Below are 922,746 nucleotides of genomic sequence, written 5' to 3'. Positions count from 1 at the left end.
AATTCCGGAAGTGGTTTGCCTGGGGATTTCCATTCTGCCTGCTGCTGGTGCAGCATCGCTTGTCTGAGCCAGCGGCTGTGGGACAACATCATGCCAAGAATAATTTCGGTTATGGGAATGGCGTGTACGCCATTAGCACTGGTTACCAATATGCTTTTTTGTTCCAAATCTGAGAAAGGAAGGTTGTCGACACCTGCGGACCAGACTTGAACCCATTTTAAAGGGCTGTTTTCTTTCAGTGCATGTTCGGTTACCAGAGGAGACCAGCCTAAGACAATTTCGGCTTCTTTTAACTCCGATGTGTCAATCTCTTTGGCTTTGCCAACCGTAAGTGTATAACCTGGTGCTGCATCCAGAATACGTTGTTGCTGCTTTGTCGACAAGGATGGAAAACATACAATTTTACCCATAGTTAGTGGCCTCCTGAATTGAAATAAGTTGTGGTATTAGTTTAGCAGAAAAGAAGGCGATGTGCGTAAAAGGCAGGAATACAGCCTCATGTGCAAATCCCAAAAATTGTGTCACTCTATACTTAACCAGCTTGAAACTATAGAGACGACTGTGAAATAATAAAACGAACTCTAGAAGAGGTGTATACCATGAATAACTATTCACATTCACATACGGATCTTCCATCCCGACGGGAACGATTGTTTATTGCACTCCGGGTGCCGGCACATATTCAGAATTCACTTCGGATATCTGCGGAACAGGTGCAAGGAAAGCTTGATTTTCGCAAATGGACGGACTACCGGGATTATCATATTACATTGCAATTTCTGGGGGATACCCTTGTTAGTGACATTGGACATCTGCGGAAAGCGCTGCGTTTGGCAACGGTCGGGTTCCAGCCGTTTGAACTGCAATTATCCGGATGGGGAACGTTCGGTTTGGAAGAGGCACCAAAGGTATTGTGGAAAGGTGTTGAAGGAGAAGTGGACCAACTTCATCTTCTGCAAAAACAGATCGTGGGCGCAACTGCTTCCCTTGGATTTGAGGCCGAATTAAGACCTTATTCTCCTCATATTACGATTGCGCGTAAATTTCTGGGCCAGAACCCAGGAAATGAAGATAAAGGAATATTTGGAGTGCTTCCAGGGCAATTTTTAGGTGTTAATTCTTGGATGGTCCAAGATTTTGTGCTACATGTGACACAGCCAGGTCAGGCGCCGATGTATGAGGTTGTGGATACGTTTTCTTTTTCCTGAAACTCATTGATATGACATAAAATCACATTGACATAACGTTATTCCCTATGTAATATTAGCCATCGTTATTCAAATTCTTTTTTTGTGGTTACTTAGTTTAGGGAATTGTTTCGACAGGAGGAATCTTCGAATGGATATTATAAGCAAGAATCGTTGGGTGGCACCGATGTTATCTGTGCTACTTGTATGTATAGTGGGGGCTAACGTCGTTCAGGCGACTGGAAAATGGAATGAGGCAAGTGATAGCAAACAGATGACCGAACTTGCGGCATCTGCAGAAAATAGCGAAAATTCTTTTAGCGGAGACAGGCGTATGATGCAAGACGGGACAAGTCTATCTTCTGATGCGTCTACACAGACTGATAACTGGACCAATTCGCTCCCGGCCAAGAACTGGCTGACGGCTGCCCAGGAAGAGCAGGAACAGAAAGAAGCCAAGGCTAAACATGCGGCCAGAGCTGCAGCAGCGGCCAAAGCGAAGAAAGAGGCTGCTCTGAAATTGGCCAAGATAGAGCATGCCAAAGCGGTAGCTGCAATTACGACTCCCCCCCAAAAACTTTACTTTACACGGACCAAACTCCTGAACCAGGAAGACTCGAAAATTGCAACCTGGTCATACAGTGTGTCCGATAAAGAGCTGCTTCTGCTGCAAAAAATTGTCATGGCAGAGGCGGAAGGTGAACCGTACGAAGGCAAAGTGGCAGTTGCCAATGTTGTCTTAAACCGGCTGCGGTCAGCCAATTTTCCCGATACCATTTACAAAGTAATCTACCAGAAATCTCAATTCAGTCCTGTAGCGAACGGGCGCTTGAAACGTGTTACTCCTAATGAGGACAGTATCAAGGCAGTTAATGCAGCGTTGAATGGGAAAAAGGAAGTCGCTGATGATACGTATTATTTCTTGTCATTGACGCTTGCGGACGATCTGACAGTGGCTCGCTCCCAGAAAAAAGTAAAAACGATCGGGCATCATACTTTTTACAAGTAATTGACCTGTAAATTCTGCAAACAGGCAGGGTAGTTAACTATGTATTCGCTACATAGACCTTGAAAAGCCCTGTAATGCAGTTTTATTTCGTCGTTTTTAACTTTATTGGCGATGAGAGTTTGTTATTTAAATTACCCTTTTTTGCAGCAAATCATACGGAGATAAGAATGAAATAAAAGAAGGTTCCCTTCCGGATTAATGGAGGGGAACCTTCTTTGTGCATGTCTTTAAGAGATGAAACACCTTCGTAGAACGACTAGAAGGGGTCATAGAGCTGCTAGAATGGAATTCTGGTACCTGACAGCGAAGTTGCCCCGATTCCGGCTGTGAAGCGCTCCTTGGGCGCCGATGTGACTTCCGCTGTAGCCGGGAACAATAAATCATGGACAGCCTGGGCACAACACGTTGGATCGTAGGTGTTTCTGTTCCCTGGTTTGTGGACTGCTTTCAGCTGGCTTTCAGCTTCACGTGGTGCATAGATCTGCTCACACAAATGCCTGAAGCGATTGGTAATAACGTCAGCAGAGTGAATGATTTGACCGTATCCGGCTTGTACAAAATATTCACAGTTCTCTTCTTCCTGTCCCGGCAATGGAGGTACGAATAACATCGGCAAGCCTTTAGCCAATGCTTCTGTACAAGTCATGCCACCTGGTTTCGTAATGAGCACATCGGATACGTCCATCAGTTTGCTGACCTCACGAGTATACCCAAGAATGCGTATATTCGGATGTTGGAAGCAGGACATTTCCTTCAGCTTGGCAATCATTTTCTCATTGCTTCCAAGACAGAAAAGCAGCTGTACCCGATCCGCCCATGACGTGAGGGTCTTCATATGCTCTTCATCAAAAGAAAGTCCCCATCCGCCACCCATTAGCAGAGCAGTGGGCATGTTCTGAAGCCCCATTTCCTGTCGGAGGCTTACCTTGTCTCCTGCTTCCCAGAAGTCAGGATGAACAGGAATACCGGTGATTTGGATGCGAGAGGGTTCAACACCCCTGATCTCAAGCAGAGCCTTAACTTGTGGTGTGGATACCAAATATTTGTTGACCTCGGGATTAATCCACGTTGCATGTACGTCGTAGTCTGTGACCAGTGTATAAAGTGGAATATTAAGTCCCTGACGTTTCAGTCGTGAGATGACCGCATTCGGAAATGGATGAGTACAGATCACGGCATCGGGTTTCAATTGGGATACGACCTGAGCCGTCTGTGTATAGAAAATCCGATGCAAGGCCAGTTTGGTAAATCCATTTAGTGATTTGTTATATTGTGTCCGATACAGCAGACTGACCAGCTTGGGCTGAACGGTTAGTGTCTTGCGGTATGCAGACAGAATAAGCGGAGCCATGGTTGGATTTAAAAATTTGCCGAGTTCAATAACCCGACTATGCACATGTGGACTGACTTTCTTAATGCCGCTTGCGAGCGCATGGGCGGCCTGGGTGTGACCGGTGCCGAAACCTTCGGATAACAAGAGCACTCTTGGTTTTCGCATGAGTTCACCTTTATTCATCAATTTAAATTTAACATTCACAGTCATACCGCACGTTGCATTACTACATGAATATACAGCGAAGCGGAAAATCATGTTCATTCGTTACATATTTACACTATAGTTAATGTTCTGATACATCAAAACTTCGTCTTTATCCGTATTGTTGGAGTCATCATACACTATAGACGACGATAGAAGCAGTTTCCACTGCATTTCGGTTAAAAAAAATTAACACAATTTTTTAATGTTAGGGTTGCAATCTGATGAGGAGAGTGGTAATCTTGGTTTTGACCGAATGACCGAATTGTATTTCTGGTCATTTGAAGAGGACGATCAACGAAAACGAGGAGGGATATGATGGCTCCGATTGACAGGAGACAGCAGGTCATTCATGCAGCCGCGCAGTCTTTTGCCATGTTTGGATACAAGGCAACCACGATGGATCAGGTAGCGAAGATTGCGAATGTTGGCAAGGGAACGATCTACACGTTCTTTACGAATAAGGAACAATTGTTTGATCAGATTTTGGTGGAAGTAATCCAGGAAATGAAAAACATTGCTCATCGTGAAGTTCATCAGGAAAGTGCTTTTTTTGATAATCTGTTTCGTGTGCTTGATTCATTGCTAGAGTTTCGTCGTGATCACGATTTGCTGGTTAAATTGTCCCAGGAGCTTAAGGATTTTGGAACTCTTCAGGCCAAGGAAGGTTTGGAGAAAGTGGAGAAAGTTATCTCCGATTTTCTGGCACGGGAGCTTGAGAAGGCAAGAGACAACGGAGAGATTCGTGATTGTGATCCACAGGTAGTTTCCTTTATGATGATTCGTTTGTACATTGCCCTCACCTCAGACTGGAGTAAGCAACACGAGCCGCTGAGCAAAGAGGAAATCAAGAATTACTTTCGCCTTTTCTTAATGGAAGGAATTGCTGCAGCAACGTAACCCGAATTTATTATTACTATAATATGGGTTAGTCATACGATTGAAGGCAGTGAGGCTTGTCGAGAGACAGGTTTGTTTTTTTGCTCTAAAGTGACCGTTTGAGGAAAGTAGTCACTTCGTGTTTCGGTAAATTTCCGAAACGCGTCAAATTAATTTCATTATGGTTATTCTGCTTAGGAAGCAGAGAGAACAAGGGGAGAAAATGACATGAAATCTTTATCCGTGTTTTTCAAGGATGTGGGATCGGCCGTGAGAAACCCGAAGGTGTTGATCCCCGTTATTGCAATTTTGTTTATACCGATTCTATATAGTGGTATCTATTTGGCTGCCTACTGGGACCCATATGGTCATGTCGATGAAATGCCGGTTGCGGTTGTTAACCTTGATAAAGGTGCAGAACTGGAAGGTAAATCATTGCATGTCGGTAGTGACCTCGTGGATGAACTGAAGAAAAATGCAGATTTTAAATGGGATTTTGTCAGTGCCATCCAAGCCAAAGAAGGCATGGAAAACGACAAGTATTATATGCAAATTACGATCCCGGAAAACTTTTCATCCCAGGCAACCACGTTGCTTGATGATAAGCCAGAACCGGCTGATCTGATCTACGAACCAAATGGAAATTACAGCTTTGTGGGTGCGCAGATTGGCAAAACGGCCATCAAAGATCTGAAAGCTAAAGTTTCGGCCAAAGTAACGGAATCCTATGCGGAGACCCTGCTCGACAAATTTTCCGAAGTATCGGACGGATTGGCTGAAGCTGGCGATGGCGCAGGAGACTTGAATACGGGCGCAGGCAAGCTGGATGATGGAGCTGTGAAGCTCAAGGATAATCTGGCGAAACTGGCATCCGGTACATTGGAACTTCAGGATGGCTTGTCTCCATTAAGTGATGGTGTCAATGCACTACACACGGGGGCAACCAAACTTGAAAGTGGTACATCGAATCTGGTATCCGGTTTGCAGCAGCTTCAAGCTGCGGCGACAAGCCAGCTTCAGAGCGGTGCAGACCAGTTGAAGGACGGCAGTGCCAAGCTGGAAACTGGACTTAAATCTTCCGTGGACGGAGCAGGCAAGCTGCAAGCGGGTCTGCAATCGTCAGAGCAAGGTAGTGCGAAGCTGTCTGAGGGTCTGCAAAGTGCAGTCCAAGGCAGTGGCACCTTGGCCACTGGCCTGCAATCGGCAGTAGATGGAAGCAGTAAGGTTGCTGACGGTGCTCAGGGCGTTGCTGATGGGTTGAAGCAGCTAGCTGCATCCAACCCTGAACTGGCAGCCAGTGAAGACGTACAGAAGCTGCTGGCAGCCAGTGCAGCGGTCGCTGAAGGCAGTAAGCAACTGCATGAGAGCGAACAGAAGCTTGCGCAAGGTGCAGATCAATTACACCAGGGCAATCAGCAACTGGCAGCAGGTGCGTCCGAGCTGCATGGAGGCCAAGAGCAGCTTCTGACAGGTGCGAACCAGTTGGTGGATGGTCAGCAGCAATTGCTGGCGGGCGCTGGACAGCTTAGCCAAGGCGGAGCGAAACTCTCCGATGGTCTGAAGCAATTTAGCGGCAAGCTGGGCGAGGCTGCAAGTGGCGGCACATTGCTGGCAGATGGAGCCAAGCAACTGGGGTCCGGAACTACAGCCCTGCAAACGGGTGTGGGTAAACTGAGCGGTGGTGTGAGTTCGCTAACGGACGGCTCCAAACAACTCGGTGACGGAGCAGGCAAGCTGGCAGACGGTTTAACTGAGCTGAAAGACGGATCAAGCGAACTGGCTACCAAGCTGAACGATGCGGCTCAGAAAACATCAGAAGTCAAGAAAACGGACGATGTGGTGAATATGTTCGCTGAACCTGTGAATACGTCCGAGAACACAACAGAGAACGTGAGCAATTATGGTACAGGGTTGACGCCGTTCTTCCTGTCCATCGGTTTGTTTGTTGGATCGCTGATTTCAACGATTGTTTTGAAAATGCGGGAAACTTCCGTACTGGGTGCAACAGGTTGGAACCGTTTTGTCAGCCGTACACTCGTATTCGGTTTTGTGAGCATTATCCAATCCGTGATCGTGGCAAGCTTCATGCTGTACGGTCTTGGACTGGAAACGCACAGCGTACCGCTGTTCTATCTGTTCACGATCTTTACGGGATTGACCTTTATGTTTATTGTTCAGGCCCTCGTAACTTGGCTTGACTTGCCAGGGCGTTATGTTGTTATCCTGTTATTGGTCTTCCAGCTTGCAGCAAGTGCGGGAACCTTCCCGGTAGAGCTGATTCCGTCATGGCTCCAGTCATTTAGCCCTTGGCTGCCAATGACGCACAGCATTATGGGATTCAAAGCAGTTGTATCCAGTGGCAATTTCGATGTGATGTGGCATCAGGTCGGCATTTTGGCAATCTATGCAGGTATATCTGTCCTACTGACCTTGGCTTTCTTCCTTTCGAGCGGGAGACGTCGCAAAAAAGAAGCCGAAGTGGCTGAATCCGGTCAAGTGGTGACGGCATAAGCCGAATTGAACCGGAATTGGACAGAATTGTGAAAATAAACTTTGGACTCAAGTATCAAAATTATGCAATATAGTAGTCAAATAGTGCAAAGAGTCTGCGACCCGAAAATGGGCTGCAGACTCTTTTTGTATACAAATGCATAAGAATGAAGATATTCGCTGGATCATGGCATGAGAAATTGGACCAACTATGGTTAAACGCAGGCCACATATGGAATGATTTTCTTTTGTCAGCAATTAAAATTAGTTGTACTCTGACATAAAATGTGTATAATTATTCGAAAAAGAGATGAATTTTAGCATCAGTACACTAAAGCTGTACTGCAAAACATTTCTTATCAGAGGTATTAAAAAGTTTAAATTGCGCTGATGTTAGGTCGGTGTTAAAATAATAGAACTATATCAAAAAACGTCGCTCCATATCAGCGGCCGTGCCAGCGGTTGCGTGTTGTTATACCAAGCTGTTTACCGGGTGATCCGGACCAGCTCATCTCATGGATGGCCTCTGCCGCAATAGCAGCATTTATAAGATTGACAGCCATTATTGCTGTCGCCCTCGTTCATCCAGCAGGCAATTTTTCAGGTTGAAAATGCCCGCCCCTCCCGTTTTATTGTTGCTTGTTGCCTATGTTCTTGATCTTTCCGAAATACTTCACTATAGAAAGGTTGCGTTCCATGAGACACATCGGATTACCTCCTAAACAGGGTCTGTACGACCCACAGTTCGAAAAAGACGCATGCGGAATGGGTTTTGTTGCCAACATCAAAGGAGTACCTTCACACGACATCGTTAGTCAGGCACTGACCATGCTCAGTAACATGGAACACCGCGGAGGACAGGGCAGTGAGCCTAATTCCGGTGACGGAGCCGGTATCTTGATCCAGATTCCACATCGCTATTTTGCACAGGAAGCGGACCGTCTTGGTTTTGCATTACCTGAACAGGGCTTTTACGGCGTAGGGATGCTGTTCCTTTCACAGGACCCTGTCATTCGGAGCGCGCATGAAGAGAGCCTTAAGAAGATCATCGAAGAAGAAGGCCAGACGTTCCTGGGTTTCCGGGATGTGCCTACGTTTGATGAGATGCTGGGACGTTCTGCGCTTGCAGCGAAGCCTTATGTGCGTCAGGTGTTCATTGGAAGATCGGCAGATGTTAAGGATGAATTGGGATTTGAACGGAAATTGTACGTCATTCGTAGACGTGCGGAGCTGGCTATTCGTTATTCGGCGGATGAAGCAGAAGGTGGTTCATTCTACCTGCCAAGCTTGTCCTGTCGAAAAATCGTCTACAAAGGCATGCTGACAACGGAACAGGTGGGACAGTTCTATCTGGATCTTCAGGAAGATCTCGTGGAATCAGCGATTGCGCTTGTTCACTCCCGTTTCAGTACGAATACATTCCCAAGCTGGGAACGTGCCCACCCGTATCGCTTCATGATCCACAACGGTGAGATCAATACGATGCGTGGTAACGTGAACTGGATGCATGCCCGGCAGTCGCTGTTTGAGAGCGAATTGTTCGGTAACGACATCTCGAAAGTAAAACCGGTTATCAATCCGGATGGTTCGGATACGGCCATGTTTGATAACACACTGGAGTTCCTGTATTTGAGCGGCCGTTCATTGCCACACGTGGCCATGATGATGGTTCCTGAGCCTTGGAGTACAGATGAGGGAATGGATCCTGCCAAGAAGGCATTCTATGAATATCACAGCACGATGATGGAGCCGTGGGATGGACCGGCAGCAATGGCCTTTACCGACGGTTTACAGATTGGTGCAACTCTTGACCGTAATGGTCTGCGTCCTGCACGTTACTATGTAACGAAAGACGACCGCATTATTTTGTCCTCTGAGGTTGGGGTACTTGATATCGCTCCTGAAGAAATTCTTTACAAAGATCGTCTGCGTCCTGGACGTATGCTGCTTGTCGATACACAACAAGGACGTATAATTGCGGATGAGGAAGTGAAAGCTCTCATTGCGGCCGAGAATCCGTATCAGGATTGGCTCGATGAGCATCTGATGGATCTGAATGAGCTGCCGGATGCACCGGAACTGCCTGATCCAAAACATGATAACGTGACGCAGCTTCAGCTGGCGTATGGATATACATTTGAAGAGTTGCGCAAAGTGTTGGAGCCAATGGCTTCAACAGGTATGGAAGCTACAGGCTCCATGGGTTATGATGCACCACTGGCGGTTCTATCGGATCGTCCGCAGCGTCTGTATAACTATTTTAAACAAATGTTTGCACAAGTTACCAATCCACCGATCGACGCAATTCGTGAAGAGATTGTAACGTCTACAGCAACTACGATCGGACCTGAGCGTAACCTGCTGAATCCTGAACCGGAGAGCTGTCGTCAGATTCGTTTGGATACACCGGTACTTTCTAATGAGGATTTTGCGAAGATTCGCCATGTTCGTCGTCCGGGCTTCCGTTCCATGACGATTCCGATCTTCTTTACAGCAAAAGAGGGCGCAGAAGGACTTCGCAAAGCGATGGAACTGCTCTTCGAAGCTTCAGACCGTGTCATTGACAAAGGTCACAACATTTTGATCCTGTCTGACCGTGGTGTGGACGCCGAGAATGCGGCTATTCCAGCATTGCTGGCTGTAGCAGGTTTGCATCATCATCTGATTCGTAAAGGAACCAGAACCAAAGTCAGCATTTTGCTGGAATCGGCAGAGCCGCGTGATATTCATCACTATGCCTTGTTGCTTGGTTACGGCGTAAGTGCGGTGAACCCATATCTGGCGTTTGAAACGCTGGATGACATGATTCAGCAAGGGTTGCTGCGTGGCATCTCACATGAGAAAGCCGTGAAGAACTACATTAAAGCCGCTACCAAAGGCGTTATTAAAATATTGTCCAAAATGGGAATTTCGACGATTCAATCCTATCGTGGGGCCCAAATTTTCGAAGCAGTGGGTCTGAAATCGGACTTCGTTGATCGTTACTTTACGTGGACGCCTTCGCGAATTGGCGGGATTGGCCTGGAAGAAGTGGCTGCCGAAGCATTGACTCATCACAACCGTGCCTTTACGGACAAAGATGGCAATGACAAAGTGCTGGATTCCGGCGGGGAATACCAATGGCGTAACGATGGAGAAGAGCATCTGTTCAATCCGCAAACGATCCATACGCTGCAGCATGCAGTACGTACGGGCGATTACAAACTGTATAAAAAGTATTCCAAACTCGTGCAAGGCGAAAATGATCAGTTGCTGACCATTCGCTCCATGCTGAGACTGAAACCGGTCGGTCCTGCGATTCCTTTGGAAGAAGTAGAGTCCGTCGAAGACATTATGCGTCGTTTCAAAACCGGGGCAATGTCCTTCGGTTCAATCAGCAAAGAGGCACACGAAGATCTCGCTATTGCGATGAACCGTGTTGGTGGTAAATCCAATACAGGTGAAGGCGGCGAAGATCCGGCTCGCTTCATTAAAGATAGTAACGGTGATTCTCGTCGCAGTGCGATCAAACAAGTGGCATCCGGACGTTTTGGTGTAACATCCAACTATCTGGTTAATGCCGACGAGATTCAGATCAAGATGGCACAGGGAGCAAAACCAGGTGAAGGTGGACAGTTGCCTGGACGCAAGGTGTACCCTTGGGTTGCTGAAGTTCGTGGATCAACACCGGGTGTAGGTCTGATCTCTCCGCCACCGCATCATGATATCTACTCGATTGAGGATCTGGCTGAGTTGATCTATGACTTAAAAAATGCCAATCCACGTGCAGAGATCAACGTTAAATTGGTATCCGAAGTCGGCGTTGGAACGATTGCTGCTGGTGTTGCTAAAGGTCGTGCCGATATTATCCTCGTCAGCGGTTATGACGGTGGTACAGGTGCATCCCCGCAAGGCTCAATTCGCCACGCGGGAATGCCTTGGGAGCTGGGTCTTGCAGAGACACATCAAACGTTAATGCTGAATAATCTGCGTGACCGTGTCGTACTGGAAACAGACGGAAAAATGCTGAATGGTCGTGACTTGGCTATCGCAGCTTTGCTCGGAGCTGAGGAGTATGGATTCTCTACAGCACCACTCGTTGCACTCGGTTGTATCATGATGCGTGTCTGCCAGATGGATACATGTCCGGTAGGTGTAGCAACACAAAACCCTGAATTGCGTAAAAATTACACGGGAGATCCTGCTCATGTCGTTAACTTCATGCGTTTTGTTGCTGAAGATGTTCGCGAAATCATGGCTGATCTTGGATTCCGTACGATTCAGGAAATGGTAGGTCGTACCGATTGCCTCGAAACGGTAGAGGCTGTAGACCACTGGAAGAAAAAAGGTGTAGATCTGTCGGTATTGTTGCATGTGCCTGAAATGCCAGAAGGCTCTGCACGTTACCGTACACAGCATCAAAACCACCAATTGGAAGAGACGCTGGATATGCAGCAGTTGCTGCCATTGGCGCAACCTGCGCTTGAATCCGGTCAACCGGTTGAAGCGGTGCTTCCAATTACCAATGTAAACCGTGCAGTAGGTACCATTTTGGGTAGTGAAATTACGCGCAAATATGGAATAGCAGGATTGCCTGAAGATACGGTTCAATTCAAATTTGTCGGGTCCGCTGGACAAAGCTTTGGGGCCTTTGTACCTAGAGGTATGACATTGACCGTTGAAGGGGATTCCAATGACTATGTAGGTAAAGGGTTGTCCGGAGGTAAACTGATCGTCATGCCTTCACCGAAAGCCACATTTGATGCCGAAGATAACATCATCATTGGTAACACGGCTCTATACGGTGCAACCAGTGGTGAAGCGTATATTCGTGGTATTGCGGGAGAGCGGTTCGCTGTGCGGAACTCGGGTGCCAAAGTGGTTGTTGAAGGTGTAGGCGACCATGGTTGTGAGTACATGACGGGGGGACGTGTCGTCGTTCTGGGTGATACAGGTCGTAACTTTGCAGCCGGGATGTCCGGAGGTATCGCTTATGTGTATGATCCGAAAGGCACATTCCTAAAACGTTGTAATCTGGAAATGGTACTTTTGGAGCGTATCGAAGATGTCTCTGAGAGTGCTGATCTGCGAGGCATGATTCAGCGTCACGTTGCGAACACAGGCAGTGAGGCGGGGCAGCGCATTCTGGATAACTGGCAGCAATCTTTAGATCAATTTGTTCGGGTTATTCCAAAGGACTTCAAACGAATGACTGAGCAAATCGAACGGATTCAGGCAACGGGCCTGACCGGAGAGGCTGCTTTGCTGGCTGCATTTGAAGCAAACATGCGTGAACTCGCACGTACAGGAGGTTGATTCACCATCCCTGTTTGAATGCATGAACAGGTTGTCTTAAGAATTATAGGAGCTTTATGGCTGCCAAACCGGCGCCGTAGAGCTCCTATTTGGTTTTCGACAAAATTAGAACCTAGACAAAAAACGCTATCGCCATGAGACGACAACATTGAGGAACTTTCTCAAGTATAATAAGGCTAGTTTTGGAGTGCAGGGAAAGTATAAAGATAAGAGAGGTTAGCGGAATGAATATGAAGCAACCAAGCAGGGGCGACCGTAAGCCGAAAGGTAAACCAGTCGAAGCAACCCAGATGGACATCATGAAAGTTTTACTACAATGCGGAATCGACCCGGAGCGTTGGAACCATTTCGTATCCTCCGACAACAACAAGCGCGCTTGACAACACATCGACAAGCCTAGAATAGATGGAGGGAAATCAAGACATAAAAAAGCCCAGCAACCGGAGAATGGTATTTCTCGGTACTGGGTCTTCTTTGCGGATTTAATCCATACTACGTTCCATACGGACAAAAGCAATAAAACGACGTGCCTCTTCTTCTGTTAAGGGTTTTCCATCAATCATCAAGCCGAAGCGTTCCAACACTTCCTTATCCGATAATTCAAGGGAGTCCACAAATTCCCTTACGTCCTCATCCATCACCACATCACTTTGTTTTGTCCGTCCAATGAGATAATCAATGGATACGCCAAAGATGTCAGCAAGTCTCGTTAACACTTCGAAATCAGGTTTACGTCGGTTCTTCTCGTAGTGGGAGAGAGCAGCTCTTGTAATATGAATGGAGCTCGCAAGTTCTTCTTGAGTAAGTCCCCGCTGTTCCCTTAATTCAGCAATGCGATTTCCGTAGCTCATATGCTATTTCCCCCTGAACACCATCAAATATATATTGAAACAATCCTGAGCCAAATGTTTGATCAGGGCAGCTTTCCTGCATCATCGTAAAGCCTTAGTCATCCTAGTTGTATATAGGTCTGTCTAAGGACATCTCATATTGTCGTAAATCAAAAGAACCATGTCCAAATACCGCTTGACATGATACGTATTGTATCGTAAATTGGACGTATGGAGTTACAAAATGTATCATTTGGGATATTTTAAGTATGAACAAGTTGCCTAACCAATATACCTGTGAGAAGGAATAGAGGCAACTCTTGCAATTTAATCCATTCTAAAGGAATGAAGCCATGAATTCTTCAATGATTCAGGAATGGGCTGATCTGAAATTAAATGTCCATATGTACATTCAGGAGTTTCATGGCAAATTGATAGAGCTCAAAAGACGCCCCGTTCTTTTACTTGGAATGGACACACGAGCGATTACCTTCCTGAGCGATCTGAACTTGCCAATCTCATCAGAGATGTTAATTGGTTTGGATGTAGAAGATAGCCATGTATGTGTACGACTTCACGCAAGGTTGCAATGGAAACAGCCCTTCGGAGAGCTCACATTGTATCATTCAAGCTTGCATATTCAGCAAGAGCAGACACTATATATAACTGGACAGTTAAATGCGATGATTCGTGACGTTCAGTTTCCCACGGTTTCCCGCTTTCAATATGAGAAAGCGAGCGAACAATGTGCCTTAAAGGAACCCTATCATTACATTGATTTTACCATATGAGTTGAACACATTCTAAACATATTCTGAACAAGCATGTACTTAACGCCATTTTACTATATTTCATAGCGTTATGCATTAGTTCTTTAACACCAAAAGCATTTGCGCAATGAATAAAGGGGCGAGGGGGATCATACATTGAGGAAGTTTGGATATGGTTGAAATGCACTGCCACATTTTGTCCGGTCTGGATGATGGTCCTGTTGATATGGAACAGTCCATTGCGATGGCTGAGAAAGCGGCAGCCTCAGGAATTACCTCGATCATTGCTACTCCGCATCACCTGAACGGGCAGTACAACAATCAACCCAACGTGGTCAATCAGGCAGTGGACCTGCTACATGCAGAACTTCGCAAACGCAACATTCGCTTGGAGATCCGTTCCGGACAGGAGATCAGGGTGCATGACCACCTGATTGCAGACTTATACGCAGGAAAGTGCTGCACACTCGCCGGGAGCCGATACATGTTGCTGGAATTGCCCTTTGGTCATATCCCCTCGCAGTTCCCCGGGATACTCCAAGAACTTAAGTTGGCGGGTATCATTCCAATTATTGCTCATCCCGAACGAAATCGTCCAATCCAGAACAATCCCGATTTATTGGTTGAATATGTTGGGCAAGGTGCTCTATGTCAAATCACGGCTCAATCGGTCATAGGACTTTTCGGACGAAAAGTTCAGAGATGGTGTTTTCATTTTTGCAAAGAAAACGGATTTCATTTCATTTCATCAGATGCCCATAATATGGAAGGAAGAACATTTTCAATGAAAGCCGCATATCACCTGCTTGAACGCCGATTTGGAAGTCACCTGATTCAAAATTTGCAAAATAATGCTTGGTCGGTATGGAACAATCAAATCATAGAGCCGGAAGAACCCGTAATTATGAAGCGTAGATTGTTGTTCTGGTAACCGGCTGAAAATATATAAGACACCGTTCTTTATCATAATTGCTGATTTAAATGGGAGGAATACAAGATGGAGTTAAAAGAGTATATGCAAATTTTACGAAAACGAATTTGGATTATTGTTGCCTTTGTTGCGGTTGCTTGCATAGGGGCAGGTGTTAAAAATTATTTTTTTACCGTACCTGTTTATGAGGCTAGTTCCAAGATAATTGTCAACCAGGCCTACAATGCCCAAGGCGTTCCTAATCTTGACTATGCTTCTATTCAAACCAATATCAAAGTAATCAATTCCTATATGGAAATAATCAAATCATCCGCAATCCTCGATAAAGTTGCCACTACATATCCTGACCTTGGTCTAACGGGCAAAGCACTGGGTGAAAGAATAAAAGTATCAACCGCTAATGAATCCCAGGTCATGAATCTAACCGCGATAGGTGTTTCTCCTGAAAAAGCAGCTAAGACAGTCAATGCTGTAACAAAAATATTCAAATCACAAATCCCCGTAATTATGAAAGTGGACAATATCACCATTCTTAGTGAAGCCAACCCTAATGATAATACAAAACCGGTTAATTATAACCCTTTGATGAATGTGTTAATTAGTTTCATTGTGGGTTTGCTGTTGGCTATAGGATTAGTATTTCTTTTGGAATATCTGGATGACACTCTCAAAACGGAAGACGAGATTGAAAGAGAACTTGGAATACCTGCGCTAGCAGTTATATCCAGAGTAAAAAAAGATGACGCTCGTTCTTCAAAGCAAACAATATTATCCCAACAACAGGTAGGTGAAAATCAATATGCCACGATTAACCAATGAAAAGATGAATTTAGTCACAATGGTGAATCCAAAATCAACGAATTCTGAAGCGTATCGTAAGTTAAGAACGAACATTCAATTTTCATCTATAGACAGTCAAATTCAAACCATAATGATTGCTTCAGCTGTTTCTGGAGAAGGAAAGACCACCACGATTGGTAACTTGGCTGTTACGTATGCTCAGGAGGGAAAAAAAGTTTTACTAATGGATACTGATCTGCGTAAGCCTTCAGTCCACCGTATGTTTAATGTTCCAAACCATATAGGGCTCACAAGTGTGATTTCTAATCAGTATTCTGTAAAAGAAGTACTTAGGGAGACTTTTATAGAAGGGCTGCATGTGTTGACTTCCGGGGCGATTCCACCTAATCCTTCAGAAATGATTGGCTCTCGTAAAATGACTTTGATATTAGAAGAATTAAAACAACAATATGACGTGATTCTGTTTGATACTCCACCTGTTTTGTCTGTGACAGATGCATTAATCATAAGTTCTTTGTGTGATGGCGTGATACTTGTTGTGAATTCAGGAAAAGTGAAAAAGGATGTGGTTAAGAAAGCCAAGGCCCATCTAGAACATGTTAATGCAAGAATATTAGGAGCAGTTCTAAATAACTTTCAGTTATCCAAGAGCAGAGCTGCACATTACGGAGAAAGTTAATCGTATCTGGCAATTAGTTTGGAGGTCATGTCTACTATACCTTTATCAAGGTAGGCACTCGGTCACACTGTGGGTAGTGTACCTTAGACGTATATCGTCAAGGGTGTGATGTGAGGCTGGGTTTGATGCCCTTTTATGAAATTAAAAGTAAGAATTGCATCAATTTATTTCATGATTTCATGGATTTTAATAAGTGGTCCAACTCATGCTTTTAAACATAAAAAATATTAATGGATAGGGTGGTATTTATGACTAGAGTGAGGAAAGCAATCATTCCCGCAGCCGGATTGGGAACCCGATTTTTACCCGCTACAAAGGCAATGCCTAAAGAAATGCTCCCTATTGTGGATAAACCAACCATTCAATACATCGTTGAAGAAGCTGTAGCTTCCGGGATTGAGGACATTATTATTGTAACGGGCAAGGGAAAACGTGCGATTGAAGATCATTTTGACAGCGCGTTTGAACTGGAGCAAAATCTGCTCGGAAAAGGAAAGCTCAGCTTACTGGAAGAAGTCCGAAAGTCCTCCAACGTTGATATTCATTACATAAGGCAGAAGGAAGCATTGGGACTTGGGCATGCAGTATGGTGTGCTCGAAACTTTATTGGCAATGAACCGTTTGCTGTATTGCTTGGCGATGATATTGTTGTATCGGATGTGCCGTGCACGAAACAACTCATTCAGCAATATGAGAAGGTCAACCAGTCTGTACTCGGAGTGAAAACGGTGAGTCCAAGTGAAACCTACCGCTACGGAATCATCGATCCATTGCACACAGAGGGGCGTTTGTCTTCTGTAAACAGCATGGTTGAGAAGCCACCATTGGGTACAGCACCTTCCAACTTGGCTATTATGGGTCGTTACATTTTGACACCTAAAGTATTTGAGTATCTGGAAGAACAAAATGTGGGTGCAGGTGGTGAGATCCAACTCACGGATGCGCTGCAAATGTTGAATCGGGATGAAGGAATTAGTGCTTATGATTTTGAAGGGTCCCGGTTTGACGTCGGCGAGAAACTGGGCTATATCCTAACCACACTTGATTTTGCTCTCAAAAATAAAGAATTGCGTGCGCCGGTCCTCATGGCGATCGAAGAGATTCTGATGAAGGAACAATTGAACCAAATGCTTGTAGCAGGAGGGGATAGTCTGTGAAACTTTCAAGACCGGAATACTTTGGGAGTGGAGAAGCGATAGCCAAAGAGGGAACTGCGGCAGTGCTTGAGCAGCCTTACTCACAACGTGTTGGTGGGTATACTGAAGTGATGAAACCCTTCATCGATTTTGTTATAGCGGCAGTGCTGTTGTTAATTACATCACCAGTCATGCTTGTAGCAGCGATTACGATTAAACTTGATTCTAAAGGACCTGTAATATTCAGGCAAGAACGTTACGGGAAAAATGGAGTCAAATTTAATATTTATAAATTTAGAACAATGCGTACGGATGCTCCGAAGTACAGTGCTTCCCCAACGACAAGTAATGACCCTAGAATTACACGGCTAGGTAGATTACTTCGTAAGACTAGCTTGGATGAGTTACCACAACTGCTTAACATCATCAAAGGGGATATGAGCTTTGTGGGTCCAAGGCCTGAACAAAAAAGAATTGTAGAAGAAAGCTATACCGATCTGGAACGCAGAAGGTTTTTGGTAAAGCCAGGGATCACTGGTTTGTGGCAAGTAAGTGATGTGAGAAAGGACCCTATACATCATAACTTACAGTATGATTTTCACTATATTTCGAATGTCTCTATTCTAATGGATATTAAAATTCTGTTCAAAACTGTTGTTGTAATGGTAAAGAGTAATACATTCTAGTTAGCCTCAATTAAATTTGGAGTGTGATCTTAATTGAAACATGTAGTGGTTACTGGAGCAGCCGGTTTTCTTGGCTCGCATCTCGTCAGATCGCTTGTTCAACAAGGAAATCAAGTAACGGGGATAGACAACTTATCTACAGGTGTTTTTCAAAATCTACAAGAGGTGATTAAGAGCCCTCTCTTTCACTTTCATCAAGCAGATGTAACTCAGGCCAGTTCACTTGATATACTCAACCAACAAAATGTTGATGAAGTGTATCATCTAGCCTCTCCAGCCTCACCTAAATTCTATCAAGCAGATGCTTTTGGTACAATCTGGGTAAATACAAAAGGAACTAATAATTTATTGGAACTTGCTCATAAAAAAGGAGCTAGGCTGGTATATGCTAGTACGAGTGAGGCATACGGGGATCCTGAAGTTCACCCGCAGCCTGAGAGTTATAGGGGGAATGTAAATACTTGGGGCCCGAGGGCCTGTTATGATGAGGCCAAACGTCTGGGCGAGGTTATATGTTATGAATACTTCACTAAACAACAGGTTGAAGTTAAGGTTGCGCGAATTTTTAATACTTATTCTGCCGGATTACGGAATGATGACGGGCGTGTTATTTCCAACTTTGTAACACAAGCTTTAACAGGTGCGGATATTACGATTTATGGTGATGGTTCACAGACTCGCTCCTTCTGTTATGTCGATGACAATATTAGAGGACTGCAATTACTAATGGCTTCAGAAAGCGCTAATGGACAAATTGTGAATATTGGAAATCCGAATGAATATACCATCCTTGAATTGGCACATTTGGTTAAAGAGTTAACACACTCGAACAGTAATGTTACATTTTTGCCTTTACCGGAGGATGATCCCAAAGTAAGACGTCCTGTGATTGATAAGGCACGAGATTTGCTTGGTTGGGAACCGCTGGTTCATTTGGATCAGGGACTAAAGCTTACCATTGATAATTATCGTGAAATACTGTTGGAAACTCAATTTGAATGAGAGGTACTCATATGGAGAAGGATAAAAAAATTTATATTGCTGGTCATAGAGGGCTAGTTGGATCTGCAATTGATCGGGCGTTACGTGAACAGGGATATACTTCGATTCTAACTCGTACAAGTTCAGAATTGGATCTACGTGATAATCAGGCTGTCGATGAGTTTTTTGCATCTGAACAGCCTGATTTTGTTTTTCTTGCTGCTGCTAAAGTTGGTGGAATTGTTGCGAATAACGATTACCCAGCAGACTTTATCAGAGATAATTTATTAATTCAAACAAATGTAATTGATGCTTCATATCGATACGGTGTTGAAAAGCTACTTTTTCTCGGATCAACGTGTATTTATCCAAAGATGGCCCCTCAGCCATTGAGGGAGGATTACCTACTTACTGGTGAGCTTGAACCAACCAATAAAGCTTATGCCATTGCTAAGATCGCTGGAATCACAATGTGCCAATCCTATAACAGGCAATATGGTACTCGTTTCATTTCCGTGATGCCAACCAATATGTATGGACCCAATGATAATTTTGATCTGACTACATCACATGTATTACCTGCATTGTTACGAAAATTTCACGAGGCCAGAACACAATCCTTGCCTTGTGTTGAGGTCTGGGGAAGTGGGTCTCCGTTGCGAGAATTTCTTCACGCGGATGATTTAGCCGAAGCCTGCATCTTTCTAATGGATCAATATGACGAAGATGAAATTATTAATGTAGGCGTTGGCAGAGATATTACTATTAAGGATTTGGCATTGTTAATTCGTTCAATTGTAGGGTATGAGGGAGAGATTGTATTTGATGCATCTAAACCAGATGGTACACCACGCAAACTGGTTGATGTTACTAAAATTAACGATTTGGGATGGTACGCACGTATTGAACTGGAAGATGGAATACGTTCTATTTATGAATTATATACCAGCGATTCGCTAGTTAAGCGGTAACTCAAATATAAAAAGGGTGGAGGAAATGTAATGAAAAAAGCTCTGATTACTGGAATTACAGGTCAAGATGGTTCCTATCTTGCCGAATTATTGTTGAATAAAGGATACAAGGTATATGGTATGCGTAGAAGAACGAGTACACCTAATTATGAGAATGTTGATCACATTAAGGAGCAGATTGAGTGGTTGTCCGGAGATCTTACCGACATGGCTTCTTTAATTGAAGCAGTCCGAGTGAGTGATCCGGATGAAGTCTATAATCTGGCTGCACAATCTTTTGTGGCAGCGTCTTGGCCTCAGCCACTGGCTACAGGACAGATTACAGCTTTATCCGTTACTAACATGCTTGAGGCAGTCCGTTTAATTAAGCCAAACGCCAGATTCTATCAGGCTTCCAGCAGTGAGATGTTTGGTCGTGTAGTTGAGACGCCCCAAAAAGAAACAACACCGTTTTACCCTCGCAGTCCTTATGGTGTAGCGAAAGTATATGGACATTGGATTACCGTTAACTATCGTGAAAGTTATAATATGTTCGCATGTTCAGGAATATTGTTTAATCATGAATCCCCTCGTCGTGGTATTGAATTTGTTACTCGTAAAGTTACAGACGGCGTAGCCCGTATTAAGTTAGGCATGACCGCGGAGTTGCGACTAGGGAATTTGGATGCAAAGCGAGATTGGGGATTTGCGGGAGATTATGTTAAAGCTATGTGGTTGATGTTGCAACAGGAACAGCCGGATGATTTTGTGATTTCAACTGGCGAGACCCACACCGTTGAAGAACTAGTAGAGGTTGCGTTCTCCTACGTAGGTTTGGATTGGAGAAACCACGTTGTTTTAGATGAGAAATTTGTTAGACCAGCAGAGGTTGACCTCTTACTGGGTGACTGTTCCAAGGCGAAGCAAGTACTTGGTTGGGAACTGGAGGTTGATTTTAAACAACTGGTGCACATGATGGTTGATGCAGATATGACTCGTTTGTCACAATCTAAAGAGATGGTTAACATATAGGCGCGGTATGGGCAAAGGTGTATTGCACTTATTCGGGAGTAATGTATCAATTAAAGTAGTTGCTATTTTATTCTCATTCTATATCGCCAAGTATTATGGAGCACACTTCTTGGGTATTTACACTTTATTTTTCTCGATTTACGGTATAGGACAATTCACCTGCAAGTTGGGATTGTTCTATGCACTGGAGAAAAGAATCAGTGAGATTCGCAAAGATGAAGGTCAGATTATCTCGGTTACGATCTTAATAAATACGGGGTTGTTGTTCCTCTCATTACTGGCAATCTTTGTATTTAGATCATTTCTCAATGGCTATATTGGTGTGGATAATGCTGCATATTACTTGATGTTGTGTATCGTAATTGCTAATTTTGGAAATCTACTTTCGATTTTGATTAAAGCTCAGAAGAATATTGTTGCGTACTCAAGAATTATGTTCATTAAAGAAGTGGTACCTCGTGTGTTCTCAATGATTGTTTTGATATGGATAGGGGATATTCGTGTACTATTTTCAGCAATAATTGTTGGAGAAATCGTTGCTTCATTATATTCGCTTATGGCATTGAAAAAAGTAAAGCTTGAACGTCCTTCCAAACATGCTTTCGGTCAATTGTATTCTCTTACAAAATATAATGCTGTAATGGAAGTTAGGACTTTGACATTTAGTTGGATCGATGTATGGATGATTGGTTTTTTCCTTACCAAAGAATTGGTGGGAATTTATCAATTAGCCTGGCAGATTGCTAGCGGGATATTAATTGTTAATAAAACATTGGCAACCGCTTATTTTCCTTACTTCAGCGAATGGGCAGCGAATAATAAACTGGATCAACTAAAAAATTACCTTAATAAAAAGGTTTATATGTATTTACTATTTCCTATCCCGGTATTTTTTGGGAGCTTGATCTATTCCGAGGATATTATGAGGTTATTCAACAATACGTTTGCCGAGGGGAAATGGGTCCTTGCTATATTGGCAGTTTGTGCGATATTTAGGTCAATACAGGAGCTGTACAGCAAGGTTCTTGTAGCCATGGATCATGCAAGACTTTCGTTTATCGCTTCTACCTACTCAGGCATTACAAACATCGTTCTTAACCTGGCTCTCGTACCTTGGATTGGCATTGAAGGTGCTGCAATATCAACATCTTTATGTGCCATTATTGACTTTATAGTCTGCCGTCACTATTTAAAGAAGGTGTTCAGTTATACCATGCCAAGAATTCAGTACCTTCCTAATATTGTAGCATCGTTTATCATGCTCGTTATGCTCTTGTTATTTAAATATGGTCTGGAGATAAGAAATATCTTTGTGGGCCTTATGTTGGGTGTATTGTTGTGGTTCATATCTTTGTTGTTTAACCGGACTTACCGAGATGAACTTTTGAGTTTTGCAACCTTTAGGAAGCTTAGGCAGAAATTGAATGGCTAATCGGATAATGTTGAAGTGGAGTGATGGTATTGGACAACATGACTGCGGTTATTGTTACAGATGATAATTATGCTCAGCATCTGGGGGTAACGCTGACTTCATTATTTGAAAATAAAAAATCAAGTCAGCCTTTAAAAACGTATCTGATCAGCAACGGTCTCAAACCCGAAAATCATGAGAAATTAAAACGTATTTTTGAGCGTTACCAGTCTGTTTGCGTATTTCTGGATATTGATACAAAAAAATTTGCCCACTTGTCTGTCAAAAATCACATGAGTCATGCGGCGTATTACAAAATTTCTATTCCTGAACTTATTCAGGAGGAGAAAGTCATCTTTCTGGATTGTGACTTGGTAATACAGGAGGATATCTCTGATTTTTGGAATGTGGATATTAAAGATTACCACCTTGCTGCCGTAGAAAATCCTGATTTTAATCGTTTTGACCAACTACGTATTCCAGTAGGCTCCCGTACATTTAATTCGGGTGTAATGCTTCTTAATCTTAAGGCGTGGAGAGAAAACAATATCCCGGAAAAAGTCATGGAATTTCTAGTAAGTAATTCTCATAAGACAGCACTACATGACCAAGATGGGTTCAATTCAGTACTTTATGATAAGTGGCTATCTGTTGCGCCCAAGTGGAACCAACAAACCAAATTTTTTAGTATGAAATTGAATGAATCATCATTTTCTCAAGAAGAATGGCATGAAGCATTAAAGAGACCTGCTATCATCCATTTCACAACTTCTTCAAAGCCTTGGCAATATACAAATATTCATCCGTTTAAAGCGGAGTATTACAAATATCTTAAAATGACAGAATGGAACGATTTTGTTCCTCAAGGTAAAAACCTCAAAAACCAATTGAAAAAGTGGATCATAATGGCTCTTCCTGCGCCATTATTGGTCCGTATTCGCAAAAATCTGCAAATCAAAAAAAATAAAATGGTATACGAAGATGTAACCAAATGATAAGTGATCCTTGGTTCAATGAAAGATACTGAACAAAAGGGGAATATTTGCATGTCCACATACTTAAAAAATATCAATCTACAGTTATTTGTTGCCACCATGGCTCCATTGGGTTTCTTTTACAAAAAGGGAGAGGGTGGTGGACTATTAGATATCACACTCTTAATTTATGTCGTTCTTTATGTCATGGTTGTTTATAATATGCTGATAAAAAAAGAAAAGCTGGCTCTTTTTAAATATGATGCAGTCGTTTATTTAGTTCTTATAGTAATGAGTTTCAGTCTGCTGTATACTCCGCAACCCATGGCTGGATTAGTGAAATTTTTGAAGTTTACTGTCATGGGAGTAGGCATGATATATATACTGCGGTCCTTTGTTAAAAGAAAAGACGACATAACAAAATTTTATAAATACTTTATATTTAATAGTTTTGTAATTCAAGTGCTCATTCTTATTGATTTTGCAGCGAATGAATTTCCTGTGGGTAGGTACAAATATCATGGGGTGCACCCAATTGCTACTGCTATGTTAGGGGCCACTTCTCTTTTAATTGTACTTATTTTGTTCTCGGCAAAGAAAGTGAAGTTTTCAACAACGCTGATTCTTTTACTAACGAGCACCTCTATTTTAATTATTGGCGCCTCAAAAGGCCCAATCCTTGCAATTGCGATTACCTTGTTCCTGATGATGAGAGGGCTTAAGAAGGTGAATATCAAGCTAATGCTTTTGCTTGGAGTCATTCTCGTTGCTTTGTTGAATTTAAGTGCAGTACAAAAATACACTGAATTTTTGACGGATCGAATTTCAAATACGGCTGGCTCGGAATCTTCAGCAGTTCGTTTGAACTTGTATGATCAGGCAGAAAGAATTTTTTATGAAAATCCTATATTAGGGGCAGGTATTGGTACACTAAAGGAGTATCCTCATAATTTATTTTTAGAGATACTTGCAGAGAACGGACTTCTATTAGGGTTTATGCTGATTATTGTTCTATTAATGGTTTGCAAATCCTACTTTGGCTTCTTGTTAGATAAATCGTTGGATATAAATTACTCACTTTCATTATCACTTGTCATTATTTCATTTGTAAGCTTGATGGTTAGTTGGACATACGTGGATCAGAAATATTTGTATATGGGACTGGGTACACTTATTATGGTGCACAGCTCTTTAGTCAATCAGCCGAAGTATGAAGTTGAAGCGTTGATGAGAACAGAGAAATCGAAATCATTGAGGACAACTACTCTTTAGGGGAGAAAATAAATGTTAAGGACGTTATTGATCACCAATCAGATTGCTCCTTACCGGATTCCTGTGTACAACAAAATCAATCAGAGTGACTCAATTGATTTTACCGTTTGGTTTTTACAGGAAAAGGAATCAAACCGTGAATGGAATATTGATTATTCAGAGATGGAATTCGCACATGAGCAAATGCGCGGGTTCCATATTTTTGTGCAAAAATTAGATATGGGTATTCACCTAAACCCAGGATTATTCTGGAGGCTAATTCGTTTTAATCCGGATGTTGTTATGACAACAGGTTATGAGGCACCTGGGTACTGGACAGGAATGTTGTACGCTAAGATATTCCGTAAAAGATTTGTTGTTTGGTACGGCAGTACATTACACAGCAGTAGAGTTCAAAATAAGCTTTTTAATTCAATACGTAAATTCTTCTTTGGCAGAGCTGATGCTTTTGTGTCGTATGGTACTGAATCAGCTAAGTGTATGGAACATTATGGTGTGGATCCTGAGAAAATTGTAATCGGATATAACACAGTAGATGTGAAGTATTATCGGCAACACTATAAAGAAAGCAGGAAGGCATCGCGTCAGAATGAAGCCAGAATACAATTTCTTTACATTGGACAGTTGATCGAACGGAAGGGATTACTCCACGTTTTGCAGGCACTGAGTAAACTTGAATCTAGGAACTGGGAATTCAAAATTGTAGGAAGTGGGTCGGACGAAGCGATTTTGCGTAAAAAAGTGGAAGAATATGGATTATATGATCATGTTTTATTTGAAGGTTACAAACAAAAAGAGCAGCTTGGAACGTACTTGGCCCAAGCAGACTGTCTAATTTTCCCTTCATTAATTGAGGTATGGGGACTTGTTGTTAATGAAGCTCTAGCAACAAATACCTTTGTATTGGCATCCAAATATGCGGGGGCTACAAAGGATATTATAGCTGACAAACAAAATGGACTTGTAATAGATCCATTGGATCAACGGAACATGATTGAGGCATTCCAGTGGGTGATGGGCAACAAGGAATATATTCAATCTCAACGTTCACAGGGACTGAGTTTATGGCGTAAGTTGCATCCGAACTCTTATGCACGCTCGGTTGAAACTGCAATCAAAAAAGCTGCATTGTGAGGTCTATAGGAATGGAAAATAAAATCAGGCTTGATTTATATGAGCAAACGGAATATTCACGTGGAAGAAATGGAATCATTGTATTGCTATGGTGGTTGATACAAGGAACTGTGTTTCGCTTTTCCCTTCATCAGATGTACGGGTGGCGTAGATGGTTATTGACTCGATTCGGGGCTGAAATTGGCCATGGTGTTAAAATTAGATCTTCCGCCAAGTTCACTTATCCATGGAAAGTGACGATTGGAGATCATAGTTGGATTGGAGATAATGCGGAATTTTACAGTTTGGATGAAATTGCTGTAGGAAGACATTGTGTGATTTCGCAGAATACTTATCTTTGTACAGGAAGTCATCGGTTGAATGATCCTTCGTTTGGATTGATTACGAAGCCAATAGTAATTAAGGATGGAGCTTGGGTCGCAAGTGACGTTTTTGTATATCCTGGTGTCATTATTAATGAAATGGCTGTTGCGGGTGCACGAAGTACAGTGATCAAGAATATTCCTGCAAATGAGATTCACGTCGGCTATCCAGCTGTCTTTATAAAGCGTCGTTTCCCTCAACAGATTGGAAGTACGATACCATTTGAACGGTTAGAAAGTGAGATGATGAGATGAAGCCCAAAATAGTATTTGTCATTAATTACTTTTACCCGGATGTAGTATCGACTGGGCAAATTATGACAGAGTTATGTCTTTATCTTCAAAAGGATTTTGATATAACAGTAATTGCTGCACAGACTGAGGGGACGATTCATGAAAAACAGAGTCGCTTCATTTTAGATCAATTAGAGCAAATACAGATTATAAAGATCAATCTTCCTGATGTTAATAAAGAGAATAAATTAAGCAGGCTGAAGTATATCTCAGCTTATTTTGTTTGGGCAACTGTTGCATTACTCAAACAGAAAAAAGTGGATTTAATATACACCATCTCCCAACCACCCGTGTTAGGTGGAGTGATTGGTACAATAGGCAAATTATTAAAAAGAACAAAGCATATCTATAACATACAAGACTTTAATCCGGAACAAGCTGAAGCAGTTGGTTACAGTAAAAAGAAATGGATTGCTAGTACGGCTAGATGGGTCGATACGCTAAGTTGCAAATTGGCGGATCATGTTGTGACCGTTGGTGAAGATATGAGAGAGACGCTGGAACGCAGATTCAATAATAAGAAAGTGACCGATAATTCGGTGATTCATAACTGGACGGACGAACAAGAGATTGTACCACTCTCCAAAGACCATCCGAAGGTTGCAGATTTTTTGAGAGAACATCATCTTGAAGGGAAATTTGTAATCATGTATTCCGGTAACCTTGGGTTATATTACGACTTGGAGAATTTGATTAATATGACGGGGAGATTTGCTGGATATCGGGATCTAGCATTTGTGTTTATAGGTGAAGGTGCTGTGAAGCGAAAAATGCAAGACTATGTTGAGCGACATGGTATCAAACAGGTGTACTTTCTTCCTTTTCAAGCGAAGGAAAATCTGAAATATTCTTTGAATGCAGCGGATGTGCATTTGGTAGTTAACCAGAAGGGGATTAAGGGCGTCTCTGTTCCTAGTAAGATATATGGTGTGATGGCTGCTGGAAAACCAGTTTTGGGAGTATTGGAACAGGGCAGTGAGGGTTATCGAATTATCAGTGAGAGCAAGTGTGGGCGTTTAATGGAACCACAGAGCTATGAAATGTTTGTCAAACATGTGAAGGACTTATATATGTTGAATCGGGATGAACTTAGAAACATGGGTCTGGAAGGAAGGGATTATCTGGAACAACATCTTAAACGAAATACCTCCATGGAGAAGTACAAAGTATTGCTTAGCAGACTTGCATCCAGAACAACAGACCACCAGTTAGTTGGGAAAAGGGAGTATGCGGCATCTGAATAATGTCTTGAGTTAACAATTAAAGGAGGAATCGCAATGAAACTTGTACTGCTGTCAGGCGGATCAGGGAAACGACTTTGGCCGTTATCCAATGATGCGCGTTCAAAACAATTTTTGCGTGTACTCCAAGATGATGACATGCAAATGGTATCCATGGTTCAACGTGTATGGCACCAGCTTGAACTAAGTGGGTTGGGTGCTGACAGCTATATTGCTACTGGTAAATCACAAATAGAAATGATGCAAAGCCAAGTAGGTACAGAAGTACCTTTGATTGTAGAGCCCGAACGAAGGGATACATTTCCTGCTATTGCACTTGCCGCAACCTATCTTTATTCAGTGAAAAGTATAGGGCTCAATGAAGTAGTAGCCATCTTACCAGTAGATCCATATGTGGAAAATCACTTCTTCAATGTGGTTCAGCAGTTGGAAGGGGCAATCAATCACAGTGGAGCTCATATTGGACTTATAGGTGTGAAACCAACTTATCCATCTTCTAAATATGGTTATATTATTCCAGGTACCTTTAGGCAATCTCATGAGGAATTGGAGATCCTTCAGGTTCAACGATTCCAGGAAAAACCTAGAGAGGAACAGGCAGAGCTATTAATTAGTAATGGAGCTCTTTGGAACTGTGGTGTATTTGCTTTTAAATTGGATTATATCATTAATAAGTTGCAAGAAAAGGGCTTGCCGATACAGTATGAAGAGCTTCTTAAACAATATGGTAACCTACCTGAAATAAGTTTTGATTATGAGGTGCTGGAGAAAGAGCGCGAAACCATTGTTATTCCTTATGAGGGGTATTGGAAAGATTTAGGTACGTGGAACACGTTAACAGAGGAAATGGGCTCCAAGCAAATTGGAAAAGGTATTGTCAGTTTAGATTGTACGAACACTCATTTGATCAATGAATTGGATATACCAGTTGTGGTCCTTGGAGTATCAGATATTGTAGTGGCAACGAGCCCAGACGGTATTTTGGTTACAGACAAGAGTGCAAGTCCCAGAATCAAAGAAACTATTAATTTTAATACAGGGCCTAAATATGAAGAACGTCACTGGGGCTGGTGCAAAACGCTGGACGTGCAACAGTACGATGACGGGAATCAGGTGACTACCAAAAGACTGCATGTGATTTCGGGGAAAAATTTAAGTTATTGCCTAAGTCGCAGCTGTCAGGAAGTATGGACTATTGTTAGGGGAAGCGCCGAGTTTATTCACAATGGTAACCGAATGAGCATCAAGGCAGGCAATGTACTCCATATTCCGGCTATGACTATGCATGGTCTAAAAGCAATAACGGACGTGGAATTTATTGTTGTTCAATCAGGACCTTTAATTATGGAGAATGATTTGGTTGAGTTATATACAGATTGGGAAGAAATTGAACAACATTGTGTGAAAATCTAATATGAAATCCAGCCTGAATTTGATTTTTTATATTACTGATTATGGTTACGGACATGCGACAAGAAGCATAGCCCTGATTAGGGAGCTGCTTCGGCCTAAGTATAATATAAGTCAAATAACAATTTGTTCTGGGAAAGTATTACCTTTTATCAAGAGATCTTTACAGTATGATCAACGAATCAACTTTAGAGAACAAGCTCTTGATTTAGGATACGTCCATGAATCAGGGAGTATAGATCTGTCATCAAGTCTACTTCAGGAGAGATATGTGTATTATCATTATTCCTTTTCGAGTATGGTTTCCATGGAAAGGGCTTTTTTGGCTTTACAAAAGCCAGACATGGTTTTATCCGACATCTCTCCAATTCCTTTTTTAGCTGCATCGCAATTAAATGTTATTTCTGTCGGTATTTCCAATTTTACTTGGTATACAGCATATGAGGAAGCGCTAACTCCCGAACTAATACAGTTGTTGGAACAATGCTATCGCTGTATGGACTATTTTGTGAGGCTGCCTGGTGGAAAAACTGAGCCAGATTGGGGAGTCCGCGGTGGTATCGTTGCAGATTTTTACTGTCGAAGAGTAGACTCTACGGAAATGAAGCGTATTCGCTCACAGCTTGACCCCTTCAAGAATAAAACGATTATTTTTTTCGCAATAGGTATGGGTGTTGATCTCTCAGACATTTCCAAAATGAAGCTGCTCAAGCATGAAAAATTTGTTTTTATTGTCTCATGCAATATGGAAATTTCCGGTCAGAACATCTTCAATATTGAAAAGAATTATACGGAAACACAAAATTTTGTTGCAGCATCAGATATTGTAGTTACAAAACCTGGTTGGAGCACAATCAGTGAAGCCGTTGTTTCCCATAAACCACTGGTTTTATTGGAGAGGGGGAATATTCCAGAAGATCGCAGAAACATTACTGCAGCCTGGCATGCTACGAAAACAGTCACTATTCAGTGGGATGAGCTTCGGGATATGGAAGATCCTAATTTTTTTGAGGGAATGATTATATCTTGCGATTCCGAGAATGATGAAATAGAAAATCATAAATCTTTTTATTCTGAGGATAGACGATCTGGAGTAAATGTTATTGCTGAATTCATTGAGAGTTTATTGGATTTTCGTATAACAACGTGATTGGTATATTCATATAAATAAAAAAGTTAATGGAGGATGGACAATATGAAATTGACAGTGATCGGTACAGGGTATGTAGGTCTGGTATCTGGTGTTTGTTTTTCGGAACTTGGTAATGAGGTAATCTGTGTGGATAAATTGGAAAATAAGATCGAAATGTTAAACGAGGGCTTAGTCCCAATTTATGAACCAGGGCTGGAGGAACTTATTGTAAAAAATAAATTGGCGGGCCGTTTAACCTTCACTACGGATTTAACCAACGCTGTACAGCAAGCAGATATTATTATCATTGCGGTTGGAACTCCTCCACTTCCCAGTGGTGAAGCTAATCTTGCATTTATCCACCAAGCTGCTGAGGATATCGCACTTGCGATGAACGATTACAAAATTATCGTTACCAAAAGTACAGTACCTGTAGGGACAAATGAGCAAGTTGAGGGAATTGTAAGTAGATATAGTAAGTATCCTTTTGCGGTAGCTTCTGTACCTGAATTTTTAAGAGAAGGTTCTGCAGTGCAAGATACGCTTAATCCAGATCGAATTGTTATTGGTTCTGCCAGTACAGATGCTTTTGAGAAATTATCTTCGCTGCATAGTGAACTGACATCTAACATTATTTTAACGGATGTTCGATCAGCCGAGATGATTAAGTATGCTTCGAATGCCTTCCTATCCACTAAAATCTCATTCATTAATGAAATTGCCAACATTTGTGAAAAAGTGGGAGCGGATGTGACACGAGTAGCTGAAGGCATGGGATATGATAAGCGAATTGGTGCCTCTTTCTTACAGGCAGGAATAGGTTATGGGGGGTCATGCTTTCCAAAAGATACACAGGCGCTCATTCATATCGCCAATAGTGTTAAATATGACTTTAAGTTGCTTCAATCCGTTGTGGAAGTCAATACGAAACAACGATTAAACGTTATTGATAAGTTACACGAAGCTCTCGGTTCTCTACATGGAAGTCGTATCGGAATTTGGGGACTTGCCTTTAAGCCTAACACTGATGATGTAAGAGATGCTCCAGCAATCGAGATTATTAATAAGCTTCTCGAATTGGGTGCAACTGTTCAGGTGTATGACCCTATCGCAATGGAGAACTTTAAACGAGAAATTACTGATGTTTCATTGATTCACTGGGCGGATAATGCACTTCAAGCTGCCACAGGATGCGATGCGTTATGTCTTTTAACAGAGTGGTCCGAATTTACGTTGATCCATCTTAATGATCTGGCAAAAGTCATGAGCCGATCCGTATTAATTGATGGCCGTAACTCTTATAGTTCGGAACAAATATTGAATTCTTCATTTGAATATTATTCTGTTGGACGTCCTAATCTGACCAAAGTTTTGCCAGACACAGTTCCGTTGGCTAACTGATCCATTTCGTTTTAAAAATCTATTAATGCCGGAAATCATGTGATTGCTAAAATACATTCTTTGTGATTTCCGGATAATACATCACAATTGATATTTACTGAGGGGATATGTAATGAAGCTATGGCTCAAATTAACTTTAAGTGCATTATCTCTACTGTTATTAGGTATTCTAGGATACGGTATTTTTGTATATTACACAGTAAAATCAACAGCAAATAATATGTACGAACCCCTTGATTCAGTAGAGCCAGTTAGCATTGTAACTGATGTAAGGGGCGGCAAAGAAATAAACATTCATGATAATGATCCTTTTACGGTTATGGTAATGGGAGTGGATGAGCGGAACACAGATGTAGGTCGTACGGATACGATCATCGTTCTCAGTGTTAATCCGGCTAAAAAATCAGTACTAATGTTTAACATTCCTCGAGATACACGGACTGAAATTGTAGGACATGACACAGTAGATAAAATCAATCATGCTTATGCCTTTGGAGGTGTAAATATGGCAGTAGATACGGTTGAAAAGTTTCTTGATTCGCCTATTGATTATTATATTAAAGTAAATATGCAAGGTTTTAAGCAGCTTGTTGACATACTAGGTGGCGTGGAAGTTAATAATCAATTTGAATTTGATTATCAAGGCCATCACTATAGCGAAGGTTTAATCAAACTGAATGGCAATGAAGCACTTGGATATACAAGGATGCGTTATGACGATCCACGTGGGGATCTAGGGAGAAATAGTAGACAACGTCAAGTATTGGAATACCTTATGCATTCTACTCTTCAAATATCCAATGTTATACATTTGAAGACAATACTTTCTGAAATTGAGAATAACGTAAGAACGGATATTACATTTGAAGAGATGAAAAGTATGTTAGTGAATTATCGCTCAGATATGGAGAATATTGAAACTGTGGAACTTGAAGGTGAGGGTACGAAGATCAATGGAGTGTATTATTACTTAATTGATCAGGAAGAAAGAAATAGAGCTCATGAACTAATACAGAAACACCTAGCTAAATAATATGTTATGGAGATGGCATATGGATAAAAAGTTGGTTAATGAAATATTTTGGCTTCGGAGTATATCATGCTTGGCTATTGTATTAATTCATGCAATTGAAGCTTCAATTGACTTTCAAACCAAACAATTAGGCTCGACATCGTTTTCTCTCGAGAATCTCCATCTGATATTACTGTTTGCAACACCTACCTACGTGTTCATTTCGGAGTTTTTATTGGCAAAAGCATACAGAGATGGTGTGCCACCTGGGTTTCTTATAAAAAGAATGAGAAGCCTTCTGATTCCCTATTGTTTTATGGGCATTGTATACGCAGTATTTGATATGACAGAAGGATTTACATGGAGCGCAGTCATTGTTGAAACGGTGAAAAATATTGTTATGGGCGATTTTGTAGCCTGGTTTATACTTCTCATTTTTCAGTTTTATATTCTGCATATGATCTTAAGTAGGGTACTAAACCGTATTCCTCCTTTGAGAGCTCTTATTTTTTCGTTTGTTGTAAATGTTTTGTACTTGGCATTCTTTAATCTGACTCAGCCGATAGCTATAATTCCATTTCATGATTACATTTGGGCCCGTGGCTATTGGATTCCGTGTTTAGGTTGGTTATTTTATTTTACAGTCGGTTATTATGCTGGACGTAATTACGAGTATGTTATTCAATGGATACGACGTCATAAATTATGGATATTTGGTTCGACTTTATTGATGATGGCTCTTGTTTTTCTGTTCAATGATCACATTTTTACTAAGACAACTTCGAAGAGACCTGATATGCTTCTATATACTTGCTGTGTTATTGGACTGATTTTTTATGTATCTAACAAGGTACAGCAGATTCCACAATGGGTCTACCATATAAGCAGTTACTCTTTCAGTATCTATTTGCTTCATAAACTTTTTATGGGATGGATTCCTTATATATCAGAAATGGGATTTATAGGATATACAATAATATTATTTGTATCGAGTTTAACAGGTTCTATTATTATGGCGTATCTTTTTAATCGAATACCTTTTGGCAGATATCTAGTCGGAGGGATCCAACATGTGAAACCAAAGGAAACAAATCTTCCAGCCCAATCCAAAACGGCTATAGAAACATGATAAGGTTTGTTTATAGAATGAATAAGACTAAACAAGGGGGGAGAACGTATGTGGCGAAGTTCTGTGGGTATTCACAAGAAAAACAAATTGCGGATACGCCGGTCACTTTGGTTGCTAGGATCTATAATATTTATTTCATTATGGATTTTATTCATATGGTCAATGTCGGCACAGTCATATCAGCAGCAGACAATTCAACCTTTCCTACATAAATTATCTGAGCAGGTGAGGTTGGGTTTCACTTTACCTGATATATCAATCAATTATGGTGAAAAGCATTATTCACTTCAGCAGAAGCCGTTTGATTTCTTGGAATTTATTATCCGAAAAAGTGGACATCTATTTATCTATGCTGTACTGGCTGCTTTAGTTTATGGGACTTTGCATCAAAGAAAACTAAGCAGCAAGACTGCTATCCTATTCGCATTATTTGTTGTTAGTTTAATTGCTTCAACGGATGAGTATATTCAACAATTCAGCCCTAGTCGAACTGCCTCCATACGTGATGTTGGAGTAGATTTGGTCGGAGGGTGTGTAGGAATTATCTTATTCAGATTAAGTAGGAGAGTGTTCAAAGGAAAATCGAAAACATAAAATTGATTATAGGATTTCCCAGGAAATGCTGCCCGCTAGTTCCCGCTTCTACTTGCTTGCCATCCATCATAAGTATGGAAGTAGGACAAGGGGGACGATGCATGCTGCGAAGAAGGAACCGGAATGCGTTACTTAAAAAGATCGGATTCATTGCACTTGTGCTGCTGCTGTTGTGGCTCATAGTCAGAACCATTCCATATCTGTTTCGTGCAGATGCACCAGATGAAGCTGCTGCCATTGCCCAAGAGTTTTACAAATATGAGCAGACAGGTGATTTCGGCAGTTCATGGGAGTTGTTTCATCCATTAATGAAAGAGCGCTTTCCCAAAAGCGCCTATTTACAGTCTAGAGCGCATATTTTCATGCAGCATTTTGGAGTCGAAACCTTTGATCTGGAGATGGAAAAACCGGAGCGGGAGTTTGACGTTACGGTAATTGATGGCGTTAAACCATTTGCAGAGGCGTATCGCATTGGTGTTACCCAGAAGTTTACGGGAACCTTTGGTCAATTTAAAATCGTGCAGAATTGTTATATCGTAAAGGATGGGGACGATTGGACATTGCTTTGGTATTATCCGAAGAATGGAGATACCGAAACTGAGCATGACAAAACCGAATGATAGTATTAACCCATACTATGTACCGAATTGTATCATTTGTACTTGAAAAGGCTCTATGAATGCGAGACTTTAGTCGCATTTATGGAGCTTTTTTTGCATTTCATTTCTTTTTAAACCTGTAAGGGGTTGACATTAGTCCCGGTGTCAAGTAAATTACGAGTTAGATACAAATTGTATCAAAATTCAGCGTCTAACGACAAATAACAGGGACTTCAATGCTCCTTGTGAGGGGAAGGAATATCATTGATCGAAACGGACCGCTTTTACTGTGTCAGTTGTGGGATGATTGTGTCGGTCGCTAGGGGCTCTGTCGAACTAAAGGAAGAGGACTGTGGAGGCAATCACGTATTTCGCACCGGATTTTATCGGAGTGAGATGCCGCTTGGATGCTGTGAAGCGTGTGTAGTTCATACGAAACGTCAGGGGAAATCCCAGTTTGCGGGACAATATACTAAAGATTATGATACACTATCTTCATATGAGAAGCGGGCATGATGTGAGTGTCCGTTGATGAAGGAGGAAATGGAATGCAACAGGAGCCGGTCGTCCGTCTTCAGGGCGTCAGTAAAATCATCTCCTCCCGATCATTGGTCAGTGACCTGACTCTGGATATTTCTCCGGGGCAGGTTTTTGGTTTTTTAGGACCCAATGGGGCGGGAAAAACAACAACGATTCGAATGATGGTAGGGCTGATGTCCATCAGTCAAGGAGATATCATTATTTCGGGACACAGTGTGAAGAATGAATTTGAGCAAGCCATAGCTCAGGTTGGAGCTATTGTTGAGAATCCAGAAATGTACAAGTTTCTGACTGGATATCAGAATCTCGTTCACTTTGCCCGGATGTCACCTGGTATTACGAAAGAACGCATTGCCGAGACGATTGAACGTGTTGGGCTTACAGCACGCATTCATGACAAGGTAAAGACCTATTCACTAGGTATGCGCCAGCGTTTGGGCGTGGCCCAAGCCATATTACATAAACCAAAGTTATTGGTATTGGATGAACCCACCAACGGACTTGATCCGCAGGGAATACGGGAACTTAGGGATTATTTGCGCCAGCTCTGTCAGGAGGAAGGGATCACAGTCTTTGTATCCAGCCACTTGCTGTCCGAGATGGAATTGATGTGTGATACCGTTGCGATTATCCAAAATGGCAAATTGATTGATGTAAGAAATCTAAAAGCTGAGGCAGGAGTGGACGTACTTACTGAAGTTGCTTTTGAAGTAAATGATGCATCACGTGCAGCCGAACGAATTAGCGAAGCTACAGTTCAGGGCAATGCCATTGTGGTTCGTTTATCTCGTGAGCAGATTCCGGACTTGAATGCGAGGCTGGTCAGTGAAGGGTTTCAGGTATATGGTATCCGTAACGTAACCCATACACTGGAAGATCAATTTTTGCAGGTGACTGGGGGCGGAAGCATTGAGTAATTTCGGCAATCTAATTATGAATGAAAACATGAAAATTTTCCGTCGTCCGCGTACTTGGATTATGTTATCCATTCTGGCATTGATCTCACTGTTGATGCCGGTTCTGCTTAATGAAGGTATGGGATCTAGTGAGGTCCCATACTGGCAAGCAGCTATTACAACCGTTCAGATTGTCTTTTTCCTGAATACCATCTTCTGTGTCGTTATTGCAGCTGAAGCGGTAGCTGGTGAGTTCACCTGGGGAACGATTAAACTTCTGCTGATTCGTCCGTGGTCGCGCAGCAAAATACTGGCATCCAAATATTTGTCCGTGATTGGGTTCAGTATTCTGAGTACGTTACTTGTTGTTATTCTGGCAACCGTAATGTCGTATATGCTGTTCTCTCATTCCGTAACTCCGGATGGAAGCGGTGCTTCTGCATCACATGCATTTGCACTATGGGGATATCTGTACGTGGACTTGTTTATTACGCTCGCTATTGCCTTTATGGTCTCCTCCGTGTTTCGTTCGGGAGCTCTGGCCATCGGTTTGTCTCTATTTATCATGTTTACACAGAATTTGTTCTCATTGATCTTCAATCCCGTTCGTTACGAATGGGCCAAGTATGTCCTGTTCAATAACATGGATCTCAGTCGCTATATGAATTCAGCGGCGGATTATGGATTGCTTGGCGGCGATGGAAATGCAGGTATGACACTTGGCTTTTCTATTGCTGTTCTAGCTGTATATTATGTCATTTTCATGTTGATCTCATGGGTTGTATTCAACAAAAGAGATGTGGCAGGCTAAGCGCCTGCTTCTTTTTTTTGCCCAATTTCTCCTTCAGGATGGAAAATAGAGTATATTCAGCATCCGCTGTGGCATGACTAGCATTTAAGGGTACATATAATAATACATGAGCATGCGGCATGGAATGGAACACGCTGCCCAAGCTGTATTAAGTTGCAATACATACATATTATCGCCGCAGTCGTATTTGGCAGAGCAGCGTATGGAGGGATCACGTTTCTTGATAAACAACAAGTTTTACCGTATATGCACAGCAATTATTTTGCTGCTGCTCATCGTGTATTTGGGGGATAAAGTCAACTTTATTTTCAGCCCCCTGACCTCGCTGATTCACATCATCATCATTCCGCTGCTGATTGCCGGTTTCTTCTATTATCTGCTGCGTCCGCTTGTCGACTATATGGAACGGCACAAAATGAAGCGTGCACTGTCAGTTCTTATTATTTACGTGGTGATTGCGCTGATTATGGCAGGATTCAGTGTGCTTGTATGGCCTTCACTGCGTGAACAACTGTTGAATTTTGTGGAGAATGCCCCGGTACTGGTTACTTCGCTCAGTGATCAGTTGGCTGAATTTGAGAAGAGTGGTTTCCTTTCAAAATATATACCTGAGGATTCCGATCTGTTCTCACGTTTCTCTGATTTTCTAAGTCAAGGAATTGCCCAGGTAACGGATTACGTATCCGGATTGTTCTCGGTTGTATCCAATCTGGTTATCATTCTGGCGACGTTCCCGATTATGCTGTATTACATGCTCAAGGAGGGCAGCAAATTTGGAACCAATCTTACACTGTTGCTCCCGAGACGTTACCGTAAAGATGGAGAAGAGACGGTCCATGAAATTGACGAAGCCTTAAGCAGCTACATTGTAGGTCGTGTCATTGTCAATGTAGCATTGGGCATCCTGATGTATATTGGTTTTCTCTTTCTCGGTTTGCCATATGCTTTACTACTGACGGCCGTATCCATTGTTCTGAATTTCATTCCTTATGTAGGGGCCTTGCTGGCAGCCATTCCTGTCGTTATTGTGGGGTTCATCGAATCACCTTCAATGGCGATCTGGTCGCTTGTCATCATTGTCATCGCCCAGCAAATTCAGGACAATCTGATCTCTCCTTATGTCTATGGCAAACAGTTGGACATTCATCCGTTGACTACCGTCATCTTACTGCTTGTAGGTGCAGACCTGGGGAACATTCTTGGGATGATTATCGTTATTCCGCTGTATATGATTCTGAAAATTATAGTTCGCAAAATCCATTATCGGATTGTCGAAGATAAGACTGAACTTTGAATGGAATTTGAAATACAACTCTGTCATGTGTCACCACTAATGTTTACTCTTGAAACACATGGATAAGCCGCATATCAATGGTGAAGGGCCTGGTAACTTGCCCTCGCGATTGATATGCGGCTTTTTTTCATACTTATTGCTCACTCGTGTTATATCTGTTATACTTGATATATAACAGATAATAAAAAAGAAGGTGGACCCTTGATTATTCAACTGGATATGCAATCCGAACTTCCCATCTATTCGCAACTTGTTTATCAAATTATTGAAGGTATTGCTAGTGGCGAGTTACAGCTAGGTGAGGCGCTACCTTCGGTTCGAAATTTGGCAGCAGATATTGGGGTTAACCTTCATACGGTCAATAAGGCTTATACACTACTCAAGCAAGATGGATACATTCTAGTTCATAGACAAAAGGGAGTCGTAGTGAACCCTGATGGAATGCCTGATTTAACAGATGATTTTTTGAAAAAGCAGCAGAGAGAATTAAGACCGATTATTGCCGAAGCGATATGTCGCGGAATGACCAAAGAGGAACTATCTGCGGTATTAGACCAAATGTATGATGATGTAAAGATGGGTCACAACAAAGAATAAAAGAATCAAGGGAGTGTGTTATATATGCAACTATTTAGTATATTACCTATCATTTTAATCTTTGCTCCATTAGCCTTACTTCTATCCTTTGCACCATATTTGACAAGGGAAACCATCAGCTTTGGGGTTACGGTAAGTGAATATAATTATTACACACCCATCTTACGTAAGCTCCGGAGTATGTTTGCTACAGTAAGCCTGATCGGGAACGGGATTGTTATACTTGTCTGTCTGTATTTACTCCGATCTGCTAATGAAGAGTCTACCGCAATGATTACCGGTGTTTGTACAATGATATTCATTGTGTACTGGGCAACACTAAATATGATATTTCATTTCAAGATGAAAAAGCTAAAGGGAACACTTACAACTGTAGAAGCACCTCAACGGGTTAAAATTGATACCACCTTCCGCCAAAACAAGCTCACCTATTCCAACTATTGGTTTCTCATTCACTTTGCTATTATTGTAGCCATTGCGATCATTTCGATCGTGAATTATAAGGCACTACCTGACATCATTCCAATGAAATATGATCTTCAGGGCAATGTCACTTCCAGTGTGCCTAAAACCTACCTTTCGGTACTGGCTATTAATCTGGTACAGCTAGGAATCATTGCACTTATGATGTTGGTGAACTGGAGTATTAAAACAAGCAAACAACAGCTTACCCCGTCTGATCCTGCCCAATTCGCTGCTAAAAATATTCAATTCCGCCGTAAATGGTCCCTATTTACGATCATAACGGGGTTACTTCTTACCATTTTATTTGCCTTCATTCAGATCAATATGTTCGTCCCTAATCTGGTCTTGTTGACAGCTATTAGCTTCATCACCCCTGTGGTGATCGTCTTAGGCGCTGTGTTGCTGTCTCTCACAGGCAGACAAGGCGGTGGGAAAATTCGGAATCATCAAGAGGATCGTGAAAGATCCAGGGAGCAGCCTGTGAATGAAGATGATAATTGGAAGTTTGGTTTTATTTACTTCAATAGCAATGATCCTTCTTTTACCGTAGAAAAACGTTATGGAATAGGCTGGACTATTAACTTCGCTCGTCCACTATCTTGGGTCCTGTTATTATTCATCATTGCTATTGTTGTTATAAGTATAGTCCTGAGCCAATAAACGCTCATATGTCTATGCATATAATAAAAATTGCTTAGGGGGAGTTATTACGATGAACAATTTGAAAAAGCTATTACTTTCTCTTATTTCTGCATGTCTCATCCTGCCAGTAACATCTATCTCTGCAGCTACTGAACAAACTGCTGATGGCAAAGCTTTAGTTCCTATTCGTGAGATTGCAGAAAAGAATGGGGCAGAAGTATCTTGGCAACAAACAACAGGACAAATCACAATACGAAAAAATGAGCTTACTATTGTAGTTAAGGTAGGAGAGAAACAGGCGATTGTGAATGGGCAAGTCTTACCCTTAGACAATCCTGTTGAGCTAACGAAAGGAGTTACCTTTATGGATGGGAGATTTCTTACCGAGACACTGAAGGCAGCACCTGAGGATATATTCATTTCACTTATTAGTGAGGGCAATGGCAAGGAAGCTGCGAAGTATGTTCATACCTCTGTTAGCGAAGTGTTGTCACCCACGTTGTTGAGTCAGCTATGGGCAGCATTAGAAGGTCAAAATGGAAAAATTTCAAGTGAAGCCATAGCTAAACACGTAGAAAATAACACAGTGCATCGCAATGTTACCTATACTTTTAAAACTGAGCTGACTCGTTTAAATATTACGGTCAGAATGAATCATAACGCACTTGTGGATGACTTGTACATTGCGGCCGCTACGCCAGATGTTTATCAAAAACCAAGCTATGACGATCCATCTGCTTATACAGAGCAAGATATTACCGTTGGTCAGGGTGATTTGGCTTTGCCAGGGACATTAACTTTGCCCAAGGGAGAGGGACCTTTCCCGGTTGTCATTCTGGTACACGGATCTGGGCCTAGCAATCAAGATGCTGCCATTGGTGGTGCAAAGCCATTTCGCGATCTTGCGGTAGGTTTAGCTTCACAAGGAGTTGCTGTATTAAGATATGATAAGGTCACATATGAACATACCTATAAGGTCGCTTCACAGCCTAAATTCACGTTAAAACAAGAAAGTGTAAATCAGGTAGCCGATGCAGTAGATTTGCTTAAAAAGAATCCAAATATTGATCCTACAGCGATTTTTGTGGCTGGACATAGTCAAGGCGGGTTTGCAGTGCCGTTAATCATTGCTGACGATAATCAGCATGATATTGCAGGGAGTATTCTACTTGCTGCACCAAGCAGTAGCTTTGTGGATGTGCTGACCGAGCAGCAAGACGAATTGGTAGATCGGATGAAGCGGCTAGATTTAGACACGAAGATCATTAAAGAACAAGCTGATTTTTATAAAAATGTTGCTGCGATCGTTAAAGATCCTAAATATTCCGTAGATCATCTTCCTGAGGCGTTTCCACTTCAACCTGCTTATTGGTGGTTTGAGCAGAGAGATTATGTGCCTGCGGAACTGGCTAAAACACAAAATACCCCTATGCTTATTATCCAAGGCGAAAATGATGTGCAAGTGTCTATGAATCAATTCGAGAACTGGAAATCGGCTCTTCAAGATCATTCCAATGTGACATACAATAGCTATCCAAAGGTAAATCATCTTTTATCCAGCTATGATGGACTTTCGATTGGTCAAGAGTACGCTGAGCCATCTAATGTCTCCAAAGCCATTATCGATGATATTGCGAAGTGGGTATTAAAATCAAATTAAAAAATGGGACGGTAAGTTCCATTCTGGTTGAGTGATAACATGGGGAAGTAACACATTCAGCCAGAAATAATAAGAAGAGCACTTACCAAAGTAGGGGCAAGTGCTCTTCTTATTATATATGAAGTTGTTGCTTTATTTAGCCCAATTAGGCTCTCTTCTCGTCTTCATCAGTGTAGTCGGACATGGTCAGTGGTTCCTTAGGAACAACGGCGACTTTGTAGAAGCGATTTTTGTCTTTTTCCAGCAAAACGAAGGTCAGATTCTCGAACTCATATTCTTCCTGTTCATTCATCTCTGGACGATGGCTATAAAGCCATCCCCCAATGGTATCCCATTCGTCAGCATCCAGGTTTGACGTGAACATGTCGTTAACCTTGGACAAGGACACCTTGCCATCCATAATGACATAGTTTTCATTGATGACCTGAATATCCTCGACTTCGTCTGCGTCAAACTCATCCCGGATTTCACCGACAATCTGTTCAAGCACATCCTCAATCGTTACAATCCCGGAAGTCCCTCCATACTCATCAACCAGAACGGCAATATGCACGCCATCCTTCTGCATTTTTTTGAGCAGGTCCTTGACCGGTGTCGTTTCGTGAACAGCCGATACCGGCTGAATCAGGGAAGACAGATCGACAGGTTCGTCGTTTCCGTATAACTCCAGGAAAAATTGTTTGGTATTAATGATACCGATAATATCGTCTTTGCTCTCATTTACTACTGGAAAACGGGTGTATTGTTCTTGCCGGATAATATCCAAGTTTTCCTCGTTCGATCTATTGACATAAAGGCAGACCATATCAGTCCGGGGTACCATGATTTCTTTGGCAAGCATCTCATCAAAAGCAAAAATCCGGCTTACATATCCGAACTCAGCTTGGTTGATTTTGCCGCTCTCAAAGCTTTCATTAATGATAAACTGTAATTCTTCTTCGGAGTGTGCATCTTCATGCTCCGATGCAGGTTTGATTCCGAACAACTTGACCAGTTGATTCGCTGAGCTGTTTAACAGCCAGATAAAAGGATACATAATTCGGTTAAACCAGATGATAGGTGTAGACGTCAGCAGAGCAACGGCTTCGGCTTTACGGATTGCAATCGTTTTAGGTGCAAGTTCACCAACTACCACATGCAAATACGTGATGGCGACAAACGCAATAACAAACGATAAGAATGAAGAAACTGCCTCCGGCATGCTCATGCTTTCGAACACAGGATGAAGAATTTTCTCAACCGTGGGTTCTCCCAGCCAGCCCAGTCCCAGAGATGTAATCGTGATACCCAACTGACAGGCGGACAAATATCCATCCAAGTTGGCAACGGCTTGTTTAACAGCCAAGGCACGCTTGTTTCCTTCTGCAATCATTTGGTCAATCCGGCTCGGGCGAATTCTTACGAGTGCAAATTCCACCGCTACAAAAAATGCCGAAAGTCCTATCAAAAAAGCAACCAATACTAAATTTAACGCATACCTCTCACTGTCCATTAACTAGTCTTCTCCTTTAAGTAATAAGTTTTTAACGAATATTATATCTAATTTTACGTAAGAAGACCACCTTCCCATCAAGAAAAGAGGAAGAGTCTGGAAGGCCATATGATCGAAATGGCGATGGAATGCTGATCCACAGACTGAAATGAATCATATGTAGAGGGGAACACAGTCAGAATATACAACGTCGAAGAATGGAATGAACTGGCTGAGCGCCGCTACAATCAGCTGTGTATGTAACATTTTATCTAAGCAAACGTTACGAACAGTGCATACATTGGGTATCTAATGATTAGCTAAAGGCTTTATCGTCAAAGCTTGTACAGTGAGAGAGAACGGCAAGGATACACCTTGCCATGAGGAGGAAGCCGAATGTTTTGGCTGGTCATTATATTGCTCGTATTTACTTTTCAGGCAGCCACCATTCTGTTGCTGGAATTCCGTAATCCGGCGAAAGCTGTGGCATGGCTTTTTATTTTATTCTGTGTACCCTTGATCGGCTTTGTTGTGTATTATTTTGTCGCCCAGGACTACAGCAAACGCAAGAAGGTCCGTAAAGGCGGTTCGCGAATCTTTCGTGAAATACGGGAAACGATCTGGGAGCAGGCTCATATTGTCGAGCATGCGGATCAGATGTCGGGCGGCCGATACAATCATCAGCATCGTTTGTTTAACCTGCTGACACACCTGTCTGAGAGCCCGATTACAGGCTGCAACCGGAGCCAGGTACTGACGAATGGTGAAGAGACATTTGGAGCCATGTTGAGGGCCATGGAACAGGCAGAGCACCATCTGCATGTTGAATTTTATATATTTCGAGATGATGTCATCAGTACAAAGTTTCAGGATGTGATGATTCGCAAGGCAAAGGAAGGTGTCAAAGTACGTTTGATCTGCGATGGACTTGGCAGTCACAAGATGAGCTGGAGCTTTATTCGCAAGTTTCAGGACGCAGGCGTGGAGTTTCATTATTTTCTGCCACCGCTCATTGCTACGATTGACCGAAGAGTGAATTACCGGAATCACCGTAAAATTGTTGTGGTGGATGGAAGGATTGGATTTGTGGGTGGGATTAATATAGGTGATGATTATCTTGGGCAATATCCGGAGGTTGGATTCTGGCGTGATACCCATGTACAGATTGAGGGAGATGCCGTATATTTCCTGCAAAGTACGTTCTTGAACGATTGGAAGCTCGCTTCCGGCGAGCAGATTACAGAGCCTCAGCTGACAGAGCTGTTCCCGCCACATATTTGCAGTGGGGAAGAGCGGATTCAGATTCTGTCCAGCGGGCCGGATCAGGACTGGGATGCCATTCAGGAAATGTGCTTTGGGGCGATTTCCGTGGCATGTGAACGCATATACATCACAACACCCTATTTCATTCCGGACCCCGCTTTGTACGAAGCAATCAAGACGGCTGCCGTCAGTGGGGTGGATGTGAAAATCATCATTCCGTATCAATCGGATTCGCGGCTGGTGCATTTGGCTTCTATGTCCTATGTCGAAGAATTGTTGCGTGCGGGAGTGAAGTTCTATCAATATCGCAAAGGTTTTGTGCATGCCAAGGTCTTAATTGTGGATAATTTGCTTGCAACGGTAGGTACAGCCAATATGGATATGCGCAGCTTTTTCTGCAATTTTGAGTTAACCGCAGTGTTGTTCGAGACATCATCTATGGACCGGCTGACTGAGGATTTTGAACGTGATCTGAATGAATGCAGCCAGATTGACGTGAAGGTGTTTCAGCAGCGCTCACGGTGGGAAAAAGGGGCAGAAATGCTTTCTCGCATGCTTTCTCCGCTGCTTTAGCCGTTATAAGGCGGATTTCTCAAGATAAGTTCACTTTTTGTGAATTTATCTTCTTTTTGCTAACTATTTTGCTCAAATTTGATCTTTTATGATATAATGTTTATATAAATTATGTCTTGGCGAAGGAGGGGAGTCTGCGGGAAAACAGGCTCCCTTTTGCTCTCTTTTGGAATTGTCAACCGGAATTAAGACATACTTGAATACATTTCATATAGCCTTTAGGTGCTTTTATAACGGGGTGCATATAGCGTTGGAACGGTGTTGTTCCTCTGTATGTAGGGTTCCTCTGGGTACTTAAATGATTTATGAAATGGATTCACATATTGATCAAAACGGGGGGGATACCATGTCCAATGTATCGGTTAAAGAACTAACATCCAAGCCGGACCGCAATGTGAAGAGCTCGGTGTTTTCACTGAAGCTTCTGCAGCGCATTGTGATGATTCTGGTCGGTGCTGCACTGATGGCTGTGTCACTCGAAGTATTTCTCGTGCCGAATGGCGTTATTGATGGGGGAATAACAGGGATCTCGATTATGGTGTCAGAGCTTACACATCTGCCACTTGGAATTTTCCTGACTTTGCTTAACTTGCCTTTCCTGATTTTGGGGTATAAACAGATTGGTAAAACGTTTGCGTTGTCCACACTGCTCGGGATCGTTGTAATGTCCATTGGAACGTCATTGTTACACCACGTTCCTGCACTGACGCCAGGTGAACCACTGCTTGGGGCTGTATTTGGTGGATTGATCTTGGGGGTTGGAGTTGGTCTCGTCATTCGTTCTGGCGGTTCACTGGATGGTACGGAGATTGTAGCCATACTGTTGAGTGAGAAATCACCATTGTCTGTAGGTCAGATCGTATTGTTCATTAACGTATTTATTTTTGCAGGTGCAGGTTTTGTGTTTGGCTGGCCAAACGCCCTGTACTCCATGATTGCTTATTATATTGCAATGAAGATGATTGATATTGTGAATGAAGGTTTGGATCAATCCAAATCGGTATGGATTATCAGTGAGAAGTACCGTGATATTGGTTCAGCCTTAACCGACCGTCTGGGTCGTGGCGTCACTTTTCTGGATGGAGAGGGCGGCTTCAGTGGAGACGAGAAGAAAATTATCTTTGTGGTTATTACCCGTTTGGAAGAAGCTAAGCTGAAGTCCATTGTTGAAGATTGGGACCCACATGCCTTTGTGGCAATAGGTAACATTCACGATGTGAAGGGCGGACGTTTCAAGAAAAAAGGTATACATTAGCGAATCTCATCGCGAGTAAACGAAAAAATAGCCGGTACCCTTGGTTTGAGGGTAACCGGCTATTTTTGTTTTAAATGCTGGATAATCAGTTCAACAGGCTGGGGGTCGACAGCTGCGATCAGATCTCCAGTCTCCGTCAAGCGTTCCACGATGTTCATCAAGTGGTAATCCTTAACCGAAACGTTGTTCCGAACTTCATCCCATGTGAGAGGAGTAGAAACTGTACCGCCTGGTTTGGCGCGGGGAGTGTAGGGAGCTGCGAGCGTTTTGCCACCGTAATGCTGGAGGTAATCAAAATAAATGCGATCCCCCCGGTCTTTTTTTAGTCGTTCCAGTGTAAATAGATCCGGATGTTTTTGAGTGACGTATTTGCCTACAAAATAACCGATGTCTCTTAATTCATCGAAAGTTACACCTTGGCGGATCGGAACAATAATCTGTACACCTGTGGCACCGGAGGTTTTCGGTACCGATCTAAGGCCAAGCGAAGTTAGCGTTTCCCCAACGATCAGAGCAGCTTGCATGATGCGAGGTTCTTCTTCCTGCGAAGGATCGAGATCAATCATCCACTCGCAAGGCAGATGGCTGCCTACAGCATGTAAGGAAGGGTGAAACTCAAGAGCGGCCAAATTGCCAAGCCATAACAGATCAGGAAGGTCATTCATCACTACATATCGTATCCCATCATGCATCTCAGTTCGTACAAACTCCGGAACGGGCTCCGGGGCGTTTTTTTGATAGAAAAACTCGCCACCTGCACCATGTGGATAACGTATCGTGGTGAGCAACCGATTTCGGGTGTACGTCAGTAGATAGGGGGCCAGTGCCGCCAACTTTTGCAAATAGATAGCCTTGGTTACACCCGCTTCGGGCCATAACAACTTATCCGGATTGGTCACGGTAAGTTCCATTCCATTAATCGTTATGGTGCCCTTTATTGTATGGGCCATGAATATCACCTCCTCTGGTGAGCAAGTATAATTTTAAATGGAAAGCCTTTTTGATGTTTCGGGTGTATGGTGAAAGTAGTTTATCGTTCAGGGATAAGATGACTGATCTGGCTGATCGCACACTCATCTCGCTTTACCAAAGCAAAAGCCTGGATGCTTGGGTGACGTAGGGTAAGATGGTGGGTGAGTTCCATGAATTGCACTTTGACGCCGATATGTGGTTCAATCCATGTCGTCTCCGCGCTTCTCTCGGGTATGTTATGAAAAGGTCTGTCCTTACGAATAAGAGGTTGTACTTCTTCGGTTAGTTTACGCCAGGAGTCCGAGTTCAATTTACCAGTGCCGACATGACCAATATAGACAAAGTTAGGCCCATCATATACACCGACTGCAATTGCATTGACGATGCCGCTTCGGTAGGTAACCCCTCCAATCATGGCATATAGGTCGTGGAAAATCTTAACCTTCTGCCAGCGTTGATCTTTGCCGTTGATTCCATAGGTACTGGCAAGGTCTTTACATACAATTCCCTCCATCTGGTGCTGTCTCATCACAGTGAGCAGGGCGTCGGGATCGGACGTGTTAGTCACCTCTTGAACATGGGGAGCAGGATTCAGAACTTGATGTAGCAGATGCTGACGATCTGCAAGTGGTTGATCTGTGACCCATACCCCATCGCAGAAAAGAATATCAAATACCATATAAGTCACCGGAATCTGGTTTACAGCTTGGGCAATGCCATCCGGTCTGCTCATGCGATCTCGCCGCAGCACGTGATAGAAGGACGGTTTTCCCGTATCCGGATCAAGGGCAATAATCTCTCCATCCAAAATATAAGAAGGGACGGAGCACAGGTTGCGTGGCTGAACTAGCTCAGGATATTGTGCAGTTCGGTTGTGCAATCTGCGATTAATTAACTGAATTCCCTCTCCGTCCTCGTAAGCAAGCATGCGGACCCCATCCCATTTGATTTGGGCAATCCAATTTTGCCCGGTAGGGATCACATCTCGGGATATAGGTTCAAAAGGAACCAAGGGATTGAACATGTGCTTAAAACTCCTTTCCTCTTTCAAATCTGCCTGGAGGTTGATTCTCTATAAGTTAAGAGTAGGGTAGGTTTAGCTCTTCCGCAGCCGTGCTTTCAGCTTATGTACCATAATAAGCAGTAAAGGAATCGCGATACCACAAGTCAAATCCCAATCAATCCAATACGGAATAACAACTTTGAGATAGAAATTTTCGTTGGGTGCTAGCACAATGGACATGGACAGAATCAACATGGCGCCAGGCAAAATGAGTGGACGATAGCTGGACAGTTTGAAGAGATGAGTGATTCCGAGTACAAAGCTGTAGAAGAACAGAATGCTCTTGAAAAAGACGGCAATTATCCAGACGGAAGCCATAAAGGCCTCAATCCGCTGCAAAAAGTTGCCTATATTGATCTTCAGCGACAGATTAAATGCTGCAAACCAATGGTGCTGCGTCATAAATGGACCCATGACCAGCAGACAGATGGTTAGCGTTAGGGTAAGCATCAATCCCCCTATGATGGCTGCTAGAAGGATATCCTTTTCCCAATGTGCTTCCTTTTTCGCATAAGGAAAGAGCATAAGAAAGATGCACAATTCACAATAAGGATAGGTAAGCACAGCGACAAAGCCTTTAAAGGGATTCAGAAAGCCTTCTGCAAGAACGGGCTTGATGTTGTCCAGATGCGAATGCGGGAATAGACAGACGGTCAGAATGAGCAGGAACAGCACGATCAAGGGCAGAAGTACCTCGGCACTTCTGCCTATGGGTTCCAGACCAGAAAAGAGTCCCCAGGCAAGAGTACAAACAAAAAGCAAACTCACAATGAAGAGGGGAGATTCAGGCAGGATCTGGGTCGTCATGAAATCCCCAATTTCTCTTATGAATGCAGATGTACCCATTAGAAAATAGAATAGATAAAAACAGCTGATGAACGCCCCAATCCAGGGGCCAAGCGTATACAATGCATGTTGGATCAGATTCATGCGGGGCTGAAGTTTGTATACAACGAGCATGATGGACAGTACCCCTGCTCCCCCGGCAACCCCCATTAATGCGGATATCCATGCATCCTGATGCGCATATGAGGTGACCATTGAGGGGAAGACGATAATCTGTTCACCAATCGTGCATAAGAACATCAGTGAGCCCAGTTGTCTTACAGTTAAACGCCCCTTTTCAATCATGTGGGTTCTCCTTCGCATGTCGATCTAGATATTTGGTTAGGATACGCCAATTGCACCAATTTTATTAGGAAATGGGTAAAGGAATAGATCTGCATGAAAAAAAGGAAAGCCAAAAAGCCCGGACGACTAATTTCCTATAAGAAACAAGGAAATTTGTATCCGGGCTATTCAGATTACTCAACTTAATGCACAACATTCGCATCACGGATTCTCCGTATTAGCTCGTTGTGGTCAGGCGAATACGAATATTTTGTGGGTCTACAGTAAACCAGTCCTTACCTTGCTGTTCGATAGATGTGTTGGATTGACGTAGTTGTTCTAGAGCTTGTTCCAATTGTTCTTTTCCGTCATAAATGATGGTGAAGTAGTCAATGCCTGTCGCATTGGCCGGATTTACAGGGGCGCCTGTACCAGCCCAAATGTTCAGTCCGATGTGATGGTGATAACCGCCAGCGGATACAAACAGGGCAGACATGTTGGCGAAGTTACCAACGATATCGAATCCAAGTACTCCTGTGTAGAAACGGCGTGACTCTTCCAGACTGCGTACATGGAAGTGAACATGACCAATGACCGTTCCGGCAGGTAATCCCTGCCAAGGTTCGTTCGCGGCGAGAGCAAACAGGCTGTCTACATCAACAGGATCACTTGACATAATGTAGTTATTTTCTGAATCTCGCTTCCAGGTGTCGCGGGCACGGTCTGAATAGATTTCGATACCGTTCTGATCTGGATCGGAAATGTAGAATGCTTCACTGACCAGATGATCACCTTGACCAATTTCGATGCCGGATTCAGCCAGATTACGAAGAGCAAGGCCCAGCGATTTGCGGTCAGGCAGCAGGATGGCGAAGTGATACAGACCTGAAGTGGAGCGAACAGGCATCGTTACTGCATCGGTCAACTGCTCAAGGCGCAGAAGAGACTGCTTTCCATCGGCTGTCAGGGTAGCGACTTTGTCGCTGCGTTCAAGCAGTTTCAGTCCGACCACTTCGGTATAAAATTGAATGGATCGATCCAAATTGCTGATTCGCAAACTTACTTCACCCAGATGGGTTGTAGCAGGGATTTGATAAGTAGAAGTCATAAGGAATTCCTCCTGTATAAAGTTTAGTTGAATTGTTGCGGTTCACTTATTGGCAATGAAATAGGGGTATTGTAATGTCATAGTTCATATAGTTATGAGGCCTAACTGTACATTTATAAATAAGTTACTTTTCATAAGTTAATATAAAATATAAATCAACTTTCGTCAATTGTATTTTCGATTTTGGTATATTCATTCTTGGTTGAGTATTACTTCAATTATGGAGTACAAAACAAAAATCCGGCTGCATGGCCGGATCTCCAATGTTGATGTTAGTGACAAGTGAATCCTGTGCTGTTTGCTGTTTACGCCTTGGGTTTAGGAGCAGCCTTCTTTCTTTTGGCAGGAGCAGGAGTCTCTGTTTCTCCTCCAGCTGCTGCTTGGACTGAAGTTTTCTTGGGAGCACGTTTCTTAGGTTTGGCTGTGGTGGTTCCGGGATCGGTTGGAATGGGCTTCACAGCTTCAATACTTGCTTGCAGTGCTGCCATGAGATCCATGACATTCGCTTCTGGTTTAGCAGGGGCAATTTTGATTTCTTCACCGGCTACTTTGTGATTGATCAGATCCAGCAGTTTGGCGCGGTAGTCGTCCGTATATTTACCAGGTTCAAAAGGAGTAGATAACTGATCGATCAGTAATTTGGCCATCGTCAATTCCTTCTCGTTTACGTTTAGAACCTCGGGCAGGTTGGGAACCTGAGAGACGGGACGAATCTCGTCTGGATAGAAAATGGTTTCCATGGAGAGGCAATCGTCCAGCACACGAATGGCGGCCAAACTACTTTTGGAGCGAATGGATATCTTGGCGATGCCAATCTTTCCTGTATCCCGCATGGCTGTCATTAATAGCTGGTAGGCGTTTCCTCCCGCTTGATCGGGAGAGAGGTAATACGTTTTTTGAAAATAAATCGGATCGATCTCCGTTAAATCCACAAAATCCAGAATGGTAATGGTTTTGCTGCTGGAATCATTTAACGCTTCAAGCTCGTCCTTTTCGAACAAGACGAATTTGCCTTTCTCATATTCATATCCTTTGGTGATCTCTTCCCATTGAACCTCAACTTCACAGGAAGGACATTTACGTACATAAGCAAGTGGACTGCCGCAGACTTTGTGAATGTAACGCATGGAGATGTCTTTGTCTTCGGTAGCCGAAAACATTTTGACAGGAACATGAACCAGACCAAAGCTAATGGCACCTTTCCAGACTGTATGCATGAACGGCTCCTTTCCGAGAACATTTTAGGTATAGTATGGGCATTTCACGGGCGGGATAACCCTATTTTCCCGGATCGGTATGCTTCAGAAAGAGTGGGGGATGATAACAGAAACATCCTTGAAGATCTTCGCTTATAGCGTTGTTTTGAAAGAGGATGATGTTAGTTGTTAACTATCACGTCAGGAGGTACCCCTATGAAGAACAAACGAGACGAAGTTGAAGCTCACGCCCATACGTTCTCTCCGTATCCTCGTGCCGAGTCGGAAGGGTCTGAAGGTTTTCATACACCTGCAACAGCGGTTAACTGGGAGGCTATCACGTCAGAAGAGCTGCCGCTTGACAGGGAGTCGTTTATGCTGGACATTGACCGGATGGTGAATGAAGGTCTGGGCGGTGGACAAGTTACAGAAGATAACGGATATATTGGTGAGAGTACAACAGATAGCATGGTGCGGGAATCGCATGATGATCCGGAAGGGGAGTATGAATAACAATGATGGATGTGAAACGGGCGAAAGCCATTTATGATTCCAAAGACACGATTGCTGTTACATTGGAAGGAGATCCGGTTTGGATCGAAAATGTGGATGAAGCCAATGGCATGGCAACGGTGCAGGTAGGCAGCAGACCGGGGAATACCCAGACGGTACGTGTAGACCGTTTGGAAGAGTAAAAGAGAACATCTGGTAAAGGATGTCTAGGAAAGGCCGGTGCCGTCAGGTGCCGGTTTATTTGTCATTCGTGTGAATGGTGGCCTATCTTCCGTTCTGCTTCTGATCCTTCGATGTTGCGGGGTGAGAATGGGACCGATATAATAAAGTTCAAAGTGAACTCAGGCGGCTTGACCGCCAAAGGTGGGGCGTATATTGAATCAGACGCATGAGCAGTGGGTGTATCACTCCCATGGCATTGCAGATACAGAAGTACTCGCGTCCGCACTCGCTGAACAGGCAACCGCCGGCATGGTGATTGCACTAGACGGTGATCTGGGCGCGGGCAAAACGGCATTTTCACAAAAGTTTGCGTGGCATTTGGGTGTACGTGATGTGGTTAACAGCCCCACGTTTACATTGATCAAGGAATACGAAGGGCGCCTGCCCTTGTATCACATGGATGTGTATCGCATATCACTGGAAGAAGCGGACGAGCTTGGACTGGATGAGTATTTCTATGGAACCGGAGTTAGTCTGGTGGAATGGTCCAGCATCATTCCCGAATTACTGCCACAGGAACACCTGCATGTGCAGATCGAGACGACGGGCCCGGAGGATCGAACGATTACGCTGGATGGGTATGGCGAGACTTATGCTGCCATGTGCCGACAGTTCAGACAGAATGGAGTCAAATGATGATGGAAGATTTACAAAAACAGCCGCGCCAGCGGTTTTTGGCGTTGGATACCTCGACTGCGGTGATGGCAGCCTCAGTGATGGAAGGCCACGCCCTTCTGGAAGAACGCAATGAACGGGCAGAACGCAACCATTCGGTACACGTCGTGCCTGTAATGGAGCAGTTGCTGGAAGCCAGCAGCACGCAGCCGGGACAGCTGGACGGCATTGCCGTCGGCATTGGCCCGGGCTCGTACACGGGCATCCGCATTGCGGTGACCGCGGCGAAGACGCTAGCCTGGGCGTGGGACATCCCCGTTGTCGGGGTGTCCAGCCTTCAGGCCCTAGCCTGGGGCGGCTGGCACAGCGGCCTCGCCGCCAAGGCCGAAGCTGCGGCGGAGGATGCCGCAGCAGGGGCTGGCGGAACGCTATCCGCGGACCAGGGCGGCACTGGTGCCGCCCCTGTCCACTGGATCGTTCCGCTTGTGGATGCACGGCGCGGCCAAGCCTATACCGCGCTGTTTGCCTCCGCCGGGAGCGCTGCACCCCGGCGGCTGGCGCCAGATGCCATCCGTATGGTAGACGGATGGCTGGAAGCCCTCGCCGCCCGCATGGCGGAAGCGGCGCCGGAAGAGCGGCCCGCTGCCGTCTGGATTGTCGGCGAGACGGGCCCGCATGCTGCGGCAGCGGCTGAGCTTCGCTGCCCCGCAGGAACGGCGCTCCAGCTCGTACCCTATGAGCTGGAGGGCCGCTGGATTGGGCGCTTAGGCGCCGAGGCGCTGCTTGCAGGTCAGCGAGATGACGTGCATGCGCTCGTGCCCAACTACACCCAGCTGGCTGAAGCGGAAGCCAACCTGCTACGCAAAGGCTAAAAGAGGTTGTTCAAAATGTCCGCTTTTGATTACGAAGGATGCCTAGTGGCATCATCAGCATCGAATATGGAATTCGGCCGAAATAAGCGGATGCTTACGAAGAATGTTTCCTTGGGAAACATTGTAGTTGCTCACGTAGTTTCCCTACGCTCCGCTACTCCATTTCTAGCTTTATCCCATCTTCTCGGTACTGAAAACCGGTCTTTTTGAACACGCACTAAAAGGGAGGGGAAGCAGATGGACAACGTGGAGAATGACGCGCAGGAAGCAGCGCTTCAGTTCAGGTTCATGACTCTGGGTGATATTCCCGATGTAATGATTATTGAACATGAAGCCTTCACCCTGCCCTGGACGGAAGAAGCATTTCAAAATGAATTGACACACAATCATTTTGCTAAATATATGGTCATGGAATTGGAAGGTACAGCGATCGGCTATGCCGGTATGTGGACAATTATGGATGAAGCCCACATTACCAATATTGCAGTCCGGGAAGCTTATCGTGGGCGCAAGCTCGGTGAGAAGCTGCTGGACGAATTGATGAAAACGGCGGCTTATCTCGGGATGGAACGAATGACGCTGGAAGTCAGGGTTTCGAATCGGATTGCCCAGAGCTTGTATCAGAAAAAAGGGTTTGAATCGGCTGGTCTTCGTAAAGGGTATTACTCCGACAATGGGGAAGATGCGATGATTATGTGGGCGAATTTGCCGCCTGCGAGCCGGAGCGGCGAAGAGGAAGGAAGCGTAACGGATTCATGAAGGATTTCAATGAAAAGGTAAGTTCAGCACCATCTTATATATTGGCAGTTGAGACAAGCTGTGATGAAACATCTGTAGCGGTAGTCAAGGATGGACGGGAAGTGCTGTCCAATCTGATCTCCAGTCAGATCGAGACTCATAAGGCGTTTGGCGGGGTTGTGCCTGAAGTCGCTTCGCGTAAACACGTGGAAGTCATTACATTGATGTTGGAACAGGCTATTGAGCAATCCGGCATCCGTCCGCGTGATCTGAGTGCGATCGCCGTGACACAAGGGCCTGGACTGGTTGGTGCATTGCTGGTCGGCATCGTGGCAGCGAAAACCATGGCCATGGCACTTGGCAAACCTCTCATTGGCACACATCATATCGCGGGACATATCTATGCCAACAGACTTACCCATGAGCTGCAATATCCAGCAATGGCACTGGTGGTTTCAGGTGGTCATACCGAGCTTGTGCATATGGAATCCGAAGGAAAGTTCAAACTGATCGGACGTACGCGTGACGATGCTGTAGGCGAGGCTTATGACAAAGTGGCGCGTGCACTGGGTTGTCCCTATCCGGGAGGACCACATGTGGACCGGATGGCTGCTGAAGCAGAGCAGGCGGTACCTTTGCCTCGTGTCTGGCTGGAAGCCGATTCCTATGATTTCAGCCTTAGCGGTCTGAAGTCTGCTGTACTGAATGTTTTGAATCAAGCCAAAATGCGCGGAGAAACGCTTGAACCATCTGCTGTGGCACGGGGATTCCAGGAATCTGTCGTCGAAGTGCTGGTAGAAAAAGCAGTAAGGGCTGTCCGTGAGTACGGATCACGTCAATTGCTGTTATGCGGTGGCGTCGCGGCAAACCGGGGATTGCGTTCAGCTTTGCAGGAACGTTGTGCGAAGGAAGGGCTCGAATTGCTGATCCCGCCGATGGAGTATTGCACCGACAATGCAGCGATGATTGGAGCTGCCGCGTATTTGAAGTGGCGGCGGGGAGAAATCTCGGAATTCGATGCCAAAGCTGATCCTGGACTTTCGCTTGAGGCATGGTCTGTTCAATCGCTCTAGAAGATTCATGTATATACTTGACAGTCTCAAGTGAAGACTGTATATTAATTACAAATTAAAACAGGAATACGATATGTTCAACTAAACATTTACACGATAGCGGAGAGGACAGAAATAACCTGAAGAAGCGAAGCGTGCGCCTTTATCACCGGATTTTCCCTCTTAGAGAAGGGAATCAAAGAAATCTGGGGATAACAGCGATCGGAAGGTTGTTCTGTCATCGGAGCGCCAGTGTAAATATTCATTTGTTGACTTATATAGATTCCTGAACTGAAACGCAATGAACAGGAACAGTAGGGTATTTCCCGGTCATAGAGAGCTGCGGGGTGGTGTAACGCAGTCGAAGGAAACCTGAAACTCACCTGGAAGCGGAACGATGGAACACGGTAACTCCCTGGGAGAAGCCGAAGGCCGATGATGGCCCAAAGTACATGGTTACGGGTTGCCTCCGTGAATGGGCCGTTGTTGATGGAATCCGGATGACATATCGGTAGAAGATCAACAATAACTGAGGGGGCTTTTGTCACTTTGGGCAATGATAACGGTATGGACGCATACAGGATCAGCTCGAAGGAAATGAAAGTCAACAAGAGTGGTACCGCGAAGGTGAACAGCCTGTCGTCTCTTGCATTATTGCAGGAGATGGCAGGCTTTTTTGATTTTCAAAATGGTGATGAAATTCATGGTCACATATCATAAATGTAATGAACGGGAGCAGTAAAACGATAAAGCGCACAGAGAGCTGCGGGGTGGTGCGACGCAGTGGCTGAAATCGTTCGAATCTCGCCCGGGAACGGAGCTGTGGAAACAGATGAGACTATGTCTCATCCCTTGTCCTATAACCAACAGGGCATTGTGGTACACAGCAACGGTTAACCTCCGTTATAGGGTGTTTCTCCGGCTGGATCGATTGTTATTGTTGCGTACGTAGCTGCAATGGATCTTGGCTGGAGACGACGAGGTGGATGGTGCCTGGCGCAAGCCTGGACCATCAAGCAAGAGTGGTACCGCGGAGGGATAATAACCCGCCGTCTCTTAGATGAGATGGCGGGTTATTTGTGTTTGCTGCCGGCAGCAGGGTGGGCGATGGGAATCAATAATTATGGTTTAGACAAAGAAATATGTCCGGCGTGCAAGTCGACGTGCACATCGGCATGGAATCCAAAATGAATAAACATAGAAAACGGGAAATGAACATCTCGTTCACATCCCCAAAATAACCAATATACATTCAAATTTGATGGAGGTTGATGAATATGACAACGAACAATAACAAACGCATGATTGAGATTTTTGATACAACACTGCGCGATGGAGAACAAGCACCGGGAGCGAGTCTGCAGCCTGAACAAAAAATTGAACTGGCACATCAGTTGGCTTCTCTGGGCATTGACGTCATCGAGCCTGGATTCCCGATCTCAAGTCCAGGTGAGTTCGCGGCGGTTCAGGCGATTTCCAGACAACTGCAAAACGTGGAGATTTGCGGATTCGCGCGTGCGGTCAAAGGGGATATTGATGCAGCCGTTCGAGCAACGGCTGACGCAGCGCGCCGCCGGATTCACTTGTTTATTTCCTCTTCGGACATTCATATTGAGCATCAACTGCGCCGTCCGCGCAGCGAAGTCGTAGCTACCGCCCGGGAGATGGTCTCCTATGCACGTCAGTTCACGGATATTGTGGAATTCACTGCCATGGATGCGGCTCGCACGAAGATGGATGATTTGATCGAAATGGTTGAAGTAGCCATTGAAGCGGGAGCAAGTATTATCAATTTGCCAGATACGGTTGGGTACGCACTGCCGCATGAATATGGAGAGATGTTCCGTCAGGTACGTGAGGGCGCAAGAGGCGGAGATAAGGTTCGATATAGCGCACACTGTCATAATGATTTAGGCCTCGCGGTTGCCAACAGTCTGGCTGCAATTGCCAACGGTGCTTCCCAGATCGAAGTAACCATCAACGGTGTGGGAGAACGGACGGGTAACTGTGCATTGGAGGAGCTGATTATGGCTCTGGAGACGCGGGGAGACGTTATTGGCGCAACGACAAATATCAAACTGAACCAGATGTATGAGACATCCCGTCAGATTAGTCGTGCGATGCATTTCCCAATTGCCTACAACAAACCGGTAGTAGGGCGCAATGCCTTCCAGCATGAGTCTGGTATTCACCAGGATGGTCTGCTTAAGAATCGGAGTACGTATGAGATTATGGACCCGGAAGCGCTGGGTATTCCACGCAGTATGATTATTCTGGGCAAACATTCCGGGCGTCACGCTTTGAAAGATCGGGTTCGCAAATATGGCTTTGAACCGGATGAGCAGCAAATGGAACAGCTGTATGAGATATTTAAAGAAACTGCCGATCAACAGAAAGTGGTCAGTGATGACCAGTTATTGCAGATGGTGAGTCAGACCATGAATATTCCTGCGCAGGATTATGAACTGGTTGAATTGCAGGTTACGGCGGGCAGCATGACGGATCGAATGGCAGCAGTTCGCATTCGCACGAGCGCAGGGGAGCAATCCTATTCTGCGGTTGGCGGTGGTCCGGTAGATGCAACGATTCGAGCGATTGGTCAAAGTATCTCGGACGACATTACGTTTGTCGATATGGAAATGCACGCACTGAGCGGAGGAGAGGCTGCGAGTGCAGAAGCTGCGGTTACCGTGGAGCGTGCTGGACGTGAATTCAGAGGAACTGCCACGCACAATGATATTGTCATGGCAGCCGGTCTGGCTTATGTAGCAGCATGCAATGCGGCCGGACTGAAGGCGGAGTCTACTGAAAGTGATGAATCAGTGCATGCGTAATATTACTTCCGCATATCACACCACATAACTTTGTGCTTTGTATTCAAAAGCAGACCAAAAGCAGACCAAAAGCAGACCTTAAATACAGAGGTCTGCTTTTGTCCTTTTATAGGAGATAAAATATGAGGGCCAGGATAGGTTTGTCAAGATGTGATTATAGTTATCCACATATTCAGGATAATTTGTGGGTAACTCTAGCAAACCCAAACCAGTAATGTTTTCGAAAATAAATGTCTTTAGGGGATAGAAGTCCCCTGTTATATCCACAAAGTTGTGGATAAAGTGGATAACTTGGTGGATAAATATGGTTTTTGTGCAAAAAAAGCTATTCTACCGCCGTATAATTAAGTTAATTAAGTTGCTTGCTATATTGCTTTCCTGTGGATAAAGGGGATGGTAATCAACAGAAAAATAATTTCCATGATTCGAGTGAATTTGACAATTATGCAAACACCCTTGTCAAAACTCTACGGTTTATCATTAACAAAAAAGCTGATTCCGTCAAGGAATCAGCTTTTAAGTATTGTTAAATGTTCCACGCCGCATGGCAGCAGGAAATGCACTGGAATGGTCCAATTTTATTCCAAAGCTAATTCTTCCCACTCTTCATAAGCCTTGGCCAGTTGAAGCTTGTGATCCTCTGCTTTCTCCTGGAGTTCTTGCAGCTTCATGTAGTCCTGATATATTTCAGGCAGGGCCATCTGAGCCTCAAGCTCCGTAATCTCCGTTTCCAGCTTCGCAATCTGTTGTTCCAGAGCTTCCTGCTTGCGCTGGCGGTTACGTTCTTCGCGTTTGGCCTGCTTGTCCGCTTCGAATGAGGCGGCTCCGGATTTTTCGGTTGAGGATAGGGCTGGATCAGATTTAGCCGAGTTTTTGGAAGAGGCAAGGCGTGCTTCAGCCGCTTCGCGAGCGATATCTTCAAGCTCCTGTTTCTTCTCCACATAGTCATCATAATTGCCCAGGTAATGTTCTGTTCCACCCGGATGCAGTTCAACAATGCGTTCAGCCATTTTATTGAGGAAATACCGGTCATGCGAGATGAACAGCAACGTGCCTTCATAGTCCATCAGTGCTGCTTCAAGTACTTCTTTGGCGAACAGGTCGAGATGGTTCGTAGGCTCATCCAGAATGAGCATATTGGCTTCCTTGAGCATGAGCTTGGAGAGGGAGACACGTGCTTTTTCACCACCGCTGAGCGATGAGATTTTTTTGAGTACATCATCTCCACTGAACAGGAAGTTGCCTAGCACCGTACGAATCCGTGCTTCCTCCATGCCTGGATAGGCACTCCACAGCTCTTCCAATACCGTATTGGAAGGATTAAGTCCCGTCTGCTCCTGATCGTAATAGCCAATCTGCACCTTGGTACCCCATTGGATCTCACCGCTTACAGGACGCAAACTTCCGGTGAGGCATTTCAGCAAGGTGGATTTACCTATACCGTTTGGACCGATCAAAGCAACCGTTTCCCCGCGTCTTAGATCAAAAGATACATTGCGGAACAATGGCGAAGCCTCATCGTAGGCAACGGAAAGCTGATCCACACGGAGCACTTCTTTACCGGACATGACAGCCGTTTCAAAAGAGAAATGAGCTTTCTTCAGATCTCCCATCGGTTTGTCGAGCCGTTCCATCTTATCGAGTGCCTTGCGGCGGCTCTGTGCCCGTTTGGTCGTTGAAGCACGTACGATATTCTTCTGAACAAAGTCCTCCATTTTGGAGATTTCATCCTGTTGTTTCTCATATTGCTTCATCTGGCTTTCGTACTCGGCAGCTTTTAGTTCCATGTATCGGCTGTAATTGCCCGTATATTTTCTGGAGCGGTGTCGTTCGATCTCCACGATGGTTGTTACAAGCCGGTCAAGGAAATACCGGTCATGGGATACAACCAGCAAGGCGCCTGAATAACCTCTGAGGTAGTCTTCCAGCCACGTGAGGGTGGCGATGTCGAGATAGTTGGTAGGCTCGTCCAGCATGAGCAGGTCAGGGGCCTGAAGCAAAATGCGAGCAAGCGCAAGACGTGTCTTTTGTCCGCCGCTCAGTGTGGCAATCTGAGTATCTGGTGAAAATTCACCGAAGCCCATCCCGTGAAGTACACTGCGAATACGGGTTTCCATCTCATAACCGCCATGATCCTTGAACCAGTCCGAGCGTTTGGCATAACGTTCAAGCAGATCGGCGTATTTTTTTTCGTCTTCCATCTGTGCGGGGTCGGCAATATCCTGTTCCATCTGGCGCAAATCCGCTTCAGCCTGGGTCAGATGGGCGAATACGTTCATCATTTCTTCCCATATGGAGCGATCGGATTGCAGTCCGCTGTTCTGGGCGAGGTAACCAAGCGTTGTTTCCTTGGATTTGAAAATCTGTCCGCCATCATAGGACATTTCCCCTGCTACAATTTTGAGCAAAGTGGATTTTCCTGCTCCGTTAACACCAACGAGGCCGATGCGCTCGCGTTCTAATATTTGTAAGTTCACGCCGTCCAGGATTGGATCGACACCAAAACGTTTGATAATTCCGGATACTTGCAGCAGCATAAAATTAAGTTCCTCCATAGGTCCAGTTCTTGATATGACAACTATATCCCAGTTTACATGAAATACAGAGCAAATGCACCGATTAGGAGTGCCTGGGGCGTGTAGTCTTTTTGGTCAATCAATGATAAACTGAAAGAAGGCATGTTAATACATGAGGATTTTGCAGAAAATGAATCATTTTAACGATTCCAACACGATGGCAACTGGTGCATAACATATAAATGGTTTTAATTGAGAGCTAGTTTACCTTCCCGATCAACAGGAGGTTATTCAAGGACATGCAGGATCATACGGAACAGAAAATCCGTCTTCGTTCCAAGCTGAGACAGAGCCGGGATCTGATGGATGAAAGCATGCGTCAGCAGGCGATGACTGAGATCAATGATGTGACGAAGCGGGAGCTGGAGCGCCTTAGGCGGGACAAATGGAAGCTGGGGAACAAGCGGCTTATGATTTTCAGCTATTTGTCTTATGGAAGCGAAGCATCTACGGCCTTTTTATTTGAAGAAGGCTGGAAGCATGGTGATCGGATGATCGCACCGAAAGTGCTGGACAATCCGGCTCGTATGGAGTTGCGGCGTGTCATGGGTGAACAGGATATTCAGCCAGGAATATGGGGGATACCTGAACCCAAGAATTCCTGTGAAGTGCTGCAACCTGATAGCTGGCCGGATATCGATCTTGTCATCGTACCGGGGCTAGGATATGACCTTCAAGGAGGGCGCATTGGTTATGGCGGCGGTTATTATGATCGTTTTGCCGAGACACTTGCAGCGAAATGTGCAATGACGGACAAAAGACCACTGATGGCTGCATTGGTATTGCCAGGCCAGCTTCAAGATGAAATTCCGATGGACCCGCTTGATCTGCGGATTGATCTGTTGATAACAACCGAAGGTATATTACATATCGTATAAAGGGTTGTGATGTGATTGAATTCAGAAACGAATAACGACCAGGCTTCCGGCAGTAAACTGACTCATTTTAATGAACAGGGACGAGCTCGGATGGTTGATATTTCGGGTAAGGAAAGTACCGTGCGAACAGCTGTTGCGGTATCCAAAGTGACGATGAATCCGACTACGCTTGAAGCGATTCGGGAGGGCCGCATCGGTAAAGGTGACGTTCTGGCTGTGGCCCAAATTGCGGGTATTCAGGGCGCCAAGAAAACGTCGGACTGGATTCCGATGTGCCATCCATTGGCATTGACGGGTGTGGATATTCGTTTTCATGATAACGGTGTCGATGAATTGCAGATTGAAGTTACGGTCAAAACCGAAGGGAAGACAGGTGTCGAGATGGAGGCGCTCACGGCGGCGTCGGCTGCGGCACTGACGATCTATGACATGTGTAAAGCCATGCAAAAAGATATGATTATCGGTCCAACCATGCTTAATTTCAAAAGTGGTGGCAAAAACGGCGATTTCAGCCGATAAGGGACATTTATTTTCATAGAGGAGAAGGGTGATCTTTATGGTGTGGAGAACAGCAATCCTGACAGCCAGCGACAAAGGGGCCCGCGGGGAACGTGAGGATACGAGTGCCCAAGTGATCCGGGAACTTGTGGAAGAAGAACTGGGTGGGGAAATCGTGGAGTACCGCATCGTTCCGGATGAACCCGATGAGATTATTGCGGCTTTGATTGAAATGACAGATTATTTTCACGCTGATTTGGTATTGACCACTGGGGGAACGGAGCTTGCGATTCGTGATATTACTCCAGAAGCGACAAGGCGGGTTATTGAACGGGAAGTTCCAGGCATGGCTGAAGCCATGAGATACAGTGTCATGGGCAAGAATCGTTCTGCCATGCTGTTCCGCGGCGTATGCGGCATTCGCGGACGTACATTGATTGTCAACCTGCCAGGTACACCGAAGGGTGTGCATGAGCATTTGGCGGCTATTATGGATCAGCTTCCGGAAGCTCTGCTGATGGTTACGGGTCAGTTCAAGCAATAAGAGTGAATCATATAGTAGCGGGTGTGAAATCAAGCAGGGAGAAATGATTGGATGTCGAGGTCTCTTTTGTGAATAATGTGGGTTATGTAAGTGGTTACATCTATGGTATGATTGACATAATTCAAAATGAAGCAAAGACATCTATGAGCCTATGGCCAAGCGTGTGCATCTTTGAAGCTTGAAACGAGGAGGAATAATATCAATGTTAAGTTCCATTGGACCAACAGGTTTTATTTTGCTGGCCGTTATCGCGTTGCTTTTGTTTGGACCTAACAAGCTTCCGGAATTGGGGCGGGCAGTCGGACGCACTTTCCGTGAATTCAAAGAAGGCGCACGTGAGATTATTTCGGATGATGATTCATCCAGTCGCAAGGAGCAGGAAAAGGCGAAGCCACTGGCATCTGAGACTGCATCTACAGACAAGCCTGAGGATAAACGCCTGCCGGAATAACTTTGACGGCAATGAAAGAGAAATCCCTTCCTGCCGGAAGGGTTTTGTATTTTAAGCTGGCAACAATGGGGGGCAGGCATGACGCAGCAGAAGGAAGAAATGACGCTTACAGAACATTTGAGTGAGCTGCGCAAGCGGTTGATTTATGTGTTGAGTATTTTTATTTTGGGACTGGTGGCAGGCTTTCTGGTGGCGGACCCAGTGTATCAATATCTGACGAAGGCAGAGACTGCTCAGGGGTTTGTGCTGCATGCATTCTCGTTCTGGGACGGGATTGGCATCTACATGAAGATTGCCGGACTATTCTCGCTGGTCATTACGCTGCCGTTTACGGTGTTTCAGCTCTGGAAGTTTGTCAGTCCAGGTCTGCGCCCGCGTGAGCGAAAAGCCACGTTGAAGTATGTACCTTATGTATTTCTGTTATTTCTGATCGGGTTAGCTTTCTCGTACTACGTTGTTTTCCCGATGGCACTTTCTTTTACTTCATCGATTACGGAAAAAATGGGGCTTGTCGAGACTTACGGAATGAAGCAGTATTTCAGTTTTTTGTTTGGTATTGTACTGCCGGTGTCCCTTTTGTTCGAACTTCCGTTAATTATTATGTTCCTGACAGGGCTGCGGATATTGAATCCGATAAGGCTTCGCAAAATGCGCAGAGTCGCTTATTTTGTCCTGATTTTCATTGCAGTTGTGGTTACACCACCTGACTTTATTTCCGATTTTCTAGTGATGATTCCGTTGTTACTGTTATATGAGATTAGTGTGTTTCTGTCTGGCTTTGTGTATCGTAAACAGCTTGCAGCTGATGCAGAGGCTGAGTCCCGTTACATCCGTGCCGAGGACAATCAGAGCGCAGTATAACAAGAGAGATTCCATAGGATGTTGTAATCGTAATAATTTTGCATGGTGCCCGTCCCGGGATAAGGCGGTCAGTTCTTACCCGGGATATGAAAGGCGACAAACTTTTACGGTTATATATTCTGATGGACGGGACAAGCAGGCATATTATGTTCAACAATGGATACAATGGAAAAGGGCTGACTGAGAACGATGCAGGAGGACTTACGGATTCTGTGGAATAAGTAATAAGGTATTATGGCATTTACGCAGGCCAATTGGGAGTTTTTTGGCCGGGTTCATGTAAATACAACGTAAAATCTCGCAGGAATTCATGAAAAGGACTTGAAATCATGCTTCAAGTTGAAGTATCATAAAGTTGGTTGTTAGCACTGAACACTGTCGAGTGCTAATACATATGGCTACAACCTACAATGTAACGTTATATAATTTCAAAAGGAGGCTATTTTTCATGATCAGACCTTTAGGTGAACGCGTATTGGTAGAACCACTGGAGCAAGAGCAAACAACTTCTTTCGGGATCGTACTGCCGGACTCCGCTAAAGAAAAACCGCAAGAGGGTAAAATTATTGCTGTTGGCGCTGGAGTATTGAAAGACGGAGTACGTGTAGCTCTGGAAGTGAAAGAAGGAGATCGCGTTATTTTCTCCAAATATGCCGGTACAGAAATCAAGTTCGAAGGTAAAGAATATTTGATTATGAAAGAAAGCGATATTCACGCGATTCTCGACTAATTCAAATTTAATCGGTTAACCGAACCATATAGCAACACCATTTTACACAATATACTAGGGAGGTTTTCTTACCATGGCTAAAGACATTAAATTCAGTGAAGACGCTCGTCGTTCCATGCTTCGTGGTGTGGACGCATTGGCTAATGCAGTTAAAGTAACACTCGGTCCTAAAGGCCGTAACGTGGTTCTGGAGAAAAAATTCGGAAGCCCGCTCATCACGAATGACGGTGTAACGATTGCTAAAGAAATCGAACTGGAAGATGCATTCGAGAACATGGGTGCACAACTGGTTAAAGAAGTAGCAACCAAAACAAATGATGTTGCCGGTGACGGTACAACAACTGCAACTGTATTGGCTCAAGCGCTGATCACAGAAGGTTTGAAAAACGTAACTGCAGGCGCTAGCCCAATCGGTATCCGTAAAGGGATCGACAAAGCGGTTAAAGCTGCTGTAGCTGAACTGCAATCCATCTCCAAACCAGTTGAAACCAAACAATCCATCGCACAAGTTGCAGCGATCTCTGCAGCTGACGAAGAAGTAGGCGAACTGATCGCTGAAGCTATGGAAAAAGTGGGTAAAGACGGCGTTATCACGGTTGAAGAATCCCGTGGATTCGCTACAGAGTTGGAAGTGGTTGAAGGTATGCAATTCGACCGCGGTTACATCTCTCCATACATGATCACGGATACGGACAAAATGGAAGCAGTTTTGGACAACCCGTACATCCTGATCACAGACAAAAAAATCTCCAACACGCAAGAAATCCTGCCATTGCTTGAAAAAATCGTTCAACAAGGCAAACCGCTTGTATTGATCGCTGAAGATATCGAAGGCGAAGCACTGGCGATGCTGGTTGTGAACAAATTGCGTGGTACATTCAACGCTGTAGCTGTTAAAGCTCCTGGCTTTGGTGACCGTCGTAAAGCAATGCTGCAAGATATCGCTGCCCTCACTGGTGGCCAATTGATCACGGAAGAACTGGGTCTGGACCTGAAATCCGCTGTTGTGGAACAACTGGGTACAGCTCGTCAAATCCGTGTAACGAAAGAAAACACAATCATCGTTGACGGTGCTGGTAACAAATCCGATATCGATGCACGTGTAAGCCAAATCCGTACACAACTGGAAGAAACAACTTCCGAGTTCGACAAAGAGAAACTGCAAGAGCGTCTGGCTAAATTGTCCGGCGGTGTAGCAGTAATCAAAGTCGGTGCGGCTACTGAAACAGAATTGAAAGAACGCAAACTACGCATCGAAGATGCCCTGAACGCAACTCGCGCTGCGGTTGAAGAAGGTATCGTATCCGGTGGTGGTACAGCGCTCATGAACGTATACAACGCGGTTGCAGGCGTAGCCCTGTCCGGTGACGAGCAAACAGGCGTAAACATCGTCCTGCGCGCTTTGGAAGCACCAATCCGTACTATCGCAGCTAACGCTGGCGAAGAAGGTTCCGTAATCGTGGAACGTCTGAAAAAAGAACAAACTGGCGTAGGCTTCAACGCTGCGACTGGCGAGTGGGTTAACATGATCGAAGCGGGTATCGTTGACCCTGCGAAAGTAACACGTTATGCATTGCAAAACGCTGCTTCCGTAGCAGCAATGTTCCTGACTACTGAAGCGGTTATCGCTGACAAACCAGAACCTGCAGGCGCTGCTGGCGTTCCTGACATGGGCGGTATGGGTGGAATGGGCGGCATGATGTAATAAAGGTGTAAAAACCTTTTAATGCCGATAGATGAAAGGCTCCCGAAAGGGAGCCTTTTTTCATTAATTAGATAGGGTGCTTTGAATTTATGTTTTAATAACTGGGGGGAGGAAATCATTTGAGAAAGAGTACAAAGTGGACATTATGGATTCTAGGCTTGATGCTCGCTGCAATTTTCATCAACTTCTATATGAATCTATATAGCTTCGCTTATGCACTGATTACCGTGCTTTTACTTGTATTTATGGGGTGGGGATTCTTAGCCAAGTTAAAGAACGACGTTCGACAACATGAAGATCATCATAGAAGAGAGCACCAGTCTGCGATCGATGACATCGATCGATACACGAGGTAGTAATCAATGAACCTGCCATACATAGCTTTGTTGTTAACGGACATGTTTACAACTTTTGTCCATCAATAGTTTAAAGGCTCCCACTTGGGAGCCTTTCTTTATTCAGATACAGGAGTGGATATGAAGGAGAGGCTAACGAAGTTTGCAGAAGGGAGAAGGAATGTTGAGTCGTTCCTATCTAAACGACTGGTTTGCACATTTGCAACTCACTCAACAGTTGTTATTTCAAAAATAGAAACATTGTCTTGAATGCTGAAGTGATATTCAAATCCATTTCGAACAGTCGCTCCATCAAATTCACTCTGACTTACATCGCGATCCAATATGCCGATATCCTGAATCACCTCTTGCGCATCATTATATGTGTATTCATTATTGGTTGTCAGAATAAGAGTAGCGATAGCAGTCAACAGGATTCCACCCGTTGGTTCGCTGACATCACCAGTCCCGTATAACCTGACTTCTTTTACTTTTTGATTCGAATTTAATTTACCAACCAATCGTAAATCATCATTAAATACATACTCGAAAGCGCCAGTATCCTGCTCTGAAGAGGCTTTCATATTCAAGCGGGTAATACTCAAACCGTTCAGTCGGTATTTGCCCACGGCGACATTAAACTTGTTTTTGAATTCCTCTGCTGTCATATAGAAGCTAGAGGCATTCGTTTGGGTTAGAGGTGCGTGATCTACCTCTGTTGTATCAGCGCCTGATTCGTGTTTCTCCGTCTGATCTGTTCCAGATGATTGCGGAGGATTTGAAGGTAAAGCCAATATGCCATACATTCCGATCGAAGCAATTGCAAAACATGCCGCCGTTAGCATAACATGCCTTATCGGTATCCTGTTATGTTTCCTCATGGATAAGATCATCAAAACAAGAAATACGAAGAAGGCTATAAAACTAAGGATGAATAGTATTGTAAACAGATATTGCAAATTCTCACCTCATAATGCATCGTTATTTCCTACTTTCATTATAATGTTCCTTCGTGAAACTTTAAACCTGCACTTGTCACCTCCAAACAGCACTGCCAGCATTCTATGCCAGCAGTGCTGTTTTTTTCTGATCATCGCTTGGAGTTAATCCAGCAAGGAAAGTGTGACTCGAATCGAGTTATCTATAAATGAACGATTGGGACGGGATTTCATGAAAACGGTCAGTCCAATTAGCGATACGATAAGTGCTTGGGCGACAGCCTTGGCGTCCAGGGAAGGGTTAAGTTCACCTGATCGCATTCCCCGCTCAATATTTTCCTGAAAGATGACCGACAGGTACATCTGATGTTCCCGGGTGAGAATTTCAAATTTCTCATCATGGGGTGCAAGCTCAACCATCGTATTGATGCAAAAGCATCCACGACTGAGTCGCTCTGCGTTGTATTCTTCATCCACGATTTCTGCAAAAAAAGTACGAAAGGCCTCTTTTACCGATGAAATACCTGCCAGTCTGGTTCGCATCTCTGCGGCACGGGCCATCGTGTATTTCCGTAGCGACGTCTCAAACAGTTCTCTTTTATCTCCAAAAGTGGAGTATATACTGGGCCTTTGGATGCCCATTCTCGAAGTCAAATCGCTTAATGAAGTGGCCTCATATCCTTTTTCCCAAAAAAGCTGCATCGCTGCATCCAGTACTTTCTCTTCGTCAAATTCGCGAGTTCTCGCCATAATAAATGCTCCTTGTTACTTATATTTTCTAAAGTATAGATATTTTGTATTGGATCATGTAGATCTTGTTTTGCTAATTATATTTCTTACTCATCAGTATGATATATACTATATAACTCTCAATTATTTGTCAAACAAACGTCTTTTTGATGATGTATTTAAGAAATATGATATAGATTTGATGCAAATAAAATGATTGACATTAGGCGAAACAGTAAGATATATTAACTACCTAAATAACATACCGATCGGTAATTTATTTTGTCAGTAACAGTCCAGTTTTGAATAAAGGAGAAATGAGTTATGGAAATAGGAATTACTTCCTTTGTGGAGACGACACCCGATCTTCGCACAGGTGAGGTCATAAGTCATGCACAGCGATTGCGTGAAGTAGTGGAGGAAATCGTACTAGCCGATCAGGTGGGGCTGGATGTATTTGGCGTAGGAGAACATCATCGTAAAGATTATGCCGCTTCTTCTCCTGCGATGGTGTTGTCCGCAGCTGCATCCCTGACCAAGCGTATTAGGCTCACTAGTGCAGTAACAGTACTTTCGTCGGCTGATCCGGTACGTGTGTTTCAGGATTTTGCCACACTGGATGGCATTTCGAATGGACGTGCAGAGATTATGGCAGGGCGGGGCTCCTTTACCGAATCATTCCCATTGTTTGGATACGAATTAGGTGAGTATGACGAGCTGTTCGATGAACATCTGGAACTGTTGCTCAACCTGCAAAAGTCCGAAATAGTCAACTGGCGAGGTGGGCACAGACCTGCAATACATAATCTGGGCGTATATCCGCGGCCTGTGCAGAGTCCTTTACCCATATGGATTGGCAGCGGGGGCAATCAGGAATCGGTGGTTCGTGCTGGGTTGCTGGGACTTCCGTTGACGTTGGCTATTATTGGCGGAAGCCCGGAACGTAATTTTGCCCCTCTTGTACAGTTGTACAAGCAGGCAGCGGCACATGCCGGACATGACGCTTCGAGGCTTACCGTAGGGTCGCATTCGCTCGGATTTGTGGCTGAAGATACAGAGCTGGCTGCTGATCTGTTCTTTCCTTCTACTCAGGCGGGCATGAACAAAATCGGCAAGGAACGGGGATGGGGACATTACAGTCGTGCCAGCTTTGATGCTGCACGTAGTCACGACGGTGCTCTGTATGTAGGTGATCCGGAGACGGTTGCCCGGAAGATTGTTCATCTACGCAAGAATGTGGGCATTACACGTTTCATGATGTACGTTCCCATTGCTACGATGCCGCATGATCAGGTGATGAGAGCGATCGAATTGCTCGGAACAGAGGTCGCTCCTCGAGTACGGGCAGAGTTGGCTAAGTGGGAAGCTGAGCATGGACATAAAGCATAGAAAACATACACTGAAGGAGGAATTGTATATGAGTTTTATAGATCGGGTGGTACCTGAATTAAGAGATGCATTAACCCAGTTTCCGGGCTTTAACTTGAAGGGGGGACTGGAGGTTAGCCGGGCGATGCTCATGAATCCACCGATTGAGAAGTCGGAAGACGTACGCACCACAAAGAGAATTATTGCAGGGACAGCAGGAGACATGCAGGTCAAAATATATGAACCGGCTGAGCGTACTGGAGATAAGTTGCCAGCGATGTTGTGGATTCATGGAGGAGGATATGTGCTGGGACATCCGGATATGGATGATGCGTTATGTGAGCGCTTTGTACAAGCGGCACATTGCGTAGTTGTATCGGTTGATTACCGCCTGGCCCCTGAGCATCCTTATCCCGCTGGTCTTGATGACTGCTATGCAGGTCTTGTATGGATGACAGACGAAACAGAGTCACTCGGCATTGATCTCACCAGGGTCGCAATTGCTGGAGCAAGTGGAGGGGGAGGACTGACTGCAGCGCTTGCACAAATGGTCCGTGATAAAGGTGGACCGAGTCTAATCTTCCAAATGCCTTTGTACCCGATGCTTGACGATCGCAATATTTCGGCTTCGAGCCATGAAATTACGGATCAAAATGCTACATGGAATCGGACAAATAACTTGGAGGCATGGAGTATGTACCTTGGAGGAGAGATGGAGGGATTGGGAGAAAACGAAGGACACAACATGCCTTCCTACGCTGTCCCGGCAAGAACTGAAAATCTGGCAGAGTTACCTCCTATGTATACGTGTGTTGGCCAGCTCGATCTATTTCGAGACGAGACAATCGAATATGTGACACGCCTTGCGGCAGCTGGAGTGGATGTCGAAATGCACCTATATCCTGGTGCTTATCATTGCTTCGAAGTGTTTGTGCCTGATGCGGAAGTTAGCCAGCGGGCTAGTCAGGATTATATTCGTGCCATGGCTAGAGCGCTTAATCCTTCATGGGAGAAATAAATGTCTCCGGCGTTGTTCATAAAAATTGATGTTCTTTTCATCTTCATTTCAGATTCCGTTAAGGTAGCTGGGGTAAGATAAGTCTTGTAAACCCCTTCTCGTGTTAAATAGATGTGTGACTAGCCCCGTCGGATCGTCCGGCGGGGCACTTTTTTTCTTCATTTTTATCCGTTAATGGTATGATAGATAAATATATACATGCTAGTAACGGAGGGATGGTTCGTGGACCCCAGCCTGCATCCGCTGTTCAGACCCATTCAGATGAATGGGACGGATAGGAAAACGTATTATATTGAGCAAATACCCTCTGTTTCCCTGATGGCTCATGTAGCCTGTTATTGGGAATCGGGTTCTATTCCGCATGAGGGAGAGCGAGATCAGGACACGATCTCAGTGCCCGCTCGGGTATTGCCAGATGGCTGCACGGACATGCTGATTACATACGACTCGGTCCGTTCGGTTCATTCCTATGCGTATTGTGGCAATTATTCGCATCCGTTCGCTCTGCCCGAGTCATCCGATGTCATTCCTTCCGCAGATTACACATTTGGCGTACGTTTTTTTCCGGGTGGAGCATACGTCTTTCACGGTTTGCCATTGGAAGGATTTACGGACATGCGAATTCCGCTTGAGGAATGTTGGCCGCTCAGATTGAATGAGCTTCAGGAGCGGATAGCTGGAACGAAAACCTTTGAAGAACGGGTGCAGGTAATGAATGCCTATCTGATTCCATTATCCGTGCAAACCAGTACATATGAGAATAATCTGATGAAAAATGCATTGCATCGCATCTTTATCGATGGGGGGCGTATGAGCGTCAGTGAGCTGGCCATGCGTGAAGTTGTTAGCGAACGCCAGCTGAATCGGAAGTTTGCAGAATGGATCGGAATCAGTCCGAAGCGATTCAGTGAGGTGGTTCGTTTTCACCGCGTCCTAGGCAGTATTCATCAGGGGCATACGGCGGATGGGGCAGCGCTGGCCCTGAATCATGGTTTTTTTGACCAAGCCCACTTGATTCGACAATTCCGCAAGTTTTATGGAGAAACTCCACTGACCGCTGCCAAAGAACATCAACAAAGGTTGTCCGATTTGTACAATAACTCGGTTGTCTCTTCCGATATACTTAGATCGTGAGAATAATAGTAAAGGAGATATCATATATGAATGGAACATTGCAAATTCGGGATCATCTGCTCAATGAATTGGAGACGGGAGTACGTACGGGGGCGAGTCTGATCCGCCTGATCCGTCCAGAGGATTGGGCGTACCGCCCGCAGGACAATATGCGTTCACTGGTGGAACTGGTCCATCATTTTATTCAAATCACGGCATCGGACCTTGCCATTATGCAGGAGAAGAGCGAAGCCGAGGTTGGTGTGGTAGAGAATAGCCTGTCAGGGATCGAGGATATTGAAAAACTGGAGGCAACACTTTGGGGAAATTTGGAAGCTTACAAAGCTTATATTGTATCACTGAGCGAAGAAGATCTGTTGAACCGCTCAACCAAAGCTTTCTATATGGAGCATGGTCATTTGCAGGCTCAATGGCAGATTGAAACGCTAACGCATGTATTCCATCACCGTTCACAGTTGTATAATTACCTCAAACAGCAGGGGCATGAGCTGAACTTTTTCATGCTGTATGCTTAATAATCTCACAATATGAGTTTCATGTAAGTGGCTCCGCTGGATGATCTGGCGGGGCTTTTTGATTACTTTAGTCTAGCATCTCTATCAAAATGGACGTTATCACACGGTCATTTTACCGTTACATTAATAGATTTCAAGCATAGAATACCGTATCAAAGCAAAAGGAGGTGATTTCCATGGCCATCCTTTTACCGCAACAATTTTACAATTTGGCTGCAAGCGTGGGCAAATCGTACTACGAAAACCTGGCTGGAGGGACCAATGCCAGCATTACGGTTAACAACTTTGGTCCTTTCCCGGTAGACCTGGTTGTGACTCGTGTTAACGCTCCAGTGATCACGTATTTGATCCCTGCTGGCAACAGCCTTACGTTGTCTGTTGATTTGCTGCTCGTAGCTGCTTTGTTGACTACTCCCGCAGGTGCTTCAACAGGTACAATTCAAATCGCAACAGCTGATTTCTAATGAATGTAGCATGCTTTGTGAACCTCTGTCGGACATGTTGTCGGCAGAGGTTTTTCTATTTTTTATGGATGCATCTGGGGTAGAAGTGATATTATACTAGGGTGTTTATAAATTTAAGTAGTTGTTATAAGAATAATTGATATTCTTATATCAAAACGAAAGGGAGATTAGAATTTTGAAAAAGATGTTGTTGTACGTTTTGGGATTTACCTTGTGTTTATCATTGTTCATGTCTCCTCAAAATTCAGATGCAGCCTCTTCAATGAGCACCTTGGAGCTTGGAAATGGAGTAACTTATTATGGTGAAACCAAGAATGGCAAGCCCCATGGCTATGGAACGATGACCTGGGGAAAGAGCAAGACTTATAAGGGAAACTGGGTAGCGGGCAAACGTTCAGGACAAGGTACTTATAAAGTAGTTACACGTGGAGAGGACAGCATTACTGAGCTTAAATATGATGGGTTCTGGAAGAATGATAAAAAAGAAGGGAAGGGTGAGTTGCTTATTAGGGAAACTTCGCTGACAGGTGAAATGCAGGAAGCAAGAATTCAAACCGGAACATTTTCGAAAGAACAGTGGATTACAGGGTATGAGGTTCGACATATTACTGTGGCAGACCCTCCTTATTCTTTTGTTTACAAGGATTCAAATATGAGTCTTAAAATTCTGGGAGATGCCGGAAATATTTTAGATGGATTGAAGGATGGTTATTTCTTTTCATTTACATATCAAAAAGGAAAAGTATACAAAGATGTCGGTGTTGGAGATGAATTCAGTCAGAAGCAATTTAGTTCTTTTATCAAAAGTGTAGAAAAAGAGATTAAGCCTCATATTAATCAGTTTGAGAAACTAGCTCAGAAATTATAGCAATTATTCTTAGAAATATAACGGGTACAATCTAATTTTTTGTTTACTAAGGTAGCTATTCGAGTAATTTATTGTAGAAGTAATAGTAGACTGATGTTGTGAAACAGGAGGGTATTGGACGATGAAAAGACCAACGTTTCTTGAAACCGAGCGGCTTGTTTTCTCGACATGGAATGAAGAAGATCGTGCTCTGGCTTCCGCTCTATGGGGAGATCATGAGGTATCGAAGTGGATTAGCAGCAAGGGATTTCTGAGCGAGGATGAAGTGGAAGCGCGGTTGACGCAGGAAATAAAAAGGCAAGAAGAGGTGGGAGTGCAATACTGGCCACTCTTTGAGAAAGATTCGGAAGTATTTGCTGGTTGCTGTGGTTTGCGCCCGTATTCTCCGGAAGAAGAAATATATGAATTGGGATTTCATCTTACCCGGGATCATAGGGGCAAGGGCTACGCCATGGAGGCGGCACGAGCGGTAATTCACTATGCATTTGGAGAACTGAAGGCTAAAGCGTTGTTTGCTGGGCATCATCCGGATAATGAAGTGTCACGTCACATGCTGTCCAAGCTGGGCTTTGAGTATGTACGGGATGAGCGGTATGAACCGACAGGGCTGATGCGCCCGTCCTATTTGCTGAAAAAGGAATAAAAATGTTCCACATTCAGGGCAGCACAACGAAACGTCTTTAAATATATAGCTTAAATGGATGGATAGTAGCGATGACCTCCATTTTTTGCTAAAGGGGTTTTCATCGTTTTTTTATTTCATTTTCAGCTTCTATTAAGGTAGCAGAGGTAAGATAATTCTTGTAAACCCCTTCTCGTGTTAGATAGATGTGTGACTGACCTCGCCGGACGCCGGTGAGGTATTTTTTTGCTTTTTTTTATAAATATACACAAAACAAACATAAACAAAAATAAATAAAACAAATATTCCTGTATTTCATTGACTTATAAAAGTAAACAAAGGTATAATGAATGTGAAAAAAGGAACTTACTTGCACGTGACGGACATTCTATTTTTTATCATGAGGAGAGAATGATGATGAACGTGACCCTTACGAATGAAACAACGCAGGCTGCGGGCTTCCATATCCCATTTGTTCGTGAAATGGCGGAGATTACTCAACATATGTGGAAGAATGGATGGGATGAACGCAATGGCGGCAATGTCAGCTATTTGCTGGAGGAAGAGGAAGTCGCCCAATATATCGATATCAATTATGTGATCCGCAAGCTCAAACCAGCATTTTCGATGCATGAGCTGGCAGGCAAGTATTTTATTGTGACTGCTTCGGGCAAATATTTCAAAAATGTATTGGCTGATCCAGAGAGCAATCTGGGAGTGTTGCGTGTATCGAATGATGGACAGGAGCTGGAAGTGCTGTGGGGGCTAAAGTCGGGAGCGAACCCAACGAGTGAATTGCCTACGCATTTTATGAGTCATATCGAACGTCTGAAAGTCGACCCGAAACACCGTGTTGTGATGCACAACCATGCGACCAACGTTCTGGCGATGACATTTATCCATGAGTTGGATGAAATGAAATTTACAAAGACCTTGTGGCAGATGTGTACCGAATGCGTTGTTGTATTTCCTGACGGTGTTGGTATTATTCCGTGGATGGTGCCTGGGTCGAATGAAATTGGACGGGAAACGGCTGAGAAAATGAAGGAATACCACGCGGTCATTTGGCCGCAGCACGGAATTTTTGGAACAGGTACAACGATTGATGAAGCTTTTGGCCTTATAGAGACCATTGAGAAGGCGGCCCAGGTGTATATGCTGGTTGCAGGTCATGAGATCCAACAGAGAATTACGGATCAGCAGTTAGCTACATTGGCACAGGCTTTTGGTGTCACTCCACGTCCTGGTATATTGGGCATGGAAGTTTGACGGATCGTAATCGTATAAAAGAAAGAGCTCCAACACAGCCTAATATGAATGGTCTTTGGTTTATTAAACCGAAGGCCATTTCCTTTTTTTCGGCAAACAAACGCCGTTTTGGTTCAAAAAAGTTCAAAAAGTGGATAAAGCGCGGCTTTGTTATCGATTATTGAATCGTAGAATGCATTATCACACGCTGGCGAAATTCGGGTGAAATGACGTATTGTCAATGGCTCGGCGATTTTGCATAATAACAATGCTTCACAGATGAAAGACGGAAGGAAGTTATGATCATGCTTGGCAAAATGAAGAGAATCTTAATAGGCAAGCCTATGAAATCGGCTGAATTGGATGCAGAAAAATTGGGGAAATGGACGGCACTTGCCATCCTGTCCTCCGATGCACTATCGTCCGTTGCCTACGGTACGGAGCAAATCTTACTGGTGCTCGTTGCGGCTGGATTTGCCGCCTTGTGGTACTCTGTTCCAATTTCTATCGCCGTGTTGGGATTACTCGTCATTTTAATTTTTTCCTACCGCCAGACGATTTTTGCATATCCAACAGGAGGCGGCGCGTACATCGTAGCCAAGGATAATCTCGGTACGGCTCCGAGCTTGATTGCCGGAGGATCTTTGCTGGTCGATTATATTTTGACCGTTGCGGTAAGTTCGTCCGCAGGGACCGATGCGATTACATCTGCCTTTCCAATGCTTCATGATTACAGCATAGTCATTGCACTGATCATGATTGTATTTCTGACCATTATGAATTTGCGAGGGGTAACGGAATCTGCTTCCGTACTGGCGATCCCCATATATTTGTTTATCTTTTCGATTGCGATTCTGATTATCTCCGGGGGTGTCAAATTCCTCGCTGGAGGCATGGAAGCTGCCGCCCCTGAATTTGGAACGAGTATGTCCCATGTGAGTTTGTTTCTGCTGCTGAAGGCATTCAGCTCAGGGTGTTCAGCTTTGACTGGGGTTGAGGCGGTGAGTAACGCTATCCCGAACTTCAAGCAGCCTGCCGAGAAAAATGCAGCGGGAACCTTGATGCTTATGGGATGTATTCTGGGAGCCATGTTTATCGGGATCACGTTACTTGCTTATGGTTACGGGGTGAAGCCTGATCCGAAAGCCACAGTCATTTCCCAGATTGCCGAAGCCACGTTTGGCAGGGGCACGATGTATTTTATTATTCAAGGTGTGACGGCACTGATTTTGTTCCTAGCAGCGAATACGGCGTATTCTGCATTCCCGCTGCTGTCTTTCATGATGGCGAAGGATAAATATATGCCGCATATGTTTATGGTTAGAGGAGACCGCCTTGGCTTCTCGAACGGTATTATTTTTCTCAGTGTGATGTCTGCCTTGCTGGTTGTTGGATTCAAAGGAAATACGGAAAGCCTGATTCCGCTCTACGCGGTGGGTGTGTTCATTCCATTCACCCTGTCGCAGCTGGGCATGATGATTCGTTGGATCAAAGTCAAACCAACCGGCTGGGGTGTGAAGCTGCTCGTCAATACGATTGGGATGCTGACCACACTGTCGATTACATTGATTTTTATATTCACCAAGTTCACGCAAACATGGGTTATCTTTATTTTCTTGCCACTCGTCGTTTATGTGTTCATGCGCATTCACCGTCATTACTGCAACATCGCGGATGAATTGCGGATTGATATCAAGCTGGAGAAACCGGTGAGAAAGGGTAATACGATCGTCATTCCGGTGGCTGGCATTACGAGGGTGGTGATGAATACAATCTCTTACGCTCAAACGATGTCAGATCACGTGGTTGCCTTGTATATCGGGTTCGATGATGAAGCTATCCGCAAGATGGAGCAGAAGTGGGAAGAGTGGAACCCTGGCGTTCGCCTGGTTGTCATTAAATCGAGATACCGCAGTATTATGGGACCGCTCAAAAAGTTCATTGATACCGTGGAATGGAAGACGGCCGAGACGGACCATATCACGATTCTAATTCCGCAGTTCATCACCAAGCATTGGTGGCAAAATGTACTGCACAACCAGACCAGCTTCATGATCCGCGCTTATCTGATCAATTACAAAGACGTGATTGTCACGACTGTGCCGTACCATCTCAATCGTTAGTAGGATTCTTCTACAATAGGAAATGGTATGAGAAGAGTATGTAATGTGCTTACGTGTCATCCATTTTCTTAGGAATTCTCAACCGAATATTTTTCGTTAACATTAAATATCCAGTTTTCTGTTAAATTTATTAAGATGATATCCATCGTTGTTCACCTTCTCTTAACACACAAAACCGCACGAACATTCCCGAATCAAGGGAGTTCTTGCGGTTTTTTTGCTGTTTGCTGATCTTGTTTTGAAGTCTATTTAACGTCACTTATTTGGTAAAGTCGCTTGTCCACGATTAACGCTGCGTTGATTCAAAACAGATGCTGCTGTGACAGTTGGCTTTTACACTAGTTAATGTGGGTGATGAAGTTCACACACCGAATGCGTAGATCAAGGGGGAAGAAAATCCGATGAGTGAGCTTGACAACCGGATCAGCTTGCCTGCTGCCAGACGGCGCTTATCCAATACGAGTCAGCGCCGGACAGCTTCGCTGCGTGTACAGCGGATGCGGGAGAATATGCTGGCCTATGGTTTCCTGGCACCATCGCTGCTTTTATTTGCAGTGTTTCTGTTTTATCCGATGTTTAAGTCGGTGTACCTGAGTCTGCATTCCACTGACCCTACCGGACAGATTGCAGCTTATGTGGGACTGGACAATTTCAAGGCGGTATTCCAGTCCGGACTGTTCCTGCAAGGCATGAAAGTGACGTTGCTATTTGTCCTGTTTACCGTGCCAACCGGCATGCTGGCAGCTCTGATTCTAGCGGCATTAACACACAACCGTTTCAAGGGAATGCGTATATTCCAGTTTGTATTCTCTCTGCCCGTGGTACTGTCTGTCGGTTCATCGGCGGTCATCTGGAAGTTTTTGTTCCATCCGACCTTGGGCATGCTGAATTATTTATTAGGTAAAGTAGGAATCGATCCAATTCCCTGGCTGACCAGCCCGGATTGGGCCTTAATATCGATCTCCATTATGACGATTTGGATGAATCTCGGATTCAATTACATTATTCTATCCAGCGGATTACAGGGTATCCCGGATGAAATTTACGAGAGCGCGAAGATTGATGGCGCAGGTCCTTTGCTTATTTTTCGCAAAATCTCGATGCCACTGTTGTCGCCAACCCTGTTTTTCGTCACCGTAGTATCGATCATTGGTGCGTTCCAATCATTTGGTCAGATCAACATTCTAACCCGGGGTGGCCCGATGGACAGTACCAATGTATTCGTATATTCCATCTATCAGGAAGCCTTTGTTAATTTCCGCTTCGGAACGGGCAGTGCGCAGGCGCTTATCCTGTTCGCGGTCATTATGCTGCTGACCCTGATTCAGTTCAAATGGGTGGAAAGGAAAGTGCATTACCAATGAGGACACCATGGACCAAAACATTGCTGTATGTGTTGCTTACAATCTGTGCGGCACTTGTACTGTATCCGGTGCTGTACACCTTTTTCATGGCGGTCATGACGCCGGAGGATGCCAGTGCGTATCCGCCTCATATCATCCCGCAATCGATAGACCTGTCCAATTTCACGGAAGTATTCGATATCGTTCCGATTGGTTCGTTTATCGGTAATACATTCCTGGTGGCAGGACTGACGATGCTTGGTCAGCTTGTTACAGCGAGCATGGCAGCCTATGCATTCGCGAAAATGGAGTTTAAGGGCAAGAACGTCATCTTTAGCATGTTTGTGGCGACGATGATGATTCCATGGGAAGTCACCATGATCCCGAACTATCTGACAGTGCGCAGTTGGGGCTGGCTCGATACGTATCAGGGGCTGACCATTCCGTTCCTGGCAACAGCGTTCGGTACATTCCTGTTGAGACAATTCTTCATGCAGCTGCCCAAGGAACTGTTTGAAGCGGCGAAGATCGATGGCTGTGGGCATATCCGGTATTTTGTATCCCATGTCCTGCCATTGTCGCGTCCGGCACTTGGAACATTGGCAATCTATTCGTTTCTGAGCATGTACAACTCCTATCTGTGGCCGCTTCTCGTCACAAATACGCCAGAGATGAGAACGGTACAGATCGGAATCTCGATGCTGGAGTTCCAGGAATCCACAGCATGGAATCTGGTGTTTGCCGGCACAGCGCTTGTTATTTTACCGTCGCTGCTGCTTCTGGTTTTTGGTTTGAAACAGCTTGTCCGCGGTATGGCCGCAGGCGCGCTGAAGGGTTGATTCAGTTAAAAGTGTATGGATTTAACGGGTTTGTGGTTTGGATTCCCAGGAGCGAATAAACAAGGCCTCACTCTTGAAATAAGATGTTGAGAAGATAAATCACGTAGTAGTGGAGGGGACGAAATCGATTCTGTAGAAGCGTAGCGTTCGCCTTTATCCCCGGATTTTCCCCTTTGAAGGGAATTGAATGAAATCCGGGGATAACAGCGATCGAAAGAACGATTCGGACCCGTAACGGCCACTCCGTGTCATCTCCAAGGTTTTATTTTGAAGTGAGCCTCAAAAAAAAGGAGAGCGATTATGATCGGGTTTCGTTTGAAAAAAAGAGGAACATTTGCATTGATGTTGGCTGCACTTATGCTGGTATTGTCCGCTTGTGGCGGAAAAGCCGAAACAACAAGCACAACGGGCGGAGCGCAGGCAGATGCTGCAGCTGCTGAACCGGTGCAATTGACATGGTGGCATTCGATGTCGGGTGCAGGGGAGAAAGCCATTAATCAACTCGCTTCCGATTTCAACGCAAGTCACCCGGACATTCAGGTGAAGGCGATTTATCAAGGGAAATATGATGAGAGCCTGAACAAACTCAAAGCTTCCATGGGATCGGACAGTGGTCCAGACATTATCCAGGTGTACGAGATCGGCAGCAAGTTCATGATCGATTCGGGCATGATTACGCCGGTACAGCAATTTATCGATAAAGACAAGTTCGACCTGTCCCAACTGGAGCCGAATATCATCCGTTATTACACCATCGATGGCAAATTGAACGCGATGCCGTTCAACACATCGAACCCAATTCTGTATTACAACAAAGATATGTTCAAAGCTGCTGGTTTGGACCCGGAGAACCCGCCTAAGACATATGAAGAGTTTGAGCAAGCAGCCAAAGCACTGGCGAAAGACGGCAAACCAGGCGCATCCATGGCCATCTATGGCTGGTTTATGGAACAGTTCTTCGCGAACCAGAATGCAGATTATGTAAACAATGGTAACGGAAGAAATGGTGCAGCGACCGAATCCATGCTGAACTCCGAAGCTGGTGTGAAGACTTTGACATGGTGGAAAAAGATGATGGACGAGAAAACCGTATCCAATCTGGGACGTAGCACGGACGATACGACCGCTGCGTTTACCGCACAGCAAATCGGTATGACGCTGGATTCCACCGCTGGATTGCGCAAAATTGTGGAGGGTGCTGGTGGGAAGTTTGAGCTGGGAACAGGCTTCCTGCCACGTCCAGCAGATGCCAAAGAAGGCGGCGTTGTTGTTGGTGGCGCAAGCTTGTATATCATGAATAACAAATCCGAAGCTCAACAGCAAGCCGCTTGGGAATTTATCAAGTACCTGGCTACACCTGAGGTACAAGCCAACTGGAGTGTTGCGACAGGATATTTCCCTATTACGACAGCAGCCTACGATGAGCAAGTATTAAAGGATAATATGGCGAAGTACCCGCAATTCCAGACAGCAGTCGACCAATTGCACGCTTCCGCTAATTCGACAGCAACATCCGGGGCCGTAATGGGTGTATTCCCCGAAGCCCGTCAAATTGTCGAAGGAGCGATCGAGACCGTTCTGAATGGACAAGGTACACCGCAAGACGTATTGGATGCAGCAGCGAAGCAAATTACAGACAAGATTGCACAGTATAACAGCACGGTGAAGAAGTAACTTATTTCTTGAAATAGGACAAACCTGAGGCTGGATATAGCAAAGTTGAAATGTATGGCTTAACTTAGGATGTCATAACGAGTGAGACGTATGCGATGGTCACCCCTGACTGTCGCATCGTTTTGCTGTGAAAAGATCTTGAATAAAATCGCTTTAAGGCGGATTGGCTATGGGGATATCTATCAATATGTGTCGAATACAGAGATTCGTATCTCTATTATGTCAGTTTAGTTACTCAATATAGGCTGTAGTACACAGAAGTCCACACTAAAGGCAATAAATATGACATATAAAAAGCTATAAAGTAGTGCTTTTTTACTTATTTCTATACTTTTATTATCAATATTGTAATGTGTATGTTCTATTTTGTATCATTTTAGAAGAATATTGTTTACACGTAATAGAAGTTCAGTTATCTTATATTTGAACTAATGTACAAGCTTCATGAACAAATGATTATAAATTTAAAACATGGAGGTAGGTAAAAGATGCATGTTCTGCAAATGAAGAGGTGGCTCAGGTTGTTCCTGGCCATGGTCCTGCTCATCACGGGTGCCATTCCAGCCGGATTGTTCAGCAGTAAGGCAGCCGCGGCGGACGAGCCGTTAACGGTTGCTCAGGCGCTTAATCTTAATTTTGGAGATTCGAACATTTCAATTGAAGGATATGTTGTAGGAACCTACAGTAGTGGCCCAAATGTAAGGTTGAACCCGGATTTCACCTTGGATACCAATTTTGCAATAGCCGATACTCCTGATGAAACAAATATCAGTAAAATGATGCCTGTTCAGGTACCCACATCTGCACCTCGAAGTATTTTCGGACTGAAAAGTAATCCTTCCTTGTATAAAGCCAAAGTTCGTATTAGCAATGGTAATATAGCTGAGTACTTCAGCTCCAAAGGTATACACTACAATAATTCAACAACCTTCCAACTAATCGATGAGACTCCTGTAACTAAAGTGGCAAACGTCACAGCTAATCCTACTTCCGGCGCTGTTCCAACAGGGACCCAGGTGGCCTTGGAAACAACCACAGTTGGTGCAACGGTATACTACAAGCAGAATACGGACACTGATTATCTTCCCTACACCGTGCCCATCACGGTAAATGATGCAACTCATATTGAAACCTACGCAGTCAAAGAGGGGATCGACAATAGCGATGTTACCCGTTTTGACTACACCATCGTCGACAACAGCCCTATTTCCATCTCTGATGCAAGAAATGCAACTGAAAATACGACCGTTACCGTTCAAGGCATTGTAACTTACAGCGAATTATCCGGAAGTGTATCCAATCTGTATATTCAGGATAACGATGCCGGGATCGTTGTGCGCGGTAATGCTTCTGGTGTGGAAGTTGGTGACCGGATTGAAGCCTACGGCCCAATTACGATTTACAACGGCTTAGTACAGGTTGAAGCAAGCAAATCTGGATTTCAGGGTGGATATATTCGAACTGTCGAAAAGTCGCAGGATCTACCTTCACCTGTACCGCTCAATTCTTCCCATTTTGCTCCAGGAGCGGGGGGCAGTAAGGGTTCTGGAAGGCAATATGAAGGGATGCTTGTCGAAGTAAACAATATTCAAGTGACAAAAAGCAACACGCCCACTTACACGGCGACAGATGAACATGGCGGTGAAATGCTGATTTATGCCAAAAACAGCCCGTCTGCTCTCTCCGTTGGCAAATCGTATCATAAAGTGACAGGAGTCTTGACGTACCATTCCACTTACGGTCTGGAGTTGATTCCTCGAACGGCGTCGGATATTCTGGAGGATTTGCTCTCCGTAACAGCGAGTACACCTTCCGGTGGCATTGTAAAAGGAACGGAAGTTACGTTGTCTTCTCCTTATGTAGATGCCCAAATTTTCTATACACTGGACGGTTCTGAGCCAACTGTGAAATCGACAGAATACACACAGCCTATTACAATCAATCAAGATCAAATCATTAAAGCTGTTGCCACTGCTGATAACAGAGTAAGTACCATTTTTTCTTTTGAGTATACTGCGGTGAATCAATTGGATGGTGTACGTATTCACGAAATTCAGGGGGCAGGCCATTATTCCATTTATGACGGACTGAAAGTCCAGAATGTAGAAGGAGTAGTTACATCTGTAGTTAACGCAGATTCATTCTATATGCAATCCATTCCTGGTCAGGAAGATGGAGATCCGGCAACTTCTGAGGGGATTTTAATCTATAAGAAAGATCATGGAATGAAAATCCAGCATCGAGTTAAGGTTTCAGGTCAAGTCAAAGAGTATACAGCAAGCGCAACAGACCTGCCAACCACTGAAATTGTAGCTTCTGAGATTACGTTGGAACAACCCAATGTTGAATTGCCACAACCCGTAATCATTGGAAAAGGTGGTCGTGTAATACCGAGTGTGATTGATTCAGATGGATTAAGCAAATTCAATCCGGAATTGGATGCCATTGATTTCTATGAAAGTCTGGAAGGCATGCGTATTCAGTTAAATGATGCGACTATTCTTGGACCTTATTCCTACAATCCTGGATTAGCAGTGACGGTGGACAACGAACCTAATAATCCATTGCAGACTCCGGCAGGAGGATTGATCTTACGGAGAGACGGAGCTGGAGAGTTTGAAAGTTCTCTAAATCCTCAACGCTTGTTCATTAACAAAAAACCTTCTCAAGCTGTGACCACGGGTGATAAATTTGCAGGGCCGATTAATGGGGTGATTTCTTATTCGAGTGGTAATTATAAGGTCACCTTGGAAGGCGATTTACCTCCTATTACATCCATTGGTTTGAAACAGGCAACAACCTCAATTGAACCACAACAAGACAAGTTGACAATTGCTACGTTCAACGTAGAGAACTTCAGTAAAAAGGATGCAACACGTGGAAATAAAATCGGCAAGATTATCGTTAACAATCTAAAAAGCCCTGATATTATAGGGATCATGGAAGTTCAGGATAACGACGGCGCAACAGATAGCGGAAACACAGACGCGAGTGAAAGCTTCAAAACGCTTCTGGATGCAATTAAAAGCAATAATGGACCAAGTTATCAGTATACCGATATTGCACCGCTAAATAATATGGATGGTGGAGCAACTGGGGGCAACATTCGTGTAGGGTTCCTGTACAATCCAGATCGGGTATCCTTAAAAGCAGGTACCAAAGGTGATGCAATAACAGCGCTTGCCCTCGATGCAATTGGAAACTTGTCGCTGAATCCAGGGCGCATTCAACCAGATAATGTCGCTTTCAAAACTTCAAGAAAACCGCTCACGGCAGAGTTTGAATTTAATGGTGAACGTGTAGTTGTTATCGCTAACCATTTCAACTCCAAAGGTGGGGATTTAGCCCCATTTGGAAATGTCCAGCCTGCAACCCGCAGCAGCGAAGTGCAACGTGCGCAGCAAGCAACGATTGTCAATGAATTTGTAACTGAATTAATCCACAAAGACCCTGAGGTGAATGTCGCTGTTCTTGGCGACTTCAATGACTTCCAGTTCTCCAAAACATTGAATATTGTTGAAGGTAATGAACTGGACAATCTGGTAAACAAACTGTCAGAGAACAAGCGTTATTCCTACATCTATGATGGAAACTCTCAGACACTGGATCATATTCTGGTGAGCAAAAATCTGTCTGAAACAGCGGCTATTGAAGCGGTTCATGTGAATGCTGATTTTGAAGATTCACATGGGCGTGTCAGTGACCATGATCCGCTGCTTGCACAGCTAAGCATTGGAAGCACGGCAGAAGAGGGCGACTTCAACCTGCGTGTATTGCACACCAATGATACGCACGCCCATTTGGATAATATTCCGCGCCGTGTAACAGCGATTAAGGAAACACGTAATGATAACACCCTGGTGCTGGATGCAGGGGACGTATTTTCTGGTACCTTGTACTTTAACCTCTTTAACGGTCTGGCGGATCTGGAATTCATGAACATGATCGGATACGATGCCATGACCTTCGGAAACCATGAGTTTGACAAAGGGCCAAGTGTGCTCAAGACGTTTATTGAAAAAGCGGAATTCCCATTTGTGAGTGCCAATATTGACTATACCAAGGATGCGAGTTTGGGTGGCTTGTACAACAGTACCATCGGAAATCCAGGCGAGAATTCCCAGATCTATCCGGCCATTATTACGGAAGTAAACGGCGAGAAAGTCGGAATCTTTGGCTTGACGACACCGGATACCGTATCCCTTTCATCACCGGGAGATGATCTGAAGTTTAAGGATTACAAAGCTAGTGCTCAGGCGACAGTGAATATGCTTCAAGATGAAGGTATCAACAAAATTATCGCGCTGACGCATCTGGGTTACTCGGAAGACCTGAAACTGGCAGAAGCCGTAGAAGGCATCGACATCGTAGTGGGTGGTCATTCACATACTATTCTGAACAAACCGGTAGTTGTAGATATGCACACCGATCCGACGCTGGTTGTACAGACGGGAGAATATGACGTTTCCCTGGGTCAACTGGATGTAACGTTCAACGAAGCAGGCGTACTGAAAACATGGAACGGCAAATTGCTGAACCTGGATGCGAAGGATGCCGCCGGTAATTATGTTTACGCAGATGATAAGGAAGCAGCCAAGAAATTGGAAAGCTATGCGAAACCTCTGGCTGAGTTCAAAAAAGAAGTTATCGGTAAAACGAATGTATTCCTGGATGGAGAACGCGGCACTGTGCGCAAGCAGGAAACCAACCTCGGGAACCTAATGACAGACGGCATGCTGGAGAAAGTGAAATCCATCGTGAAGGAGAACGACGTTAAAGGATACGTTGCAATCCAAAACGGTGGTGGCATTCGGGCGTCATTCCAAAAAGGAGATATCACGTTGGGTGATTTGTTAACCGTAATGCCATTCGGAAATAATCTGTCTGCGCTTAAAATGACAGGTAAGGAAATTACGGCTGCGCTGGAAAATGGCGTGAGTGGCGTGGAAACAGGAGAAGGGCGCTTCCCGCAAGTTTCAGGCATGCGTTTCTACTACGATTCCACGAAGCCGGGAGAGAAAATTGATGCCATATCTAATACGGTGACCCAAGTCGGTCAACGCGTACTCAAAGTACAGATTAAGAATGCTAATGGTACGTACACGGATATCGATCCAAACGGATACTACATCGTAGCGACGAACTCGTTTATGGCTAACGGTGGAGACTTCTATCGGTCCATGAGAGCAGCGAAGGATGACAACCGGTACTATGAACTGAATTTGGTCGATTATGAAATCTTCCATGAACATCTGGACCGTGTAGGTACGGTAAACCAGACAACGGAAGGACGTAGTACCGATCTGAAGGGAGCTCCACTTCCGGGTGATGGGAATGGAAGCAACCCTGGTAATGGCAGTGGAAATAATGGAAGTAATCCGGGCAGTGGTAATAGTGGTGGAGGTACAACGACACCAACCACACCTGTAACACCAACGGATCCAACAACTCCGATCACGCCTACAACACCTTCCGTCCCTGGTAATGGGAATGGAGGAGGTACTACACCAACCAATCCGGGCGTGATTTTGAAAGATATCGGCAATCACTGGGCAGCAGCTGCCATTGAGCAGGCCATTTCCCGGGGAATTGTGAATGGATATCAGGACGGTAATTTCCGTCCAAATGCGCCGGCAACACGCGCCGAGTTCATTGTAATGCTGGCAAGGGCATTTGAACTTCCAGCCAGCAGCAAGGCGTTGACGTTTAAGGATGCTTCCAAAATTCCAGCATGGGCACAATCCTTTATTGCTCAAGCTGTAGAACAAGGGATCATTAGTGGCTATACGGATGAGACGTTCCGTGCAAACGGCAAAGTATCCCGTGTAGAGATGACGGTTATGCTCGTAAGAGCACTCGGACTTCCAGTTGAATCGAATGCCACATTAACCTTTGCAGATGCAAATAAAGTACCTGCATGGGCCGTGCCTTATATCGCAGCTGCATATGATGCAGGACTGGTGAAAGGCATAGGCAAGAACATGTTTAATCCGCTTGTTGAAGCAACTCGTGCTGAAGTTGTAACCCTGTTGATGTCAGCGAGTGAGTTTCAGGCGAAGTAATAAGACTAATCAATCTTCTATGAAAAGGGAGCCAATACTCTAATGAAAACAGCTTGCAGACCTTCATCTGTAAGCTGTTTTTTTTACTAATTAATGACTGTTCATTTTTACCAGAGGAAGGTATAGTAGACAGGATTATATTGAAGGAGTGTTGAAATGCAAGATCAACCGGTTTTAATCGCACTATTGGCTATTGCCGCAGGGATTTTCAGTTTGTTGGGTGGAATCAACAATTGGGATTGGTTTATGAAGAGTTTCCGAGCAGGTCTCTTTGTGAAAACCATTGGACGTCAGGGTGCAAGAGTGGTGTATGGGATTTTTGGTATTGTGCTAATTACCATTGGCGTATTATTGTTGCTGATTGGGTAAGTGTAGAAAAAGAAAAGAAATTCGTAGAGCCTGAGTACATAATTCAGTTTCACAGCCTTTAAACACTACTAGCTTTAACCCATTAGCTTACCGATCCAAGAAAAAGTTACACTCAAAAAGAAAGACCACCGAAATTTTTTCGGTGGTCTTTTTTCCAAATTCAGGTTTATCCATCTCAATCTGGTTTAATTATCTTTTAAATCTTCAATGGAATTGATGTCCATATAGGTTGGTACAACCAGACCTGTTTTGGCACCGTCCATATTTGGACCGAGATCATCAATCTGATCCTTGTATTTGTTGAAATAATCTGCAGAGGTGAGCGGCAACCATGCAGCTGGAGTTGCATCTACATCACCATTGGCAATGCCGGTCCACATTGGACCGATTTCCACTTGAAGAGAGGTTACTTTGTAACCCAGTTTTTCTTTAAGGATGTACTCCAGCAAGTTGGTACTTGCAATCTCGGAGTCCCAGGCTACGTAACTCAGTTTAATGGAATCTCCATTCACCGGAGTCAGACCTTTGGTCCATTCAGCCACTTTGTCGCTATGCTTCTCGGCAAAAGCTGCTGCGGCTTTTTGGGGATCTTCTCCGTTTTGAATGGCGACCATGATTTCACCCATATCCTCAGGTGTCCAGGAGAAGCGATCCAGGAATTCATAAGCGACAGGTTTGTCTTCCTTTAACCCTTTACGGGCAATGGTATGAATTTGTTCTGCTTCACCGTAGACGCCTTCCGGATCGTCCAGGTATTTCAGGTCATATGCATTGAACATCCAATGCGGTGTCCAACCGGTAACGATAACCGGTTCCTTATTCTTAACCGCTTTATCCAGCGTAGCTGTCATTGCGGCTCCTGAACCTTCGACCAGTTTCCAGTCAGACAAACCGTATTTCTCAATGGCACTCGCTGTGGATTTCATAATTCCGGCACCTGGATCGATACCGATAATTTGGTGATTCACTTCATTTCCCACATTGGCATTTGCCGATGGAGTGGAGGAAGAAGCACCTGTTTCCAAATCTGCAATCGAATTAACGTCTGTCATGTAGGCAGGAACAACGAGCCCTGTGCGTACACCGGTCATGTTGGCTCCCAGATCATCCACCTGGTCTTTGTAACGTTCCCAGTAGTCAGCGTGAGTTAATGGCAACCAAGCTGCTGGAGAGGCATCTACGTCGCCTGAGGCAACACCCGTCCACATAGGTCCAGCTTCAACTTGCAGGGCGTTAACTTTATAGCCAAGTTTGCTTTCCATGACATATTTCAACAGGTTAGTACTCGCAATCTCAGAATCCCAGGCTACATAGCTAAGTTTAAATGCATCACCGTTAACTGGCGTCAGACCTTTGGTCCATTCGTCAATCTGGTCTGCATGTTTCTCAGCGTAGTCTTTTGCGGCTTCTTCTGGAGATGTACCATTTTGGATGGCACTCATCATTTCGCCCATTTCATCTGATGTCCATTGGAAACGGGACAAGAATTCATAAGCAACCGGGTGATCTCCTTTTAATCCTTTACGTGCGATGGTGTGAATTTCTTCTGCATCACCGAAAGATTTCTCGGGATCATCCAGATATTTCAGATCATATTTGTTGAACATCCAGTGTGGAGTCCAGCCTGTAATAATGATCGGTTCTTCCGCTTTAAGGGCTTTGTCCAGTGTGGCAGTCATCGCTGCACCAGATCCTTCAATCAGGGTCCAGTCCGTCAGATGATAATCTTCAATGGCTTTGGCAGCGGATTTCATAATGCCTGCACCCGGATCAATACCAATGATCTGATATTTGACTTCTTCACCTACAGCATTCGCTGGAGTGTTGTTACCGCCGGCAGAAGTACTGTTGCCGCCAACAAAGTATTGTGAGAAACCAGCTACGAGCACAACGAATGTGGCTGCAGCAGTAATCCAGGCTTTTTGCTTCGCTGAGAAGCGTGAGCTTTTCTTACGGCCTGGCATAAACAGATTTTGAGTGAAACGGTCAAGTACGATCGCAAGAACCACGACAGCCAGACCTGCTTCAAAACCTTTACCAATCTGCAACTGCGTTACCGCACGATAGACTTCCGCACCAATACCCTGTGCACCAATCATGGAAGCAATAACAACCATGGACAGCGACAGCATGATGGTTTGGTTAATCCCTGACATTACGGTAGGCAATGCGAGTGGAAGCTGTACTTTGAACAACTTTTGCATAGACGTGGAACCAAAAGCATCCGCTGCTTCGACCAATTCGCCAGATACCTGCTTAATTCCGAGATGAGTCAGGCGAATCGTTGGTGGAATCGCAAATATAACGGACGCGATAACACCGGGAACCACACCAAGGCTGAAGAAGGTTACCGCTGGCAGCAAGTAGACAAATGCAGGCATGGTCTGCATAAAGTCAAGCAATGGTGTAATAATCCGAGCTGCAGTTTTGCTGTATGCGAGCCAGATACCGATGGGAACACCAAGCAGAATGGAGATTAACCCTGATGTAATAACGAGTCCCAAAGTATCCATCGATTGGGACCAATATCCGAGGTTATCTACGAGCAAGAAACCGATAACTGTAAACAGGGTTAGTGGTATTCGGCCAACAAGATATGCCAATACACCAAGTATCACAATAAACAGGAGCGGATGAGGGAGCATGAACAGCCCGGAGAAAAATCCGACTACCTCCTGAATAACAACAGAAATGACTTTAAATAATCCGGAGAGCGAGGAGCTCATCCAGTCAACAATCGCTTCAATCCACGATGCTAGTGGTATTTTGGGAATCATTCACAAGTTCCTCCTTTACTGCAACTTCACCGCTTAGTGCTCCAAGCAGGGCACCGCGGACGATAACACCTTGCAGACGGCCGGTTTCGCCAACAACAGCGAGCGGCACATGGGCTGAACTTACAATTTCGAACAATTCATGAATCAGGGTTTCAGGCGCTACAGTCGGCCCATCCGTAATCAGAATATCGTTCAACACTTTGTTTTCGCGCATCGCGCGGGTTGCATCTTCTGCTGTAATAACACCAAGCAGCTTTTTCGAACGGTCAATGACAAACAGGTTGGAAATACCACGTTCGCGCATTAATTCGAGGGCAACACGAGGACCACGGTCAAGCGTAATCGTTTCAGGACGTCGCATAACATGAGATGCGGTAAGGACCTTGGACAAGTCCACGTCTTCGACGAAGCGGGCCACATATGAGTTGGCCGGTTGAATCATGATTTCTTCCGGAGTACCGATCTGCACGACTGCGCCGTCTTTCATGAGGGCAATACGATCGCCGATGCGCAGCGCTTCGTCCAAGTCATGGGTAATGAAAATAATGGTCTTTTTCATTTTATCCTGAAGCTCAATCAGCTCATCTTGCATATCACGACGAATCAGTGGATCAAGTGCACTGAATGCTTCATCCATTAGCAGTACTTCCGGGTCATTCGCCAGCGCACGGGCCAAACCTACACGTTGCTGCATCCCGCCACTCAGCTCATCCGGCATTTTGTCTTCCCAGCCTTTGAGGCCAACCAGTTCAAGCGACGTTTTTGCTTTTTCCCGACGTTCATCTTTATCAACCTTCTGAACTTCGAGTCCATACTCCACATTATCAAGAACGGTACGGTGCGGGAATAACGCAAACTTCTGGAATACCATGCTGATCGTTTTCCGACGCACTTCGCGCAATTGTTCTTTATTCATCTTACGTAGATCTTTACCATGGACGAGAATCTCTCCCGATGTCGGTTCAATCAGACGATTGAACATTCGAACAAGTGTGGACTTACCACTTCCGGACAATCCCATGATGACGAAAATTTCACCTTCCTGTATTTCCATGTTGACCCGGTTGACACCAACCGTTATCTGTTTTTCTTTGGCCAACTTTTCTTTGCCCCAACCTTGCTCCAGTAATTGTAGACCTTGCTCGGTTTGGGGGCCAAACAGTTTACTTACATTCTTTACTTCAAGTATGGTCATGTTTTCACCCCTTCTGATGTGTTGTGCACTTCGAACGGCTTTCAGCATCCACAAGCCCATACACTTGTGCGCCCAGCCACGAAATCCGGTAATCGTTGCTTCGCTTCCCGTCTTTCTGGGTAACGTTTTGTATTCTAACAATACTTAACCCGTATAGCAACCGAATAAACAGTACATAATGTTTGTACAGTAAAAACTGTACAAAGTTTTCCGCCCATATGCTCCGTCATTCTCCTTATTCTGGCTAATAAGACACCTTTACATTTGATATCGCTTTTCCTACAATAGAAAATGTGCTGAATCTAAGCAGTTTCTTTTGGTTAAAAGATAGTCGTAGGCGTTTGCAACTTGGTAAAGCTCCCATGATACATGTGGTAACCTAAAGCCTGTTGGCATATAGGATGTCCTGCCGGATACTTTCCCATGTAAGCCGGATCTTAAACAGTTGCAATTATTTTGCCGAGACTGGGAATGTTCAGAATGGAGGTTGCAAGCATGAGCTTGGACCATTTACAAGAGGAACAGCAGGCAACCGTTCTTAGAATCCGTAAACGCGTCATTGAAGCCATTGGGCGTAATATGGATCTCTACGGCGTTACGCTGTCCACGGGACACTTATATGGATTGCTTTTTTTTGCAGACAAACCTATGACCCTTGACGATATGGGCCGGGAAATGGAAATGAGCAAAACGAGCATGAGTACCGGCGTACGTACACTGCTGGATCTAAAAATGGTGAATAAAGTATGGAGCAAAGGCTCCCGGAAAGACCTATATGAAGTGGAGTATGACTGGCATCAGACGTTTACGGATTATTTTGTGATTAAATGGAGAAAAGCCGTGGAGAGTAACCTTCAGATACTGCGCAAATCCGTTGATGAGATGAATCGTTTGATCGCTGACCTGGATGAACAAGCAGATGCTGAGCTTCTTCACATTCTTAAGGAAGACAAGCATAAGGTGCTTCAAGCTGAGGCCTACTACAAATGGCTGGATCGCTTGATTGATACCATGGAAGATGAGGAAATATACAAACTGGTTCCGAAGGAAGAGATCAAGGAACATTAATAACAGCAAAAGCAAAGGGCCCTTTCCGAATTGGAGAGGGCTCTTTTGTCTTGGTGGGTTATATACTTGTACATTTATAATGAAGAAAAAGACATGCTTTACAATTGTCCGATTAATCCCACGTGTGATAAAGTCACAAGCTGCTGAACGATCTGTTCCAATTCGTCCATGATCTGATGGCGTCCGTTTGGGGTCCAGGATAGTACAGACCAATCGGATATATCGTGTACGTTACCTTTCAACACAGCGGAAGAACGATTCCAGGCGGAAGTTTGTTTCATGCGCCGAAGCAGTTTCTCACTTGCTGGAGAGTTAGAGACGCGGTTCATGAACAGATGATCCGTGTCCAGCATGGGAATGCTATCTGCCGAATACTCATCTGTCATGAAGTCTGAAGATATGATCTGTGCAGGGTTCAGTCCAAGTTCACCGTAGATAAGGCGATTCAATGGATGCTCGATATTTTCCTGGAGCCGGATAGACTGATTCGTAACCTGCATAAGCATAATACGTTCTTGCCCGAAATGATGCTTCAAACGCAGTCCGATATCAAGGTTGCGTAGCTCCAGCTGTTTGAAATTCTGCAAGGCCTGTTGCTCCCGTCCGACCAGTTCAGCCAAGCGTAAATGATTTTCTTTCCAGTCATGTGCCTGATCCAGGATAACCGTAGGTGCAATACTTTTGAGCTTATCGTAATAGGTTTGATGATAAAAGTCACCGATAATCAGGTCCGGCTTGGCCTGACGTAATTTCTCCAATTGTGTAGCTAGCCGCTGCTGCTGCTCTACCTCATCAAGCTCCCGATCATGGAACCCGTCCATAGCAGCTACGGGATGTAATCCGAGTGAAGAGAGATTCTCATGAAGTCCCATCTTGGACGCAGTAGCCACACGAATCTGATCTTTTTTCATATATAGGCTGGGTGCGATCCCCAAGGTTTGTTTGAATTTGCGGCTAAAATAATATTCATTGCCATAGCCAACAGAGACCGCGACGTCTTTGAGTACACATGACTCTTGGTTGAGCTGTTTTTTGGCTTCGTCGATCCGTAAGCGATTCAAATAATCGGTAGGTGACATACCTTTGGCTTTCTTGAAGCTGCGAGAATAGGAGCTTGGCGTCAATCCGGCAATTTTGGCCAGTTGATCCATGCTGATACCTTCACTCATGAACCTTCTCATATACATAATGCTGCGTTCAAGCGCCGGATCGACTTTCTCATAATTTTCTTCAAGCCGATTCTCGGAGAGATACTGCAAAAGCTCGTGCAGTTGGCTATGTATACTGATAAAGTGATCGGGGTGAACGCCGCGATAGGCTTCATACAATTGTTCAACTCGCGCTCTGGCTTGTTGGTCATGACGAACCATCAGTCTGCCTGTCTCCCAATCCAGCGGGAAACCAGAGGAGGAGGACATTTTCCATTGGCCGCGCACTTGCTGCAAACATACCGTATCCATGCTAAGTATTATAAACTCCGTAACAGCCGAGCGTGCAGCCGCCTCAATCGTTGTTCCTGGCTTCAGAACATACAGTTGATTGGCTTCGGCGGTATAGACCGTATCGTTCAGGACCAGAACACCGTCTCCTTGTAAAATAAGACAGAGCATGGGCCGGGACACCGTCTTGCCTTGCACACGGAAATGCTCCCCGCGCCGTACACGGCACATGGAAGAGAGGAGCGGTAGAGATGAGGTTTCAGAAATGAAGGGAAGCTGTTCAGTCATACGGACCATCCTTTTGTCTTATTTTCTTAATGATAACAATTATCATTCTCATATGGAAGATGTTTTTGAAAAATAATTTTGGACATAAAAAAAAGAGGATACCCAGAGCCGTGATGGCTTTAGGGTAATCCTCTTTATTTGAAACAACAATGTTAAGATAGCTATAGGTCTCTATAAGTCTCTATAAGTCTATTCCCACATGTGTGGGTTAGTTTGGCACGACCAACAGGATATCATCCAGGAAAACGTCGCTTAGTACCTTTTTGCCTGTGCCATTGGCTTGCACATGATACAGACGATAGAGATCATTTGCGTTGATGTAGAACATGCCCGGAACATCGTCATGAAGCTGGAACGTAGCCCATTCCTCTCCAGCAAGCTTGGTTACTTTGAGGGCTGTGCTCACGGAATAAAGACCATTTGTACCGGATAGATATGCAATAGTTGGTGTTCCGTTGGTCAGCTGAGCAGTTACGAAAGTAACACTGTTCAGATTCAGGTTGGCAGATTTGGATACCTTGTTCCCGGCGATGGTTTTGGCATACGCCTTTTTGTCTGCATCCACAACTACAACCTTATCTGTACCTAGCGGACTTACCTCCCTGATGCTCTTACTATGAATCTGAAGAGTTTTGCCAGAAGTGGTTAATGCAAAGGCTTTACCTGTTGAATAATCATAATCCTTGTTGCTGTCCAGCTTGATGCCTTTGTTATACACATACAGATTGTTGCCCCAGCCGCCGGCATAAACAGCGTTCACGTCCAGCTTTGCTTTTGGATTAACAGCTGTACCTTTGCCTGTATTGTAGTTTACCTTGTACATGATAATGGCGTTGGTCGAGTAGTACTGCTCGTATGGGTCAGTGTTCACCATCAGTTGCAGTTCGTTTTTGGCCATGTTCATAAAATAACGACTTTCTACTGCACCAGCAGCAATTCGTTGCACTGCTCCGCTACCATTGGATGCTTTGGAAACGATCCATGGGTTTCCATTAACGAGCCCGTTATAATATACACGGCCTTTCGTTACGGCGAGCAGCGGAAAATCTGTATCCGCTTTGTCTGCAATTTTGGTGGCAGCGGAAGCTTCGCTATTGCCATTTGCACGATAGATCGTTCCTTTGGAATCCATATAATAGATGAATCCATTATCCGTAAAGTAGCTCAACACATCTGTCGCATACGTTTCAGCAGAATCGCTGGAACCGTCATTGGGAACACGAAGCAGCGTTGTGGAAGACTCGGAACGGGTGTAATAGAGATAGGATCCCGCCGCAGACAGACCATCTCCTTCAAAATCAAGCAATACCTCTGTGGTTCCGCTTCCGTCACCAGATACTTTGTACAATACACCATCGGAATCATAATATACCGTAGTTTGGTTCAGGGAAGCTGCATGAGCATTGGCTCCGCCTCCAAGCACTGCTGCCGCGATCAGTGTGAACAGCAGCAAGGTGCAAACCGTGCGTTGCAAGCGTGTGGACCATTTGTTCATAAATCAATCGTCACCCTTCTTCTTTATGTATGTAATAAACACAATAACACCTTAAGTTATATCGGTAAACTATGGAAAATATGTTATACATCTCAGTATGATAAAAAACGACAGAAGACCAGATCTTCTGCCGTTATATCTCAGCCATATTCCGCCTATATCTGACTTTCAGCCAGCTGTTGGCGACTGTTCCACAAAGTAACTAGACGAAGCAAAATGAAACTGATGAGTAGAAGTACCGCTCCGACCAAGATTAACATGAGAGGACTGATAAGCAACATGCCGCTCGCCTGACCGGCAATCAGCGCGAGCAATGGAATCACGACCAATCCACCGAGTTGATAGGCCTCCTGAAATCCGCGTACCTTCGCCGATATCAGTACATTTAACAAAATGACCACAAGACTGCACGCCGGAACAACCCACAGAACGAGAATGATCCAGTTCAGATTGGGAAACATCCATGCCCCAAACATGGGGTACATGAGGATATTGGCAATGATGCCGTAGATAATGAAGGTAATCCAGGATAATAACAGAGAAGGAATAAGGGCAGCTAACACCTTGCCTTTAAACAACGTATCCATACTCATAGGAGTGAACAGAAGACCTTCCAGGGTCTTGCGTTCCTTCTCGCCTGCAAAACTGTTGGCCGTCAGAATGCTGGATGCCATCACTGGAATGATGAGAAACAGGGGCGCGAACATGTATAAGGCCAGATAATAGACAATGCGGTGGTTATCCGTAGGCATTGAAGCAAGCTGCGGAATCCGCCCGGTATGGGTTAGGCTATCCAGCGTATCAAGCAGGAAGCTCATATTACCGAGGGAAGCAAGTTCCAACCTTGAGGCTGTCCAAATGAGTATCCCAGGCATGATGATCCCGATAACTAGCGGAACGATCAACATAGGCAGCCAGAGCTGCACGCTGGCCGTGATGGCTCGAATATCTTTACGAACAAGTGCACGTATGGCTTGTCTGTTATTCATGATGGTGTGCCTCCCTGATGGCAAAATAAATACTCTCCAGATCGCTGCCCGTAATCCGGGCCTGATAGACTTGTCCACGCTCGGTCAATTGTCGCAGCAGCAATGGAATATCTTCACGAGTTTGAAGCTGAAAAACGGCTTTGTTCGCGGAAACCATCTCCGGTGTATACCCTGCTACCGTTTGCCAGCCATTCGCCATGGTCGCTTCAACTTCAATCCGGGGCGAGGTCAGGTATCGGTTGATGATCTCCTGCTCCGTACCTTCCTCAACCTTGCGCCCCTTTTCCATAAAAATATATCGATCACACACGGCCGATAGCTGGGATAACACATGAGACGATACGAGAATCGTCATATGTTCCTCTTGATTTAGCCGACGGATGATTCGGAGCACCATCTGAATCCCATCCGGGTCAAGCCCGTTGGTTGGTTCATCCAGAAAGAGAATGGAGGGGCGGTGCAACAGCACCCGTGCTAGACCTACGCGTTTTTTCATGCCTGTGCTGTAAGTGCCTACTTTGCGATGTTGATATTCCTGCAATTCGAACAGATCCACAAGCTCATCAATCCGTGCTTTGGCGCGTTGTACACCGAAAGCTTCAGCGAAAAAGATCAGGTTGTCACGCCCGCTCATATTTTCATACAATCCGCTCTGCTCGGTTAATGTGCCGCAGAAGGCGAGTACGTTCTCCGTCTCACGGAAGGGATCAAGGCCGTTAATGCTCACTTGCCCATCCGAAGCGCCGAGAACACCGTTCATGATGCGGATCAGGGTGGTTTTGCCCGAACCGTTGGGACCAATCAGCCCGGTAACGCTGCCTTGTTCAACCGTGAAGCTGACATCGTTCAGTGCCTGATGCACTTTAAATTGTTTGGAAATGTTGCGAACTTCAATCATGTACATTCACCATCCGATCTGAGTTTGGAGATTATACGTCCAGATGAGCTATATCGTTCAAATGGAGGGCCAGAAAATAAAGATTCTCCGTCTTTAGTCCCAAATGTGAGCAGCAACTCCACCCTAAAGTCCGGCGAAATCGGGTCTAAGGTTTGTTTTCACTGTGGTCTATACCATGTATTCTAGTTAAAAGGATGCAATATCTCGTTTCATTGCCATCCATAACGTGGTAATTAGACTTAAGGCCTCTTACATATTATGAATGCCTGAATATTCATCTAACGCCGGTCTTGGTTAGCCAAGGCCGGTTTGACGTCGTTACTTGGCGTATCCATCCAATGGAACGCCTCATTTCTTGTGATTACATAACTATTTCGTCTAACACATCGTATGAACACTTCCAAGTAGGAAACATCAGATGGGTTTGGACCAGAGGAAGGTGAGCGGAATGACAGCATCCAATGAGTATCGCTTCCAGGTGAACCTGAGCGGTATGATCCAGATTTTATCGAACCATCTATACAGCAGCCCGAAAGTATTTTTACGTGAATTAATGCAAAATGCGACTGATGCCATTACAGCTCGAACAGAAGCGGAACCGGGATTCCAGGGTGAAGTACGTGTGGAACTGACAGGAACAGGCGAGCAGTTGACCATGATGGTGGAGGACAACGGCATTGGCTTGACGGAAGCCGATATCCATGAGTTTCTCGCGATGATAGGTCAATCCTCGAAGCGTGGGCAGCAGGCCTTGCTGGATGGAGAGACTTCGTTTATCGGGCGATTCGGAATCGGATTATTGTCCTGTTTCATGGTGAGTCATGAAATCGTCATGCTGACGCAATCCGCGAAGGGTGGACCTTCGATGGAGTGGCGGGGTAAGCCCGATGGAACGTATACGATTCGGCAATTGGAGACGCAGTTGTCTCCGGGAACGAAAGTATATCTGCGTTGTACACCGGACGCAGCACATTATTTTGAACCGGAATATGTGAAAGAAGCCTTGTTCTATTATGGAGCGTTGCTGCCTTATCCAGTCATTCTGCATAGTGACGGTGTTCAACATAACGTCAATAGCGAGTCACCGATCTGGTTGATGGAGCCTGAGCTTGCACGTGGACGCAGAGCGGAAGTGCTGGCTTTTGGTGAACGATTGCTTGGGGAGAAGTTTCAGGATTTCATTCCACTGACGACGGCTTCAGGCCGTACAGGAGGTATAGCTTTTGTACTGCCCCATGCTGTCAATCTGAATGCCAAGCGTTCTCACCGGGTGTACCTGAAGCGAATGCTGATCTCGGAGAAGGCGGAGAATATTTTGCCGGAATGGGCCTTCTTCGTGAAATGCCTAATCTGGACAGACGAGCTTCAACCAACGGCTTCACGGGAACATTTTTATGAAAATGAAAAGCTGGAAGAGGTTCGCTCCGAACTTGGCGATGCCCTTCGTAAAGGGTTGGCCGACATGGCTGAGAGCCAGACGGAACGGCTGCAAAAGCTGATTCGTCTGCATGCGTTGTCGATGAAAGCACTGGCTGTGCAGGATCAGGAGTTCTACGCGATGATTCACCGCTGGCTTCCATTTGAAAGTACACGTGGTCATCGGGAACTGGGCGAGTTGATGAGCGAGGGAGAGACGTTGTACTTCACTACCACGGTGGATGAGTATCGTCAAATTCATCATGTCGCGTCAGCCCAATCGATGTTGGTCATTAACGGTGGATACATCTACGACAGCGATTTGATGGCAATGCTGCCACAAGTGGTGCAGCATGTACAGACGCAGCGGTTGCAGCCGGATGAGGTATCCATGAGTTTCACCGATGTGCCACCAGCTGAACGGAATCAGTATTATGATGCCTTGCGCCTTGCTGATTCTGCTTTGCAACGTTTCCGCTGCCGTGCAGAGGTCAAGGGCTTCAAGCCAGCTGATTTGCCGGTGCTGTTCACACTCTCGCAGGAGTCTTCCACGCTGCGTGCATTGGAAAAAGCAAGTGAGGAGAGTACAGAATTATTCTCTTCTGTCCTTGGATCATTGTCATCCGGCATTAGTTCCGCAGGTTATTCGACCCTGTACCTGAACATCAACAATCCAATTATTCAGCGGGTCCTGACTTCACCGGATGTCCAAATGACTCCGATTGCCATCGAGATGTTGTATGTCAATGCACTAATGATGGGGCATTATGCGATGAATCGGCAGGAGCTTGAGGTGCTGAATCAGGGCATCGTTCGTTTTATTGATTGGGGTTTGCGTGCGAATACAGATCGTAAGGGGGATGCCTGATGAAGACCGAAATGGATTTTGAGGATCTGATGGATGAGGCCTATGGCCTGCCTAATGGAACAGCGAAGCTTGGCATGCTGGAGGAAGCGGCAAGAGTCGCTGATGTGAATGGCATGGAGGAGGAAGCATACGAAGCACGTTCAGAGATTGTGGAGACCGCGACATTTTGCGGTTATCCGATGAAAGCACTGATTGCTTTTTCCTGGCAACTGGGGAAGTTCGATCAACAGCCAGAGAGATATGACGAAGAAACGTTAATGTGGTCATATAAATGGATTTTGGGTGAACTATCCAGCTTCCCGGAAGTGTCTCGCGATAAAATGATGGAGCTGCTGGAGGACTTTGGACGTCGCTTCAAATCATTTGGGTACAGTGAACGTTCGTATTGGTATTATCGATTCCGCATATCTATGGATCTTGGCGAGCTGGAGGAGGCAGGTACCAGCTATACGAAGTTCAGAAGTATGGATCGTGACTTTATGAGTGATTGTGAAGCCTGTGAGCAGGACGAGATCATGCGTTACTGGTTATTGGTAGGTGATGATGAGAAGGTATTGGAAGCGGCGAAGCCCATTTTGAAAGGGCGAATGAGTTGTGCCGAAATTCCGCACCTGACCTTATCAGAGATTTTGATGCCACTATACCGGCTTGGCAGGATTGATGAAGCTGACAAACATCAGGCGAAAGGCTATCGCATGATCAAAGGACATAATGATTTTGTGCAGAGCTTTGCTGAGCAGATGGATTATCTTGCACGCACGAACCCGGCGAAGGGCATCGATGTTCTGGAAGAAAACATAGTGCTTGCGATGGACCATGAAGATCCGTTTGCCAAAATGATGTTCTATGCCAGAGCAGCACAATTGTTGCGCCGCTGGGCTGATGAATCTCCAGGATACCGATTGCGGCTTCCTGCTTCATTCCCTTATGAAGGAGATCCAGGAGATTTGCGTAAACTGGTCGACTATTTTGCGGCATATGCCAAAGCGGCCGCAGACAAATATGACCAGCGGAATGGCAATCAACATGTCTCTTCCATGTTGAGCGAGGTATTTAATTCATAACTTGAGAAGACCTCTTAAGTATCATCGCACCATCAAATGGTACACCAGAAGGTCACCACGCTAGCCAAAACAGGCTTGTTCAGAAGGAGGATTATCCTCCTTTGAACAAGCCTGTTTATCGTTTTCTATACCGTGAATATAAGGTTGGTGCTCCGGTTATTCAGGAGTTACGGTTGCAGGCGCGGTTGTATCTTCGGCAGGTTCCTCATCTGAGGAAGTTTCCGATGGCTGCTGCTTTGTCATAAGGTCAGCTACGATCTTGTCGGTTGGCTGTGTAAACAGCTGGTACATAATCGCTGCTTCTTCCTGGCGAATCAGTGGTTTGCGTGAGAGGAAATCGACTGATCCATCCTCCAGCACCTTCACTTCAGGACCGTGGATGCCTAGCTTAACCATCATCTGGATCGCAGGCACAGCCCAGGCATCTGTCTGCCCTGCCAGCTTCACATCCTCGAACAGTTCATTTGGATATTGCAGCTGGAGAGTTCTCCAAATCATCACCATGGCTTCCTGACGTGTGATGACCTGATCTGGTTTGAACTGTTTCTCATCGGCACCCGCGATCATGCCGGATTCATAACCTAGCTGAATGTAACCGGCAGCAGGGTGAGTTGCCCAGTCGGTATCCGTAGGTGGCGTCGTTTTGCTGGCTTTCAGCCCGCTCATTTTAAGGACATCCTCAATGAATTCAGCCCGTGTAACGGCATTTTTGGGTTGAAAAGCTTCACTTGCATCATTGGTATAGTATCCAAGGGATTGCAAACCATAGATGGCTTCAGCATAAGGACTATTCGCCTGGACATCCCGGAAGCCTTGGGGTTTCTGCCCTTTTTTCTCATAACCCATTGGGTTGAGATAAGGTTCTTTCATATAGATGGTTCCATCAGCATTTTCCTTGAACGCCGTGAACTGGCCTGTTAATTCGTCCTTGAAGAGATGATCTTCAACCTGAATCAGGGTACGTGGGCCAAGGAAGACGTCGGAAATGCTCAATTGTCCAGGTTCTTTGCCGTCATCTTTCAGGGAACTAACAATGGTGCTCAGTCGCAGATCCGCGTATAGCCCAGCGAAGCGTTGCAGCTCATCCGCAGTTTGAGGTGTATAGTCCTTGAACTTGATGGGCTCCGCATATTGCGGGAAGAACGTTTGGATAAAGGCAGGATAGAAGAGATTACGAAGTGCTCCCGTTTGGTTGTAAGTAAGGAAGACACCTGTGTTTTGCTCGGGAATAAGGAATAGATAAGAGCTAAATCCGATTAGGTCACCAGCCTTGGTGATAATTTTGGAACTGCTGCCTGCACCCGGAAGCTGAAAAGCAGCTTCAAATCCATAAGTGGTATTGGGGAGCAGCGGATGAATGGAAGAACGATATTGTTCCATCCTTTTTACCGTAGATTCTTTCCAAATACGTTCGTTATCCTTCACGCCATCATTCAGGAAAGCAATCATGAAATCCCCAATATCCTCTGCCGTTGAGAGCATGCCGCCTTGAGGCATAGGTGTTGGGGAAAGGGTGTACAGGTCGAGTGGATTATGGGCCGCATCATAGGCTGTTGCAAGTTGGTTTTTGAACTTGCCGTTCAGCAAGAAACTGCTGTTATCCATACCGAGAGGTTTGAAGATATGCTGCTGCATATACGATTCAAATGGCTCGCCGCTCACATTCTCCACAATCATGCCAAGCAGCAGGAAGGAGAAGTTGTCGTACATGTAGGCGCTACCAGGTTCTCTGACGACAGGAGGCATATGTAACTTGGCATAATCCTCCATCGATACACTTTTGTCAAAGTCATCATGGATGTCTTCCTGCTGTGGGTCGCGAATCTCGAATCCGGTGGTGTGTGTGAGCAGATTCTCTACCGTTACAGGTTTGTCAAAAGGATTATCGAATTCCAGTCCTTTCACATAGGTCTGGAAATCAGCCTTTAAATCCACCTTACCTTGCTCTACGAGCTGCATGACAGCGGCTGATGTGAATGTTTTGGAGACCGAAGCGATACGAAAAGTGGTATTTTTCGGATCAACGGGCTCTTTGCTCTCCAGATCGGAAAATCCATACCCTTTCTCTGCCACGACTTTTCCATCTTTGACAACGACTACGGAAGCACCAACATATTGGGCTTTCGCTTCGGCGGAATCAAAAAATGTATCCAGAAAGGCTGTCGCAGAATCTGTTGTCAGCGCTGTCACTTTTCCTTTTTCATTGACCGCAGCAGGTGTGGTCTCCGCCTGCACGGCGGGTGCCCATAGACTGAGGGACAGGACCAACGCCATGAACGCCCCTGTTATGGAGGTGAGCCTGAAGCGGGTGCTTCGATTGGATAAATGCATGTAAACACTCCTTCAAAAGAAAATTTTGTAAAAGGAACTCTCCTGTTTATTACTGATTATTGGACCAATAGGTTTCAAGATAGTAGATTGTGATATCCATTCCTCAATAGAACTCACAACGATCAGGAGCAAAATACAGAATAGAGGAGCCGAATATTTAGGAGGCGTCTGCGCATGGTTGTGGTTCTCTTTGACCCGTTGACGGGCGAAGCGACTGCCGGAAAAATACGAGAGCGCCGATGCCCATCAATATATACAGACCAGCCATTGCATAAGAAGGCAGGAAGGCCCCAATCGTCAGCCCAAGACTACCCAGCAGAGCGGCTGCATTATAACTCATTCCGTCAGCAGCCATATAGGCAGCACGGTCAGATTCAGGAATCATGCCAGCAAGCATAACATGACGAACAGGCGCATACATGAGCTCACCGATGGTTAGCAGTACAGCGGATGTGATAAGCAGCCAGGCCCAATTGCTGAATGCGAGCACGCCAAATCCAGTAGTGTACATACACATGCCGACAGTCATAATAAATCTGGACTGGAACCGCCCCAGCCATTTGGAGAAAGGAATGGCCATGATTACGACGAGTACAGTGTTAATCGCCATGATCAGACTGAACATCTGCAGACCTGAGATATCCCAATGGAACAGTTGGGCGTTGAATTCACTTTTCAGACGAACGGCGATGTATTTATCCATTTGGAATTCCAACGAGACAGCCAGCACTGTTGCGGTGAAAAACACCATAAATCGTTTGTCCCTAAATACACCGCCATACGTTTTCAGTATATTCCTATTAATCGGGACATCAAGCTGATTGGAGTGTCTATTATCCATTGTTTCATGAATATATAACAACAGAATAAATAGTGTAACCAGGCTCTCCATGCATACCAAACTGAACAAAATGAAGCGGAAGGACTCGAACAATAACCCGCCCATGAGCGCTCCAATCGTAATGGCAACGTTGGTGGTCCAATATTGCAGCCCATACACATACTGACGTTCATGCTCACTACTCACGTCTACAATCATGGCATTGGCAATGGGCCCAGTAATGCCAGAACTGATGCTGCTAAGCAGAAACATGACACAAGTTAAAGGAACGGAGTCCATCCACGGGGAGTTGGCGGCAGCCAGCCAGAACAGGGCGAATACCTGCAATATTTGGGCGATGACCATCAGTTTCTTGCGTCCGACTCGGTCAGACCAGTATCCTGCACCCAAGCCAACGATCATGGAGGCCACAATATTAACGGTTAACAGCATACCTGCCCAGCCTGCACCAATCTGGACACTCAGATAAATCGCCATAAAAGGAATAATGGATTTCTGAGTTAGATCCGTAAAAAAATCAGTAATGATACGAATCTTGATGTTGCGATGCAAATCAGTATATTTCATGTGCAGTTCTCTTCCTTCCCGCTGGTGTTGTCGATGTACCTGAGTATAATGGAGGAAAACCTGAAGAAAAACTGTAGAAGCGTAGGAGTCAATTTCGTATTTTACGTAGGGGAATGAAAGGCAGGGATAGTTGTGGAGGTCATGGATCATTATATTCAGCTTCGCATGGCCTTTTCGAATGTAGACGAAGAGGAAGAAATACATACAACAATTGGTGAGTTGGCTAATCATTTATGTTGTACGATGCGCAATATGAATCTGATTATGAACAAATTTATGGATCATGACTGGATCAGATGGAGCCCACAGCGCGGCAGAGGGAAGACATCAGTGCTCGTTTTTTGCCATCCTCTGTTACAGGCTGTTCAGGAACGATTCGACCGCCTGTTGCAAAGCAACAGGTTGGAAGAGGCCTATGCGCTGGCTTCGGCAATGCCGTTCTCGATGCGAGAAATATTGATGCAAGGGTTGCAAGGCCAGTTCGGTCTGCGTTCCGATCACGGCACTCAGGGAAGAGTTGATACACTGCGAATTCCTCAGGAGACGGCTTTTGAGACATTGGACCCGACCCGGGCTTACATGTGGGGAGAAGTTGGAATTGTTGCGCAGGTATTTGATCGCTTGGTGCAGTACAACGCTGAACGCCAAGTCTGTGAACCGAGTCTTGCGGTTGCATGGGAGAGCAACCCTGAGGGAACAGAGTGGACCTTTTATTTGCACAAAGGCATACTCTTTCACCATGGAAGGATGCTTGATGCAGAGGACGTAAGATATACATTTGAACGAATTATTTCCGATCAGGTGAACCCTTGCAAGTCACTGTTTGGTTCCATTCATCACATAGAAACGTTCGACGAGCTAACGGTGCGTTTTGTATTGCGGTTTCCCAACTTTATGTTCCCGGATCTGATGAGCAGTATGAATGCATCCATCTTGCCCCGTGATGTGGAGTTTGACCCGATGTATCCGATTGGTACCGGGCCGTACCGATTGACACGTAATCATCCCAAGCTGCTTGTGCTGGAGGTGTTCCCTTCCTATTTCAGGGGGCGGGCGTTTATTGATCGGGTTGAAATATGGCAGCTTCCCCAGACGGGTCGAGTGGAGTCGGCGATCAAACAGGACTTGTTTCCAGACGGACAGGCTCGCTTGATTCAACATGAGGTTCAGGGCGGTGTGTTTATGACTTTTAATATGCGAAAAGAAGGCCCACAGCAGGATTTATACTTTCGTCAGGCTGTTCAGCAACTAATGGATCCACAGGAGATGATGGGGGCATTGGCACACACAGGTGTACAGGCTGCATATAGCTTGGTTCGGGACAAGTCCAAGGAAAAGCAGATGCTTGAACGGATTGGATCGAAAACAACAGCCCTCTCAGCTGACTCTTCTCTCGTAAGAGCTTCAGAGTTGTTACAACGCAGCTGTTACGCAGGCCAGATCGTGAATGTGTGGGTAGAGGAAGGCGAGAAAATGGAGACGGACATGGCCTGGTTCGCACAGCGTTGTGCGCTTATTGGACTGAAAGTGAGTGTTACGCCAGGTAATCCGGTAGATGCCGTATACCATGATGAATTCGCCTCTTATGATGTGATTTATACGGGTGAAGTGTTCGATGAGCATGTGACGCTGAGTCTACTAACGATGTATACGTTCCATAATACGCTGTTCCTCATGGCACTGGATGACGAGCGAAAAAGCGAGCTGGAACGTGAATGCAGACACGTCGTTATGATTCAGGATAGTGCTGAGCGATTTCGTACGCTTATGAGTTTGGAGGAGCGACTCATTCAAGAGGCGCTGCTCCTGCCTACATACAGCTTTAGGGAAGAACATGCACACCACGTTTCGCTTCAGGATTATCGTGTCGTAGCATACGGTATGCCTGATCTGCGTCGATTGTGGGTGAAGAGAAGTCCAAATACAGAAGAAGATACTGCGAGTTATCCGGCGTATATCCCACTGTGGTAAAAAGTGTAGTTACTACAATGGGATAGGCCGGTGGAGGATGTTTTTATACTGAAGGTGTCTTTATAAATTCAATTGGACTCGTGCCAGGTTCCAGCAGCAGCGGAATGGAGAGAGAGCTTATGGTGTCCTCTTCATCCGTCTTAAACGTAAAAGTGATTTTCAAGCCAAACAGGACAAGCTCTACGGAAAACGTATCTTTTCCAGTGTATTCCATAGGCATTTCAATAGCATTCAATGTGGCCTGTAACCCATCATTCGACTGTTGAATAACGATTTCGCCGTAACCTGGATGGGTATAACTTCCCGCATACGCATGGATAGGACGATCATGGGGATGAACCTGAGTATCCACTGGTTTTTCCTCAACAGAGGTTTCTGGAGTAGTTGGTGTTTCTATGGTGTTTGTTGCTGCTTCGGAATCGGTTGATTCTCCAGTCATTAATTTGGCTAATCTCTCGCTCCAATCTACAGGTTCCAATTCAAGCAAACGATCAATAACGTTAAAAGAAATCGTGTAGGGAAGAATACTCCCATGGGTATTGCAAAGGACTACAACACCGATCTGTTCCTCCGGTAAAAAGGCGACCTGAGAAGCGAATCCATCAATTGCCCCACCGTGATGAATCATGGCGTGTCCGCGATAAGAATCAATCATCCAGCCCACACCATACGTGCTAACAGGCAACTCTTTGCAGTAGAATGGTGAATCACTAGCCATTTGCGGGCTGTGTGTAATAGCCAACTGTTCTTTGGAAATCAGCTGTTTCCCACCCTGTTGCCCTTGATTCAATTGAAATTGCACCCAGGCGATCATATCGACCAGATTGCTGTTAATGGAGCCAGCAGGCCCTACGGCATCTATTTTCCGAAAAGGTATCCGTGTATTCTCACCGTTTTGATCCATATAAGGGAAGGCGAAGTCAGATTGATTCTGCATCTCATCGACAGAGAAGACACTTGAATTCATACCAAGTGGGTTAAACAGGGACTCCTGGACAACATTCTCCCATGAAGTTCCTTTGAGTTGACCTACCAGATAACCAGCAGCCATATACATCAAATTCTGATATTGCCACTTGTTCCGAAAGTCTTCATTAGGCTCCAGATACTGAAGCGCGTTTACAAGTTCTTCTCTGCTCCTTGATGAGTTGTACCACACCATCTCGTGCCTTGGAAGTCCGGAGCGATGACAGAGCATATCTCGGATGGTGAGTCGTTCTGTAGCTACCGGATCGAACATTTTGAAGTCTTTCAAATACGTTCTGACAGGCGTGTCCCACTTCAGAATGTCTTGATCGACGAGAAGGGCGGCGGTTGATGCTGTGAAGGCCTTGGTACTTGAACCGATCGCGAATAGGGTACGGGGTGTAACTTCAAGTTTGGACTCCAAATCGCGATAACCGTATCCTTTTTGCAAAATGACTTCATCCTTGTGGATAACCGCTACAGCCACACCTACTCCTTTCCAACGTTGAAGCTGCTCTTCCACAAAATCATCCAATCCATTCAGCAATGAGTGAAGGTAGGTTGTGTTCATTATTTTCCTCCAATTTAAAATAGAGTTGTACATCAAATTAGCTACATATTAGTGTTATGTAATTACATGGGTTTGGTTGTTATCTGTATTTACTATGAAGAATCTGGTTGGATTTTACATCCTACCCGAGACTGATTTTGTTACCAGATAGGGTATCACAGCATTGGATGATGCAATGCTTGTCAAACTAGTCCGCATATATCGAACAAGTCCCTCATAACATGTACTAATCAAGTAGGGGTTCTGCTGTACGCACAATCCTGAAGTGAAAACATGTGCTAAAGGGGATGATGTCATGCGCCGAATATCATGGATGCTTGCCATGGTATTGGTCTTATCGACCTTACTTGCCGCCTGCGGGAAGAAGGATGCGGCAGCCGTGGTCAAAGATCTGAACGAAGTCGTAGGAGAAATGGAAAGTTATCAGGGGGCAGGCGTTATGACGCTGCATACCGGAGATACGCCGCAGCAGTATAAGGTCGAGGTATGGCATCAAAAGCCTTCGTATTATCGTATCGCATTAACGAATGCCAAAAAGGATGTAACACAAATTGTACTGCGCAATGATGAGGGCGTATTTGTCCTGACACCAAGTCAGAACAAAAGCTTCCGTTTCCAGAGTAACTGGCCGGATAACCAAGGCCAGGTTTACCTCTACGAGACGCTGATCCGCAGCATAACAGGTGATTCGACCCGCCAGTTTGCCGATGAGAAGGAAAGCTATGTATTCGATGTAGCTGCCAACTACAATACACATGCATTGGTCAGACAGAAAATATGGTTAAACAAAAGTGATTACGCTCCAAAACAGGTAGAAGTATCCGACTCGAATGCCAATGTGGTGGTCGATGTGAAGTTTGATAGCTTCAAATTTGGTACTGAATTTGAGAAAGACGCGTTTGACATGCAGCGCAATATGACTGCTGCTTCAGAAAATGGTGGCAAGGCTGGTACTGACTCAGGCGCGGCTCCTGCTGGGGATGGTAAAGAGACTACCAATCCTCAAGCTGGAACAGAGGAAGGTTCTGCATCGAATCCGAGCGGAACCGTTAGTGACGGACAGACGGGTGTGAGTGATAACGCCGAGCAGCAAGGTTCAGAAGATCCGGCCAGCGGGCAAGGAACCGAAGAACCTACATCGGCCGAGCCGGAAGGTTCGGATAGCTTCGGAGTTATTCAGCCGACCTATGCACCGGAAGGCGTTAAGCTGAAAGACGATCAGATCGTGGAAGGATCAGGAGATTATTCGGTTATGCTTCGCTACGAAGGAACATATAATTACACGATCTTTGAGGCGCGGCCGCAGGACAGAGCCGTATCGCTTGCCCCATCGCGTGTTCTGGATCTTGGATTTACCCTCGGAATGATAAGTGGAGATGCGTTGCAGACACTCACATGGATGTCAGACGGAGTGGAGTACCGAATTACAAGCGCAGATTTGCCAGATAACGAGATGATACAGATTGCGACTTCAATGCAGGAAGAGTCAGGGAAATGATTTGCAAAGTATAGTCGTCCTAACATAAGGAATGCTAAGAAGCATCGGAGATATTCTCCGGTGCTTTGCTGCATATAGAGGTCATCTTTCCTGTTTTATAGCCGTGATTCACAGGATTTGATTTCGGTTGAGCCTGTGTGTATCAACAGCCCATGACCCTGCGTAAGATAAGCAAGGATTAGGTCCGGTGCACTCAATAATGCAAAACACGCTTCTACGCGGGAGGAACCGGGTAAATAATACGATATAAGCAGATAAGTTACGTTATGGAGAGATGAATATCTCATTCATGGTCTGGCTTATGGGTCTTATTCCGATTTTGCTCCCGACTTCAGATAGTGCTCCTGTATGTGTTTTGGACTGCAGATCTTCCGTTCATTTGACAGTCACATGCTTGAGCATTACGATGGAGTCTGACGTGAGCCGGATTAAGATGATTAGAGAAGGTGACTTAACGTGCAAGAACAATATCGGCCGACCCAAGCGGAAATCAATTTGGATCATTTGTGCAACAACGTGGACGCTTTCCGTGAAACATTGCCGCAAGGCAAGAAACTGCTCGCTTGTGTGAAGGCAAACGCCTATGGACATGGAGCAGTGGAGATGGCCAGAGAACTGGAACGAGTTGGCGTGGATTACTTAAGTGTAGCTTTTCTTGACGAAGCGCTTGAATTGCGACAACACGGGATTACCCTTCCGATTCTGGTATTGGGCTACACGCCGCCAGAAGGCATCGCTGAAGCCTGGAAACATGATGTAACCATTACGCTGTTCAGTAAGGAAGTACTCGAAGCCATTCGACATCTGGAGACGGGCACATCCTCTCGTAAGCTCAAGGTTCACATCAAAATCGACAGCGGCATGGGCAGACTTGGGCTGTTGCCTGGCGATGAGGCGCTTGCATTCATTCAGGAAGTAGCCCATCTGAAGCAGGTTATGCTTGAAGGCATGTTTACCCATTTTGCCAAGGCGGATGAAAAAGACAAGACCTATACACTGGAGCAGTATCGACGGTTCCAAGGCGTGGTTGATGCGCTGCGGGATCAGGGATGTGTCATCCCGATTATACATACGGCGAACAGCGCCGCTACCATTGATACGCCGGAGTTGTCCTACAATATGGTACGTGTGGGCATTAGTCTGTACGGATTGTATCCTTCGGGAGAGGTGAATCATCAGGTAGTGAAGCTGTCCCCGGTATTGACACTGAAGACGAAGGCGGTTCTGGTCAAAACGCTGCCACCTCACTGGGGTGTCAGCTACGGAACCCGTTATGTAACACAAGGGAACGAACGAATAGCGACCCTGCCTATCGGCTATGCAGACGGATTTTCAAGAATGCTGTCAGGTAAAGCACAAGTACTTGTGCGCGGCCGCCGCGTTCCCGTCGTCGGTACGATCTGCATGGATCAGTGTATGGTGTCGCTACAATCTTTTGCAGCAGAAGCAGAAGAAATTCAAGCCGGCGAAGAGGTTGTTCTCATCGGTCACCAATCGGGTGCAGTCATAACTGCAGACGAGGTGGCATCTCAACTCGGTACGATTCCCTACGAAGTGGTCTGCATGATGGCGCACCGAATCCCGCGGGTTTATACCCGTAATGGAGCAGTAGTCGCCAGAATCAACCCTCTTTTGACATCCTGATAGCTCGACTGGACGCTATTTCCAATAAACTTTTTTTCAGAACAGAAGGAAAACTGTCGGAGCATCTCGAATTATGAATGATGACTGGGATGAAAAATCCTGAAAAGAGATGTTTGGTCTGTACGAATATTGTTCCCCGTGTTTATAATGGAGTACAGCATACTTGATATACTCGGGGCATATATATTCCTTTGTATAAAAGTTCTGGAAAAACGTAATACTGGTTCACAATGGCGAAAGGTTTGTGGGGGTGGAAGAAAGGTGGCCAACTTGCAGAACACCAAGCGGATCATGATCAGTTTGCCTGATTATCTTTTGCAAGAAGTGGATGGCATCGTAGCGCTGGAGAATTCCAACCGCAGCGAATTGATTAGGCAGGCCATGAAGCTGTATTTGACGGAGCGTAAGAAACGTTACATCCGTGAATCGATGCAGCGAGGGTACATGGAGATGGCGAAGATTAACCTCACCATGGCATCCGAGGCCTTTCACGCGGAGGAAGATGCGGACAGCACTCTGGACCGCTTAGTTAGCGGGGTGTAGACATTGATCGTAAAACGCGGTGACGTTTTTTTTGCGGATCTTTCTCCCGTTGTCGGTTCCGAGCAAGGTGGAGTCAGGCCGGTTCTGGTCATCCAGAATGACATCGGCAACCGGTTTAGTCCTACTTGTATTGTGGCGGCGATCACCGCCCAGATCCAAAAGGCAAAGCTGCCGACGCATGTGGAGATTGATGCGGCGGCACACGGCTTTGACCGGGACTCGGTTATTTTGCTCGAACAAATACGGACGATTGATAAGCAGAGGCTGACCGACAAGATTACCCATCTGGACGAGGAGACCATGAAACTGGTCAACGAAGCCTTACAGATCAGCCTAGGTTTAATCGATTTTTAAGGCAGCAGGCAGTTGTTTCTTTGTTCTGCCGTGCCATCCGTAGACAATGGATGTTCCTTACAGGAACACACAATTTCAGACAGCAATCAGAAGAGCGTACAACAGCCTATCGGCCGGGGTACGCTCTTTTGATTAAAGCTTCATGAAAGCGTAGAACATTTTGAAGCTTTTCGTTATAATGATACCTGAGAAACCGTTTACGTAATCGACATATAGAGGTGGAGGAGACATATGAGCATTTATATTGATCAGGAGAAGCTTCAATTTCATCTACAGACTCAAAAGTCAAGCTATGTATTTCAGGTCCTGCCTTCGGGATATTTGGTACATTTATATTATGGCAAAAAACTGCGTGATACCGATCTGAGCTGGCTTCATGTGCGTACAGAGCGTGCTTCGTTCAGCCCGAATCCGGTGCCGGAAGATCGGACGATCTCTTTCGACACGTTGGCAGTAGAACTGCCGGTGTATGGTACAAGTGATTTCCGTAATCCGGCAATCCAATTGGAGCTTGAGAATGGTTCAACCGTTTCGGAGTTCACGTATACAGGCCATCGATTGATTAAAGGAAAGGTAGCGCTTACCGGACTACCTGCGACTTATGTTGAATCTGACGATGAAGCTGAGACACTCATCATTGAACTGGAAGATCGTGTTGCAGGGATCAAGATTGAACTTAGCTACACTGCCTTTACGGCATTTAATGCGATTACGCGTTCCATGCGCATCATTAACGAGAGCGCTACCTCGGTGAATATTGCCCGTGCGCTCAGCTCTTCCGTTGATTTCCCGCATGCTGATTACGAATTGCTGCAATTGTCAGGAGCATGGACGCGTGAACGGGACATCGTTCGCAGACCGCTTGCTTCCGGCTTGCAAGGCATCGAGAGCCGTCGCGGCTCAAGCAGTCACCAGCAGAACCCGTTCATTGCACTGATGACACCAGGTACAGACGAAGATCAGGGTGAAGTCTACGGGTTCAGTCTTGTGTATAGCGGCAGCTTCACTGCACAAGCAGAAGTGGACCAGTTCCATACCACTCGTGTAACACTGGGAATCAATCCGTTTGAGTTCAGCTGGAAGCTGGATTCGCAGGAGTCATTCCAGACACCTGAAACGGTTATGGTCTATTCGGACACAGGCCTCGATGGTATGTCCCAGTCGTATCATGAATTGTATCGGGAGCGACTGGCACGCGGACAATTCCGCAATGCAGAGCGTCCGGTTCTGGTTAACAACTGGGAAGCGACCTATTTCGGCTTCAACGCAGATAAGATTGAGCAGATCGCCCAAGCAGGGAAGAAGCTTGGTATTGAACTGTTCGTACTGGATGATGGATGGTTCGGACATCGGGACAGCGATAACTCCTCACTCGGTGACTGGATTGTGGACAAGAATAAACTGCCACAAGGCCTGGATGATTTGGCCAACCGGGTAACCAGTCTGGACATGCAGTTCGGATTATGGTTTGAGCCTGAGATGATTTCGCCAGACAGCGAATTGTACCGTGCTCATCCGGACTGGTGTCTGCATGTGCCGGATCGCCGCCGGACGGAAGGGCGCCAACAATTGGTGCTCGATTTCTCTCGTCAGGATGTGCGTGATGAGATTGTACGCATGCTAAGCGATGTGCTTGGATCCGCGCCGATCACTTATGTGAAATGGGACATGAACCGGAATATGACGGAAATAGGTTCTGCATTGCTGCCAGCAGACAGACAGCGCGAGACAGCACATCGTTATATGCTTGGATTGTACGAAGTCATGGAACGGATTACTTCGTCGTTCCCGAATATCCTGTTCGAGAGCTGTTCAGGTGGTGGCGGCCGTTTTGATCCAGGTATGCTGTACTACATGCCGCAAACGTGGACCAGCGATAACACGGACGCGATATCCCGTTTGCGTATTCAGTATGGTACAAGCCTGGTATATCCGGTAAGTTCAATGGGGTCACATATCTCAGCTGTACCTAATCATCAGGTCAACCGAATTACTTCTCTAGAGATTCGTGGACATGTCGCGATGTCTGGTAACTTTGGATACGAGCTGGATTTGACTCGTTTCTCAGAGGAAGAGAATGCCATTGTAAAGGCGCAGGTTGAGCTGTACAAAGAAATTCGGGGAACCATTCAATACGGAACGTTCCGTCGCTTGCTAAGTCCGTTTGAGGGAAATGAAACGGCCTGGATGTTTATTGCACCAGATGGCAGCGAAGCCGTTGTATTCTACTTCCGTGTGCTATCTGAACCGAATGCACCGCTCCAACGTCTGAAGCTGAAGGGCCTCGACCCTGACGCGGATTACCGCCTGAAAGGTGGTTCCGAGACGTTTACCGGGGATGCACTGATGTATGGTGGGATCTCCGTAGGCCGTGCATCGGGAGACTATCTGAGTGAAATGTTCCGCTTCGAACGGGTATAATAAACTGGCGTGATGGCAGTGTTTGTCAGGAGAGACCGGAAGACGTCGGGGAGACGTTTTTCGGTTTTTTCTAATGGCTGAGACGAAGGTTTGATACGTAATCTCAATTGTAAGAACTTGTAACCTGGACGAATGCTGGAAATCTGAACGGGATTTTGTGATAATATAGGGGAGAGGAATCTGCTTGAATGCAGGTTCGATACTGTGATTACAGCAGCAAAGCTGCCCTGAACAAGCTTCAACTGAACGATTCAGGAAGGAAAGAGGGATTTATTTGTCTGAACAGGAAACGGTTTTGGAACCCAATGAAGAAACAATAAAGGCAGAACGCCATGAACGGATCATCAAACAGGTAGCCAAGGAACTGTCACTGTCCTTGAAGCAGGTCCGCACCACGTCGGAGCTTCTGGACGAAGGCAATACGATTCCATTTATCGCCCGCTACCGTAAAGAAATGACTGGAGAGCTGGATGAGAACCAGCTGCGGCTCATTGAAGAGCGCATCGTTTACTTGCGCAATCTGGAAGACCGCAAAGTGGAAGTCATCCGTATTATAGAGGAACAAGGCAAGCTGACCGGAGAACTGAAACAGTCTATCACTCAGGCAGTTAAGCTGCAGGAAGTAGAGGACTTGTACCGTCCGTTTCGTCAGAAGCGGAAAACCCGTGCCAGTGTAGCGAAGGAAAAAGGTCTTGAACCACTCGCTGTCTGGATCTGGGGTCAACCGAAGCAAGGCAATGTCCTGGAGGAAGCTGCGCGTTATATCAATGCTGAACTTGGGGTAGAAGATGCAGAGGTCGCACTTCAGGGAGCCAAAGATATTTTGGCTGAGAATATTGCAGATGATGCTGCTATTCGTGCATGGATTCGTCGTTATACGCTCGATCATGGGATGCTGACTTCGGAAGCGAAGGATGCTGAGCAGGAGTCTGTATATGAGAACTACTATGATTATCGTGAATTAGCCAAAAAAATGCCTCCTCACCGTATTCTCGCAATTAACCGCGGTGAACGTGAAAACATTTTGAAGGTAGGTCTGGACGTGCAGCCTGAACCAGCTCACCGCCACATGGAAGGACAAATCATTAAGGGTGCATCTGCGGTACAGGACGTTTTGCGTGATGTGATTGAAGATGCTTATAAACGTTTGATTGCCCCTTCGATTGAGCGTGAGGTTCGTGCAGAGCTGACGGAAAAAGGTGAAAACCAAGCAATATCCGTATTCTCGGCTAATCTTCGTAATCTGCTGCTTCAGCCGCCGATTCATGGCAAACGTGTGCTTGGTGTCGATCCTGCCTACCGTACGGGTTGTAAACTGGCTGTCGTTGATGATACGGGCAAGCTGCTGGAAGTGGCTGTTACGTACCCAACGCCACCGCACAACAAGAAGCGTGAAGCTGCCGAGGTTTTCCATCGAATGATCAAGCAATATGATATCGGGTTGATTGTCATCGGTAATGGTACCGGATCCCGTGAAACAGAACAGTTTGTTGCCGAGATTATTCAGGAGAACGGGGACGAAAGTCTCGTGTATCTGATCGTCAATGAAGCTGGAGCGAGTGTATATTCTGCATCCAAGCTGGCCCAGGAAGAATTTCCGGATCTTGACGTTGCTGAACGGAGTGCTGCTTCGATTGCCCGCCGGGTGCAAGACCCGCTGGCTGAGCTGGTTAAGATTGATCCAAAAGCCATTGGTGTAGGCCAATACCAACATGACGTATCTCAAAAAATATTGGAAGAAAGCTTGAAGGCTGTTGTGGAATCCGCAGTTAACCATGTGGGCGTGGATGTGAATACGGCTTCGCCTTCACTGTTGTCCTATGTTGCAGGTGTGAATGCCACCATTGCCAAAAATATTGTGAAGTACCGTGAAGAGAACGGCCGGTTCACGAATCGTCGCCAGTTGCAAAAAGTGCCGCGTCTGGGTGCTAAAACCTATGAGCAATGCGTAGGCTTTATGCGGATTGGTGAAGGCGAGAACCCGCTGGATCGCACGCCGATTCACCCTGAATCGTATAAGGTCGTAGACCAGCTCTTTAAGGAGCTTCAGGTTGCGTTGGACAAGCTGGGCAGCAAGGAACTGTCTGTTCTCCTGTCTGAGCAACAACCGGAACAGCTGGCTGTGAAGCTGGATGTGGGTGTGCCTACACTGCGTGACATTCTGGACAGCTTGCAGCGTCCGGGCCGTGACCCGCGTGAGGAAATGCCGCTACCGATCTTCCGCACGGATGTGCTCAAAATTGAGGATTTGGTGGAAGGCATGGAGCTGCAAGGTACGGTTCGTAACGTGATCGACTTTGGTGCCTTTGTTGATATCGGCATCAAGAGTGACGGACTTGTCCACATCTCACAGCTGAGTAACGGTTATGTCAAACATCCGATGGATGTTGTATCTGTCGGAGATAATGTAACGGTTTGGGTGATGAACGTGGATACCAAAAAAGGCCGTGTCGGCCTCACGATGAAAAAGCCTGCTTCTTCTAAGCAGTCTTCCTAATCTAACACAATGATCGGAGAACAGCCTTCCCTGTAATGGGAAGGCTGTTTGTTGTCAGTTATAATAGTGCTGTTGCCCGTACTGTATTCTTCGAAGGGATTTTATAAAAGAAGTGAGAGCTTGAAGTGGACGGAGAGAGTGGCGTCAGATTTTTAGAGTTCGCTGTCCGCGCTGCGCGGGCTGCCACTTGTCGGTTTGTTTCGGTAAAAGAACCAGCATTCGTTCAGCAGCTTGATCTGTCTGCTGTCCTTTTTGTGAAATGCACGCATCAGTTGATTGCAAAGCCATTGAGGCAAGGGTATCTCCTCCTCTTGCATAATTCATCTGTACGTTAGCATATGTGGCAATAGCCTGGACTGTGCGAATTAACCCGTGATGAACTCGGAAAATTCAATACGTATAAGGATATGGATTAAAGGACAGAGCCCATGATTGTAGGGTGGAAAAAATGAAAAAAGCGCAACCCCCGCTTTTAGGAGATGCGCTTTTGGTTCCATCCTGCATTAATAATAAGTCCATAAGTAAATCAGAGTGATTCCATCTCTTCTTCATACCATTGCTCTAATTGAGCCTGAAGGGCACGGATCTCAGTGAGCAGGGAAATCAAAGGATATTCGCTCTCTCTTAGTGCTGCAAAGCTTTGTTCAAGCGCATTGATATAATCAAGGCCTCCGATGATGGAGAGTTGCTCGTCCAGAAGATCAAGATTGTCACATTCGGCGATTGCCCAAGGTAGAACAGGTACATCTGCTGCGGTAAGTTTGTCAATTTCTTTGTGCAGGCGCATGTTGAGCGCACTGAGTTGATAAGCGTAATCGGCAGGCATTTCCACAAACTGCAATAGCTGTTCCTGCTGCAGGATGACGTAGCGCATTGTAGGCATAACGAGTAATAATCTCCCCTCATACATTCTACTTGACAGTGTAGCCTACGAAACGGTTAAAATTCAAGTATTATGGCGGAAAAACAAATGGCCCAAGGAGTGTGAAAGGAGGACAAGCCGATGGAAAACGAGGAATTGCAGCAATGGATTGAGCAGGTGTCACTGGATCATTTCGGGGTTCCGTTCACTCATGAGGCGCTGTTTAATCGTCGCTTGACCACTACAGGTGGACGCTATATGCTCAAGAGTCACCGGATAGAGATTAATCCTCATCAGCTCGAAGCCTATGGGCGGGAAGAGGTTGAGAAAATTATCAAGCATGAACTGTGTCACTACCATCTGCACATTCGTGGACGCGGCTACCAACACCGTGATCCTGAATTCAAGGCCTTATTGCAGAAGGTGGGCGGTTCGCGGTTCTGTCAGTCCCTTCCGGATGGAAAGGGCAGAAAGCCATTACCGTATCGCTATAAGCTGGTGTGCAAGAGCTGCGGCACGGAATATTTGCGTAAGCGCAAAGTTGATCCGAAAAGGTATCGTTGTGGTCGATGTGCGGGCAAGTTGCTATTGAGTGAAATATAGTGAAAATAAAGTCTATCCGAATTATATATAGCCATCTTAAGAAAATTGTAATGTTTTTATTAACATCCTTGTCATTATTTTGTAGTAAGCTGGTGTAGTTCAGATCACCAAAAGAGTAATGGCTAAGGAGGAAAGAAGATTGGCAAAGTATAGGGTGCTTGTAGTGGATGACGATCCCGATATCCGCAACGCGATTGAGATTTATTTGCGGATTGAAGGAATCTTGGTGACTAAGGCAGCAGATGGGCAGGAAGCGATAAGAAAAGTCAGGGAAGAAGAAGTTCACCTCATTGTAATGGATGTAATGATGCCCATTCTGGATGGTATACAAGCAACTTTCAAAATACGCGAGGACTGCAATGTACCGATTATTTTTTTATCTGCCAAAACCGAGGACTGCGACAAAATTCTTGGTCTGAATATTGGAGCTGATGATTACATAGCCAAACCTTTCAATCCATTGGAACTGGTGGCCAGAGTGAAGTCCCAGTTGCGTCGATTTACAGGACTTGGAACACAACAAATCGACAGGGATAATGAACAAGAAATTGAGGTCAGGGGGCTAGTACTTAACAATAGGAGGAAAAAAGTAACTCTGGAAGGTGAAGAGATTCGATTGACTCCAACGGAGTTTCATATTTTAAAATTATTGATGGAGAATACGGGACGTGTTTTTGCCATTGATGAAATCTATGAACGTGTTTGGAAAGAGCCGGCCTTTCAGCCGGAAAACACGGTGGCTGTACATATTCGCCGAATCAGGGAGAAGATTGAGTTTAATCCCAGAGAACCGAAATATGTAAAGGTGGTGTGGGGCATTGGCTACAAGATGGAAGGTTAATGTGATTCCCTATATGATTCGATTTGTTTTGATCAGCTGCAGTACCCTCATGTTTTTTTATGCCATCTCGCGAAGTTTCCAGAATATTGATTTTGTTTTTCGAGGCTGGGGTGTTCAGAGCGATCCGTCTTTAATCATATGTTTGTTCCTGATCGCTTTTTTATTTGTGTTTAGGAACCGATTCCCACTGCCTCCGGAGAGCAGATATGTGAAGATGAAGAATTGGATGTCGGTCAGATTAACGAAGGATGTACAAATATTGCTTTATTTTGTCATCGGTTTAGCGTTGTTCTATGGAACGATTCTTGTCATGCAGGGGAACGGCATACGGATGAGCCAACATGAGTGGATCAACGACTTTGTCATGTATTTATCTGCATTCCTGTTATCATCCTTGCTGCTCTGTTTTGCTGGGGAGTATGGTAGGGCGGGAATTCGGTTGATCTCAGATCGAGCCGCGCTTTGTCAGACTCTCAATGAATTATGGTTACGCACGACGATTCATATGATACGGGATGAACTGAAACATGGGACCCCACCTGGAAATAGGATCATCAAAACCCTCATCGTTTGTTTTGTATCTCAATTCGTATTGCTGATCATTGCGTTCATGGTAGAGGTATTTAGGTTTCCAATCCTACTGCTGATCTTGGCGTGCAGTGTGATTATCCTGGGTCAGATCGTACGAATCATTCATGGTTTACAAGGTGTAACACAAGCTGCTTCGGCCATGGCTTTAGGACGTATGGACGTTCAGCTTCCTCAGCAGACAAACGGTATGCTTGACCAACTGACGATGCATATGAACGATATGAAGCAAGGAATTCAGAGTACCGTCGAAAAAAGAGTAAAAAGTGAGCGAATGAAGTCGGAACTGATTACCAATGTCTCACATGATTTAAAAACGCCGCTGACCTCGCTGGTGAGCTATGTGGATTTATTAAAACGTAATGAAGGGACTGCTGAGGAAAAGGCAGAATATATTGAGGTGCTGCAACGCAAGACGAAGCGGCTGAGTGTACTTGTTGAAGATTTATTTGAGGCGGCTAAGATGGCCAGTGGGGATGTGGAGCTTCATCTGGAGCAGGTTGATGTTGCGGCCTTATTACATCAGGCTTTGGCGGAATATAGTGAGTCTATCATACAGTCTGGTTTGATTTTCAGAGTAAGTAGCAGGGATAGTCCGATGTACGCTCACTTGGATGGAAAACGTACATGGCGTGTATTCGAGAATTTGCTTGGTAATGTCATTAAATACGGAATGAAGAATTCAAGGGTATTTATTGATTTATCAGAAGATGATGTGTATGTGATATTGTGTATCAAAAACGTTTCTACATATGAAATGCAGTTTGCTGCAGATGAAATTTTTGAACGTTTCAAGCGGGGCGACCATTCCCGGAGCGAAGAAGGATCAGGGCTGGGTTTATCCATTGCGAAAAGTATTGTTGAGCTGCATGGAGGAAGAGTTAACATCGAAATTGATGGCGATCTGTTTAAAGTGACGGTCCATTTTCCAAAATGACTCAGCAGAAGCAATAAAATAAGCGTTATGACCGACTTTTCTATGCGTTCGTATGAAAGATGCAAGGCTTCCAAGAAAGTCACTTCAGATATGTTGACTTGGAATATTAATCATGATAAATTTAGGTTATTCAAGATTATTATTCCCTGATAGCTCAGTTGGTAGAGCACTCGACTGTTAATCGAGTTGTCACAGGTTCGAGCCCTGTTCGGGGAGCCATTCTTGGAGAGATACCCAAGTGGCTATAAGGGGACCCTCTGCTAAGGGGTTAGACTGCGTAAGCGGTGCGAGGGTTCGAATCCCTCTCTCTCCGTTCTGATTTACTTCTCTGTATAAGGGATGAGAACCCTAAAGGTTCGTTGAAGCATACGCTTCGTAAGCAATACATCGCAGTCTCGAATGAAGTGAGAGTATGCCTCTCTCTCCGTTCTGAATAAACCAAACATAATCCCCCTCCTCAGTAACCTTTAACGGATACTGAGGAGGGGGATTTTTGATGTATAGTCATTTTGACAATGTACAAGAAAGAATGCCTGGTTGCCACGCTATAATGAAATACCCAATACCTCGTACAAACCCTTCTTGCCAGCTTCCGTGACTTCCACCGAACGGCTGCCTGCCTTCTGGCGGGTCCAGTCCAGCTCAGACAAACGGCGTCCCAGTTCGTCTCCCAGTACACCGGAAATATGATGACGACGCTCACTCCAGTCCAGACATTTGCGAGCCACAGCGCGGCGTGATCCTGCTTTTCCTTCAAGCATAATGCCAAAAGAAGTGAACCATTCAATCCCTTTCTCTGTAATGTGGTAATCCTTGCCCTGCTCATCCTCAGGTTCTTCGAGATAACCTTCCCGCAATAAAGCTTCACACAGCGCTATCCCTAATTTTCCAGCCAGATGCCCATAACAGGTTCGAGCAAAGCTTAGATGTTGAAGCTGGTTAGACTGTTTGAGAGATCTCACTTGTACTGGTGCGGCGATACTACCCATCGTCTCAATCAGAAAAGCAACCTCTTTTCCTGCGAGACGATAGTATCGATGTCGTCCTTGCTGTTCAACGACGAGCAGCCCGCCTTCGACCAGCTTGGCGAGATGACTGCTTGCTGTTTGAGGAGTAACACCCGCCATATATGCAAGTTCGCCGGCAGGAAGTGCACGACCATCCAACAAAGCTTCCAAAAAAATAGCACGACTGGGATCAGCAATTAACGATGCAATTACAGAAATATTCGGATATGTATTCATACTTCGATGATACCTTAACTATTGGTGTATTACAATTAATCATGCATGAATTAGAACCCAAGAGATGGAAGGGACGGGTTGAAGAATGGAGGAAGAAGCATTGTATACCAATGATAGAACGCAAAAAGAGTTTGAACCTGTGAAGCATCGGGACTTGAACAGAGAGCTGATACAGCACGAGGTGATAAATCCAAGTATTTTGTACTATGGCACACCTGTATTGCTGCTGAGTACGTTAAATGAAGATGGAACGACAAACCTGTCGCCGCTTTCATCATCCTGGGCACTTGGTGACTGCCTGGTACTTGGAGTTGGTACTCAGGGCAAAGCCTTTGAGAACCTGAGCCGCCATCCCGAATGTGTGATTAATCTGCCGGATGCATCCTTGTGGGAGCAGGTTGAGGGACTCGGGCGTTATACCGGAATATATCCCGTTCCAGAGGAGAAAAGGATGATGGGATTTGAGTTTTGCGATGATAAATTTGCCGTCTCTGGACTGACACCCCAAGGTTCAATTCAAGTTGAGCCGGATAAAATAGCGGAGTGTCCGCTCCAGATTGAAGCCGCGGTAAAACAGATTCGTATCCCCGAACATACACCTTTCATGGCGATTGTGGAAGTAAAGGCGTTGAAGGTACATGTACATACCCGCCTGATCTCAGGTTTGAACAAGATTAACCCGGAGAAGTGGAATCCTTTAATTTATAATTTCCGACATTATTATGGACTTGGAGAAAGGCATGGGGAGAGTTTTCGGGCAGAGAAGTGAAGTAAATGGCCTGTATAGCATAGAAACGAATAAGTAATCCAGAATATATGGAGTGGTGCCGGTTGGGGCGCCGCTTCTTTCTATCTATATTGAGGCTCCATTGAGATTTCATGTGGGCAATCAAATAATTCGGTTATTTTATTAGGCAGGGATTGGGTAAATAGTAAAGAAAGATACATGTAAGCATATACATAAGAGAGGTGATGAACATGGAAATGGAATACTTAATGCGTGTACTCATAGCTGGCATATGCGGCGTGTTGATCGGATATGAGCGCAAGAACCGAATGAAGGAAGCGGGGATACGTACACACTTTGTTGTTGCGGTGGGTGCAGCATTGATGATGATTGTTTCCAAGTATGGCTTTCAGGATCAGGCAGACTGGGCGAATCTCTCGCTTGACCCATCCAGGATTGCCGCACAGGTGGTCAGTGGGGTTGGCTTCATTGGAGCCGGAATGATCTTTACACAACGCCACACGGTCCGGGGATTGACGACAGCGGCGGGAATCTGGGCGACTGCAGGAATGGGACTGGCTGTGGGTTCGGGATTGTATTGGACTGGGGCTGGGGTAACGCTGCTTATTGTAGTGGCACAGATGCTGCTGCATCGGCCGACACGCTGGTTGGTGTCCGCGAGAACAGAGACGCTGACCATTCGACTGCTAAAGGAAGGGGATACCCTCAAAACCGTTTTGGCTCTGCTGGGACAGGAGAAAATCTCGGTGGTCGGATTCAAAACGGAACAGCAAATAAGCACAGACTCCGGAGAGGAGACTGTACTTGAATTCACTCTGCAACTGCCTGGATCATATCGGGCCGAGCAATTAATTGTTTTATTGCAGGATGTGCCTCACGTTCGATCCGTTGATATGAGGTGAGCCTTGGCTATTGTTAGGTCGCTATGCCGAATCATCATGACAATCAGTTACTGACCGCCTTCAACGACGGTCTCCGGCCGGGAAACGGGCTTTCCTTCAAGAACACACTGAATGGCATGTGCGACACCATGCTCCACATTGGTCAAAGAGATAGCCTTGGCAAGCGCCTTAATCTCCGGTTCAGCATTGCCCATGGCAATACCGAGTCCTGCCATTTTCAGCATGGATACATCGTTGAAGTTATCACCAATGGCTGCTGTATCTTCCATGGAGATGTTCAGATGAGCAGCCAGTTTGCTTAAGGCGTTACCTTTGGATACATCAGGATGCTGCATTTCGAAGTTGTGTTCAGAGGATACCACCATGGCTACATCGGACCGAGAAGCAAAGTATTCGCGTCCCTGCTGCAATTGAGCCGGATCCAATGAAAAGGCCATAATATTGTAAATGTAAGCTTCGGAAGGGATTGCCTGATGGGAGTTTACGCGGTGATAGTCTTTCTTGTCATAGTGCTTCTTAACAGCTCGAATAAGGCGTTCAATATCCTCCCCGGGACTCGAACCCAGGATGCGATCCATTTCAGCGAGCATCGCCTCATGGCTGCTTATAGGGGCATATATACCCTGTTGTGTGGAGGCCTCGTAGTAGCAATGATGATCTTCCAGCCACTGCATGACGGATGCGGCCGTTTCACGCTCGAGTGGAAGATGGAATAGGCGTTCGCCGTTGGCATCATGGATGGTAGCTCCGTTGGAGCCGATAACTGGCGTGTTAATTCCACCCTCGCTGCTTATACTTAATACGTCGGAATAGACCCGTCCTGTAGCGATCGTAATCTTTAATCCTTCTTGTTGCGCCTTATGGATTGCAGCTGCGTTTTCCGGGCTGATCTGACTGTCTCTGTTCAACAGGGTTCCATCTAAATCGGTAGCAAATAATTTCATATGTTACAACTCCTTTTCAATTGTAGGTTCAGGAATGAGAATCTCGACTTGTTGTTCGGCTAGAAAAGTCCGCCAATCTTGGGAAGGCCATTGATCTGTGATTAACATGTCAACGAGTGACCAGTCTGCAAAACGATAACCATAACGCTTATCAAACTTGGAATGGTCAGCGAGTACAATAACCTGTTTTGCAGCCTGCATCATTTTGTGCTTGATCTTTCCTTCTTCTTCGGAGGCACTGAAGCCGTCCATCGTAATTCCGCCAATGCCGATAAAGGCTTTGTCTACATAGTAATGGGAAAGAGTTTCTATCACTGAAGTACCGTAGACATAACGTTGCTCCTTATCGACTTTTCCGCCCAGCAAACGAATCTCGACAGCGGTATGATTGGAGAGAAGATCAGCTGAATAAATGGAATTGGTGATGACAGTACAGAACTTGCCATTTAGATTTTCGGCACAAGTCTGCACTGTAGTGGAAGAATCCAGAATAATGTGTTCACCTTGGCGGACGATAGCAGCCGCTAGCTTGCCAATAGCTCTTTTTTCGTCGGAAATGTGGAGCAAACGATCTTTATAAGATCGGCGCTCATCTGGTGGAACGGGGAGAATTGCACCGCCGCGCGTTCGGATAATGGCATCCTGTTCTTCGAGTTTGATCAGATCCCTTCGTGCTGTGTCCCGGGAAACGTCAAAGAGGGATACAATATCATCAGCCGAGATGCGATTGTGTTTACGCAAATGTTCAATAATCAGCTGCATTCGTTCTTCCTGAAACAAAAGTGCCGCCTCCTTATACGTAGCTGACCGTGTATATTACTGATAGGTTAATTATAAGTACTAATAATGATATTTGCAATATTATAAGTGAATGTAAGTGTATTTAAGTTTTTTGATACTAATTTTACAAATTGCGATGATTACGGTGATAAATTTGTGAAAGACATTTCAGGCGTGAACATGCTCTTGACCTCATGGAAAAGGGTGAAAAGGAGTGCATAAAAAAAGTTTGAAAAAAGTGTTGCACATTTAAGTTGGCCTATGATATACTCATTCTTGTCGCCAAGAAAGACAACTTGTTTACAAGGCCCGTTGGTCAAGGGGTTAAGACACCTCCCTTTCACGGAGGTAACAGGGGTTCGAATCCCCTACGGGTCATTATCTTCACCACCTCAGGGATATACAATCCTGATGAGGAATCCTCAAAAAGTCATAGCTCCTATACAAAAGAGTTACGCATGGCACATCCGGTGAAGTTACAGCAAGAGCCATTAGCTCAGTTGGTAGAGCACCTGACTTTTAATCAGGGTGTCGAAGGTTCGAGCCCTTCATGGCTCACCATTTTTACAATTGAATATGCGGTCGTGGTGGAATGGCAGACACGCTATCTTGAGGGGGTAGTGGGTGTATACCCGTGGAGGTTCGAGTCCTCTCGACCGCATCATAATTTACGATTAAGCTCTTCCTAACGGAAGGGCTTTTTATTTTTGATTTGTGAGTATGATTCGGCTTTGTTCGATGGATAAGCGAGCTGAACGAGTAGTTGAATTTGAAGCGCGTGAGGCGCTTGGTATCTTCGAGGAGCCTTTCGATAGTTGATAATGATTCTCAACAATGCTACGATCAACTGTATAGGTTTGCTAATGGACTTTGTTCATTACTTGAAGACGAGGTGTTTAATATGGAGCAGATTATTCGGTCGGATAATATACATGGGTACTTTGATAGCCTCTCCGATTATTTGACGGTGATTGGAACAGAAGAAGAGGGAGAACAACAGATCATCCTTCCGCCTCTTTTGGGCATGGGAAGCATTTCCCGCATGAAAATCAGACAAGGATTTGAAGTTGTCATCTCCGATATGACGTTGAAAGAGGATTGGAATCAGTATATCCACGAAAATCGGGTTTTTGAGATCAATTATTGTTTTAGTGGAGATGTGGATTGTATTTTTAAAGGCAACCGCTATTCAACCCAAGTACAATCCGGGAATATATATTCGATGGAGGATAGCGAAATTCATTTGTTCAAGAGAGCCAAACAGAGACATCAATTTCTCGAAATCAGATTTTCGCCCGAACAAGTCCTTCACTATTTTGAAAATGCCGAGGATTATCGAAGCGTAGAGAAGTGGTTGAAGAGTCAGAGGGGACAAATAAGCCCTTTGAAAAATTCTGTCACACTTAAACGCGCCGTGAACGAAATGTTACAATCGTCCTATCTGGGCGCATTGAAGAGATTGCATTTGGAATGCAAGATTATGGAAATCGTTTTACTCGTTTTGGAAAAGTACACGTGCGAGCATCGGTCAAATGTTGCTTCTTATATCAAAAAACCGGATGTAGAGAGGCTTTACGCTACCAAGCAAATCATTCAGGATCGACTCGAAAATCCGCTGTCTTTGAAAGAATTGGCCCGAGCCACGGAATTAAACGAGTTTAAGCTTAAAAAGGGGTTCAAAGCTCTTTTTGGTATGACCGTTTTTGAATATATTCGTGATCAGCGATTGGAAAAAGGCTTATTTCTAATGCAATATGAACAGTTAAACATTGGAGAGGCAGCGGCGGCGGTAGGTTATAGCAATCCGAGCAACTTTTCTGCGGCATTTTATAAAAAGTACGGTTGCAAACCGGGGCGTTATGTGCGCTCGAATCCAGGATGAAGTCCCGTGATCAGCTTCAATCGAAAAATTTCGAGGACAAATGCAATCAGGCATAGTTCTTGCCCGTGGCGGCAAATCTTACCTAAGCACGGACAAGGGCTGCAAGTGCCCAGGTTGTCTGTTCATTGTGGAGCAAGCAGAATCCAAAGATGAGACTTAAGGTGTGGCGTTTCCGGACCCGTTATACAGCGGGCTTGGAAGCGTCTTTGCTATTTTCAAAGAGAGAAGTGAAGGGTTAAAAAATACGTTCACAGCCGAAAATAATCCGCCTATAGGTGGAAGGTTGCCTTCGACAAAGATGATAATCATTATCATAGGATCGGTGCATGAAATCAACTGCTATCGACCAAAAAAATCAGAGGAGGCGTTAGGAATGACTAGCGGAACGAATTCATTTTTTGATGTAACAATTATCGGAGGTGGTCCAACTGGACTCTTTGCAGCTTTCTATGCAGGTATGAGGGATTTGAAAACAAAAATTATTGAGGCCGCCCCGTTTCTTGGTGGGAAGTTGCCCTATTATTCGGAGAAGTTTCTGTATGACGTCGGTGGAGTCGCGGCGATGACGGCCGGAGATTTAAAGTTGGAGCTGGAGAAGCAAGCACGTACATTTGAGCCGGACATTGTCTATTCCCAGTTGATTGAAAGAATGGAACGCCTGGAGGATGGAACCTTTCGTTTAACAAGCAACACTGGGGAAACGCACTTGACGCGTACGATTTTACTTGCGATTGGATTCGGTACGTTGGTTACTAACAAGCTGGAAGTGCCGAATGCAGAACGCTATGAAGGTCGTCATCTACATTATGGAGCTGACAGCGTGGAGCAGTTTCACGATAAGAGAGTGCTTATATCCGGGGGCGGCGATTCGGCTGTGGATTGGGCACTTGCCCTGGCTCCAATTGCGAAATTCGTTGGGATTGTCCACCGTAGAAATGAATTTCGCGCTCATGAGGGAAATGTTGTTCAACTTCTGAATACGGCAGCTCATATCATGACTTCTTCGCAGGTCAAGGAGATTCACGGAACTAATAATCGCATTAACATGGTGACGATAGAACAGCTTGACACGCAAGAGGATGTTGAGCTGGAAGTGGACGAAATCGTGGTTTGCCACGGCGCAAAACCGGATTTGGGTGAGATCAAGAATTGGGGGCTGAATATAGAACAGGAGCGCATTATTGTAGATGCCTGGATGAAAACTTCGATAGAGGGCATTTTTGCAGCGGGTGATGTCGTTGAGTATACGGGTAAAGTGCCGGGCTTGATTGCGGGAGGGTTTACGGAGGGACCGGCAGCTATTAATCAAATCAAAGCATATTTGAACCCTAGTCAAGAAGTAAAGCCGATCTGGTCTACGGAACATGACAAGCTCCTGTCGATTCACCACGGGTCTTAATCTAACTGTAAAGCCTTGCCAAGCTGAACGTTTTTCGAGCGATGTGAGCACTGTTGTCTCGCGCTGGGTATTGACTCTCATGGTTATCCATGGGGGTCTTTCTTTGTTTACAAATGATAGGATGAACGTATTCCTGGGATTAAAAGGCTGAGGATTCAGGAAGGTTGTGGTATAATTTAGGTACATGTATTGATTATTACGGTTGGAAGGCGGTTCTGTATGCAGTCGATCTATGAGCGAATTGAACACCTGATTGCCGAAAAAGGAATGACAAAGAAGGCTTTCTGCCAACAGCTGAAGATCAGCACGGGCAATCTGGGTGATTGGAAACGCGGTAAATCTATTCCGAGTACGAATAAACTAATTGAGATTGCTTCGTTTTTTGATGTGAGCCTTGACTGGCTCATGATTGGGCGTCCATCCAAGGAGGCGATGGTGCGGGAAAAACGGGAGGATTATTTTTTTGACGTGTTGCGGCAATTGAATTGCCAAGAAAGCGAATTATCGACTGTAGAACAGTCTTTTATCAGTGAATATATTGAATTTACCCGTTATCGCAAATCCAAGGAAAGCAGAGATTCAGGCGATTTTCGTTACAAGGGAGAAGATAAGCCCAAAGGAGACGAACTGTTGTAGTGCGAGTTAGTGAAAGCTACAACTTGACTGGATTATCTGGGTATATAAATAACCTCTGAACACATCCGAAACCCATCGGTGAGTTGTTCAGAGGTTTTTTCTTTGGGACTTATTGCAATATAAATATGTGATTCCGAAAGTTAGTCTGATGGAGTAACCCTTCACTTGCGGAATATGAGGTTAGGTTTACCCAAAAGATCGGAGCGAAGGGTGTTCCAGATCTGAAGGCATTGTTCTTGGAGTTCCCAGGCTGCCATTCCGAGCAAACGAACACCAATCCCGCCTGTGGTGAGCAAGCTGGCCCCGGCAAGCATGCGACCATCTGGGGGAAGGATGGACCGTACGGACTCCAATTGTGCTGCGCCCAATCCGGGGGCAATCATCCATAAAGCCGCAGAGTGAGTGTAGGCTAACAACGCTGCAGATGATGTTGGATCGTTCGATTCTGGTTCGAGTCCGAACCGATCCCATACGGCCAACTGCTCTCCTTGCCAGATTTCTGTCAGACTGCGATATCGCTTGAATTGAAAGGCTTCTCCCCGATGAATCCGTCCGGCTGACCAGATATCTGCATACACAAGTATTGCTTGTTCACCCAACTCGAAGGTCGTGGTGAGTGAGGATGAGCTACCTTTAAACGGGATAACGCATTCAGGGAAGTACTCCAGCACCGCTCCCTGCTCCAGCCGAAAGTGATGGTTCACAGATGACGGAACAGTAGGTGTGGGATGAAGCCTCGTGGCTGATGTGCTGCTTAGCATTAAATGAGTGTTCTGGCCCAATTGCCATTTGGATTGATAATGATCACCATTCAGCACGCCTGGAGAGACGTCTGAAGTATATACACATAATTCATCTCCGCCACCCGGAGGTCGAAAGGATCGACTGAACCGGAGAGGGGCGCTGTAATACCGATCGGTCATGACGGTGCGCCCGCCTTGGAGGGCAAAAGTGGCCCGAAGCTCGCTGCGGCGTATCACGGCCTCTCCGGTACTGCGGTTCAGTCCATATTCAACTCCATGTAAAGAGGAGGATGAATTAGTGGCTGTGAGTTGTTCCGTGCTCATGGGTGTGTGTATGCAGATGCGCAGCGGAAGCATCGTCATCCATATATTGATGTTCAAGCCAATGGACGATTTCGGATACCCCTTCACCACTCATCAGGTTCGACATCACATAAGGCCGTCCTTCGCGTACCCGTTCAGTATCATCCTTCATGACTTGCAGACTTGCGCCAACATAAGGGGCAAGGTCAGTCTTGTTAATGAGCAGGAGGTCAGAACGCGTAATACCCGGACCACCTTTGCGAGGCAGTTTTTCCCCCTGAGCTACATCAATAATGTAAATGAATACGTCCGCCAGTTCCGGGCTGAACGCAGCAGAGAGGTTGTCGCCGCCGCTTTCGATAAAGATCAGTTGCAGGTCCGGGAAGCGTTCAATCAAGTCATCAACGGCTTCAAAATTCATTGAAGCATCCTCGCGAATAGCTGTATGTGGGCATCCTCCTGTTTCTACACCGATAATACGTTCCGGTGCGAGCGCGTTCTGACGCAGCAAAATCTCGGCATCTTCCTTTGTGTAAATATCATTAGTAATAACGGCCAGGCTGTAGCGTGTACGTAATGCCTTGGACAGCTTCTCTACTAAGGCCGTTTTTCCTGAACCTACCGGCCCACCGATTCCGATTCGCATCGGGCGACTCCGATCAAATACCTTACGTTCCCACTCCGCATGATGCGTATGATTAGCTCCTCCACACATAACAAATTCCTCCTTGGTTTTGAATTAATGAAGTTAGGACATAAACAGACGGGCTGGCAGGCTCTCGTGCCGCATAGCGTAGATTTCCTGGGCAATACCGAAACTGTGCATGTCTTCCGGGTCGTTATCCCGGATTTGAGACCATTCAGAATCAATATCATTCAAAAGTTTTTGGATAAGCATCTGTGCTTCGGTTTGCCCGATGGGCAGAAGACGCAGAGCGCTATTAACATAAGCGTTAACAGAGGTATACAAATGTCCGGTGACAGCTTCGTCCATTCCGATTTCCAACTGATAATTGATGTAACCGTGAATCGTTGTAATGCCGCAAAAAGCACCATGTTCCTGTACGGCTTCATCGATTAGAGAAAAGTCCATCCATGGGTAAAGTGATCTCGCGAGTTTGAGTAATCGCTTCCCCATCTTGTGCCCGCTTTCCCGCAGTTCCCTGGGGGTTCGCTGAGCGTGTACACGTTTGTCGTAAAGGGCTAGAAGGGCGGCATCTTGTTGCTCAATGGCCTGGTAGACACCTTTGATGGCGAGACCATCGAGCCGTACGAGGCTGGAATGAAGCTGGCCACGAATGAATTGTTCGAGTTGGGCGATGGTCCGTATCCTGCCATCATGAGTGTATGCCTCCAGACCGAACGAGTGGGAGAACCCGCCAATGGGCAAGGCCGAATCCAGCAGTTGAACATAACGGAGTAATTTCGTGCCGCTGTGCATCATCATGCGTGGCCCCCTTTGTCAAAACATGAAATAGCGTTGTGCCATCGGTAATTCGTCTGCTGGCTCGCAGGTGAGAAGCTCGCCATCAGCCCGTACCTCGTAGGTTTCAGGATCAACTTCAATGATGGGTGTAACGTCGTTGTGAATCATGTCTTTTTTGCTCACCGATCGGCAGCCTTTGACGGGTTCCACGCGCTTGTTCAAGCCTAGCGCCTCTTTAATTCCGGCATCTGCTGCGGCTTGGGAGACAAAGGTGATCGAACCTTTGGCAAGTGCGCTGCCGTAGGCACCAAACATCGGTCTGCCGAATACGGGCTGAGGCGTAGGGATCGATGCGTTGGGGTCACCCATCTGAGCAAAGGTGATCATGCCGCCCTTAATGACCATCTCGGGCTTTACCCCGAAATAGGCCGGGTTCCAGACGATCAGGTCTGCGAGCTTGCCAACCTCTACGGAACCGACGAGATGGCCTATGCCATGAGCGATAGCCGGATTGATCGTATATTTGGCGACATACCTTTTGATCCGATCGTTATCGGAAGGGGAACCAGAGGTCAGTTCGAGCTTGCCTCGCTGTTTTTTCATCTTGTCTGCGGTTTGCCAGGTGCGAATAATGACTTCGCCAACCCGGCCCATCGCCTGTGAATCGGAACTGATGATGCTGAATACACCGAGATCATGCAAAATGTCTTCGGCCGCGATCGTTTCGGGACGAATACGCGAATCAGCAAAGGCAACGTCTTCAGGGATCGACGGGTCCAGATGGTGACAAACCATCAGCATATCGAGATGTTCTTCTACGGTATTGCGTGTGTAAGGACGTGTTGGGTTGGTTGAAGAGGGGATGACGTAAGACTCTCCGGCAGCGCGGATAATATCCGGCGCGTGTCCGCCGCCAGCACCTTCCGTATGATAGGTGTGAATTGTGCGTCCGTTAATGGCCGCCAGTGTATTTTCGAGAAATCCGGTCTCGTTCAGCGTATCGGTATGAATGGCTACCTGAACATCATGCTCTCCGGCTGCGGTTAGACAGGCATCGATAGCGCTTGGCGTTGTACCCCAATCTTCATGCAGCTTCAGTCCAATGACACCGGCTTCAATCTGTTCAATTAATGGAGCGGTGCTGGAACTGTTGCCTTTGCCGAGATAACCGATATTCATGGGAAATGCCTCTGCGGACTCCAGCATACGGTGGATATGCCAGGCTCCAGGTGTACAGGTGGTGGCTTTGGTTCCGGTTGCAGGTCCTGTGCCGCCGCCGATCATGGTTGTTACTCCTGAAGATAATGCCGTTTGAATCTGTTGTGGACAAATAAAATGAATATGGGTATCAATGCCTCCTGCGGTCACAATCATGCCTTCCCCGGCAATGATTTCGGTCGAAGCCCCAATAACTAACGCGGGATCAACTCCGTCCATCGTATCCGGGTTACCGGATTTGCCGATTGCGCAGATGAGGCCATCGCGAATACCGATATCTGCTTTTACAATTCCCCAATGATCAATGATGACCGCGTTGGTAATGACGGTATCAGGTGTGCCATCACTGCGAAGGGCTGATGTGGACTGACCCATCCCGTCACGAATAACCTTGCCGCCACCGAATTTGCTTTCATCCCCGTAAACTGCATAATCATGCTCAATCTCTGCCCATAGTTCCGTATCCGCCAGTCTGACAGCATCCCCGGTTGTTGGTCCGAACATGGACGCGTATTGTTCGCGGCTCATTCGTTTCATAGAGGTTCCCCTCCGTCCTGTACAGGGGGTGCGAATGTCTTCAGAAATGTTTCCAGTTTCTGTGGATCAGGTGGCTGATCTGCCGATCCTTCCGTTAATCCGTTAAATCCATAAATCTGACGTTTGCCGCCAAATGTGGTGAGTTCGACCGGTTTTTCTTCACCAGGTTCAAAACGAACAGCGGTGCCTGCCGGAATATGCAGGCGGTGTCCGAAAGCGGAAGTGCGATCAAAGTCCAGCGCAGCATTGACTTCATAGAAGTGAACGTGAGAACCAACCTGAACGGGACGGTCGCCGCGGTTCAGTACAATCAGACGCACGGTTAAGCGATCGGGATGACAGATGATCTCATCATCCTGTTTTAAGCGATATTCACCTGGAATCATGGAGTTCTCCTGCCTTTCTCAGCGTATAGGTTCATGGACAGTGACCAGTTTTGTTCCGTCAGGAAAAGTGGCCTCCACCTGTACCTCAGGAATCATATCAGGTACACCTTCCATGCAGTCTTCGCGTGTCAGGATCGTGCCGCCGTATCTCATCAACTCTGCAACACTCATGCCATCGCGTGCGCGTTCCATGAGCTCGGAGGTCAACAATGCGATAGCTTCGGGAACATTCAGTTTAAGTCCGCGTCCTCTGCGTTCACGGGCGAGGTTAGCGGCCACGGTAATCAGGAGTTTTTCTTTTTCCTGCTCAGTCCAGTGCAAGGTAATCCGACCTTTCCCTTAGATAGTCTATGTCGTCATGGATCATGTTATATGTTAAATATACTCACACAGGGTGGACCCTTTGTCAATATGGTTCCAATTATATTAGCAGCATGCATGAAACGAGTATGCATAAAATAAAATTGTGTAAGCATTATTGACACGGTGAGTGTAAGACTCCATAATTTGGATCAACGAACATTTCGGACATATATGACCTTAATGTTCGTCAATAGACTAAAAAAAGGGAGTGTAGGCTATTGAAGAAGAGGTCGGTCAAGTTATGGAGTGTTTTGCTCGGTGCAGTCATTGCGTTGACAGGATGTGTGGAAGGTGGCACGCCGCCTGAGGCGTCGGGTTCCGGTGGGGCGGGAGAGCCAGCTTCATCCGGAGATACGATTAAAGTAGGTGTGCTTCACTCCCTGAGTGGAACGATGGCAATCAGTGAAGTGTCCGTTAAAGATGCGGAGATGCTTGCCATTGAAGAAATCAACGCAGCGGGCGGAGTTCTGGGTAAACAGATCGAGCCTGTGGTCGAGGATGGCGCTTCCGATTGGCCAACATTCGCGGAGAAAGCCGGGAAGCTGCTGCAGCAGGATAAAGTAGCCGCTGTGTTTGGCGGATGGACCTCTGCGAGTAGGAAAGCGATGCTGCCAGTGTTTGAGCAGAACAAGGGTCTGTTGTTTTACCCGGTGCAATATGAAGGATTGGAATCATCACCAAACATTTTTTATACAGGAGCAACAACGAATCAGCAGATCGTTCCATCCGTAACCTGGTTGCTGGAGAACAGGGGCAAGAAGTTTTATCTGCTTGGTTCCGATTATGTTTTCCCGAAAACGGCCAACCAGGTCATCAAAGCCCAGCTGGCAGCTGAAGGTGGCGAAGTTGTAGGGGAAGAATATACACCGCTGGGACATACGGATTACAGTACAATTATCAGCAAAATCAAGGCTGCCAAGCCGGATATTGTATACAACACGCTGAACGGAGACAGCAATGTCGCCTTTTTCAAACAATTAAAGGATGCCGGGATCTCTTCCGAACAGTTGACAACTCTGTCAGTGAGTGTGGCGGAGGAAGAAATTCGGGGGATTGGTGCGGATGTACTGAAAGGGCATTTGGCCTCCTGGAACTATTATCAGACTACAGATACACCTGAAAATAAAACATTTGTAGAGAAATATAAAGAAAAATATGGAGCTGATCGGGTGACGGCCGATCCGATTGAAGCGGGATATGTTGCAGTTTATCTGTGGAAAGCAGCCGTGGAAAAAGCCGGATCAACCGATGTTGAAAAGGTGAAGGAGGCCGCCAAAGGTCTGGAATTCGATGCACCGGAAGGAAAAGTGACGGTGGACGGAGAGAACCAGCATATTTACAAAACGGTGCGGATTGGCGAAGTGCAGGAAGATGGACAGTTCAAGGAATTGTGGAACTCCGGCGCACCAGTCAAACCTGATCCGTATCTGAAAACGTACGAGTGGGGCGCTTCCCTCAGTACCAAATAGTATGGGTATCTCACTTCAGAGCTGCTGAATATCAGACGAGGGTGAGACAACACACCCTCATACAATATTACGGTAAAGCGTTGATGCGGAACGTTAATGATGTCTTCTATAAAATTAGATGTTCACAGCATGGGAGGGAAAAGTGATGGATATGTTTGTCCTGCAAATGTTCAATGGGTTAAGCATCAGTTCCATCCTGTTGCTGATTGCATTGGGACTCGCGGTTACATTTGGATTGATGAATGTCATTAACATGGCTCATGGTGAATTGATCATGATTGGCGCTTACGCTACATATGTGACGCAAAACTTGTTCATTTCGTATGCTCCGCAAGCGTGGTTCGATGTCTACTTTATTGTGGCTCTGCCTATCGCCTTTGGTGTGGCGGCTCTTATAGGCTGGTTGCTGGAAGTGGTGCTGATCAGGCATCTGTATGGGAGGCCGCTCGACAGTCTGCTTGCAACATGGGGCGTAGGCATGATGCTGCAACAATTGGCCCGAACGATATTTGGGGCACCAAATGTAGGGGTATCCAGTCCGGCTTGGCTCAACGGAGGTTTGACCATCGCGGACGGCATTGTGTTTCCATATAAACGTCTTTTCATTATCGCGCTGGTTGCGGTTGTACTGCTGTGCATGTATCTGTACATCTATCGGACTTCTTCCGGGAGACGGATGAGGGCCGTGATGCAGAATCGAAGCATGGCGGGCTGTCTTGGGATTTCCACCAGACGAGTGGATGGCATGACCTTTGCGATTGGTTCGGGCATTGCTGGCATCGCTGGGTGTGCGTTGACACTAATTGGTCCGATTGGCCCCTCGCTGGGCACGTATTATATCGTGGATGCGTTCATGGTGGTTGTATTGGGCGGTGTGGGGAAACTGGTGGGAACCGTGTGTGGTGCGCTTGGAATTGGCATGTTCAATACATTATTCGAAACGTATACCTCAGCTTCTATCGGCAAGGTGCTGGTATTTGTCTGTATTGTTGCTTTTCTGCAATGGAAGCCGCGCGGGCTCGTTGCCATACGGACTCGAAGTTTGGATTAATGCGAAGAAGGGGGTTATATGATGTCGGCACTTCTTAAGAAGGGTAGTCTGAAAATGAAGATCATCTGGGCAGTTGTCCTGATCATGATGTGTCTGGCTCCACTCATTTCCACGGAATTCCGACTTAGTCTGTTGGCGAAATTCCTTGCCCTGGCCATTCTGGCGATCGGTCTGGATTTGATCTGGGGATATGGAGGGGTGCTTAGTCTGGGGCATGGCGTTTTCTTCGGACTTGGCGGGTACGCCATGGCGATGTATCTGAAGCTGCAGGCGAGCGGTTCAACACTTCCTGACTTTATGGGATGGAGTGGTCTTAGCGGTCTGCCGTGGTTCTGGGAGCCGTTCAGGTCATTTCCGATGGCGCTATTGCTGGGGATTGCCCTTCCGGCATTGCTGGCCTTTGCCTTGGGGTGGTTCACGTTCCGTAACCGGATTACGGGTGTGTATTTTACAATCCTGACCCAAGCATTAGTCCTCATTACCGTAACGTTATTTGTGGGCAAACAGGAATGGACGGGAGGGACCAACGGTATAACGGGATATAACGCGATCTTTGGTTTTACCCTTCATTCGGCAGGGACAACGATTGCTCTTTACTATATAACGCTTGCCGTTCTGGTGCTCGCCTATCTGCTTTGTCGCCGGGTTGTGAACAGCAGGTTTGGTCAGGTGCTTGAAGCTGCGCGGGATGGGGAAAATCGGGTTCGTTTTCTTGGCTATGACCCGGCAGGCTTCAAAACACTGGCCTTCGCCCTTTCCGGAGCGCTTGCGGGAATCGCTGGTATGTTATTTGTACTCCAGGTAGGGATCATCTCACCTTCCATGATGGGGATCGTGCCATCGATTGAAATGGTGTTATGGGTCGCCTTGGGTGGTCGTGGAACGCTGATTGGTGCGGTAATCGGTGCTGTGGTGCTGAACGCAGCCAAAACGGGCATCAGTGAAGCTTATCCGGAAGGTTGGTTGTTTGTCATTGGTGGGCTCTTTGTAACAGTGGTCTTGTTCATGCCGAATGGGCTTGTTGGTGTATACCGTCATGTGGTGCGCTTGCTGAAACGGAGAGGAGAGGTTGTGCATGTTCCAGTCAGTCAGGAAAAACCAAAAGTCTACTGATGTTCCGGTAGTCCTGGTAGCTGAGGAAATAACGGTGGCATTTGGCGGTTTTGTTGCGGTCAAAGGCATGAATCTGAAGCTGCATGAACATGATCTGCATTTTCTGATCGGTCCCAACGGTGCGGGGAAAACAACGATGCTGGATGTGATTTGCGGCAAAACCAAGCCCTTGTCCGGTACAGTGAAGATGGCCGATGGTACGGATCTGACACGTCTGAAGGAGCACCAGATTGTTCGAAAAGGGGTAGGGCGCAAGTTCCAGGCTCCGTCCATCTTTGCTGGTCTGACCGTGCAGGAGAACCTGATGCTGGCTGCGGAGAATCGTCGTTCTCCTTTACAGGCTCTGGGTATTCAACGGTATTCAAAAATAAGTCCAGCCATGGAGCGGATTACGCTCCAGATTGGTCTGCAGGGCCGTGTGGACGCACGTGCAGGGGCGCTATCACATGGGGAAAAGCAGTGGCTTGAGATTGGCATGCTGCTCCTGCAGGAACCCCGTGTATTGCTGCTGGATGAACCGGCAGCGGGGATGACTGACGAGGAAACACACAAGACGGGCCGCCTACTGCAAGAGATTGCGCGAGAAAGGTCTGTTGTGGTAGTGGAGCATGATATGGAGTTTGTTCGTGAGTATGCAGCCAAAGTGACAGTGATGCATGAAGGCAAGCTTCTAAAAGAAGGTACGATGGCGGAAGTGCAGGAAGATCCGAGAGTGGCTGAAGTGTATCTGGGCAAAAGGAGGGATGACCATGCTGTCGCTGCAACGAATTGAGTCCGGCTACGGGGAGAGCAATGTGCTGCGCGGTGTAAATCTGGATGTTGAGCCAGGTCAGGTGGTATGCCTGATGGGGCGTAATGGTGTAGGGAAAACCACCTTGATGAAGACGTTGATGGGGCTTCTTAAAATGCGCAAAGGAAGTATTCAGTGGAAAGGTCAGGAATTATCCACCCACGATCCGGCCAAACGGGCCAGGTCGGGGATTGGATATGTGCCGCAGGGGCGAGAAATCTTCCCGCAGCTAACAGTAAAGGAAAATCTGCTGCTGGGTCTGGAGACAAGTGCAGCGAGTGTAAAGACGTTCCCAGAGGATGTGCTGGCGATGTTTCCGGTGCTTGCCACGATGTATGGTCGACAGGGTGGTGATCTAAGTGGTGGGCAGCAACAGCAGTTGGCATTTGCCCGCGCACTGGCTGCCCGGCCGGGATTATTGCTTCTAGATGAGCCGACAGAAGGCATCCAGCCTTCCATTGTAGAGGATATCCGGCAGGTCATTTTGCAAATTAAGGCAAAGGGTGAAATCTCCATCTTGCTGGTGGAGCAAAGTATTGATTTTGTGCGCGGTGCTGCAGATTATATCTATGTAATGGACAAAGGGGCAATTGCACTGCAAGGCACACCGCGAGAGCTGGATATGTCGCAGTTTGAGCATCATCTGTCTGTGTAGCTTAGGGTTCTTGGTGTAGGGTGAGTTCAGGAACGCTTGTCCAGAATGTTGGAGTACTTCGGATATAATCTACGGATGCAATCCGGGCAGATATCATGGGTAAATTCGGCATGAGTGTGTTTCTCCAAATAACTCTCAACAGAGTTCCAGCTGTCCTGTTCATCCTTGATCTGTTTGCAGACAGCGCAGATGGGAAGCAGTCCACGCAAAGTACGCACTTCAGACAGGGCCTTCTTCAATTGGCGTTCTGTCTGTTTCTGTTCGGTAACATCCGTGTGTGCAATCAATGCGAGATCAGACAGCAGGGATGGGTCGGCCTGAATCAATGGGGTGAGTTCCAGGCGGAACCACCGCTGTTCGTTGTGGACAGTTTGGACGGCGATGTCGTATGTATAACTGTCTTTAAAAGGTGCAGTGATACTTTTTAACTCCTGAACAATTTTCGCATTCTTTGTTTTCTCCTCGCGTAATGTCCACCCCTCTATAAGGTGAAGGTAATGAGGCGGTTCAGGTGCTGTTCTGGAGGAGCCTGTAACGCTTGGATTTGGAAGCAGCTGCCCGAGTCCGTGTTGCCAAGCGGTGTTGCAGCTTCGAATGATCCATTTGTGGTCGACGATGATGAGCTGGTGCTGGATGGACTGGAACGATAATCTCTCCAGATCGGATATTAAGTATCTCATGAAATGAGCTCCTCCTTGGCAGAAATTTTATCTTAAATCATCTGGTATTTCCAAAATGTCAGCGACCTGGTGCCTGAACCGGGTTGCTTTGCGTGTGCCGTGAATGAGATTGGACAGACGGTATGGCGGAATGCCATACTGTTCACAAAATGTCTTTTGGTCGACCTGGAGTTCGGTTAGTCGTCGTTTAATGGCCCATCCAAAAGGAGTCACAGGTTTCTTTTTGTTCAAAAGGGTTCACCCCTCGTTGGAATGTAGTGTTCAGCTGGTTATTCTTGGTGTAAAATATACAGATATGCGAGCTGTATGTTTTATTATATACGTATTTGCGTCATCTAACAATTAAAAAAGACGTAAAAAAGTGTATTTTAAGATATTAAATGGCGTAAATACGTTAAATAGACAAAATAAATGACATAAAAAACACGCCAGCAAGGAGGTTGCGGCGTGTTTTTTATATTTTTACAGTGTGAGGAGGCGGGTTATGAAGGGATGGGGACAGATTAGGCTCTGTAGGCGTGAAGCCCTGCTCCAAGCATGTGGAAGCTTGGGAACAACGTTTTCATGGACATTGAGGTTGGTTGTGCCGGTCCATCGGCAGCGGAGGCGCTGACGGTATGCCATTCATGCTCCAGATCTGCGGCCAGGCGAACCAGCAGGTCCTGGATTGTATCGGTATGAAGAGGAATCACTTTGGAGGCTTCGGTTATGCAGGCGCTCATGGCTGAATGCAGATAACCAAGGACCGCCTCCTCGACAGGGATTTCGAGGTGGTGGTTAATCCAGGCGTGAACGGTGGAGAGGCAGCCGACGGATTCATACTTAGCCAGGGTTTGTTCGAGATGGCTAAAATCAATCCAGGGGTGGAGTGCGTGAGCCAGCTTAATCAGTCGTTTGCCCATTGTGGAGGCGTGTTCTCTAAGATTGACTGGTGTCCGCTGGACATGGACGAGCTTGTCGATGAGGGCTGTACGCCATGCGTCATTATGATCTGCGGCAGTATATATGCCTTTAATCGCCATGCCTTCCAGACGCACGATGCTGGGGTGCAATTGACAGCGCATGAATGATTCGAGATCTTCGGCGTTACGAATGGTACCTTCAGCGATATGGGTATCCATTCCGAAGGAATGGGTGAAGCCTCCAACCTGGATAGAGGAATCAAGCAGTTTGACGTAATCGAGCAGCTTATTCCCACGGTTCACGATCTTTCGCCTCCTACGTTCGTTAAATGTTATATTAAATAACATTTATACTCCTTTTTAGTTCGTTTTATGTTCGTAAATCCGAATTATATGATATATATATTCACATAAATATCCGCTTTTTGTCAATAGTTTCTTGGTTTTTAAATATTTAATCTGTTTAATGTTATTTTATATAACTTTATGAGTTATGTTAAACTGAGGGGGGATAAAGGATGGCACTACAAATAAAGTAGAGTGATCGACCTAATCGGATATACAAACGAGATCAAATTTAATCATATGCACTTCGTAGGAGAAAATGACGAGATTATACGATTTATGGAAGGGAAAACGCAGTTAAAATGATATTTATAAAAATGCTTTACTTTTAAACATGAACCGGGTATAATCAATTCTGTTGCCGATTATTTACGACATGCGGTCGTGGTGGAATGGCAGACACGCTATCTTGAGGGGGTAGTGGGTGTATACCCGTGGAGGTTCGAGTCCTCTCGACCGCATCATAAGAACGATTAGGAAGAAGCTTCCCATATGGGGAGCTTCTTTTTTATGTTTTTTTACAGTAAAGATGAGTCCAGACAAAAAAAGGTCACCCGTTTCCCTGAATGCATGTTCATTCTGTCTTCAGGGGTCGGATGGCCTTCAGTTGTTATTTAAGCAATTCTTTGATGTCTGCTTCAATTTTATCGGGTGTTGTTTTGGGAGCATACCGTTTCAGAACACGTCCGTTCTGATCCACAAGGAATTTGGTGAAGTTCCATTTGATGGCTTTGGAGCCGAGTACACCCGGTGCTTCTTTGGTAAGATGCTGGAATAGAGGGTGAGCGCTTGAACCATTCACATCGATTTTCTCGAACATCGGGAAGCTGACACCATAGTTCATCTGACAGAACTCGGCAATATCATCAGAAGAGCCTTTTTCCTGTGCAAACTGGTTGCTTGGAAAACCAAGAACTTCAAACGGGGAGTCTTTAAACTTATCCTGAAGTTCTTGCAGACCTCTGAATTGAGGTGTGAGTCCGCATTGGCTTGCTGTATTCACGATAAGCAGTACTTTGTCACGATAGTTGGACATTTCAACTTCCTGACCGCGAAGGGTGTTTACTTTGTAGTCGTAGACTGACATGAAAATCGCCTCCATTTCATATTCTTCTTCCTTCTATTATATTGATTGCAATTAAATATTGCAAAATTAATATTGCTTTTTTAACTCAATTTGAGGCTGTCGTGTATGATCTGTGACTGATTTAATACCTAATTATCGCTAAAGAGAGAATTAGAGAGCTTTGATGAGATGGGTAGAGAATGGATGCGTTGTAAGCGCTATTATTGATGGGAAATGGCAAAAATCCGTCGATTCGGTGATCTGCGCAGACTTTACACCAATATGGCACGGGTGTATGATTCATATCGTAATTCCAATTTAAATTAAATTTTACATGAAAAACGAAACAAACGATAATATCGCTCTGATTATTGATTATAAAAGAACGATGTTTTAATCGCTGAGTTTCCATTCATTCATGGGTGGGAAACGGGGGAACCAACAGGATGAACTGTCCAGGACAGTGGGCATCCATGGGGTGAATTTTCCGGTGACAGCCGGAAATAGGGCGACTCTCGCGCCCGAATCCGTCAGCTAACCTCGTAAGCGTTAAAGGGAGAGGCAACAAGCCGTACGCTGGTTCATAGTGTCTTTTTGCTATGGATTATTGAAGAAGCGTCCGGGAGGCCTTGGTCCCCCACGCTTCTTTTTTGTTGTCTTTTCACGCCAAGGGAGGAACGAATGATGGATAAAGAGATGATCTTAGTGACTGCTCCAAATGAAGCAGGACGTAAATTTATCAAATTGCTGATGTACAAAAAAATGCCGTTTGCCGTTCTGACCAACAGTGCAGGGGAAGAGCGCAGGCTCCGGAGAATCGGTGTGGAGCATGTCATTCGCATGAACACGGCTGCAGCTCAGAAATGGTTTTTGCCGCAAGGTAGTGTCGGCAATGTTTTTATTTTTGAAAATAGCCTAAACCTGACCTGTCGATATTTGCAGATCTGCCGCTCCTGGACATCCAAGTCCTTGTGTGTCATTACGGAACAAAGCCACCCCAAAGGGATCTATCGGGGAATGGGAGCAGACCGTATTGTATATTCCTTGAATGGGGAAGTTGGGTTTCTGCTGAATGGCTAGTGGCTAGTACTATTCCTGTGATTGATCCAGTGTCAGCTGCCTGTTATAATTGAAATCATAAATAAACGGAAACTTGAGGAGACTCATGCATGTTGGTGGGTCTTCTTTTTTATGGTTTGGGAAATAGGGATAATTTCCTGTGGCTAACGAGGAGGAATAGGCGTGCCGGATGTACGTGGAATACAATGGTTGTTCTTTGATGTGGGGGATACGCTCGTGGACGAATGGGAGCCGGTAGATGATATTATCGGTCAGTTCGTTCGTGAAGCTTGTGCGCTTGGTTATCAGGTGGAGATGCAGACGGTGCGAGAACTATTTGCCGCCTCCTACCGAAATTACGAGCAATGGCCGATGAAATTGGCTATTCGTACCCTTATCAGCGACAAGGGGCACCGGGAACAGATACAGGAGAAGCTAAAGTTCCGCAAAGAGCTTGAGCGGCCCTTCGCGTCAGCCGACGCTGTTCTCCAGACGTTATCGCAACACTATAAGATTGGTATCATTGCCAATCAGAGCCCGGGGACGGAAAATCGGCTGGATAGCTACGGCTTGCGCAAGTATGTGGATGTGCTGGCCTGTTCGGCTGAAGAAGGAGTGTCCAAGCCTGATCCTGAATTGTATGCTGTAGCGTTGAAACAGGCGGGATGTAAACCCGAGGAAGCGGTCATGATCGGCGACAGGATTGATAATGATATTATTCCAGCTAAGAAGCTGGGTATGCATACGATCCGGATTTTGCAGGGTTATGGCAGGTTCCAGCCGGAGCTTGCGGATGCAGAGCCTCCAGACTGGACTGTTGAATCACTGGAGGAACTTCTTCCATTGTTAATGGTAACTCAAAGTTCAGACAACTAAATAAGAGCAAGCCGTATTTAAGATCTAATCGGTATGAATTAGATGGCTGCTCAAACATATAAAAGGCTGATCGTCTCAAGGGATACATGACTTGAGTTGATCAGCCTTTTTGAGTTAGACAAAATATTGCGTAGTTCCGTTTAACTTAGAATAACAGAATGGTTTGGATAATCAGATACACATTCAGGACAACGATAACTCCGGCAATAATCCAGGAGATGATTTTGAGCCACAACTTGTTGGCAAAGGCCCCCATGCTTTTTTTGTCACTCGTAAACATCACCAGTGGAATGACGGCAAAGGGTAGCTGTAGCGACAGCACAACCTGGCTCAGAATCAGCAGTTCCTCTGTTCCGTGCTCTCCGGCAATGGCTGTTACGATGACGGCTGGAATGATTGCGATTAGACGTGTAACCAGTCGACGAAGCCATGCTGGGATACGAATGTTCAGAAAGCCTTCCATTACAATCTGTCCGGACAACGTGCCGGTGAGTGTTGAGTTCTGGCCGGAAGCCAGCAAGGCTACACCGAACAGGATGCTGGCGATGGTAGTACCCAGCAGAGGTGTCAGCAGATGGTATGCATCTGTAATTTCCGCGACCTGAGTCATACCTGCACTATGGAACACGGCAGCAGACACAATCAGGATGGCTGCATTGATGAACAGAGCAAGCGTTAAAGCGATGGTTGAATCCATGGTGGAATACAGAATCGCTTCTTTTTTCCCTTTTGGCGTTTGTTCAATCTGACGGGTCTGCACAATGGAAGAATGCAGATACAGATTATGGGGCATGACGGTTGCACCGATAATCCCGATGGCAATGTAGAGCATAGCTGGATTTTGCAAAATCTCGGCACTGGGTACAAAACCATGCATGACGCCGCCCATATCCGGTTTAGCGAGAAACAGGTCAATCCCGAAGCAGAGGGCGATGGTGGCCATCAGCACAATTACGAGCGATTCCAATGCACGGAAGCCTTTGTTTTGCAGCAAAAGAATGACTAGTACATCGACAGCGGTAATAATGACGCCGTATAACATGGGAATGTTGAACAGCAGCTTGAGCGCGATTGCCGAACCAATAACCTCGGCAAGGTCGGTGGCTGCAATTGCAAGCTCACACAAGATCCATAACACGATCACAACAGGCATGCTAAATCGTTCGCGGCAGGCTTGCGCCAAATCCCGTCCTGTGACAATCCCGAGCTTGCCAGCGAGAGACTGCAACACAACAGCCATCAGGTTCGAAATCAGAATAACGGATAATAATGTGTATCCGAATTGTGAACCACCCGCAATATCTGTTGCCCAGTTCCCGGGATCCATATATCCAACGGCAACGAGGTAACCCGGTCCAACAAAAGCAAGGAATTTTTTCCACCAAGCAGCGTTCTGCGGTACCTTCATGGAGCTGTGGGCTTCCCCGAGAGATGGGGCCATACCCGCAGCCAATGGTTCATTTGAAGGAGTGCTGAACGGATTTTTTTTACTCATAATATAATCACCCGACTTTGAAGTATTGATATTCTATATGAAGAGGAACGGTGTCATTCCTTTGATTACATTTGAACACTTAAACCAAAATCAAAAGCGTAATTAAACTACTTTTCATATGTCTAAACGTTTATGTTGATACTTACATTGTACTCCTTCAATTATTTTTGTCTAGTGCAACTTTTGTGTATGAGGACAAAATTTACCGGAGAGTGAATTGTGCCTTAGTATATTACCCAACCTTGGATAAATTACCTGTGTTCCTTTCCCGATGCATGAAAAAGATAAAGATGTAAAACCTGAATAAGGATTAACAACGTTTCAAAATGAGCCAGAAGTTTAAATTGAATAGTAGGCAACAAAAAATTAAAGGCGAAGGAGAGATTCTTAATGGAAGCTTTATATACAGCAACAGCGACAGTTAAAGGTGGACGTACAGGTTCGGTGGCTTCTTCGGATGGCGTGCTCAAGCATGATCTGAAAATGCCAAAAGAACTTGGAGGCTCCGGTGGTGAAGGAACCAATCCTGAGCAGCTCTTTGCAGCGGGATACGGTGCTTGTTATGAAAGTGCTCTTGCCAATGTGGCACGCAAAGCGGGCGTGAAGTTGGAGAATGTGGTGGTCACAAGTAATGTATCCATCGGCAAAGATCCGGCGGATGATGGTTTCCAACTGTCTGTACGTTTGGATGTGAGCATGCCTGGCGTGGATCACAGTCAAGCAGAGGATCTCGCTCGCAAGGCACATGATTTCTGTCCTTACTCCAAAGCAACCCGTGGCAATATTGATGTGGTACTTAATGTAGTTTAAGACCTGACTCGTAGGAGTAAAGGGAACATATAGAGCAGGGTATCTTTGGATACCTGATGTTCGAGTACAAGACCCTGCTGGCCTTCGGCAGGGTTTTGTATTTTATAACAATTGCGATGCAGGAGATTGCATGTTGGACAGCGTACTATTTTACATAATCTACTCTTGCTTGAAGTCATACATTCGAATGAGGGGGAACGACAATGAGTATTGAAGAGATGATAGAACGACGATTTGTATGTACCAAATGCAGGGGTACGGATTGCAATATTAAGGAAGTATCCATGTCAGGAGCGGGACTTAGCAAAATGTTTGATATTCAGCACAATCATTATCTCTTCGTCGCCTGTTCTTCCTGTGGATATGTAGAAGTATTCGATCCGGATGTGTTGAAAGGGAAAAAACAGGGTCAGGTGGGTACCATTCTTGATATTCTATTTGGTGGGTAAATGTGCGTGAGTTGACATCGAACTAAAATTTCTTTAATATGATTTAGTACTAAGAAGTGTCAATGCATGAACCAAATTTGAATTAACAGGTGATATCCATGTCTTATAGACCGCGTATTGCAAATTTAGAATTAGCTAGTGGCAACAAGGAAGACGGATTGTATGAATTTAAAATGAAATTGGTAGACGGTACACAATGCCGTGTATTCTACTCCCATTCCCCGGAATGGAAGCTAACCAATATCAGCCGTCTACAGAAAACGCCTTGTCCGGTATGTCGCAAAGATTTCATTTGCAAATGCATGGACCAGTGGGCTGGTGACCTGCACCAACAAATGATTGACGACCAATGGATGGAAAAGGCAATTGCAGAGTAATTGCCAAAACAGATACGAGCGTGGGCATAGAGCCTGCGCTCTTTTTCTATTTTTCGTTACACTTAAATAAAATGTGAAAAAAGCGAACGGGATGACTCAAAACGGGTAAGTTACTCTAATAGCACACATGAGGAGGCCACGATTATGACAGCAAACCAAATGGATCAGCATCAGGGACACCCGATTGTGCTTGTGGACGGAGTCTGTCATTTCTGCCAAGGATTAACGAAGTGGATAATCAAGCGTGACCCTGAGGGGAAGTATCATTTTGCATCACTTCAATCGGATGTAGCGAAAAAATTGCTGGAGAAGGGCAATCTGTCCACGGACAGCATGGATACTTTTGTACTCATTGAGGATGGGAAATATTATACACGTTCAACCGCAGCGCTGCGTCTGGCCAAAGGCTTAAAATTCCCTTATCCATTATTGTACGTGTTGATTATTGTACCGAAATTTATTCGAAATGCCATATATAACATGGTAGCTCGCAATCGATATCGCTGGTTCGGTAAAGATGAAGCGTGTATGCTGCCTACACCCGAAATCAAGGATCGATTCCTTTAAAAAGGCTAAGTGTGACAGATTGTATCGATGCCGATTGATTAATAACGGAAATAATTGGGTAATGAGTACGGATCAATTCTATTTTGGGAGGCAAATAACTTGAAGAAGTGGACTACATTAATTATTGGGGCATTATTAGCAGTAAGCATGACAGCTTGCGGAAGCGATGCAGATAACAGTACAGCAACGCCGCCAGCTGGAAACGAAACGTCTAACGAGGGCAATACAACTGCGGAGCAGGAGACAAAGATCCCTACATTGGATGAGTTAATTGAGAAAACGAATGCAGCGACTAAAGATATGAAAAGCTTCACTACGGAAGCCAATATTGATCAAAATTTGAAAATGGTGGCTGGCGAGCAGTCCCAGGATCAACAGGTGAAAACATCGCTGAAGATGGATATCATCAAAGATCCGATGATGATCTATCAGGAAATGAAGATGGAAATGTCCGGACAGGAAGCGCAGAATGTGAAGCAGTACATCACTTCGGATAAGATTTATTCGCAGGTGGGGGACCAGTGGGTCAAAATTCCTGACGAGCAAACGAAACCACTGATTGAGCAGATGCAGGCAAGCATGAATCCGGAAGGTGAGCTGAAGCAATTCAAAAAGATTGCCGAAGACACCAAAATTACGGAAGAAGGCGACAACTACGTCATTAACGCTGACGTATCCGGTGATAACGTGAAGGAACTGGCCAAAGCGGTTATGGAGCAAAATGGATCGGATGCCCAAACTCAAGCAATGCTTGATCAAATGAATATTACCAGCATGAAAATGAAATATATGATCAACAAAGAAACCTACCTGCCTGCAAGTACGGATGTCAACATGGTTATGAATATGGAGCAGGAAGGACAGAAAATCTCAATGGACATGAAGATGACCAGCACGTTCTCTAACCATAATGGCGTGAAAGAGATTAAAATCCCGCAAGAAGCATTGGATAGTGCTAAATAATAAGCGCAAGGATAAGAGGGGGTGACTCTCCGATGAGAAGTCAACCTGGTAAAGTCGCTTAAAGATGTGGATCTTCTGGAGATGGCACTTCTGATATGAATTTGTGTGAACCGACAGGTTCGCTGAATTCAATCAGGGGTGTTTTTCTTTTTTTTGTATGCGTTGTGGTCAGAGTATTAACAAACGGGTGAGCAGTAGTGGCTTCCGCATGGGGAGTGATAAGCCTATAGACTACAGATTGCGTATTTTAGGCATAATTTCGCTTTGTCACATGATTGATCGAGCGGCGAAGTTGCATCTCTTCCTTCCGTAGCTCTTCTAAGCCTTCTGCGTAGCGCACCAGGCTACCAAATTCGTTGTCTCGAAGGTGAGGACTGGGAATGACTGAGGTCCCTTACGGAGCGTTTAAGCGTGATAGCAACCAGATAGGTCAGAGGATTTCCTCAAGAGGTCAGCATCACTTCCGTTAACCTAACCCTTTCGTGTCCTCAAATATGACTGACAGAAGATCTCTCCCTTGGTCATACAGGGTTCGGTTGTAGACGACGTTAAGACTGATTATCCTGGCTGTATCCTCATCATGGAAGTATCGGCGTTCGAGAACCGTCTTCCCCACTGCTACGTATTGAAAAAAATCTATTCGAGCTTCTTCCTGGCCAAGAAAGCCAGAGTAAATGTCCCACGTAGCGCAACATACCACAACAAACAGATCGTCAGCGAAGAAAGTTTCGATGGCAATCCCTGCGTGCCGTTCGGTCAGCCGCACGACTTATCACCGCAATTAGGGGAACTGGGCACGCTTCATTATGGCTTTCGCAGCTAGTTGTTGCGAAGGCAGGTTCATAGCTGCTCTGTTTTTTGTTTTTCCTGAACTTTTTCCCTTGGCGAAAGCGCTTGGATTTTCTACAATAGTCATGTAAGCGATTGAATTTAGAGTTGGTGGGAAGCTGAAGAAAGTCTATTTCAGGGAAGAAGGTTGAAGAAATGATTGAATATGCACATATACACCACGTGAGTCTGGCTGTACGTAATTTGGAGGTTGCGAAGAAATTCTATTCCGGTTTGCTTCGCATGCAGGAGATTGAACGTCCGCCTTTCAACTCCACGGGCACCTGGTACGCCATTGGTAGTCAACAGCTTCATCTATTACAGCATCCGCAGGGAGATACGCTTCGTGAGGCTGGCATTGATACAACTGATGGACATTTTGCGATCTGGGTGAAGAGTTACAAGGAGACTTTGGTCTGGCTGGAACAGCAGGGAATTGAATATGAGGCAAGACCAGATAGTGTTGCCGGGTTTGCACAGATTTTTGTGCTTGATCCTGACCGCAATATTATTGAGTTTGATGCACCTTATCATTCTTGATTTTTTTGAAATAGGGGACAAAGAGATACTAGAAGAACGATTTTATTTTATAATTTTTAAATACCATTTGTATTCTAGATTGAGAGTTATTGATAAAATAGTACTTATGGGAATCGCCTTCCATATACTGCATGTTAATGCGGGTATTGGATGGCGGTTTTTTTCGAGGAAGGGAATTAGAATGAAGGTCTAATAAATTTACTTTTCTAAAATCTATTAAAATATATTAAAATATATTACATAAATTATCATAGGAAAGAGGGGATGAGTTACATCCCCTCTGATTAAGTATGAGTTTATCGTACAGTGACAGTGTAGAGTACAGTATCACCGTTAGGTAAATAACCAACTACTGTACAAACTCCAGGTGACAAACCAATTATTAATCCTTGTTGATTTAAATAAATGCCGCCATAGTCCCCGCTAATCCAAAAGTTGGAGCCAGCAACTGTAATGCTCTCGCCAACTCTCAAACTAATAGGAACAGAAATTTGATCTGCAAGAGTTATTACATTGGACGTTTCTGCAGAAGCAGCACTAGGGCTTGGTGTAGCAGCAGTAGCCGCGAAAGATGTAGAACCAACAGTGAAGCACGCAACGACAGTTAATAGACCAGTAATAAGTTTCTTTTTCATCGTTATCATCCTCTCATATTTGGAATACAACTCTATTATATAGAAAATATATCCAATAGTAAACTATATTCGGAAAATAAAGTATTTTATTGGATGAATATTATGTGAACCAAGTATTAATTTTGAGATATTCAATTTTGTGAAACTGATAATGATAATTGATTTATTTCATAGCAAATTGATAAAAATATAAGCTATCGTAATTAACTATTACGAACAGGGATAAGGAATAGAATGCAAATCGACCAATACTTTGTTTAGACAAGGAAATGGTATGACAAATGGATACATTGTGATCTGGATGACCAGCTATAAGGAGTAGGTGATTAGTTGAAGTAGAATAAATCCCTTGCTCCTCCAGAAATTGTATGCTATATTATCCATACATTCATAGCACGTGACGGAAGCACCGTCCATACACTGCATATTTTTGCGGTTATTGGACGGTGCTTTTTTGTGCTTTTTTTGCAGGGAGGGGAGAAGAATTGATTGTTCTTAAGGCAGTGCTGGCTTCTAAAGACAGAGAGTATATCAGCGCCTGGCTTGATTTTGTACAAGGCAGCCCGTCCGGCTCCAGTATACGATTTACCGCCTTTTCACAATGGGAAGCGTTCAGGGATCACATGAACGAACAGGAAGGCAGGGAACTGCCGGACCTGGTGATTGCGGAACCGGAATTTCTGAACAGCTGGCTGAGTCACGGTGGCGAAACCTCGGGTATTCCATGGTTGATGCTTAGTGAAGGATTAGATGAGGTGGATGAGGATAAACGGCTGATGAAATATCAACCATTGCCTACGCTGATGGATGCTGTTCTTAATGCTTGTCGGCAGCCGCGTCGGAAGAAAACCCATCGTCCAGGACAGGAGACACTTTCTATTGGAGTTGTATCAGCTTCCGGCGGGAGTGGCAAAACTGCGGTGGCGATGCATATGGCGAAGCAGCTTGGGCTTGCAGGATATGCTGTTCTGTATCTCAATCTGGAGACGTTAGATAGCTCGATGCCGTTTCTGGAGAAAGCTCTGTCTAGAAGTGGGCAGCGTACACTCGATGCAGAAACAGGGCTGTCACGTCTTCTTTACGATTTGAAGGTGGGCAGGAAGGAATCGGGCAAACAGGGACAAGCACAGTCTTCCTCAAAAGGGGTGGACGGATATGTACTTCGTCACGAAGTGCTGAAGTCGGATGTATTCTGGCCATTATCGAATCGGAAGGAATTGCTGCAAATGTCCCGTGAGGATACGAAGAGCCTTATTCGGTATTTTGCGGACTGCGGGCAATATGATGTGCTCATTCTGGATGGGGACTCAGGTTGGGATGGACGCAGTGAGGGGATTTTCGATGCTTCCAATGCATTCGTGTGGCTGGTGGAGGATGACATCTCTTCCATGCACCGCTGGGGTCAATGGATTCAGCACATGGAGCGTACGTGGCCGGATCTGCATGAAAGTGTACTGGATCGTGCCTGCTTCATTGTCAACAAGTATCGGGACAGCGTCATCAATGCTTTGCCAAGACCTGATCTGCATTTGGATGGAGTGCTGCCGTATATCCCTTCCTGGAAGCAGCTGAGTCAGGAGGAAGTGATGCTCAGCTCACCGATTTTTCAACGCGAAGTGAAGAGGCTATGCGCCATGATCGTACAGGATGGGGAAGAAGAACTGAAGCAGACAGGACGGATCCAGAAGGGTGATGGGTGGTCACTATGATGGATTCATCCAAGATGATACTGGACCGTGAAGAGCAGTTTCAGATCATGCGTCGTGAGGTCAGGGAAGGCCTGGATTTAACTTCTTCTGCGGGAGACGAAGAACTGTGGCAGGGAATCGAGCGTAAAGTACTTTCTGACCCGAAACTGAATGATCTGACCTCCGGGGAGCGTCATACGCTGGTGCAGCGGTTATTCGACTCCTTTCGAGGCCTGGATATTCTACAACCCTTGGTGGATCATCCCGAAATTACGGAGATTATGATCAACAGCCACCGGGAAATTTTCGTTGAGCAAGAAGGAGAGGTCAGACAGATCACGCTGGAGTTCGAGTCCAGGGAACGATTGGAAGACATTATCCAGATGATTGTATCCGGGGTGAACCGGATTGTGAATGAGTCTTCTCCAATCGTGGATGCGCGGTTGAAAGACGGCTCGCGGGTTAATATCGTACTGCCTCCGATTGCGTTGAAGGGTCCAACCATGACGATTCGGAAATTCCCGAGTGAACCGATGAAGATGTCCGATCTGATTGGTAAAGGTGCCCTGCATGAGGAAGCGGCAGAGTTGCTGAAGCAGTTGGTGCGCAGCAAATACAATATTTTTATCGGCGGCGGAACCGGGTCGGGGAAAACCACTTTCCTAAATGCATTATCTCAGTTTATCCCGGCGGATGAACGGATCATCACGATTGAGGACTCTGCTGAATTGCAGATTGTCACCGTACCCAATCTGGTATCGCTGGAGACGCGCAATGCGAATACCGAGGGCAAGGGGCAAATATCTATTCGGGATTTGATCAAGTCATCCCTGCGGATGCGTCCAAATCGAATTGTCATTGGTGAGGTACGTGGCGCAGAAGCGCTGGATATGTTGCAGGCCATGAACACTGGACATGATGGAAGCTTGTCTACCGGACACGCGAACACGATCTCCGATATGATCAGCAGATTGGAGACCATGGTGCTTAGTGGAGCGGATCTTCCCATCGCGGTTGTCCGGCAGCAGATCAGCTCGGCCATTGATATCTTTGTACATTTATCCCGGCTGCGGGACCGTTCACGTCGGGTGACCGAGATTAGTGAAGTGATTGGCATGCAGGATGGAGAAGTGCTGCTCAATTCACTGTTTCGTTTCCAGGAAATCGAAGAAAAAGAAGGCAAAATTATTGGCGGACTCGTGCAAGTTGGAACGCTGAGACAAGTGGATAAAATTCAGATGGCTGGGCTAGGGGAATGGTTGAAAGAGTACATAGAACGCAATAGCGATGAGTTAATTGAATCAGATAACAACGTAAATTAGTTGTTTTTATGGGTAGGTGATGAAGTTGGGTGAGGCCAGACAGGCGTTAACGGACTACACCGTGTATACGCTATCCCGGAGGCAGCGGATGGGCTGCATGCTGATTAGTGGTTTGTTGTTCTTTGGTGTCGGTATTCTATTCTATCATCACTGGTTGGCCGGATTGATATTGGCTGCGGGGTGTATATGGGTACCAAAACATTGGACAAAAGTACTGCTGGAACGAAGAAGAATGACTCTCAGTTTGCATTTTAAGCAGGCATTATATGCGTTGTCCTCCGCGCTGGCTGCGGGAAAATCAGTAGAGAATGGATTTAAGGAATCCGTGGAGGATCTGCGCATGCTGAATCCTGAAGCGGATACAGATCTCATTCGTGAATTCACCATTCTGAGGACGCGGATGGAATATGGTCAGCCCATTGAAGAGGCGCTGCAAGACTTCTCGGATCGGGCCAAAATTGAGGATATCACAAACTTTGCCGATGTGTTCATCACATGTAAGCGAACGGGTGGAGATCTGGTCGAAGTGGTAAGGCGAACCTCGGCGGTAATTGGTGAGAAGCTGGATATTCAGCAGGACATCATGGTAGCGGTGGCACAGAAGAAGTTTGAATCTAAAGTGATGTTTGCCGCTCCATTTATTTTTCTGATTTTTCTAAACTTTACGGCCAAGGATTTTATGGAGCCGTTATACAGCGGGATGGGATATATGATCTCCAGCGGGGCATTGGCGTTACTTGCCTGCTGTTATTTGTGGATTACACGCATTATGGATATCAAAGTATAAGGAGCTGACACGATGCTGCTTCCCGTTATTTTCGGAGGGGTGCTCGGAGCAGGGTGGCTGGTGCTTGATCGAACGCGAGGGCAGACCTACCGACATTTGCGCAAACTGGATATGGAAGGAATACGTCTGAAGAAGCTGCATGGCCCCTTTTTGTTTTTACTGGACAAGTTCGAGGTGGGCCGCAGATTGCCTGTGCTCATGTTCCGTATGCAGCATGCCATTCAGAAAATGTATGGCATACAGCATAGTGGAGAGAAAACGATGCTCTACTGTGCTGAGATGCTGACTTATTCGTGGCTGATGTTGCTCGTAGGCTGCCTTCTGGCGCTCGTTGGGGACATGGGGCTTGGGGGTATGGTAGGTGGATTGGCACTCGGTGCTGCACTGCCCTTTGCGCTCTACAAAGATCTTAACACCAAAGTACAGCGAAGAGATCAGGACATACTCATGGAGCTACCAGAGTTATTGAACCGAATTGTTCTGCTAGTTGGTGCGGGAGAAACGGTGCAGCGTGCAATTGTTCACTGTGTAGCCAGTCAGGGAGAACGGAATCATCCTCTCTATAATGAGCTGCGAAAGACGGTCGGGGATTGGAACAACGGTTACTCGTTTCAACAATCCTTTGAACAGTTCAGTCGTCGCTGTGGTGTACAGGAAGTGACGATTTTTACAACAACAGTGCTGCTGAATTTCCGGCGAGGGGGAGGTGACTTTGTACTGGCGCTGCGTGATCTGTCCCATGTGTTGTGGGAGAAACGAAAGGCTGTTAGTCGGGCTAAGGGAGAACAGGCTTCTTCCAAACTGGTGTTTCCGATGGTACTGATCTTTTTTTCGATTGTGGTGATGATCGGGGCACCTGCTTTTATGATGATGAATATGTAGGAGGAATTGGGGATGCTGGAATTGATGAAAAGCAAGGCAACTGGATTTTGGAAGGAAGAGGATGGGCTTGGTACGTTGGAGCTGATTCTGATCATCGGCGTTATTATCATTATTGCATTAATATTCAAGGATCAAATTAAAAAATTGGTAGAAAGACTGTTAACGAATGTGAGCAATAGGAGTAATGAGTTTTTTGAGTAAAAAATTCAAAAAGGAAGAAGGGAGCTTCACCATTGAAGCCTCCCTGGTCTTCCCTATTGTGTTGTTTATTCTCGTGTTGCTTTTATTTTTCTCCATGTACATGTATCAGAAGACATTTCTGAACCAACATACGTATGCAGCTTCTGAACGTGCCGCCTACAGCTGGGACAACAGCTACAAGCAGGCGATGACGGGTGAAGTTGTGGCTGGGGAACATGACAACTTGTACTGGAGACTGACCGATGATCGATTGCTCGGAGCACTGTTTGGTTGGGCGGGAGCGGACAATGAGGTTGTTGTGTCTGTACCCGCAGGAGAAGGTGGAAGTTTATCGGAAAAGAAGCTGTCCCAAGCAGCACAAGGCATGCCTTCTGGCATGAACGGGACAATTGAATACCAGAACTCGCTGATCCAACGAAAAGTTACAACCAAGCTGGAGCAGGTGATTTCTTTACCGCTGCCTTCTTTTTTGTTTGATTCAGGTAACAATGTGCTAACACAAGGTTCATCTGCAGTTGTAGAACCGACGGAATTTATCCGAACGGTGGATCTGGTCCGTTATTATGCAGCCAAGTTTAAAGGCAAGGGCGGAGCCGCATCCAGTACTGCCGCTGAAGCGGGACAGGTTGTAGAACATTTTGGCAAAACCAAAAAATGAGGAGAGGAGGAGGAAACACTGTTCAGAAAAAAAGACGGTGAATCTGGAGCCGTAACCGTGTTCTTGATCTTGATTTTGGCTGGAATCTTTATGTTTGTTTCCATTTTCATTGATTATGCACGTATCGCTGCCTTCAAAGTACAGGCAGAACGAATGACGCATGCGGCTATGAGATCTGTGATGTCAGCCTATGATACTTCCTTGCGGGAGTATGGTCTATTTGGATACGGTGACAGCAGTGGTGAGTCCATTATGGCCAAGGTGCTGAATGATAGTGTGAAGCCCTCGGCTGTGAAAGATGGGTTTCCCATTCTGGATATCCAATGGGATACGACTTCACTAAGCATGGGGCGTGAACTGGGCAGATACGATATTTTTAATCGCCAGATCCAGGAGGATATGAAATATCGTGCGCCGGTTGATTTTACCCTGGAAGTGGTCAACCGTTTTAAGCCGATGTCAGAAGAGATGAAAGAAGCTGCTCATACTGTGGATCTGCTCAAAAAATTACAAAAACTGTATGACAAACGGGAGGAATTGCTAGACGAAGCAATAGCCAATCAGACGGAATCAGCCGATAAGCTGAAGGGTCTGCCCGCACTGATCATGAATCCGCCTTCCTCTGCCATTTACGATGAGATGTTAATAGATACGCCAGAGACAGCTGCCGAAGTAGCGGCGCGTTATGCGGATTATCTTAACAAAAAACAAATGGATGAGGGACTGCCATTCAACCAGCAACAGTACATGTTAGAGCTGGCTCGTTATCGAACAGGCGTAGGGAATGTGGCGACAGGCATCAGCACGATCATACAACCAGCATTGCAGGCTCACCAGACAAAATTGGAGGAAGCCCAAGTCAAGATTGAAGAAGCTCGCAAAATCAATGAGGAAATGAAGCGGGTAATCGCTGAGGGGGAGAACCGTTCACAGAATGCCAGTTACGAAAAAGTAGGCAACTCAACGCTGCCTGGGACGAGCCCTCCGTCTACCGGATCGGGAAGTGAAGCCAAGAGTACACGCTCCCTTGCTTCGGAACTTGTAAGAGCCGACACACTATTCGAACAGTTAAATGCACATGTACGCTCTCAAAATTCGGATTTTACCAATGTCAGAAATGACAGTATGGAGCTTAATACGCAGCTTCGTTCGGTTACAGTAATGAGTGGTGTCTCCATTAAACCAGCGGTTAGACAGGCTAGTCAGGTCACGGAACGATACATGGATACTTATGTAAGGAGTGGACCTTCCAATGTCATTCTCCAAAGTAAACAGCTGTTGGAAAGCGGTCGTGGATCCGATGCCCAGCGCAAAGCGAATGATAAAGAATCCAAAGGGAAGTTGAAGGATGTTAAACGCATATTATCACAAATCGAAAAGGGGAGCTCCGGCTCCATGGAAGCCTTCAAACAGCTGGAGGAGTACTACAACGCCAACATAACTTTTAACCAAGCGAGCCGTGAGGAAGCCAAGAAGGCAGAGATTGCTGGCGATCCATATGACTCCGGTGGTAACGCCATGAACGGAATGGACAGTTTGTTCGGAGGAATGTCCAATTTGCTGGATAGTCTTGGCGATGAATTGTTTCAGAATGAGTATGCACTGGCGTATTTCAACTCAATGGATTTTGGGCAGTTGCTAAACTGGACTGAAGGTAGTGGAGATGCTGGTGAAGTGTTCAAACTGGAGAATCAGGAACTGGAGTACATCGTATATGGTTTTCATAATCCTTCGGGGAACATTGCTGCTGCATATGCGGAGATCTTTGGCATGCGTCTGGCGATTCGAACTGCAGAAGGATTAATTGAGAATAGCAAGCTGGGGAACCCACTACTTGTATTATCTGCTGCAATTTTATACGGAATTACAAACGCTATAGCAGATATGGTGAAACTGGCTAAAGACGGAAGTGTGGAATTGTCCAAATATATCAAAGTCAAGCTTACATACAGGGACCATCTGCGTTTGTTCCTATTAATGCATAGCAACAATGAACGCAAAATGTCCAGAATGTTGGCTTTGATCCGATTGAATACCGGCGTGAATCCGGAAGAGAAGCAGACATACGCTTCAGGAAACATGCGCAGCAGTATTAAATTGTGGTTTTTACCAGGAGTCACAAGAAGTATAGGCGCTGTCATGGGTAGTGAAGATCAGGTAGAAGATGGGCGATTTTTCATTGATCGAAAGGCCGATTATTCCTATTGAGTAATCTGGATCGTTTCGGTGGAGGGATTATGGATAAGCAGCATCAGCAGGAAAAAATATTGGCACGATTACAGAGTCGACTTACACGAGTGCGTAGACTGGAAAGAATGAAGTTTCTGACTGAGCAAATACATTCTATTTCGAAAGTGTGTTTTCCAAAAAAAGAAGGTTCTCCAAAAAAGACGGGTTCATCAGAAAAGGAAATGGGCAGCATCGTTTTGGAAGCCTCACTGGTTTTGCCTGTATTCCTGTTCTTTGTCATGTTCCTCATGTACATCGTACAGATGACGTTGGTATCGACAGCATTGCAGAGCACGGCAGGAGAGGCAGTAAAGCAGTTATCCACGAAAATATATCCGGTCTCTCTTGTATTCAGCCCCTCTGATTCCGCAGGTAGTGGAGGCTCGGAGAGTGGATGGAAAATACCGGAGCTTTCACTGACGGAATGGGCCGAAGAGTGTGCCTCTTCACTGCCGGAGCCGCTAAGTGATTGGGTACGCGCAGCTGCTGCAAGAGGTGAACAACCGTTACAGGAGATCAAGACATCTGTTCTTGAGACTGTTCTTGATCCGACCGTTAAACCGCTGCTTGAGCCTTTTATCAATACTTCTGTACTGGATGTAGAGCGAGTGCATGTTAATGGTGTTTCCATACCTGATCTCAAAAATAAAACGAATCCTTACTTCAGGCTTGAATTGAGCTATGAATTGCCTGTTAAAGTTCCCTTTCTAGGGAAGTCTTTACGCATTCAAGCGGCTGCGGCAGAACGGGTATGGATTGGAGATACCGGAGAAGGCTCCAACAGTAGTGGGGGAGACACGGATTCAGCTGGAGCAGCAACCGTACTATCCAAGCCGGAGCCAGCATACATAGGCAACAACGCGACAATTAAGGTTCAAGTGGAGCCCGGAGCTACAGCTAACTTAACGATATTTTACAAGTCCGGTGAAAGTTCAGCCAAACATATCGGGTGGGCGACTGCTGACGAAAATGGTGTGATTGAGTGGAACTGGTTTGTTGGTACACGTACAACGGAAGGCACATGGACATTTGTGGTAGAGACTGCGGATGGTGCCAAGACGGTGACCGAGTTTAATGTGGCTTCCAGAAAATAAGGAAGGAGATGGTGGAGGTGGAGTGGTTTTACCTGGCCTGTAGTCTGTATGTGATTGCTGCTTTTGTTACAGACGTTCGTTCGATGAAAATACCAAATCGTTTAACCTTACCAGTGACTGTCGCGGGAGTGCTGGCCCATATCATCTGGGGAGGATGGGAGGGTTTTTTGTTCTCCGCAGCCGGATTCGCGATGGGGTTTGGTGTCTTATTTCTAATGTATCTAATCGGCGCAGTGGGTGCGGGAGATGTAAAATTGTTTGGAGGAATTGGAGCTTGGACAGGACTGGCCTTTGGTGTTCACGTTATTATTTACTCCGTTTTGTACGCAGGGGCAATTGGATTAGTCATTCTCTTATTTCGCAGGGATTCAGCGAAGCGGATTCGTGGCATGGCAGGAAATCTTGCTGGTTTCTTCATGCTTGGTTCGCTCAAACTGGTTAATCAGGAAAAGTCACTGAAGTTTCCTTTTATGCTGGCCGTATTGCCGGGATTCATTAGCGCCTATATCTACATGACTTAACTAAGCAATGGAAAGAGAGGATTGGCATGTATGGATTAACGAGAGATTTCATTCGAAACGGCGGATCATTTATGGTTTTGGAGAAAGCGGAAGGGCTGCGAATGGACGAACTGAGCCGTGTACAGATGGGTATGTTGTCTTCCAATCAAATTCCCCGTCTTCTTCCCGTTCATTTTCGAGAGGTAGACCGAAATGTAACGTTACAATATGATATTTCGGGATATAAGATGTTACCTCAAATGTTGAAATCAGGAAAAATGAAGCTGCGTGTGTTATATGGTCTATTGTTTCAGCTGGCAGATACGTTTACGGAATGTAGACAATATATGTTGGATTCACGTCAATTACAGATTCAGGAAGAGTACATATTCATTAATGGTTCACTTGAACTGGGGGAACTCGGTTTAGTATACATCCCGATTATCGATGCAGTTGAGGTCGATCCGACCCCTCAGCAATTCCGCGAACTGGTTATTAGGCTAATGGCCCATGTTCAGGAACTTCAGGGCGAAGGAATTCAGCGTGTCCTTCAACTATGTGACAGTGAACAATGGGATATCAGACAACTGCGTGAACTTTTGCTTGAATTATATGCAGATGAGCAGAGTGGTTCAGGCCAGGCATCGTTTATGTCTTCACGCGGGTCATCCGGCACAATTGACAGTCAATTTGGGATGCCACTTTCTGCAGTTCCAGAGCAGGGAAATGATCTATTTTCCAATAGAAATGGGCAAGATCAGTATCGTCAGTTGGATCGAAATGACGAAGCTGGGCAGCAGTTGAAATCAAATCATCAACCGAGGGAATCTAGAACGGAGGATGAAAAACCACTTAACAAACCCTTTTCAGGATTTTCCGGCAGACGTTCACTGATAGAGTCCTCATTGCAAGCGAAAGGTGTTACGACGAATCCGTCACAGCGCCAAACGTTTGATTCAATACAGGACGATGATATGGAAAAGGATGAGAAGGACAAGAAGCAGAATTCTTCCAAAACGACCTATATCATTCTGGGCTGTATGATTGCCATGGCGCTGGTATGGAGATTCATCTATATGGAGCAACCAGGGCAGACACAAATGATTCTATCTGCAGCATTAAGTGCTGGGTTGCTTGGGATCGCGGGTTGGGTATGGGTGACCAAAGGGGAATTCGGAAATTCGAAATCCAATTTGCTACGCAGAAAGATGCCGAATGAAGAATATACAGATGGCGACTTACAAGAGGGCTCTACCAATAAGAGATCTGCTTTTTTTGGATTGGGAAGAGGCAAAGATAAGCAGAAAGAAAGCGAAGAAGAGATGTTTCAGGAGAGCTGGCGTTGGAATGCATCTGAAATGTCACCAGAAGGTAACACCTATGGACAAGGTTACACGAGTCAACAGAGCTCTGGTGATATGCAAAGTTCTGAATCAGGACGGGGGCATTCTTTTGAATCTAGGTCATCTGTAGCAGGGAATTCTCGCTTTCAAAATCTACATGTACCATCTGAAGTATCTGATGAACCTTTTGTTCAGCATACTGTCGAATCCATGGCTGCAACATCGGAACTTGTCCGTCATCATGCGGCGGCTGATGCAACTGTAAACCTGCAAAGTGTTGCTGGCGGAAGCATTACAGGAGCAGGTCCAGTAGCACCTTCTTTTTATCTTGAACGTAGATCAGCAACAGGGGACAAAAATGAACGGATGGATGTCCGTGGAGCATCGTTTGTTATTGGCCGATCGGCGGACATGGTCCAGTGGGTAGATTCAGCAACCGGTGTGTCCCGTGCTCATGTGGAATTGAGCCGGAACAAATCCGGCTATGTTATTAAGGACTTGGGTTCTGTGAATGGAACCATTCTCAAAGGCGATGTTCTTGCTCCGTACAAAGAATATCCACTGGAAGATGGAGATACCTTTACGTTGGCTGAGTCTGTTTACACGTATCGATCAGTCGGATAGACCCCGGTGTTTTAGATCTTCCAATGCATCGGTTAATGTAGGGAAGGTGAACTGAAATCCGTGATCCAACGCTTTTTGTGGGATAACCCGCTGTCCCTGAAGCAGCACGACAGAGAGTTCACCGACCAGTGTTTTGATCAGAATTCCGGGTACGGGGAACCAGTGCGGACGATTATACACTTTGCCTACCGTACGTCCGAATTCATCGTTGGTTACCGGGTTGGGCGAAGAGGCGTTCACCGGACCGGAGATTTCTTTATTTTGGATCGTGAAATCAATCAAACGCACAATATCCATAATATGAATCCAACTGGTCCACTGTTTGCCACTTCCCACCCTGCCCCCAACACCAAGCATATAAGGCAGTTTCATTAATGGAAAAGCACCTTTTTTATGACCAAGCACGAGGCTAACGCGGATTTTCACGAGTCTCACATGTTTGATGGCATCAGCAGCAACTTCCCATTGTTGAGAAACGCGGGATGGGAAATTCACCGATTTTTGAGGACTGCTCTCATCAAATGTTTCTGTGGGAGAGGTCCCATAGATCGCCATGGCAGAAGCCTGTACGACAACCTCCGGTTTGTGTTCCAACGAATCTACCAATTTGGCTACGCGCGCTACTGTAGTCACTCTGGATTCAACGATCTCCAGTTTCGCTTTGGTTGTCCAACGTTGATTCAACGTTTCTCCGGCGAGATTCACCAAGGCATCCATTCCTTCCAGCAAATGAGGCTGTTCCTCTACCTGTTCCCATGAGATATAAGTAAGGTTTTGGCTGGGATTATGTAAATTCGGCAATTTACGTGTAATAACTTTCACATGATGGCCTGCCTGAAGCCAGTAATCAACGAGTGCTCCTCCGACAAAACCGGTACCTCCGCAAATCGCAATCTTCATCATGGCGACCTCCTTGTTATTTTGACTATGCTAACATGTAATATTGGATCGACAAACAGCCCCGGGCGGTAAGCATTACCTTGCTGGGTATAACTTACCTGACGGAGCATGTTTGAATATGTAAGCCTAGTACATGTTAATGTTCGGTTCGGCTGAATTCATTGATCTATTTATTCATCAAATGTTTATAAGGCGAATAGTCAATTTGGTTTTTCTCCAGAAATTTCACCAGAAACTTATTATCCCGCTTCGGTGTGGCTATAATGTATCCTTTAATGCAATGATCTCTGGATACTTCAGGTGCATTATTTTCGTACGCAATTTTGCCGATTTCTGCTGCGATGGAATGTTTGGCGATATCTCGAAATGGGCCGGGAACAGGTTCTACAAGTTGGTCCAGAAAAGCTTTTGCTTCATCTGTCCATAAATGACGGCTGGTTTCAACCCAGTGGTTCTGCCAATCGAGTTTGGACTTCCCGTCTGCCTTCGGAAGCACTTTCAAAAACTTGCGCATCATAAAAAATCCGCCAACACACATACTTCCAAGCAAAAGAACGGTCCAGAATGCGATCGTGTTCATAAACCAATTGCTGGGGGAACTACTAGTAAACGTCCAAGCGTAGGAGCCGAAAATCATTGCGGAGTCACCTCGGTTTATTGATTTTCACGGAAAGACGGATTCCGCCCACCCATGTTCCAAATTACAGCTGTAAAAAATAGCCTATATCCCGAATTATAGCGCATTTCTAGATTTATTTCGATAATCGCGTTAGAATAAGGGATAATTCAGAAAAAGGGGGATTAATGATGCTTAAAATCGGCTCCCATGTGTCCTTTTCGGACAAGGGATTATTGAGTGCAACGAAGGAAGCGTCCTCGTACGGTTCCAGTTCGTTTATGATATATACGGGTGCACCGCAAAATACCCGCCGCAAGCCTATTGAGTCCATGTTTATTGAGGAAGGCAAGCTTGCGATGCAAGAGGGCGGAATGGAAGATATCGTTGTCCATGCGCCATACATTATTAACCTAGGATCATACAAAGAAAACACGTATGAGCTAGCCGTAAGTTTCCTTCAGGAAGAGATTCGTCGCACACATGCGATTGGTGTCAAAAATATCGTGCTGCATCCCGGCGCATTTACGGATAAGGATGCTCACTACGGCATCGGACGTATTGCTGAAGGCTTGAATGAAGTGCTGGACGGAGTGAAGGAGACGGATGTGAATATCGCTCTGGAAACGATGGCTGGTAAAGGAACTGAAATGGGCCGCAGTTTTGAAGAAATTGCTCAGATCATGGAGAAGGTCACACACAATGAACGCCTTACTGTGTGTATGGATACATGTCACATTCACGATGCGGGTTATGATATCGTGAACGACTTGGACGGTGTTCTTGAACAATTTGATCGTACGGTAGGGCTTGACCGCATTGCCGTAATGCATATTAATGATAGTAAGAACCCTGTGGGTGCGCACAAGGACCGTCATACACCGATTGGATCCGGCTGGATTGGTTTTGATGCGATTAACCGTATCGTGCATCACGAGGCTCTTCAAGGGCGTCCGTTTATTTTGGAAACGCCTTGGATTGGTAAAGAAGCCAAAACTCAGCGTCCTATGTATGAAGCAGAGATTGCATTGCTTCGCGGGGATGTTGCTGGTCGATTTGGTCCTGAGTTCCTGACTGAAGTGGAACAATTGCATCATTTCTTCAAAGGAAAAGAGATTGAGTCCCGTTCATATGTTCTGGATATCTGGACATTGCTCAAGAATGATGCCAAAGCGAAGAAAGCCGATCCACGTGAGCCGTTGGAACGTCTGTATGACCTCGTGGCTGAAGCCGCATTGTTCCCGCATTTGAATGAAGAACAACTGAATCATCGTTTGATCGCCTGGCTTGCAGGCAAAGAAATTTTTGTCACGGCCTAGTTGAAGGAGGAAAAATAACCCGATGGAGATTCACGCTAAACAAGTACGCCCTGATGTTAAAAACCGCGCCGATCGGGCGCGGATGCTCATTTCCTGTCCGGATGGACCGGGAATTGTTGCCGCAGTATCCCATTTCTTGCACCAGCATGGTGCAAACATTGTACAGTCGGACCAATACACAATGGACCCGGCTGGCGGCATGTTTTTTATGCGGATTGAGTTCGATCTTCCACAATTATCGTTGAACCTGCCTAAGCTGGAAGCTGATTTCGAAGAAGTGGCAAACCGTTTCAAAATGGATTGGAGTCTTTCTGCGGTTAGCCGCAAGAAGAAACTTGCTATCTTTGTATCCAAGGAGGATCACTGTCTGGTTGAGCTGTTGTGGCAATGGCAGGCTGGCGATCTGGATGCAGACATCGCGCTTGTTGTGAGCAATCATCTGGATATGAAGGATTATGTAGAATCATTTGGCATTCCTTATCATCATATTCCGGTTACAGCGGATACGAAGAAGGAAGCGGAACAACGTCAGTTGGACGTCATCGGTAATGATATCGACGTGATTATTCTTGCGCGCTACATGCAGATCATTTCTCCGATGTTCATTGAGCATTACCGCAATCGTATTATTAACATTCATCACTCGTTTCTGCCTGCCTTTGTTGGCGGTAAACCGTATGCCCAAGCGTACAACCGAGGTGTCAAAATTATCGGTGCGACGGCTCACTATGTTACGGAAGAGCTGGATGGCGGACCAATCATTGAGCAGGACGTTCAGCGTGTAAGCCATGGGGATGATGTAACTGAGTTAAAACGCATTGGACGTACCATTGAGCGTGTAGTTCTTGCTCGTGCTGTGAAATGGCATGTTGAAGATCGTGTACTGGTTCATGAAAATAAAACCGTTGTGTTTTAAGCTAATGCTTTAATACTGCGCAAGGTTGATTCGGAAAGATATAGTTCAGTTCTAATCCGAAAAAAGAGAAGGCGATTCCCTATTCATGTCTGAACGGGGGATCGCCTTTTTGGTCTTGCTTCTGGCTATGCTTCCACAGATGACCGCATACCCCAACGACCACGCCAAATAACAGATGCCCTGCCAGCCAGTAAAGTATCGCATTTATATCATATAGATCAGGCACACGGCTCGACAGCTGGGAGAGCGGGATATACAGCAGGGAAGAGATAATGCCGATCAGGACGCCTTTGGCTATAGGATAACCTGAACGCTGAATCCACCATGTGTAGAAGATACCAAAAATTATGGAAACGATAAGATGTAGCATAAATTCGATGTATTCAGGTAATGTAGGCGGAAGCCATGGAACAAAATCAATGTTCAGAAGCAAGGTGTAGACTTTTTCACCAGTGTAAGTCTGAATAGCCTTTAAAAAGAACCCAAGCACCATTCCAGATGTAAGACCTGTTAAAATCCCGGCTTTCCAGGGTAATATGTGCTTTAGCGAATTTGTTGACTTAGCCAAATGTTTCGGCATATGTGAATCCTCCTTTCCATATGAAGTACAGCCTGATGTACACAAAAATCCGATTTTTCCAATCATGATCAAGGACCATTATATGCAAAATCAACTTCGATATCTAAAAAGAGTATGGTTTTCCGCTTAAAGGTTATACTTCATCCGATGGATTTGCGATGCTGGCTGAACTAGAAGATATGCTGAAATGCTCAGTAGGACACTCTTTTTACGCAACTGGAAGCAAATTCCTCGTCATAAACAGCCGAATTTTCCCGATCTTCTAAAAGAAGGTTATGGAAAACCTTCACGCCAAGTGATACAATACAAAAGTGAATAAGTCAAAATGAAACACTCAAGCGGATTCACTTATTGTGAAATTCGGTTTGCTTGTATGATGAGAGGGATTCGCTTGCGCAACCCGACTTATCTAAAGACATGAGGAGGACAAACCATGACTGACAAGAACGAAGCGATTCAAAAGGAAGAGAACAACACCATCGACAACCTGTCGATCACTACCGTACGTACACTGGCGATTGATGCAATCGAGAAGGCAAATTCCGGACACCCGGGAATGCCTATGGGCTCTGCTCCAATGGGGTACCAACTTTTTGCAAAAACGATGACACATAACCCGGACCACCCAACTTGGGTTAACCGGGACCGTTTTGTTCTGTCCGCAGGACATGGCTCCATGTTGCTGTACAGCTTGCTTCACCTGAGCGGGTATGACCTGCCTATGGAACAATTGAAACAGTTCCGCCAATGGGGAAGCAAAACGCCGGGTCACCCGGAATTCGGACATACTGCAGGCGTTGACGCAACAACTGGGCCACTGGGCCAAGGTATTGCAATGGCTGTAGGTATGGCTATGGCTGAAGCTCAACTGAGCGCAACATATAATAAAGACAAATTCAACGTAATCGACCACCACACTTACGCAATCTGTGGTGACGGTGACTTGATGGAAGGCGTATCCCATGAATCAGCTTCCCTGGCTGGACGTTTGCACCTGGGCAAATTGATCATGTTGTTCGACTCCAATGACATCACTTTGGATGGTAAATTGAACCTGTCTTCTTCTGAAAGCATTGCGAAGCGTTTTGAAGCTTACGGCTGGCAAGTGCTGCGTGTTGAAGATGGTAACGATCTGCCTGCAATCCAAAAAGCAATTGAGGAAGGTCAAGCAGATACGCTTCGTCCTACACTGATTGAAGTTAAAACTGTAATTGGTTACGGTAGCCCGAACAAACAAGGTAAAGGCGGCCACGGCGGTACTCACGGATCTCCACTGGGTTCAGACGAAGCCAAATTGACTAAAGAGTTTTACAAATGGGTTTACGAGGAAGATTTCCACGTTCCAACTGAAGTTCGCGAACACTTTGCACAAGTGAAAGATCGTGGTATCTCTGCAAACAAAGCATGGGACGAGAAGTTTGCTGAGTACAAAAAAGCATTCCCTGAGCTGGCAGCTCAATTCGAAACGGCAATCAATGGCGACCTTCCAGAAGGTTGGGATCGCGATCTGCCTAAATATGCAGCAACAGACAAAGCTGTATCCACTCGTGTAGCATCCGGTAATGCCCTGAACGGTTTGGCTCATAACGTGCCACAACTGACAGGTGGATCTGCTGACCTGGAAAGCTCCACAATGACTCACTTGAACAACCTGGAGAACTTCTCACCTGAAGATTACTCCGGTCGCAACATCTACTTCGGTATCCGTGAATTCGGTATGGCTGGAGCAATGAACGGTATGGCACTGCACAGTGGTGTGAAAGTATTCGGAGGTACATTCTTCGTATTTACAGACTACTTGCGTCCAGCTGTTCGTCTGGCTGCCCTGATGGGTCTGCCTGTAACGTACGTACTGACTCACGACAGTATCGCTGTTGGTGAAGACGGTCCTACTCACGAACCAATCGAGCAATTGGCATCCCTGCGTATCATTCCTAACCTGACAGTTATTCGTCCGGCTGACGGTAATGAAACTTCTGCAGCATGGGCTTATGCGCTTGAGAACAAGAGCAACCCGGTTGCACTCGTACTCACTCGTCAAAACTTGCCGATTCTGGAAGGTACCGTTGAAGGTTCCCGTGAAAACGTGAAACGTGGTGCGTATGTTGTCTCTGATGCAAAAGAAGGCAAAGCTGTTGCCCAAATCATCGCTACAGGTTCCGAAGTGCAACTGGCTGTCAGAGCCCAAGCAGCACTTGCTGAACAAGGCATCCAAGTTCGTGTAATCAGCATGCCGAGCTGGGATCTATTCGAGAAACAGGACAAAGCGTACAAAGAATCCGTCCTGCTTCCAGATGTTAAAGCTCGTCTGGCGATTGAAATGGCTCACCCAATGGGTTGGGAAAAATATGTCGGCGACCAAGGCGACATTCTCGGAATCAACACATTTGGTGCATCCGCGCCTGGCGACCGTGTTATCCAAGAGTATGGCTTCACTGTGGAAAACGTGGTTAGTCGCGTAAAAGCATTGCTGTAATTGCTTGAAAAATGCTGCAGGAGGGACAGTTAATTTCTGTCCTGCCGAGCAGCAAGTGAATTCCGGCAGAGAATGGGTGGACAACCACCCTGATCTGTTTTGCCTTTTGTTTTTATTAACTTCAGGGGGAGCGGGTACGCATGTCACAGTTTGATCAAGTCAGTGTAGTGAAAGAGGCCAACATTTATTATGAGGGCCAGGTAACGAGCAGAACAGTTATTTTGGGGGATGGCAGCAAGGTGACTCTGGGTATTATGCTTCCAGGCAGTTATGAGTTCGGTACAGATTCCCGTGAAATTATGGAGATTCTGTCCGGCGATCTGAGAGTATTACTTCCCGGAGAAGAAGATTGGCAAGAGATTCAAGGTCAAGCTACGTTCCACGTGCCTGCCGAATCCAAATTTAAACTGGAGATACGCAGCGTTACCGACTACTGCTGTTCGTACCCGGCGGAATAATACAAGAAGGGTAACCAGAACCGCGACACGCGGATTCGGTTAACCCTTTTTGCTTCTTAAACTCTAACGACAAAGTTCGTGCTGCAAGCTTGTCAGCCCTGTGGATTTGAAGTATCCTTAGGCTAAGTTGTTTAGAATGGAAAACGGAAAAAAATACGCTACCGATATCAGGAGGTTTTATAGATCATGGCAAAAAAAGTGAAGTTTGACTACAGCACTGCCCTGCAATTCGTCAATCAGCATGAAGTGGACTATTTCGCTGAACCGATTCGTTTGGCTCACGAGCAGCTCCACAACGGAACGGGAACCGGATCGGATTATCTGGGCTGGATCGACCTGCCTACCGCTTATGACAAAGAAGAGTTCTCCCGTATTCAAAAAGCTGCTGCTAAAATCCAAAGCGATTCTGAAGTACTGATCGTTATCGGTATTGGTGGATCATACCTTGGTGCACGTGCAGCGATTGAGATGCTTACGCACTCTTTCTACAACAATCTGCCTAAAGACAAACGCAAAACGCCTGAAATCTACTTTGCAGGAAACAACATTAGCTCCACGTATGTAACTCATTTGCTGGATCTGGTTGAAGGCAAAGACTTCTCCGTTAACGTTATCTCCAAATCCGGTACAACAACGGAGCCAGCGATTGCTTTCCGTATCTTCCGTGCAGCACTGGAGAAAAAATACGGTAAAGAAGAAGCTCGCAAACGTATCTATGCTACAACAGATAAAGAGCGCGGCGCACTGAAAAAACTGGCGAATGAAGAAGGTTATGAATCCTTCATTATCCCGGATGATGTAGGTGGACGTTACTCCGTTCTGACGGCTGTAGGTTTGCTGCCAATCGCAGCCGCTGGCATCAGCATCGAAGAAATGATGCAAGGTGCGGCTGACGCTTCCAAAGAATACAGCAACCCGAACGTAGCTGAGAACGAAGCTTATCAATATGCAGCTGTTCGTAACGCACTGTATCGCAAAGGTAAAGGAACAGAAATCCTCGTGAACTACGAGCCCTCCTTGCACTTTGTATCCGAATGGTGGAAACAGCTTTACGGAGAGAGTGAAGGTAAAGACTATAAAGGGATTTATCCTGCATCCGTTGATTTCTCGACTGACTTGCACTCCATGGGTCAATTCATTCAAGAGGGTAGCCGGAACATCTTCGAAACAGTGATTCAGGTTGCTGAAGTATCGGAGCATATTTCGATCGAAGCGGATCCAGATGATCTGGATGGTCTGAATTTCCTTGAAGGTAAAACGATGGACTTTGTTAACAAAAAAGCGTTCCAAGGAACACTGCTTGCACACACAGATGGTCAAGTACCAAACTTGATTGTGAACATTCCAGATATGTCTCCATATTCTTTCGGATATCTGGTATACTTCTTTGAAAAAGCATGCGGCATTAGTGGTTACCTACTGGGAGTCAATCCATTTGACCAACCAGGCGTGGAAGCTTACAAGAAAAATATGTTCGCTTTGCTGGGCAAACCAGGCTTTGAAGAAGAGAAAGCAGCGCTTGAAGCGAGACTTTCCGAATAATTCATCGGTCTGCTCATATAGTTAAATAAGGTAATGTAATTACATTCGGGGAGTCATTGTGAAGCAATGGTTTCCCGGATGTTAAACCAAGGCAGTTCGTCCGCGTGCGCGCGGGGAACTGCTTTCTTGTAAAATGGATCAAATTGGTGGAAAGTTGGATAGGGATGATTGAACGTTATCGCACGGTTCGAGGACCGGGCAATCTGGAAATTGTAATCAAAAAGTCGCGATTTATCGGTCACATTATGCCGGTCACGACAGAAGAAGAAGCCAACGCTTTTATTGATGAAATCAAGAAAAAACATTGGAATGCTACTCATAACTGCTCCGCATACATGATTGGTGAGCGGGATGAGATCCAGAAGCAATCCGATGATGGTGAACCAAGCGGAACCGCTGGAAAACCGATTCTTGAAGTCATCAAAAATCAGCAATTGAAAAATGTGGCTATCGTTGTTACACGTTACTTTGGGGGAATTATGCTTGGAGCCGGTGGGTTAATTCGTGCTTATACGGATGGAGCAGTTGCAGCCATAGAAGCCGGGGAAGCGATTACCAAAGTACTCCATCGTGAAGTGTTTGTTGAACTGGATTATACATGGCTGGGCAAAGTGGAAAATGAATTAAGGAGCCGGGAAGTCCGTACAGGTGAAACTGGGTTCACCGATAAGGTTACGTTGACTTGTCTTCCGCCGGATAGTGAAACCGAGGCATTTGTGGCCTGGATCACAGATTTGACGCAAGGGCAATCCCGGATCACGGAGGGACAGCGGCTTTATTTTATTGAAGGGGAATAAAATATATGGCTAGAAGAGCAGTCGAACAGGAGTTGTCGAGGGAGCGGATACTGGAGGCGGCGAGGCATCTTTTTATTACCAAAGGATACCGTGCCATTTCGATGCGAAGCATCGGCCAGCATCTGGGCTATAGTCATGGGTCGCTGTATTATCATTTTAAGGAAAAGGCAGAGCTGTTTTATGCCATCGTGGTTGAAGATTTCAATCATCTGGGGCATTTGCTGCTGCAAGCCATGGTCAGGCCAGTCATGGGCGGCGTGAGCAAGGTGGAGCATATCATGATGGAGTTTATTCGTTTTGGTTTGGAGAATCCGTATCAGTACGAGATCATGTTCATGATTCGGGATGAGGAATTGCTATCGTATTGTCGTACGGAGCAAGGAAGATGCTTTGAATTGTTTGCCTCTATTATTCGGCAATACATGAATGAAGAGGGCTGTACGGAAGAGGATATTCAATGTGTACCACGTACGCTGTTTTTGTCCATGCACGGATTCATATCGTATTATATTCAGGACCGTTTAACCTTTGCAGAGATTGAATCGGCTGCGTTATCTCATGTCAAAGTACTCTGCCGTAATCTCCAACACCAGCCTGGCGTCCAATAAGGCGCTTTTGTCGCACTCCACACTTCAGGGCGGTGAATTGTCATAACATTAATTCTTTATAACGTTGTCTCGCGAAAGTTTTGGCGCGAAGAAGACCATGACAGGCGGGTTACATCCCTAAAAGAGGGTGGACCGCCTGTTTGTTTTTTATTTCCATGGATGGCGAATCATTAGAAATGAGGTGAAATGGAGCTAACCTTCCATGATTTTAAGGAAATATTCCCGCTGACGAGGACCATCAAATTCACAAAAATAGATGCCTTGCCATCTGCCAAGCAGTAATCTGCCCTCATGTATAATCACTGTTTGTGATGGTCCGGTTGTGATCGATTTCAAGTGAGAAGCCGTATTTCCTTCAGCATGCCGATATTCGGGATGTTTCCAAGGATACACTTCGTTCAGACGAAACAGTACATCATGTTTGACATCAGGGTCTGCATTTTCATTAATTGCAATACCTGCTGTCGTATGTGGACAATAAATCAATACAGTCCCATTCTGCACACCGCTGTCACGGACAACCTGCTCTACCTCCCGCGTAATATCCTTCATCTCATCTCGTCGGGATGTCGATAAATTCTTCGTATATAACATATTGCTCCACTCCTTTGCTCCACATTTTGTCCTCTAGATTGTACCTTAACCACAACATACCAAACAAATCTCGTATTACGATGTTATAACAATTACACGATAACGGAGAGGGCAGAAATAACCTGAAGAAGCGAAGCGTTCGCCTTTATCGACGGATTTCCCCCTTTAGAAAAGGGAATCAAAGAAATCTGGGGATAACAGCGATCGGAAGGTTGTTCTGACCGCGTAGTGGCGAGTGTGATTTTTATAAAATCCATCTCATAAGTACGCCGATTTTATTCAATAAAAGCATTGACGATTAGCACTGCAAACTGGTAAAGTATCAGATAAGTAAAAACCAAGTAGACTAATGGGAATAATATTAAAGTAATATAATCCAACTTAGGAAAATGATTGTACGAAAGCAGGGAGACTGCCGACCGGACATAGAACCGGAGGCTGGGAGGGAATGCAGCAATGAATACCGTTCTTCGTCACAAGGGATGGACTTGGGGATTCCGCAGTACCGTATTGTTATATTTTATCGTACTCATTGTACTTCCAATCATCGGTGTGTACGTCAATTCCTTCTCTGAAGGATGGAGCAACTTTATCCAAAGCATTATGGATCCAATTGCTTGGAAAGCTGTGCTGTTAACGATCCGGCTGGCTGTTATAGCTACGGTGATTAACGTCATTTTGGGAACCATGATTGCCTGGGTGCTGACACGTTATCGCTTTTTTGGGAGGTCGTTCCTTAACAGTCTGGTAGATCTTCCTTTTGCTCTTCCAACAGCTGTTGGTGGCCTGATGATTATGCTTCTCCTGGGTCCGATCAGTGCCATAGGCAAACTAGCGGAATCTATGGGGTTTGAAATTGTGTTTCACCAGCCTGCGATTGTGATCGCGATGACATTTGTAACGTTTCCTTTTGTCATCCGTGCGGTGCAGCCTTTGCTCGAGGAGATCGATCCCTCGGAGGAAGAGGCATCCTACACGATGGGAGCATCGAAGGCGCGCACATTCAGGCAGGTCATTCTTCCTTCCATGGCTCCGGGCATGATTAGTGGGGGAATGCTCGCATTCTCCAGAGCACTGGCCGAATTCGGGGCTGTTGTGCTGGTGGCAGGCAATATTCCGGGAAGAACATTGACGGCTTCCGTATTTATTTACGGCGAGATCGAAAGTGACAATCCAACCGGTGCCGCGGCCGTGTCCGTACTGCTCTTAACACTCTCCTTCCTGATCCTCTGGCTCATTAATCTGGTGCAGATGCGGGGGAGAAGACGATGAGGCGACTATTAATCGGACTGACGTTTGCGGTGTTCATTGTACTGCTGATCATCCCGCTTGGACGTATTTTTATTGGTGCATTTGAAGACGGGGCAGGAGGATTCCTGGATGGGCTGTTGCGCCCTGAGGCGCTGCATGCCTTGATGATGACAGGACTTGTTGTACTTGTCGTCACGCTGTTAAATACATTGTTTGGCGTTATGATGGCCATCTATCTTGTTCGCGCCGGATGGCTGAGTGACCGGGTGAAAGGGCTGCTGAACAGCATTGTGGATCTGCCCTATGCCGTATCGCCAGTCATTGGTGGATTGATGATTGTACTACTGCTGGGTCCCAACAGCATTATGGGCGCTTTTTTTGAAGGAATCGGATTTAATGTGGTCTATGCCTTCCCGGGTATGGTCATTGCAACGTTGTTTGTCACTTTTCCACTGATGGTTCGAGAGGTGATGCCTGTCTTGCAGGAGCTTGGATCTCAGCAGGAAGAGGCTGCGTCAACGCTTGGTGCATACGGCTGGAGAACGTTCTGGAGTGTTACCTGGCCTTCCATCCGCTGGGCGGTTGTGTACGGTCTTGTGTTGACGGTTGCCCGCTCGCTTGGGGAATTCGGTGCAGTGCTGGTTGTATCGGGTAACATTATGAATAAAACGCAGACGGCAACAACGCTTGTATATCAGGATGTAGAGAATTTTAACGTAGCTGCCGCAAATGGTGTGGCATTGGTACTGGTTACTTTTTCTGTCGGGCTGCTGCTTATGATGGAATGGGCCAAGAAGCGAAAGGAAGTGCATTGAGATGCATGTGGAAGTCCGTGATCTGAACAAACATTTCGGTGATTTTCATGCGGTAAAAGATGTCTCGTTCGATATTGCCAAAGGCCATCTTATCGGTTTGCTGGGACCCAGCGGAGGTGGGAAAACATCCATTCTGCGTATGCTGGCGGGTCTCGAGAATCCGGGTTCCGGAGAGATTCGTTTTCACGGAAAGGTCGTAAATCATCTGCCTCCGCAGGAGCGAGGAATCGGATTTGTATTTCAGAACTATGCTTTGTTCAAACATATGACGGTATTTGATAATATCGCCTTTGGACTCAAGGTCAAAAAGGCTCCCAAAGCCCAGATCCGTGATCGGGTCATGGAGCTGGTTGAATTGACAGGGCTGAAAGGTTTCGAACAGCGTTATCCACATCAATTGTCTGGTGGACAGCGGCAGCGTGTCGCTTTTGCCAGAGCATTGGCCCCTGAGCCGCAGCTGCTGCTGCTGGATGAACCGTTCGCCGCCATTGATGCCAAAATCCGTCAGGAATTGCGTTCATGGTTGAGAGAGTTGATTGAGCGGGTAGGCATCACTTCGATTTTTGTAACCCATGATCAGGATGAAGCGATTGAAGTTGCCGACGAAATCATGATTATCAGCCAAGGGCGCTTAGAGCAGAAGGGTACGCCATGGGATATTTACAAAAATCCAGAGACGCCTTTTGTTGCCACATTTATAGGGGAATCTACCGTTGTGGAAGACGCTTCACAGCTTAAGGGCTTCGAACATGCGGTGGAAGGAGAGCGCACACGTGCACTGATCCGGCCTGAGTATATCGAGATCGGTTTGAAAAACGAGTTTAGCATGCTGTCCGCTACTGAAAAAGGTATCGTCAAACACCTTCATTTCCGTGGAAGTGAATGGATGGTGGAAGTGGAAGTTGAAGGCCATAAACTCATTACGTATCGTTCCTTGGAGAAAACAACGCTGCAAGTCGGCCAACAGATTCGTGTGCTCGTGCATCGGGCATATCTGTTCAATGATACCCATAGCTGGGTTGTTGAGAACCGATTGAAGGAAGATCCAATGCCGGTCATCATCTAATCGAAGATCACTTGGTTCAAAATTAATTTTTTTAGAATTTTGGAGAGAGGTGCTGCCCATGCAGACGATGAAGAAGAAAATCAACCCTTTATACGTTGTCCTCATGCTTCTGCTCGTCTGCATGACCGTTGGATGTAGCAAGCAGGAGGATGCAAGCGGACAGAGCGGAACCTCGACAGACGACCAATCCAATACATTGGTTATCGGTGCTTACAGTGTAGCCAAAGACGCCGTCGGAGAGTTATTGCCTAAGTTCCAGGCGGAATGGCAAGCCAAGACTGGACAGACGGTTCACTTCCAAGAATCCTATGAAGCCTCAGGGACACAAGCCAGAGCCATTGTTGGTGGATTCGAAGCTGATGTTGCGCTTCTGGCAATGGAAAGTGATATCGATAAGCTGGTCAAAGCTGATCTGGTCAGCTCCAACTGGAAACAGGCACCGAATGATGGCATGATCACCCGCTCGATCGTTGTTCTGGGTACAAGAGCAGGCAACCCGCTGGGAATTCGCGATTTTGAAGATTTGACCAAGCCGGGGGTTAAGGTGCTGTATCCTAATCCCAAGACGTCGGGCGGAGCACAGTGGGACATTAATGCCATCTATGGTGCAGGATTGAAGTTATCTGAGAAGGAGCAAGGGAAGAAAGATCCTGCCGTGGCCAAAGCCTTTTTGGAGAAAGTACATGAGAATGTCGAGTCACTGGATAAGAGCGGTCGATCCTCCATGGCGGCTTTCGAATATGGCGTGGGTGACGTTATCGTCACGTATGAAAATGAATTGCTTGCCCGGATTGCCAAGGGTGTAAATTATGACATCGTGGTTCCCAAAAACACAATCCTGATTGAGAATCCGGCAGTTGTCGTAGACAAATATGCGGATAAGCATGGCAATCGTGAATTGGCGGAGGCTTTTGTAGCCTATCTAAGTACGCCGGAAGCACAGCGTATTTTTGCCAAGCACGGTTTCCGTTCGGTAGACCCGGATGTGTTTGCAGAGACGAAGTCCTCGTTCCCAACGCCTGAAGGTCTGTTCGATATTAACTATCTCGGCGGATGGGACAAAGTACGCAGTACACTATATTCCAAACGAGGCGTATGGTACCAGGTGTTGGCCGGGTTGTAAGCCCGTACGAGCATCATCCTGTTATTGAATTTCAGAAGATTAATTGTTATTCAAACCTTCATTTCACGATACAACGTGAGCTGGAGGTTTTTTGCATTGCTAGACAATAATGTTATTTCATTTAAACCCGATAGGTTAAGTTGGAAAAAATCGTTGCAATTTGTCGAATCCTTGCCTATACTATCTAACAGAACGTTAAATTACAGCGAGGGGAAATATCATAATGAAATCGAAAAAAATGTGGCTGTCATTGATGCTGGTTCTGGTTGTAGCAATCATGAGTGCATGCGGAAGCAGCGGTGACGGAACAAGTTCTTCGTCTAATACCGCAGAAAATACAGCGACAACGGATGATGGGCAACCGAAAGACGGCGGAAGCATCATTATTGCTGTTCAGGATGATCCTAAAGTGATGAATCCAATCTATGCGGGTGACCGTGTAACGTTGACGATTGATCAATCTTTATATGCTCCACTGTTCAATGTGAATGATGGCAAAAAAACGTATGTGCTCGCAGATAGCGACAGCTTCTCTGATGATCACCTGACGTATACATTGAAGCTGAAAGACGGTCTGAAATGGCATGACGGACAGCCTCTGACAGCGGATGATATTGTGTTCACAATGGATAGCATCCTTGATGAGAAACAGCACAGTTCTTCCCGTAGTCAGTATGTTTTTGATGGCAAACCGGTTAAAGTAACTAAGGTCGATGACCTGACGGTGGAATTCAAATTGCCGGAAGTATCTGCTGCTTTTGAAGGAGCATTGGTTTCTTTCTCTCCAATCCCTAAACACATTTTCGAAGGCGAAGCCGATATAGAGAAAAGCGACAAAAACAACAACCCGATCGGTTCCGGTCCGTTCAAGTTCAAGGAATACCGTCCGGGCGAATACGTAACACTGGAACGTTTTGATGACTACTTTGCAGGCAAAGCTCATCTGGATAGCGTGACGTATCGTGTAGCGAAAGATCCAAATGCAGCGAACTTGGCTTTGCAAAACGGCGAGATTCAAATGCGTATGGTCGACACACAGGATTACAACAAATTGAACGACACAGGCAAATTCAACATGCTGACTTACCCGGAAGGCCGCTTGCAATACATGGTGTTCAACCTGAACGTGCCTTCGATGCAAAAGAAAGAAGTTCGTCAAGCCATCGCTTATGCTTTGGATAAAAATGAACTGATCACCGCCTCGTATTCCTCAGCTGATTTTGCTGAACCGGCTCCGTCGATTCTGACACCGGACACGCTGTACCAAACGGATGATGTTGAGAAATACGACTACAACGTGGAAAAAGCAAAACAATTGCTGGCTGATGCAGGCGTTAGCAACCTGAAATTGCGTCTTGCTTACACAAATACGAACAAACCACAAACAAGCCAAGCGCTGTACATTCAGCAAAAGCTGAAAGACGTGGGCATTGAAGTGGAATTGCTGCCGATGGATGGAACGGCTTATGGTAACCGTACATTGGACATGAACAATACAGACTTTGAATTGTCCTTTGGTGGATACATCATGGGTTATGAACCAGATGCTTATAAATCTCTCTTCCTGAGCGATGCGGCATATAACTACTCCCATTACAAAAATGCCGATTTCGACAAGCTGTGGAATGAAGCAGCCGTTCAAATTGACGAAACGAAACGTGGCGATTTGTACAAACAAATCCAACAAACTGTAGCAAACGAAATGACGGTATATCCAATCGCCTACACGAAAGCTGTAGTGGCTGTGGATAACACATACGGCGGCGTTGAAGATGCAAATCCAAAACCAGTCGTTATGCTTGAAGATCTGTCCAAAATTTATAAAAAATAATCATATAGAATGAACGTATTGTTTGAACCTTCGAGATTCACAAAGAACGTAGAGAACAGAAATAACCTGAAGAAGCAAAGCGTTCGCCTTTATCCCCAGATTTCCCCTTTTTATAAAGGAATCAAAGAAATCTGGGGGTAACAGCGATCGGAAGGTTGTTCTGTCATCGGAGTGGCCGATGTGAATCCTTGGTTCAATCCACATGCGTTAATTCTATATAACAAGCCAATAACGCCGGCCGCGAGGCCGGCGTTGATTCGGAGGTGCCCATGTGAACAACTATATTGTCCGAAGGATCGCACAAGCGATCCCTCTTCTTTTTGTAATCTCCATCGTATCGTTCACCTTGATCAAGCTGGCGCCGGGCGATCCGGTGCTTTCCTTTGTTACCCCAAATATGGGGGCAGAAGATGTGGAGCGTATTCGGCAAAACCTCGGTCTTGATCAACCGATGTACGTGCAATATGTCGTATGGCTCAAAAATGTACTGTCTGGTGACCTTGGTTATTCATTGGTTAACCATCGCCCGGTTGCCGAAATGATTATTGAACGTTTGCCCGCTACGTTTGGATTGATGGGGGCATCGCTATTATTGTCTTTGTTGATCTCCATTCCGCTGAGCATGATTGCAGGTTCGCGCCAGAACAGTCTGTTTGACCGTGGACTCAGCTTAATCTCGTATATCGGGATATCGATTCCTAGCTTCTGGTTCGGTATGATGCTGATCTATTTCTTTGCAGTAGAGCTGCACTGGTTACCAAGCATGGGTATGCGAACGGTAGGTATGGACTCCGCTTGGGATATAATCAAACACGGCATTTTGCCATGTACCGTATTGACCTTCATGAACGTGTCCGTGTACATGCGGTATATTCGCTCGAATACAATCAGTCAACTGGAAGAGGACTATGTTCAAATCCAGTATGCCTACGGCGCAACCAAAGGAACGGTACTGCTTCGTCATGTGCTCAAAAATGTACTGCTGCCTGTAATCACCATTCTCGGCATGTCTTTGCCGGAGCTGATTGCGGGAGCGTTTATTACGGAGTCCGTTTTCTCGTGGCCGGGAATGGGATCTCTCGGGATTTCGGCCGTTCACGGTTTGGATTATCCGATTATTATGGGCATTACGATGATGTCCTCTGTGCTGCTGGTCGTCGGAAACCTTGTAGCTGATATCTTATATGGCGTGGTAGATCCACGAATCAAGACAACGGGGTGAGACAAAAATGAATTCAATGCGCTGGCGTAATTTACGGACGCAGTTCCGACAGCAGAAACTGGGCCTTGCGGCTGTCATCATATTGGGCATCTTTGTGCTCGCATCCCTGTTTGCGTTTCTGTCTCCACATGATCCTAATGAAATTGTAGTGATGGAGCGGCTTCAACAGCCAAGTGCAGATCACTGGTTTGGTACGGACGATTACGGACGGGATTATTTGGCTCGGGCGTTATACGGAGGACGAGTGTCTCTCGCCGTAGGTTTCCTGTCGATGGCAATCGCCGTTATTATGGGAACACTGGTAGGTACGGTTAGTGGTTATTTTGGCGGATGGGTGGATAATACGTTGATGCGTATTGTTGACGTACTCATGTCGATTCCATCCTTTTTCCTGATGCTGATCCTGAACGCTTATCTGAAGCCGGGGATCGGTACGATTATTGTCATTATCGGGGTGCTGAGCTGGATGAATATTGCCCGGATTGTCAGGGCTGAGGCGATGTCGGTCAAGCAGCGGGAATACGTACTGTATGCGCGTGTATCGGGTCAAAAGCCTGGCCGGATCATCATGAAGCACATTATTCCCAACATTATTCCAACCATTATTGTCGCAGCAACCATTAACATCGCGAGTGCGATTCTGATGGAATCGTCACTAAGCTTCCTCGGACTGGGTGTTAAACAACCGAACTCTTCTTGGGGCAGCATGTTGAATGATGCACAGGGATTTATTAGTGAAGCGCCGTATATGGCGATCTTCCCGGGATTGTTTATTTTGCTGACGGTGCTGTCGTTTAACTTCCTGGGGGATGTGTTCCGCGTAGCCTTCGAGCCCAAAGCGAACAAGCGATAAATAATTGAAGTTGAGTTGATCACGTAGTGTTCCAGTGTGAAATTAATCCTTTTAACTTATATAGTCGACAACCCATATCATGTAAACAACGGGGTGAATACAACAATGACAGATTTATTATCGGTCAAACAACTGAAAACGTCCTTTGCAACCCGTGAAGGTGAGGTACAGTCCGTCCGGGGTGTGAGTTTTACGTTAAAAGAAGGCGAAGTGGTTGGGCTGGTCGGCGAGTCCGGCAGTGGCAAAAGTGTAACTGCCCGTTCGCTGATTCGGCTGATCCAGTCGCCGGGCCGGATTACGGATGGTCAGATTCTGTTCCGTGGAGAGGATCTGCTGACCAAGTCGGACAATGAACTGCGCAAAATCCGGGGCAACCGCATCTCGATGATTTTCCAGGACCCGATGACATCACTTAATCCAGTCGTTCGTGTAGGTAAACAGATGACAGAGGTCATTCGTCGTCACCGGAAAATGGACAAGTCGGCTGCACACAAGGAAGCGATTGAGTTGCTGCGACAAGTGGGCATTCCTTCCCCGGAAGAACGGATTGACCAATACCCACATGAGTTCAGCGGAGGCATGAGACAGCGGGTAATGATCGCCATGGCTCTGTCCTGCAAGCCGGAGTTATTGATCGCGGATGAACCGACGACAGCGCTGGATGTGACCATTCAGGCACAGATTTTGCAGCTGATGCAGGAGCTGAAAGAGTCCACGCAGACGTCCATTCTAATGATTACGCATGACCTTGGTGTCGTTGCTCAGGTCTGTACCCGAGTGATTGTGATGTACGGTGGACTCATTATGGAAGAGGGTCCAGTGGAGCGTATTTTCGCTCATCCGCAGCATCCGTATACTCAAGGATTGCTGCGCTCCATTCCGAAGCACGGCGAGGAGGGTGGACGCCAGCGGCTGGCAACCATTGAAGGTACACCGCCCAATCTGCTTCATCCACCAACTGGATGTCCGTTTATGGAACGTTGCCCACACGCCATGGAAGTATGCAAACAGATGCCTGCGTATACCGAGACTGCACCTGGTCATCGAGCGCTATGCTGGTTGCTGGACGATGAGGGTCGGGAACAACAACAAGTACAAACAGGAGCATCGTCAGAGGAGGTGGAGAAATGAGTACAGGAATCGATCAGCGTGAAGTGCTGCTGGACGTGCGTGGCCTGAAAAAACATTTTCCGGTACGTGGTGCTGGCAAAGGCAAAGACGTCGTGAAAGCCGTGGATAACGTCAGTTTTCATATTCACAAGGGAGAAACGTTCGGACTGGTCGGTGAATCCGGCTGTGGCAAATCAACGACTGGACGCAGCATCGTAAGACTCTACGACGTGACGGACGGAAGCATTATGTTTGGCGGACAGGACGTTGCGAAGATGAATGAACGCCAGTTGAAGCCTTTTCGCAAACGGATGCAGACGATTTTTCAGGACCCCTATTCTTCACTAAATCCGGGTATGAATGTCCTGCAGATTATTAGTGAACCCATGGAAATTCATAATTATGCTTCCAAGGCAGAGATGAAGGGGCGGGCGCTTGACCTGATGAACCGTGTAGGACTGAAGCCAGAGCACGCGGAGCGTTATCCACATGAATTCAGTGGAGGCCAGCGTCAGCGGATTAGCATTGCACGTGCATTGTCGGTGAACCCGGAGTTCATTTTGTGTGATGAGCCGTTGTCCGCTCTGGATGTGTCCGTACAGGCACAGGTGGTCAATATGCTTGAAGATTTGCAGGCAGAGCTGGGACTGACCTATTTGTTCATTGCCCATGATCTGTCGATGGTACGTCACATCTCGAACCGAATCGGTGTGATGTATCGCGGTAAGCTGGTAGAAGTAGCACCAACAGAAGAACTGTACCGTAATCCGGTACATCCGTACACCCAGGCATTGCTGGCGGCAATTCCTGTACCTGATCCAACGGTGCGGAACGTGATGCCGCCGATCTACAGTGGGGATACCGACCCATCCGCTCGAGGACGGGATGAAGAACCGGAGTGGATGGAAGTTTCACCAGGACACTTTGTATCCGGCTATCGAGACAGGATATAATGGATTAGGAATATCATGGAATAACGATATATAGTGACAGGAAGGTGTGAGTTGGATGAGTGTTGAGTTTAAGTTGTCCCAAAATACAGCTATTCGGTTGGAACAGGCTCGTAGCAAAGGCATGTCGGATGCAGCTTTGTTGGAAGCGATACAAGCCAAAGATGTGGCTGCTTTTGATGCCGTGTCTGAGGAGCACTACAGATATGATGATCTTTTCTCCTATGCGGACGAACATGGCGAGAATCTGGAAGGTGCGGTTAAAGACGGCTACCGGATTACCTTTAACACTCGTGGTGGTCTGGGCATCTACTTGCAAAAGTCCTTCGGATTACAGCCGGAGAAAGACTTTACTGTGGGTGAAGGCATCGTAACCGGGTTGAAATTAAAACAAGAGCAGGCAGATGTGCTATCAAAACGCCTTGCATCAAACTGGGTAATTACCGAATCCAAAGATGTACCTGAGGGCCAAGAGCTGACGTTGAAGCTGCGGGCTTTGGTTTAATGAAACAACAGACTGTCCCGTTTGCAGTGAATAACTGCGGCGGGATGGTCTTTTTTTGCAAAAATAGAGGTGGAAGATTACAATTTACATATCATTAATCGGATGGAACATAAATTTGGGATGTATTGCTTCAGGGGTAGAGAGGGGACTTTCATAATGAATCAGCTAACATTTCTGGGAACCGGGGATGCGATGGGTGTTCCGCGGGTGTATTGTGATTGTGACGTCTGCACAGAAGCCCGGCTTACGGGGATCAACCGCCGCAAACGTGCTACTGTTTTGGTTCATAGTGATGGCGAGCACGAACCTTTCATGATTGACTGTGGACCGGACTGGAGATCACAGATGGAAGACCAGGGGATGCGGATGGTGCAGACATTGCTGATCACACATGCGCATTTTGATCATATTGGAGGCTTGCCTGAATGGGCAGATGCGTGTCGCTGGTTGGGAGTAAAAGGGCAGTTGTATGCACCGCGGGAGGTGATCGCGACCATCCAAAGTCAATTTCCATGGCTCGGTCGTCATATGAATTTCCTGGAAACGGATGCGGATATCGAGCTCGGTGGATGGAAGGTGCACTCCTGGAAAGTTTGCCACGGTCATAATGGCTATTCGTATGCGTATCGATTGGAACGTGAAGGATATACCTGGGCGTATTGCTCGGATGCCATTGATCTGAAGGATTTGGAGAAGCAGCCGTTGTATGGGCTCGATCTGCTGGTACTTGGAACGAGCTTTGTTCATGAACTTGCAGAATTCTCCTCTCGCTCGGTGTACGATATGGTTGAGGCGCAGGAGCTGTTGCAGGATTTGAAGCCGGGTCAGACCTATTTTACACATATGTCTCACGACGTGGATATACGCCATAATTATGATCTGGATCAGGGAATTACGCTGGCACTTACTGGTCTGAAGGTGGAGCTGGGAGAATAGGACAACAATGTTAAAAATAAATTTAGAAGAGCGTATCCTTTGCCGGAGGTTCTTCGTTTACATAGTGTAAGGCAATTACAGCAAGGGAATTGAAGCAAGTTCAATCAGGAACCAACAAAGGGGGGCCCCAAACATGGCCTTTGTGAAGTCCGTGGATTGCAGAATCAACAGACAACATGATGATAAACAGGTTGAACCATATAGCCATTCCGGTGTCCAAACTGGATATTCTTTAGAGCAAACGATTGAAGCTGCACTTCCGAACCTGCTGGGTTCGTTGTACGCCTACTGTATGTCATTAACTGGTTCAGTCTGGGAGACGGAGGATCTGGTTCAGGATACATGTGTTAAAGCATTATCCTTTTCAGCTACCCGAAGAACGGGAATGACAGAGGACATGAACTGGGAAGCCTATCTCATCCGTGTTGCACGCAACACCTGGATTGACGCCATACGGAAGCGTGAGAACTTGGCAAGCAAATTGGAAAGCATGAAGCCATTTATGCAAGAATTTGAGGAAGAAGAGCGATTCGAGGAAGTCGAGTCCGCTGTTCAAATCCTTGTGGATGAACTGCCACCGTGGCAGCGAGCGATATATATGTTACGTGATCTGATGGGATACACGACGGTAGAGACTGCTGAACTGTTGGATACGACGGAAGGGGCGGTCAAAGCTGCCCTGAGTCGTGCCCGCTCTGCTCTGGCGAAAGTGAGGCACAGCCTGAACGAAACGGATGCTGATCAGACCAATCAATTGGAAGAGTATCAGCAAAATCGGGAGGAACTGCGCAGCTATTTACTGGCGTTCCGCAGCGGTGATACAGCCCGTTTAATTGATTTATGCCTGAATCAGACCGATGATCCGATGGCTGTGGCGGGAACGATTTTGCAGCAGACTCTGCCGTCTCAATCGATGCAGCCAGTGATGTACAGTTATTCAAGCTCCGGTACGAATTCAATGTTGTATGGGGGAGGATATACGGTCAGCATGGTTGCATAAACCGGGGAGGCAAAATGCATGAACGTGGTACCTTATGTTGTTGAACAGACAGCCCGCGGAGAGCGGAGCTATGATATTTATTCCCGTTTGCTGAAAGATCGGATCATTATGGTATCCGGGGAAATTGAGGATCAGATGGCGAATGCCATCGTAGCCCAATTGTTGTTTCTGACCGCAGAGGACCCGGAGAAGGATATTCAGATGTATATCAACAGTCCTGGTGGTTCCGTGACTGCCGGATTCTCCATCTATGACACGATGCAATTCGTGAAACCTGACATTTCTACGATTTGCACAGGCATGGCGGCTAGCTTTGGTACGATCCTGCTGGTTGGTGGGACAAAAGGGAAACGGCTGGCGTTGCCGAATAGCGAAATTATGATTCACCAGCCGCTTGGCGGAACACGGGGGCAGGCCTCGGATATGTTGATTCATGCCAACCGGATTATCCAGCACCGTCAGCGCCTCAATAAGCTGCTTGCCGATCATACGGGACAGCCGATGGAGCGGATTGAAAAGGATACCGACAGAGATTATTTCCTGACCGCTGCGGAAGCCGTCGAGTATGGTCTTGTGGATAAGGTGATATCCAGTACGTAAGAAAAAAGGTACCATACGTGCCAAGAAACACGACTAAAAAAAGCAAGAAAAATGAACAACAAAGTAGCCCGGGAGGTCATTCGACTTTTCGGGCTACTTTGCTGTCTTGTCTGTATTGGGAAAAAATTGAATGATTATTGACTCAGCCCATGTATAGTGTGTATATTATATATATACACTATACATGGGTTGGATTGAAACCAGTGAGGTGAGAGAACATGAACATACTAATATCAAACGCATCAAGCGATCCCATCTACATGCAGATTCTGACCCAGATTAGACAGAGCATTTTAAGCGGGGAACTGGTTGCAGGGGAGAGTCTCCCCTCCATCCGTCAACTTGCGAAGGATCTGCAGGTCAGTGTAATTACTACCAAACGTGTCTATGAAGAACTGGAGAAAGAGAAACTGATTGATTCTGTCGTAGGCAAAGGCTCCTTTGTTTCCGGGGCCAATCAGGAGTTTATTCGGGAACAGCGGCTGAAACGAATCGAAGATAAAATGCTCGATATCCTTCGTGAGAGCAAGGAACTGGGCATGAGTGTTCAAGATGTAGTTAAGCATTTTACGTTGCTAGTTGAGGAGGAAGAAGCATGATGAACGCAATTGAGTTGCGCAACCTATCCAAAACGTACCCCTTATTCAAGCTGGATCAGATCACTTTGGATGTAAAACAAGGTTATATTACCGGACTTATCGGCCCGAATGGGGCGGGGAAAAGCACACTGATCAACCTGATCACCGGCTTGATTCGTCCGGACTCCGGGAGTATCAAAACATTGGGAAAAGAGATGCCTGCTCAGGAAGTTAACGTTAAAGAACGCATTGGCATTGTTTCAGATGAATGTTTCTATTATGAGCATCTTACGATCCGTGAAATGAAAAACATGATTGCTCCTTTTTATAAGAAATGGGATGAGAAGCAATTTAACAACTACCTGGAGCAATTCGAATTATCTCCCAAAAAGAAGATTGAAGAACTGTCCAAAGGCATGAAAATAAAATTTTCACTGGCTGTTGCTTTATCTCACGAGGCTGAGCTACTTATCATGGATGAGCCGACATCTGGGCTTGATCCTGTGTTTCGGAGAGAACTGCTTGACCTGCTTGCAGATGTAATACAGGACGAAACAAGATCCATTATTTTTTCCACTCATATTACGACTGATTTGGAGCGTATAGCAGACTATATTGCATTTATCCATAAAGGAAAGCTTGTCTTTAATGAAGCAAAGGATGATGTGCTTGAGAGATATACGATAGTAAAGGGGGACATGAAGCTGCTTGATGCAGACACCCGAAGGAAATTTGTGGGAATCCGTGAGACAGCGGTTGGTTTTGAAGGCTTGGCAGAAAACAAGGCGGAGGCAGAACGATTATTTGGCAATTATGCTCTTTTACATAGACCCTCCCTCGAAGACCTTATCTATTTTACGGCCAAGGGGGAAAAGCATCATGCTTAACTTGCTTCGCAAAGATTATATCGCTTTAAAAAGCTCGCTATGGTCCATCCTTTTTTATTTTGTTGTATTCAGTGTCGCATTTATCCCGACAGTGGAAATGTCGATGTATTTTGTAGGAATCTATACCGCTTTCGGTTCGATTATGCTTGCAACCATGATTGATATCAAAAACCATAATCATAAATTTCTTGTCACGCTCCCGCTTAGCCGCAGAAACATTGTGCAAGCGAAGTATCTGTCTGCCATTCTCTATACGCTTTTTGGAGTTTTCGCTTCGTCAGGCGCTCACTGGCTTGTTAACTTTCTTTTTCCTGAACTGAACAAGCCCGACTTATCGGTGCTGGACATCCTGATTTCGGTTGGAATGGTTCTGGTTTTAATTTCAATCTATATGCCTCTTTTTTACGCCCTTAGTAAAAAGGGAGCGGGAATAATTAATACGGTTTTCATGATCGTTCTTATTATTTTAGCGCAACCTGTTGCCTCGCTCATGAATATGGCAGGCGAGAACGGAATGGCTCGTGCTTCGGTTTATGTTTTTGTTTCAGTTTGCATTCTTCTGTTGTTCATTGCCTCCTATTTTGTAACGGTCCGTCTGTTTGCAAGGAAGGATCTATAGGATGAATGGAGAGGGATTTCAATAAAAAACAATGATCTAACTAACTTTATCAGTCGAGAACAGAAGCAGCCCAAAAAGTCGCCATATGGCGACTTTTTATGTTACAGAAGATTTATAATTTGCGACCTGCTAGACAAGCTATCGTTAATCTGCAAATGCAGATTTTGCAAAAGTATCATTACGTATTTTCAGCCAATGCAATGAGTCTGCTCATGCCTTCCCGGATTTGCTGCTCGTGAGCATAGGAGAAGGAGAGACGCAGTTTGCGACTGGCGTTCGCATCCGATGGATCGAATACCGTTCCCGGCACAAAAGCGACGGAATGTTCCATGCATCGGTGAAGCAAGTGCCCCGTATCTATACCTTCCGGAAGCTCCGCCCAGATGTTGAGTCCACCCTCAGGACGAGTCCACGTCCAATTGGTTTGTTGAAGGCACTGTTCCATTACTTCCATCCGCAGTTGAATGGCGGTACGCAGCTTGGACAAGTGCTGGTGCATGCGTGGCGACTGGAAATAACGAAGGAACAGCTTCTGATTCAGCAGAGGTGATCCGTTATCTGTCAGTGCTTTTACGGCCTGTAATCCTGGCATGAATCGGGGGCGGCACATAATGGCGGCAATCCGCAGACCCGGCACGACATATTTGCTATAGCTGCGAATATAGAGTGTATGCCCTGTAGTATCGTATGTGAAGATTGGCGCAGGAGGTTTTTCCTTGAAATAGATATCATAGGTGCTGTCGTCTTCCACCAGAAAACATCCGTACTGTTCCGCCAATTCAGGCAGTTGTTTGCGCTGCTCAGTCGGAATATTAATGCCCGTAGGGTTTTGGAAGGTCGGCGTCATATAAAATACTCTTGGCTTTTCCTGCTTCATCAGGCGTTCAATCTGTTCTAAATCGTAGCCATCAGGATGAATATCCGTAAAAATTAACTTGGCACCCTGTTTGCGAAAAATTTCCATCGCAGGGCCGTACGTTGGCCTCTCCATGAGCACACGGTCACCGGGTCTGACGAGACTTCGGGAGATTACATCAATGGCCTGCTGTGCACCTGAAGTAATCAGCATTTCATCTGCCGAGATGTAGAAACGTTCCCTTGTCGTCAGATGGCTTGCCAAGGCACTACGTAGCTCCAGATCTCCCTGAATCGTGGAGTATGTGCCAAGCAAACGAGGGTATAGATCCAGTAAATCCCGCATCAATTCTCCCCAATATCGGTTGGGTAGCAGGGCGGGGTCGATCAATGACTTGGAAAATTGGTACTCCGCCTCAAGGGATTGCACGCGGGCAAGTGAATCCCAATGCAGCCAGGCAGACACGGCCGGGTCATCGGCCTGATCGGTCACGGGGGCAGGGTCAGCGGGACTGACATAATAACCGGACTTATCCTTGACGTAAACGTTCCCGCGTTCCTTTAATTCCTGATAGGCCTTAAAAACGGTGAGACGATGTACACCGAGCAGCTCGGACAGGCTCCGCACGGACGGCAGTTTCTCATGCTCTTTCCACTCTCCGGCCTCGATCCGTACAACCAGATAATGTACCACTTGCTCATATAGTTTCAGGCTGTTATCTGTCATCAACATGGCTTTGCCCACCCGGCTCACGCTCCTTTTGAACTCCATTGTAACAGCAAACGGGAACTAACTGTTCTGTTTTATTCATTCTGTTCTGTAGACAGTGCTATATGATGGAGAACAGATGAAGGAGGGGCTAGCATGGTTGCAGTAGCATTTACCGTAATGTGTCTTATTTTTGGAACAACGTTTCTAGCGATTAAAATTGGCGTGGAGGCAGGCATGCCACCTTTTCTGTCGGCCGGACTGCGCTTTATCATTGCAGGTGCTCTAATGTTTGCATGGATGTGGATGAAAGGGAAAGTGAACCTGTCTTTACTATGGCGGAAAGAGATGCTCTTGACGGGGGCGGGACTGACATTTGGTACGTTTGCGACCTTGTATTGGGCTGAACAATATGTGAGCTCCGGTGTTGGTGCGATTCTGTCAGCAACAGGTCCACTGATGATTATGGTGATGCAGACAGCGCTGTTGCGTCAAAAAACGTCTGCACGCATGATTGCGGGCTGCCTGATTGGTTTTGCCGGAGTTATCCTCGTTGTATTGCCTGGTGTATCCATTGGTGGTAATTCCCTATGGTTATGGGGCTGTATTGCCGTATTGGTGGGTGAAGTCTGTTATTCGGCAGGTGCGTTGTACTCCAAAAAGGTCATTAACCAGTTTAAGGAGGCTAGTCCTGTAGCAATCAATGCGGTTCAAATGATGTACGGAGGTTTGCTGTTATCTGCGCTTTCGGCGGTGACCGAATCGTGGAACACAACTGGACTGGATTGGATGCCAGCGGTATCATCTCTGATCTATCTGACGGTAATCGGTTCGATGGTCGGGCACAGCTTGTTCTACTGGATCATGTCTCGTACCAACCCGTTATTCCCAGCGACCTGGTTATACATTTCTCCTCCGATTGCGGTCGGGCTTGGGGCGGTTCTCTACAATGAACATGTAAGCTGGATTACATGGTTAGGCGTTGCGCTGATCGTTTCAGGTTTGCTGGCGATGAATGAGAAAGTGATGGGGTGGCTTAAAAAGGGAAAACGTACAACTTCATTGGGTCAGACTTCCAAATCCATGGTAAAATAGGGAAAATATATTTTACGCAGGAATGAGGCGAGTCATCCATTTGAATAGACAGGGGATCGGTGCTGTTTTATTGTTTGCGGGAATCGTGCTCTATGGCATGATTCATATTGGGACCATAATGCATTTACCTGACGTAACGATCTGGTCCAATCAGTGGGGGCGTTATTTGCAATCTGCTTTTGAAACGGGTGGCATCATTGGACTTATTTTGGCCATTCTTTTATTCATTATAGGAGTTACGTTCCTGCTCCCTAGGCCATTAGCCGATTTATCCAAAGGGAGATTAATGAAGGAGATCAGTGAGCGGAATCGTGAATTTGACGAGAAGTATGGTAATCAGAATAATTAACAGTTTTATTACAGAAACAGCCCTGCACAAGCGATTCATCACCGTGCAGGGCTGTTTCATTGTATCTTGAAATAACATGTTTTATATAGATTTGACTTCTTAAAAAGCTTACTCTGCGTTCAGCACAAACTTCTCAATCACTTGCTTCACGCCGTCTTCGTTATTGCTCGCGGTAATGTAATCTGCCAGCTCTTTCAGAGCAGGGATGGCATTCCCCATCGCTACTCCAAGACCAGCAACTTCCAGCATCTCATGGTCATTCCAGGAATCCCCGATGGCAATGCACTCGCTCAATTGGTGACCGAAGTGATCTGCCAGGAAGGTGAGTGCATGGCCTTTCGTTCCTTCGCGGTGCATAATTTCAAGGAAGTATGGCTTGGACTTGGTGATGTGTACTTCTGATCCGAGCAGTTCGCGCAGGGCAACCGCAACCTCATCGAGGTAATCCGGCTCATCGATGATGAGCAGTTTCGGTGTTTTTTGCTCGATCACTTTGATGAAATCTGGTTCAATGTGGTACTGAGTACCATTCAGTTTGGCGTAGTCACGCAGCTTGTCGTTTTCTTCACGGGCATACAGCTTGTCGTCAATGTACGTTTGCAGGTGCAGATTATGCTCCAGGCAGTAGTCGTATAATTTGCGGGAAGCGTCCTGTGGAACGTAGCGCTCGTAGAGTACTTTTTCGTCCAGCAAGTTTTTCACCAAAGCGCCTTGATACGTAATGATTGGCACGTTCAGCTTCGTTTGGCGAGCGAGTGCTTGTGCAGAAGCATAAGCACGTCCAGTTGCCAGTGTTACAACGACACCATGAGCTACCGCCTGTTCCAGGGCAGTCTGTGTTGCAGGCGTTACTTCCTTGTTATCGTTAATCAGAGTATCATCAATGTCAATTGCGATTAATTTGTAGGTCATCTGTGTTTCTCTCCTTTTTTATCTGTATCTATTTAATTGAACTAAATAAACTCACACAAGCACTACGATGACAGAATAACCTTCCAATCACTGTTATCCCCAGATTTTTTGATCCCTCTTATAAGGGGGAAATCCGGTGATAAAGGTGAACGCTTCGCTTTTACAGGTTTTTTCTGTCCTCTCCGTTTCAGTGATCATAGTTAGTTCAAAACATCTATATACATCTAAATTACTTACTCCTCAAGGAAAATGAGGCCAATAAAGTCCTCCAGCTCCAGGTTACCGAAGTAATGTTTTACATCCAGACCCTCAAGTGCAGTACGCACCTCAGATTCCTCGTAACGCTTGCCACGCAGCATATCTTCGATATCTGCTACATCGCCTACGCCGAAGAAATCACCAAAGATTTTGATATCTTCAATCCGTCCATCTTTGATATTCATGCGCAAATCGATGATGCCGACAGGGAATTTACGGGTATGCTTCACATTGCTTTCTGGAGAAAGCCCGTAGTTCCAGTCCCAATTGTTATAACGCTCAGCAGAGATTTCGTTGATCTTGTCCCAGTCTTTCTCTGTGAGTTCATATTGAGGAACATCTTGTGGCTCCATACGGAAAATGTGGCGCAACAGCTCGTCCCGGAATTGTTCTATGGTCAGATTGCTGTCGATAAGATCACGAATATTCGCAACACGACTGCGTACGGATTTGGTGCTCTTGGACTTGAACTTCTCCGGATTAACGTTGAGTGAAGCCTGTACGTGGTCGAGGTTCAGGTTGAACATCAATGTGCCGTGACTGAACATACGGCCACGCGTAGAGAATTGGGCGTTGCCCGAAATTTTCTTCTCTCCGACTTGCAGATCGTTACGTCCCGTCAGTTCGGCATTAACTCCGAGCTCTTGCAGGGCTTCCACCACAGGCTGCGTGAATTTGCGGAAGTTATGGAAGGATTGTCCGTCATCTTTGGTAATAAAGCTGAAATTGAGGTTGCCCAGATCGTGATAAACGGCTCCGCCTCCCGAAAGACGACGTACGACTTGAACACCGTTATCCTGAACATACTCAATGTTGATCTCTTCAATGGTATTCTGGTGTTTTCCGATAATAATGGACGGGCGGTTGATGTAAAACAGCAAATAACTGTCATCCATCGGCAGATGCTTCAGAATGTATTCCTCGATGGCGAGGTTTACAGAAGGATCTGTAATGCCCTGGTTATCAACAAACAGCATGGTCATTCCTCCATTAATGTATGTGAGGGATGTATATCCCTTATGTAGTGATGCTTTACGGAATCGAAATTCCTTCTCTATTGTAAACGAATTGTCGAAAGGACACAAAGAAATTGAAGCCGCAAAGGGCTCGAATAGTCAAATCAGGATTGACCCCTGCCTGCCACGACATCCATAATAAAAAGGACATGCAGAAAGGATGACGGACAGGATGACCGGTTTAATTGAAGTTTTCGGACATGGCGGTGATGTGGAGACGGCCGCGGCACGTTTTGGAGGGAATCCTGCGGATTTCCTCGATTTTAGCGCAAACATTAATCCTCTGGGTCCACCACGGGAAGTGCTAAAGGCTCTGGAGCAAGGAATGCATACGGTACTTCGTTACCCCGATCCGGGTCATCGGGCGTTCAAAATGTTGCTTAGTGACCGACTGGGTTTAACCCCGGATCACATATCTGTGGGTAACGGGGCGGCGGAAAGCATGGCTCTAATCTTACTGGGACTCGCGCCGCGTAGAGTAGGTACTGTAGAGCCCGGCTTTTCGGAGTACAGCACATTATCCAGACAATTTAGAGCAGAAGTCCACCGTGTTCAAGGACGGGAAGAACTGGACTGGCGAGCAGAACCGGAAGATATTGAGAAGCTGATGGAGCGGGTGGACCTGCTGTTCCTTGGACAGCCCAACAACCCCAATGGGGTTCAGTATCCGGTGGACGTTCTACAAAGGCTTGCTCGTAATGCAGAGACAACAGGCACAATATTGGTTGTCGATGAGGCATTTATCGATTTTATTCCTGAATCACAGCGGCAATCGCTTGCATCCAACTTGAAAGAGTATCCGCAAGTGATCATCATTCGTTCCATGACCAAGTTTTATGCGATTCCAGGCCTGCGTCTGGGTTATGCGATGGGGCGTCCCGAACTGATTCGTGCCATGACAGAGAAACAGGTAACCTGGAGTGTGAATGGACTTGCACTGATCGCAGGAGAAGCCTGTCTACGCAGTGGGGAAAATTTTGAACAGGAGACATTGGCACTGGTGTCACACGAGCGAAAGAGATTAACGGAAGGTCTGGAAGCTTTGGGATGTAAGGTAACGCGAGGGGAAGCGAACTTTATACTGGCAGCTCTTCCAGAACCATGGACAGCGACATCCATGCAGGCTGCTCTCGGTGAACGGGGAATACTGATCCGAAGCTGCGCGATGTATCCCGGACTTGGGGAACGACATGTACGTTTTGCGGTTAAGGACGCAGAGGCTAACGGACGTATGCTGGAAACCATGGGAAGCGTAATTACGCCTAATCCGACAACCGGGTTAGAGGCAGGGGGACAAAGCGATGGCACTGCCATTCTATAATTGTTACTCCCATGTACTAAAGGACCAGAACGAATACAGATCTTCTGTGTGGCCTGGATTACATGTCTCCGCACATGAGCGGCATATTAAAGCGTCCAGTCCTTCTGCTGTAACAGCCCTTTCCAGTGCCGTGTATGGAGGGGGCATGATTGAACTGGATCGTATATTCAACATCTATGTGGACAGACATTATCGCTGTGACGATCCACCACGTGATATTGCTGATCTGTTGAGTGAATGGCAGGAGCCACAGGATCAATGTGCCGGTCTTCTGACTGCGGTTCGATTGGAGCACACAGCGATCCAGGAATACGAAAGTGATGATTTCGGATTACTTTGCTGCACTACAGCAGGGGTATCCAATGCTGCACGGGCAGGTTCTGCAAGAACCGTATTTGATGCTGCGGGGAATAAGATGAGCAATGGGACGGTGTCCCAGAAAATTGGGAAGGTTTCGGCTTCAACCTATACTCCCGGTACGATCAATATCATGTTGTGGATGAATGGGCGTATGACTGCTGGAGCGATGGTGAATGCCATTCAGACTGCGGTGGAGGCGAAGGCCGCTGCGTTAGCTGATTTCGGTGTGGCGGATTCAGAGAATGGTCTGACTGCAACCGGAACAACAACGGATGCCATCGTACTCGCGGTAAGTCAGGCTGATGTAAATAAACCGCTCATCAGTTACGCCGGGACGGCTACAGTCATGGGTGCAGCGATTGGCAGGCTGGTGTATGACACAATAACGGAAAGCCTGCAAGCCGCGCAGGAGTGGAAAGAGAGGAATAACAAGCAATGACATCTCTGCTGCATCAATGGGCTTCCTGGCCGATCTGGACGGGAATGGCTGGAGCCTGGATTATTATAGGAGCATACATATTGGATCGCTGCATCGGTGATCCACGCTGGATTCCCCACCCGGTGATTGGCATGGGAAAGGCCATCTCTGCACTGGAGCGGGCGATAAGGTCGCGGGTGGACTCGAACCAGGCTCTCAAAAGAGCTGGCGTTTTATTTCCCCTTTTGATTGCAGGCGGTTCTTTTGCACTGACTTGGGGATTAATCTATGTGCTGGGTCTTATTCATCCCGCTGTTTCGGTTGTGGCAGAAGTGGCGCTAATAGCAACCACCATTGCCTCGAAAGGTTTGAAGGATGCAGGCATGGAAGTTTACCGCCATCTGAGTCAACAGGACTGGCCTGCGGCGAGACGTTCACTGGGTATGATTGTAGGACGTGATACGGCTCATCTGGATGAACCGGAGATTGTACGGGGAACGGTGGAGACTGTGGCGGAGAATATCGTGGATGCTATCGTCTCTCCACTGTTCTATGCCCTGATTGGTGGTGCACCCCTTGCCATGGCCTATCGGGCGGTGAATACACTGGATTCCATGGTAGGTTATAAAAATGAAAAATATCTGCATCTCGGCTGGGCGTCTGCCCGTCTCGATGATTGGGCCAATTGGATTCCCGCGCGGCTTACCGCTTTGCTGTTAATTATAGGAGCCTGGTGCATGAAGATGGATGCCAGAGGGGCTGCACGTATGGTATCCCGGGATGCACGACTGCACCCAAGCCCAAATAGCGGTTTCCCCGAGTCGGCGGTGGCTGGAGCGCTGGGCATAAGACTTGGCGGGCATAACGTATATCACGGCGTGGCTTCATTTCGCGCATATATGGGCGAGCTTACAAGGCGGATGGAAGCAGAAGATATTGTACGAACAACACGGCTTATGTTCTGGTCGGCAGGTTCTTTTGTTTTAGTATGTTGGTTGGTCACCTTAGGGATATGGTCTGCTGGAGGTGCACTGTTATGGAGATAGAAGCTGGACCTAGTGGCATGCAAAGTCGTGAGCTTATTTTGATACGTCACGGGACAACGGCGTGGAATTTGGAAAAAAGATATCTAGGGCATTCCGACATCGGACTGTTGCCCGGAGCAGAGCAGGAGCTATCTTCGCAGCGTGAGCAATTCAGCAATATCACATGCGAAGCCCTGTATTGCAGTGATCTGCTGCGTTGTCAGCAGACACTTACACACATTGCGCCGTCCCAAGCGGGACAGGCCAAGCTTGATCCCCGACTAAGGGAGATTGACTTTGGTCAGTGGGAGGGGTTGACCTACGATCAGCTCAAGGACAATCCGCAGTACCGAGACTGGATCGATGCGCCCCAGGAGGTAACGCCACCGAGTGGCGAGCCTTGGACAGCATTTACTGCGCGGATTGATTCATTTCTGAAAGAGAGTCTGATGTCCTTTTCACCAATACTGCACTCTCGCAGCTTAAATGTGCCAAAGATAGCCGTAATTACACATGGCGGTGTTATTCGTTATATGGTATCACGTCTCATTCCAGATCAAGGATTTTGGGATACGCAGGTGATACCAGGTCAAGCGATCAAGATCCGGCTGGATGGTGATGGGGACAACTGGGTTGGAACCAGATTGACTTTTCCGTAAATCGGGTTGTAAGGATGTACAATATAACCTATAATCACAACAGAAGTGTGACTTAGCAAGTGCATCTTTGGATGGAGGCGCAATGAGCTCTACCGAGGATGCAAGATGCTCACTTGAATGGTTGAACAATATTAGCGACCAAGGGTCCCGCGTGCATGTAGCAATGTTTCATGGGTTCATATGAGGCCATGAACGGCAAACGGGTGAAATAGGGAAGCCGGTGTAAATCCGGCACGGTCCCGCCACTGTAAATCAGGATGAATTCCTGTAAGTCAGGTTACCTGCCCTGGACGTACAAACCGGTGTTCCTTCGAGGAAAGGACAGCGTTTCGGGCAGTTCTCTGTGCATTTACAGCGCCAAGCTGACCATGCATAGATCGCCACATGCGAGACGTCATCCCTGATCCTGACCCAAGGATTGGGGATTTTATTTTTTCGGAACACAAATTCAAGCGGAATTGGGACAGGAGCACTACTCACTAGAATGGATAGAGAAGGGGAGAATGAACACAATGAATTTCAAGACATGGAAAGGCGTAGCGTCACTGCTGAGCGCAGCGATGCTGGCACTGACGTTGGCCGGATGTGGTACAACAACAACGAACGAGGGTACAGGAACCTCGCAACCTGCACAGGAGCAATCCCAGGAACAGGCGCAGACAGATCTCAAAACACAATATCCACTCACGGTTACAGATGCTACGGGTGAATCATTTACCTTTGACAAAGCACCAGCCAAAATCGTATCTGTATCTCCAGCTGAAACGGAATCCCTGTTCGCACTCGGATTGGACGAGCAGATCGTAGGGGTATCCGACTATGACGATTATCCGGAAGCAGCAACAAAGAAACCAAAAATGGGCGGCATAACAAAGCCTAATGAAGAGTCTATCATTGCGGCTGAAGCAGATATCGTATTTACAGGTATCTCGATGAGCGAAGAGTCTGTTAAGAAACTGCGCGATCTGGGCATTACCATTTTCAAAACAGATCCTAAATCAGTGGATGATGTGATGAATAACATTGAAACATTTGGTAAAATCACGGATCATCAGGAAAAAGCACAGGAGATCACCACTCAGATGAAACAAGATGTGGCTGATGTAACTGAAGCTGTGAAGGCAGTTAAACCAGAAGAAAAGAAAAAAGTATATGTTGAGTTCTCCCCAGGCTGGACTGTGGGTAAAGGCGAATTCATGGATGAATTGATCACACTGGCCGGAGGAAACAACGTAGCTTCCGACTTGACTGGCTGGAACCAGATTAATGAAGAGAACATTATTGCTTCCAATCCGGACGTCATTCTGTATGCGAACGATGTTATTGATGAAAATTCCAAAACATTGGATCAAATCATCAAAGCACGCAGCGGATGGGATCAAATCACGGCTGTGAAGAACGATGCAGTCATCGGTCTGGATGCCAACCTGTTGAGCCGTCCGGGACCACGGGTAACCCAAGGTCTGAAAGAAGTAGCCAAAGCGATCTACCCTGATCTGTTCAAATGAGTAAAAAGCTGGCAGTGTACGGAACGGCCGGAATTGTGCTGCTTGTGTTAACCGTGCTCATCTGCACGGGCATCGGTTCGGTTGCCCTGCCTGCCTTGGACATTGCGGGCATCTTGCTTCATCGCATTCCCTGGCTGGGCGACTGGATTGTTCCTGACTGGAATACAGCAGCAGAACAGATTATATGGAAGGTCAGATTCCCACGTGTACTGCTTGCCGTGCTTGTAGGTGCATCGCTGGCGATTGCCGGAACTGGATTCCAGGGGGTTCTTCGTAACCCTCTGGCTGATCCGTTTACCCTGGGCGTATCGTCCGGTGCATCGGTAGGTGCGGCTTTTCTGATTTTTTTCGGATTGCAGTATGCACTGATTGGGATCTGGACTCTGCCACTGGTCGCGTTTCTGACGGGAGTAATCACATTGTGGTTTGTACTGGCCCTCGCTCGTGAGGGACGCAAAATACCGACACACAGCCTGATTCTGGCTGGCGTGGTCATGCAAAGTTTCCTGGGAGCCGTAGTCTCCTTCCTGTCGACCATGTCGAAGCAGACAATTAATGAAATTATATACTGGACGATGGGAAGTCTGGCACTGCGTGGGTGGTCGTATACGGCCATCCTTTTCCCGTATTTTGTACTGGGGCTAATTTTCCTCTGGAGCCGTGCACGTTCGTTGAATGTGCTTGCCTTGGGGGAACGACAGGCTGCTCATATCGGGGTTAAGGTGGATGGATTGAAACTGTCGGTGTTAGCTGTGGGTACGCTGCTTACCGCAGGCGCTGTCTCCGTATCCGGCGTGATTGGCTTCGTCGGCTTGGTCATTCCGCATATTCTTCGGCTCATCGTCGGACCTGATTATCGCTTGCTGGTGCCTTTGTCAGCGATTGGGGGAGCCATCTTCATGGTCTGGGCAGATACGATTGCACGCTCATTGCTGGCTCCAACCGAAATTCCGCTGGGTGTGGTCACGGCTTTTGTTGGAGCGCCATTTTTTGCGTATCTGTTACACCGGAACAAAAAGCTGCGGAAGGGGATGATGCCATGAGTACATTCATGAAAACAGACCTTACCAAGAGTCGGCCGATGATAGAAGTCAAAGAAGCTGGTAAAATGTATGGTAACCATCGGGCTCTGCATGCGGTGGACTGGCAAGTCACAGAGGGTGAATGGTGGGGCGTTGTTGGTCCAAACGGCAGTGGAAAATCGACCCTACTTCAGCTACTTGCCGGAACCGAACTGCCGAACGTAGGCAGCATACAGATTGATGGACGCGACATTTCCTCATACACCCGTAAAGATCTGTCGCGCATGATTGCTGTCTTGCAGCAGGATGGACTGCCGGCCATCTCTTATCCCGTAAGGGATGTTGTCGAGATGGGACGCTACCCTTACCAGAACTGGCTTGGCAAAGAATCGTCGGATGGAGCAGCGGTAGTTGATAAGGTGTTAGAGGAGTTGGGTCTGAGTGACATGGCCGAACGACCTTTGGATGCACTAAGTGGCGGGCAACGGCAGCGGGTTGCGCTTGCCAAAGTCATGGCTCAGGAACCCAGGCTATTATTGCTGGACGAGCCAACCACCTTTCTCGATATCAAATATCAATTGCAATTCATGGAGTTATTATCAGCGTGGCGTCAAAAAAATCATATTACGATTGTGGCGGTGCTGCATGATCTGAATCTGGCCGCGCAATTTTGCGATCATATTCTGGCGCTGCGTGACGGGACTTGTGTAGGCAGTGGCACACCCCATTCGTTGATGACGGAAGAGAACATTCGGGAGATCTTCCGGGTGAGCCCGGCCATGGTGAATCATCCCGACAATGGATTGCCACAGCTTTTGCTAAGACGAGAGAAGAAATGAATGAGGCGGGGGAGACCCCATATTTTGATAAAGGAAGTGCTGGCTGTATGAATAATGAACAGGTGTTGGAACAGTTAATGGGTCGGATCGTGGGTCCACATGAGGCAGTTGCGGCTGAGGCTTCCGCGCATGTGGATGCATTGACGAAGCCTCCCGGCAGTCTGGGCAAGCTTGAACAGCTAGTTATTCGTCTGGCGGGAATCACCGGTGAGGCTCGGCCTTGCTTTGATCGAAGAGCTGTCATCGTTATGGCTGCGGATCATGGGGTGGTTGAAGAAGGGATTAGCGCTTTTCCTGCTGAGGTAACGCCGCAGATGGTCCTGAATTTCCTAGCAGGGGGAGCGGCTGTCAATGTGCTTGCGCGCCACGCTGGAGCTCATGTGATCTGTGTGGATATCGGCGTGAATGCGGATCTGGATCATCCAGAACTGGTCTCCCGCAAAGTCCGCAAAGGAACAGCCAACATGGCGAAGGGTGCTGCAATGACCCGGGGCGAAGCGATTGAGGCCATTCTTGCAGGAGCTGAAGTGGTCTCCACCGAGGTTGCGAAGGGAACGCAGTTGTTTGTGACCGGAGAGATGGGGATCGGGAATACAACTGCTAGCGCTGCGGTGATGTGTGCATTAACCGGAACAGCACCTGCTTCAGCGGTTGGCCGGGGAACAGGCGTAGATGATATCGGTTTGCAGCGCAAAGCCGCAGTAGTCAGCCAGGCCCTCAGCGTGAATGCTCCGAATGCAGAGGATGCACTCGATGTACTGTGCAAAGTGGGCGGACTGGAGATTGCCGGACTGACAGGCGTGATTCTCGCTGCTGCTGCAAACGGATGCCCGGTTGTCGTGGATGGATTTATCTCCACCGCTGCCGCGTTGATTGCGAGTCATCTTGCTCCGCTCAGCGCAGAATACATGATTGCTTCCCACACATCGCATGAAAGTGGACATGCAGCGTTGCTGCGTGAGCTGGGTCTGAAGCCCATGCTGGATCTGGACATGCGACTGGGTGAAGGTACCGGAGGCGTGCTTAGTCTTCATCTGATTGATGCGTCATGCCGCATTTTGAACGAGATGGCGACATTTGCAAGTGCGGGTGTATCTGGTGGCACGAACGAGACTCAACCTACGGAGTCTTCATCAGCTTCTGCTGATTCATCTGTACAAGGAGAGGTATCCTCATGAGTGTACTCGTGACAGGCGGGGCGCGAAGTGGCAAAAGTTCGTTTGCCGAGCGTCTCTGTATGCAGCGATCCTCTGAGGCTTGGTATGTCGCTACGGCTCAAGCTTATGATGACGAGATGCGCGAGCGTATACGCCTGCATCAGAGCCAGCGGGATGAAGCAGGATATCTATGGCATACGGTGGAGGAACCGCTGGCATTGCCTGAGTTAATTACACGAATGGGAGAGTCCCATACAGGTACGTCTGCACCGACCGTTCTGGTAGATTGTCTCACACTGTGGCTCAGCAATGTGCTGTTAGCGCATGAACATGAACCGGTGCAGGTGCTGTACGATCATATGGACGCGCTGGTCGCGGCCATCCAGTCGTACCCGGGTCTGCTCGTGCTTGTCACCAATGAAGTAGGGGACGGTATTGTGCCGGAGTATGCGCTGGGCAGAAGATATCGGGATCTGGCGGGCATTCTCAATCAGCGGATTGCAGCGATTTGCCGCGAAGTGTTTCTGGTGACAGTGGGCATTGCGATTGAGCTGAAAAGCAGGGAGTATCGTTTATGAGTAAAGGCAATCTTGAACAAAAACATGCGGCTGCGGCCGCTTTTCAATTTCTGTCCCGTTTCCCGGTAAAAATGCAGCTTGATTTCGCCCCGCCATTATTGCGGGAGAGTGTAGTATATTACCCGCTGGTTGGTGCGATCATCGGATTATGCGTCTGGCTGGGCGGAGCCCTGATGGGTGCACTGCTTCCATCGTTTCCGGCAGCGGTGTTAACCTTGACGTTATGGGTATGGCTAACCGGAGGCCTTCATCTGGATGGTTGGATGGATACGGCAGATGGGCTGCTTAGTTATCGAACCCGTGAGCGAATGCTGGAGATTATGAAAGACAGCCGCGTCGGGGCCATGGGTGTAATCGCTTGTGTCCTACTGTTGATGATGAAAGCGTCATTGATTGCTGACTTTATCGCACGTGGCAACTGGGCTTATGGAGCTTTGCTTATCCTGCCGATGATCTGGAGCCGTTGGTTCATGGTATATGCCATGGCGGCCTGGCCGAATGCCCGCAAGGACGATGGACTCGCTGTCCTGTTCAAGGGATTGGGGGAACGGAGGGAAGTCCAGCGTGCACGCAGCTCCGCGGTTGGGCTAACCATTCTGGCAGGTGTGATCACATGGGCTGCGGTATGGATCTTCCAGCCGGATACAGCCATGTTCCAGGTGCTGGCGACGGAGAATGGATTGGTGTCGTTACCATGGTGGCTATATCCCGTTGCAGCCATCATTGTGGTGCCACTGGCTGGTTATGTGATTGGCAAATTCGTTGCCGGGCGTATCAGCGAAAGGCTGGGTGGACTTACAGGGGACACATATGGAGCCATGAATGAGCTGCTTGAGGCCGCACTGCTAACGGTACTTAGTCTGTTACAGGGATTCTTTTTGATATAACGCTGAGAGTGGTGGTGAGGGAACGTGGAAGATACTTCTGCACAAACGTCCGAACAAAAGGCAGCAGTATTAATGCTGCAAGGGACGGCATCGGATGTGGGGAAAAGTGTAATTACGACGGCCTTATGCCGAATATTCAAGCAGGATGGCTTCAGGCCGGCTCCGTTCAAATCACAGAACATGGCACTGAATTCTTACGTCACGGAAGACGGCAAGGAAATCGGAAGAGCCCAGGGAGCACAAGCCGAGGCATGCGGCATTGAAGCGACAACGGATATGAATCCAATCCTGATCAAGCCGGTTCGGGATATGCATTCTCAGATTGTCGTGCACGGTGTGCCTCTTACACAGATGAGTGCGTGGGATTACAGGCAGCATTTTCTACCCGAAGCCAAACAAACGGTCATGGATGCACTGAATCGGTTGCGCGCGACATATGATATTGTGCTGATGGAAGGTGCAGGCAGTCCTGCGGAGATCAATCTGAAGGATCGGGATATCGTTAATATGAATCTGGCGGGCTGGGCGGATGCTCCGGTTATTCTGATATCGGATATTGATCGTGGCGGTGTCTTTGCCTCCATTGTAGGTACTCTGGAGCTGCTTGAGCCGCATGAGGTTCAGCGTGTAAAAGGATTCATCATCAACAAGTTTCGTGGAGATCTGTCCTTGCTGCAGCCTGGGTTGGACTGGCTTGAAGAACGGACAGGCATTCCTGTATTGGGCGTATTGCCTTACATAAGTGATATTCAGATTGAAGCGGAAGACTCCGTGGTGCTGGACTCGATGCGACACGGCAAATCCGGTCAGCAGGAGCTGGACCTGGCAGTAATTCGTTATCCGCGTATTTCAAACTTTACAGACTTTGATGCCCTTTCTAGGGAGCCGGATGTGAATGTGCGGTACGTGACTTCTCCCGATGAATTGGGGCATCCCGACGCCATTCTGCTTCCAGGTACGAAGGATACGATCGGTGATCTGGCATTTCTGCGTGCGTCGGGACTGGAGCAAGCGATTGCCAGCCAGACGGAGCGTGAACATGTTCAGCTTGTTGGGATATGTGGTGGATATCAGATGCTCGGTCAGCATCTCAAAGATCCATTTGCGGTAGAAGCGAATCAGATTCAGGAAGCCCATGGGTTGGGATGGCTGCCCTTATCGACAACATTTCTGCAGAACAAACAAACGGTAAGAGCCTCCGGGCATGTTCACAGTCATCATCCAATTCGTTTGCCCAAGGAAAGTGATGCAGCAAACTCGTTGAAGATTAATGGATACGAGATTCATATGGGTGTTACCGAGTGTCTTGAGCCTGGACGTGTAACGGCCTTGTTCGAGATCGCCCATCCGGGAGGGCAATCCTTTAATGAAGGGTGGGGAACGACTGACGGCAAAGTGTGGGGAACGTACCTGCATGGTTTGTTTGAAAGTGATCAGTTCCGACGTTCATGGCTCAATGGTCTACGTGAAGGAAAAGGACTTGCTCCGCTACGGGAGACGTACAGCGCACGTGAACGTAAGGAAATAGAGTTTGACCGTGTAGCTGAATCATTACGTTCTTCTTTGGATATGCAGCGTGTATATGAGATTATGGGCGTTCAGCCACCTGAATAAAAGGAAGCTTGGGGTAACAACGATAGGAAGGTTGTTCTGTCATCGGCGTGAAGCGTGTAAATATTCATGAATTCAATTTATATAATATGCAGTCCAAAAGAATACCCCCATGCGTGGCAACGTTCCCTGAAAATCTGGAACGATGCTGAGCATGGGGGTATTTGAGTATCTAATGTTAAGTTTGATTCGAAAATGGAAACAATGGGTTAAAGGTATTCCGATTAGTTTATTTTGAAGTTCTTCATGGCGGATTGCAGTTCTACCGCTTGTTCATGCAGATGCCGTACGGTACTGGAATGGGAGTCCATCTCATTCAGTTGGAGATCCGCTGTAGAAGCAATCTCTTGCATGCTTTGACGGGACTTGGAAGTGATTTGAGCTGTTTCTTCCACGGAAGCACTGACTTGTTCAGCTCCAGCTGATACTTGCTGGGTAGAGGCGGATACCGTCTGAATGGTCAGATTGACGTTCTGAATCAACTCGTTAAGCTGCTGGAACGCGGAGCCTGCCTGTTGAACCACGTGAGTACCTGATCCGATCTCTTGGGTTACGCGGTTCATGGCATCAACGGAACGTTCAGCATCTTCACGGATAGTACCCAGGTAATCGGAGATTTCCTCTGTAGCTGTCTTGGATTGCTCCGCCAATTTGCGTACTTCTCCGGCAACAACGGCGAACCCACGTCCATGCTCTCCCGCACGTGCTGCTTCAATGGAAGCGTTGAGAGACAGCATGTTAATCTGTTTCGTAATTTCAAAAATGGATTGTACGATGGTCCCTATCGCGATCGAGCGCTCGTTCATCGTTTCTACATAACGCAGAGATTCGCTTGCGGTCTGACCGACACGTTCCATTTGCTGAATGGCATCCTGTGCCAGGCGGTTACCGTTAACAGCTTCGTTCGCAGCATCTCCGATCTGCTCGGATACTTCGGCAGAAGAGGAAGCAATATGCATAATGCCTTGCGTAATTTCTTCCATGGCTCTGGCATTTTCGGCCGCGCTGGAAGCGATGCTTACGCTGCCTTTCTCGGCACTTTCTGCAGAACGACTGGAGTTTTTCACCATACCGGACATGGATTCTACCCGTTTGAGCAAATCATTGGAGCCTTCGACAACTTCATTGGATGTGGAGAGGGCGCGGCTAATCATTTCTTTCAGATTATGAGTCATCGTCTGGAAGCTAGCAGCGAGCTGTGCAATTTCATCCTTACCTTTAATCTGAAGTTCAGCAGTCAGATCTCCTTGTGATATCTGTTTGCTATGTTGAACGAGCTTGATAATCGGTTTGGTTACACGTTTGATCATGCTTGTCGAGATGAGCCATCCGAGCACAAAGACCAATGCTGTGATACCGAGGCACAACCAGAAGATCTGTGCAATCTTGTCCTGAATGAATTGGGCATCCATGCTGACAGCCATGATCATGTTACTTCCTGCAATCGGTATAAAGGCTGCTTTATGTACTCCGAAGGAATCGGCATAAACCTGGCTGATTTCCATTTCCTTTTTCTCAATGGCCTCATTCATTGCTGCTTCTACTTTAATCTCATCTCCGGCTTTCATACCCGAGGAGGTATTTGCGATGACCACGGTAGCTTTACCATCCTGAATGGACACCACGTATGCTCCGTCCAGATTATGCTCTTTGGCTTTGCCAGCCAAATAGGATTCTACGGTCAGTGCAGCACCCTCAGATCCGGCTCCACCACTCTGTACTTGCAAAATTTTAGAAGCGGATGTGTTCTTGTATATATCCTGAATGGACGTGCTCAGGACCTTGTCGAACTGTGGAAGCACGTAGCTCTGCATAATATTCATGGAGACAGCATAGAAACTGATACTAAACAACAGGGAAGCAACCAGCAGTACGAGGAACAAAGTGCCTCTAATTTTACCGGCAACGGTGCGGTTTCGAAACATAGGATCATCCTTTCACGTCATGTTCATTAACATTATCGCTTTTCCGTTATCGTAAGACTAAATACCAACGAAGAAAGGCCTAATTTTCACGTTGAGAAAACTTGGGAATAAGCGGATATACCTATATTACAAAATTAACCGGAGGTTGAATACAATAATTTTCACGATTCAGTGTATTTTTTTCAGAAATAGATGAATTTGTTACACGCATATTACATAATATCAATTAATACCTACCAGAATAGTTTGTTATGTGATATATTGTTGAATATCGCTTTTGAGCGAGTAGAAAACCGGAATATCCGGTTACTCACACTGAGGAGGATTTATACAGATGAATACCTTTTTAATCATTTTGAACGTCGTGGTTATGCTCGCTCTTCTGGGTGTCCTGTTCTGGATGCAGAAGAAACATATTTCGTTTACCAAGCGTGTATTTGCGGGTTTGGGCATTGGGGTTGTATATGGCGTCATTTTGCAACTGATCTACACATCTGATTCTGACATCATTACCAAGTCGGTCGATTGGTTTAATCTGGCCGGTTCAGGATATGTTCGTTTGTTACAAATGGTCGTGATTCCATTGATCATGGTTTCCATCATTTCGGCCATCATGAATCTGAAAGGCAAGCAAAATCTCGGTAAAATGAGCCTTTCGATTATTGCAATCCTGCTCATCACGACAGCGATTGCCGCAAGTGTAAGTATTGTGACTAGCTTGAGCTTCAACCTGACTTCCATTGAGATCGAAGGTGGAGACCGAGAGCTCGCACAGGGGCAGAAGATGGAGGAACGTCTAGTTGACGTGAAGGATCAGACGATTCCACAGCAAGTGCTGGAATTCATTCCGTCGAATCCATTCGCGGACATGACCGGAGAGCGTCGTACATCCACACTGGCTGTTGTTATTTTCTCGGCCTTTATCGGTGTGGCAGTACTGGGATTGGATCGCAAAAAACCACAGCAGGCGGAAACGTTCCGGGGCATGGTTAATGCGGTATATGCGGTGGTTATGCGGATTGTAACGCTGGTGCTGAGGCTGACGCCTTACGGGATTTTGGCGCTGATTACGAAGGTAACCGCCACAACGAACCCGGATGAGATTCTGAAGCTGATCAAATTCGTTATTGCTTCCTACGTGGCGTTGATCGTTATGTTCATCATCCACCTGATTATCATTTCACTGTTTGGATTCAATCCAATTACGTATGTGAAAAAGGTTCTGCCAACACTGATCTTTGCTTTCACATCCCGTTCAAGTGCGGCAGCGATTCCGCTTAACGTGGAGACACAAACGAAGAGATTGGGTGTTTCAGACGGGATTGCGAACCTGTCGGCAAGCTTTGGTGCTACGATTGGTCAAAACGGCTGTGCCGGGATTTATCCGGCCATGCTGGCGGTGATGATTGCTCCTACGGTCGGGATCGACCCGATGAGCTGGGACTTCATCATTACTCTGATCCTGGTAGTCGTGGTCAGTTCATTCGGCGTAGCCGGTGTAGGCGGCGGGGCAACCTTCGCTTCCCTGATCGTGTTGTCCACGATGAACCTGCCGGTAGCTTTGGCAGGATTGTTGATCTCGGTTGAACCGCTCATCGACATGGGCCGTACGGCGCTGAACGTGAACGATTCGATGACCGCAGGTCTCGTATCCAGTAAAATTTTGAAAGAAAACGATCAGGATACATTCAATGACCAAAGTCGTGATCTGGATTCCGCCGTTCAGGTGTAATTCAGATTCATAATAGGCGGATGGCAGTTACTGCCACAAGCCATGCAAGAGCAGTCGTTCTTCGGGTTAATCCGAAGGGCGGCTTTTTGTTTTTAGCATCCGTTGGGTAACCGTAAATATCACCTGAAGTCAGTTGGAGTTATTTAGTGCTGTTCAACCTTGGGGAAATGTGATAGAGTATTCATGTTTTGGCCCAGAGCCAAACCGCGGTTCGTAACCATCCCGCGTAATCAAAACTAGGAAGGCAGTGTATTTATATTGTTTAATTTAGGATGGGGAGCGCTTTTTGTTCTCGTAACGTATGGCTTTTTTCTTTTGTGTTACCGCTTGTTCGGTAAAAAGGGTCTTTATGCCTGGATTGGTGTGGCAACAGTCATTGCCAATATACAGGTGACCAAAACGATAGATATTATGGGTATCGTTCTAACGCTGGGTAATACGATGTATGTTAGCATGTACCTGACCAGTGATCTGCTCAATGAGAAATATGGACCGGGTGAGGCGCGCAAAGCCGTATGGTTCGGGTTCTTCACATTGATCATGACGACAGTGCTGATGCAGATGGTATTGTTCTTTGAGCCAGCATCGACGGATTTTGCACAGGATTCGATGAAAACCCTGTTTGGTCTGCTACCACGGCTAGCACTCGGAAGTCTGACAGCCTATTTCATCAGTCAGTTCCTGGACGTGCGACTGTACACTTGGCTGCGTAAGGTGGCGCCAGGGCGCAATCAGTTGTGGATACGTACCAACGGTAGCTCGATCATCAGTTCGTTTGCGGATACACTGGTATTCTGCACGATCGCTTTTGCCTTCATCTATCCATGGGACGTCTGGCTTGAAATTTTCTTGACGACGTACGTGATCAAATTTGTATTGACCGCGGTAGGAACGCCGTTTCTATATGCTGCACGAAGCTTTAAATTCAAGGACGAAGCCTAGATTCGTAGTTCATTCGTCCGGAAAATGTTGAAGTCAACACAAAAGTCCCGCAAAGCCATTCATTCATGGTTTCGCGGGACTTTTGGTTAAGGCCAAAAAGGATTAGTCCGTCAGAATTTGCAGCTCTTTTGGATAGGACGTTAGCACCTCAACGCCAGTTTCTGTCACAAGTACATCATCCTCGATACGCACACCGCCTGCGCCGGTTACATAAATGCCCGGCTCAATCGTAAACACCGTACCTTCCTCCAGAATGTCCATGTTCTGACCATGCAGTGAAGGATACTCATGCACGTCAATGCCCATTCCATGTCCAACTCTGTGCAGGAAACGTTCGCCGTATCCAGCATCTTCCGTAACCTGGCGTGCTGCACGGTCAATATCCGCACAGGTGACACCTGGCTTAACTGCCCGAATGGCAGCTTCATTTGCTGCGAGCACAGTGTTATAGATGGTTTTAAGTTCAGGTGAAATGTCACCAAAGGCAAATGTGCGCGTAATATCTGATGCATACCCACCAGCGTAGACACCCATATCAAACATCAACAGATCACCATGCTGCAATTTGCGTTCACCTGGTGTGCCGTGTGGCAAGCCTGTTTTGGGTCCTGTGAGCACCATGGTATCAAAGGAAGGGCCGTCTGCACCCAGTTTCTTCATCTGGTATTCCATTTCGGCAACCAGTTCGATTTCGGTTACACCTGTACGAACGTGAGACAGTCCTTGGCGGAGCGTCTCTTCAATCAGATGAATGGCGTGGCGAATGCGACCGACCTCATCCGGTGTTTTTTTCACACGCAAGGTGCGAAGCAAAGGGCCGACATCTTCAAAGTTGGCAGCGCCCAGCGCGGCGGTCAACTGTTCATAACGTGCGACAGTCACGTATTCTTTTTCGAGACCTACGCGGCCCAGACGTCCTTGATAACGCTCAAATAAGGCGTAAGGATTGTCCGTATCAGTGTGCGTGGCAATGTTCGAGACCGAAGAAGCGGCTGTGGCAGCTTCCTCGTCGAGTGCAGGCACGATCAACAGCGGATCTTCGCCCCGTGCAAGGACAAGCCCAAGGAAACGTTCATGCGGATTACTCGCAAAACCTGTTAAGTAGTAAATATGTTTCGGATCTGTAATCAGCATGGCGTCCAATCCTTGCGTAGACAGACCCGCTTCCAGCCGGGATAAAGGAGTTTGATTCATTAGTTATATGTCCACCTTTCATTCGTTCTATCTTTCTATTATAGAAGAATGTCGAGGAAATCCAAATGGAGGCGGGAATGATGACCGAAAATTAGCTTTAACTAGCCGTTTGAGTGGCAGGTGGGGAGGGTAATACAGGGCGAAACCGCGTAGGGTTGCCTTACTTACTTACTTATTTATTTACTTACTTTAGAAATGGACAGTCCCTTGAAACTGGGATTACACGATATAACATCGACATTAGAAGGGAGATGTATTCATGAATAATCGACTAAGCGTTCCGTTATATGCTTCGTTACTCAGTATGGCTTTGCTAACAGCCTGTACTTCGGGTGACCAGACGACAGAATCGCAGCAAACGTCACAAGGACAGGGTACAGGTCAGGGACAGACAGCGGAAGGGGGTAATAACAGTGCTGGTGGTGGGGAAGAGGAAACAGATGAAAATGCTGTAATTCCTTACGAGGCTTCCGTGCTGGTCGACGGACTCAATGTACCTTGGGAGTTGGTAAGCGTGCCTGATGGACGGATGTTTGTAACAGAGCGACCGGGTACCATTCGGGTCATCGAGAACGGAGAGCTGGCATCTGAACCTCTGATTGAATTTTCTGCACCGTTTAATGAAGAAGGGGAAGGTGGCCTGCTTGGACTTGCTGCTGATCCGGACTTTGACAATAATGGCTATCTGTATGCATACCATTCCTATCTGGAAGGTGGTGGTGACATTGCCAATCGGTTGTTGCGTTTGAAAGTGAGTGATGGGAAGGCGACCATAGATAAGGAGCTGCTCAGTGACATTCCTGGTGGGGTGAATCACAATGGAGGACGGATCAAGATTGGCCCGGACAATCTGCTTTATATTACGACAGGTGAACGGTACGAACCGGAGCTGGCCCAGAACGAAGATAGCTTGGGTGGCAAAATATTGCGGATTGGTCTCGACGGATCGATCCCAGAAGATAACCCTTGGCCTAATTCACCGGTGTACAGTATGGGGCATCGGAACGCACAGGGCCTGGCTTGGAACCTGGACAATGGCTATCTGTATGCCACAGAGCATGGGCAGCGTAATTTTGATGAAATTAACCGGATTGAAGCTGGTGATAATTATGGCTGGCCAGAGGTAGAGGGAGACGATGATGACAAGGGTACATATCAGGCTCCGCTTGCGCATAGTGGAGATGAAACATGGGCTCCATCAGGTGTAGCTTTTATAAAGGAAGGGCCATGGGCCGGATCACTGCTTGCTGCCAATCTGAGGGGTGAACAACTGCTTAAAATTACTCTGTCCGAAGATGGTACACAAGTAACGCAGGTAGAGCCGATTTTTAAAGACGAGTGGGGACGTATTCGCAATGTGACTTCTGGAGAAGACGGGAAGTTATACGTGCTCACGAACAACCGGGATGGCAGGGGAGCTCCACGTGATGGAGATGACCAACTGATCGTTCTGACGCCGAAACCGTAACATTACAATAGAAAAGGGGTTGTCCCGCCATATTCATGACGTATGGACAGCCCCTTCGATTCAATATTTACGTAAATATAACTTAGTTGCAGGTACCAATTAGTCGGCGCTTTCCGCGAGTTCGGCAATGCGCCGACTCGGCTCATCGGTGTACTCGCCACCATGGTAACAAAGTACCTTCTCCAGCTTCAGGCCAAGCAGCCTTTTCAAGCTGCGAAGTGCTTCAGGCATGTCCGGTGTTGCAGGTGGAGCAGGACCCACCAATTCATCATCGACCACACGCAATTCATCGGCAGCGAGCAGGAATTGTTGCTCCCGGAAGTACAAGCAGATATGTCCGGGGGTGTGTCCTGGTGTATGAATGACCTGGATACCACCTTGTAGAGGCAACATGTCACCGTCCTCTAACACTTTGGATATTTTGAACTCAGTCCGCTGTGAGATCAATTGTTCCGCCAGCTCCGCTATAGGTTCAGGTAGCAACGCTTTGCGTTCTGGCGTGAACTTGATCATGGGCTCTTTGCCCGTGATAAACGGAATTTCATCGCTATGCGCCCAGATTTCCACTTCCGGAATAGCATTTACCAAGGCACCAAGATTACCAATGTGGTCTATATCGGAATGGGTTACAATAATGCGCTTGATATCAGACAGCTGAACGCCTTCATGCTCCAGTGCGGACTGAAGTTCGGCGAGTTGGCCAATCATGCCTGTATCCACAAGCGTAATACCATCTTCATCGTGCAACATAACAGGATAGATCGGGTTTTTACCCGCAGGTGTGACAATATGAAGATTTAGAACCGTAATATTCATGGGTTGATTGTTCATATTTGTTTCCGGAGCGAATCCGGAGCACCTCCTTTGTCGTGTATGACCATTTGCATGTATCATGTATTCGTCAGTTCTCTGGCTGATTATATTTCAAATGTTTTCTATACTTCTTCACCGTATCCAGGGTGGATTCAAACTCTTGCTTTGCATCGTGATTTTCTCTAATAATGGAAGCATAAGAAAAGTTGGAGTGAATAAGTTTATTTCTCAGTTGAAACACTTTGGCTATTTCTTCTTCAATTTTCTCTTCTTCCGATTTTAGGAACAGATGCTGATTTTTCAATTCAGCCTGAAGGATCTCGATATTGGATAATGAGCGGTATGCAGGAGTTTTCATCAACTGGATCGAATTAAATTTTTTTTGATACGTTTGTTGGTATAGTTGATTCAGCAGGTCTTCAATGATCGAGCATAATTCAATCGTCCATGAACTGTATTTTCGTTCTTTCCGTTTTTGGGTAAGCTCACCAATCTCTTCATCGTTCCACAGTTTATCTTTTTCATACAGGGATGAGTCTATCTTTTGCTGGAGATTGTGAGATTCCTGTTCGATGAGTGCAATCTCAAGTTTCGCTTCTTTTTTCAGTTTCTTGAAGTCTTCTTTGGTTAGCATACTTATCCTCCCTATAAGACCAATATGTGATCTTTCAATTATCTCATATTGACGTCAGCAGTGCTTAAAAAACAAAAGGATGACTGTCTCAAAATATGAAGAACCTCTGGTTCAGAAGGGAAGTACCTGATGTCCATTCCAACAGCCGTTGTTACGGGAGCCAACTCAGGCATGGGTCTGGCAACCACCATTGAACTTGCAAGGCAAGGGTATCACGTGATTATGGCATGCCGCAGCGAGAAGCGCGGACAGCAGGCACTGGAGGAGGCACTGCGTCAGTCCGGCTCTACTGCGATTGAACTGATGCTGTGTGACTTGGGGTCACTGGAGAGCATCCGCCATTTTGCCCAATCCTTCCGTGAGCGTTACGACACACTTGACGTTCTCGTTAATAATGCGGGTGTCGTCATGTTGAAGCGCCAGGAAACCTCTGACGGTTTCGAACAAGCCATCGGTATTAACCATCTTGGACATTTCCTGCTTACCTTACTCCTGATCGAACCTTTGAAGTCTGCGAAGCAGGGGCGTATAGTGAATGTTTCGTCTGGTGCTTACAAAGCCGGGAAAATCCATTTCGAAGATCCCCATCTGCACAAAAGTTACAATCCAATCAAAAGTTACGCTCAATCCAAGCTGGCTAACGTGTTGTTCACACGTGTTCTGGCCCGCAAATTAGCGGATACCCGAATCACGGTCAACTGCCTCCATCCCGGTGCGGTGGGTACAAGTATTGGCGTAGACCGCAATACCGGTTTTGGCACACGCATTATGGCTTTGGTGGGCAAACTACCGTTTTTCCTTTCACCAGAAGAAGGGGCACAAACGGCCATCTATCTCGCCACAAGCCCTGAAGTCGCCGGGGTAACCGGGCGTTACTTTTATCAACAAAAGGACCAGGAACTGAAAGCCCATGCGCTGGATGCGGCAGATGCTGAGCGTTTCTGGACATGGAGTGAAGAGCAAGTTGGACTTAGACCCGAAGAGAAATTGTAACTACTGACTGTTTGAAGCGGCAGATGCGGCTTACTTGTTTCCACATAATTAGAGGCAGCCGTTTTCCATACTAACGGGCTGCCTCTAAAGTTAAGGTCCAGCCAATTCCTAATTAAGCGCTCAGGCTTTGGCCTTCATAGCTTGCTGAATCAGCTCTATAAATGCTTCAATGCGCTGAATGCCTTGATCGCCCTGACCGTATGCACGGACAGAGGCGGATGAGGCGTTTTTCTCATTTTCCCCGAGCACGAGCGAGTAAGGCACTTTTTCCATCTGAGCTTCACGGATTTTGTAGCCGAGCTTCTCACTGCGCAAGTCTGTTTCTACCCGAATACCGGCAGCCCGCAGCTGGCTCTGAACTTGAAGCGCATAATCTGCGTAATGATCTGACACTGGCAGCAGCTTCACTTGCACGGGCGCGAGCCAGAGCGGAAATGCACCTGCATAATGTTCAGTCAGGATGCCGATGAAACGATCAATTGAACCATAGATGGCACGGTGGATCACGACAGGACGGTGTTTCAGGCTATCCTCGCCAATATAAGTGAGATCGAACTTCTCGGGCATTTGAAAATCGAGTTGAATTGTTCCACACTGCCAGCTGCGCTTCAGTGCATCGAGAATGTGGAAGTCAATTTTCGGACCGTAAAAGGCACCATCACCCTCGTTAATGCGGTATTTCACACCGCGCCGATCAAGTACACTCTGCAATGCTCTTTCTGCTTGATCCCACAGCTCTTCCGATCCCATGGAATCTTCCGGACGAGTGGACAACTCAATGTTGTACTCAAATCCAAAGATGTCGTACATACGTCCGATCAATGAAATCGCCTGGTTAATCTCTTCCTCGATCTGCTCTGGCATCACATAGAGATGGGCATCATCCTGACAGAAAGTCCGCACCCGCATCATGCCGTTCAGAGCGCCTGAGAATTCATGGCGGTGGACCTGACCGAATTCCATCATACGAATCGGTAGCTCACGATAGGAATGGAGTGTATTTTTGAAAATCAGCATGTGTCCCGGGCAGTTCATAGGTTTCAGGGCAAAAGTCGCATCGTCCACTTCCGAGAAATACATATTGTCCTTGTAATGTTCCCAGTGCCCCGATTGCTCCCACAGACGGTTGTTCATCATGAGGGGAGTACGAACTTCCTGGTAGCCTTCCTGCAGCTGCAATTCACGGGAGAATTGCTCCAGTTCTGTACGAACAGTCATGCCTTTGGGCAGATAGAACGGCATACCGGGTGCTTCTTCAGAGAACATGAACAGTTCAAGCTCCTTACCCAGTTTGCGGTGATCTCGTTTTTTCGCTTCTTCCAGCATGTGTAGATGTTCATCCAATTGGGCTTTGCTCGGGAAAGCAGTGCCGTAGATGCGTTGCAGCATTTTATTATCCGAGTTGCCGCGCCAGTATGCACCTGCCACATTCAGCAGTTTGAATGCTTTGATCCGACCAGTGGACGGAAGATGAGGGCCGCGACAGAGATCGAAAAACTCTCCTTGGTCATAAATGGAAAGCTCAGCGTCCTCCGGTAAATCCTGAATAAGTTCAAGCTTATACGGGTCCTGAATCTCTCCAAAGATGCGAAGTGCTTCCTCCCGGCTAACTACCCGGCGGCTAATTTTCTCATTTTCTTTTATGATTTTGTTCATTTCTTGCTCAATGGCAGCCAAATCACTGATGGATAGAGCATGCTCCAAATCGACATCGTAATAGAATCCATCTTCAATGACAGGCCCGATGCCCAGCTTGACTTGTTCCGCACCGTAGATGCGTTTGAGAGCCTGCGCGAGTACATGAGCTGTGCTGTGTCGGTAACGATACAGACCTTCCGCGCTGTCCAAAGTAACGATGACGAGTTCACAATCTTGCTCAAGCACCCAGTCGAGATCGACATTCTTACCATTCACGATTCCACCGATGGCTTGTTTACCTAGACTTGTGCTGATGGATGAGGCGACCGCTCCTACAGTGATGCCTGCATTGTAAGAACGTACAGCTCCGCCTTGCAGGCGAATTTCAATCGGATGCCCGGGTTGCTGTTGGTCATTCGATTGGTTGCTGGATTGGCTGTTATTATTCGGATTACTCATGTGAACCACTCTCCAATATTCAAATTTGAAGCGCAAAAAACACCCGTCCCGGAAAAGGGACGAGTGCGCTCAGCTCGTGGTTCCACCCTAATTTGGTTATGAATGCTCCTGAACACGACCAGCCGCCGCAAACAAGAACATCATAACCCTCATTGGGATCCGTTATCGGGGATCAGGCGGTGAACTCTACTGACAGCTTTGTCCGGAATTCATGAAGAAGACCAAAAAGCTGAAGTTCGAGGTCACGGCTGCAGAGGGGTAATTCCGGTCCGTTCGCTGAAGAAGGTTTCACCAATCCCTTCTCTCTCTGGGCAGCACGCAAACGGAATCTTGTCTCTGGTCATCGCCAAATATGCAAAATCGATATCAATTGAATTGATCTTAATATCGTTGAAGTTCATATCAATATATTGGAACAGGTGTTATTGAGTGTCGATTATATAGATTGGAAATGAAAAGGTCAAGCGGAATGTTTTTTTACCCATGTTCTGATTGTCCATCCCATATTAATCGAATGACAGTACCCTCACCAGAAGTTGATTGTACTTCAATACGGCCCTGCATCGCTTCAATTAACCCTTTCGTAACCGCCATACCAAGGCCTGATCCGACATCGGACGTGCCTGTATCGGTCCCTCGGTAATATCGTTCAAACAGCCTCCAGACCAATTCCGGGTCCATTCCTTGACCGTCATCGGCAAAATGAACACTGAACTCCCCAGCCTGTTTACCCGGATGTACACTAACGGTCAGTGTCGATTCCGCTGGATTATGCAGAAGGGCGTTAGCGGTCAGATTATCCACAATACGTTCAAACGAAGGAATATGCACATGGCCGTATACCGGAACTTTCGCAGGGAGGAACACAATACGTCCCTCGCCATATACCGGGTTGCGTTCTGCACGCTGGACGAGATCATGCAGTAGCGTATTTACGTCAGTTTCTTCCGCAGGTGGCTGGTATCCACCGCTTCGCAATCGGTACGTCATGGCAAGATCATTCACAAGTCGGTCCATATACATGGATTTGTCCAGCATAATGCCCGCGAATTCCCTCACTTCTTCCGGGGACCAGCTATATTTCTGTGCTTCAAGCATATGGGCGTATCCCTGGATGGAGGATAGCGGTGTCTTGAGATCATGCGTTATTCCGGCGATCCATTCCTCACGCAGAGATTCGGTCTGTTTACGGAGCTTTTCATCTTGTTTCAATGTTGCGGATAATGCCTGCATGGAGCGAAGCACTTCAGCATACACGTGGTATTTCCGTTTCCACTTGCCATTTCGTCGCTGGCTGCGAGGTACGCCGCCAATGCCTTTGGGTTCTTCATAATGTCCTTGTTCCAGTCGTTGGAGCCATTGGAGCATATGCAGCATGGGGGAACCGAAACGATTAGCGTACCATAGGGCCAGCAGAATTAGCAAAATGATAACGGATAGGATCAGCACAATGAGCACAGGGGTCAAAATGAAGTTATAGGGATTTTCTTCCCCTGTAGCAGTTGGATCGACAGGTATACTGAGCATCCAGGTTGTGCCATTCTGTACATCGTAAAAGGTTGCGATCGATATTCCATATCGATTGGGATAACGAATACGCAAAGCCAGTTCCTGTATGTTGTAACTGCTAGGGACGCCCATGGCAGGTTTATTATAAGAAGCCAGCTCTTGACCGTAGGCATCCAAAATTTGCAGATAGGCACCTTTGGAACGGATGGCATCCTCTTGTTTGGGGAGAAGTATAAGCTCTCCATTGGTGTAATGACTGTCCTCACGGGCTTGATCGAGTAAGGATTTGGTCTGATTGCGTTCGCCATACAGCAAGGTGAACATCTCGCCGTTTTTCTCCCGAATCAGCATGACGATCTGGTACGGGAACGGTTTTTTTGCTTCCCAGTATGCGATCAACTCTCCAGGCTTGTATTGCTTCGGAACGTCATCCGGTGTATCAAAATCATCAATGACGTAGCCTTTTTCATCCACAACCTGAAGCCATCCCTGATTTTTCTCGACCTGCTTCAGCAGCCTGGGATCATAGCGGACCGTCCCATCGGGCATGATTTCTGCGGTATTAATCAGTTGGTCAAGACCACTAGTAGCGAAGTCATCCACCAGGCTTACTTCATTTACCTTTTGAACGACCCAATAGGTGGCTGCAGAACCCAACAGGATGATAAGGACTACTGCGCCAGCAAGCATAACGATAAATCGGGTCATTAACCTGCGACGAATACTCATGCGCGTGACACTTGGTTAGGCAAAATGAGTTTGTATCCCAGCCCCCGGACGTTGACGAGAAAGGCAGGGTTAGAGGGATCAGCTTCAATCCGCTCACGGATACGGTGAATATGAACCATAACGGTGTTGTCATCGCTGATGGCTTCCGAACCCCATACGCGTTCATACAATTCCGATTTGGTGAAAATGCGATTGGGATGCTTGCAGAAAAAGAGCAGCAGCTGATAGACAAGAGCCGGACAGTTTACCGGCTGTCCTTCAACTTGAAGCTCACCAGCTTGTTCAAATACTTGAAAACGGCCAAAATCATATACCCCTTCCTGCACAGCAGGAGATGACGAAGTTGCGTCAGAAGAGGGTGGAGTTGCCGTCGTAGCCGTCGCCATTTTGGTAGGTAAATAACGTTTCAGCAGTGATTTGATGCGGGCGACCACTTCCAGTGGATTAAATGGTTTAACGACATAATCATCGCCGCCAACGGCGAATCCGGTTAACTTGTCATAATCCGTAGTTTTGGCAGTCAGAAAAAGAATCGGTGCATCGGTCACTTGCCGCAGAAAGGGACAGATTTCCAGTCCACTTTTGCCAGGCAGCATGATGTCCAGCACGATGCAGTGATAGGTTTTATTTTCGCAGGCGGTAATCGCCTCTTCCCCAGTGGTAACGGTGTCGATGTCTACAAATTGTTCTTTGAGCAGGACGGTTTTGAGCATATGTAAAATGGCTTGTTCATCATCAACTAGCAGTATGGAGACGTGATCCATGATGTGAAATGACCTCCTAGGGCTTCCTGTTTGTTTATTGCTAATCATACCATCCGAGAGGGCTATGTAGTGTGTGAGCTATCTTAACGGAATCTTAATTATGAAGCCATAGAAGACGCGACAGTTTAACTACATGTAAGGAAGAGTTAGACGAAGGATAAGATTCATTCTGTACACTTAACTGGAAAGTATAACGAACACCAGAGGGGATGTAGAGAATGAAGAGGTTAAAAGAAGGATTTAAAATTCTTACGGATCACTTAAATGGCGGGGAAAGTCTTCCGAAATCAGGATATGCTGCACATGAGAAATTACAGAGCAAAAAGAGCTGGAAGTTGCTTGCCATTGCCCTTGGAGCCTGCGTGATGTTGTCTGCCTGTGGTAACAGTAATTCGATTACATCCGAGCAGGCGGAACAGCAGTCCGAGGAACAGATGACAAATGCCAATGAAGCGAGTGAGAGTAAAAATCAGGAAGAGAATTCGGGTAAAGAGGTGAGCGACATCATTACACCTGAGAATTTCATCGATACGTTAATGAACGGTTCCAAGGATGCCATTTACAGTCAGATGAGTCCCGAGTTGAAGGAAGCACTAACGCTTGAACAGTTTAAAACGTCTGCGGATCAATTCCTTGAGGGAGTAACTTCCTTTGATCTAGTGGTAGATGCCAAAGTGAACCATTTAACTGAGTTCGCCTGGAAGGATCAAACAGGAACCAAAGGGATTCAAGCCTATTTTACCGAAGCTAATCAGATTGAAGGGCTATTAATCCAACCACTGGAACCCCATGTAGATACGGATCAAACGTTCACCAAAACCGAATTTCAATTCCCTATGAAGGGGAAATGGTATGTGTTCTGGGGAGGTAATGATGTGATGTCGAACTATCATTATGAGCATGAAACACAGCGCTATGCGCTAGATATTATTCGCACCAAAGAAGCTTCCAGTTACAACGGAGATGCGAAAGTGAACGAAAACTACTACGCTTTTGGTGAACCGCTCTATGCAGCAGCAGATGGAACCGTAGTCGATATCAAGAATGATATTCCAGATAACATACCAGGTGTTATGAACCCGGAAGAACCAGCGGGTAATAATGTGGTCATTGACCATGGAAACGGAGAATACAGCATCACCGGGCACATTAAGAAAGGCAGTGTGGCCGTCAAAAAAGGGGACAAAGTCAAGCAGGGAGACCTCATTGGAGAGCTGGGTAACTCAGGTAATTCCAGTGAAGCTCATCTGCACTTCCAGGTATCGGACGGCCCGGATCTATTCACTTCCCGTTCTGTTAACATTCGTTGGGCGGATCAGAGCCAGCAGTTAACCCGGGGTAACACGATTCAAGGGTTGTCTGAGTAAATATGGAATTGAGCTGAATGTTGGGGGATGACGTCGACTTCCTTCCTCCGTTATAATACCATCATAAGATAGAATCGATCTGGATGATGGAGGAGTAGACATGAAGCTGGATAGTGTACAGATTGAGTATGCGCGTCGTGAGGACCTGCCTAGGATTGTGGAGATCTATAATTCTACGATTGAGAGCCGGATGGTAACGGCGGATTTGGAGCCGGTGACTGTCGAACAACGTATTCCGTGGTTTGAGGAGCATTCATCGGATCATCGCCCTCTTTGGGTGATGAGAATTGAGGGACAGGTTGTAGCCTGGGCCAGCCTGAGTTCGTTTTATGGACGTCCTGCGTACAATGGGACGGTGGAAGTCAGTGTGTATGTGGATCAGCAGTGCCGGGGAATTGGGGCTGGCGGACGTTTGCTGAACACCATTTTTGACGCTTGTCCTGCGCTTGGAATCAAGACGATTCTGGGCTTTGTGTTTGGACATAATGAACCGAGTCTGGGGTTATTACGCAAGCATGGCTTTGAACAATGGGGCTATTACCCTGAAGTGGCTGTGCTGGATGGCGTCAACCGGGATTTGGCGATTTTGGGCAAAAAAATATAAACATGTTTCACAATAAATGAAAACCTCCAAATCCACATGCATGGATTGGAGGTTATTTTTGCTTACATCGAGTAAATAGGGGATGACTTAGGTGTGCGACACGCCAAGCCTCTGTTTAATATCCTGAATCTGTGCCAGATGACGCTCTTCATGATAGCTTGCAAAATCGACCCATTGAGCCAGATCCATCTCACCGAAAACCGGGTGAAGAAAGGACTTGCTCCGCAGCAGTTCAGACTCATGATCTTGTGCAACGTGCATCAATGCTTGATGTGAGTCTTCCAGGTCATGTCGTACATTCGCCAGCGTTTCTGGTTCCGCAGGAGGCTGGAGATGAGACGGGGCGCTGACAGAGTGGCTACGATCCAGTGTAAGCTCATATGGTTTTTTGTCCACAGCAACGGTCTGTTCATTCTTTAGAGCGGCTTGGGCTTGCTTCACAATGATGTTTTCCATCATATTCAGGTGACGGAGAACTTGCATAATACTCCAGTGAGTTGGTGTGGGTTGGAGGTTCAATTGCTCTTCATTGAGTCCAGAGACGGCTTCCCAGATTTGGCTCCGAATGTCGTCATTACGAGTGAACATCGTGCGATCCTCTCCTTTAAATGAGTTCTATGATGTCAGCTTATGTAAGTGCGGTGCCTAAAATGTGGATGCTTAATATACATCATAGAGGATTTGAAAGGCGAGTGGAAGCGGTGTTTAATTTACTTTGTTAGTTGAAGTTATGTATATGAGAATGAAGCTGTCTTTTATAAACGGGTCATATCAAATTATACCATCGCCAAAAAAAGAATTGACGCTAAGTAGTGCGGGACTCTATAATCGATAACAAGTAACTTGATATGTAAGGAGTCCTGACATGGTATGTTAGTAATTGACGAGGTGTATCACCATACAGCATTGCAAATATCATCGTCCGATTTATTGTACCTTATCCAACAGCTCAAGGTCAAAAAAGAAAATGAGATCGAAACGCTTAAACATAAAATTGAACAATTCGAACAAAAAAAACGTGCGGAAGAAGTGGCTTATCAATCCTTGTCGACTGTACGCAAATGGTTCGCAGGCCGCCCTGCATCCCATCACCAGGCGGTGGAATATATGGTCCAGGTGAAGGAACGTTTTCGCAAAATGGAACAAATCCGGCGGCGGATACGAGAACTGGACCGTATTGCTGAACGAATCAAGCATCCGGACAGCATCGAACGGGACGAAATCGAGCTTACGCCCGAAACGATCCGGGAGATTAGACAGCTTAGGGAAACGGAGGATGTATAAGCATGACTTTGGAGACGTTAAGCTCCGGGATTGATACGGTCTGGGTCGTATTGAGTGCAGCCATGATTTTGTTGATGGAGGGCGGATTCGCGCTCCTGGAGGCTGGCTTTGTACGTTATAAAAATAGCGTGAATATTATTATGAAGGTTTTCGCTGACATTACCATTGGAACGTTGCTTTTCTATGCCATCGGATTTGGCTTGATGTATGGCTCTGATGCTGGAGGTTTTGTAGGCATAACCGGATTTTTCCTCAATGGAGACTTGTCTCACCTGGACGTACCCGTATCATTGGAAACATTCTGGCTGTTCCAGGCCGCGTTCACCATTGCTGTCATTTCCATCGTATCGGGCGCTGTTGCTGAGCGGATTAACTTTCGTGCCTATCTGCTGTACATCATATTGATGACGGCCATTATTTATCCGATTGGTGGACACTGGGCATGGGGCGGCGGTTGGCTCAGTAAGCTGGGGATGCAGGATTTCGCCGGTTCCGCAGTCATTCACGCGTTGGGCGGGTTCTCTGCACTGGCCGCAGCGATTATTATTGGGCCGCGTAAAGGCAAATACACGCCGCATGGCGTAAGTGCCATTGCGCTCCCAAGTAATCTGCCGCTGGCATCTGTAGGTGCATTCCTGCTGTGGTTCGGTTGGTTTGGCTTCAATGCAGGAAGTACGCTCAGTGCAACTGATGTCAGGATCGGTCACATTGCCATCGTTACGATGTTATCTGCTGCTTCAGGCGGTGCGGTTACACTGCTCTACACCTTGTTCCGATTCAATCGTTCAGATGCACCATCGGTCATTAATGGCTCGCTGGCCGGTCTAGTCGGTATTACGGCAGGGTGTGCCTTTGTCGGTGATGTGGCTGCGATATTTATCGGAGCGGTATCCGGATTGCTCATGATGGCTGCAACGAATTGGTTAGACCGCAGGCAGATTGATGATCCTGTGGGTGCGTTCCCTGTTCATGCTGTATCCGGGATGTGGGGTACGATTGCCGTGGGTTTGTTTGCAACCGATGGTGGTTTGTTCATGGGAGGTGGCTGGAGGCTGCTGGGTGTTCAGGCGCTTGGCCTCACGGCTTTGGTCGTCTGGGGATTTGTCATGACCTGGATTGGTCTGAAACTGATTGGTAAGATCGTTCCTGTCCGTTCCACAGAAGAAGAGGAAGAATTAGGTCTGGATATTAGTTATCATGGTGTAATGGCTGCACACCAGTCGCATGAATTTCTGGATGGCGAGGAGCATATTCGGGCTTTCCAGAATGATTCACCGAATCGGGATCGTTAAGAATGAACCGAATGAATAGTAGGGAGGGAGACTGACAACGGATGTCAGTCTCTTTTTTTGCAAGAAGCAGGGAAAGAAGCGTCAGCGGAAGAATATACAGGTGTGAACCTGAATATGTCTCACCATAGATGTATTGTCAGAAGGGGAGGATCTGTATGATTAAACCTGAACAATGTGAACGTCTAACCAGAAAAGCCCGGAAAACTCTTGAAGAATATGGATTGGGGAATGCTGCCGATCTGCTGTTATCTTCAAGCCGTTGGGGAATTCGCCTTGATGTATCGACAATCGATGAGTATCGCAGAACAGGAAATTCACGTGTAGGTGGAAATCCGGATCTGCCGAGTAACATGAAATGGCCTTTGACACAGGATGGGGTGCCCATGACATTCCTGGCCCAGTTGAATCTCGTGGATTTGACGCCATATACGCCAAATGATGGGCGCGGGAGTTTGCCCGAACGGGGCATGTTATACTTTTTCATTGGTGTGGATGAACCTGCTTATCATATTGAGCATCGTGTGATTTATGAGCCGGACGCTCATAACCTGACAAGGCGAGAGCCTGATGGCGAAACCGCATTGGGCGAGGACGATTTTGTAGCACATTCGGTAACAGTGCTGCCTAATCTCGAGTTTCCTACATATGCATACATTGATTCTCTGGCTCTAAATGCAATCGCCGCCCCGCTTTCTGGTGGAACGGTTGCTGTCGAAGGGGAGGAAGGTCTGTATGACCGATACCTCGAATTTGAGTCCAGCTGGAATCATCCGAGTACGCAGAACTGGGGTGGCATGTTTGGATACCCGGACGGTCAGCATCCGGATGCAGAACATCAGGCGCTGTTACAGATCGTGCTAGATGAAGAGTACGTTTATGACGAGCAGGCGTGTGAGAAGAAGCTGACTGCTCATTATGGCGGGGATGAGAAACGCACACAACAAGAGCTTGCGGATACCTTACTTCTATTAAAAATTGATACGCATGACGCTATCGGTTTTCAATGGTGGGATTGTGGGGAGCTGCAATTTTTCATTCGCAAGGCTGACTTGCTCGTAGGACGATTCGATCAAACGTATTGTTCGTTATATTCAAGTTGAGTTCGTGTTTGTTATCATCGGAGCAACAAAATGTCCCAATTTCCGTCTATATGAGGGAGGAGGGACTTTTTTTTGTTCATCATTGTTGGTTTTCGAGCAAAGCTGGTTTATATATATAGGGGGAATTTATAGTTGATTGGCGATCATACGTTCTGTATAATGGAATAAAAAGGGAGTGTTTCTGTTGATTCAGTCTGCATTTAAACATATTGATGTGGCAGTGACATCATTAATCAATTTATGTGACCAACTGTCGGAGCAGGACTTGGCTTTGACTCCGATTGAAGGCAAACGGCCGGTTGGAGAATTGCTTTCTCATCTATCCGTCATTTGTCGTGCAGATGTACATATTTCGGAGGGAGCTTCCGAAGAAGAAATGGCTTTGTTTTACGAGGAAAATCAGCCGAATTCACTGAGTGAGATCAGGGAAGCGCTGATTGCGAATCAGATGTACCTCTATCATCGATACAGACAGTTTAATACGGAGGAATTATTACAGGTGACTGACTCCTATTGGGGAGCTTCGTACAGTCGTCTGGAGTGGCTGCTTGAGATCATGGGACATGTGTATCACCACAGGGGTCAACTGCATACGATGCTGACACTGACTGGTATAGAGCCCAAAGTATCGTTGTTTGAATAGATAGACCAAGGTCCGTAATGCTAGGTTCTGCCTGAATATAGAGCAAGATTTAATAGAATACATAGAACATGTTATCCGCACAAGCAACGGTTAAGCAAGGATTAAATCGACGATACTATACGTTAATAATAGAGATTGCCGGATCAGCTACAATTAACGAAAACCAACGTTTAAAAATGCCACATAGTCAATAGAAACTAAAATAGTAAGTTCGGAAAATCTTCTATTAGGGGTGTGTAAAATGAGTTTAAAAGAAAAGTTGATATTAGTAAAAGAGAATGACTACCAAACACCTCTCGATACATTCCAGTTGATACAAGAAATGATGGTTAATATCGGTTCTTTGGATGCCCAACTACGTGATGACCTCATTTATACAACCTTATCAAATTGGATTCCTGATAATACCTTAACAGTAAACGAACTAGAACAACTTCTATCCGTTGTTTTGGATAATAAGCATTTGCTTTTTAGGCTTGGTGAAACGAATACAGACTCTGTCTTTACTCGATCGTTCTCTATGCTAGTTATACCGCTCCTCTTCATGAGGCATAAAGAATCACCATTTCTCTCGAAAGAGCATATTCATCAGATAAAAGAGATCGTGTTTTACAATGTACATAAAGAGCGAGATTACCGCGGGTATGACGAAGAAAAAGGCTGGGCTCATGCCATAGCCCATGCAGCAGATGCTTTAGACGAATTGGCCCAATGTTCCGAGTTGGATAAAAATGATCTCTTAACCATTCTCGATTTGGTTTACGAAAAGATGACCATCACTGATCGAGTTTACTCCGATGGGGAAGATGAAAGAATGGTAAAATCCATAATTAGTGTTTTAAATAGAAAAATACTTAGTCAGACTTATGTAGAGCAATGGATTCAACGTTTTGGTGATGTGGAGAAAAATCCAGAATTCCTTCCTGCCTTTAGGCAAAAAAATAATATAAAGAACTTTTTGAAAAGTTTATACTTTCGAATTAAATTTCACAAAGTCGATGCTGATCTCTGCCCAACAATCGAGCATACTTTATATAAAATAGAAAAAGTATATTATTCCTAAAATCCAACGTTTTTGCTCCTTTCCGAGGGCGATGATTTTCGCAGATTCATTTCCTAGTGGTATACTTTGATCAAGTAATGATTCATGGAATGGAAAGGAATAATGCCGTGGCACAGCCAGCAACCATTCTGCTTGTGGATGATGAGCAGGATATTATTAAACTGATGGAGATTTATTTTGGCAATGAAGGATACCGGGTTCTGACAGCCAGTGATGGGATCGAGGCGCTTGAGCAACTGAAGAAAGAGCCAATTGATCTGATCATTCTGGATGTCATGATGCCGAATATGGACGGAATTGAAGCATGTATGAAAATTAGGGAAGAGCAGAAAATGCCGATCATTATGCTGTCAGCCAAAAGCATGGATATGGATAAAATTACAGGGCTGAGCATCGGCGCTGATGATTATGTGACCAAGCCGTTTAACCCGCTTGAACTTGTGGCACGGGCAAAGTCACAGCTTCGCAGGTACCATACCTTCAATGAAGGCCGTGAGAACAAGGAGCATGAATGGGTGATTGACGATCTGGTCATCAACACGGATACGCATGAGGTCTGGCTGGATGAGCAGCCTGTTCGCTTGACTCCCCGTGAATTTGCTGTTCTGGAGCTGTTGGCGCGCCATCAAGGCTCTGTGTTGAGTATGGAGCAGATCTACAGGCAGGTCTGGAAAGAAGAGTTTATGGAGTCCAACAATACCGTTATGGTGCATATCCGCAAGATTCGTGAGAAAATCGAACTCGACAGCAAACATCCCAAATTCATACAGACGGTATGGGGTGTTGGTTATAAGATGATCAAACCACAATGAGCACGTGCGTCTATGAGGTTATTTGGATACAAAGCGTGAGCAAGGAGTTCCGAGATGAATTCAAAATTAATTAACACAGTCCGGTGGAAATTTATCTACGCATTTCTGCTGAGTGGCATTTTGACGGGGGCTATTTTGTATGGGGGCAGCAAAGTTGTACACTCCATTCTGGCGGCTCAGACTTATCCTAATTATTCGATCCCTGCAAGGGGCATCAGGTGGCTGGTGAACAATATTGGGTCTATGCCATTAATGATTATGGTTGGCATACTTGGCTTTGTGCTGTTCTTTTTCCTGTTCACGCGCAGGGTGATGCTGGTTCTGGATGAGATTACGGCAGGAATTCAGGAAGTTGCCAAAGGAGAGCTGTCTCATCGGATCGATGTGAAGACATCGGATGAATTTGGCGTTGTGGCTGCCAGTATTAATCAGATGGCTGAACAATTGCAGCTGTCATTGCAAGAGGAGCGTAGTGCAGTTGCTGCCAAAAATGACTTAATTACGGGTATTTCTCATGATTTGAGGACTCCGCTGACCTCCATTCTCGGATTTTTGGAGTACATAGAGAAGGATCGATATCAGGATGAAATTGAGATGCGGTATTACGTGAGCATTGCGTACGAGAAGTCCTTAACATTAAGGAAGCTAATCGACGATTTGTTCGAATATACCCGTGTCAGTGGTGGGAGCCTTCCTTTGTCATTAACTTCTTTGAACCTGAATCCGTTTCTGATGCAGCTCGCTGAAGAGTTCTCTCCGATGCTGGAAGAAGCGGGCATGACATACAAGATCATTGGTGGACAAGAACCTTTATGGATTCAGGCCGCTCCTGGAGAGCTTGTTCGTGCGTATGAGAACCTGTTCAGTAACGCGATCCGTTATGGGGCACAGGGTAAAGTGATGGAGATTGCGTTGTCTCTTGAAGGTGAAGAAGCTGTAGTGCGCATTAGCAATTATGGTGAACCGATTCCAGCGCAGGATTTGCCGCATTTATTCGATCGATTCTACCGGGTGGACAAGTCCCGCTCTCGCGATACAGGCGGCACCGGACTGGGGCTGGCTATTGCCAAATCCATGATTGAATTACATAAAGGAACTATCGCTGCCTACAGTGATCAGGGCCGAACCGATTTTGTTACGCGTTTTCCGGTGACTGCTCCTCCGATGAACAGAGATGCAGAGGAACGGTAACCGGGCAGAATTTTCGTCTACTTATAAGAGAGCTTGCTTGATTCAACATGTAGGCAAATTGCTTAATTAAGAAAATGATAAGAAGTTACCCACTTCTTAATTAAGAAATATTCGGTATTCTTAACCTCAATCGAAAAGATGAACTGCAAAATTGAGGAGGATGCCGAATATGAGATTATTATTACGTACAGTCAGATTGAGCTACATATATATTTGCGGAGCAAGCGCGTTACTTAGCGCAACGCTCCTATTTGTCGTTTATCACATGTTACGTTTTGCTCACCATCATATCCTGTCTGAGACAACAGGAATAACTCGCATTATGTACTGGGTGATAAACCATATCGGTACAACGCCATTGGTTATATTCATCGGTGGTGGGATGTTTGCGTTGTTTTTTTGGATTCGATCCCAGAAGATTGCAGATGACCTCAAGGTGATTGGTCTTGGAACTCATGAACTGGCCCATGGCCGAATTCCAGCACAGATTGAAGTGTTAAACGGAGGAGAGCTGCGACAAATTGCCGCGGATCTGAATGACGTTGCGATACGTATACAAGCGGAGCGCTTGAACAGTTCGGACCAGGAGTGGACAGATCGAGAGCCGAGAGACGAAGAATGGTTCAGTTCTGGTATGTATATGTATGGCGATGAAAGTAGCCGGCAACAAATGGCGTCAGAAAGTGAGAGAAGCCATAAGCAACGTATTCAAGCAGATTGGGTTGGATTACAATCTGGTCGCATAAATGCCGATCTGCCGATTAAGCTTACTCTCTACGGTGTTCGTTCCTCGCTTGAAACGATCGTGGAAGGACGCTGCCGGGATGAAGCGGAGATTCAGCACTGGGTCAGGCTGGCGTATGAGCAGACGTTAAGGCTGGAGCTTGCTCTGGATTCTATGGAAATGAAGCAACAGGAACATTCAGGCTCCAATCCACATGTATTTAGGGAGCCTGAATGTTGAGATCCAGCATAAGGCGTGGTATCTATCACATATTTGATGCCTCTGTAATAATCGTTATTTTGCTAGCGGTCGGCTATATCTATCTAGTTACTTATGGTGAAGGTGTCCTTCGCAATCATCCTGAGGCCATTTCGGTGGCCTCTTCCACCGTCATTACCAATGCGGATGGAACAGAAATTTCGAGATTACAAGTACAAACCAAGGGATATGCGGAGCATGCCGATTTGAGGGATATGCCGGATCTGTTAAAGCAGGCGTTTCTGGCTACGGAAGATCGACGTTTCTATAACCACGATGGCCTGGATTTTATCGGCATTGGCAGGGCGGTTGTGCAGGATGTTTTACATATGAACCTGAGTCAAGGAGGCAGCTCGATTACACAGCAACTGGCCAGAAATCTGTATTTGAACGGAGATAAAACGCTGGTTCGCAAGGTGAATGAAATGTCGATTGCCATGGCGATGGAAAAGAGATTTAGCAAGGATGAGCTATTAGAGCTGTATGTGAATCATATTTATATGGGACGCCAGCAATATGGCGTTAAAGCCGCGGCTTGGCGATACTTCGGGATTAAGGATCTACATCAGCTGGAGATCTGGCAAATGGCTACGCTGGCCGGCATTCCGAAGGGACCTTCTATATACAATCCGGTGGATCGGGAAGACCTGTCCAAAGAGAGGCGTTCTGTGGTTCTTGGTATCATGCATGAGCAAGGAATTATTACTAAAAAACAGATGGAGGAAGCGCGAAACGTGGACTATACACCGCTCAATTCTACAGTTGAATCGACTCCAGGCTCAACAGCGCCTGCTTACGTGTCTGCCTTGGATGCGGTAATTGAGGAGGCTTCTCGTCTCACAGGTAAGAGTGGAGCAGAGATTCAATCCGCAGGCTGGACCATTCGTACGGGATTGGATGATCAAGCGCAGCTGGCGATGGAGCAAACATTCCGTGAATCTTCACGGTTCACCGATGATCGTGAGGATGAGCAAGTGCAGGCGAGTATGATCATACTGGACCAGCATAACGGTGAAGTCAAAGCGATGATGGGCGGGCGTGACCCCGTAAAAGGAGGCATTAACCGGGCAACCACGGATGCAAGGCAACCTGGTTCTGCATTTAAGCCTATTATTGCATACGGACCTGCATTGGAATCAGGTCGGTTTAAGCCAGAAAGCATGCTGCCTGATCAACGCATGAAATATGGGAGTTATCAACCAAGCAACTTGGGCGGACGTTACAGAGGTACAGTTACGATGTCGCAAGCCATTGAAAACTCCATTAATGCTCCAGCTGTATGGCTGCTGCATGAGACAGGACTGGGAAGCGCACATCAATTTGCAGATCGATTGGGCATTGAACTGGGCAAGGAGGATCTTAATCTGTCGATTGCCCTAGGTGGCTTGCATAAAGGGGTGTCTCCAATAAAAATGGCCCAGGCATATTCCGTGTTTGCCAATAACGGCAAGTTCAATACGGCGCATCTAATTCGTGAAATTAAGGATTCACGCGGTCGGACAATTTATGTTTTTAAGCGAGAGAACAAGCAGGTGATCTCCACCAGCACGGCAACGGCCATGACCGACATGCTTCAAGATGTGGTCAGTCAAGGAACAGGTAGCAGGGCACAACTGAGTCAGCATAAGGTAGCGGGGAAGACAGGAACAACGCAGGCTGCATTACCTGGTGTAAGCAAGGAGGCGAACAGGGATCTGTGGTTTGTAGGATATACGAGCAAGTGGACGGCCGCAGTCTGGATGGGGTTTGATCGTACAGATGCAGAGCATTATATGAGATCCGGAAGTGGTGTGGCGGCGGATTTATTTGCGTCGGTGATGAAGCGTGCTTTGCCATAAAAGAGAATGGTTTACCGTACACCAATGGACAAGGAGTGTCCAACAGACATGGGGAGTTCTTTTTATGGATCGTACAGTTATCGAACAAATGGATACAATGATGAAAACAAAACGCTGCATATTAGATGATAACGGATCAACATTGGCTGGAAATATAGAAGACCCGTGAAGGACAGCGTTTACCCTGTCTCTAACGGGTCTTTATCGTTTAGTTTAGTGATAATATATTCATCTACTGTGTTAGGATTTTGCTCGCAATGATTCAGGTATACGACGAATCATCTGGTTCAACACCTCGGACAATACAAGTCCGATCGCGATGGCACCTGATAACATGAGGGCTTTGGCAGCCATCTCCATGGCAGCGCCGTAGTCATTTTGCACAAAATTACGCATCGCATTATAGGCCAATCCACCGGGAACGAGCGGAATGATACCTGCTACGCTGAAGATAATAACAGGTGCGCGAAACATGCGGGAGAACAGCTGGCTTATGACACCAACCGCGATGGTCGCTGCCAAGGTAGCAGGAACAGCATCCGCAGCATATTCGAGCACAATATAGATGATCCAGCCGATCATACCGACAAATCCACCGTGAAGCAGCATGCGCCGAGGAGCGTTGAAAATAATACCGAATGCGGCCGAGGCGACAAAGCTGGTCAGGGCCTGTTCAATAAAATGAAGCATAACCTGCAACTCCTCCATCTTACGTAAAAAGTGAAAAAACAACAGCAATGCCGGTACCAATCGCAAAAGCCGTCAGAAACGCCTCGGCTCCCTTGGATAACCCGGACACGAGATGCCCTGCCATCAGGTCACGCACAGCATTGGTAATCAGCAGTCCCGGTACCAGGGGCATGACTGAGCCAATAATGATTTTGTCCCGTTCATGACCCGCGCCCATATAGACAAGCAAAAAGGCGAGCAGACCAATCACAAATGAAGCGGTCAGCTCGGCAAAAAACTTTACGAGTACCAGTCGATGGAAGGCAATGACTGCTGCATAGCCAATACCACCGCAGAGAACAGCAGGAAGAAAGTCGACCCAGCCTCCACCAAACATAATGGTAAAGCACCCACTGGATAACGCCGCCGCTGTAAGCCGCACAACTGCAGAATAGGAGGAGGGCTGTCCCTCAATCTGTTGTAACAATGCATAAGCATCTTCAACGGACAATTCACCTTGTCCGATACGCCGGGAAACGGCATTCACTTCGGATACCTTATGCAAATCCGTGGTTCGTTCAGAGATCCGTATCAGCTTGGCAGGCTCGGTTGCATCAACCGAGAAGAAGATACCTGTGGGCACAACATAACTGTGCGAATGGGGAAGGCCCAGCGCGGCAGCCATGCGTTTCATCGTATCTTCCACACGATAGGTCTCACCGCCGCTTTGCAGCATGATTTTGCCTGCCAATAGACAGATTGCAATCACGCGGGATTGTTCAGTATGATTTGTCCCAACCAGCTCCGTCTCAGACTGAGGCACGGGTGGAGGATCATGAGGGATATATTCCAACCGGATCAAGCTCCGTTCATATGAGATAAGGCTTGGTGCCGACACCATTGTATCATATTTCACACGTTAGCAAGGAAACATACCGCACGAACTACAGGAAGTCATCCAGGTTGCAGAGATTAATGCATGCATTCACACCAAAATGATAACCGAACACTCTTAAAACCCAAAAAAGGCTTCGCTCCCAGGGCCTGATGGTCAAAGGGAGAGAAGCTTCTTGGATTAGGCTCGATCGAAACAAAAAACAACTACATCAACAGGGTAATGACCAACAGCTCATAAAGCACGAGTGGCAAAATAGTTGGTCCAAACAAGGCACGTGGCTCAGGATATCCATGCATCGGTGTAACCTGGAGATACAAAATTCCCCGATCTGCGCTGATAATGACACCTTCCCATACCTGACCATCGATATTCTGGACTTGCACCTTCTTGCCTACATGCTGCCGGGCTGTATGATGAAGCATATTCCGCACACTTTGCACGGATTGGAGCATTGGTTGATTGGCTTGGTATACGACCCGTGCGGATGGTGTGGACGTGGATTCAGACATGATGCACAACCCTTCCTCAAAATCATTTCTTACTTCAAGGTATGCATCTGCCTACAAAAGGTGATCACACAAATGCCATCTCAAGGCTCCCGCGTCCATTTTCATAAGCCACTTTGCCCAGTGCTCCATTCACAAAGGTTAACTGAGGCGGAATATGGCCAAGATCCACATCGTACAATACAGGGACATCCAGGTCCCCCAGTGCAGCGGAGAGGGCATCGGTGAAATTGAAATCCTCTGTATCGGAATAACCCGCAGGTCGTCCAATCATGAAGCCTTTCACACCTGCAAACCAGCCTGCCTGTTTCATCTGCCACAGAAGACGGTAGATATCCCCTGCGTTCATCGCACAGCTCTCCAGATACCAGATGGCACCTTCGACTGCACAGTATTGCTCCAGATAGGATGCAACAGGTGCATACGGCGTGCCAATCAGACTGGAGATCGTATCCATGCAGCCACCGATCAACCGACCTGAGAATGTAACCTGCGAGTCTGCTCCTTCGGGTTGCCCAAGCTGTTTCCAGCGAGAAGGAGTATCCAGATTGAATGTCGACAAATCCGGTTTCCATTCCGATTGATAGTGAGTGGAAGAAGATTGAGTAACCTGCCCTCCCTGGCTAGTTTGTAATACATCAATCCAGCGGGCTGTCACCGGATCGAGTTCATTGGATCTTAGATCCACGTAGTTCGTACCATGTGCCGAAGCCGTTCCGGTGATCAGGGTGTATGCGAATAAAAAGGTGCTGATATCCGAATATCCCATAACCCATTTGGGCGGCAAGGTTTTCAAAGCTTCCCAATCGAGTAGGGGCAGAATATCCATAAGGAACTCTCCACCCCACGGAGGGATAATAGCCTGAATCTCAGGGTCGCGGAAAAATGCATTGATCTCGGCAGCGCGATCTTCCTTGGAGGAACTTACACATTTGGCGTTATGTCTTAGAAACGGGCTCTCTTGAACACCAAAACCAAGGCGCTCCATGTTATGCCTGCTCTCTTCAAGGTAATGATGCAAGGATTCACTTACACCGCTGGATGGTGCAGCCACGCCAATGGTATTTCCCGGAGCGAGTGGCTGCGGGTAACGGATTGAACGCTTATTCATTGTGAAAACACCCTTTCTTGGGAACATATCGATTTAATTCTAGATGGTTGATATTTTCATTATAGTGCATGACTACTTCATGTGGCTTGCGGATTATGGCTGTTACATTTCCTTTAGGGAGTCACAGGGATTTCAATAGAGAACGGTGCACGACTTTGATCAGGGTAAGAGAATATTTCCATTGTCAGATTTCCTTCGGCTGCGGCTGCATTTTTAATGAAAATCCTTGCTTCGGAGATCCCATTTTCACCTGAAGGACTCCAGCCTAACTCATTAATTTCGAAAGGGTTCCCTTTACTGTCCTTGATATTGGTAAATGACAGAGCAGAAATGGAATCTTGAGCGTCTGCAATAGAAAACTCGATGACCAGATCTTTACCCTTTACCTTGCTATGCAGGAATTTCAAACTCGATGGGCCCCCTTGTATTTCACCTGAAGATGGATCGATGCTGATAACCAATTCATCCTTATCCACCGCTGAAAGGCCAGACCCCTGCAGCGTCAGTTTTTTCGGAGTGGAGAAGTACATGCTTTCGAAAAAGACAGAACTTCCAGAGCCTCCGATGGAGGAGGAATCCGTTCGCCATGCTCGGCCTTGCTCATCTACCAACTGCAAATCACGAATTCCGAAGATTTTTTTGGTGTTGTTCCGATCATATTCGATATCAAGTACAAGGCGAGTGGGATACAGAACGGCCTGTTTTACATGAATACGCTGCCCGTCCACGGTCATTGTTTGGTTTACGGGAATGATTTTTTTCATGCCTTTCGTTAAGCTACGGTCCACTGGAAAAGTGACCTTCCACTTGTAATTCGTTTCCTTATCTCGTTCCTTAAATACAACGGTCAGCTCTTGTGGTGGTAAAGATTCTATAAATGAGACATCGATTTTATCCTCATAAATGCCACTTTCTGAAGCCGGCTTAGGAGAGGAGTAGCTAAACGCAACAGGCAGCTTTTTTCCATCCCTATCAAGCAAATCGATATCATATCGACCCTTCTCCAGATCTTTCATGCCTTTCATCGTGTAAAAAATAACCATGCGTGACTCATCTGTAATGATGCTGTCCACGGTCATCGAAGCTCCGTCATGCTCATCGGTCACACCTACCTTCTGCAAGAGGGACTGATCGATGGCCATCATTAACCCCTTATCCTGGCGAATCATACTGACGATGCCCTCCATGCCTGGCAGTTGCTCCACAAAGGATGCAAAGGCGGGGGAGACGCGAATACATCCCGTAAACACGAGGATGATTGCGGCTGCCGATATGGAGCTCATAACCCAGCGCAGCCGGGACTTGCGCTTACGCGCAGCCTGACGGATTCCAGCCTGTACAGCCTGATATGCTGCGGCATCCGGTACAGACATGGCGTCGTATTCTGTTTTACGATCATTCAGACGCTGCTCAAGGGCTTCAAATGACTTCATTTCATCGCTCATAATGTTACATCTCCTTTCGTTTCAAGCTGGTTCCGAAGTTGGCCGAGTGCCCGGTGCAGTCGGGATTTTACGGTTCCGGCCGGGATTTCGAGAATATCAGCGACTTCTGTTAAGGAGAAACCTTCGAAATAACTTAGAATAATAATCTGTTTGCAATCCCGATTCAGCGCAGAGACGGCTGCGGCCAGATCAGGGTCTGCGGGCCGGTCCCAGCTGCTGGGTTCATGAATTTCAGTAACGTGGCTGAACCGGCTCTTGCGTTTGCGTTCGTCCGCACAGTAGTTCAGCAGAATGCGGATCAGCCAAGTGGCGAAATAGGAGGGTTCTTTTAATTTCTTGAGCTTTCGATAAGCTCTATAGGTGGATTCCTGTATCGCTTCCAGCGCATCGCCCTCGTTGTGCAGATAGGCATAGGCGATCCGATACAGTCGGCTCTGATGCATCTCCATTAAGGCTGCAAAAGCCTCGGCATCCCCTTTTTGTGCGGCGATGGTCAGTTGAGCAGGGGTCACATGGCTCCTCCTTTCATGGATGTTGTTGCGTATTAGACCGTGCAAAGGGCCAAACGGTTCTTGATTTTGGAAAAAAAAGTTATGTATACACTTACCGAAGACTACCAAAAAGAAGGAAATTGCGAAGAAACTGAAAACAACCGCCAAGCTCCCCCTTATGTTAGAGAGAGGAGTTCGGCGGCTGTTATCTTCATATGACTTGTCTAACCGTAGTGAGGTTAGTTTCTCTCGATTTCAATCTTCAGAATAAAGATGGAGTTTTTTCGCAGCTTCCAGACCAGGCACCGCGAAACTAGCGAGCGGCGATGGCAGATCATCCAGCGGGAACCAACCGATCTCACCAATCGCTCCGCCTTCTTCGCGGTTACGAGCAATACCGCCGATAACTCGAGTTGAGTAGAGGACGGAAATCCAATGTTCCTGTTGTTCAGGTCGGATCGTCTCTGCCGTGCAGAGCAGCTTGTCGATGACAATATCCAGATCGACTTCTTCCTTGATCTCCCGAATGACCGTCGTTTCAATGGATTCGTACGGGTCGACTTTGCCCCCAGGGATACTCCAGGTGTACTGTTCAGGCTGCCGATTCCGCCAAACCAAAAGGACTTCATTACGTTCGTTGAGGATGACCGCTCCGACACCAATCCGAGGTTGGACAGGAGAGTTCTCAGTACCTTTGGCGTTAAGTAAGGACAACGCAGATCCTTCGGCAGCGACCAATCGTGAGTCTGAGTGATCTTCCGTCTGTTTAGCTCCTTGGGTATGAGTGGACTGAAACGCGAGCGGAAGTTGGGTCTGAGATGACCATTCTTCTGCAAGAATACTCATCGAGATCAGATCATAATGCGTGCCATCCCGTAAAACGGCAGAACGCTGGCGGCCTTCCTCACGAAATCCTGCTTTCAGATAGGCGCGTCGGGCAGTCTCATTGTATTCAATTACTTCCAGCGCAATTCTGTTCAGATTCAATTCATGGAATCCATAACGAATAATCAGGGCGAGAGCATCACTGCCGTATCCTTTGCCTCTATCTTTGTCATCACCAATACCAATGGCCAGGCGTGCAGAGCGGTTATTCCACTCAATTCGGTAGAGGGCCGTGAATCCGATGAACCGATTGTCCTCGAGAGTACGCAGTGCAAATTCAAAGCCGTTGTCTCTACGAACTGCGGATGACCCCGTCTCATCCGGCGTTAGCGGAACAGCAATATCGGTATCCAGATTACGCAAGTAATCATAACTGTCAGTAAAGCGGGAGAGCCGCATGCAGTCTTCTGGGCAAGGAGCGGCTAGCCGGACTTTGGAGCCCTGAAAAGCATTTAGATGATGTGGAGCCATGTTGCACCTCTTTTATTGGATATGAAATCATACATTTTATCTCATTATACTACGAAACAGAGAGGATACCGAAAAAGGGCACAAGCGGGGAGCATATCCTCCTGATTTGGGAAAAGAAAAGCGACGCTAAATGCGGTTAATATAGATCCATATAATTCAACATAGATCCTCTGGATATTTCCGAATATAGACAAAACAAAAAGCAGCCAAAGGGCTGCTCAACCATTCATTATTTCATATCCTGCAACAGGTTTTTCATTTTCTTGTAGTGCCCGCTGACCCGATCAACCATGTAGTTATACATAAGCTGATTCTCCGAAAGGTTCGCCATTTCCTTGTCAATATCAACGTTATTGTTGTTATTATTCATGGAGGTTTCGTTGTTCTCGACAATCCAGTAGTTTACGATGGAGTCATTGGGATTACTGACCGGAAAGTGTTTTTCATGAGTCCGCTTCATATCGAGCTGATCTGTTTTGCCATTCTCAATGATACGTCTGAGCTCTTCCTCAAACTCCACCGATTTCTTTTTGTAATTGGGTGTGTCTGCATTGGCAATATTTTCAGTGGTAACCTTGTGCTGCGCGTTCAGCGCTTGTAACAGAGATTCATTGCGTCTGGAAGTGTTCGTTTCAATCAACGGCTCAGTCTCCTTCAATGGAAATGCAATTGCTTTCATCATAAAAAAATGAGCTGCTGCCTGTCAAGTTAGGCAAAAGAAAAGGACAAGCGCATGCCGGAGGTTTCCATTACGAAATCCTGCTTCATGACATCTTATCCTTGTCCCAGTCCGTATGAATCAGTCCTCACGAATCAGCTATGAAGAAGGACGATTGATGTTTTTGCCATAATAAATCTCATCCATCTCCAGCTTCAACCACTCCGTAATTTCCTGTTGCTCGGCCTTGCTCAGTTTATCTTTGGTATAACCAAAGAGATAGTTATCAAGATCGAATTCTTTTAGTTTACACTTGGTGTGAAAAATATTCTCCTGATAGACGTTCACGTCAATCATGTCGAAGCTGCTCTTGATCTCATCCGGAATGTAATTCTGGATCGAGCCGATCTCATGATCAATGAACAGCTTGCGTCCACTCGTATCCCGTGTAAAACCACGTACCCGGTAGTCCATCGTCATGATATCCGTATCGAACGAGTGGATTAGATAGTTCAGTGCCTTTAGTGGTGAGATTTCACCGCAGGTAGAGACGTCAATATCTGCCCGGAACGTACTGATGCCTTCGCTCGGGTGGAATTCGGGATACGTATGAACGGTAATATGGCTTTTGTCGAGCTGCATGACAACATTATCGGGCAGGGGGCCTGGAGATTCATCGAAGGATTCTTCGGGGATCTCCACAATGGGGCCTTCCGACACAAGCATCGTCACACTTGCACCCTGGGGAACATAGTCTTGTTGGGCGACATTCAGCACATGGGCACCGATAATGTCAGACACGTTATTCAGGATTTTGCTCAGCCGGGCCGCATTATATTGTTCATCAATATATTCAATGTAAGCTTCGCGTTCATCTTTGGTTTTCGTATAACAAATATCGTACATATTGAAACTCAGCGACTTGGTCAGGTTGTTGAATCCATGCAGTTGAATGCGCTGCTCTGGCGTTAATGTCATGGTTGCAGTTCCCCTTTGTCCCATACGACATGGTAATCGCAGTTTTACTACTACTTATACCCAACCTGCCGCCAAAAAAAACATATGTACTTCATTCTTTGCTACTCCAGTCGTGCACAGATCAGAATGAAGGATCTTCGTAATCCCCGACATCGTTCATCCGCTCATCTTCGGCGACCGATTGAATATCCTCCGAGGTAATGCTGATGATCGTATAATCTTCATTCTGCTGTTTTTTGACCGCTTTTTCCTTTATAAAACGGGGACTGCCATCCCCGGCATCTTCATCATACACGAGCAGAAGACCGTCGCTTTTGCGCAGCAGTAAGTCGTCTCGCGCAGTAAACTGCCAAGGTCCGATATACGGCTGACGACTAATCGCACCATAATAGTCCACACCTTGAAGAATGGAGCGATAATACTCCTGTTTGTCTTCCTTCCATTGTTCCTCGGGATTCTGAAAAGCGGTAATGATCGACAGCTTCAGATCCGGGAATGTCTTCTTCAGCTCAAGCACCACTTCACAGGCCCACAGGTCTACACCGTATTGGCCTGGTGTCAGCACCCACTCCAGCCCGTCTTCGACCAGAGGTGTAAGACGGGAGGAGATCGCCTTTTTGATGAAAGGAATTCCCTCATGCTTCTGTCCAAAAATCTGTAGTTCATGTGCACGATAACCGGTAATTAACACGTTTTTCAGCATCGGTTCCTCCTTTCAGGCGTGGTCAGGCCATCGGCCAGTTCCGGCACCGTGGCATGTCCAGTATCGGCTGAAGTCACTGAGTCAGCGATGCCTGTTCTTTGAATCATCCCGTTAGTTCGCTGATGGAGCATCCGTACGGAATGGATAGAGGAACTGTTTTGGAATATCCGTCTCAAATCTCATCAGCTCACCCGACGTTGGATGGATGAACGAGAGTACCCGTGCATGCAGTCCGAGGCGACCCAGTGTTTTGGTATGAGCACCATATTTTTTGTCGCCTGCGATGGGATGGCCCAGATCTTCCATATGCACACGAATCTGGTTTTTGCGTCCCGTTTCCAGACGGACTTCCAGCAGGGAGAATTCACGGTTCGATTTTAGACGTTTGTAGTGTGTAATGGCATGTTGTCCATCATTCGGGCGAGAGCTGGAATACATTTTGAGCGTCTTGGTTTCTTTCAGCCAAGAGGAAATAGTGCCTTCTTCTTTTGCAACGGCGCCTTCCACAAGGGCAACATACACACGTTCCTGTACATTTTCTTTCCAATTGTCCTGCAGCTTCTGCTGCACTTCTTCACTCTTCGCGAACATCATGACACCCGAAGTGTCGCGGTCCAGACGATGGACAATAAATATCCGGTTCAGGGCGTCGGTACGGCGAACATGCTCGGTCAGCTGGCGATAAGCGGTAAGATCATCACTCTTGTCAGCGGCAATGGATAACAGTCCAGCTTCCTTGCGAATGACAATGATATCATTGTCTTCATGCAAAATGTTAATGCCCGTCAGGGAAGGAGCGGCAACAGCGCCTTCTTTGCTGATCGTTACGATCTGCCCCGGCGTCAGCTCCAGATTAAACTTGGTCACCACTTTCTGATCAACGGATACCTGTCCGCGACCCAGAATCGATTTGACGGCGTTCCGGCCGGACTTCAAATGTTTCAGCAAGAAGTTAAGCAGCTCATCCGGTTCGGTAACCTTGTACGGGCGTGGTGGTTCTTGCTTGCGATAATAGGAATTGCCCGAACGTTTGGCTGCTTTGGGTTTGGGTGCTCCGGCTTTCTTGGGAGCCGCGGAGGATTTGGATGCTACAGGCTTATTCGCCGCTCCTGTATTGCGTGATGTGGATGGTCCTGACGATTTGGCAGAAGTAAAAGTGGACCGACCGGACCGTGCTGTGGACGAACCTGCGGATGTTTTTCCCTTGGCCGATGTATTGCCTGTTGGGCGTTTACGTTTATTCATAAATAGTAATCTCCTTCTGAACAGCCTGTACCGCTTGTGTGCATACGATCCGTTCATTTCGTTATGCAGTCCAATATACCATTAACCAGGGGCAAATAAAAATAGGTGGAGACAATCTGTTACCCATCCAATCCAAAGAGAGTCGAGATTCATAGAATAACGTATCCCATAGCATTGGAGGTGTTACTCATGGGTGTGTTTCTCGATATGAGAACTTCGATGAACTCGGGAACCGTAGGACAGCCCGGTTTGTCTCTAGGCCCATCGCCAGAAGCGTTTGGCTCCATTGGTCTGCAGACCCTTGGTGTGCCCAATCCCATTATCACCTTGAATGGCACGGTTGGCGTTACCGGAGAAGTGGGGGATACGTTTGTTGTTGAGCTTGTACGGGGCAGCGTTTACGATCCGTTCTATGTGATCTATCGCGCCGAAGGCACGGTAGGTCAGAACGGTGGCGCTGAATTTCATTCATTCACTGCACAGGATCTTTCCGCACCGCCTGCACTGGAAAGTGTATATACTTCGTTTATTTCCGGCGTGTCCACATCGGTACGGACTGGCCCCGAGGTGTTCCATGGCATTGCAGCCACCAATTGGTTCCTATGAACAAAAGGTTCAGCAGGAAGAGTGTTTAAGTAAGCATCTGATGATTAGCAGAACAAAATCCCGGCTCCAAGGAGTCCGGGATTTTTGTTGTAGTATCTACTTTTACAGACTAGTTAGCGCGGCCTTTCAAAATAATGTTGTTGGCTTTGCCGAAGTCGATGGCGACTTTGCCTGCAAGTGCCGCTGTTCGTTCCGCAAGAACAACCGCGTTCACGCCACAGGAGAAAAGAGCTACATCGAAGGTATCCTGATTCGTTTGAATCCATTGCAGCGTTTCCTGCATCTGATCCCAGCTGTCGAACGGCAGCGCAGTTGTGATATCCAGATGGTAGGGCTCCTGAACGAGCATGACTCGCAGCTGCTCAATCTCGCGGGTAACGAGCAGCACCCGCTTGCCGGCAAGCATATTCCAGAAGCGGGGCACCTGCGCGAGTTCCCGATTGACACAGGCATGGCAAGTTAGTGCCGGAGCGATGCCGAAATGTGCGAACACCGTATCGGTCAGCTGTCTTTTGAGATGCTCCGGCGCTTTGATGGTACTGTCCCCGTGAGGAAGAATACCTACGATATCTGCCCTTTGCAAGGAAGCGGCAACCTCGTCCCGAAGCTGCAGATTGGGCAGACGCAGTCCTTTTTGTCCCAGATTAGCTTTGATAGCCCATCGTTCCTGCAAAACCTGTTCCGTACTCCAGACCGTTTCCTGAGACATGACGATATTTTCCCCATCGCCCACACGGACCAGAGAGAAGGGACGCTTATCCCTCACGGCGGCTTCGAGTTGATCCAGCACACCATCCATTTCAAGATAGATTGGACTCATAGTGGTATAAGGCCTCCTTTGAAAATTCAATTGCTCTATTCTATGTTGCGGCTTCGGCAACGTTTTGTGCGTTCGACCCACAGGGCGCATCTTCGGTTATATATCAATCTACTTTCGGGACCGGAAAGTGTTGATGGGCTTATGTAAAAGCTGATTTATACAAAAACCCGTGCAAGTGTCCGGACCAGTTCTATTATTTTTTCATACGTTATAGAGTCGGCTGGATTGGAGAGAGCTTCTGTATAGCAGTTTCGGGCTGACGGAGGCATTTTTTGCGTGGAAAGGGCTGTAAAAACTATGAAAATAGTCTGACTGAATTGAAAGAAGTTCAACAAAAGATGAGGAGGAAGGGCATGTCCAGAAAAGTGGTTATTGAGATTAACTTCAACAATTACGGAATGGACCCACAGCGCTTGACAAGAGAGTGGCTGGAGCGACGAATGAGCATTTTTCGTACTTTCACTCTTCATTGTCTTAAGGCGCAGACCAATCAGGATTTTCTGACGGTGGTGAAGCTTTCCAAGGAATCGGGGGAATTGATGCAAGACATTTTAGCTGAACAGGAGCCGCTGCCTTCCAATATCCGTTTTGGAACAACCATAGAAAGTGTGCGGGCCATCTTGGCTTTTGCAGAAGGGGTGGAGGAGATCTACATGGCGCGTCTGGATTCGGATGATCTATATCACAGGACCTTTGTTCAGCAGCTCTATGACGTGCAGCCGCAGCCCGGAACGATAGCACTCATCAACCAGAATGGATACTTGTGGGACAGTGTGAATCATGAGATGGCTCCAGCATTTCACCGTTCCCCGCAGTTCTATGTTTACCTGTATAAAACGGCTGAGTACGCTGCGGGATACCGGGTGAAGCTGCCGGGCCGGGGAACACATGGCAATGTCATTGAGCTGCCGCATGAACTGCTGGCTCCGCGCAATTATGTAAATATAGTGCATTCCAACAATACATCCATCAAAAAAGTACCACCGAAAGACCGATTGAGCCGGGAAGAGATGGCTGCGGTATTACGCGAATTCATGATTTGAACAAGGAGGGATTCATCATGATTAAAGGACAAACAATTTTGATCACCGGAGGCACGGGCTCCTGGGGGCAGAAGCTGACCGAGGTACTGCTGGAACAGAATCCAGCCGAGATTCGGATTCTCTCGCGTAATGAGTACGCCCAGATAACGATGCAGCGGGATTTCGGTCATGATGCACGTTTGCGTTTTGTCATCGGAGATATTCGCGACTATCGGGCAGTGGAGGAAGCCTGTCGCGGGGTGGATGTACTCTTCCATCTGGCTGCACTGAAGCATGTTCCGGTATGCGAGGATCAGCCGGATGAAGCGTTCAAGACCAACGTCATCGGCACGCAGAACATTATTCGCGCTGCGATTCGCATGCAGGTTGCCAAGGTCATTGACGTCTCCACTGACAAAGCGGTAGATCCGATTAACGTTTACGGCATGACCAAGGCTTTGGGGGAAAAGATGATGATTCGTGCTAATGGGTTGAGCGAGTCCACCCGTTTTGTATGTATTCGCGGAGGCAATGTACTCGGGACCAGCGGCAGTGTTGTTCCATTGTTCCGTCGTCAGATTGATGAAGGCAAGAGCCTGACCATTACGGACAAAGGCATGACCCGCTTTTTCCTGACGCGGACGGAGGCCATTCATTTGTTGCTGAAGGCGGCTGAGGCAGCGGTGGGCGGCGAGACTTTTGTGATGAAAATGAAGGCCTGCAAAATGACGGATCTGGCTTCGGTCATGCTGGAGCAGGCAGGTCGTCCGGCTCACGACTATAAGGTAACCGGGATTCGACCGGGCGAAAAATTACATGAAGTACTCATTTCTCCATTCGAGGCACCACGTACCTACAAGGTTGACGAACAATATTATGTGATTTTGCCACAGGAACCGGACAAGCGCCTGACAGATCCGTATAGTGGGCTGCCTCGCGTGACGTTTTCCGAGTATCGTTCAGACAGCGCAATGATGAACCGTTCCGCTATTGCCCAGTTTTTACGTGCAGGCGGCTTTATTCATTAATAGAAGGGAGGCGGACCGTTTGGAGGTGGAAGGAATGGTAGAGAGCAGCAAGCATGAAGGAAATAAGGAAACACAGGAACGTACTACGCTTCAAAACCTAAACAACCGCTCCCTCAAAGCCGCCGTCATTGGTCTTGGGTATGTCGGGTTACCGATGGCGGTGGAGATGGCGCAGGCTGGGTATCAGGTGCAAGGAATTGACATCGATGGGGCGAAGGTGGCTAAACTGCGTGCCGGGAAATCGTACGTAATCGGCATTGAGGATAAGGTTGTGCAATCCCTTGCGCAGGCTGGATTATTGATGGCGGGGACTGATTTCGCAGCGGTGGGTCAGGCGGATGTAATTGTTATTTGTGTGCCTACGCCTTTGACTGCGGAGCACCAGCCGGACATTTCATTTATCGCTGCAGCAGTGGATGGCATAACGCCTTATCTTCAGGAGGGCTGCCTTGTTATATTGGAAAGTACTACGTATCCCGGCACCACCGAGGAGCGTGTGAAGCACCCGATCGAAGCTGCAAAAGGGTGGAAAGTAGGACAGCAGTTCCATGTCTGTTATTCACCAGAACGAGTAGATCCCGGAAGTGTGCATTACGGGGTGAAAAATACACCGAAGATCATTGGCGGCTCCACGCCGTCCTGTCTATCTTATGGAAAGGCATTCTACGGTTCGTTCCTGAACGAAATCGTTCCCGTTAGTTCAACGACGGTGGCGGAGACGGCAAAGTTGTTCGAAAACACGTTTCGCAGCGTGAACATCGCGCTCGTGAATGAACTGACACCTGCCTGTGAGCAAATGGGCGTAAACATCTGGGAGGTGCTGGACGCTGCAGCAACCAAGCCGTTCGGTTATATGCCGTTCTATCCGGGCCCGGGCATTGGTGGACACTGCATTCCAATTGACCCGATCTATCTGTCCTGGGCCGCAGGCCGTCAGGGATCAGAGCTGCAATTCATTTCGCTTGCGGATGCGACCAATCGGCAAATGCCGGAAAGAGTGGTGAAACGTGCTGCCGAGTTGCTCGAACAGAAAGGTTCATCGATGCAAGGGGCCCAAATTGTATTGGCGGGTATGGCGTACAAAAAAGATATCGACGACTTGCGTGAATCGCCAGCGCTGGATGTCTATAGACTGCTTAGTGAAGCAGGGGCAGATGTGGTTTTCACCGATCCTATGGTGCCTGTGTTCCGCAAGGATGATGGTACGGTTGCCCAGGCTCAATTAGCATCACCAGCATTGTGGGCGGGGGCGGATCTGGTCATCATTACGACGGATCATACGGGCTTCGACTATCAGGAGATGGCGGATCATGCCAAGCTCATCTTCGACACACGCAATGCGACAGCCGGATGTGTAGGTGGAAACATAGTGGTGCTTGGACAGCCGATCCGACCGGAAGTAAACGTGGTGCAGGACGCCAAGAAAGAACATGAAATACAAATTCACGAGAACATGCGAGTGCCTCGGACGAAGGATGGGGAAAAGCGGGGACACACCGATCCTATCCAGTCAGACAGTAAGGCCAATGTTAAATCACACATTGAACCGTCCATCGAACCAACCAACGAACACTCGCACGAAAATTCTGGAGGCAGCCATGGCGAATCATGACCGGGTCAACGAGCGTTATTATGGCGAGATCAATTCGGAAGAATCGCACGAAGCCACACGTACACGTGTGCACTGGATGTGCCGGGAAGCAACAGGCAAGCGAATACTGGATATTGGATGCAGCCAGGGAGTCACCTCCATTTTGCTGGCGCGGGAAGGCTTTCGGGTGACCGGGATTGATCTGGAAGAAGAGAGTATACAATACGCCCGCGAGGAACTGGCGAAGGAGTCCAGACCCGTGCGGAACAATGTGGATTTTCGCCTGCTGGACATTACACAATGGAAAGCTAGAACCACCTTTGATACAGTACTGCTGGGCGAAGTGCTGGAGCATTTTGCCCATCCGGAGACGTTATTGCTGCAAATTCACCGACTGCTGCAGGAGGAGGGAACCTTGGTTGTGACCGTGCCGTATGGTTACCATCCCTTTTACGATCACAAGCAGACGTTCTATGCCGGGAATCTGGCGATGTGCTTGCTGCCGTATTTTGAAGTATTGAAGCTGGAAGTTCATCATAAATATCTATGTTGTGTGGCACGCAAAAGACGGAAAACGCAGCTGTATATGTCACCAACCCTGAACCAACTGACGGAATGGATGGAGCTGGATCACGTACATTTTGCCGCTGTGGAGAAGAATCACCTTCGTCTGATGAATCTACGCAAGAAAGCGTTGGATAATGCGGTTGAACAAGTTAAACGTCTGCGACGTCAGGAGAACGGAGAAGGGTAACAGATAAGATTGAGAAGAAAAAAAGACCGCAATACGGGTAAGACAGGAAGGGGCTTAAACCGTGATCACCATCAGTCTGTGTATGATTGTGAAGAACGAACAACGCACGCTTGCGCGCTGTCTCGACTCGGTCGCCGGCATCGCGGACGAGATCGTGATTGTAGATACCGGTTCATCCGATCGTACCATGGAGATCGCTGCGCAATATACCGACCGGGTCTACACGTATGAGTGGAAAGATGATTTCGCCGCAGCGCGGAATTATTCATTCGACCAGGCCACACAGGAATATATCCTGTGGCTGGATGCAGATGATGTGCTGTTGCCCGCGGAACGGGCGAAACTGGAAAGGTTGAAGCAGCAGCTGCCGTCAGGCGGTGAGACGGCTGCTGTGATCTTGAGCTATACGCTGGCCGAGGGGCCGGAGGGAAGTCCGCTCGTGACGGACCGACGGTTACGCCTCGTTAAGCGGGAGGCGGGGTGCCGCTGGCATGGTCGGCTGCACGAGCAGTTAGGCTTCCCGCAGAGAGGTGTCATTACGGCAGACATTGCCGTCACGCACCGCCGCGAAGCGGGCCATCATTCGGCGCGAAACGTGCGCATTCTGCGCAAATGGATCGCCGAAGAGGGCGCAGCCCAGGGACGCCTGCTGTTCTATTATGCAGGCGAATGTTACGACCGCAAGCGTTATGCGGCGGCGGCTCGGGCGTACGTAAAGCTGCTGCTGGAGCCGAGCGGCTATCGCGAGGATCGGCTCATCGCCTGCGCACGGCTGGCGGAATGTTATGAGCGGCTGGGCGAGCCGGGGCGGAAAGTGGGTGCGCTGCTGCAATCATTTCAATTCGACCTGCCGCATGCCGACTTCTGCTGCGCCATCGCTGCCTGCTTCCAGGAAAGGCAGGAGATTGTGTCTGCCATCTACTGGTATATGCAAGCGCTTGATGTCAGCAGCCGGGATCCGGGTCTGCGTCCCGTGCCTACGGCATGCCGCACTTGGCTGCCCCACGCACGGCTCTCCCTTTGTTACGCTCACATGGGAAACTGGGAGCACGCGCTTCTGCATAACAGCAAAGCAAGGGAGTATCTGCCGAATGACCCCAGTTTGATTGCCAATCGGCAGAAGATTGAAGCGATAGTGAGTAAGGGGAACAGTGGCTTGAAAGAGAAAGAAAAAGAGAAAGAAAAAGAGAAAGAGTAGTGTTGATCTGTTCGAGAGGTGGAAGAAGAGCAGCCCCGCTTGCCATGAGAGTCGGCGAGCGGGGCTGCTTATTTGTGGTTTTATTTTTCTGGTGCTAGGCAGCGAACGTACTGGTCCTTCATACGCAGGCTTTGGCATGCCCAGCCCCGGCCGTCATAGATTTCATCATCGATGTTTAGCGTAATACTTTCATCTACATACTCATTCCAGTTTTCGATCCGGAGGGTATTATCATCTTCCCATTCCAGATGGTTATGTCCGTGGTATCCAGCGCGGTATATGGCCCTTACATTGGAATCATCAAGGGCGTTCGTTTTCTTCACCTCGACCCAGATTGTGACTCCACCTGCCGCTCCACCATAAGGTACGCCGTAAATCTCGGCGATATATTCTCCGTTCCGTGAAGGCATGGAGTAGCTCAAATCACCTTGTTCGGATCGATCAAACGTGGAGAAGTAAGGGCGAAGCGTGAAGTAAAGGTATACGGCGGAGAACAGAACAAAAATCAATATCGAAAATGCGGTGAATATCGGGTGTCGGCGTATCCATGATTTTGATGGTGAGATGTTTGAAGAGTCACTAGCATGTGCATGTTTCTTCATAATACGTTCAACCTCCTTTAGAGGTACGAATTTGATGTGTATTTAGGATCTTTTCTATAGTAAATCATTCATTGATGATAGCATATTGATGATTGAAATTAATAACAAATAAGTGGAATGATTCTAGTTGTAATGGGGAATTTGATCTTATTTAAAGTAGAATAATTTGTAAAGCTTTGATTAACTGGCTTTTGTTCCTGAAAGGTGCTGACAAATCAAATTGGGAGGTGCTGCAAATGAATGAACCTACGTTGAAGAAAGCGATGGATACGCTGGAGTTTCTGAGTCAGGATCGTGAAGCACGTCGCTTGTATGAAGAACGGCAAAAGTATTTGCATGATGAAGCCTCAATGATTGAGTGGGCTACGGAAAAGGGCATTGCTAAAGGTATAGTGGAAGGCGAACAAAAGAAGGCGATTGAAATTGCAAAAAATATGCTTTCATTCGGCATCGAAGTTTCAGTCATTGCCAAAACAAGTGGTCTAACTGAGTCTGAAGTTGAGGCACTGAAAGATTAGCAAATGTACTTTAAATTGAAACAATCGTCTTGTCCCCAAAAGGCAGGCGGTTGTTTTTTAATTTGCCCTAGATCGTTTTACAGTAAAACGCGGTTGCTCATTCGGGTCTGGGCCGTTAAACTAAAGGGAGCGGCGTTTGCTTGACGGACAAGTCATGAGAACGCCATTTTGTTGTCAAGGATGCGGTATAAGCCGCTTTCGGATGTCAGAATCGGATCGGACCAAGCTGGTGGAAGAACACCGGTGATAAGTAAGGAGTCTTTACATGAGTGTGCAAACACCTACATTAGAAGAAGCGCAGGGTCTCCTGCAAAAATATTATGGCTACCCCGACTTCCGTGAGGGACAGAAAAAGATCGTAGCCAGCCTGCTCGAACGTGAAGATACGCTGGGTATTATGCCAACCGGGGGCGGGAAATCGATCTGTTATCAGATCCCCGCTTTGTTATATTCGGGTTTGACACTTGTCGTCTCCCCGTTGATATCGCTTATGAAGGACCAGGTCGATGCACTGACCACGGCTGGTATTGCAGCCGCCTATATTAATAGTACGCTCAGCGGCAAAGAAGTGAATGATCGCATCCGCGCGGCGCAGCGCGGTGAGCTGAAGCTGCTCTATGTCGCGCCTGAGCGACTGGAACTGGATTGGTTCCGCGAGGAGATGGGCTATTTGCCAATCTCTTGCGTTGCTGTGGATGAGGCCCACTGTGTGTCGCAGTGGGGGCATGATTTTCGGACAAGCTACCTGGCGGTAGCGCCGTTTGTGGACAGTTTGCCGGAGCGGCCTGTGGTTGCGGCCTTTACGGCTACAGCGACCCCCGAAGTCATGGGAGATATTCTGCGGCTGCTGCGTTTGCAGGACCCGCAGACGTATGTGACCGGACTTGGGCGGGATAATCTGGCGTTCAGCGTGCTGCGCGGTGAGAGCAAAAAGGACTTTGTCCTGAATTACGCGCGCGAGCACGCCAGCGAGCCGGGTATTGTGTACGCCGCGACCCGTAAGGACGTGGACGATTTACATCAGCGTTTGCTGCAGGCGGGATTGCCAGCAGGACGCTATCATGCCGGGATGACGGACGATGAACGGGCCCAGAGCCAGGAAGCTTTTTTGTACGATGATATCCGGGTGATGGTGGCGACAAATGCGTTCGGGATGGGGATTGATAAATCCAACGTACGTTACGTTATTCATAACAGCATGCCGAAGAACATGGAAGCCTATGTGCAGGAAGCCGGGCGTGCGGGACGGGACGGAGAGCCGAGCCAGTGCATTTTGTTATTCGGGGCACAGGACATTATAACCCAGAAGTTCCTGATCGAGCAGAACCCGATGGAGGGTGACCGCAAACAGAACGATTACCGGAAGCTGCAACAGATGGTGGACTACTGTTACACGACGCGTTGTCTACGCAGTGCACAGCTGGATTATTTCGGTGAGGTGCATGAGGACAAGCCGTGCGGTATTTGCAGTTCATGTACGGACGACCGTGAGCTGGTGGATATGACGATTGATGCGCAGAAAATATTCAGCTGCATTCACCGCATGCGTGAACGGTATGGTGTATCGCTGGTCGCTTCGGTGCTCAAAGGCTCCCGTGCCAAAAAAGTACTTGATTACGGCTTCAACTCCCTGCCAACGTACGGCGTGATGGGTAATCGTACGGAACGTGAAATCGCGGAGATCATCAACGTCATGGTATCGGAAGGCTATCTGATGCTGTCAGAGGGGCAGTATCCGGTTGTTCGTTTGCAGCCACTGGCGGTGGAAGTGCTCAAAGGTCAGCGTGAAGTGATGCAGCGGGTGGTGCGCAAGACGGCGGCGACGGCTTCGGGTACAAACTATGGCGGACGTCGTGGACGCGATGCAATGCCATCTGCGGTTAACGAGACGGTATTTGAGCAGCTGCGTCTAATCCGTCGTGATCTGGCGGCGAAAGAGCATGTTCCGTCGTACATTATTTTCAATGACGCGACCTTGCGCGAGATGAGTGTGGTATGCCCACAGACAGAACGTGACATGCTGGATATCAAAGGGGTCGGTGAGGTTAAGTATCGCAAGTACGGACTGCCTTTCCTTGAGTTTTTCCAGAAGCAAACGGGCGAAGAAGTGGATACGGATGATGACGCTTTTTATGAGTATGATTGAGTTGTTGGATTCGTGCTTTCGATTGTGCAAAGTCCAAGTTCAAGTGTTCAAATAGATGAGATAGATGTTTTTAGATTTAGTGATGCTTCGTCCATGATATGGGGAATCGTTCGTTACCGGTGTGGTTAGTGGGCAGTGCGTAGTGCATACAACGTGATTGAGGTTTACCACAGATGGAGCGCGAATGAGGACTTTTACAAGTTGAAGTTGGATGTGTCGTCTCTGAGGTGTGGACAAAATACAGTGAATTGTCTTTCATAAGGTGGACATTGGTCATAGGAATGGCAGACAGTAGCGTATACAGCATGTAGTTTGATTGTGTGTATCTCATACTGTATGTTGTGTTTTGGGTTTGGCGGGGTGGATATGTCTTTTTGAAAGGAGTGTCCACTCTTTGAAAGACAAAAGTTGGATATGTCCATGTGACATGGAATGGCTATCAAAAGAGGTTTGCATGAACAGCATCCGGGGCAGGATGGATGGCTGCGCAGCTTTCCTTTTACCAAAAATATGGTCTGGGTGTCCAGGCAAAGGTTGTGAACCATGAAAGTTATTCTCTCTACATTAAATGCAAAGTACATCCATACCTCGTTGGCCTTGCGGTGTCTGAAGGCGTACAGTGAGAAGGATTTTGATATTGAGCTGGCCGAGTACACGATCAAGGACCCTGTCATGAATATCGTATCCGATCTTTATCAGCGCGGTGCTGACATTATCGGGTTCTCGTGTTACATCTGGAACATTGAAGAGACGATCAAGGTCATTGATATTTTGAAAAAGGTTATGCCTGAGGTCAAAATTCTGCTGGGCGGGCCGGAAGTGTCCTACGACACGGAATATTGGATGAACCGGATTCCCAATGTCGATTTCATCGTGATGGGTGAAGGGGAAGAGACGCTGCATCAGCTTTTGACGGAGCTGGAGGGGGACAAGAAGTTCCACTTCGTATATGGACTGGCGTATCGCAAAGGGGAAGAAGTCATTCTCATGCCAGGACGACCGAAGGCGGATCTGAACGATTTGCCGTCGCCGCACCGTTTTGAAGAGGATATCCCGGAGCTGGGGAAACGTGTTGTTTATTTTGAGACCAGCCGTGGCTGTCCGTTCAGTTGTCAGTTCTGTCTGTCCAGTATTGAGGTCGGCGTGCGGTATTACGATATTGAGCGAACAAAGTCGGATATTCTGTACCTGATCGAGAAGGGCGCGAAGCTGATCAAGTTTGTGGACCGGACATTTAACATCAAGCGGGATTACGCGCTCGAAATGTTCAAATTCCTGATTGAGAATCATCAGGGGACGGTGTTCCAGTTTGAAATTACAGCGGATATTATGCGTCCCGAGGTACTGGACTATTTGGCAGAGAATGCTCCGCCGGGCACATTCCGGTTCGAGATTGGGGTTCAGTCTACCAATGATCCGACCAATGAACTGGTGAAACGTCGCCAGAACTTCTCGAAGCTGAGTCGTACCGTGAACAAGGTGAAAGCCAGCGGAAAAATCGACCAGCATCTGGATCTCATCGCCGGACTGCCGGAGGAAGATTACAATACGTTCCGTAAGACGTTTAACGATGTATTTGCCCTCGGGCCGGAAGAGCTTCAGCTTGGATTCCTCAAAATGCTTCGTGGTACCGGTCTGCGTCTGGATGCGGAGAAGTATAACTACACGTATATGGATCACGCGCCGTATGAGATTCTGGGCAGCGACGTGCTGCCGTTCAGCGACATCGTGCGCCTGAAGCGACTGGAGGATGTGCTGGAGAAATACTGGAACGCACACCGAATGGACCATACGCTGAAGTATCTGATGGAGCAGGAGTTCGATTCGCCATTTGATTTCTTCCAGGCGTTTGGGGATTATTGGGAGGGTCAGGGTTGGCAGAAGATCGGTCACCAGCTGGAGGATCTGTTCACCCGTTTGCACAGCTTCCTGGAGTCGCGCAACACACGGCACATGGATGTTGTGCTTGGCTTGATGAAGCTCGATTATTTCCTCGGTCACAAATACAAACCACGCAAAATCTGGTGGGAAGATCCGCTCCAGAAAGACCAGTGGGCGGGTTATATGAAAACGTTGGCTGAACGTCCGGAAGACGTTCGCCTGCCGCGCGTTGCCGGTGCCGCAGGCACGGCATGGCTGGAAAGCAGCGGCACGAGTGCGATTGCCGCTGCGGGAAGTTCGGCTGCTGCCGGAGAAGACTCTGCCGCAGAAGCGGCTGGTGTGATCGGCAGCGATGGCGCAGCGTCGCTCTCTGCAGGCGACGCATCAGGGTCCGCCGCGGATGGAGCGGCGGACACGGTGGACGGCAACGCTTCGCGTGCGTTGCCGATGACCTCGGCCATGACCGCACAGACGGTCATGGGTGCCCGTGCTTTCGCCGACCTCGGTCTCGGCGAAAAGGAACTGCAGAAGCACACCGTATTGGATGTGCTTCCGTTCCGGCTTGAGCGTGTGCTAGCTGGCGCCAGCCCGCTTGCCGCGAAAGGCCGGACGCTGCTGGTCGTAGTGTACCAGCAGCATGAAGGGCAGCAGGCGCAGTATTACACGCTGCCGCTGGGAGAAGAAGCCGCTGCCATGTAGGTGCAGCGGCATTGGGGAGCTGCATGGCCGATGGTTGCATGCAGTGGGGGATGCACCATGGCTTTGCCGTTCTGGTGCTATAACGGTGAGCACCGCGGTTATGGACGCGGTGCAATCCCGTGAGGTGCTGCCCATTGGGCGCAGCACCTCACCCTGACGCGGCTTGCTATTGCACAAGCCGCGCTCCGCTTCACCTTTTATCAGAGCATATATGATCCGAAAGCATCGGAAGGTCGTCTGATTCCCTAGTGGATGAAGAAGGGCCTTCCTTTTTGTTTTTCAGGTAAACAACTTCAAGCAAAGGAGAGCTTCAGATGACTAATAAGGCTACAACCAAGGAAACGATAACTATAACAGTAGGTTCCACTGATTCACTGCACATTCGCATCCCATACAACCTCGCATATATTCAGTGCATTCGCCAGATTACGGGCAGACGTTGGGAGCCCCAACTGAAAGTGTGGATCATCCCTTACACTATTGATGCAGTACAGGAGTTCTTAAGCCAGTTCGATCCAAATGATGTTCATATTACCCCAGAGTTATGGATTGAGAGCGAAGATCTACAGTGCTGGAAAGCGAGTAGAGGAAACAATAACTCATGGAGCAAAGAACCATTGCAAAAGGCACTAAAGTTACGAGGATACAGCCGCAAAACGATTAAAGCGTATTGTAATCAGGTCGAACGTTTTCTGAGTAGCCGTGACCTTAAAGATACCGATGTGACTACTTCCAATGTTCAGACGTATTGTTTAGGTTTGCTTGAGCGAGGGATCTCCCATTCAAGCGTGAATCAGACGATTAGCGCGCTCCGCTTTTATTGCAAACATGTACTCCATCACCCTACCGAAATCCAGTATATTCGCCCCAAGAAGCAGACCAAGCTGCCGCAAGTTTTGTCTGAAAGAGAAGTTGCCCAATTACTCACATCCGTAACTAATCTCAAGCATAAAACGATTCTGTTTCTCACGTATTCATCTGGTCTTCGTGTAGGTGAAGTCGTTCGTCTTCGATGCAGCGATTTGGATATTGAGCGTCAGACCCTTATTGTAAGGCAGGGAAAAGGTCAGAAGGATAGAAGAACCCTACTCTCCAATATTGCTTGGGAAATTATACAGGAATACATAAAGGAGTATAGACCCCAACGTTGGTTGTTTCCGGGACAATCTTCGGATCGGCATCTGACAGAGCGTAGCGTGCAAAAGGTTTTTGAAGAAGCCAGACAACGCGCAGGTATTGACAAAAAGGTTAGTGTTCATGTCTTAAGACACTCTTTCGCTACACATTTGCTGGAAAACGGAACAGACCTGCGCTATATCCAGGAGCTGCTTGGTCACACGAGTGCACGAACAACCCAGCGATATACGCATGTGAGTACGAAGAATATTCAGCGTATTCAGAGCCCATTGGATCGTTTGGATTTGGGAGATTAAGTGCTTCAATAAATCTACCTTTTTCACCAAATTCTTCTTCGCAAATACTACACCATAGGTTATCATATAAGTAGTTCACATATCATGCAGGATGTGTGGTATTTACGAAGTACATAAATTAGATGTTAGCAGAAATTAATGCAGAAGGGATTATAGAGATGGATTTATTACTGATTTCAGCAAAAGATGCAAAAGATTTAATTTATCAAACCATAGTTGTTGTCTTAATTATGAGTTTATTCAGTTCTTTTATATGGAAGAAAAGTAATTCTAAATGGGATCGTGCTGCAATTTTTTTTGATGTATTGAAAGTGACTTTTTATTTGGTACTCGCATTTCTGACTCTATACTTAAATTATGATAGTAATAGTAAAAAAATCTACTTTAGCCTTGATAATAAGAACCTTTCTTTTGCAGAGATTCTTGTAATAATGCTGTCAATACTTGAGGCTATAGCGAATGTATTTAGCATGATTCAACGAATCAAAAATATAGAAAAATCAATAATAGATGATATTAGAGATGCTTCAAATAAAATAACTCGGGAGAAAGAACTGAAACAAACTCTAAAAGAATTAGCTAATAAGAAAAAACAGGAAGAAATAGAAAAGAAGATACAGATAGTTCATCTTAGAGAACAACGTCTACAATTAGCAACAAAGAAAAGATACAAGTACAAATAACTCCTCGTGTGTAAATCAAATGGGGGCATTAACATCTGCTAACAACATATCCACGCATTGGTAAGATGGCCCTCGGTCCGCCTGAAGGGGCTTGGCAGGGGAGTGGAATCAGCGGACACATCCGCACCGACTATGCGCATCGCGCCCGGCTGCATTCGCAGCCTTAAGTCGGTGGGACGTCGTGGATACACGAACGTTATATGCAACCTGAAAGGCAAAGGAAATATAGAGAAAACAAATAAAAAAATTGCCGAGTGTTCTATCAATGATTTTTGTTTAAAACAACAATATTTGAAGAAAAGTTATTAGCAGAGAAGTTATTCTATGAGAAATGCAAGTGTGGAAATAAGGAGTACGGAGATCTTTCGGATAGGTTGAGAAAAGAGCAGTTTAAAAACGGAGTACTATAAAAAACCAGAAAGAAGGCGTTGATTTAAAAAACGTATGATAAAATAGGGATAAGAGAATCCGGAAAGATACAGGTGTCATGTGACAATATATTCACTATCATAGTATTGAAGGCTTAAGGAAGTAGGAGCATTCAGATATCTCGATATCTGTTAAGGACGTAAATATGAGAACTTTACATGTAATTAGAAAGCAGGGGAATAATGGACAATATCCAGAACATCATATTTAAGAACAAGGATTTTATTGATGAGTTTATAAGTGATATATTTTCACAATATGTAGTTCAAAATAATTTAATTCAAGAATATTTTGATGATCCTTTAAAAATATGGGGAAAATATAGAACATCTCTTAAAGATTTCGATTGGCATGAGGATGTATATGTTGATAATAATGATATCTATCAAGAAGTAGATAGACTTAAAACGATGATAATACGCATATCAAACGAAGAATTAAAACAATTTTCAGACATGTATTTGTTTAAAGCGGTTTCCATTTATGAAAGGATGATAAATAGTTTTTACCAATCCATCTTAGGAATAAAATTCGGATTTGATTGGAATAAATGTAATCAAATTATACAAAAATTAAAAACAATAGATAAAGTAGGATGGTTTTCAGAAATTATTATTGGAAAATCATACCTACAAGAGCCTGGGTGGGGAAAGGTTAAACCATACATTGATGCAAGAAATTTTTTTATCCATTACAAACCTGAAAAAGTACGAAAATATGATAAGTTTGAGAATCTCCTTAATAAAGATAGAATACTTGAATTTTTAGATGAAGTATTAGTGTGTAATGATTTTTTACAAAGTGAAGATAACTATTTTCAAAATCATAATAAACAATTGATAGAAGTAAAAGAGCATTTTTCAAGGACTTTTGCAATGAAGTCACCTGACAATATATAACACTGTATTTGCGTAGTGCTGAACAAGCTTCTTAATTCTAGAAGAAAAGTTGGAGAAATGATTGCCGAGACACACCTGCTCTGATTAAAAACGTTACGGCCGACTGTTAATTAACTTTATGAAGCTGGGCGGAATAAATGTAGAAACATCTATTAAATTCGAAAAAGGTAAAACATAAAGAAGAATAAAGAAAGCGTCGTCCAATTCTATTTCGGCGCTTTTTGTTTAAGGCAACAGTCTTCAAGCAAAATAAATCAGGTAAGATAGAGATACTATTAGTTGAAGGACCTACGCCTAGAAAGAAAAGGCACGAGAGGGATCAAATAATGCAGATTTAATAATTTGAAAATAGAATTGTAGAAGGAGGGAATTTTAAAAAAACAGGCAGCATATAACATAATATTCACGCTGCGGACATTCGTCCTTGGTCCGGCAGTCGCCAGACACCCGACATGCGTCGGGTCGTGAATACGCGAACGTTATACGAAAGGACGAAAGCGAGTGATATTCAATAAACTACTTGATTCGTACGATTTTTTTCTCCAGTCCGAAGATAAAAAGTCGCACATCCTTTTTTCATCTAAAGACGTTGAATTAGAGCGATCTAAATCCATTAACTACTGGGTACATATTAAGGACGATCAGTTTGCTGGAGAAGTCGAGATCTGGATTGATTATGAGGAACTTCATGACTTTATAGAAGAACTATTAGAAGCTGAGAATAGCGAAGTTAAACCAATCCATTTAAAAGCAATGAATAAAGAAGAATTTGAAATGACTTTTATAGATCAAAGCATGGGACATTATAAAATTACTTATTCCATTACAAAGAGGAGATATTCAAGAAGTGGGTTAGTAGAAACAGAATTGAAGGGATCTTTTGATTACGACAGTGGATTTTTAAACCCATTGAAAGAAAGTTTGAAGGGCATTAATAGACTTCTGTCTTAAATATTTGTGAGTAACTCAAGATCCCTTCGTATAACATAATATTCACGCTGCGGACATACGTCCTTGGCCCGGCATTTGCCGGACACTCGACATGCGTCGAGTCGTGAATACAGGAACGTTATAAGAAATCCCCATAAAAACAAAAACAATAAGAGGGTGAATTGTTTGAAAGACACGTTAATAGAGGTTGAGACATTGAAGAATATATTAATCTCAAAGGCAACAGGTGGTGTTGTCAACGATTTAGAATTTAGAACTCTTCGAGAGTCATTACTCAAAAATCAACGAATTAAGAAGGCTTTACCACGGTTTTTACATACTTGTCGCAATATATCTGAATTTTGGGGATACATCAAGCAGGAATCTGATACTTATCAAGGGCGTCGTGATCATTTGAAGAATGAATTTGATGCAATCCTTACTTTATTAGAGAACGACAATAGTATACCAGCAGATAATATTATTACTGAGACTCTTTCGGGCAAAGTAGATGCACACTATATCCAAGAAGCTTGGACAAAGTCTCTTGAAAGAAGAGAGTCTGATCCAGAAGGTGCAATTACGATTGCAAGAACTTTATTGGAAACTATTTGTAAATTCATAATGGATCAAGAAGGAGTAAAGTACGAGGAAAAGTGGGAAATGCCTCAACTTTACAAGGGTGTTCAGACGGTTTTGAATTTATCTCCCGATAAACATACAGAGGATATATTTAAACAAATATTAGGTGGGTGCTCTTCGGTTGTTAATGGCTTAGGTGCCCTAAGAAATAAGCATAGTGATGCACATGGTAGAAGTCATAAAGTACCGAAGCCATCAAAGAGACATGCACAATTAGCAGTTAATCTTGCCGGAGCTATGGCTGACTTTTTATTTGCTTCTTGGGAAGAAAAATCCAATATTAATGAAACAAATGAATAGTGCATGTATGAATTTCAGGGATGCCGGGGACTTCTTATAACAATATATTCAAGCAGCGGCTCCGTTGGAGCCTTGGTCTGCGGGAAGGAATTCGAGGAGGAATTTCAGCAGACAACCCCTTTGGGGTTCATGAATACAGGAACGTTATGTGAAATCCCCTGAATATTAAAAAGGAGAATCAATAAATTATGATTAGGGTTTATTGTGATATTAAAGAATCGACAAAAGCTGAGATTAATAAGACAATAAATGATTATTTAGATTTATATATGGATTTCTATAGAACTCTTGGTCCAGAGGAGTTTTCTTCATTTTTTCCACAGTTTCTATGGGTAGAAAATGAAGAACTTTGCATAAAGACTATGATTGAATTAGATCTTTGGACCTCTGATAATTATTTACACACTCTTAAACCGATTCATGAATTTGCTTTGTATATATTGTTATGTTATTCAAAAGATAGAATTGAAGAAATGGGAAGAGAAAAAGGTACAACAGATTTAGATTATGAAGTAGAACAAACAGATGACGAGTATGTATTATCTGACTTAGATAATATGGATTTTTATCTTGAAATATTATTTCAAGATTATGATTTTTTGCGGGTTTCTGAGTATGTAAAATATTTTATACAGAATCCATTTGATTTCCAAGGTACATTTAATGTGGATCTTACTGAATATGAAGATTTAATGCCAAATGATATAAGAAAAGAATTTAATGATCTTAAGCAATCAATTTATCCAACGGAAATTATAAAACAACACAGTAATGGAATAATAAGAGATATGAATATGAAAGAATTTTTCTTACATATTGAGAAAATCATAGATTACTTTAGTCATTCTTTGACTTTAAGAGGCACTCACAAATTATTATGGAATGAGAATGGCCTTCCAAAGAAGGAAACAAGTGCTCAACAATTATTAGAAAGTATAAGTAGGCTATATTGTGAGAGTAATAATATAGATATTACACCTGAGGCTGAAACAGGTAGAGGACCTGTTGATTTTAAATTCTCATATGGGAATAATTTAAAGACAATTGTAGAAATAAAGAGAGGTTCTAATAAGCTAGAACACGGAATTGAAAAACAAACAGTTCAATATATGTTGTCGGAGAAAGTTGAAACTGCATATTTTATCATAATTATCTTATTTGAAAACGAATTTAGGAAAGTTGATAGAATATTTGAGTTAGCAAAAAGTATAGAGGTAAGATATAACTTAATAATCAGGCCGATAATTATTGATGCTAGAGCCTCAAAGTTATCAGCATCAAAGATTCAGAATGTTGAATCAGTGAAGTAGGGGGAATCACATAACATAATATTCACGCTGCGGGCATACGCCCTTGATTTGGCATTCGCCGGATACCCGACATATGTCGGGTCGTGAATACAGGAACGTTATGTGACATACCAAAAATAAGTTTAAAGGAGAAATCATTATAAATTTCAGAGTAGAGATCACTGATAAAGAAGAGATTGAAACCTTTTACTCCATACTGATCTTGGGCTGCATAACGGCTATAAGAGAAGGCCTTCTGACTTGGGATCAAGCGGAAGAGCGATTATTCAGTCCAAACACTTTAACAAAAATAGAAAAATTAAATCTGCATTCAACCCTTATAGAAATCACAAATCAAGGAATGATGGAACTGAATTTTCTTCAAAGATTAAATGCAATAGGATATGAGAAATCGATGGATGACATAGTAAATCTTTTGAAGACATTTATAAAAGAACAAAAAATCAGTAAAGGAGAATGGAAACACTGGATTAAATAAAATTGAGAAAAGCTGAATGTAATTCGAAAAGAATGGTACGTCACATAACATAATATTCACGCTGCGGGCATACGCCCTTGATCCGGCATGCGCCGGACACCCAGCATACGCTGGGTCGTGAATACGGGAACGTTATCTGTAATTGTGATATGGAAATGAATTCTAAGATAGAAATTTGGAAGTAAAGTGAAATTAGAATAAGGAGCTGAAAAGCATGAAAGATCATAAAAATAATCGTTCAAACTATATCCATTCAGAAAGTAATTATCAAGGAGGGAAAACCGAATTAAATGAAATTCAAGTGAATTTGATAAAGGAAATATCAATGATTCTAAATGGGTATTCAGACAACTATGATAATCTGCATTTTTCGTACGCGTCTTCAGGAATTATTGCAGTTTTACGGGATCAAGTTGTTGCAAAAATAGAGAACGGAACAATTAACCCGCAGGAACGCAGAGATGCTTTACAACTTATTCGTAAATTGGAAATAGATCTAGAAATGGATTTTACTGAAATATATGAAATGAAGGATCTCATTAAAATGATCTGTGAGAACAATAATATTTCTAAATATGAATTTAGAGTTAAAGAATACAATGAATATGAATCGCGCAGAACATATCGGAATCCGATAACAAGCCTTAGCTTTGGAAACAAGATCAGATCCCATAGTTATGATATTGTAGACATATCAATCTTCCTTGATAAGGTTAATCTCCAATGTGTTCCAGAAGGAGCTAGAAAGTACTCTAAAGAATTTGATCCTAGAGAGGTACTTTCATTAGAACAAAAAATAATTTATGCAGTTGATACTTGGACTTCTTATTATTCTAGGTAAAACCCAAATAGAGCTAATCGAAATGGTAGATATGATTATAGACAAAACGTTATGGAAATTCGAAGAAGTTCACAACTACAGATAACATAATATTCACGCTGCGGGTATACGCCCTAGGTCTGGCATTCGCCAGACACCCGACAGGCGTCGGGTCGTGAATACAGGAACGTTAAGTGAAATTCCAGTGAGAGCTATAGGCTTGTGAAGTGGTATAATATAACCATTAAAATAGAGGAGGGACAATGATGAAATGGCAAGAAGTTCAACAGATTTTTCCAAATCAATTCGTAAAATTTGAAGTGCTTCATTCTGAAGAAACAGACAATCAAGAGATCATTGATGATGTGGCCGTGATTGGCCCGATCAGTGATGAAGAAGCGACTCGCGAACTATTGAACAGTAGGGACAAGACTCTGGTTTACCATACATCCAAAGATCGAATCGTTGTGAAGATACGGAAAAATATAGGATTAAGGAGAAATCTTTAAATGAATATTGAATATAGAGATGGGCTGTTATTCACGGAAATAACAGTCCATTTCAATGAGCAGAAGAAAGTGATATCAAACATCGTGATCGATACAGGAGCCAGTCATAGCTTGATTTCACAAGATGAAGTGGATGAGATTGGGATACTAGTGAGTATGGAAGATGAAATTATAACTAGCTACGGAATCGGAGGTAAAGAGCATGCCTTCAGTAAGCGAATCGACGGTATACAGTTAGGGGATTTCATTTTAAAGGATGTATACATAGACTTTACTTCATTTAAATATCACAACATTAACGGACTTTTGGGACTGGATGTACTGATGGAAGGGAAATTTAATATTGATCTAAAGAAATTTAAATTACTTCGTTCATAAGAGATAAAAGACGCAAGAGGATTGAGTGGTGATTCGAGGAAGACTGAAACATCACTTAACATAATATTCAAGCTGCGGCTCCTTTGGAGCCTTGGTCTGCACGATGGATTTCGAGGAGGGATTTCAACAGACAACCCCTTTGGGGTTCATGAATACAGGAACGTTAGATGAAACTAGAAAAATATAAAATTTTCATTCTATTACATAACTAAATGAAGGGTGATCAAAACTTTGTTGAATAACGTCATACCCGATCATAAGTACAACGATTTTCGAGGAGTCGAAATGCTAGAACATATCATCAAAACAAGTCGAGATATATTAATGGGACAAATAGATTACTATAAAATTGAGATAAATAATGAAGCAGACCTGCAACTTAATTTTTCGTACATTTTAAAAAGTGTAGGAGATCTTTTTAAATTCGGAATTGATCATCACTTAAAAATAAATCTCGAAACTCCATTTAAGTCGGATAACATCTTATCAAAGAGTGGATCTAATAGATCGAAGATTGATATAACTTTGGAATGGTACGGAAATACTAACCAAGTTGTTACATGTGCAATTGAACTAAAATATTTCTTGACGAATAAAATTCGCGAGTCTCATAATCGTTACAGCGTTTTTTGCGATTTAAAAAATTTGGAAGAGTATGTTCAGCATTCAAGAGAGTACAAGATGGGATATTTTTTGTTGGGAACAGATGATACCTACTATGTTAATCAAAAAACATATTCAAAAAATGCTGAAGATTTTGATTTTAGACATAACTCTCAATATAAAGCTGATACGAAGCTAACTTATATTACAAGGAATAGTGAAGAGAAGGCAATGAGTCTAATCAATAATTATGATTTTTCTTGGCAGAAAGTAAGTAGATATTATTTTTTAGACCACTTCATATACAGAAATAAAAGATAAGAAGTAAAGAGCGCAACTCTTAAAAAATCACTAGCATCATCTAACATAATATTCAAGCTGCGTCTCCTTCGGAGCCTTGGTCTGCGGATGGAATTCGAGGAGGGATTTCGGCAGACAACCCCTTCGGGGTTCATGAATAAAACAACGTTATATGAAATCAGCAAACATAAAGAAAACTTATTTTATTCAAGATTTTTTAAGGGAAGTGATTGAGTGAATAAAGACATTCTACTTGAGTGGGACAGTAAGCATAGTGCGATGAAGAACACGAAAGAAAACTATTGGAAAACCTATAGGAAGTGGCGTGACGAGAACAAAAGCGATTATCATGATACTTTCATGGGCAAATTATATGATGAATTTATAAGTATTGAAGAGCGAGCCATATACCTAAAATATAGTTTTAATACAACAGAAGCCGTAGTATTTTGCTCGATTAATATTTTTTACATAGAAGAGCACATAGGAACTTATGATATAGAGTTCTTTTTGAATGGTGAGATTGCTGATGATTATCTGGATGTTGGAGACGCATTACTTAAAGAGCGGATCATTAAAGTAAAGCATAATTTGAAGACTGCAAGAAGCGCTCTAAAACTAGGAATTGAAGTATCAGATATTTCGAAAATCACAGAAATTCCACTCAAATATATAGAAATATTAAAAGAAAAATATAGTTGATAGAAAGGGAATGTTACAAGAGGGATAAGCAATTCAAAGAAGCTGCTGACATCCTATAACATAATATTCACGCTGCGGGCATACGCCCTTGATCCGGCAGTCGCCGGACACCCGACATGCGTCGGGTCGTGAATACAGGAACGTTATAAGAAATCGGCGTAAGTCCAAATATACAATTATCAATTCATCGGAGGTAAAAATGTTAACTTATTTTAATGATGAAATCAAAACTAAAATTCAAGAACTCTTAGCTTTTTATACTGAACATCGTATGGATTATGAGTTCTTTGATTTAGATAATCCAGAAGAATATGAAGAAGATATTATTGTATGTTATGACTCGAAGATATCTTTTGGATTACCTCATTGTGATGATGATTACTTTGAGCACACTTTAGGAGAAATGTTTGAGATATTGGAGGAAATAAAGAATGCAAAAATCATTGATAATTATGTATATATAAGTACTAAGAGACTTTTAGTAAGAGTCGATACTCTAAATAGAGAGAAGTTATTTGCTCTTCAAGATAAAGCAAAAGGTGTTTTTCAAACTAGCTTAACAATGAATCAGCAAACCTTTCATATTGATCTTGTTAGTGAGCACACTAATTTCGGGATTTTAGTTACTGTCATGGACAACTATGATAAATATTTCCCTCCAATTCTTTATGAGGATCTATTTATCGAAATTACTTCTGAAAAATTGATTAGCTTGGATCAATTTGAAGATCTAATGCAAGCATATATGTTTGAATTAAGTTCTACCTTGGATATAAAATTATTTATCTCGCCACGGCCAATATATTACGACCTAGAATATGTCTTACAAGAAGGTGACGAGAAAGCAAGGCTTCGACCACTAGTAACAGGAAGAGGTAATAAAGAACTTTATCAAATATATAATTCGTGTGCCAACATTGAGGACGCGGAAATATTGATCTTAATGTATACAAAAGTTATAGAATTTGTTACTCAAACAGTAGTTAGACGTGAACTTTTAGATTCAGTTATGACCAAACTATATAGTCCCAAAACACTAAGTCCGGATGCAGTATATGTCCTTGAATTAGAAAGAATATTTGATGATTTAGGTAATTATAAGAAAGATAAAGAAGCTATCAGAATTACAATAGAGACATGTTGTGAGGTTTTAGAACTGAAAGGGAGCGCTCCAAAATTTTTGAGAAATCTCAACAAGGTCAATATTGAAAGTACTAGAGAAGAAAAGAAACAGGCACTATTGGAATTATCCAATGCTATTTCGGATACAAGAAATATGATTGCACATGCAAAGACGAATTATAAAAATAAAGGAAATGAATGTCCAAAAGAAGAGATGAAAGAATTTTCAGACTGCTTGAAAATTATTGCCGATCAAGTAATCAGATGGTTTTCAAGGCAACATGAGGATCTAAAAGTAATCTAAAAAAGTATATCGGTTTGTATTTCAAAGGAGACGCCGACATCTTATAACATCATATCCACGCATCGGAACCTGACGGCTCCTCGGTCTGCCCAGAGGGAAATGGCAGGGAAGTGGAATCAGGCGGACACATCTGCACCGACTAAGCGCATCGCGCCCGACTCCTGACGGAGCCTTAAGTCGGTGGGACGTCGTGGATACAGGAACGTTATCGGAAATCAATGCAAAGACTTTAAGGAGGGCGAGATGATAAGAAAATTGGTATTCTTAATTCTTCTATGTATAGTTGTAAGTTCTGTTTGGTATTTCACTCCTAAACAATATAATAAGACACTCGAAGGCGTATATTTTCAATTAGGTAACGATCAAGTGTTTGAAAGGATTAAAATTCAGTTTAATGGAAAAATCAGAAACAAAATTAATGGCAGCAAATCGTTTAAAGGCAATCTTAAATTTGAAGGTAATGAAATACCGAAAGTTCCAGAAGACAGAACAGAACTTGAATTACTCCATCATGGTGGTAATTTCAGTTCGGTATTTTCTGGATTTAGAATTATAGATGAAGCAGGGCGAGTTACAGCTGATATCTATCAATATGGAATGATTTATATAAATAATAATTTTACTGAATTTACAATTGCATTAACGAATATAGATAACGAAGAAACCTGGAATCCTACCAATGGATTTATGATAACGGCTCCAGTTGATAATAGGGAAGAAGCAATAAAAATATCTCAAAAGTTGATGAATAAATTCGGAATAGAACTAATTGATTAGAGTGCTCGAAAGAAGAGTAGTAGAATCGAGGAAGGCATTGACATCCGATAACACCATATTCACGCATCGGGGCATTCGCCCCTCGGTCCAGCCGGAGTTAGAAGCGGATTCAGGGTTGAGAATTTGAGTCGCATGGAAGCGGAATCAGCCGGACACACCGCACCACCTAACCGCATCGCGGCCGGTCACTTCGTGACCTTAAGGTGGTGGGGCGTCGCGAATATAAGAACGTTAGGTGAAATTACTTTAAATCATTAATGTTGGAGGTTAACACATGGAAGATGAATTAATTAAGAGACTTGATAAACAAATTAATAAATATATCTTTGAATCTAATAAATTTATTGAATACTCTGCATTCCCATACGGGTTACTAGATAATTTAATGGTAAACAAGAAAACAGTCAAATTAGTATACGATTTTGAGTATTTTGTTATTACTAAGAGTCTTAAAACTCTAATAGCAATTAGAAAGCTTTTGAAATCGGATTTGAATGAGGATGTCTTCATTTTATGCAGAACTATGTTTGAGAACTACATAAGTTGTAGATATTTACATGAGAATGATGATAGAATTGATCAATTTATAGAACATCCAATTAAGATTGCACTTGCACATTATAATGTGCAATCAGATGGATCAATAATGGATAGAAATAATCAAGTTGTTGGCGAATTGGAAAATCCAAGTAAATTCAAGCTAGGCAAGGATAAACAATATTTTTATTATTTTTATGATTTGCTCTCAACATATGCACATTGTAATTTTGGTATTGCTTCGTGCTATTTTAATGATGATTTTAGCTATACAGTTACTAAAGTTAATAATAGTTTACTCGTGAGAACAATTGTTGTATTCATTTTTACTAAGTTATTTGAACTTATTGTTACCGTTGAAGGTGAAGATTTCAAAGATGCAAGAACTGAAAGAGCATGTTATAAGTTGGTGTCAGACTCTATCCAACTGTTAAATACTTCGTTAGAAACACTGAAAAATCAGTATATTGATTCGACTAACGAGACAAATAAATTTGTTAATAAGCGAATGAAAGAATTAATGAAAGATATGAAAAAATCACTAAAAGAAGAACTTGGTAGCATAGTCAAAGTAGAAAATAACTTCACCTAACAAAATGTTCACACATCGGACATCCGCCCTCGGTCTACAGAAGTGAATCCGATAAGTAGGGTCAGCAGACACATCCTCTCCCCTAAGATAAGAGCAATCTAAGGGGAGAGGACGTCGTGAACACAAATACGTTATACGACAGAATCAAATGAAAAGAGAGCCGTTTGGCTCTCAATTAGAAGTTATATTTAATTCATTATGTAATTGAAGAGCATCCTTAAAACCTTGCAAGTAGATTTCACGTTCTAGGATTGTTTGAACTGAGAGGCCTGCATCATCGTAAAGAAATAGAGTTTTATGCATATCCTGAGGTAGAAGTTCATGTAACTGTTTGAAGTAAAGATTTCGATCAGATGAGAATTGATTATAAATGGTGTTGTTCTTGAGAAGATCGCTATATAAGGCTTCAATTCGATTACGTATCAACGAATCAAGTAAGACTTCTAAAGAATTGTACATAAATGATCACCGTCCGTTATGTTTTATTTTGCGAATAAAAGTTTAACTTGTTGAATATTATTTTATCATAACGAAAAATGTAGTCAAGACATATCAAAGATATTTTTGATTAAGGAAATATATTTTCATATAATTAAAGAAAAATTCAATTCGGATATGAAGGGATACCAGATGATAAGTTATAAACCATTTCAAAAATTATTGATTGACATGGAGATTAAGAAGCAGGATTTATTGAAAATGACGGGGATTTCATCGGCAACGATGGCAAAGCTCAATACGAATGAATATGTATCGTTAGAAGTCATTGATAAATTATGTACGGCATTGGGATGTCAGCCTAGAGATCTTTTGGAGCATATAGCTGATCAATGATGGGATAAGAATATCTGCTGGTTACTCAAAGATGAGAATCCGTTGTATAACAACATATTCAAGCTGAGGCTACTGTCGGAGCCTTGATTCGCAGCTGGATTTCGAGGAGGAATTTCAGCAGACAATCCCTTGGGGGATCATTAATACAGGAACGTTATGGGACAAGTTCATCAAAGCATCAATATATGGAGGAATTATATGAACTTATATGAAGTTGATTATACTAAACAAACAGAAAAATACGCAGCAGCTATTAAAGAATATAATGAATTTTGGAGTCAGGGACTAATTGATTTTTCCAAAGCTTCCGATCCAATTGAAAAGTTTGATGATGAGACGAGGAAGTTTATTTATAACTTCAATTCTAAATTTCCCAATAATGTTGTATGGCATTATCATAGAGATAGAACATCTGTAGATTTAGAAGTAAATGCACTAAGGAAGGTCATTAATTCTGCGAAAAATGAACATGATATTCAAGATTACATTAAGAAAAATAGAAAGTGGTTTATCCCGGGTTCAATTTTTAAAGAGTATAATTTTGGTCACAAAGAGACGTATCTCTTTCCAGAAATGAAGTTAGGAAGTAGCATGCAAGCAGATTATGTTTTATGTGGTAGAAACTCTGATGGATACAGTTTAATACTTGTTGAATTGGAATCGCCGGCTTCAACATTTGTTTTAACTGATGGTTATAAATTATCAGCATCGGCTAATTCTGGCTTAGGTCAGATTAATCAATGGAAAGAGTGGATGGAATCAAATTATACAACATTTTTTAATGAGCATAAATTTACTGAGAAAGGCATAAATGTTCCTATTACAAGGATTCACTATTGTTTAGTGATTAGCAGAAGAAATCAAATGGGGACAAATGATAGAGGTCGAAAAAATAGAATAATTATTGAATCAACGAATTTAAATATAATTAATTACGATAGAGTGTGTGATTATGTTTCTAATTTAGATGAAGGATATAGTACTTATAGATAATTTCATCGGCAACGATGGCAAAGCTCAACACGAATGAGTATGTATCTTTAGAGGTCATTGATAAATTATGTACGGCATTGGGATACCGGCCTGGAGATCTTCTGAAACATATAATAGACAAATGAAAGAATGAAATATAAGAGGATGTTGGTTAACTCGAAGATATGATTCCGTCGTATAACATCCTATTCAAGCAGCGGCTCCATTAGAGCATTGATCTGCTGATGGATTTCGGAGGAGAATTTCAGCAGACAACCTCTTCGGGGTCATGAATACAGGAACGTTGTAAGAAACCAGTACGCACAGAATGAATGAAAATTTTCTATTGAGGTGGTGTTATAAATGAGTATTAAGCTTAAAGTTAGTCATGACGAAAACGAAATCAAGTTTTTTGATAAAGATTTAGGGATATTAGGTTTCACGGATTTCACAGCTGAGATATGGGAAGAAATATCAACCGTTAATTGGTATGTAAATGAAAGCAAAATTGCAAAGGATGAAAAAACATACATATACACAGGAGCAGGAAAATTTAGCGGTTTAAAAAATTTGCATCAGATAGTAATGATGTTATGGTATGGGCTGGAAGAAGTACAATCTGCTTATCAAAAAGATTTTATCATTGAGCATCATAATAACGAAGCTTTTGATTGCCATATTGGCAATTTATCATTTGCTTCTAATGATTTAAATCTAACTAAAGCACACTCTTTTGATAAAAATCAACCTATGTTATTACAAAAGGCTGGTGTCAACTTCTATAAAGACTTCGAAACGGGACAATACCAAATAACTATCGCATTTACTGGGGATTATTTCTTGAAGACAAATGAGAGTTTTATTTTAGTGGCTTGTATACATCTTTTGTATGAAGATAACTTCCGCATTGTATATACTGACGCAAATAGGATAGTAGATGAGCTTTTAGAGAATGGGCGGATCAATTTTAGATTGCTTTCTTATAAAGATTTTTCATTTAAAGAAGGAAAAAAATATATTCCTAAAAACGGTGAAAGTATAGAAGGAATTAAAGTAATAACAGATGAGAATGGTAACAACTATTTAGTTGTAGCTGAAGGAGCGGGATTTGTTTTCAATAGTACACCACCTAATAAAGATTTATATAAGAAAATAGAATAATTAGAAATGATCTTACGAAAATCGAGTATTAAGTGATTCGAAGAAGAGGCGACACCTTATAACATCATATTCACGTTGTGGGCATATGCCCTTGGTCCGACATAGATCGGACACCCAACAAACACTGGGGCGTGAATACAGGAATTTAAGTGAAATTATTACGAAGGATGGTAAAATATGAAAAGAACACAAGCTCAAGTTGAATTTGAAACTATATTTAAAAAGTTTATATTTAATATTAATTCACTGAGAACGTACATCAAGAGTGTTTCATCATCGCTTGAGAATCAAAAAAGTGATCATAAGCTCGTCGAGTCTCTTGATAATGCAATAGAACTTCTTGTTCACAAGAAAATAAATCCTTCTGGATTTAAGGACCATAATGAAAAACTTGAAGAACTGGAAGAGAAACTTAAGGAGAAATTCAATTTAGAAATTAATTTAGAAGAACCGGAAACCGCAAAAGTTACAATGACTGGTGGTCTTACTGGAAAGATAAAAGATCAGTTTGAATCTTACAAATTAAATAAGAATCAAGTTAATATTTTATACCAAAGTTCATTGATAAGTCTCGCTACTTTTTTTGAGTTATTAGTTGCGAGTATCATTAAGAAGCGATTATTCGATTATCCTATTTCTTTGAATATTGATGAAAGATCTTTAACTCTCGAAGAAATCAGAAAGCTTGGCTCATTTGAAAATGCAGAAATATATCTAATTGAAAATGAAGTTGAACAAATAATGAGAAAGAATTTACTGGAATGGATCGAGTATATGAAAAAAAACTATAAATCAAAATTTTTATTCCTAACTGATATAGAGGCTAAACTTTTTGAAGTCTTTCAGAGAAGAAATCTCTTTGTTCATAATGAAGGAATTGTAAATAACATCTATTTATCAAAAGTAAATCAAGATTTAGTTAAAGATCTTAGCCTTGGGAAGAAGATAATTATTACAAATGAATATATGGATGAAGCAATCGATTTAATTGAGTATGTAGGATCAATTCTTACACTGGAGTTGTGGCAAAAGTTCGAAAAAGTGTCTACGGTTCGCAAGGATCTTATACAAGAATATGGATTTGGATTTATGCTTCAAGGAAAGTGGAAATTATCTAGAGAAGTGTTTAGTTTACTAATAAATGAAAGAGAGATTGATAACCGTAGTAAAACTATTGGGCTTATTAATTATTGGCAATCATTTAAAAATTTAAACGAGTTTGATCAGGTAATTCGGGAAATCGAGAAGGAAGATTTTTCTGATAGAAGTCTGGATTTCCAACTATGTTTTTTCGCTCTTAAGGATGATTTTAATAATTTTTTTAATGTTCTTCCAGGAGTTTGTCCTTCGGAGATATCTCTTGAAGAGCTAAAAACATGGCCGATTTTTAATTCTGTTCGACAAACAGCTGAATATGAAGCTTTTATTGAGAAAATGACAAATACAAAAAATAAAATAATATCATAAGGTTACTTATAGAAGGGAAAAACATCACTTAACATAAGTTTCAAGCTGCAGTCTTGATCTGGAGTGGAGCAAGAAGCGGATTCGGTTTAAGCCAGTGAGGGTTCATGAATGCGAGAGACGTTTATACGACAGAATAAATTCCAATTGAGAGCCGTTTGGCTCTCAATTGGAATTTATATTTAATTCATTATGTAATTGAAGAGCATCCTTAAAACCTTGCAAGTAGATTTCACGTTCTAGGATTGTTTGAACTGAAAGGTCTGCATCATCGTAAAGAAATAGAGTTTTATGCATATCCTGAGGTAGAAGTTCATGTAACTGTTTGAAGTAAAGATTTCGATCAGATGAGAATTGATTATAAATGGTGTTGTTCTTGAGAAGATCGCTATATAAGGTTTCAATCCTATTACGTATCAACGAATCAAGTAAGACTTCTAAGGAATTGTGCATAAATGATCACCGTCCGTTATGTTTTATTTTGTAAATAAAAGTTTAACTTGTTAAACATTATTTTATCATAGCGAAAAACAAAATCAATACATATCAAAGATATTTTTGATTAAGGAAATATATTTTCATATAATTAAAGAAAAATTCAATTCGGTTACGAAGGAGCACTAGATGATAAGTTATAAACCATTTCAAAAATTATTGATTGACAGGGAGATTAAGAAACAAGATTTATTGAAAATGACGGGAATTTCATCGGCAACGATGGCAAAGCTCAACACGAATGAATATGTATCGTTAGAAGTCATTGATAAATTATGTACAGCATTGGAATGCCAGCCTGGAGATCTTTTGGAACATGTAACAGACCAATGAAAGAATAGAATATAAGAGAATGTTGGTTAACTCGAAGATGTGATTCCGTCGTATAACATAATATTCAAGCATCGGCTCCTTACGGAGCCTTGGTCTACTAGATGAATTGCGTGGAAGCGTTTCAGCAGACACATCCGACTGCGTCGGACGTCATGAATACAGGAACGTTATGAGACATCATTGTGATATAAACAGAGTAAAACGGATCAAAGCAAGGAGAGACAGGTAATGATGGATGATTTCACGAAGAAGCGGATTATGAAGATGATGGACAAATATACTGAAAATGCAGTACCAGAACATGTAAAAAGCCAAATTAAAATTAGTTATAAAATCAGAGGGAATCATGTGACATTGATCGAAGAAAGACAAGCATTCAAAAGTGATCAATGGGTGCAGATGCCAGTAGCTCAGTTTAGATTAGGTGATAATGAATGGAAAATATATTGGCAGGACAGTAAAGGGAAATGGCATTTCATAGATGACATTGAACCGAATGAAGATTTTGAAACCCAGTTAAAGATAGTGGATGAAGGACACAACGGAATGTTTTGGGGATAGTTCGCAGAAGCCAATGACATCTTATAACATCATTTATTCAAGCAGCGGCTCCTTTGGAGCCTTGGTCTGCAAGGCGGATTTCGTGGAGGACTTTCAGCAGACAACCCTTTTGGGGTTCATGAATACAGGAACGTTATCTGAAATGATTGCAAAACTAAAATAGGGAGAAAAGAAATGAAAGATTTAAGCGAACTCTTACCAAGAGATAAGCACGACTTTGAAAGAGTAAGTAATTTAAAGAATATAAATAAAAAAGACTTAATAAAGCTAATCCCAGAGTTATTAGAGTGGTTACAAGATATCAACTGGCCAATTGCTGTTGAAATAACTAAATTACTTTTATCTGTCCCACAGGAGACAATTCCGTATGTAAGAAAAGTTCTTGAGGGTGGAGATGATATTTGGAAAGAATGGTGTTTAAGATATTTTGTAATGGAGTTACCAGCAGACCTAAGACAGATTTTACAAGATGAACTTGTAAGAATAGCATATAAACCAAGTAAGGGAGAACAACTTGAAGAGGTACATATAACTGCTCGAGAAATATTAAATAATTAAATTAATAATGTAAGCAGTTCTGAGAAGGCAATCACTTCTGATAACATAATATTCACACTGCGGGCATACGCTCTTGGTTCGGCATTCGCCGGACACCCGGATAAAGATGGATAAAATTTACAATTCAATCCGGTTCGAGGAAACAAAACAACTGGTGGCGTATGCAGGATCTGTAAGTATCAAAAACCCGACATAAATTGCGGGTTTTTGATACTTTATTGTTGGGAGATGAAAGGCGCTACCCAGTAAATTCCTGGACCCATGTGTTGTTATAATAAGCAATACCGATATGAGTATAACTATTATTCAGTATATTTGCTTTGTGGCCAGGGCTATTCATCCACTCCTTCATAACCTGGGTAGGGGTGGTTTGCCCTTTTGCGATGTTTTCTCCAGCGGTATTATATGTGATCCCGAATTCCTTCATCATATCGAAGGGGGATCCATGTGTTGGCGAATTATGATCAAAGTAACTGTTGTTGTACATGTCCTGTGCCTTGACCATAGCCACATTTGACAATTCTTCATTCCTACTCAAGGAACTTAATCCTGTTTTGGCCCTTTCTTGATTGACTAGATCCAGAACCTGCTGCTCAAAATCGGTTTTATCCGTAGTATTTTTTTTACCTTCCTGTACTTGTCCTGTTGGCTCCTTATTTTCAGGATTTCCTGCAGGTGCCTGGTTTACTGGATTTCCATCCGGTGTTCGAACCAGATCCAACAAATCTAATGGAATTCCATTTTGGGCTTCTTTTGTTGTAATAGATCTCTCTTGCCACGATGTAGCTGTTGATGATGCCTGTGTGAGGACAGAGTTTGGTGCAGCAGCATGATCATGAATTGAAATTTGTTTTTGCTCAGGAGTCACTTGTTTTTGCATCATATTGTTATGGGACGAACAGCCTGCCACCAATAATAATATTGTTAAAACGAAAAACCTTGCCATTTGCCGACCTCCTAAATCCGTTAGTTTAATGAAGTTCCCGGATTTATGTTTTCCTGTATGCCATTTACTTATTCCTAATATGGTTCTCTCCTTATCCAGTACTTTTTTATGATCGGTACCATTTAGATAGCCTTGTCTTTTTTTGTGTCTCGAGGAAAGCGTGTTGCGAATGGTTATGGATAAAGAAGGCGATATCGGGTCATAAATGCATCACGGGATGAATGTTATCTATTTCAATGGGATTCCTGATGATTGGGGTATTTCGATGGATAATTGGGAGAATCTATTTCAAACTAATAGACAATTTTATAGAATATAAACCATATGCTGCATCATATGAAACAAATTGAAAGCGAATATTTGATAATTCGATGAAGCCAGAAACTGCGTTTAACACAGTATTCAAGCTGTAGGGCTATCGTCCCTTGATTGAAAGATGTATAATCATGGAAGAAATCTCAGTCAACAAACGCCCCAGCCTAAGATAAGAGCTATCTAAGGCCGGGGCGTTTCGTGAATACAAGAAAGTTATGAGAAATCATCGTAAATAAATTACAAGATAGGAACTGTATAATGCTACTCATTATATACAGTTATGGCTAAGTGCTTGAGATATTCGTTTTAACTAATCCTATGAGGTGGTTATATTATGCAAATAAGAAAAGCAACGATTAATGATGCAGAAGGCATTGCAAAAGTTCATGTGGATAGTTGGAGAACAACTTACAAAGGTATCATTCCAGATGAATTCTTATATAATCTATCATATAAAAAAAGAACTGAATTATGGATCAAAAATATTGAAAGAGAAGATAATTTTGTAGTTATAGCAGAAAACCCAGAAGGAGAAATTATTGGATTTGCAGATTCTTGGAAGAGAGAAACAAATATAGTAGCCAATTCTAGTGATTTAACATCTATATACATACTTAAGGAATATCACGGAAGAGGTCTAGGCAAAGAATTACTTAAACAACTGTTTCTACAATTTAAATTTTTAGGCTATCAAAAGATATTTGTTGAAGTTCTAGAAGATAATAAGACACGATATTTCTATGAACATTATGGAGCTAAATTATGTAAATCAATTCAAATAATAATCGGAGGAAAAGTTCTAAATGAATTAATTTATGAATGGGATAACATTGATGAGGTTTTAGCGAAATTCAGTAGAACGGAAGCGGACTCAGGCGACAACCACTGAGAGGCAAGTCCTGACGGACCCAGTCGCTACGCTCCTTTAAGCCTCTCGGATTCGTGAATACAGCAACGTTATCTGAAATCAGGACAAATATGTAATATCAAAATCTAGGAGTGTGATTCGACTTGGAGAACTCAAATTTAAAAGATCTTATTGAAAAATATCTGAGCGCATATAACACGTTTAACATTGACGGAATGATAGGAGTTTTGAATGAAAATATTCATTTTCGAAACATTTCTAAAGGTGAAGTGAATTCGGAAACAAAGGGGATTCAGGAATTTCGCACATTAGCAGAGCAGTCAATTCAGGTATTTTCTCAAAGGCGTCAAGTAATAAAGAACATTATTTTCGCAGGAGATAAAGCAGAGGTTGACATTGATTATGAGGGAATATTGTCCAGTGATCTCCCTAATGGAATGAAGGCAGGAGAAACATTAAAACTTCAAGGGAAATCAATATTTCAAATGAAAGATAAAAAGTTAATACTGATTGAAGATCATAGTTGAAACATTATTGAAAGTTAATCATAGATTACCCTGAAATCAGATAACAATATATTCACGCATCTAGCATGCTCCCTCGGTCCTGCAGAAGTATTTCAGGGAAGCAGAGGCTTGCCGGACACACTTGGCATTCGCCAAGCGTCATGAATACAACAACGTTAGCCGAAAGAAGTTCTTATTTTAGGAGGAGTCTATATGATATTAGAAAAAGTTATAAATAGAATTGCAATACAAAGTGAATATAAGGATTTTGTTGATAAGTATATAGATAATATACTTAACGAATTTAAAGGTAAGATCCATAGTATTTATATGTGTGGCTCGATTCCAAAAGGAACGGCTACACCTTTTAAGTCAGATGCAGACTTTACTATTGTATGTGCAAATCCTGAAGATATTGATTACGAAAGAATATCAAATATTAAAGACAGGCTTTTGGAAGAATATCCAGTCCTAACTAAGATCGATACGATTATTTGCTCGATTGACGATGTATTAAGTAAACCACATGAGTGGGGTTTTTGGGTTAAGATCATTTGTGTTTGCATGTATGGTCATGACATTGGTGAAAAAGTACCACCGATAATTATTTCTCCAGAGTTCATTCTAGACTTAAATACAGAGACCAAGGAAGAAGTAGATCGTGTACGTCGTTCACTTTCTACTGCTAGTGATCACACGATGAAAACTAGATATATTAAAGGGTATTCGAAGAGATTAATTCGTGCATTATACTCTTTGGTTTTAGTAGATACAGGTGTATGGCAAGATGACATGATTGAGATGAAGAATGCCATATTAAACTATTGCGAGATTGACTCCGCTTTAGTTGAGTATCTTTATGCTTGTTACTTGGATAGTGATGTACTTGTCGAAGAGTTTCTGGGAATTGCAGATGAAGTATATAGCTATTTTGAGAACGCCTTAAATGCAATGGCTGCTTCCAGAAATCCCCTTGGCTAATACCATATTGACGCTCCAGGCCACTTTGAGAAGCGAGTGACCACATTCAGCCCCCTAAGCCCGTCGGGACGTGACTGCATTAGGAGTTCGGCAAGCCTCACAACTATAAGCAGCGACTCTAAGGGGCCAGGACGTCGTCAATACAAAACGGTTATCTGACATAAACCTATTACATTTTAGGAGCAAATAATGAATATCACTTTCTCGAAATGGGTGCAATATTATCGAAGAAATAATCAAAACCTCAAATATATTCACTGGGATGACAACTATAAATTAACAACTAATGAAAGAAAAATAATCATTAAGTCAATTCAACAGTTTCAATTAGGAGAAAACTCTGAAGGTAAATATCTAATTAAACGTGCGCAAGAATATGTACATCAGACACAAGATCAGGATTACTATGAAGCACTTATAGAATTCATTAAAGAAGAACAGCGGCACGCTAGAGATCTAGGCAGATTTATGAAGGTACAGGGAATCCCACTCCTTCGTAGACATTGGGTAGACAATGTATTTAGAAGATTACGTCGATATGCGAGTCTAGAACAATCAGTCATTGTTCTATTAACTGCTGAGATCATTGCTAAGTTGTACTATAAAGCCTTGCGAAAATCTACAAAGTCAAAAGTATTAATCGATTTATGTAATCAGATTTTAAGTGATGAGGAGAAACATGTTCAGTTTCAATCCGAAACACTTCATAAACTTGCTCAAAATAGAAACGTTCTCTTTAACAGAATAGTTTATATCCTTCGTAGAATCCTTTTTGAAGGAACGCTAATTATAGTATGGCATCAACATAAGCCTGTATTTAAAGCTGGGGGATATAAACTCAAAAGTTATTACTATGAATGCCGTCATGAGTTTAACTTAACAAAGAAGATTATAGCTAATGCACAGTAGAGGTTTACGTCAGATAACATTATATCCAAGATTTCAAAAAGAGAGGTAAATGTAAAAATGAAAAGAGAACTTTTGGATAAAGCCATACAACTTCGCGAAGAAGGACGAGCTAAGCAGGATCAAGCGATACTTGTGGAAGCGCGTACAATGCTTTTAGATTTGCTTTTCACTTACCCGGACGATGCGGAGATCAATTATCAGGCGGCTGTTGCTCATGACAATTCAGGACTAGGAAAAGAAGCCATTCCATTTTATGTTCGAGCTATTGAACAAGGACTATCCGGGCCGGATCTTGAAAGAGCATTGCTTGGTCTGGGAAGCACATATCGATATTTAGGATTTTATCAAGAAGCAGAGGAGACATTACGTCGAGGTGTAAAAGAGTTTCCTGATCATAGAGGCCTTCAAGTGTTTCTGGCGATCTCTCTTTATAATACGGGAAAATACAAAGAGTCGACTGAACTTCTTTTAGCTAATTTGCTAGAAACAACTTCAGATGAAAAACTTCAGTATTTTAGCAGACCGATCCAATACTATGCACAACATCTTGATGAAACCTGGGGATGAGTTAAGAAGGGAGTTGTTCATATTAGTAATATAGACAAGCGAAATAGACTGAGTGAGGAAGTTTTCTCTTATACATTAACGAAGGACAATAAAGTCTTTATATACTGGAATGGAAAGCAAGTTTCAATATTATCCGGCAAGGCAAGTAATAAATTTTTAAATTCAATTGAAGGCAAAGATCATAAGGAAATACAGTTAGTCATGGCAAAGATTACTGGGAATTTTAAGCGGGGCAATGAGAAAGATAACAAATCTGAGCAGTAAAATGCAGCTGATGCATGAAGGTCTGACATCTCATAATGCCATAGCGCGTTGAGGGCATCCTGTTAGGTGATTAAGGTTGTTGGATTCGGGATATATCTAATCTAATGGATATTTAAATGATAGACAGGAGCTGGAAACGATGATAAAAGGCTTCGGAGGGATTTTCTGGAGAACCAAGAATCTTGAAGTGATAAGAAAATGGTACAGTGATGTGCTGAAGATTGAAATAGAAAATTGGAATGGGACTGTGATCAAACCCGAACCAGGTAATGAGACTATCTTTTCTTTCTTTTCGGAGGATGACAGTTATTTTCCGACAGAACAACAAGTGATGTTAAATTTCCAAGTGCATGATCTAAACGAGACTATTCAACATCTTGAACATATTGGGGTACCTCTTGTTAAGAAAAAAGAGATTAGTGAATATGGAAAATTTGTCTGGATTGAAGATCCTGAAGGTCGACTGATTGAGCTTTGGGAAAAATAACGTGAATTCAGTTTGCTATCGACTCAATGTTCGAGAAAATGAGTGAGAAGCTTGCACAGATCACATTAGTGATCGTGCAGGCTTTTTTTATTAAAACGAAGGTCATTTACAAAAAAAAGTTGAAAGCGTTTTATAGGTGTGATACTATTTTATCAAGATAATAATTTATTATTCTTACAATAAAAATACATTGTTGAATGAAGAGAAGGGAGTTCAAATTGATGGGGAGTGAGAATCGGCAGTATCTTGAGAGATTTTTTCCGATCGCTTCATTTATTGCGGCAATTATAGGACCTAAATGTGAAGTCGTCGTACATGATATCAGTGATCCGGAGCACTCTATTGTTTTTATTGAGAACGGTTATATTAGCGGACGTGAAGTAGGCGATGCATCCACTGACCTTGTCTTAAAAATTCTCAAATCGGAAGCGTATCATGAGGAACAGTATATAGCCAACTACAAAGCGTCAGGCAAATTCGGTCAGAGTTTCCGATCGTCTACCTACTATATAAAGAATGATGAGAATAAGCTGGTTGGGCTGCTCTGCCTGAATATAGACGTTACTCATATGGAAGTAGCGGCTGAATGGGTTCAACATATTTTACAAGGAGGACCTAACCCGTATGTAATGCCTGCTGCTGCTGAAAAGTCGAAGGAAGAAAAGCAAACAACGGAGTACCTGCAGGGAAATGCAGATGATCTGCTGCAGCATATGATAACTTCGGTTATTGGCAAATTAAAAATTCCGCCGGAACGTTTGTCATCGCAGGAGAAGATTGAAGTTGTCCGCGAATTAAACGAGCTTGGAGTTTTCTTACTGAAAGGTGGCGTTTCACAGGTAGCAACTTCTTTATCAATATCTGAACCTACGGTATATCGCTATTTACAAAAGCTGAAATAAACAGAAATCCAGATGGAAAACAAGAAGGTGAGATATATGAGCTATAACTTTGATCAAGTGATTAGCAGAGTAGGTACCAATAGCGCGAAGTGGGACGGGGTTGTGAACAGCTTGGGGGACGATATGATCGTTCTCTCTGTTGCGGATATGGATATCCAAGCGCCTCCTCAAGTCGTGAATAAGGTGAGCGAGGTGGCGCGTCATGGAATCTACGGATATACCGATGCGTTCCCTCCGTATTATGAGGTCGTACAACAATGGCTTGATAAAGCTTACAGATGGGATGTACCGAAAGAATGGATTGTGTTCTGCCCGCGAATTGTACAGGCTGTATCGATTATAATCGAAAGATTCACAGAACCTGGTGACCGAATTTTGATGCATACTCCGGCATATCAACCTATCGCTAATGCTGTTGAAATTAATCATAGAAAACTAGTGGAAAGCCGGCTGCTGCTTAGAGATGGACGATATGAGATCGACTTTGATGATATGGAGCGCCAAATGAGTGCAGGGGTCAAGATTGTTCTGTTAATCTCTCCACATAATCCGACCGGGCGTGTATGGACAAAGGCGGAATTGGAACGTATAGCCGAGCTCTGCATTCGTTATGATGCATTGCTCGTATCGGATGACATTCATGCTGACTTTATTCACGAAGGACACGAGCATACGATTATCGCGAAATTATCAGAGCAGATTGCGGAGCGTTCCATTATTTGCACTTCGCCAGGTAAAACCTTTAACTTAGCAAGTCTTGAAATCTCTAATATTGTGATCCCGAATATGCAGTTACGAGAGCGATTCCAACTTGGGTTACGACAGGCCGGCATTCATAATCCTACTTTTTTTGCCATCCCTGCTTTGGAAGTGGCTTATACGGAGTGTGATGATTGGCTTAACGAGCTTCAATCTTATATTACGGACAATATTTCATTTACGGAAGATTTTTTTGCTGAGCATATGCCTGAACTAAAAATCGTGAGAGCAGAAGGAACCTACCTTCTGTGGGTAGATTGTACGGCCCTTAGCAGAAATGAAAGCGATTTAATGGGATGGATTCAACAAAAGAGCCGGGTTAGCGTCAGTTTTGGTTCGTCCTTTGGCGTGGATGGCGAAGGATTTATTCGCCTGAATCTCGGTGCTCCCAGGGCACTATTGCAAGAGGCTTTTGAGCGGATGGCCAGCAATTACCCTTTAAAGTAACAGATAACTTCTTACATCATCGATAGGGGGAACCTTACAATGGCTATGCCAAATAAGGAAAAGACGGTTAAGCAACCTACTCTGTTTTTAGCTTTATTACCGATTGTTACTATGGTTTTACTGTTATGTATAGGATATGTTCTATTCGAATTGCCACCTGAGCCGCTAATCATTATATCCACAGTGGTTGCCGGAATCATCGCCATTAAGCTGGGTCACAACTATGACGACATTATGAATTCCATCGCGCAAAAGATCGCAAAGACCATGCCGGCTATCTTAATCCTGATTACTGTCGGTTTTATGATTGGCGCCTGGATGATCGGCGGTACGATACCCATGATGATCTATTATGGACTTAATATTATTAATCCGCAATTTTTGCTGATTACGGCATTCATTGTCACTTCCATTGTCTCCTTATGTACAGGAACCTCTTGGGGATCAGCAGGTACGATCGGCGTAGCATTTATGGGGGTAGGAGCTGGCCTCGATGCGAATCTGGCTGCTGTTGCAGGTGCAGTTGTAGCAGGGGCATATTTTGGAGACAAACTATCTCCTTTATCAGATACAACAAACTTGGCAGCGCTGTCAACAGGAGTTAACTTGTATGAACATATAGGTCATTTGCTGTATACCACGGTCCCATCATTTATCGTAGCTGGAGCGGTCTTCTTGATCACTGGTTTTAATAGTGGTGGCTCAGATATGGCTATTCCTGAGAAGGTTGTTACGATTATGGATACTTTAAGTACAGTGTTCAACTGGAATTTATTATTACTGCTTCCGGTATTGATCGTATTGTACGGTTCAATTCGCAAAAAACCTACCATACCGGTGATGCTGATTTCCTCTTTTGTAGCGATGGCGAACGGTATGATCTTTCAAGGGTTTACACTGCATGATGTAATTACTTCCGTCATCAACGGCTTCGATGTAGCTATGGTTCACATTCAAGGCTTCGATGCAGCTGCGGTGATTCCGGATATTCCTCGCCTTCTGAACCGTGGTGGGATGAACTCCATGATGGGTACATTGTTGATTTGCTTCTGTGCTATTACGTTCGCCGGTACCATTTCGTTGACCAAATCTTTGGAATTGATTGTAGGTAAAATTCTTAAATTTGTACATTCGACAGGATCGCTAATTTTGGCAACAATTGCTACCGGTCTGACGATGATCGGGGTAACGAGTAATGGGCAGGTATCGATCCTGATGCCTGGTGAAATGCTGCGAGAGGCTTACATTCGCCGCGGACTGCATCCGAAGAACTTGGGTCGAACCATTGAGGATTCCGCTACCATTATTGAACCGATCTTGCCGTGGACAGCAGCAGGGGCTTATATGGCTGGTACGCTTGGCGTCGCAACTCTGTCATATTTGCCTTGGGCAGTCCTCTGCTGGACGGGTATTATCTTTGCGATCATATGGGGTTTTACAGGCTTTGGAATCACCAAGCTGACTCCAGAGCAGCAGCAGGAAATGCTCAAGGAATATGATGATGCAAAAGCAGCCAAATCATTATAAGAGGGGGGGGATCACACCCCTCGCTTGTGTAACAGAAAAAAACAAAGCGTATTAATGCGTGGATAAAGGGAGAGAATTTCTATGACAAAACAAGAGAGAATATCAATCGCAACTTCAAACGCTCCAGGTGCTATTGGTCCTTACTCACAGGCTGTACAATTTGGGAATATGATGATTACTTCCGGGCAGCTTGGAATGAATGCTGCAGGAGAGTTTCCGGATTCTGTATCGGAGCAGGCGAAGCAATCGCTAACTAATGTGAAGGCAATTTTGGAAGCTGCAGATTATGCCATGGAGCATGTAGTGAAAACGACGGTATTTCTAAAAGACATGAACGATTTCCAAACTGTTAATGAAGTATATGCGACTTTCTTTGCGGAGCCTTATCCGGCACGCAGCGCCGTTGAGGTTGCAAAGCTGCCGAAGGACGGACTTGTGGAGATTGAAGTGATCGCGGTAAAATAACTAGTATTCGATGAGCCTCCGGGAAACCGGGGGCTTTTTTATCGTACAGATTGTCAAACAAATTAAAAGCTTATGAAAAGTGGCAAAAATCGCGTGTTGACAGTATAACGGTACTTGCATGGCGGCTTGTTTAATTGACGCCAAAATATTACAATATTATGATATGATCATTGCTAAACATAAATTTTGGCTCCAAATGAAGAGAGCAAGGGGAGGTGCTGTAATGCCAAAATTAAAAGATATCGCAGAACGTGTAGGCGTATCCATATCAACGGTTTCGCGTGCGATCAGCAATGATACCAATCGACCGGTCAATGAAGGGACAAAGCGAAAAATTAGGGAAGCTGCTCTTGAGTTGGGATACATTTTGGATGAATCCTCCAAATCCATTGGCAAAGAGATTACCTCAGCCAAACGGATAGCTTGTATCGTGCCACAGATTTTGATGGATGATCATCCGTACTTTTCACAGGTACTGACAGGTTTTCACGTTAAAATGACGGAACTGGGGCTGCCTCCAGCAATTGTCCGCACTTGCGAAGAACTTAGTGACACTGAACGGATAAAGATGATGCTTCAGGAAACGGGTACTCAAGGTATAGTCGCAATCAGCTGGTACGATGAAAAATTGTTTGAGCTGCTTGAGCAAGAGAATATTACTGTATTGGGTGTAAGTCTCAATGACGAAAGGCTTACTGTACCGGTCGTTGACTGTGACCGAATATTTTCTGCCCGCACAGCAGTCCGTCATTTGATCGAGCAAGGCCATACCCGGATTGGGTTTATCGGTGGCCCCGCATATTCGGAACAAATAGAGAGCGAAGAAAGGTACGTCGGTTATAAATTTGCCATGCTGGAAGCAAACCTGAATCTGAATGAACATTGGATTATCAACACCAACTGGAATGTGAATCTCAGCTACAGCAGATTGACGGATCTCCTGACCGAGACGCCCAAGTCTGATTGGCCGACGGCAATTTTTTGTGCAAGTGATATGCTCGCTATTCCTGCGATGCGGGCAGTGGTTGAACAAAATGGCCGTATTCCTCAAGATATCGCATTCGTGGGCATGGATAATATTTCTATGGCGCAGTATACAACCCCACCTCTGACGTCCGTGCAAGTTCCAAAATATGAAATCGGCAAAGTAGCAGCACAATTAATTAACGATTATCTGGAAGGACGTTATTCATCTCTCCATAAAGTGTTGTTGCCCAGCACCCTTATTGTGAGGGAATCATCTGTTTATGATCGTACAAATCGTATGGATGACTAGATAGTTGTGTGATATTTTGTTACATATGAATCCAGATAACTTTAATATAAAACCTACGAGGAATGCATCCGCGTGGGTTTTTCTTGTTTTATTTAGCCAAATATAATCCAAATTAAGCCAAAAAAATGTTTGACAACTGTCTGTGGGCTATATTATGATGTATGAAATTAAGCGTTTGGATTTGTTTTCTATGTTTTTGGATTTAGCCTGCAGCTAAGATTTTATCTTAAACCAAATTATTGATTGCGCTTCCACACCCCTTTAAATCAATGTTTATATAAAATAAACAAGAATCCTCTAAAACTCTTACAACCTATTATCCAAACTGATTCCTTTCAATTTACATAAAATAGACTCCAAACTAGAACCAAATATATATCCAAATATATATCCAAAAAAACAAATCCTTTTGCGTTAGATGATGAAGTCATCTATTAACGCTATTCACTCACTTTGTGTAACAACTTCTAACATATAAGTACTTTAAATCAAATCTTAGAAATCAAAAAAGAAAGGTGGGAACTGCTTCGAGCGGCGTAAGCGCTGGTGGTAACACAAAGAAGACATTTTGCCAGGCAGAATTGTAGTGACAATTCCAGGGGGGGGGATGTTCATGGCCAATACAACTGTACAACCTGCAATGAATGCAGTACATGAAAAGAAGAGAAGAAGACGTCAAGAGTGGAACCCCATTTTACGAAATTGGCAGCTTTATTTGTTAATCTCGCCAGTTGTTGCGTATTACATTGTCTTTCAGTACTTGCCGATGTATGGCATTCAAATCGCATTTAAGGATTTCATTGCAACGAAGGGAATCTGGGGAAGCCCCTGGATCGGAGTTGAACATTTTGAACGTTTTTTTCACAGTTATTTCTTCTGGAGATTAATTAAAAATACGCTTGGACTTGGGTTGTACAGCTTGGCGGTAGGTTTTCCAGTCCCTATCATTTTGGCGCTTCTGATGAATGAGGTAAGGGCGGAAAAGTTTAAAAAATTTGTTCAGACCATAACCTATGCGCCGCACTTCCTATCAACCGTTGTGGTCGTAGGCATGATGATGATGTTTTTATCGCCGCGATACGGAATCATTAATCACTTCATTGGTATGTTTGGTGGTAATCCCATTAATTTCTTGTCTGAGCCATCCTGGTTCAAGACCTTATTTGTGATGTCGGATGTGTGGCAGACCATGGGCTGGAGCTCGATTATTTATTTGGCGGCATTAGCCGGCGTGGACTCTCAGCTTCATGAAGCAGCGCGTGTGGATGGGGCAACCCGGTTGCAGCGGATATGGCATATTAATATACCAAGTATTATGCCGACAATTATCATTTTGTTCATTTTAAATATCGGAAGCATCATGGGTATTGGTTTCGAGAAAGTCCTGCTGATGCAGAACACACTGAATTTAGAAACCTCGGACATTATCTCTACCTACGTTTACCGGAGCGGGATACAAGATGCTGAATACAGCTTCTCGGCGGCGATTGGTCTGTTTAACTCCATAATCAATTTCATCTTACTAGTCACGGTTAACCAGATCTCAAAACGTATGAGTGAAACGAGCCTATGGTAAGGGAGTTGCTGATGCATGCTTGTTGAATCTAGAGGAGATCGTATTTTTAATGTAATTAACCATTTTTTGTTAATTACAATTACGCTTATTGTAATCTACCCGCTTGTTTTTGTGTTAAGTGCTTCGTTCAGTGATCCGCAGGCTGTCCTGCGTGGTGAAATGTTCCTATGGCCCAAGGGCATCAATCTCCATTCTTACGAGAAGATTTTTCAGAACAAAGATATCCTCAGAGGTTATACCAATACACTGATTTATACGTCAGTGGGGACGCTGATTAATCTTGTCATGACGATTCTGGCGGCATATCCGCTATCCCGAAAGGATTTTATAGGCCGCAATGCCATCATGGCCCTGTTTGTTTTCACGATGTTCTTCAGTGGCGGACTAATTCCAACCTATATGCTAATCAAAAACCTTGGCATGTTAAACACATTTTGGGTCATGATCATTCCAAATGCCGTTTCGATCTGGAACATCATCATTATGCGGACATTCTTCCAGCAATCGATTCCAAATGAGTTGCATGAGGCGGCGACGATTGATGGTTGCTCCAATATTCAAACGTTAACCCGGATTATCCTGCCATTATCCATGCCCATTATAGCGGTGACGATTCTGTTCTATGCTGTTGGGCACTGGAACGCCTTCTTTAACGCAATGTTGTATCTGTCAGACAAGGACAAGTTTCCACTTCAACTCATTTTGCGGGAAATTCTGATTCAAGGACAGACGAACGATATGGTCAAAATGTCAACCGAGTCTGCGATTAAGCAGCAAAGGGAAGTGGAAGGCATCAAATATGCTGTACTCGTCGTTGCCAATATACCGGTGCTCCTGCTTTATCCTTTCCTGCAAAGATATTTTGTTAAAGGCGTAATGATTGGTGCCATTAAGGGATGATTCCTTGTATGGATAACGATGGGACAAAGGGAGGAATAAGAATGACGCTCAAAAAGTGGGGAAGTATCGCTCTGGTTTGTATGATGTCCGTTTCGATGCTGGCAGGGTGCAATTCTAAGGATGCTGATTCGGGAAGTAGCAAGGATAAAGGAGCTGCCAATGACAAAGTCAACGCGAGCGGATTTCCGATCGTAAATGACACCATTACAGTGAGCGGATTTGCCGGAAAGTTTTTTGCCAATGCAGACTGGAACGATCTTAGACTCTGGAAAGAGTATGAGAAGATGTCCAATGTTCATATCCAGTGGGATACGGTGCAGAAGGATAATTTGAAGGAAAAACGCAATCTCCTGCTGGCAGGCGGCGCTTACCCGGAGCTGTTCTATGCCTCGGCGTTTTCCAGATCGGATCTGCTGAAATACGGCAAGCAGGGCGCATTTATTCCTCTGAATGATCTGATCGACCAATACGCGCCTAACTTTAAGGCTCTAATGAAGAAGTATCCGGTTATTGGCAAAGGGATTACGATGCCGGATGGTAACATATATGGGCTGCCAACCTTGTATGATCCGGAATTCAAGTCGGTTCTGTACGGAACACCTTGGTTGAAGAAAGAGTGGCTTGATAAATTAGGTTTGCAGGAACCGCAGACATTAGATGACTTCTATAATATGTTGAAAGCATTTAAAGAGAAGGACCCGAACGGCAACGGGCAAAAGGACGAGATTGCTTGGGGCGGTGTGGGAACGAATGGTGTGGTGAACTACCTGCGAGGTTCATTTGGGTTGAATAATCATGGCACCTCCAACATTAACATTGATACAGACCCTCAGACGGATAAAGTACGCTTTATTCCAACCGACCCCCAATACAAGGAGCTGCTGCAGTTCGTGAATAAGCTCTACAAGGACGGATTGCTCGAGCAGGACATTGTTTCTGTTAAGAGTACCGAAGTGGATGCTAAAGGTATGGAAGGCCTGATCGGAGTTGTTGATAATGTCGATCCGGTTGCGATATACAATCAGCAAGGTTATATTGGCATGCCAGTACTGAAGGGGCCTCATGGCGATCAGACATACAACGCCTATGGTTCTCCACTCGGTAATATTGGGATGTTCGTACTGACAGATAAAGCCCAAAACCCAGAGGCGATGATCCGCTGGATGGATTATTTCTACAGCGATGAGGGCATCAAGACGTTCTTCATGGGATGGAAAGATGAGACGTATAAAGAAGACGCAGACGGTAACGTAGACTATGTCGACAATATCAAAAACAACCCGGATGGCCTTAATCTGGACCAGGCGGTAGGTCAATACCTGATTTGGCCGGGTGGATACTACCCTGGTTTTGTGAAGCAGAAATACTTCAAGGGTGCTGAAGGTCTGCCAACTTCGGTTGATAATGCGAAAAAAGCAGAGTCTCACATCTTACCACAAGATCAAATTTGGCCTCCATTTAATTTCACGCAGGAAGAACAACGGGATCTGACCACTTTCCAGACGGATATTGAAACGTATGTAGATGAAATGCGTGACAAATTCATTACTGGAAATGAATCCTTTGACAATTGGGATCAGTATGTGGCAGCTCTCCAAAAGATGGGCGTAGAACGATATGTAGCCATCTATCAATCAGCAGCAGACCGTTATACCCAAGCGGATTAGAAGGTTCATCCGTAGATTTCAGATCATAAAGGAGTGAACAAATATGAGTCAAATGAAAGCAGTCCTGATTGGAGCAGGTGCGAGGGGAGCGGGTGGCTATGCACCCTATGCACTTGATTATCCGCATGAGCTTACCTTCATTGCGGTTGCCGAAGCCGATCCAGTGAGAAGAGCAAGATTTGCTGAGAAGCACGGGATTCCGCCGGAACACTGTTATGAGACTTGGGAGCCCCTGTTGGCTGAACCTAAGCTGGCTGATATTGCGGTTATTTGTACACAGGACAGAATGCATTATGGTCCAACGATGCAGGCTTTAGATAAGAAGTATCATGTTATGCTGGAGAAGCCAATGTCACCTGATCCAAAGGAATGTCTTGAGATGGAACAAGCGGCCAGAGATAATGATCGGCTGCTGACGATCTGCCATGTGCTGCGGTACACACCGTTCTGGAATACAATCAAGAAGGTGATACAAGAAGGACGTATCGGAGAAATTGTCTCCATTCAGTTGAATGAGAATGTGGGTTACTGGCATATTGCCCACAGCTTCGTGCGGGGAAATTGGAACAATTCTAACACATCCAGCCCGATGATCCTGTCCAAGTCATGCCATGATATGGACGTATTATCCTGGCTCGTGGATCAGCCTTGCCTTAAGGTCAGTTCGTTCGGATCTCTTAAACATTTTCATGAAGGCAATGCACAGGAAGGTTCCGCTGACCGATGCTTGGATTGTGCTGTAGAACCAACCTGTGCGTATTCTGCACCAAGATTTTATTTGAGTGACCAGTTCAGGGGTTGGGCAGGACATTTTACACAGGAGCTGACGAAAACGAATATCATACAGGGCTTACGTGATACCGATTACGGCCGGTGTGTATACCGGAGTGACAATAATGTGGTAGATCATCAGGTTGTGAATATGGAATTTGAAGGAGGAGCTACGGCCATGTTCAGTATGTGCGGCTTTACATTTGAGCAGGAACGTAGAATCCAGATCATGGGGACGAAAGGAGAACTTCGTGGTGAGGAAGATCAAATTACGGTGTACGACTTTTTGACACATCAAAAAACAGAAATTACAATCCCTTCTCAAACCAGTGGCCATGGTGGGGGAGACAGCGGCATTGTGAGGAATTTTCTGAATGAGGTCCGTCACTATAACGGCCAGGAGAGCCTGACATCTGCTGCAGCTTCCGTCCGGAGTCATCTGATCGCATTCGCAGCTGAAAAGTCACGGCTGAACGGGGGCGAGTCTATCGATCTGAATGAATATGCCCGTCAGCTTATGGTGAAGGAAGAGCTATCTAAATAATCAGCAGTGTATCGATAAGCTGCCCCTCAAGGTATGAATATATTTTGAGGGACGGCTTTTTTTGTTCGTTTGGTTTCGAGAGTTTTCTTCACGGACCTTCAATACCATCGCATCCACTAAGATAAACGGGAATCGGCTGTCGACTTAGGGCCAGTTATTCCATGACCCTACCAGGGGGTCTAACTGTAAGGAGAGGTCTGACACAATAGACTTGGAAAACGCCATGCCACAGAAGTTCGCCGGTAATCTGAGTAACTTTGCGAATTACTTCTTGTGTAATATACTTAGTATACTAATATTATGATGTCAGGGTGGTTTTGTGGAATTGCATTTATACGAGCAGATATATGTCTCTATTGTACAAGAGATTAAAGAAGGTCGATTAAAAGAAGGAGACCGAGTCTCTTCTGAAAAAGAGTTGGCTGAAAAATTTGGCGTCAGTCGTATTACATCTAAAAAGGCTTTGGAGAAATTGGCAGATTCTGGGGTTATTAAACGAATACAAGGAAAAGGCTCATATGTGTCCGATGGTATTATTGGAGAACAACAAGAACCGAAACACTATTCAGAGGTAAAATCGACCTTGGTGCCTGAGGATGATAAGCGGTTGATCGGTTTTATTATACCGAATTTTTCTGACGAGTTTGGCCTACAACTTCTTAGATCGATGGAAAAGCGGAGTGCTGAGCATAATTATCAACTCATTATTAAGCGAACTTGCGGGGATCGGGATGAGGAAAAACGCGCGATCGACTTATTTATTGGTTTGGGCATCAAAGGATTAATCGTGACCCCCATTCATGGTCAACACTATAATTCGGAGCTGCTTCGACTTGTATTAGATCGGTTTCCAATTGTTTTGGCCGATAGATATCTAAAAGGAATTCCGGTTTGTTCGGTATACACAGACAATAAGAAAGCAGCCATGGATCTTACGCGGCATCTGATTAGCAAAGGTCATAAAAAAATTGCCTTTTTATCTCCGCCGGAAGAGAACACGTCAACATTGGAGGAAAGGCTGCTCGGATATACGTTTGCCTTCACCCAAGAAGGAATGAACTTGAACAAAGATTATGTATTGACGAACTTGAAGGGCACCCTTCCCATGAACATAAACGGAACAGCGATTGAAAGTGATAAAGAAACAGTAAAGCATTTTTTGAAACAAAACCCTGATGTAAAGGCGTTCGTCGCGTCGGAATTTCTAATAGCTACCATGCTGGCTCAAGTCATCCACTCGATGGGGAAATCTCTGGAGGAATTTGAGATTGTTTGTTTCGACTCCCTGAACGATCACTTAGGTCAACCCATCTTCACACATATTAAGCAGGATGAGAAGCAGATGGGTGAATTGGCAGTGGATATGCTAATCTCTCAGTTGCATGGAACAGCAGTTCCCGAGCTGAACATTATTGAACATCGTATGGTCATGAAAAATAACAGGTAGGGTAAGCGTAGCTCAACAAAATCAAGCATATTGTTCAAGGTGTCGAGAAGTCCCCGGGGGCTTATCGGCACTTTTTTTGATATCAGAAATAAAACTTTGAAGCATGGACTTTCCTGACCTGATATCGCAAGAAAAAACTTCTTCTAGACGCGGTCTGTCTTCTGTGAAGTATGTCGTAATATTGCAATTGACATGCTTCGTAATGTCATATTAATATACTTAGTATAATTAGTATAGCCAGCAGGATTCTTATAACCAATTCACTTTATTCGTCATTTTCTGATTTGAATAGTTCATATCACCAGTCTTGTTAGCGCTTACATAAAATGTGGATTGATTAGAAAATGGAGTGGATTCTATAGGAATTCAAGTTAAACTAATTAATTTAACTTAAGGGGGACTTTGAATGAGGAGATCCAAAAAATTCGCATTTCCAATTCTTGTTTACTTTCTGGCTATGTCACTACTTGTAACCGCTTGCTCAACGAAGGGAGACTCAAGTGATCAGGCCGGAGAGGGGAATACAACGGTTACGATGTGGCATGGTCTTACCTCCATTGATTTAGATAATTTGAATAAAGTCGTGAAGGCATTTGAAGAGAAAAACCCTACCATCAAAATGAAATTGGTTTATACAGAATCCAGCGAGGGATCCGATCAGAAGCTGCTAACTGCAGTCGCAGGCGGCAATCCTCCTGACGTTGCACTTTTCGACCGTTTTAAGGTCGGTACTTGGGCTGCACAAGGTTCTCTGACTGACTTATCCTCGATGGCAGCAGAATCTGGAATTCTTAAGGAAATGTATTATCCATTTGCTTGGGAGGAGTCCAGTTATCAAGGAAAGCTTTATGCAATGCCGATGGATACGGACTCTCGACTGCTATTTTACAATAAGGATCATTTCACAGAAGTAGGGCTCGATCCCAACAAACCACCACAAACGATCGCCGAGCTTGAAGCGGCCGCCGAAAAGTTAACCATTAAGGAAGGTAAACGTTTCAAACGGATCGGGTTCATCCCATGGTATTCGCAAGGCTGGCTGTATACTTGGGGATGGGCATTTGGAGGAGAATTCCAGGACGCTGCCACCGGCAAAATTACTGCAAATGATCCTAAAGTCGTTGAAGCGCTACAATGGATGACCGACTTCGGCAAAAAATACAATGTTGAGGATATTGCCGGATTCACAAGCGCAGCTGGCACGGAGGAAATGGATCCGTTCATTTCCGGTCAAGTCAGCATGAAGATAAGTGGAAACTTTACGGTGAAGGGTATCGAAAAATTTAAGCCGGATTTAAATTACGGTGTTACACCAATACCGACCCCAACAGGTACTAATTTTACGACATGGTCGGGAGGCGGGTCCGCTATTATCCCTAAAGGCGCCAAGAACGTTGCTGCTGCTTGGAAATTCCTCGAATTCTTAGGAAAAGAAGAGGGGCAAACGTTATTAAACGCTGACTCTCAAATTTCTGTTATCGATTCGGTTAACGACAAGTACGGTTACAAGGACGATCCGATTATGAAGGAATTTATTGAAATTTTGCCAAATTCACACAACCGACCAGTTATTCCTGAAGGACAGCTGTTGTGGAATGAGTTAGCTTCCGCTACGGAAAAGGCTACCCGCGGTAACGGTACTCCGAAAGAGAACCTGGATAGAGTAACAGAGACTATTAATAAGGCTTTAGAAAAATACGACAAATAGGGTGCTTGGTAGGCAGGGAGAGAACTCTCTCTCTCCTTGCCTATTAATGAATGACAATTGGAAGGAGAATGCAAATGGCGAAACTGGCCGATTCAGTTCAAGTAAACGCAATTCCATCGGCAAGGAAACGAGCACTCCACAGAACTAACGTGATTGGGTGGCTGTTTGCTTCACCTTGGGCTATAGGGCTGCTATGCTTTTATGCAATTCCGATGCTAATGTCCATCTACTTCAGCTTCACCACTTACAGCATTCTGCAGCCTGGTGAATTTGTCGGAATGAGTAATTATAAAGATCTTTTCCATGATCCTCTGTTTTGGAAATCCATATACAACACGCTTTATTTCACCGTGTTTTTTGTTCCATTAAGTATATTTTTCGGTGTGGCACTCGCTATGATGTTGAATATGAAGGTCAAGGGGATGGCTATATTCAGAACGATCTTTTTCTTGCCTACACTTGTTCCACAAGTGGCATTGGCTGTTCTGTGGATGTGGTTGTTACATCCAAACTTTGGATTGGTGAACGGGATGTTAGCGAATATCGGTATCGATGGGCCTTCTTGGCTTGGTGGTGAGTCGTGGTCCAAGCCTTCGCTCATCTTGATGTCGCTTTGGGGTATTGGGCAAGCTGTTGTCATCTACCTTGCTGGATTAGGAGATATCCCTGATGAGTACTATGAAGCAGCACAAATTGATGGAGCTAACTGGTTTCAGAAAACGAGAAAGGTAACCCTGCCTTTGCTCACTCCCGTTATTTTCTACAACCTTGTCATGGGAATGATCGGTGCATTCCAACAGTTTACTCTTCCCTATACGTTGACCAAAGGGCAAGGAACTCCTGCAAATTCCATGACTTTTTACGTCATGTATTTATATGAGAACGGATTCAGGTATTTCAAAATGGGTTATGCCTCCGCAATGGCCTGGATCTTATTTATTATCGTTATGGCATTAACCGGAATTATTTTTATTACGTCTAAACGCTGGGTTCATTATCAAGGGAAATAAGGAGGGGGAAGTAAGGGATGAATCCTACCGCTATCAAAAGAATCAATCGTGCGTTAGCCTATGTATGTCTAATTGTTGCTTCTGCATTTTTCATTATTCCGTTCATTTGGCTGCTCTCCACTTCTCTTAAACCACTCACACAAATCTTTACATTCCCACCAGAGTGGATTCCGCATCCAATTCTGTGGAGTAATTATTCCCGTGCCGTTGAGTATATCCCTTTCTGGACATATCTGAAAAACACGGCAATTATAACAATCGTTAGTACACTTGGTGTGATCATATCCTGTCCCTTGGTTGCCTATAGTTTTGCCAAGTTAGAGTACCGTGGGAGAGGTATACTTTTCTTTGTGACTCTCGCTGTGATGATGATCCCCGGACAGGTGACGATGATTCCTCTATTCCTGTTGTTTACTAAATTGGGTTGGGTAGGAACATCTCTTCCACTGATAGTACCCCAGTTTTTTGGAGTGCCCATTTACATTTTTCTATTGCGACAGTTTTTCATGGGACTGCCTGATGCCCTGCGCGAAGCGGCCCGCTTAGACGGCGCTAGTGAATTCCGCATATATTTACAGATCATGTTTCCACTAGCCAAATCCGCCGTTTTAGCCGTGGCATTGTTTCAATTTATGGGGAGCTGGACTGATTTCATGGGTCCCTTGCTTTATTTAACCAATGAACCATCTTACACGGTTTCGCTCGGATTGCAGCAATTTCAGAGTCAAAAGGGATCCGAATGGGGTCTATTAATGGCCGTATCCACCTTGATGACATTACCTATTATTGTTTTGTTCTTTTTTCTTCAAAAGACGTTTATTAGCGGCATTACATTTAGCGGTATAAAAGGTTGAACATCATAACGCTGGATAGGTCTGTTTGAAAAAAGTTAATAAGCAAAAAGGCAGCGATGTGTAATGCAGAAGCTGCCTTTTTGCGTACCAGAATAAGGAGATTCAGGAGCTCCTCGGCCACTCAAGCCTGAAGACAACCTATCGGAGATGGAGGATTAGCCCTCTCTTTATCTAATAATATACATGGGAACATTAAGCGAATTCTTAGAAAAGACGTTATCAGAAACTCTTGAAATCCTGAAAAAACAATAAAGGAAGTGAGAAAGTTTGATTAATAGCCGGGAAGTCATCGAACGTTTTTTAGAAGATGAGATTTCATCACAAGAACTTTATGAGGCTATATCTGATTTCATTGATTCCGTTCACATTCGTAATGGTGAGTTCGAGGGGAATTATTTCATCATCAAGAAGATGGATTTAAACAACTTTATTATCTATGTAGAGAATATCCATCCAGATGAAAATCATAGAGAAATTCCATATAGTACTTCAATTTATAAAGAGAACTTGCTTAAAGAAATAAATGAGCGGGCAAGAGACAAAAAATACATATTAAAACCTAGAAACTAGAAAAGGTAGAATAAATTCAGGAGAAGTTGATGCAGTCGGACATCCCAGCATTCGTTGGGTCGTGAATATAGGAACGTATAGGAAATATCCGAGAATTATTTAGAAAGGAGCTTGAGTATGATTGTCCAATTCTCAGGAAGCCAAAAACTTCAAGACATATTAAAAATAATAGAAATAGAGCCTGAAAATTATTCTGATGTAGAAATCGTACAATGTGTAGCTAAATTTATACCAAGCTATAGTGGTGAGGGAGCTGCAAAAGGATATTTCTCTATTATTTCGCATCTTTGTTATTATAGGCCTGATCTTGAATTTCCATTAATGAAGGTTGCATTGAGACCTTTGTATTATCTTGGAATGGAAGATCCAGATTTTGTTATCGAATGGGTTCAATTTTATGTAAGTGACATAAACACCAATTATTATTACACATCTAAACAAGGTAATGCATGGATTAAAGAAAGTTTGAAAAGTAAGCGCGACATCATAGCCGCAATTTTTAAAGAAATAGATTTTGAAGATAATACTGAATGGGACAGATAAATTAATAGGTGAAAGCTAGAGAAGTCAGAGGGAAGGAATGTGAATATATAATTAAGGAGACATTCAGGAGTGTTTAATTGTTGGCGTAATTTCCTGGGAGGCCAGGAGAAGGCCTGCAAAGAAGGAGTTATCACGATGAAGATAGAACCTAATAAAGAGTTTGCTTGTAAGCTAGGCATTATGCTGGGGAGTAAATTAATCTGGTACAAACATTTTCAGCCTTTTTGTGATGACATTATCCTTGAATACACGAAGCCGCCGTACTGGATCATCGAATTAGCTACGGTACGTTATCAAGGCTGCGCTATTGAAATCGTTAACAAATACATCCACTCCGAACCTTGTATCATTTATTACAATAGTAAACATTTCGATCAATACATTGCTTGTTTGTACATAAAGTACGACAGAAGAGAAATATCCTGGGCCAGTTTTCTGCTGGAATCTGGTCAGTATGCTGACAGTTGTGAAGCTGTGAAAGAGCCTTGTGAATACTTTTTTGATCTGTTAAGTCAATATGAAGCTGAAGAATTCAACATTGAGCTTGAACATAAACAGAGAGACGAGATACAGAATAAGTTTCGGGATGAGATCCTTGAAATGCAGGCGATCTATGATGTGTTCAGGGAGTATTTTAAACAATATATTAAGAGGAAAGAGAAGCATCAAAATAAGAAGGGGAAGTAATGATGCAGCGATATAAAACTCTTCAAGGAAGACAACTCATATACGAGTCGTATGACAAGTTGTTACATTTGTATGGCGTGCATTATGAAGAGAAGCGTATCGAAACCAGCTTTGGAGAGACACATGTTATTACTGCCGGAGAATCTCAAAATCCGCCTTTGTTACTTTTTCATGGCACTGCAGATAACGCAGCAATGATGTGGGTGTACAATATGAACGAGTTATCAAGAAAGTTTTTCGTTATAGCGGTTGATTCTATCGGTGGATCAGGGAAGAGTGAACCCAACGCGGAATATTTCAAAAGCTTTGACCAGATAACATGGATCGATGAAATCATGGATGCCTTCTACCTTCACCATTCGTATATCTGTGGAGTGTCTTATGGCGCCTATCTGTCTTATTTTTACACGTTGAGAAGACCTGACAGAATAAGAAAAGCGATGTGCTTGGCAGGTAGAATTCCCACAAATTCGTTTGAAGTCATCTCCAAAATGATGAAGGCCTTTCTGCCGGAAGCATTGTTCCCGTCAGAGAAAAATTGTGAGAAGCTTCTTAGAAAATTGAGCGGACCTAACTATTCGGTCTTTGCAAAGAATGAAGAATTAATGAGACACTGGTATTATCTTCTAAAATATTTTAATAACAAGTCTATGATGAAGCACAGGATTCAAATTGTCGGTGATTCGGAACTCAGCATCTTGAGAGAGAAGGTCAAGTTTCTAATCGGAGAATATGACATGCTCTCTAACTATCCAAGAGCGATACATAAGCTGGAGAGTAACAACCTGAATTTTGAGATCATTCGAGATGCCGGTCATGCCATTAACCACGAACAAGCGGATATCGTGAACAAGAAAATCATTGAATTTTGGAGTGAATGATATACAACAAGTAGAAACCAGCTCCGCCTTAGTGACACAATTGCTTACTCTGAAAGGTGTTGCCAATTTTAATGATAAGGGTGATTGATATGGAACGAGGACTCATTATATTTTTGAACGGAACGTCAAGTGCGGGGAAGACGAGCATCGCGATGGAATTGAAAAATCAGGGAGAGGTTCCGTTTCATCATCTGTCTGTAGATCAATTTGCCCAAAATTATGATCAGTTTATCGACAATACATACCCAGATATGAAACCAACGAGAGAAGTGGAACACCATGTGATGACAGATATCCTGTTCGACCCTATCAATTCGTTGTACTGTGCAACCATTAAACTGTTTTCGGAAATGGGTTTGAATGTCATCGTGGATACGGTCATCAGCAATGACAAGTGGTTTAACGGTTTTTATGATTTACTATCGGATTATCCGATATTGTTTGTAGGTGTGCACTGCTCGAAAGAAGAACTCACCAGAAGAGAGCAGAGCAGAGGAGATCGTGCGATTGGACTCGCCCATTCCCAGTTCGACTACATATACGCCTATGATGAATATGATCTGGAAGTGAACACGGAAGAGCTTAGCTCAGCGGAATGTGCGGAAAAGATATTAAGTTATATAAATTCTAGTCAGGAATACTCGGCATTTAAGAAATTAAGTAGAAGAGAGGTTAGTGTTTCATAGAACATGAATGCCTGAATCACATCATATTCATGCTTTAGGCGATGCTGCACTTCGTTTTACTTGAGAAAAAAGAAGCCGGTGAATTAAATATCTGGCTTCTTTTTTTCGAACTCTCACAATAAAGAAAAGATTCTCCCTACACAAAGCGTTGAGTAAACTGCTAAGTTAAGTTTTTCACTTTTTTATTTTGTCTAAGGGTACGTTAATAGTTGTTGACTCCATCGGGGTTACGGTTGTTCCATTTTGCTCAATCAAGGAAATCGTTAATTCTATAGATTCTTGATTGTCTAAATCAATAGAAATCGACCTGCGTTGAAACTCATCAAACAAGCCTTCAGCTTTAACAATGGTATCTTGATCATACAATTGTCCGTTTTTATCGCGGATCGTAACTTGAAAAATTCGATCTGGAATCTTTTTAGATGGATTCGGTTGATACTCTCTTTTACTGTACCATAAGCCAAATTGCAGTTTTTTTGAATTAGGCAGGTAGTAGAGATTAGTAAGATGCACTTTCGAATCAGACAAAGTCTGATTTTGATCTGTAAGTTGAATTGGCTCTTCATGGTTATTATATGGATCTTCCCATTGTAATGGTAATGTAGATCCTGTTTTAAGAGAGATGAGTTCTCTGTCTGCATACCAATAAATCCCTACTAGAATAATGATGACTGATAGAAGTAAAATGATAACATTTCTTTTCACATAACATCCCTACCATCTTTAATTGTTAGACCGTTCCGTTTTGTATTTTGATGATAATCATTATTAAACCATATAATGGATTTTAAATGAGTGAAAGTGAATTATATTCATTAGCCGGTAAAAAGAATATTGGTATTTGTTTGGGGAGAGAGATTTTCCCGAATGAAATTCCCGTCGGTTCAATCGTCTACTGTTTTGCATCCAAGAAATTGATTGCTAGTTTGCTTGGATGAAGCTATACATCTTGAAATGATGATAAGGAGGGCAACTCTATGAATCCAGAAGATCATATCCAACACATGTTACAGGCGATCATTGAAAAAACAAAATCCATCATGATCGATAGTCGTAAGCAATCTTTCGGCTCTTTGGAGTATTTCTTGGGACATGTTCTAGTGTATCGAGATAAACAGCAATACATGTCTAACGAGTGGCATATCCGCACACCGCGCTGGCTAGGGGAGTATGGAAATACGCGGGAGGAAGAAGAGCTTCTTTCAGACATTTACCGACTGCAAGCGTATATCGCTGAGAAATTAAAGGGCGGATAAGCGGCTGGTGATGTCGCATTAGTCCGACTCAAATGTCGCAAAAGTACATGGTAACGCGATGCGGAGATCGTTTATACTCTCTTTATGTTTCGATAATGAAAATCATTATCAGTATTATACATAAGGGGGATTCATCATGAATCAAGGAACAAAGGGGCAGGCTGCCGGAAGCAAGGCATATGCTGCTCGCAAATCACGATTATTCATGGGCTTGATGTTAGCCCTTATTCTTGTCCTGACGGCTTGCGGTGCCGGAACAAGTACAGATAGCGGCAAGCCGCCTGCGGCAACGCCAGCGGAGACACCTGCGAATGAAGGAACTCAGACGGACGGAGCTTTTCCCGTAACGATCACGCATATGAAGGGTGAGCTGACGCTAAACGAAAAACCTAAGAAAATTGCGGTGCTTGATGTTAAGTTTCTCGATCAAATGTTAGCGGTTGGCGAGAAGCCGGCTGGCAGTGTTATCGCTGGAGGAAACACTGATTTTCCAGAATACTTAGGCGATCAACCGAGTGATGTACAGGTTCTGGGTACACGGGACGAGCCTAATCTTGAAGCAATTGTAGCCTTGGACCCGGATCTGATTATCATGACTGATTTCCAGGAGAAGCAGTATGAGAGTGTAAGCAAAATTGCACCTACCCTGGTACTTGATTTTTACGAAGACTGGCGTGATACGTTAGCCACAGTCGCTAAAATTACAGACAAGCAGGACGAGGCAGAGACGGTGCGCACGGCGTATGAGGAAAAAGTTGCTGGATTGAAGACCAAGCTTGCGGAGAAGTTGGGTGATGAAACGGTAGCGCTGATTCGTCCGCGTAAAGAAGGCATTCGTGTTCATGGGATCGAGCATCGTACAGGTGGTATTCTGTATCAGGATTTGGGTTTGAAAATGCCTGCACTCGTTGAGGGAATCAAGGATGATACCTCCGTTGAAATCTCAATGGAGAAGGTTCCTGAGATCGGGGCAGATCGTTATTTTGTACTGTCGGATGAGCTGTTTGCGGCGGAGGCAGAGGCTATGGTGAGTAATCCCGTGTGGAAGTCCCTTGATGCTGTGAAAAATAACCGCACATATGACGTAAACTCAACATTGTGGATTGCATACTACGGACCGCTTGCGATTAATCTGATTGTAGATCAGGCATCGGAAGCCCTGCTCGGATCGAATTAATATGAACGCGTATCTCTCGACAGACTTATGGAAAGAGACCGTGGAGGATCATTCGATTTTGCTTGGTGAGCCGCCTGAACATAGTGTCCGTACCATTGCTCTGAGTGAGCTGCGTGACGAAGCGGCATGCCGAGAGTATATCAGTTGGTTTCAGGAGTACATTGATGCGCCTGACATGAAGGTTGCCGCTTCGATGTTAGCCAAGCGAATTGGCTATCTGTGGACGGCTCCGCTGGTGACCGCGATGACTTTTCATCATCAGCATGTCTCGTTTCAGCTGGAGAACAGCTTTCTCTATCATCCGGCGCTCTCAGATCATGAAGGCGGCACACGATTTCCTTTTCTAGCGGTGAATGGACTTCGGGCAGAACCACTATCGGAAGACAGGGAATCCTCGCGGGAAAAGGTGGTAGAGGAGATGTTTGCAGTACAGCTTACACCGCTGTTAAAGACGCTTGCTGTGATTGCGCCTCTTTCCATGAGTATCCTTTGGGAGAATATCATGGTACGCATTGGCCGCCTATACACAACGGATGAAAACGAGACGGAGCAGGAAAGAGAGCAAATTCAGGCAGACTTTGCCTATCTGACGCAGGTGGCATCCGGGCAGATTTTCGGCGTGAGAAAGAATCCGTTAACTCGCTTCACCGAATGCAAAGACAATGGCTACGTTGCCAAAAGCGAGCGGATCACCTGTTGTTTTTATTATCAGATGTCAGGGGAATATTGCAGAAAATGTCCGAAAATTGACAATGAGAATAAATCTCAATTAAAATGACAACAGCAACCATTTTACCTTTGCTATTGTCAGGAGATGAGAGAAATGCCGCTGCAAGAACAGACAAGTCTATGGAGTGATACGACGATCAAGATGCTTGATGGGTATAGCGGTACTTTGCAGACAGGCAGTGTTCTTAGCGAAACAGAATTAACTTCAAATGTGTTGCTGCTGGCATGCGGAGGGGAAGGGGAGCTTGCAATGAATGGTGAGGTTTGCCACATTGGAGCTTCTTTTGCCTGTCATGTGGTGGAGGGCACATCCTTCACGCTGACCGCCAGATCAGACGAACTTTATTATATAGTGATCATGTACAAGGCTTCTTCCATGGAAGGAGCCTCTCATGTTATACCCTCGTATCGCAAACACCCATTGCAAACTTCGTTTATTCAGAACCCTGTGACTCAAGCGGAATGGATCGAGAATGCGGAAAAAATCGTTGCCAAATGGCGCCGCGGCGAAGGGCTGGAACGTTTTTATGCCAACGCACTGCTCCAGGGCATGATCTACGAGCTGATTATGGCGTATGAACGTGGTCAGGGAGGAGCGGAGTCCGACATGGTGGATGTTGTCGCTTCCTATATAACGTCGCATTATCGCCAGAATCTGGAGCTTAAAGAGTTGGCAGCCCTTGCGGGATGCGGTGTAAGACAGCTACAACGCCGATTCAAACAAGAGAAGCAGCTCGGACCGATGGAGTATGTCATTCAGCTGCGCATGGAGAGTGCCTCGCGGATGCTGCGTCATACGGATGTTTCTATCGGTGAAATTGCTGATAAAATGGGCTATCGCGACATGTATTATTTCAGCAGGGCGTTTAAGAAATATTATGGTGTCCCACCGCTGCATTACCGGCTTGCGGCCGCTTCGAGAACAGATACAGACTATGCAAATACTTTGCTTCAGAATCGCGCGGCTTCTTCGTATGAGTCAGCCCAAGGCCCGGTGATCTGCCATATGCGAGGAGAGTATACTGTCACAGAGTTACCGCAACGTATCGCTGTACTTGATGTCCAGTATGCGGATCATTTGCTTGCGCTTGGGTTGTCTCCAGCGGGAAGTGTAGGAGTAGGAAGTGGAACGTTCCATTTCCCGCAATATATCAGGGCAGGACTTCAGGCTACCGAATTGCTCGGAACGTATGAATACCCTGATCTGCTTGCTGTGGAACGACTGTCTCCAGATCTGATTATTTGCACCGAGGTGCATGATCAGCACGTTGAACGGTTAAGCCGGATCGCTCCAGTGATTATGTTCAAGCGTAATGAGAGCTGGCAGAACATCCTGAGTCTGTTCGGTGAACTGACAGGCAAGCGGGCAGAGGCCAAGCGTATACTTGCGGATTATCATCGACGTACTGCTTTGCTGTCCGAAGAACTGGCTCCAGTACTGGCAGGTAAAAGTGTGGCATTGATTCGTCCGCTGGACTCTCTCGTTCGGGTTCACTCTGCCGCTCATCGTACAGGTGCTGTGTTGTACCGTGATCTGGGTCTGCCTGTTCCGTTATTTGTATCCGATACCGCTGACACAGCATATCATATCTCGGTTGATAGATTAACGGCTGTACAAGCCAGTCACTACTTTTTGCTCAGTAATGAGCTTATGCAGGATGGGATATCCGCGACAGAACAGCGTGTGTGGGGGATGCTGGATACGGGTGAGCGACAGCAAATACATTCCGTAGATGCTGCGACATGGATCGGCTGTTATGGACCGACAGGCATTAATGGCATTGTGGATCAGATTGAACAGGCGTTGTTGGCTTGAGGGGTTATGATTTTTTTGTTGTTTGTAAAACGGCAAGGTAGCTCTTTGATACGGCTCATCGTAAATCATATTATAACTTATTGAAATTGCTTGCAGATTTAATATTGACGGTAATTGCAATTTAGCCTCACGTAATGTAAAATTACTTGATGGAAAAAACATGAAGGAGTGGGAGTATGAGGTGGAAACGGAAGACTTACATTCAGTCGACTTGCGTAATTTCATATTTTCATTCCATTAGGACACTAAAGCATTTATTGCTTTAGTGTTTTTATTTTATGGGGGTGTAATAATTGTCAAGGTACAAAAGGGTTCTCGTTAAGCTAAGTGGTGGAGCAGTAGCAGGAAACTCTGAATTTGGTTTTGAGCCAGAAAGGTTAGACCATATTGCGGATGAAATTATGTCAGTAGTAAATTTAGGCGTTGAAGTATCGTTAGTTATAGGTGGGGGTAACATTTTCAGAGGCAATATGGCGGAAAGCTGGGGGATTGAAAGGGCAGAAGCTGATAACATTGGGACGCTTGCGACTGTAGTAAATAGTTTAATGCTTCGTGGAGTTCTTAAAGCCAAGACCAAAAAAGAAGTACGAGTAATGACCGCAATACCTATTACTTCAGTTGCAGAACCATACATCCGTCTAAGAGCAATCCACCATCTAGAAAAAGGCTATATTGTAATTTTTGCAGGGGGGAACGGTCAACCTTACGTTACAACAGACTATCCTTCAGTACAAAGAGCCATCGAGGTTAATTGTGACGCTTTATTAGTTGCAAAGCAAGGTGTTGATGGTGTTCTTAATGCAGACCCTAAGTTTGATAAAGATGCAAGGAAATTTCGTTCGCTTCATTACAACGACGTTTTAAAACACAACTTAAAGGTAATGGACCAATCAGCTTTCATTTTAGCAAGAGACTACAATCTGCCAATGCATGTGTTTAACTTCGATAAACCAGGTTCGATGAAAGAAATTTGTGAAGGTAAGAATAACGGTACGATAATTAGTGGCGAATCAGTTTCAGAGTTGGAATGAAATATGTTAGCAATACTACTCTCCCTTGATTTAGCGAAACGATAGTTCCACAAAAGAGAAGTTCTATTCAAAATCCCACTCGGCCATGGAGTGGGATTTTGTTTATGGCTCCACAAAGTCAGACCTCCCAAGCTTAAAGCAAGTTAGATATTCATAATCTTTTAAGTTGGGGTAATACCAGCGTCACTGTCACCAAGTGCAAGCGTATGGGTTAGATTGGAAATTGTTGTTTGTGATTTAGATAACATAAAGTTAACTTTGTTCATAAATAATGTAAATTTTATGTCATTCCTTGCTTCAATTGCTCTGATATAATTTCTGCTAGAGCGAACCTCCCAGTAACCAAGTAACAACTCAACCAGAACAAAACACTGAGGGAAAACTGATAAAGTCATCGGAAAGTAAAGAAAAAGTATCGCCCCATTTGTTATATAGCAATGAAGAATTATTCGCTGTATGGAAGTAGCTTTTAGCACATGGTGATATAAAAAGAAGGAACAGAAGATTTTAATCCATACGGGGATTAATTCAGTTAGCAAGCGAGTAAACATGCGAAATCATAACTTCATAGTAGGAGTGTGAGATATGAAAAAAACAATATTGGCTTGTATGATGATAATGTTGATGCTAGCATCGGCTTGTGGAAATGTTGAAAAGACATCCAATCCCAATACTTCTAGTGAGCCTAAACCTGAAACTCAGGAGGCTATTATTCAAAAAAACATATCCGACTATTGTACGGTAGACCGTATAAGCTTGGATAGTGAAACTGAAAAATATTTCTATGGAACTTGGAAAGTTGAGAAGCTTTTAGGATTTGCAAATTCATATAATGATGCTTCTGAATATCCAACAGGGCAAAAATTTATTGGAGATAAAATTATAATCGAAGAAGACTTTTTTTCATCAAAAGGACTTAAAAAGTATAAGAAATATCAATATGAACTAAAAAATCCATTATATCAGATTACGGCGACATGCTATAACTCTGACTCTTTTTATAGATATTATAAAATAGATATCCCAGACTTACATATAAATGATGAAATAAAGGCAATAGATATAAGTGACTCTTCTACAAAAATGAGCATACCTGTAAGTTTAAGCTTTTTAGCTGTTAATAACGATAGGCTTATCTTTTTATCAGAGGCAACTATTTTTGAGCTTAAAAAAAATTATTGATTAACTGATTAAATGAATTAAGGTTATGTAATAAGTTCTTGTTTATGTCGTAAACGAGTAAAATGCAGTGTATTAACTGGATATTTGTGAGTATAACCCATGCCTTTACTAATTTTGAACAATTTTCGTTTTCTTCTTTTGATCCGTATGGATAAGGGTTTGATAAAACTAATAAATCTCCCTTATTCGCCAATTTCCTTTCGCAATTGTAACAATATGAAGTTATCATATACGTAGTTCAGGCACTAGTAGGAGGTAATTCAGTGAGAAAAAATATTGCGATAATCATACTAATGGTTGGATTGATAATAAGCATGTACTTCAACTATCAATTCAAAGCGTACAAAGACAATCAAGACGTTGATTACACCGTTAAACTGAATCATGGAACCGAAATTGGTATAAAAGAATCAATCTACAATTTAGATAATGTGATCAAAAGCTTAGAGGACAATTCTTCGAAGGAAACAGTCATACACGCATTAGGAAATGTGGCTGTATCTTTGAAAGTGGGTGAAGAATCATTCGTATTTCTAAATTCCGACTTCAGGGAAGATCAGTTATCATCAACCAATTTAATCTATAATGTGTTTAGAGATATGTATACGTATATAAGTGTAGAAATCACAGACGACATTTTATCGAATAAGGTATCGCTAGAAAAAGAATCGAGAAATCAACTTATTCAGGATATAGGACTGCTCAAACAAGATTTAGAGTATATTGATAGTCAATTTAACGAGGATATTCTGAAAGAACAAAATCCTCAGTGGATTGAAAATAAATGGAAAGAGTTAATTGGAGAGATTGTAAATAGAAATACGGATTATAAGTTATATGAAAGAATGAAAATGAAGTACAACTTATAAGTAGTTTTTGGAAGTTAATTGACATCTAGATAACAACATATCTACGCCGTTGCTTTCGCTTCTTGGTCTGCCGAGGGTATTCGAAGAAGTGGAGTCAGCAGGTAACCCTGCACTACTTAATCGTGTCGCGGCAAGTCGCTGCACTCTTTGGGTAGTGAGGGTTTGTAGATACAAGAACGTTATGTGAAATACCAGAAAACCTAATAAGGAGAAGCTATGAACGAAAAAGCTAAAGGCAAATTAAAAAAGCAATTTCTATTCATCGTTCTATTTATTTTTATAATCGTAATTCAAGTAACTACCAATAACTTAGCATATCACCCTCCTGCATGGACAACTGCGTTATCAATTTTTTGCTTTATTATATTTTGTATACTTGGCCTTGTAACATACCTTGATCTCAAGAAACAAGAGCAGTTCAACACAATTGGACAAATAGTAGAGGTGAATAATAACATCGTAATAGTCAAAGGACTGGGACGAGGTAACACCAAAATTAAAATAAATGATAGTCACATCGTGAATATGATGCAGCCAAATGAACTCATTGAAATAACGAGATTAAAATATTCAAAAATGATAACGAAAATAGTATATAAAGACCAAGAGATCTATCCTTAATCAAGTTATAAATAAAAATAGAGGATATATCTTGAAGTCCGTCTGAGGTAGAGGGAGTGAATGTAAATGAACAACATAAATTCTCATAATTGCAACCTAAATATAAGGTATGATCTGCCTGATGAGGTATGGGATAAAGTTTCTAAAGTGTATGAGCGTATGCCAGGGTGGATTGGTTATAAAAGTGGAGTTCCATATTGGTTTGGGTCTGAAGAGGATGATGTTTTTATTGAGGCATCCGTAGAGCCTAGTGGATTATCATTTTATGCACAGATGAATATTGATGATTGGGTGTCTTGGATAGAAACATTTAAGCTGGAAGCGTCAAAAGTGTTGGGCTTTGAAGTTGGTGAACCTGAAGATGGATATATGTGATGAAAGCCTAGTTCCTTCTCCTAATGCTCCCCTTTCGCAACAGGAAAGATGGATCGCAGACTTGGTGGCAAGCTTGCCTTCGATGATGGTGAAGGAACGACATATGAAGGCACCATTACAGAGTTAGAAAAGCCATATGTATTTGGTTTCGGTGAAAGTTGATGATCTGGTTAACATTTCATTGCAGGCAGAAGATCAAGGGTTGGGCAGACAGTTAACGTTTGTTGAGAAAACTCGATGGAGATAAATTTACATTAGTTTTTTGAGATAACAGACACAGATTCAGCATTAGTTGGAGGCGGACCGGAATATTTTGTTGTGTCTATTACAATGGATGATAATATATATACGCTGATGAACGATAAGCAGGGAAATAGTGAAATTTCTCTAGTTATTGGTGGTCAGTTAGGGTTCAAGGGCTTGTAAACACCAAATATTATGTGAAATTGTATTAAAAGAGTTGGAGTAGGTGAGTTCAGTGGTGGAGAGAAAATTCAAAAGTCATTTTTTTTACATTGTGCTACTGTCAGTTCCATTTGTAGTATAAGAGATTTTACTTTTATTAAAATATCCTAACACCGGATTAGGAAGAATCATAAGCTTGCCCATAACCTTTATGATGAATGGTATGATTATTCTGATCTCTTCTGGTTTAGTTTATTATTTGCTTAAATACACCGGATTTAGAGTCGTTGGACGAGTTATTGTAGGGTTAATGATATGTTTAACTCTTATCGTAACAATATGTTTATACCCGCAGGATTCATCCAAACATATTTCAGAAATTATAGTAGAAGATATTAAAAATTTCTGGATTAAATGAGGATTTCACTTGCTATATATTTTCTGATTAAACAATATTTTTTGGAGTGTTTCAGGTGGAATGAGACATCACATAACAAAAGTTTCGCGCTACGAGCATACGCCCTTGATTGTATGAAATAGATACAGTAGAAGCATAACTTACCCACACAGGTTTTATCCTAAGATAAGAGCTATCTAAAATGAAGCCAGTCGCGAATCTTTGAATGTTAGGCGAAATCCATACATCAATTCTTAAAGAGGTGAAACTCCTGAAAGACAAAACCGAAGTAATGGCTTATTTTAGTTTGTTTGGAGATGAATTCGATCCGAATTATGTAACTTCAATACTTAAAATTGAACCTACGAATACGGCTTATAAAGGCGATATAATTAACAAAAGGCATCGAATAAAAGAAACATCATGGACATTAGGTACAGAGTATGAAGAATCATTAGATGTAAATCACCAATTAACAAAAATAGTTGATCTATTAAAAAATAAAGTGAAAGAAATCAATTCGATTCGGATTGAACATCGATTATTTACGAAATTTTTCATTGTAATCAGAATAGAAGAGGGCAAAACTCCTGCTCTTTATTTCGATTCTGATTTTATTGAATTCGTTAATATGATTCATGCTGAAATTGATGTGGATTTGTATACAAATCCATATGATGAAGAATTGGATTAAGAAATAAAGTTCGTGAGAAATGCTTAAAAGGAATGGACATCAGATAACATTATATTCACGCTGCGGACATTAGTCTTGGGCCCGGTAAGAGCCAGACACCCAGTTTACATTGGGGAGTGATACAAGAACGTTATATGAAACTTCCTGATGAAGGATTATTGATGAATGTATTAATACATAAACTCCAGAGCAGGGATGCGGGAATTTTGAGAATATTTTTGAAGTCAATCTACTTATTATCTGCTGTAGGAGTCGGCGTTGGATGTTTTTATTCTTTCATGTTTTTTATCTTTAATATTGGCGGTGGTTTCATTAGTAGTGATAACAAGCCTGCTGCTTTCGGGGTTGCTGCTTTGGCGGTAGTAGGAACAATCTTTTTTTTACTACTTGGCAGACTCATTTACAATTCCAACTCCTATATTGGCCCAAGTATTGTAATCATTGTTGTTACCGCTATGCTTACTTTGCCAGTCGTCGATGTGGCTAATAATGTGATTGATACTTATCAAACAAACCGCGCGAAGCCTTATGTGGAAAGTTATATGAATAACTTAAAAACAGGTTTTGTTGATAAAATAGCACCATTGGAATTTGATTATAACGAAAGCAAGACTGAAACTCTTCGTTACTGGAGTAATAATGGACATGATATTTGGATTAAATTAAGAAAGAAAAATGAAACACTGACATCAGAGGATTTAAATAACGTAATTAATGCCTTACCTTCAGCTAAGTATAAAGTAAGAGTATTCATATATTATAAGAGCTTTAAAGAGTATCCAAACGATCAGTATTCTATTGATTTTACGGTTCGAAATAGCTCAACTGTTCCACCATATTGTAATTCAGATGACTTTGAACATAATCTATGTGATTTTGTAATAGGAAAATAAACCTAAAGGAGTTCCTGAATTGAAGAATCAAAAGCATGCAATGAGTTTAATATTTCTTTTAATAATAGTAGCCCTAAGTGGTTGTAGTTCAAACAGTATGAAGGCGGATGAAATTGTTGAGGACGGGTTAATAATAAACTCGATTTCAATTGGACTGGGAGGGAGTGAAGAAGATGCAGGTATAACAGTCGTAACATATAATTTCAATCTATGGAATAGAACCAATAAATCAATAATGCTAAAAACAGTTGAGCCAATCATAAGTAAGGATATTCAGAATCAATTAATCGATAGAGACATTAAATTAAACATAAATGAGAAAATTGATGGTAATAGTTCGGAAGCAGTGGCGGGTACTTTTAGATTAGATACAAAAGGGCTTGATAAAGAAGGAATAATTAAGTTAAACATTAATGTTAAAGAATTTAATATAGCAATTGAACAAGTCATAGGAACGAATGAAGTGAATGAAGTAAATAACTAATTTCAGATATCTCCAAGAAAACATATCAAACAAAGAGGTGCATCTTTATGGAAAGAAAAAAAGATGAGAACAATCAGATGAGTGTAATTCCAGAGCACCATAGCCCTGTACGACATATCCTTAATGAAGCAAACGGACTACCGAACAACCAATTTGTAGATAGTTTTAAGAAAGCTGTAGATACTCCAGATGCATATGTAATTATGGAAGGTGATGATGGAGGACAAATCTACTTGTCTTGCCCTATGAAACTAGTAAATTGCAGTGAGGAGACATTACATACTCTATTAAAAGATTTAGATACCATTGCATGGGACTGTAATGAGGGAGAAGGCCAAGGACTATATTACGAGAAACTCTTTCCTGGTGATGGGATTAGTGGAGGTATGGGGGGAGGAGATGTTGAGGAAGGACTATGGATTCATGAAGAATTTATTGATTTACAATTATATGATGAAATTCATGAAGTCATATTAGGCAATAAAGAAAGAATAACAAAGTAATAAAATGAATGAATCATAAGGCCCATCAACATCGGATAACAAAGTGTTCATGTGGATGGGCAAACTGTTGAAGTACTGCATACAGAGAAAAAGGAATATGTGAGGTTAGCTATGGGCGTAAGAAAAAAATATAAACGTAAAATCGTTCGATCCAATCGATTATTTTATTGGTATGTTGAACCGGATATTGACGATGAAGGGATAATCAAATTACATATCGTTTCTGAGGATAAGAAGTTAATCGTTACTTATGAAGTGGGACAACACAGTATTAAGAACAAGCCCCCATACATAGTCATCATCGGAGAAGAATTCGAAGGCTGGACGTAAGAATACATAGGATACAGAAGAGTACTAACACCGAAATGGAGCGATGAGATCATCACGCCAAAATTGATAGGTGAAATTATTGATTGGTGCCTCTTGGTAGACAAAGAAATAAACATCGTGATTTGGAAAGGTGAACTTCTTCGACCTATCTCCTGAATAGAGTGTAATTGTAGTTGAAAAAAAATTTAGATTCATGTGGACTCTTTTGAAAACGCATACTTGAAAACAAGAGATGCAATTAACATTTAATATAAAAAGGAGAGAAGCTAATGCATATGAATCGTGGACATCACACGGTAAACAAAGTAATCGCTTGTGTTCTTTCATACATATTTGTCATTATGGCAACAGCAGTACCTGCCCACGCTGATGAGAAACAGGTTGAGACTACACCATCCAGAATTCCTTTATCCAAGTTAGAGGAAACGATTGATGCTTATGTTGCCTCGTATGAGAAGTACACCGCTGCCGTTTCGGTTGTGGCTATCAAAGATGGTGAAACCATCGTGAATAAGGCATATGGTTACGCAGATATTGAGAATCAGCGAAAGGCGGATACCTCTACTGTTTTTGAATGGGCTTCCATCTCGAAACTGTTGGTCTATACGAGTGTGATGCAGCTTGTCGAACAAGGAAAGCTTGATTTGGACACGGATATCCAAGAATATCTGCCAGAGGGATTTTTCAAAAAGCTGAAATACGATGATCCAATTACCCTAATGAACCTGATGCATCACAATGCGGGTTGGGAAGATCAAACAGCGGCCGAGATATTTTATTACTCCGAGAATGAAACGTTAGAATTAGGAGAAACGTTGCGTAGAAATGAGCCGAAACAGATATACAAACCGAATAGCATAGTGGGTTATTCGAACTACGGCGTTGGTTTAGCTGGTTACATCGTGGAAGAGATAAGTGGTCAACCTTTTTATGAATATGTCGATCAACATATTTTCGAACCGCTTCATATGAACGACACTTCAATTCATCCAACGGGGCAAGATCATCCAGACCTAGTACATAGAAGAAATGAGATTGAAGGGTACACGAAAGATTTGAAACTGATCCCTGAGAACAGAGTATACGTAACCTTTTATCCTACAGGGGCAGCGATTGGGACAGCAGAAGATTTAGGCAAATTCCTTGCAGCGTTGATGCCTGTGGATGATAGCAATGTTTTATTTAAGAACAGGGATACGTTAAACGAAATGTTGTCTACAAGTCTATATTATGAAGGTACTTCTACTCCGCGATTTGCGCATGGGTTCGTTGAGATGGAATACTGGGTGCCTACACTGATGCACGAGGGGAATTTGAAAGGATTCTCCAGCAAAGTTGTCTTTGATCCAGTATCTAAATTTGGGATGGTCGTCATGACAAACCAGTCTTTTGAAGAGATTTATTATTATGGACTTATTAAAGAAATTTTCGGTGATAACGTCAATTCTAATAGAATTACTTCGGAGGGGGGAGGATATTTTCAATCCGCACGACGGGCAGCATCTAGATTTACTAATTTATTTACAGCCCTTGATATAAAGAAATTCACAAAAGCTGAGTTAAGTAGTTCTTATAACGTTGTCGAGCATAATGGTGTTGTTGAGAAAATTTCCTTTACTCCTTACATTGATTACTTGCCTGTATCAAATGTAAAGGTGAACTTACTTAAGATATCTCTTATTCCTGCTTTGCTTGCCACCATTTTCACTATAATTGCTTTGATCGGCTATGTAATCCGGATGCTTCTTAACAAACTACATAAACGAGGAAATCCTACTACCAATTTTAATAAATATCATCTTGCAATTAACTTTGCAGGTGTAGCACTCCTTCTTAATCTTTTCATCATACACACGAAGTTGAGGTTTCCAAATTACCCTGCTTATTCTTCGTTACGGATCAATTTAATGTTTAACCTACTTTATGTGGTTCTAGCAGTGGCGTTTCTTGGCTTGCTTATGTACAAACTGCGGAAGAACAGTTACAGCAAAAAGCAAAAGGTGATGTACATCATGTCTGGCCTCTCGGCATTCATCTTGGCTGCTTTTGTTGTGGGATGGAATTTGTATGTTTAGAAGGGCAGAAGCTAAATATAGATATTTCAAACATTACAAAGGCTTGCGGATGACTCCTATATATAAGTGATATTAAGTGAGGTCAATTACAAAGACATAAAGACAGCAGTTCCTTATCGGGACCTGCTGTCTTTAAATTAGTTGGACAAGTATATAAACAAAGTCAAAGGTAACAACAAAAATGATCAGGGCTCTAGTTTAGATCCTTCACTGGCTTATTGCTACAGGTATTTGACAGAGGTAATAAATGAACGGTAAAATCCAGATATTCCCTGAATTCAGAAACTAAATATTTCTTTAGTAGGTGTGAGGTATTCTATGACGAGAATTATGGTTACGACAGAGCAACTTTTCGCAATTAGTAAACAGTTCTCTACAGCTTATACTACTCTTCAACACATGAATGAAAGTCTTCTACGAAGCATGACTGATATAGAAGCGAACTGGGATGGGAGTACTAGAGAAAGGTTCTACTATGATTTCAAGAAGTCACAGCTTGTTATGACTGAAGTTGTCACACTTATGAGTTCAATATCAACTGTGTTACATAACCATGGAGAACGATTTCTCCAAGCTGATCACGAGTCGGAAGGGCAAGTAGACATGAACTGTTTACCACCACCCCCACCGAATGCTTGTGGCCCACAGGAAGGTGTAGACGATCGTAATGCAGTTGAGAAGTCTGTAGATAGTTTAAAAGAGCTAGGACAAGCATTTATACAATCGGCAGACGACCGATATAAGAAGAGATATGATAGTGTAGGCGGATTTCTGGATTACTGGACATTTGGTATTCCGAGTGGACTCGTAAACGGGTATGTTGATCGAGCTGACAAAGCTTTTGAGTCGCCTCAAGACACACTGAACTGGTTGACATTTGGAGTCCATGGAACGATTAGAGAAGCCGTTTTACCTACAAATGCTTGGTCAAGTGAACATTGGGCAAGTATGCTTGGTACGGGTGGTATGGTATTAGGCGTCAGCTCTGTTTTCAAACCTAAGCTGCATATCGATACCCCTGTCAAATATGAGGGGGCAGTGGATTTTAGACAGATTTTAAGTGACGGACAACGCAATGAGCTTCCGCTGACGGATAACCAAAAGATTGAGATAAAGAGTTACTTGAACAAGCTTGATTTCCCCGAAGAAAATATCTTAATTGCACAACCTGGTTATTATGATACCTGGAATACAGGCATGATGTATAATCGCTTGGTCATCAATACGGATGTCTTACCAGCAGCAGCCCCGGGAGTAGGGACTTTGAGTGCGAATACACGCATTTCAATGAATGCTACACTAGCTCACGAGATTGTTGGGCACTATGAGGCTTCTATCGCAGGCAGATCGTTCCCACTTTATGATCTTCCTCCTGAAGTCATCAAAAGAAACTATGCTCTTGATGAGGCTCAGGCAAGTATCCGGGCAGCAAGGTTTGCTCCTGAACTCAATTCTACTGAACGGTATGCTTTATTGAGAGATGCGATGGTTAGACTTCGTAATGCCGATCTCAGAGTGCGAGATGTCAAAGGCGAGCTATTCATAGATCAGAGATAAGGAGGCCATATAATGGAAACTAAAATGCTGTTTGGCGTGGGGTTAGTCTTCGATACTCCGGAATTCGGAACCATCGTTATGGGGGCTAATGAAGAGTTGGATGAACTACTTCCTTCAACAATCAAAGAGATGATCGGTAAACAGATTATGATTAAAACAATGGATGGGGAAGAGCAGATATATGATGTTATTTCTTCTCAAATCAATCATTCGATTGTTGGTAAAAAGAATATCGGTATATGTTTAGGGAAAGGGATATCACCAGATGAAATAGTAGCTGGTTCAATGGTTTATTATTATTCATTAGAACAAATTGATTAGTAGTGTATCTCCGGTAAAGAATTAATAAGGCATCGGAAGGTCGCTTGTCTCCCTACGGGATGAGAAAGGCCTTCCTTTTTGTTTTGACATTTGACATTGAAAATACTCGACGTATTCAAAGTTCATTGGATCGTAGGGATATGAAGAAATGTGTATAAAATAATTTTCCCTTTTTCACCAAATTTTTCTTCGCATAAATCACCTCATAGGTTATCATATACGTAGTTCTGATATCAGTTAGGATTTATGATATTTACGAAGTACATAGATTAGATGTTAAGCGAAACTTCGAAAAAGAATATTATAAATACAAAAGTACAAATAACTTAAATGATAAACAATGGTGGCATGAAGAACCAACTAAGTGTATTCAGGATCGAAGAAGACACGGCAAATGTAGAATAAACGAAGTAAACTTTTAACTGAGACAAACTTACTATGCAAGTCAGGTCGACCAACAGATAACTTTAAGGATGATATTTAACATAGGCATAAGTATTTTAGAACAAGGAAGTGTTTAAAAATATCAATGATTCGGAGGCTATTATATGTATCGGGAAAATTATAATCCAATAAAGACGATGAATATTACAATGTCTGTGAGTGAAATTTTAAACCAATTACAAGAGAAAATCATAACTTTTGATGAGAATTTAGAGCGTAGCGTACGATGGACTGAATCCAAGCAAAGTTTGTTTCTCGATTCTTTAATGAATGATTATCCAGTGCCTAATTTATTTTTCTATGAAGAAGAATACAACAGATATACAATTATAGATGGTATTCAAAGATTAATTTCATTATATTATTTTGCATTTGATCATTACAATAAAAAAAATATGGTCACTTTTCAAAAACATACATTTAAAGAACTTAGTGAGCACGAGAAAAATAAATTTTTAATGGCAAGGATTCCAGTTACTATTGTAGCCTATATGGAAAACAGCCAAGACGTAATTACAGATATCTTTTATAGATTAAATATTGGTGGCGAAAGCTTAACTAGTCAAGAACTACGAAATCGTATGTTTGCTGGGGATATGCTGAAAGAAATTGAAATCCTTAGTGAACATTACCTATGGAAAAATCTCTATCGTGGCTCAAAAAATGATAGGTACAGAGATTACGAATTAATACTTAAATTCTTTACAGTTATGGATAAACATTTTAGACATATTACTACATACAAATCTAATGACGAAATAGATCATTTTTTACAAGATAATAGGTTTAATAATAATAAAGCTCAAAGTTACAGACAACTATTTCTTAATACATTAGATTTTGTTGAAGGTCGTTTGGGCAGTGAAGTTTTGATACAAAACGGCAGGTTTAGTCTTGCTTTGTATGATGCATTTATTATACCGATTGGATTGCTTATTAGAGACGATATTAGAGTCGATAATTTGAATGAAAGTTTTAATAGATTAACTGAAATGGTTAGTAGAGGTGAAATGAAAGGGAGAAAAACAAGCCAAAGAATTAATATTGGTTATAAAATTCTTAGCGGTGATCTATATGAATTTTAATCATCCTGATATTGATTCATATTATAATAGTTTTCTTCGAGAGCTGATGAATATTGAGCAATTTACAATAAGAACTGCTAACGATGTGAAGATTCGATCAGTATTAAATACAGATGTGTATACAAAAGCAACAAGGTTTTTAGAAGGTTCTGTTAAGCACATAATTTATACTAGTGCAATGATAAGAGGAGATAATGACACCTTACTTCAAGAACTTGTATCAAGATTAAAATCACTCAATAACCCTAAATTTGATAAGATCAAAAACATAATAATGACGGAACTTAATTTTGACATTGAAGATGGTTTAAGATGTAATGCATTTTCTGGAAATGATAAAACTATGTTGGATGAAATTGTGAACAACAGACATAGAAACGTTCATGCTTCTGAAGATGTGTCAAAATGGTATAATTCCAACGCAAAAGACATTGAAAACTTTAAGATCGAATTCGAAGGTATGATAAAAATTTTATCATATATTGATGGAGTTCAATTTAATAGCACTCAGGGGAGTTTTATTCGAGTATTTCCGTAATATGCGCTTCATAATTTACAGGCTAATAAATAAGGAGGTCTTCGTCGTCAATAATAAAAAAAAATTAAGCGAAACGAAATTTCTGACAAGAAATATTTAAGACAGTGTAGAAACTGAGAATTGCTAAAGGGTTGACAAGATAGTTAGAGTAGACTCGGAATTTGAGTTGGCACTGAGATGAAGAGACAGACGATGCAATTCAGCAAAACGAGGTAAAGGGATGGGATAACTCAGGAAGTCCGAAGCAACGCTTAACATTATATTCATGCATCGGGCATAAGCCCTTGGTCCGGTAGAGGAATTTCGGGGAAGCAAATGCGGCCGGACAAGCCTGGCATTCGCCAGGCCTCATGAATACTGGAACGTTATATGCAATAAGTGCAGAATAAAAAAAGTAGGCAGGTGCAATGATGAAAGTTTTCATTAGTTACAGTCATGATGATAAAGAAATTGCTGCTTCAATTGGGAACATTTTAATGAATGCTGGTCATGATATTTGGATGGATATATGGAAAATAGATGTTGGAGATAACATTATAGAAAAAATTAATAAGGGTATAGAGGATGCAGATGCAATAATAATGATTTTAAGTAATAGTTCATTAAATTCTAAATGGGTATTTCGAGAGTTTTCTGCTATGGTCTTAGGTGACCTCTCAAGAGAAGATAGGAAGATTGTGCCGGTAGTAATTGACAACAGTAGTGTTCCAAGTTATTTGTCAAATTATAAGTATATAAATTTAACTAATAATTTTGATGAAGGAATGAGAGAACTACTTAGTGGGTTATCTGAGGAAAAGAAGAACAACCAATCTACAATCGATAATGATAAATTTTATGAGAAAGCTCAGACAGAAGATAAAAAAATATTAGCAAGATCATTATCTGAAGGAAGATTAACATTAGTTTGTGGAGCTGGAACATCAGTGAGTGCGGGGGTACCAACGTGGAACGTACTACTAAATAAATTATTGGAAGCAATGATGAAAAGGATTTCTAACAATCATAATATAAATATCAACTTTGAGAACACTAGTGATTTCAATGTTAAATATTCAAATCTAATTATTGGAAAATACCTGAAAAATAACTTGGGGAATGAATTTCAGGATGAAGTACGGAGAGCGTTATACTCGGGTGATATTACGTTAAATGATACAATTGATGCAATTACAAATTTAGCAAGACCTCAAAGAGATAAGCGACCACTGGATTCCATTATTACTTTTAATTTTGATTCTCTTATTGAAGAGAATTTGAATAATAATAATATCAAAAACAAACCAATATATTGTGAGGGTATTAAACATAAATCAGATGAAATACCCATCTATCATGTTCATGGATATCTCCCACGATTCGGAGACATTCCTCACGAGTCGAAAATAGTTTTTAGTGAGGATTCCTATCATAGTCAATTTATCGAACCATTCAGTTGGTCAAACCTTATACAACTTAACAAATTAAACCAGAACACTTGTCTATTTATTGGTTTAAGTTTGACTGACCCTAATATGAGACGATTGTTAGACGTTTCTATAAGAAAGAGTCCAGATAAATTACTTAATCACTACATAATCAAGAAACTACCAATTATCTATAATCATTCCAAAGAAGAAGTAGACACTCTTGCTTACTTCTTAGAAGAACAGGATGCAAAGGAATTAGGTCTGAACGTGATCTGGATAAAATCGTTTGAAGAGATACCTCATATTTTGAACGAAATTAATAATCAATAGGAATAAGGCTGAAAGTATCTCAAGGATGCACCTTACTTCATATAACATAATATTCACGTATCGAGCATACCCCCCTCGGTCCGGAAGAATTTCGGGGAAGCAGGAGCAGCCGGACACATCCGCCTTCGCGGACGTCGTGAATACGGAAACGTTATATGCAAGCTAAAAGAAGAAACAAAGATAAATATTTAATATTTACTTTAATGGGAGGAAAAAATGAATTTCTTGCAAATGAACTATTGTGAACATTGCGAAACAAAAGAGTGTGAGTTTCCAGAGGTATCATTATTTATGGAATGGCTTCAAACTAAAGAAGGAGTGAAGTATGAACATCATGATTGTCCGGACAAGGTAATTAAAAATTTAGTTACAGCGGATTTCCAGTTCAAAAATACTGTTAGTAATGAATTACTGACAATTGAAGTTAAACAACTTCATCACGCTTTTTCTCAAAAGAAAGTTAAAGAGGAAAAAAACATTGCGCTTTCAAAAGGCAGGGATTTAATAAACGGAGCTTTTGAACAAGTGACAAATATTATAGATCGAAAACTTTATGATTATATCAAAGATAACTTTATTGTACATATGCCAATGGCTATAGTTAGTGAAAAAGAATCACAAAAAATAGGTGAGGAATTATTGAGTTTTTTTCGAACTGAAAATTTAAATTTGTATAACGGTAACTTCATCTACGAGAAAAAAAGAAATAAAGAAATTAAAAGAATAGAAATTAAATTTCAACCTCTTACAGATGAAATAAGGCAGCTGGGAGGCAAAGGTATATATCAATTATTTCCTGTAGATCCAAATGAGATGGCAGGAATAAGTTTTTCTGAAATCTGGGAGACTACTTGGGATGTCAGTCATCTTACAAAGAAAGTGATTAAAAATCTAATTAAATCTAACAACAGTTTTATAGAGATAAATGAAAATAGAATTATGTTACAAGTGATAGTATTTAAATACGGACTGGATCTTAATTTAATGAATATTGATTATTTTAATCATTTTATTTTTGTTTTAAAAGAAGAAATGAATAAGCATAAATCAGAGTTTAAAAAACATGAATTTAATTTTGACAATGCTTATATTTGTCTCTTAGTTGATGGAGTTGATAACACCAAAAATTTTGAAGTATTAGATATCACAAAGCTTTTATGAGATTCATTATCTTGATAAAAGCTTGGATATACGCTTGACCAAAATTATTCCTGGAAAAAGTGATTAAAGTTAAAAGGATTTCAAAGATAATTAGGCAGCATATAACAATATACTCACTCTGTGGACATTCGTCCTTGGTCAGGCATTCGCCGGACACTCAGCGTGCGCTGAGTCGTGAATACAGGAAGGTTAGACGAAAGTTCTGTAATATATTATTTACAAGACCTAAATTCAAATTAATTGGGAGGGCTTGATTTGTCTAAGAATTTTTCAAAAGAAGAACTTATCAATATGGATGTAAATACATTCAAGTCACAATTAGGTGAGCATCTTTACACAGATTACATTCAATACCTTATTAGAAAACACAAGAAACCACAAATTGGAGAACTTTCTTCTTACTGTTTGGACCTATTCTCAGATGATCATGAGAAATGTAGACAATCAATAGGACATGAAATTGAATCAATCGGGACAGAATTCTGGAGATTAAAAGCAAAGGATGTTTTTGATTTAGTAGGTTCAAGATTTAATACTTGGGATGAGGCTGTTACTGATTCGCAAATAATAGATATGTTTCAGAATATATCTTTTTTATATGCAGCGAGTTGTTATATAAATAAGAATTTTAGTAAGTCTATTGGTGTAAAGATTGGAATATTTTCATAGCGAATTTAAATTTATTTATGTATCTCGATGAGGTCAGAACCTTCGTCTAACAACATATTCGCGTTGTGGGCCATGCGGCTCTTGATCTGCCAGAAGTATTTTATGTGTAATTGATAAAAGAATATGAGAGGACAAATGAAATGGAACAAGAAATGTTGCTTAGAAGAAATACTTTATATAATAAATATGAATCATTGAAAAGTTATTTTGATACCTCTGTTGGAAATATAAATCTAGATGATGATATTGAGCACGAATATAACTATTTTGATTATAAAAAGAAAAATGTCGACATACCTCAGTATATTCTATGTTCTTTATTTGTAACTTGGTTTTCATTCATAGAAGTAGAAATTCGTAATATAGTAATGTATTCATTAGATAATAAAAAAACCGACATTGAACAGTTTAGATATTGTGGTTTAGATCATATAAGAAAATTCTTTGTTAAAAATGATGTAGAAGTTGATAGTTCTTTGTGGGTTAAAATGAATATTCTAAAAGATATTCGCAACAGAATAGTACATGAAGGTCCATTTTTCAATGTTTTCAGTCAACGAATTTCAGAGGAATGCAAAGAATATATTGAGTCTAATAAATTGTATAGAAGCGAATCTAAATCTATTTTTCAAGCAAACTCTGAATTTATAGAAGAGGTTTTAATATTTGGAAATGAATTTTTAGAGAGCAATATTAAAGACTTAAGTAAGTTAATTCAAGATGGTATCAACTACACATAACATAATATTCACGCTACGGGTATACGCCCTGGGTCCGACATTTGTCGGACACCCAGCATACACTGGGTGAATACAGGAACGTTATAAGAAATCCTCCGAAGCGTTGAAGCATTAATAATAAATGTTTAAAGAAGGTGCTAATCTTGCTATTACCACACTATGGTATTGATCAAGAAGTGAGGAAAGTTCCATTGATGATCGAAAAAGCGCTCAATCAATTAAGAAGCCATAATTATTCTATTCACAGTAATTGTAGATTTGAAGAATATAAAAAAAGAACTTTCAATAATTATATCAATGCTATAGCTTCTAAAAACTATGAGATGATCAATGAAAATTATAAAAATGTACTACAAGGGTATAAAGACTACTGGGAATTAATAACGATTGCAAATTCGAAAAATGTTTTATCATGTACAGACAAAACTGTACGAAGTGAAATTCAATCCATATTTAGTGGAGGGATTATTGAAAATAATAAAGATACCAAACCATGGAATTATCAATTTCAATATTACCTAAGTTCAATATTTGAAAGGTCTGGGCTTCAAGTGAAACTTGAGGAACCAGACTTCACATTTAATTTCAAAGCAAAAAAATATGCAGTAGCTGCTAAAAGATTAAATGGGCGAGGAAGTATTGAACAAAACATAAAAGAAGCAGAAGCTCAGATAAAAAAGACTAATCACTACGGATTTATTGCACTTTCGCTTGATAAAATCTATAAAAATATGAACACAGTAGAAACTTTTGATCATGCAGATAAGTCAGTGAGAACTGCCAACGAATTAATCCAAATAATTATTAAAGAGCAGATACATTGGAAACAGTTTAGGGACCGATCTAGTCAAGTGCTCGGAATAATTGCACATATAGGATTTCCGTTTTTATTAAAATCAGATAAACCCATATTTGAATTAGGCTATACAGCATACACAATGTTTTTACCAATAAGAGAAGCAGATTCTTCAGAGTGGAATGAAGTCATTGCAATAAATAATGCCCTTCAGAAATTCAATATACAAATTACTTGATCGTTTATCACGGAAGTTGAGGACATCTTATAACATAATATTCACGCTGCGGACACTCGTCCTTGGTCCGGCATTAGCCGGACACCCAGCATGCGCTGAGTCATGAATGCAGGAACGTTATATGATAGAAATGATGGACAACAAATAGAATAAAAGAAAAATACAAGAAAGCAGATAAGAACACTTGTACGCAGATGTCAATACAGGTAAAATACAGATACAATTGAATCTTGGGTGGGTATGGTTTTCCTTCGAAGGGAGGTGAAAGATGCAATGACTCTGAAAGAGAAAGTAAAAACCCACCCCAAGGTTGATAGCCGAAGGTGGGTTTTTGTCCTGATTTGACTTAAGAAGGGATAGACCATTCAAGCCAATTGTACTGACCAAGTGTTCGCTGCACTCGGTTTTTATTTAAGAATATGATAACACGTCGAAAAAGTTGACATCAAAATAAAATGAGTAATGAAAAAAAGCAGGTTAGTAAGCAAGCTCGAACAAGAATCATCATCATATAACAACATATTCAAGCTACGACTCCTTCGGAGCCTGGGTATGCGGGATGTATTTCGAAGAGCATATCAACAGAAAACCCTTTCGGGGTTAATGAATACACAAATGTTAGGTGAAATACAATTAGCAGAGACGGAGGCAATATGGATAAATTAACTATTGCAAAGTATAAAAATGGATACATAAAAATTTCAGATTACAATAGATCAATACATAAACAAGGAGAGATTTTTTGTCCATTCTGTGAACCTTCTTTAGAAGTAACTGGAGTGCAAAATGAATTTTTTAGAGCATTACCAGGTAGAGGTGGACATAGTTGCAAGAGAACAACAGTGGAATATTTTAATACTGAATGGGAAGGACAAAAATTAATTGAAACACTTAGCGGCAATGAGGGAGAAATCAAAATTATTATTGATCTTAATACTTTAAGAAGACAGGGGGATAGATTTAGTAATAAAAAAATAGTTAAGCCTAACGAAAATACATCGGCTAAAGAAGTTGAAAAGTACAATAAATATACAACTTATAAAAAAATATTTAGAGATATTATAAGAACAGTTTCGCAAATGAAAAATCTTCTTGAAAAAAATGCAATTGATGAATTAGGTAAAATCAAATTTAAATACAAAACAGGAAACGAAGAATTAGGGATTAATGAAGTAGTTATTCTAGCAGATGAGCTTAATAAGAGTCTGCATTCCAAGGAAAGATTCGTCATATATATTGTTCAAAGCATTAAAGTCAGCAAAGGGAAAATCTATATAAACTCTTATGAAATCGGTGGGAAGAGTATTACAACTTCCTTTATATATCCAGCCAAAAAGAATGAAACAAACATCAAAAAAGACGACATGATCATAGCTTTCGGAAAGATTAGTTATTACGAGCCTACAGATCAGTATTATTTAAATACACTTAGTGATTTAAATGTAAGTGTAATCAAAGATGAAGATTTGCTTTTAAGATTTAGTAGTAAAGAGATTAAAGAGAAAAAAATAGTAAATAGTAAGAAAGAAAGTACTAAAAATAATGTAAACAGTTTATCTAAGTCTTCTACTGATATAAAAAGTGAGCGTGATATTATATCAATTAATATTCCAGAAACGAAAAAAACAATGAAAAATAAAGAAGATTCCTCTCCACCTATAGAAGTTACAAAACAGCTTTTAAAACAAATGGAACCAGTCAACGAAATAGGAGGTTTTAAGAAATTAATCAAAAAATTTAGCGATTATTTTAAGCGTGCCTAATTGGATTGAATTTTTTACAAAATATTCACGCTGCGCACATTCGTTCTTAGTTCGGCTTGGTTGGGGATCGCCGGACACCCAGCATACACTGGGTCGTGAATACAGAGACGTTAGGTGAGATTAGATTTCTAATCCATGTTAAGAGGTGATAGTTTTGATAAATATAGAATTAGACTATTTTGCTATAAAATGTGCTAATGGCCACCTTAATGAATGTACAAATGATGTATGCAAGGAATGTGGTATATCACTTGAGGATCAACGACAATCTGTTGATCCGTATGTAGAATCTCGCAAATTATTATTGGACAATGTATTATCATGCATTGAAAATAGGGAATTGGAATATAAAGAGTTAAAAAAAGCTATTAGAAAGGGTATAAGAACTAAGAATTGCTATGAGAATGAAATGGAAAAAGTTTCGGAGTATATTAGTATACTAAGTAACGAATTAAGGTTTGACATTTTCTACTCAATAAATATGACACAGGAGGGTATTAAGTTAGTTGAAACTAATCAAATTATTAATGACATAAACACATTTTTGATTAAATTATATGTTCTATTAGGTGAGGTCACTTTATTTGAGCCTACTAAAGTTTTTAGAAATATTCACAAAAGGCTTCTTCTTACGGTTATTGCCTATAAGGAATCCATCGTTGAACTAATCATGTCAACTATTGCCTTGAACATTGACGATGCTATGAAATTGAAAGACACTTCACAGGTAAAGTTGGATAATTCAGCGCAAGAATTAAAAATACTTTCAAGTATATTTGGTGCTCGCAATATCGAAAATGTAACTGATTTGTTTCAGAATGGTGAATTAAATCACTCTGCTATATTAGGAATGGTATGGCAAACCTCCAATGAAGGAACGATTGAAGAGAAAATTAGTGATGTGTGCGAGCAAACAAGTTACTATTTTCGATCAATTTTATCTAGAGATAAAGAACACTATTCAAATGATGATCTATTAAAACTATCTATCTACAAGTATGTTGGTACTATAGCTTTTGATGATGAAAGTTTCTTTAGGAAGGTAAGTATCGCATACAAAACTTATGAGAAAGCCTTTGAAAAGAATAATAGCTTAGTTTGTGAGTTTCTTAGCCGATATACTGCAAAATACAAGTATATGTTTAAAAAGTTAAGTGACCTTTCAATAGCTATTGGATTTGTTTTTGGTCATAATCCTTCTAGTCATGTTCTTATGACAAATGGACTGAAATGGTATAAAGATCTATGTGAGGGGATATATCGTGATTCTATGATTTTTTTGTTATTGGCAAGTTGCGTAGATAGGGAAAAGAGTTTTGATATCGATGAATTAATTGAATGGACCGGATTTGGTGATATTTGTGGTCAGTTTGCATCACTAACAAATTATAAGCTTAACTACTTTGTTGAAGGTGTAGATAGTATCATACGTCATTCTGAAGCGCATGTAGATTATGATATAGATATAGACAATCAAAGGGTAATACTAAGGAATAGACAAAAGAAAACCAAAACTATCTCCACTAAAGAGTATAGTTTTGATAATTTCTTCGACCAAATCAATCTACTATCTGAGACAGTGTATTCTTCGATTGCAGCATTTACGGTTTTTCTAATTAACAATAAGTATCGAATTGATAATGTAGATTCCTATTTAGCAGAAGATGAAGTGACAAACAAATCACTTGAAGCATACGCTGTATTAGGCTTATTTGGTATCGTAATAGACCAAGAGAGTGAAAATGACAGCGCAATGGAGTTATCTGGTATGTATATTGGAGAAGTTGAACAGTTCTCGTTCGAATCGATTCTAGCGATTTTTGCACCATTAGTTCAGGCAAAACCTCATTTAACCGATGTTAAACTTGAATTGAGTGATCAAGAAGGTGAAAAATTTGGGCATATTAAAGTCAGAACGGACTATATTCTAAACTCAATGAATGAGAACGGAATCAAAAAAAAATGTTGGATATTACTGTATATGTACACTACCAAAATTCAAAGCAGATATGAGTCTTGTCAAGTAGAGAAGAAGAACGATGATAGATTCTTATCAGGTATTCTTCAGTTCATATTTCCTATCTTCGAAGAAATTAATAATGAGAAAAAAAGAATTATTCGAACTGGGAAAGTTTATACTGCTCAATTTGTAGAGGCAATTGATCAAATAAAATATGTTGAAATGATTACAGGTGAATATTTGGAGTATTCGAGTGAACCAAGGTTATTTCGTCATGTAATTCAAATTCTCAAAAATATTTATACAGCTATATATATAATTATAGAGCACGATTCTAACCCCAGTATTAACTTAGATGTAGAATTCAAGAAAATATCGAAAGAAATGATGAATGTAGCACACACTACTGAATACTTATCAGGAGAAATAAGTGAAATGGAACTTTTCTTTAATTATTCAGAAGAAGGTAAGCAATTGTACAAAAACGTTACGCTTAATTCACCTTGCCCTTGTGGAAGCGGGAAAAAATACAAAAAATGTTGTAAGAATCATAAACTAACGAGTCAGAACATCACATAACACAGCAGCATCCTATGAAATAGTTTCTTGAGCAGAGACATTTCTCTCTTTTTTCGCTGAAGCTTTAAAAAGAAGTAACGCCATGATGGCCTTAGAGAAATGAAATTAGGTGATGGAAATAAACCATGAAGTGTTGAAGGCTTATGCTGAGGCTGAAGATCTTAAGGAGTACTCCATAACCAAAAAGTTCAGACCAACGATGAGAATATCAAATAGATATTATGGCTAAAGTCATGGCCTTATCTGTAAGTTTTAAAGCTATTATCGAATGCAAGCGTTAAACAAGACCTGTAGAACGTGAAAAATCGTGGTTTTAGCGGATAAGGTACGAAGTTTTTACACCGAAGGTTTATATCGGTGTTTTTTATTTTTAATTCGATTTCCGCATTAAAGCAATCACGGTTTATCTTACAATTTGGATTAGACAAAAGTATTAGTATACAACATCGGATATAGATAATCGCATTAAAATTGACTGCTCACGTCTAGTCTTAACAAGACTTGGCGTAGTTTAGACCCATCAGAGAGGTGGATTTATGAGCCGGTTGCTTGACTTATTGGAAGAGGAACGGCGCAAGCTTAATCAGCTTGGTGAGGCATCCTTGAAGCAAGCGATTCCGTTGTGGGACAACCCCGAAGTGCAAGAACAGAGCCGAAGGGTGGACGAACTGGTGGCCCGAGTGGGTGAAATGAAGGCGAGACGTAACCGAGTTGTACGATGATGAATGAGGTACATAACGTGTAGGGGAGGAGAAGACTTGGAACTTCCACCATGGTTGCAACAAGCGATCCAGGCAAGGCTAGATGAAGTATCTGCCCGAATCGAGCATGACCCTGAGTTGAGTCGTGTACGTGAGGAAAAGGACGAAGCGTTCGAAGGATTGTTTGCTGGCAAGGATATCGAGCAAACACCTGAATATGCTGAGTGGGAAAGCCGATACATTGTCAGTAAAGGAATAGAGAATGAGCGGTTGTATATGCAAGGGCTGAAGGATGGGATTCAGCTTACAGTATCCTTACTGGGCCAGTCGATGCTAGAGGATAGCAATACAAAGGCTCCTCAACCCTCTAACGCGAACCCATAAGACAATGGAAGCGACCTCAATCTCTACCTAAAAAACAGCCGAAGCGTGTAACTATCGCTTCGGCTGTTTTTATAATCTCTACTTTTCCAAAAACCAAATCTTACTTCGCACTTACTGACTTAAACCAATCATTCACTTCTTGCGTGATCTGATCTCCGCCATTGGATTTCCAGTTGGCGACGAATTGGTCAAAGGCATCAATTGGCAAATTGCCGTAGATGATTTTGTTGAAGGTTTCCATCTCGGACTGGCGGAGCAGGTTCCATTTGGATACCATGGTTGGTGTTGCAGCGCCAGTGAAGTAGTTTTGTTTACGGATGTCGATCTGGGACATAACCACTTTACCTGCATACCAGTTTTCCGGTTTACGGAATTCGGCCATTTGTTTCTCGTAAGGTGTTTCAGGCTTCTCGCCGTTGGCCAGCTTCACGAGTGTTTTCATGTACAGATCCGGGATACGTGCTGGGCCGGTCAGGAAAGGGAATTCGTTGGAGAAGTCTTTGATCTTCTCTTTGTCACTGGTCGGTTGTCCGTCAATGATATCCCAGTCGTAACCTTTGGCGAAGCCGTATTCATACTCACTGCCCGCTTTCGGGTTAGCTAGGTTATCGAGCAAGTAGTTGTAGTACAGGAAGATGGCTTCTGGATGCTTCGCATCCTTGTTGATCATGATACTTGCGTTGACACCAGAGTTCTGCCACTTCGTACCGATCTTGCCATCTGGGCCAGCTGGAACGGGGTAAGCTTTATACTTAGAGCCAGGTACGTTCTTCAGCAGGTCAGGTGCAGGCCAGTCCGGTACCCAGTTTGCGCCAGGCAGAATGCCCGCTTTGCCAGCTGTCCAGCTTTCAGCGGATTTGCCTTCGTCCCACAGAGCGGAGTCAGCGTGGATATAACCTTTATCCATCCATTCAGCCAGCTTGGCAAGGGCTTGTTTGGCACCCGGGTTAACGGAGCCGTACTCGAGGTTGCCGTTTGCGTCTTTGTTCCATTGCTCCTCGATTGTGCCGTATGCACCGAACAACCAGTCGAGCTGACCCATCCAGGTGTTGGTGTTATTTTTCAGCGAGATCGCCAGCGGGAATACTTTGTCTGGAGACAGACCGTCCGGGTTCTCGTTTTTGAATTTGTCCATGATGTTCTCAAGGTCAGCGATGGTTTTCGGAGCTTCCAGGTTCAGCTTCTCCATCCAGTCCTCGCGGAGCCAGAGCAGTGTATCGTCGTTATCGGTGTACTCCATGATCGGCATGTTGTATTTCTTGCCGTCCTTGGTGAACGGATACCACAGTTCAGGATGTGCTGCTGCGTGATCTTTCAGAGTCTGACTCGCGTACTTGTCGAACAACTCATCGATGGCGATGAATTGACCGGAGTCGATCAGCTGATTGGTCAGTACCGCATTGGTGGGTACGGATACAAAATCAGGCAGCTTCTCGCCAGAGGCGATAGCCAGTTGCAGCTTTTGTCTGTATTGATCGTCATTGGCCGGATACCAAGTATCTTTGTGCTTCATACCCAGCGTTTCGAGCATCCAACGATCGTGCACGTTATTTTCTTTGGTATCTCCTTGCACGTATTTCTTTGGCATCAATACCGAACTGAACTCGATGGGTGGGTCATATTTTCCTTTAGCAAAAGCAGCTTCTGCTTCCGCTGAGCCGACTGTTCCCGGCGTATTATCGCTACCATTGTCACTGGCTGTCTCGCCACTGCCGCACGCAGTGATCGTGATGAGCGCGATAACCATGAGCAGTGACCACCATGTTTTGAATTTGATCATTGTTCAATCCCCCTACGGTGTATGATCTTTACAATGTAACTGTACCAATTTGGGCGGGAGGGCATCTATATGAGTTTGTTAGTTTCGATAGGACTCTATTAGTGAATGTTCAATAAGATCGGTTTTCAGTCATGTTATTTATGCTGGTCTCGGTACTCTTGCGGCGTAACGCCAAATTGACGCTTGAACACTTTGATAAAATAAGCCGGGTCCATATAACCAATCTCCATGCTGATTTCATACACTTTTTTGGTGGTCGTGACCAGCTTGTGACAGGCACGATCCATGCGCAGGCGCGAGATATAATCACTGATGCCTTCGCCGGTTTCGATCTTGTAGATTTTGGACAGATGGGTCGGGTGCAGATTGACATGGTCAGCGAGTACACGCAAAGACACATCCAGATGCAGGTTCTTATCTGTAAAATCCTGAATCTTCTTCACATACTCGGAACGGATGTCCTTGATCTCGTTGGACGTGCCTTCCTTGAGTTTGCCGAGCACGCTGAGCGACCATTTCCGAAGTTTGCTGATGGTAGCGAAAACTTCCCCACTTTGCAAATCCTCGACATCATTACCCATTAAAGTGGTCAGAGTCAGCTTGTTCCGATGGGCGATGTTAGTGAACGAAGCCGTAATAAGAAAACCTGCCTCCATGCAATGCTCCCATGATTCCGACCATTTCTCATCCAGCTCTGCGCAGACCGCGAGGATTTTCTCTTCGGCGGCATCCCACTGTCCGCTCTCTAGCAAACTAATAAAGGTGGGCGGGGTGTAAAGGACATCCAAGGGACCTTGTGCCGCAGGTGTCTCGACATCGCTGACACGCATGACAAATTCGCGCTCGTCTCCAACAATCTGTCGGAAATAGGCCGAAGCCTGGCGGAAGCGATCGTAAAGCTGATCCGGAAAGGTGAACCACTCGGTGATAACGATGGAGAGGGAGCCTTTCAGAAATTGTTTTACTTTGGATTGAAGCTGAATGGACAGCTTCTCCAGAATGGTTTCTTTACCAATATCGCCTTTCCGTTCTTTCAACTGAAGTAAAAACACCAGATATCCGTGCTCCTCCTTCACGCCCCACACTTCCATAAACTCACCCATAATCTCTTCCGCCATATTGATGATGGCATATTCGATCAGGGTCTGATCATTGCTGTCATAGTGTCCGAATTCTTCTTCCAAACGAACCAGCATTAATGCGGCATCTCCGGTGTGAAAGGGGAGATTGTAATTAGCGAGCTTCCGATCCCATTCGGTAGCGGCGATTCGTTGTCCCTGCAAAGCCCCTAGGAGCAGTCGTCCTCGCAAATGGGGGAGATTCTCGCGCAATGTAAACTGCGTTCGTGTCAGTGAGCTGACCAGTTCCCATTCGTTGTTCAATTGATCGATGGCCTTCTGAACAGCACCCATTAATTCATCGTCAGTGGGGGGCTTCAGCAGATAGTCTACGGCCTCGAACTGAATGGCTTTTTTGGCGTAATCAAATTCGGAATAACCGGATAAAAGAATACATTTTATTTTTTTGTCCCGGATGCGGATGCGTTCAATTAGTTCAATACCTGTCATTTCGGGCATCTGAATGTCCGAGATCATGATATCGATGGGGTGGGTGTCGATCATTTGTAGTGCTTCGTGTGCCGAGTATGCTTTATGCACATGTTCGATTCCCAGCGTGTGCCATGGCTTGGTCATGGACAGGTTATCGACCCAGTGTGCTTCATCGTCTACGATCATCATGTGCATTATAATGTCTCCCTTGGTGGTTGAACTAAGGCATATTTACACTTGCCACTTCGATGACAGAACAACCTTCCGATCGCTGTTCAAGCCCCATTTTCTGACTTAATTGATATAAGGTTAAAATGGTGCTTGAAAGGCGAGCACTTCGTTTCTTCAGGTTTTTTCTGTCCTCTGCGTTCATGTGTAAATGGTTCGTTCAAAATAAAATGTCAACTTATCGTTAGTAGCGTATCAATTCGTATCGGTATTTCCTTTATCGGAATTGGTATCCTCTTTTGGTAACTCCCAGATGATTTCGGTTCGGAATCCGCCAAGTGGGGATGGGCCGAATAGGAGATAGGAATGACTGCCGAACAGGTGCGTGATTCGTTGGTGCGTATTCCAAAGGCCGCAGCCCATTTCTTCCTGTAAAGGTTCCTGCATCTTAAGGTTCAATGCCTCGTACTGTTCCGGGCTTAGGCCAGGACCATCGTCGTCGATGTATATTCTGCCAAAACCATTCAAGCACTCCCCGGTAATTCGGATTTCGCCAGAAGAATAGGACTTCGCCACACCGTGAATGACGGAATTTTCAACCATCGGTTGAAGCATTAATCGTGGCACCGACTGGGAGAGCATATCCTCAGGGATATCGATGTAATACTCAATGCGACCATTACGCAGCTTCTGGATATCCAGATAGTTGATCAGTAGCTTGATCTCTTCTTGTAGCGACGACGTCTCCCGTTCCATACGGGTGGTGTAGCGATAATACGCACTTAGGTTATGCGCCATGGAGACGACGGCTTGCTCGTCCTTCATCTGGGCCATGTTGATGATATAACCTAGACAATTATATAGGAAATGCGGATTGATCTGCGCTTGTAATTGCTTCAGCGTAGCTTCCCTGGCTCTAATTTTCTCATGGAACACATTCTCGATCAGATCCTGAATCTGATGGGACATATCGTTGAATCGGCGGAACAGGAATGAGAATTCATTCTGGTTTTTGCTATGCAGTCGAACAGAATAATCACCCTGCTCTACGCGGCGTAAACCTTTGATCAGCTTTTTGATCGGATATTGCACATTCCGGTACAGCAGGATTGAAGCTGAGATGCCCACCACTAGCAGCAAGATCATACAGGTGTAGAACAGATTCTGACTCAGCGAGATGGGTTTCAGAATCTGATACAGCGGGATCACGTCAACCAGATGCCAATCCAGATAGGTGGACTTCACAGAGCTAACCAGATATTTCTTCCCGTTCAGCTTCACGACATCTTGGGTGGTATCTTCTGGAGAATGCGTATCCAGATACTGAATGAGTTCTGCGGATAATTGCTTGTCCGCGCTGCGATTGAGAATAGGTGAATTTCCTTTGTGATATAAGAAAGGATCGCCTTGTCCGCCCGCCTTATACGTATCCAGCATATTTTGAATGTTCTCGTAACTGAAGCTGGCTTCAATCACCAGATTACTTCCCGTGAGCATCCCCGGCTGTGCCAAGGAATCGGTATAAAACCAATAGAAGGATTGCAGCTTGTCTTTTGATTCCGCACCCTGGTCCCCATAGGTCCATTGTCCGCTCATATTTTTTTTCAAATACGCTTCATCATATCCTGTGGCTCGATTGTAGTTGGCGATGACATCCTTATTCTGCTGTGAATGCACTGCATATCGGGTGGGCCATATATCCGTAACGCCGGTTTGCAGCGTCATCTTCTCTTGTATCACATAACGGGTCTGCATCCGGTCATATCGATCATCCCACATGTTAAGGCCGTTGAATGCTCTGACATTCGGGTCTCGGGAGAGAATCAGGCTGAAATCCATCATCTGATTGATGCGGGAGTCAATCTGACTGGACAGAAACGTGAGCTGCTTCGTGTTGGAGATCTGCAGTTCTTTGCTGACGACATCATAGGTGACGTTGTTCGAGTAGGTGTACATGATCAGAATGGGGATGAATAAGACCACAATTAACAAGTTTATTTTGGCAAAAAGACTGAATCGGGATCGAGTCTTGCTTTGAAAAGGGTTGAAGCGCTTCCATATATGCATAAAAAGTCTCCTTCTAATTCGTGTTTAAACAACCTCTTCCAATGATGTCCCTAACAAAACACTATTAAGCCTAACAATGTTATATAGCAGACCTCAGAATGGCTTGATACTATTTATATCAGAGAACCCGATCACACACAAAAACTTTTTTTGGGAACAGGAGAAGCGCTATGGAGGCTAAATTGGAGGGTAAGCGGATCCCGCAGGCAAACGTTGGGAACAAGCTGGATAAAAAGAGAAAAAAACGCTACAAACAGCCATGGATTCTGCACTTCATGGTGTTGCCGGCGGCCATTATGGTCTTTATATTTTCATACATTCCGATGTCCGGAATTTTGATGGCATTTCAGGATTATAAACCTGCACTGGGATTTTTTAATTCCGAATGGGTAGGGCTGAAGCATTTTAGGTACATGTGGGAAAATGATTATTTCCTGCAAATTACGTGGAACACGTTGTTCTTTGCCTGTTCCAAGATTGTCATGAACTTAATTATTCCGTTTGTCTTTGCCTTATTGCTCAACGAGGTACGGAAGATGGCACTGAAAAGAACGATTCAAACGCTCGTGTATCTTCCTCACTTTCTGTCCTGGGTTACGTTGTCAGGTATTCTGATCGACATTCTCGCCCAGACGGGTATTGTCAATCAGTTCCTGGTTTCGGTCTTCGGTATCAAGCCGATCTTCTTCCTGGGGGATGGCAGCTGGTTCCGGTTCACGATTATTGCGAGTGATGTCTGGAAAGAGTTTGGTTTCAACACAATTATCTTCCTAGCGGCACTGTCCGGTATTAACCCTGCGCTCTATGAAGCAGCTGAAGTAGATGGGGCAGGACGCTGGAAGCAAACGATGTATATTACCATCCCGGCACTGATTCCCATTGGGATTGTAATCGCAACACTGGCACTTGGTAATGTACTTAACGCCAACTTTGACCAAATCTTTAACTTATATAGTCCGTTGATTTACCAACAAGGAGATATTATCGATACGTTTGTGTATAGAGAAGGTCTGCTTAGTGGGCAGTTCAGTTTCGCTACCGCTGTGAATCTGTTCAAATCGGTCATCAGCCTGATCCTGATTGTGATCTCGTACCGACTGGCTTACCGATTCGCCGGATACCGAATTTTCTAGAAAGGATGACAAACGAATGTACCATAAAACGATGCCTTACCGCATATTCAGCATATTCAACAATGTGTTCCTGACCATCCTTTCACTGCTCTGCTTGTTGCCTTTGTATCACTTACTCATGGTATCACTTAGCGCATCTGCACCTGCAAATGCGGGTCTCGTAACATTTTGGCCGATTGGATTCACACTGGAGGCGTATGCGAAGACATTTGCCAATACAAACTTCCTCTCCTCCTTATGGGTATCTGTGGAGCGGACGGTACTCGGTACTGGACTTGCGTTAATCGTTAATACGCTTGCAGCCTATGCGCTTTCCAAAGAGACGCGGGTGTTCCGCGCACGTAACATCTATCTGTGGTATTTTGTCATCACGATGCTATTCAGCGGTGGCCTCATTCCGGGGTACATCCTGATTCTGAAGCTGGGCCTGATGAACACATTGCTGGCCTTGATCCTGCCGGGATTGGTTGCCGTGTTTAATATCATCCTGTTGCTGAATTTCTTCCGTACCGTTCCGAAGGACCTGGAGGAAGCTGCATTTATCGATGGTGCAGGACACTTTCAGACGTTTATCAAAATCTACCTGCCTGTCTCCGTACCCGTTATTGCAACGGTTTCGCTCTTCATGATGGTTGGGCATTGGAACGCATATTTTGACGGAATCATCTACATCCGTGATGCGGAAAAGCTGCCACTCGCGACATTCATGCAGACGATCATCGTGCAGGCTGACATGTCGAAGCTTGATCCGGAAGCAGTTGCGAACCTGTCCCAACGGACGATTCGGGCTTCGCAGATCTTTATCAGCGCACTTCCGATCCTGCTCGTGTATCCATTCCTGCAACGTTATTTTGTAACGGGAATCGTGGTTGGGGCTGTGAAAGAGTAGTTGAGCATAGGGAATGAATAGGATTGTAAAATGGAGTCACTGAACTGGGGAAGGCCAGGGAGGTGGCTTCTTTTGTGTTAATAGGCGTTTGTGTAAAAGCATCAAAAGCCTTTATAAACACTCTATTTACGTTGAATATTGATTGGATAGTATTCTATTTTTCAATAATGACTAAAGGACAGATGAAATTTCAATGATTAGTGTATGTTTACTAAGTGGTATAATATCATCAAACGATAGGAGGAATGACTATGAAATGGCAAGAGGTTCAACAAATCTTCCCGAATCAATTTGTGAAGTTTGAAGTTCTTCATTCTGAAGAGACAGAAAATCAAGAATTTATAGATGAGGTCGCTGTGATCGGTCCTGTAAGCGATGAAAAAGCAACCCAAGAATTACTCAATAGCCGGGATAATACCTTGGTCTATCATACTTCCAAAGATCAAGTCATTGTTAAGGTACGGAAGAATGTAGGTTTAAGTTGGCGGTAAGGAACATGCTTTTAGTAAGCGTGTCGAGGGAATACAGGTGGGAGATTTTGTTTTGAAGGATATTCCAATAGATTTTACTTCATTTAAATATCATAATATTAACGGTTTATTAGGACTGGACATACTTATAGAAGGCAAATTCAATATAGATCTAGAGAACTTCCGACTTTATCATTTATAAATCTATCGATAATTATACACATTTCTTGAACAGAGGAGATTGGAACGAAGCCCGTTGCCTTACACTATGCTGCCCTGCTATAATTCCGATATATCTATCGTATTGGGGGTTATGACGTGGCAATATGGATGATGCCGGATTGCTCGTTCGCTAGAAAGCCTTACGCAAAGCCTGAATAGGGGCGGACTTTGTGTAGGGCGCGACAAAAATGAGATCGTTTGCCCTGGAATCAACATCAACATCATGGTTCAACCCGCAGGCTTTGCACCTTACTTTATTTTTCTAATAAAAATAAGGGGCTGAAAGCCATGCAAACACCATTTATCCAAAATCATCAATTCAATTACATTCAAAAACAAGCTGATTTCCTGCTCAAAACGCTGCGCTCGGTCGTGGACCCCAAAGTGTTGGATACGGTCCGTTATACCGTCAGCACGAATGCCGTTGGCATCTTCAATGAACTCACTCCGGAGCAGAAGCAATTGCTGGAACAGCTATCCACGTATGAGACGACACATGAGTTGCAGACCTATCTGAACCAGCTGGAAGCATATCTGATTCCATTTCCGCAAGTATCCGCGAAGCAGATTCAGAAGCTGTTTCCCAAGGTAAAGAAGCTCAAGGTGCCGGATCTGGAATCCATCGATTACGCACGTACAACTTATCTGAGATGGACCGATATTGCTACCGATCGCTTGTTCATCGTGTATCCGTATGAAGGCAGATTCCTAGGGATTGAGGGGCGAATTACGGCGACGAACAAGAAGGGATACTGTATGTTCTGTCATCGCCATCAGGAGCTCGGATTCTTCAACGTGAAGACCAAGAGTTATACGCCAGACAATATTTCTTCTGTAGCCCAGTACGTATGCATGGATAACACAGCTTGCAACCATAGCATCACCGATACCAGTATGTTGGAGAAGTTTCTTCTCTCGACAGTAAAATAATGCATCTAAACAAACAGGGTCGCTCTTCGGAGCGACCTTTTTTGCCGTGTTCAAGCGGAGTTGGGGCGTTATAACCATGCAGCGCTATTAATATCTTTACAGCGTCGGAATATCGTTGGCATAGTTCAGGCCTAAGTGATGTGCATGGTTCAGCAGTGCCTCATAATGCTCAGGCTTGGATTCCAACGTTTCATATAGAAACTCAACCCTCGATTGGGACACGCCACAGTAATCGGCAATACCCACATTGAGCAGATTGGCGATCGATTGCCCATAGTTGCGCTTATGCATCTGTTCTTCCGTCACGCCCGACAGAGCAATCCACAATATCTGTTGATGAGGAAGTTTGTTCGTGCCATAGGCAAATCCGTTGTTCATGACGCGATCCACATAACCTTTCAACATGGCTGGCAGATGCCACCACCAGAGAGGAAACACAAAAGCCACAGCATCGTGCTTCTTCAACCGCTCCATCTCGGTTTCAACCTCAGGTGAGAACACCTGATTTTCTTGGGTATAGTCTGGTTCATCCATCTCTCGGAGAATTGGGTCGAAGCCAATCCCATGCAAATCCAATATCTCATAACCGTGACCGGCCTCAGTAAGACCCTGTGCAAAACGTTGAGCTACCTGAAAGGTCAAGGAATCTTTTCTTGGGTGGGATACTACAACAAGTACGTTCATCTTATCTTTCACTACCTTTCTGGATTGCGGTCTTGTAGCCATAAATCAATGGCTGATGCTATTATAAACAGGTATGAAAACATCTGGAAGTACGCACTTTGATGTTCTATAGGAAGAATGAAGTGCCATAGGAACATTAAAGTACCCTAAATGAATGCCTCGAAATGAGCTTAGTAATATAAAGAAGAACAGCAAAAAGTGTATATTTTCACTTGGGATACAGCCTGATTATGGAGGGGTTCAAAAATGACGGAACATGGAGAAACGAGTGCTCCAAAAAAATATAAAGTAGGCGTGGAAGCGGCCTTGGAAGTAATGGGCGGGAAGTGGAAGCCTTTGATTATTTACCACTTGATGACAGGTCGGAAACGCACGTCGGAGATTCGAAGATTGATACCTGACATTACGCAGAAGATGCTGACAACACAGCTCAGAGGTCTGGAAAAGGACGAAATTGTGCAGCGAAAGGTATATTCAGAGGTGCCTCCCAAAGTGGAATATGAGTTAACGGACTACGGCTGGGGACTCAAGCCCGCGCTGGACCATTTATGTTATTGGGGAGAAGAGCATCTGGACAAAATCCACGGGGATAAGTTTAAAGTTTTGGAGGACTTTGATTCCGAAGAGAAGGGGTCGGGAAGATGAATGGTGCGGAGCACGCGAAACAGGCAGTGCCCTTTCGTTGTGAAGGCGTGGCTGTAGTTCTGTTGAAGAAGAGCTTCGATCAATACCTTGTACTGATGCTGAAACGGGCTGGTCGTATTTTGCATAACGAGTGGTGTTATGTTGGTGGCGGGATAGAAAAGGGCGAGAAGGCATGGGAAGCTGCACTTAGAGAAGTTCATGAGGAAACAGGTATTACGGAAGTCCGGTTGTATTCTGCCAATCAATTCGAACAATATTATTCACCCAAGGAGGAGTATATCTATATTGCTCCCGTATTCGTAGGATATGTGGATGAAAGCCAGGTTGTCCGGTTAAATCATGAACATACCGAATACCAATGGATGACGTTTGACGAAGCCAGAGAAAACGCGGCATTACCCGGAATTGATGACATTTTGGATTTTGTTGAAAAGCATTTTGCTAGAAAAGCTCCTTCCGAGTGACTTCGGATTAATGAAGAGAATAATTAGGAGGTGGAACTCATCACATACAAGACGATTTATCCAAGAGCATGGTTGAGCCTATTATGTATGTTGGTCATTGAAGCTATGTTTTTCAGAAATATTATTTATGATGAAAATGGTATTATGAAGTACTTCCTGATCGTTATATTGACCTTTATTTTCGGTTATATCGTTTTTCTGCTCTGGCGTTTGTTTTTCACTAAACCCAGTATTACGCTGGAGAGCGATCATGTGATTTCAACGAAACATCAGAGATATGATGCATCTCAGATTGAGTGTATTTATATGAATTACAGACGGATTGGCATCAAACTCTACGGTAAACGGTTAGTGCCGATGGATCTATGTTTTTATTTTCAACGAGGTCAGGAGTCCGCAGGCCTAGAAGCTGTGCATGAATGGGCGGCGCGAAACGACAAAGAAATAAAACACAAATTGTTTCAAACCTTGGGGTAGACCAGTACGTTTGTTGAGTATAAGGAATCGTTGAGGCTGAAGATTTTGGAGGAATAGCGGTGAAAACAATAGAGCAATTTCTAACGAGATCGATCTGAAGTGGTCGATGTGTTAGGTTTTACGAGTTCTGTTATCGCTAATACGATTATTGAAGTAGATTCTAAAAACCAGCAGGAGAGATGCATATGAGATATCTAACGAAAGAATGGTATGAGCTGTGTCAGCAGACACATCTTCATTTTGGTTTAAGAGTACATAACGGAGCTTACGAATTCGATGAGGATCTATTTTTAAGGCTATATAAAAGAAAGGAAAAAGCGCATGTGAAGCAGGAGCGAGAACTGTATAACTTGGACCCACGTTACATGCTGGAGCATGATGGTCAAGTGCTCACTCGCGTAGACAAAGCTTTCGGTGAGGAAGAAGTGACAGAAGAGGATCAGATCATTTACCACATGCCTTCGGAAGAACGAGCGCATATCGAGAAACTCATTGCAGAATATGATATACGTCCTCCTTTTGATGAGCAGAAATGCAAGGAAGAGTACAAAGAATCGATGGAGTGGAATTTTCAATACAAGGCGGAGAATTTGCCACAGGAAATCGTTGAACAAATTGCGGATATTCGTGTGTTTACGTTGGATTATTGCACGAGAGAGTTATTACAGCAATTAAAGAAACAAAGTACAGAAAATAGGAGAGAGATGAAACGTGTATCGAATGAATACAGGGAAGCCATTTTAGCGCAGGATATTCCCGATGAAATACTTGGCCGGGTTCAATATCATGATTGTAGAGTGACGGAACTGCTGACAGGGACTGAAGTGGTCATTCGTTTTGATACCCGTGGAGGCTTCACCAATATAAATAAACTCACGCTGGTTGCACCCGAAATCATCAAGCAAGAGGGAGAGATTGTCGGCAGTTACTGGCTGTATCAAGAGCTGTATCGGATCGATAATGGATATGAACTTCATGTTCTATTTGGTGGAGAGAATATGCATGAATTGATTGTTCGTTGTGCTGATATCCTTGTAGAGGAAGAATGATAGAGCTCAAGAGGATGAATATGAAGGAAATAGAGATGGAATGGACCACCAGTACCTTTGGTTATTTATCTACTCCCATATTTGTCGTCGGCATTGCATTTTACTTCTTTCCTGACCTATTATACAAAATATTTGTTCTGATGAGATATCGAGAAATTAAACCGAATCACGAGTTTGAAGATAACCCTCCCAATAGTGATATCCCTAAACATATAGAAATAATATTAAAAGTATTAGGAACCATTATGGTTATCCTGGGGATTATATGGTTTTGGTTTTCGGAAGAGTTTTACAACTTATTATTTTGACAGCAAGGAGTGGAACAACAAATGGAGTTTTTATGGGCGTTAATCATCGTATCACTTATAAGTTTTATTGTGGTTCTTATCATTGCTGCAATAATACGTTATGCCATCGATTCATCCAAAACGTCGAGAAAGCTGGATGTTCTAATTAAAGAAGTACAGTTTCTGAAAACTGAAATCAAAAAACAGCAGTCTAATAAGCAGCGGGATGATAGCAAACATATTATTGATGAGAAAGTATAGAAAACAGAACGGAGGTACACCTGTATGAGCATGCTTTACCAAATGGATCAAGATCCTAGTTACATGAGGAGAAGCATATGTTAATTAATCCAACGAAAAAAGAGATCAATGACCTATTCAAGATGCATCATATCAACGAAGAAATCACTGAAATTCAAAGTTTGTCAGGTACCACCGCCGGACGTGTTTATCGGTTGAGTACGAAACTGAATAAACAATACATTCTGAAATCGGATGAACCTGAGCAGATTCATATTGCCCAGCAGTTTCTGCACACGTATAAGAATTCTCCGTTATTGGCTGAAGTTTTGTTGACTGATCGGGACAACACATATTTTATTTATACCTATATGGAAGGCACGACCCATTTCAACCGTGGACAAAAAAGAGACTGGTTATCTCGTCTGGTGAAAGAGCTTTTCAATACATATGTACATTCTTCAGATACGGAATCATGGGGCAGAATAGAGCTCCCACAGAGGACCTGGAAAGAATTCAATCAGATTAGCGTTCATGAAGCAAAGATCAATCTTGGAAGTATTTTAACGACAGATGATTATAATCTGGTTCAATCTATAGTGGACCGCCTGTTTCATGAGCAAGAAGAGAAGTTTCTTTTGCATGGCGATACGGGTGTTCATAATTTTGTGTTTGCTCAAAATGAACTCATCGGCGTCATTGACCCATCTCCAATGGTTGGACCTATCCTCTATGATTTCTTGTATGCTTTTAGCTCTTCGCCGGATGATATCAACACCGAAACATTATTTGCTACGTTCGAACTTTTAGAGCAAGTAGATATGGATAAATCCAGATTGATAGAGGAAGCTCTGGTCCATCTATATTGCCGAATTGGGCTGGGTAACAAGCATCATCCGGATGATCTGCCTGAGTATGTGGAGGCATGGAATGAATGGAAAAGACTATGTCAGGGATGTTAAAATAGTAAAGTTTTCACCTTATCATTCAAAAGTGAAAGAAAAAATCTGATCGTAGGTAATAGGATATTGGTGAGGTATGAATATGAGATGGAATATTGATTTAGATATATTGAAGAGAAAGGTAATAACCTATGGAAAAGACGATTAGTAGTAGAATAATAGGCTCTTTTATGTACAAAGAGGAATTAAACTCCTATGAGCATACGGAAGGGAAAGTATATTACAGTTTAAAGCTTGAGAATGAAAGCACCAATGTAGATGCATTGATGAGTAGAGCAGAAAAACTATTCTGTCAGTTTGATGGATTTGAAAAAAGGGCTAAGACACAGATAGCACATCATTTAATTGATTATAAAAATGATTTTTGGCCTGAATACGATGAAGATGATGAGAATTTAAATTGGGATGATGTAGATGCTGGGAAATATGACGTAACCACAGAAGACTTTGAAAGAGTTATAACGTTGCTAGACATTGAATTACGAGTGAACCATATATACTGTGAATGTTCAGATGGAGATTTATTTGGTGGACATCGGATTCATGCAAAATTTGATCATGACTATCATTTAATTGATGCAGATGTTTAGGTGAGGAAACGTTAAGTTGGATACGTCATTATAAACTGGGCCGAGGTTGATGTTTAGTGTTCTGATCTGCCTTTCCTGATTTAAATAGAATTATACATAACATTTAGGAGGAATATTCATTGAAAGCATTATCGATCTTCAGCCTTATTTGGTTCGTACTCAATTTTTTATTAATAGCAGTTTTTTTAGATGGTTCGCAAGAAAGTTCGGAGGCAGCGGCAGGTTTGGGACTTCTGGGTGTACTGTATGGTCTGCTTTTCTCAATTCTAGCCCTGGTCATATCTAGCAAGAGAAAAAAGACCCCTGTGAATGTACATGAACAACTGCTTCAGCTAGGTGAATTAAAAGAAAAAAATATCATATCGGAATATGAATTCGATCAAAAGAAAGAGAAATTACTCTCCAGATACAAGTAGTCCAGAGCCCGCTGCGGTTAGGTAAAGGCTATTCTATTTTCTACTCATACCAAAAAGCTGAACTTAGGAAAATCAAAACAGGGCGTTCCCCTTCAATGGGAATATGCCCTGTTTTTGTTATAACTATATTTTGTTACTCATCTCAATGATGATGATGCGCATGAGCATCCGGTTCGTCGCCTTTGACGGTGCATAATACCGAGGTGTCGTGAAGATGCTTCTCAGACTCGACTTGCAATGTCACATGTTTGATTTCTTTATGCTCCAACAGATGCTCAATCTTCTGAACAAGCACCTCTGATGCGGATACATCCATCGTTCCGTCCACCACGATATGTGCGGTCAGTGCATTCAGGTTGCTGGTGATGGACCAGACATGTACATCGTGCACGCCTTTGACGCCATCGACTTGTTTGATGGTCTGAACAAGGTCATTTACATCCACATTCGCTGGCGTTCCCTCCATCAAGATATGCAGGGATGATTTGGTGACAAAGAATCCACTGCGCAGAACCAGTACAGCAACAATGACACTCGCGAGTGGATCGGCCCAACCCCAGCCGAAGAACATCATGAGCAGTGCCGCCGCAATAGCCCCAACCGATCCCAACATGTCACTAATGACATGGAGATAAGCACCGCGCATATTCAGGTTATTCTCCGTATCGCTACCGCGCATCATGATCCATGCCACCAGGATATTAATGAGCAAGCCGATGATACTGATGATCAACATACCGACTGTTGCGACTTCTGGTGGGTTGATGAAGCGACCAATTGCTTCGTAAAAGATGTAAAGTGAGATGGCGATTAAGGTGACCCCATTTAACGTGGCTGCCAAAATCTCAAAGCGTCTGTACCCGTACGTTTTGCCTGTATTCACCGCTTTTTCGCCAAAGGTGAAAGCTAGCAAGGCGATCCCCAAAGCTATGGAATCAGACAACATATGACCTGCATCGGAGATGAGGGCTAAGCTGTTCGTCATGAATCCGCCAACGGCTTCAACAATCATATAAACGGTAATAATAATGAACGAAAACAACAGTACTTTCTTGTTATTGGTACTACCATGATTGTGTCCATGGTCGTGGTTGTGATGATGTCCGGACATACAAGATCCTCTCCTTTGGAGCGTAGCTCCGTTATGTAATTGATTTCTTTTGTGACTAAAGTGATCTTCGGAAATGATAAAGTTATAATACATGAACATATGAGCAGTTATTCATATGTTATAGTTTTATTATAGGTACACCTAATAATAGTGTCAACCAGATTCGAGAAAATATAAACATGACCTGTAAGCTCATCGCATGTGCGCTGGCGGTTTACGTTACTTTTGTGCTACCATCTGTGCAGGATGAATGTCGAGGAAGTTCCCGCTACAAATAATAAAATGAAGTAAATATAAGTTTAAAATAATATTTACACGGTAACGGAGAGGTCAGAAAAAATCTGGAGAAGCGGAGCGTTCGCCTTTATCCCCGTATTTTAACCTTTGAATAGGAAATAAAAAAATCTGGGGATAACAGCGATCAAAAGATTGTTCTGACCTTGTAGTGGCTAGTGTAAAAATGATTCATTTCAACTTAACAGAAAAGGGGCGGACAACAATATGAAGAATCTGCTTCTGGCGGACGACGACGCCAATATTAGAGCACTCCTCCGGCATGTCATGACCAAGGAAGGGTACCGGGTGCATGAAGCACAGGATGGAGTGGAAGCGGTCAAGGTCATGCAAGCAACACCAATCGATCTGGCGATTCTGGATGTGATGATGCCAGGTATGGACGGACTGGAGCTATGTGATTTCATTCGGCAACATTATGACATTCCGATCATGCTGTTGACAGCACGGGATCAGCTATCCGACAAGCGGGATGGGTACTTGAGAGGTACAGATGAATATGTGACGAAGCCATTTGAACCTGAGGAACTGGTCTACCGGGTTAAGGCATTATTTCGCCGTTACCATCGCACGTCCAGTGATATCATTCGCATGAATCGCATCGTGATTGACCGGAATAATGTGGAGGTCTCCGATGGACAATCGATTCTCTTTTTACCAATGAAGGAGTTTGAGCTACTCTCTCAACTTGCTCAGTTTCCGGGGCGCTTATTCTCGCGTGATGAACTGATTCGGTTGGTCTGGGGAGCGGATTATGAAGGCGATGACCGCACCGTGGATGTACATATCAAGCGGCTGCGTGATCGTTTTGCCGATTATGGGGATGATTTTGTCATTCAGACGGTACGGGGGATTGGTTATAAGATTGAGGTGAAAGCGCATTGAGATCACTGTACTTTCGGGTGTTTATGATTACAATCGCGGTGATTCTGGTCAGCGCCATGCTGGGTTTTCTTTTATCCAATATTTATTATCATGCGAAGCTGAAGTCTTTCAATGACGAGAAGTTAGTTGGCATTGCGGCGCAAATGAAGCAGTTTGTAGAGCAGGAACCAGCTACGGTAGAGCATTATCTGAACAATGCCGCAGCGCTCGGTTACGAAATTTATGTAACGGATGGAAAAGGGAATGACCAATTCTATGGTCGTGAATTCCGCCAGAAGGATCTGGACAAGCAGGCTGTAGATCAGGTGCTCAGTGGTGAGATATACCATGGCGTCGCTGAGTTTCCCAGCAAACCTTTCATTACCGGTTTCTTCGATAATCAATTGAGCAATACCGTTGGTGTGCATCTACAGATGGGCAATGCAAGTTATGCGTTGTTTATGCGCCCGGATGTCATTTTGCAATTCGGTGAGCTGCGTATCTTTTTTGCGTTGATTGGAGCGTTTACGGTGGGCATTAGTATCCTGCTCTTTATAATCAGTACCCGTTATCTGGTGAATCCGATTGAACGTCTGTCCGAGGCTACCAAGCGCATTGCTCAAGGAAACTATAATCTGAAATTGTCCACCACGCGGCGTGATGAGATTGGACAGCTGGCCCAGCATTTCATGACCATGAGTCGTGAATTGGAGCGGGTGGATCAGGCACGTCAGCAGTTTGTATCCAACGTATCACATGAGATTCAATCGCCGCTGACCTCGATTCAGGGTTTTGCCCAACTGGTCGCGGATCGGGATCTGCCTGAACAAGAACGCGAGTACTATGCCTCCATTATTGAAGAGGAGAGCCGCCATCTCTCGTTGCTCAGTAAACAATTGCTGCTGTTGTCCTCTCTGGAACAAGGTCATGAGGATTTGACCAAAGTGAGATTTTCTTTGCGAGATCAATTCCGCCAAGCGGTTCAGGTGCTGCAATGGCAGTTGGAAGAAAAAGAACTGTTGCTAAGGATCTCGGTACCCGAATCCATTCAACTCTATGGCAATGAAGTGCTGCTCATGCAAGTATGGATGAATCTGCTGGGTAATGCCGTGAATCATCTTCCACAGGGGAGAAGTATCGAGATTCGTGCAGAAGAGACCAATGCCCAGTGCGTGATCCATATTCGGGATACAGGAGATGGGATTGCGGCAGAGCATTTACCTTTCCTGTTTGATCGTTTCTACCGGGTTGACCGTGCAAGAGAACGTTCTTCCGGCCGAACTGGGCTGGGGCTTGCTATTGTGCAGAAAATTATCCGCATTCATGACGGTACGATTGAGGTCTCCAGTTCGACCGAAGGAACGGTCTTTACCGTGACGCTCCCGCAGATGTAATCTGTTATTCATTTGCCGTTCATTTTCGCCTCCTATACTTGGGTTATCAAGAGGAGGTCAGAGAATATGTACTTGGCTATTAGAGAGATGAGGTTTGCCAAAGGGCGGTATGCGTTAATTGCTACAATTATGGTGCTTGTATCATTTCTGGTTTTGTTTGTCACAGGTCTGGCACAGGGGCTTGCGTATGACAACGCGGCATCCATCAAAAATATGGCAGCAACCCATTTTGTTCTGGAGCAGGATTCAAATCATCGTTTTACCCGCTCTCAGGTGAATCAGGATCAGCTGGAACAGACACGCTCCGTTGTGGGGCAAGAGAATGCTGAACCGCTGGGTGTAAAAATGACAACAGTCAGTCCAGCTGGCGATACAAAGAAGATTGATGTAACGCTATTCATGGTGAACCCGGAAGGCTGGCTGGCTCCAACCGTAACCGAAGGCTCTACAATTACGAATCTGAAAGACGGGCAGGTTGTAGTGGATCAAAAACTGTCTGAATCTGGAGTGACGATTGGAACGGAACTGGTTGATCAAGCCTCGGGAACGAAGTGGACCGTAGGTGGATTTGTGGAAAATGAGTCCTTCAGTCACTCACCGGTTGTGTTCTTAAACGAGCAGGAATGGCTCGCTATTCAAGAAGGTTCTCGTACTTCGCAAGGAACAGCAAACTCTAATGCTCCGGTATACAATGCGATTGCCGTTAAGGATGCAGGCGAGAAGGTGGATAACCTTAGTACCGCTTTGCCGAATACAGAGGTAATTACGAAGTCCGATGCGGTATCGGCCATTCCTGGATACAAGGAAGAACAGGGCTCGCTGCTCATGATGATTGCCTTTTTATTTGTCATCTCGGCGTTTGTGCTTGCGGTATTCTTCTACGTCATCACGATTCAGAAAACGAGTCAATTCGGTATTTTGAAAGCTATTGGGACTCGAAATTCATATCTGGCGGGCAGTGTTTCATTGCAAGTATTGCTTCTGTCCATCGGCAGTCTGGTGATCAGTGTGCTGTTGGTTCAGCTATTTGAATCGATCTTGCCAGCTTCAATGCCGTTTCAATTAAGCTTGTCCACCCTGGCACTAACCTGTGTGTTATTCGTGGTGATGTCAATGGCAGGTTCGTTATTCTCGGTGTGGAAGGTTACCAAAATTGATGCGCTTGATGCGATTGGGAGGACAGCAGCATGAGAAACCGACTGGTATTGCAGGGAATTACACAGACATTCGAAGATGGCGGGGTCAAACGGACGATATTGGATAAATTGGATCTTAAGGTGGCCGAAGGAGAGCTCGTCGCGGTCATGGGGCCTTCTGGCTCAGGCAAAAGTACATTTCTGTCCATCGCGGGTGCACTGCTTGAACCGACGGAAGGACAGGTTATGCTGGATGGCGCAACGATTATGGGCAAAAACAAACAGGACATTTCCGATGTACGGCTTCAGCAGCTCGGGTTTATTTTTCAAAGTGCCAACCTCATTCCGTATCTGAAAGTGGAAGAACAACTGATGGTGATCGCCAAGCTCGCTGGAACGGACAAAAACAAAGCAGAGAAGCGGGTCGATGAGTTGCTGGATACGGTAGGCTTATCGCATCGACGTAAGGCATATGCCGAGAAGCTTTCTGGCGGAGAACGCCAGCGGGTTGCCATTGCCAGAGCTTTGATGAATGATCCAGCCGTCCTGCTCGCGGACGAACCGACAGCCAGTCTGGATGCGGAACGTGGACTGGATATTGTGAGCATGATTGCACGGCTCGTGAAGGAGCAGGGTAAGAGTGCAGTCATGGTTACGCATGATGAGCGGATTTTGCCGCTATGTGATCGGGTTCTCTTTTTGGAAAACGGGAAACTGGTACACCATTAGTGGTCAGAGTGAATAGTATAGACATTCTTTAGTTCAACTGAAATAACAATAGAAGGTCCATGGATTCCCGATGGGAAAAGTGGCCTTCTTTTTTCTTTTTTGATCTATAATGAGAGATAGAACTTATAATGGAAGATTTATTTTACATAGAGAGGATCGGATAGAAAAATGAAGACTTTGGATCGGGAACAGTTCCCGGCGCTCAGCACATCGATTCACTGGGGAATTGTTAAAGCGGAGTTTAGATTGAATGACATCGTGGATGAAACGCTGGTAAGCAATGTGAGCATTATCCCGTTTGTGGGGGAACGAGTGGTTGTTTTTCAGATCGATAACGGAAAATGGGAGCTGCCCGGAGGAACGTTGGAGGTAGGAGAGAAGTATATGGATGGACTGCAACGTGAAGTGATGGAGGAGCTCGGAGCCAAGTTGGTCACGTATCAGGTGTTTGGACAATTTCATTGCATGTCGAGTGCACCTGAGCCGTATAGACCGCATATTCCACATCCTCATTTTGTGAGAATTATTGGCTATGGAGAAGTTGAGCTGGTCGGTAAACCATTGAATCCGGCAGATGGGGAACAGGTAATTGCTGTAGAGGTTGTGGAGATTGGTGAAGCGATTAAGAGATTTGAAGAACAGAATAGATATGACATTGCGGAAATGTACCAATTAGCCTATTTGCTTCGAGAAGAAGCAAACGGTGAGTAACTGGAATGCTAGTGTATTCTAAATCTTAAATCTTAAATCTTAAATCTTAAATCTTAAATCTTAAATCTTAAATCCAATAAACTTCGGAGGTTATGATGATTAGAGATGAAATTAATGAGTTGCTGGATGCTCTACCGGACCATGAACTGAATGTGTTGTACTCGCGAATCGAGCTTGTGCACCGCAAATATATGTATAACAAAAATTTGGAGGACAAGGGGGTCCTTGTGACTGAATTGTGCGAGGAATCCGAAGCAGTTATACACAAATGGGATGACACATTTGCCAAGAACATCAGTGAAGAAGTAAAAGAGGGCATCTATTATAGCCAGTACAAGTGGCATATGTTCAGTTATGAGAAACAGGATTGCCTAACAGACGATGCAGCGCGAGATGCTTTCAATGCCGAAAATAAAAACGAATTGTATGTCATGTATCAACATACACCATTCATACAGGTATTTCAGAATGCGAATAACGTCATCGCAGAAGATTTTGATTCGGAACAGGATATTTATATTTTTGACCAAGCGTTCACGTGGACGTATGTACATACCCATGAATCCATGTGCGGACCGTATTTTTATAAAGTGAAGTAACAAGGAGCAGTAAGGAGTAACAAGTGAGGAGTTTGGAGTCAGCTTATTAAACAAACGAATATGTGCCGGAGGAGCTAGCTGATGCTTAAGAGGTCGAATAAAATATTCAGACGCGCCATGCTTAGTATTCTTTTACTCGTAATAATCGCTCTGATCTTTCCCACATGGACCCCTGGGATCAAGGGAGAGAATAGTATCAGCACGTTAGGACAGGTCGAGATCAATGGTGCAGGTCATGAGGTTATGATTCGCGGGACAGATCGGAACAATCCTATCCTTCTTTTTGTGCATGGTGGTCCTGGTTGCTCCGAGATTCCTTATGTAAGGAAGTATCAGCAGGAGCTTGAGCAACATTTTACTATTGTGCATTATGATCAACGTGGAAGTGGAAAGTCATATCATTTCATGGAGGATTATTCGGATGTGACTTCAGATGTGCTTGTAGATGATTTGCTGGCATTAACGGATTACGTCACTGCCGAACTGGGGCAAAGAAAGGTTACGCTGGTCGGTCATTCATTTGGTACATACATAGGGACAAAATCGGCGGCCAAAGCACCTGAAAAATTCGTTGCTTATATAGGTATTGGACAAGTAGCTGATACTGTGCAGAGTGAGTTGGATAGTTTGGAATATACGATCACACAAGCGAAAAAAGCCGACAGTATAGCTGATGCGGAAAGTCTGGAACGTCTTCGGGGTCCGATTGAGCGAGGCGAGAAATACACACCAAGAAAGTTGGTTCGCAAATACGGCGGTGCGGCTAGGCTTATTGATGACAACAGGGACTATATGCTCGGCTTTCTTTTGGGAACCGAATATAATGCACTGGATGTGATTCGCTATTCGATGGGAGTGCAGGCTACACAAGAAATTCTCCTGAAGGAGGGGTCCGCCAACCATTTGCCAGACATTGTAGATCAGCTGGAGATACCGACTTATTTTGTTATGGGAAAGTATGATTATATGACGTCTGTGGATGCGGCAAGGGATTATTTCGATGAGCTTGGAGCATCCGAAAAAGATTTTGTTGTATTTGAAGAATCGGCTCATTACCCACAGTTCGAGGAGAAAGAACGATTTGCAGCGTGGTTGATGGGGGTATTAAACTTTTGAATAAGCGAGGGATCTTGATGGAGCAAATTAATACTAAACTCATAACTAGACTTGCGTTACCGGAGGAAGCTTCCATTGTGTTGAACCTATGGCAGGAGTCTGCCCGATGGCTGAACTCCAAAGAGATATTTCAATGGCGTCCTGAGTATTTCAATTTGGAACAAGTAAATGAATTCATGACGGATGGATCTGACGTATATCTTGCTGAAATAAATCATGAAATCGTAGGGACGTATACCTTAACGTGGTCAGATCCCCTGATTTGGGAAGAGCTCGACAACACCAATTCCGGATACATACACCGATTTGCAGTGAATAGAGATTTTAAAGGGCAAAATATAGGCCTGCTCCTTCTAAAATCAGCAGAAGAGAACATTAGGCAAAAAGGTAAAACCTTGATCAGGCTGGATTGCATGGCAGATAACCTGAGACTTAATCAATACTATAAAGACTATGGATTCCAATACATCCGCAGAATGAAGCAGGGGAACTGGAGTGCCAGTCTGTATGAAAAACAATGATGGTATCTCTATCGACTTCGTTAAGCTCGTAAGTGTATAAAAAGGGGGACTATTCATGCTTTTATCCTATCATCCAATGAAAATAGTTGATGCAGAAAAAATCGCTACCTGGAAGTACGAACATGAATATGCGATGTACAGTTTCTCTGAATCCAATGAAGATATTCAAGAATTGATGAATGGGGAGTACTTTTCAGTCATGGATGAATGGGAGAGGGTAGTGGGATTTATTTGTTGTGGGGAATCAGCACGTGTACCGGGAGGAACCTCAATCGGACTGTATCAAGAAGAAGGATATCTGGATATAGGCCTTGGATTAGATCCAGATCTGACAGGGCAAAAGATAGGATCGGTATTCCTTAAACAAAGTTTAGCATTCTTGCAAAACCAATTTAATAGTTCTCATTTTCGACTGGTGGTTGCCACATTCAACGAACGAGCAATTAAAGTATATGAGCGGGCAGGCTTTAAAAGAGATAAGGAGTTTTATAGCAAAGTGCATGACGAGGACATGTTATTTATCAGTATGAAACTGGAAATGCCCTGCTACTCTGTTCGAAAAGCATGGGTATGAGCAATGTGCGATGTTTAAAGGCGTGGGATATAAATTTGATCGCAGATTGGATATTGGTAGTTTCCAAAAGGTGTTGTAACGTATGAATAATATTCAATATAATCTAAAATTCGAAAAACTCGTCGCTGAATTAGAACTTGGTGAGTTGAACAGTAAGCCCAAGGCAATCTCGGGTGGGCTTTTACATCGCATGTATGCCATTGAAACTACACATGCCAAATATGCTGTGAAAGCACTGAATCCTCAAATTATGAGTAGACCTACAGCTATGCAGAATTATATCCAATCCGAAAAAATAGCAAACGTGGCAGCAAATTTTATCCAAGCTCAACCTGCCAAAGTGATAAACGGTTCTTCAATGCAGATCTTAGATCATCAATGTTATCTTATATTTGACTGGATCGATGGTAAAAGTCTGGAGCTTCATGAAGTAACCGAAACCCATTGTGAGCATATGGGCATGATTCTTGTGGAGATTCATAAAACTGATTTTTCACAGCTTCATATTCCTGACCTTCAGTTGGATGATTCCAAAGAAACCGATTGGAATGATTATTTAAACAAAGGGCAGACAGAAAATTCGGATTGGACAATCTTATTAGCTGATAACATTCAAAAGCTCTATGAGTGGAGTGCTCAGGCAAAAAATGCATCAGTAATACTGGCTTCAGATGCAGTTATTAGCCATAGAGATCTTGAACCTAAGAACGTGATGTGGCAGCAGGAAAACCCCATCATTATTGATTGGGAATCAGCGGGTTATATCAATCCGATGCATGATCTGGTGGAAACAGCGATGTATTGGTCGGTGGATCAGACCGGAAACGTGGGCAAAGAAAGGTTCTTGGCTTTTATAAATGGATATCGGTCTCGAGTGGGGAATTTAAACGCCAATTGGAGAAGGGTTCTCGAAAATGGTTTTTCCGGGAAATTGGATTGGCTCGAATACAGTCTGAAACGCTCTTTGTGGATTGAATGCACAGACGGTGAAGAGCAACAGTTGGGAACATCACAAGTTACATGGACTATAGAGGCTTTAAAACAATACGAGGATATGATCTCCGATGTTGAGAACTGGTTGAGTAGCTAAATCCGAGATACGAGATAATTGTTATCCCATAAACATAAAACGGAAAGGTGTGAACTGCATGGTAAACGCAAAAGGAACACTAAGAACATGCGAACAAGGGCATTCCTATTACAAAAGTAGCGATTGTCCGACCTGTCCAGTCTGTGAGAAGGAACGGAAACCGAAAGAAGGATTTCTTTCATTGCTGTCTGCACCCGCCAGACGTGCGCTGGAGAATCAGGGGATTACGACGTTGCAGCTACTCTCGCAATACTCCGAAAAAAAGATTCTGAAGCTGCACGGGATCGGGCCTTCTGCAATGCCAAAACTTCGACAAGCACTTGAAGAAGAGGGATTATCTTTTAAAGTGTAACCCTCTTTTGTTGGTCAATGGCTTTAATTGGAGAAATTGGTATCGTATCTCTTCCTCGCATTGTATAATAATGCAGTTGTGTAAAAGTTTACACGAGAAAGAGGAGTCATCTCAGAATAACAAAACAGAATAGGAGGTGTTATTTAGTGGAACCACAAATTGAAGAAAAGAAGGTTGATTATCGACCTTTGGGTATATCAGGACTTGGGGGATGGTTGATTCTCGTCCATATTGGACTTTATCTCACCATCATTATGCTTGTTGTGCAATTATTTCAATACCTTGTACCTTCAATGACGAGAGAGACTTGGGAGCTCTTAACTTCCAAACAATCTGACTATTATCACGCATGGTGGGGCCCGGTTCTCATTTTTGAAACGGTATATAATGTGCTATTTTTAGTATTTAGCGTATATACGCTGATTACGTTTTATAGAAAGAAATCGATATTCCCTCGTCTTATGATTATGTTTTACAGTGTCAGTCTAGCCGTGGGCATTATTGATTATCTGTTATTACTTCAGATTCCTATGGCGGTAGAACTTGAGGATGGAAGTTCGTTAAAAGGGATAGGCAGGTCGGTACTCACCTGTGCCATATGGATTCCTTATTTTATCAAATCAGTTCGAGTTCACAATACGTTTGTCAGATAAAAACATAAGCCCCGACCTAAGATGGAAGATCTAGGGCCGGGGTTTGTTATAAGGGTTTCAAATAGAGGAGGAGATATCTTGAAAATTTTCTTAGTAAGGCACGGGATGGATGAGGAGGGTTATAGAGGTGGCTGGAGTCAGCGAGGGCTCATTGAGGAAGGTATTAATCAATCGGCGAGGCTCGGAGATTACCTGTACCATCATTCAGAGCAATATAAGATAAACACAGTGATTAGCAGTGATCTTCCGCGTGCAGTACAGACTGCTAAAGAGCTTGAAAAAAGACTGTACATAAAGGGGCTTTATCTGAAAGACTGGAGAGAAATGCACAACGGACATTTGGCTGGAATGCCAAATAAGGAAGCAGAAGTGAAATATGCAGGAGTTTATTTTAACACTCTTGGCATGGACACTCCGTTTCCAGGAGGAGAAAGTCCTCGGAATTTTTATAACAGAATATGTACATCCTTTCGGGATTTATGCCGAAGTATAGAGGAGAAACAGATCAAATCGAATGTTCTACTGGTCACGCACGGCGGAGTAATCAACATCCTTTATTATCTCTTAGGAAACCAAAATTGGACCAATACATCGGTGTTTCATTCTATTGGGAATACCAGTGTTCATACGCTTGAAAAAGGAGTAAATGGTTGGGAGTTTAGCAGCATGAATATGATGAGTCATCTAGGTTAGAAAAGGGAGTATATAAAAGCAGCAATTTTCACAACAATTAATTCTTTTTCAGTCATAATAAAGACTGCCGACAGGTGCCGTCAGTCTTTATATATATTATTTAGTTTATCTGAAGCAGACGCACTATTTCACCATCTATTACTTCTTCACTAGTTTTTATAAACCCTAAAGATTCATACAACTTTCCCGCAATTAGATTGTCTGGTCGGTGTCCAATCATGATTCTTGTGTTATTTGAAATACGCATAAGCTGAATCAAAGTTTTCATTGCTGCCTTGCCATAACCTTTTCCTTGATGCTTCTCGTCAATCATTATGGCAGTAATCCAGTAGTTATCATCCTTGTCTGGGTTCGCACAGAATACGAGAAAACCGACTAAAACCTCTTCCGAGTAAATAGCACGTAATTCAAAATCATCAACATATTTAGATTCAGCAATCCAATAAACGACAGGTGCAGCAAAGATATTAAGCTGTTCTGGCTTAACTTTAAGCTGGGTACATTCATACCAATTTTCATTAGACACTGGCTTTAATACAACTACCATTCGGAGTTCCTCCCAAATTTTACTTTGCAGAGGAATTTATCCTCTGCACTTACTTCGGATCCTTCCTAAAAATCATTGCAACATGGTTATTCTTCATACCACATCACTCCTTTCGAAATGAAAAAACTCTAATGTAGGTTATTTGCTATTTTGTTTAATATATCCTTCTTTTATCAGTGAAAATAGATTGAACATATCAATCATTTCGAAACAAATAGTTGAGAAAATGGCCTACTACGCTACAATGGAATGAAATGGAAGTATAAGGAGGTTGCAGATATGATTAATAAACCAAGTGATTTGTTGCGTGAGTTGAAGTCCTTGTCTGGACCTTTTCCGACTTGGGATACCGAACAGTTACCGGATCGACCAGGGGATCTTTTTCTGGAATGGCTGAGACTGGCTATAGATTACGGGGTGAAAGAACCTCATGCGATGACGATTTCGACAGTGGATTCGAATGGTTTTCCAGATGCACGAGTATTGATAATGAAAGACGTAGTTGACGAAGCTTTTTATTTTGCATCTGGCTCGGAGAGTCGAAAAGGACAGCAGCTGGAGAACAATCCGCATGTGGCACTGACCTTTTACTGGCCTACATTGGGCAGACAGATCCGCATAAGGGGAGAAGCCGTGGATATGGGCGAGGAAGCAGGTGCAGCTGATTTTCGGAAAAGATCGGCAGGTGCGCGCGCAGTTGCGATGACAGGACGACAGAGTCAGGAGCTGGAGAGTGAGGAAGAATTGGAACGCGCCATTGCCGCTCAGAAAGAGCGGATCAGCCGGGATTCTGATGTCATTACACCGAATTGGAGACTGTACGCCGTGAACGCAAAGGAAGTTGAGTTCTGGCAGGGAGACCCGGAGCGAAAGCATGTGCGAATCCAATATGTTCTGCAACATGGGCAATGGAAGCAACGGCGATTATGGCCGTGATTTGATAAAGGGGGGAATTGTGTGAGTCGTAGAACTACAGGGACACTGCTGCTGGTCATAGCGGCATTTCTATACGGTGTTCGATATTTGAGTGCTGCCATTTTTGGTTCTGGTGTGGCTTCGTGGAATTCGGAATTGTTTCAGGAGATGCTGAATTATGTGGGAACCGCTCCGCAAAGTTGGAGTATAGCTGCTTTAATCCTGGGTTTGTTCTATTTAGTATGGGCGGAATATGAAGCAACCAGCTCCAAAACCAAAGAAAGTCTCAAGCGTTTTGTGAGTTATGAATCTGTAGATCAAGAAGCGGAAAGCCAGAACAAAACAGATTAACTGGATAGTGTGATTCCTTATCAATAACGGTTGTTAAACTAATTTGAATAACCCGGGGAGGCATACATATGAAGTCCATTGAAAGTTATTTTGACCCATTTCCGGTATTGGAAACAAAACGATTGCTCCTTAGGCCCATTACCTATACTGATCTGGATGAGATGTACCGTTATTGCGCGGTTGCTGCTGTATCGGAGTACACAACTTGGGACGCACATCAGAGCAAGGAGGATACGAAAGCCTTTATTGATTTTGTCATGAGTCGATATGAGGTGGATAAGCTGGGGCCATGGGGGATTGAGGATAAACAAACGAAGAAGTTGATTGGCAGCTGCAATTATTTAGGATGCGACAGCAACAGTATGAGGGTGGAATTAGGTTATGTGTTATCCAATGAGTACTGGGGCCAAGGAATCATGACGGAAGCGGTTAGCCGAATCATTCAATTTGGATTTGAAGACATCGGCTTGGAACGAATTCAGGCTAAATGTCTGGTGGGTAACATCGGCTCCGCAAAGGTCATGGAAAAGACAGGCATGAAATTCGAAGGGCTTTTACGGAGTTATATGAAAATTAAAAACGAAATGCAGGATTTGAATTTGTATGCGATGACCAGAGAAGATTTTCAATCGTTATAACCTGCTGAACATGTTTGAAAGGAATGTTAATGTTGACCAAAGGAATACTATTTGTTGTCCTTTTTATGACTCTTTTAAGTAACTCTGAAGTATCCGATAGTCTGTCCGAAGTCTCTAATCTGTCTCCTGCGCCTACGATATTTACAGAAGAAGAATTTAAAGTGCAGAATAAAGCAAAGAATATCACCATTCAAATCGGAGATACTCGAGCAGAGGTTGAGCAGCAGTTGGGGAAACACGTGGATTATTATTATCATACGAATGTTTACCAGTATAAAGGGATGTGGATTCATTACAAAGAAGGAATTGTGGATGGAATCGTGATCGATGATGCGGCTGCAAATTCCAAAAAATATAAAACGCCAAGTGGCATAGGTTATGGCAGTACAATTCAAGAGGTAATCCAGCAATACGGAAAGAAAGCCTTTATTGATTCTAATCAAAGAAAAGTACGCTCAATTACGTATCTCATGGAGAGAGATAAACAAGGCAACTACAGTGTAATAACGTCATTTGATAAATTCGTACTTGAAGGTGGCTATGAAAATTTGATGATTCTATCCATGGTGATCGATCAGCAAAGTCGTGTGTCATTCTTGATGATTGCAGACTATGAATTTGCATATCATCCTGAGCATAGATGGACTGAAACTCAATAAAATGGCTGGGGGTACTCTGTTTTTAACATCCCAACGTACACAATGTCATATCGTGCATCTACCGAGATCCGCTATAATCTCCAAGTTGAAAAAACATGGATAAGGAATCGGGAGGTGCATTGAATTGACAGCGAAAAACAAATATAAATCACTTGAACTTGAAACACCTGGCGTATATGAACTGGAAGGACTGGAGGTCGGCGTGACCTCCAATTGCAATTACAAATGCGACTATTGCTGCGCCTACAATCGGGACGATGGGCAATGCATCAGCGGTCAGGAGGTTATCCGAATCATCCGTGAGCTTCCGCGGCTCAAGCGGGTGCGTTTGTCCGGGGGAGAGGTGACTCTGAAATATCAGGATTGCCTGGAGATTGTGACGTATTGTGGGGAACATGGCATCGACACGCAATTAAATACCAATGCCAGCCTGCTAACGGAAGAACGAATTCATGCTTTGCGGGATGCAGGCTTGTCCAATATTCATATATCTTTTAACTATACAGACCGGGAGGCTTATGCAGCCTATTACCGTGTACATCCGCGCATGTATGAGCGATTGGAGCATAACATTCGTCTTTGTACTGAAGCGGGGCTGGAAACTGTGCTTGAAACGCTGTTATTCGAAGGAACCCAAGCGAACATGCAAGCTATTAGCGATAAAGTCTATGAACTGGGTGTGCGCATCCATGAGATTCAGAACAGCATCGTGATGCCACACAGTAGATGGAGCAAGATTGCCTCCAAGGAGTCCCTCATCCAGTCCGTAAATGATCTGATCAAGCACAAGAAAGAAGATACGACATTATATTTTACCTGTATGGATCGTTTCGCGGAGCAATTGGGGTTACGAGAACAACCGGGTGTGTATTTCTCCAATTGTGTGGATGGGACGAAGCAGCTGCATTTACACGGTAATGGGGATATTCTCATCTGTGAGTTATGCCAACCAGTCGTGATCGGCAATATCTACGAGGGTACGTCTTTGAAGGATATTTATACCAAGCAACCACAAGCATTAATGGATTATCTAGAAAAGCAGCCCTGCCCTGCATACGATGCTCTTTTTGCCGGTGAACAGTCACGTTTATAGAAAGTTGTTTAGCATCGTACTTGTCCCTATTTGGGGTACATATATAGATTGAGATCCATCATTATCACTTATATGGAAGGTTGTCTGTTTTCCTCTCGGGGGAAAGGATGACCTTCTTTTTTTGCGTTCAGCCTGTTTCAGATTCATTTAAGCTAGCCCGCCTATGATGAGCCATAAGAACTTAGATGAAGAGGTGAACTTCACATGATGAAGATCTATCCAAAAACCAACGAGAACGACCCATATAAAAATGCAAAACCAAGGCGCAAATGGCTGATGATTATCCTTGTTATTGTTCTGGGCCTTGGTACCGTGATATACAGCCTGGCAGATCGCTACTTAATCCGGCATGTACAGGTTGTTGTAGCGGATGACAATACATCAGTAACCAGCACCTCTAATGATACTTCAACCCCGACGACTGAAGTAAATGCAACGTCAGATGAATGGAACTATTCCAGCGATGATATGCAGGTCAAAATCGACAAGGTGCAGACGGGGTCCGGCTCAGATCAGATTACGTATTACGTCGCAGATGTACAGCTGACAGATGCGAGCAGCCTGCGCTCGGCTCTGGCAGATAACAGCTTTGGCACGAATATTACCGAAAACACTTCAGAGATAGCATTGGCCAACAATGCCATCTTTGCTATCAATGGTGACTATTACGGCTTCCGTGATGATGGCGTAATTATCCGAAATGGTACGGTATATCGGGATGATCCGGTGCGTGATGCGATGGCATTGTTCAGTGATGGCACGATGAAGACATATAACGAGACGGAAGTATCCTCATCGGAATTGCTGGCTGAAGGTGCGACCAATACGCTATCTTTTGGACCAATTCTGATTCAGGACGGTGAGATTGTAAGTGACTTCAGCAGTGTGAAAATCGATAACAACTTTGGCAACCGGTCGATCCAGGATGCCAATCCGAGAACTGCAATCGGCATGATCGCCCCGAATCATTATGTATTTGTTGTGGTTGACGGACGGCAGGATGACAGCCGTGGCATGACGCTGGCAGAGCTTGCCGATGTCATGAAAGGTCTTGGAGCAACGGAAGCCTACAATCTGGACGGCGGCGGTTCATCCACAATGTATTTCATGGGTCGGGTTGTTAATAATCCGCTGGGGAGAAACCAGGAACGCGGCGTAAGTGACATCCTTTATCTGAAAGAGGGACAATGATCATGACTATATTAATTCCATCATACGAACCGGATGTTCGTTTATTGAATCTCGTGTTGCAGTTGCAGACGTTTCAGTTGGGACCCATTGTCATTGTAGATGATGGCAGCGGACCAGGTTACAGGGGGATTTTCGAGACGGCAGAAGCCTATGGGTGTACTGTCTTGACACATACGGTTAATCTGGGCAAGGGACGTGCACTCAAGGCAGGATTTCAATATATTAAGGAACATGGCCCACAGGGCGGCATTGTGTGCGCAGACAGTGACGGACAGCATCTACCGCATGATATCAAACGTATCTTTGATGTACTATTGGAGCAAACGAATCCGGGGATTGTACTGGGTAGCCGTCGGTTCAGTGGAACCATTCCAGCGCGTAGTCGTTTTGGCAACACGGTCACACGAGGTGTCTTTTCTCTCACGACAGGTACGAAAGTATACGATACACAGACAGGCCTGCGAGGTTTTCCGTACTCGATGCTGGACTGGCTGTGCCAGATACCGGGGGAAAGATTTGAATATGAAATGAACATGCTGCTAACAGCACATAAAGAAGGGTATGAGATTACAGAGGAGTTTATTGATACGGTCTATCTGGATCATAACAAATCTTCTCATTTTCGCCCATTGGTAGATTCATTCCGCATTTATATGCCGATTCTGATGTTCAGTACGTCTTCGGTGTTATCGGCCTTGATCGATTTTGGCTTACTGTTCGTGATCCAGTATTTCACGCATAATCTGTTCCTATCGGTCGTTGCAGCGAGACTGTGCAGCTCCATCTTCAACTATACGATCAATCGGAAATATGTATTTTCAGCTGGAAAAACGTCCAGAGTCCGTCAGTCTTTACCGAAGTACTTCTCACTTGTCATTCTGGTGCTGTTATTAAATTATGGATTGTTGTACTTCTACAATGAAAAATTGATTATCCCGCTGATTGCAGCCAAGCTGTTAACAGAGGTATCGATCTTTGTGTTCAGCTATTGGGCGCAGCGCAGATTTGTATATTAACTTTGTATATTAAAACTCATAGACCAAAAGAAGACACGGCCACTCAAAAGAAGATCATGCGCTTCTTGGTAATAAAAAAGGTCGAGAACAGGGTAAAGCATACCCCTGTTCTCGACCTTTTGAACTCAAAGGAGGACGAGCGTTACATCAGTTTCTTAATCTCATCCTTCAGAATTTCGGACTGGGTGCCGAAGATGACCTGCACAGCTCCGCCACCAAGCCTCATGATGCCGGAAGCGCCAAGTTGTTTGAGCGCCTGGTCGTTGACGGCTTTGTCGTCTTTAACAACAAGACGGAGGCGAGTGATGCAAGCATCGATGCTCTCGATATTATCTGTTCCACCGATCTCGGCGAGCACTTTGCCAGCCTTGGTGTCGCCAGACGCCGCTGCCACGGCGGAAGCATGAGTGGGGCCATCGGCATCATAAGCGTCATCCTCGCGTCCCGGCGTTTTCAGGTTGAACTTGAGAATCATGAACCGGAACAGGAAATAATAGACGACCGCAAATGCGAGTCCGACTGGAATCATGAGCAGCGGATTGGTCGACAGCTTCATGTTCACGAGGTAATCAATCAGACCTGCGGAGAAGGCGAAGCCCAGCTTAACATCCAGCAGGTACATGATCAGGGCCGCTACACCGGTAAGAATAGCGTGCACCACATACAGCAGAGGCGCCGCGAACATGAAGGAGAACTCGAGCGGTTCGGTAATACCCGTTAAGAACGAAGCCACCGCTGCGCCGATAAAGATCGAAGCGACCATTTTGCGCTTTTCAGGCCTGGCTGTATGAATCAAGGCAAGCGCCGCCGCCGGAAGAGCGAACATCATAATCGGGAAGAATCCAGACATGAACATGCCTGCCGTAGGGTCTCCGTTGAAGAAGCGGGTTAGGTCCCCGTGCACGACTTCCCCGGCTGCATTGGTATAATCCCCGATCTGGAACCAGGCGATGGAGTTGAGAACATGATGCAGACCGAGCGGGATGAGCAGGCGGTTGGCGATCATGAACACCATGGAGCCAAAGCCGCCAAAGCCTACAATCCAGGCGCCGAAAGCGCCGATGGCATCCTGAATCGGGCTCCAGATCATGCCGATCAGGATGGCCAACACCAGCATGGAGCCGGCGGTGACCATCGGCACAAAGCGTTTGCCGGAGAAGAAGCCGAGCCAGTCAGGAAGCTTGATATTGTGGTATTTATTATACATATAGGCTGCAAGCAGTCCGGCAAATATCCCGCCCAAAACGCCCGTATCCAGCTTGACATCGTCAGGAATATAACCGAATACACCTGGGACGGCTCCCAGAATCCGGATTAGCACCATATAAGCGATCAGGGCGGAAAGAGCGGCGACCGCATCCCCCGCAAGTCCGATTGCCACCCCGATGGCGAAGATGAGCGCAAGGTTGCCAAAGATCGCCCCCGCTCCCTCATTCATGAATGGAACGACATACTGATTGAGAAATCCCCCTATCACGGGTCCAAGCGGAATGTCCTTTTCATAATTAAGAAGACCCAAGCCTTGAAGAATACCTGCTGCAGGCAGGGTTGCTACAGGAAGCATCAGGGATTTCCCTAGCTTTTGCAATGCTTTCAGCATATTGTTCTTCCTTTCTTTTTTAGATTCATGTTATTTGGGCAAGCTGACTTTCATGATAGTTCCCAAGCCCGCTTCTACGTTGCCATACGTCGGGTGTGACTCCCACGGCTGTTCTGCCGCATTCGCAACGATGACAGGGGTGATGACCGGATAACCAGCCGAAACGATAGCATTCAGGTCAAATTCGATCAGGGTCTGACCGACAGCGACCTGATCCCCGGTCTGCACTTGGGGTGTGAAGCCCTGTCCTTTCAGACTGACAGTATTCATACCGATATGCAGCAGCAGCTGTAGCCCAGAAGCATGCTCAATCATTACGGCATGATGCGATTTAATCAGGTGCACCACAGTGCCGTCGATAGGTGCGACCAGCCTGCCCTCCTGGGGAATCACTGCAACTCCTGGACCCATTAGTCCTTGCGCGAACGCTTCGTCAGGCACTTCTTCCAAACTGACGCAGGTTCCGGTGAGTGGGGAGACGACGGATATTGTCTCAGATGTTTTGGCAGATTTATTGTTTTTCCATTTCCAGATCATTGTGTGTTATCCTCTCTGTTGTTGGTTTTGGCTTGGGTTTGAAAAAGCCGGTATAAATGCATGGCGAGAAAAGCCGTTTCTTCCTCGGGTACCTCTGTACCCAAATCCTCGGCCATTACAGCACTTAGCTTTCTGGCCAGCTGGTATTCGGACGGATATTCATTTTTCACATATTGTGCGAAGGTGGGGGCCGTCATCGGCTCCTGATACAGGCGTTCCATGGAGAAGCGCAGGTGTATCAGGAGTCTTGCCTGGCTGAGGCTGCCCTGCTCAAAGCGAACGCCACCCTGCTCTTCAATAATGGACTGAAGCTTGCTGATCACATTGGATACCTTAACCAACTGTCCGACAGGGACGTGATTCACGGAGGAGTACACATGGTATGTCAGGAACCCGGCCTCATCCTCCGGTACCTCTACGCCAAATGCCTCTCCGATCATGGCCGCCGCTTCCGAGGCGATTTCGAATTCTTTCGGAAAACTGAGCTTTGTCTCCGTGAGGAAAGGATTCAGAATCTCCATCCCGTTGCGGATACGATATAAGGTGAACTGAATATGACTTGGAAGAGCAAGGTAGATCTTGTCATTCAGCTTGCCAGGAAACTGATTAGCGATGAGACGGATAATCTGATCAGAGATGTCGATGACATTGGGGTCCAAGTCCTTCATCAACTCCTGCGCCTGCCCCCACTCCTCCCGGTCCTCCAGCCGGAACCTTTTCTCAATCCGCGGATCATCGGACTGAATGGTGCTTTCCACCTTGAACGCAAATCCCAACCCTTTGCCGATCAGTACGTACTCCTTGGTATTCTGGTGCGACCGGGCCAGAACAATATTGCTGCCGACGACCCGCTCCACCTGCAGCATCATTCCTTTACTCACGGTTCACCGCCTCCTCGTTTCTAAAGTTAACGCTTCCAGGTCTCCGGAACGCAAAAAGAGCCAAGAAGCGAGTATAGTCTCATGTTCGCTTCTTGGCTCATGCCCTCTGGGGTGGTAACACGCCAATTCATTTTATGTTTTTATGCAGAACGTTCTTCCTACATAATATAGAAGCTGATCTGCCGCCGTCAACCATAATTTTGTCATCCGTTTGTTCGTCGTTTAATATAGGGGATGTGTAAATGAAAAGCTACCTTCGCCATGAAAGACTGATGCGGGGAAGCAACTGCGTCTATTCGGCTTCGATGCTCATGGATTATCTGACGGACTGCGCGCTTCTCGGGCACACCCGCTTTTAGCATATGAACGCTTTGCAATCCGATCCAGACTATCAGAGGGTCAACGAAATCAAGCGATTCCCGGACGAAAGCACGTGACGAACGGCCTCAATCCCCGCTATCAAGGTCGTCCTTGGTACAAGGTGTGGCAGGAACGGGAGAACTCATCCACATTCCGAATTCATGTTAAAAAGATATGGGAGGAATAATTTATGGTTCCACAACGAGTGAGTCTGGTCACCATTGGTGCAATGCATCTGCCTGAGCTGCGTTCGTTCTATCAGAAGCTTGGGTGGAGTGAGACCGCAATCAGTTCAGATCAATACAGTGTTTTTGAAACAACAGGTGTATTGCTATCGTTATATCCCATTCAGGAGCTGGAGAAAGATACGGGGATGATATTCAGTGTATATGATGGGTTGAAAGGAACGCTGCTGGCCATCAATGTGGATCAAGCGGAAGACGTTGACGATACCATTGTGAATATCCGCGCTGCCGGAGGCAAGGTAATCAGAGAGCCATATGACGCTGCCTGGGGCGGGAGAATCGCTTATTTCCTGGACCCGGAGAATAACTGCTGGGAAGTCACTTGGAATCCAACCGCCGTATTTGATGAAAAAGGAGCCATGATCACATTTTAGGGTGAAATGAGTGTGACCGGATGTTGAATCGTGTTCGCAGAGATTTGCGTTATTATCTTCAGGAACATCAGGATCGGAACAACCTCATCTTGCATTATTTCGCATTTTTATCGGCGTTTGCGGCTTGGATTTTCTTGTTTATAAATTTTAAAGTCATGCTGGTTCTGGCACTTATCCATTACGCCCTTTCCTGGATTGGGCACTTCTATTTCGAAGGCAACAAACCGGCGGCATTCCGATATCCGCATATCGGTTTTTATGCCGGGTTCACCTGGTTTTTTATCAGGACCATTGAGATCATCACCCGCAAAGAAATCATCCATCCGTGGATCAATAAACAGGACTGAAACCACAGGAGTCGAACTTTATAAAATAGGAGTGTGTCTATGTATCTTCGAAGTGTGGAGTTACTGTCTGCTAAAGTCGAGAATCCGGATCAATATCCGTTTCACATACCGTCCATACAGTCTCTGGAGCGATTGGAATTCAACAATAACATTACTTTCTTTGTTGGTGAGAATGGATCGGGTAAGTCCACACTGCTCGAAGGTATCGCTCATCAATGTGGATTTAACACAGCAGGGGGCGGGAAAAATAATGCATTTGAGATTGATGCTGCTGAATCATCATTAGGTGACTATTTGCGGCTATCCTGGTTGCCCAAAATCACGAATGGTTTCTTCATGCGCTCGGAGTCCTTTTATCAATTTGCATCGCATGTAGATGAATTGGGGCCGGAGTCGCTCAAGTATTATGGTGGGCGTTCGTTGCATGAACAATCCCACGGGGAGTCTTTTCTCAATCTGTTCGTGAACCGATTCAATTCCAAAGGCATTTATCTGCTCGATGAGCCCGAAGCCGCCTTATCGCCAGCCCGTCAACTCTCCTTATTGCGCATTCTTCATGATCTATCAGGCACTTCCCAATTCATTATCGCGACGCATTCGCCGATTCTATTGGGTTATCCGGGTGCACGCATTTTGAGTTTTGACGATGGTGGTATTCAGGACGTAGAGTATGAAGATACAGAACATTATCAGATCACCCGTAGTTTCCTGGAAAATCGCAACCGGATGCTGAATGAGTTGTTCAAGGACTAATTGTTTTTTATTTTGAAAGGAGACAGGAGCCGAACATGAGTATCAAATTGGTGCTGTTGGACCAACTCGCTGCCTGTCATCATGACAAGAGCTGGTTTGTGCCGCTGGATGAGATGTTACGTGATGTAACCGCTACGCAGGCCTTATCGCTGAATGATGAGGGGCAATCCATCTGGAGGTTGGTGAATCATCTGACTTTCTGGAATGAAACTTGGTTGGATCGGTTCATTAAGGGTGAAGTGGTTATGGACAATAGCATAGATAATGATGAGACGTTTATTATTAACCCATCCCAGGTAAGTGAAGAAGATTGGCAGAAAAGCATTGCACACGTTGGTGCAACATTTAGTCGCTGGATACAGGCTGTAGAGGAATGTGATGATGCAAAATTAGGGATGACCATTCCATCGTACTTCAATGCCCCATGGTGGAATGTCATATCCAATCTGTGTATTCATAATGCGTATCATATTGGACAGATCATGATGCTGAGAAAGAAAGTAAGAGGAGAGATGATATGAAAATAGGTTTACTGATCGTGGATATGCAAGAGAGTATTGTACGAGATAAGTTAGATCAAAAAGCTATAGACCGCGCTTGTGAATATATCAATCATGTTGCAGACGTGCTTCGTTCGAGCGGTCATGTGGTCGTTCATGTACAAGACGTGGAAGGGATGGAGAATTCAAATTCTGAGGCGTATCGTATTATTTCTGAGGTTGATGTGACTGAGAAGGATCTGACAGTGACGAAGGAGAGTTCCAATGCATTCTGGCAAACAGACTTGGAGCAGATTCTGAAGAGTCACGGTGTTGAGCTGTTGATCATTTCGGGATTTGCCGCCGAAGAATGTGTTTTGTTTACCTATAATGGCGCGATGGAGCGAGGATTTAGACCGGTCATGTTGCAAAATGGGATTCTAAGTACGCATTCCGAAGCGGTGATTTCAACCTATAGAGAACGGAATGTGATTTCTTATCCTGTAGTTAATTATCTAATCAAATAAGTGAGATTACTCATGGACGCGACGATGTCGTGTCCGTTTTTGGTTGCACATAACCTTTTATGATGGGAAGGATTCTTCATCGTTTAAATTAAACTTTACCTATATTTACTGGAGTTGAAGCGATACATTTAAGTGGTAAGCAGGGGCGTGATATGCAACTAAAGATGGGGAATTGTGGTTTATTAATAAAGTGAGGTGTAATGACATGAATGTACAGATCACCAGAATCGATAAAAGTCAGAAAGAATTATTTTTAAACTTATACAACCTTTATCTGTATGATCTTTCCGAATTCTCGGGGGAGGATTTGCTAGAAGAGGGGAAATTCGATCCAACGAATACCTATCTCTATCTGGAACGGGCGGAATTACATCCGTTTTTTATCCAATATGATGGAAAAGTAATCGGATTTGTGCTGGTTTGCTCTCCTCCTTATGTAGATGATGATGTCGATTATACGGTACAAGAGCTGTTTCTGGTCAAAAAGTATCGTGGACAAGGATTGGCAGCTCAAGCGGTTGATCTGGTGTTTGCACAATTTCAGTGCAGATTCAAAGTGGAGCAATTGGCTAATAACCAATCGGCTGTTTCATTCTGGAAAAAATACTATGAACAACATCACATTGAATATGTAGAGTCGGAGTATAGCATTGAAATTGAAAACATCGCTGGAAGCCATCGGATTCTGTCTCAAACCTTTGGACGTGCAAGAATGGACTAGATTTATGTAATTGTAGCTAGGAAGGATGATTAATTTGTTTGTTATAGTAGCTTCAAAAGGCAGGTTCAAGTGGATTTCAGGAATATTTCAAGCAGAAGAGGTAGCGATACATTACATGGAACAAATCCCCGAAGAGTTGAAAGAATACCAAAATTTAATTCAAGTAGAGGACATGAAATATCCTTTTTATATTATGGAGAGACAAGGGGATTTTCAGTTTCTAACTAAAGATGAAGTGATTGTACTTTTCAATAATACGGACATGTCAGAAGATGAAGATGAGGTGCACTTCAATATCTACACGATCCACTCAGATTACAGACCGAAGAAGCCGGGCACAGACTATATGGGCGTACTTCATCATGATCATGTGACCAATGAATTTATTGAGAAGTACAAAGAAGAAGGAACTGAGATTCTGGTCAAAAAAAGGATCTTTTAGTTTCGAATTTACCAATACATGGTTATAATGAATGAAAGATTCACTAGAGGGGAAGCGAGCCATTAGAGAGGAGAATGATGAATGACAAGCCGCATTGTGGTTACGGGCGGAGCTATTATTCGTGATCATATGGGTAGAATACTGCTGCAAAAACGATCAGATTATGGTGATTGGGGATTACCTGGTGGTGGTATGGAGCCCGGTGAGAGTATTGAAGAAACTATGATTAGAGAAGTAAAAGAAGAAACGGGGCTTGACGTCAGTTCATATGAACTGGCATCCATCTACACAGGTGAGAAAATGAAATATACATATCCGGATGGCAACGAGGTTGTATTTGTAATGTTCCTGTTCAACGTCACCGCGGAGTTGGATGGGAAACTTGATGATGATCAAACAACCCTTTTATTTAAAGATAAACAGAATGAATCGCTAGAGCTTGTTTTTAAAAGTCTAGATGAAATTGATATTTCCACAATCAACAAGGTACAGAAGCCTGTATTGGTAGATTTGATGCAAGGGGAACTCACAATTCTGCGTTAAGCCCTAGAGGATATAAAGAAGATCTGCAGAGGGAATAGGACAATATATTTCAAGAGTAAATATAAATCGCTATTTTAATAGAGATAGGAGCATTATTATGCCTTGGCCCATGGTTCATTTTGCAATCGCATCGGAATTATTATCTGATCCAACCCCTGAATTTATAGTGGGCAGTCTTGCCCCTGACTCCATTCATGTGAGAACGAATGAAAGAGCCGAAAAGGCAAAAACTCATCTTATGCCAGAGGCAGGACGTTTCGCAACAGACGAAGAGCTCAGGGCATTTTTCAATTCAAACAAGAAACGTGCGCAGAGTGAGCCTATGTTCATGCAATATTTGTGCGGTTACATTTCTCATGTATATACGGATCGGGTTTGGACCTTCGAGATTTATCCCGCATTTGAGGAACATGCCAATGGAAGAAGTATTTATACGGAGGAAGTTACGAAGCTGGAATTTATAATTTTGAGAAAAGGGTCTGATGGCCATGATTTGTTGAATAAGCTGGAAGCAGGTAAAGCTTTTGATTTAGGTGGATTGCTGGAGCAAGAGGTGTACCAGTATAGAAAAGAAAAAGTAGACTTTTTGAATAACCTTGAACATGAGCCCTTAGATGATTTGAACATTATATCTATGGAAGCTATAGAAGAGTTTATACAAACAACGGCCCAGAGACTTAGACAATTGTTTGCAAAGTGGGAGGTGTTTGAAGATTTATGCTGCATTGCTAGAGCAAGGAGTGATATTTATGAAGGTATACAAGAAACAAATCCGTAAAATGGTGATAAAAGATATTTTGTTCCTGTACGTTGTAGACGAGCAAGCACAAGACATTATAATTCGTATATTTTCGAATACGTATAAATCTACATTCGTGGAGTTTGTTGTCCCTTGGGAAGATACGTGGGATATATTTGTCTATGAACCCAAGCTGATATCTAATCTCATCCAACATGCATTAGAACAAGGATGGGACTGCCACCAGAAAAATAATCGGATGAAATTCGTCAACGCAACAAGTATCATAAGGGTGTTAATGGCAAAGAAAGAAGCTTGATGATGGGCATGGTTATACCATCTGATTCACTAAAGACCTTAATAAGGAAAGTGGGAGGTATTCTAAATGGAAAAACGGATTAGCCTCGCCCCATATAATGAGAAGTACAATCAAGAGTTGGCTAATTTTTCGTTAAGTGATGAACAGGTTCAGTTTACTGCAATGCCTGCGGAAGTGATGGAGGAGGCATTCCAAAATCCGAACAAATATCCGGTAGTGATTTTAAATGATGAGACTCCAGTTGGTTTCTTCATATTACATAAAAATTCTGAATACGTAGAGGAAAGTGATACTTCCCGTACGATACTGGTACGTGCGTTATCCATTACGTTAGAACATCAGGGGAACGGGTATGCACTCACTGCCATGAGGGAACTGCCTAAACTGGTTAAGCAGCTTGATCCAAAAGTCGATGAAATTATTTTAGCTGTGAATGAGGGGAATATTGCAGCACAAAAGCTGTATTTAAAAGCAGGTTTTCTGGATATGGGCGAGCGGAAAATGGGCATCAATGGTCTTCAACTAATTTTGCAATATAGAATGGTGTAGGGGATGAAGTACGGCAAACAGGATGAAAAGGAGGAGTAATGTGGCAAACATACACAAGGGAAGATATTCAGCTGAGATCGAAGGCGAGTTTGTTGTTTTTATTATTGGAATGAGAGTTAATCGCTTGTGGGCCATACATAAGTGGTTACCTGTTTTTAAATCCATGGGCCCGATGATTAAAGAACTGTATATGAACCCAGATACCGGGTTTCTGGGGACGGAATTTTTTATGAGCTGGCGTGGAGTGACTCTGCTGCAATATTGGAGATCTTATGATGAATTGGAGAAATACGCACGCGGTGGCCTGCACTTGGAGGCTTGGAAACGATTTAACCAATCCGTTGGATCGGATGGAAGCGTGGGGATTTATCATGAAACGTACAAAGCTCAATCCGGTTCATATGAGACCATATATGCAAATATGCCCAAATTTGGATTGGCTAAAGTGTCTAACCATGTTCCGGCGACAGGCAGGAAAGAAACGTCCAGACGTAGAATGGGTGGAGAGAGTGATCCGGCAGTAGAAACACCAAAGAATCCTTAACATATGATTAGTGAAGTTCGAATGTACAATCATCGCAAGTAGAGAGGAGCATGTTATTGAAAGTTAATGTCAAACCAGAAGATTTGGGTTCTGAGCAGCTTAGCTGGCTATGTGTCCAACCGATGTTGATCTCCGTTCGTGGTAAAGATGTTGCAGCAAAGGTAGAGGTATATCGGCAATTACATGAAGGACAACAAGCGATATTTTTGTTCTATTCCTATCATAACCATACCAAGAGCTTGGCGGAGTTTTATTGGTTTTCGGCGTACAACATTATCGACATGAAGAGCTGGAATGGAATTAAAAGCGGGATGCGCTATTTTAACCAAGATGAAATGGTAACTCTCCTGGACGACATTGAGCGTTTGATTACAGATGAAAATAAAGATGGAGACACGTGGCGTGAGGTTCTGCCCACGGATTTGGAGAAAGACCCGATCCTGCTGCAAAGAACGGAAGAACTATACGTTAAATATCGAGCCGCGGCTCAGGAAGCTATTTTACACATGAATGAAATAATTCGGCAAAATCAGGAGATGTATCTGGAGAACAGTTCGGTAACCTGATTCCAGATGACAGTCTGAAAGAGAGACACGGAGGGCTACTCTTGAATGAGTAGTCCTTTTTAACGTGTCTATACGCTGAAAAATAAGTACCGATGTAACAAACCTGCAATTTCATGCAACAAAACGCAATACTGTGGGTTTGTCGTGGCTTTGCTTGTAATATGAGTTGTGAGAGGAGGAACAGCAAATGAAAGTCATTTTTGAAGAGGAACTGTTAATGGAAAAAAGCATGGCCAAGGTCATAACCCATCCTGATGAGAAGTCCCATTGGGACAGTATCCAAGAAGCGATCTGCCAATCGGAAACAAAACTTGTTGTCATCAATGCCAAGAACAATCGCAATGTGCAAATCGAGTTGAGTTCGGTGGTCGCGATTGAATCAGAGGATCGGTTGTGCTGTGTACGTGTCATCACAGGCGAAAGGTATTTGCTCAACAAACGTCTGAAGTTTGTGGAACAGGATTTGGGATCATCCCATTTTGTGAAAATTAACAATCAAACGATCATCAACACACGTTGTATTAGGGAATTTTCATCAACAGACCATGCCAGGATTCAGGTTGATCTGAACGATGGTTCCAGTTACTTTGTTAGCCGATTCTATATTAAAAACTTTAGGGGGAAATTATCATGATTAGTCAGTTGAAGCATTCATTTTTTCAGGTTTTTACAGTAACTTCGTTGTGGGTCACCTTGTTATTGACACTATTCTCTAAAAGTCAGTCCTTTGAAATGGGTTACCTATGGAATATTGCTGGGATTTCAGCTATTGCCGCTATACTGTTTGGCGTAATGTACAATGCACTTTGGAACTACTTTACGATGAAACCGGTGTGGAATATCGTCATTTCTTCCACATTTAATATTGCAGGAGGAATGGCGATCGTATGGTTATTTTCTACAGACATGTTCCTATTGATTGCTCCCTGGTTCCCTGGAATGTGGGTCCTATCCATCGTACTGCACATTATTGGTTTCTATTTCTATGCTAGAATAGATAGCAGGAAAAAAGCGGAAGAATTAAATAATATTCTGAAGTAAGCAAGGGGTACTGAAATGAACGAAGAAAAGGTTTTGGAGTTGTATGGTTTAGATCCAGATACCAAACATAGGCAGCAAATCAGAGAGTTGTTGCAGCAAGAGATTGAGAATCAAGAAGCAGTAGATCATGAGTATCTCAAAACCTTATGTATTTTGTTATTCTGCATCGGAAATGTAGAGGACACTGTGCTGATCTGGCAGGCAAAACGCAAGAATCAGGATACGGGCAGTTATATTGATGTGCAGCTTCTGTGTGGTGCCGGTTATGAGAAGACAGTGACCTATCTGGAACAGAAGGATGGGGATCAAGTGAGAGAACAGTTGAACTATCTTAGACAGTGTGAGCCATATGACTTTGTTGATTTTTCCAAGGAGGAATGGGTCTCTTACTATAAACAATATTATGAAGAACCTTAGTCATATCCAACATGTGAGAAGTGAGGTGATTAATGATGACAAATGCTGATTCCATCCAGGAACAGATGCAGATGTGTCAGAAATATAATGCCGACTATGTACCGAGCGAACTACACCATAAGATCGGAATCGCCTGGAACGTCAAAGAGAAGTTGGAACCGATCCACGGCATGCGTATTCAGCCCGTGGGAGATACAACAGGATGGTATATTTGGGCGGATGAATACTCGGAGGCAGATGACTTTTTTGTCCCATTACATGTCACGCACATCGATGACTGGGACCCCAAAATCAAGAAGTACCTCGGACTTGCGCCGGGATGGCGGTTTGTGATTGCAGAAGATTATGAGGATGTATGGTTTGACGATCAGTTGCTTAACAGATCATAGTCAGAGCAAGCAAATGAGCTAATTAAACATTGAAAGGAGTGGGATGATGCCGAGTGTTCATGATAACATCATATTAAGTTACGAAGTCGATTTGGAGAATGAGAGGATTAGGATGCGTACCCGTTCGTATCACTCTGATTTGTCTGAAGATACTGATATCCTTTTCTCAGGTGTATTAGCACATTCATTTGAAACACTGTTGCAAGGCAGCATTATCTTCGATATTGACGACGTTGGTTTGGATTGTTTTATTAGTTACAATCGCGATTTGTTGGAGAAAGGGAAAGGTCAGGGCTGGCCTATCATGTATGAAACTGATGAAGAACTGGAAACCAAGTTGATCGAGGGGGACTATCTGTACTTTGTCATTTCATCATCGTATGGATTAAGTGGCTGGGTTTTGGCTAAAAAGGTTGAGATGATAACGAAGATGCGGAATGAACAAGATGAAGAATAGATTTGGTCATGAACCGAACATGATCCGTAAATTACCAGTAGTTATGGGTCTTGTCACTTTCGTTGTCATTATGATTATTACCAATCCAACCAGAAGTGATTTTTATACTTGGCTGGAAAGCGAGTATGGTATACATGTCTCCTACGACATCAATGAAACGACGTATACACAGATCACGAACGGCCAGGAAAAAAGTCTTAATTTCAGAAGCGGGCATATACAGCATGTGGGAATCTTTACTACGTATAATGAGACTTTTATGAATGCTGAGGGTAATGAGATCAACATTAAAGCCACTGGTGTAATGAACATGTTTTTTAAAAGATAGTTGGTTGCTGTTCAGATGTTGGAAAGGGGTTATACATACCACGCTTCTTTGTATGATGAAAACATGCAGAGCATCGTGGTTTTTGTGTTGAGCAAAATCCGTAAGGAGGGGGAGGATTACGTTATTTGGTTCATTCGCAAATTCCACATTATGGGTTATGATGTACCTACAGAGAAAATTTAACATACATAGGAAGTTTTTTGGGGATTGAGATTATTCCAGTAGGAGGAATAGAATGAAAGCTATTTTCCTTGATTTTTATGGGACAGTTGTTCATGAAGATGATGATATTCTACCCGTAATTTATAAACAAGTTCAAGCGACAGCGCAGGTGGAATGTACAACGGATGAGATCGGTGCTTACTGGTGGAAGGCTTTTTCTACATTGTTTTATGCAAGCCACGGCAGCCAGTTTACCACGCAAAGAATGCTGAATGTGCAATCTCTGGCAGAAACGCTTCTCCATTTCAAATCGGAGCTACAAGCTGAGTCGCTTAATCAGGAACAGTTGGCACATTGGCGTAACCCTGGCATATTTGCTGATTCAATTCCCTTCCTTCATTCTCTTAAAATTCCAGTATATATCCTGTCCAATATCGATACGGATGACGTGAAAGCTGCAATGAAGGCACATAACATTGAAGTGGCCGGAGTAATTACCAGTGAGGATGTTCGTTCTTATAAACCAAGGTCAGAGATGTTTGATGAAGCGATCAACAGGTATGGTTTGCAGCGAGATGAGGTGATCCATATAGGCGATTCTCTGGTCAGTGATGTACAAGGAGCGCAAAATGCGGGAATTAAGGCTATCTGGTTGAATCGAAAAGGAAAACTCAAACCGCAACAGATTACACCGGATTATGAGTGCAAAGATCTTGGCGAAGTTGTGCATATGTTGGAGGCTTGGATATGAAAAAGTTAACCGTGTTGTCGTTACTATTTCTATTCTTAATCGCCTGTCAGGATAAAACAACCCATGAAGCTGTGCAGAAACCAACGATTCCAGTGACGGAAAGCGTTACTGATGAAGCAATCGAGCAGAAGGACGATGAAGCAGAAGCACCCAAAGAAGACAAAGGAATTCCTCCTGTCTATCTTGATGAAACGAAGTATACAGGTGATGAACTGGAAATCGTCAAACTGATGAACGTGCGCATGCGTTATATATGGGAAGAGGATGAGGAGGGCTATATGAGCCTTTTTGATCCACAATCGCCAGTCTCAGGCATACCAGTTTCAAAAGTTCGCAAGGTGATCTCTATGAGCAAGATCAAGATTCGAGAGCAAAAGAAGCTCTATGAGGCACTTGTGATGGTTACTGAATTAAGAGAGAACGGGGAAGAGTTCGGCCCTAGCATGGTGTTTTGGAAGAAGAAAGCAGATGGCGATGCTGCGAAGTGGATTTTTGCAGACATCGATTAACAACAACTGAAGGAAATGAAGTAAAGGGTGATGAAATCATGACAAAACAATTGATACTTATTGAGGGATTACCGGGTTCAGGAAAGTCGACGATTGCCAAGATGGTTTCCGAGATTCTGACTGAGCAAGGCAAAAGGGTACAACTCATCCAGGAAGGGAATCTGGATCACCCTGCTGATTATGATGGTGTGGCCTTTTATTCTGTGGAAGAGTTCAGAGCTTTGGTGGATGCTCACGAGGCATGTAAACATATATTGGAGAGCAAAGCTACAGCCTATCAGGATGGTTTCCTGATTCCGTATCGCAAAATGAAAGAGGAATTCGGAGTGGATTTCCCTGATTATGTGGTGCAGGAGATATTTAACAAAGATATTTATGAACTGCCTTTTGAACAAAATTTGAAGCTGATCACCGAAAAATGGCGGAGTTTTACCGAAAGCGTGATAAGTGCGGATGATGATTCCATCACCATATTTGAATGTTGTTTCATTCAAAATCCACTGACCATAGGTATGGTGAAAACCAATCAATCCAGAGAAGAAAACGTGCAATATGTTCTGGAATTGGAGCGCATCGTTCAACCATTGAATCCGCTCCTAATCTATATTCATCAGGAGGATCTTGCACATACTTTTGACAAGGCGATCCAGGAAAGACCCAAGGAATGGTCAGCTGGATTCGTACAATATTACACAAATCAAGGATGGGGACTCGCGAAAGGATATCATGGTGTTGAAGGCACGGTGAAAGTTCTTCAGGCAAGAAAAGAGTTGGAAACCGAGATTTATCAGTTACTGAAGATGGACAAGCACTGGCTGGACAATTCAGAATATAACCGCGCTGCTTGCCAGGAGGAACTGGAGAAGATTCTGAAAATTTCACTTTGAGATACTAAAGTACAAGTACGAGATTTCTTCGTGCGGTAATACAATACATAATGGAGGTTTATTTTCATGTTATTTCTCGAGGCAACACTAATCGTCATTACCGCTATATTGTTCATCATAGGTGTAAGGAGCAAACGCAAAACATGGATTAGATGGGGTATAGGGAGTTTAATTTTGTTGATTGTACTTTTTATTCCATCGTTTGTTAATGGATTTGTGGAGGGATTATCTTCGGGCTGGTCGGCAAAGTAACTTGGAAGCAGTTAAAATTATGGGAGCCTTAAGCATTACGTTCAGAAATAGGAGGGGCATGTGGATCTCACATTTATTCGTCATGGTCACGCTGAACATTTGCTTCATTATCCTCATCAGCTAAACCAGTTGCATCCGGGACTTACTGAACAAGGAAAGAGGCAGGCCACTGAATTACGAAATCAGATAAAAATCTTACCAGAAGACATAGTGTTGGTGAGTCCTACGAAACGAACAATAGAAACGGCATCCCTCTTAACATCAAGAGCTAAACTGACGGTCTGTCCACTCGTTGGCCCGAGAATGTTCCCTCAAAATCTGGAGTTCTCTGTTCTGCGCTGTGATCAAATCTATTCGAAAGACGAATTAAATGCTCAGTATACAGGGTTGCGAATTCTTGATTTTGAACTTGACTGCTGGTTGGATGGGATTAATCGAACGGAAGAACATCAATTTGAGGTTTATGCTGGACAGCTAATTCAATGGTGCAGAAAGCAGGGCGGGAGTACTTTTATCATTTCACATGATGGTACCATAACAAGTTATAGAGCTTTTCTTGGAGAGCAGGGGTTAACCCGAAGTGACTTTCTAGGCGAAGCTGGGCATTACACGATTAGAGATCTCTAATATAAAAGATCAATATCTAAACTAAGGGGGATTTTTCGTGAGATTATCGGACTATGAATATTTAGTTTTGGCTCTGGAAGAAGCAGATCAGGCGCTAATAGAAGGAACATATCCGATTGGTGCGATAATTGTGGATGCGGATGGGGATGTCGTTAGTAAAGGAAGAAACCGAGTCTTCTCCGAATGTGATCCCACCGCACATGCTGAAGTCGATGCTATTCGTCAGGCAGGGCAACATTTGCTGGATGTAAGTAAGAAGCGCTACACGAAGAATGACCTGACTCTCTACACCACATGTGAACCTTGTCCCATGTGTTCATGCACCATATTAATGTCGGGGATCAAAAAGATCGTATGGGCTGCGGATGATGAAGGGTATGGCGGGCTTAGACGTTTTAAGGAGGGCCCTCATTTTATCCATCTGTTCGACACACTTTCCTGTATTGCAGCACCATATCTTGATTTGGAAAATAGACAGCGAGCATTGCTTGCCCAATGGAATATTGGTAGAGGTATGCTTAATACAGAGTGGGAGACTCCCAAACAATGAAATCCATTCCGATCTCCATTTTACTAGCCAGTGTCATTTTGGGAATATCGTTCATAGTTGGCTGCCTGTTGCTATCAAATCAGGGGAGAGCTAGTGAATCGACTCAGGCAGTGGAACAGGATGTGCCGAACAATAATAAAACATTAATGACGATCCAAGAAACGGCGGAGTATTTGAGTATGACTAAAGAACAGGTGATGGACATTATTAAGGCCGAACAAGGAAGTTTCTCGGCATCCGGTTTCTTTGAAGGAAAAATGTTTCCTTTCATCAAGGTTCAAGATCAATTTTTGGTTAGTAGAATCGAGTTGGAATTGTGGGCTCAGGACGCATCTTCAAGTCATAGAAGATATATTAATGGGCAGATGCAATAGTCCTAGGGGACGACGGCCTAAACAAACAAAGGAGATAATTTGAAATGGAGTTCGCAGGACAGAAAATAAGAATAACACCTGTCACAGAACATGACCTCGACTTTATAAGCAAAATTGAATGTGAGGCGAGTATATGGAGTTTTGAGGAGACCGTTGAAACGGATACGGAGAAAGTTCGCGATAAATATCGTAGTCATTTTTTTACTGTGGAGGAAAAGCCGTATGCCTATGATTTCATTATTCGTCGTTTGGAAGATCCAGAAGGTGAACCAATTGGCCTTATCCAAATGTGGAGCTATGTAGGTCATAGAAAAAGCTGGGAACTCGGATTCGCACTGCTTCCGAATTATGTAGGGAAGGGCTACGGAAGTGAGGCTACGAAACTTATATTAGAATTTGCATTTAACGAGTTACACGCCCATAAAGTGATAGGTATGTGCAATGCTCAGAATGTCAGATCTGCTGCGCTGATGCAGCATGTGGGTATGACACGGGAAGCTGTGTTCAAGGAAGAACTTTGGTGGAACAATCAATGGACGGATCAATATTTCTTCTCCATTTTAGAAAAAGAGTTTAGTGAACGAAGAGGGAGGAATTCAGATGACCAAGTTGGTTTTGTTAAGTGAAAGGTGGGACTACAATGAGTGAAATCACTGTATATCATTATGATGCTTTTTCGACGGTTCCTGGTAAAGGAAATCCGGCTGGAGTCGTCTTTCATGCCGATTCGCTCAGTGAAGAAGCGATGCAGCAGATTGCGCATAAAGTCGGCTTTAATGAAACGGTCTTCGTGATGAGTTCAGTAGTTGCAGACGTTAGATTACGATATTTCACACCGGGTCATGAGATTAATCTGTGTGGCCATGCAACAATGGCATCCATGTATGGGTTAAAGACTAGAGGGCTACTGGAGGATAAGCAGTCGATTACCATTGAGACTAATGTAGGCATATTGCCGATTCAGTTCCAGCAGGATGGCGATACGATCAACATTGAGATGAAGCAGGATCAACCCCGTTTCATGCCATTCCAAGGTGACATAGAGAAGCTGGCAAAATCCATTAATCTAACCACGGATGATATTGATCTATCCACACCTATAGTTTATGGAAGTACAGGCACCTGGACTTTGTTGATACCGATTTGCAAACTGACTTCTTTCCAACAAATGAAACCGGATTCTTCTCTATTTCCTGAGATATTAGATGAAAATCCGAAAGCTTCTCTGCATCCATTTGCTTTGGAAACCCGCGATTCAGATGCGCTAATGCATGCCAGACATTTTTCCTCGCCTTTTTCGGGAACTACGGAGGATCCGGTTACGGGAACAGCAACCGGTGTGATGGGTGCCTATTATTTGGAGTATATGAATTCTGGGATGGATCAGACTCATTTTGTTGTGGAGCAAGGGCATGAGATTGGCAGAGATGGGAAAGTTCATGTCAGTGTGGTCAGAAATGGACAGGACATGGATGTCAGAATACGAGGCACGGCTGTTTTTGTGGAAGAAATGAAAGTGGAGTTGAATACGTAACAACGTAAATGAAGGAGAGGGTTTAGGTGGATGAACAGGCGGTACTACATACAGTTTCTCATTTGTTACAAGAAGAATGTTCGGACTCTTTGGTAGGAATTTATTTGCACGGGTCCATGGCTATGGGGTGCTTCCATCCCAATCAAAGCGATATCGATATACTGGTGGTATGCCGGGAGCAGCTGTCTGCTGATACCTATCGAAGGATTGCGAAGAGAGTGATGCAGACCGAAGATGAAATGCATATTGTCACAGGGTTTGAACTTAGTATTGTTTTGGAGTCTACGGTTGCTAAACTGACATTTCCGAGTCCATTTGAGTTTCATTACTCGGGGTATCACCGGGAAAAGTATAGAACTGATGATCAATATCTTTGCGGTGGATACGAAGATCCGGATCTGGTAGCACACCTGGCCGTTATTGTTGACCGTGGAATTGTGCTTGTCGGCAAACCGATTAAGGAGTTATTCCAGCCCGTAAAACGTGAATATATGTTGGCCTCTATTACATCTGACGTTGGTTCAGCTATGGAAGAAATAACGGAGAATCCTGTCTACTATGTTTTGAACCTATCACGGGTTCTATTGTATGTGAAAGAGTCAGTTATATACTCCAAGCGAGAAGCAGGCGAGTGGGCACTTATTCATATTTTGCCGAAGTACAAAGAAGTCATCTCACAATGTCTAGCAAAATATAACGGAGAGCTGGAAAGCGTGAATCTAAGTGATGATTTACTTCTGGATTATGCGAAGTACATGTTGGATGAAATAAAAAGGAGACATCATGATGATTATAACGACAGAGGATCTGGAACTGATTGAAGCAGCAAAGAACGTAATTTCGCGTTTGTATCAGGAGGGTAAGCATCACGTTGGGGCAGCAGTACGAACTCGATCTGGAAAAATATTTACGGCGGTACATCTGGAAGCCTATATCGGTCGTGTCTCAGTATGCGCGGAAGCGATTGCTATAGGTAAAGCCATTTCGGAAGGGGAACATGAATTCGAAACGATCGTGGCCGTAAGACATCCCGAAGTTGATCCTAATGATGCACCAAACGGAGCGGAAATCCAGTTAGATGTGGTATCTCCTTGCGGTATTTGCAGAGAACTGATTAGTGATTATGGGAAGGACACACAGGTCATCTTGCAGGGAGAAGAGGGTTATTCTAAAACAACGATTGGGCAGCTATTACCACAAAAATATACAAGAACATAATAAGGAAGGTAGACTGTGATGTTTGAGATAGTTGATATTCGGCAAAAGCCGGACATGCTGCAGACAGCTGTACAATACTTTTGGAAGCAGTGGGGCTCGGAATCAAGTTATCATTTTTACCGGGATTGCATTGAGCGTTCCGTGGAAACCGAGAGTGATGTACCCCGATTTTATGTACTGTTGGATGGGGACAGGATTGTTGGAGGATATGCTCTGTTAAGGAGTGATTTGAATAGTCGCCAGGATCTGTTCCCGTGGTTTGCGTGCCTTCATGTTGATCCAGAATACCGAGGCAAGAACCTTGGTGGGCAACTACAGAATCATGCGATTAATGAGGTTAAGACGAAGGGCTACGATAAGCTGTATTTATGTACGGATTTGACGGACTATTATGAAAAAAATAACTGGGCGTATATCGGTAAAGGATATTTGCTAGATGATGAAGAGACTCGGATCTATGAAATTTGCATAAAATGAGCGCTTTAATAACACGAACGGAGTGATTGTCATCGAACAAACCATTCGTTTAGCTCAAGACCTTGCGGAGAGAGTCATTCGAAAAGCAGGAGAGGTTGCTAAAGAGCATTTTGATCAGATCACCTGTGCAGTGGAGAAGGGCATCTTTGGTGATGTTGTTACGGAAGTAGATCATGAAGCAGAGCGGATAATATGTGATGAAATTACCATTCGTTTTCCCGATCATGAGATCCATAGTGAAGAGCGGGGCCATAACGGACAGAAGAGTGACTGGCTGTGGATGATTGATCCGTTAGACGGAACAAACAACTTTGCCATTGGCCTACCGATATTTTCCGTTTCCATTACATTAATGTATCGTTTAGAACCCGTCCTCGGAGTTATTTACGAACCTCTGGTGGATCGTTTGTTTGTGGCATCACGTGGGAATGGGGCAAGTTGTAATCAGAACCCCATGAAAGTCCAAAAGAAAGAGCATATTCATAAAGGGACCATTGGATGGATTCAGGGACATCAGGTGCAAAATGAGGAGAAGGCTGTACGGCTACGTCAACATCTGGATGTTTGCTTCAAACGAATGATGCGATTATGGGCTCCAACCTTACAGTGGTGCATGTTAGCTAAGGGGGATATTGACGGCATTGTGCTCTACAATTCGGAAGGTGACGATTTGTATTCAGGCATATTAATAGCGAAAGAAGCAGGTGCCATTGTTATGGATTTTGAAGGGATTCCCTTTGAAGGCATGAATTCAGAGCCATATCTGATTGCCTGCCATCCGGATCATCGTGAGTATTTCCTGAGTGTCGTTCGGGAGGGAATGAACTCATGATTAGCGAGCTTAATAAGCATGAATTCTATAATCCGAAGGAGAATGGTCGTGAACGAATCATTGCAGAGTCAGATTCAATTTCTTATTGAGATTGATAAGCTGAAAACGATTGAACGAAAAACGAGAATCATCCATGGTGACAGACTCGAAAATGATGCAGAGCATTCCTGGCATCTGGCGATGATGGCCCTGATTTTGCAGAGTCACTCCAACAAGGAGGTGGATATTCTCAAAGTCATTAAGATGCTTCTTGTTCATGACCTCGTTGAGATCGATGCCGGAGATACATTTGCCTACGATACGGTAGGGCATGCGGATAAATATGACCGAGAGATCAAGGCTGCGCATCGACTATTTGGGATTTTACCTGAGGAACAGGCCCAAGAACTGTTGAACCTGTGGCTAGAGTTTGAGGCTAAGGAGACCCATGAAGCGCAGTTTGCCTCGTCGATGGATCGGTTGCAGCCGTTGATCCACAATCATCAGAATGAGGGAGATACGTGGCAGAAATACAATATTACAAGTGAGCAGGTGTTAAATAGAAATCGGGAGATTGAGAACGGTTCCGAAACATTATGGACGTACGCACAGCAGATTATCCAAAATTCCGTAGACAAGGGAATCTTGACTAAATCCAAGTCTTAGAGCACATTGCTGAATTTATCTGATTACAGACGGGGGAAAATCTTTATGGGATATATCATGGAGTTGAGAAAGCTGGTGGGTTCACGCCCTCTAATCATGGCTGGTTCATGTGTGTTGGTCTTCAATGAGCAGGGCCATCTGCTGTTGCAAAGACGTACAGATAGCCTGGATTGGGGAACCCTTGGCGGATCATTGGAACCGGGAGAATCTTTGGAGGAAGCTGCTGCCCGTGAATTATATGAGGAAGCCGGACTAAGAGCGGGTGCATATAAACTCATTACCGTTTTCTCAGGTCAGGACATGTATTACAAGTATCCGCATGGAGATGAAGTGTATAATGTCATGGCAGTCTATGAAGCTACTGAAATTCAGGGCGAACCAACCGTCATGGATGATGAAGGACTGGAACTGCGTTATTTTGATCTGAGTATACCCATCCCAGAGATTAACCCGTTCACGGAATATGTGCTGAAAAAAGCGGGATATATTAACTAAGTAGTGAAAGGGGATCATATATGACACAGGATTTTTATTGTGATGAAGTGCTTAGTGGTAATACCAAAGTAAATATCGTCATGGAAACAGACAAGGTGCTGGCTTATCATCATACCCGACCATACTATAAACATCATATTGTCGTTATTCCAAAGATTCATATCCAATCGTTCATTTCACAGGAAGAAGAAAATAATGATGAACTATTACTGGAAATTATGCGGGTTATCAAAAAGGTTGCTGCGGACATGGTTGTCCAGACGGGTTCTTCCAAAATCGTAACCAACCTGGGCACTTACCAGGATTCGAAGCATCAACACTGGCATGTGGTAAGCGGTGAACGTATCCAATAAAATAAGTCTTAAGTAGAGTCTTCCTGCCGGATGTTCGGGGGAAGACTTTTTGAATTTAATGATTAGAATTCACTCTATCAAGAATGAGGAATTTGATTGGAGAAAGTAAATGGAGGTAAAATATGCTAAAATAGTTTGGTGAATTAATAAATTGAACTATTTATCAATCATGATGATCATATGAATTATGAATTCAGTACGTTGATAAAAAAGGAGGAATTGTGATGAGCTTTTCATTCATTTCAACATTTGCAGTTTTATTTAACTTGGTGTTATTCGGTTTGGGTGTATACGCCCTCATTTTATTTATCAAACTTGCTAAACGCGGGATTCAGGCGTTGGACATTTATCTATATGAGAAACGAGGAGAACGGTTCTAAGCTGTAGAAATCTCACTCAACAATAGAATTATCATTTTTCTCTCAGTGTTTTATTGTTGCTCTATTGATATGATTAACTCATTATTCAACTAAAGAGAGGGTAAATGACATGGATACTTTTTTAGAGCAAATCAACGAATTGCAGGAGCTTCAAAAAGATTTGGTCAGTATACATCCTTTATTCGCAGACTATTATCCCGTGGTTGTGGCATTTGAAACTTTATTATATATCTATGATTATTCGTCCAAGACGCAGCAATATGAATGGGTGAAAACCGTCCCGGATGACCTGAATATTCCCGAAGGATGCCTTGCGGCGTTTCGAGTGCATCACATGGATGAGCGGATGTGCGCAGTGGTAACGGATGCGGCGTTCCAAAATTTTGAGCAGAAAGTCTATCTCTTTCATGAATTTGTCCATTGTTACGTAAATGAGCATTACACCGACATGGGTGACCGACTTGAGATCAAACATAAGATGGAGCAAATCAAACGTGTAACATGGGAACTGGATTATGAGTTTCCTTATGACAATGAGATGGTTGTCCAGCGGATCACTTCGTTGCTGTCAGCCTTGAAGAGTAAGGATCTCTTGCAAGTGAAAGAAGCGAGAGTAGCCCTGTTCAGCTCTTTGAGTGAAGAACAAGGGGAGTACTTCAACTGGCTGGAATGGAACGAAGGTTACGCGCGCTATCTGGAGAATCGAATTCGGGAGAAATTTGGACTGGAAATCAATCATATTGGGGATACAGCTCCGTTTAATCGTCTTGTTTTCTATGAGTGCGGGTCGGAATACATAAGCCTGCTCGTTAACGAACAGCCGGATCTTCATACGGATTTGGAGCAGTTATTTGTGAGGATACAAACAGAGCGAGTGCAGGCTTGAACACCGGGTATAGTTCCCAAATTCATTACGGACATAAAGATAAGTGCTTTCATGGCCGATACCTCCCAGCGTTTCTAAGTACTGCTCCAAGGATGGGACACTGAGCTGCAGCATGTCAGCATAAGCATCTAGAGCTAAATACAGATGATTACGTAGAGCGTTTACGCTCATGTTCTAAGTAAGAATCGGGAGGTTCATATGCTAATGAAAAAAGCAGGGATTCTCTTAGGTCTCTTTGTAGTGCTCCTTGCAGGCTGCAATCCTACCAATGGAAATAATTCTAATCCGAAAGAAGCTCTGCCTTCGCTCATTACATTAACCTGCAACCCCAACTTCACGATTGAAGCGTGTGAGGATGTGGAATTCAAAGATCCGGTTGAGATTGGAATCGTAATCGAGGCTATAAACAAAGCGGAGCGTATATCAGGAAGTCTTGATTATAGCGTGGAGTATAAAATGAACTTAACAGATGCAGATGGATCCTTAACCCAGTATGATTTTTCCATAGGCAAAAATCCCAAGCAGTCAGCCCTTCTGGTTAACCATGAGGATACCCACGTAGGATACAGCATACCCATAGAGGATGCAAACCGAGTGAGGAAACTGATTCAAAGTCATACGGACTGACACAGAAGATTACAGATTACCTTCGGTAAGTCAGTTTACTATATAGGTTCAACAAAAAATTCCACGATAACGGAGAGGACAGAAAAAACCTAAAGAAGCGAAGCGTTCGCCTTTATCCCCGGATTTTACCCTTTGAAAATAGGAATCATAAAAATCTGGGGATAACAGCGATCGGAAGGTTGTTCTGTCATCGGAGTGGCAAGTGTAAATATTCTTTGGTTTAATTTATATATCTATTGAAACGGAGAGAAGGTCATATGAGTCACCTGATTACCATTCAACCTTTAACAGCATCGGATATGGAGGGTGCCTGGCGGGTATTCGAGACATCCATAACAAATGCATTTACACAGGAAGGGCTGGGTTCCCTGCACGAAGACATACGCGATGAAATTGAACACAAAAAAGCGATGCTTTACTCAGCTTTGCATCCTGACAACAAACAGGAATCGAATGTTTTCTTCTTGCTGGCCAAAAGGGAAGATACCGTCGTAGGCACTATTTCGTATGGACCTTGCGGCGAGGAGATTCAAGAATGCACCGACCACCAACTGAACTACGTAGGGGAATTGGGTAGTCTCTACGTTCTGCCAGAGGTTCAGGGTCGGGGAATTGGCTCTGCTCTCATTCATGCCTTGGCTACTGAACTTCAGAGACGTGAGATTACGCAATTTTGCCTGGATAGTGGATACCGGATAGCCCAGAAGAAATGGCAGCGGAAGTTTGGAGAACCCTATGCCGTGGCAAAGAACTACTGGGGTGAAGGCGCGGACCATATGGTGTGGTTATGTAATGTGAAGGATTTTGCTGCAATAAATGACTAAGAGATGACGACCTGTACTGAACAGGGGTCATCTCTTTTACTAAGTCAATCTTTCTGCATCGATAGAGGACTATTCTTCGTACAGTAAGAAAAAGGAGTGAAGATATGCAGTACATACAGAGTACACCCGAGCAACGTTTATCGCCGGATGCCATAACCATATGGAGAATCAGTGCGATTATATCGAACGGAATAGGGTTGATTGTGCTTGCAGCACTGCTGATTCTGGATTCCGTCTTTGGATGGAGGGCGTGGATTGGTTGGTTGCTGTGGGGAGTGACTGCCATATCAGTGCTGTATACGGTGTGGGAGGTTTTTATCCGGCCTTCATTGTTATACAAGCATTGGTATTACGATGCGAATGAGGAGTTCTTGCAATTGAAACACGGCGCTTTGAAAAAGGTACATCAGATCGTTCCCATGGCCAAAGTACAATCCGTCACGACGAACCAAGGTCCTCTTTTGAGAAAATATGGCCTATATTCTGTATCGATTGGCACGATGGGTTCATCTCATACGATCCCGGCGCTGCCAGAGGAAGTGGCGCTTGAACTGCGTAATCAGATTGCGTCCTATGCAAGGATTAATGAGGTGGATGAATGAACGAGATGAAAAGACAACACCCGTTAGCCATGCTCTGGAGTTTGTGGAAACTGGTGAAAAATTCTTTTGCATTTATCGTTTTTTTATTTATTCTCCGTCATGGCTCGGCGTCCACGTGGATTATGTATGGCAGAATCGTCTTCTATGTGGCTATCGCGTTTAGTGTGATAAGCATCATCTGGAGTTGGTTTACACTACGTTATTCCGCTGATGATAAGGCTTTTCAGATCTACAGTGGGGTATTTAATCGCACAAGAAGAACGATACCCTATACCAAAATTCAGAACGTAAACCGGCATACGTCGCTGTTTCATCGTTTGTTCCGAGTCACATCCATTCGTTTTGAGACGGGTATCAAGGGAGAAGATGCTACTTTTCAGCTGCAAGTCGTTTCGCTTTCGGAATCGGAGCGGCTTGAAAAGGTAGTAGCAGGGCATATGTCGGAAGCGAATGTCGCCAGTGATGCTGTAGAACCAAATGAGGAACCAGTGATGCGACCTGAACACGTAACACTGGAAGAATATATCCCCTCGACGGTAAAAGAAGAGCTTGAACGGAATGTCCATTACAAGTCCACTCGAAAAGATATATTCAAAGCTTCGTTTACGTCGCTCAGCTTTCTGGTGCTTATTCCGATTCTGGGATCGCTCTATTCGTCGATAAAAGATTTCTTTCCCGATGAAAAAGTGACGGAGAGCATCCTATTAACGTGGCTGGATACCTGGTGGATTACCGCATTGATCATTACAGGACTTATTGCTGTTTCCATTATGCTAGGGATTGTCAGAACCTTTGTGAAGTATGGTGATTTCCAAATCTCCTCTGATCGCAAACGTATCTACATTACGAAAGGTATGTTGGAACAGACTGCATTTTCAATCCTGAAAGAACGAGTACAGGCGGTGAAAATCACACAGTCTCCGATGAAAAGACTGCTAGGATTGGCAGAAGTGGAACTAACGACAGCAGGTGGTGTGGGAGAATCCGAACAGGAAGTTAACTCGCTCTATCCTTTTCTGCCTGTGAAGCAAGCTTACGATATGATCTCGGAGATTTTGCCATCCTATCAGGTCACGCAGGAGATGCAGAAGCTTCCACGCAAATCATTATGGCTGCGCATGCTGACACCAAGCTGGGTGTGGATCATTGCAACAGGGTTACTGTTTTATTTCAAACCGCCGATTCTGGGACAGAATCAGGCATGGTGGATGATTTCCGCTATTCTGCTACTGTGGATTGGCATATGCAGAATAACTGATTTTCTCCATACACGATACATCCTGAATGAGAACTTTATCCAATTGCGAACGGGTGCATTAACCTCGACACTATACATCTCCAAGCGAGAGAAAGTCATTGAGGTACAGATCACCCGGAATCTACTGCAACGTTGGTTTGGAGTTGCTTCGATTCAAACCGTGAATCGTGCCAAACCTGTTCTGCATCATACGCTAAACGATATACCGCTTGAAGCGGTAGAGGCGTTTCAGCTGTGGTATATGGAGCGGAGCCAGAACGTCCAGACTCGATAATGTAAAGGCAAGTGCAGGAAGACTACTAAGTTAACTGTGCACTTGCCTTTTGAATTGAAATTTTTAATTTCTATATCAATTGAACTAAACAGTTACAAGAGAACGGAGAGGACAGAAATAACCTGAAGAAACGAAGTGTTCGCCTTTATTCCGGGATTTTCCCCTTTGAAAATAGTAATCAAAAAAAATCTGGGGATAACAGCGATCGGAAGGTTGTTCTGTCATCGGAGTGGCAGGTGTAAATATGCTTTAGTACAATTGATATAGCTAAGGAGGTGTCCCTTTGATTAAAATCGTATTTATGGACGTGGACGGTACGCTACTCAGTGAGAAGGATCGAAGTCTCTCACCAAGTACAGAGGATTCCATTCGAAAATTGGTTCAGAGGGGCATAGAGGTCGTGCTGGTCACTGGCAGACCGTACAATTTATGCCGAGATTTCAGAAAACTCGGGATTGATACCATGATTTCGGCTAACGGGGCATTGATCAAGAGTGGTGAAGAAGTGATACATAAATCGGTGCTTTCTACACGAATGGTTAGAGAAATCAGTGAATTTGCCGAGTTGAACGGCAGCAGTATTTCTTATTTTACAGAGTCATTCGAAATGAATGGTTTATGCACAACGGATGTACGTGTCATCGATGCATTAAGAGATACGCTTGGTCTGATGGAGTACCCCTTGAGCATCAGTTCTTTGGAACAGGAAGTGTATTGCATTTGTTTATATGCCGATCAAGACGAAGTGGAGAAATTCCAATCCAGATTCCCTGCATTAAAATTCGTGAGGTTTCATCCTTACGTGTCTAACGTACTGGAAGAGAACGAAGTATCCAAATCGATAGCGACAGGGAAAGTGCTCGACCACCTGAATATATCGAAAGAGGAAGCAATGGCCTTTGGCGATGGTGAAAATGATATTGATTTGCTAGAGTATGTGGGACTTGGCATTGCGATGGGAAACGGAGGAGAGCGCGTCAAACAAAGTGCCGACTATGTCACACTGCGAGCAAGTGAGGATGGCATCACACATGCGTTGAGGAAGTTTAAAATCATAGAATAAGCAAATTTTGGAGTAATAAGGATATCCTAATTATGGGTTTTCATGTAGAATGATGGAGGATGAATTAAGCCCTAAAGCATAGGGTGTGATCGAAGGGTGACTTATGAAAAAGGTTGTCATTGTAATCTTGTCTTTTGTCGTACTTATTGGTGTATCTTCTTCAGCTTATGCCCATCCAGGTAGACTGGACAAAAATGGTGGGCATAATTGTTCCGCGAAATCCAAACAAAAGGGCCTTTGCACAGGCTACCATTATCACAAAAAGAAAAAATGAAAATGAGTTTTACAAGGTAAACCCAGCCCTGGTCTGATCTAAGGTTGGGTTTGCATGTTTATAATTTATGGTAGTCGCAGCTAACAGAATAGAATAAACATTACGTTAGAGGTGAGTAGTTTTATGGGCTTTATTGGGATCATTTGTGTAATTATTATGACGGTCACACTCATCAGCATAGAAAGTAATACGAAACGGTTAATTCAAGAGCAGGCCGAAACCAATCGGAAACTGGAGCAACTATTGAGGAAATAACGTTTTACAGACCAGATAGGAGGAGTATGACGATGGATCATATTAAAGCAATTATTTTTGATCTAGACAATACGATTCTCAACAGAACAAGTACCTTTGAAGGCTTCAGCCAGAGCTTGATCAACACTTATTTTGCTCATCTTGAGACTACGGATGATATTCTTAAACGAATTATTGAGCTGGATGAGGACGGTTACAAGGACAAAGATGTGTTGTTCAACGAGTTGCTCCATGAATTACCTTGGGCTGAGAATCCGCCTCACGCGGAGCTTATGGAGTTCTATGGCAGAGAGTATGTGAAAAGTGCTGTATTGATGGAGCAGGCGCGAGAAGTGGTTCAGCATCTAAGAGGAAAATATAAAACAGGTTTAATCACCAATGGTAAAACCGAGATTCAGTACGGCAAAATCGATCAACTTGGCATCCGGGATGATTTTGATCATATTATCGTTTCGGAAGAGGCTGGAGTCAAAAAGCCCGATCCTCGTATTTTCAAATTGGCATTGGATCATTTCAACCTCTCTCCCGAGCAGTGTATCTACATTGGGGATCATCCCGTCAATGATGTTGAAGGAGCGGCAAAAGTAGGCATGAGCACGATCTGGATGAAGGTCAATCAGCCTTGGCAGGACAGCATTACAACCAAACCATTACATGCTATTGAGCATCTTGGTGAATTAAAAGGCCTACTCTAAGGGGAGATCTTCAGATTAGCTTCAAACAACACAACATTACATAACAGACCAGTGAGGTAGGTGCACATGGAGATCAGACAAATGGCTACGGCATTTTTGAGTAATGGCAACGACATGTTAATGATGAAGAAGGCAGGCAGCAGGCTGTTCGATTTTGAGTTCTGGGGTGGTATTGGCGGGCATTTGGAGCACGGCGAGCTTAATTCACCAATGACTGCCAGTTACCGAGAGATTGAAGAAGAGACGGGGTTCAAGCAAGCGGAAATTGAAAATTTCCGTCTTCGATATGTTTTGATGCAGTATAGCGACGGTGAAGTTTGGCAGCAGTTTGTATATTTTGGTGAGACGACACATCGAGCCTTTATTCCATCAGATGAAGGGGAGTTATTTTGGGTACCTTTGGATGAGCTATTGGATTTACACACATCCATTCTGATTAAAGCAGCGATCCGGCACTTTTTGCAGAATCAGGAGACCGAAGAGATATGGATCGGTAATGTCCTAAAGCCAGAAGGGGCAGCGGCTAGACCGAGGGTAGAATGGAGTATTATGCAAGACACGATATCCTTCGAACCCGTTGTGTAATGTTAGACGTCTTGACCTGGAAAGGGACTTATCTCTGATCGAAAAAGCCATACGTTTAAACGTCTGTAGGCGACTGTTATAAAGAGCGAGGATATTAGCCATCCCCGCTCTTTTTTAATACCTCGTATTGAATATAAATTCTCTTTTTTAAAAAGCATGATGGATATTGATATCCAAACTTCAACAGGTGGGTCTTGGAGCGGCAGTGATCATCCATTATTCAATTCGGTTATTTTATGAAAATCAAGCTATGATGATTCGATCTTTCGTGCGTCTTCTCCGATTCTCAATGGCTTCCTCATAATCTCCAACTAACCTGTCAAAAATGTGATCCCACGAACGCTGTTCAGCAAGTTTTCGACCTTCAAGACCCATAGTCCTCAGTTGATCCATATGATCTCCCCAGAGGCATATCTCTCGAATCAATGCATCCGTATTACCCGGCTCGAACAGAACACCGCTTCGATGATGTGTGACCAAGTCTTTTACACCGCCACCATTCGCAGCGAGAACCGGCAATCCCGAAGCCATCGCTTCCAGCACCACATTGCCAAATGTTTCTGTTGAGGAAGGAAACACAAAGAGATCTGCCGAAGCATACATAGCAGCAAGATCTTCACCATGTAGATACCCCGTAAAGGTGACATTGGGTGGGGCTTGCATACGCATCTTGGGAAGCAATGGCCCATCGCCTACAATGATCCAGTGTACACGGGATTGCATATGTTCTGGCAACTGCTGCATGGCAAGGGTGAGGGTAGAGATATCTTTTTCCGGGGCAATTCGTCCAACGTAGAGTAAAATTAGAGGAGCCGTTATGTTGTAGCGCATATCGGAGCTTCGTTTATCAGGTGAATACAGACTGCAATCAATCCCGCGGGACCATAACTTCAGACGTTGAATACCTTTTGATTGCAATGCGTTTAAGGTCTCCTGAGACGGTGTCAATGTTGCATCACAGGCTCGGTGAAACCATTGGATATACTTCCAGTACAGAGGAATGACACTTTTCAACTTGTAGTATTCGAGGTACCGATCGAAGTGAGTGTGGTAGGAGATGACATGTGGAAGCTGATACTTGAGCGCATATCTGAGACCAAAAAGACCCATATTGAACGGAGTGGCGATATGCAGCAGATCTGGCTGAAAGGTATTTAGCTCTCGATGGATGGATGCTCGATTAGGTAAGGCGATACGACATTCCGGATAGAGGAAAAAGGGGATGTTGGTCACCGAACGGACCGGAGCGGCATCATTGCCTTCAATAACAGACTGCGGTGTGAATAACAGATGCTCAATGCCTTTGCGGTTCAAGTGATTACTCAAGCGGTGCAGCGTACCGGCAACACCATTGGTTTCCGGAACATAGGTGTCAGTGAACAAGGCCAGGCGCATCATAACCCCTCCCAAGACTCTTGATGACAAGATCATAACAGCGGATCATGTTCCAAAGGTCAAGTGAAGGTTAACTTTATCCATATTCCGTGTAAAGTGTGCGGGGAAGTAATCTGGGGCAAACTTACATCGGATAAACTTATATAACATATTCTGCTATGATATATAGGCGTTTAGTTATAGTGGACCCGTGTGAAATCATTCGTCCAACTTATATAGATAGAGAGATACAGGAGGCAGAGAGATGAACAAATTACAGGAAGAATTGCAGCAATTATTACCCTTGGAACAGTTTGACAGCATGTCGGGTGAGGAAGTGGTGGGGAGTGTTGCCATGGATCTGTATCGCGCGGAATTTGCGACCATTCGGGAGTGTGGACCTGAACTTCCACAGGTATTGCGAGATACCATCCTGATCATAGATCTGGATACAGAGCTGTCCATGAGTGGCATGACTGGTTTTCTTGAAAATGCGAGTGGGCGGTTTCTGGGTGAAACGATGGAAGCAATGCAGCGCATAGGCAATGATGCAGATGCAGAGATTCTGAAGAATATCCAGCATATGTTATCCGAAAGTGGTGTAACACCTGAGCTGTTAAGAGCGAATGTGAACGCACTCTCCGAGCAGGATGTGACGACGACCCTGAATACGCATGGACAGCAGATCCATGAGGTTTTACAACGGGTGGAGCTGGAAGCGGGTAATTTAAGCATGCAATCGGATAATGAAGAGGTATTTGAACTCCTTTATCAATATGTGGATACGAACAAAGATCGCCTGAAACAGGAGTTGGAGCACCTCTTGTCTAATTCAATCTGACACGCAGGAGGACTTCACTATGATTGTGATGATTAATGGGGCATTTGGCTCGGGTAAAACCTCTGCTGCAACCAAGCTGCAGCCGTTAATTCCGAACAGCATGATCTACGATCCAGAAGAGATTGGATACATGTTAAGAAACGTGATTGTGGATGACGTCCGAATGGATGTGGAGAAAACGGACGATTTTCAGGATATGGAGCTGTGGAAAGTCCTTACCGTGAAAGTCGCCCGTGAAATCAGGCAGAAGTATAACAAACATCTGATTGTTCCAATGACCATCTACAAGTCAGAGCAGTTCAGTTACATCCATCGGGGTCTGAAAGAGCTAGATACTGACCTTTTTCATTTTACCCTGATGACATCTATGGAAACATTACATGAGAGATTGTTGAAGCGCGGGGATAAGCCTGATGGATGGACTTTTCAACAAGCGATTAAGTGTGTCGAAGCATTCCATGGAGCACGCTTTGAAGAGCACATTCAGACGGATGGCCAAACGACAGATGATGTAGTGAATTTTATAACTTCCAAAGTGTTGTCAAACCGTAAATGAGGAGGAAAAATGATGAGTATCAACAAACGATTAGGTGTGGAATCCCTGTTGGTAACTTTGCTATTCACACTGGGTTTTATGGCTTGGAATGTCGTTCAAGGCATGTTAATGACGCTGAATCATACACCTGAAATGATGCACACCGATTCATCCGTTATGATGTTGCAGTCCAAGGTTGACTTTGGCTCCATTGCCCGTTGGGATACTACTTCCATTCTGATCGCTGCTGTTGGATTTCTCTTGCTTGCTGCCGCATACTATGGACTTCGATCGGGGATACAGCGCTGGACACAGCGTTCCTGATTTATTAATAAAAGAAAAGCATAGCCAAAAAACAGTTCTATACCAATGAAGTTGGTAGGAGAACTGTTTTTTTGTTTTTGTATCTATTTTTAATAGATTATAGATGCTTGGAGATGATTTCTTCCAGACCTTGCGCAACCGAATCCGCACCCCGTGCAAGGTGTCTCTCGTAGAGATGCAGTCGGACAAAGCTCTCATCCGTCCCCATCGCCTCCGAGAAAATGCCACCGAGTCCACGTGCGCGGCGGTCGATCTGAAGCAACAGTTCCAGTGAATCTCCCATCGGGTAAAACAATACTTCCAACTCATCCAAATAACCGCGGAATTTACTCGTTGGCACGAATTCAAATTCCTGTACAAATGGAAGATTGCCACCAAGCTTTGGAGCATAGTCATTGGTCACTTCACGCAGCTTGAAACCAAGGAGATCAATCGCATCAAGCACAGTGTGCATATCTTTTGTAGGAACTACATGGAGTCTGTCCCGGTCTGAGGGGTCCATGGCGCTTGAAATATCGAGGCCAGTTTCAACCCACACCTCTGCACGATGCAGTGTAATTGGAAGATTTTCTGGTAGATCAAAGGAGAAGGATTTCTCCAGTTTGGCACCAGGCTGTAATATAAAACCTTCGGTAAGCAAGTATTTGGCTACAATGGCAGTTTCATTTACTTTTCGATCATTGTGCTCCCGTATGTAATGGGTTTTGATCGTAAGGTAGATTCGGTCTACATTCTGTTCCACGTCTCCACCCTCGATGTACACGATCCCAGAGATGACTCCTCCAGGCGTAACCTCAGGTGTATGTAATTCTGTATTTACTTTGGCTGCTCCAACACCTACACTGGCTAACATTTTCTTAAAAAAAGACATTCATTCGACCTCCACATCCTATTGGTTTATCCAAGTGGCAAAATACGACTTCGAGCATAATACGGCGCCTACGAGAGAAGCGTTTCAAATTTTAACAAGCATAAGATGAGAATAGATAAAACTCTTAAGTGAGAAAAAAGTTAACCTATGGACAGGGAAATCGACTTATCTGTGTCGAATGTTGTTTAATATGGGATTTTCTTCTGGGGGGATATCTATTGGGCATGGAATGGTATGACATGATCGGACTACGTAACGGAGGATACAAGGGCAGATCGGTATTTACATGGGAGGGCAATTCCGCAGAAGATGTATTTGAAGCGCGCTTAATGCAGTTGCTGCCTCAGTATAAATCTGTGCTTGATGCAGGTTGTGGTCATGGTGAATTCACATTAAAAATGTCGGCCTATACCGATCATATTACGGGTTTTGACAACTCCAAGGAGCTACTGCGTATCGCTCAGGCTGGGCTTGTGGCCGGTGACGTTGGCAATGTTGAATTTGTCTGCGCTACAACCAAAACAGAGTTGCCCTTCGAAGACGAACAGTTCGACCTGATCTATGACCGCAGAGGACCTACGTCCATTATTGAACATGGGAGATTGCTGCGAAAGGGTGGCGTGATCTTTGGCATTCATACCGATGTAAGCAAGGTACGAGAAAGGCTGCATACAAATCAGTATGAAAACATTGAAATTGAGGAATTCAATGAGGCCCTAATGGTCTTCCCTGATGAAACAGAGTTCGCTATTTTTCTTTCCGATATCCCTGGCAACCCGGATTACACGCAGCCTGAGTACCATGAGCAGCTTCAAGTTAAGCTGAAGGAAATTCAGATTGAGGGGAGACTTGCTGTGCGTGAGCACAAATATATCTGGAAGGCCGTAAGGCGTTAAAGAAAGATTATAAAATATGATGCCTGACTTCGTATTTCAGATCTGGAGGTTGTGTTTTGGATAGAGAAACTTTAGAACAAAATTTAGGACCAGATAATGTGAATACCAGCTTCGAGCAGATGGTTAACGGGGAACGGAAATACAAGATGGTTTCAGAGGATGGCGGTTATTATTGCAGAACGATAGCTTCATCTCAGGGAGGATGGCAAAATAGCCACTTTCATAACCATATAACCGAGTTCTATGTTGTGCAGTCTGGTTGGATTGCTTATGCAAATTTTGCGAATGATCAGACGCTTGAAATCAGAGTTATGGGCGAAGGAGATCACATCATTGTGGAACCGGGAGTACACCATAATTTATATATGTCAGCTAATAGCGTTATCCATACGATTAAATATGGTTTGAATACACATAGTGATTGGTCTGCTTCTCCGGAACTGGACAGCGTTACACAGGCACTAATGGAGAGCGAATTACTTCAGACTTACGGTTAATCAGCTTGGGGGTAAATACATGCGTAGAAGTACGATATTTTGGCTAACTGGAGTTGCAATTGTTATTGTAGCAGCTTTCATTGTATATAATAATCTGGCTCCAAGCGTTACAGCGCAGGATGTTAACATGAAGGGCACGATTCGGCAGACAGCTACGGATGAATACGAGGTGCAATTAACCATTACACGCACAAAAGAAGACAAGGGTCAGCATACCGTATATCCGCTTGTACCTGGCTGGGGTTCAATATCTTTTGATGACAAAAAGGACAACCGATTTATTCGACCTACCTCCGTCGGCAGCACAGGTGCAATGGAAGAAATTTTTCGTCAAGCGTTACAGGGGCAGTCATCAACAGTGATTACTGAATTTGCGGGGTTCTCCATACCTGATGCAGTGGGCACGTACAAGGTTCGTTTTACCATTCATCCTTTGGGTGAGGAGGCAGAACTGATTCGGCAACCGATGATCTATTATGTTCATCAGGAAAAATTACTGGGCAAAGACCTGAGCTGGGTCTCAGGAGAGCCTCTGGAAATCATTAAGGAGTATGCAGAGTGATGCTAATTTATCAATGGAATGAGATTACGGTACGTTTACTGGATGAAAAGGATGAACAGCGCCTTGTTCAATGGTTGTCTGACCCAGCAGTACTTCAATATTACGAAGGCCGTGATCAGCCGCATGATCTGAATTTGGTCAGAGAACACTTTTATAGACAAGAGGATACGGCACATCGTTGTATGGTTGAACACGAAGGTAAACCGATCGGCTATATCCAGTTCTATGAACTGGAGGAGGAAGAACGGAATGAGTATGGTTATGGAGACACCGATGAAATCATCTATGGAACAGATCAGTTTATTGGAGAAACTGATTACTGGAACCGCGGTATTGGCACACAACTAGTAAAATCTATGTTGGGCTATCTAGTCAACGAAAAGCAAGCTCGGAAAGTGGTCATGGACCCGCAATCATGGAACGAACGAGCCATATCCTGTTACGAGAAGTGTGGTCTCAGGAAGGTCAGACTGTTACCAGAACATGAGCTGCACGAAGGACAGATGAGAGACTGCTGGCTGATGGAGTATGCCCCATAGGTAGTGCGCGGTGCTATATAAACCATTTAACCAAGGAGGAATGATCGATGGATTTGAGGTACCCAATTGGAACATTTGAACATACAGGCGAGGTTACATTAGAGCAGCGGAAGCAGTGGATTCAAGATATTGCGGAGTTGCCGGAGCGCGCCCGCGAAGCGGTCAAAGGATTGAGTGAAGAACAATTGAGGTTACCCTACCGGGAAGGTGGCTGGATGCTCAAACAGGTCATACACCATATGGCAGATAGCCATATGAATAGCATGGTTCGTTTCAAGCTGGCACTGACGGAGGATAACCCCACGATAAGACCATATTACGAAGAACGATGGGCTGAACTGAGTGATTCGCGGGAGCTGGATGTCGAGTTTTCTCTGCAAATCCTGGATGCGCTGCACCGTCGTTGGGTAGCGCTATTAAACACATTAACGGATGCAGACTATGCCAAAACCTTTTATCATCCCGCTTCCAAAGAAACGACCAGACTGGACTATAATTTGGGCGTATATGCATGGCATGGCAGACACCACATTGCCCATATTACCTCGCTTAGAAGCAGATTGGGAATCTAGTGGTGAAATAAATAACTTATTAAGGAGATTACATCGATGAATATACATATCAGACTTTTGGATGAGGGCGATCCGGTCGTAATTTCGCAGGCGTTTCAGGAACAGGGTTGGGCGAAATCGGCGGAGCAGTACATTCAATATCTTGCAGAGCAGCAGAATGGTGAGCGAGTGACTTTGATAGCGGAATTGGATGGAGCTTTTGCCGGTTACGTGAATGTATTGTGGAATTCGTATTACCCTTCGTTCAGGGAACAGGGTATTCCGGAAATTAATGATTTCAATGTGCTGATCAAGTATCAGCGTCAGGGAATTGGATCACGTTTGATGGACCGGGCAGAAGAAGTCATTCATGAGCGAACCGAAACTGCCGGGATTGGTGTCGGGGTGTTCTCCGATTATGGCAAAGCTCAAATTCTGTATGCCCGTCGTGGATATATACCAGATGGACAGGGCATTCACAAGCATGATCGTTATCTAAAATGGGGCGATGAAACGATCATCGACGACGATGTAGTGCTCTATTTAACGAAGAAGTTAAGCTGATCGAATCCTGAATAAAAAGGATTATAACGCTGTTGAGAGGACAGGGAATTACTTTCTTCTAAACAGCGTTTTTTACATATAATCAGACTGTTTTCGGCTCTAATCTTACAAGAAAAATAGAGTTGGATTGGGTGAAAATGTTATAATAGAGGGTAGTTGATTTAGCGTATAAACCGTGATGAAGCGGGCGATTTAAAGGGAAAGAGATCAATACATAAGAGGGAATGTGCAGGATATTTTGTATGAATTCGAGGAGGAATGTGTTCGTGGAGAAGACGATTAAAAATGTCCAGGATCTATATGACATGCTTGACGCAGAATTCAGATCAGCGAAGCAATTTTGGGAACCTTTTTACGCGGATCGGGAGCGACCAATCCCCTTCTTTCCAAACAAACCGGATGAAAATCTGGTAGCACATGTGAACTCAGGAATATTACCTGGGGGCAAAGCATTGGAGCTCGGTTGTGGCCCGGGAAGAAATGCAATATATCTAACACGTCAGGGTTATAAAGTAGATGCTTATGATCTTTCAGAGACAGCCATTGCCTGGGCCAAGGAAAGAGCTGTGGAGGAACAGCTTGAAGTGAATTTCGAATGCAAATCAGCATTTGAACTCACGCCACATGAAGAGTACGATCTCGTCTATGATTCGGGCTGTCTTCACCATCTGCTGCCACATCAGCGAATTCCCTACATACAGAAGATTCAGAACGGACTTAAACCTGGAGGGTATTTTGGAATGACCTGCTTTGCTCCAGGATTTGGCGGTCAGGGTGGACCGGAGAGCGTTATGGACGATTGGGAGGTATACCGTGAGAAGTCGATGAAAGGTGGTCTGGCTTTTACGGAAGAAAAGCTTCGCTATTTGCTGGAAGATCCTTTTGAATGCGTGGAGCTGCGACCGATGAAGGCGATGGATCAGGATGAAGATTGTTTTGGCTTGCCCATCCTATGGGTGACATTGTGGAGAAAACCAAACGTGTAGTCATAGATGAAGGATCAAAGATTTGACGTGTTTAACCAATATTGCACAGAGTGAGAGAAAGGCGGGGAGAATATGGGACAAAGGTATTTTATCATTACAGGTACATCCAAAGGAATCGGCAAACAGCTTGCGGAATTGTTATTGGAAAAGGGAGATCACGTCTACGGTATTGCACGCGGAACGTCTGACTTGGAGGAAGCTTACGAGCGTTACCAGCATGTTCAGTTTGATCTGGCAGATATTCATAGCATCGACGATCTTGTCTCAGGCATATTGGAACAGATTCCACCGCAAGAAGTTGAATTCATCGGGCTCATTAACAATGCAGCGATGCTGGAACCGTTGAAATCGATAGATCGGTGCAGTGCAGAGGAGATCAGTCTTAATCTGAACATCAGTTTGGCAGCGCCTATGATTCTGACTTCATCTTTTATACAACATACCAATCACCTGACCACACGCAGAAAAATAGTCAATGTATCGTCCGGGTCAGGCAGTTATCCGGCACCTTCAATGGCATCTTACTGTGCCTCCAAAGCTGGAATAAACATGTTCACCCAGTGCGTAGCGATGGAACAATCCGGGCAACCCAATCCCGTTGAAGTGATTGCATTCGATCCAGGGATGGTAGATACTGAGCTACAGGCTGTGGCAAGAGGCAAAAATGCAGAGGAATTTGCACTGTCTGAGGTATTCGGTCAGGTCTATGAAGCAGGCCAATTAAGATCGCCACAAGATGTCGCAAAGCAATTAATCGAACGGATGGAAGAAATCAGTGATCCAAGCAAGGTCCTCCATACTATGGAGGGATAACAGATTAACAGTTATACGTTTAGATTCATCTAAATTGATAAGAGATTATGGGTTTTATTTTGCCTCGAAATTTGTATTGATCTATTAATAGCGGTCGGAGTGGAAGAGACGGAATCGATTCTGAAGAAGCGGTAGCGTTCGCCTTTGTCACCTAATTTCTACATTTAATAAATCTAATAAAGGAAATTTGGGGACAACTGCGATCGGAAGAACGATCCGTATCTGGAACGGTCCCTCGTAGATTGTCAAACAATATGCTTCGGGCAATGCCCAAGAAGAACAGAAACGTGGTGAAGGTATATGTTTAAAATTATGCTCATTGAAGACGATGAATCGTTATTCAGTGAAATCAAAGAACGGTTATCCCAGTGGTCATATGACGTGTATGGCGTGCAGGATTTTGGCAAAGTGATGCAGGAATACAGTGCCATTCAGCCACAGCTGGTCATCATTGATATTCAGCTTCCCCAGTATGACGGATTTCATTGGTGTCGCATGATTCGAGCCCATTCCAATGTGCCGATTATCTTTTTATCCTCACGGGATCACCCGACGGATATGGTCATGTCGATGCATTTGGGCGCAGATGATTTTATTCAGAAGCCCTTCCATTTCGATGTGCTGATTGCCAAGATCCAGGCGATCCTGCGTAGGGTATATAACTACAATACAGAGCGGATTGAGCTGCGCACATGGCGTGGGGCTACCATTGAATATGTGAAAAATACGCTTACCTATAACAATGAATCTGTCCTTTTGACCAAAAATGAAATGTTCATTCTCAAAGTGCTAGTGGAGCACAAAAATCAGATTGTGACCCGGGAAGACCTGATTCGCAGTCTGTGGGATCATGAACATTTTGTGAGTGACAACACACTCACGGTCAACGTGAATCGCCTACGCAAGAAGTTGGAGCCGCTAAATCTGGATGGCTATATCGAAACGAAAGTTGGTCAGGGCTACATGGCAACAGAAGAGGCGGAAATATGATTGGTAAGTACATACGGGAAAAGCTAAGCTGGTTAGTGTTGCTTATAAGCATGCAGCTCATCTTTTTATTTGTAGCCTATATCGACACGTCCATTCCATTCCGATCCGTATCCTATATCGTCGTGCTGAATGTGGTGGTATGCATCGTTTTTATCTGGGCGAGATATCCAAGAGAGACTCGTTTCTACAAAAGATTAACTGCCTGGGATCATACCTATGATCCAGGGGATTTGGATATCGCTGAAAGTCCTTATGAACGGATTGTGCACGATGCCGTGACTTCCCAGACCGAACGTTATCGGAAGGAGTCCTCATCTCATTTTATTTTGCTGGAGCAAGAAAAGGATGAGATACTGTCCTGGATTCATGAGGTGAAGACGCCCTTAACCGCGCTGCAATTAATGATTGAGCGAATGCATGATGACAAGCTGCAGGGTCAGATGACGTATGAATGGCTGCGAATTCACCAACTGCTCGATCAGCAGCTTCACCAGAAGCGTATTCCATTTATGCATAATGATTTGTTTGTGGAAGAGACAGAGCTTGAACCGATTTTGAACGGCGAGATTAGAGCTTTGAAGTCATGGTGTATATCCAAACGGATTGGCTTCGACGTGTCATTAGATGTGACAAAGGTGCTGACCGACAGCAAATGGTTAGGTTTTATCATACGGCAGCTGCTTAGCAATGCGGTGAAATATAGTCATTCCTCTGACATTGTCATTGAAAGCAAGGAACAGGATGGGCACATCATACTGACTGTTCAAGATTATGGACGAGGGATCGAGGCGCAGGATTTACCACGTATCTTTGATAAAGGCTTCACTTCAACTCAGGGTAGACTGGAAGGAACGGCAACGGGAATGGGCTTGTATTTGACCCGACAGGTGGCACAAGCACTTCGTATAGACGTTAAAGTACAGTCTGCTCCCGGAGAGGGCACTAGTGTCAAGCTAACCTTCCCGAGAAAAAATGACATGATCCACCTAGCAGGCGTGTGACAACATTGTCACATGCTTTTTGGTTTTGTTCGGTGAATCGCACGATTAATTGGAGCATCCCGCCTATGATAAAGATATACCAAAGAGGAGTGAGTGGGATATGTTGATACTGGAAGCCAAAAAAATTCATAAAGTCTATGGCAACAAATTAAATAAACAGGAAGTCCTCAAGGGGATTGATCTCGGGGTAAGTAAAGGCGAATTTGTTGGGATTATGGGGCCCTCGGGTTCGGGGAAAACGACACTGCTGAATGTTCTTTCTTCGATCGATCGGGTAAGTCAGGGCACAATTGAAATCGAAGGCCAGGAGTTTACCGGCATGAAGGAGAAAAGGCTGGCTGAGTTCCGCAAAGACTATCTCGGTTTTATTTTTCAGGAATATAATTTGCTGGATACCCTCACGGTGAAGGAAAATGTATTGCTGCCGCTCTCGATTACGAGTATTCCGAAGCATGAGGCACACCTGAAGTTCGAACAAATCGCCCGTGAGCTGGGCATATATGAGCTGAAAGACAAATATCCATCCGAAATCTCGGGTGGACAGAAACAGCGAACTTCAGCCGCCCGTGCGTTTGTGCATGATCCGAGCATTATTTTCGCTGACGAGCCGACGGGTGCACTCGATTCCAAATCGGCTTCGGACCTGCTTGGCAAAATGAGTGATATGAACAGGAAGCATCAGGCTACGATTATTATGGTTACACATGATCCGTTTGCCGCAAGTTATTGCAGCAGGGTGATTTTCATCCGGGACGGTCAGATCTACACCCAATTAAATAAAGGAGACGAGTCCCGACAAACTTTCTTCAACGATATTATCAAAACTCAGGGCGTGTTGGGTGGTGTGCAGCCATGAGCCTGAACTACATCATCTTTCGCAATCTGAGGAAAAACCTGAAAAATTATTATCTTTATGTCTTTGCCCTGATTTTTAGTGTGGCCCTGTATTTTTCCTTTGTGACCTTACAGTATGATCCCTCCATGGATGAGGTTGCTGAATCAACGAAAGGAGCGGCTGCGATCGGCGCATCCTCCGTGTTACTGATTGTTATTGTGGGCATTTTTCTGCTCTATGCCAATACGATCTTTATCAAGCGACGCAGTAAGGAGATCGGTTTGTTTCAGCTAATCGGACTGACGAAGGGGAGAATATTTGGCATCTTGAGTGCGGAAAATTGCATTCTCTACTTTGGTTCTATGGTAATCGGTATTCTAATCGGGTTTCTGGGTTCCAAGCTGATATTGATGATTTTGTTCAAAATTATTGGCGTTGATGTGATCACAAAGCTATACTTCTCACCGATGGCGCTAGTGCAAACGCTGATTGTCTTTGCTGTCATGTATCTGCTTATCATGTTGATGAATTACACGTTTATCCGAGCCCAGAGTATTCTATCACTCTTTCGGGTGTCTTCTACAACAGAGCAGCAGGTAAAGAAGTTATCTGTGGGGCAGATTCTGATGGGCATCTTGGGTATTGCTCTGATCGTGTTCGGTTACATCCTGTCTGCACGGCTGTTCAGCGTCGAGAAATTGGATATGCAGCAGTTAATGTACACCATGATTTTGATTTTGTTCTCGGTCATTCTGGGGACATATCTATTCTATAAAGGTTCCGTCAGTTTCATTTTTAATATGATTCGCAAAAGCAAAAAAGGTTACCTCTCCATTAACGAGGTATTGTCGTTATCCTCCATCATGTTTCGCATGAAGTCGAATGCCTTGCTGCTGACCATTATTACTACTGTATCGGCACTCGCCATAGGTATGTTGTCGCTCAGTTACATTTCCTATTATTCGGCAGAGGCTCAGGCCAAGGAAAGTCTGCCAGAAGATTTTTCATTTGCCCAGGTTGATGTGAAAAATCGTTTTGTAGCTGAGTTGGATAACAAACAGATTCCATATGAAGAGAAACACAGACAACCTCTGTATATTGAAATTGACGCACACAAGGTGATGAATGACTCCACAATGGAAGAGCTGTTGTTCAGCAGTGTAGTAAGTGACAGCATGGTAGATAACATTGATCTGAAACCAGGAGAAGTCGTTTTCATGGGATACGGCAATGTGATTCAGCAGTTCTTTTCCATTCGGGAGGAAGGTCCCATTGTTCTGCACGGGTTGAAGAAAACGATTGACCAGCAATTGATTGGAATCTCCAAACAGGGCGTGCTTCCCGTATATTACAACAAAGGTACGCCAGTAGCGGTTGTGGATGAATCGGTTTATGCGGAGCTTGCGCAGGATCTTGATCCGAAAATTCAGGAGGTGGAAAGGACAGATTATTACGGTGTGCAAATTACAGATTCAAGTCAAGACGAGAATGCGTATGCCATTTTTGCAGATCTGAAATTGGAAGCTCCAAGCTTCTCCCAGATTGAATTCAGAAATAATCAACGTACCAGTATGGGCCTAATCATGTTCATTGTTGGTTTCCTGGGACTGACTTTCTTGATTACATCCGGGTGTATCCTCTATTTCAAACAAATGAATGAGAGCGAAGAAGAGAAATCAAACTATACCATTCTGCGCAAACTTGGATTTACTCAAGGCAATTTGTTACGCGGAATTCAGTTCAAGCAGTTGTTTAATTTCGGCATTCCCCTTGTTGTGGGACTGAGCCATAGTTATTTTGCCGTGAAATCAGGCTGGTTCTTCTTTGGCACTGAACTTGCCACACCAACTGTAATCGTTATGATTGTGTATACGTTGTTGTATTCAATCTTCGGCCTGTTGTCCATATGGTATTACAAGCGAGTGATCAAGGAATCATTATAGATCAGAGGATGAGCAACAAAGGAATACAGTAAAGAATTCCGAAGAAGGGGTAACTGTATGATATACAGTCTGCCCTTTCTTTTTTTTGTGAAAAAAAGGAGGATGACGCAAGACTTTCGTTCAAAAATGTGTGGGGCATGGCCGTGGTTCCTTGTATACTTAGGGTATCTGAATGTACATACAATGAATCGGAAAACGGGCACCATGGTGCTGATTCAGGAGGATCTCATGCAACAGGAACATACCGCTGGTCTCCACGGAGACTGGCTTCAATTTATGATTTTAACAACCAAACTGGAATTGCCACCCTTGCCAGCGGATACAATGGACCGTCCACGGCTCAGTTTGCAGCGCAAAGAATTGTTTCGATCCAAAGTCACTTTGTTAACTGCCCCGGCCGGTTCAGGGAAATCCACACTTCTAGGCAGCTGGGTGAGTAATGAAGCAGTACATGCGGCCAGTGTCTGCCTGGATGATAAAGATCAGGACCCACTTCAGTTTTGGCTCTACATTATTCATGCATTGGATCGAGTGAGAGAGGGGCTCTGCGGAGATGTTCTGCCACACTTTTTGCAACGGTATCCGATAGATCCAAGGTCAGCTTTAATATTATTGTTGAACCGTGTTGCCCAGGCCAATCAACAGGCACTGCTTATTCTGGATGACTATCATGCAGTAACTCAGCCTGAGATTCATGAGCAGATGCAATACTTTATCGAAAATCTTCCCCTGTCCATTCATCTGGTACTGTCAAGTCGCACCTATCCTCCATTCAAGCTTGAGAAGCTGCGTCTGAGAGGTGAATTGAAGCACTTCACGCTTCAGGAACTGGCGTTTACGACAGAGGAGGGCATTGAATTTTGCCAGGAGATTATGCAATTGGATATTGCGGGGGAGGATGCGCGTTGTTGGGTACAGCAGACGGAGGGATGGGCTGCCGGATTGAAGCTGCTGGCTTTATCTCACGCATGGGGTGCAGACTCTTTGGTCAGTCCATCCACTTCCCTGTCTCGTGAAGATCACGGGCAGCCTGGGGAGAGGACAATTTCGGATTACCTGCTTGAAGAGGTGTTTCAGCGTCAGTCACCCGAAATGCAGCAATTTCTGCTCCGGACAGCGATCACTAGAAGAATGAACAACAGTTTGTGTCAGGTATTAAGTGATATGCAGGAAGCTCCGCACTTGTTAAGGCAGCTGGAAAAGGAACATCTCTTCCTTGTTCCACTGGATCGGGAAAGGCACTGGTATCGGTATCATCATTTGTTCTCTGCATTTCTAAGGCGTGAGCTGGCTCGTTATGGCACAGAACAGGTGGATGAATTACATGCTCTTGCTGCACATTGGTATGAGCGGCAAGGATATCCCGCTGAAGCACTGGATCATTATATTCTCGGACAGCATATGCAGGACGCAGCCCGACTGCTGGAAGAGCTGTTTGCCCACTTTATTATGGGAGAGTGGTGGACGCTCCGGCGATACTTCGATGTTTTGCCACTGGAGATTGTGAAAGCACGTCCGAAGTTATATATGTCCTACCTGTTTCTAGTCGCGAGCGAAATGCCTTATGGACAGATGGTGAAGCAGCTTGATGAACTGGAACACGTCATCCGGGTGCATCTTCAAGGGCAGCTTGAACCTGAGATTATCGGGTATTTGCTGCAAGTCATTTGTGTGATGCGAGCCTACATGGCTTATCTGAACAGAGATTTGGATGGGCTCGCTCATTATTTGGTGTCCTATATCGATCAGGGATATCCCGATGATATTGCCTTTCAGTATATGGATTATGATCGGAGAGAGAGCATGCGCCTACGCAGCTTTCATGGCGTTAATGGCTATTTACGGCGTGCGGAAGCTTGCTTTGGGGCGATTACGGAACGTTGGTTAGCTGAACATGCCTATGTAACGTCCTACTATGGTGTCGGATATGGTGAAATTTTAATGGAACAGGATCGGTTATCAGAAGCGGTAAGTTATGCGGATCGAGCCCTTGAAGTGGCTTTGCAGATCAAGGTAGCTGCGCTGCTTGTTCCCGCGTATGTACTCAAAGCCAGACTTGAACTTACATTGGGTCGACCTGAGGAAGGCGTGAAGCTGCTTCAACAGGTCACAGGTTTGTTATCTGTGAAGGATATGGACTACTGGCAACCAGCCCTGGAAGCACATCAACATCGAATTTTACTTGAAGTGAGTCCCGTGGAATCGGCTCAAACCATTCTGGCTAAACCAGCAGGCGAAGGCAGTATGGCAGCTGAGACCAGCTGTGATCAAATCTTCCATTCCATGGTTCGTATACGTGCGATGATTGTCCTTGAGCAGTATGATTTTGCACAAGAGGAACTGAGACGAATCCGTAACCAGGCTGAAGAACGGGATTGGCTGACTGAACAGGTAGAATGTGCTCTGCTGGAATCCATCATGCTGCAAAAGCAAGGATTCACAGATGCCAGTGTTGCAGCATTATCCCGTGCCTTGGTGTTGGGGGGACCGGAAGGATATATACGTTCATTCGTTGCAGAAGGTGAGCAGATTAGGCGGTTGTTGCAGGACTACCTGTATTTACGCCGTACGAAGGCGATACAGGATGATGGTGTGAAAATGGCTTATGTGAAGCAGTTATTATCGGCATTCGCAAGAGACAAACGGGCAAGGGGCCTCTCCTCTGTAGGGGAGGCAAAACTGGATACGAAGGAAGTGGGGCTCAGTCCGATGGAGCAAAAGATATTCGGTTATATCGCTGAGGGCCTGACCAGCAGACAGATTGCTGTCGAGTTTGGTATCTCACCCGGCACTGTTAATACACACATTCGCCGAGTGTTCGCGAAGCTGGGTGCGAGTAGTCGCACTCATGCTGTACAAATTGCTGAGCAGCGGGGATTGTTATGATGAGCTGAAACGCTGTCTACTCTTTTGTAGACTGTTTTCCAACTATAGTCTCTCCTACAATGAAAATAATCAAATAACGCTGACGAGTCTTTGCTGACTCCAGGGTTATGTTCATGTAGGAGGTAACGTTAAGAGATGACAACACGTATATCCAAACAAAAATTTTGTTCTAAAAATAAGAACCGTAGGGTCTCGCCTTATTTGGCGGCTCTTCTGTCTTTATCCGTCATTACTGTTCCCGGAACAGTGAGCGCAGCGACCGATGCAGTAAGTATTCGTGACTTGCATCAGGCAGCACCGTGGGCAAGGCAAGCCATTGAAAGAGCTGCTGAGCAACAGATGATTCTGGCGGACGAAGCAGGGAACTTCAACCCGAGCGCAACGTTGACAAGAGGGGACCTTGCGTACACACTGGCACAACTAATGGAAATGAACATGTTGTCGTCAGCTCAGCTTCCAGATCTGTTATTTAAAGATCTGGATAGTAACGTTGAGAATGGATCCTATATTCATGCTCTCAAATTAGCCGGAATCATGAATGGTTATCCGGATGGTACGTTTCGTCCAGGCGGTCTGGTGACAAGGGAAGAGCTGGCAACGACGATTATACGAATGCTCAAGAGTAAGGGATATGATGAAGCGTTACAACTGACCAAAGAGTTGTCATTTAAGGACACGTCCAGCATCAGTACCTGGGCTTTGCCAAGTGTACAACAGGCCGTTGAATTGGGGATTTTGAAAGGGGACAATGGAAACTTTGTTCCGAAGCGCTCCACTTCCAGACAGGAAATGGCCGTGATCGCACTACGCACAACTGAAGTGATTAAAGCGCTTGAAGAAGCTGCGAGTCCAGAGGGCGCCAATCCGGAATCCAATGCTAATGAACCAGGAAAGGTAACTGAGGTGCAGGGTACAACTTCAGGCGGCAATGACGCAGGAAACGGTAAAGGAAACACAAACGGTAATTCCGAGGCGACGCCAGGAAGTGGAAATGGAAGTTCGGGTGGAGGAAGTGGATCTGCACCAACAACTCCGACGAATCCTTCCACTCCGTCCAATCCAGGTACGGGAAACAGGGCTCCAGTGATCGTTAGTGGCGGTTTGCCTGATCAGGAAATTACATTGGATCACGCCTCACTGGACTGGCAAACCTCCTCTTATTTTAGTGATCCAGATGGTGATGAATTGCAGTTCAGTGTCATAGCAGGAGATGAAACCATCGTTTCCTCCACTGTGGTGGGCCAAGTAATTCGACTTGTACCACAGGCTGTTGGTGAAATAACGCTGACGATCAAAGCTGTCGATGATCAGGGCGCAAGTGTCACGGCGAAACTCAAAGTTAAGGTACTGGCCAATACGATAAGTCGACAATTTCCTGATCCACATTTGGCTGGAGCCATTGCATATTGGTTGCAAAAGGATGTGGATGATCCGCTGACCAAAGATGAATTGGCGGAAGCTCTCGTTCAGACAAATGGGGGATTGTATGCGAGGAATGCAGGCATTTCCGATCTGACAGGAGTCGAGATATTCAAGGGGTTAAATATAACCGAAATAGATCTGTCCGGAAACGACATAAGCAAGGCGGATGCCTCTGGATTCGATCGCTTGAATTGGCTGGATTTATCCGGTAACCAACTGACGGAGATCAATGTTACGGAACTGGATCAGCTGGAGTATCTGAATCTCGCGAATAATCGACTGGCTTTAATGGATGTTAGCGGACTACATTCCTTACAGGAACTTGATATGAACAGTAATGAGCTTGTTCATTTACCCATTGGAATTGCTGAACTGTCTGATCTGCAATACTTGGATGTGAATAACAACTCCATATTCCTGAGAGAAGAGCCTGATTTCACACTGCATCACACGTTGCTGCAACGTGTGTACATGTATGATTTTGATGATGCTCCCCCCGTGCTGGTGGAGGCACCTGCGGGTAATACCGCTTATGTTAATGGAGATGAGATTGAGATCGACCTGTCCTTCATGTTTGAGGATGAAGATGACGCTAGGTCAAGCCTCAAACTTATGGCTGACTCACCTGATCCACAATTGGCAGATGTCAGAATGGTTGGACAGAAATTATATGTTAGAGCACTGGGGACGAGTATTGAGCCTATTCGGATTGAGGTGAAGGCTACGGACCCACTGGGCAAAATGGCTATAGGTCACGTGTACGTTGATCTAAGAGAATTAGAATAGAGTATTCTACATCAGGTATAAGTGGACTATAGTAAGTTAAACTAACGTGCCTTCCCTATATGGAAGGTGCGTTGTTTTTATTTTGTAGGAGATAAGTTCATGTTAAAATATGCAAGAAACGAATGTGGCTTCGAGTGACATCGTCAAACGATGATCAACTGGAAAGAAGGAAATAATCTCATGTTATCGATTCATCAAGCGGAGTACCAACAGAAATCAACTTTGCGCAATCTGATGGAATTGTACAAATACGATTTTAGTGAGTATGACCCGGAAGATGTTAACGAAAACGGGTTATATGAGTATGTGTACCTGGACCATTATTGGACAGAAGCGGGCAGACATCCTTTTTTGTTTCGAGTAGAAGGACAATTGGCGGGATTCGCACTGATTCGTGAAATTGAGAGTGAACAGGGGACGAGTGTATACGAAATGGCAGAGTTTTTTGTAATGAAAAAGTACAGAAAGCTGGGAGTGGGTGCGCAAGCCGCCATTCATGTGTTCAATCTTTTTCCCGGAACATGGAAAGTAGCGGAGATGGAGACAAATGAGCCTGCTCAGATTTTCTGGCGTAAGGTCATTGCACGCTACACCGATAATAAATACCAAGAGCTTAGAGAACCTGACTGGGATGGTCCTATTCAGATGTTTACTACGAAGTAAGAACGAGAAAGGGAGAAGATGATGACCCAAATCAATATCTATCCAAGTACTCCGGAGGATTCAGAATATGTTCGCCAGCAACTTATCGCATATAATGCTGCGCATGTGAGCGAGGAATTAAGGCATCGTTACGAAGAACTGAATTTCAATATCAAAAATGAGACCGGCGAGATTGTTGCAGGTGTGCTTACTACACTTTGCTGGAATTGGCTGGAGGTTGATATACTTTGGGTGAATTCTGAACAACGGCATCGGGGATATGGTTCTCGGTTGTTGCTTGAAGTTGAGCGAATTGCGCGAGAGAAATCTTGTGATTTTGTCATGTTGAACACATTCTCATATCAAGCACCGGAATTTTACAAGAAGCATGGCTACCAATTGATCACAACGATCGACAATGCACCGACCGGACACAGTCATTATTATTTTAAGAAGGACCTAACTTAAGCAATGTATGCGAAATAGGACAAATCAGGAGGATTATTATGGTTACCATTAAAGCAATCGAACTTGAGGATCTACCGGCGCTAAGTCAGTTATACAACGAATTGATGGGTACACCGACTAATGAACAACAGATGCAGAAGATGTTTCACTATATCCAGCAAAATGGACACTACCATGTACTCGGTGCATTTTACAATGGCGAACTGGCCGGATCAGTTATGGGTATTGAATGTATGGATCTGGCAGGTCAGTGCAATCCCTTCATGGTTGTGGAGAATGTGATTGTATCCGATCAGGTACGCAGACAAGGAATTGGTCAGAAGCTTATGCTTCAGATTGAGCACATTGCGAGAGATCTTGGATGTGAATACATGATTCTGGTGTCTGGTGATCAGCGTAAAGAGGCTCATATTTTTTATGAAAAGCTGGGCTTTAAAGATGAGAAAGTTCAGGGTTATCGGAAGCATTTTAATTAATCAATATAGCACGGAAAATGTCTAATCGGTAGAAGGACTACTTAAGGAGCAGGGCGAATAAGGCATAGTCTTGAAATAAATGAACTGATATGAGGGAGGCACTCTCGTGTTCAAAAAATGGGCTAATGTCTTGATGATTCTGAGTTTGGTATTCGCTGTATGTTCCCCAACATCCTATGCCGCTGCCAAGACGGTTAAAGTAACCGTGACGCTTGTCAGTGCAGAACTGGTGGAAAACAATTCCGTTGGTAATGAATGGGCCATTGGGGCAAGTGTGAACGGCAAGAGCCTGGAGGAGGGTTCGTCGGTTACGTTGAACCTGAAACCTACAGATACGCTTAAATTACAAGCGAATGCCGAAGAGCAGGACAAAATTCCTGATCAGGGAAGCAAAAGTATGAACGTTAAGGTTTCCTCTATTTCCAAATCAACCAACAAGACTCTATCGGTTGTCGTGACGGAGAACAGAGGCCGTTATTCGGGTAACACAGCGACGTGGGAGTTCAAGTTTAAGATCAGTAAGAAATAAAATAGGGCCCGATCATGTAAAAGAGAGCCTAGCGCTCTTTTTTTTACTTTATACGGATAACCTTGAACTGAAGGAATGTATAGTTTCGGGAAGGATCTCTCTTTGGTAAAATAAAGAAAGTTATGGGCAGGGACGTATATATTTCATTAAAGTTGTAGTGAAGACAAAAGGAGGTTAACCAGATCATGCGTATTGTAGATAACATTAAAGTCTGGGGGGAGCCGCTGGAGAATGCGGTAAGTCAGGCGGTGACTTGCTCGCAGTATGGAGATGTACTGGGCGTGGCTCTAATGGCAGACCATCACAAAGGATATTCACAGCCCATCGGGGGCGTGGTTGCCTACCGGAACATGATCAGTCCGTCAGGGGTTGGATATGATATTGCCTGCGGCAACAAGGCTGTGCGCACCAACCTGATGTGGGATGATATCCGGAATCAGATTGCTGTCATTATGGATGACATTAATGCAACCATATCCTTCGGTGTAGGACGCAACAATCCAAATCCTGTGGAGCATGAGTTGTTCGATGATGCCAGCTGGAAGCTGTTTGATACCATTGAGCATGAGCTACAGCACAAGTTGAAGACACTCGCACGCAACCAGCTCGGGACGGTAGGTAGTGGCAATCACTTTGTCGACATTTTTGTGGAAGAGGCGACGGGTAAAGTATGGATTGCAAACCACTTTGGCAGCCGTGGCTTTGGGCATAAGGTCGCCAGTGGTTTCCTGAACCTGGCTGCCGGACGTGCATTTAGTGGCAAAGCGCCGGGAGAATCGATGGACCAACCACCAACACTGTTTGATCTCAAGAGTGAAATGGGTGATATGTATTGGGACGGGATGACTTTGGCCGGCCGGTATGCATACGCAGGGCGAGATTATGTGATTGAACAGGTGCTCGGCATTCTCGGGGCGAGCGCAGAGTATTCGGTTCATAACCATCATAACTTTGCCTGGAAAGAACAGCATATGGGCGAAGAAGTGGTGGTGGTCCGCAAAGGAGCAACGCCGCTGGCACCGGGCCAGCTCGGTTTTGTGGGCGGAAGCATGGGAGATATCTCGGTAATCGTGGAAGGAATCCACAGCGAAGAGAATACCGAGTCTTTCCGCAGCACCGTGCATGGTGCAGGTCGGATTATGAGCCGAACCCAAGCGGCTGGCAAAATGAATTACAAGCTGCGCACACGTATGGGCGGCGAGATCAGCGAGGAACAGATGCGAGCGGCAATTCGTGCATATGGTGTGGAGCTTCGGGGTGCAGGCACGGACGAAAGTCCTTTTGTGTACAAGAAACTGCAGGATGTGCTGAATGCGCATGCGCATACCTTGAAAATCAACCATACCCTTCGCCCCGTAGGTGTCGCGATGGCCGGGGGTAACGAATTCGACCCGTATAAGGACTAGTTAGATATGTTCAACTCAACATTTACACAACAACGGAGAGGACAGAAATAACCTGAAGAAGCGAAGCTAAAAGCTTTCTGAAAGAAAGCTGCATCGGAAGCATAGACCTCGCCTTTATCCCCGGATTTTTCCCTTTGGAGAAGAGAATCAACAAAATCTGGGGATAACAGCGATCGGAAGGTTGTTCTGTCATCGGAGTGCCAATGTAAATATTTATTAGTTGAACTTATATAGAAAGAAGAAGGTGAACCTCATGAGAAATTGTGCGATATACAGCTCGCAGTTTGACCTAAATCAGTTGTTTGAAATAATTCAATCCATATACCCTCAGGATACAATTGAACGTAAGGAAGACAAAACCCATATTCAAGTTACACGCAAAAAGTTATTTAGTAAGAAGACAAAGGGCTTCAATATCATGACGAGCCAGACCCACCCTGAAGAATTTACGGCTATGATTCAAGGGATGCTGGGGTTTCTGAGTCAAATTGAGGGAAAGAATGCTTCGCTGCAGGAGAAGGTACTGATTAAATGCTCTACACTGAATATGGTTGTTGGCATCGAGACGGAAGAGGACATTTCCGAAGAATTCTTTAATGAATTATTACATCTGGCCGATGCCCTGGATGCAGTCATTTTCTGGGGAGGTGGCTCCTTGCTGAATGCGCAAGGTCAGCTGCTGTTGGATGTCAACGGAGAATCCGAAGTAGAGGATTACAAAGTGACAGCGCACACCAGTTTTCTGGATGATGTCAGACCCCCGTCGGAATCTGCAATGCTGCGCAAAGAGCGCTCCGAGCAGCTTCTAAACGAGCAAGGAATCCCATTCAATGTTCATTTGCCTGCAAGAGCGGGGGATGAGCATACTACGATCCGTAGTGTGGAACAAGTTGCAGAGCGCGCGGTAGCCCTTTGTATTGCAGCTCTCAAAGGTGAATGCCTTGGAGCGGGGGAGAGCGCAGAAGATACAGCAGCGCTGGTCCAGGAAGTAATCGACAAGTATGATGCAGCTTCATTCTTTTCACCTGTGGAGAGAAGATTTGTGGAGCAGCATGGGGCAGAGCATCAGGAGGTTATCTCCTTTTCATGGGGATATGAGGCTTATCATGTGATGTTATGGGCGCTTGGCTACGTCAAAGAACTTGGAGCACCGGTAAATCTTTGTAACGTAGGACAGGATGTAGGATATTTACAGCAATGTGACGATGTTGAAGCCTTTGTAGCCGGGGCACAGCTTCGCTCCATAAGCGAGATTTTGGATGCAGCGGATCTAATCTACCGGTACAACTGGGTGTGTGTAGACAGTCGTGTGAAGGAGCAAACACCTCCTGGGGGTCTGAATGGCGGAGTGGCCTACGAACGTCACCGTGCGCTCAATTGGTTGATCTGTTATCTGGATCAAGATTGGGATGATGTACGGACAGATACTTAGAATAGACTTTTAATATCAACTATTTTTTATATGGCATTCAAATTCAAATACCCCCAAGCCAGTCGAATACTGGTTATGGGGGTGTTTTGCTGTCTATGGGTACCTTATCTTTTATCCGCTATGTCTTCCATACTGTTCCCGAATCATCACATCAGCAAGAATCAGCTTTTTCTCTACATTACTCTCCGGGTTCACAATTCGCCATAACATCTGGTCGACCGCACGCGCACCAAGCAGTTCCTTGTTCACATTAACTGTGGCGAGTACAGGGATATTATCATACACATTATCGAAACCGGTGACTACGCACTGATCGGGTACACTAATCCCTATGCTCTCCAGAGCCTCGATGGTGTATAGCGCATAGAAGTCATTGGCACAGACAAAAACCTCAGGCAAATTCCCCTCATGAATGACCGAAGTGAACGTCTTGTGAAAATCATCCACATCCGGGCTGCTTAGTTCGGGGATCTGATTCATTTCCAATCCATGACCCATCAATACCGAAGTATAGGCGACCCATCGTTCATAGAAGCTGTGAGCGTCACTGGTGTTTCCAACAAACTGAAACCGCTTGAATCCCTTGCGTAGAAGGTAGAGCATAATGTCACGCATGGAAGCAAAATTGTCTGTGAAAATACTGTCACTGTGAAAGACAGGGTCGAGGTGATCCACCATGACAACAGGAATGCCCAGACGTTTAATTTCAAGAAGAATGGGTGTTGAGATGGAGCCAACCGTAATAATGCCCCGAATGGCATCCGGATTCAGCAATGTGAATAGTTGATCCGCCGAAGGCTCTGTCAGAGTAAGAATATTGATGCTTTTCTGGTTCAGTCTGGAGGATATCCCGTTAAAGACAGGCCCCCAGTATACGGATTCCTGATTCTGATAACGAACATTAGGAAACAAAATCAAAATGGTGCCACTCCACCGCGTGTTTTGCGGGTCCTGAAGTTCATTGCTGCTATACATATCACCAGACAACATGCTGTTATCTTTGAAATATCCAAGTTTGCCAGCGGCCTTAAGAATAACGTCCCGTGTCTGCTCACTAACACCTGATTTTCCGGACAGTGCTCGTGAGACCGCAAATTTCGACAGACCTGTAAAATGTGCTATTTCCTGAATTGTTACCTTCGTCTTCATCATACCATCCTTACACTCGTAGTTCTGCCGTATTCCTTACATTGTGCAATAAAGCTGTTTCTAGTATATCATGTTGTATTTCTCTTAATCTAATAACGGCTGTAGAAGTTAAAATGTTAGTGTCCCATACATGTAACGACGGAGATAGACCACGGTGATGGACATGTTGCAGGAGAAAAAGGCGAATTTTGAATAGTTTATTATCTTTTTGTTATTTTATAAAATAACAAAATAATCAAAATGATTTTCGTTTTGGATATGGGAGTACTCAGAAATGTATTCGGATAATATGCTATATGATAAGCTTTTAAAGCGATATAACAGCATTTTATCAGAATAATTAGAAAATGTTAACAATAAAAATGTTGACGCTTACATTATGCTATGTTAAATTTTGTTTGTCAAAACCAAACGATAAAATAACAAATGGTGGTGATCATCGAATTTCATTAGGATAAATGGGAGACAGGGAGTTATGCCGGACCATGATTTGTATACACATTCGGGGAGGTTGTTAAAATCGTGACTAAAAAATGGAACGTTTTGCCGCTCATGTTATTGGCCGTAATGCTTTTTGTATCCGCTTGCAGTGGTGGGGGGACGGCTCAGCCGGCTGATGATGCTCCAGCGAATACGGGCAATAGCACTGGAACCGTCGAGACAGACAAAGAAGGCGGAACAGAAGAAGTGGCAGTCGATGTACCTGATTTGGGTGGGCGTGTCATCAAGGTTGCGGCCTGGTGGGATCTGAAGCCAGCGGGGGAGACCGCTTCGGATAAAGCGAGACTAGATAAAATCGCTGAAGTCGAGAAGAAATACAACGTAAAAATCGAGTTCGTGAATGTACCATTCGAAGAATACATGAACAAATTTACAACGACAGCGCTGGCTGGCGAACCGTTCGCAGACATCGTTCAGATGGAGTACAAATCCGCATTACCCGCCATCCTCAAAGGGCAACTGCTTCCGATCTCCGAATTCACCACAGCTGAGAATAACATCAACCAAGAGGCAAATCTGATCGCAAAATACCCTGCCATCGCAGGCAACTACTACGCATTTGAATCTCCAACCAGCATCGGTCTGGGACTTCACTATAACCGTGACTTGTTCAAGAAGCTGTCGTTACCTGATCCTCAGGAGCTTTATAACAAAGGCGAATGGAACTGGGATAAATTCTTGGAACTGGCGAAACAAGCGACCAAGGATACAGATAACGACGGAAAAATTGACGTATACGGGTTCTCCGGCTGGGCTATTGATGTGCTTCGTCACTTTACTGCAGCTAATGGCGGCACGATTGTAGATGACGAACATTCAAAAGAAGGATTGTCCGATCCGAAAACGATTGAAGCTGCCGAATTTGTCAAACGCTTGTATAACGTCGAGAATGTTGTAAAAGTCAAAACAGGTGACAAAACGAACTGGGAGGAAAGCAACACATTCAAGGATGGAGATGTGGCTTTGTTCACTGCTGCGGAATGGCAGTTGGGCGATATCACCTTTGCTGCCGGAGTCGTACCAATTCCGAACGGTCCTCAGGGCAGCAAGGATGTAACATACGCCAACAACGCTGCCTCAGCAAAATTCATTCCTAAAGGTGTGGAAGATCCTAAAATTGTATACCAAATCTATGAAGAAACCTTCGACATTCCACAGATCGAAGAGTACCCAGGTCAGGATTACCTGGAAAGCCGTTATACCGACGAGAAGGACATCGCCATGATTCGGGAGCATATCGCTGGAACGGGCCGCATCTTGCTGGATGACGCCTACGCGGGTTATCCAATCGGTGACTATGTAAACGACATTATCAAAAACAATGCTTCCGTTACAGCAACAGCCGAGAAGTATAAAGCGCAGGCACAAGCAGCAGTCGATAAGCTTGGCAAACAGTAATTTCAGCATGATTCAGACAGGGGTGCCTCGTGTCCGGGCTCACGCACGGGTACCTCTTTTTCTGTATCACGAACTAAGTATTGCTGGCATCAGCCTTGATGAGGAGGGCTCGTAAGATGGCTGGAATTCTACAACGAAAGAAATGGATCCTGCCCATAGTCATTGCAGCAGTAGCTGCCTGCGTCATACTTTTGCTTACTTCCGGTGCAGGTGTAAAGAGTGCAGTTGTGCCTTCTGGCAGTTTGCCTGCCATTGAGGTGGATGCCATTTTGCAGCAGACGAGGCAGAAGAACGGATATGAACAATATTTGTCCCAGGCAGGTGAGGCCTCAAGACCGAATGTGGATATGACCATCGAAGCAGGAGACTACATACGGGCAGAGGGTGAAGAGGTACGTAAACTGAAGGATTATGAAGGCAGGCCGGGTGTATCGCTTCATACTGGGGAGACAGGCGAGATCGACTGGGTAGTTGACGTACCGGAAACCGGGCTGTACAACCTCTCTGCTGTCTATTTTCCCGTAGAAGGCAAGAGTTCGGCCATTGAGCGTGCATTGTACATTGACGGTGAACTTCCGTTTGCGGAAGCCGCCTATTTGCAGTTTGATCGGGTATGGGGCAATGAGAAACAAGCTGTTGAACAGGATAATCAGGGCAATGATCTTCGTCCAAAACAAGTGGAGAAGCCCCGCTGGATGGAGGAAACATTTCAGGACCCGGATGGGTATGAACAGGTTCCATTCAAATTCTATCTGGAAAAGGGAAAGCACACGTTAACGCTGAAATCCTCTCGCGAACCCATGGTAATTCGATCCATACGACTATTCAACGAGAAGCCAGCCGTTGCTTATGCGGAAACCGCAGGGGCTAAGCAGACGGATTCTTCCGGTCAGCCTAAGGATGTGCTCATCCGAATTGAAGGGGAAGCGGCAGTTGCCAAATCTTCACCTACGTTATATCCAACCAGTGAAAGATCAAGTTCAGCCGTATCTCCGTACAGCGCTTCCCAGGTGCGTATTAATACGATTGGTGGCTTTAACTGGCGTCTGCCAGGACAGTGGATCGAATGGGAAGTGGACGTGCCGGAGAGTGGACTTTATCATATCGGTTTTACCGCTCAGCAAAATTTTGTCAAAGGCATCTATTCCACACGCAAGCTGACCATCGATGGCGAGATTCCGTTTGCGGAGATGACGAAAGCCCCGTTCCGTTACCAAAGCGACTATCGCATTGATGTGCTGGGCGGTGAGGAAGCTTACAAGTTTCAGTTGGATAAAGGCAAACATGTCATTCGGCTGGAGAACAGCCTGGGCGACTTCGCACCACTCATTCGCAATGTGGAGGACAGCCTGTACAACCTGAACTCCATGTACCGGAGAATTCTGATGATTACAGGCACGAAGCCGGATGAATTCCGGGATTATCGGGTGGAGAAGCAGATTCCGAATCTGTTGGAGGTATTTAGCGGAGAAAGCAAACGCCTGAAGGAAGTGGCAAGGCAACTTCGTCTTCTGTCAGGCCAGTCCAGCGATCAGGAAGCGTTGATCAAAACGATGGCCCAACAGCTGGATGAGATGATCGATAAGCCGGATACCATTCCAAGAAGACTTGCTGCTTACAAAACGAACACGGGCGGACTGGGGACTTGGGTGCAGCAGGCTCGCGAGCAACCGCTTGAGATTGATGCCCTCTATGTAGCTTCATTAGACAGTAGCATTCCCGGAACGGGTATGGGTCCGCTGGCGAAGCTTGGTCATGAAGCGAAGACATTCTATCATTCGTTCTTCATTGATTATAACCAGATCGGGAACGTAGCCACATCAGAGGATCAGCGCACGGTGACGGTCTGGATCGGCAGTGGTCGTGATCAGGCGAACACGATGAAAGCGATGATTGATGAGACATTCACACCGGAGAGCGGCATCAACGTCAATTTGAAGCTGGTCAACATGGGTACGCTGTTGCCAGCTACCTTGTCGGGTGAAGGACCTGATGTAGCGATGCAGATCGGCAATGATCTGCCCGTGAACTTTGCGATGCGGAACTCGGCGGTGGATCTCACCCAGTTTAGTGACTATACCACGGTGGAACAGGAGTTTAGAGATAGTGCCATCGTACCGTACGCCTATGATTCAGGCGTGTACGCCCTGCCGGAGACACAGACCTTTAATATGTTGTTTTATCGAAAAGATGTGCTTGCAGAGCTGGGGCTTGAAGTTCCTCAAACGTGGGATGATGTCGAGAGCCTGCTGGCGATTCTGAGCAAAAATCATATGGAATTTGGCATGCCGGTGGTGGCCCAGGCCAACATGCAGGGGGTCAATATCCCGCCTAATTCGCAGTATGCAACGATGCTGCTGCAGAACGGCGGCTCCTTCTATCGGAATGACGACAAGGAATCGGATCTGGATTCGCGCATCGGCATCGAGACCTTTAAGAAGTGGACAGAGTTTTATACCGATTACAAGCTGGAGCGGGAGTATGACTTTGCCAACCGTTTCCGGACCGGACAGATGCCGATTGGTCTGACGGATTACACGATGTATAACCAGTTGTCCGTATTTGCACCGGAGATCCGTGGATTATGGGGATTTGTTCCTGTTCCGGGGACTGTGCAGCCGGATGGAACATTGAATCGGGACGTTCCGGGTGGCGGCAGTGCGGTCATGATGCTGGAAAGTGCCAAGGATCAGGAGGCGGCGTGGGAGTTCATGAAATGGTGGACCAGTACACCGGTTCAGGCTGAGTTTGGCCGCGAGATGGAAGGGCTGATGGGTGCGGCTGCGCGTTATCCGACGGCCAACATCAAGGCACTCGATTCACTTCCATGGCCTGCTGAGGACTATGCGAATCTGAAGGCACAATTCGAGACAGTAAAGGGTATTCCCGAAGTACCTGGTGGTTATTTTACCGGACGTCATCTGTTCAATGCATTTTACAAGACGGTTGTTGGTCAAGTGGAAGCAAGGGAATCCATCATGGATTACACCCAGTACATTCAGGACGAGATTCGAGTCAAGCGTAATGAATTTGGTCTTCCGTAAGCAGAGGGAGGGTTAACAGTGTCACAAATATCACTCCGAGACGGACAAAACAGTCCTCCTGAGAAAACACCAGGCATGGGCATGAAATCATGGTGGTCCTGGAAGCTCAAGGAAATGAAGGCCAGCAAACATTCCTATGTACTGCTAGCTCCTTATATGATCCTATTCATCATGTTTACTGTGATTCCGGTGGTCATCTCCATCATACTCAGCTTCACCTATTTCAACATGTTGGAGTTTCCGCGTTTTATTGGCTGGCAGAACTATACCCGGCTGTTTCTGGAGGATGACGTATTTCTGATTGCCATCAAAAACACGTTGCTGTTTGCCATTATTACCGGACCCATCAGTTATATTGCCTGTTTCGTATTTGCGTGGATCATTAATGAATTAACGCCCAAATGGAGAGCGTTCATGACGCTGATCTTCTATGCGCCATCCATTTCGGGGAATGTCTATTTTATCTGGTTGATGATTTTCTCGGGGGATCGCTACGGTATAGCCAATGGATTACTGATCAAATGGGGATTTCTGCTGGAGCCAATCCAGTGGTTGAAAACGGAAGCCTACATTATGCCAATCCTCATTCTGGTGCAATTGTGGCTCAGTCTTGGCACAGGCTTTCTGGCTTTTATCGCCGGTTTGCAGACCGTAGACCGGACGTTATATGAAGCAGGTGCGGTAGACGGGATCAAAAATCGCTGGCAGGAGCTCTGGTATATTACCCTGCCTTCAATGCGTCCGCAACTGATGTTCGGTGCGGTCATTCAACTTACGACCTCATTCGCCGTGGCCGATGTATCTATTGCGCTGGCGGGGTTCCCAAGTGTGAACTATGCGGCGGAGACGGTGGTGACCCATTTGATCGACTTTGGTACAACGCGGTTTGAGATGGGATACGCCTCGGCGATTGCAACCGTACTGTTCATGATTATGGTGGGCACCAACTTGCTGGTACAGAAACTGCTTCGAAGGGTGGGGGAATAGCTATGGCTGCAATTGCAACAGGCAAAAAGCGGGTGAACCGCTCCTTATCGGGCAGCATCTCCCTGTTTACCCTTCTGCTCGTATTTGGTGCTTTCATGGTGCTGCCGCTGATCTATGCGATCAATAATGCGTTCAAACCGCTGGATGAGATTTTTACTTTTCCACCAACGCTATTTGTCAAAAATCCAACGTTCAGCAATTTCACGGATTTGCTGAATCTGCTGAGTGACTCGTGGGTTCCGTTCTCACGATATATATTCAACACGGTATTTATTACAGGCATTGGCATCGTTGGTCATGTGCTGCTCGCATCGGCAGCGGCGTACCCACTCGCCAAGCACAAATTTCCGGGCAAAGTGTTCATGTTCCAGGTTGTTGTGCTTTCCCTGATGTTCACACCTGCCGTGACGGCCATTCCTAACTATATGATCATGTCATGGCTGGGTTGGATTGATACGTATTGGGCCGTCATTATTCCGGCATTTGCCTATTCATTGGGTCTGTATCTGATGAAGCAGTTCATGGAGCAGATCCCGGATGCGTTGCTGGAAGCAGCCAAAATTGACGGTGCCAGTGAATACCGAATTTTCTGGTCCATTGTCATGCCGAATGTAAAGCCAGCTTGGCTCACATTGATCATTCTGCTGTTCCAGATGCTGTGGGGCAGTGATGGCAATGGGTACATCTACAGTGAACAGCTCAAGACCTTGCACTATGCGGCGGGTCAGATCATTCAGGGCGGGATATCCCGGGCTGGGGCAGGTGCTGCGGTAGCACTTATTTTGATGAGTGTGCCCATTACGCTATTCATTTTCTCCCAGAGCCGCATCATTGAGACGATGGCGAGTTCGGGCATGAAGGAATAAGGGGGAACGATATGGCACGCACAGTGAAAAGTTGGCTTGTTCTCCTGGCGGCAGTATCGCTGCTGCTGGTGAATTCCGTGCCTGCGGCGGCCTCCCCGGCGCCGTATGAGAGTTATAACTACAACTACTGGAAAGAGGCCGTTCCGTCACCGGATGCCTATCTGCCCAAGCAAACCATTTCAGGCAGCGACCTGGGCATTGGCGAATTCAAAGACCCCGGTGATGTAAACGTCTCTCCCTCCGGGCAGATTTATATTTTGGACAGTGGCAACAGCCGAATTGTTGTCCTTGACGCGCATTATAAGCTGTTGCGGGTAATCGAAGGATTTATGATGGACGGCAGCAAGGAGAGTTTTAATACGCCAGGTGGATTATTCGTGGATGAAGAGGGTCGAGTATACATCGCAGATACGGGGAACAGCCGCGTAGTTGTCCTGGATGCGGAAGGGCAGCTGGTCCATACCATTACGAAGCCAGAGTCTGATATCCTCGCGACCAATTTTCAATTCCAACCACTGAAATTGACTGTGGATCGGGTAGGCCGGGTGTATGTGGTGGCTCAGGGTGTCTACGAAGGAATTATGCAGTTTGACGAGCACGGTCAGTTCATTGGATACGTTGGTACGAACAAGGTGGAGCGCGACTACGGCGAATACATTTGGCGGATGCTCTCAACCAAAGCCCAGCGGGCGCAGATGGTTTTGTTTGTACCGACCGAGTTTTCCAATGTCGATATCGACTCCAAAGGGTTCGTATATGCGACCAATATCGACCCAGGTTCCAGCGAACCGATTAAACGTCTCAATCCATCCGGTGAGGATGTGCTGAAGAGGTTTGGTTATTTTGAAGTCAAAGGAGATATCAGATTCCGCAATAACCCGGGTCCATCCAAGCTGATTGATGTGAAGGTACTGGGTAACGGTATGTACAGTGTGCTGGATGCGACGCAGAACCGGGTGTTTACTTACGATGATGAAGGTCATCTGCTCTATGTATATGGAGGCAAAGGAAATCAGGTGGGAACGCTCAAAACACCAGTCGCCATGGAACAGTCCGGGGATCATCAATTAGTGTTGGATCGGGGAAAAAGCAATCTGGTTATCTATGAGCCAACACGGTTTGGAGCCAGCGTGAATGAGGCGGTTGCCCTTCATTATCAGGGCGAGGATACAGAGGCTGTTCATATCTGGAAAGAAGTGCTGAAGCTGAACGCCAACTATGATATCGCTTATATCGGTATCGGCAAGTCCTTGCTGATGGAGAAGAAAAACGAGGAAGCTCTGGGTTACTTCGAACTGGGAATGGATCGCAAAAGTTATTCTGTCGCGTTCAAAAGATATCGGCGAGAGATGATGAAGGAACATTTCGGCACCTTTCTGACGCTTGCCATCGCACTGATTTTCATGCTGATCCTGGTCCGAGTGGCGGTTAAATGGAGACGGAGGAGGCAGATTGACAGTGAAGCAGGATTACATTAAGTTTCCGCTGCATCTCATTTTTCACCCCATTGATGCATTCTGGGATATCAAGTCGGATCAGCGGGGAAGGTTGACCGTTGCTTTTGGAGCACTGGCGCTTACCATTATCATGATGATTTTGCAAAAACAATACGCGGGGTTTCTCGTCAATTACGTCGATCCTCGCACAATCAACAGCATAGGGGAGATCGCTACGGTTGCAGTGCCATTCTTTCTTTGGTGCATAGCCAATTGGGCCGTAACCACCCTGATGGAAGGTGAAGGGAAGTTCAAGGAGATTTTTCTGGCAACAGGATACTCGCTTATTCCGATTATTTTGATCTATGTCCCGATGATTATCATCAGCCGCTTTATGGTACAGGAAGAGACGGCTTTTTATTATTTATTTAATAGCATCGCGTTCTTCTGGTTCGTGCTGCTGCTCTTCATTGGCACGATGACGGTGCACCAGTACACCGTGATCAAAACGATTCTGACGATGCTGCTGACGGTAATTGTCATGGGCATAATCGTGTTCCTCGGAGCATTGGTGTTCAGCATGTTGCAGCAGTTATATGAATTCGGTTACAACATCTACCGCGAGTTGATTTTTCGGACCTAAAGGAGGCGGCATCCGTGAACAAAAGGCAACGAATATATACGGTGCTGGCCAGTGGTGCTGCTGTGATTCTGATCGCGGCTGGACTGCTGTATATCAATAACAGGGGAGTACCTGCTGTGGAAGCAACGGCTTATCTTGAAGCAACAACAGAGGCTATGCCAACCGAGACGGAATCATTGCAATTCCTTACCGATTCTTCAGAGGGTGTGCCGGGTATGCAACTGGTCGTCGAAGACCAGGGACTGGCGCTGTATTACAACGAGGAAACGACGGAAATTGCCGTTCGTGATGGAGCGAGTGGTCAGATCTGGTACAGCAATCCGAACGAACGTAATCAGGATGGCCTGGCTTCTGCTTATGAAAAGGAGGTGCTGTCCTCCCAGCTGAACGTGTCATTTCGGGATGCAATTGGTACGCTGGAGAATTTTCCGAACTTTAGCTCCAGTATCAGCAACAAACAGTTCGCAGCTATCAATGTGGATCAGGGTATTCGCGTTACATACACGCTTGGGGATACCTCGCTCGGCATTGAAGCTCTACCCAAACTGATCAGCAAACAGCGTCTGGAGGAAAAGGTTCTTTCGAAACTGGATGCGACAGTTGCAAGATACACATCGGCTCGTTATTATCCAACCAAAAACAACCCGGATGTGCTGGAACGCTTGGATGGACAGATATCTAAGCAGCTTGTGCTGAACAAGATGCTGGATGCCTTTGAGGCGGCGGGGTACACTGCTGACGATCTTGCTTTTGACAATGAGGAGAATGGAGTCGAAGGCGGGGGCTCATCGGATAAACCAAGCTTCGTCATTCCGGTGGAATATCGGCTGGATCAAGGTTCGCTGGTTGTAACCGTGCCACTAAGTCAGGTGAAAGAGAGCGGTCAGTACCGCATTCGTAATATCGATCTGCTCGCTTATTTTGGTGCCGCGGATACGAAAGGTGAAGGTTATATGTTTGTACCTGACGGTTCAGGCAGTCTGATCCATCTGAATAACGGAAAGGTCAAAGAGGAGCAGTACGTACAGCGTGTGTATGGTGCAGATCCCAATGACAATTCACTCAGTCGCCCGCAGGTTAGTGAATCTGTCCATATGCCTGTCTTTGGTTTGAAGAACGGTGAACATGCCTGGTTTGCCGTGATTGAAAAAGGGGATGGCATGGCCAGTATCTCTGCGGATATTGGAGGCAGGCAAAATAGCTACAACCACGTCTACGGCACGTTCTCCCTGCGGGGTGAGGATGAGCTGGAGATGTATACCTCGCAAAAGATGCAGGAGATTCAGCTATTGAGAGAGGAACCATTCCGAGGGGATATTCAGGTGCGCTACCATTTCATTAATGGTAAGGATGCCAGCTATTCCGGTATGGCCCGTTTGTATCAGCAGCAATTGGTGGAGCAGAACGTACTGAAACCGCTGGAGGACGTATCAGCCTTGCCTTTTTACGTGGATGTGTTAGGTGCAGTGGACAAAAAAGCTTCATTTCTGGGTGTACCTTATCGGACCACATTGGCTATGACGACGTATGAACAAGCGGCTGAAATGGCCGCGAAGCTGCAGCAGGAAGGTGTGAACCGCGTGCAGATGCGGTATCAGGGATGGTTTGGCGGAGGTTTCAGTCACCATACACCTACCCAGGTCAAGCTGGACAGTGAAGTGGGTAGTCGTTCCGAATTGCATGATCTGTCTGAACAACTGAATCAGTCCGGTGGAGCGTTATTCCCTGATGTGGCGTTCCAGCGTATCTATCACGACGATTGGAACTTTGCTCCTTCCTCCGATGCAGCGCGATTTGTCACCAAGGAGACGGCTGAATTGTATCCATACAGTCCTGCCCTCAACCGGATGGATCAGAGCAAAGACAGTTATTATCTGTTGTCGGCCGCCAAGCTGCCGTATGTGGTGAGCGAGTTTGCCGGGAAAATCAACAAATTGGAACTCAGCGCATTATCACTGCGTGATCTCGGGCAGGTATTGAGCTCGGATTATCGGGATAGTCGTGTCATCCACCGAGAAACTGCGAAGAACATTGTGAAGGAGCAACTGGGCAAGCTGCAGCAGGAATATCCAAACCTAATGTTATCATCCGCTAATGCGTATGCGTGGGGATATACGCAACATATTGTTAATGCTCCCTCAGGCTCCAGCCGGTTCAACATTACCGACGAGGAAGTTCCTTTTTATGAGATGGTCATTCATGGATATATTGACTACGCTGCTTCCGCAATGAATACGTCAGGGGATCAAGATCTGCGCAAACAGATGCTCCGCAGTCTGGAGCTGGGCTCAGCTCCGCAATTTCAATGGACGTATGAACCTTCATCCAAGCTGAAGCTGACCAATTATGATTCGGCTTATGCCACTGACTTTGCATATTGGGTAGATGACGCAGCTGCATTATACAAGGAAGCGAATGAAGTATTAGGTCATTTGCGGAACCATCCAATAACCGAGCATGAACGAGTTCAGGATGGCGTAGTGCGTGTCACTTATAGTGGCGGTGCAACGATTTTGGTGAATTACACGGCTGATCCGGTAACGATTAATGGAATTACCGTTGGCGGGGCGGACTATGCAGTGGAAGGAGTGAACCAATGAGAAGCCTTCGTTTATCCTTGAAATCACGGAGAGCGCTGCTTGGACTTGCGTTTATTTCGCCATGGCTGATTGGTTTCATCTTCCTGTTCGCTACGCCGCTTCTGCAATCGATCCGGTTCAGTTTGAGCAATCTGTCGGTTGCCCCAGGAGGATATGTACTGGATTTTGTCGGGCTGAAAAATTTCAAGGATGCCATCCTGGTTGATGCCACCTTTAACCGGATCTTGGTGGATTCGGTCGGAGCGATGCTGCTAAATGTGCCGATGATTCTGTTCTTCAGTTTATTTACGGCGACACTGCTTAACCAGAAATTCAAGGGCAGAACGATGGCGCGTGCGATCTTCTTCCTGCCAGTCATACTGGCCTCCAGTGCGGTGGCGGCGGCCGAGTCCGCAGGTTTGATCAATCTGATGGGGGACGCCAGTGCGATTGAATCGTCTACCGAAGGGGGAGCTTCGTTCAACGTCGTTTCAATCGTGCGAATGCTGAATGATGTGGGGCTGCCAATGGCATATGTCGATTACATCGTGGAAGCCATTATGCGCATCTACGATATTGTCAGCAGCTCTGGCGTACAGATTCTGATCTTCCTCGCTGCGCTGCAATCGGTACCTGGTTCCATGTACGAAGTGGCCAAAATTGAAGGTGCAACGGCCTATGAATCCTTCTGGAAAATTACGTTTCCGATGGTGAGTCCATTGATCCTGACAAATGTCATCTATACGATTATTGATTCCTTTGCAGGCAGCCCGGTGACGGAGGCCATTTACCAGACGGCGTTTAAAACCCAGAACTTCGGTCTGAGCTCAGCCATGTCCTGGCTGTATACGCTGGTCATCGGCCTGGTATTAGTTGTTGTCGGATGGGTACTGTCACGACGGGTTCATTACAACTGAAAGCTAACGAACGTAGAAGGAGGCATGAGACTATGGCTGTGTCGGGAACGGATCGTATGGTGGTGGTTCCGAAAGAGAACTACCGCATGCAGAGGGTACGAAACAAGACATCGGACCTCCTGTATTCCATCTTCAGATATGCATTGATTATTGGTATTTCATTTATTATTTTGTATCCATTGTTTCTTAAAATCTCGGTTGCGTTCAAGGATAAACAGGATATCTATAATCCGACCATCTATATGATTCCCCAGCATTTTACGCTGGATAATATCAAGCTTGCGGCGCAGGTGATGGATTATCTGCCTTTGCTGGCGAACACGCTGTTGTTCGTCACGATTACAACGCTGCTCACAGCGATATCCTGTGCGTTAGCCGGGTACGGCTTCGCCCGCTTTTCTTTTCCCGGCAGCAATGTGCTGTTTGTATTGGTCATCCTCACTATTTTGGTGCCAACAAGCACCCTGATGGTGCCGATGTATCTGCATTTCCGCAACTTTGACATCCTTGGAATGGTTCATCTGTTCACGGGACGAGAGGGGATCAACCTGCTGAATACATACTGGCCGTCCATGATTACTGCGGCTACGGCTGGTGGGCTGAAGGCGGGGCTGTTCATTTATATTTTCCGCCAGTTCTTCAAGGGCATGCCCAAGGAAATTGAAGAAGCTGCACTGATTGATGGAGCAGGCGGATTTCGGACATTTGCCCGAATTATGCTGCCGAACGCCATTTCGCCGCTGATCACAGTCATTCTGTTCTCGTTTGTCTGGCAGTACAACGATACGTTCTATTCCGCGCTATTCATGAGTGAAAGCCCGCTTATCTCGCTGAAGGTGGCTTCATTGCCTGCCCAGGCGAACCAGTTAATTCCCCAATTGATGGGTTTTGGTTCGAACTCGGGCATGAAGGCAGACCCGAATTATGTTGCCATGATCGTGGATACAGGAATTCTGCTGGCGATTGCACCGCTCATTATTTTGTATTTGTTTGTACAGCGCTATTTCGTCGAGAGTATTGAACGTTCAGGTGTAGTTGGTTAACCGGGTTTGGAGTAGTCGTATAGGATGCGTAATTCGGGTGTTTTTGATATTTGGGTCGCTATGTGCCCTGCATGGGAATGGGGGATTATCAATGACGGAGCAAAAGATAAGCAGTAATATAGTGAATAAAGATGCGACTTCCGAGGCTAGAGAACTGATGAAGTATTTGGCGGAGCGTTATGGAAAAGGGGTACTGTCAGGTCAACAGGATTACGGCAATCTGAACTGGATTAATGAGAATACAGGCCGCAAGCCGGCGGTAATTGGATTCGATCTCATGGATTATTCTCCATCAAGGACAGAACGCGGTGCGATCTCTCAGGAGATCCGGGATGCGATTGCATGGCATCAGCAAGGCGGAATTGTGACATTATGTTGGCACTGGAATGCACCTGCTAATCTGATCAATGAACCCGGTAAAGAATGGTGGCGCGGCTTCTATACGGATGCCACCACCTACAATCTCGCGTCAGCGCTGGCTCACCCTGAATCGGAAGAGTATACCTTATTGATCCGGGATATCGATGCAATTGCAGTACATCTGCAAGAACTCAAGGAGGCTGGGGTGCCTGTGTTATTCCGGCCGCTTCATGAAGCGGAAGGAGGCTGGTTCTGGTGGGGAGCCAAAGGACCTGAACCTGCCAAACAGTTATATCGCCTAATGTATGATCAATTGGTCAACAAGTATGAGCTGGGTAATCTGATCTGGGTGTGGAACTCGGAAAAGCCGGATTGGTATCCGGGTGACGATGTGGTGGACATTGTGAGTGTGGATGTGTATCCAGAAGCAGGCGATCACAGCCCATTAGCTAAGCGTTATGAAAATCTGCGTGAACTGGTGAATGACAGCAAAATCATTGCCTTAGCCGAGAACGGCTCCATTCCAGATCCAAAGCAAATGAAAGAGCAAGGTGTACATTGGAGCTGGTTTTGTACCTGGACGGGAGAATTCCTACAGGGTGGTAATCATAATACCGTGGCGTATTTGAAGGAAGTATATAATAGTGAAGAAGTCATTACGCTGGATCAATTACCGAAGTGGAGTTGGAGATAGGGATATCATTTGAACTTCTACCGACGTGAAAAAAAGGGGGCTGTTCCACAAGTCATGAACATGACGGTGGACGCCCCTTGTTCGCGTTAATTTGGCCTGCCTTGAGAGTCGGACTTTAAGGTGCGCTAGATTCGTTAGCACGTTGCAAGTTTGACGCATTCCGCTCACCTGAATTATTGGATAGCATGGCACTGATTTTTGGAAATAAAGTCTCACTGGAAGTGAACAGGATATAGTGTTGATTGGTTGTACGGATTAGAATTGTTTCGGAAGAGCCATACGCTGCGCCGATTCGAACGGCTGAAGGCTCACTTCCACCATATGTATCATCAAGGGTAACTGTTTTAATATCTGAGATGGGAATCTCTATTTTGGAAAGCTGCCAACGGATGATGAGTTGATTCTCTACTTGCTGTACTTTGATGCCTAGCATACACACAACCTCCTCCCTTTAAGTCTGTTGAAGATAAATGCTCTTTTTTTAGTTTATCACTTAATGGACGGTGAGTGCTGGATCATTCTGGAGAAGCGAAGCAGCGATCGGAAGATGGTACTGTAATTGAAATGGCATAGTGCACCAGAGGAAATGGTTTGCTACAGATATTTCCATACATATTGCAATGATGTACACTATGACTAACGAAAATGGGGGACGAAGAGATGAGCATGGAGGTGGTGCCATATGACAGACCTGAACGCGTATCATTATTTTGAAAAAAGGGTTGGACCATTCCGTAATCTCTCCAGTCTGTCCGAGCAGGATGCAGAAGCCGTTGCGCAGCATATCCAGCAGGAAGGCCGGAATTTTGCCAGTCAGCGATCAGCAGATTACATGATGATTCGAAGAGAACTTGAGCGGAAAGCGTACGAGCAGTTTATCTCCAAAGGTGGGAAACCGAGCAACCGTTATCCTCACTATATGACCCTGGGTGCATGCGCGTGGTTGGAATCTTGGTATACCGAACCGGATTGGGTCACGATCTCATGGGAGAATCTTCCTGATGATTCCGTAAGTTTTACCTACGGCGATTTGTTTCCAACGATGCGTTATATCGATGATAAACCTTATCGTAAGCAGGTCTACACGAAAGATGAAATACTGGACATTATTCAATCCTATGGCTGGCCTCAGGAATGGAATCAACAGGGTGATCTCGGACCGGAGCGTTATATCGAAGTACAGGTGTGGAACGAGGGCATCATCGGACCATATCGTCACCTTGATTGATATGCGAAATGGATGAAGAAATTCAGTTGAATGGACTGTTCAAAAAAGTAGGAGCAGGAATGATAACACCACCGTATCCGAATATTCGTCCTGCCGTGTACAATAGGGGGAAACAAGTCTTAAACCTAACCATAGAAGGGGATGCTTGAGATGCATGATCGGCTGCCAAAGAAACCTTCTTCCTGCTGCTGCGCTGCAAGCCGAGAAGGTAAGTTGGAGGAAAAGAGTCTGCCAGAGGAAACGGCTGCAGCAGTAGAGGCTGTTGAGGGCAAGCCATCCAGCCATAGCAGTTATACAGCTGATTTCATGATAGCTCTAACCAATAGAGCAGAGAAGAAAGAAAGCATTCGTATTGAAGGTGGACGTTTCCTGATGGGTACAAATGACCCCGAAGCTTTTGAAGCAGATGGGGAAGGCCCGGTCAGGGAAGTTCAGGTGAACTCCTTTTATCTGGATGCCTGTACTGTAACCAATGCGGAATTTGCACAGTTTGTTCGTGAGACGGGGTATCGGACTGAGGCGGAGCGGTTTGGCTGGTCTTTTGTTTTTCATCTGTTCGTTTCTCCGGAAACGGCGACTCAAGTTCGAAACGTGGTGCAACAGACACCTTGGTGGTGGGTTGTTGAAGGTGCGGATTGGGCTCATCCCGAAGGACCCGATTCTAATATAAAAGATCGCTCTGATCATCCGGTTCTTCATATCTCATGGAATGATGCTAATGCGTATTGCCGCTGGGCGGGTAAACGTCTGCCCACAGAAGCCGAATGGGAGTACGCAGCCCGGGGTGGCCTGATTCAGAAAAAATATCCCTGGGGCGATACGTTAAGGCCGGATGGACAGCACTATTGCAACATCTGGCAGGGTGTATTTCCGACGAAAAATAATGCAGCCGACGGTTATGCAGGCACCGCTCCATCCCAATCATTTCCTCCCAATGCATACGGACTTTATAATATGTCAGGCAATGTATGGGAGTGGTGCGCAGACAACTACGTTACGGATCATGAGAAGGCTACGGCTGCTGACACGGAGTTATCTCCTCATGAAGATCGCAAGGTGTTAAAAGGCGGTTCCTACCTATGCCACCGTTCCTACTGCAATCGCTACAGAGTGGCGGCGAGAATCCCCAACACGCCTGATACATCTACTGGACATATTGGTTTCAGATGCGCAGCGGATGTATAGTATGTTGGTTTGCTTGTTTGTAGAATAAGGCTCGGTCTATTTCACCCGAATGAGTAATCCAAACAGACCCAGTACAGAAAAGGCCAGAAATGCTGTAGTGTTGGAGAACATCTCAATGGTGTAACCCGCTATCGATGAACCTATGAACTGCCCCGCACCAAGCGCGAGAAAAGCAAGGCTGATCCCAATGGACGTATTTGGACGAAATAACCTGGTCGCCCACACGATGAATACACTGGTCAGGAAGATATAGGTACTGCCAAACATAACGGCTGAGACCAGGCTGGCGGCCATCGATGGAAGAAGGATAATGCCAAGTGAAACAGATAACAACAGAAGGCCTATCCGATAGGACCATCCAATTCCGATGCGTTCAATAATGCGGCCAGCACACCCGCCGAGAATCCCCATAATCCCCATCACAATCCAGAACAGCACGGCTTCCGAATCGGAGGCCCCCTTTTCGTCCGTAAGGAAGTTTCGGGCAAAGGTCCAATAGATCGCAGAACTGATACCTGTCAGAAGGGAAGCCATGAGCAGAGCTACACCGGGTCTGGTCGGCTTCATGCATCTCCAAAGGGACTTGGTACAAGGCTCTGTTTTGCGTGGGGAAAGAACACGTCTATTCCACAGCACCACCACAACACCGAGTACAGCGAAGAAGATGTAGGTCAAACGCCAATACTCGGTGAATAGCCAGTAGATCGGACCAGATACGATAATGCCAAAGCTGGTACCTGTGTTAATCCAGCTGTTTCCTCTGGCTTGCTGATCAGGCGCAAGCTCAGCATAGACGGTGTTACCCAATGCAGGAGAGGCTAAGCCTGTACTTAATCCGGCAAGAAATACGCCTAGTGTGAGAACAAATACGTTTGGAGACAAGGCAATGCCCAATAAACCGAGCACAGCACTAACACCCGCTATTTGAATGACATGATAGTGCCCGATGCGATTAATTAACAGTGGAGCACTAAGTAGAGACAGGCAGTACGCAATGTAGGTTGCGGAATTGATTGCTCCGGATTGGGCATCGTCCAGTTGGAGTGCTTCCGAGATCTCTGGCATAAACAGCCCATAGCTGAATCTCCCGAATGCATAACATACAGCGATAAGGGCAATCCCTGGGAAAATAATTTTTTTCATCAAATCCACCGCCTTTTAGATAGAACGATCATTATATTTTCTTTGAAATAAAAAAGTGAGTTGAACTACTAACTCACCCGGTGTGGGACTACTTGAAACTATTTTGCGTCATGTCAATGAGTTCCCGACATACGCTATTTACATTTTCTGTCTCAGCGAGTGCAGTAGAACCCTCCAGCAGCAGGTTAAATTGCAGCACTGCACGATCACTTGCGGCAGGATCAAGATTTTTGATCAAGGTCATCACATGTTTCTTATGCGCGTTGACAGTTTGTACTATGACGTTGTCTGGATCTCCGCCAAATTCCTCCTTGGCACGCAGAAACAAACATCCTCTTGACTCATGCTCCATCAACCAGCGTGAATGTCCTTCCGCCAGATTGAGGAATACGTGCTGCGCTTTGTTGTCGGCATACTGCCGCAACTGTTCCAGATAGCGCTGTTCTCGCCGCCGAAGTACTTCAACAATGAGATCATCCTTGGAGTTGAAGTGATTATATAATGTCATGATGGCAATCCCGGCATCTGTGATGATTCGCTTCAAGCCGATAGAATGAAAGCCGTGCAGGTAGAATAATTCCTCAGCCACGTTCAACAGCATTTCCTTTTTGCTGCTCATAGGAAGTAATACGCTCCTTTCAGAATAAGATAGAACGATCATTATACTTCTAAAATATAGAAAATGGCTCACATTGTCAAATGCTGTGAACCATTTCGATTTCCATTTGGTGAAGAGCATCTGTCCATTCTGTGGGACATCCAGAATCTGTGATCACCATGGATATTTGATTTATTGGTGCAATCTGGGCGAAGGTGGAACGTCCAAACTTGGTATGATCAGCTACCAAAATGGCTTCCTCCGCACGCTCCATCATTTTGCGGGAGATGAGTGCCTCTTCCAGCACATAATCTGTGATCCCATCCGTTAACGAAACGCCGCCTGCTGAGATGAACGCCTTGTTGACTTTGAATTGACTGAGTAATTCATGAGCAATGGGTCCAGTAGAGGCTTGTACGACCGGGGTGACTTCTCCTCCTGCGAAAATGATTTTGCCTGCAAACTCCTCCAGTGCACAGGTAAGAATGGGGACGGAGTTGGTTATGACGGTCACCTGAGACCGATGTCGCAACTGTCGCATGATCTCTAGCGTTGTTGTGCCGTTGTCCAGCATTACGGTTTCTCCATCCTCAATCAGAGAGGCAGCTGCCACGCCAATAGCCTGCTTTTCGTTCAGTTGAAGCTGCGCACGCTTTTGAAATGGAGCTTCGATCATACCTGAACGTACACGTACAGCACCTCCGTATACTTTGCGCAATTCGCCTTCCTTTTCAAGTCGGTCCAGATCCCGCCGAATCGTCTCCGTGGATACCTGGAACAGATCCGCCAGAACCTGTACCTGAACTTTGCCCTGGGTAGCAAGTTGGATAAGAATGGTGTGTCTGCGTTCTTCATATGTTAAAGACATGTTTGTGCCTCCTGAAGTTTCGATTCTAAGTTCTATTTATTTTAGAGTTGTGAGATAGTGTGGATTGTTGTTGTTTTAATAGTTTATGTTGGAGAGAAGACCTTGTCAATTTTGAAATGGATATAAGGAGTATATTCTATTCTTAATATGTATTGACAGCAATATGATGTGACGATAAGATCATATAAAACAACGTAAAACCACAACAAACAACATTGAAAACTTTAGTCCATAGTACATGGATCAACAGGGAGGAAAAAGGGTGAAACGTCAGCTTGCTTTTCAAAAAAATGGAACATTCAAAATCGTGCAATTTACAGATCTACACTGGAAGGATGGGCGACCTGAAGATCTTCGGACCGGGCAATTAATGAAGACGGTCATTGAAGCGGAACAACCCGATCTGGTTGTCTTTACAGGCGACGTCATTTACACGGGACCGGTTGATCCTGGCAATAAGGAATGTGAACACCCGGAGCAGGCATTCCGGGATGCTGTGTCTGTAGTGGAAGAGCGTGGTATTCCGTGGGCTTTTGTATATGGCAACCATGATACAGAGAATCGGATTACCCCCGATGGATTAATGGATGTGATTCAGGAGCATGCGCATACCGTGACGGATCCTGGTCCACGTGAAATTGCGGGACTAGGCAATTACACACTGGAGATTGTCGGAGCGGATGGCCGTCCGGCAGCAGTGTTGTATTTACTCGATTCGGGGAACTATTCCCAGTTCGAGTCGATTCCCGGTTATGGCTGGATTCAGCCCAATCAGATCCAGTGGCTGATGTCTGAATCCACACGCGTCAATCCCGGCCGCAGCCGCGGGGAGAAGCTCCCAGCCTTGGCGTTTTTCCATATCCCGATTCCTGAATATCAGTCCATGTGGGACACGCAGATCTGTTACGGCAGCAAGTACGAACCTGTCTGCTCTGCCCAAGTGAACTCGGGTCTGTTCTCTGCACTGCTGGAGATGGGCGATGTGATGGGGACCTTTTGCGGACATGATCATGTGAATGATTTTCAGGGGACTTACCATGGCATTCGTCTCTGCTACGGGCGTTCGAGTGGACACAGCACATATGGAAGGGAAGGTATGCTGCGCGGAGGACGGGTCATTCAATTGCAGGCGGGACAACGCAGCTTTGATACCTGGCTTCGACTGGAAGACGGATCGGTCGTGAAGGAACAGCCAGAACATCAACCTGAGAGCACTTCCGCACATTAGAGAATATAGAAGAGCAAGGCATTAGAGAGGAACGTTTTGATTATGATTTTACCTATAGTTCTGGTGCTCGCTTCCGGGATGGCTCACGCTGTCTGGAGTATGTTCACCAAACGCAGTTTAAACAAAAGTGTGTTTTTATGGTCCATCATGATGATTCCAACCGTAATACTGCTGCCTGTGCTTATTGTGGAATTGGTACGGGAACCTTTATCCATGCCAGCCTATGCACTACTCGTGTTATCGATGGCGCTGCAAGCCTTGTATTCCTGGCTGCTATCGCAGACGTATGAATTGGGCGATTTGTCGCAGATTTATCCGATTATGCGGGGAACGAGCACCTTGTTGGTGCCATTGATCGGTGTTGCTTTTCTGGGGGAAACGTTATCCATGTTCGGCTGGCTAGGTATTGCCTGCATGATTGTAGGATTTACGGTGCTGAGTGGTGTGGGAAGTAGAGTTGGCAAATCTGGCTCAAGTGTAACAGGATCAAAGCCGGTGCTTATGGCCTTATGTGTCGGGTTATGTACAACCAGTTATGTGTTCGTGGACAAATTAAATCTGGAGCATATTTCACCCCTGTCGTTACTGGAAGTGACGAACATTGGCTTTGTTGCCGGATTGACTCCGGCGCTGCTCGCTTCCCGCCAACTGCGACAGGAGTGGCAGAAGAACCGATCAACGATTATGCTGGGAGCGCTGCTTAATCCGGGCTCGTACTTGTTGTTTCTGTTCGCATTGCAGCAGGCGCCAATGGCGAGACTGGGCCCCCTTAGGGAAGTAGGGACCGTATTTGCGGCCTTCCTCGGTATTTTGTTACTGAAAGAACAGCAGGGGAAGAAGCGTATTTTCTGTTCCATCGTTATTTTTGGCGGCATATTGCTGATTGGTATGTGGGGTTAATGGAATTCCAGTATTTGGGGATATGGTGTATACTCATGGTTAATGAACCGCTTTCATGAGGAGGATGAATCATTGAACGTGCACCGTTTGGAAGATATTCATTTTCGTGATCCCTACATACTGGCTATACCATCCCGCAAGAAATATTATTTATACGGCTCTATTGGGCAAAATGTGTGGAACGGCCCAGCCATCGGTTTTGATGTCTATGAGAGTGAAGACCTGATCCATTGGAGCGGTCCTTCCCCATGCTTCCGTGCACCAGCGGACTTCTGGTCCGATCACCACTATTGGGCCCCGGAAGTCTATGAATGGGAAGGCCGCTTTTATATGTTTGCCAGCTTCAAGGCGGAAGGTGTTCCGCGGGTAACAGGAGTGTTGGTGGCTGATCAGCCGGAAGGGCCTTTTGAATTGTGGTGTCGCTCCCTGACGCCACCAGATTGGGAATGCCTGGACGGTACATTGTATGTGGACGATCAGGGTGATCCGTGGATGATCTTTTGCAAGGAGTGGGTGCAGGTGGAGGATGGGGAGATGTACGCGGTACGTCTGAAACCGGATCTGAAAGGAACGATAGGCAAACCTGATCTGTTATTCAAAGCTTCCGAAGCCTCATGGTCTGTCGGAGGTGGAGAACAGCGAAACCGTTATGTCACGGATGGTCCGTTTCTGTATCGGATGCAAAATGATGAACTCGTCATGATGTGGTCCACATCCGGTCAAGACGGTTATACACTTGGGCTGGCCCGCTCGTTGTCCGGCAAACCGCAAGGTCCATGGAAGCAGGATGAGAAGCCGTTGTTCGCCAATAATGGAGGACATGGGATGCTGTTTCGAACGTTTGAAGGACAATTGTGTCTCACCATTCATGCTCCGAACAATCATCCGAATGAACGACCTGTTATTTTCCGCATGCAGGAGAATCATGGACAACTGACGCTTATGGTTAACCCAACGTAACGTAAAATGCAGAAAATGCAGATCACGTATTCGGAAAAGGCAGGCACTGGCCTAATCGCTTATTCAATCTTCTTCATTTGATCCCCTCAGGGTAAATGATCTTAAGGAACATCTGTTCAGATGAGCCTAGGATGACTGCCTGAGGGGATTTGTTTATTTTATCGCAGGTACTCAAACATGATATATTGGAAGGAGTAGCGTGTCGGTAATGTAAAAGCGAGCAATGATAGCTCTATAATGAAATGGACAGAGTGACGGGGAGAGACGTTATATGCTGCATGAGGAAAAGTTGATTCAGGCGATTACGGAGCATGACCAATTAATGCACGACCTGCGGCGGGTTCGCAGTCTTGATCTGCCTCAGTGTTACATAGGTGCGGGGTATATTCGCAATTATATCTGGGATGTGCTTCATGGCTATCCTGTACGCGAACTACACAGCGATATTGATGTGGTTTACTACGATACGGAAGACATGCGTGAGGAGCGGGACCTGGTGCTGGAACAAGGGCTTCGCGATCAGACAGGCAATTCCAAATGGTCGGTGAAAAATCAGGCGAGGATGCATCTGCGCAATGGAAACGAGCCCTATCAATCCACAGAAGATGCCCTTCGATATTGGCCAGAAATCGTCACAGCCATAGGTGTGCGGTTAGATGAACAGGGTCAGGTGCGTATCTGTGCCCCACATGGGCTGGAGGATCTGTATGCGTTAATCGTACGCCAAAGTCCGTTTTTCTCGGATGCAGACTACTATAATCATCGTGTTGAGAAGAAATGTTGGCAACAGCAGTGGTCCAAGCTCACGATCATAAAATCCTGAATCAAGGCATGTGACGGAAGTGAAGGTCCGAGAAGGAGTGTTACTGGATTTATGAAAAAGTTTATACGAGAAAAAGGCCTGATCCTTGATCTTATTTTCATTGCATGTTTTGTGTTCTTCCTTGTTTTCTGGGGCTGGAACTTCGCGGTGAAGTTTTTTGGCATGATCACTGTAGCCTTTATCGTGTTAAGGCGAATTGATTATCAAAAGCATATCCTGTTGAAACGCATTCTGCTTACTGGCTTCGGGATTGCTGCAGTTTCATTTGTTATTATTGAAGCCCTTGTGTTTACTCAGCTTAACGCGAATGATCCGGAAGAAGCGGACTATGTCATTATTCTTGGTTCGGGCATCAAGGGAACAGAATTGTCATTGACTTTGAAACAAAGACTGGATGCCAGTCTGGACTATATCCGCAGTCATCCTCAGACGCCTGTGATTGTATCCGGCGGTCAGGGGCCGGGGGAATCCATTCCTGAAGCACTCGCCATGAAAAACTACCTTGTTGATCAGGGGATCAGCCCCACACAAGTCATTATGGAAGATCGATCGACGAGCACTCAGGAGAATATGGCTTTTTCCAAAAAAATCATTGATGCATCCGGGCTGAAGCATCCCAAGATCATGATTGTCACAAGTGATTATCATATGTTCAGATCCAAGTACCTGGCCGCTAAGAACGGTTACGCTGCCGAATACGGCATCTCCGCTCCTTCACCGGGTTATTTGAAACCGATCAATATGATACGGGAGTATTTTGCATCGGTTAAAGCATTTATTTAATGGATAATGCGCGAATTCAGAAATGGATTACAATCCTCAAGATATCAGATCCAAAAAAGGCAACGATCAACTCCTAATCGAGTGAACGTTGCCTTTTTTGTTATTTCTTATCGTACGTTTTGAAAATTTCAGTGATCACATTGAGAGTCATAGCTATTTCATGTGGTTCATGGGTTCTCAGGATGGTAATTAGTTTCTGAATGTTGCTATCTTCATAGGAGAGTTGCCTCGTTTTCATTCACATAGGCTGTTTTTTGTTGGAACACGCCATCAATTGAAAGAATCTTGTACAATGAGGTAGTTGGAAAATTGAAACATAAATAGGGATAAACATGAGAGGATGCATTAGTTACTAATCAAGATCATTTTATGTGAAATAGAAGAGCGGGATTAAAAAGCATTTTATCCAGCTGCGGGATTCAAATGATGCCCACAACTAATTTTTGAGAATGGCCCATGATCATCTGATCAGAAATAACATCAGTATGCTTTAAAACTTTTGCGGACTGATATGTATCGAGGGTAGAAGGATAAAAAGAAGGGGGGCAGCTGATTTGAAAACATACATATTATTATTTGAAGGATACGTATCATTTGAGATTATGTTAGCCAGCTATTTTATGAAAACGCAAGGAGACATCATAACGGTGGCGTTGGAAAAGGGACCGTTACAGTCATATGAGGAATTTTCAGTTAATCCCTCTGTTCTATTAAATGAGATTGATCCGTCCCAAGTGGACCTTTTCATAATTCCCGGAGGAGATGTTGAGGCAATGCTGCAACGTCCGGAGTTGCTGAACTTCATCAAATTACTTAATGAGCGCAAGACGCCCATTGCAGCCATCTGTGCAGGAACATTATTGTTCGGTCAAGCGCAAGTATTGGAGAGCAGAGCATTTACCACTAATGCTGAATCCGAGATGAGAGCAGTCACGGCCCAAGGGGAATATGTGAATGAAGGTGTTGTTGTTGATGGACATATCATTACAGCCAAGGCGAGTGCTTATGTGGATTTTGGAATCGAAATCGGTAAAGTTATGAATATCTATTCAGGTCCTGAAGATCTGGAAGAAACGATTCAAGTGTTCAAATATTTCAACGCCAAATCATGATATAATATACGTCATTAATAGAAGAACGATGTAGGAGTGAATGATCATTACAGCATATATGTTACCTGCTCTCTATGAGCAAAAGAAAGTTTCAGCGCACGACATGGAAGAGATTGTACGTCTGTTGGCACACGCACCATTACTATACGATGACGGGCTGATAATTCAAGTTCAGGACTTCATGGAAGGGTTGGAAATCGAGCTTGAGCATGAGGTGCGGCGCGCAGTTATCGAGTTGTATGAGCTGGCTGTGCAAGCTTGTCGTCCCTTCTCCGAGCCATCTGCTTATGAGCAGCTTCAGGATGCACTTGGATTACAGGCCGAACTATGGCAGGCAGAAGTGCTGACGCTTGCCGAATGGATGGAATGGTTGAAGCAGATCGGTAAAGGACAAAGAAAACTGCCTGAATACAATTTTACAGCCATGCTGGGGAATTTGCCTGAAGGGTTCATGATTCATGATTTCCATGATGAGCTCATGTATCAGTTGGAGCAAAACCCAGCGAATACATGGGCGATCGAAGAACGCAATCGCTTATACGCAGCATTGGGCACAAATTAAAATCAAACAAAACGGTCACAGACGGTGTTAGTCCATATATAGCGTAGTTGCTTTACCCAGTATGGGGAAATGAGGGGATACCGTGAAAAAGGTTGTGTTGGCGGGTGGAACAGGGTTTGTTGGTCAGGATTTTGCCGGCAGATTCAAGAAGCTTGGTTATGAGGTGCTCATTATCTCACGCCAGCCCGGTCATATTGCCTGGGAGGACCAGGCTGGAATCATACAGGCACTTGAAGGTGCAGAATTGCTGATTAACCTGGCTGGAAAATCCGTAAACTGCCGTTACACGGATGAGAACCGCAAAATCATTTTGGAATCCAGAACACGCACAACCCGCATTTTGGGCGAGTCTGTTCTGGCTTGTAGCAATCCTCCTGAACTATGGATTAATTCAAGCACGGCCACCATATACAGACATGCAGAAGATCGTCCCATGACGGAGAAAGAGGGCGAGATTGGCTCTGGATTTTCGGTGGATGTCGCCAAGGCGTGGGAAAAGGCTTTTTTTGAATTCAGTCTGCCGTCTACACGTCAGATTGCATTACGGATTGCCATTGTGCTTGGAGAAGGTGGCGTCATGGAGCCACTGACCAATCTGGTCCGCTTTGGGCTGGGTGGATCACAAGGACCTGGAACCCAGCAGTTTAGCTGGATCCATATAGAGGATTTGTTCCGCATGGTTATTTATGTTCAGCAGCATCCGCAACTGGAGGGTGTATTTAATGCTTCCTCTCCGCATCCTGTCACGAACCGCCAGCTTATGGAGAGTCTGCGGCGGCAGATGGGAGTTCGGATTGGACTTCCTTCACCTCGCTGGATGTTGGAACTGGGAGCACGATTCATTCGGACCGAAACAGAACTGGTTCTCAAAAGCCGTTGGGTTATTCCCGAGAGGCTGGAAAGAGAAGGATTTACATTCAGATATGATACGCTCGATCTTGCACTGGCCGAGATCTTGAAGTAAGGAAATGAATCAACATGACTGAATAAAAAAAGTTAACAAAACACAACGGGAGGGCAGAGATATCTGCCCTTCTGCTGTATTTTCTTCACTTCGTCATGGCGTTTAGCCAGGCGGAGTGAAGTGTAAATTCAATTAGATATATCGGCTAAACATCTACACGATAACAGCGAGCGAAAGGTTGTTCTGTCATCGGAGTGTTAGTGTAAATATTTATTAGTTGAACTTATATCGTCAGTCAGAAGAAGAGAAAGAGGTAGGTCATATGCAGCTTAGAAGAGTGAGAATTGTTGGAACAGGCAAGTATTTGCCTGAACAGGAAGTAACCGACGAGGAGTTAGATCGCCGTTTGCAGGTGCCTGCGGGCTGGGTCAGCAAAGCAACAGGTGTAGGTGTTCGCCATTACGCTTCGGGTGTAGAGACCTCTTCCTTCATGGGAGCGAGGGCTGCCGAAGCCGCACTTGCCGATGCGGGATTGACGTTCGCAGATATAGACTGTCTGGTATGCACGAGCGGTACGAAGGAACAACCTTTACCCAGTACGGCGGTATTCATTCAGCAGGCGATGGGACAGCAGGATTCAGGTGTACCGGCTTTTGACATGGATGCGACATGTTTAAGTTTTCTGAACGGGTTGGATGTTATCTCTTATATGGTGGATGCCGGGCGTTATAAAAGGGTGCTGCTTGTAGCTACGGAGATCGCTTCAAAGGGATTGAATTGGTCGAACAAGGAAAGTGCTGCTCTGTTCGGTGATGGAGCTGCTGCTGTCATTATTGAACGCTCTGCTGAAGGAGAGTCTTCGCAGATTGTGCATGCCTCGCTGAAAACATACAGCCGCGGTGCGCGGTTTTCGGAAATTGCCGGAGGGGGCACCCGTCTGCATGCCTCAAATTATGTGGCAGAGCAGCCGGAGCCCTATCTTTTTCATATGGATGGACAGGCCGTCTTCCGTATGGCTTCCAGGTTGCTGCCAGCATTTATTGACGATATGTTGCAAGCAACCGGTAATCAGATGAAGGATTTCCAATTGGTAATTCCGCATCAGGGAAGTGCCATGGCGATGAGGCTGATCCGCAAGAAGCTGGGAATCGAAGAGGAACGTTTTATGGACATTACACGAAATCATGGCAATACCATTGCCGCTTCCATTCCGATGGGTCTGCATGAAGCGATCAAGCAGCAGCGCATTCAGAGGGGAGATCGGGTGCTAATGATCGGAACAGCCGCCGGATTATCACTGGGAGGACTTATTTTTGACTACTAGATTCATGAAGAATGAACATCAAGCATCTACGTCCTTAAATGTGCTGCTCACGGGCGGCCGGGCTCCGGTAACCCTCGATTTGGCGCGAATGTTTCATCGTGCAGGTCACCGGGTTTACGTCGCGGAGAGCATGGTGCATCATTTGTGCAGATTGTCGAGTGCGGTGGAGCAGTGCTTCATGGTTCCATCTCCGCGTCATGAAACAGAGAATTACTTGTTAGAGATGGAGAGTCTGGTTCAAACCTGGCAGATCGACTTGTTGATTCCAATGTGTGAAGAAGTTTTTTATATTGCTCAAGGAGCAGAGCGTCTGTGTGATCACTGCCGTGTACTTGTTTCGCCTATAGAGCAGCTGCATGGATTGCATCATAAATATCACTTTATCCAGCTTGCAGAGTCGCTTGGACTTTTGGTTCCAGATACCCGTCTGATCAACAGTCGGCAGGAGTGGAGGGAAGCGCAGGCAGTTCTAGAAATAGAGAGGGAATGGGTATGGAAGCCCGTATACTCCCGCTTTGCTGCCAGAGTTCGTATGCCGATATCCTCCACAGCAGACTTTGAGGGAGACGCACCTGATCAGAAGATATACGCAGGTAAAATGAAGCAGGAACGTTTACAGAATGATCCTCCTGGTGACACGGAAATATCCTCGGCTTCCCCTTGGGTTGCACAGGCTTATGTTGCCGGGCAAATGTTATGTACATACAGCGTAGCTTATGAAGGAAAAATCGTTGCACATACGACCTACGACAGTCGCTATCGAACGGGCAGCGTAGGGGCGAGTGTTTTTTTTGAACATGTGGAGCATGAAGGAATTTACGAGTGGGTAAGGCAATTTGTACAGGCGACAGGGTTTAGCGGGCAGATTGGTTTTGATTTTATCAAAACAGAGGACGAACAAGTGTATGCTATTGAGTGTAATCCGAGGGCGACCAGTGGAATCCATTTGTTTCACCCTGGTGATGGCTTGGTACGTGCTTTAATTGCACCAGAAGAACTGGTGAAAGCAGCAAAGGTGATCATCCCCAAGCAAGGAAGCAAAGCGATGTTGATGCTTCCGATGTTGGGAAGTGGATTGCAGCAGCTCTGGGGGAAGGGCAGCCTGCGGACATGGATGACAGCCTGGCGGGGAACGAGAGATGTGGTGTATCTGAGACTCGATATGAAACCTTTGTTTGAGCAATTTGCAATTGTACTCTCCGCCTGGCGTCTGGCAAGGAAACATAAGTTTTCGCTGACTGAAGCTTTGACTCACGACATAGAATGGAACGGTGAACAACGATGAATAGAGCTTTGGTTACAGGAGCAACCGGATGTCTGGGCAGGCATCTGGCGATACGGCTTGTAGAGCAAGGCTGGGAAGTTACGGGTATGGGGCGCCAGCTAAAGCACGGTGCACAGCTTGAGGCAGCAGGCATTCGATTTTATAACGGAGATATACGGGATCAGGCGGCGGTGATTGAGGCCTGTTCGGGTCAGGATGTTGTGTTTCACTGTGCGGCGTTATCGTCGCCATGGGGCAAATATCGGGATTTTTACAGCAGCAATGTGGAGGGGACACAGCATTTGGTGGACCGTTGTATGAAAGGTGGCATACAGCGCTTCATTCATGTATCAACGCCGAGCTTATATTTTAACTACAGTCCGCGATATGACATACATGAGAATGACCCCTTGCCATCCAAACCAGCTAATCATTATGCAGCCACCAAGCGGCTCGCTGAGCAGGTGGTTTTACAGGCTCATGCCAAGGGACTTCCATCGATCATGATTCGTCCGAGAGCTATTTTTGGCCCGTATGACCAGACCCTTTTTCCCAGAATCGTAGCAGCAAATGGCAAATCGGGTGTACCTATGATCGGAGGCGGACAGGCACTCATTGATCTGACTTGTGTGGATAACGTGGTGGATGCGCTGTTGTTATGCAGGGATGCCAAGACAGAAGCGCTGGGTCGTGCCTACAATATTTCCAATGGAGATCCGAGACCGTTCCAGGATTTGGTGAGCAAGTTATTTGGAATGCTGGAAATGCCTTTACGCCGTCGAAACATTCCCTACAGAGCAGCATACGGAGCAGCCTCCGTGCTGGAACGTGTACATCGCTTGATTCCTGCGTTAGATGAACCTCAATTGACGCGGTATACGGTTGGTTCGTTATCTATCCCGCAGACGCTGGATATTACGGATGCCCGTGAGAAGCTGGGGTATGTACCTCGGTTGACCATTGATGAGGGGTTACAACAATTTGCTAACTGGTGGAGGGCTGAATCATGCTGACAACAACTTCGGTAAAGCTTCATCTGGGCGCAGCAGGTTACTGTAGACATCCGGAGTTTCTGACGCTGCGTGGTGGAAGTTTGCGTCCGGTGGCCTTTCCGGCCGGCTTTGCGTGTATCATTCATCCTGTACATGGTCCGATTCTGTTGGACACGGGATATAGCTCCCGTTTTTTCAAGGAAACCGCTCATTTGCCAAACGCGCTGTACCGTCATATTACACCTGTGGTCTATCGTGAAGAAGACAGTGCGGTACATTTTCTGGCTCGTTTAGGGCTGAAAGCATCGGATATTCGGTACATCATCCTCTCGCACTTTCATGGGGATCATATTGCAGGTGTGCGGGATTTCCCACAGGCGCAATTGATCTATCTGCCAAGAGCCTATGACGCCGTGCGTTCACTTGGACCCATTGCGGCTGTAAAGGCAGGCTTTCTGCCCGGCCTGCTGCCAGAGGACTTTGATGCCCGATCATTGCCTGTTACGAAGCAGCCGGAGCGATGGGTGAGAGCGGGTGAGGATTTTCCCTTTTCCGAGGTATACGATATTTTCGGTGATGGCAGTCTGCTGGGTGTTGACGTATCGGGTCATGCGGAAGGTATGATGGGAATTTTGCTTAGTACGGAGTCGCATGACTATTTTCTGTGTGCGGACGCGGTGTGGTCGAGTCGTGCTTTTCAGAAACAACGCAGACCTCACAAACTCGCTGGAATTATTATGTCGGATCGTCAGGGGTATCGAAGAAACTTTGACAGACTCGTTCAGTTGTATCAGCAGTTTCCAGCGATTCGGATTGTGCCCAGTCATTGCCGTGAAGTGTTGAATGCTTGGGGTACAGTGGGTGAGTACATATGAGCAACACATTACGTATTGTCTATCATTATGCGCTTGCAAGGGGATTGAGAAAATGGAAAACACGAGCGCAGCTTGAACGCTGGCAGGAACGCCAGATCATTCGGCAAGTGGAGCGGGTTCGTAAAAAGTCACCTTTTTACCGGGAGTGGTGGGGTGTTGTTGCTGCATCCAACTGGAGAAGCTTTCCGCTAATTGACAAAACGATCATGATGCAGCATTTCGATCGGCTCAACACAGTGGGCATTTCCAAGGACGAGGCGATGGCTCTCGCCGGGGAGAGCGAGGAAACGCGTGATTTCAAGCCATCGGTTCAGGGCGTGACGGTAGGCTTGTCCTCAGGCACATCAGGCAACCGGGGGTTGTTCCTGGTGAGTGATCGGGAGCAGGATGCGTGGACAGGGACGGTGCTGGCCAAGCTCCTGCCTGGCGGACTGTGGAAACCTGCCAAGATCGCCTTTTTCCTGCGAGCCAACAGTAATCTGTATGAATCGGTGCAGCGGGGTAAGCTGCAATTTCAATATTTTGATCTGTTAGAGCCTGTCGACACCTTGGTTGAATGTATGGAAAGATACCGACCCACCATATGGGTAGCGCCGCCCTCCATGCTGAGAATGTTGGCTGACGCTTATACGTCAGGCACATTGACCACTGTACCGGATAAAATCATTTCGGTTGCTGAAGTGCTGGACCCGCTGGATCGCAAGGTGCTGGAGAGTGTTTTTGGGCAAACCATTCATCAGGTGTACCAGTGTACTGAGGGATTTCTGGGCGCAACCTGCCGCTTCGGTACGTTGCATTTAAATGAAGATATCGTTCATATTGAAAAAGAGTTCATTGATCCCACGACCCGGAGGTTCGTGCCTGTGATCACGGACTTCTCCAGAACCTCACAGCCGATTATCCGGTATCGGCTGAACGACATTCTGACCGAGGCAGCGGTTCCTTGTGCCTGTGGGTCTTCGTTCACTGCCATTGAGCGGATCGAAGGCCGCTGTGATGACACGCTTTATTTTCCACATCGACAAACGGGCGAAGCTGTACCTGTATTTCCGGATTTTGTTACGCGTGCAGTGATTGCAGCCTCTCCGGCTATTGAGCATTATCGGGTCGTACAGCGAGGTAACGGGGTGTTGGAAGTATCACTTCGGCTTGGAGGAGGAAAAGGGATGCAGCAGGTGGAAGCCAATGTGAAGCGGGAGATGACGAAGCTGGGAGAGCGGCTGGAATGCACGGTACCCGAGATCGGATTCGTTCCTTATACGTTTGAACCGGGAATAACGAAGCTGCGCCGAGTGGAGAGACAGCACACTTGAGTGAAGCGTTTTGATGATAGTCTTAACGAAGGAAAATCCATCGAGGGAAGAGGTGAAGCAGATGACAGAACAGAAGATACAGACAGAGGACGATCATATACAGGGCGAAACAGGTTCAACCGTGGGGAAACCGGAAGAGTTCGACTCAAACGCTCCTATTGCGTTAATTACCGGGACATCGAGTGGGTTCGGTATGCTTACGGCGGTTACGCTGGCTAAACAAGGATATCGTGTTGTGGCAACGATGCGAGATTTGAGTCGGAATGCGGAATTGGTAAGGCTGGCGGAGCAGGCGGGCATCTCGGATCGGTTACAGGTTATTCGGCTGGATGTAACGGTTGCTGATTCGGTGCAGGAGGCTGTTCGGACGGTACTTCAAAACTATGGGCGGATCGATATGCTGGTGAACAATGCAGGATTTGCACTTGGCGGATTTATTGAGGAAGTATCCATGGATGATTGGCGTCGGCAAATGGAAACGAATCTGTTCGGCTTGATTGCCGTTACACGTGCGGTCCTGCCTGTCATGCGTGAGCAAAAGCAGGGATTAATCATCAACTTGTCCAGCGTCAGTGGATTGTCCGGTTTTCCAGGTTATGCGCCGTATGCTGCATCCAAATTCGCCGTGGAAGGTTTCACGGAAAGTTTGCGTCATGAGATGTCTTCGTTCGGCGTCCGGGTTGTGCTCGTAGAGCCTGGTGCTTATCGCACACCCATATGGAGTAAAGGTTTGGGTGAAATTCACAGGAGCGAACATTCTCCCTATAAAGATAAGCTGGATGCGGTTCTTCGTTATTCCCAGCATGCCGGAGAGACTGCACCTGATCCGCAGGAAGTGGCCGATCTGATTGCTCGCATTGCACGGATGCGTGCACCAAGACTTCGTTATGCGCTGGGCAAAGGCTCGCGTTTGCTTATCATCGGCAAGCTGCTGCTTCCCTGGAAATGGCTGGAGTGGATTATTGCGCGTGGACTGAAGTAGGGCAAAACGCACTCAACTAATATGCTGGGGGTAAAGAGCTATGTTCGAAATCATCGTCATTATTTTACTGCTATCCATTGTTGGCCTGCTCTTCCGTATCAACAGTAAACTACCGGAACGTGATTGGGTGAAAGAAGCTATGGAGCGGGATGCGTCGAAATAAAAAACACTGGAGGGCTTCATATGAAAATCGCTTTTGTTTTGTTTGACGGTTTGACTTTCCTTGATTTTGCAGGATTTTATGATGTGATCAATCGGTTGAATTTCTTTGAACAAACCAAAGGCACAACGTGGGAAACATGTGCTATGACAGATCAGGTTACGGACGAATCAGGCCTAACGTTGAAGGTGGACCGGGTGAAGCCTGATTTGGCGGAATATGATCTCGTTTTTGTGCCTGGTGGCATGGGAACGCGCAAGCTTCGATTCGATGAGGCTTTTGTGGGCTGGCTGAGACAGGCCGAGAATGTTCCACTGAAGGTATCTGTGTGCACAGGCTCTCTGCTGATGGGGGCAGCTGGGTTTTTAACAGGTAAAAAAGCAACGACGCATCCCAATGTCTATGAACTGCTTGAGCCATACGTTGCCGAGGTGATTCAAACCCGGATTGTGAAAGACGGAAATATGATTACGGCCGGCGGGGTAGCGACGTCCATTGATCTTGGGGTCTATATTGTAGGTTTGCTTGCAGGCCAGGAAGCCGCAGCGAATGTAAAGCTCCAGATCGATTATCCTTATGACATGCAGGGAGTGGTTGAAGCATGAAGGGAGGTCAAAAGGAGAACGTGTTCATCCTTCGCAATATACGAAGAGATGAGGCAGAGAAATATTGGCCTTTGCGGCTGGAAGCACTGAAAAATCACCCGGAAGCCTTCGGGGCTTCATTTGAAATGTCGATTCAGCTTCCCATGAGTGAAGTGCAGGAACGTATACATACCGAACCCGATGATTACATTTTGGGTGCATATACAGAAGAAGGCATACCCACAGGAACGATGGGATTCAAAAGAGAAGAGGGACTAAAGCTGAGGCACAAAGGATACATCTGGGGAGTGTATGTCTCACCGGCTTATCGTGGATGTGGACTTGCTTCCCGTTTGCTCCAAGAAGTGTTGGATCGGGGCAGGGAACTGGAAGGCATAGAGCAAATCAATCTCAGTGTGGTTACCACAAACGGGTCAGCAAGGCGATTGTATGAGCAGCATGGATTTGAAACCTATGGCATTGAGCGCAATGCACTGGTCGTTCAGGGAAAAGGTTACGATGAAGCGCATATGACGTACTTTTATGCTGAGCGTCGTTTGAATATGAGCGATGAGCATGTTGAAGCAGGTGGTGACTTATGACGGACACGGTTCAGCTTGAACTTGACGGCATTCCTTTTGAGTTAAAAGAACCTCATTCATTCGAGTGGATCGCGCGCCTGGGTACTGTATTTCGTGTGTTTGATCAGCAGGATTCCGGCAATTTGTCCTTTGGTATTCTGGGTCAGGACGGAAAGCGGGAATTCGTAAAATATGCTGGAGCACGTACAATTCATGCGAACAGTTTAAGTGCACCTGCCGAAGCGATTCATTATTTGAAATCATCCGTTTCCATATACGAAGATTTAGCACATGACAGCTTGATTCATTTAAAAGAACATTTTGCAACGGAACATGGCTACGCCTGTGTATTCGATTGGGTGGAAGGAGAATGTCTGCATTCCCATTGGGATTTTCCACCACCAGCCAAGTATGAGGACCCTCGTTCCCCTTATTATCGATTCAGACAGCTTTCGGTAAAGACACGTATTCAGGCGATGGAGCGTATTTTGGATTTTCACATCGAAGTGCAACGGAGAGGATATGTGGCTGTCGATTTTTACGATGGTAGTCTGATCTATGATTTTGACAAACAAACGATGAAAATATGTGATATTGATTTGTATCGAAAGGGCTCTTTCACGAATACGATGGGACGGATGTGGGGATCATCCCGGTTTATGTCTCCTGAGGAATTTGAATTGGGTGCACCAATGGATGGAATCACGAATGTGTTCAACTTAGGAGCGATGGCTTTCTCCCTGCTGGGTGGAGAGTTGGATCGTTCATATGCCAGATGGGATGCGGGAGAAGCGTTGTACCAGGTGGTTATTCGAGCAGTAGACCCTGAGCGGGCAAGTCGTTATACATCGGTTGCTGAATTGGGTGAAGCATGGAAAAAAGCCGTGCTGCAGGATCAATAAACGATATTGAATCACTGTCTAGATTTTAAAGTCCTCTAATATATTACTCATACGCAATTGTGCACATTTGATTCGTATCTGCACGGAATATACCGTATAATGGAAATTAATGAGGGGGTATAGCCAATGTGCAAATATACGATATCAGGATTAATAACTGATTTTCTGAAGAAGCATGACGCTCGAAAAAGAAGTGTAGGCGAACCATTATTACAGAGGTTCATACCGTAGTTATGGATCCCATTTCAAACCTTTCACCCATGGATATGATGAAAATTCAGGCAAATACATTGTATACGATGGACAATCAGAAGCGTCTGTTAAGTATTAACGAACCGGATGGTGGGCAGGCTCCAGCCTTATTTATAGGGATAACTTCTGTCGGGCAATGCTCTTATTATCATGAGCAGTTGCCGCTCACTCTGATTGAGGAGCTAGGCTGTGACACTGAGCCTCCGCTCGATATTGCAAAGCTGATTCGGAGAGTGGAGACGTTTAAGCCAGTGAAGAGTGTATGGATGGGCCCGGCTTATGCATTTCCCGAGAAGTGCGGCGAATGGCATCCGAATGTTCAGCTTATAGAGAGTCATCGTACTTTTCTGCTGGAAAAGCATTTTCCTAATTTAATAGAGCATCTGCATGAAAAAATGCCCGTTATTGCTTATGTTATGGAGGATTCGGCTGTCGCTGTATGTTGTTCGGCCCGTGTATCCCAACAGGGTGCTGAGGCTAGTCTGTATACGGCGCCTAATTTCAGAGGACAGGGTTATGCAGCGGAGGCGGTAAAGTGCTGGCAGTATTATGTTAAAGAGAGCGGGCGCATTCCAATCTATAGTACATCATGGGATAATATAGCTTCACAAACTGTTGCCCGGAAACTGGGACTAATCCAGTTTGGTGTGGATTTCAACATCACGACTTCGTCATAAAAGATGAAATCATTTGTGTTAAATGAAGGACATCAATCCGCTGTGTTGAAACTCGGGATCAAAAGTTGTTATTGCAGCAATGATTAGGAATTTTGTACAAAAGAACCTGCAATAAGTCATTGTAGCGCATATCCGTATCTATCGGGATGAGTATAATTATGATCATAGCTTTGTCTAGTTTATTGAGAGTGCCGTTCATAAGTTTGAGCAGGGACAGGAGTGATTCCATGATTCGCAAACGTATTGCAAGCGGCACGGTGATGCTGTGTGCAGTGTGGATGTTGGTAGCATGCTCGAATCAGGCGGAAAGTCATGACGTGAGCTGGAAAATTGATAGCAATCTTCAGCAAATCGTGAACGAAACTGAGATTCTGACCAGCAGTAATCCAGGTGACTATATTGCTGCTAATACAGAGGCGTATGCACAGATTCTGGATACGGGTGAAGAGGGACTGAACGTTCTGATTCAGCAACTGGAGTCCAGTGCAGATAATGGCCTTAAGGAATGGCTTATGGCTCAGGCAAGTACGGAGCTGCTCGGAGAGCGTAACCCCGTGGAACGCTGGCAAAGTGGCAAAGACTGGCTCAGACAGTATAAAATAAAGGTAGAATAATGGCTCATCATCATTAGTGCATGACTTACAGCGAATGTTGTGGAGGGAACGGAATCGATTCTGAAGAAGCTCAAGAAAATTTGGAGATAACAGCGATCGAAAGAACGATCCGTAACCGAAACGATCACCGCAGGTCGTCAAACGTTAACGTCTGTGATGACCCAGAATAACATAACTCACCTCCCAGTCATCATGAGCAGGAATGAGAGGTTCTAGGAACCTGAAAGAATACGTTATAGAGGTGAAACCCTTGAAGAAGAAAATTGCATTTTTTGACTCGGGAATCGGTGGTTTAACCGTCTTGCATAAGGCTTTGCATCAATTCCCTGAAGAAGCGTTTCTGTATTATGCCGATACATTGCATGTTCCTTATGGGACCAAGTCCGCCGATGAGGTTAGAGGACATATCTTCAATTGTGTGGAGGCTATTGTTCAGGAAAATGTGCAAGCGATCGTGATTGCCTGCAATACAGCGACCAGTCTGACCGTAAAGGATTTGCGTGCCAAGTATGATATCCCCGTTATCGGGATGGAGCCTGCTGTGAAACCAGCTGTGGAAATGAATCGAAGAACCGGCAAAAGAGTGCTTGTATTTGCTACAGCCCTGACTTTGAGTCAAACGAAATATCATGAATTGGTATCCCGTGTGGATGATCACCATAGTGTTGATTCCATTCCATTACCAGAACTAGTGGAATGGTGTGAACAGTTGGATTTTGATCCACAGAAGATTGCGGCATATTTCCGCCTCAAACTGGCTGATCTTGATCTGAACTTATACGGTACAGTTGTACTTGGCTGCACGCATTATCCGTTCTACACTTCGATTCTTCGTACGGTTCTGCCAGATCATATTCAGATTATTGATGGTAGTACGGGAACAGTTAACCGCTTGAAGCAGCTTCTTGGGTTGGCAGAACAAAAGGGCGTGTGGACAGGGGATAAGGTTACTTTTCTTAGTTCATCTGGCCGTTCGGAAGACCAGGAGAATATGAGAATTGCACTCCAATATCTGGAGAAGCATTGAATGTAAATTGAATCAACAGGAGGTGAGGGGCGATGCAGGCTATTTATCTCATTCGTCATGCCAAAGCAACAGGGCAAGAACCAGACGCCGAGCTTACGGATGAAGGACTTCGTCAGGCCGAAGAACTTGCTGAGATGTTGGCGGAGCACCCAATCCAATACATTGTGTCGAGTCCGTGGAAAAGGGCACTTCAGACCGCTGCCCCACTGGGCAAAACCGTCCTGCAACATATACATACGGATGAACGTCTTCAAGAAAGGGTGCTTAGTTCCCTTCATCTGGATAATTGGATGGATGTGCTTGAACGTACATACACGGACGAAGACTGGACAGAAGAAGGTGGTGAATCTTCTCGTTTGGCGACAGCTCGGGGCCTTGAGGTGCTGGACGAGCTGTGGAGCAGGCCGGAGCATAGCGGGGCTGTGATTACACACGGCAATCTGTTATCTCTGCTCATCCGTAGTCATAATGCATCCTTTGGATTCGAGGAGTGGAAAAATCTATCTAATCCTGATGTATATGTCCTGGGAAAACAGCAGGGGGATAAAGTTACACACAGCATTCGCCGTATATGGCGAAGTTAAACATAAAGAGAGTGCTCCAGCGATTTTTGAGATCGGCTAGAACACTCTTTTCAGTTTACGATGTTGGTTTTACAAAGCGGCAACTAATAACATTACCCAACCGGCCAAGAAAGCTACTCCGCCCAGGGGTGTGATCGCCCCCAGTTTTCGAACGCCAGTTACGCTTAGGACATATAGACTGCCTGAGAACAAGAGGATGCCGGCGAATAGCAACCATCCAGCCAGCAACACAAGAGATGGCTGCTCCAGTCGATCAGCGAGCAGTCCGAGCAGGATGATTCCGATTCCGTGAACAAGGTGATACTGAACGCCAGTCTCGTATATTTTGATCATGTCAGCAGACAATCTGCGTTTGAGCGCATGTGCACCGAAAGCTCCAAGGGCAACAGCAAGAAACATCATGATACTTCCAAGTATAATCAAGGTCTGCATGTGGTCTTTTCTCCTTTTAATAGTATTAAGCAGAATATTTCTGCTCATTATGACGCTTATAGCTTACGCAATTGAATGCGCTGAATCGAATGGTCCGCTTCTTTTTTCAAAATGAGTCTGGCTCGTCCTTTAGTTGGCAGGATATTTTCGTGCAGGTTTTTGGCATTGATATTTTTCCATATCTGACTTGCCGTAAGAACCGCCTCATCTTCTTCCAGATTGGCAAAACGACTGTGGAAGAAGGAATTCTCATTCTGAAACGCTGTATTGCGTAGCAGCTTGAAACGCTCAATGTACCAGTGACGGATATGCTCCTCTTCCGCATCGATATAGATGGAGAAGTCAAAAAAATCACTGACCAACAGTGGGGTTTCCTTTTTAACCTGGAGCACGTTAATTCCTTCAATAATGAGGATATCCGGCTGACATATGGCATTCTCTTCACCTGCAATGACGTCGTAGGCAAGATGGGAGTATACGGGAGCCATTACTTCGGGTTTACCTGATTTGACATCACCCATGAACTGAATCAGTGACTTGATATCGTAACTTTCTGGAAATCCCTTCCGGTTCATGATGCCTTTCTCTTGCAGCACGGCATTGGGATACAGGAAACCATCCGTAGTGACCAGATCCACCTTGGGATTTCCTTTACCTCTTGCAAGCATAGCCTGGAGCAGGCGGGCAGTTGTACTTTTGCCCACGGCAACACTGCCCCCAATACCGATAATGTAGGGAGCGTGATGTGCTTCTTTTTTTAGAAAAGATGCCGTTAAGCGATTCAGCTCTCGTGAAGCTCCTGCATATAAGTCAATAAAGTGGGTAAGAGGTAGATAAATATCCTCAACTTCTTGAATGGATACCTCTTCATTTAATCCCTTTAGCTGTTCCAATTCCGCTTTCGTTAGTGGAAGAGTGGTCTGATATTTCTTCAAGTCAGCCCATTCCTTGCGGTTAAACTCGGTGTAAGGAGAGTATAAATTCATGAGATCCCGCTTTCTGTATGTAATGTTATGTTGGCACAATCATTAGTGTACCAAATTTCAGGGAACTGACAACACCTTTACATTGATGGCTCCATTAGTATATTCCCTGAAAGTTGAATTAAAAGCAACTTATAGGAAATTGTAAACCAAATTATGTTAAAGTCAACGTATACCATGCGGGAGGGTGACAGCAAATGATCGTATATGAGAGAGAGCATGATTTTGTTTTGACCGCACAGCATGAACATGGACTAGTAGCCGGAGAAATGGCTTCCCATTGGAAAACGGAATTGTTAACTGATGAAGCGCATCGAGAAGATCTGATTTTTGCCGCAAAAGAGCATGATCGGGGATGGATTGAACTGGATTCTGCTCCATTCTGGAATGATTATAGTCAGATACCGTATTCGTTTCGTGATTTTCCGCTACGTCCACGATTTGTATTTTACCGTAAAGGTATTGAAGAGGTTCGGGAGAAAAACTTGTACGCCGGGTTGTTGTGCAGCATGATGTATACAGATTTGTTTCAAAACAACCTGGGTGCTAACGCCAATGATGATGAAGACATTAGGGAATATCTGAACGATGAACGGGAGCATCAGTTACGTATGGAACAGCAGCTTAGTGGTGGTGAAGCGTTGAAGCTTAGGCTGAAACATGATTTAGAAATTATGCTATTTTGTGATCAGCTCAGCCTTTTTCTCTGTATGGAGGAACCCGGAACACCTGCTGCACGTTATGATTTTTTCGCTGATGGACTGGGCTCTACCTTCGATGCCTGTTCAAGGCAGCCCATTCAGGCCGAGTGGCTTTCCAATGAGAAAGTAGGATTGTCTTTTGTGCCGTTTGATGAGGACTTTACAGTCGTTATGCCTTACAAATCGGTGCCGAAAGCAAGTATTCGCAAATTTGGTCTGCTGCAGGCTTATCGCCGTGCCGAGTGGAAAGAGCGTCGGGTGTTAATTACAGGCATGAGCTGAGTGGCGCATATCAGGTTAAAACTTTTTTTATAAAGTAAAAGTTATATCAATAATGACAAGATCCCATGAATATACATGGATAGCGTGAACCGATATTTCTTAATTTCTGAGAAGGGCGGGGCTGCTATGGATAAAGATAAAACCAAATATCTCAATCTTTATAATGGTTTAACTGAAGATGAGATTCGTAGTGGAGAATTAGCAGCAAACTTTACTCAGATTGATGAAGAAATCGCTGACCGTGGAATTCACATTACGTGGAATGGTGCTGATCGTACTGGAGTTAAAGGAAGTTCTTCTGCCTTAATTTCTATTCTGACCGAGGATAAGGACGTAATCATCATTCCACAAGGGATCTTTCTAATAGATAAAAATGTAACTATCCCGCCGGATAAACAGCTTGTATTTCAACGTAATGGAAGGTTAAAAATAAAAAAGGGTGTTACTTTAACTATTCTAGGACCTATTGATGCTAGACCGTACGAGTGGATTTTTGATATTTCTTTAGGCGGAACTGTAACTGGAGAGTTTCAAACCGAGTCAGTTTATCCACAGTGGTTTGGAGCTAAGGCTGATGGTTTTAATAATGATGCTCCTGCAATACAGGCTGCTGAGAACTTCGCCTTTCAGCGGGGGGGCGGAATTATTGTATTTCCATTTGGAACATACGGGATTAAAAATAAAATTATTAAGCGATCCAGTGTGCACTGGAGAGGGGCACAGGCTAAGATAAAGAGAATTGACAATCTTGATCCGAGTGGAGCTGCATTTTCGTTAGTTTATGCTGAAGAAGATACCTTTGATTGGTCTATTCAAGCTTTAGAATTCGAAAATATTCCCCATAATATATTGTTGGATAAGTCTATCTATCATAATTTTGGGCCGGGAAAAAACAATAGCTGTATTGACGCGTATCGCTGTTCAGAATGGATAGTTCGTGACTGCGTTTTTCGTAAATTTTCTCAGGGTATTCTATATCGTGGATGTGAGACTTTTACAATATCCAATAATCGATTTTATGGTGAGAGTGGTAAGAGTATTGACTCTATACTGGAGGGCACTTTAATCTCTTTTTCAAGCTATGTGTATACAGGTGCAATAATATTTGCTTTTACATCTTCTGCGGCTGAAATTCGAAACGCAGGCAATTTTTTGATTTCTGATAATTATATTGAAGTCCCAGGGCTGGACATAGGTATTGATGCCCTTGCCCAAACTTGGAATGAAAATCCTTCAATTGTTAGTGAAAATATAATACTAGGTCCTAATTGTGGTATTCAGATTTACAAAGGGAGTTTTCATGATCCTTTGAATGCGCCAACTTACCGAGGGAATATCCAAGTCCACAATAACCGTTTATATGCAACTTGGGAACAGGGGATTTATATTCGCTATACTAATGGTGTTACAATCTCACATAACTATTTAGAGAGAGTTGCTCAAAAACCTGGTGGGGACATTGGTAGCTCTGGTGGAGGGATTGTAACTCGGGTTAACCCTTTTAACCTAAATCCCCATTCACCGGGACCCTCTGATCATGTGGGTGTGGATATTCTATATAATCGTATTGTCAATCCAGGCCAAGACAATCAACGATTAGATGGAGCTATTCATATACGCTTACCTAATTGTCGAGTAATTGGTAATGACATTATACGGGAAACTAATTTATATCCCCTTTCGCTCGGTAAAGGAATTTTAATTGATAATGGAGAAGGGATTTTACAGGCAGAGATTCGTGGAAACCGAATTAGAGGATTTGAATATGGTATGTTCTGGGCAGGAACGGCTAAAAAGCATGAGGATGGCGAAGCATGTATTATTGATGGAAATACTATTAGAGACTGCTCAACAGCAATTTTCATTGATCCTCTACGGATAGTTGGTATTCAGATTAGGGCGAATTTTATAATTAGTGCAAATACGGGATTGATTCTAAAAAGAGCACCATATTCATTTATAGAAGATAATCATTTTCATTCGTGTGTGGCTGGGGTAGTACTGAGATCCGGAAATCTGGCGAGTGATTATGTTACTTTAAAATCAGGAGGCGAATACACCGGGATAGACACTGGGATGATAGCAGGAGGAACTGTTACTGTTAGAAATAATCATTTTCTGAAGGTTACCATACCACATAATGTTGCAGAAACATCTCAAGGAGATGCTTCTTTTCATGGCCGATGTGTATGTTGGGAAGGGGATCGTGTGAATGGTCGTGTTTTGCGGATAAATGATTTTCCCTACGCGAAACAACCTGCTGCCTACACAGCAAAGATATGGCATAAACATGATCGAGTATATAACACGATTTATATAAAGGGGAACGTATATGAAAGAATCTGTATAAACGCAGGCATGTATGGCCGATCTCCAGTCATTCCTATTAAAGGTACGATCTCTGAAAACTCCGATGTTATTACGGAAATTTCGAGTGTTCGAAATATTGGATTGGGTCAATATCTAAATGTAGAGGGAATTACTGTGTACGTAAAAGAAGTTAATTATACCGAAAATTCTGTTTATACAGATGTTGTTTTTCTTATGAATAAATCTGATGTAGACATCGTTATGAAAGAACCAACTTTCATGGATTTAATAACTTGGACTTGAGCTTTCAGGCTTTTAATACCCTTTTTAAGCGGTTATCGTGAAGATTTCCACTTGAAAAGGGTATTTCATATTTGATAATAATTGACCAGATCCTCTTAAGAATCCTATGATAATATCTTCTAAGATACTTTGTATATTACCAATTCGAAATACAATTATAGGAAAACCTATCTTAGGACTAGAAATGTTAGTATATAACAAAGCAGAAAAGCTTAATTCAACATGTACACAAGAGCGGAGAGGACAGAAAAACACCTGGGAATCAAGGATTAGAAGATTCTTCTGTCGAGTGAGTGGATATCTGTGAATTGCAATGGATTAGGTTCTGTATAAGCCAACTGGGAGGATAAACATGGACATTAGAACCGAGATTTTAACGATGTGTATGATATGGGACAAACAAAATGATCAGGTGCTATTAATGAATCGACCCAACCAAAAAGGATTTCCGGGATACATTGCTCCTGGAGGGAAAGTTGATTTTCCAGAAAGTATTGTGGATGGTGCCGTGCGAGAAGTTAAAGAGGAAACAGGACTTGTGGTGAAAGAGATTACATACAAGGGTCTTGATGAATTTTGTGATCCGGAGCAAGGATTGCGTTATATGGTATTTAACTACGTGGCTACTTCTTATGAGGGGGAGCTACTGAGCGAGCCGCCTGAAGGTGAACTGTTGTGGGTGTCTTTAGGTCAAGCGCTAGAACTGCCTATGCAGGATTGGTTTGCGGAACGTTTCCCGCGATTTTTTCAAGCAGGTACGTTTGAGCGGAGTGTAATATGGGAGAAATCAACCGGACGTACACTGAAAGAGACGTTTATGGTTTATAGTGATTCCGTTCTTGAACAGAGTAAAGTCAAATAATTCAAAACGCTCAGGAGGCGGAAGAAATTATGGGATACCAGCATGCACTGGAAGGATACATTACAGCGACAAATACACATGACTTTGATGAGGTAAGCAAATGGTTATCACCGGATGCCGTATATTGGTTTACGGGAACGTCTTGTACTACCCTTAACGAAATTCGGGCTTATTTTGAAAACGCTTGGGAGACAGTCAAGGATGAGGTATATCGTGCAGAAGACGTCACGTGGATTACGAGTGGCGAAGAGCAGGCAGTCTGTATTTATACCTACCACTGGAAAGGAATGTATCAAGGGAAGCCGGCTGCTGGAAAAGGTCGGGCTACCAATGTATTTGTTGCAGGCATCAACGGAGAATGGAAATTAATCCATGAACATTTAAGTGCGGGTGAATAACGTGAGGAATAGAACGTTGCAGTCTACTTGAATAAAGCTAATAATTAAGCTTCTATCTGATGCATGGCTCATATTTTATCAGCCAATTCTATATATTTATATCCAGATATTATGATATAATGAAGTTTACTTTTTAAAAGGAGAGGACTTGCTATTATGGATATTACATTTCGTGAATCGCTTGAGGGAATAGAAATCGACCAACTTAGCGGGGCTTTTTTCGAAGGTTGGCCAAACCCTCCATCTACGCCTACATTTCTGAAGTTGCTGGAACAATCCTATGCTGTCGAACTGGCTATTGATGAAGAAACCGGAAATGTGGTGGGCTTTATTCAAGCGATTTCAGATGGAGTTCTTAGTGCATATATTCCCTTATTGGAAGTGCTTCCGGAGTATCAGGGTAAAGGTATCGGAACAGATCTCATCAAGCGTATGTTTAATCGTCTGGGTGATCTCTATATGATTGATCTTTTGTGCGATAACGAACTCCAGGAGTTCTATGAGAAACAGGGCATGCAAAAAGCATCTGGCATGGTGATTCGTCATTATCAAAATCAGGCTGGAGCGGTAAATAGCTAATAGATTTGGTGAATGAGATGGTTGAAATAAAGTATAAAAATCGTTCCGGAGTAACCCGAAGTTATAAAAAGAGAAAAATATGAATTCAGACTAAAACATTTATATACGGAAGGTTGTTATATATTTGGTGACTAGCCATACATAGGCTTCTGCAAACGGGACGTAAATGAATATGTACGAGGAAAAGGTGGAGATTGGTGTGAAATTGTCGTTCCGGATTTTGGACTGGGAAGAAGAAAAACCTTATGAACTTTTATTAATGGCTGATCCGTCCAAAGCCATAGTTGACGAATATCTGAGTCGCGGTGTTTGCTTTATCGCTGAATATGAAGGAGAAATGGTAGGAGAGTTTGTTTTGCTTAAAACACGTCCAGAGACGGTAGAGATTGTTAATATTGCCGTACAGGAAGAGTTACAGGGACAGGGCGTTGGCAAACACATGATCAAGGAAGCGATAGAAGCAGCACGCAAGCTCGGTGGTCGAACGATAGAAATTGGGACAGGCAACTCAAGTTTTCATCAGTTGAAGCTGTATCAACGCTGCGGTTTTCGCATTATAGGGGTCGACCGGGACTTTTTTGTGAAACATTATGAAGAAGAGATTATAGAAGATGGTATTCGCTGCGTCGATATGATTCGTTTGGCTCTGGATCTGGATAACGTTGCAGAGGAGAACAAGAAGTGAAGATATACCGCCTGAAATCAGAGGATAGTCGCAGCATTACCGCTTATGGCAGTGAGGGAGCAGAGATTACGCCGATACTCCGAAGCACAACAGTTTGCCACGTAGCACAACTGAAACTGTCTGCAGGAGGACGTGTAGGTTTGCATCCAGCAGTGGGTGAGCAGGTGTTTCTGGTGCTTGAAGGGGAAGGTTGGGTGGAAGGTGAGACAGGCGAACGGGTAGCTGTACGATCGGGAGAAGCCGCGCATTGGACTAACGGAGAGAATCATCAATCTGGCTCGAACAAAGGACTAACCGCATTGTTGATTGAGGGTGAAGAACTAATTGTTCGGTTTTCGCTAGAGGAGGGAGACTCTTAGATAGGGGCTGATGATTTGAGTGTTTGGGTCATTGTTATTATTATTGGGGTGATTTTTACTCCATCGTTCTATCAGATGAATAAGCGTATTCGTAGATTGGAAGAGCAGGTTAGATATCTTTCAGACGAGAGGAAGAACCTTTAAGTGGATCGGTACACACACATGGGAGTATACGGTTTAGTCACTTGGGAGCAAAAATTCCTGTTAGTTCATAAGGCAAGAGGAGCCTATACGGGGAAATGGGATTTGCCTGGAGGAAGGTTGGAATTTGGTGAGCAACCGGAGACCGCCTTGCACCGTGAGATTGAAGAGGAGACAGGACTTTACAATCTACAATTGGTGATTCGTTCTGCGGAATCGATCGTATTGGAGTGGGTTTACGAAGGCCAGCCGGAAGAGCTGCACCATATTGGAATTTTATACGATGTATATTTGACAAGCGAAAGTCGGCCTTATGAGATCAAAAGGGAACCGGATGGCGAAGATTCGCTGGGCGCACAATGGTTTACTATGGAAGAGGTTGGAGCGTTATCGTTGACGCCATTTGCAGAGTATATGATTAACAATTTTAATAGAAACCTACTTTGATTTGAATTTTAGGACTGGTCAAATGGAACAGAATCGTTTATTCTGTGATAGATAGATTACAATTTTTTTCAACTGAATAGGACTGACACCTTAAAGCATAAGGCTATGAATCTGCGGATTCGTGGCCTTTTTTTGTGTTTTTTAGGGGTGAATTGGGTCTTTGGAAGGGGAGGTTGCATGCCTTGTAGGGATGGGGATTGCTGAAAAATAATACCAATAGCCTAGATTTGCATGGTAGAATATTGATGATTATGACAAATTTAGGTTTTGGAATGAAGAGTAGTACGCTTGCTGAAGAAGCAGAATTTTGCCCCATACTAAGGTTACATAGGAGAGTGAGTAGATTGAAGAAACAGATGAGATTAGCTGTTAGTAAGTCAAAAAGGAATGTGTTGATAGTCGGATTGTTGACGTCGACTTTGCTGGTAGGAACGCTGCTGACTACTGGAACCGTGGGTCTGATGTCTACTGTGGATGCTGCTACAAGCACGAATGGAGCGGGTACAACGGCTTCTGCACTTACGAAGTTCAAAGATATCAAAGGGCACTGGGCGCAAGCTACAATTGTTAAAGCCTATGATAAAAATCTGATCTCCGGCTATCAGGATGGTACGTTCCGCCCCAATGCCAAAATCACCCGTGGTGAGTATGCCACCCTTCTCAGCCGTGCAACCAGCTTGGAAAAGGTACAAGGCGAGAATCCTTTTGCTGATCTCAAGGGACACTGGTCTGAATCAGCTGTGACACAGTTGGTGGGCCAAGGCTTTATTAACGCTAATGATTATCCGAAAGGATTCAACCCCAATGCCGAGCTGACACGCTACGAGATGATGAAATGGATTGCGAACGGACTGATCAAGTCCGGAACTAGTTTCAAGGATGCTTTTGACGATAGCAAAAATACACTGCTACCTACCCCTGAAGTAAATCGGGGAACGATTCGTGCAGAACAAATTCCTTATCTTGCACTTGTTCGCGGCACTGGCATTGTCGGTGGATTTGAGGACGGTTCCTTGAAGCCTGCTGATCCAACAACGCGAGCCGAAGTGTCTGCTATTTTGCTGCGTTATATGGATGTTGAGGGCACGGATGCAGGGAAGTACAGTGATTTGAATGAAATGCGCGAGGTTGGTACGACTGGAACGAATTTAACGACGATTAGTAATTATAAGTATAGTTCGGGTTCTGCTAAGATTTCAGACTTATCCAAAGGTTACATTACCTTAACTAACAAATCTGGTGTAATGAAGATACATCGACTAATAGCCGTGGATACCACTAAGAGCACACCTAAAGGTATTTATGCCTCTTTGCTATTGGAAAAAAATTATGTTCCTGGTTCGTATAAAACATTCTCTGATGTTTCTTTCACTTCAAATTTAGAAGAATCAAATTTATTAACATTTAACAAGGGATTTTCCGATTCACTTATACAATTTAATCGATTGGATTTGGAATTAGCAAAACAGAATGGCTTTACAACGTTACCCATGAATTCCGGTGAACTGATTAAAAAGGGTGTTGAAACAAGATTTTGGATTACATCAACTTTAAGAAATAAGTCTTGGTCCTATTTCTTGAAATCTGATACAGAAGGAGCGTTTAAAATTCAAAGATAGCTTGATTCGGGTGGTGAACAAAATAAATAAACGTTTCTTTAGTCTCATTTTGATAGCTGTTTGTGTTAGTGAATTATTATCTAATTTCATCCTACCCATTAATATCATTAATGCAGCAACAGATCAGTATGGGCCAAAATCAATGAAAAATCCTCAAAAAGTTACAGTCAAAGCAACACCTACTATAGGCACACCAGGAGTGTACTGGTACCAAGTCGACGACGGACGTTTCAAAGCTGAACATTCGGGGGGGCCAACTTATGCGAGGAACGCAGGGAGTTGTTCAAGCCCATATCCTGAAGCTAAAGAAGTACCTGATAATGTAGATTTCAGTAAGTGGCCTGCAGAGAGTTGGCCTGACTATAATGGGATCAGAGTAAATTCATCAAACATTAAAAATATTCGAATACATGATGTTGATTACCAAAGCAGAGCAGATCAAAATTCTTATACTGGAGTTGATGACCCTACTCCACCGTTTCCTTCTACTATTGTGTCAATAAAGACTATCACTGGTGGTTATCATACTCCGACTGAAAAAAAACCATTTGCTAACGGTGGTGAGACAACGGCTGGCTGTCCAAAGTACAATGTCGTTTATTACACCCCGATGGATATCATCTGGGAAGGGGACCTCGAAGAAGAAAAGGAAATTGACGTAACCCCAGATTCCACCCTAACGGTTGGAGAAACCAAACAGATGGTAGCCAAAGTTAAAACGAAAAACTACGGAGCTACTCAATTTAGTGAAGGCATCGACGTAAGTCGTCGGGAGGCTGAGACCACCTGGTGGTCATCCGATCCGAGTATTGTGAGTATTGAACCCAAAACCGGAATGGTGAAGGCTGAAAAGCCGGGTACTGCTTTTGTACGTGCAATCTGGAACAACGGTACATATCTTATCTCCGATACCGCTGACATTACGGTAACGTCCGAACCAGGACTCATTGTGAACCTGCCAAACGCTTGTAAAGCAGACACAGCAACACCGCTGCAAGCTAAAGCTATCCTGACCAAGTCAGATCTTTCTGTTCATGAGCTTACCGCTCATCCCAAATTGACCTGGCAAAGCTCCAATCCAGCAGTAGCGACCATAGGTGCAGATGGAAAAATGACGATCAAAGGTATTGTCGGCAGCACCACCATCACTGCGCGCTTTTTGGATACTGCCCAGCAGTTGGATGAGCAAGGAACGCAGGTTTTAGATGTAAAGGATTGCACAGGCAACGGAGGAGATGGGGGGACTGATCCAGGTAACGGCGGTGTTGTGGGTTGCCCCGTAACCATCAGTCCACCTAATAAAGGAGCGTTAATCGAATCGGCTATCATGGACCCCTCCGTTTCGGGCGTGCTGAAAGCTGATGATCGGGGATCTGAGAAGTTTGATGTCACCCGTGGCATCCCGACTTCTGAAGATCTCTATGCAAATGTCATGGCTAGAGGCTACTTGTTCCAGCACCGTTGGGTGAACATGACGGGAACAGTGACATATACGGTCAACGTAAAAAAGAAGTATCACAAAACATGGACGATTCCGGGCAGAGCCTCAACAGGACCGAATGATCCAGGCACACCTCCACAACCTAAGGAACTAGACGTTCCTGTGGAAAAACCAATGCAGGTCATCCGACAATATAGTTATTGGCAGATTGATAATTTGGAAGTCTATCAGCTGAATCAAGCTACGATATCCAATTATGCACTTGGTGGCTACGGTGGTACAGTAACGCTGACTCCAAACGGATATACACCGCCGACCTTACAATCGGCTAATGATGATGCTGTTACCGCACATGTGAAACCAGCACCTTGCAAGGAAATCGACCTTGGCACTGAAACAAAGTCAGGCGGTGACAGCGAGCCGCCTACACCTGATGAGACGTCGTTATTCCAATCCAAAGCCGAGGCTGAGGTCAAAGAGAACACTGTAAATAATGACAAGGTGGTGTTTAATGGTGCCACTGTGATGGATCCTGCTCCGATGGATAAGACTGCTCCGCGACCTGAGACAATCCCTCAGCCTGATATGATCGGCGACAACGTGCTGTACCAGAATCGTTTAACTATTCAGAATACACTGGTCAACAAGGCGGACCAACCGACAACGGGCGAGATCGCATATGGCTTGATTCCTGGAAATATTAAAGGCGGTCAGGATCAGAACTTTTCTATTCAAGGGATCCATTCTGTCACGGTGCACACGCCTGTCGTTAACTACGCATGGGTGTCTGATGATCAGCCGCATAACCAGAAAACAGTGCCTGATCCGACCAGTTCGGCACTTATTTTGGAACGACCGTTTATCGTACGCATCCCGACCTCAGGGCAGCATCTGGACGTAACCAGTTACCCGGGTTATGGCAATAGGGACTATGCCAAGTATTTTCGCATCAAGCAGGTTCGTTTCCCCTTTGATGTCTATAACGCCGATAGAAGTCAGTTTATTCCAGCCAAGACATGGGTGGATATTCCGGTCAGCCAATTGGATACCGTTTTCTATCTTCCAGTATGGGTGGATGAAGGACATTACCGAATTGAATTTCGCAATATTGCGGAAAATGCTCCTTCTACATTCACCGAACAGCAGGATGCCAACACGAATCTGACCCACCATGTTGCGGCAGATACGGTTCCGGTGGAGGTTATTGGGCGATTGTATGATTTTCACGTTACGGATATCGCTGATTATAATTGGGAAAATGTGTTCCGCAAGCAGCTCGGAAGTTCAGAGCCGATAGGGGTGAGTTACTGGACAGGACTTAATAGTATTGATGGTGATCCGCGAGGGAATCTGGCACCATTCGTGTTACCTGTTCGCCCAGGTAGTCACCCTGTGCAGGGTTTTAGTAATATTGCGGTGAAAACGGGTTACCATATCAAGTTCGACCTGAAAACAAAAGGAAATATGTTTGGCAAACAGGATGGTGTTCGAATTACTCCAACATTCTACTTTGTGAGCAAAGACGGCTCTTCCAGACAAGAAGTTGATCTATACTACCACCGCGGTCAAGAGCGACTTATTCGGATAGGATCGGCGCAGGATTTGGAGAAAAGGTTTGTTGTCCTGAACTCGAGGTTGCGTAACGTACCCGGTACGGAATTGGGGGACACGGCGCGTTATCAGTATACGTATGAACTGACTGCCGATGAACGCAATGAGAGTTCGCTCGCTGATTATATGGTTAAGCTTGTAGATCAAATCTCTCACCAGAAAACGTGGGTAGGCCGCTATGATTGGATGATTTTGCCCGCTTCCATTCGTACACTGATTGGACCCAAGACAGACATTCCCTCGGGTGTTAGTGTAGACCGTGCGAATGCGGCAATCCAACGTTGGTACGGAGAATACAGCCTGCCTGCAGATGTATACACCGTGCCAAAGGGAACCAATCTTGATTTGCTCGCCAGACAAAATCAACTGGATGAAAAGGCTTCTGTATTTATGAAGGACGGATATATCGTGGTCAACTTTAATATCGAGACACTTCGAGATGGGAATACAGAAGCTCCACACCTGCAATACATTTATGCTCCACTGATGAATCAGTGGCAGATGGAAGGTTTCAACAATTGCCCAGTAGACAGTCAAGGCCGAACTTGGCCCTTGAAGGATGGTGATGTGGTCTTTTACCATGCAGATCAGTCCAGCCGGAGCGATTTTCAGTCTCAGGTGCCACATTAAAAACAAAAAGACTGTCACCTAAATAAACCAATCCAAAAAAAAGCCGCCCGGATGCTTTTACGCATTCAGGCGGCTTTTGGTTTAAAACATTGAATTGCAAGAGACACCCATTTTTTTGTTGAATATCAAGCCAAATGGTTAATATTTATCTTGACGGTTTGTTTTTGAACATTATGGACCACAATTCTAAATAAGGAGGCTACAAATCGGGCGAAATCTGAAAATGTGTAGAAACCATCGCAGGATAAGCGATTACCAACAAAACGCCATACAATCAGAGCACATTTGTGGGTCGGAAATGTTCCAATTATTCGATTCATCTAATTTATGCATCAATTGAACTAAAAATAGGAAATGCTCCTGAGCGTAAAAGTTTATAGAATAGATATTAGAACACGGACTTCACTTGAAAAAGTTGAGGAAGGTGTAACCCTCGAACGGATCAGGACAGTATTCGACATCTGTGCGACGGTATATACAATCATCAGTTTACTATGATTTTGAAAACGCAGACAAACCTTGACGGGAGCGTCGGAACAACGTTACTACCACCAACAGCACGATTATTGGACTTCATGAAAAATTTAGCTTAAAATGTTGAACGAACGCAAATTACGGCTTAGTCAATGATTTCCGTCAAAAACTTATGACTAAATCAAGACGGAGGGAACGTCGATGACGATCGAGGAAGGCAACAAGAAACCCTGGGAAAGTTACTATGGCCCGAATATGGGATACGTACAGGAACAATATGAATTATACTCCCAAGACCCGGGTGCAGTTACACCGGCATATCGGGAATTATTTGAACAATGGGGTGCACCGCCGATGTCTGGCAGGGATGCACATACAGCCTCGTTTTCTGGCAATGCCCAAAAGGCTTCCGGAAGCGTGGATATTCAACTATTACAGAAAGCGGTTACAGCAGGGAAACTGGTAATGAATATTCGTACCTATGGTCACCTTGCGGCCGATATTGATCCCCTTGGAATCAGTGAAGATTCAGATACTTCTTTGCTTGAACCGAAGCATTTTGAATTGAATGAAGAAGATTTGAAAGCTCTGCCAGCTTCCCTGATCTGGGAAGGTGCAGATGGACAGACGGTAACAGGATTGGATGCCATCCAGCGCCTGCGGCAAATATATACAGGTCCTATCGCTTATGAATTCAGCCATGTGCATGAAGTTCATGAGCGGGAGTGGCTGAACCGCCGTGCAGAATCTCGTACTTCGCCGGCACCGCTTAATCCAGAGGAGCGTAAAGCTTTGCTGGAACGTTTGGTTGAAGTGGAGCAATTTGAAGATTTCCTCCACAAAACATTTGTTGGGCAAAAACGTTTTTCCATTGAAGGTAACGATGTGTTAGTCCCTATGCTGGATGAAGCAGTTCGAATTATGGCACACGCTGGTTCAAGCCATATTCTGATGGGGATGGCTCACCGTGGTCGATTGAACGTACTGGCTCATGTACTGGGCAAGCCGTATAGCAAAATTTTCTCTGAATTCCATCATTCTCCGAACAAGGATTTGGTTCCTTCCGAAGGGTCAACAGGAATCAATTACGGTTGGACGGGGGATGTCAAATATCATCTGGGCGCAAACCGTTATGTAAAAGACGGGGAAACAGTACAAGCGCGTCTTACGCTTGCCAATAACCCGAGTCACCTGGAATATGTAAACCCGGTTGTACAGGGTTTTGCACGTGCAGCACAGGATGACCGCCGTGATCCGGGATATCCGAAGCAGGATGTAACCAAAGCGGCAACTATTCTGATGCATGGTGATGCGGCTTTCCCTGGGGAAGGTATTGTAGCAGAAACGCTCAATTTCAAAGCATTGCCTGGTTACCAAAATGGCGGAACAATTCATATTATCGTGAACAACCGTCTTGGATTCACAACAGACAGCAGCGATTCACGCTCAACGTATTATGCGAGTGACCTTGCCAAAGGATATGAAATTCCGATTGTGCATGTCAATGCAGACAATCCGGATGCGTGTATTGCAGCTATTCGTATGGCAGCAGAATACCGTAACCTGTTCAAAAAGGACTTCCTGATTGACCTGATCGGTTACCGTCGTTATGGTCATAACGAAACAGATGATCCGGAAACAACACAGCCGACGGTGTATGACAAAGTAAAAGCTCATCCAACGGTTAGCCATTTGTACCAGGATCATCTGAAAGAGGAATCGGTTATCGACGATGCTTCCATTAACAGCATTCGTGAAGCTGTAACGAATCGTTTAAAAGAAGCGTACGAGCAGATGAAGAACAATGAAGTACATGAATATTATCAACGTCAAATTAGCGAGCCAGAAGCCGTTTCGATTATTCCAACTGCGGTACCATTGGAAAATCTGCGGACAATTAACGCAGACTTGCTGAAATGGCCAGAGAATTTTAATGTGTATCCGAAGTTGCAGCGTATTTTACAGCGCAGAAGCACATCTCTGAACGAAGGCGAGAAAGTAGACTGGAGTCTTGCAGAGACGCTTGCGTTTGCTACCATTCTTGCGGATGGCAAACCAATCCGGATTAGTGGACAGGATGCAGAGCGTGCAACGTTTGCTCATCGGAACTTGGTGTTGCATGACTCCGAGAATGGTGCGAAATTCTGCCCACTGCATCATCTGCCACAGGCAAGAGCATCTTTTGCCATCTACAACAGTCCGTTGTCTGAGGAGTCCGTTGTTGGTTTTGAATACGGATATAACGTCTATTCACCAGATACGCTTGTAATTTGGGAAGCACAATTCGGAGATTTTGCCAACTGTGCACAGGTTATTTTTGACCAGTTCGTATCTGCCGGCCGTGCCAAATGGTCACAAAAATCCAGTCTGGTCATGCTGCTTCCGCATGCGAACGAAGGTCAGGGACCTGAGCATACAAGTGCTCGTCTGGAACGTTTCCTGCAGCTTTGTGCAGAAGACAATATGACCGTTGCGAATTTGACAAGTGCATCGCAATATTTCCATTTGCTGCGTCGTCAGGCTTCGTTGACTGAAACGGAAGATGCTCGACCGCTGGTTATGATGTCGCCGAAAAGTCTGATTCGTAATCCGCGTGTCGCTTCACCTGCAACAGAGTTCAGCGAAGGCAAGTTCGAGCCTGTGCTGGAGCAAGCAGGATTGGGCACGAAACCGGATCGCGTAGAGCGTATCATTTTGTGCAGTGGTAAAATCGCCATCGATCTGGAAGATGCTTTTGAGAAGGATAAAGCAGATTGGTCTTGGCTTCACATTATTCGTGTCGAACAGCTGTATCCGTTCCCGGCGGAAGAAATCAAGCGTGTATTTGCACGTTTCAGCAAGCTGAAAGAGCTGGTGTGGGTACAGGAAGAAAACAAAAACATGGGTGCCTGGACATACATGGAGCCTCGTCTTCGTGAAATTGCACCAGAAGGAACAACCGTTAAATACGAAGGTCGTCCGGAACATGCCAGTCCTTCCAGCGGTTATCAACTTGTGCATGGCATGGAACAGCAACAGATCATTACATCCGCATTGAAGCAAACGACGAAGAATAATATTCCACTGGGGAGGTAACAGCTGTGAGTGAAATTAAAGTACCTGCAATGGGTGAGTCGATAACGGAAGGAACTGTATCCAGATGGCTGGTCAAAGAAGGCGAAACCGTTAATCAGGGTGATGTTCTTCTGGAACTGGAAACGGATAAAGTAAATATTGAGATCAGTGCTGAAGAGAGCGGTGTTCTTGAGAAAATTGTTCGCCAGGAAGGCGAGACTGTAGAAATTGGTGAAACGATTGGAACACTTTCAGCTGGAACTGGAGGAGGAAGCGGCGCGTCCGCTTCCCAACCAGCAGCAACGGAGCAGAAACAATCAGCTCCTGCACCGGAAGCTCCAACTCCGCCACCAACACCAGTTGCTGCAGCACCAGAATCTTCGGATAGCAGCTCGAAGACAGCTTCACCGTCTGCTCGCAAACTTGCACGTGAGCGTGGTATTGAGCTGGATCAGGTACAGAGCAAGGATCCGATTGGCCGTGTTTATCAGGATGATGTGAAAACTCACAACACCCAGGCTGCGGCTCCTTCAGCGCCTCCTGCTAAAGCTCCCGTTGCAGCACCTAGTGCTCCGGCAGCAGGTGGTACCACGTATACCAAACCAGTAGAGCGTCAACGTATGTCCCGCCGTCGTGCTACCATTGCGAAACGCCTGGTAGAAGCACAGCAGACTGCAGCGATGTTGACTACGTTTAACGAAGTGGATATGACGGCAATCATGGATGTACGTAAACGCCGTAAGGACAAGTTCAAAGAGAAACATGAAATCAATCTCGGATTCATGTCCTTCTTTACCAAAGCAGTTGTAGGTGCACTGAAAAAGTTCCCAACCATCAACGCGGAAATTGATGGTGAAGATGTTGTACTCAAAAAGTACTATGATATCGGCATTGCGGTATCTGCCAAAGAAGGTCTTGTTGTACCGGTTGTACGTGATGCAGATCGTCTTGGCTTCGCTGAGATCGAGAAAAGCATTGCTGATCTGGCATCCAAAGCTCGTTCCAACACGCTGGCTTTGTCTGATCTGCAAGGAGGAACCTTTACCATTACCAATGGCGGAACGTTTGGCTCCCTGTTGTCCACACCAATTTTGAATACACCTCAAGTGGGTATTCTGGGTATGCACAAAATCCAGCTTCGTCCAGTAGCGATTGATGCAGAGCGGATGGAGAACCGTCCGATGATGTATATCGCTCTGTCGTACGATCACCGTATCATTGATGGTAGCGAAGCCGTTCGTTTCCTCGTGACGGTGAAAGAATTGCTTGAAGATCCAGAGTCTTTGCTGATCGAAGGGTAATCCATAACGTTTAATATTAAATTGCCATCTTATAAATAAAAAAGAAAACCCCTGAACGAGCACAGTGTAGGCTGTGCACCCGTTCAGGGGTTTTCTTCATTGTATAAGTAATTTATGCCGCATTATATGGAATCGGCTGTTTCTGCATGTGCTGTGGAATGATGGGCACTGTAGTCGGACGTATGCCTCTCCAGCCACTCCACGACATGTCCTGCAACCTCAGTCCGATTTGTCTCATGCAGCATTTCATGGCGTCCCCCTGGATAGAGGCGGTATTCAATATCCTCAAGCTGAAGCTCCCGATATTGGGCGACCAGGTTAAGCACCCCTTTGCCATGAAGCCCCACCGGATCTTGTTCACCTGAGAACAGATATACAGATTTGTCCTTGGGAATACGTTTCATGTTGCGTGGCAAATGAATGTCCAACAGGAGTTTGAAAAAGTCGCGGAAAAAACCTGCGGAGCAGACGGCACCACATAAAGGGTCATCAATAAATCGCTTGACCTCTTCGGAGTCCCGAGACAGCCAGTCAAACGGCGTTGTTGCCGGACGGAAAGAACGGTTGAATCCGCCAAATACGAGCGCATTGAGCAGCATACTTGGATGACCCGTCCCCTGAATGCCACACTGCAAGAAAGCCAGCTTCTCTCCGATACGAAGAAGACCGCGCTTGCCATTGGTGCCGGACAAAATAAATGCATGGTAACGCTCGTGGCCAGCATACATTAGATGCTGTACCAAAAACGACCCCATGCTATGCCCCATGAGAAAGAGGGGCACATCAGGGTTTTCTTTGGCGGCAACTTCGCCCAGATTCATCATGTCACTCGCCATCCAGCGGAAAGCATCGACGCCGGCATTGCCCAACAAATCCGAGTTTTCGACCGTTTTACCATGACCACGATGGTCATTCGCGTAGACCGCATACCCGTGCGTGGTGAGATGTTGAGCAAATTCAGTATATCGGGCAGCGGTCTCGCTCATACCATGTGCAATCTGGACCACACCTTTGATGTTGCACTCCGGATCGGGAAGCCAGCGGTACACATGAATACGGGTACCTTCATTGCCAACTAGGCTAAAGGTAGATTCCTGCATCTCGTGTAAATCCTCCTTCACAGGTCACATTAAAGCCAGTTCAAATCAGGGAATTCACCCTTGAATAGATAGTTGATTATTCAATTAAGGCAAATAAGAACGAAGAACAGTAGTGTTACCATCCAGCGTATAGGAGCCCAAGTTAGCAGGCAGTAAGTAACATTGTCCAGCTTTTAGTTCAATCTTATCCGATTCCGCGTTATCCCACTCCAGCGTTCCGCTACCTTCACAGACCACAAGGATAGTGAAGCTTTCAGCACTTGTAGAGAGCTCCCAACGTCCTGTAACAATCCCTTTTTCCACTACAAAATAAGGGCATTCCGCAAGCTTCAGCCACTCACCTGGAGTTGCGTTGTTGGTTTTCATCGTCGTGGCGCCAGCGCCCTCATAAGCTGTTACATTCAATGAATCCTCAACATGTAGCTCACGTGGTTTGCCATCCAGGCCCGGACGATTATAATCGTAAATCCGGTATGTTGTATCCGAGTTTTGCTGGATCTCAGCAACAACGACACCTGCACATAAAGCGTGTACCGTTCCCGCAGGAATAAAGAACGTATCTCCAGCCTCTACAGGTACTTGACGAAGAGTATCCATGACCGTACCATTTTCAAGCGCTTCCTTCAGTACTTCACGATCGACGCCTTCATTTAAACCGTAGATGATATGTGCTCCTGGTTTGGCATCCAGCACATACCACATTTCCGTTTTGCCAAGCTCGCCGGGAGGGAGCGCTTCGTAGTCATCTGTTGGGTGAACTTGTACGGACAGATCATCGTTACAGTCAAGCAGTTTGATCAGAAGCGGGAATCGTCCTCCCTTTTCCGAAACTCCTTTAGTTCCAAGCCATGCTGTGCCCAGCTGTTCACGAACTTCGTCCAGGCCTTTTCCGGCAAGTGCTCCATTTAATACTTTGGTTGTACCATTGGGATGATCCGCAATCATCCAGCCTTCTCCTATATGTCCTTCAGGTGGCGTCAGGCCGAATTGCTCCAGCGCGCGACCTCCCCATACACGTTCTTTAAACTCTGGTTGAAATTGCAGTGGGTATGGCGTAGGCATTCCTAATCTCTCCTCTAGTATATGAAATGGTGGATCGCTTTAATCAATCATGACCGCGTAATTGGCATGAATGTAACAGTGAATACGGTTGCACGTCTTTATGTAGAACACAAATCGCATAAATTGAACCCAAAGAGTGCTTTGTTGCGATTGTGTCTAGTTTATTGCATTTGTGGAACAAAGGAAATTATTTTTTCTCGATGCCAATCAGAAAAGGGGAGGTATCACGCTGCAATTGGCGATAAATCACCACTTGTACCTGCTCTACAGGTAGAGCAGAGGACCACTCCAATACCGCATCCGCTTCCTGTGATCCTCCATCATGACCTGGATACAGCACAACGGTAATAATGCCGCGCGGCTTGAGCAATGCCAGTGCAGCCTGGAGAGCAGCAATAGTACTGTCTGTTTCCGTAATTATGGTGGAGTCCGCACCTTCCGAAGGCAGGTACCCCAGGTTGAACATTACAGCACCCACATTACCCTGCCATGTTTCAGGAACGGCCTCAGTCATTCGATCATGGCTTAATTGAAGCATGGAGATGGAGCCTAATTTGGCAGTGTCCTCTTGTTTCCGAATACGGGCTTGTGCCAAGGTAAGTGCCTCGCTCTGAATATCGAAACCAATGACTTGCCCGCGTTTACCAACTTTTTGTGCCAGAAACAGAGTGTCCGCCCCCGTTCCAACCGTTGCATCAATAGCTAAATCTCCAGGCTGTAGACGGGAAGAAATCCATTGATGGGCACAACTTAAAACCGAAAGAAAACCCATCTTAAGCACCCCTCCAGTATTTACCTTGCCAGGAATCCCGCTCACGCAGCTCACGATCAATGGAATTCAACACTTCCCATTTGTTCATGGACCACATCGGCCCAATTAGTAAATCACGCGGTGCATCCCCTGTAAGGCGGTGTACAATCATTTCGGGTGGAAGCATCTCCAGCGTATCGACGATCAGTTTAATGTACTCGTCTTGTTCGAGGAAACGAAGGAGCCCGGCTTCATACTGCTTCACCATTGGTGTTTTGCGCATCAGATGAAGTAGATGAATTTTGATTCCCTGCACATCCATGTTGGCAACAGCTCGTCCGGTATCCAGCATCATTTCATGGGTTTCCTGCGGCAGTCCGTAAATAATATGTGTGCACACCCGAATATTCCGATTGCGCAACTTCGCAACGGCTTCCTCATAGCAATGAGTATCATGTGCACGGTTAATTAGGGTTGACGTGGACTCGTGAATGGTTTGCAGACCCATCTCAACCCAGAGGTAGGTGCGTTCATTCAATTCAGCCAAATAATCAACGACGTCATCCGGTAAACAGTCAGGCCGAGTGGCGATGGACAGACCGACAACACCGGGCTGTTTCAAAATTTCTTCAAAATATTCACGCAGTTCTTCAACGGGTGCGTATGTGTTCGTATAGGCTTGGAAATAGCCAATGTAGTGAGCTGTAGGCCATTTCAGATGCTGTTTATCCCGAATGGTATTAAATTGGGTGACCAAATCATCCCGTCTGCTACCGGCGAAATCACCCGATCCACGAGCGCTGCAAAATGTACAGCCCCCTTTGGCAATAGATCCATCTCGGTTCGGGCAGGTGAAACCCGCATCCAGCATCACTTTGAAGACCTTATTGTTAAACTCGTCTCTCATTTCGTAATTCCAGGTATGGAATCGTTTATCTCCCCATAGAAGAGGAGGTTGTATTGAAGGTGCATTCATCTTCAGGGTACTCCTTTGACTTACCTAATGGCTTGCTTATTATAATACCGAATTCGACTCTTTTTGAACTTTTACCATTGTATCAAAAAACTCAAAAAAAGGGGAATCTAGTCGCAAAAATAGGCCGTATAAACGAGGTTTTATCCTTGCTATAGTTTACACATTATGTTATATTTAAACCAGCGTCAGACACCATCTAATGGGTACTATTCATCATAGCATTTGAATCAATGTTGATGTCATGGACCATACTATACCGTGAGGTGATATGAATGAATTCCCAAGTTAAAAATAATGATCTTCATCATGTTTCTGTAGAACTGACGGCAGAAGAAGCTCTGGCTTTGACAGGTGTTCGTTTCAATGGCAATCCGAAAGTGAAAGCGGCTGCAAGACAAAAAGTTCGCGATGCTTTCGAAAAGACATTTGATTTTTCACACCAAGATAAGGTAGACTATGAACTATTAAAGTAGTTGGACCCCAATTCCAAATAAATCGAAGAGGGAATCTTTGAGATTTGCCCCAAAGTGGCAGATCCGAAGATTCCTTTTTCATTGCTCTTTACAATTAGCCAGTTCTTCGGCAAAATGATTCTGAGACAAGTATGGATAAACGGAGGAATAAGATGCGTTTACGTGGCAGAAAAGGGATTCGTGAAAATTTGGAGCAACAAGTTGACCTCGTTGTTCTTGATCCCAAACAGTACAAAGGAAAATGGTCTGAATTGTTTGGCAATGACCATCCGATCTTTGTGGAATTTGGCATGGGTAAAGGTCAATTTATCAGCCAAATGAGTTATAAATATCCGGAATTTAATTTTATCGGTATTGATATGTATGATGAATTGGTACGTCGTGCCAGCGAGAAGGCTCGGAAAGCATGGAGTCAGGCAGAAGTGGAGACACCACCCAACCTGAAGCTGGCGCTTGCTAATATCGAACAGATTGAAGATGTATTTGAACCGGAAGAACTGGAACGGATTTATCTGAACTTCAGCGATCCTTGGCCAAAAGCCAAGCATGCACGCCGTCGTTTGACACATCCACGTTTCCTGAAGAAATATACGGAACTGCTTAACACCAAAGGACAGATTCATTTCAAAACAGATTCGGAGACATTGTTTGATTTCTCTCTCAATGCGATTGCCGACTTTGGACTGCAAATGACCAATTTGTCCCTGAACCTGCACCGTGATGGATTGAATGAAGAGCATGTCATGACAGAGTATGAGCAGAAATTCATGGGTAAAGGCATGAACATTCACCGGGTTGAAGTCATCGTTGGTGAAGAAGCCTTGCGCGAGTATCAAGAGATCCGCTTGGACAAGTATAAAGTTCGGGAAGCTGCGGACGAGTCTGGCGAAGATCAAGAGTAATATTATAAAAAAGCGTGATATGCATCTGGCTACCAGACTCTCATATCACGCTTTTTTGCTATTTTGGATGAACTAAACCTCATGCCGTAACTTGTGGATGTCCATTTTACTTCTGCTAAAGCTCCGAATGAAGCTCCTTACGTCGATAATCGTTGGGAGTAACCCCGTTGAATTTCTTAAACATCCGATAGAAATAAGAACTGTTGGTGAATCCGGTTTGCTCGGCAATATCAGCTACAGAGTTTTCCGTCTCAATGAGCAGGAATTGCGCTTTGGCTATGCGAGTCTCGTTAATAACATCGGTTAGACCTTTTAACGTTAGTTGTTTATAGAGTCTGCTGACATAGATGGGTGACATGGCTAGTTCATCTGCAATCGAGGTCAGACAAAGATTGGTGTCTGCGTAATCTCTCTCAATAATGCAGTTAATTTTGCGAATGAGTTCTTCATGTCTAAGCGTTCTTTTTTCCTCAACTTTGGATCCAAGCTCGTCGAACATGCGATAGAAGTGTGCGTGAACTTCACTGAGATCCTCGGCATCATGGATCGGCAGCATTGAACGATCGGAGATGGATTCAAGTGTAAGCTGGTTGTTCTTTTTGAGTGTGTTTCTTACATGATTCAGGGTCATGGTCAGATGGGACAGAGCCAGTTGAAATACGGTAAATGGATATGTTGCCGTTTCGCTCACGATGTCTGCATAGACCTGTTTGGCTTCACCTGTTTTGCCTGTCATCAGGCAATCAATCAACTGTCTCTCTTTTCCAACAGGGAAAGCATATTCTTTGGCATGGTACGCCATGATGTCCGAGGTGTAAATAAGGCATCCAGGACCCATGAACAAACGATGAAGAGATGCTTCTGCTGATCGGGTATAAGAAGCAATACTGTTTTCCAGTGAATCTTCCACAGGTCCAATGGTAAATGAAATGGAACATCTTAGATGTGTCATCACGGCAGCCTGCATCATGCGCAGCAGGTCCTCAATAGGGTTATTTTCATAATCAGCTTCATCCTGAACTTTATCATTAAAGATAAGTGTGATCAGATCGCCGCCCATATCCACAGCTTCGGTGTGGTAGTAAAGGTCAGCCGTTTCCGTGCAAATGTTCATCATCGCGTATTTTATAAGTTGGACTTCATCCCGGTAGGTATCATTGAAATCGGTAAAATGATCAATACGAAGCAGTACGAGTCTGGTTAGACAATGAACATCAACAGAAGAGCCATAAAACTTCATTCGGTCCTCCAGCATAGCTCCTGTTACCGTTTCACGTCCTTGCAAAGCCCCGCGTAGAAAGTCCTGTCGTAATAGATGCAGACTGCCACGACGCTCTGCTTCCATCACACGCATACGGACAAGTACTTTATCAATAGGATGATATAGCTTTCGGGACACGAGGTAGGACAAGAACACACCGGCAATTAATAGCCCGAGACAAAACAGAACAGTGTGTGTCCGCATATTACGAATATCTGAGGTGATCAGGTCATATGGCGTGATTCGTACATAGCGCCACCCGAGGTTATCAGGAGCGGTGTAGGTAATAAGTGACTTTTTCCCATCAACCTCTGCGGTAAAGTAGGCGGACTGCTCCTTGTTTTCCAGAATTGGCTGCATAAACGTTTCATTGGACAAATCTTTCATCAACGCACGATTGCTGAAATCGGACAATAACTGTCCCTGTTCATTGATAATAAACGTTTTCCCAGGCTGATCGGCTGAGTTCATATTGGGACTGAGCCAGTCGTCCTTGATATTTACGACGACCGCATAATTCAATGTGGCATTGTCATTGATCGTGTCATAACAGAGGTACGTATAACTGCTGACTTGAGTTTCCTCTGTGGAGCCAACCTGGTATGTACGCGGAATGGGGACAAATGGTTTGTAGTCATGGAACCTGTCGAGGATGCTTGTAATCCCCTGATCGTCAATTTCCGAGATGGACTGTTGTCCATTACGAACTTCATTTGAACTGATAAAGAACTCATCATTTTTGGAGTTATAAACATAGATGGATTCGATAAAAGGGAGGGACATGCGATAGTTGTCGAGTTGTTCCATCGCTGATGTAATTTCATAGATACTCGGATTCGAATAGAGCAGGAGGGCAGAGATGGTGTAATCCTGATAAATCTGGTAAGACAGTGATTTGGCGGTCTCGGTCATCTTGGAGACTTCCCGACTGGTCTGGGTAAGACCATTCATATCAGTTCGGTAGACCTGACGAAGGGCAATACGATTATAGTTGACGTACAAAATGGTAGAAGCCACAAGCAAGGTGGCAACGGTGCTAACAATAATGCCGATGAGAATCCGTGCAAACACCTTCTGGCTGTCCTCTGAACGTTTGCGCATGACCTTTCCTCCCGTGGACCTCCTGTTTTGGATGAACAAAGTTAGACTTCATAGCGAAGGATAAGACTTCATATATGGGCGTGGTGAATCACGGATGTATCTTGAATTATATATTATGTATGCGTTTACATCAACGAAGAACGGCTGCTATGCCCGATTTCCTTAGCTAAAGTTCAACTTTCGCTTTATTGTTCACTAGGTTCAACCTATGCACGATATCAACTTTTGTGAACGCTCAGGCATCATTTCAGTGTTCGTTCATATTGTTCATATTCTGTTTCGCAGAATCGTTCATGATCCGGCCGAATGATTCAGTATCCGGTAGCACTTAGGGCAACTACAATAAAAAACAGAGCTCCACTGCGCGCCGCGCCGTAAGAAATTCGGGAGGGATCGAGCCATGCTCAAAGAATTGAACAAAAACAAAATCATGTTCCTGATGCTGCTGCCTACATTGATCTTTTTTCTGATTAACTCGTATTTTCCGATGGTCGGCATCTATTATGCGTTTACTCGTTATGATTTTGAAGGTGGTTTGTTCGGCAGTCCATTTGTTGGACTGGAGAACTTCAAGTTCCTGTGGCAATCCGGAATGCTGCTCAAGCTGACAACCAACACGGTGGGGTACAATCTGGCCTTCATTATATTAGGAAACGGGCTAGCGATCTTCTGTGCGATATTGCTCAGTGAAATTCGGGGAAAAGTGTTTAAGAAAATTACGCAGTCGGTCATGTTTTTACCGTACTTCATCTCGTTTGTACTATTAAGTGTAATCGCTTACAACATGTTTAACTATGAATCCGGTTTTGTGAACACGGTACTCAAACGATTTGAGGCAGGCCCAATCGATATTTACAATACACCTTGGATATGGGTGTTCCTGATCATCATTTTTTATCTGTGGAAAAATCTCGGATACAGCATGGTCATCTACCTTGCAGCTATTACAGGGATTAGCGATGAGTATTACGAGGCAGCCCGGATTGATGGGGCCAATATCTTTCAGCGTATTTGGTATATCACCGTACCAATGCTAAAACCGACCTTTGTCATCCTGTTGTTATTCTCGCTCGGAAGCATTATGAAGGGACAGTTTGATCTCTTTTACCAACTCATTGGAAACAACGGTGTCTTATATAACGCTACAGATATCATCGATACGTATGTGTATCGTTCCCTGAAAGTGACGTTTGATATCGGAATGGCTACTGCGGCGGGTCTGTATCAATCGCTGTTCGGTTTTATCCTGATCATGACCGTCAACTACATCATCCGTAAAGTGAATGAGGACTACGCCTTGTTCTAAAACGCCTATAGGCAGAAGGGAGAGCTAATATGCATACTCGTGCCCGAGATACGGAATTCACCTTGTTGTTTCAAATCATCGCTTACAGCATGATCCTGATTCTTTCCTTAATCTGTATCATTCCATTTCTTTTAATTTTATCCGGCTCATTCAGCAGCAACGAATCCATTGTAAGAGATGGGTATCACCTCTTTCCCACCGATTTCTCCCTGGAAGGTTATAAGATGGTGTTCAAATTTCCGACCCAGGTGCTTAAAGCTTATGGCGTGACGGTATTTACAACCGTTGTGGGTACGGCTCTTGGACTATTTCTCATTACGATGGCGGGATTTGTACTGCAACGCAAAGATTTCAGGTACCGGAACGCCTTCTCATTTTTCATATACTTCACAACTCTCTTTGGTGGGGGATTGGTTCCTTGGTACATCATGCTGGCAAACTATTTCAATCTTACGGACACGTATACCGTGTTGATTTTTCCCGGACTGATGACGCCATTTCTCATTATTCTGATGAAAAACTTCATTCGTTCAGCCGTACCGGATGAGCTGATTGAGTCAGCCAAAATTGATGGAGCGAATGACTTCCGCATTTATTTTAGCGTAGTGCTGAAACTGGCGATGCCCGGCATTGCCACTGTAGGGTTATTTCTGGCACTGGGATACTGGAATGACTGGTTCACATCATCCTTGTTCATTAACAACCCGGATATGTACCAGCTGCAATTCTATTTGTATAACACCATGAACACGATTACCTTCATTGACCAGATGGCGATTGGTACCGGCATAACACTTAGCCAGGATGTACCTACCGAATCGACCAAAATGGCGATGGCTATTGTGGTTACTGGCCCGATCTTGTTCCTGTATCCATTTGTGCAGCGTTACTTTGTCAAGGGTCTTACCATTGGTGCGGTAAAAGGTTAGAACGTGCACGCGTTGTGGGTGCAGATTGCGGGATAGCTGTCTGTCCGTCTGCGTCTGAACTATGGCGAGTCTGCGCTAACATATAAGGTTGACCACAAAAAGGGAGGATGCGTATGCGTAACAAAACAATTCGGCACCTGTCTATGGTACTTGCCCTGATGTTGTTTGCCGGGGTGCTTGCTGCATGTAATAGCGGTTCGGGGGGATCTGTGCAAGGAAGTGAGCAGGGAGGTTCTTCTGAAAACAAAGGGGAGAAGGTAACACTGCAATTCTACATGCTTGGTGATGCACCTAAGGATCTGCCTGTGATTGAGTCGGAAATCAACAAGCTGGCTGAGGCCGATCTGAACGTCAATGTGAAATTTAACTATACCTCTTGGACAGACTGGGACCAAAAATATAAACTGCTGCTGTCCTCCGGTCAACCGATTGATCTGATCTTTACCGCAGATTGGACATTTTATCAGTCCTATGCGAAAAAAGGAGCATTCCTGCCTCTGGATGAACTACTGCCTAAGGCAGCACCAACGCTCAAAGCTTATGTACCTGATGACATGTGGAAAGCGGTAAAAGTCAATGACAAGATCTATACTGTACCATCGACATGGACTGAATATGTTACTGAGGGTATTGCGTACCGAGAGGATTTGCGTGAGAAGTACAATCTGCCCAAACCGGAATCTCTGGAGACACTCGAAGCCTATCTGGATGGAATCAAAACTAATGAACCGAATATGATTCCAATTGCGGATAGCAATGCGAACCATACCCATGGTATTCGACAATTGACGTCCAAGCTGGTGAATACGGCAGGTCAGCTCCCTTATGGCCTGGATATCATGTATGATACACCATCCAATATCACTTCCTATTGGGGATCTGCACAGCATCTGGAAGACCTGAAAACGTACAAACGTTGGATGGACAAAGGCTTTTTCCCGAAAAACGTGCTGAATGTGAAGGATACATCCAACTCATTGCTGCAAAATGGAAAATCTGCCGTTGTACTGTCGGGTGAGAACCCGAACAAATTTAATGCGGATGTGATCAAGGTCCAGTCCACTCACCCGGATTGGAAGCTCGGTTATTTCCCTTACCCGAATGCCAAAGGATTTGCACAACCAGTTCACCCGATCCACAATGGTTTTGCAATTCCGCGCAGCAGCAAAAACCCGGAGAAAGCACTCGCATTCTATGAGAAACTGGTTACCGACAAACGTTACAACTGGCTTACCGAATATGGTGTGGAAGGCAAGAACTTTGAAGTTCAAGGCGGTTATTATAAAATGGTGGGCGATGCCCAGACCAATGGCTTCCCGCGCGAAGGCATGAATGGCTGGGCTTGGCGTAATCCGGAATTCATGCTCTATGATAAGAGCTTTGATGATGTGCTGGCTATTTTCAAAGAGCTGGACAAAATGAAAAAGCCGGATATCTTTACTGGATTTGCTGAAGATTGGACGCCATTCCAAGCTGAGAAAGCTGCACTGGAGCAGGTAGAAAAGCAGTATCTCTATCCGTTGAATGTGGGATTGGTAGAGGATGTAGAAGCAGGTTTGAATACATTCATGGAAAAAGCCAAACAGGCAGGCCTTGAGAAAATTCAGACTGAGTATACCAAACAGTGGCAGGAATACTTGAAGTCGGCTGGGATTCAATAGTTTGTACTTTTCTTCATATTAAAAAAGGTGCCTTCGATTCGAAGGCACCTTTACTGTGTATATGCAAGCTTGTTTGAAGCCGTTACAGTCCGGCTTGGTCTGCAGAGTAGGGACGCAGGTCCAAAAGGTCGATAATACTTTGTGCGCTCTGCATGGGGTGATACTTGGCAATCTGCGCCATGTGGCGTTTACGTTTGCGGACAATGTCAGGGTAGTTATGAAGCAGTTTATTCATCCATTTTACAACAACGTCGAGGGAAGTAATGGGCTCTCCCAAACCTCGTGCGGTGAAATACTGAACATTTTCTTCTTCCTGACCCGGTATCGGATTATGGAAAAGCATGGGGATTCCTTTTGCCAACCCTTCACTGCATGTCATTCCGCCCGGCTTGGTGATCAGGAGATCAGATACTTCCATTAATTTGTCCACTTCATTGGTGTAACCGATGATATGAATATTATCTTTTTGATACAACGGATTCTGTTCCATATTGATACGGCTTTTGTCATTGCGGCCAAGACAGAAAATAATCTGAACATCCTCATGCCAGCGTGTCAATAATTGGTTAACCACTTCATCACTAAGCATTCCCCAACCACCGCCCATCACAAGTACAGTAGGCATGTTCTTCAGATTAAATTTGCCTCGGATCTCATCCCGCCCGGGATGTTCCCAGAAGTTGGGGTGGATCGGAATGCCGGTAACCCGAATTTTGTCTAAAGATACACCCCGCAGCATTAATTTGGACTTTACCTCATCTGTAGAAACAAGATACAGATCCACTTCTGGGCTAATCCATGTCCCGTGTGCGTCATAATCGGTGATGACTGTACAAAGTGGAACCTGCACACCCAGACGTTTCAGTCTGGATATGACGGCACTGGGAATAGGGTGGGTGCATACAATAACATTCGGACGAAGCTGACGGACAATGCTGCGTGTATGGGTATAAAACAGTTTATGCAACGCGAGTGTAGTCAGCCGATTCAAGGATTTTTTATATTGGTGCTTGTATACATACCCGATGAGCTTGGGCTGGTTAATGACCGTTTTTTTGTACGCTGTAATGATGAGTGGCGCAACTCTGGGGTTCAGAAAACTTCCCAACTCAAGTACTTTGGTTTGCACATTCGGCGAAAGTTTTCGCAAACTGCTGGACAGCGCATAAGCGGCTTGAGTATGACCAGCGCCAAAGCCTTCAGATAATAGTAATACTCTTTTTTTCTCCACGCTTGCTTCACCTGTTCCTGCTAGGTTTTCCTTAGTCTAACATATTCACATTATGTCCATAAAGCAACTGTTGCAAGTGCGACTAAAGTACCGATCGTAGCACCTGCGAGCACATCTGAGGGATAGTGTAATCCCAGATAAATTCGTGAAAATCCGACAATTAATGCAACAGGGAGTAACAACAGCAACAGGAACGGCTCCATCGTCATAAAAGGGACCGTAACTGAGAATACGGCAGTAGTATGCCCTGAAGGGAACGAATGGTCCGTCAGGGGATTGCGGAACGTAATCGTATCCGGTAGAGCCAGGTAAGGCCGAATGCGCGGATACAGTTTTTTGGCGATTGCTACGGGAATGTGGCTAACCGCTAGAGCGATACATGCCTGAAGTCCTGTTGTGCTCCAAGGAGCAGGAGCAAGCAGCCAAATTAGTAAGGATACTGCAATAGAAGAAGTTGCTCCGCCCAGATGGGTGAAATAATACAGCCAAAAGTTCATAAATCGATTATGAAGTCGACCATTAATCCACATAAATACATTTCGATCATACTCTTGAAACTTTACGAATAAACGGCTCATATTGGCCTCCTGCCAGTCAGGCCCCATGTTGGCGGCAGTATTTCCGGTAAATTGCTGTGTCCGGTTTCGTCCTGATTAGTATATAACCGTTTTTTCGTGAACTTGAGGTTATTTCAGGTATATGTTTATCATATTTTTAAATGTTGTCCTTTTCAAGAAGAACACATGTGAATAAGGTAAAATTCATGTTAAAGAGTGGATATACACCCAACTTAACTTTTTGACTCGGACGATCTAAAAAAGATACAATGATTCAACATGGCTGAAATGCGGTTAAAAAAATGTGAGTTTAAGACTGAACTTTTTGAGGTCTGTTTACGTTATTTGATATAGAGCCTCTGTCGATATGTATCAGCCTGATGAAAAAAGCAGGGACTTTAGAAATAAAAATCAAGTAAACGGCTGAAAATAAGATATAACAGGCATGAATGCGAGGTTGGAGTATCACGAGGTGCCTATTCAGCGTTTAAAGTTCACATTTCTGCTTCAGGAAGTGGAATTGCGGTTTTGACAAATGGCTGAAAAGAATACAAAATCGATAAAGCAGCCAACTGGCATCAACCATGCTTGAAACATTGTCTGAAATATTTGCGTAGTAAACAAAAGAACAGGGTCATATTCTGCGCATCACAAAAAAATAAAAAGTGCAGAATCCAGGAAGAGAAACGTTTTAAAGTAATCTGGTTTTGAAAAAAAGGGGGTAACAGAGAACGATGTTGGACGCTATATTCGTCACGATGCAGGTCATTCTGGCACTGCTAGCCGTGTACCAATTCACGTTTTCGCTGTTCGGTCTGATTAAGAAAAAGAAAAAGAAACATTATCCGGCGACAAAATCTTTCGCTGTACTCGTCGCAGCACACAATGAGGAACAAGTTATTGGTGCTTTGATGGAGAACTTGAAACAACTGGATTACCCAGAAGATCTGTACGATGTGTTTGTCATTTGTGACAACTGTACGGATGGAACGGCTCAAATTGTAAGACAGCATGGATTGAATGCTTGTGTACGTACGAATGCTGATCTCAGAGGTAAAGGGTATGCCATTGAATGGATGCTTAAATACCTGTGGAAATTGCCACGCCAGTATGACGCAGTTGTCATGTTTGACGCGGATAACTTGGTTGACCGTAACTTCTTGCTCGAGATGAATGACGACTTGTGCAATGGTTCGCGTGTAATTCAAGGATACATCGATACGAAAAATCCAGAGGATTCATGGATCACTGCAGCTTATGGCGTATCTTACTGGTACATCAACCGTCTGTGGCAGTTGTCCCGTCATAATTTGAATATGGCGAATTTCCTCGGAGGTACTGGAATGTGCTTCGAGACTAACCTGCTGAAGGAAATTGGTTGGGGCGCTACAAGTCTGGTTGAGGATTTGGAGTTTACGATGCGCAGTGTTCAGCGTAATGTATATCCTGTCTTTAACTATGATGCCAAAGTATTTGATGAGAAGCCGTTAACCTTTAAAGCTTCAGCAAGACAACGTCTTCGCTGGATGCAAGGTCACTTTACAGTTGCGCGTAGATATTTTTTCCCGCTGCTGTGGCAAAGTATCAAGGAAAGAAGCTTGGTGAAATTTGACCTTGCTGTGTATGGAGCAAACGTGTACGTTGTTTTGCTTACGTTCCTGATGACAGCTGTCCTGTGGGTGGATACAGCGATATTCAGTGGTCCACATATCGCAAACATATACGGATATTTCCCGCTTTGGGTAGGATTCGTAGCGATTGGTCTGAATGTCCTGACATTCTTGTTGTCCATGGCGTTGGAAAAGGTTACTTTTTCCAAAGTGTATCTGTACCTGATCTTGTTCCCGATTTACCTTCTTTCATGGTACCCAATTACGTTCTACGCGTTCTTTACGCAGAACAACAAACAATGGAGCCATACCCAACATACACGTGTTGTACGTTTGGATGAGGTACAGAGTAAGCAGGGATAATGACAGGTCGCCTTGGATGAAAGCATGTCTGTAAAAAAAATATTGTAGAGACGTTGACAATAGTTTTACAGGATGTTATAGTATTCAAGTGCGTTAAATGAATAGCTATGGAATCACAAGTAGAAGTCCGACTTCTCACCTGATCAACAAATATGTTGGCTGGTCAACGATCCCAATAATTTATGAAGTGTTTACTCATGAAGAATTGTGTTGATTACAGGGATGTCGGTAGCTTAACCGGCATCCCTTTTATTTTTGTGTAACAGGATATTCAAAATGACCTGGAGGTGGACGGTTATTAGTAAAGATCACATGATTAATGATGAGATTCGGGCGAAGGAAGTACGCCTTGTCGGAGCTGAAGGAGAACAAATTGGGATCACGCCGATTCGGGAAGCACTGCAAATGGCGATTGACCTGAACTTGGACCTGGTCAATGTGGCACCACAGGCTAAACCGCCGGTATGCCGCATCATGGACTATGGCAAATTCCGCTATGAGCAACAAAAGAAAGACAAAGAAGCCCGTAAGAACCAGAAAATTGTTGACATTAAAGAAGTATGGTTCCGTTCCAATATTGAGGAGCATGATTATCAAACGAAGCTTCGTAATGTAGTTAAGTTCTTGAAAGAAGGCGACAAGGTAAAATGTTCCGTTCGTTACCGCGGACGTGAAATTGCGCATGCCGCCATTGGTCAACGGATTTTGGAACGCGTTAAGGTGGAGGTTGCAGAACTTTGCACCATCGAACGTCAACCAAAATTGGAAGGCCGCAGTATGATCATGATTCTGGCTCCTAAAGCCTGATAACATTGGAGGAGGAAACACAAAATGCCTAAAATGAAAACACACAGCAGTTTGAAAGGACGCTTCAAAATTACCGGTTCCGGTAAAGTCCTGCGTTACAAAGCTCACAAAAACCACTTGCTTTCCCACAAATCAAAACGTGCTAAGCGCGTTCTGAACGGCAACCCAGTTATGGCTGCCGGGGACGTAAGACGTTTGAAACAAGGTCTGGCTAACTTGAAATAGTAAATCCGTATGGGGGATCGGCTTAGGCCGTACACATACCACGGATACATTTAATATTTATTGGGAGGTTCTTTAATATGGCAAGAGTAAAAGGCGGTTTTGTAGTACGTCGTCGTCATAAAAAGGTTTTGAAACTGGCAAGAGGTTATTTCGGTTCCAAACACCGTATTTTTAAAACAGCTAACGAGCAAGTAATGAAATCCCTGGTATACGCATACCGTGACCGTCGCAACACAAAACGTAACTTCCGCAGACTGTGGATCGTTCGTATCAATGCTGCAGCACGTATGAATGGTTTGTCTTACAACAAACTGATCCATGGATTGAAACTTGCTGGAGTAGACATGAACCGCAAAATGTTGGCTGATCTGGCCGTTAACGACATCAATGCGTTCAACTCTTTGGCTACTGTAGCTAAAGGCAAAATCAACGCTTAAAATTGTTTATGCAAGCCGCCGTACCTATGGCGGCTTTTTTTACGGCTTGAAGATTGATTTACTCCAAAGAGCAGGGTTGTGTGAAACGAATATGCTGCAGCCTGTAAGGGAACAATGAAAGCATATAACGGGTGAATAACAGGCTATGATAATACATAAAATACGAACGGTGAAATAATGCAAACGAAAACAGGCGAATTCCACATCTTTCTAGGAAGAGTGATATGTATTTGTTATATAACATCACATCGTTGTAACGTTAGTGTGTTAAATCGTTAAATTATTAAGCGCTTTCAATAAAAAAAGAGCAAAAATAAGTGAGATTTGGTGATGAAACATCTGGATTTTACCACGGGTTGAATGTATAATCACCTCTAGTAGGCTAGTCCTAAAATTTTCTCTTCAAGTCATAATGTTCGGTTTTTCGACAGGTGACACAATCTTTAAGGGGTAAGAATGCGCTTTTAATGTCGAAGAAACCATACATTCTGCATAAAAGCCATATTATCGATCTGTTGATCCGTTCCATTTTGGCCTGGACAGGAATTAGGTATATATCATTAAGGGGGAACAAGAGAAATGAAGAAGATGCTCAGCTTGTCTTTGGTCATGTTGCTGGCAGTATCGGTTATGCTCGCAGGTTGCGGTAGCAAACCGAAAGAGGAAACAAATGCCGGAGGAACTACAGGTGGCGAAAACACTGAAGCTAAATCCGATTTGAAAATCGGTATGGTTACTGACGTAGGTGGAGTTAACGACAAATCGTTTAACCAATCCGCTTGGGAAGCTCTGCAAGCAACTGAAACTGAAACAGGTGTAGCTGTTAAATACCTGCAAAGTAAATCCGATGAAGAGTACATTCCAAACCTGAACGAGTTCGTTAAAGGTGGATATGATCTGACTTGGGGTATCGGTTTCCAATTGGCTGATGCGATCAAGACTGTAGCTGAACAAAATCCTGAATCCAAACTCGCGATCATCGACAGTGTTGTTGATGCTCCTAACGTTAAATCGGTAACATTTGCTGAAGAAGAAGGTTCTTACTTGGTAGGTGTTGTAGCTGGTCTGACAACTAAATCGAACAAAATTGGTTTTGTTGGCGGTATGGAAAGCCCACTGATCAAAAAGTTTGAAGTAGGTTTCAGAGAAGGCGTTAAAGCTGTTAATCCTAATGCTGAATTCATTCCGAACTACACAGGTGCATTTGATAAGCCTGACCTTGGTAAAGCAGCAGCAGCTACACTTTACAACAAAGGCGTAGATATCATTTTCCACGCTTCCGGTGCTACTGGTAATGGTGTGTTCAACGAAGCAATCGCTCGTAAGAAACAAGGTCAAGACGTTTGGGTTATCGGTGTAGATAAAGACCAATCCCTGGAGTTTGGTGATGAAGTAACACTGACTTCCATGATCAAAAAAGTTGACGAAGCTGTTAAGCGCGTAAACCAAGAAATCATCGATGGTACATTCAAAGGCGGAGCTGAGAACCTGACTTTGAAAGAAAACGGTGTAGGTGTCGCTGATACTTCTACGAAAAATGTTTCTGCTGATGTACTTGCCAAAGTGGACGAGTACAAAGAAAAAATCATCAACGGCGAAATCAAAGTTCCTACAGAGTAATCTGATTCTGCTGTAAAAATGAATAATCATCGAGGCCGGTCTTGACCGGCCTTATGATTGTCAAAGTAGGAAAATTTGCTCAGATCATCATAACAATTGTACAAGCTATGTATTATGTGATTGGGGATTAGCCCAAGGCAAAAGCAAGAAGACTTCGTATCAACGCTCCGGTAGGAGCTTTTCTTAAGATTATGGAATGCAGAAGTTTCGGTGAAACTGAAGGATTCGATGATCCTAAGAAAAAGTACCGCTAAAATGCGGTCATCTTCCTTGAATAAACGTCGTTAGACGTTTTTCTTACGTTTGCGGAACCACACTATATCAGGTATAAGGGTGATTACATGGGTGCAGCAACCCCCGTCGTTGAGTTGAAACAAATCACGAAGCGTTTCCCAGGCATTGTTGCCAACGACGCCATCAGCCTTCAGCTTCGTAAAGGCGAGATCCATGCTCTACTGGGCGAAAACGGCGCTGGTAAATCAACGTTGATGAATATTGTCTTTGGTCTCTATCAGCCGGATGAAGGTTCCATTGAAGTGAATGGCAAGCCTGTCATCATCGACAGCCCTAACAAAGCAATCGATCTTGGCATCGGCATGGTGCATCAGCACTTTAAGCTTGTACAGCCGTTCACGGTAACAGAGAACATTATTTTGGGATCTGAACCAAGGAAAGGTCTCAACATTAATTATAAAAAAGCTGCTGCTGAAGTGCAGCGTCTGTCTGAACAGTATGGACTCAAAGTGAATCCGCATGCCAAAATTCATGACATTTCCGTCGGAATGCAGCAACGTGTTGAAATTGTAAAAACGTTGTATCGTGGTGCAGACATTCTTATTTTTGACGAGCCTACTGCTGTATTAACACCTCAGGAAATCAAAGAACTGATGGTAATCATGAAAAAATTGGTGGCCGAAGGCAAGTCTATTATTCTGATTACACACAAACTGAAAGAAATCATGGAAATCTCCGATACGGTGACGATTATTCGTCGTGGTAAAGTGATTGATTCAGTTATAACATCAGAAACGAATCCGAATGAGTTGGCAGAAAAAATGGTTGGCCGCAATGTCACTTTTAAAGTGGACAAAAAGCCAGCTACTCCAGGAAACAATGTGCTTGAAGTTAGCAAATTGACCGCCAAGAATAAAGAAGGTATCTCGGTACTGAACGAACTCAACCTGAATGTACGTGCAGGAGAGATTGTAGGAATCGCAGGTGTTGATGGTAATGGACAGAGCGAACTGATTGAGGCTCTTACCGGACTGCGTAAAGTAGATAGCGGCTCGATTCGCCTCGAGGGTAAAGAACTGTCTAATCATTCTCCGCGCCATATTTCGGAGTCAGGTGTAGCTCATATTCCGGAAGACAGGCACAAACATGGACTTGTTCTAGATTTTTCGGTGAGTGAAAATATTGTCCTGGAATCATATTATAAAGCTCCTTATACACGTAAAGGATTCCTTAACTTCGATGCGATCAAGAAGCAAGCAAAGCGTCTTGTCGAGGCCTTTGATGTGCGTACACCAAGCATTGAAACGAAGGCCCGCTCTTTATCGGGAGGGAACCAACAGAAAGCCATAATCGCACGTGAGGTTGATAAGAACCCTGAACTGCTTATTGCTGCTCAGCCAACTCGTGGTCTGGACGTAGGTGCTATTGAGTTTGTTCAAAAACAATTGATTGCACAACGTGATCAGGGCAAAGCGGTATTGCTGATCTCATTCGAGCTGGATGAAATTATCAACGTATCCGACCGAATTGCTGTCATCTACGAAGGACAGATTGTTGGCGAGGTGCTGCCGGAAGAAACCAATGACAGGGAGCTCGGCTTGATGATGGCGGGCAGCACCCAAAAGAGAGGTACTGTGCATGAATAACGTATTAAAATGGTTTACCCGTGATTCATTTATATTACCTATTGTAGCCATCATTATGGGTCTGATCCTCGGTGGTATTGTCATGCTGATCGGCGGATACAATCCGATTGAAGCGTACAGTGCATTGTTTACGAAGGTTTTCGGAGACATGTACAACTTTGGTGAAGCAGTCCGGGAAATGACACCGCTGATTATGACAGGACTTGCATTTGCATTTGCGTCACGTGCAGGACTGTTTAATATCGGGGGAGAAGGACAATTTCTCGTTGGTATGACTGCGGCGACTTTTGTAGGTGTGAAGTTTGCAGGTCTGCCAATCTACATTCATGCTCCACTGGCATTGATTGCTGGTGCAGTATTTGGTGGACTGTGGGCAGCTATTGCTGGTTACCTGAAAGCAGCACGTGGGGTAAACGAAGTTATCAGTAGTATCATGCTGAACTGGATTGGTCTGTATCTGGCCAACCTGATCGTGCGCCAATTCCTGCTGTTAAAAGGTGAAAATCGTTCGGTGGATATCAGTGATACCGCATCGATTAGTCTGACATGGCTTTCTGAGCTGATGGGCAACTCCCGTGTTCACATGGGAACATTGATTGCTCTTGTCATGGCTGTACTCTTTTATATCTACATGTGGAAAACCAAACAAGGGTACGAGATTCGTGCTGTAGGATATAACCCGAATGCGGCAGAGTATGCGGGTATGCATGTCAATCGCAATATCGTTAAAGCTATGTTTATCAGTGGTATGCTTGCAGGTCTTGGCGGTGCATTCCAGGTTCTTGGTGTGTTCCAATACCAGACCGTTATGTCGGGCTCGCCAGGAACAGGTTTTGACGGCATCGCGGTTGCACTGATTGGTTTGAATCATCCATTTGGTGTGTTGCTGGGTGCATTGTTATTCGGTACGCTCACTTATGGATCTGCGGGAATGAGCTTTGCTGCGGATGTACCGCCCGAGATTATTCGGATTGTTATCGGTTCGATTATCTTCTTCATTGCGGCACAAGGCATCGTGCGCTGGGTACTTAAACCGTTCTATTCCAAGCGCAAGAAAGAGAAGGTGTTGTAGATGGACTTGTTGACAATTGGGCAAATTATCAATACGACGCTTGTCTTTGCCACGGCATTGATTTTTGCATCCCTGGGCGGGATATTCTCGGAAAAATCCGGTGTGACCAACCTTGGACTTGAAGGTTTCATGGTGTTTGGTGCGTTTGCTGCAGGGATTGCTGCGCATTATGCACAAGAAGCTGGCATGGGTGGAACGACGTCTGCCTGGATGGGGATTTTGTTCGCGGTTGTGCTGGGTGTAGTGGTTTCACTGATCCATGCGGTTGCTTCCATTACGTTTAAGGCTGACCAAATTATTAGTGGTATCGTTATTAACTTTCTAGCAGCAGGAAGCACACTCTATCTGGTAAAGCTGCTGTTTGAAGGATCAGGCGATTCACCATTGGTACAAGGATTCAGCAAGTTTGATGTGCCACTGTTAAAAGATATTCCTTTGCTTGGGGAAGCTTTCTTCAAGAATGTGTATCCGACAACATATCTGGCTGTTTTGTTCGTCTTTCTGACGTATTACATTATGTACAAAACCCCATTCGGTCTTCGTCTTCGCTCGGTTGGTGAACATCCAAGTGCTGCGGATACCGTAGGTGTTAAAGTGCGTCGTTATCGTTACGTTGCGGTAATGATCAGTGGTGCGCTGGCTGCTATTGGTGGAGCTGCAATCACGCTGACTACGACAGGCACATTCTCTCATAATACCGTTTCCGGCCAAGGTTACATTGCGATTGCAGCAATGATCTTTGGTAAGTGGAATCCGATTGGTGCCTTTGGGGCGGCTGTGTTCTTTGGTTTCTCGCAAGCTATCCGGAACTATGTACAGTTGTTCGAATGGTCTCAAAGTATTCCCCAGGAAATTATTTATATGCTGCCTTACCTGCTCACCATCATCGTGCTCGTTGCGGCTGTTGGACGCTCTTCTGCTCCGTCCGCACTCGGGGAACCGTATGATCCCGGGAAAAGGTAACGACAGAATTATGATTTCCCACATAATGCTTTACTTGAAAAGGTTCGCCTCGTGCGAACCTTTTTTTTGTTTCACAAAGAAAAATATCAGATTACTAGTTTTTAAACTGTTATAGAGAAAGGCACCCATATTTTCATTTAGGGACAAAGAAACAGGCGAAGCCGGCTCTGGACGAATACACTGTTTTGAACGATCCGAGGAGGAGGGGAAAGTATGAAACAACATGTTACGCGTGATGCAGCGATGAAATTAATAGGCAAAAATATTGTCGCGATCAAAAAAGACGGTACTCGGGTAACCGGAAGACTGTTGAAAGTATCGGGTAATAAATTGGTGCTGAAACGTCACGTTGGCAAAAAAGTACACACTAAAGCTATTTTGCCATTGGTATTATTTGATTTACTCGCCATCGCTACGCTTCCTTATGCTTACGGCCCTGGCCCTGGATTCGGTTTTGGTCCAGGTGGTGGTCCGGGATATGGCCCAGGGCCAAAACCAGGACCGGGGTATGGACCGGGATTTGGTGGTGGATATGGCCCAGGCCCAGGATATGGACCACGGCCACCCGGCTTTTTCTAAACAGATTTATAATGTTTTTTCTAACTCGTAACAGCGGCTTAACATAATGTATCGAATGGTGCTATATCCATTTTTCTGGTAAAATCGAAGACCTTTGGTATTGCCTTCGTCCACCATCACTTTGGATCTTTTGCAACCACGGGATGCCGCAAAATTTTCCGCTTTGAGCAGCAAGGTCTGACCGTATTTCTTTCGCTGTTCTTTTGTGGCAACAGCCATCATATCCACATACAGCAGTTCACCGTGCATGAGAAAATGGATGAATGCGACGGCTTCGTTGTCAGGATTCGATGAGACAACAAAGGTCATGCCCCTGTTCATTCGCAGGGGTATTTCTTTGCGTATTTTATTGATTTCACTTTCACTCATATGAGATAGAGGAACAAGTTGAGAGTCAATCAGCCTCATTATGGCGACATCATCCAGCTTGGATTTACGTTGCCGAATCACCATCGGAAGCCTCCTTTCAGGACCAGTCGTGCTGCTCGTATATCCTATGCCTGAGGCAAGTTGAAAGGTGACTGAATGAAGCGTTGGGATTGGGATAACGTTAAAGATGGAGAGTGAAGGATTAAGGACGTTCTGAATTTTTATACAAAAGGGGTATTGACTTATCGGTTGGAGGAATCATATAATGTTCCTAACATTTAACGAGAATATTTCATCGGCTATGAAGAGGACGAAGTTTTAAGGGCTCTTTTGCTCAGAGAGTGGCTGGAATTGCTGAAACCACCACCATTACCCCTTATATACGAGCTCACCTCGGAGCTGTTTTCCTGAAAAGCATTGGATGTCACTCCATTGGGTTATTAGGGAAAATCGTATGTCTGCGTTACAGACAACAGGTATGGAGAACGGGTATATCCGTTTGATCTATCGTTTTTTGTACCTGGTAAGGTCCGTTATTGCGAAATTTCGGACAAAGTTGGGTGGTACCACGGAAGCAACAACCTTTCGTCCCTCGCAAGCATAAACTTGTTTGCAGGGATGGAAGGTTTTTTTTGTAACTTTAAATGTCAGAATGATGTAAATTCCGAGAGGAGGATGACTGATGGGAGCTCAAATTCCAGAAGTACGATCGACAGATGAATTACGTGAAAAATGGATGAAGCCGGAGGTCATTAGCGGTTCCGAAATTCTGCTGAGAAGCTTGTTGCTGGAAGGTGTAGAGTGTGTTTTTGGTTACCCGGGCGGCGCAGTGTTGTACATTTACGATGCGATGTATGGTTTCGAGGATTTCAAGCACGTGTTAACTCGTCACGAACAAGGCGCCATTCATGCAGCTGACGGATATGCACGGGCGAGCGGAAAAGTGGGTGTCTGTATCGCTACCTCCGGACCTGGAGCAACGAATCTAGTTACGGGTATTGCAACAGCGTATATGGATTCCGTACCACTCGTAGTCATTACGGGGAATGTAATTTCCAGCCTGATCGGCTCAGATGCTTTCCAGGAAGCGGACATTACCGGAATCACAATGCCAATCACCAAACACAGTTACCTGGTAAAAGACGTAGAAGATCTGCCACGTGTCATTCATGAGGCGTTCCATATTGCGAATACTGGTCGTAAAGGTCCCGTATTGATCGACATTCCGAAGGATGTATCGGCAAACAAAACGTTGTTTGAACCCGTGACTGAACCTGTTATATTGAGAGGGTACAACCCACGGACAGTACCGAACAAACTTCAGGTTGATCGTCTGGCTCAGGCGATTCAGGAAGCAGAACGTCCGATGATTCTGGCAGGCGGCGGTGTAGTTTACTCCGGTGGACACGAAGCGCTGTTCGAATTTGTGGAGAAGACAGGCATTCCAATCACGACAACACTTCTCGGACTTGGAGCATTCCCAAGTGGGCACGAATTGTGGACCGGTATGCCGGGTATGCACGGAACATACACTTCCAATCAGGCGATACAAAAATCGGATTTGCTGATTAACATCGGAGCACGCTTTGATGACAGGGTAACAGGCAAGCTGGACGGATTCGCTCCACATGCCAAAATTGTACACATTGATATTGATCCGGCTGAAATTGGCAAAAACATCGCAACCGATATTCCAATCGTTGGTGATGTGAAAACGGTTCTCGAAATAGCGAACAAAGAGGTTCAACGTGCTGAACGTGCGGATGCTTGGAGAGATCAGATCAAACAATGGAAACAAGAGAAACCTTACAGCTATACAGATTCAGATGAAGTATTAAAACCGCAGTGGGTTGTAGAAATGCTGAATGATACAACCAAAGGCGAAGCAATCGTGACTACGGACGTTGGACAGCATCAAATGTGGGCTGCTCAGTATTACAAATTTAACCAACCACGTTCATGGGTAACCTCTGGTGGACTGGGAACGATGGGTTTTGGATTCCCTTCTGCAATCGGTGCTCAAATGGCCAACCCGGACAGACTCGTTATTTCCATCAACGGTGACGGCGGAATGCAGATGTGTTCTCAAGAACTCGCAATCTGTGCCATTAACAATATCCCGGTGAAAATTGTTATTATCAACAATCAGGTCCTTGGAATGGTACGTCAGTGGCAAGAGATCATCTATGAGAACCGTTACAGTCATATCGATCTGGCAGGCAGCCCTGATTTTGTAAAACTTGCTGAAGCTTATGGCGTAAAAGGATTGCGTGCAACCAACAAGGAAGAAGCCGAGCGTGCTTGGCAAGAAGCCCTGGATACACCAGGACCGGTCGTTGTTGAATTCGTAGTACGCAAGGAAGAAAATGTATATCCAATGGTTCCGCAAGGAGCGACAATCGATCAAATGCTGATGGGGGATGCTGAGGAATGATAAGACATACGATTTCGATATTGGTCAACGATCAGCCTGGCGTCCTGCAGCGGGTATCGGGGTTGTTCGGTCGACGGGGATTCAACATTGAGAGTATCACGGTAGGTCAATCCGAGGAACCGGGTTTGTCCCGAATGGTCATTGTGACGATCGGTGATGACAAAACGCTGGAACAGATTGAAAAGCAACTGTACAAAATCATTGATGTCATCAAAGTAGTTGATTTTAGTCTGAAGCCGATGGTTGCCCGTGAACTTGCATTGATCAAGGTCAAGGCAGAGCCATCCGAGCGTCCAGAAATTCTGGGTGTGGTGGAGACATTCCGCGCATCTGTTGTAGATGTTGGTCCAGGCAGCCTGATTGTACAGGTGGTTGGGGATACAGATAAAATTGATGCGATGATTGAATTGCTTAAGCCATACGGCATTCGCGAACTGTCACGTACAGGCGTAACTGCATTGGTACGAGGTAACGTTTAAACAGTCATATTGAAATAAAAGCATGGTCTGATGCTTATCAACGGAACGACAAAGATGTGTTAGCAGCATTAAGCTGAGAAATATCGTTAATCTTAGATAAGGTGCCAGTCCCGCATAAGTTGCAATTTAACATTTTAGTGATGTAACGCTTGACAATATAGCCACACACCCGCATTAACGGGCGGGTGTCTGAACGGATCGGATCAGACCAGAGACGCTAAAGCAGGAAAAGCGTGCCGGTCCCTTGAGACACCCGCTCATTAATGAAGGGTTCTTTACAATACAAAGGAGGACTTATAAACATGCCAGTAACTACTTATTATGAACAGGATGCAGAGCTTAGCGTATTGAAAGGAAAAACGATTGCGGTCATCGGTTACGGTAGCCAGGGCCATGCCCAAGCTCAAAACCTGCGTGACAGTGGATTGAACGTAGTCATCGGACTTCGTGAAGGTAAATCTTTTGATACTGCAAAAAATGACGGATTTGAAGTTCTGTCCCCGGCTGAAGCTACTAGCCGTGCAGACGTAGTTCAAATTTTGCTGCCTGACGAAACACAAGCTTCTGTATACAAAAACGAAATCGAACCAAACCTGAAAAAGGGCGCTGCATTGCTCTTCTCCCACGGTTTCAACGTTCATTTCGGTCAAATCGTTGCTCCAAAAGACAGCGATGTATTGCTGGTAGCTCCTAAGTCCCCTGGCCACATGGTACGTCGTACCTACGTGGAAGGATTCGGTGTACCGGGCCTGATCGCAATTGAGCAAGATGCAACAGGTAAAGCAAAAGATATCGGTTTGGCTTATGCTAAAGGTATCGGTTGCACGCGTGCAGGGGTTATCGAAACTTCCTTCCGTGAAGAAACAGAAACAGACCTGTTCGGTGAGCAAGCTGTTCTGTGTGGCGGTGTAAGCGCCCTGGTAAAAGCTGGATTCGAAACATTGACAGAAGCGGGTTACGCTCCTGAAATGGCATATTTCGAGTGTCTGCACGAATTGAAATTGATCGTTGACCTGATGTATGAAGGTGGACTTGCAAGCATGCGTGATTCCATCAGTAACACAGCTGAGTACGGTGACTATGTAACTGGACCTCGCGTGGTAACTGAAGATACGAAGAAAGCAATGAAAGAAGTCCTGACAGATATCCAACAAGGTAAATTTGCACGTGACTTCATCCTGGAAAACCAATCCGGCCGTGCATTCCTGACAGCAACTCGTCGCAACGAAGCTGAACACCCAATCGAAGTGGTTGGCGGACAATTGCGTGAGATGATGCACTGGATCAAGAAGTAAGCATTCATTTTAAGTATTCTAGTAAACTTACAGCTTTAACCGGGAATAGCGGCCGTGCATATGCGTGTGCCGCTATTACTGGTTTAGAGGAACATAAAATACAAGTCTAGGAGGTGCGAGGCGTGCGTAAAATCTATGTATTTGACACAACGCTGCGTGATGGAGAACAATCCCCGGGGGTCAATCTGAATACTCGTGAAAAGGTGGAAATTGCGCACCAGCTCGAGCGGCTTGGTATTGACCGGATGGAAGCCGGTTTCCCCGCGGCCTCTCCAGGCGATTTGGCGGCAGTTAATGCCGTAGCCAAAGCGGTCAAAAACGTTACCGTCATTGGCTTGTCCCGCTCCAGAGAGCAGGATATTGATGCGGTAAAAGAAGCGTTGAAGGGTGCTCAAGACCCGTGTATCCATATCTTTTTGGCAACTTCTCCCATTCATCGTCAGCACAAATTGCGTATGGACAGAGCCCAGGTCCTCGATACAGCTCGTTCCGCAATTCGTTATGCGAAGAAAACTTTTTCGAAGCTTGAATTCTCGTTGGAGGACGCAGGTCGTACCGAGTATGATTTCCTCGTTGAGATGGTAAATATGGCTGTGGAAGAAGGCGCAGCTGTTGTAAACATCCCGGATACGGTGGGCTATCTGAGCCCATATGAATACGGTAATATTTTTAAACATCTCAAGGAGAACGTACACAACATTGATAAAGTGCAGCTGAGTGCACACTGTCATAATGATCTGGGGATGGCAACTGCCAACACGCTTGCAGCCATTCTGAATGGAGCCGATCAAATTGAGGGCACCATTAACGGCATTGGTGAACGTGCAGGTAATACCGCGATTGAAGAGATTGCTATGGCACTGGAGACACGTCAGGAATTTTTCCAGGCGAAAACTTCGTTGCAACTTTCTGAAATTGCTCGGACCAGTCGTCTGGTGAGTCGTTTGACGGGGATGGTTGTACCTGGCAATAAAGCGATTGTTGGTGCGAATGCGTTTGCACACGAATCCGGAATTCACCAAGATGGCATGCTGAAGGAGAAAACAACGTACGAAATTATGACGCCAGAGACCATCGGTCTGAAGGAAAGTAAGCTCGTACTGGGTAAACACTCGGGACGTCATGCCTTCCGTGAGCGCTTGATTGAGCTCGGTTATGAACTGGAAGATGAAGCCTTGAACCGTGCTTTTGCCCAATTCAAAGATCTGGCTGATAAGAAAAAAGAAGTGACAGATGAGGATTTGCTGGCGGTCATCGAAGAGAAATTGCAGGATGCACCTGAGGTGTTTAAACTGGAATCCATCTTTGTGACGTATGGTGATGAATCCACTCCAACGGCTAAAGTTCGTATTGCTACACTTGATGGTGATACGGTGGAACAACAAGCAGAAGGAAATGGATCGGTAGATGCCATCTATAATGCGATTGACCAAGTGAGCGGAGAAGAAGTAACGTTATCCGACTACTCGATCAAATCGGTTACACATGGTAAGGACGCATTGGGTGAGGTACACGTCGTACTTACTCAAAACCAAATATCTGTACAAGGACGTGGTGTAAGCACCGATATTCTGGGTGCCAGTGCACGTGCTTATGTCGATGGATTGAACAAGTTGATTGAAAAACGCAAGACTTATACGAATCGCGTTAATGTGAACCTGTAACACATCATTTGCAGCAAGCAAAGCTCTTCATTGGACTGGAATTCGTCTGGCTGGAGAAGCTGAGATGGAGTTCCCAGCCCTAAGTATTGTAGTTCAGTGAGGTACATAAAAAGTCTGACCCTCAACATTTGAAGGTCAGACTTTTTTGTTGTTACGTATAGGATAATTGCATTATTATTTAGAGCATTTTTATCGAAATGACGTACTCAGTTAAGCCGATATGCCCTTACCAAGCATAAGCGTTCGGGGCATGTCCTCCCGGACCTGGGAAGATTTCATCCAAACGTTTGAGGACAGCTTCATCCAAAGTAACATCCAAACATTTGAGCGCAGTTTCAAACTGCTCCAGCGTACGCGGCCCAATAATGGGTGCGGTAACTGCCGGATTGGCGGCAACCCAAGCCAAAGCTATGGTATCCTGCGGTTCGCCGAGTTCGCGGCAAAGTGCTGCGAATTGTTCCAACTGAGTTTGATGGGACTCAATCCGTTCAGCAATGCCACCACTGCGTGTACCTTCCAGCTTCTGGAGCGCATTGCGTCCAAGTAACCCACCGTCAAGCGGACTCCATGGAATAACGCCAAGGCCCAGTTCTTTCGCTGCGGGCAGCACTTCGAGTTCAGGCAAACGGCAGTTAAGACTGTATTTATGCTGCTCGGATACAAGACCGAGGAAATGGCGATTTTTGGCTTCACTTTGGGCAACGGCAATCTGCCAGCCAGCAAAGTTACTTGAACCTACATAACCAATTTTGCCTTGATGAACAGCGTTCTCAAACGCGCCCCAAAGCTCGTCCCATGAGATGGCGGGATCAACGTGGTGCATCTGGTACAGTTCAACATGATCAGTTTGCAGGCGGCGGAGGGAACCCTCCAGATGTCGTCTGATTTTGTATGCGGAGAGACCTGCATCATTGTTTGGACCGTCTGTATCATCATGCATGGAGCCATAAACTTTGGTTGCAAGAACGACTTTTTCTCGTCTGCCGCCGCCTTGTTTAAACCATCGTCCAATGATCTCCTCGGTGAGACCTGAATTTTCGCCCCAGCCGTAAATGTTAGCGGTATCAAAAAAGTTCACACCGGCATCGAGTGCCGCATCCATGATGCGGAATGCCTCTTTTTCGTCTGTCGCAGGACCAAAGTTCATCGTGCCGAGACAGATTCGGCTGACTTTAAGACCTGATTTTCCCAAGTACGTGTATTGCATGATTGCAATCCCTCCTGAGTTACCTGAATTTGTCTTCAGGCTTTATTTTAACTCAGTCAGAGGTACAGAACAACCAATCTTAAACCGCTTATAGGTAAAAACTATTAAAGTCATAGATTGTATATCTTGGTCAAATGACCTCCGAATATGATACAAAAGAGAGAGTTAAAAATGACACGTTAATCATTGAAGTGAATAACCGAATGAATGGATATAAGGAGTGGACAACCCATGGCAGACGTGAAAAAAATTGCAGTTATCGCAGGTGACGGAATTGGTCCTGAAGTTGTAGCGGAGGCAGAGAAAGTTCTCAAACGTACAGAGGAAGTGTTCGGATACCGTTTTGAGACAGAGCATGCGCTGTTTGGTGGAATCGCTATTGACGAAAAAGGTACACCACTTCCAGAAGAAACACTGACAGTATGTAAGAGTGCAGATGCTGTGCTGCTCGGAGCCGTTGGTGGTCCAAAATGGGACAACAACAGTAAGGAATTGCGTCCGGAAACAGGCTTGCTTGGTATTCGCAAAGCGCTCGGATTGTTCTCAAATCTGCGTCCGGCAGTGGTATTTGATTGCTTGAAGGATGCTTCCACCTTGAAACCGGAAGTGCTGGAAGGTACGGATCTGATGGTCGTGCGTGAGTTGACTGGTGGAATCTACTTTGGTGAAAAGTTCAGACGTGAAGGTGCACAAGGCGAAGAAGCAGTAGATACATGCGTATATAATGTAACCGAAGTGGAGCGCATTGTTCGTCAGGCATTTGTAATTGCCCAAGGACGTAGCAAAAGATTGGCTTCAGTAGATAAAGCCAACGTGCTGGAAACTTCCCGTCTTTGGAGAGAAGTTGTTAACCGTGTAGCACCGGAATATCCGGATGTTGAAGTGGAACATGTACTTGTAGACAACTGTGCAATGCAGTTGCTGCGTCGTCCATCCAGCTTTGATGTTATCGTGACTGAAAATATGTTCGGAGATATCCTTAGTGATGAAGCAGCGATGCTGACAGGTTCAATCGGCATGCTCGCATCTGCATCACTGGGTGAAGGCAGTTTTGGTCTGTATGAGCCAGTGCACGGTTCAGCGCCGGATATCGCAGGTCAAGGACTGGCGAATCCGATCGCAACGATCCTTTCGTTGGCATTGATGTTCCGTACAACCTTTGGTTATGCAGAAGGTGCTGACGCAATTGAAGCAGCTGTGTCTGATGTGCTGAATGCGGGCCATCGTACAAGCGATATTGCTGTAGACAAGAGCAAAGCGATCAGTACGACGGAAATGGGCGATCTGATCGTCGCGGCAATTCAGAAACAGGCTTAATAATAGTAAGAACAGTACAGCCCTTTGCTCCGATCCGGAATTGCAGAGGGCTGTTCCTTTATGATTTTTTGCCACGAAAAATCCTTATTTATAATTATTATAATAAAACAACGATTATAATCTTGACTTTGAGAAGTCCGGATGATAACATTTTACTTGTACTTGTTATCAAGTAACAAACCCATTTTAATTACAGGAAAAGCGTTCTCGTTTTTCTTGATGATGAGCATTCAAACTTGAGTGCTTACATAATCCCAAAGGAGGAATTGTTAGTTATGGCAGAACGTTTGGTTGGTAGACCCGCACCGGATTTTGCAATGGAAACAGTATCGGGAGATGGACAAGACTTTGGTTCCGTAAAACTGTCCGATTATCGTGGCAAATGGCTCGTATTTTTCTTTTATCCTTTGGATTTCACTTTTGTGTGCCCAACTGAAATTACAGCTTTGAGTGATGCTGCTGAGCAATTCAAAGCTTTGGATACTGAAGTTCTTGGCGTGAGCGTTGACTCCGTACACAGCCACAAAGCTTGGATCAACACACCTAAAGACAGCAATGGTCTTGGTCAATTGAACTTCCCACTTGCTTCCGACATCACGAAACAAGTTGCTAAAGATTATGGCATTCTGATCGAAGAAGAAGGCGTTGCACTGCGCGGCTTGTTCATCATCGATCCAGAAGGCGAATTGAAATACCAAGTCGTTAACCACAATGATGTAGGCCGTAGTGTTGAAGAAACACTTCGTGTACTGCAAGCTTTGCAATCCGGTGGATTGTGTGCAATGAACTGGAAACCAGGCGACAACAACCTGTAAGCCTGATTGAACTTGAACGTTTATTGTTCAAGCCCTCATCCCTCATGGGATTGAGGGCTTTTTGCACCCTTTTGCGAGAATATAAGGCCTAAAGGGAGAAAAGTGTTTAAACAGGGACGTAAACGTGGTAATGATGTAATAGAAGAAAGCCTTCATTTTATCTCTGGAAAGAGGAATCGAAGGGCCTTAAGGCGAATAGGGTATGGAAACCCGGTAAATATTCCGGTGCTCTGCATTTATAATTTGTACATGAATGTGATACACTGATGGAACTATTCCTTTTTCGGAAGTGCTTGAAGTGTACGGGACTGCAATCCATTATAAAGTCTCGGCACGTTATAAGGAGGGTGAACAAAAATGAGTTACTGTTGTGGGGCAAGTATGGTGGGAACAAAGGGCACGCTGAAGCATTACCGCACCCAGGTTCATAATGTTCCCCTGCTGTTTTGTCCGGTGTGTCACCGGGTAGAAGTGCATTATAAAGTGGAAAATGAATATGAAATTTTGGCTGAATATGCGCATGGAGATGGTGCGTCGGAGATTGATTTTCAAGATTACGTGACGGAAGATGAAGATGCGATTTTTGAAAATTGCGTGAATCGTGAAAGCGAAGATGCTATGGTCATTGTGCAGCGTCAGATCGACATGTCTCTGGATCTACTTCGTCTTGCCAAGGAAATGAAGGATGAGAAGTGGGAAAGTGAACTCAAGCGTCGCTTAGCCGTCATGAGTCAGCGCAGACTCAAAATTCAGCATAACAAGAGTGGACTATAGATTGAATTTAATTATTTACAATTTAAACTATACAAACGGAGCTTATTCGCTAATCGAGCGAAAAAGCTTCGTTTTTGTTGTATATAGAAACTAATTCACGGTTTTTCTTAAAATAATTTCCATTCGACACTTTCTCCGATTGACTCCCTTCTATAAACTTGTCTATGATAAAAACAGACTTGCAAAAGAGGCGGAGCAAAAAATGTTCGTGTTTGGGAATAGGAGAAGGTTAGAATGGAACAGACGTATAATGTTTTCCGGATCGACTCTTGGTTACCCGGAATAGACCAGCTTGGGTTCCGGACATGCCATCCATATTTTCGGCTCAGCCCCCTAATGAAAGGGCACCGGTAATGAAAAATAAAATCGGCCCTTCCTGTTTCTGTGATGATATGATGTCCGAATGGCAAGTTTATCATTTACGTGAAAAGGAGGAACCTGACATGATTAGTGAATTTCAGGATACAGTGCCTCGACCAACGAATGGATTCCCGCCTGTACATCTGGATAACAACAAGTATGAGAATGTCCTGGAGCATCTGGATAGCGGTATAATGTTGTTTGACAGTAATGGTGTATTGACGTTTATTAACGTTCAAATGGCAAAATTGTTGGAGCTTCCTAGGAGTCTATTGAGCGGCTGCACCCTGATGCAGATGCTGCATCATCCACAGATGAGCCGATTCAAGAAAAAGAAAATTTTACGCATCTATCGGGAAACTATCTTTCATCGTAAGCGCTATCATGAATTGATTGACGAGTATGGCAGGCATTGGCTGGTTACAGTAACGTACGGGGATCAGATGGATGGGGACTTCCTTTTCAGTGTGAAGGATGTCTCCGATTATAAACAGATTGAGCAGACCGCTTATCAAAATGACAAACTTGCAATGTTGGGGCGGATTTCGGCATCGATTGCCCATGAAATTCGCAATCCTTTGACGGCTATCCGCGGATTTATCCAGTTGCTTCGTCCTCATTTGCTGCAATTGGGGAAAGACGAGTACGCTCGAATCATTCTAACGGAGATTGACAGGGCGAACGACATTATCTACGAATTTCTGAATTCCTCGAAACCGTCAGCTCCTCAGAAGACCATTATGTCTGTTAACTCTTTGCTCAAAGAGGTGGTCTTGCTGACAGAAAGCGAAGGATTAATGAAGGGGTGCGAGATAACCCTGGATGAAGCAGAAGTCCCGTTAAATGTGTCCATTGATGTCAAACAGATTAAGCAGGTAATTTTGAATATGGTTAAAAACGCAATGGATGCCATCGAGGATGTGGGCGAAGAGCATACTGGCTTGATTCAGATTTCCACGGGAACCGAGAACAAGTATGTGCAGATCTCTATTGCTGATAATGGACAGGGGATGGACCACAACACCCTTGTGCGCCTGTTTGACCCGTTTTTCACCACCAAGGAGAGCGGAACAGGACTGGGGCTTTCCGTGAGTTATCGCATTATCAAAAATCACGGAGGCAACATCTCTGTGGATAGCAAAAAAGGGGAAGGCACCCGGTTCATCATCATGCTTCCCTTAGTGTAAAGACAGAGTTATGCGAACAGGAATTGGCCTACCCGCCGATTCCTGTTGTTTTTTGTTGGGACGATTAGGGTTATAGTTAGAATGAATGCGAATACATAGCTCAATTTACGGGAGGAAGAACCAATTATGAATATCCAGGGAATGGAACAAATGAACAAACAGCTAATGGACCATGTAGGGAAGATCATTGTGGGCAAAGACCATACGATTGAGCTTGTGATGACAGCAATCATTGCCTCAGGGCATGTCCTGCTGGAGGACGTACCTGGTACGGGGAAAACCATGTTGGCCAAATCAGTAGCCTCTTCACTGGATTGTACCTTCCAGCGTATTCAGTTCACACCGGATCTGTTGCCATCTGATTTGACGGGTATTCATTTTTTCAATCAAAAAGAAGGTGACTTTGAATTCAGACCTGGCCCCCTGTTTGCCAACCTGGTGCTGGCAGATGAGATTAATCGGGCTACACCGCGTACCCAGTCCAGTTTGCTGGAGTGTATGGAGGAACGGCAGATTAGTATTGATGGTTCGACCAGACAGCTGGAACGGCCATTTATCGTCATTGCCACCCAAAACCCGGTAGATAACCAGGGAACTTTTCCATTACCCGAGGCACAGATGGATCGTTTCATGATGAAGATCCGAATGGGCTATCCAAGCAGTGAAGAAAGTGTAGAAATTCTGAGACGTACGGTAGCGAGCCGATCTGTTGCCGATCTGTCCGCTATCATTAGTCGCGAGCAGCTGCTTGAGGCACAGAGCACCTATACATCGGTCCAAATTGACGAAGATCTATTGCGATATATTATCCGTCTGACAGAAGCGACTAGGCAGCATCCCGAGCTTTCACTGGGCGTAAGTCCACGAGGAGCTCAGGCGTTGCTCAAGGCAAGTCAGGCCTGGGCTGCTTTACATGGCAGAGACTTCGTTCTCCCTGATGATATTAAAATATTGGCGGAGCCCGTGTTAGCCCATCGGCTTGTATTCCGCAACCGGGTGAGACAACAAGAGGGCTTGGCAGAGCGTATTATTCAGGAACTTCTGAGCCAGACTGAAGTGCCGACGGAGAATTTTGCTACAGGCAGCGGGCGATAACATATGGCATTACTATGGCTAGTCATTGTCGGAGGCATTGTTATTGGAGTACACGGCATATGGTTCGGCCGTCCGGCTTTACGCAAGCTGAAGTACACCAGAGAATTCAGCAAAATGCGTTGTTATGCTGGGGATGAGCTGGAGATGGTTGAGACGATTGCGAATGAAAAACGAATATCGGTTCCATGGCTCAGACTTGAAGCTATGATGCCAGTTTCATTTGTGTTTCGTTCGGGCTCAGGCATGGATATCAGTCAGGGAGATATTTATCAGAATCATAAAAGTATCTTCACTTTGAAACCGTTTACCCGTATTACGCGCAAGCATCCTTTTGTATGCAGTAGACGTGGGATCTACATGTTAAACACCGTAACCATGACCGGAGGGGACCTGTTCGGCCTTTGGCGTACCTCGAAGCCTATTCCCGTTCATCTGTCCATGGTCGTATATCCTTCACTTGTTCATGCGGAGGATCTGCCTGCGATCTATCAAGTATGGCAAGGTGAGGTTGAGGTATCCCGTTGGATTGTTGAAGATCCTTTTCTGATTCTCGGGGTACGACCGTATGGTGCGGGTGATCCGATGAACCGTATTCATTGGAAAGCGAGTGCACGCACAGGAGAATTGCAGGTTTATAAGCAGGGATGGACTGCGGACCCTCAATCCTGGATTGTGGTTAACATTCAGGAGTCAGCGGACATGTGGAGTGTCGTTACCCGCCCGGAGATGATCGAACGGGCACTTCGTTATGCAGCAACAGCAGCGGTAGATGCAATTGGAAGAGGGTTACCCGCGGGATTTGCTCATAATGGCTATCGTGTGAGTGGAGGGCGCGATCCATTGCGGATTGAGCCGGATTACGGTAGTCCTCATCTGGAAATGTTACTGGAAGCTATGGCAGAGACGGAGCTGAAATGCATGGTTCCCATGGAGCAGTTCCTGAGTGATGAAGTAGAACGGAATGAAGAGGCTCAGCAGGTTCGCAGTTATCTCTTAATTACGTCCTATGTATCTCCAGCTATGGAACATGAAATTGCGCGTTTGCATGAGCAAGGCCACCGTGTGACCATACTCCCCGTAGAGGGCGGGAAAAGCGATTTCAAGGCGGTGAGTGCATGAATGAGACCAACAACAACAATACCAAGGGAAAAGTACTTATATCCATGTCGGCCGTTCTATTGATTGGGGTATATTTTTATCCGCTATTAACGCTTACTTCTCTCTATGCAACGGGTCATTTTCCATACACATTAATGGCTATCTTTGTTATTGCTGCCTGGTTAGGTCAGTGGGTACAGCACAGGTTACCAACCATCAGTGAAAAGAACACGTTTATTCGATGGGGTGCAGCGTTGCTTTTGGGGCTGTTAATCTCATTGGTAATTGCATTAGTGTGGGCGTTTCCTTTACCTGAGTTGCTGACGGCAGTTGTATGGGGAGTTATATCAGCCTATATTGGGTTGAATTTTCAACCTGTCTTCCGTTCGATTTTGATTTGGCGCTTGCAGATTTGGGGTGTTGCCAGTGCAATTGTGCTCAGTGGGGCGGCCAATGGAATTGAATTCATGCAGCCTCTGCTTGCTTACACCGGCACCATATATGCAGCGGGAGTAATCAGTTTTGTTGGTTGGTTGGTAGGTCAATACAGTGTGCAGCTGGATCGTGCGATATTAAATGATGGCTCAAAAAGAATTGTGTTACGTGAGTTTGCCCGGGCGAATCACCAGCGTCTGTTATGGATGCTGATTGTGATCGCGGGAATTGGTGCTTTTCCCAGTCTTGTTGCCTGGCTAGGACCACTGCGTGACCGTCTGCTTGCATGGATCAGAGGTTTAATAGGCTCGAGTTCCAATCAGGAGCCGCCGATTACGCCTACAGCTCCAAATGAACCGCCAATGATACCTGAAGGAATGGAACCGGCAGGGGAGCCCTCTATTTTCTGGGATATCCTGGGGTGGGTCGTCATGGGGGCTGTCGCAGTTGTGATCTTGTGGCTTATCCTGCGTTTGGGTCAGAAGGCGATAAACAAACTTATGGAGCGTTTCAAAGGGCTGCTGCAGCCCGGTCAGAAGAAGGCAGAGCCTCGGACAGAGTATGTGGACATTAGCGAAACGTTAGAGGCGCCTGCAAAAACGCGCAAATCCTGGTTCCGCAAGAAGGAGTCGCTACCCTCACATGATGACGAACGTGTTCGATTTTATTATCGGAAGTGGATCGACAGAGCTGCACACCGGGGCGTGCATATACAGGGTGCACATACGCCACTGGAGGCTGCAGAGACAATTGTTCAGCATGGGGCCAGAGAAGATGATCAGAAGCTCTCTGCTATGCTACCAGATACCTATAACGCTGTGCGCTATGGGAAGAAATCTCCAGACGATTCCGAGATGAGTGAGATTGATCGGATATGGAAATCTTATCGAAGTAAATAAGTCGGGAATCCCTTTACTTTTCTTGTTACGTTCAAGTATCATGAGAGGAATACACAAGTTGGTCAGAAAAGGAGCAGACATTAATGAAGACAAATCATTGCAAAATAGTAGATTGTACAATCCGTGATGGTGGATTGGTAAATAACTGGGACTTTAGCGTGGACTTTGTTCAACAGCTCTATGCTGGATTGAATGAAGCCGGCGTTGATTATATGGAAATTGGATACAAAAACTCACCTAAGCTCTTGAAAGGTGCAGAAGAAGCAGGTCCATGGCGTTTTCTGAATGATGATTTCCTGCGCAAAGTAATTCCGCAAAAAGGAAATACCAAACTGTCTGCACTCGTTGACGTTGGACGTGTGGACGAGAATGACATTCTGCCGCGCAGCGAAAGCATGCTGGATCTGATCCGTGTAGCTTGCTACAGCAAAGATGTAGACAAGGCACTTGCTCTGGTTCAAACATTCCACGATCGTGGATATGAAACAACGTTGAACATTATGGCATTGTCTAATGTTATGGAAAATGAACTGCTGGAAGCTTTTGAACTGATCAAGGAAAGTTCTGTGGATGTTGTATACATAGTAGACTCCTATGGAAGCCTGGATCATAACGATGTGAAATATCTGGTGGAGAAGTTCAAGACTCATCTGCCTAACAAACGTCTTGGCGTTCACACACACAATAACATGCAACTGGCGTTCTCGAACTCGTTGGTAGCAGCTGAGCTTGGTGTTGAACTGCTGGATGCTTCCGTATACGGTATGGGACGTGCTGCAGGAAACTGTCCTACTGAACTGCTCGTTGCTCATTTGAAAGGAACAAAATACAACCTGCGTCCAGTACTTGGTGTATTGGAGCAATTGATGGTGCCTCTCCGTGAAAAAGAAGAGTGGGGTTACATTTTGCCTTATATGATTACAGGTACCTTGGACGAGCATCCTCGCTCGGCGATGGCACTGCGTTCGTCGGAAGACAAAGATAAGGTTGTTGATTTCTATGATAAATTGACAACACCAGAAGTTAATTTTGATAAATAAGCTTGTTGCATAATTCTTGAAATTGACTTCAAGTCAACAAGAGAAGGGATCTAATACGTCTATAACTTTAGCGCATTAGCGTTTTAAGTCGAAAAGTACACATATGGCGAAAATTAGTCTGAAATACAGTTGCAAACTAAAGAAACATGGACTCCAATGGGGAGTTCATGTTTTTTTAGTTCTTATTGCCTTGTTTTTCTACATATCTATGAATAAATATTCCTAGGAATGCTCATTTTTTTTGTTCACGTCTGCGGAAATAAATGTTATTATGTACCAGATAGCATGTTTTTACATGTGAATTGAACGTTGATAGAGATGAAAATGTCGAATATTGTAACAAATTAGATTTATATCGTTAAGGTTATTTCAGGATAGGCGATCCCGGGAAGGAAAAAACACGGCATGAAGGCTAATCAGCAAGATCAGAGAAAAATAGGTTGGGTCGCAATAGGCGGCTTATTGTGTTTCCTCGCAAGTCAATGGTTTCGTTCCTCCGCAAGCTCTGATCTGATCATATCGGGTTACCCGGTTTTGACACTCTTGGGTGGCTTCGCTGCAGCAGCGGCCTGTATCGGCATTTATAATCAAAGCTGGTTATTTCAGACTCAAAGACTGACCCTCCGTAGGGTCCTCATGACTACGTTATTTTTATTGATTGGTTTGTTTGAGTTGGTTCACATCGTTTCTTTTGCCGAAGAAATGCCAAATGGGGCGATGGTGGAATCGGAATTCTCGTTGAAGATGATTTCGCTTGGATCTCTTGTTTGTGCGGCAGGTTTGCTGTTCATATATGCAGTCAACGAGAGGGAAATTGCGTTACCACGCAAATTTTTAATTTTCAGTGGAACACTCGGTATTTTTGTTGTTTTGTATACAGTTGCAATTCAGGAATGGGCTATACTGCCGAACTTGTTGGAGGGGAATGTGCTTGGTGGCATGTTTACCCGAATTCATTTTCTGATCGGAATGCTGTATGGCGTGACTGTGGTCGTGTTATTCGTTCAATGGAAAAAAGGCAAAGATGGTGATCTGCCTACCATTCTTTGTGCAATCCTTTGTTTTTTCTTTGGGGAATGTTACTTTGTCTCTGCTACGAAGATTAATGATCTCAATCTGTTGCTAGGTCTGTTAAGCGATTGTTTGGGCTATTTCTTCATCCAGAAGGGCCTGTATTCGTCTGTGGTAGATACGCCTTTCCTGAAACAGCAGGTGGCGGAAGCGAAAATGAACTTTATTGCTCACCATGATGATGTGACAGGGCTGCCGAATCGCCGTCGTCTTTCTCAGCGACTGAAAGTGATGATGAATGCAGCTATGGTAGAGGAGCAGCTTGTCGGTGTCTTGGTATTGAATATCAACCGGTTCAAAACGATTAATGATTCATTAGGCCAACAAGCGGCTAACCGTGTGCTTCGTCAGGTAGGACAGCGTCTGCAGCATTCTTCGCTCCCGGGAGAGGAAGTGTTCGGACTAGGAAGAGACGAGTTCGTATTGACAATGACAGACTTCTGCACAACAGATACGGCGTTGCGGCGGACAAGATCGATCTTACAACTGTTCGAAAAACCTGTAACGGTGGATGGGAACGAGTATCATCTTACGTTGGGTATTGGTATGGCGATATTCCCGCATGACGGAGACACACCGGAAGAGATCATCCAGAATGCGGATACGGCGCTGCATAATGCTAAAGAGCAAGGAATAGAGCTAAACCGATATGCCCATGCGATGCAGATGAAAGCCCAGGAGCGTTTGCAGCTTGAGAATGATTTGCGCAAAGCATTAGATCGTGGGCAGTTCTATCTTGTGTATCAGCCGCAGGTTAATCTGGCGAGTGGGTTGATTGTGGGTATGGAGGCTTTGGTGCGTTGGCAGCATCCGCTGAGAGGCTCAGTATCCCCTGGGGAATTTATTCCTCTTGCTGAGGAGAGCGGGCTAATCGTGCCGCTTGGAGAATGGGTATTGCGTGAGGCCTGTGCACAGAACAAGCGCTGGCAAGAAGCAGGTTATCGCAAACTTTGTGTGTCGGTTAACCTGTCCATGAGACAATTCAGGCATTCCCATCTGCTGGACAACATCAGCGGTATTCTCAAAGAGACAGGCTTGGAACCTGTGTGGCTTGAACTCGAGATTACGGAGAGCATGACGTTTGACAAGGATCGTGCGTTTGAGCAGTTGCGCAAGATTAAGGAAATTGGTGTGCACATTAGTATTGATGATTTTGGCACCGGGTACAGTTCACTGCACTATTTGAAAGATCTTCCGATTGACCGCCTCAAGATTGACCGTTCCTTTGTCAATGAAGTGATGGAGGACAGCAATAACGCAGCAATTGTGTCGACCATTACGTCGATGGCTCATCACCTGCAGTTGAAAGTGACTGCTGAGGGCGTTGAAAATGAGGACCAGCTTTCATTTCTTCGTGATCAGCATTGTCATGAGGCTCAAGGGTACTTTTTCAGCAAACCGATTGTGGCAGCCGATTTTGAAAAAAAGTTTTTGAGAGATGTGGATAAACCCACGGGGTAAGGATAGACAGGGGCGTGGACACGCTTCTGTCTTGTTTTGTTTCGAAAGGATAGAGGGAAAATGGTAAAAAGAAGTTGCAAGCGTTGGATGATCATGGTATATTGATTTTGTGAAATTCATGTTAATGTTCCTCGGAACTTGACGGGACGTAGCTCAGCTTGGTAGAGCACCTGGTTTGGGACCAGGGGGTCGCATGTTCAAATCGTGTCGTCCCGATCGTCATTTGCGCGGGTGTAGTTCAATGGTAGAACTTTAGCCTTCCAAGCTAATAGCGTGGGTTCGATTCCCATCACCCGCTTAACTAATGTAACACCTGAAATCCTTGTGAAAACAAGGGTTTTTTCTTTTTCTAGAAGTTAGTTAGTGTATTTTAAGTCATGTTTGAATGAGAATATCATGGCGCTGAATTGAAAACCTTTGCTTTTTCCCCATCATCTGGTACAATAACGGAGAAATTGATACTACACATGAATGAGAGGTAACCATACGTCCCATGAAGTAAAACACATGAATTCAACCCCAGTAACTGCAGAGAGTTTATGACGCAGTCAGCCAAAAAGCGGCTGAGCAATGAGGGGATTCGTGTGTCCAAATTCAGCTATGGGATCAGGTATGGAAACAGGCAGGCTGTTCTGGCCTAGCTTGTGTATACCCTTTTAAGGGTTCTTTGTTCATACCGTGGGGTATCTTATGCTTGTTTTTTGACGCTTTATCCAATCCTGAATTGCCAGACCGCCGGCTGATGCCAGCGGTTTTTTTATTTTGAATTGCAGGAAGGATGAGGCCTCATGATGACAATGGTACGCCTACATGAAGTATCGAAAGAGTGGAACGGGAATGAGTTGTTTGCAGGATTAAATCTTGAAATAAATGAAGGTGAGCGGCTCGCCATTCTAGGTCCCAACGGCTGTGGCAAGACCACCTTATTAAGCATCATTCTTGGAGAAGAAGAGGGTGGCGGACGCATCGAACGTCACATTCCGCAGCAGGAGTGGGGTTTCATGCGCCAGCGCTCATTGATCAAGCCTGAGATGAATGTGCTTGATGCTGTCCGACAGGAAAGTGGACGGATTTACGAGGTGAAGCGGGACCTGGAATTACTGGAACAACGGATGAGCAACAGTGGAGCGGCAGATGAGCAGCGGCTGCTCGAAGCTTATACGATAGCGATGGAGCAATATGAGCAATTGAACGGGTATATGTGGGAGACTGAGGTAGAGAAGGTACTGACGCGTCTGGGGTTATCGTCGGAACATTGGAATCGGCCGTATCATTCTTTGAGTGGTGGGCAAAAAACGAAGGCCCGTCTCGCAGGATTACTGGTCAGTAAACCCAAATTTCTGATTTTGGATGAACCGACGAATCATCTGGATGAAGAGAGCATGCGCTGGCTTGAAGAATGGCTTTCGGCCTATGCTGGAACATTGTTGTTTGTTTCTCATGACCGGACTTTTATTGATCAGGTCGCAACGGGTGTCATTGAGTTTAGTCCGGATGCACTGACCAAATATAAAGGCGGTTACACGGATTACAAAGGGCATAAGGAACGCGAATTACGTGAGCAGGAAGCAACCTATCGCAAGCAGGAGCTGGAACGGAAAGCGCTAGAAGAGACGATCCGCAATTATCAGCAGTGGTTTCATCAGGCTCATAATTCAGCAACCGATGTGGAAGTGAAAATAACTCAGAGCTTCTACAAAGCGAAAGCCAACAAGAACATTTCCCGCTACCATGCCAAGCAAAAGCAACTGGAGCGCCTGGAGAAAGAACGCGTGGATAAACCCCGCGAAACTGCAAAATTGAACATGGAGCTGCAAGTGAACACGCTGGCTGCCCGCCAACTCCTTGCACTGGAAGACGTTAGCTTTGCTTATCCGGGGAGCCCGACATTGCTTCACCATATCCGGATTGCTGTCGAACGTGGAGATCGTCTTGCCGTACGTGGTCCGAATGGCACAGGCAAGACGACACTGCTCAAACTGATGATTGGAGAGCTGGAACCATCCCAGGGCAAAGTGACACGACATCCACAACTGAAGATCGGTTATTTTTCGCAAGAGCTTGAGGGGTTACCGGAAAGGGAGACACTACTGGATAGTTTGCTCAGTCTTCCATCCATGACACAAAGTGCTGCACGTACCATTCTCGGATGCTTTTTGTTCTCAAGAGATGATGTGTTCAAGCGTATTGGGGATCTAAGCATGGGAGAGAAGTGCAGAGCTGCATTCCTACGGTTGTATTTCGGAGGATCTAACGTGCTGGTGCTGGATGAACCGACCAATTATCTGGATATTGACACACAGGAAGTGATGGAGAATATATTGAAGCAGGCATCCGGAGCACTGGTGCTCGTATCCCATGACCGCATGTTGACCAAAGTACTCGCCAGCCGCTTGCTTGATTTAGAACCCGGTGGGAAGGCTACACTGTATGAAGGTGGAGTGGAGGATTGGGAGCAATCCATCAAATTGCGAGAGTCCGCCCTTGAGGTTCGGGAGTCAGATGATGAACGGTTGCGGCTTGAAATGCGTTTATCCGAGTTATTATCTCCCATGAACAGTGCGGGCAATGATGTGTTGACTAAGCCTGATGATGTAATTGAACGGGCGGCTGAAGTTGCCGAGGTTCGCGAAATTCAGCGTCGTTTGAAACAGTTGCACGAGCTGCGAAAACATAAGTAATCTATTGATGAAGCTTATGCTGTTTTACTTTTTGGCTTAACGTTTGAACATGTGGCTTTACGGCTTGCTATTTCGAGCGATTTTGCATATAATAATGGACGATCATCAGTAAATTTGAAGGTTTATCTGACATGTAAACGTGTTGATGGAGACAAGTAAGCAGTGCCTCTGTACAGGGAGGAAGCGCCGTAGATTGAGAGCGCTTCTGTAGAACAAGGCTGCTGAAATTCACTCCGGAGCGGTTCCCTGAACCAAATCTTGCGATACATCGCAAGAGTCAGTAGGGGGTAACGGTTAACGGTCGTTATTCCGTATAGAGTGAGGCAAACATGTTGCAGGCCGGAAGGGCCGGGCAGTACTGAATGTCTAACAAGGGTGGTACCACGGTCTTTTCGTCCCTTCAGGGGAGAGAAGGCCTTTTTTTGTTGCATTTAACCACATAAAGGGGGCATTTACACATGAAAGAACGTTTGGAAGCATTAAAGATCGAAGCGCTGGAGCAACTGTCTGGCGTGAACGATCCACAGACGCTGAGTGATCTGCGTGTAAAGTATTTGGGGAAAAAGGGTGCATTAACCGAGATTTTGCGCGGCATGGGTGCGCTTAGTGCAGAGGAACGTCCGGTGATTGGTCAGGTTGCCAATGATGTTCGCGGCGCGATTGAAGAAGTCATTGATAGCAAGCAGGAGCAGTTCCAGAAGGAAGAGACGGCGAAACGTCTGCAATCCGAAAAAATTGATGTGACCCTGCCAGGACGTCGCGGACGTCAAGGCGGACTGCACCCACTGACCAAAGTGGTACAGGAAATCGAAGATATTTTCATCGGTATGGGATACCGCGTAGCGGAAGGTCCTGAGGTTGAAATGGATTATTACAACTTCGAAGCACTGAACCTGCCGAAGAACCACCCGGCGCGTGATATGCAGGATTCTTTCTATGTAACAGAAGACCTGTTGATGCGTACGCATACGTCTCCGGTTCAGGTTCGCACGATGCAAAGCATGAAAGGTGAAGTGCCTGTTAAAGTCATCTGTCCGGGTAAAGTATACCGTCGGGACGATGATGATGCGACGCATTCGTTCCAGTTCAATCAGGTTGAAGGTTTGGTTATTAGCGAGAACATTCGCATGAGTGACCTGAAAGGTACCTTGCTGCAATTCGTACGCGAAATGTTCGGTTCACACACCGAGATTCGTCTGCGTCCAAGCTTCTTCCCGTTCACAGAGCCAAGTGCTGAAGTGGATGTGACTTGTGTGCAATGTGGTGGCAGTGGCTGCCGTGTATGTAAACAGACAGGTTGGCTTGAGATTTTGGGCGGCGGTATGGTTCACCCGAAAGTACTCGAGATGGGCGGTTATGATCCGGAGAAATACAGTGGGTTTGCATTCGGAATGGGCGTAGAACGTATCGCCATGCTGAAATATGGCATTGATGACATTCGTCATTTCTACAACAGTGATATGGCGTTCCTGAAACAATTCGGACGACTGTAATTACCGAAGTAGCATACAGGGCGAACGCCCGTCATTTGCAATACCAATTCATAGATTAGGAAGTGAACGTCCATGAGAGTATCGACAGATTGGCTGTCTGATTATATCGCGCTGGAAGGCGTGGAACCGCAGGAATTGGCAGAGAAATTCACCCGTGCAGGGATTGAGATTGATGTAGTGGAGAACCGGAACCAGGGCGTAAACAAAGTGGTTGTTGGTTACGTGAAGAGTAAGGAGAAACACCCTGACGCTGATAAGCTGAATGTATGTGTGATTGATGCTGGACAGGAAGAAGATCTGCAAATCGTATGTGGTGCGAAAAATGTGGATGCCGGTCAAAAGGTAGTCGTTGCCCTGGTAGGAGCTAAGCTCCCTGGTGGACTCGATATCAAAAAAGCCAAGCTGCGCGGCGTTGTATCCCTCGGCATGATCTGCTCTGCGAAAGAACTGGGCATGAACGACAAGTTGCTGCCGAAGGACCAACAGGAAGGCATTCTCGTATTGCCGGCACAAACGGAAATTGGCACACCAATCAGCCAAGTGCTTGGTCTCGACGATCATGTTCTTGAACTGGACCTGACACCGAACCGCTCCGACTGTTTGAGCATGCTGGGTGCTGCTTATGAAGTAGGTGCAATTCTCGGTCGTGAAGTGAAACTGCCTGATCCAACTCAAAAGTTGGTGGAAATCGGTGATGCGGCTGCGAATCATATCTCGGTTGAGATTACGGCTGGCGAACAATGCAGTCATTATGCAGCTCGCTATGTAACTGGGATCAAGCTGGGAGCTTCCCCGCAGTGGATGCAAAACCGTTTGATGGCCGCTGGCATCCGTCCGATCAATAATATCGTTGACATCACGAACTATGTCATGCTGGAATACGGACAGCCGCTGCATGCTTTTGATGCAGATAAGCTGGAGAAGGGCCACATTGAAGTGCGAATGGCCAAAGAAGGCGAAACGATCGTAACGTTGGATAGCCAAGAGCGCAAGCTGGAGCCGCATATGCTGCTCATTACGGATGGCGTAAAACCGGTAGCCATCGCAGGTGTTATGGGTGGCGAGAATTCCGAGGTAACGGAAACTACAGTGAATCTGTTGCTGGAATCCGCCAATTTCGACGGTGGAACCGTTCGGAAAACGTCGCGCCAACTGGGGCTGCGTTCCGAAGCAAGCATGCGTTTTGAGAAAGAAGTCGATCCGGCTGCTGTCATTACGGCATTGAACCGTGCGGCTGAATTGATCCAGCGTTATGCGGAAGGCGAAGTTCATCAAGGGATCGTGGAAGCTGGAACAGCCGCAGCGGATAAACATGTTGTGCAGCTGTCGCTGGATAAACTGAATCGCTATCTGGGAACTGAGTTGTCCCTGCTTGAAGTGAAAACCATTTTCGCTCGTTTGCACTTTGCGTGTGGTGATGCGCAGCAAGGCTTGCTTGATGTTGAAGTGCCTAGCCGCAGAGGGGATATTACACTTGATGTGGATCTGTTTGAAGAGATTGCTCGTCTGTACGGATACGACAATATTCCAACTACTTTGATCGAAGGACCAACAACACCGGGTGCATATACACGTTCGCAAGCAATGCGTCGTACCATTCGTGGCCTGTTTGCAGGTAGTGGCTGGCAGGAAATGATCAGCTATTCATTCGTACACCCAGATAAAGTATCTTTGTTCCCTGCTCTAACAGAAGGTAGTAAAGCCGTGAAGTTGGCTATGCCAATGAGTGAGGACCGCAGCGTGCTTCGTAAGAGCATCTTGCCTCAAATGCTGGATGCAACGGTGTATAACATGAACCGCAAACATGATTCACTAGCTGTATTTGAAGTAGGCAGTGTGTTCTTTACTGAAGAAGAAAAGCTGACGAAGCAACCGCATGAGATTCCGGTTCTGAGCTTGTTGCTTACCGGAAATCGTGCATCCCAGCAGTGGAATGTGGGAGCAGAGAAAGTGGACTTCTTCGATCTGAAAGGTGCACTTGAGAACCTGTTCGCCTATGTGGGCCTGGAGCAGCGCATTCGCCTGGTAGCAAACAGCCCAGAAGGCTTCCACCCTGGTCGTTCCGCATCGGTATACCTTGAAGCAAAAGATGGCGGAGAGAGCAAACTGATTGGTACGATGGGTCAATTGCATCCTGAACTGCAACAGCAATATGATTTGAACGATGTATATCTCGCAGAGATCGGGCTTGAAGCGATCTATAGTGAAGCGGATGCGGATATCCGTTATCGTGAGCTTCCACGATTCCCGGCAGTTGAGCGAGATATCGCGGTTGTTGTGAGTAAAGATATCGAAGCTGGGGATATGCTGCGTTCGATTCGTGAATCTGCTGGCGAACTGTTGCAAACTGTACAGGTATTCGACGTGTTCACAGGCAGCAAGTTAGGTGAAGACAAGAAGAGCGTAGCGATGGCTCTCGTTTATCGCAACCGTGAACGCACATTGACGGATGAGGAAATTACTGAGGTTCATGCTCGTGTTGTTGCTCGTCTGGAGGAGCAATTTGGAGCCGAATTGCGTAAATAGAACATAAGTCAATTTTTTGAACAAAGATTAGCAGGAATTGCTTGAAGTCACATCGAATCCTTAGCATTAGAGGATCGATGTGACTTTTTTTGTTTTACAGCTTAGAATCAACATACAGACTTTAAGGAGGGCACAACTGTGACTATACCTGATCGTACACGCGTCACCGTAGAGATCTACGGGACTTCCTATAAACTGGTTGGCAGCAGTGCCGACTATATGAAACAAGTAGCTAACCTGGTGGATGAGCGAATGAGCGCCATCTCCAAACATAATTCCCGACTGGATACCCCGCGTATTGCAGTTCTAGCAGCTGTACATATGGCTGAGCAGTCTCTTCAGACTCAGGAAATTCGAAATGAGCTGAAAATGCTGACCGGTGAACGTACCGAAATGAGAAATGAACTTAATCGGCTGAATGCCATACAAAATGAACATCAGCAGGAACTGGAACGCAGGGACCAAGAACTCGCTGAAGCAATGAAGCTTAAGGCTGAGGTGGAACAGGCTATCGCGAAACTCCAGAAGGATCAGCAGGCAGAAGTAGCCAAGCTGAATACATTATTGGAGCAGGAACGCGCTCAGGCAGCAAGTCGCGAGCAAAAGCTTCAAGCCCAAACTGCTGCACAGATGAAAGCGGCTGAGGAGAAGGCGCAGGCGCGTCTCAAAGAAGCAGAAGAAAAAGCAGCGAATCAAATCAAGAATGCACAGACTCAGGCGGCAGCGCAGCTGAAGGAAGCACAGACACGTTCAGCAAATGAGATGCAGCAAGCCCAGGCCAAAGCGGCTGCACAATACAAGGAGCTGCAGGAGAAGACGGCAGTTCAACTGAAAGAAGCCGAAGCTCGGGCCGTAGCAGAACGTCAAAAAATCGAGATGCAGGCTGCACAGCAGGTACAAATGGCGAAGGAACAAGCGGAAGCGGCAATTTTGTCTGAACTGGAACAAGCCGAAGCTCAATTGCAGAAGGTTCAGGATGAAGCCCAGCTTCAATATCGTGAACTTCAAACTAAGATGGAGCAGCGTATACAGCAGGCAGAGCAAGCTGCCGTCAATCAGGCTCAAGAACTGACTGAGAAGGCAAAAGAAGAACAAGTCGCACTGCAGCAACGAGCAGAGCAGAAGCGATTGGCTGAAATTGAACAGCTGAATGCAGCATTCAAGGAGTCATCCGAACTGGCGGAATTGGAATGGATGGAAAAAGAAGCGGCTTATGAAGAACGGCTTCAGCAAATCCATGAAGCAGCCCAGACTCAGGCGAACGAAGCTGCGGCAACTGCTGAAGCTTTGCTACAAGAAGAGCAAGGCAAGCTGAAGCAGCAGTTGGAAGAAGAGCGTAAACAGACCAAATCGCGCTTAATCGATGTTGAAGCCCAATTAACCGAGGTACGTAAGCAGCTCAAGAATGCTCAAGAGGTGGTTGTGGATCAGGAGCAACAGCTCCAACACGAGCGTAATCAAACTGAAACGTTGCGCAGTGAACAAGCCGTATACAAACAGGAGCAAGATGTTCAGCTTCGTCGAATTACGGAATTGGAGCAGCAACTGGAACAATTAAAAGCAGATAGTGCTCTGCTGACTGAACAACTCCGCAACAAAGAAGCTGAGGCCGAACATTTCCGGGAAGCGGAACAGCAATGGAAACAGCAGTATAACGAGACCGTTGAACGTGAATCTTCTCTGACAGCACAGCTGCGAAAAGTACAGGAGCAGCACAGTCAACTGGAGCAGGAAATCAAGAAACTTCGTGAAGCCGAAGCGAAATCCGAGGATGAGCAGCGCAGGCTGCAAAAAGTGCTTGAGCAGGCCCATGCGGCAGTACGCACATTACAACATGAACTTGGTGCACTGACGCAGAGCGAGCTGTCCTGGAAAGAGCAGGCTGAACAACGTCTGATCGAGATCGGCGAATTGGAGACACAGGTGCTTGAAGCTGCAGAACAGAATGAAACGTTGGAGTCAGGTGTACAGTCTCTTCATGATGAATTATCCGTTGTTAAAGAAGAAGCTCGTCACGCCAGCGAAGAAGCGGAACGTTACATTGCACAAGCTGGTCGTCTGGAGCTACAACATAAAGAGCTTGATGGTGAATTGAATGATGCACGTGAAGAACTGAGCAAGCTGCAGGAAAATTATAAACAAATCCGCAAGGATTACGGTGATGCTCTGCAGCGCGAAGAGGACTATACTCGCAAGCTGAATGAGATGAGCGAAGAAAAGAAAGAGATTGAGCGTGCGCTTGAAGAATCAAGACAGAATGCCAATCAGCTATCTGCTCGGATCGATGAGCAAGGCAGCTTACTGACTCAGACAGAAGAAGAAGCACTTGAGTGGCAGATTAAGCATGAAGAATTGTCTGCCCAACAGGCAGAGCTCTCCTCTCGCCTGCAAGAGCTGACTGCACGGGAAGTTGAACTGAAATCCAGAGTAGAACAAGCTGAACAACAAGCAGAACAACAAGATCAGGTTTGGCAACGTCGTGCTGATGAATGGGCGGCTCAGGAACAGTCCTGGCAAGATCGATGGGCTGCACTGGAGAATGAATTGAATCTCTGGCAGAAAGAAAGTGCTGCCAGTGTGGAGAAGGTAGAAGAGTTGGAACACGAGCGGCAGCAGCTTGCCCAGCAGCGTGCAGAAGCAATCGAAGAAAAGCAGACGATGGAAAATGAACTGCTGGATATCGGTGAGCGGTATGAACTTGCGGCCAATCAGTTACGTTTGCTGCAAGTTGAACGTGAGATGGAGCAGGAGAAGGCGGAGCAACTGAATACGGATTACCGCCAATTGCGGGATGAATATACGAAATTGCAGACGGAATATAACGAATGGATTGAATTGATTGAGCAGGATCAGACCTAGCTGATGATTATGTCATAACTGGAATCCTGGACAGCGCACTCTTGTACAATTTGTTATAATGAAGAAAGAGCTCCCGTCGCTACGGGGGCTCCTTGTCTTGAACACTATTCTTCAACAATAATTTTGGAGATCATACTGCCGTGACCGCTTCCGCAATAGACGGAACAGGACATTTCAAATTCCCCTGCTTTGTCGGGAGTGATCACTTTGGAACTGTTCTGGGTATCCAGCCGAAGGTTCAGCTCAGGTACTAGAACACCATGGTTTCCGTTTGTATTTTCATAAACAATCTTAACCGGGACACCTTTTTTTAAATGGTATTCAGGTTGGTCAAATTCATAGTTGCTTGCTTTGATTACCAGTTCTTCGCTTGCAGTTGCACCCGAGTCGGACTCACCGTTTGATTCTGCGGATTGTCCAGTTCCACCACATGCAGCAAGGACCAGAATCAACATACAGGCTGCAAGCCATGCCAGGCCTTTCTTCATCATATGCCTCCTCAAAAAGCGTGATATGGATAAAATTTGAATGATTTCTCCAGTCATCATACCGCAAATTGAAGATGCCTGTACATGCTGCCTATGTCGTTTTTTTGAACATCAGCATGCGCACAACCTAAAAAAATAAACCTCATCAGGCGTTTAAGCCATCAGAGGTTTAGGGGAAGCCTATGGAGAGTAGGTACGTTGGAGCCTATGCGTGATCTTTGGATCTTCTTCCGGCATCAAAAGGGGTGGAAACCGGGATGAACAGATCAATGATCCCAATGACCAATGCAGCCAGAACAGCACCAAGCAGACTGACATGTACATGATCTACGACATATTGACCAATCCAGATCACCAGTGCGCTGACGATGAAGCCGACTATACCGCGGCCAAAAGGATTAACCCTTTTACCGAAGATGCCTTCAACAACCCAGCCAAGCAGAGCAATAACCAGAGCAAGCATCAGTGCGCTCCAGAAACCACCGACGGCGAATCCGGGTACGATCCAGCTGACGACCATCAATACAATTGCGGCGATGATAAATCGCACGACATGTCCCAGAAAATTCATGGTGTTATACCTCCTTTATTCAAATCGGATTGAGCATTGTACATCCTGTTCACTGGTGAGGTTGCACAATCCTGACACCTGTAGTTTGCGGCGCTATGTCCCAAGTTATGTGTGGAAGGATTCGTTAAATAGCGCTAGAAAGTTTCTTTCGTTATAATACAGTTATAGTTTGGAAGGAGTTGTACACTTGGACACGAAAATTTTACAAACATTGGAATATCGCAAAATTTTAAATACATTGCAAAGCTTTGCCCAGACTACGATGGGAAAAAAGAAAGCGGAACAATTGGAGCCGATCAGTGAACTGGAAGAAGTTAAGAGACTGCTCCAGCAAACCGATGAAGCTTTTACGTTTGATCGTCTGAAAGGCTCTCCATCTTTTGGGGGAATTGTGGATATTACCGCGTCGATCAAACGTGCTGAAATAGGGGGCACGTTGAACCCGCATGAGTTACTGGGAATTTCCAACACCACTTTGGCAGCACGTCGATTGAAACGTCAGATCGCTGCCCTCCACGATGATGAAAAAGTGGAATCCATTTTCTATATCAGTGATCAGTTATCTGAGCAAAAAACGCTGGAAGATGCGATTCGTATCTGTATTGACGACAATGCTGAAGTTTCAGACAGCGCGAGTGTAACACTGGCGCAGATTCGTCGTGAGCTGCGCGGCGGTGAAGCTCGCATCCGTGAGAAACTGGATTCAATGATCCGTTCTTCTACGGTATCCAAAATGCTGCAGGACCAGCTGATTACAATTCGGGGAGACCGTTTCGTGATTCCCGTGAAATCGGAATATCGCTCGTACTTTGGTGGGATTGTACATGATCAATCCGGTTCGGGAGCAACGCTGTTTATTGAGCCAGAGTCCATCGTTGCGATGAATAACAAATTGCGCGAGACCCGAATCCGGGAAGAACGCGAAATTGAAGTGATTTTGCAGAAATTAACAGCACTTGTCAGTGAACAGGCAGAATGGTTATTGTATGATGTTGACCTGCTGGGATCGCTTGATTTCATTTTTGCCAAAGCACGTCTTGCCCGTGAACTGAAAGCCACATTGCCACGTATGAACGATCGCGGATTCATCAAGCTCAAAAAGGGACGCCATCCTCTGATCTCGATTGAAAATGTGGTGCCAACCGACATTGAACTAGGCAACGATTATACGTCCATTATCGTAACGGGTCCAAACACAGGTGGTAAGACAGTAACGCTCAAAACGATTGGGTTACTGAGCCTTATGGCGATGTCGGGTTTGTTCGTTCCAGCCGAAGACGGCAGCCAGCTCTGCGTATTTGATGCGATTTATGCGGATATCGGTGATGAACAAAGTATTGAACAGAACCTGAGTACATTCTCCAGTCATATGACTAACATCATTCGGATATTGAAAAACATGACGACCAAAAGTCTGGTGCTGCTCGACGAACTTGGGGCAGGTACCGACCCAGCAGAAGGTTCTGCGCTGGCGATCTCCATTCTGGAGCATATGCATCAGACTGGATGCCGCATGGTAGCAACAACGCATTACAGTGAGCTGAAAGCTTACGCTTATGAGCGAAAAGGTGTTATTAATGCCAGCATGGAATTCGACGTTAACACTCTGAGCCCTACCTACCGACTGCTCGTTGGTGTGCCGGGACGGAGTAACGCTTTCGCAATTGCGGAGCGGCTCGGCCTGCCAGGATACATTCTGGATTACGCGCGTGGCGAAGTGAAAGAGGAAGACCAGCGCGTAGAGCATATGATCGCTTCCCTGGAAGAAAACCGGCTTACTGCGGAGCAAGAACGTGAGAGTGCAGAGCGTTTGCGCCAAGATATGGAGAAATTGCGCAGCCGTCATCAAGCCGAACTGGAGAAATTGGAACAGCAGCGTGACCGACGCATTGAAAAAGCGGAAGAAGATGCTCGTAACATTGTGGACAAGGCCAGAGCAGAAGCTGAGAAGATTATAGCTGATCTTCGCCAGCTCGCCATGGAAGAAGGCGCATCCGTGAAAGAGCACAAACTTATTGCTGCTCGCAAACAACTGGATGAAGCTGAACCTGAGAAACGCAAGAAGACAGTTAAACGCACTTCAACGGCAACGAAGTCTCGGGCCATCGGACCGGGCGATGAAGTTCTTGTCTACAGTTTGAATCAAAAAGGTCATGTGGTGGAGATGTCAGGCACCAAGGATGCCATGGTTCAATTGGGGATCATGAAAATGAAAGTATCCCTGAATGATCTTGAATTACAACAGTCTGCACCAGCAGAAGCCAAACCGAAGCAGAAACCGGTAACTGGTGTGAAACGAACTCGCGATGATAATGTGAAAAGTGAACTGGATCTGCGGGGGACGAATCTGGAAGAAGCCTTGATGGAGACAGATCGTTTTATTGATGAAGCTTTCCTTGCTAATCTGGGTCAGGTTTATATTATTCACGGTAAAGGAACAGGAATTTTACGTTCCGGTATTCAGGATTACCTGCGTAAGCATAGACATATAAAAAGTTACCGGCTGGGCAATTACGGAGAAGGCGGAAACGGTGTGACCGTCGCAGAATTGGAATAGCCCGACCAGGAATCAAAGAAGTTCTGCCGCCTGACGAGTTCAGGCAGCAGAATGGGGAAGGGGAACGGTGAGTGAAAGGGACGATTGACGAATTGCTGTCTCATCCCTTGGGGATGGTGCTCGGATTTTTCTCCGTAGCGATTATGGAGCTGCTTGTATTTCTGGCTTGCTTTGAACTGGTGACCAAGTACAAATGCTGGCATGAAATCAAGAAGGGCAATGTGGCGGTTGCGATGGCTACAGGAGGCAAAATCTTCGGAATCTGCAACGTGCTTCATTTCTGCATTCAGGCCAAATCATCGGTGTATGAAGCGATGACGTGGTCATTTGTAGGATTTGTCCTTCTGCTCATTGCCTATTTTCTATTCGAGTTTCTGACACCGGTGTTCTCCATTGACAAGGAGATTGAAGCGGATAACCGGGCCGTTGGATTGATATCCATGATTATTTCCGTCTCGTTGTCATTTGTTATTGGCGCGAGCATCATGTAGGGGGACCGTTCATGAAAATATTGATACGGATTCTGTTTGCTGCATCGATTGTATTTTTTGCCATTGGCGTCATTTATGTTTTAAACACATGATTATTCGAAAGAGAAAGGTTGATTCAATATGGAACCAACAGTATGTCCGTGGTGCCACACCGAGATTGTATGGGATGAGGAGCTAGGTCCTGAAGAAGAATGCCCTTACTGTCACAATGAATTAAAGGGATACCGTACACTAAACATCAATATCGGTGATGAAGAGAGCAATGAATCTGAGGAAGACATCTATGATATGGATGAAGTTGAGGACGATGAACAAACTACCGATCTCGCCAATCTGTGGGGTGATGAAGTAGAGCTGAAAATGCCGGAGCTTCGCACATTGACGAAGTATGCGGATGAGGGCAATGATCTGATTCAATACGAAGAAGGCGTGGAGAAGCAACTTGATTTGCAAGAAGAAGTTCCAGAATGTCCACACTGCCGTGAATTCATGATTCTTACGGGTACACAGAAGGCAAGCAAGGATACGTTCAATCCTGTTGCCAATGCCGTAACTGGTACGGATTCGTTGCTTGATGCGCCGTTCTCTGTACAAATGTATGTATGCTCAGGCTGCTTCCAGGTTCAATATAACCTGTCCGAGGATGACCGTCTGCGTCTGATCCAGAATTTGAGTGCGCGGAAATAAGGGAGTATATTGCGCTAAAAATATATAATATTCCGGAAATTCATCATGTTTTCCTTCTGCTTGGGGTACGTTAACCCTGAGACCTTGCCTGTGAAGTGCTGACTTCAGGTGGAATAAGGAGGGAGCAGATGAAGATTTCTCTGGGCCGACAATCCATTCTGCTACTAGGCGTGAATGGATTGTTTGTGTTAGCCGGAGCTTTGTCGGGGACGTTTCTGAACGTGTATCTATGGAAAAGCCGCCCGGATTACGCCATGCTGGGATGGTTCACGATAAGCCAACAAATTTCACTGGGACTCACATTTTGGCTTGCGGGAAAGTGGGTCAAGGAACATAACAAAATGAGTGCGTTGCGCTTGGGAACAGCCTTGTCAGGTATTTTTTACATGCTTGTGTTATGGGCCGGGCCAAAAGCGGTTGACTGGATATGGCCTCTGGGGATTTTGTTTGGATGTGCACTGGGATTGTTCTGGATTGCTTTCAATGTGGTTTATTTTGAGGTGACTGACCGGGAGAATCGGGACCTGTTCAATGGTTGGGTGGGTTTACTGGGTTCGATGACAGGTATTATCGGTCCTTGGTTCTCAGGTCTAATTATTTCACGGATGGTTGATAATTCGGGTTATCGCCTTATTTTTACGGTGTCGTTGGTAATTTATGTGATTGCCGTTGTGTTCAGTTTTTTTCTGAAAAAAAGGGAGGTCAGCGGAACATACCGCTGGTCTGAACCGTGGCGACAGCTGTCTGCCAAAGATAGCGCATGGAGGCCGCTTGGCATGGGATTGTTTGCGCAAGGCGTGCGAGAAGGCGTATTTGCCTTTCTGATTGCGTTGCTCGTCTATGTGGCAACTAAGCAGGAATATAAGCTTGGCCAGTTCTCACTAATCACTTCTGCCGTAGCACTGGTGAGTTACTGGGCTGCAGGAAAATGGTTTAAGCCGCAATACAGGTCCAGGGGGATGTTAGCCGGTGCGATATTGTTATTCATCGTGTTGATTCCGCTATTATGGAAGGTCAGTTATGGTACGCTTTTAATTATGGGAATTGGATCTGCCTTGTCGATGCCGTTGTATATTTTGCCGATGATTTCGGCAGGATTCGACCTGATGGGGGCGAACGGCGAAAATGTAGAGAAAAGGGTTGAACTTGTCGTATTAAGGGAGCTTTGTTTGATGGTCGGTCGTTTATTTGGCCTTGCTGTATTTATTCTGACGGTTATGAATGGCCCTACGTTACAAACGTTAACCTGGCTTATTGTGACACTTGGAGCTTTCCCGCTCATTGGCTGGATATTTATGCGCAAAATACTTGGACATTGGGATCAACAAGGACCTTCTGTGTAGCAAAAAAAGGGGACGGCTCAGGAGTTCATTCCTGAGCCGTCCCCTTTTTTTTCGATTAGAGGGGAGAGGGTTTACTCGTTCTGGTTAATGAGAATCCGTTAAGATGGATGCAGCAATCATGCTGTATACGGTACCATTACCGCCATATCCTTCCAGGAAATAGGAGTGTGGATACTCCGGATGCGGTCCGATAAAGGGAAGTCCGTCATGTGTATTGCCAAAAGTGGCTTCCCAAGCATAATCAATTTCGAGGTCTGGCAGTGGAAAATACTCCGCAACTCTCTCCAGTAGAACCCGTGCTCTGTTCAGAGCTCGAATAGCACGCTGGTCCTCATGAGGCGTATTTTCATCGAGACCACCAGCAATAATCCTGCCATCTGGTGTTGTCCGCATGTACAGATAAGGACGAGATGTTTCCCAAATCATGCTTTGCTTATACCAGTTGCTGAGGTCATTCAATGGTTTGGTCGCAATCGCATAAGTACTCTGTAAATAGGCACCACGATCATTTTTGATCTCCTGCGTTTCATAACCTGTGGAGAAGATTACATTTTTGGCTTTGATCGTGCCATTGGGGGTATAACAGACAACGCCATCTTCCTTAAAGTCACAGTGTGTCATTTCAGTCTGTTCGAATACCCGTGCGCCCTTTTGTACAGACGAATGAAGAAGAGCATGCACTAATCGGTAAGGATTAACTTCAGCATCCCCATATGTATATAAAGCCGCTGAACGGCTAAATGGGAAATGACTCTCGATCTTCTCTTGATTCCATAACTCTACTTCAAATCCATAACGTCTCAGGGTATGATACTCCTCTTCCAGTTTGGTCACATCGTCTTCTGTGCTGGCACAGTATAGACTCGTCCGAGGAATAAACCAAGTGTCCATCTCAAGACCGGACACGACTTCCTTTAACTGCTGCATCGCATTGCGGCACAATTCATAAAATCTCACCCCTTGTTCCTCACCAAACGTATTAATGCACGAGGTAAGTGTTTTGTCATTGGTATACTGAAGCAATCCCGTGTTAGCCATGCTGCTCCCCGTGCCTATTTTTCTTTTATCAATGACAACCGTGTCTATTCCACGATCTGTTAAGAGCTTGGCTGAGAGCGCCCCCCCCATGCCTCCTCCGATGATCAAGGTATCACAGGAGAGATTTGTTTCGAGAATGGGATAACTGGAATTTGATTGTAATGTGGTAGGCCAGAATGGATTACCATTTATAAGTTCCATAGGATTCACCTCAGTAAGAATGTATTAAGTGAGTATACTTTTGAGTGACCGGGTTAACAATAATTGCGCATAACTTAATGCCGAGGAGGTCAACCAGAACATGCAGAATCAATCCATGCAAGCGCTGAGTCCGAAAGAGTTAAATTATATTGCGGATTCAATAACCAATGAAGAATTGCTAATCAAACAGTGTGCGGCTACAGCTTCCATCTCACATAATCCGCAAATCCAGCAGGCACTGAATCACTATGTTCGTTCCCATGAACAGCATCTGAACACACTTGTCAATGCTTTGCAGCAACATCAATCTATTGCTCCAACACAAGCACAGTAATAGAAGCCGAATCTAACCGTATAGGAGGAAACTTTGTGTATTCTCAATCTTTATCATCTAATGGATCATTTATGCAGGAGCAGGATTTGTTGAAGTCGATTCTTGCGGATTTAAGACGAACCGCGCGCGAATATACGACAGCAACTACCGAAGCTTCCTGTCCTATTACACGTCGGATGTTCACAGATTTGACCAATGATACACTCCGTTTGCAAGGTGAGCTGTTCAATGTGATGCAGCAGAACAACATGTATTCGGTAGGTTCGAAGGCATTGCGCCAGGATGTGGACAAGCAGATTCAATCGGCCCACCAGACCCAACAGAAATGTCAACAGTTCATTCAGGAAAAGAATACGCAGACGAGTGCTTACAGCCAGGCGCCTAATGTACCCCAGCATCAACCGAATTACGGTAACCCTTATTACATGTAACCTTTGTCATTATGGTTTGAAGCAGGTACTGTTGCAGACCATACCACCGCTTGCCCGAATTCAGGGCGGGCGGTTTTTGTCTTTGCATGATCGTTGAATTCATGTAATATAAGTATTAATTCATTTTCAGGAACCTGAATGACGCTGGAGGGAAAGACATGAAGGATCTGAACGATCTGCAATTAAAAGTTCTGGATTTGTTGAAGGAAGACGCGAGAAGGACTCCCGCACTGCTGTCGACGCTGCTGGGGGAGTCGGAAGATAAGATCAAGAACGCCGTGGCCCAGCTTGAACAGGACCACGTGATTGTAAAATACGCAACCGTTGTGAACTGGAGCAAGATTGATGATGAGAAAGTAACAGCCTTGATTGAAGTACAGATTACGCCTGAGCGTGGTCGTGGCTTCGAAGGGATCGCTGAACGCATTTATCTGTATCCGCAAGTGAAATCGGTATATCTCATGTCAGGTGCATATGATCTGCTCGTAGAAGTAGAAGGTGGCAACCTGCGTGAAGTCGCTAATTTTGTATCGGAGAAATTGTCTCCGATTGACTCTGTACTTTCAACCAAAACGAATTTTATTCTTAAAAAATATAAGCAGGACGGGATTATTTTTGAAGACCATCAGGAAGACAACCGTCTCATGATCTCGCCGTAAAGGAAGATGTGTCATGATAGTGAATGAACAGACAACAGGAAACAACAAGAAAATGACTTCGTACTTGGCTCCATTGGTTCAACAGATACCGCCATCCGGCATACGCAAATTTTTTGATCTAGTTGGCGATAACAAAGATATCATCACACTGGGTGTAGGTGAACCGGACTTTGTAACACCATGGCATATGCGTGAAGCTTGTGTGTACTCACTCGAAAGAGGAATGACCAGTTACACTTCCAATGCAGGGATGCCGAAACTGAGGGAAGCCATTAGCGAGTACCTGGATACTCAGTTTGATACCAAGTATGATCCAAAAGACGAAATTATTGTTACCGTTGGTGGCAGTGAAGCCATTGATTTGGCATTACGTGCCTTGATCGTACCCGGAGACGAAATTCTGATTCCAGAACCTTCGTATGTAGCATATTCACCGATCGCTTCGATTGGTGGAGGTATACCGGTTGGTGTAGAAACGTATGCGAAGGATCAGTTTAAACTGACTGCCGAGGCGCTGGAAGCGGGAATTACGCCGAAGTCCAAGGTTCTTATTCTATGTTATCCGAGCAATCCTACAGGTGCCATCATGACCTATGAAGAATGGTTACCGATTGCTGAAGTGATCAAAAAGCATGACCTGATCGTCATTGCGGATGAGATTTATGCTGAGCTGACATATACGCAAAAACATGTTAGTTTCGCTTCGATTCCGGATATGAAGGAACGAACCATTTTGGTGAGTGGGTTTTCCAAGGCTTTTGCCATGACCGGCTGGCGGATCGGGTATATGTGCGGACATCCTGAACTAATTGCAGCCATGCTCAAAATTCATCAGTATACGGTGATGTGTGCACCTGCCATGGGACAGGTGGCCGCGCTTGAGGCATTGACAAACGGTTTAGGTGAGAAGGATAGAATGGTTGAATCCTATAATCAGCGCAGACGCCTTATCGTGCAGGGTTTTAGAGATATCGGGCTGGACTGTCATGAACCCCAGGGAGCATTTTATGCATTTCCTAGTGTCCAGAAGACGGGGCTGAGTTCGGATCTTTTTGCTGAGCGTTTGCTAACGGAAAATAAAGTGGCGGCTGTTCCGGGTAATGTATTTGGTCCACAAGGTGAGGGGTTTCTTCGTTGTTCCTATGCAACATCGGTGACCCAATTGAATGAAGCATTGGAACGAATCGGAAACTTTGTTTACAAACTGCAAAAAGAGGGTTAATAGGGATTAGAAGCCTTTGAGTAATATGAACATTTTTCAAACTAGAAAAAAATAACTTTCTTTTACAAAATATTGTGATATAATTTCAATTTGAAATATGTTTTTCTTGTATTTGGAAACTAATTTTTCCAAGGAGGGGTTGGCTTTGTTTTGTGTTGAATATGATTTACCGACTAATCGTGGGCATTATTTGGCAGAAGGCGATCATGGCGACCGATGGTCGGTGAAACCGGATCACGCATCTTTGCATAACGTTTCCTTGGAAGATGAGATCCATATGCTACGCCGCAAGATGGAACAGATATTCCTTGAAGAGAAATCATTCACATCCGATATTGTAATTGAAATTAGCAGTTTACTAGATTTGAAGATTAATGAATACATGAAGGCTAATCCGATCAAAGGAAAGTAATTTTTCGTTGTATCGAAACGTTACGCATATGCAATTTAAAGAAGACCCGGCATGGGTCTTTTTTTTGATCTATGAATAGATTGCTCCGGATAGGCAGGGTTATTTTTTTGCGTGGAACAATTGTGATATATTGTACATAGGAGACTAAAGGGGGAACTGGAATGAAGAGATTTTGGGGGCTTACCGCAATCATTTCTATGATTTTTCTGCTTGCTGGCTGTGGCGGTAAGGACGGTTTTACAATTTTTATCATTGATAACCAAGGAAATCCATCCGTGATCTCGGAGCAGTTGCAAGCTAATTTGCAGCAGAAGCTGGGCGAGGAGCCCAAGGTGGAGGTTATCACCAGTGCGATGTATGATGTGCAGAAAATTATGGTAGAGTACGCGGCCGGTGGTCATGATATTTTCATTTTGCCTGAGGCTGATATGAAGCAGTACGGAAGTAACGGCTCCAATATTCCGCTGGATGATACATTTGATGCGGAGAAGTATAAGCGCGGTGTATTTGAAGGCGGGGTCCTGGTTGAAAAGGGTGAAGGAGATGACGGTTCAGATATCAAGACAGAATCACATCTCTATGGCATTCCGCTGGAAGATATGAAAATGTTCAAAGATGTAGATTATGCTGCGCAAAATCTGTTTGCTACCATTCCAGTGTCGGCGTCTAATGTCGAAGAATCCAAGAAAGTGCTGAAGGCGCTGACAGAGTAAATGCAATCTAGTATGGCTACTGAAGGAGGGGAGCGGATTGCTAATTACGGTCACAGGCGGCATAGGCAGTGGTAAAACCCGATTTGCGCTTGGATACGCAGCCCGGATTAGCCGGGAGGGCATCTATTTATCCACTGGTGATCATGATCCCGTGATTCCCGAATTGCCATCCGCTCATTATCGTGCCATCCAGGCTGGGAATGGCCAGCACCTGACGGAGGTGCTTCACCAGATTAATCGGGAATCCAATCTCTTCCTGGCAGATCAGCGTATTGTCATTGTGGATAGTCTGACCGCATGGATGGCAGCCGGGTTCAGGGCAAGTGATGATCTGGATAAGCAGCGTTCAGAGACACAGCTGTTGCTGGACGCCCTTCTGTCTTACCAGGGAAAACTGCTTGTGATTACCAATGAAATGCACGGCTCTTTGTATCCTTCAGAGGAAGAACGAATTTTTGCAGCAAGAATGGCGTCAGTTAACCGGGCGTTGCAGGCGCATTCGGAACAGATGTATCTGTTAATATCTGGCCTGCCTGTAGATCTCAAAGATCGAGGGCTGCGCTATGAAGATTAACATTTCATTATGTTAACGATGGACGAGCCTAAAGAAGCCTCCGTCACCACAAATGTGGTGCGGAGGCTTTATTTTATGACAAATGCGATGCGTGTAAATTTCTTTATTTCCGAGTTTTATTTCTTCTGATCCACCAAATTATACAGCCCACAACAATAATCGCTAGAAGTACATATACGACCAGGGAGTACACGTCCATAAAGTGCAGGATACTCTCCCATGACGCACCGAGAGCCGCACCAACCGAGACGAGAATAATATTCCAGGCCAGTGTTCCAATGGTTGTGAAGAGCAGGAATAAACCAAATTTCATGTTGGACATGCCGGCAGGAATCGAAATCAGGCTGCGAACAAGGGGGACCATGCGACAGAATAATACGGTCCACATTCCATATTTGTCAAACCATGCATCGACACGGTGGATATCTTCTTTTTTGATCCGCAGAATATGACCCCAACGTTCTACAATCTTCTCCAGCCGATTAACATCAATCAGCAGTCCGATCCCATAGAGAATGACTGCCCCAAGCACAGAACCAATGGTAGCAGCAAGAATAACACCGGGAAGGGTCAAGCTGGTGTAGGTGGTCATGAAGCCGCCAAAAGGTAATATGATTTCGGAGGGGATGGGGGGAAATACGTTTTCAAGCGCAATAATGAGTGCAATGCCTATGTAGCCGTATTGTTCCATGAAATCGGTTATCCAGTTTTGCATAATCGTCTCCTCTACTTTTGGTTTGCAAGGATTTGGCGTATACTCGGCAGAGTACACCAACTCATATATACGTGTGAAGGATCTCACTGGTTTCTGAAAATAATAGCATTCCCGTATTCATAGTAGGTCAAGTATACTGATTAAGTTAAACTCTAAAAGGGCATGCATTTATATTTAACCCCAGCGTTCTACCATGCGAATGATATTAACAATAGGAGGGATTACAATGGGCATATATACACGAACAGGTGACGAGGGACAAACCTCAGTCATTGGTGGACGGGTCATCAAGGACGATGACCGGGTTGAAGCTTACGGGACAATTGATGAGCTGAATTGTTTTGTTGGGCAGGCCATTAGTTTTATTGATCAAGCAAACGGAAAATTTGAGGATTTGCGTGAACACTTGCTCGAAATTCAGCAAGAATTGTTTGATTGCGGGTCCGATCTCGCCTTTGTAAAAATTAGCGAAACCAAATATAAAGTACGGGATGAGATGGTCACCCGGCTTGAGCAATGGATAGATCTGTATGATGCGGAAAATCCGAAGGTGGAGCGGTTTATTTTGCCTGGGGGCAGTCTGCTCTCTTCCACATTACATGTCTGCCGTACAGTATGTCGTCGCGCTGAACGCCGCGCCGTAACACTCGGACAACATACGGATATCAACCCTTCTGTACGACGTTATTTGAATCGTCTGTCTGATTATTTCTTCGTTGTAGCTCGGACTGCCAATGCGAGACAACAGGTAGCTGACATTGAATATGTGCGGAGCAAAAAAGTATTCCGCCGCAAAGACAAAGAATGAGCGATTATTATTCACCACTTACTTACACGGTTCCCGAAAATGAAGATGGCTGGCTGCTGAAGACCGTGCTTCAGCGGCGCCTACAGGTTTCGCGCAAGCTCCTGTCGAGAATCAAACTTACAGAGCAGGGAATTATGTTGAATGGCGAGCGAGTATACATCAGCGTCAAAGTTAGCACAGGTGACGTCCTGGAAGTCCGGATGGAACAGGAAGAGTCGGATGATATTTTACCTGAGCCGATTCCCTTTACGATACTGTATGAAGATGAGCACTTGCTTATAGTGAACAAAGATTCTGGTGTCATCGTACATCCAACACATGGGCATTACACAGGTACATTGGCAAACGGAGTTGTCCATTATTGGAAGTCCAAGAGCGAGCGTTTCCGATTCAGACCAATTCATCGACTGGATCAGGAAACATCGGGTGTGCTGGCAATCGCAAAAAATCCATATGTGCACCAGCATGTGTCTGAACAGATGATCGCAGGAACGGTGGATAAACAATATATTGCCTTTGTGCACGGTAGTCCTGCCCAAGAAGAGGGGGCCATCGATGGGCCGATTGATCGTGATCCCGAAGAGCCGCATCGTCGAATCGTTACACCTGACGGTTATGCGGCAAGAACGTTATACACGACCGTTGCAAGATGGGCGGGCGGAAGCGCCAGTGCGGTGAACCTGAAGCTGGAGAGCGGCAGAACCCATCAAATAAGGGTACATATGACATCGATCGGCTGCCCGTTAATTGGGGATCGGATGTACAAGACCCTTCCTGTGCATGAGATCGATGAGCAGACCATGTCTGTTAGGGATGAACGAGACACTTGGATTGCCCGTCAGGCATTGCACGCATGTGAGCTGGCGTTTGACCATCCCATTTTGCAAAGTCGGATGACGTTCAAAGCCCCGTTGCCCGCTGATTTGGCAGCCCTGGAGGCACGTTTGGATGCCGAGGCATCTCCTAGAGAAGTGTTGTAGGAATCTATCAAACAGCCTGCAATTCGCGCTGTGTGTAGTAGCTCAGAGTGCATTTGTGTCCAGCAGTAAGTCAACGGTTAGTTACCTTAACCCGTGTGAGGCATGCAAACTGCATCCGAACAAAATGCCGTAGGCTAATTTTTAATATTTTCAGGTTGTAAGATTTTATGTTTTAGGCTTTTGATCCTAAAGCCGAATGGACATTTTTCTCATTCGCAAAGAGGTTTAAATTTACAGTGCGATGGTATCGGTTTGGAGCGACTTTTGGATTTGCGAAGCAAACCAAGGGAAGCGAGAAATCGAAACCGGAGCACCCGATACAGGAGCAATTTTAGGAGGACAAGCAACGATGAGTAATCTAAAAGTATACCAATATGCCAAATGTGGCACGTGCCGTAAAGCCGTAAAATGGCTGGAAGCTCAGGGGCATGAGCTGGAATTAATCCCTATTTTCGACACACCTCCATCCGAAACAGAATTAACGGAATTGATTCAGAAGAGCGGACTTGAAGTGAAGAAGTTTTTCAATACGAGTGGGGAAGTATACAAGGAGCAGCAACTGAAGGACAAGCTGCCGGGGTTGTCCACAGAAGAGCAGATTCGTTTGCTGGCTTCCAATGGTCGTCTGATTAAACGTCCAATCGTTACGGATGGTCACAAAGTGACCGTAGGTTTCAAGGAAGATACGTATGAGCAGGAATGGAACAACACGTAATTAGTTGATTAATGATTTCATTGATTGTTAAATGAACCAAGGTAAAAAAGGCTCTGAATGTTCAAATTTCAGGGCTTTTTTGGCTGGTCGATCCTTGGCGGAACTATGCTATAATGATAGAATTAGTTCGATATTTTATTTGCTAGATACAGGACAGGAGAGAACAAATTCAAGTGAATCAACGTAATGAACCTACTTTGTTGCTGGTAGATGGTATGGCGGTGTTGTTCCGTGCATTCTATGCAACATCTGCAAGCGGATATATCAGACGTACAAAGGCAGGCGTGCCAACCAACGCAGTATACGGATTTATCCGTTATTTCTGGGATGCGGTTCAGACCTTTGGGCCAAGTCATGTCGTATGCTGTTGGGATATGGGGGGCAAGACGTTTCGCGGTGAAGAGTATGCAGCGTACAAGGGGAACCGTCCGGAAGCTCCGGATGATTTGATTCCTCAGTTTGCTCTGATTCGCGAAGTGATGGATAGTTTGAACATTCCGAATATTGGCGCTCAAGGATATGAAGCTGATGATTGCATCGGTACACTTGCCAAATACTACACCGAGCAGACGGATATGAACGTGATGGTACTTACGGGTGACCATGATATGCTGCAACTGATTGATGATCGCACAAGCATTATTATTATGAAAAAAGGTCATGGCAATTACATGGTGTATACGCCTGAATCTCTAATGACGGAGAAACAACTGACACCTCGTCAAGTGATTGACATGAAAGGTCTGATGGGCGATGCCAGTGACAATTATCCTGGGGTACGTGGCATTGGGGAGAAGACGGCTTTGAAACTTGTGCAGGAGTTTGGCTCCATTGAAGGTATTTTGGACAATATGGATAAGCTTACCCCTTCGGTACGTAACAAGATTGAGAATGACCTCGACATGCTTCATCTGTCCCGCAAACTGGCAGAGATTCACTGTGCTGTTCCGGTAGCATGTGCACTGGATGTATGTGAATTGCGTCTTGATCCGGATATGGTGATGGACAAGTTCGAACAACTTGAGATGAAGAGCCTGGGCTCTTGGATGGGAGTGGCAATAGGGTGAGTAGCATGCAGACAAAACGGACGGGCAAAAAGTGGTGGACAGGGGCTATGGCCCTCGTCCTTGCTTTGCCTGTAGTCCTTTCAGGAGCAGTGAGTGTTCCACAGACAGCAGATGCCAAAGCGGCAATTAGCACCAAGGTACAGAAAGTAAAAGCAGCAGGACGCAGTTTTACCGTGCAGACGGTTAGTATTCCCAAGGGTACACCAGTTACCGTAGGATTAGCGAAGAAGCAGGTTGGTCAGACTGCAACATTACCTTCGATTGTTAAGGCATATGGCGCGCAAGCGGCCATTAACGGAGCGTTTTTTGAAGCTTATAACGGAGCTCCAGATCCATACGGCATGTTAATAGCAAACGGCAAAGTTATACATATTGGAAGATACGGAACAACGATTGGATTTAAGGAAGATGGCTCAGCCATCATGGATTCGCTTCAAGTGAGCCTGACGGGTAAAGTAACAGATAAAGAAGGGAATTCACGCAGTTGGTATGCGACCTTTATTAACCGAACACCTTCCGCGAATGCGAGTATTACGATGTTATACACGCCAGAGCGGGGATCTACAGTCGGGTTCAAAGGAGGTACGGCGGTTGTGATGGAGAAAGGGATTGTCACCAAGAAAGTACCGAATACCGATGTAGCCATTCCGAAGAATGGCTCGGTGCTGGTCTTCACGGGAAATCAGAAATCTTCGTCCGACCGCTTCACCATTGGATCAACTGTAGAGATGAATTATAAGTACACCAATGCAGCGGGCAAAGAGATCCCTTGGCAAGATGTAGTCACCGCTGTGGGCGCAGGTCCACGTTTGGTGAAAGACGGCAAAGTTGCCGTAAATCCAGCGAGTGAGGGCTTCAAGGATACCAAAATTCTCAATGCCTCCGGCGCAAGAAGTGGTATTGCCATTATGGCCGACGGTTCGGTTATGTTGGCTACCGTTTCTGGAGCGACCATTAAGGAATGGGCTGCTGTCATGCAGAAGCTTGGAGCCAAACAGGCAATGAACCTGGATGGTGGTGCATCTTCTGGCATGTATGCTGGCGGCAAAATGCTTACTTCCCCGGGCCGCTTGTTAAGTAATACACTTGTTTTTGGTGGCTCTGTTCATTAAAAGAAAGCTAATATGGGAGGAAGGATCAGATGACACTCACACATAACCGGAAGCCAGATGAAAACAAAACGGCGGTATTAGCTGTAAACGTAGGGCAAGTTCAGGCCTTGCCTGGCCAGAAGCGCGAAGTGATGAGCGGCATTGTGAAACATCCCATATCCAGCCCGGTCTTCCTGTCATTCACCGGAATGACAGGGGATGCCCAGGCTGATCTGGAGCATCATGGTGGGCCTGACAAGGCGGTTTGTGTATACGATTACAGTCGTTATGCGGCGCTTGAACAACTGATGGATCGCAAGCTGGACTGGGGAGCTTGTGGAGAAAATCTGACAGTTGAAGGCTGTATGGAGGAAGAAGTCCGCATTGGTGATGTGTATGAATTGGGGAAAGCCACGGTACAGGTCAGCCAGCCGAGACAGCCTTGCTTCAAGCTTGGTGCACGGTATGATTACAAAGAGCTGCCTGTTTATTTCCAGGATAGCGGGCATACCGGATTTTATTTTCGGGTGTTGCAAGAGGGCGAGGTAACTCCTTCTGCAACTTTCAGACGAATAAGCACGGATCCTGCATCAATGACTATTCTGGAAGCTAATCGAATTATGCATCAGGGGAAGCAGGATGTCGCTGCTATGCGTGCTTTGCTGGCCATTCCAACGTTAGCCGACAGCTGGAAGCAGACCTTATTGAAGCGACTGGCTAAGCTCGAAACTGCTGAACAGGATTAATTCATGCCCTTGTTTAGAGAACAGATTCGAAGATCCATTTTAATTTTAAACTACTTGGGAGTGTGACTAACATGACGATTTTAGGCGCAATTGAAGCTGGAGGAACCAAATTTGTATGTGGTATCGGTACGGAAGAAGGAGAAGTTCTTGAACGCGTAAGTTTTCCAACGACGACACCGGAAGAGACGATGGCTCAAGTAATCGCTTTTTTTGAAGGTAAAGGTATTGAAGCATTAGGTGTAGGTTCATTTGGTCCGATTGATCCGATTGAAGGAAGCCCGACTTATGGTTACATCACAACAACACCAAAACCACATTGGGGTCAGTACAACCTGATTGGTAAGCTCAAAGAGCACTTTGATGTACCGATGACGTTCGACACCGATGTAAACGGTGCTGCGCTTGGGGAAGCAACCTGGGGGGCTGCACAAGGCCTAGATAGCTGTCTGTATATTACTGTCGGAACGGGTATTGGTGCAGGCGCAGTTGTAGGTGGCAAAATGGTCCATGGATTGTCACATCCAGAGATGGGACACATTATTGTACGCAGACATCCTGAGGATACGTATGAAGGGTTCTGTCCGTATCATGGAGACTGTCTGGAAGGGCTTGCCGCAGGTCCTGCCATCAATAAACGTTGGGAGCAACCGGCTTACGAACTGCCAGCCGATCACAAGGCTTGGGAGATTGAAGCACATTACCTGGCGCATGCTCTGATGAATTATGTATTGATCCTCACACCTCAGAAAATTGTAATGGGTGGCGGTGTGATGAAGCAGGAGCATCTGTTCCCAATGGTTCGCAGTAAACTGCAGGAACTGCTCGCTGGATACGTTCAGCATCCTGCACTTCAGTCCGAAATTGACCAGTATGTCGTTTCACCTGGACTTGGCGATAATGCGGGGTTGTGTGGTTCACTTGCGCTGGCGAAACTAGCTTTGAATAAGTAAATAGCTTTACAAACAAGTAGTTGACGAATTTTTCCATTGTGGTAATATATGAGCAACAGCATAGCACGGTTAATGAGGAAGCACCTCTCTTGCATGGATTTTGCAGGAGAGGTGTTTTTTTGTGCTGCTTAATTTAGCACAATACAGACTGTGTCGAGCTGAACTATTGAAGGAGGGACAGGATATGGAAGTCATTTTCATGAACAGATTATCCAGAATGTCAGGTCAGAATGAAGAGCATGCGCAGCTGTGGATTGGTGAAGAAGAAGGGGCGTGGCATCTGGGGTGGAGCCGATATGAGGAAGGAGATCGTACGGATGCCATCTGGTATGATGGCAGTTCGTGGGACGAGCTGTTGCATGTGTATCGTCATCAGTTAGCCATACAGATGGGCGAAGGATATCGTCCATTATTGCAAGGCTTGTTCCACGAAAATGATGATTTGAAGTCGCGCAGTTATGGCGGTCAACGTCTTCATTGCTACAGTGAATTATATGGCAATGAGGGGCTGTATATGGACCTGTGCATATGGCGCAGGAAGAGAGCAGCGTCTGACCGGAAGGCCCCCTATTTTATTGCAACGAACCGGTTGTTGCGCATGATCAGTGCATTTGTTCCACAAACCATCGATGAATTGATGCAACTGCCTGGCGTAGGGGAGAGCAAGGCTTCCGAGTACGGAGAGGAATGGCTGGAGCTTACGAATGGACTGGAACGTTCCACATCTTTCCCGCTAGATTGGGTGTACTCGGTTCTGAAAGAACAAGAATATGAGAGCTGGCTGTACAAACAGAGAGAGCAGAAGTACAAGCAGGAGCTAGACAGATTCACCACACGGAAGCAGGTACTTGAGGGTATGAAAGAAGGATATACATTGGAGGAGATTGTGAATCGTTCCGGATTGTCCCGTCGGGAGCTAATTGAACTGTTGGAGACACTGGATTTGGAGGGGTATGACACCGATTGTCTACTTGATGCGGAGCTTGCTGTCATGTCTGAAGAGGAGCAAGAGGCGGTATGGAGTGCCTACGAGGAGCTGGGAGATACGTTCCTGAAGCCCGTGTTACATAAGGTGTATGGAGAAGAGAAGCCTGGCGGGAGCAATCTGGAGCAGGTCTACGAAAGACTGCGCATGATTCGCATCCGGTTTCGTCGTCACACAGAGACGGAGCAGAATGCAGGCTAGATTGGAAATAGGACGTTAGTTGTCATACATTAAGCGGATAATAAAAAAAAGACGAGACGTCTCCAGAAGTGGAGCGCTTCGTCTTTTGCTATTTCAAACCCAATCTTTTTTGCGGAAAATAAAGAACATACTCAGGCCCAGTGTAACCATCAGGCCAATAACCACAAAATAACCATACTTCCAGTCCAACTCGGGCATGTTCGTAAAGTTCATCCCATAGATGCCAGTGATAACCGTCAGCGGCATGAACACCGTCGTAATGGCGGTGAACACACGCATGATTTCATTCGCCCGGTTGGCGATACTGGATTGGTAAGCTTCTCGTAAGTTCCCCATCAAGTCGCGATAAGTCTCAAAGGTTTCGGATATTTTCACAGCATTCTCATAAATGTCACTAAAATACTTTTGCAGTTGATCATCAATAAGACGCAGATCTTTTTTATTGAGTGTGTTAATGACCTCTTTCTGAGGTCCAAGCACTTTCTTCAGCCACAAAATCTCACTGCGCAGCCCGATAATCTCATTCAGATGTGACTTCTTGGTATGCATCAGAATGTCCTCTTCAAGCTTCTCAATGCGCGCTTCAATTCGGTCACCGACAGTAAAATAATTATCAACAATCAAGTCAACCAGCAGATACAGCAGCTTATCTGGCGTACTAATTTCCTGTTCCCAAAGGATCGGTTTCAATGTCCGCAATTCGCTGACTTTCTGTTTGGTAACACTGATAATAAAGTGTCTGCCAAGGAACAAGTTGACGGCACGTAAAAAAATCTCTTCATCATCAAAACGAATGCTATTAATAACAATAAAATAATGGCTCTCATAAATTTCAATCTTCGGACGTTGTTCTTCGTCACTCAAACAGTCTTCAACGGCCAGATCATGCATCATGAACAGCGGTTGAAGTACCGCTAAATCGTCTACGTCCGCATCAATCCAGTAAAACCCCTCCGCTGGTGGAGTCAGCGCCTGCTGAATGTCGTCCACCGGAATAAATACACCGTTATTTACCAACCGGATTTTCATTATTCATCTACTCCTTCTGCACCCGCCAAATGGGCGGATTTCATCAATATGGGCGCAAAAAGAACAGATCAGCCGGTCGGCAGCGGAGCCTGGAAGTCAGGACTGCGTTCGCTCTATAATCAAACGGAAGTAACGTCCCGCTGCCGGCATGCTGATATCAATTCTCTATGCAGTTTGTCGGAATTCGGCTGCCAGTCAGGCCTCGGGTCGCCATCCATTGAATATGTCACCTCTCACATAAGGGTTTATAACACTTGTCTAGTATACCGCTGGTACAGGGTCCTTTCAAGCGCAAAAATGTGTCGATTTCGCGCCCTGGAGCAGTGTATGACAACGGATGATGAACGGTTCCGATCCTGAGGAACAGACATTGAACTACACCTTGACGTGAGGGGATTAATGTCTTAAAGTAAAAGGTGAACCACACTAGTTTTTACAATTGAATAAAGCGAAATCTTATCAAGAGTAGGTGGAGGGACTGGCCCGATGAAACCCGGCAACCGGCGGTATACCGCACGGTGCTAATTCTTGCAGCGACCAAGTGTCCAAGTGGCACTGTTGTAACTGAGAGATGAGAGAGGCGCATATCTATTTACATATGACCTTTCTCGGAATCCGAGGAAGGTCTTTGTTATATGCACCGACTTCTCAGCAGTGATTTTCGCTAAGGAACTTGAGCTTGCCGCCAGCAATGTGGTTGCAATTCAGCGCCTGCAGGCAAGCTCATGGCAGCCTAAAACTGTACGGATGCGAATCGTATCGAGTCCGCAGTGGCTGCATCTATTTATGCACAAGGAGGAGTTAGAACTACCATGCCAATCAAAATTCCAGACACACTGCCTGCCAAAGAAGTACTTGCAGGAGAGAACATCTTTGTCATGGACGAGACATCTGCTTACCAGCAGGACATTCGTCCACTACGTATCGCTATATTAAACCTGATGCCCACAAAGGAAACGACAGAAACTCAATTGCTTCGTTTGGTGGGTAACACACCAATTCAGGTAGATATCGTTCTGGTTCATCCGAAGTCTCATACGTCCAAGAACACTTCCCAGGAATATTTGGACTTGTTCTACAAAACCTTTGATGAGATCGAACACCGCCGTTTTGACGGCATGATCATTACAGGTGCTCCTGTAGAGCAAATGGACTTTGAAGACGTGAACTATTGGAAAGAAATCCAGGAGATCTTCGAATGGACCAAAACCAATGTGACTTCGACCATGCATATATGTTGGGCTTCCCAAGCGGGGTTATACCATCATTTCGGAGTTCCCAAAGTTCCGCTGGATGAAAAATGTTTTGGCGTATTCTCACATACGATCAACAGATCCAATGTGCAGCTGCTGCGCGGATTTGATGAAGTATTCAACGTCCCGCATTCCCGCCATACGGAAGTGCGACGTGAAGATATTGAAAAAAATGAAAACCTTGAAATATTGGCTGAATCAGAGGAAGCGGGTATTTTCCTCGTTGCTACCAAAGACGGCAAACAGATTTTTGCAACCGGACATGCCGAGTATGACCCGCTTTCATTGAAATGGGAATATGACCGTGATGCAGCTAAAGGTATGGACATTGCGCTGCCGAGACATTATTTCCCGAATGACGATCCTTCCCGTGTTCCCCCGGCCACTTGGCGAGCACATGCAAACTTATTATTCTCTAATTGGCTCAATTACTATGTGTATCAAGAGACACCTTACGATATTGGTCCGCAAATTTAATCGACATTACAGGAGGATGCTGCAATGGAAGACAACAAATTGAAAATCGAAAGTCGATTGGCCCAAATTGGGTCTATCAATGAACCGGTAACGGGCGCCATTAATTTTCCGATCTATCAATCCACTGCGTTTCGCCACCCAAAGCTTGGACAAAGCACGGGATTTGATTATATTCGTACGACCAATCCAACCCGTAAAGTGTTGGAAGAAGCAGCGGCAGCGTTGGAATCCGGTGATGCAGGTTTTGCCTGTAGCTCCGGCATGGCTGCTTTGCAAACGATTTTCGCTTTATTCGGACAAGGGGATCATCTGATTGTATCGCTGGATCTGTACGGCGGAACGTATCGTTTGCTTGAACGCATCCTGTCTCGATTTGGTGTGACGGCAAGTTACGTTGATACTAATGACTTGGCAGCTCTAGAAAATATTCGTCAACCAAATACAAAAGCGGTATTTATTGAAACACCAACCAATCCACTAATGATGATTACGGATGTGGAAGCGGTATGCTCCTGGGCCAAGAGCCACAACTTGCTCACCATTGTGGATAATACACTACTGACTCCGTTCTTCCAGCGTCCAATTGAACTTGGTGCTGATATCATCATTCATAGTGCCACGAAGTATCTGGGTGGTCATAATGATGTACTTGCCGGATTAATTATTACCAAAGGTGAGGAATTGTCGGCCGAAATGGCATTCCTGCACAATTCCATTGGAGCCGTATTGTCTCCAAGTGACTCCTATCAGCTGATGAAAGGCATGAAGACACTCGCTCTTCGCATGGAGCGGCATGAGTATAATGCTCTGACGATTGCCAAGTACCTTTTGGAGCACCCAGCCGTTAATGAAGTGTATCATCCTGGTTTGTCGGATCATCCCGGATTTGAAATACAGAATAAACAATCCAGTGGAAATACAGGCATTTTCTCCTTTAAGGTAAAGGATGCTCGTTATGTTGAACCATTGCTTCGTCACATTAAACTGATTGCTTTTGCGGAAAGCCTCGGGGGTGTAGAGTCATTGATGACTTATCCTGCGGTGCAGACCCATGCGGATATTCCGATTGAAATTCGTGACGCTGTAGGTGTAGATGACCGTCTGTTGCGCTTCTCAGTAGGGATCGAGCATGCCGAAGATCTGATTGCCGATCTGGGCAATGCACTTACAGCTGCACAACAGGAGATAGAAGGGGGAACCGCATCATGAGTGAGCAAAACAATAATGCCAACAATCATGAACGGAATGTTCATTCTGACCTGAAGTTCGATACCAAGCTGCTGCATTTCGGTGACGAAATCGATAAAACAACCGGGGCTTCCAGTGTGCCAATTTACCAGGCCTCCACATTCCATCATTTTGATATTTTTAATCCACCCCAACATGATTATAGTCGTTCCGGTAACCCGACTCGTCAGGCATTGGAGGATTACATTACATTATTGGAAGGTGGGGCACGCGGATTTGCCTATTCCTCAGGAATGGCTGCCATCTCCAGTGTGTTCATGATGTTCTCGGCAGGCGATCACATGATTGTGACGGAAGACGTATATGGAGGAACGTATCGACTGCTTACTTCCATTCTGAGCCGGATGCAGATTGAGACTACCTTTGTGGATATGACCAATATTGAGGAAGTAAAGGCAGCGCTCAAACCGAACACGAAGGCAGTCTATATGGAGACACCATCCAACCCGACACTTCGGATCACGGATATTGCTGCGGTCACCTCCTGGGCAAAGGAACATGAGCTAATCTCCATTCTCGATAACACCTTCATGACGCCTTATTACCAAAGGCCGATCGAGCTTGGTGTGGATATTGTCGTACATAGTGCGACCAAGTTCCTTGGCGGACACAGTGATGTGCTGGCAGGTTTAGCCGTTGCTCGTACGGATTCATTGGGTACACAGCTAAAACAATTGCAGAATGGACTTGGAACCGTGCTTGGTGCCCAGGAATCCTGGCTGCTGATGCGTGGCATGAAAACTTTGGGTGCGCGCATGGCACACAGTGAACAAAGCACAGCGAAGCTGGCTGCTTGGCTTAGTGGACGCAGTGATATTACGGCTGTATTTTATCCGGGGCTGCTGGATCATCCCGGCCGTGAAGCTCATGAACGTCAGTCAAGCGGATACGGCGCTGTCGTGTCGTTTGACGTTGGGTCGGGAGATCGTGCCAAGGCTGTACTCAACCGTGTGAAATTGCCAATTGTTGCCGTGAGTCTGGGTGCGGTTGAAAGTATCTTGTCTTATCCTGCGATGATGTCTCATGCGGCTATGCCGGCTGAGGTTCGCCGTGATCGAGGTATAACTGACGGATTACTGCGCTTCTCGGTAGGTCTGGAAGACATCGATGACCTGATTGCAGATCTGGATCAGGCACTTCAGGATTCGTAAGTCGGCTGTATTGAAACACGGGTGTTAGAGCCCGCTGAAAAAGAAATGAAATAGATGGCATATGTAAACATTTTTATTAATTTTTAAAGCACCTGCTCATAAGGTGCTTTTTTTCACATGTAACCTGTGTTACGATATGTGGAGTACGGAAATGCGATGTTGCCACCAAAACTTTCATCTATATGAGCAAGTTGGGACGGATCGTGATTATATTTTCTCTTCATGAGGGAGGCTTTTTTACGATGAGTACGGTAGACCGTATCTTAGATAAAGCCCTTCGGGGCGAACGTTTGGACTTGGAAGACACGATTCAGCTGTTTGAATCAAATGAAGTAGACAAAATCGGGGCAGCCGCCAATGTGATTGTAAAACGCATGCACCCCGAACCATACAGAACTTTTGTAATTGGGCGTAACGTCAACTACACGAACGTGTGTGATGTGTACTGCCGTTTTTGTGCTTTCTACCGCAGACCTGGCTCTGACGAAGGATATGTACTTCCCGATGAAGTCATCTTCCAGAAGATTCAAGAAACCGAAGACGTGAATGGTACCGAGATTCTGATGCAAGGTGGAACGAATCCGAATCTGCCGTTTAGTTATTACACCGACCTGCTCAAAGCGATCAAGGAGCGTTTCCCTAATATTACGATGCACTCCTTCTCGCCAGCCGAAATTATGAAAATGGTTGAAGTGTCCGACGGTCTTACTTTGGAAGAGGTTGTACGTGCAATTCACGAAGCGGGACTCGATTCTCTGCCTGGTGGTGGTGCCGAAATCCTGGATGACCGTACACGCCGCAAAATCAGCCGTCTGAAAGGTTCCTGGCGTGATTGGATGGACGTTATGCAGACAGCTCACCGTATCGGTATGAACACAACGGCAACGATGGTTATCGGCCTAGGTGAAACGATGGAAGAACGCGCACTGCACCTGCTTCGTGTACGTGAAGCTCAGGATGAGTGCATTGCGAACAAGTATGATTCTGAAGGATTCCTGGCGTTCATTCCTTGGACATTCCAACCGGATAATACGAATCTGAAGTTGGAGCGTCAGACGCCAGAAGAGTACCTGAAGACGGTAGCGATCAGCCGACTGGTATTGGACAACATCAAAAACATTCAATCCTCATGGGTAACGATGGGACCTGAAGTCGGCAAAAAATCACTTGAATTTGGCTGCAACGACTTTGGTAGCACCATGATTGAAGAGAACGTGGTATCTGCTGCAGGCGCAACGTACAAAGTCAACATTGGTTCCATTACGCAACTGATTCGGGAGTCCGGTTATATTCCAGCACAGCGTAACACGAGATATGATATCCTGCGGACGTTTGATGAGAATAATGCCATTCAACAAGATTTTGTAATGCAGAACTAATATTTATTTTATAGCACATCACGCTGATGAAATGAATGGATAAGTAGTTCATTCAGTCAGTGTGGATATGAAGTCCGTTGATTCCCTTTATAAGGGGAATCGGCGGACTTTTTAATTTCACTTCACACCAAGCGATAATTCACAGATCATCAAACAGTATATATTACGCATTTGGCGATATTTTAGTTTGAGATTCAACTGTTACAATGAAAGAACACGTGAGTATACAGACATGCTGGGAAGGGGCAGGCCGATGAAAACGAGAAGACTTGGTAAGACTGGACTGGAAGTACCTGTGCTGAGCTTTGGAGCATCCTCTCTAGGTTCAGTATTTCGTGATATTGACCGAGGTGAGGGTGTTCGTACGGTTCACGCCGCTGTAGATGCAGGGATGAACTATATAGATGTTTCGCCCTATTATGGATTAACGAAGGCTGAATCGGTGCTTGGAGAAGCCATCCGTAGTTTGCCACGTAGCTCGTTTACGTTGTCGACCAAGGCTGGACGTTATGGGGAGAATGCATTTGATTTTTCGCGTAAGCGGATACATGATAGTGTACAAGAGAGTCTGGGTCGACTGCATACTGATTATATCGATATCCTGTTCTTGCATGACATTGAGTTTGTCCCGGCCGATATTATTATTGAAGAAGCTTTTCCAACCTTGCTTCGCCTGAAAGAGCAGGGAGTCATTCGCCATGCAGGGATTTGTGGCTTACCGCTGCCGTTATTCGAAACAGTGTTGCCACAGATTGATGCTGACGCCATCATTTCCTACTGCCATTATGCATTAAATGATACTTCACTGCTGTCCTTGCTGCCCCTTTTGGAAAAGAAAGAAGTTGGCCTTGTGAATGCTTCGCCACTTTCTATGGGCTTATTAAGCACAAGAGGAGCTCCTGCCTGGCACCCGGCAGATGATCGCGTGAAGCAGATCTGCCAGCAAGCGGCGCAGTTCTGCGCAGAACAGGGCACTGATATTGCGAAGCTTGCCGTGCAATTTGCAACAGCCAATGAACGGATTCCAACAACACTGGTCAGCAGTGCAAGTGAACATAATATCCGCAACAATGCAGCCTGGATTGAGGAACCATTAGACCAGGAACTGTTATTAGAGGTGCTGCGTATTCTGGCTCCAATTCGTAATGAGAGCTGGGCCAGCGGACGCCCTGAATATAACATTGAACATAACATGAAGTCACAAGCATCATCCGAGGGGGAACAGGAATGAGAGCTGTTATATGTGAAGAAATAAATCGTTTGGCGTTGCAAGACATAGCTGAACCTGAAAGAAACGAGAATCAGGCGCTGGTAACCATCCGCCGAATTGGAATCTGTGGCACAGATCTGCATGCCTACAAAGGTAATCAGCCTTTTTTCACCTATCCTCGTGTATTGGGTCATGAGCTTGCAGGAATTATTGAAGAAATTGTGGACAATGAAGCGGGACTGAAGAAGGGAGATCAGGTTAGTATTATTCCATATTTGCATTGTGGTCATTGTATCGCTTGTCGATCAGGGAAGACGAATTGTTGTGTGTCCATGCAGGTGATGGGTGTACACGTGGACGGCGGCATGCGAGAGAGAATCGTTGTGCCTGTCTCCCATCTGATCCAAGCTGAAGGACTTACACTGGATGAAACTGCGATGGTAGAACCGCTCAGTATTGGTGCTCACGCGGTCAGAAGAGCAGCCCTAAGGCCTGGTGAACAGGTTGTTGTCGTTGGAGCTGGACCGATTGGTCTGGGTGTGATGGCATTTGCCAAACAGGCGGGTGCTCGGGTCATTGCTATTGACCGGAATCTGGACAGGCTGGAACTTAGCCGCACATGGGCCGGAGTGGATGCTATGGTTCAGGCCAATGAACAAGCGGCACAGCAAGTTGCTGAAATCACGAATGGGGACTATGCGACGGCTGTCTTTGATGCAACAGGAAACATGCAATCGATGAATAATGCCATCGAGTACGTGGCTCATGGTGGACAATTAATCTTTGTTGGACTAGTCAAAGCCGATATTTCCTTTCATGATCCAGACTTTCACAAGCGTGAGATGAGCATTTTAGGTAGCCGAAACGCCACACGGGAAGATTTTGAACAGGTCATGTCGATCTTGCGGGAGAAGAAGTTGAACATGGACGGCTACATCACACACAGGACGAGTTTTGATCAATTGCCTGATTCGATCGACACCTGGTTACAACCGGATTCGCATGTAGTGAAAGCGATAGTGGAGTTATAAAAAGAATAACTGAAAAAAACTCTCTCTGATCCTGAATGAATGGTTAACATCCATGGGAAACAGAGAGAGTTTTTGTGCGCCTAGCCTATAGAAATCTTGATTATTTTTCCGGGTTCGTCACAATACCTGCATGTGGATCAATATGACGCACAATGGATTTGAGCCAGATCATTTCAAGGAAATGAATCTCATAGTAGAGTGCTCCCGGAACGTGTTGGATCCAACCTTCAGCTACAGCAGGGTGTCCTGAATCCGCTGAAGGATCCAATGTTCCAGGTTCACGGCGCAGCCGTTTACGGATGGCTTTTTCAACTTGAGCGCTTTGTGTGGTTAAAATACATATTTTGCGCTTAGCTGTGAATCCGCGGAATGCAATATACACCATTTCATATGCAATGAGATAAGCAATTACCGAGTACATCGCTTGATCCCAACCGAAGACAACACCAGCGGCGGTTAGAATCAACAAGTTGAGCAGCATGATTATTTTTTCGATAAGCATCCGTTTCCCGCTAAATACACGTTCAGGTGGACGGGAGGACGGATCACCGATTTCCAGCGTATCCAGTGTCCCACCATACCGCACGACTAGACCGATTCCTAGACCGAGACATAATCCGCCAAACATGGCGGCAGCCAGGGGGTGCTCGACAAGCGGCGGCATGGGATGAAGCACAATGGCACCAATCGAAAAGACAACCAAACCCAGAACAGTGACCAGTACGAATTTCTTTTGCACGAGTCTATAGGACAGAAAAATAAATGGAACGTTGAACAAAAACAGGAACAAACCAATCCTCATTTCGGTCCAGTGGGCGAACAACGAAGAGATGCCTGTAATGCCTCCAATAATGATCTTATTGGGATGTAGAAACAATTCAAGTCCCACGGAGGCCAGAATTCCACCCGCTATTACAAACAATAAATTCAACATGCGACGGGCAGATGATAATCTGGTCTTGGCGGTTTGTGGCACCGGATTAGCCGATATCAGAGGTGCTTTCATAGTTCATCCTCCTTTGTGCGGCTTTCGTGCAATTCTCCCTGGGTTAATCACAGAAAGATCGGCGGTAGAGCCGCGATTACGATACGTTGTCTGTCTGAACAGACAAGGGGGTTACCCTTCTTTCTGTAAAACCTTCGGTTCTTCTTTCTTTTTCCGTGGATCCTTGAACTTGAATATTTTATCCAGTAAACGGAATACATGTTTGGATTCTTTGGTTAATAAAGGACCCAGAATGGCCAGAATTAGGACATAGAGCGCGGCAAACGGTTGAATCATTGGCAACAGTCCCCCGGCTTTACCCATGTTGGCCAATATGATGGAAAATTCACCCCGTGACACAATGGTTAATCCAATATTCGCCGATGCTTTGGGAGATAGTCCTGCACTGCGTCCGGCCATCATACCTGCCAGGAAGTTACCGAACAATGTAATAACAACTGCAATCAGAGCTAACCATACGGCTTCGCCACCCAAGGACAACGGATCAATGGACAATCCAAAGCTGAAGAAGAAGATTGCTCCGAAGAAGTCACGGAACGGTAGAATCAAGTGCTCAATCCGTTTTGCGTGTTCTGTTTCAGCAAGCACCAGACCAACCAGTAATGCACCAATCGCTTCGGCAACATGAATGGTTTCAGAGAAGCCGGCTACCAGGAACAAGGCTCCGAATACAACGAGAGAGAATAGCTCATTCGATCGAATTTTAAGCAATTTGTTTAGTAGCGGTGTTGCTTTGCGTCCAAGGATAATCACGATAAGCATGAATCCGAGAGCAATAAGTGCGGACATGATGACGCCTCCGATGGAGGATGAATCACTAAGCACAAGTCCAGACAAGATCGAGATATATACAGCGAGGAATACATCTTCGAACATAATAATACCCAATATCATCTCTGTTTCCGGATTGGCCGTTCGTTTCAAATCCACGAGTACCTTGGCCACGATGGCACTGGAAGAGATGGTAGTTATACCTGCGATAATAAGTGCTTCTGCAACTGGGAAACCGGACATAAAACCGAATATTAATCCCAGCGTAAAGTTAATGCCGATGTAGATCGAGCCGCCAACTGCAATAGAGCGACCCGATTTAATTAAACGACCTACCGAAAATTCAAGTCCAAGGTAGAAGAGAAGGAACAGGATACCGATCCGGCCCATAAATTCAATAAAAGGCTGACTCTCAATAAAGCGGAAGTCCAGATGCCAGATTTTCATAGCATGTGGCCCAACAGCCATCCCGATCAGAATATAAAACGGAACGACCGAAAATCTTAGTTTTGCCGATAAAAGGCCGGCTGCCGCAATGAGCACAAGGGCCAGACCTACTTCGAATATCAAATGATCCATCTATTTACCCCCTTCCAGTCAGGAGGAGGGATTTAAACAGTTTCTGCTGATTGCGTTCGCCAACGGCTACTACCGTGGACTCTGCACTAATCACGACCTCCGGACCGGGGCTGATATGTTTTTTGTGATTCTTCTCTACAACGGCAATAACCGTTGCCCCTGAGTTTTGACGTACGTCCAGTTCACCAATTGATTTACCGATACATCCGTAGGATGGCTCGATTTTGTACCATTCAATAATCAGATCGTCAAACGTTACTTCAATATTTTCAAGCTGCTTTGGTTTATAGGTCAATCCACCAACGATGGCAGCAATCTGTCTTGCTTCATAGTCATCAAGTGTAATCATGGAGATGCTTTGGTCTGGATCATCGTACTCAAAATGGTACATTTCCCGGCGACCGTCATCGTGAATAATGACAATAATTTTATCTCCACTGCTCGTTTCAATCTGAAATTTCTTGCCGATTCCCGGCAAATCTGTTTCGCGTACATCCATGGATAGTATGCCTCCTTATATTGAGGGCTGGCCACAGAAGACAGGCTTATTTCCCGAAAATAGAATGAACTGTTGCACTTAGGAACATTAAATGATGCGGGTAAACAGAGCCAGGGACTCCTGACACACAGCCTTGTGTTGTGAATTTTTTAGAAGATGGGGATAACAAAATAGACGTTAACAAATAGGTGTTGCCAAATAAAACTGATCGATATCTAACATTTGCTAAAAGGATTAAAAGTTATGCACAAGCACACCGTCTCACAGACAGAGGTGTCTCCATGCAAAGCAACCTAAATTACGGTGTAACGGCTAGCTAAGAGCGTTCACGTAAATTGGTGCTATCGGGGTGGGAGATACATACATACTGGTGAATTTGATGGGTAGCAGAAATAATCTGCGTTTAAACAGACAAATCAACGGTTTAAAGGGTAGACGCGGTGTAGGAATTCGCAGCATTAGCAACAAAGCGAGCACAAGAAAGACAGGTTTGTTATGCGTGACCGCAATCAACTTCGACATGACTTGTGGGTATTTGCGAATGGCAGGTTTCTGCTGAGACTCCAAAGTGTGGACAAGCACTTCCTTGTTGGAAGTCGTCTCAACGGTTACCTCGACAGCGGATTCCGACTGCATCGGAATAGGGAAGGACAACGCTTGGAATACGCACAAAATGATAATAAAGGCGTAACGGAGTATTCTTGGTTGTTGTCTCATTTTGGCTTCCCCCCTTTTCCGTGAAACATACTGTTATAAAAATAATAACACATTTTTGTCTTAACTCCAAACAGATTGATAATATACTGAGAAATCATGACACGCTTTCCATCAATCCGCTTCGTATATCCCTATCAGCCTTGCCATATACTTTGAACAGGAAGGAAAGGAGTGATTCTTATGGAACTGTTCGCCGTATGGACCGATGTATCAGGGCAGGAAGAAGCGGATCAATTTTATCGTTGTGTGAAGGAAAAAACCAAAGGTTTACATATAAGCAAAAGAGGATTTCGGCTCACCTTCAAACATAATGACGGAAGAGCGGCCTGGGTATGCAGAGGCAATGAGAATCACGCTGACTTCCAGCAGTGGTTGCCCCAGATCAGTGATTTGCTTGCCAACGGACTTGCAGATTTCATTATGGATACGCGTGAACGTATTATGGTGGAAGAGATGATCTCAAAGGCATGCTCAGTCATGGATGAACATGAGGTGGAGAAGGTAAACCGGATATGCATGCCTTTATTATTCAATGGTGACTTGGATCAGCCAGGCCTGCGCGAGCGTCGACGTAACACTTTGGCCAATGGATTGAAGCAGGATTTGGAAGAGGTGCATTTTTTTCATCTTGAAGGCATTCTTAATTTCCGGATTCGGCCATATAAGCAGGAACTTCACGAGCTGGTAGAATATGCACTGGATGAATTCTGGATGGATCGTCAATATGAAGAGTTTATGGGGCTGCTCAAATATTTTGTGTTCTTTCAGGAGGCGAAAGTACCTCTGGTGCATTTGATACACAAAGGATTACATGAATTTCAAGTATTGGATGCTGCGCTTAATGTGCTGCCCGTACAAAAGGATGAACAGGTCGTCGTGGAGATGCCAGGGCTTGAATTGGAAATGGATATTGAAGATATGATCGTGAGTACGCTGATCTCCATCTCACCTGAAAAGGTCATGCTGCATACACGTACTCCAGATCTGCCTATCATCTCTACGATCCGTCAGATCTTTGAAGACAAGGTGCAATTATGCCATCATTGTCCTGAGTGTGAAGTCCTGCGCTCCGGATTGTTGACAGGTCTTGACGCAAGTGATATCGGCAATTATAATAACTGTTGATCCATGATTTATTTGAGTTGTTATGGAACAATAAACAAAAGCGTTGACAAAGACAAGAACCATACGCACGGTCGGTGCAGAGAGAGGGAACCAGGCTGAAATTTCCTCCGGATGCCACGTTTGGTTTACCCCTTTGGAGCTGCAGTTTTGAAAATGGATATAAATATTGCCTCTATAATACAGGTAGTCATCCATGAGTAAGGATATGCCGGGTCATGCCCGTTACCGTCATGCCAATGAGGGCTGTACTTCCAATATGGATGAAGCAGCTGAATTAGGGTGGAACCACGAGAGTATACAACACTCGTCCCTTTGCCGGGACGGGTGTTTTTTGCGTTCCTTTGCAATATTGCAGGAACAGCAATAGATTATCCATCCATGAAATACATGGACAGAGGTTGAATTTACAGGAGGAATGAGACAAATGGCAGTTAACATTAAACTACCCGATGGTTCGGTTCGTGAGTATGCCGACGGAAGCAGCATTGAAGATGTGGCCGCTTCGATTAGCAGCGGACTTCGCAAAAATGCCGTAGCCGGCAAACTGGATGGAATCGTAGTGGACTTGTCCACAACACTTCATGAGGGAGCATTGGTGGAGATCGTAACACTGGATTCACCAGAAGGTCTGGAAGTGATGCGTCACAGTACAGCTCACTTGCTCGCTCAAGCTGTGAAGCGTTTATATGGAAACAAAGAGGTTCATCTCGGCGTTGGTCCTGTCATTGAAGATGGTTTCTACTATGATATGGATCTGGAACAACCGCTCAATCCCGAAGATCTGCAAAAGATCGAGAAGGAAATGGAACGTATTGTTAATGAGAACTTGCCAATTGTACGTAAGGAAGTTAGCCGCGAGGAAGCGATCAAAATCTTCGAAGAAGTGGGCGATCCTTACAAGCTGGAATTGATTCGTGACTTACCAGAAGACAGTGTAATCACTATTTATGAGCAAGGTGAATTCTTCGACTTGTGTCGTGGACCACACGTGCCATCCACCAGCAAAATCAAAGTATTTAAACTGATGAATGTTGCCGGTGCTTACTGGCGTGGAGATAGCAAAAACAAAATGCTGCAACGTATTTATGGTACAGCTTTTGTGAAAAAAGCACAGCTTGATGAGCATTTGCACTTCCTGGAAGAAGCACGTAAACGGGATCACCGTAAATTGGGTAAGGAACTCGAAATCTTCACATTTTCCCAACTGGTTGGACAAGGTCTGCCAATCTGGTTGCCTAATGGTGCGAAGCTGCGCCGGACGTTGGAGCGTTATATCGTGGATTTGGAAGAGAGCCTCGGATATCAGCATGTATACACACCGGTACTTGGTAATGTTGAGTTGTACAAAACATCCGGACACTGGGAGCACTATCAGGAAGACATGTTCCCTAAAATGGTTATGGACAATGAGGAACTCGTTCTTCGTCCAATGAACTGTCCTCACCACATGATGGTGTACAAGTCCAGCATGCACAGCTACCGTGATCTGCCGATCCGGATTGCCGAGCTTGGCATGATGCATCGTTACGAAATGTCGGGCGCGTTGACAGGTCTGCATCGTGTACGTGCGATGACGCTGAACGACTCTCACATATTCGCACGCCCGGATCAGATCAAGGAAGAGTTTGCTCGTGTTATTGAGCTGATTCAAACGGTTTATAAAGATTTTGGCATTCACGAATATCGTTTCCGTTTGTCCTATCGCGATCCGCAGGATACCGAGAAATACTTCCAAAACGACGAGATGTGGGAAATGTCCCAACGCATGCTGCGTGAAGTTGTGGAAGAACTTAACCTTCCATTCTATGAAGCAGAAGGCGAAGCGGCATTCTATGGTCCAAAACTGGACGTTCAGATCAAGACAGCACTGGGCAAAGAAGAGACATTGTCTACTGTTCAATTGGACTTCCTCTTGCCAGAGCGGTTTGAGCTTGAATATGTGGGAGATGATGGACAGAAACATCGTCCGGTTGTTATCCACCGCGGTGTAATCAGTACGATGGAGCGTTTCACTGCATTCTTGCTGGAGAACTTTGCAGGGGCTCTGCCACTGTGGTTGTCTCCTGTACAGGCGAAGGTTATTCCGGTATCCGGCAACTTCGACGACTATGCACGTGAAGTGGAAGCGAAGCTGAAACGTGCGGGTATCTCTGCTGAAGCGGATCTGCGTAACGAGAAGCTTGGTTATAAAATCCGTGAAGCACAGCTTGAGAAAATGCCTTACATGTTCGTCGTTGGTGAAAATGAACGTAATGCAGAGGGTGTATCTGTGCGGAAACGTGGAGAAGGCGATCTCGGCATGAAACCTGTGGACGAAATTGTAGCCCAACTTAAAGAAGAAATTGCAACAAGACTGGTGTAATCCTGAATTGTAGCTTCTATAATAAAGAACCGTTTAAATCGTATTGGAGTAAAATCCAATGGTTTAGACGGTTTTTTGTTGTTTTAAGGTTTTCTGGATATCCGATTTAAAAGCCTTAATAGGTGAAAAGTATAGAATTTTTTCATTTTGGAAAACCTTTGCAGTAAGGGGGAGGTTCTATAATGAAAAAGCAATTCTTAATTCAGAAGAAAAACATAAGGTTCATCATCTCTTGCTGTGTGGTGCTCACTGGAATAGTCTTAGGCTTGAATCAGGCAGAAGCATATACCTTTGAAGAGGAAAATGAAGTCATGTATGTGGAGAATCGGCATAGCGAAACTTTAGGAGAGCTTGAAGGTGTACATTCAGAAGCGGCAGTTTATGAATACAGCGATCAGGCTCAACTCACTACTTTGGTCTATATGGGGTTTTTGTGGTCTCCACAGCCTATTGTTATTCCACGGCCGGAAGTTCCGGAGAAGCAGACCGGAGTTGACCCATCCATGCCGGTACTCGCTCCGCGTACAGAACAGGTGTTGGATACACACAAGGTGACGGCTACTGGATACACTGCAGGTGTGGAATCAACAGGAAAAGGACCGAAACATCCTCAATACGGAATTACGTATTCAGGTGTAAAGGTGCGCCGTGATAAAGAAACAGTTTCGACAATTGCAGCTGATCCAAAGCTGTTCCCACTGGGTTCCATTTTATATATTCCCGGTTATGGTTACGGCATCGTTGCAGATACGGGCTCGGCGATCAAGGGCAATAAAATTGATCTTTATTTCCCAACAACAAAGCAAGTATATAAAGAATGGGGCAAAAAGGACGTCGAAGTACAGGTGATCAAACAAGGTGCTGGAAAATGCACTGAAAAAATGCTGGAAGAGTTATCGGAAGCTATCGATGTGTACAAATCCGTACCCGATTCATGGCTGGACAAGGCCGTATAATGATGATGAATTTTAATACATGAATAACGCACGCGCACTCTTCACATAATACTCTCTGGGGACGAACCCCGCGTTGCAGACATGCAATGTAAATATGAAGAGAGAGGTGATCGTCGTGGCTAAGAAATCTCAAGGTTCACAAACGCCAAACGAGAAGTACAATGCAGAGTTTGGAGAAGAGAATGCTGCAAGCAAAGTGAAACAATCGCACCAAAACAAAGTGAAGGATAACTTCCAAACACCTGATGAAAAATACAATGCTGAGTTCGGTACTGAGAACACAGGCAAAACACAAAAGTAAATCAATGCACAAACACCTTGGAGAATTTCTCCAGGGTGTTTTTAATATTTTACATAAATAACCTTCCGCCTCGGTCTGGAGACCGAGATCAATTCCATCTGCCGCCGCTGTTAACCAATCCTTGTCTGATGTAAACTGGATACAGAATACAGACAAAGGAGACATGAGCGATGAAACGATCTACGCGGGACCGCTGGTGGGTTGGCATTCCTCTTATTGCGATTGGCGCAATAATATTGTTCAGGCAATTGGGCTATGACATAGATATCGGATACATGTTCAGAACATATTGGCCGTTATTTTTGATTTGGTGGGGTGTAAAAGGGTTAACCGAAATTCGGCGTAATGGGAGTCATGCATTGATTGGACCGGCCATTGTACTGGCGATTGGTGGATACTTCTTGGCACGCAATCTGGGGTGGATTGATTATTCCATGGGCGAGTTCATTCGCTACCTAATTCCGGTAATGCTGATTGGTGGGGGATTGTTCGTTCTGATCGGACCCCGTCGTCGTGACCGGAAACACCATGACCAAGTACCACCGCCTCCTCCACCGGAGCCACCTTATAAGCCATTGTCCCCTGAGGACCTGGAAATGCCGTCTTCATTTGATGAACAGTTCGAGAAAACATTTGGCAAACCGGAACAGGAACACAAGAATGATTCACATGGCTCATTCTATACAGATAAGGAAGACCCTAAAACACACGGACATCAACACCATCATAAACATCAACATCATCATCACAAGCATAAAGGTTACGGTTCAAGTAAAAAGGAATATGAAACATTTGATCACGATGACCACTATGATGATGATCCGAATTACTATGGTGGCCATGGGAATACAATTAACAAATCGGCATTTATCGGTGATATGTATATGGGACAGGAAGTGTTCTCCCTGAAACCGATGAATATATCGGCATTTATTGGCGATACGGTGATTGATTTGACGAAGGCGCAAATACCTTACGGTGAGACGAAAATTAACATTTCCTCTTTTATTGGGGATGTGAAGGTATTTGTTCCGGAAGATATGGATCTCGGTGTGACTGTGACGACAAACTCGTTTATTGGGGACATGTCGCTGTTAAATCAAAAACGAGGCGGATTCCTAAGCAGTGCTCAGGCTGAAACGGCGCATTATCGCGAAGCAGGAAAAAAAGTACGGATTGTCGTTAGTGTGTTTATTGGAGATGTCAAAGTGAATAAGGTGGGTTAACGCATGATTCGAACGATTCTCAAAGCAAATAAGTGGGAACTGATGATGTATTTTGCGCTGACCGGACTCATTACTTTGGGCGGGTTTTACTTGCTGTACGGGGAAGTGCTAATGGGAACAGGGCGACAGCGTGCGTGGACCTATGTTGCTGTTGTCCTTCTGGCTACCGTAATCACGGGGTATATTGCTGCTTTGCGACTTCAACGTAAGATTGATCTACTGGATCTCAACATGCTGAAAGTGTCAAAAGGCAATCTCGCTGTTCGTATGCCTGAGGCAGATGATGCCTCATTCGGGCGGGTATATCAGGAATTCAATGTCATGATGGATTCGATTGAGAAAAAAATGAGATTGCTTCAGCGGCTCGGTGAGCAGGAAGTCATTGAAAAGGAACAGGCATCTGAGCGCGCTGTAATTGAAGAGCGTAAACGGATGGCAAGGGATTTGCATGATACGGTCAGCCAGCAGCTTTTCGCCATGCATATGTCGGCTTCCTCCTTACCACGTCTGCTGGAGATGAATCCCGAGCATGGCAGCAAAGTGCTGGATCAACTTATTCAGATGTCGCATATAGCCCAGAGGCAGATGCGTGGGCTTATCGCTCAGCTTCGCCCAGTGGAGTTGGAGGGAAGGAATCTTGGCGAAGCGCTGGATAGCTGGTTCCCTGATTATTGCAGGCAGAATGGTTTAAAAGGAGTGAAAGAGCTGGAACTGGATGGCGGAATTTCCGATGCCATCGAGCACCAGCTGTTTCTTGTTATTCAGGAAGCGGTCGCTAATGTGGTCAAACATGCGGAAGCGGGTCTGGTCAGTCTGTCCATACGAGAGAGTGAACATCAGATCAGCATGAGCATTAGCGATGACGGTCAAGGGTTTTTGCAGCAAGCGGAACGGCCTGGCTCATACGGATTATCAACGATGCGTGAACGGGCAGAGAAGCTTGGGGGTCAGGTTCAGATTATATCGAAGCCGGGAGCGGGGACGACGGTGCGGGTATTCATCCCGAAATTCCCGAAAGAACCAGAGGGGGAAACAGAATGAGCGTAAAAGTGAATGTAATGATTGTGGATGATCATGATATGGTGCGAATGGGATTGAAAACGTATCTTATGTTGGAACCCACATTTCATGTGATGGGGGAAGCAAGTAACGGACAGGATGCATTGAATCAGTTACGCAAGCTGGGAGAAAACGAACTGCCTGACCTGATCCTGATGGACCTGATGATGCCGGTGATGAATGGTGCGGAAGCGACACAAGCGATCATGGCCGAATTTCCGGGCATGAAAATTGTGATGCTGACCAGTTTTCTGGAGGATGACCTTGTGGTACAAGCGATTGAAGCTGGAGCGGTCAGTTATGTGCTGAAGACGGTATCTGCTGAAGAGTTAATCTATGCTCTGCAAGGAGCATACCGAGGTATGCCTGTAATGACAGGCGACGTATCACAGGCATTGACCCGTGGTATCAGGCAGCGCACGGCAAGAGAGAACGAATCCGGCCTGACGGAACGGGAAAAGGAAGTGCTTTTGCTGATTGCAGAGGGCAAGACCAATAAGGACATCGGGGAAGAACTACATATTAGTATCAAAACTGTCAAAACCCATGTGAGCAATCTGCTGATGAAGTGTGAAATGGACGATCGGACACAGCTGGCAATCTACGCTCATCGTCAGGGCTGGGTGAAGAAATAAGGGTTAGAATGCAGATTTGGCGGGAAAAATGTTCTATAACAGCGTGCTTTTATCTCCTTTTTAATTGTTTTTAAGGTACGGTTAAGGTTTAAAGTACAAAATAAGGACAGTTAAAGAATATCTCTTGCGAAGAAGAGATTGGGAGGTAGAGAGGCATGGACGAACGTAATTACAGAGCGAACCGTCAAGACGAGGAAAATGAAACTAAACAAGCGGAGAATCGCAATTCATCCGGGACGGACGATTCCTCCTATTATTATTCTTATGGACCTTTTCAGTCCGTGAATCAGGAAGATACAGCAAGTCATAATGGGGAACATAATCTACGTGAAGAAGGAAATGTAGAGATTACAAGACCTGACCCCGTGAAGCCCGTACCTACTTACTACAGTAATTACAGTAACGAATCATCTGATCAAGCCAATACGTCCTCCAGAGGGGGCGGCGGCAACGGTTCAGGTGGCAACGGAGGAGATCAGGGGAACGGAGGCAAGAACAATGGCAATTGGAATTATAACAACCGTCGGCCACGTTCTTCCGTAAGATCGCTCCTGTTCTCTTTCATCGCCGGGATGCTGGTCATTACAGTGCTGATGTACACAGCGGACAGAACAAATATGTTTACACCACAGGAAGCGCTGACAAGTGCAGAAAATGAAAGCTCCAGTCAGTCATCTTCTCCTACTAACTCAGGCAGCAGCAATAACGTGACAGCGTCATTACTGCCAACGGGCAAAGAGGATGTATCCTCTGTAGTAACGAGTACAAGTCCGGCTGTCGTCAAAATCGAAACACTAGCGAAGCAGTCTTCACGCAGCAGCAGCCAGGGCGGTTCTACGATGAGTGATCCATTGTACCAATACTTCTTTGGTAATGGAAGCAATGGCGGAACAGATAGCTACCAAGGCCAAAATCAGCAGCAACAGCAACAAAGCAGCAATCAGTTGGTTCCACTCGGCATTGGCTCCGGATTTATTTTTGACAAAGAAGGCTACATCCTGACGAACCAACACGTGGTTCAAGGTGCAGATGTGATTCAAGTAACGCTGGAGAACAACAGCAAACCATATGAAGCGAAATTGCTGGGAAGCAGCTTCGACCTTGACCTTGCCGTATTGAAAATCGAGAAAAACAGCGGCGATGATGCTTTCCCTGTCGCTCCATTGGGTGATTCCAACAGCACACAAGTGGGTGAATGGCTTGTAGCTATTGGTAACCCGGAAGGATTTGAACACACAGTTACTGCAGGTGTGTTGAGTGCGAAAGAACGTACGATCAGCATTCCGGACGAAGAAACAGGCAAAACCCGTGAGTACAGCCACTTGTTACAAACGGATGCTTCCATCAATCCTGGTAACTCCGGTGGACCATTGCTTAACCTGAATGGTGAAGTCATTGGTATGAACGTTGCGGTTAGCGCGGATGCACAGGGTATTGGGTTTGCCATTCCTTCGAGTGTAATCTCGGATGCGGTTAAATATCTGAAAGAAAACAAAGAAGTTCCCAAAGAGCCCGTACCGTTCATTGGTGCATCTCTGATGGCCCTCACGCCTGAAGTGGCTAAACAGATGGGAACGGATATCACTGAAGGTTCAGTTGTAGCCAGCACGATCTATCAATCCCCTGCTTACCAAGCAGACCTGCGTGCTTATGACATCATCACAGGTGCTAATGGTACAGCGTACAGCACAAGTCAGGATTTGATTGATTTCATCAAGAAACAGGAAATCGGCAGTGAAGTGACACTGAATGTTGTTCGGGACGGCAAAAAAATGGATGTGAAACTCAAAATCGGCAACAAAAACGATTACGATACTACGCAACAACAACCATAATGCTGAAACATAGGTTATAAAATAAGGTTTAGAAGAGCGGAAGGGTTTGAGGGCCCTTTCGCTTTTTTTGCACTATATACGTTTGTACTCCATCAAGGTGTTTGGAAAGATGCAGATTGCGCTTTTGGCTGTTACAATGAGATTAAAACGTTAAGGGATAAAGGAGAAAGACCATGCGCTCAACTATTCTGATTGTTGATGATGATGAAAAAATCGTGTCCATGCTTCGGCGGGGACTTGCTTTTGAAGGATATGATGTACAGACAGCTTCGAATGGAGCGGAGGGCCTCAGTAAGCTGATGGATAAAGAGCCGGATATCGTGGTTCTTGATGTCATGATGCCGCAAATTGACGGGTTTGAGGTATGCCGCAGACTCAGAGAAGCGGGGAGCAAGGTACCCGTGCTGATGCTTACTGCCAAAGATGAAGTACAGAGCCGGGTAATTGGGCTGGACACAGGTGCAGATGATTATCTCGTGAAGCCGTTTGCGCTTGAAGAACTGTTGGCTCGTGTCCGTGCCTTATTGCGTCGTAAAGCGGATATAGCAGACACGCCTGATAATCGACTAATGTATGAGGATATTATTCTGGATAATGATTCTCGTGAGGTGTTGCGTGACGGTCAGCGTCTGGAACTGACTGCCAAGGAGTTCGAATTGCTGAATCTGTTCATGCAAAATCCGAAACGTGTGCTGTCCCGTGATCTGATTATGGATAAAATCTGGGGTTATGATTACAGTGGTGAGTCCAATGTGCTCGAAGTGTATATTGCCATGCTCAGACAAAAAACCGAAGAATACGGCGGCAAACGTTTGATCCAGACCATCCGGGGAGCCGGCTATATTTTGAGAGGTGACTCCTGACATGTCCATTCGGTTAAGATTAACCGCGTGGTATTCAGGCATCTTGGCAGCCGTGCTCATTTTTTGGGGAGTTGTGATCTACGCTTTTGTTTATTTTAATACGTATCAAGAAGTGGAACAGCAACTGAAAGATAAAAGTGAACGAATTACGAATCAGATTGGTGTCAATCCACTTTCACAATCGCTGGACCTGGACCCTTTTACGGAAAGTCAGCTTCAGGAAGCTCAGATATATATCCAGTTGTGGGACTACCAGAGCAGATCTGGTAAAATCTCAGGCAATATGGAGAAACTTCAGATTCAATTTCCCGTTGTGAAATCCAATGAGATCCAGAAAAAGCGTGGAATATCCAAGATCTATGTGAATGGGACCCCTTTCTTGGTGAATCAACAGCCCCTGTCTCTTCAGGGAACCAATGAAATAAGGGGGCTCCTTCAAGTCGGCGCCAATGTTAGTTCCCAGGAACGACTCTTGGAAGCTTTACGAAATATTCTGGTTTTTGGCTGGCTTGTCGCAATGGCGCTTGCCATTACTTCGGGGCTGATTCTGGCTCGCAAATCCATGCGTCCGCTCGTCAATGTGATTGATGCGGCCAATCAGATTCAGTCCGGGGATGACCTTAGTGTGCGCATTCAATATACGGGTCCCATGGATGAGATTGGACGTCTGATTGAAACAGTCAATAATATGCTTGAACGAACAGAGCTGTCATTCAGAGGTCTCGAGGAGACGAATAAAGCTCAGCGCAGATTTGTATCTGATGCCTCGCATGAGCTGCGTACACCGCTGACCACGATCCGTGGAAATGTGGACTTCCTTAAGAAGCTGTGGGATCAGGAGAGCACGGACCGACCAAATCTGGACGAAGAAACGGTTAAACAAATGTCGCTCGAAGCGATAGAGGACATGGCGGATGAAGGAAAACGCATGAGTAGACTGATCAGTGATATGCTGTCTTTGGCCAGAGCCGATACAGGACAGAAAATCGAACTGAATCCGATCCCGTTGCAGATTCTGGTACAGGAAGTGGCTCGCAGGTCGCAATTCCTTGATCATCAGGCAGACTGGCGTCCAGGAGATCTATCGATTCTGAATGGCATATATGTGAACGGCAGCAAGGACTATTTACAGCAGATGTTGTTTATTTTTATCGAGAATGCCTTCAAGTACACTCCAGATGGCTCGGTTACGCTTGATGCAATACTTTATAAAGGTCAGGTAGGACTACGCATCAGTGATACGGGAATCGGAATGGATCGGGATGAAGTTCCATTTATCTTTGACAGGTTCTATCGGGCGGATGAGTCACGCGGTGCCACACCAGGTATAGGTCTGGGACTGTCGATTGCCAAGTGGATCATTGAGGAACACCAAGGGTCTGTCGAGGTTGTAACCAGACGTGGAGAAGGAACGACCTTTATCATTTGGTTGCCGGTAGTCTTTGCTCCGCCTATCGAATAAGGTTATAATAGACAGGACTGCAATTACATCGGCTATCTTTGCCGAGAAAGAAAGCGGGTGGCAACCAAGTGGAAGTACTGCGAATTTCGCCGCGGGGATATTGTTACGGAGTTGTGGATGCGATGGTGCTCGCGCGCCAGGCGGCACGCAATCTGGACCTACCACGGCCTATTTATATATTGGGTATGATTGTGCATAACCAACATGTGACGGACTCTTTTGAAGATGAGGGCATTATTACACTGGACGGACCGAATCGGATTGATATTTTGAGCCAGGTCGAGAGTGGAACAGTGATCTTTACGGCCCATGGTGTATCTCCAGAAGTGCGCAAGATGGCACGTGATAAAGGTTTAACTACAGTGGATGCAACATGTCCGGATGTAACCAAAACCCATGACCTTATTCGGGAGAAGACGGCAGAGGGATATGACATTATCTATATTGGGAAAAAGAATCATCCAGAGCCGGAAGGCGCGGTTGGTGTTGCACCCGATCATGTTCATCTGATCGAGAAGGAAGAGGAGATTGACGGTCTGAACGTACCTCCTGGCAAAATCCTTATCACAAATCAGACAACGATGAGTCAATGGGACATTAAACACATTATGAGCCGTCTTCTGGAGAAGTATCCAGGCGCAGAGATTCATAATGAGATATGCTTGGCTACCCAAGTCCGTCAGGAAGCTGTTGCCGAACAGGCAGGGCAGGCAGATCTGGTCATTGTTGTAGGTGATCCTCGCAGTAATAACTCCAACCGACTTGCACAAGTATCGGAGGAAATTGCGGGTGTAACGGCATATCGTGTATCAGATGTGGCTGAGATACAGCAGGAATGGCTGAAAGGTGTGAATAAGGTGGCTGTTACTTCAGGCGCTTCTACGCCAACTCCGATCACGAAGGAAGTCATTCTGTATCTGGAGCAATATGAACATGACAAGCCGGAAACATGGGAAATCAAACGTACGGTGAATATGAGCAAGCTATTACCTCCTGTAAGGGAAAAGACTCGTACGACGTAAACAAAACATGAATATAAGAATCTTGCAGCACAGAGCCGAAATTTGGTGACTGACTGCAGGATTCTTTTTTTTTGTAGGGGATAAGAGTCGGCTTGACTGAAAAGGGTGAATATGTTATATTTACTTTAGTGGATAAAAGCTTAAAAGCGAACAAGCGTTTAAGTGGAGAAGAGTTTTGAGGATTAAATCAGACGCGCTTAGGCGCTCTCATACAAGGAAGGATGGGAATTATAATGATCGTTATTGCAGGTAAAGCTACTCCGGAGGAACATATTCAGGATATCGTCGCTACAATTGAAAAGGAAGGACTTCAGGTCCATATCTCGCGTGGAGAGGACCACACCATCATTGGCCTTATTGGTAAAGTAGAACCGAAAATGGCTGAGCATCTCCGTCAAATGAAAGGTGTAGAGAATGTCGTTAAGATTTCGAAGTCTTACAAATTGGCAAGCCGTGATTTCCATCCTCAAGATACCGTGATCTCCATCAAAGGTGTAGATATTGGCGGGAAAGAACTCGTCGTTATGGGCGGACCGTGTGCGGTTGAATCAGCTGCACAGATTGATGAGATTGCCGGGCTGGTTAAGGCTGCCGGTGGACAGGTGCTTCGCGGTGGTGCATTTAAGCCACGTACAGGTCCGTACAGCTTCCAGGGAACGGGCGTTGAAGGTCTGATCATGATGGCAGAAGCAGGGAAGAAACATGACCTGCTGACGATTACAGAAGTCATGACGCCTGAATATGTGGATATCTGTGCCGAGTACGCAGATATTCTGCAAGTAGGTACACGTAATATGCAGAACTTCGATTTGCTACGTAAATTGGGTGAGTGTGGCAAACCGGTATTGCTGAAACGTGGCTTCAGTGCAACTTACGATGAGCTGTTGAATGCCGCTGAATACATTCTTGCGGGTGGCAACCCGAATGTAATGCTGTGTGAACGTGGTATTCGTACATTCGAATCCTACACACGTAATACGCTCGACCTCTCGGCCATCCCTGTCTTGCAGTCTCTCAGTCATCTACCAGTTATTTCGGACCCAAGTCATGGTACGGGGCGCCGTGAGCTGGTTGAACCAATGACGAAGGCATCTGTTGCTGCTGGTGCTAACGGCCTAATTATCGAAATGCATACGGACCCCGATAACTCCATGACGGGTGACGGCGTGCAGTCTCTGTTCCCTGACCAATTTGCCAACCTGCTTCAGGATCTGGAGAAATTGGCACCAATCGTCGGTAAAACATTCAACACAGCCAAACAACCGGCGGAGTTCTTTCCAGCACGAGTTGGCGTATAACTGATCTTCATAGTATAGGTAATATAGTTCACCCGGGCATCTGCCCTGGCTCCGTTCAATGAGAATGGGGCTAGGACAAAATGTCCGGTTTTTGTGTTATTTGGAGCTTTGAACGCATTTATTAATCATAGGTGATAAGAAACATTTATGATGTAATGTTATTTCCATAATTTAGGCTAAATATAGCCTTGCTTTACCGCATTAAACCAGTTAAATGTAATGTATATACGTTGTTAAGTGAAATCAATAGGTTTATAAAATGTGAGCATAGCTTACATAGTTGCAAAAAATACCTTACATAAGTATTGACGATGTCACATTTGAGATTTTATAATGACGACAGAAAAAAATTCGAATATGGACATTTTCTTAGCGGGGTTGTTTAATGTTCGGAATATTTGGGAGGACGAATACATGTCGGTTGAAAACGTATTGAAATCAATTCAAGAGAACAACATCGAGTGGGTAGATTTTCGTTTTGTAGATTTATCCGGTCGTGCGCACCACATCTCGTTACCAGCTTCGGCAGTTGACGCAGACACTTTTGTAAATGGAGTAGCCTTTGATGGTTCTTCTATTCAAGGTTTCCGCGGAATTGAAGAGTCCGATATGGTTATGATTCCAGATCCTGAAGCGACTTTTGTCGATCCGTTCACAGCACACCCTACATTGAATGTTATGTGTGATATCTTCACTCCGGATGGCGAGCGTTATGAGCGTGACCCACGCGGTATCGCAGTCAAAGCGGAAGAATTCCTGAAAGAAAGCGGAGTAGGTACAGCAGCATTCTTCGCACCTGAATCCGAGTTCTTCATCTTCGACGATGTACGTTATGAGAGCGGCACGAACAGCTCTTCCTATTTCGTAGATTCCGAAGAAGCTTCTTGGAACACCAACCGTAAGGAAGATGGCGGTAACCTGGGCTTCAAAGTTCGCACTAAAGGCGGATATGTTCCTGTAGCTCCAGTGGATACACAACAAGATATTCGTAGTGAAATGTGTCGCATTTTGGAAGAAGCAGGCCTGTCGATTGAACGTCACCACCACGAAGTGGCGACAGCTGGTCAAGCCGAAATCAACTTCCGTTTTGATACGTTGAAGAAAACAGCAGACAACCTGCTTGTATACAAATACATCGTGCATAACACTGCACGTCAATATGGTAAAGTAGCAACATTCATGCCAAAACCACTGTTTGGTGATAATGGTAGCGGAATGCACGTTCACCAATCCATCTTCGATGGTGATTCCCCATTGTTCTATGACAAAGCGGGATATGCAAACCTGAGCGAAATGGCTCTGCATTACATTGGAGGAATTCTGTACCACGCACCGGCTTTGATTGCTTTGACTAACCCTAGTACGAACTCATTCAAACGTCTCGTACCTGGTTATGAAGCACCGGTTAACCTGGTTTACTCCAAAGGTAACCGTTCAGCAGCAGTACGTATTCCGGTTGCGGCTGTGACACCAAAAGGTTGTCGTATCGAGTTCCGTACACCGGACTCCACAGCTAACCCTTACCTGGCATTCGCTGCAATGCTGATGGCGGGTCTGGATGGTATCAAACGCAAAATCAACCCAACTGAGCTTGGATATGGTCCGCTCGACAAAAACATCTATGATTTGTCTGATGCAGACAAAGAAAATATCCGCAGTGTGCCTGCTTCCCTGGAAGAAGCGCTTGACGCTCTGGCAGCGGACAACGAATTCTTGACTGAAGGCGGCGTCTTCACGAAAGAATTCATCGAGAACTACATCAACCTCAAACGTGACGAAGCGAAAGCAGTAGCAATTCGCATTCATCCGCATGAGTACAGCCTCTACTTCGACTGCTAATCCAGTCGGAACAGAAACTGTTCCCAATGTATAGCCTCCGGGACTCGCTCTCGGAGGCTTTTCCTTGAATTGAACGATGTGGTGCATTAACTTTGCAGGGTGATAAAGGAATTTGATAACCCTGATTCGCAGCTTCGGTGCTTATTGCCCTTGAAGCAGATAGGGAATACTGATATCATAGCGATAATATTCACTTCATATGTCAGCTACGGATGGAAAGGGCGGGGGATTTTGTGACAAAGAGAGCGTATAATTTTAATGCAGGACCTGCGGCGTTGCCACTTGAGGTTCTGGAGCGTGCTCAGGCAGAATTTGTTGATTTTCGGAATACAGGAATGTCGATTATGGAGATGTCTCACCGTGGGGCGGTGTACGAATCTGTACATAATGAAGCTCAGGAACGTTTGTTGTCTCTGCTAGGCAATCCAAAAGGATATAAGGTCCTCTTCCTGCAAGGCGGAGCCAGCACTCAGTTCGCCATGCTGCCGATGAACCTGCTCGGGGAAGGGCAGACAGCCAGTTACGTCATGACAGGCAGCTGGGCCAAGAAGGCACTGTCTGAGGCGAAACTGATTGGGGAGACGCAGGTCGCTGCATCTTCCGAAGCGGATAAATATATGAAATTGCCGGATGTGTCGAATCTTAGCTTCCCGGATCGCACAGCTTATGTTCATTTGACGTCTAATGAAACAATTGAGGGAACTCAATTCAAGTCATTCCCGGATACCGGTTCAGTTCCACTTATTGCCGACATGTCGAGTGACATCTTCTGCAAACCGTTTGATCTTAATCAATTCGGCATGATCTATGCAGGTGCACAGAAGAACCTGGGCCCATCAGGAATTACGGTTGTTATTGCTCGCGAAGAACTGGTTAGTGAATCTCCTAAAACGATTCCGACGATGCTTCGATATAGTACACATGTGGATAACAATTCTCTCTATAATACACCACCGTCCTTCTCCGTATACATGGTGAATGAGGTTCTGAAATGGATCGAAGAACAAGGTGGATTGGCTGGAATTGAACAGAAGAACATGAAGAAAGCTGATTTGCTCTATAATGCGATCGATTCATCCGGAGACTTCTACCGTGGTTGTGTAGATCCGGCAGATCGTTCCCTGATGAATGTGACCTTCCACCTGGCTAACGAGGAGCTGGAGAAACAGTTTATCAAGGCTTCAGAGCAAGAAGGATTTGTTGGTCTGAAAGGGCATCGGAGTGTTGGTGGCCTGCGTGCTTCCATTTACAATGCTGCTCCATATGAAAGTGTTAAGGCACTTACGGACTTCATGAGCCACTTCCAGAAGACAAATGGTTAAACAACCTGGCAGCGAGTTGTGAATACAAGCATTCACCCTTGTGCTTTACCAGAGCCTTCCACATTGACGTGTGGAGGGCTTTTCTTTAAGATTAGAGAATTGTCGTTTACATGAAATGAAAAGGAGATTGAACACATATGGCTTTACATATCGTTCTGGTTGAACCGGAGATTCCGGCAAATACAGGAAATATTTCCCGTACATGTGCGGCTACCGGTACACATTTGCATCTCGTGCGTCCACTCGGATTCCGTACGGATGATGCCACACTGAAACGCGCGGGTCTGGATTACTGGCATGCCGTTCATATTGAATATCATGATTCGTTTGCTGAGGTTCAAGAACAGTACCCTGAAGGGCGTTTCTTCTACGCAACCACGAAGGCGAAGAACCGTTATAGCGATTTTAATTTTCAGGATGGAGATTTTCTAGTGTTCGGTAAGGAGACGAAAGGCCTTCCTCCAGAATTAATTGCTGCTAATCCAGATACTTGTATGAAGATGCCAATGACAGGTGATGTCAGATCATTGAACTTGTCAAACTCAGCAGCAATCATTGTGTATGAGGCGTTGCGTCAACTTAATTTCCCGGGTCTGGATTAGTCTAATTCGCGTTTAAGTGACGGTTAGAATTCGCTAAAAAAACATTTTTCAAAAAAAAGGACAAAAAATGTTTATTTCCAGCAGGATTCGACAAAATCTTGGCGAATTAATAAACATAGTACAAATGTACCTAGAAATTTAGAGTAAGATAGGAGAGGTGTGCCGTAGCTATGAAGCCAGCTGGAGTCGTTCGCAAAGTTGACCAATTGGGTAGGATCGTATTGCCTAAATCTTTGCGTAAAAGGTATCAAATGAATGAGGGAGATCCTGTAGAGATCTTAGTACAAGGGGACCATATCATTCTGGAGAGATACCGTCCAAAATGTATTTTTTGTGGATCGATGGAAGAAGTCAATGAGTTCAAAGAGCGTTACATATGCGCACAATGTTTAGATGAAATGACCCAGCTTCCACAGCACGGGTAAAATAAAAAGTATCATGGCCTCTAAAGGTCATGATACTTTTTTTGTGTGGAAAAATCATGTCCACTTCCAATTTACCGGGATCAAACGAATGGATTCAGCTATTCGTGTTGTATTCCATCACCCAATATTTCTCCCCGGGTGTACCTTCTTCAATGACTTTTTTCCAACCCTGTCGTTCGTAAAAGCCTATTGCTTTATGATTATCAGATACACATTTCAATCGAACAGGCTGCTGCATGAGTGAAACTGACGCATCAAGTAAGCGTGAACCTGTACCCCCGCCGATAAAACCGGGATGAATAAACAGAAGGTGGATAAAGTTCTCGGGAAGGTACAGCGAAGCGAAGCCGAGAAGCGGTCCATCTTCATTTTCAGCCACAAGGATATGCTCATCCACGGTATCTGTATCAAAATCCTGCAGAGACAGTTCTTCCGGCTTAGCCCAGTGGAATCGGGCACGTCGCGACTCCAGATAAATGTTTCTCAACTCCGCATAATCTGCCTCAGTGGCTGGCCGTATAATCAAATGTTCCCCTCCAGAATAGGCAGTATATCCGACCATACATTGTCAAGAATGGCTTGCATATTTTGTTCATCACTATTGATGGCAACGACGGACTCCAGCTCCGGTAGGACAACGCATAGTTGACCATTGGCGCCATCAGCACGGTAAGCGTTATGGGAACATCTCCAGAATTGATATCCATAACCTTGTCCCCAGTCGCCGTCTCCTGGTGTAGGGATCTGTTGTGTTGTCGCTAATCGGATCCATTCCGCAGGAATGAGCTGCTTGCCATTCCAGTGGCCCTCCTGAAGCAACAGTTGACCGAATCTACCTAATTCCTCGTTGGTGAGCTGCAGGCCCGCACAGCCCAATGTAATGCCCAAGGGAGAAGTCTCCCACTCTACATTCGTAATGCCCAGTGGTTCAAATAGCCGGGGAATCAGATAGTTCTTAACGGTTTGACCGGTGGCCGCCTGAAACATGGCGGAGATCATAAACGTATCTGCACTGCTGTATGTAAACGTTTCACCAGGAACTCTATCCAAAGGAAGGGACATGTAATATTTTGCCCAATCTTTCTCAGGCAGGGTGGCTCGCTCTTCTGCCCATAACACAGGTACGTCATGCCCCGATGACATTCGCAGCAAATCGTACAGGGTGAGGTCCGCAGGAGGGTAGGCTGTTAAATGGGAAGCAGGTGTTGGTGAAGTGAAGTAGTCCCCTAGTTTGGATTCAAGTGTAAGTGTGCCCTCATCCAAAGCCAGTCCAATCGCCATACAGGTGAACGATTTGCTGACAGAGTGTTGTAAGCGGCGCATATCGCCGGTGCGATCCCACGCTCCGATTGTAACCCCTTTCTGCAATACCCGAACAGAATGAACGTTTAACTGCTGCTCATCTATATGATGAACAAAAGAATTAATAATACTCGACATCTTAACATCCTTTCTAAAAAAAGAAGAATTTTAACTCTTGGTGAAACGTTTCCGCAATCTGGATCAAAAATTAGAACTTATGTTATTACAAACGAGGTTCAATGTCAATGAATAGGTGCAAACGGTTACTTAAAGGAAAATGTTTTACTTTAAAAGTGCCTTTTGACGCAAATTTCATCACGAAAAATCAGTTTTTTGAGAAAAAAGCGCGAAATTTGTAAAAAGGTTATTGACAGGGTTTGTACTTCGGGATTATGATTTATTCGAAACGATTCGAAGAAATCGCTTCCACATAAAAAGTGTTGTAATCAAGTCCAAGTAAATCAACGTTGGCTATGTTTTGAAACGATTCGAGAAAATCGTTTCGATAACCGAGCGAAATACGGGGGAATCACTGGAATTTGCAACAAAAAGGCAGAGAAACAGAAGTTTACAGACAGCAGCCGACGATGAAAGGGGTTACTTATGGCGCATATAACGATCGAAACCGGATCGCCTACGTTATGCATGAACACAAGCATACATGTAGTGTCCAGTGACTCCGGAGACACTTCAGGCGGTACGCTATATTTGCTGCATGGGGCAGGCGATAATGCAAGTACATGGCAACGTTTGACTACAATTGAAATGTACGCGCAACAATATGGCTGTACCATCATTATGCCGGAAGCGAACCGAAGCTATTACACCGATATGGAATACGGCCTGAATTACTTCCATTACATCACTCAGGAGCTGCCTGAATTCTGCAGGCGCCAGCTCAATCTCAATACAGACCCGGCAAAGAACTTCGTCGCCGGTCTATCCATGGGTGGGTATGGTGCATTGAAATGTGCACTGACATATCCCGAGAGGTACCGCAAGGCGGTGTCCTTATCAGGTGTAACTGATATTCAGACCCGGCTTCACGATCCGGAAATGCCATCAGGCATGATCAAGGAAATGAAAGCGGTTTTTGGAGAACGGTTACAGGTAAAACCTGATCAGGACCTGTACGCACTGTCTGCCAAGCTGTTGAAGCAAGGTGGAGATTTACCGGATATTCTGAGTTGTTGTGGTGATATTGATCCGTTTGTGGATATGAATCGCAAATTCGCGGAATACATGCAGGAAACGGATTTTGAGTTTCAGTATGTGGAGACGCCGGGTACCCATGAATGGAGATTCTGGGAGCAACACCTGAGAACAATGTTTGATTTTCTGTATAACGACAAGACCAAAGTAGAGTGAGGAGATGCAATTTGAAACCTGCAGCCGAAGGACCTAGCAAAAAGCTGAAGGGAAACTTGAAAGGCAATTCGCTCTGGAGTGAAATCTGGAAGCACAGAATGACGTACACCCTGCTTATTCCAGGGCTCGTCTGGCTGATCCTGTTTGCCTACATGCCAATGGGTGGCCTGTCTCTTGCGTTTAAAGACTACAAGGCAAACCTGGGGATCTGGGGAAGCCCATGGAGCGGATTTGAGAATTTCAAATACGTTTTCCGGGATCCAACCTTTATTGACGCCGTATGGCGGACGCTGTACATCAACATTCTAAAACTGATTATTCAGTTCCCGTTCCCGATTATTCTGGCTCTGTTGCTGAATGAATTGCGGATGCGCAGAGGGAAAAAGTGGTTCCAGACAGTTCTTACGTTCCCTCACTTCCTTTCATGGATCATCGTATCCGGGGTAGTCATCAACGTCCTGGCTTATGACGGACTGGTAAACAGTGCACTTGGTTTGCTTGGATTGCCAACCATTAACTTCCTAGGTTCCGAGTCCAACTTTGTACCGATGCTGCTGTTGACGGACATCTGGAAATCAAGTGGATGGGGTGCGATTATCTTCCTGGCTGCCATTTCTGGTATCGATCAGGATCAGTATGAATCAGCACAGATTGACGGAGCATCCCGTATGCAACAGATGTTCCGCATCACATTGCCAAACATTCTTCCTACAATCACCGTCATGTTCATCCTGTCGGTTGGTGGATTGATGTCTTCCGGTTTCGACCAGATCTTCAACTTGGCAAATGCCGCAACTAAAAATGTATCGGAAGTATTGGATGTATATATCTATCGGATTACGTTCCAGTCCTCAACGGACTTCTCATTCTCGACAGCGGTCAGCTTGTTCCGTTCCCTCGTGAATATGGTCTTGCTGCTTCTCGCAGACAGATTTGCCAAGTGGCTTGGCGGAGACGGTTTGTTCCGATAAGAGAGGAGGAAAAATGAAATGAGTAAGAAAGCTAACAAAAAGCCGAGAATTGGTACAGAAAAAATGACATTTCTCGATTACATTATTTTCGCCATTTTACTTGTGCTTGCTCTGATGATTCTGATTCCGTTCTGGAATGTCATCATGATCTCGTTCGCAACACAAAAAGAATATGCTGACAATCCATTTTTGATGTTCCCTAAAGAATGGACATTGGATTCCTATAAGGCGTTGTTCGCTGACGGAACGATTCTGTCGGGGTACAAAAATACAATTATTTTGCTAGTTATCGGTTTGCCACTTAGCTTGTTCCTGACAACAAGCATGGCATATGGCCTTAGTCGCAATAAATTTCCGTTCAAGAAATTTCTCTTTTTCCTAGTACTGTTCACCATGATCTTTAATGGTGGTATTGTACCGCTGTACCTGATCATGAAATCACTTCACCTTACAGGTACGCTGTGGTCTGTTATCCTGGCGGGAAGCTTCAGTGCGTTCAACATGATTCTGATGATGAACTACTTCTATACCTTGCCTGAGTCGCTTATGGAATCGGCGAGATTGGATGGAGCAGGAGAGTGGAGAATTCTGTTCTCTGTTGTTCTTCCGCTGGCTACACCAATTATGGCTACAATCACGTTGTTCTACGGTGTGGCGTACTGGAACAGTTGGTACGACGCGATGATATTCCTGCGAAAAGCGGATCAGTTGCCGCTCCAGAATGTTCTCAGAAACATTATCGTCACATCCCAGACGAACGCATCTAATGCATCCAGTGTGGATGCTGCCCAAGCAAGCAATTTCTCAATGGGTATGAAGATGGCGGCAGTATTTGTCACCATGGTACCAATTATGTGTTTCTTCCCAATGCTGCAAAAACACTTTGCCAAAGGGGTATTAACAGGGGCTATCAAGACCTGATTATACGTATAGGATTTTGCATTAAAATTCTACTAAAAAACATGGGGGTAAAACATGAAAACGAACAAAAAGTTGTCAGTAAGAGCTCTCTTTGCCATCACGCTTAGTGTAGTTATGCTGATGGTGACCGCTTGTTCCAGCCAAGGAGCTTCAGGTGGTAACGAAAAAGATGCAGAGGGAAATTACAAAGATAACCTGACCATCTCTGTAGCTAACCTGACAGAAATTAAAAACGGGAACTTGGATAATGACTTCCACAAGTTCTGGACAGACAAGTTCAATGTAACATGGGATTACAACTATATCGATTGGGATTCATGGGGCGAGAAGCTTCGTCTGTGGATCAACTCTGGCGATTTGCCGGATGTAGCAGTATGGAACTATGTGCATGGCGATGCCATGAACAGTATTGATCAAGGCCTGTTCTACAAATTCCCGGATGACTGGAAAGAACGCTGGCCTAACGTGGCAGCAGCCTACAAGTTGACCGGTCTTGGAGACAAGCTGGAAGAACTGACGGGTGGAACATACGTCCTGCCAAGACCAATCTATTTCGAGAACAAACCTGCTGACCCATTGACGAACCAAATTGGTGTCATTGCACTTCGTAAAGACTGGGCTGAAGCGGTTGGTTTCGAACTGAAAGATGCATATACAACAACTGAATTGAATGAATACGCTGAGCTTGTAAAAGAAAAAGATCCAGGCAAAGTGGGCAACAAACTTGTACCTCTGTCCTACAATGCGGCAGATGCTATGACGAATATCATTATGCCGAACAGTGTGCATGCCATGACCGACACGCCGTTCTACAAAGGTGAAGATGGTCAGTTCCACTGGGGACCAGCAGATCCTGAAACTCTGACAGGACTTAAATTGATGCAAAAAGCCTACAAAGATGGTTTGCTCAATCCTGAATTCTACACATGGAAAAACAATGAAGGTCAAAACAACTTCAAAGTAACAGGTACAGCTGCAGTAACAAGTCTGGGCGGACTGGCTTCGTACAGACAAGGTCTGGATTCTGATATGAGAAAGAATCTGGGTGTAGATAGTGATGAACTGGTACACACAGCAATCGTAGTGGGCGACGATGGAAAATACCGTAACATGGAGCAAGCTAACTTCTGGTCTGCATTGATCTTCAATCCAGACATCAGCGACGAGAAATTCGAACGGATCATGGATCTGATCGACTACTCGACTACCAAAGAAGGACAACTGCTCATCAACATGGGCTTCGAAGGAACAGATTGGAAATATGATGAAAACAAAGAACTGGTTAGCTTGCTGCCAGAAGGTACTGTTCTGGAAGACAAATACCCAGCACGTTTCGAAGGTCTGTATCTTCTGGGTGACGACTTCAGTGTTGTAAACCCTGCAATTAAAAAGGATTATCGTGATAGAGCTGTGAAACTGTTCGAGGAAAAAGCAAAACTCGGTACAGAAGGTCAATCACTCGCAACATACGACTGGGATGTCAACCTGTACGATTCCAAAGCTAAAAGTCAGGCTTCATTCGACTACCAGAATGAATATGCCAACTTGATCCTCAAAAATGGAGATCTGGAAGCGAACTGGAAAGAATGGGTGAACAGCAAAATGTCCCTGGTTCAACCTTACCTGGATGAACTGAACAAAGAATTCAAGTAATCATTCAGTAATTAGCAAGATGGGATATGACAGGTGTGTTCTGTCTGTCCCATCCAATCGAACCCGGTGCGCGGTCTCTCCCCGAACGCAGCCGGGTTCTTTATTTCTACAACATGTAGTGGAGGATAATGTCTATGAATAACGAGCAGTTGCTAGACCTTGTAAAACAAATGACCTTGGAAGAAAAAACGGCCCAGCTGCTTCAGCTGACCGCTAACTTTTATGAAGGAACCAGTGTTGAAGGTCAGATCACAGGTCCAATGGAAGAGATGGGAATCACGGAGCAGTCCGTGGATGCCAGTGGCTCCATTCTGGGATTGTCCGGTGCACAGGCCATTATTGATGTACAACAAGCATACCTGAAAAAAAGCCGTCTCGGCATTCCGCTCTTGTTCATGGCGGACGTTGTGCATGGTTTTAAAACTATTTTCCCCATCCCACTAGCCATTGGCTGTTCATGGGACACTGAATTGGCAGAGAAAAGTGCTGAGATTGCAGCACGTGAATCCGCCGTATCTGGCCTCCATGTTACTTTTGCACCGATGGTCGATCTTGTTCGTGATCCGCGCTGGGGTCGTGTAATGGAGACAACAGGCGAAGATCCTTATTTGAACAGTCTGTTCTCTGCGGCATTTGTACGTGGATATCAGGGCGACAATTTGAAGGATGAGCCGGATCGTCTGGCGGCTTGTGTAAAACACTTTGCAGCATATGGGGCAGCAGAAGGTGGTCGTGATTACAACACGGTCGACATGTCTGAACGCAACTTGCGTGAGTACTATTTACCGGCTTACAAGGCTGCACTGGATGCAGGCGTAGAAATGGTTATGGCTTCATTCAATACCGTAGAGGGTATTCCAGCGAGCGGAAATGAGAAGCTTATGCGTGACATTTTACGTGACGAGTGGGGCTTTGATGGTGTATTGATCTCCGATTGGGCTTCCATTCGCGAGATGATTGCTCATGGCGCTGCTGAAGATGATCGTGAAGCCGCGTACCGCGCCATTCGTGCAGGAGTGGATATCGAGATGATGACACCTTGTTATGTCCATCATCTGCCAGAGTTGATCAATAACGGAGAAGTGGAAGAAACGCTCATTGATGAAGCGGTGCTGCGTATTCTGCAACTGAAAGAAAAGCTGGGATTGTTCGATAATCCACTGCGTGCAGCTGATCCGGAGCGTGAGCGTGAGATTGTCTTCTCAAAAGAACATCGTCAGGTATCGTATGAGCTTGCAACCAAATCCGCTGTATTGTTGAAAAATGATAATGACGTTCTTCCGCTGAAGCCAGAAGCCAATGTAGCGTTAATTGGACCTTTTGCTCAAAGTGAAGACATTCTCGGATGGTGGTCCTGTGAAGGTGTCAAAGAGGATGCCGTTAAACTCGGAGCTGCTTTGCAGGAACGTCTTACTGCAGGAAAAGTTCATATGGCTCAAGGCAGCAACGTTCACACGATCACCGCTGAACAGATTGCTGAAGCGCTTGAAATAGCAAGCAAAGCTGATCTGATCGTGCTTGCACTTGGTGAAGATTCCGAAATGAGTGGTGAAGGTGGATCGCGTACGGATATTCGTTTGCCAGCAGCTCAACTGGAATTGGTTAAACAGCTCAAAGCAGCGGGTAAACCAATCGCCACCGTTATTTTCAACGGTCGTCCTCTGGACTTACATGGTGTATTTGAAGAATCCGATGCTGTGCTTGAAGCGTGGTTCCCGGGCAGTGAGGGTGGAGCGGCCATTGCCGATGTATTGACAGGTGTGGTGAATCCATCTGCGCGTCTGACAATGTCCTTCCCGCAATCTGTAGGTCAGATACCGGTATATTACAATCATTTTAATACAGGACGTCCACTCAATCCGCAAAAGACGGAAGAGCGTTATGTTTCCAAATATATTGATAGTCCGAATGATCCACTGCTTCCGTTTGGCTACGGCTTGTCATACACCTCGTTTGAGTATGGTGACCTGGAAGTTTCGAGCAATGAAATGACTGCTGATCAACCTCTGACGATCCAAGTGCGTGTAACCAATGCTGGCGAGCGTGCTGGTGTGGAGACGGTTCAGTTGTACGTACGTGATGTCACTGGTGAAGTTGTGCGTCCAATGCGTGAGCTGAAAGGGTATGTTAAGCTGTCACTCGCACCGGGTGAAAGTGGTACGGCTACATTTACATTAAACGAAGAACAGCTTCGTTATCATCATTCCGATTTGAGTCATCGCAGTGATAAAGGAACATTCCACATTTTCGTAGGGCCGAATAGCCGCGACACATTGGAGAGTACGTTCAAGCTGGTGTAATGGGATACACCTCATATCGATGAATGATTGAACTCATCATACAAAAGCAGCAAAACTGCACTGCCTTCTTCTCTTCTGTTCAGCAGCGGGGAACAAGGCAGGATAGGAGGATATGAATAGATATATGAAGACCATGAATAAATCTCAAATCAACGTACAATCCGGCGATCTGTGCTTTACGTTCTGGGAAAGCGGTGATTTGTTTAAGGCTGTAAGTGGAACAACGATGATTAATCAGTGGATGGCTAGTCCAGTGGACGGCTCCATGAACAATCTGTACTTGCGTTTTCACAGTGAATCTGCCATTCGGTTTGTGCCAATGCTTGGCATTCACTCCGACAGCCAGGTGAGCACCGACGGTAGCCGTATAGTATGGACAGGTACCGCTGAGGGCGTAGGCTATCAGGTTGTATTTGCTCCAACAACCCGAGGTGTATGGTTCTGGGATGTAACCGTAAACGGTAATGGAGAAGAGGTCGACGTGGTCTATGGCCAGGATGTCGGCAATGCCGATCCAGGTGCGGTACGTAGCAATGAGGCTTACTTGTCGCAATACATTGACCATGCCGTATTTGAGGATACGAAGCTGGGATATATCGTAGCCTCACGGCAGAATCAGCCACAAGGCGGGGCTTTTCCTTATCTTCAACAGGGTTCATTAACCCGTGCAACAGGTTACTCCACAGATGGATTTCAGTTCTTTGGCTTGAGTTACAAGGAAACGAATGTCCCTGAAAGTCTGAGCAAGCCAACACTTGCAAATGAAGTGTATCAGTATGAATTTGCATACACAGCACTACAGTCCGAAAAAGTGGTGTTGAGTGGCGAAGCTCGCTTTGTGTTCTATGGACTCTTTCAGGCCAACCATCCTGAAGCGGTGAAGGAACTTGAATACCAGGATGTTGTACAACAGGCTTGGGACGAGTATGAAGCGAAGCGTCAAGAGAATACAAGCACGGTACAGGCAGTAACCAACGTATTCCCAAAAGTATCTCTCCATCCGGTAATGGGTGAACCCTTGCCTACTTTATCGATGACTGAAGAAGAAGTGAATTCCCGCTTCCCGGCTTCGAAGAGACATCAGGAAGAGCGTGCGGATGGCGAATTGCTGGCGTTCTTTACAGATACGTATGAGCATATTGTGCTGAAGGAAAAGGAAATGCGTGTGGAACGTCCACATGGACACATTCTGATGAGTGGCAACAATGTGAAGCTGGGTCAGAACGTAATCACTACGTCTTCCTATATGTATGGTATTTTCAATTCCCATGTGGTTGTAGGAAATACGAACTTCAATAAAATGATGAGCAACGCACGTAGTGCACTCAACATACCGAAAACATCCGGTCAGCGGATCTACGTTGAGATGGAGGGAATCTTCCACCTACTCACGATGCCTTCCCTGTTTGAAATGGGCTTCAACTATGTTCGCTGGTATTACAAAACAGCTGAGGATACGCTGATCATCACAAATTATACAACTTTGGATACTCCTGAAGTACATCTTCATGTGAAGTCGGAAAAAGGAATAGCTTATCGATACCTAATCACCAATCAGATTACGATGAATGTGAATGAATATGAACTTCCTGTTCATGTTTCCGAGCAGAATGGTGAACTGAGCTTCAAGGCAGATCACAGCTCCCTCAGTGCGGAAGTATATCCGAATCTGGAGTACCGCATGCGGGTAAGCGGAGCAGGAGTGAAGGTTGGCGATGAGACTGAGCTGGCTAGTGGAGTAAACGCAGGCGACGACTCACTGACGACTTTACGTCTGGACAGCAGCGCTGAATGGACATTGACCATTCAAGGTCTGTTGGAAGGAGGACAGACTGCATCCTCGACGCACAGCTTCGAAGAGGAAGTGTCAGCTTATCGTACCTTCTATGTAGAAGTAATGAATGGATTCCATTTGTCCCAACCTCAGAAGCAAGGAGCGGACGAGTTGTTCAAAGTGAATGCTCTTGCATGGTGGTACACCCACAATATGCTGGTGCATTACTCTGTTCCTCACGGACTGGAGCAATATGGCGGTGCAGCTTGGGGAACACGGGATGTCTGCCAGGGGCCGGTCGAATACTTTATGGCTACACAAAAGTATGAGCAGGTTCGCGATATTCTGAAGACAGTTTACTCGCATCAGTATGAGGATGACGGCAACTGGCCGCAATGGTTTATGTTCGATCGTTATTTCAAAGTTCAGCAGGAAGAAAGGCATGGTGACATTATTGTTTGGCCTCTTAAAGTGCTAAGTGATTATCTGATTGCTACCAAGGATTATTCGATTCTGAATGAGGAAGTACCTTATACCGTAAAACATGGTTTTGATTTTACTGATCAGACAGCCAGCGTGCTGGAGCATGCCCAGAAAGAGCTGGAGTATATCCGCAGCCATTTCCTGCATGATACATTCCTCTCTTCATATGGTGACGGGGACTGGGACGATACATTACAGCCTGCCAATGCTCAATTGAAGCAATATATGGTCAGCAGCTGGACTGTGGCACTCACCTATCAAACGTTGAAGCAGCTATCCAGAGCGCTTGCGCCTGTGAAACCGGAGCTTTCTTCCGAGTTAAGTGACATGGCAGCGGGTGTGAAAAGAGACTTCAGCAAGTATATGCTGGATACCGATGTGATTCCAGGATTTGTATATATGGAAGACCCGGCACAAGCAAAACGCATGCTGCATCCGGATGACAGCGAGACAGGTATTCAGTACCGTTTGCTGCCGATGACACGCAGCATGATCGCCGAGCTGCTTGAGCCTGAGCAAGCGCAATCCCATTATGAACTGATCAAGGACAAGCTGTACTGCCCGGATGGTGTCAGATTGATGAATCGTCCAGCACAGTATGATGGCGGCGTCAGCACTCATTTCAAACGTGCAGAGCAGGCATCCAACTTCGGACGTGAAGTGGGCTTGCAATATGTTCATGCTCACATCCGTTATATTGAAGCCATGGCGAAGCTGGGCAACCCGGATGAAGTATGGAACGGCCTTGGCATTATCAATCCAGTGGGTATTCAGGAAGCTGTTCCTAACGCAGATTTGCGTCAAAGTAATGCCTATTTCAGCAGCTCTGACGGGAAATTCAACAACCGTTATGCAGCGCAGGAGCAATTCGATAAGCTTCGCACCGGAGATGTACAGGTGAAGGGTGGCTGGAGAATCTATTCCAGTGGACCGGGAATCTACATGAATCAGCTCATTTCGAACGCTCTGGGTATTCGTCAGGAGGAAGAAGATCTGGTTCTGGACCCTGTGTTACCTGTCAGCTTGGATGGATTACATTTTGATTTCCAATTTGCGGGCAAAAAAGTAACCTTCGTTTATCATCTCAGTGGAGAGGCCGTACAACGTATTGTGCTGAATGGCAAGGAACTGGATGCGACTAGGCTGCAACAACCTTATCGTCTTGGTGGACTGCGTATTTCACGTAAGGAGCTTGAACAGAGCCTGAGCGAGAATAACGTGATTGAGATTTACAGTTAATGGTGTAAACGTTAGTCCATTTTATCAAGTATAAATATTTTAGATGTCAGGTCCTTCGATTTCGAAGGGCCTGATGAACATAACAGGGGAGCGAAGAATGTGGTCAGTATCAAGGATATCGCCAAACAGGCGGGAGTTTCGATCTCTACCGTGTCATATGCTCTGAATGGTAGCAACAAAGTGACAGATGAGACCCGTTCCAAAATTTTGGCTATCGCCAAAGAGCTGAACTATGTTCCCAATGCTGCTGCCAGAACATTGAAGAAGAGAGAATCCAAAATTCTGGGTGTATTTCTGACGGATTTTAGCGGGGATGTATATGGAGACTTGCTTAGTGGTATGAAATCTGTATGTAACGCGCAAGGGTACGACCTAATTGTGTGCAGCGGGAAACAATCTCATCGAATGCTTCCGGAGCGAATGATTGATGGTGCTGTCATTCTGGATCATACATTTGCGAGCAAGGAACTAATGCAATATGCAGACAGAGGACACAAGATTGTCGTTCTTGACCGGGAACTGGATCACCCCAATATTAATCAGGTTCTGCTGGATAACAAGGCAGGAGCAACCCTTGCGATGGAGCATTTGATTGAACAGGGACACACGAAGATCTATGTCGTGACAGGTCCTGAAGGTTCATTTGACTCAGCTCAGCGGTTGAAGGCTGTAAGGCAAGTATCGGAGCGGGAAGCGAACGTGGAATGGATTGAGATCACCGGAGATTTCGAGAAGAGTGGCGGTGAACGGGCAGCGGAACGTATTATTCAGGAATATACTCAACCAGTTGGGGTGTTTTGTCTCAATGACGAGATGGCGATTGGGATGTGTGACCGGCTTGCTGATAGCGAGTTAAACATAGGTCAGGAGATTGATATTATTGGATTCGATAATATTGAACTTAGCAAATATGTGCAGCCAAGACTGGTCACAATTGATTATTCCAAACGAAAATGGGGCGCACTCGCAGCCGAACAATTAATCAAGATTATTGCCGGAGAGCCTGTCGATCATGAACGCATCTACGTGACACTGGTGGAGGGCGGGTCGGTAAACAGCAAGGTTCAGTCAGAATATCTTGCACAAGCCCAAGGTGAAAAGGCGGTTAGCTATTGACAACGCTGCCCCCTCTTCATTTCATGCATGTTGTGTTGAACGACGACTGTACAGCAAGAGACAAGGCTTAGAAGAATTGAAGCATTCTTTTAAGCCTTGTCTCTTGTTTAGCTTCTTTAATTGACCCATTATAAAAAGAAAAAACCTCTCACCAGGAGAGGCTTGGCCCTTAAAGGCCCTTGGTTTTGTCATTGTTGTAGGATGAAGTGAGAATGCCTGTAAGGAAGAGAGCCAATACAATTGCAATAATCCAAAATGTCAGTGAAAATGACATACCATAGCACCTCCTGCAAATCTTTACTTCTATTATAACCATTATAGGAAGAAAAGAAATGCTTCACTCCATCATTTGTAAAATAAAAAGTGAGTAGGTACAGGTCGGAGGCTCCCGTCCGAGGGGTTATTCACAACCCGGTTGTTCACGATGAGTGAGGACGATCCGCCGCCATCCAGATTATAGGCGTCCACGACGCCAAGCTTGTACAAACGTCCTTGCAGCTCTTCCAAGGTGGCTCCTGAGCTTCCACCTTCGTTATACCCGTCAACAACGATAATCAACAATTGATCGTCCTTGTAATTGCCGATCACAGTGCGTGGAGCCCGCTTGGGTGACACTTTCCATTTGGCGGGAATGACCGTTTTTTGCCCATTCTGCAAAAGAACGGGTACAAATGTGGCACCAAATTGTGGTTGTAGGCGATCCAGGGAACTTTTGTCGAAAAATTTACCGCCTACCAGCTTACCGGCATCATCAAGACCTACAAAAAACAGATCCTTAAAGCTGGCCTGAAAACCATTCACATACTTGCCATCCATAACTGTTGTACTCAGCGGATACCGTTTACCGCCACTGTCGGCAAACCCGCCGGCATTAATTCCGGCAATGGCACCGCTGCGCTTGACCGCCTGCATGGTTGTCTCAGATCGGCCTGGCTCGCTGTCCAGAGCCATCTTCATGGCCGTGGGATCTTTTAGCTTGATTTTCATCGCATAGCCTTTATAGGGGCCTGGATTGACCCTATAGAGTTCAATCGTAAGTCGATCACTGTCTATCCGTTCAAACGGAACGCCCAGCTTGGATGAGATTCGTTGATTATAGATCGTTTCCGGGCGAGCGGCTTGAACCGTAGCCTTCTGTACAAGCGTCGACATCGTACTCGTTGTCTGATTGTACAGCTGTGTTGTTCTTTTAATAGAAGAAGAAGTCTGAACAGCAGCTTCTTTTGCCCCTGCAAGCTCCTGACTAATTGCCTGGGTCCGGGGTGTAACATTCTCTTCAGCCAGACCGGAATGAATGAAATCTCCGGGGTCAAGCGGAGGACGAATCAGCAGCATGCATAATATCAATCCAACAAAAGGAGCAAGTGCAAGCATAAATAAACGATTAACCTTTTTTACGGGTGTAATCATTTGAGCAGGTCCATCTTTTTCTGGAGTGTCTCCAGTTGTTTTTTGACTTCGCTCAGCTGAGTATACAATTTGTTGCTGTTGTCGGTTTTATCGTTTGCATTATCCTTGGTGAAAGTCAGTAATTCATTAAAGGACTGCACCTGGCCCTGCAGGTCCGCTACTTCCTTGGATATCGTTGTTAGCTGCTTTTCGTAGTCGGCTTTGAGCGCTGCAATCTGCTGTTGATTATGGGTCTGAAGCTGATTAATCATCTGTTGCTGGAGGTGGTTACTATAATAGTAGGTTCCGAGTACTCCAAGTGCAATGAGAACAATCCACATGACCAGAAACAGCTTGACTGAAGATCCGGCCTTACCTTTGGCGCTCCGGGTGTGATGGATGTCAGAAGGTTGGACAGAAGGTTTCATATCATCACTCCTGGTTATTTATAGGTACAAAAAATTTTCCAGTCCTCATTCTATCACGCCACTATTGATTACGCAAAAATGAAATTCTTTGAGTAATAGGATAAAAAGAGATTGCATCGGAAGGAAGTCCTAGGATACAATTTCTTATAGATGCAATAAGTAGGAACTTTGGGCAAGTTTTTCGACTTTTTTAGATAGAAATGCAGGAAATTTATACTATATTTTGATCTTTCTTCACTTGGGAAGACAAAAGTCCTGATGTGATGACAGCAAAATACAGTAGAAATAGAGCTGTTCTTACAGCTGTATCAAGTGTTTTTCTATTTTTCGACATTATCCGACTTTTACTTCTTCTATACACGGACTGTCGCAAGGGTAGAGGCATCATCATGGCTGATGGTGGAAAAGGAATTTGTACAATACATAACAGGGGGAACAACAATGAAAAAAGTATGGCAGGTGGTCATCGTAGATATCCACCCCACCAGCATGCTGGGTACGAAATTGATTTTGGAAGAACAGCAGGATCTGTTGGTACGGGGGATGACTTCGACTGGGTCCGAAGGTCTTGAACTGGTGAACATTCACCAGCCCGATCTGATTTTGATGGATTATCGGCTTCCTGAGGGCCAGGCAGATCAGTATATATCCCAAATGAAAAATCTGTCGGCTCATAGTCACATCATTATTCTAACGTACGAGGATAATGTAAAATTATTTCGTCATCTAATCAGTCTAGGTGCAAGTGGCATGCTGTCCAAACAGGCTTCCCCTAGCCAGCTGATTCATCTGATATCTGGGCTGCGTGAGGGATGTGTATCCATCCCATTATCCTGGTTAGCCAGTTCGGAATGGGCCCAACCCGTCGAATCTCCGGCAGAAGAACTTATTGTTGAATTAACAGAAACCGAAACTTTTATCATGGAAAGAATTGTTCAGGGCGTAACCTATGATAAAATAGCCAGTGAGATTAACGTTAGCAGACGTTCGATTGATAATTACCTGCGTAAAATATACGTCAAGCTGGATGTAAGCAGCAGGGCACAGGCGATTGAACGGTACGCTTTATATGCGAGGCAGACCAAAACCGTATCCTGACGAGCATGGCTCCATGAATCTCTATGTACGAATGCTCGTCAAGTGTCCGGTCTGGTCATATTTAGTGTCCAACAAGAATAGGTTGTAGGGGCTACGGACTGCGAGCACAGTTCGGATTAGGGATGAAAGGGGAACGGACCGATGAAATATTTCTTCGCCTCCCGTACAAACAGGCTTTTGACATCACTGCTGAGGGACATACGTGAGATGTCTGGTCGGGATTATTTCATTTCTCTGGCAGAAGAACTGCCTGCGGAGGAGCTGTTTCCATTCAAATTGCTGGAAGAAGCAGCGGTGTCTGTATTTAGTTCCGGACCCTCCGCATTGCAGTATGGTGAACCGGCAGGGTATAGACCGTTGAGAGAATGGCTGGACAACGATTGGAATGCTCGCAAGCGCATACGGACAGTCCCGGAGCAGATTCTATTGACTACAGGGACCCAGCAGGCGATCGATCTTGTGATGCGTTTGCTGCTTGAGCCTGGAGATTCCGTGTTGGTCGAGCATCCTACTTCTCCAGGCTGTCTCGAGGTTTTGGAGATGCAAGGTGCCAAAATCGTGCCCGTCACAGGCGATGGGGATGGCATTTTGCCTGACCTTTTGGAGCATCACATGCAGCAGGTGAGACCGAAGCTGCTTTTTGCTGCACCCAGTTTTTCCAATCCAACCGGCGTGCTTTGGAGTATGAAACGGCGTGAGGCTGTGCTTGATCTGTGTTCACGCTACGGCGTGCTGCTCGTGGAGGATGATTCCTATGGCGAACTTCATTTCGATGGATTGGAGCCGGGAGACTTCTACCGGAAGTATCCTTCCCTCTTTGCGCTGGATACAGCGGATCAGGGTGGACATGTTCTCTACATTGGTTCGTTTAGCAAAACTGTAGCACCTGCCCTGCGTACAGGTTGGGCTGCCGGGCATCCGGCCTTGATCCAGGCTATGGCCTCGGTGAAACGGATAGCAGACGGACAGTCCAGTCCCATGAATCAGAGATTATTGTATCAATTGCTCGCCCATTCTCCTTTTAAGTGGAGTGATCATCTCTCCATGCTGAACCGGGAGTATAAGACTAGGCTCAAGCTTATGCTCGAATTATTGAAGCGTCCGGGATGGAAAGGGAGCCAGTACAGCATTCCTGAAGGGGGAATGTATCTGTGGGTACAGTTGCCGGATGGATTGGACAGCGGAGCTCTGCTCAAGGCAGCGTTGTTAAAAGGAGTATCTTTTCTTCCAGGTTCCCTATGCTCCACGGGTGAACAGGATCATCGGTACATCCGATTGAACTTCAGCCATCCCGGCCGGGATGAGTTGCTGCTTGGTATGAATCTGATCAGTGAGTCCATAACAGAGTTTACAGCCCGGAGCTAATCCGGATATAGAAAAGAAAGAATGTAGGGTCAAATTCATGCCTGGAACCTGTGACAGCATAAGTTCCAGGCATTGGATTTGGAAGCAAATAAGTTACCCCCAAAGTAATTACGTTATTGCATCCACTAACATTTTTATATATAATATGTATTAATGAGTTGTTGTTTTCTTTATATAAGCTGCATTCATTGCAAGTTCAGGAGAAGCACTCATATATTTTAACTAACGGGGGAACGAACATGTCTAACATTTTATTTGTCAAAGCAAACGACCGTCCTGCAGATCAAGCAGTCAGCGTACAATTGTACGATGCATTTTTGAGCGCATACAAAGAATCCCACCCAGGTGACACAGTTACCGAACTGGATCTCTACAATACAGATATTCCTTACTACGGCAACACTGTAATTACAGGTGGATACAAAGCCGCTAATGGTATCGAAGCAACTGCTGAAGAGCAAAAAGCAGCTGCACTGGCAGCACAATTGCAAGATCAATTCTTGGCAGCAGACAAAGTGGTATTTGCATTCCCACTGTGGAACTTCACTGTTCCAGCACCACTGGTAAACTACATTTCCTACCTGAGCCAAGCTGGCAAAATGTTCAAATACACTGCTGAAGGCCCTGTAGGTCTGGTAGGCGACAAAAAAGTGGCATTGTTGAACGCGCGTGGCGGAGTTTACTCCGTTGAGCCAATGGCATCCGCTGAAATGTCCGTTAAATATGTAACAAATGTACTGAACTTCTGGGGTATTCAAAACCCTGAACTGGTTATCGTTGAAGGCCACAATGCTTCACCTGACCGTTCCCAAGAGATCGTAGCAGCAGGTCTGAAATTGGCTTCCGAAGTAGCAGCAAGCTTCTAATAGCTTATATATAGAAACACGAAAAAGCCCATTATCTCCGTTGGAGATGATGGGCTTTTTTTGCATCTGCATTTTGCATGGAGCTACACTGCCTGTTGCCTCAGTCATCCCTTCCATGGATCAGGTAGGGCTCCGCTACTTCCGCAATATGTTCCAGCTCACTGTCTTCATGTTGATTCAAGGAAAAATCTATTTCTAGTTCATTTATACTCCGTTCAATCATATCATTATCCTCAAGCATGTGAGCATGCTCGGTTAGTGCCTGCACACCCTTAACCGTCAGCACATATCGTCCACGGGATAGCCGCTCGAACCAGCCATAATAGTTTTTTTGCAAAATGGCCGCAGCGGAGCCCACACTTGTCTGTTTGCTGATCGAGGCTGGAGAGGCTTCTCCCTGAGCGCGAAGGGCGAAAGCTACACGTAATGCCTTTTCTCTGTAAGCGGTGACCAGCTGCCTGCGTGTGCTTCCTCCCGTGTTGTAGTCACCACTGCGCTCGTCGAATTCCTTCAGCAGTCGCTGCCGCCGGATGCCGCCTTTACGGACAACGGTGCAACTACCAGGTATAAGAGATTGGACAGCAGGTTCGCACAGCACATCAATCAGAGGTGATTTGGTTTTGTAGAACGTAACGGTGATAAGGCCCAGTCCAAGTTGTCTGCATAGTGCTGTCAATTCGCCCCAACGCTGGTTCACAGCACCACGCTTGCTACGATTCCGCTCAACAGCCAGATACACGAAGGGGCTGAGCTTCAGGCGCTGCATTCCCTGTAGCAGCAGAGACAGATTAAATGTTTTTTTCATCTCCACAATGAGTGGTTCGTTTTGATCCGATTTGACCCCAACCAGGTCACAATGTTTGACTTCAGCCTTCACGTCGTAGCCGCGTCGTTCGAAAAAAGCCTTTACAGGTGAATATAACTCGGTTTCGTACTTTACTGCCATCGTTTCTGCTCCTTCCCTGAAGTGGCTCGTATCTGGCCATCTATTGTCCCGTTTTCTGAATTTAGAACCTTCATTATATCATATCCGTTCTTTTTTTTCTGAGTGCACAAGATGTCTGATAGAACAGGGAAAGCCTCAAATTAAGACCCGCGGATTGAAAAAAAGAGGTCAACTTATCCGATTTGCCGCATAGGTATGTAATACACTTTTCACAACAATACATGATGTTTGGACAGAGGGTGGCGGGACTAATCCGGACCGCAAGATTGGTATTCAAGCACAAGCCGTAATTCTATTGATTTCTTCATACCATTCGGAATGGTTGACAATCACACTAAAGGAGCCATGGGAGGTACCAAGCATGAATATTTTTGAACGCGTTGCGGAACATCGGGCAGAGAGTGACCGTTTATCATGGAACGGGACATTTGAAGATTATATTGCACTGCTGAGAGAGGACCCGACTCCGGCAATGACGGCTCACGCACGAGTGTACCAGATGATTGAATCGTTTGGCGTGGAAGAAGTTGGGGGGCACAAACGGTACAAGTTTTTTGAACAGGAGATTTTTGGGCTGGATCGTTCCATTGAAAAGCTGGTGGAAGAATATTTCCACTCAGCAGCACGTCGTCTGGATGTTCGTAAACGTATTCTGCTGCTGATGGGCCCAGTCAGCGGAGGTAAGTCAACACTGGTAACGCTGCTGAAACGTGGCCTTGAACAATTCTCCCGCACAGAGAAGGGTGCTGTATACGCCATTGAAGGATGCCCAATGCATGAGGAGCCTCTGCATCTGATTCCGCTGGAGCTTCGTCCCGAAGTGGAAAAGGAGATCGGTGTCCGCATTGAGGGCAATCTCTGCCCATCCTGCCAGATGCGTCTTCGGACGGAATATGGGGGTGATATCAGTAAGGTGCGGGTAGAACGGGTCATCATTTCCGAGGATAACCGGGTGGGAATCGGAACATTCAGTCCATCCGATCCCAAATCCCAAGATATTGCCGATCTGACAGGAAGTATCGACTTCTCAACCATTACCGAATTCGGCTCTGAGTCTGATCCGCGCGCCTATCGTTTTGACGGTGAATTGAACAAGGCCAACCGTGGATTGATGGAATTTCAGGAGATGCTGAAATGTGATGAGAAGTTTCTGTGGAACCTGTTATCGCTGACGCAGGAAGGTAATTTTAAAGCAGGCCGATTTGCCTTGATCAGTGCGGATGAAATGATTGTGGCGCATACGAATGAATCCGAGTACAAATCATTTATCTCCAACAAAAAGAATGAAGCCTTGCAATCCCGGATGATCGTCATGCCGATTCCCTACAACCTGAAGGTCTCCGAGGAAGAGAAGATTTACGGCAAGCTCATTCAGCAAAGTGATATGAAGCATGTCCATATTGCACCGCATGCCCTGCGGACTGCAGCCATTTTCTCCATACTTACCCGCTTGAAAGAAACGAAGAAACAAGGCATGGATCTGGTCAAAAAAATGCGGATGTATGACGGTGAAGAAGTCGAAGGGTACAAAGAAGCTGATCTGCGCGAGATGCAAAATGAATATTTGGATGAGGGCATGTCGGGCATTGATCCACGTTATGTCATCAACCGGATATCCAGTGCTTTGATTAAGCAAAACCTTCAGTGCATTAACGCGTTGGATATTCTCCGGGCGATCAAGGATGGTCTGGATCAGCATGCTTCGATTACAAAAGAGGAACGCGAGCGTTACCTGAACTTTATTGCCCTGGCTCGGAAAGAGTATGATGAGCTGGCGAAGAAGGAAGTGCAGAAAGCATTTGTCTACTCGTTCGAAGAATCGGCCAGAACGCTGTTCGAAAATTACCTCGATAATATCGAGGCATTCTGCAACTGGTCCAAAATTCGTGATCCACTGACGGATGAGGAGATGGACCCGGATGAGCGTTTGATGCGTTCGATAGAAGAACAGATCGGTATTTCCGAAAATGCTAAAAAAGCTTTCAGGGAAGAGATATTGATCCGCATCTCGGCTTATTCCCGGAAGGAACGGAAATTCGAATACAGCAGCCATGATCGTTTGCGTGAAGCGATTGAAAAGAAACTGTTCACTGACTTGAAGGATATTGTGAAGATCACAACTTCAACCAAGACACCAGATGCCACTCAACTGAAACGAATGAATGAAGTGATTAAACGGTTGATTGAAGAACATGGATATACCGCAGCTAGTGCGAATGAACTGCTCCGTTATGTGGGCAGTCTGTTGAATCGCTAATCTGCAACGAACCATTCCGGATCAGGCTCCTGACGCCTGCTGTGAGGCTCCTTCACAGCAGGGTCAGGGGTCTTTTTATATAGGTATTTGTACAATTATGACTAGTAAAATGACAGAGAAGGTCAATTCCATGACAAATTAGTTCTAATGGTATATGTAAAATTAGGTCATTTAGTCTATAATCGGTAAACAGATATTTACAATTTAATATTTTTTGTGGTTATTAAGGAGCTGACAGAACTAGTTATGAGTATTACTATAGCAAGACAACAACAACTTGATTATATTGGGTTGACCGCCGGAGATCTACAATTGCTTGCGGATCATCGACCTGCTTTTGAGAAAGTCGTGGACGAAGTGGTGGACCATTTCTACAATCATGTAGGCAATTATCCGAATTTGGTCGATCTGATTGCCCGGTTCTCGTCCATTGACCGTTTGAAGGAAACACAAAAGCTATATTGGTTATCCATGACCGATGGTGTAGTTGATGATGCATACATTGAACAGCGCATTGCAATCGGACTGGTCCATTCCCGCATTGGTTTGTCCGAAGATTATTATCTGGGTACGTATATGGTTTACCTCGATATTGCAACAAGTATATTCCAGCAAGTCATCCCCGAACACTGGCATCTGGTCATCCAGGCTCTTAGTAAAATGTTCAATCTCGATTCACAGCTTGTATTGGAGGCTTACGAGAAGAAGGAAAAGGAAAAATTAAATCAACTTGCTGAAGATCAGCAGCATACGTTGCTGGCCATCACGGAGATTACCCAGCAGTTGACGGGCATGATTAGTGAATTGAATGAAAATGCTCAGGCGATCTCTGATGTGGCCAGAGAAACGGCTGCCTCTCAGGATCAGGCAAATGGATTGTTGGAAGAGCTGACTAAGGAAATTCATCAGATTGGCAAAATGGGTGAGATCATTCGTGAAATCTCGGATCAGAGTCATCTCGTGGGTTTGAATGCCGCCATTGAAGCTGCACATGCAGGAGAATTTGGCCGGGGATTCGAGGTGGTTGCCAGTGAGGTTCGCAAGCTTGCGGCTAGTTCCCGAGAGGCTCAAGGGAAAATTCAGTCGAACTTGGCACAGATCATGAAGAAGCTAGGTAGTGTTCAACAGGAGTCGGAGCACACTGCTTCGGGAGCAAGGCGTCAGGCATCCCGATCAGAAGAGCTTGCGGTTTTTGCTACCACTATGGAGAAACTGGCACTTGATCTCAGGAAATTGGATCATCAGGAATAGGCGTTAATACTGGCTGGAAGCTGTGATACCGTTTCTGGCTGTTTTAAGCTATAATGGGTAGACAAACCTGCCGATGTTATAGTGAATGCAGCCGGAGACAGGGGATTTGAAAGAGGTTGAGGTGATCAGGTGGCTTCTATCCATGATGTGGCCAAAGAGGCGGGCGTATCTGTTGCAACCGTTTCCAAAGTGCTGAACGATTATCCCGATGTAAGTGACAAAACTCGCAAAAAAGTCAATATAGCCATCGAACTATTGAAATATCAACCAAATGTGGTTGCACGTGGACTTGTAAAACGCCGTTCTTGGACGGTAGGTGTGTTGTTGACGGTTCCTTTTACCAATCCGTTTGTATCGGAGCTGCTTGAAGGAATCAAAACAGCACTGGAAAACAGTGGATACGATCTTGTTCGCTTATCTACACGTTTTGATGATCCAACATACTCGTTTATTAAACATTGCCGCAGCCGAAATGTAGATGGCGTCGTTGTATTCGGGGAAGGAAGAGACAACAAGAGTCTTCAGGAATTGGTTACTGCGGAGATTCCTACGATGTTCATCGATACCGACTTGTTTGGCAAGCGGGCAGGATACATAACGACGGATAATGCCAATGCCATTGCCATGAGTGTGAAGCATTTGCATGAACTGGGTCACCAGAAAATTGCTTATATTTCAGGTACACTTGGGCCTGCTGTAGCGAATCTTCGACTGGATGGATATCGGGAAGGCTTACGTGTCTGCGGCATTCCATATTCTACGGTGTACCTGGAGGTTTGTGACTATTCTTTCGATGGGGGCAGTAAGGCAGCTCGCCGATTGCTTGCATTGAAGGACCAGCCTACGGGGATTGTCTGTGCTTCAGATATGTCTGCTTTTGGTGCGATCCACGAAATTGAGAAGCATGGTTTACGGGTGCCCGAGGATGTATCTGTTGTCGGATTTGATAACACATACTATGCGGAAGTGTTCAAACCAGGGTTGACCACGATTAATCAAAATATTCATTCCATTGGGATCAAATCGATTGAATATCTGATCGCCATGATTGAAAATCCTGCTTATACGCCACCAGTTATTACGGAGCCATCCAATCTGGTGATTCGTCAAACGACTGCACCTGCGCAAGCGTAAAGATCTTCCAACCAGCACAGCCTATGGGCTGTGCTTTTTTGGTATGTCGTTTCATTTTAAGAAATAACGGGGTTCAGAAGTTACTGAGTAAAGCTGGCAAGAAAAGCTGTTGACTTTTTGCCACACAGACCCTAACAATAAAAGGCAGAATAATACAAAAACTAATGTAATCGCTTACTTTTGCTGATGGATATAGGGAAACTGCAATTGTCATTCAATGGGAAGGGTGATGGTCATGCATCGGGTACTGCTGGTTGATGATGAAGTATATGCTCGCAAAGGACTTCGAAAATTGATCCGCTGGGAAGCATGCGGGTTCGAGGTGGCTGGAGAGGCGAATGATGGGGATGAGGCTTGTACCCGGATTGAAGAGCTGCAGCCAGACGTTGTCATTACGGACATACGTATGCCGGAGACGGATGGACTGGAATTGATCCGGCGTACGGTTGAGCGTGATGAGCAGGTTCTAACCATGCGCAAACAGCCCTATTTTATCATCGTGAGTGGATATAATGATTTTGCTTATGCCCAGCAGGCTGTAAGGTATGGGGTGCAGGATTATATTTTGAAGCCAATTGATGAAATTGAACTGGAAGGGACTTTACGCAAGCTGGCGGAGGAGTTGAATCGTCACAAACATGCTGAACAAACCAGACGTGAGCAGGAATACGTCAGACTACTTGATCAGTTTATCTATGGCGAATCGGAATCGGGAACGCTTGAACAGTGGACTGAACTGACGGGTACACGTGCTGGCGACGCACTGGCATATCTGCTGTTTGAGAATAACACGCCACATTTCCGAGTTTCGGATAATACTCAAGAAGAGGAGCCGGGAGCCAGGAACGGAGAGAATTTTGGCCGGATTGTGCAGTCTGTTCTTGGAAAGATGTATGCAAATCGCTCGTATCTTCATGTAAAAGAGCATGGCGAACGTATCGGAGTTCTGTTAACTGCGGAACATCTGCACCCCTATTCAATGAATCTTCATGAGGTTGCCAGGCAAATGCAATCTTGCTTCGCCTTAATGGGTCATGACTCTGTAAGTATATATATTGGGAAGGTTTGTTATGAACCTTTACTTATTGGACATGCCTATCAGACCGCACTCAAGGCTATTTCCTATAAATTCATTTCAGAGAAGAGTGGGATCGTCCTGTATGATGACATGCAGCATGAACCTGTACAGTGGGTGCATACCGATCATGAAAAGGAGCAGGAACTCCTGACACTTATGGAGGAACAACGGGTTGAGGCGTTGGAGAATGCAGTGGGTGAATGGTTCAACGGAATGAGAACGGCCAATTACGCTCCTGTTGCCGTAACGTCAGCAATTCACCAATTGATCTCAGCGGTTCTATCCATTCTGAAATCCGCTGAGGCGAATGTGAAAGAGATACCTTCGTTCAAGCTAATTTTGGCATGGCAAGCAGATCGGGGAACGTTGGCTGAAGCCAGACAGTTGTTGACGGTTTTTATGCTGGATTCAGCACGTAAACTGGCGGAACAGCGTCAGTACAATCACAGGGGAGCCATGACTAAAATCAAACATTATATTGAAGCCAACTACAGCAGCAATATTAGTCTGAGAAGTATTGCCTCCGAATTTTACATGAACCCGGTCTATTTGGGTCAACGCTTCCGCAAGGTGTATGGCGTGTATTTCAATGACTTCCTGCTTCAGCTTCGGATGGAGGAAGCCAAGAAGCTGCTGCGTCAGACGGATATGCGAGTATATGAAATTGCCGAGAGGGTTGGGTTCGGAAGCAGTGACTATTTCGCGACTCAATTTGAGAAAAAGGAATCATGTTCCCCTACGGAATATCGAAATCGCATCCTGGATGAAGGGTAGGGAGATGACACCGTGAAGCTCAACTTTTTTAATAATATCCGCCTACGGGATAAAATGCTGATTTTGTATCTTTTCTTTGTACTCGTACCCGTTATCCTGACGAATGTTATTTTCTATCAGGTGACCATAGCGAACGTAAAATCCCAGCGAATGGCTGACCTCTCCAAAGGAATGGAACAGATCCGAAGTCAATTTATGGGGGAAATTCGCAATGCGGCCGATTTTTCCTCAAGCTTTTATACGGACAGTATATTAAATGACATGCTGGATGTGAATTATACAAATCCGGTTCAGTATATCGAAGCCTACGATTCTTATCTTCGCAAAATCCTGAATACCTATTACTCCGGCTACCGCTCCCTCCAAGGCTTGACGATATATGTGGATAACAAAAGTGTACTGCCTTCCGGGGGAGTTGAGTTTCTGACTGAAGAGGTTCGACAGTCCGAGCCATACAGGCTGCTGGCAAACAGTGAACACTCCGCACCCATTCTGATGAGATCCGGTCCTGAAGGGAATCGGCAGACGTTCAGCATTTTACGCAAACTCAATTATTATGATGCTCTTCCCGGATGGAAGGAAAAGTTCGTACGACTGGATCTGAAGCCGTCGACGATTCGCCAAATTTTCACCAACCTTAACGTTCAGGGCAGCCTGTATCTGATTAATCCGGCTGGACAAATAGACTACTCGACGGATTCTGGTATCCCATGGACCAGTCAACTCGTGAATTATGGCGATGTCATGGATCAACAAAGTAAGAAAGAGTTCGAAATGGCCTATCCATTGTCCGGTGAAATGGAGGGATGGAAAATCAACGGAGTGTTCGATGAATCCGAAATTTACAAGGAATTGGGCAAACCCAGTCACCTTGTCGTTGTACTGGCCTGTATCAATCTGATTCTGCCAACCTGGATCATTATCTGGATGACACGTACAATCCACGTGAGGCTGGCACGAATATTGAAACACATGGAAAAAGTGAAGCATCAGCGATTTGAACCGATTAGACAGCCGGAATCGTCGGACGAAATTGGGCAGCTTACAGCCGAATTCAATCGCATGACGATGACGATCCATCGTTTGATTAACGACGTCTACGTGGCAGACATTCAACATAAAAATTTGGAGTTACAGCGGCGGCATGCCCAATTAAACGCATTGCAGAGCCAGATTAATCCACACTTTTTATTCAATGCGCTGGAGACCATCCGCATGCGCAGTCTCATGAAAGATGAGGATGAGACGGCACGAATTATTTATCATATGGCTAAAATTTTTCGAAATGCCCTAACCTGGAATCGGGATAAAGTCAGCATTCAGGAAGAATTGGAGTATGTGACCTGTTTTCTTGAAATCCAGAAATATCGTTTCGGTCAAAAGTTGAATTATAGGATTGATTTGGACCCAGAGGCTGCGGATTGTTCCATTCCCAAGATGACATTGTTGCCTTTTGTTGAAAATGCCAGCATTCATGGGATCGAACCACTGAAGGAAGGTGGGGAGATTCGGCTTTGTATTCGGCGAACAGGTACAGAACTAATCTGTGTGGTGGAGGATTCCGGGGCAGGTATGACAGAGGACAAAAGAAAACAGCTACTTTCTTACGTGGAAACGGAAGATTCAATGGGTGATCGCGTAGGAGTACAGAATGTCATCTATCGTCTGAAGCTGATCTACGATAGTCGGTTCCATATTCAGATCGATAGCGCTCCTAGGACTGGCACACGTGTCGAGATTGGTTTACCCCTCGAAGATTAACCAAATACGTTAAAGTATTAAAGATTATAAGGCAATAATATATAGTTTATCGGGTAAACAAAGTTTGTCATCAACCTTATAATGAGAGTGCTTACATCAGTGGGGGGAGAAAGAGGGGGCGTTCATATTGGTTAACCATATGCTGAAGCGCTGGCTACCGGCAGTATTAGCTTTAACCATGATGACGGCTTGTTCCTGGGGAAGAAGCGAGATTAATTCGGAATCCGGAGCAGTGCGAGACGGTAAAGAAAGCACAGAGAAAGTGACATTCACCTATTTTAAAGCGGGTTCCGGCAAGGACATCAATACAAACGAAACTACAATCGGCAAAAAGCTGGAGGAACAAACGGGGGTTAATTTCAAAATTGAATACCTTGTAGGTGATATTAATACCAAAATCGGAACGATGATTGCAAGTAACAAGTACCCCGATGTGATGGTCCCGGACGGGGCTATTGACAAAATTGTGGATGCGGGTGCATTTATTCCTCTCAACGATCTGATTGATCAGTATGGCCCCAACATTAAACGGGTGTATGAGTCGTACTACAACCTGATGAAAGAGGAAGATGGCAACATTTATTTTCTGCCCATGAGCGCAGTGGTTGGAGACTATCTGCCTAATCCGAATGTGGATCAAGGTGCATTCTGGATACAGCGGCGTGTATTAAAGGAGACTGGATATCCAAAGATCACCACACTGGATGAATATATGGATCTGATTAAACAATACGCTGACAAATACAAAGATGAAGGATTGACTGGATTCCTGTCATTGACGTATGATGATAAATTTTTTACGATCACTAACCCGGCCATGCATCTTGCAGGTTATCCGAATGATGGAGCCATTATGGTGGATATGCAGACACAGGAAGCCAAGGACTATGGGCTTACCGAAGAGACCAAACGCTGGATGCAGAAGTTGAATGAAATGAATTCATTAGGGCTATTTGATAAGTCCTCCTTTGTCGATAACTATGACCAGTATCTTGCGAAAGTGACCAGTGGGAAAGTGCTTGGATTCTTTGATTATGCCTGGCAGGTAGGGCAGGAAATGAACAATCTGAAGGAAGCCGGTAATGACGATTTGCGTTATATGGCACTGCCGATTGTGTACGACGCAAACACCAAGGATCAATATACTGATCCGCCGAGCTTTGTTAATAACCGGGGGATTGGCATTACCGTAAGCGCAGAAGATCCTGTCCGTATCATCCAATTCTTCGATAACCTATTAACGGATGAGAATCAAATTCTGTCCAACTGGGGGATCGAAGGAGAGACCTACGAAGTGGATGACAAGGGGCGATTTACGCGCTCTGCGGAAATGATCCAGAAAACAGATTCAGATGAGTTCCGTGAATCGTTCGGATTCAAATATTTTGAGTACAGCTGGCCGCGTTACGGTAATGGTTCGACTCTGCCTGACGGTAATTCTGTCGGTGTAGAACGACAACCCGAAGTTGCCCAATTCTCCTATACGGGTGGAGATAAGCTCATTCTGGAGAAGTATGGCGTGGAGACGTTCTCCCAATTGTTTGCTGCGCCAGATGAACGTCCATGGTACCCGGCTTGGAGCATTGCTTTTGATCAAGGTTCCCCAACCCATATCTATGGACAGAAACGTACAGATTTGCAAAAGAAATATGTACCCAAACTAGTCCTCTCCAGTCCGTCTGACTTTAACAAACTCTGGGATGAATATGTGAAAGAATTCAACAAGCTTGATGTGAAGGACTATGAACAGACGATGACCGAAGAAGTTCGCAAGAAGGCAAAATTGGTCCAAGGTGAATAAGGTGGCGAGGAAAGGATGGCGCGGAGGGATAAACGCCTGCAAGGCGCGTGGTGAATGGGAATTCGGCAATATTAAACATTCGTTTTATCTGGAAAAAAGTGTTGATTTTCACGTCTGGGACGTTTAGACTATATACATCAATATTAACGGGTTAGAGATGTATGACTTTGGCTTTATAACAAGTCGGTGGTCTCCAGACAAATGATGTGGAGGGAGTGCCTGTCATCCAGACAGCGCACTCGCTTTTTTTTACATTTTGCATACATACAAGGCATTTCCCGGTTGAAAGGACAAAGTGAGTGGAGCACCTACATGGAACGTACAACTTAGAACTGGTTATTTTATCTTACATTATTGCAGCGTTGGCTTCTTATGCAGCGCTTGACCTTGCGGGCCGGGTAAGTCTGGCTAAAGGCATGTCCCGAAATATCTGGCTTACCTGCGGGGCAGTCTCAATGGGTTTGGGAATCTGGTCCATGCATTTTGTGGGCATGCTAGCTTTTGTTCTTCCTATGCATGTGTCGTATTCCACAGGTGAGGTCTTTCTATCCGTTCTGCTTGCAATTATTGCATCTGGTGTAGCGTTAAATATTGCAGGTCAGCAGTCAGGTAAAATAAGCAAACTCCTGATTGCAGGAGTGCTCATGACCGCAGGTATTAGCAGCATGCATTATATTGGAATGGCTGCCATGTCGGTTACCATTACTTATGAACCAGGCATAGTGTTATTATCCATCCTGATCGCAGCTTTAGCTTCATTTGCTGCCTTGTGGCTCATGTTTTTCTTCCGGCAGCATCAGTCACGTTATACATGGGTGTACAAGATGGGCAGCGGACTCATTATGGGGCTGGGCATCTCGGGCATGCATTATACAGGGATGTCAGCTGCACAGTTTCATCATGCACATGATGCAATGGCTGGTTCGGGGATGCAGATTGAACCTTCGCTTCTCGCATATCTGATCGCTGCGGGTACTTTTATTGCCTTGGGGTTGACCTTGTTCGGTATCTTTATTAATCAACGTCTAACTCAGAAGGATCGACGGATTCATGAAAATGAACAGTGGTATCAAGCCCTGTACGAAAACCATTCAGATGCCATTATTTCGGTGGATAAACAAGGGGCTATCAAGGGGATTAATGCTGCAGTCACACGTATTACAGGGTATCAAGAAAGAGAGATCATTCATCATTCTATTGATGAGATTTCAAAGCATGTTGACATTCATTGGGCAAGTGAAATGCATCATGTGGAATGGGATGATGATAGCCGTGAGCAGCAGCATTTCATGGGGAATATGAAAAACGTTCATGGAAACCTGATTGATCTAAGTATCGCTGTAGTGCCTGTACTGATTGATGGTAAACACCAGGGAAGCCACATTCTGATCAAAGATATCACCGAGGAGAAACAGGCTCAGGAAAGCATCCGCCATCAGGCTCTGCATGATCCGCTGACCGGGCTTCCCAATCGACGCAAGCTGGATGATGTGCTGGAGAGCACGATCACGACATCTGGGGCAACAGGAAGTTCATTTGCGGTTATGGTGATGGATATCGATCGTTTCAAAATGATTAATGACTCTCTGGGACATTCCATTGGAGATGTGTTTCTTCGAGAAGTGAGCAGCAGAATCATGAGTGCAATCCAGGATTCAGACCCGAACGCGACGGATAATGTCATGCTTGCCCGTATGGGGGGCGATGAATTCACACTGGTTGTTACGAATGAGCAGGGGAATGAGGAACGGGTCGCTGAACTGGCAGAACGGATTGTTCGAGCGATTCAGCTACCTTATCGATTAAAGGAAAATGACTTTTACGTTACAGCCAGCATTGGAATTGCAATGTATCCGTATCATGGAACAGGAGCGGATGCGTTGTTGAAGCATGCAGACTCTGCCATGTATGAGGTCAAGAAAAATGGCAAGAATGGTTTTCAGTTTTACACGGCCCAGCTGGATTCGGAGCTATATGAACGAATTGAACTGGAAGGGTATTTGCGCAAAGCACTGGAACGGGAAGAGCTGGTCCTGTATTATCAACCTCAGATACGTACAGAAGACAGCCGTATGATTGGCGTAGAGGCTTTGATTCGCTGGAATCATCCAGACAAGGGTATTCTGTCTCCGAATGTGTTCATTCCACTGGCAGAAGAGACCGGCTTGATCTATGAGATCGGGAACTGGACACTGCGCGAAGCGTGCAGACAGATGAAACTTTGGCATGCGAGTGGCGGGCCGCTCATTCCGGTATCTGTTAACTTGTCTAGTCAGCAGTTTCATCAATCCAATCTGGTGGAGCAGGTCAAAAATGCACTCACGGAGACGGGCCTTGATGCCCGTTATCTTGAATTGGAAATTACAGAGAGTATGATGATGGATGCATCCGTATCCACAGGTATTCTGAATGAACTTACAGCGCTTGGAGTCAAAATCAGCCTGGATGATTTCGGAACAGGATATAGCTCGCTGAGTTATTTGAAGCATTTTCCAATTCATAAACTGAAGATTGACCGTTCCTTCGTGACGGATATTACGGAGAGCCGAAGTGACCAGGCGATTGTGGCCACGATCATATCAATGGCTCAGAATCTCAAGATGGAAGTGATCGCGGAAGGGATCGAAACGAAAGGACAGTTGGATATTCTGATGCAAAATGATTGCCGCGAAATTCAGGGATATTATTTCAGCCGTCCATTACCGGCAAGTGAAGTGGAGCATGACTTTTTTGTGCCGCTGCGGCTGCATGGAGCTCCAACAATTCTCTAAGTCCAATACTGACAACAGAAAAATGGATTGAAATGCTGAAGCGTTGGAGATGATGGGAATAGTTAGGCACGGGGCTGTAGGCGGTTATAATGTTATTATTTCATGGCTGAGTTGCAACACGGTTGTATGCTATAATTCAGATTAAGGTTCTCATCAGCAGGTTTAGCGATATCATCGAAGGAGGTTGCAAGGGATGAATTTTAGTCTGAAAGCTCCTGATGGCACCATCATTGAATCCTATGAGAAAGATCATAAGGAATTCATTCGTATTGCCGGCTTGGAATATGAAGTGTATAACCCGGTGGATGAGCTGGATTCTGATCCGGAATTACGACAAATGATTGAAGCATCCGAGAAAGACATCAAGCAAGGCAAGCTGTATTCGACAGATGACCTCATTGAACTGGTGAAGCGTGGTGAGTTGTAATTGATGGTTCAATGGACCGCCACGGCGATGAACCGACTTCGCCAGATCAAGAGCGAACATTTTACAGATCAAGAAACAATGGAATATAAAATGAATCTCATTCGCCGAGTGGAACAGAAAGTGGTCACCATGGGCACATTAATGCCGTCACGTGAGTATCGAAACACATATTACTGTATCGTGGATCAATACGTTGTATCTTACAAAGTGTTGGACAAAGGTGAGCGCTATGTGATAACTTCATTGAAGCACGGTGCAATGAAACGCAATTTTAAATATTGATTTTAACACGTGCCTGATTCTATTGATTTGCAAACTACTATTCACTTAATTGCCAAGCGGCAAGTCCCCGCCATATGCCAGGGACTTGCCGCTTTTTTGTGTTCTTATGATAAAAACTTGCGGTGATGCTTCTTGCCATCATATGTGAACCAGATCGGTTTATCTTCCACCCGTGTTTCTACATGGACGGTACGCCCCCAGAGACGGTACAGATAAGGAAGGGTCCGTTCCATATATTTCAGATCCAGCTCGATGCCCTCGTATTGATGCTTGAGCACGAGTTCTCCTGTTCGCAGATAATCGGCGTCCTGAACGACGAGATACGGAGAACCACCGTTGATGCGTGAAAATACAAGCTGATCCCGTATGTTTTGCCAGGACTTGTCGGTAATTTTCCAGTCCGGGCCCTTTTTCTCGAATACATAGAGGTCGAGGTCTTCGGTTAATTGCTTGGTCATGTAATTGCGGATAAATGAAGTATCGGAATCGAATTCACGTACCTCAAACATTTTGGTACGACCTTGCCCAGGTTGACGTCCAAAACGTTCTCGTTCTTCTTTGGACGGGTTATCCCAGCGACGTTCAATATCCTCGAATATTTTCAGCCCTAAATAGTAGGGATTCAAACTTTGCTTGGATGGCTGCACGACGGAAGAGTTTAGTTTGGCAAATTCAATCGTATCCTCACTGTTCAGGTCGAGCTCCCGTATAATACGTTGATGCCAGTAGGAGGCCCAGCCTTCATTCATAATTTTCGTTTCCATCTGCGGCCAGAAATAGAGCATTTCCTCACGCATCATACTCATAATATCCCGCTGCCAATCCGTCAACACTTCAGAAAATTCCTGGATAAACCACATAACATCCTTTTCCGGTTCTGGTGGAAAGTGATGCACTTGTATTCCTTCCGCAGGTGTTTCCTCGATCTGGGTATCATCAAGGGACCACAAGTCATCATAGCGACCTTCCGGCCTTGGCGTTTTCTCCCCACGCTGCTCCCGCATTTTCATCTCCATATAACGTTGTTTGTCCAAGTGGCGGGGTTTGATCAACTGTGGATCGACATGTTCCTGAATCGCTATAACGGCATCAATGAACGCTTCAACGGCCTCTGTACCATATTCCATCTCATAGTTGCTGATCCGATCAGCCGTCGCTGCCATGCTCTCCACCATATTACGATTCGACTTGGAGAAGCGGGCGTTGTTTTTGAAGAAATCGCAGTGAGCCAGCACGTGTGCGACGATCAGCTTGTTCTGGATCAGCGAGTTGCCATCCAGCAGGAAGGCGTAACAAGGGTTGGAATTGATGACGAGCTCATAAATTTTACTGAGTCCAAAATCATATTGCATCTTCATTTTATGAAAAGTCTTCCCGAAGCTCCAGTGACTGAACCGGGTCGGCATACCATACGCTCCAAAGGTATAGATGATATCGGCAGGGCATATTTCATAACGCATCGGATAATAATCCAGGCCGAATCCATCGGCAATCTCCATAATCTCGGCAATGGCGTATTCAAGGTCGCGGATTTCATCTGTCATCTTACGCTGCCTCCTTCCCGTTTCTGGAAAAAGCTGCGCAAAGCTTTGTACACTTCGCCTTTTTCTTTGATCACATAATACATGAATTGGTCGATCTTGATATGACGATAGGCGGACATGAGTGTGCTGCTGCGGTTGTACTGGTTCACCTCGCCATATCCAAACATATTGCTGCGCTTCATCAATTCCCCAATCAGTTTGACACACCGCTCATTATCCGAGGTCAGGTTATCTCCGTCCGAGAAATGGAAAGGGTAGATATTGTAGCTGGAAGGTGGATAACGGCTATCGATAATTTCCAGTGCCTTCATATATACAGAGGAGCAGATGGTGCCTCCACTTTCCCCTCGTGTGAAGAATTCTTCCTCGGTCACTTCCTTGGCTTCGGTATGATGGGCGAGGAAAACAATCTCGACCTTCTCATACTGACGGCGGAGGAAGCGGGTCATCCAGAAGAAAAAGCTCCGAGCGCAATATTTCTCAAAGGAGCCCATGGACCCGGATGTGTCCATCATGGCGATAATGACTGCATTGGACTGTGGAATGATTTTGTCTTCCCACGTCTTGTAACGCAGATCATCCGGACTGATATGGTGAATACCCGGATTGCCGGTAGTGGCGTTGCGACGCAGGTTCTCCAATATGGTGCGTTTCTTGTCAATATTGGACTGCATGCCTTTTTTGCGAATATCGTTGAATACCACTGTATGTGTCTCAATCTGATCCTTGTCTTTTTGCTTCAGATCCGGAAGCTCCAGTTCCGCAAAAAGCATATCTTCCAATTCCTCGATGCTCACCTCGGCTTCAACAATGTCATGCCCGGGTTGATCTCCGGCCTTCTCACCTTTGCCTGGTTTCTTCGAAGCGGGATCACGACCGATGACATCCCCGACCTGACTGTCACCATCTCCCTGCCCCACATGTTTTTGCTTTTGGTAGTTATACACAAAACGGTACTCATCCAGGCTGCGGATTGGTACCTTGATGATTTGTTGTCCATCGGACATAATGATGTTTTCTTCAGTAATCAAATCAGGCAGATTCTGCTTGATGACATCTTTAACCTTTTGCTGATGGCGTTGCTGGTCCTGGTACCCTTTGCGGTGAAGCGACCAATCTTCACGGGATACGACGAACGAGTAAGGCTGGTGTGAATTTGACATGTAGGCACCCCCCATTGATTACGCGGCACAGTTTGGCCTGTCGGTAATTAAGTATATTCACGGGCGGGGACGATATGTGATGCGTGAGTAGATAAAATGATACAATTACGCGAGTTTGCCTTATGGGATCATCTAAAATTGTACAGATCGTCCGGAACTTTTTTACAGAAACGATGAACAAGTGTGACGAACTTCCTTTACAATAGGGACAGGTGTTTACTTGGCATCCCTCAGAGGGATGTGTGTAAAGGAAGGATACCATTTGGATAAAAGGGCAGTTAAGGCATGGATTATGTATGATTGGGCCAACTCGGCCTATGCGACGACGGTACTTGCTGCCGTTCTACCCGTCTTCTACGCTTCCGTGGCTGCAGCTACACTCGATGCAGATACCGCAGCATCTTATCTGGCATACACCCATTCCATCGGTATGTTATGTGTAGCACTGTTAACCCCTTTGCTGGGGACATTAGCGGATTTATCGGGACGCAAAGGTGATTTTCTGCGTGTATTCTCAATTATTGGCATCGTAGCAACACTCGGTTTCAGTTTCATTGGGGAGGGAGACTGGCTGCTCGCTTCTGCACTGCTGGTCATTTCGACGATCGGATTTGCAGGTGGAAATACATTCTATGATGCAATGCTACCTGATTTGGTGTCTGCCGATCGAAGAGATATGATCTCCTCCAAAGGCTATGCTTATGGTTATATTGGTGGAGGATTGTTGCTTGCGATCAATATGCTCATGATTCAGCAGCCAGGGTGGTTTGGGATGGCGAGCACACTTGCGGGAACAAGACTTGCTTTTATTTCCGTAGCGTTGTGGTGGTTGGTATTTTCCATTCCTTTATTCCGCCATGCCCCGCGTCGACCTGCTGCACCGGATATGCCCAAGTCATGGAAAGGGTATGCAGGAGTGGGTGTACACAGACTTGGCCAAACTTTTCGCCAGATACGGCGTTTTCCGCAGCTGATGCGCATGCTGGTTGCTTTCTGGTTTTTCAATGACGGCATTAACACGATTATCTTGATGGCAACGATCTATGGAACAAGCATTGGGATCGGAACAGCAGATCTGATGCTTGCTTTGTTACTGACCCAGTTTATCGGGTTTCCTTGCACATTGTTGCTGGGGGCATGGGCACAGCGTTGGGGCGCAAAGCAGGTGTTGATGGTAAGCTTGTCTATTTACATATGCATCGTTATCTTAGGGTATTTCATGACGTCAGCCATCCATTTTTATCTGCTCGCTGGGCTGGTTGGTGTAGTGCAGGGCGTAAGTCAATCGACAGCGCGTTCCTTGTTCAGTAATTTGATACCTGCTGGTAGAACTGGAGAGTATTTTGGATTTGTGAATATTACAGGAAAATTTTCTTCCATTTTTGGGCCGTTTGTATTTGGTTGGGTGGGCCAATTAACAGGGTCAACCCGTTGGGGGATTCTGTCTTTAATTTTCTTTTTCGCTGCGGGGATTGCAGTGCTGGTGACTGTGAAAGTGCAGCAGGGGATGTCGGATGCGATTCAGGCGGATCAGGAAGAAGGGCAGGGCTGGATGCATCATCCCATTTCGGGAAAAAGCTCAGAGGAAAGATCGACTGGATAAGTGGTTATTAACGTTTTATAGCTAATGTTCATCATTAATAATAGTAGCTCCATGGGCATGTTTATTCGTAAACTGCTCTGGAGCTTTTTCATGTTCATGCAATAGTTACAAATGATGAGGGTCATAGAATAAGTATAAGTGCTTAAACGACAGAAAACAGAATAGAGTGGATAGAAAGATATTATGAAAAGGTGAAAATAAAAGATTGACATGATACATTTTGTATCATAGAGTAAAAGCATGAATACATATCGTATCTAAAGATTGTCGAAAGTACATCATCCATTTTACCTATTCCCGTATGGGAATATTAGCGGATATTGATATAAAGAGCTATACCAACTGCATGCTTATTTTAATTTTACAGAGGAGAGGCTGCCATTGGTAGATGTTCATGGTAACGGACTTGTCTTACTACTATGTGTACCTCGCAGTGGAAGTTCGCTATCCACCGTGATGCTGCAAAATCACAGCCGTGTATTTGCCACACAGGAGATGTGGTTTCTGATGAATCTTGTAGATTTGCAGAAGGCTGATTCCCGCCCCTATGGTGGAAGTGCCATTATCCGTCAGTTTTACAGCGCTATGGTTTCAGACGAAGGTTTTGAGAAGGCGTGCAGAAGCTTTGCTCTTGAAATCTATAACGGATTTCTGGAGGGGAGCGGGGCAGACTTCATCGTAGATAAATCTCCTCGTTACTATTATATGCTGGAATGGCTTGATCGCCTGTTTCCACAGTCCAAGCGCATTCATCTCCAGCGTAACCCCCTTGCCATAGCTGCTTCCTACAAAAAGGTAAACCGCCATACCGGAGAAGGATTCGAACTGATTCGCAGCTTGCAGAATCCGAACCTTAATATGAAAGCAGTTGATCTCACACTGGGCATGCTCCGTTTAAATGATTATTTTGCGGACAAACACACGAATGCCTATGAAGTTCAGTACGAACAACTTGTCTCCAACCCTCGGGACGAAATGGAAAAGTTATGCGGTTTTCTTGGCATCGGATATGAAGAGGGAATAGAGCAATATGGACGCTTTGTGGACAGTACAAAGTCCAATATGTTCTATAGTATGGGTGTCGGTGATCCGTTTCTATCCTCGCATCAGGAAGCTCATAAAGATTCTGTTAACAACTGGAAAAAAATACTCAATCCACAGGAAGTTGAATTCTATTGCCGGGTGATAGGCACAGATCTATTCCATCGGATGGGCTACAGTGAACAGCTCGAAGAAGCCGAGCAATGGACGGGTGTACGTTACGAAGCTGGCCCGGATGAGGAAGTCATCTCCAAGTTAACGCGTCAATTCTCAGAAGCAACGGGCAGCAGTTGGCAGCAAGGTTACCGGATGCAGCCTGTAGACCTAGCGAGCAACACTCCAGATGGAAACAAGGATAATCAGGCAGCGAATGAACCCGATGCAATTGACCCGACACTGGCCGCACTGGCAACGATCAGGCAGTTGGAAGCCGCATTACGTGCAGCCGATAATCGGCTGGAGCGAGGGTACAATGAGCGGGAACGGTTGAAGGTACAGCTTGCGTCTGCTCACAGCAAGATTCAGCGTATCAAATCCTTGATTCCATTTGGGAACCAGATAAGCGCCTGGGCTTCACAGCGCAAGATACTCCGGGGAGGAAAGTCATGAGCGCTATAGCAGGAATTGTTCACACCGATGGTCAGCAAGCGTTATGGGAGGACAGCTGGCGCTTATATGCCAGTCTGGGCCACGTTCCGGCGGATACAACGGGAGTATGGAAAGGCAATGAAGCTTTTCTAAGCTGCCACGCCCAGTGGATTACGCCGGAGTCGGTCAACGAGCAATTGCCCTTATATGATGAAGTGAGTGGTCTGACTATCACGGCGGATGCCATTTTGGATAATCGGGAGCAGCTGGCAGATCAACTGTCCATATCGAGGGTGGAGTTAGCCGGATTGTCGGATAGTGAACTGATCTTGCGAGCTTATCAGCGGTGGGATGAACATATGGCAGAGAAACTGCTTGGCGATTTCGCTTTCGCAATCTGGGATGATCGCAAGCGTAGACTCTTCGCTGCCAGAGATATTACGGGCATGAGATCCTTTTATTTTCGGCATGATGGTGAGCGGTTTGCCTTCTGTACCTTAATGAATCCGCTGCTGCAATTGGAAGGTGTACATAAAGAATTGGACGAAATCTGGTTGTCCGAATTTCTTGCCATTCCCGACATGCATGACTCAGCAGATATCCATTCGACCGTCTATCGGGGAGTGAGCCAGCTGCCCCCTGCCCATACGCTTAGCTTTAGGGATGGCAGGCTGGAACAGAAGCAATATCATCGCTGGGACGAAGTGGAGCCTCTACGGCTCAAGTCCGACGGGGAATATGTAGAAGCATTCCGTGAGGTATTTGGTCAAGCTGTTGGATCGCGTTTGCGAACGCATCGACAGGTGGCTGCTGCTTTAAGCGGAGGACTGGATTCTGGGGCTGTGGTTGGATATGCATCAGGAACTCTGCGGAGTCAAGGGAAAACATTAAATGCCTACAGCTACGTTCCGGTGTCTGATTTTACGGATTACACATCGAAAACACTGTTAGCAGATGAACGCCCGTTTATCCAGTCTACGGTTAATCATGTCGGTAATATCAAGGAGAATTATCTTGATTTTGAGGGTAGAAGCCCACTTAGTGAAGTGGATACCTGGCTTGATATTATGGAAATGCCTTATAAATACTTTGAGAATTCATTCTGGATTCGGGGTTTTTATGAAAAAGCGAGCCAGCAGGATGCAGGCATTCTATTGACTGGAGCGCGGGGCAACTTCACGGTCTCCTGGGGCCCAGCACTAGATTATTACGCCAGTTTGCTAAAAAGCGGACGTTGGTTCCGGTGGCTCCGGGAAATGCAGCAGTACAGTGAACGTACCGGGATGAAGTTCTCGCGAATTGCCAAAATTACGGGTCGTAAAGCGTATCCGGAATTGTTCAAATCCATGGCAAAGGGGGCTGCCCAAGCTGCGTCGGTGCAATTAATCCATCCGGAGTTTGCTAGACGAACAGGCGTATTGGAACGGCTCAAATCCATTATTGTTCTGCAAGGTGGTGCTCAGGCAGATGCGCTCAAAGTACGGGCAGAGAAGTTCAACAATCTGGCCATTGCGAACAAAAATGGTGCTGTCGCCACCAAATGCTCTCTACGTTATCGGGCGTGGGAGCGTGATCCTACGAGCGACGCTAGAGTGATCCGTTTCTGTCTGTCAGTCCCGATTGAACAATATGTTAATCAAGGGACGGATCGTGCTTTGATTCGGCGGGCTACATCACCTGAGTTGCCTGACAAAGTTAGGTTAAACCAGCGAGTGCGTGGTGTTCAGCCCGCGGATTGGTTGCACCGCATGATTCCAAATTGGGGCGATTTTACTGCCGAATTGCGTGCGTTATGTTCTGACAGCCGGGTCGCTGGCATATTGAACACAGAGCGAATCAAGTCCGCACTTGCTAATTTTCCAAACCCTCGGCCGGAGCTTGCTTCCCACCCCGACTTGCGGTTGATGATGCATAGCCTGATCGTGTATCGATTCATTCGAAAGTTCTGATGTAGCTAATGGATGTAGCGATATGAACTAGGCTACAGGTTCATTGGTCAGTTGACACATGAGAGGAGGTGAACACGATGCAAATGGAAAAAAAGGAATGGCAAGCACCAGCACTGGAAGTATTGGAAGTGAACCAAACGATGGCAGGAGTAGGTTACAGACAGATCGACTGGATCACTGTCCACGATGCTGATCTCTACGATCCAACTTCCTAAGTTGTTTAGTTTTAACATGTGCCATCATACTTAGAAGGGCGGAAAGGACAATATTCCAACTTTTCGCCTCCGCCCTTATATTGAGCAATGCGAATATAAGGGCTTTTTTACTTACAAGCAGAATTGCGAAGGAGGAGTCATTCATTGTTGCCTGTGCAGTATGAAGCGTATGGCTTGCGTTGGTTGAGCCAATTCCCAATGCCTGAACTCCAAATCGTACAGAGCGGTACAGATTCTCTAACTGCCCATACGGATGTACACATTGAAATAGCTGATTTGGCGGCACAGTGGGAAGCGTGGGATGTGGGGAGCGATAACTTTGTATCCCGAAATGGCAGTCTTTTTTTTCGAATCGAGGATACGGGACTGTTTCTTATGGAACAAGGACGCCGCATCGTGGTATCCCCTCAAACGGGAGCTGATGACAAAAAGGTTAGGTTATTTGTGCTGGGCACATGTATGGCCGTCATTATGATGCAGCGCGGCATTCTTCCGCTGCACGGAAGTTCGGTGGTCATTGATGGTTGGGCTTATGCATTTGTTGGACACTCGGGTGCAGGCAAATCCACTTTATCAGCTGCACTTGCCTCACGCGGCTTTCCGCTCTTAACGGATGATGTCGTGGCACTGACATGGGATGCAGGAGGAAGAGCAATCGTATCACCGGGTTATCCGCAGCAAAAGTTATGGCAGCCTAGTCTAGACGGATTCGGCATGAAGGAACAGGATTACGCAACGGTTCATGCTGAAATTACGAAATACGCGATACCGGTTCAGCACTATTTTTATGATAGACCTGTTCCGCTTGCCGCTGTTTTTGAACTTGATCCGAAGCCGGAAGAGATGCTTAAACCCGTACAAATGAAGGAGGTTGCCGGATTGGAACGCCTTCACATGTTGTGCTCTCATACATTTCGTAGTGGACTTGTTTCCAGACAGGGTCTGGCACAATGGCTGTTCGAGACGGTCTCACGGCTGTCTGCCGGTATTGAAGTTTTTAGAATCACGAGGTCAGGCTCTGATTTTACGGCATTTGAGATGGCTGACCGAATTACAGAATATGCGCGCAAAGGAGTGTATACGGGACAATGACAGCAACGAAGCCAATGAATGGGGAAGACCGTGTGTTGCGTAAGGAAGGCAATCTTGTCAGTGACATGGGCGGGGAAAAAGTCATGATGAGCATCCATAACGGCAAGTACTATAATCTGGGCAGCACAGGTGGACGAATCTGGGATCTAATCAGCCAAGAACGAACATTGACTGAATTGGTTGAAGTGTTAGCTTCAGAATATGAGATTGAACCAGACATATGCCGTGAGCAGGTTGTACAATTTCTAGAGCATTTGACGCATGAAGGATTAATTGACGTTACCCGCGGAGAGTAGACCATGTTGCGAAAAATAAAAGCATATCGTTCATTGCCGCGTGAAATTCGTGGATTGGTATGGGAAGCTTATGTCCACCTTGGATGGGCACGAATACTAAAGGCGATGCCTTTTGCCAAGATTGCTCCTGGTCTCGGTACACCCATGTACGAAACGCCGATGACGGGACTCAATCGAAGTGATGTGACGACAATACGAAATATTTCTAAAGCTATACTTATTGCCAGCAGGTATACATTATGGGAGAGTCGTTGCCTTGTCATGGCAATCGCAGCGATGAAGATGCTGGAACGCCGTAAAGTGGAGACTACTCTATATATGGGTACTGCACGGAATAAACAAGGCCAAATGATGGCTCATGCATGGCTGCGAAGTGGGAAATTGATTGTGACTGGAGCAGATACAATGGACCAATATACGGTTGTCGGCGTGTTTGGCAAACGGTGTCCTGAGAAGGGAGCTGGGGAGATTGTCTACGATACATGAGTGGGAACAATATACAGCGGATTTTCCGCAGGAGCTTAAGCTGATTTTGAGCATGATTAAAGGCGATCTAACAGCAATAACCCCTGAGGACGCCCAAATACGGATGAAGGACATAGACTGGCAGCTCTTTTTGCAGCTCGCCCATCATCATCGACTGTACTCTGTTCTATATCTGAAAATAAAAGAGTTGTATTCAGCGGTTATTCCCGCTTTTGTAGTGGAGAACCTGAGGCAGCAATATACAACTAATACGTTCCGTATGTTACATCTGACAGCCGAGATGGAGCAGGTATGTGGTGCTTTTCGTGAACGAGGCATACGGAATATTACGCTCAAAGGGCCTGCGCTGGCACATGATCTATACGGAGATATTTCTTTGCGGACCTCTAAAGATCTGGACATTCTCATTCCCTTTGATGATGTGGAGTTTGCGGAAGAGATTCTTGAATCGCTTGGTTATGAATCGAAGGAAGGCAAGAGAACACCGACTGTTTCCAGCTGGAAATGGCGGGAACATCATATCTGTTACAAACACCCGGTCAAAAGAACCCAAGTGGAGATCCATTGGCGGCTTAACCCGGACTCCGGAAGAGAAACCGATTTTGAATTATTGTGGAAACGCAGCCGATTCAGCACCTATACCCAGACGCCTGTCCGTATGCTGGAAAGGGAGGATCTGTGGGCATATTTGGTGACGCACGGCGCAAGACACGGGTGGTTCAGACTGCGCTGGTTACTGGATATCGACCAGATGATTCGCAATATGCCACTGGATGTCAAAAAAGTGGAGCGACGCCTGAAAGCAGAAGGCAGATTATCTATAGGATCACAAGCTCTTCATCTGGCTTCGGTATTACTGGACACCCCGTTGGATGCCAATTATCTTGCTTTGTTGTCTTCTCACGAACGTGTGGGAGAGAAATTAGCCATACGCGGCGTAGTGTTCATGAATGAGATGATTGAGAGCCCGGCAGATGTAAAAAGTTATCGTTCCTATCTGTTCGCACTGCGAAGCACAAGGCAGAAGCTGTTTTTCTTTATCGAACGTTTGTATCCGAGTACCTGGGATGTAGACCAACTACCACTTCCGCGTTCACTGCATTTTTTGTATTTTCCGTTACGTCCGTTTCTCTGGTTCTGGCGGCGAATCAAAAGGAACACGATGACGGAGAGGGGATAACGTATGATTTCGGAACTACAATTTTTTATGCGAAAACTGCATCGTGTAACGGGCCCAGTGTTGTATTGGAACCTGCTGGGCATGATCTGCATCAGTCTGATGGAAGGAATCGGCATATATATGCTTGTTCCGATGTTAAGTCTTATTGGTATTTTTGAAATGGGCTCAACAGGTCTGCACTTACCCTGGATTTCAGAATTTTTAAATCGTTTTCCGGAAAATGACCGGCTGCTGCTGGTATTGTTGACCTTTGTCCTCATTGTCTCTGGACAGGCGTGGCTACAACGTCTTCAGACGATTCGCAACACTCGAATTCAGCAGCAATTTGTTCGAACGCTGCGCATGGAAACCTATCGTGCCATCATTATGGCGCAGTGGTCTTTTTTTCTCCAAAAACGAAAATCCGATTTTAATCATATATTAACGACCGAACTCGCCCGTGTCAGTCAGGGAACGAATATTATGCTGCAAATGGCGGCTTCCTTGATCTTCACCGGCATTCAAATCGGCCTAGCATTCTGGTTGTCTGCCAAGTTAACCGCCCTTGTCCTGGTCTGCGGATTGGTATTGTTTATTGTCTTAAGAAAATTCGTGAAACGGGCAAAACAGATCGGGGATCAAACATCGGAATATTCCCAGAGCTATTATAACGGTATTACAGAGCACTTTAACGGTATCAAGGATATTAAGAGCAATATGCTCGAAAAATCACATATTAGCTGGTTTGAACGTATGTGTGGGCGAATTGAACGTAACGTGATTCAGTTCAGCCAGTTGAACAGCGGCACACAATTGATTCATCGAATATCCGCGGCTGTCATTATTGCTGCTTTTATCTATTTATCCCTGCATGTGCTCGCTGTTCCTCCAGCAAGTTTGTTGCTCATCATTCTGATCTTTTCACGGTTGTGGCCACGTTTCACGTCCATTCAATCCAATCTGGAGTATATGAGTTCGATGCTGCCCGCGTTTCAGATTGTGAGAGAGTTACAGACAGAAACCGAGAAAAGTCGTGAGATTAGCGAAAAAACGGGTAATGCTGGTGAACCATATGATGAGGAGTTAACGGTTCCCGGTCCACGTTCCGTTAGAATGAAGGCCCAGGTCAAGCCGAATGAGCAGGAAGATGACGCTGTGCGTATTATTGAACCCTTGGTACTTCAGGAATCCATCGAGTGTCAGCATGTGAATTATCGCTACGAAGGCAGTGATACCTACTCGTTACTCGAAGCGAATGCATCCATCCCTGCGAAAGGCATGACGGCTATTGTAGGCAAGTCGGGAGCCGGGAAGAGCACGATGATTGATCTGATTATGGGACTCATACGTCCGGAGAGTGGTCAGATTTTGGTGGATGGGGTGCCGTTAACCGAGAATCGATTGTTAGCCTGGAGAAGTTCAATCGGATATGTCTCTCAGGACCCTTTTCTGTTTCATACAAGTATTCGTGAAAATTTGCGTTTGGTTGATCCAAATGCCAGTGAGGAACAGATGTGGCATGCATTACAGTTTTCTTCGTCTGCAGCGTTTGTCCGCAAACTTCCACAAGGACTGGATACCATTATCGGTGATCGGGGCATCCGCCTGTCTGGTGGTGAACGTCAGCGTTTGGTGCTTGCCCGCGCCATGCTTCGGAACCCTTCTGTATTGGTATTGGATGAGGCGACAAGTGCGCTGGATAGTGAGAACGAACAGCATATTCATGAGGCTCTTGAACGCCTGAAAGGGCATGTTACCGTAATTGTTATCGCGCACCGACTATCCACTATTCGAACAGCGGATCGAGTGATTGTATTGGATGAGGGCCGGGTCATTCAACAAGGGGGTTATCAGCAATTGTCTACTGATCCGGTGGGCACGTTCAGCAAACTGTTGAATATGCAGGCAGGTGTCGTGGGGCAATAATTCTCTCTGTAAATCTGGAAATGAACAAAGCAAAAAGGCGCGCCATTAAAGGCAGCGCCTTTGAAGCATGTGTAGTAGGAAAGTAATTCAATCTGATCGCCATTTGCAGTTAGTGAACGATGGCATTGCTAACAGGTTGCGGCAGCTGAAAGGCACCAACACGTTCCAGATGCTGCACAATTTCATGCACGGCCTCTTCGATGGACAGCTCTTCGGTATCAATAATCAGTGTAGGATCTTCTGGAATATCGTAAGGGGCAGAAATGCCTGTGAAATGTGGAATAACACCGTTGCGTGCCTTTTTGTAAAGTCCCTTCGGATCACGGCGTTCGCATTCTTCGATTGAACAACGAACATAAATTTCAATGAAATCATCAGCTTCAAAGAGCTGTTTAACCATATTCCGGTCTTGTGCATCTGGCGAGATAAAGGCGGAAAGAACAAATAACCCGGCATCTACCATCAGCTTGGATACTTCACCAATCCGTCGCAGATTTTCTTGCCGATCCTCGGCCGTGAACCCAAGATCCCGATTCAGTCCATGACGTACGTTATCCCCATCAAGTACGTAACAATGAACCCCTTTTTCATACAGGTACTGCTCCAGGGCAAATGCAAGCGAGGATTTTCCTGCACCGGATAGGCCGGTGAACCATAAGGCTCGACTGCGATGACCGTTATGTTTTTCCCTGTCCTGCCTGTTTAAGCTGGATTGCTGCCAGGTAATGTTACGCTCTTCCTTTGACATGGGTATCCGCCTCTTCCTACTTATGATATGTATAATATTTTAACATATTTACAAGATTATAGCACCTTCTGAATTTAGCGGAATATAGCGTGAATCAACAAGAATTCGGGTATAGATGTAGTACATACATAGCAGGAGGAAGACCAAGATGAACAATAACATACACAACATACAGGTATATTTTCAGTGCGCGGATTGCGATCAGGATATTCGGGCAATCTTTGCTCAAGAGCAGGTCAGTGCGGTTCGCTGTTCAGAGTGTGGTAGAGCATACACATTGATGAAGCCTACCATTGGTGACGAGATTTTACTTGATTGGGAGCAGGAGGCTCTATATCATAAATTGCGCGCAGATCGCTCTGAGCATGATAATCATAATATGTCTGCCCTGATTATTAAAGTCATTGAGCTGCTCACCTGGCGGGATAGTGGTGATGGTCAGACACGTGCAATAGAGATGGTTAGAGAATGGTTGGCTTCCAGTGGAAAACCTCAGACCTTACTTGAATTGTTTCATCATCCCGAGCGAGACAATAAACGGTTTTGAACGGAGAAATGAGAACTGGGCTCCATGATGTATAAGTATGTGAAGCGATCTGTAATCGAAATTTACATACATTAGCTGTTCCTGTGGCATATTACCTGAAGGTGTTCGTGATAGGAAACGACAAACCGAATTTTTCAGGAACAGGAGCGGATAGCAATGAAGCGAATGGTTCTTTACATGCTGCTGGCTGTATTGACGTTCGGTATATTACCGGCACATACTGAAGCATCGCCAATAAATGGAGCTTATCATTTTGGCTTCAAAAAGAGCCAAAACGGCCAGTTGCCTTCCATTGATCAGGAAGGATTTAAGGAGATATTGCAGCATAACGATGCCATTTTCCTGGGGGATACAAAACAGAAAGAGCTGTATCTTACGTTTGATAACGGTTATGAAAATGGGTTTACGCCAGCTATATTGGATGTTCTGCGCGACAAAAAAGTGCCAGCTGCTTTTTTTGTCACCGGACATTATTTGAAAGACCAGCCTGAATTGGTGAAGCGAATGTCAGCAGAAGGCCATATAGTGGGTAACCACTCCTGGAGCCATCCCGATATGACCCGAGTTTCCAATGAAAAAATAAGAACAGAGCTTGATCAGGTACGATCTGAGGTCAATCGGTTGACTGGACAGCAAGCGACCTTCTTGCGGCCACCACGTGGCATTTTTAACAACCGGACGCTTGCAGAGAGCCACGCCCAAGGTTACGTTAATGTGTTTTGGTCTGTTGCTTATAAAGATTGGGATACCAAAGTGCAGCGTGGGACAGAGTATGCACGTCAGCAAGTCCTGAAACAGCTTCATCCAGGAGCAGTCATTCTGCTTCACTCTGTGTCGAAGGATAACACAGAGGCGCTTGCTTCCATCATTGATGAGGCACGTAAGCAAGGATATGCGTTCAAAAGTTTAAATGACCTGAAAACAAAAAGTTATTAATGTTACATGTTTACAATAAAAAAAAGGCATCCTGAGCTACGGTAGCTTGGGATGCCCTTTCTGGCTTGGCCTTGAGCCCTTTTATAGAACTGTGTTATAAATGATACCGATCGTTTTGGGACCACAATGACTACATATAACGCAACCAGCTGTAGTTAATTCCACTCGTGCTCCAGTCTGCTCCTGCAGAGACTTTTGCAAATCAAGCGCGTCTTCTTCGGCCATGGTATGCACGACGATAACGAGATCACGATCGATCTGTTCCTTATGGTTAAGTGTGTTTTGCAGCATTTGTTCCAGCGCCTTTTCCCGTTTGCCACGGACTTTGTAGGCAGGAGACATCTTGCCATCGGCTACTCGAATGACGGGGCGAATTTTCAGCAGACTACCAATCAGGTTTTGCATGCCAGAGCAGCGTCCACCTTTATAGAGATACTCCAACGTATCGATGACAAACTCCGTTCGCACATTTGGCTTGATGGCTTCAACGAGATGTGTAATTTCCATCAGGCTTTGCCCTTTTTCTGCTGCATGAACTGCCTTCATGACCATCAGGCCAATCCCGGAAGAAAGATTCAGAGAATCCACGACAGAGATGCGACCTTCTGGAAATTCGGAACTGGCCAATCTTGCATTTTGGTAAGTTGACGAAAGTTCAGAGGACAAGCTGATATATAAGATATCATACCCTTGTTCTATGTAAGGTTGAAATGCCGTCATGAAATCAGCAGGTGAAGGTGCTGCCGTTTTGGGCAGACGCCCATCCCTGCTTACACGTTCATAGAGCTGCTCCGGCTTAATTTCAGCACCGTCCTTCAGTGATTCCTCACCGAACACGACATATAAAGGGATGATACCGATATCGTGCTGCTGGATCCATGCTGGGGCCAGATCACTTGTGCTGTCCGTGAAAATTTTGATTCGTGACATGTCAATCTCCTTTGGATACGAAAATTTGGCAATAGAATAGATCATATGGATCAAGATAAGATGGATCAGTGTTAACATTTTTGAAGAATGAGAATGAAGCGGAGTTACGCTTTTACATCATATAGATCCCTGCAATTATAAGCCCTGCAAACGCCAGGATCATGACTCCACTGAGAATGGTTCCGATGATAGCAAAGACTTTTTTGCGATTTTTGAGAATGAGCCCGATCACACCGAGAATGAGTCCAGCCAGATTAAGAATCAGACAAACCAGAACAGCCAGAGAAGCCAGAACAACTGCTGGATGTAATGCGATCTCTTCCACTTGGATCGGTGTAGTTACGACGCCAATTGTACTGTTGATAGCCATTGTGGCAATACCTAAAGTCAGCATGTAACCAATGATCGAGACCAATCCAATCACAAAACTTGCAATACCAGGCCCGGAATGTTTCAATCGACCCATGGATGGATCTTCAAGGTCGGAGGGGTAAGGTGTAAACAGATTATCATGATTGGGATCTGAATAATCCGCAGCGGAACTGGATTGGTAAGGATGATGGTTAGTCTTGTTATTTTGATTATCCATAAATGGGTTATCCCTCCCTTAATCGTGGTCATGAGTGTAATTAACCTAATCCGGGTATTATGATTCTCATCAAGAGGATGAAGGCATTCCTTTTTACTTTTCCATAAAAATCGATAAAAATCAAGGTTTAACGCCAGTTTTCGTCGATTTGGAGGCAAAAGCGAAGTAAAGTATATATAACCAGACATATAAATGCCTTCGCATCGTAGCTGGCTGGTAAACACTGCAAGGATTCGCTAAAATAATAGTTGAGAGATGAATTAAGGGAGAGAAGTTAAATGCAACGTATATGGATGATGCTTGGTGCTGTAATGACAATGCTTTCGGTAGCTATTGGTGCGTTTGGTGCACATATGCTAAAGGAAAAAATTGGTGCAGACGCCATAGCCGTGTATGAAACCGGAGTGCAGTACCACATGATACATGCAATCGCACTGCTGATTATTGGTCTTACAGCGGGCCAGCTTGGTCCGTCCACCAAGCTCAAGTGGGCAGCACGCCTGCTGTTTATTGGAATTATCATATTCTCGGGCAGTCTGTATGTACTGAGTATTTCGGGTATTAAAATATTGGGAGCTATCACGCCAATCGGCGGGGTAGCCTTTATTGTCGGATGGTTGTTATTAGCAATAGACGTATGGCAGCGGGGAAAAGATCGCTCATGATGACGGATTTACAATAGCTGGGCGTAGTTATGGAAAACTTATAATGTAGCAGTTCATTGTTACATGAATGATTACCTAAAAAAGCAACTTGCCTGGGAAATGTTGTGGAATTCCCCTGTAAGTTGCTTTTTGTTTGAATACACATTGAGTTAGAGAAACTCATCAATTTCATTGGTTCGGAACGTATACACTTGTTTTTCATCCACATGGTAGACGCTTACAATGCTGGTATCCCGATCAAAATTCAAGATTCGGCATGGAATGCTCTGATGCCGGCCGTTCTTGTTGTTCACAACGATCCGAGTAAGACGGTTTTCTTTGATAAGGGTATCAATCCATACATCGAATGAATTTCCGTTGGTAGTGTTGGATGCTTCGGTTGAAGGAGCTATCTGGGAATCAGGTGTTTCGATTTCACTTGGTGGTTTGACTGGAACGGTTGAAGCCGTCGCTTGATTTGGTGAAGAGTTCTTCTGTCTTGCATTGGATTGTGATTTTTTTCTTTCTTTATGAAGAAAGGCGAATGAGTCCTTTTTGGACTGCAGTGTCACTTCAATAATTTTGCCAAGCTCTATGCCGGATTGAATCCGGAAGTCCGCAATTTGTTCCTCTTTGTTTATGAACTCCAACAGGGACTGCAGTGCCAATGCATTCGAGCGGCTCTTAATAAGAATATCGACATTGAATAAAAAGCCGATTTCTTCTTCGTTGGATAAGGTTTCTTTCATTCATCCCAGCCCCGTTAAAAGATATGTCAGCAAAAACATGCTTCAATACACTATATCATTAAAAAGGCAATAATCATAGTGCTGGAGACATAGAAAATGAGCGATGCAATTAGGCTAATTCAAGTAAAACCATATGCATTTCCAATCCTTTTCCGCAGGTGTCCACACGGCTATCCAGAATGAGGCATACAATTATCGTGACCTGTGGAAGAGGAGGTGTATCGGGAAATTATGGTGACGATGGAGCCGATTGTGGTTGGAGAACATGTTCTGATTGGGGTAGAGGTAAAGCTGCCTAAAACGACATTATTAACGATTAATACATCCAAAGGATATATCATGTGCGGAGCACTCGATGTGGGATTACTTAATGAGAAGCTTGGGGATCGCAAGATTATTGCAGCTCGGGCGGTTGGCGTGCGCACATTGGAACAGCTGCTGCATGCACCAATGGAGTCGGTGACAACGGAAGCCGAAGCCATGGGCATTACGGTTGGCATGACGGGTGTAGAAGCATTGCTCAAGATGATCTAATCCCTGAATATTAGACGATTAAAAAGGCTCCCCTACTGGGGAGCCCTTTCTTTAATTTACATGTACCAATCCTATATCAAACAATCAAACATGCTTCCACTAATTAAGCTTCATCCTTGGCGAACAAGGCAGCCAGATTCTCTTTGAAAGGAGCGCGAACGACGCCTTTTTCCGTAATAATGGCCGTTACATATTCGTTAGGTGTGACATCAAACGCCGGGTTGAATACTTTCACACCTTGTGGTGCCGTACGTTTGCCAAATCCTTCGGTTACTTCTTCCGCAGCACGTTCCTCAATCGGAATGAGATCTCCGGATGGCGTAGACAGGTCAATAGTGGACAGTGGGCTGGCAACATAGAAAGGAATGTTGTGCGCTTTGGCCAGGACCGCTACGCTGTAAGTTCCGATTTTATTAGCTACATCCCCATTGGCAGCGACGCGGTCTGTACCCACGATAACTGCCTGAATCCAGCCTTTGGACATCACCATGCCAGCCATGTTGTCGCAGATCAGAGTAACGTCAATACCGGCTTGCTGGAGTTCGAAGGCCGTAAGGCGTGCACCCTGAAGGACAGGACGCGTTTCGTCTGCGAATACTTTCAGGTTGATGCCACGCTCATGAGCGAGGTACATCGGTGCAGTCGCCGTTCCGTATTTCGCGGTTGCAAGTCCGCCTGCATTACAGTGTGTGAGCACACCCATACCGTCTGCGAACAAAGGAAGAGCATTTTCACCGATAAGGCGGCACACTTCTTCGTCTTCTTTTTGAATCAAAAGTGCTTCCGCTTCTAGAGCAGCATTGCTATCTTCGATGCTTGCACCGGATTCAGCGAGGTCACTGGCTTTTTGCATCATACGATCCAATGCCCAGAACAGGTTCACAGCCGTTGGACGGGAAGTGGCAAGATGAGCACAGATGGATTTTACATGATCGAGCCAGCCTTGTACGGCAAGTCCGTCATATGCCTTGGCACCGAGCACGACACCAAATGCAGCAGCAATCCCGATCGCCGGAGCACCGCGTACTTTCATCGAGTGTATGGATTCCCATACCTCTTCGGGCGTGTACAGTTTCAGCATCAGAATTGTTTCAGGCAGCAGACGCTGGTCAAGCATTTCAAGCTTGTCCTGTTTCCATATAAGGGAGGACAGAGGCTGATGTTCAGGGGTTGTCATGGATGTTCCTCCGTTCCTTGAGTTAAGCCGTATCATTCTCTTAGTTAGGCTTTAATAGAAGTAACCGCAGTAGCTACTGTATCTAGAAGTTCACCAATGGTATTCAGATTGCGATTACGCTTGATGAGTGCTTTACCGATTGCCAGCGCTTTGCGCTGAGCACGTTCGCGTTGTGTTGCATCTTCAATCGTATCGATATCTGCGACATGCGCAAGTCCAACAATACGGCGGACCATTTTCGCGCCCGCAAAACCAGCAGAATCTCTGAATAATTGTTGTACATAAAGATCTTCGTATCCAGGCGCCTTAGCCATAGGATCAACCAGATCTGAAGCCCACAGGCTGCGGAAACGGGATTCGAATTCAGTCCATACGTCACGAACCATATCCAGCAATATCGTTTCACGCTCATGAAGAGCCGTCTGATCCTGGATTCGACCTGGCAGCGAGGCGTAGTGGAGTAGCAGATTGGCAAGCACGGCTCCTACATCAAATCCCATTGGACCGAAATAGGCAAATTCGGGATCAATGACTTTCGTGGATTCAGCTGTGACAAAAATACTGCCTGTGTGTAAATCACCATGAAGTAGAGCTTGACCATGGGTGAGAAATTTCTCGCGCAGCAAAGCCACTTCAAGATGGAGTTCTCCATCTGTACGAAGTGCTTCCGCTTCGTCTTCAATGGCAGCATCATAATTATTTTTCTCCGCAATGCGATAGGGTTCATCAAAGATCAGATCTTCGGTTATTTTACATTGATCCGGATTGACGAATCTTCCCTGTTTTTCTTTCTTCAGCTGCTGGTTCATACCAAGATCTGAAGTGAAAAACAGCGTTTTTGCCATGAACTCCCCGATATGTTGTGCAAAAAGAGGATATGTTCCGCCATCGATGAGGCCTTTACGCATAATCAAATGATCGCTCAAGTCTTCCATCACGGTTAAGGCGAGATCATCATCATAATGGTACACTTCCGGTACCATTCCCGGACATAGACGATACTCTTCCTGTAGAATTTCCCGTTCAATTCTGGCACGCACCAGAGACAATGGCCATGATTCTCCGACCACTTTCGCATAAGGAAGAGCTTGTTTGATAATGATACTTTTATCGGAGTTCTGATCCGTGATATGGAAGACCAAATTCAGATTGCCGTCACCGATCTCACGACATTCCAGATTCGCATCTGCCGCAAACGTACCCGGTAAAGTTTTGGCCAGTTCGATTGCATCCTGGGGTGTAAAAGGGTGATATTGGGACAAGAATGCCACCTCCATATATATGAAGAAACAGGAAAACCCACTTCTTTGCTTGGTATATGTCAGTATATCGGAAATAACTGTGATTTTGTACCCTTTTTTTGAGACAAACTATACCGGTCTTGTTTCGAACTTCCGGTGTACGGGTAAAAACAAATAGGCCGGACGGTTGATAGAAATGCCGCCGACAAGGCTCCCCACCACTTGGTGGTGCCGAAATGTTAAATCTCTGTCATTTACGGCAGGATACCCTGCTTATAGTGAATGTCAGACTAATTTTATAATAAAAGGATGGGATTAAGATGGCTACAAAAAACAAAACAGATCAAGCAAAATCGGTGGAACAAGTACTTAATCGTCAGGTGGCAAACCTGAACGTCCTGTATGTTAAAATCCATAATTATCACTGGTATGTAAAAGGACCTAACTTTTTCACACTGCATGTAAAATTCGAAGAATTCTACAATGAAGTGACTGTACAAATGGATGAAATCGCTGAACGTATTCTAACCCTCAAAGGTAGCCCAGCAGCTACGATGAAAGAATATCTTGAGCTGTCCTCCATTCAAGAGGCTGCTGGTGGCGAAGATGCCAACACAATGGTACAGAATCTAATCGAGGATTTTGCTACATTGTCGAACGAGTACCAGGAAGGTATTGAAGTGGCAGACGCTGCAGAAGACCAACCAACTTCTGATATGCTGACAGGTTTCAAGGCTGATCTGGAGAAACATATGTGGATGTTGCGCTCTTTCTTGGGCTAATTCCATACTCGTTTATAAGTTCGTTGGCTTATAAACCATTAAGTTACTCTATCCTACCTTTCACGTTGTCAGGACGACGCCGAGCGTCTATACTGCTGACAAGACTGACTTGGGGAGGAGAACTTTATGATAGGCACAACGATACCGGCATTAAAAGAATGGGCCTCCGCAATCAAAGCGCTGGAAACGGGTCGCCAGATTATGGTTATGCGCAAAGGCGGGATTGTGGAGGAAACCCGACGTTTTGAGTTGAAAAGTCCAGCGTTCTATCTGTATCCGACTTATGAACATCAGCGTAAAGAACTGATAAAGTCCTCTGATCATTTCTATGTTGAGGAATCATTGGCCGAATGGGTGCCTGAAGCCTCGACGATCCGTCTCACAGCATATGCTGAAGTGGCACAGGATTTGGAGATCAAGGATCAGGAGATGGTGGATCGACTTCTTGACTTTCATATGTGGACTGCTGATTTTGCCGAAGACCGCCTAAAGTGGAAACGCAAAGATCCACTCCACGTATTGATACTCCGAGTGTACCGTTTGAAGGAACCGATGGAGATTCCCGTATTACCTGAATACAACGGATGCCGTTCTTGGATTTCCATTCCGAATGGTCCGGTGCCGCGCGAAATGACGCCGGTGGTGGACGTTGCGGATTTTGACGAACAGGTACAGAAGATTAACGAGACGCTCAAAATGTAATGTTATTTATCGGAAGGACTTGTCCATGATATGGATAGGTCCTTTTTCGATTGAGAGGAGCAGATTGGATAAAAGGTTGAATTCCTGTGATTTTTCTCACTGTCTATTTATGGCGAAGAAGTTTTGTCATTTGATTCAATCTGGCTTTTATTATAGAATCAGATAGAATAATGTTTCCTGTAAGGGACAAGAGTTCTTAGGAAATGACTTGATAATCATTGAGAATCAGTTTAGAATTATTCTAAAGTGATTCTTGCTTTGGAGATTGGAGTACAGGAGAAATTCAGGGGAAGCCCTGTTCAGATATTAATAGGTGCTTTTTCGTTTTCGACAGTAAACATCAATTTAATCAATGGAGGGAAACAATACACATGGCTACGAATTTCGTCATTGAAGGTCTGAAAGCGACGATCGAAGGTAAGGAAATCCTGAAAGGCATCAACCTGGAAATGAAAGGTGGAGAAATCCACGCGATTATGGGTCCGAACGGAACTGGTAAATCAACACTGGCTTCAGCACTTATGGGGCACCCTAAATATGAAGTAACAGACGGTACGATTACACTTGACGGTGAAGATGTACTGGATATGGCTGTAGACGAGCGTGCTCGTGCTGGTCTGTTCCTGGCTATGCAATACCCGAGTGAAATTGCTGGTGTAACGAATTCCGACTTCCTGCGTAGCGCAATCAACGCACGTCGTGGTGAAGGTAACGAGATCTCCCTGATCAAGTTCATTCGCCAAATGGAAGGTAAAATGAAAGAACTTGATATGAATCCTGAATTTGCTCACCGTTACCTGAATGAAGGTTTCTCCGGTGGTGAGAAAAAACGGAACGAGATTCTGCAAATGATGCTGCTTGATCCAAAAATCGTAGTACTCGATGAAATTGACTCCGGTCTGGATATCGATGCTCTGAAAATCGTGGCAAACGGTGTAAACGCAATGAAGAGCGAAGATCGCGGCTTCCTGATCATCACTCACTACCAACGCCTGTTGAACTACATTACGCCTGACTATGTACACGTAATGATGCAAGGTCGTATCGTGAAGTCTGGCGGACCTGAACTGGCTCACCGTCTGGAAGCTGAAGGATATGACTGGGTTAAGGAAGAGCTGGGAATCACAGACGAAACTGTAGGTCAAGCGTAAAGACAAAACGGAGGAGGATAATCAATGACTACACAAACAATTCTTCCGGTTGAATCTGAAGCGCTTCGCGCCTTGTCGGAAAGCAACAATGAACCCGGCTGGTTGACCGAGCAGCGTCTCGAAGCCCTTAAGCTAGCAAGTGGGCTTGCGCTTCCTAAACTGGAAAAACAAAAAATCGAACGCTGGAATGTCAGCGAGTACGGCACATACAAAGCTAGTGAAGCGATTTCTTCCCTTGAGGAAGTACCAGCTTCCATTAAAGATCTGGTTAAGGACCAAGCGGAAGGCAGTCTGGTTATCCAGCGTAATTCCGGTACGGTATATTCCAAGTTGTCTGCTGATCTTGCAGCAAAAGGAGTTATCTTCACAGATCTGGCTACAGCAGTTCGCGAACATAGCGATTTGGTAAAACCATATCTGAATACGGCTGTAAAAGCAGATGAGCATTCCCTTGCTGCACTGCATGCAGCACTTTGGAACGGTGGGGTATTCCTCTATGTTCCGAAAAACGTAGAGATTGAAGTTCCGCTGCAAGCAGTACTGCTCACAGATGATGCTACTGCAACATTTGCACCACACGTGCTTGTCGTTGCTGAGTCCAACAGCTCCGTTACTTATGTGGATAACTATGTATCTGGCGAACTGTCTTCACCTGTGTTCCATAACGGTGTTGTGGAAGTATTCGTGAAAGCTGGTGCCAAAGTCCGTTTCGCATCAGTTCACCAACTGAGCACAAGTGTTACTGACGTATCTTTCCGCCGTGCAGTGGTGGAGAACGACGGTTCGATCGAGTGGATCGTTGGTGAGATGAACAACGGTGATACTGCAAGCAACACGATGACGGTTCTTAAAGGGAACGGCTCAAGCTCCGATTCCAAAGTGATCGCAGTAGGTTCCGGTTCCCAAAAACTGAACTACACAACAGAAGCTCGTCACTTTGGCAAAAACACGCCAAGTCAGATGATTACACGTGCAGTTATGCGTGAAGAGGCTTCTGCGATCATTAACGGAATCACGAAGATTGAGAAAGGTGCTACCAAAGCGGACGGACAGCAAACAGAGAAAGTACTGATGCTGAGCCCGAAAGCACGTGGAGACGCCAACCCAATCCTTCTCATTGATGAGGATGATGTAACAGCAGGTCACGCGGCTTCTGTAGGTCAAGTCAATGTGGAGCAAATTCATTACTTGATGTCGCGCGGGATTAACCGTACGGATGCGGAACGCCTGATCATTTACGGCTTCCTGGCTCCGGTGGTGGCGGATATTCCTCTGGAAGCACTGCGTACCCAATTGCAGTCTCTCATCGAACGGAAACTGGGACAATGAACCCGGCTATCCGCGAGCAGTTCCCGATCCTCCACCAGGAAATCAACGGACACCCGCTCGTATACCTAGATAACGCAGCGACTTCCCAGAAGCCGCTGGCTGTAATCGAAGCGATTAAACATTATTATGAATATGAGAACTCCAATGTGCATCGTGGTGTTCATACGCTTGGAAGCCGTGCAACGGATGCTTATGAAGGCGCACGTGAAAAGGTTGCCAAGTTTATCAACGCACGCCGCACACAGGAGATTATTTTTACCCGTGGGACAACGACCGCTCTGAATTTGGTGGCTTCGTCCTACGGACGCTCAGTTTGCAAAGAAGGCGACGAAATTGTTATTACGCAGATGGAACACCATAGCAATCTGATTCCATGGCAGCAGGTAGCCAAAGAAACGGGTGCGATACTGAAATACATTCCGCTTCAGCCGGATGGCAACATTGATTTGGCTGATGTGGAGAAGACGATTACGAACAATACTAAAATTGTAGCAATCGCTTATGTATCCAATGTTATGGGTGTTGTTCATCCAGTAAAACAAATCGCTGAAATTGCACACCGCAAAGGTGCTGTCATCGTTGTGGATGGCGCACAGAGCACACCGCACATGAAGGTGGATGTGCAGGATCTGGACTGTGATTTCTACGCATTATCCGGCCATAAAATGTGCGGACCAACCGGGATCGGTGCACTTTACGGCAAAAAGGCGCTGCTGGAGTCCATGGAGCCGGTTGAGTTCGGCGGTGAAATGATTGATGATGTGGGTCTCTATGAATCCAATTGGAAAGAGCTTCCTTGGAAATTTGAAGGCGGAACGCCGATCATCGCAGGTGCGGTTGGATTGGGCGCTGCTATCGATTTCCTGGAGCAGATTGGCATGGATGAGATTGCTCATCATGAAAGTGTGCTGGCAGCTTATGCAACGGAACGTATGGCCGAGATTGACGGACTGACCATTTATGGACCAGCCAAGCGTCATGTTGGAGTGGTTACATTTAACCTCGGTGATGTACACCCGCATGATGTGGCAACTGTGCTGGATGCGAGTGGCGTAGCCATTCGTGCCGGACACCACTGCTGCCAACCGCTGATGCGCTGGCTTGAAGTCAGTTCAACAGCTCGTGCCAGTTTCTATCTATACAATAACGAACAAGATGTGGACCGGCTTGTCAGCGCCTTAATCCAGACAAAGGAGTATTTTGGCGATGCAACTTGATGATCTGTACCGGCGTGTCATAATGGACCACTACAAAAACCCGCGGAACCGCGGAACGTTTGATAATGAAGCTGTCACGGTGAATTTGAACAATCCAACGTGCGGCGACCGGATTTCACTGCAACTTTTGCTGAAAGACGGAATCGTTCAGGAAGCCAAGTATACGGGGGAAGGTTGTTCCATCAGCATGTCCTCGGCATCAATGATGACGGAGGCAGTCAAAGGCAAAACGATGGATCAGGCACTCGACATGGCTAACCGTTTCTCCTCACTGATGAAAGGGGAAGAAGTCGATTTCGACGATTATGAAGATCTCGAAGCCCTATCCGGTGTGAACAAGTTCCCTGCACGCATCAAATGTGCCACATTGGCCTGGAATGCACTACGCAAAGGAATTGACGAAGAGGACAATGTACAATAACGATAGGGAGGTAGAGCAAGATGGCTAAAAAAGCACCAGAAATGGAAGAGTATAAATATGGTTTTCGCGACGAACACAAATCCATCTTTCAAACCGGTAAAGGTCTGACTGCAGAAGTCGTTACGGAGATTTCCAAAATCAAGAACGAACCGGAATGGATGTTGGAATTCCGTTTGAAATCCCTGAAACAATTCGAAAAAATGCCGATGCCTAAATGGGGCGGAGATCTCGACGGATTGGATTTCAACGATATTCAGTACTATGTTCGTCCTTCAGAAAAACAAGGGAAAACATGGGAAGAGGTACCTTCCGAAATCAAGGAAACTTTTGATAAACTGGGTATCCCTGAAGCGGAACAAAAATTCCTCGCAGGTGTATCGGCTCAATATGAGTCCGAAGTTGTTTACCACAACATGCAAAAAGAATTGGAAGATCAGGGCGTAATCTTCATGGATACGGATACTGCACTTAGAGAGCATCCGGAAATCCTGCGTGAATATTTCGCAACCGTTATTCCACCAGCAGACAACAAATTTGCTGCATTGAATAGTGCGGTATGGTCCGGAGGAAGCTTCATCTACGTGCCTAAAGGCGTAAAATGTGAAGTGCCTTTGCAAGCCTACTTCCGGATTAACTCCGAAAATATGGGACAATTCGAGCGTACACTCATCATTGCGGACGAAGACAGCTTCGTTCACTATGTAGAGGGTTGTACAGCTCCAATCTACAGCACGAACTCACTGCATAGTGCGGTTGTTGAGATCATCTGTAAGAAAAATGCCCGTGTTCGTTACACAACGATTCAAAACTGGGCACCAAACATCTACAACCTGGTTACTAAACGTGCCGTTGCTGAAGAAAATGCAACGATGGAATGGGTCGATGGCAACATCGGTTCCAAACTGACGATGAAATATCCAGCAGTTGTACTGAAAGGCCGCGGAGCTAAAGGTTCGGTTCTGTCCATCGCTGTAGCTGGTAAAAATCAGCATCAGGATGCAGGTGCGAAAATGATTCACTTGGCTCCAGATACAACATCAACAATTGTATCCAAGTCGATCAGTAAACATGGTGGTAAAGTAACCTACCGTGGTCTGGCTTCCTTTGGTCGCCAAGCGGAAGGTGCAAAATCCAATATCAAATGTGATACACTCATTCTGGATAATGAGTCCACATCCGATACCATTCCTTACAATGAAATCATGAATGATAACATCATGCTGGAGCATGAAGCTACGGTATCCAAAGTGTCCGAAGATCAACTCTTCTACCTGATGAGCCGTGGTTTGACTGATGCAGAAGCAACACAGATGATCATCATGGGCTTTATTGAACCGTTCACGAAGGAATTGCCGATGGAATATGCGGTAGAGATGAACAGATTGATCAAATTCGAAATGGAAGGGTCTATTGGTTAATCCACCTGCCCTAGCACGTTTCGAAAACGTCGATTTTGATTGTGGCGAAGTTATGCTGAATCAGTTTCACGTGATCTATATACAGCATCAAGAAAGATCGAGGGAGTTTATTCCTCGATCTTTTTTTATTGCAGTAAAAAACATACTTGAATGCTCTATCTGGGTTTATTTGTAATAATATAGGATCAATAGCACAAGCCATTTACTAGATTTAAGCATCTAATGATAGAAAAGGATGTGAATACATGAGCATAAATCCGTTTAAGGGATATCGGATTACAAGTTCATTTGGCTACCGAATCCATCCTATTTCTGGCGGCCAGACATTTCATCGCGGAATCGATCTCGTCACAGAGCCATGGAATGGCCCCATCCATGCATTTATGGACGGGACTGTACGCTTTGCTTCGGAAGGTGCTACAGGCTCAGGATTCGGCGGCTACGGGCTTACGGTTGCGGTACAGGATCATAGGGGCTACTTACATTGTTATGCTCACCTTTCCCGAATTGCAGTGAAAGTTGGACAGCAAGTAAAACAAGGGCAGCTTCTTGGCAATCAGGGAAGTACAGGTGAAAGCACGGGTCCGCATGTGCATTATGAGGTACGCAAAACGAGCTCCCCTTCGTATGGATACACGGCTAGTGAGAATGGTGTTGTTGATCCAGGAATCTACTTGCAATCTGAATATAGTTCAACGGTTGAAGGACAGGAGGGAACCCCAATGACGACGGAGGAAAGAGAGCGGTTAACAGCGATGGAGAAGATGCTGGAATCCCAGTCGGCCTGGATCCTGCAGCAGAAAAACATTTCAAGTATGGCTTGTCCGTCCTGGGCTGAGGAAGCTTATCATTATTACCAATCGTATATAAATAACGAAACAGGTAGTTATGACTTTTGGAGATTGCTTGTCATCATGTATCGCAAGGAGAAGGGCATTAAGGTCTCTTCCGCTACCTCAAGTTAACAGGCAAAGCAGGCAGATAACTATTTATTGAATGTTGCCAGTTCGCCCGGTTCATCCATACGCAAACGTCATATGTTAGGGTATACCTGATGAAGAGGAGGCAATCACATGAGCGAAGTTGGATATGGCTGTGGTGGCAACGTAGGCGGCGTAGGCGGATACAATATGTTCACTAACACAGGTGCGATTTTGGTACTGTTCATTCTGTTGGTTATCATCACTAAAGCATTCTGCGTTTAATCGGAATGAACGATTAATAATAAAACAAAGGGAAGCCTTAACGGCTTCCCTTTGTTTACATGTAAAGCATGTAAACGTGACATGTTCTCTCTTGAATTTGATTACTCTAACTGCTGCTGTGCATAACTGAATGCTAATGCTTACTGGATATAAATTTCAACGATAGCTACATCTCTTTCCTTTGCTAAATCAATGAAGGCTGTAGAGGTCTGAACGAGTGGGCGGAAGTAATCCGCAGGGTTGTTCAAGACAATCAGACCGGTTTCGCCGGTCGTGAGCAGAACCCTTTTGCCAATAAAATTGGGTAGCATATGTTTGATGAGTTCCTGCGTAACTTCAGCATTCAACTGACCGAAACTGAGGCTGTACAATTCGCATAGCACGGAGATTAGTTCTTGCTTGGTCTGATACACCCGAGTGGTCGTCATCGCGCTGTAAACATCGGCTACAGCCGTTATACGGGCAAATGGATGTATCTCGTCACCTTTCAGTCCATGAGGGTAGCCGCTTCCATCCTCGCGCTCATGATGCTGGAGGGCAACGGTTGCAAGGATCTCGTCCTGAGTGGACTCTTTAACAATCTCATAACCATATAACGTATGTTTCTTCATTTCTTCGAATTCTTCGGGCGTTAATTTGCCCGGCTTATGTAAAATTTCAGAAGGAATCTTGGACTTGCCAATATCGTGAAGATATCCTGCTTTGGCTACAGTTAGGCACTCCTCAGGATTGTATCCCATCCAGCCGGCAATATAAAAAGCGAGCATTCCGACTTGTAAGGAATGGTTGTAGGTGTAGTCGTTATCTCCGTCAAGCATCAGCAGCAAGGAGACAACGTCCTTTTGTTTTTCAAGTTGTCCCGTTAAGGTTATCAAAATTTCATCGACCTGAGTCTCATCAATAAAACCCTTCTCCATGGCTTGTTCAAATAGAGATTCTGTACCTTTGATCGTATCGTTAAACAGGTTAGTTAACAGACGGGTTTGATCGGAAGGTAAGGTTTGTGCATCAGAGTGTAGGTCAGATGTTGTATGTTCTACATCTGCGTAATCGATTCCGTGCTGCAGCAGCTTGGCAATATCATCGTCGCTGAGTGTGGAACCTTTCATCAGCATGTGGAGACCCGAACTGTTGTACACATCATTTTTTAACAGGTCGCCAGTTTTAAGATCAGTAACATGCACTCTCACGTATAAACCACCTTTTCCTCGACTAATATCGACATATATGATTATAATAACAAGAAAAAAATGGGTTGACAACGACTTATTTACTAATTTCATCACCTTTTGGACAGGTCGAATGACTAGTTAATTAATTGTCTGTGGGGTTCCAGGGTCCTAATTGATGACCTTTCCACTCGGAACCATCTTCCCATATTTCTTTTTTCCAGATGGGCACATTCTGTTTGAGTCTTTCAATCGCGTAACGGCTTGCGTCGTAACAGTCACTGCGATGAGGGGAGGAAACGGCAATAACGACGCTGATCTCTGCTACGTCTACCTTCCCAATCCGATGGCTAATCGCACATTTTACGCCTGGCCAGCGTTCAGTAATTTCATTACCGATAGCTGCCATCTGAGAAAGTGCCATAGGTACATAGGCCTCATATTCAAGATGAACCGTTCGTTGCTGTCCGGTCATTTCACGGGTGGTGCCAACAAAGGTAAGGGCTGCTCCATGGTTTGCAGTGATGACGAGCTCCGTTGTAGCTTCCACGGACAGTGGGGACTGGGTGATCAGGAATAATCCATCATCCGTACGATGCTCAGGATGGGATGAACGATGTCCGTCACCATTCAAATGGGTACCATCTCCTCCCGACACAGGGGGAATTAAGGCAAGTTCATCCTGATCCTTGATTATAATATCGGCAGAAGCATACTGCTGGTTTACTGCCAGAAAAGAAACACGTATTTGATCTGCCGCTTCAGGATAAGCAAGGCCCAGTTTTTCTTTTAATTGCACAGGAGTTGGATCCGTTCCGGGGTATTCATATTCAAGCAGGGATGTGCCCAGACGTTCAGCGATTCCTGCAAATAGTTGAATTGTTAATTTCATGGAAATTACTCACCTCTTTTTAATCTCTAAACCCTATAAATATATCATAACGACGCGGAAAATGTTATGCTTATCCATTAGAGGAATGTACGTTATCGACGATAAGAGGGAGGCGGTGTGATGAGCACCAAGAAGGCGCAAACATTAACGATTCTACACACCAATGACATCCATAGTCATTTTGGCTCCGTGAGCTCCATCGCCGCCATGATTGGACATGAGAAAGAACAGGCTGGAGAATTTCTGGTCGTGGATATCGGAGATCATATGGACCGGATGGCAGTTGAGACGGAGGGAACCCTAGGGGCGGCCAACGTGGATATCATTAATCTGACCGGTTATGATGCGATAACGATCGGAAACAACGAAGGACTAACATTTACACCCGAACAACTGACGCAGTCATATTCTGGACTTCTGTGCCCTGTTGTTTGTGGAAATGTTGTGGATCAGGCTACGGGCCTGCCACCAGTCTGGATGAAATCCTCTCTCATATTGGAGAAGGGGCCATTTCGCATCGGTTTGCTTGGTGCTACAGCACCCTTTACTGCCTTTTATGAATTGTTGGGTTGGGATGTATTGGACCCAGTAGAGACGCTGCGTGAGCAAGTTGGAGCTTTACGTTCTCAGGTGGATGTAGTCGTTATCTTGTCCCATCTGGGGCTTTCCACAGATCGCAGATTGGCCGAACAGATTCAGGGCATCAATGTCATTCTGGGCGGTCATACACATCATATACTGGAAGAACCTTTAGTCATTGGTCAGACGGTGCTTGGAGCGGCAGGAAAGTTTGGCCAGTGGCTGGGTAAGGTGGTACTGGAGCGGGAATATGAAGCGAATGAACTTACACTGGTGAGCAGCGGCTGTGTTCCAGTCCAGAACATGTTGCTCGAAGAAAGCGTGTCGCTGGCTATAGATACACACCGGACGGAAGCTGAGCGTTCGCTGGGCCAAACAGCCGTTATTACGGATAGGACGCTGACCATTGATTACGATCATGAGTCTCCGTTTGCGTCTTTGCTTGCCCAAGCAGTTCGTCAGTTCACTGGAGCACAGCTGTCTCTGGTTAACGCGGGGCAGCTTCTTGGAGATCTTCCGCAGGGGAATATCACAAAGGGAATGTTACATTCCCTATGTCCATCTCCCATTAATGCCTGTACAATATGCTTGAATGGAATTCAAATTCGGGAAGCTCTGGAGCAGTCCCTGTTGTCAGAGTTTTCACGTAAACCGATTATCGGATTTGGATTTCGCGGTGAGATTTTAGGAACATTGTGCATGGATGGAATGGATGTGGAGTATGATCCCCATTCGCCTCCATACGAGAAAATTCGTGCCGTATATATTGGGGGCGAGCCGATGCGTGATGAACAAGAATATGTGGTAGGAACACTCGACATGTTTACGTTTAACGTAGGTTATACGTCCCTTGCTCTTGGAACGGATACAGCGTATCGACTTCCTGAATTCATACGTGATCTGCTCGAATCGGAACTAAAAAGGCCAGGGGCGCTGGATGACAGCCTGCGGTCCCGTTGGCATGAAATCTAACAAGTTACTTGCCTTCTGCTGAAGCGGCGGCTAGTGGAAATTACATCTACGGAGCGGGAGAGGATAGGCTGTGCGTTTAGTACATATAAACCTATTGCAGCCTGGCATGAAGCTGGGGAAACGAATTTATAGTGAAGAGGGTTTGGTGCTGCTCAGTGAGGGAGTAGAGCTGACCAGTCGGTTGATTGGACGTCTAAAGGACCTGGGGATTGGATATGTGTATATATCGGATGCAGCAACAGAGGATATCATTATTCCGGATATGCTGCAGGAAGAGACTAGGCGCAGAGCGCTAGTCGAGATCAAACAGCAGTTTCAGAGCATGTCGGGTCTCAAAACCAAAAGCCGAATCCCACACTTCGGAAAAGCACTTAGCGGATTAATGAATACGATTCTGGAGGACATTGGCAGTCAAAAGGAAGCGATGATTATGCTGATGGATATGAACGCCAGTGATTTTGATCTGTATAATCATTCTCTTAATGTATGTGTGTATACGCTGGTTCTTGGTGTGGCATCAGGCTATACTCGGCAGCAGTTAATGGAGATTGGACTAGGAGCTCTGTTGCATGATATCGGTAAAACGCAGATTGCTCCAGAAATTCTGCACAAGCCGGCCAAATTGAGCGATGAGGAATTTAAAATCATACAGCAGCATACTACATATGGACATCGTATTCTCAAAGATGAACCGGGTATACCGCTCCTTGCTGCCCATTGCGCATTACAACACCATGAACGGATTGATGGTAGCGGCTATCCTTTTGGTTTGAAAGACAAAGAGATTCATGAGTACGCCAAATGGCTGGCCCTTGCCGATTCGTATGATGCGATGACAACCAATCGGGTATACAAACAAGCTTTGCTGCCACATCAAGCTGTGGAAGTATTATACACGGGTTCAGGGACTTTATATGAACAGCGAATGCTGGAGAAATTCCGTGATTGCGTAGCCATTTATCCCTTAGGTATCTCCGTCACGCTGAGTACAGGGGAGGTCGGGGTTGTTGCAGACATCCATACGCGCGTTCCGCAACGACCACGCATTCGTGTTCTCAAGGATCCGGACGGCCAGACATTAAGTGCACCCTACGAGATCGATCTGTCCACAGCGTTGTCTGTTATGATTACAGGCGTTGAGGGTGTGGAAGACGCTACGCCAGCTTCAGTACGTGGCGAATTATTTTGATAACCTGACGTCAATGGATAATGGGTAACGCTCATATTGTAATATCAGGACCGAGCCGGCCTGATATTACACGGGCGTTTTTTGTCATGTAATGGACAGAGCATGCTCATGCCAGAGCACAGGAAATTGTGCTATGATTAAAGATAACTCCAAAAGTTGAAGACGGGGTATGTTGTAAATAAAACTTTTTAGGTTAATAAAAGGAATAAGGTGAAGAACAATGACCATGCTAAACTCAGGATCGGTAGAACCGATGCCTTTATCGCCGACTAATGATCCTTGGGATCCGATCGGCTCTTTGCGTACATATGGACGCCATGTGCTGACCAGTGTAGAAATGACCGTGACTCATCTGTGCAATATGCGCTGCGAGCATTGTGCGGTAGGAGATATGTTAACGATGCGCGAAGCACCTGCGCTTCCGCTGCCTTTGATGCTTAAAAGGCTGGATGAGGTTGAGCACCTTCAGACGATTAGTCTGACGGGTGGTGAGCCGAGCTTTAGCCAGAAGACCGTGGATGAGATGATCATTCCGCTCCTCAAATATGCCAAGGAACGGGGCATTCGTACCCAGATCAACTCGAATCTGACGCTGGATTACCGTCGCTATGAGCAACTTCTGCCTTATCTGGACGTAATGCATATCTCATTCAATTATCTGAATGCCGATGATTTTCACCAAGTCGGGTTTGCCAACAGTGGTAGACCTGTAAAGCGGGAAGTTGCGGTGAAGATGTATGAGAAAATGATTGAAAATTCCCGTAAACTCAGTGAAGCGGGCATGTTTATCTCTGCGGAGTCCATGATTAATTTCCGTACCCATGACAAGCTTGAGGGCATTCATCAATTGATCCGTGAGATGGGCTGTGTCCGTCATGAAGTGCATCCGATGTATAATTCGAATTTTGCTTCTTCGCTGCCGGTACTTTCCCTTGATCATATGAGAGCGGCTATTCATCGTTTGTTGGATGCGCGTGACAAGGATATGTGGATGCTGTTTGGTACACTTCCGTTCTTCGCATGCAGTGCAGCAGAGCAGGATCGTGAACTGATTAACCGCCTGTATAGCGAGCCTAAAGTCACGGTTCGTAATGATCCCGACGGTCGTAACCGCGTTAACGTCAACATGTTCACCGGGAACGTGTATGTGACCGATTTTGCCGACATCCCGGCGTTTGGCAACATTCGTGACCGGAAGCTGGATGATGTATTCCATGAGTGGTCAGCGGAACATCCCTTGAATCAGACAGTGAACTGTCATTGTGATGCTGCTTCTTGCTGCGGTCCGAATCTGCTAGTGGCAGATATGTATTATAAAGGTGTGGATTTCAAATCGAGAAAAGCAATTACACGTTGATATTCCAGGTGTATTCCTGAAATAGATAGAAAAGGGGAGTTTCGACTTGGGTATTCATACCGAATTTCATCTTGGGCAGTTGGTATTTAATCTGGTCTGTGTGTTTCTGCTCGTATTTTTGAATGGCGTATTTGTCGCAGCGGAATTTTCTCTGGTCAAAGTTAGACAAACACGCCTCACTCAATTACAGAGTGAAGGGAATAAGTTGGCTGGTTATGCCCTGAAGGTGAATGGTAAATTGGATGCCTATCTATCGGCAACCCAGTTCGGAATCACGTTGACATCGCTGGGGCTTGGTTGGCTCGGTGAACCGGCCATTTCCGAATTACTGGTCGAGCCTCTGATGTTCAAGCTTGGTGTAGCAGATACAGGACTTATATCCACGGTATCGGTCATCATCGGTTTCTGTATCATTACGTTTTTGCACATTGTGCTGGGTGAGCTTGCGCCCAAATCTCTGGCAATCCAAAAAACAGACGGAGTGGCTTTGCTGCTATCGGCACCGTTGCTGTTATTTTATAAAATTTTCTTCCCATTCATCTGGGTACTGAACGCGTCAGCCAATGCACTGCTGCGATTGGCAGGCATTGAACCCGCCAGCGAAGGAGAGGCCCATTCGGAAGATGAGCTTCGAATTTTGATGAAGCAAAGTGCGAAAAGTGGCGTCATCGATAAGGATGAAATCAAACTGATGGATAACATCTTTGATTTCTCGGATATGCTGGCACGTGAAATTATGCTGCCACGTACGGATATGGACTGTCTGTATACTCATATGTCGCTGGAAGAAAACCTGAAAATCATTAATGCAACGAAGCATTCCCGTTATCCTGTGGCTGTTGAGGATAAGGATGAGATTATCGGATTTATCCACATTACCGATCTGCTTCTTGCTGAACCTGACCAGCAGCATGATCTGGCTGCGCTTGTTCGTCCGATTCTGAATGTTCCTGAATCGATGGAGATCAGTCATGTACTTCGTCTGATGCAGAAAAAGCACTCCCAGATGACACTGGTGGTCGACGAATATGGCGGTACAGCGGGCTTGCTGACTGCTGAAGAGATTTTGGAAGAGATCGTTGGCGATCTGTATGATGAGTTCGAAGACGAACGTCCGCGTATGGAGCGCAGTGGAGAAGCCTTTTCCATTGATGGTCGCTCCCTGATTGAAGAGGTTCATGAATGGACCGGTGCTGTCATTGAGGATGAGGAAGTCGATACGATTGGCGGCTGGCTGTTCAAGGAATTGGAAGGCAGCGTGGTCAAAGGTAAAACACGGGAGCAAAACGGTTATGTCTTTGAAGTGGAAGAATCCACCCGTCTCCGAATTACCAGAGTGAAGGTATATAAGCGACCGGATCCTGAAGAAAATAAGGTCGAAATAGGAGAACGGGAACCAGGTTTGATGCAGGATGATCGTGAACGTGACAGGGACTGAGTATTGATGAAATAATCATTGGGCACATAGCCTCCATATCAAATGAAGTGACCTTTGGACACTGCCCAGCGGGGTAAGTCGTTCGAAGGTCTTTTTTTGCGTTCAACTAAATATGGGATTAACTTGGGGGGCAGCGACATATGGTTATAGAGACGGGAAATGAAAGCTTGGAATGAAGCGATGTCGAATGTACCAAATCAGTGATGAAGGAGGCGTTGTTCTGTGTCAGATCCGCAGCTTCGTGCTTACGCCCCTTTTGTGGGGCCGTTTGATCCATGTCCACCGAAGACGATTCGGACGTACCTAGTTCCTCCGCAATTGTTTATCCCATTTCAGCCGATGGGCTGGCCGCAGTTCAGTCCCGCAGAAGCCTTAAGAGTTGGAACGTTGTGGCCTGCTTTATACAGTCCTTATACACCTGCGAGCTCGAAGGGAAGGAAGGTGGAAGCAGATGGAACCTGAAGCACCTAAAGCCTGTGATGCAAAATACTATGAGCTGCTGGAGGAACTTCAGGCACTGGATTTTGTATTGGTTGAGTTGAATCTGTATCTGGACACCCACCCGGGCGACTATCAAAGCATCGAGCAATACAACAAATTCAGCCAGGAGCGGATGAGGGTGGCGCATGAGTTTCAGCAATTGTACGGACCTCTGATGAATTTTGGGCATGCTTTCTCCAAATATCCGTGGGAATGGTCCCAGACGCCATGGCCTTGGCAAGTATGAGATAACAGCCTCGGGTTTCCTTGCAGACGTTCCAGGCTAGGAGCTCGAGGGATCGTAACAGGTTGAATTTGATTTTATAGAGGAGGCGTCTGCATGTGGGTGTATGAGAAAAAATTGCAATATCCCGTTCGGGTTAGCAAATGTGATCCTCATATGGCGAAATTGCTGGCGGAACAGTATGGGGGCGCAGACGGAGAACTGGCGGCTGCCCTGCGGTATTTGAACCAGCGGTATACGATTCCGGACAAGATTATCGGGCTGTTGAATGATATAGGAACCGAGGAATTCGCTCACTTGGAAATGATTGCAACAATGATATATAAATTGACAAAAGATGCATCGGTGGAGCAACTGGAAGCAGCGGGGCTTGGTCCAAACTACGCACAGCGTGACTCTGCACTGTTTTATACCAATTCTTCCGGTGTGCCATTTACAGCAGCCTATATTGCCTCGAAGGGAGAACCGATTGTATACTGAGGCATAACACATCATTTCCAGACAATCTCTATGTTTACCCCGTCTGTTATAGTTACTTGTTCTATAATTTGACGTATTGCCTGCTTAGCTTTTAATCTATCTGCCCCCAAAATAACAGGGAGCATTAAGGCAGCGTTTTCCTGAACAGTTTCCGCTTCATGTCTTTTTGATAACAGTTGTGATATACGTTTGGTCAGGCTATCCCGATCCGCTTCAACCCTCTTACGAGCCATTTTCAAATCCTCCGCAGTGATCAAATCATTTTCAAAAGCTTCTATTTGTTTTTGCATTTTATTTCCGACTTTACTCAATTGTAATTTTAAATCTTTAATTTCATCTATTGCAGAAGCTTTCGGTGAGATGTTAATATTCAATTCTTTTGTGGAAGCAGCCACTAATTCACGAACCTGTTCGATAATTAATGTTTCTAAATCCTCTCTGTGAACCGCATGATGTTTGCAACCATACCCAAGCTGATAAGACCCACAAATATAGCGATAGTAAGTATATTCGTTATATTTGTTTTTGACTCTGGCAGTACTTCCTTTCATATTTCTCTCGCAATGGCCACATATAGCAAGACCTGTAAGCAGGTATGTTTCATTATCCGCATGTTTTCTGGCTCTCGATCTTGATCGTAAAATTTCTTGAACTTTTTCAAATTGTTCTATTGGAATTATCGGGGTGTGATTACCTTCTTTCACGATCCATTCTGATTCATCTCGAAAAGTGGTTTTAGAATCTTTTGTACTTCTCTTGTTATATATCATTGTTCCTGTTAAAGCCTGATTTGTAATCAAGCGTTTTACATTTGTTTGATCAAACATCTTGTTTCTTTTAGTAGTAATACCTCTATCATTTAATTTTTTGGCTATCATACGATATCCATCGCCCTGTTCAGCAAGTTCGAACATATATCTAACATTTTTTGCTTCTTCTTCATTAATAACATACTTCTTATCTATTACATCATAACCGTAACAGGGTCCGACTATTGCTCGATCTGTATTCTTAGCTAGTGATATCATGTTGTCCTTAACACGCTCGGAGGTTCGCTCACGCTCAAACTCAGCAAAGGTTCCTAACAATTGAAGCGTCATTCTCCCTACGGCGGTTGATGTATCAAAACTCTCTGATGCGGAAACATAACTGCAATTATATTGAGTTAATAGTTTCACTGTTTGAAGTAGATCAAGTAAGTTTCTGCACAACCGATCTAATTTTGATGTGAGTACAATTTGGATCTTCCCCTTAGTCACATCATCCAATAATTTTTTTATTGCTGGGCGTCTGAGATCCTTGGCACTATAACCATCATCAATATAAAATATTGGTTCACTCCAGCCCATCGCCACACAATAAGCTTTTAGCCTTTCTTGTTGCTCATTAAGTGAATTTCCTTTGTCTGCTTGTTCGTCAGTTGATACACGAATATAAGCGGCGACATTATTCATTGATTGCCTCCTCCTCCTCAGTATTTAATTAAGTTCATCTTGAGTTTGCCTATAATTACAATCTCCGCTGGTGGTGCAAATATTGGGGGATAATTAGGGTTCTCTGATTGAAGTACCATTTGATCACCATTTTTGAATACTCTTTTGAGAACTGCCTCATCATTAACCAGGACAGCAGCTATTTCTCCGTTCTCTACATCGGGCTGTTTTCTAATCAACAACATATCTCCATCATTTATTCTTACACCGCTCATACTGTCGCCTTTTGCGTGCAAAAATAAATGTTCCCCGCCAGTCACCCATTCTTTAGGCACTGGTTCATAATCCGAAATATCCTCAAAAGCTAGGACTCCATTACCGCAGCTTATTTTTCCTACAACCGGAATATAAGAGAACGATTCAGGATCAATCCGAGGCAAATCCACTTCCATATTGTCATCAATCAAATAATCCAGGCTACATTCGAAAAAACTTGCGAGTTTCGCCAATGTAGATCGTTTAGTGTTTTCAGTTCCTTTTTTATACATTCCGTCAATTGTTGTATAAGGAATATCCGCTTTTTTAGAAAGTTCATTTTTACTATGTATTCCTTTTTTCTTCATCAACAAATCAATTTTCTCAAGCATGTCCACAGCAAAGTGACCTCCGTTTCTCTTACTTCATATAAGCATCATTATAGAGGAAAAATATTTCCGTTGCAACGTAATATTTTGACGAAAAGTGTTGACTAATTACTCTATGGGGTATAATATTTGCCTTAGTTACCCTGCAACGTAAATCGAGAGGGGGTGATTACGTTGTTCCCGAATTTGCAGGCTGAGATTGTACGAAATGGATTTGTTAAGAAGAGCATAGCTGAGAGCATTGGAGTCTCCCCGAGATCGTTGACCAACAAGCTGAATGGTCGAACAGAGTTTACACGCTCGGAGATGATCACTATTCGTGAAGAATACTTCCCTAATGCTAGTGCAAATTATCTTTTCTCATTCGGAGAAGATCAGCCCCGAAAAAAAACAAGTCAGTCCAGAAGTCGAATGGTCAAGTCGGACAAACCGTCTTGAATAGTATGAACTAAGGGGGGAGAGATGGTGAACAAAAAGGAAAAACGTCCGAAGTTACAAGTTGTCGGTCATTACAGAATGATAGATGGGGTCAAGGTAAAAATTGATCCCTTTAACACTGATTTGCCTGATCGTTGCAAACTCATTGTTTCCGAGATTGTCACTGGTCAAACCTGTTCATTAGTAAAAGTCATGTAATGGATTAACGACTCAGCTTTTACAGAGTCGTTACGATGGACAAGCCTTCCCCGATTATTAAATGCAACGATGTACTGGAACTATGAGCAACATTATGTTGGAACTAAGCAAGGAGAACTGTTCTGAAAGGAGAACCCGAAATGTCATTTCAGAATTTGCTAAATAACTATTGTGCCTATGTCCATTTAGAGAAGTTAATTGAGTTTCGCAAAAGCAGAAAGATCCATGAAGCGGCGGAGGATTGGTTGGATAAAGAAATTGATGACTTGAATAAGCAGCTTAACGGAGGTGCTAACCATGATTCAAGAATTGTTAACTGATCGTAATTGGCGTGGGATGATTTATATTTTCTCTCATAATCAGAATCTTAAACGTGCTGTTGAGCCTTTTGTTGACTTGGATGAACGCTCTATTGATTTTGACGGATTGAGACGTATTTCATTGCCTTGGTCAAAAGCTGAGAAGTTCATGTTAAATCTTGCACTTCATATTTTCAGCGAACGAAACGAAGTTACTCTATCGGACATGGATTACTTGGATAGTACCAATAAAGCGATTGCCCTTAGAGCAATACAATTGCGTTTTGGTTAGGGGTGTTTCGATGAAAGAAGGCACAAAAAAAGAAATCATCCGGGTTAGGAGCCGGACGATTTCTAGGTTTGAAAAAATATTCGAGATCAGTATAACACATATTCTGCCTTCTGATAAGGGGGCGCACGCATGATTGTACTAAAAGGCGATACCGTCAAGCTTAAATCTGGAGAGGTTGGAGAGGTAACCGAAGTTTGGGGAGCTGCTAGAACGTCAATACGCATTCTTCCTAAGGACGAAAAACCTCTACTCTCCTTTGAGTCAGATGTAATCGAGATTGTGAAACGTCCTAAAAAATCACCACGGGAGAGGAGGTGATACATATGCAAGTGGACATTAACAATCTGGCAGGCGGCGCGATGGCAGAGCGGATCAACCGTGAGCTGAACAAAGTAGCCGAGAACGTATTGGACCCGAACACGAAGGCTGAGGCCGTTCGTACGGTTACTATTTCGATCAAGATCAAGCCGAATGAAGCACGTCAAATCGGTCAAACCGATATCGAAGTTAAATCTTCCTTGGCTCCAGCGAAGGGTGTTCCAACTCAGTTCGTCTTTGACTTCGACCGTGAAGGAAATGCCGTTCTGAAAGAACTGAATCTTAGCAGCGACAAGGACCAAATGGCGATGAATGATGAAGGTGAAGTGGTTGACGGAACTGGGACAAGCCCTAAGTCAAATGTGGTTGGCCTGTACAAATGATCTATGAAAATTGAATAGCGGAGGACATGACATGATTAAAGAGGCAATTGATAGAATTTTGGGTTTGGCTGGTATTCACACTCAGGAAATCGGTGAACAAGTATTTACTAATTCCGATTTGCGCCGTGTTCACGAAGCTACCACAGAAACATTAAAGGTTCGGAATTTGAGCGGAATTGTTGATTACATCACCAGCAACTTTGACGGCAAGTTCCCATTCGTCGTCCATATCCAATCACCAACTCAAGTGAGTGTAGTCACTGGTTATAACCGCGATCTACAACGGAATTTGATTATTGAAGCGAATGCATTGCTACCGGATATTAATTTTGGCTCGTACTACAACATTGAGAATTTCAACATCCTTCTTCAAAGCTGCTTTGTTCAGAGCAATACACGAGATGCCTTACTGTCAATCGTCGGCAATGTCAAGGACGAACAAGTAACGAGTTTTGGGGATGATGGGGTATCACAACAGGTTACAGCCAAAACAGGGGTTGCGACAATTGAGAATGTCAAACTTCCGAATCCGGTTCTTCTGAAACCTTTCCGAACATTCGTAGAGATTCCGCAACCTGAAACTGCGTTTGTCTTTCGCATGAAAGATGGGCCATCCGCTGCACTCTTCGAGGCAGATGGTGGTGAATGGAAGCTTCGGGCGATTGCTGAAATCAAGGTTTATCTGGACGAACGTTTAGATGATTACATTGAAGAGGGCAAGGTTATTATCATCGGCTAATTTTCATACCACATACCGGGAGGACAATCCTCCCGGTTATTCATAGGAGTGATGAACGTGATACAGCAAGCATTGCAAAAGCTTCAGCAAGAAATGGCAGCCAAATCAAAAGACGCATATGTTCAGCATGTTGGTTCCTTTCTGACTGGATATGTTCGGAATCATCCAGAACATGCGGCGTTTGTATTGACGGATGGAAAAACCATTATTGGCAGTTTGAACGCAATGAAGGAAGAAGCAAAAAAGAAACAGTCCAATGGTGTGGGGGTTCTCAGTGATCAGCAAGGCTTTGAAATTGTCCTCAAGTACTTTGGAGTTCCAAGCAAGCAAGAGCAGGTTGTTGCGGCTCCAGTTGAACTGAAAGCTTCATTAGATGACTTATTGTGAGGTGATTTAGATGAATCAGAAAGAAAAGGACATGACACATTTTCCGTCTAAGCGATCCGAAAAATTAGAGAAATATGTAATAGATGAACTTCTGAAACACAGCAGATACATTTTCATTCAGCGGGTTTCCAGAGTCCAGTATGGATACTGCACACACTGTAACTCTCGCTTTCGGACTTCTGGAGATTTAAAACATAATGGCAAGAGTGAATGTCCAAATTGCAAGTCAGATTGCAAAGTTAAAAATCACGGTATGAGCCGTAAATATTTGCGCGATCATGGAACTGTCGTTTTTTATGAGAAATCACAAGTCAATCCCGATTCAGCCATCATCGCACAGGTATTCAGAGTCTATCGTGATTACTCAGGAGATTATAAGAAGGTCCAGACTGAATATGTGATTGTTGCTAAGTATCTCTTCGAATCAGGCAATCCAGGAAGAGCTACTATGTATGAACGTTGGGGAGGATGGCAGAAATCCAATTCAGTTCATTCAATAGAATCTTATCCTCATTGCCCAATTGAAAGCATTGAAGAAGCTATCACTGGTACACCGTTCTATTACAGTACTTGGGATCAGCATGAACAACCTCAAAGGGATTACGTTAAGTTCTTTGCTCTTTATAGCAAATACCCAGTCATCGAGATTTTAACGAAACTGGGATTCAAATACTTTGTAGGCGCTAAATTGTTTGACGGAAAAACGTACAGTTGCATCAATTGGAGAGCGAAACAACTTCATGATGTGTTGCGGTTAAGTAAACAAGATTTTCAGCTAGTTCATAAAGAAAGAAAGTTAAATCCAATGCAGTTGCGTTTGTTTCAATTGTCACGTAGAGATAGTGCACCTCCAACAATTAAGGAAATTCAAAACTTTTTCACGGATTCAGTTGGCGATGTCATGAATGAACTGAATGTTGTTCTTAAATATTCCACTTTACGTAAGGCAATGAACTACATTCAAAAGCAAGTTCGAATCTGTGACGCATATAGATCATATCTTGGACTTCTCATTGCTTGGCGAGATTACATCCGCGATTGTGAAACGCTCGAAATGGACTTGTCTCATAGCCTTATTCTATTTCCAAAAAACTTGCACGAGGAACATCAGAGGACGATGAAGCTAGTGAAAACCACATCTGATGAACGATCCCGAGCCAAAATGATAAAACGGGCTGAGACCCTTCAAAAATATAAGTTCGAAGATCAAGAGTTTGTCGTGATCCCTGCTGAGACAGCAGAAGAATTGATTGAGGAAGGGAAAAGACTAGAACATTGTGTTGCCCGTTATGCTGATAAACACGCTAATGGAAAAACAACAATTCTCTTTGTTCGTAGGAAAAACAACCCCAACTCGCCTTACTACACGATTGAATTACAGAAGAATTCTATCAAGCAGGCAAGAGGATTTAAAAACGCTTCTATGACACCCGATGTACAAAAATTTGTTCAGCAATTCGAGAACGCCAAATTGAAAAAGAAAAGGAAGGAAGTTGCTATATGACAACTCGTAAGAAAAAAGAAGAGGTCCCAACGACAGTTGTTCCAGTTACAGAAACATCAGTCTCAAACCGAACTGCAGATATCATTGCCGCTGAGATTCGCAGTATTGATCAGCAAGCCCGTCAGTATGTTTTGCAGTCTGCTATCGAGATCGGTCAGAGGTTGACCGAAGCTAAGGAATTGGTTGGGCATGGAGAATGGGGAGCATGGTTGAAAGATCATGTGAATTACAGCCAATCATCTGCCAACAACTTTATGAAAATATCCGTGGAGTATGCGAACTCTCAAACCCTTGGTGTCTTGTCATACAGTCAGGCGGTTGCTTTACTCTCTGTTCCTGCCGAAGAAAGGGAATCATTCGTAGAGGATAACAACGCTGCTGAAATGTCGGCTCGTGAGCTGCAGGCGGCCATCAAGGAACGGAAGGAAGCGGAACGCCTACTTGCTGAGGAACAGGAGCGTGCGAAGGTAGCTGAAGCTGCTCGTATAGAGGAAGAACGGCAACGCGAAGTTCTTCGCGGAGAGTATCAGAAATTACTTGAAGAACGCCAGAAGCTGGAGAATGAGTTGTCCGCCGCTCAAGAAGAAGCGAAGAAGCCCGGGAAAGCAACCGGCACGGATGCAAAGACCAAAACAGAGTTGCGTAAGGCGGAAAAGTCTCTATCTGAGTCACAACAACGTCTGGCCGCTTTAGAGGAAGAAATGAAAGCGAAGGAAAACGATGTTGCCTCAAAGGTTGATGCAGCCATTAAGGAACGGGAACAGGAATTGGCAGAGCAAGCACGCAAGCGTGAAGAGGAATCTGCAAAACAAGTCGCTGAGCTGCAAGAGCAGTTGCGCAAAAACAACAATACGGCCGCGATCAAGGTCAAAGTACATTTTGAATCGCTATTGAGCAATTTTAACAGTTTAGTAGGTTCTGTTGCCGAGTTGGAAAACGAGGAACAGAAGAAAGCCATTTCGGAGCGTATAGCCCAGCTATGCGACGATATGAAGTCCAAGCTGTGATGAAATATGAGAGAGTATTTTGATTTCTACTAATTCTTTAAGGTGTGTTGAGATGATCGAGATATCTTCTAAAGCACAGGCCATCATTGAACATGCGCTTAATCCGCTGATTCGTAAAGGTTGCCGGATTGAGCGCTTGGCAATGAATGTTTGTCCTAAGTCACCAATCGCGCAAATGGATAAGGTTCATACCAAGTACGGATCATTACGCATTGAGCCAAATGTTTTCCTGCCCTTGGGCAAGTCATACATCATAGAAGATTCTTGGAGAAAGACCAGAGGCTTTACCTGGGTTTCTGGATATCAGCAAAGCAGGTGAATGAAATGAATTACATCGCAGAAATGACAGCCTTCACAGATTGGCTCGAAACAAACCCATTGGAGCCATCCGCACAAACTTTGTGGTTTCACTTATTAGTGATAGCAAATAAGAGCGGATGTCCAGAGTGGTTTACAGTAGCAAATCTGACACTGATGGCTAAGACAGGCGTTTCTGAAAAATCACTAATTAAACATCGAAATGCACTCATCCAAAAAGGACGACTTATATATAAGAATCAAGGAAAACAGCAGGCCGGAAAATACCAACTGGTGCACCTTACTGTAAAAAATACAGTAAAAGGTGCAGTGAACGAGGGTGTAAAAAGTGCGGTAAAAGATGGAGTAAAGGGTTCAGGATTATTAAGAGATTTTAATTCTTCTACTTCTACTTCTTCTGATCATGGCGAATACGAATCTTTTTATTCTGCACACTTGCGAGTGTTTGGAGCGGAATGCAACCCACTTCAAAGCCAGCAACTTGGCGATTACATTGATAGAGACGGTATGGAAGAAGAGGTTGTTGTACGAGCCATTGAACGTGCAGGGATGGCATCCAAAGGTTATAACTTCAAGCTTATTACCAAGATTTTAAACGATTATTTTATCGGTGGCGTCCGCACGCTGGAACAGGCCATTGCCATAGATCGTGAGTACGACAACCGCAAGAATAAAACGACCATTAAGCCTGATACCAAGGCACGAAGCTTTGCTGAGATGGCGGAAGGGATGGAAGGATGAAGATCAGTGAAGTCGGCAAGCTGTTTGACAAAATTATAGAGTTTTATCCAGCCTTTACAGGGACTGCTTCGAAACTCCAGAGCTGGCATGAGGCCCTAACCGATATTCCATTTGAACTGGCACAAAGCAATCTCAAGAAATATGTTGCTGATCCAGATAACAAGTACCCACCGCATCCGGGAGCATTGGCAAAGAAGCCTGTTTTTACTGACAGTGACCGTTACCACGCTGGCTTGAAGAAGTCTGGACAACGGACACTTGAGGAAAATGAAGAACTAAGTATCGGTAAGGTGGGACCCACAGAAGAACAGCGCAGAAAGGTACGTGATTTGCTTGAACAAAAATGAACTGGAGTTGCCGCATAGTCTGGAAGCTGAACAATCTGTTCTCGGTGCAGTTTTGATTGATCCAAACGCCTTTCTGAATGTGGCAGACACCTTGTCTGTCGAACATTTTTACTCCAATCAGCACGGAGTCACTTACTCAGCCATGCGAGAATTGTCTGAGGAAGGAAAAAGCATTGATTTAGTGTCTTTAACAGCGAAGCTTCAGGATAATAGGCAGTTGGATACCGCAGGCGGTGTAAGCTATCTTGCAAGAATGTCAAAGAGCGTCCCGACCGCAGCCAACATCACACATTATGCTGAAATCATGCATGACAGATACTTGCACAGGACAACGATACTTTCACTGGAAGAGCAACTTCGAAACGCATGGAAATCAGATAACGGCATGATGGCCTTGGCGAGTGTACAAACGGCTGCAACGAGCCTATCTGACAAAGCCGTTAAAGGTAGAGAGTTTCGAACAGCTCGTGAAGTGTTCCTTTCTGCATTCGACATCATGGAGCAGAGATATGCCAATTCTGGCGATGAGGTAACGGGTATCCGTTCCGGGTACGTAGAGCTGGACCGTATGACATCGGGCTTTCAGGATAGCGATCTAATCATTATTGCAGCTCGTCCTTCCGTGGGCAAAACTGCATTTGCACTGAACATTGCCCAGTTTGCTGCGCTTAAAGGCAAAGAGAAAGTAGCCGTTTTCTCGCTTGAAATGTCCGCCGAGCAACTTGCACTACGGATGATCAGTGCCGAAGGAAATGTTGAAGCTAATCGGATACGGACAGGCTTCCTTCGCGGTGAAGATTGGGACAAAGCGACTAACGCAATTGCATCATTAGGCGAAACAAATCTTTTCATTGATGATTCAGCAGCTCTTACGGCTCAAGGGATCATTAACAAATGTCGGAGACTCAAACAGAAATTCGGATTGGATATGGTCGTGATTGATTATCTTCAACTGATCAGTGGAGAGAAGGGCAAGGAAAACCGTCAACAGGAAGTAACGGATATTTCCCGGAAGTTGAAGCAGTTGGCCCGGGAGCTACATATTCCGGTCATCGCATTATCACAACTTAACCGAGCGGTTGAGCAGCGGCAGGATAAACGGCCAATGATGTCCGATCTACGGGAATCGGGAGCTATTGAGCAGGACGCGGACATTGTTGCTTTCCTGCACCGGGAAGATTACTACGATGCGGAGACCGAGAAGAAGAACATTATTGAAATCATCATAGCCAAGCAGCGTAACGGTCCAGTGGGAACAGTTGAACTGGTATTTATGAAAGACTACAACAAATTTGCTAATTATGAACGGAACCATAACGATTCATTTAGGCAGTCGTCACAATCAAATAATAATCAACAAGCAGTTCCAGACATGTACAGACAGGGGTGATCAAATGAAAGCATTTGTGGGGAAGCTTTATGACTTGGGAGAGACGACACCTAATAGCTGCCGGAGAGCAATGAGAATCGCAAAGCGGTTATATAAGAAAGCCGATGCTGATGACAAAAAGATTCTTTCAGAAATTATCAGCGAATGTGAGTTCGTTGAAGAATGGTTAACAACCGGAAGAAGACCAGGTAACAAACGTGGAGTTGAACGCTTGGCAGCATACCAGCGAGAGGTGCTTGTTGATCCACTTAAAATGCAAGCTTACGTAAGTAATTCGAAAGCAGGCAGTCCAAGCAACTTGACCGATTGGCAAAGGTTCCAGATTGAAGATGCACTTTCACGCTTGAGTGATCGAGAACGTGAATGTTATGTACTGGCGCACGGCGAGTGTTTTTCTCACAGCGCGATAGCCAACATGCTATATATAAGTAAAGACTCCGTTTCCGAATACATTGACCGTGCGCAAAAAAAAATATCAAAAGATTTGGAGAGCAGCTTGTTTTTGATCCAATAGCCGCTAAAAGCGGAGAAATTTGTCCCGCGAACGCCACCTATAGGTAAGAACTATAATAAAGGAGTTGTTAATAGTTTGGAACAATCGCACGAACGGGCATCGACAATCGATGTCCTTTTTGCTGTATCACTCAGGAGGTAATCCCATGGCGATTAAAGCAGTCAAGCGTCCTCCACCTATACCTGTGAAGTCAGAACTTCAACCGAATAAATGTCGTGGATGCGTATGGGGAACATGGACGGGCAATGTGCAGTTATGTTTGACACCTGAATGCAGGAAATAGTTTGGCAGTGGTGGCGGAATAGGTAGACGCTATATATGGTAGGGTGAGGTGCAGACCATAGAATAAAGCCTCTCGTGCACACCAATGCAAGGTGCAAATCCTTGCCCACAACATCTTATATGAAGGGATTGAGAAGATGAGTAAAACTGGATTAAATATCACTTTGTACACATCGAAAGATGAATTGTTCAATGCCAAATCCGGAGGCAGTACACTGGTTGCTTCAAAGACGAAGACCAAGGATGCAGACTTTCAGATTATTGTTTCAATTGATGCGTGTGATCTGCTTGAGAATGAGGTTCGCGTTAATCTTACTTTGCTTAAAGCAAGTGTCGAAGAAGCTGCACAAGAGTTTGGCGTAGCTATGGGCAATGAGATTAACAGGGTTCTCAGTCAGATTGAGTAGGGAGGTTGCGTTTTGGACTACTATATTCAGACAGAACCGCTTGTGTTGCCTGTGGCGCAATCAGCGTTACCAATGAAGCATCAAGTTCTGAACCGTAAGCCGATGCGAACAGTTGCAAGGAGTAGTTGTTAATCTGACCGTATTCCCAAACGCTTGGGAATTTGCGAGGTGGTGAAATGAAATATGTTCAACCCATCCGAGATAAGGAAGTCATTGAAGATATCAAGCTAAAACTTTTACGGAAGGAAGACCCACGGGACTACTTCCTTTTTGTTATTGGTATCAATGTTGGTTTTCGAATATCGGACATCTTGCCGCTGCGTGTTCGTGATCTGAAGAAGCCGCTGATATACATCACGGAGAAGAAGACACGAAAGCAGAAGGCGTATGAAATGAATCACACAGTGAGACGTGAATTGTTAAGGCTGATCGGTGACCGACCAGATGAAGAATTCCTGATCAAGAGCAGGGAAGGAATCAATAAACCGCTTGGCCGATCCATGACCTATAAGATCATGAGAGCCATTACGGAAGAATACGGTCTTGAAGGCATCGGCAATCACACACTCAGGAAAACGTATGGATATCATTTCTATAAAGAAACGAAGGATATCGCAACTCTTCAGAAGATATTCAACCACTCTGACCCGAACGTGACCTTGCGGTATATCGGCATTACGCAAGACACAATCAATCTGTCAACGAGACGGTTCAGACTATGAGTTACCCATAAAATGAAGGTGTGGAACTGGGAAATAGCCGAAGCCGGAAAGCCTTGGTGCATAAGGGTTTAGTGAACCTTTACGAGTTCCCCACAATTTAAGATAAGGGTAACTCACTTTTATACAGAAAATGAATAAAATCATGGTTTCAGAAGCAGAGTTTCCATTGATTTCAGCAGAAAGATTGCCTCTATAATGCGGCTTATCGGCTGAAAACTAATAATAAAATACAACGAATATTTATGCATGGAGGGATTATGAGCGGATCGTTCTATAAATCCACCAAGTGGAAGAGGAAGCGGGCGGTTATTTTACGTAGGGATGAATACATGTGCCGACAAAGCAAAAGGTACGGTAAGACCGAACCGGCTACCACGGTACATCACATCTACCCATTCGAGTTTTACCCAGAGCTGGCGCTGGTTGAGTGGAATTTAATCTCGCTTTCTGACAAGCAACACAACGCCATGCATGATAGGGTGACCCACGAGCTTACGGAACTCGGTTTAGCTTGGCAAGAACGAGTTCGGAAGCAATTCGAAGAATGGCAAGGAAAGGGAAATTAATATTTATCTGATATCCCCCCTCCCTTTCAGGGTCGCCACGGGACCCCAGGGACCGGGCAGGGGAGCCTTTTCCAATAGAGCGGGTCTCCAAAAGTTTTTTTGGGGAGGTGAGGACGTGGCGGAGGCAACCGAAAAAGAAAAGATCAAACGGAAGACCGTTGCCGAAATGAAGAAGCTCGGCGTGTACAAAAAAGAGTATGGTCGGGTGATTGAAATTTATGCGGAACTGGTTGCGCAGTACGATAAGCTGAATCGTGACTTTGAGGAAGGCGGTTATAAGTTTCAAGTAATCACCGCCCAAGGGGGAGCGAAGAAAGCACCGATTGTCGCCACGCTGGAAACGCTGCGCAAAGACATCCTGACGTACTCGGATCGGCTCTGTCTTAATCCTAAGTCGATTGAGACAGTGACAACCGATAATAAGAAAGGTAAATCGAAACTGGCAGGAGTGCTGGGTGGTCTGAAGTGACCCAACACACCAATTACGATATCGTAATGGAGTATGCCAGCAGTATACGGGATGGACGCAAGATTGCGTGTAAGGAATTGATTCAGGGTGCGGAGCGGTTCTTTCGTGATCTGGACAACCCTGAATATGACTTTGACCCGGAAGATGCTGAATTTGTTATTAATATTATCGAAAGCACCTTTGTTCATGCTCAAGGCGAGATGTTGGACGGTACACCGCTTCGCGGCATGCCGTTCTTGCTGGAACCGTTCCATAAGTTCATGGTGTACAACCTTCTTGGCTTCTTCAAGAAAGGGACTAAAATCCGGCGTTACAAGGAAGCCTTCATTTATATACCGCGTAAGAACATCAAAACCAGCTTTGCGGCTGGTCTGGCATGGGCGCTTGGCCTGCTGAATCGTCGAAGCGGTAGTAAGGTGTACATTGTTGCGGCTGCCTTGAAACAATCCTTGGAAAGCTTCAATTTCATCAATTTTAACCTGGACGCGATGGGCGAGAAGGATAACTTTCGCGTCATTGATAACAATCAGGAGCATAGCATTCAGGGAGAATTTGAAGATGGGTCATTGTATATTCAGGCATTAGCTGCAAACCCGGACCGTCAGGACTCCTTGAACTGTAACATTGCCATTGCGGACGAGATCCACGCTTATAAGTCGCCCAAGCAATACAACATTATTAAGGAAGCCATGAAGGCGTACACCAACAAACTGATGATTGGTATTACCACGGCAGGCGACAATATGACAAGCTTCTGTTATCAACGTCTTCAGTATTGCAAGAAGATACTGGATGGAACGGTGAAAGACGAGGCTTATTTCGTGTTTATCTCGAAAGCGGATCAGGACCCGGAAACGGGTGAAGTTGATTACACAAATCCGATCATCCACCAAATGGCGAATCCAGCCTATGGAGTTTCCATTCGTCCTGAAGACATTATGAACGATGCTCTACAGGCGCAGAATGATCCGCAACAGCGGAAGGACTTCTTTGCCAAGTCACTGAACATTTACACCGCAGCGATGAAGGCGTATTTCAATATCGACGAGTTCAAGTCATCGAACCGAAAATATAAATGGACGCTGGAAGAACTGGCGAAGCTGCCGATTGAGTGGTACGGCGGGGCGGACTTGTCGAAGTTGCATGACTTGACCGCATCGGCGCTATATGGGACGTATGGCGATGTGGACATTATCATTACGCATGCATGGTTCCCGATTGTGGCGGCTACGAAGAAAGCGGAAGACGATAATATTCCGCTGTTCGGATGGAAGGATGATGGATGGCTGGATATGTGTAACAGTCCTGTGGTCAATCATGCCGATGTTGTTAACTGGTTTATTCAATTGAAGAAGACAGGCTTTAACATTAAGCAAGTCGGATTTGACCGTAAGTTCAGCCGTGAGTTCTTCGCAGGCATGCGTAAGGCAGGGTTCAAAATGATTGACGAACCGCAGTATTTCTGGCGCAAGTCGCAAGGGTTCCGGCGAATTGAAATGCGTGCGAAGGAAGGGAGACTTTATTATCTTGGTTCAGATGCCTTCGAATATTGCGTTCAGAACGTTCGAGCTATCGAGAAGACCGATGACATGATCCAATATGAGAAAGTGGAAGATAACCAGCGGATCGACTTATTCGATGCCGCTGTTTTTGCATGCGTCCGACAGCTTGAAAACTTTGAAACGGCAGGCACTGCTAAAGGCTGGCTGAAAGGGGGTGGAAGAACTGAGTAAAAAGAAGAGAGGCCGCAGCGCAAGCCAGAACCGAGCCGATTCAAAATCGAGTATAGGTTGGTTTATGACAACGGAAGCACATGACATGTTGTGTGTGCCGGGATATACCAGGTTGTCCGATAACCCGGAAGTGAAGATGGCCGTTCATAAGATTGCAGAGCTGATCAGCACCATGACTATCCACCTGATGCAGAACACAGATAACGGTGACGTTCGGATCAGGAATGGACTGGCACGAAAGATAGATGTTGACCCGTACAGTCTGATGACGCGCAAGACATGGATGTACAACATTGTCAGCACCTTACTGTTGCATGGAGATGGAAACAGCGTCGTTTATCCAAAAATGAAGGCTGGTTTAATTGATGAACTGATTCCCTTAAAGCCATCAAGCGTGAGTTTTCAAGACACGGATAACGGCTATTTGGTCCGATATCAAGGTCAGGCGTACGACCATGATGAGGTGCTTCACTTTGTGATCAATCCTGACCCGGAACGACCGTGGATCGGAACCGGGTATAGGGCGGTGCTGAAGGACATTATTCACAATCTCAAACAGGCTACAGCCACGAAGAAGGGCTTCATGAGTGGGAAATATATGCCAAGCTTGATTGTGAAGGTGGACGCGAATACAGCAGAGTTGTCCAGTGAAGAGGGGCGCAACGATGTGTACAATATGTACCTTGAACGTTCCGAAGCAGGGCAGCCATGGATTATCCCGGCCGACATGATCGATGTCGAGCAAGTCAAGCCGTTGTCCTTAAACGATATTGCTATTAACGAATCGGTTCAACTGGATAAGCGAACGGTGGCGGGCATTCTTGATGTGCCAGCCTTTTTTGTTGGTGTTGGGGATTTTCGCAAGGATGAATATAACGCCTTTGTGAATACGCGAATTCAGCCCTTAGCGATGGGAATTGTACAAGAATTGACTCGGAAGCTGGTTTTTGCACCGGATATGTATTTCAAGTTCAATCCGCGTAGCCTTTACGCCTATGACCTTAAAGAACTGGCGGATGTGGGGAGCAATCTTTTTGTCCGGAGTCTCATGTTGGGCAATGAGGTGCGGGATTGGATCGGTTTGTCGCCACTTGAGGGTCTAAATGAACGAATTATCCTTGAGAACTACATTCCGGCCGGAATGATTGGGGATCAGAAAAAGTTGAACCAAGGGGGAGGTGAGGAAGATGGATAGGACAGTGAAGGTTACCCGGAGTCTGACAACCAAACTGGAAACGCGTGAAGCGGATGATCAGTCGTTGGTGATTGAAGGCTATTTTGCTGTTTTCAATCGTGAAACAGAGTTGTGGCCAGGAGCATTTGAAGTCATTGCACCTGGAGCGTTTGATCGTACCCTTGGCAATGACATCCGGGCGCTGGCGAATCACGAAACCATGTTTGTTCTTGGCCGGAATAAGGCGGGGACGCTGGAGTTGAAAACGGATAGTCATGGGCTTTGGGGCCGGGTCAAGATCAACCCGGATGATTCGGACGCAATGAACTTGTATGCGAGGGTCAAGCGGGGGGATGTGGATCAATGTTCATTTGGATTCAACATTGTGGGCGAGGATACGGATTGGCGAGATGACGGGACGGTGAAGTGGACCATTCGGGAAATCGATCTGCATGAGGTCAGTGTTGTGACGTTCCCACAATACGCCGAAACTGGCGTACAGGCAAGGAAGAATGAAGTGGCGCAGCACCGTGAACGTCAATTGCAACAACGAAAACATCAACTTAAGGGGAGGCTGGCTAACTAATGGCACTGAGACAAATTATGTTGGCGAAAAAGATCAAGCAGCGCAAGGCAGATTTGGAGGGGTATCTGGAACAGGAGCGCGGACTCATTACGCGATCTGAAGAACTGGAGCGAGCCATTGAAGAAGCTGCTACCGAAGAGGAAATCAATACAGTGGAAGAAAGTATTGAGGCACTTGAGCAGGAGAAGGAAGAGGTAGCTTCCAAGAAAGGCACGCTTGAAGGCGAAATTACACAAATGGAATCTGAACTGGAAGAGTTGAACAGTAAAGAGCCTAAAAATACGCCCGGAAATAGCGGAGAGCAAAGACAACAAATGCAACAACCACAAATTGTAGGGGGCGAAACAAGAATGAGCAAAAGAGCTAACTTTGGTATGACTCGTGAGCAGCGTACAGCATATGTGCAACGCGCCGAGGTAAAAGAATTCTATGAACGCGTTCGTAGCCTGATGGCTGAAAAGCGAGCAGTTAATGGAGCAGAACTGACGATTCCTGATACGGTGCTGGAACTGCTTCGTGACAATCTGGATGGATTCTCGAAATTGGTCAAATATGTACGTCTTCGCCCGTTGAAAGGAACAGCTCGTCAGACCATTGCTGGTGAGATCCCGGAAGCTGTTTGGACAGAAGCATGCGGGAAACTCAATGAGTTATCCTTCGACTTCTCTCAAATTGAGATTGATGGCTACAAGGTCGGCGGCTTTATCCCAGTATGCAAAGCTACATTGGAAGATTCGGATATCAACCTTGCAAATGAAGTGGAGTACATGCTTGGTGAAGCAATCGGATATGCGCTGGACAAGGCGATTGTATACGGTACTGGCGTGAAGATGCCGCTTGGTTTCGTTACGCGGCTGGCTGATGCGGCTCCTGATTATGGCCCTGATGTATCGACATCTAACATCAAAAAGTTGCCAGTATCCACGGGAGTTGAACTTTTCAAGTCCGTGTTGAAAACACTTGCGAATGCGAAAAGTCGTAGGGCGAGAAACGGCCTTGTATTGGTGATGAATGAAATGACTTGGAACAGTCTGGTTCTCCCTGAATCACTTTCCGTTAATGCTGCGGGTACGATTGTGGCGGCTAATGGTGGTACGTTCCCTGTTGTGGGTGCGAAAGTCGAGTTCCTTGATTTTATCCCGGTAGGCGACATTGCAGGTGGATACCTTGAGAAGTATCTGTTGTCTGAGCGTCAAGGAGGTTTCTTTGGTGCGTCTGAGCATGTGCGCTGGATCGAGGACGAAGTTGTATTCAAAGGTACGGCTCGTTATGACGGAAAACCTGTACGCCCTGATTCATTCATTCTCTTTAACATCCAGAACGCCGCGCCGACAACGAGTGTTACATTCGCACCTGATAAGGCTAATGAAGCAACTGAAACTCCAGACGGAGCCTAAACACGAAAGGGTGATCTAAATGCCTTACATCGTCATTAAGGATTTCAAGGATTTAGAAGACAAAAACCACATTTACCACGCCGGGGATAAGTATCCTCGGTCTGGACGTGGAAAGCAGGCTCGGATTGAGGAATTGCTTGGTTCGGAGAATCGGCGCGGCGAACCATTAATTGAGGAAGTGGGCGATTGATATGGATATCGCCCTGATTGTTGGATTAATCAAGGAACGTTTGGCTATTCGTTCGAACGTGCGGGACAACTACATTACGGCTATCGCCAATTCGGTGGTGAAGGAACTGGAGGATGAGAAGGGGTTAACGCTGGATGCGGATAACGCCTATCACCTCCAGTTTTGCGTAGATTATGCCGCATGGCGCTACCAGAGCAGGGACAGCGAGGGGAGTATGCCGAGACACCTTCAATTCAGGCTTCATAACCTGATTCTACACGCGCGGAGGAAGAGTACATGAGAGGCGATCACGAACTGATTCTATTTAAGCCTAGCGGCCGTACGAAAGATAATATCGGCAATGAGATCGTCATTGATCCTGTGGAAACCGCAGTGCTTTGTGATCTTCGTTCAGTGGGGCGCAATGAGTTTTACAGCGCGGCTACCGCTGGGATGGCACCGGAAATGGTGTTTGTCATGCATCCGTATGAGTATAGCGGAGAGCAGCAAGTCATATTCGAAGGCGTTCGATATCAAGTCATTCGGACGTATTCGGAGCATGACGAGGAAGTCGAACTGGTATGCGGAAAGGTGAAGGGTAAATGACTTCCATTGATCGACTAGCGCAGGAAATCGTGAGTGCTGTCAAGGCATATACAGATGATGTCTCTGATGCAATAGAAAAGCGTGTTGATGAAGTAGCTGAGTCGGTTCGTGCTGAAGCTGACGCTAACGCGCCTAAAAGATCAGGTAAGTATGCCAAAGGATTCAAGGTGACCAAGCAGGGCAGTAGCGGAAAAGCCAAACGCGTGGTTTGGAATAAGAAGAATTCGAGAATTGTCCATTTACTTGAGTTTGGACATGCAAAACGTGGCGGCGGTAGAGTTGCAGGCCGTCCACATTTGCGTCCTGCTTATGATCACCATGCCGCGAGTCTACCGGACGATATTAAACGGATTATTAGGAATGGGGGATAGACGGGGATGCAGCAAGCCGAGTTATATCAACTGCTTGAATCCATAGGTCTACCCTTAGCCTATGGCGAGTTTAAGTCTACGCCTGAATTACCTGCACCTGATTTGCCGTTCATCGTTTATCAATTTGCCTATTCCGGCGACTTGATGGCTGACAACCGGAATTATCTGAAGATTTCCAATTTTCAGATTGAGCTGTACACCGACATCAAGGATTTGGCGGCGGAAGGGCTTGTGGAAGATGTCCTTGAAGTAGCTGAATTACCTTATTCGAAAACAGAAATTAAGCTTGATGGCGAATCGATGTATCAAATCATTTATGAAATACAACTCATTGGAGGGTGACGACAAATGTCAGAAAACAAAGTTACGTTTGGTCTGGATAAGGTACACATTGCATTCTTTGATAAAGATGCTACAGCCGGACAACCAAAATGGGAAACGCCAATTCCGATTCCAGGTGCTGTACGCTGGGCGCCTGAAGCACAAGGGGAGACAAGTACATTCTTTGCTGACAACATGGCATATTTTCTTGTGACAAGTAACAACGGTTATACCGGAGAACTGGAGATGGCCAACATTCCAGATGAGATTAAAGCCCGGATGTTTGGCTGGAAGATTGATGACAACGGTATGTTGGTCGAGATTGCAGACGGCATGCCGGAGAGGTTTGCTTTGCTGGGTCAGGTCAAAGGTGACAAGCGAGATAGACGCTTTGTGTACTACGATTGCCAAGCAGCTCGTACAGCCAAGGAGAACACCACTAAAGGGGAATCGACGGAAATTGTGGGTGAAACCCTGTCCATGACATCTTCGCCAATTGAAATCAATGATAACGTCATTGTTAAAGGCGATTTGGAGTTGAACGCAACGAATGCGACTCAGTTCAATTCCTTCTTCTCCAAAATCTACACGCCGACGTTCACACCTGCGGCTTAATTTCTTAAATGTTTTGAATCCCGTCCGGTGAGATTGGACGGGATTCACCCCTATTTAAATGAATGGAGACGATGAACATGAAAGAACTTCAATTTGGTGAAAAGACAGTACCAATCACCGCATCAGCCCCGGCACTACTTTACTATAGACAGGAATTTGGGGCTGATTTAATTGGCGATATGACAAAGATGATTAGCGACTATGACACGGGTGGAGATCAAGAAGAAAACCCAGAAGCTACCACATCCGATGCCCTTGCACTGGGGAATATTAACTTCTTATCTTTTTTGCAACTGGCGTGGGCTATGGCGAAGGCGTATCAGTACGGGAAACCCTTCCCTAAATTTGAAACGTGGCTGAATGATTATGGTGAAGATATCGATTTCTCGGATGAGGGATTCATTATCGATATTGTGGAGGAAGCCACGACAGGCTTTTTTCGTCAAAATCAGGGAGTCAGAGGAGCATTCGCAAGCCGCAGGAAATGATTCTCGTGTAGAAATAGATTTGTTGGCTATTGGCAAACGAATCGGCTTGAGCATGCAGGAAATGAGCGAAATGACTTGTTCTGATTTGATTGATCTTGCTCGAAGCTTCACAGGCAAGGAAGAGAAGAAGAAAGGACCGCGAGAAGCTACACAAGCGGACATTGATGCCTTTTATGGGCGTTAGGGGTGTACACATGTTACCAATGACATGCAGCGACGGGTGTGGTCAGGATTTCGTGCTGATCAGCCACGGAACACAACAGGTATTGCCGGGTGTGGACAGGGTTGGTTTTTCCTGTCCGCATTGCGGCAAGGTCTATACGGCGTATTATTCAAATCGCAAAGTGGAGAAATTCCACGCAGATCTTGCTGAACTGCAACAGCGTCCGGCAAAGGGCGGTTTAACCCGTAGACAGGTGGAGGGGATCATTGTTCGAATTAATAACACGAAGAAGAAACTAGCCTCTGAAATGAAGCGGCTACGAATTCAGGTAGAGGGAGATTCCCAAACGTCTGGGAATTTATAAAAGAGCATCATGAATGTGTGGTGAAGCATAATGGAAAAAGTGAAGTGTCCGCATTGCGGGCATTTGCTCTTTAAGGCGCGTTCTGCTGATCTGGAGATCAAGTGTTTGCGGTGCAAAAAGATAGTTGAAGTCAAATTGAAGGAACAGAGCGAGCCGCACACCAAGTAGCGAGCCATGCCTGCCTGATACTAAGGGTAGGTGGGCCGTGTGGCAGAAACGATTAAGGGGATTAACGTTGTCATTGGTGCAGAAACAACGGGGCTTAGCAAAGCCTTATCCGATGTCAACAAAAAATCAAGGGACATCCAATCCGAACTAAAACAGGTTGAAAAGCTGTTGAAGTTAGATCCGGGTAATACGGAGTTGCTTGCGCAGAAGCAGAAGCTGCTTGCCAGTTCTATCGGAAACACTCAGGAAAAGCTGAACCGATTGCGCCAAGTGCAGGAACAAGTGAATCAGCAGTTTGCCCGTGGCGACATCACCGAAGGTCAGTACCGGGCGTTTCAGCGTGAAGTCCAGAAGACGGAGCAGGAGCTGCGCGGACTGAATAGCCGTTTGGATGAGACGACCCAAGAGATTGGGGATCAAGGGAAAAAGGTTAGTAAGCTGGGTCAGGATTATAAAGATGCTTTTGAGCAGGCGAAGCAATCGCTGGGTAACAGCTTCGACCAAATGAAGAAAGTCGGTGCAGGCGTCACGGCGTTTGGCACGGGCTTGGCTGCCGGACTAGGCGTTGCTGTAAAGAGTGCAGCAGATTTTGAACAAGGCATGGCAAATGCTTATTCCGTTATGGACCCGGCTGAGGTAAGTAAGTTCAAGTCTGAACTTGAACAACTTGCCATTACGATGGGTGCCCAAACGAAGTACAGTGCAACCGAGGCGGCCCAAGGTATCGAAGAACTGGTTAAAGCGGGTGTCAAGGTACAAGACGTTATGAACGGCGGTCTTTCTGGTGCGTTGTCCTTGGCAACGGCTGGAGAATTGGAACTGGCAGATGCTGCTGAGATTGCCTCTACAGCGCTCAACGCTTTTAAATCCGATTCGCTTTCTGTCCAAGATGCGGCCGACATTTTGGCCGGGGCAGCGAACGCTTCAGCAACCAGCGTAAGCGAACTGAAATTTGGATTGTCCCAATCGGCTTCCGTTGCTGCTTCTGTGGGCTTGTCCTTTAAAGATACAGCAACGGCGCTGGCGGCCTTTGCGCAAAACGGCTTAAAGGGTTCCGATGCGGGTACATCCCTCAAAACCATGCTTATGCGGCTCCAGCCAACCACGGCAGATGCTTATGCCACGTTCAAGGATTTGGGCCTTTTGACGTTGGATACCGGGAAAGCTATGGAGTATCTGTCTAAACAGGGCATCAAGCCTGCTGAAATGAGCATCGACGGTATAACCCAAGCATTAGCAACCTATATGGCCCGAGCAGACGGGGCCAAGACGGTAACAGGGAAGTACTTCAAGCAAGCGAAGGAAATGGCCGAGGCAAACGGCTGGGTGTATTCGTCGTTCTACGATGCCAACGGGTCACTCAAAGACATGTCCGAAATCGCTGGACTGCTGAACGAAAAGATGTCCGGTCTGAACGACATGCAACGGCAAGCGGCCATGAATACGATGTTCGGATCAGATGCGATCCGCGCGGGTAACATCCTCTATAAAGAGGGTGCCGAGGGGATCGACGCAATGGCAGCAGCCATGGATAAAATCGATGCTCAAATGGTTGCCGCGCAGAAGCTGGATACCCTTAAAGGTGCGCTTGAAGAATTACGCGGGGCCATGGAGACGGCCCAGATTACCATTGGTAATGCGCTGATTCCAGCCCTGCGGAAAATTGTATCCACGGTGCAAGTCGTTGTCGATATGTTCAACAAGGTACCGGAGGGTGCGAAATCATTTATTGCGGTGCTGGGGGCCATCACGGCAGCCTTGGCGCTCATTGCGGGTCCGCTTCTGATCCTGATTGGATTTATACCGCAGATTGCGGCGGGGCTGACGATGCTTACACCGATGTTCACGGCACTTTGGACGGCCATCACGGGTCCAATCGGTATTGTTGTCGCAGCCATCGCCGCTGTCGCTGTCGGACTGACATATTTGTACAAGACCAACGAAACGGTAAGGGACGCGCTTAACGCAGCTTGGCAAGCCATCAAATCGGCAGCCGAAGCTGTTTTTGGTGCGCTCAAGTCGTTTTGGGCCACGTGGGGCGGAGAGATCACCGGACTATTTAACACACTTTGGAACGGCGTCAAGCTGGTCTTTAATACGGTGCTAAAAGCCCTATCTGAAGTTGTAAAATCCATCTTTGCTGGGATTAAGTCGTTCTGGGCCACATGGGGCAATGACATTACAGCTTTCTTCAAAGCCACCTGGGCAACTCTGACACTGATGTTCAATACCGTGTTCAAGGCTTATTTTGAACTGGTCAAGTTCATCTTCAATGAGATTAAAGCGTTCTGGGAAAAATGGGGTTCCACGATCACGGCCGCATTCAAGGGCGTGTTCGAAATTCTCAAGACGATATTCAGCACGACATTCAACGTGATCTTCACGGTCGTTAAGACCATATTCAACAACCTGAAGGCGTTTTGGGATACGTGGGGAGCCACTATTACAACGGTCTTCCGAACGGTGTTTAATGTGGTGAAATCTGTTTTCTCGGGTGCTTGGAATGCCATCAAGATCATTGTGGAAACTGTGATAGGCGTGATATCGGGTATTATCAACACGTGGTTGGCTATCTTCAAGGGTGATTGGGCTGGAGCGTGGAACGCAGCCAAAGGAGTAACGGAAACCGTTTGGAAGGGTATTATAGGCATCTTCAAAAATGCGTTCAATACGATGAAAGATGTCGGGAAGAACATCATTCAAGGCTTAGTGCAAGGTATTGCGAACATGAAGGATGTCGTTGTCCAGAAGGCTAAGGAAATTTCGGAAGCCATCGGCGGATTCTTCAAGAAGTTTTTTGATATCCATTCTCCATCCCGTCTGACAACCGGATACGGCGAAAACATCGGCCAAGGTTTGGCAAACGGGATTAGCAATAAGACCAAGACAGCGGAAAAGGCAGCTAAGGAGACGGCCACAAAGGTTAACAAGGCTTTTAAGGATGCTTTCGCCACGGCACAGTACAATTTCAAAATGGGCAATTTGGACACTGCCGGCTATGTGGCGGCTCTGGAAAAAGTGAAGTCCTCTTATGCCAAAACGTCAGCTCAAGTCCAGAAGGTTACGCTGGAAATCAAGAAGGCCCACGAGCAGCAAACCAAGTCAGCCGAGAAGGCAGCCAAGGATTCATTTGCAGCATCGAAGGCGTACATTGATGCCAGAGCTTCGACGGGCAAGGTTACGCTGGAACAAGAGCTTGCCATGTGGGAGAAAGTCCAAGCCAAGTATAAGGCCGGAACCGCGCAGCATATCGCGGCCGAGAAGGAAGCCTATAAGATCAAGCAGGAACTAGCAAAAGCAAGCTTCCAGTCTTCGAAGGATTATATTGAAAAGGCGGCAGCCGCTAACGAAATGTCTCTTACTCAGCAGTTATCTGCATGGGAGCGGGTGCAGGCCAGATATAAAGCTGGTTCCGCTGAGGCTAAAGCGGCGGAAGAAGCAGCGGGCAAGGTCAAACTGGAGATATACAACCAGCTCACCCAAGCCAGCGAGGACTTCCTTGCCAAAACCAAAGAAGTGAATGCAAATGTGGCCGCTGAAGAATTGCGTCTTAACGGCGTCTATGAACAGGCGGTAGAACAGCGAGCCAAGGCGATCAACGACTTTGCGGGATTGTTCGACGAAGTAGTTGCCAAGTCTGAGACATCGGGACATCAGCTACTGGACAACCTTCGCGGACAAGTGGACTATCTGGCTACATGGGCATCTAATATTGAAACGCTGGCCGCGCGAGGTATTGACAAGGGTCTACTGGAAGAGTTGCGGCAGATGGGTCCGAAGGCAGCTCCTGAGCTGGCCGCATTGAACACGTTGACGGATGAACAGCTTGCGGAGTACACCGGACTATGGAAAACCAAGTCGGCAGAGTCACGGGCAATTGCCGTTCAGGAGCTGACCGGGTTACGTGAGGATACAGACAAACAGATTACTCAGCTTCGTGTGGGTGCTGCCACTCAACTGGATGGACTCAAGGCCGATTTTGACGCAAAGGTCAAAGCGATCCGGGTCGGAACCACGAACCAGTTCAATGCGATGAAGTCCGACTTGCCCAACATCGGTAAACAGGCAATGCAGGGATTGCTAGATGGACTGGCATCCATGCAAGGTGCCGTGGAAGCGAAAGCTAAGGCAATTGCCGATTCGGTGCGAACGACGATGCAGAAGGCACTGGATATCCATTCTCCATCCCGTGAAATGAAATGGATCGGGGAAATGGCCGGACAAGGGCTTGTGCAAGGTATGGCAAACATGATGTCCAACGTACAGCGGCAGGCGAGGGAAATGGCCGAAGCGGTACAACCGTCTGTCGGTTCTTCTTCAGGGGGCGGAACTGATTCAGGTCCTCTAAGTCTGAATATGGAAGGGTTGTTTGCGGGTGCAGTGTTTAGTGTGCGGAGTGACGAAGACATCCGGGCATTGGCGAAAGAACTGGCATTGGAAATGTACTCTCTCACACAACAAGCCACACGAGGTACAGGAGGTGCAAGATGAGTAATGAAATGATATGGCTTGGCGGGAAGTCCAACATAGAGTTGGGCTTCTTGGTGCGTGGCACGTCCCGGCGTCCTGGTCTACCTGATACGGTGGACCGGACACTGAACATTCCTGGACGTAACGGATTGTACAATTACGGCGCTGATATCGGGGCGAGGACGTTCGTTTATGATTGTGCCATGATCACCAAGAACTATATGGCTCTGCAACAAGCCGTTATGGGGTTGGCTGCTCATTTAGTGGATAGCTATGGAAAACCTCGCAAACTCGAACTGAGACAGCGAGAGAGGCCGAATCAGACGTTTAGCGTGCAACTGACGGGCGCGTTTGATCCAGAACGCATTATGGGCTTGGGCATGTTCTCACTATCCCTGATTGCACATGATCCATTTGCCTATGGCTTGGAGCAGATTTATGAGACAACCATAACGACATCACCGCATGTTCAGCAAGTACAGAGCAAGGGAAATGTCCGTACAGCTCCGCTGATTGTGCTTACGAATCAAGGGACTAACACCCTATCAGGGTTTCGGATAACAAATGAATATTTAGTGGAAGGGTGATTGAAATGAATATGTCCAACTATTTGGCGAATGCACTGCTAAATCATGTGTTTCGGAAGACGGCGCTCGCCAGTCCCGCAAACGTGTATGTGGCGCTTTATACAACAAACCCAACAGCAGCCGACACGGGACAAGAGGTGTCAGGTGGTGGCTATACACGCCTGCCCATTGTTTTTGGGGCACCAGCGGTCGATGGAGGGAAACCAACGATCAAAAACAGTGCCGATCTCGCTTTTGCTATTGCTTCAGCATCTTGGGGAACGGTATCCCATATTGGACTTCGAGACGCAGCGACTGCTGGGAATCTGCTTTATTTTGGCGCATTAGATTCTCCGCGAAGCATCTTGGCGAACGACATTTTTAAATTCTTGCAGGGTTCTGTTGCTGCAAGCATGAGCTAAGGAGGAATGAACCGTGGCTTTGAAAAACATGTTTCCCGCAGCGGTCAATAGCCGACAAACGGAATTGGCTCTGGCAATTGATGATACGCAAACCAATCTAACCGTTTTGAATGGTTTATCTTTACCGCCTGCGCCCAACCTGTTGACGCTTGGCACGGATGAAACGGCCGAGACTATATTTTATACCGGGTTAAACAATAATGAACTTACAGGCGTTACCAGAGGGTTTCAGAGTGCGCCCAAATCATGGGACATTGGAACAAAGGTGGCGAGGTACTTCACAGCCTATGACCATGATACGTTCCGAGAGAATATCGAGGATGTCAGCCGAAGGGTTGATAACATTGTCATTCCAAATGCCTCTCTTACAACAAAAGGAATCACGATGCTTTCCAAAGCCACGAACGGAAACCGTGATGATGTGGCAGCCACGGAATCAGCCGTAGCTGCGGCTTTTCAGTATGGAGTTGAGCGGAAATCGGAAGTGGTTGCCGCGCTTAACTCCATTGGGGTATCGGCATCCACTTCCGAGACATGGGATCAACTGATTCCTAAGATTGCGGCAGTCATCCGTGCAACGGGTAATGCAACAGCAGCGCAAGTGTTAGCGGGGTCAACGTTTAGTAATGCGGCGGCAAACGGCCTGACAGGCTCAATGGTTAACCGTGGTGCTGTTTCACAGAACATTACGGCTCAGAACGGCTCGTATACAATTCCTGCTGGATACCATAATGGATCTGGTGTTATCCGTGCTGTTATTGCGAATTTGATTGCAGCCAATATCCGTAGTGGTGTGAATGTAGGAGGCGTCGTCGGAACACTTATCGAAGGTCCGAGGTATGCTACAGGAACGATTTCTCCACCAGAAAATGTAGGTATGAGGTTCCAGGAAGGTAACTTCAGTTACTTTGCTTTCCCTTTAACCGTTTCGGGCTTAGGTTTTAGACCTACTAGGATTGTTATCCGTGCTGATCCGACATTTGATTCTATTATTAATGTGTATGACAGCACTATTAGGAACGCAATACCGAGTGCTTCCGGAACAAATTCCAATTTCTATCAGTATACCGATTCTAATAATGGGTCAGCACTTAGTTACCTTCGGAGTGCTGATGTCTGGGAGTACACAGGTAACGGAAAACCTTCAGAAGGGGCGTATGTGAATGACTCAACATTTAGACTCCCGGTAAGTAAGTACAGGACTTATAAATGGGAAGCCTTTGGAGTTTAAGGAGGGATAGTTATGGAGATCGGAGCAAGGATTTATTATGACAAGGGAACAGGCAACGTAATACAAGAAGTTAGCGAGCGTTCTGGAATTGTTATAGAGACGACGCCAGAACAGGACTTCGTGGTATATGCGGCACTTGCTGAACGTGTGCCTGAGACAGTGGGAATGATACAGTTTGAGTATAAGGAACATGAGCAAGATCGAGAAGCGGGAGGGCGCATTACACGCATTGATTTGGAAACAAGGGAACCGCTGTTCACGTATCCTGAATCAGTCGATTCAGAGACACCACAGGAACCACGACCAGCACTCAGCAAACAAGTGGAACAACTGGCCGAGGAAAGTAATGCGAACCAACTGGCTCTCATGGAGCTGCATATGATGGTATTAAGTGTGGTTCCTGATGAGGCTTAAACTTGCTCGGCTGCTGATCCGTTGGGCTGTGAAACTTATGAGGGGAGGTGACACCATGTTAGTTGTTTATGTAATGATGATCCATAAAGGGCTGATCAAGCTGGAGCAAGTGCCAGCAGGCAGCCGTGATCAAGTGGCGGCAGCTTTGCAGGCTGGAGACATGGACCAAAACGGCAATATCGTTTAAGAGGCGTTCCAAATATGGAGCGCTATTTTTATGGGGAGGGAAGGCCGTGTATAACCGTGGATCATTTAACCGCATGGCGTTTAATCGGCAGCTATCCGTTTTCGTGTTCGGTCAGGCTGTATTACGTGGTGTAGGTGGCATAACCGCTGCTGGAAACGCCGAAATGACTGGAAGCGCGCAAATGGATGGCACAGGTGAATTAGACGCAAATTTTATTCGTGAAATCTCTTTTGCGGCAGTAATGGACGGTGAGGGCGGCCTTTCGGCTTCCTTTATCCGTGAAAGGCTTCAGAAGGCAATATTGCACGGAGTTGGCACGCTGAAAGCGAATGGCAGCCGATTCCATATTGATACTATAGATTATGTAGCTAAATTATCCCCGGGTGACCGGGTTATTATAGATTCTAAGAACCTAAAGATCACGCATAACGGCCAAAATGCACTTCACAACATGGGGGGCAACTTTTTTGATCTCAACTTGGGGAACAACAAAATAACGTATACGGACCCAGCTACAGGCAGATCTGTGTTAATGCGGATTACATTTCAGGATCGATTCGTATAGGAGGCAGGAAATGAGAAGACCAGCATACGTAACAGTATATGACTTGCAGATGCGGAAGGTGGCGTATTTAGAAAACGCCTTTGACGTGAGCTATGAAGCGCCAATGAATTCGATCTGGACGGCCAGCTTCAGCTTGCCAGCCAATGATGAGAAAAACGCGGAGTGCCAGCCGCTTTATTTCGTAGAGATATTTGACGGAGAGGAACGATTGGAGTTGTTCCGAATCCTGAAGCCAACAACCAAGCGTGGATCTGATGGACCATTCATTTCATATGAGTGTGAGCATGTTTTGGGCACGCTGCTGGATGATGTCCTGTTTCTTTACCACACAGTCGGCAATCTGGGCGTGTATACGCGGGACGTGTTGCAATATATCTTATCCAAACAGGAGATAAAGCGGTGGCAGCTTGGGACGGTCCAATTTGATAGGCAATTTGAATACAACTGGGAAAATGAAAATCTTCTTGGCGCGTTGTTCTCTGTTCCGAATCCGTTTCCAGATGAATATATGTGGTCATTTGACACAACTACTTACCCGTGGCGGCTCAATCTGATTAAGCCATCCGAGGAAGAAGAACTGTATATCCGGTACGGTGTAAACTTGCAAGGCATCACACGTGTTATAGACGCGTCTAAGGTATCTACCAGAATTTACGGACTTGGATATGGGGAAGGCGTAAATCAACTCACATTCGCTGATCTGAACGGTGGCAAGCCGTACATTGATGCCGAACAAGCCCTTATACAAAAATACGGCATTGTAAAGACCATTTTTGTAGATCGACGGTTTGAATATCCTGAAACGTTGCTGGCGCGAACTCAGGCACTGATGGAAGAATTGAAAGTTCCAAGCGTGCATTACACGGTAGACGCTGCTGAGATATATGCACTCACAAATGATCCAATTGACAGGTTCAAATCCGGCGTTATGGTATGGGTGCAAGATCAGGAATTGGGCATTGACATTAAAGCGAGAGTGGTCAAAGTAGGCAAGGGGGATGTACTGGGACAACCGGGAGCCGTAACGTTGGAGATTGCGAACAAATCGCAGGATATCGCAGGCAGTATTGCCGAGCTGCGGAACCGGATGCATATCAGTGAGGTGTACGCCCAAGGCGCTACCAACTATGACAGCCATGATTTTGCAGATAACTGTGATCCTTCGCATCCGGCTGTATTACGCTTCTGGCTACCAGCAGAGACAGCTAGGGTGAATAAGGTTGCTTTGTCATTCCGAGTAGAAGCTTTCCGGGGCTACAGTAAAGCGATTGAATCAGCTCCTTCGGTTTCATCGGGTCCGAGTACCAGGAATACAACAGCAGCGGGCGGCCAAACAACTCCAACAACTTCGACCAAGGCAACATCAATCGAATCCGCTTCAACGTCCGATAACTGGAGGATATTTGCGATAGATGTTATGCAGGCAGTCAACATGGGAGGTGCGCATAACCACGGAATACCACCAGGGACAAAATTGATGAAAGATGATGGAACACTAGTAACCTTTGTTGAATCAGGTGCGCACACGCACAATCTAACAGCCGATCATAGCCACTCAGTAACTATCCCTGCCCACAATCACACAGTTACTATTCCTGAACACACGCACCAGATGGACCATACACATACGATCCCAGGACATACACATGAAATTGAATTTGGCATTTGGGAAGGCCCAACGCCTTCTGAGGTCCAAGTTAGGGTGGATGGAAATCTTATTTCGGGGGTAGGGTCTTCAGGTGAGGAAATCGACATCGTCCCTTACTTGTCCAAAGATAACAGCGGGCGAATAAATCGTGGTGATTATCACGAAATAACAATAACCCCAGTTGATTCACTGGGGCGGGTTGTTGCGTCAGTCTTCACACAAATATTTGCACAAAGTAGAGGCGGAGGTGATTACTGAACGCCTAATAACTTCAAAGTGTCATCACCAAAGTATAATTCGTTTTGATCAATTTTGAGCGAGGCTGTGTTAGTTTCGTTCTGGACAGTTTTAACTCCTTCTTTTTGATCATACATCGACAGAGGAAAAACTATTTCCTTATCATCTAGGGAGACAGTAGTGACATCCGAAATATTAATGCTGATTCCATACTTGGACACTGCTTCTTTAGCGGGAACCCACTCAGTAACTGTTGCGGTTGGTAGCATAGTATCCTCACCTTTCGAATTAATATTGATTTGTTTGTTTTTAGAATCGTACTTAACATCTGCATCAAGCAGACTTGCCACTTCGCGCACTGGTAAATAGGTTACACCATCACTGACGATAGGGGCATTTTTCAGGCTGGCTTGTTCGTTGTTAACGACAACTTTAAAGTTTGATATTACGGCTTGTATGGTGGACGGAGCTGCGGCAGCCAAAGTTGCCGATCCGATCATCATACCGATACCGAGCGTGACAACAGTTTTCACGAACGATTTTTTCAAGGGGTACATCTCCTTTTTGTATAGATTATACCATTTATAACGGTTAACCCTGCCGAAAGTTTTATAGAATTTTGCGAAGGTGGTGGTCATCATGCTCATATTAACCTGAATAAACACCTTAGCTCCCTAACTGATTAGGGGGCTTTTTATTTTACAGAGAGATGAGGGAGCGGCATGAACGAGGGGATAGCTAATGTCATTAAAATGGTATCCGCAGCTATGGGGGCTGGCACGGGATACCTCTTTGGAGGTTGGAATATGTTGATACACTTACTTTTGATTTTGGTAGTTGTTGATTGGTTGACAGGATGGGCGGCAGCTTGGATTAAGCATGAGCTTAGAAGTAGGGTGGGTTTTGAAGGGATTGCACGAAAGGCGGCTATCTTCTTAATTGTGACGATTGCACATTATATAGATTTGGCTTGGGGAGATACCGGATACATTCAAGACGCGGTGGTATTCTTCTATATCGCGAATGAGTTATTGTCAGTTATTGAAAATGCTGGCCGTATGGGTTTGCCTATGCCGGATGCACTTCGCAATGCGGTGAAGATATTCGAATCCAAATCTTCTGTTCCGATCAATCCGAATTTACCTGATCCACCACAAGATGATACTACTCAAAAACCAGCAGTTTAAGTAAGGAGTGATTTAAATGCAACAACGAAAAGACAGTAATGTACAGGGGATCGACGTTTCTCGGTACCAGGGTAAAATTGATTGGCTGAAAGTTAAGGCTGACGGCCGGGAATTCGTATTCATTAAGGCGACCGAAGGGCAGACATACAGCGATCCCAACTTTGCAACCAACGTTAAAGGGGCATTGTCTGCTGGCTTATTGGTTGGAACGTATCATTTCCTGAAGGCGACAACAACGGTTGCCGCAAAAGCAGAAGCGGCGCATTATGCAAAGACTTTGGATACGGTAGGCGGGGCTGATCTTCTCGGCCTACCGCCTGTGATGGATTATGAGAACAACCCCGGCAATCTGAGCAAAGCACAGATCAATGCAGTCGCTAAATCGTTTCTATCTGAACTGGAACGTTTGACAGGCCGGAAGCCAATCATCTACACGGGCAATTCATTTGCGAGCAACTTTGATTCAGGACTATCGGGTTATGACTTATGGATTGCACGATACAGTGATACGAGAACACCAGATGATCAGCTTGCATGGAAGACGTGGACCATTTGGCAATATAGTGATTCAGGCAAAGTTCCGGGGATCACTGGCAATGTGGATTTGAACGAATTTAATGGCAGCCTATCGGATTTGAAGAAGCGATACGGGAAGAAGGTTGATATCACTAACCCATTTGACGGATACCGGATCACAAGCCCGTTTGGTATGCGTACGCATCCGGTCAGCGGAGTGAAGAAGTTCCATCGCGGCGTTGACTTAGTGGTGACGCCTTCTGATGGACCGATCTATGCATTTGTTGCTGGTGAAGTGCTGCATGCCAAGCTTGGGGTTAAAGGTTCTGGTTTTGGAGATTATGGGGTGACGGTAGCTATCAAGGACGACAAGGGTGGTCTGCATGTGTACGCCCATCTCACTGCCGCAGCCGTCAAAGTCGGTCAGCAAGTAAAACGTGGTCAGTTGATCGGCAAGCAAGGAAGCACAGGAATCAGTAGCGGACCACATTTACATTATGAGGTGCGTAAAGCTTTTGCGCCGCAATATGGCTATACTGCCACGGAGGCGGGCGTTGTAGAGCCTACGCAGTATCTAATTGATTATTATGGGGAAGAGGGGAATGTACCAATGACAGCAACTGAACAGAAGGCGTTTGATTCTCTTAAGGCGAGAGTAGAAGCACAGGCGGCATATATAGCCGCTCAGAAAGCTAAGGATAACATGCCATGTCCGAGCTGGGCAGAGTCAGCCTATAATTTCTATAAGCCGTTCATTGCCGACGAGACAGGCAGCTACGACTTCTGGAGAATGCTTGTGATCAAATATCGGCAAGAAAATGATATCAAAGTAACTTCATAATCCCAAACGCTTGGGAATATCAAAGGCCCTGCCAGATTTATATCTGGTGGGGCCTTTTTGCGTTTTAGCTATTGATTAGAATGCCTAGATTCGCATATAATGCAAACATGCGTTCCTATCCTTCAACAACGAGAGGGGTTACATATTATGGATAAACTTAGTCCAAGGGAAGAGGAAGCAATGCATGCGTTAAGAGAGTATTTTCGAGACAACGGTTATCCACCCACTGCGAGAGAGCTTGGAGAAATGATTGGAATATCATCGTCGTCCACCGCACATGGATATTTAGAGCGTTTGGAGAAAAAAGGGTACATTAAGCGAACAGAATCAATACCACGAGGCATTAAAATATTGGAGGGGGATTTTTATGACGAGTAAGTTGAATGATAACGGAGTTATTGAAGGCAGCCGAATGATTTTGCCGGAACACCGGGATGCATATGTAGCCCATATGCATGAACTTAACCGTCGGGAGAAGCCAGTATTGGATGAACAGGAATGGCAACTGATTGGTCAGGCTTTAATGGAATCCTACCAGGAGCGTGTGTCAGTCACATTGACTGTGTTTGATCCTTTCGATGACACGGTGATGCGTGGGGTTGTTGCGTCTATTGATAGGAGAAGAAAAGAGATCAAATTTGTGCGAGGCGAAGAGGACTACAGTTTTATTAGCTTCGAGAATATCGTTTGTGCTTCCATATAGCGAAATGAAATCCGCAGGAGGAATCCAGCGGATTTTTTATTTAGCTAAAAATCATCCCAAAAACATACGCTGCTTCTTATATTTTCGTTGTATCATTTTGATGTATTCGACAAAATGTTAAATATTCACGAGAACAAAAGTTCTATCAAAATATCTCTCGAACATATACCTATCAGATAGATCGTTGTTTAGCGAAATAAATCAATGTAAAGTTTTACCTTTGGTTCATTCGACACGTTATGACACAAAATGTCATAGGTAAAAGGTATTATTTACATATAGGAGCGGGAACTATTAGTTCCCAATTTTTCCGAGGGAGGGCGGCAAGCCGCACCTACTCACTTATATGGAGTTCGTATAAATCTTTAAGCGTAAAGCCAAAGACTTCTTGAGCAGCGTAGATATCTTCAGGTTGCATTACACGTGTTCCAGCGCAAAAGTGAGATATCATTCTTTTTGATCGTCCGACTCGACGCGCATATTCCGCCTGGCTCAATCCTAATTCATTTATACGCTCCAGAAGTAAGCACCTCCCACGGGAGACTTTCACTTTGGTAGCTCCTTTATGCACATTTCATTGGAAATTATAGCATTACATATGCATGAGGTAAACATATCATCATTGAGAAACAACAAAGGGAGAGTAGAACGATGGACGAGAAAATGATCTACGTTGCAAAAGATGACAGCATGATCGGGGATAGGATTGTGACAGGGGATACATTGCTTATCGACCCCATTGTTACGGTTGGGAACACATCTGAGGAAATTTATCTTATGGAGGTTGATGGAGAAAGACGTTTGGGGCGAATAGAGCACCAGGGAGAAAGACACAGGGTGTACGTATCTAATTCGAACTGTCCTGATTCGTTTTATAAAACCGTTAGTATAATAGGAAGAGTTTTTTCAAATGTACTTAGATTTTAGTTTTGCCTCAGTATACAATAGGAGATCCTATCGCGGATTTGTACGAGGATATTGCAGCGGAAGAGAAGGCACGGGCTACATATCAGTGGTTGATTGATCTTACGGATGACGTTGATCTACAGGATAGCCTCAAGTTTCTGAGGGAACGGGAGATTGTGCATTCCTTGCGTTTTCGTGAGGCAGTCGAGATTCTGAAGGATGATCGGGAGACGAAGAAGATTTTCTGAAAAGGACAACATATTGTTCTCATTGCCGTTCTCTGTCAAGAGAGCGGTTTTTGCGATGAAAGGAATTGTTCAGATCATGCTCCTCATTGGTTTTGAGGTATGGGTAATGGGATGTATCCAGTAAAAGTTATCATCTCAAAAAAATAATAAAAAAACAGGACCGTCCTTTTTTATTAAAAAAGGCTGCCCTGCTTTTTGGGGTTCCGTGTCAAACTCTCAGTATTCAACGACCATGGCAACATTTTGCCACCCAGCGCCAACGGTCCAGAACAGTACTTTATCACCACGCTGAATTTGGCCGGATGTTATGGCTCGATGCAATGCAATAAACGGACTGCTGGTTGAGGTGTATCCGAATTCGTCTCCAATGTAGACGGCAATATCTTCGCTGATGCCAATGTTCTCGGATACAGCACGTATATTGCCAATGGATAATTGGGAGAAACAAGCGGCTTTGATCTCGTCTGCTCCGATCTCGTTACGACTCAGCAAAGTTCGAATCGATTCAGAGGCTGCATCTACACAGATGGAATCATCAAACGGTATGAATTTTACATGGAAGGCACCTGCGTCAACACCGGTTTGGCCTAGTTTTGCAAGACCTTGTGCCGGGAAGAGAGAATTGCCGTACACACAGGTATCAGTCTGGTAAATCGAGTCAATAAAACCGACTGCCTGCTCGTCCCGTTCAACAAGAACAGCTGCTGCTGCGTCCCCAAAATTCGCGAAGTACACAGGATCGTCTGGACTGGCGTGAGGAGCGATGTAATCTGAGCCAATAATCAAAGCACGACGAATTCTGGGATTGCCCAGCATCTGACGGCTAACTTGTTCAAAGGCTGCGGTCATGCCCGCACAGTTGGCATTGCTGTCAATGCAGATGGTATGGGATGCCCCGTTAATCAGGCGATGAATCATTAAGGAATTCGTAGGAAAGATGTATTCGGGCGTTTGACTTGCATAAGCAATCAGATCGATATCGGCACCGGTGAGTCCGGTCTTTTCGAGCAAATTACTGGCGGCCTCAAAGGCCATGCTTAGTGAGTTTTCATCATCGTTGTCAATTTTGTAACGTGTATCACGCCCAAGTGCCTTTAACAATCCCCGAATATCTACACCTCTTGCATCAAAATGTTCAATATAAAAGTCATTGCCCACCTTGTTCGTTGGATGATAGATATCGATATCTACAATACGAATTCCAGCCATCTTCATTCTCCTCTTGAGCGGATGGGTGAACCCTCAGCATGTCCGCCTGGTTTATTATGTCGTTACCGTGGAGATGATCTCAAGATTGTCCAATCCGACAGACCGTCCAAGACGGGACAGCTGCATTTTCAGAATGGCATTATTCTCAAGCGTCAACACCACTTTTTTATATTCATCTTTTTTGAACATTTGCAGGCAGCCCTCGAGAAGAGGCACAATTTCCGGAGCAGTAACATTCAACTTTTTGCAATCAATATTCAGCTCATACTCCTTGGTGTTAATCGGAGCGATCGTATCCTGATATGCCGAGATGGAACGTAAACCGTCTTCTTGAGAGAAAGAGCCCTCCAGTTCAATGTTCAACACCTTGTTCGGAACGTCAGTTTTCAGTATAAAACTTCCCATGATTGTTCTCTCTCCTTTAAATGAGTTAAGGCTATCCTGCTAACCAAGACATAGGCCTTGAGGCCCTCGCTGACTGCTTCTGAGATGTAGCTGATTCGAAGGATAATTTAACCATATTATAAAGGTAGAGATGTAATAAGATCAATAAAAAAGTCGAATCGTGTATAAAAATGTAGAAGAGTGAATTATTGGATTTCATCCAGTGTAGTGAGCAATATATTAAAAGCACTGATGATTCGTGGGGCGCCAACACAAGGTGCCAGATGCAGCAAAATTCCTTTGAGCTGATCCACGGTTACACCGACACTTAACGCCATCGTATAATGAACCCCCAACTGCTCATACTGCCCCTGTGAGATCAGTGAGGAGATAATCGCAACTTCCTTCCATTGATCGGTGATGGTTGTACGCTGAAAAATATCCCCGTAAGCTGTTCCCATAATAAACTCGGCGAGCTCAGGGAACTGATCCTTAATCGGTGCCAGTGCTTTTGCACCATATTCACCGGAAAGTTTTGCAAAACGCTCCAATCCTTGAGTCACTTGTTCACTCATGCTATGTTCCTCCTAATTCAAAGTCACGGTACGGTGAGCCGTGGGTGGGATCTCGTCGCGATCGGTAAGAAGCTCAATGACAGTAACTTGGTTCAGTTGCTGCGCGGCCTGGAGAGCTGAGGTGAACTCAGCCCGTGTTTCTGCCCGAAAAGCAACAGCGCCGAGCGACTCGGCAAACTTTGCCGCATCCACGGGAACCTCAAATAAAGTGCCATCAATTCGACCTGTTGTTTTTTCCATGCCTTTCAGTGCCATATCCAGCTGTTTATTGTTTACAACGATGAAGATGACCGGCAGATTGTTGCATACAGCGGTGTTAATCTCGGTTCCAAGCATCATAAAGCATCCGTCACCTGTAATGCATACAATGGTTTCTTCCGGTGCGGCAGTCTTGGCCCCAATAGCCATACCTATGGCATTGCCCATGCAGGCAAAGTAGGCGTCAAACACAAAGCTGCCGGGTTTCTTGACTTTATACCGTTGAACCGCATGAAAACCATGACTGCCATCATCCACCAACAGCTTATGATCATATGGAAGCAGTTCACTCATTTCTTCCAAGATGGAAGCCAAGGACAGATGCGGCAGATCCGGGAGAGGTACGGTGTAATCCACAGTGGTCGTTTCTCTTGGAACAACAGGACGTTCTGTCAGTGTGCCTAGCAAAAACTGCAGGTTGTCCTTCAGGTCGCCGGTGATATGTAAGGTTTGAGCGTTAAGTATTTTACCAACGAATGTAGGATCAGCATCGAATTGAATCAGATGTGCAGGGTGGTTTGCAGGTTTCAAATTACAGATTGTCATATCACTCAGACGTGAACCGAGTACGATATAAAGATCACTTTGATTCAGCAGTTCATCTGCATGAGGGAAGCCGCCAACACCGCAGGGCCCATGATATAGGGGATGATCCCAGGCAATGGCACCTTTTCCTCCTGGAGAAGTAATGACAGGAATATTGAAATGTTCAGCAAAATGGAGCAATTCATCATGGGCTCTGGCGCGGCTGACACCTTTGCCTGCAATAATTAAAGGATGACTGGACTGTTGAAGTAAGGGAAGGATACGATTCAGGTTGGATACGCTAATCAGGGGTTCTGGCTCCGGGATGACCACCCGGAAATCAGCGAGCTGTTCAGTTTGTACATCAAACGGAAGACAGAGATGGACCGGACCTTTGTTGGGACCGAGTGCAATGGAAAGGGCGTGATTCAATATGGTGCTGAAATGATCACCGCGCTCCACGAGCTTGCTGAACAGGGTGGCAGGACGAAACATTTCCGCCAAATCAGCCAAGTAGGAAGAGGAGTCCTGACATTGCGGAAGCCCCAATTCCTGAATGGATTGATGACCTGTAATAAACAGGACGGGCAAATTATTGGCCTTTGCATGGGCAGCAGCGGTGAGTAAGTTGGTTCCGCCTGGACCAGAAGTGGCGAAGGCCACACCCAGTTTTCCTGTTTGGAGGGCATAGCCCGATGCGGCAAAGCCTGAACTGGACTCATGGCGACCTGGAATGAATTCCAAACCGTAATCAACCATTTTCAGGACAGCAGGACATATAGATTTTCCGATAATACCAAAGACATGAGTAACGCCTAAATTACGCAGAGCTTCTGCCAAATAGTCCGCAACTGTTCTCATGCGGGACACCTCGCTTCACAAAATAGGTTTTTGGACCCATAGGTCAAGTTCCATTTTTGGGATGTATGTCGTTGTCTAAGGTTGTAAAAGGAAATAAATCCTTGTTAATAGGAAGAGTAGCTTTTTTTGTGGTTTTTTGTCAACCGATTTTATGAGTATAAGTTCCTGATTCTTAGGTTGGAAGCGCTTAATGTCTTACCCTATAAGAGAAAATAAATTGGTTATATATTCCTGCAACAATTTACCTATGAACAAGATTTATAGAATAAAATGTAAAATAAAGTAGAATATGATGTATTTGTTTTATATGTATCCAATGAAGATCATATGCTTTTCATTTCGCATCCGTGCAAAGATTGGCAATGTTAAGCTTTCTGTTATACTGAAATTCGATGGGAGTGAGTTGAATGACAATGATAAAAATGGCTGTAATTGGGCTGGGCAAAATGGGATTACATATGATACATCAGGCAACACAGGTAGAACTATCCGAAAAAGTAGAGATTGTAGCGGTATGCGATGCCAGTGAGGAAAATTTGACCTCGTTTGCTTCCTCTCATCCAGAGACGAAGACGTATACAGATTTCAAGCAATTACTAGACACACATGCGGTTGATCTGCTGTACATTGCGGTCCCGCCTAAATATCACTATGCCGTCGTTATGGAGGCACTAAAGCGCAAGATTCATGTATTCTGTGAGAAACCACTGGCAAACAGCGTGGAGGAAGCCAGAGCAATGCTGAAGGCAGCCGAGAAGGCCGGTGTAGTACATGCAATCCATTTCTCCATGCCGCATGAACCATCAGTGGTGAAGCTGCAAGAGTTGATTCGTCAGGAAACGATTGGCGAGATTCGCAAAATTGATCTGATCCTGCAATTCCCTCAGTGGCCTCGAGCGTGGCAGCAAAATACCTGGATTACCAGCCGCGAGCAGGGCGGATTTATTCTTGAAGTGGGGATTCACTGGATTCATATGATCCAAAAAGTGTTTGGTGCTATCCGCGTGATTAATAGTCAGGTTCAATTTCCTCAAAATACAGTTGAATGTGAACATGAGGTTCAGGCTGCGATGGAGCTGGAGGATGGAACCCGAATCCAGTTAAATGGGATTGCTCATTTTGCAGGTGAAGAGCGTGTATCTATGGTGGTCTACGGTACTGAAGGAACAATTGCCTTGGAAAACTGGGATCAACTATGGAATGGACGCATCGGAGAGCCACTTGTTCCCGTCGAAGTTAATGAATCCTTAAGCCAGTTGCCTGTACTTAAACACGTCATCGCCCGTATTCAAAGCCAACCTGCCCAAATATACGATTTCAACGATGGTTATCATGCACAGCTTGTCCTTGAAGCGCTGCGTAATTCGGATCAATCCTGATCCAATAAGGTACTGAGCTAGAAGAGGGTTCGTGTTAAATGTTCTTTCTTTTTGAATAAAAGAAGCAGATCCCTGTAGAGTAGGGACCTGCTTCTTTGTGTTATCTGGATCTATCCATAAGATCAAGACAATTTGAATCGGTTAACCAGTTGATCAAGCGCATCGGACATTTCGTTTAACTGCTTGGAGGTGTCTGTCATTTCCTGTAGAGAAGCAAGTTGTTCTTCGGTCATAGCGGATACCTCTTCCGTCGCTGATGCGGTATCTTCAACTACGGCGGATACTTCGTTAATGGACTTCATCACCGTTTCACTGCCGGATGTCAGTTGTTCTACAACAGCGGATACGTCCTGAACTTCACCGCTGAGATCATGAATATGCTGGGTAATATTTGTGAATGCATGCCCTGCATCTTCAATCGTCCGTAATCCTTCGTTGACATGGAGTGTACTTTCGTCCACAACCTGCGCTGTGTTTTGGACTCCGGAAACAACGGTTTCCAATATGTTTGTAATTTCTTTCGCTGATGTGGCACTTTGATCTGCCAGATTACGGATTTCAGAGGCAACGACAGCAAATCCACGTCCATGTTCCCCCGCACGAGCAGCTTCAATTCCTGCATTGAGCGCGAGCAGATTCGTTTGTCTTGCGATCCCTGACATGGAATCGGCAATGTTAATAACTTGATCAGACATTTCGGAGATTTCGTTAATCGCTTCCTGCACAGACAAGAAGGATTGTTCAATGAACGTTATTTTCCCTACGGCATTATCGATACGCTGTTGTCCATCAACGGCAATGGATTCGGTGCGCACGGCACGTTCAGCCACGTCAGCAGTTGAAGCCGCTACTCGATTAAGTCCGATGAGCGATTGTTCCATGGCAGCGACCATGGTCTGGGTAAGGGCAACTTGTTCATCAGCACCCTCAGCGACTCGCTCCATGGCAGTGGCCACTTCTTTTCCTGCGATGTGATTGTCAGAAACGCCTTTATCCAGTCGATCAGAGGCTGTGCTCAGAATGGTGGCATTACTTTGAATGTCGAGCATCATTTGTTGCAGACCCAAGAGCATGGTATTGGCAGCTTCAGCCAATTCTCGTGTCTCGTCTTTCATCGGAGTAGCAATTCGCAAGGTCAGATCACCATTGGAGGAGCCGATATCATTCAGTGCATGTGTAACTGCACGGATGTTTCTTACAATGGACCGGGACAGGACTAAGGCAGCGATGACTGAGATTAAGGCAACAAGGACCAATGCTCCGTACAACTCCCAGTTGAGCACCTTGTTTTTCTGTTTCAGTTCTTCTGTACGGGTTTCAGTCAGAGCCAGTTCATTGGTACGGAATGTAATCAGAGATTGCCGAATTTGGTCCATATCCTGTTTACCGGGATCTGTTGTGAAAAATTGTCGGATCGAAGGTAGGTCATTGGCCTGGCGCAGCGTAACAACCGGTTCTCCTGCGATTTGAATCCAGTGTTCCATGGTCTTATGTATATCTTCCAATAGCTTCAACTGTGAGGGGTTGTCCGAGATCAAAGTAGCAAGTTGATCCTTAAGTACAACCATCTGTTCTTTTCCATGGGTATACGGATCAAGATAATTTTCCTGCCCTGTAATAACGTAGCCTCGTTGGCCTGTTTCCATATCGACCATGTTCTTTTCAATCTCATAAGTCAGGGCGTGTACATTCATATCGTGATCCACGAGAAAATCCAATTCGCTTTGAAGTTTGCTGGTACTGTTCTGGATCAAAAGAATGCAACCCGCCAAAACAGCGAGTACGAGCAAATAGCCCAAACCAATCTTATAAAAAATTTTGAAGGTTCTGTGCTTTTTCATGTTTGTTATGCCTCTCCTTGGGGTATATGTATTTGTCGAAAAAACTTGGATGAGAGCTATTTTAGTTCTTTAGATGTGGTGTCTAAAGAACTATTTTCAGTATTATACTTAATGAAAGTTAAATTGTATATAGTTTGTTTAATTTAAGTATAATGTTTGTAGATTTTGTATAACGTTGATGACACAGATGTTTTACATTGCACGGTTTACACTGCCAAACGTTTATGTTTATCATGGAAGGGGAACGATTCCGAATACATATCCCAATCCGAAAGGAACATTGGACATGACAAAAGAGACGGTATTACGTAAACCGGAAGCAATGATTTTTGATATGGATGGTACTTTGTTTCAGACGGAAACACTGTTGTTGCCAGCCTATCATCAGTTGTTTGATACATTGCGGGCTGAAGGGCATTTTGAGGGAGAGACTCCTCCTGAAGAACGAATGCTGGGAAGCCTGGGGATGTTGCTAGAAGATATATGGAAAGTGGTTATGCCTGAAGCTTCAGTTGCGGCCCATCGACGTGCAGATGAACTGCTGCTTCAGTTGGAGATTGAAGGGCTGGATGGGGGAAGCTCGCAGCTGTACCCACATGTAAAAGAGACGCTGGAAGCATTGAAAGAACAAGGTGTTCGGTTGTTTGTCGCCAGCAACGGGCTGGAGGACTATGTTAAAGGTGTGGCCTTTGCCCATGAGATCATGCCGCTCTTTGAAGGTGTCTATAGTGCAGGACAGTACAAGACCCCTTCCAAAGTTAACTTGGTTCAGATTCTGCTTGAGAAGCATCGGATTCAGGATGCATGGATGGTCGGGGACCGCTCTTCGGATGTGGAAGCAGGTAAAATGAACAAACAGACCGTCATCGGCTGTGCTTATGCAGGGTTCGGACGAGATGAAGAACTTGCAGGATCAGATGTACTAATCTCTGATTTTACGGAACTGCTTCGTTTATATCGGGAAGCAGAATAGAAAAAAATGACCACCCTAAATCCATTCGGATGTTGGATGGTCATTTTTTTGGTTCAAGGAGAAGTTGGTTCACTACTAATGAAGTCTGACGGTCATAACCGGGATCTTCTGGTCCTTTTGAGGGTGGCAGACTTACCTTTTACGCGTTTGACTGGTTTGGTTACCTTTACGCCACGAGGGGGACGATTCGCACTTGGATGGTTGTGGTACACCCATAGAGCGTACTCCAGTGGTTGAGTGATTGCCTTGGAATAAGTATCTTTCTCTCCAATGCGGGCAAATACTTCACGTGCAGGTTTTGGATTCACTTCGAGCAGATAGATACGTCCACTCTTGTCAATCGCCAGATCCAGAGCCAACTCACACAAGGTGCCATAGGTACTCTCCAGAAATGAAGCAACGTCAATCCCGAATTTCTCGGCAGTGGTGTTGATCTCAGCCCGTTCCTTCTCATCAGTAATCCACTGTTTCATCAATTTGTGCATCGCAATGGCCTGGCCACCGCCATGCAGATTAGAGGTAACACTTTTCTCCGCACCCATACGTCCAGCGCATCCAGTTAATTCCCACTGCCCTTCACCATTCTTCTGGACCAGCATTCGATAATCATGAACCCGGCCATTCGGAAGCTGAAGCTGAATGCCCTGCTGAACGAGGTATTTATCTTTCATATTCCAATGCTGTAGCAGTGAACCCAAGCGTGACAGATGGACTTTACGTGGGGTGATGATCCTTCGCTTCTGGTCCCGTCCCTGTACAAGAACCGTATTGGCCTCGCTGCCACTGCGTTCGATGCGAAGGATTCCGCGCCCTCCGGTTCCATTGATGGGTTTCAGATAGATGAGGGAGGAGGCTTTCAGCATACGATTCACATCGGACATATCCTGAAACAGAACGGTATCTGGCAGATGTTCACGGAAGGCTGATTTGGCCGAGAGCGTTTGATGAATGGTCCATTTATTTCGCAGAGGACGGTTTAGAAAAAGCAGATGTCCATACTTTTCCCGAAAGGCAAGCAGTTGCTGGAATCTGCGATTGCGCTGTATACGGCAGCGATCGAAGATCATGTCCGGGAATGAACGCCATTCCCGGGACCAGCCTTTTTCCGAATGAAAGACCATAGCCTCAATCTGTTTGCCTCCTGAGTGTACATCGGCAGGTGTGAACACATAGATATCGAGTCCCCGCTTGCGCCCTTCAAGGATCATTCTGCGGTATATGCTCCGTTCTTCCAGAGCGCGATGTTCATTTAAGTACAACGTCATAATGCCCAGAACAGGTGAGGACACAAACAATCACCTTCTTTTGCTGTTATTCCTGTTCATCATCGTTTCGATTGGCGGGCAAGGTAGGCGCTGTACTGAAAAATGCGTTCCAATGACCTGCGTCGAATCTGCGGTTCATCGAACTTCATCGGCTTCGCATTCGCTTCAAAGAACCAGATCTCGCCCAGATCGTCAATGCCCAGGTCCATGGACATTTCACCAAGCGTATGCCCTGAACCTCGTTCCACTTGACGCGCGATCAACAATGAAGTGGATTTCACCCGCTTCATCAATGTATTCGACATTTCTTCTCCGAAAAGGTCGGTAAGCAGCTTTTCAGGGTCCTCTACACTGCCGCCACGCGGCACATGGGTCGTAATGCTTCGAGAGCCGGCGAGCCGGGCCCCGACCCCTGTTACGCTCCACTGTCCTTTGCCGTTTTTCTGCACAAGTACACGTAGATCGAATGGACGCTTCCGGGACGAAGCCAGCTCAATACCCTGTTGCATGATATAAGGCGTGTGTCCGGTCTCCTTACGAATTCTTGCCCATAATTTGGAAAGGGTAGCGGCTTTGTACGTGGTGCTTTTTCGGGTACTCTGTATTTTAAGCCGGTAAGGGAGACGTTCTTTTTCCTGAAACTTGAGCATCATGATTCCTTTGCCGGCTTTGCCGCTTTCTGGTTTCAGATACAGATAAGGATACGATCGAAGGACCGTCCCCAAAGCGGTTGCTGTTCGCATTCGGCGAGTATAGGGAATCAGCTGCTGGGTAGACTTGGATTTCTTGAGCCATTCGAACAAATTCCATTTATTGAAGAAAAACGGGTTGTATAGTTCGATTCCGGAATGCATGCACTCTTCAATTTTTCGCTGTACTGAAGGTTTGCGTTCATCTTCCCGATTGGGAATCCGATTGTAGAGTACATGGGGAAGGGGGAAGGACTGTGAAGTCCATCTCCCAATCCCATTGTTGTACGTGTACCCTTTTACAGTGGGGCCGCTCACATTTAAATCTCGTACAGTCACGACGTACACCACATATCCCATATTTTCGCCCGTTTGTACAATATCTAAGAAGTTTTGCTGGTTTCCTCTGAACATCCGACGATCATCATGCATGGTCAAGACAGCAATAACGGGTCTAAAATCATCCTGCAAGCTCATCAAATGCCGTCTTTCTTCCGGAATTTGCTCAAATACAGGCAATGTTCCAGGATGTGCTCCACCGATGATTTTCCTTCCAGCCGCAGCGAAGGGTGACGGAAAATGGAGCGGCCGGGTTTGGCGTTCGCTTCGAACATCCATACATGTTCCTCCTGATCAATGCCCAGATCAAAGCCAATCTCACCAATTAGATGCTGGTGCTGGGTTTCAATCGCCTGGGCCAGTGTTATTGCGACAGATTTGGCATGCTGAAGCACTTCTCCAGAGCGGTCACCAAAGTTCCGCTTGAGAGCCTGCTCGGGTGTCATCAGGGAGCCGCCGTTTTTAATATGGGTGGTTACACTGCCGCGACCAGCTTTTTTGGCGCCGATGCCAACGACGACCCATTGGTTGTTTCCATTTTTATGCATGTGAAAACGAAAATCAATCGGACATTCGTCAATCTCAATGAGCCGGATACCCTGTTGAACGACATAACCGCGAAGTTGTTTGCCGTGTCTGCCTTGAAGCATGCGCATCAGGCTGTTGAATGAACCAAAACGAAGCAGGGCATTGCCGCCTTTTTTACGATAACGGGCGAAATATCCACGTTTGGGCGAATAGGTCAATCGATAGATCCCGTTGCCCAGACTTCCTGCTGTTGGTTTGTAATAGACAAACTGATGGCGTTCCAGCATTTCTTTCATCTGCTCTACCGTCGGGTTGGTGATGGATTCAGGAATATAACGTCCTGCCGCCGGGTCGTTCTCCAGCAGTTTATAAATATCTGACTTGTTGAAGAAACTCCAATTGAAGAAAGGGATCTTGCGTCGGATAAATCGCTCCCGCAGCTGGTTGATCGCCGGTGAGAAGTCAGAGCGACGGCTGGGTAATCGGTTATACACGACATCGGGCAGAGGTACGGTTTTGCGGCTGAAGCTTCCATTGTCGTTAAGGAAAAAACCGGACACTGTTTCGTTCTGCCAGTTGATATCTCTTGGAGTGAACGCATAAATATAGGATTTACGGCTGCCTTCTCGGAGCAGTTGTTTGATAAAACCGGTACGGGAACCAAACGGGTTGGAGCCAGACGAAGGTCCGTCAGACAGCACGCCGATCAGTGGACCCAACTGGACTTCATCGTTCTGCAAGTTGCGGAGGTAGATGCTACCCCGTTTCGGAACGTTCATCAGATTACGTATGCCCGAAGCGAGATAGAGATGTTTGCCAGCCTTTTTGATTGGTTTGATGGTTGCGGGCACCCGGTCACGGCCAAACCGCAGATGAATCGTTTTTTTGCCGGATAGATTTAGGCTTTTCATTAATGCGTTGGATACATAAACCACTTTATCCGGCTGCTGTGTGAAATGCAGATTGCAAAAGGTCAAACTCATGATTTATCCTCCTATCCTGAAAAGATCCTTCGGCTCCATGGCAAGCGGGGCGCTGCGTGCCTCAACCGCCGTGAATCGGGATGGGTTTCAGGCCAGCTGTGCTGGATGTATTCGGCATTTTCGTTGGACGCTTCACGTCCGTGAGAACATGTTGTTGCAGCAAATAACGGGCATAGGCAAGCGGCCGGGCGTAGGTCAGACTGTGCATACGGGGGTCACCCGCCTCTGCGAATGAGGAGCGTCCCGGCCTGGAGTTCACTTCAAGCAGCCAAAGGCGACCCTCAACATCTGCTCCAAAATCAAGGCCCAGTTCGGCCAGTCTGCCAAATCGGCCCTCCAACAGGGTAGGGATGCGGGCAGCAGCCTGCCTGATCGTCTCGAGCAGAGCGTTGGATTGCTTGCTCCCATATCGTTCCAGTAGATAAGGATGCACGGGGTATGCTTTTCCCCCTCCATGCAAATTGGAAGTGAGTGAGCCAGCCGGTCCTTCCCGTACCATACATCCGGTTAGAGACCAGTGTCCTCGCCCATTTTTTTGCACCAAGGCCCTAATGTCGAACGGTCGTTCATGATGACTTAGTTCCAGGTAAGGCTGTAAGATCATCTTTTTACTGGCCTTGTGTGAATCCAGCCAGGCAGAGACATCCTGGCGATGCTCAAATGTACGGTGTATCAATTCATTGCGAGTATTTCTGCCCTCCATAATCCAGGAGGTGTGGCGATCTTCACGATAAAGGCGAAACGTATCCTTACCATGGGTGCCCGATACAGGTTTAAAGAAAATACCTTTCGGCCAGCGCTCCAGCCATTGCTCCCATAGGGTATCCGACTTAAGAAGTGTCGTAGGCGCAAGAAGAGCACGAAGTCTTATATCAGTAGACAAGGCGCGATATACCTTCCATTTACCAGGTAAAGAAGCAGACCAGTAACGGGCAGGGTGTCCGTTTCCTGAGGATGCTAGCTGCTGAAGCTGTTGTTTGAATGTTCTGGGAAGTGGCAGTAGACAGCGGTCCATGATCAGGTCTACAGCAGGAAGAGGCACGATGTTCCATTCACCTCTGTCGAATACATAGCCCTGCGTGAGACGAGACACGCTAGGGTTATTCGATACGGCCAGCACAATGATATTTAGGCCGTAACGATGGCTTTCCAAACTGAGACGACGACAGAAGAGTTCATCTACGAAAGGAGGCGAGCCTTCTGTTGCCCGAACCAGGATAGCAACTGTGTTTGTCTGATGTTGCAGGAACATTCCGCTGCACCTCCTCTAATGGATGACTCTTCAGAATCCGGCCAGATAGGTGGAGTATTCCAGCATCGCTTTGACCGAAGGCCGGATTTTACTCTCGCTAAGTGGCGTGTTATCGTTCTTGGATGGTTTGGAGTTCACTTCAAGAAGCCAGACCCTTCCATTGGTGTCCAAGGCCAAATCGATGCCGAGTTCGCCGAAATGAGCGGGGATGGCACCTTCAATGCCTTTGGCGATATCCAGCGCCGCCGTATGCAATCCTGCATAAGCAGAAGCTTTGGCTGATCCGGACAATTGGGTTTTGGCTACAGCTTCCTTGACGGTGCTGAGACTTCCACCTCGTGCCAAGTTGGATACATAGTGACTGCCGCCTGCAATACGTGCGACGATGGAAGTGACACTCCATTTGCCCGTACGGTTTTTTTGCACAAGCGCACGGAAGTCTACGGGTCTGCCGCTGTTATCAATCAGGGAAAGACCCTGTTGGATCTGGTAGCGCGTTGTTTTCATTTTCCCGGACAGACTGGCATACAGTTTATCCAGTGAAGCATACGTTTGTTTTCGGGTACCCCCAACGCTTGTAGCGAGGGTGAGGAAACTGCCGTCGTTTTGACGGGAGACCCGGATGATACCTTTGCCAAGCGACCCACGAACCGGTTTCAGAAAGACAACCGGATATCGATTGCACATCGTTTTGAGTGTGGCGGAAGCTTTGAGCAAATGGGATTCGGGTAGCACTTTCTTCAGTGTTGAAATGGACTTCAAAGCATCGAATACTTCATTTTTGTCCAGAAACTTTTCATTGAAGGTTTGTGTACCGTAGAGCGATTTTACTTCTTTCATAAAATGCTGTACGCTAGGTTTGTTCTCAAGCTTACGGGACGTCAGCCGGTTATTGACGACGTCTGCTATAGGCAGAACGGTCTTTTTCCAGCCGTCATCATACACCCAGCCTTTCATATAACCCGTTACCGCTCCAATATCCTCCGGTGTGAAAAAGGATACATAGGCGCCCTGCTTCCGGCAGGCGTTCACCAGTTCTTGACAGAACATCGTGATGGAGCCAAAGGGCCGATCGGGCTGATCGGGGTAATCCTGGCTAACTAATACACTGATGTAAGGTCCGAGGCGCAGCGTGCGGCTGGCTGAACGATAAGATATCCTCAGGACCGAACGGGGAACAAGGCCGGTCTTGCTGGCTACCGTCTGATTGATGCGCAGACCGTCATACCTAGGAACAGGGATGACGGTGACCTCACGGCGGAAAGAGCCGAATTGTAACTGAAGTGGTCGGCCTGAAGGGATTTTAAGTGCTTTGAGCACCCCTTCGCCCAGCATGATGACGTCGTCCTGCAGGATGCCCGAGCCGGTAACCTGAATCGTTACTTTTTTAGTGGACATCACGGATCTCCTTCCGGGCGGCAACTTGATGTCTGATCTCGAAGTTGAACGGCATCTGAACATGGCATGTGCTTCATCATATGAGGACATATAACCCTTGGTGATTGACCCATTTGGATTAAATGCATTTGATGCCCGATAGGTAATGGATGGCATGTTTCCGCAATCTTTGTTTGACGGAAGTGAAATACGTGTATTAACACGGGTGAACGTTGCGATGAGAATGCGAATGAATACGAATGGATAACAGAAGAACAACCCAATTTGAGGAGGAATTATAGTGAACATTTATGACAAAGCCAATGATTTGGCCAAAGCACTGAGAGAAAGCAGCGAGGTGGAAGAAATTACTTCTGCGATGAAGCTGATTGAAGCAGACCCAGAAGCAAAGGCTATGCTGGATAATTTTCGTGATCAACAGATGGAATTGCAACAACGTATGATGAGTGGGGATATGCCTGCACCGGACGAAATGGAGAAAATGGAGAAACTGTTTGAGGTACTGAGCCTGAACCTGAATATCCGTCGTCTGTTTGACGCTGAACGTCGCCTGAGCGTTATTATCGAAGACGTGAACAAAATTATTGCAGACAGCCTGGGTCATCTGTACGGTGGCGCTGAAGCCTAAACCGAAAACCTAGTCCCGTTTTTTTGCCTGAACCTCTCATATTAGCTCCTTATCGTTCATAGACTAGACATATAGAGTCGATCAAGAACGAAGGAGCTGTGAATGGTGAAAAGGTTGAAGAAAGCAAAACATGTGATCTATCTGCTTATCGCGTTGTCGATGCTAGTCATTGCGTTGCCGCGGATTTCCTTTGCTGGTGGAATGGACTGGGTTAATATTTTTGGCATCGTATGGGTGCTGTTCTCCTTATTAATCATTGGTGCACATCTACATTTTATTCTCGGTGTGGATGAAGAGAAGAAGCGTGCACTGGAAGCTGTTCGGCGAGCAAAGCTGCGGCAGTGGGAGATGAAACTGGTGGACAAGCAGGAGCAGAGCAAATCTGTATAAGGTTTGGAACACAGATGACATGGTGATAGAGATGGTTCTATCTGTCTAAGTAAGGCCGGATTCCCTTTGGTATGAAAGGGACCGGTCTTTTTTTATACCCGTAATTAGCTGTTCCGATTATTCAGATCAATGTAGCGCAGATCTTTAGGAGAATGGTGCGTAGAATGGGGTTATTTTCCTAAGGTCGTGTTATAATAGATACAGAATAGTACAGATGCATCTTCGGGGGTGGTACAGATGGACGGACAGGAAGAAAACGTGACGAAGCACGAACAATTGCTTCAACATATTGAACAACTGAAGGTAGGCAGCAAAATATCGGTGCGTGGACTGGCGCGGGAATTGGGCGTAAGCGAAGGAACAGCGTATCGTGCAGTAAAAGAGGCAGAGAACTTCGGCCTGGTCGTGACCAAGGAACGAATTGGAACAGTGCGGATCGAGAAAAGACCTCGCGGTATGACCGAGCAGCTGACTTTTGCCGATGTGGTAACCATCGTCGAAGGTCATGTGCTGGGTGGAAGTGACGGTCTGGCCAAACCGCTTCACAAGTACGTGATCGGTGCGATGAAAGAGCAGGCCATGGCCCGATACATTGACGCGGGAAGCCTGTTGATTGTTGGTAACCGGGACAATGCACATTCTCTCGCACTCGAACAGGGCGCAGGTGTATTAATTACAGGTGGCTTCGGTACAAGCCGTGAAGTGAGAGTGATGGCTGATGAGTTGGGTCTTCCCATCATTTCCTCCAGACATGACACGTTTACAGTAGCTTCAATGATTAACCGTGCGATCTTCGATCGACTGATTAAGAAAAAGATTATGTTGGTAGAGGACATTATCGGTCAAAAGCCACGTCTTCAGGTGCTAAAGGTGACCAGTTCAGCCGCGGATTTTCATCTGCTGGTCTCCGAAACGGGAGAGCATCGCTTTCCGGTAGTAGATGAATGGAACCGGGTTATCGGTATCGTAAGTCTCAAAGATGTGAGCGAGTTAAAAGAGGATCAGAGTATTGAGAAGTGTGTCGTACGTCGCCCAATCACAGCCTCGCTGCAAACCTCACTGGCTTCGGCTGCACAGATCATGACCTGGGAGGGTATTGACTTCCTACCAATTGTGGATCGGAATCGTAAACTGATTGCATCCGTCACACGTAAGGAAGTGCTGCAGGCGATGCGTGATGCACAGAAGCAGCCACAGCTTGGAGAGACGTTTGATCATCTGATCTGGAACGGGTTTGCGGAAGAGCGCGGAGAGCAGAACGAATTGTTTTTCCACGGATTCATCATTCCACAGATGGCGACAGACCTCGGTACGATCTCGGAAGGTGTTCTGTTGAATGTGATGACACAGGCGGGACGGCGTGCCGCATGGGACGTTACAGGTAACGACCATGTGGTGGATAATGTAACAACGTATTTTGTTCGTCCGGTACAGATTGAAGATCAGATTCTGGTTCGTCCCATTATTTTGGAGACAAGTCGCCGGACCTGCAAAATGGATATTGTCATTTCCCGTGATGGGAATGTTGTATGCAAAGCGGTGATGACCCTGCAATCCATCGACCATGCCTAGAAAAGCGAGAAATCCTGGATTTGAAAAATATTATAAGTTCAGAAAAAAGAGAGTATCCTCTTATCGAAATAGCGCACTGTACCCGAAATCAACGTGGCTCAGGCTTGTTCGATAGATGAGGATACTCTTTTTTTGGTAAAACGTAATGACATCGTGCTAATGCATCAGGCAGATTGTCCGGATGTCTTGCCAGTTGCACCGTCTGCATGCTGCTGAAGACGGGCATAGTAACTGCGGTTACGTAAACCGGCGAACAGATTGTACGCTCCCATAATTAGAAATAGCGCTTCCACAACGACGGATAGCGTAGAACCGGTAAACACAAACATCAGGATGAGGGAAAGAATAATCAGCATGCTACCCATCCAGACGTTGGTCCATGAGCGATAAAGACCTGTCGCGATGGGATCAGTGGTTCTGCGGGAACGAATGCTGTTCAGAGCTGAACAGACCATGGCCAGGGCAAAGATGGCGATTAGGACATATTTGAGTACATCGATGAACACAAAGACGCAGCTCCTTTTCTGGAAAGCATTTACTGCCCTTATTGTACCATGCAGGCAGAGGGCAAGGGCAGTTTTTTTCCGGGGCTATCATCTATTTCTAAGCCGGAACGTGCATCCGAATCTGTACCCAAACTTGCAGCACACCTTCCATCACCAGCATTGTTTTCACCTGAACGGTATATTCCTTTTCTCTGACCGTGTACACTTTTTGGTTCAGCATGATGCGCGTCATTTTGCTGTACTCATCGATGTTGAATACGTCGCGGCCCCGGAGCACCTCAAGTTCATCGCCCAGTTTCTGTAACATCACTTTCAGGGAGGCCTCGTCCGGACCTTTGTCAGAATCTTCTGCACGGACCTTGATTTCCTTAATGACGGTTTGGCGTTTACTGTATTTTTTCAGCGTTTTAATATCCTCCTCATTCTGATGCAGCTGAAGCTGCAACTCCTGATTGTTGAGCCACAACTCGTTGTAACTCAAGTGAAATACACCGTTGTACACGACACAACCGGCGATCATTCCCAGAACAAAGACAGCAGTCATGCGCATAAGCGGGCGGTAACGTGCAAAAGGCGGGATTCTCATGGGCGCTGTTCTGGAGTCATGCTAACCCCGTCCTCCACCACATACCCATTTCACCAGTTCGGTGCCCATGTGGGCGCCCATAAATGCGGATATTAAATACAAAATTTGTTTGACTGCCGGAGACAGATTGCCGTCCAGCACGTTGCTTTCGATCACCCGCATCGGATCGATTGTACCGCCAACGGCCGCCGCGAGCGCCCAAATTTTTATTTTCCCAGCGACGTCAAGCATCGTCTGTGTCGGAGGCTGGAGAGAGACCACCGCTCCAATACCTCCAATCATCGCGCCGCCCAGCACGATCCCAAACGCAATGAAGAAATCAAGAATAGCTTTGGACAAAAATGTGCTCATCCGGCAACACCCCTTTCAGACCCAGCAGCACACCTCCTGTCTTCGGTCCGTAACAGGGGGAGCGGCTTGTACTTCTATTGTATGGGCGTGCCCCCGAACGTTATGATAAAATAGAATAATAAAACACTCTTCAATAGGATGAATCCTTATATTTTCATTCATTTCATTAATAGAGCATTTTACATGAAAACAGAAAGCAACTTTCGGTCTGAACCGAAGGATGAAAAATACGGATAGAAGAAGATAGTGCTGTAACCTGATTCAAGAAGGTTGCTGCGACTATCCATGGCGAAAGGAAGAAAAAAACATGAGTTCTTTTGTGCATTTGCACGTTCACAGTGAATATAGTTTGCTGGACGGCGCTGCGCGTATACCGGATCTCGTGAATAAAGCCGCGGATCTCGGAATGACTACGCTGGCATTGACCGACCACGGTGTAATGTATGGTGCTATTCCTTTCTATAAAGCATGCATCGAGCGGGGAATTAAGCCGATCATTGGATGTGAGGCTTATATGACTGCCGGGTCTCGCAAAGAGCGGGGAAGCCGGAAGGATCAGCCGATCCATCATCTGATTTTACTGGCCAAAAATATGACGGGTTATCGCAATCTGATGAAACTATGCTCCATCGGTCATTTGGAAGGCTTCCATTACAAACCACGTATTGATATGGAGAGTCTGGCTGCCCATCACGAGGGTATCATCTGTTTAAGTGCTTGTCTGGGAGGCGAGGTTCCCCAGCATTTGCTGCATGGACGAGAAGAAGAGGCGAAGCGTGCGGCGCTGCGTTACAAACATATTTTTGGTGCCGATTTCTATCTGGAACTGCAGGATCACGGGCTATCTGAGCAAAAAAGAGTGAACCCCCAACTGATCCGTCTGGCGGCAGAGCTTGATATTCCACTGGTGGCGACCAATGATGCGCACTATCTGTCAGAAGAGGACGCCGAGCTTCAAGATGTGTTGATCTGCATCGGAACAGGGAAAACGGTAGATGACGAGAATCGGCTGCGCATCGGAACCAATCAGCTCTATCTTAAGAGTGAAAAAGAAATGGCGCGTTTGTTCCCCCATGTGCCCGAGGCTTTGGCGAATACGGTTCGCATCGCGGAGTCGTGTGAGTTGCAGCTGGAGTTCGGTAAATCCATTTTGCCAGAATATAGACCGCTTCCTGAAGGGAAAACTCCTTCTGCCTATCTGCGCCAGCTGTGCGAAGAGGGAATGGAAGAGCGCTATAGTGAATCATCACGTTGGACGGATACGGAGCTCAGAGCCGAACTTGAACAGCGGCTGGATTATGAGCTCCGGGTTATAGACAGTATGGGATTCTCGGATTATTTCCTGATCGTATGGGATTTTATCGCCTATTCTCACCAGCAGGGAATTGTCACCGGACCGGGTCGTGGCTCCTCGGCAGGTAGTCTGGTTGCCTACACCTTGCGTATTACAGACGTTGATCCCATGAAATATAACCTGCTCTTCGAGCGGTTTTTGAATCCGGAGCGGATCTCCATGCCGGATATTGATATCGACTTCAGCGATGAACGTCGGGACGAAGTCATTGAGTATGTTGCGAAAAAATACGGCAAAGCCCATGTCGCCCAAATTATTACCTTTGGTACGATGGCTGCCCGTGCTGCTGTTCGGGACGTTGGACGTGCACTGAATGTGCCTTACGGCGAGGTGGACAAGGCAGCGAAGCTGATTCCTGCACAGCTTGGTATTAACATTCAGCGGGCAATGGAAGCCACCCCTGAACTGAAGGCTTTGTATGAGACCAAGCCGAAAACACGTGAATTGCTCGATATGGCTATGAAGGTGGAAGGCATGCCTCGTCATGCTTCCACGCATGCGGCGGGGGTTGTCATCTCCCGTGATCCGCTGACGGATGCTGTTCCGCTTCAGGAGGGCAGTGAGGGAACGGCCCTAACGCAATATTCCATGGAAAACCTGGAGTCTATTGGACTGCTCAAAATGGACTTCCTCGGTCTGCGTACCCTTTCAATTATTGAACGATGTCTGCGCTGGATTGGTGAAAATGGCGAAATTCCGGATTTTCGTCATATTCCGGACGATGATGCACTCACATATGAGATGCTTGGTCGAGGTGACACGATGGGTATATTCCAGCTCGAATCCGCAGGAGTGCGTCGTGTCCTGAAGGAGCTGAAGCCGAGTGTATTTGAAGATATTATTTCCGTACTGGCCTTGTATCGTCCGGGCCCGATGGAGTTCATATCCAAATATATTCAGGGCAAACACGGACAGATCGAAGTGGATTATCCACATGCGGATTTGGAGTCCATTCTCAAGGATACGTATGGCATCATTGTATATCAGGAACAAATTATGCAGATTGCTTCCCGGATGGCAGGCTTCTCTCTTGGTGAAGCGGATTTGCTCCGTAGAGCGGTTTCCAAGAAGAAACGGGAAGTACTGGATCTCGAACGTGGGCATTTTGTTCAGGGTAGTCTTAAGCAAGGATACACTGAAGCGGAGGCAGACCTGGTCTATGACATGATCGTCAAGTTTGCCAACTATGGTTTCCCGCGTGCTCATGCCGCTGCGTATGGCGTGCTTGCTTTCCAGACGGCTTATCTGAAAGCACATTATCCCATTCATTTTATGGCATCCATGTTAACAGCCGTTATGGGCAGTCACCGTAAAGTAGCGGAGTACGTTGTGGAATGCAGACGCATGAATATTGAAGTGCTTCCACCGGATGTGAATGAGAGCGGCATTCTGTTTACACCTGTGCTTGCATCATCTAGCAGAACTAGTGCTGGACAAGCGGCAGAAACCCAACGTTTAGGGGGAGAAAGTGGTGAGAACGGTACAGCAGGTTCTACGGTGGAACGTGCTGTACATGATGATCATTATTCCGGACAAGCAGAGTACGGTGAAGCACCTCTGCCGGATGACCCGGGTCCCGAACCAGACGAAGACGGTAGTGGTGCATATGAGTGGCAGGCAGCGACGACAGTGCCAGAGCAGTCCGAAGATCGAAATAATTCTGGCGTAGTGACTGTTTCTACAGCAGAACGCCTGCATGGGACTGGGGAAGAGGAGTCCTCGCATTCCGAACAGCATGGAATGTCCGCTGTACAGGAGAAAGATGGATTGTCGAATCAGAACTCTGATGCAGATACTGCAACCGGGGCGATACGTTTTGGTCTGGCTGCGGTGAAAAATGTAGGTACCCAGGCGATGGAGAGTATCATGATTGTACGGCAGGAAAGACCGTTCGACAGCCTGCTCGATTTTTGTCGTCGCGTCGATTTGCGTGTATGCAACAAACGTGTAATTGAATCGCTTATTCAGGCGGGAGCCTTTGACACATTGCCTGGGCACCGTGCCCAATTACTGGCGATGCTGGATGAGACCGTGGAAGCCGCTCTGAAATGGCGCAAGGAACGCGAGGATCTGCAAATTCAATTGTTTGATTTTGTCGAGACGCCGAACTGGGAGATTGAATATCCCGAAATTCCGCCTTATTCCGGGAGCCAGCAGTTGGAGCTGGAGCGTGAGCTGTTAGGTTTGTATCTGTCTGGTCATCCACTGGATGATTACGAAGATGTGCTTGAATCCAGCGGCGCAGATCGCATTATGGAACTGACGGAAGCGGCTGACGATACGATGGCCGTCGCAGCCGGTATGGTTGTGTCTGTGAAGTCGATTACGACGAAACAGGGCAAGGCTATGGCGTTCATGGAGCTGGAAGACCAGATCGAACGCTGTGAAGTGGTTCTCTTTCCCGAAGTATGGCGGCGCAGCCAGCAGCATGTCGGGAAAGGTGAACTGCTCGTCGTGCGCGCCAAGGTGCAGCAGCAGGACGAAGGGTTCAAGCTGCTGGCTGAGGAAGTGGCGCCGTTGTCATCGGCGGCACTGGAACAGCAGCTGCGCAGCCGCGAACGGCGCGGTAAGCCCGGCAGCGGCAGTGCTTCGCGCCCGGCGGCTCCGCCACGGCAGGCGGCTGGCGCGGGAGCCGGAGCACAGCGCAGCAGTGCAGGCGTGAATGCTGGAGCTGCACGTAGCAGCGGAATCCAAGGCCCATCAGCGTCGCACAGCGCTGCGGGTGGATCAGGAGCGGCCGATGCTAATGGGGCCGCTTCCGTGGCTCGCCGGGCCGATGAGGCCGCTGGCGGCACGGAGCAGAGTCGTGGGCCGCGAGTGATGGAGCAGCGAGTGTTCGTGAAGATCACTCCGCAGGCGGAGAATCCAGAGCTCCTGGCCCGATTGAAACTATTGCTTCAGCAGCATTCGGGTCCGGTTGCGACGGTGCTCTTCTATGAACAGCAGCAGAAGCTGCTCGCATTGAGTGATGCCTACCGGATCAAACCTTCGCCCTCTTTGTTCTCCGAGATGGAGAAGATGCTGGGTGAGGGTACGGTCAAAATAAAATAATTGGTTTTCATGCACGTAATTGTTTTCTTGATTCAAAGCTCTAACGAAACTACCGCGCCTTAACAGGCGGATGATCGTAAAACGCAAAGTTTAACGAACTTCAGTAACGTCACTCCGGTACAAAACTGCGGCACGACCTATAGAATGACGAAAAAACATCTCTGTGATTGTTAAACCGCAGTTTTGTGATAAATTGGAGTTAATCGCGTGCGTTGATTTCGTTTGGTCCGAATCGAATAAAACTAAAAAGGTATCCCAGGCCTTGTTCATGACTTTGAGAAACCCCTCTTATTCCCAAGATGAAGCCTGTTCGGCCAAATGCCGAGCAGGTTTTTGTATTTATTTTACCAAATTACATCGAGAATGAAGGGGAAGGAGATATTGAACACAAGCATGTAATATGTGAATCTTTTTACATAATTTATAGGATAAGCAGACTGCTAAAGCGAATGCGCGTTTCGCATTTTTTATGAACATTTTGCGAGTTTGCCGCATACACTTGAGAACACCGAAGGACCTGGGGGTCCTCGGGGGAGCGATGCGGGAGGTCGAGATATGTCATATGAAATCGTAGAAGCCATGCTGGCCCGGCGGGGTGTACAGATTGATGCAATCGCGGAAATTGTATATCGTCTGCAAAAAGGGTACCACCCGGAACTGACTATGGATGACTGTGTCACGAGTGTAAAATCGGTACTGCAGAAACGTGAGGTGCAATATACGCTATACACAGGTATAGCCCTCGACGAGCTTGCTGAGAAACGCCTTTTGCCGCAACCTTTGCAGGCAATTATGGAGGCGGATGAATCCCTGTATGGAGTGGACGAGACTCTTGCTCTTGGCATTACCCATGTGTATGGTATGATCGGTTTAACCAGTTTTGGTTATCTGGATAAAGAAAAGATTGGTGTCATTCATGATCTGAATGAAGCAGGACCAGCTATACATGTTTTTCTGGACGACCTGGTTGCCGGGCTCGCCGCTGCTGCTTCTGCCCGAATTGCTCACAAAAATATTAAAGCCAAGAAATATCCATCGGATATCTGATTTTCTTCATTTGTGTTTTCATTTATTTGGTATCTTTTGTTTGTTCAATGGAAGGTCATCCAGGGTGGCTGTTGCTGCCCTGAGCGGCCTGAAATCCCTTTTTTGAAAAGGAAAGTCCTAGGATCATTGCATCACCATATCTGTTATCCTCGCGGGACAAATGTCTCTATAGATCTCGTTTTCTCCCCAAAGGTCCCGAACCCTTCCTTGCAGAAAAAAAGTGAGGTATGTTATCATTAGTCCAATATACGGGCTCTGAACATTAGCTTAGGGGGCGGACATGGCATGTGGACGGTGATTTACATTGCACCGACAGCAAAGGTTGCGGACAAGATTAAGACCAAGCTTTCGGAAGAAGGTTTTCTGGTACAGACCCGTCCCATCAGTTTATCCAAGCAGCAATTTGAGATTCGCGTCCCTTCAGGGGAATTGGAAGAGGTTCAGGAAGTGCTGAATTCGATTCTGCATTCCTGATTCATTCGATATCAGACGTGCCTTGGCAGATGAAGAAGTACCAATGGTACATAAGGGACTGACCGCGTAAGCGGAGTGAGGAATCGACTTGCATGTATTGTATGCTGCTGTCCTTCCTTCTTTTTTTGTTAGGACAAGGACCGACCAGATTGCTCCCAGAGACCCTACCAAGACAGATTCAAACATCGGCGCAACAATCTTTCGGTTATTGCAGGTAACATCAATCGTGCTGACAGAAGCCGCTGATCCTTGCCTTATACCGGCGGATTTTTTTGTTGTGAATGCTGGACAAGGCCCATGGCAGCGTATGGGTCGTAAGCGGTTTACCGCAGCGCGCGGATGAAGTTGCTACATGCAACGGACTGCAGGTTGCGGCCATCAAATCAACGGCTGGAGAGGTGTAGTTGTGTTCAAAGATATATTCCAAAAAAAACGGAAGTACGCCACCATACCTTCCGAGCGTGCGCTTCGTGGCGAAGGTCAGGAAGCTGGAGAACGTCCAAAACGGGAAATACCTGAAGGGCTTATGAACAAGTGCAGCAAATGCGGCACGATTCAATATAGCAAGGAATTGGAAAAAAACCTAAAAGTATGTCCGGCTTGCGGTTACCATATGCGGTTGAACGCAATGGAACGTATTGCCATGGTTCTAGATGAGCAAGGGTTTGTGGAGCATGACGCTGATATGATCTCGGTTGATCCGCTCGACTTCCCTGGATATAGCAACAAACTGGAACAACAGCGCCTGAAGTCTGGACTGAAGGAAGCTGTCATTACGGGTGAGGGAACCATAGAAGGTTTGCCTGTGGTTGTTGCTGTCATGAGCTTCGACTTCTTCACAGGCAGTATGGGTTCGGTAGTAGGGGAGAAAATTACTCGTGCGATTGAGCATGCAACAGAGAAACGCTTGCCTTTGATCATTTTCTCAACATCTGGGGGTGCCCGGATGCAAGAGAGTATTCTTAGCCTTATGCAAATGGCAAAAACAAGCGCGGCTTTGTCCCGTTTGGATGAACAGGGTGGGTTATATATTTCGGTCATCACCGATCCGACGACAGGTGGAGTTTCGGCCAGTTTTGCGAGCCTTGGTGATATTATCATTGCTGAGCCGGGAGCTGTATTTGGCTTCGCCGGTAGAATCGTCATTGAGCAGACAATCCGTCAGAAACTGCCTGATGATTTCCAGACGGCAGAATTTAATTTGCAGCACGGCCAGCTGGACATGGTGGTCCATCGCAAAGAACTTCGAGCCACCCTTGGCAAGCTTCTAGACATGCATAGTGAAAAAGGAGGGGTCTAAATGGCGGGTGAGTTGCCATATGAAGCGCCTCTGGTTGAGATGCGCAAAAAGATCGAAGAGCTCGTACAGTTTGGACAGGAAAAAGGCATCGACTTCACCGATGAAATTGCCCGCCTGGAAGAACGTTATCATAGACTCGAAGAAGAGATTTATTCCGGCATAACGGCTGCCCAGAAAATGCATTTGGCGCGGCATCAGCAGCGTCCGACGGCACTGGATCTGATCCAATTGATATTTACCGATTTCATGGAGTTGCACGGTGATCGCATGTTCGGAGATGATCTTGCGGTCGTTGGCGGACTGGCGAAGCTGAACGGAAAAACAGTAACGGTTATCGGCCAACAGCGGGGGAAAGATACAAAAGATAATATCGCCCGTTTTTTTGGGAGCGCACATCCGGAAGGATTCCGAAAAGGGCTGCGTCTGATGAAGCAAGCGAACAAATTTGGTCGTCCAATTATTACATTCGTTGATACTAAAGGGGCGTATCCGGGTAATACTGCTGAAGAGAGAGGTCAATCGGAAGCTATTGCCCGTAACCTGCTTGAAATGGCGAAGCTCTCGGTGCCTGTTATCATAGTGGTCATCGGCGAAGGAGGCAGCGGCGGGGCTCTAGCTATGGCTGTGGGTAATCGTGTGTTGATGCTGGAGCATGCGATTTACTCTGCGATCTCTCCGAACGGTGCTGCGTCCATTCTTTGGAAAGATGCATCCAAGGCAGATCAGGCGGCCGAAGCGATGAAAATAACGGCCAAAGACCTTCTGGAGATGGAGGTCATTGAAGAAATAATTCCTGAGCCACGCGGCGGTGCTCATCGGGATTATGAAGAATCTGCGGCTGCGATAAGCGAGGCTTTGGTTCGTCATCTGGACGAGATGAAAGGATGGAGTGGTGACCAATTGAAACAGGATCGGTATGAGAAATTCCGTAAAATTGGATCAGTCACGTTTGAACCTGAAGTGCAGATAGAAGTTCCCCAAGTGCCTGTTGAAGTCGATACAGCAGGTAATTTGTCGGGAAATGCAGAATGATGTGACGAATTTCCTATACAAATGAGCAAAAGTATAGTAAATTTAATAGTTGGAAAAAGAAAAAGAGATAAAAAGATAGACCTTTAAAATCGGAGGAAACCCAAAATGCGCAAAACAAAGATTGTATGTACGATTGGTCCATCCAGTGAATCATTGGAAAATACCAAAAAATTGATTATGGCCGGTATGAACGTGGCCCGTTTGAACTTCTCCCACGGTGATTTCGATGAGCACGGCGGACGGATCACAGCAATTCGCCAAGCGTGCGAAGAGCTGAACAAGACAGTAGCGATCTTGCTGGACACCAAAGGACCGGAAATTCGGACAGGTAAACTCGAAGTGGAGCCTATCGAATTGGTTCAAGACGAGTACATCACTTTGACAACAGAAGAAATTCTGGGCACCAAAGAACGTCTTTCCATTACGTATGCAGATCTTCCGAGTGATGTTGAACCGGGATCTACAATTCTGATCGACGACGGTCTGATCGGACTGACTGTGGTGGAAGTGCAAGGCACCGAAATCAAATGCCGTATCGTTAACGGTGGTACGATCAAAAGCAAAAAAGGTGTTAACGTTCCGGGAGTTGCTATTTCTCTGCCGGGTATCACTGAAAAAGATGCCAACGATATCGTATTCGGTATCGAACAAGGTGTCGATTTCATCGCGGCTTCTTTTGTTCGTAAAGCAAGCGACGTCCTTGAGATTCGTGAATTGCTTGAAAAACACAATGCCGGACATATCCAAATCATCTCCAAAATTGAGAACCAACAAGGTGTGGACAACTTGGATGAAATCCTTGAAGTGTCCGATGGCCTGATGGTTGCTCGTGGAGACCTGGGTGTAGAGATTCCTGCGGAAGAAGTACCACTGGTACAAAAACGCATGATCGAAAAATGTAACGTTGCAGGCAAACCGGTTATCACAGCTACACAAATGTTGGATTCCATGCAACGCAACCCGCGTCCAACACGTGCAGAAGCAAGTGACGTGGCTAATGCGATCTTTGACGGTACAGATGCAATCATGTTGTCAGGTGAAACAGCTGCGGGTAAATACCCAGTTGAATCCGTTCTGACAATGTCCCGTATTGCCGAAAAAGCAGAATCCGCTCTGCCTTACCAAGAGCTGTATCTGAAACAACGTGTTGCTCAACAAACAACAGTTACTGAAGCAATCAGCCAATCTGTTGCCCTGTCAGCTCAAGATCTGAACGCTAAAGCGATCATTACTTCGACTGAATCCGGTCATACAGCACGCATGATTTCTAAATATCGTCCAGAATCTCCAATCATCGCGGTGACAACGGAAGACAGAACTTCCCGTCGCCTTGCATTGGCTTGGGGTGTAACACCAGTCAAAGGAAGACTTGTGGATTCCACTGACGCTTTGTTTGAAAATGCAATTGAAGGCGGCGTGAAATCCGGACTTGTAAAAGAAGGAGACCTTGTTGTTATTACAGCGGGTGTACCTTTGGGTCGTTCGGGTTCCACTAACCTGATCAAAGTAAGCCAAATTCCAAACAACGCATAATTGTGTTTGGACGAGAAGCAACAGGAATGAAGCAATGGGGCGTTTGCGTCCCGTTGCTTTTTTTCCATCTTTATGACACTTTAACGCCGCTAGATACGTAAGCATTGGTATATCGAAGGAGGCCTGTAACATGCAACAACAAAGCAATGGCAGTTGGTACACGGCACGCCTTCGCGTGCGTTATCAAGAAAGTGATCAGATGGGTGTTGTCTATCACGCTAACTATTTGAATTGGTTTGAAATCGGTCGAACCGAGATGATTCGCCAAATGGGGTATACATATCGTAAAATGGAGGAACAGGGGTTACTGCTTCCGGTAACCGGACTGGATGTGAAATATCATAAACCTGCCCGGTATGATGATGACATTGTCATTTTCACCCGTATTGCTGCATTTAGTGGTCTGCGACTGAACTATGAGTATGACATAAGGCGCATGACTCCAGACCTTAATGAGCAGATAGACGTTGGGCAACGAGTATGGTCATCTGAGGAGTCCCTTCCTGGTGAACGGTTGGTTACAGGCTCTACCCAGCATGTATGGGTCAATGGGGACTGGAAGCCAGTCAGGCTGGATAAGGCAGCTTCTGAGCTCTACAGCGCGCTTGAGAAAGTGTGGCTTTCAGGAAAGGGGTAATACGTAATGCGAAAATGGATGTGGGCCCTGCTATTAATCATTCCGGTGATTGAACTGTTTGGTTTCATTCTTATGAGTGACTGGATTGGAGCCGGAAAGACACTGCTTCTCATGATTCTCACGTCCTTGATCGGTATAGCAATGTTGCAGTTTGAAGGACGAAAAGTACTTATTGATGCCAAATCCGAGATGGAGCGCGGTAAGGTGCCCGGAAGGAAAATGGTAGATGGACTATTTATTTTTGTCGGTGGTTTCCTACTGTTGATTCCGGGATTTATCACAGATCTGATCGGTTTTACACTGTTGTTTCCAGTAACACGTTCAGTATACCGTCTATTCTTCCTGGGCTGGCTGGAGAAAAAAATGAGAAACGGAAGTATTAAGTTTTATCGTGGTCCGAAAAAATAGGATACACCAGCACGAGTTAAAGAAAGGCACCCACCACCAGATTCGTTCTGATGAGCGGTGCCTTTTTTAATTTTGATGATATGCGGATAACAGAAAACAGAAATCATGATTTCATCGGACACGTCCGTTAATAATGTATGTTCGGAGATCACGGAATACGTTCGCTCGATTGAATGCATCAAGGATAACGAGGCTGACAGGACCGATGATCAAACCGAGTACACCAAATAGCTTCAATCCGACGAACATGCCAACCAATGTGGCGAGAGGGTCCAACCCAACACTGCTGGCAAGCACTTTGGGTTCAATGATTTGGCGGGCAATCAGCACAATAAGATATACAATACTGATGCCGATCCCCAGGTAGAGATCTCCATTCATAAGCAGGTATGCGGCCCAGGGAACCATCACCAAGCCGACGCCGAGATAAGGAAGCAGATCCACCAGACCGATGAGTAAAGCAATTGTGAAGGCAGACTTAACCTGGAGCACAAGCAATCCGATCATGACAAATAATGCGGTGATGGAGATCATGATCAACTGGGCTCGTGCATAACCGAACAGTGCTTTTTTGAGATCATTCCATATGTCAGTAATCGGTTTGCGAATGGAAGAGGGCACCCAGCCCGATACGGTAATGCTATGTCTGGTCCAACTTTTGCTAATAAAGAAAGTTGACAGCAGGACCACGATTAATACGGCTCCCATATTGGGTAGAGAAGTGAGCAGGTTCAGGATCATGTTGAAAAATCCGGTGACCAGATCCGTTACTGCTGTACCTACCGTTTCGGTTGTTTTGCTAATATTGCTGTTAATGGTCTCCTGATAATTGGGATTTTCTTTGTAAAATTCATTAATCTGTCCAATTAAACTCTGAATCGTATCATTCTGAGTCCAGCGGACGAACGTAGCTTTTATCTCATCGACATGAAGGTCGAAGCTCGTCGTTAGTGAAATGACTTCCTTGACCATACGGGTTACCGCGGCAGATAATACGACGACAATGGCCCCGAAATAAATGATTAGTGATAAGGTTACAGCCAGCCAGCGGGGAAATCGGGCCTTGTATTGAAGCAACTTCACCAGAGGATTCATCGCATAGGCGATAATCCAGGCGATGGCAAAAGGATATAACAGCGGGAACAGCAGGTATATGGCAACGGCAATGAGTATGGTCGCGATAATCACCCATAAGCCGCGCAACAGGCGTTTCATTATGATTCTATCCAAGCATCAACTCTCCTTATTCCATTTCAAGCTACCATGAGGGAAGCACAGGAAGCTATCTAGTTAATATAGAGCAAATACACTGATTTGAAACGCCAGGATGTCGTCGAATTATATCTTTTCTTTTGCCTAGAGTATGCCTCATGTTCACAAAATATAGCAATGAAAACTTGATTTATAGCACGGATTTATATAAAAAGAATAAAATGTCAACCTTGTTTTTGTAAAGGTTTTCAAAAATGCTTTATCGGTCTGATAAAGAAGTTTGATGTGCGGATGACCTCGCATCATGTTCACATAAACGACAAAATCCAGTATGATGAGATAAGGAAATACCGATTGACAGATATGAAAACCGGATATTGAGGTATTTATTAATTTTAAAATGTAAATGGTTACAAAAGAAGGACGAGTGCGTTTGAGCACGTAGATGACACTCTGGATGGGTTCTTGATTTCGTTTATTAAAGGAGAGATGTAATATGACAGCTACCAAAGGTCTGGAAGGCATCGTTGCAACAACCTCTTCGATCAGCTCCATTGTAGACGGTGTGCTTACATACCGTGGTTACGATATTGACGATCTGGCAGAACATGCAAGCTTTGAAGAAGTTGCCTATTTACTGTGGTTTGGTAAATTGCCAACTACGGATGAACTGAAATCCCTTCGCAAAAGCCTGAGCGATTACGCGCCGATTCCGAGCGAGTTGATTGCACAAATCCAATTGTATCCGAAAAACATGAGTACCATGGCAGCACTGCGTTCCGCAGTATCCGCACTGGCTCTGTACGATGAGCAGGCTGACGAGATGACAGCGGAAGCGAATGAGAACAAAGCGGTTAAGCTGCAAGCGCAGTTGCCAACCATTGTGGCAGCCATAGCCCGTATCCGTCAGGGCAAAGAACCTGTGGCCCCAAAAGAAGGCGCTTCCATCGCAGAAAACTTTTTATATATGATGACTGGAGAACAACCAGCCGAGACTGCTGTTAAAGCCCTTGATCAAGCGCTTGTCCTGCATGCGGATCACGAGTTGAACGCTTCTACATTTGCAGCACGTGTAACAGTAGCTACGCTGTCCGACATCTATTCGGGAGTAACTTCTGCGATTGGCGCATTGAAGGGACCATTGCATGGCGGTGCAAATGAAGCCGTTATGAAAATGCTGAATGAGATTGGTACACCTGATCGTCTGGAGGCGGCTATTCAAGAAAAATTGAACAACCGTGAGAAGATCATGGGCTTTGGACACCGTGTATACAAAAATGGAGACCCACGTGCAAAACATCTGCAAAAGATGTCCAAGGAACTGGGAGAAATGAACAACGATACACGCCTGTACGAAATGTCGGTGAAGATCGAAGAACTGGTAACAGGACAAAAAGGTCTGAAACCAAATGTAGATTTCTATTCCGCTTCCGTATACACCCAATTGGGTATTGAAGAGGTACTGTTTACACCAATCTTTGCGATTAGCCGTGTATCAGGTTGGACTGCTCATATTCTGGAACAACTTGCGGATAACCGTATTATTCGTCCGCGCGCCGAGTACACAGGCCCAACAGATCAGAAGTACGTTTCAATCGAACTTCGCTAATGGCATCAAAACCAGTATAATAAAAAAGGATGAAGGGTATAACCTGTTGGCTAATACGGTCAGCCTGTTCATAACCCTTCCTCCAACAAGACAAGCGGTATGTTATCATACTGCATCTACGAAACCCAAGGAGGAATTATACTAATGAAATTAGAAAAATTTGCTCACCCAACTGAAGGCGAAAAAATTCAAATTGATAACGGTACACTGCAAGTACCTAATAACCCGATCATTCCATTTATCGAAGGTGACGGTACAGGCCGTGACATCTGGAAAGCTTCCAAACGTGTATTGGATGCAGCTGTTGAAAAAGCATATGACGGCAACAAAAAAATCGCATGGTACGAAGTGTTTGCTGGCGAGAAAGCATTCAATACATACGGGGAGTGGCTGCCAAACGATACGCTTGAAGCCATTCGCGAGTATATCGTAGCGATTAAAGGACCACTGACTACACCTATCGGCGGCGGAATTCGTTCCCTGAACGTAGCGCTTCGTCAAGAACTGGATCTGTACACTTGCTTGCGTCCTGTTCGTTATTTTGATGGTGTACCTTCTCCGGTTAAACGTCCTGAGCTGGTAGACATGGTCATTTTCCGTGAGAATACGGAAGATATCTATGCGGGTATTGAATACGCAGAAGGTTCCGAAGAAGTGAAAAAAGTAATCCAATTCCTGCAACAGGAGATGGGAGCAAACAAAATCCGCTTCCCTGAAACTTCCGGTATTGGTATCAAGCCAGTATCTTCTGAAGGTTCCAAACGTTTGGTACGTGCAGCAGTACAATATGCCATCGATCACAACCGTAAGAGCGTTACATTGGTACACAAAGGTAATATCATGAAATTTACAGAAGGTGCCTTCAAAAACTGGGGTTATGAAGTTGCTGAAGAAGAGTTCGCTGATAAAGTGTTCACTTGGGCACAATACGATATCATTAAAGAAAAAGACGGTACGGATGCAGCTAATGCAGCTCAAAAAGCAGCTGAAGATGCTGGCAAAATCATCGTGAAAGATGCTATTGCCGATATCGCTCTGCAACAAGTATTGACTCGTCCAGGTGAGTTCGATGTAATCGCAACGTTGAACCTGAACGGTGACTATCTGTCCGATGCACTTGCTGCACAAGTTGGCGGAATTGGTATCGCTCCAGGAGCGAACATCAACTATGTAACAGGACATGCTATCTTCGAAGCTACTCATGGTACTGCACCTAAATATGCAGACAAAGATGTCGTGAACCCTGGTTCCGTTATTCTGTCCGGCGTTATGTTGCTTGAGCACCTGGGATGGCAAGAAGCAGCTAACCTGATCTACAAAGGTATGGAAACTTCCATCAACAACAAAACAGTAACTTATGACTTTGCACGTCTGATGGACGGCGCTACTGAAGTGAAATGTTCTGAATTTGCTGATCAAATCATTAAAAACCTGTAAGGGGAGATGTGAATCGTGACTATTCAGCGCAAAAAAATCACAGTAGTCGGCGCCGGATTTACCGGAGCTACAACGGCTTTGATGCTTGCCCAAAAAGAACTCGGGGATGTAATTCTGGTTGATATTCCACAACTGGAAAACCCGACTAAAGGTAAAGCGCTCGACATGTGGGAAGCTAGTCCTGTTCAGGGCTTCGACAGCAATATCGTCGGTACTTCCAACTACGAGGATACTGCAGGTTCGGAGATTGTTATTATTACGGCAGGTATTGCCCGTAAACCGGGTATGAGCCGTGATGATCTGGTCAACACGAATGCAGGAATCGTGAAGTCTGTTTGTGAAAATGTGAAAAAATATTGCCCTGATTCCATCGTCATTATTCTAAGCAACCCGGTAGATGCAATGACATATGCAGCTTATCAGACGCTTGGTTTTCCTAAAAACCGCGTAATCGGTCAGTCCGGTGTACTGGATACTGCACGTTATTGTACATTCATTGCACAAGAGCTGAATGTATCGGTTGAAGACGTCCGTGGATTCGTTCTTGGCGGGCACGGAGACGATATGGTACCACTCGTTCGTTATTCCAGCGTTGGCGGGATTCCAATCGATACCCTCATCCCGGCAGATCGCATTGAAGCCATCGTACAACGCACACGTGTTGGCGGCGGTGAGATCGTGAACCTGCTTGGAAATGGCAGCGCATATTATGCACCAGCAGCTTCATTGGTGCAAATGACTGAAGCCATTTTGAAAGACAAAAAACGAATCATTCCGGTTATTGCTTACCTTGAAGGGGAATATGGCTACAACGACTTGTTCCTTGGTGTGCCAACCGTTCTGGGTGGTAACGGAATCGAAAAAATATTTGAACTGGAACTGACTGCTGAAGAAAAAGCGGGACTAGACAAATCTGCGGATTCGGTTCGTAACGTCATTTCAGTAGTAAACCTGTAAGTTTGAAATTTTTTTGACAGGAACAGACAGAAAACCTCCGGATCAATCGGAGGTTTTCTTTTCTTTGGATAAGTTCCCCAGTATAATGAGATGTGATGTATAGCACACTGAATGAAATTTTTGAGGAGGATGGACATTTTGACAATGATTATGTATTTGCTCCATATTATTGGAGCACTGGCGATGGGCTTCTATCTGATCTTGCCATTCGTAGTTGGCAAAATCCGGACCTTGAGTGTCGCCGCTCAAGAGGGAGCATTTGCATCGCTCCGTTCATTGAACCGTATCGCACAGTACGGACTTGTGATTCAGCTTCTTACGGGTGGTTACTTGATGACCAAGGGTGACTATTCCTATGTGTGGATGGGCGTAGTAGTGGTATTGTTGCTGGCTATCGCAGCAATTGGTGGCATTATGGGGAAACCGCTACGGTTGGCAGCAGAGGCTGTGAAAAGCAATCGTGACGTCAGTGCAGAGCAGAGCAAGATTCGTACGTTCAGCACATTACTGGCCGTATTCCTGCTCATTATGGTATATCTGATGGTAAACAACCAGGTAATCTAATAACTGCTGCGAACAAGTTTTATTGGCGAGCTTAACTTAAAACGTTTGCACTTCTAACGTTGGGACAAGCTGAATAAGAAAGTGAAATCTTGAATCGTAGTAAAATAGACAGCCCAGAGGCTGTCTATTTTTGTTCGCTTGGTTTGGCAAAATGTCTGATAAGAAGCAAGGTGTGTGGTGTTGAACTGCGGCATGTATGGGTTCACTTTGTTTACTCTACATTTAGTTAACTCAGGCTCACAGCGTGGGCAAATACGGTGTTACGACCGTTACGCTTGGATTCATATAGTGCTGTATCGGCATCACGCAGTAAGGATTCCAGAGAATCGGACCCTCCATTATATTGCGCCACTCCAAAGCTTGAAGTCAGTGGAATACGAGTACCTTGTACCTCCAGCGGGTCATTCAACAAAGCCACGCGTAACTTCTCAGCAAGCTGCTCACCGTCTTGGAGGGAGGCATTGGGTACCGCGATAACAAACTCTTCTCCTCCATAACGTGCAAACAACATCTCCGAATTCAGATAACGATTACATACAGAGACCACATGAATGATCGCCTGATCGCCAACGTCATGTCCATAGGTGTCGTTAATTCGTTTGAAAAAATCAATGTCAAATAATATAAAGGCTGCAGGCCGCAGATTAAGCTGGGCTTCGCTCAGTATCTCTCGACCTCTAAGTAGGAACTGCGTACGGTTATAAATTTTGGTGAGACCATCAAAGTAAGCCATTTGTTTCAGTTGTTCCTGAAGGAAACGTTGCTCTGTAATATCAATCAGCATAATCAGAGTGCCAACGGCCTGTCCTTCTTTGTTATAAACATAAGAGGTCCTTACTTGATAACAGACGGTCTCTCCGCTCAATTGCCAGTACAAATCGGTTTGCAGACCTTCTCGGCCATATTCTACTGGAAAGGTCTCGCCGGCAAGGGACAGCCATATATCGTTCAAATGTTGACCCACCATGCTGAAATCAAGCTCTGGAAGCATATCACGCAGAGATTTGTTGTAATCGACGAGACGATTGGAACTATCCAGCACAATAACGCCTTCACGCATGCTCTCAAAGATACTATCTTTGGCAATAGGTACGATGGTTAGCAGTCGGGATGATAGAATGGCCCAGATGTACATTGCGGATGTAATGCACATGAGAACCGGAACCGGGTCCATACCACCTGGGGTCAGACCAAGCAAATACACAAAGGCCGCTACCATAGGAATAAGTTGTGAAGTGATCAGTGTGAGTAACTGACGACGATACATCTTTTTGGTATGTTTCCATTGTCCGACGAGAATAAGGCAGGCACATAGCAGACAGGAAAAGGTGAATGCACCATGAACAACGTACCATTGCCCTATGGCAATATCCATTAGAGGGACGGGACTGTCTTCTCTTAGCCATACTCTTTTATAGAAAAGATGATGAAAATCATTTGTTGCGACCATGAACAAGGTAATGGAAGGGATTACAAACAGCGCCGCAGAAGCTTTTTTGGATAACTTCTTACCTGTGTATTGCATCATGAGCATCAGTCCAAGAGAGGCGGAGAAAGGCATGCCGATGTATTCGACGACCGTCCAGAATTTCATCTGCTCCAGTGTATTGCTGGCGAGTTCAATCGCGTATCCGAAGGTGTAAACAGACAGAGCTGCTGTATAGAGAATGAATATCTTCGAACTTGGGATTTCTGCTCTTCTAACATAAGTATATAAACACAGAAAAACATTCAGCACAGCTGAAGTAGTTACAAGTGTTATATAAGAATTAATGTGCGATTCCATGGGTTAGGTCTCCATATTAGATCAGAATATTTGCTAAGTTGGAAGTACGACAGTCTCATTCAAACTGAATTAATGCTGTTTAAAGCTTATCTGTATACTGTACATTGTACATCAGCCCCTACGGCATAGGAATACAATTTGGGTGGTGAATCGGTCAATTTCGAAAAAATTTCGAATGTATGGAAATATAGATCGAATTCAATGCGGCTTTGCCTCAGTTACAGCATGTTTACGAGAGAAGATAAAGAAACAACCATTTTAGTATAGGGAATTTGTTGTTTAACTGCCAAAAGCGAGTGGTAAGTATGTATCGAGGCAATAGATCAGGGACTTTGAAGCATGACTGTTGAAAAAGGGAATAATCTGTAATGTTCATGCCATCCTACAGAATGAGACTAGATCAGATATTCCATTTTGAGAGGAGAAATGCCAGATGTCAACCAACACACAAAACAAAAAGACGATGCCAGCCCAACATCAGAATCAGCGCCCGGGTATTGAATCGGAGATGCACCCTAAGCCAGAGTTTGAGAAACCTGAATATAAAGCAGCCGGTAAATTGTTGGATAAGGTTGCTCTGATCACGGGTGGAGACAGCGGAATTGGACGTGCTGTTGCCGTTACATATGCGAAGGAAGGCGCAGATGTAGCGATTGTATACCTGAGTGAACATGAGGATGCAGAAGAGACCAAACGTCAGGTCGAGCAGGAAGGACGCAAATGTATTTTGATTGCCGGTGACATTGGTGACAATGCCTTTGCCAAGAAATCCGTGCAACAGACAGTAGATCAGCTGGGCAAGCTGGATATTGTCGTGAATAATGCAGCGGAGCAGCATCCCCAGCAGCAGCTGGAGGATATTACTCCAGAACAGTTGGAGCGTACGTTCCGCACAAATATTTTTGGCATGTTTTATATTACACAGGCTGCTCTGCCACATCTTAAGAAAGGCAGTACAATCATTAATACAACCTCCATTACCGCATATCGCGGAAATCCGACGTTAATTGATTATTCATCTACGAAAGGAGCTATCACTTCATTTACACGCTCCTTGTCGATGAACGTTGTGGAGAAGGGAATTCGTGTGAATGCTGTCGCTCCAGGGCCGATTTGGACCCCGCTCATTCCATCCACATTTGATGAGAAAAAAGTGAGCGAATTTGGTGCAACTCAGCCGATGAAACGTCCAGGGCAACCGGATGAACTGGCTCCAGCTTACGTGTATCTCGCTTCGGACGATTCTTCCTACGTGAGCGGTCAGGTGATGCACGTTAATGGCGGCGAAGTGGTCAACGGATAATCCATTGACGGCGTAATTCGAATGAAGGCGTATCGTTTACCAGCACGACTGGTCGATACGTCTTTTTTTATGAGTATATTGCGAAATGGATTTAATTTTGATCCTGTTTACAAAAGTCGTGATCGGCGTTGATACAATCATGATATTTTATCATTAGGCTTGCCAGTGGATAGTTCTAGAACAGCTGCCGCTCTGCTGCTTATCAAAAATGGCAGGGTCTCCATGCTATCTGTGATATGATATAGACCGAACAAGTAAGCTTCGGGGGCGGTCATATGAAGATTAGCAAACAAAATGCAGCACACTATATATGGGGTGGACAATGTGATGGCTGGCATCTCGTCCAAAATGAAGCACTGAGCGTTATTCATGAACGTATGCCTGCAGGAACATCTGAAACCCGGCATTATCATTCGATAAGTCGTCAGTTCTTTTTCATCCTTAGTGGTGAGGCCTGTATGGAACTTAACGGGGAAGAGTTCATGCTCGGACCCCATGAAGGGATAGAAATTGCGCCGAAGATGCCACATCAGATGCAGAATCGTGGAGAAGCAGATGTGGAGTTTCTTGTTATTTCACAGCCCACCACTCGTGGTGATCGAATAGAAATGGATACGTAATTATTAATTTTATAACAAAGGAAGAGATAGATGAGACCGTTCCGAATTCGCCTTGCCATCATTATGATGGTGCTGATCGGTATTTCCGTCATTGTTGCGGGTTATACGATGGGCAGAGTTTTTAAGACTACTCACATTACCGCACTGGAGCAAACGATGGTGCGTGAGATCAACTTGCTCAAAGCAACGTTCCCGTTTCATGATGCAACTGATCCAAACAATGCAGAGACACAGAAATATTACTCTGAACGTGCTGTCGAGCTGGATCGACTGACGGATTCACGGGTAACCTTTATCAATAAAGACGGAACGGTCATTGGCGACTCGGAGAGCGATCCCAATTCAATGGACAACCACTTGAACCGTCAGGAGATTAAAGAAGCGGTTGGACAAAACTATGGTCAGTCAATTCGTTATAGTGCAACATTAGGACAGGACATGCTGTATGTTGCGCTTCCTGTGAATTCGGATCAAAGCGACATGATTGAGTTACCCAATGGGAAATTTGACGGTTACATTCGACTATCCATGAGCCTTGAAGCTGTAGATCAGGGTCTTCAGCAGGGATGGATTTTGATGTTCTTCACCCTGGGCCTTCTGTTTCTGATTGTGGCTTTGGTAAGTTACCGGGTTGCGCGGGGACTGACATCACCCATTGAGCATATTACGAAGGTGGCTCACCGGATCACCAAGCTGGATTATGATGCGAGAGTGGATGTAACTCGAAATGATGAGATCGGTCAACTGGGACTTGCCATTAATGGAATGGCAGACAGCCTTCAGATGCAGCTAAAAACGATTAGAGATAATGAAGCGCTGCTGCAAAGCGTGCTTGCCAACATGACAGGCGGCATTATCATGATTGATGCAGGTCAATCCATTGCGCTGGTTAACCGGGAAGCGGAGCGTATGCTTGGCATTCAGGCGGAGCGGGTTACCGGGAAACCTTATATTGAATTGAAGCGGCATTATGAGCTGACGCGCACGATTGAAGAAAGTGTTGCATTGCGAGAACCAATGCATGAAGAAGTAAGTGTGTTCAATCCGGTGGAAAAATTGATTCGTATTGATGGAGTACCGATGTCTGAAGATGACGGCGCTTATCGGGGAATGCTCTTCCTCCTTCAGGATGTAACAGCAATCCGCAGGCTGGAATCGATGCGCAGTGAGTTCGTAGCAAATGTATCTCATGAACTTAAGACGCCGGTAGCTGCAGTCAAAGGTTTTGCCGAAACGCTTCTTAGCGGTGGCGTACAGGATAAAGAGACAGAGCGTTCATTCTTGCAAATCATATATGATGAAGGTGACAGACTGAACCGATTGATCGGAGATATTCTGGAATTATCCAAAATTGAGTCCAAACGGGCTCCGCTGCAGTGTTCACCTGTGCATGTGCATTCGTTCTTCGAGATGGTTCTGGGTACCTTGTCCAAGGTGGCGGAGAAGAAAGAGATTCGGCTGGAGATGAATGTTCCCGAAGAATTGTATATTGAAGCTGATGAGGATAAAATGAAGCAGATCTTTATTAATCTGTTATCCAACGGCATTAATTACACTCCTGAGGGTGGACGGGTAAAACTACAAGTGTCGGTTGAACATAATGAGGACGAAGAAGAAGTTGTATTTGCAGTATCCGACACAGGAATTGGTATTCCGAAGAAAGATTTGCCGCGGATTTTTGAACGCTTCTATCGGGTAGACAAGGGCAGATCCCGTAATTCGGGAGGAACTGGACTTGGACTTTCAATTGTGAAACATCTGGTAGAATTGCACCATGGCAAACTGTCTGTAGAGAGTGAACTTGGCATGGGGACTACGTTTCGTGTTATCCTTCCATTAATTCAGGATGAAGAAATCTAGTGCAATGGAAGTGAAATGTAAAAGGAATGCGCTGTTTTACACAGAGTTAACAATTAGGTGCTATGATAAACAAAGTGTTGTGGCAACAGACAACCTATAGGAGAGAAGGGGTATCATGGCGCAGCGTTTGCTCGTTATTGAAGATGAACCAACATTATCAAGATTGCTTACGTACAACCTGACACAAGAGGGCTATGATGTTATTGCTGAGGATCACGGATCTTCAGGTTATGATCGGGCGTTGTCCCAGGAATTTGATCTGATTCTGCTGGATCTGATGCTTCCTGGAATGAATGGTCTGGATATTCTGAACAAGTTACGAATTCAGGGTGTCAGCACACCGGTCATTATTCTCACAGCCAAAAACGGTGAAGCCGAAGTTGTACAAGGCTTAAAATCAGGTGCCGATGATTATATTACGAAGCCATTTGGTGTATCTGAATTGCTTGCACGTGTAGATGCGGTGTTAAGACGTTATTCGAACGGTGAAGATTTGCCGCAGCCAGAGGATAAGGACGGTTCACGTATTATTCTGGGAGAGCTTGAGATTTATCCTTTGAAGTATGAAGTGACACTGGGTGGACAATCCATCAGTCTTCGTCCCAAGGAATTCGAGGTACTGCTTTATCTGGCCAAGAAGCCGGGTGTTGTGCTTACTCGGGATGATCTGATGAATGCGGTCTGGGGCTTCGATTATATCGGAGGACAGCGCACGGTGGACGTTCATGTCAGTTCATTACGGAAAAAGTTGGAGCTTGATCCGGAATCGGTTCACATTGATTCAATTCGCGGTGTAGGTTATAAATTAGTTGTAAAAAGAAAAACTCCCCATCATTCAAGTTAACAATGATCGGGGAGTTTTATTTTACATTCCGTTAACACAAACAATTATTTTCCTTTACGTATAGGGAGTAGGATGAAGCTGTCTGAGTGATACTTTGTACCTACATATCCCACCTCAGGACGGAGCTCATACGTAAAGGAGATTGCGCATTTATGCCCATGTTGCTCGAAGTGAAGCCCGACCAGCCCGAAGAAATAATAGATACGCAACAGGATCAAGTTATAGCTCCCATGGGAGAGCAAAAAGATGATGATAAAGTTGGGGGCACCAAAGAGAATGTAATCTCATTAAGGGATTATTGCCGTCAAATACCTGTAATTGACGTTCACACTACCTGTGGGGAAGCGGCAAGCCTGCTCAATCAGGATCAGGAGTACCCTTGTATTGTATTATGTGATGATCACATGCAGCCATTAGGTTTGTTGATGCGAGAGACGTTATACCGGATGTTGAATGGACGCTTCGCGGCAGATCTCTTCTATCGGAAGCCGGTTGTACATGTAGCGGACTCTTCTCCTGTTATTGTCGATGTGCATGCAGAAGCGACTGCGATTATTGACATTGCTCTGGCGCGCAGTGAGCAATATTTCTACGATTGTTTGATCGTTACGGAAGAAGACCGATTGCTGGGTGTGCTGACGATGAGGGATGTCATGTCCCTTTCCCGTAAGCTGCAGCATGTGGCTTCGGAAGAACGTGTACATATTATTACACAGAGCAGGCAGGAAATAACGAGAATTAACGACTCTGTCATCAAACTGGTTCAAGCAGCTCGAAAGGCGGGGCAAGAAGCGTCTCAGATCATGCAGTTATCCGAACGGGGAGCAAGCAGTCTCAATCAGGTTGATGCTTCCTATAACCGTGTATATCAGCATATGGAGGGCCAGCAGAAGCACGCGGATGACATGCTTCGCTCCATCGATATGGGTTCCGGGATGGCGTGTTCCATTCGTTCATTGGCTGACCAAAGCGGGCTACTCGCCATGAATGCTTCCATTGAAGCGGCACATGCGGGGGAGTATGGACGGGGTTTCCAGGTCGTCGCTGGTGAGATTCGCGCACTAGCCAAGCAGACCCGTGAGGTTGCGGGTAATATGTCCTCTTTACTGGATGATATCGGGGGATTGACCAGACAGACTGTAGAACTGGTGAGAGCAAGCTCGGCAGAGATTGATAACAGCTCTGTTCATGTAAACGAAGGTGGGGCTGCGTTCAAACAATTGAACACGGCTGTAGCAGGCATGTCCCATATTACAGCGGATATCGCGATGGAAGGCAATACGGCGGGAGAATTGGCTGGGCACATTCGGGAGAGACTGCAAGATATGGTCCAGGCGGATGACTAAACGAAGGTAGGATGGACATCATTCATACACAATGATCGGATAGGAGGGTCGTGGGTGTGAAAGATGTCTCTTTTTACATTCCGTTAACATGAAAGTGATACTGTTTTTACAATGAGAGGGTAGGATATTATAGATGACCGAGAGCCAAGTTCAATCATTGGCATCGGTCTACGTAAGGGAATCTGGTTGTCCCTGCCGCGAAGGAGAAGTGAACATCCATGAAGGACCTCATTCACATTGAAGGACTTAATTTATACTATGATACGCATCACGCGCTTAAAAATATATCGATGGACCTGCCGGAGAAGACGGTTACCGCATTTATTGGTCCGTCGGGCTGTGGTAAATCGACCTTGCTTCGTACATTAAATCGGATGAATGACATGATTCCAGGCGTACGTGTGGAAGGACAAGTTATGTTGGACGGTTCTGACATTTATAGCAATGAGATTGAAGTAGAGACGCTGCGCAAGCGGGTCGGAATGGTATTTCAGCAGCCTAACCCTTTTCCAAAATCCATTTACGATAACGTTGCCTATGGACCACGACTTCACGGGGTGACGCAAAAAGCCGAACTGGATCGTTTGGTTGAGCAGAGTCTCGTTCATGCTGCACTGTGGGATGAAGTAAAGGATGTGCTCAAAAAATCAGCACTCAGTCTCTCTGGTGGACAACAGCAGCGCCTCTGTATTGCGCGTGCTCTGGCCGTGCAGCCTGACGTACTGTTGATGGATGAAGCAACATCTGCACTTGATCCAATCTCAACGCTTAAAATTGAGGAACTGGTCAAGGAATTGCACCACAAATACACGATTGTAATGGTAACCCACAACATGCACCAAGCTGCACGTGTATCGGGTCGTACAGTATTTTTCCTGAACGGAGAAGTGGTGGAGGCAGCAGATACAGAAACGTTGTTCTCCACACCGCAGGATTCCAGAACCGAGGATTATATATCCGGACGGTTCGGATAAGCAAGCTGAGTTCGAACGATCCCGGCGTGTCCGGAGATGATGGATAAGGAGGACATGGAATCTATGATTCGCAGAAAAGAATTTGATCAGGAGCTTGAGGAACTGCGCACATTGCTTCGGCAAATGGGTGAGCATGTAGGCACAGCGTTGGATGGTGCTATTGAAAGTTTACAGACGATGGATGCCGAGAAAGCTCAGGTCATCATCAAGAATGATGCGAATCTGAATGCCCTGGAAGACAAGATTATGGAACTGGGTTCCAAGCTCATCATTACACAACAGCCGGTAGCGAAGGATTTGCGACGCATTATTGTTGCCTTCAAAATCTCAAGTGACTTGGAGCGTATGGGTGACCTTGCGCTGGATGTGGCCAAAGTGACCCTTCGTATGGATGGGCAGGAGCTCATTAAACCGCTTGTGGATATTCCAAGAATGGCGGAAATCGTGAAGTCCATGATTGAGGAATCCATTGAATCCTTCCTGAAAGAAAATACGGATCTGGCCTACAAAATGGCTCAGACCGATGATCAGGTTGACCAATTGTACAGTCATATGATCAGTGATCTCTACTCGTTTATGACAGACCATCCAAATAAGGCTTCCCAAGCGATGCTTTTGATGTTGGTAGGACGTTATATCGAACGGATTGGTGACCACGCAACAAATATTGGTGAGAGCACGGTGTATCTGGTAACAGGAAAACGCCCTGATTTGAATCAATAGGTAACCGCTTATAGTGGAATTGGGGTATTATTCGTAGCGAAATGAAGGGACTTTCTCTCGGGCGGCCTGTGAACAGGTCACCCGCTGAGGGAGTTCCTTTTTTTGCAGGCCAAATCATGACCTATAAAGATGACTAATTTTTTTGTTGTAACTGGTGTGTATGGTATCATGAGAGTAGATGTAATTGAAGGATTGACCATACGATACGCGAGGTGCTGGAATGGACAAGTTTATTCTTATAGATGGAAATAGCATTATTTACAGGGCGTTTTTTGCAATGCCACCGCTAACTAACTCGAAAGGCTTGCACACCAATGCGGTGTACGGCTTCACCACGATGCTGCTGCGCTTGCTGGAAGAGCATAAACCGACACATGTGATGGTGGCATTTGATGCAGGCAAAGTTACGTTCCGGCACGAAGGTTACCAGGAATATAAGGGTGGTCGGGAGAAAACACCACCGGAGTTGTCCGAGCAATTTCCGCTGCTGAAAGAGCTGCTTCAGGGCTTCGGGATTGCCCAGTTTGAGCTTGCAGGGTTTGAAGCGGATGACATTATCGGAACATTAACGAAGCGTGCGGACGAAGCTGGAAGACAGGTTCTCGTTGTGTCAGGTGACAAAGATATGTTGCAGCTTGCCTCTGAACATGTGCATATCGGGCTTACGCGCAAAGGGGTAACCGAGATTGAGCTATACGATCCTGCTCAGATTAAGGAGCGATATGGTCTGACCCCGCTGCAAATCATTGACCTCAAAGGTCTGATGGGCGATGCGTCCGACAATATTCCGGGCATTCCAGGCGTCGGAGAGAAAACGGCTCTGAAACTGCTGCACCAGTTCGGTTCGGTTGAAGAAGTTCTTAACGGCACAGGTGAGCTAAAGGGAAAAATGAAAGAAAAGATTGAGGCTCACGCCGAAGATGCACGTATGAGTAAGCAGCTTGCCACGATCCACCGTGAAGTTCCATTGGAACAAACTTGGGAAGATATGCAGTTTGCTGGCTTAAAAGAGGAACTGGCAGGTCCGGCTTTGGCCAAGCTCGAATTCAAGTCTTTGCTTGAGCGCCTGTCATTCCGTGCAAGTGTAGTTTCTGAACAGGAAGCCGTTCCGGCTGCCGCAGTGGAATCCTCCATTGCAACAGAAGAAACGATTAGTGAACTGTTCGGTTCACTCGAATCCATTGATGTGCTGCATGTGGAGACACATGGCGATAACCCACATCAGGCGAAACTAATTGGACTTGCTGTCGGTTCAGCCGGAACCTATACATTCCTGTCTCCCGAATTGCTTCAGTCTGAGGCAGCGGCCCCAGTGAGAGAGTGGCTTGGCAATGCAGATCAACCCAAGCGTGGTTATGATCTGCACCGTGTTGATCTGGCATTGCATGCGCATGGCATTGAGTTTGCTGGAGCGTCTTTTGATGTGCAGCTGGCTGCCTATTTGCTTGATCCAACCGAATCGAATCAGACGATCAGTGGCCTGACCACGAAGTATGGTCTGCCTTCCCTTGTGGAGGATGATACGGTTATGGGCAAAGGTGCAAAATACCGGGTCCCTGAGGCGGATATACTGGGCGATTTTCTATGTCGCAAAGCGGCCGCAGTAGCAGCCATTATTCCACTCCAGGAGCAGGCACTGGAGAGCAATGAGATGAACGCACTTTTCCATGAACTCGAGATGCCGTTGTCACGTATTCTTGCAGATATGGAGAAACAGGGCATTAAGGCTAATACGGCAGATTTGCAGGCTTTGGGTAGTGAGTTCGAAGAAAATATCAGCAGGTTGATGGCGGAAATCTACAAGCTTTCCGGCACGGAATTCAATCTGAATTCACCGAAACAGCTGGGTGAGATTTTATTCGATAAACTAGGTCTGCCTGTGGTGAAGAAAACAAAAACAGGATACTCTACGGATGCCGAAGTATTAGAGAAGCTGGCTCCATATAATGATGTGGTCAAACATATTCTGCAATATCGTCAACTTGCCAAGTTACAGTCCACATATGTAGAAGGACTGCTCAAAGAGATTTCAGATAAGGATGGCAAGGTGCATACGTTTTACCGTCAGACGATCGCGGCTACTGGGCGTCTGAGCAGCCAGTTCCCGAACTTGCAGAACATTCCGATTCGGATGGAGGAAGGTCGTAAAATCAGGAAGGTATTTGTTCCTTCCGAGCCGGGCTGGTCCATTTTGGCAGCAGACTATTCGCAGATTGAACTGCGCGTCCTTGCACATATTTCAGATGATGAGCGGCTGAAGGAAGCTTTTGTTCAGGACATGGATATCCATACGAAGACGGCCTCCGATGTGTTTGGTGTGAAGCCAGAAGAGGTGGATGGAGACATGCGTCGTTCTGCCAAGGCGGTTAACTTCGGAATTGTTTATGGCATCAGTGATTACGGCCTTTCGCAGAACCTGCACATCACGCGGAAAGAGGCAGCACAGTTTATCGATCAATACTTTGAAGTATTCCAGGGTGTTCGCCGATATATGGATGATATTGTGAAGGAAGCCCGTCAGGATGGTTATGTCAAAACGTTGCTGGAACGCCGTCGTTATCTGCCAGAAATCAATGCAAGCAACTTTAACCTGCGTTCCTTCGCGGAACGGACAGCGATGAATACACCGATTCAGGGAACTGCGGCAGATATCATCAAGCTTGCCATGGTACAGATGGATGAAGCGCTGCGTGAACGCAAGCTGAAGAGTCGCATGCTGCTACAGGTGCACGATGAACTTGTATTCGAAGTGCCTGCGGATGAGCTGGAACTGATGAAAGAGCTGGTTCCTTCTGTGATGGAAAAAGCATTGGAGCTGTCAGTACCGCTAAAAGCAGAAGTCAGCTACGGAGAGAACTGGTACGAGGCTAAATAATAGATCCTAAGCGGGTTTTCCGTTATTTTACAAAATATTTTTCAACTGTTTTCGACACAAGAAGGGGTCCCGCTGAGCGCCATCTTCCGTTATAATATAGGGGAGGTGAGAACATCATGCCGGAATTACCGGAAGTCGAAACAGTCAGAAGAACATTGAATCAACTTATTGTTGGCAAGACCATTGACTCCGTTACCGTTAGCTTGCCGCGGATTATTCAGCGGCCGGACGACATAGATGCATTTGCAATGGAACTTAAGGGACATACCGTGATCGGTGTAGAGCGCAGAGGCAAATTTTTGCGTATTTTGTTGGACGGGCTGGTGCTTGTCTCCCATCTGCGGATGGAAGGCAGGTACGGGGTGTACCAACAGCATGAGGAAGTGGAGAAGCATACCCATGTTATCTTTCACTTTACCGATGGTACAGAATTACGTTACAAGGATGTCCGTCAATTCGGTACAATGCATCTCTTCAATGCAGGGGAGGAACTGGTATCCAAACCTTTGTTAAAACTGGGGCTGGAGCCGCTTGATCCTGCGTTTACTGTAGCTGCATTCCGTGATGCTGTTGGCAAACGAACGACCAAAATCAAAGCCGTCTTGTTAAATCAGGCATATGTGGTCGGCATCGGGAATATTTATGTGGACGAGGCATTGTTCCGCGCAGGCATTCATCCCGAGACCATTGCCAAGACATTGACCGAAGCCCAGTTAACCGTGCTGCATGAAGCGATCGTGGTTACGCTGCAGGATGCGGTGGATGCAGGAGGTTCCTCCATTAAGTCCTATGTCAATGGACAGGGCGAGATGGGAATGTTCCAGCATCAGTTGAAAATATATGGACGAAAGTCTGAACCCTGTGCAACGTGTGGCACATTAATCGAGAAGAGTGTAGTAGGCGGTAGGGGAACGCATTACTGTCCAAACTGTCAACCGCTGCTCTAAATCGTTGATGGGTTTGGTAGCATGAACGAAATCGTCAAATTGTAGCACCCTTGGATTCCTCCCTCCATATACTGATATGGCAGAAATAAGCGGGCGTATACCCATACTGGCAGCCGCCAGTTGGAACGAGTTCCGCACAGGGGAGGAATCCGGGGTGCTGCATCATTTTATTTCATTACTGGCGCTTGCTTTGGCGCTTAGTTTAGATGGTTTTGGAGTCGGGATTACATATGGGCTGCGGAGAACTAAAATTCCGCTGTTATCCATTGTCGTCATTTCCATCTGTTCGGGTCTGGTTATTGCATTATCGATGCAAGTAGGTGTGCTGCTGTCTCATGTCGTATCTCCGGACGTGGCTTCAATTGTTGGAGCGGTTATTCTGATCGGTATTGGCGCATGGTCGTTGCTGCAACTCATTCGAAAACGGGGCAAGGAACAGCTGGAAACGGACAATGGAGTGGGTGAGGGAACAGGAGCAGGAACAATCCGCAGTAGTACGCAAGCCTCACCAGAAGCTCAGCCGAAGGGCAGAAATCAGGTGCTCGCGCTTGAACTTGAGCCATCTGCTTCTGGAGGATCTCTGGAACGAATGGTCTTTACACTTGAGCTGCGGAAGCTGGGTGTAGTTATACAAATTCTGCGGAGTCCCTCGAAGGCAGATATGGATAACTCGGGCAGTATATCCGTCCAAGAAGCGATGTGGCTTGGTATAGCCCTTTCTCTGGATGCTTTCGGTGCAGGATTAGGGGCAGCGTTATTGGGATTCCCAACTTTGTGGACAGCATTAGTTATTGCGTTGTTCAGCGGGGCATTTCTGTCTCTGGGCATGAAAGTTGGATTACGCTTTGCTGCTTTGCGGTGGATGCGAAGATTATCTGTATTACCTGCGCTTTTATTAATGTTTATGGGAATAATGAAGTTGTTGTGAGGTGAAATAATGAAAATTGGCTTAACCGGCGGGATCGCGACAGGCAAAAGCAGCGTGTCCGCCTTTCTCGCCAGTAAGGGAGCGTTGCTCATTGATGCAGATGTGATTGCCCGGGAAGTAATGCTGCCCGGGCATCCCGTTTTGGCTGCGGCTGTACAGCGGTTCGGACAAGCCATATTGAATGAGGACGGAACATTGGATCGGAAAAAGCTTGGCAGTATTGTGTTTCAGAATCCAGAGGAGCGTAAGGCACTTGAGGCGATTACACATCCAGCGATCCGCAAGGAGATGCGCGAGCGCGCTGCTCTGTATGAGCTTGAACATCCGGACAAGCTGGTCGTATCGGATATTCCATTGTTGTACGAGTCAGGGCTGGAGGATGGCTTCGAAGAAGTGATGGTTGTTTACGTTCCGAGATCAGTGCAGCGGGAACGACTGATGAGCCGGGATGGAATGACGGCGGAACAGGCAGACGCCCGTATAGACGTGCAAATGGATATTGAAGATAAGAAGCAGCGTGCTGACGTGGTTATTGATAACAGCGGCTTGTGGTCAGAGACGGAGCAGCAACTCATTTCATTTTTGCATCGTAAGGGCCTAATATGAGATTGCTGCGTAAGAAACGGGTATTGTTGTTGATGTTTGTGTCTTTTGTATTGGTGCTGTTCCTGAATACCAATTGGATGTCATGGTTCTATCCGATTCATTATAAGGAAGAGATTCGTGCCCAGTCACAGAGTTATGAGGTTGATCCGTTTCTCATCGCTTCCATCATCAAGGTGGAGACCAATTTTAAGACAAGCAAGGAATCCAAGAGAGGTGCCATCGGGTTAATGCAGCTAATGCCTGACACTGCTAACTGGATTATGGAGCAGGCCAAAATTCCGGGCACCTCACTGGAAGAATTGAAGCACGAGCCTGAAAGGAATATTCAGCTGGGTACCTGGTATCTACGCAACCTGTCAGATCAATTTGACGGGAATGAAGCCGCTATGATTGCTGCTTACAATGCAGGTCCAGGTAAAGTGAACTCATGGCTAAGGGATGGCGTATGGGATGGTTCATTCGAGACGGTCAAAGATATTCCGTTTGGTGAAACCCGGCACTATGTACAACGCGTCATTTATTATTATAATCAGTATGTAAAGATCTATAATACGTTCTAAGTTAATACAATCTGGATTCATGGTCTAAAATAAGTAGAAGCACCGAGCAGGCCGGTTGTTCACCGGCCGCTCCATGCTCCTCTGTGTACCGTATTACGATGCAGATATTATTGGTATTGACCTGCCAATTGCTGTTCTGCAATTGTTACCAGACGCTTCGTGATGTATCCACCGATCGAACCGTTCTCGTAAGAAGTCATGTTACCTTGGTATCCGTCTTGTGGGATGCTGATTCCGAGTTCTTGAGCAACTTCATATTTCAGTTGTTCGAGAGCTGCGGAAGCTTTAGTTACCACCAGGTTGTTGGAGTTACCATTGCTTTGTGCCATTGCTGTTCACCTCCTCGCGGTTGGTAAAAGTATTATGTGTCGGCAATACGATTTTCATAACTAAATGCATGTAGGCAATTTCTGGTAAAAAGTAAAACATGGGAAGTGATCTGATTTGAAATGTCCTTATTGCGCCTATCTGGGCACAAAGGTGCTTGATTCAAGGCCGGCCAATGAATCGAAATCGATTCGTCGTCGTCGTGAGTGTGAGCAATGTAGCCGTCGATTTACAACTTTTGAAATGGTGGAAGAAACACCGCTGATCGTCATCAAGAAGGACGGCAGTCGTGAGGAATTTAGCCGGGACAAGATTCTTCGTGGCCTGATCCGGGCTTGTGAGAAACGTCCGGTCTCTGTGGAGACACTTGAAATGATGGTATCTGAGGTAGAGAAGTCTCTGCGAAATACAGCCGATGCTGAAGTAGAGAGCCGTCAGATTGGCGAACTACTGATGGAACAGCTATTTCCAGTGGATGAAGTAGCCTATGTGCGCTTCGCTTCGGTGTACCGTCAATTCAAAGACATCAATATGTTTATGAAAGAACTTAAATCCCTATTGTCCAAAGATGACAACGTGGATTAGTGAAACGGGTAAAAGGGGAAGAGCATTCTGGGGTTACCATCTGTGTGTTCCAGTAAAAAGGTTGTTCTTCTCCAATCACTTTAGCTTCAAGAAAAAGTTGTTGACAGCAAAAGCTGTATTTTATATGATATAGGAGTCGCCTGCGGAGCATTGCAGATTTGGACAACTTGTTATATTCATAATTTGGGGCCTTAGCTCAGCTGGGAGAGCGCATCGCTGGCAGCGATGAGGTCAGGGGTTCGATCCCCCTAGGCTCCATACAAGAACATCATATGGACTCTTAGCTCAGTTGGTAGAGCAGTTGACTCTTAATCAATTGGTCCAGGGTTCGAGTCCCTGAGAGTCCATCAAAAAGAACGGCAGAGATGCCGTTCTTTTTTTATTAGGAGACAACTTGATTGCTTTTATACAGTTACAGAGTCTTTAAGTGGCAAAATGCTTAACTATATGACGAAATTGTCGTGCTGCGCCACGGGAAGAAAAACAAATTCCTGACCCGACTTGAATAGAAAAACAAAAACCAGGGTGCTGTAAATTAGCAGCCTGGTTTTTTGGGGAGATTTGAATTACGCGTAAGTCTCGACTAGGCTGCATTTTACTTCTTCGCGGCGTTTGCGCAAGTAGGAAATACGGAAGAAGGTAGCAGCAGTTACAGCAGCCAGAATGACGCTCGTTGCGCCGATCCAACTGATGTAGCTCAGTGATGCCTGCTCGACGACAACACCGCCAAGACCAGCACCAGCGGCCATGCCAAGATGCAACACGGAGGTATTCATACTAAGCATAATGCCCGATGCCTCTGGAGCAAGTGATAATAAATAAAACTGCTGGGTAGGGCTCGAAGACCAAACGGTGAAAGACCAAAACATCAGAAGTGGGAATACGATCAACGGCGATTGTCCATCTAGTGAGAGCAGAACTAGAGCCATGGTATTAAACAGCATTCCGATGACTAATGTGCGGGGAGCTCCCCATCTATCGGTGCTGTAACCGCCGAATTTAGAACCAAACAAGCTAGCGATACCGAAAGAGAAGAGTGCGATGCTTACGCTTTGCTCGCTTAATTTGGTTATGGTCAGCAAGTAGGGCGAAATATAGGTGTAAACAACAGAGTATCCACCAATCCACATGAAGGCGACAACCAACGCGATCGCAATTTCAGGTTTCTTCAACAGTGCAAACTGTTTGCGAATCGGAACAGGCGCCTCGCCATTGGATTGGGGAATAGCAATAAGGATTAAGAACATGGCAAACAAACCTAGTAGACCGATAACGCCGAAAATGAGCTTCCAATCATAAACCGAAGCGGCGACTCTTCCAAGTGGAACTCCGATAATTAAGGAGGCACTGAAACCCATTATAAGAGTTGCAATCGCACTTCCTTGTTTGCCAGGTGCAGCGAGCTTGGCAGCAACCGTCAATGAGGTAACGAGAAACACGCCGGTACTAATCGCGAGAACAATACGCGATACGAGCAAGAATGTAAAGCCGGGTAACGCGACGGCAATCAGGTTGCCTACAGCAAATACACCAAGCGCATAAAGGAGAAGTTTACGTCTCTCCATACGTGCAGTGACGGCTATGACGATCGGTGTGCCGAAGGCATAGGCCAGAGAAAAAACGGTAATCAGCTGACCTGCGACCGATACGGAGACACCTACATCTGCAGCCACCTTATCCAAAATCCCTGCAATAATATATTCGGATGTCCCAACTAGAAAGCTGATAATAGCCAGCATATAAATTTTCAATGCATTCGACATACTGGTAAAGCTCCTCTCTATACTTCAATGTTTTATATTTCTAGTTCTATAGAAATAATGTTTAAAAAAAATTACTCCAGCAAATAAGGCGCATATTTCTGTGCCATTTCGCGGTTTACGCTGTAGTAGATATATGTTCCTTCCTTGCGGTGGTTCAACAGTCCACAGTCTGTCAATTGCTTCAAGTGATGGGAAAGCGTTGAGCTGGCCACTGATTCCAGCTTAGACTCGATATCCGAGCAACACAAAGTTGTCTCCTCCGTAAGGAGTAAGGCAATTTTGATTCTCGTGGGTTCTCCGAGCGCTTTGTACACTTTAATAGCTTGACGCACATTCGCATTTTCTTCTACCATCGTAAATTCACCTTTTTTCTAACTGTAGTTATTTCTATATCCGTAAAAATAATGTAGCACACCTTTTTTTGAATGTAAACAGAGAATAAGACTGTGTAGTTATTTTAACAGATGAGTCGCTTGGGCTTTCCGTCAAAATAGCTACCACCTTGCCAGGCTCTCATGCCAGGAACACCTGAAATCTGGTGCTTCCGGCTTCTTGGGTTCGCAGCCTGAATCAGCTCTCCCCGCAACATGATTAAACTTCGAGTTAAATAAGGAAAGGATGGAATGTTTTATTTGAGACCATTATGTAAAAGTAACTTGCGTTGTAGAATACGGTTGAAATTTTTGCCATACTTATGGCGACAATCGTAAAAGCTATTTATAATTGAACGCTAGTATTCTGGAGGAAGCCACAATGTTAAAATAGTCATACAGAGCCGTTTATCAGGCATCATCCCTCATCAGTAAGTGGAATGAGTGACCCCAGAACGGACGATTAATTTAGTTTCCCGCTAACAGGCATAACAGTCACGGAGGATACAAAATGAACAACTCGGAATGGGCAGAGTCCTATTTTCCAATATATACAGCAGACAGCATTCAATCATTATATAGTACGTCAACCATGCCGATACATAGAATCCATGAGAACTTGACCGTTCTATTGGCTGTTTCGAGTGGTAAGGGCTCACTTCATCTCGACGATCACATCTACGAACTCACCGATGGAATAGTAATCCTTATTCCGGCGAAGAGTGATGTTGTAATACAGGGGAATCAGATGCACCCTCTTCATATATACACCCTCTCCATTAGCACACAAGAACAGAAGAAATCACTGCCCATGGAAGCCATGGGACGGTCCAGTGTGCTTGCGGCAGGAACGCTTATTGAGTTCTATGAACCAACGATTGCAACTCAGCTTGAGGAGCTCTATATGTATCGTTTACCTGGCAATGAAGTCAGGCATATGCGTAACCAGATTCTGTTTCATCAAGTACTGATGAGTCTTTTGGAACGAATGGAAGCAAAATATATTGCGAGTGAGCAACCGTCTATGGAACGCAGCATCTTATTTATGGAGAACCATTTTAGTGAGAAAATAACAACCGAAGGACTTTCCGAAATTGCGGGGGTCAGTCGATCTCACTACTCCACTCTTTTTAAGCAGCTAACTGGATTCGCACCGAATGAGTATCTCTCACGCTTGCGTGTTCACCGTGCCAAAGAGTTATTGATTGGCGGGTCCGCTTCACTTCGTGAGATCGCGCTGAAGGTTGGATATAAAGATGAATTCTATCTTAGTCGTCGTTTCAAGCAGCAAACAGGAGAGAGTCCATCAGGTTACACACGTCGCAGACCTTCTCAACAAGTGGCTGTGTGGTGTGCACCTTATGCAAGCCATCTAATGTTACTTGGAGTGGAACCAGCGGTCGTAATCTCAGAAAGCAGCGAATATGTAAGCACAGAGGGAGTTAGCCCACCTCAAACGATACATTTTATCCATTCTGACAGTTCACCTGAACAAATAAAGTCCGTATTACTAGATGCTAATATTGAGCTCATCATTGCAGCAAATCAGCATCTACATATGAACGGATTAAGTTCTGAACGTCTAAGATCCATCGCTCCTATTGTTGAAATTGCGTGGATGGAGCTTGGATGGAAAGAACATCTGCGGTTTATCGCACAGGCAATTCAAAGATTGGAGAAGGCAGAACAATGGCTGGCAGACTTTGAAAGGGAAGAACAGCAGGCACGTGAAGCCATTCAAACAAGCCCGATTGTGAATGAGACACTGACCATTCTCGTCATAAAACCGGATACCTTACAAATATATGGAATTAGAAATGTCGGATATGTGATGTATCAATCGCTCGGATTACGGCCTTCGGCCAAGATTGCCCAGGAAATAGAGAGGTTTGGCGACCAATTTCATTCGGTTACTATCCAACTGTCGCAACTTCAGGATTACGAGGGCACTCGTATGCTCGTCATTGTTTTTCCAGATGAAAAAGGGTCAAAGGCTCATTCAGAAGGTATATTTAACTCAGAATACTGGAAAGGGCTTGAGGCAGTGAAGCGAAATCGGATCTATCATCTGGAGCAGGAAGAGTGGATACCCTACAATCCGGTTTCCATTCGTTTGCAGCTCGGACGGGCTGTATCCTTATGGACTGCCATCCAATAATCCAAAGGTTTTCTCAAACAAAAAGGCATGGTTAGGTTCATCCTGCATGCCTATAATTAGCTATTGTAATGAGAATGATTTTCATATTCAAAGAGAAAAGGGAGAGAGTCATCTAATGAGAAAGCTTTTTGTTCCATTTATATTAGTTCTGGTATTATTGCTTAGCGCTTGTGGAAGCAACTCAGCCAAAGATACAACGGAGAATGCAACTACATCCAACGAATCCAATTCTTCGAACACCGATTCAGCAGGTTCTTCATCCGAGTCAGATTCGGGCACGTTCACTTATCAATCGGAGACAGGTCCTGTGGAAGTTCCCTCCCACCCGCAACGTGTGGTTGTGCTGACCCGATTCCTGACAGGAAACGTGATGGCACTGGATGTACCGCTGGTCGGTGTGGATGAAATGTCCAAGGAGAACCCAAATTTCAAAGATAAACTAGCGAATACAGAGGCGGTTACCGATGAAAGTCTGGAGAAAATTATTGAATTGAACCCAGATCTAATTATCGGCCTGTCTGATATCAAGAACGTAGACAAGCTGAAGCAAATTGCTCCAACAGTCACCTATACATATGGTAAGGTGGACTTCCTCAAGCAACAACTGGAGATCGGAAAACTTGTGAACAAAGAAAAAGAAGCACAGGCTTGGGTTGAAGATTTTGACGCTCGAAGCAAAAAAGTAGGGGAAGAAATCAAAGCTAAAATTGGCGCGAATGCGACTGTATCCGTTATTGAAACGTTCAATAAACAACTTTATGTTTATGGCGAGAAATTCGGACGTGGAACGGAAATACTGTATGATCAATTCGGTTTAGGTATGCCAGATAAGGTCAAGGAAGCTACCAAGAAAGACGGATTCTTTGCTGTATCGAACGAAGTACTGAAAGACTACATGGGAGACTATGTAATATTCAGTAAAAATGCCGATGAGGACAACTCGTTCCAAAATACCGAAACATACAAAAATATTGATGCGGTGAAAAATAATCGAGTATTCGAAGCGGATGCCAAGGCATTTTACTTCAATGATCCACTGAGCATGGAATACCAGCTGGAATTCTTTATCGAACATTTTCTTGGCAAGTAAACCTTGAACGCGATGAAAAATAAACGACTTCCTTTTCGGTTTGCAACCAAGCTGCTGGGTAGTGTACTCGTACTTATCGTGTGTTTCATCATCGCCATGATGTTTGGCGCAGAAGAAACGACATTTCGCAATCTGTGGCTGACCCTGACCTCTGCGACGAAGAACGATAATATTCTTATTCTGCGAGAGATCAGACTTCCACGGGAACTCGCTGCCATGCTGATTGGAGCGGCTCTCGCCGTCTCCGGAGGCATCATGCAAGGAATAACTCGCAATCCGCTGGCTGATCCTGGACTGCTTGGTCTGACTTCAGGGGCCAATATGGCACTCGCCCTGGCTTTTGTTTTTATGCCATCACTCGGATATTTTGGAATTATGGTTGCTTGTTTTGTTGGTGCTGCACTTGGAGCAGCTTTGGTTATTGTGCTTGGCTCGATGCGGAGGGGCAGCTTATCCCCTATCCGGGTAGTGCTAGCTGGGGCAGCGGTATCCGCTTTTATGTATGCCATCTCGGATGGTATCAGTATCTTTTTCAAAATTTCCAAGGATGTATCCATGTGGACTTCGGGAGGACTCATCGGAACGACATGGGGGCAGATTCAAGCTATTGCGCCTGTCATACTGATTGGTTTAGCTGTAGTTCCGTTTCTTTCCAACCAGATCAACATTCTTAGCTTGAGCGATGAAGTGGCGACTGGACTGGGGCAGAAGCTTGTACTCGTCAAAACTGTTCTGTTCCTGCTGGTCATCGTGCTTACCGGAGCGTCGGTTGCATTGATCGGAAATATGGCCTTTGTCGGCTTAATGATCCCGCATATTGTCCGCAAATTGGTAGGCACGGACTATCGGTATATTATACCCGTATCCATTTTTGCCGGAGCATCGTTTATGCTGCTTGCCGAAACACTGGGTCGAACGATAAATGCACCTTACGAAACACCGGTGGTCGCCATTGCTTCCATGCTTGGTTTACCTTTCTTCCTGTTCGTTGTGCGTAGAGGGGGCAAAGCATTCTCATGACAATGTCTGCGCGAATTCGCAAGCAACGAATGATTCTGCTCGTGTGTTTGCTGCTGATCCTCATTACGGCTGTGGTAGGTATGAGCTGGGGTTATTCCTCGTTGTCTTTCAAAAGGGTAATTCCGGTGTTATTTGGCCAAGGCACATTCAAAGAAGACTTTGTTCTGTTTTCGGTCCGATTACCTCGAATTTTTATTACATTACTAGCTGGTATGGCGCTTGCGCTGTCAGGCTCTATTTTGCAAAGTATTACGCGTAATGATTTGGCCGATCCAGGCATCATCGGAATCAATTCAGGTGCAGGTGTTGCTGTTGCGATCTTCTTTCTGTATTTCCCGATTGAAGCGGGCACGTTCGTTTATATGTTGCCGTTAGCTGCTTTTATCGGTGCATTACTGACTGCGGCGCTCATCTATCTGTTCTCCTATAGTCGGACCAAGGGACTTGATCCCATAAAAATGGTGCTGGTCGGGGTTGGATTCTCGATGGCGCTGTCAGGCATCATGATCGTCATTATCTCTTCCGCGGAGCGTTCCAAGGTCGACTTTATTGCCAAATGGATATCCGGAAACATATGGGGGGCAGACTGGCCATTCATATGGGCTTTGCTGCCTTGGCTGATTGTGTTAATCCCGCTTACTTTGTTCAGAACCAGACGGCTTGATCTGATGGGGTTGAACGAAGAAACAGCGATCGGAGTGGGTTTGAAGCTTGAGCGGGAACGCTTGGTACTCATGGTGATTGCTGTTGCAGCAGCCGCATCTGCTGTATCGGTTACGGGAGGGATCGCGTTTATCGGTTTGATGGCTCCACACATCGCCAAAGCGCTGGTCGGTCCACGTAATTCGTTATTTATTCCTGTTGCCGTTCTGCTTGGAGGCTGGCTTCTATTAATTGCCGATACGGTTGGGCGCAACCTGGTTGACCCTGATGGAATTGCAGCTGGAATTATAGTCTCCCTAATCGGTGTGCCGTATTTTGTCTATTTATTATTGAAGAAATAATCTAAAAAAGTTTTAGACTAATTCAATACTTAGCTAATCAGGCTATCTTTTTGTCGTCAAGACAAGGGATGGCCTTTGTTTGTAGTTTTGACGGTGGAGGGTGAACTCAGGCAACCCAATATGACTTGATTTGTGTGATAAGATAAAATAGGCACAGTTTAAACCGATTCTAAAAGATAGGTGGAATTACCATGACAGATGTGGGCCAATTAGCTTCAATATTTGCAGATCATTCTTATAAAATAGATGGAATCAATCGATTGGTTTTGCAACCCAAAAGTATATTGCGTGAATTCAGAACATTAAATCATGGATTTCTTTTTGTGGTACGGGGAGAAGCCAGTATGTCAGTAGATGGAACTTTATACGAGTTACAGCCCGGGTCTGTTTTTCATGCAGCACCTGGCATGCAGCTGGACTCACAAGTGAAAGGCCATTCGGAGTATGAATATTATTTACTATTTTATAGTTTTGACCAATTGGAAAAGGGCGACAGTGTTCAGGAATGCGACTCTCATTTCAAATTGGAATCCGGTGCCAATCCAAGGGTTGTTGAATTACTGGTCATGCTGCAGGAACAATTGCACGCGCAGGGGGGAATTGGCAAACTGCGAGTCAAAGAATTATTTTTGAGCATCATGGTTCAGGTTTTTACAGGCTGCAGTCAACGGGAAAGTGGAACTTCGCCGAGTGAAAAGGTGATTGAGCAAGCCATCTCTTATATACATGGACATTACATGAATCTGCTGACACTGGATGAGCTAGCAGAGTTACATGGCATGAGTTCAAAGCGTTTCTCATACTTTTTTCACAAATACACGGGATTCCGCCCAATTGACTATGTCATCCATTATCGCATGGAGAGGGCAGGGGAGCTGCTGAAATCAGGTAGTTATTTGATTCGCGATGTTGCGATCAGTGTTGGTTATACCAATCCGCTCTATTTCAGTCGAATTTTTAAAAGTAAATTTGGTGTTTCTCCTTCGGAATACATGCATCTTGATTAAGCCTCCATTAGACAATAGTACATCCCAAATTGGTGATTTGTGCATTCGCATTTTCAATGATCCTTGCTATAGTATTAAATGATAATGAGAATCATTATTATATAAGGTTGGAAGGTTGACTGAGATGAATACAATAAAAGCTCTTTTTTCTCTCGATGCGTCCTCGGCCGTTCTAACCATGCAGGAATAAATTGAAGAATGTTGGACAAACCAATTCGGAAATGAGGGTATTCAAGATGAAAGATCATGAAGTGTTTGATGTAACGATTATTGGTGGTGGGCCTGCCGGATTATTTTCATCTTTTTATAGCGGTTTGCGTGAAATGAAAACCAAAATCATTGAATTTCAGCCCTATCTGGGCGGTAAGGTGCATGTGTATCCTGAAAAAATGATCTGGGATATAGGGGGATTACAACCCGTTCCGGGCGCACAACTAATCGAACAAATGGTCAATCAGGGGCTGACTTTCCAGCCAGAGGTTGTTCTTGGAGAAAAGGTCACGTCCATATCCAAGGATGAGCAAGGTCACTTCGTACTGCACACCGCTTCTGAGGAAAAACATTACTCCAAAACTGTGATTTTAGCTATTGGTGGAGGAATTCTGAAGCCGATTAAACTGGAAATTGAAGGTGCAGAACGTTTCGAGGTTACGAACTTACATTATACAGTCAAATCGCTGTCCCGTTTCAAGGACAAAACGGTTCTGATCTCGGGTGGTGGTAATGCGGCGATTGATTGGGCAAACGAGCTTGCCCTTATTGCCAAACAAGTCTATTTAACGTATCGGAAAGATACGCTGAAAGGCCATGAAGCTGAAATATCACGTCTTGAGAACAGTTCAGTCGTATGCCTGCTTAATACAACGATTGAGAAGCTGATCGCTACAGACGATCATCAACAGATTGAGACAGTTGTGCTGAAACGTAATGAGGACGGAGCTTCATTGGAGCTGGCCGTGGATGAGGTCATCATTAACTACGGTTATGAGCGGGACAAGGAATTGCTGGTGAATAGTCATATTAAAATTGATATGAAGGATCATTGGATCGCAGGCACACCAGTCAGCGAAACATCTGTTCCAGGCATTTTTGCTGCGGGAGATATTTTGCATCATGAAGGGAAGCTTCATTTGATCGCAGGAGCGTTCCAGGACGCAGCCAATGCCGTGAACAAAGCCAAACTATACGTAACACCCGAAGCCAATACACATGGAATGGTTTCCTCACACAATGACTTGTTCACGCAGAAAAACCGTGAGCTGATGAAGCATCTATACACCAAATAAAATACACAAACTAAAATGGTCATCATAAAAATCTTCGTTCAATATCAAAAAAGCCGCTCACCGTCAGCATGACGAGGAGCGGTTTCTTTTTCACAAGCCGACGATCTCGTCGGTCTGCTTAATTAATTAGTGTAAGGCTCATGTTTTAGCGTTTAACCGCTTCTCCAGCGAATACTTCAACGTTCATTGGAGCGGCCATGAATGCTGCTGCTTGTTGAACGAAAGCCTGGAAATGGGCGCTAGCATTATGGGAAGCTGTAGCGGCTTCGTCTTTCCACAGCTCAATCATCGTGTAGTGATGTTCGCGTTCAGTACTTTTGGCGAGATCATAGCTGATGTTGCCTTCTTCATTACGTGTTGCAGGGATCAGCACTTTTGTAGCTTCCAAAAAAGCTTGTTCCTGGTCTGGTTTAACTTGCAAGTGAGCGTGAATGATAATCATAATATTCAACCTCCATTAGTGTATTTAGAATGTTGTTATTGTTTGAAATGTAACTGGTGCTGGAGCACGTAAAACATTGACTGATATTATGCCCAAGTCGTAATTGTCTCAACAGGCAGACGGTAGGAAGGGTGACCTTCTTTGGCCGATTTACCGATCGAGATCAGCATAACGGGTTGGTAACGATCTTTATCCATACCGAATGCTTCAGCAATTTGATCTTTCTCATAACCACCGATTGGGTTAGTATCATAACCATGAGCACGTGCAGCGAGCATCAATTGCATGGAAGCCAGACCTGCGTCAATCAGATTGACATCGCGAAGAGCGGAAGCGGGCATATTTTCGTAATAAGGCATTACAGTTTTGAGCTGCATATCCTTGACTTCCTGTGGCATATAACCAAGCTCTACCGCTTTACCAAAAATTTCGTCCATGTACTCGACATTGTTCATATCAATAAATACACCAACGACTGCTGCGGAAGTCAAAACCTGATTTTGGTTGAATCTAGCGAGAGGAGCAAGCTTTTCTTTGCCTTCAGCCGTATCTACAACGAGAAAACGCCAAGGTTGCAAATTGATGGAAGATGGGGCGCGAGAAGCTTCTGACAGAATTTCTGTCATTTCTTCACGGCTGATTTTGACTTCAGGATCGTATAGTTTTACAGACCGGCGGCCGTAAGTAATTTCGTTAAAATCATTTGTCTTTTGAAAAGTGCTTTGGAATGTACTCATGTATGATTCTCTCCTCTATATATGGGTTTAGAAATTGTTTTGCATTCGTTCCAGGAAATCGGCGAGAGCGTAAACTTCATCTTCGTTGAACCCCTGTAAAATCTGGTTAATATAATTGGTTTTCTCTGCCTTGTAGCCTTCAATCTGCTTCCGACCATGGTCCGTCAGACTAACAAACGTTACCCGGTTATCATCGGGATTTTTACGTCTCGTGACCATCAGGTCCGCCTCAAGCTGTTTCAAGTGACGTGTGATTGCAGCACTATCGATGTTGATGATTTTCTGGAGCATGGACTGGTTAATCTCGTCCACCTGATCCAACTCATGCAAAATCTCAAAGCGAGAGGAACTGATACCAGTACAGCGTTCGAATTTGGGACTAATTTTATTCCCCAGTACGTTCAGCAGATTGATAATCTGCTCTTCTTTGGAAACAATACGTGTCATGACTAGACCTCCCGGGTGAATCTCGACCATGAACAACGGCTTATGTGAACAAAATACATAAAGTTGCCATTATACAGTGCCATTGCTTAGTCAGTGAAATATGCTAAGTTAATCTTTGACGTATCAATATTTGATGCATCAATCATTGATGGCTCAATTAATATATCATGAGTATTTTGATTTTGCAACAGGGTAGTCATGAGAAGATAAATCCATCTATTCCAAAGCGAAAGTCTTCTTAGTTCCGTAGGTGTAGGTTATCCAATTAAGTAACTATATATCGATTTCCTGCTGGACGATATATCATGTGGGAGGGCTGCCGAGTCGGTTCAGTTGATCAAGGATTAGAGTGATGAGTCTCTTTGCAATGCATTAGACTTTCCTATATACTTCAAGCTATTGATCAATTAATTACTAATGAATGGAGGCGTGATTACCATGGCTAAAGATGCAGCGGTGTCGGTTAATCGACGTAGTGATATCATATCCGCAGCTATTGAGGTGTTTGCTGAAATCGGCTATTTTCGGGCGACCACAGCTCAAGTAGCAGAAAGGGCAAATATTTCGCAACCGTATATCTTTCGTTTTTTTAAAAGTAAAGAGGCTTTGCTTCTAACAGCGCTGGAGGTATCTTGGACGCGAGTAATTGATTCATTCCGAGCGGTGGTGGAGACAGCTACTCCAGATCAATTGGAGAACGAGTTAACAGAAGCCTATGAGGAGATTCTTAAATCTCACAAGAACGAAATTTTGCTGCAAATGCAGGCTCAGACGATTCAGGAGGAAGTCATCCGTCAAGCCATGCAAAAAGGGTTTACTGAGGTGCGAGATATGGTATTGGAAGCTTTCACAGCAGCAGGCAGTGCCAATCCAAAGCAAAGAACGTTAATATTCCTGGCAATTGGCATGTTATGTAATATATCGACCTCACTGCATATGCCAGAGCTTATGGATAGATAGAAAGGGAAGCATCCCTTTTTGCATTTTAGTTATTGATCAATCACTAAGTATACGTTATATTGTGTTTAAGTAAGTAATTGATCAATAACTAATTGAGAGAAAGAGGTTGAGATGAAATGAACAGAGCAATCGTAGTTGGGGCAACAGGTGGAACGGGGGCAGCAATTACAGAGGAATTGATTAAACGTGGCATTTCTACAACCATTTTTGGTCGCTCACGTCAAAAACTGGAGCAACTTGCGGTAAAGCTTGGTTCCCCTGATTACCTTCAAATCGCTGTGGGAGATGCGTTCCGACCTGATGATATAGTAGCTGCTTCACTAGGAGCTGATGTAATGTTTCACTGTGCGAATGTACCTTATAACGAAATGGAGAGTAAGCTGATCCCTTTGGGTGAATCCGTTATGGAGGCGGCAGAACAACTGGGCCTGAAGGTGGTCGTCATTGACGGGATTTATCCTTATGGCAGAAGACAAATGAAAGAAGTGACTGAAGAACATCCAAAGCAGCCGCATACTCGAAAAGGCAAAACTCGACTTGCCTTTGAGCAGATGTTATTTAGCGGTCAATGGCGCAAAGCGCAAGTGATGATTGTTCGATTGCCTGATTATTATGGCCCTACTGCCAATCAGGCTTCATACCTGGGGTCTACGCTTGAAGCAATAGCGGAAGGGAAAATGACTTTTTTTATCGGAACTATGAAAACGCCACGAGAATATGTCTATTTGCCAGATGCGGCGGTCATGGTTGTGGAGTTGGCGAGCAGAGATGATGCCTACGGGCAGAACTGGAATATTCCTGGTACTGGCGTAATATCGGGCAAGGAAATCGTACGTATTGCACAACAGGTCGCGGGTAAAGCGAAACCGGTCATAGCCCTCGGCAAAACAGGACTTTCGCTGCTTGGATTGGCCGTACCGGTAATGAAAGAAATTGTTGAAATGTTATATTTGACAGAAGAACCGCTGGTGTTGAGTAAAACGAAATACGAGGCCAACATTGGGCCGGTGAAGATGACTTCTTTTGAAGAAGGGATTACACAGACGATAGGTGAGCTGCAAAAGAAATAATTGTGTTATGTTCAATTGTAATTGATCAATCAATAATTAAAATACTTTATGACTCGGTTAATGCTTACGACCTAAACCCAAATGATGCATGGTGATATGACTTCATTAATGGGCGGTGCACAAGACCTGTCCTAGACATAGAGTGTAGTATTGCAAAAGCGGAGAATTGATACGGTGTACAAGGAGGGGGGATTTTCTTGTGAGCTATATATCCAAAAAGGAGCGCAAAATGTCCTCCATCAGTACAACCAGACGCAAATTAAAAAAAGCAGGCACTCGCGTTTCTAAAAAAGGAAAAGTCAAATGTAAATCTAAAAAGAAGCTTACGCTAAAAAAGAAAAGAGCACTCAGATCCAGATGTCGTGTGCTTCGTGGACCGAGGGGATATAGAGGGTTTCAAGGAAAAACAGGAGCGATTGGAGCTACGGGAACCACAGGAGCTATGGGATTAGCAGGTAAGATGGGGAGTACGGGAGCTACTGGCTTGATAGGAATAACAGGATTGACTGGAGTAACAGGTAAAGCTGGTGGCCGGGGAGTTACAGGAAGTACAGGGGTAACTGGGTCAACCGGAATCCCAGGCATAACTGGTGTGACAGGTGCAACAGGAATTACTGGTGATCCAGGAGTCACAGGTGCAACAGGCTCGACAGGGGTAACAGGAGCGATGGGCGATCCTGGGGTGACCGGAGTGACAGGTAATACAGGTTCGACCGGAGCTACCGGAGCTGTGGGAGCAATGGGCACAACAGGTGTAACCGGCGTAACTGGAATGGGAGCTACGGGAGTAACGGGTAACACAGGTAGCACAGGAGTGACGGGTACGACAGGTATAACTGGGTCCACAGGCGACCCTGGAGAAACAGGCGTTACAGGTACCGCAGGTGTGACTGGGGCAACTGGAGCTATCGGAAGCGCAGGAGCTACGGGAGCCACCGGCGCGACGGGTCTTACTGGGATAACCGGTACGACCGGAGCAACTGGAACAGGAACGACTGGGGCCACTGGTACAACAGGATCTACGGGTATAACTGGTGTGACCGGCGATCCTGGAGTGACCGGAATTACAGGCGTTACAGGTTCGACTGGAGCAACTGGAGCCGTTGGAGCAATGGGCACAACAGGTGTAACTGGAACCACAGGTAGCACTGGAGTGACAGGTGTTACAGGTAATACAGGTGTGACTGGGGCTACTGGAGTAACGGGGCTTGATGGGGTAACTGGTGCAACCGGGGCAACGGGAACGACAGGTGCGACTGGCTTAGCTGGGATAACCGGTACGACAGGATCAACGGGAACAACAGGAACCAGCGGCGCGACAGGATCTGCTGGGGTAACAGGTGTGACAGGTGCAACCGGAACAGGAACAACTGGAGCCACCGGCGTGACGGGATCAACGGGTGTAACCGGAGGAACGGGGCTTGATGGGGTAACTGGTGCAACCGGCGCAACGGGAACGACAGGTACGACGGGCTTAGCTGGGGTCACCGGTACGACAGGATCAACTGGGGTAACAGGTGAGACAGGCGCAACCGGGACGGGAACGACTGGGGCCACCGGAGCCACAGGATCTACGGGTATAACAGGTGCGACAGGCGCCATCGGAACAGGAACAACTGGAGCTACAGGAGCAACGGGTCTTACTGGAGTAACTGGTGAGACAGGTGCAACCGGAAACGGAGCAACGGGTTTAACAGGTGAAACTGGTGTGACAGGTGCAGCGGGGCTTACTGGTGAAACAGGTGTGACTGGAGCAACCGGAATTGGAGTCATGGGAGCTACCGGAGCCACAGGTACGACAGGGTCTACTGGGGTAACTGGTCCAACAGGCGAAACCGGAACGGGAACAACAGGAACTACTGGTGCAACGGGTTCAACTGGGGCCACCGGCGCAACAGGATTTACAGGTGCAACAGGTGTGACAGGCGCTACCGGAGCCACAGGTACGACAGGGTTTACTGGTGAAACTGGTGCAACCGGCGCGACGGGTTCAACAGGTGTAACTGGTGCGACAGGTTCCACCGGAACAGGAACAACTGGGGCCACCGGCGCAACAGGATTTACAGGTGCAACAGGTGTGACAGGCGCTACCGGAGCCACAGGTACGACAGGTTTTACTGGTGAAACTGGTGCAATCGGCGCGACGGGTTCAACAGGTGTAACTGGTGCGACAGGTTCCACCGGAACAGGAACAACTGGTGCAACCGGCGCGACGGGTTTAACAGGTGCGACAGGCGCAACCGGAACGGGAACAATGGGAGCTACTGGTGCAACGGGTCTTACTGGTGAAACAGGTGTGTCAGGCGCAACCGGGGCTACCGGAACAACTGGAGTCACCGGTGAGACAGGATCTACGGGTATAACAGGTGCAACGGGGTTTACTGGAGCTACTGGAGCAACAGGATTTACAGGTGCAACAGGTGTGACTGGTGCAACCGGAGTAGGAGTTACCGGGGCTACCGGCGCGACGGGTTCAACTGGGGTAACTGGTGCGACAGGTGCCACCGGAACAGGAACAACCGGAGCTACCGGAGCAACGGGTCTTACTGGAGTAACTGGTGAGACAGGAGCAACCGGGACCGGAACGACAGGAGTCACCGGAGCAACAGGATTTACAGGTGCAACAGGTGTGACTGGCACAACCGGAATAGGAATCACGGGAGCCACAGGTACGACAGGGTCTAGTGGTGAAACTGGTGCGGCAGGCGCAACCGGAACCGGAGTTACAGGAGCCACCGGCGCAACGGGAACGGGAACAACTGGGGCCACCGGCGCAACAGGATTTACAGGTGCAACAGGTGAGACAGGTGCCACCGGAACAGGAACAACAGGAGCTACCGGAGCAACGGGTCTTACTGGAGTAACTGGTGAGACAGGTGCCACTGGAACAGGAACAACGGGAGCCACCGGAGCAACGGGTCTTACTGGGGTAACTGGTGCAACAGGCGCCACCGGAACCGGAGCTACGGGAGTCACAGGTGCGACGGGTTCAACTGGTGTAACCGGAGTGACAGGAGCAACAGGAGCAACGGGAACAGGAACGACAGGCTCTACTGGTGCAACGGGTTTAACAGGTGTAACTGGTGAAACAGGTGTGACTGGAGCAACCGGAATTGGAGTCACCGGAGCAACGGGACTTACTGGAGTAACTGGTGCTACAGGCGCAACGGGTACAGGAACAACTGGAGCTACTGGTGCAACGGGCTTAACTGGGGTAACAGGTGAGACAGGTGCCACCGGAACGGGAACAACGGGAGCTACTGGTGCAACGGGTCTTACTGGGGAAACAGGTGCGACAGGCGCCACCGGAACGGGAACAACGGGAGCTACTGGTGTAACGGGTCTTACTGGGGAAACAGGTGAGACAGGTGAGACAGGTGCAACCGGAGTAGGAGTCACCGGGGCTACCGGCGCCACAGGCGCGACGGGTTCAACTGGGGTAACAGGTGCGACAGGTGCAACCGGGACAGGAACAACTGGGGCCACCGGCGCAACAGGATTTACAGGTGCAACAGGTGTGACAGGCGCAACCGGAGTAGGAGTCTCCGGGGCTACTGGAACTACCGGAGCAACGGGTCTTACTGGAGTAACAGGTGCGACAGGCGAAACCGGAACGGGAACAACTGGAGCCACTGGTGCAACGGGGCTTACAGGAGTAACCGGTGAGACAGGTGCCACCGGAACGGGAACAACGGGAGCTACTGGTGCAACGGGACTTACTGGTGAAACAGGTGTGACTGGAGCAACAGGAATTGGAGTCACCGGAGCTACCGGAGCAACGGGTCTTACTGGTGAAACAGGTGAGACAGGTGCCACCGGAACGGGAGCTACAGGGGCCACGGGAGCAACGGGTCTTACTGGAGTAACAGGTGCGACAGGCGAAACCGGAACGGGAACAACTGGAGCCACTGGTGCAACGGGGCTTACTGGAGTAACTGGTGAAACAGGTGCAACAGGAACCGGAACGACAGGAGCCACAGGCGCGACGGGACTTACTGGTGCGACAGGCGCAACCGGAGTTACAGGAGCCACAGGATCTACTGGAGTAACAGGTACGACAGGAGCCACGGGAACAACAGGAGCTACTGGTGCACCGGGGCTTACTGGTGAAACTGGTGCGACAGGTGCCACCGGAGTAGGAGTCACCGGATCTACTGGTGTGACCGGTGTAACAGGTGTAACTGGAGTAGGAGTCACCGGGGCTACTGGAACTACCGGAGCCACAGGCACGACAGGATCTACTGGGGAAACAGGTGCGACAGGTGCAACGGGAACAGGAACAACAGGAGCTGCTGGAGCAACAGGTTTTACTGGAGTGACAGGTACGACAGGAGCCACCGGAACGGGAACGACCGGCGCCACAGGTGCAACAGGGCTTACTGGGGTAACTGGTGCGACAGGAACCACCGGAACCGGAGCTACGGGAGCCACAGGTGCAGCGGGTCTTACTGGAGCTACCGGAGCAACGGGAACAGGAACGACAGGAGCTACAGGCGCGACGGGTTTAACAGGTGTAACAGGTGTGACAGGCGCCACGGGAACAGGAATAACAGGAGCTGCTGGAGCAACAGGTCTTACTGGAGTGACAGGTGCAACGGGCTTAACTGGGGTAACAGGTGAGACAGGGGCAACAGGAACCGGAACAACTGGAGCCACAGGCGCGACGGGTTTAACAGGAGTAACTGGTGTGACAGGGGCAACAGGAACGGGAACAACTGGAGCCACAGGCACGACGGGACTTACTGGAGTAACTGGTGTGACAGGGGCAACCGGAACCGGAGCTACGGGAGCCACTGGTGCAACGGGTCTTACTGGGGTAACAGGTGTGACAGGGGTCACAGGAACAGGAACGACTGGGGCTACTGGTGCAACGGGTTCAACGGGTTCAACGGGTGTAACGAGTGCAACTGGTGCGACAGGAGCAACGGGAACGGGAACAACAGGCGCAACTGGGGCTACCGGGGCGACTGGAGTTACTGGATCCACAGGAGCCACAGGGGCTACGGGTGCATCAGGGCCCAATCTAGCTGCACAAGGATTTTCTGCATTTTTGGCTAATCTATCAACAACAACCAGTGCACAGTTAACCAACTGGAGCACAGCAAGTCCTTACTATGGTAATGCAAATTTTAATGCAACTACAGGCAATTACACGGCGCCAAATACTGGGACCTACTCGATTGTGGCAACAATCAATTTTTCTACAACTGCCGCGATCGCCATCTCATTGGGTGCTGGGGTCAATCCGGCGTTTCTGGTGCAAAGAACATCCCCCACTACGACTACATTGGTCAATGGACTATTGCCAATCCTGAATATTAGTGTAACGCTACTCACGTTGCGGGCAGTGCTTGGGAGTGGAGCCGTAACGCTAGCTGCGCAGGTTACGCTGAACGCAGGCGATGTGATCGGGTTGTTTTACGCAGCGAATGGATTAACGATTACTCTGAACTTGGGCATTGGAGCAACGAACGGTATTGTATGGTCAGTACACGAATTGACATGAGGTGTTGATTTTCAGCACCCCACCTATTTGAAAATAAGACAAAACGAAAACAGATCCGGGTTGGATCGACCGTTAATATCCAACCTGATCTGTCTTTTTTACATACAGGACGAAGCCATTAAAATTTGGTTTCGTTATAGTTAACAAGCATGTTAGATATTTTTAGATCTGATGACAAGAAATCTGTCGTGATATTCAAAAAAATGACTCCAACTCATATAATAACGCTAATCCTTATGAAAATGATGTAAGGGATTGAGCCGGAATCACCGTCTTTATCCATATGGTAAATGAATTAGGCTACTTTGAACTTATAGAATATCCATCAACAAAACAAATTATTACACCAACATAACATTAAACGAGCGGTTCGTAGCAGCATACGAGTGGACGTTGAAAGGGTTGATGAATGATGAGCCTTGAAACATTAAACCAACGAGTACAAGATGATCTGGCTTATCTCGCATATGGAGGTGCGGATTGGATTCGCCCTCGCGAACATGACGAAGGCCATATCTATGATGTCGTTATTGTAGGTGGTGGGCAGAGCGGTTTGGGGGCTGCTTTTGGATTCCTACGTGAGCGGATATCCAACATTCTGGTCATTGATGAAAATGCCGCAGGGTTGGAGGGACCTTGGGAAACTTACGCGCGTATGGTCACGTTACGTACACCAAAACATCTGACTTCCATTGATCTCGGTATTCCTTCGCTGACGTTTCGAGCATGGTGGGAAGCGCAAGCGGGTCCTTCGGGATGGGATGAGGTTGATAAAATTCCGCGCAGCGAATGGATGAACTATCTGCGTTGGTACAGGGATGTGCTTAAACTACCTGTCGTGAATGAAGTGAAACTGAGACTGATTGAACCTGCAGATGGAGGCTTACACCGGCTACACATTACGGGTGCAGGGGCTCCAAGTAATATGTTGCTGGCACGAAAGGTTGTCTTGGCTACGGGCATCCAGGGTGGTGGAGAATGGCATGTACCGCCGATGATCGCTGAGAAAGTACCTAGACATCTGTACGCTCACACGTCCGAGCTAATTGATTATGAACGGTTAAAAGGAAAAAGGATTGCCATACTTGGTGGCGGGGCGTCTGCCTTTGATAATGCCAACTTTGCACTTGCCACAGGCGTGGCTGAGGCTCACGTATTTGTGCGGCGGGAACAATTGCCAAGCGTTAACCCGATACGTCAGATGGAACAATCCGGTATGATCGAACGTTTTCACGTATTGTCGGACGAGGATAAGTATGCGACCATTTCCCATTTTTTTAAATACAATCAGCCACCAACCAATGATACCTTCAACCGGGCCGCTGCATGGCCAGGCTTCCAATTACATCTTCATGCGCCTTGGCTGGATGTACAGATGAAGGATGGGAAAGCGGTAGTGACTACGCCACAGGGCCAGCACTCCTTTGATTTTCTGGTCATCAGCACGGGTATGGTGAGTGATCCGTCACTGCGCCCCGAGCTCAGAATGGTGGAGGCACACATTGCACGCTGGGCAGACCGTTTTCAAGCTCCGATGGAACAAAGGAATGCATTACTTGACGCACATCCCTACCTTAGTCCCGGGTTTGCAATGACCAGCAGAGATGAGGAGGGACAGGTTAAACTGCGTGGGTTGTTTGTCTTTAACTACTCTGCACTTGCAAGTTGCGGCCTCTCTGCCTCGGCAATATCGGGGACAAAGAATGCTGTGCCGAAGTTGGTTTCAGCTGTAGCCGATCAGCTTTTCCTGGATGACCGTGAGCAGATCTTGGAGCAATTTTTGAAGTATAACGAACAGGAATTTACTGCGAGTTGGGTGAAGAGTGAAGTTGGAATCTGAGTATTCAAAATGACCGTACAGCGGAGTAAGATGCTGTACGGTTTTCCTTTTTCTAAAGTTACATTTACGGGTGCTTATATAATGCTGTAAAATATCGAATTATACAGCGTTAAGGCAGGCGATAGATTATTGTGAGAATCATGGATTATGAGGGGTTCAGAACTCATTTGAAGAAAGCGTCACGCAAACGAAATGAACCCTTGATCAAAATTGTGGCTTTTCAGGAAAAGTATATGAAGATTGATGAGATCCAATATTATGATGTAGAGCAGAACTATATGAGTGTTCAGGCGTGTAATACGCTGTGGATGAACTTGAAAGATAAATCGTTCCGCAATCTGGTGTCCCATGATCTGAAGTATTTCCAAACCATGGACAACCTCGGGCGTCATTCATTGGAAAATCTAATTAAAGAACTGTACGACATGGCTGTTCCAATTCTGCTGGATTATGATCCAAGTGATTTTTATAGTTTGCAGCAGTTGTCCGAAATTCTGGTGCTGGATGAGATGAAGCTAATAGAGAAATTGGAGATGGGGCGTTTCAAGGGAGCATTTATTAATGAAGAAGGAAATTGGGTAAAACCCAAACCAGACAGGGCTGAGCTATTCTTATAATTGAAAAAAGAGACTCGTGTCAATTCCACAATGACCGAATATCCATTCTGCAATGGTACGCCGAATACGGCTCATTGTAGTTTTTTTTTCATTAACGAATCTGTCAACGAAGAAGTCTTAGCCGTTTCGTTTCACGACGAAAGAGTCTCCGCGTGGTCCCGGTGCTCCTGGAATGGAAACAACCTGTTTTTGCTGAATCATGATACCTTTCTCTTTGGCAACGAAGCCGGGGGAGCAACCATTCAGGCGACAACATTTGAAGGTGACAGGCGTAATTTTTGCCATCTTGGAGATGGAACTTCCCACTGATGGGGCTTCTACAATCCACTCCGCGGATGATTGTTGGCCTGTATATTGCTGAACGGTGCGGAAAGTCCAACTTTGAGTCAGGTTATGGAGTGTGATACACCAGCGGGTACGATTGATTTTATAAATGGCAGCTCTGATCCGATCTCCTGGTGATACAGGAAAAGGGATGACCGTTTCAACGTCCGGAAGAATTTCCCACCAGGCATAATAACTAGCTTGGCCGTTAACCCAGTCATGGCCTGTTCCAGTCTGAATGAGATTGGAATTCTCGTATCCATCAATACCGATCCAGGCTGAGGAGTATGAGGACTTGGATGATGGTAGAACAAAGGGCACGTTCCATTCAGCCGAGATACGTCTGAATTTAGCTTTGTCACTCGCTCGGGCATAACCGCTCCAGTTGGAGGAAATCCACCCGAAGCGTAGTGAAGAATTTATTTTACCTGTATGAGGAATACAAGGTCTTCGGTGTTTATTTCTACTATTCGTCATACGGCCACCTCCCATGTGGAAATAGAGACGAAATCATTCGTTCGATATTATCAAATGCATGGAAGAAGAAAGAGGATATGGACATTCTGAAAAAGAAATAAGATTTGAACGATTTTGAACGATATTTAGGGTTGAATGCGATGTTTGATGTCTATTAAATGTCGAATGTTGATGGTTTTTGGATGTTTTTAAATTAATTTGAATGAAAATGATTGTTTTTTACGGATTTTATGTTACTATAAAAGCAGTTGGAGGAATGAAAATGCTAACTGAAGAACGATATGCTGCAATTATAGAGCGCTTACACGAAAGAGGAATTGTGAAACTGCAAGAGCTTGTCGATGTGCTTGGTGCTTCTGAATCAACAATACGGCGCGATTTGATTGATCTGGAGAGCCGTCAGATGCTGAAACGCATACATGGTGGTGCTGCTCTAGTGAATGAAAAGACGCCAGAACCAGGTATGGAAGAAAAAACGTTCAAAAACATTCAACAGAAAACGGCGATTGCTCGTTTAGCTGCGCAGGAGATCAACAATGGTGAATGTATCTATCTGGATGCAGGGACGACAACATTAGCCATGATTCCCTATATTGAAGCCAAGGACGTTACGGTAGTGACGAACGGGCTTTCTCATGTAGAAGCGCTGGTAAGTAAACGAATACGCAGCTATCTGCTTGGCGGAATGATGAAAATTCACACCAAAGCCGTGATTGGCAGTATCGCATTACAGAACATGGACAACTTCCGTTTTGATAAATGTTTTATTGGAACCAACGGAGTGGACGCCGAAATGGGGTATACAACTCCTGATCCGGAGGAAGCCTTGATTAAAAGGCGTGCACATCAATTGTCCGGTAAATCTTACGTGCTGGCTGATTCCAGCAAAATTGGAGAAATTACTTTTGCCAAACTGTTTGACCTTGAGGAGGCAGACTTGATCACAGAACGTATGCCGGAACACTGGCGCTCTGTAATCGCCGAGAAAACTAAAATAATTGAGGGATAGCCATGATATATACCGTAACACTTAACCCTTCCATTGATTACATCGTGGAAGTGCATGATCTGAAGCTTGGTGATTTGAATCGCATGAATCGGGACCTGAAACTTCCTGGAGGCAAAGGTATTAACGTATCGCGAGTGCTTAATCAACTGGGAGCCGAAAACACTGCACTCGGATTTCTGGGAGGGTTCACGGGCCGCTTCATTAATGACAAATTACAGGAAGATAAGATCCTGACGGATTTCGTTACCATCGCAGATGATACGCGGATTAACATCAAGCTGAAGCATGGAGACGAGACAGAGATTAACGGATTGGGACCAGCCATTCGACCAGAGGAAGTAGAAGAGTTGCTTAACAAGCTATCCGCACTGCAAAAAGGAGATATCGTCATTCTTTCGGGAAGTGTACCACCTTCGCTGGGAGCCGATTTCTACGATCGTCTGATCAACGTGTGCAAACAAACAAGTGCCGATTTTGTAATCGATACGACAGGCCCCGCTTTATTGGATGCTTTAGTACATGAACCGCTGCTGGTGAAGCCGAACCATCACGAACTGGCTGAACTTTTCGGGGTGACGATTGACTCTCAAGAGGAACTGGTGACGTATGGTCGCAAGCTTTTGGAAGCAGGTGCCAAACATGTGTTGATCTCCATGGCAGGAGAAGGAGCGCTGTTGATTACCAAAACAGATGTCTACCATGCGAGTGTGCCAAAAGGAGTCGTGAAGAACTCGGTCGGTGCTGGAGATTCCATGATCGGTGGATTCGTAGGGACATTTGGACTAAACGAAGACCTGCTTGAAGCGTTCCGAACAGGGGTTGCTTCGGGGAGTGCGACGGCTTTCTCGGATGATCTGGCAACTCGGGAACTCATTGAACAGCTGCGTACTCAAGTCACGATAACCCAAATATAGTCCGTACAAAATGAATGGAATGCATGCCCCTTTTAGAAGAGGGGATTCAATGGATAGCATATAACAGCGCAAGAAGTACAATTATAAGTCGGTCTACATCACAGAGGCCGACTGAATTTAAGGGAGTGTACCAAAATGAGAATAACAGACCTGATGATCCAGGAAACGATGATCATGGACCTGCAAGCCACAACGAAAGAAGAGGCTATCGATGAACTCATTGCAAGCTTAAACCGTAGCGGACGTATTAATGATCCAATTCTGTTTAAGGAAATGATTTATAAACGTGAAGCGGAATCCAGCACAGGGATCGGTGGCGGTATTGCCATGCCTCATGCCAAGACAACAGCAGTTAATGAACCAACAGTTGTATTCGCCAAGAGTCGAAAAGGTCTTGATTTTGAAGCACTTGATGATGAACCGGCCCATATTTTCTTCATGATTGCAGCTCCAGAAGGGGCGGCCAATACACATCTTCGTACACTTGCGGCTCTTTCCAGGCTGTTGATTGATAGCGATTTCATCTCGCAGCTGATGAGCACGGACACTCCTGAAGAAGTGACTGCATTATTCGATGCCAAACAGGCGGAGGAAGCGGAGAAAAAAGCTGCCAAAGAAAAAGCTGAAGCGGAAAAAGCAGCAAAAGCTGCAAATGGAACAAACGCTGTATCTGGCTCGGACAATGCGAATGGACAGAAGCAAAATACATCAGGCCTTATTGTTGGTGATGCGGCATCTGAAGATTTTGTCGTTGCAGTAACAGCATGCCCAACAGGTATTGCTCACACGTTCATGGCTGAAGACGCTCTCAAAAAGAAAGCACAGGAAATGGGCGTTAATATCCGCGTGGAAACCAACGGTTCCGAAGGAGCACAGAACGTACTGACAGCTGATGAAATCGCGCGTGCCAAAGGGGTTATCGTTGCGGCGGATAAAAATGTGGAAATGGCGCGCTTTGATGGCAAACCGGTATTGCAAAGACCTGTAAGTGATGGCATTCGCAAATCCGAAGAACTTATTCGTAAGGCAGTTAATGGGGACGCTCCGATCTACCGAAGCCAGGGCGGTAACGGTGGCAAGAGTGAAGGAGAAAACCAAGGCAAAGTGAGCATGGGCAGCAAGATTTATAAAGATTTGATGAACGGGATCTCGCATATGCTTCCATTTGTCGTGGGTGGCGGGATTTTGCTCGCTATATCCTTCTTGTTTGAACAAATTGCAAGTCCAGAAAATCCTATTGTGCAACTGCTGCAAACCATTGGTGGCGGGACTGGTGCATTCCACTTCCTGATTCCTGTTCTAGCCGGATTTATTGCGATGAGTATTGGTGATCGTCCGGCCCTGATGCCTGGTATGGTCGGTGGATTGATGGCCGTGAATTCAAACGCCGGTTTCCTTGGTGGTCTGGCTGCCGGTTTCCTGGCAGGTTACGTTGTAATTGGTCTGCGCAAGCTGTTTAAAGGACTACCTAAAGCAATTGATGGTTTGAAACCGATCCTGCTGTATCCTGTGTTCGGATTGCTTATCGTTGGTGCAATCAGTTTCTATGTCTTTGATCCAATCTTCGGTTCCCTTAACACATGGCTTGTAGATGCGCTTGGCAATCTGGGTACTGGAAATGCTGTATTGCTTGGCTTGCTGCTTGGTGGCATGATGTCCATCGATATGGGTGGACCGTTTAACAAAGCGGCTTATACGTTTGCTATCGGTGTATTCACATCGAGCGGCAATACGGATGGTGCTTGGATGGCAGCTGTTATGGCAGGCGGTATGGTACCGCCACTGGCGATTGCACTCGCTACAACGTTCTTCAAATCGAAATTTACGGAACAAGAACGTAAATCAGGTTTGACGAATTATGTGCTCGGATTTTCCTTCATCACAGAAGGTGCCATTCCATTTGCTGCGGCTGACCCGCTACGTGTCCTGACATCCTGTATTCTCGGTTCTGCTGTTGCAGGTGGACTGACTCAACTGTGGAGCATTAACGTACCTGCTCCGCATGGAGGAATTTTCGTTGCGGCACTGGCGAATCACGCATTACTCTTCCTGCTCGCTGTAGCAATCGGTGCAGTAATCTCCGGTCTGATTCTCGGACTATGGAAAAAATCGCCGACCGTTGTGAAATAAGTCAAAGAGTAAAGTTTCCTTAAAAGTTAAAAACAATCTCTATCTCATAGTTTGTTTAAAATAAGATGGCATCTTCTCAGTGAAATTTACTGGGGAGATGCTTTTTTATTTCGCTCCAGGTCATTCTGTGATAAGATATATATTATCAAAATAATGAAACTTAGTTTCATCTAATGAAACTTAAAGGAGGAGAGAGTATGTCTAATGATCAGATTAAAGGACAGGTGCGGAAACAATTTGCTAAAAATGCAGAGAAATATGTGACTAGTGCCGGTCATGCTAAGGGGGATGATCTGGCATTGCTTGTGGCTTCATCTCAGGCGAGCTCGGATATGAAGGTGCTGGATATTGCCACTGGAGGAGGACATGTTGCCAATGCGTTAGCTCCGCTTGTGGAGCAGGTTATCGCATTGGATCTAACAGATGAGATGTTACAAGTGGCTGAACGCTTTATCCGGGGAAACGGGCACCAGAATGTGGATTTTGTTGCAGGAGATGCTGAACATATCCCTTTCGAGGATGATTTCTTTGACCTTGTGACCTGTCGCATTGCTGCACACCATTTTCCAGACGTGCAATCCTTTGTATCAGAGGCGCTTCGGGTAATGAAACCTGGTGGCAGACTGTTATTAATTGATAATGTGGCACCTGAACGTGATGAGAGCGACCAATTTTACAATGAAATCGAGAAGTGGCGTGATGGAAGTCATGTCCGGGCATGGCGTAAAACGGAATGGATTCGGATGTTGGAGCTTGCCGGATTTCGAATGGAAACGATGGTTTCCTTTGAGAAACACTTTACATTTGAAGACTGGTGCATCAGGGCTGGACTTCCGGAGACGCAGAGTAAAGAGCTTGAAGCAAGCATGCTGAGCGCGCCATCTGTAATTAAGAAGTATTTCAATTTTGAAGTGACGCAGTCTGGCAGACTCGTTAGCTTCAAAGGAGAGAGTGTTTACATTCAGGCGGTAAAAGCGAAATAAGGTTTATTCGCATTATCATATTGATCCTTTGTAGGAGCAATAGTTAAAGTGAGCAAAAGCAAAATCAAAAAAGGCAGAGGTCCCGTGTAAGGGACTTCTGCTTTTTTAATCGTTACACAATCAAATCAAGGCTTCAGTATAACTTTGGTACATTCGTCTTCGTGTTCGTAGAAAATCCGGTAAGCTTCCTTCGCATTTTCCAGCGCAATGCGGTGGGAGATGATCTCGGTAGGGTCGAATTCGCCAGCCGTGATTTTGCGGAAAAGCTCCGGCATATAGTGAATGACAGGAGCTTGTCCCATTCTAAGGTTAATGTTTCGTTCAAACAGATTGCCTAGGGGGAACATGTTATAGGACGAGCCGTAAACCCCCGTCAGTTGCATCGTCCCGAATTTGCGTACAGCCTTGATGCCGATTTCAATCGCACTCAATGAACCGCCATGAATTTTCAGCTTCTGTCCGATTTCCTCCAAAGTGGATTTCTTGCCATCCATGCCTACACAGTCGATGACAACATCCGCTCCGCCTCGGGTTATTTCGCGAATATGTTCACCCATATCATCGTAATCTTCGAAATTAAATACTTCGGAATCATTCATTCGTTTGGCTTTTTCCAGTCGATATGGAAGACGATCCACTGCAATTACTCGCTTGGCTCCTTTCATCCAAGCGAATTTTTGTGCCATAAGACCAATCGGTCCGCTGCCCAATACGGTTACAGTGTCTCCTGGCTTCACCCCAGCATTCTCAACACTCCAGTACGCAGTAGGAAGCACATCGGACAGGAATAACAGAGCTTCATCCTCCAGTTCACATGATTCGGGAATGACAAAAGGCATGAAATTCCCATAAGGAACACGCAAAAATTCAGCCTGACCGCCAGGATAATTTCCGTACCGTTCCGTGAAGCCAAAATAACCTCCGGTATGAACCTCCGGATTGCGGTTCGAGTTATCGCACTGGCTCTCCATGTCGTGATTGCAATAAAAACATTCGCCGCAGGAGATGTTAAATGGTAACACCACACGATCTCCTTTTTTTACTCGCGTTACCTCGGGCCCCACTTCCTCAACAATGCCCATAGGCTCATGACCGATGACATAATCCTTTTGGGCGGGCAGTGCTCCCTGATATATATGTAGATCTGATCCACATATGGCTGTAGAAGTAATACGGACGATGATGTCATCCTTTTGCTGTAATCTCGGGTCTTCAACCTCTTTTACTTGAATATCCTTGGTTCCTTGAAAAGTAACGGCTTTCATCTTTATATTCCACCTCCGTATTGGGATTATTTAACTTTTAACCGATTTGCCTCTATTTGATAGAGGTGTAGCTCCACTAAACAACGGGCCATTTTTCTTTACGCAATGCATGAAGTAGTTCAGGGGAAGCGTTCAGGTTGTCACGTACAAGCTCTTCCGGGGTTAATGCCATCCATTGATTTAGGGAGATATCCTCAAACCGATCACTTCTAAACATCTCCAAAAACCATAACGTGTCGGTGCCTGTATTCTGAATATAATGCCCCATAGCTACAGGTACGTATCCAACATCTCCAGCCCGATAGTCAAATGTGCGTGCAATGCCATTCCCTCCAAAAACCGTCATCCTTCCTTGCCCAGTCAAATAGTATTGCCATTCATCCGCATTAGGATGCCAGTGAAGCTCGCGCATACCTCCAGGCTTTATTTCCACGAGTGCTGCGGCAACGGTTGTGGAGATCGGAAAGTTGGTGGAGTCTACAATGCGCACACTGCCTCCTGGTGTAATGATCGGTTTTTGGGCTAACAGCCGATGTTTGAAGGAGAGTGGAACTGTGCCATAGGGGGACTGAACTTCCTGGCTAGCGAGGGAACCAGGGACCTGATCCTGAAAAATGTAAACCTGTTCTTTTGGCATGGATTGGAATGCAGATTCGGGTACGCCAAAATTGACGGATAACACCTCTGGTGGCGTATGTGCAAACCAATCAGAGATGGATAATGTATTCAGATCGGAAAAGGACCCATCATCAAAAACAAGCAAAAACTCACACCCATCAGCTAAGCCCTGAATGGAATGCGGCAGACCTTTTGGAAAAAACCACAGATCTCCCGGCCCCACATCTGCAATAAAATTACGTCCTTGCTGATCCACGGACGTAATTCGTGCCGTCCCCCAGATCATATACGCCCATTCCGATTGTTGATGCCAGTGCAGCTCTCTTACACCTCCAGGTGTAAGACTCATATTTACACCGGCCAGTGTCGTAGCGATGGGCAGGTCCCGTACTGTAATTTCGCGGGACCAACCGCCATGGTTCAACTGCATATGTGTATCGGAAAAAGACATTCTCAGGTTGGGTAATAAGCCGTTGTCGGTTTCCGGAGGCACCAGCATATCCGGATTTTGTAAATCTCTCATCACATCCCGAGGTCCCAGATCGGGTCCTCCGGCACCGTCTTTTCGTATTGGCTGCGGTATAATTAATGGCTTGCCATTGTTGTTGTTTTCATTTTTCATATGCAGATTCCTCCAGTTCATACTTCATCCCATGACAGATGTCGGTATAGAGAAGTTATGAACCAGAGCCTGTCAATTATGAGGGACGGGGAATTATATCCAAAGTACAGAAGAAAGCTCAGACACTTTTTTTGCTTACTGGATCAGTCTTGGAGTCAAGCTGCAAAAATTCATGCTCATAAATTTCATGCACTCTGTTCAAAATGGCTGGGCCTTGCTCTGTAAACCGGAGATTAGTGGGTTTGTTTTTCATCAGAAACGTACCGGATGTAAGACTGGTTTGCGCAATGGCAGCCTTATACAGCAGAGAAGCTCCGTGACTTGGATGTGGGAAGAACAGCTTCATGATTGGTTTGATATAAAAGGGTAGTCCGGATGTTTTGTTACCTCTGAGTGTATTGTTGCCTCCAGGGTCCACGCTGAGTAACCGGATTCCCTTAGCCGCTGGGGAAGCGGCAGCTTCGCGTGTCCATAAAGACAGTGCGAGCTTCGAAGTCGCATAAGGACCGAACAACTTTTTGAACTCGGCTGGATGTTCCAGGATGTCCAGGTTAAACTGTTTGACCATATTGAACGCACTGGTGGATGTATTAATAACGGTTTTCAAGGTGCTTTTGTGAAGGAGATCCTGTAGTTCCATGTAAATGATGTACGGCACCACGGTCTGTAATTCAAAGTGCATTTCATGCCCCTGATCGGACAAACGGAGATCATTACCGCTACCTCCGGCATTATTAAACAATACATCTATGGAATCCGTTTCGGATTTAATCTGGTTGAATGCTTTTCTCAGACTATCGTACTGCGTAAGGTTAGCTTGAACCCAACGGAGCTGGCCAGAGCGCAATCCGTCCTGAATATCACTGTCTTCCTTCGGAAAAGCGGAACGATTGAGGCCGATAACCTGCCAGCCTTCGGCTAACAAACTGCGGGTCAGTTCAAGACCGATTCCCGAAGTTGATCCTGTAATTAAGGCTGTATGACGTGTATGGTTTGAATTCATATAAATACCTCCTGAGTGATGGGATGACAGAGCCAATCTGTCTAATGCGCTCATTCTATAATTTGGAGTCGACTCCAAGTCAAGCGTACTGTTGGTTTATATTTTAAATTTTTAGGATGTAGTATCGATGAACTCAAAACAACCTTGACTTGGAGCTGACTCCAAGTTGTAAGATAGAGTTCAATGAAAGCGGAGGAGGTCGACGATGATGAGTGATACTGAAGTGTTCTCCATTAAAGAGACGTCAGAACAGGCTGGATTATCGGAAGATACCATTCGTTATTATGAGAAGATTGGACTTCTTCCCCGGGCTGAACGCAAGGCCAATCGTCATCGGGTATACCGTTCGGAGGATATCCAGACGATGAAGCTTATTACTTGTTTGAAAAAAACAGGCATGTCTCTGGAGGAGATGAAGCCTTATTTACAGATGTCGATGGATTCGGACCTGGAAGATTTCCCGGATGAGCGTGAAATGCTGCTGAACCATCGGAAGAAAATTGAATCACAGATTGCATCCTTGCAACAGATCGTCGATTTTATAGATGAGAAGATGGAGAAGCGAAGCATGTTTCCGGATGAGTGCCCCATTATCGGGGAGAATCAGATGTCTGTATTTGAAAAGAAGAACATCTTCTCCTGAAGGCTGCTAGCCAACAAAACCCAAAAACCACGTCATTATGACGTGGTTTTTTTGCTTATATTTAGCATTCGATATGGAGTGTATGGCGAAGGCGTTTGATATCACTTTTGGGAGGAAGACCATACATGCGAGCGTACTCCCGACTGAATTGGGAAGGACTCTCGTATCCAACCTGGAATGCAGCATCGGCTGCATCGGTTGAACCTGCAAGCAGCATTCGCCGTGCCTCCTGCAATCGAATCTGTTTTTGATATTGCAGTGGGCTCATGGCGGTAATGGCTTTGAAATGATAATGCAATGAGGATGTACTCATGTTGATCATGGAAGCCAATTGCTCGATTCGTAGCGGATGGGCGTAGTCTGATTGAATCAATTCAATGACTTGAGCGATATGCTGTGCGTGACTGTTCTGGACTGCAAATTGCCTGATGGAATGTCCATGTTCATCCTGAATCAGGCGATATAGAATTTCGCGGATCATAAGCGGTGCAAGTATAGGAATGTCTTCAGGTGTATCCAGTAACCTGACCAATCGGATTACAGCTTCCAGAAGCGGAGGTTTGGTTGAGCTTACAAACAACCCACGACGTGTTGAATTGTCGGGTTTGGTTTGTGTAGAAGGAGCTTCCTGAATAAGATCAAAAATCTGCCCTGAATCAAAATCAAGTCTCAGGCAGAGATAGGGATGTTCTGTCGTAGCCTGTACAACTTGCCCTGAAATAGGCAAATTTATGGAAGCAACCAAATACTGTGAAGAGTCATAGGTGTAGCTCTCCTGTCCGAGAATAACCACTTTGGACCCTTGGGCCACAATACACAGGGCGGGTTCGTGCACGGCATGAATGGGCTCTGAAACCTGGGAAGCACGGATCAAAGCAAGCGAAGGAATTGCTGTTAGATGAACCCCGTCTTCGTGGGTGAAACGGCTGATCAGACGGGCCAATTCCTGCTGCTGCTGAACAATAGCTGTATCCTGATCCATTTTTGAAAGCATGGATTGCTGGCCCTCCTTTCCTCGTACTCGTTTAACTATTTTAGAATGTACTGGACGAATAGGCAAGAATACTGTGGGATTCTTCTATCGGATAGAGACTGATTCCTTACATAATGAAGGTAAGCAATTAAATCTGTTGGCAACATAAAGGAGTGTCGTGGAAATATGGCAGGCAGCACAACAGGAAATAAACAAGAAGTGAAGCACCCGTATGTTGGAATGTGGGTGACGAAGGACGGGTACATCAGACATGAACTTCTCCCTGACGGGCGCTATGATGAAGCGCGGGGAAATAGGCAAAGTGCGTATCAAGGTCGGTATGCAGTCGATGGAGACCATATTGAATATGTCGATGATACTGGCTTTACTGCGGATGGAGACTTTAAGGACGACGTGCTTTATCATGCGGGCATGGTGTTGTACAGAGAAAATGCACAATAAAATATCTAATAGGGAGAGAAATCAAAATGTCTAATGTAAAAGGGAAAGTTGTTGTGATCACAGGTGCAAGCAGCGGAATTGGGGAAGCAACGGCGCGTCTGTTAGCAGAGCAGGGTGCACATGTTGTCATGGGTGCAAGACGAGTGGATCGTCTGGAGACGCTGGCTTCCTCCATTCGCTCTGAAGGTGGTTCAGTAGAATATCATACCCTTGATGTTACACAGCTGGAAGAAATGCAAACGATCGTAGAGCTTGCGCTCAGTCGTTATGGACGTTTGGATGTGATCGTTAATAATGCCGGAGTCATGCCACTATCACCTCTTGAAGCACTAAAAGTAGACGAGTGGAATCGTATGATTGATGTTAACATTCGTGGTGTTCTACACGGCATTGCTGTTGGGCTGCCCGTTATGAAAGAACAGGGCTACGGCCAGTTTATTAATATCGCCTCCATCGGAGCCTACGCTGTGACACCAACAGCTGCGGTATATTGTGCAACCAAGTACGCGGTTCGTGCGATCTCGGAGGGTTTGCGCCAGGAGGTAGGCGCAGATATCCGTGTGACCCTCGTATCGCCAGGTGTAACTGAATCCGAACTTGCCGAATCGATCTCTGATGATGAAGCGCGCGAGCTTATGAAAGATTATCGGCGCATATCCATTCCGGCCGCAGCTATTGCTCAGAGCATTCTGTACGCGATCAACCAGCCGGCTGAGGTAGATGTGAATGAAATCGTGGTGAGACCCACAGCAAGCATGGCTTAAACCTCGTTATAAGACTCCAAAGATGTCCACAACTCTATGAACGGGTTGGGGGCGTCTTTTTGTACCCTGAAAGAGATCTCGTTTAGGTTACAATATGGTATAGTATGTTCAAGTAACGCACCAGAGAGAGGGGAATAATGCATTGACGCTGCAACAGCTAAAATATGTGATTGAAGTCGCCACGCGTGGCTCGATGAATGAAGCCGCCAAACGGCTGTTTATTTCCCAGCCCAGCCTGTCGAATGCCATTCGGGATCTGGAGCAGGAGCTACGGATTACCATTTTTGAACGCACGAATAAAGGGATAACCTTGTCCAAAGAAGGCGTGGAATTTCTAAGTTATGCGCGCCAGGTGGTGGAGCAGGCGGAATTGCTGGAGAATCGTTATTTGAACGCGAAGCCGTCTCCGCAACATTTTTCTGTCTCCACACAGCACTACGCGTTTGCAGTAAATGCCTTCGTCAAGCTGGTGCAGCAGTATGGACAGGATGAATATGAACTGGCTCTGCGGGAGACGAAAACGTATGAGATTATCCAGGATGTAAAAAGCCTACGCAGCGAAATTGGCATACTATATCTGAATGAGTTCAATTCCAAGGTTATTAACAAGCTGCTTAAGGATGCGGGGCTGGTGTTTAACAGTCTGTTTATTGCCAAGCCGCATATTTTTATCAGTGTGCAAAATCCGCTGGCGAAGCAGGAATCGGTTGCGATTGAACAACTTCAGGATTATCCATACCTGTCCTTTGACCAGGGAGAATATAACTCCTTCCATTTTTCAGAGGAGATCCTAAGCACGCTTTCTCATCCTAAAAGCATACAGGTTAACGATCGAGCTACGCTGTTTAATCTGCTGATCGGTTTGAACGGATACACTATCTCGACAGGTGTGCTTAGTGCCGACCTGAATGGGAATGAGATCATCCCTGTCCCGCTGGAGTGTGAAGAAACCATTAATGTTGGCTGGATCAGCCATAAGAATGCTTCGCTTTCCAATCTGGGCGTGGAGTATGTCCAGGCTCTGCATGAGGCGATTCAATCCTAATTGGTCATGGAAAAACCGTTTCCGTTCAAGCGGAGTCGGTTTTTTTTTAGAAACACATGTATAATCATTTGCGTAAAAGTACGAAGGGAGAACGGTCAGTGCGAGTTTTATACCGAAATAAGAGTGAACAGCATGAGTTGACGATATATGATACATCCAAGCTTTATGGGGAAAAGGGCCGATTTCGTGTGCTGGAATTCTCCAATGCTGCAGTACAGGGGGCGATGGATCTGGACGAGCCATCCCGAATGGTGCTTGAGTATCCAAGAGCGATGGTTCACCTGATGGAACAAAATAATCCTGAATATCAATCAGTTTTTGTAATTGGCCACGGCATTGGAACCTTAACAAGCTATTTGTCTAACCGTCAAGTAAAAGTCGCCGAACTTGATGCGGAAGTCGTTGAGCTCAGCAGGACTTTCTTTGGATATCGTGGAGATCATGTGCTGGTTGGTGACGGTCGTGAACTGTTGGAGCAGGAAACCTCAGGCTCATATCATTATATTATTGTAGATGCTTTTACGGCTGCGGGAACACCTGCACAGTTTACTTCTAGCTCATTTTTCACGATGCTAAAAGACAAATTGCATTCTGGTGGTATCGTATTGCTGAATGTATTTGGTCGTGCAGGCAATGACAGACTGGTGAATGCGATTCATACCACGTTACAGGAACACTTCGCTTATACGCGCTCGTTTGCATTACCAGCTGAAACAACTGATGAAATCCAAAATCGTATTTTGGTGGGTTGTGACGGACCCATTTCGTTTCAATCACGTCATATGGCTGGGTTTGTAGAACAGCAGCCTGGCGAGGGATATGTTATTGTGGATTCAAATGAATTTTAATCTCGAATACAGATCCAGTAGATTTCGAAGAAAGTGTCATATCATGTAATCAATTGTCATTAATTCGTCAATGTTCCTATGTAATTATTCGAACTTCACAAACTATTTATTTCTTCTTAACAACTTTCGTATAAGATAGAAGGAATATGCCTTTTTATGAAAAACCGGGGGACGCAATAATGATCGCAAAGAATAAAACATCCAGATTAAGAAGAAAAGTAAGGGAGATCAAAAAAATCAGCCTTACCGCTCTGTTGAGTGGATTGGTCACCATTGCCGTTTTGATGACATTGACCATTATGTTTATTTCGTCTTATACATCCCAGAAGCAATCGCTGATTGATAATACACTCTCACTTAATTATTCAAGTGCCGTGCAAATGAGCCAAACTCTGGACTCGTTGTTTCAATCCATGCAGGGCAGTTTGAAGTATTCAGCCAACTATTTTCCGGACATAGACTATGCAGACGCCAAAAAACTGGATTCCACACTGGATTTGATTCGAAACAGCAGCAACTACTTCAATTCGGTTTCTCTTATAGATGCATCGGGAATTATTCGAGGTTCATCTCCTTATTTGGAAAAAAGCCTGGGACAGCCTATAACTTCTAATGCAGCGAAAAATGCGTTTAAATCGAGGGCTTCCTTTATATCCGAAGCGTATCGTGCGCCTTATTCGGAACGCATAGTCGTTTTTGTGAGTGAACCGATCTTCAGTCCATCAGGTGAATTCAAAGGTTTAATTAGTGGGAGTATCTATCTGCAGGAAAACAACATTTTGAACCTGTCATTTGGCAGTCAGCTGAGGACCAGTAATGGCTCTTATTTTTATATTGTTGATGCCAAAGGGACGTTGTTGTTTCACCCGGATACGGAAAGAATCGGTGAAAATCTAAGCAAAAATCAAGTTGTGCAGAAATTGCTTAACGACCAAACAGGCAAAGAACAATACAAGAATCTGGCGGGTGTGGATTCACTCGCAGGTTATTATAAGGTCCCGACAACAGATTGGGGAGTTGTCGTTGTATCTCCAACCCAAATGGTATACGATCAGCTGAATCAACATATTCGTATGTTGTTGTTATACACTTCAATTCCGTTTATCATTCTGACGCTTATCGTTATTCGTGTAGCTCGCAAGCTGGCTAGTCCGTTTGTTTACCTTGCGGATTTGGTTAACCAGGTGGATCAGGGTAAAGTAGATCTGCCTGTAATGAAGCCGCATTGGAACAGGGAAGCGGACTTATTAACACGCACTGTCCTAAGTGCACTGGCGAACTTTCGAAAGCAAAAGGACCAGCTAACTTATGATGCCAGAACGGATGTATTGACCGGAATGACCAATCGCAGGACATTTGAAGAAGTTATTCAGCAGTGGATTGATGAAGAAGTTCCGTTCTCCATAGTAGTACTGGATATAGATCGCTTCAAATCCATAAATGATACGTATGGGCATCATGCGGGGGATCAGGTTCTGAAGCATATCGCGAATATCATTAAACTGTCGGTTCGGACACAGGATGTATGTTCCCGGTTTGGGGGAGAGGAGTTTGTTGTGTTATTGCGACATACGAATTCCAAAACAGCGTATCAGATTGCCGAGCATATCCGTGTATCGGTTGAACAGAGTATATTGCCCGTTGATCGTTCTGTGACGATTTCGGCAGGCATTGCCGAATATCCGCTGCATTCCACAACGGCGACAGAGTTGTTCCATTTGGCGGATAATGCGTTATATCAAGCCAAGGAAGAGGGACGTAATCGTACCATTACCATTCAAACGGTCATAAAATAAGGTTTGCGTACCTTCTATCTTGAAATAAAAAGAAGCTAATCCCATCTAAGAGAGGGATAGCTTCTTTTGTTTAGACCTCTTGTGATCTGGCCTGAACTTCATTTGTATACTGTTCTCCCCAGTCTCGCATGCTGTAAATAATCGGCTGGAGCGTTTCTCCAAACGGTGTAAGCGAATATTCCACTTTGGGTGGAACTTGAGGATAGATTTCCCTGTGAACAATTCCGCTGCTTTCCAGCTCTCTTAATTGGAGAGTTAACATCCGCTGAGTAATATCAGGGAATAACTTTCTGATCTCGTTGAATCTTAACGAGCCGGAGAATAGGTGATATAGAATCGCACCTTTCCATTTGCCTCCAATGACGCTCAGCGTGACTTCGACGGAACAGCCATATGGCGAGGGGCACCCATCGGCCGGGTTTTTTCTCATTATAATTGCACCTCCAGTTCGTGGTGGTTATTTATAGTATCCATTTTAGTACTACAGCACATTAATGTACATATTACTCATCTATGAGCATATCACTTCTCCCTTGGATTATAAACCCCATCCCATACATCTGCATGAAGATAAAACAACAAAGAACCCCGGTTTCGTATCACGAAACACCGAGGTTCTCAGGAATGAAAGGCTTGATTAGATTAAAGTGTCCAGGGAGTAAGCTCCAGCACCCGCAAGTGCAACACCGATCAGTGATCCGAGCATAACCAGATTGTACTCGAATCCTCCGTTCAGATTCCAAAGTCCTTTACCTGCATGGACTTTTGCTATGGCAACAACCATAGGGATGATGAGCAAAATGACAGCAAAATCAGTCCACAGACCTGCCCCAAACAGGAACCCGCCGATCAACTCAATAAGGCCTCCACAGACAGCCATAACTCTTGCGGGCCTCAGACCAATCGCCCCGAAAAATTCGGCTGTTCCTGATATGCCTTCTCCACCAAACCAGCCAAACAGTTTCTTGCATGCATGACCCATCATAATGAAACCGATAACAAGTCGAATGATAAGTAATCCGGCGTCTAACATGTGCTTCTTTCCTCTTCTCTAGTTGTATAAAATGATTGGTCTTATATATCGTATGAACGTCAGATCAGCGACGCCAGAATGGTATCACATAACACCATGGTTTCAATATTATCCTTACCACTGGAATGTGGATCAGATTTGTTCTGGCAGCATTCCATAAAATGAGCCATCTCACCAACAAATCCTCGTAAGTAGAGATCGCGATAAGCCCCTGACATGGGAGAGCCCGACGGGGTGAAAACAGTATCCTGCTCCTCAAGGGATTTCCAGGGAAGGTTATCCCCTGTACGAGATTGATGAACCGTAAGCGTGTTGATTTCATCTGCTAACGCAAATCCGTTGTCAAAGGTGACAAGTACATTTTCGCTCTCGCGTGACCATGCACTCATGCCAACAAAGTAGGCACTGCCTACCACACCATGATCAAATTTCAGGGAAATGCTCTGGTTAATATGTTCTCCGTCCTTAACCGTTGTGCCTGTTACCTGTATGGCTTCCCCGAACAGATAACGCATCAGATCGACCATATGAATGGCAGCGAGCTTTATGAATTGTTCCTCATCCTTGCAGAATGGTGTGCTGTCTACAGCGAATTTCATTTGGAAAGAACGTGCTCTGCCCAATGATCCACCATCAATCAGTTCCTTGAGTTTCATGTAGACCGGAGCATATCGTTTCATAAATCCAACCATGACAACCACACCTGCCTTTTGGGCAGCTTCAGCCACAGCAGCGGCTTCGGCAGCATTCCATCCGAGGGGTTTATCCACGTATACATTTTTGCCAGCCCGGATGCATTCAAGGGCAAGTGCTGTCTGATCCTCTGGTTGCGCCACAACAACGACGCCGTCACAGTCTTCATTCTGCAACATCAGCTGAGTATTATCATACGCTTTCCCGCTGCTCCCGAAACGGAGGAGAGCATCCCTTGATCGTTCAATACTGCGGGTGGCGATGGCCTGAATGTCTGCTCCTGCTTCAACAGCAGATGGATATATATTCGTGGATGCATGGAATCCTGCACCGATAAAACAAAGTTTCGCTTTTTTCATGTGAACCTCTCCTTTAAATGCAGATTACCATCACACTGATTAGATTTTGTAGCTTAAATGCTTCAACATCTGTCCGGCAATGGTGTTGTTAACGCTATGAGGAACCGGCTGTGGTCCGAGGGTGAGATGCTGGCGTTGCTGTACAAGATATAGGAGGGAGGCGGCTTGTAGGGACAAGCCTAGATCCATCGTTTCGGCAGGGTTACCGCTGCCACCAGCCAGGTTCAGCATCTCGCCTTGAGTAAGCAGCATGAGTCGACGTCCGTTGGCTAATGTAAATTGTTCGATATCCGCGGTCAGTTGTTCCGTATGCTTCGCATCCTGACGGAGACTTTCCAGATCCATCTCCCAAGAAAAATGTCCGGCATTGGCGAGGATCGTTCCATCATTCATTTGATTAAAATGTTCCTTCAGAATGGCGTTAGGACGTCCAGTGACAGTAATATACACTTGGGCAAATGCAAAAGTATCCTCCAGTCGCGCCACTCTGAATCCATCCAGTGCCGCTTCCAAGCCAGCAATCGGATCGGTTTCAACAACGACGACCTGACTGCCCAAATTCCGCAAATACCTGGCAATGCCTCGTCCACAGGTTCCATAACCTACGATGACGAAACGACGTGTAGGCAGAATAAGGTTTGTAGTACGCATAAAACCTTCAATAATGGTCTGTCCAACACCGTGTTCATTTTCCATAATTCGTTTGAGTGGGCTGTCATTAATAACAATGATCGGGAAAGGAATGTTCTCACCCGTCTCTTCACGCAGCAGATTGGTACCAGTCGTCGTCTCCTCCGTACCACCAATAAGAGAGTTAGGATCATACTGTTGAATGAGCGTGCGCGCCAGATCAGCTCCATTATCCATAAGGAGATGGGGGTGGTGACGAAGTACGCTGTGGATATTTTGCAGGTGCTCATTGCGTCTGTCCGCACGTTGACCATATACCGTGATGCCTTCTTCTTGCAGAGCTGCTGCGACGGCGTCTTTGGTTGTGCCCGGGCTGCCAGTCAATACAACGTTGGCTCCACCTGCCTGGAGTGTGCGGCATAGCACAGCTGTTTTGGGCTCCACATGAATACATATACCGATGGTTAAGCCAGCAAAAGGCCGCTCTTTGGCAAACTGGGATTTCAATTCGCCGAGTAGGGGCATATGCATTTCCGTCCAGTGAATGTTGCGTTTTCCTTCTTCAATACGTTCATGTGTTGTGTTCTTGATCGTCATGCAAAACTCCCCTTTTCTATGCAAGGTATAGCGTGTCCAGCAGGACACATGATCTGCTTAATGTCTACGATAGGGAGTTTGATGGGGTTAAAAAAGGACATATGTCCTTTTCATTGCAGCTTGGAAAAAAGGTATTGCAAACTTATTTGAGAGCATGTATACTCTTAATTACGGTAAAACAAGCAATTGCTTGACCGGGATGCTTTTCATCCATGATGAGAAGATACATATTATGCGGTCGTGGCGGAATTGGCAGACGCGCACGGTTCAGGTCCGTGTGGGCTAACCCCCGTGGAGGTTCGAGTCCTCTCGACCGCATCGAAGAAAAAAGCTCGCGAAATTGCTCTAAAAGCAATTCGCGAGCTTTTTTTGTTTTTTTATTTATTGAATATGAATTGCTGCACACATAGGCCTGCTATCGCTCCAGCAATACCAAAGAGTGCAACACTGGCCATCACCTCATATGCTTGAAAGCGAAACAAAAAGGCGATGCCGCTGCCAAATGTCGTTCCTGCGAGAAATCCGAGAGAAATTCCTATTTCTTTGGTTAATTTCATAGGTTCACCTGCTTGGGAATGTGAGTTTAGGATTTGCAAATTTTTAATACAGGAAGTAAAGTGTGATCAGGAAAATACTCACATTTTATTTCCTTTTTTCATTTTGTGGTTTTCTCCATGTAATTATGCATGATATTTCTTAAGGGAGGTTAAGAGCGAAATGAATATGAACGAGCGGATTGCCGCATGGAACGAAGAAGCGCAGAATTGTACTTGTGGGCATGATCATCGGTTGGTAGAAATGCAGGTCTATCTGGAGCATGGAGCTATTCAGCAGTTACCTGGTTATTTGTCCAAGCAAGGATACAGACATGTAACAGTTGTATATGATCGATTTACAGGTCCGGCAGCAGGACACGAGGTGGTAAAGAACATCCGAGAAGCTGGCGTTTATGTGGATGAGATATGCATGCCAGAGAACAAAGCAGGCGACGTGATCGCCGATGAGGGCGGGATTGTGAAGGTACTGCTAGGTGTGAAACAGGAAAGTCAGGCGATCATTGCTGCTGGTTCAGGGACCATTCATGACCTGGTACGATTTGTTTGCTCCAAAATGAACAAGCCTTTTCTGTCAGTACCTACAGCAGCTTCGGTTGACGGATTTACCTCAGCAGGTGCTCCTCTTATTGTAAGCGGCGTCAAACAGACGTTCCAGGCGGTGCCGCCTGAAGCTATTTTTGCGGATATCGATATTTTGGAGCAAGCTCCCCAAGAGATGAATGCTGCCGGATTCGGAGATATGCTTGGTAAATATACATCACTGGCGGACTGGGTGGTTTCCAGGGATTTGGGTGGGGAACCGTTCTGCCCCGTTGCTTATCGCATGACGGAAGAAGGACTAACGTCCTGTGTGGAACATGTGCAAGGTATCGCTGAAGGACGGGCCGATGGTGTGACTGTATTAATGGATGCGCTGATCGCTTCCGGCATTTCTATGCTAATCATCGATCATTCCCGTCCTGCATCTGGTGGAGAACATCATCTGTCTCATCGGTGGGAGATGGACCTGATGGAGGCAGGGCACAAGCCTGTTTTGCATGGAGCCAAGGTGGGAGTAGCCTGTGCACTGCTTACCGTAAAATACAAAGATCTTGCACAAAAATCCGAAGAGCCGATTTTCCGTATTTATAATAATCTGCCGGATGCTTCTCAGCTTATGGCTTGGCTTGAGCAAGTTGGGGGACCTACGACGACTGAACAACTGGGTGTATCCATGGAGATGGTGGAACATGCTTTCACCACAGCTCATTTGCTACGGGATCGTTATACGGGACTGAAATATATCAATGAGATTCTAAATGTCGGTTCGAAATAGAAGAAAAAACAGTATGAACAAGTGTTATCTTATGAGATTAGTTGTACGTACAAATAAAGAGTGAATCCAGTAATGTACGAGACAAGGAAGTGTTGTTGTTTACGCTAGAGGTGCTTGTGCTTGATTCGATAACTACGAAACTACATGGATTTTTGAAAAACACGGTCTTACAAGAGGTTAAGATAGATCGGATCAAACGTTATTCAAACTGAATTAGAGGATGAATTAAAGCCTACTCCCTTAAGGGACAGGCTTTTTTTATACTTCATATAAAGCGTTGGATTAAATTGTTCGTACAAATAGATCGGGGGATGGAGCTAACGATGAAGTTTTATTTCTTTAAATGATCAATGATTTAATGGAATGGTTGGTTAGCATGGATGAGAAATATATTGGCATATGGGGATAAGTCGCGCGTCTTTCGACAATGGGATTTTCGCCTCGTTCAGAGAGCACGCTGTACCGGCCCAGGTTAAGGAGTGACTGGGAATGAAGGGAATGATGCACCCAAAGCTGTTTGGTGGGCAAGAGGGCCGCTTATCGCCCCTGAGAGACGATGCTGAGTGCAAGCGATTGGAGAAATGGTAACTTAATATAATCTGTACGATGAAAATGGTATTTTAAAAAGGCTCTGTCTTTCCCATTGGGAGAGGACAGAGCCTTTTGGTTGTTCGCTAATTTAGTTATTGTGGCGATCTTTCAAGATGACATCTGCGAACAAAATAGTTTTCGGGATGCGGAAAAATTGTTCCGCTTGTTCCTGAAACGCAGCAGAAGGCAGCGTTCCCTGATGCAGCCATTTGCGGAAAGTGCCGGGGTGAACCCCGATCCAGTGGCTGACATCTGTCACCGACAAATCATGGACCATACACAAGCCTGTCAGAATACGGTTGCTAACCGGAGAACGGGTCACCGTACGCTTCATGAAGCGGGAAGGCTCGGGCTGACAAATGACAGGGCTTTTGCGTACCACTTCTTCATTAAAAAGAATGTGGCGCGGGTAGCCGAGCAATTGGCATGCCTTGTCCAAATTGGTACTGCCGGGTATCCGTCCTTCATACACCCACGCGCTGACGCTGCGTGAAGAGATGGATAGATCTTCGGCGAGCTGAGACAACTTGATATCATTGGCCATCAGCACGGCAAGAAGAACACGGTTGCGGATTTGACAGCGTGTCGGTTTTCGGAATCGTTTAACACGGACGCCTTTTCCCAAATATTTACGGTTGATCAGAGACCACGCCTGGATGGAATGTTGTTCTGGTTGATTAGGCATATTTCCTCCGATTTTTTTAACCAAATACTACAATAAGTACGGGGGTACTTTCAAGTGCCGGGTGCACCTGTTTCAAATGAGTGGATGCGCGAATCCGCTACAAAGGAGGAATTATGAACTAGACCAGACGCAATTCACATCCTAGTATATTCCTAGATTACAATGTTTCACTAAATTTAAGGGATCAAATAGATAATGAATAAAAATAAAATGAGTCTAATTACCTATTAGTGAGACTTTAGTACTTTTATCTATTTTTTGTTGATATGATGCGGTTTATTTCCCTGATTTAACCATAAATATTCGATTTCCGTTAAAGGAACCCATTTCCAATGTGCACAAATCTGAAATTAGAAATCCGCGTGTTCAGCAAGGCATGTGGACTGTCAAAATCTCTTATTCTTACATATCTTGTATGGAGATCAATGAGAGGGAGAGGTGAGAAACGTGAGTCCATCCGTGAGTACCTTTGCTGCCATTTCAGGGGCGTTCATGACGTTTGCTTTTGGTGGATGGGATCAGCTGCTTAGCTTGCTGGCGGTTGCAATGGCTGTGGATTATATTACGGGTCTCGCTGCGGCAGTAAGAACGGGAAAAGGATTGAATAGTAATGTTGGATTCTGGGGGCTTGCGCGCAAAGGTCTCATGCTGACGGTTATTTTGCTTGCCCACCGAATTGACATGCTCATGGGAACTGACATCATTAAAGGGGGAGCCATCTACTTTTATCTGGTGAATGAGCTAATATCCATTACCGAAAATTATGCCCGCATTGGGCTTCCTTTGCCTGACAAGCTCAGACAGGCTATAGCGGTGCTGAAAAAACAGGAGGGGTTGTCTGACAGGGAATGGCCTCCACCACAGCCAAACGTGGAGAATAAGGAGACAAAAGAACAAGCAACAGAAGTCGTACCGGAAAAACAGACAAACCAAATTGAACAGACGGATAATATGTCTCAGGAGAAATCCAAGGCGAATGAAAGCAGCCCTGATTAGGTTGTCTTTTAAGAGAACGTTTCCAAGTATCCTTTCGTAATAGAGGACGTTATGATATATTTTGGATACAAGAAAATTCATTCATACCAATTATTATACTTAAATGAGGTGCTTGTCTGATGATTAAACATATTGTTCTGTTTAAAATGAAAGATCGTTCTCCTGAAAGTATCGAAGCGGCTGCGAATGTTCTTCGCAATCTGCAAGGAAAAATTGATGTTCTGGTCTCGCTTGAAGTGGGTATTGACGTGCTTCGTTCGGACAGATCTTTTGACATCTCACTTACGGCAGAATTTGCCTCACTGGAAGATCTTCAAGCATATCAGGTGCATCCGATGCATCAGGAAGTCATCAAGTATATGAACGAGGTCAGAGAGCAGTCGATTGCAGTGGACTACGAAATCTAATCTGTTATTCATTCTACTTTGGATAGGGGACTCTGCATGAGCGATTTAAGAGACGTTATGGAATTTTTATATATTTTTGTCGTGTTTCTGATCGCTTGTCCTGTGATGTTATTTTGGCTGAAGCGAAGAGGAAAAAGGAACCGATAATTCACTGAACGGGAAGTGAACACATTGTATTACGTAAACAGAGAACAGATTGCCCGCCGGCTTGCTGCCGTACCGGAGGTGGCTGAAGGTCTTCGCCGCGCATCACAAGCCTGGGATGGTAGTCTAATGCTGGGTCTGGTACAGGAACGTTGTCTTCATCTGGCAATTGAAATCGTTACGGATGTTGGAAGTTATCTCATTGATGGCTTCATCATGCGTGATGCGAGCAGTTATGACGATATTATTCAGATTAACCACGAAGAGAAGGTTTTTGATCATGCAACCTATGAGGTGCTTAGTCGCCTCGTATCGTTGCGCAAGCCGCTCGTTCAGGACTATTACAGCTGGGAGCGGTCTGAACTGCATCCACTGAGCAGTGACTTGCCGGGCGTGCTTGAACATTTTTCCCATCAGGTCAATACCTATGTGGAAAAAGAACTCGGACCTTTCCAGACTACACAGGCCGAGGGACAGAGCAAGGAATGAGGGGAAGCAGCATGACGAACGAATGGAAAGAAGATCGAGAAGTAAATAATGAAACGAATGACATACCTTCCGGGTTTCATCCGGTATATATGATTGAGCTGTTATTTCAGGAACGTCCCGTTATAGATCAAGGGCGTCTGCAGGATGCACTGAGCCGTCATACCGGACAAGTCCGGCTTGATGTGAAGCAGGGTAATGAGGAGCATAAACCTGAGATGCTGGTTTTCTACCATCTGGACCATAAGGTTTCTTTTCAGGAAGGTAACATTCCGGCTCAGACTTGCATGCTCCCCATTACTGAAATTGTAGATCGCGCCCGCTTTGGAGGGGCTTTGCAGCAAGCCTGGCATTGGCCAGAAGCAGGACAAGCTATGGATACGATCCAATATTCCATCCGACTTCATGATATGTTCACTGCTGCCATGCCGCGTAAACAGCGGCTCGAATTGTTCCAAAAGACGATTCAGGCTGTCATGGAAGTGTTGCCTTGTGAGGCGTTATACTGGTACGGCAGTGACAAATTAGTTGAACCGGAAGCCTATGTGCTGTCACAGGAACGTGAGGAGCATCTGTACGCTGCGATGAATGTGCGCATGTATCAGGCTGGAGGCACAGAGGAACAGCGTCAGCTGGTTATGGACACGGTAGGTTTGTCAGCACTTGGCGTGCCTGATGTACAGTGTCATTTCATTGGACTCGATCCGGATACGGTAGCCCAGACATTACTGGGTGCCGCCTATTACATATTTGATCAGGGGGATGTTCTACAAGATGGACAGACGCTGGGATCTTCCGGCGGACGACGCTGGCGATGTGAGCATCAGGCTGCATTGATTGCACCAGGAAGATATGTAATTGATCTGGACCCGGGTGATGAACATGCTGCTGCTCCGCTTGAGCCGGCGCGGCAGACTTGAGACATATCTCGATAACGTCAGAAGGTGCGAAAGACGGTATCCAGAATTTTTTTTGATATCCGAGTGTCAGGTCAAGCCCTTGCTGCTTATACTGCATCAACAGAGTAGGCATTCGCCCGGATTGACGAGCAACAGTCCGTTGCTTGGTTATTCGGTACTTCATTTAAGGTAAAGGGAGAGATGCGACGTGAAGGATTCTAACAAAAGTTTGTTGTGGGGAGCATTAATCGGTTCAGTTGTAGGTTCGGTGACAGCGCTGCTGCTGGCACCAAAATCTGGACGTGAGCTGCGTCAGGACATTTCGGAAGGTGCACGTCAGGTGAGTGAGAAAGGTCAGGAGCTGGCTACTAAGGTGGGCGAACAAAGCGCACAGATCGTATCCAAAGTAAAAGAGACGGCAGATGTTGTTATCCAGGATATCCAATCCTGGCGCAATTGCGCTGAAGGTAAAGAAGTGCGCGTATCCGCCGTCATTACTGATTCCGATTCTTCCATCGATGCAGATGCAGCGAATGAGTCAGGTATTGAAGTCATCGCGAAGCTACCTGCCGACGACTCCAAAGATAACATCTAAAACTAAGCTTGAACGCGAGCGGGCTTTCCTCCATCTGGAGGGGAGCCTGCTTTGTTGTGCGTGGTCGTACAGGAGTTGTACGATACGGTATTTTGTTTGAACCCTGCGATGAAATCGGGTAAGATGTAGGTACCTTTTTGCCTGGAAATTCATACGGTAGGAAAGAAAGCTCTGGGAACCAATTTGTTAACAGAACCAAATCAATGAAGAAGGAAGCGGTGTGTTCGTGCAGCAAGCAATCGCTATATTAGACTCCGGTGTAGGGGGATTGACCGTCGCCAAGGAAGTGATGCGTCAGCTCCCACGGGAAAAGATCATCTATTTTGGAGATACTGCCCGGACACCGTACGGACCCCGTTCGTCCGAACAAGTTAAACAATTCACGGAACAAATCGTTGATTTCTTGATCCAGTTCGATCCGAAAGTTATCGTTATCGCCTGTAATACGGCTACGGCAGCAGCGCTCGATTATATTCGAGCCAAGGTGAATGTGCCTGTCATTGGTGTCATTCATCCGGGAGCACGAGCAGCCATCACAGCGACACGCACAGGACGCATCGGTGTCATTGGCACCGTGGGAACTATTGGTAGTGGTGCGTATACATCTGCACTCAAACAGTTGTCTCCCTATATTGATGTGGTCAGTCAGGCTTGTCCGGCACTTGTGCCACTGGTGGAGCAAGGCGAATTCCGTTCCGAGCAAACGACAAGTACGGTGGAGCAATCTTTAGGCGAAATTAAGCAGCAGCCAATTGATTGTCTTATTCTGGGTTGTACGCACTATCCTTTTCTCATGGATACCATCCAGGAGGTTATGGGGCAGGAAGTGAAGCTGATTAGTTCGGCAGATGAAACGGCGAGGGAAATTAGTACGATTTTGTATGATAAACGAAAGCTGGCCAGTGGAAATGAGACGCCAGTCCATCAGTTTTTTTGCACAGGGGACCCACGTATGTTCCAGAATATTACCCGCCAATGGTTAGGAGAGCAGATCTCCAAAACGCCAGTTGTATGGCAGGTTACGCAATTATCATAGCTTTTTTGATTTCTAGGCTTATAAGAATCCCGGAGCACTTAGTGTTCCGGGATTTTTTTTCAATCCAAAAAGTAAAAGAACTCCGGATGATCATCACGTTTTTATTATGTTAAAGGGATATACGCGATTCATGTCACATGACGGACAACCAGATTGGCATACATATTACATACAGTAAGGACACAAGCGAGAAAAGGACAGGAGATTACACAATTTCCTAAGAGAAAGGAGATCGACATGGAACTGCAATGGATTATTGTTCATCAGGGAGATACCTTGTCGCGTATTGCGGCAGCGAACCATATGACGAAGGAGTTACTGGCTGCTCTCAACCCGGAAGCAGCGTCCCAGCCCTATTTACTGACAGGACAGATGTTGCGCATTACGCCGGGGACGGGGCGCAGGTATGCAGTACAGCCTGGGGAGAAAGTGGCCGTGATTGCATTACGTTTTGGACTGAATGAAGAAGAATTGCGCGAGGCCAATCCAGAAATAGCGAACATTCCGGACTGGTGCGGGCGATGTATTCATATTCCGGATTCAAATGGAAAAACTATCGTCAAGCTGCAGGGAGAGTATGGTTATCGTGAAATGAGCCGTGATATCGGTTTGCTCGAAAAGAAGTATCCATTTATCGAGATTGGCTCGATTGGCAGTAGTGTCATGGGCAAGGCTTTGCCTTATCTACGTTTGGGTCAAGGCCCCAGACATATTCATGTCAACGCATCTGTTCATGCAAATGAGTGGCTGACAACGGCCGTTCTGATGCGGTTCATTGAAGAATATGCGAAGGCCTACAGTACACATATGCCATGGCATCAATTCCAGACGGAACGCTGGATGCAGGAAACTACACTGTGGGCTGTGCCCATGGTCAACCCGGATGGAGTTGAATTGGTGCAAGAGGGCGTGGTCAATGATCATCCCCATGCAGAAGATTTGCTGGAATGGAATGCCGGACGCTCCCATTTTACGCATTGGAAGTCCAATATCAGGGGAGTAGACCTGAACGATCAATTCCCGGCTTATTGGGAGGAAGAGGCGGCTAGAAGAGGGATAACGTCCCCAGGGCCAAGAGATTATGCAGGAACCGCTCCTTTATCGGAACCGGAGGCATGGGCACTTGCACAGTGGACCGAGCAGCATCCTTTTGATGCTGTCGTTTCGCTGCACAGCCAGGGACAAGAAATATATTGGAACTACCGAGATTTGGAGCCAAAGGAGAGTGCCCCGCTGTCTCGCAGACTGGCAAAGGCTTCGGGATACAAGGCAGTTAAGCTGGGTGGAAGTGATGCAGGGTACAAAGACTGGTTCATTCAGAAGTTTCGGAAGCCTGGCTTCACGGTAGAAGTGGGACTCGGGGTCAACCCGCTGCCCTTGGATCAGTTCGATGACATCTGCGTAGAGGTTGGCATGCTGTTGGCTGAATTATTATCAGATCGAGAGCGCTAACAGGGAAGATCGGGAATCCTCGAATCCTGACTTCACATAATCTGGATGGGGGAACATGAAACTTACGGGTTGTCCACTCGTATTACAGGAACGGGCGCTGTTACCGGCGTTCGTTTTTTAATCTGCATGTTGCATCATTCGTTCCGGATCGCTCTGGAACGGGTAATGATGGGTGTGACTATAACATGTGCTGTTTTATTTCAGTGCATTAATCATACGGAGGGGTTCATATGAAGTGGAGAAGACTGCTGTCATTCAAACGATGGACACAAGTATTCAAACGGCTGCCGCGTCTGTTGAGGGCTCCGCAGATCCCTTTGGGTGAGAAGCTGCTGTTCATCATCCCGGCGCTGCTCTACTGGGTGCTTCCTGACGTGATGCCGTTTATGCCTATAGATGATATCGGGGTTACGTTGTTGCTGATGAACTGGTTTGTAAGTCGTGCGGAGCGCAAATATCCGGTGCTTACAGCGGGTGCGTCGTCTTAATCCGACACAAAATGGGTGGTTTTAACATCGATTTTGCATCAATGTTATTGCGAAGCGCAGTAATTTTCTTTACAATAGATGCTGGAGTTTAGAAATACTGAAAAATTGTTGGGACCAGCAATTACGATATAGGAGATGAATGAAATGAACTGCAAAATTACACGTAATGCCGCGAAAGTATTGAAACTTGAACTGGACAAGCCTGAGAACGAAGGTAAATTGCTGCGCGTTGTGATCACACATGCACATGGAGATCATGCCCACTACGGCCTCGATATCGATACGCCAAAAGAAAATGATACGGTTGTATCTACAGATAAAGAGATCGACGTTATTCTTGAGAATGATCAGCCTTTGCTGGATGGCGTTAAAATTGATTACCTTTACTTCCCTGAAGAAGGCTTCGTTATTACGAACCCATCCCAAGGCAACCACGGCGACCACTAAGGGAGCGAAGAAGGGGAACTCATGGCTAACGATATCCGCGTATGCGAAAAATGTAATCATATCAGGCTAAAATCGATTGTGGCCAAGTTGGAGAAAATGGCTCCGGATACGGAGATCAAAATTGGTTGCAAATCGTATTGCGGTCCTTGCGCGAAGCGTGCTTTTGTCTTCATCAACGGTCGGTACATCAGTGCTCCGTCAGAAGAAGAAGTGCTTGCAAAAGTAGCGAAATTCGTAAAGTAATTGTATGAATTTACATTGGGCAAACTTGTCCACGAACGAAAAAGAGAGGCCGCGGCCTCTCTTTTTTTAGTAGTGATTAGGAACGGTACAGGGTTAGAACGTAAAGTCCTGCCTCATTTCAAAAATCTCAAAGGTATCCTCTCGAATCTCTATGGCGATGATAGTATCACTTTTTTTCAGAAAATGAACATGTCCCATACGCTCTTCTTCCACCTCAACCCATCCGGCTTTGGATAACTTCTCAAAATAATCGGATGGTACATATAATCCCTGTTCTCCCCCGATATGTTTCAATTCATATTTAATGCCTGTTTGAATGTTTGGATTGTCTGAATGTGTCGTTATGCTTAGCTGCTTTGCATTCACGGGGACCGGAATCTCGTTATTAATGGAGGAGCCTGTATATCCCGTTATTTCATACGTCGAAGGTGTACAGCCGCTGATGAGCAGTAATAAAAGTACCAGTATGAACACAATCCCAAAGTTCTTCAAATACACACCTCCTTGTGAAAAAGTACTTATCAAATAAACGCAGTCAGACCGGAAAAGGTTATACACATCATTGATATTTATCGCTAATCGTATAAGGGGAACAGTGAAGCAATCCGTCATTGTTTTAGCAAAAGAAGAATAAGGAAGGCCGATGTCAACCATCCTAAAGGGGTAACAGGAACATGATCCCAAGGAGGAATACTCATGCCGAAGCGTTATGATTCCAGTTTGCAAGCCGATACGACCGTATCCCAGGCGCAGAATGCAGTGAACAAACTTCATTTTGCCGTTTCACAGGCAATGTCACATCCAACAGAACAGACCATTGAACAGGCAGAACGTCGTTTGGCGCATACCGAGCAGGCTATGCTTCAAGCAGAACGTTCACTTGGAGGTCAGGGCGTTGAGCTGGCAGAAGAGATGTTCATTGAGGAGAAGAGAAGATTGAACTCGATCCAGAGTCAGAATGGGCAAGGGGATCTATAGGCGTTCCTGTCACACCAGAACCCGCAGAGCAGCAGTGCTTTGCGGGGTATTTATGTTTCCTTTGAAAGACCCGCAAAATGGATATCAGCCAAACTGTATGCTAAATGCCGCTTAAAATTTGGTGAGAAGGTTAATAGACCAAGAGCAGGCAAATTTCACACAGGAGGTACAGAATGACAAAACATATTACAGATTGTACGATTCTGAACAACGGCGTGACGATGCCATGGCTGGGATTTGGGACTTATCGAGCAAAGGGCAAGGAAGTACAGCAAGCGGTGGAGAATGCATTGGAAGTCGGATATCGGAGCATTGATACGGCGTCCGTTTATGGAAATGAAGAGGAAGTGGGACAAGCCATTGCGAGCAGCGGTATTGCCCGTAATGAGCTGTTTGTGACAACCAAGCTGTGGAATGAGGACCAAGGGTTTGACTCGACTTTGAGAGCCTTTGAGGCCAGTCAGAAGGCGCTTGGATTGAATGTCATTGATCTATACTTAATCCACTGGCCTGGCAGAGACCAGTATAAAGAGACGTGGAGAGCATTCGAACGTCTATATAGCGAAGGAAGTGTACGTGCTATTGGTGTAAGTAATTTCGAAGTGCACCATCTGCGCGATATTATAGATGAAGGTGGAACGGTACCCGCGGTGAATCAGGTGGAACTGCATCCGGGTCTGATTCAACAGGAGTTACAGGACTTCTGCGGGGAGCAGGGCATTCAACTGGAGGCATGGAGCCCTATTATGAGAGGTAAACTGAACAAGGAATCGGCTTTGAAAAGTCTGGCCCAGAAATATGGGAAAACACCAGCACAGGTTATTCTGCGTTGGGATATCCAGAACCAGATTGTGACGATTCCGAAATCGGTTACCCCGGAGCGGATTCGCGAGAATGCGGACATCTTTGATTTTGAATTGACTCCTGATGAGCTGAAACTGATTGATGCGCTGGATTCGGATAAACGGACGGGACCACATCCGGATCAGCTGTTTTGGGATTGAGTGTGTAGCTCAATTCCAAAATGAGTGTTTAATGATCTGCTTGGAGTTGTTCCGGTTACGGATCGTTCTTCCGATCGCTGTTGTCTCCAAATTTTTTGATTCAATATTCAAAAGGTGAAAATTAGGAGACAGCTTATGCTTCCGAATTAGCTTTCTTACAGAAAGCTTTCAGGCGAAAGCTCCGCTTCTTCAGAATCGATTCCGTCCCCTCCACTGCAACTGTTCATCAAACACTAAAACTTTATAATGAACTTGAGTTGTAGATTGTAAAAAAAGCAGCAGGTTCAGGGGATTACCCTTGATCCTGCTGCTTTTGTGTTATTTGGATTGGTCCGGTTGCGGAACCTCGCAGCCGTCTTCGGTGCATACTCCACTGCCATCTGCGTCAGTGGTGCTGGACTCTACCATGGTGAAAGGGGAACGCTCGTCCCATGCTTTCTGGATAGCGTCAAGGAACACCTCATCCGGTTGAGCGCCAGATACAGCGAACTTGCGATCAAATACGAAGAACGGTACACCCCGGATGCCTAACTGTTCGCCTTCGGCCTGATCGGCACGAACCTGTTCTGCGAATTGATTACTGGACAACACTTCTGCTGCTGCATTGCGATCCAGACCTACTTCTTCAGCTAACTCGATCAGTACATCGGTATTGCCGACATGTTTACCTTCAATGAAGATTGCTTGAAATAGTCGTTCGCTCAGCTCAAGCATTTTTCCTTGTGTTTCTGCCCAATGCGTCAGACGGTGAGCAGAGAAGGAGTTGGTAGGGATCATCTCATCAATGTTGTATTCCAGTCCAGCCGTACGAGCATTGGCGTTCATCTGTGCATTCATGCCACGTGCCTGCTCTACACTCATATTGTATTTGGCAGCCAGATATTCTGCGTTGGTTTTGCCACTGTTCAATTCAGCATTTGGATCGAGCTCAAAACTTTTGAACTGTAATTTCACTTCATCGCGGTGTGGGAATTGTGCCAGTACATTCTCCAAACGACGTTTGCCAATATAACAGAAAGGACACATAAAGTCGGACCATATTTCAATATTCATTCATTAAAACCTCCATCATCTATAAATGAAACCAATACAGTTACAATTATATAGCGACTTTCCATCATTCGCAAGGTTGTGGTTAATGCCAGCCTCGAAAAAAGAAGTGCTGAAGCATGCGATGGATTGCAGCCTCAACACTTGTAGTTTAACTTCTTACTTATCCCGGTATGCTTTGGTCCAATGGTAAGGCTGAATTTCGTCCAACCTCTTGTAAATTAAAGCTCCATCTGGATCGTACACGGCAGCCTTCACGTCTTCTCCCCAGAAAAACAGTCGTTCCTGGCACACACCACAAGGGGTGAGGACCTTGAATTCCGAATGCTCATCGTCCCGTGCTACACAGATCGAGTGGGTGACTCGCTCATTTAATTTGTGGGCTTCCAGATAGGCTCCTGTTTCCATACATAAGTGCGTGGCGTCATTAATCACTTCTGGAGCTACGCTGATTAATAGCGATCCAGCTACAGTATAAACGGCAGCTGCGCCACCCCACCCTTGGGGGTAGCGATGTTTTACAAAGTTTGCAGCTTCATCGAACAGTTTTTGCTCGATATTGAATTGATCTGGATGTGACGTCATGGTAATGCATTAGCTCCATTTCATTGTAGTGTCGGGTTAGCTTTAATAATTGATTTATACCGTTCCCTCAGCATACCGTCCCATATCTGTTAGGATTCGGAATCAGACGCTTGCTCCTCACGAAAACGCGAGATCAAGTCAAACGTATTAACCGTATCTGACACATGCAGTCGTTTTGTTGCTTCATCATGACCAGCTCGGCAAGCATTAATATCCGTTTTGTTTCCTGTAGACAGATCGTAACAGGAGCCGCTGTCATAGATGTAATCATCCGAAGGAATATAGAACAGGGAGCCATCTGTAAATGCACCACTGCGCAATACCACCATGCGGGAGGAACCGTCGTACACATCGTTGCCCATGTGGTAGTAGGATTGATCTGAAATACCCAGCAGATGCAGTACTGAAGGTGTAACATCCAGTTGTCCGGCAGGCTCGTCAATCGTTCCCGCTGCGGCTCCGTCAGGCAGATGCACCAGCAAAGGCACTTCGTTCATAATCTGCTCCATATCCAGATCAGTTAGTGAACGCCCGAGAAATTTCTCGTATTGTGGCTGTTCCTTGATAGAATTATCGTGATCCCCATAGAACATGAAGATCGTTTTGTCCCATAATCCCCGATTTTTCAGGTCTTCCACCATGTTGCCGAGCGCAGAATCCACGTAATGAACAGATTGCAGATAGTTGCCAAACATCGTTCCTTTGAATTCGCCCACATCCAGCTGCTGTTTATCTTGGGGTAACGCGTATGGATGATGACTGCTGAGAGTAATCAGGAAAGAATAGAATGGCTCTGTAACCTCACTGCTCATTTTTTCAACCGATTGGCGGAAAAAGGACTCATCCGACAGTGACCAGCCAAGCGGGTCATCCTGTTCAAAATCATTTTTACTGTAAAATTTGTCATACTTCATATTCTGATACATCGTATAGCGATTCCAAAATCCACTCTCATAGGCATGAAATACATTCGTACTATAACCATGATCCTTCAAGATAGAAGGCAGGGAATCATAACTGTGGTCTGCGTAACGGACAAACGCGGATCCAACCGACAGTGGATGTAATGAAATATTGGCCCCAAAGTCAGCATCCGATGTCCGCCCCTGACCTGTCTGATGATAAAAATGACTGTAGTACTGGCTTTCCTTCATCAGCTCGTTAAAATGAGGCGTAATTTCCTGTCCGCCAATGCTCTGACCAATCATGAAATTCATGAAGGCTTCACCTTGGACAATAATCACATTGCTGTCTTTGTACTTGCCAAACATCGCATCCTTCAGTGGATCAGCCTGTTGTCTGCTGGCGAAATAAGCTTCAGCCTGCTCCAAATCGGCAGGCTCGACCTCCGGTCCAGAGCCGAGCTGGTCTTTGGCATAGTTGTACAGATCATAGCCATGAAAAGCAAGAAGTCCGGTAACATTGTACATGGATACATTCCACCAGTTGTTATCAAACAACCCTTTTGCCCAGGTTTTACTATAAAAATAAATCGGACCAACTGCGAGCCCCAGACCCAACACTAGGGCAATGCTGCCTGCGGTGAGTCGACGACGCATGCTTGATTTGCGGGAATTTGATGAGTAAGAGTTCAACCCGTTCGAATATGCGCTGAAACGTCCACGACGGTTACGTTTGCTGAACAGCAGGATCGCCGCATAGGGGATAATCACCAGCCAATCGACGAAGAACCACAGATCACTGGCGTAAATAAGCGTAGCAATACTTTCTCCCAAAGCGTCGACCTGTCTGGCTTGCATCAGCACAGGGATTGTTAGGAAATCCTGAAAGTAGCGATAATAAACCATATCCGCATAGATCAGTGCAGTGAGCAGCAGATTGAGTATAACGAGTGATATAATCATGCCCCGACGAGGCAGCCACCAGGTCCAGAAGGACAGAAGCAGCAGCGAACCAATGGCAATCACTTTGTCCAGAAGCCCCATTGTAATGTTGTAAGCGTGCAGATTGTGGTGGAGCCACATTAATTTGAGCAGCATGAGTACAAGAAAAATAAGATATAACGTAAGTGGATGATTCAGAAGCCCACGCGGCGTAAGGCTGCGTGTTGGCTTAGTGACAAACATATATGTCTCCCCCCTGATGAATGGATTTGTTAACGGAATGTAAAATAGGACTTTATCCATTATAGCGTGGTGTCATGGCTTTTCAACTATGCCCAAGGGAGAAAAACTTCATGCGGAAACAATATCACCAAGATCAATCATAGGTCACCGGCAATACATACAAAAAAAACGCCCCAGCCGTGGAAGGCAGGAGCGCTGATCATTCTGATATTATTATTGTTGTGGTGTTTTATTGCGTGGAGGCAGTGGCCCCAAATACTGATAATATTGGGTTTCAATACGTCCATTGAACAACTTACGACGTTTGTCTGCCTTGTGGCCAAAGTCTTCCTCGAAAGATTTGGTCGACGTGATGGCAAAAAAGGACCATGTAGGCAAATCGAGGTAACTGCGCCCTAAAGAACGCAGCAGCTTCTGCACTTCTTTCTCTTCACTCAAACGTTCACCATATGGAGGGTTGGTAATAATGACACCATATTCGCCCTGTGGTCTTGCACGATGAGCGGGCAGGACGCTGACTTCAATCTCTTTGGCGAAGCCGGCACTCTTGATTGCTGCCTGTGCAACTTCAATGGCTTCCGGATCGATGTCGCTGCCCGAAATTTGCAATGGAATATCGTCGCGAACCGCGTCAAATGCTTCTTCGCGCGCCTGTTCCCACAATTCTTCAGGAATGACAGCCCAGTCCTCGGAGTTAAACGTACGACGCAGTCCTGGTGCAATGTTCCAGCCGATCATGGCGGCTTCAATCAGCATGGTGCCTGATCCACAACATGGATCATAGAAGGGGCGGGATACATTCCAGCGACTGAGCTGAATAAGTGCCGCAGCAAGCGTTTCTTTGAGTGGTGCTTCGGTTACGAGTTTACGATAACCGCGTTTATGCAGACCTGGTCCCGTCGTATCTAAAGTAAGCAGAGCGCGATCGTTCAGCAGAATGACCTCAATCACATAACGAGACCCATCCTCTGGGAACCACTCCGTGTCATAAGTCAGCTTCAGTTTCTCTACGATTGCTTTCTTTACGATCCCTTGTGATGCAGGCACGCTGCTTAGCTGAGACTTGTGGGAGCGACCTTCTACCGGAAATTCGCCATCGGCTGGAATCCATTCCTCCCAAGGTAATGCTTTGGTACCTTCAAATAATTCATCGAAAGTTGTCGCCGGGAATTCACCCATTTTGATCAACACCCGATCAGAACTTCTCAGCCACAGATTACACCGGCAAATATCAATATAATCTCCAGTGAAGAAAACCCGGCCGTTGTCGATCGTAACATCCTCATACCCCAGCTGCTTCAGTTCCCGGGCGACAACAGCCTCGAGTCCCATCGCCGAGGTCGCAATCAATTGCAATTGAGCCATGTGATTCATTTCAACTCCATTTCAAGCTGGAGAAGGAATATCCTTCTCTCAGCTGTATAGTGACGGTGCGGCCTTGCCGCTTTCCGTGAAAAAACTTACAATGAGAAATGCGGTGAGCTAATGCATTTATCTTTCGAGTCGATGCAGCAGTTCAACCGCCTGTGTTTGACAACAAACATTTATTATAGAACATTGGCATCCATATGGAAAGCAGTCCAAGTGTCCAAGGAGGATTTTAGCGGTGAATCTGACCCCTGATGAATATGTAAATCAATTATTTCAAGAGGATGATCTCTTGTTAAAGGTAAAAGAAGCCATCCGATCGAACGGCATGCCGGAAGTTTCGGTGGCAGCAGCCTATGGCCGTTTGCTCACTTTTCTCGCGAAGACATCGAAAGCGGATGCTGTACTCGAAATCGGTGTACTGGGCGGATACAGCGGTATCTGTCTTGCTCGTGGTTTAAGTGACGGGGGAACCCTGACTTCGCTGGAACTGAAAGAGGAATACGCAGCGATGGCACGTGGTCATCTGGAGGAAGGAGGTTTTGGGGATAAAGTCGAATATCGAATTGGCCCCGCAGCCGACAGTCTAGAGCAGTTGGCGCAGGAAGGACGTACCTTCGATTTCTTCTTCATTGATGCAGACAAGGAGAATTATCCCGTATACCTCGATTACGCCATTAAGCTCGCGCGGCCTGGGGCGGTCATTGTGGGAGATAACTGTTTCCTGCGCGGCCGTACGCTGAATCCAGACAAGCAGGGTCCGGCTGTCCTCGCGGTTCGGCGCTTCAACGAGCAGATGGCCAGTGACCCGCGGCTCGTAACGACGATGCTACCGGATTATGATGGTCTGGCTCTGGCCTGGGTGAAGTAAGCATATCAGCTTACAGGAGAAAACTTCGGATGGATCGACATTCAAGCGGTTATTTCTGTTTTGCGATCATCCAATGAAATAAATAACTCAGTATATAGATGAAACGAAATCCGTGTTGCACCTAAATCTTAAATGCAGGAGATGGAGGGGCAATTACACAAAATACAAGAGACGATCACAACCCTGAGACAGGGAGTGGATCGTCTCTTGTTTTCTTTAAAGATATAAAGTGATGAGAGCCTTATTAAACTTCCGGCGTTCCGTAAGTCTCGAACCATTTTTTGATCGTGTCAAAATCATCGCTGAACGACAGTCCGAGCATCAACAAAATACGTGCTTGCTGAGGACTGAGGTTGTCACCGGCGATAACGCCTTTCCCTCCGCCATATACACTGCCTGAACCTGTCCGAGTGGTCGTTACGAAAATTACGCCATCCTCCACCGCTTGGGTACGTGCTTGTCCCATCGCTCTGGAGATACCGCCTGCTCCTGTGCCGGACGTTACGATTCCCTTGGCGCCGCCTTTCACAAATCCTTCAATAGCCTCGCCGCCAGCTTCCTGATAGGAAATCGCAATTTCCACCTTGGCGAGATCTGCCTTCGTGATTTTGCTCAGGTCGAATGCCGGTTTCAATGTACCTTCAGGCTTCAAGGCGCGTGCAGGAGCACGGTAAATTCGAATGTTTTCTTCATCAATATAACCTACTGCACCAAGCATCGGGGTTTCGAACGTGTCTGTTCGATAATCATTCGTTTTGGTCACGCCGCGTGCCAATTGAATGGTATCGTTCAACATCAGCACGGTTCCAAATGAAGTGGTGCGCCCGCTGCCTGCGAGCTTGATGGCGTTGTATAGATTGGCTTGTGCATCCGAGCCGATAACCGTCCAAGGGCGCATGGACCCTGTAATGACAACGGGTTTATCACTTTGTACGGTCATGTCAAGGAAGTAGGCGATTTCCTCCATGGTATCTGTACCAGTGGTAACTACAACGCTGTCATATTGAGCCAGAGCCTTATCTACCGTCTGAGATAAGTCATAGAGATCAGCCATGGTATAAGAACCTGAACCTGAATTTCCAAATTGGAGTGTGCTAACATCTGCAATCTTCTGTTTGTCCGGTAAGGCGTCGACCATTTCTCCAATCGGGAGTGTACCAGCTTTATAGTTCTGGAAGCTGGTTGCATCCTCGGATTGACCAGCAATCGTACCACCCGTTCCAATGACCAGAACATTAGGCAGTGCGGATTGTTTGGACGAATCTGATAGAGCAGGGATAGTTGTATTGCGAGCCGGCGAGGATGATGCTGTCTGAACCGCACTAGTTGTACCGCTCACTTCTACCGTAGCCGCGTGAGCCGCATAGGTCCCGATGGGGGACAGGGAAATGGTCAGAGCTGTCAAAGCGGCTGTGCTCCATACAGCCCAAGGACGAAGATTTGAAGTTTTTTTCATGAATAGCACTCTCCTTCAGGTTAGTTTCGTGTGATGTTTGTTGATGATGATATGTATATGAATTCAAATTGATTGTATTTCATGTTAAATAATATGACAATCGAAGATAAAGCTAGAGTAATCGGTTACATTGATAGAAATGTAGAGTATATATCGTGTTTATAAGGTTTTATGGATAAATGTAAGAAGATGAAAAAAGAGAAAGAGGAATATGAAATCATGATAAATGATTTTTGTGTCATATTTTATTACACATGAGTCTTTGGGCCTGGTAGATGTAGAAGGGGAATTTGGGGAAAGTGTTGCAGGATCGTCCATAGCAGAAGTGATCTTATCCAAAACGAATAATAGGGGTGTAAGTTAGCAAGTCTTGACGATTTTTGTAATACGGTCTAGGAAAAGAGGCTCAATTATTGCCAAATATTTGTATGCCCGCAGTGTTGAGTCTATAATATATGGTGATTTCAATATGTAAATAAATATATATCATTGATTGGAGGAGAAACGATGAACCGAGCACCCAGAAAGTATGCCAATTACATTCCGATCCGGGAGCTGGAGGTGGTGGAGCACCAATTACTTCCCTTCCAGGTGTACGCTGAACTTCGTGAAAATACTCCAGTCCGCTATGACAACCATCGAGAATGCTGGGATGTTTTCCGATATGAAGATGTGCAATATGTGTTGAAAAACCCTAAACTGTTCTCTTCTGAACGTGATCGTGCCAACGCCAGCATGCTTACTACAGATCCGCCGAAGCACAAACAACTGCGGGATCTGGTTAATCAGGCGTTCACACCTAGAGCGATCGAAGCATTAGCTCCGCGTATTCAGGAAATCGCTGATGAATTATTGACTCCGCACTTTTCAGAAGGCCATATGCGTCTTATCGATGATCTTGCTACTCCACTTCCGGTTATCGTGATTGCCGAATTGATTGGCGTCCCTGCCTCAGATCGCCAAAAGTTTAAAGACTGGTCTGATGCACTTGTGAAGGGTGCGCGGGATGACAGTGATGAAGCTTTCCAGGAATTGATGGAAGAAAAGAAACGGAACCAGCAGGAACTGGCGAGCTACTTCACGACCATTATGGAAGAAAGACGTCAGAGACCAGAGGAGGATCTGATCTCTTTACTGCTTGCTGCGGAGATTGAAGGGGAGAAGCTAACGGCAGAGGAAGTGGTCGGATTTTGCATCTTGTTACTTGCTGCCGGTAATGAAACTACAACCAATCTAATTACCAATGCCGTTCGTATTCTGTCAGAGCAGCCTGAGCTTCAACAGCAGCTGCGAGAACACCCTGAACTTATCCCGACTGCGGTGGAAGAAACGTTACGATATTATCCGCCAATTGTGGCTATTGGGCGTATTGCCAAAGAAAACGTGGAATTGAACGGACAAACGATTCAGGCTGGGGAACAGGTGATATCCTGGGTAGGTTCGGCCAACCGGGATAGCGCTCAATTCGATCAGGCAGATAAGTTCGTACCTGATCGCAAGCCGAACAGACATATGGGTTTTGGATTTGGTATTCACTTCTGTCTCGGTGCGCCGCTTGCACGACTTGAGGCGAGGGTTGTACTTCAGACGATGCTTCGCCAAATGGAAGACATTCAACTTGTGCCGGAAACGGTTTTGCAGCCGATTCAAAGTGCTTTTGTATTTGGCGTTAAAGAATACCCGATTCAATTCACAAGTTCAATTCATAAGCCATCTGACACAATGAATCAATTTTGAGGTTTGAGCAAATGAATGTGAAAAGCCGCTTTCATGCCTGATAAGGCGCTGAAAGCGGCTTTTTCTTAAGAACAAAATATCATTTGAATCCAAGCGTCACGATTCTCTGATCAGAGGGGGCTTTTTGTACAGCTTGAATCTTACCCATACCATGTTGAGCAGCAGCAGCCCACCAGAGACGATGAACAGTCCTTCAATGCCGATGAACCCGGCCATAAAGCCGCCGATTACGGCTCCAAGCATGTTACCCAATGCGAGTGTGCTCGTATTAAAGCTGAACGCCCGGCTAATCATGCTGTCTGGCGTATAGGAGCGAATGAGCGCGTTGACACTCGGAAGCAGGCCACCCATGAACACACCCATCATGAAACGGACGATGATGAGCTGCCATACCGTCTGCACGAAAGCTTGCGGTATAAGCATGAGCCCTGTTCCTATAAGAGAGAATGTAAGTACCTTGTGTGAACCTACCCTGTCACTGAGCTTCCCGAGAATTGGGGACATGGCCATGTTGGATAGTCCCGTGACTGCGCCGACAAGCCCTGCCCAGAAGGCGACGTTGACATCCGAACCGTGTAACTTCTGTACATATAGCGGCAAGAGTGACATCGGGCTGATCATGGCAAATTGCAATAGGAATGTTACAGCAAATAGCGCAGGTAACTGGGGAGACTTGTTCAGTTCCTTCAGACCGGACAATACGGATTGTTCCGGCAGTTTGGCCGCTTCCTTGCGGTCAAACTTCTCTCTGACCAGGAACATGGCGAGCATTGAAGCCGCAAAGATCAGTCCGCCAGTAATATAGAAGATAGGGCGGAAGCCCACTGCATCAGCAAGCAAACCGCCGATCAGCGGACCCAGAATCGTACCGGCCACTTGGCCGGATTGGCTGATGCCCATGGCAAAACCCATGCGATCTTTCGGCGTTGTACCCGAGATCAATGCAACTGCTGCCGGGTTGAAGCCGGAGATCGTACCGTTGAGCAGTCGTAATAAAAGGAGCTGCCATGGGTTCTGTGCAAAACCCATCAAGGCAATAACAATCGCCATCCCGAATCCGGAACGCAGCAACATAATTTTCCGTCCGTACTTGTCAGACAATTTGCCCCACAAGGGCTGGAACAAAAATGAGGTGAGGAAGTTGGCAGCAAATATAAATCCCGCCCATATGCCAATTTCATGCTCACCAACCACGCCAAGATCCCTGGCGAGATAAAGGGACAAAAACGGGGTAATCATGGTCATTCCCGAGTTGACCAGAAATTGTCCAAACCAAAGCACAATGAGGTTTACTTTCCACGTTTTCAAAGTGCTTTCACTTCCTTTCCGATCGTTTCTGCAACGTTTCAAAAAAACACGATTCTTTCATTATAACATAATTTGCATATGGATGAGGGGATGTAAGGAATGTCATAGTATTGTCATCGGAACAGATCGACACGTGGTTGTTACCGCTCTTTAAAAAGGGCATAATGTTATTTATGAGTCCAAAAACTATTGGAGGCTTCTTACATGAGCTATAATGATCGTCTGATTCAGGCCAGCTTCAAACAGCAGGTGGACCGTGTTCCCGTGTGGTACATGCGTCAGGCTGGGCGTTATGATCCCGAATATCGCAAGATTAAGGAAAAGTATTCTTTGCTCGAAATTTGCCGTCAACCTGAGCTAGCAGCTGAAGTTACACTCATGCCGGTACGTAAACTTGGTGTGGATGCGGCTATTTTGTATTCCGATATTATGAATCCGGTTGCTTCCCTCGGTATAGATTTTGATATTGTTAAAAATATTGGACCTGTCATAGACAATCCAATCCGCACGGCGGCAGATGTGGATCGTTTGCGTCCCATTGATGTTGAAGGAGATCTGTCTCATATTCTGGAGACGATTCGAATTCTGGACAAGGAACTGGATGTACCTCTGATTACGTTTGCCGGTGCACCTTTTACCATTGCCAGTTATTTGATTGAAGGCCGACCTTCCAAAGGGTACATACGGACCAAAACGATGATGTACAGTGAACCTGAAGTGTGGCATAAATTAATGCAAAAACTGGGCGATATGGTGATTACATATGTCCGTGCACACATTGCGAACGGCGGTAAGGCATTCCAACTGTTCGACAGCTGGGTTGGCGCGCTTTCGCCAAACGACTTTAGAACGTATGTGTTGCCGACGATTACTCGTATCTTTACCGAATTATCGGATTTGAATGTACCGAAAATTTATTTCCCGGGTGTGGCTTCTGGTGAATTGCTGCCAACATTGCACGATCTGCAAGCTGATGTGATTGGGCTGGATTGGAGAGTATCAATCTCCGAGGGGCGTAAACGACTGGGCGGAAAATTTGCTGTACAAGGCAACTTGGACCCTTATGTGCTGACAGCACCGATGGATCTGATCAAGCAGCATGCCAAATTGATTATTGACGAAGGTATCAAGGAGCCGGGGTATATTTTCAATCTGGGGCACGGACTATTTCCTGAAGCATCTTTGGATAAATTAAGAGAACTCACGGCGTATATTCATGAATATTCAGCTGAAGCACTGAAGACTGGGGTGACGGTTACTAATGACTAATACAGTAGGTGTACTGGTGATGTCGTATGGCACACCTGAGAATATGGAAAGTATTGAAGCGTATTACACACATATCCGGAGAGGACGTCCGCCTGAACCGGAACAACTGAAAGAATTGACCGACCGTTATGAAGCGATCGTTGGGGGTGTATTCCCACTTCGGGAAAACACGGATAATCAGGTTAAGGCTCTCCAGGAGACGTTAAACAAGGATGACCGTTCCAATGAGGTTGAATTCCGTTGTTATCAAGGGTTGAAGCATGCGTATCCGTTCATTGAGGATGGCGTGGAACAGATGGCGAAGGATGGAATTCAGACTGCAATAGGCATCGTGCTGGCACCACATTTCTCCACGATGAGTGTAGGGAGCTACATTAAGCGTGCTCGTGAGAAAGCGGAAGAACTGGGTATTCAGATGTCCTTCATTGAGAGTTATCACCTGCATCCGAAGTTGATTCAAGCTCTCTCCACACGTGTTAGTGCCAAATTGGATGCTTTCGAGGAAGCGGGAGCCAAACGCGGGGATGTGCGAGTGCTGTTCAGTGCACACAGTCTGCCTGCACGAATTGTAGATATCGGTGATCCATATCCGCAGCAACTGATGGAGACTTCGGAAGTCATTGCTTCCCGTTTAGGTATTACGAATTGGCAGTTCACGTGGCAAAGTGCGGGACGGACGGCGGAGCCGTGGCTGGGCCCTGATATTCTGGACACGCTTCAGGATCTTGCTCGTGAACAGGTGGAAGATGTGCTTGTAGCACCGATTGGATTCGTATCGGATCATCTGGAAGTGCTCTATGATCTTGATATTGAAGCTAAAGCGATTGCCAAAGAGATCGACATGCGCCTTATGCGTATCGATTCTCTCAATAGTGACCCACTTTACATGGAAACGTTAAGTGACGTCATTATTAACCAGTGGCAGCAAGGAACGGATGAGTAATGGAAGACCATAAACGTCGTGTCGTTGTTGTCGGCGGAGGTCTGACCGGCCTAAGCGCGGCATTTTATATTCGGAAGCATTACCGGGAAGCAGGGGTTGAACCTGTCATTACCTTGGTTGAGAAGAGTTCTTCCATGGGTGGCATGATTGAAACGCTACACCGGGATGGGTTCGTCATTGAGAAGGGCCCAGATTCTTTCCTTGCCCGCAAAACGGCGATGATTGATTTGGCTAAAGAGCTGGAAATTGACCATGAACTGGTCAGCCAAAATCCGGAATCCAAAAAAACGTACATCATGCAGCGTGGCAAGCTGCATCCTATGCCGGCAGGACTCATTCTCGGTATTCCGACGGAGTTGAGACCTTTTCTGAGAAGTGGTCTTGTATCTCCGGCAGGCAAGCTGCGCGCATTAATGGATTTTGTCATCCCTCCCCGTCGTACAACGGAGGATGAATCGCTTGGTTATATGATTGAGCGCCGCCTTGGAGCGGAAGTGCTGGAAAACCTGACTGAACCGTTGCTCGCAGGCATCTATGCAGGTGATATGCGGCGATTGAGTCTTCAGGCAACCTTTCCGCAATTCGGTGAAGTGGAGCGGGATTATGGTAGTTTGATCCGAGGAATGATGACTGGCCGCAAACCGACAGAGACCCATACGGGAACGAAGAAAAGTGCTTTTCTGAACTTCCGTCAGGGCTTGCAGAGCCTGGTTCATGCGCTTGTACATGAGTTGCAGGACGTGGATCAACGGCTGAACACTTCCGTGAAATCTCTGGAGGTTCAGACTGGAGATTCGGCCAGGTATAGCATTCAACTGGATAACGGAGAGCGTCTTGAAGCAGATGATGTAGTCATTACCGTGCCTACGTATGTTGCATCTGAACTGCTGCAACCACATGTGGATACAGCTGCTCTGGATGCAATCAATTACGTATCGGTAGCGAATGTGGTGCTGGCTTTTGAGAAAAAGGATATTGAACATGTATTTGATGGGTCTGGTTTCCTCGTTCCGCGTAAGGAAGGCCGCAATATTACAGCATGTACTTGGACATCAACTAAGTGGCTGCACACCAGCCCGGATGACAAAGTACTGCTTCGTTGTTATGTTGGCCGTTCCGGAGACGAACAGAATGTGGAACTTCCGGATGATGCACTGACAGATCTAGTACTCAAGGACTTGCGCGAAACAATGGGCGTAGAGGCCGTTCCGATCTTCTCGGAAATTACTCGGCTTCGCAAATCCATGCCGCAGTATCCAGTAGGTCACCTGCAGCAGATTGCAGCACTCCGGGAGGAACTTGGCAGCAAATTGCCGGGGGTATACATTGCGGGTGCTGGTTATGAAGGGGTAGGCTTGCCTGACTGTATCAGACAGGCGAAGGAAATGTCAGTGCAAGCTACGCAACTCATTGCTGCAAAATAATTAACGTACATGGCTGTCTCGATCGTAGAGTTTTTCTACAGGGGAGACGGCCTTTTTTTGCACCATAAAGCGAAAAGGGGAGAGAGATGAATTCTTTCAATGTTCGCACTTCCAAGGAATGATGGAAATCCAGAATATGCCTGATATAATATGATAAGGATTGCTGTGAACAAGAAGAGGAGTTGCCTATGTATCCCCCAAGATCAAAACGAAGTGTACAAAAGAAAAAAGTAAAACGTGCCCGCAAACGTATGGTCTGGATCATTAATTTGGTATTAATTGTGGCTATCGGACTTGTCTGCCTCTATTATGCAGTTGGAATGAAGGAACAGCAGGCGGACCCGGAAGTAAAAGAAACGGTTGTGAATCAGGAATCTGTGAATGAGGAGAGCCCTCAAGGCGGTGATCAGGTAAGTTTACCTGATACTGACACGGAGGTAGGTAATACTTCGGATGATGGGTCGGAGGGTTCTACTGAACAGGTAACTGAAAATTCCGGCGGTAAGTCTGGTGAGAAAAAGCCTGATGCTGCAGACTCCAAGGCAAATGGAAAGACAGATACGGGAACGAAAAAAACGACGGATACTTCTGCTTCTTCCGGCTCCAAGGGGAGTGAAGGTACAGGAACTGAGACGACACAGCCATCTAATTCGGCAAACGATGTAACCATTAACTTTGTTGGGGATATCCAGTTTTCGGGCAAAGTGGCTGAATTGTTGGATAAGAATGGTTATGATTATCCCTTTGCAAAGCTCGGCAACTTGTTCAAGGAAGATGATCTGACCATTGGAAACCTCGAAACCCCCGTAACCCTTGGTGGAACTGGTGCAGCAAACAAAACCTATGTATACAAGTCTTCGCCAAAAGCGCTCGAAGCGATGGCTTCAGCAGGTTTTGACGCCGTGAATCTCGCCAACAATCATATTCTGGATCAAGGTGTAGAAGGTCTGGTTGATACGTTAACTTACCTTGAGCAATACGGTATAGCGCACACAGGAGCGGGTATGAACAGGGATGAGGCTTATGCACCAGCTTATCTGGAGCGCAAAGGCATGAAGATTGCACTGCTTGGATTCAGTCGGGTTGTGCCTGAAACAAGCTGGAAAGCGGAAGGGAATCGGGCAGGTGTTGCCGAGACCTACGATTCTACTGGAGCGGTAAAAGCAATTCAGGAAGCCCGCCAAAAGGCTGATCTGGTCATCGTTGTTGCACACTGGGGAGAAGAACGGGTCAGCACTCCGAATAATGATCAGACCCGACTGGCTCATGAATTTGTAGATGCAGGTGCCGACCTGGTCATAGGTGGGCATCCCCATGTCTTGCAAGGTGTGGAGTACTACAAGGGCAAATGGATTGCATATAGTACAGGCAACTTTATTTTCTCGAAATCAACAACAGAGGAAACGTGGAAAACAGCAGTTTTTCAGGCGAGCTGTAGTAAGGATGCCAAATGCAGCATGAAGATTATCCCTTATGAGGCAGGGTTGGGTCAGGCCATTCCCATGGTGGACCAAGCCAACAAACTTCTGCTGGAGCAGATGACCCAGCTCTCGCCAGGTATTCGTTTTGATGCGAACGGATTCGCATCGGTAAATTAAGGTTCGATTTATTTATTTATTTAGGAGGGGATGAAATGAACAACCTTTGTGTAGCGCACCGTGGTTTTTCGTCCATTGCACCAGAAAATACGATGGCTGCATTTCTGCTTGCCATGGAACAGCCTGAAGTTCAGTGGATGGAGTTGGATGTACAGCTGTCACGTGATGGTGTACCGGTGGTTATTCATGATTTTACTTTTGATCGGACTACGAATGGAAAAGGATTAGTTCGGGAAAAGGACTGGGCAGATATTCAACAGCTGGATGCGGGATCTTGGAAAGGAAAAGCTTATAAAGGGGAACGTGTTCCTTCGCTTAGTGAAGTGCTGGAACGCACCTGTGGCAAAGTGAGATTGAATATCGAACTGAAAACGCAAGGCAATATGTATCCCGGCCTGCCGGCAGCGGTTATTCATGAGGTGAGGAAGAGACATATGCAGCATGATGTGGTCATCACTTCGTTTGAACCTGCGGCTCTGGTTGAAGTGAAGAAACTGGCCCCGGAGTTCAAAACAGGTTTGATTATTGATGCACGCCCAGGGGATCTGGCAGCAGTGCTGCGGCAGATGAATTGCAGTTTTCTTTCCATCGGTTACACCAATGTGGACAAATCGCTGATGCGCGAGATGCGAAATGAAGGCATTCAGGTCATGGCCTGGACAGTGGATGACAAAATCATCATGAAGCGTCTTGCGGCGATTGATCCGGAGCTGATGTTATGCACAAACCGGCCTGATGTGTGGGAACAGGCTTTTCAGGAAACGAGCAGCCGATTTTTCAGACCCTAAACTCCAATTTTTTGAATAGCGAAAATATGATATGTACTTATATAATAAAAAGATGAATATGCTCCATATACGCTAATGAATCCGATAAAGGTGGTCGTAAAATCCATGCTGACAAACATTCGCAATGTATACTGTGTAGGACGAAATTATAAACTTCATGCAGAAGAACTGGGTAACGCGGTTCCGGATGAACCAATGATCTTTATGAAACCTTCCCATGCGGTTGTTGCCTTGAATAGTGAAACGCTGCAATTACCTGCGACAAAGGGCGAAGTTCATTATGAGGCTGAACTGGTCATTCAAATCGGGCGGGATTATGAGCCGGGTATGGCTGTAGATGAGTTGGTTGACGCGTATGCGTTTGGCATTGATTTTACATTACGTGACGTACAGACGGTCATTAAGAAAAAGGGCCATCCGTGGACGGCAGCCAAAGGGTTCAAGAATTCGGCTCCGGTTACTGCATTCCAGCCATTTCCGGGGTCCCAGGCTCTTCTTGAGAAAGACTTTACACTCACCAAGAACGGTGCCGAGGTCCAACGTGGCAATATTCGTAACATGATCTTCAGTCTACATGATATTGTGGATTATGTAGGTCATCATTACGGACTGGGACCTGGAGATATCATCTTTACAGGCACACCAGAAGGGGTTGGACCAACGGCAGCAGGAGATGTGCTTGAACTAGCCTGGGACGGCGAATCTCTGGGCAAATGCACAATTGCAGCAGCAGTTCAGTAAGTATCATACATCATCAATTTGCTTATTTAGAGTAAATATGAAACAGATAAGGGGCGTTTCGACGCTCCTTTTTGGCGTGCCCTCATTCTCTGCCTTAGCACATGGGAGACTATTCATTCACGCGAAGCTGTATGCTGTATTGGCACTCTCCGTGACCAACTCTTCCAATTCACTGCTTTGCACTGCGTGCTGCTCCGCGCTAATACTCCCACTTGCGAGTCGTTGATCTAACTGCTCCTTGAGCTGCCTTATTTGCAATGCGACAACCTCGTTGAAGTCACCAGCGTTCTCATCTGCAATCATCCTCAGCGATTTACCCGCGTACAGATCCTGAACCAAGTCATCTTCAGAATGTTGATTCAGAGCACTCAGCAACTCATCCTCGCTATTGTCTTTGGTATCTATGTTAACGATGGACCATTTCGTCAAAGGTATAGGGGTTATCGCTGATCTGCCCCAGGCTGTTCCGGCGAAAGACATGGTGACAATCATTGTTCCGACAATGATTACGCGCTTCATATTCATATGTGTCATCCTCATTTCTATGGTTAAGTACGAATTGAATCGTAGCTGGTTTGATGTAACGCTCTGAGGATAGTGTAACTGGGAAAGCTGAAGTGAAACTTAAAACCGGATAAGTAATCTAGATATGAGAGACATCGAGCTACGAAAAAATAAATCTAAATTCACACTTGACAGGTTGGGTTAGTGGGTTATATGATGAACTCAATTATTTTAACACTAATTAAATGAACAGTGAAATAAATTGAACTGAAGCGAGCTGATTGGACCACCAAAGGCTCCCGGGACTACTCCACTATGGAATGTCTGCGGGAGCCTTTTTTCGTATTTGCTGCCGTTTCAGTTAGACAGGGAGGATGAAATGAGCAATAACGACTGGGAAGCGTTGGAGAAGACAGATTGGTTGTTTCGTAAAATGGTCAGACGATTCGTGAAAGAACGAGATCGCATATCGGTAGAGGGGGTCAGTTTACCGGGCATGCTTATCCTTCACAAAATCATTCGTGAAGGGGAACAGCGATTGGGGGATTTGGCTGAACAACTGGACTTCACTTCAGGTGCCATTACAGCGTTAACAGACAAGTTGGAGAAAAAGGGACTTACGATCCGCAGGCGCAAGGAAGATGACCGTCGGACGGTTTTGCTCGACATTACTGCCAGTGGACGGGAGATGTTTGCACGTAACAGCAATATCGGTGCCCGATGTATCACGCTTCTGTTTGAGGGCTTTACGACGGAGGAACTGGAGCAGCAAAGCCAATTTTATGAGCGGGTGATAGCGAATCTGGAGGGATTCTCGGATACGCTGCTGGAATTGGCAGAGAACAACGGGAGGCAGGAACACGATCCATCCACCGAAAGTGACCCTGAACAGAAGCAGAGGGAGAATACCGGAAAGAGCAACTATCTCAGTTATTAACGTTTGATCCGATGTGAAAACAAACAATCCAAGGGAGAGATGATCAATGGGGCATTCAACAATTTATCCAACCGGGGCAACCGTATATAACCCTGATAAGGCTTGGGGCGGTTATACCGTCTATCAGGCAGGCGAGGAAGGGGTTGTACTGATTGATATGAATGGTAAGGAGGTTCACCTGTGGAAAGGGCTGCTGGGTTTTCCGGCCAAAGTTTTCCCCGGTGGCTTCGTATTGGGCAGCACAGGGCGAAGAGATCCGAAGTTCGGTATCCAGGACAACGTCGATTTGGTTCAGGTGGATTGGGAAGGCAATATTGTATGGAAGTACAACAGCTACGAACACATTGAAGATCCGGGATATGAACCGCTGTGGTACGCTCGTCAGCACCATGATTTTCAGCGTGAAGGCAATCCGGTCGGCTATTACGCCCCTGGGCTTGCACCTAAGACCCAGAGCGGGAAGACACTGATTCTTGCTCATAAAAATGTGAACAACCCGTCCATTTCGGATAAACCTCTGCTTGATGATGCGATTATAGAAGTCGATTGGGAAGGGAATGTATTATGGGAATGGCTGCCGAACGAGCACTTTGAGGAACTTGGATTTGATGAGGCCGCCCGTAATGTTTTGTACCGTGACCCAAACACACGCTCATTCGGACATCTCGGTGGTGGTGTGGGCGATTGGCTACATATTAATTCAGCTTCTTATGTTGGTCCAAACCATTTCTATGAAAATGGAGACGAGCGGTTCCATCCCGACAATATTATCTGGGATGCCAGAGAAGCAAATATTATCGCAATAACCGACAGACAGAGTGGAAAGATCGTATGGAGACTAGGGCCGGATTACTCTTTGCCTGAAGTAAAGCATATTAGCACCATTATTGGACAGCACCATGCACATATCATTCCCAAAGGTTTGCCTGGAGAGGGGAATCTGCTGGTATTCGACAATGGTGGCTGGGCCGGTTATGGCCTGCCCAATCCGGCTTCTCCATACGGCTTGAAACATGCTGTTCGCGATCATTCACGCATACTGGAGATCAATCCGGTGACGCTGGAGATCGTTTGGCAATATACATCCGCAGAAGCCGGATTTTCCGTTCCGACAGATTCCTATAAATTTTATAGTCCGTATATCAGCTCCGCTCAGCGGCTGCCTAATGGTAACACGCTAATTACGGAAGGCTCCAATGGTAGATTGTTCGAGGTTACATCTGAGTATGAGCTGGTTTGGGAATATATTTCCCCTTATAAGGATGGACGGAACACCAATATGGTCTATCGTTCGTATCGCGTGCCTTATCACTGGGTACCACAGCTGGAGAAGCCCCAAGAGGTTGCTATTGAAGCCATTGATGTTTCCGCCTACAGAGTGCCGGGAGCAGCGCCCAAAGGTTCTTCATCCGTTGTAAGTGTTGAAGTAACACTGCCGTTTGTTGAAGGTGCAGCCTGTGTGGCAACGTCAGATGAAGGCAAGTAAGGTGGCGCAGAGCGACGAACAATGATTAGAACGAATGGGGTGCATATTGTGAGAAAACCATCCACCTTAACTGGTGCGTTATTAATGCTCTTATCCATGTTATTGATATTATCGGGATGTTCTGCAAACGAATCGGTATCCGAAGCAAAGGGTGCTTCCGGCACAGAGGCAAAAAAAGTGAAAATCCGGATCGCAGATACAAGTACTAACCCAACGTTCAGGGTAGCTATTGCCAAGGGTTTCTTTGCAAGCCACGGTATTGATGCAGAGAGCATCACGTTTGGTTCGCCAGCGGAAGGTGTAAATGCGCTATTTATCAAGCAGGTGGATATTGCGTACGGAGCTGACTTTCCTGTATTAAACGCTTTGGCAAAAGGGGATTACTCCGTCATTGCTTCCGCAGGTCAGGCTACGAATGAAGCAGCAGCTGCGTGGAAGTTGTATGCCAAGAACGATATACAGAGTGGTGCAGATCTGAAGGGTAAAAAAGTAAGTTTCATCCGCGGTACATTTATTCCTTACCTGTGGGATGAATATTTGAAGGACCAGGGATTGGAGTTAGGTGCAGTAACTCAGGTCGGTCAGGGGGCATTTGACGAAGCGTACATTGCACTAAAGCAGGGCGATCTAGATGCAACCTGGGTCATTGGTTCCGCCTTAACTGATAAGTTCGATGCGCTTGAAGGCGTGCATCAGCTCACCGATATGTCCCAAACCCCTGTACGCCTTGGAATGGGGCTTGTAGCAAGCAATGAGTTCATCCAGGCGAACCCTGAAACGGTGAGTGGTTTTCTCGCAGCGCTGAATGAAGCCTCCGTATATGCCCAGGCACATCCTGAAGAGGTTGCAGACCTGATGTATAAGGAAACCAAGCAGCCTAAGGAGGCCACCTTGAAGGATCTTCCGATCAATCCATGGGAAGTTGGATTTACCCAGGCAGCTTATGACAGTCTGGCAGGGCAGAAGCAGTATATGGTGGATAACGGAATCATCGAACACGATTTTGATCTCGATAGCAAACTGAACCTGGAGCCCCTGAAGCAGACACTGCCAGATAAAGTGACTTATAGTAATTAACTCGCAAATTGAATGGAGGTGTTCTCATGTCCTTACCTGCAGATCAGCATACGATTCGTATCGAGCAGCTTCGCAAAACATACAATGCCCCCACCCATGGGGATGTACACTATATTATCAAGGATGTCGATCTGATCATCAAGGGAGGGGAATTCTTTGTCCTGCTTGGCCCCAGCGGATGTGGCAAGTCCACGCTTCTAAATATGATTGCAGGCTTTATCTCCAAGTCTGGCGGTCAGCTCAAGGTGGATAATAAGGAGATCGATAGACCGGGCAAGGATCGGGCCATGGTATTCCAGCAGGCGGATTCTTCTCTCTTTCCATGGCTTACCGTAAGGGAGAATGTGGAGTTTGGACTTCGGATGGCCAAGGTGCCCAAGTCTCAGCGGCGTACAATATCAGACCGATACATCGAGCTTGTTGGACTGGGTAGTCATGAAGCAAAATTTCCAAAGGAACTGTCAGGTGGCATGAAGCAGCGGGTACAATTGGCCCGGGTGCTAGCTAACGATTCGGCCATCCTGTTGATGGATGAACCCTTTGGAGCGTTGGATGCAATGACTCGGCGTACGATGCAGAAAGAGCTGGTCAATATTTGGCAGGAAACTCACAAGACCGTTATTTTTGTCACTCATGATATTCAGGAGGCGCTCTTGCTGGGTCAGCGGATAGGAATTATGTCAGTAGGACCTTCATCCAAGATAACGGATATATATGACAATGCTCTGTCTTATCCGAGGAACATTGCTTCATCGGAGTTCAACATTCTATATGACCAGATTCAAAGCCATTTTGAAGAATAATTGAGGTGATAGCAAGATGAGGTGGTTGGAGAAAAAGTGGGTGTCTATCCCTCTATTGTGGGTGACGGTAATTCTGATTTGGCAGCTAGGGGCCATGCTCTATGGTCCTGAAGTGATTCCCGGTCCGTGGGATACCATTCTTGGTGCCCGTGAACTGCTTGCTGACGGTACACTGATGCAGTATATCGGAATTAGTTTTACACGTGTGCTTGCGGGTTGGGTGCTTGGCAGTGTGATAGCGATCCCGGTAGGGCTTATCATCGGCAAGGTTCATATGATCCGGCTGTTTGCCGAACCTTTCCTTAATTTTATCCGCTTTATTCCGCCGATTGCATTCATTACCCTATTCCTGGTCTGGTTCGGGATTGGGGAGCAATCGAAGATTGCACTCATCATGTATGCAACGTTCTTCATCGTTGTGTTAAACACGCTGACAGGTGTACTCTCCATTGAAGAAGACAAGATCCGGTCAGCCCGCAGCATGGGAGCAAACGAATGGCAGATTTTGCTGCATGTCGTTGTTCCGGCGACGACTCCGTATATTTTCACGGGGGTACGACTGGCAATGGGCACTTCCTATATGGCTATTATCGGAGCAGAAATGATTGCTGCAAATGAAGGCGTGGGTTATCTGATCTGGAATTCTCGATTATTCTTTCGCACAGATTGGATCTTTGTCGGCCTGATTTCTCTGGGCTTTATGGGCTTTCTCACCGATCGGTTGTTCAATTGGTTTGGTCGCAGCGTGCTCTACCGTTATGGTGTAATTGGTGGAACGAAGCGTGTCTGAACTGGCACTTGAGTTGATGGCATCCTCGAATCCTTGATTAAACGGAAGCAGGATCATTCATCACAGTTTTATCACAATATCATAAACCTGATTTGGCAGCTTTCAAAGTTGCCAAATCAGGTTTTTTGTATGCGGGGTCAGGGAGTTTCGGCATTGGGTTCAAACCGTGGTATAATTAAATTTCAAAAATATAAAACGTCATGTGGGCCATAGATGCTACCACATGCAGGAGAACTTATGGACTGGATTATTGGCGCCGTATGCGCTTTTATTGTAGCGGGTGCTGCTTACGCGAAGAAGTCGTTAACCCTGTCCGGCTGCCTGGCGGCTGTGATCATGGGTACGATATATTACGGAGCGGGCAACCTGTTCTGGTTTGGAACACTGCTGCTGTTTTTCATTACCTCAACACTGTTCTCCAAATTTCGCAAGGATCGCAAGCAGGAGCTTGAGAAATCGTATGCCAAGACGGGCAATCGTGATGCTGGACAGGTCATGGCTAACGGTGGAATCGGCATGTTTCTTGTTCTGGGGAACTGGATCCTTCCACACCCGGCCTGGATGTATGCTTTTATTGGTGTAATGGCTACCGTTACTTCAGATACATGGGCAACCGAGTGGGGAAGTCTCAGCCGTAAGCCACCGCGCTCTGTCGTGACGTGGAAGGTGCTGACTCCAGGTACTTCTGGAGGTGTTTCATTACTTGGGACGCTGGCTGCTGCCATAGGTGGAGCTTTAATCGGGGCAGGAGCATTCTTCTTTTCCTGGATTGCCGGGATCGGAGGATTGAGTCTGCTCAGCTGGACGTGTGTCGGCCTTGTAGGCGGATTGGCAGGAGCTTTTGCCGATTCTTATCTGGGCGCAACGGTTCAGTATATGTATCGTTGTACTGTGTGCGGCCGTGAGGTCGAGGTTAGTGAACATTGTGGACACAGAACCGTTCGAGCGCGTGGCTGGACTTGGATGAGTAATGATCTGGTGAACGTGCTCAGTTCGGTGATCGGCGGATGTTTAGCGATCGGTTTGGGTATCATTTTGGCGTCGTAGGGAGGGAGTGCGTTTGAGCACTGTGCAAGGAGACAAATCGGAGGCAATTCTGGATGCAGCTTATGGTATTTTCGGTTCAAAAGGATTCTATGAGACGAAAATGTCCGATATTGCGGACGAAGCAGGCATCGCGAAAGGCACCATTTATTTATATTTCAAAAATAAGGAACAATTATTTATCGCCGTATCCAAGCGGGATTGCGACAGTTTTATCAGTCGCCTGGATTATGCATTGAAATCACATGAGAGTACGGGGGATAAGCTGGGTGCGATCGCCAAGACTCACCTTACGTATTATTATGAGCGTCGCAATCATACCAAGCTGTTTTTTATGGCACCCAATAATGATCCGGATCTGATGAAATTCATGAAGGCATTTATGAATGAATATATGAGCATGGTGCGTGAGGTGTTAGAGAATGCTGGTGTGCCTGAGCCTGTGCTGCTCGCAGAAGCTTATATCGGGATTCTCGATCGGCTAAAGATGGATATCATGTTGAATCCGGAATTTAATGAGGAGCACCTGAACAAACGAATTGCCTTTGCAGCAGCTCTGTTTCTGGACGGATGTCGTTCCTTTTTGCAAGTATAGCGTGAGTGTAGTTGCATCTTATGTGCAGCCTCATATTGAATACATTTTACAGAGAAGTAGGTTACGAGCAATGAACATAATGACGGTAGAGCAAGTTGCGAAAAGCTATGGTGAGAAAATATTGTTTAAAGACGCCTCATTCGGTATGGGCGATCAGGACAAGATTGGTGTCGTTGGTGTCAATGGAACCGGGAAGTCCACATTTTTGCGTGTCATTGCAGGTATGGAGCCAGCGGATGAGGGACAGATCTCGATTGGGAATGACGTGCGTATACAGTTCCTGGCACAGAATCCGCAGTTTAACCCGGATAATACAGTCTTGCAACAAGTATTTGAGGGCGACAGCCCGGAGATGAAAACAGTACGTGAGTATACAGAAACAATGGAGCTACTGGAGCTTAATCCTTCCGATCCGGCACTGCAAGAGCGTTTATTGCGCTTGAACCAGCAAATGGAGCAGCTCCAGGTTTGGCAGATGGAAAGTGAAGCGAAGAGCATTCTATCCAAACTGGGCATTCGTCAATTTGATGCGCTGATGGGCACATTGTCTGGTGGACAACGTAAACGGGTGGCGCTTGCTTCTGCGCTGATTCATCCCTGCGAATTGCTCATTCTGGATGAGCCTACGAACCACATTGATAATGATTCTGTAGTTTGGCTGGAACAGTATTTGCAAAAACGGCGCGGCGCCCTGCTCATGATCACGCATGATCGTTATTTCCTGGATCGTGTAGCCAATGTGATGCTGGAGCTAGATCATGGGCGTTTATTCCGGTATGAGGCCAACTATACCCGCTTCCTGGAACTGAAGGCTGAGCGTGAAGAGCGTGAATCCGCATCCGAACAAAAACGGCAAAATCTGCTGCGTACGGAGCTCGCCTGGATTCGTCGCGGTGCAAAAGCACGGACCACGAAACAAAAAGCGAGAATTGATCGCTTTGAACAGTTGAAGGATCAACAGGGACCCAATCGTTCAGGCTCATTAGAGGTATCCGTGGGTTCCACTCGTTTGGGTAAAAAAATACTGGAGATCGAGCATCTGTCCAAATCGGCAGATGGCCGCAAATTGATTGAAGATCTCAGTTACATTGCGGTACCAGGTGACCGGGTAGGTATTGTCGGCCCGAACGGCAGCGGTAAATCAACCTTGCTGCAAATGATTTCTGGTAAGCTGGAACCCGATGCCGGTGAGGTTGTTGTGGGCCCGACGGTTAATCTGGGCTACTTCACTCAGGAGCATCAGGAGATGAATGAATCTCTGCGGGTTATTGAGTACATCAAGGAAGTGGCCGAGAATATAAAAACGGCTGATGGATCTCTTATTACAGCAGCTCAGATGCTGGAGCGTTTCCTCTTCACCCCTGCGTCACAGTGGACACCCATCTCCCGTCTGTCTGGCGGAGAAAAGCGTCGTCTGTACCTGCTGCGTGTGCTGATGGCTGCACCGAATGTCCTGCTGCTGGATGAGCCGACGAACGACCTGGACATTCAAACACTTGCAGTACTCGAAGATTACCTGGATGATTTCCCGGGTGTTGTATTTGTCGTATCCCATGACCGGTACTTCCTGGATCGGACGGTGGATAAAGTACTGTCTTTTGAAGGTGGCGGTGCTGTGCGTGTGCATGTTGGGGACTACAGTGAATATGCAGAATGGATGTTAAAAAATGCCCCTGCATCTTCTCAGGATAGTGCGACGGGAACAGCTGCTAAATTGAAACCGGCAGCAACGGAAGAAAGTAAACCTGCTGTCTCGGCCGCTAAACCTAAGTTGAAGTTCAGCTTCAAGGAACAGCGTGAATATGACCAGATTGATGAGAATATCGAGAAAGCTGAAGCCAATCTGGCCCGCATTAATAAAGAGATGGAAGAATCGTTTAGCGATTCAGCCCGTCTACAGGAGTTAATGGCAGAGCAGGCGGAGGCGGAGCGACATCTGGACGAACTGATGGAACGGTGGACCGTTCTGAATGAGCTTGCGGAACAGATTGAAAACAGCAAGTCTTAAAGTATATTTCAGTGAATCGTCTTCTCTTCAAAAGCGACTTGTAGTCGTCTTTTGGGGGAGGGCGATTTTTTTTGCATTGATGAAAATGAATTTATATGAAACGTTAACCATATTCAAACCGTTTATTAAATAAAGAATTCCATAGAAGGGGGAGAACTCCACATCCATGTACAGAGAACTGAATGAACAATTGGCAGTGATCAAGGAAAAGGGAAGAATGTACGATAAATGGAATGATCGGCTGGAGAAGCTGAATCAGGAGGAAGCGGAATGGAAAAGGAAAGTACAGCAGCGTCTGGAGCATCTACAGAAGGAACAAAACGATGTGGATCGCCTCAACAACATGACGTTATCAGCATTCTTTTATCATTTAATCGGCAAAAAAGAGGATCGACTGGAAAAAGAAGAACTGGAGTTGATGGAAAGTAAGGCAGAGTACGATACAGCATGCCAGATGTTAACGGATATCCAGAAGCAGCGCTCGCAAGTTAAGCAGCAACTGGACGGACAGCGGCAATACCAATTCTGGCAAAGTGATTACAAGGTGTTATTGGGCAAGAAGGAAAACGATTTGCTCGATAAAGATGCAGAATTGCAGCAGATGGCTGAGGATCGGGAACATCTCTCGGGAGAGCTTCAGGAGCTAAATGAAGCGGATCGAGAAGGTCAGTATCTGCTCGATGCACTTGAACGTGCTGAAAAGGCTTTGTCCTCTGCGGGAAATTGGGGAGTATACGACATGATGGGTGGGGGGATGATCTCGACCCATATTAAGCGCAGCAGAATGGATGACGCTCAGGTTGCTATTGTCGATGCCGGAAGACGTCTTCGCCGATTTCAGAAGGAGCTGGAGGATGTGAAGATGGCTGTAAACACGGAATTACACCTTGGAGGCCTGCTTTCATTCGCAGACTATTTCTTCGATAATCTCTTTGTGGATTGGATGGTACAAGACAAAATTCGCAAAGCTGAAACTCAGGTGAAGGATGGACTGAGTGCAGTGCGAAGCACGTTGCATGTGCTGAAGGATGAGATCCGGGATCACAAAGTGAAGCTGGAGCTTCTGGAACGTAGGTATAGCGAATATATTGAACGAGCAATTTGAGACATTTCAAAGAAGAAGGACACTTCCGGCTTGCGCCTAAACGGCGCAGCAGAAGTGTCCTTTTTTACATGATAAAAGTGAATGATAAATATCCAAGTCGGCATGCCCGATCAGATCGAGATCACAACTCTGATCATTTATTCAAATGCTGTATTTCCATTCGACTTGTGTATGACCATGTCACAATTTACTTGGTCGTAATATATGCGGCGAGCAGTCTCGCTGTATTCAGGACAGCGTCTTTATGCGTGCGTTCCATGGAGTGGGAAGCATGAACGCCCGGACCAATCAATGCAGCACGAATGTTATTTCCTCCACGTAATGCTGCACTGCCGTCGGAGCCGTATTGTGGATAAATATCAACGACATAATCAAGGTTTGCTTGTTTGGCCAGTTCGATCAGTCGCGAGGTCATATCGTAGTCATATGGTCCGGATGAATCCTTGGCACAGATGGATACATCCGTCTCCTTGCAGCTAAGGTCGTCACCCATTGCGCCCATGTCTACAGCAATCAATTCGCTGATTTCCGCAGGAATATAAGATGCGCCGTGTCCAACTTCTTCATAGTTCGAGATGAGCAGCGAAACGTTATGCAGTGGTTTCCAGTTTTCCCGATGTGCAGATTCCAGGATACCGAACAAAGCAGCTACGCTGGCTTTATCATCAAGGTGACGCGATTTGATATATCCGCTGGGTGTAATGACCGCACGGGCATCGAAGGAAATAAAGTCCCCTACAGAGATACCCAATGCCAGAACATCTTCCTTGGAAGAGACCACTTCATCAATGCGTACTTCCATATGGCTCTCGCTTCGCTCAAACGTACGTGCATCCGGATAGACGTGTACAGAAGGGTGCAGGGAAAGGATGGTGCCTGTGTAGGTCTTTCCATCGCGTGTGTGGATGGTGCAATACTCATTCTCGATACTGTTCATGGTAAATCCACCGACAGAGGTAAGCTTCAGTGTGCCGTAGGATGTGATGGAACGCACCATAGCTCCCAATGTATCCACATGTGCACTCAATCCGATCGTTCTGGAAGAGTCCTGCCCAGGCAATGTGAGCACAGCTCCCCCCTTGTTGTTCAATTCAAAATCAACATGAAGTGATTCAGCTTCCTTGCGGATCATCTCAATAATATCGTGGGTATAGCCACTAGGGCTGGGAGTATCGAGTAACTTTTTCAGAAAAGACAGGACATAGGATTCGTCAATGGTAAAACTCATATGGAAATTTCCTCCTCGTTAATAATTGTGCAGTAAGTTGTTCTTAAAACAGAATACAGCCTGTCTGGCAGAATGTACAATTCCATTCTTGATAGCCAGCAGGCTGCTCTGATGTGTTACAGCGTACCCGAAGGATTTCCTTTTCGTTGACTCTGAATGGAATCGGACTCCACAGAAACGTTGTCCGAATCGATCGTTCCGAATGTATCCATGGATTTAAACGAATCCAGAGAAGAGGTAGAGCTGCTTGCTGCGGAGTTTTCCAACTCGGATACACGCAGCTTCAATTGTTTGTTCTCGCGTTGCAGTCGATATTGGCGGAAGATGCCATAAGAACCTACAATGATTCCACCGATTAGGGTGCAGCCAAGAATGAGCAGAATCAGCGGGATTTGAACCGTGTTAAATAGCAGGTTGACTTGTACGGAATCCACATTAATGACCGCAAAAATTCCGGTAAGTAATGCAAAAACGAGACCTGCGATGAGTGCCCATTGCATTTTCATGGTGGTGCCTCCTTGTTGAACAATTCAGGACTATGTATGCAATTACCCTAATTTATGGAGCTTGCATCTTGCTTGATTATAAAATCCCTTGCCCGAATGGGCAAGGGACACAGGTCACATGGACGAAAAAGCAACCTTATTTCGTTAGTTGTTCCATTTGCTCAATCAATTCCTTGAACACACTCATAGCTTCGCGAATCGGCTCTGGCGTTGACATATCCACTCCTGCTTTTTTCAGGATGTTGATGGAATAGTCACTGCCACCGCTCTTGAGGAATCCAAGATAACGGTCTACAGCAGGTTGCCCCTCTTCCAGAATTTGCTTGGAGAAACTGGTCGCTGCTGAGAAGCCGGTCGCATATTTGTACACGTAGAAGCTGTTATAGAAGTGGGGAATACGCGCCCATTCCATTTCAATATCTTTGTCCACCACCATGCTATCTCCATGGTATTTGACATTAAGGTCATAATAAATCTCGGAAAGCAGCTGAGGTGTGAGAGCTTCACCCTGTTCCGCACGCTCGTGAATGATTTTTTCGAATTCTGCAAACATGGTTTGACGGAATACCGTGGTACGGAACTGATCTGCATAATACGTCAGCAAGTATAGCTTTTCCTTCGGATCTGTCGATTTATTGAGCAGATAATCCATTAACAAAGCTTCATTCGTTGTAGATGCAACCTCAGCCAGGAAAATGGTGTATTGTGCATCACGATATGGAAGCGTAGTGTCTGAATAGTGGGAATGCAGTGCGTGGCCCATTTCATGTGCCAGTGTAAACATGCTATTCAGGTTATCTTTGTGATTCAACAAGACGTAAGGGTGGGTGCCGTAGGCTCCCCAACTATATGCGCCTGAACGTTTATTCTCATTTTCGTATACATCAATCCAGCGATCATCATAGCCGGCCTGTAATGCGTCTGCATAATCCTTGCCAAGCGGCTTCAAGCCATCTTTAACCGTTTGTTTGGCTTCTTCGTAGGTAATATCCATTTTGTATTCATCCACTAGTGGGGCGAAAAGGTCATACATATGCAATTTATCTACGCCGAGCAATTTTTTGCGCAGGTCCATATAACGGTGTAACAGCGGAAGGCTCTCATGAATCGTATCCACAAGATTGGTATAGACATCCTTCGGAATGTTGTCGCCGTAAAGGGACATTTCCATGACGGAAGGGTATTTCCGAACATCGGCATAAAACATGTTTTTAGTTACGTTAGCGTTCAGAGCTGCAGCAATGGTGTTCTTTTGCTTGCCATAGGTTTCATACACCGCTTTGAAGGCACGTTCGCGAACTTCCCGATTCGGATTTTCCAAGAACTGAATATAGCTGCCATGAGTCAGTTCCACTTCTTTTCCATGCTCATCCTTGATTTTTGGGAACTTGAGATCGGCGTTGTTCAACATGCTAAAGATGGTCTGTGGTGCCTGGGATAGATTACCCACCTGTGCAAGCAATGCTTCCTCGGCTTGGCTCAGTACATGAGCCTTTTCACGTTTCATCTCTTCCAGTGTGAACTTATAGGCAGAGAGTTTCTCGTTGGAGATGAGGGCATCCAACTGATCATCCGGAAGGGACAAGATTTCGGGTGTAACATAAGATAGTGCTTCACCAACCTGCACGCTTAACTTTTGTGCTTTTTGGGACAGGTTTTGATATGTAGGGTTAGCTGTGTCTTCATCTTGATGCATCCGTGCATACACAAAGAGGCGTTCGGTTTTGAGACTGATCTCATCTTCGAGTTCAAAACAGTTTTTGAGTGTCTCAGGTTTGTTCAGTTTGCCTTGGAATTCGGAGGCTTTCTTAGTCAAAGACGATACTTCTTCATATTCCTGATCCCAAGCTTTCTGATCGGCGAATAGATCTTCCAGTTTCCAGGTTTGTTCAGTAGGTACCTCGGAACGTTTCAATAGTTGACTCATGGGAATCCTCCTTTGATGAAGTGATGAATATATAGACGAAGCTGCCTTCGTCCCACTCGCTTGTGCGGAGAGAGACGAAGGAATCAGACTAAGTACCAGCAAAATGAACAGCGATTTGCGGTATTTCAACGGCCTTCCTCCTCACTATACGAATAATCCCGTATAGTATGACCTGAGGGGCATTGAAATATTTGATGAAGCTAGGCTCCCATATTGACCAAAAAGTAAACGATCAGGAAAAATGCGAAACAGATCAGCAGGGTGGCAATCAGAGCCATGCCCCGTCTTAGACGATCCGGGATGGAGTTGCGTCCCAGAATCAGCACGATTCCTAAGGAAAAAGCAAGAATAATAAAGATGACAACATTGCTTGAGTCAAGCTGCATGGGCTAGACCCCTTTGAAGGCAGCCATCAATTGACGCCATTCGTCCTCGCGGTTCTCGAAATCTTCTTTCGGGAAGCGGCGTTCAGCCCAGTGCATCAACGCAGGACGGCTGAGGAAGGTATGGCATTCTTCGCCCCATTCTTCCGAGATTTCCCGAAGCACCAGATATTTGCCTTGAACTTCTACGGTCATCATATTCCACTTGTCTGTTTTGTATATTTCATGTTTTTTTATCATAGGTAGTCTCCAAACTAACGGTTTTGGTAAAATGATACCGTACCCTTGGATTCAAAGCAAATTTTTTCGACTTTTATGGAAAAGATAAATTGCAATGTAGAAGGTCATACAGTATAATGAGGGTATTCGCCATAGATGGCGATATTTTTAGGAGGTTGTTCATTTGAAAGGTACAGTTAAATGGTTTAACGCAGAAAAAGGCTATGGCTTTATTTCAGTTGAAGGCGGCGAGGACGTATTCGTACATTTCTCCGCAATCCAAGGCGACGGCTTTAAAACATTGGAAGAAGGTCAAGCGGTAGAATTCGAAATCACTGATGGAAACCGTGGTCCTCAAGCAGCTAACGTAAACAAATTGTAAGAATTTTTCCGATCATACGGATTTCTTATAAATGATTGGCTTCTAGCTGAATATACGAACCCAAGCACAGTCCCCCCATGGGAGACTGTGCTTTTTTTGATATATTTGATAAGTGGAGTTCCATATGGGAAATCCTTTTTGGATGTTTATGTGCGGCTAGTCATGCTTGACCAAAGCTTCATACAAAATCCAACAAGTGCCGCCAGAGAAAACGCCATCGCAGTGAGATAGAAGGTGTTTCTGTTGGTATGCTCCAGCAGCAATCCTCCCAGTGTTCCGCTGAGCAGACCGGAAGCGCTGGACCACACAATGGTGAACAAGGCCATACCAGTGGCGCGATAGCCATCCGGAACAAGGCGGGTAATATAACGGACTGCCGTCACGTAGAAGATGCCAAAGGTCACGCTGTGCATCGTCTGAATGGCAACGACCGCCGCGGGTGTATCCGAGATGGACATCAGAAATAAGCGAATCGTATACATCAGCGCAGCGATCGTCAGCAAAGGAAGTTCTTTGTAGCGATTGCCGTATCTGCTTAGCAGCAAAAACACCGGAATTTCACTGACCGAAGAGATCAACAGGGACCAGCCGATGAGCCCTTCACTGGCACCTAGATCTTTCAGTGTAATGGTGAGAAAAGCTTCATTCATCCGGTGACCTAGAGCGAGCAGAAAAACGCATCCGAAAAAGGTGAGGACATCCCTTCGTTTCAAGATGGACCATAGTCCCGAAAGATCCATTTTAGTGCTGCTGCCCGAAGGCTGATCTTTTAATCGAAAACCGATTAGGAGAGTAGTCGCGGCCAGAGCGATACATACCCACATCGTCCATCCTGATCCGAAAGATCCGAGAAAATATCCAATGCTTAAGGCAAAGAACGCATATCCGATCGAGCCAAATACACGAATGGAAGTGAAATTTCGCCCATACTTGCTTGCGGTTGTAATCGCCATCGTATCCGAAAGTGGATAAACCGGGTAGTAGAAAAAGTAAAACAGGGTCACCAGTACAAACACCTGACCAAAGGTTGTGGCATTGGCAAGCATGACACCTGTGATCAGTTGCCCGGCAAGCAGGATGATCATCACTTTGCGTACAGTTTTGTAACGGTCACTGGCCATACTCCAGAACATGTTGGAGAATACGGAGACGAGAGGACCGATTCCGTAAAGGTAACCGATTTCGGCCCGACTGAACCCCAGATGACTGAAATAAAGCTGGAAATACGATACCACCAGAACGGTGGAACCGAAGATGGTGAACATAAGTGCCCGCAGCCAGTTTTGATCTGGCCGGGCAGTATGACTTGATTTCATGATGAAAGGCTCCATTCTTGATTACAGTTCAAATTTATTATCCCTTGAGGGAAGATGATTTCCCGGATGAGTGTACAGACATGCTAGGTTCCTTCTGCGTACGCCGGATGACAAGCCAGACAATGACAAGCTCGGCAAGCAGGCCTAGGGATTGAGCCACTGCACCGATCATGCCGTTCCACGCAGGGAATATGCTAACTAGAATGAGCAGGACGATCACCGTACATATGGCATTGGCCGTCTGGGAGCGAAACATCGTTTTGGTCTGTCCGCGCAGTAGAATCAAACCATTACTGAAGTCGAGAAAAGGTGAAATCAGCGGAAAGAGCACAAACGCACGTAGTGTCCACAAACTTTGCTGTAGCAGATTGCCCTGAACGCTCATTACATTTTCCAATACCCACGGTCCAAGCGGGGTGTAGGCAATCGACACGGTCATGGCAAAAGGAACAAATCCGGTGACCAGTGCGAACTTCTTCACTAGTTTGGCATCAACAAGATAGAAATTTAGCACGATTTGGTGGATGTATGTAAAAAAGCTAAGCATCAGCTGCATCAGGCTACTCGCAACGGCAAAGGAAGAGATGGCTAGAGCAATCCCGGTCGTTTTGCCAAGTACGATATTAATGACGGGTCCGATAAACAGTGCCACAAAACTGGATAATAACAGCGGTTTGTAAAAGCGAAAGACGTCTGCCTTGTTTTCAACAGGATGATCTTCCAGCTTGGCTGGCATCTTGCGTTTAATGCTGTTACCTTCAAGAAAACTGACCAAAGCCTCAATCATCATTCCTGCCGCAAAAATGATAGCGCCTACACGTCCACTATCAATACTGTCAGTATATATGAAATACAAGGACAGGCCATACATGCCAGCAAGGCGGAATAACATACCGATTGTCAGCCATTTCGTACGGTTATTCGTAATAATGATGCCTTGATAGATATTGCGGATGACCGAAAAGATGCTGACATACATGAGAATCTCGTAGACGTCGATCACTTTGGATAACAGATCCGGGCTTACGCCAAACAGATATTTGAATACACCTGTACCAATGGGAGAATATACGATGAGAAATCCGATTAGAAGTACACAAGCGAGAAATATTTTGGTCACAAACGTGAGGGCCTGAAAGGAAAGGCGGTCCCGAACCAGCGCCGAACAGGTTTGACGCAGTAGGGTTGAAGGGCGCTCGGTGAGGGTTAGCAGGCTACCAGCGATGGCGTAGCTGGCAATGACCGTCTCGGGATGAGCGGAACGTGCGAGTGTACTGTTAATGATTACGTGCGAAATGGTAACGAGAGAGGCGGATATGCCCAGGGGCACAAAAAATGCAAATAACCGTCTCCACGAAAGTGGTTCACTTGACGTCATGTCAACGACTCCTTTGATGGATGAAATATGCCTAGTATATCACAAAGCCTTGAAAGCGGATGCGATTTTTTGTGCGGAATATGCGGGAGATCATTTGTACAATTAAGGGGATCATATTATAATAGGATTGGTTAAAAATCGCTCTAATACGTATTCAACCAAGTGGAGGCACATTTATTTTGAGCCAATCAAATCGAAATCGTCATCAATATCCGCGTGGACCGTTGGCATTGATGAGAGGGGTGTACAAATACACCATTCCGGAAACGCGGAAGGAATTGGATGGATGGCGTGCCCAAGCTGAGAAAATTCCGAATGAGGAATTGCGCAATCAGGCACTGGCCAGTCTCAGGGACAAGCAGTTCCACTGTGAAGGCGGGACCGTTTATGCTTTACCTGATTTGCCGAACAGGCACATTCTGATTCCTTTGATCGTTTCATATCAGACTATTAGTGATTATTTGGACAATCTGTGTGATCGCAGTACATCGATGGACCCGAATGACTTTCGGCTTCTCCATCAATCTATGCTTGATGCGGTAGATCCCGAAGCAACCCCTGTCAATTATTACGCGCTCCGTGAGGAGCAGGATGATGGTGGATACCTAAGGAATCTGGTGACCTCATGTCAGGAGCTGACTCGTCAGCTGCCAGGCTATGCATCCGCCAAGCCTCAAATTCAGGATCTGGCAGGCCTATACACGGACCTGCAGGTATATAAGCACATCAAGCCGGAACTGAGAGAAACGGCTTTGCTGGAATGGTGGTCGGAACATCGCCACCGCACACCTCAGTTCCGTTGGAACGAATTTGCCGCCGCTACCGGCTCTACGCTGGGCGTATTCATGCTGTTTCTGGCTGCGAGTGATGATCAGCTGACAGAGGAGCAGGCGGCTTCGATCCACACTGCCTATTTTCCTCATGTATGTGCTCTGCATATTATGCTCGATTATTTAATCGATCAGGATGAAGATCGTATCGGAGGAGATCTCAACTTCTGCAATTATTATGAGAATGTGGAGACAATGCTGGACCGAATTGCTTTTATTGTGGAGATGGCCCGCAGTGATGTGCAGAAGATTCCGGGAAGTTCGTTCCACCGGATGATTATCGAAGGACTGCTTGCCATTTACCTGTCTGATCCCAAAGTCAGCGAACAACAGGAAGTTCGCGTCGTTTCCAAGCGTTTGATGAAGAATAGTCCGATGACAAGAGTATTTTTCTTTATCTTTAGCCGCTGGATTCGTAAGCATATGTAAGTCAGGCGTATTGGTGGGAGCCTGAAGTGAAACTAGAGGAGGAAGAAACATCATGACAGCAGTAAAGAAAATCGCAGTTTTAACGAGCGGTGGTGATTCACAAGGGATGAACGCGGCTGTTCGTGCGGTTGTTCGCAGCGGACTGTTTCACGGTCTCGAAGTGTACGGGGTTCAACGTGGATACCAAGGTCTTTTGAATAACGATATTTTCCCAATGGATTTGCGGAGTGTAGGGGATATCATCCAGCGTGGGGGAACGGTTCTGCAATCGGCACGCTGCAAGGAATTCTATACCGCTGAAGGTCAGCAAAAAGGTGCAGACATTCTGCGTGCACGCGGTATTGACGGCCTGGTTGTTATTGGTGGAGACGGTTCATATAACGGTGCCAACAAACTGAGCAAGTTGGGCATCAACACGATGGGTCTTCCGGGAACGATTGATAATGACGTTTCTTTCACCGATTATACGATCGGATTCGATACAGCAGTAAGTGTAGTAGTAGATGCAGTAAACAAATTGCGCGATACCATGTCTTCACACGAACGCTCTTCCATCGTTGAAGTAATGGGCCGTCACTGTGGCGATATCGCTTTACATGCAGGACTCGCATCGGGTGCAGAAACGATTCTTGTACCGGAAGTTCCGTTTGACATGGACGAAGTGGCAGATCGGATGAAAGCCAATTTTGCACATGGCAAACGCCACAGTATCATCATCGTTGCTGAAGGCGTGGGCAAAGGTGAAGATGTAGCGAAAGAACTGATGGAACGCTGCCCAACGTATGAGCCACGTGTAACTGTTTTGGGTCACATTCAGCGTGGAGGTACGCCAACTCCGTTTGACCGTAACCTTGCCAGTCGTCTGGGAGATTTCGCCGTACGCAGTCTGATCGCAGGTGAGACAGACAAAGGTTGCGGTATTATCAAGGGAGAACTGACCCTGACGGATATTGATAAAGTTGTTAATACGAAAAAAGACTTCGATATGGAGACTTACCAGCTTGCACAGCGTTTGTCCCAATAATCCAGTCATCAACAAAAGTTTAAATTAAATGAGCACAGTCCCGTTTTATCGCGGGCTGTGCTCTTTGTTATATTTCCATTATTTATTTTCAGCCATACGAACCGAGGCTTGCTTCTGAACAAGGAACAATCTCCAGAGAAGCGCTGTTGCTCCAACGGCGAGGCCGGCAATGAGTCCAACCCAGTATCCAAAGGCACCGAGTGAGGTATACGTAGCCGTGATGTAGCCGACCGGTAGACCGATGATCCAATACGCGACAAACGTTATGATCAATGCAGGATTCACGTCCTTGTAACCCCGAAGTGCTCCCTGCGTTGGGGTGGCAATGGCATCAGAGATTTGAAAGAAGATGGCGTAAATCAGGAAATGCTGTGTCAAAGCAATAACTTCGCGATCATTCGAGTACACGCCTGCAATTTGTTCCCCGAATACCAGTAATACCACAGCTGTTAACAGAGAGAGCCCAATGGCTCCTCCGATACCCAGGAGGCTGTATTGCTTTGCGTCTCTCACACGCCCTGCGCCCGCCTCATAGCCCACAAGAATCGTAAGGGCCATACATATACTCACAGGCAGCATATACAGCGTAGAAGCGAAATTCAGGGCTGCCTGATGGGCAGCAATCGTAATAGTGTCGAACCGGCTCATTAATAATGTGACCGCTGCAAAGATAGAGGTTTCAAAAAAAGTAGCGAAACCGATGGGAACACCGATCTTGAGCAGCTCTTTCCATTTGGTCATTGAAATGTTGGGCAATTTTCGAAAGATCCCATATTGGGCAAAGGGCTCAATTCGGTGTACGAAAAAGAGGCTGAGGAGAAAAATGAGCCAGTATGTACTTGCTGTAGCTACACCTGCTCCGACACCTCCCAGTTGAGGGAAGCCCCAGCGTCCAAAGATAAGCAAATAGTTCAGGAAGATGTTTACAGGCAGCGAAACCAGCGTAATCATCATGGTGATCCGTGTCTGGCCCAGTGCATCCATAAAACTCCGCAGCACAGTGTAGCCGAAAAGGGGGATAACCCCAAAAGCCAAAGCACACAGAAAATAGAAGGCGACTTGGGCAACCCGCGGCTCCAAAGGCATTCCGTTAAGAATGGGACTGAGCAGTAATGTACCTGCTGCAAGAACGACGATTCCGACCGCCACACCGAGATATAAGGCTTGAATGACGCTATGACCAATCTTGTCATTACGATTCGAACCGAGCAGGTGTGAGACAACAGGTGTAATGCCAATCAGAATACCACTGAGTCCTGTCTGTACGGGCAACCACAGGCTTGCACCAATGGCGACACCAGCGAGATCAGCAGGGGAGAACTTGCCTGACATATTGGTATCGAAAAACGACATGGCAGAGAGGGCGATTTGTGTGGTGAAGATGGGTAGAAATATAATCAGGAATTGCTTAACTTTTTGAGAAAAGCTGGTGGTGGTCATGTTCACTGGCAGTGCCTCACTATTCTTAAGAGTTATCACTAAACTGTCATGTACGGACAGCTATTTATTGTAGTGGATTTTGCCCAATTTGAATAGGGAGGGGAATATGGTTGTGCGGAAGGTAAGGTTGAGAGCATAGTAAAAAACCTCGCTCCAGAGAATACGGAACGAGGTTATTGGAGTAAAATGAACAAAAATAAGAGTGCATTATTTATAGTTTACATCTGGTGTATATCGATTGGAAGCATTCCAGAGCAGGTACTCATCCACATCCATGTCTTTCATCGCACGAATTTGGTCTTCTACCTGTTTTTTGCCGTATTTGATGTAATGTCCGCTGCCTAACCAGCTTGCTGTAAAGTCCTGAATCCATGGGCGGATAACGGGTTTCAGCTCCTTGGTTGGATCGAGTTTCTTATGTGTATCTTTCATGGAGCCTTTGATGGTCGTATAGGGATCTTTGTCAGGGTCCTTCACACCGTACCAGCCGGTGGAGTAGTGACTCGGGTAAACCATCGGCGAAATGACATCCACGTTTTCAGATATCTTCACAAAATCCTGTCCAATACCCTCGGCTGCTGGTACTGAGGCTGCGTAACCGAATATATCTACCGAGACTCGGACACCCAGCGGTGCGAGCTCTTTGCGTGCATACTGCACGAATTCGGCTACAATGTCGACCCGGGACTTGTCAGACTTGGTGTATTTCAATGCGTCTGCACGCGTTTCAAAACCTTCCGGAAAACGAACATAGTCGAACTGAATTTCCTTAAATCCCAATTTAGCAGCTTCCTTGGCGATCTCTATGTTGTAATCCCATACTTCCTTACTGTAGGGATTCACGAAGCTGTCGCCTTTGCCATTGGCCCATACAGAACCGTCCTTGTTGCGGAAAGAGAGCTCCGGATTTTTCTTGGCGAGAATCGTATCCTTGAATACAACCACTCGTGCGATCGGGTAAACATCATGTTTTTGCAGGCGTTTCATCAAGGCATCAATATCACGGATAAAAGGCTGAGATTTGCCCATTTCCTGTAATGTCTTGTTCTCCGTAGGGTAAGTTATGTATCCGAGATCGTCCTTGATATCAATGACCATGGAATTGAGCTCTGTGTTATCCATCAGATCGAGTAATGATGTCATGCGTGCACCACCGGCGCTGTAAGCCGTCACATAGATGCCTTTGACAACGGGTGCATCGGGTTGAGGGTCAATTTTGGCAGGTGGGTTATCCGCATCAATAACGACATGATCTTTTTGAGATTGAATAATGGCGGTATTGAAGCTGTTTGTTAAAGATTGAAAAGGCTGATTCCCTTGATCGGCTGTAGCGGGTGCACCACTGATAGTTCCCCAGGCCATAGCCAGTAAAGCCCAAAACATGTTCATTCATTTCCACTCCCCTATGTGCATTCCATGTTTGAATTATACATTAAAGCCTCTGGGCTTTTAACCATATTATTCAAGTGATGAAACACATGGGGAAAATGAAAACCGCTTCCTGTTGAGGGTTAACCCCCACAAGAAGCGGCGTGATCAATCTAAAAAAATTATTGAATGTAAATCTCATTTTGATGCTCACAAATACTGTACTGAATGATTTCCATTGCGTCTCCCTGTTCCAAGATGCCCAGCCCATCCCGGAGAACAATCAGTGAGTCGAGCTCATTCGGTTTTAAGAAAGGGAGCATTTCCGGGCACCATCTGTTGACGATTTCAAACAGTTTTACCGTTTCCATATCCACAATAATCACCCTTTCCTACTCGAATTCCAAAATGGTAAGTCATTCGGCGCGAATCGGAAAAGCACATGGTTCTGTGAAATTGAAGGGCACATCCTGCTATACAACATATTTAGGAGCCGTACACCGTTATTATACCACAATGTTTAGAATTGTTAACCGTACATCTGTCTCAACTTCGGCGGAAAGAGCCCATAACTCCAACCGTTTCCACAATATTAACAAAGGCGTTCGGATCCGTTTCCTTGATAATTCGTTTGATTTCAACGAGTTCGTAGCGAGTAGTCACTGTCATTAACATGTCCTTTTCGATGTCTGTATATGCTCCCTGGGTTTTGATTTTGGTGACCCCACGAGGGCGAACAAGCAATTTTTTCAACATCGCTTCGGTTTCATTGGTAATGATGTACAATGTGACTTTGACATGGCTGATGTGAATCAGATCCAGCACTTTGCCTGTGATATAGATCGATACCATGGAGGCAAGCGCGATGTTCCAGTCATCATTCAGATAGCCTGCGAGCATAATAATGGCTCCGTTCATGCCAGCCATTACCGTACCAATCGGGAAATCACGATTACGGGTGAAAATGGAACCAACAATGTCGAGCCCGCCCGTCGAGCCGCCGACTCGGAAGGAAACTCCGGTACCCAATCCCACTAACACGCCGCCAAAAACACAGCTCAGAAGGGGGTCTGTTGCCACAGCAAAAACAGGCAGAAGCCCGATGAACCATGAAGTGGCTGCTACCGAAACAATACTTAATGTAATGAAACGTCGTCCAAGAATAAACCAACCTGCAACCAGCAGAGGAATGTTTAGAACAAAATACATTATACTAAGATTCAAATTCGTAAAATAGCCGAGAAGCATGGAAATACCGGATACTCCGCCGCTAAGAAGCTGATGGGGAACCAAAAACCAGTTGAAGCCGCAGGCAATAGCTGCAGCACCCAATACGATCACTAAAAAGTGCCAAACCATTTTGGGCAATTTAATCACCTCATTTATATTTAAAACCAGATTGCTGGTAATCTTGAATTGTTTTGTGATATAATGATTTGTGGATATTCTTGAGTAGGAAACTTTTTCCAAATGGAACTATAAAATTTGAAATGTTTCAAACGCATGTATGTAGTTTTAGTCTTATGTTGGGGACCCATTCACGAATTATGTTCGTTTGTGAAAATAATTCGACTTGATGGGATAACCTATAAATATTAACGCTACTTAAGAATACAGACAACAAAGTGGATTGTCCACCATGTCCACCATATAGAAGGAGTATGAATAATTTTGACAAATTTAAATTTCACAGATTTCAATCTTGAACCACTGGTGCTGCAAGCGATCACCGAACTTGGTTTTGAAGAGGCAACTCCGATTCAATCCAAATCAATCCCTCTTGCTCTTGAAGGCAGAGACTTGATCGGTCAAGCTCAAACGGGTACTGGTAAAACCGCTGCATTTGGTATTCCATTGATCAGCAAAATCTCCAAAAGTGATGAAAAAATCCGCGCCCTCATTATGGCACCTACACGTGAACTCGCGATCCAAGTTGCCGAAGAAATCGAAAAACTCACCCGCTTCAAAGGTTTGCGCTCCCTGCCAATTTACGGAGGACAAGATATCGTTCGTCAAATCCGTGCACTGAAAAGAAAACCACAGATCATCATTGGTACACCAGGACGTCTCTTGGACCATATCAACCGCAAAACAATCAAACTTGATGATGTACAAACTGTTGTATTGGATGAAGCAGATGAAATGCTCGACATGGGTTTCATGGAGGATATTCAATCCATCCTGAAACAAGTTCCAGACGAGCGTCAAACGATGCTGTTCTCAGCAACAATGCCTCCTAACATTCAAAAATTGGCTCAACAATTCTTGAACAACCCTGAGCACGTTTCCGTAATCCCTAAACAAGTAAGCGCGCCTTTGATTGACCAAGCTTACATCGAAGTACCTGAGCGTCAAAAATTCGAAGCACTCAGCCGTTTGTTGGATATGGAATCTCCTGAACTGGCGATCGTATTCGGACGTACTAAACGTCGTGTTGACGAATTGGCTGAAGCTCTGCAAAAACGTGGATACTCTGCTGACGGTCTTCATGGTGACTTGTCGCAAAACCAACGTGATACAGTAATGCGTAAGTTCCGTGACGGCAGCATTGATGTACTCGTTGCAACAGACGTAGCTGCACGTGGACTCGACGTATCCGGCGTAACTCACGTTGTGAACTTTGACCTTCCGCAAGATCCGGAGAGCTATGTTCACCGTATCGGCCGTACAGGTCGTGCGGGTAAAGAGGGTGCTGCATGGTCTTTCGTAACTCCGCGTGAAATCGACCACCTGCACTTCATTGAGCGTGTAACACGTCACCGTATTCCGCGCAAACCACTGCCAACAATGGCTGAGGCTGTAGAAGGAAAACAACGTTTGACAGCTGAGCGTTTGCTCGAAATCGTACAATCTGGCGAACTGAACGAATACAAAGGTATCGCGATTCAAATGCTTGAGCAATATGATTCTGTTCAACTGTTGTCAGCTGCGCTGAAGCTCCTGACAGGTGACAAAAAAGATGCTCAAGTTGATCTGACTCCTGAAGATCCGATCCGTGCAAAACGTCGTAAACCGGATGTTCGCTCTGGCGGACGTAAACCATCTGGTTACAGCGGCAACCGCAGCAGCAGTGGTGGCGGTGGTTACAACCGTGATCGCAACAGCAGTGGCGGCGGACGTGGCGGATACAACCGCGATCGTAACAGCAGTGGAAGCGGAAGTGGAAGCAGAGAAGGTGGTTACAACCGTGACCGCAAACCACGTCCAAGCAACAACGAAGGACGTCGTCCTGCCAAAGATTCTTCTTTCGAATAATATACAAGTGTGAACTGGAAAATGGAGCAGGGCGACTGCTCCATTTTTTTATGTGCAGATTATGCGAAACCATTATGCTGTCGATCTCTTTTCGGGAAGGGCTGGCTTTTCCTATCTATAATAAGGTATATTAATATTATTAGAATTAAGGCTAGACGCAAGGCTGCGGAGGAGGAGAATTGTTTGGAATTTAAAGGAGCTATGGGTGGGATCTACCGACTTACAGAGTGGATTACGAGACTGGCCGCAACCAATTTGTTGTGGGCTATTTGTTCGTCTCCGTTCTTGTTTTTCTTGTTTATGAAACTGCTCGTGATGCAGCAGAACCTGGCTAACGAATCACTACAAATGAACTGGGCTATAGCCATTGTGGCACCGCTTACACTATTCCCGGCGACGTCGGCGCTGTTTACGGTTGTTCGTAAATGGAATATGGGTGATACGGATGTGCCGATCTTCCGTACTTTCTTTGTAGGTTACAAAGAGAACTACAAACAGAGTTTAATCGGAGGCGTCTTCTATACCTTGCTGTTTGCCATCATGTATCTGGATTACACAGTATACATGACACAATTTAAGAATATGCAGCTGGTCGGAATTATTATGCTCGTACTGCTGCTGCTGCTGTTTGTTTCTCTCTTTAACTTCTTCTCGATGGTTGTGCATTACCACATGTCCATCGGAATGATTATCAAAAATGCAGTTCTATTGACGTTGATCAGACCATTCCGTGTATTTTCCACGTTGCTGGGAAGTGGATTGTTGTTCTATATCGGTTTTCGTTATCCGGTCTTGTTCATCTTCTTCATTATTAGTATTGTTGCTTGGTTTGCTTTCTTCAACTTCTACGCTACGTTTAATAAGATGCAGGAGCAGATGGAGAAGATGCAACTAAAGAAAGAAGAAGAGGAAGCTGCACAAGCCGCTGAACAGGCAGGGGAGTCAGTTGAGACGATAGAGACGGCTGAACCATCTGAGCTTAAGTCATCTGACGAAAAACAAGATAATATCCAAAAATAAAACATGAGCTGTCACCATTTACTTTTTACACAGTTAGGGATATAATAATTGTACATCCTGCGATGTACGTTTCGGTTATTCGTTGTTTTGAACCAATGATGATGTCTTCGGGAGATCAATACAGAATGTTGCTGAAACGCCCTGTCTATATGACATGGGGACTTCAAAAAACATTTTTGCGGCCACCCACCTGCCAAGCAGGTTCATAAGACAATGTAGCCGGACGGCATAGGCGGGTTCCTATTTTATCATGTACAGCACCCTGACTCTTTCCTCTAATCCAGGAATTTCAGGGTGCTTTTTATTTGAGCTTATTTTGTTGAATTGGCTGTATTTTGTTAAAAGTGTCGCTTGCCCTTTTGTTACTACATGAACAATGTTACACTAGTATACATAAATGGAACGGTTACATTCAAAGGAGGAAGGGTCTTGACCTTAAAGAGAACGCTCGTCGGTATCATCCGCAGCATGGAGGGAACCAGCGATCGAGCCAAGGATCCCAAATTAAAAACACGGTATTATAACTTATCCAAAGACAGAGCCTGGGAAGAGGTTTCTTCGACACTCAAAAAAATTCCGGGTTATAAAGTGCTGCATGAAGTGCCTTCTGTGGGAGAGGTCATACTGGAGAAGCGGACTACCTTTGGACGGACGATGGATATTACAGTTTCCATTATATCGGTAAGTCCTGTTCGTAGTGCGGTCGATATGTATTCGGCTTCACGTGGTTCACTTGGAGATCTGGGTTCTAATTATCGCACGATCATGAACTTGTTCTCCGTATTGGATAAGAAGCTGAGTAAGTATAAGTCAAATGATTGAAATAGATGGGTGAATAACAAAAAGCGAGAGAAGGTTAACCTTCCTCGCTTTTGTTCTGAACGTGAACTACCTTTTACAGCAAGGCTTTTACAGCGGAAATCGCTTGCTCGAAGTTAGGGGAGTCTGTCATTTCAGGCAGATATTCCACATATGTAATTCGGTCTTCAGCATCCAACACGAAGATGGAGCGCATGTCCAATTGGAATTCTTTGATCAGAACACCGTAGTCTTCACCGAATGAACGTGTTTTGTAATCGGAAAGTGTTACGACGCGGTCAACTCCGGCTGCTCCACACCAGCGTGCTTGTGCAAATGGAAGGTCAACGCTTACTGTCAATACGACAACATTGTCTCCAAGATCTCCTGCTTCAACATTGAAGCGACGAGTTTGGGCATCGCATACGCCAGTATCCAGTGAAGGAACAACGCTGATTAATTTGATTTTACCTGCGAAGTCTTTCAGGGATGCATCTTCAACCAGGTTTTTACTCAGTGTAAAATTGGGTGCTTGATCGCCCACTTTCAACTCGGGTCCGATCAATGTAATAGGGTTGCCTTTAAAGGTGGCTGCGCCTGTACGTTCTTGTGCCATAATAATGTTCCTCCTTATAAGTTGGTGATCCGTGCCAAAATCCATTATAATCTTTTATGAAAGGCATTGTCCAATTCGGACGAGGATCATTAAAATGGGCCATACTTGAAGGCTGATCTGAACAGGGTGGAGTGAAAGCAGAAACTTATGATATTTATAAGGTATGAGAACTGGAAAAGTTATTTGAAATTTTTCCCTTTGACGTCGATTCTTTTAATTGCCAATGTTGTTATGTTTATTGTGTTGAGTTTGAACGGTGGTTCCACAAACAGTATGACGCTGCTTAAGTTTGGAGCGCTTGTTAACCATGAGTTGTTTGCAGCAGAATGGTGGCGTTATATTACGTCGATGTTCTTGCATGCTGGTTTCAGCCATTTGTTGTTTAACAGTTTTGCTCTCATCGTATTTGCACCACCAATGGAACGGTTGCTTGGGTCAGTAAGATATGGTGTGTTGTACTTGGGTGGAGGCATTTTGGGCAACATTCTGGCTGTTGCGTGGTATAACTCGGTAGGGGCGACAACAATCTCAGTAGGTGCTTCAGGAGCAATCTATGCAATCTATGGTGCATTTCTGTATGTTGCCTTGTTCCAGCGGACAATGATGGACGAAACCTCACGTAAAACGTTGTATACACTGCTTGTATTCGGAATTATTTTTTCCTTTGCCATGACAGGCATTAACTGGATGGCGCATTTGGGTGGGTTGTTAGGTGGATTCTTCATTTATGGACTGCTCATCCGCTTGTGGAAACCCCGCAGCTTTAAGCAGTAATCGGATTGGTCTGAAGACGGAATGCAATCAAGGATAAGTAGGGTATAGTAGATTGGAGAGATCAGTGGCAGTGGAATTAAGACAGTTGCATTACTTTTTGAAAGTGGCACAGAAGGAGCATGTTACGCAGGCGGCGGAGGAATTGCACGTAGCGCAGTCTGCGGTGAGTCGTCAAATTCATCAGCTGGAGGAAGAACTGGGAGTAGACCTCTTTATGCAAAAAGGGCGAAATCTGCAGTTGACCGCAGTCGGGCAGCTCTTTTGCAAACGGGTTGAAGGCATATTGAAAGATCTGGACAAAGCGGTCGGTGAGGTTCATGAGTTTCTCGACCCAGAGCATGGTGAAATTCGTATCGGTTTTCCTCACAGTCTCGGTATTCACTTGATTCCTTCGGTTGTAGCAGCGTTCCGTCAGCGTTATCCTAACGTCAAATTCAGATTCAAGCAAGGCATGTTCCCAACGCTCATTCGCGATGTGTTATCGGCTGAAGTGGACTTGGCCTTCATATCTCCATTTCCGGAAAAGCATGACCAGGTAGATGGAGACATTGTGCTTACGGAAGAACTGCATGCAATCCTTCCACCCAATCATCCGTTGGCCGGTGAAGAGAGCATTGCGTTAGAGCAACTTAAAGATGATAAGTTTGTATTATTCAGCAAAGGGTATTCTTTACGTCCGATTGTTTGGCACGCGTGTCTCGAAGCTGGGTTTACCCCCAAGATTGCTTTTGAAGGTGAAGAGACGGATACCATTCGTGGGCTGGTTGCCGCCGGCATGGGTGTAAGTTTGCTGCCGGAAATGGCCCTTTTCCAGACGAACCCGCTGCAACCGGCGCATGTAGCCATTTCTCATCCAAAAGTGACACGTACGATTGGGTTGATCCATCGCGCGGATGACAAGCTTCCACTTGTTGCGCAGTCATTTCGTTCATTCTTGCTTAATTATTTCGGTTTACAGCAAAACAATACCCCATCCGATTAACGGTGGGGTATTGTTGTTTTTGTTTGTGTATTCAATTAGTCACGGCTATTGAAAATTCCGATGTAACGAACCAGTTCCAGTAATGAGATTAAGGCTGCAGCGACGTAAGTTAATGCTGCGGCATTCAGTACTTTGGCGACGCCTCTTTCTTCTTCGTTCCGGATATAACCTTCCGATAACATAATCTCTCTTGCACGATTACTAGCATTGAACTCGACCGGCAACGTAATGAGTTGGAACGCAACGGTTACGGAGAAGAAAATAATACCAATTCCGACTAGGTTCATTGCATTAAAGATGAATCCGGCAATGAGCAAGAAGGGCGCGAGTCCGGATGCAAAGTTGACGATCGGGAAAATCCGGTGACGTAGTGCCAACATCGGATAACTTTCCTTATGCTGGATCGCATGGCCAACTTCATGGCACGCAACGGAGACAGCCGAGATTGAGTTTTCATAATATACAGGCTCAGACAACCTCACGACACGATTGATTGGATCGTAGTGATCGGAGAGTGCTCCGCGCACCGGTTCAATAGGAACGTCGTGTAGGCCGTTAGAGTCCAGCATATGACGAGCAGCATCGTAACCGGTCATTCCATTCAAGTTTTTAACATCAGACCAACGATTGAATGTGCTCTTAACGCGGAATTGCGCCCACAAGGAGAGCACAAAGGCGATAATGATCAAAACGAACATACCGTTATTAAAACTCATATTCATTCCTCCGCTTTCTAAATATTAAGTTACATCATGGTGTTCTCAAGCAAGATTTTCAAAGCTTCCATCGTACCAGCACTTTTGGCGAGCAGTCCGGCCATCATCTTACGTGCTTGTACAGGTTTCATCTCGCCTAGCAGCGGTTTAAGCTCATTTACCTCTCGCTCAAGCTGTTGCACATGGAGTTCCAATGTTGTCAGTTTGCTGGCAACCTGTTCTTCCGTGCTCACCATACTCCACTTCTCAAGAGATTGCTTAATCTCGTCGAGACTATACTTCTCTTGTTTCATGTGTACAATACGTTCCAGCCTGGTTAAAGTTTCATTACTATAAAGACGATAGTTTTTTTCTGTGCGCTCTTCAGGAGCAATGAGACCGAGCTTTGTGTAATAATCAATCGTCCGTTCGCTCACACCTGCAGTTTTGGCAAGTTCGCCAATCCGAAACAATTTCATATCCCCAATGATATTCACCTCGCTTGCAAGTTCAAATGTAGGGAATTGTAGATTCCAGTTGCGGCTTTGCATAACCCGCCCAATTTTTTTCTTACTAATAGTTATGATACATGATCTTTAACCATACAGTCAAACGTTACGCTTTGGCGGCAGTCAGGCTGCGTTTCTATATCTATGTACTCATAGGACATGAATATGTACTTAAGTGCAAGAAAAAGACGTAAGACTTTATTCCCAGAAATATTTTTCATTTTTGATGAAAATACTCTTGTCAACTTTCCTGTCTTCTGCTTATAATGGCATTAAGAGTTTCACGATATGTGAAGAAACTTAACATAAGAGGGAGTGGGGTATATGAGAAAGAAATGGTTGGTTTCGGTGTTAATAATGCTTACTTTATTGGCTTTCCCGGTCAGCGCATTTGCAGCTGCGGAGGGGCCGACTAACATCGAGCTTCAAAGCGGTCTGAACTCAGCCTTTACGTTTCTGGCTGTTGTGCTGGTTTTCCTGATGCAAGGGGGATTTGCTTTACTTGAAGCGGGTTCGACTCGAATGAAAAACGCAGGGCACATTGCGGGTAAAACAATCCTAACATTGGGAATATCGGTTATTGCCTTCTGGGCTCTAGGCTTCGGTCTTGGTTTCGGTAATGGTAACAGTTTCTTCGGAACAACTGGATTTTTCCTGAGTGGGGACGGAATGGCGGCTTCTTTCGAATCATTGGCCTTCTCTGATGTTCCGCTAACAATTAAGTTTGTATTCCACCTTGCCTTTGCGGCAGTATCCCTGGCCATCGCCTGCGGTGGTATGGCTGAACGTGCAAAGATGAGTGTATATATCGTTTTCGGTACGTTGTATACCATTATCATGTATCCGGTTGTTGCTCACTGGGTATGGGGCGGCGGCTGGTTGGCTGAGCTTGGTATGCAAGACTTTGCAGGTTCGACGGTTGTCCACTTGACGGGTGCAACTGCTGCACTGGTAGCTACTATCTTGTTGAAGCCACGTATCGGCAAATATAACAAAGATGGTAAACCTAACATCATTCCAGGTCATAACCAAGTATACTCCGTACTTGGTGTAATTATCCTATGGATCGGTTGGTTCGGTTTCAACCCAGGTAGTACATTATCTGCCATGGGTGATGGATTCTTCGGTTATGTAGCATTGACTACAAACGTAGCTGCGGCTGCTGGTGGCGTTGCGGCACTGTTGATCTCATGGGCTGTATTGGGTAAATCCGATATTCCGAGCATGCTGAACGGCGTGCTTGCGGCACTCGTTGCCATCACAGGTGCTTGTGCTTTCGTAGAACCATGGGCAGCGTTGGTTATTGGTGCTCTGGCAGGTATTATCACATTCTTCACTGCTCAATTCTTTGAACGTAAAGGAATTGACGATCCAATCTATGCTTTCTCTGTACATGGTATTGCCGGTATGTGGGGAGCGATCTCCACAGGTCTGTTCGCAACACCAGAACTTGCTGAGAATGCAGGTGTAGGTCAAGCGGGATTGTTCTACGGTGGCGGTTTCCACCAACTGGGCGTTCAGCTTCTGGGTCTGGCAGGCGCATTTGCCTTCGTACTGATCATGTCCTTCATTATTCTTGGTGGTATGAAAGCTGTCATGGGTATCCGTGTAACGGAAGAAGAAGAAACAATGGGTCTGGATTTAAGTGAGCATGGTACTTACGGGTACCCTGAACAAATGAAAAATGTAGAAACTAAATCCAATGGCGGTACGTTCAGCTCCTAAGAGGAATGATTGCTGAATCATGCTTCAAGGAGGCTGGACATGATGGAACCCATCCCGTATATAAATCAATCCTGGTCCTATCAGGGAATAGATGGTGCGGCATCTTCTCAAGAACTGCGCCAGGCACGTGTGATATTGCAGAATGAGCTCCAGGAACTGTTGTCCGCTTCCTTGTCGCCGATTGAATGGTACCAGACGGTAAATGAACTGCATGACCGGGTTGCTCGGCGAGCAGTAGAGTTATGCATCCAGGGGATGGTAGAGGAAGGCTTAGGCCGACCTCCCGTCCCCTATGCCTTTATCGTTTTTGGCAGTTCCGGCAGGCAAGAAGCGACGTTATGGAGTGATCAGGATAATGGCATGATTATCAGCGATTTCCCTCATGAGGGGAAAGAGGCATATTTCGCTGAACTCGGACTTCGAATATCCGATATGTTGGAGGCACTTGGTTACGCCAAATGTGAAGGCAAAGTGATGTGTTCAGAGCCTTTATGGAGGAAAACGCTGGAATCCTGGAAGGAACAACTGAAAACATGGGGATCGGACCTGTCATGGGAGCCGGTTCGCAATCTAATTATCGCTTCAGACATGCGCTTTGTTGCAGGTGAGCCAGAACTCGCGGAGGAATGGATTTCTGCATTTTATGAAGAGTTCAGATCGCTTCCTGATCTTTCCGATGCTGTGTTGCGCAATACCGTTAAACACAAGGCGACACTGAACATTCTTGGAAGGGTCGTAACGGAACGATTCGGTGAACATGCAGGTGGATTTGATGTGAAATACGGTTTGTATATTCCTCTGGTGAACAGTGCGCGTTTTCTGGCTTTACAGCATGGTATCAAAGAAACGTCCACGCTGAAGAGAATTCAGAGGTTGGTGTCACTCGAAGCAGTTCCATTTACTCTGCTGGATGCAGCTCAGCGTGCATTTATGACGGCTTTGAAGCTGCGCCGCAGTACACCCATTGTGATGAAACAAGGGTTGCAGCATAGCGGTGGTTTTCTGAATGAGAAACAGTTGAAGGAAAAACAAATGCTTTATGAACTAAGGGATACGTTAGGGTTGGTGCGGCGAGTACATCGTGCGCTGCAAAGACAACTTCGTTTTGCAGAAAGGAGACGTCCATGAGAGAGCCGGCAAGGGGCAATACTGGATTCTGGAATTCGCTGCGCCAGGGAGGGGTTCCTTCCGCCATCGCTTCCATAATGGGAGCCCCTACGGCGCAACATATGGCGTTTATCCGTTCGATGATGAGAGAACAGCGCAGACCCGAGGTGCTGCACACGCCCTTGAATGAATTGAATGCTGTCGTATTTGATCTGGAAACGACGGGCTTCTCTCCCCAGCACGGGGATGAGATCCTTTCCTTTGGGGCGGTGCGAATTAATGGTGGTGTGATGCTGGATAATGAGCAGTTCTATACCTTGGTTCAGTCCAAAGTCTCCGTTCCGGAACACATTACGGAACTGACAGGAATTACACAGCAAATGACGATGGATGCTCCGTCGCTGCTGGAAGGCTTGCATGACTTCATGTCTTTTGTTGGTGGAAGTGTACTGGTTGCTCATGCAAGCGCGCATGATCGGGCTTTTCTGAATGCGGCCTTGTGGCGGACATCCAAAGTAAGGTTAACGCACCGGCTCATCGATACGATGATGCTGGCACGTTGGCTTGAGCCGAGTAGGCCTGGTTATGGACTGGATGAATTGCTGGAATCCAAAGGCATTCCCATCTATGGGCGCCACCACGCTTTGGAGGACGCTAAAATGACTGCACAGCTTTGGTCCTGTTATCTGGAGGATATGTCTCGCAAAAATGTAGAAACATTGGGTGATCTGTACACCCAGTTAAGTCACGCATAGTGGGGTGGGCTGTAAGCTGTATGGTTGGCCGAGGCTCGTTACAATGCTCGAATCAACATTTGAATGAATTTGATAACCATTTAGAAGCATCTTTGATTGTGTGTCAGCTGTAAGGTCTGGTGAGCCTATAAAATAGAGCTGGAGTAGTCCAGCGAAAATCGGTAGGTTGCGCAGATCCTCATTGGAAGGTATGGGAGTGGTTCGAGGGTGGGAGTGAAAGAGCCCGATAAGTTGCGGCTCATTGAACACACATCGGATCCATTCTGCATCTTCCAATGCGAAATGGTGCAGCGGGTCAGGCGCTACGTTACGAATGGGCTGAAACCGACTGATTCGTATGCCGCCCGCTGCGGCTTCACCCAGCACAACCCCGCAGGCTTCCAGCGGCAGCGAAGCAAACATGTACTTAGACATCTCCTGCTCTACGAAGGAAGGGATGTAGAAGGTGTTTTGCTGCCCGTGAAGTGCTGCCATTTGTATTCACCCCTCTCTCTTTGGCTCCTGCTTCGGCAGGAGTCCTTTTTTATTTTATTTTGTGTGACTCGGATTGTAAAATTTTAAAGGAAAAGGGTACAATATGAGAGAGAGCTTGAAATATCTCACATGTTATAAAAGCGTAAATCTCGATATGTTTGATTATACAAAAGGGTGGCTGGTCATGAAACGAAATATATACATACTGCTGGGTGTTGTATTGCTGGTGGGCATTGCTTTGGCTCAAAATGCAGACAATGGAATCGCAGCTGTGTTTAAGCAGGAGGAGCCGATGCCCACGGAGACGGGGCCGAAAGCGGGTTTACTGGCACCAGCGTTCTCTTTGCAAGCCATGGATGGGAAAACCTATTCTGTAGGCGGAGCCAAGGAAAAGGCCATCTTCGTCAGTTTCTGGGCATCATGGTGTGAACCGTGCAAGCAAGAAGCTCCTGCGCTCAATACATTGGCAGCAAAATACAAGGATAAACTGGATCTCTACGGTGTGAATGTAACCACGTACGACAAAATCAGAGATGCCAAAGCTTTTGTAGATGAATACAAACTGACGTTCCCTATTCTGCTTGATGAAGACGGAACAGCATATGCCAAATATAACGGTTTAGCTTTTCCAACGAATGTACTGATTGATTCCCGAGGAGTCGTTCAGGAAATTATCTTGGGGATTTTGCCTGAGAAAGAGCTGGAGCGAAAAATCAAGGAGTTAATTGCGGATTAACCAAGCAAGAAGCTAGCCGAGCGAGAAGCAAAAGCGCCTGTCTTCCAATGTTTTTGGAAACAGGCGCTTCTTTTATTTTCCGGGAAATATGCATTAATGGTTGCTTAGACCGTGAGCTGGAATGTTGACTACATCAGGCTCGTCCTGCAATTTTTCTTGAAGAAGGGCATAACGGAAACTGTGTACGAGAGCTTCCCAACTCGCTTCAATCACGTTCTCGGATACACCGACCGTATTCCAGGTGTTTTCTGTGTTTTTGGATTCAATTAATACACGAACCTTCGCGGCAGTAGCATCTTTTTCATCCAGAACACGTACTTTATAGTCGGACAGATGCATGTTGGCAAGGGAAGGGAAGTACTGCACAAGTGCTTTCCGAAGTGCGTTATCCAGTGCGTTGACCGGACCGTTGCCTTCAGCTGCGGTATACGCACTTGTTCCACCTACGTTAAGTTTAACAAAGGCTTCCGAAACAACTGACTTGCCAGCCGCTTTTTCAACAAGCATCTTGAACGATTCAAAGGTAAATAATTCTTTCATGTCACCGTTGGCTTCACGGATCAACAATTCAAGAGAGGCATCAGCGCCTTCGAACTGATAACCCTGATGTTCCAGATCTTTGATTTTCTCAATGATCTGACGTGAATTGGCACTGCTTGGATCAAATTCAAGACCCAGTTCCTGTGCTTTGGACACAATGTTACTTTGTCCGGCCAGTTCGGAGACGAGCACACGCTGCTTGTTACCAACCAACTCAGGAACGATATGTTCGTAGGTCCGCGAATCACGCAGTATGGCAGAGACGTGAATACCGCCCTTGTGAGCGAAAGCCGCATTTCCGACATAAGGCTGGTTGATTGGCATATTTACGTTGGCAATCTCACTGACATAACGGGCAACATTTGTGAGCTGTCTCATCGAATCCTCAGAAACGCACTCATATCCAAGCTTCAGTTGCAGGTTAGGGATAATCGAAGCCAGATTGGCATTGCCACATCGCTCTCCATACCCGTTCATTGTACCTTGCACCTGTCTGGCACCGGCTTGTACTGCGCTTAAGGTGTTGGCTACAGCAAGTTCACAGTCATTATGTGTATGAATGCCCAGATGGGCTTGTGGAAGCCGTACAGCGAGTGAGGATACGATCTCGTACACCTCATGAGGCATCGTTCCACCATTGGTGTCACACATTACAAGCCAGTCCGCTCCAGCTTCATGGGCTTTGGTCAATACAGCCTGTGCATATTCCGGATTGTGTTTAAATCCATCGAAGAAATGCTCTGCATCGAAGATGACTTCCATACCGTTTTGTTTCAGATAGGCAATGGAGTCGTAGATCATGGACAGATTTTCTTCCAAAGTGGTCTGCAAAGCAGTGTGTACGTGGAAATCCCATGACTTGCCTACCAGAGTCGCTGCCTGAGCACCGGATTCAATCATGCGCTTCAAGTTCGCGTCTTCACTTGCGATGCTGCCTTTACGACGTGTACTACCAAAGGCGACAACCTTCGCGCTCAGGTTCAGTTCCTTGACTCTTTTGAAAAACTCAATGTCCTTGGTGTTGCTGCCTGGAATTCCGCCTTCAATATAATGAGCACCCAGGTCATCGAGCTTCTTGGCAATTTTGAGCTTGTCATCTGCCGATAAGCTGACTCCCTCCCCTTGTGTGCCGTCACGTAAAGTCGTATCGAAGATGGAGATGGCCTTTGACATGAAGATCCTCCTTTAAGATGAAGCGCTTTTTTTAGAAAGTTTAATGGTGTGTTTAAAAAACATATGAGCATGTTGGTGACGAATCCTTCGATTCTGTACCGCTACACTGTATTAAATTCAAAGTGTAGATTTGTCCTAAAATCGTGAATTTGTATAATTAATTATTATAGCACCATTATCGCCAAATGCTACATCGAATTCACCATTTGGTGTAACAAATGATGGATTGTAGAGTTGAGTGAGCTGTGAACGTAGTCTTGTAATATGTTATGCTTCATCTAAATACAAGTATTCCAGGATTGAATATGGATTCAAATCTTGTCTTTATAAATGGAGGGAAAAGAATGAGCTTTGTTTGGGAGAATACAATTATTTCATTCATTATTATTGCTATTATTGTCGTTGCCGTGTGGGGTATCATTCGATCGATCGTTAAACCTCGCCGAAAATAAGGGAATATAAATGATTTTTACATAAGGGACTTTGATATAATAGAGTAGATTGCATTTCACGGAATTGTGTATACGAAAGGGCGGTGGTGGATCATGTCTTCGGACGGGACGCATAACAACATAGATGTAGATCGATATTATCCTACCGCCGGACGAGTGATTTTGCATGTCGATATGAATGCTTTTTATTGCTCTGTACATGAAGCCGAGGAACCGGAATTATATAGAGGAAAAGCGACGGCCGTTGCTGGCAGTAGTGAAGTGCGCAAAGGTGTCATAGTAACTTGTTCATACACAGCTCGAAGCAGGGGGATTTCTACAGGCATGGTTGTTCATCAAGCATTGAAGAAATGTCCTGATTTAATTGTGATTCGTCCGGATTTTCATTTATATCGTCGGTATTCGAAAGAATTCATGAAAATAGCTTACAGTTATACACCGCTACTTGAAGCGACCTCAATTGATGAGTGTTATCTCGATATTACGGGGTCCAGACAGTTCGGTACACCGCTGGAAATTGCGGAAAGTATTCAGACCAGAATCCGGGATGAGTTAGGGATGCCTTGTTCGATCGGAATTGCACCCAACAAGCTGCTTGCCAAGATGGCCTCTGATTTGAAAAAGCCAAATGGCATTTCGATCTTGCGGATGAGGGATGTACCTCAGATTTTATGGCATAGACCTTGTAACGAGATGTTTGGAATTGGCAAAAAGACAGCGGAAAAGCTGAAGAAACTGGGCATTGAAACCATAGGACAGCTTGCCAAATCAGACGAGCGGATGTTAACCGATGTGTTTGGAATTAATGGCTCCTGGTTAAAAAATTCAGCAAACGGCATTAATCATTCGGCAGTTCAGGCTGAACGTGAAGCGAACAAATCGATTGGACACACGACAACGTTACCCGCGGATATATCTGAAATGGATGATGTACATCGGGTGTTACTGAATATAAGCGACCAGGTTGCAAGACGGTTGCGCAAACACGAAATGCTCAGTCAGGGCATTCAGATTACGATTCGTACACCGGATATGAAGACGATTACGAGATCACGGATGATGGAGGTGCCTACTGAAGATGCCTCGATCATATACCGGGAGGCCTGTGCTTTATTTGCAAAACATTGGGGCGGCGGGAAGCCTGTTCGTATGTTGGGTGTGACCCTTCAAACGCTGATTCCGCGTGAGGAGTCGGCGATACAGCTTGATCTGTTTGAATATGAGCAGAAGCCGAAGAAGGAAAATCTGATTCGCATCATGGATCAGTTACGTGACAAATTTGGCGAAAATGCTGTCGTTACTGCTGGCATGCTGGGAGATGATCCTTCCGTATTACTGCGCAATCATAAAGTCCGGGGAACATCGCTGCAAAAAGATAATTTGCAAAGTCTCGATTAAATAGGGCATAATGAAGTCTTGAGGCTGTTAAAATTATTTGTAATAACTCTTACTTTGTATTAATATGTTTCTAGATAAAAATACTGTACGTTTTTGAATAATAGGAGGAGAGATTGGTAATGAGTAAATTTACTTGGGTAGAAAAAGATACATGTATTGCGTGCGGAGCATGCGGAGCAACGGCGCCAGACATTTATGATTATGATGATGAAGGTTTGGCAGAAGTAATCTTCGATGGAGATGCTAACCAAGGGATCAAAGCAATTCCGGATGACTTGTTCGACGACATGCAGGATGCTTGTGACGGCTGCCCTACGGACTCCATTAAAGTTGCAGATGAACCTTTCAACAAAGAAGGTTAATTTCTTTCATATGAACATACAAAAGCACATTCTTCTGTCTTTGGGACAGTGGAATGTGCTTTTTTTGTCGAATGTAGAGGCTTACATCCGGGTACTCAAGTCCTATGGATTTCTTGTCATCATTTGCCGATATATATATAAACGGAAAAAGGCGAAATGATGGAGGATCGGATGCAAAATACTCACCTACGAACATATGTAAAGAAACATCCTGATAATAAAATGGCCTGGTATTTACTCGGTAAGGAATATTTGGGTGAAGGGCAGGAAGCCAAGGCGAACTATTGTTTTCAACAGGCGGGTGAAGTCTACGAGGCTTTCGAGCGAAGCAAGGCACCGGCAGATATATGGGTGGATTATCAGGAGAAGCTGGTTGAGATGGCTGAGCAAAAAGAGAAAAAACATCGTGTTCGCAAGATGTGGCTTACCCTGCTGATGCTGCTTGTACTGGCAGGATTACCACCTGCGGATGCTCCTGGTTTCAATCGTGATGCAGCCGAGGCGTTGGCTTCTGCTTTGGAATCGACGGACGATTCCATGGATAACGAATCAGGTAATAACCCGAAGGAAGATTTGGCTCTTGTTGTGAACTCCAATGTGTTTACAGCTGGAGCATTCGGTGGAGGCAACCAGGGGGAGGCTGCACTTGCAGCTGCATGGTCGGGTTCTGTTGCGAAAGTGCAGACATCGGCTGTGCTTGGAATGCAGGTCGCAGGTAACTGGACATTATGGAAGCGAAATATGGCGGTGAAATATATCGTTCAGACGAACAGCAGTGGCAAATTAACGGCACAGAGTTATGATGCCAAACAGTGTAACTGTGAACCGCCGGAAGTATCACCGGAGATCAAGCGTCTGGCGCAAGCCTGGACAGCCAAACAGGAATCCGCTGCAGCTCTGTCGAGTGCAATGATTACATATAAGAAACGAAACGGAAACTGGCCGAAAAGTGTTGCGCAACTTGCCCAGCCATTTCCAAATAATATTCTGGGCGAGACTGCACCTGGCATGACCCGGATGTTTCCGGCACTACTAGCCATGCATCAAAAAGGACAAATGGGTAAAGGAAAAAACACAGCCGAGGGAAAACGTGAAGGTTCAGATTCGCAACAAGGCAAAAACGCTGCGTTTGTGGATACGTTAGGCGGAAAGCCTTTTTTGCAGGATCGGCTTGAGATTATCGTGGACAAGAGCAGACATAAGCTTGCACTGATTAGTGGCGACACCATTATTCGGAATTACGAGGTAGGGCTTGGGGGAGATCGTACTCCAGAGGGTTCGTTTGTCATTTCAGACAAAGTTGTAAATCCCAATGGTCGCTCCAATGGCGAATTTGGAAGTAGGGGCATGCAGCTATCGGACACGAATTATGCCATCCATGGGACCAACGAGCCAAACAGTATCGGGCTGGATGAATCCCTTGGATGTGTGAGAATGAGTACTGAAGATGTGGAAGAGCTATTTGCTCTTGCTCCTCAGGGAACTCCGGTACGCATCGGGAAAGATCTGCTGCCAGAGACAGCTATGGTTCCAGAAGCGAAGGATCGCTACCGGTACACACTTGTTCCCAAGCAAAATAATCCGAATAAGACGTATCATTGGTTGAATTAAACGATAAACCAAGTGATTCAGACCGAAGAAAACGTAAAATCCATGCTGGATTGGTATGTAGATGCAGAAACAGTAGGTTGAAGCATTTACAGGTTGGCGATAATAATAAGCGCACCAATGATAATGATCAGTCCACCGACGCTGGCTGCGGTCCAGATAATGGCTTTCCGGTTGACCTCATCTTTCTTTTGCTGCAAAGTAGGTGGTTTGCGTTTGGGAGCCATGGGCTGTTCCTCCTTCATGGAATAAGGCTATATAGATGTAGCCATGCTCCCATTGTAAAGAATTCAACTCGCCATTTCCAGTAGGCGGGTGGATTTCTTGTGAGCATTTTGCATATTACGAATCCTTCTGTCTATGCTCAAACTACTTTCCTTTTGAAGAAGAAACGGATAGACTTGTGTATAGAGTGTTTTTTTACATATGAAAAAGACGGAAAGCATTTTTTCAGCGTACCGGACCAGAACGGAGTGAGTGATTTGTTATACAGAAGTCTTGCTAAACCCTTGTTGTTCAAAATGGACCCTGAGCAGGCCCATCATCTAATTATCGGCGGCCTTAGTGGAATGGGGAGTATTCGCCCGGTTCCTTCCGGTTTGCGTGTCATGTATGGTGTGCGTGAAACATCGGATCTGGCTGTGGATATGTTCGGCTGTCATTTCCCTACACCTGTAGGACTTGCGGCTGGTTTGGACAAAAACGGACAGGCTGTAACGGGCTTTTCTTCCATCGGGTTTGGCTTCATGGAAGTGGGTACAGTCACACCGCTTGCACAGCCAGGTAACGACCAGCCAAGGTTATTCCGCTTGCCTCCCGATGAGGCATTGGTGAACCGGATGGGCTTCAATAACCTTGGCGCCGAAGCGATGGCGGGTGAATTGGCACGCCTCTCGGAGCGTCGTATTCCAGTGGCCGTAAATATAGGTAAAAATAAGGCGACATCGAATGAAGAAGCGCATTTGGATTATGCGAGATGCATTCGGGCGCTATACGATTATGCGGACCTGTTTGTGGTCAATATTAGTTCACCAAATACACCGGATTTGCGTAATCTGCAACATGGGAATGAACTGAAAGAATTGCTTGCCGCTGTGATGAATGAGATGGAGACGCAACGCAAGAGAGCAGGCGGTTCCGTTAAATCGGTACTGGTCAAAATCGCACCTGATGTGAATGACCAGGAGCTCGAATATATGGTGAGTACCATTGCAGATAGTGGAGTTGCCGGTATCATTGCAACGAATACAACGATCAGCCGCGAGGGCCTGTCTCATCAGCATGCCAAAGAGACAGGTGGACTAAGTGGCAAGCCGCTGCGTGATCGTTCCACAGAAATCATTCGCCAAATCTATCGCCAGACAGAAGGCAAACTGCCAATCATCGGATCGGGGGGCATTTTCACAAGCGAAGATGCTTACGAAAAGATTAAAGCAGGTGCCAGCCTGGTGGAAATATATACGGCATTGATCTATGAAGGACCTGAAGTGAACCGGCGCATTCATGCCGGACTGCGTGAATTGCTGCGCAAAGACGGTTATAGTCATATTTCGGAAGCTGTCGGTGCAGAGCATCGTTAAGCAATGTTTCAGAGTTCCCCGGGTTGAAAATTAGAAGCGTGGAAGAGGGTAATGTCGTACGGAACTCTTCCCCCCGCTTAACATCATGTATAATGGATAAGAACAGGGGAAGCTATAGAGACAGGAGGCATAAGCATGGACGGTAGAGACTGGGGTACATTTTTACTTCCTTATGAACAAGCGGTAGAGGAATTGAAAGTTAAGTTTAAAACGATGCGGGCGGAGCTTAAGAAAAGGGAAGAATACGCCCCGATCGAATTCGTTACCGGTCGTGTCAAAAAAATATCCAGCATTCTGGAGAAATCCAGACGCCTGAATGTGCCGCTTGATCAGGTGGAAACAGGCATTGAGGATATTGCAGGTATCCGCATTATGTGCCAGTTTGTGGATGATATTCGGCGGGTAGCCGAGTATATTCGTGGTCGTAAGGATTTGACGGTATTAATCGAGAAAGATTATATCACCAATTTCAAAGAGAGCGGCTACCGCAGTTTCCATATGATTATTGAGTATCCTGTTCAGACGGCTCTAGGGCAGAAAAATGTGCTGGCCGAGATTCAGATTCGGACGCTGGCGATGAACTTCTGGGCCACGATCGAGCACTCCCTAAGTTACAAGTTTCGGGAGAGTCTACCGGATGATATGCGTGCAAGATTGAAAAAGACGGCCGAAGCCGCTTTTGTACTCGATAATGAGATGTCGGCGATCCGTCTGCAAATTCTGGAGGCGCAAAAGGCCTTTGAAGATGACTCCAATATTGTATCAAGAACGCTGAACATCATACATCAATTGTACTTCTACCACCTCGTGAACGAAGCAATAGAGGCACAAAAGCGCTTCAATGACTGCTGGGAGCGTCATGATATGGAAGGGTTAAAAGACCTTCTGGATGATGTGAAAGCACTTCTGAATGCGGCTAGAAAGGGCGAAAACCCGGATGAGCAGCTATGAGCCGCTGTATGTGGACTATCTGATCTACTTCAACCGGGATCAGGACTACTTTGAATGCCATGAGGTATTGGAAGAACTATGGCTTGAACGGGATCGGGATTCTCTGTATAAAGGATTGCTGCAGATTGCAGTGGGGCTGTATCATTTCAGGAATGATAACCTTCGCGGAGGACGCATGATGTTACAGAGTTCGGTAGATCTGTTAAAATCATATCCGGAAACTTCGCGAGGCATTGCCCTTGGGCCGTTGGTGCAGGAAGTACAGGAGCTGGTTCATGGACTTTCCGGTCCTGAGCCGCAGAATTTTCCTTACAGAGACTTGCATATTCAGATTCAGGATGAGGTGCTGGTGCAGGAAGTTCGAGAACGAGCTCTTGAACTGAAGCCTAATATTCCCCAACGCCGAAGTCCTACACGTGGACGAATCTATGAAGAGAAGATGAAAGCATTGCAGCAAGAGCAGAACTTGCAGAGCGAGTAAGCTTGTAATGTAAAGACATCATTCATTTCATTATTAACATATTTTCAGACATATGATATTAAAAAAAACACCCCGGCAGTTCCTATAGAGGAATTGGCCGGGGTGTTCAATATTAAAGGACATCATTAAAGTTTGGAATGATTCCAGAGCTTGTCCATACAAAGGACAATATGATCCATGCGGGTCCATCGCAACCACGAAGAGTTATACGATTAGCTTGCTGATGGAGTGGTACTGCCTTTATATTTCTCGAAAAATTGCTTGTAGTCATCCAGGGTATAACCGTTGTCACTGCCATTTTCCTGCAGCCCGCCAACCATACGGTCTTTCTCAATACCCTCCTGATAATATACCAGAGTTGGTGTGTACTCAATGTTATAATCGGTCCAACCGGAATCGAATTCGCGCAGATTGAACTGTGGTAGTTGAATCCCTTCCTCAGCGACCAGTGGCATCAACTGAGGTGTTGTCGCACGGCAGTGTGAGCAGTCGGAGGCAAAGAAATAGACAAAGAAGCTGTCTTTGTTATCAATTCTAGCTTTCAGATCGTCAGGCAAAATAATTTGTTGGTAGTTCGGATCGTTCAGCAGTTCGCGTGTTGCAGGATTAAGCTTGGAAGCGGCGATGCCATAAGCATTCCCCACAGCGTCCATTTGTTTCTTGGATTGCTGGTTCACCAGGACAAGTGCTGCAATCAAAACGACGAAAATACCCAGGAAAATAAGGATCGCAGCGCTTTTCTTTTTCTTCTTGGATTTCATTAAGACATCCCCCATCGATCATATCGAAATATAGTTTTGGCAAAAATGCGGGATGGGATAATATGCATAAACACCCGAATTTTTGCACATCAATCAATCTACTTGCCATTATACTACATTACACGCTGTAGTGGAATATGTATGAAGCAATAGGAAAGCATTGCCCGGATATGATAACATAGAACTATATGCAATTTTAACAAGACAGGATGAGTGGGATTATGGCTGTACAGCTGCCTTCGATATTTGCCGAGCGGATGAAAAGCTTGTTAGGCGATGAATTTGAACAATTTATGAAATCTTATGAGCAGTCGCCACATGCGGGGCTGAGAGTGAATACGTTAAAAATATCGCTGGAACAATTCAAGGAAATTGCTCCATTTGATATGCGACCCATTCCGTGGTGCGGAACGGGTTTTTATGTGCCTCATGGAGTTAAGCCGGGGTTACATCCTTATTATCATGCGGGTTTGTATTATATCCAGGAACCAAGCGCCATGGCCCCAGTTGAATTATTGGATGTTAAACCCGGGGAACGCGTGCTGGATCTATGTGCGGCTCCTGGCGGGAAAACAACCCAGATTGCTGCCAAGCTTCAGGGGAAAGGTGTGCTCGTTACGAATGATATCCATGCGGAACGTACGAAAGCCCTCGCCAAAAACGTGGAACTGTATGGAGTTCGCAATGCTGTTGTATTGAATGAATCACCGGAACGGATTGCGAATGCATGTCCTCATTATTTTGATAAAGTGTTAATTGATGCGCCTTGTTCGGGTGAGGGTATGTTCCGTAAAGATGAGGACATGGTGAAATCCTGGGAAAATCATTCGGTGGAAAAATGTGTGCCGATGCAGCGCGATATTCTGGAGACTGCGGCCAAACTGCTTGCTCCAGGGGGAACCATCGTATATTCCACATGTACATTTGCACCAGAGGAAAATGAAGCGATGATAGCGGAATTTCTGAACATCAATCCTGATTTTGTGGTGAATGACATCCCGGAAAGTGCAGGATTTGCTCCAGGACGACCGGAATGGGTGCGTCAGATGTTGCCCGAAAAAGCAGAAGAGACGGGATCTGTGCTGGAGCAAACGCGCGGCACTGCTAGGTTGTGGCCCCACTTATTGGAGGGAGAAGGTCATTATGTTGCTGTATTGCAGCATCGTTCTGAATCTCTTACTGAAGAAGACGGAAATCAAAAAGAGGGCAGCGTTTTACAAATTGGACAGGCAGTGGACACAGATTCCATCGAACCAAATGAATCGGTAGAACCATTTATCCGTGCATCCGCACCAATCAGTAAAGAAGAGCGGAAACGGGAACGTCTAATGAGAACCGAATCCAGAGAACGCAATGATAAGCATACCCGTGGTGGCAAAGCTCAGGGAAAACAGGGTAAAGGAAACGAACGTGGTGGTCGCAAAAACGAACGGACTCAAGGACGAGGAACCGACCAGGCAAATGTCGATCCAGGAACGGTGTATGCTCAATTTGTACAAGAAAATTTGGAAATCGAGCTTGCTGGAGAAACAGTGTTTTACGGTGATCGTGTGTATCAATCTTCTGTGGGTGCTGCTCGTCTGGAAGGGCTCAAGGTTATTCGACCAGGGTGGTTTGTGGGTACCGTGAAGAATGGGCGATTTGTGCCCTCTCATCCGCTTGCATGTGCTTTGAATGCAGCTGAAGCCCAGAGATCCGTTAATTTATCTTCGGTAGACGGTGAAGCGGTAAGGTATCTCAAAGGAGAGACGTTGAACTTCGAAGAAGCAAGAGTTGAACGTCAAGCAGATACCGCTGCCAAAGGTTATGTGTTGGTGTGTGTGGACGGATATGCGGCTGGCTGGGGGAAATGGCTGGATGGTGTACTGAAAAATGAATATCCGGCAGGCTGGAGGTGGACATCGGTATGAGTGGAAAAGGAAAACAAACGCTGCGTCTGGATAAAATATTAAGCCATATGGGTGTGGGGTCTCGAAGTGAGCTCAAAAAGATGGTCAAGCAGGGCAGAATTCGTGTGGACGGGAAACCGGTAAAAGACAGCGGTGTGCAGGTTAATCCAGACGTAAACGTAATTGAAGCTGACGGAGAGCGGATCGTCTATCGGGAAATGATCTACCTGATGCTGCACAAACCACCTGGCGTGGTGTCGGCAACCGAAGATAATCGGGATAAAACGGTGATTGATCTGCTGCGTAAAGAGGAGCGTGTCTTCGATCCGTTCCCTGTGGGACGACTCGACAAAGATACCGAGGGTCTGCTCATTCTTACTAATGATGGGCCACTTGCCCATGATCTGTTGTCCCCGCGTAAACATGTGCCCAAGACGTATGAAGCTCGTGTGCTGGGGAACGTTGATGAAGAAGATATCGAAAAATTCAAAGCCGGCATTCAGCTGGATGATGGATATGAGACGTTGCCTGCGCAACTGACTGTGCTTCATCGTGAGGAAACGGAAGAGGGCGTGTTTTCTTCCATTTCATTGATCATTCATGAGGGCAAGTTCCACCAGGTGAAAAGAATGTTCCAGGCTGTTGGCAAACGTGTGGTCTATTTGAAACGTGTTGCCATGGGTGACCTGGAGCTGGATGCCAATCTGGAAATTGGCAGTTATCGTGAACTAACCGCAGACGAGTTAGATCGTCTGCGGAAGTAACAGCTCCCGTCCTTCGCGAAGCGGAGCAGGGAGCCCGGGCAGGAGGCGAAGTCCTGCCCACCGCACCAAAGGTGCAGCAGCTCACGTCCTTCGCGAAGCGAAGCAGGGAGCCCGGGCAGAAGGCGAAGCCCTGCCCGTAATGGTCCCGCTTGAGCTTGGGCGGGACCGCCGCTGTTAAGCGGCAGACCCGGCAACCAAGCGTTCCCACACCGACCGTCACATAGCAAGCTCCTACCTGCCGCCGGTAAACGAGACGGGAGTCCAGAGGGCAGAGCCCTCTGGGGCCCTCCCTCGGAAGGGAGGGTTTGGGTGGGTGCGACTCTTTTACAGATAAGGAATGAAGACAAATGACAATTAAATTAATCGCACTGGATGTTGATGGAACGCTGCTTAATGATCATCATGAACTTACCGAAATGACGCAAGAGACCTTAATTCGTGCTTCCCGTCAGGGAGCTGAGATTGTCCTGTGTTCAGGCAGAGGTCCTGCCAATACGATTCCGTTTATGGAACAGATGGGACTTGACGGATATGTCATTACACATAATGGGGCGGTAACTGCCCAGGTTCAGACTCGTGAAGTGGTGCACCATTTTGCCATGGATGGACAGGGGCTGGAGCCTTTCATAACTTACTGCCGCACGCAAGGTGTGCATTTTGATATCAACACAGCGTTCGGACTCTATGTGGATCAGCCGGAAGGTTTGGAGTTGCAGGTACGCAAGATGTATCAAAACTTTATGGCAGAGCCATTAAAGCTGCCGCAATGGGCGGATATGACAGAGCCGCTTGCGAAATTCACTGCGTTTGGACCGATTGAGCAAATGAACGCAGTGCAGCAGGAGTGGTCGACCTGGAATCTTCCATATTATATGACGCGTAGCGGTGATTTTTTCATTGATCTGATGCATCCCGAAGCCTCCAAAGGTGCAGCTCTAAAAAGACTGGCCGAAGCAAAAGGAATCCTGCCTTCCGAGATCATGGCGGTAGGTAACTATTATAATGACATCACCATGTTGACCTTTGCAGGCAAAGGGGTGGCGATGGACAATTCCCCGGAGGAAGTTAAGGCTGCTGCGGATGAGGTTACACTTTCCAACAACGATCAGGGTGTGGCCCACGCTATCCAAAAATATGTGTTGTCCGTCTAATAGTTCGCTCTTAAAATCTGAATATCGTTGTATCTTATAAACTGTCGCTCTCAAGGGTAACCTAATAGAATAACGTTAGGAACCGAGGAGGACAGGTGCATGGAACTGAAAGTAGAGCTGATTCCTGATCTTCGTACATCAGGCGGCGAAGTGTTGGATATTATGGTGGACGGTCAATATGCGGGTTCATTGCTGCTCGTGTTCAGGGAAGGGGATCGGGTATCCGGCAGCCTTCAGATTGAGCAAAATTCGCTACCTGACGAGACAGAACAGTATATAGTTGAGCAGGTGCACGAATATATTCGTTCTCTCGCGGATGCGGTAAGTGCTGCTGAATATGAAGTGCTTGTAAGCTGCGGTACACTGTATTCTGTGTTACAGAAGCCAGAGTCTCAAACGGATGTGTTCATTCAGTCGTCACGGTCTGAAGATACGTATAATCACGATGGACAGAATGGTCGAGCTGATGTAAATGAAGTACACGTCATTCCTGGCTCACAAGCCGAATCATTTACATATGAAGACCCCGAACAACTGCTTGAGATGGAGCTTGTAAGCGCCGGACGCAGCATTTCCACCTATGTATTTAATGACGCCAATGGACAGGAACTGGCCGAAGCCTCTCTGAAACAATATGGTGCAGATGTACAGGGTGAGATCCACTGGTATGATGAACCAGCAGAGAATTATCAGGATGCGGCTGCCGAGCTGCTGGTACGAGAGCTGGATGAAGAAATCATCGATACGATTACGATCCGCATGTGGCATCAAGGGCAGGAGCTGGAATCTGCGGAATGGGTACACCGAGATTTTGCGGATGATGATCAGATAGCGTCCGAAGAAGATCTCGAAGAGATTGAAGCTGCTGAAGAAGCCTGTTATGTCATGTTGGTACGCAAAGATCGGGAGTTTCGGGTATATGAACTGTTCCTACAAGAACGCGGAGGGTTACCTGTAGGAACAGCAACGATTGATACCTCACAAGCAGATTTGTCAGGTTATATCGATTATCAGGTTCCCGGCACAAGTGTTCAGCGAAAGAGTTTGGTTGAAGTTCTGATGCGAGAGCTGGACAAAGAGCTTGAGTTTGATACATTACATCTCACGATGTTATACCGAAATCAAATTATTGATGAAGCGAAGATTGAAGGGTAAGAGGCACAGCCTCTTGCCTTTTTTGTTTTCTTTTTGACGAAAAAGCCATTTCCCGGTATAGTACCATTAGTTTAAGAGAGACCTGGAAGTGGAGGAGAATCATGAAGCACTCATTCAGTATCAAAACAGACTACATTAATGATGAATTTAAGGCATTGCAGGCTCAGCCGGAAGACACGGAGGATGTGATGTCTCTGCTTATGGAAACAGCCGAATGGCTGCGGAGCCAGGGGTCTTCTCAATGGAATGCGTTGTTAAAAGGTGAGGATTCTCATAATACGGCGGAGGCTATTCAGCGTGGCGACGTATTTGTATTTAAAAAGGGTTCTGACGTAGCTGGCATGGTTATTTTGATGAGCCAGCCAAGTGCGTGGGATGTGCATTTGTGGGGAAGCAAAGCGCATGCCGGGGATGGCGCACTTTATTTGCACCGATTAGCCATTCGCAGAAAGTATGCCCAGAGTGGATTGGGAAGGGCGATTTTGCAATGGTCCAGCAGCGGGATACAGTTTGAGGACAAACATATCGTCCGATTGGATTGTGGAGCCGAGAACGCAACATTGAACGCATTCTATGTGCGTAATGACTATACTTTTGTGGGAGAGACAGACGGCTTCAGTACGTATGAGAAGGCGGTCACACATCTGTCTGTATAACACTGTATGCAACATATCGGGTGCATTCAAAAGCCGGGAGCTACCACTGCTCACCGGCTTTCATTTGCATGTGGGCAAAGAGGTTTAACTTTCAATCCATACATCCGCTTCTTAGCCGAGCATCTTCTGAATATGTTGTATATACGACTCCGGAGTAAGGGCTTTCGCTCAAACAAGATGAAAAAGATAACGTATAGTAGAATAATGGCAGTCAGATAGCGATTACTTCAAGTGGAATTCCTCAGTACCTAACAGTATTCGTAATGTCGTCAGCGTCAGATGCAACATGGTACAATTGATATTGAAATGAATTCTAGTATTCGGCTGTAAATGAGCGAGTGATAAGGAATCTCATTTTGTACCTTTACTGAACATATGTTCTGATATATCATGATTGAAGATGTAATGAAAAGATTTATGCTAGAAAGGGGGAAACTAACGGTGAGATTGCTGCAGGCGCTTTTCTTTCCTCCGGAGCAGCCCGGAGGTGTATCCTCTATGATTCCGTATATGCAAGAGAGGTTTACAACCCCGAGGTGGGAGATGGATCTATTCTCGTTGCCTAAGCGAATTCGCAACAAGGGCAGGGAAGATATCCAGTTTGAGACGTTCGATTGGACTGCGTATCAGGATAGTCCTGTTGTGCAAAAATATATGCAAACCTACCGGGATTATTTGTGGTGGACCAAGCTGCGTATTCAGAAGCCTTACGATCTGATTCATGCCCATCACCCTATTGCGGGGCTTGCAATGAAGAAGGTTTTCCCGGATGTTCCTCTCATTCAAACCATCCACTCCAGTTATGAGCGAGAGCTGATACTGAATGGACGCATTGAGCCAAATGGACCAGAGCATCAATTCCTGCTGGCCATCTATGGTGAACTGGAGTACCAGGCAGAGCGGTTGTTAACGGTATCGGATTCTTTCCGTCGTTATCTGGCGCCTCATGTACAGCATCCCGATGTTATCGGTGTGATTCCGAATGGTTTTGATGAGAAAAGGTTTAAGCCAATTCCCCATGAGAATGCAATACCACAGCTGGTCACCGTATGCCGTCTGGTTCCGGCGAAAGGGCTGGATATTCTGTTCAAAGCCTGTGCCGAGTTGAAAGCGCGGGGACATGATTATGTGCTTCATATTATCGGGGACGGACCGATCCGTCCAGATTTGGAAGAATTAGCCCAGCGGCTGGGCATTTATAATGAGACTATTTTTTATGGTTACACGCTGCACCCGGAGGAATTCATGCCATTTTTTGATATCTTTGTACTTCCTTCGCGGGCGGAGGCATTCGGATCTGTTTTCGCGGAAGCAGCGCTTAGCTGTCTTGCTCTTGTAGGTACAGATGTTGGCGGCATACCAGAGCAGATCGAGAACGGCAGTAACGGCTTGCTGGTGCCTTCAGAAGATCCATCTGCACTGGCGGAAGCGCTGGAGAAGGTGATGGTTGACCCGGCGTACCGTTATGAGCTCGCTCGTTCGGCCTGTGAGAAGGCCAAAACCCATTACTCTTTGGGCAGATCGGTCAATGAACTGAAAAAAATGTATTTGCAATTTCCGAGCCAGTTCTAACTTCTGGAAAGGGAAAAGAAGGAAGCCGCTGTATGAACAGCGGCTTTTTTATATTTAGGGAAATGATATTTCGTAACAAAAATACGTTGTTATAGGTGTTTGTTACGACCTCGAAAGCTTCCCCATCGATCCATTACTAATTTTGCACCCCAGATTAGTGCCAAACTGCCGAAAATGGGGTAAAGGATAGAGAGCAGGGAACTGAATCCAAACTGGCTGAGCGAATAACATAGCAGCATGATGGCCAGTATGATTAGTTTGGGATGTACGTGGACATGCTGTCTGAGTTGGAGGGTCATTCCATAAATATCGGCTACAAATGTACTGAAGATTTCCATAAAAATCAGGGATACATAGATAGACTGGACTACCCATCCAAGTTGAAAGGCAATGCTGCCCATTGGAATTTCAAATTGTGTGATGCCAGGCATCTGGGCTGACATGGCGAAGTGGGCTGCCATAAGCATGAATCCTACACCAATCCCGCCCAGAACGCCGCCCCATTTGAGTACCTTTCGGCTGCGAATCTGATTCCCCACCGGAACGAGCACTGCTTGGGCAAGTGCCAGGTTGAATGAAGTATACAAAAGAGGAGATAACCAGACCTGGATTGGATTGCTGTCCGTGGTTAATGTAATAAATCGGTTTGCGCCGGGATGATGTATGGTGCTGGTGATCATAAGCAGAGAGAGCAGGAGCATCATAGGCACCACGATACTGTTCATTTGTAGAATAGCCTGAATACCCCGTCCAAGCAGTAGATAAGTACCGATAAGGGTAACAATCAGTCCGGTCTGATAATGAAGTCCCAGATGCTCTACAAAGACCGACCCTGCTCCGGCCAGCATGACACTGTTTACTCCAATGAGTATCACAAGGGTAACCCATGTAATCCAGTTTCCTGCTTTATGACCGAATAGATGCTTGTTGAGATCTTCGTAAGAGCGCGAGCCGGTATCATGGGCAATCAGCATCATTTTTGTACCTAACCAGACAAAGAGCATGGTCGATAAGCCAATGGTAATGGTGGCCCATTTGCCATACTGGGTAAAGAACTGCAATATCTCTTGCCCTGTTGCAAAGCCGGCTCCTACTACCGTTCCAATGTATGTAAATGCGATCTGCAGCACCCGAAATGCCTGTTTCATGCGTTTCCCCTCTCAGGCCCCTGAATAGTTTGGACATGCGGGTGCCATGGTACAAGGTATGCTTGACCCGTCAAAGTCATGACAATTGAAGTGTGGCAAAGGGTCATTTAACATGCTCTGAACAAGAGCAAAGGCAATTTCGCTTGAACTGAGAGCCGGATCTATGATACTTTTACGTCATAGGATAGGCTTGGGAGGTCAAATTATGGAAGTATTGAAACAACGAATTTTACAAGAAGGTGTAGTCATGTCGGATCAGGTGCTGAAGCTGGATGGTCTGCTGAATCACCAGATTGACCCTGCACTGACGATGGAAATGGGACGGGAATTTGCCGCTCGTTTTCGTGAAAGTGGTGTAACCCGGGTCATTACAGTGGAGTCTTCCGGGATTCCGGTCGCTTTTGCTGCTGCACATGAACTGGGTGTTCCACTGGTATTTGCCCGGCGCAAAAAAACACTTTTGGCTGACCCCGACGCTTACTGTGAAAGAGTGCCTTCTTTTACCAAAGGGATCGTAACGGATATTATGGTGTCCCGTGAATATATTCATGAGAATGACCGTATTTTGTTTATTGACGATATCATTGCAAATGGCGATGCCGCTCGTGGTGTCATCAAAATTATCGAACGTTCGGGTGCGGAACTGGTCGGATTCGGTGTCGTGGTCGAAAAATGTTTTCAGGCCGGAGCGCGCACTATTCGTGAGCAGGGTATCCCGGTTGAAGCGTTGGTGCGCATTCGTTCACTGAACGATGGCACTGTACAATTCGACGATAACGAATTGTGACTTTTTAAAGGAAAAAGTGCCTATTTTTATAACAATGCCTTTGCATGACCGCTGATTTCATTTATAATGGGGTTATGTTAGGGAGAGGAGGCAACACCATGGGTAACCAACCGGCAACAGAACAATTTTTTATTGATAAGCTGGCGGAATCGAAAGTACATTTTGAGCGTGCCCTGGATTGTAAACATACGGAATTCGATGACCTTTATCCCTATATGATTGAACATCCTCAATTTTTCTGGTACAAACGCTACGTTGCTTGGTCAGAATTGCTGACGATTGTAGGCTTGTGCGAAGAGTTGTCCTTCTCTTGGAAAGAACAATTTACACCGCATCAAGTGGAGTACCTTGAAGAACGTGTGATGTCCGCCAAAGTGCTTGATTTTTGGTTTGAGAAGAACGACAGCAAAGAGCACGCGCAGCGGTAACTTTCAGTCGGGACATATTTCGAATGACATGACAGTCCAATACAGTCACGTGAGACCTAAATGACTTTTCATTTAGGTCTCTTTTTGTAAATAATTTTTTTGGGAAAGTAGGCGCCATAAATATGATCAGTGATGCAGAATTGGATGCACTGCGTTTATCGGGTGAAAAAGTAAGGGTAGTACGGGACGAGATTCAGTCCAATGATGTGACAGGCATTGTAGTGGCCTGGGACGGGGAGCAGGTGCTCATTCGCCGTCAGAATCGTCGTGTGGTTAAGCTTGATCGGAATTATCAGTATCAGTTGTTCAGCGAACCACGTAAGAGCCCGCTCGAAGAATAGGACATGCGTTTTTAGGTTCATTTACCATGGATGTTTTGGCATAATTGCACCTCTCGGGAGAGAAGATAGGTACAGTGAGAGCTTGTAACATATCAGCCGAGAGGATGTGCGGTAACCATGACACTGATGAATGATAAGGTTCATGCCTATAAAGATCAGATTGGTGAATTAAGCGACGTGCTGCCAGCTGTGGTGAAGTCTTATCATGAGTTCACTGGAGAGTGCTTTCAGGCAGGGGCGATTGATGCCAAGACCAAACAGCTGATTGCGCTGGGCATTGGACTGTTTGCAAACAATGAGGTATGTACGTTTTACCATGTGGAAGAAGCGCGTGCCAAAGGAGCGACCGATCAAGAGATTATGGAGACGGTTGCTGTGGCTGGAGCAGTTGGCGGAGGCCATGCGTTGTCTCAGGGTGCAATGAGAGTACAGAAGGCTTTACATTAAAAGCTTTGGTTAAGACGGATGATGACCTTGTGTACCTCTAGAAAATCAATATTAATGTAGACAAAGATAGACAAAGAAAAGGCTCCGGTTATAACCGAAGCCTTTTCGTGTTAACTTATATTTTGCCCAGCATTTTGTTATACATAAACTGTCCTGTTACCCGGCGTGCTGTTACGTAACGATCGTTGAAGTAAGGATTAGATAATTGAGTGATGCTGACACCCTTGCTGCTTGAAGCATGAGCGAACTGTCCGCCCCCGATATATACACCTGTATGTGAAATGCCACTGCCCATCGTATTAAAGAATACCAGGTCACCCGTACGCAGATTAGCTTTGGATACCGGCGTTCCGGCCTTAGCTTGTTGCTGGGAAGTGCGTGGTAATTCAATGCTATATTTGTTGAAAATATATCTCATAAATCCAGAGCAATCAAACCCGGCGAGTGTAGTACCACCCCATTTGTAAGGTATGCCTGTCATGTTGTTAACGACGGTGTTAATACTGCTTGCCTCTGTGCTTGCTGCACCAGATGTAAATAATACTGCTGCTCCAAAAATGGAGATGATAAGCTTTTTCAAAATTTTTGTTCTCCCTTCGATGCCTACGGAGTTAGCTAAGGGTTCGGTAGAAGGTTCCCTATATTTCCTATGTATAAGAATAATTCACCCAAAATGGTTCCCCCGTTTTCAAACATGAAACTCGGCAAATGAATAATTAAGTTTTTGTAACCTTTTGAAACTATATTGCATAAATGCGAAAATGTCAAACCGTTCTTGAACACTTCTTATCATCTCAATGTTAACGGAATTATCGCTATTTATGTAGAAATAACTCGAATGTTGAGTTTTGATAGATGACAAAAAAGTAACTACTGTTTCAAATGCAGGATTCCAGCTTCCTAAAACCTTAAAGAGGAGGTGGGTAGGCCTGGTACGGAACTGGCCTTCCAACATATAATTCATTCAGACAGTTTTTTATCATCAATTGTATTGGCCTTAGTTTTTTGTTTTGCATGAAATGATGGATGAGTACAGCTTTACATATTAAATAAGGAATATTTTTTTGTTGACACTAATTACCTGCACATGATATATTATTTCTTGTCGCCGCGATGTAATTTCTCGGAGATACAACATACGCGGTCGTGGCGGAATTGGCAGACGCGCACGGTTCAGGTCCGTGTGGGCTAACCCCCGTGGAGGTTCGAGTCCTCTCGACCGCATCATATGTAATACGAAAAAGGTTCCTAGAATGGCATTACTGCCACTCTAGGAACCTTTTTTCTTTGTTTACGGATTAGAGTGATTGCTCATCCTGGTTGTCTTCAACCCATTCCCTTAATTTGAGCAAAGATGAAGTTTTTATTTGTTTATTTATCCATTAATGGAAATATGTTTGTTCTGCGACGGTTTGCCCCTATATTTCAGGTGAATTGTACGTAAAATACCGAATTGTACCTATCCTGGAAATCCACTATACACTATTCTCTTCTCGTATGGAAGCGCTATCAACAGGAATTTGATTGACCAAATTCAGAGGGGGTAGGGATAATTTGAAACGAATCGGAAAAAGGATGGCAATGTGTTTCATGGTGTTCATGATTGCGGCAGTTCAGTTCGGAATTATGGGAACGACAGGTAATGTGGCACAAGCAGCAGATAAGAGTCTGGCCCAAAAGCCGTATATGGGTTGGAGTAGTTACAGCATGCAAGTATATGACGGGGCGGGTAACTGGACATCTGCCGAGAGTATTAAGAAGCAATCGGATGCCATGCGCGAGAAGCTGCAAGCCCATGGATATGAATACATTAATATTGATGCTGGCTGGAACGGTGACGAAGATGAATACGGCCGTCCTATTCCGAGTACTGTTCTTTATCCAAATGGATTTCAGGAGGTCATCGATTATGTCCATAATAATGGACAGAAGATCGGAATCTATCTGATTCCGGGATTATCCATCACAGCCTATGATAAAAATCTTGAGGTGTATGGAACGGGCGGGGCATGTCGTATGCAAGATATTGCAGTAAAACCGCTCGTTGTTATGGATGCTTGGGATTCGTACACGTACAAAATTGATTTTTCGAACCCTTGCTCACAGAAGTACATTGACTCCATCGCGGATCTTCTTGGAGAGTGGGGTATCAATTTTGTCAAATTCGATAGTGTGACGCCAGGATCGGGAATTAATAACCTGAGCCGCGATGCACGCGGTGATGTGGAGGCTTGGTCCAAAGCCCTGGACAGAAATAACATCTGGTTTGAGCTTTCCTGGGCGCTTGACCACAATTACGTGGACTTCTGGAAAAAGTATGCGAACGGCTGGAGGATCGACTGGGATGTTGAAGCCTATGACAGCAGTAAGGGATTGACCGAATGGTCGAGTATTTCCCGCTTGTTCCCCATCGCTGCCCTCTGGTGGCGGGATGCAGGTCCCGGAGGCTGGAACGACTTCGATTCACTGAATGTCGGGAATGGCTCGATGGATGGTCTGACCAGGGACGAGCGGAAGACCGCTACCACGTTCTGGGCAATCTCTTCAGCACCACTTTATACAGGTAATGATCTGACCAGGCTGGACAGCTATGGGCTGGAACTGCTGACGAATGACGAAGTCATTGCGGTCAATCAGGCTGGTCGTCCAGCCCATCCGGTTTCCATGGACACCAAACAGCAGGTTTGGTATGCCAATAACGGAGATGGTACGTACAATGTAGCTCTGTTCAATCTGGGCAATCGGAGTGCCGAGGTCAAAGTGAAATGGAGTGATATTGGCCTCGAAGGTACGGCTTCGGTCCGTGATCTCTGGAGCCATTCCGAACTGGGGAATTTTAATCATGAATTCAGTGGCGGCGTACTGGAACCCCATGCTTCCCGGATGCTTAAGGTAACCGCATTAAGCGGTACATCAGCTGTTAATGATGATGATACGGGCATGCGCTATAGTGGAGATTGGAAGCGAAACGGGGGCAAGGAGCAAATCGATGGCAGACAGGATCTGAGCATCGCTATTACGGATTCCTCGACCACTGGTCCAGCGAATATGAATACGCAACAAGGAGCTGACTTGGAAGCTGAAGTTGACCCAACCGCGAATACAGAAAATATAGCAAATGCTGCTTCCATGGATGCGGCTGCTGTTACCGATGTGGTTTATATTAATGATGATGATAGCCATATTCAGTACAACGGTTCATGGAGTCCAAATAGCGGCAGAGGTTTCGGAGATTACAAAGATGATGTACATTTTACTGAGGATGACGGCGATTATTTTGAATATACCTTCACGGGCACAGGTATTGATTTGCTGACGGAGAAGGACAAGGGTCTGGGAGACATGATAGTCACACTCGACAATGGAACGCCTGAAACGGTTAGCGCTTATACCGATGATGAACGAGAAGCCCAACAGGTGCTGTATAGTGCTGCTGGGTTGACTAACGGTTCACATACCTTGAAAGTCGTCAAAAAATCAGGCCAGTATATGCTGCTGGATGCGCTTAGAGTAACAAGGGAAATTCCTACAGGAGAGCAGAACAGCACCATTAGTCCGGCTTCTGCTGACTTTGACAAGGCAACAGAACAACAGAAGGACATTACTGTCACGCTCACTTTGAACGGAAATACATTAACTGGCATTGAAAATGACGGAGTAATGCTCAGTGAAGACGACTACACGGTGGTCGATGACCAAGTGAACATCAAAAAAGAATATCTCACCCAACTGCATGTAGGAACAACAGACTTCGTTATCAATTTCAGTGCTGGTGATCCGCAAACTCTTACTGTTCGAGTTAGCGATACAACGGGCATTCGTTATGTCCTGATCAATAACGACGATCCGGCAATTAAATACAATGGCTCATGGTCCCGCAGTACTGGTAGAGGCATGGGCGACTATAAGGATGATGTACAGTATACCGAGACTAATGGTGATTCTTTTGAATATATCTTCAGAGGAACAGGGATCCAACTGTTCACGGAGGTAGACCAGTCACAGGGAGATATGGATATCTATGTGGATGGTCAATTCAAGGAAACGGTCAGTGCGTATCGCAACGGAAGATTGGCACAGCAGAATCTATACAGCATATCGGGCTTGCCTGATGGGCAGCACACGCTGAAGGCCGTCAAGAAATCGGGTAGATTTATGCTGCTTGATATGCTCAAGGTTGAGCTCCCGAATATGATTAATCCGGTGAATGCGAGCTTTGACAAATTAGCTTCTGCTCAGGCTGACATTGATGTCACGCTGCTGATCCAGGCGGGAAGCTTTAAGGGCATTACCAACGGCTCCAATGAACTGACACGAGGGACTGATTATACGGTTAATGGCGACCGCGTTACACTGAGCAAAACATATCTTGCTGCCCAGCCTGTGGGAACGTTAAATCTCAGTTTCTCCTTCGGCGGTGATTATCTCAATGACGTACATTCTACGACGGCGGATGGAGATTTCTTCGAGTACACCTTCAAGGGTACCGGAATAAGCTTGATTACACCTACTGGACCGGAGCAGGGAGAAGTAGATATTTATGTCGACGGACAACTGAAGCAAACCGTGAACGCATACAGTCCGAGTCGCCAAATGATGCAGGAGATTTACAGCATCTCAGGACTGGCAAAAGGTCAGCATACACTCAAAGTTGTGAAGAAATCCGGTGATCTTATGCTGGCCGATCAACTGAAATTTACTGTCGCTACTGGAAACGGAAACGGAAACGGAGAACCAACGAATCCGTCCAATCCGTCGAATCCGTCGAATCCAGGTGGTCCATCCAATCCAGGCGGACCATCGAATCCAGTCGTCCAGCCTTCAGACCCTTCTGTGCCAGCGCCAACTCCTGAATCCGGAACTACTGACGGGACAACAGGAACGGATGATGGTCAGGATATTCCGTACAAGGCGTATATTCAAGGATATCCGGGCGGTTTGTTCAAGCCAGATAACAAGCTCACCCGTGCAGAGATGGCAACCATACTCGCATTGGTATCTGAGAAAGAAGCCACGGGATCTGATGTTGCATTCAGTGACGTTAAATCTGAATATTGGGGAGCCGACGCCATTGCTAAGGTAAGCAAGATGGGGCTGATGAATGGCTACAAAGATGGCACGTTTAAGCCAAATCAGTCATTGACTCGTGCGGAGATGGCCACTCTTGTGTCCTTTCTTAGTCCGGCTTCTGAGAATTCAGGCGATGGATTCTCGGATATCGGTAGTCACTGGGCCAAGGAAGCCATTTTGAAAGCGCAAAGCGCAGGCATTCTGAGAGGCTATAAAGATGGAACTTTTCGACCGAATGCTTTACTGACAAGAGCGGAAGCCGTTGTAGCAATCAACAGAGCTTTGGGCAGAGCACCGCTCACGAACGTTTCGCAGCCACAGTGGAAGGACGTTCCTTCCACACACTGGGCCTTTGGCGATGTTGAAGCAGCATCCGTCGATCAGGTTGTAAAAGCCCGATCAGAGGTGGAAGAACCGAAGAAGAAATGATGTGAACTAGGAATGGGGGCCATCTCGGCCCCTTTTTTCTGAACGTTAAGGAGTTATGGAAAAGGAGGCTTACTATACAAAAATCACTATTGGAGACGCACATCATCTCAAACCAAAGAACTTCGGAAATGTTAAAAAAAGCAATGATAATCGTCTTTTGATCGTTGCCTTTTATTCATTCCCGAATGAAACATGATTGAAGAATGAGATAAAACAATTGACTAACCCGGAAAATATTATTATCTTTGATAACGCTACCAATACCTCAAGGAGGGGGAGGAGGGTTACCCATTAAATATTCCAATGTTTTTCGTAAATTTTTAATTTCCTACGTGATCATTTTGGTGATACCCAGCATTGGCGGTTATATGTCTTATCTGACGTCCATCTCCGTAACACAGTCCATTTCGATTGAGAATAGTGTTACCCAACTTCAGAAAAGCCAGGAAATATTGGAGGGCCGCATGGCGGAAGTGGAGGGCTTCACCCGACAGCTTGCGGTCAATCAGGAATTGAACGTTCTTATGAATGAAAGGGACAACGAAACCAACGTATATGGGATATGGAGAACGATGGAGAATGTGTTGACCTTTGGACAGACCAATGATTTTCTGCAAAATTATTATATTTATCTTGCGAATTACAATCTAATTTTGACCCCGGGTTCTTCTTACAGACCAAATCACTATTACGCTGATTTTCGTTATAACGATCTTTCGTTAGAAGAATGGATGAAGGACGTGTTGGGGAAGACCCATCGGAGTGAGATTAAACCGCTTAGTTCCTATGTCAGTAGGGGGAAGCAGACTTCCGTAATCACATATATGCAGTCATTGCCTCTGGACAGCTTCAATGATTCTTCACCGGCTGTCGCCGTTGTAATCATTGACGAGAAAATGATTCTTAGTCTGTTGTCCAGCCTGAATGACCGATACGGCGGCTGGGTTCATATCAGCGATGCGGAGGGAAATACCATTGCGCTGCAAGGGAGCTCCGAGCCCGAGATGGTGAAAATGGCCACTGACTCTCATTATGATCCAAGTAGAGTCAGCCAGTTCTATGGAGATGATCTTGTGATCACTACAAGATCTGATAAGAACGGATGGGTATATCAAGCGGGCATTCCCCGTCATGTCCTGATGGAGAATGCAAACAGGATCAAGGGGATGACGATGCTGATTACAGGCGGCACACTGCTCATCGGACTGATTGTTGGACTTGTGCTGGCTTATCGCAACAGCGTTCCAATCAATCGACTGTTAAGTGTAATGAAAGAGCAGTTTGGGAAGGATGAATCGGCTCCCAAAAATGAATTTGACTTTTTGAGTGGAAATATCGCTGATATGCTTACCAAGAATAAGCTGCTTGAATCCGAATTAAATCGCCAGCTCCCACTGGTCAGGGACGCCTTCCTGAAGCGGTTGATCTCCGGGGAATTCAAATCGCGGGATGAGATTCTTTCCGCCGCCGAACAGGCAGATATTAATTTGTATCAAGGCACGGGATATGCAGGAATTGTCCAGATTAAGGGTTATGCCAGTATGGATAGTGTTGATATCCTGAATGAACTGAATGCCTCCCGACTACTGTTGAAGCAGGCTTTGGCTGAACTGGACGTGGATGTCCTGATGACCGATATGGGCTCGGATAAAGTGGTCATCCTGTTCTTTTCCAAAGAAACCGACTCCGAAAAGGATCGTGAAAAGGAAGATATCACGCACATCATGGAGAATCTGGCACAGTATGTGTTCAATGAATACAGGATCACCATTCAGTCAGGATTCGGAAATCTCTTCACATCGTTGACAGAGGTTAGCCTTTCCTTTGATCAGGCCAATCAGGCGCTGGAGTATGCAGTCTACATGAACAAAAAAGGCTTGATGTGGAACAATGAAGCCCAAACCGAAAATACAACGTACTATTACCCGCTGGATTCGGAACAGCGACTGATTGGCACGATCCGTGCAGGTGAACTTGAGGAGGCCAAACGGATTGTCGATGCAATCATTGTGCAGAACATGGAGCAGCGGGAGTTGTCCATGGAAATGAAGCATCAACTTGTTGGAGAAATGAAGGGGACTTTTCTCAAGTTGCTGGACCAAAAGGCATTTACGGAATATGCCTCCATTGAGAATGTGAAACGGCGGGTCATTGATATTGGTTCCTCGGAGCCGCTTGAAACGATCAAAGCTGAGTTTTATGAGATCATGGAAGAACTGTGCTCCGTTATTGCAAACAAGAAGAAGGATGCCCATATTCAAATCATCAAACAGATTAAGGAATATACTGCGAAAATGTATTCAGACACAGAGCTGACTCTGTATCGGGTGGCAGAGCATGTGGAGCGCCCCGAGAAATACATCTCTCAATTATTCAAAGAGTTTACGGGTGTTAATTTCTCCGACCACCTGATCAAAGTCCGAATGGATCAGGCTGTGATTTTGTTAAAAGAGAGCAATTATACAGTGGATGAGATTGCGTCACGGGTAGGTTATAATAGTTCTCACTCCTTCAGGAGGGCATTCAAGCGATTGAATGGTGTTTCGCCCAGTGTGTATAGACAATCGGTTGACGATTAAATGAAAGGAAGACCTATAGGCTGTGTTGTCCGTGTTACGGACAATACGGTCTTTTTTTACGAATACGCCCCCGTAATGGAAAAATGGCTGTCGTACTGCGGATTTGTGCCCCCAAAAACAGGATAACTGTACGTTTAACGGCGCAGGTGTACCTGTTTATGGGACATTAAAATCGACTATGATCAGAATCAAGAAAGCGCTATCAAAATTTACGCATCGCAGACAGCTAGTAAGGGGGGATTGTTCTGGAGAAGGAAATCGTATTAAATCACAAGACATCAACACAGCCGAAGGCACCTGGTTTTCTGACCAATGCCCGCAAAAGAATGATGAAGCACTGGCAGTTACATCTACTGGTGATTCCGCCCTTGCTATTTTTTCTCATCTTCAAGTATTATCCGATGATCAATGCGGTTCTTGCCTTTAAGGACTATAACGTCATCAAGGGAATATGGGGAAGTGATTGGGTTGGTTTTCAAAACTTTCGTCTGTTCTTTGAGAATCCATTATTTTGGACCCTGGTGAAGAACACCATTTTACTTAGCGGTTATTTAGTGTTGGCCGGATTTCCAATTCCGATTGTGCTCGCACTCATGATAAATGAGGTGCGCGGAGCCAAGTTCAAGAAATTCGTCCAACTCGTATCCTTTGCACCCTATTTCATCTCAACAGTCGTGATGGTATCCATGATCATGCTGTTCCTGGCACCACGGCTTGGATTTGTGAACATCGCCATGAACTTCTTTGGGTTGGATTCCGTGAATTTTCTGGGTGAGCCAGGTATGTTCCGCTCAATTTACGTCTGGTCCGACATTTGGCAGACTGCGGGCTACAGTGCGGTTATTTATTTGGCAGCACTTGCCGGAATCGATCCCACATTGTACGAAGCGGCCAAAGTTGATGGGGCCTCGCGTTTTCAAAAAATCCGTCACGTGGATCTGCCAGGGCTGGTGCCAACCATTGTCATTATTTTGATCCTGAATGTCGGAAATGTCATGGCGATTGGCTTTGAGAAAGTCTACCTGCTACAAAATCCGCTCAATCTGGCTAATTCTGAAATCATTGCAACTTATGTCTACCGAGTCGGCCTGTTGAATGCCAACTATAGCTTTGCAACTGCCGTAGGGCTGTTCAACTCACTGATCAATCTGGTCTTACTGGTTACGGTGAATGGTTTGGCGAAGAGAGTTACTAAGAATAGCATTTGGTAGGAAAGGAGTTCACCTATGGCTGCAAACGTTCAAACCAAGATTAAAGAGTCCGCCGTCGACAAAACGTTTCTGATTACAATCTACATTTTGCTCAGTCTCGTGGCGCTGGTGGTTATTTACCCCCTGATATTTATCGTCAGCAGTTCAATTAGCAGTCCGGCAGCAGTAACTTCCGGCCGGGTATGGCTATGGCCTGTAGATATTTCCTTCAACGGTTACAAGGCTTTATTTAATACACCTGAAATTCTCATCGGCTACGGTAACTCCATTTTCTATACGGCCGCTGGTACGCTGATCAGTGTAGCGTTGACCATCATGATCGCCTATCCGTTGTCACGCAAAACTTTTTTCGGCAGAAACACCCTGATGATGATCATCACCTTCACCATGATTTTCAGTGGAGGGCTGATTCCGACTTATATGGTGGTGAAGCAGCTTCATCTGATTGATACCCGCTGGGCGTTACTGATCCCGAATGCAATCTGGGTATGGCAGGTTATTATTGCTCGTTCGTTCTTTCAATCTTCTATTCCAGGGGAGCTTCTGGAAGCTAGTGAAATTGACGGCTGTAGTGATATGCGATTTATCTGGAGTGTTGTACTCCCATTATCGAAGCCGATTATCGCCGTGCTGGTTCTCATGTATGCAGTGGGGCAGTGGAATGCGTACTTTGATGCTCTGATCTATCTCAAATCGGCAGACCTTTTCCCGCTGCAACTCATCTTGCGAAGTATCATCATTCAAAACAACGGTTCGGGTGCCATGGACGTGGCGAAAATGGTGGAAAGACAGCAGCTTACCGAACTGTTAAAATATTCGTTAATTGTGGTTGCCACTTTGCCTGTACTTGTCATCTATCCATTTGTACAGCGTCATTTTGTACAGGGGATGCTGGTAGGCTCCGTTAAGGGTTGATCCTTAGATTCGGTGTATGGAGAAAGAAGATATAGACAGTTCATACGCAAGGTACCATCGTCTCAACTGGTAAACTACAAAAAGGGAGTGATCAGATTTGAAGAAAAGTATGGTAACGTTATTGATGCTGGTAGTGGCATTCACAGTTGTCATGAGCGGGTGTTCCAATGGCAGCTCATCTACAGCACAACCGGGAAGCTCGGAAGAGGGCGGCAAGGTGAATATCAGCGTGTTCGCGGTTCAGGATTCCAGCATTGATATTCCGACCAATAAATTTACAGCATTTGTGGAAGACAAATTCAATATCAAATTCAATTGGGAGATCAATCCATCGGATGGAGCCAAGGAAAAGCGCCAAATCTCACTTGCAAGCGGCGACTATCCCGATGCCTATCTGCTGACCCACTATATAGACCAATTCTCTCAAGCAGATCTGCTGAAGTATGGCAAGCAGGGTGTGCTCGTTCCTTTGAACGATCTCATTGATCAATACGCTCCCAACATCAAAGCGGCCATGGAGAAAAACCCTAATTTGAAAACGCTTAATACAGCGCCTGATGGTAATATCTATGGACTTGTTGCGTATACAGAATGTTTCCACTGCTCCTATCCGAGCAAGATGTGGATTAATACCGAGTGGCTGAAAAAGCTGAATCTGGAAATGCCAAAGACGACCGAAGAATTCAAAAACGTGCTGCAAGCTTTCAAAACGCAGGACCCGAACGGAAACGGCAAAGCAGATGAGGTACCGCTGAGTGGTTCCATAGAGGAGTTTGGCGTACGAATTATTCCTTTCCTGATGAATGCATTTGTCTATGACGATGACCGGAACTACCTGCAAATGGAAAATGGAAAAGTTCAATCTGCGGCAATTACACCTGAATGGAAAGAAGGATTGACTTACATCAAGTCCCTCTTTGATGCAGGTCTGATTGACCCTGGTGCATTCACACAAAACGCAGAAGCATTCAAGAAAATCGGTGAGAATGCTGACGCTGAAATTCTGGGTGCCGGTGCAGCTATGCATCCCGCGATCTTCGTAAACATTGACGAAGGCAATACTCGTTCGGCGCACTATAACCCGCTGCCACCGATTTCTGGACCACAGGGTGTGTCCTATGCAACGCATGATGCGGGCGGTGTATCTCCAGGAGCAAAATTTGTAATCACAAACAAGGCAAGTGAAGAAGCGCAGATTGCCCTGATCAAAATGGTTGACTACATGTTCACACCAGAAGGCCAAACGAACGGTGCAAGCGGTATGAAGGGGATTGACTGGACTGATCCGGTGGATGGTGATGTGGCACTGGGTAAAGACGTTAAACCTGTAGTAAAACAAATTCCTATGGCTGAAGGTGAGGCACCACGTAATGCGGGCTGGAGCGGCATGGCTCACTTCTATATGCCAAAAGAATATCGTGATACATTTGTACAGGGCACAGATATTTATGCATCCAATGGTTATGAGCGCAGATTATATGATGCATCGCTGTTGTACGAAGGCCATGAGCCCAAAGAGTTGTTCCCGATCTGGTCTGTCTGGATTGATCCAAACGAAATTGATGAAGCCAGCTTGCTGCAAACCAATATTAGAAACTACATTGAGCAAAATGAATTGCAATTCATCACAGGCAACAAGGATTTGAATAAGGACTGGGATGCTTATGTGAAAGGTTTACAGAACCTGAAGCTCGATCGTTATCTGGAAATTTTGCAAAAAGCATATGACACAAGCAAGTAATTAACAGGGATATCGGAATCAGGTGCCTATGATGTACCGGCACCTGATTTTCCTTGTATTTAGGCAGAAGGTTACATACCAAGAAGGGTGGGATCAGCATTCCTGTGACTGAACAAGAACATATCACGAATTCCACGACGATAAGACTGACGGATTATGGCGCTGTGCCAGACTCTGAGTTGGACACCCAGCCAGCTATGGCTCGTGCCATTCAGGCGGCGGCTGAAATCCCTGGTCCGGTGGTGCTGGACTGTGCGAGAGGCAGGTATCATTTCTACCCGGAAGAGGCGATTCGGGCTGCTTATTATATCTCCAATACAACGAGTGAAGAAGAGAACCCGGACATAACCAAGACCATTGCCATTTTGCTTAAAGGAATGAATGATGTAACACTGGAGGGCAACGGCTCCCTGTTTATTTTCCACGGCAAACAGACCCTGTTTTTGTTGGATAATTGCACCAATGTAGAGATTCGCAACCTGCGTACAGACTATCACCAGCCGACAGTGACGGAGATGACGATTATCTCCAGCGGAAGGCATTATTTCGATGGGCGGGTTCACCCCGATTCCCGTTATCACATTCGGGACAACAGGCTAACCTGGCTCGGTGAAGGCTGGAGTTTTGCGGAAGGTCCTATGCAAACCTATGATCCATTGCGGAATACAACCTGGCGAATCGACAATTGGTTGGAGTTGGCCCAATCTGTGGAAGAACTTGAGCCCATGACCATCCGTTTGCATTTTGATTTTCAACCTGATGTGGTCCCTGGTCATGTACTACAAAACCGCGATGGCATTCGTGATCAAGTTGGAGCTTTTATGACCGAATGCTCGGATATAACGTGGAGAGACGTGAGTCTGCATTTCCTGCACGGACTCGGTGTTGTTGGACAGTTCAGCACAAATCTGACTTTCTCAAGGATGAACCTGGCTCCCCGCACCGAAACAGAACGTACAGTTGCCGGTTTTGCGGATTTTCTGCACATCTCCAGCTGCAGAGGTAAGGTAGCCGTAAGAGACAGCTATTTTTCCGGTTCGCATGATGATCCTGTCAATGTCCACGGTACCTATTTACGAATTGTAGATCAGCCGGCGGTGGATCGCGTGAAAGTTCGATTCATGCATCCCCAGACGTATGGGCTTCCGGCCTTTTATCCTGGTGATGAGATCGAATTTGTCCGTTCCGGTTCGTTGACGACCTACGCTTCTAACAATGTGGTTGCGGTAGAGCGTTTAAGTGCTCGTGAGCTCTTGCTGACTTTTGCTCATCCAATACCTGATGGTATTGGCAGCCATGATGTCATTGAGAATGTAACCTGGACACCAGAAGTGGAAATTACAAATAATCATTTTGCTCGAGTGCCAACACGAGGAATACTCGTAACGACTCGTCGGAAAGTGCTGATTACCGGGAATACGTTTGAACGCATGTCCATGAACGCTATTTTGATTGCGGTGGATGCCGAGTCCTGGTATGAGTCAGGAAGGGTAGAGGATGTGACGATCTCCGATAACCATTTTATTGAATGTGGCGGCAGTGATCATCCCGTGATATTCATATCCCCGGAGAATGTGGTGGTTGATGAGAGCGCTCCCGTTCACCGACAGGTCGTTATCCAGAATAACCATTTCGAAACTTGTAGTGATGTCCCGATTCTAAGGGCCAAGTCCACTTGTGGGTTGGTTTTCAAATCGAATAAAATATATTCCTCCAGCGAGACAGGAAAGTCATCTTGCGTTGAAGAAGCAGTCTATGCAACCGCCTGCAGCGAGGTTGACATTGCGGATAATACGTTCACTAATGTTCCAGAGGAACAGACTAGAAATTGAGAAATCATGAGGGAGAGTGCACATGAAACTTCAATATGACAAACCTGCACATGTATGGACGGAAGGGCTTCCCATAGGTAATGGCCGTCTTGGCGGCATGATTTTTGGTGGGGTGGAGCAGGAGAAAATCAGCTTGAATGAGGACACACTGTGGTCCGGTTATCCGAAGAACGGCAGTAATCCTGGCGCAAAGGACGCTCTACCAAAGGTTCGCAAGCTGTTACAGGAGGAACGTTATACGGAAGCAGACACGCTGACCAAAGAGATGTTGGGTCCGTACACCCAGTCCTATCTTCCTTTCGGGAATTTACTCCTGCGCTTTGAACACGGGGACATCCACCATTCTTACAAGCGGACGCTGGATGTAGAAAATGCAGTGCACAGCCTTGAATATCAGATTGGCCATGTTATCTATACCCGTGAAATGTTTGCGTCGCATCCTGATCAGGTACTTGTACTGCGGCTGGCTGCAAGTGCGGAAGGTGCGCTGAATGTACATGCGTCACTGGATAGCCCGCTTCGGCATGCGATTAGTGTTAGGGAAGGCCGCTTTGTTCTGGAAGGAATAGCCCCGGAGCATGTCGATCCCAGCTACGTTGCGAGCGATGAGCCGATCCGATACGGTGATCCCGGAAATAACAAGGGCATGGTCTTTGAAGGCCAGCTAGCGGTGAAGACAGAGGACGGACAGGTAACGGTAGATGGCAGTGGAATTCATGTATTGGGTGCGACAACGGCAACCTTTTATTTCAGTGCGGCTACAAGTTTTAATGGTATGGATGCCATTCCGGGAATCGAGGGAAAAGATGCTTCCTTCACTGCAAGTTCATTTCTGAATGAGGCGGTAGCCAAGCCATATGACAGCCTGCTTGACTCACATATTGCGGATTACCGTTTGCTATTCGATCGGGTGAAGCTTCAGCTTGGAAATTCACCTGCTCCGGAGCAGATGTCCACTGAACAGCGGATTACAACCTATGGGGCGGAGGATCCAGGGCTTGTGGAGCTTCTCTTTCATTATGGGCGTTACTTGCTGATCTCAAGCTCCCGTCCTGGAACGCAGGCTGCAAATCTTCAGGGCATATGGAATGCAGTAACTCGTCCTCCCTGGAGCAGCAATTACACGCTCAATATTAATACTGAGATGAACTATTGGCCGGCTGAAATATGCAATCTGGCTGAATGCCATGAGCCCTTGCTGGACTTGATCAGCAATTTGGCGAAGAAGGGCGTTGAGACCGCACAGGTCAACTATGGCACTCGCGGCTGGACCACGCATCATAACACGGATATCTGGGGACAGACGGCACCAGTGGGCAATTATGGTGACGGTGATCCAAGCTGGGCCTTCTGGCCGATGGGAGGTATTTGGCTGACCCAGCATTTATGGGAGCATTATGCCTTCAGCGGAGATGAGACGTATTTGCGAAATTCAGCTTATCCAGTGATGAAGGAAGCTGCGCTGTTCGCACTGGACTGGCTCATTGACGATGGTAGCGGTAACCTTGTGACCTCACCTTCGACTTCGCCGGAGCATAAATTCCGGACAGCGGAAGGCGTAGCAGCGGTCAGTCCGGGTTCAACGATGGATATCTCATTAATCTGGGAGTTGTTCACTAACTGTATTGAAGCCTCCGAAATACTTGGAACAGACCCGGATTTCAGAAAAGAACTGGTGAGCATTCGCGATCGTCTTCTGCCGCTGCAAGTCGGGAAATATGGCCAATTGCAGGAGTGGTCGAAGGACTATGAGGATGAAGACATTTACCACCGGCATACCTCGCATCTGGTAGGCGTTTATCCGGGTCGACAGCTTTCGGACGAAGAGACACCAGAGTTGTTTGTCGCCGCCAGAACCTCCCTTGAGCGGCGGGGAGACGAAAGCACGGGTTGGAGCCTGGGATGGCGTGTTGCGCTTTGGAGTCGTTTCGGGGAAGGAAATCGTTCCCTGCATCTGCTCTCCAACATGCTGCGTCTGGTCAGAGATGGAGCGTCGGAACAATATAACCATGGCGGTGTATATCCGAATCTTCTGGGCGCACATCCTCCGTTTCAGATCGACGGCAACTTCGCGGCCTCTGCCGGGATAGCCGAGATGCTGCTGCAATCTCACCGTCCTTATATGGAACTTCTACCTGCATTGCCGGATGCTTGGCAGCAGGGCAATGTTTCCGGCCTGCGTGCCCGAGGCGGATTTGAGATCAGCATTCGATGGGACAACGGAAAACTTGCAGAAGCGCACATCACTTCACACCTGGGCCGGGACTGTGTGCTTAGAAGTGAAGACCCAATTGTGGTAACGCTTGACGGTAGCGTGGTTAAAACGGAGGACACCGATTCAAATATCATAAGTTTCCCTACATCTGCAGGACGTACCTACAAGATTAAGTTGAGTTAAATCGCGTTATGGATCGGAAGATCGTTGCATGGAAAATGCTCTATTCGGTCTTTATAATGAGGGCAGACTTGGGCAGGAGAGCATAATCAGCTCCGCTCAGGGCACAGCATGCAACAATAAGGAGGCATATGATGCTAACTAGCGATACAGCCGTACAAGTGCAGCAACAGAATGTTAATCTTGTAAGCGTTACAAATGGCCACGTGAGCCTGGAGATCAATCTTGAAAATGGTGAAGTGTCCTTCATCGGCAACCATTCTTCCCATGTGAAGGGCATTCGTAGTGCTTTTCGCTGGCAGGGCCGGGAATACAGCACGGATCATTATCAGAACCATGAGCTGACGGCACAGGAAGATATTGTTCGAGAAGGATTTGGAAAAGGCATCCGCTTGGTCGTTCTGCATAAAGCTTCGTTGCTGCCGCAACTGGAGCAGCATTTCTATATGTATGAATCCTCACCGTATGTACTGGTGCAGACCGCTATAGTCGGTGATGAAGAGCTTAAGGCGAATCGCATGGCTGTCATCCAATCCAAAACCATATCTATCGGTGGAGAATCCGGCCAGGATGAACCAAGCATTCTGCGTGTTCCGTTTGACAACGATAAATGGGTCAGATATACGGTTGTTAAGCCACCGCTTGATGTGGAGAGTTACGAGGCGACAGCCTTGTTTGCGCCCGACAGCCGCCGGGGAATTGTGATGGGTTCCCTTACGCATAAGGTATGGAAAACAGGGATTCGTATGCAAAGCGAAAAAAGCGGACATATCGAGGGACTTGATCTGTATGGCGGTGCCGTGAGTGAACTGACTCGCGATTCCCAGCCTCATGGTTATGTGAAGGGAAAAAGAGTTGAATCCCCATTGGTATTCGTCGGGTTCTATGAAGACTACCGTGACGGTCTTGAAGCCTACGGTCAGGCGAATGCCTGGATTGAGGCTCAATTACCTTGGGAGGGCGGTGTTCCGATCGGATGGAACAGCTGGTCCGCGGCCATGAGTGATCTGGACTATGATCTGTATACAGCGACCAGCGATTTTCTGAAAAATGAAGTACAGCCGCTTGGATTCGAGAATGAGGAAACGTTATACATCAACTTTGATGCTTTCTGGGACAATTTTACGCCGGAAGAGATGAAGAGCGCGCTGGACCGGGTGCGGCAAAATGGACATAGAGCGGGAACGTACTGGACCCCATTTGCCTTCTGGGGAGGGCCAGATCAGTTCGGTCAGGCGGTTGAAGGAACGAACGGCAAATACACCTATGCAGATATCCTGCTGCGTGACAGTGAGGGCGAAATTCTGCCAGATGTAGACGGTGGTCTGGCGATAGACCCGACACATCCTGGCAACCTGCAAAGAATCGATTGGTTCACGGATAAATTCATCGCGGAAGGTTTCGAATATATCAAACTGGATTTCTTGGCACATGGCTCGTTGGAAGGACAGCACCACAATTCGGATATTACAACAGGGATAGCGGCTTATCACTATGGCATGTCTTATTTGCAGCATAAGATCTCACCAGAAGTAATCGGACGGCCATTTTTCATAAACTTGTCCATCGCTCCATTATTTCCATATGCCTTTGCCCACAGCCGCCGTATTTCCTGTGATGTCTTCGGTACACTTGCGGATACGGAATATATGCTGAACTCGCTGACACACGGTTGGTGGATGAGCAATACGCTCTATCGCTACAATGATCCGGATCATTCGGTGTTATACAAGAGCTTTAACCAGGAAGCTACCGGCTGGCATGAAGGACGTAGCCGTCTGACTGCTTCAGTCATTGCCGGGACGGTGCTTCTACTCGGAGATGACTTCCGTAAAGAGGAAGCTGCCGAACGAGCAAGAGAGTGGCTTGGCAACAAGGATATTTTGAACGTTGCTCGTATGGGCAAAACCTTCCGTCCAGTTGAAGGTGATTTTGGGAAACTATCTTCTGATGTGTTTGTCCTTGAATCGCCGGAAGAGAAGAGTTTCTATCTCGCTGTCTTCAATTTTGATGCTGAACAAGCTGCGGTTAAATCCATCTCGCTGGAGCGGGCCGGACTAAACACCAATGCCGTATACCTCTTGCAGGATCTGTGGGAAGGCTCACAAGGGGAAACGTCTGGAGAGCTTACGGTATCACTGGAACCGGCGGAATCCAAAATCTTTAGATTGACCGTGAAGGGAAACTGACCTGGGCGAAAAGACAACCCAGAGCTGTGATCGTTTTTAGGATATAAAAACAAAGTCAAACGCGCGCTTTTGTATCTTACAGATCGCGCGTTTGTCTATTTTGGGAATGAGTCTATTTCAAAAATAATCATTATTGGACTGGAGGACATGATATGAACGATTTTACTTTGTGGTATTCAACCCCTGCAGCGGATTGGTCTCAAGGCCTGCCGCTGGGCAATGGAAGAATAGGGGCAGTTGTTATGGCGTCATCGCATCGTGAGGTATGGAGTATGAGCGAGGTTACCTTCTGGTCGGGTCGGATTGACCCGGAGCATCCTTCCGAAGGAGGCAAGGCTACACTGGAAGAGATGCGCAGCTATTTCTTCTCCGGCGATTATGATGAAGGAGATCGACTTGCCAAACAACATTTGCAGCCAAAGAAGCGTAATTTCGGCACCCATCTTGGATTATGTGATGTTGTTATTGATTTTGGGAAGAAGAATTCGAGTTCTGATGAAATTGGAAGCTTCCAACGTGAGCTGGATCTGACTCATGCGCTGGCCGGAGCGTTCTGGAAGGATGATGACATCACGATTCTTCGTGAAGTTTTCGCTTCTCACGCCGATGATATAGTGGCCTCCCGAATTTGGAGCGATGCCCCGGGTGGAGTATCCTTTACACTTGGCTTGCAGGCAGGCACGGAATCATTCAAGGTTGTAGCCTTAGATGACAACACGCTTGAATTCCAAGGACAGGCAACGGAAAATGTACATAGTGATGGGACTTGCGGCGTATGGGCCAAGGGTTTGGTCAAGTTGGTTATATCCGGAGGGACTGTCGCAAGTAGAGATGATCGATTGACTGTGACCGGAGCGGATGAGGCATGGATTTATTTTAGTGTGAGCACAGATTATCGCCGTACAGATCAGGAGTGGGAAACAGAGAACGAGTCTACGCTTATGAAGGCGTTAGAGAAGGGTTATGCCTTGCTGAGGGAGGATCATATCCGTGATTACGGTGATCAATATGACAAGGTAGATATTCAGTTGGGGCACAAGGGGAAATCCGGTCTGGCTACAGACCAACGCATTCGTTTGTTGGAACAGGGTGAGGGGAATGAAGATCCGCAGTTGTTTGCATTGTTTTTTCAATATGGCCGGTATCTGACTATTGCGGGCTCTCGCGAGAACTCTCCACTGCCACTCCATCTCCAAGGAATTTGGAATGATGGTGAAGCGTGCCGAATGGGCTGGAGCTGTGATTATCACCTTGATATGAATACCCAGATGAATTATTACCCCACAGAAATTACGAATCTTGGAGAGAGCCATCTTCCGTTATTTCGGTATGTTGAGGACCTTGCACAGGCGGGCAGGGAAACGGCTCGTAATGTATATGGATGCGAAGGATGGGTCGCTCATGTCTTCTCTAATGTATGGGGCTTTACGTTGCCTGGGTGGGAGACCTCATGGGGGCTGAACGTTACAGGCGGATTATGGCTGGCTACGCACCTGATTGAGCATTATGAGTATAGTCAGGATCGTGTTTTCCTAGAGAATGTGGCCTATCCTGTACTTAAGGAATCCGCGGCCTTCTATCTGGACTACATGTGTGAGCATCCTCGGAACGGTTGGCTGGTGACGGGTCCTTCTAATTCGCCGGAGAATCATTTTTATCCCGATAATTCGAGAGAGACGGCACAGCAGCTGTCTATGGGAACAACAATGGACCAGATGCTGGTGCGCAGGCTCTTCGAATTTTGTCTTCATTCAGTTGAACTTTTGAATAAAGACGAGGAACTCGGACGCAAGCTGGAAGAAGCAATCAGCAAGCTTCCACCTCTACAGATCGGCAAGAAAGGCCAGTTACAGGAGTGGCTGGAAGATTATGAAGAGGTGCAGCCGGAACATCGGCATTTGTCTCATATGTATGCGCTGTATCCGGACAATCAGATTACACCTGACCATACACCGGAACTCAGTGCGGCAGCACGAGTAACGCTGGAGAACCGCATGGTCCAGGAAGAGCTGGAGGATGTTGAATTTACAGCTGCTTTGTTTGGACTGGGTTTTGCGAGATTGCACGATGGAGAGACGGCATATAAACACCTCTCACATTTGATCGGCGGCCTGTGCTTCGATAATCTGTTCACCTATTCCAAATCCGGAATTGCTGGAGCAGAGAGTAATATTTTCGTCGTTGATGGGAATTTCGGCGGTACAGCTGTCTTAGCAGAGATGCTGCTGCAAAGTTATGCGGGCGAGATTCACCTTCTCCCAGCGCTGCCACAGGCATGGAGCACCGGCTCGATAACCGGGCTGAGAGCAAAAGGAAATGCCGAAATTGACATCGTCTGGGAGAATGGAAAGCCGACCTCTACGAACATCCACACGTTCTCGCCGGGAACGTTCACCATTTGTTGGGGCAACCAAAGAACGATCCTTCATGCCGAAGCAGGCGAAAGTTACTATTTCAATAGTGAGCTGGAGTTGGTAAAATAACGATCTATACTTGAAAATAACTTTCATTTATATGGACCATGGTCCCACGGGGGGAAAAACATATAATAGAGATAGACAGAGACAAAGGGAGGGGACGTTGATGTACAGTATTTTTTTGGTAGACGATGAAGAACTGGGACTTGAGATGATGAGGGATTATATCCGTTGGGAAGAGATGGGTATCTATATCATGGGAACGGCGAGTAACGGCAGGGAGGCCTTGGAGAAGATCGAGGCCACCCAGCCTGATATCGTTCTTACCGATGTTCAGATGCCGATAATGAACGGTATTGATCTGGCGAGAAAGATACATGAGAGCTACGACTCGATCCAAGTGATGTTTCTGACCGGGCACGATGAATTTCAATATGTAAAATCGGCTATCAACGTAGGGGCCGTGGGATATATGCTAAAACCTTTGGATTTAAACGAAATTGAAAGCGTTATCAGTAAAGTTAAACAGCGTTGTGAAGAAGTTGCAATGAAGAACCGTTCCATGGAGGCGGCCAAAGCCAATATCCTGAAGGAGTTATCTTACGAAAAAAATGAGGATCGTGCTCTTGATCTCGCTTTTAGTTTCAGCCGTCTAAACCGACAATCGGAGACCACCCGATATGCAATGGCCTTGTTCAGTATCGATCCCAAGGAGGCTGAAGAGGAACAGCAAAGTCTGGAGGAATGTACAGCTCGGCTGGTGTCTTTTCTCGATCATTTCTTCAAAGCGAAGAACCTGAAAGCGATCTTTGTGGATTACAAGGAAGGAGAGACCGGTGTATTTATGGAAGCGGCCCAGCAGCCGGGACATTATGCGTGGGAAGACTTGGCGGAGGCTATTCGTAGTGCTCTGGATTTTACGGTAACGGCAGCTGTAGGCGGACAAGAGACCGAGTTAGCCTATATTCACTGTCTGTACGAACAGACGCGAACCATCTTGAACGAGCGTTTCTATGAAGGTACAGGCACGATAATTCATGCGGAGACGCTTTCGAACCAATTTTATACGGAGCATATGCCCCCTTTTGAACAAAAGGAATGGTTTGAGGCTATTAATCGACTGGATTTTGAATGGGCCGCACAGAAGCTGCACGGGTATATTGAGGGATTGGCAACATTGCGAGTCAAGAAGAAAATCATCTGCGACTGGTCGATAGATCTCGTTAATGAGCTGCTGGAGCAGCTTCACAAACCTGTTCCGAAGCGGGCTGAGCTATATCACTCCATCTATAATGCACTGACTCTGCATGAGATCGAAGATCTGATTCTCGGTACTGCGGAAGATGCCGTGAGTATGCTAGGTGAGCGGTTTATGGACAAAAATGCAAAATTGATTCACAAGGTCCGTACCCTCATCGATCAGAATTACAATCAGCCAATTACCATCAACAGCCTGTCTGATCAGGTCTATTTGTCACCGAACTATTTGAGATCCATTTTTAAAGAAAAAACAGGGGTGACCATTCATGATTATCTAACACGCATCAGACTGGATAAAGCCAGGGAACTGCTGGCAGATGGCTCGCTCAAGATTCACGATATCGCGCAGAACGTGGGCTATGAAAGTACATCCTATTTTATTTCTCTTTTCTTGAAGACACAGGGCGTAACACCCAACGAATACAGGAAAAGTATATGACGATACAGGCTGTTTGGTAATGATGATGTTGATCCTTCTGTTTTCCTTGAACATGATTTGGATAGGCTCCCTCTTACTAACCCATGATATGGCAAATGAAAGAGGCTTTCCTGTATGAATAGTAACATTGTGGTATGGAACATCCCCCTCCTCCTTTTTACAATTAGGCATATAGGAAAGGAAGGAGGAGAGAGGGGATTTAACAGATCTTTATGAAAGCGATTACAGATAAAGGCTGTGAACCACCGCAGGATAGGCATATGGAGACCTAACTCAATCATAAGAAAATGGAGGCATGTTATGTTGGGACGGATGATGAAAAAAGGATTTGTGTTCTTTATCATTTTTTGCTTGGTAATTGGCGGGGGCCAGTTTGTCCGAACAGCTCACGCCGATGATATGAATACCTATGAAGCCGAGGCCGAGGGGAATATTTTGCTTGGTAACGCGAAAATCTCCGATAGCCCGACGGCTTCAGGCGGCAAAAAGGTCGGAGGCATGTACCAAGGCAGTTCCTTGCAATTTAACAATGTTACTGTAAGTGAGGCAGGAAATTATAAGATTTCCGTTTACTACATTTCAGGTGATTCGCGGCCGTTCAATATTAGTGTGAATGGCGGGGAAAAGCAATTTGAAGAACCACCCAAGACAGTCGACTGGGATACGGTGGGAACGTATGATGTGACTCTTCCGTTGAACGCGGGTACCAACACAATCCTGATTGATGACAACAACTGGTATTCTCCCGACATCGACAAGATTGTGATCCGCGGTTTGGACAGTGACATGCCGGGAGAAGGTGGCGGAGACGACTGGAAGAAAAATCTGCATGGTGCAATCATTGAGGCAGAAGCAGCCGACAATATTTTGAAAGGCAATGCCAAGGTGGTGGACAGCAGTATCAGTTCAGGCGGAAAAAAAGTAACGGATATGAACAAAAACAGTTCACTGCAATTTACGAATGTAAACGTACCGGCAGATGGTACATATTTGATCCGGATATCTTATATTTCTGGTGACCAGCGACCTGTCTATATGCAGGTGAACAATGGCACGGATGAGATGATTGATCTGCCCAAAACGGCAAGCTGGAATACGGTAGGCACGTATGATGCGGAAGCTTCCCTCCATAAGGGAGTTAATACCATCACGTTCTCGGATCATGATTGGTACTCCCCCGATTTTGACCGAATTGAAGTGATCCCGTATACGCTTAGCTATGAAGCCGAAGATTCGGGCAATACACTGACTGGTGAAGCACGCGTAACAGAGAGCCCGAATGCTTCCGGCGGCAAAAAGGTCGGCTATCTGAATGGCGGGAGCTCCTTGACGTTCAATAAAATTATAGCCCCCATGACAGGTGATTACCGCGTTAAGGTAGATTATTTTTCCGGTGATCCGCGGAGTTTCTATGTCCATGCGAATGATGGGGAAGAGCAGTTCCACGACCTGCCCAAAACCCCGGACTGGGATACGGTAGGTACGTATGATCTTACACTCCCATTAACTGAAGGCGAGAATACGATTACCTTTTCAGACAACAATGGCTATTCTCCCGATCTGGACCGGATTATCGTAGAGCCTGCGATAGAGACAGAACCCGAAAATCCAGGTGAAGGAGATGACGATCTGGGAACACCGGGTGACTCTCAACGATACGGGGATATCACGGTGACTGATTACACGTATGGCCTTCTGGTATCGAACGGACAATACGAAGTGTCTTATAATACCCAGACTGGATTCGTCGGCTATAGCTGGGCAGAAGGGCAGAAGATGCGGGGTATTTTCAGCAGCATTAAACTTGGTGAGAGTCTTGTGGAAACCAAAGGTTATGAGAGTCATGCGAGCGGTGGAACACCTGTGGAGATTCAGGATGGATTCGGCAAAGGCATTGAGTTGAACTTTGTTCATACGTCAACTGGCAAACCAACCCTGAAGCAGGTCTATCGGTTTTATGAAGATAAATCGTATTTCCTCAACCGTCTGGATGCCTTCAGTGATACAGAGATCCAAAGTAATTACATGTCACCAATTACTGTGAAAAATACGAGTGGTGTGGATATCGGCGTCAGCTCGGATAATCGCGTGCTTACAGTACCTTTTGACAATGACGCCTGGATTCGCTATAAATCTCAAACGATGAACCGGGCGGATACCAGTTACGAAATGACAACGGTATTCAATAACTTAACACGTAACGGTCTCGTGATCGGTTCAGTAACCCATGATACCTGGAAGACCGGTATTGACTGGAAAGGCTCAGCTAATCGTCTGAATGAATTTGCTGTGTATGGTGGTGCAGCGAGTGACGTTACTCGTGATACCCAGCCACATGGCAGCCTGACTGGTACTGAACTGTCCTCACCACTGATTATGGTAGGTGGTTTCAGTGACTACCGTACAGGACTTGAAGAATACGGTAAAGCCAATGCAATTATTACACCTCCGCTGGCGTTGAATCCGGAGCTGCCACAAGGTGTTCCAGTAGGTTGGAATAGCTGGGGAGCTTATGATAGCGGGCTTTCGTATCAGAACGTAGTGGATGTGTCCAATTATTTCAAGAACAATCTTAAGAAGTTCAACAATAACGGCAATGTATTCATTAATATGGATTCCTACTGGGATAATCTAAGTGATGCAGAGCTTGCCCAAGCCGTATCTGTAATTAAGGACAATGGTCAGCATGCAGGCATCTATTGGGGACCATTTGTGTATTGGGGCAACGATATGAGCCAAAAAGTAGATGGTACCAACGGGCAATATACGTATGGTGATATTGTGCTTAAGGATGCTGAAGGGAAACCTCTGCCTACACTGGATGGAGCATATGCACTGGATGTGACACATCCGGGGAGTCAAATGCGTATGGATTATTTTCTAGATAAGTTTAAATCACTTGGATTCACATTCATTAAACTGGATTTCCTGACCCATGGCTCACTGGAAGGCCAACACTATGACACTACCGTGACGACAGGAATCCAGGCATATAATGAAGGGATGCGTTATGTTGAAGAGCGATTGGATGGAAAAATGTTTATTAGTGCGTCCATTGCACCGATTTTTCCAAGTCAGTATGCGCATAGCAGACGGATCTCTTGTGACACCTATGGCAAAATCAATGAGACGGAGTATATGCTCAATTCATTGACATATGGTTTCTGGCAAAATGGAACGATCTATTCTTATACAGACCCAGATCATTTGGCATTAAGCAGTGCTTCAAGCCTGGAGGAAGCCCGCAGCCGGGTGAATTCCGGTGTGATTGCCGGCACGGTGATGATGGATTCTGATGATGTGAACGATCCCAAGGCACAGGAATACATGACAGCATTGTACAATAATACGGATGTTCTTCAGGTAGCGCTGAAAGGAAAAGCATTCAAGCCGCTTGAAGGGAATACGAATGCAAATGCTACAGATACGTTTGTTCTGAAAGACGGCAATGATTATTACCTCGCTGTATTTAATTACAGCGGCAATAGTTCAGCGAACAAAACAATTAACTTGGGTCGTGCCGGATTGAATGAATCCAAATCCTACACGTTACAAGATTTGTGGACAGGTGAATCTTCGTCAGCCACCGGTTCATGGTCCATCTCGCTTGGACCGGCTGAATCGAAGTTGGTTAAATTGACCGAAAAACCAGTCAATCCGGAAAATCCAGGTAACCCAGGTAACCCTGGCGACAATGGCAATACCAATAATACTAGCGGGAACTCCGGCAACAGCACGGCTCAGGAGAACGATACAGCAAAACTGGTCATCACGGCCGATATGCTGAAAGTGGACAATGGGGCAGGGAAAGCCGTTGTGGACATCAAGGCTGGTACTCCAGAGCTACAATTGTCATCTGCTGTTTTACGTCAGCTCGGCGACCATGTACTGGAAGTTAAATCAGGTAAGTTAACCCTGCAAGTACCTGCGAGTTTGTTCCAGCAGCTGTTGAGCAAGCTACCCGCGGGGCAACAGGAAGATAGTACGATTTCTTTGAAAATGGTTCCGCTTGGCAGCAAGGGCAAGGAGGTCGTTGCTGCAGTGGAATCATCTTCCCGGGCAACGGTTTCCCTTAAGGGTGAAATCTATGAATTCAGCCTTTCGGTAACAACTAAATCTGGTGCAACCGAAACACTCTCTGCGTTTGATCATCCGGTTACGCTGAGTCTGGCAGCGGCTGAAGGCTTCGATCCTTCACAGGGAGGAATATATTATATTAACGAAAATGGGAAATTGGAATTTCTCAAATCGGATTACGTGAATGGCGTTTTAACGACTAAAGTGAGCCACTTCAGCAAGTATGCCGTTCTGGAACTGAATCGGACGTTTGCCGATGTTCCGGCCAATCATTGGGCCAGCTCTGTAATCAAGGAGTTAGCAGCAAAGGGGTATGTTGAAGGCACAAACGAAGATCAATTTGAGCCAGGACGTGCAGTCACTCGCGCTGAATTCACCGCCATGCTCGTTCATTCTCTGGGACTGACCGTAGCGGGAAAAGTACAATTTACAGATGTAGCGACAGATGCCTGGTACGCGGAACCCATCTCGATTGCGAACCAAGCAGGTATTGTCAACGGCCGAAGCGCAGCCAGTTTCCAGCCAGACGCACAGATTACCCGGGAAGAAATTACGGTGATGCTGATGAAGGCATATAAACTGAATGATGGGAAAGTGCCTGTTGGTTCTTCAGATATCTTATTTACCGATATGGCTCAGGTTTCTTCATGGGCAACTGCTTCGGTAAAGGATGCAGCCCAACTAGGACTGGTTCAAGGCCAAAGACAGGGGCAGTTTGTGCCTAAAGGGATTGCTTCCCGTGCAGAGGCGGCTCAGGTCATCTATAACCTGATTTTGAAGTAAGTTTATAAGGCTGCGAATTGCATCGCAGCCTTATTTTCATAACTTAGAATGACAGATGATTTCCCCTATGGATTGTAAGAATGCGATATGGCTAATTTAACTCCTGCTTCCTACAATAATATGTATGTTCACAACACACAGCACGAGGGTAACAGGAACTCGAAAGGATGATAAACTTGACGATTCAATATAATGAACAACTACGTATATTTGCAATACAGACGCAAAATTCGTCCTACATTTTCGGAATTAATGAGAGGGAACACCTCCAGCATCTGTATTGGGGTAACCCCGTGGACATCGAGGACAGCGCTCCGTTGCTCCATCTACAATCCCACAGCTCTTTTGACGCGGAAGTGGAAGGAGAGGTGGAGGAGTACAGCTTCTGGGGAGGTGCATCTTATACAGAGCCATCTCTGAAGCTGCGTATGTCTGATGGTGTCCGCGATCTTCATGTAAAGTATGACCGTCACGAGATCATTGAACAAGATGGCAGACAGACGTTGATTATTACGTTGAAGGATCAGGTATATGCACTTGAAACGCAGCTGATATATCGGGTCATCCCGGAATTCGACCTGGTGGAGCGTTATGCCAATATCGTAAATAAGGGACAAGAGGATATCGTGCTGGAAAGCATGCAATCCGCAGCCTGGACTTTGCCATATCTCCAGGATTACCGCCTAACTCATGTTACGGGGAAATGGTCGGGTGAATTCCAACTGCGCAATACCATTTTGACAGAGGGAAAGAAGGTACTTGAATCGCGGAGAGGTTTCACGGATGGTCATGCCAACCCATGGTTTGCGATTGATGATGGTCTTTCGACAGAAAGCGGCGGTGGGGTATGGTTTGGTGCTCTGGCCTGGAGCGGCAACTGGAAGATTGTTGCGGAGAAGACCCCATTCACGCATGTACGGGTAACAGGTGGCATCAATGATTTTGACAATGAATGGTTGCTGGGTGCGGGCGAAACGTTTGAGACGCCTGTCTTTGTCGGCGGATTCAGCCCAGAAGGCTTTGGCGGAATGAGCCACCGCTTGCATCAATATCAATACAATTACATACTGCCTCGCAGTGAAATCGGGAAAGTGCTGTACAACTCCTGGGAAGCTACCTACTTCGATGTGAACGCACAGGACCAAATGGCGCTTGCCGAGCGGGCAGCCAAGATGGGTGTGGAACTATTTGTCGTGGATGACGGCTGGTTTGGGCAGCGGCATTCCGACCGTGCGGGGTTAGGCGACTGGAACGTGAATAAAGAGAAGTTCCCGAACGGACTTGTTGAGCTGATTGATCAGGTTCACGGACTTGGGATGGAATTCGGCATATGGGTAGAGCCGGAGTCGGTCAACCCGGATAGTGATCTCTATAGAGAACATCCAGACTGGGTATATCATTTTGAGACTCGGGGACGTACGGAGCTTCGCAATCAGTTGCTGCTGAATATTTCCAAGCCGGAGGTTAAGCAATACATTATCAATTTTATGACCGAACTGCTTGGCAACCATGAGATTAAGTTCATTAAATGGGATATGAACCGGACCATCACGGAGCCTGGCATGAAGGGTCACCCCATTAACCGTCAGAAGGAAGTATGGGTAAGGCATGTCCAGAGTCTCTATGATATATGGGCACAGCTGAGAGCCAAGTTCCCGGATGTGGAATTTGAGACTTGCGCAGGAGGTGGCTCGCGGATTGATCTGGGTATCTTCCGTTATGCCGACCAATCCTGGCCGAGTGACAATACGGATGCGTTCGACCGTCTGAGCATTCAGGAAGGCTTCTCCTATACGTATGCACCACGTATGATGACCTGTTGGGTAACCGAGTCACCTACAGGAATGAACGGTCGAAACGTCTCCCTGAAGTATCGTTTCCACAGTGCAATGATGGGCACGCTTGGTATTGGCTCCAATCTGAACGAGTGGAGTGATGAATGGATCGAACAGTCCGGGGAATTCATCGGACAGTACAAAGCCATTCGCCACCTCGTACAATTCGGCAGACAATTCCGCCTGACTGCGCTTCGCGATAAGGGGGTTACGGCTGTCCAGTACAGCGATGCTACCGCAAGTGAACATGTTCTGTTCGCTTTTCTTCACTCGCAGAAGCTGGGTGAACCGTTGCCTAGACTGCGTTTGGCGGGTCTTCAGGCTGACAAGACCTATCTCATTGAAGAACTGGGATTATCGGTCAGTGGCCGTGCGCTGATGAACATCGGGGTGGAGCTGCCTCTACGTGGCGATTTCGACAGTCTGGTATACCGTATCCGTGAGCAGGTATAAAAGGATGCTGTAGAATGGATTAAAAGGAGTGCTTTGCAAGCCAATAGTGGCTGCATTGCACTCCTTTTTTATTGGATCTCTTTTTGTGGCAGACGAATTTGGACCGTGGTTCCCATGCCTAGTTTGCTGTACACTTTAACACCGTAATATTCACCGAATTTCAGCTTAATTCTCCGATCCACATTTGAAATGCCGTAGCCTCGTCCTTCTTTCTCTTCAAACAAAGACTGAAGCGTCTCACGCCGCATGCCCATTCCATCGTCTATAACAGATAAGATGATACTATTGTTCTCGATGACGCCCTTGATATGGATATTTAGGGGCCGATCCTGATTCCAAAGAGCGTGAATGACTGCATTCTCCACAAAAGGCTGTAACGCAAGCTTTACGGTCGAGTAGGGAAGGATCGATTGATCTATCGTGTAGATGATATTCAGCTTGCCTTTAAATCGAATAAGCTGAATGGCATTATAGCTCTGCGTCAATTTCAATTCCTCATTGATAGTCAGGATGCTCTTTCCTTTATTCAGGGATATCCGATAAAACTTGGCCAGGTGAAGGACCATATCCTGAATCTGGGGATCCTGATGTTTTACGGCCAGAGAGGAGATCGAGCCGAGTGTGTTATACAGAAAGTGAGGATTGATCTGAGCTTGAAGCAGGTCAAGCTCGGCTTCCTTGCTCTGTAGCTCCTTCTGGTAGACCTCCGTAACCAGACTTTTCAGCCGGGTTGTCATCTGTTCGAATGCAAAGTGAAGCTGTCCTATCTCATCACTGCCCATTTGTTCCTCATGGGTAGGGTTGAAATCCCCTCGTTCAATGCGCCGAATCATCCGTATTAACGTCCTGATGCGTTTGCTGAACAGCGATGCGGTAATATAAATGAGCAACAGCGCCACGCCGATGAAGCCCAGTGAAATTTTGATAATAAGCTGAGAGAGAGATTTAGCATCTTTAATAATACTGTCGTAAGGGAAGATGGATACCGTTTTCCAGCCGTTTTTGAGCGTGTTATAAACCGCTAGAGCCTTCACACCTTGATACGTTGTATCAAATCTACCTGAAGGTGTCTCGTCAAAATTCTGATGAAGCAATTCGGGCAGGCTTGTGTTGATTAACTGCTTGTCCGCTGAAGATAGAATAATGCCCTTATCATTGATAATAAAAATATCTTTGCCACCTGCTTCTTTTTCCATGAGAGAGTAGATGACAGACTCGGAAATTTGAAAGACCAGCATCCCGTAGGGATACTGATTACTATTGTTGTTCAGCAGCCGGGCAAGCGTAAACATGGCGGGACCATTCTCGGTCTGCGGCGATGAGAGATGAATAATGTTCCCATAAGATTGTTTCAATTTGTGGAACAGTTCCGTGTTCTGAACTTCGGGTGTAATCGGCCTGATATAATAATTGTCTTTGGGCAGCGATGGATTGTCTGAATAAATGAATGCGCTATCAAAATCAGGGTAGGCAGCCATCACGGTGTCGATTCGATTGCCAATGTAGTTATAGACGTCCAAATAGGATGGATCATCCTGATACTCGTTCGTAAGGTAATTGGCAAGACGATTATCCAAATAAATGGAGGCGGAAATATGTTCGTAGCTATCCAGTTTATTTTCCAGATTTTTAGTGATCTGAGCTGTTGAGTTCGTCATGTTGATGTAGATCTGCTCAGTAAGTTTTGTTTTGGTAAGTTCATAGGAAAAATAAACCAATAACATCATCGGAATGATGGTGACGAGTACAAACACCATAAATAGTTTGGAACGAAAGGTCAGGTTAACAAAAGGCATGTATATGTATTTTCGATAGAATTGGCGCATTAGGTAGCCCTCTCTTGACTGATTATTCGTTGCACAGTTCATCATAGCAGAGTGATTATGGAAATCCAATCCTCTCTTTGCACAAAAACATCTTTAAAAAGCGGTATCTTTCGGAGAATTCGACTATGGCAAGCGATCTGCGTCAAATTTATGATAAATAGGAGAGAAGTTGATCAAGATATGGCTGGCCATGCTGCTGTATAGAAAAAGGGAGGGTATTTAATGCATAAGGTAAGCGCTATCAAAACAGTCAGGAGCAATAATCTGATAAGCAGACTAAAAGAGCAAAAATGGTTATTCGTGCTTATGCTTCCTGCCTTCATTGCGACATTGCTATTTTCCTATGGTCCGATGTTTGGACTATATATGGCGTTTACGAATTATCAGCCGGGTGGGGGATCATTTTTTTACCAGTTCTTCCATGCCGAATTTGTAGGTTTCCAGTGGTTTGAGTATTTCTTTACTACAGGGGACTTCTATCGGGTTATGCGTAATACGCTTGCGACAAGCTTGCTGACGCTGTTCTTCGGATTTCCTGCTCCGATCATTCTCGCGCTTGTGTTGAATGAAGCGAGACAGGGATTTTTCAAGCGTTTTGTACAGACGGTTTCTTATCTGCCGCATTTTATCTCGTGGGTTATTGCGGCCAACATTGTAATTACGCTGCTGGCTTCGGATGGAATGCTTAACAATATTCTGGTTTTGCTGGGTATTGTCAAAGAACCAGTTGCATTTTTGCAGAACGGGCCTCTATTCTGGTGGATAATCGCATTATCGAATATGTGGAAAGAGATGGGTTTCAGTGCCATTATGTATCTCGCCGCAATCGCTTCCATAAATCCTGAACTCTACGAAGCGGCCAGGGTGGACGGAGCCAGCCGATTTAAGCAAATGTGGCATATTACGCTGCCATCCATGCGCCCTACAATTGTTATATTGGCTATTCTTGCGGTCGGAGGCATTTTGAATGCAGGATTTGAACAGCAATACCTGCTGCAAAATAATACCGTACTTGAATACTCCGAAGTTATCGATATTTATGCCTACAAATACGGACTACAGAACAGCATGTTCTCTTACGGGGCTGCCGTGGGGATGTTCAAATCCGTTGTTGCCTTTATTCTTGTTCTCATCGTGAACCGGATTTCCAGAAAAGTGAACGACCAGGCGTTGTTCTAACTATAAAAGACAGAGGGGAGCGCTTGTGATGATTCTGAACAGATTCGGGGATCGTATTTTCAAAATTATTGTGTATTTCATTCTAATTCTCGTATTACTGGTTACATTTCTTCCGTTTTGGAATATACTCGTTCTTTCATTGAACAGCGCGGAGGATACGGTAAGGGGCGGCGTTTACTTGTGGCCCAGGGACTTGACCTTGGACAGCTATCAGCAGATTTTGAAAGATAGCGAGATTTTAAACGGGCTGTGGGTAACCGTCAAACGAACGCTGATTGGCGCACCGCTATCGGTTCTCGTCATTACGATGCTTGCGTATCCGCTAAGTCGGCGGAATCTGGTTGGTCGCAAAGGCTGGAACCTGTACTTTATCTTTACCATGTATTTCAGTGGTGGGCTCATTCCGTTCTACATGGTGCTTAAGGCACTGAACATGATCGATACATTTTCGGTGTTCATTTTACCAAGTTTGATGAATGTTTTCTATATGATCATTGTCCGTACCTTTATGGAGCAGCTTCCCCATGAGATTGAAGAATCGGCGAGGGTGGATGGCGCTAACGATCTGACCATTTTCTTCCGGATTGTGATGCCGCTGACAACACCTGTACTTGCAACAGTGGGGCTTTTTCAAGCAATTGGGCATTGGAATGCCTGGTTTGATTCCTATGCATTTACCTACAGCTCGGACCTGAAGACCTTACAAGCCGTGCTTGTCAAAATATTGAATCAATTTCAGACTGGCGGCATGATCTCACAAACGCAAATGCTGGCCAACTCGGCCAAACGAAATGCAGTTTCCAGCGATACCATTCGAATGGCTGCTACGATGGTAGCCACCTTACCAATCGTTATGGTGTATCCGTTCCTGCAAAAATACTTTGTTAAAGGCATGACTTTGGGAGCGGTGAAGAGTTAATCTATTCCATAATCCGGTTGCAGGAAAGGCTTGTCCGGTGGCCTCTCCTGAAAGGGGGTGGGCAAAGATCGTTTTGAAAATGCTCAATCAATCACTACAGGAATTTATTCATTGGGAGGAATTAGGGTGTCAATGACAAAGACAAAAAAATGGATGACCATGGGGATTACGGCTACATTAGTCGTTGGTTTGCTTGCGGGCTGCTCCTCCAGTGATGCGGAGAACAACACAGCGGGAAAAGATGGGGAACAAGGGCCGATTACGCTGTCCTGGTTTGATGGTAATACCAAAGGAGAGCCTTTTACCGATGCGGTTGCCCAGGAAATTACCAAAAAGACAGGCATAGAGATTTCCATACAACAGCCAACGGGTAATCCAACGGAAAAACTGAGCCTGATGCTTGCCAGTGGTGACTATCCGGATGTGGTGGTCATGAGCCGGGGAGATGCTTCCCTCGATAAATATATTTCAAGCGGCGCATTCATTCCACTGGATGAGTTAATTGAAAAGTATGGTTCGGATCTGAAAGAAATGTATGGCGAAACATTGACCAAAACACGTTATACAGACGGCAAAAACTACTATCTGGCAAACTGGTATGGACTCGACAGTGATCCGGTCTTCGGTATGCTGATGAGACAGAGTCTGTTGGAAGAGTTCCTTCCAGACAAAGCAGATGGTTCACAGCCCCTCACCACGGACGAGTTTGAAGCACTCCTGAAAAATTTCAAAGAAAAATACAATACGATTGATGGCAAAGAGTCTATTCCCATGACGATGAACGGTGAAAACATGGGCGCGAATCTGGGAACATTCAAAGGCATGTGGGGCTTAAAAACGTATTATGACAACAACGGACGTCTGCAATATGATGTTAAGGACCCTAAATATCGTGAAATGCTGTTATATATGAATCGGTTATATAGAGAAGGTCTGATTGAGAAGGAATTTGCCATTAGCAAAACGCAGACATGGATTCAAAAGCTGACGACCGGCGCGGTATTCGCTACCCCAGGAGCATATTGGGACCCAGGTAACGGCAATGCGGCCCTGAAGAAGGATGGCGGGGAAAAGAATCAGTTGTTCGCATACAAGGTTGTTGCTCCAGGTGTAGATCCGGCCCAAACCACATTTGGCCCAAGAAGCTCGCTTGGATGGGATGCAATCGCCATTACCAAAAATAACAAGCACCCGGAAGAAACGATCAAACTGTTTAATTATCTGGCGAGTGATGAAGGACAGCATTTGCTGCTGTGGGGCAAGGAAGGCGAACAATACACCATGGTGGATGGCAAGCGCCAACCAGACCCTGCATTCCTGCAGAGTTTCAAGGATAACTGGGATGATACAGTGAAGAAAAGTGGCGTTCGTAAATGGTTATGGTTTGTCAAAAATGGTCTGGATCCAAATGGACAGCCGTATGACATGGCCGTTAAATTCCAACGCAGTGAAGTGGATGAACTGGCCCTCAAGAGTCTTGGTGATTCCGTATGGGATACAGCACAGTATGATAACCTGAATCCGGATGGGGGGACACCTCAAGCACTGACGGCCCAGAAGGTGAAGGATATTATGGATCAGAGCATTACGAGAGCCATTATTGCTCCAAGTGAAGCTGAAGCCAACTCCGTATTTGACAAAATGCTGGAGGATATGAAGAAGGCTGGCGATGAGAAAGTGGAGGATATCATTAACGAGAAATATGCTCAGCGTATGGAACTGTGGTCTTCCAAGTAATTGAAAAGCAATTTATAAATAAGAAGCGTCCCGGGATAGTCCGGGACGCTTCTTATTTATGGACACATTCCACAAGATGAGCTAAACCGTTGCTTTAACAATGGAGATGAAATCCCCTGCTACTGTGGTGATCTTGCCAACCTGACCAGACAGTATATATTGCTCACCAGAAGAAACTGTGCATAATGCCCCTTCTGCCCAAGGGATATAGAAGGTTAGACAAGCACCAGCTTCGCTCTCAATCTCGATCCAATCCGTCTCCCCATCCACAAAAGCTGCACTGACAAGGAAGCCTCCCACAGCACGGAGAGTATGGAACTCCGCCTTCTGTTCGCTCGGCCAGTTGGGGAAGAAGCGCAGGTTTCCATTATAACTTTGAAGAAGGCATTCATTGATCACGGCAGGCAGGGAGAAATTTTCGAACCAGATACCCATCCGGGACATGAAATCGAAGTTCTCCGTGTCAGCATAGCGACCACCGCTCATGAGGACCCGATCTGTGCAAGTGCCGTTTGGTAGCAGACAATACTGGATTTGACGCTTGAAGCGTTCCAAATCCAACACGCCAAGCCGGGCTCCGGCAAGATGATAGAATACCAGTTCATTCCCGCCTTCGTTGCGGTGATTAAGGTAGGAGTTCACCGCGGTCTGGTATTCCTCCTCTGGCGAATGAAGTCCGTGCTCTTCACCTGGAAATACGGTCGTAATAGGAATGGGGACGTTATACACCACATCAGGATCCTCACCCTCCACCGACACAAAGACTGAACCGTTGCGGGATTCGGCTTTCGGATAAGAAGGAAAATGGCTCAAAATCTCTTTTACTTTCTCTAGCAGATCGTGCTCGGATTCCATCCTATCAAGGACATCGCAAGCCTGGGTGTACGCATTGAACAGAAATCGCGTTAGTGTAAGGTCAATCAGGCAGTCTTTGTTTTTGGCAAAGCCAGGTGAAATCTCATATAGCTCCGGCACCACCGTCGGAAAAATGTGATAATTACGATCTCCCCAGCGTTCACCCTGTGATTCGGGGCGATTCAAGTAATCGACCATAAACAGCACGGCTTCTTTCATGGGTTGAAATGCACGATCACGCAGGAACGTCTCGTCCATGGAATATAGATAGTGCCACCATAGACTTTGTACGGTCCAAGGCGTCTCACAGATTTCCCATCCCCAGTGCGGGACAGGGTAGGGCATCATGGACATTTCAACAGGATAGGCCGAGTGGGGGAAATAAGCTCCGCTCAGTCCGTAATAATCACGTGCCCACGCTCGGCTGACGGGAAGTACATGATCAACCATATCCACGTAGGGAAGATGTTTGTCGAGATGATTGCTGGAGAATGCGAGCCAGAATGGCTGCTGTGTGTTGTAATTCATGTGGTAATCCCCATGCCAGTCTGCACCGATGGTACGATAGCTCCAGTTGGCAAATAGACCTGGACAGGTAACGCCCTCTTTCACGGCACAATTAAAAAAGTACAGATTGTGGTACCAGATACGCTCCAGAAATTCATCTTCCAGTGCGACGGAGGAGCGGCTCCAATAATCACGCCACATGGCATTGGATTCTTCCTTAGCTTGACTAAAAAAAGATAGTTCTGGCGGGTGGGCCTCATTATTCAGTTCGCTATAAAGGCCCTCCCAGAGCTCTGCGCAAGCCAAAAAGCCATGTACAGGTTCTCCCAGAGGGAAGCCGTTGACTGCGGGCTTCTGATGATGCAAAGCATATTCTTTCATTGCAGATAATCCAGACGAGCGAACAGCGAGCCGGAAAGCTCTATCTTTTTCATGTGTGATATAGGGCACAGCGGGATGCTCCACGTACGGCAAAATTTGCGTAAATGACTGTTTACCCGTAATTTCGCTGGTAACGACTGCGGCTTGAGGAAATTCAGGCGGTGTTTCAGGGTCAGGAATCAGCTTGATCTCCTCGAATAAGGGGATCAGATCACCCGTCGCGGTATCACTTACCTTCATCCAGACCCGGTCGTGCTCTCCTTCTACAAAGAGTTCGAATACAGCAGGTTCACCATCGATCAGGAAATCAATTGTGCAAAGGCCATTGGCAATATCCATGGTATGGCCGATGACTTCGGCCTTTCGCCGATCATACCGGAGCAGCAGTGACCCGCAGGGCATGGGCTTGGGATAAGCTTTGCTGTAATTTTGGCCAGCCATCTCACAATATTGTTTGTACCACGGATGATCCGTTAATTGCGGCAAATCTGCTGGCAGTGCAGCGAATCTGTCATATACCTCTTGGAAAGTCATGAGCTCTTCACGGTGTTCTTCGGCGAGACGAATATCCCATACATTGTTGTGTCCAAAATGGAGCATCACAGCGTCAGGGCGGGTTGTTACGACAATACCCAGTCCTCCATTGCCCAGTAGTGCGCCTTCAAAAAAATTCGGTGCAGGACCAATGAAGGAAATGGGATGTTGTTTTGCACGTTCATAGCCTCTGTTCTTGTTGATCTCGTATCTTCTCTTCGGCTGCTTATCATTCTTCTGCACAAGTCGTCCTCCTCATGAAGTCATGCGATGTACAGTTATTACTGTATCTGAACAGCAGATTGCTGTATTTAGCAAGACGTCCATGATTTGCACGATCGTCAGATCAATTGGCGCACGATGATATGTACCTCTAGTGTCCAATTGTACCTTTCGGTGAAGGAGATGAAAGGTTAACATCGAGAAAAACGGAGTCGGAAAGGAAACTTCCAATGAATTTTGCTTCCTTGCATCCCTATGTATATTTGGCAACCCGGTACCCTTTTGCGAAGGGTCAGTCGAGTTCTCCGCGAATTTGTTATACCAGCTCCATTTACTTGATCAGCGAAGGGTATGGGGTATTAAGTACAAATGGAAAGAGCAGCAGACTTGGTCCCGGTTCACTGATCTATATTCCAGCAGGTCAACTGCATGAATGGGTGGCTGATTTGGATAACCCTATGGTTCACCTGTGTTGTTATTTTGATTGGCATTATGTGGAGAGAGAAGATGTATTTGATACGGCTTGTCCGGTCTGTTATCCACCAAATGTGTTACAGCAAGCTTATGTGGGCCCGACTTTTCCGTATGCGCTTAAAGAAATATCAAAGGTGGAATCTCTGCAGATTTGGCAGGATCTTTTTGAGGATTTTTATAAAAGCGGGGCATACACCAATGAGCAGACTTTTATGTGGAGCTTGATGATTCAGCGTAATTTCCAGACGTTTATCGACTATTTTCTGAACTGTTGCATGGGGAATGACTATGTAATCCCTGATCGCCGGATATCTCAAATGCTTAAAAGTATGGAGCAGGACTTACTTCACGGAGCGCCCAAGCAACTGGATAGCTATTACAAAAGCCTCAATATGAGCCGTGGACATTTTTTTGAGCTGTTCAGGAAGTCTACAGGATACTCTCCCAGTAAATATATGAATCACTTTCGTATTGGACGAGCGAAGTACGATTTGCTTCACACCACATTAAGTATCACTCAAATTGCAGAAAAATATCACTTTAAGTCTGTTCATTATTTCTCCCGCCTCTTTCATCAACTGACAGGTCAGGCTCCGCGCCAATATCGCTTATTAAGTCAGTCCAACACTAGGGCCTCAAGCGCTTCATTGGAATGAACAGGCTTTTTTTGTCTACATATTCCCCCTTCATTGTTCAAATAATGATGGGACAGAACAAAGGAGGGAACGATGGATGAATAAGGCCGGACGAAAAGGGTGGTCCAGCACCTGGAAATTTAAAATGTCAGTGGTACTCACAGGTACGATATTCATGGTTTACGGTGTAGGCCTCTCTGCCAGCAGTGCGGAACCACATATTCCTTCAGGGCAAACCCCAGAGCAAATGTTAACGGAGCTGACCTCAACACAAGTACCTGGTTCAACTTCAGGTAAGATATCACCAACTCCGACAGACAAATCGCAGCGTAAACGAATGGCGATCATCATTGATGATGCGGGGAATGACATGAAAGGGACTTCTGAAATTTTGGCGACCCCGGTTAAACTCACATTGGCCGTGATGCCATTCTTGCCAACGACGAAGAAAGATGCGATTGCCGCACATGAAAAAGGAATGGATGTGATTGTTCACATGCCAATGGAGCCCAAAAAGGGCAGACCGGAATGGCTCGGTCCAGGAGCGATCACATCCAATCTGACGGATGAAGAAGTGCGTGAACGAGTCGAGAAAGCCATAGATGAAGTTCCTTATGCCGTCGGCATGAACAACCACATGGGTTCCAAAATTACGTCTGATAAACGCATCATGTCCATTGTATTGGATGTATGTCGAGAACGTGGATTGTTTTTTGTGGATAGTCGAACCAATTTTCGCTCTGTGGTAGGGGAATTGGCCATCACCAAAAACATGCCACCCGTCGGCAACGATATTTTTCTGGATGACCACAATTCCAAACAACAAATACGCAAGCAAATGGATTTGGCAGCCCAACGTGCTTTCGACAAAGATGTGTGTGTAGTGATTGGTCACGTTGGCCATACCGGATTAAATACCTCTGCTATCGTCCATGAATCCGTATCTCGGCTCAAAGATCAGATTGAGTTCGTCGGTATTAGCGATCTGGTTCGAGATGTGTGGCATTGGCAAGCAGAGCCTAAACTGCCGACAGATAATAAATAATGCCATTAGCAATGGACTGTGCAATCCGTTTCTGTTCGCTTGGGTCGCTGATCATTGCGCGATCATGTGCATTGCTCAGAAATCCGGTTTCAACAATTACAGCGGGTTGCTTCACATGATTTAACAGGTAAAAGGGCTTGCCCCATACAACATCGCGCTCTGTCTCGTACAATTGATTTAGCTGATTCTGAATGGAGCTTGCGAGCATGTAGCTTCGTCCTTCGTTCTGATGTAAAACAACAGGGCCTTGCGCAGCTGATCTTGGACTCCAGTTGGCATGGATGCTGACGACGATGTCGGTACTAACCTCTTCGCTAAGGCTTTTGCGTTGAGCCAAATCTCTGCGATGGCGTGAGCGACTGTTTAACCAGCGATTCTCGTCACTCAGCGCATAATCGCCGAGTCGGTTGATGATGACTGCATAACCCTTGCTGCGAAGCAGGAGATACACCTTTTGGCTGATGGCTAGATTGATGTCTTTTTCCAGTACACCATGGTCTGTTGTTCCACCGTCAATACCGCCATGACCAACGTCCAGAAGGATGACAGGTGCTGCAAACGCATGATGAGTGGAGTGATAGGCATCTCCATCGGTTACCGGCAGCATGGATGGGCTTATGGGCGATCGATGTGAATGCAGTGTAGGCAGGTCGGTCAGGGCGAATGTCGCCGCACTGGCATGTGTGGTTAGAGGGATGGAACTGATGCTGATTAGCAATGCCATCGATGCGGCCAGCAGCTTATACATGAGAATACACGCTCCTTCTTGAAATAGGCATCTTATGCTAAGAAGTGAGTGGATGGATACCTTTGGCATTAGACTGTGCATTCTTCTGTTTTTCATACTCTTTGCAGCAAAAAAAATGTTTATTGATGATCCCTTCTGCACACAATAGAAATAACATAAGCCCCGGCTTTGCCGGAGCTAAGGGAGGCAGAGGTTATGGCCAAAAGTGATGAGTTGGTGAAATACATTACAGAGCGAGTTGTTCATTATATCGATACTCCGAAGGATGAGCGTAAAGGACGCACCAAAGCCAAAGAGCCGTGGACAATGAAATGGTTTGGAATGATTCCTTTTGCCGTATCTCTATGGGTTGGGAAAAAGGAAAAAGCAATGGATTCGCAGGGGAAAATGCAGAAACGAAGCTCTTCAGGTAAAGGTTAATCAAAGAACCAGCGTAGTAGTAGCTTCTTCCAAAGAAAAAGACGCATTCCTATCAAGAATTAGAGGAAGGCGTCTTATTTGTTGTGAGGATCGGTCACGGTTTCACAGCATAGAAATGCCCGTCGCGCAGCAAGGTCTGAAGAGGTACAAATCGTCTTACCGAAGTATTCCCGCCAATAGCTACATATTGTTTTTGAACGGTTCCACGGTCGTCACGCCAGATCTGATAACCACTGACAGGCAAAGGCCCACCATACAAGACATTTTGCTGATCTGCAGAGAAAACGATCTTTTTATGCTCTTTCCATTGCTGATTCAATGTCTTTACGCCGCTTATCGAAAGTGCTTTTGAAGTGATCCATAACAGATTGTCCGCGGGATCAAACAGAGGTTGCAGATCCATGGAGTCAACGGACAACGAGGAGACTTGTAGTGAATCTTCGGGCGTTATCACGACAGCTTGTACAGATATTGACCTTATGGACTTCATTCGTTTCGTAGCCTGCTGTGAGTCCCTATCCAATGCATTCAGAACACCCGTTGGCAAGGTATCGCCATTGGTTGCGTCAATATAGATTGCATCATCGTTAGGTCTTTCCACTTTCCAATAAGTGAGCAGGGGAGGCGCATAGCGTAATTGAAGCCCTCCTCCGTTAGTAATTAGCTCCTTCAAGTCCAGTTGCTGCCGATTCAGAGCTTGGTCCAACAAGGAAAAGTTGTACGGTCGTTGTTCTCCATGACCATACTCGCTAAGTTGAAATTGTCCTTGGTCGTTAGCTGAAATGATCATATAACCAACGGGTGACTGTCCAACATTAGCGTATACCAACCAGCTACGTGTGCCTGGACCGAGGGGATAAAAGTCCAATTGGGCATGATCCCAATGGTTCTCTTCATGTTCAGTACTTAGAATGATGGCTTGCTCTCGAGCAAATTGTTGTACTGCATCAGGAGCCAGTGTGTCGGAATGAAGTTCCGCCGTACTTGTAGCCATTGTAGTGGGGAGTACGGATCTAAATGCATTTTGAATTCCGGCACCTTCAGCTTGTAATAAGGGGAGCAAGGTGATTACACATAGAAGGCACATTACAATTCCGGTTATTCGGCGAATCACGTTCCATCCCTTGTGGAAGGGTCGTTTCATGCTAACACCTACTTTTCTGGGGTACATATCCTGACAAAACGGACTCCATTTTCGCTGCTTGATCGTTTCTAGTTCCATTTTAGAGGACAGGTTATGCAAAGGTTGCTGCAACCTGTCGGGATGCCACTCATGAATAAACACTACTTTTGCCGTCATTTGCGGGAAAAGTAGTGTCTTCGTCGTCTATCTTAAATGAAACATGCCACTGCTAATCGCAGTCACCTTTACTTTGGTCTCATATTGCCAGATCATCTCGGTACGGCGTGTCTCGTATTGCAGCTTCATGGCTTCCCGGTCCATGACCGCTTGGCGGGCTTTATCCTGTTCCGGGTCCGTTTCTGGTTCTGCCTGAACAGCAGCAGCTTCAGCAGCGAGTTCGACATCTGATCCGATTGTCACATTAGTTGATTCAACGGGCTGCAGACGTGCATTCTGGATACGGGAAGGGCCGGAGCGGGAAGTCTGAATTGGAGCAGATGATCCGGTCCCTGCATATTCCTGATCCGTTGAACCGTCTGTGCTGGAGGCAGAGGTTGTATCTACGTCGACGTCGACCTCAGGAGTGTCTTCTCTAAGAACTGCTTCATAGTACGTGTCGACAACAGCAAGCTCCAGATCAAGCCGTTCTTTGGCTTTCTCTGCCCAGCTATAGTCGAGTTCCAGCAAGCGGTTTGTCAAATGCGATTCCAGAGCTGCCCCGGCATCAGATAACGATACTTTGGCAGTCTGTACGTGCATATTCTCAGCCAGCCTTGGGCTAAGGTCACGCCTGTTCAGCTTCGAGCCGAACTTCTCGACAATTTCCCCTGTTCTGAGGGAGATGCCGATAAAATGAAGTTCCTCTTTTTTCAGATCACAGGCAAATTCTACTTTAAAACACACCCCAAGCCATGGCTCGTATACTGCTGGTGCGGTAGCGCGCAATTGCCTTTTTGCAGCCTGTTCAAACAGGTTCACGAACGCACCACCTTCACGCGCTGCATTGAAGATCTGCTGCAACCTGCGGCTGCCATATACAACATCTTCTTTCAAAATCCGTCCGGGTCCCAGCTGAGGCAGAGAAGGGACAATACCGAAGTATCGACCTAGAATAGTCTCTTTGGGAGCCTCGGGGGTACCGGGATCGGCACCTGGTGAGGCTGGTGGTGCTAACTGTGCAGCTTTTGCTTCTTCAGCTTCCAAAGCTTGCTGATAGGCATCCGGATCAAAGACGAATGTAAAGGACATCGTCTCCGCAGGTGCGCCGGTTCGCTCCACAAATCCCCAATAATACGGACGGTTGGTTAACGCCTTGTCGGCTTCAGGTGAAAGCTTTACCGTAACATGGGCAGGAGAACGCTCCATAATCTGACAATCAAGTGTTTCCAGGTAAGTGAGCACATACGCCTGCACTTCATGGGGTGACATGGTCATGATCAGAGACCTCCTTTACGAATATCAAGCCCGGATACGGCGGGTGCCTCATCTGCGACTTCGCGCTGAATGGAGTTCAGCGATTGTCCAAGCGAGTCCATTTTACGGCGGATATCCTCTTCGTTTTGTGATTCAAGCATGATTTTGTACAAACTTTTTTCGATTGACTCCTTCTTCTCAAGCCGCTCCAGAATGACATCCAATCCACCAATGACCATCTCGAACATATTGATCTTCTCATGAAGCAGATTCAGAATATGCTCCTCGATTGTGCCGGTCGTCGAAAGGTTGTAAATGTTTACATCATTCTGCTGTCCCAATCGGTGAACGCGACCGATCCGCTGCTCAACACGCATGGGATTCCAGGGCAGGTCGAAGTTGATCATGTGATGGCAAAATTGCAGGTTGATACCCTCACCGCCCGCCTCGGTTGCAATCATTGCCTGTACGCGGCCACGGAAGAGATCCATCATCCAGTCTTTTTTACCCCGGTTCATGCCGCCCCGGTAGGGAACTGCGGTCAGGCCGTTGTTGCGAAAATAATTGAGCAAGTACTCCTGCGTGGCACGATATTCGGTGAAAATAATAACCTTCTCATTCATGTCACGAACAAGTTCCATCGTTTTTTCCGCTTTGGTATTTTCCTTGATCGCTTTAATATGAGCAACGAGCTCCCAAATCTTATCCCGCAGTGGGGAGTCCAGTGGAAGCTTCTTCGACAGATTGACCAACGTCACAAACACCGCATCCCGGCTGCTGCATACTTCGCGCTGCAACGTCACTAGGGAAAGCATGCTGCTCAGATTGCCGCCCGCTTCCTGGTACTGATCCTTCACAAAGGAAGTCACCCCATCGTAAAGGGCCTGTTCTTCAGGAGAAAGCTGCAAATTCACATTGGACACGTTCCGTTTGGTAAATTGAACAGGTCCTTCACCGCGACGGTTACGGATCATGACTTTGGACAACTCATCCTTGAGCTGCTCCTGATTTTTCGGAATGCGTTTGTCGACGACAAAGTTGGCTGCAAAATCACCCTGACGGCCAAGCTGTCCCGGCTTGAGCAGGTTAATGAGGTTGAACAGCTCGCTCATATCATTCTGCACCGGTGTAGCCGTAAGCAGCAGGCAGTACTTTTTCCTTAATTTCAGCATGAATTGATAGTTGGTCGTTTTTTTATTTTTGAGTTTATGAGCCTCGTCGATAATAATCATGTCGTAATCCGTATTCAGCAGCATATCTTTATGAGGGTCACGCTTTGCTGTATCCATCGAGGCAACCACAATTTCGTTCTGCCAGGAATACGCCTTTTTCTGTGCAACCGCAGGGATGCCAAATTTGGAATTTAACTCCCGAACCCATTGCAGTACAAGGGACGCAGGCACGAGAATGAGCACTTTGGATACGAGTCCACGAACCATATATTCTTTCAAAATCAGGCCGGCTTCAATCGTTTTGCCAAGTCCAACCTCATCGGCGAGAATGGCACGACCTGACATTTCAAACAGTACTCTGCGTGCAGTATCCATCTGGTGTGGAAGAGGGGTGAGTCCCTGTAAATGCTTCAGACATTGGATTTCATCAAAGTTGGGAATCAGATTCGTCTCTTCCGCTTGAATGCCAAGTTGAAAGAGTCTGTAATCGCCCCAAGGGCCGCCTTTATCGAGTCTGGACTCCAGTTGGGTGATCCAGCTGCGATCGAATTCAAGCGGAACGGGTAGTTCTGCTGCAGGTTGATTAATTTGATGCGGGTTTTTCCGGTTCATGGTGCTTCCTCCCCTGCCATTCGTGATGACGGTTTATTCGTAGGTAATAGTATGGACGAATGAGAGGCAGTTCATAACCAACCTTGGAATAAGGGGTGATTTCAATCAGAAAGTCTGGAAGGGTTGTAAAATGATAGGTATTCACGTATGTTGATGAATAGTCACTTTACTTAAGTAGAGTGACTATTATGTCTCAAACTATATCCTGAATATGAAGGAGGAGAATCTGTTTATGCTTTCATTGATTTTTGATATGGATGGTACGTTATTTCAGACAGATCGAATATTGGAGACTTCTCTGCATGACACTTTTAATCATCTGAGATCAAAGGGATTGTGGGAACAGAATACACCAATAGAAAAGTACCGTGAGATTATGGGAGTTCCTCTGCCCGTCGTCTGGGAGAATTTATTGCCCGGATACTCGGACCAGATTAGACAACAAGCAAATGAATGGTTTCATGAGAAGTTGATTGCGAATATCGACGCAGGCCATGGTTCCCTGTACCCGTACGTAGAAGAGTTCTTTCACTACTGCAAAGAGAAGAGTATACCGATATACATAGCGAGTAATGGACAAATCGAATACTTGAATGCCATCGTAAACTATTATCATCTGAATGAGTGGGTAAAGGAAACATTCAGCATACAGCAGATTTCATCACAAAATAAGTCTGATCTCGTACGCTCCATCGTGGAGAAATATAAGATCATTCATGGGATGGTTATCGGAGATCGATTGTCTGACATTAAGGCTGCGAAGGATAATAAATTAATTTCCATTGGATGTAATTTTGACTTTGCTCAAGCCGATGAGCTAGCTCAGGCGGATCGGGTTATTGATAGCATTGAGGAGTTGAAGGCTTTAATCGATGTACTGTAAAATGGATGCAACAAAAAAAGCGGCCCATGTGGCCGCTTTATGATTTAAAGAAGTTAACTCCAATATTTTTTGATAATTTCATCGCGTCCGGAATAAATTCGGGATTCTTTATAATATTTCGGATCTTTGCGATGGAAATTTTGATGATATTCTTCTGCCGGATAAAATACGGATGCTTCCTCAATAGCAGTAACGACAGGTTTATCGAATCGGCCTGTTTTGGCCAGTTCCTCTCGTGATTTCAGGGCCAATTGGCGTTGCTCTTCATTGTGATACAGGATGGCAGCCCGATATTGGCTTTTGCGATCATTACCCTGACCCGTGGCATCTGTAGGATCGATCTGCGGCCAGTACAGCTCAAGCAATTTCTCATATGGGAAAATGGCTGGATCAAACGAGATTTGCACGACTTCCAAATGCCCTGTTTCCCCGGTCAACACTTGTTCATATGTAGGGTTTTCTACGGTTCCACCCATGTATCCGGATATAATCCCGTGAATGCCGGGCTGCTCTTCAAAAGGACTTACCATACACCAGAAACATCCCCCGGCAAACGTTGCTTTTTCAATCACTGCTATTCCCCATTTCTCAGTTGTGTTTAATCAAGATTACTATGAAAGCTAGTCATAACGCAATCCATTTGATAGTTCATCCACCCGCTCCCAATCGAGCACAACAAACCCTTTTCTTTTTTTGCACAGGATTTCCAGATCGGACAGTTTCTGAATGAGGCGATTTAAGTGACGGGGCGTTGTACCGATTACGGATGCTATTTCTGGAATGTGAGGCGTGCTAATTTCTTTGCCAAACTCTTTGGGTAGACGAGTGGACATCAAATAGATGGCAAACCGTTCTTCAACGGAGGAAAGTGAGTTGATTCGGGATGCCGCTGTACATGTCTGCAATTTATAGGACAGATGTTTAAGTAATTCATTCAAAAAACGATAATCCTGCATTAAGTTTCGTTCAACGGTTTGTATGTCTATAAACAGGAATTTGGAGGGCTGTACAGCTTGAACCTGTGATTGTACAGCCACTTTCTGAATCAATTCAATATCACCAAAAATGGATAAGGGGTGGCAGAAACGCAGCAAAAGAGACTTGCCAGTCTCAACACTTGAGGAGACTCTGGTCAGACCTTCCACTTGGAAATAAAGCCCTTCTAGCTCATCGCCTTCCGTAAGAACATATTCATCTGAATCATACTCCCGAAGCTGAATGGGAAGCAAAGCTGCGTCAGCAAAGATTTGTTCCAAATTAAAAAGGGACATATAAGGTTCTATCTTTTCGTATCCCCTGTACATTTTCATTTTTTTCACCTCGAATGGACATCGGTCCTTTTCATTATATATGAACTTGATATGATTAGAAAAACGAGGGGGAATGATGATGAAGTTTGTATTTGATCTGGATGGAACCATCTGTTTTCAAGGGAAACCGTTAACCAGAGAAATGGTTCAGACATTGGACTGTCTCGTGGAGAAAGGTCATGAACTTATTTTTGCATCTGCACGACCGATTCGTGATTTATTGCCTATACTGCCTGTCCATATGCAGCAATTTCCGCTGGTAGGCGGTAATGGAGGATTTGTGTATCGCAGCGGGCTTGAGATTTCCACAGTTTATTTGGAAGCATCTATTGCTGACCATATACTGGCGTTATTGAAGCAGCATGAAGCAGAGTATCTCATTGATTGTCAATGGGATTACTGTTATTCAGGTAAGCCGGAGCATCCCATTCGAAGAAATCTGGACCCCGAGTGCAGAGCGAAGAACGTGCTGCTGGAGGAATTAACCGAGATAGTGAAGGTAGTGGTCTTAAGCAGCCGCAACCACCAGGAGATGCTGGAGGCATTGCACAACCTTCCTGTGGTTACATACATGCATGGAACAGAGAACATCATTGATATTAGTCCTAAGGGTGTGAATAAATGGACAGGTTTGCAAGCACTTGGGGTCTCTCCCCATGGTTTTATTGCTTTTGGAAATGATGCGAATGATATTCCCATGTTTGAGTATGCCAGTCGTTCCATTTGCGTTGGGCAACATGAGAAGCTTGCTCAGATTGCGAGTGAAAGGGTAGAGAGCCAAGAGAAGAATGTCATCGACAAAATCATTGAAATTGCAGAAAGACTGGAAGAAGAGGGAAGTGTATTTGGCAAAGTTAGGGTAAAAGTCGAAAACATTGCGGCAGGATGATCACTATTGGGATTTAGCATTCATTAGAGATAATCAATAAAATGAAGAAGGAGTCCGCCAGTGGTGGACTCCTTCTTCACATAACAAGCATCTCTCTTCTAAACGTAACCGACGATCCCCATGATGAACTCATAGAGGAAGTATAGGGAAAATCCAAACAGTAGTATTCCGGCTATGACGGAGACCCAGCGAATCATGGCGCGACTCATCACTCTTCTGGTGACAGACACCACCGACAAAAGCCCTAGATCATGAATTAGAATACCACTCATTACGCCGCATGCTGCGATAGCAAAGCTGCCTGAATGTGATGAGCTATAGGAATCAGATAACACTGCACCGAATACGGAAACCCAAAAAATCAAATTCCCTGGAGATACGGCGACAAGCAACCCATTGCGATATGTACTAAAGAATGATTTCTGAGTCTTTTCGTCTGCGGGTGTAATATCTTTATCCGCATTTTTAATGGAATCGTAGCCCAGATAGGCCAAAAATCCTGCACCTACCAGCCAAAGCGGGATCTGCACGTAAGGCAAGGCCAGTACAGAAGCGAAGCCAAAGTACATGGCGAGTATAAGCGTGACATCAATTGTCATACCGCCGAGACCAACTGCCCATCCATGGATAAACCCATTTTTTAAACCTTGTTTTGTCATTTCTACAGTAATTGCTCCGACTGGCATGGCAATGGCAAGACCAATCAAGAAATATTTTAGATAAACTTCCATTTCACAATCCTTTCATCTCAGTTGATTCATCTTACTGATGTATAGTAAAAATGTATTTTTTAATTTAATACACCTATCTTCGAATATCAAGAGAAAAATAATTGGTGAAATACAGCAGTGGCCCCGTTTTCGGTAATATTTTCGTATATTCAAATAGTGATTAGCGATGGAGGAAGTAATTCTTTTTCATCCTTTACTTATATTGTATAATTATGGATGAGAAAAAGCCTATTATATCTCATGGGCCTATTGAAAACGAAGAGGTGATCAGATGCGAAAACCGATAGATGAACCTATGTTTTATTCGTATCCCGGCATGGTGGCGGTAGTGACATCCCGTCATAAGGGGATTCAGAATGTGATGGCCTCAGGCTGGCATACCTATATTGGATCGTCTCCCGGAATTTACGGGATATCGCTGAGGAAGGAAACGTACTCTTATGAATTGATTGAGCAGAGTGGAGTATTCGGGGTACACTTCCTTCCGGGTCATCATTCGGAGTGGATTCAGGCTGCGGGAACCTTCAGTGGAAGAGACACAGACAAATTCTCGAAATTCGGGATTACATACGAAGAAGGAATCAAAGTGAATGTACCCATTCTGACCGAAGCTTATTTTGCTTACGAGTGCAAGGTAATCGATATCACAACATATGGGGATCATGAATTGATTGCAGGTGAAGTGGTACAGCGGTATCAAGACCCGGAATACTTCTTAGAAAATGGAATGGTTAATCTGGACAAATTGCAGATTCCAATGTATGTAGGACGATCCTCTTATCGGATTCTTGATGGGAGTGCGGAAGAGAAGGTTCATCCGTTTTACCTCTAGGGTCCTAGGCAACAAGATGCATTTATGAGCAAAACTTTCAATCCGGCAAGAGATAGGTTTATAATGGTTATTGGCTGCTGAGCAAGTCGGCAGCCTTTTCCTATTGGCTCAAGCGTACACTCCAGACCCTCAGAAGGATCTGCTCATATATGAAATAAAAGGCAAGGTAATATTAGCCATTCCATGAAAAATGCTGTATTTAACAATAAAATTAGAGTATGATTTTACAGCTATATATGCTTGGCAGGAAAGGTTACATCGTTTCACTGGATTGTAACTATTGCTGTAATTTGTGAATAATCTTTCGGGCGTATAATGCTAAACGGGAGATAACAACAAAGATATAAAGAAATCGTAATCATAAACATCATGGTTAAGTAACTCGTCTTCTTTATGTTGTAAATGAATGATGGAAGGTGCAATACGTATGTTAATGACAACCAGAACCACAAGGAGTTCTCGAACGCCCCAGACATGGATGATGTCGACTCACATTGTCAAGGAGGGGCTCGCATGTCACAATCGTTAAAAAGCAAGCGGCATATGAACGGACTGGATGGTTTGCGAGCCATCGCTGTGCTTGCAGTCATAGGGTATCATCTGAATTTAAGTTTTATTCCGGGTGGTTTGCTCGGTGTAGGCATTTTCTTTGTTCTATCAGGGTATTTGATTACAGACATTCTTTTGACACAATGGCAGGAGCAAGGCCGGATATCGCTCGGTGATTTCTGGGTGCGAAGAGTAAGGCGCTTGTTACCTGGCATGATCACGATGACAGCAGTGGTGATGATTTGGTTGCTCTGCACAGATCCATCTCGACTCGCTGCGTTGCGTGGTGACATTGTCTCGGGAGTATTATACATAAGCAATTGGTGGTATATCTTTCATAACGTTTCCTATTTCGAAAGTTTCGGCCCTCCATCACCCTTTGGGCATTTCTGGTCGCTGGCTGTGGAAGAACAGTTTTACATTGTATGGCCCCTTCTACTGGTAGCAGCAATCATTTTGTTCAAAAGAAAGGGATGGCTGGTCGTCTTTATTGTCGTGGCAGCTGAATTGTCTGCTGGTGCAATGGCCATCATGTATAATCCGGATCTGGACCCGAGCCGTGTTTATTATGGAACAGACACAAGAGCATTTGCTCTACTGGCTGGTGCTGCACTGGCCGTGGTATGGCCGAGTCGCAAGCTATCGTCATCCCTAGCCCGCATCAATCGCCTTGTCCTGGATGCGTTAGGTTTAGCTGCGCTTGCTTGGTTAATCTACATGATGCTGAATAGCAGCGAGTACGACCCTTCATTGTATCGAGGAGGAATGGTACTTCAGGCCATAGCGACGACATTGCTCGTAGCTGTACTGGCTCATCCATCATCTTTCCTGGCAAGGCTCATTGGCGCTAAGCCATTGCGCTGGATTGGGGAAAGGTCCTATGGTTTATATTTGTGGCACTATCCTGTTATTATTCTAACGAGTCCAACGGTAGACACGGGTGGAGCACATCCTGTGCGAATGGTTTTGCAGGTTGCAGCAACGGTTGCACTGGCCTCCTTGTCACTTAAATACATTGAAAATCCAATACGTCATAACGGATTTCGTGATTCCTGGTCCCGGTTATGGGGAAGAGGGCGCAATACAACAGGTATTCGCAACGTATGGTGGAAGCGAGCTGGCTTGCTGATGAGCATTCTGTTGATGTGCTTTACGGTGTCACAGATGATGATTACGTCTGCAGCGAATTCTGATTCCCATTCGGTATCAATGTCGGCCACGCTGAATGGAGAACATTCCGTAACGGAGGAAAAAGGGCAGGACGTTCTTCCAGCAACAGTGAGCACTTCTGGGGCTGACAATCAACCTGCGCCTCAGAAAAACGACAAACCAGCGGCGAACGCTGGAGATCCAGCAGGCAAAGAAGAACAGCAAACGGTGAAGCCAGATAATGCTCCCAAATCGGAGGAACCAATCTCAGGTGAGCAGAAAGGATCAACTCCTGGCGATTCGAACCACGCTATTGGTAAACCCAGAGGCAGCACCGACAATCCAGGAAATCCAGAAGACAACGGTAATGAACATCCAGAGGATCCTGTAAATACGTCAGATTCGTCCAAAGAACAAGAGGAAACAGCTCCTCCAGCCAAAGACGGCAAGATTCACTATACGGTCATTGGAGATTCGGTTATTTTGGACGCCAAGCCTTACCTTGAACAAACCATATCGGGTGTGCACGTGGATGGTCATATCGGCCGTCAGATGTGGGAAGCTGCCGATGTACTGGATGGCCTGAAGAGAAATAACCAAATGGGCAGTCAGGTCGTATTGGAGCTTGGAACGAACGGTTCCTTTAATTCCAAAAGTCTGAATTCTGTGCTGGATTATTTGAAAGATGAAGAACATGTTTATCTGGTTACCGTGCGAGTCCCTCGCCCATGGGAACGAACCGTGAATAAAGCACTGAACGAAGCTGCTTCCGATTATAGCAATGTATCTCTTATTGATTGGCACACTGCAAGCGAGGGGCATGACGAATATTTCGAAAAAGATGGCGTACATCTAACGAAGGAAGGTTCGGAAGCTTTTGCAGCACTTGTGAAAGACAGTATGAAATAAATCAGAACTTATCTATTCATTTATTTATAAATTCATGAATGTTTACGGACCCAAATTAGAGACATTCAGGTTAACTCCACAAAGAACAAAACAGCCGATGCTTCCCAACTGGGAGTCATCGGCTGTTTGTTGATTACGCGGTGCTTGAATACACGCATCATTATTGAAAAGATTCGTACCGCTGCTGGAACGAAGACTCCATTTCCAGTTGCCTAGCCAACTGCTGCTTCACTTTTTCTCCACGTCTGGCCTGCAGCTCTTGCAGTCGTTCTGTAGAAGTGAATTGATCGGCGGCCATATCAATGAGTAGCTCAGCGAGCACGTCTGCATCTTCCAATGCTGCATTCAATCCAAAAGCGCCCGTTGGAGTCATCGTGTGAGCGGCATCACCAAGCAAGACCACGTTGTCCTGCGCCCATAATTCGGCGAAACTGCTCTCTACGGATAACAAAACAAAATCACTCCATGTCTGGATATGTTGAGCTACCGAATCAGCGAGACAGGGGAAGGCCGCCACGAGTTTCTGTACAAAGGGAGCAAAAGGCTGTTCACGCAACTTGGAGAAGGACCCTTGCGGAATGTTCCATCCAATCTGCACGTATCCTCCGAATTGTGAGAATAACGCCAACTGCTGACCATCCATACTGGCCATTCGAACAGCAGGTTCCCAGCCTGTTGGAGCAGGAATGCGAGCCCATAACAGGTCGTATCCATGTTTGCGGATATCCGGGGTCAGACCAGCGTGTTTGCGTACAGCTGAATATCTGCCATCTGCCCCAACGATTACCGCTGCTTCAATGGAAGCAGGCCGTCCTTCTTGCCGAATGTTGATGCCAACCGTATGGTCAGCCTTATTTCGTAACAATCCAGTCATAACCGTATTATAAAGAACCTGTTCGTTTCTCTGTTGCTGTGATTGTGACACGATGACTTCAAGCAGATGATCCTGCGGCACATGAATGCCTACATGGGATTCTTGCTTGCCAGGGAAAATGGTGTGGATGATCTGACCATTCTCCCAGTATTGAATTTGCTCCAGGGGCAGCACGCCACGCTGGGTAACAGAAGAGTATAACCCATGCTTATTCAATACATGTTCACCATCTGCATTAAGTACTTCGCCACGAAACGACTTAAGCAGGTGCGGCTGGCGCTCGATCAGAATGGTGGATATTCCCTGTCGTTTCAGCAGGAATGAGAGTAGAGCCCCACCAGGACCAGCTCCGACAATACAAACGTCAGTTTTTAAATGCGTATTTTGATTCATGTGTAAAATTCCCTTGCAATATAATGGATGAATATCGTATTACTTTATAATAACAGATTTATAAAAATCATTAAGTAACTAAAAGTAACTTTAAAGATATACGTTATTATAAACAAATTCAATCCAATATTGCAACAGAATCATTCTATTTCTATACAGGAAGAGGAGTTCAAGCCTGCGGTATTGCTTTTTAGCTTATGAGCGCAGGCTTGATAAGAACAGCAATTTCTTTTATGTGAAATACTCTGATTTCTATGTGATCAATCGGTTGGTTATGCGAGCCACGCGTTCTCCCAGAGCTTTACCCAGTGCTATGCCCTGTTCGCTGAGCAGATCATCACTGTCCACCGGACAAGTCACTCCAACACCATAATAGGAGCCATATAATGCGTTATCTGCAAAGTTGCCAGGTAGCCCGGTAATAATCATGCCCTGATGGAGCATCGGTGTCAGCAAATGAATCAACGTTGACTCCAGTCCACCATGCTCGGTCGCGATGGTACAGAACACCGCACCGACTTTGTCGACAAGCTTGCCCTCTGCCCAGAGGTAGCCCAGCTTGTCGATCCACTTTTTCAACCCGGAGCTGATGGAGCCAAAATGTCCGGGGCAGCCCCAGATAATGGCGTCCATTTCCACCAGCTTGTAGATGTCGGCTTCTTCTGTGGAATGCAAATGAACGGTTGCACCATGCACACTGGCTGCGCCAGCAGCAATCGATTCGGCAAGCGCTCGTGTATGCCCGCCTTCACTATCGAAAACAATATAAATGTTCATTGCTTGATTCCTCCTTGTGTGGTTATCTGTTCATGCTATAAGGTAGCTTGTCACATGAAACCGCAAAATAAGCATGAACTTTACAGACAAGTAAAGGGTTCTGGGAAACAAGCGCATTTTTCACAAACAAAATAGTACAAATATGTTACAATATAAGGTAGGTTATGATCAAAGGTAGGAGGAACGTTTATGAGCCCGGATACGGAGCGAAACTCTCAATTGGCAAATGTGGATCAATTGTTGGAGGCCTTCTTCAGATATAAAAATAAAGTATTGGATCAGCAGCAAAAGAATGAAACAAACTGCAAATTGAACCCGACGAAAAGTCATATATTGGGCATGATTTTACGTGAAGAACGCTGCATGGCTGTAGATGTGGCCAGACAACTTAGTCTATCTTCTGGAGCAACCACAATTGTACTGAATCAACTGGAGAGCGAAGGTCTGATTCAGCGGGTGCGCAGTGAAGAGGACCGAAGAATTGTATGGTTATCCTTAACAGAAGATGGGCAGCAGCTTGCAAAAACGTTAATTAATAATCGCGGTCGAATGACATGGGAACTTTTGCAGGCGCTTACGGAAGAGGAACAACTGCAGATGTTTGGCATGCTGAAGAAAATTGAGCTAAAACTGTTAGAGAAAATGAAAACGTTGGAACAAACGCATCGCTAAATATTTGGGATGTAAAAAGCCAGCCTTCAAGAAAGAGCCCGTTTTGGGACTTGAATCTTGAAGGCTGGCTTTTAATTTTTCCAGTCAGAGATGGAAGCGTTGAATGTGATCGGTCAGCCCTTCCTGGATCAGAATTTCCTTCTGTTTTTTACCGAGCAGGTCAAAATGGGGAAAAGGCTGACGCCGATGGATATAACGTGGGTCGAGTTCATGCTCTCTACACCAATCCTCAAGCCGTTTCAGATCCGAACAGCCTACTTTGGTCACACTGGTAATGCCCGGAAAACGGTTGTCGATCCAGAAATGAGTGAGATAGGCAAGGTCGCCACGAGATACACGTTCTTTCCACTCGGTCAGTTCCTGTCGTTTAATTCCAAATGCCATAGACACCAAGTTCCTTTCCAAACGGGTATTGTCCTGAGCATATTGTAACATCTTATAAATAGAATCAATCAGAAATCTGCAATCGGACTGTTGTGCATTCGCATTAGACGGGGATTGAATATGACAACATTTTTATAATAAACTTTGGTTTATGCTAAAATAAGGCTATACAAAATGGTTTTCACCACTTCATTTTTCGGAAAGGGATTGTCATCATGGAACTATTTATCGCCGTGCTTGTTTTGCTGGTACTGATCGGTTTATCGAATATTTTGAACCGGTTTGTACCCTTTATCCCCGTTCCGTTGATTCAGATTGTTCTCGGTGTAGCCATTGCACTATTACCTGCGGGTGTGCATCTGCCACTGAATCCGGAATTGTTTTTCGTGCTCTTTATCGCTCCGTTGCTGTACAACGACGGGAAGCGAACACCGAGGCACGAGCTGTGGAATCTAAGAGCACCCATCCTTTTGCTGGCCCTGGGCCTTGTATTTGTTACGGTTGTCGTGGCAGGATATGCCATTCACTGGCTCATTCCAACCATTCCGCTTCCTGCGGCTTTTGCACTCGCAGCAATTCTGTCCCCGACAGACGCTGTGGCAGTAGGCGCTATGGCAGGTCGTGTGCATTTACCCAAGAGCATACATAGGCTTCTTGAGGGAGAAGCATTGATGAATGATGCATCCGGTCTGGTTGCATTCAAATTTGCGATTGCCGCCACGGTTACAGGGGTGTTTTCCCTGGCTCAGGCGTCATTTAGTTTTATACTTATCGCGATTGGCGGGTTGCTGATTGGTGCCTTGTTATCGTTCTTGTTGATCCGACTCGGTGTCTGGATTCGGCGTCTGGGGATGGAAGATGTCACCATTCATATGTTATTGCAAATTCTTACGCCCTTCGTCATCTATCTGGTAAGTGAAGAGGTGGGTGTTTCGGGCATTCTTGCGGTCGTCGCAGGCGGGATCATTCATGCAATTGAGCGAGACCGGACCGAGTCCGTACAACTGAAGATGCAGGTGGTATCTGCCAGTACCTGGTCAGTTATTTTATTTATTTTGAACGGATTGGTCTTTGTCATTTTGGGGGTACAGATCCCGGATGTACTGAGTACCATCTTCGAGAATGTCTCGTTTGATAACCTCCAAGTACTCGGCTATGTGGGCCTTATTTCAGTGCTATTGTTGGTGCTTCGTTTTGTCTGGATCTATCTGTTCTGGAAAGGTAATGAAAATTCCGGTGAGGCGTTGTCTAGCGGGAAGCCTCGGCTGAAAGAAATTACGATCATTACTCTTTCGGGTGTGAGAGGGGCTGTAACATTGGCGGGGGCCTTCTCCATCCCGTATGTTCTCCAAGACGGGTCTCCTTTTCCGGAAAGGGATCTGATCATATTCCTGGCGGCAGGTGTGATTCTGTTCACTCTGATTGCTGCAAGTGTATTTCTTCCTATTCTTGCGAAGAACGAAGAAAAAGCGGAAGAAGGTACACCGCAAACGACGGAACGAAAAGCACAGGATATTATGCTGAATGCTGCCATTCGTGCAGTGAAGTCGGAAATGAACGACCAGAACAAAGCTGCTGCGCTTGCGGTTGTTTCCGATCTGTCGAAATATATCAGGCAGGCGGCTGGCGAGCTTACTGCCGGTAAGCGCAAGGACATTTTGAAACAGGAAACAGCAATAAATCTCATCGCTACGCGGGCTGAACGTAAAGAGATTGAGAAGATGATGGATGAAAATGTAATTGCTTCGGAAGCCGCGTTTAGATGTAACAGCTGGTTGGATCGGAAGGAAATGATGCTTGCGAACCGTACGAATACCCAGATGATGTTCTCGCTCAGTGAAATTGGACGCGTGTTTGGTCATGTGTTTATGAATCGTTCAAAAAAGCCGGATCAGCCATTTATGATTGAGAATGCGGATCTGTTCCGTCAAGTGAAGATGCGTACCTCTGAAGCGGCGATCAAGGCGATTCGTGCAAACATGAACGATAGTAACCGGATTGTGGCTCTGTCGGTCATCTCTAGATATGAGCGGGTTATTGCCAAATTACGCACCTGGAACCAGGGCAAAACGGAAGATCCATTTGATCAGGAAAAGCTGGAATTGCAAATGGTGGCCATGCAGGAGCAGCGCAATACCATACAGCAGCTATACGAAAATGGTGAAATTAACCGCGATGTGGCTGCAAAACTCCGTCGATTCATTAATGACGTGGAAGCCACTGCGCTGAAAAACACCTAATCCGATAAACCCGATATTTTAAATATGCTTAATCCTTTGATATAATATATGTGAGTTACTAACGCTCAGAAAAGGAGATGGATGAGACATGGCAGAACAACGTACTCGCTTGGGCAAAACCGATCTGATTGTTAACCCGATTGGATTGGGGGCAAATGCAGTAGGAGGACATAACATCTATCCGAATATGCTGAATGATGAAACAGGCAAGGATGTTGTTCGTACGGCTTTGAAACAGGGCATTAACTTTTTGGATACTGCTTTCATCTATGGACCTGAGCATTCAGAACGGTTAATTGGTGAAGTGCTGAAAGAAACGGGGCAGCGCCAAGATACCATCATTGCAACGAAAGCTGCACATAAATTCGTGGATGGCAAGGTAGTTTTTGATAACTCACCTGCTTTCCTCAAAACCTCGGTTGATGAGGCATTGAAACGTCTGCAGACAGACTACATCGACTTGTTTTATATTCACTTCCCGGATGAACATACACCGAAGGATGAGGCTGTAGGGGCGCTGAAACGTTTGAAGGACGAAGGTAAAATCCGTGCCATCGGAGTCTCTAACTTCTCCATTGACCAGTTGCGTGAGGCGAATCAGGATGGAGCTGTGGATGTACTGCAGTCTGAATATAATTTGTTCAAAAGAGAAGCGGAGAAAGAATTGCTGCCTTATACGGCAGAGCATGACATTTCTTTTGTACCTTACTTCCCTCTGGCAGCAGGGCTGCTGGGTGGCAAATATAATCGGAATACAACCTTTCAGGATGGGCGGGCGAAGAACCCGTTATTCACAGGGGAAGCCTTTATTCAGAATTTGGACAAGGTGGAACAACTACGCAGCATTGCACAGTCCAAGGACACTGAGGT

General features: G+C 45.4%; 887 protein-coding genes, 12 tRNA genes, 1 other RNA gene, 10 pseudogenes, 4 riboswitches and 1 other annotated feature (2 of these 915 only partly in view). Of the genes and pseudogenes, 711 read left to right on the top strand and 199 right to left on the bottom strand.

Features of this window, described 5'->3' with window-relative positions:
* On the bottom strand, positions 1-410 hold the beginning of the coding sequence (locus MHB84_RS06695) for a D-2-hydroxyacid dehydrogenase (RefSeq protein WP_076291482.1). Its footprint begins 547 nt before the window's first position; the window shows 410 of its 957 coding nt (coding positions 1-410); its start codon is at positions 408-410; its stop codon lies off the left edge, out of view.
* Positions 411-599: 189 nt separating this feature from the next.
* Between MHB84_RS06695 and thpR the strand changes: the two genes are divergently transcribed.
* Positions 600-1,208, top strand: a complete 609-nt coding sequence (gene thpR, locus MHB84_RS06690; protein WP_076291483.1) for an RNA 2',3'-cyclic phosphodiesterase — start codon at positions 600-602, stop codon at positions 1,206-1,208.
* 130 nt (positions 1,209-1,338) lie between these two features.
* Entirely contained in the window at positions 1,339-2,196 is an 858-nt protein-coding gene (locus tag MHB84_RS06685; RefSeq protein WP_076291484.1) for a cell wall hydrolase, read from the top strand.
* A gap of 277 nt (positions 2,197-2,473) precedes the next feature.
* Here MHB84_RS06685 and MHB84_RS06680 read toward each other — a convergent pair whose 3' ends face one another.
* Positions 2,474-3,694, bottom strand: coding sequence for an MGDG synthase family glycosyltransferase (locus MHB84_RS06680; protein WP_076291485.1), 1,221 nt, complete (start codon positions 3,692-3,694; stop codon positions 2,474-2,476).
* Positions 3,695-4,051: 357 nt separating this feature from the next.
* Here MHB84_RS06680 and MHB84_RS06675 point away from each other — a divergent pair, with 357 nt between their 5' ends.
* The 3 genes from MHB84_RS06675 to gltB all read left to right on the top strand — a co-directional run bounded on the left by MHB84_RS06675 (position 4,052) and on the right by gltB (position 12,397).
* Entirely contained in the window at positions 4,052-4,633 is a 582-nt protein-coding gene (locus MHB84_RS06675) for a TetR/AcrR family transcriptional regulator (protein ID WP_076291486.1), read from the top strand.
* 207 nt (positions 4,634-4,840) lie between these two features.
* The gene (locus MHB84_RS06670) at positions 4,841-7,123 is read left to right on the top strand and encodes a YhgE/Pip family protein (protein WP_076291487.1); all 2,283 of its coding nucleotides are present in this window, start codon (positions 4,841-4,843) and stop codon (positions 7,121-7,123) included.
* 675 nt (positions 7,124-7,798) lie between these two features.
* Positions 7,799-12,397, top strand: coding sequence for a glutamate synthase large subunit (gene gltB / locus MHB84_RS06665; protein WP_076291488.1), 4,599 nt, complete (start codon positions 7,799-7,801; stop codon positions 12,395-12,397).
* A gap of 482 nt (positions 12,398-12,879) precedes the next feature.
* Here gltB and MHB84_RS06660 read toward each other — a convergent pair whose 3' ends face one another.
* Positions 12,880-13,248, bottom strand: a complete 369-nt coding sequence (locus tag MHB84_RS06660) for a helix-turn-helix domain-containing protein (protein ID WP_062323802.1) — start codon at positions 13,246-13,248, stop codon at positions 12,880-12,882.
* A 332-nt stretch (positions 13,249-13,580) separates the two neighbouring features.
* Here MHB84_RS06660 and MHB84_RS06655 point away from each other — a divergent pair, with 332 nt between their 5' ends.
* From MHB84_RS06655 to MHB84_RS06515, 29 genes are all read left to right on the top strand, one after another.
* On the top strand, positions 13,581-14,018 hold the full coding sequence (locus tag MHB84_RS06655) for a hypothetical protein (RefSeq protein ID WP_076291489.1): 438 nt from the start codon (positions 13,581-13,583) through the stop codon (positions 14,016-14,018).
* A 151-nt stretch (positions 14,019-14,169) separates the two neighbouring features.
* Positions 14,170-14,928: a tyrosine-protein phosphatase gene (locus MHB84_RS06650; RefSeq protein ID WP_076291490.1), complete on the top strand. Its 759-nt coding sequence runs from the start codon at positions 14,170-14,172 to the stop codon at positions 14,926-14,928.
* 66 nt (positions 14,929-14,994) lie between these two features.
* The gene (locus MHB84_RS06645) at positions 14,995-15,747 is read left to right on the top strand and encodes a YveK family protein (RefSeq protein ID WP_076291491.1); all 753 of its coding nucleotides are present in this window, start codon (positions 14,995-14,997) and stop codon (positions 15,745-15,747) included.
* Positions 15,728-16,408 (top strand): CpsD/CapB family tyrosine-protein kinase, encoded by a 681-nt coding sequence (locus MHB84_RS06640; protein WP_076291492.1) that lies wholly within the window; start codon positions 15,728-15,730, stop codon positions 16,406-16,408. The genes MHB84_RS06645 and MHB84_RS06640 overlap by 20 nt, the downstream gene beginning before the upstream one ends.
* A 248-nt stretch (positions 16,409-16,656) precedes the next feature.
* A complete protein-coding gene (galU, locus tag MHB84_RS06635; RefSeq protein ID WP_076291493.1) occupies positions 16,657-17,565 on the top strand; it encodes a UTP--glucose-1-phosphate uridylyltransferase GalU in 909 nt (302 codons plus the stop codon).
* On the top strand, positions 17,562-18,230 hold the full coding sequence (locus MHB84_RS06630) for a sugar transferase (RefSeq protein ID WP_218642265.1): 669 nt from the start codon (positions 17,562-17,564) through the stop codon (positions 18,228-18,230). Before galU ends, MHB84_RS06630 begins: the two co-directional genes overlap by 4 nt.
* 33 nt (positions 18,231-18,263) lie before the next feature.
* Positions 18,264-19,232, top strand: coding sequence for an NAD-dependent epimerase/dehydratase family protein (locus tag MHB84_RS06625; RefSeq protein WP_076291494.1), 969 nt, complete (start codon positions 18,264-18,266; stop codon positions 19,230-19,232).
* Positions 19,233-19,243: 11 nt separating this feature from the next.
* Positions 19,244-20,182, top strand: coding sequence for a GDP-L-fucose synthase family protein (locus MHB84_RS06620; RefSeq protein ID WP_076291495.1), 939 nt, complete (start codon positions 19,244-19,246; stop codon positions 20,180-20,182).
* Between the two features lie 30 nt (positions 20,183-20,212).
* The gene (gene gmd, locus MHB84_RS06615) at positions 20,213-21,193 is read left to right on the top strand and encodes a GDP-mannose 4,6-dehydratase (protein WP_076291496.1); all 981 of its coding nucleotides are present in this window, start codon (positions 20,213-20,215) and stop codon (positions 21,191-21,193) included.
* Positions 21,194-21,200: 7 nt separating this feature from the next.
* Entirely contained in the window at positions 21,201-22,625 is a 1,425-nt protein-coding gene (locus tag MHB84_RS06610) for an oligosaccharide flippase family protein (RefSeq protein WP_076291497.1), read from the top strand.
* 38 nt (positions 22,626-22,663) lie between these two features.
* A complete protein-coding gene (locus MHB84_RS06605; protein ID WP_256716916.1) occupies positions 22,664-23,599 on the top strand; it encodes a glycosyltransferase family 8 protein in 936 nt (311 codons plus the stop codon).
* Between the two features lie 51 nt (positions 23,600-23,650).
* Complete coding sequence (locus MHB84_RS06600) at positions 23,651-24,850, top strand: O-antigen ligase family protein (RefSeq protein WP_076291499.1); 1,200 nt, start codon at positions 23,651-23,653, stop codon at positions 24,848-24,850.
* Between the two features lie 27 nt (positions 24,851-24,877).
* Positions 24,878-25,984 (top strand): glycosyltransferase, encoded by a 1,107-nt coding sequence (locus tag MHB84_RS06595; protein ID WP_179087223.1) that lies wholly within the window; start codon positions 24,878-24,880, stop codon positions 25,982-25,984.
* Positions 25,985-25,995: 11 nt separating this feature from the next.
* Complete coding sequence (locus tag MHB84_RS06590) at positions 25,996-26,601, top strand: WcaF family extracellular polysaccharide biosynthesis acetyltransferase (protein WP_076291501.1); 606 nt, start codon at positions 25,996-25,998, stop codon at positions 26,599-26,601.
* Positions 26,598-27,884 carry a glycosyltransferase family 4 protein gene (locus MHB84_RS06585; RefSeq protein ID WP_076291502.1) on the top strand — a complete coding sequence of 429 codons (1,287 nt, stop codon included), beginning with the start codon at positions 26,598-26,600 and terminating at the stop codon, positions 27,882-27,884. Before MHB84_RS06590 ends, MHB84_RS06585 begins: the two co-directional genes overlap by 4 nt.
* 33 nt (positions 27,885-27,917) lie before the next feature.
* A complete protein-coding gene (locus tag MHB84_RS06580; RefSeq protein WP_076291503.1) occupies positions 27,918-29,294 on the top strand; it encodes a sugar phosphate nucleotidyltransferase in 1,377 nt (458 codons plus the stop codon).
* 1 nt (position 29,295) lies between these two features.
* Positions 29,296-30,441 carry a hypothetical protein gene (locus tag MHB84_RS06575; protein ID WP_143764819.1) on the top strand — a complete coding sequence of 382 codons (1,146 nt, stop codon included), beginning with the start codon at positions 29,296-29,298 and terminating at the stop codon, positions 30,439-30,441.
* A 45-nt stretch (positions 30,442-30,486) separates the two neighbouring features.
* On the top strand, positions 30,487-31,824 hold the full coding sequence (locus MHB84_RS06570) for a UDP-glucose dehydrogenase family protein (RefSeq protein WP_076291505.1): 1,338 nt from the start codon (positions 30,487-30,489) through the stop codon (positions 31,822-31,824).
* A 112-nt stretch (positions 31,825-31,936) separates the two neighbouring features.
* Positions 31,937-32,857, top strand: coding sequence for an LCP family glycopolymer transferase (locus MHB84_RS06565; RefSeq protein WP_076291506.1), 921 nt, complete (start codon positions 31,937-31,939; stop codon positions 32,855-32,857).
* A 19-nt stretch (positions 32,858-32,876) separates the two neighbouring features.
* Positions 32,877-33,965: an acyltransferase family protein gene (locus MHB84_RS06560; RefSeq protein ID WP_076291507.1), complete on the top strand. Its 1,089-nt coding sequence runs from the start codon at positions 32,877-32,879 to the stop codon at positions 33,963-33,965.
* Positions 33,966-34,013: 48 nt separating this feature from the next.
* Positions 34,014-34,559, top strand: coding sequence for a VanZ family protein (locus MHB84_RS06555; protein ID WP_076291508.1), 546 nt, complete (start codon positions 34,014-34,016; stop codon positions 34,557-34,559).
* Positions 34,560-34,660: 101 nt separating this feature from the next.
* The gene (locus MHB84_RS06550) at positions 34,661-35,179 is read left to right on the top strand and encodes a hypothetical protein (protein WP_076291509.1); all 519 of its coding nucleotides are present in this window, start codon (positions 34,661-34,663) and stop codon (positions 35,177-35,179) included.
* 282 nt (positions 35,180-35,461) lie between these two features.
* Positions 35,462-35,674 carry a hypothetical protein gene (locus MHB84_RS06545; RefSeq protein WP_341143015.1) on the top strand — a complete coding sequence of 71 codons (213 nt, stop codon included), beginning with the start codon at positions 35,462-35,464 and terminating at the stop codon, positions 35,672-35,674.
* Positions 35,675-35,706: 32 nt separating this feature from the next.
* The gene (locus MHB84_RS06540) at positions 35,707-36,615 is read left to right on the top strand and encodes an ABC transporter ATP-binding protein (RefSeq protein WP_076291510.1); all 909 of its coding nucleotides are present in this window, start codon (positions 35,707-35,709) and stop codon (positions 36,613-36,615) included.
* A 16-nt stretch (positions 36,616-36,631) separates the two neighbouring features.
* Positions 36,632-37,405: an ABC transporter permease gene (locus tag MHB84_RS06535; RefSeq protein ID WP_326101852.1), complete on the top strand. Its 774-nt coding sequence runs from the start codon at positions 36,632-36,634 to the stop codon at positions 37,403-37,405.
* 220 nt (positions 37,406-37,625) lie between these two features.
* Entirely contained in the window at positions 37,626-38,699 is a 1,074-nt protein-coding gene (locus MHB84_RS06530; RefSeq protein WP_099855963.1) for an AI-2E family transporter, read from the top strand.
* A gap of 201 nt (positions 38,700-38,900) precedes the next feature.
* Positions 38,901-39,296, top strand: a complete 396-nt coding sequence (locus MHB84_RS06525; protein WP_076291512.1) for a GntR family transcriptional regulator — start codon at positions 38,901-38,903, stop codon at positions 39,294-39,296.
* A 342-nt stretch (positions 39,297-39,638) separates the two neighbouring features.
* On the top strand, positions 39,639-40,421 hold the full coding sequence (locus tag MHB84_RS06520) for a DUF1648 domain-containing protein (protein WP_180287107.1): 783 nt from the start codon (positions 39,639-39,641) through the stop codon (positions 40,419-40,421).
* A 52-nt stretch (positions 40,422-40,473) separates the two neighbouring features.
* Positions 40,474-42,063, top strand: coding sequence for an alpha/beta hydrolase family protein (locus MHB84_RS06515; RefSeq protein WP_076291514.1), 1,590 nt, complete (start codon positions 40,474-40,476; stop codon positions 42,061-42,063).
* Positions 42,064-42,208: 145 nt separating this feature from the next.
* On the opposite strand, the gene MHB84_RS06510 is transcribed toward MHB84_RS06515, so the two are convergent.
* Positions 42,209-43,555: a hemolysin family protein gene (locus tag MHB84_RS06510; protein WP_076291515.1), complete on the bottom strand. Its 1,347-nt coding sequence runs from the start codon at positions 43,553-43,555 to the stop codon at positions 42,209-42,211.
* A gap of 375 nt (positions 43,556-43,930) precedes the next feature.
* On the opposite strand from MHB84_RS06510, the gene cls reads away from it, so the two are divergent.
* Together cls and MHB84_RS06500 are read left to right on the top strand one after the other, a co-directional pair.
* On the top strand, positions 43,931-45,370 hold the full coding sequence (gene cls, locus MHB84_RS06505; protein WP_076291516.1) for a cardiolipin synthase: 1,440 nt from the start codon (positions 43,931-43,933) through the stop codon (positions 45,368-45,370).
* A gap of 346 nt (positions 45,371-45,716) precedes the next feature.
* Positions 45,717-46,625 (top strand): YitT family protein, encoded by a 909-nt coding sequence (locus tag MHB84_RS06500; protein ID WP_053783466.1) that lies wholly within the window; start codon positions 45,717-45,719, stop codon positions 46,623-46,625.
* Positions 46,626-46,684: 59 nt separating this feature from the next.
* On the opposite strand, the gene ligD is transcribed toward MHB84_RS06500, so the two are convergent.
* The 5 genes from ligD to ku all read right to left on the bottom strand — a co-directional run bounded on the left by ligD (position 46,685) and on the right by ku (position 52,095).
* Complete coding sequence (gene ligD, locus MHB84_RS06495) at positions 46,685-47,575, bottom strand: non-homologous end-joining DNA ligase (protein ID WP_076291517.1); 891 nt, start codon at positions 47,573-47,575, stop codon at positions 46,685-46,687.
* Between the two features lie 80 nt (positions 47,576-47,655).
* A complete protein-coding gene (locus tag MHB84_RS06490) occupies positions 47,656-48,621 on the bottom strand; it encodes an ATP-dependent DNA ligase (RefSeq protein ID WP_076291518.1) in 966 nt (321 codons plus the stop codon).
* Between the two features lie 72 nt (positions 48,622-48,693).
* A complete protein-coding gene (locus MHB84_RS06485; RefSeq protein ID WP_076291519.1) occupies positions 48,694-49,791 on the bottom strand; it encodes a GerAB/ArcD/ProY family transporter in 1,098 nt (365 codons plus the stop codon).
* A gap of 217 nt (positions 49,792-50,008) precedes the next feature.
* Complete coding sequence (locus MHB84_RS06480; protein ID WP_076291520.1) at positions 50,009-50,878, bottom strand: VOC family protein; 870 nt, start codon at positions 50,876-50,878, stop codon at positions 50,009-50,011.
* A 305-nt stretch (positions 50,879-51,183) separates the two neighbouring features.
* Positions 51,184-52,095 (bottom strand): non-homologous end joining protein Ku, encoded by a 912-nt coding sequence (gene ku, locus MHB84_RS06475; RefSeq protein ID WP_076291521.1) that lies wholly within the window; start codon positions 52,093-52,095, stop codon positions 51,184-51,186.
* Between the two features lie 195 nt (positions 52,096-52,290).
* On the opposite strand from ku, the gene MHB84_RS06470 reads away from it, so the two are divergent.
* The 8 genes from MHB84_RS06470 to MHB84_RS06440 all read left to right on the top strand — a co-directional run bounded on the left by MHB84_RS06470 (position 52,291) and on the right by MHB84_RS06440 (position 58,920).
* Positions 52,291-52,587 (top strand): hypothetical protein, encoded by a 297-nt coding sequence (locus MHB84_RS06470; RefSeq protein WP_076291522.1) that lies wholly within the window; start codon positions 52,291-52,293, stop codon positions 52,585-52,587.
* Positions 52,588-52,592: 5 nt separating this feature from the next.
* Complete coding sequence (locus MHB84_RS06465; protein ID WP_053783520.1) at positions 52,593-52,769, top strand: H-type small acid-soluble spore protein; 177 nt, start codon at positions 52,593-52,595, stop codon at positions 52,767-52,769.
* A gap of 193 nt (positions 52,770-52,962) precedes the next feature.
* Complete coding sequence (gene tsaE, locus MHB84_RS06460) at positions 52,963-53,445, top strand: tRNA (adenosine(37)-N6)-threonylcarbamoyltransferase complex ATPase subunit type 1 TsaE (RefSeq protein WP_076291523.1); 483 nt, start codon at positions 52,963-52,965, stop codon at positions 53,443-53,445.
* A 2-nt stretch (positions 53,446-53,447) separates the two neighbouring features.
* Positions 53,448-54,296, top strand: coding sequence for a tRNA (adenosine(37)-N6)-threonylcarbamoyltransferase complex dimerization subunit type 1 TsaB (tsaB, locus tag MHB84_RS06455; RefSeq protein ID WP_076291574.1), 849 nt, complete (start codon positions 53,448-53,450; stop codon positions 54,294-54,296).
* A gap of 237 nt (positions 54,297-54,533) precedes the next feature.
* Positions 54,534-55,055, top strand: a complete 522-nt coding sequence (gene rimI / locus MHB84_RS06450) for a ribosomal protein S18-alanine N-acetyltransferase (RefSeq protein WP_076291524.1) — start codon at positions 54,534-54,536, stop codon at positions 55,053-55,055.
* Positions 55,052-56,107, top strand: a complete 1,056-nt coding sequence (tsaD, locus tag MHB84_RS06445) for a tRNA (adenosine(37)-N6)-threonylcarbamoyltransferase complex transferase subunit TsaD (protein ID WP_076291525.1) — start codon at positions 55,052-55,054, stop codon at positions 56,105-56,107. Before rimI ends, tsaD begins: the two co-directional genes overlap by 4 nt.
* A 528-nt stretch (positions 56,108-56,635) precedes the next feature.
* Positions 56,636-56,806: a hypothetical protein gene (locus tag MHB84_RS31350; RefSeq protein WP_432206571.1), complete on the top strand. Its 171-nt coding sequence runs from the start codon at positions 56,636-56,638 to the stop codon at positions 56,804-56,806.
* Positions 56,803-57,146 (top strand) — a binding site (T-box leader). (Overlaps the previous gene by 4 nt.)
* 217 nt (positions 57,147-57,363) lie before the next feature.
* Entirely contained in the window at positions 57,364-58,920 is a 1,557-nt protein-coding gene (locus MHB84_RS06440; RefSeq protein WP_076291526.1) for a 2-isopropylmalate synthase, read from the top strand.
* A 578-nt stretch (positions 58,921-59,498) separates the two neighbouring features.
* On the opposite strand, the gene MHB84_RS06435 is transcribed toward MHB84_RS06440, so the two are convergent.
* The gene (locus MHB84_RS06435) at positions 59,499-61,457 is read right to left on the bottom strand and encodes an ABC-F family ATP-binding cassette domain-containing protein (RefSeq protein WP_076291527.1); all 1,959 of its coding nucleotides are present in this window, start codon (positions 61,455-61,457) and stop codon (positions 59,499-59,501) included.
* A 278-nt stretch (positions 61,458-61,735) separates the two neighbouring features.
* Here MHB84_RS06435 and MHB84_RS06430 point away from each other — a divergent pair, with 278 nt between their 5' ends.
* From MHB84_RS06430 to MHB84_RS06390, 9 genes are all read left to right on the top strand, one after another.
* Positions 61,736-62,374 carry a 5-formyltetrahydrofolate cyclo-ligase gene (locus MHB84_RS06430; RefSeq protein WP_076291528.1) on the top strand — a complete coding sequence of 213 codons (639 nt, stop codon included), beginning with the start codon at positions 61,736-61,738 and terminating at the stop codon, positions 62,372-62,374.
* Between the two features lie 15 nt (positions 62,375-62,389).
* Entirely contained in the window at positions 62,390-62,893 is a 504-nt protein-coding gene (gene moaC, locus MHB84_RS06425) for a cyclic pyranopterin monophosphate synthase MoaC (protein WP_076291529.1), read from the top strand.
* Positions 62,894-62,930: 37 nt separating this feature from the next.
* On the top strand, positions 62,931-63,416 hold the full coding sequence (locus MHB84_RS06420) for a MogA/MoaB family molybdenum cofactor biosynthesis protein (protein WP_024630749.1): 486 nt from the start codon (positions 62,931-62,933) through the stop codon (positions 63,414-63,416).
* A gap of 202 nt (positions 63,417-63,618) precedes the next feature.
* Positions 63,619-63,867 carry a twin-arginine translocase TatA/TatE family subunit gene (gene tatA, locus MHB84_RS06415; RefSeq protein WP_076291530.1) on the top strand — a complete coding sequence of 83 codons (249 nt, stop codon included), beginning with the start codon at positions 63,619-63,621 and terminating at the stop codon, positions 63,865-63,867.
* A gap of 78 nt (positions 63,868-63,945) precedes the next feature.
* On the top strand, positions 63,946-64,728 hold the full coding sequence (gene tatC / locus MHB84_RS06410; protein WP_076291531.1) for a twin-arginine translocase subunit TatC: 783 nt from the start codon (positions 63,946-63,948) through the stop codon (positions 64,726-64,728).
* An 86-nt stretch (positions 64,729-64,814) separates the two neighbouring features.
* Positions 64,815-64,949 carry a hypothetical protein gene (locus MHB84_RS06405; protein WP_310852227.1) on the top strand — a complete coding sequence of 45 codons (135 nt, stop codon included), beginning with the start codon at positions 64,815-64,817 and terminating at the stop codon, positions 64,947-64,949.
* Positions 64,950-65,176: 227 nt separating this feature from the next.
* Positions 65,177-65,458 (top strand): co-chaperone GroES, encoded by a 282-nt coding sequence (groES, locus tag MHB84_RS06400; protein ID WP_024630746.1) that lies wholly within the window; start codon positions 65,177-65,179, stop codon positions 65,456-65,458.
* 73 nt (positions 65,459-65,531) lie between these two features.
* Complete coding sequence (gene groL, locus MHB84_RS06395) at positions 65,532-67,163, top strand: chaperonin GroEL (protein ID WP_063564477.1); 1,632 nt, start codon at positions 65,532-65,534, stop codon at positions 67,161-67,163.
* A 119-nt stretch (positions 67,164-67,282) separates the two neighbouring features.
* On the top strand, positions 67,283-67,519 hold the full coding sequence (locus tag MHB84_RS06390) for a hypothetical protein (protein WP_076291532.1): 237 nt from the start codon (positions 67,283-67,285) through the stop codon (positions 67,517-67,519).
* Between the two features lie 206 nt (positions 67,520-67,725).
* Here the strand turns inward: MHB84_RS06390 and MHB84_RS06385 are convergent, their stop codons facing one another.
* Entirely contained in the window at positions 67,726-68,304 is a 579-nt protein-coding gene (locus MHB84_RS06385; RefSeq protein ID WP_341143014.1) for a hypothetical protein, read from the bottom strand.
* A gap of 297 nt (positions 68,305-68,601) precedes the next feature.
* Entirely contained in the window at positions 68,602-69,186 is a 585-nt protein-coding gene (locus MHB84_RS06380) for a TetR/AcrR family transcriptional regulator (protein WP_076291534.1), read from the bottom strand.
* Between the two features lie 303 nt (positions 69,187-69,489).
* On the opposite strand from MHB84_RS06380, the gene MHB84_RS06375 reads away from it, so the two are divergent.
* From MHB84_RS06375 to MHB84_RS06310, 14 genes are all read left to right on the top strand, one after another.
* On the top strand, positions 69,490-70,554 hold the full coding sequence (locus MHB84_RS06375) for an LLM class flavin-dependent oxidoreductase (protein WP_076291535.1): 1,065 nt from the start codon (positions 69,490-69,492) through the stop codon (positions 70,552-70,554).
* Positions 70,555-70,582: 28 nt separating this feature from the next.
* Positions 70,583-71,551: an alpha/beta hydrolase gene (locus tag MHB84_RS06370; protein ID WP_076291536.1), complete on the top strand. Its 969-nt coding sequence runs from the start codon at positions 70,583-70,585 to the stop codon at positions 71,549-71,551.
* A 222-nt stretch (positions 71,552-71,773) separates the two neighbouring features.
* Positions 71,774-72,685, top strand: a complete 912-nt coding sequence (locus MHB84_RS06365) for a helix-turn-helix domain-containing protein (protein ID WP_076291537.1) — start codon at positions 71,774-71,776, stop codon at positions 72,683-72,685.
* A 26-nt stretch (positions 72,686-72,711) separates the two neighbouring features.
* Positions 72,712-73,200, top strand: a complete 489-nt coding sequence (locus tag MHB84_RS06360; protein WP_076291538.1) for a DinB family protein — start codon at positions 72,712-72,714, stop codon at positions 73,198-73,200.
* Between the two features lie 176 nt (positions 73,201-73,376).
* Complete coding sequence (locus MHB84_RS06355) at positions 73,377-73,664, top strand: hypothetical protein (RefSeq protein WP_076291539.1); 288 nt, start codon at positions 73,377-73,379, stop codon at positions 73,662-73,664.
* 184 nt (positions 73,665-73,848) lie between these two features.
* Positions 73,849-74,532 carry a hypothetical protein gene (locus MHB84_RS06350; RefSeq protein WP_256716917.1) on the top strand — a complete coding sequence of 228 codons (684 nt, stop codon included), beginning with the start codon at positions 73,849-73,851 and terminating at the stop codon, positions 74,530-74,532.
* 121 nt (positions 74,533-74,653) lie between these two features.
* A complete protein-coding gene (locus MHB84_RS06345) occupies positions 74,654-75,175 on the top strand; it encodes a GNAT family N-acetyltransferase (RefSeq protein ID WP_076291541.1) in 522 nt (173 codons plus the stop codon).
* A 396-nt stretch (positions 75,176-75,571) separates the two neighbouring features.
* Entirely contained in the window at positions 75,572-76,423 is an 852-nt protein-coding gene (gene rhaD / locus MHB84_RS06340; RefSeq protein WP_076291542.1) for a rhamnulose-1-phosphate aldolase, read from the top strand.
* Between the two features lie 284 nt (positions 76,424-76,707).
* The gene (locus MHB84_RS06335; RefSeq protein WP_076291543.1) at positions 76,708-78,525 is read left to right on the top strand and encodes an APC family permease; all 1,818 of its coding nucleotides are present in this window, start codon (positions 76,708-76,710) and stop codon (positions 78,523-78,525) included.
* A 401-nt stretch (positions 78,526-78,926) separates the two neighbouring features.
* Positions 78,927-79,889: a carbohydrate ABC transporter permease gene (locus MHB84_RS06330; RefSeq protein ID WP_076291544.1), complete on the top strand. Its 963-nt coding sequence runs from the start codon at positions 78,927-78,929 to the stop codon at positions 79,887-79,889.
* The gene (locus MHB84_RS06325; RefSeq protein WP_064640050.1) at positions 79,886-80,707 is read left to right on the top strand and encodes a carbohydrate ABC transporter permease; all 822 of its coding nucleotides are present in this window, start codon (positions 79,886-79,888) and stop codon (positions 80,705-80,707) included. Before MHB84_RS06330 ends, MHB84_RS06325 begins: the two co-directional genes overlap by 4 nt.
* Positions 80,708-81,007: 300 nt before the next feature.
* Entirely contained in the window at positions 81,008-82,381 is a 1,374-nt protein-coding gene (locus tag MHB84_RS06320) for an ABC transporter substrate-binding protein (RefSeq protein ID WP_076291545.1), read from the top strand.
* A 503-nt stretch (positions 82,382-82,884) separates the two neighbouring features.
* On the top strand, positions 82,885-88,443 hold the full coding sequence (locus MHB84_RS06315; protein WP_341143013.1) for an S-layer homology domain-containing protein: 5,559 nt from the start codon (positions 82,885-82,887) through the stop codon (positions 88,441-88,443).
* A 156-nt stretch (positions 88,444-88,599) separates the two neighbouring features.
* Positions 88,600-88,812, top strand: a complete 213-nt coding sequence (locus tag MHB84_RS06310) for an immunity 17 family protein (protein ID WP_064640044.1) — start codon at positions 88,600-88,602, stop codon at positions 88,810-88,812.
* A gap of 185 nt (positions 88,813-88,997) precedes the next feature.
* On the opposite strand, the gene MHB84_RS06305 is transcribed toward MHB84_RS06310, so the two are convergent.
* Together MHB84_RS06305 and MHB84_RS06300 are read right to left on the bottom strand one after the other, a co-directional pair.
* On the bottom strand, positions 88,998-91,589 hold the full coding sequence (locus MHB84_RS06305) for a glycine betaine ABC transporter substrate-binding protein (RefSeq protein WP_076291546.1): 2,592 nt from the start codon (positions 91,587-91,589) through the stop codon (positions 88,998-89,000).
* Positions 91,555-92,784 carry a quaternary amine ABC transporter ATP-binding protein gene (locus MHB84_RS06300; RefSeq protein WP_063564457.1) on the bottom strand — a complete coding sequence of 410 codons (1,230 nt, stop codon included), beginning with the start codon at positions 92,782-92,784 and terminating at the stop codon, positions 91,555-91,557. Before MHB84_RS06300 ends, MHB84_RS06305 begins: the two co-directional genes overlap by 35 nt.
* Positions 92,785-93,279: 495 nt before the next feature.
* Here MHB84_RS06300 and MHB84_RS06295 point away from each other — a divergent pair, with 495 nt between their 5' ends.
* Entirely contained in the window at positions 93,280-93,852 is a 573-nt protein-coding gene (locus MHB84_RS06295; RefSeq protein WP_076291547.1) for a GbsR/MarR family transcriptional regulator, read from the top strand.
* A gap of 98 nt (positions 93,853-93,950) precedes the next feature.
* Here the strand turns inward: MHB84_RS06295 and MHB84_RS06290 are convergent, their stop codons facing one another.
* From MHB84_RS06290 to MHB84_RS06275, 4 genes are all read right to left on the bottom strand, one after another.
* Entirely contained in the window at positions 93,951-95,579 is a 1,629-nt protein-coding gene (locus MHB84_RS06290; protein WP_076291548.1) for a helix-turn-helix domain-containing protein, read from the bottom strand.
* 208 nt (positions 95,580-95,787) lie between these two features.
* Complete coding sequence (locus tag MHB84_RS06285) at positions 95,788-97,074, bottom strand: DUF5050 domain-containing protein (RefSeq protein WP_076291549.1); 1,287 nt, start codon at positions 97,072-97,074, stop codon at positions 95,788-95,790.
* A 155-nt stretch (positions 97,075-97,229) separates the two neighbouring features.
* Positions 97,230-98,063: an ABC transporter permease gene (locus MHB84_RS06280; protein ID WP_076291550.1), complete on the bottom strand. Its 834-nt coding sequence runs from the start codon at positions 98,061-98,063 to the stop codon at positions 97,230-97,232.
* Positions 98,056-98,961 (bottom strand): ABC transporter ATP-binding protein, encoded by a 906-nt coding sequence (locus MHB84_RS06275; protein ID WP_175383716.1) that lies wholly within the window; start codon positions 98,959-98,961, stop codon positions 98,056-98,058. Before MHB84_RS06275 ends, MHB84_RS06280 begins: the two co-directional genes overlap by 8 nt.
* Positions 98,962-99,409: 448 nt before the next feature.
* On the opposite strand from MHB84_RS06275, the gene MHB84_RS06270 reads away from it, so the two are divergent.
* Both MHB84_RS06270 and MHB84_RS06265 read left to right on the top strand, forming a co-directional pair.
* Positions 99,410-101,245, top strand: coding sequence for an HSP90 family protein (locus MHB84_RS06270; RefSeq protein WP_076291552.1), 1,836 nt, complete (start codon positions 99,410-99,412; stop codon positions 101,243-101,245).
* Positions 101,245-102,309: a hypothetical protein gene (locus tag MHB84_RS06265; protein ID WP_076291553.1), complete on the top strand. Its 1,065-nt coding sequence runs from the start codon at positions 101,245-101,247 to the stop codon at positions 102,307-102,309. Before MHB84_RS06270 ends, MHB84_RS06265 begins: the two co-directional genes overlap by 1 nt.
* A 156-nt stretch (positions 102,310-102,465) precedes the next feature.
* Here the strand turns inward: MHB84_RS06265 and MHB84_RS06260 are convergent, their stop codons facing one another.
* On the bottom strand, positions 102,466-104,640 hold the full coding sequence (locus MHB84_RS06260; protein WP_076291554.1) for a serine hydrolase: 2,175 nt from the start codon (positions 104,638-104,640) through the stop codon (positions 102,466-102,468).
* Between the two features lie 157 nt (positions 104,641-104,797).
* Entirely contained in the window at positions 104,798-106,048 is a 1,251-nt protein-coding gene (locus MHB84_RS06255) for an MDR family MFS transporter (RefSeq protein ID WP_076291555.1), read from the bottom strand.
* Positions 106,049-106,189: 141 nt separating this feature from the next.
* On the opposite strand from MHB84_RS06255, the gene MHB84_RS06250 reads away from it, so the two are divergent.
* A complete protein-coding gene (locus MHB84_RS06250; protein ID WP_076291556.1) occupies positions 106,190-108,019 on the top strand; it encodes an ABC transporter substrate-binding protein in 1,830 nt (609 codons plus the stop codon).
* Between the two features lie 43 nt (positions 108,020-108,062).
* On the opposite strand, the gene MHB84_RS06245 is transcribed toward MHB84_RS06250, so the two are convergent.
* A complete protein-coding gene (locus MHB84_RS06245) occupies positions 108,063-109,556 on the bottom strand; it encodes a serine hydrolase (protein WP_076291557.1) in 1,494 nt (497 codons plus the stop codon).
* A 295-nt stretch (positions 109,557-109,851) separates the two neighbouring features.
* Here MHB84_RS06245 and MHB84_RS06240 point away from each other — a divergent pair, with 295 nt between their 5' ends.
* The 6 genes from MHB84_RS06240 (at position 109,852) to MHB84_RS06215 (ending at position 118,513) form a co-directional block, all read left to right on the top strand.
* Positions 109,852-111,054: an outer membrane lipoprotein-sorting protein gene (locus MHB84_RS06240; protein ID WP_076291558.1), complete on the top strand. Its 1,203-nt coding sequence runs from the start codon at positions 109,852-109,854 to the stop codon at positions 111,052-111,054.
* A 456-nt stretch (positions 111,055-111,510) separates the two neighbouring features.
* Positions 111,511-112,698: an alanine racemase gene (alr, locus tag MHB84_RS06235; RefSeq protein ID WP_076291559.1), complete on the top strand. Its 1,188-nt coding sequence runs from the start codon at positions 111,511-111,513 to the stop codon at positions 112,696-112,698.
* 261 nt (positions 112,699-112,959) lie between these two features.
* Positions 112,960-113,241, top strand: coding sequence for a CopG family ribbon-helix-helix protein (locus MHB84_RS06230; RefSeq protein WP_024630715.1), 282 nt, complete (start codon positions 112,960-112,962; stop codon positions 113,239-113,241).
* Between the two features lie 3 nt (positions 113,242-113,244).
* The gene (locus MHB84_RS06225; protein WP_024630714.1) at positions 113,245-113,595 is read left to right on the top strand and encodes a type II toxin-antitoxin system PemK/MazF family toxin; all 351 of its coding nucleotides are present in this window, start codon (positions 113,245-113,247) and stop codon (positions 113,593-113,595) included.
* Positions 113,596-113,826: 231 nt separating this feature from the next.
* Positions 113,827-116,016 carry an alpha-galactosidase gene (locus MHB84_RS06220; protein WP_076291560.1) on the top strand — a complete coding sequence of 730 codons (2,190 nt, stop codon included), beginning with the start codon at positions 113,827-113,829 and terminating at the stop codon, positions 116,014-116,016.
* A gap of 274 nt (positions 116,017-116,290) precedes the next feature.
* The gene (locus MHB84_RS06215) at positions 116,291-118,513 is read left to right on the top strand and encodes a Tex family protein (RefSeq protein ID WP_076291561.1); all 2,223 of its coding nucleotides are present in this window, start codon (positions 116,291-116,293) and stop codon (positions 118,511-118,513) included.
* Positions 118,514-118,665: 152 nt separating this feature from the next.
* On the opposite strand, the gene cmpA is transcribed toward MHB84_RS06215, so the two are convergent.
* Both cmpA and MHB84_RS06205 read right to left on the bottom strand, forming a co-directional pair.
* Complete coding sequence (gene cmpA / locus MHB84_RS06210; protein ID WP_099855904.1) at positions 118,666-118,809, bottom strand: cortex morphogenetic protein CmpA; 144 nt, start codon at positions 118,807-118,809, stop codon at positions 118,666-118,668.
* Positions 118,810-119,039: 230 nt separating this feature from the next.
* On the bottom strand, positions 119,040-119,396 hold the full coding sequence (locus tag MHB84_RS06205; protein WP_076291562.1) for a hydrolase/acyltransferase: 357 nt from the start codon (positions 119,394-119,396) through the stop codon (positions 119,040-119,042).
* Between the two features lie 120 nt (positions 119,397-119,516).
* Here MHB84_RS06205 and MHB84_RS06200 point away from each other — a divergent pair, with 120 nt between their 5' ends.
* From MHB84_RS06200 to MHB84_RS06180, 5 genes are all read left to right on the top strand, one after another.
* Positions 119,517-119,978, top strand: a complete 462-nt coding sequence (locus MHB84_RS06200; protein WP_072734302.1) for a SprT family protein — start codon at positions 119,517-119,519, stop codon at positions 119,976-119,978.
* 139 nt (positions 119,979-120,117) lie between these two features.
* On the top strand, positions 120,118-120,819 hold the full coding sequence (locus MHB84_RS06195; RefSeq protein WP_143764821.1) for a response regulator transcription factor: 702 nt from the start codon (positions 120,118-120,120) through the stop codon (positions 120,817-120,819).
* Positions 120,820-121,033: 214 nt separating this feature from the next.
* The gene (locus MHB84_RS06190; protein ID WP_256716918.1) at positions 121,034-122,344 is read left to right on the top strand and encodes a HAMP domain-containing sensor histidine kinase; all 1,311 of its coding nucleotides are present in this window, start codon (positions 121,034-121,036) and stop codon (positions 122,342-122,344) included.
* A gap of 143 nt (positions 122,345-122,487) precedes the next feature.
* Positions 122,488-122,563: transfer RNA gene (locus tag MHB84_RS06185), tRNA-Asn, on the top strand.
* A gap of 5 nt (positions 122,564-122,568) precedes the next feature.
* Positions 122,569-122,657 (top strand) — tRNA-Ser (locus MHB84_RS06180).
* 232 nt (positions 122,658-122,889) lie between these two features.
* Here MHB84_RS06180 and MHB84_RS06175 read toward each other — a convergent pair.
* The gene (locus tag MHB84_RS06175) at positions 122,890-123,588 is read right to left on the bottom strand and encodes an ArsR/SmtB family transcription factor (RefSeq protein ID WP_076291694.1); all 699 of its coding nucleotides are present in this window, start codon (positions 123,586-123,588) and stop codon (positions 122,890-122,892) included.
* A gap of 166 nt (positions 123,589-123,754) precedes the next feature.
* On the opposite strand from MHB84_RS06175, the gene MHB84_RS06170 reads away from it, so the two are divergent.
* Positions 123,755-124,357 carry a flavin reductase family protein gene (locus MHB84_RS06170; protein WP_433923677.1) on the top strand — a complete coding sequence of 201 codons (603 nt, stop codon included), beginning with the start codon at positions 123,755-123,757 and terminating at the stop codon, positions 124,355-124,357.
* A 209-nt stretch (positions 124,358-124,566) separates the two neighbouring features.
* Positions 124,567-125,238: an MgtC/SapB family protein gene (locus MHB84_RS06165; protein WP_083679110.1), complete on the top strand. Its 672-nt coding sequence runs from the start codon at positions 124,567-124,569 to the stop codon at positions 125,236-125,238.
* Between the two features lie 47 nt (positions 125,239-125,285).
* Here MHB84_RS06165 and MHB84_RS06160 read toward each other — a convergent pair whose 3' ends face one another.
* Together MHB84_RS06160 and MHB84_RS06155 are read right to left on the bottom strand one after the other, a co-directional pair.
* Complete coding sequence (locus MHB84_RS06160) at positions 125,286-126,182, bottom strand: Cof-type HAD-IIB family hydrolase (RefSeq protein WP_076291696.1); 897 nt, start codon at positions 126,180-126,182, stop codon at positions 125,286-125,288.
* Positions 126,183-126,185: 3 nt separating this feature from the next.
* Positions 126,186-126,962, bottom strand: a complete 777-nt coding sequence (locus tag MHB84_RS06155) for a DeoR/GlpR family DNA-binding transcription regulator (RefSeq protein WP_076291697.1) — start codon at positions 126,960-126,962, stop codon at positions 126,186-126,188.
* A 306-nt stretch (positions 126,963-127,268) separates the two neighbouring features.
* Here MHB84_RS06155 and MHB84_RS06150 point away from each other — a divergent pair.
* From MHB84_RS06150 to MHB84_RS06125, 6 genes are all read left to right on the top strand, one after another.
* A tRNA-Glu gene (locus MHB84_RS06150) sits at positions 127,269-127,340 on the top strand.
* Positions 127,341-127,447: 107 nt separating this feature from the next.
* Positions 127,448-127,523: transfer RNA gene (locus MHB84_RS06145), tRNA-Lys, on the top strand.
* A gap of 17 nt (positions 127,524-127,540) precedes the next feature.
* Positions 127,541-127,623 (top strand) — tRNA-Leu (locus tag MHB84_RS06140).
* Between the two features lie 102 nt (positions 127,624-127,725).
* A complete protein-coding gene (locus MHB84_RS06135) occupies positions 127,726-128,844 on the top strand; it encodes a helix-turn-helix domain-containing protein (RefSeq protein ID WP_143764831.1) in 1,119 nt (372 codons plus the stop codon).
* 373 nt (positions 128,845-129,217) lie between these two features.
* On the top strand, positions 129,218-130,243 hold the full coding sequence (locus MHB84_RS06130) for an NAD(P)/FAD-dependent oxidoreductase (protein ID WP_076291700.1): 1,026 nt from the start codon (positions 129,218-129,220) through the stop codon (positions 130,241-130,243).
* Between the two features lie 219 nt (positions 130,244-130,462).
* The gene (locus MHB84_RS06125) at positions 130,463-130,879 is read left to right on the top strand and encodes a helix-turn-helix domain-containing protein (RefSeq protein ID WP_076291701.1); all 417 of its coding nucleotides are present in this window, start codon (positions 130,463-130,465) and stop codon (positions 130,877-130,879) included.
* A 161-nt stretch (positions 130,880-131,040) separates the two neighbouring features.
* On the opposite strand, the gene MHB84_RS06120 is transcribed toward MHB84_RS06125, so the two are convergent.
* From MHB84_RS06120 to MHB84_RS06095, 6 genes are read right to left on the bottom strand one after another with little or no spacing between them, the layout of a single operon-like run.
* Positions 131,041-131,946 (bottom strand): urease accessory protein UreD, encoded by a 906-nt coding sequence (locus tag MHB84_RS06120; protein ID WP_179087227.1) that lies wholly within the window; start codon positions 131,944-131,946, stop codon positions 131,041-131,043.
* Positions 131,918-132,640, bottom strand: a complete 723-nt coding sequence (gene ureG / locus MHB84_RS06115) for an urease accessory protein UreG (RefSeq protein WP_076291703.1) — start codon at positions 132,638-132,640, stop codon at positions 131,918-131,920. Before ureG ends, MHB84_RS06120 begins: the two co-directional genes overlap by 29 nt.
* Before the next feature lie 33 nt (positions 132,641-132,673).
* Positions 132,674-133,369: an urease accessory protein UreF gene (locus tag MHB84_RS06110; RefSeq protein ID WP_175383729.1), complete on the bottom strand. Its 696-nt coding sequence runs from the start codon at positions 133,367-133,369 to the stop codon at positions 132,674-132,676.
* Positions 133,370-133,387: 18 nt separating this feature from the next.
* On the bottom strand, positions 133,388-135,106 hold the full coding sequence (gene ureC, locus MHB84_RS06105) for an urease subunit alpha (RefSeq protein WP_076291705.1): 1,719 nt from the start codon (positions 135,104-135,106) through the stop codon (positions 133,388-133,390).
* A complete protein-coding gene (locus tag MHB84_RS06100) occupies positions 135,103-135,492 on the bottom strand; it encodes an urease subunit beta (protein ID WP_076291706.1) in 390 nt (129 codons plus the stop codon). Before MHB84_RS06100 ends, ureC begins: the two co-directional genes overlap by 4 nt.
* An 18-nt stretch (positions 135,493-135,510) precedes the next feature.
* Positions 135,511-135,813, bottom strand: a complete 303-nt coding sequence (locus MHB84_RS06095) for an urease subunit gamma (protein ID WP_076291707.1) — start codon at positions 135,811-135,813, stop codon at positions 135,511-135,513.
* 260 nt (positions 135,814-136,073) lie between these two features.
* Between MHB84_RS06095 and urtA the strand changes: the two genes are divergently transcribed.
* From urtA to urtE, 5 genes are all read left to right on the top strand, one after another.
* Positions 136,074-137,324, top strand: a complete 1,251-nt coding sequence (gene urtA / locus MHB84_RS06090; RefSeq protein WP_076291708.1) for an urea ABC transporter substrate-binding protein — start codon at positions 136,074-136,076, stop codon at positions 137,322-137,324.
* Positions 137,325-137,469: 145 nt separating this feature from the next.
* The gene (gene urtB, locus MHB84_RS06085) at positions 137,470-138,375 is read left to right on the top strand and encodes an urea ABC transporter permease subunit UrtB (protein WP_076291709.1); all 906 of its coding nucleotides are present in this window, start codon (positions 137,470-137,472) and stop codon (positions 138,373-138,375) included.
* A gap of 18 nt (positions 138,376-138,393) precedes the next feature.
* On the top strand, positions 138,394-139,488 hold the full coding sequence (gene urtC / locus MHB84_RS06080) for an urea ABC transporter permease subunit UrtC (protein WP_076291710.1): 1,095 nt from the start codon (positions 138,394-138,396) through the stop codon (positions 139,486-139,488).
* Positions 139,451-140,260 carry an urea ABC transporter ATP-binding protein UrtD gene (gene urtD / locus MHB84_RS06075; RefSeq protein WP_076291711.1) on the top strand — a complete coding sequence of 270 codons (810 nt, stop codon included), beginning with the start codon at positions 139,451-139,453 and terminating at the stop codon, positions 140,258-140,260. The genes urtC and urtD overlap by 38 nt, the downstream gene beginning before the upstream one ends.
* Complete coding sequence (gene urtE / locus MHB84_RS06070) at positions 140,238-140,933, top strand: urea ABC transporter ATP-binding subunit UrtE (RefSeq protein WP_076291712.1); 696 nt, start codon at positions 140,238-140,240, stop codon at positions 140,931-140,933. Before urtD ends, urtE begins: the two co-directional genes overlap by 23 nt.
* A gap of 26 nt (positions 140,934-140,959) precedes the next feature.
* Here the strand turns inward: urtE and MHB84_RS06065 are convergent, their stop codons facing one another.
* From MHB84_RS06065 to MHB84_RS06055, 3 genes are all read right to left on the bottom strand, one after another.
* On the bottom strand, positions 140,960-141,613 hold the full coding sequence (locus tag MHB84_RS06065; protein ID WP_076291713.1) for a hypothetical protein: 654 nt from the start codon (positions 141,611-141,613) through the stop codon (positions 140,960-140,962).
* Between the two features lie 27 nt (positions 141,614-141,640).
* Complete coding sequence (locus tag MHB84_RS06060; protein WP_076291714.1) at positions 141,641-141,844, bottom strand: Rha family transcriptional regulator; 204 nt, start codon at positions 141,842-141,844, stop codon at positions 141,641-141,643.
* 272 nt (positions 141,845-142,116) lie between these two features.
* Positions 142,117-142,818, bottom strand: coding sequence for an urease accessory protein UreF (locus MHB84_RS06055; protein WP_076291715.1), 702 nt, complete (start codon positions 142,816-142,818; stop codon positions 142,117-142,119).
* Positions 142,819-143,238: 420 nt separating this feature from the next.
* Here MHB84_RS06055 and MHB84_RS06050 point away from each other — a divergent pair.
* Both MHB84_RS06050 and MHB84_RS31345 read left to right on the top strand, forming a co-directional pair.
* Positions 143,239-143,321, top strand: a tRNA-Leu gene (locus MHB84_RS06050).
* A 105-nt stretch (positions 143,322-143,426) separates the two neighbouring features.
* Positions 143,427-143,495: pseudogene (locus MHB84_RS31345) on the top strand (hypothetical protein); the annotation flags it as partial.
* Here MHB84_RS31345 and MHB84_RS06045 read toward each other — a convergent pair.
* On the bottom strand, positions 143,471-143,947 hold the full coding sequence (locus MHB84_RS06045; protein ID WP_076291716.1) for a glutathione peroxidase: 477 nt from the start codon (positions 143,945-143,947) through the stop codon (positions 143,471-143,473). The pseudogene MHB84_RS31345 and the gene MHB84_RS06045 sit on opposite strands and share 25 nt — an antisense overlap.
* A gap of 367 nt (positions 143,948-144,314) precedes the next feature.
* Positions 144,315-144,490: riboswitch (cyclic di-AMP (ydaO/yuaA leader) on the top strand.
* Between the two features lie 120 nt (positions 144,491-144,610).
* Between MHB84_RS06045 and MHB84_RS06040 the strand changes: the two genes are divergently transcribed.
* Complete coding sequence (locus tag MHB84_RS06040; RefSeq protein WP_024629322.1) at positions 144,611-145,006, top strand: hypothetical protein; 396 nt, start codon at positions 144,611-144,613, stop codon at positions 145,004-145,006.
* 162 nt (positions 145,007-145,168) lie between these two features.
* Positions 145,169-145,861 (top strand): HAD-IA family hydrolase, encoded by a 693-nt coding sequence (locus tag MHB84_RS06035; RefSeq protein ID WP_179087228.1) that lies wholly within the window; start codon positions 145,169-145,171, stop codon positions 145,859-145,861.
* Positions 145,862-146,006: 145 nt separating this feature from the next.
* Here the strand turns inward: MHB84_RS06035 and MHB84_RS06030 are convergent, their stop codons facing one another.
* Positions 146,007-147,302 carry an Nramp family divalent metal transporter gene (locus MHB84_RS06030; protein WP_076291809.1) on the bottom strand — a complete coding sequence of 432 codons (1,296 nt, stop codon included), beginning with the start codon at positions 147,300-147,302 and terminating at the stop codon, positions 146,007-146,009.
* A gap of 444 nt (positions 147,303-147,746) precedes the next feature.
* Here MHB84_RS06030 and MHB84_RS06025 point away from each other — a divergent pair, with 444 nt between their 5' ends.
* From MHB84_RS06025 to MHB84_RS05995, 7 genes are all read left to right on the top strand, one after another.
* Positions 147,747-148,166 (top strand): organic hydroperoxide resistance protein, encoded by a 420-nt coding sequence (locus MHB84_RS06025; protein WP_063564421.1) that lies wholly within the window; start codon positions 147,747-147,749, stop codon positions 148,164-148,166.
* A gap of 203 nt (positions 148,167-148,369) precedes the next feature.
* Positions 148,370-148,615, top strand: coding sequence for a zinc ribbon domain-containing protein (locus tag MHB84_RS06020; RefSeq protein WP_024629326.1), 246 nt, complete (start codon positions 148,370-148,372; stop codon positions 148,613-148,615).
* A gap of 98 nt (positions 148,616-148,713) precedes the next feature.
* A complete protein-coding gene (locus tag MHB84_RS06015; protein ID WP_024629327.1) occupies positions 148,714-148,992 on the top strand; it encodes a hypothetical protein in 279 nt (92 codons plus the stop codon).
* A gap of 144 nt (positions 148,993-149,136) precedes the next feature.
* The gene (locus tag MHB84_RS06010; protein ID WP_076291717.1) at positions 149,137-149,559 is read left to right on the top strand and encodes a thiol-disulfide oxidoreductase DCC family protein; all 423 of its coding nucleotides are present in this window, start codon (positions 149,137-149,139) and stop codon (positions 149,557-149,559) included.
* Between the two features lie 99 nt (positions 149,560-149,658).
* Positions 149,659-150,522 (top strand): DUF6612 family protein, encoded by an 864-nt coding sequence (locus MHB84_RS06005; protein WP_076291718.1) that lies wholly within the window; start codon positions 149,659-149,661, stop codon positions 150,520-150,522.
* A gap of 580 nt (positions 150,523-151,102) precedes the next feature.
* On the top strand, positions 151,103-151,345 hold the full coding sequence (locus MHB84_RS06000) for a hypothetical protein (RefSeq protein WP_125477256.1): 243 nt from the start codon (positions 151,103-151,105) through the stop codon (positions 151,343-151,345).
* A gap of 161 nt (positions 151,346-151,506) precedes the next feature.
* Positions 151,507-151,890, top strand: a complete 384-nt coding sequence (locus MHB84_RS05995) for a VOC family protein (protein WP_076291720.1) — start codon at positions 151,507-151,509, stop codon at positions 151,888-151,890.
* Between the two features lie 296 nt (positions 151,891-152,186).
* On the opposite strand, the gene MHB84_RS05990 is transcribed toward MHB84_RS05995, so the two are convergent.
* The gene (locus tag MHB84_RS05990) at positions 152,187-152,525 is read right to left on the bottom strand and encodes a hypothetical protein (RefSeq protein ID WP_076291721.1); all 339 of its coding nucleotides are present in this window, start codon (positions 152,523-152,525) and stop codon (positions 152,187-152,189) included.
* Between the two features lie 485 nt (positions 152,526-153,010).
* Between MHB84_RS05990 and MHB84_RS05985 the strand changes: the two genes are divergently transcribed.
* The 10 genes from MHB84_RS05985 to MHB84_RS05940 all read left to right on the top strand — a co-directional run bounded on the left by MHB84_RS05985 (position 153,011) and on the right by MHB84_RS05940 (position 163,853).
* The gene (locus tag MHB84_RS05985; RefSeq protein WP_076291722.1) at positions 153,011-154,234 is read left to right on the top strand and encodes a nucleotide-binding protein; all 1,224 of its coding nucleotides are present in this window, start codon (positions 153,011-153,013) and stop codon (positions 154,232-154,234) included.
* Complete coding sequence (locus tag MHB84_RS05980) at positions 154,234-155,535, top strand: CpaF family protein (RefSeq protein WP_373561706.1); 1,302 nt, start codon at positions 154,234-154,236, stop codon at positions 155,533-155,535. The genes MHB84_RS05985 and MHB84_RS05980 overlap by 1 nt, the downstream gene beginning before the upstream one ends.
* 25 nt (positions 155,536-155,560) lie before the next feature.
* Positions 155,561-156,322 (top strand): type II secretion system F family protein, encoded by a 762-nt coding sequence (locus MHB84_RS05975; protein WP_257219441.1) that lies wholly within the window; start codon positions 155,561-155,563, stop codon positions 156,320-156,322.
* 12 nt (positions 156,323-156,334) lie between these two features.
* Positions 156,335-157,204, top strand: coding sequence for a type II secretion system F family protein (locus MHB84_RS05970; RefSeq protein ID WP_063564415.1), 870 nt, complete (start codon positions 156,335-156,337; stop codon positions 157,202-157,204).
* A gap of 12 nt (positions 157,205-157,216) precedes the next feature.
* Positions 157,217-157,405: a Flp1 family type IVb pilin gene (locus MHB84_RS05965; protein ID WP_076291724.1), complete on the top strand. Its 189-nt coding sequence runs from the start codon at positions 157,217-157,219 to the stop codon at positions 157,403-157,405.
* Complete coding sequence (locus MHB84_RS05960) at positions 157,398-158,063, top strand: TadE/TadG family type IV pilus assembly protein (RefSeq protein WP_256716925.1); 666 nt, start codon at positions 157,398-157,400, stop codon at positions 158,061-158,063. The genes MHB84_RS05965 and MHB84_RS05960 overlap by 8 nt, the downstream gene beginning before the upstream one ends.
* Positions 158,064-158,120: 57 nt before the next feature.
* The gene (locus MHB84_RS05955) at positions 158,121-160,271 is read left to right on the top strand and encodes a hypothetical protein (protein WP_083679116.1); all 2,151 of its coding nucleotides are present in this window, start codon (positions 158,121-158,123) and stop codon (positions 160,269-160,271) included.
* Positions 160,272-160,474: 203 nt separating this feature from the next.
* Positions 160,475-161,386, top strand: a complete 912-nt coding sequence (locus tag MHB84_RS05950; RefSeq protein WP_445322122.1) for a pilus assembly protein — start codon at positions 160,475-160,477, stop codon at positions 161,384-161,386.
* Between the two features lie 8 nt (positions 161,387-161,394).
* A complete protein-coding gene (locus MHB84_RS05945; RefSeq protein WP_076291727.1) occupies positions 161,395-161,907 on the top strand; it encodes an A24 family peptidase in 513 nt (170 codons plus the stop codon).
* Positions 161,908-161,933: 26 nt separating this feature from the next.
* Positions 161,934-163,853, top strand: a complete 1,920-nt coding sequence (locus MHB84_RS05940; RefSeq protein WP_076291728.1) for a DUF6382 domain-containing protein — start codon at positions 161,934-161,936, stop codon at positions 163,851-163,853.
* On the opposite strand, the gene MHB84_RS05935 is transcribed toward MHB84_RS05940, so the two are convergent.
* Together MHB84_RS05935 and MHB84_RS05930 are read right to left on the bottom strand one after the other, a co-directional pair.
* Positions 163,842-164,753 (bottom strand): TIGR01777 family oxidoreductase, encoded by a 912-nt coding sequence (locus MHB84_RS05935; protein ID WP_076291729.1) that lies wholly within the window; start codon positions 164,751-164,753, stop codon positions 163,842-163,844. The two genes, MHB84_RS05940 and MHB84_RS05935, sit on opposite strands and share 12 nt — an antisense overlap.
* Before the next feature lie 166 nt (positions 164,754-164,919).
* Positions 164,920-165,390, bottom strand: coding sequence for a DUF2621 domain-containing protein (locus tag MHB84_RS05930; protein ID WP_076291730.1), 471 nt, complete (start codon positions 165,388-165,390; stop codon positions 164,920-164,922).
* A 170-nt stretch (positions 165,391-165,560) separates the two neighbouring features.
* Between MHB84_RS05930 and MHB84_RS05925 the strand changes: the two genes are divergently transcribed.
* Positions 165,561-166,688, top strand: coding sequence for a deoxyribonuclease IV (locus MHB84_RS05925; RefSeq protein WP_076291731.1), 1,128 nt, complete (start codon positions 165,561-165,563; stop codon positions 166,686-166,688).
* Positions 166,689-166,710: 22 nt separating this feature from the next.
* Complete coding sequence (gene purU / locus MHB84_RS05920; RefSeq protein WP_063564406.1) at positions 166,711-167,604, top strand: formyltetrahydrofolate deformylase; 894 nt, start codon at positions 166,711-166,713, stop codon at positions 167,602-167,604.
* A gap of 79 nt (positions 167,605-167,683) precedes the next feature.
* Here purU and MHB84_RS05915 read toward each other — a convergent pair whose 3' ends face one another.
* Positions 167,684-168,184: a hypothetical protein gene (locus MHB84_RS05915; protein ID WP_076291732.1), complete on the bottom strand. Its 501-nt coding sequence runs from the start codon at positions 168,182-168,184 to the stop codon at positions 167,684-167,686.
* Between the two features lie 433 nt (positions 168,185-168,617).
* On the opposite strand from MHB84_RS05915, the gene tkt reads away from it, so the two are divergent.
* The 5 genes from tkt (at position 168,618) to MHB84_RS05890 (ending at position 174,065) form a co-directional block, all read left to right on the top strand.
* Positions 168,618-170,660, top strand: coding sequence for a transketolase (gene tkt / locus MHB84_RS05910; protein WP_076291733.1), 2,043 nt, complete (start codon positions 168,618-168,620; stop codon positions 170,658-170,660).
* 140 nt (positions 170,661-170,800) lie between these two features.
* Positions 170,801-171,118 (top strand): pyrimidine/purine nucleoside phosphorylase, encoded by a 318-nt coding sequence (gene ppnP, locus MHB84_RS05905; protein ID WP_053781719.1) that lies wholly within the window; start codon positions 170,801-170,803, stop codon positions 171,116-171,118.
* Positions 171,119-171,304: 186 nt separating this feature from the next.
* Entirely contained in the window at positions 171,305-172,660 is a 1,356-nt protein-coding gene (locus tag MHB84_RS05900; RefSeq protein WP_076291734.1) for a glucose-6-phosphate isomerase, read from the top strand.
* A gap of 164 nt (positions 172,661-172,824) precedes the next feature.
* Complete coding sequence (locus MHB84_RS05895; RefSeq protein WP_072734274.1) at positions 172,825-173,457, top strand: YigZ family protein; 633 nt, start codon at positions 172,825-172,827, stop codon at positions 173,455-173,457.
* Positions 173,458-173,462: 5 nt separating this feature from the next.
* On the top strand, positions 173,463-174,065 hold the full coding sequence (locus MHB84_RS05890) for a TetR/AcrR family transcriptional regulator (protein ID WP_063564400.1): 603 nt from the start codon (positions 173,463-173,465) through the stop codon (positions 174,063-174,065).
* A 192-nt stretch (positions 174,066-174,257) separates the two neighbouring features.
* On the opposite strand, the gene MHB84_RS05885 is transcribed toward MHB84_RS05890, so the two are convergent.
* The gene (locus MHB84_RS05885) at positions 174,258-174,659 is read right to left on the bottom strand and encodes a secondary thiamine-phosphate synthase enzyme YjbQ (protein WP_076291735.1); all 402 of its coding nucleotides are present in this window, start codon (positions 174,657-174,659) and stop codon (positions 174,258-174,260) included.
* 456 nt (positions 174,660-175,115) lie between these two features.
* Here MHB84_RS05885 and cysT point away from each other — a divergent pair, with 456 nt between their 5' ends.
* The 16 genes from cysT (at position 175,116) to MHB84_RS05805 (ending at position 190,005) form a co-directional block, all read left to right on the top strand.
* Positions 175,116-175,931, top strand: coding sequence for a sulfate ABC transporter permease subunit CysT (gene cysT / locus MHB84_RS05880; RefSeq protein WP_063564398.1), 816 nt, complete (start codon positions 175,116-175,118; stop codon positions 175,929-175,931).
* A complete protein-coding gene (locus tag MHB84_RS05875; RefSeq protein WP_064639962.1) occupies positions 175,928-176,725 on the top strand; it encodes a sulfate ABC transporter permease subunit in 798 nt (265 codons plus the stop codon). The genes cysT and MHB84_RS05875 overlap by 4 nt, the downstream gene beginning before the upstream one ends.
* Position 176,726: 1 nt before the next feature.
* The gene (locus tag MHB84_RS05870; RefSeq protein ID WP_076291736.1) at positions 176,727-177,791 is read left to right on the top strand and encodes a sulfate/molybdate ABC transporter ATP-binding protein; all 1,065 of its coding nucleotides are present in this window, start codon (positions 176,727-176,729) and stop codon (positions 177,789-177,791) included.
* 58 nt (positions 177,792-177,849) lie between these two features.
* Positions 177,850-178,914: a sulfate ABC transporter substrate-binding protein gene (locus tag MHB84_RS05865; RefSeq protein ID WP_076291737.1), complete on the top strand. Its 1,065-nt coding sequence runs from the start codon at positions 177,850-177,852 to the stop codon at positions 178,912-178,914.
* Between the two features lie 223 nt (positions 178,915-179,137).
* Positions 179,138-180,745, top strand: a complete 1,608-nt coding sequence (locus MHB84_RS05860; protein WP_076291738.1) for an ABC transporter substrate-binding protein — start codon at positions 179,138-179,140, stop codon at positions 180,743-180,745.
* Between the two features lie 271 nt (positions 180,746-181,016).
* On the top strand, positions 181,017-181,967 hold the full coding sequence (locus MHB84_RS05855) for an ABC transporter permease (RefSeq protein WP_062326882.1): 951 nt from the start codon (positions 181,017-181,019) through the stop codon (positions 181,965-181,967).
* Positions 181,968-181,974: 7 nt separating this feature from the next.
* Positions 181,975-182,820 (top strand): ABC transporter permease, encoded by an 846-nt coding sequence (locus MHB84_RS05850; RefSeq protein WP_053781729.1) that lies wholly within the window; start codon positions 181,975-181,977, stop codon positions 182,818-182,820.
* A 105-nt stretch (positions 182,821-182,925) separates the two neighbouring features.
* A complete protein-coding gene (locus MHB84_RS05845) occupies positions 182,926-183,951 on the top strand; it encodes an ABC transporter ATP-binding protein (RefSeq protein ID WP_076291739.1) in 1,026 nt (341 codons plus the stop codon).
* A complete protein-coding gene (locus tag MHB84_RS05840; RefSeq protein ID WP_063564391.1) occupies positions 183,948-184,883 on the top strand; it encodes an ABC transporter ATP-binding protein in 936 nt (311 codons plus the stop codon). The genes MHB84_RS05845 and MHB84_RS05840 overlap by 4 nt, the downstream gene beginning before the upstream one ends.
* Before the next feature lie 55 nt (positions 184,884-184,938).
* The gene (locus MHB84_RS05835) at positions 184,939-185,385 is read left to right on the top strand and encodes a hypothetical protein (RefSeq protein WP_076291740.1); all 447 of its coding nucleotides are present in this window, start codon (positions 184,939-184,941) and stop codon (positions 185,383-185,385) included.
* A gap of 156 nt (positions 185,386-185,541) precedes the next feature.
* The gene (locus MHB84_RS05830) at positions 185,542-186,321 is read left to right on the top strand and encodes an MBL fold metallo-hydrolase (RefSeq protein ID WP_076291741.1); all 780 of its coding nucleotides are present in this window, start codon (positions 185,542-185,544) and stop codon (positions 186,319-186,321) included.
* A 133-nt stretch (positions 186,322-186,454) separates the two neighbouring features.
* On the top strand, positions 186,455-187,321 hold the full coding sequence (locus MHB84_RS05825) for an RNA polymerase sigma factor (RefSeq protein ID WP_076291742.1): 867 nt from the start codon (positions 186,455-186,457) through the stop codon (positions 187,319-187,321).
* Positions 187,322-187,339: 18 nt separating this feature from the next.
* On the top strand, positions 187,340-187,921 hold the full coding sequence (clpP, locus tag MHB84_RS05820; RefSeq protein WP_062326868.1) for an ATP-dependent Clp endopeptidase proteolytic subunit ClpP: 582 nt from the start codon (positions 187,340-187,342) through the stop codon (positions 187,919-187,921).
* 218 nt (positions 187,922-188,139) lie between these two features.
* Positions 188,140-188,520, top strand: coding sequence for a GntR family transcriptional regulator (locus tag MHB84_RS05815; protein WP_063564387.1), 381 nt, complete (start codon positions 188,140-188,142; stop codon positions 188,518-188,520).
* Positions 188,520-189,386, top strand: coding sequence for an ABC transporter ATP-binding protein (locus MHB84_RS05810; RefSeq protein ID WP_076291812.1), 867 nt, complete (start codon positions 188,520-188,522; stop codon positions 189,384-189,386). Before MHB84_RS05815 ends, MHB84_RS05810 begins: the two co-directional genes overlap by 1 nt.
* A complete protein-coding gene (locus MHB84_RS05805) occupies positions 189,379-190,005 on the top strand; it encodes an ABC-2 transporter permease (protein ID WP_076291743.1) in 627 nt (208 codons plus the stop codon). The genes MHB84_RS05810 and MHB84_RS05805 overlap by 8 nt, the downstream gene beginning before the upstream one ends.
* A gap of 178 nt (positions 190,006-190,183) precedes the next feature.
* On the opposite strand, the gene MHB84_RS05800 is transcribed toward MHB84_RS05805, so the two are convergent.
* Positions 190,184-191,605 (bottom strand): aminotransferase-like domain-containing protein, encoded by a 1,422-nt coding sequence (locus MHB84_RS05800; RefSeq protein WP_256716927.1) that lies wholly within the window; start codon positions 191,603-191,605, stop codon positions 190,184-190,186.
* 120 nt (positions 191,606-191,725) lie between these two features.
* Between MHB84_RS05800 and MHB84_RS05795 the strand changes: the two genes are divergently transcribed.
* A complete protein-coding gene (locus tag MHB84_RS05795; RefSeq protein ID WP_076291745.1) occupies positions 191,726-192,664 on the top strand; it encodes a DMT family transporter in 939 nt (312 codons plus the stop codon).
* 40 nt (positions 192,665-192,704) lie between these two features.
* On the top strand, positions 192,705-193,013 hold the full coding sequence (locus tag MHB84_RS05790; protein ID WP_076291746.1) for a hypothetical protein: 309 nt from the start codon (positions 192,705-192,707) through the stop codon (positions 193,011-193,013).
* Positions 193,014-193,121: 108 nt separating this feature from the next.
* Here MHB84_RS05790 and MHB84_RS05785 read toward each other — a convergent pair whose 3' ends face one another.
* Both MHB84_RS05785 and MHB84_RS05780 read right to left on the bottom strand, forming a co-directional pair.
* Positions 193,122-193,925 (bottom strand): Cof-type HAD-IIB family hydrolase, encoded by an 804-nt coding sequence (locus tag MHB84_RS05785; RefSeq protein ID WP_076291747.1) that lies wholly within the window; start codon positions 193,923-193,925, stop codon positions 193,122-193,124.
* Between the two features lie 233 nt (positions 193,926-194,158).
* On the bottom strand, positions 194,159-195,160 hold the full coding sequence (locus MHB84_RS05780; protein WP_063564381.1) for a lipoate--protein ligase: 1,002 nt from the start codon (positions 195,158-195,160) through the stop codon (positions 194,159-194,161).
* 199 nt (positions 195,161-195,359) lie between these two features.
* Between MHB84_RS05780 and cobD the strand changes: the two genes are divergently transcribed.
* From cobD to MHB84_RS05725, 11 genes are all read left to right on the top strand, one after another.
* Entirely contained in the window at positions 195,360-196,520 is a 1,161-nt protein-coding gene (cobD, locus tag MHB84_RS05775) for a threonine-phosphate decarboxylase CobD (protein WP_076291748.1), read from the top strand.
* The gene (locus MHB84_RS05770) at positions 196,501-197,319 is read left to right on the top strand and encodes an adenosylcobinamide amidohydrolase (RefSeq protein ID WP_076291749.1); all 819 of its coding nucleotides are present in this window, start codon (positions 196,501-196,503) and stop codon (positions 197,317-197,319) included. The genes cobD and MHB84_RS05770 overlap by 20 nt, the downstream gene beginning before the upstream one ends.
* A gap of 44 nt (positions 197,320-197,363) precedes the next feature.
* On the top strand, positions 197,364-198,344 hold the full coding sequence (gene cbiB, locus MHB84_RS05765; protein WP_076291813.1) for an adenosylcobinamide-phosphate synthase CbiB: 981 nt from the start codon (positions 197,364-197,366) through the stop codon (positions 198,342-198,344).
* Positions 198,335-198,982 (top strand): histidine phosphatase family protein, encoded by a 648-nt coding sequence (locus tag MHB84_RS05760; protein WP_076291750.1) that lies wholly within the window; start codon positions 198,335-198,337, stop codon positions 198,980-198,982. Before cbiB ends, MHB84_RS05760 begins: the two co-directional genes overlap by 10 nt.
* Before the next feature lie 155 nt (positions 198,983-199,137).
* Positions 199,138-199,285, top strand: a riboswitch (cobalamin riboswitch).
* Positions 199,286-199,485: 200 nt separating this feature from the next.
* Positions 199,486-200,490, top strand: a complete 1,005-nt coding sequence (locus MHB84_RS05755; RefSeq protein WP_076291751.1) for an ABC transporter substrate-binding protein — start codon at positions 199,486-199,488, stop codon at positions 200,488-200,490.
* Entirely contained in the window at positions 200,487-201,533 is a 1,047-nt protein-coding gene (locus MHB84_RS05750) for a FecCD family ABC transporter permease (protein ID WP_076291752.1), read from the top strand. The genes MHB84_RS05755 and MHB84_RS05750 overlap by 4 nt, the downstream gene beginning before the upstream one ends.
* Positions 201,530-202,351 carry an ABC transporter ATP-binding protein gene (locus MHB84_RS05745; protein ID WP_076291753.1) on the top strand — a complete coding sequence of 274 codons (822 nt, stop codon included), beginning with the start codon at positions 201,530-201,532 and terminating at the stop codon, positions 202,349-202,351. Before MHB84_RS05750 ends, MHB84_RS05745 begins: the two co-directional genes overlap by 4 nt.
* A gap of 47 nt (positions 202,352-202,398) precedes the next feature.
* A complete protein-coding gene (gene cobT / locus MHB84_RS05740) occupies positions 202,399-203,529 on the top strand; it encodes a nicotinate-nucleotide--dimethylbenzimidazole phosphoribosyltransferase (RefSeq protein ID WP_076291814.1) in 1,131 nt (376 codons plus the stop codon).
* Positions 203,526-204,086, top strand: a complete 561-nt coding sequence (gene cobU, locus MHB84_RS05735; protein WP_076291754.1) for a bifunctional adenosylcobinamide kinase/adenosylcobinamide-phosphate guanylyltransferase — start codon at positions 203,526-203,528, stop codon at positions 204,084-204,086. Before cobT ends, cobU begins: the two co-directional genes overlap by 4 nt.
* Positions 204,083-204,973: an adenosylcobinamide-GDP ribazoletransferase gene (gene cobS / locus MHB84_RS05730; protein ID WP_076291755.1), complete on the top strand. Its 891-nt coding sequence runs from the start codon at positions 204,083-204,085 to the stop codon at positions 204,971-204,973. The genes cobU and cobS overlap by 4 nt, the downstream gene beginning before the upstream one ends.
* A gap of 72 nt (positions 204,974-205,045) precedes the next feature.
* Positions 205,046-206,587 (top strand): cobyric acid synthase, encoded by a 1,542-nt coding sequence (locus MHB84_RS05725; protein ID WP_076291815.1) that lies wholly within the window; start codon positions 205,046-205,048, stop codon positions 206,585-206,587.
* 221 nt (positions 206,588-206,808) lie between these two features.
* Here the strand turns inward: MHB84_RS05725 and MHB84_RS05720 are convergent, their stop codons facing one another.
* Positions 206,809-208,509 (bottom strand): methyl-accepting chemotaxis protein, encoded by a 1,701-nt coding sequence (locus MHB84_RS05720; protein WP_076291756.1) that lies wholly within the window; start codon positions 208,507-208,509, stop codon positions 206,809-206,811.
* 334 nt (positions 208,510-208,843) lie between these two features.
* Between MHB84_RS05720 and MHB84_RS05715 the strand changes: the two genes are divergently transcribed.
* Entirely contained in the window at positions 208,844-210,241 is a 1,398-nt protein-coding gene (locus MHB84_RS05715; protein WP_076291757.1) for an L-cystine transporter, read from the top strand.
* Between the two features lie 258 nt (positions 210,242-210,499).
* Positions 210,500-211,183: a queuosine precursor transporter gene (locus tag MHB84_RS05710; RefSeq protein WP_076291758.1), complete on the top strand. Its 684-nt coding sequence runs from the start codon at positions 210,500-210,502 to the stop codon at positions 211,181-211,183.
* Between the two features lie 102 nt (positions 211,184-211,285).
* Here MHB84_RS05710 and MHB84_RS05705 read toward each other — a convergent pair whose 3' ends face one another.
* Entirely contained in the window at positions 211,286-212,377 is a 1,092-nt protein-coding gene (locus MHB84_RS05705) for a M24 family metallopeptidase (RefSeq protein WP_076291759.1), read from the bottom strand.
* A gap of 259 nt (positions 212,378-212,636) precedes the next feature.
* On the opposite strand from MHB84_RS05705, the gene MHB84_RS05700 reads away from it, so the two are divergent.
* A complete protein-coding gene (locus MHB84_RS05700; protein WP_076291760.1) occupies positions 212,637-213,845 on the top strand; it encodes a PQQ-dependent sugar dehydrogenase in 1,209 nt (402 codons plus the stop codon).
* A 99-nt stretch (positions 213,846-213,944) separates the two neighbouring features.
* On the opposite strand, the gene MHB84_RS05695 is transcribed toward MHB84_RS05700, so the two are convergent.
* Positions 213,945-214,676, bottom strand: a complete 732-nt coding sequence (locus MHB84_RS05695) for an MBL fold metallo-hydrolase (protein WP_076291761.1) — start codon at positions 214,674-214,676, stop codon at positions 213,945-213,947.
* Between the two features lie 70 nt (positions 214,677-214,746).
* Positions 214,747-215,292 (bottom strand): hypothetical protein, encoded by a 546-nt coding sequence (locus MHB84_RS05690; RefSeq protein ID WP_076291762.1) that lies wholly within the window; start codon positions 215,290-215,292, stop codon positions 214,747-214,749.
* Positions 215,293-215,421: 129 nt separating this feature from the next.
* Here MHB84_RS05690 and MHB84_RS05685 point away from each other — a divergent pair, with 129 nt between their 5' ends.
* Entirely contained in the window at positions 215,422-216,285 is an 864-nt protein-coding gene (locus MHB84_RS05685) for an SDR family oxidoreductase (RefSeq protein ID WP_076291763.1), read from the top strand.
* 120 nt (positions 216,286-216,405) lie between these two features.
* Here MHB84_RS05685 and thrS (MHB84_RS05680) read toward each other — a convergent pair whose 3' ends face one another.
* From thrS (MHB84_RS05680) to MHB84_RS05670, 3 genes are all read right to left on the bottom strand, one after another.
* Complete coding sequence (gene thrS, locus MHB84_RS05680) at positions 216,406-218,382, bottom strand: threonine--tRNA ligase (protein WP_256716929.1); 1,977 nt, start codon at positions 218,380-218,382, stop codon at positions 216,406-216,408.
* 477 nt (positions 218,383-218,859) lie between these two features.
* Positions 218,860-220,620 (bottom strand): sensor histidine kinase, encoded by a 1,761-nt coding sequence (locus MHB84_RS05675; protein WP_076291764.1) that lies wholly within the window; start codon positions 220,618-220,620, stop codon positions 218,860-218,862.
* A complete protein-coding gene (locus MHB84_RS05670; RefSeq protein ID WP_076291765.1) occupies positions 220,617-221,384 on the bottom strand; it encodes a response regulator transcription factor in 768 nt (255 codons plus the stop codon). Before MHB84_RS05670 ends, MHB84_RS05675 begins: the two co-directional genes overlap by 4 nt.
* Positions 221,385-221,602: 218 nt before the next feature.
* Between MHB84_RS05670 and MHB84_RS05665 the strand changes: the two genes are divergently transcribed.
* On the top strand, positions 221,603-222,751 hold the full coding sequence (locus tag MHB84_RS05665; RefSeq protein ID WP_083679119.1) for a peptidoglycan DD-metalloendopeptidase family protein: 1,149 nt from the start codon (positions 221,603-221,605) through the stop codon (positions 222,749-222,751).
* A 100-nt stretch (positions 222,752-222,851) separates the two neighbouring features.
* Entirely contained in the window at positions 222,852-223,355 is a 504-nt protein-coding gene (locus MHB84_RS05660; RefSeq protein WP_076291766.1) for a GNAT family N-acetyltransferase, read from the top strand.
* A gap of 87 nt (positions 223,356-223,442) precedes the next feature.
* On the opposite strand, the gene MHB84_RS05655 is transcribed toward MHB84_RS05660, so the two are convergent.
* Positions 223,443-223,943, bottom strand: a complete 501-nt coding sequence (locus MHB84_RS05655) for a DinB family protein (RefSeq protein WP_076291767.1) — start codon at positions 223,941-223,943, stop codon at positions 223,443-223,445.
* Between the two features lie 282 nt (positions 223,944-224,225).
* On the opposite strand from MHB84_RS05655, the gene MHB84_RS05650 reads away from it, so the two are divergent.
* The 9 genes from MHB84_RS05650 (at position 224,226) to MHB84_RS05610 (ending at position 233,560) form a co-directional block, all read left to right on the top strand.
* On the top strand, positions 224,226-224,639 hold the full coding sequence (locus MHB84_RS05650) for a hypothetical protein (protein ID WP_063564360.1): 414 nt from the start codon (positions 224,226-224,228) through the stop codon (positions 224,637-224,639).
* Positions 224,640-224,641: 2 nt separating this feature from the next.
* Positions 224,642-225,931 carry an ammonium transporter gene (locus tag MHB84_RS05645; protein WP_076291768.1) on the top strand — a complete coding sequence of 430 codons (1,290 nt, stop codon included), beginning with the start codon at positions 224,642-224,644 and terminating at the stop codon, positions 225,929-225,931.
* A 155-nt stretch (positions 225,932-226,086) separates the two neighbouring features.
* Positions 226,087-227,031, top strand: coding sequence for a DUF1963 domain-containing protein (locus MHB84_RS05640; RefSeq protein ID WP_076291769.1), 945 nt, complete (start codon positions 226,087-226,089; stop codon positions 227,029-227,031).
* A 184-nt stretch (positions 227,032-227,215) separates the two neighbouring features.
* Positions 227,216-227,674: a DinB family protein gene (locus tag MHB84_RS05635; RefSeq protein ID WP_083679121.1), complete on the top strand. Its 459-nt coding sequence runs from the start codon at positions 227,216-227,218 to the stop codon at positions 227,672-227,674.
* A 241-nt stretch (positions 227,675-227,915) separates the two neighbouring features.
* The gene (locus MHB84_RS05630) at positions 227,916-228,737 is read left to right on the top strand and encodes a DUF2785 domain-containing protein (RefSeq protein ID WP_063564357.1); all 822 of its coding nucleotides are present in this window, start codon (positions 227,916-227,918) and stop codon (positions 228,735-228,737) included.
* A gap of 89 nt (positions 228,738-228,826) precedes the next feature.
* On the top strand, positions 228,827-229,549 hold the full coding sequence (locus tag MHB84_RS05625; RefSeq protein ID WP_339850192.1) for a response regulator transcription factor: 723 nt from the start codon (positions 228,827-228,829) through the stop codon (positions 229,547-229,549).
* A 54-nt stretch (positions 229,550-229,603) separates the two neighbouring features.
* The gene (locus MHB84_RS05620) at positions 229,604-230,740 is read left to right on the top strand and encodes a sensor histidine kinase (protein ID WP_076291771.1); all 1,137 of its coding nucleotides are present in this window, start codon (positions 229,604-229,606) and stop codon (positions 230,738-230,740) included.
* A 169-nt stretch (positions 230,741-230,909) separates the two neighbouring features.
* Entirely contained in the window at positions 230,910-231,704 is a 795-nt protein-coding gene (locus tag MHB84_RS05615; protein ID WP_143764834.1) for a hypothetical protein, read from the top strand.
* Positions 231,698-233,560, top strand: coding sequence for a transglycosylase domain-containing protein (locus tag MHB84_RS05610; protein ID WP_076291773.1), 1,863 nt, complete (start codon positions 231,698-231,700; stop codon positions 233,558-233,560). Before MHB84_RS05615 ends, MHB84_RS05610 begins: the two co-directional genes overlap by 7 nt.
* A 240-nt stretch (positions 233,561-233,800) precedes the next feature.
* On the opposite strand, the gene MHB84_RS05605 is transcribed toward MHB84_RS05610, so the two are convergent.
* The 12 genes and pseudogenes from MHB84_RS05605 to MHB84_RS05550 form a co-directional block, all read right to left on the bottom strand.
* A complete protein-coding gene (locus MHB84_RS05605) occupies positions 233,801-234,250 on the bottom strand; it encodes a threonine/serine exporter family protein (RefSeq protein WP_063564353.1) in 450 nt (149 codons plus the stop codon).
* Positions 234,251-234,269: 19 nt separating this feature from the next.
* Positions 234,270-234,965: a threonine/serine exporter family protein gene (locus tag MHB84_RS05600; RefSeq protein ID WP_231952780.1), complete on the bottom strand. Its 696-nt coding sequence runs from the start codon at positions 234,963-234,965 to the stop codon at positions 234,270-234,272.
* A gap of 365 nt (positions 234,966-235,330) precedes the next feature.
* The gene (locus MHB84_RS05595) at positions 235,331-235,636 is read right to left on the bottom strand and encodes a hypothetical protein (protein ID WP_076291774.1); all 306 of its coding nucleotides are present in this window, start codon (positions 235,634-235,636) and stop codon (positions 235,331-235,333) included.
* 64 nt (positions 235,637-235,700) lie between these two features.
* Positions 235,701-236,744 (bottom strand): S66 family peptidase, encoded by a 1,044-nt coding sequence (locus MHB84_RS05590; protein ID WP_076291775.1) that lies wholly within the window; start codon positions 236,742-236,744, stop codon positions 235,701-235,703.
* Positions 236,745-236,857: 113 nt separating this feature from the next.
* Positions 236,858-238,189 carry a DUF4179 domain-containing protein gene (locus tag MHB84_RS05585; protein ID WP_076291776.1) on the bottom strand — a complete coding sequence of 444 codons (1,332 nt, stop codon included), beginning with the start codon at positions 238,187-238,189 and terminating at the stop codon, positions 236,858-236,860.
* Positions 238,186-238,701: a sigma-70 family RNA polymerase sigma factor gene (locus MHB84_RS05580; protein WP_076291777.1), complete on the bottom strand. Its 516-nt coding sequence runs from the start codon at positions 238,699-238,701 to the stop codon at positions 238,186-238,188. The genes MHB84_RS05585 and MHB84_RS05580 overlap by 4 nt, the downstream gene beginning before the upstream one ends.
* Before the next feature lie 234 nt (positions 238,702-238,935).
* On the bottom strand, positions 238,936-239,343 hold the full coding sequence (locus MHB84_RS05575) for an NUDIX domain-containing protein (RefSeq protein WP_256716933.1): 408 nt from the start codon (positions 239,341-239,343) through the stop codon (positions 238,936-238,938).
* A 201-nt stretch (positions 239,344-239,544) separates the two neighbouring features.
* Positions 239,545-240,036 (bottom strand): annotated as a pseudogene (locus tag MHB84_RS05570) (GNAT family N-acetyltransferase); the annotation flags it as partial.
* Positions 240,037-240,265: 229 nt separating this feature from the next.
* On the bottom strand, positions 240,266-240,718 hold the full coding sequence (flgB, locus tag MHB84_RS05565) for a flagellar basal body rod protein FlgB (protein ID WP_341143011.1): 453 nt from the start codon (positions 240,716-240,718) through the stop codon (positions 240,266-240,268).
* A 135-nt stretch (positions 240,719-240,853) separates the two neighbouring features.
* Positions 240,854-241,672 (bottom strand): adenosylmethionine decarboxylase, encoded by an 819-nt coding sequence (speD, locus tag MHB84_RS05560; protein WP_063564347.1) that lies wholly within the window; start codon positions 241,670-241,672, stop codon positions 240,854-240,856.
* A 121-nt stretch (positions 241,673-241,793) separates the two neighbouring features.
* Complete coding sequence (locus MHB84_RS05555; RefSeq protein WP_179087229.1) at positions 241,794-242,375, bottom strand: DUF1273 domain-containing protein; 582 nt, start codon at positions 242,373-242,375, stop codon at positions 241,794-241,796.
* Between the two features lie 111 nt (positions 242,376-242,486).
* Positions 242,487-243,620, bottom strand: coding sequence for an RluA family pseudouridine synthase (locus tag MHB84_RS05550; RefSeq protein ID WP_076291778.1), 1,134 nt, complete (start codon positions 243,618-243,620; stop codon positions 242,487-242,489).
* 189 nt (positions 243,621-243,809) lie between these two features.
* On the opposite strand from MHB84_RS05550, the gene MHB84_RS05545 reads away from it, so the two are divergent.
* Positions 243,810-244,226: a hypothetical protein gene (locus MHB84_RS05545; RefSeq protein WP_076291779.1), complete on the top strand. Its 417-nt coding sequence runs from the start codon at positions 243,810-243,812 to the stop codon at positions 244,224-244,226.
* A 109-nt stretch (positions 244,227-244,335) separates the two neighbouring features.
* Here the strand turns inward: MHB84_RS05545 and MHB84_RS05540 are convergent, their stop codons facing one another.
* Positions 244,336-245,046, bottom strand: coding sequence for a GT-D fold domain-containing glycosyltransferase (locus MHB84_RS05540; RefSeq protein WP_076291780.1), 711 nt, complete (start codon positions 245,044-245,046; stop codon positions 244,336-244,338).
* 353 nt (positions 245,047-245,399) lie between these two features.
* Between MHB84_RS05540 and MHB84_RS05535 the strand changes: the two genes are divergently transcribed.
* The 5 genes from MHB84_RS05535 (at position 245,400) to MHB84_RS05515 (ending at position 250,639) form a co-directional block, all read left to right on the top strand.
* Entirely contained in the window at positions 245,400-246,089 is a 690-nt protein-coding gene (locus tag MHB84_RS05535) for a glycosyltransferase (RefSeq protein WP_076291781.1), read from the top strand.
* Between the two features lie 17 nt (positions 246,090-246,106).
* Positions 246,107-247,096: a polysaccharide biosynthesis protein gene (locus MHB84_RS05530; RefSeq protein WP_076291782.1), complete on the top strand. Its 990-nt coding sequence runs from the start codon at positions 246,107-246,109 to the stop codon at positions 247,094-247,096.
* A gap of 25 nt (positions 247,097-247,121) precedes the next feature.
* On the top strand, positions 247,122-248,708 hold the full coding sequence (locus tag MHB84_RS05525) for a nucleotide sugar dehydrogenase (RefSeq protein ID WP_256716934.1): 1,587 nt from the start codon (positions 247,122-247,124) through the stop codon (positions 248,706-248,708).
* Positions 248,695-249,441, top strand: a complete 747-nt coding sequence (locus MHB84_RS05520) for a class I SAM-dependent methyltransferase (RefSeq protein WP_076291783.1) — start codon at positions 248,695-248,697, stop codon at positions 249,439-249,441. The genes MHB84_RS05525 and MHB84_RS05520 overlap by 14 nt, the downstream gene beginning before the upstream one ends.
* A 61-nt stretch (positions 249,442-249,502) precedes the next feature.
* On the top strand, positions 249,503-250,639 hold the full coding sequence (locus tag MHB84_RS05515; RefSeq protein WP_256716932.1) for a glycosyltransferase: 1,137 nt from the start codon (positions 249,503-249,505) through the stop codon (positions 250,637-250,639).
* Positions 250,640-250,719: 80 nt separating this feature from the next.
* Here the strand turns inward: MHB84_RS05515 and MHB84_RS05510 are convergent, their stop codons facing one another.
* Positions 250,720-251,241, bottom strand: coding sequence for a DUF5412 family protein (locus MHB84_RS05510; protein ID WP_076291784.1), 522 nt, complete (start codon positions 251,239-251,241; stop codon positions 250,720-250,722).
* 176 nt (positions 251,242-251,417) lie between these two features.
* On the opposite strand from MHB84_RS05510, the pseudogene MHB84_RS05505 reads away from it, so the two are divergent.
* The 19 genes and pseudogenes from MHB84_RS05505 to MHB84_RS05415 all read left to right on the top strand — a co-directional run.
* A pseudogene (locus MHB84_RS05505) lies at positions 251,418-251,759 on the top strand (Rpn family recombination-promoting nuclease/putative transposase); the annotation flags it as partial.
* Positions 251,760-252,024: 265 nt separating this feature from the next.
* A complete protein-coding gene (recQ, locus tag MHB84_RS05500; protein ID WP_076291785.1) occupies positions 252,025-253,905 on the top strand; it encodes a DNA helicase RecQ in 1,881 nt (626 codons plus the stop codon).
* 543 nt (positions 253,906-254,448) lie between these two features.
* Entirely contained in the window at positions 254,449-256,485 is a 2,037-nt protein-coding gene (locus MHB84_RS05495; protein ID WP_076291786.1) for a B12-binding domain-containing radical SAM protein, read from the top strand.
* Positions 256,486-256,519: 34 nt separating this feature from the next.
* A complete protein-coding gene (locus tag MHB84_RS05490; RefSeq protein ID WP_341143010.1) occupies positions 256,520-256,642 on the top strand; it encodes a hypothetical protein in 123 nt (40 codons plus the stop codon).
* Between the two features lie 157 nt (positions 256,643-256,799).
* Positions 256,800-257,918 (top strand): site-specific tyrosine recombinase/integron integrase, encoded by a 1,119-nt coding sequence (xerA, locus tag MHB84_RS05485; RefSeq protein WP_076291787.1) that lies wholly within the window; start codon positions 256,800-256,802, stop codon positions 257,916-257,918.
* A gap of 122 nt (positions 257,919-258,040) precedes the next feature.
* The gene (locus MHB84_RS05480; protein ID WP_076291788.1) at positions 258,041-258,601 is read left to right on the top strand and encodes a hypothetical protein; all 561 of its coding nucleotides are present in this window, start codon (positions 258,041-258,043) and stop codon (positions 258,599-258,601) included.
* Positions 258,602-259,212: 611 nt separating this feature from the next.
* Positions 259,213-259,929 (top strand): hypothetical protein, encoded by a 717-nt coding sequence (locus tag MHB84_RS05475; protein ID WP_076291789.1) that lies wholly within the window; start codon positions 259,213-259,215, stop codon positions 259,927-259,929.
* Positions 259,930-260,430: 501 nt separating this feature from the next.
* Complete coding sequence (locus tag MHB84_RS05470; RefSeq protein ID WP_076291790.1) at positions 260,431-260,880, top strand: hypothetical protein; 450 nt, start codon at positions 260,431-260,433, stop codon at positions 260,878-260,880.
* A gap of 165 nt (positions 260,881-261,045) precedes the next feature.
* Entirely contained in the window at positions 261,046-261,801 is a 756-nt protein-coding gene (locus MHB84_RS05465; protein ID WP_076291791.1) for an abortive infection family protein, read from the top strand.
* 188 nt (positions 261,802-261,989) lie between these two features.
* A complete protein-coding gene (locus MHB84_RS05460) occupies positions 261,990-263,111 on the top strand; it encodes a hypothetical protein (protein WP_076291792.1) in 1,122 nt (373 codons plus the stop codon).
* Positions 263,112-263,244: 133 nt separating this feature from the next.
* Entirely contained in the window at positions 263,245-263,589 is a 345-nt protein-coding gene (locus MHB84_RS05455) for a DUF3969 family protein (protein ID WP_083679123.1), read from the top strand.
* A gap of 214 nt (positions 263,590-263,803) precedes the next feature.
* Positions 263,804-264,430: a hypothetical protein gene (locus MHB84_RS05450; RefSeq protein WP_076291794.1), complete on the top strand. Its 627-nt coding sequence runs from the start codon at positions 263,804-263,806 to the stop codon at positions 264,428-264,430.
* A 245-nt stretch (positions 264,431-264,675) separates the two neighbouring features.
* Positions 264,676-264,918, top strand: coding sequence for a hypothetical protein (locus MHB84_RS05445; RefSeq protein ID WP_076291795.1), 243 nt, complete (start codon positions 264,676-264,678; stop codon positions 264,916-264,918).
* Positions 264,919-265,296 (top strand): retropepsin-like aspartic protease, encoded by a 378-nt coding sequence (locus tag MHB84_RS05440; RefSeq protein WP_076291796.1) that lies wholly within the window; start codon positions 264,919-264,921, stop codon positions 265,294-265,296.
* Positions 265,297-265,581: 285 nt separating this feature from the next.
* Positions 265,582-266,220 (top strand): hypothetical protein, encoded by a 639-nt coding sequence (locus MHB84_RS05435; RefSeq protein ID WP_076291797.1) that lies wholly within the window; start codon positions 265,582-265,584, stop codon positions 266,218-266,220.
* A gap of 213 nt (positions 266,221-266,433) precedes the next feature.
* A complete protein-coding gene (locus tag MHB84_RS05430; RefSeq protein WP_076291798.1) occupies positions 266,434-266,901 on the top strand; it encodes a hypothetical protein in 468 nt (155 codons plus the stop codon).
* 199 nt (positions 266,902-267,100) lie between these two features.
* Entirely contained in the window at positions 267,101-268,327 is a 1,227-nt protein-coding gene (locus MHB84_RS05425; RefSeq protein ID WP_076291799.1) for a hypothetical protein, read from the top strand.
* Between the two features lie 243 nt (positions 268,328-268,570).
* Positions 268,571-269,104, top strand: a complete 534-nt coding sequence (locus tag MHB84_RS05420) for a hypothetical protein (RefSeq protein WP_076291800.1) — start codon at positions 268,571-268,573, stop codon at positions 269,102-269,104.
* Between the two features lie 274 nt (positions 269,105-269,378).
* Positions 269,379-270,233: a DUF5677 domain-containing protein gene (locus MHB84_RS05415; protein ID WP_076291801.1), complete on the top strand. Its 855-nt coding sequence runs from the start codon at positions 269,379-269,381 to the stop codon at positions 270,231-270,233.
* Between the two features lie 171 nt (positions 270,234-270,404).
* On the opposite strand, the gene MHB84_RS05410 is transcribed toward MHB84_RS05415, so the two are convergent.
* Positions 270,405-270,692, bottom strand: coding sequence for a hypothetical protein (locus MHB84_RS05410; RefSeq protein WP_044478126.1), 288 nt, complete (start codon positions 270,690-270,692; stop codon positions 270,405-270,407).
* A gap of 171 nt (positions 270,693-270,863) precedes the next feature.
* Here MHB84_RS05410 and MHB84_RS05405 point away from each other — a divergent pair, with 171 nt between their 5' ends.
* The 5 genes and pseudogenes from MHB84_RS05405 (at position 270,864) to MHB84_RS05385 (ending at position 274,667) form a co-directional block, all read left to right on the top strand.
* Complete coding sequence (locus tag MHB84_RS05405) at positions 270,864-271,067, top strand: helix-turn-helix domain-containing protein (RefSeq protein WP_076291803.1); 204 nt, start codon at positions 270,864-270,866, stop codon at positions 271,065-271,067.
* A gap of 198 nt (positions 271,068-271,265) precedes the next feature.
* Complete coding sequence (locus MHB84_RS05400) at positions 271,266-272,060, top strand: Shedu anti-phage system protein SduA domain-containing protein (RefSeq protein ID WP_076291804.1); 795 nt, start codon at positions 271,266-271,268, stop codon at positions 272,058-272,060.
* Positions 272,060-272,185 (top strand): annotated as a pseudogene (locus MHB84_RS05395) (helix-turn-helix domain-containing protein); the annotation flags it as partial. The gene MHB84_RS05400 and the pseudogene MHB84_RS05395, both read left to right, overlap by 1 nt.
* Positions 272,186-272,402: 217 nt before the next feature.
* The gene (locus MHB84_RS05390) at positions 272,403-273,200 is read left to right on the top strand and encodes a hypothetical protein (protein ID WP_076291805.1); all 798 of its coding nucleotides are present in this window, start codon (positions 272,403-272,405) and stop codon (positions 273,198-273,200) included.
* Between the two features lie 177 nt (positions 273,201-273,377).
* Positions 273,378-274,667 (top strand): hypothetical protein, encoded by a 1,290-nt coding sequence (locus tag MHB84_RS05385; RefSeq protein WP_076291806.1) that lies wholly within the window; start codon positions 273,378-273,380, stop codon positions 274,665-274,667.
* Positions 274,668-274,829: 162 nt separating this feature from the next.
* Here MHB84_RS05385 and MHB84_RS05380 read toward each other — a convergent pair whose 3' ends face one another.
* Positions 274,830-275,117, bottom strand: a complete 288-nt coding sequence (locus MHB84_RS05380) for a hypothetical protein (RefSeq protein ID WP_341143009.1) — start codon at positions 275,115-275,117, stop codon at positions 274,830-274,832.
* Between the two features lie 171 nt (positions 275,118-275,288).
* Between MHB84_RS05380 and MHB84_RS05375 the strand changes: the two genes are divergently transcribed.
* From MHB84_RS05375 to MHB84_RS05365, 3 genes are all read left to right on the top strand, one after another.
* Positions 275,289-275,492: a helix-turn-helix domain-containing protein gene (locus MHB84_RS05375; protein ID WP_076290127.1), complete on the top strand. Its 204-nt coding sequence runs from the start codon at positions 275,289-275,291 to the stop codon at positions 275,490-275,492.
* A 228-nt stretch (positions 275,493-275,720) separates the two neighbouring features.
* Positions 275,721-276,053: a DUF3024 domain-containing protein gene (locus MHB84_RS05370; RefSeq protein WP_256716849.1), complete on the top strand. Its 333-nt coding sequence runs from the start codon at positions 275,721-275,723 to the stop codon at positions 276,051-276,053.
* Between the two features lie 174 nt (positions 276,054-276,227).
* Positions 276,228-276,611 carry a DUF5071 domain-containing protein gene (locus MHB84_RS05365; RefSeq protein WP_076290126.1) on the top strand — a complete coding sequence of 128 codons (384 nt, stop codon included), beginning with the start codon at positions 276,228-276,230 and terminating at the stop codon, positions 276,609-276,611.
* 238 nt (positions 276,612-276,849) lie between these two features.
* Here the strand turns inward: MHB84_RS05365 and MHB84_RS05360 are convergent, their stop codons facing one another.
* On the bottom strand, positions 276,850-277,557 hold the full coding sequence (locus tag MHB84_RS05360) for a CAP domain-containing protein (protein ID WP_076290125.1): 708 nt from the start codon (positions 277,555-277,557) through the stop codon (positions 276,850-276,852).
* 649 nt (positions 277,558-278,206) lie between these two features.
* Between MHB84_RS05360 and MHB84_RS05355 the strand changes: the two genes are divergently transcribed.
* The 16 genes from MHB84_RS05355 (at position 278,207) to MHB84_RS05280 (ending at position 293,288) form a co-directional block, all read left to right on the top strand.
* Positions 278,207-278,761, top strand: a complete 555-nt coding sequence (locus MHB84_RS05355; RefSeq protein WP_076290124.1) for a GNAT family N-acetyltransferase — start codon at positions 278,207-278,209, stop codon at positions 278,759-278,761.
* 122 nt (positions 278,762-278,883) lie between these two features.
* Positions 278,884-279,267 carry a nuclear transport factor 2 family protein gene (locus MHB84_RS05350; protein WP_076290123.1) on the top strand — a complete coding sequence of 128 codons (384 nt, stop codon included), beginning with the start codon at positions 278,884-278,886 and terminating at the stop codon, positions 279,265-279,267.
* 192 nt (positions 279,268-279,459) lie between these two features.
* Positions 279,460-280,227, top strand: coding sequence for a nucleotidyltransferase domain-containing protein (locus MHB84_RS05345; protein ID WP_076290122.1), 768 nt, complete (start codon positions 279,460-279,462; stop codon positions 280,225-280,227).
* 189 nt (positions 280,228-280,416) lie between these two features.
* Positions 280,417-281,136: a ferritin-like domain-containing protein gene (locus MHB84_RS05340; RefSeq protein ID WP_076290121.1), complete on the top strand. Its 720-nt coding sequence runs from the start codon at positions 280,417-280,419 to the stop codon at positions 281,134-281,136.
* A gap of 57 nt (positions 281,137-281,193) precedes the next feature.
* A complete protein-coding gene (locus MHB84_RS05335; protein ID WP_076290120.1) occupies positions 281,194-281,703 on the top strand; it encodes a tetratricopeptide repeat protein in 510 nt (169 codons plus the stop codon).
* A gap of 21 nt (positions 281,704-281,724) precedes the next feature.
* Positions 281,725-281,967: a hypothetical protein gene (locus tag MHB84_RS05330; protein ID WP_076290168.1), complete on the top strand. Its 243-nt coding sequence runs from the start codon at positions 281,725-281,727 to the stop codon at positions 281,965-281,967.
* A 139-nt stretch (positions 281,968-282,106) separates the two neighbouring features.
* On the top strand, positions 282,107-282,454 hold the full coding sequence (locus tag MHB84_RS05325) for a VOC family protein (protein ID WP_076290119.1): 348 nt from the start codon (positions 282,107-282,109) through the stop codon (positions 282,452-282,454).
* Positions 282,455-282,675: 221 nt separating this feature from the next.
* Positions 282,676-283,356 carry a helix-turn-helix transcriptional regulator gene (locus MHB84_RS05320; protein ID WP_076290118.1) on the top strand — a complete coding sequence of 227 codons (681 nt, stop codon included), beginning with the start codon at positions 282,676-282,678 and terminating at the stop codon, positions 283,354-283,356.
* 36 nt (positions 283,357-283,392) lie between these two features.
* The gene (locus MHB84_RS05315) at positions 283,393-284,562 is read left to right on the top strand and encodes a MalY/PatB family protein (RefSeq protein WP_076290117.1); all 1,170 of its coding nucleotides are present in this window, start codon (positions 283,393-283,395) and stop codon (positions 284,560-284,562) included.
* Between the two features lie 39 nt (positions 284,563-284,601).
* Positions 284,602-286,089 (top strand): Na+/H+ antiporter NhaC, encoded by a 1,488-nt coding sequence (nhaC, locus tag MHB84_RS05310; protein ID WP_076290116.1) that lies wholly within the window; start codon positions 284,602-284,604, stop codon positions 286,087-286,089.
* Positions 286,090-286,170: 81 nt separating this feature from the next.
* Positions 286,171-286,554 carry a RidA family protein gene (locus tag MHB84_RS05305; protein ID WP_076290115.1) on the top strand — a complete coding sequence of 128 codons (384 nt, stop codon included), beginning with the start codon at positions 286,171-286,173 and terminating at the stop codon, positions 286,552-286,554.
* Positions 286,555-286,777: 223 nt separating this feature from the next.
* Complete coding sequence (locus MHB84_RS05300) at positions 286,778-287,830, top strand: LacI family DNA-binding transcriptional regulator (RefSeq protein WP_076290114.1); 1,053 nt, start codon at positions 286,778-286,780, stop codon at positions 287,828-287,830.
* 613 nt (positions 287,831-288,443) lie between these two features.
* On the top strand, positions 288,444-289,406 hold the full coding sequence (locus tag MHB84_RS05295; protein ID WP_083678967.1) for an ABC transporter permease subunit: 963 nt from the start codon (positions 288,444-288,446) through the stop codon (positions 289,404-289,406).
* A 15-nt stretch (positions 289,407-289,421) separates the two neighbouring features.
* The gene (locus MHB84_RS05290; protein WP_076290113.1) at positions 289,422-290,306 is read left to right on the top strand and encodes a carbohydrate ABC transporter permease; all 885 of its coding nucleotides are present in this window, start codon (positions 289,422-289,424) and stop codon (positions 290,304-290,306) included.
* A 41-nt stretch (positions 290,307-290,347) separates the two neighbouring features.
* Entirely contained in the window at positions 290,348-291,973 is a 1,626-nt protein-coding gene (locus MHB84_RS05285) for an extracellular solute-binding protein (RefSeq protein ID WP_076290112.1), read from the top strand.
* A gap of 43 nt (positions 291,974-292,016) precedes the next feature.
* Entirely contained in the window at positions 292,017-293,288 is a 1,272-nt protein-coding gene (locus MHB84_RS05280) for a Gfo/Idh/MocA family protein (RefSeq protein ID WP_076290111.1), read from the top strand.
* 84 nt (positions 293,289-293,372) lie between these two features.
* Here MHB84_RS05280 and MHB84_RS05275 read toward each other — a convergent pair.
* Positions 293,373-293,550, bottom strand: a pseudogene (locus MHB84_RS05275) (transposase); the annotation flags it as partial.
* A 57-nt stretch (positions 293,551-293,607) separates the two neighbouring features.
* Here MHB84_RS05275 and MHB84_RS05270 point away from each other — a divergent pair.
* The 9 genes from MHB84_RS05270 to MHB84_RS05230 all read left to right on the top strand — a co-directional run bounded on the left by MHB84_RS05270 (position 293,608) and on the right by MHB84_RS05230 (position 301,674).
* Positions 293,608-294,735 carry a GntR family transcriptional regulator gene (locus MHB84_RS05270; protein WP_076290110.1) on the top strand — a complete coding sequence of 376 codons (1,128 nt, stop codon included), beginning with the start codon at positions 293,608-293,610 and terminating at the stop codon, positions 294,733-294,735.
* A gap of 406 nt (positions 294,736-295,141) precedes the next feature.
* Entirely contained in the window at positions 295,142-296,443 is a 1,302-nt protein-coding gene (locus tag MHB84_RS05265; RefSeq protein ID WP_076290109.1) for an ABC transporter substrate-binding protein, read from the top strand.
* Between the two features lie 74 nt (positions 296,444-296,517).
* Positions 296,518-297,453: a carbohydrate ABC transporter permease gene (locus MHB84_RS05260; protein ID WP_072734217.1), complete on the top strand. Its 936-nt coding sequence runs from the start codon at positions 296,518-296,520 to the stop codon at positions 297,451-297,453.
* Positions 297,454-297,470: 17 nt separating this feature from the next.
* Entirely contained in the window at positions 297,471-298,307 is an 837-nt protein-coding gene (locus MHB84_RS05255) for a carbohydrate ABC transporter permease (RefSeq protein WP_072734216.1), read from the top strand.
* Positions 298,308-298,574: 267 nt separating this feature from the next.
* Complete coding sequence (locus MHB84_RS05250) at positions 298,575-298,877, top strand: hypothetical protein (RefSeq protein ID WP_083678966.1); 303 nt, start codon at positions 298,575-298,577, stop codon at positions 298,875-298,877.
* Between the two features lie 117 nt (positions 298,878-298,994).
* Positions 298,995-299,420, top strand: a complete 426-nt coding sequence (locus MHB84_RS05245) for a hypothetical protein (protein ID WP_076290108.1) — start codon at positions 298,995-298,997, stop codon at positions 299,418-299,420.
* A gap of 135 nt (positions 299,421-299,555) precedes the next feature.
* Positions 299,556-300,107 carry a hypothetical protein gene (locus tag MHB84_RS05240; RefSeq protein WP_076290165.1) on the top strand — a complete coding sequence of 184 codons (552 nt, stop codon included), beginning with the start codon at positions 299,556-299,558 and terminating at the stop codon, positions 300,105-300,107.
* A gap of 77 nt (positions 300,108-300,184) precedes the next feature.
* Positions 300,185-300,988, top strand: a complete 804-nt coding sequence (locus MHB84_RS05235; protein WP_341143008.1) for an alpha/beta fold hydrolase — start codon at positions 300,185-300,187, stop codon at positions 300,986-300,988.
* An 89-nt stretch (positions 300,989-301,077) separates the two neighbouring features.
* On the top strand, positions 301,078-301,674 hold the full coding sequence (locus MHB84_RS05230; RefSeq protein ID WP_076290163.1) for a chloramphenicol phosphotransferase CPT family protein: 597 nt from the start codon (positions 301,078-301,080) through the stop codon (positions 301,672-301,674).
* A 174-nt stretch (positions 301,675-301,848) separates the two neighbouring features.
* On the opposite strand, the gene MHB84_RS05225 is transcribed toward MHB84_RS05230, so the two are convergent.
* Positions 301,849-302,379 (bottom strand): hypothetical protein, encoded by a 531-nt coding sequence (locus MHB84_RS05225; protein ID WP_076290107.1) that lies wholly within the window; start codon positions 302,377-302,379, stop codon positions 301,849-301,851.
* Positions 302,380-302,651: 272 nt separating this feature from the next.
* On the opposite strand from MHB84_RS05225, the gene MHB84_RS05220 reads away from it, so the two are divergent.
* The 29 genes and pseudogenes from MHB84_RS05220 (at position 302,652) to MHB84_RS05080 (ending at position 331,186) form a co-directional block, all read left to right on the top strand.
* Positions 302,652-302,930 carry a hypothetical protein gene (locus tag MHB84_RS05220; RefSeq protein WP_076290106.1) on the top strand — a complete coding sequence of 93 codons (279 nt, stop codon included), beginning with the start codon at positions 302,652-302,654 and terminating at the stop codon, positions 302,928-302,930.
* Positions 302,931-303,066: 136 nt separating this feature from the next.
* Positions 303,067-304,107, top strand: a complete 1,041-nt coding sequence (locus tag MHB84_RS05215; RefSeq protein ID WP_076290105.1) for an ABC transporter substrate-binding protein — start codon at positions 303,067-303,069, stop codon at positions 304,105-304,107.
* 1 nt (position 304,108) lies between these two features.
* Positions 304,109-304,885, top strand: a complete 777-nt coding sequence (locus MHB84_RS05210) for an IucA/IucC family C-terminal-domain containing protein (RefSeq protein ID WP_076290104.1) — start codon at positions 304,109-304,111, stop codon at positions 304,883-304,885.
* Positions 304,886-304,930: 45 nt separating this feature from the next.
* Positions 304,931-306,652, top strand: a complete 1,722-nt coding sequence (locus tag MHB84_RS05205; RefSeq protein ID WP_076290103.1) for a helix-turn-helix domain-containing protein — start codon at positions 304,931-304,933, stop codon at positions 306,650-306,652.
* 293 nt (positions 306,653-306,945) lie between these two features.
* On the top strand, positions 306,946-307,683 hold the full coding sequence (gene pyrH / locus MHB84_RS05200; RefSeq protein ID WP_076290102.1) for a UMP kinase: 738 nt from the start codon (positions 306,946-306,948) through the stop codon (positions 307,681-307,683).
* Positions 307,684-308,268: 585 nt separating this feature from the next.
* A complete protein-coding gene (locus tag MHB84_RS05195; protein ID WP_076290101.1) occupies positions 308,269-308,865 on the top strand; it encodes a hypothetical protein in 597 nt (198 codons plus the stop codon).
* 263 nt (positions 308,866-309,128) lie between these two features.
* Positions 309,129-309,734, top strand: coding sequence for an oxidoreductase (locus MHB84_RS05190; RefSeq protein ID WP_256716848.1), 606 nt, complete (start codon positions 309,129-309,131; stop codon positions 309,732-309,734).
* Positions 309,735-309,950: 216 nt separating this feature from the next.
* A complete protein-coding gene (locus MHB84_RS05185) occupies positions 309,951-310,355 on the top strand; it encodes a hypothetical protein (protein ID WP_076290100.1) in 405 nt (134 codons plus the stop codon).
* Between the two features lie 66 nt (positions 310,356-310,421).
* Positions 310,422-310,730: a hypothetical protein gene (locus MHB84_RS05180; protein ID WP_076290099.1), complete on the top strand. Its 309-nt coding sequence runs from the start codon at positions 310,422-310,424 to the stop codon at positions 310,728-310,730.
* 1,028 nt (positions 310,731-311,758) lie between these two features.
* Positions 311,759-312,226 carry a DUF4279 domain-containing protein gene (locus tag MHB84_RS05175; protein WP_083678965.1) on the top strand — a complete coding sequence of 156 codons (468 nt, stop codon included), beginning with the start codon at positions 311,759-311,761 and terminating at the stop codon, positions 312,224-312,226.
* A 134-nt stretch (positions 312,227-312,360) separates the two neighbouring features.
* Positions 312,361-313,119, top strand: coding sequence for a hypothetical protein (locus MHB84_RS05170; RefSeq protein ID WP_076290098.1), 759 nt, complete (start codon positions 312,361-312,363; stop codon positions 313,117-313,119).
* A 19-nt stretch (positions 313,120-313,138) separates the two neighbouring features.
* Positions 313,139-313,603 (top strand): hypothetical protein, encoded by a 465-nt coding sequence (locus tag MHB84_RS05165; protein ID WP_076290097.1) that lies wholly within the window; start codon positions 313,139-313,141, stop codon positions 313,601-313,603.
* A 47-nt stretch (positions 313,604-313,650) separates the two neighbouring features.
* Positions 313,651-314,106, top strand: a complete 456-nt coding sequence (locus MHB84_RS05160; RefSeq protein WP_076290096.1) for a hypothetical protein — start codon at positions 313,651-313,653, stop codon at positions 314,104-314,106.
* Between the two features lie 111 nt (positions 314,107-314,217).
* A complete protein-coding gene (locus MHB84_RS05155) occupies positions 314,218-314,436 on the top strand; it encodes a hypothetical protein (RefSeq protein ID WP_256716847.1) in 219 nt (72 codons plus the stop codon).
* Between the two features lie 269 nt (positions 314,437-314,705).
* A complete protein-coding gene (locus tag MHB84_RS05150) occupies positions 314,706-316,511 on the top strand; it encodes a serine hydrolase domain-containing protein (protein ID WP_076290095.1) in 1,806 nt (601 codons plus the stop codon).
* Positions 316,512-316,829: 318 nt separating this feature from the next.
* Positions 316,830-317,084 (top strand): annotated as a pseudogene (locus MHB84_RS05145) (WXG100 family type VII secretion target); the annotation flags it as partial.
* A 30-nt stretch (positions 317,085-317,114) separates the two neighbouring features.
* Positions 317,115-318,068, top strand: a complete 954-nt coding sequence (locus MHB84_RS05140; RefSeq protein WP_256716856.1) for a WXG100 family type VII secretion target — start codon at positions 317,115-317,117, stop codon at positions 318,066-318,068.
* Positions 318,069-318,080: 12 nt separating this feature from the next.
* The gene (locus tag MHB84_RS05135; protein ID WP_083678964.1) at positions 318,081-318,389 is read left to right on the top strand and encodes a hypothetical protein; all 309 of its coding nucleotides are present in this window, start codon (positions 318,081-318,083) and stop codon (positions 318,387-318,389) included.
* Between the two features lie 548 nt (positions 318,390-318,937).
* Positions 318,938-319,918 carry a DUF262 domain-containing protein gene (locus MHB84_RS05130; RefSeq protein WP_076290093.1) on the top strand — a complete coding sequence of 327 codons (981 nt, stop codon included), beginning with the start codon at positions 318,938-318,940 and terminating at the stop codon, positions 319,916-319,918.
* Positions 319,908-320,456 carry a hypothetical protein gene (locus MHB84_RS05125; RefSeq protein ID WP_076290092.1) on the top strand — a complete coding sequence of 183 codons (549 nt, stop codon included), beginning with the start codon at positions 319,908-319,910 and terminating at the stop codon, positions 320,454-320,456. The genes MHB84_RS05130 and MHB84_RS05125 overlap by 11 nt, the downstream gene beginning before the upstream one ends.
* 407 nt (positions 320,457-320,863) lie before the next feature.
* Positions 320,864-322,195: a TIR domain-containing protein gene (locus MHB84_RS05120; protein ID WP_341131321.1), complete on the top strand. Its 1,332-nt coding sequence runs from the start codon at positions 320,864-320,866 to the stop codon at positions 322,193-322,195.
* A gap of 216 nt (positions 322,196-322,411) precedes the next feature.
* On the top strand, positions 322,412-323,356 hold the full coding sequence (locus MHB84_RS05115; RefSeq protein ID WP_076290091.1) for a hypothetical protein: 945 nt from the start codon (positions 322,412-322,414) through the stop codon (positions 323,354-323,356).
* A 255-nt stretch (positions 323,357-323,611) separates the two neighbouring features.
* Positions 323,612-324,025, top strand: coding sequence for a hypothetical protein (locus MHB84_RS05110; RefSeq protein WP_076290090.1), 414 nt, complete (start codon positions 323,612-323,614; stop codon positions 324,023-324,025).
* 140 nt (positions 324,026-324,165) lie between these two features.
* Positions 324,166-324,765 carry a hypothetical protein gene (locus tag MHB84_RS05105; protein ID WP_076290089.1) on the top strand — a complete coding sequence of 200 codons (600 nt, stop codon included), beginning with the start codon at positions 324,166-324,168 and terminating at the stop codon, positions 324,763-324,765.
* Positions 324,766-324,959: 194 nt separating this feature from the next.
* On the top strand, positions 324,960-325,799 hold the full coding sequence (locus MHB84_RS05100) for a hypothetical protein (protein WP_143764754.1): 840 nt from the start codon (positions 324,960-324,962) through the stop codon (positions 325,797-325,799).
* Between the two features lie 653 nt (positions 325,800-326,452).
* On the top strand, positions 326,453-327,562 hold the full coding sequence (locus MHB84_RS05095) for a hypothetical protein (RefSeq protein WP_076290087.1): 1,110 nt from the start codon (positions 326,453-326,455) through the stop codon (positions 327,560-327,562).
* Between the two features lie 154 nt (positions 327,563-327,716).
* Positions 327,717-330,101: an SEC-C metal-binding domain-containing protein gene (locus MHB84_RS05090; RefSeq protein WP_076290086.1), complete on the top strand. Its 2,385-nt coding sequence runs from the start codon at positions 327,717-327,719 to the stop codon at positions 330,099-330,101.
* A gap of 536 nt (positions 330,102-330,637) precedes the next feature.
* Complete coding sequence (locus MHB84_RS05085; protein WP_076290085.1) at positions 330,638-330,823, top strand: hypothetical protein; 186 nt, start codon at positions 330,638-330,640, stop codon at positions 330,821-330,823.
* Between the two features lie 36 nt (positions 330,824-330,859).
* Positions 330,860-331,186, top strand: a complete 327-nt coding sequence (locus tag MHB84_RS05080; protein WP_143764752.1) for a hypothetical protein — start codon at positions 330,860-330,862, stop codon at positions 331,184-331,186.
* A 100-nt stretch (positions 331,187-331,286) separates the two neighbouring features.
* Here the strand turns inward: MHB84_RS05080 and MHB84_RS05075 are convergent, their stop codons facing one another.
* The 3 genes from MHB84_RS05075 to MHB84_RS05065 form a co-directional block, all read right to left on the bottom strand.
* Entirely contained in the window at positions 331,287-332,966 is a 1,680-nt protein-coding gene (locus MHB84_RS05075) for an ABC transporter substrate-binding protein (RefSeq protein ID WP_076290083.1), read from the bottom strand.
* 134 nt (positions 332,967-333,100) lie between these two features.
* Entirely contained in the window at positions 333,101-334,711 is a 1,611-nt protein-coding gene (locus MHB84_RS05070) for a response regulator transcription factor (RefSeq protein ID WP_076290082.1), read from the bottom strand.
* Between the two features lie 228 nt (positions 334,712-334,939).
* Positions 334,940-336,751: a sensor histidine kinase gene (locus MHB84_RS05065; protein ID WP_076290081.1), complete on the bottom strand. Its 1,812-nt coding sequence runs from the start codon at positions 336,749-336,751 to the stop codon at positions 334,940-334,942.
* Between the two features lie 170 nt (positions 336,752-336,921).
* Between MHB84_RS05065 and MHB84_RS05060 the strand changes: the two genes are divergently transcribed.
* From MHB84_RS05060 to MHB84_RS05045, 4 genes are all read left to right on the top strand, one after another.
* Positions 336,922-337,884: an ABC transporter permease gene (locus MHB84_RS05060; RefSeq protein WP_372238352.1), complete on the top strand. Its 963-nt coding sequence runs from the start codon at positions 336,922-336,924 to the stop codon at positions 337,882-337,884.
* 16 nt (positions 337,885-337,900) lie between these two features.
* Positions 337,901-338,773: a carbohydrate ABC transporter permease gene (locus tag MHB84_RS05055; RefSeq protein ID WP_076290080.1), complete on the top strand. Its 873-nt coding sequence runs from the start codon at positions 337,901-337,903 to the stop codon at positions 338,771-338,773.
* Positions 338,774-339,024: 251 nt separating this feature from the next.
* Entirely contained in the window at positions 339,025-339,264 is a 240-nt protein-coding gene (locus MHB84_RS05050) for a hypothetical protein (RefSeq protein ID WP_076290079.1), read from the top strand.
* A gap of 489 nt (positions 339,265-339,753) precedes the next feature.
* Complete coding sequence (locus MHB84_RS05045; RefSeq protein ID WP_076290078.1) at positions 339,754-340,395, top strand: FusB/FusC family EF-G-binding protein; 642 nt, start codon at positions 339,754-339,756, stop codon at positions 340,393-340,395.
* 96 nt (positions 340,396-340,491) lie between these two features.
* Here MHB84_RS05045 and MHB84_RS05040 read toward each other — a convergent pair whose 3' ends face one another.
* On the bottom strand, positions 340,492-341,079 hold the full coding sequence (locus MHB84_RS05040) for an NAD(P)H oxidoreductase (RefSeq protein ID WP_076290077.1): 588 nt from the start codon (positions 341,077-341,079) through the stop codon (positions 340,492-340,494).
* 246 nt (positions 341,080-341,325) lie between these two features.
* On the opposite strand from MHB84_RS05040, the gene MHB84_RS05035 reads away from it, so the two are divergent.
* From MHB84_RS05035 to MHB84_RS04995, 9 genes are all read left to right on the top strand, one after another.
* Entirely contained in the window at positions 341,326-341,724 is a 399-nt protein-coding gene (locus MHB84_RS05035) for a winged helix-turn-helix transcriptional regulator (RefSeq protein ID WP_076290076.1), read from the top strand.
* The gene (locus tag MHB84_RS05030) at positions 341,721-342,188 is read left to right on the top strand and encodes an NUDIX hydrolase (protein ID WP_076290075.1); all 468 of its coding nucleotides are present in this window, start codon (positions 341,721-341,723) and stop codon (positions 342,186-342,188) included. The genes MHB84_RS05035 and MHB84_RS05030 overlap by 4 nt, the downstream gene beginning before the upstream one ends.
* Positions 342,189-342,275: 87 nt before the next feature.
* On the top strand, positions 342,276-342,665 hold the full coding sequence (locus MHB84_RS05025) for a hypothetical protein (protein WP_143764750.1): 390 nt from the start codon (positions 342,276-342,278) through the stop codon (positions 342,663-342,665).
* A 185-nt stretch (positions 342,666-342,850) separates the two neighbouring features.
* Positions 342,851-343,714, top strand: coding sequence for a DUF4085 family protein (locus MHB84_RS05020; protein WP_076290073.1), 864 nt, complete (start codon positions 342,851-342,853; stop codon positions 343,712-343,714).
* A 14-nt stretch (positions 343,715-343,728) separates the two neighbouring features.
* A complete protein-coding gene (locus MHB84_RS05015) occupies positions 343,729-344,022 on the top strand; it encodes a hypothetical protein (protein WP_341143007.1) in 294 nt (97 codons plus the stop codon).
* A 21-nt stretch (positions 344,023-344,043) separates the two neighbouring features.
* Complete coding sequence (locus MHB84_RS05010; RefSeq protein WP_076290071.1) at positions 344,044-344,262, top strand: hypothetical protein; 219 nt, start codon at positions 344,044-344,046, stop codon at positions 344,260-344,262.
* Positions 344,263-344,339: 77 nt separating this feature from the next.
* The gene (locus tag MHB84_RS05005) at positions 344,340-345,203 is read left to right on the top strand and encodes a phosphotransferase (protein ID WP_076290070.1); all 864 of its coding nucleotides are present in this window, start codon (positions 344,340-344,342) and stop codon (positions 345,201-345,203) included.
* A gap of 131 nt (positions 345,204-345,334) precedes the next feature.
* Complete coding sequence (locus MHB84_RS05000; protein WP_076290069.1) at positions 345,335-345,793, top strand: DUF2262 domain-containing protein; 459 nt, start codon at positions 345,335-345,337, stop codon at positions 345,791-345,793.
* A gap of 119 nt (positions 345,794-345,912) precedes the next feature.
* Positions 345,913-346,209 carry an SHOCT domain-containing protein gene (locus tag MHB84_RS04995; protein WP_072734170.1) on the top strand — a complete coding sequence of 99 codons (297 nt, stop codon included), beginning with the start codon at positions 345,913-345,915 and terminating at the stop codon, positions 346,207-346,209.
* 142 nt (positions 346,210-346,351) lie between these two features.
* Here MHB84_RS04995 and MHB84_RS04990 read toward each other — a convergent pair whose 3' ends face one another.
* Entirely contained in the window at positions 346,352-347,320 is a 969-nt protein-coding gene (locus tag MHB84_RS04990; RefSeq protein ID WP_076290068.1) for a cation diffusion facilitator family transporter, read from the bottom strand.
* Between the two features lie 501 nt (positions 347,321-347,821).
* Between MHB84_RS04990 and MHB84_RS04985 the strand changes: the two genes are divergently transcribed.
* The 13 genes from MHB84_RS04985 to MHB84_RS04925 all read left to right on the top strand — a co-directional run bounded on the left by MHB84_RS04985 (position 347,822) and on the right by MHB84_RS04925 (position 358,046).
* Positions 347,822-348,499 (top strand): response regulator transcription factor, encoded by a 678-nt coding sequence (locus MHB84_RS04985; RefSeq protein ID WP_063564057.1) that lies wholly within the window; start codon positions 347,822-347,824, stop codon positions 348,497-348,499.
* A 23-nt stretch (positions 348,500-348,522) separates the two neighbouring features.
* A complete protein-coding gene (locus MHB84_RS04980) occupies positions 348,523-349,872 on the top strand; it encodes a sensor histidine kinase (protein WP_341143006.1) in 1,350 nt (449 codons plus the stop codon).
* A 66-nt stretch (positions 349,873-349,938) separates the two neighbouring features.
* Entirely contained in the window at positions 349,939-351,063 is a 1,125-nt protein-coding gene (locus tag MHB84_RS04975; protein WP_076290066.1) for an ABC transporter permease, read from the top strand.
* Positions 351,060-351,737, top strand: coding sequence for an ABC transporter ATP-binding protein (locus MHB84_RS04970; RefSeq protein WP_076290065.1), 678 nt, complete (start codon positions 351,060-351,062; stop codon positions 351,735-351,737). Before MHB84_RS04975 ends, MHB84_RS04970 begins: the two co-directional genes overlap by 4 nt.
* A gap of 168 nt (positions 351,738-351,905) precedes the next feature.
* Positions 351,906-352,448 carry an NUDIX hydrolase gene (locus MHB84_RS04965; RefSeq protein ID WP_076290064.1) on the top strand — a complete coding sequence of 181 codons (543 nt, stop codon included), beginning with the start codon at positions 351,906-351,908 and terminating at the stop codon, positions 352,446-352,448.
* A 95-nt stretch (positions 352,449-352,543) separates the two neighbouring features.
* Complete coding sequence (locus tag MHB84_RS04960; protein WP_083678963.1) at positions 352,544-353,047, top strand: DUF4275 family protein; 504 nt, start codon at positions 352,544-352,546, stop codon at positions 353,045-353,047.
* Between the two features lie 81 nt (positions 353,048-353,128).
* Positions 353,129-354,163: an alpha/beta fold hydrolase gene (locus MHB84_RS04955; protein WP_076290063.1), complete on the top strand. Its 1,035-nt coding sequence runs from the start codon at positions 353,129-353,131 to the stop codon at positions 354,161-354,163.
* A 77-nt stretch (positions 354,164-354,240) separates the two neighbouring features.
* Positions 354,241-354,684 (top strand): GNAT family N-acetyltransferase, encoded by a 444-nt coding sequence (locus MHB84_RS04950; protein WP_231952635.1) that lies wholly within the window; start codon positions 354,241-354,243, stop codon positions 354,682-354,684.
* Positions 354,685-354,739: 55 nt separating this feature from the next.
* Positions 354,740-355,258: a GNAT family N-acetyltransferase gene (locus MHB84_RS04945; RefSeq protein ID WP_083678962.1), complete on the top strand. Its 519-nt coding sequence runs from the start codon at positions 354,740-354,742 to the stop codon at positions 355,256-355,258.
* A gap of 82 nt (positions 355,259-355,340) precedes the next feature.
* Positions 355,341-356,348: an aminoglycoside phosphotransferase family protein gene (locus MHB84_RS04940; protein ID WP_076290062.1), complete on the top strand. Its 1,008-nt coding sequence runs from the start codon at positions 355,341-355,343 to the stop codon at positions 356,346-356,348.
* A gap of 58 nt (positions 356,349-356,406) precedes the next feature.
* A complete protein-coding gene (locus MHB84_RS04935; RefSeq protein WP_076290061.1) occupies positions 356,407-356,700 on the top strand; it encodes an RNA polymerase alpha subunit C-terminal domain-containing protein in 294 nt (97 codons plus the stop codon).
* 146 nt (positions 356,701-356,846) lie between these two features.
* Positions 356,847-357,353, top strand: coding sequence for a DUF2569 domain-containing protein (locus MHB84_RS04930; protein WP_076290060.1), 507 nt, complete (start codon positions 356,847-356,849; stop codon positions 357,351-357,353).
* A 78-nt stretch (positions 357,354-357,431) separates the two neighbouring features.
* On the top strand, positions 357,432-358,046 hold the full coding sequence (locus MHB84_RS04925; protein WP_076290059.1) for a histidine phosphatase family protein: 615 nt from the start codon (positions 357,432-357,434) through the stop codon (positions 358,044-358,046).
* 100 nt (positions 358,047-358,146) lie between these two features.
* Here the strand turns inward: MHB84_RS04925 and MHB84_RS04920 are convergent, their stop codons facing one another.
* Positions 358,147-358,593: a GNAT family N-acetyltransferase gene (locus MHB84_RS04920; RefSeq protein WP_076290058.1), complete on the bottom strand. Its 447-nt coding sequence runs from the start codon at positions 358,591-358,593 to the stop codon at positions 358,147-358,149.
* Positions 358,594-358,872: 279 nt separating this feature from the next.
* Between MHB84_RS04920 and MHB84_RS04915 the strand changes: the two genes are divergently transcribed.
* The 7 genes from MHB84_RS04915 to MHB84_RS04885 all read left to right on the top strand — a co-directional run bounded on the left by MHB84_RS04915 (position 358,873) and on the right by MHB84_RS04885 (position 364,456).
* Positions 358,873-359,529: a pyridoxine/pyridoxamine 5'-phosphate oxidase gene (locus MHB84_RS04915; RefSeq protein WP_076290057.1), complete on the top strand. Its 657-nt coding sequence runs from the start codon at positions 358,873-358,875 to the stop codon at positions 359,527-359,529.
* A gap of 21 nt (positions 359,530-359,550) precedes the next feature.
* Positions 359,551-359,859, top strand: a complete 309-nt coding sequence (locus tag MHB84_RS04910; RefSeq protein WP_076290056.1) for a hypothetical protein — start codon at positions 359,551-359,553, stop codon at positions 359,857-359,859.
* Between the two features lie 68 nt (positions 359,860-359,927).
* Entirely contained in the window at positions 359,928-360,497 is a 570-nt protein-coding gene (locus MHB84_RS04905) for a GNAT family N-acetyltransferase (RefSeq protein ID WP_076290055.1), read from the top strand.
* A gap of 32 nt (positions 360,498-360,529) precedes the next feature.
* On the top strand, positions 360,530-361,156 hold the full coding sequence (locus MHB84_RS04900; RefSeq protein ID WP_143764746.1) for a hypothetical protein: 627 nt from the start codon (positions 360,530-360,532) through the stop codon (positions 361,154-361,156).
* 124 nt (positions 361,157-361,280) lie between these two features.
* Complete coding sequence (locus MHB84_RS04895) at positions 361,281-362,249, top strand: radical SAM protein (protein ID WP_076290053.1); 969 nt, start codon at positions 361,281-361,283, stop codon at positions 362,247-362,249.
* A 204-nt stretch (positions 362,250-362,453) separates the two neighbouring features.
* Positions 362,454-363,440 carry a phosphodiester glycosidase family protein gene (locus MHB84_RS04890; protein ID WP_083678960.1) on the top strand — a complete coding sequence of 329 codons (987 nt, stop codon included), beginning with the start codon at positions 362,454-362,456 and terminating at the stop codon, positions 363,438-363,440.
* Between the two features lie 2 nt (positions 363,441-363,442).
* Positions 363,443-364,456: a bifunctional glycosyltransferase family 2/GtrA family protein gene (locus tag MHB84_RS04885; RefSeq protein WP_076290052.1), complete on the top strand. Its 1,014-nt coding sequence runs from the start codon at positions 363,443-363,445 to the stop codon at positions 364,454-364,456.
* 142 nt (positions 364,457-364,598) lie between these two features.
* Here MHB84_RS04885 and MHB84_RS04880 read toward each other — a convergent pair whose 3' ends face one another.
* The 3 genes from MHB84_RS04880 to MHB84_RS04870 are packed head-to-tail and all read right to left on the bottom strand — an operon-like array spanning position 364,599 to position 367,474.
* Entirely contained in the window at positions 364,599-366,056 is a 1,458-nt protein-coding gene (locus MHB84_RS04880; protein WP_076290051.1) for a PTS transporter subunit EIIC, read from the bottom strand.
* A gap of 30 nt (positions 366,057-366,086) precedes the next feature.
* Positions 366,087-366,593, bottom strand: coding sequence for a PTS sugar transporter subunit IIA (locus MHB84_RS04875; protein ID WP_063564075.1), 507 nt, complete (start codon positions 366,591-366,593; stop codon positions 366,087-366,089).
* Positions 366,590-367,474 carry a PRD domain-containing protein gene (locus tag MHB84_RS04870; RefSeq protein WP_256716846.1) on the bottom strand — a complete coding sequence of 295 codons (885 nt, stop codon included), beginning with the start codon at positions 367,472-367,474 and terminating at the stop codon, positions 366,590-366,592. The genes MHB84_RS04875 and MHB84_RS04870 overlap by 4 nt, the downstream gene beginning before the upstream one ends.
* A 278-nt stretch (positions 367,475-367,752) precedes the next feature.
* Here MHB84_RS04870 and MHB84_RS31340 point away from each other — a divergent pair.
* The 45 genes and pseudogenes from MHB84_RS31340 to MHB84_RS04645 form a co-directional block, all read left to right on the top strand.
* Positions 367,753-367,908: pseudogene (locus MHB84_RS31340) on the top strand (IS1380 family transposase); the annotation flags it as partial.
* 116 nt (positions 367,909-368,024) lie between these two features.
* The gene (locus MHB84_RS04860) at positions 368,025-368,453 is read left to right on the top strand and encodes a VOC family protein (protein ID WP_076290050.1); all 429 of its coding nucleotides are present in this window, start codon (positions 368,025-368,027) and stop codon (positions 368,451-368,453) included.
* A 20-nt stretch (positions 368,454-368,473) separates the two neighbouring features.
* Positions 368,474-368,800, top strand: a complete 327-nt coding sequence (locus MHB84_RS04855; protein ID WP_076290049.1) for a DUF962 domain-containing protein — start codon at positions 368,474-368,476, stop codon at positions 368,798-368,800.
* A gap of 39 nt (positions 368,801-368,839) precedes the next feature.
* Entirely contained in the window at positions 368,840-369,553 is a 714-nt protein-coding gene (locus MHB84_RS04850) for an AAA family ATPase (protein ID WP_063564078.1), read from the top strand.
* A gap of 35 nt (positions 369,554-369,588) precedes the next feature.
* Positions 369,589-370,074, top strand: coding sequence for a DinB family protein (locus MHB84_RS04845; RefSeq protein ID WP_076290048.1), 486 nt, complete (start codon positions 369,589-369,591; stop codon positions 370,072-370,074).
* Complete coding sequence (locus tag MHB84_RS04840; protein WP_076290047.1) at positions 370,071-370,559, top strand: cysteine hydrolase family protein; 489 nt, start codon at positions 370,071-370,073, stop codon at positions 370,557-370,559. The genes MHB84_RS04845 and MHB84_RS04840 overlap by 4 nt, the downstream gene beginning before the upstream one ends.
* Positions 370,560-370,764: 205 nt before the next feature.
* Complete coding sequence (locus tag MHB84_RS04835; protein ID WP_076290046.1) at positions 370,765-371,280, top strand: GNAT family N-acetyltransferase; 516 nt, start codon at positions 370,765-370,767, stop codon at positions 371,278-371,280.
* A gap of 115 nt (positions 371,281-371,395) precedes the next feature.
* Positions 371,396-371,722 carry a hypothetical protein gene (locus MHB84_RS04830; protein ID WP_341143005.1) on the top strand — a complete coding sequence of 109 codons (327 nt, stop codon included), beginning with the start codon at positions 371,396-371,398 and terminating at the stop codon, positions 371,720-371,722.
* An 81-nt stretch (positions 371,723-371,803) separates the two neighbouring features.
* The gene (locus MHB84_RS04825; protein ID WP_076290044.1) at positions 371,804-372,265 is read left to right on the top strand and encodes an NUDIX domain-containing protein; all 462 of its coding nucleotides are present in this window, start codon (positions 371,804-371,806) and stop codon (positions 372,263-372,265) included.
* A gap of 97 nt (positions 372,266-372,362) precedes the next feature.
* Positions 372,363-373,043 (top strand): zinc dependent phospholipase C family protein, encoded by a 681-nt coding sequence (locus MHB84_RS04820; RefSeq protein ID WP_076290043.1) that lies wholly within the window; start codon positions 372,363-372,365, stop codon positions 373,041-373,043.
* A complete protein-coding gene (locus MHB84_RS04815; protein ID WP_076290042.1) occupies positions 373,015-373,323 on the top strand; it encodes a hypothetical protein in 309 nt (102 codons plus the stop codon). Before MHB84_RS04820 ends, MHB84_RS04815 begins: the two co-directional genes overlap by 29 nt.
* A gap of 66 nt (positions 373,324-373,389) precedes the next feature.
* Complete coding sequence (locus tag MHB84_RS04810) at positions 373,390-373,872, top strand: GNAT family N-acetyltransferase (protein ID WP_076290041.1); 483 nt, start codon at positions 373,390-373,392, stop codon at positions 373,870-373,872.
* Positions 373,873-373,912: 40 nt separating this feature from the next.
* Positions 373,913-374,416, top strand: a complete 504-nt coding sequence (locus tag MHB84_RS04805) for a DUF4188 domain-containing protein (RefSeq protein WP_076290040.1) — start codon at positions 373,913-373,915, stop codon at positions 374,414-374,416.
* A 50-nt stretch (positions 374,417-374,466) separates the two neighbouring features.
* Complete coding sequence (locus MHB84_RS04800; RefSeq protein ID WP_341143004.1) at positions 374,467-374,982, top strand: hypothetical protein; 516 nt, start codon at positions 374,467-374,469, stop codon at positions 374,980-374,982.
* Between the two features lie 187 nt (positions 374,983-375,169).
* Positions 375,170-375,616 (top strand): LytTR family DNA-binding domain-containing protein, encoded by a 447-nt coding sequence (locus MHB84_RS04795; protein WP_064639691.1) that lies wholly within the window; start codon positions 375,170-375,172, stop codon positions 375,614-375,616.
* Positions 375,613-376,023 carry a hypothetical protein gene (locus MHB84_RS04790; protein WP_064639689.1) on the top strand — a complete coding sequence of 137 codons (411 nt, stop codon included), beginning with the start codon at positions 375,613-375,615 and terminating at the stop codon, positions 376,021-376,023. The genes MHB84_RS04795 and MHB84_RS04790 overlap by 4 nt, the downstream gene beginning before the upstream one ends.
* Before the next feature lie 15 nt (positions 376,024-376,038).
* Entirely contained in the window at positions 376,039-376,440 is a 402-nt protein-coding gene (locus MHB84_RS04785; RefSeq protein ID WP_076290038.1) for a hypothetical protein, read from the top strand.
* 35 nt (positions 376,441-376,475) lie between these two features.
* Positions 376,476-376,829: an immunity protein Imm33 domain-containing protein gene (locus MHB84_RS04780; RefSeq protein WP_076290037.1), complete on the top strand. Its 354-nt coding sequence runs from the start codon at positions 376,476-376,478 to the stop codon at positions 376,827-376,829.
* Between the two features lie 46 nt (positions 376,830-376,875).
* A complete protein-coding gene (locus MHB84_RS04775) occupies positions 376,876-377,286 on the top strand; it encodes a hypothetical protein (protein ID WP_076290036.1) in 411 nt (136 codons plus the stop codon).
* Positions 377,276-377,614 (top strand): hypothetical protein, encoded by a 339-nt coding sequence (locus MHB84_RS04770; protein WP_125477249.1) that lies wholly within the window; start codon positions 377,276-377,278, stop codon positions 377,612-377,614. Before MHB84_RS04775 ends, MHB84_RS04770 begins: the two co-directional genes overlap by 11 nt.
* A 235-nt stretch (positions 377,615-377,849) precedes the next feature.
* Positions 377,850-378,527 (top strand): HAD family hydrolase, encoded by a 678-nt coding sequence (locus MHB84_RS04765; protein WP_076290034.1) that lies wholly within the window; start codon positions 377,850-377,852, stop codon positions 378,525-378,527.
* Complete coding sequence (locus MHB84_RS04760; protein WP_076290033.1) at positions 378,524-379,036, top strand: hypothetical protein; 513 nt, start codon at positions 378,524-378,526, stop codon at positions 379,034-379,036. Before MHB84_RS04765 ends, MHB84_RS04760 begins: the two co-directional genes overlap by 4 nt.
* A 38-nt stretch (positions 379,037-379,074) precedes the next feature.
* Complete coding sequence (locus tag MHB84_RS04755) at positions 379,075-379,923, top strand: adenylyl-sulfate kinase (RefSeq protein ID WP_076290032.1); 849 nt, start codon at positions 379,075-379,077, stop codon at positions 379,921-379,923.
* A 312-nt stretch (positions 379,924-380,235) separates the two neighbouring features.
* Positions 380,236-380,802, top strand: a complete 567-nt coding sequence (locus MHB84_RS04750) for a histidine phosphatase family protein (RefSeq protein ID WP_076290030.1) — start codon at positions 380,236-380,238, stop codon at positions 380,800-380,802.
* A gap of 37 nt (positions 380,803-380,839) precedes the next feature.
* On the top strand, positions 380,840-381,352 hold the full coding sequence (locus MHB84_RS04745) for a nucleoside deaminase (protein ID WP_076290029.1): 513 nt from the start codon (positions 380,840-380,842) through the stop codon (positions 381,350-381,352).
* On the top strand, positions 381,349-381,726 hold the full coding sequence (locus MHB84_RS04740; RefSeq protein ID WP_072734132.1) for a hypothetical protein: 378 nt from the start codon (positions 381,349-381,351) through the stop codon (positions 381,724-381,726). The genes MHB84_RS04745 and MHB84_RS04740 overlap by 4 nt, the downstream gene beginning before the upstream one ends.
* Positions 381,727-381,770: 44 nt before the next feature.
* On the top strand, positions 381,771-382,352 hold the full coding sequence (locus MHB84_RS04735; RefSeq protein WP_076290028.1) for a GNAT family N-acetyltransferase: 582 nt from the start codon (positions 381,771-381,773) through the stop codon (positions 382,350-382,352).
* Positions 382,353-382,366: 14 nt separating this feature from the next.
* Positions 382,367-383,260 carry a PhzF family phenazine biosynthesis protein gene (locus MHB84_RS04730; RefSeq protein ID WP_076290027.1) on the top strand — a complete coding sequence of 298 codons (894 nt, stop codon included), beginning with the start codon at positions 382,367-382,369 and terminating at the stop codon, positions 383,258-383,260.
* Between the two features lie 26 nt (positions 383,261-383,286).
* Complete coding sequence (locus MHB84_RS04725) at positions 383,287-384,081, top strand: aminoglycoside adenylyltransferase domain-containing protein (protein ID WP_076290026.1); 795 nt, start codon at positions 383,287-383,289, stop codon at positions 384,079-384,081.
* Entirely contained in the window at positions 384,047-384,478 is a 432-nt protein-coding gene (locus MHB84_RS04720) for a cytidine deaminase (RefSeq protein ID WP_409347688.1), read from the top strand. The genes MHB84_RS04725 and MHB84_RS04720 overlap by 35 nt, the downstream gene beginning before the upstream one ends.
* 18 nt (positions 384,479-384,496) lie before the next feature.
* Positions 384,497-384,955 carry a GNAT family N-acetyltransferase gene (locus MHB84_RS04715; RefSeq protein ID WP_076290024.1) on the top strand — a complete coding sequence of 153 codons (459 nt, stop codon included), beginning with the start codon at positions 384,497-384,499 and terminating at the stop codon, positions 384,953-384,955.
* A gap of 31 nt (positions 384,956-384,986) precedes the next feature.
* Positions 384,987-385,787 (top strand): inositol monophosphatase family protein, encoded by an 801-nt coding sequence (locus tag MHB84_RS04710; RefSeq protein ID WP_076290153.1) that lies wholly within the window; start codon positions 384,987-384,989, stop codon positions 385,785-385,787.
* A gap of 42 nt (positions 385,788-385,829) precedes the next feature.
* Positions 385,830-386,432 (top strand): HD domain-containing protein, encoded by a 603-nt coding sequence (locus MHB84_RS04705; RefSeq protein WP_076290023.1) that lies wholly within the window; start codon positions 385,830-385,832, stop codon positions 386,430-386,432.
* 45 nt (positions 386,433-386,477) lie between these two features.
* Positions 386,478-386,927, top strand: coding sequence for an NUDIX hydrolase (locus MHB84_RS04700; RefSeq protein ID WP_076290022.1), 450 nt, complete (start codon positions 386,478-386,480; stop codon positions 386,925-386,927).
* 20 nt (positions 386,928-386,947) lie between these two features.
* Positions 386,948-387,280, top strand: coding sequence for an HIT domain-containing protein (locus tag MHB84_RS04695; protein ID WP_076290021.1), 333 nt, complete (start codon positions 386,948-386,950; stop codon positions 387,278-387,280).
* 224 nt (positions 387,281-387,504) lie between these two features.
* Complete coding sequence (locus MHB84_RS04690) at positions 387,505-387,660, top strand: hypothetical protein (protein ID WP_162491041.1); 156 nt, start codon at positions 387,505-387,507, stop codon at positions 387,658-387,660.
* Between the two features lie 109 nt (positions 387,661-387,769).
* Entirely contained in the window at positions 387,770-388,546 is a 777-nt protein-coding gene (locus MHB84_RS04685; protein WP_076290020.1) for a hypothetical protein, read from the top strand.
* 204 nt (positions 388,547-388,750) lie between these two features.
* Positions 388,751-389,173: a hypothetical protein gene (locus MHB84_RS04680; RefSeq protein ID WP_076290019.1), complete on the top strand. Its 423-nt coding sequence runs from the start codon at positions 388,751-388,753 to the stop codon at positions 389,171-389,173.
* A 257-nt stretch (positions 389,174-389,430) separates the two neighbouring features.
* Positions 389,431-389,997 carry a GNAT family N-acetyltransferase gene (locus tag MHB84_RS04675; protein ID WP_076290018.1) on the top strand — a complete coding sequence of 189 codons (567 nt, stop codon included), beginning with the start codon at positions 389,431-389,433 and terminating at the stop codon, positions 389,995-389,997.
* Between the two features lie 104 nt (positions 389,998-390,101).
* The gene (locus MHB84_RS04670) at positions 390,102-390,599 is read left to right on the top strand and encodes a PH domain-containing protein (RefSeq protein ID WP_076290017.1); all 498 of its coding nucleotides are present in this window, start codon (positions 390,102-390,104) and stop codon (positions 390,597-390,599) included.
* Entirely contained in the window at positions 390,596-392,131 is a 1,536-nt protein-coding gene (locus MHB84_RS04665) for a PH domain-containing protein (RefSeq protein WP_076290016.1), read from the top strand. The genes MHB84_RS04670 and MHB84_RS04665 overlap by 4 nt, the downstream gene beginning before the upstream one ends.
* Positions 392,132-392,414: 283 nt before the next feature.
* On the top strand, positions 392,415-393,194 hold the full coding sequence (locus tag MHB84_RS04660) for a Cof-type HAD-IIB family hydrolase (RefSeq protein WP_076290015.1): 780 nt from the start codon (positions 392,415-392,417) through the stop codon (positions 393,192-393,194).
* Positions 393,195-393,297: 103 nt separating this feature from the next.
* Positions 393,298-393,468, top strand: a complete 171-nt coding sequence (locus MHB84_RS04655) for a YHYH domain-containing protein (protein WP_094030628.1) — start codon at positions 393,298-393,300, stop codon at positions 393,466-393,468.
* Positions 393,469-393,755: 287 nt separating this feature from the next.
* Positions 393,756-394,418, top strand: a complete 663-nt coding sequence (locus MHB84_RS04650) for an HAD family hydrolase (protein ID WP_076290014.1) — start codon at positions 393,756-393,758, stop codon at positions 394,416-394,418.
* Positions 394,419-394,484: 66 nt separating this feature from the next.
* Positions 394,485-395,003, top strand: coding sequence for an NUDIX domain-containing protein (locus tag MHB84_RS04645; protein ID WP_256716845.1), 519 nt, complete (start codon positions 394,485-394,487; stop codon positions 395,001-395,003).
* A 243-nt stretch (positions 395,004-395,246) separates the two neighbouring features.
* On the opposite strand, the gene MHB84_RS04640 is transcribed toward MHB84_RS04645, so the two are convergent.
* Positions 395,247-396,398, bottom strand: coding sequence for a glycosyltransferase (locus tag MHB84_RS04640; RefSeq protein WP_083678958.1), 1,152 nt, complete (start codon positions 396,396-396,398; stop codon positions 395,247-395,249).
* Between the two features lie 244 nt (positions 396,399-396,642).
* On the opposite strand from MHB84_RS04640, the gene MHB84_RS04635 reads away from it, so the two are divergent.
* From MHB84_RS04635 to MHB84_RS04625, 3 genes are read left to right on the top strand one after another with little or no spacing between them, the layout of a single operon-like run.
* The gene (locus MHB84_RS04635; RefSeq protein ID WP_076290011.1) at positions 396,643-397,218 is read left to right on the top strand and encodes a DMP19 family protein; all 576 of its coding nucleotides are present in this window, start codon (positions 396,643-396,645) and stop codon (positions 397,216-397,218) included.
* Between the two features lie 19 nt (positions 397,219-397,237).
* A complete protein-coding gene (locus MHB84_RS04630) occupies positions 397,238-397,774 on the top strand; it encodes an AAA family ATPase (RefSeq protein WP_072734113.1) in 537 nt (178 codons plus the stop codon).
* Between the two features lie 12 nt (positions 397,775-397,786).
* Entirely contained in the window at positions 397,787-398,077 is a 291-nt protein-coding gene (locus MHB84_RS04625; RefSeq protein WP_076290010.1) for a hypothetical protein, read from the top strand.
* Between the two features lie 97 nt (positions 398,078-398,174).
* Here the strand turns inward: MHB84_RS04625 and MHB84_RS04620 are convergent, their stop codons facing one another.
* Entirely contained in the window at positions 398,175-398,948 is a 774-nt protein-coding gene (locus MHB84_RS04620; protein WP_076290009.1) for a sporulation protein, read from the bottom strand.
* 224 nt (positions 398,949-399,172) lie between these two features.
* Here MHB84_RS04620 and MHB84_RS04615 point away from each other — a divergent pair, with 224 nt between their 5' ends.
* The 20 genes from MHB84_RS04615 (at position 399,173) to MHB84_RS04520 (ending at position 419,172) form a co-directional block, all read left to right on the top strand.
* A complete protein-coding gene (locus tag MHB84_RS04615) occupies positions 399,173-399,844 on the top strand; it encodes a class I SAM-dependent methyltransferase (protein ID WP_256716855.1) in 672 nt (223 codons plus the stop codon).
* 56 nt (positions 399,845-399,900) lie between these two features.
* A complete protein-coding gene (locus MHB84_RS04610) occupies positions 399,901-400,341 on the top strand; it encodes a cupin domain-containing protein (RefSeq protein WP_076290007.1) in 441 nt (146 codons plus the stop codon).
* Positions 400,342-400,360: 19 nt separating this feature from the next.
* Positions 400,361-400,903 carry a hypothetical protein gene (locus tag MHB84_RS04605; protein WP_076290006.1) on the top strand — a complete coding sequence of 181 codons (543 nt, stop codon included), beginning with the start codon at positions 400,361-400,363 and terminating at the stop codon, positions 400,901-400,903.
* Positions 400,903-401,442: a GNAT family N-acetyltransferase gene (locus tag MHB84_RS04600; RefSeq protein ID WP_076290005.1), complete on the top strand. Its 540-nt coding sequence runs from the start codon at positions 400,903-400,905 to the stop codon at positions 401,440-401,442. The genes MHB84_RS04605 and MHB84_RS04600 overlap by 1 nt, the downstream gene beginning before the upstream one ends.
* A gap of 47 nt (positions 401,443-401,489) precedes the next feature.
* Positions 401,490-402,014: a YfiT family bacillithiol transferase gene (locus MHB84_RS04595; protein WP_076290004.1), complete on the top strand. Its 525-nt coding sequence runs from the start codon at positions 401,490-401,492 to the stop codon at positions 402,012-402,014.
* 36 nt (positions 402,015-402,050) lie between these two features.
* Positions 402,051-402,557, top strand: a complete 507-nt coding sequence (locus MHB84_RS04590; RefSeq protein WP_076290003.1) for a GNAT family N-acetyltransferase — start codon at positions 402,051-402,053, stop codon at positions 402,555-402,557.
* Between the two features lie 305 nt (positions 402,558-402,862).
* Entirely contained in the window at positions 402,863-403,543 is a 681-nt protein-coding gene (locus tag MHB84_RS04585; protein ID WP_256716854.1) for a class I SAM-dependent methyltransferase, read from the top strand.
* Between the two features lie 72 nt (positions 403,544-403,615).
* Complete coding sequence (locus MHB84_RS04580) at positions 403,616-404,356, top strand: SDR family NAD(P)-dependent oxidoreductase (protein WP_076290001.1); 741 nt, start codon at positions 403,616-403,618, stop codon at positions 404,354-404,356.
* 300 nt (positions 404,357-404,656) lie between these two features.
* Entirely contained in the window at positions 404,657-405,346 is a 690-nt protein-coding gene (locus tag MHB84_RS04575; protein ID WP_076290000.1) for a response regulator transcription factor, read from the top strand.
* Positions 405,343-406,347 (top strand): sensor histidine kinase, encoded by a 1,005-nt coding sequence (locus MHB84_RS04570; RefSeq protein ID WP_076289999.1) that lies wholly within the window; start codon positions 405,343-405,345, stop codon positions 406,345-406,347. The genes MHB84_RS04575 and MHB84_RS04570 overlap by 4 nt, the downstream gene beginning before the upstream one ends.
* Positions 406,348-406,447: 100 nt before the next feature.
* Positions 406,448-407,203: an ABC transporter ATP-binding protein gene (locus MHB84_RS04565; protein ID WP_076289998.1), complete on the top strand. Its 756-nt coding sequence runs from the start codon at positions 406,448-406,450 to the stop codon at positions 407,201-407,203.
* Positions 407,200-409,125 carry an ABC transporter permease gene (locus tag MHB84_RS04560; protein ID WP_076289997.1) on the top strand — a complete coding sequence of 642 codons (1,926 nt, stop codon included), beginning with the start codon at positions 407,200-407,202 and terminating at the stop codon, positions 409,123-409,125. Before MHB84_RS04565 ends, MHB84_RS04560 begins: the two co-directional genes overlap by 4 nt.
* 183 nt (positions 409,126-409,308) lie before the next feature.
* A complete protein-coding gene (locus tag MHB84_RS04555) occupies positions 409,309-412,011 on the top strand; it encodes a LuxR C-terminal-related transcriptional regulator (RefSeq protein ID WP_341143003.1) in 2,703 nt (900 codons plus the stop codon).
* A 135-nt stretch (positions 412,012-412,146) separates the two neighbouring features.
* A complete protein-coding gene (locus tag MHB84_RS04550; protein ID WP_076289995.1) occupies positions 412,147-414,219 on the top strand; it encodes an S-layer homology domain-containing protein in 2,073 nt (690 codons plus the stop codon).
* 180 nt (positions 414,220-414,399) lie between these two features.
* The gene (locus tag MHB84_RS04545; RefSeq protein ID WP_076289994.1) at positions 414,400-414,882 is read left to right on the top strand and encodes a GNAT family N-acetyltransferase; all 483 of its coding nucleotides are present in this window, start codon (positions 414,400-414,402) and stop codon (positions 414,880-414,882) included.
* Between the two features lie 21 nt (positions 414,883-414,903).
* On the top strand, positions 414,904-415,329 hold the full coding sequence (locus MHB84_RS04540) for a GNAT family N-acetyltransferase (protein WP_083678956.1): 426 nt from the start codon (positions 414,904-414,906) through the stop codon (positions 415,327-415,329).
* Positions 415,330-415,367: 38 nt separating this feature from the next.
* Complete coding sequence (locus tag MHB84_RS04535; protein ID WP_076289992.1) at positions 415,368-415,805, top strand: GNAT family N-acetyltransferase; 438 nt, start codon at positions 415,368-415,370, stop codon at positions 415,803-415,805.
* 106 nt (positions 415,806-415,911) lie between these two features.
* Positions 415,912-416,334, top strand: a complete 423-nt coding sequence (locus MHB84_RS04530; protein WP_076289991.1) for a hypothetical protein — start codon at positions 415,912-415,914, stop codon at positions 416,332-416,334.
* 185 nt (positions 416,335-416,519) lie between these two features.
* Positions 416,520-417,740 (top strand): RtcB family protein, encoded by a 1,221-nt coding sequence (locus MHB84_RS04525; RefSeq protein ID WP_076289990.1) that lies wholly within the window; start codon positions 416,520-416,522, stop codon positions 417,738-417,740.
* Between the two features lie 418 nt (positions 417,741-418,158).
* Positions 418,159-419,172: a DUF4272 domain-containing protein gene (locus tag MHB84_RS04520; RefSeq protein ID WP_256716844.1), complete on the top strand. Its 1,014-nt coding sequence runs from the start codon at positions 418,159-418,161 to the stop codon at positions 419,170-419,172.
* A gap of 111 nt (positions 419,173-419,283) precedes the next feature.
* On the opposite strand, the gene MHB84_RS04515 is transcribed toward MHB84_RS04520, so the two are convergent.
* Complete coding sequence (locus MHB84_RS04515) at positions 419,284-420,324, bottom strand: LacI family DNA-binding transcriptional regulator (RefSeq protein ID WP_326065286.1); 1,041 nt, start codon at positions 420,322-420,324, stop codon at positions 419,284-419,286.
* A 549-nt stretch (positions 420,325-420,873) separates the two neighbouring features.
* Here MHB84_RS04515 and MHB84_RS04510 point away from each other — a divergent pair.
* The 11 genes from MHB84_RS04510 to MHB84_RS04460 all read left to right on the top strand — a co-directional run bounded on the left by MHB84_RS04510 (position 420,874) and on the right by MHB84_RS04460 (position 434,789).
* Entirely contained in the window at positions 420,874-422,220 is a 1,347-nt protein-coding gene (locus tag MHB84_RS04510; RefSeq protein ID WP_076290152.1) for an ABC transporter substrate-binding protein, read from the top strand.
* Positions 422,207-422,335: a hypothetical protein gene (locus tag MHB84_RS04505; protein ID WP_341143002.1), complete on the top strand. Its 129-nt coding sequence runs from the start codon at positions 422,207-422,209 to the stop codon at positions 422,333-422,335. The genes MHB84_RS04510 and MHB84_RS04505 overlap by 14 nt, the downstream gene beginning before the upstream one ends.
* A gap of 1 nt (position 422,336) precedes the next feature.
* Complete coding sequence (locus tag MHB84_RS04500; protein ID WP_076289987.1) at positions 422,337-425,264, top strand: extracellular solute-binding protein; 2,928 nt, start codon at positions 422,337-422,339, stop codon at positions 425,262-425,264.
* A 75-nt stretch (positions 425,265-425,339) separates the two neighbouring features.
* On the top strand, positions 425,340-426,251 hold the full coding sequence (locus tag MHB84_RS04495; protein ID WP_064641001.1) for a carbohydrate ABC transporter permease: 912 nt from the start codon (positions 425,340-425,342) through the stop codon (positions 426,249-426,251).
* Positions 426,252-426,253: 2 nt separating this feature from the next.
* Positions 426,254-427,117, top strand: a complete 864-nt coding sequence (locus MHB84_RS04490) for a carbohydrate ABC transporter permease (RefSeq protein WP_076289986.1) — start codon at positions 426,254-426,256, stop codon at positions 427,115-427,117.
* Positions 427,118-427,128: 11 nt separating this feature from the next.
* A complete protein-coding gene (locus MHB84_RS04485) occupies positions 427,129-428,595 on the top strand; it encodes an NHL repeat-containing protein (RefSeq protein WP_076289985.1) in 1,467 nt (488 codons plus the stop codon).
* Positions 428,576-429,196, top strand: coding sequence for a Yip1 family protein (locus MHB84_RS04480; protein WP_076289984.1), 621 nt, complete (start codon positions 428,576-428,578; stop codon positions 429,194-429,196). The genes MHB84_RS04485 and MHB84_RS04480 overlap by 20 nt, the downstream gene beginning before the upstream one ends.
* 14 nt (positions 429,197-429,210) lie before the next feature.
* Positions 429,211-431,796 (top strand): DUF5696 domain-containing protein, encoded by a 2,586-nt coding sequence (locus MHB84_RS04475; RefSeq protein ID WP_076289983.1) that lies wholly within the window; start codon positions 429,211-429,213, stop codon positions 431,794-431,796.
* A complete protein-coding gene (locus MHB84_RS04470) occupies positions 431,793-432,692 on the top strand; it encodes a carbohydrate ABC transporter permease (RefSeq protein ID WP_076289982.1) in 900 nt (299 codons plus the stop codon). The genes MHB84_RS04475 and MHB84_RS04470 overlap by 4 nt, the downstream gene beginning before the upstream one ends.
* A 32-nt stretch (positions 432,693-432,724) precedes the next feature.
* The gene (locus tag MHB84_RS04465; protein WP_083678955.1) at positions 432,725-433,735 is read left to right on the top strand and encodes a carbohydrate ABC transporter permease; all 1,011 of its coding nucleotides are present in this window, start codon (positions 432,725-432,727) and stop codon (positions 433,733-433,735) included.
* A 91-nt stretch (positions 433,736-433,826) separates the two neighbouring features.
* A complete protein-coding gene (locus MHB84_RS04460; protein WP_076289981.1) occupies positions 433,827-434,789 on the top strand; it encodes a glycosyl hydrolase in 963 nt (320 codons plus the stop codon).
* 115 nt (positions 434,790-434,904) lie between these two features.
* Here the strand turns inward: MHB84_RS04460 and MHB84_RS04455 are convergent, their stop codons facing one another.
* A complete protein-coding gene (locus MHB84_RS04455) occupies positions 434,905-435,222 on the bottom strand; it encodes a SunI/YnzG family protein (protein ID WP_076289980.1) in 318 nt (105 codons plus the stop codon).
* Between the two features lie 249 nt (positions 435,223-435,471).
* Here MHB84_RS04455 and MHB84_RS04450 point away from each other — a divergent pair, with 249 nt between their 5' ends.
* Positions 435,472-436,017 carry a hypothetical protein gene (locus tag MHB84_RS04450; RefSeq protein ID WP_076289979.1) on the top strand — a complete coding sequence of 182 codons (546 nt, stop codon included), beginning with the start codon at positions 435,472-435,474 and terminating at the stop codon, positions 436,015-436,017.
* A 141-nt stretch (positions 436,018-436,158) separates the two neighbouring features.
* Entirely contained in the window at positions 436,159-437,202 is a 1,044-nt protein-coding gene (locus MHB84_RS04445) for a formylglycine-generating enzyme family protein (RefSeq protein ID WP_445322099.1), read from the top strand.
* A 36-nt stretch (positions 437,203-437,238) separates the two neighbouring features.
* On the opposite strand, the gene MHB84_RS04440 is transcribed toward MHB84_RS04445, so the two are convergent.
* From MHB84_RS04440 to MHB84_RS04430, 3 genes are all read right to left on the bottom strand, one after another.
* The gene (locus tag MHB84_RS04440) at positions 437,239-438,345 is read right to left on the bottom strand and encodes an MFS transporter (protein ID WP_076289977.1); all 1,107 of its coding nucleotides are present in this window, start codon (positions 438,343-438,345) and stop codon (positions 437,239-437,241) included.
* 88 nt (positions 438,346-438,433) lie between these two features.
* Positions 438,434-438,964: a TetR/AcrR family transcriptional regulator gene (locus MHB84_RS04435; RefSeq protein WP_076289976.1), complete on the bottom strand. Its 531-nt coding sequence runs from the start codon at positions 438,962-438,964 to the stop codon at positions 438,434-438,436.
* A 76-nt stretch (positions 438,965-439,040) separates the two neighbouring features.
* Positions 439,041-439,811 (bottom strand): DeoR/GlpR family DNA-binding transcription regulator, encoded by a 771-nt coding sequence (locus MHB84_RS04430; RefSeq protein ID WP_076289975.1) that lies wholly within the window; start codon positions 439,809-439,811, stop codon positions 439,041-439,043.
* Between the two features lie 262 nt (positions 439,812-440,073).
* On the opposite strand from MHB84_RS04430, the gene MHB84_RS04425 reads away from it, so the two are divergent.
* The 22 genes from MHB84_RS04425 to MHB84_RS04320 all read left to right on the top strand — a co-directional run bounded on the left by MHB84_RS04425 (position 440,074) and on the right by MHB84_RS04320 (position 459,214).
* Complete coding sequence (locus MHB84_RS04425) at positions 440,074-441,039, top strand: metallophosphoesterase family protein (protein ID WP_076289974.1); 966 nt, start codon at positions 440,074-440,076, stop codon at positions 441,037-441,039.
* Positions 441,040-441,081: 42 nt separating this feature from the next.
* Positions 441,082-441,939, top strand: coding sequence for a DMT family transporter (locus MHB84_RS04420; protein ID WP_256716842.1), 858 nt, complete (start codon positions 441,082-441,084; stop codon positions 441,937-441,939).
* 78 nt (positions 441,940-442,017) lie between these two features.
* Positions 442,018-442,899 (top strand): glycoside hydrolase family 43 protein, encoded by an 882-nt coding sequence (locus MHB84_RS04415; RefSeq protein ID WP_076290149.1) that lies wholly within the window; start codon positions 442,018-442,020, stop codon positions 442,897-442,899.
* A 271-nt stretch (positions 442,900-443,170) separates the two neighbouring features.
* Positions 443,171-443,722 (top strand): nucleotidyltransferase family protein, encoded by a 552-nt coding sequence (locus tag MHB84_RS04410; RefSeq protein WP_318261484.1) that lies wholly within the window; start codon positions 443,171-443,173, stop codon positions 443,720-443,722.
* A gap of 51 nt (positions 443,723-443,773) precedes the next feature.
* Entirely contained in the window at positions 443,774-444,505 is a 732-nt protein-coding gene (locus MHB84_RS04405; protein ID WP_076289973.1) for a YdcF family protein, read from the top strand.
* 554 nt (positions 444,506-445,059) lie between these two features.
* Complete coding sequence (locus MHB84_RS04400; RefSeq protein WP_076289972.1) at positions 445,060-445,617, top strand: DJ-1/PfpI family protein; 558 nt, start codon at positions 445,060-445,062, stop codon at positions 445,615-445,617.
* A gap of 40 nt (positions 445,618-445,657) precedes the next feature.
* Positions 445,658-446,179 (top strand): hypothetical protein, encoded by a 522-nt coding sequence (locus MHB84_RS04395; RefSeq protein WP_076289971.1) that lies wholly within the window; start codon positions 445,658-445,660, stop codon positions 446,177-446,179.
* An 82-nt stretch (positions 446,180-446,261) separates the two neighbouring features.
* Entirely contained in the window at positions 446,262-447,143 is an 882-nt protein-coding gene (locus MHB84_RS04390; protein ID WP_076289970.1) for a TIGR01777 family oxidoreductase, read from the top strand.
* A 262-nt stretch (positions 447,144-447,405) separates the two neighbouring features.
* Positions 447,406-448,407 (top strand): beta-ketoacyl-ACP synthase III, encoded by a 1,002-nt coding sequence (locus MHB84_RS04385; protein ID WP_076289969.1) that lies wholly within the window; start codon positions 447,406-447,408, stop codon positions 448,405-448,407.
* Complete coding sequence (locus MHB84_RS04380) at positions 448,397-449,692, top strand: ATP-grasp domain-containing protein (RefSeq protein WP_256716841.1); 1,296 nt, start codon at positions 448,397-448,399, stop codon at positions 449,690-449,692. Before MHB84_RS04385 ends, MHB84_RS04380 begins: the two co-directional genes overlap by 11 nt.
* Positions 449,689-450,684 (top strand): NAD-dependent epimerase/dehydratase family protein, encoded by a 996-nt coding sequence (locus MHB84_RS04375; RefSeq protein ID WP_076289967.1) that lies wholly within the window; start codon positions 449,689-449,691, stop codon positions 450,682-450,684. The genes MHB84_RS04380 and MHB84_RS04375 overlap by 4 nt, the downstream gene beginning before the upstream one ends.
* Complete coding sequence (locus MHB84_RS04370) at positions 450,678-451,538, top strand: MBL fold metallo-hydrolase (protein WP_076289966.1); 861 nt, start codon at positions 450,678-450,680, stop codon at positions 451,536-451,538. Before MHB84_RS04375 ends, MHB84_RS04370 begins: the two co-directional genes overlap by 7 nt.
* Positions 451,535-452,851: a F390 synthetase-related protein gene (locus tag MHB84_RS04365; RefSeq protein ID WP_076289965.1), complete on the top strand. Its 1,317-nt coding sequence runs from the start codon at positions 451,535-451,537 to the stop codon at positions 452,849-452,851. The genes MHB84_RS04370 and MHB84_RS04365 overlap by 4 nt, the downstream gene beginning before the upstream one ends.
* Positions 452,852-452,912: 61 nt before the next feature.
* Entirely contained in the window at positions 452,913-453,833 is a 921-nt protein-coding gene (locus MHB84_RS04360; protein ID WP_083678954.1) for an SDR family oxidoreductase, read from the top strand.
* Positions 453,834-453,873: 40 nt separating this feature from the next.
* Positions 453,874-453,996, top strand: coding sequence for a hypothetical protein (locus tag MHB84_RS04355; RefSeq protein ID WP_256336659.1), 123 nt, complete (start codon positions 453,874-453,876; stop codon positions 453,994-453,996).
* 20 nt (positions 453,997-454,016) lie between these two features.
* Positions 454,017-454,598 (top strand): DJ-1/PfpI family protein, encoded by a 582-nt coding sequence (locus MHB84_RS04350; protein WP_076289964.1) that lies wholly within the window; start codon positions 454,017-454,019, stop codon positions 454,596-454,598.
* Positions 454,595-455,179 (top strand): GNAT family N-acetyltransferase, encoded by a 585-nt coding sequence (locus MHB84_RS04345; protein WP_083678953.1) that lies wholly within the window; start codon positions 454,595-454,597, stop codon positions 455,177-455,179. The genes MHB84_RS04350 and MHB84_RS04345 overlap by 4 nt, the downstream gene beginning before the upstream one ends.
* Positions 455,176-456,060 (top strand): serine/threonine protein kinase, encoded by an 885-nt coding sequence (locus MHB84_RS04340; RefSeq protein ID WP_076289963.1) that lies wholly within the window; start codon positions 455,176-455,178, stop codon positions 456,058-456,060. The genes MHB84_RS04345 and MHB84_RS04340 overlap by 4 nt, the downstream gene beginning before the upstream one ends.
* A gap of 260 nt (positions 456,061-456,320) precedes the next feature.
* Positions 456,321-456,989 (top strand): GNAT family N-acetyltransferase, encoded by a 669-nt coding sequence (locus tag MHB84_RS04335; RefSeq protein WP_341143001.1) that lies wholly within the window; start codon positions 456,321-456,323, stop codon positions 456,987-456,989.
* Between the two features lie 227 nt (positions 456,990-457,216).
* Positions 457,217-457,603 carry a hypothetical protein gene (locus tag MHB84_RS04330; protein ID WP_083678952.1) on the top strand — a complete coding sequence of 129 codons (387 nt, stop codon included), beginning with the start codon at positions 457,217-457,219 and terminating at the stop codon, positions 457,601-457,603.
* 202 nt (positions 457,604-457,805) lie between these two features.
* The gene (gene murI, locus MHB84_RS04325; protein WP_083678951.1) at positions 457,806-458,630 is read left to right on the top strand and encodes a glutamate racemase; all 825 of its coding nucleotides are present in this window, start codon (positions 457,806-457,808) and stop codon (positions 458,628-458,630) included.
* Positions 458,631-458,662: 32 nt separating this feature from the next.
* A complete protein-coding gene (locus MHB84_RS04320) occupies positions 458,663-459,214 on the top strand; it encodes a histidine phosphatase family protein (protein WP_076289960.1) in 552 nt (183 codons plus the stop codon).
* 69 nt (positions 459,215-459,283) lie between these two features.
* Here the strand turns inward: MHB84_RS04320 and MHB84_RS04315 are convergent, their stop codons facing one another.
* Positions 459,284-459,646 (bottom strand): DUF423 domain-containing protein, encoded by a 363-nt coding sequence (locus MHB84_RS04315; protein WP_076289959.1) that lies wholly within the window; start codon positions 459,644-459,646, stop codon positions 459,284-459,286.
* Positions 459,647-459,702: 56 nt separating this feature from the next.
* Positions 459,703-460,632: a type I pantothenate kinase gene (gene coaA, locus MHB84_RS04310; protein WP_076289958.1), complete on the bottom strand. Its 930-nt coding sequence runs from the start codon at positions 460,630-460,632 to the stop codon at positions 459,703-459,705.
* A gap of 194 nt (positions 460,633-460,826) precedes the next feature.
* Between coaA and MHB84_RS04305 the strand changes: the two genes are divergently transcribed.
* The 12 genes from MHB84_RS04305 to odhB all read left to right on the top strand — a co-directional run bounded on the left by MHB84_RS04305 (position 460,827) and on the right by odhB (position 477,826).
* Positions 460,827-461,612, top strand: coding sequence for a DUF3891 family protein (locus MHB84_RS04305; RefSeq protein WP_076289957.1), 786 nt, complete (start codon positions 460,827-460,829; stop codon positions 461,610-461,612).
* A gap of 75 nt (positions 461,613-461,687) precedes the next feature.
* Positions 461,688-464,225, top strand: a complete 2,538-nt coding sequence (locus MHB84_RS04300; protein WP_083678950.1) for a right-handed parallel beta-helix repeat-containing protein — start codon at positions 461,688-461,690, stop codon at positions 464,223-464,225.
* A gap of 352 nt (positions 464,226-464,577) precedes the next feature.
* The gene (locus MHB84_RS04295; protein ID WP_076289955.1) at positions 464,578-465,087 is read left to right on the top strand and encodes an 8-oxo-dGTP diphosphatase; all 510 of its coding nucleotides are present in this window, start codon (positions 464,578-464,580) and stop codon (positions 465,085-465,087) included.
* A 29-nt stretch (positions 465,088-465,116) separates the two neighbouring features.
* Complete coding sequence (locus tag MHB84_RS04290; RefSeq protein ID WP_076289954.1) at positions 465,117-465,485, top strand: YybH family protein; 369 nt, start codon at positions 465,117-465,119, stop codon at positions 465,483-465,485.
* A gap of 156 nt (positions 465,486-465,641) precedes the next feature.
* Positions 465,642-466,064 (top strand): GNAT family N-acetyltransferase, encoded by a 423-nt coding sequence (locus MHB84_RS04285; protein ID WP_217504874.1) that lies wholly within the window; start codon positions 465,642-465,644, stop codon positions 466,062-466,064.
* A gap of 166 nt (positions 466,065-466,230) precedes the next feature.
* Positions 466,231-466,749 (top strand): GNAT family N-acetyltransferase, encoded by a 519-nt coding sequence (locus tag MHB84_RS04280; RefSeq protein WP_076289953.1) that lies wholly within the window; start codon positions 466,231-466,233, stop codon positions 466,747-466,749.
* Complete coding sequence (locus MHB84_RS04275) at positions 466,746-467,108, top strand: cupin domain-containing protein (protein WP_076289952.1); 363 nt, start codon at positions 466,746-466,748, stop codon at positions 467,106-467,108. The genes MHB84_RS04280 and MHB84_RS04275 overlap by 4 nt, the downstream gene beginning before the upstream one ends.
* 144 nt (positions 467,109-467,252) lie before the next feature.
* Positions 467,253-467,696, top strand: a complete 444-nt coding sequence (locus MHB84_RS04270) for an NUDIX domain-containing protein (RefSeq protein ID WP_076289951.1) — start codon at positions 467,253-467,255, stop codon at positions 467,694-467,696.
* Between the two features lie 344 nt (positions 467,697-468,040).
* Positions 468,041-469,315 (top strand): S-layer homology domain-containing protein, encoded by a 1,275-nt coding sequence (locus tag MHB84_RS04265; RefSeq protein WP_076289950.1) that lies wholly within the window; start codon positions 468,041-468,043, stop codon positions 469,313-469,315.
* A gap of 493 nt (positions 469,316-469,808) precedes the next feature.
* Entirely contained in the window at positions 469,809-472,997 is a 3,189-nt protein-coding gene (locus tag MHB84_RS04260) for a DUF5704 domain-containing protein (RefSeq protein WP_341143000.1), read from the top strand.
* A 675-nt stretch (positions 472,998-473,672) separates the two neighbouring features.
* Positions 473,673-476,546, top strand: a complete 2,874-nt coding sequence (locus tag MHB84_RS04255) for a 2-oxoglutarate dehydrogenase E1 component (protein WP_076289949.1) — start codon at positions 473,673-473,675, stop codon at positions 476,544-476,546.
* Between the two features lie 5 nt (positions 476,547-476,551).
* A complete protein-coding gene (gene odhB / locus MHB84_RS04250; RefSeq protein WP_076289948.1) occupies positions 476,552-477,826 on the top strand; it encodes a 2-oxoglutarate dehydrogenase complex dihydrolipoyllysine-residue succinyltransferase in 1,275 nt (424 codons plus the stop codon).
* Between the two features lie 122 nt (positions 477,827-477,948).
* Here odhB and MHB84_RS04245 read toward each other — a convergent pair whose 3' ends face one another.
* The 4 genes from MHB84_RS04245 to MHB84_RS04230 form a co-directional block, all read right to left on the bottom strand.
* Positions 477,949-478,926, bottom strand: a complete 978-nt coding sequence (locus MHB84_RS04245) for an alpha/beta fold hydrolase (protein WP_076289947.1) — start codon at positions 478,924-478,926, stop codon at positions 477,949-477,951.
* An 84-nt stretch (positions 478,927-479,010) separates the two neighbouring features.
* Positions 479,011-479,988: a type I phosphomannose isomerase catalytic subunit gene (locus tag MHB84_RS04240; protein WP_076289946.1), complete on the bottom strand. Its 978-nt coding sequence runs from the start codon at positions 479,986-479,988 to the stop codon at positions 479,011-479,013.
* 187 nt (positions 479,989-480,175) lie between these two features.
* Positions 480,176-480,760: a class I SAM-dependent methyltransferase gene (locus MHB84_RS04235; RefSeq protein WP_076289945.1), complete on the bottom strand. Its 585-nt coding sequence runs from the start codon at positions 480,758-480,760 to the stop codon at positions 480,176-480,178.
* Position 480,761: 1 nt separating this feature from the next.
* Complete coding sequence (locus MHB84_RS04230; protein WP_076289944.1) at positions 480,762-481,715, bottom strand: TIGR01212 family radical SAM protein; 954 nt, start codon at positions 481,713-481,715, stop codon at positions 480,762-480,764.
* Positions 481,716-481,987: 272 nt separating this feature from the next.
* Between MHB84_RS04230 and MHB84_RS04225 the strand changes: the two genes are divergently transcribed.
* Complete coding sequence (locus tag MHB84_RS04225; RefSeq protein WP_062320234.1) at positions 481,988-482,188, top strand: hypothetical protein; 201 nt, start codon at positions 481,988-481,990, stop codon at positions 482,186-482,188.
* A gap of 152 nt (positions 482,189-482,340) precedes the next feature.
* Positions 482,341-483,090 (top strand): tRNA (guanosine(46)-N7)-methyltransferase TrmB, encoded by a 750-nt coding sequence (gene trmB / locus MHB84_RS04220; protein WP_076289943.1) that lies wholly within the window; start codon positions 482,341-482,343, stop codon positions 483,088-483,090.
* 115 nt (positions 483,091-483,205) lie between these two features.
* Here trmB and MHB84_RS04215 read toward each other — a convergent pair whose 3' ends face one another.
* Positions 483,206-485,452 (bottom strand): AraC family transcriptional regulator, encoded by a 2,247-nt coding sequence (locus tag MHB84_RS04215; RefSeq protein WP_076289942.1) that lies wholly within the window; start codon positions 485,450-485,452, stop codon positions 483,206-483,208.
* Between the two features lie 400 nt (positions 485,453-485,852).
* Between MHB84_RS04215 and MHB84_RS04210 the strand changes: the two genes are divergently transcribed.
* From MHB84_RS04210 to MHB84_RS04200, 3 genes are all read left to right on the top strand, one after another.
* Positions 485,853-486,758: an ABC transporter permease gene (locus tag MHB84_RS04210; RefSeq protein WP_076289941.1), complete on the top strand. Its 906-nt coding sequence runs from the start codon at positions 485,853-485,855 to the stop codon at positions 486,756-486,758.
* A gap of 89 nt (positions 486,759-486,847) precedes the next feature.
* Positions 486,848-487,687 (top strand): carbohydrate ABC transporter permease, encoded by an 840-nt coding sequence (locus tag MHB84_RS04205; protein ID WP_375165307.1) that lies wholly within the window; start codon positions 486,848-486,850, stop codon positions 487,685-487,687.
* Positions 487,688-487,794: 107 nt separating this feature from the next.
* A complete protein-coding gene (locus MHB84_RS04200; protein WP_076289939.1) occupies positions 487,795-489,348 on the top strand; it encodes an ABC transporter substrate-binding protein in 1,554 nt (517 codons plus the stop codon).
* Between the two features lie 82 nt (positions 489,349-489,430).
* On the opposite strand, the gene MHB84_RS04195 is transcribed toward MHB84_RS04200, so the two are convergent.
* Both MHB84_RS04195 and MHB84_RS04190 read right to left on the bottom strand, forming a co-directional pair.
* Positions 489,431-490,579, bottom strand: a complete 1,149-nt coding sequence (locus MHB84_RS04195) for an MGDG synthase family glycosyltransferase (RefSeq protein ID WP_076289938.1) — start codon at positions 490,577-490,579, stop codon at positions 489,431-489,433.
* Between the two features lie 50 nt (positions 490,580-490,629).
* Entirely contained in the window at positions 490,630-491,157 is a 528-nt protein-coding gene (locus MHB84_RS04190; RefSeq protein ID WP_063564190.1) for a phosphatase PAP2 family protein, read from the bottom strand.
* Positions 491,158-491,870: 713 nt separating this feature from the next.
* Between MHB84_RS04190 and MHB84_RS04185 the strand changes: the two genes are divergently transcribed.
* The 9 genes from MHB84_RS04185 (at position 491,871) to MHB84_RS04145 (ending at position 500,692) form a co-directional block, all read left to right on the top strand.
* Positions 491,871-493,109 (top strand): glycosyltransferase family 2 protein, encoded by a 1,239-nt coding sequence (locus MHB84_RS04185; protein ID WP_076289937.1) that lies wholly within the window; start codon positions 491,871-491,873, stop codon positions 493,107-493,109.
* Positions 493,110-493,421: 312 nt separating this feature from the next.
* Positions 493,422-493,916, top strand: coding sequence for a translation initiation factor IF-3 (infC, locus tag MHB84_RS04180; protein ID WP_024628309.1), 495 nt, complete (start codon positions 493,422-493,424; stop codon positions 493,914-493,916).
* Between the two features lie 24 nt (positions 493,917-493,940).
* Positions 493,941-494,141: a 50S ribosomal protein L35 gene (gene rpmI / locus MHB84_RS04175; protein WP_062320217.1), complete on the top strand. Its 201-nt coding sequence runs from the start codon at positions 493,941-493,943 to the stop codon at positions 494,139-494,141.
* 77 nt (positions 494,142-494,218) lie between these two features.
* A complete protein-coding gene (gene rplT / locus MHB84_RS04170; protein ID WP_017689664.1) occupies positions 494,219-494,578 on the top strand; it encodes a 50S ribosomal protein L20 in 360 nt (119 codons plus the stop codon).
* Between the two features lie 579 nt (positions 494,579-495,157).
* Entirely contained in the window at positions 495,158-496,198 is a 1,041-nt protein-coding gene (locus MHB84_RS04165; RefSeq protein ID WP_076289936.1) for a BMP family lipoprotein, read from the top strand.
* 341 nt (positions 496,199-496,539) lie between these two features.
* Entirely contained in the window at positions 496,540-498,078 is a 1,539-nt protein-coding gene (locus tag MHB84_RS04160) for an ABC transporter ATP-binding protein (protein WP_064639494.1), read from the top strand.
* Entirely contained in the window at positions 498,071-499,150 is a 1,080-nt protein-coding gene (locus MHB84_RS04155; protein ID WP_076289935.1) for an ABC transporter permease, read from the top strand. Before MHB84_RS04160 ends, MHB84_RS04155 begins: the two co-directional genes overlap by 8 nt.
* Positions 499,151-500,113: an ABC transporter permease gene (locus MHB84_RS04150; RefSeq protein WP_076289934.1), complete on the top strand. Its 963-nt coding sequence runs from the start codon at positions 499,151-499,153 to the stop codon at positions 500,111-500,113.
* Positions 500,114-500,326: 213 nt separating this feature from the next.
* Entirely contained in the window at positions 500,327-500,692 is a 366-nt protein-coding gene (locus tag MHB84_RS04145; RefSeq protein ID WP_076289933.1) for a hypothetical protein, read from the top strand.
* Positions 500,693-500,698: 6 nt separating this feature from the next.
* Here the strand turns inward: MHB84_RS04145 and MHB84_RS04140 are convergent, their stop codons facing one another.
* Positions 500,699-501,142, bottom strand: a complete 444-nt coding sequence (locus MHB84_RS04140) for a GNAT family N-acetyltransferase (protein ID WP_076290142.1) — start codon at positions 501,140-501,142, stop codon at positions 500,699-500,701.
* Between the two features lie 601 nt (positions 501,143-501,743).
* Here MHB84_RS04140 and ilvB point away from each other — a divergent pair.
* The 4 genes from ilvB (at position 501,744) to MHB84_RS04120 (ending at position 506,933) form a co-directional block, all read left to right on the top strand.
* Complete coding sequence (ilvB, locus tag MHB84_RS04135; protein ID WP_076289932.1) at positions 501,744-503,495, top strand: biosynthetic-type acetolactate synthase large subunit; 1,752 nt, start codon at positions 501,744-501,746, stop codon at positions 503,493-503,495.
* Positions 503,492-503,974, top strand: a complete 483-nt coding sequence (ilvN, locus tag MHB84_RS04130; protein WP_076289931.1) for an acetolactate synthase small subunit — start codon at positions 503,492-503,494, stop codon at positions 503,972-503,974. Before ilvB ends, ilvN begins: the two co-directional genes overlap by 4 nt.
* Before the next feature lie 302 nt (positions 503,975-504,276).
* Positions 504,277-505,269 (top strand): ketol-acid reductoisomerase, encoded by a 993-nt coding sequence (gene ilvC, locus MHB84_RS04125; RefSeq protein ID WP_024628318.1) that lies wholly within the window; start codon positions 504,277-504,279, stop codon positions 505,267-505,269.
* A 122-nt stretch (positions 505,270-505,391) separates the two neighbouring features.
* Positions 505,392-506,933 (top strand): 2-isopropylmalate synthase, encoded by a 1,542-nt coding sequence (locus tag MHB84_RS04120; protein WP_064639488.1) that lies wholly within the window; start codon positions 505,392-505,394, stop codon positions 506,931-506,933.
* 226 nt (positions 506,934-507,159) lie between these two features.
* Here MHB84_RS04120 and MHB84_RS04115 read toward each other — a convergent pair whose 3' ends face one another.
* Complete coding sequence (locus MHB84_RS04115) at positions 507,160-508,140, bottom strand: aldo/keto reductase (RefSeq protein WP_076289930.1); 981 nt, start codon at positions 508,138-508,140, stop codon at positions 507,160-507,162.
* A 231-nt stretch (positions 508,141-508,371) separates the two neighbouring features.
* Between MHB84_RS04115 and leuB the strand changes: the two genes are divergently transcribed.
* From leuB to MHB84_RS04040, 15 genes are all read left to right on the top strand, one after another.
* Complete coding sequence (leuB, locus tag MHB84_RS04110) at positions 508,372-509,457, top strand: 3-isopropylmalate dehydrogenase (protein WP_024628321.1); 1,086 nt, start codon at positions 508,372-508,374, stop codon at positions 509,455-509,457.
* A 275-nt stretch (positions 509,458-509,732) separates the two neighbouring features.
* A complete protein-coding gene (locus MHB84_RS04105; protein ID WP_024628322.1) occupies positions 509,733-510,272 on the top strand; it encodes a peroxiredoxin in 540 nt (179 codons plus the stop codon).
* 357 nt (positions 510,273-510,629) lie between these two features.
* Positions 510,630-511,046 (top strand): hypothetical protein, encoded by a 417-nt coding sequence (locus tag MHB84_RS04100; protein ID WP_024628323.1) that lies wholly within the window; start codon positions 510,630-510,632, stop codon positions 511,044-511,046.
* 443 nt (positions 511,047-511,489) lie between these two features.
* A complete protein-coding gene (locus MHB84_RS04095; RefSeq protein WP_076289929.1) occupies positions 511,490-512,593 on the top strand; it encodes an ATP-binding protein in 1,104 nt (367 codons plus the stop codon).
* A 126-nt stretch (positions 512,594-512,719) separates the two neighbouring features.
* Entirely contained in the window at positions 512,720-513,688 is a 969-nt protein-coding gene (locus MHB84_RS04090) for an AAA family ATPase (protein WP_076289928.1), read from the top strand.
* Between the two features lie 3 nt (positions 513,689-513,691).
* Positions 513,692-514,807: a DUF58 domain-containing protein gene (locus tag MHB84_RS04085; protein WP_076289927.1), complete on the top strand. Its 1,116-nt coding sequence runs from the start codon at positions 513,692-513,694 to the stop codon at positions 514,805-514,807.
* Entirely contained in the window at positions 514,804-516,120 is a 1,317-nt protein-coding gene (locus MHB84_RS04080; protein WP_076289926.1) for a DUF4129 domain-containing protein, read from the top strand. The genes MHB84_RS04085 and MHB84_RS04080 overlap by 4 nt, the downstream gene beginning before the upstream one ends.
* An 83-nt stretch (positions 516,121-516,203) precedes the next feature.
* On the top strand, positions 516,204-517,160 hold the full coding sequence (locus MHB84_RS04075) for an aldolase catalytic domain-containing protein (protein ID WP_063564204.1): 957 nt from the start codon (positions 516,204-516,206) through the stop codon (positions 517,158-517,160).
* Positions 517,161-517,565: 405 nt separating this feature from the next.
* Positions 517,566-519,692 carry a bifunctional diguanylate cyclase/phosphodiesterase gene (locus tag MHB84_RS04070; protein ID WP_076289925.1) on the top strand — a complete coding sequence of 709 codons (2,127 nt, stop codon included), beginning with the start codon at positions 517,566-517,568 and terminating at the stop codon, positions 519,690-519,692.
* A 142-nt stretch (positions 519,693-519,834) separates the two neighbouring features.
* Positions 519,835-519,908, top strand: a tRNA-Pro gene (locus MHB84_RS04065).
* A gap of 11 nt (positions 519,909-519,919) precedes the next feature.
* Positions 519,920-519,990: transfer RNA gene (locus tag MHB84_RS04060), tRNA-Gly, on the top strand.
* Positions 519,991-520,480: 490 nt separating this feature from the next.
* Positions 520,481-522,373, top strand: a complete 1,893-nt coding sequence (gene abc-f, locus MHB84_RS04055) for a ribosomal protection-like ABC-F family protein (protein WP_076289924.1) — start codon at positions 520,481-520,483, stop codon at positions 522,371-522,373.
* A 458-nt stretch (positions 522,374-522,831) separates the two neighbouring features.
* Positions 522,832-523,866 carry a phenylalanine--tRNA ligase subunit alpha gene (pheS, locus tag MHB84_RS04050; protein ID WP_024628331.1) on the top strand — a complete coding sequence of 345 codons (1,035 nt, stop codon included), beginning with the start codon at positions 522,832-522,834 and terminating at the stop codon, positions 523,864-523,866.
* 72 nt (positions 523,867-523,938) lie between these two features.
* The gene (gene pheT, locus MHB84_RS04045; RefSeq protein ID WP_076289923.1) at positions 523,939-526,392 is read left to right on the top strand and encodes a phenylalanine--tRNA ligase subunit beta; all 2,454 of its coding nucleotides are present in this window, start codon (positions 523,939-523,941) and stop codon (positions 526,390-526,392) included.
* 138 nt (positions 526,393-526,530) lie between these two features.
* On the top strand, positions 526,531-529,251 hold the full coding sequence (locus tag MHB84_RS04040; RefSeq protein WP_076289922.1) for a cell division protein ZapA: 2,721 nt from the start codon (positions 526,531-526,533) through the stop codon (positions 529,249-529,251).
* Between the two features lie 104 nt (positions 529,252-529,355).
* On the opposite strand, the gene MHB84_RS04035 is transcribed toward MHB84_RS04040, so the two are convergent.
* Together MHB84_RS04035 and MHB84_RS04030 are read right to left on the bottom strand one after the other, a co-directional pair.
* Positions 529,356-529,739, bottom strand: coding sequence for a cupredoxin domain-containing protein (locus MHB84_RS04035; protein WP_076289921.1), 384 nt, complete (start codon positions 529,737-529,739; stop codon positions 529,356-529,358).
* A 205-nt stretch (positions 529,740-529,944) separates the two neighbouring features.
* Complete coding sequence (locus MHB84_RS04030) at positions 529,945-530,310, bottom strand: phage holin family protein (protein WP_053780442.1); 366 nt, start codon at positions 530,308-530,310, stop codon at positions 529,945-529,947.
* Positions 530,311-530,497: 187 nt separating this feature from the next.
* Between MHB84_RS04030 and MHB84_RS04025 the strand changes: the two genes are divergently transcribed.
* The 4 genes from MHB84_RS04025 (at position 530,498) to MHB84_RS04010 (ending at position 535,388) form a co-directional block, all read left to right on the top strand.
* Positions 530,498-532,867, top strand: coding sequence for an endonuclease MutS2 (locus MHB84_RS04025; protein ID WP_076289920.1), 2,370 nt, complete (start codon positions 530,498-530,500; stop codon positions 532,865-532,867).
* A 113-nt stretch (positions 532,868-532,980) separates the two neighbouring features.
* Positions 532,981-533,358, top strand: a complete 378-nt coding sequence (locus MHB84_RS04020; protein WP_053780553.1) for a DUF350 domain-containing protein — start codon at positions 532,981-532,983, stop codon at positions 533,356-533,358.
* Positions 533,359-533,478: 120 nt separating this feature from the next.
* A complete protein-coding gene (locus MHB84_RS04015; protein ID WP_076289919.1) occupies positions 533,479-534,045 on the top strand; it encodes a hypothetical protein in 567 nt (188 codons plus the stop codon).
* 128 nt (positions 534,046-534,173) lie between these two features.
* Positions 534,174-535,388, top strand: a complete 1,215-nt coding sequence (locus MHB84_RS04010; RefSeq protein WP_076289918.1) for an MFS transporter — start codon at positions 534,174-534,176, stop codon at positions 535,386-535,388.
* A gap of 84 nt (positions 535,389-535,472) precedes the next feature.
* Here the strand turns inward: MHB84_RS04010 and MHB84_RS04005 are convergent, their stop codons facing one another.
* Positions 535,473-536,627: an FAD-dependent oxidoreductase gene (locus MHB84_RS04005; protein ID WP_143764738.1), complete on the bottom strand. Its 1,155-nt coding sequence runs from the start codon at positions 536,625-536,627 to the stop codon at positions 535,473-535,475.
* A gap of 100 nt (positions 536,628-536,727) precedes the next feature.
* Here MHB84_RS04005 and MHB84_RS04000 point away from each other — a divergent pair, with 100 nt between their 5' ends.
* The 7 genes from MHB84_RS04000 to MHB84_RS03970 all read left to right on the top strand — a co-directional run bounded on the left by MHB84_RS04000 (position 536,728) and on the right by MHB84_RS03970 (position 540,972).
* Positions 536,728-536,961 (top strand): hypothetical protein, encoded by a 234-nt coding sequence (locus MHB84_RS04000; protein ID WP_063564215.1) that lies wholly within the window; start codon positions 536,728-536,730, stop codon positions 536,959-536,961.
* 35 nt (positions 536,962-536,996) lie between these two features.
* A complete protein-coding gene (locus MHB84_RS03995) occupies positions 536,997-537,392 on the top strand; it encodes a spore coat protein (protein WP_076289917.1) in 396 nt (131 codons plus the stop codon).
* A gap of 158 nt (positions 537,393-537,550) precedes the next feature.
* Entirely contained in the window at positions 537,551-538,051 is a 501-nt protein-coding gene (locus MHB84_RS03990) for an Lrp/AsnC family transcriptional regulator (RefSeq protein WP_024628343.1), read from the top strand.
* A 13-nt stretch (positions 538,052-538,064) separates the two neighbouring features.
* Positions 538,065-539,273: an aminotransferase class I/II-fold pyridoxal phosphate-dependent enzyme gene (locus tag MHB84_RS03985; RefSeq protein WP_076289916.1), complete on the top strand. Its 1,209-nt coding sequence runs from the start codon at positions 538,065-538,067 to the stop codon at positions 539,271-539,273.
* A gap of 145 nt (positions 539,274-539,418) precedes the next feature.
* The gene (locus tag MHB84_RS03980) at positions 539,419-539,685 is read left to right on the top strand and encodes an aspartyl-phosphate phosphatase Spo0E family protein (RefSeq protein ID WP_053780449.1); all 267 of its coding nucleotides are present in this window, start codon (positions 539,419-539,421) and stop codon (positions 539,683-539,685) included.
* Positions 539,686-539,846: 161 nt separating this feature from the next.
* Entirely contained in the window at positions 539,847-540,398 is a 552-nt protein-coding gene (locus MHB84_RS03975) for a hypothetical protein (RefSeq protein ID WP_076289915.1), read from the top strand.
* Between the two features lie 37 nt (positions 540,399-540,435).
* Positions 540,436-540,972, top strand: a complete 537-nt coding sequence (locus MHB84_RS03970; RefSeq protein ID WP_076289914.1) for a bifunctional adenosylcobinamide kinase/adenosylcobinamide-phosphate guanylyltransferase — start codon at positions 540,436-540,438, stop codon at positions 540,970-540,972.
* 103 nt (positions 540,973-541,075) lie between these two features.
* Here the strand turns inward: MHB84_RS03970 and MHB84_RS03965 are convergent, their stop codons facing one another.
* On the bottom strand, positions 541,076-541,687 hold the full coding sequence (locus MHB84_RS03965; RefSeq protein WP_076289913.1) for a DedA family protein: 612 nt from the start codon (positions 541,685-541,687) through the stop codon (positions 541,076-541,078).
* A 226-nt stretch (positions 541,688-541,913) separates the two neighbouring features.
* Here MHB84_RS03965 and MHB84_RS03960 point away from each other — a divergent pair, with 226 nt between their 5' ends.
* From MHB84_RS03960 to MHB84_RS03925, 8 genes are all read left to right on the top strand, one after another.
* Positions 541,914-542,495, top strand: coding sequence for a cob(I)yrinic acid a,c-diamide adenosyltransferase (locus MHB84_RS03960; protein ID WP_076289912.1), 582 nt, complete (start codon positions 541,914-541,916; stop codon positions 542,493-542,495).
* Complete coding sequence (locus MHB84_RS03955) at positions 542,492-543,475, top strand: RluA family pseudouridine synthase (RefSeq protein ID WP_076289911.1); 984 nt, start codon at positions 542,492-542,494, stop codon at positions 543,473-543,475. Before MHB84_RS03960 ends, MHB84_RS03955 begins: the two co-directional genes overlap by 4 nt.
* A gap of 349 nt (positions 543,476-543,824) precedes the next feature.
* Positions 543,825-544,190: an arsenate reductase family protein gene (locus MHB84_RS03950; protein WP_076289910.1), complete on the top strand. Its 366-nt coding sequence runs from the start codon at positions 543,825-543,827 to the stop codon at positions 544,188-544,190.
* Positions 544,191-544,363: 173 nt separating this feature from the next.
* The gene (locus MHB84_RS03945; RefSeq protein WP_072734037.1) at positions 544,364-545,257 is read left to right on the top strand and encodes a 5'-3' exonuclease; all 894 of its coding nucleotides are present in this window, start codon (positions 544,364-544,366) and stop codon (positions 545,255-545,257) included.
* 5 nt (positions 545,258-545,262) lie between these two features.
* Complete coding sequence (locus tag MHB84_RS03940) at positions 545,263-546,369, top strand: phosphodiester glycosidase family protein (protein WP_256716839.1); 1,107 nt, start codon at positions 545,263-545,265, stop codon at positions 546,367-546,369.
* Between the two features lie 29 nt (positions 546,370-546,398).
* Positions 546,399-547,094: an MOSC domain-containing protein gene (locus MHB84_RS03935; protein ID WP_076289908.1), complete on the top strand. Its 696-nt coding sequence runs from the start codon at positions 546,399-546,401 to the stop codon at positions 547,092-547,094.
* Positions 547,095-547,165: 71 nt separating this feature from the next.
* Positions 547,166-548,044, top strand: coding sequence for an ROK family protein (locus MHB84_RS03930; RefSeq protein ID WP_063564224.1), 879 nt, complete (start codon positions 547,166-547,168; stop codon positions 548,042-548,044).
* 184 nt (positions 548,045-548,228) lie between these two features.
* Entirely contained in the window at positions 548,229-549,230 is a 1,002-nt protein-coding gene (locus MHB84_RS03925; RefSeq protein ID WP_076289907.1) for an HRDC domain-containing protein, read from the top strand.
* Between the two features lie 93 nt (positions 549,231-549,323).
* Here the strand turns inward: MHB84_RS03925 and corA are convergent, their stop codons facing one another.
* Entirely contained in the window at positions 549,324-550,259 is a 936-nt protein-coding gene (gene corA, locus MHB84_RS03920; RefSeq protein ID WP_053780458.1) for a magnesium/cobalt transporter CorA, read from the bottom strand.
* A 453-nt stretch (positions 550,260-550,712) separates the two neighbouring features.
* A riboswitch (SAM riboswitch) is annotated at positions 550,713-550,837 on the top strand.
* A gap of 234 nt (positions 550,838-551,071) precedes the next feature.
* Between corA and metA the strand changes: the two genes are divergently transcribed.
* The 6 genes from metA (at position 551,072) to MHB84_RS03890 (ending at position 558,008) form a co-directional block, all read left to right on the top strand.
* Positions 551,072-551,989 carry a homoserine O-acetyltransferase MetA gene (gene metA, locus MHB84_RS03915; RefSeq protein ID WP_063564335.1) on the top strand — a complete coding sequence of 306 codons (918 nt, stop codon included), beginning with the start codon at positions 551,072-551,074 and terminating at the stop codon, positions 551,987-551,989.
* A 24-nt stretch (positions 551,990-552,013) separates the two neighbouring features.
* Complete coding sequence (locus MHB84_RS03910) at positions 552,014-553,198, top strand: aminotransferase class I/II-fold pyridoxal phosphate-dependent enzyme (RefSeq protein WP_076289906.1); 1,185 nt, start codon at positions 552,014-552,016, stop codon at positions 553,196-553,198.
* On the top strand, positions 553,195-554,388 hold the full coding sequence (locus tag MHB84_RS03905; RefSeq protein ID WP_076289905.1) for a trans-sulfuration enzyme family protein: 1,194 nt from the start codon (positions 553,195-553,197) through the stop codon (positions 554,386-554,388). The genes MHB84_RS03910 and MHB84_RS03905 overlap by 4 nt, the downstream gene beginning before the upstream one ends.
* A gap of 242 nt (positions 554,389-554,630) precedes the next feature.
* Positions 554,631-555,767: a cyclic dehypoxanthinyl futalosine synthase gene (mqnC, locus tag MHB84_RS03900; protein WP_063564227.1), complete on the top strand. Its 1,137-nt coding sequence runs from the start codon at positions 554,631-554,633 to the stop codon at positions 555,765-555,767.
* 253 nt (positions 555,768-556,020) lie between these two features.
* Positions 556,021-556,998 (top strand): aldo/keto reductase, encoded by a 978-nt coding sequence (locus MHB84_RS03895; protein WP_076289904.1) that lies wholly within the window; start codon positions 556,021-556,023, stop codon positions 556,996-556,998.
* Positions 556,995-558,008 (top strand): zinc-binding alcohol dehydrogenase family protein, encoded by a 1,014-nt coding sequence (locus MHB84_RS03890; protein ID WP_076289903.1) that lies wholly within the window; start codon positions 556,995-556,997, stop codon positions 558,006-558,008. Before MHB84_RS03895 ends, MHB84_RS03890 begins: the two co-directional genes overlap by 4 nt.
* Before the next feature lie 100 nt (positions 558,009-558,108).
* On the opposite strand, the gene MHB84_RS03885 is transcribed toward MHB84_RS03890, so the two are convergent.
* From MHB84_RS03885 to MHB84_RS03870, 4 genes are all read right to left on the bottom strand, one after another.
* Entirely contained in the window at positions 558,109-559,014 is a 906-nt protein-coding gene (locus MHB84_RS03885; protein WP_076289902.1) for a YitT family protein, read from the bottom strand.
* A 111-nt stretch (positions 559,015-559,125) separates the two neighbouring features.
* Positions 559,126-560,364 (bottom strand): cation:proton antiporter, encoded by a 1,239-nt coding sequence (locus tag MHB84_RS03880; RefSeq protein ID WP_076289901.1) that lies wholly within the window; start codon positions 560,362-560,364, stop codon positions 559,126-559,128.
* 4 nt (positions 560,365-560,368) lie between these two features.
* Positions 560,369-560,863: a cation:proton antiporter regulatory subunit gene (locus MHB84_RS03875; RefSeq protein WP_053780467.1), complete on the bottom strand. Its 495-nt coding sequence runs from the start codon at positions 560,861-560,863 to the stop codon at positions 560,369-560,371.
* A gap of 312 nt (positions 560,864-561,175) precedes the next feature.
* Positions 561,176-561,580, bottom strand: a complete 405-nt coding sequence (locus MHB84_RS03870; protein WP_076289900.1) for a hypothetical protein — start codon at positions 561,578-561,580, stop codon at positions 561,176-561,178.
* Positions 561,581-561,760: 180 nt separating this feature from the next.
* On the opposite strand from MHB84_RS03870, the gene MHB84_RS03865 reads away from it, so the two are divergent.
* From MHB84_RS03865 to MHB84_RS03785, 17 genes are all read left to right on the top strand, one after another.
* On the top strand, positions 561,761-562,705 hold the full coding sequence (locus MHB84_RS03865) for a putative sporulation protein YtxC (protein ID WP_076289899.1): 945 nt from the start codon (positions 561,761-561,763) through the stop codon (positions 562,703-562,705).
* Between the two features lie 193 nt (positions 562,706-562,898).
* Positions 562,899-563,072 (top strand): hypothetical protein, encoded by a 174-nt coding sequence (locus tag MHB84_RS03860; protein WP_179087176.1) that lies wholly within the window; start codon positions 562,899-562,901, stop codon positions 563,070-563,072.
* Between the two features lie 57 nt (positions 563,073-563,129).
* Positions 563,130-565,067 carry a threonine--tRNA ligase gene (gene thrS, locus MHB84_RS03855; RefSeq protein WP_064639432.1) on the top strand — a complete coding sequence of 646 codons (1,938 nt, stop codon included), beginning with the start codon at positions 563,130-563,132 and terminating at the stop codon, positions 565,065-565,067.
* A gap of 182 nt (positions 565,068-565,249) precedes the next feature.
* Positions 565,250-566,023: a 3D domain-containing protein gene (locus MHB84_RS03850; protein WP_306553832.1), complete on the top strand. Its 774-nt coding sequence runs from the start codon at positions 565,250-565,252 to the stop codon at positions 566,021-566,023.
* 115 nt (positions 566,024-566,138) lie between these two features.
* Positions 566,139-566,324, top strand: coding sequence for a hypothetical protein (locus MHB84_RS03845; protein WP_076290141.1), 186 nt, complete (start codon positions 566,139-566,141; stop codon positions 566,322-566,324).
* 170 nt (positions 566,325-566,494) lie between these two features.
* Positions 566,495-567,550, top strand: a complete 1,056-nt coding sequence (gene liaF / locus MHB84_RS03840; protein ID WP_076289898.1) for a cell wall-active antibiotics response protein LiaF — start codon at positions 566,495-566,497, stop codon at positions 567,548-567,550.
* A gap of 3 nt (positions 567,551-567,553) precedes the next feature.
* Entirely contained in the window at positions 567,554-568,591 is a 1,038-nt protein-coding gene (locus MHB84_RS03835) for a HAMP domain-containing sensor histidine kinase (RefSeq protein ID WP_076289897.1), read from the top strand.
* Positions 568,588-569,244 (top strand): response regulator, encoded by a 657-nt coding sequence (locus MHB84_RS03830; protein WP_076289896.1) that lies wholly within the window; start codon positions 568,588-568,590, stop codon positions 569,242-569,244. Before MHB84_RS03835 ends, MHB84_RS03830 begins: the two co-directional genes overlap by 4 nt.
* A gap of 155 nt (positions 569,245-569,399) precedes the next feature.
* Positions 569,400-571,079 (top strand): S1C family serine protease, encoded by a 1,680-nt coding sequence (locus tag MHB84_RS03825; RefSeq protein WP_076289895.1) that lies wholly within the window; start codon positions 569,400-569,402, stop codon positions 571,077-571,079.
* A gap of 173 nt (positions 571,080-571,252) precedes the next feature.
* Entirely contained in the window at positions 571,253-571,942 is a 690-nt protein-coding gene (locus tag MHB84_RS03820; protein ID WP_076289894.1) for a response regulator transcription factor, read from the top strand.
* 1 nt (position 571,943) lies between these two features.
* Positions 571,944-573,404, top strand: a complete 1,461-nt coding sequence (locus MHB84_RS03815) for a sensor histidine kinase (protein ID WP_076289893.1) — start codon at positions 571,944-571,946, stop codon at positions 573,402-573,404.
* A 68-nt stretch (positions 573,405-573,472) separates the two neighbouring features.
* Positions 573,473-574,426: a 4-hydroxy-3-methylbut-2-enyl diphosphate reductase gene (locus MHB84_RS03810; RefSeq protein ID WP_076289892.1), complete on the top strand. Its 954-nt coding sequence runs from the start codon at positions 573,473-573,475 to the stop codon at positions 574,424-574,426.
* Between the two features lie 233 nt (positions 574,427-574,659).
* Positions 574,660-575,724 (top strand): 3-deoxy-7-phosphoheptulonate synthase, encoded by a 1,065-nt coding sequence (gene aroF / locus MHB84_RS03805; RefSeq protein ID WP_076289891.1) that lies wholly within the window; start codon positions 574,660-574,662, stop codon positions 575,722-575,724.
* Between the two features lie 414 nt (positions 575,725-576,138).
* On the top strand, positions 576,139-577,563 hold the full coding sequence (gene glnA / locus MHB84_RS03800) for a type I glutamate--ammonia ligase (protein ID WP_063564243.1): 1,425 nt from the start codon (positions 576,139-576,141) through the stop codon (positions 577,561-577,563).
* 233 nt (positions 577,564-577,796) lie between these two features.
* Positions 577,797-578,885 (top strand): 3-phosphoserine/phosphohydroxythreonine transaminase, encoded by a 1,089-nt coding sequence (gene serC, locus MHB84_RS03795; protein ID WP_076289890.1) that lies wholly within the window; start codon positions 577,797-577,799, stop codon positions 578,883-578,885.
* A 137-nt stretch (positions 578,886-579,022) separates the two neighbouring features.
* Positions 579,023-579,487, top strand: a complete 465-nt coding sequence (gene trmL, locus MHB84_RS03790; protein WP_053780483.1) for a tRNA (uridine(34)/cytosine(34)/5-carboxymethylaminomethyluridine(34)-2'-O)-methyltransferase TrmL — start codon at positions 579,023-579,025, stop codon at positions 579,485-579,487.
* A 170-nt stretch (positions 579,488-579,657) separates the two neighbouring features.
* On the top strand, positions 579,658-579,912 hold the full coding sequence (locus tag MHB84_RS03785) for an AbrB/MazE/SpoVT family DNA-binding domain-containing protein (RefSeq protein ID WP_024629045.1): 255 nt from the start codon (positions 579,658-579,660) through the stop codon (positions 579,910-579,912).
* Positions 579,913-580,006: 94 nt separating this feature from the next.
* Here MHB84_RS03785 and MHB84_RS03780 read toward each other — a convergent pair whose 3' ends face one another.
* Together MHB84_RS03780 and MHB84_RS03775 are read right to left on the bottom strand one after the other, a co-directional pair.
* The gene (locus MHB84_RS03780) at positions 580,007-580,438 is read right to left on the bottom strand and encodes a GNAT family N-acetyltransferase (protein ID WP_076289889.1); all 432 of its coding nucleotides are present in this window, start codon (positions 580,436-580,438) and stop codon (positions 580,007-580,009) included.
* A complete protein-coding gene (locus MHB84_RS03775) occupies positions 580,435-581,352 on the bottom strand; it encodes a serine hydrolase domain-containing protein (RefSeq protein ID WP_076289888.1) in 918 nt (305 codons plus the stop codon). Before MHB84_RS03775 ends, MHB84_RS03780 begins: the two co-directional genes overlap by 4 nt.
* Positions 581,353-581,817: 465 nt before the next feature.
* Here MHB84_RS03775 and MHB84_RS03770 point away from each other — a divergent pair, with 465 nt between their 5' ends.
* The 7 genes from MHB84_RS03770 to MHB84_RS03740 all read left to right on the top strand — a co-directional run bounded on the left by MHB84_RS03770 (position 581,818) and on the right by MHB84_RS03740 (position 593,039).
* Positions 581,818-582,582 (top strand): alpha/beta hydrolase, encoded by a 765-nt coding sequence (locus MHB84_RS03770; RefSeq protein ID WP_076289887.1) that lies wholly within the window; start codon positions 581,818-581,820, stop codon positions 582,580-582,582.
* Positions 582,583-582,593: 11 nt separating this feature from the next.
* Positions 582,594-583,553, top strand: a complete 960-nt coding sequence (locus tag MHB84_RS03765) for an ABC transporter permease (protein WP_062320079.1) — start codon at positions 582,594-582,596, stop codon at positions 583,551-583,553.
* Positions 583,554-583,571: 18 nt separating this feature from the next.
* Positions 583,572-584,474 (top strand): carbohydrate ABC transporter permease, encoded by a 903-nt coding sequence (locus tag MHB84_RS03760; RefSeq protein WP_076289886.1) that lies wholly within the window; start codon positions 583,572-583,574, stop codon positions 584,472-584,474.
* Between the two features lie 54 nt (positions 584,475-584,528).
* Complete coding sequence (locus tag MHB84_RS03755; protein ID WP_076289885.1) at positions 584,529-586,127, top strand: ABC transporter substrate-binding protein; 1,599 nt, start codon at positions 584,529-584,531, stop codon at positions 586,125-586,127.
* Between the two features lie 134 nt (positions 586,128-586,261).
* Positions 586,262-588,427 carry a glycoside hydrolase family 3 N-terminal domain-containing protein gene (locus MHB84_RS03750; protein WP_076289884.1) on the top strand — a complete coding sequence of 722 codons (2,166 nt, stop codon included), beginning with the start codon at positions 586,262-586,264 and terminating at the stop codon, positions 588,425-588,427.
* A 124-nt stretch (positions 588,428-588,551) separates the two neighbouring features.
* The gene (locus MHB84_RS03745) at positions 588,552-591,923 is read left to right on the top strand and encodes a GH36-type glycosyl hydrolase domain-containing protein (protein ID WP_076289883.1); all 3,372 of its coding nucleotides are present in this window, start codon (positions 588,552-588,554) and stop codon (positions 591,921-591,923) included.
* Positions 591,924-592,022: 99 nt separating this feature from the next.
* Positions 592,023-593,039: a LacI family DNA-binding transcriptional regulator gene (locus tag MHB84_RS03740; RefSeq protein ID WP_076289882.1), complete on the top strand. Its 1,017-nt coding sequence runs from the start codon at positions 592,023-592,025 to the stop codon at positions 593,037-593,039.
* Positions 593,040-593,384: 345 nt separating this feature from the next.
* Here MHB84_RS03740 and MHB84_RS03735 read toward each other — a convergent pair whose 3' ends face one another.
* Entirely contained in the window at positions 593,385-594,449 is a 1,065-nt protein-coding gene (locus MHB84_RS03735) for a phosphodiester glycosidase family protein (protein ID WP_076289881.1), read from the bottom strand.
* Positions 594,446-594,856, bottom strand: a complete 411-nt coding sequence (locus tag MHB84_RS03730; protein ID WP_063564256.1) for a hypothetical protein — start codon at positions 594,854-594,856, stop codon at positions 594,446-594,448. The genes MHB84_RS03735 and MHB84_RS03730 overlap by 4 nt, the downstream gene beginning before the upstream one ends.
* 441 nt (positions 594,857-595,297) lie before the next feature.
* On the opposite strand from MHB84_RS03730, the gene MHB84_RS03725 reads away from it, so the two are divergent.
* The 3 genes from MHB84_RS03725 to MHB84_RS03715 all read left to right on the top strand — a co-directional run bounded on the left by MHB84_RS03725 (position 595,298) and on the right by MHB84_RS03715 (position 598,185).
* Entirely contained in the window at positions 595,298-595,954 is a 657-nt protein-coding gene (locus MHB84_RS03725; protein ID WP_076289880.1) for a response regulator transcription factor, read from the top strand.
* A gap of 141 nt (positions 595,955-596,095) precedes the next feature.
* The gene (locus tag MHB84_RS03720; RefSeq protein WP_076289879.1) at positions 596,096-597,319 is read left to right on the top strand and encodes an aminotransferase-like domain-containing protein; all 1,224 of its coding nucleotides are present in this window, start codon (positions 596,096-596,098) and stop codon (positions 597,317-597,319) included.
* Positions 597,320-597,558: 239 nt separating this feature from the next.
* Positions 597,559-598,185: an FMN-dependent NADH-azoreductase gene (locus tag MHB84_RS03715; protein ID WP_063564259.1), complete on the top strand. Its 627-nt coding sequence runs from the start codon at positions 597,559-597,561 to the stop codon at positions 598,183-598,185.
* 100 nt (positions 598,186-598,285) lie between these two features.
* Here MHB84_RS03715 and MHB84_RS03710 read toward each other — a convergent pair whose 3' ends face one another.
* Entirely contained in the window at positions 598,286-599,131 is an 846-nt protein-coding gene (locus MHB84_RS03710; protein WP_076289878.1) for a DUF2161 domain-containing phosphodiesterase, read from the bottom strand.
* A gap of 361 nt (positions 599,132-599,492) precedes the next feature.
* On the opposite strand from MHB84_RS03710, the gene MHB84_RS03705 reads away from it, so the two are divergent.
* The 9 genes from MHB84_RS03705 (at position 599,493) to MHB84_RS03665 (ending at position 612,667) form a co-directional block, all read left to right on the top strand.
* Complete coding sequence (locus MHB84_RS03705; RefSeq protein WP_076289877.1) at positions 599,493-601,388, top strand: PrkA family serine protein kinase; 1,896 nt, start codon at positions 599,493-599,495, stop codon at positions 601,386-601,388.
* A 246-nt stretch (positions 601,389-601,634) separates the two neighbouring features.
* Positions 601,635-602,639, top strand: coding sequence for a globin-coupled sensor protein (locus MHB84_RS03700; protein WP_076289876.1), 1,005 nt, complete (start codon positions 601,635-601,637; stop codon positions 602,637-602,639).
* A 129-nt stretch (positions 602,640-602,768) separates the two neighbouring features.
* A complete protein-coding gene (locus tag MHB84_RS03695; RefSeq protein WP_076289875.1) occupies positions 602,769-603,773 on the top strand; it encodes a LacI family DNA-binding transcriptional regulator in 1,005 nt (334 codons plus the stop codon).
* A 217-nt stretch (positions 603,774-603,990) separates the two neighbouring features.
* Positions 603,991-605,625 (top strand): response regulator, encoded by a 1,635-nt coding sequence (locus MHB84_RS03690; protein WP_083678948.1) that lies wholly within the window; start codon positions 603,991-603,993, stop codon positions 605,623-605,625.
* Between the two features lie 12 nt (positions 605,626-605,637).
* Positions 605,638-607,386 (top strand): sensor histidine kinase, encoded by a 1,749-nt coding sequence (locus MHB84_RS03685; protein WP_318261480.1) that lies wholly within the window; start codon positions 605,638-605,640, stop codon positions 607,384-607,386.
* Between the two features lie 139 nt (positions 607,387-607,525).
* Positions 607,526-609,187 (top strand): ABC transporter substrate-binding protein, encoded by a 1,662-nt coding sequence (locus tag MHB84_RS03680; protein WP_076290139.1) that lies wholly within the window; start codon positions 607,526-607,528, stop codon positions 609,185-609,187.
* A 299-nt stretch (positions 609,188-609,486) separates the two neighbouring features.
* Positions 609,487-611,958, top strand: coding sequence for a bifunctional diguanylate cyclase/phosphodiesterase (locus MHB84_RS03675; protein ID WP_076289873.1), 2,472 nt, complete (start codon positions 609,487-609,489; stop codon positions 611,956-611,958).
* 193 nt (positions 611,959-612,151) lie between these two features.
* A complete protein-coding gene (locus MHB84_RS03670) occupies positions 612,152-612,385 on the top strand; it encodes a hypothetical protein (protein ID WP_076289872.1) in 234 nt (77 codons plus the stop codon).
* 3 nt (positions 612,386-612,388) lie between these two features.
* Positions 612,389-612,667, top strand: coding sequence for a hypothetical protein (locus MHB84_RS03665; RefSeq protein WP_125477248.1), 279 nt, complete (start codon positions 612,389-612,391; stop codon positions 612,665-612,667).
* A gap of 104 nt (positions 612,668-612,771) precedes the next feature.
* On the opposite strand, the gene MHB84_RS03660 is transcribed toward MHB84_RS03665, so the two are convergent.
* Both MHB84_RS03660 and yhbH read right to left on the bottom strand, forming a co-directional pair.
* Complete coding sequence (locus MHB84_RS03660; protein WP_076289870.1) at positions 612,772-614,211, bottom strand: SpoVR family protein; 1,440 nt, start codon at positions 614,209-614,211, stop codon at positions 612,772-612,774.
* Positions 614,208-615,374 (bottom strand): sporulation protein YhbH, encoded by a 1,167-nt coding sequence (gene yhbH / locus MHB84_RS03655; RefSeq protein ID WP_053780501.1) that lies wholly within the window; start codon positions 615,372-615,374, stop codon positions 614,208-614,210. The genes MHB84_RS03660 and yhbH overlap by 4 nt, the downstream gene beginning before the upstream one ends.
* A 262-nt stretch (positions 615,375-615,636) precedes the next feature.
* On the opposite strand from yhbH, the gene MHB84_RS03650 reads away from it, so the two are divergent.
* The 9 genes from MHB84_RS03650 (at position 615,637) to MHB84_RS03610 (ending at position 625,729) form a co-directional block, all read left to right on the top strand.
* Positions 615,637-616,977, top strand: coding sequence for an MFS transporter (locus tag MHB84_RS03650; protein ID WP_076289869.1), 1,341 nt, complete (start codon positions 615,637-615,639; stop codon positions 616,975-616,977).
* 381 nt (positions 616,978-617,358) lie between these two features.
* Positions 617,359-618,627: a sulfotransferase family protein gene (locus tag MHB84_RS03645; protein WP_076289868.1), complete on the top strand. Its 1,269-nt coding sequence runs from the start codon at positions 617,359-617,361 to the stop codon at positions 618,625-618,627.
* Positions 618,624-620,555: an asparagine synthase-related protein gene (locus MHB84_RS03640; RefSeq protein ID WP_076289867.1), complete on the top strand. Its 1,932-nt coding sequence runs from the start codon at positions 618,624-618,626 to the stop codon at positions 620,553-620,555. Before MHB84_RS03645 ends, MHB84_RS03640 begins: the two co-directional genes overlap by 4 nt.
* Before the next feature lie 77 nt (positions 620,556-620,632).
* Positions 620,633-620,770, top strand: coding sequence for a paeninodin family lasso peptide (locus MHB84_RS03635; RefSeq protein ID WP_175383968.1), 138 nt, complete (start codon positions 620,633-620,635; stop codon positions 620,768-620,770).
* Positions 620,771-620,914: 144 nt separating this feature from the next.
* Positions 620,915-621,862, top strand: coding sequence for a hypothetical protein (locus tag MHB84_RS03630; protein WP_083678947.1), 948 nt, complete (start codon positions 620,915-620,917; stop codon positions 621,860-621,862).
* A complete protein-coding gene (locus MHB84_RS03625; protein WP_063564273.1) occupies positions 621,859-622,158 on the top strand; it encodes a lasso peptide biosynthesis PqqD family chaperone in 300 nt (99 codons plus the stop codon). The genes MHB84_RS03630 and MHB84_RS03625 overlap by 4 nt, the downstream gene beginning before the upstream one ends.
* 3 nt (positions 622,159-622,161) lie before the next feature.
* Positions 622,162-622,644, top strand: coding sequence for a lasso peptide biosynthesis B2 protein (locus tag MHB84_RS03620; protein ID WP_076289865.1), 483 nt, complete (start codon positions 622,162-622,164; stop codon positions 622,642-622,644).
* On the top strand, positions 622,628-623,824 hold the full coding sequence (locus MHB84_RS03615) for a nucleotidyltransferase family protein (protein WP_083678946.1): 1,197 nt from the start codon (positions 622,628-622,630) through the stop codon (positions 623,822-623,824). The genes MHB84_RS03620 and MHB84_RS03615 overlap by 17 nt, the downstream gene beginning before the upstream one ends.
* Positions 623,825-623,827: 3 nt before the next feature.
* Positions 623,828-625,729, top strand: coding sequence for an ATP-binding cassette domain-containing protein (locus tag MHB84_RS03610; protein WP_083678945.1), 1,902 nt, complete (start codon positions 623,828-623,830; stop codon positions 625,727-625,729).
* Between the two features lie 109 nt (positions 625,730-625,838).
* Here the strand turns inward: MHB84_RS03610 and cysC are convergent, their stop codons facing one another.
* Entirely contained in the window at positions 625,839-626,477 is a 639-nt protein-coding gene (gene cysC / locus MHB84_RS03605) for an adenylyl-sulfate kinase (protein WP_076289864.1), read from the bottom strand.
* 148 nt (positions 626,478-626,625) lie between these two features.
* Here cysC and MHB84_RS03600 point away from each other — a divergent pair, with 148 nt between their 5' ends.
* Together MHB84_RS03600 and pdaA are read left to right on the top strand one after the other, a co-directional pair.
* The gene (locus MHB84_RS03600; protein WP_053780509.1) at positions 626,626-627,024 is read left to right on the top strand and encodes a hypothetical protein; all 399 of its coding nucleotides are present in this window, start codon (positions 626,626-626,628) and stop codon (positions 627,022-627,024) included.
* Between the two features lie 156 nt (positions 627,025-627,180).
* Positions 627,181-627,960, top strand: coding sequence for a delta-lactam-biosynthetic de-N-acetylase (gene pdaA, locus MHB84_RS03595; RefSeq protein ID WP_076289863.1), 780 nt, complete (start codon positions 627,181-627,183; stop codon positions 627,958-627,960).
* A gap of 81 nt (positions 627,961-628,041) precedes the next feature.
* Here pdaA and MHB84_RS03590 read toward each other — a convergent pair whose 3' ends face one another.
* Both MHB84_RS03590 and MHB84_RS03585 read right to left on the bottom strand, forming a co-directional pair.
* Positions 628,042-628,890, bottom strand: a complete 849-nt coding sequence (locus tag MHB84_RS03590; protein ID WP_076289862.1) for a DegV family protein — start codon at positions 628,888-628,890, stop codon at positions 628,042-628,044.
* Between the two features lie 112 nt (positions 628,891-629,002).
* Positions 629,003-629,479, bottom strand: a complete 477-nt coding sequence (locus tag MHB84_RS03585) for a hypothetical protein (protein ID WP_083678944.1) — start codon at positions 629,477-629,479, stop codon at positions 629,003-629,005.
* Between the two features lie 278 nt (positions 629,480-629,757).
* On the opposite strand from MHB84_RS03585, the gene MHB84_RS03580 reads away from it, so the two are divergent.
* Positions 629,758-630,144, top strand: coding sequence for a DUF423 domain-containing protein (locus MHB84_RS03580; RefSeq protein WP_076289861.1), 387 nt, complete (start codon positions 629,758-629,760; stop codon positions 630,142-630,144).
* Between the two features lie 149 nt (positions 630,145-630,293).
* Here the strand turns inward: MHB84_RS03580 and MHB84_RS03575 are convergent, their stop codons facing one another.
* On the bottom strand, positions 630,294-630,872 hold the full coding sequence (locus MHB84_RS03575) for a hypothetical protein (RefSeq protein WP_076289860.1): 579 nt from the start codon (positions 630,870-630,872) through the stop codon (positions 630,294-630,296).
* Between the two features lie 231 nt (positions 630,873-631,103).
* Between MHB84_RS03575 and MHB84_RS03570 the strand changes: the two genes are divergently transcribed.
* Positions 631,104-631,406 (top strand): YunC family protein, encoded by a 303-nt coding sequence (locus MHB84_RS03570; RefSeq protein ID WP_076289859.1) that lies wholly within the window; start codon positions 631,104-631,106, stop codon positions 631,404-631,406.
* 103 nt (positions 631,407-631,509) lie between these two features.
* On the opposite strand, the gene mtnA is transcribed toward MHB84_RS03570, so the two are convergent.
* Together mtnA and mtnK are read right to left on the bottom strand one after the other, a co-directional pair.
* A complete protein-coding gene (gene mtnA / locus MHB84_RS03565; RefSeq protein ID WP_099854766.1) occupies positions 631,510-632,583 on the bottom strand; it encodes an S-methyl-5-thioribose-1-phosphate isomerase in 1,074 nt (357 codons plus the stop codon).
* 44 nt (positions 632,584-632,627) lie between these two features.
* Positions 632,628-633,845 (bottom strand): S-methyl-5-thioribose kinase, encoded by a 1,218-nt coding sequence (gene mtnK / locus MHB84_RS03560; RefSeq protein WP_076289857.1) that lies wholly within the window; start codon positions 633,843-633,845, stop codon positions 632,628-632,630.
* 299 nt (positions 633,846-634,144) lie between these two features.
* On the opposite strand from mtnK, the gene MHB84_RS03555 reads away from it, so the two are divergent.
* From MHB84_RS03555 to MHB84_RS03515, 9 genes are all read left to right on the top strand, one after another.
* Positions 634,145-634,606 (top strand): Dps family protein, encoded by a 462-nt coding sequence (locus MHB84_RS03555; RefSeq protein ID WP_053780517.1) that lies wholly within the window; start codon positions 634,145-634,147, stop codon positions 634,604-634,606.
* A gap of 126 nt (positions 634,607-634,732) precedes the next feature.
* On the top strand, positions 634,733-635,308 hold the full coding sequence (locus tag MHB84_RS03550; RefSeq protein WP_076289856.1) for a DUF1802 family protein: 576 nt from the start codon (positions 634,733-634,735) through the stop codon (positions 635,306-635,308).
* A 371-nt stretch (positions 635,309-635,679) separates the two neighbouring features.
* Entirely contained in the window at positions 635,680-636,459 is a 780-nt protein-coding gene (gene sufC, locus MHB84_RS03545) for a Fe-S cluster assembly ATPase SufC (RefSeq protein ID WP_062320002.1), read from the top strand.
* Positions 636,460-636,483: 24 nt separating this feature from the next.
* Positions 636,484-637,788: a Fe-S cluster assembly protein SufD gene (sufD, locus tag MHB84_RS03540; RefSeq protein ID WP_076289855.1), complete on the top strand. Its 1,305-nt coding sequence runs from the start codon at positions 636,484-636,486 to the stop codon at positions 637,786-637,788.
* Positions 637,785-639,005: a cysteine desulfurase gene (locus tag MHB84_RS03535; protein ID WP_076289854.1), complete on the top strand. Its 1,221-nt coding sequence runs from the start codon at positions 637,785-637,787 to the stop codon at positions 639,003-639,005. The genes sufD and MHB84_RS03535 overlap by 4 nt, the downstream gene beginning before the upstream one ends.
* A complete protein-coding gene (sufU, locus tag MHB84_RS03530) occupies positions 638,995-639,426 on the top strand; it encodes a Fe-S cluster assembly sulfur transfer protein SufU (protein ID WP_063564289.1) in 432 nt (143 codons plus the stop codon). The genes MHB84_RS03535 and sufU overlap by 11 nt, the downstream gene beginning before the upstream one ends.
* A 20-nt stretch (positions 639,427-639,446) precedes the next feature.
* Entirely contained in the window at positions 639,447-640,844 is a 1,398-nt protein-coding gene (sufB, locus tag MHB84_RS03525) for a Fe-S cluster assembly protein SufB (protein WP_062319997.1), read from the top strand.
* A 245-nt stretch (positions 640,845-641,089) separates the two neighbouring features.
* Complete coding sequence (locus MHB84_RS03520) at positions 641,090-641,809, top strand: M23 family metallopeptidase (RefSeq protein ID WP_076289853.1); 720 nt, start codon at positions 641,090-641,092, stop codon at positions 641,807-641,809.
* A 108-nt stretch (positions 641,810-641,917) separates the two neighbouring features.
* Positions 641,918-642,049, top strand: coding sequence for a YjcZ family sporulation protein (locus tag MHB84_RS03515; protein ID WP_208642727.1), 132 nt, complete (start codon positions 641,918-641,920; stop codon positions 642,047-642,049).
* 140 nt (positions 642,050-642,189) lie between these two features.
* On the opposite strand, the gene MHB84_RS03510 is transcribed toward MHB84_RS03515, so the two are convergent.
* Together MHB84_RS03510 and MHB84_RS03505 are read right to left on the bottom strand one after the other, a co-directional pair.
* Positions 642,190-643,239 (bottom strand): HD-GYP domain-containing protein, encoded by a 1,050-nt coding sequence (locus tag MHB84_RS03510; RefSeq protein WP_076289852.1) that lies wholly within the window; start codon positions 643,237-643,239, stop codon positions 642,190-642,192.
* Positions 643,240-643,363: 124 nt separating this feature from the next.
* On the bottom strand, positions 643,364-644,110 hold the full coding sequence (locus MHB84_RS03505) for a molybdenum cofactor biosynthesis protein (protein ID WP_076289851.1): 747 nt from the start codon (positions 644,108-644,110) through the stop codon (positions 643,364-643,366).
* Between the two features lie 120 nt (positions 644,111-644,230).
* On the opposite strand from MHB84_RS03505, the gene MHB84_RS03500 reads away from it, so the two are divergent.
* From MHB84_RS03500 to MHB84_RS03470, 7 genes and pseudogenes are all read left to right on the top strand, one after another.
* Positions 644,231-645,661, top strand: a complete 1,431-nt coding sequence (locus MHB84_RS03500) for a bifunctional metallophosphatase/5'-nucleotidase (protein WP_076289850.1) — start codon at positions 644,231-644,233, stop codon at positions 645,659-645,661.
* 70 nt (positions 645,662-645,731) lie between these two features.
* Positions 645,732-646,850, top strand: coding sequence for an HD-GYP domain-containing protein (locus MHB84_RS03495; RefSeq protein ID WP_076289849.1), 1,119 nt, complete (start codon positions 645,732-645,734; stop codon positions 646,848-646,850).
* Positions 646,851-647,070: 220 nt separating this feature from the next.
* The gene (gene yfkAB / locus MHB84_RS03490) at positions 647,071-648,207 is read left to right on the top strand and encodes a radical SAM/CxCxxxxC motif protein YfkAB (RefSeq protein WP_143764736.1); all 1,137 of its coding nucleotides are present in this window, start codon (positions 647,071-647,073) and stop codon (positions 648,205-648,207) included.
* A gap of 52 nt (positions 648,208-648,259) precedes the next feature.
* A complete protein-coding gene (locus MHB84_RS03485; protein ID WP_445322121.1) occupies positions 648,260-649,645 on the top strand; it encodes a hemolysin family protein in 1,386 nt (461 codons plus the stop codon).
* Between the two features lie 222 nt (positions 649,646-649,867).
* Complete coding sequence (locus tag MHB84_RS03480) at positions 649,868-650,107, top strand: spore coat associated protein CotJA (RefSeq protein WP_076289847.1); 240 nt, start codon at positions 649,868-649,870, stop codon at positions 650,105-650,107.
* Complete coding sequence (locus tag MHB84_RS03475) at positions 650,097-650,372, top strand: spore coat protein CotJB (RefSeq protein WP_063564297.1); 276 nt, start codon at positions 650,097-650,099, stop codon at positions 650,370-650,372. Before MHB84_RS03480 ends, MHB84_RS03475 begins: the two co-directional genes overlap by 11 nt.
* A gap of 93 nt (positions 650,373-650,465) precedes the next feature.
* A pseudogene (locus MHB84_RS03470) lies at positions 650,466-650,840 on the top strand (manganese catalase family protein); the annotation flags it as partial.
* Positions 650,841-650,860: 20 nt separating this feature from the next.
* Here the strand turns inward: MHB84_RS03470 and MHB84_RS03465 are convergent.
* The gene (locus tag MHB84_RS03465; protein ID WP_076289846.1) at positions 650,861-652,303 is read right to left on the bottom strand and encodes a recombinase family protein; all 1,443 of its coding nucleotides are present in this window, start codon (positions 652,301-652,303) and stop codon (positions 650,861-650,863) included.
* A gap of 17 nt (positions 652,304-652,320) precedes the next feature.
* Positions 652,321-652,929 carry a LexA family protein gene (locus MHB84_RS03460; RefSeq protein ID WP_076290134.1) on the bottom strand — a complete coding sequence of 203 codons (609 nt, stop codon included), beginning with the start codon at positions 652,927-652,929 and terminating at the stop codon, positions 652,321-652,323.
* A gap of 171 nt (positions 652,930-653,100) precedes the next feature.
* Here MHB84_RS03460 and MHB84_RS03455 point away from each other — a divergent pair, with 171 nt between their 5' ends.
* From MHB84_RS03455 to MHB84_RS03260, 41 genes are all read left to right on the top strand, one after another.
* Positions 653,101-653,364: a hypothetical protein gene (locus MHB84_RS03455; protein WP_076289845.1), complete on the top strand. Its 264-nt coding sequence runs from the start codon at positions 653,101-653,103 to the stop codon at positions 653,362-653,364.
* Positions 653,365-653,391: 27 nt separating this feature from the next.
* Positions 653,392-653,562, top strand: coding sequence for a hypothetical protein (locus MHB84_RS03450; protein ID WP_179087169.1), 171 nt, complete (start codon positions 653,392-653,394; stop codon positions 653,560-653,562).
* A 140-nt stretch (positions 653,563-653,702) separates the two neighbouring features.
* Complete coding sequence (locus MHB84_RS03445; RefSeq protein ID WP_076289844.1) at positions 653,703-653,882, top strand: hypothetical protein; 180 nt, start codon at positions 653,703-653,705, stop codon at positions 653,880-653,882.
* Positions 653,860-654,153: a hypothetical protein gene (locus MHB84_RS03440; protein ID WP_076289843.1), complete on the top strand. Its 294-nt coding sequence runs from the start codon at positions 653,860-653,862 to the stop codon at positions 654,151-654,153. Before MHB84_RS03445 ends, MHB84_RS03440 begins: the two co-directional genes overlap by 23 nt.
* Positions 654,154-654,282: 129 nt before the next feature.
* The gene (locus MHB84_RS03435) at positions 654,283-654,471 is read left to right on the top strand and encodes a hypothetical protein (RefSeq protein WP_076289842.1); all 189 of its coding nucleotides are present in this window, start codon (positions 654,283-654,285) and stop codon (positions 654,469-654,471) included.
* Positions 654,472-654,476: 5 nt separating this feature from the next.
* Complete coding sequence (locus MHB84_RS03430; protein ID WP_076289841.1) at positions 654,477-654,854, top strand: hypothetical protein; 378 nt, start codon at positions 654,477-654,479, stop codon at positions 654,852-654,854.
* A 31-nt stretch (positions 654,855-654,885) separates the two neighbouring features.
* The gene (locus tag MHB84_RS03425; RefSeq protein WP_076289840.1) at positions 654,886-655,593 is read left to right on the top strand and encodes a hypothetical protein; all 708 of its coding nucleotides are present in this window, start codon (positions 654,886-654,888) and stop codon (positions 655,591-655,593) included.
* A gap of 57 nt (positions 655,594-655,650) precedes the next feature.
* On the top strand, positions 655,651-655,980 hold the full coding sequence (locus MHB84_RS03420) for a hypothetical protein (RefSeq protein WP_076289839.1): 330 nt from the start codon (positions 655,651-655,653) through the stop codon (positions 655,978-655,980).
* A gap of 10 nt (positions 655,981-655,990) precedes the next feature.
* Positions 655,991-657,484, top strand: a complete 1,494-nt coding sequence (locus MHB84_RS03415) for a PcfJ domain-containing protein (RefSeq protein ID WP_076289838.1) — start codon at positions 655,991-655,993, stop codon at positions 657,482-657,484.
* Positions 657,481-658,491 carry a DUF3102 domain-containing protein gene (locus MHB84_RS03410; protein WP_076289837.1) on the top strand — a complete coding sequence of 337 codons (1,011 nt, stop codon included), beginning with the start codon at positions 657,481-657,483 and terminating at the stop codon, positions 658,489-658,491. Before MHB84_RS03415 ends, MHB84_RS03410 begins: the two co-directional genes overlap by 4 nt.
* Positions 658,492-658,543: 52 nt before the next feature.
* On the top strand, positions 658,544-658,810 hold the full coding sequence (locus tag MHB84_RS03405) for a hypothetical protein (RefSeq protein ID WP_076289836.1): 267 nt from the start codon (positions 658,544-658,546) through the stop codon (positions 658,808-658,810).
* A gap of 5 nt (positions 658,811-658,815) precedes the next feature.
* Positions 658,816-659,550: a DnaD domain protein gene (locus MHB84_RS03400; protein ID WP_076289835.1), complete on the top strand. Its 735-nt coding sequence runs from the start codon at positions 658,816-658,818 to the stop codon at positions 659,548-659,550.
* The gene (locus MHB84_RS03395) at positions 659,547-659,897 is read left to right on the top strand and encodes a hypothetical protein (protein WP_076289834.1); all 351 of its coding nucleotides are present in this window, start codon (positions 659,547-659,549) and stop codon (positions 659,895-659,897) included. The genes MHB84_RS03400 and MHB84_RS03395 overlap by 4 nt, the downstream gene beginning before the upstream one ends.
* Positions 659,878-661,287: a replicative DNA helicase gene (gene dnaB, locus MHB84_RS03390; RefSeq protein WP_083678969.1), complete on the top strand. Its 1,410-nt coding sequence runs from the start codon at positions 659,878-659,880 to the stop codon at positions 661,285-661,287. Before MHB84_RS03395 ends, dnaB begins: the two co-directional genes overlap by 20 nt.
* 4 nt (positions 661,288-661,291) lie before the next feature.
* Positions 661,292-661,801 (top strand): sigma factor-like helix-turn-helix DNA-binding protein, encoded by a 510-nt coding sequence (locus MHB84_RS03385; protein WP_076289832.1) that lies wholly within the window; start codon positions 661,292-661,294, stop codon positions 661,799-661,801.
* A 419-nt stretch (positions 661,802-662,220) separates the two neighbouring features.
* Positions 662,221-662,490 (top strand): hypothetical protein, encoded by a 270-nt coding sequence (locus MHB84_RS03380; RefSeq protein ID WP_076289831.1) that lies wholly within the window; start codon positions 662,221-662,223, stop codon positions 662,488-662,490.
* A gap of 176 nt (positions 662,491-662,666) precedes the next feature.
* Positions 662,667-663,212: a tyrosine-type recombinase/integrase gene (locus tag MHB84_RS03375; protein WP_076289830.1), complete on the top strand. Its 546-nt coding sequence runs from the start codon at positions 662,667-662,669 to the stop codon at positions 663,210-663,212.
* A gap of 257 nt (positions 663,213-663,469) precedes the next feature.
* Positions 663,470-663,778 (top strand): HNH endonuclease, encoded by a 309-nt coding sequence (locus MHB84_RS03370; RefSeq protein ID WP_076289829.1) that lies wholly within the window; start codon positions 663,470-663,472, stop codon positions 663,776-663,778.
* A 115-nt stretch (positions 663,779-663,893) separates the two neighbouring features.
* A complete protein-coding gene (locus MHB84_RS03365; RefSeq protein ID WP_083678943.1) occupies positions 663,894-664,247 on the top strand; it encodes a P27 family phage terminase small subunit in 354 nt (117 codons plus the stop codon).
* A 26-nt stretch (positions 664,248-664,273) separates the two neighbouring features.
* Positions 664,274-665,980, top strand: coding sequence for a terminase large subunit (locus MHB84_RS03360; protein WP_076290132.1), 1,707 nt, complete (start codon positions 664,274-664,276; stop codon positions 665,978-665,980).
* Entirely contained in the window at positions 665,964-667,175 is a 1,212-nt protein-coding gene (locus MHB84_RS03355; RefSeq protein WP_341142999.1) for a phage portal protein, read from the top strand. Before MHB84_RS03360 ends, MHB84_RS03355 begins: the two co-directional genes overlap by 17 nt.
* Positions 667,168-667,740 carry an HK97 family phage prohead protease gene (locus tag MHB84_RS03350; protein WP_076289828.1) on the top strand — a complete coding sequence of 191 codons (573 nt, stop codon included), beginning with the start codon at positions 667,168-667,170 and terminating at the stop codon, positions 667,738-667,740. Before MHB84_RS03355 ends, MHB84_RS03350 begins: the two co-directional genes overlap by 8 nt.
* A complete protein-coding gene (locus tag MHB84_RS03345) occupies positions 667,740-669,137 on the top strand; it encodes a phage major capsid protein (protein ID WP_076289827.1) in 1,398 nt (465 codons plus the stop codon). The genes MHB84_RS03350 and MHB84_RS03345 overlap by 1 nt, the downstream gene beginning before the upstream one ends.
* 19 nt (positions 669,138-669,156) lie before the next feature.
* Positions 669,157-669,327: a hypothetical protein gene (locus MHB84_RS03340; RefSeq protein WP_179087172.1), complete on the top strand. Its 171-nt coding sequence runs from the start codon at positions 669,157-669,159 to the stop codon at positions 669,325-669,327.
* 1 nt (position 669,328) lies between these two features.
* Positions 669,329-669,607, top strand: coding sequence for a hypothetical protein (locus tag MHB84_RS03335; protein WP_076289826.1), 279 nt, complete (start codon positions 669,329-669,331; stop codon positions 669,605-669,607).
* On the top strand, positions 669,604-669,912 hold the full coding sequence (locus MHB84_RS03330; RefSeq protein WP_076289825.1) for a phage head closure protein: 309 nt from the start codon (positions 669,604-669,606) through the stop codon (positions 669,910-669,912). The genes MHB84_RS03335 and MHB84_RS03330 overlap by 4 nt, the downstream gene beginning before the upstream one ends.
* Complete coding sequence (locus MHB84_RS03325; protein ID WP_076289824.1) at positions 669,909-670,283, top strand: HK97 gp10 family phage protein; 375 nt, start codon at positions 669,909-669,911, stop codon at positions 670,281-670,283. Before MHB84_RS03330 ends, MHB84_RS03325 begins: the two co-directional genes overlap by 4 nt.
* Before the next feature lie 6 nt (positions 670,284-670,289).
* Positions 670,290-670,625, top strand: coding sequence for a hypothetical protein (locus MHB84_RS03320; protein ID WP_076289823.1), 336 nt, complete (start codon positions 670,290-670,292; stop codon positions 670,623-670,625).
* Between the two features lie 6 nt (positions 670,626-670,631).
* Positions 670,632-671,219, top strand: coding sequence for a major tail protein (locus tag MHB84_RS03315; protein WP_076289822.1), 588 nt, complete (start codon positions 670,632-670,634; stop codon positions 671,217-671,219).
* A gap of 77 nt (positions 671,220-671,296) precedes the next feature.
* Positions 671,297-671,707: a hypothetical protein gene (locus MHB84_RS03310; protein WP_076289821.1), complete on the top strand. Its 411-nt coding sequence runs from the start codon at positions 671,297-671,299 to the stop codon at positions 671,705-671,707.
* Positions 671,708-671,729: 22 nt separating this feature from the next.
* The gene (locus MHB84_RS03305; protein ID WP_179087168.1) at positions 671,730-671,891 is read left to right on the top strand and encodes a hypothetical protein; all 162 of its coding nucleotides are present in this window, start codon (positions 671,730-671,732) and stop codon (positions 671,889-671,891) included.
* Positions 671,892-671,901: 10 nt separating this feature from the next.
* A complete protein-coding gene (locus tag MHB84_RS03300; RefSeq protein WP_076289819.1) occupies positions 671,902-672,234 on the top strand; it encodes a hypothetical protein in 333 nt (110 codons plus the stop codon).
* A 30-nt stretch (positions 672,235-672,264) separates the two neighbouring features.
* The gene (locus tag MHB84_RS31335; protein ID WP_076289818.1) at positions 672,265-672,402 is read left to right on the top strand and encodes a Com family DNA-binding transcriptional regulator; all 138 of its coding nucleotides are present in this window, start codon (positions 672,265-672,267) and stop codon (positions 672,400-672,402) included.
* Between the two features lie 39 nt (positions 672,403-672,441).
* Complete coding sequence (locus MHB84_RS03295; RefSeq protein ID WP_076289817.1) at positions 672,442-676,893, top strand: phage tail tape measure protein; 4,452 nt, start codon at positions 672,442-672,444, stop codon at positions 676,891-676,893.
* On the top strand, positions 676,890-677,459 hold the full coding sequence (locus MHB84_RS03290; RefSeq protein WP_076289816.1) for a phage tail domain-containing protein: 570 nt from the start codon (positions 676,890-676,892) through the stop codon (positions 677,457-677,459). Before MHB84_RS03295 ends, MHB84_RS03290 begins: the two co-directional genes overlap by 4 nt.
* Positions 677,460-677,464: 5 nt before the next feature.
* Positions 677,465-677,860 carry a phage tail fiber protein gene (locus tag MHB84_RS03285; protein WP_076289815.1) on the top strand — a complete coding sequence of 132 codons (396 nt, stop codon included), beginning with the start codon at positions 677,465-677,467 and terminating at the stop codon, positions 677,858-677,860.
* A 13-nt stretch (positions 677,861-677,873) separates the two neighbouring features.
* Positions 677,874-679,091, top strand: a complete 1,218-nt coding sequence (locus MHB84_RS03280; protein WP_076289814.1) for a tail fiber protein — start codon at positions 677,874-677,876, stop codon at positions 679,089-679,091.
* A gap of 12 nt (positions 679,092-679,103) precedes the next feature.
* On the top strand, positions 679,104-679,505 hold the full coding sequence (locus MHB84_RS03275; protein ID WP_076289813.1) for a hypothetical protein: 402 nt from the start codon (positions 679,104-679,106) through the stop codon (positions 679,503-679,505).
* A 55-nt stretch (positions 679,506-679,560) separates the two neighbouring features.
* A complete protein-coding gene (locus MHB84_RS03270) occupies positions 679,561-679,692 on the top strand; it encodes a hypothetical protein (protein ID WP_256716838.1) in 132 nt (43 codons plus the stop codon).
* A gap of 46 nt (positions 679,693-679,738) precedes the next feature.
* Positions 679,739-680,257, top strand: coding sequence for a phage distal tail protein (locus tag MHB84_RS03265; protein WP_076289812.1), 519 nt, complete (start codon positions 679,739-679,741; stop codon positions 680,255-680,257).
* 10 nt (positions 680,258-680,267) lie between these two features.
* The gene (locus tag MHB84_RS03260) at positions 680,268-682,163 is read left to right on the top strand and encodes a phage tail protein (protein ID WP_076289811.1); all 1,896 of its coding nucleotides are present in this window, start codon (positions 680,268-680,270) and stop codon (positions 682,161-682,163) included.
* On the opposite strand, the gene MHB84_RS03255 is transcribed toward MHB84_RS03260, so the two are convergent.
* Positions 682,157-682,690: a stalk domain-containing protein gene (locus MHB84_RS03255; RefSeq protein ID WP_179087171.1), complete on the bottom strand. Its 534-nt coding sequence runs from the start codon at positions 682,688-682,690 to the stop codon at positions 682,157-682,159. The two genes, MHB84_RS03260 and MHB84_RS03255, sit on opposite strands and share 7 nt — an antisense overlap.
* Positions 682,691-682,864: 174 nt before the next feature.
* Between MHB84_RS03255 and MHB84_RS03250 the strand changes: the two genes are divergently transcribed.
* The 4 genes from MHB84_RS03250 to MHB84_RS03235 all read left to right on the top strand — a co-directional run bounded on the left by MHB84_RS03250 (position 682,865) and on the right by MHB84_RS03235 (position 685,389).
* Positions 682,865-683,329, top strand: a complete 465-nt coding sequence (locus tag MHB84_RS03250; RefSeq protein WP_076289809.1) for a phage holin family protein — start codon at positions 682,865-682,867, stop codon at positions 683,327-683,329.
* A gap of 16 nt (positions 683,330-683,345) precedes the next feature.
* Positions 683,346-684,686 (top strand): GH25 family lysozyme, encoded by a 1,341-nt coding sequence (locus MHB84_RS03245; RefSeq protein WP_083678942.1) that lies wholly within the window; start codon positions 683,346-683,348, stop codon positions 684,684-684,686.
* A gap of 147 nt (positions 684,687-684,833) precedes the next feature.
* Entirely contained in the window at positions 684,834-685,064 is a 231-nt protein-coding gene (locus MHB84_RS03240) for a LexA family protein (RefSeq protein ID WP_076289808.1), read from the top strand.
* Positions 685,054-685,389: a YolD-like family protein gene (locus MHB84_RS03235; RefSeq protein WP_076289807.1), complete on the top strand. Its 336-nt coding sequence runs from the start codon at positions 685,054-685,056 to the stop codon at positions 685,387-685,389. The genes MHB84_RS03240 and MHB84_RS03235 overlap by 11 nt, the downstream gene beginning before the upstream one ends.
* A gap of 334 nt (positions 685,390-685,723) precedes the next feature.
* Here the strand turns inward: MHB84_RS03235 and MHB84_RS31330 are convergent, their stop codons facing one another.
* Positions 685,724-685,939 carry a helix-turn-helix transcriptional regulator gene (locus MHB84_RS31330; protein ID WP_076289806.1) on the bottom strand — a complete coding sequence of 72 codons (216 nt, stop codon included), beginning with the start codon at positions 685,937-685,939 and terminating at the stop codon, positions 685,724-685,726.
* Between the two features lie 101 nt (positions 685,940-686,040).
* Between MHB84_RS31330 and MHB84_RS03230 the strand changes: the two genes are divergently transcribed.
* Together MHB84_RS03230 and MHB84_RS03225 are read left to right on the top strand one after the other, a co-directional pair.
* A complete protein-coding gene (locus MHB84_RS03230) occupies positions 686,041-686,316 on the top strand; it encodes a S24 family peptidase (protein ID WP_076289805.1) in 276 nt (91 codons plus the stop codon).
* A gap of 20 nt (positions 686,317-686,336) precedes the next feature.
* Positions 686,337-686,543 (top strand): annotated as a pseudogene (locus MHB84_RS03225) (manganese catalase family protein); the annotation flags it as partial.
* Between the two features lie 216 nt (positions 686,544-686,759).
* Here the strand turns inward: MHB84_RS03225 and MHB84_RS03220 are convergent.
* The 4 genes from MHB84_RS03220 to MHB84_RS03205 all read right to left on the bottom strand — a co-directional run bounded on the left by MHB84_RS03220 (position 686,760) and on the right by MHB84_RS03205 (position 690,355).
* Positions 686,760-687,752 carry a 3-oxoacyl-[acyl-carrier-protein] synthase III C-terminal domain-containing protein gene (locus tag MHB84_RS03220; RefSeq protein ID WP_076289803.1) on the bottom strand — a complete coding sequence of 331 codons (993 nt, stop codon included), beginning with the start codon at positions 687,750-687,752 and terminating at the stop codon, positions 686,760-686,762.
* 54 nt (positions 687,753-687,806) lie between these two features.
* Positions 687,807-688,157, bottom strand: coding sequence for a hypothetical protein (locus MHB84_RS03215; RefSeq protein ID WP_076289802.1), 351 nt, complete (start codon positions 688,155-688,157; stop codon positions 687,807-687,809).
* 185 nt (positions 688,158-688,342) lie between these two features.
* Positions 688,343-688,711, bottom strand: coding sequence for a carboxymuconolactone decarboxylase family protein (locus tag MHB84_RS03210; protein ID WP_076289801.1), 369 nt, complete (start codon positions 688,709-688,711; stop codon positions 688,343-688,345).
* 12 nt (positions 688,712-688,723) lie between these two features.
* Complete coding sequence (locus MHB84_RS03205; protein WP_076289800.1) at positions 688,724-690,355, bottom strand: thiamine pyrophosphate-binding protein; 1,632 nt, start codon at positions 690,353-690,355, stop codon at positions 688,724-688,726.
* Positions 690,356-690,762: 407 nt separating this feature from the next.
* Between MHB84_RS03205 and MHB84_RS03200 the strand changes: the two genes are divergently transcribed.
* Positions 690,763-691,734 carry a Gfo/Idh/MocA family protein gene (locus tag MHB84_RS03200; RefSeq protein ID WP_076289799.1) on the top strand — a complete coding sequence of 324 codons (972 nt, stop codon included), beginning with the start codon at positions 690,763-690,765 and terminating at the stop codon, positions 691,732-691,734.
* A 122-nt stretch (positions 691,735-691,856) separates the two neighbouring features.
* Here the strand turns inward: MHB84_RS03200 and MHB84_RS03195 are convergent, their stop codons facing one another.
* Positions 691,857-693,575, bottom strand: a complete 1,719-nt coding sequence (locus tag MHB84_RS03195; RefSeq protein WP_076289798.1) for a methyl-accepting chemotaxis protein — start codon at positions 693,573-693,575, stop codon at positions 691,857-691,859.
* A 286-nt stretch (positions 693,576-693,861) separates the two neighbouring features.
* Here MHB84_RS03195 and MHB84_RS03190 point away from each other — a divergent pair, with 286 nt between their 5' ends.
* Positions 693,862-694,548: an HAD hydrolase-like protein gene (locus tag MHB84_RS03190; RefSeq protein WP_076290130.1), complete on the top strand. Its 687-nt coding sequence runs from the start codon at positions 693,862-693,864 to the stop codon at positions 694,546-694,548.
* Positions 694,549-694,640: 92 nt separating this feature from the next.
* Here the strand turns inward: MHB84_RS03190 and MHB84_RS03185 are convergent, their stop codons facing one another.
* From MHB84_RS03185 to MHB84_RS03165, 5 genes are all read right to left on the bottom strand, one after another.
* The gene (locus tag MHB84_RS03185) at positions 694,641-695,837 is read right to left on the bottom strand and encodes a YheC/YheD family endospore coat-associated protein (RefSeq protein ID WP_076289797.1); all 1,197 of its coding nucleotides are present in this window, start codon (positions 695,835-695,837) and stop codon (positions 694,641-694,643) included.
* Positions 695,838-695,872: 35 nt separating this feature from the next.
* The gene (locus tag MHB84_RS03180) at positions 695,873-696,979 is read right to left on the bottom strand and encodes a YheC/YheD family endospore coat-associated protein (RefSeq protein ID WP_076289796.1); all 1,107 of its coding nucleotides are present in this window, start codon (positions 696,977-696,979) and stop codon (positions 695,873-695,875) included.
* Positions 696,979-698,352, bottom strand: a complete 1,374-nt coding sequence (locus MHB84_RS03175) for a YheC/YheD family endospore coat-associated protein (RefSeq protein WP_064639328.1) — start codon at positions 698,350-698,352, stop codon at positions 696,979-696,981. Before MHB84_RS03175 ends, MHB84_RS03180 begins: the two co-directional genes overlap by 1 nt.
* A gap of 61 nt (positions 698,353-698,413) precedes the next feature.
* Positions 698,414-699,604 carry a YheC/YheD family endospore coat-associated protein gene (locus MHB84_RS03170; RefSeq protein ID WP_076289795.1) on the bottom strand — a complete coding sequence of 397 codons (1,191 nt, stop codon included), beginning with the start codon at positions 699,602-699,604 and terminating at the stop codon, positions 698,414-698,416.
* A 30-nt stretch (positions 699,605-699,634) separates the two neighbouring features.
* Positions 699,635-701,002, bottom strand: a complete 1,368-nt coding sequence (locus MHB84_RS03165; protein ID WP_076289794.1) for a YheC/YheD family endospore coat-associated protein — start codon at positions 701,000-701,002, stop codon at positions 699,635-699,637.
* 280 nt (positions 701,003-701,282) lie between these two features.
* Between MHB84_RS03165 and MHB84_RS03160 the strand changes: the two genes are divergently transcribed.
* From MHB84_RS03160 to MHB84_RS03150, 3 genes are all read left to right on the top strand, one after another.
* Complete coding sequence (locus tag MHB84_RS03160; RefSeq protein WP_076289793.1) at positions 701,283-701,630, top strand: YlbF family regulator; 348 nt, start codon at positions 701,283-701,285, stop codon at positions 701,628-701,630.
* A 102-nt stretch (positions 701,631-701,732) separates the two neighbouring features.
* Positions 701,733-702,020 (top strand): hypothetical protein, encoded by a 288-nt coding sequence (locus tag MHB84_RS03155; RefSeq protein ID WP_076289792.1) that lies wholly within the window; start codon positions 701,733-701,735, stop codon positions 702,018-702,020.
* A gap of 237 nt (positions 702,021-702,257) precedes the next feature.
* Positions 702,258-703,592, top strand: coding sequence for a DRTGG domain-containing protein (locus tag MHB84_RS03150; RefSeq protein WP_064639320.1), 1,335 nt, complete (start codon positions 702,258-702,260; stop codon positions 703,590-703,592).
* A gap of 164 nt (positions 703,593-703,756) precedes the next feature.
* Here the strand turns inward: MHB84_RS03150 and MHB84_RS03145 are convergent, their stop codons facing one another.
* From MHB84_RS03145 to MHB84_RS03135, 3 genes are all read right to left on the bottom strand, one after another.
* On the bottom strand, positions 703,757-704,098 hold the full coding sequence (locus MHB84_RS03145; RefSeq protein ID WP_179087170.1) for a YtpI family protein: 342 nt from the start codon (positions 704,096-704,098) through the stop codon (positions 703,757-703,759).
* A gap of 97 nt (positions 704,099-704,195) precedes the next feature.
* Positions 704,196-704,684: a hypothetical protein gene (locus MHB84_RS03140; RefSeq protein ID WP_076289791.1), complete on the bottom strand. Its 489-nt coding sequence runs from the start codon at positions 704,682-704,684 to the stop codon at positions 704,196-704,198.
* Positions 704,685-704,705: 21 nt separating this feature from the next.
* Complete coding sequence (locus MHB84_RS03135; protein WP_024629128.1) at positions 704,706-705,035, bottom strand: YtrH family sporulation protein; 330 nt, start codon at positions 705,033-705,035, stop codon at positions 704,706-704,708.
* Between the two features lie 307 nt (positions 705,036-705,342).
* Between MHB84_RS03135 and MHB84_RS03130 the strand changes: the two genes are divergently transcribed.
* From MHB84_RS03130 to MHB84_RS03095, 8 genes are all read left to right on the top strand, one after another.
* A complete protein-coding gene (locus MHB84_RS03130; protein WP_076289790.1) occupies positions 705,343-709,440 on the top strand; it encodes a DNA polymerase III subunit alpha in 4,098 nt (1,365 codons plus the stop codon).
* 555 nt (positions 709,441-709,995) lie between these two features.
* Complete coding sequence (locus MHB84_RS03125) at positions 709,996-710,487, top strand: phosphatidylglycerophosphatase A family protein (RefSeq protein WP_024629130.1); 492 nt, start codon at positions 709,996-709,998, stop codon at positions 710,485-710,487.
* A 285-nt stretch (positions 710,488-710,772) separates the two neighbouring features.
* Positions 710,773-710,961, top strand: coding sequence for a hypothetical protein (locus tag MHB84_RS03120; protein ID WP_017689496.1), 189 nt, complete (start codon positions 710,773-710,775; stop codon positions 710,959-710,961).
* A 406-nt stretch (positions 710,962-711,367) separates the two neighbouring features.
* Entirely contained in the window at positions 711,368-712,261 is an 894-nt protein-coding gene (gene accD / locus MHB84_RS03115) for an acetyl-CoA carboxylase, carboxyltransferase subunit beta (RefSeq protein WP_053783533.1), read from the top strand.
* A complete protein-coding gene (locus tag MHB84_RS03110; protein WP_076289789.1) occupies positions 712,262-713,293 on the top strand; it encodes an acetyl-CoA carboxylase carboxyltransferase subunit alpha in 1,032 nt (343 codons plus the stop codon).
* Positions 713,294-713,398: 105 nt separating this feature from the next.
* Positions 713,399-714,826, top strand: a complete 1,428-nt coding sequence (gene pyk / locus MHB84_RS03105; RefSeq protein WP_063568089.1) for a pyruvate kinase — start codon at positions 713,399-713,401, stop codon at positions 714,824-714,826.
* 130 nt (positions 714,827-714,956) lie between these two features.
* On the top strand, positions 714,957-715,463 hold the full coding sequence (locus tag MHB84_RS03100; RefSeq protein WP_076289788.1) for an acyl-CoA thioesterase: 507 nt from the start codon (positions 714,957-714,959) through the stop codon (positions 715,461-715,463).
* Between the two features lie 6 nt (positions 715,464-715,469).
* A complete protein-coding gene (locus MHB84_RS03095) occupies positions 715,470-715,871 on the top strand; it encodes an FxsA family protein (RefSeq protein WP_076289787.1) in 402 nt (133 codons plus the stop codon).
* 111 nt (positions 715,872-715,982) lie between these two features.
* Here the strand turns inward: MHB84_RS03095 and ytvI are convergent, their stop codons facing one another.
* On the bottom strand, positions 715,983-717,101 hold the full coding sequence (gene ytvI, locus MHB84_RS03090) for a sporulation integral membrane protein YtvI (protein ID WP_076289786.1): 1,119 nt from the start codon (positions 717,099-717,101) through the stop codon (positions 715,983-715,985).
* 478 nt (positions 717,102-717,579) lie between these two features.
* On the opposite strand from ytvI, the gene citZ reads away from it, so the two are divergent.
* The 4 genes from citZ (at position 717,580) to MHB84_RS03070 (ending at position 721,650) form a co-directional block, all read left to right on the top strand.
* Positions 717,580-718,692, top strand: coding sequence for a citrate synthase (citZ, locus tag MHB84_RS03085; protein ID WP_076289785.1), 1,113 nt, complete (start codon positions 717,580-717,582; stop codon positions 718,690-718,692).
* Between the two features lie 144 nt (positions 718,693-718,836).
* Positions 718,837-720,129: an NADP-dependent isocitrate dehydrogenase gene (gene icd / locus MHB84_RS03080; protein ID WP_062329572.1), complete on the top strand. Its 1,293-nt coding sequence runs from the start codon at positions 718,837-718,839 to the stop codon at positions 720,127-720,129.
* 15 nt (positions 720,130-720,144) lie between these two features.
* Positions 720,145-721,086, top strand: a complete 942-nt coding sequence (gene mdh, locus MHB84_RS03075) for a malate dehydrogenase (protein ID WP_076289784.1) — start codon at positions 720,145-720,147, stop codon at positions 721,084-721,086.
* Positions 721,087-721,224: 138 nt separating this feature from the next.
* Positions 721,225-721,650, top strand: a complete 426-nt coding sequence (locus tag MHB84_RS03070) for a hypothetical protein (RefSeq protein ID WP_099854726.1) — start codon at positions 721,225-721,227, stop codon at positions 721,648-721,650.
* A gap of 226 nt (positions 721,651-721,876) precedes the next feature.
* Here the strand turns inward: MHB84_RS03070 and MHB84_RS03065 are convergent, their stop codons facing one another.
* Positions 721,877-723,436, bottom strand: a complete 1,560-nt coding sequence (locus MHB84_RS03065) for a histidine kinase N-terminal 7TM domain-containing diguanylate cyclase (RefSeq protein WP_076289783.1) — start codon at positions 723,434-723,436, stop codon at positions 721,877-721,879.
* 433 nt (positions 723,437-723,869) lie between these two features.
* Here MHB84_RS03065 and MHB84_RS03060 point away from each other — a divergent pair, with 433 nt between their 5' ends.
* The 12 genes from MHB84_RS03060 (at position 723,870) to MHB84_RS03005 (ending at position 737,022) form a co-directional block, all read left to right on the top strand.
* On the top strand, positions 723,870-724,739 hold the full coding sequence (locus tag MHB84_RS03060; RefSeq protein WP_076289782.1) for an SDR family oxidoreductase: 870 nt from the start codon (positions 723,870-723,872) through the stop codon (positions 724,737-724,739).
* A gap of 275 nt (positions 724,740-725,014) precedes the next feature.
* Positions 725,015-725,359, top strand: coding sequence for a cupin domain-containing protein (locus tag MHB84_RS03055; protein ID WP_076289781.1), 345 nt, complete (start codon positions 725,015-725,017; stop codon positions 725,357-725,359).
* 30 nt (positions 725,360-725,389) lie between these two features.
* The gene (pnpS, locus tag MHB84_RS03050; RefSeq protein WP_076289780.1) at positions 725,390-727,219 is read left to right on the top strand and encodes a two-component system histidine kinase PnpS; all 1,830 of its coding nucleotides are present in this window, start codon (positions 725,390-725,392) and stop codon (positions 727,217-727,219) included.
* 115 nt (positions 727,220-727,334) lie between these two features.
* Entirely contained in the window at positions 727,335-728,063 is a 729-nt protein-coding gene (locus MHB84_RS03045; RefSeq protein ID WP_053783546.1) for a response regulator transcription factor, read from the top strand.
* A 152-nt stretch (positions 728,064-728,215) separates the two neighbouring features.
* Positions 728,216-729,409 (top strand): methyl-accepting chemotaxis protein, encoded by a 1,194-nt coding sequence (locus MHB84_RS03040; RefSeq protein WP_076289779.1) that lies wholly within the window; start codon positions 728,216-728,218, stop codon positions 729,407-729,409.
* Positions 729,410-729,627: 218 nt separating this feature from the next.
* The gene (gene pstB, locus MHB84_RS03035) at positions 729,628-730,383 is read left to right on the top strand and encodes a phosphate ABC transporter ATP-binding protein PstB (protein ID WP_063568101.1); all 756 of its coding nucleotides are present in this window, start codon (positions 729,628-729,630) and stop codon (positions 730,381-730,383) included.
* 63 nt (positions 730,384-730,446) lie between these two features.
* A complete protein-coding gene (gene phoU, locus MHB84_RS03030) occupies positions 730,447-731,106 on the top strand; it encodes a phosphate signaling complex protein PhoU (RefSeq protein ID WP_076289778.1) in 660 nt (219 codons plus the stop codon).
* A gap of 220 nt (positions 731,107-731,326) precedes the next feature.
* The gene (gene polA, locus MHB84_RS03025) at positions 731,327-733,981 is read left to right on the top strand and encodes a DNA polymerase I (RefSeq protein WP_076289777.1); all 2,655 of its coding nucleotides are present in this window, start codon (positions 731,327-731,329) and stop codon (positions 733,979-733,981) included.
* Positions 733,982-734,097: 116 nt separating this feature from the next.
* Positions 734,098-734,928 carry a DNA-formamidopyrimidine glycosylase gene (mutM, locus tag MHB84_RS03020; RefSeq protein ID WP_076289776.1) on the top strand — a complete coding sequence of 277 codons (831 nt, stop codon included), beginning with the start codon at positions 734,098-734,100 and terminating at the stop codon, positions 734,926-734,928.
* Between the two features lie 154 nt (positions 734,929-735,082).
* Positions 735,083-735,856, top strand: a complete 774-nt coding sequence (locus tag MHB84_RS03015; protein WP_076289775.1) for a manganese efflux pump — start codon at positions 735,083-735,085, stop codon at positions 735,854-735,856.
* A 9-nt stretch (positions 735,857-735,865) separates the two neighbouring features.
* Complete coding sequence (gene coaE / locus MHB84_RS03010; protein WP_076289774.1) at positions 735,866-736,462, top strand: dephospho-CoA kinase; 597 nt, start codon at positions 735,866-735,868, stop codon at positions 736,460-736,462.
* Positions 736,459-737,022, top strand: coding sequence for a lytic transglycosylase domain-containing protein (locus tag MHB84_RS03005; protein ID WP_063568107.1), 564 nt, complete (start codon positions 736,459-736,461; stop codon positions 737,020-737,022). The genes coaE and MHB84_RS03005 overlap by 4 nt, the downstream gene beginning before the upstream one ends.
* A 107-nt stretch (positions 737,023-737,129) precedes the next feature.
* Here the strand turns inward: MHB84_RS03005 and MHB84_RS03000 are convergent, their stop codons facing one another.
* Positions 737,130-737,351: an alpha/beta-type small acid-soluble spore protein gene (locus MHB84_RS03000; RefSeq protein ID WP_053783555.1), complete on the bottom strand. Its 222-nt coding sequence runs from the start codon at positions 737,349-737,351 to the stop codon at positions 737,130-737,132.
* Positions 737,352-737,466: 115 nt separating this feature from the next.
* On the opposite strand from MHB84_RS03000, the gene nrdR reads away from it, so the two are divergent.
* The 3 genes from nrdR (at position 737,467) to MHB84_RS02985 (ending at position 738,281) form a co-directional block, all read left to right on the top strand.
* Entirely contained in the window at positions 737,467-737,934 is a 468-nt protein-coding gene (gene nrdR / locus MHB84_RS02995; protein WP_076289773.1) for a transcriptional regulator NrdR, read from the top strand.
* A gap of 185 nt (positions 737,935-738,119) precedes the next feature.
* Positions 738,120-738,192: transfer RNA gene (locus MHB84_RS02990), tRNA-Ala, on the top strand.
* A gap of 16 nt (positions 738,193-738,208) precedes the next feature.
* Positions 738,209-738,281 (top strand) — tRNA-Lys (locus tag MHB84_RS02985).
* 219 nt (positions 738,282-738,500) lie between these two features.
* Here the strand turns inward: MHB84_RS02985 and MHB84_RS02980 are convergent.
* Together MHB84_RS02980 and MHB84_RS02975 are read right to left on the bottom strand one after the other, a co-directional pair.
* On the bottom strand, positions 738,501-739,697 hold the full coding sequence (locus MHB84_RS02980; RefSeq protein ID WP_076289772.1) for an MFS transporter: 1,197 nt from the start codon (positions 739,695-739,697) through the stop codon (positions 738,501-738,503).
* Between the two features lie 71 nt (positions 739,698-739,768).
* Positions 739,769-740,050: an ArsR/SmtB family transcription factor gene (locus MHB84_RS02975; protein WP_072735884.1), complete on the bottom strand. Its 282-nt coding sequence runs from the start codon at positions 740,048-740,050 to the stop codon at positions 739,769-739,771.
* 529 nt (positions 740,051-740,579) lie between these two features.
* Here MHB84_RS02975 and MHB84_RS02970 point away from each other — a divergent pair.
* From MHB84_RS02970 to MHB84_RS02945, 6 genes are all read left to right on the top strand, one after another.
* On the top strand, positions 740,580-742,226 hold the full coding sequence (locus MHB84_RS02970; protein ID WP_076289771.1) for a helix-turn-helix domain-containing protein: 1,647 nt from the start codon (positions 740,580-740,582) through the stop codon (positions 742,224-742,226).
* 115 nt (positions 742,227-742,341) lie between these two features.
* Positions 742,342-743,316, top strand: a complete 975-nt coding sequence (locus tag MHB84_RS02965; protein ID WP_076289770.1) for an iron-hydroxamate ABC transporter substrate-binding protein — start codon at positions 742,342-742,344, stop codon at positions 743,314-743,316.
* A 12-nt stretch (positions 743,317-743,328) separates the two neighbouring features.
* Positions 743,329-744,336 carry a FecCD family ABC transporter permease gene (locus MHB84_RS02960; protein WP_072735887.1) on the top strand — a complete coding sequence of 336 codons (1,008 nt, stop codon included), beginning with the start codon at positions 743,329-743,331 and terminating at the stop codon, positions 744,334-744,336.
* Positions 744,333-745,340, top strand: a complete 1,008-nt coding sequence (locus MHB84_RS02955) for a FecCD family ABC transporter permease (RefSeq protein WP_076289769.1) — start codon at positions 744,333-744,335, stop codon at positions 745,338-745,340. Before MHB84_RS02960 ends, MHB84_RS02955 begins: the two co-directional genes overlap by 4 nt.
* 191 nt (positions 745,341-745,531) lie before the next feature.
* Positions 745,532-746,347, top strand: coding sequence for a helix-turn-helix domain-containing protein (locus MHB84_RS02950; RefSeq protein WP_076289768.1), 816 nt, complete (start codon positions 745,532-745,534; stop codon positions 746,345-746,347).
* 236 nt (positions 746,348-746,583) lie between these two features.
* Complete coding sequence (locus MHB84_RS02945) at positions 746,584-747,633, top strand: NAD(P)/FAD-dependent oxidoreductase (RefSeq protein ID WP_076289767.1); 1,050 nt, start codon at positions 746,584-746,586, stop codon at positions 747,631-747,633.
* A gap of 145 nt (positions 747,634-747,778) precedes the next feature.
* Here MHB84_RS02945 and MHB84_RS02940 read toward each other — a convergent pair whose 3' ends face one another.
* The 3 genes from MHB84_RS02940 to MHB84_RS02930 form a co-directional block, all read right to left on the bottom strand.
* Complete coding sequence (locus tag MHB84_RS02940) at positions 747,779-748,075, bottom strand: putative quinol monooxygenase (protein WP_053783565.1); 297 nt, start codon at positions 748,073-748,075, stop codon at positions 747,779-747,781.
* Between the two features lie 86 nt (positions 748,076-748,161).
* The gene (locus tag MHB84_RS02935) at positions 748,162-748,812 is read right to left on the bottom strand and encodes a nitroreductase family protein (RefSeq protein ID WP_076289766.1); all 651 of its coding nucleotides are present in this window, start codon (positions 748,810-748,812) and stop codon (positions 748,162-748,164) included.
* A 27-nt stretch (positions 748,813-748,839) separates the two neighbouring features.
* Positions 748,840-749,259, bottom strand: a complete 420-nt coding sequence (locus MHB84_RS02930) for a MarR family winged helix-turn-helix transcriptional regulator (RefSeq protein WP_076289765.1) — start codon at positions 749,257-749,259, stop codon at positions 748,840-748,842.
* Between the two features lie 438 nt (positions 749,260-749,697).
* Between MHB84_RS02930 and MHB84_RS02925 the strand changes: the two genes are divergently transcribed.
* The 5 genes from MHB84_RS02925 (at position 749,698) to MHB84_RS02905 (ending at position 759,252) form a co-directional block, all read left to right on the top strand.
* The gene (locus MHB84_RS02925) at positions 749,698-750,219 is read left to right on the top strand and encodes a TetR/AcrR family transcriptional regulator (RefSeq protein WP_076289764.1); all 522 of its coding nucleotides are present in this window, start codon (positions 749,698-749,700) and stop codon (positions 750,217-750,219) included.
* 116 nt (positions 750,220-750,335) lie between these two features.
* The gene (locus tag MHB84_RS02920) at positions 750,336-751,289 is read left to right on the top strand and encodes an NAD-dependent epimerase/dehydratase family protein (RefSeq protein ID WP_076289763.1); all 954 of its coding nucleotides are present in this window, start codon (positions 750,336-750,338) and stop codon (positions 751,287-751,289) included.
* Between the two features lie 1,771 nt (positions 751,290-753,060).
* Positions 753,061-756,795, top strand: a complete 3,735-nt coding sequence (locus MHB84_RS02915; protein WP_445322120.1) for a collagen-like protein — start codon at positions 753,061-753,063, stop codon at positions 756,793-756,795.
* Between the two features lie 412 nt (positions 756,796-757,207).
* The gene (locus tag MHB84_RS02910) at positions 757,208-758,635 is read left to right on the top strand and encodes an FAD/NAD(P)-binding protein (RefSeq protein ID WP_076292094.1); all 1,428 of its coding nucleotides are present in this window, start codon (positions 757,208-757,210) and stop codon (positions 758,633-758,635) included.
* Positions 758,636-758,802: 167 nt separating this feature from the next.
* Positions 758,803-759,252: a hypothetical protein gene (locus MHB84_RS02905; RefSeq protein WP_099853612.1), complete on the top strand. Its 450-nt coding sequence runs from the start codon at positions 758,803-758,805 to the stop codon at positions 759,250-759,252.
* A 117-nt stretch (positions 759,253-759,369) separates the two neighbouring features.
* Here MHB84_RS02905 and MHB84_RS02900 read toward each other — a convergent pair whose 3' ends face one another.
* On the bottom strand, positions 759,370-760,053 hold the full coding sequence (locus tag MHB84_RS02900; RefSeq protein WP_076292092.1) for a G1 family glutamic endopeptidase: 684 nt from the start codon (positions 760,051-760,053) through the stop codon (positions 759,370-759,372).
* A gap of 262 nt (positions 760,054-760,315) precedes the next feature.
* Between MHB84_RS02900 and MHB84_RS02895 the strand changes: the two genes are divergently transcribed.
* From MHB84_RS02895 to MHB84_RS02880, 4 genes are all read left to right on the top strand, one after another.
* Positions 760,316-761,062 (top strand): DeoR/GlpR family DNA-binding transcription regulator, encoded by a 747-nt coding sequence (locus tag MHB84_RS02895; protein WP_076292091.1) that lies wholly within the window; start codon positions 760,316-760,318, stop codon positions 761,060-761,062.
* A 2-nt stretch (positions 761,063-761,064) separates the two neighbouring features.
* Positions 761,065-761,976, top strand: coding sequence for a 1-phosphofructokinase (gene pfkB, locus MHB84_RS02890; protein ID WP_076292090.1), 912 nt, complete (start codon positions 761,065-761,067; stop codon positions 761,974-761,976).
* A gap of 135 nt (positions 761,977-762,111) precedes the next feature.
* Positions 762,112-764,106 carry a PTS fructose transporter subunit IIABC gene (locus MHB84_RS02885; protein ID WP_076292089.1) on the top strand — a complete coding sequence of 665 codons (1,995 nt, stop codon included), beginning with the start codon at positions 762,112-762,114 and terminating at the stop codon, positions 764,104-764,106.
* 197 nt (positions 764,107-764,303) lie between these two features.
* A complete protein-coding gene (locus tag MHB84_RS02880) occupies positions 764,304-765,089 on the top strand; it encodes a class I SAM-dependent methyltransferase (protein WP_076292088.1) in 786 nt (261 codons plus the stop codon).
* Between the two features lie 125 nt (positions 765,090-765,214).
* On the opposite strand, the gene MHB84_RS02875 is transcribed toward MHB84_RS02880, so the two are convergent.
* The 3 genes from MHB84_RS02875 to MHB84_RS02865 form a co-directional block, all read right to left on the bottom strand.
* The gene (locus MHB84_RS02875; RefSeq protein ID WP_076292087.1) at positions 765,215-766,354 is read right to left on the bottom strand and encodes a zinc-dependent alcohol dehydrogenase; all 1,140 of its coding nucleotides are present in this window, start codon (positions 766,352-766,354) and stop codon (positions 765,215-765,217) included.
* Positions 766,355-766,430: 76 nt separating this feature from the next.
* Positions 766,431-767,594, bottom strand: a complete 1,164-nt coding sequence (locus tag MHB84_RS02870; RefSeq protein ID WP_076292086.1) for an oxalate decarboxylase family bicupin — start codon at positions 767,592-767,594, stop codon at positions 766,431-766,433.
* A gap of 118 nt (positions 767,595-767,712) precedes the next feature.
* Positions 767,713-768,597 (bottom strand): SDR family NAD(P)-dependent oxidoreductase, encoded by an 885-nt coding sequence (locus MHB84_RS02865; RefSeq protein WP_076292085.1) that lies wholly within the window; start codon positions 768,595-768,597, stop codon positions 767,713-767,715.
* A 208-nt stretch (positions 768,598-768,805) separates the two neighbouring features.
* Here MHB84_RS02865 and MHB84_RS02860 point away from each other — a divergent pair, with 208 nt between their 5' ends.
* The gene (locus tag MHB84_RS02860; RefSeq protein WP_256716949.1) at positions 768,806-769,240 is read left to right on the top strand and encodes a MerR family transcriptional regulator; all 435 of its coding nucleotides are present in this window, start codon (positions 768,806-768,808) and stop codon (positions 769,238-769,240) included.
* Between the two features lie 61 nt (positions 769,241-769,301).
* Here MHB84_RS02860 and MHB84_RS02855 read toward each other — a convergent pair whose 3' ends face one another.
* Entirely contained in the window at positions 769,302-770,234 is a 933-nt protein-coding gene (locus MHB84_RS02855; RefSeq protein ID WP_099853602.1) for an AraC family transcriptional regulator, read from the bottom strand.
* Positions 770,235-770,399: 165 nt separating this feature from the next.
* Between MHB84_RS02855 and MHB84_RS02850 the strand changes: the two genes are divergently transcribed.
* The 5 genes from MHB84_RS02850 (at position 770,400) to MHB84_RS02830 (ending at position 775,128) form a co-directional block, all read left to right on the top strand.
* Entirely contained in the window at positions 770,400-770,675 is a 276-nt protein-coding gene (locus MHB84_RS02850) for an Atu4866 domain-containing protein (protein WP_076292083.1), read from the top strand.
* A 26-nt stretch (positions 770,676-770,701) separates the two neighbouring features.
* A complete protein-coding gene (locus MHB84_RS02845; protein WP_076292082.1) occupies positions 770,702-771,439 on the top strand; it encodes an SDR family oxidoreductase in 738 nt (245 codons plus the stop codon).
* Between the two features lie 142 nt (positions 771,440-771,581).
* Positions 771,582-772,484 carry a LysR family transcriptional regulator gene (locus MHB84_RS02840; RefSeq protein WP_076292081.1) on the top strand — a complete coding sequence of 301 codons (903 nt, stop codon included), beginning with the start codon at positions 771,582-771,584 and terminating at the stop codon, positions 772,482-772,484.
* Between the two features lie 56 nt (positions 772,485-772,540).
* Positions 772,541-773,332: a fused MFS/spermidine synthase gene (locus MHB84_RS02835; protein ID WP_083679146.1), complete on the top strand. Its 792-nt coding sequence runs from the start codon at positions 772,541-772,543 to the stop codon at positions 773,330-773,332.
* Positions 773,333-773,511: 179 nt separating this feature from the next.
* Positions 773,512-775,128, top strand: a complete 1,617-nt coding sequence (locus MHB84_RS02830) for a sensor domain-containing diguanylate cyclase (RefSeq protein ID WP_076292079.1) — start codon at positions 773,512-773,514, stop codon at positions 775,126-775,128.
* Positions 775,129-775,198: 70 nt separating this feature from the next.
* Here MHB84_RS02830 and MHB84_RS02825 read toward each other — a convergent pair whose 3' ends face one another.
* The 4 genes from MHB84_RS02825 to MHB84_RS02810 form a co-directional block, all read right to left on the bottom strand.
* Complete coding sequence (locus MHB84_RS02825) at positions 775,199-775,558, bottom strand: winged helix-turn-helix transcriptional regulator (protein ID WP_064639235.1); 360 nt, start codon at positions 775,556-775,558, stop codon at positions 775,199-775,201.
* Between the two features lie 207 nt (positions 775,559-775,765).
* The gene (locus tag MHB84_RS02820; RefSeq protein WP_076292078.1) at positions 775,766-776,161 is read right to left on the bottom strand and encodes a DoxX family protein; all 396 of its coding nucleotides are present in this window, start codon (positions 776,159-776,161) and stop codon (positions 775,766-775,768) included.
* Positions 776,162-776,220: 59 nt separating this feature from the next.
* Complete coding sequence (locus MHB84_RS02815) at positions 776,221-777,213, bottom strand: Gfo/Idh/MocA family protein (RefSeq protein ID WP_076292077.1); 993 nt, start codon at positions 777,211-777,213, stop codon at positions 776,221-776,223.
* A 39-nt stretch (positions 777,214-777,252) separates the two neighbouring features.
* Entirely contained in the window at positions 777,253-778,440 is a 1,188-nt protein-coding gene (locus MHB84_RS02810) for an adenosylhomocysteinase (RefSeq protein ID WP_083679145.1), read from the bottom strand.
* Positions 778,441-778,674: 234 nt separating this feature from the next.
* On the opposite strand from MHB84_RS02810, the gene MHB84_RS02805 reads away from it, so the two are divergent.
* Positions 778,675-778,758, top strand: a tRNA-Leu gene (locus MHB84_RS02805).
* A gap of 59 nt (positions 778,759-778,817) precedes the next feature.
* Here MHB84_RS02805 and MHB84_RS02800 read toward each other — a convergent pair.
* The gene (locus MHB84_RS02800) at positions 778,818-778,997 is read right to left on the bottom strand and encodes a hypothetical protein (protein ID WP_063564909.1); all 180 of its coding nucleotides are present in this window, start codon (positions 778,995-778,997) and stop codon (positions 778,818-778,820) included.
* 160 nt (positions 778,998-779,157) lie between these two features.
* Between MHB84_RS02800 and MHB84_RS02795 the strand changes: the two genes are divergently transcribed.
* On the top strand, positions 779,158-780,312 hold the full coding sequence (locus MHB84_RS02795) for a sn-glycerol-1-phosphate dehydrogenase (RefSeq protein WP_076292076.1): 1,155 nt from the start codon (positions 779,158-779,160) through the stop codon (positions 780,310-780,312).
* A 679-nt stretch (positions 780,313-780,991) separates the two neighbouring features.
* Here the strand turns inward: MHB84_RS02795 and MHB84_RS02790 are convergent.
* Positions 780,992-781,588, bottom strand: coding sequence for a helix-turn-helix domain-containing protein (locus MHB84_RS02790; RefSeq protein WP_024629188.1), 597 nt, complete (start codon positions 781,586-781,588; stop codon positions 780,992-780,994).
* A gap of 438 nt (positions 781,589-782,026) precedes the next feature.
* Here MHB84_RS02790 and MHB84_RS02785 point away from each other — a divergent pair.
* The 10 genes and pseudogenes from MHB84_RS02785 to MHB84_RS02740 form a co-directional block, all read left to right on the top strand.
* Positions 782,027-782,419: pseudogene (locus MHB84_RS02785) on the top strand (phage holin family protein); the annotation flags it as partial.
* 284 nt (positions 782,420-782,703) lie between these two features.
* Complete coding sequence (locus MHB84_RS02780; RefSeq protein ID WP_076292074.1) at positions 782,704-782,991, top strand: Dabb family protein; 288 nt, start codon at positions 782,704-782,706, stop codon at positions 782,989-782,991.
* A 171-nt stretch (positions 782,992-783,162) separates the two neighbouring features.
* The gene (locus MHB84_RS02775) at positions 783,163-783,624 is read left to right on the top strand and encodes a DUF86 domain-containing protein (protein WP_076292073.1); all 462 of its coding nucleotides are present in this window, start codon (positions 783,163-783,165) and stop codon (positions 783,622-783,624) included.
* 11 nt (positions 783,625-783,635) lie between these two features.
* A complete protein-coding gene (locus MHB84_RS02770; protein WP_076292072.1) occupies positions 783,636-784,541 on the top strand; it encodes a DUF4261 domain-containing protein in 906 nt (301 codons plus the stop codon).
* A gap of 187 nt (positions 784,542-784,728) precedes the next feature.
* The gene (locus MHB84_RS02765) at positions 784,729-785,115 is read left to right on the top strand and encodes a YtxH domain-containing protein (protein ID WP_076292071.1); all 387 of its coding nucleotides are present in this window, start codon (positions 784,729-784,731) and stop codon (positions 785,113-785,115) included.
* Between the two features lie 226 nt (positions 785,116-785,341).
* Positions 785,342-786,151, top strand: a complete 810-nt coding sequence (gene racE / locus MHB84_RS02760) for a glutamate racemase (RefSeq protein ID WP_076292102.1) — start codon at positions 785,342-785,344, stop codon at positions 786,149-786,151.
* Positions 786,152-786,388: 237 nt separating this feature from the next.
* Complete coding sequence (locus MHB84_RS02755) at positions 786,389-787,603, top strand: M14 family metallopeptidase (protein ID WP_433923116.1); 1,215 nt, start codon at positions 786,389-786,391, stop codon at positions 787,601-787,603.
* 230 nt (positions 787,604-787,833) lie between these two features.
* Positions 787,834-788,091 (top strand): hypothetical protein, encoded by a 258-nt coding sequence (locus tag MHB84_RS02750; RefSeq protein WP_062322197.1) that lies wholly within the window; start codon positions 787,834-787,836, stop codon positions 788,089-788,091.
* Between the two features lie 144 nt (positions 788,092-788,235).
* Complete coding sequence (locus MHB84_RS02745) at positions 788,236-788,538, top strand: hypothetical protein (protein ID WP_063564902.1); 303 nt, start codon at positions 788,236-788,238, stop codon at positions 788,536-788,538.
* Between the two features lie 21 nt (positions 788,539-788,559).
* Positions 788,560-788,781: a DUF1450 domain-containing protein gene (locus MHB84_RS02740; protein WP_024629198.1), complete on the top strand. Its 222-nt coding sequence runs from the start codon at positions 788,560-788,562 to the stop codon at positions 788,779-788,781.
* Positions 788,782-788,874: 93 nt separating this feature from the next.
* Here MHB84_RS02740 and MHB84_RS02735 read toward each other — a convergent pair whose 3' ends face one another.
* On the bottom strand, positions 788,875-789,273 hold the full coding sequence (locus MHB84_RS02735; RefSeq protein WP_076292070.1) for a hypothetical protein: 399 nt from the start codon (positions 789,271-789,273) through the stop codon (positions 788,875-788,877).
* A gap of 204 nt (positions 789,274-789,477) precedes the next feature.
* On the opposite strand from MHB84_RS02735, the gene MHB84_RS02730 reads away from it, so the two are divergent.
* Both MHB84_RS02730 and MHB84_RS02725 read left to right on the top strand, forming a co-directional pair.
* Positions 789,478-789,759, top strand: a complete 282-nt coding sequence (locus MHB84_RS02730) for a hypothetical protein (protein WP_076292069.1) — start codon at positions 789,478-789,480, stop codon at positions 789,757-789,759.
* A 173-nt stretch (positions 789,760-789,932) separates the two neighbouring features.
* Positions 789,933-790,763 carry an aldo/keto reductase gene (locus MHB84_RS02725; protein ID WP_076292068.1) on the top strand — a complete coding sequence of 277 codons (831 nt, stop codon included), beginning with the start codon at positions 789,933-789,935 and terminating at the stop codon, positions 790,761-790,763.
* A 318-nt stretch (positions 790,764-791,081) separates the two neighbouring features.
* Here the strand turns inward: MHB84_RS02725 and MHB84_RS02720 are convergent, their stop codons facing one another.
* The 4 genes from MHB84_RS02720 to MHB84_RS02705 all read right to left on the bottom strand — a co-directional run bounded on the left by MHB84_RS02720 (position 791,082) and on the right by MHB84_RS02705 (position 795,850).
* Positions 791,082-791,816, bottom strand: coding sequence for a DsbA family oxidoreductase (locus MHB84_RS02720; RefSeq protein WP_076292067.1), 735 nt, complete (start codon positions 791,814-791,816; stop codon positions 791,082-791,084).
* Between the two features lie 156 nt (positions 791,817-791,972).
* Positions 791,973-792,398 carry a cytidine deaminase gene (locus MHB84_RS02715; RefSeq protein ID WP_076292066.1) on the bottom strand — a complete coding sequence of 142 codons (426 nt, stop codon included), beginning with the start codon at positions 792,396-792,398 and terminating at the stop codon, positions 791,973-791,975.
* Positions 792,399-792,487: 89 nt separating this feature from the next.
* Positions 792,488-794,485 (bottom strand): LTA synthase family protein, encoded by a 1,998-nt coding sequence (locus MHB84_RS02710; protein WP_076292065.1) that lies wholly within the window; start codon positions 794,483-794,485, stop codon positions 792,488-792,490.
* 213 nt (positions 794,486-794,698) lie between these two features.
* Positions 794,699-795,850: a THUMP domain-containing class I SAM-dependent RNA methyltransferase gene (locus MHB84_RS02705; protein ID WP_076292064.1), complete on the bottom strand. Its 1,152-nt coding sequence runs from the start codon at positions 795,848-795,850 to the stop codon at positions 794,699-794,701.
* A gap of 241 nt (positions 795,851-796,091) precedes the next feature.
* Here MHB84_RS02705 and MHB84_RS02700 point away from each other — a divergent pair, with 241 nt between their 5' ends.
* Positions 796,092-796,724, top strand: a complete 633-nt coding sequence (locus tag MHB84_RS02700) for an O-methyltransferase (protein ID WP_076292063.1) — start codon at positions 796,092-796,094, stop codon at positions 796,722-796,724.
* A gap of 244 nt (positions 796,725-796,968) precedes the next feature.
* Here MHB84_RS02700 and MHB84_RS02695 read toward each other — a convergent pair whose 3' ends face one another.
* Positions 796,969-798,180, bottom strand: coding sequence for an asparaginase (locus tag MHB84_RS02695; RefSeq protein ID WP_076292062.1), 1,212 nt, complete (start codon positions 798,178-798,180; stop codon positions 796,969-796,971).
* Positions 798,181-798,687: 507 nt separating this feature from the next.
* On the opposite strand from MHB84_RS02695, the gene MHB84_RS02690 reads away from it, so the two are divergent.
* Positions 798,688-799,917, top strand: coding sequence for a cytochrome P450 (locus MHB84_RS02690; protein WP_076292061.1), 1,230 nt, complete (start codon positions 798,688-798,690; stop codon positions 799,915-799,917).
* Positions 799,918-800,013: 96 nt separating this feature from the next.
* Here the strand turns inward: MHB84_RS02690 and MHB84_RS02685 are convergent, their stop codons facing one another.
* Positions 800,014-801,225, bottom strand: coding sequence for an MFS transporter (locus MHB84_RS02685; RefSeq protein ID WP_076292060.1), 1,212 nt, complete (start codon positions 801,223-801,225; stop codon positions 800,014-800,016).
* 204 nt (positions 801,226-801,429) lie between these two features.
* Between MHB84_RS02685 and hemE the strand changes: the two genes are divergently transcribed.
* The 6 genes from hemE (at position 801,430) to MHB84_RS02655 (ending at position 807,988) form a co-directional block, all read left to right on the top strand.
* Positions 801,430-802,494 (top strand): uroporphyrinogen decarboxylase, encoded by a 1,065-nt coding sequence (gene hemE / locus MHB84_RS02680; protein WP_063564891.1) that lies wholly within the window; start codon positions 801,430-801,432, stop codon positions 802,492-802,494.
* Positions 802,487-803,437: a ferrochelatase gene (gene hemH / locus MHB84_RS02675; protein ID WP_076292059.1), complete on the top strand. Its 951-nt coding sequence runs from the start codon at positions 802,487-802,489 to the stop codon at positions 803,435-803,437. The genes hemE and hemH overlap by 8 nt, the downstream gene beginning before the upstream one ends.
* Positions 803,437-804,861, top strand: coding sequence for a protoporphyrinogen oxidase (hemY, locus tag MHB84_RS02670; protein WP_076292058.1), 1,425 nt, complete (start codon positions 803,437-803,439; stop codon positions 804,859-804,861). Before hemH ends, hemY begins: the two co-directional genes overlap by 1 nt.
* 188 nt (positions 804,862-805,049) lie before the next feature.
* Positions 805,050-806,459 (top strand): CapA family protein, encoded by a 1,410-nt coding sequence (locus MHB84_RS02665; protein WP_076292057.1) that lies wholly within the window; start codon positions 805,050-805,052, stop codon positions 806,457-806,459.
* A gap of 35 nt (positions 806,460-806,494) precedes the next feature.
* Entirely contained in the window at positions 806,495-807,247 is a 753-nt protein-coding gene (locus tag MHB84_RS02660) for a glycerophosphodiester phosphodiesterase (protein ID WP_076292056.1), read from the top strand.
* A gap of 105 nt (positions 807,248-807,352) precedes the next feature.
* Complete coding sequence (locus tag MHB84_RS02655) at positions 807,353-807,988, top strand: fumarylacetoacetate hydrolase family protein (protein ID WP_076292055.1); 636 nt, start codon at positions 807,353-807,355, stop codon at positions 807,986-807,988.
* Between the two features lie 117 nt (positions 807,989-808,105).
* Here MHB84_RS02655 and MHB84_RS02650 read toward each other — a convergent pair whose 3' ends face one another.
* Positions 808,106-808,507, bottom strand: coding sequence for a hypothetical protein (locus tag MHB84_RS02650; RefSeq protein WP_310852521.1), 402 nt, complete (start codon positions 808,505-808,507; stop codon positions 808,106-808,108).
* Between the two features lie 364 nt (positions 808,508-808,871).
* Between MHB84_RS02650 and MHB84_RS02645 the strand changes: the two genes are divergently transcribed.
* The 9 genes from MHB84_RS02645 to MHB84_RS02605 all read left to right on the top strand — a co-directional run bounded on the left by MHB84_RS02645 (position 808,872) and on the right by MHB84_RS02605 (position 818,337).
* Positions 808,872-809,429: a MarR family winged helix-turn-helix transcriptional regulator gene (locus tag MHB84_RS02645; protein WP_076292053.1), complete on the top strand. Its 558-nt coding sequence runs from the start codon at positions 808,872-808,874 to the stop codon at positions 809,427-809,429.
* Between the two features lie 46 nt (positions 809,430-809,475).
* Positions 809,476-810,915, top strand: coding sequence for an aryl-sulfate sulfotransferase (locus tag MHB84_RS02640; RefSeq protein ID WP_076292052.1), 1,440 nt, complete (start codon positions 809,476-809,478; stop codon positions 810,913-810,915).
* 21 nt (positions 810,916-810,936) lie between these two features.
* Positions 810,937-811,992 (top strand): ABC transporter substrate-binding protein, encoded by a 1,056-nt coding sequence (locus MHB84_RS02635; RefSeq protein ID WP_143764846.1) that lies wholly within the window; start codon positions 810,937-810,939, stop codon positions 811,990-811,992.
* Positions 811,993-812,018: 26 nt separating this feature from the next.
* On the top strand, positions 812,019-812,795 hold the full coding sequence (locus MHB84_RS02630) for an ABC transporter ATP-binding protein (protein WP_076292051.1): 777 nt from the start codon (positions 812,019-812,021) through the stop codon (positions 812,793-812,795).
* Between the two features lie 16 nt (positions 812,796-812,811).
* The gene (locus tag MHB84_RS02625) at positions 812,812-813,585 is read left to right on the top strand and encodes an ABC transporter permease (protein WP_076292050.1); all 774 of its coding nucleotides are present in this window, start codon (positions 812,812-812,814) and stop codon (positions 813,583-813,585) included.
* A 237-nt stretch (positions 813,586-813,822) separates the two neighbouring features.
* A complete protein-coding gene (locus MHB84_RS02620; RefSeq protein WP_076292049.1) occupies positions 813,823-814,632 on the top strand; it encodes a DUF92 domain-containing protein in 810 nt (269 codons plus the stop codon).
* 13 nt (positions 814,633-814,645) lie between these two features.
* A complete protein-coding gene (locus tag MHB84_RS02615; RefSeq protein WP_076292048.1) occupies positions 814,646-815,224 on the top strand; it encodes a TetR/AcrR family transcriptional regulator in 579 nt (192 codons plus the stop codon).
* Positions 815,225-815,294: 70 nt separating this feature from the next.
* Positions 815,295-817,232, top strand: a complete 1,938-nt coding sequence (locus MHB84_RS02610) for an ABC-F family ATP-binding cassette domain-containing protein (protein WP_076292047.1) — start codon at positions 815,295-815,297, stop codon at positions 817,230-817,232.
* Between the two features lie 166 nt (positions 817,233-817,398).
* On the top strand, positions 817,399-818,337 hold the full coding sequence (locus tag MHB84_RS02605; protein WP_076292046.1) for a hypothetical protein: 939 nt from the start codon (positions 817,399-817,401) through the stop codon (positions 818,335-818,337).
* 187 nt (positions 818,338-818,524) lie between these two features.
* Here MHB84_RS02605 and MHB84_RS02600 read toward each other — a convergent pair whose 3' ends face one another.
* From MHB84_RS02600 to MHB84_RS02580, 5 genes are all read right to left on the bottom strand, one after another.
* Positions 818,525-819,565 carry a M42 family metallopeptidase gene (locus tag MHB84_RS02600; protein WP_076292045.1) on the bottom strand — a complete coding sequence of 347 codons (1,041 nt, stop codon included), beginning with the start codon at positions 819,563-819,565 and terminating at the stop codon, positions 818,525-818,527.
* 116 nt (positions 819,566-819,681) lie between these two features.
* Positions 819,682-820,071, bottom strand: a complete 390-nt coding sequence (locus MHB84_RS02595; RefSeq protein WP_076292044.1) for a LapA family protein — start codon at positions 820,069-820,071, stop codon at positions 819,682-819,684.
* 136 nt (positions 820,072-820,207) lie between these two features.
* A complete protein-coding gene (gene pepF, locus MHB84_RS02590) occupies positions 820,208-821,998 on the bottom strand; it encodes an oligoendopeptidase F (RefSeq protein WP_076292043.1) in 1,791 nt (596 codons plus the stop codon).
* A 200-nt stretch (positions 821,999-822,198) separates the two neighbouring features.
* Entirely contained in the window at positions 822,199-822,384 is a 186-nt protein-coding gene (locus MHB84_RS02585) for a hypothetical protein (protein WP_024629224.1), read from the bottom strand.
* Between the two features lie 3 nt (positions 822,385-822,387).
* Positions 822,388-822,621 carry a hypothetical protein gene (locus MHB84_RS02580; protein ID WP_024629225.1) on the bottom strand — a complete coding sequence of 78 codons (234 nt, stop codon included), beginning with the start codon at positions 822,619-822,621 and terminating at the stop codon, positions 822,388-822,390.
* A 163-nt stretch (positions 822,622-822,784) separates the two neighbouring features.
* Here MHB84_RS02580 and MHB84_RS02575 point away from each other — a divergent pair, with 163 nt between their 5' ends.
* On the top strand, positions 822,785-822,982 hold the full coding sequence (locus MHB84_RS02575) for a cold shock domain-containing protein (protein WP_017689394.1): 198 nt from the start codon (positions 822,785-822,787) through the stop codon (positions 822,980-822,982).
* Between the two features lie 146 nt (positions 822,983-823,128).
* Here MHB84_RS02575 and MHB84_RS02570 read toward each other — a convergent pair whose 3' ends face one another.
* Together MHB84_RS02570 and MHB84_RS02565 are read right to left on the bottom strand one after the other, a co-directional pair.
* Positions 823,129-824,298: an MFS transporter gene (locus MHB84_RS02570; protein WP_076292042.1), complete on the bottom strand. Its 1,170-nt coding sequence runs from the start codon at positions 824,296-824,298 to the stop codon at positions 823,129-823,131.
* Between the two features lie 37 nt (positions 824,299-824,335).
* Entirely contained in the window at positions 824,336-825,676 is a 1,341-nt protein-coding gene (locus tag MHB84_RS02565; protein WP_076292041.1) for a multi antimicrobial extrusion protein MatE, read from the bottom strand.
* A 179-nt stretch (positions 825,677-825,855) separates the two neighbouring features.
* Between MHB84_RS02565 and MHB84_RS02560 the strand changes: the two genes are divergently transcribed.
* Entirely contained in the window at positions 825,856-826,935 is a 1,080-nt protein-coding gene (locus MHB84_RS02560) for a tetraprenyl-beta-curcumene synthase family protein (protein ID WP_175381611.1), read from the top strand.
* A 52-nt stretch (positions 826,936-826,987) separates the two neighbouring features.
* Positions 826,988-827,959 (top strand): 6-phosphofructokinase, encoded by a 972-nt coding sequence (gene pfkA, locus MHB84_RS02555; protein ID WP_076292040.1) that lies wholly within the window; start codon positions 826,988-826,990, stop codon positions 827,957-827,959.
* Positions 827,960-828,037: 78 nt separating this feature from the next.
* On the opposite strand, the gene MHB84_RS02550 is transcribed toward pfkA, so the two are convergent.
* The 4 genes from MHB84_RS02550 to MHB84_RS02535 all read right to left on the bottom strand — a co-directional run bounded on the left by MHB84_RS02550 (position 828,038) and on the right by MHB84_RS02535 (position 832,126).
* On the bottom strand, positions 828,038-829,399 hold the full coding sequence (locus tag MHB84_RS02550; protein ID WP_076292099.1) for an MATE family efflux transporter: 1,362 nt from the start codon (positions 829,397-829,399) through the stop codon (positions 828,038-828,040).
* A gap of 207 nt (positions 829,400-829,606) precedes the next feature.
* The gene (locus tag MHB84_RS02545) at positions 829,607-830,788 is read right to left on the bottom strand and encodes a putative glycoside hydrolase (RefSeq protein ID WP_076292039.1); all 1,182 of its coding nucleotides are present in this window, start codon (positions 830,786-830,788) and stop codon (positions 829,607-829,609) included.
* Between the two features lie 161 nt (positions 830,789-830,949).
* The gene (locus MHB84_RS02540; RefSeq protein WP_029880762.1) at positions 830,950-831,138 is read right to left on the bottom strand and encodes a hypothetical protein; all 189 of its coding nucleotides are present in this window, start codon (positions 831,136-831,138) and stop codon (positions 830,950-830,952) included.
* Positions 831,139-831,313: 175 nt separating this feature from the next.
* Positions 831,314-832,126, bottom strand: coding sequence for a YitT family protein (locus MHB84_RS02535; RefSeq protein ID WP_375165310.1), 813 nt, complete (start codon positions 832,124-832,126; stop codon positions 831,314-831,316).
* A gap of 312 nt (positions 832,127-832,438) precedes the next feature.
* Between MHB84_RS02535 and MHB84_RS02530 the strand changes: the two genes are divergently transcribed.
* The 4 genes from MHB84_RS02530 (at position 832,439) to MHB84_RS02515 (ending at position 835,864) form a co-directional block, all read left to right on the top strand.
* Complete coding sequence (locus MHB84_RS02530) at positions 832,439-834,022, top strand: DEAD/DEAH box helicase (protein ID WP_076292037.1); 1,584 nt, start codon at positions 832,439-832,441, stop codon at positions 834,020-834,022.
* 183 nt (positions 834,023-834,205) lie between these two features.
* A complete protein-coding gene (locus tag MHB84_RS02525; RefSeq protein WP_076292036.1) occupies positions 834,206-835,042 on the top strand; it encodes a YesL family protein in 837 nt (278 codons plus the stop codon).
* A 51-nt stretch (positions 835,043-835,093) separates the two neighbouring features.
* Positions 835,094-835,285, top strand: a non-coding RNA gene (ssrS, locus tag MHB84_RS02520) — 6S RNA.
* Positions 835,286-835,471: 186 nt separating this feature from the next.
* Entirely contained in the window at positions 835,472-835,864 is a 393-nt protein-coding gene (locus tag MHB84_RS02515) for a DUF1499 domain-containing protein (RefSeq protein ID WP_024629239.1), read from the top strand.
* Between the two features lie 73 nt (positions 835,865-835,937).
* Here the strand turns inward: MHB84_RS02515 and tpx are convergent, their stop codons facing one another.
* Complete coding sequence (gene tpx, locus MHB84_RS02510; protein ID WP_076292035.1) at positions 835,938-836,456, bottom strand: thiol peroxidase; 519 nt, start codon at positions 836,454-836,456, stop codon at positions 835,938-835,940.
* A gap of 147 nt (positions 836,457-836,603) precedes the next feature.
* Here tpx and MHB84_RS02505 point away from each other — a divergent pair, with 147 nt between their 5' ends.
* Complete coding sequence (locus MHB84_RS02505) at positions 836,604-837,230, top strand: rhomboid family intramembrane serine protease (RefSeq protein WP_076292034.1); 627 nt, start codon at positions 836,604-836,606, stop codon at positions 837,228-837,230.
* 70 nt (positions 837,231-837,300) lie between these two features.
* On the top strand, positions 837,301-838,212 hold the full coding sequence (locus MHB84_RS02500) for a LysR family transcriptional regulator (protein WP_024629242.1): 912 nt from the start codon (positions 837,301-837,303) through the stop codon (positions 838,210-838,212).
* A 35-nt stretch (positions 838,213-838,247) separates the two neighbouring features.
* Here MHB84_RS02500 and MHB84_RS02495 read toward each other — a convergent pair whose 3' ends face one another.
* Positions 838,248-838,928: a zinc metallopeptidase gene (locus MHB84_RS02495; protein ID WP_076292033.1), complete on the bottom strand. Its 681-nt coding sequence runs from the start codon at positions 838,926-838,928 to the stop codon at positions 838,248-838,250.
* 29 nt (positions 838,929-838,957) lie between these two features.
* Complete coding sequence (locus MHB84_RS02490) at positions 838,958-839,386, bottom strand: MerR family transcriptional regulator (protein ID WP_076292098.1); 429 nt, start codon at positions 839,384-839,386, stop codon at positions 838,958-838,960.
* A 354-nt stretch (positions 839,387-839,740) separates the two neighbouring features.
* On the opposite strand from MHB84_RS02490, the gene MHB84_RS02485 reads away from it, so the two are divergent.
* The 3 genes from MHB84_RS02485 to MHB84_RS02475 are packed head-to-tail and all read left to right on the top strand — an operon-like array spanning position 839,741 to position 843,003.
* On the top strand, positions 839,741-841,141 hold the full coding sequence (locus tag MHB84_RS02485) for an ammonium transporter (RefSeq protein ID WP_076292032.1): 1,401 nt from the start codon (positions 839,741-839,743) through the stop codon (positions 841,139-841,141).
* A 33-nt stretch (positions 841,142-841,174) separates the two neighbouring features.
* Positions 841,175-842,269 carry a DUF294 nucleotidyltransferase-like domain-containing protein gene (locus tag MHB84_RS02480; protein WP_445322119.1) on the top strand — a complete coding sequence of 365 codons (1,095 nt, stop codon included), beginning with the start codon at positions 841,175-841,177 and terminating at the stop codon, positions 842,267-842,269.
* Positions 842,266-843,003, top strand: a complete 738-nt coding sequence (locus MHB84_RS02475; protein WP_076292031.1) for an exonuclease domain-containing protein — start codon at positions 842,266-842,268, stop codon at positions 843,001-843,003. The genes MHB84_RS02480 and MHB84_RS02475 overlap by 4 nt, the downstream gene beginning before the upstream one ends.
* On the opposite strand, the gene MHB84_RS02470 is transcribed toward MHB84_RS02475, so the two are convergent.
* On the bottom strand, positions 842,989-843,477 hold the full coding sequence (locus MHB84_RS02470; RefSeq protein ID WP_076292030.1) for a Mov34/MPN/PAD-1 family protein: 489 nt from the start codon (positions 843,475-843,477) through the stop codon (positions 842,989-842,991). The two genes, MHB84_RS02475 and MHB84_RS02470, sit on opposite strands and share 15 nt — an antisense overlap.
* Before the next feature lie 184 nt (positions 843,478-843,661).
* On the opposite strand from MHB84_RS02470, the gene MHB84_RS02465 reads away from it, so the two are divergent.
* The gene (locus tag MHB84_RS02465) at positions 843,662-844,213 is read left to right on the top strand and encodes a TlpA family protein disulfide reductase (RefSeq protein ID WP_076292096.1); all 552 of its coding nucleotides are present in this window, start codon (positions 843,662-843,664) and stop codon (positions 844,211-844,213) included.
* A 93-nt stretch (positions 844,214-844,306) separates the two neighbouring features.
* On the opposite strand, the gene cimA is transcribed toward MHB84_RS02465, so the two are convergent.
* A complete protein-coding gene (cimA, locus tag MHB84_RS02460; protein ID WP_076292029.1) occupies positions 844,307-845,926 on the bottom strand; it encodes a citramalate synthase in 1,620 nt (539 codons plus the stop codon).
* A gap of 545 nt (positions 845,927-846,471) precedes the next feature.
* Here cimA and MHB84_RS02455 point away from each other — a divergent pair.
* From MHB84_RS02455 to MHB84_RS02445, 3 genes are all read left to right on the top strand, one after another.
* On the top strand, positions 846,472-847,776 hold the full coding sequence (locus MHB84_RS02455) for a DNA polymerase IV (RefSeq protein ID WP_076292028.1): 1,305 nt from the start codon (positions 846,472-846,474) through the stop codon (positions 847,774-847,776).
* Between the two features lie 119 nt (positions 847,777-847,895).
* On the top strand, positions 847,896-848,138 hold the full coding sequence (locus MHB84_RS02450; protein ID WP_053783645.1) for a ferredoxin: 243 nt from the start codon (positions 847,896-847,898) through the stop codon (positions 848,136-848,138).
* A gap of 171 nt (positions 848,139-848,309) precedes the next feature.
* Positions 848,310-849,749, top strand: a complete 1,440-nt coding sequence (locus MHB84_RS02445) for a L,D-transpeptidase family protein (RefSeq protein ID WP_076292027.1) — start codon at positions 848,310-848,312, stop codon at positions 849,747-849,749.
* Positions 849,750-849,835: 86 nt separating this feature from the next.
* On the opposite strand, the gene MHB84_RS02440 is transcribed toward MHB84_RS02445, so the two are convergent.
* Positions 849,836-849,973, bottom strand: a complete 138-nt coding sequence (locus MHB84_RS02440; protein ID WP_162842436.1) for a hypothetical protein — start codon at positions 849,971-849,973, stop codon at positions 849,836-849,838.
* 255 nt (positions 849,974-850,228) lie between these two features.
* On the opposite strand from MHB84_RS02440, the gene MHB84_RS02435 reads away from it, so the two are divergent.
* From MHB84_RS02435 to MHB84_RS02425, 3 genes are all read left to right on the top strand, one after another.
* Positions 850,229-851,326, top strand: coding sequence for a quinone-dependent dihydroorotate dehydrogenase (locus MHB84_RS02435; protein ID WP_076292095.1), 1,098 nt, complete (start codon positions 850,229-850,231; stop codon positions 851,324-851,326).
* Positions 851,327-851,461: 135 nt separating this feature from the next.
* On the top strand, positions 851,462-852,277 hold the full coding sequence (locus tag MHB84_RS02430) for a GTP pyrophosphokinase (RefSeq protein ID WP_053783647.1): 816 nt from the start codon (positions 851,462-851,464) through the stop codon (positions 852,275-852,277).
* Entirely contained in the window at positions 852,264-852,758 is a 495-nt protein-coding gene (locus MHB84_RS02425) for a DUF309 domain-containing protein (protein ID WP_076292026.1), read from the top strand. Before MHB84_RS02430 ends, MHB84_RS02425 begins: the two co-directional genes overlap by 14 nt.
* Before the next feature lie 212 nt (positions 852,759-852,970).
* Here MHB84_RS02425 and MHB84_RS02420 read toward each other — a convergent pair whose 3' ends face one another.
* Complete coding sequence (locus tag MHB84_RS02420; RefSeq protein ID WP_076292025.1) at positions 852,971-853,519, bottom strand: thioredoxin family protein; 549 nt, start codon at positions 853,517-853,519, stop codon at positions 852,971-852,973.
* A 221-nt stretch (positions 853,520-853,740) separates the two neighbouring features.
* Between MHB84_RS02420 and MHB84_RS02415 the strand changes: the two genes are divergently transcribed.
* From MHB84_RS02415 to MHB84_RS02390, 6 genes are all read left to right on the top strand, one after another.
* Positions 853,741-855,429 (top strand): RsmB/NOP family class I SAM-dependent RNA methyltransferase, encoded by a 1,689-nt coding sequence (locus MHB84_RS02415; RefSeq protein WP_076292024.1) that lies wholly within the window; start codon positions 853,741-853,743, stop codon positions 855,427-855,429.
* Positions 855,426-856,172 carry a pseudouridine synthase gene (locus MHB84_RS02410; RefSeq protein ID WP_076292023.1) on the top strand — a complete coding sequence of 249 codons (747 nt, stop codon included), beginning with the start codon at positions 855,426-855,428 and terminating at the stop codon, positions 856,170-856,172. Before MHB84_RS02415 ends, MHB84_RS02410 begins: the two co-directional genes overlap by 4 nt.
* 347 nt (positions 856,173-856,519) lie before the next feature.
* Positions 856,520-857,323: a Cof-type HAD-IIB family hydrolase gene (locus tag MHB84_RS02405; protein WP_076289374.1), complete on the top strand. Its 804-nt coding sequence runs from the start codon at positions 856,520-856,522 to the stop codon at positions 857,321-857,323.
* Between the two features lie 99 nt (positions 857,324-857,422).
* On the top strand, positions 857,423-858,478 hold the full coding sequence (locus MHB84_RS02400) for a hypothetical protein (protein ID WP_076289375.1): 1,056 nt from the start codon (positions 857,423-857,425) through the stop codon (positions 858,476-858,478).
* 101 nt (positions 858,479-858,579) lie between these two features.
* Positions 858,580-859,134, top strand: a complete 555-nt coding sequence (locus MHB84_RS02395; RefSeq protein WP_076289376.1) for a GNAT family N-acetyltransferase — start codon at positions 858,580-858,582, stop codon at positions 859,132-859,134.
* Between the two features lie 441 nt (positions 859,135-859,575).
* Positions 859,576-860,706: a glycosyltransferase family 4 protein gene (locus MHB84_RS02390; protein WP_076289377.1), complete on the top strand. Its 1,131-nt coding sequence runs from the start codon at positions 859,576-859,578 to the stop codon at positions 860,704-860,706.
* Between the two features lie 89 nt (positions 860,707-860,795).
* On the opposite strand, the gene MHB84_RS02385 is transcribed toward MHB84_RS02390, so the two are convergent.
* Positions 860,796-861,854, bottom strand: coding sequence for a YkvI family membrane protein (locus MHB84_RS02385; RefSeq protein WP_076289378.1), 1,059 nt, complete (start codon positions 861,852-861,854; stop codon positions 860,796-860,798).
* A gap of 205 nt (positions 861,855-862,059) precedes the next feature.
* Here MHB84_RS02385 and MHB84_RS02380 point away from each other — a divergent pair, with 205 nt between their 5' ends.
* The 4 genes from MHB84_RS02380 to MHB84_RS02365 all read left to right on the top strand — a co-directional run bounded on the left by MHB84_RS02380 (position 862,060) and on the right by MHB84_RS02365 (position 863,857).
* A complete protein-coding gene (locus MHB84_RS02380) occupies positions 862,060-862,641 on the top strand; it encodes a xanthine phosphoribosyltransferase (RefSeq protein WP_063564778.1) in 582 nt (193 codons plus the stop codon).
* A 98-nt stretch (positions 862,642-862,739) separates the two neighbouring features.
* Positions 862,740-863,069: a hypothetical protein gene (locus tag MHB84_RS02375; RefSeq protein WP_024629266.1), complete on the top strand. Its 330-nt coding sequence runs from the start codon at positions 862,740-862,742 to the stop codon at positions 863,067-863,069.
* Between the two features lie 122 nt (positions 863,070-863,191).
* Positions 863,192-863,410 (top strand): hypothetical protein, encoded by a 219-nt coding sequence (locus MHB84_RS02370; RefSeq protein ID WP_076289379.1) that lies wholly within the window; start codon positions 863,192-863,194, stop codon positions 863,408-863,410.
* A gap of 117 nt (positions 863,411-863,527) precedes the next feature.
* Positions 863,528-863,857, top strand: a complete 330-nt coding sequence (locus tag MHB84_RS02365) for a carboxymuconolactone decarboxylase family protein (RefSeq protein WP_062322073.1) — start codon at positions 863,528-863,530, stop codon at positions 863,855-863,857.
* Between the two features lie 115 nt (positions 863,858-863,972).
* Here the strand turns inward: MHB84_RS02365 and MHB84_RS02360 are convergent, their stop codons facing one another.
* Positions 863,973-864,437 (bottom strand): C40 family peptidase, encoded by a 465-nt coding sequence (locus MHB84_RS02360; protein ID WP_076289380.1) that lies wholly within the window; start codon positions 864,435-864,437, stop codon positions 863,973-863,975.
* 5 nt (positions 864,438-864,442) lie between these two features.
* Positions 864,443-864,574: riboswitch (cyclic di-AMP (ydaO/yuaA leader) on the bottom strand.
* A gap of 423 nt (positions 864,575-864,997) precedes the next feature.
* Here MHB84_RS02360 and MHB84_RS02355 point away from each other — a divergent pair.
* From MHB84_RS02355 to MHB84_RS02295, 13 genes are all read left to right on the top strand, one after another.
* Positions 864,998-865,081, top strand: a tRNA-Leu gene (locus MHB84_RS02355).
* A 330-nt stretch (positions 865,082-865,411) separates the two neighbouring features.
* Positions 865,412-869,356, top strand: coding sequence for a X2-like carbohydrate binding domain-containing protein (locus tag MHB84_RS02350; protein ID WP_076289381.1), 3,945 nt, complete (start codon positions 865,412-865,414; stop codon positions 869,354-869,356).
* A gap of 344 nt (positions 869,357-869,700) precedes the next feature.
* A complete protein-coding gene (locus MHB84_RS02345; RefSeq protein WP_256716820.1) occupies positions 869,701-871,935 on the top strand; it encodes a helix-turn-helix domain-containing protein in 2,235 nt (744 codons plus the stop codon).
* Positions 871,936-872,261: 326 nt separating this feature from the next.
* Positions 872,262-873,146, top strand: coding sequence for an ABC transporter permease (locus MHB84_RS02340; RefSeq protein WP_143805411.1), 885 nt, complete (start codon positions 872,262-872,264; stop codon positions 873,144-873,146).
* A gap of 15 nt (positions 873,147-873,161) precedes the next feature.
* Complete coding sequence (locus MHB84_RS02335; protein WP_076289382.1) at positions 873,162-874,061, top strand: carbohydrate ABC transporter permease; 900 nt, start codon at positions 873,162-873,164, stop codon at positions 874,059-874,061.
* Between the two features lie 97 nt (positions 874,062-874,158).
* Entirely contained in the window at positions 874,159-875,802 is a 1,644-nt protein-coding gene (locus MHB84_RS02330; RefSeq protein WP_076289383.1) for an extracellular solute-binding protein, read from the top strand.
* Positions 875,803-875,906: 104 nt separating this feature from the next.
* On the top strand, positions 875,907-877,634 hold the full coding sequence (locus tag MHB84_RS02325; RefSeq protein WP_256716821.1) for a right-handed parallel beta-helix repeat-containing protein: 1,728 nt from the start codon (positions 875,907-875,909) through the stop codon (positions 877,632-877,634).
* A gap of 22 nt (positions 877,635-877,656) precedes the next feature.
* Positions 877,657-880,032, top strand: coding sequence for a glycoside hydrolase family 95 protein (locus MHB84_RS02320; RefSeq protein ID WP_076289384.1), 2,376 nt, complete (start codon positions 877,657-877,659; stop codon positions 880,030-880,032).
* A gap of 131 nt (positions 880,033-880,163) precedes the next feature.
* A complete protein-coding gene (locus tag MHB84_RS02315) occupies positions 880,164-882,218 on the top strand; it encodes an alpha-galactosidase (RefSeq protein ID WP_318261448.1) in 2,055 nt (684 codons plus the stop codon).
* A 152-nt stretch (positions 882,219-882,370) separates the two neighbouring features.
* A complete protein-coding gene (locus tag MHB84_RS02310) occupies positions 882,371-884,701 on the top strand; it encodes a glycoside hydrolase family 95 protein (protein ID WP_076289386.1) in 2,331 nt (776 codons plus the stop codon).
* A gap of 100 nt (positions 884,702-884,801) precedes the next feature.
* Positions 884,802-886,334 (top strand): response regulator, encoded by a 1,533-nt coding sequence (locus tag MHB84_RS02305; RefSeq protein WP_076289387.1) that lies wholly within the window; start codon positions 884,802-884,804, stop codon positions 886,332-886,334.
* A 300-nt stretch (positions 886,335-886,634) separates the two neighbouring features.
* Positions 886,635-891,194 carry an S-layer homology domain-containing protein gene (locus MHB84_RS02300; RefSeq protein ID WP_076289388.1) on the top strand — a complete coding sequence of 1,520 codons (4,560 nt, stop codon included), beginning with the start codon at positions 886,635-886,637 and terminating at the stop codon, positions 891,192-891,194.
* Positions 891,195-891,361: 167 nt separating this feature from the next.
* Positions 891,362-893,482, top strand: a complete 2,121-nt coding sequence (locus MHB84_RS02295) for an alpha-galactosidase (protein WP_083678908.1) — start codon at positions 891,362-891,364, stop codon at positions 893,480-893,482.
* Between the two features lie 68 nt (positions 893,483-893,550).
* On the opposite strand, the gene MHB84_RS02290 is transcribed toward MHB84_RS02295, so the two are convergent.
* On the bottom strand, positions 893,551-895,308 hold the full coding sequence (locus MHB84_RS02290; RefSeq protein WP_175381596.1) for a cache domain-containing sensor histidine kinase: 1,758 nt from the start codon (positions 895,306-895,308) through the stop codon (positions 893,551-893,553).
* Positions 895,309-895,530: 222 nt separating this feature from the next.
* Between MHB84_RS02290 and MHB84_RS02285 the strand changes: the two genes are divergently transcribed.
* The 3 genes from MHB84_RS02285 (at position 895,531) to MHB84_RS02275 (ending at position 899,143) form a co-directional block, all read left to right on the top strand.
* Positions 895,531-896,487 carry an ABC transporter permease gene (locus tag MHB84_RS02285; protein WP_076289390.1) on the top strand — a complete coding sequence of 319 codons (957 nt, stop codon included), beginning with the start codon at positions 895,531-895,533 and terminating at the stop codon, positions 896,485-896,487.
* A 28-nt stretch (positions 896,488-896,515) separates the two neighbouring features.
* Positions 896,516-897,406 (top strand): carbohydrate ABC transporter permease, encoded by an 891-nt coding sequence (locus MHB84_RS02280; protein ID WP_076289391.1) that lies wholly within the window; start codon positions 896,516-896,518, stop codon positions 897,404-897,406.
* Between the two features lie 132 nt (positions 897,407-897,538).
* The gene (locus tag MHB84_RS02275; RefSeq protein ID WP_076289392.1) at positions 897,539-899,143 is read left to right on the top strand and encodes an extracellular solute-binding protein; all 1,605 of its coding nucleotides are present in this window, start codon (positions 897,539-897,541) and stop codon (positions 899,141-899,143) included.
* Between the two features lie 81 nt (positions 899,144-899,224).
* Here MHB84_RS02275 and MHB84_RS02270 read toward each other — a convergent pair whose 3' ends face one another.
* Complete coding sequence (locus MHB84_RS02270; RefSeq protein WP_076289393.1) at positions 899,225-901,663, bottom strand: glycosyl hydrolase family 95 catalytic domain-containing protein; 2,439 nt, start codon at positions 901,661-901,663, stop codon at positions 899,225-899,227.
* Positions 901,664-901,872: 209 nt separating this feature from the next.
* Here MHB84_RS02270 and MHB84_RS02265 point away from each other — a divergent pair, with 209 nt between their 5' ends.
* Both MHB84_RS02265 and MHB84_RS02260 read left to right on the top strand, forming a co-directional pair.
* Positions 901,873-902,772, top strand: a complete 900-nt coding sequence (locus MHB84_RS02265) for an AraC family transcriptional regulator (RefSeq protein ID WP_076289394.1) — start codon at positions 901,873-901,875, stop codon at positions 902,770-902,772.
* A 76-nt stretch (positions 902,773-902,848) separates the two neighbouring features.
* Entirely contained in the window at positions 902,849-903,796 is a 948-nt protein-coding gene (locus MHB84_RS02260; protein ID WP_256716823.1) for a divergent polysaccharide deacetylase family protein, read from the top strand.
* Here MHB84_RS02260 and MHB84_RS02255 read toward each other — a convergent pair.
* Positions 903,771-904,544 carry an N-acetylmuramoyl-L-alanine amidase family protein gene (locus tag MHB84_RS02255; protein ID WP_076289395.1) on the bottom strand — a complete coding sequence of 258 codons (774 nt, stop codon included), beginning with the start codon at positions 904,542-904,544 and terminating at the stop codon, positions 903,771-903,773. The two genes, MHB84_RS02260 and MHB84_RS02255, sit on opposite strands and share 26 nt — an antisense overlap.
* Before the next feature lie 195 nt (positions 904,545-904,739).
* Between MHB84_RS02255 and MHB84_RS02250 the strand changes: the two genes are divergently transcribed.
* The gene (locus MHB84_RS02250) at positions 904,740-904,964 is read left to right on the top strand and encodes a YqzE family protein (protein ID WP_076289396.1); all 225 of its coding nucleotides are present in this window, start codon (positions 904,740-904,742) and stop codon (positions 904,962-904,964) included.
* 94 nt (positions 904,965-905,058) lie between these two features.
* Here the strand turns inward: MHB84_RS02250 and MHB84_RS02245 are convergent, their stop codons facing one another.
* From MHB84_RS02245 to MHB84_RS02235, 3 genes are all read right to left on the bottom strand, one after another.
* A complete protein-coding gene (locus tag MHB84_RS02245) occupies positions 905,059-905,958 on the bottom strand; it encodes a hypothetical protein (RefSeq protein WP_143764700.1) in 900 nt (299 codons plus the stop codon).
* A gap of 333 nt (positions 905,959-906,291) precedes the next feature.
* Positions 906,292-907,521: a YqhG family protein gene (locus MHB84_RS02240; protein ID WP_076289398.1), complete on the bottom strand. Its 1,230-nt coding sequence runs from the start codon at positions 907,519-907,521 to the stop codon at positions 906,292-906,294.
* A 2-nt stretch (positions 907,522-907,523) separates the two neighbouring features.
* Positions 907,524-909,284, bottom strand: a complete 1,761-nt coding sequence (locus MHB84_RS02235; RefSeq protein ID WP_076289399.1) for a DEAD/DEAH box helicase — start codon at positions 909,282-909,284, stop codon at positions 907,524-907,526.
* 232 nt (positions 909,285-909,516) lie between these two features.
* On the opposite strand from MHB84_RS02235, the gene MHB84_RS02230 reads away from it, so the two are divergent.
* Positions 909,517-910,167, top strand: coding sequence for an HAD family hydrolase (locus MHB84_RS02230; RefSeq protein WP_256716825.1), 651 nt, complete (start codon positions 909,517-909,519; stop codon positions 910,165-910,167).
* 53 nt (positions 910,168-910,220) lie between these two features.
* Here the strand turns inward: MHB84_RS02230 and msrA are convergent, their stop codons facing one another.
* The gene (gene msrA, locus MHB84_RS02225; protein WP_076289735.1) at positions 910,221-910,736 is read right to left on the bottom strand and encodes a peptide-methionine (S)-S-oxide reductase MsrA; all 516 of its coding nucleotides are present in this window, start codon (positions 910,734-910,736) and stop codon (positions 910,221-910,223) included.
* Positions 910,737-910,787: 51 nt separating this feature from the next.
* A complete protein-coding gene (locus MHB84_RS02220; protein WP_341142996.1) occupies positions 910,788-911,438 on the bottom strand; it encodes a Crp/Fnr family transcriptional regulator in 651 nt (216 codons plus the stop codon).
* 118 nt (positions 911,439-911,556) lie between these two features.
* Here MHB84_RS02220 and MHB84_RS02215 point away from each other — a divergent pair, with 118 nt between their 5' ends.
* Complete coding sequence (locus MHB84_RS02215; protein WP_076289402.1) at positions 911,557-912,366, top strand: HAD hydrolase family protein; 810 nt, start codon at positions 911,557-911,559, stop codon at positions 912,364-912,366.
* A gap of 98 nt (positions 912,367-912,464) precedes the next feature.
* On the opposite strand, the gene MHB84_RS02210 is transcribed toward MHB84_RS02215, so the two are convergent.
* Positions 912,465-913,097 (bottom strand): LysE family translocator, encoded by a 633-nt coding sequence (locus tag MHB84_RS02210; protein WP_076289403.1) that lies wholly within the window; start codon positions 913,095-913,097, stop codon positions 912,465-912,467.
* A gap of 271 nt (positions 913,098-913,368) precedes the next feature.
* On the opposite strand from MHB84_RS02210, the gene MHB84_RS02205 reads away from it, so the two are divergent.
* Together MHB84_RS02205 and MHB84_RS02200 are read left to right on the top strand one after the other, a co-directional pair.
* Positions 913,369-913,929, top strand: a complete 561-nt coding sequence (locus MHB84_RS02205) for a flavin reductase family protein (protein WP_076289404.1) — start codon at positions 913,369-913,371, stop codon at positions 913,927-913,929.
* A gap of 513 nt (positions 913,930-914,442) precedes the next feature.
* The gene (locus MHB84_RS02200; protein ID WP_076289405.1) at positions 914,443-916,536 is read left to right on the top strand and encodes an acyltransferase family protein; all 2,094 of its coding nucleotides are present in this window, start codon (positions 914,443-914,445) and stop codon (positions 916,534-916,536) included.
* A 160-nt stretch (positions 916,537-916,696) separates the two neighbouring features.
* Here MHB84_RS02200 and MHB84_RS02195 read toward each other — a convergent pair whose 3' ends face one another.
* Together MHB84_RS02195 and MHB84_RS02190 are read right to left on the bottom strand one after the other, a co-directional pair.
* Positions 916,697-917,803 (bottom strand): FAD-dependent monooxygenase, encoded by a 1,107-nt coding sequence (locus tag MHB84_RS02195; protein WP_076289406.1) that lies wholly within the window; start codon positions 917,801-917,803, stop codon positions 916,697-916,699.
* Positions 917,804-918,055: 252 nt separating this feature from the next.
* Entirely contained in the window at positions 918,056-918,580 is a 525-nt protein-coding gene (locus MHB84_RS02190; protein ID WP_053783691.1) for an NAD(P)H-dependent oxidoreductase, read from the bottom strand.
* 189 nt (positions 918,581-918,769) lie between these two features.
* Here MHB84_RS02190 and MHB84_RS02185 point away from each other — a divergent pair, with 189 nt between their 5' ends.
* The gene (locus MHB84_RS02185) at positions 918,770-919,252 is read left to right on the top strand and encodes a MarR family winged helix-turn-helix transcriptional regulator (RefSeq protein WP_076289407.1); all 483 of its coding nucleotides are present in this window, start codon (positions 918,770-918,772) and stop codon (positions 919,250-919,252) included.
* Between the two features lie 84 nt (positions 919,253-919,336).
* Here MHB84_RS02185 and MHB84_RS02180 read toward each other — a convergent pair whose 3' ends face one another.
* On the bottom strand, positions 919,337-919,636 hold the full coding sequence (locus tag MHB84_RS02180) for a hypothetical protein (protein ID WP_076289408.1): 300 nt from the start codon (positions 919,634-919,636) through the stop codon (positions 919,337-919,339).
* 215 nt (positions 919,637-919,851) lie between these two features.
* Between MHB84_RS02180 and MHB84_RS02175 the strand changes: the two genes are divergently transcribed.
* Together MHB84_RS02175 and MHB84_RS02170 are read left to right on the top strand one after the other, a co-directional pair.
* Positions 919,852-921,876: a Na+/H+ antiporter gene (locus MHB84_RS02175; RefSeq protein WP_076289409.1), complete on the top strand. Its 2,025-nt coding sequence runs from the start codon at positions 919,852-919,854 to the stop codon at positions 921,874-921,876.
* 88 nt (positions 921,877-921,964) lie between these two features.
* On the top strand, positions 921,965-922,746 hold the 5' portion of the coding sequence (locus tag MHB84_RS02170; RefSeq protein WP_076289410.1) for an aldo/keto reductase. Its footprint extends 157 nt past the window's final position; only the first 782 of its 939 coding nucleotides appear in the window; it begins with the start codon at positions 921,965-921,967; the stop codon falls past the right edge of the window.

The sequence above is a fragment of the Paenibacillus sp. FSL F4-0087 genome, from assembly GCF_038020215.1.
Classification (GTDB): Bacteria; Bacillota; Bacilli; order Paenibacillales; family Paenibacillaceae; genus Paenibacillus; species Paenibacillus taichungensis.
The sequence above is the reverse complement of the archived record's forward strand: the minus strand, read 5'-3'. Positions and strand labels throughout refer to the sequence as shown.

Coding starts and splice junctions, on each gene's coding strand:
- thpR (WP_076291483.1), top strand. CDS start 600: ATGAATAACTATTCACATTCACATACGGATCTTCCATCCCGACGGGAA.
- MHB84_RS06685 (WP_076291484.1), top strand. CDS start 1,339: ATGGATATTATAAGCAAGAATCGTTGGGTGGCACCGATGTTATCTGTG.
- MHB84_RS06680 (WP_076291485.1), bottom strand. CDS start 3,694: ATGCGAAAACCAAGAGTGCTCTTGTTATCCGAAGGTTTCGGCACCGGT.
- MHB84_RS06675 (WP_076291486.1), top strand. CDS start 4,052: ATGGCTCCGATTGACAGGAGACAGCAGGTCATTCATGCAGCCGCGCAG.
- MHB84_RS06670 (WP_076291487.1), top strand. CDS start 4,841: ATGAAATCTTTATCCGTGTTTTTCAAGGATGTGGGATCGGCCGTGAGA.
- gltB (WP_076291488.1), top strand. CDS start 7,799: ATGAGACACATCGGATTACCTCCTAAACAGGGTCTGTACGACCCACAG.
- MHB84_RS06660 (WP_062323802.1), bottom strand. CDS start 13,248: ATGAGCTACGGAAATCGCATTGCTGAATTAAGGGAACAGCGGGGACTT.
- MHB84_RS06655 (WP_076291489.1), top strand. CDS start 13,581: ATGAATTCTTCAATGATTCAGGAATGGGCTGATCTGAAATTAAATGTC.
- MHB84_RS06650 (WP_076291490.1), top strand. CDS start 14,170: ATGGTTGAAATGCACTGCCACATTTTGTCCGGTCTGGATGATGGTCCT.
- MHB84_RS06645 (WP_076291491.1), top strand. CDS start 14,995: ATGGAGTTAAAAGAGTATATGCAAATTTTACGAAAACGAATTTGGATT.
- MHB84_RS06640 (WP_076291492.1), top strand. CDS start 15,728: ATGCCACGATTAACCAATGAAAAGATGAATTTAGTCACAATGGTGAAT.
- galU (WP_076291493.1), top strand. CDS start 16,657: ATGACTAGAGTGAGGAAAGCAATCATTCCCGCAGCCGGATTGGGAACC.
- MHB84_RS06620 (WP_076291495.1), top strand. CDS start 19,244: ATGGAGAAGGATAAAAAAATTTATATTGCTGGTCATAGAGGGCTAGTT.
- gmd (WP_076291496.1), top strand. CDS start 20,213: ATGAAAAAAGCTCTGATTACTGGAATTACAGGTCAAGATGGTTCCTAT.
- MHB84_RS06610 (WP_076291497.1), top strand. CDS start 21,201: ATGGGCAAAGGTGTATTGCACTTATTCGGGAGTAATGTATCAATTAAA.
- MHB84_RS06605 (WP_256716916.1), top strand. CDS start 22,664: ATGACTGCGGTTATTGTTACAGATGATAATTATGCTCAGCATCTGGGG.
- MHB84_RS06600 (WP_076291499.1), top strand. CDS start 23,651: ATGTCCACATACTTAAAAAATATCAATCTACAGTTATTTGTTGCCACC.
- MHB84_RS06590 (WP_076291501.1), top strand. CDS start 25,996: ATGGAAAATAAAATCAGGCTTGATTTATATGAGCAAACGGAATATTCA.
- MHB84_RS06585 (WP_076291502.1), top strand. CDS start 26,598: ATGAAGCCCAAAATAGTATTTGTCATTAATTACTTTTACCCGGATGTA.
- MHB84_RS06580 (WP_076291503.1), top strand. CDS start 27,918: ATGAAACTTGTACTGCTGTCAGGCGGATCAGGGAAACGACTTTGGCCG.
- MHB84_RS06575 (WP_143764819.1), top strand. CDS start 29,296: ATGAAATCCAGCCTGAATTTGATTTTTTATATTACTGATTATGGTTAC.
- MHB84_RS06570 (WP_076291505.1), top strand. CDS start 30,487: ATGAAATTGACAGTGATCGGTACAGGGTATGTAGGTCTGGTATCTGGT.
- MHB84_RS06565 (WP_076291506.1), top strand. CDS start 31,937: ATGAAGCTATGGCTCAAATTAACTTTAAGTGCATTATCTCTACTGTTA.
- MHB84_RS06560 (WP_076291507.1), top strand. CDS start 32,877: ATGGATAAAAAGTTGGTTAATGAAATATTTTGGCTTCGGAGTATATCA.
- MHB84_RS06555 (WP_076291508.1), top strand. CDS start 34,014: ATGTGGCGAAGTTCTGTGGGTATTCACAAGAAAAACAAATTGCGGATA.
- MHB84_RS06550 (WP_076291509.1), top strand. CDS start 34,661: ATGCTGCGAAGAAGGAACCGGAATGCGTTACTTAAAAAGATCGGATTC.
- MHB84_RS06545 (WP_341143015.1), top strand. CDS start 35,462: ATGATTGTGTCGGTCGCTAGGGGCTCTGTCGAACTAAAGGAAGAGGAC.
- MHB84_RS06540 (WP_076291510.1), top strand. CDS start 35,707: ATGCAACAGGAGCCGGTCGTCCGTCTTCAGGGCGTCAGTAAAATCATC.
- MHB84_RS06535 (WP_326101852.1), top strand. CDS start 36,632: ATGAATGAAAACATGAAAATTTTCCGTCGTCCGCGTACTTGGATTATG.
- MHB84_RS06520 (WP_180287107.1), top strand. CDS start 39,639: ATGAAAAAGCTAAAGGGAACACTTACAACTGTAGAAGCACCTCAACGG.
- MHB84_RS06515 (WP_076291514.1), top strand. CDS start 40,474: ATGAACAATTTGAAAAAGCTATTACTTTCTCTTATTTCTGCATGTCTC.
- MHB84_RS06510 (WP_076291515.1), bottom strand. CDS start 43,555: ATGGACAGTGAGAGGTATGCGTTAAATTTAGTATTGGTTGCTTTTTTG.
- cls (WP_076291516.1), top strand. CDS start 43,931: ATGTTTTGGCTGGTCATTATATTGCTCGTATTTACTTTTCAGGCAGCC.
- MHB84_RS06500 (WP_053783466.1), top strand. CDS start 45,717: ATGTCCAATGTATCGGTTAAAGAACTAACATCCAAGCCGGACCGCAAT.
- ligD (WP_076291517.1), bottom strand. CDS start 47,575: ATGGCCCATACAATAAAGGGCACCATAACGATTAATGGAATGGAACTT.
- MHB84_RS06490 (WP_076291518.1), bottom strand. CDS start 48,621: ATGTTCAATCCCTTGGTTCCTTTTGAACCTATATCCCGAGATGTGATC.
- MHB84_RS06485 (WP_076291519.1), bottom strand. CDS start 49,791: ATGATTGAAAAGGGGCGTTTAACTGTAAGACAACTGGGCTCACTGATG.
- MHB84_RS06480 (WP_076291520.1), bottom strand. CDS start 50,878: ATGACTTCTACTTATCAAATCCCTGCTACAACCCATCTGGGTGAAGTA.
- ku (WP_076291521.1), bottom strand. CDS start 52,095: ATGCATACAGTCTGGAAAGGTGCCATTAGCTTTGGTCTGGTTCATGTT.
- MHB84_RS06470 (WP_076291522.1), top strand. CDS start 52,291: ATGAAGAACAAACGAGACGAAGTTGAAGCTCACGCCCATACGTTCTCT.
- MHB84_RS06465 (WP_053783520.1), top strand. CDS start 52,593: ATGGATGTGAAACGGGCGAAAGCCATTTATGATTCCAAAGACACGATT.
- tsaB (WP_076291574.1), top strand. CDS start 53,448: ATGGAAGATTTACAAAAACAGCCGCGCCAGCGGTTTTTGGCGTTGGAT.
- rimI (WP_076291524.1), top strand. CDS start 54,534: ATGGACAACGTGGAGAATGACGCGCAGGAAGCAGCGCTTCAGTTCAGG.
- tsaD (WP_076291525.1), top strand. CDS start 55,052: ATGAAGGATTTCAATGAAAAGGTAAGTTCAGCACCATCTTATATATTG.
- MHB84_RS06440 (WP_076291526.1), top strand. CDS start 57,364: ATGACAACGAACAATAACAAACGCATGATTGAGATTTTTGATACAACA.
- MHB84_RS06435 (WP_076291527.1), bottom strand. CDS start 61,457: ATGCTGCTGCAAGTATCCGGAATTATCAAACGTTTTGGTGTCGATCCA.
- MHB84_RS06430 (WP_076291528.1), top strand. CDS start 61,736: ATGCAGGATCATACGGAACAGAAAATCCGTCTTCGTTCCAAGCTGAGA.
- MHB84_RS06420 (WP_024630749.1), top strand. CDS start 62,931: ATGGTGTGGAGAACAGCAATCCTGACAGCCAGCGACAAAGGGGCCCGC.
- tatA (WP_076291530.1), top strand. CDS start 63,619: ATGTTAAGTTCCATTGGACCAACAGGTTTTATTTTGCTGGCCGTTATC.
- tatC (WP_076291531.1), top strand. CDS start 63,946: ATGACGCAGCAGAAGGAAGAAATGACGCTTACAGAACATTTGAGTGAG.
- MHB84_RS06405 (WP_310852227.1), top strand. CDS start 64,815: ATGAAAGGCGACAAACTTTTACGGTTATATATTCTGATGGACGGGACA.
- groES (WP_024630746.1), top strand. CDS start 65,177: ATGATCAGACCTTTAGGTGAACGCGTATTGGTAGAACCACTGGAGCAA.
- groL (WP_063564477.1), top strand. CDS start 65,532: ATGGCTAAAGACATTAAATTCAGTGAAGACGCTCGTCGTTCCATGCTT.
- MHB84_RS06385 (WP_341143014.1), bottom strand. CDS start 68,304: ATGTATGGCATATTGGCTTTACCTTCAAATCCTCCGCAATCATCTGGA.
- MHB84_RS06380 (WP_076291534.1), bottom strand. CDS start 69,186: ATGGCGAGAACTCGCGAATTTGACGAAGAGAAAGTACTGGATGCAGCG.
- MHB84_RS06375 (WP_076291535.1), top strand. CDS start 69,490: ATGGAAATAGGAATTACTTCCTTTGTGGAGACGACACCCGATCTTCGC.
- MHB84_RS06370 (WP_076291536.1), top strand. CDS start 70,583: ATGAGTTTTATAGATCGGGTGGTACCTGAATTAAGAGATGCATTAACC.
- MHB84_RS06360 (WP_076291538.1), top strand. CDS start 72,712: ATGAATGGAACATTGCAAATTCGGGATCATCTGCTCAATGAATTGGAG.
- MHB84_RS06355 (WP_076291539.1), top strand. CDS start 73,377: ATGGCCATCCTTTTACCGCAACAATTTTACAATTTGGCTGCAAGCGTG.
- MHB84_RS06350 (WP_256716917.1), top strand. CDS start 73,849: ATGTTGTTGTACGTTTTGGGATTTACCTTGTGTTTATCATTGTTCATG.
- MHB84_RS06345 (WP_076291541.1), top strand. CDS start 74,654: ATGAAAAGACCAACGTTTCTTGAAACCGAGCGGCTTGTTTTCTCGACA.
- rhaD (WP_076291542.1), top strand. CDS start 75,572: ATGAACGTGACCCTTACGAATGAAACAACGCAGGCTGCGGGCTTCCAT.
- MHB84_RS06335 (WP_076291543.1), top strand. CDS start 76,708: ATGCTTGGCAAAATGAAGAGAATCTTAATAGGCAAGCCTATGAAATCG.
- MHB84_RS06330 (WP_076291544.1), top strand. CDS start 78,927: ATGAGTGAGCTTGACAACCGGATCAGCTTGCCTGCTGCCAGACGGCGC.
- MHB84_RS06325 (WP_064640050.1), top strand. CDS start 79,886: ATGAGGACACCATGGACCAAAACATTGCTGTATGTGTTGCTTACAATC.
- MHB84_RS06320 (WP_076291545.1), top strand. CDS start 81,008: ATGATCGGGTTTCGTTTGAAAAAAAGAGGAACATTTGCATTGATGTTG.
- MHB84_RS06315 (WP_341143013.1), top strand. CDS start 82,885: ATGAAGAGGTGGCTCAGGTTGTTCCTGGCCATGGTCCTGCTCATCACG.
- MHB84_RS06310 (WP_064640044.1), top strand. CDS start 88,600: ATGCAAGATCAACCGGTTTTAATCGCACTATTGGCTATTGCCGCAGGG.
- MHB84_RS06305 (WP_076291546.1), bottom strand. CDS start 91,589: ATGATTCCCAAAATACCACTAGCATCGTGGATTGAAGCGATTGTTGAC.
- MHB84_RS06300 (WP_063564457.1), bottom strand. CDS start 92,784: ATGACCATACTTGAAGTAAAGAATGTAAGTAAACTGTTTGGCCCCCAA.
- MHB84_RS06295 (WP_076291547.1), top strand. CDS start 93,280: ATGAGCTTGGACCATTTACAAGAGGAACAGCAGGCAACCGTTCTTAGA.
- MHB84_RS06290 (WP_076291548.1), bottom strand. CDS start 95,579: ATGACTGAACAGCTTCCCTTCATTTCTGAAACCTCATCTCTACCGCTC.
- MHB84_RS06285 (WP_076291549.1), bottom strand. CDS start 97,074: ATGAACAAATGGTCCACACGCTTGCAACGCACGGTTTGCACCTTGCTG.
- MHB84_RS06280 (WP_076291550.1), bottom strand. CDS start 98,063: ATGAATAACAGACAAGCCATACGTGCACTTGTTCGTAAAGATATTCGA.
- MHB84_RS06275 (WP_175383716.1), bottom strand. CDS start 98,961: ATGATTGAAGTTCGCAACATTTCCAAACAATTTAAAGTGCATCAGGCA.
- MHB84_RS06270 (WP_076291552.1), top strand. CDS start 99,410: ATGACAGCATCCAATGAGTATCGCTTCCAGGTGAACCTGAGCGGTATG.
- MHB84_RS06265 (WP_076291553.1), top strand. CDS start 101,245: ATGAAGACCGAAATGGATTTTGAGGATCTGATGGATGAGGCCTATGGC.
- MHB84_RS06260 (WP_076291554.1), bottom strand. CDS start 104,640: ATGCATTTATCCAATCGAAGCACCCGCTTCAGGCTCACCTCCATAACA.
- MHB84_RS06255 (WP_076291555.1), bottom strand. CDS start 106,048: ATGAAATATACTGATTTGCATCGCAACATCAAGATTCGTATCATTACT.
- MHB84_RS06250 (WP_076291556.1), top strand. CDS start 106,190: ATGGATCATTATATTCAGCTTCGCATGGCCTTTTCGAATGTAGACGAA.
- MHB84_RS06245 (WP_076291557.1), bottom strand. CDS start 109,556: ATGAACACAACCTACCTTCACTCATTGCTGAATGGATTGGATGATTTT.
- MHB84_RS06240 (WP_076291558.1), top strand. CDS start 109,852: ATGCGCCGAATATCATGGATGCTTGCCATGGTATTGGTCTTATCGACC.
- MHB84_RS06220 (WP_076291560.1), top strand. CDS start 113,827: ATGAGCATTTATATTGATCAGGAGAAGCTTCAATTTCATCTACAGACT.
- MHB84_RS06205 (WP_076291562.1), bottom strand. CDS start 119,396: ATGCCTACAATGCGCTACGTCATCCTGCAGCAGGAACAGCTATTGCAG.
- MHB84_RS06200 (WP_072734302.1), top strand. CDS start 119,517: ATGGAAAACGAGGAATTGCAGCAATGGATTGAGCAGGTGTCACTGGAT.
- MHB84_RS06190 (WP_256716918.1), top strand. CDS start 121,034: ATGAAGAATTGGATGTCGGTCAGATTAACGAAGGATGTACAAATATTG.
- MHB84_RS06175 (WP_076291694.1), bottom strand. CDS start 123,588: ATGAATACATATCCGAATATTTCTGTAATTGCATCGTTAATTGCTGAT.
- MHB84_RS06165 (WP_083679110.1), top strand. CDS start 124,567: ATGGAAATGGAATACTTAATGCGTGTACTCATAGCTGGCATATGCGGC.
- MHB84_RS06160 (WP_076291696.1), bottom strand. CDS start 126,182: ATGAAATTATTTGCTACCGATTTAGATGGAACCCTGTTGAACAGAGAC.
- MHB84_RS06130 (WP_076291700.1), top strand. CDS start 129,218: ATGACTAGCGGAACGAATTCATTTTTTGATGTAACAATTATCGGAGGT.
- MHB84_RS06125 (WP_076291701.1), top strand. CDS start 130,463: ATGCAGTCGATCTATGAGCGAATTGAACACCTGATTGCCGAAAAAGGA.
- MHB84_RS06120 (WP_179087227.1), bottom strand. CDS start 131,946: ATGAGCACGGAACAACTCACAGCCACTAATTCATCCTCCTCTTTACAT.
- ureG (WP_076291703.1), bottom strand. CDS start 132,640: ATGTGTGGAGGAGCTAATCATACGCATCATGCGGAGTGGGAACGTAAG.
- MHB84_RS06110 (WP_175383729.1), bottom strand. CDS start 133,369: ATGATGCACAGCGGCACGAAATTACTCCGTTATGTTCAACTGCTGGAT.
- ureC (WP_076291705.1), bottom strand. CDS start 135,106: ATGAAACGAATGAGCCGCGAACAATACGCGTCCATGTTCGGACCAACA.
- MHB84_RS06100 (WP_076291706.1), bottom strand. CDS start 135,492: ATGATTCCAGGTGAATATCGCTTAAAACAGGATGATGAGATCATCTGT.
- urtB (WP_076291709.1), top strand. CDS start 137,470: ATGGATATGTTTGTCCTGCAAATGTTCAATGGGTTAAGCATCAGTTCC.
- urtC (WP_076291710.1), top strand. CDS start 138,394: ATGATGTCGGCACTTCTTAAGAAGGGTAGTCTGAAAATGAAGATCATC.
- urtD (WP_076291711.1), top strand. CDS start 139,451: ATGTTCCAGTCAGTCAGGAAAAACCAAAAGTCTACTGATGTTCCGGTA.
- urtE (WP_076291712.1), top strand. CDS start 140,238: ATGCTGTCGCTGCAACGAATTGAGTCCGGCTACGGGGAGAGCAATGTG.
- MHB84_RS06065 (WP_076291713.1), bottom strand. CDS start 141,613: ATGAGATACTTAATATCCGATCTGGAGAGATTATCGTTCCAGTCCATC.
- MHB84_RS06045 (WP_076291716.1), bottom strand. CDS start 143,947: ATGTCAGTCTACGACTACAAAGTAAACACCCTTCGCGGTCAGGAAGTT.
- MHB84_RS06040 (WP_024629322.1), top strand. CDS start 144,611: ATGGATAAAGAGATGATCTTAGTGACTGCTCCAAATGAAGCAGGACGT.
- MHB84_RS06030 (WP_076291809.1), bottom strand. CDS start 147,302: ATGGCCCCATCTCTCGGGGAAGCCCACAGCTCCATGAAGGTACCGCAG.
- MHB84_RS06025 (WP_063564421.1), top strand. CDS start 147,747: ATGGAAGCTTTATATACAGCAACAGCGACAGTTAAAGGTGGACGTACA.
- MHB84_RS06020 (WP_024629326.1), top strand. CDS start 148,370: ATGAGTATTGAAGAGATGATAGAACGACGATTTGTATGTACCAAATGC.
- MHB84_RS06015 (WP_024629327.1), top strand. CDS start 148,714: ATGTCTTATAGACCGCGTATTGCAAATTTAGAATTAGCTAGTGGCAAC.
- MHB84_RS06010 (WP_076291717.1), top strand. CDS start 149,137: ATGACAGCAAACCAAATGGATCAGCATCAGGGACACCCGATTGTGCTT.
- MHB84_RS06000 (WP_125477256.1), top strand. CDS start 151,103: ATGGAAGTATCGGCGTTCGAGAACCGTCTTCCCCACTGCTACGTATTG.
- MHB84_RS05995 (WP_076291720.1), top strand. CDS start 151,507: ATGATTGAATATGCACATATACACCACGTGAGTCTGGCTGTACGTAAT.
- MHB84_RS05990 (WP_076291721.1), bottom strand. CDS start 152,525: ATGAAAAAGAAACTTATTACTGGTCTATTAACTGTCGTTGCGTGCTTC.
- MHB84_RS05980 (WP_373561706.1), top strand. CDS start 154,234: ATGGATTCATCCAAGATGATACTGGACCGTGAAGAGCAGTTTCAGATC.
- MHB84_RS05970 (WP_063564415.1), top strand. CDS start 156,335: ATGCTGCTTCCCGTTATTTTCGGAGGGGTGCTCGGAGCAGGGTGGCTG.
- MHB84_RS05965 (WP_076291724.1), top strand. CDS start 157,217: ATGCTGGAATTGATGAAAAGCAAGGCAACTGGATTTTGGAAGGAAGAG.
- MHB84_RS05950 (WP_445322122.1), top strand. CDS start 160,475: ATGGGCAGCATCGTTTTGGAAGCCTCACTGGTTTTGCCTGTATTCCTG.
- MHB84_RS05945 (WP_076291727.1), top strand. CDS start 161,395: ATGGTGGAGGTGGAGTGGTTTTACCTGGCCTGTAGTCTGTATGTGATT.
- MHB84_RS05940 (WP_076291728.1), top strand. CDS start 161,934: ATGTATGGATTAACGAGAGATTTCATTCGAAACGGCGGATCATTTATG.
- MHB84_RS05935 (WP_076291729.1), bottom strand. CDS start 164,753: ATGAAGATTGCGATTTGCGGAGGTACCGGTTTTGTCGGAGGAGCACTC.
- MHB84_RS05930 (WP_076291730.1), bottom strand. CDS start 165,390: ATGATTTTCGGCTCCTACGCTTGGACGTTTACTAGTAGTTCCCCCAGC.
- MHB84_RS05925 (WP_076291731.1), top strand. CDS start 165,561: ATGCTTAAAATCGGCTCCCATGTGTCCTTTTCGGACAAGGGATTATTG.
- purU (WP_063564406.1), top strand. CDS start 166,711: ATGGAGATTCACGCTAAACAAGTACGCCCTGATGTTAAAAACCGCGCC.
- MHB84_RS05915 (WP_076291732.1), bottom strand. CDS start 168,184: ATGCCGAAACATTTGGCTAAGTCAACAAATTCGCTAAAGCACATATTA.
- tkt (WP_076291733.1), top strand. CDS start 168,618: ATGACTGACAAGAACGAAGCGATTCAAAAGGAAGAGAACAACACCATC.
- ppnP (WP_053781719.1), top strand. CDS start 170,801: ATGTCACAGTTTGATCAAGTCAGTGTAGTGAAAGAGGCCAACATTTAT.
- MHB84_RS05900 (WP_076291734.1), top strand. CDS start 171,305: ATGGCAAAAAAAGTGAAGTTTGACTACAGCACTGCCCTGCAATTCGTC.
- MHB84_RS05895 (WP_072734274.1), top strand. CDS start 172,825: ATGATTGAACGTTATCGCACGGTTCGAGGACCGGGCAATCTGGAAATT.
- MHB84_RS05890 (WP_063564400.1), top strand. CDS start 173,463: ATGGCTAGAAGAGCAGTCGAACAGGAGTTGTCGAGGGAGCGGATACTG.
- MHB84_RS05885 (WP_076291735.1), bottom strand. CDS start 174,659: ATGTTATATACGAAGAATTTATCGACATCCCGACGAGATGAGATGAAG.
- cysT (WP_063564398.1), top strand. CDS start 175,116: ATGAATACCGTTCTTCGTCACAAGGGATGGACTTGGGGATTCCGCAGT.
- MHB84_RS05875 (WP_064639962.1), top strand. CDS start 175,928: ATGAGGCGACTATTAATCGGACTGACGTTTGCGGTGTTCATTGTACTG.
- MHB84_RS05870 (WP_076291736.1), top strand. CDS start 176,727: ATGCATGTGGAAGTCCGTGATCTGAACAAACATTTCGGTGATTTTCAT.
- MHB84_RS05865 (WP_076291737.1), top strand. CDS start 177,850: ATGCAGACGATGAAGAAGAAAATCAACCCTTTATACGTTGTCCTCATG.
- MHB84_RS05860 (WP_076291738.1), top strand. CDS start 179,138: ATGAAATCGAAAAAAATGTGGCTGTCATTGATGCTGGTTCTGGTTGTA.
- MHB84_RS05850 (WP_053781729.1), top strand. CDS start 181,975: ATGAATTCAATGCGCTGGCGTAATTTACGGACGCAGTTCCGACAGCAG.
- MHB84_RS05845 (WP_076291739.1), top strand. CDS start 182,926: ATGACAGATTTATTATCGGTCAAACAACTGAAAACGTCCTTTGCAACC.
- MHB84_RS05840 (WP_063564391.1), top strand. CDS start 183,948: ATGAGTACAGGAATCGATCAGCGTGAAGTGCTGCTGGACGTGCGTGGC.
- MHB84_RS05835 (WP_076291740.1), top strand. CDS start 184,939: ATGAGTGTTGAGTTTAAGTTGTCCCAAAATACAGCTATTCGGTTGGAA.
- MHB84_RS05830 (WP_076291741.1), top strand. CDS start 185,542: ATGAATCAGCTAACATTTCTGGGAACCGGGGATGCGATGGGTGTTCCG.
- MHB84_RS05825 (WP_076291742.1), top strand. CDS start 186,455: ATGGCCTTTGTGAAGTCCGTGGATTGCAGAATCAACAGACAACATGAT.
- clpP (WP_062326868.1), top strand. CDS start 187,340: ATGAACGTGGTACCTTATGTTGTTGAACAGACAGCCCGCGGAGAGCGG.
- MHB84_RS05815 (WP_063564387.1), top strand. CDS start 188,140: ATGAACATACTAATATCAAACGCATCAAGCGATCCCATCTACATGCAG.
- MHB84_RS05810 (WP_076291812.1), top strand. CDS start 188,520: ATGAACGCAATTGAGTTGCGCAACCTATCCAAAACGTACCCCTTATTC.
- MHB84_RS05805 (WP_076291743.1), top strand. CDS start 189,379: ATGCTTAACTTGCTTCGCAAAGATTATATCGCTTTAAAAAGCTCGCTA.
- MHB84_RS05795 (WP_076291745.1), top strand. CDS start 191,726: ATGGTTGCAGTAGCATTTACCGTAATGTGTCTTATTTTTGGAACAACG.
- MHB84_RS05785 (WP_076291747.1), bottom strand. CDS start 193,925: ATGACCTACAAATTAATCGCAATTGACATTGATGATACTCTGATTAAC.
- MHB84_RS05780 (WP_063564381.1), bottom strand. CDS start 195,160: ATGCTGTTTGTTGATAACCAGGGCATTACAGATCCTTCTGTAAACCTC.
- cobD (WP_076291748.1), top strand. CDS start 195,360: ATGACGGACAGGATGACCGGTTTAATTGAAGTTTTCGGACATGGCGGT.
- MHB84_RS05770 (WP_076291749.1), top strand. CDS start 196,501: ATGGCACTGCCATTCTATAATTGTTACTCCCATGTACTAAAGGACCAG.
- cbiB (WP_076291813.1), top strand. CDS start 197,364: ATGGCTGGAGCCTGGATTATTATAGGAGCATACATATTGGATCGCTGC.
- MHB84_RS05760 (WP_076291750.1), top strand. CDS start 198,335: ATGGAGATAGAAGCTGGACCTAGTGGCATGCAAAGTCGTGAGCTTATT.
- MHB84_RS05755 (WP_076291751.1), top strand. CDS start 199,486: ATGAACACAATGAATTTCAAGACATGGAAAGGCGTAGCGTCACTGCTG.
- MHB84_RS05750 (WP_076291752.1), top strand. CDS start 200,487: ATGAGTAAAAAGCTGGCAGTGTACGGAACGGCCGGAATTGTGCTGCTT.
- MHB84_RS05745 (WP_076291753.1), top strand. CDS start 201,530: ATGAGTACATTCATGAAAACAGACCTTACCAAGAGTCGGCCGATGATA.
- cobT (WP_076291814.1), top strand. CDS start 202,399: ATGAATAATGAACAGGTGTTGGAACAGTTAATGGGTCGGATCGTGGGT.
- cobU (WP_076291754.1), top strand. CDS start 203,526: ATGAGTGTACTCGTGACAGGCGGGGCGCGAAGTGGCAAAAGTTCGTTT.
- cobS (WP_076291755.1), top strand. CDS start 204,083: ATGAGTAAAGGCAATCTTGAACAAAAACATGCGGCTGCGGCCGCTTTT.
- MHB84_RS05725 (WP_076291815.1), top strand. CDS start 205,046: ATGCTGCAAGGGACGGCATCGGATGTGGGGAAAAGTGTAATTACGACG.
- MHB84_RS05720 (WP_076291756.1), bottom strand. CDS start 208,509: ATGTTTCGAAACCGCACCGTTGCCGGTAAAATTAGAGGCACTTTGTTC.
- MHB84_RS05715 (WP_076291757.1), top strand. CDS start 208,844: ATGAATACCTTTTTAATCATTTTGAACGTCGTGGTTATGCTCGCTCTT.
- MHB84_RS05705 (WP_076291759.1), bottom strand. CDS start 212,377: ATGAATCAAACTCCTTTATCCCGGCTGGAAGCGGGTCTGTCTACGCAA.
- MHB84_RS05700 (WP_076291760.1), top strand. CDS start 212,637: ATGAATAATCGACTAAGCGTTCCGTTATATGCTTCGTTACTCAGTATG.
- MHB84_RS05695 (WP_076291761.1), bottom strand. CDS start 214,676: ATGAACAATCAACCCATGAATATTACGGTTCTAAATCTTCATATTGTC.
- MHB84_RS05690 (WP_076291762.1), bottom strand. CDS start 215,292: ATGCTAACCAAAGAAGACTTCAAGAAACTGAAAAAAGAAGCGAAACTT.
- MHB84_RS05685 (WP_076291763.1), top strand. CDS start 215,422: ATGTCCATTCCAACAGCCGTTGTTACGGGAGCCAACTCAGGCATGGGT.
- thrS (WP_256716929.1), bottom strand. CDS start 218,382: ATGAGTAATCCGAATAATAACAGCCAATCCAGCAACCAATCGAATGAC.
- MHB84_RS05675 (WP_076291764.1), bottom strand. CDS start 220,620: ATGAGTATTCGTCGCAGGTTAATGACCCGATTTATCGTTATGCTTGCT.
- MHB84_RS05670 (WP_076291765.1), bottom strand. CDS start 221,384: ATGGATCACGTCTCCATACTGCTAGTTGATGATGAACAAGCCATTTTA.
- MHB84_RS05665 (WP_083679119.1), top strand. CDS start 221,603: ATGAAGAGGTTAAAAGAAGGATTTAAAATTCTTACGGATCACTTAAAT.
- MHB84_RS05660 (WP_076291766.1), top strand. CDS start 222,852: ATGAAGCTGGATAGTGTACAGATTGAGTATGCGCGTCGTGAGGACCTG.
- MHB84_RS05655 (WP_076291767.1), bottom strand. CDS start 223,943: ATGTTCACTCGTAATGACGACATTCGGAGCCAAATCTGGGAAGCCGTC.
- MHB84_RS05650 (WP_063564360.1), top strand. CDS start 224,226: ATGTTAGTAATTGACGAGGTGTATCACCATACAGCATTGCAAATATCA.
- MHB84_RS05645 (WP_076291768.1), top strand. CDS start 224,642: ATGACTTTGGAGACGTTAAGCTCCGGGATTGATACGGTCTGGGTCGTA.
- MHB84_RS05640 (WP_076291769.1), top strand. CDS start 226,087: ATGATTAAACCTGAACAATGTGAACGTCTAACCAGAAAAGCCCGGAAA.
- MHB84_RS05630 (WP_063564357.1), top strand. CDS start 227,916: ATGAGTTTAAAAGAAAAGTTGATATTAGTAAAAGAGAATGACTACCAA.
- MHB84_RS05625 (WP_339850192.1), top strand. CDS start 228,827: ATGGAAAGGAATAATGCCGTGGCACAGCCAGCAACCATTCTGCTTGTG.
- MHB84_RS05620 (WP_076291771.1), top strand. CDS start 229,604: ATGAATTCAAAATTAATTAACACAGTCCGGTGGAAATTTATCTACGCA.
- MHB84_RS05615 (WP_143764834.1), top strand. CDS start 230,910: ATGAGATTATTATTACGTACAGTCAGATTGAGCTACATATATATTTGC.
- MHB84_RS05610 (WP_076291773.1), top strand. CDS start 231,698: ATGTTGAGATCCAGCATAAGGCGTGGTATCTATCACATATTTGATGCC.
- MHB84_RS05605 (WP_063564353.1), bottom strand. CDS start 234,250: ATGCTTCATTTTATTGAACAGGCCCTGACCAGCTTTGTCGCCTCGGCC.
- MHB84_RS05600 (WP_231952780.1), bottom strand. CDS start 234,965: ATGCTGCAAAGCGGCGGTGAGACCTATCGTGTGGAAGATACGATGAAA.
- MHB84_RS05595 (WP_076291774.1), bottom strand. CDS start 235,636: ATGTCTGAATCCACGTCCACACCATCCGCACGGGTCGTATACCAAGCC.
- MHB84_RS05590 (WP_076291775.1), bottom strand. CDS start 236,744: ATGAATAAGCGTTCAATCCGTTACCCGCAGCCACTCGCTCCGGGAAAT.
- MHB84_RS05585 (WP_076291776.1), bottom strand. CDS start 238,189: ATGAGCGATGAAATGAAGTCATTTGAAGCCCTTGAGCAGCGTCTGAAT.
- flgB (WP_341143011.1), bottom strand. CDS start 240,718: ATGATGAAAGCAATTGCATTTCCATTGAAGGAGACTGAGCCGTTGATT.
- speD (WP_063564347.1), bottom strand. CDS start 241,672: ATGACATTAACGCCAGAGCAGCGCATTCAACTGCATGGATTCAACAAC.
- MHB84_RS05555 (WP_179087229.1), bottom strand. CDS start 242,375: ATGCTGAAAAACGTGTTAATTACCGGTTATCGTGCACATGAACTACAG.
- MHB84_RS05550 (WP_076291778.1), bottom strand. CDS start 243,620: ATGAATAAACGTAAACGCCCAACAGGCAATACATCGGCCAAGGGAAAA.
- MHB84_RS05545 (WP_076291779.1), top strand. CDS start 243,810: ATGGGTGTGTTTCTCGATATGAGAACTTCGATGAACTCGGGAACCGTA.
- MHB84_RS05540 (WP_076291780.1), bottom strand. CDS start 245,046: ATGAGTCCAATCTATCTTGAAATGGATGGTGTGCTGGATCAACTCGAA.
- MHB84_RS05535 (WP_076291781.1), top strand. CDS start 245,400: ATGTCCAGAAAAGTGGTTATTGAGATTAACTTCAACAATTACGGAATG.
- MHB84_RS05530 (WP_076291782.1), top strand. CDS start 246,107: ATGATTAAAGGACAAACAATTTTGATCACCGGAGGCACGGGCTCCTGG.
- MHB84_RS05520 (WP_076291783.1), top strand. CDS start 248,695: ATGGCGAATCATGACCGGGTCAACGAGCGTTATTATGGCGAGATCAAT.
- MHB84_RS05510 (WP_076291784.1), bottom strand. CDS start 251,241: ATGAAGAAACATGCACATGCTAGTGACTCTTCAAACATCTCACCATCA.
- recQ (WP_076291785.1), top strand. CDS start 252,025: ATGAGTGTGCAAACACCTACATTAGAAGAAGCGCAGGGTCTCCTGCAA.
- MHB84_RS05495 (WP_076291786.1), top strand. CDS start 254,449: ATGAAAGTTATTCTCTCTACATTAAATGCAAAGTACATCCATACCTCG.
- xerA (WP_076291787.1), top strand. CDS start 256,800: ATGACTAATAAGGCTACAACCAAGGAAACGATAACTATAACAGTAGGT.
- MHB84_RS05480 (WP_076291788.1), top strand. CDS start 258,041: ATGTTAGCAGAAATTAATGCAGAAGGGATTATAGAGATGGATTTATTA.
- MHB84_RS05475 (WP_076291789.1), top strand. CDS start 259,213: ATGGACAATATCCAGAACATCATATTTAAGAACAAGGATTTTATTGAT.
- MHB84_RS05460 (WP_076291792.1), top strand. CDS start 261,990: ATGATTAGGGTTTATTGTGATATTAAAGAATCGACAAAAGCTGAGATT.
- MHB84_RS05450 (WP_076291794.1), top strand. CDS start 263,804: ATGAAAGATCATAAAAATAATCGTTCAAACTATATCCATTCAGAAAGT.
- MHB84_RS05445 (WP_076291795.1), top strand. CDS start 264,676: ATGAAATGGCAAGAAGTTCAACAGATTTTTCCAAATCAATTCGTAAAA.
- MHB84_RS05440 (WP_076291796.1), top strand. CDS start 264,919: ATGAATATTGAATATAGAGATGGGCTGTTATTCACGGAAATAACAGTC.
- MHB84_RS05435 (WP_076291797.1), top strand. CDS start 265,582: ATGCTAGAACATATCATCAAAACAAGTCGAGATATATTAATGGGACAA.
- MHB84_RS05425 (WP_076291799.1), top strand. CDS start 267,101: ATGTTAACTTATTTTAATGATGAAATCAAAACTAAAATTCAAGAACTC.
- MHB84_RS05420 (WP_076291800.1), top strand. CDS start 268,571: ATGATAAGAAAATTGGTATTCTTAATTCTTCTATGTATAGTTGTAAGT.
- MHB84_RS05415 (WP_076291801.1), top strand. CDS start 269,379: ATGGAAGATGAATTAATTAAGAGACTTGATAAACAAATTAATAAATAT.
- MHB84_RS05410 (WP_044478126.1), bottom strand. CDS start 270,692: ATGTACAATTCTTTAGAAGTCTTACTTGATTCGTTGATACGTAATCGA.
- MHB84_RS05405 (WP_076291803.1), top strand. CDS start 270,864: ATGATAAGTTATAAACCATTTCAAAAATTATTGATTGACATGGAGATT.
- MHB84_RS05400 (WP_076291804.1), top strand. CDS start 271,266: ATGAACTTATATGAAGTTGATTATACTAAACAAACAGAAAAATACGCA.
- MHB84_RS05390 (WP_076291805.1), top strand. CDS start 272,403: ATGAGTATTAAGCTTAAAGTTAGTCATGACGAAAACGAAATCAAGTTT.
- MHB84_RS05385 (WP_076291806.1), top strand. CDS start 273,378: ATGAAAAGAACACAAGCTCAAGTTGAATTTGAAACTATATTTAAAAAG.
- MHB84_RS05380 (WP_341143009.1), bottom strand. CDS start 275,117: ATGCACAATTCCTTAGAAGTCTTACTTGATTCGTTGATACGTAATAGG.
- MHB84_RS05375 (WP_076290127.1), top strand. CDS start 275,289: ATGATAAGTTATAAACCATTTCAAAAATTATTGATTGACAGGGAGATT.
- MHB84_RS05370 (WP_256716849.1), top strand. CDS start 275,721: ATGATGGATGATTTCACGAAGAAGCGGATTATGAAGATGATGGACAAA.
- MHB84_RS05365 (WP_076290126.1), top strand. CDS start 276,228: ATGAAAGATTTAAGCGAACTCTTACCAAGAGATAAGCACGACTTTGAA.
- MHB84_RS05360 (WP_076290125.1), bottom strand. CDS start 277,557: ATGGCAAGGTTTTTCGTTTTAACAATATTATTATTGGTGGCAGGCTGT.
- MHB84_RS05355 (WP_076290124.1), top strand. CDS start 278,207: ATGCAAATAAGAAAAGCAACGATTAATGATGCAGAAGGCATTGCAAAA.
- MHB84_RS05345 (WP_076290122.1), top strand. CDS start 279,460: ATGATATTAGAAAAAGTTATAAATAGAATTGCAATACAAAGTGAATAT.
- MHB84_RS05340 (WP_076290121.1), top strand. CDS start 280,417: ATGAATATCACTTTCTCGAAATGGGTGCAATATTATCGAAGAAATAAT.
- MHB84_RS05335 (WP_076290120.1), top strand. CDS start 281,194: ATGAAAAGAGAACTTTTGGATAAAGCCATACAACTTCGCGAAGAAGGA.
- MHB84_RS05325 (WP_076290119.1), top strand. CDS start 282,107: ATGATAAAAGGCTTCGGAGGGATTTTCTGGAGAACCAAGAATCTTGAA.
- MHB84_RS05320 (WP_076290118.1), top strand. CDS start 282,676: ATGGGGAGTGAGAATCGGCAGTATCTTGAGAGATTTTTTCCGATCGCT.
- MHB84_RS05315 (WP_076290117.1), top strand. CDS start 283,393: ATGAGCTATAACTTTGATCAAGTGATTAGCAGAGTAGGTACCAATAGC.
- nhaC (WP_076290116.1), top strand. CDS start 284,602: ATGGCTATGCCAAATAAGGAAAAGACGGTTAAGCAACCTACTCTGTTT.
- MHB84_RS05305 (WP_076290115.1), top strand. CDS start 286,171: ATGACAAAACAAGAGAGAATATCAATCGCAACTTCAAACGCTCCAGGT.
- MHB84_RS05300 (WP_076290114.1), top strand. CDS start 286,778: ATGCCAAAATTAAAAGATATCGCAGAACGTGTAGGCGTATCCATATCA.
- MHB84_RS05295 (WP_083678967.1), top strand. CDS start 288,444: ATGGCCAATACAACTGTACAACCTGCAATGAATGCAGTACATGAAAAG.
- MHB84_RS05290 (WP_076290113.1), top strand. CDS start 289,422: ATGCTTGTTGAATCTAGAGGAGATCGTATTTTTAATGTAATTAACCAT.
- MHB84_RS05285 (WP_076290112.1), top strand. CDS start 290,348: ATGACGCTCAAAAAGTGGGGAAGTATCGCTCTGGTTTGTATGATGTCC.
- MHB84_RS05280 (WP_076290111.1), top strand. CDS start 292,017: ATGAGTCAAATGAAAGCAGTCCTGATTGGAGCAGGTGCGAGGGGAGCG.
- MHB84_RS05265 (WP_076290109.1), top strand. CDS start 295,142: ATGAGGAGATCCAAAAAATTCGCATTTCCAATTCTTGTTTACTTTCTG.
- MHB84_RS05260 (WP_072734217.1), top strand. CDS start 296,518: ATGGCGAAACTGGCCGATTCAGTTCAAGTAAACGCAATTCCATCGGCA.
- MHB84_RS05255 (WP_072734216.1), top strand. CDS start 297,471: ATGAATCCTACCGCTATCAAAAGAATCAATCGTGCGTTAGCCTATGTA.
- MHB84_RS05245 (WP_076290108.1), top strand. CDS start 298,995: ATGATTGTCCAATTCTCAGGAAGCCAAAAACTTCAAGACATATTAAAA.
- MHB84_RS05240 (WP_076290165.1), top strand. CDS start 299,556: ATGAAGATAGAACCTAATAAAGAGTTTGCTTGTAAGCTAGGCATTATG.
- MHB84_RS05230 (WP_076290163.1), top strand. CDS start 301,078: ATGGAACGAGGACTCATTATATTTTTGAACGGAACGTCAAGTGCGGGG.
- MHB84_RS05220 (WP_076290106.1), top strand. CDS start 302,652: ATGAATCCAGAAGATCATATCCAACACATGTTACAGGCGATCATTGAA.
- MHB84_RS05215 (WP_076290105.1), top strand. CDS start 303,067: ATGAATCAAGGAACAAAGGGGCAGGCTGCCGGAAGCAAGGCATATGCT.
- MHB84_RS05210 (WP_076290104.1), top strand. CDS start 304,109: ATGAACGCGTATCTCTCGACAGACTTATGGAAAGAGACCGTGGAGGAT.
- MHB84_RS05205 (WP_076290103.1), top strand. CDS start 304,931: ATGCCGCTGCAAGAACAGACAAGTCTATGGAGTGATACGACGATCAAG.
- MHB84_RS05195 (WP_076290101.1), top strand. CDS start 308,269: ATGAAAAAAACAATATTGGCTTGTATGATGATAATGTTGATGCTAGCA.
- MHB84_RS05185 (WP_076290100.1), top strand. CDS start 309,951: ATGAACGAAAAAGCTAAAGGCAAATTAAAAAAGCAATTTCTATTCATC.
- MHB84_RS05180 (WP_076290099.1), top strand. CDS start 310,422: ATGAACAACATAAATTCTCATAATTGCAACCTAAATATAAGGTATGAT.
- MHB84_RS05175 (WP_083678965.1), top strand. CDS start 311,759: ATGTTAGGCGAAATCCATACATCAATTCTTAAAGAGGTGAAACTCCTG.
- MHB84_RS05170 (WP_076290098.1), top strand. CDS start 312,361: ATGAAACTTCCTGATGAAGGATTATTGATGAATGTATTAATACATAAA.
- MHB84_RS05160 (WP_076290096.1), top strand. CDS start 313,651: ATGGAAAGAAAAAAAGATGAGAACAATCAGATGAGTGTAATTCCAGAG.
- MHB84_RS05155 (WP_256716847.1), top strand. CDS start 314,218: ATGGGCGTAAGAAAAAAATATAAACGTAAAATCGTTCGATCCAATCGA.
- MHB84_RS05150 (WP_076290095.1), top strand. CDS start 314,706: ATGCATATGAATCGTGGACATCACACGGTAAACAAAGTAATCGCTTGT.
- MHB84_RS05140 (WP_256716856.1), top strand. CDS start 317,115: ATGAACTGTTTACCACCACCCCCACCGAATGCTTGTGGCCCACAGGAA.
- MHB84_RS05135 (WP_083678964.1), top strand. CDS start 318,081: ATGGAAACTAAAATGCTGTTTGGCGTGGGGTTAGTCTTCGATACTCCG.
- MHB84_RS05130 (WP_076290093.1), top strand. CDS start 318,938: ATGTATCGGGAAAATTATAATCCAATAAAGACGATGAATATTACAATG.
- MHB84_RS05125 (WP_076290092.1), top strand. CDS start 319,908: ATGAATTTTAATCATCCTGATATTGATTCATATTATAATAGTTTTCTT.
- MHB84_RS05120 (WP_341131321.1), top strand. CDS start 320,864: ATGATGAAAGTTTTCATTAGTTACAGTCATGATGATAAAGAAATTGCT.
- MHB84_RS05115 (WP_076290091.1), top strand. CDS start 322,412: ATGAATTTCTTGCAAATGAACTATTGTGAACATTGCGAAACAAAAGAG.
- MHB84_RS05105 (WP_076290089.1), top strand. CDS start 324,166: ATGGAACAAGAAATGTTGCTTAGAAGAAATACTTTATATAATAAATAT.
- MHB84_RS05100 (WP_143764754.1), top strand. CDS start 324,960: ATGATCGAAAAAGCGCTCAATCAATTAAGAAGCCATAATTATTCTATT.
- MHB84_RS05095 (WP_076290087.1), top strand. CDS start 326,453: ATGGATAAATTAACTATTGCAAAGTATAAAAATGGATACATAAAAATT.
- MHB84_RS05085 (WP_076290085.1), top strand. CDS start 330,638: ATGAGCCGGTTGCTTGACTTATTGGAAGAGGAACGGCGCAAGCTTAAT.
- MHB84_RS05075 (WP_076290083.1), bottom strand. CDS start 332,966: ATGATCAAATTCAAAACATGGTGGTCACTGCTCATGGTTATCGCGCTC.
- MHB84_RS05070 (WP_076290082.1), bottom strand. CDS start 334,711: ATGCACATGATGATCGTAGACGATGAAGCACACTGGGTCGATAACCTG.
- MHB84_RS05065 (WP_076290081.1), bottom strand. CDS start 336,751: ATGCATATATGGAAGCGCTTCAACCCTTTTCAAAGCAAGACTCGATCC.
- MHB84_RS05060 (WP_372238352.1), top strand. CDS start 336,922: ATGGAGGCTAAATTGGAGGGTAAGCGGATCCCGCAGGCAAACGTTGGG.
- MHB84_RS05055 (WP_076290080.1), top strand. CDS start 337,901: ATGTACCATAAAACGATGCCTTACCGCATATTCAGCATATTCAACAAT.
- MHB84_RS05050 (WP_076290079.1), top strand. CDS start 339,025: ATGAAATGGCAAGAGGTTCAACAAATCTTCCCGAATCAATTTGTGAAG.
- MHB84_RS05045 (WP_076290078.1), top strand. CDS start 339,754: ATGCAAACACCATTTATCCAAAATCATCAATTCAATTACATTCAAAAA.
- MHB84_RS05040 (WP_076290077.1), bottom strand. CDS start 341,079: ATGAACGTACTTGTTGTAGTATCCCACCCAAGAAAAGATTCCTTGACC.
- MHB84_RS05035 (WP_076290076.1), top strand. CDS start 341,326: ATGACGGAACATGGAGAAACGAGTGCTCCAAAAAAATATAAAGTAGGC.
- MHB84_RS05030 (WP_076290075.1), top strand. CDS start 341,721: ATGAATGGTGCGGAGCACGCGAAACAGGCAGTGCCCTTTCGTTGTGAA.
- MHB84_RS05025 (WP_143764750.1), top strand. CDS start 342,276: ATGTTGGTCATTGAAGCTATGTTTTTCAGAAATATTATTTATGATGAA.
- MHB84_RS05020 (WP_076290073.1), top strand. CDS start 342,851: ATGAGATATCTAACGAAAGAATGGTATGAGCTGTGTCAGCAGACACAT.
- MHB84_RS05015 (WP_341143007.1), top strand. CDS start 343,729: ATGAATATGAAGGAAATAGAGATGGAATGGACCACCAGTACCTTTGGT.
- MHB84_RS05010 (WP_076290071.1), top strand. CDS start 344,044: ATGGAGTTTTTATGGGCGTTAATCATCGTATCACTTATAAGTTTTATT.
- MHB84_RS05005 (WP_076290070.1), top strand. CDS start 344,340: ATGTTAATTAATCCAACGAAAAAAGAGATCAATGACCTATTCAAGATG.
- MHB84_RS05000 (WP_076290069.1), top strand. CDS start 345,335: ATGGAAAAGACGATTAGTAGTAGAATAATAGGCTCTTTTATGTACAAA.
- MHB84_RS04990 (WP_076290068.1), bottom strand. CDS start 347,320: ATGTCCGGACATCATCACAACCACGACCATGGACACAATCATGGTAGT.
- MHB84_RS04985 (WP_063564057.1), top strand. CDS start 347,822: ATGAAGAATCTGCTTCTGGCGGACGACGACGCCAATATTAGAGCACTC.
- MHB84_RS04980 (WP_341143006.1), top strand. CDS start 348,523: ATGATTACAATCGCGGTGATTCTGGTCAGCGCCATGCTGGGTTTTCTT.
- MHB84_RS04975 (WP_076290066.1), top strand. CDS start 349,939: ATGTACTTGGCTATTAGAGAGATGAGGTTTGCCAAAGGGCGGTATGCG.
- MHB84_RS04970 (WP_076290065.1), top strand. CDS start 351,060: ATGAGAAACCGACTGGTATTGCAGGGAATTACACAGACATTCGAAGAT.
- MHB84_RS04965 (WP_076290064.1), top strand. CDS start 351,906: ATGAAGACTTTGGATCGGGAACAGTTCCCGGCGCTCAGCACATCGATT.
- MHB84_RS04960 (WP_083678963.1), top strand. CDS start 352,544: ATGATTAGAGATGAAATTAATGAGTTGCTGGATGCTCTACCGGACCAT.
- MHB84_RS04955 (WP_076290063.1), top strand. CDS start 353,129: ATGCTTAAGAGGTCGAATAAAATATTCAGACGCGCCATGCTTAGTATT.
- MHB84_RS04945 (WP_083678962.1), top strand. CDS start 354,740: ATGCTTTTATCCTATCATCCAATGAAAATAGTTGATGCAGAAAAAATC.
- MHB84_RS04940 (WP_076290062.1), top strand. CDS start 355,341: ATGAATAATATTCAATATAATCTAAAATTCGAAAAACTCGTCGCTGAA.
- MHB84_RS04935 (WP_076290061.1), top strand. CDS start 356,407: ATGGTAAACGCAAAAGGAACACTAAGAACATGCGAACAAGGGCATTCC.
- MHB84_RS04920 (WP_076290058.1), bottom strand. CDS start 358,593: ATGGTAGTTGTATTAAAGCCAGTGTCTAATGAAAATTGGTATGAATGT.
- MHB84_RS04915 (WP_076290057.1), top strand. CDS start 358,873: ATGATTAATAAACCAAGTGATTTGTTGCGTGAGTTGAAGTCCTTGTCT.
- MHB84_RS04905 (WP_076290055.1), top strand. CDS start 359,928: ATGAAGTCCATTGAAAGTTATTTTGACCCATTTCCGGTATTGGAAACA.
- MHB84_RS04890 (WP_083678960.1), top strand. CDS start 362,454: ATGATGAAGATCTATCCAAAAACCAACGAGAACGACCCATATAAAAAT.
- MHB84_RS04885 (WP_076290052.1), top strand. CDS start 363,443: ATGACTATATTAATTCCATCATACGAACCGGATGTTCGTTTATTGAAT.
- MHB84_RS04880 (WP_076290051.1), bottom strand. CDS start 366,056: ATGCTGAAAGCATTGCAAAAGCTAGGGAAATCCCTGATGCTTCCTGTA.
- MHB84_RS04875 (WP_063564075.1), bottom strand. CDS start 366,593: ATGATCTGGAAATGGAAAAACAATAAATCTGCCAAAACATCTGAGACA.
- MHB84_RS04860 (WP_076290050.1), top strand. CDS start 368,025: ATGGTTCCACAACGAGTGAGTCTGGTCACCATTGGTGCAATGCATCTG.
- MHB84_RS04855 (WP_076290049.1), top strand. CDS start 368,474: ATGTTGAATCGTGTTCGCAGAGATTTGCGTTATTATCTTCAGGAACAT.
- MHB84_RS04850 (WP_063564078.1), top strand. CDS start 368,840: ATGTATCTTCGAAGTGTGGAGTTACTGTCTGCTAAAGTCGAGAATCCG.
- MHB84_RS04845 (WP_076290048.1), top strand. CDS start 369,589: ATGAGTATCAAATTGGTGCTGTTGGACCAACTCGCTGCCTGTCATCAT.
- MHB84_RS04840 (WP_076290047.1), top strand. CDS start 370,071: ATGAAAATAGGTTTACTGATCGTGGATATGCAAGAGAGTATTGTACGA.
- MHB84_RS04835 (WP_076290046.1), top strand. CDS start 370,765: ATGAATGTACAGATCACCAGAATCGATAAAAGTCAGAAAGAATTATTT.
- MHB84_RS04830 (WP_341143005.1), top strand. CDS start 371,396: ATGGAACAAATCCCCGAAGAGTTGAAAGAATACCAAAATTTAATTCAA.
- MHB84_RS04825 (WP_076290044.1), top strand. CDS start 371,804: ATGACAAGCCGCATTGTGGTTACGGGCGGAGCTATTATTCGTGATCAT.
- MHB84_RS04820 (WP_076290043.1), top strand. CDS start 372,363: ATGCCTTGGCCCATGGTTCATTTTGCAATCGCATCGGAATTATTATCT.
- MHB84_RS04815 (WP_076290042.1), top strand. CDS start 373,015: ATGAAGGTATACAAGAAACAAATCCGTAAAATGGTGATAAAAGATATT.
- MHB84_RS04810 (WP_076290041.1), top strand. CDS start 373,390: ATGGAAAAACGGATTAGCCTCGCCCCATATAATGAGAAGTACAATCAA.
- MHB84_RS04800 (WP_341143004.1), top strand. CDS start 374,467: ATGTTATTGAAAGTTAATGTCAAACCAGAAGATTTGGGTTCTGAGCAG.
- MHB84_RS04795 (WP_064639691.1), top strand. CDS start 375,170: ATGAAAGTCATTTTTGAAGAGGAACTGTTAATGGAAAAAAGCATGGCC.
- MHB84_RS04790 (WP_064639689.1), top strand. CDS start 375,613: ATGATTAGTCAGTTGAAGCATTCATTTTTTCAGGTTTTTACAGTAACT.
- MHB84_RS04785 (WP_076290038.1), top strand. CDS start 376,039: ATGAACGAAGAAAAGGTTTTGGAGTTGTATGGTTTAGATCCAGATACC.
- MHB84_RS04780 (WP_076290037.1), top strand. CDS start 376,476: ATGACAAATGCTGATTCCATCCAGGAACAGATGCAGATGTGTCAGAAA.
- MHB84_RS04775 (WP_076290036.1), top strand. CDS start 376,876: ATGCCGAGTGTTCATGATAACATCATATTAAGTTACGAAGTCGATTTG.
- MHB84_RS04770 (WP_125477249.1), top strand. CDS start 377,276: ATGAAGAATAGATTTGGTCATGAACCGAACATGATCCGTAAATTACCA.
- MHB84_RS04765 (WP_076290034.1), top strand. CDS start 377,850: ATGAAAGCTATTTTCCTTGATTTTTATGGGACAGTTGTTCATGAAGAT.
- MHB84_RS04760 (WP_076290033.1), top strand. CDS start 378,524: ATGAAAAAGTTAACCGTGTTGTCGTTACTATTTCTATTCTTAATCGCC.
- MHB84_RS04755 (WP_076290032.1), top strand. CDS start 379,075: ATGACAAAACAATTGATACTTATTGAGGGATTACCGGGTTCAGGAAAG.
- MHB84_RS04740 (WP_072734132.1), top strand. CDS start 381,349: ATGAAATCCATTCCGATCTCCATTTTACTAGCCAGTGTCATTTTGGGA.
- MHB84_RS04735 (WP_076290028.1), top strand. CDS start 381,771: ATGGAGTTCGCAGGACAGAAAATAAGAATAACACCTGTCACAGAACAT.
- MHB84_RS04730 (WP_076290027.1), top strand. CDS start 382,367: ATGAGTGAAATCACTGTATATCATTATGATGCTTTTTCGACGGTTCCT.
- MHB84_RS04720 (WP_409347688.1), top strand. CDS start 384,047: ATGATTATAACGACAGAGGATCTGGAACTGATTGAAGCAGCAAAGAAC.
- MHB84_RS04715 (WP_076290024.1), top strand. CDS start 384,497: ATGTTTGAGATAGTTGATATTCGGCAAAAGCCGGACATGCTGCAGACA.
- MHB84_RS04705 (WP_076290023.1), top strand. CDS start 385,830: ATGGTCGTGAACGAATCATTGCAGAGTCAGATTCAATTTCTTATTGAG.
- MHB84_RS04700 (WP_076290022.1), top strand. CDS start 386,478: ATGGGATATATCATGGAGTTGAGAAAGCTGGTGGGTTCACGCCCTCTA.
- MHB84_RS04695 (WP_076290021.1), top strand. CDS start 386,948: ATGACACAGGATTTTTATTGTGATGAAGTGCTTAGTGGTAATACCAAA.
- MHB84_RS04690 (WP_162491041.1), top strand. CDS start 387,505: ATGAGCTTTTCATTCATTTCAACATTTGCAGTTTTATTTAACTTGGTG.
- MHB84_RS04685 (WP_076290020.1), top strand. CDS start 387,770: ATGGATACTTTTTTAGAGCAAATCAACGAATTGCAGGAGCTTCAAAAA.
- MHB84_RS04680 (WP_076290019.1), top strand. CDS start 388,751: ATGAAAAAAGCAGGGATTCTCTTAGGTCTCTTTGTAGTGCTCCTTGCA.
- MHB84_RS04675 (WP_076290018.1), top strand. CDS start 389,431: ATGAGTCACCTGATTACCATTCAACCTTTAACAGCATCGGATATGGAG.
- MHB84_RS04670 (WP_076290017.1), top strand. CDS start 390,102: ATGCAGTACATACAGAGTACACCCGAGCAACGTTTATCGCCGGATGCC.
- MHB84_RS04665 (WP_076290016.1), top strand. CDS start 390,596: ATGAACGAGATGAAAAGACAACACCCGTTAGCCATGCTCTGGAGTTTG.
- MHB84_RS04655 (WP_094030628.1), top strand. CDS start 393,298: ATGAAAAAGGTTGTCATTGTAATCTTGTCTTTTGTCGTACTTATTGGT.
- MHB84_RS04650 (WP_076290014.1), top strand. CDS start 393,756: ATGGATCATATTAAAGCAATTATTTTTGATCTAGACAATACGATTCTC.
- MHB84_RS04645 (WP_256716845.1), top strand. CDS start 394,485: ATGGAGATCAGACAAATGGCTACGGCATTTTTGAGTAATGGCAACGAC.
- MHB84_RS04640 (WP_083678958.1), bottom strand. CDS start 396,398: ATGCGCCTGGCCTTGTTCACTGACACCTATGTTCCGGAAACCAATGGT.
- MHB84_RS04635 (WP_076290011.1), top strand. CDS start 396,643: ATGAACAAATTACAGGAAGAATTGCAGCAATTATTACCCTTGGAACAG.
- MHB84_RS04630 (WP_072734113.1), top strand. CDS start 397,238: ATGATTGTGATGATTAATGGGGCATTTGGCTCGGGTAAAACCTCTGCT.
- MHB84_RS04625 (WP_076290010.1), top strand. CDS start 397,787: ATGAGTATCAACAAACGATTAGGTGTGGAATCCCTGTTGGTAACTTTG.
- MHB84_RS04620 (WP_076290009.1), bottom strand. CDS start 398,948: ATGTCTTTTTTTAAGAAAATGTTAGCCAGTGTAGGTGTTGGAGCAGCC.
- MHB84_RS04615 (WP_256716855.1), top strand. CDS start 399,173: ATGGAATGGTATGACATGATCGGACTACGTAACGGAGGATACAAGGGC.
- MHB84_RS04605 (WP_076290006.1), top strand. CDS start 400,361: ATGCGTAGAAGTACGATATTTTGGCTAACTGGAGTTGCAATTGTTATT.
- MHB84_RS04600 (WP_076290005.1), top strand. CDS start 400,903: ATGCTAATTTATCAATGGAATGAGATTACGGTACGTTTACTGGATGAA.
- MHB84_RS04595 (WP_076290004.1), top strand. CDS start 401,490: ATGGATTTGAGGTACCCAATTGGAACATTTGAACATACAGGCGAGGTT.
- MHB84_RS04590 (WP_076290003.1), top strand. CDS start 402,051: ATGAATATACATATCAGACTTTTGGATGAGGGCGATCCGGTCGTAATT.
- MHB84_RS04585 (WP_256716854.1), top strand. CDS start 402,863: ATGCTTGACGCAGAATTCAGATCAGCGAAGCAATTTTGGGAACCTTTT.
- MHB84_RS04580 (WP_076290001.1), top strand. CDS start 403,616: ATGGGACAAAGGTATTTTATCATTACAGGTACATCCAAAGGAATCGGC.
- MHB84_RS04575 (WP_076290000.1), top strand. CDS start 404,657: ATGTTTAAAATTATGCTCATTGAAGACGATGAATCGTTATTCAGTGAA.
- MHB84_RS04570 (WP_076289999.1), top strand. CDS start 405,343: ATGATTGGTAAGTACATACGGGAAAAGCTAAGCTGGTTAGTGTTGCTT.
- MHB84_RS04565 (WP_076289998.1), top strand. CDS start 406,448: ATGTTGATACTGGAAGCCAAAAAAATTCATAAAGTCTATGGCAACAAA.
- MHB84_RS04560 (WP_076289997.1), top strand. CDS start 407,200: ATGAGCCTGAACTACATCATCTTTCGCAATCTGAGGAAAAACCTGAAA.
- MHB84_RS04555 (WP_341143003.1), top strand. CDS start 409,309: ATGAATCGGAAAACGGGCACCATGGTGCTGATTCAGGAGGATCTCATG.
- MHB84_RS04550 (WP_076289995.1), top strand. CDS start 412,147: ATGACAACACGTATATCCAAACAAAAATTTTGTTCTAAAAATAAGAAC.
- MHB84_RS04545 (WP_076289994.1), top strand. CDS start 414,400: ATGTTATCGATTCATCAAGCGGAGTACCAACAGAAATCAACTTTGCGC.
- MHB84_RS04540 (WP_083678956.1), top strand. CDS start 414,904: ATGACCCAAATCAATATCTATCCAAGTACTCCGGAGGATTCAGAATAT.
- MHB84_RS04535 (WP_076289992.1), top strand. CDS start 415,368: ATGGTTACCATTAAAGCAATCGAACTTGAGGATCTACCGGCGCTAAGT.
- MHB84_RS04525 (WP_076289990.1), top strand. CDS start 416,520: ATGCGTATTGTAGATAACATTAAAGTCTGGGGGGAGCCGCTGGAGAAT.
- MHB84_RS04520 (WP_256716844.1), top strand. CDS start 418,159: ATGACGAGCCAGACCCACCCTGAAGAATTTACGGCTATGATTCAAGGG.
- MHB84_RS04515 (WP_326065286.1), bottom strand. CDS start 420,324: ATGATGAAGACGAAGGTAACAATTCAGGAAATAGCACATTTTACAGGT.
- MHB84_RS04510 (WP_076290152.1), top strand. CDS start 420,874: ATGTTATTGGCCGTAATGCTTTTTGTATCCGCTTGCAGTGGTGGGGGG.
- MHB84_RS04500 (WP_076289987.1), top strand. CDS start 422,337: ATGGCTGGAATTCTACAACGAAAGAAATGGATCCTGCCCATAGTCATT.
- MHB84_RS04495 (WP_064641001.1), top strand. CDS start 425,340: ATGGGCATGAAATCATGGTGGTCCTGGAAGCTCAAGGAAATGAAGGCC.
- MHB84_RS04490 (WP_076289986.1), top strand. CDS start 426,254: ATGGCTGCAATTGCAACAGGCAAAAAGCGGGTGAACCGCTCCTTATCG.
- MHB84_RS04485 (WP_076289985.1), top strand. CDS start 427,129: ATGGCACGCACAGTGAAAAGTTGGCTTGTTCTCCTGGCGGCAGTATCG.
- MHB84_RS04470 (WP_076289982.1), top strand. CDS start 431,793: ATGAGAAGCCTTCGTTTATCCTTGAAATCACGGAGAGCGCTGCTTGGA.
- MHB84_RS04465 (WP_083678955.1), top strand. CDS start 432,725: ATGGCTGTGTCGGGAACGGATCGTATGGTGGTGGTTCCGAAAGAGAAC.
- MHB84_RS04460 (WP_076289981.1), top strand. CDS start 433,827: ATGACGGAGCAAAAGATAAGCAGTAATATAGTGAATAAAGATGCGACT.
- MHB84_RS04455 (WP_076289980.1), bottom strand. CDS start 435,222: ATGCTAGGCATCAAAGTACAGCAAGTAGAGAATCAACTCATCATCCGT.
- MHB84_RS04450 (WP_076289979.1), top strand. CDS start 435,472: ATGACAGACCTGAACGCGTATCATTATTTTGAAAAAAGGGTTGGACCA.
- MHB84_RS04445 (WP_445322099.1), top strand. CDS start 436,159: ATGCTTGAGATGCATGATCGGCTGCCAAAGAAACCTTCTTCCTGCTGC.
- MHB84_RS04440 (WP_076289977.1), bottom strand. CDS start 438,345: ATGAAAAAAATTATTTTCCCAGGGATTGCCCTTATCGCTGTATGTTAT.
- MHB84_RS04435 (WP_076289976.1), bottom strand. CDS start 438,964: ATGAGCAGCAAAAAGGAAATGCTGTTGAACGTGGCTGAGGAATTATTC.
- MHB84_RS04430 (WP_076289975.1), bottom strand. CDS start 439,811: ATGTCTTTAACATATGAAGAACGCAGACACACCATTCTTATCCAACTT.
- MHB84_RS04420 (WP_256716842.1), top strand. CDS start 441,082: ATGATTTTACCTATAGTTCTGGTGCTCGCTTCCGGGATGGCTCACGCT.
- MHB84_RS04410 (WP_318261484.1), top strand. CDS start 443,171: ATGCTGCATGAGGAAAAGTTGATTCAGGCGATTACGGAGCATGACCAA.
- MHB84_RS04405 (WP_076289973.1), top strand. CDS start 443,774: ATGAAAAAGTTTATACGAGAAAAAGGCCTGATCCTTGATCTTATTTTC.
- MHB84_RS04395 (WP_076289971.1), top strand. CDS start 445,658: ATGATCATTACAGCATATATGTTACCTGCTCTCTATGAGCAAAAGAAA.
- MHB84_RS04385 (WP_076289969.1), top strand. CDS start 447,406: ATGCAGCTTAGAAGAGTGAGAATTGTTGGAACAGGCAAGTATTTGCCT.
- MHB84_RS04375 (WP_076289967.1), top strand. CDS start 449,689: ATGAATAGAGCTTTGGTTACAGGAGCAACCGGATGTCTGGGCAGGCAT.
- MHB84_RS04370 (WP_076289966.1), top strand. CDS start 450,678: ATGCTGACAACAACTTCGGTAAAGCTTCATCTGGGCGCAGCAGGTTAC.
- MHB84_RS04365 (WP_076289965.1), top strand. CDS start 451,535: ATGAGCAACACATTACGTATTGTCTATCATTATGCGCTTGCAAGGGGA.
- MHB84_RS04360 (WP_083678954.1), top strand. CDS start 452,913: ATGACAGAACAGAAGATACAGACAGAGGACGATCATATACAGGGCGAA.
- MHB84_RS04355 (WP_256336659.1), top strand. CDS start 453,874: ATGTTCGAAATCATCGTCATTATTTTACTGCTATCCATTGTTGGCCTG.
- MHB84_RS04350 (WP_076289964.1), top strand. CDS start 454,017: ATGAAAATCGCTTTTGTTTTGTTTGACGGTTTGACTTTCCTTGATTTT.
- MHB84_RS04345 (WP_083678953.1), top strand. CDS start 454,595: ATGAAGGGAGGTCAAAAGGAGAACGTGTTCATCCTTCGCAATATACGA.
- MHB84_RS04340 (WP_076289963.1), top strand. CDS start 455,176: ATGACGGACACGGTTCAGCTTGAACTTGACGGCATTCCTTTTGAGTTA.
- MHB84_RS04335 (WP_341143001.1), top strand. CDS start 456,321: ATGGATATGATGAAAATTCAGGCAAATACATTGTATACGATGGACAAT.
- MHB84_RS04330 (WP_083678952.1), top strand. CDS start 457,217: ATGATTCGCAAACGTATTGCAAGCGGCACGGTGATGCTGTGTGCAGTG.
- murI (WP_083678951.1), top strand. CDS start 457,806: ATGAGAGGTTCTAGGAACCTGAAAGAATACGTTATAGAGGTGAAACCC.
- MHB84_RS04320 (WP_076289960.1), top strand. CDS start 458,663: ATGCAGGCTATTTATCTCATTCGTCATGCCAAAGCAACAGGGCAAGAA.
- MHB84_RS04315 (WP_076289959.1), bottom strand. CDS start 459,646: ATGCAGACCTTGATTATACTTGGAAGTATCATGATGTTTCTTGCTGTT.
- coaA (WP_076289958.1), bottom strand. CDS start 460,632: ATGAATTTATACTCTCCTTACACCGAGTTTAACCGCAAGGAATGGGCT.
- MHB84_RS04305 (WP_076289957.1), top strand. CDS start 460,827: ATGATCGTATATGAGAGAGAGCATGATTTTGTTTTGACCGCACAGCAT.
- MHB84_RS04300 (WP_083678950.1), top strand. CDS start 461,688: ATGGATAGCGTGAACCGATATTTCTTAATTTCTGAGAAGGGCGGGGCT.
- MHB84_RS04295 (WP_076289955.1), top strand. CDS start 464,578: ATGGACATTAGAACCGAGATTTTAACGATGTGTATGATATGGGACAAA.
- MHB84_RS04290 (WP_076289954.1), top strand. CDS start 465,117: ATGGGATACCAGCATGCACTGGAAGGATACATTACAGCGACAAATACA.
- MHB84_RS04285 (WP_217504874.1), top strand. CDS start 465,642: ATGGATATTACATTTCGTGAATCGCTTGAGGGAATAGAAATCGACCAA.
- MHB84_RS04280 (WP_076289953.1), top strand. CDS start 466,231: ATGAATATGTACGAGGAAAAGGTGGAGATTGGTGTGAAATTGTCGTTC.
- MHB84_RS04255 (WP_076289949.1), top strand. CDS start 473,673: ATGACGATCGAGGAAGGCAACAAGAAACCCTGGGAAAGTTACTATGGC.
- MHB84_RS04245 (WP_076289947.1), bottom strand. CDS start 478,926: ATGCAGGAATCTACCTTTAGCCTAGTTGGCAATGAAGGTACCCGTATT.
- MHB84_RS04240 (WP_076289946.1), bottom strand. CDS start 479,988: ATGCCTACGCCATACCCACTGCAATTTCAACCAGAGTTTAAAGAACGT.
- MHB84_RS04235 (WP_076289945.1), bottom strand. CDS start 480,760: ATGGGTTTTCTTTCGGTTTTAAGTTGTGCCCATCAATGGATTTCTTCC.
- MHB84_RS04230 (WP_076289944.1), bottom strand. CDS start 481,715: ATGAATGCACCTTCAATACAACCTCCTCTTCTATGGGGAGATAAACGA.
- MHB84_RS04225 (WP_062320234.1), top strand. CDS start 481,988: ATGAATTCCCAAGTTAAAAATAATGATCTTCATCATGTTTCTGTAGAA.
- trmB (WP_076289943.1), top strand. CDS start 482,341: ATGCGTTTACGTGGCAGAAAAGGGATTCGTGAAAATTTGGAGCAACAA.
- MHB84_RS04215 (WP_076289942.1), bottom strand. CDS start 485,452: ATGCGCAAACGTTCAGAGGACAGCCAGAAGGTGTTTGCACGGATTCTC.
- MHB84_RS04210 (WP_076289941.1), top strand. CDS start 485,853: ATGCTCAAAGAATTGAACAAAAACAAAATCATGTTCCTGATGCTGCTG.
- MHB84_RS04205 (WP_375165307.1), top strand. CDS start 486,848: ATGATCCTGATTCTTTCCTTAATCTGTATCATTCCATTTCTTTTAATT.
- MHB84_RS04200 (WP_076289939.1), top strand. CDS start 487,795: ATGCGTATGCGTAACAAAACAATTCGGCACCTGTCTATGGTACTTGCC.
- MHB84_RS04190 (WP_063564190.1), bottom strand. CDS start 491,157: ATGAGCCGTTTATTCGTAAAGTTTCAAGAGTATGATCGAAATGTATTT.
- MHB84_RS04185 (WP_076289937.1), top strand. CDS start 491,871: ATGTTGGACGCTATATTCGTCACGATGCAGGTCATTCTGGCACTGCTA.
- infC (WP_024628309.1), top strand. CDS start 493,422: ATGATTAATGATGAGATTCGGGCGAAGGAAGTACGCCTTGTCGGAGCT.
- rpmI (WP_062320217.1), top strand. CDS start 493,941: ATGCCTAAAATGAAAACACACAGCAGTTTGAAAGGACGCTTCAAAATT.
- rplT (WP_017689664.1), top strand. CDS start 494,219: ATGGCAAGAGTAAAAGGCGGTTTTGTAGTACGTCGTCGTCATAAAAAG.
- MHB84_RS04165 (WP_076289936.1), top strand. CDS start 495,158: ATGAAGAAGATGCTCAGCTTGTCTTTGGTCATGTTGCTGGCAGTATCG.
- MHB84_RS04160 (WP_064639494.1), top strand. CDS start 496,540: ATGGGTGCAGCAACCCCCGTCGTTGAGTTGAAACAAATCACGAAGCGT.
- MHB84_RS04155 (WP_076289935.1), top strand. CDS start 498,071: ATGAATAACGTATTAAAATGGTTTACCCGTGATTCATTTATATTACCT.
- MHB84_RS04150 (WP_076289934.1), top strand. CDS start 499,151: ATGGACTTGTTGACAATTGGGCAAATTATCAATACGACGCTTGTCTTT.
- MHB84_RS04145 (WP_076289933.1), top strand. CDS start 500,327: ATGAAACAACATGTTACGCGTGATGCAGCGATGAAATTAATAGGCAAA.
- ilvB (WP_076289932.1), top strand. CDS start 501,744: ATGGGAGCTCAAATTCCAGAAGTACGATCGACAGATGAATTACGTGAA.
- ilvN (WP_076289931.1), top strand. CDS start 503,492: ATGATAAGACATACGATTTCGATATTGGTCAACGATCAGCCTGGCGTC.
- ilvC (WP_024628318.1), top strand. CDS start 504,277: ATGCCAGTAACTACTTATTATGAACAGGATGCAGAGCTTAGCGTATTG.
- MHB84_RS04115 (WP_076289930.1), bottom strand. CDS start 508,140: ATGCAATACACGTACTTGGGAAAATCAGGTCTTAAAGTCAGCCGAATC.
- leuB (WP_024628321.1), top strand. CDS start 508,372: ATGGCAGACGTGAAAAAAATTGCAGTTATCGCAGGTGACGGAATTGGT.
- MHB84_RS04105 (WP_024628322.1), top strand. CDS start 509,733: ATGGCAGAACGTTTGGTTGGTAGACCCGCACCGGATTTTGCAATGGAA.
- MHB84_RS04100 (WP_024628323.1), top strand. CDS start 510,630: ATGAGTTACTGTTGTGGGGCAAGTATGGTGGGAACAAAGGGCACGCTG.
- MHB84_RS04095 (WP_076289929.1), top strand. CDS start 511,490: ATGATTAGTGAATTTCAGGATACAGTGCCTCGACCAACGAATGGATTC.
- MHB84_RS04090 (WP_076289928.1), top strand. CDS start 512,720: ATGAATATCCAGGGAATGGAACAAATGAACAAACAGCTAATGGACCAT.
- MHB84_RS04085 (WP_076289927.1), top strand. CDS start 513,692: ATGGCATTACTATGGCTAGTCATTGTCGGAGGCATTGTTATTGGAGTA.
- MHB84_RS04080 (WP_076289926.1), top strand. CDS start 514,804: ATGAATGAGACCAACAACAACAATACCAAGGGAAAAGTACTTATATCC.
- MHB84_RS04075 (WP_063564204.1), top strand. CDS start 516,204: ATGAAGACAAATCATTGCAAAATAGTAGATTGTACAATCCGTGATGGT.
- MHB84_RS04070 (WP_076289925.1), top strand. CDS start 517,566: ATGAAGGCTAATCAGCAAGATCAGAGAAAAATAGGTTGGGTCGCAATA.
- abc-f (WP_076289924.1), top strand. CDS start 520,481: ATGATGACAATGGTACGCCTACATGAAGTATCGAAAGAGTGGAACGGG.
- pheS (WP_024628331.1), top strand. CDS start 522,832: ATGAAAGAACGTTTGGAAGCATTAAAGATCGAAGCGCTGGAGCAACTG.
- pheT (WP_076289923.1), top strand. CDS start 523,939: ATGAGAGTATCGACAGATTGGCTGTCTGATTATATCGCGCTGGAAGGC.
- MHB84_RS04035 (WP_076289921.1), bottom strand. CDS start 529,739: ATGAAGAAAGGCCTGGCATGGCTTGCAGCCTGTATGTTGATTCTGGTC.
- MHB84_RS04030 (WP_053780442.1), bottom strand. CDS start 530,310: ATGAATTTTCTGGGACATGTCGTGCGATTTATCATCGCCGCAATTGTA.
- MHB84_RS04020 (WP_053780553.1), top strand. CDS start 532,981: ATGGTGCTCGGATTTTTCTCCGTAGCGATTATGGAGCTGCTTGTATTT.
- MHB84_RS04015 (WP_076289919.1), top strand. CDS start 533,479: ATGGAACCAACAGTATGTCCGTGGTGCCACACCGAGATTGTATGGGAT.
- MHB84_RS04010 (WP_076289918.1), top strand. CDS start 534,174: ATGAAGATTTCTCTGGGCCGACAATCCATTCTGCTACTAGGCGTGAAT.
- MHB84_RS04005 (WP_143764738.1), bottom strand. CDS start 536,627: ATGGAACTTATAAATGGTAATCCATTCTGGCCTACCACATTACAATCA.
- MHB84_RS04000 (WP_063564215.1), top strand. CDS start 536,728: ATGCAGAATCAATCCATGCAAGCGCTGAGTCCGAAAGAGTTAAATTAT.
- MHB84_RS03990 (WP_024628343.1), top strand. CDS start 537,551: ATGAAGGATCTGAACGATCTGCAATTAAAAGTTCTGGATTTGTTGAAG.
- MHB84_RS03985 (WP_076289916.1), top strand. CDS start 538,065: ATGATAGTGAATGAACAGACAACAGGAAACAACAAGAAAATGACTTCG.
- MHB84_RS03975 (WP_076289915.1), top strand. CDS start 539,847: ATGAAGAGATTTTGGGGGCTTACCGCAATCATTTCTATGATTTTTCTG.
- MHB84_RS03965 (WP_076289913.1), bottom strand. CDS start 541,687: ATGCAAAACTGGATAACCGATTTCATGGAACAATACGGCTACATAGGC.
- MHB84_RS03960 (WP_076289912.1), top strand. CDS start 541,914: ATGGGCATATATACACGAACAGGTGACGAGGGACAAACCTCAGTCATT.
- MHB84_RS03955 (WP_076289911.1), top strand. CDS start 542,492: ATGAGCGATTATTATTCACCACTTACTTACACGGTTCCCGAAAATGAA.
- MHB84_RS03950 (WP_076289910.1), top strand. CDS start 543,825: ATGAGTAATCTAAAAGTATACCAATATGCCAAATGTGGCACGTGCCGT.
- MHB84_RS03940 (WP_256716839.1), top strand. CDS start 545,263: ATGCAGACAAAACGGACGGGCAAAAAGTGGTGGACAGGGGCTATGGCC.
- MHB84_RS03935 (WP_076289908.1), top strand. CDS start 546,399: ATGACACTCACACATAACCGGAAGCCAGATGAAAACAAAACGGCGGTA.
- MHB84_RS03930 (WP_063564224.1), top strand. CDS start 547,166: ATGACGATTTTAGGCGCAATTGAAGCTGGAGGAACCAAATTTGTATGT.
- MHB84_RS03925 (WP_076289907.1), top strand. CDS start 548,229: ATGGAAGTCATTTTCATGAACAGATTATCCAGAATGTCAGGTCAGAAT.
- corA (WP_053780458.1), bottom strand. CDS start 550,259: ATGAAAATCCGGTTGGTAAATAACGGTGTATTTATTCCGGTGGACGAC.
- metA (WP_063564335.1), top strand. CDS start 551,072: ATGCCAATCAAAATTCCAGACACACTGCCTGCCAAAGAAGTACTTGCA.
- MHB84_RS03910 (WP_076289906.1), top strand. CDS start 552,014: ATGGAAGACAACAAATTGAAAATCGAAAGTCGATTGGCCCAAATTGGG.
- MHB84_RS03905 (WP_076289905.1), top strand. CDS start 553,195: ATGAGTGAGCAAAACAATAATGCCAACAATCATGAACGGAATGTTCAT.
- mqnC (WP_063564227.1), top strand. CDS start 554,631: ATGAGTACGGTAGACCGTATCTTAGATAAAGCCCTTCGGGGCGAACGT.
- MHB84_RS03895 (WP_076289904.1), top strand. CDS start 556,021: ATGAAAACGAGAAGACTTGGTAAGACTGGACTGGAAGTACCTGTGCTG.
- MHB84_RS03890 (WP_076289903.1), top strand. CDS start 556,995: ATGAGAGCTGTTATATGTGAAGAAATAAATCGTTTGGCGTTGCAAGAC.
- MHB84_RS03885 (WP_076289902.1), bottom strand. CDS start 559,014: ATGAAAGCACCTCTGATATCGGCTAATCCGGTGCCACAAACCGCCAAG.
- MHB84_RS03880 (WP_076289901.1), bottom strand. CDS start 560,364: ATGGATCATTTGATATTCGAAGTAGGTCTGGCCCTTGTGCTCATTGCG.
- MHB84_RS03875 (WP_053780467.1), bottom strand. CDS start 560,863: ATGGATGTACGCGAAACAGATTTGCCGGGAATCGGCAAGAAATTTCAG.
- MHB84_RS03870 (WP_076289900.1), bottom strand. CDS start 561,580: ATGAGACAACAACCAAGAATACTCCGTTACGCCTTTATTATCATTTTG.
- MHB84_RS03865 (WP_076289899.1), top strand. CDS start 561,761: ATGGAACTGTTCGCCGTATGGACCGATGTATCAGGGCAGGAAGAAGCG.
- MHB84_RS03860 (WP_179087176.1), top strand. CDS start 562,899: ATGAGTAAGGATATGCCGGGTCATGCCCGTTACCGTCATGCCAATGAG.
- thrS (WP_064639432.1), top strand. CDS start 563,130: ATGGCAGTTAACATTAAACTACCCGATGGTTCGGTTCGTGAGTATGCC.
- MHB84_RS03850 (WP_306553832.1), top strand. CDS start 565,250: ATGAAAAAGCAATTCTTAATTCAGAAGAAAAACATAAGGTTCATCATC.
- liaF (WP_076289898.1), top strand. CDS start 566,495: ATGAAACGATCTACGCGGGACCGCTGGTGGGTTGGCATTCCTCTTATT.
- MHB84_RS03835 (WP_076289897.1), top strand. CDS start 567,554: ATGATTCGAACGATTCTCAAAGCAAATAAGTGGGAACTGATGATGTAT.
- MHB84_RS03830 (WP_076289896.1), top strand. CDS start 568,588: ATGAGCGTAAAAGTGAATGTAATGATTGTGGATGATCATGATATGGTG.
- MHB84_RS03825 (WP_076289895.1), top strand. CDS start 569,400: ATGGACGAACGTAATTACAGAGCGAACCGTCAAGACGAGGAAAATGAA.
- MHB84_RS03820 (WP_076289894.1), top strand. CDS start 571,253: ATGCGCTCAACTATTCTGATTGTTGATGATGATGAAAAAATCGTGTCC.
- MHB84_RS03815 (WP_076289893.1), top strand. CDS start 571,944: ATGTCCATTCGGTTAAGATTAACCGCGTGGTATTCAGGCATCTTGGCA.
- aroF (WP_076289891.1), top strand. CDS start 574,660: ATGATCGTTATTGCAGGTAAAGCTACTCCGGAGGAACATATTCAGGAT.
- glnA (WP_063564243.1), top strand. CDS start 576,139: ATGTCGGTTGAAAACGTATTGAAATCAATTCAAGAGAACAACATCGAG.
- trmL (WP_053780483.1), top strand. CDS start 579,023: ATGGCTTTACATATCGTTCTGGTTGAACCGGAGATTCCGGCAAATACA.
- MHB84_RS03785 (WP_024629045.1), top strand. CDS start 579,658: ATGAAGCCAGCTGGAGTCGTTCGCAAAGTTGACCAATTGGGTAGGATC.
- MHB84_RS03775 (WP_076289888.1), bottom strand. CDS start 581,352: ATGTCGAGTATTATTAATTCTTTTGTTCATCATATAGATGAGCAGCAG.
- MHB84_RS03770 (WP_076289887.1), top strand. CDS start 581,818: ATGGCGCATATAACGATCGAAACCGGATCGCCTACGTTATGCATGAAC.
- MHB84_RS03760 (WP_076289886.1), top strand. CDS start 583,572: ATGAGTAAGAAAGCTAACAAAAAGCCGAGAATTGGTACAGAAAAAATG.
- MHB84_RS03755 (WP_076289885.1), top strand. CDS start 584,529: ATGAAAACGAACAAAAAGTTGTCAGTAAGAGCTCTCTTTGCCATCACG.
- MHB84_RS03750 (WP_076289884.1), top strand. CDS start 586,262: ATGAATAACGAGCAGTTGCTAGACCTTGTAAAACAAATGACCTTGGAA.
- MHB84_RS03745 (WP_076289883.1), top strand. CDS start 588,552: ATGAAGACCATGAATAAATCTCAAATCAACGTACAATCCGGCGATCTG.
- MHB84_RS03735 (WP_076289881.1), bottom strand. CDS start 594,449: ATGATTACACCCGTAAAAAAGGTTAATCGTTTATTTATGCTTGCACTT.
- MHB84_RS03730 (WP_063564256.1), bottom strand. CDS start 594,856: ATGAAACCTTCTGTCCAACCTTCTGACATCCATCACACCCGGAGCGCC.
- MHB84_RS03725 (WP_076289880.1), top strand. CDS start 595,298: ATGAAAAAAGTATGGCAGGTGGTCATCGTAGATATCCACCCCACCAGC.
- MHB84_RS03720 (WP_076289879.1), top strand. CDS start 596,096: ATGAAATATTTCTTCGCCTCCCGTACAAACAGGCTTTTGACATCACTG.
- MHB84_RS03715 (WP_063564259.1), top strand. CDS start 597,559: ATGTCTAACATTTTATTTGTCAAAGCAAACGACCGTCCTGCAGATCAA.
- MHB84_RS03710 (WP_076289878.1), bottom strand. CDS start 599,131: ATGGCAGTAAAGTACGAAACCGAGTTATATTCACCTGTAAAGGCTTTT.
- MHB84_RS03705 (WP_076289877.1), top strand. CDS start 599,493: ATGAATATTTTTGAACGCGTTGCGGAACATCGGGCAGAGAGTGACCGT.
- MHB84_RS03700 (WP_076289876.1), top strand. CDS start 601,635: ATGAGTATTACTATAGCAAGACAACAACAACTTGATTATATTGGGTTG.
- MHB84_RS03690 (WP_083678948.1), top strand. CDS start 603,991: ATGGGAAGGGTGATGGTCATGCATCGGGTACTGCTGGTTGATGATGAA.
- MHB84_RS03680 (WP_076290139.1), top strand. CDS start 607,526: ATGCTGAAGCGCTGGCTACCGGCAGTATTAGCTTTAACCATGATGACG.
- MHB84_RS03670 (WP_076289872.1), top strand. CDS start 612,152: ATGAATTTTAGTCTGAAAGCTCCTGATGGCACCATCATTGAATCCTAT.
- MHB84_RS03665 (WP_125477248.1), top strand. CDS start 612,389: ATGGTTCAATGGACCGCCACGGCGATGAACCGACTTCGCCAGATCAAG.
- MHB84_RS03660 (WP_076289870.1), bottom strand. CDS start 614,211: ATGACAGATGAAATCCGCGACCTTGAATACGCCATTGCCGAGATTATG.
- yhbH (WP_053780501.1), bottom strand. CDS start 615,374: ATGTCAAATTCACACCAGCCTTACTCGTTCGTCGTATCCCGTGAAGAT.
- MHB84_RS03640 (WP_076289867.1), top strand. CDS start 618,624: ATGAGCGCTATAGCAGGAATTGTTCACACCGATGGTCAGCAAGCGTTA.
- MHB84_RS03635 (WP_175383968.1), top strand. CDS start 620,633: ATGCAAATGGAAAAAAAGGAATGGCAAGCACCAGCACTGGAAGTATTG.
- MHB84_RS03625 (WP_063564273.1), top strand. CDS start 621,859: ATGACAGCAACGAAGCCAATGAATGGGGAAGACCGTGTGTTGCGTAAG.
- MHB84_RS03620 (WP_076289865.1), top strand. CDS start 622,162: ATGTTGCGAAAAATAAAAGCATATCGTTCATTGCCGCGTGAAATTCGT.
- MHB84_RS03610 (WP_083678945.1), top strand. CDS start 623,828: ATGATTTCGGAACTACAATTTTTTATGCGAAAACTGCATCGTGTAACG.
- cysC (WP_076289864.1), bottom strand. CDS start 626,477: ATGTCAAAGGAAGAGCGTAACATTACCTGGCAGCAATCCAGCTTAAAC.
- MHB84_RS03600 (WP_053780509.1), top strand. CDS start 626,626: ATGAACAATAACATACACAACATACAGGTATATTTTCAGTGCGCGGAT.
- pdaA (WP_076289863.1), top strand. CDS start 627,181: ATGAAGCGAATGGTTCTTTACATGCTGCTGGCTGTATTGACGTTCGGT.
- MHB84_RS03590 (WP_076289862.1), bottom strand. CDS start 628,890: ATGTCACGAATCAAAATTTTCACGGACAGCACAAGTGATCTGGCCCCA.
- MHB84_RS03585 (WP_083678944.1), bottom strand. CDS start 629,479: ATGGATAATCAAAATAACAAGACTAACCATCATCCTTACCAATCCAGT.
- MHB84_RS03580 (WP_076289861.1), top strand. CDS start 629,758: ATGCAACGTATATGGATGATGCTTGGTGCTGTAATGACAATGCTTTCG.
- MHB84_RS03575 (WP_076289860.1), bottom strand. CDS start 630,872: ATGAAAGAAACCTTATCCAACGAAGAAGAAATCGGCTTTTTATTCAAT.
- MHB84_RS03570 (WP_076289859.1), top strand. CDS start 631,104: ATGGTGACGATGGAGCCGATTGTGGTTGGAGAACATGTTCTGATTGGG.
- mtnA (WP_099854766.1), bottom strand. CDS start 632,583: ATGACAACCCCTGAACATCAGCCTCTGTCCTCCCTTATATGGAAACAG.
- MHB84_RS03555 (WP_053780517.1), top strand. CDS start 634,145: ATGGCTACAAAAAACAAAACAGATCAAGCAAAATCGGTGGAACAAGTA.
- MHB84_RS03550 (WP_076289856.1), top strand. CDS start 634,733: ATGATAGGCACAACGATACCGGCATTAAAAGAATGGGCCTCCGCAATC.
- sufC (WP_062320002.1), top strand. CDS start 635,680: ATGGCTACGAATTTCGTCATTGAAGGTCTGAAAGCGACGATCGAAGGT.
- sufD (WP_076289855.1), top strand. CDS start 636,484: ATGACTACACAAACAATTCTTCCGGTTGAATCTGAAGCGCTTCGCGCC.
- MHB84_RS03535 (WP_076289854.1), top strand. CDS start 637,785: ATGAACCCGGCTATCCGCGAGCAGTTCCCGATCCTCCACCAGGAAATC.
- sufU (WP_063564289.1), top strand. CDS start 638,995: ATGCAACTTGATGATCTGTACCGGCGTGTCATAATGGACCACTACAAA.
- sufB (WP_062319997.1), top strand. CDS start 639,447: ATGGCTAAAAAAGCACCAGAAATGGAAGAGTATAAATATGGTTTTCGC.
- MHB84_RS03520 (WP_076289853.1), top strand. CDS start 641,090: ATGAGCATAAATCCGTTTAAGGGATATCGGATTACAAGTTCATTTGGC.
- MHB84_RS03515 (WP_208642727.1), top strand. CDS start 641,918: ATGAGCGAAGTTGGATATGGCTGTGGTGGCAACGTAGGCGGCGTAGGC.
- MHB84_RS03505 (WP_076289851.1), bottom strand. CDS start 644,110: ATGAAATTAACAATTCAACTATTTGCAGGAATCGCTGAACGTCTGGGC.
- MHB84_RS03500 (WP_076289850.1), top strand. CDS start 644,231: ATGAGCACCAAGAAGGCGCAAACATTAACGATTCTACACACCAATGAC.
- yfkAB (WP_143764736.1), top strand. CDS start 647,071: ATGACCATGCTAAACTCAGGATCGGTAGAACCGATGCCTTTATCGCCG.
- MHB84_RS03475 (WP_063564297.1), top strand. CDS start 650,097: ATGGAACCTGAAGCACCTAAAGCCTGTGATGCAAAATACTATGAGCTG.
- MHB84_RS03465 (WP_076289846.1), bottom strand. CDS start 652,303: ATGAATAATGTCGCCGCTTATATTCGTGTATCAACTGACGAACAAGCA.
- MHB84_RS03460 (WP_076290134.1), bottom strand. CDS start 652,929: ATGCTTGAGAAAATTGATTTGTTGATGAAGAAAAAAGGAATACATAGT.
- MHB84_RS03445 (WP_076289844.1), top strand. CDS start 653,703: ATGTCATTTCAGAATTTGCTAAATAACTATTGTGCCTATGTCCATTTA.
- MHB84_RS03440 (WP_076289843.1), top strand. CDS start 653,860: ATGATTCAAGAATTGTTAACTGATCGTAATTGGCGTGGGATGATTTAT.
- MHB84_RS03435 (WP_076289842.1), top strand. CDS start 654,283: ATGATTGTACTAAAAGGCGATACCGTCAAGCTTAAATCTGGAGAGGTT.
- MHB84_RS03430 (WP_076289841.1), top strand. CDS start 654,477: ATGCAAGTGGACATTAACAATCTGGCAGGCGGCGCGATGGCAGAGCGG.
- MHB84_RS03425 (WP_076289840.1), top strand. CDS start 654,886: ATGATTAAAGAGGCAATTGATAGAATTTTGGGTTTGGCTGGTATTCAC.
- MHB84_RS03415 (WP_076289838.1), top strand. CDS start 655,991: ATGAATCAGAAAGAAAAGGACATGACACATTTTCCGTCTAAGCGATCC.
- MHB84_RS03410 (WP_076289837.1), top strand. CDS start 657,481: ATGACAACTCGTAAGAAAAAAGAAGAGGTCCCAACGACAGTTGTTCCA.
- MHB84_RS03405 (WP_076289836.1), top strand. CDS start 658,544: ATGATCGAGATATCTTCTAAAGCACAGGCCATCATTGAACATGCGCTT.
- MHB84_RS03400 (WP_076289835.1), top strand. CDS start 658,816: ATGAATTACATCGCAGAAATGACAGCCTTCACAGATTGGCTCGAAACA.
- MHB84_RS03395 (WP_076289834.1), top strand. CDS start 659,547: ATGAAGATCAGTGAAGTCGGCAAGCTGTTTGACAAAATTATAGAGTTT.
- MHB84_RS03385 (WP_076289832.1), top strand. CDS start 661,292: ATGAAAGCATTTGTGGGGAAGCTTTATGACTTGGGAGAGACGACACCT.
- MHB84_RS03380 (WP_076289831.1), top strand. CDS start 662,221: ATGAGTAAAACTGGATTAAATATCACTTTGTACACATCGAAAGATGAA.
- MHB84_RS03375 (WP_076289830.1), top strand. CDS start 662,667: ATGAAATATGTTCAACCCATCCGAGATAAGGAAGTCATTGAAGATATC.
- MHB84_RS03370 (WP_076289829.1), top strand. CDS start 663,470: ATGAGCGGATCGTTCTATAAATCCACCAAGTGGAAGAGGAAGCGGGCG.
- MHB84_RS03360 (WP_076290132.1), top strand. CDS start 664,274: ATGGAGTATGCCAGCAGTATACGGGATGGACGCAAGATTGCGTGTAAG.
- MHB84_RS03350 (WP_076289828.1), top strand. CDS start 667,168: ATGGATAGGACAGTGAAGGTTACCCGGAGTCTGACAACCAAACTGGAA.
- MHB84_RS03345 (WP_076289827.1), top strand. CDS start 667,740: ATGGCACTGAGACAAATTATGTTGGCGAAAAAGATCAAGCAGCGCAAG.
- MHB84_RS03340 (WP_179087172.1), top strand. CDS start 669,157: ATGCCTTACATCGTCATTAAGGATTTCAAGGATTTAGAAGACAAAAAC.
- MHB84_RS03335 (WP_076289826.1), top strand. CDS start 669,329: ATGGATATCGCCCTGATTGTTGGATTAATCAAGGAACGTTTGGCTATT.
- MHB84_RS03330 (WP_076289825.1), top strand. CDS start 669,604: ATGAGAGGCGATCACGAACTGATTCTATTTAAGCCTAGCGGCCGTACG.
- MHB84_RS03325 (WP_076289824.1), top strand. CDS start 669,909: ATGACTTCCATTGATCGACTAGCGCAGGAAATCGTGAGTGCTGTCAAG.
- MHB84_RS03320 (WP_076289823.1), top strand. CDS start 670,290: ATGCAGCAAGCCGAGTTATATCAACTGCTTGAATCCATAGGTCTACCC.
- MHB84_RS03315 (WP_076289822.1), top strand. CDS start 670,632: ATGTCAGAAAACAAAGTTACGTTTGGTCTGGATAAGGTACACATTGCA.
- MHB84_RS03310 (WP_076289821.1), top strand. CDS start 671,297: ATGAAAGAACTTCAATTTGGTGAAAAGACAGTACCAATCACCGCATCA.
- MHB84_RS03300 (WP_076289819.1), top strand. CDS start 671,902: ATGTTACCAATGACATGCAGCGACGGGTGTGGTCAGGATTTCGTGCTG.
- MHB84_RS31335 (WP_076289818.1), top strand. CDS start 672,265: ATGGAAAAAGTGAAGTGTCCGCATTGCGGGCATTTGCTCTTTAAGGCG.
- MHB84_RS03290 (WP_076289816.1), top strand. CDS start 676,890: ATGAGTAATGAAATGATATGGCTTGGCGGGAAGTCCAACATAGAGTTG.
- MHB84_RS03285 (WP_076289815.1), top strand. CDS start 677,465: ATGAATATGTCCAACTATTTGGCGAATGCACTGCTAAATCATGTGTTT.
- MHB84_RS03275 (WP_076289813.1), top strand. CDS start 679,104: ATGGAGATCGGAGCAAGGATTTATTATGACAAGGGAACAGGCAACGTA.
- MHB84_RS03270 (WP_256716838.1), top strand. CDS start 679,561: ATGTTAGTTGTTTATGTAATGATGATCCATAAAGGGCTGATCAAGCTG.
- MHB84_RS03260 (WP_076289811.1), top strand. CDS start 680,268: ATGAGAAGACCAGCATACGTAACAGTATATGACTTGCAGATGCGGAAG.
- MHB84_RS03250 (WP_076289809.1), top strand. CDS start 682,865: ATGAACGAGGGGATAGCTAATGTCATTAAAATGGTATCCGCAGCTATG.
- MHB84_RS03245 (WP_083678942.1), top strand. CDS start 683,346: ATGCAACAACGAAAAGACAGTAATGTACAGGGGATCGACGTTTCTCGG.
- MHB84_RS03240 (WP_076289808.1), top strand. CDS start 684,834: ATGGATAAACTTAGTCCAAGGGAAGAGGAAGCAATGCATGCGTTAAGA.
- MHB84_RS03235 (WP_076289807.1), top strand. CDS start 685,054: ATGACGAGTAAGTTGAATGATAACGGAGTTATTGAAGGCAGCCGAATG.
- MHB84_RS03230 (WP_076289805.1), top strand. CDS start 686,041: ATGGACGAGAAAATGATCTACGTTGCAAAAGATGACAGCATGATCGGG.
- MHB84_RS03220 (WP_076289803.1), bottom strand. CDS start 687,752: ATGGCTGGAATTCGTATTGTAGATATCGATATCTATCATCCAACGAAC.
- MHB84_RS03215 (WP_076289802.1), bottom strand. CDS start 688,157: ATGGGAAGTTTTATACTGAAAACTGACGTTCCGAACAAGGTGTTGAAC.
- MHB84_RS03210 (WP_076289801.1), bottom strand. CDS start 688,711: ATGAGTGAACAAGTGACTCAAGGATTGGAGCGTTTTGCAAAACTTTCC.
- MHB84_RS03205 (WP_076289800.1), bottom strand. CDS start 690,355: ATGAGAACAGTTGCGGACTATTTGGCAGAAGCTCTGCGTAATTTAGGC.
- MHB84_RS03200 (WP_076289799.1), top strand. CDS start 690,763: ATGACAATGATAAAAATGGCTGTAATTGGGCTGGGCAAAATGGGATTA.
- MHB84_RS03195 (WP_076289798.1), bottom strand. CDS start 693,575: ATGAAAAAGCACAGAACCTTCAAAATTTTTTATAAGATTGGTTTGGGC.
- MHB84_RS03190 (WP_076290130.1), top strand. CDS start 693,862: ATGACAAAAGAGACGGTATTACGTAAACCGGAAGCAATGATTTTTGAT.
- MHB84_RS03180 (WP_076289796.1), bottom strand. CDS start 696,979: ATGAGCTTGCAGGATGATTTTAGACCCGTTATTGCTGTCTTGACCATG.
- MHB84_RS03175 (WP_064639328.1), bottom strand. CDS start 698,352: ATGAGTTTGACCTTTTGCAATCTGCATTTCACACAGCAGCCGGATAAA.
- MHB84_RS03170 (WP_076289795.1), bottom strand. CDS start 699,604: ATGTTCCTGCAACATCAGACAAACACAGTTGCTATCCTGGTTCGGGCA.
- MHB84_RS03165 (WP_076289794.1), bottom strand. CDS start 701,002: ATGTCCACTAAAAAAGTAACGATTCAGGTTACCGGCTCGGGCATCCTG.
- MHB84_RS03155 (WP_076289792.1), top strand. CDS start 701,733: ATGGTGAAAAGGTTGAAGAAAGCAAAACATGTGATCTATCTGCTTATC.
- MHB84_RS03150 (WP_064639320.1), top strand. CDS start 702,258: ATGGACGGACAGGAAGAAAACGTGACGAAGCACGAACAATTGCTTCAA.
- MHB84_RS03140 (WP_076289791.1), bottom strand. CDS start 704,684: ATGAGAATCCCGCCTTTTGCACGTTACCGCCCGCTTATGCGCATGACT.
- MHB84_RS03135 (WP_024629128.1), bottom strand. CDS start 705,035: ATGAGCACATTTTTGTCCAAAGCTATTCTTGATTTCTTCATTGCGTTT.
- MHB84_RS03130 (WP_076289790.1), top strand. CDS start 705,343: ATGAGTTCTTTTGTGCATTTGCACGTTCACAGTGAATATAGTTTGCTG.
- MHB84_RS03125 (WP_024629130.1), top strand. CDS start 709,996: ATGTCATATGAAATCGTAGAAGCCATGCTGGCCCGGCGGGGTGTACAG.
- MHB84_RS03120 (WP_017689496.1), top strand. CDS start 710,773: ATGTGGACGGTGATTTACATTGCACCGACAGCAAAGGTTGCGGACAAG.
- MHB84_RS03110 (WP_076289789.1), top strand. CDS start 712,262: ATGGCGGGTGAGTTGCCATATGAAGCGCCTCTGGTTGAGATGCGCAAA.
- pyk (WP_063568089.1), top strand. CDS start 713,399: ATGCGCAAAACAAAGATTGTATGTACGATTGGTCCATCCAGTGAATCA.
- MHB84_RS03100 (WP_076289788.1), top strand. CDS start 714,957: ATGCAACAACAAAGCAATGGCAGTTGGTACACGGCACGCCTTCGCGTG.
- MHB84_RS03095 (WP_076289787.1), top strand. CDS start 715,470: ATGCGAAAATGGATGTGGGCCCTGCTATTAATCATTCCGGTGATTGAA.
- citZ (WP_076289785.1), top strand. CDS start 717,580: ATGACAGCTACCAAAGGTCTGGAAGGCATCGTTGCAACAACCTCTTCG.
- icd (WP_062329572.1), top strand. CDS start 718,837: ATGAAATTAGAAAAATTTGCTCACCCAACTGAAGGCGAAAAAATTCAA.
- MHB84_RS03065 (WP_076289783.1), bottom strand. CDS start 723,436: ATGGAATCGCACATTAATTCTTATATAACACTTGTAACTACTTCAGCT.
- MHB84_RS03060 (WP_076289782.1), top strand. CDS start 723,870: ATGTCAACCAACACACAAAACAAAAAGACGATGCCAGCCCAACATCAG.
- MHB84_RS03055 (WP_076289781.1), top strand. CDS start 725,015: ATGAAGATTAGCAAACAAAATGCAGCACACTATATATGGGGTGGACAA.
- pnpS (WP_076289780.1), top strand. CDS start 725,390: ATGAGACCGTTCCGAATTCGCCTTGCCATCATTATGATGGTGCTGATC.
- MHB84_RS03045 (WP_053783546.1), top strand. CDS start 727,335: ATGGCGCAGCGTTTGCTCGTTATTGAAGATGAACCAACATTATCAAGA.
- MHB84_RS03040 (WP_076289779.1), top strand. CDS start 728,216: ATGCCCATGTTGCTCGAAGTGAAGCCCGACCAGCCCGAAGAAATAATA.
- pstB (WP_063568101.1), top strand. CDS start 729,628: ATGAAGGACCTCATTCACATTGAAGGACTTAATTTATACTATGATACG.
- phoU (WP_076289778.1), top strand. CDS start 730,447: ATGATTCGCAGAAAAGAATTTGATCAGGAGCTTGAGGAACTGCGCACA.
- polA (WP_076289777.1), top strand. CDS start 731,327: ATGGACAAGTTTATTCTTATAGATGGAAATAGCATTATTTACAGGGCG.
- mutM (WP_076289776.1), top strand. CDS start 734,098: ATGCCGGAATTACCGGAAGTCGAAACAGTCAGAAGAACATTGAATCAA.
- coaE (WP_076289774.1), top strand. CDS start 735,866: ATGAAAATTGGCTTAACCGGCGGGATCGCGACAGGCAAAAGCAGCGTG.
- MHB84_RS03005 (WP_063568107.1), top strand. CDS start 736,459: ATGAGATTGCTGCGTAAGAAACGGGTATTGTTGTTGATGTTTGTGTCT.
- MHB84_RS03000 (WP_053783555.1), bottom strand. CDS start 737,351: ATGGCACAAAGCAATGGTAACTCCAACAACCTGGTGGTAACTAAAGCT.
- MHB84_RS02980 (WP_076289772.1), bottom strand. CDS start 739,697: ATGTCGAATGCATTGAAAATTTATATGCTGGCTATTATCAGCTTTCTA.
- MHB84_RS02975 (WP_072735884.1), bottom strand. CDS start 740,050: ATGGTAGAAGAAAATGCGAATGTGCGTCAAGCTATTAAAGTGTACAAA.
- MHB84_RS02970 (WP_076289771.1), top strand. CDS start 740,580: ATGAACAACTCGGAATGGGCAGAGTCCTATTTTCCAATATATACAGCA.
- MHB84_RS02965 (WP_076289770.1), top strand. CDS start 742,342: ATGAGAAAGCTTTTTGTTCCATTTATATTAGTTCTGGTATTATTGCTT.
- MHB84_RS02960 (WP_072735887.1), top strand. CDS start 743,329: ATGAAAAATAAACGACTTCCTTTTCGGTTTGCAACCAAGCTGCTGGGT.
- MHB84_RS02955 (WP_076289769.1), top strand. CDS start 744,333: ATGACAATGTCTGCGCGAATTCGCAAGCAACGAATGATTCTGCTCGTG.
- MHB84_RS02950 (WP_076289768.1), top strand. CDS start 745,532: ATGACAGATGTGGGCCAATTAGCTTCAATATTTGCAGATCATTCTTAT.
- MHB84_RS02945 (WP_076289767.1), top strand. CDS start 746,584: ATGAAAGATCATGAAGTGTTTGATGTAACGATTATTGGTGGTGGGCCT.
- MHB84_RS02940 (WP_053783565.1), bottom strand. CDS start 748,075: ATGATTATCATTCACGCTCACTTGCAAGTTAAACCAGACCAGGAACAA.
- MHB84_RS02935 (WP_076289766.1), bottom strand. CDS start 748,812: ATGAGTACATTCCAAAGCACTTTTCAAAAGACAAATGATTTTAACGAA.
- MHB84_RS02930 (WP_076289765.1), bottom strand. CDS start 749,259: ATGACACGTATTGTTTCCAAAGAAGAGCAGATTATCAATCTGCTGAAC.
- MHB84_RS02925 (WP_076289764.1), top strand. CDS start 749,698: ATGGCTAAAGATGCAGCGGTGTCGGTTAATCGACGTAGTGATATCATA.
- MHB84_RS02920 (WP_076289763.1), top strand. CDS start 750,336: ATGAACAGAGCAATCGTAGTTGGGGCAACAGGTGGAACGGGGGCAGCA.
- MHB84_RS02915 (WP_445322120.1), top strand. CDS start 753,061: ATGGGAGCTACCGGAGCCACAGGTACGACAGGGTCTACTGGGGTAACT.
- MHB84_RS02910 (WP_076292094.1), top strand. CDS start 757,208: ATGAGCCTTGAAACATTAAACCAACGAGTACAAGATGATCTGGCTTAT.
- MHB84_RS02900 (WP_076292092.1), bottom strand. CDS start 760,053: ATGACGAATAGTAGAAATAAACACCGAAGACCTTGTATTCCTCATACA.
- MHB84_RS02895 (WP_076292091.1), top strand. CDS start 760,316: ATGCTAACTGAAGAACGATATGCTGCAATTATAGAGCGCTTACACGAA.
- pfkB (WP_076292090.1), top strand. CDS start 761,065: ATGATATATACCGTAACACTTAACCCTTCCATTGATTACATCGTGGAA.
- MHB84_RS02885 (WP_076292089.1), top strand. CDS start 762,112: ATGAGAATAACAGACCTGATGATCCAGGAAACGATGATCATGGACCTG.
- MHB84_RS02880 (WP_076292088.1), top strand. CDS start 764,304: ATGTCTAATGATCAGATTAAAGGACAGGTGCGGAAACAATTTGCTAAA.
- MHB84_RS02875 (WP_076292087.1), bottom strand. CDS start 766,354: ATGAAAGCCGTTACTTTTCAAGGAACCAAGGATATTCAAGTAAAAGAG.
- MHB84_RS02870 (WP_076292086.1), bottom strand. CDS start 767,594: ATGAAAAATGAAAACAACAACAATGGCAAGCCATTAATTATACCGCAG.
- MHB84_RS02865 (WP_076292085.1), bottom strand. CDS start 768,597: ATGAATTCAAACCATACACGTCATACAGCCTTAATTACAGGATCAACT.
- MHB84_RS02860 (WP_256716949.1), top strand. CDS start 768,806: ATGAGTGATACTGAAGTGTTCTCCATTAAAGAGACGTCAGAACAGGCT.
- MHB84_RS02855 (WP_099853602.1), bottom strand. CDS start 770,234: ATGCTTTCAAAAATGGATCAGGATACAGCTATTGTTCAGCAGCAGCAG.
- MHB84_RS02850 (WP_076292083.1), top strand. CDS start 770,400: ATGGCAGGCAGCACAACAGGAAATAAACAAGAAGTGAAGCACCCGTAT.
- MHB84_RS02845 (WP_076292082.1), top strand. CDS start 770,702: ATGTCTAATGTAAAAGGGAAAGTTGTTGTGATCACAGGTGCAAGCAGC.
- MHB84_RS02835 (WP_083679146.1), top strand. CDS start 772,541: ATGTATAATCATTTGCGTAAAAGTACGAAGGGAGAACGGTCAGTGCGA.
- MHB84_RS02830 (WP_076292079.1), top strand. CDS start 773,512: ATGATCGCAAAGAATAAAACATCCAGATTAAGAAGAAAAGTAAGGGAG.
- MHB84_RS02825 (WP_064639235.1), bottom strand. CDS start 775,558: ATGAGAAAAAACCCGGCCGATGGGTGCCCCTCGCCATATGGCTGTTCC.
- MHB84_RS02820 (WP_076292078.1), bottom strand. CDS start 776,161: ATGTTAGACGCCGGATTACTTATCATTCGACTTGTTATCGGTTTCATT.
- MHB84_RS02815 (WP_076292077.1), bottom strand. CDS start 777,213: ATGAAAAAAGCGAAACTTTGTTTTATCGGTGCAGGATTCCATGCATCC.
- MHB84_RS02810 (WP_083679145.1), bottom strand. CDS start 778,440: ATGACGATCAAGAACACAACACATGAACGTATTGAAGAAGGAAAACGC.
- MHB84_RS02800 (WP_063564909.1), bottom strand. CDS start 778,997: ATGAAATTAACCAAAGAAATAGGAATTTCTCTCGGATTTCTCGCAGGA.
- MHB84_RS02795 (WP_076292076.1), top strand. CDS start 779,158: ATGAATATGAACGAGCGGATTGCCGCATGGAACGAAGAAGCGCAGAAT.
- MHB84_RS02790 (WP_024629188.1), bottom strand. CDS start 781,588: ATGCCTAATCAACCAGAACAACATTCCATCCAGGCGTGGTCTCTGATC.
- MHB84_RS02780 (WP_076292074.1), top strand. CDS start 782,704: ATGATTAAACATATTGTTCTGTTTAAAATGAAAGATCGTTCTCCTGAA.
- MHB84_RS02770 (WP_076292072.1), top strand. CDS start 783,636: ATGACGAACGAATGGAAAGAAGATCGAGAAGTAAATAATGAAACGAAT.
- MHB84_RS02755 (WP_433923116.1), top strand. CDS start 786,389: ATGGAACTGCAATGGATTATTGTTCATCAGGGAGATACCTTGTCGCGT.
- MHB84_RS02750 (WP_062322197.1), top strand. CDS start 787,834: ATGAAGTGGAGAAGACTGCTGTCATTCAAACGATGGACACAAGTATTC.
- MHB84_RS02745 (WP_063564902.1), top strand. CDS start 788,236: ATGAACTGCAAAATTACACGTAATGCCGCGAAAGTATTGAAACTTGAA.
- MHB84_RS02740 (WP_024629198.1), top strand. CDS start 788,560: ATGGCTAACGATATCCGCGTATGCGAAAAATGTAATCATATCAGGCTA.
- MHB84_RS02730 (WP_076292069.1), top strand. CDS start 789,478: ATGCCGAAGCGTTATGATTCCAGTTTGCAAGCCGATACGACCGTATCC.
- MHB84_RS02725 (WP_076292068.1), top strand. CDS start 789,933: ATGACAAAACATATTACAGATTGTACGATTCTGAACAACGGCGTGACG.
- MHB84_RS02720 (WP_076292067.1), bottom strand. CDS start 791,816: ATGAATATTGAAATATGGTCCGACTTTATGTGTCCTTTCTGTTATATT.
- MHB84_RS02715 (WP_076292066.1), bottom strand. CDS start 792,398: ATGACGTCACATCCAGATCAATTCAATATCGAGCAAAAACTGTTCGAT.
- MHB84_RS02710 (WP_076292065.1), bottom strand. CDS start 794,485: ATGTTTGTCACTAAGCCAACACGCAGCCTTACGCCGCGTGGGCTTCTG.
- MHB84_RS02705 (WP_076292064.1), bottom strand. CDS start 795,850: ATGGCTCAATTGCAATTGATTGCGACCTCGGCGATGGGACTCGAGGCT.
- MHB84_RS02695 (WP_076292062.1), bottom strand. CDS start 798,180: ATGAAAAAAACTTCAAATCTTCGTCCTTGGGCTGTATGGAGCACAGCC.
- MHB84_RS02690 (WP_076292061.1), top strand. CDS start 798,688: ATGAACCGAGCACCCAGAAAGTATGCCAATTACATTCCGATCCGGGAG.
- hemE (WP_063564891.1), top strand. CDS start 801,430: ATGAGCTATAATGATCGTCTGATTCAGGCCAGCTTCAAACAGCAGGTG.
- hemH (WP_076292059.1), top strand. CDS start 802,487: ATGACTAATACAGTAGGTGTACTGGTGATGTCGTATGGCACACCTGAG.
- hemY (WP_076292058.1), top strand. CDS start 803,437: ATGGAAGACCATAAACGTCGTGTCGTTGTTGTCGGCGGAGGTCTGACC.
- MHB84_RS02665 (WP_076292057.1), top strand. CDS start 805,050: ATGTATCCCCCAAGATCAAAACGAAGTGTACAAAAGAAAAAAGTAAAA.
- MHB84_RS02660 (WP_076292056.1), top strand. CDS start 806,495: ATGAACAACCTTTGTGTAGCGCACCGTGGTTTTTCGTCCATTGCACCA.
- MHB84_RS02655 (WP_076292055.1), top strand. CDS start 807,353: ATGCTGACAAACATTCGCAATGTATACTGTGTAGGACGAAATTATAAA.
- MHB84_RS02650 (WP_310852521.1), bottom strand. CDS start 808,507: ATGAAGCGCGTAATCATTGTCGGAACAATGATTGTCACCATGTCTTTC.
- MHB84_RS02645 (WP_076292053.1), top strand. CDS start 808,872: ATGAGCAATAACGACTGGGAAGCGTTGGAGAAGACAGATTGGTTGTTT.
- MHB84_RS02640 (WP_076292052.1), top strand. CDS start 809,476: ATGGGGCATTCAACAATTTATCCAACCGGGGCAACCGTATATAACCCT.
- MHB84_RS02635 (WP_143764846.1), top strand. CDS start 810,937: ATGATTAGAACGAATGGGGTGCATATTGTGAGAAAACCATCCACCTTA.
- MHB84_RS02630 (WP_076292051.1), top strand. CDS start 812,019: ATGTCCTTACCTGCAGATCAGCATACGATTCGTATCGAGCAGCTTCGC.
- MHB84_RS02625 (WP_076292050.1), top strand. CDS start 812,812: ATGAGGTGGTTGGAGAAAAAGTGGGTGTCTATCCCTCTATTGTGGGTG.
- MHB84_RS02620 (WP_076292049.1), top strand. CDS start 813,823: ATGGACTGGATTATTGGCGCCGTATGCGCTTTTATTGTAGCGGGTGCT.
- MHB84_RS02610 (WP_076292047.1), top strand. CDS start 815,295: ATGAACATAATGACGGTAGAGCAAGTTGCGAAAAGCTATGGTGAGAAA.
- MHB84_RS02605 (WP_076292046.1), top strand. CDS start 817,399: ATGTACAGAGAACTGAATGAACAATTGGCAGTGATCAAGGAAAAGGGA.
- MHB84_RS02600 (WP_076292045.1), bottom strand. CDS start 819,565: ATGAGTTTTACCATTGACGAATCCTATGTCCTGTCTTTTCTGAAAAAG.
- MHB84_RS02595 (WP_076292044.1), bottom strand. CDS start 820,071: ATGAAAATGCAATGGGCACTCATCGCAGGTCTCGTTTTTGCATTACTT.
- pepF (WP_076292043.1), bottom strand. CDS start 821,998: ATGAGTCAACTATTGAAACGTTCCGAGGTACCTACTGAACAAACCTGG.
- MHB84_RS02585 (WP_024629224.1), bottom strand. CDS start 822,384: ATGCAGCTTGACTCAAGCAATGTTGTCATCTTTATTATTCTTGCTTTT.
- MHB84_RS02580 (WP_024629225.1), bottom strand. CDS start 822,621: ATGATAAAAAAACATGAAATATACAAAACAGACAAGTGGAATATGATG.
- MHB84_RS02570 (WP_076292042.1), bottom strand. CDS start 824,298: ATGAAATCAAGTCATACTGCCCGGCCAGATCAAAACTGGCTGCGGGCA.
- MHB84_RS02565 (WP_076292041.1), bottom strand. CDS start 825,676: ATGACGTCAAGTGAACCACTTTCGTGGAGACGGTTATTTGCATTTTTT.
- pfkA (WP_076292040.1), top strand. CDS start 826,988: ATGACAGCAGTAAAGAAAATCGCAGTTTTAACGAGCGGTGGTGATTCA.
- MHB84_RS02550 (WP_076292099.1), bottom strand. CDS start 829,399: ATGACCACCACCAGCTTTTCTCAAAAAGTTAAGCAATTCCTGATTATA.
- MHB84_RS02545 (WP_076292039.1), bottom strand. CDS start 830,788: ATGAACATGTTTTGGGCTTTACTGGCTATGGCCTGGGGAACTATCAGT.
- MHB84_RS02540 (WP_029880762.1), bottom strand. CDS start 831,138: ATGGAAACGGTAAAACTGTTTGAAATCGTCAACAGATGGTGCCCGGAA.
- MHB84_RS02535 (WP_375165310.1), bottom strand. CDS start 832,126: ATGGTTTGGCACTTTTTAGTGATCGTATTGGGTGCTGCAGCTATTGCC.
- tpx (WP_076292035.1), bottom strand. CDS start 836,456: ATGGCACAAGAACGTACAGGCGCAGCCACCTTTAAAGGCAACCCTATT.
- MHB84_RS02505 (WP_076292034.1), top strand. CDS start 836,604: ATGATATTTATAAGGTATGAGAACTGGAAAAGTTATTTGAAATTTTTC.
- MHB84_RS02495 (WP_076292033.1), bottom strand. CDS start 838,928: ATGAGTTTTAATAACGGTATGTTCGTTTTGATCATTATCGCCTTTGTG.
- MHB84_RS02490 (WP_076292098.1), bottom strand. CDS start 839,386: ATGAAATTGTTTCGGATTGGCGAACTTGCCAAAACTGCAGGTGTGAGC.
- MHB84_RS02485 (WP_076292032.1), top strand. CDS start 839,741: ATGAGAAAGAAATGGTTGGTTTCGGTGTTAATAATGCTTACTTTATTG.
- MHB84_RS02475 (WP_076292031.1), top strand. CDS start 842,266: ATGAGAGAGCCGGCAAGGGGCAATACTGGATTCTGGAATTCGCTGCGC.
- MHB84_RS02470 (WP_076292030.1), bottom strand. CDS start 843,477: ATGGCAGCACTTCACGGGCAGCAAAACACCTTCTACATCCCTTCCTTC.
- MHB84_RS02465 (WP_076292096.1), top strand. CDS start 843,662: ATGAAACGAAATATATACATACTGCTGGGTGTTGTATTGCTGGTGGGC.
- cimA (WP_076292029.1), bottom strand. CDS start 845,926: ATGTCAAAGGCCATCTCCATCTTCGATACGACTTTACGTGACGGCACA.
- MHB84_RS02455 (WP_076292028.1), top strand. CDS start 846,472: ATGTCTTCGGACGGGACGCATAACAACATAGATGTAGATCGATATTAT.
- MHB84_RS02450 (WP_053783645.1), top strand. CDS start 847,896: ATGAGTAAATTTACTTGGGTAGAAAAAGATACATGTATTGCGTGCGGA.
- MHB84_RS02445 (WP_076292027.1), top strand. CDS start 848,310: ATGCAAAATACTCACCTACGAACATATGTAAAGAAACATCCTGATAAT.
- MHB84_RS02440 (WP_162842436.1), bottom strand. CDS start 849,973: ATGGCTCCCAAACGCAAACCACCTACTTTGCAGCAAAAGAAAGATGAG.
- MHB84_RS02430 (WP_053783647.1), top strand. CDS start 851,462: ATGGACGGTAGAGACTGGGGTACATTTTTACTTCCTTATGAACAAGCG.
- MHB84_RS02425 (WP_076292026.1), top strand. CDS start 852,264: ATGAGCAGCTATGAGCCGCTGTATGTGGACTATCTGATCTACTTCAAC.
- MHB84_RS02420 (WP_076292025.1), bottom strand. CDS start 853,519: ATGAAATCCAAGAAGAAAAAGAAAAGCGCTGCGATCCTTATTTTCCTG.
- MHB84_RS02415 (WP_076292024.1), top strand. CDS start 853,741: ATGGCTGTACAGCTGCCTTCGATATTTGCCGAGCGGATGAAAAGCTTG.
- MHB84_RS02410 (WP_076292023.1), top strand. CDS start 855,426: ATGAGTGGAAAAGGAAAACAAACGCTGCGTCTGGATAAAATATTAAGC.
- MHB84_RS02405 (WP_076289374.1), top strand. CDS start 856,520: ATGACAATTAAATTAATCGCACTGGATGTTGATGGAACGCTGCTTAAT.
- MHB84_RS02400 (WP_076289375.1), top strand. CDS start 857,423: ATGGAACTGAAAGTAGAGCTGATTCCTGATCTTCGTACATCAGGCGGC.
- MHB84_RS02395 (WP_076289376.1), top strand. CDS start 858,580: ATGAAGCACTCATTCAGTATCAAAACAGACTACATTAATGATGAATTT.
- MHB84_RS02385 (WP_076289378.1), bottom strand. CDS start 861,854: ATGAAACAGGCATTTCGGGTGCTGCAGATCGCATTTACATACATTGGA.
- MHB84_RS02380 (WP_063564778.1), top strand. CDS start 862,060: ATGGAAGTATTGAAACAACGAATTTTACAAGAAGGTGTAGTCATGTCG.
- MHB84_RS02375 (WP_024629266.1), top strand. CDS start 862,740: ATGGGTAACCAACCGGCAACAGAACAATTTTTTATTGATAAGCTGGCG.
- MHB84_RS02370 (WP_076289379.1), top strand. CDS start 863,192: ATGATCAGTGATGCAGAATTGGATGCACTGCGTTTATCGGGTGAAAAA.
- MHB84_RS02365 (WP_062322073.1), top strand. CDS start 863,528: ATGACACTGATGAATGATAAGGTTCATGCCTATAAAGATCAGATTGGT.
- MHB84_RS02340 (WP_143805411.1), top strand. CDS start 872,262: ATGATGAAGCACTGGCAGTTACATCTACTGGTGATTCCGCCCTTGCTA.
- MHB84_RS02335 (WP_076289382.1), top strand. CDS start 873,162: ATGGCTGCAAACGTTCAAACCAAGATTAAAGAGTCCGCCGTCGACAAA.
- MHB84_RS02320 (WP_076289384.1), top strand. CDS start 877,657: ATGAAACTTCAATATGACAAACCTGCACATGTATGGACGGAAGGGCTT.
- MHB84_RS02315 (WP_318261448.1), top strand. CDS start 880,164: ATGCTAACTAGCGATACAGCCGTACAAGTGCAGCAACAGAATGTTAAT.
- MHB84_RS02310 (WP_076289386.1), top strand. CDS start 882,371: ATGAACGATTTTACTTTGTGGTATTCAACCCCTGCAGCGGATTGGTCT.
- MHB84_RS02305 (WP_076289387.1), top strand. CDS start 884,802: ATGTACAGTATTTTTTTGGTAGACGATGAAGAACTGGGACTTGAGATG.
- MHB84_RS02300 (WP_076289388.1), top strand. CDS start 886,635: ATGTTGGGACGGATGATGAAAAAAGGATTTGTGTTCTTTATCATTTTT.
- MHB84_RS02295 (WP_083678908.1), top strand. CDS start 891,362: ATGATAAACTTGACGATTCAATATAATGAACAACTACGTATATTTGCA.
- MHB84_RS02290 (WP_175381596.1), bottom strand. CDS start 895,308: ATGCGCCAATTCTATCGAAAATACATATACATGCCTTTTGTTAACCTG.
- MHB84_RS02285 (WP_076289390.1), top strand. CDS start 895,531: ATGCATAAGGTAAGCGCTATCAAAACAGTCAGGAGCAATAATCTGATA.
- MHB84_RS02280 (WP_076289391.1), top strand. CDS start 896,516: ATGATTCTGAACAGATTCGGGGATCGTATTTTCAAAATTATTGTGTAT.
- MHB84_RS02275 (WP_076289392.1), top strand. CDS start 897,539: ATGACAAAGACAAAAAAATGGATGACCATGGGGATTACGGCTACATTA.
- MHB84_RS02265 (WP_076289394.1), top strand. CDS start 901,873: ATGAATTTTGCTTCCTTGCATCCCTATGTATATTTGGCAACCCGGTAC.
- MHB84_RS02260 (WP_256716823.1), top strand. CDS start 902,849: ATGAATAAGGCCGGACGAAAAGGGTGGTCCAGCACCTGGAAATTTAAA.
- MHB84_RS02255 (WP_076289395.1), bottom strand. CDS start 904,544: ATGTATAAGCTGCTGGCCGCATCGATGGCATTGCTAATCAGCATCAGT.
- MHB84_RS02250 (WP_076289396.1), top strand. CDS start 904,740: ATGGCCAAAAGTGATGAGTTGGTGAAATACATTACAGAGCGAGTTGTT.
- MHB84_RS02245 (WP_143764700.1), bottom strand. CDS start 905,958: ATGGCTACAAGTACGGCGGAACTTCATTCCGACACACTGGCTCCTGAT.
- MHB84_RS02240 (WP_076289398.1), bottom strand. CDS start 907,521: ATGACCATGTCACCCCATGAAGTGCAGGCGTATGTGCTCACTTACCTG.
- MHB84_RS02235 (WP_076289399.1), bottom strand. CDS start 909,284: ATGAACCGGAAAAACCCGCATCAAATTAATCAACCTGCAGCAGAACTA.
- MHB84_RS02230 (WP_256716825.1), top strand. CDS start 909,517: ATGCTTTCATTGATTTTTGATATGGATGGTACGTTATTTCAGACAGAT.
- MHB84_RS02220 (WP_341142996.1), bottom strand. CDS start 911,438: ATGTCCCTTTTTAATTTGGAACAAATCTTTGCTGACGCAGCTTTGCTT.
- MHB84_RS02215 (WP_076289402.1), top strand. CDS start 911,557: ATGAAGTTTGTATTTGATCTGGATGGAACCATCTGTTTTCAAGGGAAA.
- MHB84_RS02210 (WP_076289403.1), bottom strand. CDS start 913,097: ATGGAAGTTTATCTAAAATATTTCTTGATTGGTCTTGCCATTGCCATG.
- MHB84_RS02205 (WP_076289404.1), top strand. CDS start 913,369: ATGCGAAAACCGATAGATGAACCTATGTTTTATTCGTATCCCGGCATG.
- MHB84_RS02200 (WP_076289405.1), top strand. CDS start 914,443: ATGTCACAATCGTTAAAAAGCAAGCGGCATATGAACGGACTGGATGGT.
- MHB84_RS02195 (WP_076289406.1), bottom strand. CDS start 917,803: ATGAATCAAAATACGCATTTAAAAACTGACGTTTGTATTGTCGGAGCT.
- MHB84_RS02190 (WP_053783691.1), bottom strand. CDS start 918,580: ATGAACATTTATATTGTTTTCGATAGTGAAGGCGGGCATACACGAGCG.
- MHB84_RS02185 (WP_076289407.1), top strand. CDS start 918,770: ATGAGCCCGGATACGGAGCGAAACTCTCAATTGGCAAATGTGGATCAA.
- MHB84_RS02180 (WP_076289408.1), bottom strand. CDS start 919,636: ATGGCATTTGGAATTAAACGACAGGAACTGACCGAGTGGAAAGAACGT.
- MHB84_RS02175 (WP_076289409.1), top strand. CDS start 919,852: ATGGAACTATTTATCGCCGTGCTTGTTTTGCTGGTACTGATCGGTTTA.